Origin of the sequence: Burkholderia sp. MSMB1589WGS, from assembly GCF_001636105.1 — a bacterium.
In the GTDB taxonomy this organism is placed as follows: Bacteria; Pseudomonadota; Gammaproteobacteria; order Burkholderiales; family Burkholderiaceae; genus Burkholderia; species Burkholderia humptydooensis.
This window is the reverse complement of the sequence record NZ_LNJT01000007.1, coordinates 1414281-2162104: the sequence shown is the minus strand read 5'-3', so window position 1 is coordinate 2162104 and position 747824 is coordinate 1414281. Positions and strand designations below refer to the sequence as shown.

The 747824-nt window shown below is 65.8% G+C and carries 691 protein-coding genes, 13 tRNA genes, 6 rRNA genes, 16 pseudogenes and 4 riboswitches (1 of these 730 only partly in view); of the genes and pseudogenes, 451 read left to right on the top strand and 275 right to left on the bottom strand.

The features are described 5' to 3' along the window. Positions 1-939, bottom strand: a pseudogene (locus WT16_RS17945) (terminase family protein); the annotation flags it as partial. Between the two features lie 142 nt (positions 940-1081). On the opposite strand from WT16_RS17945, the gene WT16_RS17940 reads away from it, so the two are divergent. The 13 genes and pseudogenes from WT16_RS17940 to WT16_RS17880 all read left to right on the top strand — a co-directional run bounded on the left by WT16_RS17940 (position 1082) and on the right by WT16_RS17880 (position 7532). Continuing rightward, complete coding sequence (locus WT16_RS17940; RefSeq protein WP_063533027.1) at positions 1082-1891, top strand: GPO family capsid scaffolding protein; 810 nt, start codon at positions 1082-1084, stop codon at positions 1889-1891. 44 nt (positions 1892-1935) lie between these two features. Further along, on the top strand, positions 1936-2949 hold the full coding sequence (locus WT16_RS17935) for a phage major capsid protein, P2 family (protein WP_063533028.1): 1014 nt from the start codon (positions 1936-1938) through the stop codon (positions 2947-2949). Beyond that, a complete protein-coding gene (locus WT16_RS17930) occupies positions 2946-3635 on the top strand; it encodes a terminase endonuclease subunit (protein ID WP_063533029.1) in 690 nt (229 codons plus the stop codon). Before WT16_RS17935 ends, WT16_RS17930 begins: the two co-directional genes overlap by 4 nt. 99 nt (positions 3636-3734) lie before the next feature. Beyond that, positions 3735-4214 (top strand): head completion/stabilization protein, encoded by a 480-nt coding sequence (locus tag WT16_RS17925; RefSeq protein WP_063533030.1) that lies wholly within the window; start codon positions 3735-3737, stop codon positions 4212-4214. After that, on the top strand, positions 4214-4465 hold the full coding sequence (locus WT16_RS17920) for a hypothetical protein (RefSeq protein ID WP_063533031.1): 252 nt from the start codon (positions 4214-4216) through the stop codon (positions 4463-4465). Before WT16_RS17925 ends, WT16_RS17920 begins: the two co-directional genes overlap by 1 nt. Continuing rightward, positions 4462-4668, top strand: a complete 207-nt coding sequence (locus WT16_RS17915) for a tail protein X (RefSeq protein ID WP_063533032.1) — start codon at positions 4462-4464, stop codon at positions 4666-4668. The genes WT16_RS17920 and WT16_RS17915 overlap by 4 nt, the downstream gene beginning before the upstream one ends. 14 nt (positions 4669-4682) lie before the next feature. Beyond that, a complete protein-coding gene (locus WT16_RS17910; protein WP_004553021.1) occupies positions 4683-5027 on the top strand; it encodes a putative holin in 345 nt (114 codons plus the stop codon). 1 nt (position 5028) lies between these two features. Then, positions 5029-5301 (top strand): phage holin family protein, encoded by a 273-nt coding sequence (locus WT16_RS17905; protein WP_004524440.1) that lies wholly within the window; start codon positions 5029-5031, stop codon positions 5299-5301. Further along, complete coding sequence (locus WT16_RS17900) at positions 5298-6110, top strand: N-acetylmuramidase family protein (RefSeq protein WP_063533033.1); 813 nt, start codon at positions 5298-5300, stop codon at positions 6108-6110. The genes WT16_RS17905 and WT16_RS17900 overlap by 4 nt, the downstream gene beginning before the upstream one ends. Further along, positions 6107-6463 (top strand): annotated as a pseudogene (lysB, locus tag WT16_RS17895) (Rz-like lysis system protein LysB); the annotation flags it as partial. The gene WT16_RS17900 and the pseudogene lysB, both read left to right, overlap by 4 nt. After that, positions 6384-6659 (top strand): Rz1-like lysis system protein LysC, encoded by a 276-nt coding sequence (gene lysC / locus WT16_RS35020; RefSeq protein WP_231892034.1) that lies wholly within the window; start codon positions 6384-6386, stop codon positions 6657-6659. The pseudogene lysB and the gene lysC, both read left to right, overlap by 80 nt. Beyond that, positions 6652-7068: a phage tail protein gene (locus WT16_RS17885; protein ID WP_063533035.1), complete on the top strand. Its 417-nt coding sequence runs from the start codon at positions 6652-6654 to the stop codon at positions 7066-7068. Before lysC ends, WT16_RS17885 begins: the two co-directional genes overlap by 8 nt. Further along, a complete protein-coding gene (locus WT16_RS17880) occupies positions 7065-7532 on the top strand; it encodes a phage virion morphogenesis protein (protein WP_082874748.1) in 468 nt (155 codons plus the stop codon). The genes WT16_RS17885 and WT16_RS17880 overlap by 4 nt, the downstream gene beginning before the upstream one ends. Before the next feature lie 103 nt (positions 7533-7635). Here WT16_RS17880 and WT16_RS31760 read toward each other — a convergent pair whose 3' ends face one another. Together WT16_RS31760 and WT16_RS17870 are read right to left on the bottom strand one after the other, a co-directional pair. Next, the gene (locus WT16_RS31760) at positions 7636-8358 is read right to left on the bottom strand and encodes a hypothetical protein (RefSeq protein ID WP_231892035.1); all 723 of its coding nucleotides are present in this window, start codon (positions 8356-8358) and stop codon (positions 7636-7638) included. 261 nt (positions 8359-8619) lie between these two features. After that, positions 8620-9405, bottom strand: coding sequence for a site-specific DNA-methyltransferase (locus tag WT16_RS17870; RefSeq protein WP_063533884.1), 786 nt, complete (start codon positions 9403-9405; stop codon positions 8620-8622). Between the two features lie 18 nt (positions 9406-9423). On the opposite strand from WT16_RS17870, the gene WT16_RS31755 reads away from it, so the two are divergent. Genes WT16_RS31755 through WT16_RS17805 form a run of 14 tightly spaced genes read left to right on the top strand, consistent with a single transcriptional unit; the run spans position 9424 to position 21914 of the window. Then, positions 9424-9672 carry a hypothetical protein gene (locus WT16_RS31755; protein WP_082874847.1) on the top strand — a complete coding sequence of 83 codons (249 nt, stop codon included), beginning with the start codon at positions 9424-9426 and terminating at the stop codon, positions 9670-9672. Next, positions 9579-10259 carry a phage baseplate assembly protein V gene (locus tag WT16_RS17865; protein ID WP_063533807.1) on the top strand — a complete coding sequence of 227 codons (681 nt, stop codon included), beginning with the start codon at positions 9579-9581 and terminating at the stop codon, positions 10257-10259. The genes WT16_RS31755 and WT16_RS17865 overlap by 94 nt, the downstream gene beginning before the upstream one ends. Beyond that, the gene (locus WT16_RS17860) at positions 10256-10618 is read left to right on the top strand and encodes a GPW/gp25 family protein (RefSeq protein ID WP_059929861.1); all 363 of its coding nucleotides are present in this window, start codon (positions 10256-10258) and stop codon (positions 10616-10618) included. Before WT16_RS17865 ends, WT16_RS17860 begins: the two co-directional genes overlap by 4 nt. Next, positions 10615-11520: a baseplate J/gp47 family protein gene (locus tag WT16_RS17855; protein ID WP_063533806.1), complete on the top strand. Its 906-nt coding sequence runs from the start codon at positions 10615-10617 to the stop codon at positions 11518-11520. The genes WT16_RS17860 and WT16_RS17855 overlap by 4 nt, the downstream gene beginning before the upstream one ends. Continuing rightward, the gene (locus WT16_RS17850; RefSeq protein ID WP_063533805.1) at positions 11513-12067 is read left to right on the top strand and encodes a phage tail protein I; all 555 of its coding nucleotides are present in this window, start codon (positions 11513-11515) and stop codon (positions 12065-12067) included. The genes WT16_RS17855 and WT16_RS17850 overlap by 8 nt, the downstream gene beginning before the upstream one ends. 10 nt (positions 12068-12077) lie before the next feature. Then, on the top strand, positions 12078-14441 hold the full coding sequence (locus WT16_RS17845) for a phage tail protein (RefSeq protein ID WP_063533883.1): 2364 nt from the start codon (positions 12078-12080) through the stop codon (positions 14439-14441). A 16-nt stretch (positions 14442-14457) separates the two neighbouring features. Next, complete coding sequence (locus WT16_RS17840) at positions 14458-15129, top strand: tail fiber assembly protein (RefSeq protein WP_063533804.1); 672 nt, start codon at positions 14458-14460, stop codon at positions 15127-15129. Positions 15130-15185: 56 nt separating this feature from the next. Further along, entirely contained in the window at positions 15186-16358 is a 1173-nt protein-coding gene (locus WT16_RS17835) for a phage tail sheath protein (protein WP_063533803.1), read from the top strand. 15 nt (positions 16359-16373) lie between these two features. Next, the gene (locus WT16_RS17830) at positions 16374-16883 is read left to right on the top strand and encodes a phage major tail tube protein (RefSeq protein WP_004524455.1); all 510 of its coding nucleotides are present in this window, start codon (positions 16374-16376) and stop codon (positions 16881-16883) included. A gap of 58 nt (positions 16884-16941) precedes the next feature. Beyond that, complete coding sequence (locus WT16_RS17825; RefSeq protein ID WP_004531064.1) at positions 16942-17286, top strand: phage tail assembly protein; 345 nt, start codon at positions 16942-16944, stop codon at positions 17284-17286. Between the two features lie 8 nt (positions 17287-17294). Then, entirely contained in the window at positions 17295-17408 is a 114-nt protein-coding gene (locus tag WT16_RS17820) for a GpE family phage tail protein (protein WP_004552648.1), read from the top strand. Positions 17409-17410: 2 nt separating this feature from the next. Next, positions 17411-20371 (top strand): hypothetical protein, encoded by a 2961-nt coding sequence (locus tag WT16_RS17815; RefSeq protein ID WP_063533802.1) that lies wholly within the window; start codon positions 17411-17413, stop codon positions 20369-20371. 17 nt (positions 20372-20388) lie between these two features. Then, positions 20389-20814: a phage tail protein gene (locus WT16_RS17810; protein WP_059934552.1), complete on the top strand. Its 426-nt coding sequence runs from the start codon at positions 20389-20391 to the stop codon at positions 20812-20814. After that, positions 20814-21914 (top strand): phage late control D family protein, encoded by a 1101-nt coding sequence (locus WT16_RS17805; protein WP_063533801.1) that lies wholly within the window; start codon positions 20814-20816, stop codon positions 21912-21914. Before WT16_RS17810 ends, WT16_RS17805 begins: the two co-directional genes overlap by 1 nt. Positions 21915-21927: 13 nt before the next feature. Here WT16_RS17805 and WT16_RS35015 read toward each other — a convergent pair whose 3' ends face one another. From WT16_RS35015 to WT16_RS17790, 3 genes are all read right to left on the bottom strand, one after another. Next, entirely contained in the window at positions 21928-22725 is a 798-nt protein-coding gene (locus WT16_RS35015) for a hypothetical protein (RefSeq protein WP_229280561.1), read from the bottom strand. Positions 22726-22793: 68 nt separating this feature from the next. Further along, the gene (locus tag WT16_RS17795) at positions 22794-23516 is read right to left on the bottom strand and encodes a hypothetical protein (protein ID WP_004549902.1); all 723 of its coding nucleotides are present in this window, start codon (positions 23514-23516) and stop codon (positions 22794-22796) included. 52 nt (positions 23517-23568) lie between these two features. Further along, the gene (locus WT16_RS17790) at positions 23569-24027 is read right to left on the bottom strand and encodes a helix-turn-helix transcriptional regulator (protein ID WP_004549901.1); all 459 of its coding nucleotides are present in this window, start codon (positions 24025-24027) and stop codon (positions 23569-23571) included. Between the two features lie 83 nt (positions 24028-24110). Here WT16_RS17790 and WT16_RS17785 point away from each other — a divergent pair, with 83 nt between their 5' ends. The 14 genes from WT16_RS17785 (at position 24111) to WT16_RS31745 (ending at position 31269) form a co-directional block, all read left to right on the top strand. Then, positions 24111-24347 carry a hypothetical protein gene (locus WT16_RS17785; RefSeq protein WP_004524462.1) on the top strand — a complete coding sequence of 79 codons (237 nt, stop codon included), beginning with the start codon at positions 24111-24113 and terminating at the stop codon, positions 24345-24347. 3 nt (positions 24348-24350) lie between these two features. Beyond that, positions 24351-24647, top strand: coding sequence for a phage DNA-binding protein (locus tag WT16_RS17780; RefSeq protein ID WP_004549900.1), 297 nt, complete (start codon positions 24351-24353; stop codon positions 24645-24647). After that, positions 24635-24883: an ogr/Delta-like zinc finger family protein gene (locus tag WT16_RS17775; protein WP_004549899.1), complete on the top strand. Its 249-nt coding sequence runs from the start codon at positions 24635-24637 to the stop codon at positions 24881-24883. Before WT16_RS17780 ends, WT16_RS17775 begins: the two co-directional genes overlap by 13 nt. A gap of 85 nt (positions 24884-24968) precedes the next feature. Further along, positions 24969-25517 carry a Bro-N domain-containing protein gene (locus WT16_RS17770; protein WP_038724520.1) on the top strand — a complete coding sequence of 183 codons (549 nt, stop codon included), beginning with the start codon at positions 24969-24971 and terminating at the stop codon, positions 25515-25517. Positions 25518-25532: 15 nt separating this feature from the next. Further along, entirely contained in the window at positions 25533-25751 is a 219-nt protein-coding gene (locus tag WT16_RS17765) for a hypothetical protein (RefSeq protein WP_004549898.1), read from the top strand. A gap of 5 nt (positions 25752-25756) precedes the next feature. Beyond that, positions 25757-25954 (top strand): hypothetical protein, encoded by a 198-nt coding sequence (locus tag WT16_RS17760; RefSeq protein WP_038726639.1) that lies wholly within the window; start codon positions 25757-25759, stop codon positions 25952-25954. 43 nt (positions 25955-25997) lie between these two features. Continuing rightward, complete coding sequence (locus tag WT16_RS17755) at positions 25998-26192, top strand: hypothetical protein (RefSeq protein WP_004524467.1); 195 nt, start codon at positions 25998-26000, stop codon at positions 26190-26192. Positions 26193-26195: 3 nt separating this feature from the next. Then, positions 26196-26435, top strand: coding sequence for a hypothetical protein (locus WT16_RS17750; protein ID WP_004531069.1), 240 nt, complete (start codon positions 26196-26198; stop codon positions 26433-26435). Positions 26436-26603: 168 nt separating this feature from the next. After that, positions 26604-26810 (top strand): hypothetical protein, encoded by a 207-nt coding sequence (locus tag WT16_RS17745; protein ID WP_038724517.1) that lies wholly within the window; start codon positions 26604-26606, stop codon positions 26808-26810. A 2-nt stretch (positions 26811-26812) separates the two neighbouring features. After that, positions 26813-27172 (top strand): hypothetical protein, encoded by a 360-nt coding sequence (locus tag WT16_RS17740; RefSeq protein WP_004524470.1) that lies wholly within the window; start codon positions 26813-26815, stop codon positions 27170-27172. After that, positions 27169-27423, top strand: a complete 255-nt coding sequence (locus WT16_RS17735) for a hypothetical protein (RefSeq protein WP_038724513.1) — start codon at positions 27169-27171, stop codon at positions 27421-27423. The genes WT16_RS17740 and WT16_RS17735 overlap by 4 nt, the downstream gene beginning before the upstream one ends. An 11-nt stretch (positions 27424-27434) precedes the next feature. Continuing rightward, the gene (locus WT16_RS17730) at positions 27435-30227 is read left to right on the top strand and encodes a toprim domain-containing protein (protein ID WP_063533800.1); all 2793 of its coding nucleotides are present in this window, start codon (positions 27435-27437) and stop codon (positions 30225-30227) included. 296 nt (positions 30228-30523) lie between these two features. Continuing rightward, a complete protein-coding gene (locus WT16_RS35010; protein ID WP_223232936.1) occupies positions 30524-30931 on the top strand; it encodes a hypothetical protein in 408 nt (135 codons plus the stop codon). Next, positions 30928-31269: a helix-turn-helix domain-containing protein gene (locus WT16_RS31745; RefSeq protein WP_076836148.1), complete on the top strand. Its 342-nt coding sequence runs from the start codon at positions 30928-30930 to the stop codon at positions 31267-31269. The genes WT16_RS35010 and WT16_RS31745 overlap by 4 nt, the downstream gene beginning before the upstream one ends. A 341-nt stretch (positions 31270-31610) precedes the next feature. Here WT16_RS31745 and WT16_RS34465 read toward each other — a convergent pair whose 3' ends face one another. The 10 genes from WT16_RS34465 to def all read right to left on the bottom strand — a co-directional run bounded on the left by WT16_RS34465 (position 31611) and on the right by def (position 41013). Next, a complete protein-coding gene (locus WT16_RS34465) occupies positions 31611-31829 on the bottom strand; it encodes a hypothetical protein (protein ID WP_197486483.1) in 219 nt (72 codons plus the stop codon). Between the two features lie 331 nt (positions 31830-32160). Then, positions 32161-32236, bottom strand: a tRNA-Phe gene (locus WT16_RS17725). Between the two features lie 59 nt (positions 32237-32295). Further along, positions 32296-32982: a response regulator transcription factor EsaR gene (gene esaR / locus WT16_RS17720; RefSeq protein WP_063533799.1), complete on the bottom strand. Its 687-nt coding sequence runs from the start codon at positions 32980-32982 to the stop codon at positions 32296-32298. Continuing rightward, the gene (gene esaS / locus WT16_RS17715; protein WP_015600104.1) at positions 32983-35391 is read right to left on the bottom strand and encodes a sensor histidine kinase EsaS; all 2409 of its coding nucleotides are present in this window, start codon (positions 35389-35391) and stop codon (positions 32983-32985) included. 1 nt (position 35392) lies between these two features. Continuing rightward, positions 35393-35983 carry a DUF4390 domain-containing protein gene (locus WT16_RS17710; RefSeq protein WP_009910945.1) on the bottom strand — a complete coding sequence of 197 codons (591 nt, stop codon included), beginning with the start codon at positions 35981-35983 and terminating at the stop codon, positions 35393-35395. Continuing rightward, positions 35980-37392: a 16S rRNA (cytosine(967)-C(5))-methyltransferase RsmB gene (gene rsmB / locus WT16_RS17705; protein ID WP_063533798.1), complete on the bottom strand. Its 1413-nt coding sequence runs from the start codon at positions 37390-37392 to the stop codon at positions 35980-35982. Before rsmB ends, WT16_RS17710 begins: the two co-directional genes overlap by 4 nt. Before the next feature lie 379 nt (positions 37393-37771). Continuing rightward, a complete protein-coding gene (htpX, locus tag WT16_RS17700) occupies positions 37772-38629 on the bottom strand; it encodes a zinc metalloprotease HtpX (protein WP_006024099.1) in 858 nt (285 codons plus the stop codon). A 108-nt stretch (positions 38630-38737) separates the two neighbouring features. Continuing rightward, complete coding sequence (locus WT16_RS17695) at positions 38738-39373, bottom strand: LysE family translocator (protein WP_063533797.1); 636 nt, start codon at positions 39371-39373, stop codon at positions 38738-38740. Between the two features lie 121 nt (positions 39374-39494). Further along, positions 39495-40478 (bottom strand): methionyl-tRNA formyltransferase, encoded by a 984-nt coding sequence (gene fmt / locus WT16_RS17690; protein ID WP_006024097.1) that lies wholly within the window; start codon positions 40476-40478, stop codon positions 39495-39497. A 31-nt stretch (positions 40479-40509) separates the two neighbouring features. Continuing rightward, the gene (gene def, locus WT16_RS17685) at positions 40510-41013 is read right to left on the bottom strand and encodes a peptide deformylase (protein ID WP_015602344.1); all 504 of its coding nucleotides are present in this window, start codon (positions 41011-41013) and stop codon (positions 40510-40512) included. A 231-nt stretch (positions 41014-41244) separates the two neighbouring features. On the opposite strand from def, the gene WT16_RS17680 reads away from it, so the two are divergent. The 3 genes from WT16_RS17680 (at position 41245) to WT16_RS17670 (ending at position 45641) form a co-directional block, all read left to right on the top strand. Next, positions 41245-42375 carry a DNA-processing protein DprA gene (locus WT16_RS17680; protein WP_063533796.1) on the top strand — a complete coding sequence of 377 codons (1131 nt, stop codon included), beginning with the start codon at positions 41245-41247 and terminating at the stop codon, positions 42373-42375. A gap of 60 nt (positions 42376-42435) precedes the next feature. Continuing rightward, positions 42436-42807 carry a thioredoxin family protein gene (locus WT16_RS17675; RefSeq protein ID WP_006024094.1) on the top strand — a complete coding sequence of 124 codons (372 nt, stop codon included), beginning with the start codon at positions 42436-42438 and terminating at the stop codon, positions 42805-42807. Between the two features lie 209 nt (positions 42808-43016). Next, positions 43017-45641, top strand: coding sequence for a DNA topoisomerase III (locus WT16_RS17670; RefSeq protein WP_063533795.1), 2625 nt, complete (start codon positions 43017-43019; stop codon positions 45639-45641). Between the two features lie 185 nt (positions 45642-45826). Here WT16_RS17670 and WT16_RS17665 read toward each other — a convergent pair whose 3' ends face one another. Next, on the bottom strand, positions 45827-46882 hold the full coding sequence (locus WT16_RS17665; protein ID WP_009910941.1) for a LysR family transcriptional regulator: 1056 nt from the start codon (positions 46880-46882) through the stop codon (positions 45827-45829). A gap of 438 nt (positions 46883-47320) precedes the next feature. Here WT16_RS17665 and WT16_RS17660 point away from each other — a divergent pair, with 438 nt between their 5' ends. Next, a complete protein-coding gene (locus tag WT16_RS17660; protein WP_006024091.1) occupies positions 47321-48337 on the top strand; it encodes a D-2-hydroxyacid dehydrogenase family protein in 1017 nt (338 codons plus the stop codon). Positions 48338-48468: 131 nt separating this feature from the next. Here WT16_RS17660 and WT16_RS17655 read toward each other — a convergent pair whose 3' ends face one another. Both WT16_RS17655 and WT16_RS17650 read right to left on the bottom strand, forming a co-directional pair. After that, entirely contained in the window at positions 48469-49338 is an 870-nt protein-coding gene (locus tag WT16_RS17655; RefSeq protein ID WP_063533794.1) for a patatin-like phospholipase family protein, read from the bottom strand. A 37-nt stretch (positions 49339-49375) separates the two neighbouring features. Continuing rightward, entirely contained in the window at positions 49376-49780 is a 405-nt protein-coding gene (locus WT16_RS17650; RefSeq protein ID WP_009910940.1) for a PaaI family thioesterase, read from the bottom strand. A 191-nt stretch (positions 49781-49971) separates the two neighbouring features. Here WT16_RS17650 and WT16_RS17645 point away from each other — a divergent pair. The 4 genes from WT16_RS17645 (at position 49972) to WT16_RS17635 (ending at position 52290) form a co-directional block, all read left to right on the top strand. Further along, positions 49972-50047, top strand: a tRNA-Lys gene (locus WT16_RS17645). Between the two features lie 163 nt (positions 50048-50210). Further along, complete coding sequence (locus WT16_RS17640) at positions 50211-51290, top strand: site-specific integrase (protein WP_038723730.1); 1080 nt, start codon at positions 50211-50213, stop codon at positions 51288-51290. Positions 51291-51481: 191 nt separating this feature from the next. Further along, the gene (locus tag WT16_RS33780; RefSeq protein WP_128972480.1) at positions 51482-51721 is read left to right on the top strand and encodes a hypothetical protein; all 240 of its coding nucleotides are present in this window, start codon (positions 51482-51484) and stop codon (positions 51719-51721) included. Between the two features lie 26 nt (positions 51722-51747). Further along, positions 51748-52290, top strand: a complete 543-nt coding sequence (locus WT16_RS17635; RefSeq protein ID WP_038723731.1) for a hypothetical protein — start codon at positions 51748-51750, stop codon at positions 52288-52290. 83 nt (positions 52291-52373) lie between these two features. Here WT16_RS17635 and WT16_RS17630 read toward each other — a convergent pair whose 3' ends face one another. The 3 genes from WT16_RS17630 to WT16_RS33775 are packed head-to-tail and all read right to left on the bottom strand — an operon-like array spanning position 52374 to position 54467. After that, positions 52374-53036, bottom strand: coding sequence for a hypothetical protein (locus tag WT16_RS17630; protein WP_156521457.1), 663 nt, complete (start codon positions 53034-53036; stop codon positions 52374-52376). After that, on the bottom strand, positions 53023-54042 hold the full coding sequence (locus WT16_RS17625) for an ImmA/IrrE family metallo-endopeptidase (RefSeq protein WP_063533792.1): 1020 nt from the start codon (positions 54040-54042) through the stop codon (positions 53023-53025). Before WT16_RS17625 ends, WT16_RS17630 begins: the two co-directional genes overlap by 14 nt. After that, positions 54039-54467 (bottom strand): hypothetical protein, encoded by a 429-nt coding sequence (locus WT16_RS33775; protein ID WP_156521456.1) that lies wholly within the window; start codon positions 54465-54467, stop codon positions 54039-54041. The genes WT16_RS17625 and WT16_RS33775 overlap by 4 nt, the downstream gene beginning before the upstream one ends. A 9-nt stretch (positions 54468-54476) precedes the next feature. On the opposite strand from WT16_RS33775, the gene WT16_RS33770 reads away from it, so the two are divergent. Further along, a complete protein-coding gene (locus WT16_RS33770) occupies positions 54477-55091 on the top strand; it encodes a sce7726 family protein (protein WP_051430374.1) in 615 nt (204 codons plus the stop codon). Here the strand turns inward: WT16_RS33770 and WT16_RS31725 are convergent. Then, positions 55058-56116, bottom strand: coding sequence for a hypothetical protein (locus WT16_RS31725; protein WP_158333031.1), 1059 nt, complete (start codon positions 56114-56116; stop codon positions 55058-55060). The genes WT16_RS33770 and WT16_RS31725 overlap by 34 nt on opposite strands. Positions 56117-56968: 852 nt before the next feature. Here WT16_RS31725 and WT16_RS31720 point away from each other — a divergent pair. Both WT16_RS31720 and WT16_RS17610 read left to right on the top strand, forming a co-directional pair. Beyond that, positions 56969-57223 (top strand): hypothetical protein, encoded by a 255-nt coding sequence (locus WT16_RS31720; RefSeq protein ID WP_076848840.1) that lies wholly within the window; start codon positions 56969-56971, stop codon positions 57221-57223. 39 nt (positions 57224-57262) lie between these two features. Next, a complete protein-coding gene (locus WT16_RS17610; protein ID WP_197486482.1) occupies positions 57263-58015 on the top strand; it encodes a histidine phosphatase family protein in 753 nt (250 codons plus the stop codon). Positions 58016-58262: 247 nt separating this feature from the next. On the opposite strand, the gene WT16_RS31715 is transcribed toward WT16_RS17610, so the two are convergent. The 7 genes from WT16_RS31715 to WT16_RS33765 all read right to left on the bottom strand — a co-directional run bounded on the left by WT16_RS31715 (position 58263) and on the right by WT16_RS33765 (position 63016). Further along, complete coding sequence (locus WT16_RS31715; protein WP_156521455.1) at positions 58263-59105, bottom strand: relaxase/mobilization nuclease domain-containing protein; 843 nt, start codon at positions 59103-59105, stop codon at positions 58263-58265. A gap of 270 nt (positions 59106-59375) precedes the next feature. Further along, positions 59376-60419 (bottom strand): type IV secretion system protein, encoded by a 1044-nt coding sequence (locus WT16_RS17605; RefSeq protein WP_197486481.1) that lies wholly within the window; start codon positions 60417-60419, stop codon positions 59376-59378. Between the two features lie 11 nt (positions 60420-60430). Further along, positions 60431-60565, bottom strand: coding sequence for a hypothetical protein (locus WT16_RS35420; protein WP_269447543.1), 135 nt, complete (start codon positions 60563-60565; stop codon positions 60431-60433). Then, the gene (locus tag WT16_RS17600; protein ID WP_063533791.1) at positions 60562-60870 is read right to left on the bottom strand and encodes a hypothetical protein; all 309 of its coding nucleotides are present in this window, start codon (positions 60868-60870) and stop codon (positions 60562-60564) included. Before WT16_RS17600 ends, WT16_RS35420 begins: the two co-directional genes overlap by 4 nt. A 435-nt stretch (positions 60871-61305) precedes the next feature. After that, the gene (locus tag WT16_RS31710) at positions 61306-61908 is read right to left on the bottom strand and encodes a plasmid mobilization relaxosome protein MobC (protein ID WP_197486480.1); all 603 of its coding nucleotides are present in this window, start codon (positions 61906-61908) and stop codon (positions 61306-61308) included. Between the two features lie 146 nt (positions 61909-62054). Next, entirely contained in the window at positions 62055-62636 is a 582-nt protein-coding gene (locus tag WT16_RS17590; protein WP_197486479.1) for a helix-turn-helix domain-containing protein, read from the bottom strand. A 71-nt stretch (positions 62637-62707) separates the two neighbouring features. Then, a complete protein-coding gene (locus tag WT16_RS33765; RefSeq protein ID WP_156521454.1) occupies positions 62708-63016 on the bottom strand; it encodes a hypothetical protein in 309 nt (102 codons plus the stop codon). 93 nt (positions 63017-63109) lie between these two features. Between WT16_RS33765 and WT16_RS17585 the strand changes: the two genes are divergently transcribed. Beyond that, positions 63110-63967, top strand: coding sequence for a hypothetical protein (locus WT16_RS17585; RefSeq protein WP_154234883.1), 858 nt, complete (start codon positions 63110-63112; stop codon positions 63965-63967). 364 nt (positions 63968-64331) lie between these two features. Here WT16_RS17585 and WT16_RS17580 read toward each other — a convergent pair whose 3' ends face one another. From WT16_RS17580 to WT16_RS17550, 6 genes are all read right to left on the bottom strand, one after another. Continuing rightward, positions 64332-65477, bottom strand: coding sequence for a porin (locus tag WT16_RS17580; RefSeq protein ID WP_006024089.1), 1146 nt, complete (start codon positions 65475-65477; stop codon positions 64332-64334). Positions 65478-65664: 187 nt separating this feature from the next. Further along, a complete protein-coding gene (locus WT16_RS17575) occupies positions 65665-66612 on the bottom strand; it encodes an AraC family transcriptional regulator (protein ID WP_231892074.1) in 948 nt (315 codons plus the stop codon). Next, entirely contained in the window at positions 66612-68267 is a 1656-nt protein-coding gene (locus WT16_RS17570; protein ID WP_063533787.1) for a long-chain fatty acid--CoA ligase, read from the bottom strand. Before WT16_RS17570 ends, WT16_RS17575 begins: the two co-directional genes overlap by 1 nt. Positions 68268-68661: 394 nt before the next feature. Continuing rightward, positions 68662-70356 (bottom strand): acyl-CoA dehydrogenase family protein, encoded by a 1695-nt coding sequence (locus WT16_RS17560; RefSeq protein WP_063533785.1) that lies wholly within the window; start codon positions 70354-70356, stop codon positions 68662-68664. Positions 70357-70369: 13 nt separating this feature from the next. Next, positions 70370-71062: a TetR/AcrR family transcriptional regulator gene (locus tag WT16_RS17555; RefSeq protein ID WP_063533784.1), complete on the bottom strand. Its 693-nt coding sequence runs from the start codon at positions 71060-71062 to the stop codon at positions 70370-70372. A 109-nt stretch (positions 71063-71171) separates the two neighbouring features. After that, positions 71172-72455, bottom strand: coding sequence for an MFS transporter (locus WT16_RS17550; RefSeq protein WP_015602320.1), 1284 nt, complete (start codon positions 72453-72455; stop codon positions 71172-71174). 192 nt (positions 72456-72647) lie between these two features. On the opposite strand from WT16_RS17550, the gene WT16_RS17545 reads away from it, so the two are divergent. From WT16_RS17545 to WT16_RS33760, 6 genes are all read left to right on the top strand, one after another. After that, positions 72648-73082 (top strand): GNAT family N-acetyltransferase, encoded by a 435-nt coding sequence (locus WT16_RS17545; protein ID WP_006024081.1) that lies wholly within the window; start codon positions 72648-72650, stop codon positions 73080-73082. A gap of 6 nt (positions 73083-73088) precedes the next feature. Continuing rightward, positions 73089-74102 (top strand): AraC family transcriptional regulator, encoded by a 1014-nt coding sequence (locus WT16_RS17540; RefSeq protein ID WP_006024080.1) that lies wholly within the window; start codon positions 73089-73091, stop codon positions 74100-74102. 184 nt (positions 74103-74286) lie between these two features. After that, positions 74287-75141, top strand: a complete 855-nt coding sequence (locus WT16_RS17535) for an ABC transporter permease (protein ID WP_006024079.1) — start codon at positions 74287-74289, stop codon at positions 75139-75141. Then, positions 75138-76019 carry an ABC transporter permease gene (locus WT16_RS17530; protein ID WP_063533783.1) on the top strand — a complete coding sequence of 294 codons (882 nt, stop codon included), beginning with the start codon at positions 75138-75140 and terminating at the stop codon, positions 76017-76019. Before WT16_RS17535 ends, WT16_RS17530 begins: the two co-directional genes overlap by 4 nt. Next, positions 76016-77041: an extracellular solute-binding protein gene (locus WT16_RS17525; RefSeq protein WP_006024077.1), complete on the top strand. Its 1026-nt coding sequence runs from the start codon at positions 76016-76018 to the stop codon at positions 77039-77041. The genes WT16_RS17530 and WT16_RS17525 overlap by 4 nt, the downstream gene beginning before the upstream one ends. Before the next feature lie 110 nt (positions 77042-77151). Then, positions 77152-77586, top strand: a complete 435-nt coding sequence (locus WT16_RS33760; protein WP_156521453.1) for a hypothetical protein — start codon at positions 77152-77154, stop codon at positions 77584-77586. 140 nt (positions 77587-77726) lie between these two features. Here WT16_RS33760 and aguB read toward each other — a convergent pair whose 3' ends face one another. The 3 genes from aguB to WT16_RS17510 are packed head-to-tail and all read right to left on the bottom strand — an operon-like array spanning position 77727 to position 80839. Continuing rightward, the gene (aguB, locus tag WT16_RS17520; RefSeq protein WP_006024075.1) at positions 77727-78590 is read right to left on the bottom strand and encodes an N-carbamoylputrescine amidase; all 864 of its coding nucleotides are present in this window, start codon (positions 78588-78590) and stop codon (positions 77727-77729) included. Positions 78591-78603: 13 nt separating this feature from the next. Next, positions 78604-79716 carry a class II histone deacetylase gene (locus tag WT16_RS17515; protein WP_063533782.1) on the bottom strand — a complete coding sequence of 371 codons (1113 nt, stop codon included), beginning with the start codon at positions 79714-79716 and terminating at the stop codon, positions 78604-78606. Positions 79717-79744: 28 nt separating this feature from the next. Next, on the bottom strand, positions 79745-80839 hold the full coding sequence (locus WT16_RS17510) for a polyamine ABC transporter substrate-binding protein (RefSeq protein WP_006024073.1): 1095 nt from the start codon (positions 80837-80839) through the stop codon (positions 79745-79747). A 140-nt stretch (positions 80840-80979) separates the two neighbouring features. Here WT16_RS17510 and WT16_RS17505 point away from each other — a divergent pair, with 140 nt between their 5' ends. The 3 genes from WT16_RS17505 to WT16_RS17495 all read left to right on the top strand — a co-directional run bounded on the left by WT16_RS17505 (position 80980) and on the right by WT16_RS17495 (position 84638). After that, positions 80980-81948: a LysR family transcriptional regulator gene (locus WT16_RS17505; protein WP_063533781.1), complete on the top strand. Its 969-nt coding sequence runs from the start codon at positions 80980-80982 to the stop codon at positions 81946-81948. A gap of 447 nt (positions 81949-82395) precedes the next feature. Then, on the top strand, positions 82396-82944 hold the full coding sequence (locus WT16_RS17500) for a hypothetical protein (protein WP_063533780.1): 549 nt from the start codon (positions 82396-82398) through the stop codon (positions 82942-82944). Positions 82945-83192: 248 nt separating this feature from the next. Continuing rightward, on the top strand, positions 83193-84638 hold the full coding sequence (locus WT16_RS17495) for an RNA polymerase sigma factor RpoD/SigA (protein WP_015602071.1): 1446 nt from the start codon (positions 83193-83195) through the stop codon (positions 84636-84638). 36 nt (positions 84639-84674) lie between these two features. Here WT16_RS17495 and gshA read toward each other — a convergent pair whose 3' ends face one another. The 3 genes from gshA to ada form a co-directional block, all read right to left on the bottom strand. Further along, positions 84675-86288, bottom strand: a complete 1614-nt coding sequence (gene gshA / locus WT16_RS17490) for a glutamate--cysteine ligase (protein WP_063533779.1) — start codon at positions 86286-86288, stop codon at positions 84675-84677. A 157-nt stretch (positions 86289-86445) separates the two neighbouring features. Continuing rightward, positions 86446-87360 carry an AlkA N-terminal domain-containing protein gene (locus WT16_RS17485; RefSeq protein ID WP_015602367.1) on the bottom strand — a complete coding sequence of 305 codons (915 nt, stop codon included), beginning with the start codon at positions 87358-87360 and terminating at the stop codon, positions 86446-86448. Between the two features lie 23 nt (positions 87361-87383). Beyond that, positions 87384-88478 (bottom strand): bifunctional DNA-binding transcriptional regulator/O6-methylguanine-DNA methyltransferase Ada, encoded by a 1095-nt coding sequence (gene ada / locus WT16_RS17480; RefSeq protein WP_063533778.1) that lies wholly within the window; start codon positions 88476-88478, stop codon positions 87384-87386. Positions 88479-88877: 399 nt separating this feature from the next. Between ada and WT16_RS17475 the strand changes: the two genes are divergently transcribed. Next, positions 88878-89294, top strand: a complete 417-nt coding sequence (locus WT16_RS17475) for a VOC family protein (RefSeq protein ID WP_063533777.1) — start codon at positions 88878-88880, stop codon at positions 89292-89294. 126 nt (positions 89295-89420) lie between these two features. Here the strand turns inward: WT16_RS17475 and WT16_RS17470 are convergent, their stop codons facing one another. The 4 genes from WT16_RS17470 to speG all read right to left on the bottom strand — a co-directional run bounded on the left by WT16_RS17470 (position 89421) and on the right by speG (position 91566). After that, a complete protein-coding gene (locus WT16_RS17470; RefSeq protein WP_006024065.1) occupies positions 89421-89975 on the bottom strand; it encodes a YaeQ family protein in 555 nt (184 codons plus the stop codon). Between the two features lie 207 nt (positions 89976-90182). Then, positions 90183-90530, bottom strand: coding sequence for a hypothetical protein (locus WT16_RS17465; RefSeq protein ID WP_063533776.1), 348 nt, complete (start codon positions 90528-90530; stop codon positions 90183-90185). A gap of 260 nt (positions 90531-90790) precedes the next feature. Then, positions 90791-90994: a hypothetical protein gene (locus tag WT16_RS31685; protein WP_075644918.1), complete on the bottom strand. Its 204-nt coding sequence runs from the start codon at positions 90992-90994 to the stop codon at positions 90791-90793. Positions 90995-91005: 11 nt separating this feature from the next. Continuing rightward, a complete protein-coding gene (gene speG, locus WT16_RS17460) occupies positions 91006-91566 on the bottom strand; it encodes a spermidine N1-acetyltransferase (protein WP_006024063.1) in 561 nt (186 codons plus the stop codon). 157 nt (positions 91567-91723) lie between these two features. Here speG and WT16_RS34460 point away from each other — a divergent pair, with 157 nt between their 5' ends. After that, on the top strand, positions 91724-91894 hold the full coding sequence (locus WT16_RS34460) for a hypothetical protein (RefSeq protein ID WP_006024062.1): 171 nt from the start codon (positions 91724-91726) through the stop codon (positions 91892-91894). Between the two features lie 315 nt (positions 91895-92209). On the opposite strand, the gene WT16_RS17450 is transcribed toward WT16_RS34460, so the two are convergent. From WT16_RS17450 to mnmE, 4 genes and pseudogenes are all read right to left on the bottom strand, one after another. Then, positions 92210-92365, bottom strand: coding sequence for a lipoprotein (locus WT16_RS17450; protein ID WP_009902052.1), 156 nt, complete (start codon positions 92363-92365; stop codon positions 92210-92212). Positions 92366-92433: 68 nt separating this feature from the next. After that, positions 92434-92544 (bottom strand): annotated as a pseudogene (locus WT16_RS35005) (integrase); the annotation flags it as partial. Continuing rightward, positions 92545-93013, bottom strand: a pseudogene (locus WT16_RS35645) (integrase arm-type DNA-binding domain-containing protein); the annotation flags it as partial. It abuts the pseudogene before it with no gap. A gap of 175 nt (positions 93014-93188) precedes the next feature. After that, complete coding sequence (gene mnmE / locus WT16_RS17440) at positions 93189-94592, bottom strand: tRNA uridine-5-carboxymethylaminomethyl(34) synthesis GTPase MnmE (protein ID WP_063533880.1); 1404 nt, start codon at positions 94590-94592, stop codon at positions 93189-93191. Between the two features lie 337 nt (positions 94593-94929). Here mnmE and WT16_RS17435 point away from each other — a divergent pair, with 337 nt between their 5' ends. Then, positions 94930-95349 (top strand): helix-turn-helix transcriptional regulator, encoded by a 420-nt coding sequence (locus WT16_RS17435; protein ID WP_009910915.1) that lies wholly within the window; start codon positions 94930-94932, stop codon positions 95347-95349. Between the two features lie 140 nt (positions 95350-95489). Here the strand turns inward: WT16_RS17435 and yidC are convergent, their stop codons facing one another. From yidC to rpmH, 4 genes are all read right to left on the bottom strand, one after another. Next, positions 95490-97163: a membrane protein insertase YidC gene (gene yidC, locus WT16_RS17430; protein WP_059933044.1), complete on the bottom strand. Its 1674-nt coding sequence runs from the start codon at positions 97161-97163 to the stop codon at positions 95490-95492. 8 nt (positions 97164-97171) lie between these two features. Continuing rightward, positions 97172-97441, bottom strand: a complete 270-nt coding sequence (gene yidD, locus WT16_RS17425) for a membrane protein insertion efficiency factor YidD (protein WP_004198815.1) — start codon at positions 97439-97441, stop codon at positions 97172-97174. Positions 97442-97521: 80 nt separating this feature from the next. Then, positions 97522-97989: a ribonuclease P protein component gene (gene rnpA, locus WT16_RS17420; protein WP_041861793.1), complete on the bottom strand. Its 468-nt coding sequence runs from the start codon at positions 97987-97989 to the stop codon at positions 97522-97524. A gap of 16 nt (positions 97990-98005) precedes the next feature. Then, positions 98006-98140, bottom strand: coding sequence for a 50S ribosomal protein L34 (gene rpmH / locus WT16_RS17415; protein WP_004198824.1), 135 nt, complete (start codon positions 98138-98140; stop codon positions 98006-98008). A gap of 446 nt (positions 98141-98586) precedes the next feature. Here rpmH and dnaA point away from each other — a divergent pair, with 446 nt between their 5' ends. The 5 genes and pseudogenes from dnaA to WT16_RS34990 all read left to right on the top strand — a co-directional run bounded on the left by dnaA (position 98587) and on the right by WT16_RS34990 (position 105143). Beyond that, positions 98587-100179, top strand: coding sequence for a chromosomal replication initiator protein DnaA (dnaA, locus tag WT16_RS17410; protein ID WP_043281898.1), 1593 nt, complete (start codon positions 98587-98589; stop codon positions 100177-100179). Between the two features lie 162 nt (positions 100180-100341). After that, positions 100342-101445: a DNA polymerase III subunit beta gene (dnaN, locus tag WT16_RS17405; RefSeq protein WP_006024054.1), complete on the top strand. Its 1104-nt coding sequence runs from the start codon at positions 100342-100344 to the stop codon at positions 101443-101445. A gap of 188 nt (positions 101446-101633) precedes the next feature. Then, positions 101634-104102 carry a DNA topoisomerase (ATP-hydrolyzing) subunit B gene (gyrB, locus tag WT16_RS17400; RefSeq protein WP_063533775.1) on the top strand — a complete coding sequence of 823 codons (2469 nt, stop codon included), beginning with the start codon at positions 101634-101636 and terminating at the stop codon, positions 104100-104102. A 643-nt stretch (positions 104103-104745) separates the two neighbouring features. After that, positions 104746-104853 (top strand): annotated as a pseudogene (locus WT16_RS35640) (restriction endonuclease); the annotation flags it as partial. A gap of 23 nt (positions 104854-104876) precedes the next feature. Further along, on the top strand, positions 104877-105143 hold the full coding sequence (locus WT16_RS34990; protein ID WP_231892073.1) for a restriction endonuclease: 267 nt from the start codon (positions 104877-104879) through the stop codon (positions 105141-105143). A 185-nt stretch (positions 105144-105328) separates the two neighbouring features. Here WT16_RS34990 and WT16_RS17390 read toward each other — a convergent pair whose 3' ends face one another. Both WT16_RS17390 and WT16_RS17385 read right to left on the bottom strand, forming a co-directional pair. Continuing rightward, positions 105329-105856: a cytochrome b gene (locus WT16_RS17390; protein ID WP_063533774.1), complete on the bottom strand. Its 528-nt coding sequence runs from the start codon at positions 105854-105856 to the stop codon at positions 105329-105331. Further along, complete coding sequence (locus tag WT16_RS17385) at positions 105853-106935, bottom strand: catalase family peroxidase (RefSeq protein WP_063533773.1); 1083 nt, start codon at positions 106933-106935, stop codon at positions 105853-105855. Before WT16_RS17385 ends, WT16_RS17390 begins: the two co-directional genes overlap by 4 nt. A gap of 168 nt (positions 106936-107103) precedes the next feature. On the opposite strand from WT16_RS17385, the gene WT16_RS17380 reads away from it, so the two are divergent. Further along, positions 107104-107619 (top strand): sigma-70 family RNA polymerase sigma factor, encoded by a 516-nt coding sequence (locus WT16_RS17380; RefSeq protein ID WP_063533772.1) that lies wholly within the window; start codon positions 107104-107106, stop codon positions 107617-107619. Continuing rightward, positions 107616-108368, top strand: a complete 753-nt coding sequence (locus tag WT16_RS17375; protein WP_063533771.1) for a hypothetical protein — start codon at positions 107616-107618, stop codon at positions 108366-108368. Before WT16_RS17380 ends, WT16_RS17375 begins: the two co-directional genes overlap by 4 nt. A 124-nt stretch (positions 108369-108492) precedes the next feature. Here WT16_RS17375 and WT16_RS17370 read toward each other — a convergent pair whose 3' ends face one another. Continuing rightward, the gene (locus tag WT16_RS17370; protein WP_043281890.1) at positions 108493-108858 is read right to left on the bottom strand and encodes an STY0301 family protein; all 366 of its coding nucleotides are present in this window, start codon (positions 108856-108858) and stop codon (positions 108493-108495) included. Then, positions 108845-109285 carry a BPSL0067 family protein gene (locus WT16_RS17365; protein ID WP_009910885.1) on the bottom strand — a complete coding sequence of 147 codons (441 nt, stop codon included), beginning with the start codon at positions 109283-109285 and terminating at the stop codon, positions 108845-108847. The genes WT16_RS17370 and WT16_RS17365 overlap by 14 nt, the downstream gene beginning before the upstream one ends. 334 nt (positions 109286-109619) lie before the next feature. Here WT16_RS17365 and WT16_RS17360 point away from each other — a divergent pair, with 334 nt between their 5' ends. The 3 genes and pseudogenes from WT16_RS17360 to WT16_RS17350 all read left to right on the top strand — a co-directional run bounded on the left by WT16_RS17360 (position 109620) and on the right by WT16_RS17350 (position 111264). Continuing rightward, positions 109620-110081 carry a hypothetical protein gene (locus tag WT16_RS17360; RefSeq protein ID WP_043281889.1) on the top strand — a complete coding sequence of 154 codons (462 nt, stop codon included), beginning with the start codon at positions 109620-109622 and terminating at the stop codon, positions 110079-110081. Positions 110082-110326: 245 nt separating this feature from the next. Beyond that, a pseudogene (locus WT16_RS34985) lies at positions 110327-110601 on the top strand (sigma factor-like helix-turn-helix DNA-binding protein); the annotation flags it as partial. 105 nt (positions 110602-110706) lie between these two features. After that, positions 110707-111264, top strand: coding sequence for a hypothetical protein (locus WT16_RS17350; RefSeq protein ID WP_063533769.1), 558 nt, complete (start codon positions 110707-110709; stop codon positions 111262-111264). A gap of 82 nt (positions 111265-111346) precedes the next feature. Here the strand turns inward: WT16_RS17350 and WT16_RS17345 are convergent, their stop codons facing one another. The 4 genes from WT16_RS17345 to WT16_RS17330 all read right to left on the bottom strand — a co-directional run bounded on the left by WT16_RS17345 (position 111347) and on the right by WT16_RS17330 (position 117340). Then, the gene (locus WT16_RS17345; protein ID WP_063533768.1) at positions 111347-112480 is read right to left on the bottom strand and encodes a CaiB/BaiF CoA-transferase family protein; all 1134 of its coding nucleotides are present in this window, start codon (positions 112478-112480) and stop codon (positions 111347-111349) included. A gap of 98 nt (positions 112481-112578) precedes the next feature. Beyond that, positions 112579-114702, bottom strand: a complete 2124-nt coding sequence (locus tag WT16_RS17340; protein ID WP_063533767.1) for a 3-hydroxyacyl-CoA dehydrogenase NAD-binding domain-containing protein — start codon at positions 114700-114702, stop codon at positions 112579-112581. 12 nt (positions 114703-114714) lie between these two features. Beyond that, positions 114715-115920, bottom strand: a complete 1206-nt coding sequence (locus WT16_RS17335) for an acetyl-CoA C-acetyltransferase (RefSeq protein ID WP_006024036.1) — start codon at positions 115918-115920, stop codon at positions 114715-114717. Between the two features lie 283 nt (positions 115921-116203). Beyond that, positions 116204-117340 carry an acyl-CoA dehydrogenase family protein gene (locus WT16_RS17330; RefSeq protein ID WP_063533766.1) on the bottom strand — a complete coding sequence of 379 codons (1137 nt, stop codon included), beginning with the start codon at positions 117338-117340 and terminating at the stop codon, positions 116204-116206. A 112-nt stretch (positions 117341-117452) separates the two neighbouring features. On the opposite strand from WT16_RS17330, the gene WT16_RS17325 reads away from it, so the two are divergent. From WT16_RS17325 to WT16_RS17315, 3 genes are all read left to right on the top strand, one after another. After that, positions 117453-118490, top strand: a complete 1038-nt coding sequence (locus tag WT16_RS17325; protein ID WP_063533765.1) for a helix-turn-helix domain-containing protein — start codon at positions 117453-117455, stop codon at positions 118488-118490. A 157-nt stretch (positions 118491-118647) separates the two neighbouring features. Then, complete coding sequence (locus tag WT16_RS17320; RefSeq protein WP_006024032.1) at positions 118648-119484, top strand: PaaX family transcriptional regulator C-terminal domain-containing protein; 837 nt, start codon at positions 118648-118650, stop codon at positions 119482-119484. Between the two features lie 35 nt (positions 119485-119519). Then, entirely contained in the window at positions 119520-120509 is a 990-nt protein-coding gene (locus WT16_RS17315; RefSeq protein ID WP_015600409.1) for a fatty acid desaturase family protein, read from the top strand. A 285-nt stretch (positions 120510-120794) separates the two neighbouring features. Here the strand turns inward: WT16_RS17315 and WT16_RS17310 are convergent, their stop codons facing one another. Both WT16_RS17310 and WT16_RS17305 read right to left on the bottom strand, forming a co-directional pair. Further along, on the bottom strand, positions 120795-121685 hold the full coding sequence (locus tag WT16_RS17310) for a DUF1700 domain-containing protein (RefSeq protein WP_063533764.1): 891 nt from the start codon (positions 121683-121685) through the stop codon (positions 120795-120797). Beyond that, positions 121682-122023: a PadR family transcriptional regulator gene (locus tag WT16_RS17305; protein ID WP_006024029.1), complete on the bottom strand. Its 342-nt coding sequence runs from the start codon at positions 122021-122023 to the stop codon at positions 121682-121684. Before WT16_RS17305 ends, WT16_RS17310 begins: the two co-directional genes overlap by 4 nt. A 284-nt stretch (positions 122024-122307) precedes the next feature. Here WT16_RS17305 and WT16_RS17300 point away from each other — a divergent pair, with 284 nt between their 5' ends. The 10 genes from WT16_RS17300 to WT16_RS17255 all read left to right on the top strand — a co-directional run bounded on the left by WT16_RS17300 (position 122308) and on the right by WT16_RS17255 (position 132464). Beyond that, positions 122308-123981 carry a GMC family oxidoreductase N-terminal domain-containing protein gene (locus WT16_RS17300; protein ID WP_063533763.1) on the top strand — a complete coding sequence of 558 codons (1674 nt, stop codon included), beginning with the start codon at positions 122308-122310 and terminating at the stop codon, positions 123979-123981. A 73-nt stretch (positions 123982-124054) separates the two neighbouring features. Continuing rightward, positions 124055-124852: an SDR family oxidoreductase gene (locus WT16_RS17295; protein WP_006024026.1), complete on the top strand. Its 798-nt coding sequence runs from the start codon at positions 124055-124057 to the stop codon at positions 124850-124852. Positions 124853-124895: 43 nt separating this feature from the next. Continuing rightward, positions 124896-125687: a molybdenum cofactor biosynthesis F family protein gene (locus WT16_RS17290; RefSeq protein WP_063533762.1), complete on the top strand. Its 792-nt coding sequence runs from the start codon at positions 124896-124898 to the stop codon at positions 125685-125687. Between the two features lie 10 nt (positions 125688-125697). After that, positions 125698-126090 carry a nuclear transport factor 2 family protein gene (locus WT16_RS17285; protein WP_015601665.1) on the top strand — a complete coding sequence of 131 codons (393 nt, stop codon included), beginning with the start codon at positions 125698-125700 and terminating at the stop codon, positions 126088-126090. Positions 126091-126145: 55 nt separating this feature from the next. Continuing rightward, positions 126146-127651: an aldehyde dehydrogenase family protein gene (locus WT16_RS17280; protein WP_015600619.1), complete on the top strand. Its 1506-nt coding sequence runs from the start codon at positions 126146-126148 to the stop codon at positions 127649-127651. Between the two features lie 119 nt (positions 127652-127770). After that, the gene (locus WT16_RS17275; RefSeq protein WP_015600861.1) at positions 127771-129030 is read left to right on the top strand and encodes an ABC transporter substrate-binding protein; all 1260 of its coding nucleotides are present in this window, start codon (positions 127771-127773) and stop codon (positions 129028-129030) included. Between the two features lie 4 nt (positions 129031-129034). Beyond that, the gene (locus WT16_RS17270) at positions 129035-129913 is read left to right on the top strand and encodes a branched-chain amino acid ABC transporter permease (protein WP_006024021.1); all 879 of its coding nucleotides are present in this window, start codon (positions 129035-129037) and stop codon (positions 129911-129913) included. Beyond that, positions 129910-130959, top strand: coding sequence for a branched-chain amino acid ABC transporter permease (locus tag WT16_RS17265; RefSeq protein WP_063533761.1), 1050 nt, complete (start codon positions 129910-129912; stop codon positions 130957-130959). The genes WT16_RS17270 and WT16_RS17265 overlap by 4 nt, the downstream gene beginning before the upstream one ends. Then, positions 130956-131678, top strand: a complete 723-nt coding sequence (locus WT16_RS17260; protein ID WP_063533760.1) for an ATP-binding cassette domain-containing protein — start codon at positions 130956-130958, stop codon at positions 131676-131678. Before WT16_RS17265 ends, WT16_RS17260 begins: the two co-directional genes overlap by 4 nt. 54 nt (positions 131679-131732) lie before the next feature. Continuing rightward, a complete protein-coding gene (locus WT16_RS17255; protein WP_006024018.1) occupies positions 131733-132464 on the top strand; it encodes an ATP-binding cassette domain-containing protein in 732 nt (243 codons plus the stop codon). 94 nt (positions 132465-132558) lie between these two features. Here WT16_RS17255 and WT16_RS17250 read toward each other — a convergent pair whose 3' ends face one another. The 12 genes from WT16_RS17250 to WT16_RS17195 all read right to left on the bottom strand — a co-directional run bounded on the left by WT16_RS17250 (position 132559) and on the right by WT16_RS17195 (position 148384). Then, positions 132559-133518, bottom strand: coding sequence for a helix-turn-helix domain-containing protein (locus tag WT16_RS17250; RefSeq protein ID WP_009910864.1), 960 nt, complete (start codon positions 133516-133518; stop codon positions 132559-132561). Between the two features lie 216 nt (positions 133519-133734). Further along, complete coding sequence (locus WT16_RS17245) at positions 133735-134835, bottom strand: porin (RefSeq protein WP_063533759.1); 1101 nt, start codon at positions 134833-134835, stop codon at positions 133735-133737. Positions 134836-135074: 239 nt separating this feature from the next. Beyond that, complete coding sequence (locus WT16_RS17240) at positions 135075-138104, bottom strand: DEAD/DEAH box helicase family protein (protein WP_063533758.1); 3030 nt, start codon at positions 138102-138104, stop codon at positions 135075-135077. A gap of 40 nt (positions 138105-138144) precedes the next feature. After that, positions 138145-140160, bottom strand: coding sequence for a site-specific DNA-methyltransferase (locus tag WT16_RS17235; protein WP_063533879.1), 2016 nt, complete (start codon positions 140158-140160; stop codon positions 138145-138147). 361 nt (positions 140161-140521) lie between these two features. Beyond that, a complete protein-coding gene (locus WT16_RS17230) occupies positions 140522-141682 on the bottom strand; it encodes a porin (RefSeq protein WP_041861545.1) in 1161 nt (386 codons plus the stop codon). 192 nt (positions 141683-141874) lie between these two features. Next, on the bottom strand, positions 141875-142552 hold the full coding sequence (locus tag WT16_RS17225) for a response regulator (RefSeq protein ID WP_015601035.1): 678 nt from the start codon (positions 142550-142552) through the stop codon (positions 141875-141877). Between the two features lie 10 nt (positions 142553-142562). Further along, positions 142563-143942, bottom strand: coding sequence for a sensor histidine kinase (locus tag WT16_RS17220; RefSeq protein ID WP_015601219.1), 1380 nt, complete (start codon positions 143940-143942; stop codon positions 142563-142565). A gap of 75 nt (positions 143943-144017) precedes the next feature. After that, the gene (locus tag WT16_RS17215; RefSeq protein ID WP_006024009.1) at positions 144018-144866 is read right to left on the bottom strand and encodes an ABC transporter permease; all 849 of its coding nucleotides are present in this window, start codon (positions 144864-144866) and stop codon (positions 144018-144020) included. Between the two features lie 27 nt (positions 144867-144893). Next, positions 144894-145691 carry an ABC transporter ATP-binding protein gene (locus WT16_RS17210; RefSeq protein WP_009910853.1) on the bottom strand — a complete coding sequence of 266 codons (798 nt, stop codon included), beginning with the start codon at positions 145689-145691 and terminating at the stop codon, positions 144894-144896. Between the two features lie 106 nt (positions 145692-145797). After that, positions 145798-146811 (bottom strand): ABC transporter substrate-binding protein, encoded by a 1014-nt coding sequence (locus WT16_RS17205; RefSeq protein ID WP_006024007.1) that lies wholly within the window; start codon positions 146809-146811, stop codon positions 145798-145800. Positions 146812-146970: 159 nt separating this feature from the next. Next, positions 146971-147492 carry a DUF2938 domain-containing protein gene (locus WT16_RS17200; protein ID WP_015601251.1) on the bottom strand — a complete coding sequence of 174 codons (522 nt, stop codon included), beginning with the start codon at positions 147490-147492 and terminating at the stop codon, positions 146971-146973. Further along, positions 147485-148384, bottom strand: coding sequence for a class I SAM-dependent methyltransferase (locus WT16_RS17195; RefSeq protein ID WP_063533757.1), 900 nt, complete (start codon positions 148382-148384; stop codon positions 147485-147487). The genes WT16_RS17200 and WT16_RS17195 overlap by 8 nt, the downstream gene beginning before the upstream one ends. Positions 148385-148459: 75 nt before the next feature. Between WT16_RS17195 and WT16_RS17190 the strand changes: the two genes are divergently transcribed. Beyond that, positions 148460-148891, top strand: coding sequence for a helix-turn-helix domain-containing protein (locus tag WT16_RS17190; protein WP_063533756.1), 432 nt, complete (start codon positions 148460-148462; stop codon positions 148889-148891). 146 nt (positions 148892-149037) lie between these two features. Here the strand turns inward: WT16_RS17190 and fliR are convergent, their stop codons facing one another. The 9 genes from fliR to WT16_RS17145 all read right to left on the bottom strand — a co-directional run bounded on the left by fliR (position 149038) and on the right by WT16_RS17145 (position 155258). Further along, positions 149038-149820, bottom strand: a complete 783-nt coding sequence (fliR, locus tag WT16_RS17185; protein ID WP_059933094.1) for a flagellar biosynthetic protein FliR — start codon at positions 149818-149820, stop codon at positions 149038-149040. A 104-nt stretch (positions 149821-149924) separates the two neighbouring features. Then, on the bottom strand, positions 149925-150197 hold the full coding sequence (fliQ, locus tag WT16_RS17180) for a flagellar biosynthesis protein FliQ (RefSeq protein WP_004199882.1): 273 nt from the start codon (positions 150195-150197) through the stop codon (positions 149925-149927). A gap of 24 nt (positions 150198-150221) precedes the next feature. Then, positions 150222-150983, bottom strand: coding sequence for a flagellar type III secretion system pore protein FliP (fliP, locus tag WT16_RS17175; protein WP_009910845.1), 762 nt, complete (start codon positions 150981-150983; stop codon positions 150222-150224). Between the two features lie 73 nt (positions 150984-151056). Beyond that, complete coding sequence (fliO, locus tag WT16_RS17170) at positions 151057-151668, bottom strand: flagellar biosynthetic protein FliO (protein WP_063533755.1); 612 nt, start codon at positions 151666-151668, stop codon at positions 151057-151059. Beyond that, positions 151665-152171, bottom strand: a complete 507-nt coding sequence (fliN, locus tag WT16_RS17165) for a flagellar motor switch protein FliN (RefSeq protein WP_043281888.1) — start codon at positions 152169-152171, stop codon at positions 151665-151667. The genes fliO and fliN overlap by 4 nt, the downstream gene beginning before the upstream one ends. Further along, positions 152164-153162 carry a flagellar motor switch protein FliM gene (gene fliM / locus WT16_RS17160; RefSeq protein WP_006023998.1) on the bottom strand — a complete coding sequence of 333 codons (999 nt, stop codon included), beginning with the start codon at positions 153160-153162 and terminating at the stop codon, positions 152164-152166. Before fliM ends, fliN begins: the two co-directional genes overlap by 8 nt. 22 nt (positions 153163-153184) lie before the next feature. Then, positions 153185-153682, bottom strand: coding sequence for a flagellar basal body-associated protein FliL (fliL, locus tag WT16_RS17155; RefSeq protein WP_006023997.1), 498 nt, complete (start codon positions 153680-153682; stop codon positions 153185-153187). A 328-nt stretch (positions 153683-154010) separates the two neighbouring features. Continuing rightward, positions 154011-154733 carry an LrgB family protein gene (locus WT16_RS17150; protein WP_063533754.1) on the bottom strand — a complete coding sequence of 241 codons (723 nt, stop codon included), beginning with the start codon at positions 154731-154733 and terminating at the stop codon, positions 154011-154013. A 57-nt stretch (positions 154734-154790) separates the two neighbouring features. Further along, the gene (locus WT16_RS17145) at positions 154791-155258 is read right to left on the bottom strand and encodes a CidA/LrgA family protein (protein WP_059933097.1); all 468 of its coding nucleotides are present in this window, start codon (positions 155256-155258) and stop codon (positions 154791-154793) included. 139 nt (positions 155259-155397) lie between these two features. Here WT16_RS17145 and WT16_RS17140 point away from each other — a divergent pair, with 139 nt between their 5' ends. Further along, positions 155398-156321, top strand: a complete 924-nt coding sequence (locus tag WT16_RS17140; protein ID WP_009910831.1) for a LysR family transcriptional regulator — start codon at positions 155398-155400, stop codon at positions 156319-156321. Between the two features lie 54 nt (positions 156322-156375). Here the strand turns inward: WT16_RS17140 and WT16_RS17135 are convergent, their stop codons facing one another. Together WT16_RS17135 and WT16_RS17130 are read right to left on the bottom strand one after the other, a co-directional pair. Then, a complete protein-coding gene (locus WT16_RS17135; RefSeq protein WP_059933099.1) occupies positions 156376-157938 on the bottom strand; it encodes a DHA2 family efflux MFS transporter permease subunit in 1563 nt (520 codons plus the stop codon). Between the two features lie 150 nt (positions 157939-158088). Then, positions 158089-158598 (bottom strand): MarR family transcriptional regulator, encoded by a 510-nt coding sequence (locus WT16_RS17130; RefSeq protein WP_063533753.1) that lies wholly within the window; start codon positions 158596-158598, stop codon positions 158089-158091. 208 nt (positions 158599-158806) lie between these two features. Here WT16_RS17130 and WT16_RS17125 point away from each other — a divergent pair, with 208 nt between their 5' ends. Then, a complete protein-coding gene (locus WT16_RS17125; RefSeq protein WP_063533752.1) occupies positions 158807-159091 on the top strand; it encodes a hypothetical protein in 285 nt (94 codons plus the stop codon). A gap of 210 nt (positions 159092-159301) precedes the next feature. Further along, entirely contained in the window at positions 159302-160930 is a 1629-nt protein-coding gene (locus WT16_RS17120) for an efflux transporter outer membrane subunit (protein WP_063533751.1), read from the top strand. 63 nt (positions 160931-160993) lie between these two features. Here the strand turns inward: WT16_RS17120 and WT16_RS17115 are convergent, their stop codons facing one another. The 8 genes from WT16_RS17115 to gspG are packed head-to-tail and all read right to left on the bottom strand — an operon-like array spanning position 160994 to position 167229. Continuing rightward, complete coding sequence (locus tag WT16_RS17115) at positions 160994-161785, bottom strand: type II secretion system protein N (RefSeq protein ID WP_006023989.1); 792 nt, start codon at positions 161783-161785, stop codon at positions 160994-160996. A gap of 38 nt (positions 161786-161823) precedes the next feature. Then, a complete protein-coding gene (locus WT16_RS17110; protein ID WP_006023988.1) occupies positions 161824-162327 on the bottom strand; it encodes a type II secretion system protein M in 504 nt (167 codons plus the stop codon). Continuing rightward, a complete protein-coding gene (gspL, locus tag WT16_RS17105) occupies positions 162324-163757 on the bottom strand; it encodes a type II secretion system protein GspL (protein ID WP_063533750.1) in 1434 nt (477 codons plus the stop codon). Before gspL ends, WT16_RS17110 begins: the two co-directional genes overlap by 4 nt. A gap of 24 nt (positions 163758-163781) precedes the next feature. Then, positions 163782-165032, bottom strand: a complete 1251-nt coding sequence (gspK, locus tag WT16_RS17100) for a type II secretion system minor pseudopilin GspK (RefSeq protein WP_063533749.1) — start codon at positions 165030-165032, stop codon at positions 163782-163784. A gap of 1 nt (position 165033) precedes the next feature. After that, entirely contained in the window at positions 165034-165759 is a 726-nt protein-coding gene (locus WT16_RS17095; protein ID WP_015600488.1) for a prepilin-type N-terminal cleavage/methylation domain-containing protein, read from the bottom strand. Beyond that, entirely contained in the window at positions 165737-166141 is a 405-nt protein-coding gene (gene gspI, locus WT16_RS17090; protein ID WP_006023984.1) for a type II secretion system minor pseudopilin GspI, read from the bottom strand. The genes WT16_RS17095 and gspI overlap by 23 nt, the downstream gene beginning before the upstream one ends. Position 166142: 1 nt before the next feature. Further along, positions 166143-166733 carry a GspH/FimT family pseudopilin gene (locus WT16_RS17085; protein WP_006023983.1) on the bottom strand — a complete coding sequence of 197 codons (591 nt, stop codon included), beginning with the start codon at positions 166731-166733 and terminating at the stop codon, positions 166143-166145. A 43-nt stretch (positions 166734-166776) separates the two neighbouring features. Then, a complete protein-coding gene (gene gspG, locus WT16_RS17080) occupies positions 166777-167229 on the bottom strand; it encodes a type II secretion system major pseudopilin GspG (protein WP_004196811.1) in 453 nt (150 codons plus the stop codon). A 165-nt stretch (positions 167230-167394) separates the two neighbouring features. Between gspG and WT16_RS17075 the strand changes: the two genes are divergently transcribed. Next, complete coding sequence (locus WT16_RS17075; protein WP_009910818.1) at positions 167395-167805, top strand: general secretion pathway protein GspC; 411 nt, start codon at positions 167395-167397, stop codon at positions 167803-167805. 75 nt (positions 167806-167880) lie between these two features. Here WT16_RS17075 and gspF read toward each other — a convergent pair whose 3' ends face one another. The 3 genes from gspF to gspD are packed head-to-tail and all read right to left on the bottom strand — an operon-like array spanning position 167881 to position 172863. Then, positions 167881-169098, bottom strand: a complete 1218-nt coding sequence (gene gspF, locus WT16_RS17070; RefSeq protein WP_006023980.1) for a type II secretion system inner membrane protein GspF — start codon at positions 169096-169098, stop codon at positions 167881-167883. A gap of 4 nt (positions 169099-169102) precedes the next feature. Then, entirely contained in the window at positions 169103-170596 is a 1494-nt protein-coding gene (gene gspE / locus WT16_RS17065) for a type II secretion system ATPase GspE (protein WP_041861546.1), read from the bottom strand. Next, positions 170593-172863 carry a type II secretion system secretin GspD gene (gspD, locus tag WT16_RS17060; RefSeq protein WP_082874837.1) on the bottom strand — a complete coding sequence of 757 codons (2271 nt, stop codon included), beginning with the start codon at positions 172861-172863 and terminating at the stop codon, positions 170593-170595. The genes gspE and gspD overlap by 4 nt, the downstream gene beginning before the upstream one ends. 382 nt (positions 172864-173245) lie before the next feature. Between gspD and WT16_RS17055 the strand changes: the two genes are divergently transcribed. Further along, complete coding sequence (locus WT16_RS17055; protein WP_063533747.1) at positions 173246-173722, top strand: lytic transglycosylase domain-containing protein; 477 nt, start codon at positions 173246-173248, stop codon at positions 173720-173722. A gap of 121 nt (positions 173723-173843) precedes the next feature. Next, positions 173844-175184, top strand: coding sequence for a GTP-binding protein (locus tag WT16_RS17050; RefSeq protein WP_063533746.1), 1341 nt, complete (start codon positions 173844-173846; stop codon positions 175182-175184). Positions 175185-175286: 102 nt separating this feature from the next. Here WT16_RS17050 and WT16_RS17045 read toward each other — a convergent pair whose 3' ends face one another. Further along, entirely contained in the window at positions 175287-175565 is a 279-nt protein-coding gene (locus tag WT16_RS17045; protein WP_004195781.1) for an HU family DNA-binding protein, read from the bottom strand. A 390-nt stretch (positions 175566-175955) separates the two neighbouring features. Between WT16_RS17045 and mnmC the strand changes: the two genes are divergently transcribed. The 3 genes from mnmC to WT16_RS17030 all read left to right on the top strand — a co-directional run bounded on the left by mnmC (position 175956) and on the right by WT16_RS17030 (position 180965). Beyond that, the gene (gene mnmC, locus WT16_RS17040; protein ID WP_063533745.1) at positions 175956-177920 is read left to right on the top strand and encodes a bifunctional tRNA (5-methylaminomethyl-2-thiouridine)(34)-methyltransferase MnmD/FAD-dependent 5-carboxymethylaminomethyl-2-thiouridine(34) oxidoreductase MnmC; all 1965 of its coding nucleotides are present in this window, start codon (positions 175956-175958) and stop codon (positions 177918-177920) included. A 670-nt stretch (positions 177921-178590) separates the two neighbouring features. Then, positions 178591-179805 (top strand): cation:proton antiporter, encoded by a 1215-nt coding sequence (locus WT16_RS17035; RefSeq protein WP_059933116.1) that lies wholly within the window; start codon positions 178591-178593, stop codon positions 179803-179805. A gap of 44 nt (positions 179806-179849) precedes the next feature. Then, complete coding sequence (locus WT16_RS17030; RefSeq protein ID WP_006023971.1) at positions 179850-180965, top strand: YbdK family carboxylate-amine ligase; 1116 nt, start codon at positions 179850-179852, stop codon at positions 180963-180965. A gap of 297 nt (positions 180966-181262) precedes the next feature. Here the strand turns inward: WT16_RS17030 and WT16_RS31635 are convergent, their stop codons facing one another. Further along, positions 181263-181526 (bottom strand): hypothetical protein, encoded by a 264-nt coding sequence (locus WT16_RS31635; RefSeq protein ID WP_009914046.1) that lies wholly within the window; start codon positions 181524-181526, stop codon positions 181263-181265. Between WT16_RS31635 and WT16_RS17025 the strand changes: the two genes are divergently transcribed. From WT16_RS17025 to WT16_RS17010, 4 genes are all read left to right on the top strand, one after another. Further along, a complete protein-coding gene (locus tag WT16_RS17025; RefSeq protein ID WP_041861548.1) occupies positions 181479-182120 on the top strand; it encodes a MarR family winged helix-turn-helix transcriptional regulator in 642 nt (213 codons plus the stop codon). The two genes, WT16_RS31635 and WT16_RS17025, sit on opposite strands and share 48 nt — an antisense overlap. 40 nt (positions 182121-182160) lie before the next feature. Next, a complete protein-coding gene (locus tag WT16_RS17020) occupies positions 182161-182871 on the top strand; it encodes a glutamine amidotransferase (protein WP_063533744.1) in 711 nt (236 codons plus the stop codon). 184 nt (positions 182872-183055) lie between these two features. Beyond that, entirely contained in the window at positions 183056-184168 is a 1113-nt protein-coding gene (locus WT16_RS17015; protein WP_063533743.1) for an NADH:flavin oxidoreductase/NADH oxidase, read from the top strand. Between the two features lie 257 nt (positions 184169-184425). Then, positions 184426-184938, top strand: a complete 513-nt coding sequence (locus WT16_RS17010; protein ID WP_009914042.1) for an SET domain-containing protein-lysine N-methyltransferase — start codon at positions 184426-184428, stop codon at positions 184936-184938. Positions 184939-185125: 187 nt separating this feature from the next. Here the strand turns inward: WT16_RS17010 and WT16_RS17005 are convergent, their stop codons facing one another. Next, complete coding sequence (locus tag WT16_RS17005; protein WP_006023966.1) at positions 185126-186592, bottom strand: sensor histidine kinase; 1467 nt, start codon at positions 186590-186592, stop codon at positions 185126-185128. Between the two features lie 85 nt (positions 186593-186677). After that, complete coding sequence (locus WT16_RS17000) at positions 186678-187370, bottom strand: response regulator transcription factor (RefSeq protein ID WP_004195796.1); 693 nt, start codon at positions 187368-187370, stop codon at positions 186678-186680. 120 nt (positions 187371-187490) lie between these two features. Here WT16_RS17000 and WT16_RS16995 point away from each other — a divergent pair, with 120 nt between their 5' ends. Continuing rightward, positions 187491-187721 carry a DUF3717 domain-containing protein gene (locus tag WT16_RS16995; protein ID WP_059933124.1) on the top strand — a complete coding sequence of 77 codons (231 nt, stop codon included), beginning with the start codon at positions 187491-187493 and terminating at the stop codon, positions 187719-187721. A gap of 82 nt (positions 187722-187803) precedes the next feature. On the opposite strand, the gene WT16_RS16990 is transcribed toward WT16_RS16995, so the two are convergent. Then, positions 187804-188175, bottom strand: coding sequence for a 4a-hydroxytetrahydrobiopterin dehydratase (locus WT16_RS16990; protein WP_258006885.1), 372 nt, complete (start codon positions 188173-188175; stop codon positions 187804-187806). Positions 188176-188192: 17 nt separating this feature from the next. Next, positions 188193-189086 carry a phenylalanine 4-monooxygenase gene (phhA, locus tag WT16_RS16985; protein ID WP_063533878.1) on the bottom strand — a complete coding sequence of 298 codons (894 nt, stop codon included), beginning with the start codon at positions 189084-189086 and terminating at the stop codon, positions 188193-188195. Positions 189087-189230: 144 nt separating this feature from the next. Here phhA and WT16_RS16980 point away from each other — a divergent pair, with 144 nt between their 5' ends. Next, positions 189231-189722, top strand: coding sequence for an Lrp/AsnC family transcriptional regulator (locus tag WT16_RS16980; RefSeq protein ID WP_059933127.1), 492 nt, complete (start codon positions 189231-189233; stop codon positions 189720-189722). Positions 189723-189738: 16 nt separating this feature from the next. Here WT16_RS16980 and WT16_RS16975 read toward each other — a convergent pair whose 3' ends face one another. Both WT16_RS16975 and WT16_RS16970 read right to left on the bottom strand, forming a co-directional pair. After that, positions 189739-190269, bottom strand: a complete 531-nt coding sequence (locus WT16_RS16975; protein ID WP_015600267.1) for a class IV adenylate cyclase — start codon at positions 190267-190269, stop codon at positions 189739-189741. A 189-nt stretch (positions 190270-190458) separates the two neighbouring features. Then, entirely contained in the window at positions 190459-191358 is a 900-nt protein-coding gene (locus WT16_RS16970; protein WP_006023960.1) for a LysR family transcriptional regulator, read from the bottom strand. A 140-nt stretch (positions 191359-191498) separates the two neighbouring features. Between WT16_RS16970 and WT16_RS16965 the strand changes: the two genes are divergently transcribed. From WT16_RS16965 to WT16_RS31595, 28 genes are all read left to right on the top strand, one after another. After that, complete coding sequence (locus WT16_RS16965; RefSeq protein ID WP_063533742.1) at positions 191499-193025, top strand: CoA-acylating methylmalonate-semialdehyde dehydrogenase; 1527 nt, start codon at positions 191499-191501, stop codon at positions 193023-193025. Between the two features lie 168 nt (positions 193026-193193). After that, entirely contained in the window at positions 193194-194879 is a 1686-nt protein-coding gene (locus tag WT16_RS16960) for a GMC family oxidoreductase N-terminal domain-containing protein (RefSeq protein WP_063533741.1), read from the top strand. A 502-nt stretch (positions 194880-195381) separates the two neighbouring features. Further along, entirely contained in the window at positions 195382-196161 is a 780-nt protein-coding gene (locus WT16_RS16955; protein ID WP_006023955.1) for an ABC transporter ATP-binding protein, read from the top strand. Further along, positions 196158-196913: an ABC transporter ATP-binding protein gene (locus tag WT16_RS16950; protein ID WP_015601083.1), complete on the top strand. Its 756-nt coding sequence runs from the start codon at positions 196158-196160 to the stop codon at positions 196911-196913. The genes WT16_RS16955 and WT16_RS16950 overlap by 4 nt, the downstream gene beginning before the upstream one ends. 67 nt (positions 196914-196980) lie before the next feature. Beyond that, a complete protein-coding gene (locus WT16_RS16945; protein ID WP_006023953.1) occupies positions 196981-198177 on the top strand; it encodes an ABC transporter substrate-binding protein in 1197 nt (398 codons plus the stop codon). A gap of 137 nt (positions 198178-198314) precedes the next feature. Next, positions 198315-199199 carry a branched-chain amino acid ABC transporter permease gene (locus tag WT16_RS16940; protein ID WP_063533740.1) on the top strand — a complete coding sequence of 295 codons (885 nt, stop codon included), beginning with the start codon at positions 198315-198317 and terminating at the stop codon, positions 199197-199199. Beyond that, the gene (locus WT16_RS16935) at positions 199199-200173 is read left to right on the top strand and encodes a branched-chain amino acid ABC transporter permease (protein WP_063533877.1); all 975 of its coding nucleotides are present in this window, start codon (positions 199199-199201) and stop codon (positions 200171-200173) included. Before WT16_RS16940 ends, WT16_RS16935 begins: the two co-directional genes overlap by 1 nt. A gap of 509 nt (positions 200174-200682) precedes the next feature. Next, complete coding sequence (locus tag WT16_RS16930; protein ID WP_063533739.1) at positions 200683-201645, top strand: hypothetical protein; 963 nt, start codon at positions 200683-200685, stop codon at positions 201643-201645. Between the two features lie 309 nt (positions 201646-201954). Next, on the top strand, positions 201955-203112 hold the full coding sequence (locus WT16_RS16925; RefSeq protein ID WP_063533738.1) for an ABC transporter substrate-binding protein: 1158 nt from the start codon (positions 201955-201957) through the stop codon (positions 203110-203112). 128 nt (positions 203113-203240) lie between these two features. Further along, positions 203241-204296, top strand: coding sequence for a branched-chain amino acid ABC transporter permease (locus WT16_RS16920; RefSeq protein ID WP_063533737.1), 1056 nt, complete (start codon positions 203241-203243; stop codon positions 204294-204296). Positions 204297-204300: 4 nt separating this feature from the next. Further along, positions 204301-206085: a branched-chain amino acid ABC transporter ATP-binding protein/permease gene (locus WT16_RS16915; RefSeq protein ID WP_015600994.1), complete on the top strand. Its 1785-nt coding sequence runs from the start codon at positions 204301-204303 to the stop codon at positions 206083-206085. Then, entirely contained in the window at positions 206085-206843 is a 759-nt protein-coding gene (locus WT16_RS16910; RefSeq protein WP_063533736.1) for an ABC transporter ATP-binding protein, read from the top strand. Before WT16_RS16915 ends, WT16_RS16910 begins: the two co-directional genes overlap by 1 nt. A 163-nt stretch (positions 206844-207006) precedes the next feature. Next, positions 207007-208980: a tRNA uridine-5-carboxymethylaminomethyl(34) synthesis enzyme MnmG gene (gene mnmG, locus WT16_RS16905; RefSeq protein ID WP_063533735.1), complete on the top strand. Its 1974-nt coding sequence runs from the start codon at positions 207007-207009 to the stop codon at positions 208978-208980. Then, positions 208977-209672, top strand: a complete 696-nt coding sequence (gene rsmG / locus WT16_RS16900) for a 16S rRNA (guanine(527)-N(7))-methyltransferase RsmG (protein ID WP_051139155.1) — start codon at positions 208977-208979, stop codon at positions 209670-209672. Before mnmG ends, rsmG begins: the two co-directional genes overlap by 4 nt. Positions 209673-209724: 52 nt before the next feature. After that, positions 209725-210495: a ParA family protein gene (locus WT16_RS16895; protein WP_004195817.1), complete on the top strand. Its 771-nt coding sequence runs from the start codon at positions 209725-209727 to the stop codon at positions 210493-210495. A 35-nt stretch (positions 210496-210530) separates the two neighbouring features. Beyond that, positions 210531-211418, top strand: coding sequence for a ParB/RepB/Spo0J family partition protein (locus WT16_RS16890; RefSeq protein ID WP_006023942.1), 888 nt, complete (start codon positions 210531-210533; stop codon positions 211416-211418). A gap of 6 nt (positions 211419-211424) precedes the next feature. Continuing rightward, positions 211425-212558 carry an SLC13 family permease gene (locus WT16_RS16885; RefSeq protein ID WP_063533734.1) on the top strand — a complete coding sequence of 378 codons (1134 nt, stop codon included), beginning with the start codon at positions 211425-211427 and terminating at the stop codon, positions 212556-212558. A gap of 269 nt (positions 212559-212827) precedes the next feature. Next, positions 212828-213358 carry an ATP synthase subunit I gene (locus tag WT16_RS16880; RefSeq protein WP_006023940.1) on the top strand — a complete coding sequence of 177 codons (531 nt, stop codon included), beginning with the start codon at positions 212828-212830 and terminating at the stop codon, positions 213356-213358. 115 nt (positions 213359-213473) lie between these two features. Then, complete coding sequence (gene atpB / locus WT16_RS16875; protein ID WP_063533733.1) at positions 213474-214325, top strand: F0F1 ATP synthase subunit A; 852 nt, start codon at positions 213474-213476, stop codon at positions 214323-214325. A gap of 76 nt (positions 214326-214401) precedes the next feature. After that, positions 214402-214671, top strand: coding sequence for a F0F1 ATP synthase subunit C (gene atpE, locus WT16_RS16870; RefSeq protein WP_009914024.1), 270 nt, complete (start codon positions 214402-214404; stop codon positions 214669-214671). A 133-nt stretch (positions 214672-214804) separates the two neighbouring features. Continuing rightward, positions 214805-215275 carry a F0F1 ATP synthase subunit B gene (locus WT16_RS16865; protein ID WP_009914023.1) on the top strand — a complete coding sequence of 157 codons (471 nt, stop codon included), beginning with the start codon at positions 214805-214807 and terminating at the stop codon, positions 215273-215275. 2 nt (positions 215276-215277) lie between these two features. Next, on the top strand, positions 215278-215817 hold the full coding sequence (locus WT16_RS16860; RefSeq protein ID WP_006023936.1) for a F0F1 ATP synthase subunit delta: 540 nt from the start codon (positions 215278-215280) through the stop codon (positions 215815-215817). A gap of 48 nt (positions 215818-215865) precedes the next feature. After that, positions 215866-217407 (top strand): F0F1 ATP synthase subunit alpha, encoded by a 1542-nt coding sequence (atpA, locus tag WT16_RS16855; RefSeq protein ID WP_006023935.1) that lies wholly within the window; start codon positions 215866-215868, stop codon positions 217405-217407. Positions 217408-217478: 71 nt separating this feature from the next. Next, the gene (gene atpG, locus WT16_RS16850; protein WP_006023934.1) at positions 217479-218354 is read left to right on the top strand and encodes a F0F1 ATP synthase subunit gamma; all 876 of its coding nucleotides are present in this window, start codon (positions 217479-217481) and stop codon (positions 218352-218354) included. 79 nt (positions 218355-218433) lie between these two features. Continuing rightward, positions 218434-219828: a F0F1 ATP synthase subunit beta gene (atpD, locus tag WT16_RS16845; protein WP_041861550.1), complete on the top strand. Its 1395-nt coding sequence runs from the start codon at positions 218434-218436 to the stop codon at positions 219826-219828. Positions 219829-220085: 257 nt separating this feature from the next. Then, the gene (locus WT16_RS16840; protein ID WP_006023932.1) at positions 220086-220511 is read left to right on the top strand and encodes a F0F1 ATP synthase subunit epsilon; all 426 of its coding nucleotides are present in this window, start codon (positions 220086-220088) and stop codon (positions 220509-220511) included. A gap of 230 nt (positions 220512-220741) precedes the next feature. After that, positions 220742-222472, top strand: coding sequence for an AMP-binding protein (locus WT16_RS16835; protein ID WP_063533732.1), 1731 nt, complete (start codon positions 220742-220744; stop codon positions 222470-222472). Between the two features lie 458 nt (positions 222473-222930). Continuing rightward, entirely contained in the window at positions 222931-223197 is a 267-nt protein-coding gene (locus tag WT16_RS31595; RefSeq protein WP_082743816.1) for a CoA-binding protein, read from the top strand. On the opposite strand, the gene WT16_RS16830 is transcribed toward WT16_RS31595, so the two are convergent. Further along, complete coding sequence (locus WT16_RS16830) at positions 223167-223952, bottom strand: transporter substrate-binding domain-containing protein (protein WP_006023929.1); 786 nt, start codon at positions 223950-223952, stop codon at positions 223167-223169. The two genes, WT16_RS31595 and WT16_RS16830, sit on opposite strands and share 31 nt — an antisense overlap. 139 nt (positions 223953-224091) lie before the next feature. Here WT16_RS16830 and hemE point away from each other — a divergent pair, with 139 nt between their 5' ends. The 3 genes from hemE (at position 224092) to WT16_RS16820 (ending at position 227894) form a co-directional block, all read left to right on the top strand. After that, complete coding sequence (gene hemE / locus WT16_RS16825; RefSeq protein WP_015602190.1) at positions 224092-225186, top strand: uroporphyrinogen decarboxylase; 1095 nt, start codon at positions 224092-224094, stop codon at positions 225184-225186. A gap of 241 nt (positions 225187-225427) precedes the next feature. After that, positions 225428-225634: a hypothetical protein gene (locus WT16_RS35635; RefSeq protein WP_075644719.1), complete on the top strand. Its 207-nt coding sequence runs from the start codon at positions 225428-225430 to the stop codon at positions 225632-225634. Then, entirely contained in the window at positions 225627-227894 is a 2268-nt protein-coding gene (locus WT16_RS16820; RefSeq protein WP_015602035.1) for a primosomal protein N', read from the top strand. The genes WT16_RS35635 and WT16_RS16820 overlap by 8 nt, the downstream gene beginning before the upstream one ends. A 10-nt stretch (positions 227895-227904) precedes the next feature. On the opposite strand, the gene WT16_RS16815 is transcribed toward WT16_RS16820, so the two are convergent. After that, positions 227905-228075, bottom strand: coding sequence for a hypothetical protein (locus tag WT16_RS16815; protein ID WP_009914015.1), 171 nt, complete (start codon positions 228073-228075; stop codon positions 227905-227907). Between the two features lie 283 nt (positions 228076-228358). Between WT16_RS16815 and putA the strand changes: the two genes are divergently transcribed. Continuing rightward, positions 228359-232288: a trifunctional transcriptional regulator/proline dehydrogenase/L-glutamate gamma-semialdehyde dehydrogenase gene (gene putA, locus WT16_RS16810; protein WP_063533731.1), complete on the top strand. Its 3930-nt coding sequence runs from the start codon at positions 228359-228361 to the stop codon at positions 232286-232288. 84 nt (positions 232289-232372) lie between these two features. Continuing rightward, complete coding sequence (locus WT16_RS16805) at positions 232373-233512, top strand: branched-chain amino acid ABC transporter substrate-binding protein (RefSeq protein WP_009914010.1); 1140 nt, start codon at positions 232373-232375, stop codon at positions 233510-233512. Between the two features lie 179 nt (positions 233513-233691). Here the strand turns inward: WT16_RS16805 and WT16_RS16800 are convergent, their stop codons facing one another. Both WT16_RS16800 and WT16_RS16795 read right to left on the bottom strand, forming a co-directional pair. Further along, positions 233692-235233: an AMP-binding protein gene (locus WT16_RS16800; RefSeq protein WP_063533730.1), complete on the bottom strand. Its 1542-nt coding sequence runs from the start codon at positions 235231-235233 to the stop codon at positions 233692-233694. Between the two features lie 67 nt (positions 235234-235300). Next, positions 235301-236941 carry an acyl-CoA dehydrogenase family protein gene (locus WT16_RS16795; protein ID WP_063533729.1) on the bottom strand — a complete coding sequence of 547 codons (1641 nt, stop codon included), beginning with the start codon at positions 236939-236941 and terminating at the stop codon, positions 235301-235303. A gap of 46 nt (positions 236942-236987) precedes the next feature. Between WT16_RS16795 and WT16_RS16790 the strand changes: the two genes are divergently transcribed. The 4 genes from WT16_RS16790 to WT16_RS16775 all read left to right on the top strand — a co-directional run bounded on the left by WT16_RS16790 (position 236988) and on the right by WT16_RS16775 (position 241546). Further along, complete coding sequence (locus tag WT16_RS16790) at positions 236988-237662, top strand: TetR/AcrR family transcriptional regulator (RefSeq protein ID WP_059933159.1); 675 nt, start codon at positions 236988-236990, stop codon at positions 237660-237662. A 363-nt stretch (positions 237663-238025) separates the two neighbouring features. After that, a complete protein-coding gene (locus WT16_RS16785; RefSeq protein WP_059933161.1) occupies positions 238026-239180 on the top strand; it encodes a pyridoxal phosphate-dependent aminotransferase in 1155 nt (384 codons plus the stop codon). Between the two features lie 61 nt (positions 239181-239241). Continuing rightward, positions 239242-240036: an ABC transporter substrate-binding protein gene (locus WT16_RS16780; protein WP_015600471.1), complete on the top strand. Its 795-nt coding sequence runs from the start codon at positions 239242-239244 to the stop codon at positions 240034-240036. A 13-nt stretch (positions 240037-240049) separates the two neighbouring features. Further along, positions 240050-241546: an FAD-binding oxidoreductase gene (locus WT16_RS16775; RefSeq protein ID WP_156521451.1), complete on the top strand. Its 1497-nt coding sequence runs from the start codon at positions 240050-240052 to the stop codon at positions 241544-241546. Positions 241547-241655: 109 nt separating this feature from the next. On the opposite strand, the gene WT16_RS16770 is transcribed toward WT16_RS16775, so the two are convergent. After that, positions 241656-242288: a PadR family transcriptional regulator gene (locus WT16_RS16770; protein WP_063533728.1), complete on the bottom strand. Its 633-nt coding sequence runs from the start codon at positions 242286-242288 to the stop codon at positions 241656-241658. Positions 242289-242398: 110 nt separating this feature from the next. Next, positions 242399-242830: a Cd(II)/Pb(II)-responsive transcriptional regulator gene (gene cadR / locus WT16_RS16765; RefSeq protein WP_006023912.1), complete on the bottom strand. Its 432-nt coding sequence runs from the start codon at positions 242828-242830 to the stop codon at positions 242399-242401. Positions 242831-242911: 81 nt separating this feature from the next. Here cadR and WT16_RS16760 point away from each other — a divergent pair, with 81 nt between their 5' ends. The 3 genes from WT16_RS16760 (at position 242912) to WT16_RS16750 (ending at position 247833) form a co-directional block, all read left to right on the top strand. Further along, positions 242912-245395 carry a heavy metal translocating P-type ATPase gene (locus WT16_RS16760; protein ID WP_063533727.1) on the top strand — a complete coding sequence of 828 codons (2484 nt, stop codon included), beginning with the start codon at positions 242912-242914 and terminating at the stop codon, positions 245393-245395. A 12-nt stretch (positions 245396-245407) separates the two neighbouring features. Next, on the top strand, positions 245408-245830 hold the full coding sequence (locus WT16_RS16755; RefSeq protein ID WP_063533726.1) for a zinc ribbon domain-containing protein: 423 nt from the start codon (positions 245408-245410) through the stop codon (positions 245828-245830). Between the two features lie 539 nt (positions 245831-246369). Further along, positions 246370-247833 (top strand): mechanosensitive ion channel, encoded by a 1464-nt coding sequence (locus WT16_RS16750; protein ID WP_015602281.1) that lies wholly within the window; start codon positions 246370-246372, stop codon positions 247831-247833. A gap of 62 nt (positions 247834-247895) precedes the next feature. On the opposite strand, the gene WT16_RS16745 is transcribed toward WT16_RS16750, so the two are convergent. After that, positions 247896-249224: a PLP-dependent aminotransferase family protein gene (locus WT16_RS16745; protein WP_015602306.1), complete on the bottom strand. Its 1329-nt coding sequence runs from the start codon at positions 249222-249224 to the stop codon at positions 247896-247898. 83 nt (positions 249225-249307) lie between these two features. On the opposite strand from WT16_RS16745, the gene WT16_RS16740 reads away from it, so the two are divergent. Together WT16_RS16740 and WT16_RS16735 are read left to right on the top strand one after the other, a co-directional pair. After that, on the top strand, positions 249308-249922 hold the full coding sequence (locus tag WT16_RS16740) for a LysE family translocator (protein ID WP_063533874.1): 615 nt from the start codon (positions 249308-249310) through the stop codon (positions 249920-249922). Positions 249923-249976: 54 nt separating this feature from the next. Then, on the top strand, positions 249977-250315 hold the full coding sequence (locus WT16_RS16735) for a DUF4188 domain-containing protein (protein WP_015600358.1): 339 nt from the start codon (positions 249977-249979) through the stop codon (positions 250313-250315). A 24-nt stretch (positions 250316-250339) separates the two neighbouring features. Here the strand turns inward: WT16_RS16735 and WT16_RS16730 are convergent, their stop codons facing one another. Further along, on the bottom strand, positions 250340-251479 hold the full coding sequence (locus WT16_RS16730; RefSeq protein WP_063533725.1) for an acyltransferase: 1140 nt from the start codon (positions 251477-251479) through the stop codon (positions 250340-250342). Between the two features lie 369 nt (positions 251480-251848). Between WT16_RS16730 and eat the strand changes: the two genes are divergently transcribed. From eat to eutC, 3 genes are read left to right on the top strand one after another with little or no spacing between them, the layout of a single operon-like run. Next, on the top strand, positions 251849-253258 hold the full coding sequence (gene eat, locus WT16_RS16725; RefSeq protein WP_063533724.1) for an ethanolamine permease: 1410 nt from the start codon (positions 251849-251851) through the stop codon (positions 253256-253258). Between the two features lie 56 nt (positions 253259-253314). After that, positions 253315-254712: an ethanolamine ammonia-lyase subunit EutB gene (locus WT16_RS16720; protein ID WP_063533723.1), complete on the top strand. Its 1398-nt coding sequence runs from the start codon at positions 253315-253317 to the stop codon at positions 254710-254712. Beyond that, entirely contained in the window at positions 254709-255500 is a 792-nt protein-coding gene (eutC, locus tag WT16_RS16715; RefSeq protein ID WP_015600554.1) for an ethanolamine ammonia-lyase subunit EutC, read from the top strand. Before WT16_RS16720 ends, eutC begins: the two co-directional genes overlap by 4 nt. Before the next feature lie 54 nt (positions 255501-255554). On the opposite strand, the gene WT16_RS16710 is transcribed toward eutC, so the two are convergent. Next, positions 255555-256655 (bottom strand): methylated-DNA--[protein]-cysteine S-methyltransferase, encoded by a 1101-nt coding sequence (locus WT16_RS16710; RefSeq protein WP_063533722.1) that lies wholly within the window; start codon positions 256653-256655, stop codon positions 255555-255557. A gap of 140 nt (positions 256656-256795) precedes the next feature. Next, on the bottom strand, positions 256796-257686 hold the full coding sequence (locus WT16_RS16705) for a LysR family transcriptional regulator (RefSeq protein ID WP_006023898.1): 891 nt from the start codon (positions 257684-257686) through the stop codon (positions 256796-256798). A gap of 178 nt (positions 257687-257864) precedes the next feature. Here WT16_RS16705 and WT16_RS31570 point away from each other — a divergent pair, with 178 nt between their 5' ends. After that, positions 257865-259433: an MFS transporter gene (locus tag WT16_RS31570; RefSeq protein WP_082874906.1), complete on the top strand. Its 1569-nt coding sequence runs from the start codon at positions 257865-257867 to the stop codon at positions 259431-259433. Between the two features lie 260 nt (positions 259434-259693). Here the strand turns inward: WT16_RS31570 and adh are convergent, their stop codons facing one another. Continuing rightward, a complete protein-coding gene (gene adh / locus WT16_RS16695) occupies positions 259694-261214 on the bottom strand; it encodes an aldehyde dehydrogenase (protein WP_015601253.1) in 1521 nt (506 codons plus the stop codon). Positions 261215-261519: 305 nt separating this feature from the next. Here adh and WT16_RS16690 point away from each other — a divergent pair, with 305 nt between their 5' ends. Beyond that, positions 261520-262548 (top strand): helix-turn-helix domain-containing protein, encoded by a 1029-nt coding sequence (locus tag WT16_RS16690; protein WP_063533721.1) that lies wholly within the window; start codon positions 261520-261522, stop codon positions 262546-262548. Positions 262549-262597: 49 nt separating this feature from the next. On the opposite strand, the gene WT16_RS16685 is transcribed toward WT16_RS16690, so the two are convergent. The 11 genes from WT16_RS16685 to WT16_RS16635 form a co-directional block, all read right to left on the bottom strand. Further along, positions 262598-263665, bottom strand: coding sequence for a hypothetical protein (locus tag WT16_RS16685; RefSeq protein WP_063533720.1), 1068 nt, complete (start codon positions 263663-263665; stop codon positions 262598-262600). Positions 263666-263693: 28 nt separating this feature from the next. Beyond that, complete coding sequence (locus WT16_RS16680) at positions 263694-265397, bottom strand: thiamine pyrophosphate-binding protein (RefSeq protein WP_063533719.1); 1704 nt, start codon at positions 265395-265397, stop codon at positions 263694-263696. A 119-nt stretch (positions 265398-265516) separates the two neighbouring features. Continuing rightward, positions 265517-266905 carry an L-serine ammonia-lyase gene (locus WT16_RS16675; protein ID WP_006023892.1) on the bottom strand — a complete coding sequence of 463 codons (1389 nt, stop codon included), beginning with the start codon at positions 266903-266905 and terminating at the stop codon, positions 265517-265519. A 33-nt stretch (positions 266906-266938) separates the two neighbouring features. Then, positions 266939-268057 carry an alginate lyase family protein gene (locus tag WT16_RS16670; protein WP_006023891.1) on the bottom strand — a complete coding sequence of 373 codons (1119 nt, stop codon included), beginning with the start codon at positions 268055-268057 and terminating at the stop codon, positions 266939-266941. Positions 268058-268208: 151 nt separating this feature from the next. Further along, positions 268209-271136 carry an aminomethyl-transferring glycine dehydrogenase gene (gene gcvP, locus WT16_RS16665; RefSeq protein WP_063533718.1) on the bottom strand — a complete coding sequence of 976 codons (2928 nt, stop codon included), beginning with the start codon at positions 271134-271136 and terminating at the stop codon, positions 268209-268211. A gap of 159 nt (positions 271137-271295) precedes the next feature. Next, on the bottom strand, positions 271296-271676 hold the full coding sequence (gene gcvH / locus WT16_RS16660) for a glycine cleavage system protein GcvH (RefSeq protein WP_063533717.1): 381 nt from the start codon (positions 271674-271676) through the stop codon (positions 271296-271298). Between the two features lie 80 nt (positions 271677-271756). Next, positions 271757-272875, bottom strand: coding sequence for a glycine cleavage system aminomethyltransferase GcvT (gcvT, locus tag WT16_RS16655; RefSeq protein ID WP_063533716.1), 1119 nt, complete (start codon positions 272873-272875; stop codon positions 271757-271759). A 97-nt stretch (positions 272876-272972) separates the two neighbouring features. Further along, positions 272973-273109: riboswitch (glycine riboswitch) on the bottom strand. Between the two features lie 32 nt (positions 273110-273141). Continuing rightward, positions 273142-273251: riboswitch (glycine riboswitch) on the bottom strand. Between the two features lie 250 nt (positions 273252-273501). Further along, entirely contained in the window at positions 273502-273861 is a 360-nt protein-coding gene (locus WT16_RS16650; RefSeq protein WP_009913980.1) for a hypothetical protein, read from the bottom strand. 146 nt (positions 273862-274007) lie between these two features. Further along, positions 274008-275060, bottom strand: a complete 1053-nt coding sequence (locus tag WT16_RS16645; protein WP_063533715.1) for an oxidoreductase — start codon at positions 275058-275060, stop codon at positions 274008-274010. Positions 275061-275277: 217 nt separating this feature from the next. Then, positions 275278-276012 carry an SGNH/GDSL hydrolase family protein gene (locus WT16_RS16640; RefSeq protein WP_015602172.1) on the bottom strand — a complete coding sequence of 245 codons (735 nt, stop codon included), beginning with the start codon at positions 276010-276012 and terminating at the stop codon, positions 275278-275280. Positions 276013-276078: 66 nt separating this feature from the next. Further along, positions 276079-276873 (bottom strand): hypothetical protein, encoded by a 795-nt coding sequence (locus WT16_RS16635; RefSeq protein WP_063533714.1) that lies wholly within the window; start codon positions 276871-276873, stop codon positions 276079-276081. A 315-nt stretch (positions 276874-277188) separates the two neighbouring features. Here WT16_RS16635 and WT16_RS16630 point away from each other — a divergent pair, with 315 nt between their 5' ends. Next, positions 277189-279276 (top strand): UvrD-helicase domain-containing protein, encoded by a 2088-nt coding sequence (locus WT16_RS16630; RefSeq protein ID WP_063533713.1) that lies wholly within the window; start codon positions 277189-277191, stop codon positions 279274-279276. A gap of 207 nt (positions 279277-279483) precedes the next feature. On the opposite strand, the gene WT16_RS16625 is transcribed toward WT16_RS16630, so the two are convergent. Further along, complete coding sequence (locus tag WT16_RS16625) at positions 279484-280377, bottom strand: c-type cytochrome (protein ID WP_006023880.1); 894 nt, start codon at positions 280375-280377, stop codon at positions 279484-279486. 315 nt (positions 280378-280692) lie between these two features. Between WT16_RS16625 and WT16_RS34980 the strand changes: the two are divergent. After that, positions 280693-280971 (top strand): annotated as a pseudogene (locus tag WT16_RS34980) (ISAs1 family transposase); the annotation flags it as partial. Between the two features lie 148 nt (positions 280972-281119). After that, positions 281120-281506, top strand: coding sequence for an ISAs1 family transposase (locus tag WT16_RS34975; RefSeq protein WP_231892072.1), 387 nt, complete (start codon positions 281120-281122; stop codon positions 281504-281506). Positions 281507-281566: 60 nt separating this feature from the next. On the opposite strand, the gene WT16_RS16615 is transcribed toward WT16_RS34975, so the two are convergent. Further along, positions 281567-282682 (bottom strand): ISAs1 family transposase, encoded by a 1116-nt coding sequence (locus tag WT16_RS16615; RefSeq protein ID WP_063533711.1) that lies wholly within the window; start codon positions 282680-282682, stop codon positions 281567-281569. 203 nt (positions 282683-282885) lie between these two features. On the opposite strand from WT16_RS16615, the gene WT16_RS16610 reads away from it, so the two are divergent. Then, a tRNA-Arg gene (locus WT16_RS16610) sits at positions 282886-282961 on the top strand. Between the two features lie 476 nt (positions 282962-283437). On the opposite strand, the gene WT16_RS31555 is transcribed toward WT16_RS16610, so the two are convergent. From WT16_RS31555 to WT16_RS34970, 3 genes and pseudogenes are all read right to left on the bottom strand, one after another. Then, complete coding sequence (locus WT16_RS31555) at positions 283438-283662, bottom strand: hypothetical protein (protein ID WP_082874833.1); 225 nt, start codon at positions 283660-283662, stop codon at positions 283438-283440. 357 nt (positions 283663-284019) lie between these two features. After that, positions 284020-284274: pseudogene (locus WT16_RS16605) on the bottom strand (phage virion morphogenesis protein); the annotation flags it as partial. A gap of 8 nt (positions 284275-284282) precedes the next feature. After that, positions 284283-284375, bottom strand: a pseudogene (locus WT16_RS34970) (PAAR domain-containing protein); the annotation flags it as partial. Positions 284376-284409: 34 nt separating this feature from the next. Here WT16_RS34970 and WT16_RS16600 point away from each other — a divergent pair. The 4 genes from WT16_RS16600 (at position 284410) to WT16_RS16585 (ending at position 289698) form a co-directional block, all read left to right on the top strand. Beyond that, positions 284410-284727, top strand: a complete 318-nt coding sequence (locus tag WT16_RS16600) for a VF_A0006 family four-cysteine protein (protein ID WP_015601972.1) — start codon at positions 284410-284412, stop codon at positions 284725-284727. A 444-nt stretch (positions 284728-285171) separates the two neighbouring features. After that, positions 285172-285816 (top strand): lytic polysaccharide monooxygenase auxiliary activity family 9 protein, encoded by a 645-nt coding sequence (locus WT16_RS16595; RefSeq protein WP_015601293.1) that lies wholly within the window; start codon positions 285172-285174, stop codon positions 285814-285816. Positions 285817-286007: 191 nt separating this feature from the next. Beyond that, the gene (locus WT16_RS16590) at positions 286008-287672 is read left to right on the top strand and encodes a BBE domain-containing protein (RefSeq protein WP_059929771.1); all 1665 of its coding nucleotides are present in this window, start codon (positions 286008-286010) and stop codon (positions 287670-287672) included. A 220-nt stretch (positions 287673-287892) separates the two neighbouring features. Further along, the gene (locus WT16_RS16585; protein ID WP_015602085.1) at positions 287893-289698 is read left to right on the top strand and encodes a methyl-accepting chemotaxis protein; all 1806 of its coding nucleotides are present in this window, start codon (positions 287893-287895) and stop codon (positions 289696-289698) included. Between the two features lie 124 nt (positions 289699-289822). Here the strand turns inward: WT16_RS16585 and WT16_RS16580 are convergent, their stop codons facing one another. Continuing rightward, positions 289823-290638 carry an alpha/beta fold hydrolase gene (locus WT16_RS16580; RefSeq protein ID WP_063533710.1) on the bottom strand — a complete coding sequence of 272 codons (816 nt, stop codon included), beginning with the start codon at positions 290636-290638 and terminating at the stop codon, positions 289823-289825. 738 nt (positions 290639-291376) lie between these two features. On the opposite strand from WT16_RS16580, the gene WT16_RS16575 reads away from it, so the two are divergent. From WT16_RS16575 to WT16_RS16560, 5 genes are all read left to right on the top strand, one after another. Next, a complete protein-coding gene (locus WT16_RS16575; RefSeq protein WP_009913933.1) occupies positions 291377-292054 on the top strand; it encodes a CsgG/HfaB family protein in 678 nt (225 codons plus the stop codon). A gap of 59 nt (positions 292055-292113) precedes the next feature. Further along, positions 292114-292533 (top strand): DUF4810 domain-containing protein, encoded by a 420-nt coding sequence (locus WT16_RS16570; RefSeq protein WP_015602080.1) that lies wholly within the window; start codon positions 292114-292116, stop codon positions 292531-292533. Positions 292534-292541: 8 nt separating this feature from the next. Next, on the top strand, positions 292542-293216 hold the full coding sequence (locus WT16_RS16565) for a DUF799 domain-containing protein (RefSeq protein WP_063533709.1): 675 nt from the start codon (positions 292542-292544) through the stop codon (positions 293214-293216). 103 nt (positions 293217-293319) lie between these two features. Beyond that, positions 293320-293487: a hypothetical protein gene (locus WT16_RS31535; protein ID WP_167359282.1), complete on the top strand. Its 168-nt coding sequence runs from the start codon at positions 293320-293322 to the stop codon at positions 293485-293487. Further along, the gene (locus tag WT16_RS16560; RefSeq protein ID WP_063533708.1) at positions 293484-295136 is read left to right on the top strand and encodes an acid phosphatase; all 1653 of its coding nucleotides are present in this window, start codon (positions 293484-293486) and stop codon (positions 295134-295136) included. The genes WT16_RS31535 and WT16_RS16560 overlap by 4 nt, the downstream gene beginning before the upstream one ends. Positions 295137-295182: 46 nt before the next feature. Here the strand turns inward: WT16_RS16560 and WT16_RS16555 are convergent, their stop codons facing one another. Next, positions 295183-295806 carry a LysE family translocator gene (locus WT16_RS16555; protein WP_063533707.1) on the bottom strand — a complete coding sequence of 208 codons (624 nt, stop codon included), beginning with the start codon at positions 295804-295806 and terminating at the stop codon, positions 295183-295185. Positions 295807-296031: 225 nt separating this feature from the next. Here WT16_RS16555 and WT16_RS33745 point away from each other — a divergent pair, with 225 nt between their 5' ends. From WT16_RS33745 to WT16_RS33740, 3 genes are all read left to right on the top strand, one after another. After that, the gene (locus WT16_RS33745) at positions 296032-296211 is read left to right on the top strand and encodes a hypothetical protein (RefSeq protein WP_156521449.1); all 180 of its coding nucleotides are present in this window, start codon (positions 296032-296034) and stop codon (positions 296209-296211) included. Between the two features lie 99 nt (positions 296212-296310). After that, positions 296311-296712 (top strand): hypothetical protein, encoded by a 402-nt coding sequence (locus WT16_RS16550; protein WP_063533706.1) that lies wholly within the window; start codon positions 296311-296313, stop codon positions 296710-296712. Between the two features lie 44 nt (positions 296713-296756). Continuing rightward, the gene (locus tag WT16_RS33740; RefSeq protein WP_141668095.1) at positions 296757-297074 is read left to right on the top strand and encodes a hypothetical protein; all 318 of its coding nucleotides are present in this window, start codon (positions 296757-296759) and stop codon (positions 297072-297074) included. Between the two features lie 30 nt (positions 297075-297104). Here the strand turns inward: WT16_RS33740 and WT16_RS16545 are convergent, their stop codons facing one another. The 3 genes from WT16_RS16545 to WT16_RS16535 all read right to left on the bottom strand — a co-directional run bounded on the left by WT16_RS16545 (position 297105) and on the right by WT16_RS16535 (position 300272). After that, positions 297105-297419, bottom strand: a complete 315-nt coding sequence (locus tag WT16_RS16545; protein ID WP_041861554.1) for a flagellar protein FliT — start codon at positions 297417-297419, stop codon at positions 297105-297107. A gap of 13 nt (positions 297420-297432) precedes the next feature. Further along, on the bottom strand, positions 297433-298953 hold the full coding sequence (gene fliD, locus WT16_RS16540; protein ID WP_063533705.1) for a flagellar filament capping protein FliD: 1521 nt from the start codon (positions 298951-298953) through the stop codon (positions 297433-297435). Between the two features lie 149 nt (positions 298954-299102). After that, on the bottom strand, positions 299103-300272 hold the full coding sequence (locus tag WT16_RS16535) for a flagellin (protein ID WP_006023840.1): 1170 nt from the start codon (positions 300270-300272) through the stop codon (positions 299103-299105). 561 nt (positions 300273-300833) lie between these two features. On the opposite strand from WT16_RS16535, the gene rpsU reads away from it, so the two are divergent. After that, positions 300834-301046: a 30S ribosomal protein S21 gene (rpsU, locus tag WT16_RS16530; protein WP_004198205.1), complete on the top strand. Its 213-nt coding sequence runs from the start codon at positions 300834-300836 to the stop codon at positions 301044-301046. 394 nt (positions 301047-301440) lie between these two features. On the opposite strand, the gene WT16_RS16525 is transcribed toward rpsU, so the two are convergent. Beyond that, on the bottom strand, positions 301441-302049 hold the full coding sequence (locus WT16_RS16525) for a DNA-3-methyladenine glycosylase I (protein ID WP_015602144.1): 609 nt from the start codon (positions 302047-302049) through the stop codon (positions 301441-301443). A 106-nt stretch (positions 302050-302155) separates the two neighbouring features. Here WT16_RS16525 and WT16_RS16520 point away from each other — a divergent pair, with 106 nt between their 5' ends. Together WT16_RS16520 and WT16_RS16515 are read left to right on the top strand one after the other, a co-directional pair. Beyond that, positions 302156-303091 carry a BadF/BadG/BcrA/BcrD ATPase family protein gene (locus WT16_RS16520; RefSeq protein ID WP_041861555.1) on the top strand — a complete coding sequence of 312 codons (936 nt, stop codon included), beginning with the start codon at positions 302156-302158 and terminating at the stop codon, positions 303089-303091. A 111-nt stretch (positions 303092-303202) separates the two neighbouring features. Further along, entirely contained in the window at positions 303203-304024 is an 822-nt protein-coding gene (locus tag WT16_RS16515) for a Cof-type HAD-IIB family hydrolase (RefSeq protein WP_059934761.1), read from the top strand. A 123-nt stretch (positions 304025-304147) separates the two neighbouring features. On the opposite strand, the gene aqpZ is transcribed toward WT16_RS16515, so the two are convergent. Further along, complete coding sequence (aqpZ, locus tag WT16_RS16510; protein ID WP_059934762.1) at positions 304148-304852, bottom strand: aquaporin Z; 705 nt, start codon at positions 304850-304852, stop codon at positions 304148-304150. Positions 304853-305158: 306 nt separating this feature from the next. On the opposite strand from aqpZ, the gene WT16_RS16505 reads away from it, so the two are divergent. Next, positions 305159-305455 (top strand): H-NS histone family protein, encoded by a 297-nt coding sequence (locus tag WT16_RS16505; RefSeq protein WP_006023832.1) that lies wholly within the window; start codon positions 305159-305161, stop codon positions 305453-305455. Between the two features lie 103 nt (positions 305456-305558). Here WT16_RS16505 and WT16_RS16500 read toward each other — a convergent pair whose 3' ends face one another. Next, complete coding sequence (locus WT16_RS16500; RefSeq protein WP_006023831.1) at positions 305559-306623, bottom strand: glycosyltransferase family 4 protein; 1065 nt, start codon at positions 306621-306623, stop codon at positions 305559-305561. 594 nt (positions 306624-307217) lie between these two features. Here WT16_RS16500 and flhD point away from each other — a divergent pair. From flhD to metF, 23 genes are all read left to right on the top strand, one after another. Next, positions 307218-307538 carry a flagellar transcriptional regulator FlhD gene (flhD, locus tag WT16_RS35415; RefSeq protein WP_006023830.1) on the top strand — a complete coding sequence of 107 codons (321 nt, stop codon included), beginning with the start codon at positions 307218-307220 and terminating at the stop codon, positions 307536-307538. A gap of 93 nt (positions 307539-307631) precedes the next feature. Then, positions 307632-308183, top strand: a complete 552-nt coding sequence (flhC, locus tag WT16_RS16490) for a flagellar transcriptional regulator FlhC (RefSeq protein WP_063533704.1) — start codon at positions 307632-307634, stop codon at positions 308181-308183. Between the two features lie 173 nt (positions 308184-308356). Then, a complete protein-coding gene (motA, locus tag WT16_RS16485) occupies positions 308357-309217 on the top strand; it encodes a flagellar motor stator protein MotA (RefSeq protein ID WP_009913920.1) in 861 nt (286 codons plus the stop codon). 16 nt (positions 309218-309233) lie between these two features. Then, entirely contained in the window at positions 309234-310256 is a 1023-nt protein-coding gene (gene motB / locus WT16_RS16480) for a flagellar motor protein MotB (RefSeq protein ID WP_006023827.1), read from the top strand. A gap of 30 nt (positions 310257-310286) precedes the next feature. Beyond that, positions 310287-310667, top strand: a complete 381-nt coding sequence (locus WT16_RS16475) for a response regulator (RefSeq protein WP_006023826.1) — start codon at positions 310287-310289, stop codon at positions 310665-310667. A gap of 31 nt (positions 310668-310698) precedes the next feature. Next, positions 310699-312978: a chemotaxis protein CheA gene (gene cheA, locus WT16_RS16470; RefSeq protein WP_063533703.1), complete on the top strand. Its 2280-nt coding sequence runs from the start codon at positions 310699-310701 to the stop codon at positions 312976-312978. 30 nt (positions 312979-313008) lie between these two features. Further along, a complete protein-coding gene (cheW, locus tag WT16_RS16465; RefSeq protein ID WP_006023824.1) occupies positions 313009-313536 on the top strand; it encodes a chemotaxis protein CheW in 528 nt (175 codons plus the stop codon). A gap of 40 nt (positions 313537-313576) precedes the next feature. Further along, a complete protein-coding gene (locus tag WT16_RS16460; RefSeq protein ID WP_063533702.1) occupies positions 313577-315589 on the top strand; it encodes a methyl-accepting chemotaxis protein in 2013 nt (670 codons plus the stop codon). A 3-nt stretch (positions 315590-315592) separates the two neighbouring features. Next, entirely contained in the window at positions 315593-316534 is a 942-nt protein-coding gene (locus WT16_RS16455; RefSeq protein ID WP_006023822.1) for a CheR family methyltransferase, read from the top strand. Beyond that, positions 316531-317235 (top strand): chemoreceptor glutamine deamidase CheD, encoded by a 705-nt coding sequence (cheD, locus tag WT16_RS16450; protein WP_006023821.1) that lies wholly within the window; start codon positions 316531-316533, stop codon positions 317233-317235. The genes WT16_RS16455 and cheD overlap by 4 nt, the downstream gene beginning before the upstream one ends. A gap of 5 nt (positions 317236-317240) precedes the next feature. Beyond that, entirely contained in the window at positions 317241-318335 is a 1095-nt protein-coding gene (locus tag WT16_RS16445; protein WP_015602235.1) for a chemotaxis response regulator protein-glutamate methylesterase, read from the top strand. Positions 318336-318410: 75 nt separating this feature from the next. Then, positions 318411-318806 (top strand): chemotaxis response regulator CheY, encoded by a 396-nt coding sequence (gene cheY / locus WT16_RS16440; RefSeq protein WP_004185006.1) that lies wholly within the window; start codon positions 318411-318413, stop codon positions 318804-318806. Between the two features lies 1 nt (position 318807). After that, positions 318808-319536, top strand: coding sequence for a protein phosphatase CheZ (cheZ, locus tag WT16_RS16435; protein WP_015601094.1), 729 nt, complete (start codon positions 318808-318810; stop codon positions 319534-319536). A gap of 198 nt (positions 319537-319734) precedes the next feature. After that, complete coding sequence (locus tag WT16_RS16430; protein ID WP_059934769.1) at positions 319735-320238, top strand: DUF2844 domain-containing protein; 504 nt, start codon at positions 319735-319737, stop codon at positions 320236-320238. A 22-nt stretch (positions 320239-320260) separates the two neighbouring features. Beyond that, positions 320261-321544, top strand: a complete 1284-nt coding sequence (locus WT16_RS16425) for a DUF3443 domain-containing protein (RefSeq protein ID WP_006023815.1) — start codon at positions 320261-320263, stop codon at positions 321542-321544. 371 nt (positions 321545-321915) lie between these two features. Further along, positions 321916-323121, top strand: a complete 1206-nt coding sequence (gene flhB, locus WT16_RS16420) for a flagellar biosynthesis protein FlhB (RefSeq protein WP_006023813.1) — start codon at positions 321916-321918, stop codon at positions 323119-323121. Next, a complete protein-coding gene (gene flhA / locus WT16_RS16415) occupies positions 323118-325220 on the top strand; it encodes a flagellar biosynthesis protein FlhA (RefSeq protein ID WP_059934770.1) in 2103 nt (700 codons plus the stop codon). Before flhB ends, flhA begins: the two co-directional genes overlap by 4 nt. Continuing rightward, entirely contained in the window at positions 325217-326929 is a 1713-nt protein-coding gene (gene flhF, locus WT16_RS16410; RefSeq protein ID WP_063533701.1) for a flagellar biosynthesis protein FlhF, read from the top strand. Before flhA ends, flhF begins: the two co-directional genes overlap by 4 nt. Beyond that, positions 326922-327734: a flagellar biosynthesis protein FlhG gene (locus WT16_RS16405; RefSeq protein ID WP_006023810.1), complete on the top strand. Its 813-nt coding sequence runs from the start codon at positions 326922-326924 to the stop codon at positions 327732-327734. Before flhF ends, WT16_RS16405 begins: the two co-directional genes overlap by 8 nt. 21 nt (positions 327735-327755) lie before the next feature. Next, the gene (locus tag WT16_RS16400; RefSeq protein ID WP_006023809.1) at positions 327756-328490 is read left to right on the top strand and encodes an RNA polymerase sigma factor FliA; all 735 of its coding nucleotides are present in this window, start codon (positions 327756-327758) and stop codon (positions 328488-328490) included. Between the two features lie 134 nt (positions 328491-328624). Continuing rightward, a riboswitch (S-adenosyl-L-homocysteine riboswitch) is annotated at positions 328625-328764 on the top strand. A gap of 35 nt (positions 328765-328799) precedes the next feature. Next, a complete protein-coding gene (gene ahcY / locus WT16_RS16395; protein WP_015601770.1) occupies positions 328800-330221 on the top strand; it encodes an adenosylhomocysteinase in 1422 nt (473 codons plus the stop codon). 164 nt (positions 330222-330385) lie between these two features. After that, entirely contained in the window at positions 330386-330739 is a 354-nt protein-coding gene (locus tag WT16_RS16390; RefSeq protein ID WP_006023807.1) for a phage holin family protein, read from the top strand. Positions 330740-330757: 18 nt separating this feature from the next. Continuing rightward, positions 330758-331588, top strand: a complete 831-nt coding sequence (gene metF / locus WT16_RS16385) for a methylenetetrahydrofolate reductase [NAD(P)H] (protein WP_006023806.1) — start codon at positions 330758-330760, stop codon at positions 331586-331588. A gap of 58 nt (positions 331589-331646) precedes the next feature. Here metF and WT16_RS16380 read toward each other — a convergent pair whose 3' ends face one another. Then, entirely contained in the window at positions 331647-333137 is a 1491-nt protein-coding gene (locus WT16_RS16380) for an amidase family protein (RefSeq protein ID WP_041861557.1), read from the bottom strand. 94 nt (positions 333138-333231) lie between these two features. Continuing rightward, positions 333232-333924 (bottom strand): dienelactone hydrolase family protein, encoded by a 693-nt coding sequence (locus WT16_RS16375; RefSeq protein ID WP_063533700.1) that lies wholly within the window; start codon positions 333922-333924, stop codon positions 333232-333234. 309 nt (positions 333925-334233) lie between these two features. Between WT16_RS16375 and WT16_RS16370 the strand changes: the two genes are divergently transcribed. Beyond that, positions 334234-335334, top strand: coding sequence for a nitronate monooxygenase (locus WT16_RS16370; protein ID WP_063533699.1), 1101 nt, complete (start codon positions 334234-334236; stop codon positions 335332-335334). Positions 335335-335787: 453 nt separating this feature from the next. Beyond that, positions 335788-336930, top strand: coding sequence for a branched-chain amino acid ABC transporter substrate-binding protein (locus tag WT16_RS16365; protein WP_043281838.1), 1143 nt, complete (start codon positions 335788-335790; stop codon positions 336928-336930). Positions 336931-337098: 168 nt separating this feature from the next. Here the strand turns inward: WT16_RS16365 and WT16_RS16360 are convergent, their stop codons facing one another. Next, on the bottom strand, positions 337099-338307 hold the full coding sequence (locus WT16_RS16360; protein ID WP_063533698.1) for an MFS transporter: 1209 nt from the start codon (positions 338305-338307) through the stop codon (positions 337099-337101). A 221-nt stretch (positions 338308-338528) separates the two neighbouring features. Here WT16_RS16360 and WT16_RS16355 point away from each other — a divergent pair, with 221 nt between their 5' ends. Then, a complete protein-coding gene (locus tag WT16_RS16355; protein ID WP_063533697.1) occupies positions 338529-339209 on the top strand; it encodes a pyridoxamine 5'-phosphate oxidase family protein in 681 nt (226 codons plus the stop codon). Between the two features lie 73 nt (positions 339210-339282). Here the strand turns inward: WT16_RS16355 and WT16_RS31500 are convergent, their stop codons facing one another. Next, positions 339283-339531: a hypothetical protein gene (locus WT16_RS31500; protein WP_009913893.1), complete on the bottom strand. Its 249-nt coding sequence runs from the start codon at positions 339529-339531 to the stop codon at positions 339283-339285. A 62-nt stretch (positions 339532-339593) separates the two neighbouring features. Here WT16_RS31500 and WT16_RS16350 point away from each other — a divergent pair, with 62 nt between their 5' ends. Further along, on the top strand, positions 339594-339887 hold the full coding sequence (locus WT16_RS16350) for an H-NS histone family protein (protein ID WP_015600403.1): 294 nt from the start codon (positions 339594-339596) through the stop codon (positions 339885-339887). 240 nt (positions 339888-340127) lie between these two features. Then, a complete protein-coding gene (locus WT16_RS16345; protein ID WP_063533696.1) occupies positions 340128-341318 on the top strand; it encodes a cation diffusion facilitator family transporter in 1191 nt (396 codons plus the stop codon). Positions 341319-341390: 72 nt separating this feature from the next. On the opposite strand, the gene WT16_RS16340 is transcribed toward WT16_RS16345, so the two are convergent. The 3 genes from WT16_RS16340 to WT16_RS16330 all read right to left on the bottom strand — a co-directional run bounded on the left by WT16_RS16340 (position 341391) and on the right by WT16_RS16330 (position 343234). Beyond that, a complete protein-coding gene (locus WT16_RS16340; protein WP_004195771.1) occupies positions 341391-341849 on the bottom strand; it encodes an Lrp/AsnC family transcriptional regulator in 459 nt (152 codons plus the stop codon). A gap of 90 nt (positions 341850-341939) precedes the next feature. Next, entirely contained in the window at positions 341940-342593 is a 654-nt protein-coding gene (locus WT16_RS16335) for a hypothetical protein (protein WP_015601404.1), read from the bottom strand. Further along, positions 342590-343234, bottom strand: a complete 645-nt coding sequence (locus WT16_RS16330) for an MBL fold metallo-hydrolase (protein WP_063533695.1) — start codon at positions 343232-343234, stop codon at positions 342590-342592. The genes WT16_RS16335 and WT16_RS16330 overlap by 4 nt, the downstream gene beginning before the upstream one ends. Before the next feature lie 603 nt (positions 343235-343837). Here WT16_RS16330 and WT16_RS16325 point away from each other — a divergent pair. Next, on the top strand, positions 343838-344470 hold the full coding sequence (locus tag WT16_RS16325; protein WP_009913888.1) for a septal ring lytic transglycosylase RlpA family protein: 633 nt from the start codon (positions 343838-343840) through the stop codon (positions 344468-344470). A 96-nt stretch (positions 344471-344566) separates the two neighbouring features. Here WT16_RS16325 and rsmI read toward each other — a convergent pair whose 3' ends face one another. Next, entirely contained in the window at positions 344567-345454 is an 888-nt protein-coding gene (rsmI, locus tag WT16_RS16320; RefSeq protein ID WP_015601962.1) for a 16S rRNA (cytidine(1402)-2'-O)-methyltransferase, read from the bottom strand. A 46-nt stretch (positions 345455-345500) separates the two neighbouring features. Here rsmI and WT16_RS16315 point away from each other — a divergent pair, with 46 nt between their 5' ends. From WT16_RS16315 to ltrA, 6 genes are all read left to right on the top strand, one after another. Then, positions 345501-345935, top strand: coding sequence for a YraN family protein (locus tag WT16_RS16315; RefSeq protein WP_015601782.1), 435 nt, complete (start codon positions 345501-345503; stop codon positions 345933-345935). A 122-nt stretch (positions 345936-346057) separates the two neighbouring features. Continuing rightward, the gene (locus tag WT16_RS16310) at positions 346058-346636 is read left to right on the top strand and encodes an SIS domain-containing protein (RefSeq protein ID WP_063533694.1); all 579 of its coding nucleotides are present in this window, start codon (positions 346058-346060) and stop codon (positions 346634-346636) included. A gap of 18 nt (positions 346637-346654) precedes the next feature. Then, positions 346655-347455: a BON domain-containing protein gene (locus tag WT16_RS16305; RefSeq protein WP_043281834.1), complete on the top strand. Its 801-nt coding sequence runs from the start codon at positions 346655-346657 to the stop codon at positions 347453-347455. After that, the gene (locus tag WT16_RS16300; RefSeq protein WP_197486476.1) at positions 347452-347814 is read left to right on the top strand and encodes a c-type cytochrome; all 363 of its coding nucleotides are present in this window, start codon (positions 347452-347454) and stop codon (positions 347812-347814) included. Before WT16_RS16305 ends, WT16_RS16300 begins: the two co-directional genes overlap by 4 nt. Before the next feature lie 60 nt (positions 347815-347874). Further along, positions 347875-347950, top strand: a tRNA-Ala gene (locus tag WT16_RS16295). A gap of 476 nt (positions 347951-348426) precedes the next feature. Next, entirely contained in the window at positions 348427-349833 is a 1407-nt protein-coding gene (ltrA, locus tag WT16_RS16290; protein WP_082262312.1) for a group II intron reverse transcriptase/maturase, read from the top strand. A gap of 185 nt (positions 349834-350018) precedes the next feature. Here the strand turns inward: ltrA and WT16_RS16285 are convergent, their stop codons facing one another. Then, entirely contained in the window at positions 350019-351425 is a 1407-nt protein-coding gene (locus WT16_RS16285) for an amino acid permease (RefSeq protein ID WP_059934781.1), read from the bottom strand. Positions 351426-351934: 509 nt separating this feature from the next. Here WT16_RS16285 and WT16_RS16280 point away from each other — a divergent pair. Further along, entirely contained in the window at positions 351935-352252 is a 318-nt protein-coding gene (locus WT16_RS16280; RefSeq protein ID WP_006023783.1) for a hypothetical protein, read from the top strand. A gap of 750 nt (positions 352253-353002) precedes the next feature. Here the strand turns inward: WT16_RS16280 and WT16_RS16275 are convergent. Together WT16_RS16275 and WT16_RS31485 are read right to left on the bottom strand one after the other, a co-directional pair. After that, positions 353003-353806 (bottom strand): ABC transporter ATP-binding protein, encoded by an 804-nt coding sequence (locus WT16_RS16275; RefSeq protein WP_063533692.1) that lies wholly within the window; start codon positions 353804-353806, stop codon positions 353003-353005. Then, positions 353799-354050, bottom strand: a pseudogene (locus tag WT16_RS31485) (iron chelate uptake ABC transporter family permease subunit); the annotation flags it as partial. The pseudogene WT16_RS31485 and the gene WT16_RS16275, both read right to left, overlap by 8 nt. A 63-nt stretch (positions 354051-354113) precedes the next feature. Here WT16_RS31485 and WT16_RS35410 point away from each other — a divergent pair. From WT16_RS35410 to WT16_RS34965, 3 genes and pseudogenes are all read left to right on the top strand, one after another. Next, positions 354114-354581, top strand: a pseudogene (locus WT16_RS35410) (3-deoxy-7-phosphoheptulonate synthase); the annotation flags it as partial. Positions 354582-354666: 85 nt separating this feature from the next. After that, on the top strand, positions 354667-355056 hold the full coding sequence (locus tag WT16_RS35405) for a hypothetical protein (protein ID WP_269447542.1): 390 nt from the start codon (positions 354667-354669) through the stop codon (positions 355054-355056). Between the two features lie 51 nt (positions 355057-355107). Further along, positions 355108-355992 (top strand): hypothetical protein, encoded by an 885-nt coding sequence (locus tag WT16_RS34965; protein ID WP_231892071.1) that lies wholly within the window; start codon positions 355108-355110, stop codon positions 355990-355992. 46 nt (positions 355993-356038) lie between these two features. Here the strand turns inward: WT16_RS34965 and WT16_RS16260 are convergent, their stop codons facing one another. Beyond that, entirely contained in the window at positions 356039-356410 is a 372-nt protein-coding gene (locus WT16_RS16260; protein WP_006023779.1) for a hypothetical protein, read from the bottom strand. A 652-nt stretch (positions 356411-357062) separates the two neighbouring features. On the opposite strand from WT16_RS16260, the gene WT16_RS34445 reads away from it, so the two are divergent. Then, positions 357063-357293 carry a hypothetical protein gene (locus tag WT16_RS34445; protein ID WP_063533691.1) on the top strand — a complete coding sequence of 77 codons (231 nt, stop codon included), beginning with the start codon at positions 357063-357065 and terminating at the stop codon, positions 357291-357293. A gap of 113 nt (positions 357294-357406) precedes the next feature. Here WT16_RS34445 and WT16_RS16250 read toward each other — a convergent pair whose 3' ends face one another. After that, positions 357407-358162, bottom strand: coding sequence for a Mut7-C RNAse domain-containing protein (locus tag WT16_RS16250; RefSeq protein WP_006023776.1), 756 nt, complete (start codon positions 358160-358162; stop codon positions 357407-357409). Positions 358163-358290: 128 nt separating this feature from the next. Here WT16_RS16250 and WT16_RS16245 point away from each other — a divergent pair, with 128 nt between their 5' ends. Both WT16_RS16245 and WT16_RS16240 read left to right on the top strand, forming a co-directional pair. Next, positions 358291-359160, top strand: coding sequence for an NAD(P)-dependent oxidoreductase (locus WT16_RS16245; protein WP_063533690.1), 870 nt, complete (start codon positions 358291-358293; stop codon positions 359158-359160). A 107-nt stretch (positions 359161-359267) separates the two neighbouring features. Next, the gene (locus tag WT16_RS16240; protein WP_006023774.1) at positions 359268-359924 is read left to right on the top strand and encodes a LysE family translocator; all 657 of its coding nucleotides are present in this window, start codon (positions 359268-359270) and stop codon (positions 359922-359924) included. Between the two features lie 76 nt (positions 359925-360000). Here the strand turns inward: WT16_RS16240 and WT16_RS16235 are convergent, their stop codons facing one another. Then, entirely contained in the window at positions 360001-361275 is a 1275-nt protein-coding gene (locus WT16_RS16235; protein ID WP_063533689.1) for an MFS transporter, read from the bottom strand. 94 nt (positions 361276-361369) lie between these two features. Between WT16_RS16235 and WT16_RS16230 the strand changes: the two genes are divergently transcribed. Next, positions 361370-362308 carry a LysR family transcriptional regulator gene (locus tag WT16_RS16230; protein WP_009913870.1) on the top strand — a complete coding sequence of 313 codons (939 nt, stop codon included), beginning with the start codon at positions 361370-361372 and terminating at the stop codon, positions 362306-362308. Positions 362309-362492: 184 nt separating this feature from the next. On the opposite strand, the gene WT16_RS16225 is transcribed toward WT16_RS16230, so the two are convergent. The 7 genes from WT16_RS16225 to WT16_RS16190 form a co-directional block, all read right to left on the bottom strand. After that, on the bottom strand, positions 362493-363323 hold the full coding sequence (locus WT16_RS16225; RefSeq protein ID WP_006023771.1) for an OmpW family outer membrane protein: 831 nt from the start codon (positions 363321-363323) through the stop codon (positions 362493-362495). Between the two features lie 19 nt (positions 363324-363342). Further along, positions 363343-364593 (bottom strand): DUF2957 domain-containing protein, encoded by a 1251-nt coding sequence (locus WT16_RS16220; protein WP_006023770.1) that lies wholly within the window; start codon positions 364591-364593, stop codon positions 363343-363345. A 121-nt stretch (positions 364594-364714) separates the two neighbouring features. Then, on the bottom strand, positions 364715-366088 hold the full coding sequence (locus WT16_RS16215; protein ID WP_063533688.1) for a DUF2957 domain-containing protein: 1374 nt from the start codon (positions 366086-366088) through the stop codon (positions 364715-364717). A 477-nt stretch (positions 366089-366565) separates the two neighbouring features. Continuing rightward, positions 366566-367510: an N-acetyl-gamma-glutamyl-phosphate reductase gene (argC, locus tag WT16_RS16210; RefSeq protein ID WP_063533872.1), complete on the bottom strand. Its 945-nt coding sequence runs from the start codon at positions 367508-367510 to the stop codon at positions 366566-366568. 147 nt (positions 367511-367657) lie between these two features. Beyond that, complete coding sequence (locus WT16_RS16205; RefSeq protein ID WP_006023766.1) at positions 367658-368233, bottom strand: flavodoxin family protein; 576 nt, start codon at positions 368231-368233, stop codon at positions 367658-367660. A gap of 106 nt (positions 368234-368339) precedes the next feature. Continuing rightward, entirely contained in the window at positions 368340-368915 is a 576-nt protein-coding gene (locus WT16_RS16200; RefSeq protein ID WP_171845256.1) for a YbhB/YbcL family Raf kinase inhibitor-like protein, read from the bottom strand. Between the two features lie 337 nt (positions 368916-369252). Beyond that, positions 369253-369939, bottom strand: coding sequence for an orotate phosphoribosyltransferase (locus tag WT16_RS16190; RefSeq protein ID WP_006023763.1), 687 nt, complete (start codon positions 369937-369939; stop codon positions 369253-369255). Positions 369940-370354: 415 nt separating this feature from the next. Here WT16_RS16190 and WT16_RS16185 point away from each other — a divergent pair, with 415 nt between their 5' ends. After that, complete coding sequence (locus tag WT16_RS16185) at positions 370355-371470, top strand: ISAs1 family transposase (protein ID WP_063533687.1); 1116 nt, start codon at positions 370355-370357, stop codon at positions 371468-371470. Between the two features lie 257 nt (positions 371471-371727). Continuing rightward, positions 371728-373998, top strand: a complete 2271-nt coding sequence (locus WT16_RS16180) for an NADP-dependent malic enzyme (protein ID WP_063533686.1) — start codon at positions 371728-371730, stop codon at positions 373996-373998. Positions 373999-374170: 172 nt separating this feature from the next. Here WT16_RS16180 and WT16_RS16175 read toward each other — a convergent pair whose 3' ends face one another. Then, on the bottom strand, positions 374171-377755 hold the full coding sequence (locus WT16_RS16175; protein WP_063533685.1) for an indolepyruvate ferredoxin oxidoreductase family protein: 3585 nt from the start codon (positions 377753-377755) through the stop codon (positions 374171-374173). A gap of 324 nt (positions 377756-378079) precedes the next feature. Between WT16_RS16175 and WT16_RS16170 the strand changes: the two genes are divergently transcribed. Next, positions 378080-378277 carry a hypothetical protein gene (locus WT16_RS16170; RefSeq protein WP_063533684.1) on the top strand — a complete coding sequence of 66 codons (198 nt, stop codon included), beginning with the start codon at positions 378080-378082 and terminating at the stop codon, positions 378275-378277. A 148-nt stretch (positions 378278-378425) separates the two neighbouring features. Here the strand turns inward: WT16_RS16170 and hppD are convergent, their stop codons facing one another. After that, on the bottom strand, positions 378426-379523 hold the full coding sequence (hppD, locus tag WT16_RS16165; RefSeq protein WP_006023759.1) for a 4-hydroxyphenylpyruvate dioxygenase: 1098 nt from the start codon (positions 379521-379523) through the stop codon (positions 378426-378428). Positions 379524-379674: 151 nt separating this feature from the next. Between hppD and WT16_RS16160 the strand changes: the two genes are divergently transcribed. Further along, on the top strand, positions 379675-380190 hold the full coding sequence (locus WT16_RS16160; protein WP_006023758.1) for an Lrp/AsnC family transcriptional regulator: 516 nt from the start codon (positions 379675-379677) through the stop codon (positions 380188-380190). 107 nt (positions 380191-380297) lie between these two features. Here WT16_RS16160 and WT16_RS16155 read toward each other — a convergent pair whose 3' ends face one another. The 8 genes from WT16_RS16155 to paaA all read right to left on the bottom strand — a co-directional run bounded on the left by WT16_RS16155 (position 380298) and on the right by paaA (position 386695). Then, on the bottom strand, positions 380298-380945 hold the full coding sequence (locus tag WT16_RS16155) for a GNAT family N-acetyltransferase (protein ID WP_009913862.1): 648 nt from the start codon (positions 380943-380945) through the stop codon (positions 380298-380300). Positions 380946-381188: 243 nt separating this feature from the next. Next, the gene (locus WT16_RS16150) at positions 381189-381788 is read right to left on the bottom strand and encodes a TetR/AcrR family transcriptional regulator (protein WP_015601996.1); all 600 of its coding nucleotides are present in this window, start codon (positions 381786-381788) and stop codon (positions 381189-381191) included. Between the two features lie 39 nt (positions 381789-381827). After that, on the bottom strand, positions 381828-382658 hold the full coding sequence (locus tag WT16_RS16145) for a DUF1835 domain-containing protein (RefSeq protein WP_063533683.1): 831 nt from the start codon (positions 382656-382658) through the stop codon (positions 381828-381830). A gap of 116 nt (positions 382659-382774) precedes the next feature. Then, positions 382775-383863 (bottom strand): 1,2-phenylacetyl-CoA epoxidase subunit PaaE, encoded by a 1089-nt coding sequence (gene paaE, locus WT16_RS16140; RefSeq protein WP_006023754.1) that lies wholly within the window; start codon positions 383861-383863, stop codon positions 382775-382777. Between the two features lies 1 nt (position 383864). Further along, entirely contained in the window at positions 383865-384503 is a 639-nt protein-coding gene (gene paaD / locus WT16_RS16135; protein WP_063533682.1) for a 1,2-phenylacetyl-CoA epoxidase subunit PaaD, read from the bottom strand. Positions 384504-384534: 31 nt separating this feature from the next. Further along, the gene (paaC, locus tag WT16_RS16130) at positions 384535-385338 is read right to left on the bottom strand and encodes a 1,2-phenylacetyl-CoA epoxidase subunit PaaC (RefSeq protein ID WP_015601533.1); all 804 of its coding nucleotides are present in this window, start codon (positions 385336-385338) and stop codon (positions 384535-384537) included. Between the two features lie 10 nt (positions 385339-385348). Then, positions 385349-385633, bottom strand: a complete 285-nt coding sequence (gene paaB, locus WT16_RS16125; protein WP_006023751.1) for a 1,2-phenylacetyl-CoA epoxidase subunit PaaB — start codon at positions 385631-385633, stop codon at positions 385349-385351. Between the two features lie 63 nt (positions 385634-385696). Beyond that, on the bottom strand, positions 385697-386695 hold the full coding sequence (paaA, locus tag WT16_RS16120) for a 1,2-phenylacetyl-CoA epoxidase subunit PaaA (protein ID WP_015601658.1): 999 nt from the start codon (positions 386693-386695) through the stop codon (positions 385697-385699). Positions 386696-387074: 379 nt separating this feature from the next. Between paaA and WT16_RS16115 the strand changes: the two genes are divergently transcribed. The 55 genes from WT16_RS16115 (at position 387075) to dsbD (ending at position 433026) form a co-directional block, all read left to right on the top strand. Beyond that, positions 387075-388343, top strand: a complete 1269-nt coding sequence (locus tag WT16_RS16115; protein WP_063533681.1) for an SGNH/GDSL hydrolase family protein — start codon at positions 387075-387077, stop codon at positions 388341-388343. Positions 388344-388864: 521 nt separating this feature from the next. Further along, a 16S ribosomal RNA gene (locus WT16_RS16105) occupies positions 388865-390395 on the top strand. Between the two features lie 64 nt (positions 390396-390459). After that, positions 390460-390536: transfer RNA gene (locus WT16_RS16100), tRNA-Ile, on the top strand. A 37-nt stretch (positions 390537-390573) separates the two neighbouring features. Next, positions 390574-390649, top strand: a tRNA-Ala gene (locus tag WT16_RS16095). Between the two features lie 395 nt (positions 390650-391044). Next, positions 391045-393925 (top strand): 23S ribosomal RNA (locus tag WT16_RS16090). A 183-nt stretch (positions 393926-394108) separates the two neighbouring features. Then, positions 394109-394221, top strand: a 5S ribosomal RNA gene (gene rrf / locus WT16_RS16080). Together the 16S, 23S and 5S rRNA genes with 2 tRNA genes alongside form the textbook arrangement of a ribosomal RNA operon. Positions 394222-395222: 1001 nt before the next feature. Further along, positions 395223-395308 (top strand) — tRNA-Tyr (locus WT16_RS16075). A gap of 42 nt (positions 395309-395350) precedes the next feature. Continuing rightward, positions 395351-395424: transfer RNA gene (locus tag WT16_RS16070), tRNA-Gly, on the top strand. Positions 395425-395448: 24 nt separating this feature from the next. Continuing rightward, positions 395449-395523, top strand: a tRNA-Thr gene (locus tag WT16_RS16065). A 62-nt stretch (positions 395524-395585) separates the two neighbouring features. Further along, positions 395586-396776 carry an elongation factor Tu gene (tuf, locus tag WT16_RS16060; RefSeq protein ID WP_015601108.1) on the top strand — a complete coding sequence of 397 codons (1191 nt, stop codon included), beginning with the start codon at positions 395586-395588 and terminating at the stop codon, positions 396774-396776. 59 nt (positions 396777-396835) lie between these two features. Then, positions 396836-396911 (top strand) — tRNA-Trp (locus WT16_RS16055). Positions 396912-396953: 42 nt separating this feature from the next. After that, positions 396954-397334, top strand: a complete 381-nt coding sequence (gene secE / locus WT16_RS16050) for a preprotein translocase subunit SecE (RefSeq protein WP_043283414.1) — start codon at positions 396954-396956, stop codon at positions 397332-397334. Between the two features lies 1 nt (position 397335). Next, on the top strand, positions 397336-397893 hold the full coding sequence (gene nusG, locus WT16_RS16045; protein WP_004525645.1) for a transcription termination/antitermination protein NusG: 558 nt from the start codon (positions 397336-397338) through the stop codon (positions 397891-397893). A 145-nt stretch (positions 397894-398038) separates the two neighbouring features. Continuing rightward, the gene (gene rplK / locus WT16_RS16040) at positions 398039-398470 is read left to right on the top strand and encodes a 50S ribosomal protein L11 (protein WP_004198368.1); all 432 of its coding nucleotides are present in this window, start codon (positions 398039-398041) and stop codon (positions 398468-398470) included. Further along, entirely contained in the window at positions 398471-399169 is a 699-nt protein-coding gene (gene rplA / locus WT16_RS16035) for a 50S ribosomal protein L1 (RefSeq protein WP_006029837.1), read from the top strand. Between the two features lie 297 nt (positions 399170-399466). Beyond that, on the top strand, positions 399467-399964 hold the full coding sequence (gene rplJ / locus WT16_RS16030; protein WP_006400668.1) for a 50S ribosomal protein L10: 498 nt from the start codon (positions 399467-399469) through the stop codon (positions 399962-399964). A gap of 63 nt (positions 399965-400027) precedes the next feature. Beyond that, positions 400028-400402, top strand: a complete 375-nt coding sequence (gene rplL / locus WT16_RS16025) for a 50S ribosomal protein L7/L12 (RefSeq protein ID WP_006029839.1) — start codon at positions 400028-400030, stop codon at positions 400400-400402. A gap of 363 nt (positions 400403-400765) precedes the next feature. Then, entirely contained in the window at positions 400766-404872 is a 4107-nt protein-coding gene (gene rpoB / locus WT16_RS16020; RefSeq protein ID WP_006029840.1) for a DNA-directed RNA polymerase subunit beta, read from the top strand. A 21-nt stretch (positions 404873-404893) separates the two neighbouring features. Further along, positions 404894-409132, top strand: coding sequence for a DNA-directed RNA polymerase subunit beta' (gene rpoC / locus WT16_RS16015; protein ID WP_009913853.1), 4239 nt, complete (start codon positions 404894-404896; stop codon positions 409130-409132). A 196-nt stretch (positions 409133-409328) separates the two neighbouring features. Then, a complete protein-coding gene (gene recQ / locus WT16_RS16010) occupies positions 409329-411176 on the top strand; it encodes a DNA helicase RecQ (protein WP_006029842.1) in 1848 nt (615 codons plus the stop codon). Between the two features lie 215 nt (positions 411177-411391). After that, positions 411392-411772, top strand: a complete 381-nt coding sequence (rpsL, locus tag WT16_RS16005; protein ID WP_004521903.1) for a 30S ribosomal protein S12 — start codon at positions 411392-411394, stop codon at positions 411770-411772. 170 nt (positions 411773-411942) lie between these two features. Next, the gene (rpsG, locus tag WT16_RS16000; RefSeq protein ID WP_004198359.1) at positions 411943-412413 is read left to right on the top strand and encodes a 30S ribosomal protein S7; all 471 of its coding nucleotides are present in this window, start codon (positions 411943-411945) and stop codon (positions 412411-412413) included. A 121-nt stretch (positions 412414-412534) separates the two neighbouring features. After that, positions 412535-414637: an elongation factor G gene (gene fusA, locus WT16_RS15995; RefSeq protein WP_006029844.1), complete on the top strand. Its 2103-nt coding sequence runs from the start codon at positions 412535-412537 to the stop codon at positions 414635-414637. A 41-nt stretch (positions 414638-414678) separates the two neighbouring features. Further along, the gene (gene tuf, locus WT16_RS15990) at positions 414679-415869 is read left to right on the top strand and encodes an elongation factor Tu (RefSeq protein WP_015601108.1); all 1191 of its coding nucleotides are present in this window, start codon (positions 414679-414681) and stop codon (positions 415867-415869) included. A 152-nt stretch (positions 415870-416021) separates the two neighbouring features. After that, positions 416022-416333, top strand: a complete 312-nt coding sequence (gene rpsJ, locus WT16_RS15985; protein WP_004199280.1) for a 30S ribosomal protein S10 — start codon at positions 416022-416024, stop codon at positions 416331-416333. 186 nt (positions 416334-416519) lie between these two features. Then, positions 416520-417179 (top strand): 50S ribosomal protein L3, encoded by a 660-nt coding sequence (gene rplC / locus WT16_RS15980; RefSeq protein WP_009913851.1) that lies wholly within the window; start codon positions 416520-416522, stop codon positions 417177-417179. Next, positions 417179-417799: a 50S ribosomal protein L4 gene (gene rplD, locus WT16_RS15975; RefSeq protein ID WP_006029285.1), complete on the top strand. Its 621-nt coding sequence runs from the start codon at positions 417179-417181 to the stop codon at positions 417797-417799. The genes rplC and rplD overlap by 1 nt, the downstream gene beginning before the upstream one ends. Beyond that, a complete protein-coding gene (gene rplW, locus WT16_RS15970) occupies positions 417796-418110 on the top strand; it encodes a 50S ribosomal protein L23 (RefSeq protein ID WP_004199275.1) in 315 nt (104 codons plus the stop codon). The genes rplD and rplW overlap by 4 nt, the downstream gene beginning before the upstream one ends. A gap of 2 nt (positions 418111-418112) precedes the next feature. Continuing rightward, positions 418113-418940 carry a 50S ribosomal protein L2 gene (rplB, locus tag WT16_RS15965; protein WP_009687195.1) on the top strand — a complete coding sequence of 276 codons (828 nt, stop codon included), beginning with the start codon at positions 418113-418115 and terminating at the stop codon, positions 418938-418940. A gap of 10 nt (positions 418941-418950) precedes the next feature. Beyond that, the gene (gene rpsS, locus WT16_RS15960) at positions 418951-419226 is read left to right on the top strand and encodes a 30S ribosomal protein S19 (RefSeq protein WP_004199273.1); all 276 of its coding nucleotides are present in this window, start codon (positions 418951-418953) and stop codon (positions 419224-419226) included. 12 nt (positions 419227-419238) lie between these two features. Further along, the gene (rplV, locus tag WT16_RS15955; protein WP_004199272.1) at positions 419239-419568 is read left to right on the top strand and encodes a 50S ribosomal protein L22; all 330 of its coding nucleotides are present in this window, start codon (positions 419239-419241) and stop codon (positions 419566-419568) included. Between the two features lie 11 nt (positions 419569-419579). Then, positions 419580-420380, top strand: coding sequence for a 30S ribosomal protein S3 (gene rpsC, locus WT16_RS15950; RefSeq protein WP_009906433.1), 801 nt, complete (start codon positions 419580-419582; stop codon positions 420378-420380). A gap of 2 nt (positions 420381-420382) precedes the next feature. Further along, positions 420383-420799, top strand: a complete 417-nt coding sequence (gene rplP / locus WT16_RS15945) for a 50S ribosomal protein L16 (RefSeq protein ID WP_006029288.1) — start codon at positions 420383-420385, stop codon at positions 420797-420799. 9 nt (positions 420800-420808) lie between these two features. Beyond that, positions 420809-421003, top strand: coding sequence for a 50S ribosomal protein L29 (rpmC, locus tag WT16_RS15940; RefSeq protein WP_004199856.1), 195 nt, complete (start codon positions 420809-420811; stop codon positions 421001-421003). Further along, positions 421000-421272, top strand: a complete 273-nt coding sequence (gene rpsQ, locus WT16_RS15935) for a 30S ribosomal protein S17 (protein ID WP_004201274.1) — start codon at positions 421000-421002, stop codon at positions 421270-421272. The genes rpmC and rpsQ overlap by 4 nt, the downstream gene beginning before the upstream one ends. A 309-nt stretch (positions 421273-421581) precedes the next feature. Continuing rightward, the gene (rplN, locus tag WT16_RS15930; RefSeq protein ID WP_004197951.1) at positions 421582-421950 is read left to right on the top strand and encodes a 50S ribosomal protein L14; all 369 of its coding nucleotides are present in this window, start codon (positions 421582-421584) and stop codon (positions 421948-421950) included. A 9-nt stretch (positions 421951-421959) separates the two neighbouring features. Continuing rightward, complete coding sequence (gene rplX / locus WT16_RS15925) at positions 421960-422268, top strand: 50S ribosomal protein L24 (protein WP_004197950.1); 309 nt, start codon at positions 421960-421962, stop codon at positions 422266-422268. 17 nt (positions 422269-422285) lie between these two features. Further along, positions 422286-422825, top strand: a complete 540-nt coding sequence (gene rplE, locus WT16_RS15920; protein ID WP_006029291.1) for a 50S ribosomal protein L5 — start codon at positions 422286-422288, stop codon at positions 422823-422825. Between the two features lie 7 nt (positions 422826-422832). Continuing rightward, positions 422833-423138, top strand: a complete 306-nt coding sequence (rpsN, locus tag WT16_RS15915; protein ID WP_004197948.1) for a 30S ribosomal protein S14 — start codon at positions 422833-422835, stop codon at positions 423136-423138. Positions 423139-423152: 14 nt separating this feature from the next. Then, positions 423153-423548: a 30S ribosomal protein S8 gene (rpsH, locus tag WT16_RS15910; RefSeq protein WP_004185153.1), complete on the top strand. Its 396-nt coding sequence runs from the start codon at positions 423153-423155 to the stop codon at positions 423546-423548. 18 nt (positions 423549-423566) lie between these two features. Further along, a complete protein-coding gene (gene rplF, locus WT16_RS15905) occupies positions 423567-424097 on the top strand; it encodes a 50S ribosomal protein L6 (protein WP_063533679.1) in 531 nt (176 codons plus the stop codon). A gap of 12 nt (positions 424098-424109) precedes the next feature. Further along, complete coding sequence (gene rplR / locus WT16_RS15900) at positions 424110-424475, top strand: 50S ribosomal protein L18 (protein ID WP_004197946.1); 366 nt, start codon at positions 424110-424112, stop codon at positions 424473-424475. A 13-nt stretch (positions 424476-424488) separates the two neighbouring features. Further along, entirely contained in the window at positions 424489-425007 is a 519-nt protein-coding gene (gene rpsE, locus WT16_RS15895) for a 30S ribosomal protein S5 (RefSeq protein ID WP_004197945.1), read from the top strand. Between the two features lie 15 nt (positions 425008-425022). Next, positions 425023-425205: a 50S ribosomal protein L30 gene (gene rpmD / locus WT16_RS15890; protein ID WP_004202755.1), complete on the top strand. Its 183-nt coding sequence runs from the start codon at positions 425023-425025 to the stop codon at positions 425203-425205. A gap of 28 nt (positions 425206-425233) precedes the next feature. Beyond that, positions 425234-425668 carry a 50S ribosomal protein L15 gene (gene rplO, locus WT16_RS15885; protein ID WP_006029293.1) on the top strand — a complete coding sequence of 145 codons (435 nt, stop codon included), beginning with the start codon at positions 425234-425236 and terminating at the stop codon, positions 425666-425668. Positions 425669-425712: 44 nt separating this feature from the next. Next, positions 425713-427059, top strand: a complete 1347-nt coding sequence (gene secY / locus WT16_RS15880) for a preprotein translocase subunit SecY (RefSeq protein ID WP_006029294.1) — start codon at positions 425713-425715, stop codon at positions 427057-427059. Positions 427060-427068: 9 nt separating this feature from the next. Continuing rightward, positions 427069-427287, top strand: a complete 219-nt coding sequence (infA, locus tag WT16_RS15875) for a translation initiation factor IF-1 (protein WP_004521905.1) — start codon at positions 427069-427071, stop codon at positions 427285-427287. Positions 427288-427307: 20 nt separating this feature from the next. Further along, on the top strand, positions 427308-427424 hold the full coding sequence (gene rpmJ / locus WT16_RS15870; RefSeq protein WP_004199844.1) for a 50S ribosomal protein L36: 117 nt from the start codon (positions 427308-427310) through the stop codon (positions 427422-427424). Between the two features lie 38 nt (positions 427425-427462). Continuing rightward, on the top strand, positions 427463-427828 hold the full coding sequence (gene rpsM / locus WT16_RS15865; RefSeq protein WP_004197938.1) for a 30S ribosomal protein S13: 366 nt from the start codon (positions 427463-427465) through the stop codon (positions 427826-427828). Between the two features lie 23 nt (positions 427829-427851). After that, a complete protein-coding gene (gene rpsK, locus WT16_RS15860; RefSeq protein ID WP_004197937.1) occupies positions 427852-428253 on the top strand; it encodes a 30S ribosomal protein S11 in 402 nt (133 codons plus the stop codon). A gap of 150 nt (positions 428254-428403) precedes the next feature. Next, entirely contained in the window at positions 428404-429027 is a 624-nt protein-coding gene (rpsD, locus tag WT16_RS15855) for a 30S ribosomal protein S4 (RefSeq protein WP_009913846.1), read from the top strand. A 127-nt stretch (positions 429028-429154) separates the two neighbouring features. Then, the gene (rpoA, locus tag WT16_RS15850) at positions 429155-430132 is read left to right on the top strand and encodes a DNA-directed RNA polymerase subunit alpha (protein ID WP_009888441.1); all 978 of its coding nucleotides are present in this window, start codon (positions 429155-429157) and stop codon (positions 430130-430132) included. Between the two features lie 140 nt (positions 430133-430272). Then, a complete protein-coding gene (gene rplQ, locus WT16_RS15845; protein ID WP_004197924.1) occupies positions 430273-430668 on the top strand; it encodes a 50S ribosomal protein L17 in 396 nt (131 codons plus the stop codon). Between the two features lie 158 nt (positions 430669-430826). Continuing rightward, positions 430827-431153, top strand: a complete 327-nt coding sequence (cutA, locus tag WT16_RS15840; RefSeq protein WP_015600360.1) for a divalent-cation tolerance protein CutA — start codon at positions 430827-430829, stop codon at positions 431151-431153. Further along, on the top strand, positions 431146-433026 hold the full coding sequence (dsbD, locus tag WT16_RS15835) for a protein-disulfide reductase DsbD (protein WP_063533678.1): 1881 nt from the start codon (positions 431146-431148) through the stop codon (positions 433024-433026). Before cutA ends, dsbD begins: the two co-directional genes overlap by 8 nt. A 166-nt stretch (positions 433027-433192) precedes the next feature. On the opposite strand, the gene hemB is transcribed toward dsbD, so the two are convergent. Then, positions 433193-434191 (bottom strand): porphobilinogen synthase, encoded by a 999-nt coding sequence (gene hemB / locus WT16_RS15830; protein ID WP_009913842.1) that lies wholly within the window; start codon positions 434189-434191, stop codon positions 433193-433195. Positions 434192-434466: 275 nt separating this feature from the next. Continuing rightward, positions 434467-435126: a ribosome biogenesis GTP-binding protein YihA/YsxC gene (gene yihA / locus WT16_RS15825; RefSeq protein WP_063533677.1), complete on the bottom strand. Its 660-nt coding sequence runs from the start codon at positions 435124-435126 to the stop codon at positions 434467-434469. Between the two features lie 220 nt (positions 435127-435346). On the opposite strand from yihA, the gene WT16_RS15820 reads away from it, so the two are divergent. The 5 genes from WT16_RS15820 (at position 435347) to msrQ (ending at position 441390) form a co-directional block, all read left to right on the top strand. Continuing rightward, a complete protein-coding gene (locus WT16_RS15820) occupies positions 435347-435994 on the top strand; it encodes a c-type cytochrome (RefSeq protein WP_015602090.1) in 648 nt (215 codons plus the stop codon). A gap of 128 nt (positions 435995-436122) precedes the next feature. After that, on the top strand, positions 436123-438303 hold the full coding sequence (locus WT16_RS15815; RefSeq protein WP_063533676.1) for a cytochrome c biogenesis protein ResB: 2181 nt from the start codon (positions 436123-436125) through the stop codon (positions 438301-438303). A 4-nt stretch (positions 438304-438307) separates the two neighbouring features. Next, the gene (gene ccsB, locus WT16_RS15810) at positions 438308-439498 is read left to right on the top strand and encodes a c-type cytochrome biogenesis protein CcsB (RefSeq protein ID WP_006029305.1); all 1191 of its coding nucleotides are present in this window, start codon (positions 438308-438310) and stop codon (positions 439496-439498) included. Between the two features lie 164 nt (positions 439499-439662). Next, on the top strand, positions 439663-440658 hold the full coding sequence (msrP, locus tag WT16_RS15805; RefSeq protein WP_009913838.1) for a protein-methionine-sulfoxide reductase catalytic subunit MsrP: 996 nt from the start codon (positions 439663-439665) through the stop codon (positions 440656-440658). A gap of 9 nt (positions 440659-440667) precedes the next feature. Next, on the top strand, positions 440668-441390 hold the full coding sequence (gene msrQ / locus WT16_RS15800) for a protein-methionine-sulfoxide reductase heme-binding subunit MsrQ (RefSeq protein ID WP_006029307.1): 723 nt from the start codon (positions 440668-440670) through the stop codon (positions 441388-441390). Between the two features lie 195 nt (positions 441391-441585). On the opposite strand, the gene lysA is transcribed toward msrQ, so the two are convergent. Together lysA and WT16_RS15790 are read right to left on the bottom strand one after the other, a co-directional pair. Next, positions 441586-442857 (bottom strand): diaminopimelate decarboxylase, encoded by a 1272-nt coding sequence (gene lysA / locus WT16_RS15795; RefSeq protein ID WP_063533675.1) that lies wholly within the window; start codon positions 442855-442857, stop codon positions 441586-441588. Between the two features lie 10 nt (positions 442858-442867). Next, a complete protein-coding gene (locus WT16_RS15790; protein ID WP_063533674.1) occupies positions 442868-443152 on the bottom strand; it encodes a lipoprotein in 285 nt (94 codons plus the stop codon). 36 nt (positions 443153-443188) lie between these two features. Between WT16_RS15790 and cyaY the strand changes: the two genes are divergently transcribed. Continuing rightward, the gene (gene cyaY / locus WT16_RS15785) at positions 443189-443515 is read left to right on the top strand and encodes an iron donor protein CyaY (RefSeq protein ID WP_006029310.1); all 327 of its coding nucleotides are present in this window, start codon (positions 443189-443191) and stop codon (positions 443513-443515) included. Between the two features lie 112 nt (positions 443516-443627). On the opposite strand, the gene WT16_RS15780 is transcribed toward cyaY, so the two are convergent. Next, complete coding sequence (locus WT16_RS15780; protein WP_015600166.1) at positions 443628-446012, bottom strand: penicillin-binding protein 1A; 2385 nt, start codon at positions 446010-446012, stop codon at positions 443628-443630. Between the two features lie 239 nt (positions 446013-446251). Here WT16_RS15780 and WT16_RS15775 point away from each other — a divergent pair, with 239 nt between their 5' ends. The 12 genes and pseudogenes from WT16_RS15775 to ugpQ all read left to right on the top strand — a co-directional run bounded on the left by WT16_RS15775 (position 446252) and on the right by ugpQ (position 458620). Further along, the gene (locus tag WT16_RS15775) at positions 446252-447199 is read left to right on the top strand and encodes a pilus assembly protein PilM (RefSeq protein WP_006029312.1); all 948 of its coding nucleotides are present in this window, start codon (positions 446252-446254) and stop codon (positions 447197-447199) included. After that, positions 447196-447876, top strand: a complete 681-nt coding sequence (locus WT16_RS15770) for a hypothetical protein (protein ID WP_063533673.1) — start codon at positions 447196-447198, stop codon at positions 447874-447876. Before WT16_RS15775 ends, WT16_RS15770 begins: the two co-directional genes overlap by 4 nt. Positions 447877-447893: 17 nt before the next feature. Beyond that, positions 447894-448751, top strand: coding sequence for a hypothetical protein (locus tag WT16_RS15765; RefSeq protein ID WP_063533871.1), 858 nt, complete (start codon positions 447894-447896; stop codon positions 448749-448751). Then, positions 448748-450469, top strand: a complete 1722-nt coding sequence (pilQ, locus tag WT16_RS15760; RefSeq protein ID WP_197486475.1) for a type IV pilus secretin PilQ — start codon at positions 448748-448750, stop codon at positions 450467-450469. Before WT16_RS15765 ends, pilQ begins: the two co-directional genes overlap by 4 nt. An 80-nt stretch (positions 450470-450549) precedes the next feature. Beyond that, positions 450550-451104, top strand: a complete 555-nt coding sequence (locus tag WT16_RS15755) for a shikimate kinase (protein ID WP_009913817.1) — start codon at positions 450550-450552, stop codon at positions 451102-451104. Further along, positions 451101-452180 carry a 3-dehydroquinate synthase gene (aroB, locus tag WT16_RS15750; RefSeq protein ID WP_059929073.1) on the top strand — a complete coding sequence of 360 codons (1080 nt, stop codon included), beginning with the start codon at positions 451101-451103 and terminating at the stop codon, positions 452178-452180. Before WT16_RS15755 ends, aroB begins: the two co-directional genes overlap by 4 nt. A 141-nt stretch (positions 452181-452321) precedes the next feature. After that, positions 452322-453461 (top strand): annotated as a pseudogene (locus tag WT16_RS15745) (deoxyguanosinetriphosphate triphosphohydrolase); the annotation flags it as partial. Between the two features lie 62 nt (positions 453462-453523). Next, positions 453524-454849, top strand: a complete 1326-nt coding sequence (gene ugpB / locus WT16_RS15740; RefSeq protein WP_063533672.1) for a sn-glycerol-3-phosphate ABC transporter substrate-binding protein UgpB — start codon at positions 453524-453526, stop codon at positions 454847-454849. Positions 454850-454978: 129 nt separating this feature from the next. Beyond that, a complete protein-coding gene (gene ugpA, locus WT16_RS15735; protein ID WP_009913813.1) occupies positions 454979-455863 on the top strand; it encodes a sn-glycerol-3-phosphate ABC transporter permease UgpA in 885 nt (294 codons plus the stop codon). Next, positions 455860-456705, top strand: a complete 846-nt coding sequence (ugpE, locus tag WT16_RS15730; RefSeq protein ID WP_006029321.1) for a sn-glycerol-3-phosphate ABC transporter permease UgpE — start codon at positions 455860-455862, stop codon at positions 456703-456705. Before ugpA ends, ugpE begins: the two co-directional genes overlap by 4 nt. 25 nt (positions 456706-456730) lie before the next feature. Then, positions 456731-457813, top strand: coding sequence for a sn-glycerol-3-phosphate import ATP-binding protein UgpC (locus WT16_RS15725; RefSeq protein ID WP_015601095.1), 1083 nt, complete (start codon positions 456731-456733; stop codon positions 457811-457813). A gap of 45 nt (positions 457814-457858) precedes the next feature. Next, positions 457859-458620, top strand: coding sequence for a glycerophosphodiester phosphodiesterase (gene ugpQ, locus WT16_RS15720; RefSeq protein ID WP_015601435.1), 762 nt, complete (start codon positions 457859-457861; stop codon positions 458618-458620). Positions 458621-458765: 145 nt separating this feature from the next. Here the strand turns inward: ugpQ and WT16_RS15715 are convergent, their stop codons facing one another. Further along, entirely contained in the window at positions 458766-459497 is a 732-nt protein-coding gene (locus WT16_RS15715; protein ID WP_006029324.1) for an OmpW family outer membrane protein, read from the bottom strand. 191 nt (positions 459498-459688) lie between these two features. Here WT16_RS15715 and WT16_RS15710 point away from each other — a divergent pair, with 191 nt between their 5' ends. From WT16_RS15710 to thpR, 5 genes are all read left to right on the top strand, one after another. Next, positions 459689-460402: a transposase gene (locus WT16_RS15710; protein WP_004196743.1), complete on the top strand. Its 714-nt coding sequence runs from the start codon at positions 459689-459691 to the stop codon at positions 460400-460402. Positions 460403-460693: 291 nt separating this feature from the next. After that, a complete protein-coding gene (locus tag WT16_RS15705) occupies positions 460694-465394 on the top strand; it encodes a glutamate synthase-related protein (protein WP_063533671.1) in 4701 nt (1566 codons plus the stop codon). 94 nt (positions 465395-465488) lie between these two features. After that, positions 465489-466955, top strand: a complete 1467-nt coding sequence (locus WT16_RS15700; protein ID WP_063533670.1) for a glutamate synthase subunit beta — start codon at positions 465489-465491, stop codon at positions 466953-466955. Between the two features lie 258 nt (positions 466956-467213). Next, positions 467214-468725: an alanine/glycine:cation symporter family protein gene (locus tag WT16_RS15695; RefSeq protein ID WP_063533669.1), complete on the top strand. Its 1512-nt coding sequence runs from the start codon at positions 467214-467216 to the stop codon at positions 468723-468725. After that, the gene (gene thpR, locus WT16_RS15690; RefSeq protein WP_015601013.1) at positions 468722-469282 is read left to right on the top strand and encodes an RNA 2',3'-cyclic phosphodiesterase; all 561 of its coding nucleotides are present in this window, start codon (positions 468722-468724) and stop codon (positions 469280-469282) included. The genes WT16_RS15695 and thpR overlap by 4 nt, the downstream gene beginning before the upstream one ends. A 128-nt stretch (positions 469283-469410) precedes the next feature. On the opposite strand, the gene WT16_RS15685 is transcribed toward thpR, so the two are convergent. The 4 genes from WT16_RS15685 to WT16_RS15670 all read right to left on the bottom strand — a co-directional run bounded on the left by WT16_RS15685 (position 469411) and on the right by WT16_RS15670 (position 474793). Next, entirely contained in the window at positions 469411-470736 is a 1326-nt protein-coding gene (locus WT16_RS15685; RefSeq protein WP_063533668.1) for a D-amino acid dehydrogenase, read from the bottom strand. Between the two features lie 22 nt (positions 470737-470758). Further along, on the bottom strand, positions 470759-472021 hold the full coding sequence (locus tag WT16_RS15680; RefSeq protein WP_063533667.1) for an MFS transporter: 1263 nt from the start codon (positions 472019-472021) through the stop codon (positions 470759-470761). Positions 472022-472259: 238 nt separating this feature from the next. Then, positions 472260-473030 carry an SDR family oxidoreductase gene (locus WT16_RS15675; RefSeq protein WP_063533666.1) on the bottom strand — a complete coding sequence of 257 codons (771 nt, stop codon included), beginning with the start codon at positions 473028-473030 and terminating at the stop codon, positions 472260-472262. After that, entirely contained in the window at positions 473027-474793 is a 1767-nt protein-coding gene (locus WT16_RS15670; RefSeq protein WP_015601742.1) for an ABC transporter ATP-binding protein/permease, read from the bottom strand. Before WT16_RS15670 ends, WT16_RS15675 begins: the two co-directional genes overlap by 4 nt. Positions 474794-475065: 272 nt before the next feature. After that, positions 475066-475199, top strand: a riboswitch (TPP riboswitch). 225 nt (positions 475200-475424) lie between these two features. Here WT16_RS15670 and WT16_RS15665 point away from each other — a divergent pair. The 29 genes from WT16_RS15665 (at position 475425) to tatC (ending at position 496993) form a co-directional block, all read left to right on the top strand. Then, on the top strand, positions 475425-476558 hold the full coding sequence (locus tag WT16_RS15665) for an FAD-dependent oxidoreductase (protein WP_063533665.1): 1134 nt from the start codon (positions 475425-475427) through the stop codon (positions 476556-476558). 49 nt (positions 476559-476607) lie between these two features. Then, a complete protein-coding gene (gene thiS, locus WT16_RS15660; protein ID WP_015601118.1) occupies positions 476608-476805 on the top strand; it encodes a sulfur carrier protein ThiS in 198 nt (65 codons plus the stop codon). A gap of 51 nt (positions 476806-476856) precedes the next feature. Next, positions 476857-477672 carry a thiazole synthase gene (locus tag WT16_RS15655; protein ID WP_006029338.1) on the top strand — a complete coding sequence of 272 codons (816 nt, stop codon included), beginning with the start codon at positions 476857-476859 and terminating at the stop codon, positions 477670-477672. After that, a complete protein-coding gene (gene thiE / locus WT16_RS33735; RefSeq protein ID WP_156521448.1) occupies positions 477669-478769 on the top strand; it encodes a thiamine phosphate synthase in 1101 nt (366 codons plus the stop codon). The genes WT16_RS15655 and thiE overlap by 4 nt, the downstream gene beginning before the upstream one ends. 102 nt (positions 478770-478871) lie before the next feature. Next, a complete protein-coding gene (locus tag WT16_RS15645; RefSeq protein ID WP_006029340.1) occupies positions 478872-479690 on the top strand; it encodes an ABC transporter ATP-binding protein in 819 nt (272 codons plus the stop codon). Further along, entirely contained in the window at positions 479687-480454 is a 768-nt protein-coding gene (gene mlaE, locus WT16_RS15640; protein ID WP_063533664.1) for a lipid asymmetry maintenance ABC transporter permease subunit MlaE, read from the top strand. Before WT16_RS15645 ends, mlaE begins: the two co-directional genes overlap by 4 nt. A 12-nt stretch (positions 480455-480466) precedes the next feature. Continuing rightward, positions 480467-481012: an outer membrane lipid asymmetry maintenance protein MlaD gene (mlaD, locus tag WT16_RS15635; RefSeq protein WP_041861565.1), complete on the top strand. Its 546-nt coding sequence runs from the start codon at positions 480467-480469 to the stop codon at positions 481010-481012. A gap of 47 nt (positions 481013-481059) precedes the next feature. Further along, on the top strand, positions 481060-482007 hold the full coding sequence (locus WT16_RS15630) for a VacJ family lipoprotein (RefSeq protein WP_015601666.1): 948 nt from the start codon (positions 481060-481062) through the stop codon (positions 482005-482007). Between the two features lie 114 nt (positions 482008-482121). Beyond that, positions 482122-482754, top strand: coding sequence for an ABC transporter substrate-binding protein (locus tag WT16_RS15625; protein WP_015602206.1), 633 nt, complete (start codon positions 482122-482124; stop codon positions 482752-482754). After that, entirely contained in the window at positions 482751-483020 is a 270-nt protein-coding gene (locus WT16_RS15620) for an STAS domain-containing protein (protein WP_006029345.1), read from the top strand. The genes WT16_RS15625 and WT16_RS15620 overlap by 4 nt, the downstream gene beginning before the upstream one ends. A 301-nt stretch (positions 483021-483321) precedes the next feature. After that, complete coding sequence (locus WT16_RS15615) at positions 483322-484248, top strand: ABC transporter ATP-binding protein (RefSeq protein ID WP_015601785.1); 927 nt, start codon at positions 483322-483324, stop codon at positions 484246-484248. Then, entirely contained in the window at positions 484245-485000 is a 756-nt protein-coding gene (locus WT16_RS15610; RefSeq protein WP_006029347.1) for an ABC transporter permease, read from the top strand. Before WT16_RS15615 ends, WT16_RS15610 begins: the two co-directional genes overlap by 4 nt. Before the next feature lie 72 nt (positions 485001-485072). Beyond that, positions 485073-485312 (top strand): BolA family protein, encoded by a 240-nt coding sequence (locus WT16_RS15605; RefSeq protein ID WP_006029348.1) that lies wholly within the window; start codon positions 485073-485075, stop codon positions 485310-485312. 13 nt (positions 485313-485325) lie between these two features. Then, the gene (gene murA, locus WT16_RS15600) at positions 485326-486675 is read left to right on the top strand and encodes a UDP-N-acetylglucosamine 1-carboxyvinyltransferase (protein WP_015602075.1); all 1350 of its coding nucleotides are present in this window, start codon (positions 485326-485328) and stop codon (positions 486673-486675) included. Further along, positions 486672-487328 (top strand): ATP phosphoribosyltransferase, encoded by a 657-nt coding sequence (gene hisG, locus WT16_RS15595; protein ID WP_006029350.1) that lies wholly within the window; start codon positions 486672-486674, stop codon positions 487326-487328. The genes murA and hisG overlap by 4 nt, the downstream gene beginning before the upstream one ends. 40 nt (positions 487329-487368) lie before the next feature. Continuing rightward, entirely contained in the window at positions 487369-488706 is a 1338-nt protein-coding gene (gene hisD / locus WT16_RS15590) for a histidinol dehydrogenase (RefSeq protein WP_063533663.1), read from the top strand. Between the two features lie 152 nt (positions 488707-488858). Further along, positions 488859-489929 carry a histidinol-phosphate transaminase gene (hisC, locus tag WT16_RS15585; protein ID WP_063533662.1) on the top strand — a complete coding sequence of 357 codons (1071 nt, stop codon included), beginning with the start codon at positions 488859-488861 and terminating at the stop codon, positions 489927-489929. A gap of 64 nt (positions 489930-489993) precedes the next feature. Beyond that, positions 489994-490581 carry an imidazoleglycerol-phosphate dehydratase HisB gene (gene hisB, locus WT16_RS15580; protein WP_009913773.1) on the top strand — a complete coding sequence of 196 codons (588 nt, stop codon included), beginning with the start codon at positions 489994-489996 and terminating at the stop codon, positions 490579-490581. Positions 490582-490647: 66 nt separating this feature from the next. Next, entirely contained in the window at positions 490648-491268 is a 621-nt protein-coding gene (locus WT16_RS15575) for a YchE family NAAT transporter (RefSeq protein ID WP_063533661.1), read from the top strand. After that, entirely contained in the window at positions 491265-491906 is a 642-nt protein-coding gene (gene hisH, locus WT16_RS15570) for an imidazole glycerol phosphate synthase subunit HisH (protein WP_063533660.1), read from the top strand. The genes WT16_RS15575 and hisH overlap by 4 nt, the downstream gene beginning before the upstream one ends. 166 nt (positions 491907-492072) lie before the next feature. Then, a complete protein-coding gene (gene hisA / locus WT16_RS15565) occupies positions 492073-492828 on the top strand; it encodes a 1-(5-phosphoribosyl)-5-[(5-phosphoribosylamino)methylideneamino]imidazole-4-carboxamide isomerase (protein ID WP_009888536.1) in 756 nt (251 codons plus the stop codon). An 81-nt stretch (positions 492829-492909) separates the two neighbouring features. Beyond that, the gene (gene hisF, locus WT16_RS15560; protein WP_015600740.1) at positions 492910-493683 is read left to right on the top strand and encodes an imidazole glycerol phosphate synthase subunit HisF; all 774 of its coding nucleotides are present in this window, start codon (positions 492910-492912) and stop codon (positions 493681-493683) included. Then, complete coding sequence (hisI, locus tag WT16_RS15555; protein WP_009913768.1) at positions 493683-494096, top strand: phosphoribosyl-AMP cyclohydrolase; 414 nt, start codon at positions 493683-493685, stop codon at positions 494094-494096. Before hisF ends, hisI begins: the two co-directional genes overlap by 1 nt. Then, positions 494093-494461: a phosphoribosyl-ATP diphosphatase gene (locus WT16_RS15550; RefSeq protein ID WP_063533659.1), complete on the top strand. Its 369-nt coding sequence runs from the start codon at positions 494093-494095 to the stop codon at positions 494459-494461. Before hisI ends, WT16_RS15550 begins: the two co-directional genes overlap by 4 nt. A gap of 52 nt (positions 494462-494513) precedes the next feature. After that, positions 494514-494903, top strand: coding sequence for a DUF4870 domain-containing protein (locus WT16_RS15545; protein WP_006029360.1), 390 nt, complete (start codon positions 494514-494516; stop codon positions 494901-494903). Positions 494904-494931: 28 nt separating this feature from the next. Further along, positions 494932-495297: a histidine triad nucleotide-binding protein gene (locus tag WT16_RS15540; protein WP_015601620.1), complete on the top strand. Its 366-nt coding sequence runs from the start codon at positions 494932-494934 to the stop codon at positions 495295-495297. An 87-nt stretch (positions 495298-495384) separates the two neighbouring features. Then, entirely contained in the window at positions 495385-495618 is a 234-nt protein-coding gene (gene tatA / locus WT16_RS15535; protein ID WP_009913767.1) for a Sec-independent protein translocase subunit TatA, read from the top strand. A gap of 26 nt (positions 495619-495644) precedes the next feature. Further along, positions 495645-496172 (top strand): Sec-independent protein translocase protein TatB, encoded by a 528-nt coding sequence (tatB, locus tag WT16_RS15530; protein WP_063533658.1) that lies wholly within the window; start codon positions 495645-495647, stop codon positions 496170-496172. A 38-nt stretch (positions 496173-496210) separates the two neighbouring features. Continuing rightward, positions 496211-496993: a twin-arginine translocase subunit TatC gene (gene tatC / locus WT16_RS15525; protein WP_006029364.1), complete on the top strand. Its 783-nt coding sequence runs from the start codon at positions 496211-496213 to the stop codon at positions 496991-496993. A 62-nt stretch (positions 496994-497055) separates the two neighbouring features. Here tatC and WT16_RS15520 read toward each other — a convergent pair whose 3' ends face one another. After that, entirely contained in the window at positions 497056-498264 is a 1209-nt protein-coding gene (locus tag WT16_RS15520; protein WP_009913766.1) for a Do family serine endopeptidase, read from the bottom strand. A 21-nt stretch (positions 498265-498285) separates the two neighbouring features. Between WT16_RS15520 and WT16_RS15515 the strand changes: the two genes are divergently transcribed. From WT16_RS15515 to WT16_RS33730, 15 genes are all read left to right on the top strand, one after another. Further along, positions 498286-499032, top strand: coding sequence for a Nif3-like dinuclear metal center hexameric protein (locus WT16_RS15515; protein WP_009913764.1), 747 nt, complete (start codon positions 498286-498288; stop codon positions 499030-499032). A 220-nt stretch (positions 499033-499252) separates the two neighbouring features. Further along, a complete protein-coding gene (gene petA / locus WT16_RS15510; protein ID WP_009913762.1) occupies positions 499253-499873 on the top strand; it encodes a ubiquinol-cytochrome c reductase iron-sulfur subunit in 621 nt (206 codons plus the stop codon). After that, complete coding sequence (locus WT16_RS15505; RefSeq protein WP_009913761.1) at positions 499874-501256, top strand: cytochrome bc complex cytochrome b subunit; 1383 nt, start codon at positions 499874-499876, stop codon at positions 501254-501256. It begins immediately after the preceding gene. Positions 501257-501277: 21 nt separating this feature from the next. Continuing rightward, a complete protein-coding gene (locus tag WT16_RS15500; RefSeq protein WP_015601600.1) occupies positions 501278-502036 on the top strand; it encodes a cytochrome c1 in 759 nt (252 codons plus the stop codon). Positions 502037-502128: 92 nt separating this feature from the next. Continuing rightward, positions 502129-502740, top strand: a complete 612-nt coding sequence (locus tag WT16_RS15495) for a glutathione S-transferase N-terminal domain-containing protein (protein ID WP_004185176.1) — start codon at positions 502129-502131, stop codon at positions 502738-502740. A gap of 69 nt (positions 502741-502809) precedes the next feature. Next, on the top strand, positions 502810-503313 hold the full coding sequence (locus WT16_RS15490) for a ClpXP protease specificity-enhancing factor (protein WP_043283306.1): 504 nt from the start codon (positions 502810-502812) through the stop codon (positions 503311-503313). 480 nt (positions 503314-503793) lie between these two features. Beyond that, a complete protein-coding gene (locus tag WT16_RS15480) occupies positions 503794-504978 on the top strand; it encodes a tyrosine-type recombinase/integrase (protein WP_231892070.1) in 1185 nt (394 codons plus the stop codon). After that, entirely contained in the window at positions 504975-506471 is a 1497-nt protein-coding gene (locus WT16_RS15475; protein ID WP_063533655.1) for a tyrosine-type recombinase/integrase, read from the top strand. Before WT16_RS15480 ends, WT16_RS15475 begins: the two co-directional genes overlap by 4 nt. Next, positions 506464-508365 (top strand): hypothetical protein, encoded by a 1902-nt coding sequence (locus WT16_RS15470; protein ID WP_156521447.1) that lies wholly within the window; start codon positions 506464-506466, stop codon positions 508363-508365. The genes WT16_RS15475 and WT16_RS15470 overlap by 8 nt, the downstream gene beginning before the upstream one ends. Then, positions 508362-508823, top strand: coding sequence for a hypothetical protein (locus tag WT16_RS15465; protein ID WP_156521446.1), 462 nt, complete (start codon positions 508362-508364; stop codon positions 508821-508823). The genes WT16_RS15470 and WT16_RS15465 overlap by 4 nt, the downstream gene beginning before the upstream one ends. Before the next feature lie 2967 nt (positions 508824-511790). Beyond that, positions 511791-512360, top strand: coding sequence for a hypothetical protein (locus tag WT16_RS15455; RefSeq protein WP_156521445.1), 570 nt, complete (start codon positions 511791-511793; stop codon positions 512358-512360). A 34-nt stretch (positions 512361-512394) separates the two neighbouring features. Continuing rightward, the gene (locus WT16_RS15450) at positions 512395-512874 is read left to right on the top strand and encodes an HAD domain-containing protein (RefSeq protein WP_063533651.1); all 480 of its coding nucleotides are present in this window, start codon (positions 512395-512397) and stop codon (positions 512872-512874) included. Between the two features lie 44 nt (positions 512875-512918). Continuing rightward, positions 512919-513299, top strand: coding sequence for a hypothetical protein (locus WT16_RS15445; RefSeq protein ID WP_063533650.1), 381 nt, complete (start codon positions 512919-512921; stop codon positions 513297-513299). A 13-nt stretch (positions 513300-513312) separates the two neighbouring features. Beyond that, positions 513313-513828, top strand: coding sequence for a hypothetical protein (locus tag WT16_RS15440; RefSeq protein WP_231892069.1), 516 nt, complete (start codon positions 513313-513315; stop codon positions 513826-513828). A gap of 423 nt (positions 513829-514251) precedes the next feature. Continuing rightward, positions 514252-514470: a hypothetical protein gene (locus tag WT16_RS33730; protein ID WP_156521444.1), complete on the top strand. Its 219-nt coding sequence runs from the start codon at positions 514252-514254 to the stop codon at positions 514468-514470. Between the two features lie 108 nt (positions 514471-514578). On the opposite strand, the gene WT16_RS31445 is transcribed toward WT16_RS33730, so the two are convergent. The 3 genes from WT16_RS31445 to WT16_RS15430 all read right to left on the bottom strand — a co-directional run bounded on the left by WT16_RS31445 (position 514579) and on the right by WT16_RS15430 (position 516676). Then, a complete protein-coding gene (locus WT16_RS31445; RefSeq protein WP_082874823.1) occupies positions 514579-514998 on the bottom strand; it encodes a DUF6088 family protein in 420 nt (139 codons plus the stop codon). A 178-nt stretch (positions 514999-515176) separates the two neighbouring features. Next, positions 515177-516181 carry a tyrosine-type recombinase/integrase gene (locus WT16_RS31440; protein ID WP_082874822.1) on the bottom strand — a complete coding sequence of 335 codons (1005 nt, stop codon included), beginning with the start codon at positions 516179-516181 and terminating at the stop codon, positions 515177-515179. 12 nt (positions 516182-516193) lie between these two features. Continuing rightward, entirely contained in the window at positions 516194-516676 is a 483-nt protein-coding gene (locus WT16_RS15430; RefSeq protein ID WP_156521443.1) for a hypothetical protein, read from the bottom strand. Positions 516677-517101: 425 nt separating this feature from the next. Between WT16_RS15430 and WT16_RS15425 the strand changes: the two genes are divergently transcribed. From WT16_RS15425 to WT16_RS33725, 5 genes are all read left to right on the top strand, one after another. After that, the gene (locus WT16_RS15425; protein ID WP_063533647.1) at positions 517102-518940 is read left to right on the top strand and encodes a class I SAM-dependent DNA methyltransferase; all 1839 of its coding nucleotides are present in this window, start codon (positions 517102-517104) and stop codon (positions 518938-518940) included. Further along, entirely contained in the window at positions 518937-520283 is a 1347-nt protein-coding gene (locus tag WT16_RS31435; RefSeq protein WP_082874821.1) for a restriction endonuclease subunit S, read from the top strand. Before WT16_RS15425 ends, WT16_RS31435 begins: the two co-directional genes overlap by 4 nt. After that, positions 520280-521212, top strand: a complete 933-nt coding sequence (locus WT16_RS15405) for a DUF5655 domain-containing protein (RefSeq protein WP_063533643.1) — start codon at positions 520280-520282, stop codon at positions 521210-521212. Before WT16_RS31435 ends, WT16_RS15405 begins: the two co-directional genes overlap by 4 nt. Positions 521213-521267: 55 nt before the next feature. Continuing rightward, entirely contained in the window at positions 521268-524387 is a 3120-nt protein-coding gene (locus WT16_RS15400) for a DEAD/DEAH box helicase family protein (protein ID WP_063533642.1), read from the top strand. A 101-nt stretch (positions 524388-524488) separates the two neighbouring features. Beyond that, positions 524489-525067 carry a hypothetical protein gene (locus tag WT16_RS33725; protein ID WP_063533641.1) on the top strand — a complete coding sequence of 193 codons (579 nt, stop codon included), beginning with the start codon at positions 524489-524491 and terminating at the stop codon, positions 525065-525067. On the opposite strand, the gene WT16_RS31425 is transcribed toward WT16_RS33725, so the two are convergent. Further along, positions 525056-525867 (bottom strand): IS5 family transposase gene (locus WT16_RS31425; RefSeq protein WP_197486474.1). Its coding sequence is split into 2 segments (ribosomal slippage): positions 525056-525519 and positions 525519-525867, totalling 813 coding nucleotides; the frame shifts between segments, so codons are not numbered across the junction. The genes WT16_RS33725 and WT16_RS31425 overlap by 12 nt on opposite strands. A 108-nt stretch (positions 525868-525975) precedes the next feature. Between WT16_RS31425 and WT16_RS15390 the strand changes: the two genes are divergently transcribed. From WT16_RS15390 to WT16_RS35400, 7 genes and pseudogenes are all read left to right on the top strand, one after another. Continuing rightward, positions 525976-526302, top strand: coding sequence for a hypothetical protein (locus tag WT16_RS15390; RefSeq protein ID WP_156521441.1), 327 nt, complete (start codon positions 525976-525978; stop codon positions 526300-526302). A gap of 273 nt (positions 526303-526575) precedes the next feature. Then, on the top strand, positions 526576-530394 hold the full coding sequence (locus tag WT16_RS33720) for a hypothetical protein (RefSeq protein WP_156521440.1): 3819 nt from the start codon (positions 526576-526578) through the stop codon (positions 530392-530394). Positions 530395-530609: 215 nt separating this feature from the next. Further along, a complete protein-coding gene (locus WT16_RS15370; RefSeq protein WP_156521439.1) occupies positions 530610-531638 on the top strand; it encodes a hypothetical protein in 1029 nt (342 codons plus the stop codon). 211 nt (positions 531639-531849) lie between these two features. Further along, positions 531850-538281: a hypothetical protein gene (locus tag WT16_RS15365; protein ID WP_156521438.1), complete on the top strand. Its 6432-nt coding sequence runs from the start codon at positions 531850-531852 to the stop codon at positions 538279-538281. After that, positions 538214-538816, top strand: coding sequence for a hypothetical protein (locus WT16_RS15360; RefSeq protein WP_156521437.1), 603 nt, complete (start codon positions 538214-538216; stop codon positions 538814-538816). Before WT16_RS15365 ends, WT16_RS15360 begins: the two co-directional genes overlap by 68 nt. 34 nt (positions 538817-538850) lie before the next feature. Then, a pseudogene (locus WT16_RS34955) lies at positions 538851-538949 on the top strand (integrase core domain-containing protein); the annotation flags it as partial. A gap of 937 nt (positions 538950-539886) precedes the next feature. Beyond that, positions 539887-540039, top strand: coding sequence for a helix-turn-helix domain-containing protein (locus tag WT16_RS35400; protein ID WP_082252611.1), 153 nt, complete (start codon positions 539887-539889; stop codon positions 540037-540039). Between the two features lie 85 nt (positions 540040-540124). On the opposite strand, the gene WT16_RS15355 is transcribed toward WT16_RS35400, so the two are convergent. Together WT16_RS15355 and WT16_RS15350 are read right to left on the bottom strand one after the other, a co-directional pair. Beyond that, positions 540125-540610, bottom strand: coding sequence for a hypothetical protein (locus WT16_RS15355; protein WP_011883089.1), 486 nt, complete (start codon positions 540608-540610; stop codon positions 540125-540127). Positions 540611-540621: 11 nt separating this feature from the next. Beyond that, complete coding sequence (locus WT16_RS15350) at positions 540622-541755, bottom strand: HigA family addiction module antitoxin (RefSeq protein WP_063533633.1); 1134 nt, start codon at positions 541753-541755, stop codon at positions 540622-540624. Between the two features lie 117 nt (positions 541756-541872). Here WT16_RS15350 and WT16_RS15345 point away from each other — a divergent pair. Further along, positions 541873-542097, top strand: a pseudogene (locus WT16_RS15345) (nitrilase); the annotation flags it as partial. Between the two features lie 198 nt (positions 542098-542295). On the opposite strand, the gene icmH reads toward WT16_RS15345, so the two are convergent. From icmH to tssJ, 3 genes are all read right to left on the bottom strand, one after another. Next, a complete protein-coding gene (icmH, locus tag WT16_RS15340; RefSeq protein WP_063533632.1) occupies positions 542296-543081 on the bottom strand; it encodes a type IVB secretion system protein IcmH/DotU in 786 nt (261 codons plus the stop codon). Continuing rightward, positions 543078-544424 (bottom strand): type VI secretion system baseplate subunit TssK, encoded by a 1347-nt coding sequence (tssK, locus tag WT16_RS15335; RefSeq protein WP_063533631.1) that lies wholly within the window; start codon positions 544422-544424, stop codon positions 543078-543080. Before tssK ends, icmH begins: the two co-directional genes overlap by 4 nt. A gap of 108 nt (positions 544425-544532) precedes the next feature. Next, on the bottom strand, positions 544533-545147 hold the full coding sequence (gene tssJ, locus WT16_RS15330) for a type VI secretion system lipoprotein TssJ (RefSeq protein ID WP_015600452.1): 615 nt from the start codon (positions 545145-545147) through the stop codon (positions 544533-544535). On the opposite strand from tssJ, the gene WT16_RS33715 reads away from it, so the two are divergent. From WT16_RS33715 to tssA, 10 genes are all read left to right on the top strand, one after another. Then, positions 545136-545429, top strand: a complete 294-nt coding sequence (locus WT16_RS33715) for a hypothetical protein (RefSeq protein WP_156521436.1) — start codon at positions 545136-545138, stop codon at positions 545427-545429. The genes tssJ and WT16_RS33715 overlap by 12 nt on opposite strands. Before the next feature lie 91 nt (positions 545430-545520). Next, positions 545521-546186 (top strand): tetratricopeptide repeat protein, encoded by a 666-nt coding sequence (locus WT16_RS15325; protein WP_015601514.1) that lies wholly within the window; start codon positions 545521-545523, stop codon positions 546184-546186. Positions 546187-546222: 36 nt separating this feature from the next. Then, positions 546223-546741, top strand: a complete 519-nt coding sequence (tssB, locus tag WT16_RS15320; protein WP_006029385.1) for a type VI secretion system contractile sheath small subunit — start codon at positions 546223-546225, stop codon at positions 546739-546741. A gap of 16 nt (positions 546742-546757) precedes the next feature. Next, the gene (gene tssC / locus WT16_RS15315; protein ID WP_063533630.1) at positions 546758-548248 is read left to right on the top strand and encodes a type VI secretion system contractile sheath large subunit; all 1491 of its coding nucleotides are present in this window, start codon (positions 546758-546760) and stop codon (positions 548246-548248) included. A 72-nt stretch (positions 548249-548320) separates the two neighbouring features. Further along, on the top strand, positions 548321-548824 hold the full coding sequence (locus WT16_RS15310) for a type VI secretion system tube protein Hcp (protein WP_006029387.1): 504 nt from the start codon (positions 548321-548323) through the stop codon (positions 548822-548824). Between the two features lie 51 nt (positions 548825-548875). Next, positions 548876-549358, top strand: coding sequence for a type VI secretion system baseplate subunit TssE (gene tssE, locus WT16_RS15305; RefSeq protein ID WP_006029388.1), 483 nt, complete (start codon positions 548876-548878; stop codon positions 549356-549358). Positions 549359-549437: 79 nt separating this feature from the next. Further along, positions 549438-551276, top strand: coding sequence for a type VI secretion system baseplate subunit TssF (gene tssF / locus WT16_RS15300; RefSeq protein WP_063533629.1), 1839 nt, complete (start codon positions 549438-549440; stop codon positions 551274-551276). Then, a complete protein-coding gene (gene tssG / locus WT16_RS15295) occupies positions 551240-552340 on the top strand; it encodes a type VI secretion system baseplate subunit TssG (RefSeq protein ID WP_059932461.1) in 1101 nt (366 codons plus the stop codon). Before tssF ends, tssG begins: the two co-directional genes overlap by 37 nt. Positions 552341-552373: 33 nt before the next feature. Then, complete coding sequence (gene tssH, locus WT16_RS15290; RefSeq protein WP_063533628.1) at positions 552374-555043, top strand: type VI secretion system ATPase TssH; 2670 nt, start codon at positions 552374-552376, stop codon at positions 555041-555043. 85 nt (positions 555044-555128) lie between these two features. After that, positions 555129-556259, top strand: coding sequence for a type VI secretion system protein TssA (tssA, locus tag WT16_RS15285; protein WP_006029392.1), 1131 nt, complete (start codon positions 555129-555131; stop codon positions 556257-556259). A 177-nt stretch (positions 556260-556436) separates the two neighbouring features. On the opposite strand, the gene WT16_RS15280 is transcribed toward tssA, so the two are convergent. The 4 genes from WT16_RS15280 to WT16_RS15265 all read right to left on the bottom strand — a co-directional run bounded on the left by WT16_RS15280 (position 556437) and on the right by WT16_RS15265 (position 563415). Next, positions 556437-557378: an OmpA family protein gene (locus tag WT16_RS15280; protein ID WP_006029393.1), complete on the bottom strand. Its 942-nt coding sequence runs from the start codon at positions 557376-557378 to the stop codon at positions 556437-556439. 4 nt (positions 557379-557382) lie between these two features. Next, positions 557383-558372, bottom strand: a complete 990-nt coding sequence (tagF, locus tag WT16_RS15275) for a type VI secretion system-associated protein TagF (protein ID WP_006029394.1) — start codon at positions 558370-558372, stop codon at positions 557383-557385. Then, entirely contained in the window at positions 558369-562271 is a 3903-nt protein-coding gene (tssM, locus tag WT16_RS15270; protein ID WP_063533627.1) for a type VI secretion system membrane subunit TssM, read from the bottom strand. The genes tagF and tssM overlap by 4 nt, the downstream gene beginning before the upstream one ends. Before the next feature lie 292 nt (positions 562272-562563). After that, the gene (locus tag WT16_RS15265) at positions 562564-563415 is read right to left on the bottom strand and encodes a M15 family metallopeptidase (protein WP_063533626.1); all 852 of its coding nucleotides are present in this window, start codon (positions 563413-563415) and stop codon (positions 562564-562566) included. A 125-nt stretch (positions 563416-563540) separates the two neighbouring features. Between WT16_RS15265 and WT16_RS15260 the strand changes: the two genes are divergently transcribed. Then, positions 563541-564527: a hypothetical protein gene (locus WT16_RS15260; RefSeq protein WP_063533625.1), complete on the top strand. Its 987-nt coding sequence runs from the start codon at positions 563541-563543 to the stop codon at positions 564525-564527. Positions 564528-564697: 170 nt separating this feature from the next. On the opposite strand, the gene WT16_RS15255 is transcribed toward WT16_RS15260, so the two are convergent. The 7 genes from WT16_RS15255 to WT16_RS15225 form a co-directional block, all read right to left on the bottom strand. Then, a complete protein-coding gene (locus WT16_RS15255; RefSeq protein WP_063533624.1) occupies positions 564698-566146 on the bottom strand; it encodes a TolC family protein in 1449 nt (482 codons plus the stop codon). After that, the gene (locus WT16_RS15250; protein WP_063533623.1) at positions 566143-568350 is read right to left on the bottom strand and encodes a peptidase domain-containing ABC transporter; all 2208 of its coding nucleotides are present in this window, start codon (positions 568348-568350) and stop codon (positions 566143-566145) included. Before WT16_RS15250 ends, WT16_RS15255 begins: the two co-directional genes overlap by 4 nt. Positions 568351-568364: 14 nt before the next feature. Further along, positions 568365-569633 carry an HlyD family efflux transporter periplasmic adaptor subunit gene (locus WT16_RS15245; RefSeq protein ID WP_006029400.1) on the bottom strand — a complete coding sequence of 423 codons (1269 nt, stop codon included), beginning with the start codon at positions 569631-569633 and terminating at the stop codon, positions 568365-568367. A 633-nt stretch (positions 569634-570266) separates the two neighbouring features. Further along, complete coding sequence (locus WT16_RS15240; protein ID WP_006029401.1) at positions 570267-570497, bottom strand: hypothetical protein; 231 nt, start codon at positions 570495-570497, stop codon at positions 570267-570269. Between the two features lie 104 nt (positions 570498-570601). Beyond that, positions 570602-570838 (bottom strand): hypothetical protein, encoded by a 237-nt coding sequence (locus WT16_RS15235; protein WP_009913733.1) that lies wholly within the window; start codon positions 570836-570838, stop codon positions 570602-570604. 244 nt (positions 570839-571082) lie between these two features. After that, positions 571083-571313: a hypothetical protein gene (locus tag WT16_RS33710; protein ID WP_043283300.1), complete on the bottom strand. Its 231-nt coding sequence runs from the start codon at positions 571311-571313 to the stop codon at positions 571083-571085. 504 nt (positions 571314-571817) lie between these two features. After that, on the bottom strand, positions 571818-573968 hold the full coding sequence (locus tag WT16_RS15225; protein WP_063533622.1) for a M1 family metallopeptidase: 2151 nt from the start codon (positions 573966-573968) through the stop codon (positions 571818-571820). 603 nt (positions 573969-574571) lie between these two features. Here WT16_RS15225 and WT16_RS15220 point away from each other — a divergent pair. The 4 genes from WT16_RS15220 to WT16_RS15205 all read left to right on the top strand — a co-directional run bounded on the left by WT16_RS15220 (position 574572) and on the right by WT16_RS15205 (position 578931). Further along, positions 574572-575078, top strand: coding sequence for an LEA type 2 family protein (locus tag WT16_RS15220; protein ID WP_041861572.1), 507 nt, complete (start codon positions 574572-574574; stop codon positions 575076-575078). A 367-nt stretch (positions 575079-575445) separates the two neighbouring features. Continuing rightward, positions 575446-576564: an acyltransferase gene (locus tag WT16_RS15215; protein WP_063533621.1), complete on the top strand. Its 1119-nt coding sequence runs from the start codon at positions 575446-575448 to the stop codon at positions 576562-576564. A gap of 197 nt (positions 576565-576761) precedes the next feature. After that, positions 576762-577901: a class I SAM-dependent methyltransferase gene (locus WT16_RS15210; RefSeq protein ID WP_063533620.1), complete on the top strand. Its 1140-nt coding sequence runs from the start codon at positions 576762-576764 to the stop codon at positions 577899-577901. 133 nt (positions 577902-578034) lie between these two features. After that, positions 578035-578931 carry an SAM-dependent methyltransferase gene (locus tag WT16_RS15205; RefSeq protein WP_015602379.1) on the top strand — a complete coding sequence of 299 codons (897 nt, stop codon included), beginning with the start codon at positions 578035-578037 and terminating at the stop codon, positions 578929-578931. 72 nt (positions 578932-579003) lie between these two features. On the opposite strand, the gene WT16_RS15200 is transcribed toward WT16_RS15205, so the two are convergent. After that, positions 579004-579609, bottom strand: a complete 606-nt coding sequence (locus tag WT16_RS15200; RefSeq protein WP_063533619.1) for a DUF1415 domain-containing protein — start codon at positions 579607-579609, stop codon at positions 579004-579006. A gap of 53 nt (positions 579610-579662) precedes the next feature. Continuing rightward, positions 579663-580307 (bottom strand): TetR/AcrR family transcriptional regulator, encoded by a 645-nt coding sequence (locus WT16_RS15195; RefSeq protein ID WP_063533618.1) that lies wholly within the window; start codon positions 580305-580307, stop codon positions 579663-579665. A 159-nt stretch (positions 580308-580466) separates the two neighbouring features. Between WT16_RS15195 and WT16_RS15190 the strand changes: the two genes are divergently transcribed. The 3 genes from WT16_RS15190 to WT16_RS15180 all read left to right on the top strand — a co-directional run bounded on the left by WT16_RS15190 (position 580467) and on the right by WT16_RS15180 (position 584108). Further along, positions 580467-581750, top strand: a complete 1284-nt coding sequence (locus WT16_RS15190) for an MFS transporter (RefSeq protein WP_063533617.1) — start codon at positions 580467-580469, stop codon at positions 581748-581750. A 176-nt stretch (positions 581751-581926) separates the two neighbouring features. After that, on the top strand, positions 581927-582532 hold the full coding sequence (locus WT16_RS15185; protein WP_015601509.1) for a nitroreductase family protein: 606 nt from the start codon (positions 581927-581929) through the stop codon (positions 582530-582532). A 313-nt stretch (positions 582533-582845) separates the two neighbouring features. Beyond that, entirely contained in the window at positions 582846-584108 is a 1263-nt protein-coding gene (locus WT16_RS15180) for an Hsp70 family protein (protein WP_009913728.1), read from the top strand. A 75-nt stretch (positions 584109-584183) separates the two neighbouring features. Here the strand turns inward: WT16_RS15180 and WT16_RS15175 are convergent, their stop codons facing one another. Next, positions 584184-584387, bottom strand: coding sequence for a cold-shock protein (locus tag WT16_RS15175; protein ID WP_015602160.1), 204 nt, complete (start codon positions 584385-584387; stop codon positions 584184-584186). Positions 584388-584821: 434 nt separating this feature from the next. Between WT16_RS15175 and WT16_RS15170 the strand changes: the two genes are divergently transcribed. Beyond that, positions 584822-586423: an APC family permease gene (locus tag WT16_RS15170; protein WP_009913727.1), complete on the top strand. Its 1602-nt coding sequence runs from the start codon at positions 584822-584824 to the stop codon at positions 586421-586423. Positions 586424-586534: 111 nt separating this feature from the next. On the opposite strand, the gene WT16_RS15165 is transcribed toward WT16_RS15170, so the two are convergent. The 6 genes from WT16_RS15165 to hemA all read right to left on the bottom strand — a co-directional run bounded on the left by WT16_RS15165 (position 586535) and on the right by hemA (position 591865). Then, positions 586535-587323 carry a class III extradiol ring-cleavage dioxygenase gene (locus tag WT16_RS15165; protein WP_059932497.1) on the bottom strand — a complete coding sequence of 263 codons (789 nt, stop codon included), beginning with the start codon at positions 587321-587323 and terminating at the stop codon, positions 586535-586537. A gap of 262 nt (positions 587324-587585) precedes the next feature. Further along, the gene (locus tag WT16_RS15160; RefSeq protein WP_063533616.1) at positions 587586-588182 is read right to left on the bottom strand and encodes a UbiX family flavin prenyltransferase; all 597 of its coding nucleotides are present in this window, start codon (positions 588180-588182) and stop codon (positions 587586-587588) included. A 13-nt stretch (positions 588183-588195) separates the two neighbouring features. Then, entirely contained in the window at positions 588196-588504 is a 309-nt protein-coding gene (grxD, locus tag WT16_RS15155) for a Grx4 family monothiol glutaredoxin (RefSeq protein ID WP_004186955.1), read from the bottom strand. Between the two features lie 78 nt (positions 588505-588582). Continuing rightward, positions 588583-589428 (bottom strand): peptide chain release factor N(5)-glutamine methyltransferase, encoded by an 846-nt coding sequence (gene prmC, locus WT16_RS15150; protein WP_006029420.1) that lies wholly within the window; start codon positions 589426-589428, stop codon positions 588583-588585. Continuing rightward, entirely contained in the window at positions 589425-590507 is a 1083-nt protein-coding gene (gene prfA / locus WT16_RS15145; protein WP_006029421.1) for a peptide chain release factor 1, read from the bottom strand. The genes prmC and prfA overlap by 4 nt, the downstream gene beginning before the upstream one ends. Positions 590508-590575: 68 nt before the next feature. Beyond that, positions 590576-591865 carry a glutamyl-tRNA reductase gene (gene hemA, locus WT16_RS15140; protein ID WP_009913721.1) on the bottom strand — a complete coding sequence of 430 codons (1290 nt, stop codon included), beginning with the start codon at positions 591863-591865 and terminating at the stop codon, positions 590576-590578. Positions 591866-592419: 554 nt separating this feature from the next. Here hemA and WT16_RS15135 point away from each other — a divergent pair. The 4 genes from WT16_RS15135 to WT16_RS15120 all read left to right on the top strand — a co-directional run bounded on the left by WT16_RS15135 (position 592420) and on the right by WT16_RS15120 (position 595786). After that, positions 592420-592674 carry a hypothetical protein gene (locus tag WT16_RS15135; protein WP_006029424.1) on the top strand — a complete coding sequence of 85 codons (255 nt, stop codon included), beginning with the start codon at positions 592420-592422 and terminating at the stop codon, positions 592672-592674. 18 nt (positions 592675-592692) lie between these two features. Next, complete coding sequence (locus tag WT16_RS15130; protein ID WP_015600288.1) at positions 592693-594507, top strand: aminopeptidase P family protein; 1815 nt, start codon at positions 592693-592695, stop codon at positions 594505-594507. Between the two features lie 107 nt (positions 594508-594614). After that, positions 594615-595166, top strand: a complete 552-nt coding sequence (locus WT16_RS15125; RefSeq protein WP_006029426.1) for an isochorismatase family protein — start codon at positions 594615-594617, stop codon at positions 595164-595166. Continuing rightward, a complete protein-coding gene (locus WT16_RS15120) occupies positions 595163-595786 on the top strand; it encodes an HAD-IA family hydrolase (protein ID WP_059932504.1) in 624 nt (207 codons plus the stop codon). Before WT16_RS15125 ends, WT16_RS15120 begins: the two co-directional genes overlap by 4 nt. A 76-nt stretch (positions 595787-595862) precedes the next feature. On the opposite strand, the gene ettA is transcribed toward WT16_RS15120, so the two are convergent. After that, positions 595863-597530: an energy-dependent translational throttle protein EttA gene (gene ettA / locus WT16_RS15115; RefSeq protein ID WP_006029428.1), complete on the bottom strand. Its 1668-nt coding sequence runs from the start codon at positions 597528-597530 to the stop codon at positions 595863-595865. Positions 597531-597864: 334 nt separating this feature from the next. Next, positions 597865-598167, bottom strand: coding sequence for a DUF3761 domain-containing protein (locus WT16_RS15105; RefSeq protein ID WP_015601292.1), 303 nt, complete (start codon positions 598165-598167; stop codon positions 597865-597867). A 134-nt stretch (positions 598168-598301) separates the two neighbouring features. On the opposite strand from WT16_RS15105, the gene WT16_RS15100 reads away from it, so the two are divergent. Both WT16_RS15100 and WT16_RS15095 read left to right on the top strand, forming a co-directional pair. After that, the gene (locus WT16_RS15100) at positions 598302-599285 is read left to right on the top strand and encodes a glycerophosphodiester phosphodiesterase family protein (protein WP_006029431.1); all 984 of its coding nucleotides are present in this window, start codon (positions 598302-598304) and stop codon (positions 599283-599285) included. Positions 599286-599409: 124 nt separating this feature from the next. Next, positions 599410-600699 (top strand): MFS transporter, encoded by a 1290-nt coding sequence (locus WT16_RS15095; protein WP_063533614.1) that lies wholly within the window; start codon positions 599410-599412, stop codon positions 600697-600699. Positions 600700-600781: 82 nt separating this feature from the next. Here the strand turns inward: WT16_RS15095 and WT16_RS35630 are convergent. Further along, positions 600782-601105 (bottom strand): annotated as a pseudogene (locus tag WT16_RS35630) (hypothetical protein); the annotation flags it as partial. Here WT16_RS35630 and gabP point away from each other — a divergent pair. Then, the gene (gene gabP, locus WT16_RS15090) at positions 601058-602461 is read left to right on the top strand and encodes a GABA permease (RefSeq protein WP_009913713.1); all 1404 of its coding nucleotides are present in this window, start codon (positions 601058-601060) and stop codon (positions 602459-602461) included. The pseudogene WT16_RS35630 and the gene gabP sit on opposite strands and share 48 nt — an antisense overlap. Before the next feature lie 86 nt (positions 602462-602547). On the opposite strand, the gene WT16_RS15085 is transcribed toward gabP, so the two are convergent. After that, complete coding sequence (locus WT16_RS15085; protein WP_063533613.1) at positions 602548-603381, bottom strand: helix-turn-helix domain-containing protein; 834 nt, start codon at positions 603379-603381, stop codon at positions 602548-602550. A 13-nt stretch (positions 603382-603394) separates the two neighbouring features. Next, complete coding sequence (locus WT16_RS15080; protein ID WP_006029436.1) at positions 603395-603898, bottom strand: NADH-quinone oxidoreductase subunit B; 504 nt, start codon at positions 603896-603898, stop codon at positions 603395-603397. A gap of 512 nt (positions 603899-604410) precedes the next feature. Between WT16_RS15080 and WT16_RS15075 the strand changes: the two genes are divergently transcribed. Both WT16_RS15075 and WT16_RS15070 read left to right on the top strand, forming a co-directional pair. After that, positions 604411-605565 (top strand): STY4528 family pathogenicity island replication protein, encoded by a 1155-nt coding sequence (locus tag WT16_RS15075; protein WP_063533867.1) that lies wholly within the window; start codon positions 604411-604413, stop codon positions 605563-605565. An 804-nt stretch (positions 605566-606369) separates the two neighbouring features. Further along, entirely contained in the window at positions 606370-607233 is an 864-nt protein-coding gene (locus WT16_RS15070) for a phage integrase N-terminal domain-containing protein (RefSeq protein WP_063533612.1), read from the top strand. A gap of 20 nt (positions 607234-607253) precedes the next feature. Here the strand turns inward: WT16_RS15070 and WT16_RS15065 are convergent, their stop codons facing one another. From WT16_RS15065 to WT16_RS15025, 12 genes are all read right to left on the bottom strand, one after another. Next, positions 607254-607991 carry an HNH endonuclease gene (locus WT16_RS15065; RefSeq protein WP_063533611.1) on the bottom strand — a complete coding sequence of 246 codons (738 nt, stop codon included), beginning with the start codon at positions 607989-607991 and terminating at the stop codon, positions 607254-607256. A gap of 24 nt (positions 607992-608015) precedes the next feature. Beyond that, positions 608016-609947 carry a chromosome segregation protein SMC gene (locus tag WT16_RS15060; protein WP_231892068.1) on the bottom strand — a complete coding sequence of 644 codons (1932 nt, stop codon included), beginning with the start codon at positions 609945-609947 and terminating at the stop codon, positions 608016-608018. Position 609948: 1 nt separating this feature from the next. Next, on the bottom strand, positions 609949-614916 hold the full coding sequence (locus tag WT16_RS15055) for a DNA methyltransferase (protein ID WP_063533609.1): 4968 nt from the start codon (positions 614914-614916) through the stop codon (positions 609949-609951). Next, positions 614913-615434, bottom strand: a complete 522-nt coding sequence (locus WT16_RS34945; RefSeq protein ID WP_231892067.1) for a hypothetical protein — start codon at positions 615432-615434, stop codon at positions 614913-614915. Before WT16_RS34945 ends, WT16_RS15055 begins: the two co-directional genes overlap by 4 nt. Continuing rightward, a complete protein-coding gene (locus WT16_RS15050; protein ID WP_231892066.1) occupies positions 615431-617707 on the bottom strand; it encodes a helicase-related protein in 2277 nt (758 codons plus the stop codon). The genes WT16_RS34945 and WT16_RS15050 overlap by 4 nt, the downstream gene beginning before the upstream one ends. 11 nt (positions 617708-617718) lie before the next feature. Beyond that, positions 617719-619335 carry a DUF1998 domain-containing protein gene (locus WT16_RS34940; RefSeq protein ID WP_231892065.1) on the bottom strand — a complete coding sequence of 539 codons (1617 nt, stop codon included), beginning with the start codon at positions 619333-619335 and terminating at the stop codon, positions 617719-617721. After that, the gene (locus tag WT16_RS34935; protein WP_231892064.1) at positions 619332-621530 is read right to left on the bottom strand and encodes a helicase-related protein; all 2199 of its coding nucleotides are present in this window, start codon (positions 621528-621530) and stop codon (positions 619332-619334) included. The genes WT16_RS34940 and WT16_RS34935 overlap by 4 nt, the downstream gene beginning before the upstream one ends. Before the next feature lie 26 nt (positions 621531-621556). Next, positions 621557-622984 carry a DEAD/DEAH box helicase gene (locus WT16_RS34930; RefSeq protein ID WP_231892063.1) on the bottom strand — a complete coding sequence of 476 codons (1428 nt, stop codon included), beginning with the start codon at positions 622982-622984 and terminating at the stop codon, positions 621557-621559. An 11-nt stretch (positions 622985-622995) separates the two neighbouring features. After that, positions 622996-624078 (bottom strand): Fic family protein, encoded by a 1083-nt coding sequence (locus tag WT16_RS15040; protein WP_009916497.1) that lies wholly within the window; start codon positions 624076-624078, stop codon positions 622996-622998. A 497-nt stretch (positions 624079-624575) separates the two neighbouring features. Continuing rightward, positions 624576-625643, bottom strand: a complete 1068-nt coding sequence (locus WT16_RS15035) for an integrase arm-type DNA-binding domain-containing protein (RefSeq protein WP_231892062.1) — start codon at positions 625641-625643, stop codon at positions 624576-624578. A 195-nt stretch (positions 625644-625838) separates the two neighbouring features. Further along, the gene (ychF, locus tag WT16_RS15030; RefSeq protein ID WP_006029815.1) at positions 625839-626933 is read right to left on the bottom strand and encodes a redox-regulated ATPase YchF; all 1095 of its coding nucleotides are present in this window, start codon (positions 626931-626933) and stop codon (positions 625839-625841) included. A gap of 223 nt (positions 626934-627156) precedes the next feature. Next, positions 627157-627522 (bottom strand): hypothetical protein, encoded by a 366-nt coding sequence (locus WT16_RS15025; RefSeq protein ID WP_004186799.1) that lies wholly within the window; start codon positions 627520-627522, stop codon positions 627157-627159. 658 nt (positions 627523-628180) lie between these two features. On the opposite strand from WT16_RS15025, the gene WT16_RS15015 reads away from it, so the two are divergent. The 4 genes from WT16_RS15015 to WT16_RS15000 all read left to right on the top strand — a co-directional run bounded on the left by WT16_RS15015 (position 628181) and on the right by WT16_RS15000 (position 632864). Next, entirely contained in the window at positions 628181-629362 is a 1182-nt protein-coding gene (locus WT16_RS15015; protein ID WP_041861815.1) for a UbiH/UbiF family hydroxylase, read from the top strand. Between the two features lie 100 nt (positions 629363-629462). After that, entirely contained in the window at positions 629463-630191 is a 729-nt protein-coding gene (locus WT16_RS15010; RefSeq protein WP_063533607.1) for a DsbC family protein, read from the top strand. A gap of 110 nt (positions 630192-630301) precedes the next feature. Then, on the top strand, positions 630302-632131 hold the full coding sequence (locus tag WT16_RS15005; protein WP_006029812.1) for a PDZ domain-containing protein: 1830 nt from the start codon (positions 630302-630304) through the stop codon (positions 632129-632131). A 136-nt stretch (positions 632132-632267) separates the two neighbouring features. Further along, entirely contained in the window at positions 632268-632864 is a 597-nt protein-coding gene (locus WT16_RS15000) for an NAD(P)H-dependent oxidoreductase (protein WP_006029810.1), read from the top strand. 184 nt (positions 632865-633048) lie between these two features. Here WT16_RS15000 and WT16_RS14995 read toward each other — a convergent pair whose 3' ends face one another. The 9 genes from WT16_RS14995 to WT16_RS34925 form a co-directional block, all read right to left on the bottom strand. Then, on the bottom strand, positions 633049-633837 hold the full coding sequence (locus tag WT16_RS14995) for a uracil-DNA glycosylase (RefSeq protein ID WP_006029809.1): 789 nt from the start codon (positions 633835-633837) through the stop codon (positions 633049-633051). 42 nt (positions 633838-633879) lie between these two features. After that, the gene (locus WT16_RS14990) at positions 633880-634521 is read right to left on the bottom strand and encodes a CYTH domain-containing protein (RefSeq protein WP_006029808.1); all 642 of its coding nucleotides are present in this window, start codon (positions 634519-634521) and stop codon (positions 633880-633882) included. A gap of 10 nt (positions 634522-634531) precedes the next feature. After that, complete coding sequence (trpC, locus tag WT16_RS14985) at positions 634532-635317, bottom strand: indole-3-glycerol phosphate synthase TrpC (protein WP_063533606.1); 786 nt, start codon at positions 635315-635317, stop codon at positions 634532-634534. Between the two features lie 56 nt (positions 635318-635373). Further along, positions 635374-636405 carry an anthranilate phosphoribosyltransferase gene (gene trpD, locus WT16_RS14980; RefSeq protein WP_015601532.1) on the bottom strand — a complete coding sequence of 344 codons (1032 nt, stop codon included), beginning with the start codon at positions 636403-636405 and terminating at the stop codon, positions 635374-635376. A 17-nt stretch (positions 636406-636422) separates the two neighbouring features. After that, the gene (locus WT16_RS14975; RefSeq protein WP_006029805.1) at positions 636423-637013 is read right to left on the bottom strand and encodes an aminodeoxychorismate/anthranilate synthase component II; all 591 of its coding nucleotides are present in this window, start codon (positions 637011-637013) and stop codon (positions 636423-636425) included. 13 nt (positions 637014-637026) lie between these two features. Beyond that, positions 637027-638520, bottom strand: coding sequence for an anthranilate synthase component I (gene trpE, locus WT16_RS14970; RefSeq protein ID WP_059932526.1), 1494 nt, complete (start codon positions 638518-638520; stop codon positions 637027-637029). A gap of 361 nt (positions 638521-638881) precedes the next feature. Beyond that, complete coding sequence (locus tag WT16_RS14965; RefSeq protein WP_006029802.1) at positions 638882-639619, bottom strand: phosphoglycolate phosphatase; 738 nt, start codon at positions 639617-639619, stop codon at positions 638882-638884. Further along, entirely contained in the window at positions 639616-640302 is a 687-nt protein-coding gene (gene rpe, locus WT16_RS14960) for a ribulose-phosphate 3-epimerase (protein ID WP_015600957.1), read from the bottom strand. Before rpe ends, WT16_RS14965 begins: the two co-directional genes overlap by 4 nt. A gap of 46 nt (positions 640303-640348) precedes the next feature. Then, on the bottom strand, positions 640349-640558 hold the full coding sequence (locus tag WT16_RS34925) for a hypothetical protein (protein ID WP_009913700.1): 210 nt from the start codon (positions 640556-640558) through the stop codon (positions 640349-640351). Between WT16_RS34925 and apaG the strand changes: the two genes are divergently transcribed. Continuing rightward, positions 640484-640858, top strand: coding sequence for a Co2+/Mg2+ efflux protein ApaG (gene apaG, locus WT16_RS14955; RefSeq protein ID WP_006029800.1), 375 nt, complete (start codon positions 640484-640486; stop codon positions 640856-640858). The two genes, WT16_RS34925 and apaG, sit on opposite strands and share 75 nt — an antisense overlap. 42 nt (positions 640859-640900) lie before the next feature. On the opposite strand, the gene WT16_RS34920 is transcribed toward apaG, so the two are convergent. Further along, positions 640901-641044 carry a hypothetical protein gene (locus tag WT16_RS34920; protein ID WP_009913697.1) on the bottom strand — a complete coding sequence of 48 codons (144 nt, stop codon included), beginning with the start codon at positions 641042-641044 and terminating at the stop codon, positions 640901-640903. Between the two features lie 28 nt (positions 641045-641072). Between WT16_RS34920 and WT16_RS14950 the strand changes: the two genes are divergently transcribed. After that, complete coding sequence (locus WT16_RS14950; protein ID WP_009913696.1) at positions 641073-642191, top strand: MltA domain-containing protein; 1119 nt, start codon at positions 641073-641075, stop codon at positions 642189-642191. 192 nt (positions 642192-642383) lie between these two features. On the opposite strand, the gene paaK is transcribed toward WT16_RS14950, so the two are convergent. From paaK to paaN, 5 genes are all read right to left on the bottom strand, one after another. After that, complete coding sequence (paaK, locus tag WT16_RS14945) at positions 642384-643682, bottom strand: phenylacetate--CoA ligase PaaK (RefSeq protein ID WP_059932530.1); 1299 nt, start codon at positions 643680-643682, stop codon at positions 642384-642386. A 37-nt stretch (positions 643683-643719) separates the two neighbouring features. After that, a complete protein-coding gene (gene paaI, locus WT16_RS14940; RefSeq protein ID WP_006029797.1) occupies positions 643720-644112 on the bottom strand; it encodes a hydroxyphenylacetyl-CoA thioesterase PaaI in 393 nt (130 codons plus the stop codon). A gap of 73 nt (positions 644113-644185) precedes the next feature. Further along, a complete protein-coding gene (gene paaG, locus WT16_RS14935; RefSeq protein ID WP_059932532.1) occupies positions 644186-644977 on the bottom strand; it encodes a 2-(1,2-epoxy-1,2-dihydrophenyl)acetyl-CoA isomerase PaaG in 792 nt (263 codons plus the stop codon). Between the two features lie 59 nt (positions 644978-645036). Beyond that, positions 645037-646239, bottom strand: a complete 1203-nt coding sequence (gene pcaF, locus WT16_RS14930; RefSeq protein ID WP_063533605.1) for a 3-oxoadipyl-CoA thiolase — start codon at positions 646237-646239, stop codon at positions 645037-645039. An 88-nt stretch (positions 646240-646327) separates the two neighbouring features. Beyond that, entirely contained in the window at positions 646328-648034 is a 1707-nt protein-coding gene (paaN, locus tag WT16_RS14925; RefSeq protein ID WP_063533604.1) for a phenylacetic acid degradation protein PaaN, read from the bottom strand. Positions 648035-648164: 130 nt separating this feature from the next. Here paaN and WT16_RS14920 point away from each other — a divergent pair, with 130 nt between their 5' ends. The 8 genes from WT16_RS14920 to WT16_RS14875 all read left to right on the top strand — a co-directional run bounded on the left by WT16_RS14920 (position 648165) and on the right by WT16_RS14875 (position 658987). Further along, the gene (locus tag WT16_RS14920) at positions 648165-648941 is read left to right on the top strand and encodes an enoyl-CoA hydratase (RefSeq protein WP_063533866.1); all 777 of its coding nucleotides are present in this window, start codon (positions 648165-648167) and stop codon (positions 648939-648941) included. A 596-nt stretch (positions 648942-649537) separates the two neighbouring features. Then, positions 649538-651068: ribosomal RNA gene (locus tag WT16_RS14910) — 16S ribosomal RNA — on the top strand. Between the two features lie 64 nt (positions 651069-651132). Beyond that, positions 651133-651209, top strand: a tRNA-Ile gene (locus WT16_RS14905). A 37-nt stretch (positions 651210-651246) separates the two neighbouring features. Then, positions 651247-651322, top strand: a tRNA-Ala gene (locus WT16_RS14900). A gap of 395 nt (positions 651323-651717) precedes the next feature. Then, positions 651718-654598: ribosomal RNA gene (locus WT16_RS14895) — 23S ribosomal RNA — on the top strand. Positions 654599-654781: 183 nt separating this feature from the next. Beyond that, a 5S ribosomal RNA gene (gene rrf / locus WT16_RS14885) occupies positions 654782-654894 on the top strand. Between the two features lie 204 nt (positions 654895-655098). Further along, entirely contained in the window at positions 655099-657174 is a 2076-nt protein-coding gene (locus WT16_RS14880; RefSeq protein ID WP_063533602.1) for a molybdopterin oxidoreductase family protein, read from the top strand. A 139-nt stretch (positions 657175-657313) separates the two neighbouring features. Further along, on the top strand, positions 657314-658987 hold the full coding sequence (locus WT16_RS14875) for a long-chain fatty acid--CoA ligase (RefSeq protein ID WP_015601961.1): 1674 nt from the start codon (positions 657314-657316) through the stop codon (positions 658985-658987). Positions 658988-659209: 222 nt separating this feature from the next. On the opposite strand, the gene WT16_RS14870 is transcribed toward WT16_RS14875, so the two are convergent. Continuing rightward, positions 659210-660370, bottom strand: a complete 1161-nt coding sequence (locus tag WT16_RS14870; protein WP_006025139.1) for a porin — start codon at positions 660368-660370, stop codon at positions 659210-659212. Between the two features lie 280 nt (positions 660371-660650). Between WT16_RS14870 and coq7 the strand changes: the two genes are divergently transcribed. The 18 genes from coq7 to lpxC all read left to right on the top strand — a co-directional run bounded on the left by coq7 (position 660651) and on the right by lpxC (position 680769). Next, positions 660651-661277 (top strand): 2-polyprenyl-3-methyl-6-methoxy-1,4-benzoquinone monooxygenase, encoded by a 627-nt coding sequence (gene coq7 / locus WT16_RS14865; RefSeq protein WP_059931119.1) that lies wholly within the window; start codon positions 660651-660653, stop codon positions 661275-661277. A gap of 386 nt (positions 661278-661663) precedes the next feature. Continuing rightward, complete coding sequence (gene mraZ, locus WT16_RS14860) at positions 661664-662092, top strand: division/cell wall cluster transcriptional repressor MraZ (RefSeq protein WP_006025141.1); 429 nt, start codon at positions 661664-661666, stop codon at positions 662090-662092. 23 nt (positions 662093-662115) lie between these two features. Then, positions 662116-663057, top strand: coding sequence for a 16S rRNA (cytosine(1402)-N(4))-methyltransferase RsmH (rsmH, locus tag WT16_RS14855; RefSeq protein WP_009913686.1), 942 nt, complete (start codon positions 662116-662118; stop codon positions 663055-663057). After that, the gene (ftsL, locus tag WT16_RS14850; protein WP_006025143.1) at positions 663054-663383 is read left to right on the top strand and encodes a cell division protein FtsL; all 330 of its coding nucleotides are present in this window, start codon (positions 663054-663056) and stop codon (positions 663381-663383) included. The genes rsmH and ftsL overlap by 4 nt, the downstream gene beginning before the upstream one ends. Next, on the top strand, positions 663380-665224 hold the full coding sequence (locus WT16_RS14845) for a penicillin-binding protein 2 (RefSeq protein ID WP_006025144.1): 1845 nt from the start codon (positions 663380-663382) through the stop codon (positions 665222-665224). The genes ftsL and WT16_RS14845 overlap by 4 nt, the downstream gene beginning before the upstream one ends. Next, positions 665221-666765, top strand: a complete 1545-nt coding sequence (locus WT16_RS14840; RefSeq protein ID WP_015602111.1) for a UDP-N-acetylmuramoyl-L-alanyl-D-glutamate--2,6-diaminopimelate ligase — start codon at positions 665221-665223, stop codon at positions 666763-666765. The genes WT16_RS14845 and WT16_RS14840 overlap by 4 nt, the downstream gene beginning before the upstream one ends. Continuing rightward, positions 666762-668168 carry a UDP-N-acetylmuramoyl-tripeptide--D-alanyl-D-alanine ligase gene (gene murF, locus WT16_RS14835; RefSeq protein ID WP_063533601.1) on the top strand — a complete coding sequence of 469 codons (1407 nt, stop codon included), beginning with the start codon at positions 666762-666764 and terminating at the stop codon, positions 668166-668168. Before WT16_RS14840 ends, murF begins: the two co-directional genes overlap by 4 nt. A gap of 14 nt (positions 668169-668182) precedes the next feature. Further along, complete coding sequence (gene mraY / locus WT16_RS14830) at positions 668183-669352, top strand: phospho-N-acetylmuramoyl-pentapeptide-transferase (protein WP_006025147.1); 1170 nt, start codon at positions 668183-668185, stop codon at positions 669350-669352. Positions 669353-669377: 25 nt separating this feature from the next. Further along, entirely contained in the window at positions 669378-670892 is a 1515-nt protein-coding gene (gene murD / locus WT16_RS14825) for a UDP-N-acetylmuramoyl-L-alanine--D-glutamate ligase (RefSeq protein ID WP_063533865.1), read from the top strand. After that, a complete protein-coding gene (gene ftsW / locus WT16_RS14820; protein WP_015600547.1) occupies positions 670889-672181 on the top strand; it encodes a putative lipid II flippase FtsW in 1293 nt (430 codons plus the stop codon). Before murD ends, ftsW begins: the two co-directional genes overlap by 4 nt. After that, positions 672178-673281 (top strand): undecaprenyldiphospho-muramoylpentapeptide beta-N-acetylglucosaminyltransferase, encoded by a 1104-nt coding sequence (gene murG / locus WT16_RS14815; RefSeq protein ID WP_063533600.1) that lies wholly within the window; start codon positions 672178-672180, stop codon positions 673279-673281. Before ftsW ends, murG begins: the two co-directional genes overlap by 4 nt. Then, positions 673278-674675: a UDP-N-acetylmuramate--L-alanine ligase gene (murC, locus tag WT16_RS14810; RefSeq protein WP_063533599.1), complete on the top strand. Its 1398-nt coding sequence runs from the start codon at positions 673278-673280 to the stop codon at positions 674673-674675. Before murG ends, murC begins: the two co-directional genes overlap by 4 nt. A gap of 1 nt (position 674676) precedes the next feature. Further along, positions 674677-675615 carry a D-alanine--D-alanine ligase gene (locus WT16_RS14805; RefSeq protein ID WP_006025152.1) on the top strand — a complete coding sequence of 313 codons (939 nt, stop codon included), beginning with the start codon at positions 674677-674679 and terminating at the stop codon, positions 675613-675615. A 20-nt stretch (positions 675616-675635) separates the two neighbouring features. After that, positions 675636-676388 (top strand): cell division protein FtsQ/DivIB, encoded by a 753-nt coding sequence (locus tag WT16_RS14800; RefSeq protein WP_063533598.1) that lies wholly within the window; start codon positions 675636-675638, stop codon positions 676386-676388. Between the two features lie 26 nt (positions 676389-676414). Next, complete coding sequence (gene ftsA, locus WT16_RS14795) at positions 676415-677647, top strand: cell division protein FtsA (protein ID WP_006025154.1); 1233 nt, start codon at positions 676415-676417, stop codon at positions 677645-677647. 109 nt (positions 677648-677756) lie between these two features. Continuing rightward, positions 677757-678953 carry a cell division protein FtsZ gene (gene ftsZ, locus WT16_RS14790; protein ID WP_006025155.1) on the top strand — a complete coding sequence of 399 codons (1197 nt, stop codon included), beginning with the start codon at positions 677757-677759 and terminating at the stop codon, positions 678951-678953. Positions 678954-679103: 150 nt separating this feature from the next. Continuing rightward, complete coding sequence (locus tag WT16_RS14785; protein WP_059931110.1) at positions 679104-679610, top strand: peroxiredoxin; 507 nt, start codon at positions 679104-679106, stop codon at positions 679608-679610. 241 nt (positions 679611-679851) lie between these two features. Then, positions 679852-680769 (top strand): UDP-3-O-acyl-N-acetylglucosamine deacetylase, encoded by a 918-nt coding sequence (gene lpxC, locus WT16_RS14780; RefSeq protein ID WP_006025157.1) that lies wholly within the window; start codon positions 679852-679854, stop codon positions 680767-680769. Between the two features lie 727 nt (positions 680770-681496). On the opposite strand, the gene WT16_RS14775 is transcribed toward lpxC, so the two are convergent. Continuing rightward, positions 681497-681976 carry a DUF721 domain-containing protein gene (locus WT16_RS14775; RefSeq protein WP_006025158.1) on the bottom strand — a complete coding sequence of 160 codons (480 nt, stop codon included), beginning with the start codon at positions 681974-681976 and terminating at the stop codon, positions 681497-681499. A gap of 446 nt (positions 681977-682422) precedes the next feature. Between WT16_RS14775 and secA the strand changes: the two genes are divergently transcribed. The 4 genes from secA to WT16_RS14755 all read left to right on the top strand — a co-directional run bounded on the left by secA (position 682423) and on the right by WT16_RS14755 (position 687947). Further along, entirely contained in the window at positions 682423-685215 is a 2793-nt protein-coding gene (gene secA, locus WT16_RS14770; RefSeq protein ID WP_015600954.1) for a preprotein translocase subunit SecA, read from the top strand. 155 nt (positions 685216-685370) lie between these two features. Then, positions 685371-686612, top strand: coding sequence for a bifunctional glutamate N-acetyltransferase/amino-acid acetyltransferase ArgJ (gene argJ / locus WT16_RS14765; RefSeq protein ID WP_063533597.1), 1242 nt, complete (start codon positions 685371-685373; stop codon positions 686610-686612). 19 nt (positions 686613-686631) lie between these two features. After that, complete coding sequence (locus tag WT16_RS14760) at positions 686632-687501, top strand: ATP-binding protein (protein WP_015601211.1); 870 nt, start codon at positions 686632-686634, stop codon at positions 687499-687501. After that, positions 687498-687947: an NUDIX domain-containing protein gene (locus tag WT16_RS14755; RefSeq protein ID WP_015601053.1), complete on the top strand. Its 450-nt coding sequence runs from the start codon at positions 687498-687500 to the stop codon at positions 687945-687947. Before WT16_RS14760 ends, WT16_RS14755 begins: the two co-directional genes overlap by 4 nt. Positions 687948-688010: 63 nt before the next feature. Here the strand turns inward: WT16_RS14755 and WT16_RS14750 are convergent, their stop codons facing one another. The 7 genes from WT16_RS14750 to WT16_RS14720 form a co-directional block, all read right to left on the bottom strand. Then, the gene (locus WT16_RS14750; RefSeq protein ID WP_063533596.1) at positions 688011-688211 is read right to left on the bottom strand and encodes a DNA gyrase inhibitor YacG; all 201 of its coding nucleotides are present in this window, start codon (positions 688209-688211) and stop codon (positions 688011-688013) included. A 32-nt stretch (positions 688212-688243) separates the two neighbouring features. Further along, entirely contained in the window at positions 688244-688999 is a 756-nt protein-coding gene (gene zapD, locus WT16_RS14745; protein ID WP_006025164.1) for a cell division protein ZapD, read from the bottom strand. A 148-nt stretch (positions 689000-689147) separates the two neighbouring features. After that, complete coding sequence (gene coaE / locus WT16_RS14740) at positions 689148-689759, bottom strand: dephospho-CoA kinase (RefSeq protein ID WP_063533595.1); 612 nt, start codon at positions 689757-689759, stop codon at positions 689148-689150. A gap of 3 nt (positions 689760-689762) precedes the next feature. Further along, the gene (locus WT16_RS14735) at positions 689763-690677 is read right to left on the bottom strand and encodes an A24 family peptidase (RefSeq protein WP_006025166.1); all 915 of its coding nucleotides are present in this window, start codon (positions 690675-690677) and stop codon (positions 689763-689765) included. Positions 690678-690721: 44 nt separating this feature from the next. Further along, complete coding sequence (locus tag WT16_RS14730) at positions 690722-691939, bottom strand: type II secretion system F family protein (RefSeq protein WP_015601624.1); 1218 nt, start codon at positions 691937-691939, stop codon at positions 690722-690724. Continuing rightward, positions 691936-693174, bottom strand: coding sequence for an ATPase, T2SS/T4P/T4SS family (locus WT16_RS14725; protein ID WP_063533594.1), 1239 nt, complete (start codon positions 693172-693174; stop codon positions 691936-691938). Before WT16_RS14725 ends, WT16_RS14730 begins: the two co-directional genes overlap by 4 nt. 135 nt (positions 693175-693309) lie before the next feature. Continuing rightward, positions 693310-694563 (bottom strand): HlyC/CorC family transporter, encoded by a 1254-nt coding sequence (locus tag WT16_RS14720; protein ID WP_269447544.1) that lies wholly within the window; start codon positions 694561-694563, stop codon positions 693310-693312. Between the two features lie 577 nt (positions 694564-695140). Here WT16_RS14720 and WT16_RS31305 point away from each other — a divergent pair. The 4 genes from WT16_RS31305 to WT16_RS14715 all read left to right on the top strand — a co-directional run bounded on the left by WT16_RS31305 (position 695141) and on the right by WT16_RS14715 (position 697711). Beyond that, complete coding sequence (locus WT16_RS31305; RefSeq protein WP_059516085.1) at positions 695141-695389, top strand: hypothetical protein; 249 nt, start codon at positions 695141-695143, stop codon at positions 695387-695389. Continuing rightward, entirely contained in the window at positions 695382-695585 is a 204-nt protein-coding gene (locus WT16_RS33700; protein WP_125910425.1) for a hypothetical protein, read from the top strand. The genes WT16_RS31305 and WT16_RS33700 overlap by 8 nt, the downstream gene beginning before the upstream one ends. Positions 695586-696029: 444 nt before the next feature. After that, entirely contained in the window at positions 696030-696869 is an 840-nt protein-coding gene (locus WT16_RS33695) for a hypothetical protein (protein WP_143284113.1), read from the top strand. Between the two features lie 254 nt (positions 696870-697123). After that, the gene (locus WT16_RS14715; protein ID WP_038774583.1) at positions 697124-697711 is read left to right on the top strand and encodes a recombinase family protein; all 588 of its coding nucleotides are present in this window, start codon (positions 697124-697126) and stop codon (positions 697709-697711) included. Between the two features lie 10 nt (positions 697712-697721). On the opposite strand, the gene WT16_RS14710 is transcribed toward WT16_RS14715, so the two are convergent. The 4 genes from WT16_RS14710 to WT16_RS14690 form a co-directional block, all read right to left on the bottom strand. Continuing rightward, positions 697722-698111 carry a hypothetical protein gene (locus WT16_RS14710; RefSeq protein WP_038774581.1) on the bottom strand — a complete coding sequence of 130 codons (390 nt, stop codon included), beginning with the start codon at positions 698109-698111 and terminating at the stop codon, positions 697722-697724. Between the two features lie 865 nt (positions 698112-698976). After that, complete coding sequence (locus WT16_RS34440) at positions 698977-700503, bottom strand: site-specific integrase (protein WP_161788936.1); 1527 nt, start codon at positions 700501-700503, stop codon at positions 698977-698979. Positions 700504-700597: 94 nt separating this feature from the next. Further along, positions 700598-700674 (bottom strand) — tRNA-Pro (locus WT16_RS14695). Positions 700675-700715: 41 nt separating this feature from the next. Beyond that, positions 700716-701708 carry a polyprenyl synthetase family protein gene (locus tag WT16_RS14690; RefSeq protein ID WP_063533593.1) on the bottom strand — a complete coding sequence of 331 codons (993 nt, stop codon included), beginning with the start codon at positions 701706-701708 and terminating at the stop codon, positions 700716-700718. Between the two features lie 221 nt (positions 701709-701929). Between WT16_RS14690 and rplU the strand changes: the two genes are divergently transcribed. The 4 genes from rplU to proB all read left to right on the top strand — a co-directional run bounded on the left by rplU (position 701930) and on the right by proB (position 705036). After that, complete coding sequence (gene rplU / locus WT16_RS14680) at positions 701930-702241, top strand: 50S ribosomal protein L21 (RefSeq protein ID WP_006025184.1); 312 nt, start codon at positions 701930-701932, stop codon at positions 702239-702241. A 28-nt stretch (positions 702242-702269) separates the two neighbouring features. Further along, entirely contained in the window at positions 702270-702533 is a 264-nt protein-coding gene (rpmA, locus tag WT16_RS14675) for a 50S ribosomal protein L27 (RefSeq protein ID WP_006025185.1), read from the top strand. 181 nt (positions 702534-702714) lie between these two features. Then, on the top strand, positions 702715-703833 hold the full coding sequence (cgtA, locus tag WT16_RS14670) for an Obg family GTPase CgtA (RefSeq protein ID WP_006025186.1): 1119 nt from the start codon (positions 702715-702717) through the stop codon (positions 703831-703833). An 84-nt stretch (positions 703834-703917) separates the two neighbouring features. Further along, positions 703918-705036, top strand: a complete 1119-nt coding sequence (gene proB / locus WT16_RS14665; protein WP_006025187.1) for a glutamate 5-kinase — start codon at positions 703918-703920, stop codon at positions 705034-705036. Positions 705037-705164: 128 nt separating this feature from the next. Here the strand turns inward: proB and WT16_RS14660 are convergent, their stop codons facing one another. Next, entirely contained in the window at positions 705165-705722 is a 558-nt protein-coding gene (locus tag WT16_RS14660) for a CNP1-like family protein (protein WP_015601058.1), read from the bottom strand. 85 nt (positions 705723-705807) lie between these two features. Further along, a complete protein-coding gene (locus WT16_RS14655; protein ID WP_015600224.1) occupies positions 705808-706458 on the bottom strand; it encodes an RNA pyrophosphohydrolase in 651 nt (216 codons plus the stop codon). A 218-nt stretch (positions 706459-706676) separates the two neighbouring features. Here WT16_RS14655 and WT16_RS14650 point away from each other — a divergent pair, with 218 nt between their 5' ends. Both WT16_RS14650 and WT16_RS14645 read left to right on the top strand, forming a co-directional pair. Next, positions 706677-708413, top strand: coding sequence for a proline--tRNA ligase (locus tag WT16_RS14650; protein WP_015600904.1), 1737 nt, complete (start codon positions 706677-706679; stop codon positions 708411-708413). Positions 708414-708444: 31 nt separating this feature from the next. Beyond that, positions 708445-709047 carry a MarC family protein gene (locus WT16_RS14645; protein WP_006025191.1) on the top strand — a complete coding sequence of 201 codons (603 nt, stop codon included), beginning with the start codon at positions 708445-708447 and terminating at the stop codon, positions 709045-709047. Positions 709048-709201: 154 nt separating this feature from the next. On the opposite strand, the gene WT16_RS14640 is transcribed toward WT16_RS14645, so the two are convergent. Beyond that, complete coding sequence (locus tag WT16_RS14640) at positions 709202-709753, bottom strand: hypoxanthine-guanine phosphoribosyltransferase (RefSeq protein WP_006025192.1); 552 nt, start codon at positions 709751-709753, stop codon at positions 709202-709204. A 97-nt stretch (positions 709754-709850) separates the two neighbouring features. After that, positions 709851-711218 carry a signal recognition particle protein gene (ffh, locus tag WT16_RS14635; RefSeq protein ID WP_015601835.1) on the bottom strand — a complete coding sequence of 456 codons (1368 nt, stop codon included), beginning with the start codon at positions 711216-711218 and terminating at the stop codon, positions 709851-709853. A gap of 87 nt (positions 711219-711305) precedes the next feature. Between ffh and ccsA the strand changes: the two genes are divergently transcribed. From ccsA to ampD, 3 genes are read left to right on the top strand one after another with little or no spacing between them, the layout of a single operon-like run. After that, positions 711306-712205: a cytochrome c biogenesis protein CcsA gene (gene ccsA / locus WT16_RS14630; protein WP_006025194.1), complete on the top strand. Its 900-nt coding sequence runs from the start codon at positions 711306-711308 to the stop codon at positions 712203-712205. 13 nt (positions 712206-712218) lie between these two features. Further along, positions 712219-712539, top strand: coding sequence for a PP0621 family protein (locus WT16_RS14625; protein WP_006025195.1), 321 nt, complete (start codon positions 712219-712221; stop codon positions 712537-712539). Continuing rightward, positions 712536-713126, top strand: coding sequence for a 1,6-anhydro-N-acetylmuramyl-L-alanine amidase AmpD (gene ampD, locus WT16_RS14620; RefSeq protein WP_006025196.1), 591 nt, complete (start codon positions 712536-712538; stop codon positions 713124-713126). Before WT16_RS14625 ends, ampD begins: the two co-directional genes overlap by 4 nt. 152 nt (positions 713127-713278) lie before the next feature. On the opposite strand, the pseudogene WT16_RS34910 reads toward ampD, so the two are convergent. After that, a pseudogene (locus tag WT16_RS34910) lies at positions 713279-713591 on the bottom strand (hypothetical protein). Between WT16_RS34910 and WT16_RS14615 the strand changes: the two are divergent. From WT16_RS14615 to WT16_RS14605, 4 genes are all read left to right on the top strand, one after another. Next, positions 713586-716573, top strand: a complete 2988-nt coding sequence (locus WT16_RS14615; RefSeq protein WP_059931098.1) for a ribonucleoside-diphosphate reductase subunit alpha — start codon at positions 713586-713588, stop codon at positions 716571-716573. The pseudogene WT16_RS34910 and the gene WT16_RS14615 sit on opposite strands and share 6 nt — an antisense overlap. Positions 716574-716940: 367 nt before the next feature. Next, positions 716941-718155, top strand: coding sequence for a ribonucleotide-diphosphate reductase subunit beta (locus tag WT16_RS14610; protein WP_063533592.1), 1215 nt, complete (start codon positions 716941-716943; stop codon positions 718153-718155). Between the two features lie 76 nt (positions 718156-718231). Then, the gene (locus WT16_RS31275; RefSeq protein WP_075644742.1) at positions 718232-718558 is read left to right on the top strand and encodes a hypothetical protein; all 327 of its coding nucleotides are present in this window, start codon (positions 718232-718234) and stop codon (positions 718556-718558) included. A 28-nt stretch (positions 718559-718586) separates the two neighbouring features. Next, positions 718587-719165 carry a histone H1-like DNA-binding protein gene (locus WT16_RS14605; RefSeq protein ID WP_059931096.1) on the top strand — a complete coding sequence of 193 codons (579 nt, stop codon included), beginning with the start codon at positions 718587-718589 and terminating at the stop codon, positions 719163-719165. A gap of 240 nt (positions 719166-719405) precedes the next feature. On the opposite strand, the gene WT16_RS14600 is transcribed toward WT16_RS14605, so the two are convergent. The 10 genes from WT16_RS14600 to WT16_RS14555 form a co-directional block, all read right to left on the bottom strand. Continuing rightward, on the bottom strand, positions 719406-719879 hold the full coding sequence (locus WT16_RS14600; protein ID WP_006025201.1) for a glycine zipper 2TM domain-containing protein: 474 nt from the start codon (positions 719877-719879) through the stop codon (positions 719406-719408). A gap of 23 nt (positions 719880-719902) precedes the next feature. Further along, entirely contained in the window at positions 719903-720841 is a 939-nt protein-coding gene (locus WT16_RS14595) for a carbohydrate kinase family protein (RefSeq protein WP_063533591.1), read from the bottom strand. Positions 720842-720905: 64 nt separating this feature from the next. Next, entirely contained in the window at positions 720906-721409 is a 504-nt protein-coding gene (tpx, locus tag WT16_RS14590; protein ID WP_006025203.1) for a thiol peroxidase, read from the bottom strand. Positions 721410-721482: 73 nt separating this feature from the next. Beyond that, positions 721483-722700, bottom strand: coding sequence for a DUF3426 domain-containing protein (locus WT16_RS14585; protein ID WP_063533590.1), 1218 nt, complete (start codon positions 722698-722700; stop codon positions 721483-721485). Positions 722701-722747: 47 nt separating this feature from the next. Continuing rightward, positions 722748-723650 (bottom strand): 50S ribosomal protein L11 methyltransferase, encoded by a 903-nt coding sequence (prmA, locus tag WT16_RS14580; protein WP_015600862.1) that lies wholly within the window; start codon positions 723648-723650, stop codon positions 722748-722750. Positions 723651-723652: 2 nt separating this feature from the next. Further along, positions 723653-725020, bottom strand: a complete 1368-nt coding sequence (accC, locus tag WT16_RS14575; protein ID WP_006025206.1) for an acetyl-CoA carboxylase biotin carboxylase subunit — start codon at positions 725018-725020, stop codon at positions 723653-723655. Between the two features lie 85 nt (positions 725021-725105). After that, a complete protein-coding gene (gene accB, locus WT16_RS14570) occupies positions 725106-725579 on the bottom strand; it encodes an acetyl-CoA carboxylase biotin carboxyl carrier protein (RefSeq protein WP_006025207.1) in 474 nt (157 codons plus the stop codon). Between the two features lie 66 nt (positions 725580-725645). Beyond that, positions 725646-726098 (bottom strand): type II 3-dehydroquinate dehydratase, encoded by a 453-nt coding sequence (aroQ, locus tag WT16_RS14565; protein WP_063533589.1) that lies wholly within the window; start codon positions 726096-726098, stop codon positions 725646-725648. A 195-nt stretch (positions 726099-726293) separates the two neighbouring features. Further along, positions 726294-726854, bottom strand: coding sequence for a TlpA disulfide reductase family protein (locus tag WT16_RS14560; protein WP_015600653.1), 561 nt, complete (start codon positions 726852-726854; stop codon positions 726294-726296). Then, positions 726847-727503 carry a hypothetical protein gene (locus WT16_RS14555; protein WP_063533588.1) on the bottom strand — a complete coding sequence of 219 codons (657 nt, stop codon included), beginning with the start codon at positions 727501-727503 and terminating at the stop codon, positions 726847-726849. Before WT16_RS14555 ends, WT16_RS14560 begins: the two co-directional genes overlap by 8 nt. A 193-nt stretch (positions 727504-727696) precedes the next feature. Between WT16_RS14555 and mpl the strand changes: the two genes are divergently transcribed. From mpl to pyrF, 17 genes are all read left to right on the top strand, one after another. After that, complete coding sequence (gene mpl / locus WT16_RS14550) at positions 727697-729109, top strand: UDP-N-acetylmuramate:L-alanyl-gamma-D-glutamyl-meso-diaminopimelate ligase (RefSeq protein WP_063533587.1); 1413 nt, start codon at positions 727697-727699, stop codon at positions 729107-729109. Further along, positions 729106-729675 (top strand): YqiA/YcfP family alpha/beta fold hydrolase, encoded by a 570-nt coding sequence (locus tag WT16_RS14545; protein WP_063533586.1) that lies wholly within the window; start codon positions 729106-729108, stop codon positions 729673-729675. Before mpl ends, WT16_RS14545 begins: the two co-directional genes overlap by 4 nt. 115 nt (positions 729676-729790) lie before the next feature. Beyond that, positions 729791-731878 carry an RNB domain-containing ribonuclease gene (locus WT16_RS14540; protein ID WP_063533585.1) on the top strand — a complete coding sequence of 696 codons (2088 nt, stop codon included), beginning with the start codon at positions 729791-729793 and terminating at the stop codon, positions 731876-731878. After that, a complete protein-coding gene (aroE, locus tag WT16_RS14535; RefSeq protein ID WP_015602465.1) occupies positions 731875-732753 on the top strand; it encodes a shikimate dehydrogenase in 879 nt (292 codons plus the stop codon). Before WT16_RS14540 ends, aroE begins: the two co-directional genes overlap by 4 nt. 20 nt (positions 732754-732773) lie before the next feature. Further along, complete coding sequence (mtgA, locus tag WT16_RS14530) at positions 732774-733544, top strand: monofunctional biosynthetic peptidoglycan transglycosylase (RefSeq protein WP_006025215.1); 771 nt, start codon at positions 732774-732776, stop codon at positions 733542-733544. Positions 733545-733998: 454 nt separating this feature from the next. Further along, positions 733999-735633, top strand: coding sequence for a peptidase S10 (locus tag WT16_RS14525; protein WP_063533584.1), 1635 nt, complete (start codon positions 733999-734001; stop codon positions 735631-735633). A gap of 89 nt (positions 735634-735722) precedes the next feature. Beyond that, positions 735723-736124, top strand: a complete 402-nt coding sequence (locus tag WT16_RS14520) for an EF-hand domain-containing protein (protein WP_006025217.1) — start codon at positions 735723-735725, stop codon at positions 736122-736124. 264 nt (positions 736125-736388) lie between these two features. After that, a complete protein-coding gene (locus tag WT16_RS14515; RefSeq protein WP_015601728.1) occupies positions 736389-737306 on the top strand; it encodes an IclR family transcriptional regulator in 918 nt (305 codons plus the stop codon). After that, entirely contained in the window at positions 737303-738325 is a 1023-nt protein-coding gene (locus WT16_RS14510; RefSeq protein ID WP_063533583.1) for a 2-dehydro-3-deoxygalactonokinase, read from the top strand. Before WT16_RS14515 ends, WT16_RS14510 begins: the two co-directional genes overlap by 4 nt. Before the next feature lie 42 nt (positions 738326-738367). After that, positions 738368-739057 carry a 2-dehydro-3-deoxy-6-phosphogalactonate aldolase gene (locus WT16_RS14505; protein WP_063533582.1) on the top strand — a complete coding sequence of 230 codons (690 nt, stop codon included), beginning with the start codon at positions 738368-738370 and terminating at the stop codon, positions 739055-739057. Continuing rightward, positions 739054-739833, top strand: a complete 780-nt coding sequence (locus tag WT16_RS14500) for an SDR family oxidoreductase (protein ID WP_063533864.1) — start codon at positions 739054-739056, stop codon at positions 739831-739833. The genes WT16_RS14505 and WT16_RS14500 overlap by 4 nt, the downstream gene beginning before the upstream one ends. 129 nt (positions 739834-739962) lie before the next feature. Then, positions 739963-740958: an arabinose ABC transporter substrate-binding protein gene (locus WT16_RS14495; protein WP_015601106.1), complete on the top strand. Its 996-nt coding sequence runs from the start codon at positions 739963-739965 to the stop codon at positions 740956-740958. A gap of 129 nt (positions 740959-741087) precedes the next feature. Further along, positions 741088-742599, top strand: coding sequence for an L-arabinose ABC transporter ATP-binding protein AraG (araG, locus tag WT16_RS14490; protein ID WP_015601139.1), 1512 nt, complete (start codon positions 741088-741090; stop codon positions 742597-742599). Positions 742600-742697: 98 nt separating this feature from the next. Next, positions 742698-743702: an L-arabinose ABC transporter permease AraH gene (gene araH / locus WT16_RS14485; RefSeq protein ID WP_006025224.1), complete on the top strand. Its 1005-nt coding sequence runs from the start codon at positions 742698-742700 to the stop codon at positions 743700-743702. A 29-nt stretch (positions 743703-743731) separates the two neighbouring features. Then, positions 743732-744565, top strand: coding sequence for an SDR family oxidoreductase (locus WT16_RS14480; protein WP_063533581.1), 834 nt, complete (start codon positions 743732-743734; stop codon positions 744563-744565). A gap of 46 nt (positions 744566-744611) precedes the next feature. Next, positions 744612-745685 carry an aldose 1-epimerase gene (locus tag WT16_RS14475; protein ID WP_009913618.1) on the top strand — a complete coding sequence of 358 codons (1074 nt, stop codon included), beginning with the start codon at positions 744612-744614 and terminating at the stop codon, positions 745683-745685. Between the two features lie 95 nt (positions 745686-745780). Beyond that, the gene (gene pyrF / locus WT16_RS14470) at positions 745781-746608 is read left to right on the top strand and encodes an orotidine-5'-phosphate decarboxylase (protein ID WP_006025227.1); all 828 of its coding nucleotides are present in this window, start codon (positions 745781-745783) and stop codon (positions 746606-746608) included. Between the two features lie 16 nt (positions 746609-746624). Here the strand turns inward: pyrF and WT16_RS14465 are convergent, their stop codons facing one another. The 3 genes in view from WT16_RS14465 to thiL are tightly spaced (at most 43 nt apart) and all read right to left on the bottom strand, a layout consistent with a single transcriptional unit that may run on beyond the window. Further along, on the bottom strand, positions 746625-747125 hold the full coding sequence (locus tag WT16_RS14465) for a CinA family protein (protein ID WP_015601091.1): 501 nt from the start codon (positions 747123-747125) through the stop codon (positions 746625-746627). Positions 747126-747168: 43 nt separating this feature from the next. Continuing rightward, positions 747169-747753, bottom strand: coding sequence for a phosphatidylglycerophosphatase A (locus tag WT16_RS14460; RefSeq protein WP_063533580.1), 585 nt, complete (start codon positions 747751-747753; stop codon positions 747169-747171). Continuing rightward, positions 747743-747824: the 3' end of a thiamine-phosphate kinase gene (gene thiL, locus WT16_RS14455; protein ID WP_041861580.1), read on the bottom strand. 920 nt of this gene lie beyond the right edge of the window; the window shows 82 of its 1002 coding nt (coding positions 921-1002); its start codon lies off the right edge, out of view; its stop codon occupies positions 747743-747745. The genes WT16_RS14460 and thiL overlap by 11 nt, the downstream gene beginning before the upstream one ends.

The window sequence follows — 747824 nt, the reverse complement described above, 5'->3', positions numbered from 1 at the left end:
GTCGATCTGGATGCGCTCGCCCGCCGCGCGGCCGCGGTTCGCATGCGCGCCGCTCCAAAATGCGTACGCCTCGTGCGTGATGCTCGACGGCGTGCTGAAGTACGTCTTGCGCCAGCGCTTGTGCATCGCCATGCCGGAGGCGACCTTGTTCAGCTCGCGGAACTTCGGACCCAAAAGTATTCGTCGAAGTAGAAGTTGCCGTGGTACGACTGCGCGGTGCGCGCGTTCGTGCCCAGGAAGTACAACGTCGCGCCGCTCGGCAGGATGATCGGATCGCCCGTGAGCTCGATGTCGGCCGCCTCGCGCGCAAACTGCGTGATGTACTGCTTGAAGACGTGCGCCTGAGCCTTGCTCGCCGACAGGAAGATTTGATTGCGGTCGGTTTCGAGCGCGTCGACCAGCGCCTCGCGCGCGAAGTACCACGTCGCACCGATCTGCCGCGATTTCAGGATGTTGCGCGTGCGCTGATCGCCGTTCCGATACCAGACCTTCTGATAGTCGAACAGTGAATCGCGGAACGCTTCGATGATGCGCCTTGTGCTGTTCCTCGCTGATTTCGTTGCGCGGCGCGCGGCGCTTCGGGCCGGCATTGCGTGACGCAATCTTCGGGTTCAGGTCGGATTCCTTCCCCGTCTCGTCATACTTGCGCACGCGCGCGAGCCGCTCGACTGCCGGCCGAGCAGGTCGATTTCCTTGTAGTCCGCGCCGTCCTTCTTCTCCTTCGCAATCAGCACCATCAGGCGCACTTCGAGCGATGCTTCGATGCGCTCGACGGGCGTCGCGTTCTTCCATTTTCGCGGCGGCACCACGATGCGACGGTCGCGGGCTTGATGTCGAGATGGCGGCGATCGACGCGAGGCGCCAACCTTGCCAATAGAGCGTGCGCGCGACCTTGCGCACGTCGTTTTCGAGCTGATGAGGGTCCGTAGTTTCGAGCATGCGGCCAAGCGTAGGCCGCCGCGTGCGCGCGAGCACGCGCAGCGCGCTGTACCCGCGTGACCCACAAACGCCGCGGATTGAGCCGTGCGCATGAACGCCGAACATGAGAAGCACGCTCACTCAACCACGTTCGACCCTCTCTATGGCAAGCAAAACCAAATTCTTCCGCGTCGCAGTGGAAGGCGCGACCGTCGACGGTCGCGAGATCAAGCGTGAATGGCTCACGCAGATGGCGAAGCACTACGACCCGAAGCTGTACGGCGCGCGCGTCAACCTCGAACACCTGAAGGGCTGGGCGCCGCTCTCGGCGAACAACCCGTTCGGTGCATACGGCGACGTGATCGCGCTGAAGGCGGCCGAAATCGAGGACGGCCCGCTGAAAGGGAAGATGGCGCTGTTTGCGCAGATCGATCCGACCGACGAGCTCGTCGCGCTGTCGAAGAAGCGCCAGAAGATTTTTACGTCGATCGAAATCAACCCCGACTTCGCCGACATCGGCGAGGCGTATCTCGTCGGGCTCGCCGCGACCGACGACCCGGCGAGCCTCGGCACCGAAGCGCTGCAATTCGCCGCGAAGCGCTCGAACAACCTCTATTCGCCGGCGTGCGAGACGGCGATCGAATTCGAAGGCGCGACCGAAACGGCCGGCCTCAAGGAATGGGTGAAGGGCCTGTTCGCCCGCAATCGCGAGAACGACGACGAGCGCTTCGCCGACGTGCGCGAAGCGGTCGAACGGGTCGCCACCCATGCGCACCACACGGGCCGCGAAGTCGCGACGCTGAGCGCGGCTGTCACGAGCGCCACGAGCGCGGCCGCCGACGCGAAGAAGCGCGCTGACGAAGCGTTCGCCGCCGTCGAAGCGCTCACCGAGAAACTGTCGAACACCGGCAACGGCGCGCCGCAGCGCCCGCCGTCGACCGGCTCGACGGGCGAGCTCGTGACCGACTGCTGACCGACTGCTGACCCATCCCGCACACCACACAGGAGAATTTCCCGATGAGGAAGGAAACGCGCAAAGCGTATGAAAAGTTCGCCGCGCAAATCGCCAAGCTGAACGACACGGCCGACGTGTCGGCGAAGTTCGCGGTCGAGCCGACCGTGCAACAGCGGCTCGAAACGAAGATGCAGGAATCGAGCGAGTTTCTCAAGCGCATCAACGTGCTGCCCGTGACCGAGCTCGAAGGCGAAAAGCTCGGCCTGTCCGTGTCCGGCCCGATCGCGAGCCGCACCGACACCACGAAGGCCGCGCGTCAACCGATCGACCCGACGGCGCTCGACAGCAACCGCTACCGCTGCGAGAAGACCGACTACGACACGGCGATTCCGTATCGCAAGCTCGACATGTGGGCGAAGTTCGCCGACTTCCAACAGCGCATCCGCGACGTGATCCTCAACCAGGGGGCGGTCGATCGCATCATGATCGGCTGGAACGGCGTGAAGGCGGCCGCGACGACTGACCGCCAGGCGAACCCGCTGTTGCAGGACGTGAACATCGGCTGGCTGCAACAGTACCGCGAGCGCGCGGCGCAGCGCGTGCTGCACGAAGGCGCGAAGCAGGCCGGCAAGGTGCTCGTCGGCAAGGCGGGCGATTACGAGAACCTCGACGCGCTCGTGATGGACATCGTTTCGTCGATGATCGACCCGTGGTTCCAGGAAGACACGGGCCTCGTCGTGATCTGCGGCCGCGAGCTGCTGCACGACAAGTATTTCCCGATCGTCAACGCGACGCAGGCGCCGACCGAGCAGCTCGCGGCCGATCTGATCGTGAGCCAGAAGCGCATCGGCAATCTGCCGGCCGTGCGCGTGCCGTTCTTCCCAAAGCGCGCGCTGATGGTCACGAAGCTGTCGAATCTGTCGATCTACTACCAGGAAGGCGCGCGCCGGCGCACGCTGAAGGAAGTGCCGGAACGCGACCGCATCGAGAACTACGAATCGTCGAACGACGCCTACGTGGTCGAAGACTTCGGTTGCGGCTGCGTGGCCGAAAACATCGAACTGGCGGCGGCATGACGATCAACACGCCCGCCCGCGCACACTTCAATCGCGTCTCGGCCGCGCGCGCGGCGGCGGCCGCGTCGCCCGGCGCGACGATGAAGGGCGCGACCGCCTATGAGCTGATGCTCGCGAAGCTCGCGGCCGACCGCCGCGCGCTCAAGGGCATTCAGTCGATCGAGCGGAAGATCGAGCTGAAACGCAAGCTGCTGCCGGACTACGCCGACTACGTGGCGGGCGTGTTGAGCGGCGGCCGCGGCGCGCAGGACGACGTGCTCGTGACGGTCATGGTCTGGCGCATCGACGCCGGCGACTTCGACGGCGCGCTCGCGATCGCGGCCTACGCGCTCGCGCACGGCCTGACGCTGCCCGACCAGTTCGAGCGTTCGCTCGCGTCGCTCGTCGCCGAGCAGTTCGCCGACGCCGCGCTGTCGTCGTTCCTCGACGGCGAGACGTTCGACGCGGCGAGCCTCGAGCTCGTCGACGATCTGACGCGCGCGGCCGACATGCACGACCAGGTGCGCGCGAAGCTGTACAAGGCGCTCGGCTACGCGACGCAGGCCGCCGCGCCGGCGCGCGCGCTCGACTATCTGCGCCGCGCGGTCGCGCTGAACGATCGCGTCGGCGTGAAAAAGGACATCGACCGGCTGACGAAGCAGGTCGAAGCTGCGGGCCGTCGGGGCGACGGCGCCGACGGCACGTAAAGAGCCCACCTCGGCATGGCGGCACCGGCGCCCAGGCCCTACGCCTGACGGTCACGGACCTGGTGCGCCGGTCCACCGCCACCTCATTGTGAACCGACCATGAACAGCTTTGTTGCCACCGCCGCGCCCGCCGTCGCGGCGACGCCGATCGAAGGCACGTTGACGAACGACGGCTTCTTCCCGGACATCGATCTGTCCGCGCTGCGCGACGCGATGCGCCTGGACGGCACCGTGACGGCCGAGCGGCTGCGGCACGCCGCGCGCGACGCGCTGCTGACCGTGAACGACGAGCTCGCCGCGTGGCGCGCACGGCAGCGCGCGGCGGGTGCGGCGACGCTCGCCGACGTGCCGGCGCCGCGCATCGATGGCGAATCGGCACACGTGGCCCGCTACCGGCGCGCGGTGTACCACCTGACGCTCGCGGACGTGACCGAGAAGTACCGCGGCTACGACACGACGAAGAGCGGCGGCCAGGTCGCGGCCGATCTGGCTGCGACGGTCGACGACGCACGCCGCGCTGCGCGATGGGCGATCAGCGACATTCTTGGCCTGGCGCGCTCGACGGTGGAACTGATCTGATGGCCCGCCCCCTGTACCGCATTCGTCAGTTCGCGCAATCCCGCGTGCGCGGCGGAAAGCTGTTCTGCGCCGGCGCGTGCCAGGTGCAGCAGCGCGTCGCTGGCCTGTTCTGGCTGGAGATTGCCTATTGCTCGGATCACACCGGCGCGGAGGCCGCAATACGAGCCGCCGTGCTCGCGCGCCGGCGAGCCCGACTCAAGCCGCGCGTGCTCGGCCTGTTCGATCGCGACGGGCAGGCGCTCGGCGAATGAAGATTTCAGCGCTGCAAGGCGAGACGCTCGACGCGCTGTGCTGGCGGCACTACGGCAGCACGGCGGGCACGGTCGAAGCCGTGCTCGAAGCGAACCCCGGCCTCGCCGAACTCGGCGTGGTGCTGCCAATGGGAACCGTCGTGGAGATGCCCGAGCGCAGCGCGATCGAGACGACCACGCCGCTATTGCAACTGTTTGACTGACCGGAGCCGAATGAATGGCTGAACCGAACACCACCTCGGCTGCGGCGCTGTTCGCCGCGGTCGGCCTCGCCGGCATCGCGCCGGGCGTCGACGGCGACGCGCTGATTGGCGCGTTCGCGGGCGCGGCGCTCGTCGTCGTCACGTCGAAAGACCTCGGCCTCGCGAAGCGCGCCGCGTACATGCTCATCTCGCTCGTGATGGGCTACCTCGCCGCGCCCGAAATCATTCACGCCGTGCCGATCCGCTCGACGGGCGTCGCCGCGTTCTTCGCGGCCGCGCTCGTGATCGCGGTCACGCTGACGCTGATCGAGCGCGTGAAGGGCATGGACCTGTTCGCGCTGTTTCGCAAGGGAGACTGACGTGCATGTCTCGTCCGCACTCGTCGCGCTCGCCGCGCACCTGGCCGTCATCGTGCGCGTGCTGACCTACCGCAAGAACGGCGCGCGGCATCGCTTCCACGTCGCGTGGGCAGCCTGGGTGATCGTCGCGATTTCCGGCGGCTCGGCGATCGAGCTGCTGTTTCATCCGAAGCCGACCGGCTTCTTTCACGCGGCGCTCGCGGTTCTGCTCGCCGTGTTGGTGTACCTCGCGCGCGGCAACGTCGCGCGCCTTCTACGGAGTGACGAAGCGTGAACATCCTTCGATTCAACGATCACGGCGCGGAAGTCGGGCTGCTGCAGCAGCGCCTCGTGCGCGCCGGCTACCCGGTCGACGTGTCGCACCTTTACGACGAACAGACCGAGCGAGCCGTCCAGACGTTGCAGGCGGCCGCGGGCCTCGTCGTCGACGGCATCGCCGGCCCGAAGACGTACCGGGTGCTCGCCAGCGGGCAGCGCGACCCCAAGCACCTGACGGACGCCGACCTCGCGCGCGCGGCCGCGACGCTCGGCGTATCCGTCGCGTGCGTGCGGGCTGTCAACGAAGTTGAGTCCCGCGGCGTGGGCTTTCTGGACGACGGCCGGCCGAAGATCCTGTTCGAGCGGCATGTCATGTATCAGCGGCTCGTCGCGAATGTCGGCAGGGAAGCGGCGGACGCTGCCGCCGCACGATGGCCGGGCGTCGTCAACCCGAAGCGCGGCGGCTACCAGGGCGGCGCCGCCGAATACGTGCGGCTCGACACCGCGGCGCGGATCGACGCGACATCCGCTTACGAGTCCGCGAGCTGGGGCGCGTTCCAGATCATGGCGTATCACTGGAAACGCCTGGGTTACGCGAGCGTCGACGAATTCGTGTCCCGTATGGAGCTGGGCGAAGCCGAGCACCTCGACGCGTTCGTGCGGTACGTCGCGGCCGACAAGAAACTGTTGGTCGCGCTTCGTGCCCGGAAGTGGGCGGCGTTCGCGGAAGGCTACAACGGCCCGGAATTCGCGATCAACCTGTATGACGTGAAGCTCGACCGCGCGTATGCGAAGTACGCCGGCGCGGGCAAGGCGGCCGCATGAGCTTCGCCCGCCTGACGCCGTGGCTGGCGCTGATCGCGCTGATTGCGTTGGTCGCGAGTTGCCAGCACGGCCGCGCGCTGCGCGCGCAGCTCGACCGGGCGACCGACGACGCGCGCCGCGCGAAACACGAGGCGCAGGCGAGCGCTGCCGTCATCGAGCGTCTGTTGGCCGATGCCAAGGCGAAAGATGCGCAGCGCGCGCAGCTCGATCGCGCGCGCGCCGGCGTCGACGCGACGCTCGCGACCTATCGAAACGAACTGCGGAGACTGATCGATGAAAACACCGCCGTGCGCGCCTGGGCTGCTGGCGCTCTGCCTGACGACGTTGTGCGCCTGCACGCAAGCCCCGCCCTCAATGGCGCCGACGATTACGCTCAACGAATGCGCGGCGGTGACGCCGTGCACGATGCCGGCGATGGCGCCGCGCACCAACGGTGAGCTGAGCGACGCGTTGCACGTCGCGCGCGCGGCGTGGGCGCGCTGCGCGTCCGAAGTCGACATGATCGCGACGTGTCAGGCGCGCGTGCGGCGGGCGGACGGCCATGAATAAGCCGAACAGCCTGCGCGCGGCGCTCGTCGCCGCGTTGCCGCAGCTCAACGCCTCGCCGGACCAGTTGCTCGTGTTCGTCAACGAAGGCCGGATCGAGGCGACGGGCACGCGCACGGCGTCGTTCGACTATGAATACGAGTGCGAGATCATCATTCGCGACTTCATCGGCAACCCGGATGACGTGATGATCGCCGTTGTCGAATGGGCGCGCGCGAATCAGCCGGACCTCGTGACGAATCGGGACGAGCGCCGCAACTGCATGACGTTCGTCGCCGACATCCTGTCAAACAACGCCGTCGACCTCGGGCTCAAAATGAAGCTGTCGGAAAGCGTCGTGGTCGGAACCGATGAAGCCGGCAACCGGACGGTCGAGCACATCGACGACGCAGCCGACGAGTGGCTCTCGTGACGGACGATCTTCAGGCGCTCGAACGGTGGGCGGGTGGGCTGCTCGCGAAGCTGTCGCCGGCGGCCCGCCGTCAACTGCTGCGCGAGCTTGGCCGCGATCTGCGGCGCGCGCAGCAATCGCGCGTGGCCGCGCAGCGGAATCCGGACGGGTCCGCTTATGCGCCGCGGAAGGTGAAGGCAGGCGGCAAGCACTTGCGCGAGAAGGCCGGCCGTGTGAAGCGCGAGGCGATGTTCCGGAAGCTGCGCACCGCGCGCTATCTGCGCATCGATGTCGACAACATGGGCCTGGCGATCGGCTTTGACGAACGGCTCTCGCGCATCGCACGTGTCCACCAGGAGGGCCAGAAAGCGCCCGTCGAGCCGGGCGGCCCGCTCGCGCAGTATCCGGTTCGCGTCGTGCTCGGTTTCGCGGATGCGGATCGTGAGCTCGTGCGCGATCGGCTATTACGTCACCTGAACCGCTGAACCGTTCACCGCGGCCTTGAACCGCGTCGATGCGATCGCGCAAGAGGCCACATTCGATCGGCATCGTATGCGGCCCTCGGCTGTATGTTATGGAACTGGACAATCATTCCAAGGCTGCGCGAAAGTCGCCAACCTCGCCAAGCATGCTCCCCCTGTAGGCTTTCAAGGCCGACTCCCATTCATATTGCTTAGGATGCGCTGCAAACCAACTGTTGACAAAATTTTCTAGGCGATAAGTGCCACTCCAATCTTGGTTATCGCTTATCCAAAAGTCGTAAAGGTTGTTCGGGACGTTATCTGGCGAAAGCGTCTCCGCAAGCCATGACCAGAGATGATCACAGGGGATCATTGCGACGACGCCATAGATCGGCTCCATGAATTCGGCTACATAGTGTTCATGGGCAACATAAGCTTTTACTGCATCGTTCGGATTAATCGCCAGGATGTCTTTGATGTGCCACGACTTCATGATGGAGTCGGTGTAAGACAGATAACCTTCATAGCGAGCCTGTGCAAAAGCTGCCAGCATGTCTTCATGATGTTTTTTCGCGCGCGCCTCAACCAGACGATAATCTTGCTCTGCCCGAACGCAGTATGCTGCGTCCTGCACTGTGTATTGCCCGTAATTGCAGGGAGGCAAGGTACCGTTAGCAATGCCTTGAATGTAAGGCGAGTTAAGGGCATCTTGTGCCAAGCTATAGCATGCTTCCCAGAGTTGAGAAGTAATCGAGTTGGCTGGCGGTGGCGATGTGGAAACGTCTAACTTCGCCAGCGATGGATGGTCTAGTTGGATACGCCGCGGCGTCCTCGTCACGAGTGGCTTCATCATCATGCTCCGTCTATTTTATGGGGACACTTTATTTTTAGCGAAATAATTAATTAAATTTCGCATCGAGGCCGATTAAATCGAGCTCGATCCGTAGCTGAAATTTATATTTTTAATTACCCCGCCAGCAATGACCCCGTCCCGCGCATTAACGACCCTCAAGTACCGACGTTATTATAGGAGATAGGAATTAATATTTTTCCACCCCTATTTAAATTGAGGTTGAATCACATCATTCAATAATCCGCCGAATCGTTTCATTTAACTACTGCGCTGCCTGCCCCCTGAGTCATCCGTCGTAGCGTCGAGCCGGGCCGATGCGACCGCGTGATACGCCCCATTCGTCTCGCATCCGATCCAGTGCAACCCCGCCTCCCGCGCCGCGGCGAGAAACGTCCCCGATCCGGCAAACAGATCGCACACGACGCCGCCGGCCGGCACGAGCCGCACGACTTCGCGCGCTATATCGAGCGGCTTCTCGGTGACGTGTTGCTTCGGCACCGGCAAGCGGCACGGGAACACGCCCGGCAGATACACATCGCAGTCGCGCATTGCGCCGCGGCTCGCCCATACGACGAATTCGGCCTGTTGCGCGAAGCCGCCGCGCCGCGGCCGCGTGCGGCCGGGCGTCTTGTCCCATACCGCGACGCCGCGCAGGACCAAGCCGGCCGCCTGCACGACATCGGTCAGCGTCGGGAGCTGGCGCCAGTCGATGAAGCTCACGAGCAGCCCGCCCGGCTTCAACGCGCGGCGGCATTCGCTCAGCCAGGCGTGACACCAGAACGCCCACGCGCGCTGATCCATGTTGTCGCTCTCGAAGTCGGTATAGACGGTCTTCGTGTCGCTGTTGATGTACTTCGCGCTCGGCGGCCGCGAGCGCGCCGACGTGTGCAGCCCGCCCGACGAATACGGCGGATCGGTGAACACCATATCGATTGACGCGTCGGGCAGCATGCGCGCGAGCGTGAGTGCATCCATTGCGTGAAGTCGGTCGAGTAGCGGGGAAAGATCGGCCACGGGCGCGGCGTCGGTAGCGTGAATCGTCATCGTGTTGCGAGAGTGGAAATGCGCGCGCAGCACGTGCCGCACGCGCCGTTGCGTGTGTCGAGCGGCCATTGTCGACGCCCGATTCGCCGCGCGGATCACGAGCACGCTGTACCCGGCGGCACGACAAAGGCGAGTGCTCGCGCCCCGCGCGGGCGACCGGCACCATTGCCGGTATGGATGCGAACGAAATTCAACGGCAAGCACGCAACGCCGTGCGCAAAGGCTCGATTCTCGATGTCGACCACAAGGCGGCGCTTTGCCGCGTGACGATCGGCGAATCGGACGACGACGGCCTGCAAACGAACTGGATTCCGTGGCTCACGCCCGCGGCCGGCAACACGCGCGAATGGTTGCCGCCGACGAAGGGCGAGCAAGTCGTCGTGCTCGGCGCGATGGGCGACCTTGCGCAAGGCGTCGCGTTGCGCGGCGTGTTCTCCGACGCGTTCCCCGCACCGGACCACCTGCCGAACACCCACACCCGCGTCTACGCGGACGGCGCGCGTGTGAGCTACGACCACGACGCGCATGCGCTCACGGCCGAACTGCCCGCCGGCGCGACGGTACGCCTCGTCGCACCCGTGTCGGTCACGGTCGAGACGGAATCGGCGACCGTGAAAGCCGCGTCGGTCACGCTCGACTCTGAACAGACCACCTGCACGGGCGCCTTGCTCGTGAAAGGGCCGCTCGTGTTCAAGTCTGGCATGACGGGCTCGGGTAGCGCCGGCGGCGGCAACGTCATGCGCATCGACGGCGCGGCCGATTTCACGGGCGAAGTGCGCTCGATGGGCAAGAGCGTGCCGTTCCACACACACCAGGCGCGCGGCGAATCGGCCGAAGTGAGCCCGCCGCTATGAGGGGCATGAACGCAGAGACGGGCCGCTCGATGTCCGGGCTCGATCACCTCGCGCAATCCATCGGCCGCATCGTCTCGACGCCGCTTGGCTCGTGCATCCAGCGCCGCACGTTCGGCTCGGAACTGCCCGACCTCATCGACGCGCCCGCCAACGGCGCGACCCGGATTCGTCTTTACGCCGCGATCGCAACCGCGCTGATGCGGTGGGAGCCGCGCTTGACCGTCACGCGCGTTCAGATTTCGGCGGCCGCCGCCGATGCTTTCGCCGGCCGGCAGTTCGTCGACATCGAAGGCTGGACCGACGAGCGCGACGAGCTCGTGTCGCTACGCGTGCCGCTGTCGAACGGGGGCGCATCGTGAGAAGCACGCCCATCGACCTCTCGCAGCTCCCGGCGCCGGACATCGTCGAGCCGCTCGACTTCGAGACGCTGTTCGCCGAGCGCAAGGCGCGCCTCGTGTCGTTGTATCCGGTCGAGCACCAGGCGGAAATCGCCGCGACGCTCGCGCTCGAATCCGAGCCCGTGACGCGCGTCCTCCAAGAAAACGCCTATCGCGAAGTCCTGCTGCGGCAGCTCATCAACGATAAATCGCGCGGCGTGCTGCTCGCCTATGCGCGCGGCACGACGCTCGACCACCTCGCCGCGCTGTTCGATGTCGAGCGGCTCGTGATCACGGCGGCCGATCCAGAGCACGACGTCGAGCAGGTCGACGAAGACGATGACAGCCTGCGCGAGCGCGTGCAGCTCGCGCCGCGCGGCTTCTCCGTCGCCGGCCCCGAAGAGGCGTACGTGTTCCATGCACGCGCGGCGGACGGCCGCGTGCTGTCCGCGTCCGCGCGCAGCCCCGAGCCGTGCGTGATGGTCGTCACGGTTCTGTCGCGCGAAAGCGACGGCACGGCGAGCGACGAACTGATCGGCATCGTGCGCGCGGCGCTGGAAGGCGTGCGGCCGCAGACCGACCAGGTGATCGTGCAGAGCGCGAAAGTCGTGCCGTATGCGATCCGCGCGACGCTGCGCTTCTTCTCCGGCCCGGATCGCGGCGTGGCGCTCGCGGAAGCCCGCAAGCGCACCGACAGGTTCGCGGCGGACATGCGGCGCATCGGCATGGAAATCACGGTCGACGGCCTGCACGCGGCGATGCGCGTCGCCGGCGTGCAAAAGGTGTTGCTCGACGCGCCGGCGGGCGGCGTTCCCGTGACGCACGAGCAGGCGCCGTACTGCACGGGAATCGAGCTGATCGACGGCGGGGTCGCGGATGACTAGGTTGGCAACCTCGCTGCTGCCCCCGAACGCGACCGCGCTCGAACGCCGGATCGCGGAGACGAACGCGCGTATCAGCGAGATTCCAGTCGACATCGGGACGCTGATGAATCCCGGCACGATCCCGCTGCGGTTCCTGCCGTGGCTCGCGTGGCACCTCGGCGTCGAGACGTGGAAGGACTACTGGCCCGAACAGGTGAAGCGCGCGCGTGTGAAAGCAGCGATCCGGATCGCGCGCAAGAAAGGCACGGCCGCGGCCGTGCGCGAAGTGTGCGCGTCGTTCGGCGCGAACGTCGCGATGCGCGAGTGGTTCGAGAAGACGCCGAAGGGCCGGCCGGGCACGTTCGAAATTTTGATGACGGTCGGCGCGCGCGACGGCATCCCGGCGACCGCCGAATACGTCGCCGACATCATCGCCGAAGTTGACCGGGCCAAGCGCGGCACCGCGCACTACACGTTCACGCAGGGTTTCAGCGCGACGGGCACGCAGCGCATCGGCGCGGGCGCACGCGCGGCGGTGTATCGCCGCCTGTCCCTCACGGATATCTGACATGGCAGGAATGCTCATCAACATCACCGACGCCGGCCGCGCGGCACTCGTCGCCGGCGGCAACACCGGCACGGCCGCGCGCCGCGTCGTCGAAATCGGGCTCGGCGCCGAGCCGTTCGCGTTCGACCGCGGCATGAAAACGATGCCGAACGAGCGCAAGCGCGTGTCCACGTTCGGCGGCGAAAACGTCGCGCCGGACACGGTGCACGTCGTGATCCAGGACGACACGAGCGACCAGTATTCGCTTTACGCGTTCGGCCTGTATCTCGACAACGGCGTGCTGTTCGCCGTGTACGTGCAGGACACGCCGATTCTCGAAAAATCGCCCGCGGCAATGATGCTGCTCGCGACCGATGTCGTTTTCGCGACGATCGACGCGGCGAAGCTCGAGTTCGGGCCGGCGACGTTCCTGAATCCGCCGGCGACGACCGAGCGCAAGGGCGTGGTCGAGCTCGCCACGCAGGCGGAAGTGGACGCCGGCGACGACGACACGCGCGCGATCACGCCGAAGACGGCGAGGCGGCGCTACGCGGCGCTGTCGGGCGCGACGTTCGACGGGCGCGTGCGCGTCGCGGCCGATGTCGACGATCGCGCCGCGCAGCTCGACGTGTCGCCGAAGACGGCCGGCGTCGGCAAGACCGGTAAGGCACGCCTGTTCGGCACGTTCGGCGACGCGTCGCTGCCCGATCTGAGCCCGCGCCTGGTCGCGACGCTGCGCGCCGGATTCGACGCCGGCGCATGGGGCCGCGAGTATGTCGACGTGTGCGTCAACGACGGCACGAACAACGATGCGGCGAGCGACGCGAAGCAGAAGCGTGTCGCGCGCTTCACATCGGGCGGCCGCGTGCTGATCGGCGAGCGCGCGGACGACGGCAAGACCGCGCTGCAGGTGCGCGGCGGCGTCGACGCGTCGGAAGGCGTCACGGCGCGCGCGATCGACGCCGGCGGCGCCGGCGGCCAGTTCCGCGCGGTCTGCGAAGGCTACGGCGCGCTCATCCGCAACGACGGATGGAGCGTGTATCTGCTGTCGACACCGAAGGGCGCGCCGGACGGCACCTACAACGACTATCGGCCGTTCTCGTGGTCGCTGACGACGGGACAGGTGATCGTCGACGGCAGCGGTGCGGGCGCTGTCTTCGGCGGCAACGTCAAGATCGGTCGCGACCTGATTGTCGGGCAAGGCGCCGGGGAGGCGCATATCAGCCTCGGCCCCCTCGACGGCTACCACTACGCGAGCAAGAGCGCGGTCGGCTGGTGGTCGCCCACCCTCGGCTCGTTCCATTACGAGTTCGCGAATCGCACCTTTCGCGTCGACGGGCGGATCGTGTGGCACGAAGGCAACCTCGACCCGCTCGACAAGAGCAAGGGCGGCACGCTGGCCGGCGATGTGTCGTTCGCGCCCGGCAAGCGGCTCGTGCTCGCCGAAGGCAGCCCGGCCGCGCCGTCGCTCACGTTCGCCAACGACGGCGCGCCGGATACCGGCCTCTATCACGCGGCCGATGGCGAGTTCGGCGTGACGTGCAACGCGCGCGCCGTCGTGCGGTTCTCGCCGTCGCTCGTGGCCTTCGAAGAAGCTGTCACCGTGCCGACGCCGCCGGCGGCGGATCGATCGACGCGCGTCGCGACAACGGAATGGGTGCGCTCGGTCCTGTCGGCGACGACGATCGGCCAGATTGTCTTCGAGCCGCGGACAACCGTGCGGCCGGGCTTCCTCAAGGCGAATGGCGTGCTCGTGAACCGTGCCGACTATCCCGAGCTGTGGGCGTATGCGCAGGCGAGCGGCGCCCTCGTCTCCGATGCGGACTGGATGAAGGATCGGTGGGGCTGCTTCTCGACCGGCGACGGCGCGACGACGTTTCGCCTGCCCGAGCTGCGCGGCGAGTTCATTCGTTGCTGGTCCGATGCGCGCGGCGGCGTCGACGCAAGCCGGCAGATTGGCGCATTCCAGGGCGACCAGAACCACACGCACGCGCACGGGGCAGGGGCGAGCGAAGCGCCGGACCACGTGCATTCGGCCTGGACCGACGTACAGGGCTGGCACGACCACCACGGTTGGACGGCCGCAGCGCCAGACCACCAACACATTTCGCCGTGGGGCGAGAACCCGCAGATGTACAACCCGCCGTGGGGAACGTGGGGCTCGCCCAACAACCGTGGCGCGCAAGGCAGCGACAACGACAACGTGTACGGGATGACGAGCCCGGCCGGCAACCACGGGCACGAGTTCAACACCGAAGGCGCCGGAAATCACCAGCACGGCGTCGGCGTCGGCGGCGGTGGCCGCCACGCGCACGCGATCACGGTTCAACCCGACGGCGGCGACGAATCCCGCCCGCGCAACGTCGCGCTGCTCGCGCTGATTCGCGCCTACTAACCACGAGAGACACGACATGCTGATTCACCACTACGACCCGGCAACGGGCGAATACCTGAGCAGCGGCCAGCCGGACGCCGACCCGCGTAACGACGGCCGCTGGCTGATTCCGGCGTCCGCGACGCTCGATGCGCCGCCGGCGCGCACGCCGACCACGTGGCCGTTCTACCGCGACGGCGCGTGGTTCCTGTTGCCGGACTACCGCGGCCGCGTCTGCTATCGGACCGACACGGGCGAGCCGGTCGAGATCGCGATCGCGGGCAAGACGCCGGCCGACCTCGGCCTGACGACCGAGCCGCGCCCGTCCGAGCGGCACGCGTGGATTGACGGCGCATGGACCGTGCCGCCCGAGCTGATCGCGCGCGAGAAGCGCGACGCGGCGATGGCCGAGTTCGAGCGGCTGTTGGCGATCGCGCGCCGGGAGAACCTCGGCAAAGCCGACGCCTACGCGGCGGGCCAGCTCGACGACGAGCAGACGTACTACTTCAAAGCCTGGTCGGCCTACCAGATGGCGCTCGTTGCCGCGATCCAGAAAGACACGTTCCCGGATGCGATCGCGTGGCCCGACATGCCCGCGCCCTGCGTGCCGCCGCCGCCCGAGCCCGTCGCGCCCGAAGGCATGCCGCCCGCCGAGCCGGTCGCCGCCGGCGACGCCGCGCGGCCGGACGCCGAACACGCCCCGGCCTGACGCCGGCCCGATCACCGGGAATCCTCCCGATTTTTACGTAACAGGAGCTGCACACCATGCCGCAGGATTACCACCACGGCGTTCGCGTCATCGAAATCAACGAAGGCGGCCGGCCGATTCGCTCGGTGTCGACGGCCGTGCTCGGCGTCGTCTGCACGGCGGCCGACGCCGACGCGAGCGCGTTTCCGCTGAACACGCCCGTGCTGCTGACGAACGTCGTTGCCGCGCTCGGCAAGGCCGGCAAGAAAGGCACGCTGCGCCGCACGCTCGACGCGATCGGCCAGCAGACGAAGCCGCTCACCGTCGTCGTGCGCGTCGCCGAAGGCAAGGACGAAGCGGAGACGACCTCGAACGTCATCGGCACCGTGACGCCGGAAGGCAAATACACGGGCATCAAGGCGCTGCTCGCCGCACAGGCCTCGCTCGGCGTCAAGCCGCGCATTCTCGCCGCGCCCGGCCTCGATACGCAGCCGGTCGCGGCCGCGCTCGTGGCGACTGCGCAGTCGCTGCGCGCGATGGCCTATGTGTCGGCGTCCGGCTGCAAGACGAAGGAAGAAGCCGCCGCGTACCGCAAGCAGTTCGGCCAACGCGAAATCATGGTGATCTGGCCGGACTGGCTCGGCTGGGACGACACGACGAATTCGACGGCCGTCATTCCGGCGCCGGCGATCGCCGCCGGCTTGCGCGCGAAGATTGACAACGATATCGGCTGGCACAAGACGATTTCGAATGTCGTCGTGAACGGCGTGTCCGGCATCAGCGCCGACGTGTCGTGGGATTTGCAGGACCCGGCGACCGATGCGGGCTACCTGAACGAGCACGAAGTGACGACGCTCGTGAACCGCAACGGCTTCCGGTTCTGGGGCGAGCGCACGTGCTCGGACGATCCGAAGTTCGCGTTCGAGAACTACACGCGCACGGCGCAGGTTGCCGCCGATTCGATCGCCGAAGCGCAGATGCCCGTCGTCGACGGGCCGCTGAATCCGTCGCTCGCGCGCGACATCGTGGAAAGCATCAACGGCTGGTTCCGGCAGCAGGTCGCGAACGGCTACCTGATCGGCGGTAGCGCGTGGATCGATCCGGAGCCGAACACGGCCGACATCCTCGCATCCGGCAAGGCGTACATCGATTATGACTACACGCCGGTTCCGCCTCTCGAAAATCTGGTGCTGCGCCAGCGCATCACCGACCGCTTCCTCGCCGATTTCCCGGCGCGCGTGGCGGGCTAACAGGAGTCAAACGCAATGGGTATGCCTCGAAAACTGAAGGGCTTCAACGTCTTTCACAACGGCGCGAACTTCGTGGGCGAAGTCGAAGAGCTCAACCTGCCGAAGCTCAAGCGCAAGATGGAAGCGTGGCAGGGCAGCGGCATGACCGGCCCCGTGAAAATCGACTACGGCAGCGAAGAGCTCCAGCTCGAGTGGACGTGCGGCGGCTTCATGGTCGAAGTGCTCGAACAGTACGGCGCCGTACAGCACGACGGCGTGCTGCTGCGCTTCGCCGGCGGCTATCGTCGCGAGGACAGCAAGAAGCACGACCAGATCGAAGTGGTCGTGAAGGGCCGCCACGAAGAGATCGACATGGGCACCGCGAAGGCGAAGGAAGACACTAAATTCAAGATCACGACCAACGCCAGCTACTACAAGCTGACCGTGAACGGGCGCGACCTCATCGAGCTCGACTTCGTGAACGCGGTCGAGAAGATCAACGGCATGGACCTCGCGTCGGACCTTCGCCGCGCAATGGGCCTGTAATCGAGCGCCCGCGGCGAGCGCGGGCCATTCCAATTTCACATCCAACCCAGGAAACACCATGACGACCATCGACACCGCTCACATCGAAACGACGGGCCACGCCGCGCCCGACGAGAACACGCACACGCTCGACACACCGATCGAGCGCGAAGGGCAGACCATTACGCAGGTGACGTTGCGCAAGCCGGCCGCGGGCGCGCTGCGCGGCACGTCGCTCGCCGCACTCGTGAATCTCGATGTCGACGCGCTGCGCAAGGTGTTGCCGCGCATCAGCACGCCGACGCTGACCGAGTTCGACGTGGCCGGCATGGACCCGGCCGACCTCGTGGCATTGGGGGGCATCTTCGCGGGTTTTTTGATGCCGAAGGCGCTGAAAGCGAGCATGGAATCCCGGCCCGCGTAGAAGACGCGATGGCCGATATCGCGACGGTGTTTGGCTGGACGCCGCGCGATATGGCCGCCTTCTCCCTGGCCGAATTGATGGACTGGCGCGAGCGCGCCCGGATACGTAGCGGAAACGAGTGACGATGGACAACGCCCTGAAACTGCGCGTGATGTTCGACATGATCGACAACTTCACGAAGCCCCTGAAGAACGTGCTGAACAGCAACAAGGGGCTCGCGCAGGCGCTCAAGCAGACGCGCGGCGAACTCGCCGAGCTCGGCAAGCAGCAGAAGGCCGTCGCCTCGTTCCGCGAGATGCGCACCGGGCTCGCGGGCACAGCGGAGAAGCTCGGCGAAGCGCGAACGCGCGTGAATGGCCTCGCCACTGCGTTGCGTGCGGCCGACCAACCCTCGCGTCAGATGATTGCCGATTTTGAGAAGGCGAAGCAGTCCGCGGCGCGGCTGTCGATCGAGCACGAGAAGCAGTCCGCCCGCGTACGTGAGCTGCGCGCGCAGCTCGCGAGCACGGGCATCGACACGCTCCAGCTCGCCGAGCACGAACGCACGCTGCGCTCGAACATCGCGCAGACCACGGCGGCAATGCAGACACAGACGCGCCAGCTCGAAGCCATGGCCGAGCGCGAGAAGAAGCTCGGCGCGGCGCGCGGCAAGATGCAGGCGCTACAGGGCGTCGCCGGCGGCATGGCGATTGGCGGTTACGCGGCGAAGTCCGCCGGCACAGGCGTTCTCGGCGGTTTGGGCGGCACGTTGGACGAAGCTAAGAAGGCGCAGAACGAAATCGCGCGCATTCAGGCTCTCGGCCTGGGCGAGCAGTCGACGCGGGACGCGGAGAAGTTCGCCCGTAGCATGAAGGTGTACGGTTCGAGCTACACCGACAATCTGACCATGATGCGCGACTCGATGACGATCTTCGCCGACGAGCATCACGCGCAGATGGCCGCGCCGATCCTGTCGCAGATGAAATTCGCGAACGAGGCCATGTACGGCGCCGGGCATGGGGAGGAAAACGAACGCAAGTTCATGAACATGCTCAAGGTGATCGAGCTGCGCAACGGCACGAAAGACGAGGCGACGTTTCGTGACGAGGCGAACCGGGTGCAGAAAGTGATTTCGGCGACCGGCGGCCGCGTCGGGGGCGACCAGTGGATGGAGTTCATCCAACGCGGCGGCGTTGCCGCCAAGTCGCTGTCGAAGGACGCATTCTTCTATCAGATGGAGCCGATCGTTCAGGAGATGCAGGGCGGCACAGCAGGTAACGCGCTGATGTCGGGCTATCAGAATTTGATCGAAGGGCGAACGACGGTACGCGCCACGCGCAAGTTGATGAAGCTCGGCCTGCTGGATGCGAAGAAAGTCGAATACGACAAGAACGGCCACGTGAAGGCGTTCGCGGATGGCGCGCTGCTCAATGCAGAGCAGTACAAATCGTCTCCTTACGAATGGTTGCAGAAGACGCTGCTGCCGGCGCTGGAAAAGAAGGGCATCAAGGGAGACAAGGCAATTCTCAGCGCAATCGGCTCGATCTTCACAAACCGGTCCGCATCGAACCTGTTCGCGACGATGTACTTGCAGCGCGGCCAGATCGCGAAGAACGAGCGTCTGAACAAGGGTGCCGCGGGTATTACCGAACTGGACGCCATTGCGAAACAGCAAACCTCCGGAAAGGAAATCGCCGCGCTCGCGAAGGTAAAAGACCTGAAAGAAGAGATCGGCGAGCGCGTCACGCCGATCTACAACGCCGCGCTCGACAAAACCCGCGAACTGGCCGACAGACTGTTGAAGGCGATTAAGGCGCATCCCGAAGCGACCAAGGCGATTGTTGTTGTCGCCGCCGTGCTCGGCGGGCTACTCGCCGTAATGGGAACCTTCACGATCGTCCTCGCCGGCGTGCTCGGCCCGCTCGCCGTCGTGCGTTTCAGCATGGCGACGCTCGGCATCCAGGGCGGCATCCTGTCGCGCGCGCTCGGCATCGGCGCGGCCGCATGGCGGATGTTCGGCACGGCCGCGATGGGTGCCGGCCGCCTGTTGCTCACGACGCCGATTGGCCTATACGCCGCGGCGTTCGCCGCCGCCGCGCTGCTGATCTACCGCTATTGGGGGCCGATCAAGGCGTTCGTCGGGGGCGCGCTCACGGCGATCGGCGATGCACTGGCGCCGATCGGCGTCGCGCTTCGGGTCGCATTGCAGCCGGTCGGTCGCGCGCTAGCGGCGGCAAAACCGCTGTGGAACGGGCTGGGCGGTGCGCTCTCGACGGTGGCCGGCTGGCTCGGCAAGCTGTTCGCGCCGGCGCGCGCGAGCGCCGACGGCCTATCCGCGGCGGCGGCGGCCGGCCGCGGATTCGGTGCGGTGCTCGGCACGGTGTTGCGCGTCGCGCTCGTGCCGCTCACGTGGCTCGGCCGCGCGCTCGGCGGGCTCGCCGGCCTGTTCGTCGAAGCGATGGGCGACGCGCGTGCGGCATTGAACGGCGGGCTCGCCGCGCTCGGCACGCTGATTCTGAACTGGTCGCCGCTCGGCATGTTCTACCGGGCGCTCGCGGGCGTGCTGTCGCTGTTCGGCGTCGAGCTGCCCGCGAAGTTCTCCGAGTTCGGCGGGCACCTTATCGACGGGCTCGTCGGCGGCATCAGCAGCGGACTGGGCAAGGTGAAAGACGCGATTTCGAATATGGCGAACAGCACGGTGGGCTGGTTCAAAGAGAAGCTCGGCATTCATAGCCCGAGCCGCGTATTCGCGCAGCTCGGCGGCTTCGTCGGTGAAGGCGCCGCGCTCGGCATGCAGGGTGAGCAGCAGCGCGTCGCGAAAGCGGCGCTCGGCCTTGCAACCGTAGCCGTCGCGTCATTCGGCACGCCGGCGCTCGCGAAGCCGATGCCGCCGCTCGTGCAGGCGACCGTGCCGATCGATCGCCGCGCGCCGCTCGCCGCGCCATCCGCGGCTTCATCGCCGGCCGCACCGGCGTCGCCGATCGTCATCAACATCTACCCGCAGGCCGGGCAGGACCCGCACGCGATCGCGCGCGCCGTCGAAGCCGCGCTCGATCGCCGCGAGCGCGCGAAGCAGTCGCGCATCGGCTCGCGCCTGTCCGACTGACGCAACCGGAGCTACGCATGCTCATGTCCCTCGACCAGTTCGTTTTTAACCTGACGAGCGCGCCGTTTCGCGAATTGCAGCGCCGGCGCACGTGGAAGCATCCGACGAGCTCGCGCGTCGGCGCGCGCGACGGCCGCCAGTTCGCCGGCGTCGGCGATGACACGATCACGCTGAATGGCCTCGTCGCACCCGAGACGTTCGGCTCGATCGCGTCGATTCGCGAGCTCGCCGCGATGGCGGACACCGGAGAAGCGTATGTGCTCGTGGACGGCGCCGGCAACGTCTACGGCGCGTATGTCATCGCCGAGCTGAACGAGACGCAGAGCTACCACACGGCGGACGGCACGCCGCGGCGCATCGAGTTTCAGCTCACGATCGAGCGCGTCGACGACGACGTGCTGCGCACAGCGCGCGAGAAGAACTCGCGCAAGGACAAGCGCTGATGGCTACGTCTTCGAACGAACGCACCACGAGGCCGGAATCGCACGACGCGCCGCGCGTCGCGCGCCTGCATCCGCAGCCGGATTACCGCATTTCAGTCGGCGGCCGCGATCTGTCGCGCCTGTTCGCGCCGCGGCTTGTGTCGCTGTCGATATCGGAGTCGCGCTCCGATGAGGCGGACACCATCGATATCGTGCTCGACGACTCGAAAAACGATCTGGACATTCCGAAGCGCGGCGCGACGATCAAGGCGTCGATCGGATGGGCCGGCGAGCCGCTCGTCGACAAGGGCAGCTTCATTGTGAACGAAGTCGAGCACAGCGGCGCGCCGGACATCATCACGGTTCGCGCGCGCTCGGCCGCGATGACGAGCGGCATGCAGGAGCGCCGCGAAAAGAGCTGGCATCGGCAGACGATCGGCTCGATCGTGCATGCGATCGCCGGACGCTACTCGCTGGCGCCGACCGTCGGCGACGCGCTCGCGAAAATCCTGATCGCGCACATCGACCAGACGCACGAATCGGACATGTCGTTTCTGACGCGCCTGGCGAAGCGCTATGACGCGGTGATGAACGTGAAAGACCTACGCCTGCTGTTCATGCCGATCGGCACCGGCCAGACGGCGAGCGGAAAGCAGCTCGACGTGCTCGAACTGACGCGCGCGAGCGGCGACAGTCATCGTTACCACGTGTCCGAACGCGAGAACTACGCGGCCGTGCGCGCGCACTACCATTCGACCGGCCGCGCGAAGCGGAAGTCGGTCATCGTCGGCGGCGAGAACAACAAGAACGTGAAGGTGCTGCCGGAAGATTACGCAACGGAGGCGGAAGCGCGCGCTGCCGCGCAAGCGGAGTTCAAGCGGATGCAGCGCAGCCAGGCGACGATGAGCTACACGCTCGCGCGCGGCCGCGCCGAACTGTTCCCGGAAATGCCCGTGACCGTGTCAGGCTTCAAACCGGAAATCGACGAGACGCCGTGGCTCGTGAAGAAGGCAACGCACACGATCGGCGACGTTGGATTCACGACCGCGCTCGAGCTCGAAATGCGGGACGATCCGACGACGGAGCGGCACCGATCGCATTTCAGGAAAGCAGGAAAATGAAATTCCTTTCGGATCAGGCCGGTGTTGCCCCGAACCAATGTCCGATCCCTTCGCCTCTCAGGTAGTAGAGCTTTACGCCGTTAAGAACGCGTTCCTGATTGTCTCCACCCTCCTTATACTTCGTCACCATATCCATGATTTTGGGTGTCACGGATTTGACGGATATGTCTGGAATAGCAGCAGTTAGGGCAGCAGCGGCCACCAGCACGATGTTGGCGGCGGTATCAGGGGTTCCGTCACTACCGCCGATGAACATGACTTCGAGAAGTTTCCCGGATTCTTTGCTCACACGAGCAATCAAACCCATGTGCTCGTCAAAGTCTGCGCGAACCGTATCTACAACGCTTCCATGGTGTTTGTTGGAGAAACGAGCCCGGAACGGCAAATCCATCGTTTTCACGATCTCATCGAAACGAGCCGCATATTGCTTGGGGGTCATGCCCAAGTCCCGATCCTCATTCGCATTGCCTTCTTTTTCGCCTTTACTTTCTGAACTGGACGATGCTGCCTCGACTGAGGTGGCTACGGCCGGCCGCGACACTCGTTGTTCTGCGGATGAGCTGCTTGCGGAAACATCAGGAGCCGCCAAAGAAGCAACCGCTGAGGAACTGGACGCTGATGCAACGCTCGCTTGCTCCTCCTCTGGAGCAAGCGTCCCAAAGAAGATCATCGACACGGCAAAACCAACAATGCCGGCACCCAAATGAGATGCGAACCCACGGTGCCCCTTGCCCCTCCAGAATTTCGCAAGAGCTCTCCAAACGATGCCCCAAATTAGGATCGTCGCAACAAACAGAAGTAATACTTTCATGAGTTCCCCGGAATGAATAGCGCAATCGTGTGCGCCTGTTAGAAATTATTTTGCGAAAGCGCGACGAATTAGCGCCGGGCTGTGTCCGCTTTCTGCCATGCGGCACCATCACCCGTAGTCGCACACTGTCGGCGCACACCTGCTTGCATGACCACGCTACCGGGCGAATAGCGATTGCCGCCATATTCGCAATGTGGTGATATGGCAGCCACTTGATTCTGCGCGGACTTGTCTGGTCGGTGCATCACAACGTACATCGTCGCAACAACGGCTATCGTCACCGTTACGGCGATCGATACAGCAAGCCAAGGCGATTGCTTTTTCTGTTGCTGTGCCAGCGTGAATTCCGGTTCAATTGGCGCCGTGGCGTCGGCTTGTCGAACCGCGTGGTCGGCCTGTGACTCAGCGGGCGCGAGTGATTGCGGTGCGGCGTGTTTACGCTCGTTGAGCTCCGATTGAACAGAGGCACGCGGGGACTGATCCGCTGACCCGTTGCGTATCCACCCGTCGAGATACCGCATCACGCGTTCAAACAGATCACGCGGCATCTCGTCCATGCTCGAGAATTTGAACACCGTCCTCAAGCGGCGGTACACCATGAGTTTCTCGACACCGGTCTTTGCCTCAAGCTCAAAGACTTTTGCTCCGATTGCGCGCCGTTGGCGTTCGCTGATGTACTGCTTCGATTCTGCCCCGCTATGCAGGTGGATATTGACGTTGGCTTGCGCATTACTGGCCTTTACATCTCCGCCAGCAACCTGCCCGACCTCTCCGCTGAATTTCTGATTCATTACCTTCTTTTTCTCCTACGGCTGGCCTCGCCGTTTGTTTCTCCCAGGTGCGTTAGCTTTCCCGCTTCTTTTTTCGTCCTGGTCCCCCCATGTTGATTGTGAAGGGCGCCGTCACATCGCCAACCACGTGATTCCCGATCTTCGCCCCTTCGAAATTCTGATGAACCGCCTTGGTTTTCGCAGCCTTCGGCGCGACAGGAACCTGCTGCGTCATCCCCCCGATCATGCCGAGCACACCGGCACGCCCCTTCGCGTCAAGCGAGCGATATCCCGCAAGCAAGACTTCCTCGTCTGCCGACAGCTCCGATGCATTGCGCTGCCCTGTCAGCAAATACGCCACATCCACGCCCAGCGCGGCAATCGCTTCCAGATATGAGGAGTCGGGGCGCCGCAAACCGCTTTCATAGTTTTGCTGCGCATCTCGCTTAACCCCTCCAGACGCGGCGAAGTCCGTCTGATTCAATCCAAGGCGCAGACGTTCTTCTCGTAGGCGCTCCGCAAATGAATTCATTTGAATTTAAAATTCGTTGACATGAGGCCAAACGACCGCATATCATGTGTTTGTGCAAGGTTAACGAAGGGAAGTATACCGCCATGCTTCGCAAGAAAGCTCCCGTTACGCGCTCGCCGCGCGGCGTGTTGTCCAACAAGCCCGTGTACATGCGGCTCATGCCGGACGAACGCCGCACGCTCGAAGAGCTGTCCGCGTCCCAAAATCGCTCGACGTCCAGCGTCGCGCGACTAATCTACCTCGAAGGGGTTGAGCGGTATCAGGCCAAAGTTACCGACGCGAGCGCGCAAGCGCACGCAAATCCCGTTGTGGGGCATTGAATCATGCGAAACCCTGCCCTAATCGAGCCAGCGCTTCGCCATGCTCTGCACGGCCCCAAGCGTCAGGACGTGCAACAAGCTCTTGGATGGGATGACTCTCAGGTCAGCCGTTTCCTCAGCGGCGGGCAGGGAGTCGTGATCGACAAAATCGACACGCTCGTCGCCGCAGTCGGCTTCGTGCTCGTCACCCGCAAATACCTTGACGCCGTTGCCACACTTGGCGAAGTGGGTGTGCATTGCGAATGCGCCCGCCGCGGCTACGGCGAATGCCGCCCAGGGAGTTCGTCATGCGAATCCTGAATCGCTGCCCTCACTGCCGCACGCGAGCCACCGCACGCAGCAGCCGCGAAATGTCGCTGACCTTCCGCGAAGTCACGTATCAGTGCAACAACCCCGAATGCGGCCACACGTACGTCGTGAACATGGAGTTCGCACGCACGCTGTCGCCGTCCGGGACGCCGAATCTGTCGCTGAACCTGCCGCTTTCGCCGCACGTGCGCGAACGCCTCGCGCAGCAGCTCGAGCTGCCCGTCTAGCACCCTAACCCGCTTCCGCTGTTTCCCCTCGCATCGTGCCTAACCGGCGCGAGGGGATTTTTTTGCCCGAAGAAAGGAGAAATCCATGCAGCACAACGCCTCATCCGCCGTTCTCGTGTTCGAAACCGTCGAGTTCGACGTGGTCGATATTCACAACGTGCCGTGGCTAAGGGGTAAGCAAGTTGCTGACGCCTTGGCCTACCAAAACCCGCGTCAGGCAATTGACGACCTCTACTCGCGAAACGCCGACGAATTCACCGACGAGATGACGCAGCTCCTCGAGCTCGACACCGCCGGCGGCCGCCAGCAGGTCCGCATCTTCAGCCCGCGTGGCTGCTACCTGCTCGGCATGCTTGCTCGCACCGATCGTGCGAAGTCGTTCCGCGCATGGGTGCTCGACGTACTCGAGGGTCGCCTGGTGCCGCAACAGACGGGACGCCTCACCGTCTCGCAGCGCCTGTCAGCTTTGCGCTACCGCGGCATGCTCGCAAAGGACCTGTCTCGTACCACCGAGCGCGGCGTCGCACTCGAACTGTACGCCAACCTTCGCCACGTCTCCCGGCTCCTCGGCATGTCGACTACGGACCTCGACACGCTCGCGCCCGGCCTCAAGCAACAGTCCCTCGCCAACTGAAAGAAGGAGACGAATATGGCGACCTCCGCTGCCGCCCCGCTCATTTTTCCCTTCATCGTCTCTGACCTTCCACTCGAGAAACGCCGCGAATACCTACGGAAGCTCTGGAACGCCGACGTCGACGCCATCGTGTTTCTCGGCGCCGCCCGCAAGCTCGGCTACGCGCTCGGCGGCCGCTGGGATGCCGCGACCGACATGCCGGCGCTCGTTCCGACCATCCGGCTTCTGCACTGATCACGATGCGCGCGCCTCTCTCCGAGCTCGAGCTGCGCGCGGCCTGGTCGCGCCTGCGCATGGTCGGCGACTTCGACATGGCTCCGCCCGCGGTTCGCCTTGTCGTCGAATCCGCGGCGCGAGCGATGCAGAGCCGCGAATACGTCCGCTTGCGGTGCAGCTTCGACGCGAAACGCTGCGCGGCAAATGACACCAACGACTGACCCATCTGCGCCGGCCGCCGGCGCATACATGAGGAACCACACGATGAAGCCCTACGTTTTCGGTGTCGGCGTACTGCTGATGCTCTCTTTTTCACTCACGGGCATTCACTGCCTGACCGCCGACGTGCTGCGCCTGTTCGATGTACGCCACGCACGCACCATCGCGTTCGCGGTCGGCGTCGCCGCATTGGTCGCCCTGGTCGCGGCGTTGGCCTGGTCCGTTCCGCCGCGGAGGTAAGCCATGACGCTCACGGAATTCTTCGCCGAGATCGGCAACGACCACCTGCGCTTCCAGCTCCTCGAACAGTCCATGACGGACATCCGCGCCATGCGGCGGGGAACGCTCGTCTCGTTCGCAACCGACGCGATCACGACGGCCGAAGCAGCGCTCGGCGCGGGCCGTGTGGGCTTGATCGTATGGGCTGATCGCGCCGCATACGAACGCGCGGCGACCAAAGCCAATCAAGCCAAGCCCACATAGCGCCGCGCCGGCCGCCGTCGACGAGCTCGAGGCGATCCGATCACGCGCTGTCGCGCTGCATCGCCCGATAGCGCATCCACTTTCACGCCGCGCGCACTCCCCGATGCCTCGGGGCGCGGCGCTTTTCCGGGGCGGTCCGCACGACGCCCCGGCTTTTTCGAGGGTGACATGAACCTGTTTGCTGAACCCCTACCGTCGGACGACATGGATGCGGACATCCGCTATCGGCGCGCCTGCCGCTACGTGACGTTCGATCAAATCGCAGAACTACGAGCGCTGAAACGTCACGGGTACTTCCCGTGGTCGCACGCTGCTTTGTGTATCGATGTCTGCTCGCGCCTGAATGCGCTTGGCGGCCTCGCCGGGGAGTGGTGAGCATGACGGCCGCATCGATCCGCTACGAGCTCATGACGACCGCCGGCCTTCGCACCGTGATCGGCGATCACGTCGTGATTCCGAACGACGCCGGCGCAACCTTCGGCATTCACATGGAGCGTCACGCGCCGCACGGCCACCCCGAAAAGTGGGCTGTCACGCATCTTGCGTCCGGCATGGCGGCCGGCGTCGGCCCGACGCGCGACGCCGCGATCGCCCACGCGGCCGCAAACCTCGAGCGCAACAAACGCCGGCTGCGCGACATGCTCGATGAAGCCATGACGGCACGCGCCGATCTGCAAATCGCCGTGCATCGAATCCAACAGAACGAACACGCCATCCTCGGGAGGATTCCCGCATGAACCACGATCCGAACCGCGCGCCGCACGACATCGCGCTCGCCTCCGCAATCGCCGCGGCCGCCGGCACGCTGCGCTTCGACAACAAGCCGGGCAGCCTTCAACGGCAATGCATGCTCGGCCTGTTCGTCGCCGCGCTCAGCGACCGCCTCGCCCTCGCCTTCCCCGAATCCGCCGCGGCGTTGCACGCCGTCGTGTTCAGCCCGGCCACGACCGGCAACCCCACCGACCGCACACCGCAGCAACCCAAGTAGCAGACACAGAAATGGCCACGATCGACGAACTGAAACAACGAATCGACCTGCACGACCTCGCCGACCGCCTCGGCCTCAAGCGCGGCCGCGGCGGCGACAAGGCGCTCTATCACTCGCCGCAGCACGAGGACAAAAGCCCGTCCCTGTCGATCTACGTGAACCACCCAAAGCACGGCACCGGCTGGCGCGATCACAGCGCCGATGCCGGCGGCTCGTGCATCGACCTGGTGATCCACGCGCGCGGCGGCACGGTCGCCGACGCGGTGCGCTACCTGCACGACGCCTACGGCATCCCGCTCGATCGACCGGCGCCGGCGGAGCGCCGCGAGAAGTCGACCGTCGAATACATCGCCGACCGCTGCCTCGCCGAGCGCGACCGCGTGCGCGAATACCTCGGCGGCCGCGGCATTTCGGCCGCGGCAATCGACGCCGCGTTCGCCGCGCGCTCGCTCGGCTTCAACACGTGGACGAGCTCGAAAGTCGCCGCCGGCGAAGTCGGGCACGCCGGCCCGGCCGCCGCATTCATCGTGCGCGAGCCGGCGGACGGCCGTGTCGTCGCCGTCGACATGCGCTATGTCGACCCGGCGCTCAATGGCGGCGTCAAGACGCAGACACAGGGCGACAAGGCCGGCTACGGCTGGACCGCCGATGCCCGGCGTCTCGACAAGGCGAAGCGCGTATTCATCGTCGAAAGCGCAATCAATGCGCTGTCGATCGACACCTGCGCGATGCCCGGCGCAGCGGCGCTCGCGCTGCGCGGCCTCGCCAACGTTGACGCGATCGACTTCTCGTCGCTGCGCGGTAAGCAGGTCGTGATCTGCCTCGACAACGACGAGCCGTTCGCGGACGGCCATCCGCGCGCCGGCCACCGTCCCGGCCCGGAAGCCGCGTGGGCGCTCTACGAGCGTCTCGCGAGCCTCAACATCAGCGCCGTGCTCGTCGACCAAGCCGGCTGGCTTGCCGATCTGGCGGACGGCGAAACGAAGCAGCAGCCGATCAACGACGTGAACGACTACCTGCAACTGCGCGGCCCGGTCGAGCTGGCGCGCGCGCTCGAGCAGCTCGAGCCGTGGCTCATTGCCGGCCTGGCTGGCGACGCGTCGCGCCGCGGCCGACCCCGCATCTTTCTGCCGTCGCACGACTTCGCGCAGTACTGGCGCTTCCGCACACGCCCCGACTTCACGAGCTACATCACGAAGATGGACCGCAACGAGGAATCCGGCGTCGAGACGCCCGTCATGACGGACCTGTGCGGCTTTCGCATCGCCGGCATCAGCCGCGTATCGGTCGCGAGCGCGACGTCGACGATGACGGGCGACGCCGACCAGGCGCCGACCGTCTACTTCGCCGTGTCCGTGCAGACGCCGCGGCATGGCGCGCAGCTCGTCCGCCGCGTGATGCTCGACGACCAGCTCCACAACGTCGACCAGTGGGGCAAGTTCGGCCCGATCTGGGCACCGGCGCCGTTCAAGCGCATGGTCAACATCCTCGAGCGCGGCGCCGACCTCGGCGCGCGCCAGGCCGCGAACTTCGTCGGGCTTGCATGGCGCGACGGCCGCCTGATCGTCAACGAGGGGCCGGACTGCTACTTCACCGAAGCCGACAAGCAGTGCCCGTATCACAACCTGACGTTCCCGAGCGGCCCGGTCAGCGACGCACGCCGCGTCATCACGGCCTACCAGACGACGTTCAAGCAGAATGCGGCGACCATCCCGCTCGTGTGGGCGCTCGGTGGGCACCTGAAGGCGCTGCTCGGCTTCTGGCCGCACATCACGATCCAGGCGAACAAGGGCGCCGGCAAGTCGACACTCATCAAGCGCCTCGAGCGCTCGCTCGCGTTCACGATGTTCTCCGGGCAATCGCTGCAAACCGAATTCCGGCTGCTGACGAGTATCAGCCACACGAGCCACCCGGTCGGATGGGAGGAACTGTCCGCGCGTCGGCAGGACGTGATCGACAAGGCGGTCGGGCTGTTGCAGGAGAACTACCAGTACACCGTGACGCGCCGCGGCACCGACATGACCGAATACCTGTTGTGCGCGCCCGTGATGCTGGCCGGCGAGGACGTGCCCGTGCGCAGCCTGCTCGGCAAGCTCGTGCGCACGACGCTGACCGGCAAGCGCGGCCCGCTGCTGCCCGACGATCTGCCGCGCTTCCCGGTTCGGCAGTGGCTCGAGTATCTGGCGGGCCTCGATAAGCGCGCCGTGCTCGAGCATTACGCGACATTGCGCGACAAGGCACTTGCGAAATGCATTGCGAGCGGCGCTGATGATGGCGCGAACCGTATGGCCGCCAACTACGCCGCCGTCGCCCTCGCCTGGCGCTATCTGTGCGAATTCGCCGGCATGGACCCGAGCGAGGGCGGTTTTCCGCACGACCTGCTCGCGGAAATGAACAGCCACGTCGCCGAGACGAGCGCCGATCGCGAGCCGTGGGTCTGGATCATGGAAACCGTGCTGTCGGAGATCGACGGCGGCAACTACAAGCACCCATACACCTTCGATACGGTCGACGGCGAATTCTGCCTGCTGCTGCGCACAGGCCACGTGATGGACCACCTCGCGCACACGAGCGCGCTGCGCGACAAATGGAACGGCCTGCCCGTGAAGTCCGATCGCGTGTTCAAGACGCAGCTCAAGCACGCCGGCGTCGTGGTCGGAGAGAAGGAAGTCGAGCGGCGCATCTACACCCGCCGTGTGCCCTACCTCACGCCCGTCTCGCTCGAGCGCCTCGCCGCGTTCGGCCTCCACGTATCGGTGCGCGAAGACCTGGCGACCGACGCACTCGAGCGGAGCCACGCATGACGCCTTCTCAGCCGTCGCGGCCGCCGGGCGGCCGTCCCCCTTCTCCCGTTCTTTCCGGCCGCGTAGCGGCCCTGGAATCGGGTTTCCGCCGCGTGCGCCGATGCGCGCAGCAGTCGGCGCGCGTCGTCACGCGGCCGCCGTTCGGTTCGCTTCCCCCCGTCCCCCCAGCGAGTCGAAACGGCCGGGCAACAGCACGAGCCGAGAGGGAGCGGGGCCGCGCGGGCGGATTTTTCCACAGGGGCCGGGCAGGCAGCGCATGCGAATCGTGGATTTCGCGGGTATCCGCTCGTAAGTCCTTGATTGTTGAGAAGAGTGCCGCCACGTGTCACCCCGCATTTGCCACTAGTCGAGCCGCTTTTGCCATCAGTCCGGTTTTGGCGCGGGCCGCCGCCGTCCTTCTCTCTTCTCTCTCTATTTCATTGAAAAAGAAGGAGAAAGAAAGCGAGGAAGGGCAAGGCATAGGCCGGAACGGACTGCCACGAGTTACAGGCGTTTTGCCATCAGTTACGGACGCTGCCTATTTTTTAGGCCACGAGTTTTTGAGGGTCGCCATGCCTGAATGGTGGCAATTGATGGCAGACGAATATGTTTTGAATCAAACAGTTACCCATAAAAACGACCTCAAACCATCATTCCATGAGTTGCGCTGCGTGTATCCCTTCCACGCGGGCCTGAACGTGAGGCGCTCAAGATGCGAACGATGAATCTGGAAGAAGCGGCAGCGTGGTTGTTCACGACGCCCGAAACCGTGTCCGAATGCATCCGCCGCCACGGACTGCCGGCCGCAAAGATCGGTCGAGCGTGGGTTCTCGTGGATGTCGACGTGATAGATTGGCTCAGACAGCAATACGAAAAAACAGGTGGGAAATGCGGTTCTACAAGCGACAAAAAAATGGCCCTTGGTGGTTCGACCTCAGCATCGACGGCTCGCGAATTAGACAATCTTCTGGCACCTCGGACCGTAGGGCGGCGGAAGAACTTGCCGCCAAGGTTGCGAGCGATTACTGGCGGCAAAAAAAGCTCGGCGAGCGGCCGACCGTAACGTGGGACGCGGCGGTCGTGCATTGGCTCAAGCAGAACCAGCATCAGCGCTCGCTGGAGACCACCAAACAGCGCCTGCGCTGGCTAACGGATCAACTGAAGGGAGAGAACGTCCGCAACATCGATCGCGAACGCATCCAGGCGCTGATCGAGACGAAGGCGGCCGAGAAGTACCGCGGTAGTCCGGTAGCAGGCGCGACGGTGAACCGGCACATGGCCGCGCTCTCGGTCATCCTGCATCACTGCCACGCGGAGGGGTGGATCGACGCGGTTCCCCCGATTCGCAAGCTGCGGGAGAACAGCGCACGCCTGACCTGGCTTACCCGCGCGCAAGCGCAACGGCTACTGGAAGAACTGCCGACGCACCTGCGACAGATGGCGCGGTTTGCGTTGGCGACGGGGCTGCGCGAATCGAACGTGCGACTGCTGGAATGGGCGCAGGTCGATCGAGAGCGGGCGCTGGCGTGGATTCATGCCGACCAGGCCAAAGCCGGCAAGGTGATTTCCGTGCCGCTGAACGAGGACGCGTTGGGTGTGCTGCGCGAGCAGCAGGGGCAGCACAAGCGCTACGTGTTCGTGTACAAGGGAGCACCCATCGGCCGCATCTACAACCACGCATGGCAAAAGGCATGCGTGCGAGCGGGCCTGTCAGGGTTGCGCTTTCATGATCTGCGGCACACGTGGGCGAGCTGGCACGTTCAGGCCGGCACGCCTCTGCCAATCCTTCAGCAGCTCGGAGGATGGGCCAGCTATCAGATGGTGCTGCGCTACGCGCACCTCGGGCGGGACCACGTGGCGGCCTACGCGGACAACATCGGCACACTGCGGCACAAATCTGGCACACCGCCAGAAATAGAAAAGGGTTCCGATTGCTCGGAACCCTTGTCAAATCTGGTGGCCTGGGGCGGAATCGAACCACCGACACGCGGATTTTCAATCCGCTGCTCTACCAACTGAGCTACCGGGCCACGAAGAAAAAAATTATAGCAGTGCACAAAACACCGATCAAGCCCTTTGTGCAAAAAATTTATGCCGCGCCTTCGGCCGGCTTCTTGCCGAGTTCGACGCCGAGCTGCTTGAGCTTGCGGTACAGGTGCGTGCGCTCGAGGCCCGTCTTCTCCGCGACGCGCGTCATGCTGCCGTTCTCGCGCGCGAGGTGATATTCGAAGTACGCCCGCTCGAACGCGTCGCGCGCCTCGCGCAGCGGAATGTCGAACGGGATCGCGGCCGTCGTCTGGCCCCCAAGCGCCGCGGACGGATCGTCGCCGAACGTCGGCAGCACGGCCGCCGACGCGACCGACGACAGCCCCGCCGCCGGCTTCGCCGCCGTGCTCGCCGGCACCGGCGCCGCGCCGCGCGCGAGTCCGTGCTCGACCGACTTCAGCAGCTTCTGCAGCGTGATCGGCTTCTCGAGAAAATCGAGCGCGCCGATCTTCGTCGCCTCGACGGCCGTGTCGATCGTCGCGTGCCCCGACATCATGATGACGGGCATCGTCAGTTGTCCTTGGCTCGCCCATTCCTTCAGCAACGTGACGCCGTCGGTATCGGGCATCCAGATGTCGAGCAGCACGAGATCGGGCGCATGCCGCAGCCGGTAGTCGCGCGCGGCCTGCGCGTTCTCCGCGACGTCGACGACGTGCCCTTCGTCGCTGAGGATCTCCGAGAGCAATTCCCGGATGCCCATTTCATCATCTACCACCAGGATGGTTGCCATTTACGCTGCCTTTGTCTGCACAGTTGCTCTTGTCTTGGCGGGTGCCGTGCCGCCGTTCGTGCCGCCCCCGGCGCCCGCCGCATCGTCCGCGAGTTGCAGGAACAGGATCGAGACCTGCGCGCCTTCCACGACGTCGCCGTGCATGCGATTGCGCAGATCGATCCGCGCACCATGCTCGTCGACGATCTTCTTCACGGTCGCGAGGCCGAGCCCCGTCCCTTTCGCCTTCGTCGTCACGTAAGGCTCGAACGCGCGCGTCAGGATGCGCGCCGGAAAACCCGGACCGTTGTCCGAAACGGTCAGCCGAACCGCGACGCGCGTTTTGCCGTCCGCGTCGGGATCGCCATATTCTACTGTCTTGGTTTCGAGCAACACACGGGGATGCTCGACGTCGGCGACCGAATCCTGCGCGTTCTGCAGCAGATTGTGGATCACCTGACGCAGTTGCGTCGCGTCGCCGCGGATCACCGGAAGCGGCGCCTGCTCGACGACGATCGTGCTCTTGCCCTCGCCGACGCCGTAAAGCGTCAGCACTTCGCTCACCAGATCGTTCAGTTGCAGGTTGACGAGCACCGCGGGCGGCGTGCGCGCGTAATCGCGGAAATCGTCGACCATGCGCTTCATCGCGGCCACCTGATTGACGATCGTCGTCGCGCCGCGCTTGAGCACGTCGGCGTCGGTCGGCGCGAGCTTGTCGGAGAGCTTCATCTGCAGGCGCTCGGCCGACAACTGGATCGGCGTGAGCGGATTCTTGATCTCGTGCGCGAGCCGCCGCGCGACTTCGCCCCACGCGACCGAACGCTGCGCGGAGATCACGTCGGAAATGTCGTCGAACACGACGACGTAGCCGGACGTCTGCGGATCGTCGGGCTGGCCGGGCGCCGCCGCCGTCGACACGAGCCGCGTGCCGCGCACGAGCAGCGTCAGCGGATCGGCCTCGCCCGGCACCTCGACCGCGAACTGCTGCTGCCAGTGGCCGCGATCCTCGCCGCTGCCCTGGCCCGCCGCCTCGCGATCGGCGAACGCCTTTCTCACCATCGCGCCGAATTCCGCGACGACGCCGATCTGATCGAGCGTCGTGCCGATCAGCGAATTGAACGGCTGGCGGAAGATCCGCTCGGCGCCGCGATTCGCGGTCGTCAGGCGAAACTGGCGGTCGAGCACGAACACGCCTGCCGTCAGGTTCGCGAGAATGCTCTCGAGATACGTCTTCGAATGCTCGAGCGCGACGCGGTTCTTCTCGACCGCGAGGCGCGCCTCCGACAACTGCCGCGTCATCGCGTTGAACGACTGCGTGAGGAAGCCGAGCTCGTCGCGCGTCTTGATCTCGCGCTTCGGCGTATAGTCGCCCTCCGCGACTTCCTTCGTGCCCTGCGCGAGCAGGAAGAGCGGCCGCGCGAGCTGGTTGCCGAGCGCGAGCGCGATCATCATCGCGATGAACGTCGCGAGAAAGAGCGCGAGCGTGAGCGTGCCGATGTACATCTTGCGCAGCCCGCTGCGGCCGAGCGCCTTCTCCTGATATTCGCGATACGCGCGCTGCACGGCGTCCGCGTTGCGCGCGAGCGTCGGCGACACCGGCTGCGTGAGCTGCAGGAAACGCTCGGCGGGCTGCAACAGCAGCGTCGACGAATCGGGAATGCGCTGCACGACGCGCAGGCGCAGCGCGCCCTTCGATCCGCGCGCGCGCGGATCGCCGTCGACCTCGCCCTCGATCGCCGCGAATGCGCCGTGCTCGCGCGCCTGGCTCAGCATCAGCGGCGTCGGCATGTCGTCCGGAATCAGCGCGGCGAAGTTGCCCGATGCCTGCGCGATGATGTGCACGTCGGGCGACGCGCCCGTGCCGCGGCCCGGCTCGACGATTGTCGCGTCCTGCACGCCGAACTGGTCGCGCAGCCGCAGCAGCGTGAGCGTCGTGCCGTTCGTGTTGGTGTCGGCGCTCGCGAGCTGCTCGGACATCAGGCGCGCCTTCGTCTGCAAGTCGGCGAGCGACGTGTCGAGCATCCCGCGCCCGAGATTGAGGCCCGCGGTGAGCGCCGTCTCGACGTTCACGTCGAACCACGATTCGATGCTGCGCGATACGAACTGATACGACACGATATAGATGATCCCGCCCGGCACGACGCCGACGAGCGTGAAGAACACCGCGAGCTTCGCGAGCAGCCGCGTGCCGAACTTGCCCTTCCTCAGCCGCGCGACGATCATCCCGACGAGCCCGAGCACGACGAGCAGGAACACGAGCGCGACGATGATGTTCGCCGAGTAGAGCCACGAGTAGTAGCGATCGAAGAACTCGGTGTTCGCGCTCGCGGCCGCGAGCAGCACGAGCAGCAGAAGCGCCGTGATCGCGACAGTCGACACGATCACGCGTATCAGAAAACTCTTTCCGCTCGTTGCGCGGCGGACGCGCATTTTACTTAGCACGCTCGGCCACCGTGAAAATGAAACGCTTCCAGTCGGAAACGAGATTCCAGTCGCGGTTGTTCACCGCGTCCACCTGGAACGGCTTCGGCATCAGCGCGGTATCGAGCTGCATGCGCACCGACGCCGTATACGTCTCGCCCGAGCGCACCTGGCCCTTGTCAATCACGTGCCAGGACGTCACGTGCTTGACCACCGCGAGCGCCTCCTTCAGCGACGGAAAGCCGAGCTGCAGGCCGCCCGTCGATACCCGGTATTCGCGCGTGAGCGGCTGGAACGACAGGCGGATCGTCTGCGACACCGACACCGGCTGCTCGTCGAACCAATACCAGCGCGCGCGGCTCAGCTCGAAATCGGTCGTGAAGTAGAGCGGCACGCCTTTGTTCACCGCATCCTCGAGGCTGCTGTTGAGCTCGAAATCGAAACGCGCGTCGAGACTCCAGCCGCCGCCGTCCGACTGCAGCGACGCGCGCTGCACGGCGATCGTATCGGCGTGCGCGGAAGGAACGGCAGCGAGACACAGCGTCAGCGCGACCCATAGCACGGCCGCGAGCCGGAGTGGAAAGAAGCGTTTGATCGTCACCGTTTCTGAAAGCGCGCGTAGAAAAATCCGTCGTGATCGACATGCCGGCCGGGCTCGCCCGATCCCCCGACGGCCGGCGCCCCGCCTGTCGCGCCCTGCGGCAGCAACTGCCCGGGCGCGTCCAATCGTACCGCATCTTGACAGGCGTCTCCAAACCAGCGCGCCTGCAGTTCGCCCTCGTCCGGAAAGATCGAGCAGGTCGCGTACAGCAGCTCGCCGCCGGGTTTCACGAGCGGCCAGAGCGCGCTCAGAATGCGGCGCTGCTCGGCGACGAGCGCGGGAATGTCGGCCGCGCGGCGCAGCCAGCGGATGTCCGGATGACGGCGCACGATGCCCGACGCGGAGCACGGCACGTCGGCGAGGACCCGGTCGAACGGACGCCCGTCGTGCCATTGCGCGGGGTCTCCTGCGTCGCCGACGCGCACGTCGGCCGCGAGCGACAGCCGCGCGAGGTTCTCGCCGATGCGCGGCGCGCGCGCCGGATCGCTTTCGAGCGCGACGACTTCGGCGTGCGCGAGTTCGAGAATGTGGCCCGTCTTGCCGCCGGGCGCCGCGCACGCGTCGAGCACGCGCATGCCGTCGCGCACGCCGAGCCATTCGGCCGCGAGCTGCGCGCCCGCGTCCTGCACCGACACAAGGCCGTCCGCGAAACCCGGAATGCGCTCGACGGGCAGCGCCGATGCGAGCCGTATCGCGTGACGGCCAATCTTCTCGGCGTCGATCCGCTCGGCGCGCAACACGTTGAGATACGCTTGGGCCGTCATGCGGCGCGCGTTCACGCGCAGCGTGAGCGGGCCGGGGGTGTCGCCCGAGGCAAGAATGCGCTGCCATGCATCGGGCCACGCGCGCTCGACAGCGTCGATCCACCACGGCTCGTAGTTCCAGCGCGCGCGCCGATCGGACTGCAGCCGCTCGAGCCACGCGGCCCGCTCGCGCAGGAACCGGCGCAGCACCGCGTTGACAAGCCCCTTCGCAAACGAGCACTCGCGGCGCGCGCCGATCGCGGTCACCGCCTGATCGACGACGGTGAAGGGCGTGTAGGCGGCGTGCTCGCCGTCGTCGACGAGGAGCGCGAACGCGCAGACGAGGAGCGCATGCACGTGCGCCGGCGGCGCCTTCGCGACGAGTTGCGCGATCAGCCAGTCGGCCGTGCCGCGAAGGCGCATCGCGCGATACGCGATGTCCTGGATCGCGCCGCGCGCCGCCGCCTGTGCGTTCGAAGACATCGATGCGTGGACGGCCGCAAGCGCAGCGGGCAGCGCCGCGCCGCGATTGACTGCGTCGACCGCTTGCGCGGCGCCGTCGAGCGCGAAGCCGAGCGAATCGGGGACGAGATGCAGCGCCGACAGGCGCGGCGCGCGAGCGGGCGCGCCGGATGCGCGGGAACGGGAAGGGCGAGTCTGGGTCATCGGATCAGCAGTGCCTGCGGCACGCGGTCGCGCCGGGCGGTGGTAGGGGTGTGCCGTGGTGGCCGGCCCGCGGCCGGTCGGCTGTAAGCGGGGTATTGTAGCGCGGCGGGGATCGGGTTTCGGGTGGCTGGGTGCGCGATGTGCCATGCGCGCTCGGTACGTTCGGCGCTTCGGCGCTTCGGCGCAGTTTCGGCACGATCCGCCGCCGCCCAAGCCGCGTTTCGCCACCCCGATCAACCGAACGAGCGGCCGCCCAAAACGCCGAACCTCGCAGCGCGATGCATGCGGGGTTCGGGCGATCGCCGGATGCGCCGAAGCATGTCAAGACCGGCTACCGATATAGCGCCCTCTCACGAGCGCGTCGACGTTGCTACGCTCGTCAGTCGAAGCGGCCGGTGCGCGCCATTTCCATCAGCCGCGCGATCCGCTCCTCGGTGGCCGGATGCGTCGAGAACAGATTCTGCAGCCCGCCGCCCGACAGCGGATTCATGATCATCATCTGCGCGGTGGCCGGATGCTCCTCGGCCGTCTGGAACGGAATGCCCGACGCATAGCGGTGGATTTTGTCGAGCGCGGCAGCAAGCGCCTGCGGATCGCCCGAGATCTGCGCGCCGCCGCGGTCCGCCTCGAACTCGCGCGCGCGCGAGATCGCCATCTGGATCAGCGCGCCCGCGATCGGCGCAAGCAGCGCGACCGCGATGCCAGCGATCGGATTGGTGGGACGGCCGTTCTCGTCGCGCCCGCCGAAGAACATCGCGAAGTTCGCGAGCGCCGAGATCGCGCCCGCCATCGTCGCGGAAATCGTCGAGATCAGGATGTCGCGATGCTTCACGTGCGCGAGTTCGTGCGCCATCACGCCCCGCATCTCGCGCTCGGACAGCACGCGCAGGATGCCCGTCGTCGCGGCGACGGCCGCGTGCTCGGGATTGCGGCCGGTCGCGAACGCGTTCGGCTGATTCTCGTCGATCAGGTAGACGCGCGGCATCGGCAGATTCGCGCGCGTCGCGAGTTCGCGCACCATCCGATAGAACTGCGGCGCCGTGGCCTCGTCGACCTCCTGCGCGTTGTACATGCGCAGCACCATCTTGTCCGAGAACCAGTACGAGAAGAAATTCATACCGAGCGCGATCAGCAGCGCGATCGTCATTCCGCGCGATCCGCCGATCATGCCGCCTATCACGATGAACAGGGCCGTGATCGCGGCCATCAGCATCGCCGTTTTGACCCAATTGAACATGTTTCCCACTCCTTATCCGTCTGCGGGGATCGCACCGCACGCATATCGGCGGCAGCGCATAATTGTAAGCGATCTGTTAGATAAGAGCGTTTCGAGAAAATTCAATCCTCAGCGCGTCGATGTCGCGAGCTTGACGCCGAGACCGACGAACGCGCCGCCGACGCCGCGGTCGAGCCATTTCTTCACACGGGGCTTGCCGGAAAAGCGTTGCGTGACCGTGCCCGCGACCCACGCCACGATGCACGACCACACGGTGCTCATCGCGAGAAACACCGCGCCGAGCGTCAGGAACGCGAGCACCTTGTGATTGCTGTCCGCCGACACGAACTGCGGGAAGAACGACACGAAGAACAGCACCACCTTCGGGTTCAGCACGTTGGTCAGGAACCCTTGCGTGAACAACTGGCGCAGCGATTTGTCCGCGCCGCGCCGTGCGGGCTGCTCGGCCGCCTGCTCCTGCTTCGCGAAGATGAGACGCACGCCCAGGTAGACGAGATAGGCCGCGCCGACGATCTTGATGACCGTGAACGCAGTTGCCGACGCGGCGAGCACCGCCGTCAGGCCGAACGCGCACGCGAGCACGTGCACGCAGCAGCCGGCAGAGATGCCGAGCGCGGACATGAGGCCCGCGCCGCGCCCCTGCGCGACGCTGCGGCCGACGATGTACGCGGTGTCGGGCCCCGGCGTGATGTTCAACAGGAAAACCGCCGCGACGAACAAGCCAAGATGGGTGATGCCGAACATGCCGATCCCTCGATGCTGATGTCAGAGAATTCTACGCGCGCGCCCTGCGCGCCGCGACCCGGCCGTTCGGCCGATTGCGCAGCGCGCGCGATTCCGATGAACTGTTTGCAGGCGACGAAAATTACGCGGCGTCAGGCGGCGCGAAGCGCTGGCCGGCCGCAAGCGGCGCCCCCGCGAGAAACTCGCGCGCCGGCAGGCGCTTGCCGCCCGGCTTCTGCAATTGCGTGACGCGCAGCGCGCCTTCGCCGCAGGCGATCACGATGCCGTCCGGGCCGGCATCGACGATCGTGCCGGGCGCCGCGTCGCCGCGCGCCGGCACCGCGTCGGCCGCCCACAGCTTGAGCGTCGCGCCGTCGAGCGTGCCCGCGCCGCCCGGAAACGGGTCGAACGCGCGCACCTGCCGCGCGAGCACCTCGGCCGGCTTGCGCCAGTCGAGCGCCGCCTCGTGCTTGCCGATCTTCTCGGCATAGGTGACGCCGTCGGCGGGCTGCGGCGTCGCGGCGAGTGAACCCGCACGCTCAAGCTCGGCGAGCGCGTCGACGATGAGGCGCGCGCCCGCGGCCGCGAGCTTGTCGTGCAGCGTCGCCGTCGTATCGTCGGGCGCAATCGCGATGCGCGCATCGTGCAGCATCGCGCCCGTGTCGAGCCCGGCATCCATCTGCATCAGCGTGACGCCGGTCTCGGCGTCGCCCGCCTCGATCGCGCGATGGATCGGCGCGGCGCCGCGCCAGCGCGGCAGCAGCGACGCATGGATATTGATGCAGCCGTGCCGCGGCAGGCCGAGCACTTCCTGCGGCAGAAGCAGGCCATATGCGGCGACGACCATCACGTCGTGCGGCGTCGCGTGCAACAGATCGAGCGCGGCGGCAGCTTCGGCCGGATACTTGCCCGCGCGGCGCAGCGACGGCGGCTGCGCGAGCGCGATGCCGTGCTCGAGCGCATAGCGCTTCACGGCGCTCGCCTGCAGCTTCATCCCGCGCCCGGCGGGACGATCGGGCTGCGTCAGCACGAGCGGCACCGGGAAGCCGGCCTCATGAATCGCGGCGAGCGCCGCTGCGGCGAATTCCGGCGTGCCGGCGAAAATGACCCGCAGTGAATGTGTCATGTGCAAATGAATCCGGGAACAGCCGTGCGCATCACATTGCGCGTTCGAGTTTCTTCATCTTCGTCTTGATCCGGGTCTGCTTGAGCGGCGACAGATACTGGACGAACACGCGGCCTATCAGATGATCCATCTCGTGCTGGATGCATACCGCGAGAAGCCCTTCGCAGTCGATCTCGAACGTCTCGCCTTTCTCGTCGAGCGCGCGCACGCGCACGCGGTCCGGACGCTCCACTTCGTCATAGATGCCCGGCACCGACAGACAGCCTTCCTCATAGACCTGCTTGCCGTCGCTCGTCCAGACGAGCTCCGGATTGATGAAGACGCGCAACTCGTTCTTCTCCTCGGACACGTCGATCACGATCACGCGCTCGTGCACGTCGACCTGCGTCGCCGCGAGCCCAATGCCGGGCGCCGCGTACATCGTCTCGGCCATGTCGGCGACGAGCTTGCGAATGCGGTCGTCCACTTTGTCGACCGGCTTGGCCACCTTGTGCAGCCGTTTGTCGGGGTAATGAAGGATGTTCAGCAAAGCCATGATTTCAGTGTTGAGAGACGAACGACCCGCCCGCATCGGCCGTTCGGCCGACTGCCGCGACGCGCGCGCCGGCCTCAAGATGGATTCGACGACGCGCGGAATCCGCCGCGCGTCGCGACGACCGGCCAATCGCCGTGAGCTTGCGCGCGCGGCATTCGTTCTATTTCGGATGATGAAAATTTTATCACGGCACCACGCGGCCCGCAGGCCGCGCTTCTCGAGGATTTCGTCATGTCGCCGCGATCGTTGACGCGTGCCGAGCTCGCCGGCTGGCTGCGGCTTGCGGGCGCGTCCGGCGTGCCGGCCGCCGCGCGTGCCGCACTCCTCGGCGCGTTCGCATCGCCCGAAGCGCTCTTTGCGGCGTCGCATGCGGAGCTGGCGGCACTCGTCGGCGACGCTGCGGCCCGATCGGCGCTCGCGCCGCCCACAGACGATTTCGAGCAGCGCGTCGACACGACGCTCGCCTGGCTCGACGAGCCCGGCAACGCGCTCGTGACCCGGCACGATCCCGCGTATCCGGAGCCGCTCGCCGAGCTCTACGATCCGCCGCCGCTGCTATATATAAAAGGCCGCGTCGCGCTGCTCCATGCGCGGGCCGTCGCGATCGTCGGCAGCCGCGGAGCAACGCCGCAGGGGCTCGCCGACGCGACGCGCTTCGCGCGCGAGCTGTCGGACGCGGGCCTTGCGATCGTGTCGGGCCTCGCGCGCGGCATCGACGGCGCCGCGCATCGCGGCGGGCTCGACGGCGCAAGCGGCACCGTCGCCGTGATCGGCACAGGCGCGGACATCGTCTACCCGGCTTGCCACCACGCGCTCGCCCACGAGATCGCCGAGCGCGGCGCGCTCGTCTCCGAGTGGCCGCTCGGCACGCCCGCGCGGTCCGCCCATTTTCCGCAGCGCAACCGGCTGATCGCCGCGCGGCTCGCGAACGAAATGGGACGCGACGTGTTCGCGATTCCCGGCTCGATCCACGCGCCCCTGTCGCAGGGCTGCCACGCGCTGATTCGCGACGGCGCGAAGCTCGTCGAGACCGCGGCCGACGTGCTCGAGGAATTCGGCCTCGATCCCGCTCGCCCTGCGGGCGCAACGCGCGGCGCGCCCGCCGCCGCCGAGGCCGACGTCAATCCGGACGACGACGCGCGCCGGCTGCTCGCCGCGATCGGTTACGGCCCCGTGCCGCTCGAGCTGCTCGCGCAGCGCACGGCGCTTTCGAGCGGCACGCTGCACCGGCTGCTGCTGCAGCTAGAGCTCGCCGGCCGCATCGCAGCGCTGCCGGGCGGCCGCTACATGCGCATCGCCAGCGCGCAGGCTGAGCCCACTCAAGCGCGCGGGACGAGCACCGTGCTACATTCCGGCGCATAGGCGCCGCGCCCGGGCGTTCGCTCGAGCCGCCGCCACCTTACGATGCAAGGAAAACCGCCAATGCCCGCGCTGAATCTCGACACCGACGAAGATCGGATCGCCGAGCGCCTCCGGAATCCCGACACGCTGCTCGTCGCCTGCCTGTGCGCCGAGTGGTGCGGCACCTGCCGCGAATACCGCGCCGCGTTCGACCGGCTCGCCGACGCCCATCCCGGCGCCTGCTTCGCATGGATCGACGTCGAAACGCACGCCGACCGGCTCGACGATCTCGATGTCGAGAACTTCCCGACGCTCCTCGTCGAGGACGTGAACTCGGTCCGCTTCTTCGGCACGGTGCTGCCGCACGCCGCAATCGTCGAACGAATGCTGGCCGACCTGACGGCGCTGTCGGGCGCGCCGCATGCACCCAAACTGCGCAATTTGTTCGACTAGAATCGTCTGGCCTCGAAATATCGGCCGTGGAATGCAGCTTTACCGCTCGTTTACGCGGGAAGGCGTGCGACAGGCTTGCCGCCGCCCTTGCCCCCACTTATGATGACCCGCTTTTTGCTCACGCCGGCCGCCGTTTGGGCGCCGTGTGCTATAAAGCCGTCGTAAAAGGGCCCGCATCGGGCTCGCCCGGTCCATCAATACACACTGTCATGTCGAAAGCACTCATCATTGCGGAAAAGCCTTCTGTCGCGAACGACATCGCGCGTGCTTTGGGCGGCTTTACCAAGCATGACGAATACTACGAGAGCGACGAATACGTACTGTCGTCGGCGGTCGGCCACCTGCTCGAAATCGCCGCACCGGAGGAATACGAGGTCAAGCGCGGCAAGTGGAGCTTCGCGCATCTGCCTGTCATTCCTCCCCATTTCGATCTGAATCCGATCGCGAAAAGCGAGTCGCGCCTGAAGGTGCTGACCAGGCTGATCAAGCGCAAGGACGTCGAACGCCTGATCAACGCATGCGACGCGGGACGCGAGGGCGAACTGATCTTCCGCCTGATCGCGCAGCACGCGAAGGCGAAGCAGCCCGTCCAGCGCCTGTGGCTGCAGTCGATGACGCCCGCCGCGATCCGTGACGGCTTCGCGCACCTGCGCACCGACGTGGACATGCAGCCGCTCGCCGATGCCGCGCGTTGCCGCTCGGAGGCCGACTGGCTCGTCGGCATCAACGGCACGCGCGCGATGACCGCGTTCAACAGCAAGGGCGGCGGCTTCTTCCTGACGACCGTCGGCCGCGTGCAGACGCCGACGCTGTCGATCGTCGTCGAGCGCGAGGAGAAGATTCGCCGCTTCGTGCCGCGCGACTACTGGGAAGTACGCGCGGAATTCGTCTGCGCGGGCGGCTTCTACGAAGGCCGCTGGTTCGACCCGAAGTTCAAGAAGGACGAATTCGACCCCGAAAAACGCGACTCGCGCCTCTGGAGTCTGCCCGCCGCGGAGACGATCGTCGCCGCGTGCCGCGACCAGCTCGGCACGGTCACCGAGGAATCGAAGCCGTCGACGCAGCTCTCGCCGCTGCTGTACGACCTGACGAGCCTGCAGCGCGAGGCGAACAGCCGCTTCGGCTTCTCGGCGAAGAACACGCTCGGCCTCGCGCAGGCGCTGTACGAAAAGCACAAGGTGCTCACCTATCCGCGTACCGACGCGCGCGCGCTGCCGGAGGATTACCTCGGCACGGTGAAGTCGACGCTCGAAATGCTCAAGGGGAGCAACAACTACCTGCCGCACGCGAAGCAGGTGCTCGACAAGAACTGGGTGAAGCCGAACAAGCGGATCTTCGACAATTCGAAGATCAGCGACCACTTTGCGATCATCCCGACGCTGCAGGCGCCGAAATCGCTGTCCGAGCCGGAGCAGAAGCTCTATGACCTCGTCGTCAAGCGCTTCCTCGCGGTGTTCTTCCCGGCCGCCGAATTCAAGGTGACGACCCGGATCACCGAAGTCGCGGGTCATCACTTCAAGACGGAAGGCAAGGTGCTCGTCGAGCCGGGCTGGCTGCAGGTCTACGGCCGGGACGCCGAGGGCGCCGACGCGAATCTCGTGCCGGTTCAGAAGGACGAGAAGGTCAAGACCGACAAGGTCGCAGCGCACGGCCTCACGACGAAGCCGCCCGCGCGCTATTCGGAAGCCACGCTGCTGTCGGCAATGGAAGGCGCGGGCAAGCTCGTCGAAGACGACGAGCTGCGCGAAGCGATGGCCGCGAAGGGCCTCGGCACGCCGGCGACGCGCGCGGCGATCATCGAAGGCCTGCTCGGCGAGAAGTACCTCGTGCGCGAAGGCCGCGAGCTGATTCCGACCGCGAAGGCGTTCCAGCTAATGACGCTGCTGCGCGGCCTCGGCGTGAAGGAGCTGACCGCCCCCGAGCTGACGGGCGAGTGGGAATACAAGCTGTCGCAGATGGAGCGCGGCAACCTGCAGCGCGATGCGTTCATGCAGGAAATCGCGCGGATGACGCAGACGATCGTCAAGCGCGCGAAGGAATACGACTCCGACACGATCCCGGGCGACTACGCGACGCTCGAGACGCCGTGCCCGAACTGCGGCGGCCAGGTGAAGGAGAACTATCGGCGCTTCGCGTGCACGAAGTGCGACTTCTCGATCTCGAAGATCCCGGGTAGCCGGCAATTCGAGATCGCCGAAGTCGAGGAACTGTTGCGGAAAAAGGAAATCGGGCCGCTGTCGGGCTTCCGCAGCAAGATGGGCCGGCCGTTCTCCGCGATCCTCAAGCTCACGTTCGACGACGAGACGAAGAACTACAAGCTCGAATTCGACTTTGGCCAGGAGCAAGGCGGCGAAGAGGGCGAAGCGCCCGACTTCTCCGCGCAGGCGCCCGTAGGCGCGTGCCCGAAGTGCAAGGGCCGCGTGTTCGAGCACGGAATGAGCTATGTCTGCGAGCACGCGGTCGCGAGCCCGAAGACCTGCGACTTCCGCTCCGGCAAGGTGATCCTGCAGCAGGAGATCACCCGCGAGCAGATGACGAAGCTCCTCGAGAACGGCCGCACCGATCTGTTGCCGAACTTCAAGTCGTCGCGCACCGGTCGCAACTTCAAGGCGTATCTCGTCAAGCAGGCGGACGGCAAGATCGGCTTCGAGTTCGAGAAGAAGGAGCCGAAGCCCGCGGCCGCGAAGAAGACCGCGTCCAAAACGACGGCCGCGGCCCACGATGCAGCGGCCGACAGCGGCGACAAGACCGAAAAGAAGGCGGCGCCCGCTCGCAAGACGGCTGCGCGCAAGACGGCTGCGCGCAAGACGCCGGCGCGCAAGACGGGTTCGTAACCGGCGCAATGCCGGCGCCGCGAATGCGGCGCGCCGGCATTGGCGCCGGGCGGCGCGCGCGATGTCGAGCAACCGGGCGGCGCGCCCGCGCCGCGGTGCTTCGGTCCAAGCAAAAGCGCGAGCTCTCGACGAGCCCGCGCTTTTGCTTTTTGCGGAGGAGATTCGGCGCGCGACGCCGCGCGGCGTTACAGCGGAGACGGCACGACGGTGCGCGCCCGCGGCGCGCGCGGCAGACGCGGCGACAGCGCCGGATCGGCGCTCGATCGCTCGGCGAGCGCGTCGGCAGGCAGCGCGTCGATGGGCTGGCCGGCAACGCCCTGCGTGGCCCACTGCTCGCCGAGCATCGTGTCCGGCGATTGGCTGAAGTGCTCGACGAGATGGTCGATGAACGTGCGCACCTTCGCCGGCAGGTGCCGGCGGCTCGGATACGCGATGTTGATCTCGACCTGCGGCAGCCGGTAATCGCTCAGCAGCCGCACGAGCTTGCCGCGCGCGATGTCGCTGCCGATCAGATAGCTCGGCAGGATCGCGACGCCCATGCCGAGCATCGCGAACTGGCGCAGCATCTCGGTATTGTTCGCGACGACGACGTTCGACGGCCGCACGCGCACTTCGCCGTCCGGGCCGGTGAATACGCGCTCGTCGCCCCAGTATTCGGACGGCAGGCTCAGGCAGGGATGCTCGACGAGCTGCTCCGGATGCATCGGCATGCCGTGCTTCTCCAGATAGCTCGGCGTCGCGCAGACCACCATGCAGCCCGTCGTCAGCCGGCGCGTGACGATGCTCGCGCTGCGCATCTGCCGCGTGATCACGATGCCGACGTCGAATCCCTCTTCGACGAGATCGACCTGACGATCAACGAGGGTCAGGTCGGGAATGACCTTCGGGAAGCGCTGCGTGTACGTCTGCAGCACGGGCGCAAGGTTGTGCAGGCCGAACACGACGGGCGCGACGATCCGCAGCGTGCCGACGGGCTCGTGGTTGCGCGCGACGACCATCTGCTCGACGTCTTCGAGCTCGTCGAGGATCTGGCGCGCCCGCTCCAGGTAAACCTGGCCGGATTCGGTCAGCGAGAGGCTACGGGTGGTGCGATTCAGAAGGCGGGTGCCGAGCCGGCCTTCGAGGTCGGCGACGTGGCGCGTCGCGACCGCGTTCGAGATGTCCATCGCGCTTGCCGCCCGGGCGAAACTGCCGAGATCCGCGACCTTGACGAACACTCGCATCGACTGCAAATGATCCATACTCCACTCCTACCGCTGTTACCGCTTCAAAAATATGAAGCAAATGAGTAATTTTCCTACGACAGCGAAAAAGATGCAGAGTTGCTCAACTTCCGGCGAAATCTCGATAAAAACCTTCAAATTTGCTCAGCCCACCTAGCTAGATAGACCAGTTGTTCTGAAATAAGAAATAATTGAGCAATCTCCCTGCGCAAATTACCCAATCGAGAAACGCCGGAATCGCCGCCAGGCCAGCATCAAGCGGGGTCCGAACAGCGCGATCGGCACCCGGGCATCGGCGCTTGCCGCACCGCGTAACAAGCTGTTAAAAAGAGATACACCTGTTGCTGCGCCGTCATAGGATCATTACGGCCCTCAAACCGGGCCGGCCCGGCGCGCGACGACGCGCGACGGCCACCACCTCACATCGCTCATCCCGCGCGAATCCCGAAACTCGCCATGAAAATTGCCATCCTCGACGACTACCAGGACGCCGTCCGCAAGCTCAACTGCTTCGAGATGCTCGCCGACCATGAAGTGAAGATCTTCAACAACACGGTGCGCGGCCTCGGGCAGCTCGCGAGCCGCCTGGCCGAAGTCGAAGCGCTCGTGCTGATTCGCGAGCGCACCCACATCACGTCGCAGTTGCTCGGCAAGCTTCCGCATCTGCGCATGATCAGCCAGACAGGCCGCGTGTCGACCCACATCGATCTCGACGCGTGCACGGAGCGCGGCATCGTGGTGCTCGAAGGCACGGGCTCGCCGATCGCCCCCGCCGAACTGACCTGGGCGCTCATCATGGCCGCGCAGCGGCGCATCCCGCAGTACGTCGCGAATCTGAAGCAGGGCGCATGGCAGCAATCGGGCCTCAAGACGTCGGCGATGCCGCCGAATTTCGGGCTCGGCCAGGTGCTGCGCGGGCAGACGCTCGGCATCTGGGGCTACGGCAAGATCGGCCGGCTCGTCGCCGGCTACGGCAAGGCGTTCGGAATGAACGTGCTGATCTGGGGACGCGAGCACTCGCTCGAAGCGGCGCGCGCCGACGGCTTTGCGACCGCCGAGAGCCGCGAGGCGTTCTTCGAGCAGGCCGACGTGCTGTCGCTGCACCTGCGCCTGCACGACGACACGCGCGGCATCGTCAAGCTCGACGATCTGCTGCGAATGAAGCCGACGTCGCTCCTCGTCAACACGAGTCGCGCGGAACTGCTCGAAGAAAACGCGCTCATTTCCGCGCTTGCGCGCAACCGGCCGGGAATGGTCGCGATCGACGTCTACGAGAGCGAGCCGATCCTGCAAGGCTACAGCCTGCTGCGCATGGAAAACGTGATCTGCACGCCGCACATCGGCTACGTCGAACGCGAAAGCTACGAGCTCTACTTCAGCGCGGCGTTCAAGAACATCCTCGCGTTCGATGCGGGCGATCTGTCGAGCGTCGCGAATCCCGAAGCGCTCAACCAGGGGCGGATTCGCCGCTGAGCGGAGCGGCGGCAAGAAGCGCGGTGCGCGAGCGGCCCCGTGCCCGTGCAGCCTCCCGCCATCGTGCACCGAGCGCCCGGCCGCGGCGATCAGCCGCACCCGCTTCCCGCCAGGCCCCGGCGCTTCCGGCGTCAGCGCACCGCGCCGTTGTCTTCCAGGCACTGCGGCACGACGCTCAGAAAGCGCTCGCCGTCGCGCCGGCCGAGATCGTACGCATGCTGCATCTGATGCGGGCTCGTGTAGTCCCAGCTCGAAATCGGCACCTTGCTCGACGGCTGCACGTAGAACCGCCGCTGCCCGTCGCAGTCGACGACGAACGTCTGCGGGCGCGGGTAGCGCCGCGTCACCATCACGAGCACGAGCCCGGGCGACGCATCGAGCGCGCCGACCGGCACGTTGTCGACCATCCCGCCGTCGAGCACCGGTCGGCCGTCGCGGCGCAGGACGGGCGTAAACGGCGGCGTGCACGACGACTGGAGAACGAGATCCGCGAGTTCGTCGACGCGCGCGCAATTCTGCGCACGGATGAACTCGGGGCGAAAGCCGAGCGAGCGGCCGAGCGTCGGATGCAACGTCTTGCGGACGTACTTCTCGATGTTGTACGCGACGAACCCCGCCGCGACCGCGCTGCGCGCGCCGAGCCAGCGCGGCACATGCGACACGCCGATGCGGATCTCCGGCGCGCCGGCGAGTTTCGCGAACGGCTCGCCGTAGATATCGAGGAGCGCCTGCCGGTAGATCCGGTAATGCGGAAAGACCGGCTCGGCGCGCAGCAGATTGCCCCAGTAGACGTTCCGGCGGTTGTGCCTGAGCGCCTCTTCGTAATAGCGCATCACCCAGCGCGAGTCGCGCATGTAGAGCATGCAGGCGGTCGCCGCGCCCGCCGAGATGCCGGCGATCACGCGCGGCCGCAGGCCGAGTGCGGGCCGCGCGACGTCCCAGAATCCCGCCTGCCACCAACACCGATTGCCGCCGCCCGCGAATACCACCTGGTCGAACATCGGATGCGCTCCCGTTCCACCCTGCCGCTGTACGCGCTCAGGAGACGAGCGCGTACGTCGACGTTGCGTGAACGGCCATCTTGCCGTCCTCGTCGAACAGCTCGATTTCGCCGAACACGAGATTGCGGCCCATCCGCAGCACGCGGGCGGTGACGAGCACGTCGCCCTTGCGGACCGGGCGCATGAAGTGGGTATTGAGGGCGACGGTCGTCATCGGCCGGAATTCGCCGAGCGCGGCGGAGATCGCAACGACCATCGCGGTGTCGGCGGCCGCCATGAACACTTGCCCGCAGATCACGCCGCCCGAATGGCGAAGCTCGCCGGAAAACGGCAGCCGGAGGGTGACGCTCTCGTCCGAAACCGATACGGGGGTGAGGGAAAGGGAGCGGACCCACGGGGCAAGGAGCCGATCCAGCAAATCACGGACAGTGTTTTCGTCCATTGTCGTACGCCCAGAAAGAGCCGCGCGCCCGCCGCGCGACAGGGTTTGGGCGACATCATACCGGGAGCGCGCGCGATGCGACGGAACGTGCGAATCCGGAACAGCAATGCGCGGCCGACGGAAGCGTTTCGAGAAAAATACAAAAAAGACTAGACAAGTCTTGAAAGCTTCGGCATAATTTTTCCTCTGTTGGGGCGTTAGCTCAGTTGGTAGAGCAGCGGACTCTTAATCCGTAGGTCGAGTGTTCGAGTCACTCACGCCCCACCACCGAATTTAGCTGTAGAAAATCAAGCACTTGCGAGCGATCGCGGTGCTTTTTTTTCGTCTATAGCCCGCGTGTGCAGGCGTCAAAAACTGGCCTTTGCCGGAAAACTGCCGGAACGGAAGAATCCAGACCAAGCGATCTCAATCTTTCGCATGGAGTCTGGAAATGGCCTATATCAGCCAGCGAGGCGCCTACTGGCGCGCCGAAGTCCGCCGTCGCGGGTACAAGCCCGTCTATCGTTCGTTCGACACCAAACAGCAGGCTCAGCAATGGGCTCGAAAGGTGGAGACGGAGATTGACAGTGGCGCATACGTCGATCGCACAGAAGCCGAGCGAACTACGCTCCGTGAGGCGCTGGAACGGTATCGGCGCGAAATCGTCCCCGAGAAGCGCCACCCCTATCAGGAAAATCGACGCATCCAACGCTGGATCGACAACCACCTGTCGCATCGAACACTAGCCAACTTGCGCGGCGCAGATTTCGCGAAGTATCGAGACGAACGCCGGGCGGCCGGGCGCGCAGAGAACACCATCCGGCTCGAACTCCAGGTCATCAGCCACCTTTTCGAAATCGCCCGCAAGGAATGGGGCATGGAGGCGTTGATGAACCCTTTGAAGAATATTCGCAAACCGTCCGGCAGCGAGGCGAGGGATCGACGCCTGCGCCCCGGCGAATTCGAAAAATTGCACGCGCTTCTCTCGGCCAGCGGCAATCCCTGGGCAGCACTTGCCTTTGAGCTGGCGATCGAAACCAGTCTGCGACAAGGCGCACTATTCAGCGTGCGGTGGGAATGGCTCGATCTTGAAAGTCGCCTTCTTCGCTTCCCGTCGGACGCTCGCGGCGCCGAGAACAAAGGGGTGCCGGCGGTTCTGCCGCTGTCCCGCCGCGCCACCGCTGTATTTCGCCATCTTGCGGCCATTGCGGAAGGCCCAGAGGCACGCGCCAACCGCTCGCGATTCGGTCCTGCCAACGCTAACCCTGAGAAGCTGGCGGGACGGGTCTTCGGGACGAGCGTTAACGCAGTGACCTGCATCTGGAAGCGAACGCTCAAAAAGGCCAGCCTCGACGATCCAGAGGTAAGCACCCTTCGATGGCACGACCTCCGCCATGAAGCGGCAAGTCGCTTCTTCGAAAAGGGTCTGCATCCGATGGAAGTCGCAAGCCTTACTGGCCACAAGTCCATGCAGATGTTAAAGAGGTATACGCACCTACGCCCAGAAAGCCTTTTGCAAAAACTAGGTTAACGATGAGAGCGCGGGTGTGGTTTGTCCCGCCCGCAATCCGACGCTTTTGCAAGGGATATCTGCGCTTGAGGCGGAGCCAAAATTTCCGGCGCTGATTACCTGCCGCGGGCGCTCTCGCAGTTGAGATTGCGATTCCCGATGCTTGCCGTATAGTGTGCTCCACAACCAAACCATATCGGGGAGGGGCAGCCATGGCGACAGCAGCAGAACAACGAGCCGAAGAGCAGCAGGCTATCGAAGATGAACGTCGCTCATTCGAGCGCCGGCAGCGAGCGTTCTTGACTGTAACCAAGCAATTCGCACCATACGGCAACGGCACACCACTGGACGCCGACTTACAAGAACTCGATGCAGCCGACGCCGACTGGAAAGCCAAGAACGCAATAGTAGAGCGGATCGCCGAAGAAATCCGCGATGGCAAACGTCACTAACAGCTCTTGCTGACAGAACGACAATAATGAGCGACCTTGAACACTCACGCGAGCTGCAAGAGAAATTTGAGCTTTACCTGCTCGCATTGATCTTCACGATCTTAGGTCTCGCTATTCAGACAGCAAAGTTCGGCACCTACCGTGCGGCTGACGTTTCGGAAATCCTCGGCTGGGTTTCGCTCACGGTCTCAGGTGTATGCGGACTCTGGAGGATGGAGTGGATTCCCGTGGCGCTCAAGACTGGCGCGCAGCTACAAGGCTTGCGCAAAGAGCGTCAAGAACTAGCAGAACACGCCGATCGGGGAATACAGCAGGTACAGATTGACGACCAACCGGAGCCCGCAGACGTTCACGAACTTATCACCACACGCGATGGCATCATTCAAAAGGGGCAATCCCGATTAGACGATATTGAAAAGGCTATCCGCGTGAAATACGCAATTCACAAGTGGACGTTCGTACTCGGGCTAGTCCTACTCATCGTCGCCCGATCCTGGTTCCCAGTAGTTGGGCTTTTCAGTCGTCCAACGTTGCAGGCTTCGTGCGAACACACGATCCCAGCAAGGTAGCGTGATAGGTGTCGAGTCAAATGAACATGGTGGCAGTTTGTGAAAAAGCTGTTCGTCTGCCGCACCGGGGCAGTGCGCACCGACTATGGGAGATCCATGCTCAGAGCAAACAGCATCGTTGGGTCGTACAGTCGACCGATTTCCCCGATATAAGACTGAAAACCTTCCTTGAGGCTGTCCATGTTCGCATCACATCGGCTGCCCAAAATCGCACCAATTGCCCGATCGATATGCTTGTACGGACAAACGTTGGCGAGTAACCACGCATGCCCCTTCCGAGAGAGACATGCACCCAACACCTGCTCAATTAGGATGATTCGTCCTGCGAATTTCTGGCACGCGTCATTTTCCGCCAGTCCGCGCAGAGCCCTCTTGTCGCCGGTTAAAATCTTCGAGTCCGGCGAACTCAAAACCAAGCTAAGCAAGACAGCTTCGCCTTCGTCAATTTGCGGGATGGCCGCCAATTCCGCGAGCAAATCGGGATCGGGCATCCCGATCGGCGCCATTAACTCCAGATGGGCAGCGAGGGATGCGGCCGCATCAGTAGAGTGGAATTTCCTACCATCGGGCTTCTCAATACAGCGCTGGGTCCGATACCGCAGCGATGTGACCGTTGCCATTTCGCCCCAGGGATGCCCAATCAGCTCCGGCAAATAAGGCAGAACGTTCCAGTGAGCGAGCTTGCATAGAGCATCCACGTCAACGTAAAGCATTTGTCGGTCGCTCAACGTCTTAGCAAGCTTCAATGCCAGTGATCCGGCACACTAGGTCCTGCATGTCATCTGAAACACGGTCGAGGTCAAGATTTCGCTGCAACGCAGTTTTCATAATCGCCTCGGCGTCGCTGTCTTCACTGAGATATCTCAATGCCGCCATCGACTCTGGCCACCGACGGCTCAGGAAGGCGTACCGCAGAACAAGATGGCCGCTCTCGATACCGAGATCACGAGCGGCCTCGCGCGACTTAACGGCAATTTCGACCGCCGAAGCCCAACTCGGCCACGCCGACACGATACGCTCGACGTCATCACCACCAAAGATTGACAGCGCGAAGCGGTCAGCCTCCTGCTCTTGGATATCCTTGGTTGATTCCGCCTCGTATTCGGAATGTTCCTGCAGCGAGACGTCAACGATCGATCCGGTTCGCTTCAGATGCCCCGAGGCGATGTGCCCAATTTCGTGCGCCACGATGAACGCCAACCAAGCTCGCGACGATTTCTTTTTGGATACGATGATGACCGGCCGGCCGTCAATCACCATGACCGCGCCATCCATTTTCCGAACACCAACCGGCAGGTTCGGCAACGGTAAGACGGGAACCCCAAGGTTCCAGCATGCGTCGATCAGCGATGAAAGCCCAACAAGCCCGTTCCCGACCTCACGCGCCATAGCCGCAACGCCGGCGGCGTCTGTAAATTGGGCGTTGTATGGCACGGGGAACGCAGCAACAACAGCGCGAGCGAGCGAAGACGCGATAGCTGTCGCCGCCTGCAACGACTCCGACGATACATCCACTCGATGTTTGTAGGCGACGGACCCTGCGGACGCGCGCTGACGGACCTGCCCCTCCATCAGGGCGGCCAGATCCAAGCCAAGTCTACGACTTATCAGCACGCAGAGCTCTGCGATGCCGTCAGGACTCTTCTCGGCGTCGGTCGCCCACCAAACCGGCAACAGAGCACGCACCTGGGCCCGGGTAAGCCCAAACCCCTTCAGATTGTCGTAAATTGTCTTAGCGCTGACGTTGCTCATGCGTAACCTCCTCTTCCCTCGTTCGAGGTGCGCGTTACCGCCATGTCCAGAACCGGCTTCAGGGCTTGGATGAGAGGAGCAAGAATCTGCGCGCTGCGCAGTTCACCATCCCACAGTGACAGGATCGCTTGTTCAAGCAAAGCACGGCCAGTCTGGTCGATGCTTGCCGATGCCATTATAGCTTGACTATGCGCATTATGCTCGTTATGCCAACTATCGATATACCGCAAGACCCGCTCAGCCGTTACCGTAAGCGTCTTCCGTTCACCGTGCATAAACCGGCATAACGATGATTGCCCTACCTGAGCCTCGTTAGCAAGGGCAAGAACCGATATCTTTCGCGCACGACAAAAAGCCTCTATGCGCTCAACGGTAGGAGCGACATCGACGCTGGCGGGGGTTGCTTTTCTTGGCATAATCAGCATAATACCGTCATGCCCATTGCCATCGCAACACCCTCCACTTTGTTACCGGTCACGGAAGCCGAAATCCGTGCCGCACTGCTCGCGCGACTGATGCGCAGGCGTTCGGCTCGCCAGCACGTTCAGGAAGAGTTCCGCATCGAGCGCGGTGGCGCCCGCATTGATGTTGCGGTTTTTGGCAAGGATATGGTGGGTTACGAGATCAAAAGCGACCTTGATACCTTCAGTCGCTTCTCAAATCAAATTCATGCCTACAACCGGGTGTTTGACCAGATTCACCTCGTCGTCGGGCCGACACACGTTGCCGCTGCGTTAGAAGTCGTACCGAGTTGGTGGGGTGTACTAGTTGCAAGCCGCACCACGAAGGGCAAGGTGACGTTGGAGTCCGTGCGTGCGGCTCAAATCAATCCGCGGCAGGACCCATTCAGTCTCGCCTCCCTTCTTTGGAAAGACGAGGCGATCGCAGCTATCGCGCAAAGCGATTCAATTCAATTGCCGAAATCGGCCTCGTCGCACGATCTGTGGGCACTGATCGCTTCCGCGTTGCCCCTTGAGACCATCAGATCCCTGGTCTCGACGACTCTCTGGCAACGTCAGGTCAAAGCATCGGCGGTAAGCACCATATGATGGTTGGTGGCATCGCGCCGCCAAGTCCACGGTACGCCGTTCTTGTCGCTGCCGTTAGCATCCTTGAAATACTTGCCATCACCATAGCTAAAGGGCTCACCCGAATACACCGGGTCCATCGTCAACAGCTTGCAAAGACCCCGCAACTCTCCTCGCGGTGCGCCCTTGAAACCCTTTCCTTTGAACAAGCGCCAGAATCCATCGGCCGCGTAGCGTATCGCGATCGCCGGATTGACCGCTTTTGGGTCAAGGTCTTCCGGAAGAGGTTCCGGATTCGTCACGGTATAGTCGGCGTAGCGCAACGGCGCGAACGCAGGATCTTTTTTGACATTGCTCCATATATGCCACTCGACACGAGGAATGTCAGTAAACCCCGGCTTCTTTCCCGTCAGATTCACTGGAAACGATCCACCCGCAAGCGTTACGCTTGCGCAACCCACGCTCAATGCGGCGTGCAGGTATGGCGTTACGTCTGCTACGCACGCGGCTGCCTGACGATCTACCAGTGAATACTGGTCCATCATCAGGTGAATGCGGCGTTTCTTAACGATTTTCGCCAAGGTGTCGACGCCCGATTTTACCTGGGCTGCCGCAAATTGATCGGTCCGGAACCGCAGGATGACTGCATCATATGTGGCCAGCTCTTCTGCTAGTGACAGCGTCAGACCAGGTAGTGTTTCGAGCCAGCTCGATCGAATTACCGGCACCACCTGGTGCTCAAGCTGCTTATTCAGTACGCGGCAGATCACTAGGAGCAGGTTGACCTGCTTCGCATAGCTAGACGATACGAAACCCGTGTCGATACAGACCGGAACATCGACTGGAACAGATTTCGCGATTTGCTCCGCAACCTCCTGAAGGTATGTTGGCAGTGCTTTGCGCAGTGCCGCAACCTCAGGCGCTACGCTAATAGGCTGCAACTCGAGCAGCGGCGTCACTCCTTCCCACTGTTCATCCTTAAGATATCGCAGCGCGTCACGCTCACCCCGTTTCCACTTCAGTACCGGCATGTACTTCCAGTTCATCCCCATGATTTTCCCCGAATCACATGTTGTTGATTAGAAACAGCGAAAGACGACCCTGCCCCAATCGCACCTTTGTTTTCTGACTCATTGAAATCAGTGCGAATGGCGCACGCGTGCGCCACATACCGTATATTTTCTTGATCCACTACGCAAGATGCCAAAGCCACCGACCAAGATTGAGGAGGAGGCTGCCCACCAGCAAGACAGTCAATAGCATTAAAACGTATCTACCCAAGACTCTCAGTACCAGCCCGGAAACGACCGCGGAGCCTCCAAGGAAAATAAAGCGGATCGCTTTTGGCCATCCGAGCGCACCGGTCCTGTGAAGAAGATGATAAGCAAGTACGCCGCCAACGATCACCCCGACAACCGTGAATATGTTGGCCATACGGGCGGCAGCTTCCCTGTTTGCTGCCGCGACCAGTTCAGTTTTCGAATCGTAATATTCCGTGGTGCCATCCCTGGCACGCCTACCGTATCTCGTCCCCATGATTCACGGCGCCTTGTTTTCCCACAATCATCATAACATTGCGATGTATATGCTTAGCGACGCCTTGACTTGGACCCATGTGACGTTTCCCGGCGAAAGCCTATCCTGCCTTAGAACCCAACCGATCGCTTTTCTTGCGCTGTCGCAATTTTTCGCCTCACTGCCGCACTCGATGACTTGCCCTGCAAGCCATCGCCCTAGTTGCCATCAGAGAAGACCAGCAGCGCGCCCTGCGCGTGAGATCTGACCGATAGGGCGGACGGAATCATTTGTGAAATGGGGCACCTTTCGCGTTGGGTCCCTTGTGCGTTACGCAGTAACGGAATAGGATATCGTTACTGCGTAACAATCGAGATTTGAGCATGGCAACATCATCGGCACAGCGACAAGCGAAATACCGTCAGTCTCGTGCATATGCTGGCGACAACGGCGAGCGCCGAATCAATACCTGGGTCTCAAGTGGTACGGCGCTGGCCCTCGGTCGCTTGGCAAAACGTTACGGCGTAACGCAACGTGAAATGCTGGAGCGACTGGTCTTGGCTGCTGATCAGCAGATCCTCGCTACGCTTGATCCCGATAGCAGCGAGTGGAAAGAATATTTCACCGTTACTGCGTAACAAATCGATCGCCAACCGCATAATCCGAAAGCCCGTGGCATGCAGCACGCGCCGAGCGTTGCAACGCGGAAACTGCGGTACTCTCCTGCGCTGAAGAACTACCGCCCGACCGGCACCCGCGATGACATGCCAGTTCGAATGCTTACCCCTCCGCCTGTCCTCCGCGTAGCATGCTTTCGCCACGGCGAGAGTGCCGCGAACGCTGGAGACGCCACCGACGATCCTGCGTCCATCCCATTGACCGAACGGGGGGAGCAGCAAGCTATCGCAATCGCCCGGCGCTTTACCTCTCCTCCGGGCATCGTGATCTGCTCGCCCTTCTATCGCGCACAGCAAACAGCCGCTCCGACGCTCGGTCAATTTCCCTTGACGCCGTGCGAGACATGGCCGATTCAGGAATTTACATACATCACACCGGCGAAGTGTGCGGGCACGTCGACAGCACAGCGTCGTCCATGGGTTGAAGCGTACTGGGACACGTCCGATCCGACACTCGTGGACGGACCAGGGGCTGAATCATTCGCAGCGTTCATCGAACGTGTGCAGGCCGCGTTGAGTCGCCTCACGAAACTTCACCGCTCGTCAGATCTCACGATGGTGATGTTCGGCCACGGTCAGTTTTTCCAAGCGATGCGATGGTTGATCGAGACTGGCGCGCCAATCATCGATGCCGATGCCATGCGAGCGTACCGACTAATCGATCAGCGAAGCCCTATTCACAATGGAGACGGCTTTGTCGCGACGTTCGACGGGCGGCTATGGGCGCTTGAACAGGACTCGGTGATACGCTGAACAACTAACGTCCGGCCACCAGCTCGGTGCTGGCTCGACTTTCTCATGATCGCAAGGAATGTTCACAACACGCAGCTGCTCGAGCTCGGATTTTGTGAACAGCGTGCGTGCGCTGAACAACTACCGGGCACTGACACGATGCGCTGAAGAACTACCGCAGGCCGACCGCAAATCAGCGAGCACGGCCAGTCCAAAAATTGCGACAGCGCAAGAAATTTGCGCTGTCGCAATTTTTTGAGAGGATCGGCTATCTAGCCAGATCGTCAGGTCCACGCTTGCCGTTCGGTACTGTCGGCCGCTGGATTTCAACGGACCGCCCATCGGCCTTGTCGGGACGATCCCCGGCCGTTGGTTCATATGCAAGCTGAACGGCAGGCATCTGCTTTACCAGATTCACGATTTCAACGGCCAGCGCTCGATCACCTACGTCCTCTGACTCGGCCATGGCACGCGCTATCGCACCATATGCTCGCATCACTTTTTTGTCCGTCTCGATACGCATGCGGCGCGCTTCATCGCGCATCGGGCTGCGGGGCCGTTCAGGTACCACACCGCGCTTTTCCCGCATGTTCGTTACTGGTTGAGGTATGGCCCGCTTCGCTACGCCGCGTGTCTGCCGACGGGTGGCATTTGCTTCGACGCCGTGATCGCGCAAATGCGAGGCGAACGATTCACGCCAGTCCTGCAAATCTGCCTTTCGCGGATTGAGCCTCGTACCATCATTGGACCGAGCGACTATGCACAGATGAACATGCGGGTGTGCTTCATCGGTGTGGCATGCGAACACATAGCGGAAATTCTCCCCAAATTCCTCGGCAGCAAAGGCGCGCACTGAATCGTGAACAGCGGTTCTATCGGTGCCGGGCGGCATCGAAAACACGACATTGAAAGCCTCCCGGACGCGGCTTTCCTCCGGAATGCCGAACCCACCGTACTGAAGTTCCTTCTTGAGATAAGTGATGTCGTCGCGGCCGATTAGCTGGTCGCCGTCCTGGTTTTCAAGCGACACCTCGCCATTGCGCGATATGTAGTCGAGATGAGCTCGAATCGCCCTCATTCCGCGGCCTCCACCGCTGATCTTGACGACCACTTCAGGCGCCTTCCGCGTGGTTGCAACGAGCGTCTGCCGAATCCTAGCTACGCCTGTTGGCCGGGTCCGTTTGCTGGGCGATCTCCGCCGAGGCGCGAGTGTCACTCCAGTGGCTGCTTTACGTGGTCGGACGACATGGGTGCCGTCACCGAACAACTCGTCGCCCCACGTGCGTAGTATTCCGCTTACGTAAATCTTCGGTTGAGTCACGTTCTCCAGCTCCCCGCCCCAGCGTTATCGAGTTCGCCCGCCAGATTCGCGCGAATGCGGTCAGTCCCTGCGGCCCAGCAGACGTTCATAGGTAGCTCGCTGGTATGCAGGGATTGGCGAGCTGGTACCCGCGGAAGATCTCGACGAAGGCGTCCCTCCATCGGATACGGATCCGCCGTTTCGGGGCTGAATCTTCGGAGGCAATTTGGGCTGATTGCCACCATTCCCCCCAACCCCAAGGCGGCCCAGGACGGCTCCGAATGCCATGGCCGCAGCACCTGAAACCGGAGCGCCGCCGGAGATCCCCGCCGCGACTCCCGGAAGCTGGATAATCAGGATGTTGATTCCTCCTGTCAGGGCGAGTAGGTTCATCGCATCCCCTAGTGCATTGGCTGTTGTGGAACTCGCGATCATTTGATCGAAGAAGGTCTTGTAGATCGACAGGCAAATCGCCGCCGCTGCCGCCAGGAGGAAAATCAGAAGACTGTAGTTTGCGATCTTTGATGTCCATCCCTCGGCGAATCGTCTCGTTGGCGCAAAGGCGAAACACGCAACAAACAACGGACCAACGGCAAGCATGAGAGCCAACGCGACTTTCGCAAGCAGTAGAAAACCTGCGATGACGAGTTCGGCCACCGCCGCCGATACACCTACGATCAGCGCGGAAACGAGATCGGCATATCCACCCGCCGGAAAAAGATTGGTCCCTCTTTCCCAATACATCTGCATGAGCTGGAATCCCTTGGCATCAAGCTGATCGACCGCAGAGAATACGTTGTTCGTCGACCCCGGCATTACCGTTTGCACCAGCCCAGTTGTCAATCCATTGACGAATTCGACCACGTAGGCCTGATAGGCCCCCGATCCCAACGCGACCGCGAGTATCGCCGACACCTTGAACGCTCTCTCCGTAAATTGGGGAACCGGCTCGTGGACTTCGCCGCGCATCACCGTCCATCCATACATGAGAATCCAGATCGTCACCGCCGCCGTCACGCCGGGGACGATCGCGCTCGCAATCGATGACGAAATCCCGGTCACGTATTTTGAAATTGCGTTGTCGATTGATCCGGAAACAAACTGCCAAAGCTGACCTTGATCCATCGTCACTCTCCCTATTTGTTCCAACCGAATTGGCTGGCAGGTATGGGCGCGAGGTGGTCCTGCGCTCGTTCTTTGCTGGATTCGTTGCCCTCCTTCTGACATGCGGTGAGCGCAACAATCGTGATGCAGATGAAAAGCAGTTTCATTGAACATCCTCCTCACTGGCGCGGAGTCCTGCGTTCGCGCGCCTGTAGCCGACAACGAACGTGACGAAAAGCGCCGCAATCACGTACAACCCATCGTTGTGGGCGAAGCCGAAAAGCTGGCGAGTTCCCAGCACAAGCAGCGCGATGTACGCGAGCATCGACACAAGATCTCCAACGAAATAGATAGGCGTATGGACGAAGTAGCCGAGCAACTGGCGATTTCTGACGAGGAAGCTCCAGTCGAGACAATGGATATAAAACAGGAAGCTCGAAACCAGAAAAATGAGCACCCAAAGAGAAATCATGGCCGGTCTCCCTGTTGAGCGCCCAGGGGGCGCAAGGGCCGAAGGCCCACTTTTGCAAGACGGCTGCCTTGAGCCCTCGCAGGGCGAGGCTCATCGTGTCGCTGAGGTATCTCGTGGCAATCCCACACCCCGAGGTCCAAAAGAACGTGCTCAAAATCCAAGTCAACATCCAAGTCCAGCAACGCATCAGCGCAAGCGCTGATGGATTTGAACCAAACAGGCGAGCCATCGAGAAATACGGGTGTTGAGCCGGACGCGCTCATCACGTATAAGGCGAAGCCGCGATACCGATTCGCTCGAATCAACAGCGTTGGGATAGGCGGAGCGCGGCGTCGAGCTGTGCCCTTGTATGTCGTAGGACGAACCTTCCTTGGAACCAGCGTTTTCAGGTCGGACCAGTCGTAACGAGGCTTCAATTGCATGTAGACCTCCAGGTTAGCGGGACCAGCGCTGAACATTCGATTGAACGAGCGCCCCCACGGTGGTTGTATGAGATTTGATCTCGCTCGCAAGAGACTCGATTACCTCAGGTCGAAAACGTGCGAGATCAGTCGGCGCGGCGTTCAGCGCACGGGTGATCTGATTGAGATTGCGGCCAATAGCAAGAAGTCGGCTGTTCGAAGACGCCAGTTGCTCAAGCTCCCCCTGTCCGAACTGAGGTGAGCCGGTCAGTCGGGCTCGAATGAGAGCGACAATCCAAGAATTCACGGAAAAGCCCTCGGCGGCTGCTATCGCTGCAACTGCGCGATGCTCGTCCACCGTTACGCGAACCTCTACTCGCGCCTTCACGCGGGACGCACCCGACAAGTCAATTTGTGTCGAGGCTGCGGCATGAGGCTCACGCCCGATGAGTTTTCGAATGACTTGCCTTGTTGCGTCGCTCGGCGATATCCCGTGCGAACGACAATAGGCAATCCAGTCTTGCTTGAGCGGGCCGAGCTGAACGCTAAGCACGCCATTGCTTCGATCCGTCATGATGTAATAGCCATGTTGCTGACCAGTCCTCGATATGCCAACCGTGAGCAGGGCGTATAGCAACGTCCTTTCGGACAAGCGTCGGCCCATCGGAGCTGGCGTGCGGAACAATCTCTAAGTAAACGTCTCTTCTCTTTAGGGGCTCGCTCAGGAGCCCTATTAGCGGGACATTGGTATCAGCGGCGAGCTGTATTCGCCTATCAAACGGCTCATCGGTGATCCGTGTCATCCATGCGCTGTGTATAACTTCCTGCCTCCACGACACCGGCGCGCTGAAGCAAATCTGAGAGCTTCTCCCTCAGCCCCGGGGATATCTGCGCAAGCGCATCCTGCACATTGACAACCACGCTTCCGGCACCTACCTGATTGATGTTCACTTGCAGGCGCTCGATCTGAACTATTCGAGCACTCCGAATGTCCTGCGAATCGAGGACACTATTGAGGTCCGAGACGGTATCTCGCACAGCAGCGGGCACGTAGTCCCACGACGCAACTCCGGTCGGCTTCCCCAACTGGTCACGGATCTGGATGGTTTCGCGAACGCGGTATTCGTTTGCACGACCGCGCCGGGACTTGGCGATGTAACCCAGCGATTCCAGCTCGGCTACAGCGCGCTTGACCTGAGCGATCGACAGATCCGCCTTCGCAGAAATCGTCTCGATGCCGGGGCCACCAACGCCGGTGTGCAAATTGACGTGCGCTTTGATAATTAGGTAGACCTTGAGCGACGAACCCTTCATACGGGCGAGATCCCCGCTATCGACCATCGAGCGAAAGACGTGAAACCACATCGTGTCCGCCTTCACAAGCTCACCATGGACAGGGCGTTCGGCTATTTCGCGAGTCATAAACCAATCCCCATTCAAATTGCGCCGTTGGTCGGGAGTCGGGGCCGACCGGCTCGTGGCTTCTGCACGCTCTCGTGTGCCACAACGCCGTCTTTCGTCCGCCGCGACGCCGCGTCATCGAGCCACTCGCGAATATCACAGACAAACCAGCACGCACGCCGTTTCGCAGGAAATGCCGTCGGCGGAAGTTCACCTCGATATGCCATTTGAGTGACAGCACCAACAGTCGTAGCCAACAGCGCCGCAAGCTCATCCCGGTTGATGATGGCTTGCGGTGCCATCCCTGCGAAAATCTGCCGAAACTCGTTATTAATCTTGGCCATCGGAGACCTCCAGTCACTTGTCGTTAGTACGTTGACCAGAATATGATTCGTGGTACTAGCACGACAGGGCCATTTTTTGATCGGAGGACTGTGGTGGCAAACATCGGCCCCAACAGCGGCCAGAAATTGCGTTGGCCTCTCAAGAGCTTCACGGAAATGCTCATTCGGGAAGCCCGGTGGGTAAGCGGGATGACGTATGAGCAGCTCGACGACGCGCTGTCGCCGCCGGGGTCGATCTGGTGCGGCCAGACCTATAGATATGCAAAGAAGGATCGCGCACCTCTAGCATCGGCTATTCAAAGCCTGGAGCAGCGTGTCGCTGATCTCACGAAGCGAAAGGCACGGCGCATTGCAGTCTTCGAAGGAAGCGACCGAAAATTCATTGGATACCCCGAGGAATTTCACGAGCTCGGTCGCAAAAGACTTTCTGAGCAATTCCTACGTGCCCGTTTTTTGTTTCTCGCGTATGAGGATGGTTGGCCGACGTTCTTTGACCTCGTTGACGTGAACCGGACGCGACCTGATGGAGACATCGCGCTGGCGACCTGGTGCTGGCAGTGGGGTTTATTGTGGGAAAAGGGATGGCCGGGCTTGGAACGATCAGCGTTCGGCTTCTCACCCGGTGAACCGCTGCAGTCGGTTATCCCGGCGCTAGTGCATAAGGTTGAAGCCGAAATGCCTTCGCTCGATGTCTCTCGGCAGTCACGGCTCACGTCTGCGCTCGATTGGCAACTGCACCGGACTTCACCGTTGCAAACTATCTCCGCGCTGGCACAACCGATAGAGCGGGGCTGGGTAGATGGGGACCGAACCGCGGACGACTTTCTAGCTGGGCGCTCCGCGTCCAATGTGATCGACTTGCCGGCGAGCAGGGCGGCATCCCGGAGAATCGACCAGCCCGTCTTTATGGAGGTCAGGAAGGGGGTATATCGTTGGGGCCGCTTAATCTAGCAATCTGACGTCGCGGACTGGACCACAAGGTGCCGCAGTGCCGGAATTCTGCCGGAGCAAGCTAGTTACCACCCGTCATCGCCGGAGGCGTCCCGTGACAAAATCTCTTGCAAAATCAAGTGACTACCAGTAACCTGCAAGGCGCTTGGTTTGACTCTTAATCCGTAGGTCGAGTGTTCGAGTCACTCACGCCCCACCACCGAATTCAAAGGGTTACAAGCGATCAGCTTGTAACCCTTTTCTGTTTCCAGCCAGCGGCCCCTCCTGCCCGGAACACGTCACGCGCTCTGACAGCGCTGCGGCACGGCTCGATCGGAGCCGATCGCCCCAACACCGCAATCCCGTTACCGCCATCCGGCAGCACCTAGAATTTGTGGCGCAGCGCGACGTGGACAGCCAGTTGATTCGCTGACGAAGACGGCGACAGCAGGTTCAGATTCGCCACGGCGGCATTGCCGGTCGAGTCGGTGCCGATCGCGCGCTGCCACAGGAACGCGCCGTATACATCGGTTCTCTTCGACAGGAAATAGTCGAGACCGAGGCTGACCTGGTGATACTTCGCATCGGGAGCCTTCGTGAAAACGTAGGCCGCGCCGGCCTCCAGCAGCGACGTGATGAAATACTGGTAACTCACCTCGACGTTGCGAATGTAGAGGTTGCCCGAATAAGGGCCGGCGCTCGTCGGCACGACGTCGCCGAACCGCGTCTGCGAATACATCGCGCCGATCGTCGATTTGCCGCTCGCGTATCGCGCGGCGACACCCGCAATCTGCACCGTCGACGCGGACGTGAAGCCGCTGTAGATCGGATTCTTCACGTTCGACTCGAACGCGGCGCCAGCCGTCGCAGGCGCGGATGCCCCGTAGATGTTCGTGCTCGCGTTGTGAATGCTCAGAAACGCGCCGGCGAGCGTCAGGCCAGACGCCACATATTCCGCGCCGACGCTCCAGACGCGGTTGTTCGCGAAATCGCCCGGCGTGCCGCCGAAGCTGTATAACCCGCCGAAATCGAAACCGTTGAAATTCGGGCTCTTGTAGCGCACGGAATTGTTGACCCGAAACGTGTTGTTGAAGTTGTCGACGTCTCCCGCGTGTGCGCCCAGATAACCCGCGAATGTGTCGCCCGCTTCCATGTAGCCCAGGTATTCGACGATCGACTCGTATTGCCGCCCGACGGTGATCGTGCCGTACGGCGACGAAAGCCCGACATACGCCTGCCGTCCGAACCCGAGACCGCCCTGCCCGAGCCTGCCCGTGAAGCCGTCGAATCCGTTCTCGATCGTGAAGATCGCCTTCATCCCGCCGCCGAGATCCTCGACGCCGCGCAATCCGAAGCGGCTGCCCTGAAGCTCTCCGCTCGACGCCTGATAGCTCGCTTTTCCATTCTGATTGTTCGAATAGGTGAAGCCGCTATCGAGCAGGCCGTACAGCGTCACGGTGCTCTGCGCCCAGGCCGGCGAGCACAAAAGAAATGTCGTTGCGGTCGCGCCGCCTATCAGTCGTGCTCGCATTTTTCGTTGATCTCCTTACCCCGTTTCGCGTGCGTTATCGAAGGTCGGCCCATAGTGCGAACGTCAAAAACGGGCGGCTTGTACGATAGTGCTGAGATGCCGTACGCATGGACGCCGGCCCCGACGACACCCGCGCTCGCGCACGTCATCGCCTGAAGCGGCCGCGACGCATCGCGATTCGGCTCGATCAGTTGACGCTATCGCGATACAGGCTTCGGAACGTACCCGGCGTGACGCCGTACATCCGCTTGAAATTCCGCGTGAAGTGGCTTTGATCGAAAAAACCCGCGCTCAATGCGGCGTCGGCAACCGACGTGCCGGTCCGAAGCAGGTACTTCGCCTTGTGAAGCTTGCACTGGAGATGGAAGCGGTGAAGCGGAATGCCGAACGTCTTCTTGAACGAGCGCATCAGATGGAAACGGCTCAGGTTGGTGAGGCGCGCCAGTTCCTCGATACTGACATCGCCGTCGGCATATTCGATGAGGTAATCCTTCGCGCGATGGACGGCCTGCGCGTTGCCGCCGATCTGCTCGCCGGCCGCCACGGCCATCGAGCAGCGCGCGTGCAGCGCCGACATGGCTTCGAGCCAGAACGCCTCTTTCATCAGCGCGGGCGCATCGATCTCGGCGCAGCGATGCGCCCTGAGCAGCAGCGCGGCAAGCCCGGGCTCGTCATGCAGGCCGGAGCGGATATTCTCATAACGCACGCGCTCGTCGCCATCGAGCGGATCGAGATAGATCGCCCTGTATTTCCAGCAGGAATCGCGCGGCACTGTGCCCGAGTGGCACTCGCCCGCGTGAGTCACCCACAGCGTCAAAGGCTTCACGGTCTCCACGCCGCGCGACGATTTGCAATGCGCGGCGCCGCTTTCGGTGACGGCGATCACGAGCTCGTCATGCACGTGCGGCTCGAAAACGTGCGCGCCGTACGCCGCGCGAACCAGCCGCCCCGCCGGCAGCGACGCGTCACGCCACGTCGAAACCGGCATCGACGAACGTTTTTCGACGCACACGACGTCTCGGCTCTCTTCGCGACGCTCCCGTTCCATTCCAATCCCCCGATGTGCGTTCCCCAATGCCCGGCAGCCGCAGAGGCGGCGGGGCGCGACGGCAACTGCGCGCCGCAGCGCCGACATCACGTCTCGTCCCCGCTGCCCTGACGTGCGCCGGCCGTCAGATGGTCGCGGAAGCGGTCGCGCAGCTCGGTCTTTCTGATTTTTCCGGTCGGCGTCAACGGCATCTCGTCGAGGAACACGACATCGTCGGGCAGCCACCATTTCGCGACCCGGCTCGACAGGAACGTCAGCAGTTCGTCCTTCGTCACCGGCTCGTCCGCCTTGCGCACGATGCAAAGAACCGGCCGTTCTTCCCATTTCGGGTGGCTCGCGCCGACGACGGCCGCGAGCTTCACGGCCGGGTGCCCATAGCAGAGATTTTCGAGATCGACCGAGCTGATCCACTCTCCGCCCGACTTGATCACGTCCTTCGCGCGATCCGTGATGCGCAGGTAGCCGAGCGGATCGATCGTTCCGACGTCACCCGTCGGAAACCAGCCGTCCCCGTCCAGCACGCCACCGGATGCCTGCTTGAAATAGCCGGACGCCGCCCATGCGCTTCTGACCCAGATCGCGCCCACGGACCGGCCGTCATGAGCGAGCCTGCGCCCGTCCTCGCCGACGAGCTTGAGCTCCATCCCGAACTGCGCGCGGCCCTGGCACGCCATGATTCTCGTTTGCGCGTCGTCGTCCAGTTGGCTCGCCGCATGAGACAGCGTCGAGAACGTGCCGAGCGGACTGAGCTCGGTCATCCCCCATACCTGATGAACCTGGCAGCCGTAGACTTCCTTCAGTGTCCTGATCATCGTCGGCGGCACCGCCGAGCCGCCGACGACTGCGCGCTTCAGGCTGTCGATGCGGCTCCCCGTGCGGCGCAGATGCTCGAGCAGCATCGTGACGACCGTCGGCACCGCGACGGTGAACGTCACCTGCTCCCGCTCGACGAGGCGCTGGACGGATTCGCCGTCGAGCCTGCGCCCAGGCAGCACGAGCTTCGCGCCCGTCATCGCCGCGAGGTACGGCATCGCCCAGGCGTTCGCATGGAACATCGGCGCGATGGGCATCACGACGTCGGACGACACGATGCCGAACGCGCTCTGCTGCGCCGCGGCCAGCGCGTGCACGACCGTCGAGCGGTGCGAATACAGCACGCCCTTCGGCTCCCCCGTGGTTCCCGACGTGTAGCACAGCGACGAAGCCTTGCGTTCGTCGAACGACGGCCACGCGAACGTCGTCGCGAACGCGCCGATAAAGGTCTCGTAATCGGTCACGTCGACCGGAAGTCGCACCGCGCCGGCGCTGCCCGCATCGCCGAGCACGACGATCTTCTCGACGCACGGCAGTTGCCCGGCGATGCGCTCGACCGTCGGCAGGAATTCGGGATCGACGAACAGCAGGCGATCTTCGGCGTGATTGATGACGTAGACCAGATGGGCGTCGAACAGCCGCGGGTTGACGGTATGAAGCACCGCGCCGATGCCGGAAACGCCGTAATACATCTCGAAATGGCGATAGCCGTTCATCGCGATCGATGCGACGCGATCGCCGTCCGCCACGCCGTGCGCGTCGAGCGCGTGCGCGAGCTGCGCCGCCCGCGCGGCCGCGTCGGCATAGGTGTAGCGATGAATCGCGCCGGCGGCGTCCTGACTGACGATCTCGCGCGCGCCGTGATAGACCCGCGCGTATTCGAGGAGATCGCTGATCAGAAGCTGCTTATCCTGCATCAGGCCGAACATGCTTCCTCCGGAGGTGAACGTGCGGCGCGCGCATGCGAACCCGGCGGCGACGTCCGCCCCGCGCCGCCGCGTTCCGTGCCGCCGGTTCGACGGGCAGCATCGCGCCTTCGCTCGCCCCGGCACGAGGGCATCATCGCCGTTGCGCAGCGCGCACGGTGTCTATCGATCGAATCGGATGTTGAGCCGCCGTCGGCGCTTGCTGCGCGCGCAGCAAGCGGCGGGCGTCTTCGCGAACGCGCCGGCCTCTTTCGGCGCGACCGCGGATTCGGCGCGCGCATGCGCGAAGCCGAATCCGCCGGGAATGATGGCGGCGAGCCGGACTCGCTTCCGCACACCGCACGCCGCACGCCGCACGCCGCAAGCCGCACGCGATCGCATCGCGCGCGCGCCGTTCCTAATGCGGGACGACCGCCGCGCGACGCACGATGTGCCGAAGCGCCGGCGCCGGCTTGAGCGCGCCGAACACGTAGCCCATGCCGTCATGCAACCTCGAGGCGCAGAATGCATCCGCCACTTCCGCGGTCGAATGGCGCAGCAGTTCGGCGCCTTGCAAGGCGAGCGCCATCAGCGATGCGATGCGGCGCGCGTTTCCTTCGATTTCGGCGCCTTCGTCGAGCGTCGCCTTCAGTACGCCGAGATGCGCGTCGAAAAAGCGGTTGGCGCCGGCAAGACCGGCGAAGTCGTCGAGCAACGCATCGAGCGTCTGCGGCTCGCGCTTCATCGCCCGCATGACGTCCATGCACATCATGTTCGACGTGCCTTCCCAGATCGCGTTGAGCGGCGCCTCGCGATACAGGCGGGCCATCGGATTTTCCTCGATGAAGCCGTTCCCGCCATGCACTTCGAGCGCCTCGACGACGAAGCTCGCCGCGCGCCGGCAATTCCAGAACTTCGCGACCGGCGTCGCGATCCGGGCCAACGCCTTCTCCGCCGCGTTCCCGGCCTCCCACCCGTCCGTCGCGCGGCTCACGCGCAGCGCCATCAGCATCGACGCCTCGGCGTCGATCGCGAGATCGGCGAGCACCGCCTCCTGTATCGGCTGCTCCGCGAGCGGCTTGCCGAACGCGGTCCGCGTCTGCGCGTGATTCAGCGCGAGCGTGAGCGCATGACGCATCAGCCCGGCCGAGCCCACGGCGAAATCCAGACGCGTCAGATGCGCATGCGAGAGGATCTCCCGGATGCCGCGCCCCTCTTCGCCGACGAGGATCGCCCATGCGTTTCGATATTCGATCTCGCTCGACGCATTCGACTTGTTGCCCGCCTTGTCCTTCAGACGCTGGATGAAAATCCGGTTCGTCGTTCCATCCGGGAGAATCCGCGGCATGAAGAAGCACGACACCCCGGCCTGCGTGCGCGCGAGCGTATAGATCCCGTCGGCGACGGGCACCGAGCAGAACCACTTGTGCCCGGTGACGAGGTAGATCGCGCCATGCTCGCCGTTCTCGTGCGGGACAGCGAACGTCTGCGTTTCCCTCAGATCCGATCCGCCCTGCTTTTCGGTCATCGCGTATGCGATCACGGCGTGAGTCTTCTGCTCGATCGGCAGGCGGCGCGGATCGTATTGCGTCTGCAGCGTCTTCTCCTTCCACGCGGCCAGCTCGGGATAACGCCTGAACCCCGCGACCGACGCGTACGCCATGCCGGTGGGACAGCCGACGCCGTTCTCGATCTGATTCCACAGGTAGCTCTGAACCGCGCGCGCGAAATGCCCGTTCGGCTCCGTGGCGGTCCATGCGAGCGAATGCACCTGATTGCCGAATGCCCAGGACATCAACTGATGCCACGCCGGATGAAATTCCACCCAGTCGAGCCGGTTGCCGTAGCGGTCGAAATTCTTTAGGACGGGCGTGTACAGGTTCGCGAGGCGGGCCGCGTCCTGAGCCTGCGCGGTTCCCGCCAGCGCGCCGAGCCGGCTCGCGTGACCCGCCGCCCACGGCGCGAAGCGTTCGGTGATCGACGATAGCGCGACATCGTCGTCAAACGCGTTGTATCCGACCGGGTCGGCCGCCTGATTGAATACGGCGTGCGTGGCGCCGTCGCATCCGGACTGCGGGTTGTCTTCGCTCCACTCCGGCAACGGATTGTTCATGTCTGTCTCCCGGTCAGTCGGATTCAGGCTTCCCGACGATCCGCAGCGGCGCGCCGCTCCCGCGCGGCGGCATCCGCGCCCCGACCGCCCTCACGCAGCATTCGACGATATGGCCGAGGAATTCTGCCTGGTCCGTCTTGTGCTCCTCGTCCGGCGCGAGCGGGCCGACCAGCGCCTCCATGAACGCGCCGACCACGCAGGCGGCCGACGTGCGCGCATCCTGCTCGGGGAATTCGCCGCTCCGGATGCCTTCCTTGATGATCCGCTGAACGGCTTCGCTCAGCGCTTTCCGGTACGCGAGCCGCTGCACGTCGATCTCCGGCTCGCAAGGCTCGGCGATCAGCGCGAACGCGAGGCGCCGCCCGCGCAGCGCGCGCTTCGAGAACGCGTACACCGCGTCGGCCAGCCGGTCGCGAACGAGACCGCCCGCCGCAGCGATCTGGCGCACCACGTCCACCTCACGTTGCGACACGATGGCGAGCACTTGCGCGAACAGATCCGCCTTCGACGGGAAATACCGGTACACGGATCCCGTTGCAAGCCCGGCCGCGTGCGCAACCGACGACATCTGCGCAGCCTGCCATCCGCCTTCCGCGACCAGACGGCGTGCGGCATCGAGGATCTGCGCGCGGTTGTCGGCGAGGCGCGCTTCAAGACGGGGAGATCGCTTCTTCGGGTTCACGCGAGAAAATGAATGATGATTCATTTGCGAATTCTAGTTCACCATTAGTTCCTGTCAATGATTCAATCGCAGCCTTGAAGCCCGTGTCGCGGCCGCTCTGCGCCGGCTTCCCGGCGCGCCCCGCCGGGCGGCGTCATCGCAGCGCGCCCGGCGCGCCGACCGTCAACGAAACCCTTCCCGCCGCCATCGTCGCGACGCCCACCACCGCCATCCCGACGCAGAACATCGCGTAGAACGTCGGCGCCAGCGCGGAGCCGGTCGCATCGATCAGCCACGTCACGATCATCTGCGAGAACCCGCCGAACAACATGACGGCCAGGTTATAGGCGAGCGAAAGCCCGGTCGAGCGCACCTCGGCCGGAAACTGCTCGGAGACGAGCGCGCCGAAGGGCCCGTAGAATCCCGCGAGGCTCACGCTGAGCAGACACTGGACGAGCAGTATCTTCGCGACGCTCGGACTCGCGTTCAGCCACGCGAACAGCGGATACAGCAACGCGAGCGTCACGACGAGCGAAACGAGCGACAGCGATTTTCGGCCGATGCTGTCGGAGATTCGGCCGGCCACCGGACAAAGCAGCACGAGCAGCGTATTGCCGGCGACGAGCGCGTAGAAGCTCGCTTCGATCGGCAGCTTCAGTTGCTTGACCGCGTAGGTCGGCAGATAGCTGACCAGCACGTAGACGCTCGACGTCAGCGCGACCACCGCCGCGAGGCTCGAAAGCACGCCGCCGATGTGGTCGCGCACGACGCTCTGCAGGACTTGCGTCGGCCGTTCGTCCGCCGCCGGCGCGCTCTCCGGCTCGACGAGGTTTCGCCGGATATAGAAGCCGACCGGCCCGATGACGAGCCCGATGACGAACGGAATCCGCCATCCCCACGCCATGAGTTCGTCGTGGCTCAGGCCCTTCGTCACCAGCGCGCCCACGATCGCGCCGAGCAGCAGCGCGGCCGCCTGGCTGGCCATCTGAAAGCTGCCGAAGAATCCGCTCCGGCCGGGCGGCGCCGATTCGATCAGAAGCGCCGTCGCCGTGCCGAATTCCCCGCCGGCGGAAAAGCCCTGGATCAGGCGAGCGATGACGATCAGCACCGGAGCGGCCACCCCGATACTCGCATGCGTGGGCGCCAGCGAAATGATCAGGAGGCCCAAGGTCATCAAGGCGATGACGAGCGACAGCGCGCGCTTACGGCCGAACCGGTCCGCGTACGAGCCGAGCACCAGCCCGCCGATCGGCCGCATCAGAAAGGCGACGCCGAACGTGCCGGTCGTGAGCAGGATGGACGTATAGCTGTGCCCGGTCGGAAAGAACAGATCGGCAAGCACGACCGTCATGTAGCTGAAGACGACGAAGTCGTACCATTCCAGCGCATTGCCGATCACCGCCGCGACGATGCCTCTCATATGGGGGGCGTGCTTCATTTCGGTCCTCCGTCGATTCACCGAGCCATCGTAGGAAGGACAAAATGGACGCGCTTGCACAAAAATGCTGTCGCGGCCGGCCGGCGTCTCTCCGGCCCCGCCAGAATGAACCGTCTAAAAGGGATTCTCAATGATCAGACGATACGCGAAAATAGAGCGCCCCCGTCCGAATGCGCAAGGAGAATCGCCTCGATGGAGTTCCGCCCGATAAAGGAAAGTGATCTCGGCAGCACGTACGACATCCGCTTTTCCGTCACCGAGAATCGCATCCTCCCGCATCAGATCCATCTCCTCGATCGCGACCGCGTGCTCGAGCAATTGCGCAACGGCTTCAGCGTCATCGCGATCGAAGGCGGCACCGCGGTCGGTTACTGCATGGCCACGGGCGGCCCGCAAGCGTTCATCAGCGCGCTGTTCGTCCGTCCCGCGTGGCACGGAACGGGCGTCGGACGCGAGATGCTCGAGCGGGCGCTCGCCTGGCTGCGTCAGCAAGGCAGCGAAAGCGTCTCGCTCGTCACCGATCCCGGCTCGCGCGCGGACGGCTTCTACCAGCATCTCGGCTGGATTCGCGGCGAGCTCGACAGCTACGGCTGCCAGGTCACGTTCCGAAAATCACTCGCGACATGAGGCGATATGACGTCAAGCGACAAATCCCGCTCGCTCGCCGCACGGCGCCCCGCGTCGCTGCATGCCGTCGCGGTCGCGGTCGACATGTTGCAGCGGCGCGGCTTGAGCACGGAACTGATCCTCAGCGGCTCGGGCATCACGCCTGCCGAGTTGCGCCAGCCGAACAAGATCATCTCGCATGCGCAGGAGATGGTGATCTATCACAACGCATGGCGGATGACGGGCGATTCGGCGATCGGCCTCGCGATGGCCGACGCGGTGCCGCTGACCGCGTACATGCCGCTCGGGCTCGCGATGATGGTCAGCCCGACGCTCGGCGCCGCGATCGAGCTCGCGAACAGTTGCCCGCTGCTCGCGTTGTGCTACTTCGCCACGCGCCTCGAAACGAAAGGCTCGCGGGCGGTCATCACGTTCTCCGATTATTCGTATCGGCCCGATCTCTACGTGCTCAACACCGACATGTGTCTCGCGGGCCTGCGCAGGCAGATGTTCGACCTGCTCGGCGGCCCGCCGACATTCCGTCAGGTGACGCTCGCTTTCGACACGCCAAAACATGCATATGCATATGAATCGCTGTTCCAGTGTCCGGTCAGGTTCTCGGCGCCCGCGCATTCGTTCACGCTCGACGCGGACTGCATGAACACGCCGCTGCCGATGGCGCATCAGCTCGAGCACATGATCGCGAAGGACGCGTGCGTGCGGCGCGAGCAGGAGCTCGAGCAATGGGCTGCGTCGGACGTCGTCGGCAAGACGCTCCACTACCTGTACGACCATCCGTTCACGGGCACCGTCCCCGCGCTCGCCGGCGCGCTCGGCATGTCCACCCGCACGCTGCAGCGCAAGCTCAAGCAGTCCGGCACGTCGCTTCAGCGGCTGCTCGAACAGGTGAGGCGCGATCTGCTGATTCAGGATCTCGCGATGGGCCCGCGATCGAGAAAAGACATCGCACGGCACATCGGCTACAAGGACCCGACCTCCGTGAGCCGCGCGCGGCGCCGATGGGCGAAAGAAGATTCGTGAACGCGCGCGAACCTGCGCGATGGCGCGTTTTGGCACGCAATTGGCGCGTTCTGCCACGCCTTCGCGCACACGGACGACGCGCCGTTTGTTAACCTACATTCATCCGAATAATGGATCTTGGACACGGGAAATTCCAGTGGCAAAAGACAATCCGGAGGGCCGATTAACCGCGCGCGACTGGCAATTGCTGAGCCCGGTCGTCGCATTGCTCGCCGTCGGCACGTTGCTGCCGATCGCCGTCGTCACGTCGGTTTCGCTGATGCGCCCGCTCGGCTACGGCGGCGTCGACTGGGGCAGCTTCTCGCTCGACGCCTATCTGAATCTGATCGTCGATCGCGATTTCGACGGCAATCTGATTTTTCAGAGCGATCATGTCCGCATCTTCGCGCGCTCGCTCGCGCTGGCGGCCGCGACCACGGCCGGCTGCGTCGCGCTCGGCTTTCCCACTGCGCTTTTCATCGCGACGCAGCCGCCGCGTCGCAAGAGCGCGTTGCTGATTCTCGTGACGATACCGTTCTGGACGAGCCTCGTCATACGCTCGTATGCATGGATCATCCTGATCGCCGACCACGGTCTCGCGAATCGCGCGCTGAACGGTCTCGGCATGCTCGACGGCCCGCTCGGGCTGCTCTACACGACGCCCGCCACGCTGGTCGGCCTGCTGTACACGTTCTTTCCGTTCATGGTGCTGCCCGTGTATGCGAGTCTCGACGATTTCGACTGGCGCATCGTCGAAGCCGCATATGATCTCGGCGCAACGCGGTGGCGTGCGCTGCGCCAGGTGGTGATCCCGAACTGCATGCCGGGCATCGCCGCGGGCATCGGCCTCGTGTTCGTGCCCGCGCTCGGCTCGTATGTGATCCCGAATCTGCTCGGCGGCAGCCATTCGATGATGATCGGCAACCTGATCGAAATGAAGTTCACGCAAGGCCGCAACTGGCCGCTCGGCGCGTCGTTGTCGCTCGCGCTGCTCGGGCTCGTGCTCGCGGCGATGCTGGCCCGCCGCCTGACGTCCGCGAAGCGGGGAGCGCTCGCATGAACGGCGCGCAATCGGCCCGCCATCGCTTCCCGTTCGCGGCCTACGTCGCGATCGGCGCGTTCGCGTTCCTGTATGCGCCGATGGTCGCGCTCGTCGCGCTGAGCTTCAACCAGGGCGACTCGTCGCTCGTCTGGAGCGGCTGGGGGCTGCACGGCTATGCCGACGCGTGGCAGGACCCGACGCTGATGCGCGCCGCACGCAACTCGCTCGCGCTCGCCGGCTCGTCCACCGCCATCGCGACGGCGCTCGCGACGCTCGCCGCCGTCGTCATGTGGGCGCGCGAAGGGCGGGGCAAGTACGTGATCGAGAACCTGATCGGCGTGCCGCTGATCGTGCCGGAAATCGTCACGGCGATCGCGACGCTGCTGCTGTTCTCGGCGCTGTCGATCGACCTCAGCTTCTACACGGTGCTGCTCGCGCACGTCGCGTTCTGCCTGCCGTTCGCCTATCTGCCGATCCGCGCGCGTCTGCGGCGCGTCGATCCGCTGCTGCTCGACGCCGCCGCCGATCTGTCGGCAACGCCGTGGGCCGCGTTCCGGCAGGTCACGCTGCCGCTGGCGCTGCCCGGCATCGCGGCGGGCGCGATGCTCGCGTTCCTCACGTCGATGGACGACTTCGTGATCACGTACTTCGTCGCCGGGCCCGGCGTGACGACGCTGCCGATGTACATCTTCGGCGCGCTCAAGTTCGGGCTCACGCCGAAGATCAACGCGATATCGACGATCATGCTCGCGCTCTCCGCGATCGTGGCGATCGTCGGCAGCGCATCGGCGAGCGGCGACGCAACCGAGGACGCGCGCGACGAATCGCCGGCCGGCGATGCCGTCGTGCGCGCGCACCCGCTCTTTTCCCATACCAACAAAATCGAGGCGCTATGAAAGCATGGTTGACGTTACTGCTCACGATGACATTCGGATTCGCCCAGGCCGCCGAGCTGCATCTCGCGAACTGGCCGGACTGGATGCCGCCGGAGCTGATGAAGAAATTCGAGAAGGAAACCGGCATCAAGACGACGCTCGACATCTACGACAGCGACGCGACGCTGCTGTCGAAGCTGCAGGCGGGAGGCGGCGGCTACGACGTCGTCGTCGCGGGCGACTACTACGTTCAGGTCTTCGCGAAGAACGGCCTCGTGCGCAAGCTCGACAAGAGCCGGCTGCAGAACATGGCGAACGTCATGCCGGAATACCGGCATCCGCTCTTCGATCCGAACCGCGACTACACGGTGCCGTATCTGATCTTCATGACGGGCTTCGCGTACGACAGCGCGCGCGTGCCGGGCGGCAAGCTCGACGATAGCTGGAAATCGCTGTTCGATCCGCCGGCGTCGCTGCGCGGCGAAATCGCGGATCTGGATTCGGTCGAGGAGCTCTACATGGCTGCGAGCTGGTATCTGAAGCAGGACGAGTGCACCGAGAATCCCGAAGACGCGAAGCGCGTGCTCGCCGTGCTGCGCAAGCAGAAGCCGTACGTGAAGACGTACAGCAACGAAGGCACGATCGACCGGATGATCTCGCGGCAGGTCGTCGTGCAGCACGGCTGGAGCGGCGCGACGGTCCGCGTGCAGCGCAAGCTGTCGACCGCGGCCTTCGCGTTCCCGCGCGAAGGCGTGCGGATGGCGCAGGACAATTTTCTGATTCCCGCGAAGGCGAAGAACGTGAGCGAGGCGCACACGTTCCTCAACTGGATGATGAAGCCCGAGAACATGGCCGCTGCGTCCAACGCGTATCTGTATCCGAACGAGATTGCGGGTTCCGAGCGCTACATGAGCGCGGACCTGCTGAAGAATCCCGCGGTGATGCTCCCGGCCGCCTACAAGGAGCGGCTGCGCCCGTTCAAGCTGTGCTCGCCGGCGGCGCTCGCGCTGCGCGACAAGGTATGGACGATGTTCAAGCAATGACGCCGCCGCGATGATGGCGGCATCGGCGCGACGCATCGATTGAAATCGACTGGAATCGATTGACGCAACCGCCTTACGGCGAAGCGCGAGGAAGGTAATGGACTGACGAAGTGACGATGCTCGAAGCGGTCGATGCGGGTGCTGGTAACACCGGCATCGACCTGACCACGGTAGTTATTGCGAGTGCCCACACATGGCTGGCTTCATTGTACAGCATCGCTTTTGCAGCGAAGCTGCGTTCGGCGTTGCCGTTCCGTTGCGCCTGCGTCGGCGCCGAGCATTGCGGTTTCCGTTCGGTTCGGTGCGATCGCAACCGTCGTTTCGAGCCGGATCGCACGCTCATCGGGCCGCATTCCGTCGCCCATGTTCCACCTGCTCCACTTTCCTCACTGCCTCGGAAGCAGGTGGCTTCGCTGCGCCAGTTCGGGCCTGCGCCCGACGGAACGCGCAGCGCTTTTTATTCCCGACCAAGCGAACACGGCAAGCCGCCCGTTGCGAACCGCACCGCAGGCACGCCGACCGTTTTCACTAGTGCCCCACGCTAGTGGCCCGTCTGCCAGCAATCGGTGGCCCTCGAGTGCAGACGGATTCGCCGCGCAGACATGCGCGGTTTTTTTTGCGCGGTTGCAAGCGGCGAGGCGCTCGTGATCGCGCTCCCGCCGCACGCTCACTTCATCATCGCGCGCTACGCCGCGTCGCCGCTCAACGCCCGATAGCACTCCGGCCGCCGATCCCGAAACACGCCCCAGCAGCGCCGCCGATACGCGAGCGCATCGAGATCGAATTCGGCCGTCGCGATCGCCTCGCCGTGCCGGTCGCATTCGACGATCTTCTCGCCGTCCGCGCCCGCGATGAACGAGCTGCCGTAAAACGCGATTTCGCCCGATGCGCCGCGCTCGACGCCGATCCGGTTGCTCGCGACGACGGGCATCAGGTTCGCGGCCGCATGACCGCGCTGCGTGTTCTGCCAGTGCGCGCGCGAATCGATCGACGCATCGTGCGGCTCGCTGCCGATCGCGGTCGGGTACAGCAGCAGCTCCGCCCCCGCAAGCGCCATCGTCCGCGCGCATTCCGGAAACCACTGATCCCAGCAGATCCCGACGCCGATCCGCCCATATGCGGTGTCCCACACGCGAAAGCCCGTGTCGCCCGGCGTGAAATAGTATTTTTCCGTGTAGCCCGGGCCGTCCGGAATGTGCGTCTTTCGATAGACGCCGAGCGCGCGGCCGTCGGCGTCGAAGACCGCGACCGAGTTGAATTGCGTCTGGCCGGCGCGCTCGAAGAAGCTCACGGGCAGCACGACGCCGAGTTCGCGCGCGAGCGACGCGAAGCGCGCAAGCCACCGGTGGCCTTCGTACGGCTGCGCGAGCGCGAGATGCGCGGGATTCTGGTCGATGCAGAAATACGGCGTCTCGAACAATTCCTGCAGCAGCACGATCTGCGCGCCACGCGCGGCCGCGTCGCGCACAAGACGCTCCGCGCGCGCCAGGTTCGCATCGACGTTCCAGTCGCACGCCATCTGCGTGGCGGCCACGATCGTCTTTCTCATCTCGTGCTCCTCCTCAGGAACGACCCAACGTCGGCCAATACGGCGCCAGCGCGGCGCGGGCGGCCCGCACCGCGGCGCGCTCGCCGTCGCCGCACGGATGCTGGGCGAACTGGTGCGGATCGTCGAACGGCGCGTTCCAGCCGACGAGCCCCTCGAGCACGCCGAGCGTCGCGATCGGCAGATACGGCAGGCTGTAGCCGCCTTCCTGCAGCATGACGATGCGTCCGTCGCATGCGCTGCCCGCCGCCTGCCGCAACGCGCGCGCCATGTGCCGGAACCCGTCGCGCTGCACGCGCATGCGGCCGAGCGGATCGAACGCGTTCGCGTCCTGCCCCGCCGACACGAGAATGAGCTGCGGCGCGAACGCTTCGACGAGCGGCAGCACCAGTTCGTCGAATGCGTGCGCGTAGCCGGCGTCGCCCGTGCCGGACGGCAACGGCACGTTCGCGTTGTAGCCGGCGCCCGCGCCGCCGCCCGTCTCGCGCGCTTCGCCGCCATCGACCGGAAAATTCGCCGCCTCGTGCAACGACACGAACAGCACCGACGGATCGTCGTAGAACACCTGCTGCGTGCCGTTGCCGTGATGCACGTCCCAGTCGACGATCGCGACGCGCTCGACGCCGTGCACGGCCTGCGCGTGCCGCGCCGCGATCGCGACGTTGTTGTAGTAGCAGTAGCCCATCGCGAAATCGGCGCCCGCGTGGTGGCCCGACGGCCGGATCAGCGCATACGCCTGCCGAAGCGGCCCCGTCATCACCGCGTCGACGGCCGCGCACGCGGCGCCCGCCGCGAGCCGCGCGACGCGCTCGGTCGACGCGCTGCCCGCCGCGTCGTCGCCGAGCGGCACCACCTGCTCGCCCGCCACCGCGCAAGCCTCGGCGAGCTGCCGCAGATACTCGGGCCGGTGCACGCGCAGCAATTGCTCGTCGGTCGCGCGCTCGAACGCGACGCGCGTCAGACGCTCGGTCATGCCGACCGCGTCGAGCAATTGCTTCGTATACGCGAGCCGCAGCGGACTGTCGAAATGCTCGCCGAAGTTCAGCGTGCCGTGCGGGACGACGTACACGAGATCGCCTTGCCGATGCGTGAGGAATGCGGGATCGAACAGCAGTCCGGTAGGAATCACTTCGGTCTCCTCGTCAGAATGAAGCCGCTCAGTAACCGGTCTTGAACTGGGTCCAGTAGCGTGTCTGCATGCGCATCGCCTGCGGCGGCATCGGGCGCTTCACCCACAGCGTACGCATCGTCGCCGCATCCGGATAGATCGCCGGATTCGACGTGAGCCGCTTGTCGACGAGCGGCGTCGCCGCGCGGTTCGGATTCGGATACATCACCTTGTTGCTGATTTTCGCGACGACGTCGGGCCGCAGAATGTAGTCGATGAAGCGCAGCGCGTTGTCCGGATGCGCCGCGCCCTTCGGAATCGCCATGCTGTCGAACCAGAACGGCGCGCCGGCCGCGGGCAGGCTGTAGACGATCTGCTGCCCGTTCCTCGCATCCGCCGCGCGCAGCGCCGCGACGAGCACCGCGCCCGAGTAGCCGGTAACGACGCACACGTCTCCCGTCGCGAGATCGTTCATCACGGGTGTCGCGATGAACTGGCGGATCGTCGGCCGGATCTTCTTCATCATGTCGAGCGCCGCCTCGTAGTCGCGCGGATCGGTCGTGTTCGGATCGCGACCGATGTAGCGTAGCGCGAGCGGAAACACTTCGCTGCCCGCGTCGTTGAACGCGATGCCGCAGCCCTTGAGCTTCGCCGCATACGCGGGGTTGAAGATCAGCTCGAGCGTGTTCGCGGGCAGCGGGCCGCCGAGCGCCTGCCTCACCTTCGCGACGTTCAGCCCGAGCCCGAACGTGCCCTGCATGTACGGCACGCCGTACTGGTTGCCGGGATCGACCTCGGCCGCGCGCGCGACGATCGCCGGATCGAGGTTCTTCAGATTCGGCAGCCTCGATTTGTCGAGCTTCTGGTAGAGGCCCGCCTGAATCTGCCGCGCCAGAAAATCGTTCGACGGAAACACGAGATCGTAGCCGCTGTTGCCTGTCGTGAGCTTCGTTTGCAACGCTTCGTTGCTGTCGTAGACGTCGAGCCGCACCTTGATGCCGGTTTCCTTCTCGAAGCCGGCGATCGTGTCGGGCGCGAAATACTCGGCCCAGTTGTAGATGTTGAGCACGTTGCCGCCGGCCGCGCGCGCGGCGGCGCACGCGAGCGACGCAAGCACGACGGCGATCCATGCGATGCGCTTCATCGCTCCCTCCTTTGACGATGCCGAAGAAATGGCGGCCGCTCGAGCGCTGCGTTGCCGAACGTTCCGCTTGTGATCGTAAGTAGAGAAAAAAATCGATTCGTGATCTTATTACGCACATCGCCTGTGCCTTTGAGGAAAGAATGCGGCGAATCGATCTGCTGTCCGCGCTCGAAACGTTCGTCTGCGCGGTCGAGGAAGGCAGCCTCAGCCAGGCGGCGCGCAGGCTCGCGAAAACGCCGTCGGCGGTAACGAAGGCGATCGCCGGACTCGAAGCGACGCTCGGCGCGCAACTGCTCGAGCGCACGACGCGCCGGCTCGTGCTGACGGAAGGCGGGCGGCTCTATCTCGCGACCGCGACCGACGTGCTGCGCCGGCTCGCGGACGGCGCGCGGCAGTTGTCCGAGCGCGATGACGAACCGCGCGGCCTGCTGCGCGTCACGGCCGCGCATTCGTTCGGCCACGCGATCCTCGCGCCGCTCTGCGCGCCGTTTGCGCAGGCGTTCCCGCGCGTGCGGATCGAGCTGTCGCTATCCGATCATTACGTCGACATCGTCGGCGAAGGCTTCGATCTCGCGCTGAGGATGGGCAACTACGATCTGCCGAGCCAGATCGTCAAACCGATCGGCTCGAACCGCAGCCTGCTGTGCGCAAGCCCCGGCTATCTCGCGCGGCGCGGCCGGCCCGCCGCGCCGGCCGATCTCGCGCAGCACGACTGCGTGCTCTATCGCCATCCGACGCTCGCGAACGCCTGGACGTTCGATCGCGACGGCGTGCGCGCGCGCATCGAGCCGAAAGGGCCGCTCGCCACCGACGACTACGGCCTCGCGCTCGCCGCGACGCTCGATGGCGCGGGCGTGCTGCCGTGCCCGCAATGGAGCGTCGTCGACGTGCTCGAGGCGGGCCGGCTCGTGCCGCTGCTCGTCGACTGGCGCTTCGAGAGCGCGTCGTTCGGCGAGGACCGGATTTGCGCCGCCTATCCGTCGAGCCGGCGCGGCTCGACGAAGATCCGCCGTCTCGTCGAGCGCGTCGAGGCGAAGCTCGCCGATAGCGAAGCGCGCGTCGCGCGCGTGCTGGGCGAGGCGCCTCGCACCGATTTTGCCCTCCGTTGACGAGGGTCAGCCATCGACCGGCTCGGCCGCGGTGAATGTGTTCCCCTGATCGTTGTTGACGTCGGGTTGCCGGCCGGCAGCGAACCTGAACGGTCGATCGGGCAGCCGGCACGCCGGTTCGAGACGATCCGGCGAACGGTACCCGCGCCAACGGCGCACCGCCACGCCGATAAGCGCGCGACCGGCGCCGCCCCCCGCGCGCCGTCTCGCGCCCCCTCACGTTCGGCCCGCCGCGAGCGGATTCGCGCGCGCTCGTTGACGTGCGTCAATCCGCATCTGCAACCTGCGTGCAGATTGGCTACGCTTGTAGACATTGCGCGCCGCGAGCGACGCGACGAAACGAGCCGCATCGCACGGGCGGCGTCGGCGCTCGTACGGCCCGCCGCAGGACGCCCGCGCGCCGCCGCTCGACCGCGTGCGGCCGACCATCCGACCGGAGACATCGTCATGGAAGAAGCCTATGCACGGCGCGCGCTGCTGCTGCACCTCGGCAGCGTGCTGCAAATCCTGAGCCGCCTCGAGGAGAAGCCCGACAACCAGTCGATCGAGGCGCTGCTCGCGGCGAACGGCATGCTCGCCGACGTGCCGCTCGTCGAATACGTCGTGCAGGACGTGACGGTGCGCGAATTCGTGTCCCGCGCGCTGCGCGCGTTCTGCCTGTGGCCGCAACTGCTGCTCGAAGATCCGCTCGACTACGGCGCGCTCGCGCTGCCCGTTCGCAGGCATCTGTTCGCGGGCAACGATACCGGCTGGAAAGCGTATGCGTCGACGCTGCGCGACGCCGCGCCCGGCTTCGACATCAGGCGCTCGTACGCCGCCGAGCCGCGCGAGGCCGAGCCCGAACTCGCCGACGAGCGCGACGTCGAAGCGGGCGAAGGTCCCGTCGAACGCGACGACGAAGACGATGACGATAGCCGCTTGCGCGAGCGCGCGGCGGCGAGCGTCGAAAGCCCGGCTCCGGACGCCGCGCCGGTTCGCCGCAAATCATATGAATAGCGCGCGCGAGCAGGAACGCCTGCGCTCGCGGCCGGATCGTCAAGGCATCCGAACCTGTTTTGGCGCCGGCCGCGCACCGGCACGCGGCTTGCGCGCGTACCGTTGTCCGCCATTGAAATTTCGCGATTCGCCACCAGATGCACGCCTGTAAGGTCCATCGGCGCGGACGGGCGTCCGCGACGAGCCGACGGGCCTGGCTCGACGGACTCGCTCCGTCACGACGTACCGCGGCCCGATCCGCGTTTGCCATGACAGTCTCAGAGCGCGAAGTGCGCTACGAACAGGGCATCGACCGATTGCTCGAACTTGCCGGCGCCCGCGGCGACCCGGAATACGCCGACGTCGCCGACGAGTTCGCGAGCGCGCCGTCCGACGCGCACGCGCATACGCACGGCCTCGGCGAGCCCGATCCCCTCGATCATCACGCATCCGACGAAAACGGCGGCGCCGGTTCGTTCGGCGACAAGCTGACGCGGCCCGCGCACGCAGATGCCGATTGGCGCGACGACGACGATGCTCCGTCATCCGAACCAAACGACGCCGCGCCGGACGACACCGTAGTCTCGACCGATCCGCTCGCGCTCTTCGTGCGCCGGATGCACGCAGTGCCGCTGCTGACGCATGCGCAGGAAATCGCGCTCGCCGCCGAAATCGAGGCGGGCCGCGAGCAGGTGCTGTTGGCGCTTGCCGAGGCGCTCGATCTTCTCGAACTCGCGTCGCTGCCGGACGATCCAGCGCTCGGCCACGCGCGCGCCGCGCTGCAGCGCGCACGCGCCCGCGGCGGCGACGGCGCGCGCGCGTACGCCCGCGCGTGCAAGCGGGCGTTCGCGGCGCTCGCCGCACATGGCTGGCCGTCGGCGGAAATCGATGCGGTGCGGCGTGCGATGCGCCGCCTGCCGGCATCGCCGGCAAAAGGCGGCGCGGGCGCGCTGCATGCGTTCGCGGACGGCGAAGCGCGCATCTCGGCTGCAACCGCGAGAATGGCGGAAGCGAATCTGCGGCTCGTGCTGTCGATCGCGCGCAAGCACGCGTCGCGCGGCCTCGATCTCGCCGATCTGCTGCAGGAAGGCAATCTCGGCCTGCTGCGCGCGATCGAGAAATTCGAATATCGGCGCGGCTTCAAGTTCTCGACGTATGCGACGTGGTGGATTCGTCAGGCGATTTCGCGCGCGATCGCGGACCGCGCCCGCACGATCCGCGTGCCGGTTCACGTCGGCGACGAAGTGCGCCGCGTGCGCAAGGTCGCCGATCGGATCGAACGGCGCAGCGGCGCCCGCGCATCGCTCGCCGAGCTCTCGGCGGCGACCGGGCTGCCGGTCGAGCGGCTGCGCGCGATGCTGATGCTGCCTCGCGAGCCGCGCTCGCTGAACGCGCCGCTCGGCAACGACGACCAGGCCGAATTCGGCGACCTCGTCGAGGACGCATCGACGCCGAGCCTGTTCGATGCGCTCGCCCACGGGCAGATGTGCGACGTCGTCACGTCGCTGCTGAAAACGATGTCCGCGCAGGAAGCCGACATCCTGCGCCGGCGCTTCGGCATCGGCGGCGACGAGCCGTGGAGCTACGAGCAGATCGCCGCGCAGACGGGCGTGTCGCGCGAGCAGGTTCGCCGCATCGAGAAGCGCGCGCTGCAGACGCTGCGCGTCACCGCCGAAGCGTGCAACGCGCACGACTTCCTCGACGCGCAGCCGTAACGCCCGCGCCGCACGCGGCACGGCGCGCGCCGCTCGTCACACGCTGAAGCGGTTCAACGTATATGCGCGATACGCGGCGACGAACGCGTCGAACGAGCCGGCGTTCTTCGCTTCGAGCTCGGCTTGCTCGCCGAGCGAGCGCTCGGCGAGCAAGCGCGCGTCGCGCATCGCGGCCTCGTCGAGCGGGCGGCCGCGGAAATACGCCGCATGCGCTTCGCTTTGCGCGCGGGCGAACTCGATGAACGACTGCCCGTTCTCGCGCATCGCGCGCAGCACGCGCGCGGAAGGCGTGAGCTCCGGATCGTCGAGCTTCGCGCGCTGCGCGGCGATCGCGCGCGCATAGGCGTCGCCGCCGCGGATGTCGTCGAGCACGCGGCCCGCGGCTTCGATCTGCGCGAAGATCTCGCCCGCCCATGCGCGCATCGGCACGGCCGCGCCGTCGCGCGTCAGCTCGAGCCCCGGCTTGCGCCCCTCCATCGTCACGCGGCCGAAGTTCGCATTCGACTCGCGATACGCGTCGCACGTGAGCGGCGCGCTCTCGTCGAGCGCGCAGACGAGCAGGTACGCGTCGATGAAGCGCGCGGTGTCGAGCGCGATGCCCGTCGGCTCGAACGGATCGATGTCGAGACAGCGCACCTCGATGTACTGGACGCCGCGCGACGCAAGCGCGTGCAGCGGCCGCTCGCCCGAATACGTGACGCGCTTCGGCCGGATCGTCGAGTAGAACTCGTTCTCGATCTGCAGCACGTTCGTGTTGATCTGAATCCACTCGCCGTCGCGGTGCGTGCCGATCGCCTCGTACGGCGGATACGGCTCGCTGACCGCCTTCGACAGCGCGTCGAGATAGCCGGACAGCGTGTTGTAGTCGGCCTCCAGCGCCGCCTGCGCGGTCGTGTTCGAGTAGCCGAGGTCGCTCATCCGCAGGCTCGTCGCGTGCGGGCGATACAGCGTCGCGGCGTCGAACGCGTCGAGCTTGTGCGCCCGGCCCCGCAGGAAACCGAGATCGAGCGCGGGCGACGCGCCGAACAGGTACATCAGCAGCCAGCTCGTGCGGCGGAAATTGCGGATCTGCGCGAGATAGCGCTCCGACTGGTAATCGACGAGGTTCGCGGTCGAGCCTTCCTCCGCGTGCAGCCGCCGCCACACTTCCTCGCTTAGCGAATAGTTGTAGTGAATCCCCGCGATGCACTGCATCGTGCGGCCATAGCGATGCGCGAGGCCGCGCCGGTAGACGGTCTTCAGCCGCCCGATGTTCGACGTGCCGTAGTCCGCGATCGGGATTTCATCGTCGGCGGGCAACAGGCCCGGCATCGAGTCCGTCCACAGCATCTCGTCGCCGATCGACGCATAGACGTAGCGATGCAGTTCGTCGAGCCGCTCGAGCGTCGTCGCGGCGTCGCGCTCCGCTGGCGTGATCAGCTCGACGAGCGCCTCCGAATAATCGGTTGTCAGCGACGGATGCGTGAGCGCCGATCCGAGCGCACGCGGATGCGGCGTAAACGCGATCATCCCGTCGCGCGTCACGCGCAGGCTTTCCTTCTCGATGCCGCGCAGGCCGTCAGGCAGTTGCTCGCGCGTCGGGCTCGTGCTCAACACGGCAAGGCGTTGGTGCAACAAGGCTGTCTGGCGGGAAGTCATGTTGTTCGGCATCGATGCAAGTGCGGGCCCGGCGATCCGCGGCACGCGCGGACAACCTGGCGGGATTTGACAGTAGCGGGCACTTTAACATCTCGCCGAAAGGCTCGCTTGACCTGCCCTTCGGCCTTGCCTGACGATTCGCGCCGGCCGCGCGGGACGGCGCGCGCGCCTATCCGCCGCGCGCCGAGCCGGCGCGATCGGCAATCTCGTTCCACAAATGCATCGCCGCATACGCGCGCCACGGCCGCCACGCATCGGAGCGAAGGCGCTGGCTCGCCGGCCGGTCGAGCGCCGGGTCGCGCGCGACGATCGCCTGCATCAGCACGAGGTCGGTCGCGGGCCATGCGTCGGCATCGCGCCATGCGCGCATCGCGACGTATTCGACGGTCCACGGGCCGATCCCCGGCAGCGCGAGCAGCGCGGCGCGCACGCCGGCCGGGTCGGTCGCGTACGCATCGAGCGGCACGTCGCCCGCGGCGACCGCGCGCGCGACGCCCTGCAGCGCCGCCGCACGCTTGCCCGGCATCCCGATCCGCGACAAGTCGCACGCGGCAAGCGCCGCAGGCTCCGGAAACCGCCAGCCGGCCGGGCCCGACGCGTGCGCGCCGAGCCTCTCGCCCGCGCGCTCGACGAGCCGCCCGACGATCGTCGTCGCGGCCTTCACGCTCACCTGCTGGCCGACGATCGCCCGCACGATCAGCTCGAAGCCCGACCACGCGCCCGGCACACGCAGGCCGGGCGCGGCGTCGACGAGTGGCGCGAGCCACGCGTCGCGCGCGAGATGCGCGCCGATCGCGGCGGGATCGGCGTGCAGATCGAGCATCGTCGCGAGCCGCGCGGCGAATGCGGCGTCTGCGTGCCGCGCCGCGTCGCCCTCGACGAGCGCGACGAGACAGCGCTTGCGCGGATGCCTGCGCACCGTCAATGTGCCGCTCGCGCCGCGATAATCGACCGTGCGCCGGTACGCGCCGTTCTCGACCGCCTCGACGCCCGGAATCGCGCGCCCCGCGAAGAAGCGCAGCACGCGCGGCCAATCGTATGGGGATTTGAACGGCAGCTCGAGCGCGACGCTGCCGGGCCGCATGACGGCCGATTCGACGGCGGCGCTCAAGCTGCGTCGTCCACGACGAGCCCGACGGATTCGCCCGCCGCGCGCTGCGCTTCGGCATCGAGGAGCGCCGCCTTGCGCGGCAAGCCCCACCGGTAGCCGGCGAGCGAACCGCCCTTCTGCACGACGCGGTGGCACGGAATCGCGAGCGCAACCGGATTCGACGCGCACGCGCTCGCGACCGCCCGCACCGCGCGCGGCGCGCCGAGCGCCTCGGCGATCTGCGTGTAGCTGCGCGTCTCGCCGTAAGGAATCCGACGCAACGCATCCCACACACGCTGCTGGAATTCGGTCGCGGCGAGATCGAGCGGCAGTTCGAAGCGCCGGCGCGTGCCGTTCAGATACGCATCGACCTGCGCGATGAACGGCGCGATCCGCTCTACAGACTCGGCGATCTGCGCGTTCGCGAACGCCGTTCGGAGCTCGTCGACGAGCGGCGTCGCGGCGTCGCCGAACGCAATCTTGCAGATGCCCTTGCTCGTCGCCGCGACGAGCACGACGCCGAGCCGCGTATCGGCCGTCGCGTAATCGATCTTCAGGCCGGCGCCCTTGCGGCGAAACGCGGACGGCGACATGCCGAGCTCGCGCGGCACCGATTCGTAGAGCCGCGACGGTGAATTGAAGCCCGCGTCTACGGCCGCGCGCGTGACGGCGGCGCCGCTTTGCAACGCGTCGCGCAATGCGGCGCCGCGCTGCGCGGCCTGGTATTGGCGCGGCGACACGCCGACGACGCGCTTGAACAGCCGTTGAAGATGAAACGGGCTCACGTGAACGGCGTCGCTCAGTTGCGCGAGCGTGAAGCGGTCCTGACGATGCGCGTCGAGCACCGCGCACGCGCGATGGACGATTTCGAGCTCGCGCGGCAATCCCTCGGGCTGACAGCGCTTGCACGGACGATAGCCTGCCGCGCGCGCGGCGCCCGTGTCGGCGAAGAACGACACGTTCTCGCGCCTCGGCAGCCGCGACGCGCACGACGGCCGGCAGAACACGCCGGTCGTCCTGACCGCGTAACAGAACGCGCCGTCGGCATCGGCGTCGCGCGAGACGAGCGCGGCCCAGCGCGCATCGTCGGTCGAGTAGGCTGGCTGCTTCATGATGACCTCGCAAAGGCGGAACGGATGCCTGTCACTGTAGGCGTCGCCCGGCTCGCGTACGCGCTGTTTCTTGCGCTCTCATTCGAGCCGCCGTCACGCGAACGACACAATCGTCGGATTCGTTGCCGCAATCGAGGCACGAGCGCCGCCTCGGCCCCATTTTGTTGCAGTGCGAATGCGACAGATTGCCGTCCTGACGTTTTTTTACACAAAGAATATTGCGTCGCACCATCCGGATGTGTATAGTTGGAACTGTCTCCTCCATGTCTCCTCCTGATATGGATTAAGCCCGTTCGAATGTGAGCGGGCTTTTTTTCGTCCATCGATTTTGCGTCCGTCCATGTGCCGCACGGACCGTCTACACTCGGTGGGACTTTCCTCTCGAAGGAGACGTTCCCGATGAAATTCCACATCCACGAGATCGATCACGTGGTGCTGCGCGCCGCCGACCTGGCGGCGATGACCCGCTTCTATTGCGACGTGCTCGGCTGCCATGTCGAAAAGGAGCAGCGGGAATTGGGACTCGTTCAATTGCGCGCCGGGCGCTCGCTGATCGACCTGCTCGCGGTCGGCTCGTCAATCGACCGGGCGGACAGCGGGGCGCCCGGGAAGGGTCGGAACATGGATCATCTGTGCCTGCGCGTCGAGCCGTTCGATGCGGCCGCGCTGCACGCGCACCTCACCGCACATGGCGCGAGGCCGGGCGACGAGGCGCGGCGCTATGGCGCGGACGGCTACGGGCCGTCGATCTATCTGTTCGATCCGGAAGGCAACATGGTCGAACTGAAGGGCCCGCCGGAGGCCGTCGCGCCCTGAGGGCGAACGCGTGAGCCGGCGAAACGGGATTGCCCGGGCACCCGCGCCGCAAGCCGCAAAGATTAGACTCCCCGGCGAACGACCCGCGATCCGGCCGCCGAGCACGACCCATCGCTTCGCGCCCGCTCAGGCGTCCTCGCGCGCCTTCAACACCGTCCATTCGATCGCGACCGGATCGTGCGTCGCGCTCGACAGCCATGCGGCGCCGTCCTGGATCGTGCACTGCAGGCGCATCGTGCGCTCGGCGATGCCGCCCAGCGCCGCCGCAACGCCGTCGGCGAGCGACATCACCTGCACGTTGCGCAACCGCTCGACCTTGCCGCGCACGCCCTGCCACCAGATGTCGGACGTGCGTCCGCCGTACGCGATCACGTTCACGCGCTCGGCGCGGCCGCTCGCCTTCGCGATGCGGCGCTCGTCGGGCTGCCCGACGTCGATCCACGCTTCGATCGCCCCCGTCAGGTCCTTTTGCCAGAGATCGGGCTCGTCGGTATCCGACAGTCCCTTGCAGAACTCGAGCCGCTCGTGCGCAAACAGCGCGAACGCGGCAATGCGCACCATCATCCGCTCGTCCGTTTCGGACGGGTGACGGGCGACGGTGAGCGAGTGATCGGCATAATAGTGCCGGTCCATGTCGGCGATTTGCAGCTCCGCCTTGTAGATCGTCGATTTGATCGCCATTCGGCATCGGGGCCCGCGGGGGCCGTTGATTCGGTTCGGGGCGTGATGATACCGAATGCGCGATGCAAGCGCGACGTCGCTCGGAGTTGCCGTCGGCAACGGCGGCGAGCAACGGCCGTAAACGCAAGACGGCCCGACTGACGCCGGGCCGCTCGATTCCGTCGCGCCCGCGCGTCGGCTCGGACCGCGGACGCAAACGCGATCGCGTTACTGCTTGATGAAGCGCGCGTCGGCCCAGAGACCTTGCTGGTCGCTGTTCTCGGCGCTCACGAACTGCACGTCGCCCTTGTCGACGCTGACGACCCGGAAGCGCTGGCCCTCGGGCACCGACAGGCACCGGTAGTCGTCGAAGTATTGCTGCTTCGCTTGCGACTTGCCGTCACGCTCGTGGCTCAGTACGGAGTCCAGATTGTCTTTCGACAGACACCCCCACGCGTTTTTCGTCAGTTGGATCTCCTGCTGCGGCTTGAGCGATGCGCCGCTGTCCGCCTGCGCCACCGAAACCGCAACGATGCCGCTCGTCAGTGCCAGAAAAAGACCGGTACGCTTCATCATGTCGTGTCTCCCATTCGCTCGGGTCATGAGCTCGGGTTAGCTATGTATTTAAAGGCTTGCGTCGACTCACATTTTTTCATGTTAGAAGAAGCAAGGGTGATCGCAAGCACATTCGTTGTGCGACCGCAATAGCGACGAATTGCCGCACCCGTTGCGCAACCCCGCTCGCGGCGCCCGCCGCCGCGCCATACATGCGTCATCCCGATTTTCCGGATGCCCAAAGGTCTTGTCCTGCAAGCCTTTCGGTTGCGCGCGTTTTTTCACGATGAACGAGACGGATAATCCAAAAGCAGCCGGTTATCGATGTGATGCGCCGCACATAAAGTCATCGAAAAATCTCGCGCCGCCGCATCAAAATCCTTTGTTCTGCAAAATACAAAAAAAATGCCAGGCGCATTCGCACCCGGCATCCGTCCTGTCGCGATACGGGCCGCGCCCGGCTGGCGCGGCGCACCGGCATGCATGCCGGCCGGCCTTATTCGTGCCCGTGCAATTCCGCGCCTTGCTGGGCGGCGAAATAATCACGCTGGAAAATGCACATTCTCAATGCATTGTGATACTGGCCGTTGCCGAAAAACTCTTCGATCAGCTCGGCCTCGTGCTTGAAACCGCATTTCTCGTAAACCCGGATCGCGGCGGCGTTCGATTTGTCGACGATCAAATACAGCTTGCGCAGGTTCAACACCTTGAACGCATATTCGACCGCGAGCCGGGTTGCGCGCGTCGCGTGGCCGCGGCCTTGCCGGTTCGGCGCGATGATGATCTGGAACTCGCCGCGGCGGTGAATGTAGTCGAGCTCGATCAGCTCGACGAGACCGACGAGCTCGCCATCGGAATCGAACGCGACGAAACGGCGCTCGCGCTGGTCGTGCACGTGCTGGTCATACAGTTGCGACAGCTCGGTGAACGTTTCATACGGCTCTTCGAACCAGTAACGCATGATCTTCGCGTCGTTGTTCAGTTCGTGGACGAAACGCAGGTCCTGGCGCTCGAGCGGCCTCAGCGCGAGCGTGTGTTGTTCGTTCTGGATTTGCATGATGATGTCCTTGAGTCATTCGGGGGCGGCATGGGGCGGTATGGACACCCGTGCAAGCGCGGAGTGCGTCGAAGGATGCGTCGGCGGAAAATGACTGTGGGCTTTGATAGAGAGCCTAAAATGAATCGAGGGTTCCCGCCCCGCGATGGAGGCTATCGTGATCGAGCAAGTGATACTGGGCGTTTTTCTCGTGCTGCCGCTTCTCATCGTCGCGGTGCTGTACTCCGACGAACTCTGGCAGGAGCACCGCCTGCAGCATCCGCGCGACGAGCACACGCCGCATGTCGACTGGCGCCACCCGTGGCGGCTCCTGCGGCGAGGGCACTGACGACGTCGAGTCGTCCGCGCACCGGCCGCGCGGATTTGCCGCGTACGAGGAGGAGACGTCCGCCGCGCAAGCGCACGGCGGGCGGCGATGGCAAGCGCGCGCCGCGTAAGCCCATGCGCTTCGCCCGGATGAATCGTTCGCCGCGCCGAATTCGGCGACAAGCCGGGGCCGGCGTTTGCTTTTCCGGCATCGCACATCGCGCGGCGAGCCGGCGCGCGCCAATGCGACGCGCACCGTTGCCGACCATCGATGCCCCGCGTTTCCGGCACAAAAAAAGTGCTCGAAGGCGCCTTGGGTCCGCAAAAATCGCGGAAATCAGCAGTTTCCTTTCTTCGCCTGCCCCGGCGGGCAGAAGCCGTTGCCCGGGCCTCCCTGGGGCGCCATGATGACGCCAGGCTGATCCGGAACATAGACGGCGCAGCCGCTCAGGACACCTGCGGAAACCGCCAATGCGATGATGATTTTCTTCATGTTGTTTCCCCGTTAGTGATAGAGGCGGAAGGGGCGCGGCCCCTTCCGTTCGTATTGCCGAACGTTCGGAACCCGAAATTGAGGTTCGAGACCGAGCCCGCGATAATGTTCACCGGCTGCTGCCGCGTCGTTCCGTTGGCCGCGTCGGCTTCGATCGTGTACTGGCCCGCGGCGGCCGGCATCTTCGGCGCTCCACGCTTCTTGATCCGGTCGCAGATCGCCAGCACGTCGCCGGGCGTCACCTCGGAAACCGGCTTGCTACCGATCGCCGGATACACGTCCTTCCCAAGTGCGCGTTTCGTCGTCCGCTGATACTCGGCCGACTTGTCCGCCATTTGTTGTTCTAGCCAGTACGCAGCGAACTCGCGGACGGTATCGAGCGGCTACAGGGGAAACGCCACCGGCCACGGTCTCCTTATATCGGCGGGCGCGCTCGCGAGCAGTCGCCAAGCTGACTGCAGGATATTCGCCAATCGTGACGGGCGGCTGGCGCTTGCCATGGAGTGAGTAGCGGCAGCGCCAGAATTTTGACCCTGACGGCATCACCTCCAAAATCAGGCCGCCTCCGTCAGAGACAGGATAGCGGGTGGCCTTTGGTTGTAATGCCTTGACGCGGGTATCGGTCAGCGGTTGAACAACTTTTGGCATGGTCTTCCCCTATTGGCATACACAATTTCGCGACGACGCGCTTCGTATGCCATCTGTATGCCAAAAACATCTGGCTGTCGATTGGTAAACTTGTGGGAATATTGGGGATAAACCTTTATATAATGGGGCTTTCCGGCTTATTGCGTGTGAAACTTTGGCAACGATAGGCAACTGATTATTTACCAATACAAAACCGACTAAAAATCACCCCCAACAAATCATCAGACGTGAACTCCCCGGTGATCGAATTGAGCTGCTCCTGCGCGAGCCGCAGTTCCTCGGCGAAAAGATCCAGCGCCTGAGCATTCTGATCCGCATGCCCGGCCGCCCGCGCGAGATGCGCCTGCGCCGCGCGCAGCGCAATCAGATGCCGCTCGCGCGCGAGATACACGCTCTCCGCGCCCGCCTGCCACCCTGCGATCCGCAGCAGCTCGCCGCGCAGCAGATCGATCCCGTCGCCGCGCTTCGCCGACAGCCGCACTTCGCACACATCCGCGCACGCCGCGCCACCGCCCACTCGCGCAACCGATGCCGGCGCATCCGTCAGATCCGTCTTGTTCAGCACGCGCACGACCGGCACGCCGGCCGGAAAACGCGCGGCGATCACCTCGTCGTCCGGGCCGCGCCCGCTCCGCGCATCAAGCAAATGCAGCACGACGTCGGCCCGCTCGATCTCGCCCCACGTGCGCGCGATGCCGATCTTCTCGACCTCGTCCTCCGTCTCGCGCAAGCCGGCCGTATCGACGATGTGCAGCGGAATGCCTTCGACCTGGATCGTCTGGGCGACTTTGTCGCGCGTCGTGCCGGCGATCGGCGTGACGATCGCGAGCTCCGCGCCCGCAAGCGCGTTCAATAGCGACGACTTGCCGACGTTCGGCTGCCCGGCGAGCACGACCGACAGCCCCTCGCGCAACAGCGCCCCCTGCCGCGCGTCGCCGAGCACGTGCGCGAGCCGCTCGCGGATGTGCGCAAGCTTGCCGCGCGCATCGGCCGCCTCGAGAAAATCGATCTCCTCTTCCGGAAAGTCGAGCGTCGCCTCGACGAGCATCCGCAGCGCGATCACGTCGTCGACGAGCACATGGACGTCACGCGAAAACACGCCGTCGAGCGAGCGGCCCGCCGAGCGCGCGGCCGCCTCGGTGCTCGCCTCGATCAGATCGGCGACGGCCTCCGCCTGCGCAAGATCGAGCTTGTCGTTCAGGAACGCGCGGCGCGTGAATTCGCCCGGCTCTGCCAGCCGCAGGCCATACGCGCGCCCCGCGTCGAGGCAGCGCTGCAGCACGAGCTGCAGCACGATCGGCCCGCCGTGGCCTTGCAGTTCGAGCACGTGCTCGCCCGTATACGAATGCGGCGCGGGAAAATAGAGCGCGATGCCCCGGTCGAGCGGCTCGCCCGCGCCGTCGAGAAACGGTACGTAGCTCGCATGCCTCGGCGCGAGCCGTGCGCCGCACAGCGCCTCGCTCAGCGCAAGCGCCGCCGCTTCTCCGGCTCGCCCGAACGAGATGCGCACGACGCCGATTCCGCCTCGGCCGGACGCGGTGGCAATGGCGACGATCGAATCGGAATCAGTGGCGAGCATGGCAAAAATTCTGAAATAAATGAAATAGAAATCCAAAGAACCGCAGATATCCTTGAATGCCGAATTGTAGCCCGGCCGCGCAATAGTATTGCGCGGACAACGTTCCACCCTGCCATTTTCCGCAATTTTTTGTTTATCTTAGTTGCGCTAACCAATTGATGTGACGAATTCGAAGCGTCCTGACGGCGAAACGACCTCGACCACCGATCAGCAAGCATGAGCGCACCCGCAGCCGATCGCAACCTCTGGCATCCACCAGTTAAACAATCACTCAGTTGGGCTAAACATAACCTGATTGGTTGTCTTCCTGGCAGCGGTCGAACTGCACAATCTGGCCATGCCGACACTCGAAGAAAAAGTGGCGTTCACCGAACGTCTCAAATTCGCCTTGTTGCGCAGCCCAGAAAAAGTGACCGGCGCGACGGAACTCGCTTTGCATTTCAATTTGCGTCATCACGGCGAGCATCCGGTTTCTCCGCAAACCGCGCACAAATGGCTGACGGGCCGCACGATTCCGACGCCGGACAAGCTTCGCACGCTTGCCGAGTGGCTTCGGGTGGACCTGCATTGGCTGCACTATGGCCCGCCGCCGAGCGCGGCGCGCACCACGCCGCAGCCGTTGCCGCGCGACGAAAAGTATCCGCCCACGCCCGAGACGATCGAGCTCGCATCGAAGATCGAGGCGCTCTCGCCGCATCATCGCTATCTGGTGCAGGAACTCATCGAGCAGTTCTACGGCGATACGTCGAAGCGCTGACCACGCCGCCGCCTGAACGAAAAAGCCGCCTGACGAACCAGACGGCTTTTTCGTATCTTCGATCGAAACGATGTCCGGCTATCCGGAGCGGCTGGAAAAAGGGGCGAACTGCATCGCCCCTTTGTTCGTCCGGTCGGGCGTCAGCTCGCTTTTTTCTTCGCCGCGGCGCCGCCGAGCGTGCGCGTGATGTAGTACTGCTGCGCGATCGACAGCACGTTGTTCACCACGTAGTACAGCACGAGGCCGGCCGGGAAGAAGAAGAACATCACCGAGAACGCGATCGGCATGAACATCATCATCTTCGCCTGGACCGGGTCCGGCGGGGTCGGGTTCAGCTTCGTCTGCACGAACATCGACACGGCCATCAGCACCGGCAGGATGAAGTACGGGTCGCGCTGCGACAGGTCGTGAATCCACAGAATCCACGGCGCGCCACGCATTTCCACCGATGCGAGCAGCACCCAGTACAGCGAGATGAACACCGGGATCTGGATCACGACCGGCAGGCAGCCGCCGAACGGATTGACCTTCTCGGTCTTGTACAGCTCCATCAGCGCCGCGTTCATCTTCTGCGGATCGCTCTTGAAGCGCTCGCGCAGCGCCTGCATCCGCGGCGTGATTTCCTTCATCCGCGCCATCGACTTGTAGCTCGCCGCCGACAGCGGGAAGAACACCGCCTTGATCAGCAGCGTGAGCAGCACGATCGCCCAGCCCCAGTTGCCGACGAAGCCGTGGATCTTCTCGAGCAGCCAGAACAGCGGCTTCGCGATGATCGTCACCCAGCCGTAGTCCTTCACGAGCTCGAGCCCCGGCGCGATGCCTTCAAGCATCCGCTCTTCTTCCGGACCGGCGAACAGACGCGCGGACACGTCAGCCGACTGGCCCGGCGCGATCGCCGCGACCGGCTGCTTCACGCCGACGCGGTACAGCGTCGGGTCGATCTTCTCGACGTAGATGTCGCGCTTCGCGCCCGCCTGCGGTATCCACGCGGACGCGAAGTAGTGCTGAACCATCGCGATCCAGCCGTTGTCGGCGGACGGGACGTAATCGGCCTTGTTCTTGTCGATGTCGCTGAACGTGATCTTCTGGAAGTGCTTCTGATCCGTGTACACCGCCGGCCCGAGGAACGTGTGCGAGAACATCGGCGTCTCGACCGACGTGTTGTCGCGCACGAGCTCCATGTACACGCTCGGCGTGACGGGCGCGGTGCCGACGTTCTCGATCTTCGTGTCGACGCCGATCACGTAGCTGCCGCGCGTGAACGTGTACGTCTTCACCACCTTCACGCCGCCCTTCACCGGCGATTCGAACGACAGCTTCAGCGCGTTCTGGCCGGCCGAGAGCGACGTCGGGCCGGCCACCTGCGCGTAGATGTCGTTGTGGTTCGGGAAGTCGCCGCCGAGGAGGCCCGTGCGCGCGAGGTACGTGTGGTTCGCCGCGTTGTCGAACAGCGTCACCGACAGGTCGGGCTGCTTGCCGTCGCCCGCCTTCGTCAGCGTCAGCTTCGCGAGCGTGCCGCCGCGCGTGTCGATCTCGCCGTTGTAGACGTCGGTCGAGAAGCGCACGAGCTGCGCCTGCGCCGCGGGCGCCGTCGTCGCGGGAGCCGCGCCCGTCGCGGCCGCCGGCAGCGCGTTCACCGCCGCCGCGCTCGCGCCCGATGCGCCAGCACCGTTAGTTGCGTTCGACGCGGTGTTCGTCTGCGTGACGTTCGGGAAGAACATCGACGGGCGTCCGTGGGACCGTTGCCAGTTGTCGAACAGCATGACCGCTGACATGAAGAAGATCACCCATAGGACGGTGCGTTTGATATCCATGCGTTGTCTCAGAGTCGATGGGACGACGCCTCAGCTTCGTGAGGAGCGTTACGTGCGTCGGAGTTGGGCGGCGGGACGAGGTCGACGCCGCCCGCGGAGAACGGATGGCATCGGCACAGGCGCCTGGCGGCAAGGTAAGTGCCGCGCGCGGCGCCATGATACTGGATTGCCTCGCGCGCGTAATCCGAACAGGAGGGATAAAAACGGCATCGGCTGCCGAGCAGCGGGCTCACGGCAAGCTTGTAGAAGCGCAGCAACGCGATCAGAACCGTTTGCATAGCAGTGGCGGCGCCGTTGCGCCGCGTTCGAGCCAATCGGGCGGACGGATCGGAGGCCGTCCGCGACGGGCGTCGGCGCGTCACTCGGACGCGGGCTTCGCCCCGTTGCGCCGGGCAATCTCCCGGGCTGCCCGGTCGAGCAGCTCGCGGATCTCGCCCGCGCACAGCGCCGCGAGCGGCGCGGATGCGGCGCTCGGCATCGCCTTCTTGTCGAAGCGCGTATGCAGGCGCAGCAGAATGTCCCAGCCGGCGAACTCGGCGCGACGCGTGCGAAACGCTTCGCGGGCGAGCCGCTTGACCAGATTGCGCGTCACCGCACGCGCAGCGTACTTCTTGCCGATGACGAGCCCAAGACGCGCTTCGTGCCCCGTCGGCTTGCCGTAGATCACGAAGTGCGCGCTGCGCCGCCACGGGCGCAAACGAAAAACGGATGAAAATTCATCCGTTTTCAGAAGTCGCGCAGCTTTGGGGAAGGCGGCGGACGCTTGCAACGGAATCGAACCCGGGACAGCGGCTGCCTCGCCCGCATCGCTGCGGACGGCGGACACGGCGCGCAACCCGCCCTTAGATGGCGAGACGCTTGCGGCCCTTCGCGCGGCGGGCGTTGATGACCTTGCGGCCGCCGGCCGTCTTCATGCGCACGCGGAAGCCATGGGTGCGCTTGCGGCGCGTCACGGAAGGTTGGTAGGTACGTTTCATGTTGCTCTCACTTGTTCGAGAATATCGGGAATCAGGGACCGCGTGCCCTCTCTTTCGAGGCAACCGGGCGAACGCAATCGCCGAAAATAACAGGATTGGTTTTCGCGGAACCCGCTATTTAAACCGTTTTTCTCTTGGCGGTCAATACGTTAGAGGCATGCCTGGGCCGCATCGGCCGGGTCGATCCCCGGCTCCGCCGCGCTGCGGCGATCGCGCCCCACCGGCCATTCGCCCCTGTGGATAACTCCCGCGCGCACTCCGTTTGGCGGTAGAATCTCGCCTTATCTCCAAGAATCCCGCACGCCGCCTCGGCTCGCGCCTGCGCTCAAACCCTTGTCGCGCAAGCGTCCGAGGCACGTCCGCACGGCCGCACCGGGCCTTGTTGCGCATCCGCGACAAGGGCGGCCGCGCGCCGCGCGTGCAAACGAAACAACGACAGCTCTTCGATGAACGATTTCTGGCAACACTGTTCCGCGCTATTGGAGCGTGAATTGACGCCCCAACAGTACGTGACGTGGATCAAACCCTTGGCCCCGGTCGCCTTCGATGCCGCTGCGAACACGCTGTCGATCGCCGCACCGAACCGCTTCAAGCTCGATTGGGTCAAGAGCCAGTTCTCGGGCCGGATCTCCGATCTGGCCCGGGATTTCTGGAACGCGCCGATTGACGTGCAATTCGTGCTCGATCCGAAGGCGGGCCAGCGCAGCGCCGCCGGCACGGCGCCGCTCGCGCCCCGCGCCCCGCTGTCGGCGGCGAATCCCGCTCCGGTTACGGCCGGCCCCGTGCCGGCGGGCGCCGTCGACGCGAACGCACCCGCGCCCGCCGGCATGAACGCCGCCACCGCGGCCGCCGTCGCCGCCGCGCAAGCGGCCAAGGCGAACGCCGCCGCGCTGAACGCCGACGAAGCCGCCGACCTCGATCTGCCGAGCCTCACCGCGCACGAAGCGGCGGCCGGCCGCCGCACGTGGCGCCCCGGCGCGGCGAGCGCGAACAGCGAAGCCGCCGACTCGATGTACGAGCGCTCGAAGCTCAACCCCGTGCTCACGTTCGACAACTTCGTCACCGGCAAGGCGAACCAGCTCGCGCGCGCGGCGGCGATCCAGGTGGCCGACAATCCGGGCATCTCGTACAACCCGCTGTTCCTGTACGGCGGCGTCGGCCTCGGCAAGACCCACCTGATCCACGCGATCGGCAACCAGTTGCTGCTCGACAAGCCGGGCGCGCGCATCCGCTACATCCACGCGGAGCAGTACGTGTCCGATGTCGTGAAGGCGTACCAGCGCAAGGCGTTCGACGATTTCAAGCGCTACTATCATTCGCTCGACCTGCTCCTCATCGACGACATCCAGTTCTTCTCCGGCAAGTCGCGCACGCAGGAGGAATTCTTCTACGCGTTCGAAGCGCTCGTCGCGAACAAGGCGCAGGTAATCATCACGAGCGATACCTATCCGAAGGAGATCTCCGGCATCGACGATCGCCTGATCTCGCGCTTCGATTCGGGCCTGACCGTCGCGATCGAACCGCCCGAGCTCGAAATGCGCGTCGCGATCCTGATGCGCAAGGCGCAATCGGAAGGCGTGAGCCTGTCGGAAGATGTCGCGTTCTTCGTCGCGAAGCATCTGCGCTCGAACGTGCGCGAGCTCGAAGGCGCGCTGCGCAAGATCCTCGCGTACTCGAAATTCCACGGCCGCGAGATCACGATCGAGCTGACAAAGGAGGCGTTGAAGGATCTGCTCACCGTGCAGAACCGGCAGATCTCGGTCGAGAACATTCAGAAGACGGTCGCCGATTTCTACAACATCAAGGTCGCCGACATGTATTCGAAGAAGCGCCCCGCGAACATCGCGCGGCCGCGGCAGATCGCGATGTATCTCGCGAAGGAGCTCACGCAGAAGAGCCTGCCCGAAATCGGCGAGCTGTTCGGCGGGCGCGATCACACGACCGTGCTGCACGCGGTGCGCAAGATCGCCGACGAACGCGGCAAGGACGCGCAGCTCAACCACGAGCTGCACGTGCTCGAGCAGACGCTCAAGGGTTGATGCGTGCGAGCGCTTGAGAATCGCGGAGCCGCCCCAATTTAAAAGGGGCGGTTCGGTTTTGAGGCACAATACTGGTTTGACCGCCCGGCCGGCGGCGGGCCGACGGCCCGCCCGGCCAGGCGCTGCGAGGCTTGCAGGCCGTTAATTGAACGAAGGAACTCTATGCAACTGGTCAAGACCGAACGAGACACCCTCCTTAGGCCGCTGCAAACCGTGAGCGGTATCGTCGAACGCCGCCACACGTTGCCGATCCTCGCCAATCTGTTGATCACGAAGAACGGCCCGGACGTGTCGTTCCTGTCGACCGACCTCGAGCTCCAGATCACGACGCGCGCCGATTTCGGCGTCGGCGGCGACCAGGTCGCGACGACCGTCGCGGCCCGCAAGCTGCTCGACATCCTGCGCGCGATGCCGGACGGCCAGGTCACGCTGTCGCTCGCCGACAAGCGCCTGACGGTCCAGTCCGGCAAGAGCCGTTTCGCACTGCAGACGCTCGCGGCCGACGAGTTCCCGACCGTCGCGCAATCGAAGGATTTCGGCGCGAGCCTCGCCGTTCCGCAGAAGGCGTTCCGCCAGTTGCTCGGCATGGTGTACTTCGCGATGGCGCAGCAGGACATCCGCTACTACCTGAACGGGATGCTGCTCGTCGTGGACGGCGACCGCCTGATGGCGGTGGCGACCGACGGCCACCGCCTCGCGTTCTCGTCGATGAAGATCGAAGGCGCGTTCGGCCGCCAGGAAGTGATCGTGCCGCGCAAGACGATTCTCGAGCTGCAGCGCCTGCTCGAGGACATCGACGACACGGTCAAGATCGACATCGCGCAAACGCAGGCGAAGTTCACGTTCGGCCAGGTCGAGCTGGTGTCGAAGCTCGTCGAGGGCAAGTTCCCCGACTTCCAGCGCGTGATCCCGAAAGCGCACAAGAACACGTTCGAGATCGGCCGCGAAGAGCTGCAGCGCTCGCTGCAGCGCGCGGCGATCCTCACGTCCGACAAGTTCAAGGGCGTGCGCTGCATCATCGCGCCCGGCCAGTTGAAGATCATGTCGACGAACGCCGACCAGGAAGAGGCGCAGGAAGAACTGGAAATCGCCTACCAGGGCGACACCGTCGACATCGGCTTCAACGTCACGTATCTGCTCGACGTGCTCGCGAACCTGAAGGTCGACACCGTCCAGGTGAGCCTCGGCGACGCGAGTTCGAGCGCCCTCATCACCGTGCCCGAGAACGATGAATTCAAGTACGTGGTGATGCCGATGCGCATCTGACGCGCACGACTCGCCGGACACACCAAGGGGCGCGACGCCCCTTTGGCGTTTTTATGGCGATTCGCACGCTCGAGCGCCGGCGCGCGACGCCGGCCCCCGAAAGGGGCGAAAAACCCGAGGCGGCCCGGGTTTTTCGGCAGAAGCACCGCGCCGCCACTCGAGTAGCCCAGCAGAACCGGAAGACACCCATGACTGAACAGCACAATTCGCAGCCCGAAAATAGCTACGGCGCGTCGTCGATCCAGATCCTCGAAGGCCTGGAAGCGGTGCGCAAGCGACCCGGGATGTACATCGGCGACACGTCGGACGGCACCGGTCTGCATCACCTCGTGTTCGAGGTGCTCGACAACTCGATCGACGAGGCGCTCGCCGGTTACTGCAACGACATCCGCGTGACCATTCACGCGGACAATTCGATCTCCGTGACGGACAACGGCCGCGGCATCCCGACCGACGTCAAGCTCAACGACAAGCACGAGCCGAAGCGCTCGGCCGCCGAAATCGTGATGACCGAGCTGCACGCGGGCGGCAAGTTCGACCAGAACAGCTACAAGGTGTCGGGCGGCCTGCACGGCGTCGGCGTGTCGTGCGTGAACGCGCTGTCGAGCTGGCTGCGCCTCACCGTGCGCCGCGACGGCAAGAAGCACTTCATGGAATTCCATCGCGGCATCGCGCAGAACCGCATGCTCGAAGAGCTCGACGGCGAGCAGGTGTCGCCGATGCAGGTGATCGGCGACACCGAGAACCGCGGCACCGAAGTGCACTTCATGGCCGATCCGACGATCTTCGGCACCGTTGAATACCATTACGACATCCTCGCGAAGCGCATCCGCGAGCTGTCGTTCCTGAACAACGGCGTGCGCATTCGCCTGACCGACCTGCGCTCCGGCAAGGAAGACGATTTCGCGTTCGCGGGCGGCGTAAAGGGCTTCGTCGAGTACATCAACAAAACGAAGAGCGTGCTGCACCCGACGATCTTCCACGTCAACGGCGAGAAGGACGGCGTCGGCGTGGAAGTGGCGATGCAGTGGAACGACAGCTACAACGAGAGCGTGCTGTGCTTCACGAACAACATCCCGCAGCGCGACGGCGGCACGCACTTGACCGGCCTGCGCGCGGCGATGACGCGCGTCATCAACAAGTACATCGCCGACAACGAAATCGCGAAGAAGGCGAAGGTCGAGACGAGCGGCGACGACATGCGCGAGGGGCTGTCGTGCGTGCTGTCGGTGAAGGTGCCGGAGCCGAAGTTCAGTTCGCAGACGAAGGACAAGCTGGTTTCGTCCGAAGTGCGCGCGCCGGTGGAGGAAGTGGTCGCGAAGGCGCTCGAGGAGTTCCTGCTCGAGACGCCGAACGACGCGAAGATCATCTGCAGCAAGATCGTCGAAGCGGCGCGCGCGCGGGATGCCGCGCGCAAGGCGCGCGAGATGACGCGCCGCAAGGGCGTGCTCGACGGCGTGGGCCTGCCGGGCAAGCTCGCGGACTGCCAGGAGAAGGATCCGGCGAAGTCGGAAATCTACATCGTCGAGGGCGACTCGGCGGGCGGCTCGGCGAAGCAGGGGCGCGACCGCAAGTTCCAGGCGATCCTGCCGCTGCGCGGCAAGGTGCTGAACGTCGAGAAGGCGCGCTATGACAAGCTGCTGTCGTCCGAGCAGATCGTCACGCTTGTGACCGCGCTTGGCTGCGGGATCGGCAAGGACGACTACAACCTCGAGAAGCTGCGCTATCACCGCATCATCATCATGACCGACGCGGACGTCGACGGCGCGCACATCCGCACGCTGCTGCTGACGTTCTTCTACCGGCAGATGCCGGAGATGATCGAGCGCGGCTACGTGTACATCGCGCAGCCGCCGCTCTACAAGGTGAAGGCGGGCCGCGACGAGCGCTACCTGAAGGACGACGCCGAGCTGAACGCGCACATGCTGCGCCTCGCGCTGCAGGGCTCGGAGCTCGTGCCGACCGAGAACGGCACGCCGATCTCGGGCGACGCGCTCGGCGAGCTCGCGCGTTCGTATCTGCTGGCGCAGGGCGTGGTGGAGCGGCTGAGCCGCCTGTACGACCCGGCCGCGCTCGAGGCGGTCATGGACGGCGTGGCGATCGATCTGTCGAGCGAGGCGTCGACGGAGGCGTCGGCGAAGGCGCTCGCCGCCATGCTGTCCGACGACTCGAAGACCGAGGTGCGCGTCGTGCCGGCTTACGATGCGGTGCGCGAGCAGCGCTCGCTGCGCGTCGAGCGCACGCATCACGGCAACGTGCGCGTGTCGGTGATCGACGAGGAGTTCCAGCACACGGCCGATTATCAGCAGCTCGTGAACACCGCGAATACGTTCAAGGGCTTGATCGGCGCAGGGGCGGCGATCAAGCGCGGGGAGCGGGGCTCGAACGTGTCGGACTTCAAGGAAGCGATGAAGTGGCTGATGGCCGACGCCGAGCGGAACATGTCGAAGCAGCGGTATAAGGGGTTGGGCGAGATGAACCCCGAGCAGCTATGGGAAACGACGATGGACCCGGCGGTGCGGCGGTTGCTGCGCGTGCAGATCGAGGATGCGATTGCGGCAGACGGGATCTTTACCACGTTGATGGGGGATGAGGTCGAGCCGCGCAGGGCGTTTATCGAGAATAATGCGCTGAGGGCGGGGAATATTGATGTTTGAGGCTGTCTGTAGATAGACGCATAACCTGAGAAAAATGGACCCATAAATTGAGAAATTTATGGGTCTTTTTTAATAGCTCACTCCCAATGCATACCCACTGAAAATTTAATATCCTTTAAAATGCAGCGAGAAGGCACAGGCCCTCCAATTTCGGAATATATATGAAGATGGAAAAAGAAAAGAAGGATACTGCTGCAATGTTTCGCTATATGGGGCCCGCGTTAGATGCGCTCAGGATACTTGGTGGGTCTGGCACTCCTGACGAAGTTGTGGAACGTATTGCGCGAGATCTCAATATTTCAGATGATGTGCAAAATGAAATCCTGCCGTCAGGGGAAGGGCGTTTCCGCAACCGGATACGATGGGCACGACTCTACCTAGTGCGAGAGGGATTGGTCGACTCGTCAAAGCGCGGGGTCTGGGCGCTCACAGAGGCCGGTCGTCGCACGGCCCTTTCGATTGATCAGGCCCGTAGCATTGCTACAAAATGGAATCGCATTTTCGGAGAGGAGCGGCGAGCGAAAGCTGGTAGCTCGGAGCTATCTCAGTTGAGGCCTCAGAACCCGCGGCTGCGGCCACAAGCGACTATCGCTACGAGCTCATTCAGTTACTTAAAAATCTGCCGGCGTCGGGGTTCGAACGATTGTCCCAGAGGCTTCTTCGCGAAGCCGGCTTTGTACAAGTGGTTGTAACAGGGAGTAGCGGTGACGGAGGCATAGATGGATATGGCACACTCCAGGTTAATCCACTCGTCTCGTTTAAAGTTCTATTCCAATGCAAACGCTACGCAAAATCCGTGCCCCGTCACAAGTTCGTGATTTTCGCGGAGCAATGTCAGGCCGGACTGACAAAGGCATCATCATCACGACTGGAACATTTACGGCGGAAGCACGTCGCGAAGCAGCTCGCGACGGCGTCCCGCCAATCGAGCTTATCGATGGCGAAAAGCTTGTCGATATGCTGGAACAGTTGGAGCTAGGACTGAAACCCGTACAAACTTTTGCCGTCGACACGTCATTTTTTGACGAGTTCAAAAACTAACTTGTTATCCGGCATACGTAAGCACTAAAAATCGGGGCAAAGGGTACACCAAAAGGCCCCTTTGAAAGTCCGTTGGTTTTCTGGATTCGACTGAATCGCTTCCCAGCCAAAATGGCAGTATTTCCCTGCGCACGCCCCGTACTTCAGGCTCTGCTCAAAAACCGCCACGCCTGTAATCACCGCCGTCACCTCCCCACCATCGCCCTCAACACCCCATCCCGCCGAATCACCCCGTGATAAAGCGCGGCGGCAAAATGCGCGAGAAACGTCGCAAAGAACAAATAAGCCAGCCACCGATGCGCATGCCGCAGCCAAGCAAACCAAACCGGATCGGCAGGCACAATCGACGGCAATCGCACGCCGCCGCCCAACGTCACCGGATACCCGCCCGCCGACAGCATCGCCCACCCGACCAACGGCATCGCGATCATCAACGCATACAGCGCGAGATGCGACCCATGCGCCGCGAACTTCTGCCACCCCGGCAAATCCGCCGGCAACGCCGGCGGCCGCGAACTCAACCGCACCACCACCCGCACGCAAGCCAGCACCAGCACCGCCACACCAAGCGGCTTGTGAATCGCAATCAGCACCGCATGCCGCCCCGACACCGACGCCACCATCCCCGCGCCAATAAAGAACATCGAGACGATCATCGCCGCCATCACCCAATGCAGCAGCCGCGCGAGAGGGTTGAACGTAGTCTTCATCATCGTTTCTCCGAAAGCGGATGCGCAGCGCCGGGTATCCCGGCCTCTTCGCTCGTGCGGCGCAGATACGAATCCGCATACGCGGCCGAGCGCGCGGCGAGCAGCGGGTCGCCCGACGCTCGGATGCCGTCGGGCAGGATCGTCGGGTCGTAGTTGACGTCGCGGCACGCGCCGCTGTCCTGCGCCTCCACGCGATCGAGCACGAGCGTGCCCGCATCGATCGTCGTGCGATTCGCGGGCCATGTGCGCGTCGCGTCGTCGACGGGGTCGCCCGGCTCCGCCAGCGTGAGCAGCAAATGCCAGCGCTGCGGCCCGGAGCCGATGCGCCGCGTCAGGTCCTCCTGCAGCACGTTCGGATCGCCGGCCTTCGCGACATCGCCCGCCTCGGCCGTCTGTTCCGGCGCGACGCGCCACCGCACCGCCTGCCGCCTTCCCGCCGCATCGACAAGATAGAACGCGTTCAGGCTGTAATACGTCTCGGTGACGTAGCTCGCGCTCGGCTTCGCCGTCTTCGCCCACGCGCGGAACGCGGCCGTCTCCGGATGCGCGTCGAAGAACGCCTTCAGCTTCGCCGGGTCGGGCTTGCCCGTCTTCGGATCGGGCCGGCCCGCCACCGTCTGTTCGTAGAACGCACGCGGCGTCGCGACCGGAAACACCGGCATGCTGTTCATTCCCATGCGCCATTGCTCGCCGTCGGGCGCGGTCAGGCGCAGCGCGAGGCTGCGGATCGGCACGCTGTTGTCCGGCGCGTAGGGATTGCCGCCCGGCAGCGCGAAGCGCCCGACCACCGGCGTGCGCACCGCCGCGAAAAAGGGCGCGGTCGAATGCGCGCTCGCCGCGCCGTTGCCTTCGAAATAGCCCGTCACGCACACGCCTTTCGCGTGATTGCGCCGGTAGCCCGGATGCAGGCCGCTATTGCGCTGCAACGCGTCGACGAGTCGCTGCGGCGTCAGCCGGTGCGGCGCGAGCCAGCCGCCGACGTAGCCGAACGACGCCGCGACCGCCGCCACCACGCCGCCGATCAGCGCCCACCGCCAGAGGCCGCGCGCCGGCCCGGCCGGCGGTGTTGAAGGATGTTCCATCGTGTACGCTCCCGACCGTCAGGCCATGTGTCGAACGCGCGTATGACGGACCGCCGTCCGGTTTATTCCATCGAAAAATATTTTTTGCCGACGCGTGGAATAACCCTCGACGATCGAGCGTCTCACGCATTGAATCCACGCTCACGACGGCATTCGATCCGACCCGCCATGCCTCCCGCCGATCTCGACGACCAACTGCGCGAACTGTTGCCGCGACTGCGCCGCTTCGCGCTCTGGCTGACCCGCGACGTTCACAGCGCCGACGATCTCGTGCAATCGACGCTCGAGCGCGCGCTGTCGCGCTGGTCGACGCGGCGCGACGCTTCGGCGCTGCGCAGTTGGCTCTTCACGATCCTGTACCGGCAGTTCGTCGACGCGACGCGCCGCGCGAAGCGCCACGCGTGGCTGCTCGGCCGGATCAAGGGCGACAACGAGCCGCAATGGCCGTCCGCCGAGGATCACGCGATCGCCCGCTCGATGCTCGACGCGTTCGGCCGGCTGTCGACGGAGCAGCGCAGTTTGCTGCTGCTCGTGGCCGTCGAGGGGTTCAGCTATCAGGAAGTCGCCGAGCTGCTCGACATCCCGATCGGCACCGTGATGTCTCGGCTGTCGCGCGCGCGGCAGGCGCTGCGCACGCTCGGCGACGGCGAGATTTCCGCTCCTTCGCTGCGTTTGATGAGATGAACATTCCGCCCGACGAACACGATCTTCACGCCTATGTCGACGGCCGGCTCGACGCCGATGCGCGCGCGGCCGTCGAGCGCTGGCTCGTGCTGCATCCGGCGCGCGCGGCGCAGGTTCGGCGCTGGCGGCACGATGCGCAGCAGTTGCGCGCGGCGCTCGATTCGGTCGCGGTGCCCGCGCCGACGGCAACGCTCGATCCCGCCGCGCTGCGCGCGCGCCGCGCCGAACGTGCGCGTGCGCGGCTCGCCGTGGCTGCGTCGCTCGTGCTGTGCGTCGGGCTCGGCGCGGTGGGCGGCTGGCAGGCGCACGGCTGGAACGGCGCGCCCGCCGCGCCGATGAGCGACGCCGTCGCCGCGTACAGACTGATGGTTGTCGACCGCAGCGCGCGCGCCGACGTCGTGCAGAAGCAGCCGGGCGAATTGCAGGCGTGGGTTGCGCGCGAGGTCGGCGCATCGGTGCGGTTGCCGGATCTGAGCGGCGCGGGCTTCGCGCCCGTCGGCGGGCGGTTGTTCGCGACCGAGCGCGGTACGGCCGCGATGGTGCTGTACGAGGATGCGGCCGGGCGCACGCTGAGTTTCTACGTGCGGCCGCCCGAATCGGCAAATCGGCTGCTCGCGGCAGGAAGGCGCGTCGACGGCGCGCTGCTCGCGCGCTACGGATCGGTGCGCGGGTTCAACTATGCGGTCGTCGGACGGGCGGATAGCGTCGGCGAGGCGGCCGTCGCGCGAGCGCTAGACGCGCAGATCTGACGGGCGGGGCACGGCGAACGTGCAAGTTTCGTCCGATGCGCTCGCGGTGTCGAGCGAGGGCGCGAGCGCATTGTCGGGCGCGCGGACAATCTCGGCGAAGCGGCCGCCGTGCATCACGCGACGGTCATTTGCACATCACTTTCAGCGTCTTCTTGTCGTCGATCCGGTAATCGCAGCGATTCACCCGCCCGGCGAGCCTGACGTCCTTCGTCTGGCCGTCCGCGTACTTGCAGCGGACCGTCACGTAGCGTCCCGCGTCGTACACGTAACCCAGCGCCCAATGCCCTTTCCGCTCGCCGGCGTCATCGGGAATCAGCGTCGCGAGGTCGCTCGGCGCGCCGTCGAACACGTCGACGTATTGCAGCGGGCTCTGCGCCCGCACCGGGCACACTTCCGCGCTCGCGCCGGACACGCCCGTCGTGCCGAACGCGCCCGCGCACCCGAAAAACGACACCGCGAGCAATGCGCAGGCTGCCTTACTCCACGACATAAAAATTGTCTCCGTTGTTCGACCGGCCATGCGCGCCCCAGCGCAGGCGCCGTTGCTGAACCGGTTGCGGCGTGGGCGGCGTGACGAACTGGTCGTAGACGAGGATGCCGCCGTCCTTCGACTGGCTGACGTAGATGGCCGCGTGGCCGTCGTACTTGCCGGCCGCGTTGAACGTCGCGATCACGGTGCCCGCGACGATCGACGCGTTCCCCTTCACCGCCGTGCCCTTGCGCCACTGCGCGGTGAGCGGCAGCGTCGGGCAGACCCGTTTCACGTACGACACGCATTGCCCGCAGAGATCGCGGCCGGACGTAACGCTGCCGGACGGCGCCTTGTCGAACGGCGCGAGCTTCGACGTGGGCGCGCAGGTCCAGCGGCCGACCGGCGCGTCGGCATTGCTCGAATAATGGGTGGAGACGTAAGGCATGGTTTCCTCGGTTTTTTTAAGCGGAATTCGAATTGACACAACCAGCCAGGCGAACCGGATTGTCAGGCAGATGCGGGAAACGATCAACCGCCGCGACAATTCAACACAATTCTTGCGCCGGAGTGCAATTTGCGCTTCGCCTTCTTCTCGCGCCTCATCATGGAATAGCGCGGCACGTCCGTTCGTTTACAGGTCGAGCGTCAGGCGTTTCGCGGAAGCGATGTTTCGCCCATGCCGCAGGCGCTCGCACCTATCGACAAACAGCGACATGCAGGACGACGCCGGCCGATGCGCCGCGCGTCGATATTTCGGGGTGTCCATTCAGAGCCCTATCATGAACGAGCTGATTCGTTGCGCCGCTGCGCTGATTTGTGCAGGCGTGTCCGTCTCCGCGTGCGCGCAAACCTATGACGGAACGACCGCGTCGATCGACACGTCGCACTGCCGGGCGATCGCCGGACAGGCGGAAATCGACGGCACGATGCAGCAAGTCGTCGGCCGCGCCTGCCTGCAAAGTGACGGAACCTGGCGGCTCGTCGAGAACGACGACGGCAGCGTGATGTGGTATCCGATCGCCGAGTATCCGTACTCCGATCCGTGGTACTGGAGCACGCCTTTCTTCGTCGTCGGCGGCACGACTTTCGTCTTCGTCGATCGCTTTCACCACTTCCACCGGTTCCATCATTTTCATCCGATGACGCCGAGCCACATCGGCCCGCCGATGGGCGGGGGTTTCCATCACGGACCGCCGCACGGCGGCGGCATGCACGGATGGAGCGGAACGATGCGGCACTAGCGGGCGCAAGCCGGCGCGCATTGCGTGCGCCATTGCGCGACGCGCATCGTCCCGCCGGCCGTCGCGCCGCGTCGATCGATTTCCCCGCGCCGGAACGCGGCGGCGACACGCGACATCTATGTCGTCACGATGCGCGAAAACGCCTGCCGCATCGGGTCCCGTTTTCGCGCACCGCCTGTCCGTCATTTATCGATGCGCTGAGCGCGCACGATCCCGCCCCTTCGTATCAGGCCGCGGCGCGCGCCGAACTGCGCGGCCTGCTCGAGCGGCAACTCGAGCAGTTGCCGCATGCGTTTCGGATCGTGTTCGTGCTGCGTTCGGTCGAAGAGCTGAGCGTCGACGAAACCGCGCGTTGCCTCGGCATTCCCGAGGCAACGGTGCGCAGCCGCCATTTCTGCGCGAAGCGCTCGCACGCGAGATCAATCTCGTCGAGCACGACGTATTCGGGTTCGGCGGCGGCGATTGCGATCGCATCGTGGCGGCGGTCATGCAGCGTCTCGCCGCGCGGCATCCTCGATAAGCGGCAGGTTGCGCGTCACGATCGAAGCGATTCGGCTACAGTCCGGGTGTGCGGCCGCGCCGAAGACGGCCGCCGATGCTTCGACCCAACCACGAGGATCACCCCATGCGCATCATCCGGGCCTGGCTCGCCCTGGCGTTCGTCGCGTCCATGACGTGCATCGCTTTCGCCGCCCACGCCGCGCCTGCCGGCAAGACGCTGACGTTCGACGGCGTCGATTTCTTCCAGCGCGACGCCACCGGCAATCGGCTCGAATACACGCCGAAGGGCGAGGACGATCTGTCGACATGGCGCACGATGATCACGCTCGTGCGCTACCCGGACGCGACGACGGCCGACGGGCTCGCCTCGATCGCGGATTCCGTGCTCGGGCTCTACAAGCAGAACGGCGCGTTGATCCTGAAGGTCAACGCGGTGCCGGCCGCGCGCGGCAAGCCGGCCGAATACTTCATCTCGGTCGCGTTCCCGACGCGCGATTTCATCGAAGCGGTGTTCACGCGCATCGCGCTCGTCGACGGCGCGGGCGCGGGCGCGATCTACTCGCATCGCGAATACGGGCGCGCGGTCGGCAACGAAGTGAGCGCATGGATCGAGAAGAACGGGCCGGCGAAGGAGCGCGCACTCAGGCAATGGAATCCGCTGCCGACTGCCGGCGGAAAATGAGCGGGCGAGGGGCGAGCGCTGTAACGAAACGCGCCGCCCGAGGCAGACCGATCGCGCGAAGCGGCTTCACGCGCCCGGCGAGTCATCCTTTCGCGACGAACGCCGCGATCTCGTCTTTCGCGAACCCCGCTTCGCGCAGGATCGCGGCGCTGTCCGCGCCGCGCCGCGGCACCGCGCCGGGCCGCGCGTTCGGCGAGCCGGAAAACCGCGGCGCCGGCGCCGCCTGCAGCACGCCGTCGCGCTCCGCATAGACGCCGCGCGCCGCCAGATGCGGATGCGACTTCGCTTCGACCGGGCTCAGCACCGGCGCGAAACAGACGTCGGTGCCCTCCATCAGCTCGACCCAATGCGCGCGCGGCCGGCTCGCGAAAATTTCCGCGAGCCGGGCGCGCAGCCGGGGCCAGCGGCTCGCATCGTATGGATGCCGGAAATCCTCGTCGCCGGCGAGATCGAGCTTGTCCACGAGCAGCGCGTAGAACTGCGGCTCCAGCGCGCCGACGCTGACATGGCCGCCGCACGCGCAGCGATAGCTGCCGTACCAGTGCGGGCCGTCGAGCAAGCCCTGGCCGCGCGCCATCGGCATGAAGCCCGCCGCGTGAATCGACAGCAGCAGGTTCATCAGGTTCGCGCTGCCGTCGACGATCGCCGCATCGACGACTTGCCCCTGCCCGCGCAGGCGCGCGTCGACAATGCCCGCGAGCACGCCGATCGCGAGATACAGCGCGCCGCCGCCGAGATCGCCGACGAGCGTCGGCGGCGCGAGCGGCGCGTCGCCCGGCTGCCCCGCGTACCAGAGCGCGCCGGACAGGCCGATGTAGTTGATGTCGTGGCCCGCCGCGTGCGCGAGCGGCCCATCCTGCCCCCAGCCCGTCATCCGTCCGTAGACGAGCTTCGGATTGCGCGCGAAGCACGCGTCGGGGCCGAGCCCGAGCCGCTCCATCACGCCGGGGCGCATTCCTTCGATCAGTGCGTCGGCGCCCTCGGCGAGCCGCAGCACCGCATCGATCGCCTCCGGCTGCTTCAGGTCGAGCGCGAGCGAGCGCTTGCCGCGATTGAAGATCGCGTGGCGGCCGAGGTCGAGCGGATCGCCGTCGCGGCCGGCCGTGCGCTCGACGAGGATCACGTCCGCGCCCATGTCGGCAAGCAGCATCCCGCAGAACGGCGCCGGACCGATGCCGGCGATTTCGACGATTCGGATTCCGTGCAAAGGGCCCATGCCCGCTCCCGTGAGGTTCGATGTCTTTGGCGTGGCGCCGCGCCACGCGGCGCGCAGCCCAACGCGCCACGAACACCGCGCGCTTCGCGCGACCCCGCTCAGTAGAAACTCTGCCGCTGCGCCGCCATCTCGCGCAACAGCGCCGGCGCGGCGAAGCGCGCGCCGTACCGCGCTGCGAGACGATCGCACGTCGCGACGAACGCGTCCACCCCGACGCCGTGAATGTGCGACACCGGCCCGCCGCGGAACGCCGGGAAGCCCCAGCCGAGAATCGCGCCGACATCCGCGTCGCGCGCCGTCATCAGCACGCGCTCTTCGAGGCAGCGCGCGGTCTCGACCGCCTGCACCGTCACGAGCCGCTCGATCAGCGCCGTCACGTCGGGCTGCTCGGCCGCGACCGGAAACTCGCGCGCGAGCCCCGGCCACAGCGCCTTCCTGCCGCCCGTCGCCGGATAGTCGTAATAGCCGAGCCCCGCCTTGCGGCCGAGCCGGCCGAGCTCGACCATTCTCGCGGCCACGTCCTCGCCCGGCCGCGCGGCGTACGCGTCGCCGAGATCGGCGCGCGTCTGCTTCGTGATCTTGTGGATCAGCTCGCTCGACACCTCGTCGGTCAGCGCGAGCGGGCCGACGGGCATCCCGGCGAGCAGCCCGGCGTTCTCGATCAGCGCGGGCGCGACGCCCTCGGCGAGCATCGCGAGCCCTTCGAGCACGTAGGTCGAGAACACGCGGCTCGTGTAGAAGCCGCGCGAATCGTTGACGACGATCGGCGTCATCCCGATCGCTTTCACGTAATCGAGCGCGCGCGCGAGCGTCGCCTCGCTCGTCTCCCGGCCGACGATCACTTCGACAAGCGGCATCTTCTCCACCGGCGAGAAGAAATGCAGGCCGATGAAGTTCGCCGGCCGCGCGCTCGCCTGCGCGAGCCCCGTGATCGGCAGCGTCGACGTGTTCGACGCGAAGAGCGCATCGGGCGCGAGCACCGCTTCGCTCTTGCGCGTCACGTCGGCCTTGATCGCGCGATCCTCGAACACCGCCTCGATCACGAGCTCCGCGCCGTCGAGCCGCGCGAAATCTGTCGTCGGCGCGATCCTCGCAAGCAGCGCGTCGGCCTTTTCCTGCGCGAGCCGGCCGCGCTGCACCTGTTTGTCGACGAGCTTGCGCGAATAGTCCTTGCCGCGCGCGGCCGCCTCTTCGCTCGTGTCGATCAGCACGACGTCGAGCCCCGCCTTCGCGCTCACGTACGCGATGCCCGCGCCCATCATCCCCGCGCCGAGCACGCCGATCTTCCGGTAGCGCTGCGCCGGCACGCCGGCCGGCCGCGCGGCGAGCTTGTTCGCTTCGTTCATCCCGAAGAACAGCGTGCGGATCATCGCCTTCGCTTGCGGCGACAGCACCGCCTTCACGAAATAGCGCGCCTCGGTCTTCAGGCCCGTGTCGAGATCGGTCAGCAGCCCTTCGTACACGCACGACAGGATGCTCGCGACAGCCGGATAATTGCCGTAGGTCTTCTGCCGCGCGAGCGCGTTCGCCGCCATGAACACCTGCTGGACGGACGGATGCGTGAGCGCGCCGCCCGGAATCTTAAAGCCCTTCGCGTCCCACGGCTGCGTCGCGGTGCGGCGGCCCGCGTCGAGCAGCCACGCGCGCGCGGCCGCGATCTCCTCGCCCGCCGGCACGATCGCGTGCAGGATGCCCGCGGCCAGCGCGTCGGCCGCCTTCAGCCGCTTGCCTTCGAGCAGGAGCGGCAGCGACGCCTGGATGCCGACGAGGCGCGGCAGGCGCTGCGTGCCGCCGCCGCCCGGCAGCAGGCCGAGCGTCACTTCCGGCAGGCCGAAGCGCGCCCTCGGCGTGTCGGCCGCGACGCGGTAGTGGCCCGCGAGCGCGATCTCGAGCCCGCCGCCGAGCGCCGAGCCCGGCATCGCGATCGCCACCGGCTTGCCGCCCGTCTCGAGCGCGCGCAGCGCGCGGTGCAGCTCGCACGTGCGCGCGAAGAGCGTCTCGGCATCGTCGCTCGCCTGCAGCCATTCGAGGTCGCCGCCCGCGATGAAATCGGGCTTCGCCGACGTGACGAGTATCCCCTTCACCGCCGCGTCCTGAAGCGCGCGCGCCGCCGCCGCGAAGAACGCCTCGCAGCTCTCGCCGTTCAGCACGTTCTGGCTGCGCTGCGGCAGGTTCCAGCTCAAGGTCGCGATGCCGTCGTCATCGAGCGTGTAATCGATCATGGTCGTCCCCCGTCAAATCCGTTCGATGATGGTCGCCGTGCCCATGCCGGCGCCGACGCACAAGGTGGCGAGGCCCGTGGCCGCGCCGCGCCGCTCCAGCTCGTCGAGCAGCGTGCCGAGGATCATCGCGCCCGTCGCGCCGAGCGGATGGCCCATCGCGATCGCGCCGCCGTTCACGTTGATCCGGTCGTGCGCAATCGCCATCGCGTCCATGAAGCGCAGCACGACCGACGCGAACGCTTCGTTCAGCTCGTACAGGTCGATGTCGGCCGCGCGCATGCCGGCGCGCTTGAGCGCCTTCTCGGCCGCGTAGGCCGGCCCCGTCAGCATGATCGACGGCTCCGAGCCGATGCTCGCGAACGAGCGGACCCGCGCGCGCGGCGCGAGGCCCGCGCGCTTGCCCGCCTCGAGCGAGCCGATCAGCACGGCCGACGCGCCGTCGACGATCCCCGAGCTGTTGCCCGCGTGATGCACGTGCTCGATGCGTTCGAGCTCCGGATAGCGCTGGCGGATCACCGCGTCGAAGCCGTACATCTCGCCCAGCTCGGCGAACGAAGGCTTGAGCGTCGCGAGCGTCTCGGGCGTCGTCTGCGGGCGGATCGTCTCGTCGCGATCGAGGATCGTCAGGCCGTTGACGTCGCGCACCGGCACGATCGAGCGCGCGAACCAGCCGGCCTGCGTCGCCGCGTATGCGCGGCGGTGGCTCTCGGCGGCGTATGCGTCGACGTCGGCGCGGCTGTAGCCCCACTTCGTCGCGATCGTGTCGGCCGATACGCCCTGCGGCACGAAGTAGCTCGGAATCGCGATGGCCGGATCGACGGGCCATGCGCCGCCGCTCGCGCCCATCGGCACGCGCGACATGCTCTCGACGCCGCCGCCGATCGCCATGTCCGACTGGCCGGACATCACCTGCGCGGCCGCCATGTTGCACGCTTCGAGGCCCGACGCGCAGAAGCGGTTGACCTGCACGCCGGCCGTCGTCTGCGCGTAACCCGCCGCGAGCACCGCGATGCGGCCGATGCACGCGCCCTGCTCGCCGACGGGCTCGACGCAGCCGAGCACGACGTCGTCGACGGCGCTCGTGTCGAGACCGTTGCGATCGCGAATCGCGCGCAGCGCGGTTGCGGCGAGCGCGAGCGGCGTGACGCCGTGCAGGCTGCCGTCCTTCTTGCCTTTGCCGCGCGGCGTGCGCACGGCGTCGAAAATGTAGGCTTCCATGAATCGTTCCTTCAGTTGATGGAGACTGCCTGTCAGGACGGCCTGTCAGGACGGCCGGTTGCGGCCGCATTCGGCCGGCGGGCGGGGCGGCCGCTTCACGCTGCGGCCGGGGTGCGCTCGTCGGGCCTAGCCGATCTCGCTGGCCGGGTCTTGCTGGTCGATTCCTCACCGTCGGGCGCTCAGGCGAGCGGTCGATCGGCTCGCCGACAGGCGAATCGACCTCGGAGGATCGGCGCCTCGTTCGGCTTGCTGTTTGGCAAGCCGTTTCGCGCGCCATGCGCCGTCACAGCGTGCGCGCGATCAGCTCCTTCATGATTTCGTTGGTGCCGCCGTAGATCTGCTGCACGCGCGAATCGGCCCATGCGCGCGCGATCGGGTATTCCCACATGTAGCCGTAGCCGCCGTGCAGTTGCACGCAGCGATCGATCACCTTGAACTGCAGCTCGGTCGTCCAGTACTTCGCCATCGAAGCCGTCGCCGCGTCGAGCTTGCCCGCGAGCTGCAACTCGATGCATTTGTCGACGAACACGCGCCCGATCTGGATCTCACTCTTCATCTCGGCAAGCGCGTGGCGGCTCGTCTGGAAGTCGATCACCGCGCGGCCGAACGCGCGGCGATCGCGCGTGTAGTCGAGCGTCCACGCAAGCGCCGCCTCGGCCGACGCGATCGCGCTGATCGCGATCTGCAGCCGCTCCCACGACAGTTCCTGCATCAGATAGACGAAGCCGCGGTTCTCCTCGCCGAGCAGATTCCCGGCGGGCACGCGCACGCCGTCGAAAAAGAGCTCCGACGTATCCTGCGCCTTCATGCCCACCTTCTTCAGCCGCTTGCCCTTGCTGAAGCCCGCCATGTCCGTGTCGACGACGAACAGGCTCGTGCCCTTCGAGCCGCCCTCGGGCGTCGTGCGCGCGACGACGATCACGACGTCCGCATGCCAGCCGTTCGTGATGAAGATCTTCGAGCCGTTGAGCACGTAGTGACCGCCGTCGCGCACCGCGGTCGTGCGCACGCCTTGCAGGTCGGAGCCCGCGCCGGGCTCGGTCATCGCGATCGCGCCGATCATCTCGGCGCTCGCGAGCTTCGGCAGGTAGCGCGCCTTCAGCGCCTCGCTGCCGTAATGGAGGATGTACGGCGCGACGATCTCCGAATGCAGCCCGAAGCCGAGCCCCGACGCGCCCGCGCGCGCGATCTCCTCGAACAGCACGACGCTGTAGCGGATGTCCGCGCCCGCGCCGCCGTACGCTTGCGGCATGCTCGCGCAGTGGTAGCCCGCCGCGGCCGCCTTCGTCCACACCTCGCGGTCGACATAGCCCTGCTCCTCCCAGCGCTCGTGGTGCGGCATCACCTCGGATTCGATGAAGCGGCGGACGGACTCGCGGAACTGCTCGTGCTCTTCGGCGAAGAGGGTGCGGGAAATCATGGCGTCTCCAGTGAGGAAATCGCGCGGCGCGCTGGCGTCGGCGACAGGCTGTTTGCGGTATTTGAGCAAGTCCGGGACAATCTGCGTTGATCCGAAGCGCCATTTTCTTGACATGAAAAAACCGCCGCGTGACGCCGGCCGGCCCGGGGTCGCGATCCTTCTGCCGCCGCGCCTGTTGGGCGGCTATGTGTTCCTCACGCACGAAATGCTGCTGCTCGCCGGCACGATGAAGGCGCGCAGCCTGGACGTCGTGAACAGCCGGCTGTTCGACATCGCGATCCTGTCACACGACGGCCGGCCGGTGCCGACGATCGGCGGCATCGATGTGCCGGCGACGGCCGCGCTGCGCGACGCCGACGCGCACGAAGTCGTGATCGTCCCCGCGCAATTCATGCCGGACGAGCAGATCGACACGGTCGAGCGCATGTTCATCGATTGGCTGAAGCGCCGCTATGCGGCGGGCGCGCTCGTCGTCGGGCTCAACGCGGCGCCGCTCCTCGCGAAGGCCGGCTTGCTCGACGGCCGCGGCGCGACCGGGCTGCCAAGCGAGCGCACGCTGTTCGCGCGGCATTTTCCGGCGGTGCGCTATACGCCGTCGAAGCCGCTCGTGGTCGACGGGCGGCTCATCACCGTGAGCGGCATCAATCCGGCTGTCGATGCGTGCGCGTACGTGATCGACTACTGCTTCGGCGCGGGCGTGTCGCAGCGGCTGCTGCGGGTCGCGCTCACGCAGTCGCTGCCGTCGTACGAGCACATGGCTGTGTGGGCCGCGCAGTACAAGCGGCACGGCGATGCGCCGGTGCTCGCGGTGCAGGACGGCGTCGAGCGCGCGCTCGCGCATCCGCCGACGCTCGCCGAACTCGCCGCGCGCGCGGCGATGAGCGAGCGCACGCTGTCGCGGCGCTTCGCGGCCGCGACCGGGCTCACGCTGCGGCGCTACGTCGCCGCGCTGCGCGTCGAGCTCGCCGCATTCCTGCTGCGCACGAGCCGGATGACGCTCGATCACATCGCCGACGAATGCGGCTTCGCGAGCGCGAGCGCGCTGAGCCATGCGTTCCTCGCGGGGCAAGGATGCAGCCCGATTCAGTATCGGAACCGGCATCGGCCCGGCGCGCGGCGCGATGCGGCTGAGGGCGGCGGCGCGGGCTGATGGGCCGGAAAGTAATCGGGCGGCGATCGCGCGGGCTCGGTGCCGGCCACCGCGGCCGCCGTCATTTCCCCTGTCAATTCACTTGAAACATTACTAAAAATTCTATATAAATAAATCCTGAGTAATCACCTTTCGTTTGCCAGCCGCGAAAAGCCCCATGACGCAACCCACCGCGAAACATCTGATCCTCGATTTGCTGGTCGCCAAGGACGGCGAGCCGCTGCAGGTGCGCGAGGCGATCATCGCGTGCCGGCTGTTCGGTCTCACCGAGAACAGCGTGCGCGTCGCGCTCGCGCGGCTTGCGGCCGAGTCGCTCGTCGAAGGCGCCGAGCGCGGCAGCTACCGGCTCGGGCCGTCGGCCGTCGAGCTGTCCGAGGAGTTGACCGCGTGGCGCACCGTCGAATCGCGGCTGCGCCGCTGGAGCGGCGCGTATCTGATGGTGTCGTGCATCTCGCTCGGCCGCGTCGACCGCACCGCCCTCGCCCGCCGCGAGCGCGCGTTCGAGATGCTCGGCTTCCGCGAATGGGACAAGAGCCTGTACGTGCGCCCGGACAACATCGCGGGCAATGTCGACTCGGTGCGCCGGCGGCTGACGAAGCTCGGCGTCGAGCCGGCGGCGGCCGTGTTCGTCGCGATGGGCTTCGACGCCGCGCAGGAAGCGCGCATCCGCGCGCTGTGGGACGGCGAAGCGCTGTCAGACACGTATCGCGCGCTCGGCGCGCAGCTCGAAGACTGGCTCACGCGTGCGCCGGAGCTCGATCTCGACGTCGCCGCGCGCGAGGCGTTCCTGCTCGGCGGCAAGGCGATCCGGCAGGTCGTGTTCGATCCGCTGCTGCCGGAGCCGTTCGTCGACGTCGCCGCGCGCGCGGCGTTCATCGAATGCGCGCGGCGCTATGTCGGCGCGGGCCACCGGATCTGGCGCGCGCTCCTCGACAGCGAGCAGCCGTCCGCGCCGGGCGCGGCGCGCGGCGCGATCGCGGGCCACCTGCACTAGCACTGGCGCGACAAACGGCCGGAGGAGACCTCGACATGACCGACAGAATCCGCATCCGCGACCTCTTCACCCGCGACGAGATCCGCGCGCTGACCATGCGCTCGAACTGGCGCGGCGCGTGGGCGGTCGGCTCGACGTGGGCGGTGATCGCGCTCGCGTTCGCGGGCCTCGCGTATGCGCGCGCGCATTTTCCGGCCTGGGGCTTCGCGCTCGCGCTCGCGGCCGGCATGACGATCATCGCCGGACGCCAGCTCTGCCTCGGCATCCTCCAGCACGACGCCGCGCACGGCACGCTGTTCCGCGCGCGCTGGGCGAACGACGTGCTCGTCGACTGGCTGTGCGCGCGGCCGATCTGGAACGAGTTGCACAAGTACCGCCCATACCACCTGACGCATCATGCGACGACGTCGTCGAGCGTCGATCCCGATCTGTCGCTCGTCGCGGGCCTGCCGACGACGCGCGCATCGCTCGTGCGCAAGTGCTTGCGCGACCTTTCGGGCGTCACGGGCGTCAAGTTCCTGATCGGCCGCGTGCTGATGGACGCGGGCGTGCTCGAGTGGTCGCTGACGAACGACATCCGGCGCCTGCCGCAGACGGGCCGCCGCTGGCGGGACTATCCGGCCGCGTTCTTCCGCACCGCGGCCGGCATGCTGATCACGAACGCCATCCTGTTCGGCGCGCTATGGGCAAGCGGCCATCCGTGGCTGTACGGCGTGTGGGTGCTCGCGTACGTGACGCCGTTTCCGCTTTTCATCCGCATCCGCTCGATGGCCGAGCATGCATGCCTCGAGACGAGCGACGATCCGCTGCGCAACACGCGCACGACGCGCGCCGGCTGGCTCGCGCGCGCGACCGTCGCGCCGATCCACGTGAACTACCACGTCGAGCATCATCTGATGGCGTCGGTGCCGTACTTCCGGCTGCCGAAGATGCACCGGATGCTGCGCGAGCGCGGCTGCGTCGCGCGGCCGCCGTCGTACTGGCAGGTGCTGAAGACCGTCAGCGGAAAGACGGCGGCGGCTTGAGTGAGCAGAACGCCGGGTGACGGACATCCGGCGCTCTCATGTATGTCCCACGAAAACCCGCCCGCAATCAGTGGACAATTTGGGGATAAACCACCGTTCGAACTGTGTGCCGCAAAAGTTGTTCTTCACAGCCCGCGACAATTCATTGCCTGTACAGAAGGTTGCACGGCCGATAGGGCATTGATGCGAAAGAGACCGTGGTTCGCACATTCCGCGACACAGAAAAAGATGCTTCGCCTCCGGCGAGCTTATCCGAAGCGCTGATTGTCCTCGAACGCCCGAACCTCAACCCACCCGCCCACGCTCGAGCTTCGCCGACACCGCATCGATCCGCCGCCGCACATACCGCACGAGCGCGCGCCACGTGACGCGCGTCAACCAGATGCACACGAGCAGCCCGACGATCCCGATCGGCAGCATCGCCAGCCCGTAGCCGAACGCGATGCCCCCGAGCGCGAACCCGGTCGGCGCGGCGACGCTGACGTGCTGCTTGCCGTTGTCGACGGTGATCCGGCCGCCGACGATCGACACCGCATTCTCACCGTTCGTCACCGACAGGTTCATGCCGCCGCGACCGTCCGGCGTCATCTGCACATTGCCGCCCGCGACGCCGGGCACGTTCACGCCCGGCGCCGACGCGCCCGTGTTCGCGATCTCGCCGCCCCGCGCCTCCGTGCCGTCCGCCGCGCCCTTGCCGGCCGTCGCACCGGCCGCACCGGCCGCGCCGACCTGCGCCGCGCCGCCGCCGAACGGCAGGACGCCCGGCACGGGCGTGCCGAATACGTAATGGCTGCCGAACGCGACGAGCGTGACGAGCCCCGCCACCGTCAGCGCGCCGAAGAACACATAGCCCGTCGTCAGCACGAGCATGTACAGCAGGAACGGCACGAGCAGGATCAGGTGCAGCAGCCCGAGGCCCGCGATCGAGCCGACGACGCGCATCAGATTGCCGAACGAGCGACGCTCCTCCCATTGCCGGAAATTCGCCTGCGCCTTCAGCTCGCGCGCGAGCTTCTCCGGATCGCCGAGCGCGGCGATCACGTCTTCTTCCGCGCGCCCGGCCGCGAGCGCGTCGCCGATGTACTCGCGGTAATCGGCGACGATCTCGTCGATGTCCCGCTTCGGCAGGCTGCCGAGCGCCTGCCGCAACCGCTGGATGAATGCGTCCTGCTTCATTGCCGTTCCTCTCCGTCCGCTCGCGTGCCGTGCAGCGCCAGCACGCCGTTGACTTCGTCGACGAAACCGAGCCACTCGTCCTCCATCTGCCGCAGGCTCGCGCGCCCGGCGCCGGTGATCGAGTAGTACTTGCGCGGCGGCCCCGACGTCGATTCGACGAGGTAGGTCGTCACCCACGCCTCGGCCTGCAGACGCCGCATCAGCGGGTAGATCGTGCCTTCGCTGATCTCCATCGTTTCGGCGAGCGTCGACACGAGCTCGTACGCGTAGCTGTCCCGCCGCGCCAGCACGGCGAGCACGCACATGTCGAGCGTGCCTTTCTTCAACTGGGTCTTCATTCCATTCCGCCGGCGTAGTGTGCGTTGCAAGATACCGTGTCATGTTCAGCGGCGGCCCGTCGTGCAGGCCGCCGCTGAACATGGGCCGACTATAGCAACGGGTATCGTCTAATGCAAGGTACTGTTTTATGCACGATGAATGCCGCCGCGCAACGCGCGCGCCGTCGCCGTCCGCCGCTCAGAACGCAGTTTGAATTGATCGACAGCGCACACGGCGCGCACGCCGGCCGATTTCGCCGATAGTGGCAGCCTGTCCATCCATCCGACCCAGCGAGAAGCGACACATGTCCGCGGCAACCCCCAACGGCTCGACGGAATTCGACTACATCGTGATCGGCGGCGGCTCGGCCGGCTGCGTCGTCACGCACCGGCTCGTCCACGCCGGGCATCGCGTGCTGCTGCTCGAAGCCGGCCCGCCCGACAATTCGTTCTTCGTCCGCACGCCCGCGACGTTCGTGCGCGTGATCGGCACGAAGCGGACCTGGATCTACGAGACGGAGCCGCAAGCGCACGCGGCCGGCCGGCGGATGCACGTGCCGCAGGGCCGCACGCTCGGCGGCGGCAGCTCGGTGAACGCAATGGTGTACATCCGCGGCACGCCCGCCGATTACGACGGCTGGCGCAACGCCGGCTGCGACGGCTGGGGCTGGGACGACGTGCTGCCGTTCTTCCGGCGCGCCGAGCACAACCACCGGCTCGCGGGGCCGCTGCACGGCGCGGACGGGCCGCTGCACGTGAGCGACACGCGTTTTCGTCATCCTCTGAGCCAGGCGTTCGTTCAGGGCGCGCAGGAGTTCGGGCTGCCGTACAACGACGACTTCAACGGCGCATCGCAGGCGGGCGTCGGCTTCTATCAGACGACGACGTTCGACGGCCGGCGCGGCAGCACCGCCGCGACGTATCTCGCCGACGTCCGGCGCAACCCGCTGCTGACGGTCGAGACCGACGCGTTCGTCACGCGCATCGTGTTCGAAAACGGCGTCGCGGCCGGCGTCCGCTATCGGCTGCGCGGCGGCGAGGAGCGGCTCGTGCGCGCGCGCGCCGAGATCGTGCTGTCCGCGGGCGCGCTCGCGAGCCCGAAGCTGCTGATGCTGTCGGGCGTCGGCCCTGCCGAGCAGTTGCAGCGACACGGCATTCCGGTCGTCCACGACGCGCCCGAGGTCGGGCTCAACTTCCAGGACCATCTCGAAGTGTCGCTGTACGGCCGCGCGCGCGAGCCGGTGAGCCTCGCGGGCCAGGACCGCGGGCTCAACGCGCTGCGCCACGGCATCCAGTACGCGCTGTTCCGCACGGGGCTCCTCACGTCGAACGTCGTCGAGAGCGGCGGCTTCGTCGATACCGCGCAAGGCGGCCGCCCCGACGTGCAGTTCCACGTGCTGCCCGTGCTCGTCGGCGACGTCGGCCGCGAGCCGCTCGAAGGGCACGGGATCTCGATCAACCCGTGCTTCCTGCGGCCGAAGTCGCGCGGCACGGTGCGCCTGCGCAGCGCCGATCCGCTCGCGCCGATCCTGTTCGACGGCAATTTCCTCAGTCATCCGGACGATTTCGCGACGCTCGTGCGCGGCCTGTCGCTTGCGCGCGAGATCATGCGGACGCCGTCGATGTCGAAGGCGATCGCGGGCGAGATGCTGCCAGCCGAAGGCGGTCGCGTCGATCTCGCCGCGTACGTGCGCTCGCACGCGAAGACCGTCTATCACCCGTCGGGCACGTGCCGGATGGGCGGCGATCCGGCGTCGGTCGTCGATTCGCAACTGCGCGTGCGCGGCGTCGGCGGGCTGCGGATCTGCGACGCATCGGTGATGCCCTCGCTCGTATCCGGCAACACGAATGCGCCGACGATCATGATCGCCGAGCGCTGCGCCGAGTTCATGCTGCCGCCGGCGGGCGCGCCGAACGCGCGCATTGTCGCGGGCGCGTCGCATGCCGCCGCGCCGCTCGACGCCGGCGGCGTGCGCTGAGCGCCGCGCTCCCGCCGTCGCGGCGAATCGTCACGATCGCGCTTTTCACATCCACTCGAAGGAGACGTCAGTCATGCACACGTTCAACGACAAGGTCGCGTTGATCACGGGCGGCGGCACGGGCATCGGCGCGGCCGTCGCGCGCAGGTTCGTCGAAGCGGGCGGCAAGGTCGTTCTGCTCGGCCGCCGTCGCGAGCCGCTCGACGCGGCCGCGCAACCGCTCGGCGCCGCCGCGATCGCCGTCGCGGGCGACGCGGCCGACGCGCGCGACGTGCGGCGCGCGCTCGATGACGCGCGCGCGGCGTTCGGGCGCGTCGACGTGCTGGTCGCGAACGCGGGCGGCCACGGCGTCGGCGGCGCGCTCGACACCGACGACGCGTCGTGGGCGCAATCGACGCGGGTGAATCTCGACACCGCGTTCGTCTGCGCGCGCGAGCTGCTGCCCGAGCTGATCGAGCGGCGCGGCAACATCGTGATCCTCTCTTCGCTCGCCGGACATTTCGCGGGCCCGAACGTCGTCGGCTACGTGACGACGAAGCATGCGCTGATCGGCCTCACGCGCTCGCTCGCGCGCGACTACGGCAGCGCCGGCGTGCGCGTGAACGCGGTGTGTCCGGGCTGGGTGCGCACCGCGATGGCCGACGAGCAGATGGACGCGCTGCGCGACGCGCGCGGGCTCGCGACACGCGAGGACGCCTACCGGCTCGTCACGCGCGACGTGCCGCTCGGCCGCCCGGCGGAGCCCGACGAAATCGCCGACACGGTGCTGTATCTCGCGTCGCCGTATGCGTCGATGATCACGGGCACGTCACTGCTCGTCGACGGCGGCGCATCGGCCGTCGACCTGCCGACTATCGAATTCGCGCGCTGAGCGCCACGGCCACGCGAAAAAACATTTTTCCGAGGACCCACCGATGAACGACAAACCGCAGGACTGGAAGAACTATGAAGACTTCGCGGCCGGCATCGACACGAACCGGCTGCCCGCGACCGGCGCGCTCGCCGGCCGCGCATTGACGTTCGAGCTGCCGAGCGGCGCGTTCGCCGCGCGCTTCGTCGGCGACCACACGCTCGCGTGGCGTCGCGGCGACGCGAGCGACACCGACTGGTACGAGGCGATCGAAGTCGCGCCCGACACGTTCTTCGTCGACGTCACGTTCCGGAGCCGGCCGGCCGAGGCGCTGACGCTCGTGTTCAACACCGCGACGCGGCGCGCGCTCGGCATCCTGTCGCGGATTCGCAGCCGCGATGAAGCGGGCGCCGCGCCGCGCGTCGCGCAGGATTTTCTGGTCGGCACGCTCGCGGGCGGCGAAGCGGGCGCGGGCGCTTCGGGCGCCGCGCCCGAGGAGACGCGCGACCTGATCGGCACGCGCACGCTGAACGTCTACAGCCCGAACCACACGTACGAGCACACGTACCTGAGCTCGACGCGCTACTGCTGGCAATGCCTCGTCGGCGAGCAGCGCGGCCACGGCGACGTCGATCTCGCGACAACCTACAGGTTCGCCGACGACCTCTACGTGTTCACGTTCCGCGAATTCCTGATTCCGGTTGCCTCGGTGTTCGTCTTCAACTTCGCGGCCGGCCGCTCGACGGGCAAGTTCCTCGGCGAGACAGGCGACGGCGCGATCGCGAACCGGCCGGCCGGCTCCTTCATCCGCAAACTGTCGCAGACCGTCTATCCGGACGATGCGCAGCCCGTCTGAGGATCACACGATGCGTACCCCTTATCAAATCGTCGCCGATCACTATGCGGCGTCCGACAGACACGACCCCGCCGCGATGATGGCCGACATCGCGCCCGCGATCGAATGGACCGAGATGGCGGGCTTTCCGTGCGCCGGCACGTACCGCAGCGCGGACGAGATCGTCCGCAACGTGTTCCGGCGCCTCGGCGAAGAGTGGCACGGCTATGCGTTCAAGCTCGACGCGCTGCACGACGCGGGCGATACCGTGATCGGCATCGGCCGCTACTCGGGCACGTACAGGCGAACCGGCAAGTCGTTCGAATGCCGCGTCGCGCACGTGTGGCGCGTCGACGCGGGCAAGATCGTGCGCTTCGAGCAGTTCACCGACACGCTGCTCGTCGCGCAGGCGATGCAGCCGTAAGCGCCTTCGTCCGTTCGTTCAACCAACGCGTTTTTTTGTTTCGCACGAGATCTCCATGAACCTGGCCGCTCTCTCGACCCAGCATCAACGCCAATCCGGCTTTCTCGCCCGCCGCCAGTTCGGCAACTGGCTCGACGGCAGCGCCGCCGAGCCGCGCTCGGGCCGCTATCTGCCCGTCGTCGATCCCGCGACCGAGATGACCATCGCCGAAGTCGCCGCGAGCGACGCGCGCGATGTCGACGCGGCTGTGGCCGCCGCGCGACGCGCGTTCGATTCGGGCGACTGGCCGCGCATGCGGCCCGCGAGCCGCGAGAAGCTGCTGCATCGGCTCGCCGACCGGATCGAGCGCCACGCGGACGAGCTCGCCGCGCTCGAGACGCTCGAAACCGGCAAGCTCGTCGGCGTCGCGCGCGCGATCGACGTGCTGGGCGGCGCCGAGTACGTGCGCTATGTGGCCGGCTGGGCGACGAAGCTCGAAGGCTCGACGCTCGACACGTCGATCGCCGCGCCCGCCGGCACCGAGTATTTCGCGTACACGCGCCGCGAGGCAGTGGGCGTCGTCGGCGCGATCGTGCCGTGGAATTTTCCGCTCGCGATCGCGCTGTGGAAGATCGCGACCGCACTCGCATGCGGCTGCACGGTCGTGCTGAAGCCGTCGGAGGAAACGCCGCTCACCGCATTGCGCCTCGGCGAGCTCGCGCAGGAAGCGGGGCTGCCCGACGGCGTGCTGAACGTCGTGACGGGCACGGGCGCCGAGGCGGGCGCGGCGCTCGTCGCGCATCCGGGCGTCGACAAGATCACGTTCACTGGCTCGGTCGGCGTGGGCCGCGCGATCGGCCACGCGGCCGTCGACCGGATGGCGCGCTTCACGCTCGAGCTCGGCGGCAAATCGCCGCTGATCGTCTTCGACGATGCCGATCCCGACGTCGCCGCGCGCGGCGCGGCGCAGGGCATCTTCTTCAATCAGGGGCAGGTCTGCACGGCGGGCTCGCGCGTGTACGTGCAAAAACGCCTGTTCGAGCAAGTCGTCGCCGGCATCGCGGCGGCGGCCGAATCGATGAAGATCGGCTCGGGCTTCGATCCGAACACGCAGATCGGCCCGCTCGTGTCGAAACGGCACTTCGAGCGCGTGCTCGGCCACGTCGACGCCGCGAAGGAAGAGGGCGCGACGCTCGTCACGGGCGGTACGCGCGCGCTCGACGGCGGCTATTTCGTGAAGCCGACGGTGTTCGTCGACGCCGCGCCTTCGATGCGGATCGTGCGCGAAGAGGTGTTCGGGCCGGTCGTCACGGTCACGCCGTTCGACACGCTCGACGACGCGGTGCGGCTCGCGAACGACACCGATTTCGGGCTCGCGGCGAGCGTGTGGTCGCAGAACCTGTCGCGCGTGCATCGCGTCGTGCCGCGGCTGAAGGCGGGCATCGTCTGGGTCAACACGCACAACACGCTCGACAGCAACCTGCCGTTCGGCGGCTTCAAGCAATCGGGCTACGGCCGCGAGCTCGGCCGCGCGGCGCTCGAACAGTTCACCGAGCTCAAGTCCGTCTGCATCGCGCATTGAGCGACACGAGCGTCGGTGCGCCGAAGCGGCGCTGAAGCAACCCCGAAGCATCCACGCAGCCCCCGAGGGCGCGGCCCGCACGCGGAAAGCCGCGCCCCACGACAACATCAGGAGACACGATGAAGCCGCTTTTCCCTCACATGAAGCGCACGCTTGCCGGCGCGTGCATCGCCGCGGCGGGATTTCTCGCGCAGCATGCGGCGTTCGCGCAGAGCTGCGGGCTCGCGAACGGCAAGCCCGCAACCGGCGCGCCGATTCCGATCGGCACGATCGTCGGCAAGACCGGGCCCGACGATTTCAGCTCGTCGGCGCGCGCGGCCGCCGCGTATTTCAGGTGCGTGAACGCGAACGGCGGCATCAACGGCCGGCCGGTCCAGTATCTCGTCGAAGACGATCAATGGAATCCGGAAACCGCGTCGCAGGTCGCGTCGAAGCTCGTGCGCGACCGCAAGGTGCTCGCGCTCGCGGGCAACGCGAGCTTCGTCGAATGCGGCGCGAACGCGAAGTTCTACGAACAGGAAAACGTGATCGCGATCGCGGGCGTCGGCGTGCCGCGCGAATGCTATTTCGCGCGCAACTACGTGCCGCTCAACATGGGGCCGCGCCTGTCGATGACGGAGGCGGCGCTGTACGCGAAGCAGCAGTACAAGGCGACGCGGATGGTGTGCATCGCGCCGAACATCCCGAGCCTCGGCGCGTGGTCGTGCGAAGGGCCGGCGCTCTGGGGCAAGCGCAACGGCGTGAGCGTCGACACGATCGTGATGGACCCTGACTCCGCCGATCCGACGTCGGTCGTGCTGCAGGCGGCGTCGAAGCATCCGCAGGCGATTCTGCTCGGGCTGCCGAAAGGGCTGATGGTGCCGATCCTGTCGGCCGCCGAGCAGCAGAACCTCGGCGGGCGGATTCGCTTCGTCTCGGCGGCGTCCGGCTACGACCTCGGCGTGCCGAAGGCGATCGGCCCGTACTGGAAGGACAACTTCGACGTGAATCTCGAATTCCAGCCGCTCGACGCGCAAACGCCCGACAACCGGAACTGGCGCGCGGTGATGGACAAGTACGGCGACAGGAAGGACCCGCGCGACACGTTCTCGCAGGCGGGCTATCTCGCCGCGCGGCTCGTGACCGATACGCTGATGAAACTGCCCGCGAACCAGCTCGACCGCGCGCACGTGACGGCCGCGCTGCGCGAGGTGAAGGATTTCCGCAGCGACATCCTGTGCGGCCCGTTCTACGTCGGCGCGGGCGAGCGGCACAACGCGAACAACGCGGGCCGGATGGCGCAATCGACGGGCGCGGGCTGGAAGACGGCGTCGGCGTGCCAGGCGGTCGACGATCCGCAACTCGCCGACATCCGCGCGGCCGAAAGGAAGATGCACTGACGCCATGAACGCGATCGACTTCGCCCCTTATCTGATCTCCGGGCTCGGCGTCGGCGCGGTCTACGCGCTGTCGGGCGTCGGCCTCGTCGTGCTGTATCGCGCGTCCGGCGTGCTGAACTTCGCGTTCGGCGCGACGGGCGCGTTGGGCGCCTACGTCGCGGCCGCGTGCCTCGACGCCGACTATCCGCAGGCGCTCGCGTGGGGCGCGGCGATCGCCGCGTCGACCGCGGCGTCGCTCGTCTACGGCCTCGCGATCGCGCCGCGGCTCGCCGCGCGCGATCGCGTCGTGCGCAGCGTCGCGACGCTCGGCTTCGCGCTCGTGCTGCTCGGCTTCTGCGAATGGCATTGGGGCGACACGCCGCGCCGCCTCGTGCTGCCGACCGACAGCGAAGCGCTCGACTTCGGCGACGTCCGCTTCACGTACACGCGCATCGTCGGCCTCGCGCTCGCGTTCGCGATGATGGCGGCGATCGGCCTCGTGCTCGCGCGCACGCGGCTCGGGCTGCAGATGCGCGCGCTGTCGAACGACCGGCGCCTGAGCGGCCTGCTCGGCATTCGCGTGCTGAGCGTCGACGCGGCCGCCTGGGCGATTTCGGGCGTATTCGCGGGCATTACCGGCCTGCTGCTCGCGAACCTCGTGCGCCTGCAGGCGGCGGTGCTCACGTTCCTCGTGATCCCGGCGTTCGCCGCGGCGATCGTCGGCCGGCTCGCGTCGCTGCCCGCGACGGTGGCGGCCGGCGTCGCGATCGGCCTCGCCGAGGCGCTCGCGATCACCGTGCCCGGCTTCGCGCCGTACCGCAGCGCGACGCCGTTCCTGATCGCGCTCGTCGCGATGCTCTTCATCGGCTCCCAATCGAGCGGCCACGCCGCGAACGAATCATGAAAACGCCCCTCGCCTTCGCCGCGCCGCCGCGCGACGCGGCCGCGCGCGCCAGGCCGTCCGGCGCGCGCCTGCCGCTCGCCGCGACGCTCGGCACGCTCGCCGCGATCGCGCTCGTCGTGCCCGCCGTCGCCGACGCATACTGGATCAAGACGCTGACGTCCGCGCTGACGGTCAGCATCGCCGCCGCGGGCGTCGCGCTGCTGTACCGGCAGCTCGGGCTCGTGTGCCTGTCGCAGCATGCGCTGCTCGGCGTCGGCGGCTGGATCGCGCTCAGGCTCGCGCATCTAGGCGCGCCGTTCGAGCTGTGCGTGATCGCGGGCGCGGCGGGCGGCAGCGCGATCGGGATGATCGCCGGGCTGCCCGCGCTGCGCCTGCGCGGCCTCTATCTCGCGCTCGTCACGCTGATGATGGCGGGCGGGTTTCAGGTCGTCGCGTCCGCGATCGGCTTTCCGGACGGCGGCGGCGGCTTCACCGGCCATCTGTCGTTCGGCGCGCGGCAGATGATGGCGCGGCCGCTCGCCGGCCAGAGCGACGCCGCGTATTTCCGCTACGTCGCCGCGTGGGCCGCGCTCGCGTTCGCGCTGATCGAGCTGCATCGGCGCTCGAAAGCGGGGCGCTCGTGGGCGCTGATCCGGCGCGGCGAGATGCCGGCGCTCGCGGCGGGCGTCAACGTCGTCTTCTACCGGACCTGGGCGTTCGGGCTCGCGGGCCTGCTCGCCGGGCTGTCGGGCGGCCTGCTCGCGGGCTCCGTCGGCCAGCTCGACGGGCGCGCGTTCGCCGCATCGGAATCGGTGCTGCTGTTCGCGCTGTCGGTCGTCGGCGGCGTTTATCACTGGTTCGGCGCGCTGATCACGGGGCTGTTGCTGCGCGCGGTGCCCGCGCTCCTGACCGACTTCGGCGTGAACGGCTATCTCGCGATGATCTTCTTCGGCGCGGCGCTGCTGCATGCGCTGATCACGGCGCCCGCCGGCGTCGCCGGGCAGCTTGCCGGGCTTGCGTCGCGTGTCGGGCGCGCGTTTCGCGCCCGCGACGGAGGCGCGCGATGATCGAGATATCGAACCTCACCGTGCAGTTCGGCGGCACGCGCGTGCTCGATGCGCTCGACGCGAAGCTCGCCGCGCCCATCTGCGGGCTGATCGGCCCGAACGGCGCGGGCAAGACGACGCTGCTCAACGTGCTGAGCGGCTTTTTGCGGCCGCGCGCGGGCAGCGTCGCGCTCGACGGCCGCGCGCTGCTCGCGCTCTCCGTCGCCGAGCGCGTGCGTGCGGGCGTGCGACGGACGTTCCAGACCGAACAGATCGTCGAGGATCTGAGCGTTCACGACAACGTGCTCGCGCTCGCCGAGCACGTGATGCCGGCCTTCGCCGCGCGCGACGACACGCGGCGCGCGCTCGAGCTCGTCGGCCTCGCGGACGTCGCGCACGCGCCGGGCGCGGCGCTCAACCTGTATCAGCGGCGGATGCTGGAGCTCGGCAAGGCGCTCGTCGGCGAGCCGCGCCTGCTGCTGCTTGACGAGCCTGGCGCGGGCCTGAACGAGACGGAAGCCGCGCGGCTCGCCGACGTGATCGTTCGCATTCCGGAATGCATCGGCGCGCAGGTGCTGCTGATCGATCACGACGTCGATCTGATCGACGCCGTGTGCGAGGCGACGCTCGTGCTCGATTTCGGCAAGCGGCTCGCGCTCGGGCCGACGCGCGCGGTACTCGACGATCCGCTCGTGCGCAGCGCATATCTCGGCCAGGCGTTCGACGAGCATGAAGCCTGAAGCACTCGGCGCGGCGCGCGCGCCGCACCCCATTCGACAAGGAGTCCGGCGATCATGCGGCTCGAAGTGAAAGATCTCGTCGTCCATCGCGCGAACAAGCCCGTGCTGCACGGCGTATCGCTCGCGGTCGCGCCCGGCCGGGTGACGGCGCTCGTCGGCGCGAACGGCGCCGGCAAATCGACGCTCGTGATGAGCATTGCCGGCGCGCTGCCCGCGACGTCGGGCGACGTGCTGCTCGACGGCGCGCCGCTCGGCGCGCTGCGGCCCGAAGCGGTGCGTCGCCGCGGCGTCGCGGTCGTGCCGGAAGGGCACCGCGTGCTCGGCGATCTGTCGGTGCGCGACAACCTGCGCGCGGCGGGCGCGTTCCTGTCGGCGCGGCGGCTCGATGATGCGATCGACCGCGCGCTCGCGCTCTTCCCGGAGCTCAAGCCGAAGCTCGATGCGCGCGGCAATGATCTGTCGGGCGGGCAGAAGCAGATGGTATGCGTGTCGCAGGCGCTGATCGGCGAGCCGCACACACTCCTCATCGACGAGCTGTCGCTCGGCCTCGCGCCCGCAGTGACGAAGCGTCTCGCGCAGACCGTCGCGCAGATCGCGAACGACGGCGTCGCGGTGCTGCTGATCGAGCAGTTCACGACGATCGCGCTCGCGCTCGCGACGAACGCATACGTGCTCGAACGCGGGCGCGTCGCGTTCGCGGGCAGCGCGCAGACGCTGCGCGAGCGGCCGGAGATTCTGCACGGCAGCTATCTCGCGTCGAAGGGAAGCAGCGCGAACGCGGCGTGACGCAGGCGAGCGAAGCGGCGGCGGGCGCGATGCGAGCAGGCCGGCCGCCGCTCGCGCGGGAACGTCGTTCCGATCGGCGCTTGGGGCCCGAAACTCAGGACAAGGCGCGACGCCGCACGAACTCGCGCGGCGTCATGCCATAGCGCTGCTTGAAGCTGCGGCAGAAATGCGCGCTGCTGCTGAATCCCCAACTGAACGCGATCTCGGAAATCGCGGGTTTCGCCGCGCGCGCGTTGTCGAGCGCGTCCTTGCAGCGCTCGAGCCGGCTCGACCAGATGTAGCGGTCGATCGTCACGCCTTCCTCCTCGAAGATCCGGTGCAGATAGCGCTTCGAGCAGCGCAGCTCGCGCGCGATCCGGTCGATCGACAGGTCGGCGTCGGCGAGATGGCCGTGGATGTATTGCTTGACGCGCATCCGCAGCACGGCGGGCAGCGCGACGTGCGCGCCTTGCGCGTCGCGCTGCGCGGTCAGCGTCGACACGATCAGGCCGAGGATCGTCTCCGACAGCGCGGTGCCTGTCGTGCCGGGCAGCGACGGCAATTGTTCGGATAACGACACGAGGAACGACGACAACAGCGAGAACAGCCCCTTGAGCTCGAACTCACGGACGTCCGACGTGTGCAGGCCGGGCACCGCGAAGCCGCCGAGCTGCCTGCGCGGAATCTGGATCGCGAGCTGCTCGACGTGCGTCAGGTTCGCGATGCTGTACGGCACGCGCGGGTCGTACAGACTCCAGTCGCCCGTGCGCAACCGGAACACCTTGCCGCGCTGCTCGATCTCGCTCACGCCGCTCAGTTGCAGGATCAGCTTGAAGAAGTCGGAGCCGTGATCGTGCAGCGCCGCGACGGGCCTCACGATCCGGTGCGCGGGCGCGGCGATCGTGAACACGCGCATCGGGCCGATCTCGTACTGGCTGAGCTGCGCGTCGAACGCGTCATCGCCGTCGCAGCACGCGTCGAGTCCGCCGAAGTATTGCGTGACGACGCGGCCCCACGCGCGGCCGCGAAACGCGGGCGATTCGCCCGCCGTCGTGAAGAATCTGCCGTTCACCATGCGCTCCTTGCGAGTACACGTCCAGCCGGACCATGCAGGGGCATGCGGTCTGCCCGGATATAGTTAGCATATTAAATATTTGGCGCGGGCTGAATCCGGTTTACTCCGCACGCGAAAATCGGCTGCTTAGGCAGCGATTTTGACGCGTGAACGGCCGCGTTACGTGCGTTGGCCCACACAAGGGTCCGCGCGGCCGCCGCCGGGCGCGAAAGACGATCAGAAACGGGTCAGCATCCCGATGCGCGCGAGAAACTGCGAGCGCGAGCCCGACTGCGCATCGGGCCCCATCACGCCGTTGATCCACGCGTGCGCGCCAGCGCTGCCGCCCGCGTACTGATACACGGTTTCGACATACGCGGACGTGCGCTTCGACAGCGCATACTGCACGGCCGCCGTGACCTGATGCGCGTAGTTGCGGTCGAGCTGCGCGTTGCCCTTCATGTATTCGTAGTTCGCGCCGATCGTCCAAGGCGCGCCGACGTAGCGCGCGCCCGCCTGGATCACGTCGATCGCCGCGCCCGTCAGCGTGTTGCGCGTGTTCGTGTACAGCAGGTTCAGATCGAACGCGGACAATGCGTAACGCGCGCCGAGCCCCCAGTTGCGCAGCCCGTCGTGCCCGTTGTTCATCTGCGGATACTTGACTTCGACATATGCGGCGCCGAGCGCGAAACTGCCCGTCTCGTACTTGAGGCCGGCGCTGACCGTGCTGTTCGCCGACAGCCCGCCGCCCGCCTGATTGCCGAAGCCGTACATCAGGCCGAACACGAGCCCGCTCAGGTTCGCGCTCGTGTACTTGACCGAGTTCGGCACGCGGCTCGAGCCCGCCATCCGGTCGAAGTCGAACGAGCCGGTCGGATTGTTTGGAATCCCGAGCGTCGAGAACGGCCCCTGACGGAAGTTGTACAGGCCGCCGTAGCGGAACGCGCCGTCGAACGAGCCGAACGTCAGCGAATCGGTCATGAAGTCGTATTGCTGGCCGAGCGTCACGCTGCCGAGCCGCTCGCTCCATAAGCCGACGAGCGCGGTGCGCGAGAACATCGAGCCGGGCGCCGGCAGCGCGGCGCCGTTGCCGAGCGCGTATTGCGACGTCAGCTCGAAGATCGCCTTCGCGCCGCCGCCGAGATCCTCGGTGCCCCTGAGCCCCCATAGGTTCGGCACCGCGATGCCGTCGTCGAAACCCACACTGTGCCTGCCGCCTTCGTTCGACACGTACGACACGCCTGCATCGATCAGGCCGAACAGCGTGACGCTGCCGCCGGACGCGTGCGCGCCCGTCGCGACGGCGAGCCCCGCCGCCGCTACCGCAAACTTCTTCATCGTCGTCTCCGTTGGGGGTGTCGTTATGCGCGGCGGCGCTCGGGGCGCCGCCGTCGATCTCCGGCTCGGAGTGTGGAGCAGCGTGCGGCGCGCATCTTTCCCGACGGCGCACAAACACTAGCTCGACGATGCACTCGGCGATCGTCAGACGTTACGGATGTCGAAATGAAATGCGCGGCGTGGCGCGATGCGGCGCGCGCGCCGCACGCCGGAAACGAACGGCGTGGCGGCGACGGCGCTCAGGCCGCGTCGCGCGCGTTGGCGGCGGCCGTCGGCAGATCGTCGGCGGAGCGCGCGCGCACGTAGCGCGCCGGGTTGTCGGCGGCCGCCTCCAGCGCGCGGAAATGTGCGGCGCCGCACTGTATCCTGCGCCGCTCGTACGCTTGCAGATCGCCGTCGCCGATGCCGCTCTTCGATTCGACGACGAAATAGAGCCGCGGCCCGTCGCCCTCGGCGATCAGCACCGCCCAGTCGGGGCTGTAGCTGCCGAGCGGCGTCGGAATCCTGAACCAGCCGGGCAGCTTCGCATACAGCCTGACCGCGTCGTCCTGTTCGAGCGATTCGACGAAGGCGTGCTCGGCGGGCGTTTCGCACGGCACGTCCTCGTGGATCGATTTCGCCGCGCCGCGCCGCATGCTCGACAGATAGCCGGTAAGCGGTTCGTCCTCGAACAGCGACAGCGCATGCACGTGCTCCTTGCCGAGCAGCTTGTATTCGATCCCGTCGACGAGCGCGTCGCGCTTGCAGCGCTCGAGCGTCGCGGCGGCGAGCGCGATGAAACGTTGAGGATTGCGCGGGAATTCGTCGAGCCGGCCGCTTTCGATCAGCACGGTCGCGATCGTGCGCCGCGTGAGCTGCGTGCGGTCCTGCAGCTCGGTCAGCAGATCCGGCAGGTCGAGCTCGCCTTCGTCGATCGCGATCGTGTCCGCCGCCTCGGTTTCGGTTGCCTCGACGCCCGACGCGTCGATCGCGATGTCGGCCTTGCGCCATTGCAGCCGCGCGCGCGCGACGGCGGGCGCCGCCTTCAGCGCGGCGACGCAGCGCTCGATCAGACGCGCGTTGTCGAAGTTCACGCGGTACGTCGTCCGGTACTGGATGCGCTCCCACAGCGCACGGAATTCGTCGCTGAGGCACACCGCCTTGCCGTGCGCGTCGCGCCGCAGCGCGATGGGGCGGCGCTCGTCCGCGTTGCGCACGTCGAGCCGGCCCGCGAGCTTGCGCAGCATGTCGACGATCAGCGCGCGCTGCGCGTCGAATTCGTCGGGCAGCGGCAATGCGCGCAGCTTGAGCGCCGCGCGCAGCGTGTCCTGCACACGGCCGCGCGCATCGAGATAGCCGGCGTCGCGCAGATACGTCCATAGCGCGGCCGACCGCTCGATGCCGAGCGGCTGCACGCTGCCATCGCCGGCCGGCACGGGCAGCGCGGCGAACTGATGCGTTTCGACGATGCCGAAGCGGATTCCCGTATCGGCTTCGATTTCCTTCTGCAGGTTCTCGGCGAACTGCTCATAGCTTTCGCCCGCGATCACCGTCAGCGTGTTGACGTCGAAGCCGCGCACGCGCTCGCCGCGCTGGTCGACGGCGAGGCGCAGCCCGCGGCCGATCGTCTGGCGACGCTCGCGCTCGCTGTGGATGTCGCGCAGCGTGCAGATCTGGAACACGTTCGGATTGTCCCAGCCTTCCTTCAACGCCGAATGCGAGAAGATGAACTTGAGCGGCGTATCGAACGACAGCAGCCGCTCCTTGTCCTTCATGATGAGGCCGTACGCGCGCTCCGCATTCTCGCGGCTGCCCGCGCTCCTGTCGCTCGTGTCGGTCCAGCCGCCTTTCTTGTCGATCGAGAAATAGCCGTCGTGCACGGCCTGCGCCGCGAGATCGGCGTCGACGCCGCCGAACAGCGCGCGATATTCGGGCAGCTTCGCCGCGCGCCGGTATTCGTCCTCGAACAGCAGCGCGTAGTCGCCCTTGAACGGCTGGCCGTGGCGGTCGTACTTGCGATACTTGTCGACCGCGTCGACGAAGAAGAGCGACAGCACCTTCACGCCGAGCGGCGTGAGGCGCAGTTCCTTGTCGAGATGCTCGCGGATCGTGCGGCGGATCATCTCGCGCTGGATCGCGAGCGTGTCGAGGTCGCCGTATGTGTCGCCGATCGACAGGAACGCGTCGCCGCCCGGATAGCGCAGCACCAGATACTCGGCGCCGCGCGCCGCGTGAATCTCGCCGATCCGGAAATTCGCGTAGACGGCGCGGCGCGCGACGCGCTCGAGATCGTCGCCGTCGGAGACGGAAACCGTCTGCCGCTCGACGTCGCCCGCCGCCGTCGCGACGTCAAGCTCGACGCGCGCGGCGATCGCGCCGCGCCGGCTGCCGATCGACATCACGCGGATGAATGGCTTGTTGTGCGCATCCTCGACGGTCGCCGACGCGATCTCGATCTGCTTGACGAGCTTGCGCTCGTACGCGTCGATCGCATCGAGCCGGTAGAGCATCTGGTACTTGTCCGCGTGCGTCGCCGAGTAGCGCAGCGTGCAGAGCGGGCGCATCGCGTCGAGTGCTTCCTTGCCGCGCCCATCGAGCCCGCCGTCGACGCTCTGCGGCTCGTCGACGATCACGATCGGATGCGTCGCTCGAATCAGGTCGATCGGCTTTTCGCCGCCCGTCTGCTCGCTGTCCTTGTAGAGCGTGTTGACGTCCTTCTTGTTGATCGCCGCGACCGTGACGATCATGATCTGCACGGTCGATTTCGACGCGAAGCTGCGCACCTCGCCGAGCTTCGCCGAATCGTAGACGAAGTAGTCGAACGGCACGCCCGCGTACAGGCGCCGGAAATGCTGCCCGGTGATCTGCAGCGTCTTGTACACGCCTTCCTTGATCGCGACCGACGGCACGACGATCACGAACTTCGTGAAGTCGAAGCGGCGGTGCAGCTCGAAGATAGTGCGCAGGTACACATAGGTCTTGCCCGTGCCCGTTTCCATCTCGACGGTGAAATCGTTCGAGCTCGGCGCGCCGGACGGCGGCAGCCCGTTTCGCACCTGCACGCGCGCGAGATTCTCGGCGAACGTGTGCGCGTCGAGCGTCAGCCGATTGCCGACGCCGAGCCCCGATTCGGCCATCCCGAGCGAAATCTGCGGGCTCGCGCGCCGCCGCGCGGCCTGCGCGGTCACGCTGAATTCGGCGCGGCACGCCTCCTGGCCGCGAAACAGATCGCATACCGCCTCGATCGCTTCGAGCTGATAGTCGAGATCCGACTCGAAATGCAACTGCATGCTCAATCTTCCTTGTCTGCGTGTGGCTCGCGTGCGCGCATCAGAGGCTCCGGATGCGCTTCACGCCGTGCTGCTCGAGGATCGCCGACAGGTTCACCTTCGCGACGTCGTCCGCGAAGCCGCTGTCGCGGAACACGCAGGTCAGCTCGCGCGTATCGGCGGCGCCCGACGCGGCTATCAGCTTGACGATGCCCTCGCCGAGCGCGTCGGTCGACGCGCGGTCGATGTGCGTGTCGAAGCACGCGACGATCGCGCCGTCGATCACGTGGACCGCCTTGCCGGCGATCGTCCGCGCGTCGATCGGCGCGCACAGGTCGAGCCCGAGCTTCAGCATCAGTTCGTACAGCAGATCTTCCTCGGAGCGGTTCGGCTTGACGTGCTCGACGGCCGCGAACAGCGACTGCTGGATGTCGTCGCCGCGCGGGTCCCATTCGGAGACGTTCGTCGAATCGAGCCTGAACACGCGAAAGCCGAGGTCGGCGCGCACGCCCGGATGCTCGGCCGCGACCCGCGCCGCCGAGCGCCGCAGCCGCTCCTTCGTCAGCTCGGCGAGATTGAGCGGCACGCGCTGCGCCGCGCAGAAATCGGCGGCGGCCTTCTGGTCCTTGCTGCCGGCGTCGAGCGGCTCGGGCAACTGCACGAGCACGTAGCGGCGATTGCCGCCGTCGGCCGCGTTGAGCGCCATCACCGCGTGCGCGGTCGTGCCCGAGCCGCCGAAAAAGTCGACGATCAGATCGTCGCCGTCCGTGCACCAGCCGATGATCGACGCGGCTAATTCGACAGGCTTCGGCTGATCGAAAGGAATGCCGAGCGACTTCATCAGCGCGTCGTCCGAGCCGCCGAACGGCAACACCGACGGCACGTTCTCGTACATGTTCTCGTCGAGGAAGTAGATCCGCTGCGGCTGCGTGGTCTCGTCCGCGCCGAATTCGACGAGGCCCTTGTCGATGAGCGCCTGCATCGTCGCGGGCGGATTGCGCCAGCCGCGCTCGGGCACGGGGCACGGCTCGCCCGTCACCGGATGCACGAGCGGCACGAAGTAGTCGTCGGGCGCCTTCTTCTTGTTCGGCCACGCCATCGACACGAGGCGGTACACGCGGCCGTCGGCCGAGATCCGGTCGTACATCGCCTCGCCGCCCGACAGCGTCGTCTGCGACTTCACCCAGCTACGGTACGCGGCATTCGCGTCCGCGATCGTCGCGGCATCCGCGATCGCGCCGCGCGCCGCGTCCAGCATGCGTTGCGCGTTGCGCTTCGCCCGCTTGAGCGGCGCGCGCTCGAACAGCAGCTCCGCGTCGCGCGCGAACAGCACGATCGATTCGTGCTGGTACGCGATCCCGCGCGCGTCGCCCTTCGGATTGCGCTTGTCCCACACCGCGACGCCGAGCTCGTTGTCTTCGCCGAAGATCTCGCGCATCACGAGCACGAGCGCGTGCTGCTCGTGCTCGTCGATGTGCACGGCGATCACGCCGTCGTCGGCGAGCAGATCGCGCGCGAGCTTCAGGCGCGGATAGATCATGTTCAGCCAGTCCGTGTGGAAGCGGCCGCTCGCGTCGGTGTGGCTGCTGACCCGCTTGCCGCCCGTCGTCTGGCCGGTCAGCTCGAGATAGTGGCGCAGGCTGTCGGTGAAATTGTCCGGATAGACAAAATCCTTGCCGGTGTTGTACGGCGGATCGATGTAGACGAGCTTCACGCGTCCCGCGTAGCTCTTCTGCAGCAGCTTCAGCACCTCGAGGTTCTCGCCCTCGATCATCAGGTTGCGAGTCGACGCCCAGTCGACGCTCTCGCGCGGGCACGGGCGCAGCGTGCCCGTCGACGGCGTGAGCGCGAGCCGGCGCGCGCGGCGCTTGCCGTGCCAGTTCAGGCCGTACTTCTCGTCGGCGTCGGCGTCGACGACGGCGCCGACCATCGCCGCGAGCACGTCGAGATTCACCGACGCGCCGTCCGGCCCTTCGGTCACGACGTCCGGAAAGAGCGCCTTCAGGCGCTCGACGTTCGCGGACACGAGATCCGCGGATTGTGCTTCCGGGCTCGTCGCATCGAGTTTCTGCATCATCCTTTCCATCCATTGCATGTCATCGCGCCGGCATGCGGACCCGATTTTCGGGCCGCGCGGCGCGGCAAAGGCGAAACGCTAGCGATCCGTCACGCGCAGGTCAAGGACTTGCGGCGGGGCGCGGGCCGGCGTTCGGCGACGCAGATGTTTACCACAGGTTCGGAAGCCGGCCGCCGGCGCGGGCTTTCGCCGCGCGTGCGCGAGGCCGCGCGCGATGACAAAAGGCCCGGCGTGAGTGGCCGTCGAATGCCGCGGGGTCTCGCAGGAGATCGGGCGAGCGCGGCGGGAAAAGCGGCGGATGCGGGAGAAGCGGGAAGGGCGGCACGGCGCGGCGCGGTGGCCGGCCGTGCCGCGCGGCGGATCAGAACCGCGTGCGGATGCCGGTCGTCAGCTCGAGCTGGTTGGTCGCGCCGTGCGTCGACGCAACCGTGTAGCCGCCGTGCAGGCGCATGTAATCGCCGGCGAGATACAGCTCGGTGCGCTTCGACAGGTGGTAGAACACCGAGCCGTACAGCGTTTCCTTGAAGCCGTTGCCGACGCCCGACGTGAGGCTGAAGTTGCCGATGTTCGCGTTCGGCACATTGCCGTCGCTGTTGTAAGCGGCGTTGTGCACGCGCATCTGCTGATAGCCGAGTTCGTAGTCGAGCGGGCCCTTCGGCGCGACCTTGAACGATACGGTCCACGCGTTGTCCTGGCGCTGGCCGAGCGCGCCCTGATCGCCCAGGTAGCGGAAATAGCCGGCGTTCACGCGGAAGATGTCGAACGTGTAGTTGCCGCCGACCGAGAACGACTTGTTCGCGTAGCCCGCGTGGTTCACGTGGCTGAAGAAGCCCGACACGTTGAACGGGCCGCCGTTGTAGCCGAGCGCGGCCTGGTAGGTCGAGTTCTGCCCGAAGCTCGTCGAATTGCTGAACGCGTAGCCCGCGCTCGCGAAGATGCCGTTGCCGAACAGCTTTTTCCACGCGAGGCCGTTGTTGTAGCGCGTGCCCGTCGCACCCGCCGCGTAGAAGATCATCTGCTTGAAGTTGTTCGCGTTCGTCCAGCCGCCTTCCTCGGTCGTCAGCTTCGCCGAGCCGTACGGGTCGCCGTAGATCGCCGCCGCGTCGCGCGCGATCGTGTTCTGAAAGCCGGCGGTGAGCTTGCCGAACGTGCCGTTTTCGATGCCGACCCATGCGTCGCGGTCGAAGATCTGGCCCGGGTCTTCCATGTTGCCGTCGGCAACCGTGTATTCGCTTTCGAGCCGGAAGATCACCTTCGTGCCGCCGCCGATGTCCTCCGCCCCCTTCAGGCCCCAGCGGCTGCCGCTGAACCACGGCTCGCCGCCGAGCCCCATGCCGATCACGTGATCGCCCTTCGCGTTCGCGTGCGACTGATAGGTGGGAAAGCTCAGGTCGATGAGCCCGTAGAGCTGGACGCTCGACTGCGCGTGCGCTTGCGGCGCCGCGCAGGCGGCCGTCGCGATGGAAAGTGCCAGGTATTGTCGTTTCAAGATCGTCCCCTCCGGTATCGTGTTGACCGCCATTCTTTCGTAGTACGCAGCGTCGGCTGCGCAGACGCGGTGCGATGCGCGTCGAACGGCCACGTCATCGTAGTGGGCGCAATCCTTCGCGGCGCTTTCGCGCCGGCCGAGGAAATCTCCGGATAAGTACGGGGTGGTGCTCGTTTTTCGGCTGGGTCAGGCGAGGGCGCCGCGCTCGAGGCCCGGCGCGGCGGCTCATTCGGCCGCGTCCTTCGTCCGAAGAATGTAGCCGAGCCCGCGCAGCGTGATGATCTGCGCGAGCGAGCCCGACAGGTGCTTGCGCAGGCGGTGGATGTAGATGTCGATCGCATCGGCGCTCGGCTCGTCGTCGAGGCCGTACACGCTATCCATCAGGCGCGCTTTCGATACCGTCTTGCCCTGCTGGAGCATCAGCGTTTCGAGGATCGCATGCTCGCGGCGGCGCAGCGCGAGCGGCACGCCGCCGCACTGGAATTCGCGTGTCGCGAACAGATAGACGAGATCGCCGCATGCGAGCTGCGTCGCGCCGACGCCGCATTGCCGCCGGATCAATGCGCGAATCCGCGCGACGAGCTCGCGCGATTCGAACGGCTTCACGACGTAATCGTCGGCACCCGCGCTGAAGCAGTCGACCTTGTCGTCGACCGAGCCGTGCGCGGTCAGCATCAGCACGGGCACGTTGTCGCCGCGGCGGCGCAGCCGCGCGAGCAGCTCCTTGCCGCTCATGCCGGGCAGCCGCATGTCGAGCAGCAGCGCATCGTAGCGCTGCGCCTTCAGCACCGTGTCCGCGCTCTCGCCGTCAGGCGCCGAATCCACGCCGAAGCCTTCGCCGCGCAGCAGATCGATGATCCAGTGCGCGAGTTCCGCGTTGTCTTCCACGAGCAGCAATTTCATCAGGACACTCTCAATTGCGATAGGCGGGCAGCCGCACGGTCATCCTCACGCCCCGGTTGCCCGGGCCCGTCGCGAGCGAGACCGTGCCGCCGTGCGACTGCGCGATCTCCTCGACGATCGCGAGCCCGAGGCCCGTGCCTTCCTCGTCCTTCGCGACGCGATAGAAGCGCTTGAACACGTGCGGCCGCGCTTCGGCCGGAATGCCGGGGCCGTCGTCGACCACGTCGAGCACCACCGCGTCGCCGTCGCGCCGCGCGCTCACCGTCACGCGGCCGCCTTCGTGCGTATAGCGCACCGCGTTGTCGACGAGATTCATCAGGAGCGCCGACAGCAGGCTTTCGCTGCCCGCCACCAGCAGATCGTCGTCGAGCTCCGCGCCGAGATCGATGCGGCGCCGCTCGGCGAGCACGATCGCCTCCTCGAGCACGCCCGACACGACGGCCGCGACGTCGACGCGCGCGGCGAGCCGCGCGGGCGACGCGGCTTCCGCGTGCGCGAGCAGGAGCAGCTTGTCGGTGACATCCGCCATCCTGCGGCTGCTGCGCTGCATCGACGCGAGCAGCCCGGCGAGCGCCGCGTCGTCGCTCTCGCGCTGCCGCGCGCACTGGATCTGCGTGTCGATCACCGCGATCGGCGTGCGCAACTGGTGCGCGGCGTCGGCGATGAAGCGCCGTTGCGTCGCCGCGTGCAGGTTCAGCCGCGCGATGCACTGGTTGATCGCGTCGACGATCGGCCGCAGCTCGAAATGGAGCCGCTCGGTGCGGATCGGCTCGAGCTCCATCGGCCCGCGGTCCGCGACGTCGTCCTTCAGCTTCATCAACGGCCGCAGCTCGAACGTGAGCCCGAGATAGACGAGCGCCATCGCGAGCGCGAGCATCAGCGCGAGCCGCCAGAGCTGCGGATGCCAGATCGCCGCGATCATCATCTGCCGCGACGTCTGCGTCTTGCCGACGACGACCGTCACCGTTTCGGTGTCGCCCGCGTTGTAGAGCTCGCGCGTGTACGCGACCGCGCGGATCTCAAGCCCGTTGAGCGCCGTGTCGAACAGCACCGGCTGCGCGCCGGGCGCGGCCGGCACGGCCGGGCCGGCGAGATCGGGGTTGCCGGCGAGCAGCCGGCCGCCGCCCGTGCGAACCTTGTAGTACACCTGATCCCGCGCGGGCGACTCGAACAGCTCGAGCGCGGCGGGCGGCACGTTCGCGACGAGCGCGCCGCTTTCCCAGTCGACGTCCTCCGCGATCGCGCGCGCGGACGCGACGAGCGCGCCGTCCTGCACGAGGTCGGCGGTCTTGCGCGCGGTGTCGTACGACATCGCGCCCGCGATCGCGACGAACACGGCAAGCGGCAGCAGCAGCCACCAAAGCAGTCGGCCGCGCAGGCTGTGCGACATGCCGTTATCCCCCAACTCCAGCGCAGAAAACGAAACGGCGCACCGAAGATGCGCCGTTTCGTTGATGCATCGTCTTCAGAACGCGGCGGGCCGCCACTTCAGGAGCCGCTTCTCGAGCCGGGTCAGCAGGAAGTCGGCAGCGAGCGCCACGACGGCGAGCACGATCATCGCGGCGAACACGCCGCTCGCGTTGAACGCGCCCTGTGCGGTCGAGATTAGCAGACCGATGCCTTGCTTGGAACCCAGAAATTCCCCGACGACCGCGCCGACGAGCGCGAAGCCGAAGCTCACGTGCAGGCTCGCGAGAATCCAACTGAGCGCGGACGGAATCACGACGGAGGTCGTGATCTGCCGGCGCGACGCGCCGAGGATCTGCGCGTTCGCGATCAGGTAGCGGTCGGCCTCGCGCACGCCCTGGAACGCGTTACCGAACACGACGAAGAACACCATCACCACGGCGAGCGCGATCTTCGACGCCATCCCGAGGCCGAGCGCGATCACGAACACCGAGCCCAGCACGACGCGCGGAATCGAGTTCGCGATCTGGATGTAGAGGCCGAACACGTCGGCGAGCAGCTTGTTGCGCCCGAGCACGATCCCGCAGAAGACGCCCGCGACCGAGCCGATCAGAAAGCCCGCGATCGTCTCCTCGAGCGTCACCCACACCTGCAGCAGCAGCGGGCCCTGCGACGTGCCGTTGACGAACCAGTCCTGGATCTGCGCGGCGATCAGCGACGGCATCGAGAAGAAGAACGGGTCGATCCACTTGAGGCGCGCCGCGATCTCCCAGCCGCCCAGCGCGACGACGAGCACCGCGATGCGCAGCCCGACGATCAGTTGCCGGCGCCGCTGCAGCCGGCGCTGGGCGGCGCGCTCTTCGTCTTCGAGCGAGGTGGTGGTGCCAAGCGGCGTCGGAAGCGTCATGTCAGTCATGCTCCAGTCCTTTCCTGTTTATGCGATCTGCACTTCTTCGCGCAGGTCGTGCCAAATGTCCTTCGAGATTTCGATGAAGCGCTGCTCGTAGCGCACTTCCGACGTGATGCGCGGGCGCGGCAGATCGATCTCGTACACGCGCTTGAGCGTCGCCGGGCGCGACGTCAGCACGAACACGCGGTCCGCGAGCGCGATCGCCTCCTCGAGGTCGTGCGTGACGAACACGACGGAGCCCTTGTTCGCCGACCAGAGCTGCAGCAGCTCGTCCTGCATCAGCGTGCGCGTCTGCATGTCGAGCGCCGAGAACGGCTCGTCCATCAGCAGGATCTCGGGCTGGTTGATGAACGTCTGCGCAAGCGCGACGCGCTTTCGCATCCCGCCCGACAACTGGTGCGGGTAGTGCTTCGTGAATTTCGCGAGCCCGACGCGGCGAATCCATTCCTCCGCCTGCGCGTATGCGGATTCCTTCGAGCGGCCGCGAAAGAGCGGGCCCGCCGCGACGTTGTCGATCACCGTGCGCCACGGGAACACCGCGTCGGCCTGGAACACGAAGCCGATCCGCGGATCGATGCCGTCGACGGGCTTGCCCATCACGCGCACCTCGCCGGACACGGGCTTCAGGAGCCCCGTGATCAGATTGAGCGTCGTCGATTTGCCGCAGCCCGTCGGGCCGACGATCGCGACGAACTCGCCGCGCGCAACCGACATCGTGAAGTCGTGCAGCGCGACGGTCGCACGGCCGTCCGGCGAGATGAAGCGGCACGACACGTTGCGAAACTCGATCGCGGGTGCATGGGCCGAAACATGTTGATTCATCGCTAGAAGTCCTGCATCGGAACCGGCGCCGTCCGTGCGGCGCCGGCGGCCCTCGCGAGCCTGGTTCAAAACTGATCGCGCGTCGGGCGCGGCGCTCGTTTCACGCTCACTTCGCGCTCACGAACTCGTTCGTATAAGTCTTCGACAGATCGATGTGCTTGCCCTTCACCGAAGGGTTGAACGCGGACAGCACCTTGAGCACCGTCGCCGGGCCGTCGGCGGGCATCCTGCCGTCGGGCGTGTACATCGGCAGCGACGCCTTCAGCGCGCTCACGTAGAGCGCCTTGTCCTTCTGGTAATCGGCGGGCATCTTCGCGGCGATCTCTTCCGCGCTGTGCGTGTGGATGAACTGCATCGTGCGCGCGAACGCGTGCGCGAGCTTTGCCGCCTGCGCCTTGTGCGTGTCGGCCCACGCGGACTGCACATACAGGCTCGCCGCCGGATACGTGCCGCCGAGCGCGGCGCGCGTGCCGTCGAGCGTGCGCAGATCGACGAGCACCTTCGCGTCGCCGTTCTTCTCGAGCACCGACACGGTCGGCTCGGTCGTCATCCCCGCGTCGATGCGGCCTTGCTTGACGGCCGCGATGAAGCTCGCGTCGGCGCCGACGGGCAGCATCGTGTACTGGTTCGCGGCGATTCCGTGCTGCTGCGCGAGGTACTGCGTGAGGAAGCTCGTCGACGAGCCGAGGCCCGTCACGCCGAGCGTCTTGCCCTTCACGTCGGCCATCGACTTGATCGCGCCCGCGGCCTTCGTCGACACCATCTCGACCTCGCCCGGCACCTGGCCGAGCACGGCGATCGCCTTCACGTCCTTGCCCTTGCTCTGCAGGTCGATCGTATGATCATAGAAGCCGACGACGCCCTGCACCGCGCCCGCGAGCAGCTCGTTCTCGGCGTCGACGCCCGCCGGCTGCGACTGCAGATCCACGTCGAGCCCTTCCGCCTTGAAGTAGCCGAGCTCCTGCGTGAGACGCGCGGGCAGGTAGATGAGCTTCGTGATGCCGCCCACCATGATCGTGATCTTGCCGCCGTCGTCGGCGAAGGCGGGCTGCGAAGCGAAGCCGAAGGACAGGCCGGCCGCGACCGCGGCCAGGCTGAGCGCGCGAAGAGTGGTGCGCATCGGGAGTCTCCAATGTTGTCTGTATCGAGCGATGCTTGCTGCATCGTCGAAACGAGTATAGGGAGACGAAACCTTCCGCAACCTTTCGCGAGCGCGGCTTTCTTTTAGGGGTTTTCCAGCAACGCCGGCGGCGGCGGGGCGAAGCGCCCTTGAACGGCGCTAAGCCGCGCCCAGCATCGCCGGCACGCCGAGCCGGCTCGCCGTCCAGCCCGCGCCGTACAGGCCGAGGCCGAAGATCGCGTGCGCGACGACGCTGTGAAAGCGCGCGGCGGCCGGCCGCGGCGTGCGGCTCGCCGCGATGCCCGCGCCCATCGCCGGCTGCATCACGAAGAACGGCGCCGCGACGCTGCCGATGCCGACGGCGAGCGCGGGCCCGAGCGTAGGCGCCGCCGCCCAGCCGAGGCCCCAAAGCGCGAGCAACAGCGCCGCGAACGCGATGCCGATCAGATAGTGCGCGAGCCAGCCGATCGCGCGCTCGCCGGCCATGCGCGGCGACGCGGCGATCGGCGCGTGGCGCACGCGAGCGCGCGCGAGATGGCCGAGCCAGCGGCCGACGAGCCCGTAGTCGAGCGACGGAACGCCGAAGCAGCGCTTGCGCACGAGCGCCCAGACGTCCATCGCGACGGTCGCACCCGTGCCGATCACGAGCGCGCAGACGGCAAATGCGAGCGCGTCAGACACCGACGGCCTCCTTGCGCGTCGACCACTTCGCCGGCGCCCGCGCTTTGACGAGCCAGCACGCGGCCATGAAGCGCACGTCGGCGCCGTGCACGTAAGGGTCGAACGCGGCGCGCACCGTGTCGACGACCCGCGCGCGCATGGCGTCGTCGAGGTCCGCGAACATCTGGCCGACCGGGCCGAACCGGCTGAAATGGCCGATCAGCTCGCGCTCGGGAAGTGTGCATTCGACGTCGATCGGCCGCACGTCGACGCCGCGCCAGCCGCTTTGCGCGAGGACGGCTTCGATCCGCCGCACCTCGCCGAAGAAGAACTGGCCGGGCGCGTCCGGCTGCCGCGCAGGCAGGCTCGGCAAGAGCGGCGCGGCCGCGCGCTCCGCCGTCGTCATGAACGGGTTCTCCGCCGCGCCGCGCCACGCAATAAACGCGAGCGGCGCGTCGGACGACGCGGCGCGCAGCAGGTTCGCGAACGCGTCGACGGCGTTTTCGAAGAACATCACGCCGAAGCGCGAAATGATCGTATCGAAGCTCGCCGGCGCGAACGCGTGCGTTTGCGCGTCGGCGTGAACGAAGCACGCCGGCACGCGTTCGCGCTCGGCGCGGCCGCGCGCGGCGGCGATCAGCGGCTGCGACACGTCGACGCCGACGCAGCGGCCCTGCTCGCCGAGCATGCGCGCGACGGCGAGCGTCGTCGCGCCCGCGCCGCAGCCGACGTCGAGCACGTGCCGCCCGCCGCCCGCGCGGGCCGCCTCCACGAGCAGTTCCGCGAACGGCTCGAACATCCGGTCGAGCATCTGCTGCGCGTCGGCCCACGCGCGCCCCGCGCGGCCGTTCCAGTGCGCCGCCTGTCCACTGTATCCGCTGTCTCCGTTATCGCTCCGATCCGTGACGTTCATCGTCGTGCTCCAGTGCTTGCCTTCGAGAGGCCGGAGCTACACTATGCCAATTCAAGTCCACTTGAGGTCAAGCGCGTGGGAAACCTGGATATCGCCGAGGTCGCGCAGCGCTCCGGCGTGCCCGCGTCGGCGCTGCGGTACTACGAGGAAAAGGGGCTGATTGCATCGACGGGCAGGCGCGGGCTGCGCCGCACGTTCGATGCGCGTGTGCTCGAGCGGCTCGCGTTGATCGCGCTCGGGCGCGCGGCGGGCTTTTCGCTCGACGAGATCGCATCGATGTTCGACGCGCAAGGGCGGCCGAGCATCGACCGGGCGATGCTCGCCGCGAAGGCGGACGAGCTGGACGGGACGATCCGCAAGCTGATCTCGATGCGCGACGGCTTGCGGCACGCGGCCGCGTGCACCGCGCCGAGCCACATGGAATGTCCGAAGTTCCGGCGGATTTTGCGGGCCGCGTCGGACGCGCGCCGGGCGAAGAAGGAGGCGCCGCGGCTGCCGCGCGGCTAGGTCGCGGCGGGCGCGGCGGTTGGGGCGGGCGCGCATCGTCGCTCGATCGGCCGATGCCGGAGCCGGCACGCGAGCGACGCCGCCATCGCCGGCATGCCGGCATGCCGGCAACCGGCGCGCCGGCAGCGCCTGCGCGCCGCTCAATCTCAATGCATGCCGGCCGCGACACGTCCGACGAAATCGACGCCGGTATCGAACAGCCGCCCGACGAACGGAACCAGGTTTGGCGCCATCAGTTGAACGAGCAGCAGGCCGACGAGCATCGTCACCGGAAAGCCGACCTGGAAGACCCCGATCTGCGGCGCCGCGCGATTGAGGATGCCGAGCGCGAGGTTCGCGATCAACAGCGCCGCGACGACGGGCAGCGCAAGCAACAGCCCCATCTCGAAAATCGCCGCGCCGAACGCGACGAGCGTCTGCCAGCCGGCCGCGCGCAGCAGATCGGCCGAGATCGGCACGAGCCTGAACGAATCGACGAGCGCGGCGAACACCTGCAGATGCCCGTCGAACGCGAGAAACGCGAGGATCGCGACCGCGTTCAGGAAGCGCCCCATCACGGGCGTCGCGCCGCTTGCGTGCGGATCGAAGAAGGTCGCGAAGCCGAGCCCCATCGACAGGCCGATGATGTCGCCCGCCGCCTCGATCGCCGCGAACACGATCTGCATCGTGAAGCCGAGCGCCGCGCCGATCAGGAACTGGTTGACGATGATCCACACACCCTGCGCGGAGAACACGGTGACGACGGGCATCGGCGGCAGCGTCGGCGCGACGACGAGCGCCATGAAGCCCGCGAGCCCGATCTTCACGCGCACGGGCGTCGCGCGGTGGCCCGTCACCGGCGCGATCGCGACGAGCGCGAGCATCCGCACGAACGGCCACAGGAAGGCGGTGAGCCATCCGTTCAGTTGCGCGTAAGTGACGGAGAACATCGGTCGGTGTCGAAGGCTAGGACGGAGCGGAACAAGCCGATGAGCCGGAAGAACCGGACGAGCCAAACGAATCGGGCGGGCGCGCCGCGCGAAGCAACGGGGCGTCAGCCCGCGCCGAGCGTCGCGACGCGCAGCAGGGTCTCGCGCAGGTAGTCGATCATCGTCGACAGCATCCACGGCCCGGCGATCACCATCGTCGCCGCGACCGCGAGCAGCTTCGGGATGAACGACAGCGTCGCCTCGTTGATCTGCGTCGCCGCCTGGAACAGGCTGACGACGAGGCCGACCGCGAGCGCGACGAGCAGCAGCGGCGCGGCGAGCAGCAGGCCGATGTACATCGCCTGATGCGCAAGCGTCATCACGTTTTCGGGGGTCATCTCGACTCTCCTCGATCTACCGGTCTAGGTGAAGCTCTGCGCGAGCGAGCCGATCAACAATTGCCAGCCGTCGACGAGCACGAACAGCATCAGCTTGAAAGGCAGCGACACGGTGGCGGGCGAGACCATCATCATCCCCATCGACATCAGCACGCTCGCGACGACCATGTCGATGATGAGGAACGGGATGAAGATCGTGAAGCCGATCTGGAAGCCCGTCTTCAGCTCGCTCGTGACGAACGCGGGCACGAGGAGCGACAGCGGCACGTCCTCCGGCCCCTGCATCGGCGCGGCCTTCGAGATCTTCGCGAACAGCGCGAGATCGGTTTCGCGCGTCTGCTTCAGCATGAACGTCTTGAAGGGCGCGGCGCCGCGCTGCACCGCCTGGTCCATCTGCAGCGTGCCTTCGGAAAACGGCTTGTACGCGTCGGCGTAGGCGCGGTCGAGCACGGGCGACATCACGAACAGCGTGAGGAAGAGCGCGAGGCCGACGAGCACCTGGTTCGGCGGCGTCGACGCGGTGCCGAGCGCCTGCCGCAGCAGCGACAGCACGATGATGATCCGCGTGAAGCTCGTCATCATCAGCAGCATCGCCGGCAGGAACGACAGCATCGTGAGCAGCAGCATCGTCTGCACGCTCAGCGAGTAGGTCGTGCCGCCGTTCGGGCCCGGCGCCGAGTTGAACGCCGGCAGGCCGGCCGCCTGCGCGCACGCGAGCGCGGGCGCCAAGCCGATCAGGATGGCGGGCAGCCAGCGTAGCGCGCCGCGCGGGAAAGCGGTTTTCATCGAACGACTGCCGGAGTGGGCGTGCGCGCGTGCGGCGGCATCCGCGCGCGGCGCGACGAAACGAAGGCGCATGTCAGCGATCCTTGCCGCCGTCGCGCTTGAAGCGCTTCGCGGCCTCGCCGAGCATCGCGTCGCGAAAGCGCGCCCCGAAGGAAGCGCCCTCGGGGAACGGGCCGGGCGCGCCGGACATCGCCGTGCCGGCCGGCGCGCCGGGCGCACGGGGCAGGCCTGCGCCCGCGGACGCGCCGCCCGCCGCGCCGATCACGCCCGCCGCGCCGGCGGGCAGCGTGTGCAGCAGGCGCACGTTGCCGGGCGCGACGCCGAGCACGAGCCAGGTATCGCCGATCTCGACGACGGTCGCACTCTCCTTGCCGCCGACCGCGACGCTCGCGACGATCTTCAGTGCGCCGCCGCGGCGCTGCGGCTGAAAGCCGAAGCGCCGCGCGAGCCACGCGCAGCCGAACACGAGGCCGATCACGACCGCGAGCCCGACGAGCGTCTGCAACACCGCGCCGACGCCGAGCGACGGCGCGGCCGAGCCGACGACGACGCCCGACGCGAGCGACGCCGCGTGATTCACCGCGTTCATGTCGGCGGCCGAAGCGGGCAGCGCCGCCGCGCCGGCCGCGAGCGCGGCAAGCGAGGCGCGCGTCAACGCCGCGAGCGGCGCGCTGCGCGGTTTCATCGGTTCAGCTTCCGGATGCGTTCGGACGGCGTGATGATGTCGGTGAGCCGGATGCCGAACTTGTCGTTGACCACCACCACTTCGCCCTGCGCGATCAGGCAGCCGTTCACGAGCACGTCCATCGGCTCGCCGGCGAGCCCGTCGAGCTCGACGACCGAGCCCTGCGCGAGCTGCAGCAGGTTGCGGATCGCGATCTTCGTGCGGCCGAGCTCGACCGTCATCTTGACCGGGATGTCGAGGATCAGGTCGATGTCGTTGTGCGTCGAGCTCGCCACGGCCTTCGACAGCGGCCGGAACACGCCGGCGCCCGTCGCGCCCGTCTCGATCGGCTGCTGGTTCTGCTCGGCGAGCGCGGCCGCCCAGTCGTCCATCGCAGCGTCTTCCTGCGGCGCGGCGGGCGCGGCGGGCGCGGCGCCGTCGGCCGCGGCGGCGCTCGTCGCGGCGTCCGCAAACGCCTGTTCGTCGATGCCGTCGGCCTCGGGGGTCGAGTTCAACTCAGTCATATCCACCTTCCTTCATCGTGTCGCTTGCGCTGATCATCTTCTGCACGCGCAACGCGTACTGGCCATTGAAAATGCCGTATCCGCACTCCATCACCGGCACGCCGTCGACCTTCGCGCTGATCGATTCCGCGATGTCGAGCGGCAGCACGTCGCCCGCGCGCAGGTTGAGAATCTTCTCGAACGTCGTCGGGACCTCGGCGAGATCCGCGACGAGCTCCACTTCCGCCGATTGCACCTGCTGCGACAGCACGCGCACCCAGCGGCGGTCCACCTCGAGCGCCTCGCCCTGGATCGGCGAACTCAGCACGTCGCGGATCGGCTCGATCATCGAGTAGGGCATGCAGATGTGCAGCGTGCCGCCCGTCGGCCCGAACTCGATCGAGAACTGCGTGACGATCACGATCTCGTTCGGCGTCGCGACGTTCGCGAACTGCGTGTGCATCTCCGAGCGCACGAATTCGAACGCGAGCGGCCGCACGCTCTTCCACGCGCTCGCGTAATGCTCGAACACGAGATTGAGCAGCTTGCCGATGATCCGCTGCTCGGTCGCCGTGAAATCGCGGCCCTCGACGCGCGTGTGGAAACGCCCGTCGCCGCCGAACAGGTTGTCGACGACGAAGAACACGAGGTTCGGATCGAACACGAACAGCGACGTGCCGCGCAGCGGCTTCACGTGCACGAGGTTCAGATTGGTCGGGATCGGCAGGTTGCGGGTGAACTCGCTGTACTTCTGCACCTTCACCTGGCTCACGGAGATCTCCGCCGTGCGCCGCATGAAGTTGAAGATGCCGATCCGCAACAGGCGCGCGAAGCGATCGTTGATGATCTCGAGGCCGGGCATCCGGCCGCGGACGATCCGCTCCTGCGTCGCGATGTTGTAGGGGCGAATGCCGGACGCCTCGGCCGGTTCGTCGGCCGAGTCGTCTTCGCCCGTGACGCCCTTGAGGAGTGCATCCACCTCCTCCTGGGACATGAATTCTTCGTGGCCCATGCGCGCTCCTTTGCCGGCGGCGTTATTGGACGACGAACTCGGTGAACAGCACGTCGTCGACGCGCGCGCTCAGGTTGCCCGGCTGGGTCGGCTGCTCGATCAGCGTCTTCAGCTCGTCGGCGAGCGCGTGCTTGCCTTCGAGCGTCGCGAGCTGCTCGGGATGCTTGTTCGACAGCGCGAGCAGGATCCGGCTGCGCAGCTCCGGCATGTGCTGGGTCAGGTACTCCTGCGCCTTCGGATCGGTCAGCTTCAGCGAGAGGCCGACGCGCAGGTAGTGCTGAGCGCCGTCGTCCGACTGGAGATTCACGGTGAGCGGCTCGAGCGCGAAGAACACGGGCACCGCGAGCGGCGGGGGCGCGCTCGGCGCCGCGCCGCGCGCGCCTTCCTTCGACAGCACGAAATACGTGCCGCCCGCGGCGGCGGCGGCGGCGACGATCCCGATCAGCAGGAAAAGGACGACGCGCTTGAGCTTGCCGGACGAGGCCGGTTTGTCGACGGTCGGGTTTGCGGTGGTAGCCATGACGTGCCTGCGGGAAGACTCTAGGTAGCCTGCATTGTTCGGCATCCGGGCCGCGCACGATGGGCGGAATAGAGGGGGGGATTTGCGGCTATCTCAGCCGTTTGTCCGTCGGGCGGGCGAGGGCGGCGGAGGCGATCGGGCGCGGCGGGACACGGCCGGGCGCAAGCGATGCGGCGGGCGAGAGCGGCGGGCGGGCCTGGCTGTGCGGGCGAAAAGGCGGGGCGAAAAGGCGGGGTGAACGGGAGGGAAGAACGGGGGAAGAACAGGACGATGCGGACGGGAAATTCGGGCTGACCGGACGCGAACCGCCGGGCGCCGGCCCGGCGAATCAGATCGGCAGCAACGTCAGCAACGGCGCGATCAGCACCATCGCGACGCCCGCGATCATCATCGTGAGGCTCGACACGACGCCTTCCTCGCTGCCGATCTCGCGCGCCTTCGCGGTGCCCACCGCATGCGCGGCCGCGCCGAACAGCGCGCCGCGCGCGAGCCGCGAGCGCAACGGCACGAGCGCGAGCACGAATTCGCCGACGAGCATCCCGCAAATCCCGGTCGCGATCACGAAAAGCGCGGTGAGGTCTCGCGGCGCGTGGATCCGGTCGGACACGGCGAGCGCGAACGGCGTCGACACCGAGCGCGTGACGAGGCTGCGCTGCAGCTCGGGCGACAGGTGCAGCAGCTTCGACAGCAGCAGCGACCCGCAGATCGCGACCGCGATCCCGACGACGACGCCCACCGCGAGCGAGAACCAGTGGCGCTTCATCAGCTCGCGGTATTCGTAGATCGGCACGGCGAACGCGATCGTCGCCGGGCCGAGCAGCCACATCAGCCAGCGCGTGTCGCGGAAGTAGACCGCGTACGGAATGCCCGTCAGCGCGACGAACGAGACGAGCACGGCCGGCACGAGCACGAGCGGCGAGAAGAACAGCGTCTTGCGGTACGCGTAGAGCTGCTTCGACGCGAAATAGAGCGCGATCGTCAGCGCGAAGCAGCCGGCGGAAATCGCGGCGCTCGAAGGCGCGGCAAGCAACGAGAGATCGGGCGTCGTCATGATGCAGTCCTTGGAACCGGTGCCATAAACGAATGGAAGTGAAACTGGGCACCGGCCTCAGGCCCGCGCGCGGCGGCGGCCGGCGCGCACGCGCGTCACCGCGAGGCGCCGTTCGAAGCCCGCCGCGACGTCGACCGCGATCGCAACCGACAGCATCACGAACGTGGTCCCCGCGACGACGACGAGCGCGAGCCGCCAGCCGTCCGCCTTGAAGAGCCCGCCGTACTGGACCGCCGCGACGGTCGCCGGGATGAAGAAGAGCAGCATGTCGGACAGCAGCCAGTTCGCACCGTCCTTCACCCAGCCGGGCGCGACGCGGCCGGACAGCAGCAGCGCGAGCAGCACCGCGAGGCCGACCACGCCGGACGGCACCGGCACGCCGAGCGCGCGCACCGCCCAGTCGATCGCCGCCCACAGCGCGCCGAGCGCCGCCGTCTGCAGCGCGATGCGCGCCGCGCGGCCGGTGCGCGCGGGCGCCGCCGCCGGGCGGGCCGCCGCTGCTGCCGTAGCCGAGATCCTGCTCATCGAACGCTCCCGAAATGCCTTGCTTTACAGAATGGAGGCAGTATAGGATTCACGCGTTCATAAATAAAATGACTTGGTTCTATAAAAACCATTCCGTTTGGGAATCTTCACCGATTCGCTCACTGAACAGGAGTCGCCGATGGAGCTGCGCGCGTTGCGTTATTTCGTCGAGGTCGTCAGGCAGCAGAGCTTCACCGTGGCGGCCGAGCAGATGCACGTCACGCAGCCGACGATCAGCAAGATGGTGAAGGCGCTCGAGGACGAAATCGGCTCGCCGCTGCTGCTGCGCGACGGCCGCCAGATGGTGCTGACGGACGCCGGCCGGATCGTCTATCAGCGCGGCCAGGACGTGCTCGCCGCGCAGGCGCAGCTTCAGGCCGAGCTGAACGATCTCGGCACGCTCGGGCGCGGCGAGCTGACGATCGGAATCCCGCCGCTCGGCAGTTCGCTGTTCACGCCGGCGATCGCAGCGTTCAAGCAGCGCTATCCGGGAATCGAGCTGAAGCTGTTCGAGGAGGGCGCGCGCATGATCGAAGAGGCGCTCGTCGCGGGCGAGCTGGAGCTGGGCGGCGTGCTCGAGCCCGTCGATCCGGCCGTGTTCGACGTGCTGCCGATGGTGCGCGCGCCGCTGCATCTCGTCGCGCCGCACGGCTCGCGCTGGGACGCCGACGAATCCGTGCCGCTCGCCGACCTCGCCGACGAGCCGTTCGTGTTCTATGCGGAAAGCCTCGCGCTGCACGACGCGGTGCTCGACGCGTGCCGCAAGGTCGGCTTCACGCCGCAGATCGTGAGCCGCAGCGGCCACTGGGATTTCATGGCGGCGCTCGTGCACGCGGGCGTCGGCATCGCGTTGCTGCCCGAGCCGTATTGCCGGCGGCTCGACGCCGCGCAGTTCACGTGCCGGCCGATCGTCGAGCCGGAGATCGCATGGGCGGTCGCGATCGGCTGGCTCAAGAAGGGATATCTGTCGCACGCGGCGCGCGCGTGGCTCGACGTCGCGCGCGAGAAGGGCCCCGTCGATCCCGGCGACGATCTCGCGTTCGGCAGCCTGCGCGCGCGCTGAGCGCGGCGCGGCGCATGACTCGCATGACGCATGGCGCGCGCCGCCGCCCGCCGCTCAGTGCCCCATCGCGGGCCCGGCCCCCTTCCTGGGCTTCGTCACCCACACGAGCGCCGCAAGCGCGACGAATCCGACCGCCGAAATGTAGAAGAAGTCGTTGGTCGCCATCATGAAGCCCTGCTGCGTGACGATCTGGTTGATCTGGGCGGTCGACACGTCGCCCATGATGCCGAGCCGCGCGAGCGCGCCTTGATAGTCGAGCGTGCTCTGCGCGTAGACGTTCACCGATTCGGCGAGCCGCGCGTGGTGATAGATCGCGTCGTTTTCCCAGAACGTCGAGCTGACCGCGGTGCCGATCGCGCCCGACAGCGTGCGCAGGAAGTTCGACAGCCCCGATGCGCTCGCGAGCCGCTCGTCGGGAATGCTGGAGAGCGTGATCGTCGTCATCGGCACGAAAAAGCATGCGACGCCGATCCCCTGCACGAGCCGAGGCAGGATCACGTGGTTGAACGGCACGTCGAGCGTGAACGTCGAGTTCCAGATCGACACGCCGGCGAACACGACGAATGCGAAGCTCGCGACCATCCGCAGATCGAGCCGGTGCATGTTGCGGCCGATCAGCGGCGACAGCACGAGCGCGAGGAAGCCGACGGGCGCGGTCGCGAGGCCGGCCAGGCCCGCCGTGTAGCCCATCACGGTCTGCAGCCACAGCGGGAAGATCACGACCGAGCCGAAGAACGCCATGAAGCCGAACGAGATGATCATCGCGCCGAGCGCGAAGTTGCGATCCTTGAAGAGCGACAGATCGACGACCGGCTCCTTCTCGGTGGCCTCCCAGGCGAGCATGAACGCGAGCGACACGACGGCGATCAGCGCGAGCGACGCGATGAACGTCGAATTGAACCAGTCGCGGTCCTTGCCGAGGTCGAGCATCATCTGCAGGCACGACACGCCGATCACGAGCAGCGCGAGCCCGATCGTGTCGATCCGCTGCTTCGTCGTCTTCGTCTCGCGGCCGCGCAGCAGGAAGAACGCGCACGCGGCGGAAAACATGCCGATCGGCAGGTTGATGTAGAAGATCCACGGCCACGTGTAGTTGTCGGTGATCCAGCCGCCCATCACGGGGCCGAAGATCGGCGCGACGATCACCGTCATCGCCCATAGGCCGAGCGCGAGCCCGCGCTTCGCGGGCGGATAGCTGCGCATCAGGATCGTTTGCGACAGCGGCACCATCGGGCCGGACACGAGCCCCTGCAACAGCCGGAACGCGATCAGCGATTCGAAGTTCTCCGCGAGGCCGCAAAGCGCGGACGCGATCGTGAACGCGAGCACCGACAGCGTGAAGAGCCGCACCTCGCCGACCCGTCGCGCGAGCCAGCCGGTCAGCGGCACCGCGATCGCGGAGGCGACCGAATACGACGAGATCACCCAGGTGCCTTCGCTCGTCGCGACGCCGAGGCTGCCGGAGATCGTCGGCACCGCGACGTTCGCGATCGACGTGTCGAGCACCTCCATGAACGTGCCGAGCGCGAGCCCGACCGTCAGCAGCGCGAGCGTGCCGCCCGACAACGGCGCGGGCTCGGCGGGAAGGGAAGCGGAAGCGGGGGCCGTCGCAGCCATGCGTCAATTCTCCTGAGGGGCGACTGTTGCCCCGACATGCTTTCGTGCATCGATATCGGCCGGCAGTAAGTGTCTTGTCAGCTTCTGCCCAGACAGATAAATGTGCGGCAAACGGGCCGCGATCCGAAGGTCGTTCATGGCCTTTCCCGGTCAGCGATCGCCCGGCGGCGGCGCGGCGATCGGCGCGGCGCACGCGGAATCGGCCGCGCCCGGCGCGTTCGCGATGAAGCGCCGCAGCAGGTCCGTCAGGAGCGCGAGCTCGTCGGCCGAGAAGCCCTCGAGCTGCGCGTTCAGCTCGGTCGCGATCAGCGCGGGCAGCGCCTGCGCGGCCCGCGCGCCGCGCTCGGTCAGCGCGAGCTCGATCACGCGGCGGTCCGATTCACTGCGCGCGCGCGCGATGAAGCCCTTCTTCTCGAGCCGGTCGAGCATGCGCGTCATCGAGCCGCTGTCGTACGACAGCTTGCGCGACAGCTCGAACGGCGTGCGCGCATAGCCACGCGCGAGCAACAGGATCACGCTGATCTGCTGCGCGGTCAGCTCGAGCGGGCCGAGCGCGCGATCGAGCCGCTCGACGAGCGCCTGCCGCGCCTTCGTCAGGTAATAGCCGAGGCTCGATTCGAGCTCCATGTGCTCCGGGTCGTAAAGGCCGCTCATCGTCAAGCTGTCCGGTCGATTGCACGAACCGCAACAGTGCTTTCCAGGAAAAACGCCGCCAGTATCTTGAATATTTATTGCATAGTCAATATTATTTCGGTCAATGAGTTATGCGCTTAATGCGCCGCCAGAGACAATGTTCTGACTCGCTCGTTCTGACCTGCTTAGCACGCGCCGCCGCTTTTCGTTCGGCATGCGTCCCGAGGATTTCCCCATGCCGTTCCTGAAACATGCCGCCGGAGCGCTGCGCTGCAACCTGTCCGACACCGCTCGTCATACGCTGTCCGGTCCGCATCGCGGCTGGAAGATCGCACTGTACGCGGCGCTGCTGATCGTGCCGGGCGGCTCGCTCGCGGCGCTCGGGTTCGCCTGGTTCGATCAGCGGCGGCACCGCGGCGCGCGCAACGGCGGCGGCCGGGCCACGTCGGTTCAGGAACCGTCGACGCCGCAGCCATGCCTCGCCGCTGCGCATGGCGAGCCCGCCCGCTGCTGCTCGTGAAAGGCCGTCCGCGCACGGCTGCCGACGCGCGCGTAACGCGCGGTAAACCGATCCGCCGCGCCGGTAACACATCCGGCCCCATCCGCGCCTTAACCTAGCGTCTGCGCATTCCCGCACCCGTCAGTTACCATTTCGGCCACGCCGTCGGCGTTTCGGCCGCATCGCCCGCTCGCCCGGTTCACCGGCGGCGCCTCGACAGGAATCCAGAACATGCCGCATGTCCCACATCCGCGCGCGCGCCGCGCGCTGAGCGCCGCCGTCGCCGCAGCGGCCGCCGTGCTGCTCGCCGGCTGCGCGGTCGGGCCCGACTATCACCGCCCCGACGCGGCGATTCCCGCCGCGTACAAGGAAGCCCCGCCCGGCTGGAAGGTCGCGCAGCCGGCCGACCGCGCGGACCGCGGACCGTGGTGGTCGGTCTACGACGATCCGCAACTGAACGGGCTGATCGACAAGCTCAACGCGTCGAACCAGACCGTCGCGCAATATGCGGCCGCGTACCGGCAGGCGCGCGCGCTCGTCGCCGAGGCGCGCGCGTCGTATTTCCCGACGCTCGGGCTGACCGCGAGCGAATCGCGCGCGTCGAGCGCGCTGTCGTCGGGCACCGCGTCGCGCGGCACGACGCGCACGATCGGCAACACCTACAGCGTCGGGCTCGACGCGTCGTGGGAGCCGGACCTGTGGGGCAAGGTGAGCCGCACGGTCGGCGCGCAGAAGGCGGGCGAAGCGGCCGCCGCCGCCGATCTCGCGAACGCGCGGCTGTCCGCGCAGGCGACGCTCGCGCAGACCTATTTCCAGTTGCGCGCCGCGGACGCGACGCAAAAGCTCCTCGACGACACCGTCGCGTCGTACCAGAAATCGCTGCAGCTCACGCAGAACCAGTATGCGCAGGGCGTCGCCGCGCGCTCGGACGTGATCCAGGCGCAGACGCAACTGCAATCGGCGCAGGCCGCCGCGATCGACAACGGCATCGTGCGCGCGCAGTACGAGCACGCGATCGCGACGCTCGTCGGCGAGCCGGCATCGACGTTCGCGCTGCCGCCGATGCCGCTCACGGCCGAGCCGCCCGCGATGCCGATCGACGTGCCGTCGGCGATTCTCGAGCGGCGGCCCGACGTCGCCGCCGCCGAGCGGCGCGCGGCCGCCGCGAACGAGCAGATCGGCGTCGCGATCGCCGCGTTTTTCCCGACGCTCACGCTGTCCGCCTCGGGCGGCTTCCAGAGCTCGGTGTGGTCGCAGCTCTTCACGCTGCCCGCGCGCTTCTGGTCGGTCGGCCCGCAGCTCGCCGCGACGCTGTTCGACGCGGGCCTGCGCGCCGCGCAGACGGAAGCCGCGCGCGCGACCTACGATCAGGACGTGGCCGCGTACCGGGCCGCGGTGCTGTCCGCGTTCCAGGACGTCGAGGACAACCTCGCGTCGCAGCGCATCCTCGAACAGGAAATCGTCGTGCAGCGGCAGGCGGTCGAGTCCGCGCAGCATGCGCTCGACATCACGCTCAATCAGTACAAGGCGGGCACCGTCGGCTATCTGAACGTGCTGACCGCGCAGACGACCGCGTTCAGCGCGCGGCAGAAGCTCACGACGATCATCGGGCAGCGGATGGTGTCGTCGGTCGGGCTCGTGAAGGCGCTGGGCGGCGGATGGGACGTGTCGCAGATCGCGCGCGAGACAGGCGGCGTGCAGGCGCCCGCCGCGCTGCCGGCATCCGCGCCGGCTGGGGCGGCGGCACCGGCAGCCGTGCCGGCGGCGGCCGTTCGTCCGGCGGACCGGTCGGCGGCCGTGGTCGCGACGGCCGCGACCGATGCGCCGGCTGTTCGAACGAGCGCCACGCCCGCGCAGTGACGAAACCGGCCGGCGGCCCGCCGGTCGGCGCATCGGCGCATCGGCAACTTGCCGCCTTCGGCGTCAGCGCGCCGCGTCGCCGTAGATCAACGACACCGCGCCGCCGCCGATCGGATGGCCGAGCAGGTTCAGCAGGCCCGCGAGGTTGTCGCGCTGCTCGGGCGCGGCGCTCGCGGTGCCGCGAAACGACGCGCCCGTCGCGCCGAAATTTCCTTGCCCCGACATCATCAGCGGCCCTTTCGACGTCGACAGGTCGAGCGTCGAATTCGCGCCGCGCGCCTCGAGCACCGCGCGGTACGACCCGAGCGGCTTCACGCGCGACACGCGCGAGCTCATGTCGGTGATCGTCACGGTGAGCTGGCCGAACGCGTCCTTGCCGAAGAGCCGCCAGTCGGTCCAGTCGAGCCGCACGTCACCCTGCAGGTCGAGCGTGTTGAACGGCGTGCCGAGCCCCGCGAGCAGCGACGCCGGCACCGCCATCGCCCCCGCCGACAGCACCGCGCCACGCAGCGTCGCATCGAGCGTGACCCCGTCGGGCATCGCGTCGGTCTGGCGCAACCGCATCCGCACGCGCCCGGTGAAGAGCGGCCAGAACTGCGTGCGCCATTCGACGCGTCCGGGCAACAGCGTCGACGCGCTGCGGTCCGCGCCGGGCGCGAGCAGGAGGGTCGCCGAGCCGCGCCAAAGCGAGCCTTCCGGGTCGACGAGATTGACGTGGCCGCCCGTCGCGCGCGCGAACTGCGGCGTCACCCACGACGCAGGCAGCAGCGCGACGAGCGTGACGAGCATCGCCGCGCCGCCGACGACGACCCACGGCGCGACGCGCCGGATGCGCATCGGCCAGGTCATCGGCATCCGGGCGCTCCGCCGGCCGTATAGCGCATCGACATCGCTCACTTGACCGACGCCGGCTGCAGCACGGCCGTCAGATCGACCTGGCCGTCCTCCTTGAGCGCGCTCACGTGCGCTTCGACGACCTGCGCCTTGAACTGGCGGCGCACGTCGTCGAGCCACTGCGTCCACGCGGGGAACGACGCGTTTTTCAACTGGATCTGCACGCCGCCGCCAACGACTTGCGGTGCCGCCGCCGCGAGCCCGTGATCGGACAGCGACGCGGCGAGCGCATCCTTCAACGCGACGCCCGTCGGCGCGACGCCTTGCGCCGCGCCCGCGAGCGAGCGCGCTTCATTCGCCTGCGCGGTCATCTCGGCGAGCTCGTGACGCATCGTCGGCAGCTCGCGCTGGATTCGCGCGCGGCCTTCCTGCGCGGGCGACCACAGCACCGAATAGGCGATCGCCACCGCGAGCGCCGCGCCGCCCCAGCCGAGCAGCAGCTTCTCGCGCGCGGTGCGGCCCTCCCAGAACTGGGTCAGCGCTTCGTTGAACTCCGTTTTCATGACCGGCTCCGAATGGTCCACTTGCCCGTGCTGCTGTCGATCTCGCCCGTGAGGCCGTTGCGCGCGAGGCGCTGCGCGAAATCGGGGTCGACCTTGGTCTCGGGCTTGAAGCCGACGTCGAGCCGGCGATCGTGATAGTCGAGCGACGCGATGCCGTTCGGCGGCAACGGCCCGAGCGAGCGCGCGAGGCCGCTCGCGAGCGACAGGAAATCGTTCGGCGACAGCTCGCCCGCCGCGATCCGCAGCCGGTCGAGCTGGCGCGTCATCTGCGCGGCCGGATCGAGCACCGTCGTCGTCTTCGGGAACGCCGACAGCAGCGTCTCGGTGATCTGCGCGGCGAGCGCGTCGCGTTCGCGCGAGAGCTTCCACCAGTGCGCGTTCGCGCCGATCACCGCGACGACGAGCGTCACCGCTGCGAGCGCAAGCGGCGCGCGCAGGCGCATGAATGTCGCGCGGTCGAAGCGCCACGGCGCGAACTCGAATTCGAACTGGCACAGGTCGAAACGGGCGTCGAGCGCGCGGCGCACGAGCGCGTCGAACGGCCAGATCGCGGCGCCCGGCAGCAGGCGCTTGTCGTCGAGCGGCCGCACCGACGCGAGCTGCGGCTCGGCGCCCGGCTCGCCGAGCTCATAGAGCTCGAGCGGCGTGCCGTTCGCGAGCGCCTCGAGCGTCGTCACCGCGGTCGACACCGGCGCGGCGAAGCCTTCGCCGAGCGCGCCGCGCGCGAGCGCGAGCTCGACGCGCGGCGCGGCGGCCACCTCCGGCAGCAGCGCCGCCGATTCCTCGGCGAGCGACGGCGCGCTCGCCGTCGCGGCCAGGCCGAGCGCGACCGCGACGATCGATTCGGCCGGCGCAATGGCGTCCGCCGCCGCGCCGTCGGCGGCCGCGTGGCCGCTGCCCGGCGCGCCGGCCGCGGCTTCGCGTGCGGCCGGCTGCTCGAGCGCGACAACGGCCTCGGCCTCGGCCGCTCCAGCCGCATCGCGCCGTGACGCAGGCGGCAGGCAGCGCGTGACGGGCACCGCGCGCAGATGGCGATGCCCCGCCGCGGCGAACGCGTCGACGATGAACTTGAACCACGCGCGGTCGATCACCGCGAGCACGCGGCGCCCGCCGTCGAGCGCCGCCGGGTCGACTGCGATATGGCAGCCCTGCGGATCCTGGATCAGTTGATCCTCGATGATGTTCGGCAGCGCCTGCTTCAGTTTCGGCCCTTTCAGCGGCGGCACCGTCTGTTCGAGCATCAGCAGGTCGCGGGCGGCGACGACGAGCACCGTCGTCGCCGCCTGAGGCAGCAGCGCGAACGCCGCGCGGCCCGCGCGCTGCGTGTGGCCGCTCTTGTCGACGAGCGCGAACGGCAGCTCGGGCCATTGCCATTCCTGCAACGGCACGGCCGGCTCGCGCGGCGGCAATAGGACAATCAACGTGCTCAAGAGCTCCTCTCCCGGATGGCGTTGTTATAGCTGATCGCGAATGCGCACGATGCGCGTCGTGTGCGTGGTCGGATCACGATACACGAGCGACGTGCGATCCACGACCGCCCGGTCGTGCTCGATCCGGCCATGCACGATGAAATAGCTCGACGTGACGTCGATCTGGCCCGAATCGAGGTTCACGGTCGGCGCGCCGGCGCCGCGCAGCGCGAGCGTCACGTCGCCGACGTTGCGGAAGAACACGGTCTCGCGCCGCGACACGAGCGCCTGCGCGGACGACACGGACATCCCCGGCACGAGCGCCGCGATCACCTCGGCGGGCGCGGTGTTCAGATTGACGGGCGTCACCGTCGGCAGCACGGTGACGAACGGGCGCAGCCGCTCGACCATCTCCGGCGTGAAACCCTCGACGTCAAGCAGCGAATCGACGCTCGTCATCATCAGCGGCGCGGGCCCGCGGCCTTCGCCGCCCGCAATGCCCGGCTCGTCGGTGAAATTGCCGCCGCTCTCGGTGCCGCCGTCCGGCAGCGGAACGGGCACGCCGCTCGCGGCGCCCGGCAACTGGGCCGCCTGGAAGCGCGTCGCCGACTGCCTGAGTCCCGCGCGCACGCGGCGCGCGACGATCTTCGCGAGCTGCTGGTCGAGCCCGAGCGTCGACAGCAGCCGCTGGAACGTCTGCACCTGCGCCGCGTTCAGTTGCAGCGCACCCGGCGCGGGCGACGACACGAGATCGCGCAGGTTGAACTTCGCCTGCGCGTCCTCGATCGAGCCGGACAGAAAAGTGTCCGCGCCTCCGGCCGCGTCGGTCACGCCGACGCGGCCGAGAAAGTCGGACAGTTTCGTCTTCGCGATCGGCACCGCCCAGATCCCGCCGAGATAGGTGATGCCGGGCGCCGTGTCGCCTTCGGAGCGCAGCACCATCCGCGTCCAGTCGAGCGCGCCGCGCGCGACCCACTGCGCCTGCGCGAGCAGCCGCTGGTTCTCGATCCGGCGCACCTGCACCTGCTGGCGCCACAGCATCCCGGAGACGAGGATCGCCGACAGCGCGACGACGAGCAGCGCGTTGATGATCGCGACGCCGCGCTCGCGATGCGCGAGCGCTTGCGAACGGCGCGCGGGCGGGCAAACGCGGAAATCGCCGTCTGCGCCGCTGCTGCGCGGCGCGCACGGCAAACGCGTCGACGCCGGGCGCGCCGGGCCCGGAGCGTGCGGGCCAAGCGGCGCGCGCCTGCGGCGAAGCAAAGCGAAACGAACGAGGAGGGCGAAGGCGCGCATGTCACTCCCCGATGAGGAAAACGCGCGTGATCGGCACGCGCAGCGACGTCGCGCCGATGCTGACCTCGAGCCCCGTCACCGCGCGCGGCGGCGGCGCATTGCCGAGCATCGGCACCTTGAGCGCGTTGTTGTTCTGTTCGAGCGCGTTGTCTGCGTCCGGCATGCTGGTCGTCCAGCCGACCTTCGGCACGTACAGCCGCGCGTTGATCATGCCGACGCCGCGCATCAGCGGCACCTCGCTCCAGCCTTCGGTGCCGCCGCCGCGCAGCGCGTCGCGCAACGCGTTGACGTCGCCGATCGGCGGCGACGCGTAACGCACGACGCGGCCGCTCGAGATCCGGTAGCGCACGACCTGCAGCCGCGGCGCCGCGCCCGGCGCGTCGAACTCGCGCACGATCTGCAGCGTGTCGCCCGCGACGCGCACCGCGGGCTGGCCCGCTTCGTCGTCGGTCGCGGCGCGCCGCGCGTCGATGCGCATCTGGTCGAACATCTGCGCGAACACGCGCTCGTCCTCCATCGCGGCCGCCACCTTCTCGCGGCCGCGGATGATCTGGTCGAGCCCGCGCCACGACAGGATCGCGATCACCGCGAGAATCGTGATCGCGATCATCATCTCGATCAGCGTGAAGCCGCGCGCGCCGTCGCGCGCGCTTCGCAGGAAGGCGCGCGCCCGCCGGGGGCGCTTCTCGCCGGGCGCGCGGCGCTCAGAGCGGACGGCTGGTTTCATTCGCGACCACCGTAACCATCTGCGCGAGCACGCCGGCGCGGCCGTTCATCGACACCGCGATCTCGACGCGCCTGAACACGGGATTCGGCGTCGAACTCACGCGCTGCGTGCAGGTGAGCGCGACGTTGCCCTGCGAGCAGTCGAACGTCTGCGAGCCGATGTCGGGCCACGCGTGCGCGAGCCGCAGTTGCGCGAGCGCGTTGTCCGCGCTCCAGCCGGCGAGCAGGCGCGCGTGCAGATCGGATGCGCCCGTCGCCATCGAGCCGACCGCGCGGATCGACGCCGCGAGCGCAACCGCGATGATCGCGAGCGCGACGAGCACCTCGATCATCGTGAAGCCGCGCGAACGCGCGGGCGAGCGGAGCGGGGCGGGCGCGCGCACGTCACCGCACCTCGTAGCGGCCGTTGCCCGTGCCGACGATCGTCGCGCTGCCGACCGCCGAATACAGCGTGACGCGCACCGGCACGTCGATGCTTTCGGTGCCGAACACGACCGCGTCCGTATGGGTGTCCGAGCCGGGATAGTCGATCGCGGCGCCTGTCACGCCGCCGTCCCAGTCGCGCGCGCGCAGCACGTCGTCGCGCAGCGGACGCCAGCCGTCGCCCGTGCGGATGTCGAAGCGAAAACCGTGATCGGTGGCGCGCCACGCGATCGGCCGCGCGCGCACCTGCGCCTCGTCGCCCGCCGTCTCGAACAGCAGCGCGACGCGCTGCGCTTCCTCGCGCAGATCGGTGCGCGGGTTGCGCCTGAGCGTGAGCGACGCGACCGACACGAGGATGCCCGCGATCACGAGCACGACGAGCATTTCGAGCAGCGTGAAGCCGCGCGCGCGGCGCGCCGGGAGGATTCCCGCCGGGCAGCCGGGCGAAGCGTCCGCGGAAGTCCTGAAGCGCGCCTGCGCGGCCCGGCCGCGGGAAACCCCCGCGTGACGCCGCGTGCCGCAAACGAAAATCGTGCCGGGTCGTGCGTACATCGAGAAAAGTGCGTGCGTCGCGCGAGAGCGTGGGGTCAGCGGCTCATTGCCACGAGCCGATGTCGGAATCGTTGCTTTCGCCGCCTTCCTTGCCGTCGGCGCCGTAGCTGAACACGTCGATCTCGCCGTGCACGCCCGGGTTCAGATACTTGTACGAATTGCCCCACGGATCGTTCGGCAGGCGTTCAAGATAGCCGCCGTCCTTCCAGTTGTTCGGGATCGGATCGGTGGTCGGCTTCTGGATCAACGCGTTCAGGCCCTGATCCTGGGTCGGATAGCGGCCGTTGTCGAGACGGTACAGCTTGAGCGCCTGCATGATCGTGCCGATGTCCTGCTTCGCCGCGATCCGGCGCGCTTCATCGGGACGGCTCATGATCTTCGGCACGATGAGCGCCGCGAGAATGCCGAGAATCGCCACCACGACCATGATCTCGATCAGCGTGAAGCCGCGTTGACGGCGTGCTGCCTGAGAGCGGCGAGTGATCCACGTTTGCATGAGTACTACCTCTTCTTCAAAAAATGAGCGGTGAGTGAATGTGACGCCGTGACGCGCGCGGTGCGAGCCGCATGGCGTCCGCTGCGTGAAGCCGCATTGTAAGACGCGACTTGCTTCGGGCTTCCACTCAACGCAAATTTCATATTCATCCGTACAATAGTGCGCATGAACGCGCTATCGATCCGGCTCCTTTCCCTCGCCCTCTTCGCGGTGCTCTGCGCGACGGCCACCTATTGGGTCGTCACGCTCTCCGCGCATCGGGCTCCGCTACCCGCCGCCGCCGCCCGCACGCCGGTGCGCACGGAGGACGCCGCAGCGCTGTTCGGCGGCCAGCTCACCCGCAACCCGGTGCAGGACATCCACTTGTTCGGCATCCTCGCGCTGCAGCGCGGCGCGGCGGCCATCGTCGGCATCGGCGGCGACGCCCCGCACGCGGTATCGCTCGGCAGCGAGATCGCGCAGGGCGCGAAGCTCGCCGAAGTGCGCGACCGCTCGATCGTCGTCGAGCGCAACGGCGCGCGCTCCGAGATCTTCCTGCCCGCCAATACGCCCTCGCCCGCGATCTACGTCCGCTGAAGCCGAACGCGCCGCCCGGCGGGCCCGCTTCGTTTCAGCCGGCCCGCCAAAGCCGCGGGCCGCGCATGCCTTCCGTCACTGCACCATGTTGTTGAGCTCGATGATCGGCAGCATCACCGCGAGCACGATCACGAGCACGATGCCGCCCATCGCGAGAATCAACAGCGGCTCGAGCAGGCTCGTCAGGAACATCGTGCGACGCTCGAGCTCGCGCGCCTCGCCTTCGGCCGCGCGGTCGAGCATCGTCGTCACGTCGCCCGTGGCCTCGCCCGAACGAATCAGGTGCACGAGCACGGGCGGAAACGTCTTCACGTTGTTCAGCGCGCGCGACAGCGCCGAGCCCTCGCGCACGCGCACGATCGCATCCTCGATGTTGCCGCGCATCGCGCGGTTCGACAGCGTCTCGCCCGCCGCCTGCAGCGCGCGCAGGATCGGCACGCCCGCCGCGCTCAGGATGCCGAGCGTGCTCGCGAAGCGCACCGTGTTGTAGCCGCGCACGAGCTTGCCCGCGAGCGGGGCGGTCAAAAGCCAGCGGTCGAACGCGAGGCGCGGGCCGTCGCGCGACAGCGTCGCCTTCACCAGATAGACGACGGCCGCAACCCCGATCAGGATCGCCCACCACCAATGCCTGACGAAATCGGACAGCGCCATCATCACGATCGTGAGCAGCGGCAGTTGCTGTTTCGTGCTCGCGAACACGTTGACGACCTGCGGCACCACGTAGCTCAGCAGAAACGTGACGATGCCGAACGCGATCACCGTGACGATTGCCGGATAGGTGAACGCAAGCAGGATCTTCTGCTTGAGCGCGTTGCGCTCCTCGATGTAGTCGGCGAGCCGCGACAGCACGATGCCGAGCTTGCCGGTGTGCTCGCCCGCCGCGACGAGCGCGCGGTAGATCTCCGGAAAGTCTCGCGGATGCTGCGCGAGCGCGTTCGCGAGCGAATGGCCGCCGAGCACTTCGGCACGGATCGCGGCCATCAGCTCGCGAATGTAGTCGCGCTCCGCCTGCTCGGTCAGCACGGCGAGCGCCTCGTCGAGCGGCAGCCCGGCGACGAGCAGGCTCGCGAGCTGGCGCGTCAGGATCGCCTGCTCGCGCTGCGACAGCTTGCGCCCGAGCGCGAGGCGCTGGCTGCGCGCGCCGCGCTGCGCGCTCGCGGCCGGCTCGACGACGAGCGGCGTCAAGCCCTGCGTGCGCAACTGGCCGCGCGCGTTGCGCGCGCTGTCGGCTTCGACGACGCCTCTTTGCGCGCGCCCCGACGCGTCGATCGCTTCGAAACGGAAGGCCGGCATGACGCTATGCGCCTCCCGTCACGCGCAGCACTTCCTCGAGCGACGTCGCCCCCGCCGCGAGCCAGCGCTCGGCGTCGTCGCGCAGCGTGCGCATCCCGTTCGCGCGGCCGGTCGCGAGAATCTCGGCGTCGGCCGCGTTGCGGTGGATCAGCGAGCGGATCGAATCGTCAACGGTGAGCAGCTCATACACGCCGCGGCGTCCCGTGTAGCCCGAATGCCCGCACTTGTCGCAGCCGACCGGGTGCCAGACCGCGCGGCCGTCCTCGCGCCGCTCCTCCTTGCACACCGGGCAGAGCTGGCGCACGAGGCGCTGCGCGAGCACGCCGAGCAGCGACGACGCGAGCAGATACGGCTCGACGCCCATGTCCGTGAGACGCGTGACGGCCGACGCCGCATCGTTCGTGTGCAGCGTCGCGAGCACCAGGTGGCCCGTCAGCGACGCCTGCACCGCGATTTGCGCGGTCTCGAGATCGCGGATTTCGCCGATCATGATGATGTCCGGGTCCTGGCGCAGGATCGAGCGCAGCGCGCGCGCGAACGTCATCCCGATCCGCTCGTTCACCTGCGTCTGGCCGATGCCGGACAGATCGTATTCGATCGGGTCCTCGACGGTCATGATGTTGGTCGTCGCGGTCTCGAGCCGCGACATCGACGCGTACAGCGTCGTCGTCTTGCCCGAGCCGGTCGGCCCCGTGACGAGCACGATGCCGTGCGGGCGCGAGATCAGCTTGTCGAACTGCACGAGCGTGTCACGGCCCATGCCGAGCGCTTCGAGGTTCAGCCGCTGCGCATCCTTCTCCAGCAGACGCAGCACCGCGCGCTCGCCGTGCCCGGTCGGCAGCGTCGACACCCGCACATCGACGGGCCGCCCGCCCACGCGCAGCGTGATCCGGCCGTCCTGCGGCAGGCGCTTCTCGGCGATGTCGAGCTGCGCCATGATCTTGATCCGCGAGATCAGCGCGCCGTGCAGTGCTTTCTTCGGCCGCACGACGTCGCGCAGCGTGCCGTCGACGCGAAAGCGCACCACCGACGCATTCTCGAACGGCTCGATGTGGATGTCCGACGCCTGCTCGCGCGCCGCTTGCGTGAGCAGCGCGTTGATCATCCGGATGATCGGCGCGTCGTCCTCCGATTCGAGCAGATCCTCGACCTCGGGGATGTCCTGCATCAGCCGCGACAGATCGACCTCGCCCTCGACCTCGCCGACGATCTGCGCGGCGCTGCCGTCCTGGCGCGCGTACGCGTGGTTGATCGCCTGCGCGAGCTCGTCGGCCGGTACGCGCTGCAACGAGATCGCGCCGAAGTTGCGCGCGACCTCGGCGAGCGCGGCCGGGCTCGTGCGCTCGCTGATCCACACTTCGAGCGTGTCCGCGTGCTGGTGCGCGATCAGGATCTGGCCGGACTTCGCGAAGCCGTACGGCAACAGCCGCGCGGCGAGCGGCGACGGCGCGCCGGCGGCCGGCTGATCCTGAGTGCCTTGCGCGAGCGCCTGCGTCACGGACGGGCTCCCGGCGATGCGCTGCCGGCGTTGCTCGCCGCCGCGGGCGCGCTGGCGGGCGCGGGCGGCGCGAGCTGTTGACGGCGCATCTTGTCGAGATCGAACAGGTTCATCGCGGGCGAACCGCCCTGGCTCGGGCCGAGCGGCATCGGCGGGACGACCGGGTCGTCCTTGTCGCGGATGACGTTGTTGTCCGATTTGTACGAGCCCGTCACGCCCTGGATATAGTCGTAACGATTCGCCGTCACCGCCTGCGCGGTCTCGCGGTCATTGATGATCACCGGGCGCAGGAACACCATCAGGTTCGTCTTCTTCCGCTGCTTGCTTTCCGAACGGAACAACTGCCCGAGCCAGGGAATGTCGCCGAGAAGCGGCACCTTGCTGTTGGCAACCTGGTAACTGTCCTGCATCAACCCGCCCAGCACGATGATTTCGCCGTTGTCCGCGAGAATCGTCGACTGGATCGAACGCTTGGTGAAAGACGGCCCCGTCACGGCATTTTGCGTCGAAGTCTCCACCGCCGAATCCTCGGTGTAGAGCTGCAGCTTCAGGATGCCGCCGTCGGTGATTTGCGGCTTCACGTGCAGCGTGAGGCCGACGTCTCGCCGATCGTATGTGTTGAACGCATTGTTCGTGGTGCCGCTCGTCAGGTTCGAATACGAGCCCGTCGGGATCGGCACGTTCTCGCCGACGACGATTTTCGCCTCTTCGTTGTCGAGCGTGATCAGGTTCGGCGTCGACAGCACGTTCGCGTCGCTCACGCCTGCGAAGTACTGCAGCAGCGCGCCGAGCCCCTGCACGCCGAACATGTTGTGCAGCCAGCCGACGTTGAGCCCCTGGTTGAGGCTGGTGAGATTGGCGGCCACCCCGGCTCCGGTGGACGTGCCATTTCCAGCCGTCAGGTTGATGATGCTGTTGCCCGTAATGGTGCCGGCGGTGGCCGCGAGATTCGTGCCGGCGAGCAGCGCGCCGCTCGCCACCTGCCACTGGATACCGAGATTGCCGGCCGTATTCGAGTTCAGCTCGACGATGAGCGCCTCGATATACACCTGCGCACGCCGGAAATCGAGCTGGTCGATCACCGCGCGCAGGTTCCGGTATACCGGGTCCGACGCGGTGATGATGAGCGAGTTCGTCGCCGCGTCGGCCTGGATCATGCCGCCCGGCTGATTCTCGTCGCTCTTGTCCTTGTCGCCGCCCAGCAGGCCGGCGTTGCCGAGCCCGCCGCCGCCCATCGTGCCGCCCGTGCCGCCCGACGTGCTCGACGACGACAGCCCCGACGGCAGCGGCGGGGTGCCCGACGTGCCCGTCGAGAAGTTCGAGCCGCTCTGCGAGCCGCCCTGATTGAACGCATTCGCGTCGTTCGAGCTCGCCGACGAGCCGCTCTCGCCGCCCTTGCCGAGCATCCCGCGCAGCGTCTTCGCGAGCTTCACCGCTTCGGCGTTGCGCAGCGGCACGACGTGCATGTTGCCCGGCACGCCGCTCGGCGCGTCGAGCTGCTGCGCGATCTTCTTCGCCGCGGCGAGGCGCTGCGCGTTCGACGCGCGCAACAGCAGCGCGTTGGTCCGCGGATCGGCCTGCACGGTGACTTTCAGCGTCGCGTCGGTGTTGCCGATCGCGCCCGGATCGAGCAGCTTCGTGAGTTGCGCGGCGATGTCGATCGCATTCGCGTTCTTCAGCGGCACGACGGCGACCTGCGAGCCCGCCGCGCTGTCGACGCCCGCGATGATCTGCGCGATCCGGCGCACGTTGTCCGCGTAATCGGTGATGACGATCGTGTTGTTGGCCGGATACGCGGTGATCGTGTTGTTCGGCGAGATCAGCGGGCGCAGCACCGGAAGCAAGTTGTTGGCCGATTCGTTGCGCAGCTCGAACACTTGCGTGACGACCTGGTCGCCGCGCGCCTGCGGCGCGTTGCCGATGTAGGTCGGCACGCCCTGCAGCTTCGCGTCGGCTTCCGGCACGACCTTCAGGACGCCGTGATCCTGGACGAGCGCGAAACCTTGCATCCGGAGCGCGGACTGCAGCGTCTTCAACGCCTGGTCTTCCGGCACGGGGCGTTCGGCGACGAGGTTCAACTGTCCCTTGACGCGCGGGTCGACGATGATCGTCTTGCCCGTCGCGGCGCCGATCGCCTTCGCGACCTGGTCGATGTCCGCATTGACGAAATTGAGCGTGACCTGAGCGTGAGCGGCCTGCGCGGCGACAATTCCGGCGACGACGAGCGCCGTTGCGACGCGCCGCAAAGCAAAGCGAGTTCTTGTCATGGAGTGATGGATCGATGCCGGCGGCGACCGTTTCCGATGGTATTACGTAAGGTCAGGATCAAAAAAGCAGACATTAGCAGTTTTTCATGTCCGAAATATCACATTGAACCGGGAACTGTCTCACTTACGCCATAAAAAAATCGGGCGCGTATGCCGCACGTAAGTTTTCGCACGCGAAGTTTCGACCAGCGCCGGCACGATAATGCGGTATAAACGTGCTTGGCAAACGCCGTAGTCCGAACCAACCGAGTGGCCTCCCCGCGTGGCGAACCGTTCGGTTGCAGGTATGATACGGGCGGCCGGAGCGGCATCGCGCGAAAAGCGCGTGCGGGTTTTCCCGGCCTTCTGCGAAGCGTAAAACAATTCACCGGTTCATTTCCAGATGGGGAAGCGATTCGTCATTATCGCGATGTTCGCCGCCGGCGCATGGTTCGCCAGCGCGCCGGCTCGCGCCGACTGTTACGACGAAGCCGCAAAGTACCAGAAGGTGAACCCGCTGATCCTGCGCGCGATCGCGTGGCAGGAATCGCATAATCGTCCGGAGGCGCTCAACAAGAACGCGAACGGATCGACCGACTACGGCCTCATGCAGATCAACTCGATCCATCTGCCGACGCTGTCCCGCTACGGGATCACGAAGAACACGCTGATGGAGCCGTGCAAGAGCGTCTATATTGCCGCCTGGCATCTGCGCAGCAAGATGGACAAGTACGGCAACACGTGGCAGGCGGTCGGCGCGTACCATTCGGAAACGCCTTCGCTGCGCGACAAGTACGCGCGGCAGATCGCCGACATTCTCGTTCGATGGAAGCTGATGCCCGCGCCCGCCACGCAGGATACGCAAAGCGCGCAGCGCTAGCGCGCCGGGCCGCGCGCGGCCGTCTGTCCATATTTGATGCACAATGCGGCTTTCCCGCCGGCGCCCCCGTCCCCGGGGCGCGGCGGCTCGCTTCCCGCTTTTTTCGTTGGTGCGCACCGCAATGAACCAGCCGTTGCCCGTCACCGTGCTGTCCGGCTTCCTCGGCGCCGGCAAGACCACGCTGCTCAATCACATCCTCGCGAATCGCGACGGCCTGAAGGTCGCCGTGATCGTCAACGATCTCGGCGCCGTCAGCGTCGACGCGACGCTCGTGCGCGACGCGGCCGAGTTGTCGCACGTCGAGGAGCATCTCGTCGAGATGTCGAACGGATGCATCTGCTGCACGCTGCGCGACGATCTGCTCGTCGAGATCCGCCGCCTCGCGGCCGAAAACCGCTTCGACGCGATCCTGATCGAATCGACGGGCATCGCCGAGCCGATGCCGATCGCCGAGACCTTCACGTTCGTCGACGACGACGGCTCGTCGCTCGAGGACGTCGCACGCCTCGACACGATGGTCACCGTCGTCGACGCGTTCAACTTCCTGCGCGACTACGCGCGCGATGACGCGCTCGCGGAGCACGGCCTCGCCGCCACCGCCGAGGACGACCGCACGCTCGTCGAACTGCTGATCGAGCAGATCGAATTCTGCGACGTGCTCGTCATCAACAAGGCGGATCTCGTCGACGCCGACGCACTCGCGCGCCTGCAGCGGATCCTCGCGAACCTGAATCCGCGCGCGCGGCAGATCGTGAGCCGCTTCGGCGACGTGCCGCTCGCCGAAGTGGTCAACACCGGCCGCTTCGATTTCGACGCGGCCGCGAACGCGCCGGGCTGGCTCGCGTCGCTCGAGCATCGGCACGGCGACGATGAGGACGAATGCGATCAAGGCGATGGCCACATGCACAGCGAGGCCGACGAATACGGCATCGGCCACTTCGTCTATCGCGCGCGCCGGCCATTCCATCCGGAGCGGCTCTGGGCGCTCCTGCACGAAGAATGGAAAGGCGTGCTGCGCAGCAAGGGATTCTTCTGGCTCGCGACGCGCAACGACATCGCGGGCTCGCTGTCGCAGGCGGGCGGCGTGTGCCGGCACGGTCCGGCCGGGCACTGGTGGGCGGCGCAGGATCGCGCCGAATGGCCGGAGGAGGGCGACGCGCTGTACGACGAGATCGTCGCGGACTGGCACGGCGACCTCGCCGACACCTCGATCGGCGATCGCCGGCAGGAGTTCGTGCTGATCGGCGTCGGGCTCGACGCGGCGGCGTGGCGCGCGAAGTTCGACGCGTGCCTGCTCACCGACGCGGAGTACGCGCAAGGCAAGGACGCGTGGACGAGCTACGCGGATCCGTTCCCGGCGTGGGACGTCGACGATCATGACCACGACCACGACCACGACCATGACCACCACGATCATGATCACGACCGCGGCGACGACGCCGAAATCGTCCACCGCCACTGATCGTCAAAGATTGAAAAAGGCGATGCGGCGTGGCAAAAAAGCCGCGCCGAAAAGAAAAAACCCGCTGCTTCCAGCGGGTTTTTTGTTCGCGAACAGCTCGTTTCAGCGCTTGTTCACTGCGTCCTTGAACGCCTTGCCAGCCGTGAACTTGACCGTCTTGGCTGCCGGGATCTTGATGGTCTCGCCCGTCTTGGGGTTACGGCCGGTGCGCGCTGCGCGCTTGCCCGAACCGAAGCTGCCAAAGCCGATCAGTTGAACTGAGTCGCCTTTCGACACAGCCTTCTTGATCACTTCGAGGAGCGTGTCCAGCGTTTCGCCGGTTTGAGCCTTGCTGGCGCCCGTTTGGGCGGCGACGGCGTCGATCAGTTCCTGTTTGTTCATTAAGGTTCCTTTCCAGGTTAGGTTGACACGAACAGCGCGAACGCGCCGATTATACGTGCGCGAACCGTGCCGTCTATAGTGTGTGGCAACGGCACGGCGCAAAGTATTGCACCGCGCAACGCACCGTCGGGTTTGCCTCCTGGCAGCTCCGCGATACGGCGCTTGCTATGATAGCGCAGCGCAAACCCAATAACGACAAGGGTTTCAAAGATTTTCGAGCGAATTTTGTCGAGTTAGCCGCGTTCCGCGCGGCTTTCGCGCCGCGCGAGCCGGCTTTGCCGCGGCTCGGCCGAAGCCCGCACGCGGTTTCGTTGGATTTTGCCAACGCCAGGCGGGACGGGGCTTTCGCGGCGGTTCGCCGCATTTTCGCCGCCTTCTTTTTTGTTTCGCATGACCGATCGAATCGTTCCGGCGACGCTCGTCTTTCGCGAAGACGGCACCGTCGTCTCGCCCCTCTACGGCGACATCTACCACAGCGCGGCCGGCGCGCTCGCCCAGGCCGATCACGTGTTCATCCGCGGCAACGGCCTGCCCGAACGCTGGCGGAACAAGCGAACTTTCACGATCGTCGAGACGGGTTTCGGCACCGGCTGCAACTTTCTTGCGACATGGGCCGCATGGCGCGCTGATCCGTCGCACGGCGAGCGGCTTCACTTCGTGTCGGTCGAAAAGCATCCGTTCGCGCGCGGCGATCTGCGTCGCGCGGCCGCGCATATCGTTGCATATACAACCATCGAGCCGCTCGTCGACGCGCTCGCGAACGCATGGCCCCCGCTGACGCCGGGCGTGCATCGCCTCGAATTCGACGATGGGCGCGTCACGCTCACGCTCGTGTTCGGCGACGCGCTCGACGTGCTGCGCAATCTCGCGCTGCGCGCGGACGCGTTCTATCTCGACGGCTTCGCGCCGTCGAAGAACGCGGATTTGTGGTCGCCCGCGATCTTCAAGTCGCTCGCGAAGCTCGCCGACGACCACGCGACGTTCGCGACCTACACGAGCTCGGGCGCCGTCAAGCGCGCGCTCGACGAAGCGGGTTTCGCGCATCGGAAAGTCAAGGGCTTCGCCGGCAAGCGCGCGATGCTCGTCGGCGAGTTCGCGCCGCGCTGGCGCGTGCGGCGCCATGAGCCGCCGCGCGCGCTCGACGTCGGCACGCGCGATGCCATCGTGATCGGCGCGGGGCTCGCCGGATGCGCGCTCGTCGAACGGCTCGCCGCGCGCGGCTGGCACGTGACGCTGATCGAGCGCCGCGAACGGATCGCGAGCGAGGCGTCAGGCAACCCCGCCGGCGTGTTCCACCCGATGATCGCGCGCGACGACAACCTCGCGGCCCGTCTGTCGCGCGCCGGCTTCCTGCACGCGCTGAATCGCTGGCGCGCGCTCGAGCGCGCCGGCCACGCGTTCGCGCGCAGCGCGCATGGCCTCGTGCAGCTCGCGACATCGGACGACGAATTCGCGCGGATGCGCGAGAGCATCGACGCGCTCGGCGTGCCGGCCGAGCTCGCATCGACGCTGTCGCGCGATGACGCGCAAGCGCTGTTGCGAACCGACGTCGCGCACGGCGGCTGGCTGTTTCCGCAAGGCGGCTCGATCAGCCCCGCCGCGCTCGCGGCCGCGCAGTGCGCGGCGGCGGGCGACAGGCTTTCGCGTATCGTCGGCGTCGAAGTCGCGCGGCTCGAGCGCGGCGGCGACGGCCGCTGGCGCGCGCTCGACGCATCGGGCGCGACGATTGCGCAGGCGAGCGTCGTCATCGTCGCGAATGCGGCCGATGCCGCGCGCGTCGCCGGCCTGCGGCACGCGCCGACGCAGCGCGTGCGTGGCCAGTTGACGCTGCTGCCGCCGGGCAGCGCGCCCGCCGTGCCGCTGCCCGTGATCGGCGACGGCTACGTCTTGCCGCTCGCGAACGGCGTCACGCTGACGGGCGCGACCTACGAGCCGGACGACACGGATGCGGCGCTGCGCGAAGCCGGCCATCGCGAAAACCTCGAGCGGCTCGAACGGCTGCTGCCGGCATTTTCCGCGAACGCGCCCGATACGCTCGCGCTCACGGGCCGCGTCGGCTTTCGCTGCGTCGCGAGCGACCGATTGCCGCTCGTCGGCGAGCTCGGCGACGAAGCGGCGGCCGCTCGCGATGCGGCCGCGCTGGCGGGCGCGAGACTGCGCGACGTGCCGCGCGCGACAGGCCTCTACGGCGCATTCGGCTACGGCTCGCGCGGGCTCGTCTGGGCGACGCTCGGCGCCGAGCTGATCGCCGCGCAGATCGAAGGGGAGCCGTGGCCGCTCGAACGCGAACTCGCCGAAGCGATCGACCCGGCCCGCTTCCTCGTTCGCGCATTGCGGCACGGCCGCGTCGCCTGAGCCGCTCGCGGCGACGGCCATCACAGACGCGCCAGCCGGTTATCCACGCAGCCCTGTGGATAACCGCGCGAATTTCCCGCTCAACCGCTGTGCAACCGATGTGGACGTAAACGGGGTAACTTCGCACAGCCGCACAGACCCGAAAAAGTTGCTCATCGAAACTCTGTGCGGGCAAACAGGCTGTGCATCCGGTTATGCGGTCCGCAAGTACATGATCCGCCGACGTAAACGCGGGTTATCCACAGAAAATCGGCCGCCTTGTTAACTCTTACTACATATGTATACAGGTTTACCTCAAGATAAAGAGGTTAGCCTCCTGCAATCGGCCACCGTCTGCCCGATTTCCATCCGGACCGGAAGACCTGTGGCACAATCGGTTTCCTTCACGCATGTCGTGGCGCAGCGCCACGATGGCATCAACGGAACGGCCGGCTCGAATTCGAATCTGAGAATTTGAGATCGCGCTGTCCATTCGCACACGTCAGGCCGACCCGGATCGGCCGCAAGCCCGACTGACCGCACCCTTTTCAGCGACGCGGGCTTACCCCATGTCCTAACGGTCGTACAGAACAACGAACGACAGGGCAACCCCTCATCCAGCGCGCATCATTCGCTCGACTCGCTCGATCCGCGTCGCCGGAGGTTGCCTTCCAAAGGAGAAGTCACCACGATGAAGTCAGCGTTCTCGTTTCTACCCAACTGGCCGCTCGTCCCGGATGCGATTTTCTGGGCCGGCTTCGCGCTCTTCGCCGCCGGCCTCTGCGGCGAGCTCTGCTATCGCGCATGGCGCCTGCCGCGCATCACGGGCTATGCGGTGATCGGCCTCATCGCCGGCTCGTTCGGCTTCGGCGTGATCGACGCGAGCACCGACGACACGTCGCGGCTCCTCGTCAACGTCGCGCTCGGCCTGCTGCTGTTCGAGCTCGGCAGCCGGCTCGACCTGCGCTGGATCCGCCGCAACCCGTGGCTCATCGCGTCGAGTCTCGCGGAGGCGACGCTCACGTTCGTGCTCGTGCTCGCGGTGCTGCTGCTGCTCAAGGTGCCGGGGATGATCGCGCTCGTGCTCGCGGCGATCGCGATCTCGACGTCGCCCGCGATGGTGATCCAGTTGAAGACGGAATTGCGCGCGGAAGGGCAGGTGTCGCAGCGGCTCATCACGCTGTCCGCGCTGAACAGCGTCTACGCGGTCGTGCTGACGAAGCTCGTCACGAGCTGGCTGCATCAGGAAGCGTACGGCAACGTGTTCGCGACGATCCTGCAACCGATCTATCTGCTCGCCGGCTCGTTCATCGTCGCGTATCTGTTCGCTCGCGCATGCAATTATCTGTTCAGGCACGTCGCCGCGACGATGCGCGACGAGCATTCGTTCGTCGCGCTGTTCGGCCTCGTCGTGCTGGCGATTGCGGTCGCGCAGGTGCTCAAGCTGTCGACGATGCTCACGCTGCTGCTCGCCGGCATCATCGTGAAGAATCTCGAAGCGCGTCCGCAGTTGTGGCCCGAGCATTTCGGCACGGCCGGCTGGCTTCTCACTGTGATCCTGTTCGTGCTGACGCTCACGTCGTTCGAATGGCAGGACGTCGTCGCGGGCGGGCTCGTCGCGGGCGCGCTGATCGCGACACGCTTTGTCGCGAAGCTCGTCGGCGTGCTCGCGTTCGCGAAGCCGAGCGGCCTCGGCGTGAAGCAGGGCGTCGCGCTCGGCTTCTCGCTCGTGCCGATGTCGGCGCTCGCGTACCTGCTCGTCGACGACACCTACCAGCTCTACCCGAATTTCGATCCGCGCCTGCGCGCGGTCATCATGTGCTCGATCGTCGTGCTGCAATTGATCGGGCCGCCTGTCGTCTATCGCAGCCTGTCGGCCGTCGGCGAGCGGCGCGACGCGAGCTGATCCGCGCGCCCGACGCTTACCGCCCCGTTATCCGGAACCACGCCATGGCACTCGAAACCTTCGTCAATTCCGAACCGTTCACGTTCGGCATCGAGCTCGAAATCCAGATCGTCAATACGCACAACTACGATCTGACTAAAGCGTCGTCCGATCTGATGCGGCTCATCAAGGATGCGAAATTTCCCGGCAACATCACGCCGGAGATCACCGAAAGCATGATCGAGCTGTCGACGGGCATATGCAGAACGCACGATCAGGCATTGGGCGAACTGCACGCCATCCGCGACACGCTCGTCAACGCGGCCGACCAGCTCAACGTCGGCCTCTGCGGCGGCGGCACGCACGCGTTCCAGCAATGGAGCGAGCGGCAGATCTTCGACGCGCCGCGCTTCCAGTACATCTCCGAGCTGTACGGCTACCTCGCGAAGCAGTTCACGGTGTTCGGCCAGCACGTGCACATCGGCTGTCCGGACGCCGACAGCGCGTTGTTCCTGCTGCACTCGCTGTCGCGCTTCATTCCGCATTTCATTGCGCTTTCGGCGTCCTCGCCATACGTGCAGAACGTCGACACCGGATTTCATTCGGCACGCCTCAATTCCGTGTTCGCGTTTCCGTTGTCGGGCCGCGCGCCGTTCGTGCTCACCTGGCACGGCTTCGAGGAATACTTCACGAAGATGGTGAACACGGGCGTCGTCAACAGCATGAAGGACTTCTACTGGGACATCCGCCCGAAGCCCGGCTACGGAACGATCGAGGTGCGCGTGATGGACACGCCGCTGTCGGTCGACCGCGCGGCCGCGATCGCGTGCTACATCCAGACGCTCGCGCGCTATCTGCTGATCGACCGGCCGCTCAAGCTGTCGGAGGACGACTATCTCGTCTACACGTTCAACCGTTTCGAAGCGTGCCGCTTCGGGCTCGAGGGCACTTGCGTGAATCCGCAGACGGGAGAACGCCGGACGATCGCCGAGGACATCCTCGACACGCTCGATCGCATTGCGCCGCATGCGGCTGCGCTCGGCTCGCGCGCGGCGCTCGACGAGATCGGCGCGCTCGCGAAGGCGCGCGTGAACGACGCGTCGTGGCTGCGGACGATCTTCAAGCAGGAAAAATCACTGAACGAAACGGTTCGCCAGCAGTGCCTGCGGTGGCGCGAGTGAAAAATAGTTTTGCAAATCCTCGCACTCGACGAGCACCGGTTCAGGTTTACCTCGACGTATACGTATGTAAACGTAGTAGTAGTTAACAAGCCTCCGCCGATTCTGTGGATAACTTGATATTTCGCCACAAAGTCAAAGACCTGTGACATTGACAACGATGCGGATCGCGCCGGAATTCCGGCGGACGCGCCGGGACGGAATTTTTTTCGGCTCGCCTGTGCGGCAGGTTGTCAAGAAACGGCGCACAGTCCGTTCCTGTGGTTATTCGGTGGTTATCCACAGGTTTGGCGGGATAACTTAGCTGTGCGATTTTCCGCTCTCGCTTAGAATGTCGGCTTCGCGGTGGTCGGCGCCGACGGGGGTGCTGAAACCGCGTGCAGGTTCGCGGCGTGTGCCTCGCGGCGAACATGTCGGACGCGCTCGCCCGGGTGCGCCCTTTTGAGACAGAGATCGAGACCTGATCTCCCCACAAACGGCCGCCTTCGAAAGACGGCCGGCAACAGCGAAAAGACTATGAGCGAAGGTGTTTACGGGAACCAGGCTGCGGGGCGAGTGACCCACAGCCTGTTGCGGTTGAGCACGGCTATGCGGAGCCAGGCATGGGATTGGGCGGAAGGCGCGGGGTTGACGCCGACGCAGGGTGAAATCCTCGTGCTGCTGCTCCAGCGCAAAGGGCCGATGCGTTTGGGCGAGATTGCGCGCGAAACGCAGTTGACCGCCGCGACGACGAGCGACGCGGTGAGCACGCTCGAGCACAAGGGGCTTGTCGAGAAGCGTCGCGCACTCGACGACGGCCGCGCGCTCGCGGTGCGTCTGAGCGCGCGCGGCCGCACGGCGGCGAAGAAGGCGCTGCAGTGGCCGGACTTCCTGTCGAAGGCGGTCGGCACGCTCGGCGGCGACGAGCAGGGCGTGCTGTATCGCGCGCTGCTGAAGACGCTGCGCGAGCTGCAGGTCAACGGCGACATTCCGCCGCACCGCATGTGCGTGACGTGCAAGCATTTCCAGCCGGGCAAGGCGGCGCGCAAGCCGACGTACCGCTGCTCGCTGCTCGATCTGGCGATGGCGGACAGCGATCTGCGTCTCGATTGCGCGGTGCACGAGGAAGCGGATGCCCTGACGCAGAAGAAGACCTGGAAACTCTTCGCGCAGGCGTGATGCGCGTCGAGCGAACGCTCGGCCGTGCCCGGAGGCGCTGATGAACGCTGAAGTCGTCGCGATTCGCCACGTGCATTTCGAGGACCTCGGGAGTTTCGAGCAGGTGCTCGGCGAGCGCGGCCGGCGCGTGCGGTACGTCGATGTCGGCGCCTCCCGCGTCGAGGTGCTCGACGCGCTCGAACCGTCGCTGCTCGTCGTGCTCGGCGGACCGGTCAGTGCCTACGACGACGATCTGTATCCGACGACGGCGCCGCTCGCGGCGCTCGTCGGCAAGCGGATCGAAGCCGGCTTGCCGACGCTTGGCGTCTGCCTCGGCGCGCAGTTGATCGCGCGGGCGCTCGGCGCGCGCGTGTATCCGGCCGCGGCGAAGGAGCTCGGCTGGACCCCGCTCACGCTGACGGATGCCGGGCGCGCGTCGCCGCTGCGCCACGTCGACGGTGCGATCACGTCGATGCTGCATTGGCACGGCGACACGTTCGATCTGCCTGCGGGCGCGATTCATCTCGCGTCGACGCCGGCGTGCCGCAACCAGGCTTTCTCGTGGGGCACGCACGTGCTCGCGCTCCAATGCCATCCGGAGATCCGCGCGGACCGCTTCGAGCCCTGGCTGATCGGCCATGCGGGCGAGATCGCGGCGACGCCCGGCACCGACGCGAAACGATTGCGCGAACAGACCGCGCAACTCGGTCCGACGCTCGAATGCGCGGCGCGCGGGATGTTCGGCGAGTGGCTCGATTTCGTCGGGCTGTAGGGCGATAGCGCAACAGGGCGGCCGCGCTCGTCCGAAACGAAAACGGCATCGGGTTCGCTGTCGATCGCTGGCGCTGGCCGTTTCCACCGAATTCCATTTCCATGCCCGCGCCGTCGCGTCCGCGGCAAGCTTTTGCGCTGCATGCTAACCTCGGCCGCTCGACTCGTTCGTGAGGGCGGCTGCCATGAGTGCGTTGTTTTCTTCGTTCACGCTGCGCGGCGTGACGCTTCCCAATCGCATCGTGATTTCGCCGATGTGCCAGTATTCGGCCGAAAACGGCGAGGCGCGCGCATGGCACATGATTCATCTCGGTCACTTCGCGTTGTCCGGGGCGGGGCTGCTTTGCATCGAAGCGACGGCGGTCGAGCCCGACGGCCGCATTTCGCCTGCGGATCTCGGCTTGTGGAACGACGCGACGGAAGCCGCGTTCGAACCCGTGCTCGCGGCGGTCCGCAAGCATTCGCCGATTCGCGTCGCGATGCAGTTGTCGCACGCGGGCCGCAAGGCGTCGAGCGACGTGCCGTGGAACGGCGGACAACTGATTCCCGTCGACCGGGGCGGCTGGCAGCCGCTTGCGCCTTCCGCCGTTGCGCATCGGGAGCACGAGCCGTCGCCGCTCGCGCTCGACGCGGCGGGGCTCGAGCGCGTTCGTCGCGCGTTCGTCGAATCCGCGAAGCGCGCGGCGCGTCTCGGCATCGACGCGCTCGAAGTCCATGCGGCGCACGGCTATCTGCTGCATCAGTTCCTGTCGCCGCTCGCGAACCGTCGCGCCGATTCGTACGGCGGCTCGCTCGAAAACCGGATGCGCTTTCCGCTCGAAGTGTTCGACGCGGTGCGCGCGGCGTTTCCGGACGATCGTCCGGTTGGCGTGCGCGTGTCCGCGACCGATTGGGTGGCGGGCGGCTGGGAGCTCGACGATACGATCGCGTTCGCGCGCGAACTGAAGCGGCGCGGTTGCGACTGGGTCGACGTATCGTCGGGCGGCGTGTCGCCGCTTCAGAATATTCCGGTGTCGCCCGGCTATCAGGTGCCGTTCGCGCAGGCGGTCAAGCGCGCGGTGGAGCTGCCGACGATCGCCGTTGGCCTCATCTCCGATCCCGAGCACGCAAATCGCGTGATCGAAGCGGGCGACGCGGATTTCGTCGCGATGGCGCGCGCGATGCTCTACGATCCGCGCTGGCCGTGGCATGCGGCCGCGCAACTCGGTGCGACGGTCAGTGCGCCGCCGCAGTACTGGCGTTCGCAGCCGCGCGAGCACAAGGCGTTGTTCGGCGACGTGTCGTTCAGCCAGCGTTGAGCGCCGCGCATGCCGATTCGATTGTCGATGCGGCCGAAAGTTGGCGATTCGGGCGGATTTCGCGCGACTTCGCGCATCGAGCGGCCATTCGATGTTGAACGAAGCAATCCCTACCGTGTAGGATTCGGGTGATTCGCACCCGGCGCCGCGCGCGGCATCCCACGCCGCACGCGGCGCGACGGACGAAGCCGCGCGACCGGCGCGCAATGCGCGGCGCGATCGTTTCAGTTCCAAGTCGTCTTCAAAGGATTCGTTCGATGAGTTCACGCAGGATCGTGGTACGCCGCTCGGGCGTTCACGGCAAGGGCGTATTCGCCGCGGCACCGATCAAGGCGGGGGAGCGCGTAGTCGAATACAAGGGCGAGCGGATCTCGTGGAAAGAGGCGCTGCGCCGCCATCCGCACGACCCGAACGATCCGAATCACACGTTCTACTTCGCGCTCGAAGAGGGCGGCGTGATCGACGGCAAGATCGACGGCAACAGCGCGCGCTGGATCAACCATTCGTGCGCGCCGAACTGCGAAGCCGAGGAGGTGGGCGGGCGCGTGTACATCCATGCGCTGCGCGACATCGACGAGCAGGAAGAACTGTTCTACGACTACGGGCTCGTGATCGATGCGCGCCTGACGAAGAAGCTCAAGCGCGAATACGCGTGCCGTTGCGGCACGGCGACGTGCCGGGGCACGCTGCTTGCAACGTCGGAAGACGGCGAAGGCAAGAAAAAGAGGAAGGCGAAGAAGGGCGGCAAGGACAAGAAAAAGAAGAAGTGACGCCTGGCGGCGCGCGCCGTTCGGCGCGGCGCCGATTGCCGCGAGTGCGGCCTTCAAGCCTCGCGTCGACGTTCCGGATTGCGAAGAAAGACGGCGCGATAGCGCGGTGCGTTTGCGGCTCGACCGTGCGCGTCGAGTTGCGTCGCGCCGCAGCGTGCGGGCGCAAGCCGCGCACGCTGCGATTGCTTCAGACCGAAGCGGTCGGCGATTCGGACGGATGCGGCGCCGGCGCGGACGGCTTGTCCGCGAGCGGCACGCGCACGACGAAGCGCGAGCCGCCTTCGGGCGCGTCCGCATACGATACCGTGCCGCCGTGCATCGCGATGATGTCGTGGACGATCGCGAGGCCGAGGCCCGCGCCCGTCTCGACGCCGTTGCCGCTCTGCGCGTCGCCGCGGAAGAAGCGCTTGAACAGGTCCGCCTGCTGCGCGGCGCTCACGCCCGAGCCGTTGTCCTCGACGACGATCTCGGCCGCCGCCTTGCCGTCGTCGAGCGCGATCCGCGAGACGTCCACCGTGATCCGCGCGCCTTGCGGCCGCGCGAGCGGCACGTACTTCAACGCATTGTCGAGCAGGTTCGCGATCACTTCGCGCAGCAGCACCGGATTGCCGCGCACGACGAGCGGCTCGTCGTCGGCGCGGCCGTCGCCGCGTTGAAAGCCGAGGTCGACGTGCGCGGCGAGCGCGCGCGGCACCCATTCGGCGCCGGTTTCGAACGCGAGGCCGGCGAGATCGACGTCGACGAAGCGGGCGGCCTGCTCGCCCGGCTCCGCGCGCGCGAGCGACAGCAATTGATTCGACAGCCGCACCGCGCGGTCGGCCGCCGAGCGCAACTCGCGCACCGCGGTCAGCGCCTGCTGCGGATCGCGCGCGACGGCCGCCTGCTCCGCGTGCAGCTTGATGGCGGTGAGCGGCGTGCGGAGCTGGTGCGCGGCGTCGGCGATGAATTTGCGCTGCGCATCGAGCGCGGTCTTCAGGCGGCCGAGCAGCGCGTTCATCGCGCTCGTGAGCGGCCGGATCTCGAGCGGCACCTCGGTTTCGTCGACGGGCTCGAGCGACGTGTGAGTCTGCCGGTTCAGCGAATCGGCGAGATGCGTGAGCGGGCCGAGCTGCTGATTGACGACGCGCCACACGATCCCCCAGCCGGCGAGCAGCAGCAACAGCAGCGGCATCATGATCGCGATCAGGAATTCCGCCGCGATCCGGTAGCGGTAGCGCACCGGCTGCGCGACCTCGACGATCATCGGATTGCCGCTTTCCGTCTGCTCGACCCGCACCTGCGCGACGCGCACCGCCTGGTTGTCGTATTCGGCCTCGAACACGTACGCGACGTGCATCCGGCGCACGCTCGCGCCCTGCAGCGGCAGCTTCGGATCGCCGGCGAGTTCGTGCTCGCCGTCGCTGATCCGGTAGATCAACTGTTCGGTCGGATCGGAGAACATCGCCTGCGCGAGCGGCGGCACCGTGAACGGCGCGTCGGGGCCGGCGATCTGGATCTGCTTCGAGATTGCCGCTGCGAGATCGGCGAGCGAGCGGTCGACGACGTGCTGCGTGTATTGCCACGCGAGCCAGTACGCAATGAGGCCGCTCATCAGCGCGAGCATCGACAGCGGCGCGGCTAGGCGCCGCAGCAGCGTGCGGCGCAGGCTGGTCACAGCCGGATCAGGGGACATCGCGCGAAAGAAAAGAATAAGCGCCGCTTCGCGAAGCGGCGCGGGTCGAGCATGCGGCGTCAGACCGTCAGACGCTCGCGGTCTGGCGTATTTCCTGCAGCAGATAGCCGAAGCCGCGCACCGTGACGATCTCGACACGGCACTGCTCGAGCTTCTTGCGCACCCGGTGCACGTAGACTTCGATCGCGGTGTCGCCGAGATCGCCGCCGAAGTGCGTCAGGTGATCCTGCAGTTGCGCCTTGCTGACGACGCGGCCGTGGCGCAGCAGCAGCATTTCGAGCACCGCGAATTCGCGCGGCGAAAGCTCGAGCGGCTTGTCGTCGTTGAAGATGCGGCGATCGACGCCCGACAGGCGCACGCCGCCGAGCGACACTTCCGGGCGCGGCATGTCGCTGTGCGGGCCGCTGCGGCGCATCACCGCGCGAATCCGCGCTTCGAGCTCGGCGGGCTCGAACGGCTTGAGCATGTAGTCGTCGGCGCCCGAATTGAGGCCCTGCACGCGATCGTTCAGCTCGTCGCGCGCGGTCAGCACGATGACGGGCGTGTGGCGGTTGGTCTGGCGGAAGCGCGACAGGAGTGTCATGCCGTCGATGCCGGGCAGGCCGAGGTCGAGGATCACGAGTTCGTGGCGGTTTTGCGCGAGCGCCTGCTCGGCAAAGATGCCGTCGTGAACCATGTCGACCGTGAAGCCGGCTTGTTCGAGGCTGCTTTGAATGCCGCGTGCGATGGGGCGGTCGTCTTCGATCAGAAGGAGTCGCATGAGATTCGCTCAAGTACAATGGGTTGGCGGTTCAGGCACGCGGGACAGCACGACGCCGTTTCCACGAAAACGTCGGGGGCCCGGCAACGAGCGGGACGGCCAGCAACGAACCTTTCGATCATGTCCGACATCTCGATCCATGAACTCGAAGCCGCGATCAATTTCTGGCGGGCCCGCTCGCCGTCGAGCGGCGACGAACTCGAACTCTGCGAAGAGGCTAGCGCGCTTTCCAAACCGTATGCGTTGCTGATTGTACAGCGCCAAAGTGCGCTGCAACTGGAAGGATTGGACCCTGAAGCGCGCAACGCATGGGACGCTTACGTTCTACTTAACAACGGCTTGGAAAGCTGAAGGCTTTCGCTTTATTCAGCATAGAAAACGCTTACGGAAAGCGATACGTTGACGATTCGAAATCGAATCCTCATCAGGGTAATCACGCAGCCTTCGCGTGCTTGCCCACTTCGTCGATGAAATGCGCGAGCTTGATGTCGCGCTCGGTGAGACCATTGGCGTCGTGCGTCGACAGCGTGACGTCGACGCGGCTGTAGACGTTGAACCACTCGGGATGGTGATCCATTTCCTGCGCCTTGATCGCGACGCGCGTCATGAAGCCGAATGCTTCGTTGAAATCGGCGAAGCGAAGGCTGCGCTGGATCGCGTCGCGGCCGGGAACGGCGGTCCAGTGAGGCAGGCTTGCGAGTTGCGTCTTGCGTTCTTCCGATGTGAGCTTGTGAATCATTTTCATACCTCGTCCGATGGCGGCGCGGCCGTGCCCGTTCGCGCGGCGGGGCGCCGTATCGGCCATTCTTTCATAATTGTTCGTCAAGCGTCTGTGTCGGTTGCCCAGCCTTCGCCCGTGCCGCGCGTAAGCACATGATCGCCGTCAAGCACGGCGCCCGCCGCATGCTCGGGCGCGTCGGCGAGCCGCGCGGCGAGCGCGCGCGCGTCGACGTCGGCGAGCGCGAAGAGCTGCGCGAAATCGTCGATCACGAAGTAGGTCTTCTGGAACGTGTCGATCCGGTAGCGGGTCCGCATCACGCGCTCGAGATCGAAGCCGATCCGGTTCGGCGACGCGCTTTCGAGGCTGTAGAGCGTCTCGCCCTTGCTCGACACGATGCCCGCGCCGTAGATCCGCAACCCGTTTTCGCCGCGCGCGCCGCGGATCAGGCCGAATTCGACCGTATACCAATAGAGGCGCGCGAGAAGCGCGAGCGCGCGCGGATCGCGGGCAACGCCGAGCGCCGCGCGGCCGTATGCGTGCATGTAGTCGGCGAATACGGGATCGATCAGGAGCGGCACGTGGCCGAACAGATCGTGGAAGCAGTCCGGCTCCTGTAGATAATCGAGCTGATCCGGGCGACGCATCCACCAGGTGACCGGAAACCGCCGGTTCGCGAGATGCTCGAAGAAGATGGCGTCCGGCACGAGGCCCGGCACCGCGACGATGCGCCAGCCGGTCGCGGGCTCGAGCCGGCGGTTCACGTCGGCGAATGACGGCACGCGCCCGGGCGCGAGACCGATGCGCGCGAGGCCGTCGATGAACGCGTCGCACGCGCGGCCGCGCAGCAGCGCCGCCTGCCGCGTATACAACTGTTTCCACATCGCATGGTCGACGCCGCCGTAGCGGGCGAGCGGCTGATCGATGGTGAAATCGGCGCGGGTTTCGAGGCCCGCGTCGAACTGTTCCTTCAGTTTCGCGGTGACGACGGTGGACATGGTGTACGCCTTGCTTCGCATCAGTGGTGAGGATGCATGCAAGTGTAGAGCGGGGTTCGCGCGGATTGGACGCAAAGTAGGCGTATATTGGCCTATAAATGCGATAATCATGCATCAAAATGCACAACTACGCGGAGAATCCTCATGCTGGAACTCGATCACTTCGATTTGGCGCTGCTCGACGTGCTGCAGCGCTTCGGCCGCGCGACGCATCAGCAACTGGGCGAAGAGGTGCCGCTTTCGCCGTCGCAGATCGGCCGGCGGCTGCAGCGGCTCGAGGCGGCGGGCGTGATCGACGGCTACCGCGTCGTGCTGCGGCCCGAGCGGCTCGGGCTTGGCGTCACCGCGTTCACGAGCCTGAAGCTCAAGCATCACGGCGATTCGATCATCGAGCAGTTCCAGCAGCAGATCGACGTGCTGCCGGAAGTGCTCGAATGCCACGCGGTGGTCGGCGACGCCGATTATCTGCTCAGGATCGTCGCGCCGGATCTGAATGCGCTGTCGTCGTTCGTGATGAAGAAGCTGATGCGGGTGCCGGGCGTCGACAGCGTTCGCTCGAACATCGTGCTCACGACGTTCAAGCGCAACGGGCCGCTGCCGCTCGGCCATCTGGCGTCGAGCGCGCCCGCCGCGTGACGCGCGCAGGCGCGCATTACGCGGTGGGCTCGGCCTGCGCGTTGAGCAGATCGACGTACGCTACCGCGACGAGATCGTCGCTCGGCACGCCGAGCTTCGCGAACACCGCGTGCGCTTCCGCGTGGCCGCCGTCCTCGTCGTCTTCGGGCCCGAGCACGACTTCCAGCTCGACGAAGTCGCCCAGGCCGTCGACGCGGTCGAGGTGGATCCGCGTGCGGCCCGCCAGATAGACGTGCCGCTCCTTCGTCACGATGCCGCGGGTCGTGAGCGCCGTCGCGAGGAGCGCGTGCATCGCGTCCGGGTTCGTCACCGGGCTGCGCGTGTAGTACGACGCCTTCGGGCCGTCCTGATCGTCGCGCTGGTAGAAGATCAGCTCGGCGGGCGTGCCGTCCTCGAAGCGGCGCAGCTTCAGGCGGCCGCGCGGCACGTCGTAGAAGAAATCCTGCTGCCGGTAGAAGAGCGGCGCCTCGGTCGCCAGCTCGGCGGCCCGTTCGCGCAGTTGTTCGAATTCGCGCGCGCGGGCTTTGATCTCGATGTTGCGGGCCATGCGGGTCTCCTGTGAAGAGCGTTTGCGGGTCCGGACAAACCATCCAGAAACTCCGATTCTATCGGGGCGCGAGCGATTTTGACGCGATGCGAAAAGGCCGGCCGCGCGCCGGCCGTGCGGGCGCGCATCGTTGCTTTTTCCCGCTCCCCTATGCGTGCGAGCCGCCGCGCCGACCATCATCAGCGGCGCTCATATCGCCCATTGCTCGTCGATGAGGCGCAACGCGGCGGCGATCGCCGGTTCGTCGCGGCGCTCGGCGAGCGTGAGGAACGTGAGCTCGGCGGGCACCGCGATGTGCTCGACGATCGTGAGCGCGTGCGCGTGCGCCTCCCGCAGCGCGATCGAGTCGCGCGCGAGCGTCAGGCCGACGCCCGATTTGACGAGATCGAGCATCGACGTCTCCTGATCGACCTCCGCGACCTTGACGGGCTGCGCGCCCGCGTCGGCGAAGCGGCGCGACAGGAGCCGCTGGTGCGCGGACGCGGCGGGCGTCCAGATCCACGGCAGCGCCGCGAGCTCGCGCCACGTGCGCGCGCGCTGCACGCGCTCCTTCCAGCCGGCGGGCGCGAGCACCCGATAGCGGAACTGCGTGAGCGTCACCGTGTGGAAGCGCTCGGCGTCGCGCGGATCGTCCTCCTCCGGCCGGCCGATGTAGTAGCCGACGTCGAGCTCGCGCGCGCGGACCTGCTCGAGCACCCAGCCGGACATGCCGTGCCGCAGCGCCGTCTCGATCCGCGGGTGCGCCTCGACGAGCCGCTTCAGGAAGCCGCCGAGCCGCAGGAATTCGGGGTCGAGGATCGTGCCGATCCGCAGCCGGCCGCGCACCTCGTGCCTGAGCGCGGCGGCGGCGCGCTTCACGTCGGCCGCCGCGTCGAGCGCGCGTTCCGCGTGCGGCAGCAGCGCCTGACCGTCGCGCGTGAGCACGAGCCCGCGCGATGTGCGCGCGAACAGGGCGACGCCGAGCAGGTCCTGCAGATTCTTGATCTGCAGGCTGACGGCGGGCTGCGTCAGATGCAGTTGCGCCGCCGCGCGCGTGAGGTTGCCCTCGCGCGCGACCGCGACGAACGCGCGGAGCAGAGTCAGGTCCATCGAGCAATATTAGCGCGGCTTATAACGCAATTGAGCATAACTCATTGGATCGGGCGCCGGGCTCGCGGGTACGCTTCGTTTCCGAAGCACGCGATGCGCGTGCCCGACGGAAAGCGGCAACGGCAAACACGGAGGACGACATGACCGGCAGCACCCATTCGAACGATTCGCGCGTGCGCGCACTGACCCATTTCATCGGCGGCCGCGCGCTCGACGGCGCGAGCGACCGCTACGGCGACGTGTTCGACCCGGCGCTCGGCAAGGTGACGGCGCGTGTGCCGCTCGCGACCGTCGCGGAAGTCGAGGCGGCCGTCGCAGCCGCGGCCGCGGCGTTCCCCGCGTGGAGCGAGACGTCGCCGCTCAAGCGTGCGCGTGTGATGTTCAAGTTCAAGGAGCTGCTCGATCGCCATCACGACGAGCTCGCCGAGCTGATCACCCGCGAGCACGGCAAGGTGTTCTCGGACGCGAAGGGCGAAGTGATGCGCGGGATCGAGGTCGTCGAGTTCGCATGCGGGATTCCGAATCTGCTGAAGACCGACTTCACCGACCAGATCGGCGGCGGCATCGACAACTGGAACCTGCGGCAGCCGCTCGGCGTCGTCGCGGGGATCACGCCGTTCAACTTTCCGATGATGGTGCCGTGCTGGATGTTTCCGGTCGCGATCGCGTGCGGCAACACGTTCGTGCTGAAGCCGTCCGAGCGCGATCCGTCGGCGTCGATCCGGCTCGCCGAGCTGCTGAAGGAAGCGGGGCTGCCCGACGGCGTGTTCAACGTCGTGCACGGCGACAAGACAGCCGTCGACGCGCTGATCGCGCATCCCGACGTGGCCGCGCTGTCGTTCGTCGGCTCGACGCCGATCGCCGAATATATTCATACCGAAGCCGCGCGGCGCGGCAAGCGCGTGCAGGCGCTGGGCGGCGCGAAGAACCATCTCGTCGTGATGCCGGACGCGAACCTGGATCAGGCCGTCGACGCGCTCGTCGGCGCCGCGTACGGTTCGGCGGGCGAGCGCTGCATGGCGATCTCGGTCGCGGTTGCGGTGGGCGGCGTCGCCGATGCGCTCGTCGAGCGGCTCGCCGCGCGCGCGAGGACACTGAAGATCGGCAACGGGATGGAACCCGACGTCGAAATGGGGCCGCTCGTGACGGCCGCGCATCGCGCGAAGGTGTCCGCGTACATCGACGCGGGGGTCGCCGCGGGCGCGAAGCTCGTCGTCGACGGGCGCGACCACGTCGTCGAAGGATGCGAGCGCGGCTTCTTTCTCGGCGGCACGCTGTTCGACGACGTGACGACTGGCATGTCGATCTACCGCGAGGAAATCTTCGGGCCGGTGCTGGCCGTCGTGCGGGTGCCGGATTTCGCGAGCGCGGTCGCGCTCGTCAACGCGCACGAGTTCGCGAACGGCGTGTCGTGCTTCACGTCCGACGGCGGCATCGCGCGCGCGTTCGCGCGGAAGATCCAGGTCGGGATGGTCGGCATCAACGTGCCGATTCCGGTGCCGATGGCGTGGCATTCGTTCGGCGGCTGGAAGCGCTCGCTGTTCGGCGATCACCACGCGTACGGCGCGGAGGGCGTGCGCTTCTACACGCGCTACAAGAGCGTGATGCAGCGCTGGCCGGACAGCATCGCGAAGGGCGCGGAGTTCACGATGCCCGTCGCGAAGTGACGCGCACGCGTTCGACGTTCTGACGACGCCGCGCGGCCCCCGCAACGGGGCCGCGCGGTCTATGCTTTAACGGCGCGCATCGGCTCTCGATGCGCGGCCTGGCGCCGAGGCGCACGACGGCGGTCCGCGAGAGAGATCGCCGCACCCGAATTGAGGAGACGGCAGACCGTGGCTACCGAACGTACGCTCGAAGGCGAATTCGATTATGTGATCGTCGGCGCCGGCACGGCCGGCTGCGTGCTCGCGAACCGGCTCACCGAAGACCCGGACGTGACCGTGCTGCTGCTCGAAGCCGGCGGCAAGGACGACTATCACTGGATCCACATCCCGGTCGGCTATCTGTACTGCATCGGCAATCCGCGCACCGACTGGCTCTACAAGACCGAGCCCGAAGCGGGCCTGAACGGCCGCGCGCTGTCGTATCCGCGAGGGCGCGTGCTGGGCGGCTCGTCGTCGATCAACGGGATGATCTACATGCGCGGCCAGCGCGGCGATTACGACGACTGGGCGCGCGCGACGGGCGACGCGGGCTGGTCGTGGGACAGCGTGCTGCCGATCTTCAGGCGCAGCGAGGATCACCACGCGGGTGCGACCGACATGCACGGCGCGGGCGGCATGTGGCGCGTCGAGAAGCAGCGGCTGCGCTGGGAGATTCTCGAGGCGTTCTCGCAGGCCGCGCAGCAGACGGGCATTCCGGCCACCGACGATTTCAACCGCGGCGACAACACGGGCGTCGGCTATTTCGAGGTCAATCAGAAGCGCGGCATCCGCTGGAACGCGTCGAAGGCGTTCCTGCGCCCCGCGCTCGCGCGGCCGAATCTCACCGTGATCACCGGCGCGCAAGCCGAGCGGCTCTTGTTCGACGGCAAGCGCTGCGCGGGGGTCGAGTATCTCGTCGGCGGCGCGCCGTTCGTCGCGCGTGCGCGCGCGGAAGTGCTGGTTGCGTCGGGCGCGGTGAATTCGCCGCAGTTGCTCGAATTGTCCGGCATCGGCGACGGCGGCCGGCTGCAGGCGCTCGGCATCGGCGTCGTCGCGGACGTGCGCGGCGTCGGCGAAAACCTTCAGGATCACTTGCAGTTGCGGATAGCGTTTCGCGTGCGCGGCGTGCGCACGCTGAACACGCTGTCCGCGCACTGGTGGGGCAAGCTGTGGATCGGCGCGCAGTACGCGCTGATGCGGCGTGGGCCGATGTCGATGGCGCCGTCGCAACTGGGTGCGTTTGCGAAATCGGATCCGAACGATCCGGCGCTCACGCGGCCCGATCTCGAATATCACGTGCAGCCGCTGTCGCTCGAGCGCTTCGGCGAGCCGCTGCATCGCTTCAACGCATTCACCGCGTCGGTCTGCCATCTGCGGCCGACGTCGCGCGGCAGCATTCATGCGGTGTCGCCGGACCCGGCGCGCGCGCCGTCGATCGCGCCGAACTATCTGTCGACCGATCACGATCGGCACGTCGCGGCGAATGCGCTGCGCCTGACGCGCCGGATCGCCTCGGCGCCCGCGCTCGCACGCTATGCGCCCGAAGAAATCCTGCCGGGCGCCCAGTATCTGAGCGAGGCGGAGCTGATCGCCGCGGCGGGCGCGGTCGGCACGACGATCTTCCATCCGGTCGGCACGTGCCGGATGGGGCGCGCGGACGATCCGGACGCGGTCGTCGACAGCCGCCTGCGCGTGCGCGGCGTGACGGGGCTGCGGATCGTCGATGCATCGGTGATGCCGACGATCACGTCGGGCAACACGAACTCGCCGACGCTGATGATCGCCGAGCGGGCGAGCGACATGATTCGCGCGGATCGCCGCGGCGCGCCGGAGCACGGCGTGGCCGCGCGTGGCGAGGCAGCGCTGCCGACGTAAAAGTGACACGATCCGTTGAAAGAATCGGCAAAGAATCGGAATCAAAAACAGCCGAGGGTTAACCCAAAAGCGAAGCGAGCGATCTCGTGCGTACTCGATCGCGACGGCGGTTTTCCGATTTGTACCGGAACGCGTTTTTCGTCGCGGGCCTTTTCGCCGCCCGCGCAAAAAAATGCATGTGGCGCCAGGGTTTGCGCGCGGTCGGAAACGATTCCGCGCGAACCGGACCGCAGTGCGCGAATAAGCGAGCGCATTGATCTACAAAACAAAAAAACCGAGTAAAAAATGCTCGCGGCTGTCGCGCCCTATAAGTGCAAATCCCGATGAATGCACTGCACCAACGGCGCGACAATGACACGCAGTCTGAATCTGCGACTTGCGCGAGGAGACCGGCCTCGGCGCAAAGATACAAAGCTCGGGGGCAGCCTCTCATCCGCTGAATGCATCGTGGCCGCTTGCGCGAGATCTCTCAGCGCTTCGCCTCACTTCGTAGGAAGGGAACATGATTCTCGGCGACACGATTCTCGAAACACGCGGACTCACGAAGGAATTCAAGGGCTTCACCGCGGTCAGCGGCGTGAACCTGCGCGTGCGGCGCGGTTCGATTCATGCGCTGATCGGACCGAACGGCGCCGGCAAGACCACTTGTTTCAATCTCCTGACTAAATTCCTGAAGCCGACGTCGGGCCAGATCGTCTACAACGGCATCGACATCACCGACGAGCGCCCCGCGCAGATCGCGCGGCGCGGCGTGATCCGGTCGTTCCAGATCTCCGCGGTGTTTCCGCATCTGAGCGCGTTGCAGAACGTGCGCATCGGCCTGCAGCGCTCGCTCGGCACTGCGTTTCATTTCTGGCGCAGCGAGCGCTCGCTCAAGCGTCTCGACGATCGCGCAATGGATCTGCTCACGCAGGTCGGCCTTTCCGATTTCGCGCACGTGCCGACGGTCGAGCTCGCCTACGGCCGCAAGCGCGCGCTCGAGATCGCGACGACGCTCGCGATGGAGCCCGAGCTGATGCTGCTCGACGAGCCGACGCAGGGCATGGGCCACGAGGACGTCGACCGCGTGACGGCGCTCATCAAGAAGGTCGCGAACGGCCGCACGATCCTGATGGTCGAGCACAACATGAACGTGATCGCGGGCATCTCCGATACGATCACTGTCCTGCAGCGTGGCGAAGTGCTCGCGGAAGGCACGTATGCGGAGGTGTCGAAGAATCCGCTCGTCGTCGAGGCGTACATGGGCAGCGCGGACGCGGCCCTCGCGGGGGCGCACGCATGAACCACAGCGAACGGGAAGAGCGCGAGTTGAACAGCGTCGAAAGCGGCACGCCCGCGCTCGCGATCGCGGGGCTCGAAGCGTGGTACGGCGAATCGCACATCCTGCACGGCGTCGATCTGACCGTGCACCGCGGCGAGGTCGTCACGCTGCTCGGCCGCAACGGTGCGGGCCGCACGACGACGCTGCGCGCGATCATGGGTCTCACGGGCCGTCGCCAGGGCTCGATCAGGATCGCGGGCCACGAGACGATCGATCTGCCGACGCACAAGATCGCGCATTACGGCGTCGGCTATTGCCCGGAGGAGCGCGGGATCTTCTCGAGCCTGTCGTGCGAAGAGAACCTGCTGCTGCCGCCCGTGCTCGGCGATCGCAAGAGCGCGATGTCGCTCGAGGACATTTACGAGATGTTCCCGAATCTCGCGTCGCGGCGCAGCAGCCAGGGCACGCGGCTGTCGGGCGGCGAGCAGCAGATGCTCGCGGTTGCGCGGGTCCTGCGCACGGGCGCGAACCTGCTGTTGCTCGACGAAATCTCCGAGGGCCTCGCGCCCGTGATCGTGCAGGCGCTCGCGAAAATGATCGTCACGCTGAAGGCGCGCGGCTACACGATCGTGATGGTCGAGCAGAATTTCCGTTTCGCGGCGCCGCTCGCGGATCGCTTTTACGTGATGGAGCACGGCCGCATCGTCGAGCATTTCGGCGCGACCGAGCTCGAAGGGAAGATGCCTGTGCTGCACGATCTGCTCGGCGTATAGCGCCGCTTTGCCGGTCCCCCGATGTACATAACCTGACAACCACAACGCACTACACCAGGAGACGCCAATGAAAGTGAAGACCCTTGCGCACGCCTGTCTCGCCGCCGCCGCCGCGTGGTCGGTCGGCGCCGCGCAGGCTGCGGACACCGTGAAGATCGGCTTCATCACCGATATGTCCGGCCTCTACGCCGACATCGACGGGCAGGGCGGCCTCGAGGCGATCAAGATGGCGGTGGCCGACTTCGGCGGCAAGGTCAACGGCAAGCCGATCGAGGTCGTGTACGCCGATCACCAGAACAAGGCGGACATCGCCGCGTCGAAGGCGCGCGAATGGATGGACCGCGGCGGGCTCGATCTGCTCGTCGGCGGCACGAACTCGGCGACCGCGCTGTCGATGAACCAGGTCGCGGCCGAGAAGAAGAAGGTCTACATCAACATCGGCGCGGGCGCGGACACGCTGACGAACGAGCAGTGCACGCCGTACACGGTCCACTACGCGTACGACACGATGGCGCTCGCGAAGGGCACGGGCTCGGCGGTGGTGAAGCAGGGCGGCAAGACGTGGTTCTTCCTGACCGCCGATTACGCGTTCGGCAAGGCGCTCGAGAAGAACACCGCGGACGTCGTCAAGGCGAACGGCGGCAAGGTGCTCGGCGAAGTGCGGCACCCGCTGTCGGCGTCGGACTTCTCGTCGTTCCTGTTGCAGGCGCAATCGTCGAAGGCGCAGATCCTCGGCCTCGCGAACGCGGGCGGCGACACGGTGAACGCGATCAAGGCGGCGAAGGAATTCGGCATCACGAAGACGATGAAGCTCGCCGCGCTGCTGATGTTCATCAACGACGTCCACGCGCTCGGCCTCGAGACGACGCAGGGCCTCGTGCTGACGGACAGTTGGTACTGGAATCGCGATCCGGCGTCGCGGCAGTGGGCGCAGCGCTATTTCGCGAAGATGAAGAAGATGCCGTCGAGCCTGCAGGCGGCCGATTATTCGTCGGTGACGACCTACCTGAAGGCGGTGCAGGCGGCGGGCTCGACCGATTCCGACAAGGTGATGGCGCAGCTCAAGAAGATGAAGATCGACGACTTCTTCGCGAAGGGCTACATCCGCACGGACGGCAGCATGATTCACGACATGTATCTGATGGAAGTGAAGAAACCGTCCGAATCGAAGGAGCCGTGGGACTACTACAAGGTCGTCGCGACGATTCCGGGCGAGCAGGCGTTCACGACGAAGCAGGAGACGCGCTGCGCGCTCTGGAAGTGACGCCGCGTCATGCCGGCGCCGCGCACGCCGCGGCGCGCGGCGAATGCACGCGCGACGGCGCGCCCGAACGCGGCCGTCGCGCCCATTTGGTTGCATACGCAACGATTTTGACCTGATACTGACTGACGGCAGATTCGATGGACATCTTCGGCATTCCGATGTCGGCGATGCTGAGCCAGTTGTTGCTCGGACTCGTCAACGGCTCGTTCTACGCGATCCTGAGCCTCGGGCTCGCAGTGATATTCGGGCTGCTCAACGTGATCAACTTCGCGCACGGGGCGCTCTTCATGCTGGGCGCGATGCTCGCATGGATGGGGCTCACGTATCTCGGCCTGCCGTACTGGGCGATGCTCGTGCTCGCGCCCGTCGTCGTCGGTCTGTTCGGGGTCCTGATCGAGCGCTCGATGCTGCGCTGGCTCTACAAGCTCGATCACCTGTACGGGCTGCTGCTGACGTTCGGGCTCACGCTCGTCGTCGAAGGCGTGTTCCGCGCGATCTACGGCTCGTCCGGGCAACCGTACGACGTGCCCGAGCTGCTCGCGGGCGCGACCAACGTCGGCTTCATGTTCCTGCCGAACTATCGCGCGTGGGTGGTCGTCGCGTCGCTCGCGGTGTGTCTCGCGACGTGGTTCGTGATCGAGAAGACACGGCTTGGCGCGTACCTGCGCGCGGGCACCGAGAATCCGAAGCTCGTCGAGGCGTTCGGCGTCAACGTGCCGATGATGGTCACGCTGACCTACGGCTTCGGCGTCGCGCTTGCCGCGTTCGCCGGCGTGCTCGCGGCGCCCGTGATCCAGGTGTCGCCGCTGATGGGGCAGCCGATGATCATCACCGTGTTCGCGGTCGTCGTGATCGGCGGCATGGGCTCGATTCTCGGCTCGATCGTGACGGGCCTGATGCTCGGCGTGATCGAGGGCTTGACGCGCGTGTTCTATCCGGAAGCATCGGCGACGGTCGTCTTCGTGATCATGGCGGTCGTGCTGCTGATTCGCCCGGCAGGTTTATTCGGCAAGGAAAGATGATGCAGAGAAAAGCGCTCTACGGGCTGCTGCTGGCCGGCCTGCTCGTCGCGCCGTTCGTCGGTGCGTATCCGGTGTTCGTGATGAAGGTGCTGTGCTTCGCGCTCTTCGCGGCCGCGTTCAACCTGCTGATCGGCTTCACGGGTCTGTTGTCGTTCGGCCACGCGATGTTTCTCGCGACCGCGGGCTACGTGACGGGCTACGCGATGCAGTCGCTCGGCGCGACGCCCGAACTCGGCGTGCTGGCCGGCATCGCGGCGGCGACGCTGCTCGGCCTCGTCGTCGGCCTGTTCGCGATCCGGCGGCAGGGCATTTATTTCGCGATGATCACGCTCGCGTTCGCGCAGATGGTGTACTTCATCTATCTGCAAGCGCCGTTCACGCACGGCGAGGACGGCCTGCAGGGCGTGCCGCGCGGGCGGCTGTTCGGGCTCGTCGATCTGTCGTCGGATCTCGCGCTTTATTACGTCGTGCTCGGCGTCGTCGCGGGCGCGTGCTTCTTCATCGTGCGCATCGTGCATTCGCCGTTCGGGCAGGTGCTCGTCGCGATCAAGGAGAACGAGCCGCGCGCGACGTCGCTCGGCTACGATACCGATCGCTTCAAGCTGCTCGCGTTCATCCTGTCGGCTGCGCTCGCGGGGCTCGCCGGCGCGCTGAAGGTCGTCGTGCTCGGCTTCGAGACGCTGAGCGACGCGTACTGGACGATGTCGGGCCTCGTCGTGCTGATGACGCTCGTGGGCGGCATGGGCACGCTGTTCGGCCCGCTCGTCGGCGCGGCGTTGATCGTCGCGCTCGAAGATCGGCTGGGCGACATCGGCGGCTGGCTCGCATCGGTCACGCACATCGACTGGTTCCGCTCGCTCGGCGAATCCGCGACGATCGTCACGGGCCTCATCTTCATCGCATGCGTGCTCGCGTTCCGGCGTGGAATCGTCGGCGAGGCGATCGCGCGAGTGCGGCTGCTGCGGGCGTCGTGAGCGACCCGACCTGGGCGATCGTGCGGTGCGCAATGATCGTTGGGAATCCGATGCAATGCGCACGGCGAATGCCAGGCTAGGTCCGGCTCAGTCCGGCTCGACGTGGCCGATGATATGCCCCAATTTCGTGCGGCGATGCACCATAGGGGTAAATGCTAGGTTGTCGCGCCCGGCGAGCTTGCATTAACCTTCGTTTCAGTTCTGATGCACCGCGAAACGAATTTGCAGGTGGAGAACGAGGAGACATTCGAGGCACAGAGTGCCCGACCCAAAGCGCTGTTGGATTCATTCCAACAGCGCTTTTTATTTGCGCGTTCGCGGCCGCGCACCAGGCCGTCTTCGTTGAAGCCGTTCGTCACGCCGCCTTCGATGGCTGCTCGCTTGCATCGGCTGGCCCATGCTGCTGCGGGCTAACCCGGTTGTCGCACGCGCAACGCGTCCGCTACACTCGCCGTTCCCCGACCCGTTGGTCAGGGATTGGCCGAGCGCGAGACACGGAGACGAACTCGATGATAGGGGCGTGGCGGTTTTGGGGAATCGGTGCGGCGACCGCATGGGCGGCCGTTTCGGGCGTCGCGTTCGCGGCCGCCCGGATCGATCTCGCCGCCTGGTCCACAGCTTCCGCCGCTTGCTTCGCTGCGCCGCCAGGCCTCTGCGAAACGAATGCGATCGCGCTGCCGCCGAGCGAAACCGGCGGGCGGGCAGCGGGCTCGGTCGCTCTCGGCGATGCGGCCGATTCGACGCACGCAGCAAGCAACGCCCACAAGCTCGCGGGCGAAAATCAAGCCGATGTGCGGATCGGCTCGACCGTCTCCGTCTCCCTGTGTTCGTTCGCGCTGGCCGGCATTGCCGCGCGGTTGCCGGTTCGGGCGATTTCGTCGGCGGTAGCTGCTTTGGGCGCCGGGCCGTTCGATGCGAAGCGCGCCTGGGGCGTCGAAGCAGGGCAAAACGATATTCCGCTATCGAGCGCGATCGCCAGGCACGGCTTCGCGATGCGCGACATGAAGACGGTTGCGTTCGTTGGTTTCAACGAGGCGCGCAACTTGAACTCGCTGACGGAATTCCGCAGCGCGCTGCCACGCAAGACACTGGACACGCCGCGGGTGCGCGGCGACGCGGGCGAGGTTCAGCCGCGCGCGCAAGGCATCACGATCAACGGTTTCCTGCGTGTATGCGGGGAGGGCTGCAACGGCACGCGTCGGCTCGCTGGCCCGATCCTTATCGACGATCAGTTTCTTCCCGATTCAAATTTCAGCAAGCCGTTCGAGCCGGCATTCAAGCGCGCGCGTGAAGGTGCATATGACGCCGGCAAGATGCCGACGCTCGGCGAGCATGCGCGCGGTGCCGCGCCGCTTTTGGCGCGAGCGGTTCCGGTTGCGTCGACGCGTGGCGCGTCTGGCGTGCCCGCGGCTCGCAACGTGTCGCGCACGTCGTTCGGCGGGCGCGTTGGCCTCGACGAACCACTCGCATGATGGCCGGGATCGTCGGCGCGAAGCGCAGGCTTGCGCGGGGCCGAGGGTAAAGCGGGGCGAGGGCGCGTGCGGTCGGCCGCGCTTTTTTGTGAGCGCGACACGGGCGGCGTCGGCCGGAAGATCGCAGCAGGAGCAGCAGAAGGGCGCGTGCGATGCGCACGCGCAGGGGAGCGCAACAGCAAGAAGAACGCGCCCCGCGCCGGGTCACCGTTGCGCGTGAAACCGGCCGCGGCGGCGCGCAGGTTCGATCGGTGCGCCGTGTTGCAACGGCTGCTCGATCGCGTTTCGCGCAGCGTTTGGAGACACACAATGAAAATGAATCGATGGATCGAGGCCGCGTTCGCGGCCGGCTGCTTATGTACCGCCGGGCTCGCGTCGGCGCAGGTGAAGATCGGCGTCACGGTGTCAGCGACAGGCGCCGCCGCGTCGCTCGGCATCCCCGAGAAGAACACGGTCGCGCTGCTGCCGAAGGAGATCGGCGGCAAGCGCGTCGAGTACATCGTGCTCGACGACGCGTCGGACACGAGTCGCGCGGTGCAGAACGTGCGCAAGCTGATCGACGAGGATCATGTCGACGCGATCGTCGGCTCGTCGATCACGCCGAACGCGCTCGCGATGATCGACGTCGTTGCGCAGGGCAAGACGCCGACGATTTCGCTCGCCGCGGGCGCGCACATCATTGCGCCGATGGACGCAAAGCGCGCCTGGGTGTTCAAGACGCCGCAAAACGATCGCCTGATGGCTGATGCGCTCGCCGGCTACATGGCGAAGCACAGCGTGAAGACGGTCGGCTTCATCGGTTTCGCGGACGCGTACGGCGACGGCTGGTATGACGTGTTCAGCGCGGCCGCGGCGGCGAATGGGCTCAAGATCGTCGCGAACGAGCGCTACAACCGCACCGACGCGTCGGTGACGGGCCAGGTGCTGAAGACGCTGGGCGCGCGCCCCGACGCGGTGCTGATCGCGGGCGCGGGCACGCCTGCGGCGCTGCCCGCGAAGACGCTGAAGGAGCGCGGCTACACGGGCAAGGTCTATCAGACGCATGGCGTCGCGAACAACGATTTCCTGCGCGTGTGCGGCAAGGACTGCGACGGCGAGCTGCTGCCGGCGGGGCCCGTACTCGTCGCCGATCAATTGCCCGATTCGAGTCCGGCGAAGCGGCCGGCGCTCGCGTATAAGGCCGCGTATGAGAAGGCGTATGGCGCGGGCGCGGTGTCGACGTTCGGCGGTCATGTATGGGACGCGGGGCTGATGCTCCAGCGCGCGATTCCGGACGCGCTGAAGAAGGCGCAGCCCGGCACGCCGGCGTTCCACGAGGCGCTGCGCAGCGCGCTCGAGAACGTGAAGGACCTGCCGGTGTCGCACGGCGTGATCAACACGACGCCGGCGGATCACAACGGCTTCGATACGCGCGCGCGCGTGATCGTGCAGATCGTCGGCGACAAGTGGAAGCTGCAGGCCGATTGAGCGTCGGCTGATAGGGCGCGTGCGATGCATCGCGCGCGCGCCCCGCGCCGGGCCGTTTCACGACGGCCACGCTCCGCAGGCCATATTTCCGTTTTTTCCGTCGACGCATTCTCAACCGAAGAAACCACATGGATTTCTCCATCGCGGCAATTCTCGCGCAGGACGGCATCACGACGGGCGCGATCTACGCGCTGCTGTCGCTCGCGCTCGTGCTCGTTTTCTCCGTCACGCGCGTGATCTTCATCCCCCAGGGCGAATTCGTCACCTACGGCGCGCTGACGCTGGCCGCGCTACAGGCGCAGAAGTTTCCGGCAACCTGCTGGCTGCTGTTCGTTGCGGGCATCGCTTGCTTCGTGCTCGAAGTGGGCGGGCTGATCCGGTATCGCGCGCGTCGTCACCGGCTCGCCCGCACGCTGACGACGCTCGCGAGCCGCTATGTGCTGCTGCCGCTTGCGATCTACGCGGTGACGAGAAGCGTTGCCGCGCAGCCGTTGCCGATGATTGCGCAGATCGCGCTCACGCTCGCGATCGTCGTGCCGCTCGGGCCATTCATCTACCGGCTCGCGTATCAGCCGATCGCCGAAGGCACGACGCTGCTGTTGCTGATCGTATCGGTTGCCGTGCATTTCGTGTTGGTCGGGCTCGGCCTCGTCATGTTCGGCGCGGAGGGCTCGCGCACGGCCGCGTTCTCGGACGCGTCGCTCGCGCTCGGCAGCCTGTCGATTTCGATGCAGGGCGTCTGGGTGGTCGGCACCGCGTTCGTGCTGATCGCCGGGCTCTATCTGGTTTTCGAGCGCACGCTGCCCGGCAAGGCGCTGCGTGCGACGTCGGTGAACCGTCTCGGCGCGCAGCTCGTCGGCATCGGCACGACCGAGGCCGGGCGGCTCGCGTTCACGCTCGCGGCCGGGCTCGGTGCGTTGTCGGGCGTGCTGGTCGGGCCGCTGACGACGATCTACTACGATTCCGGCTTCCTGATCGGCCTGAAAGGCTTTGTCGGCGCGATCATCGGCGGGCTCGTCAGTTATCCGCTGGCCGCGGCCGGATCGCTTCTCGTCGGCGTGCTGGAGTCGTATTCGTCGTTCTGGGCGAGCGCGTACAAGGAGGTGATCGTTTTCACGCTGATCGTACCGGTGCTGCTGTGGCGCAGCCTTGCGGCGCCGCAAACGGAAGATGAGGAGGCGTGACGCGATGAAAGCGATCTTGCGCAACAAGGCGTTCTGGCTGTTCCTCGTCGTGCTGTTCGCGCTGCCGGCGTTGCCTGGCGCGGCGCGCGTGCCCGAGTACTGGATCACGCTGCTGAACTACATCGGGCTCTATGCGATCGTCGCGGTCGGGCTCGTGTTGTTGACTGGAATCGGCGGGATGACGAGCTTCGGGCAGGCGGCGTTCGTCGGTATCGGCGCGTACGCGACCGCCTATCTGACGACGGCGCACGGCGCGTCGCCGTGGCTCGGACTGATCGCGGGCGTCGTGCTGACGGCGCTTGTCGCGCTCGTGCTGGGCGCCGTCACGATGCGCCTCTCCGGACACTTCCTGCCGCTTGGAACGATCGCGTGGGGGCTCGCGCTGTTCTTCCTGTTCGGCAATCTCGACTGGCTCGGCAAGTACGACGGAATCAACGGCATTCCCGCGCTTGCCGTGTTCGGTCAAGCGTTGGATACAGGACGCAGTCTCTATTACCTGATCTGGATCGTCGTGCTCGCGGCGGTTGTGTCTGTTCAGAATCTGCTTAATAGCAGGCCCGGCCGCGCAATTCGCGCGCTGCGCGGCGGCAGCCTGATGGCCGAGGCGATGGGCGTGAACACCGGATGGATGCGAGTGGCGATCTTCGTCCATGCGGCGGTGCTCGCGTCGATTTCGGGCTTTCTGTACGCGCATCTGCAGCGTGCGGTGAATCCGACGCCGTTCGGGCTCAATCATGGGATCGAGTTCCTGTTCATGGCGGTGGTAGGCGGCGTCGCGCACGTATGGGGCGCGTTGCTCGGCGCTGCGATCGTCACAGTGCTGCAGGATTATCTGCAAACGCTGTTGCCGAAGCTGCTCGGCGCGGAAGGCAACTTCGAGATCATCGTGTTCGGTGTGCTGATGGTGTTGCTGTTGCAGTACGCGCGGCAGGGCGTCTGGCCTTTCGTCGCGAAGCTCTTTCCGCGCGAGCCCGCCGCCCGGGCGCCGGACCAGGCGGAGCCGCTGCCGCAGCGCGCCCGGCCGCAGGCAGGCGAGGCGCTGCTCGTCGTCGACAACGTGCGCAAGCAGTTCGGCGGGCTCGTCGCGGTGAACGATGTGAGCTTCGGCGTGCTGGCCGGGCAGATCGTCGGCCTGATCGGCCCGAACGGCGCGGGCAAGTCGACGACGTTCAATCTCGTGACCGGCGTGCTGCAGCCGACGAGCGGCGCAATCACGTTCCGCGGCGAGCGGATCGACGAACTTGTTTCACGTGAAATCGTGAAGCGGGGTATCGGCCGCACATTCCAGCACGTGAAGCTGCTGCCTGGAATGACCGTGCTGGAAAACGTCGCGATCGGCGCGCATCTGCGCGGCTCGGCTGGCATCTGGCGCAGTATCGTCCGGCTGAACGCGCATGAGGAAACGCGGCTGATGGCGGAAGCGGCGAAGCAGATTCGGCGCGTCGGCCTCGATGCGCACATGTATGACGAGGCAGGCAGTCTTGCGCTCGGCCAGCAGCGGATTCTCGAGATCGCCCGTGCGCTGTGCAGCGATCCGACATTGTTGCTGCTTGACGAACCTGCGGCCGGCCTGCGTTATCAGGAAAAGCAGCAGTTGGCCGAACTATTGCGCAAGCTAAAGGCGGAAGGCATGAGTGTGCTGCTCGTCGAGCACGACATGGACTTCGTAATGAATCTGACCGACCGGCTGGTAGTGATGGAATTTGGCACGCGAATCGCCGAAGGTCTGCCGCAGGATGTGCAGAAGGACCCGGCAGTGCTGGAAGCTTATCTCGGCGGGGTGGAGTGATGACGGATCGGGAGATGACGCCAATTCTGGCGGTGAGGGATCTGTCGGTGCGCTACGGCAAGGTCGAGGCGCTGCATCGCGCGGCGCTGACGGTCGAAGCGGGGAGGATCGTCACAGTGATCGGCCCGAACGGGGCGGGAAAGTCGACGCTGCTCAATGCGGTGATGGGGGCGTTGCCGACCAATGGCCACGCGGCCGGTACGGTCCGCTATCGCGGCGACGACGTGGGCTCGTTGCCGATCGAGCAGCGCGTCGCGCTCGGCATGTGCCTCGTGCCCGAAAAGCGTGAGCTGTTCGGCACGATGTCGGTCGAGGACAACCTTGTTTTGGGGGCGTACCGGCGGAAGATGGCCGGCGACTCGAACTTCCTGGACCAGCTCGAGCCGGTTTTCTCGCTGTTCCCGCGGCTGAAGGAGCGGCGCAAGCAGGCGGCGGGGACGCTATCGGGCGGTGAGCGGCAGATGCTGGCTGTCGGGCGCGCGCTGATGGGCAAACCCGATTTGCTGATGCTCGACGAACCGAGCCTCGGGCTTGCGCCGCTGATCGTGAAGGAGATTTTTCATATCATCAGCGCGCTGCGTGGAACCGGCGTCGCGACGCTGCTGATCGAGCAAAACGCTCGAGCGGCGTTGCAGATTTCGGACTATGGGTATGTGCTGGAGACCGGTGAGGTTGCGCTGGAAGGCCCGGCGGGCGAGCTTGCGCAGAATCCCCGGGTAATCGAAACCTACCTCGGGCTCGCGAAGAAAGCGGTTTAGCGGCGGCTTCGCCAGCTCTGACTGAACGGCGTGTTTCACGTGAAACACGCCGTTTTTTGTTGGTCGGCCATTCGAACGAGATTCGGGCCAAAACCGAACCCGCTATAATTCGGCCCATACATTTCTCTGATAGGTTCGTGCACCGTCCTGCACGAAGTCCGCAATGCTTTATCCCGTTGAATTTGACGTCATCGTCGTTGGCGGCGGCCATGCCGGTACGGAGGCTGCGTTGGCCTCCGCACGCATGGGCGCAAAGACGCTCCTGCTGACGCACAACATCGAAACCCTTGGGCAGATGAGCTGCAACCCGTCGATCGGCGGGATCGGCAAGGGCCATCTGGTCAAGGAGGTCGACGCGCTTGGCGGCGCGATGGCTGCCGCCACCGACGAAGGCGGCATACAGTTCCGCATCCTGAACTCGTCGAAGGGGCCAGCGGTCCGTGCGACGCGTGCCCAGGCGGACCGCGTGCTATATAAGCAGGCTATCCGCCATCGTCTGGAGAATCAGCCGAATCTCTGGCTGTTCCAGCAAGCCGTTGATGATCTGATGGTGGAGGGGGATCGAGTAGTCGGTGCGGTCACGCAAGTCGGCGTGCGATTCCGGGCGCGTGCGGTCGTGTTGACGGCCGGCACGTTCCTGGACGGCAAGATCCATGTCGGGCTCAATCATTATACGGGCGGCCGTGCCGGCGATCCGGCGGCCGTATCCCTGTCGTCGCGGCTGAAGGAGCTGAAGCTGCCGCAAGGGCGGCTGAAGACGGGAACGCCGCCGCGCATCGACGGCCGGACGATCGACTTCTCGAAGCTGGAGGAACAGCCGGGCGATCTCGATCCGATCCCGGTGTTCTCGTTCCTTGGCCGAGCCGAGCAGCATCCGCAACAACTGCCGTGTTGGGTCACGCATACCAACGAGCGTACGCACGACATCATCCGCAGCGGTCTTGATCGTTCGCCGATGTACAGGGGCGTTATCGAAGGCGTCGGGCCCCGCTATTGCCCGTCGATCGAAGACAAGATCCATCGCTTTGCGTCGAAAGACTCGCATCAGATTTTCCTCGAGCCAGAAGGGCTGACGACCAACGAGTTCTATCCGAACGGCATTTCGACCAGCCTGCCGTTCGACGTGCAGCTCGCGCTCGTGCATTCGATGCGCGGTCTGGAACAGGCGCACATCCTGCGTCCGGGCTATGCGATCGAATACGATTATTTCGACCCGCGCGCGCTGAAATCGTCGCTGGAAACCAAGGCGATCCACGGCCTGTTCTTTGCGGGCCAGATCAACGGCACAACCGGCTATGAAGAAGCCGCCGCGCAGGGGCTGCTCGCCGGCATCAATGCGGGCCGTTATGCGCAAGAAAAAGAGGCGTGGTGTCCGCGGCGAGACCAGGCGTATCTTGGCGTGCTCGTCGACGATCTGGTGACGCGCGGCGTATCTGAGCCTTATCGAATGTTCACGAGCCGTGCCGAGTACCGGCTGAGCCTTCGCGAAGACAACGCGGACATGCGGCTGACCGAAATCGGGCGCGAACTGGGCATCGTTGACGACGTCCGTTGGGATGCGTTCAATCGAAAGCGTGACGCTGTTTCACGTGAAACCGAACGGTTGCGCACGACTTGGGTGACGCCGAAGACGTTGCCGGCCGACGAAGCGACTGCACTGCTCGGCAAGCCGATCGATCACGAATACAGTCTCGCCGAACTGCTGCGCCGGCCGGGCGTCAGCTACGACGGCGTGTGCGGCTTGCGCGGCGGCGAGTATGGCCCGTCCGAACCGTTGGCCGAAGACGGACTCCTGCTCGCGCAGATCAAGGAGCAGATCGAGATCGGCATCAAGTACCAAGGCTATATCGAGCGCCAGGCCGGTGAAATCGAACGGAACGGCGCGAACGAAAACACGCGGTTGCCTGACGGGATCGACTATACGGAAGTGCGCGGCCTATCGTTCGAAGTCAGTCAGAAGCTGAACCAGTTCCGCCCGGAAACGATCGGGCAGGCGTCGCGGATCTCGGGCATGACACCCGCTGCAATCTCGCTGCTGATGGTGCATCTGAAGAAGCGCGGGTTGGGCCGGCGAAAGGGCGCGGATGGAGCGCCGAACGCCGACGCGGAAACCAACAACGCCGCGACGCAGCAATGACGGCACAACGTCGTCAAGCCCCGATTGCCAGCCGGGAAACGCTGCAAGCATTGCTGTCGGATGGCGCGGAAGCGCTGGGTGTCGCATTGAGCGATGCGCAGCGCGGCGCGCTACTCGATTACGTCGCGCTGCTCGCCAAGTGGAACGCGGTCTACAACCTCACCGCGATCCGCGATCCGCGGCAGATGCTGATTCAGCACATCCTCGATTCGCTGTCGATCATTCCGCATCTCGGCGCGTGCGGTACAGCGGTGTCCGCGCTGGACGTCGGTTCCGGCGGCGGTCTGCCAGGCATCGTGCTCGCGATCGCGCTGCCCGGATGGCAGGTGGCGCTGAACGACATCGTCCAGAAAAAATCCGCATTCCAGAATCAGGCAAAGGCCGAGCTGAAGCTCGGCAATCTGTCCGTCGTGACGGGGCGCGTCGAGACGCTGCGCCCTGGGGTCGAAGTCCCGGGGAAATTCGATGTGATCGTGTCGCGGGCATTCGCGGATCTGGCGGACTTCGTTACACTTGCCCGGCACCTCGTTGCGCCGGGCGGGTCGATCTGGGCGATGAAGGGCGTGCGTCCCGATGAAGAAATCGGTCGCCTGCCCGATGGCACGCGCGTCAAACAGATGATCCGTCTAACGGTCCCGTCGCTCGATGCGGAACGGCATTTGATCGAAGTCGAGCTCGACGAAGCAATTTAATCGGCGCGCCGCGGGGCGCCCGGACCATTTGAAGAGAAGGAATACACCAACGATGGCAAAGATCTTCTGCGTGGCGAACCAGAAGGGCGGCGTCGGCAAGACGACGACGACGGTCAATCTCGCCGCGAGCCTCGCGGCGCAGGGGCAACGCGTGCTGCTGATCGATCTGGACCCGCAGGGCAATGCCACGATGGGCAGCGGCATCGACAAGGCGGAGTGCGAGTCGACGGTCTATGAGGTGCTGGTCGACGGCGTGACCGTTGCGGATGCGCGCGTGCGCCCCGAAGCGGTGAAGTACGACGTGCTTCCGGCGAATCGCGAGCTCGCCGGTGCGGAAATCGAGCTGGTGAGTGTGGAGAATCGCGAGCGCCAGTTGAAGGCCGCGCTCGCGAAAGTCGCGGACGATTACGATTTCGTGCTGATCGATTGTCCGCCCGCACTGTCGCTGCTGACGCTGAACGGGCTGTGCGCGGCGCACGGCGTCGTGATCCCGATGCAATGCGAGTACTTCGCGCTCGAGGGGCTGTCCGACCTCGTCAACACGATCAAGCAGGTGCATGCGAACCTGAATCGCGACCTGAAGGTGATCGGCCTGCTGCGCGTGATGTTCGATCCGCGGATCACGCTGCAGCAACAGGTTTCCGACCAGTTGAAGGCGCACTTCGGCGACAAGGTGTTCGACGCGGTGATTCCGCGCAACGTGCGTCTCGCGGAAGCGCCCAGCTATGGACTTCCCGGCGTCGTGTTCGATCGCGGTTCGCGCGGCGCGCAAGCGTATATCCAGTTCGGCGCGGAAATGATCGAGCGGGTGCGCGCGCTTTGAGCCCGCCTTCCAGACAAGAATCGAGGGAACAGAACATGAATGCGGTAGCGAAGAAAAAGGGTTTGGGACGTGGCCTTGAAGCGCTGCTTGGCGGCAGCGCCGACATCACCGAAGCGGTGAAGATCGAGGGTGCGCCGAACGTGCTCGCGCTCGGCAAGCTGCAGGCCGGCAAGTACCAGCCGCGTACCCGAATGGACGAGGGCAGCCTGCAGGAGCTTGCCGCGAGCATTCGCGCGCAGGGCGTCATGCAGCCGATCCTCGTGCGCCCAATTTCATCAGACAAATACGAGATCATCGCGGGCGAGCGCCGTTTCCGTGCGGCACGTCTCGCTGGCCTCGAAGAAGTGCCGGTGCTCGTGAAGGACGTATCCGATCAGGCCGCGGCCGCAATGGCGCTGATCGAGAACATCCAGCGCGAGGACCTGAACCCGCTTGAAGAGGCGCACGGCATCCAGCGTCTGCTCGACGAGTTCGATTTCACGCACGAGCAGGCGGCAGAATCGGTCGGCCGCTCGCGCAGCGCGGTGTCGAACCTGCTGCGTCTGCTGAATCTCGCGATGCCCGTGCAGACGATGCTGCTTGCGGGCGATCTCGACATGGGCCACGCGCGCGCGCTGCTCGCGGTCGACGCGGCGACGCAGATCACGCTCGCGCATCAGGTCGTCAACAAGCGGATGTCGGTGCGCGAGACGGAAAAGCTTGTCACGCACACGACGAAGGCTGAGCCGGCGGTGAAGGCGCGGGCGAAGGACGATGGCGGCCGCGACACGCGGCGCCTCGAAGAAGAGCTGTCGGACCTGCTCGCGTCGAACGTGAAGATCAAGGTCGGTCGCCGAGGGCGAGGCCAGTTGACGATTGATTTCGGCGACCTCGACGCGCTCGAAGGCATCCTCGCGCGACTGCGCGGCGACGTCGCCGTGTAACGCGGCGTGTCGAATTCGGTCGGCGGCTGCGCGCCCGCGCGGATCATCGCGTTTGTCCGGCGCGAGCCGGTTCTGTCGATTCTCGTCGCGGCGCTGATTGCGCTGCAGTTCGTCCGTCCCCAATCGGCGGCCGCGCTCGTGCGGCTCGTCGACTGGCAGACCGTCGCGACGCTCGCCGGCCTGCTGATGCTGACGAAGGCGCTCGAGCTATCGGGCTTCCTGATGTGGCTTGCGCACCGCATCGTCCATCGCGTGCGGTCCGAGCGCGCGCTCGCCGCGCTGCTCGTCGTGTTCGCCGCAGCGCTGTCCGTGTGGCTCACGAACGACGTGGCGCTCTTCGTCGTGATTCCGCTCGTGTTGTCGCTGCGCGAGCTGACGCCGTTGCCGTTCAAGCGCCTCGTGATCTACATCGCGTTCGCCGTGAACGCGGGCGCGATCGCGACGCCGCTCGGCAATCCGCAAAATCTGTTTCTGTGGCAATTGAGCGGCGTCTCGTTCGGCCGCTTCGTGATCGCGCTCGGGCCGCTCGCGCTCGTGCTGATGGCGCTGCTGCTTGCGATGATCGCCTTCGCGTTCGACGGCCGTCCGCTCGATCTGTCGAAGGACCGCGCCGAGCGGCCGGTCGATCGCGCACACGCGTTCGCGACCGTCGTGATGTTCGCGGGCTTCGTGCTGCTCGCGGACGCGCATCATGCGCTTGGCGGCGTGCTCGCGGTCGCGGCGGTCTACCTGGCAGTGCGGCGCGACGCGGTGCTGAAGATCGACTGGCTCTTGCTGCTGATCTTTGTGCTGATGTTCATCGTGCTGCGCAGCGTGGCGTCGCTGCCGGCCGTCCATCGGACGATCGCCGGCGTCGGGCTCGACACGCCGCTGCGCGCGTATGCGGCGGGGGCGCTGTTGTCGCAGGCGATCAGCAACGTGCCGGCCGCGATCCTGCTGTCGGAGTTCACGCGCGACTGGCGTGCGCTCGCGTTCGGCGTGAGCGTCGGCGGCTTCGGCGTCGCGATCGGCTCGCTCGCCAACCTGATCGCGATCCGGCTATCCCGCGCGCGCGGGATGTGGTTGCCGTTCCATCTCGCGAGCATCCCGTTCGGCATCGCGAGCGCCGTGCTCGGCGCGCTGCTGCTGCATTATTTTTGAGCAGCGGCGCGCACCGGAACGGGGCGGGGCAGGGGGCGTTTCGCGTGGTTCGGGCGACCGAAAATACACACCTTACAACTATCATCGAACGCCAAAAATTCACGAACTTTTCGCATCATGAACCGGCGTTTCATACGGATTTTTGTCGCGTCTAAAGCCTTGAACCGCCTGCAACTATCGCTTACAATCGCCCGGATTTGTTAGTTAGGCACCCCTGAAAGCTTTCGGAAAGCTTTGGGGCCGTACAGGAATTGAGCGGACCAACTGCGATGGCGGATCGAGCGCCGGATAAAAGGCACGAAGATCGGCGAGCAGCGCAACGCACCGTTTCGGGGGCCGTCGGGCGGCGGAAATCCGCCTCGGACGATTGGGATGCCGAGCAGCAGGACGATGACATCGTTCCGCTCACACGGGCCGAGGCGCAAGCGCTGTTCGGCCCCGAAGTGAATCGGCCATCGCGCGTCACGCCTTACCGGGTGGTGATGGCGCAAATGGTCTTGTCCCTGGTTGCAACGCTGGCGTGGTGGCTGTTTTCGAAGTCGCCGGGTGCCGCTGCTCAATCGGCATTTCTGGGCGGAGCGATCGGCTGGGTGCCGAGTGCATTGTTCGCGGCGCGTCTGAAGCAAAAAGGCGCGGATACCGTGATGGGCTGGGTGATTGGCGAAGTACTCAAGATGGGCGCGACGATTGCGATGTTCGTTGCTGTCGCATGGGGGTATCCCGGCGCGCATTGGGTGCCGTTGCTCGTCACGTATCTGCTGGTGTTGAAGACGTACTGGATTGCGCTCGCCTGGCGATAAGGCATCAAGTGCCGCGCGTGAATTCGACAGTTCCCGCGTAGGCCCGTTCCCGCAATGAACTGTTGCGGCGAAGCGGATAAACCGATTTTCGACAATTTGGGTGACATCAACGATTATGGCAGCTAGCGAAGGAACGCGTGCTCTGGACCCGTCCGAGTATATTGCGCACCACCTGCAAAACCTTTCCACCGCGCATCAGACGTCGATTTTCGATATCCACGTCTGGAATCTCGACACGCTGTTCTGGTCGATCGTCTGCGGCCTCATCACCATCCTCATCCTGCGTCTGGCCGCGCGCAAGGCAACGCCGGGCGTGCCGGGACGCTTCCAGTGCCTGATCGAAATGATCGTCGAAATGGTCGAGGACCAGTCGAAGGCGGTCGTTCACGGCAATCGTACCTTTATCGCGCCGCTCGCGCTGACCGTGTTCATCTGGGTCGCGCTGATGAACTCGCTCGACTTCCTCCCCGTTGACCTGCCGGGCCGCGTGATCGGCTTGCTGGGCCTGTCGCAAGTCATTTCGCATCATCGCATCGTGCCGACAGCCGATCTGAACGGCACGCTCGGCATCGCGCTCGGCGTGTTCGTGCTGATGATCTACTACAGCCTCAAGATCAAGGGCCCGGGCGGTTTCGCGCACGAGCTCCTGTCGGCCCCGTTCGGTGCGCATCCGCTGCTGTGGATTCCGAACCTTGCGTTGAACATCGTCGAATATGTCGCGAAGACCGTGTCGCTCGGCATGCGGCTGTTCGGCAACATGTACGCGGGTGAGTTGCTGTTCCTGCTGATCGCCCTTCTCGGCAGCATGTGGGGCTTCGGCGCGGACGCAACGATACTCGGCTTCATCGGTCATGTCCTCGCAGGCAGTATCTGGGCGATCTTCCACATTCTGATTGTTCTGCTGCAAGCGTTCATTTTCATGATGCTGACCTTGGTGTATCTCGGTCAGGCGCACGAGTCGCACTAGGCGTGCCGGACAATCAAGCAGGTTTGTTTTCAGTTTTTTTAATTCCAGTTCCAAGTCTTTTCACAAAGGAGTGATCATGCAAGCTTTCATCGCCAACATCCAAGGTCTGACCGCCATCGGTATCGGTATCATCATCGGCCTGGGTGCAATCGGCGCCTGTATCGGTATCGGCCTGATGGGCGGCAAGTACATCGAAGCTTGCGCACGTCAGCCGGAACTGATCAATCCGCTGCAAACGAAGATGTTCCTGCTGGCGGGTCTGATCGATGCGGCGTTCCTGATTGGCGTGGGTGTGGCCATGCTGTTTGCATTCGCGAACCCGCTCCTGTCGAAGCTCGCGAGCTAAGGGTTCCTCGGAAATACCAATGCGCCAGGCTTGCCGGCGCAGGGCGGAACGGAAAGTGAGCGCGACTCGAAAGCTTTTTTCGGTGCGCTCCTCGTCGTTTCATTTTTCCGGAATAGCAGATTAAGGAAACACCGTGAATCTCAACGCAACCCTGTTTGCGCAAATGGTCGTGTTCCTGATCCTCGCGTGGTTCACGATGAAGTTCGTGTGGCCGCCGTTGATCAACGCCCTCGACGAGCGCTCGAAGAAAATTGCCGATGGCCTCTCGGCTGCGGAAAAGGGGCAGGCGGAACTCGCAGCGGCGCACAAGCGCGTCGACCAGGAACTCGCGCAGGCTCGTAGCGATGGCCAGCAGCGCATCGCCGAAGCCGAAAAGCGCGCGCAGGCGGTCGCCGAAGAAATCAAGGCGAACGCCCAGGCCGAAGCGGCCCGCATCATCGCCCAGGCGAAGGCGGATGCCGATCAGCAAATCGTGAAGGCCCGTGAAACGCTGCGCGGCGAAGTCGCCTCGCTGGCCGTGAAGGGCGCCGAGCAGATCCTGAAGCGCGAAGTCGATCATACGGCCCACGCCGAACTGCTGAATCAACTGAAAGCCGAGCTCTGATCATGGCCGAACTTGCAACCATCGCCCGCCCTTACGCAGAAGCGCTGTTCCGCGTGGCCGAGGGTGGTGACATCGCCGCCTGGTCCACGCTCGTGCAAGAGCTGGCTCAGGTTGCGCACCTGCCCGAAGTGCTGTCTGTCGCGTCGAGTCCGAAGGTGAGTCGCGCGCAAGTCAGCGAGCTGCTGCTCGCCGCGGTGAAGGCACCGCTCGCGACCAGCGCGGAAGCGAAGAACTTCGTGGGGATGCTGGTCGAAAATCATCGTATCGCGCTGCTGCCGGAAATCTCCGCGCAGTTCGACGAGCTGAAGAATGCGCGCGAAGGCGCGGCGGATGCGCTGATCGTCAGCGCGTTTCCGCTGGAAGGCGCGCAGCTCACCGAACTCGTCGAAAACCTCGAGCGCAGATTCAAGCGCAAGCTGAAGCCGACGGTCGAAGTCGACGCGTCGCTGATCGGCGGCGTGCGCGTGACGGTTGGCGACGAAGTGCTCGATACCTCGGTCCGCGCGCGGCTCGCCGGCATGCAGGTGGCTTTGACCGCCTGAGCGTCTACGCGGCCGGCACGCAACAGAATTGAATATCAGGAGCGAATAATGCAACTCAATCCCTCTGAGATCAGCGAGCTGATCAAGAGCCGGATCCAGGGCCTTGAAGCGAGCGCGGACGTTCGCAACCAGGGCACCGTGATCTCCGTGACCGACGGCATCGTGCGCATTCACGGTTTGTCCGACGTGATGCAGGGCGAAATGCTCGAATTCCCGGGCAACACGTTCGGTCTTGCGCTGAACCTCGAGCGCGACTCGGTCGGTGCGGTGATTCTCGGCGAATACGAACACATCTCCGAAGGCGACATCGTCAAGACGACGGGCCGCATTCTCGAAGTCCCGGTCGGTCCGGAACTCGTCGGCCGCGTGGTCGATGCGCTCGGCAACCCGATCGACGGCAAGGGCCCGGTCAACGCGAAGCTGACCGACGCGATCGAAAAGATCGCGCCGGGCGTGATCTGGCGTAAGTCGGTGTCGCAGCCGGTGCAGACGGGCCTGAAGTCGATCGACTCGATGGTGCCGATCGGCCGCGGCCAGCGCGAGCTGATCATCGGCGACCGTCAGTGCGGCAAGACCGCGGTGGCGATCGACACGATCATCAACCAGAAGGGCAAGGACCTCGTCTGCATCTACGTCGCGATCGGCCAGAAGGCTTCGTCGATCATGAACGTGGTGCGCAAGCTCGAGGAAACCGGCGCGCTCGAATATACGATCGTCGTCGCTGCGTCGGCGTCGGAATCGGCTGCGATGCAGTACCTCGCGCCGTACGCCGGCTGCACGATGGGCGAATACTTCCGCGATCGCGGCCAGGACGCCCTCATCATTTACGACGACTTGACCAAGCAGGCTTGGGCGTATCGCCAGATCTCGCTGCTGCTACGCCGCCCGCCGGGCCGTGAAGCGTACCCGGGCGACGTGTTCTATCTGCATTCGCGTCTGCTCGAGCGCGCGGCTCGCGTGTCGGAAGAGTACGTCGAGAAGTTCACGAACGGCGAAGTGAAGGGCAAGAGCGGCTCGCTGACGGCGCTGCCCGTCATCGAAACGCAAGCGGGCGACGTGACCGCGTTCGTTCCGACGAACGTGATCTCGATCACCGATGGCCAGATCTTCCTGGAAACCGACCTGTTCAACGCGGGCATCCGTCCGGCGATCAACGCGGGCGTGTCGGTGTCGCGAGTCGGCGGCGCCGCGCAGACGAAGGTCGTGAAGAAGCTGTCGGGCGGTATCCGTACCGACCTCGCGCAGTACCGCGAACTGGCCGCGTTCGCGCAGTTCGCGTCGGACCTCGACGAAGCGACCCGCAAGCAGCTCGAGCGCGGCCGCCGCGTGACGGAACTGCTGAAGCAGCCGCAATACCAGCCGCTGCAGGTGTGGGAGCTGGCCGTGTCGCTCTTCTCGGCGAACAACGGCTATCTCGACGATCTCGACGTCAAGGACGTCCTGCCGTTCGAGAAGGGCCTGCGCGAGTATCTGAAGACGAGCCACGCTGACCTCATCAAGCGCATCGAAGACACGAAGGACTTGTCGAAGGACGACGAGAGCGCGCTGCACGCCGCGATCAAGGACTTCAAGAAGTCGGGTGCCTATTGATCCGCGAGGGACACCTTGAAGTGGCGCGGGTCGCATAAAGCGCTCGCCCCGCTTCGGTCAAGGAGCAAGCAATGGCTGGAATGAAGGAAATTCGCGGCAAGATCAAGAGCGTGCAGAACACGCGCAAGATCACGAAGGCGATGGAGATGGTGGCGGCATCGAAGATGCGCCGCGCTCAGGAACGCATGCGCGCTGCTCGCCCGTATGCCGACAAGGTCCGCGCCATCGCCGCGCACATGAGCCGCTCGACCCCGGAGTACCGCCACCCGTTCATGGTGGCGAACGACGGCGCGAAGACCGCGGGCATCATCCTCGTCACGACCGACAAGGGTCTGTGCGGCGGTCTGAACACGAATGTGCTGCGTGCGTCGATGCAGAAGTTCAAGGAGCTCGACGACAAGGGCCAGAAGCTCGAAGCCACCGCGATCGGCAGCAAGGGCCTCGGCTTCCTGAACCGTTTCGGCGCGAAGGTGATCTCGCAGGTCGTGCATCTCGGCGACACGCCGCACCTCGACAAGCTGATCGGTGCGGTGAAGGTGCAGCTCGATCTGTATTCGGAAGGCAAGCTGTCAGCCGTTTATCTCGCGTACACGCGCTTCATCAACACGATGAAGCAGGAAGCGGTGATCGAGCAACTGCTGCCGCTGTCGACCGAACATTTCGACAGCAGCGACGGCATGCCGGCCACGTCGTGGGACTACATCTACGAGCCGGACGCGCAGGCGGTGGTCGACGAGCTGCTCGTGCGTTACGTCGAGGCGCTGGTGTACCAGGCGGTCGCGGAAAACATGGCGTCGGAGCAGTCGGCGCGGATGGTCGCGATGAAGGCTGCTTCGGACAACGCGAAGACGGTGATCAGCGAGCTTCAACTGTCGTACAACAAGAGCCGCCAGGCTGCGATCACGAAGGAACTGTCGGAGATCGTCGGCGGCGCCGCCGCGGTGTAACGCGGAACGCGCGACGCCTGCTGCGTCTCGAAACTGCGCCTTTGCGCGAGTAAAGAATCAGGTATTGAAAGGAAAAGCGATGAGTACTGCTGCTTTGGTAGAAGGCAAGATCGTACAGTGCATCGGCGCCGTTATCGACGTGGAATTCCCGCGCGAGAGCATGCCGAAGATCTACGACGCGCTCATTCTGGAAGGCTCGGAACTGACGCTCGAAGTCCAGCAGCAACTGGGCGACGGCGTGGTCCGCACCATCTGTCTGGGTGCCTCCGACGGCCTGCGCCGCGGCGTCGTGGTGAAGAATACGGGCAACCCGATCTCGGTGCCGGTCGGCAAGCCGACCCTCGGGCGCATCATGGACGTGCTCGGCCGTCCGATCGACGAGGCGGGCCCGATCGTCAGCGAACACAAGCGTTCGATCCACCAGAAGGCGCCGGCGTTCGACGAACTGTCGCCGTCGACCGAGCTGCTCGAAACGGGCATCAAGGTCATCGACCTGATCTGCCCGTTCGCAAAGGGCGGCAAGGTGGGGCTGTTCGGCGGTGCGGGCGTGGGCAAGACCGTCAACATGATGGAGCTCATCAACAACATCGCGAAGGAGCACGGCGGTTACTCCGTGTTCGCGGGCGTGGGCGAGCGTACCCGTGAAGGGAACGACTTCTACCACGAAATGAAGGACTCGAACGTTCTCGACAAGGTCGCGCTGGTGTACGGCCAGATGAACGAGCCGCCGGGCAACCGTCTGCGCGTCGCGCTGACGGGCCTCACGATGGCCGAGCACTTCCGCGACGAAGGCCTCGACGTGCTGTTCTTCGTCGACAACATCTACCGTTTCACGCTGGCCGGCACCGAAGTGTCGGCACTGCTCGGCCGTATGCCGTCGGCGGTGGGCTATCAGCCGACGCTGGCTGAAGAAATGGGCAAGCTGCAAGAGCGCATCACGTCGACCAAGAAGGGCTCGATTACGTCGGTCCAGGCCGTGTACGTCCCTGCGGATGACTTGACCGACCCGTCGCCGGCTACGACCTTCGGCCACCTGGACGCAACGGTCGTGCTGTCGCGTGACATCGCTTCGCTGGGTATCTACCCGGCGGTCGACCCGCTCGACTCGACGTCGCGCCAGATCGACCCGAACGTGATCGGCGAAGAGCACTACTCGATCACGCGTCGCGTTCAGCAGACGCTGCAGCGCTACAAGGAACTGCGCGACATCATCGCGATTCTGGGCATGGACGAACTGTCGCCGGAAGACAAGCTGTCGGTCGCGCGTGCACGGAAGATCCAGCGTTTCCTGTCTCAGCCGTTCCACGTCGCCGAAGTGTTCACGGGCTCGCCGGGCAAGTACGTGCCGCTGAAGGAAACGATCCGCGGCTTCAAGATGATCGTCGACGGCGAGTGCGACCACCTGCCGGAACAGGCGTTCTACATGGTCGGCACGATCGACGAAGCCTTCGAGAAGGCCAAGAAGATCCAGTAAGGGTTCGAGTGAGTAGCACGCTGGCGCGTGCCGGCCGAAGTAAAGCGAATGGGTCTGACCGATCCGCTTTACGGCGGGCTCGCGCCAACCGCAACACGCTCAACCCGCCGTGCGTGGGATCGGAGTCAGCGCTAAAGCGCTCGCTCCGATCGACCGCCGCTGGGCAAGAGTAAGCGGCTGAAGCGCCAACTCTTGCCAACCGCGGCATGGGACGGGGGGCAGCGCTAAAGCGCTGACTCCCGTCGACAGGAGTCGAGATGGCAACCATCAAAGTAGACGTCGTCAGCGCGGAAGAGCAGATCTTCTCGGGCCAGGCGAAGTTCGTCGCGCTGCCGGGCGAAGCCGGCGAGCTGGGCATCCTGCCGGGTCACACGCCGCTCATCACGCGGATTCGTCCCGGTGCGGTGCGCATCGAGGCGGAAAGCGGCGACGAAGAGTTCGTGTTCGTCGCGGGCGGCATTCTCGAAGTGCAACCGGGCGCCGTGACGGTGCTCGCGGACACGGCGATCCGCGGCAAGGATCTCGACGCGGCAAAGGCCGAGGAAGCGAGAAAGCGCGCTGAGGAAACGCTGCAGAACGCGAAATCGGACATCGATCTCGCAAAGGCGCAGTCGGAACTCGCAACCGCGATGGCGCAACTCGAAGCGATCCAGCGTCTCGCGAAGATCCGCGGCAAGCACTGAAGCGTTCGCGTGCCCGCCGCACGCGTCCGGTTCACGCCTTGCATCGCAATTGCGTAGCGATTGCATCGGAAGGGCAGCCCTCGGGCTGCCTTTTTTGTTTCCGCGGGCACGCCCGCACTGCGGGTAACACTTGATGTCAGAGTGTCGTAAGCGGATGGCAGAATAATTTACAGAAACGCATTCAAAACGACGAAACGTTCGTAGAACGTTCCAATGGCGGAGACACTCTCATGGCAGCAGATTCGGGCGTCGGCGCGCTGATCGCGCCGCAGCGGGGGCTTTCGTACGTACGCGGCACGGCGGACGTCCCATTGAGCGAAGCGACGATCGGGCAGTTTCTGCTCGATACGGTCGCGCGCTTTCCCGACCGTGCGGCGGTCGTGTTCCGCGAGCAGGGCGTTCGATGGACGTGGCGCGAGTTCGCGGGCGAAGTCGACGCGCTCGCGACCGCGCTGATCGAGCTCGGCGTCGCGCGCGGCGACCGGGTCGGCATCTGGTCTCCGAACCGCGCCGAATGGCTGCTCACGCAATTCGCGACCGCGCGCATCGGCGCGGTGCTCGTCAACGTCAATCCCGCCTATCGGCTTGCCGAGCTCGAATACGCGCTGAACAAGGTCGGCTGCAAGCTGCTGATCGCGGCCGAGCGCTTCAAGACGTCCGCGTACACCGAGATGATCGCAGAGATCGCGCCGGAACTCGCGACGACGCACGCGGGCGGCGCGCTGCACGCGGCGCGCGTGCCGAGCCTGCGCACGGTCGTGACGATGAGCGACGTGGCGCCCGCGGGCATGCTGAGCTTCGCCGACGTGCTCGCGCGCGGACGGGCGGCGCTCGATTCCGCGCGGCTCGATGCGATCGGCGCGACGCTCGACTGCCGCGATCCGATCAACATCCAGTTCACGAGCGGCACGACGGGCAGCCCGAAGGGCGCGACGCTCACGCACCGCAACGTCGTCAACAACGCGCGCTCGATCGCGCGCGTGATGCGGCTCACCGAGGCCGACGCGATGTGCATTCCGGTGCCGCTCTATCACTGCTTCGGGATGGTGCTGTCGGTGCTCGCGTGCGTGTCGGCGGGCGCGAAGATGGTGTTTCCCGGCGCGGCGTTCGAGCCGGGCGCGACGCTCGCGGCGGTGTCCGACGAGCGCTGCACCGCGCTGCAGGGCGTGCCGACAATGTTCATCGCCGAGCTCGATCATCCGGATTTCGACCGCTTCGACCTGGGCACGCTGCGCACGGGCATCATGGCGGGCTCGCCGTGCCCGATCGAGACGATGAAGCGGGTCGTCGCGAAGATGCACATGTCCGAGGTGACGATCGCTTACGGGATGACGGAGACGAGCCCCGTGTCGTTCCAGAGCTCGACGACGGATTCGCTCGAGAAGCGCACGACGACGGTCGGCCGTATCCAGCCGCATCTGGAGGCGAAGATCGTCGACGCGACGGGCGCGATCGTGCCTGTCGGCGAGACGGGCGAGCTGTGCACGCGCGGCTATTCGGTGATGCTCGGCTATTGGGACGACGAAGCGAGGACGCGCGAAGCCGTCGTCGACGGCTGGATGCGCACGGGCGACTTGGCGACGCTCGACGAAGAGGGCTTCTGCAACATCGTCGGGCGCCTGAAGGACATGCTGATCCGCGGCGGCGAGAACGTCTATCCGCGCGAGATCGAGGAGTTCCTGTTTCGGCATCCGAAGATTCAGAGCGTGCAGGTGTTCGGCGTTCCCGATTCGAAGTACGGCGAGGAAGTGTGCGCGTGGATCGTGCTGCGCGCGGGCGAGGTGATGACGGACGATGAGCTGCGCGAGTTTTGCCGCGGCCAGATCGCGCACTACAAGGTGCCGCGCTACGTGCGCTTCGTCGACGAGCTCCCGATGACCGTGACGGGGAAGGTGCAGAAGTTCGTGATGCGCGAGAGGATGATCGACGAACTTGGATTGAGCGTGCAGAAGACGGCTTGACGTGCCGCGCACGTTTTCGATGGACGAAAAAAAGCGGGCTGATGAGCCCGCTAAAAACCACACGCTACGGGGTTAGCGCGAGGAGACCAAAGATGGAACGCATCGGCGTGGGCCGACGACGACTCCAACAAGGATGCCCCTGAACAGGGATTCGGTACGAGACCGACGGGCTCGTCATTCGTGCTTGTGTCCGCTCACACGCTGCACACGAGACCGCATCCGTGTTGAAACCGTGAGAGGCATTTTGGGCGAATTACCCCACCCACGCGGTAACAAAGTGTTTCAGGTTGTAACCCACGCCGGATAAGGCTTCGCGGGACTTTTTACTGTTTTTAAAGAAACGCATAAAGTCATTTTTACCGTAATGAAAAAAGTATTTTCGAGCCCGCCCAGGCCCCTTTTGCGATGGGCCTGCCCCGGCTGACGAGGCTGTCGGGCGCCATCAAACATGCATTGAAATGACAGCGATATCGACTGACGAAGTTCTGAGAAAGATTTTGAAACGCGATCGGGTAATCGCGGTAGTCGGCCTTTCGGATAAACCTTATCGGTCCAGTTATGAAGTCGCTGCTTACCTGCGGCAAAACGATTATCGGATCGTACCCGTCAATCCGCTGCTCGCCGGCACGACGGTGCTCGGCGAGCCCGTGCATCCGTCGCTCGCTGGCGCGGCGATCGCGAAGGCGCCGCCACGCTATTTGAGCCACTTGTCCGAGATTGCCTGAAGCTCGCCTGTCTCGCGCGCGAGATGCAGCCACTGATCGACGTACTGCTGGAACACGACGTCGCCGCGCGGCACCATGTACGCTTTCTCGCCGAACTGGAACGGCTTGTCCGGATGCACCGAGCAGAGGCCGGGATTCAGCTTTTGCTGCAGCAGCGTCTCGGACGCGTCCGTGACCATCACGTCCGCGCTTCCCGCGAGGATCTGCTTGAAGATCGTCACGTTGTCCGGAAAGACGGCGATCTTCGCGTGCGTGAAATGCTGCTTCGCAAAACGCTCGTTCGTGCCGCCCGGGTTCACGATCACGCGTGTTTGCGGCTGGTCGATCTGCGCGATCGTCTGGTAGCGCTCGACGTCCGCGCAGCGCACGATCGGCGTCTTGCCATCGGTCACGTACGGCTGCGTGAAGAACGCGCGCTTCTGCCGCTCGAGCGTCGTCGAGATGCCGCCCACCGCGATGTCGCACTTCGCGACGAAGTCGCTGATGAGCGTCGGCCACGTGGTCTTCACGAACTCCGTCTTCACGCCGAGCGATTTCGCGAGCGAGGCCGCCATGTCGATGTCGATGCCTTCGAACGCGCCGTCCTCGCGCCGGTACGTGTACGGCTTGTAGTCGCCCGTCGTGCAGACGCGCAGCGCGCCGCGCGCGAGCACGTCGTCGAGCCGCGACGCGGGCGCGGCGGGCTGCGGCAGGGTTTGCGCGTGGGCGACGCCCGCGCAGCAGGCGAGCGCGAGCAACGTCTTCTTCATTTTCATCGTGTCTCCTCGATACGTGGGGCTGGTCCGAACGCCGGATCATAACGGACGGCCGGCGAGCGTCATATGGCCGCGAGCGCCGGGCGGCGCGCCGCGTCCGGTAGAATGCTCCTTTGCGTTTCGCTTCGTCGCATTCATCGTGGCCCAGACTCTCATCAACGACACCTTCCTGCGCGCGCTGCTGCGCGAGCCGACCGACTACACGCCGATCTGGCTGATGCGCCAGGCGGGCCGCTACCTGCCCGAATACAACGCGACGCGCGCGCGCGCGGGCAGCTTCCTCGGGCTCGCGAAGCATCCTGATTACGCGACCGAAGTGACGCTGCAGCCGCTCGAGCGCTTCCCGCTCGACGCCGCGATCCTGTTCTCCGACATCCTGACGATCCCCGACGCGATGGGACTCGGCCTCGATTTCGCCGCGGGCGAGGGGCCGAGGTTCGCGCATCCGGTGCGCACCGAGGCCGACGTCGCAAAGCTCGCGGTGCCGGACATCGGCGCGACGCTCGGTTATGTGACCGACGCGGTGCGCGAGATTCGCCGCGCGCTCACCGATGGCGAAGGCCGCCAGCGCGTGCCGCTGATCGGTTTCTCCGGCAGCCCGTGGACGCTCGCGTGCTACATGGTCGAAGGCGGCGGCTCGGACGATTTCCGCACCGTGAAGTCGATGGCGTATTCGCGGCCCGACCTGATGCAACGGATCCTCGACGTCAACGCGCAGGCGGTGGCCGCCTACCTGAACGCGCAGATCGAGGCCGGCGCGCAGGCCGTGATGATCTTCGATACCTGGGGCGGCGCGCTTGCCGACGGCGCGTATCAGCGCTTCTCGCTCGACTACATCCGGCGCGTCGTCGCGCAGTTGAAGCGCGAGCACGACGGCGCGCGCGTGCCGGCGATCGCGTTCACGAAGGGCGGCGGGCTCTGGCTCGAGGATCTGGCGGCAACGGGCGTCGACGCGGTCGGCCTCGACTGGACGGTCAGCCTCGGCCGCGCGCGCGAGCGCGTCGCGGGGCGCGTCGCGCTGCAGGGCAACCTCGACCCGACGATCCTGTTCGCGCCGCCCGAGGCGATCCGCGCCGAGGCGCGCGCGGTGCTCGACAGCTACGGCAACCATCCGGGCCACGTGTTCAACCTCGGCCACGGCATCTCGCAGTTCACGCCGCCCGAGCACGTCGCGGAACTCGTCGACGAAGTGCATCGCCATAGCCGAGCGATCCGTAGCGGCTCTGGATCGTAATCGCAAGCCGTTCGATGCTGCGACGCGACGGGGCAAGTTTGCGCAAACGCGACTAAACAGGGCGCAAGCGCCCGCCCAATGGCGCTCTCATGCTTGTCAAGACTTGACTTATGCACATTTTCCACGTTGCAGCGCGGTAGAGGGCGGTATCGGCGAGCGGGCCGCGCTATGACGGCGGAAATTGGATAGCAGCCTTGTGGGATAAGGCTTTCCGGCTGGCTCGCCGAATCGCGAAAAGGCAGTGGATGGCCGGACGCAGCGCCTTTTCGCGGTAGTCAAGAGCGAGTTCTCAACAAAGTTATCCACAGGATCGGCGGTCGCGCCGCGATTCTTAATGAGAATCCAAAACTTAGCGCCGAAAGTGATGTTTCACTTTAACTTCGCGGGCGTCGCGGATGTCTGGCCTGCCGGGTCTACCGGCATTCGGCGGTGTCGCGCCGATGGCTGACGCGTTCGTGCGCGTCGCGCTCGATCATCCGCTGCCGACGCTGTTCGATTATCGCTATCGCGGCAACGTCCCGGCCGCGCCGGGGATGCTCGTGCAGGTGCCGTTCGGCCGGCGCAGCGCAGTCGGACTCGTGTGCGAAGTGACCGCTCACACGGACGTGCCGGCGGGCAAGCTGAAGGCGGTCGACGCGGTCTGCGCGGAGCTGCCTCCGCTGTCGCGGCCGTGGCTCGACCTCGTCGCGTTCGCGGCCGACTACTACCAGCGCGGGCTCGGCGAAGTTGCATTGCCCGCGCTGCCGCAGGCGCTGCGCGACGTGCCGCGCTGGGGGCGCCTGCTCGCGCCCGAGCTGCGCTACCGGCTGCTCGACGCCGGGCGCGCCGCGCTGCCGGACGCGCTGCCCGCGCGCGGCGCGGCGCTGCGCCGGCTCGCGCAGGCGCTCGCCGACGCGCCCGCGCTGTCGCTTGCCGAGGTTCGCGCGCTGCACCCGAAGGCCGTCGCGGTGCTCGACGCGTGGCAGGCGAAAGGCTGGATCGCATGCGACGAGATTGCGATCACGCACGCCGACGCGCAGCTTGTGGACAACTCGACGCCGGCGGCCGGATGGCGCGCGCTTGCGTCACCGCCGCAACTGACCGATCAGCAGGCCGAGGCGCTCGACGCGATCGCGTCGGCGGACGGCTTCGCGCCGTTCCTGCTGCACGGCGTGACGGGCAGCGGCAAGACCGAGGTGTATCTGCGCGCGCTCGCCGTGCTGCTCGGGCGGCAGCCCGACGCGCAGGCGCTCGTTCTCGTGCCCGAGATCAACCTGACGCCGCAGTTCGAGGCGGCGTTCCGCGCGCGCTTCGCGGCGACGCTGCCCGCCGACGCGATCGTCACGCTGCATAGCGGCCTCGCCGAAGGCGAGCGCGCGCGCCACTGGCTCGCCGCGCATACCGGCCGCGCGCGGATCGTGCTCGGCACGCGGCTCGCGGTGCTCGCGTCGCTGCCGGCGCTCGCGATGATCGTCGTCGACGAGGAGCACGAGCCGGCCTACAAGCAGCAGGAAGGGTTGCGCTATTCGGCGCGCGATCTTGCGGTGTGGCGTGCGAAGCAGCTCGCGATTCCGGTCGTGCTCGGCTCGGCCACGCCGTCGCTCGAAACCTGGTGGCAGGCCGAGCAGGGCCGCTACCGGCGGCTCACGCTGACGAAGCGCGCGGTCGCCGACGCAGCGCTGCCGACGGTGCGGCTCGTCGATCTCGAGGAGGAGCGGCGGCGCGGCCGGGCGTCGATGGGCGGGCTGTCGGGGCCGCTCGTTGCCGCGTTGAAGGCGCGGCTCGAGCGCGGCGAGCAGAGCCTCGTGTTCCTGAACCGGCGCGGCTATGCGCCCGCGCTCGCGTGCGACGCGTGCGGCTGGGTCGCCGGTTGCCCGCGATGCAGCGCGTACGTCGTGATGCACAAGCCCGAGCATGCGGTGCGCTGCCACCACTGCGGCTGGGAGGCACGGATTCCGCGGTCGTGCCCGGAATGCGGGAACGTCGATATCGCGCCGCTCGGCCGCGGCACGCAGCGCGTCGAGGAGACGCTCGCGCACGCCGTGCCGGGCGCGCGGATCCTGCGCATCGACGCGGACAGCACGCGCCGCAAGGGCAGCGCGCAGGCGCTCTTCTCGGACGTGCACGCGGGCGAGGTCGACATCCTCGTCGGCACGCAGATGATCGCGAAGGGGCACGATTTCCAGCGGGTGTCGCTCGTCGGCGTGCTGAACGCGGATACCGCGCTCTTCTCGCACGATTTCCGCGCGAGCGAGCGGCTATTCGCGCAACTGATGCAGGTGAGCGGCCGCGCGGGGCGCGCGGGGCTGCCGGGCGAGGTGCTGATCCAGACGCGCTACCCGCGCCACGCGCTCTATCACGCGCTTGCGCGGCAGGATTACGTGGGGTTCGCCGGCGCGACGCTCGGCGAGCGCCGCGACGCGCATCTGCCGCCGTTCGTCTATCAGGCGCTCTTGCGCGCCGAGGGGCGCACGCTCGACGCGGCGCTCGCGTTCCTGCAGCAGGCGGCCGACGCGTTTTCGGCGCTCTCGGGCGCGGACCGCGTGACGGTCTACGACGCGGTGCCGATGACGATCGTCAAGGTGGCGAACGTCCACCGGGCGCAACTGTTGATCGAGAGCGCGTCGCGCGCGGCGCTTCAGCACACGCTGCGCGCGTGGCAGCCGCTGTTGCGCGAGCAGAAGGGCGTGCTGCGCTGGAGCGTCGAGGTCGATCCGCTCGACATCTGACGCTGATGCGTCATTCGTGCGCTTCACGCAGGCCGGAAAGCCGCGGGCGGCGCTTGCCCTTTTTCGCGCCGTGCGCGCACCCGAGCGCCTGGAAGAATACCCCCGACGCGCGGTGCACGAATACGATCGCGCCCGCGATCCACGCGGCGAGCACGATGCCGATCACTACCCATCCGTCCATCTGCGTTCTCCTTCGCGTCCGCGGGCAGCAGGCGCACGCGCATCCGATATCACGCCAGATTGCCACGGAAATCGAGCCGGTAAAACTGACAGGATCAGGGAAAATACCGATCGATCAAAGTGGTGCGTGTGATCTGTCTTTTTGCGTAACACATTGATATAAAAGGAAATTAATCGGGTGCAACCAGGTATGCGATTTGGTTGCACCTTTTTATTGGGTGCCTTACGATTTTGCGATCTTTTAAAGTCCTTGGCCGGCATCGGGCCGGCGCTAGAAGAAAATCATGGCAAGCACCACACTGGGCGTCAAAGTCGACGATCTGCTCCGCTCGCGTCTGAAGGACGCGGCGTCGCGGCTCGAGCGCACTCCTCACTGGCTGATCAAGCAGGCGATCTTCGCGTATCTCGAGCGGATCGAGCACGGTCAGCTTCCGCCGGAGCTGTCTGGCCACACGGGCGCCGCCGACCTGTCCGACAGCCACGCCGACGGCGACGAAGACGGCGCGCCGCACCCGTTCCTCGAATTCGCGCAGAACGTGCAGCCGCAATCGGTGCTGCGCGCGGCGATCACGGCCGCGTACCGCCGCCCGGAGCCCGAGTGCGTGCCGTTCCTGATCGGCGAGGCGCGGCTGCCCGCGAGCCTGGCGCCGGACGTCCAGTCGATGGCGGCGGGCCTCGTCGAGGCGCTGCGCGAGAAGAGCTCGGGCGGCGGCGTCGAGGGGCTGATCCACGAATTCTCGCTGTCGAGCCAGGAAGGCGTCGCGCTGATGTGCCTCGCCGAGGCGCTGCTGCGGATTCCCGACCGCGCGACCCGCGACGCGCTGATCCGCGACAAGATCAGCAAGGGCGACTGGCGCTCGCACGTCGGCCACGCGCCGTCGCTGTTCGTCAACGCGGCCACCTGGGGCCTGATGATCACGGGCAAGCTCGTCACGACGAACAGCGAAGCGGGCCTGTCGTCGGCGCTCACGCGGCTGATCGGCAAGGGCGGCGAGCCGCTCATCAGGAAGGGCGTCGACATGGCGATGCGCCTGATGGGCGAGCAGTTCGTCACGGGCGAGACGATCTCCGAAGCGCTCGCGAACAGCCGCAAGTACGAGGCGCGCGGCTTCCGCTACTCGTACGACATGCTCGGCGAGGCGGCGACGACCGAAGAGGACGCGCTGCGCTACTACGCGTCGTACGAGCAGGCGATCCACGCGATCGGCAAGGCGGCGGGCGGCCGCGGCATCTACGAAGGCCCGGGCATCTCGATCAAGCTGTCGGCGCTGCACGCGCGCTACTCGCGCTCGCAGCAGGAACGCACGATGGTCGAGCTGCTGCCGCGCGTGCGCTCGCTCGCGCTGCTCGCGCGCCGCTACGACATCGGCCTGAACATCGATGCCGAGGAGGCGGACCGGCTCGAGCCGTCGCTCGATCTGCTCGAGGCGCTGTGCTTCGATCCGGAGCTCGCCGGCTGGAACGGCATCGGCTTCGTCGTGCAGGCGTACCAGAAGCGCTGCCCGTTCGTGATCGACTACCTCGTCGACCTCGCGCGCCGCAGCCGCCATCGCCTGATGATCCGCCTCGTGAAGGGCGCGTACTGGGATACCGAGATCAAGCGCGCGCAAGTGGACGGCCTCGAAGGCTATCCGGTCTACACGCGCAAGATCTACACGGACGTGTCGTACCTCGCGTGCGCGAAGAAGCTGCTCGCCGCGCCCGACGCCGTCTATCCGCAGTTCGCGACGCACAATGCTTACACGCTCGCCGCGATCTATCACCTCGCGGGCCAGAACTACTACCCCGGCCAGTACGAATTCCAGTGCCTGCACGGGATGGGCGAGCCGCTGTACGAGGAAGTCACCGGCCGCGACAAGCTGAACCGCCCGTGCCGCGTGTATGCGCCCGTCGGCACGCACGAGACGCTGCTCGCGTACCTCGTGCGCCGCCTGCTGGAAAACGGCGCGAACACGTCGTTCGTGAACCGCATTGCCGACAAGACCGTGTCGGTGAAGGAGCTGGTCGCCGATCCGCTCGACGAAGCCGCGAAGGTCGTGCCGCTCGGCGCGCCGCACGAGAAGATTCCGCTGCCGCGCGAGCTGTACGGCGCGTCGCGCGTCAATTCGATGGGCCTCGATCTGTCGAACGAGCACCGGCTCGCGTCGCTGTCGTCGGCGCTGCTCGCGAGCGCGCATCATCCGTGGCGCGCCGCGCCGATGCTCGCCGACGACGCGCTCGAGCACGCCGCGCCGCGCGACGTGCGCAATCCGGCCGATCTGCGCGACATCGTCGGCACGGTCAGCGAGGCGACGCCCGAAGAGGTGGGCGCGGCGCTCGCGCACGCGGTCGCGGCCGCGCCGATCTGGCAGGCGACGCCCGTCGACGCGCGCGCCGATTGCCTCGCGCGCGCGGCGGATCTTCTCGAAGCGCAGATGCACACGCTGATGGGCCTGATCGTGCGCGAGGCGGGCAAGTCGCTGCCGAACGCGATCGCCGAGATCCGCGAGGCGGTCGATTTCCTGCGCTACTACTCGGCGCAGATCCGCGACGAGTTCTCGAACGACACGCATCGCCCGCTCGGCCCCGTCGTCTGCATCAGCCCGTGGAACTTCCCGCTCGCGATCTTCATGGGCCAGGTGGCGGCCGCGCTCGCGGCGGGCAACACGGTGCTCGCGAAGCCGGCCGAGCAGACGCCCCTCATCGCCGCGCAGGCGGTGCGCCTGCTGCGCGACGCCGGCGTGCCGGCGGGCGCGGTGCAACTGCTGCCGGGCAACGGCGAGACGGTCGGCGCGGCGCTCGTGGCGGACTCCCGCACGCGCGCGGTGATGTTCACCGGCTCGACCGAAGTCGCGCGCCTCATCAACAAGACGCTGTCGTCGCGCCTCGATCCGGACGGCAAGCCGATCCCGCTGATCGCCGAGACGGGCGGCCAGAACGCGATGATCGTCGATTCGTCGGCGCTCGCCGAGCAGGTCGTCGCCGACGTGCTGCAGTCGTCGTTCGACTCGGCCGGTCAACGCTGTTCGGCGCTGCGCGTTCTCTGTCTGCAGGACGACGTCGCGGACCGCACGCTGACGATGCTCAAGGGCGCGATGCGCGAGCTCGCGCTCGGCAATCCGGACCGGCTGTCGGCGGACGTCGGCCCGGTGATCGACGCCGACGCGAAGCGCACGATCGACGCGCACATCGCGGCGATGAAGGACAAGGGGCACGCGGTCACGCAGCTCGCGATGCCGGACGCGTGCGCGCAAGGCACGTTCGTGCCGCCGACGATCATCGAGATCGGCAACGTCGACGAGCTCAAGCGCGAAGTGTTCGGCCCGGTGCTGCACGTCGTGCGCTATCGCCGCAGCGGCCTCGACAAGCTGCTCGAGCAGATCCGCGCGACGGGCTACGGCTTGACGCTCGGCATCCACACGCGGATCGACGAGACGATCGCGCACGTGATCTCGCACGCGCACGTCGGCAACATCTACGTGAACCGCAACGTGATCGGCGCGGTGGTCGGCGTGCAGCCGTTCGGCGGCGAAGGGCTGTCGGGCACGGGGCCGAAGGCGGGCGGCGCGCTCTATCTGCCGCGCCTGCTCGCGACGCGCCCGGCCGGGCTGCCGCGCTCGCTCGAGGCGTCGCTCGTCGCCGACACGCCGCAGGAAGGCGAGACGCGCGATAATCCGTCCGCCGCGTTGACCGCGCTGCGCGACTGGCTGATCGAGCAGCGCGAGCCGGCGCTTGCCGCGCGCTGCGACGGCTACCTGTCGCACGTGCTCGCGGGCGCAACCGCCGTGCTCTCGGGGCCGACGGGCGAGCGCAATACGTATACGCTCGGCGCGCGCGGCACGGTGCTGTGCATCGCGGCGACGGCGAGCGGCGCGCGCGCGCAGTTCGCGGCGGTGCTCGCCACGGGCAACCGCGCGCTCTTCGCGGGCGCGGCGGGCGAGGCGCTCGCCGCGGCGCTGCCGGCATCGCTGAAGGCGCAGGCGGGCGTGAGGAAGCAGGCGGACGCGGCGTTCGACGCGGTGCTGTTCGAAGGCGACAGCGACGAGCTGCTCGCGCTCGTGAAGGAAGTCGCGCAGCGCCCAGGACCGATCGTGTCGGTGCAGGGCGTCGCGGCGGGCGCGTTCGAGAACGGCGGCGACGAGGACTACGCGCTTGAGCGGCTCCTCACCGAGCGCTCGGTGAGCGTGAACACCGCGGCGGCAGGCGGCAATGCGAATTTGATGACGATTGGCTGAGCAATCCTTGCCCTTCGCCTCAAGAAACGGAAGCGGCAAGGCGAACCCGAAGTCGCTCCATTTACCCTGGTACTAGGAGAAGATATGCAACACACGATGAAAAAGCTGGCAGGCGCGACGTTTGTCGCGGTCATGTCGCTCGCGGGGACGGCGCACGCGGATGATGTCAAGATCGGCTTCGCGGCGCCGATGACGGGCGCGCAGGCGCACTACGGCAAGGATATGCAGAACGGGATCGTGCTCGCGATCGAGGACATCAACGCGACGAAGCCGACGATCGGCGGCAAGCCGGTGAAGTTCGTGCTCGACACGCAGGACGACCAGGCCGACCCGCGCACCGGCACGACGGTCGCGCAGAAGCTCGTCGACGACGGCATCAAGGGCATGCTCGGTCACTTCAACTCGGGCACGACGATTCCCGCCTCGCGCATCTACGCGAACGCGGGCATCCCGCAGATCGCGATGGCGACGGCGCCCGAGTACACGACGCAGGGCTACAAGACCACCTTCCGGATGATGACGTCCGACACGCAGCAAGGCTCGGTCGCGGGCACGTTCGCGGTGAAGGATCTCGGCATGAAGAAGATCGCGATCGTTGACGACCGCACCGCGTACGGCCAGGGTCTCGCCGACCAGTTCGAGAAGGCGGCGAAGGCGTCGGGCGCGACGATCGTCGATCGTGAATTCACGAACGACAAAGCCGTCGACTTCAAGGCGATCCTGACGAAGCTGAAGGCGTCGAAGCCGGATCTCGTCTACTACGGCGGCGCGGATTCGCAGGCCGCGCCGATGGCCAAGCAGATGAAGTCGCTCGGCGTGACGGCGCCGCTGATGGGCGGCGAGATGGTGCACACGCCGACTTTCCTGAAGATCGCGGGCGACGCGGCCGAAGGCTCGATCGCTTCGCTCGCCGGCCTGCCGCTTGCCGAAATGCCCGGCGGCAAGACGTACGCGGACAAGTACAAGAAGCGCTTCGGCGAAGACGTGCAGACGTACTCGCCGTACGCGTATGACGGCGCGATGGCGATGTTCAACGCGATGAAGAAGGCGAACTCGACCGATCCGGCGAAGTACCTGCCGCTGCTCGCGAAGACCGACATGGCGGGCGTCACGTCGACGCACATCGCGTATGACGCGAAGGGCGACCTGAAGAACGGCGGCATCACGATGTACAAGGTCGAGAAGGGCGAGTGGAAGCCCCTGAAGAGCATCGGCGGCAAGTAAGCGCCGCGCGGCGTGACGCGGGCGTCGCGTAGCGGCGTTCGCGGCGCGCTTCGATGTCGATATCGACGAACCCCGGGGCCGCGCTGGCGGAGCCAGGGTTTTGTTTTTTGGGGCGATTTCGCGGTTTTCGCGGTTCGGCGGACGCGGGCCCAAGCAGGCAATGCGCGGCGGCCGCCGCGTCATGCGCCGCCGCCCGCGCGCAGCAGGTACTTCTGAAGCTTGCCCGTCGGCGTGCGCGGCAGGCGCTCGGCGAACACGTATTCGCGCGGGATCTTGTACGCGGCGAGGCGCGTCTCGCAGAACGCGCGCAGCGCGTCGGCATCGACCGCGGCTTCAGCGCCGCCTGCGCCGCTCGCGCCGCCGGGCGCGCGCAGCACGACGTGCGCGACCACGGTCTCGCCCCATTGCGGATGCGCGCGGCCGATCACGGCGGCCTCGGAGACGGCCGGATGCGCGGTCAGCACGTCCTCGACTTCCTTCGAATAGACGTTCTCGCCGCCCGTCACGATCATGTCCTTGATCCGGTCGACGACGAACAGATAACCGTCGGCGTCAACGCGCGCGACGTCGCCGCTGCGGTACCAGCCGTCGTCGTCGAACGCGGCGCGCGTCGCGCCGGGGTCGTCGAGATAGCCGAGCATCACGCTGTCGGCGCGCAACAGGATCTCGCCGATTTCGTTCGGCCGCGCGTCGTCCCCCGATGCGGTGACGACCCGCACGTCGACGCCGGGTGTGCCCTGACGGCCGATCGAGCCGGCCTTCATGGTCTGTTCGAACGGGTACAGCACGGTGCCGGCGGGCCCCGTCTCGGTCATGCCGTACACCTGATAGAACGCCTCGCTGCGGTACGCATGCATCAGCCGGCGCGCGAGCGCCGCGCCGATCGGCCCGCCGCCGTACAGCCACGCGCGCACGCTCGTCAGGTCGAACGACGCGAAATCGGCGATCGTCTCGAGCGGCAGCGTGTACGACACCGGCGCGCCGAAGTACAGCGTCGCCTGCTCGGCCTCGACCGTCTGCAAAAAGCGCAGCGGATGATATTCGCGCATCAGCACGACGGTGCCGCCCACGTACAGCGTGCCGCCGAACCAGTTGTTGAGCGGCGACGCGTGCCAGACCGGCATCGCCATCAGCGTGCGTTCGCGCTCCGTCATCGATAGCGCGAGCGCGCTCGTCGCGGCGGCGAGCGCGACCGTGTGGTGGCTGTGCATGCAGCCCTTCGGGCGTCCCGTCGTGCCCGACGTGTAGAGGATTTCGGCGAGCGCCGCGTCGGCGGGCGCGCCCGACGCGAGGCCGGCCGCGTCGGCGACGAGGCGGTCGAATGGCGCGGCGCCGTTTGCTTCGCCTTCGGTCACGAGGCGGCGCGCGCCGTGCTCGACTTTCGCGAGCACGGGCGCGAGCGCCGCGTCGAACAGCACCGCGCGGCTTGCGCTGTGCCGCAGGATGTGATCGACCTCCGGCGCCTGCAGCTTGTGATTGACCGGCACGACGACCGCGCCGATGCGCCATGCGCCGAGCAGCAGATCGAAGAACGCGGGCGTGTTCAGGCACATCGCGGCGACTCGCTCGCCCGGCGCGATGCCGAACGACGCGAGCACGTCGGCCGCGCGCCGCGAGCGCTGCTGCATCTGCCGATAGGTGATCGTCGCGCCGTCGTCGCGCAGGAACGGCTTGTCGGGCGTCGCGCGCGCGGCGCGCTCGAGTGCGGCAATCAGGTTCATGGCGTCGTGCTCCGTTCGTGCTGCGGGCGATCGTTCGGGTCGAGGCGGCTCGGCGGGCGGCGTGCGGTCACGCGGCGTACGCGCGGTGCAACAGCGCGGCGACGTCGACGCGCCGCGCATCGAGCGCACCCGTCACGCGGCCCCACGCCGGCTCGCCGAAGCGCGTCGCGATGAAGCCGCCGCTGACGGCGGCGGGCGCCGCGTCGATCAGCAGACACGCCTGCGCGACGAGTGCGATGCGCTGCGCGAGCACGCGGCCGAGCGCTTCGAGCGCGTCGGGCGGCGTGCCGAGCAGCGCGCGCAACGCGTCGAGCTCCGCGCGAATCCGCGCGTCGTGGCCGCCGAGCGCGTGCAGTTCGTCGACGAGCGCGTGCGCCGCGTCCGGCTCGCGCGAGATCGCGCGCATCACGTCGAGGCACATCACATTGCCCGAGCCTTCCCAGATCGAATTGACGGGCGCTTCGCGAAACAGCCGCGCGATCGGGCCGTCGTCGACATAGCCGTTGCCGCCGAACACTTCCATCACTTCGCCCGCTGCCTCGACCGCGCGCTTGCAGACCCAGAATTTCGCGGCCGGCGTGACGATGCGCATCCACGCCGGCTCGCCGCGCTCGAACGCCTGCGCGAGCCGCATCGCGAGCGCGAGCGCCGCTTCGCTTTCGAGCGCGAGATCGGCGAGCACCCCGCGCATCAGCGGCTGCTCGGCGAGCGCGCGGCCGAACGCGTGACGCTGCCGCGCGTACGCGATCGCCTGCACGAGCCCCTGGCGCAGGATCGCCGCGCTGCCGAGCACGCAGTTCAGGCGCGTGTAGGTCGCCATCTCGATGATCGTCGGAATGCCGCGGCCTTCTTCGCCGAGCATCACGCCCCACGCGTCGTCGAGTTCGACTTCGCTGCTCGAGTTGCTGCGGTTGCCGACCTTGTTCTTCAGCCGCTGGACCCGCACCGCGTTCTTCGTGCCGTCGGGCCGCCAGCGCGGCACGTAGAAGCACGACGGGCCGCCCGCTTCGGTGCGCGCGACGACGAGATGCGCGTCGCACATCGGCGCGGAGAAGAACCACTTGTGGCCGTGCAGCAGATGCTCGCCGCCGCGGCCGCCCGCGCCGACGGGCACGGCGAGCGTCGTGTTCGCGCGCACGTCCGAGCCGCCCTGCTTTTCGGTCATGCCCATGCCGATCATGATCGACTGCTTTGCGTCGATCGGCGCGTCGCGCGGATCGTGGATGTCGCTGTAGAGCTTGTCTTTCAACTGCGCCCACAGCGCGGGCTCCTTTTGCAGGACGGGAATGCTCGCCTGCGTCATCGTCGCCGGGCACAGCGTGCCCGCCTCGATCTGGCCGTGCAGGTAGAAGCCCGCTGCGTTCGCCGCCCAGCGGCCCGCGCGCGATTCGCGAAACGCAAGCGAGATCAGGCCCTGTTCGCGATAGAGGCCGAGGAGCGCGTGCCAGCTCGGATGGAAATCGACGCGGTCGATCCGGCGGCCGCGGCGGTCGAACGCGTTCAGCTCGGGCACGTGGCGGTTCGCGTCCTCGGCCTGCTGCGCGGTGTCGCGCGCGCCGAGCCGTGCGCCGAACGCGTCGAGCCGAGGCGCGGCCCACGCCGCGCCCGCGCGGTCGAGCGCTTCGCCCAGCGCCGGGTCGGTGGCGAAGAGGTTATAGTCGGTCAATTCGTCGAACTGGTTGCTCACCTCGTGCGTCGACCAGGCCATGATGGGCGTCTCCTTGTCGTTGTTCGGCTCGATCAGGTTAGCAAAGATGACTTCGCGACATGTTCAGGTTTCGGCGTCTCCCGACAAGTCGATCGCGCAGCCGCAGCCGGCCTTGCGCCGCCGCCCGCGGCAGCGTCGCGCGCGCGCGAGCTCGGAGGCGCTGCAGCAGGCCTTTGTTCGGGTTTTGCTCGAGCGCGGCTACGCGAAGGCGACGATCCGCGAGATCGCCGCGGTCGCGGGCGTGAGCGTCGGCACGTTCTACGAGTATTTCGGCGACAAGGAGAGTCTCGCCGCGCTCGCGATCCACCATTACGTGAAGGCGCTCGCGGCGCGCATGCGCGCGGTCGTCGATGCGCGGCGAGGCGCGGGCTGCCGGGCTGTCGCGGCCGCGCTCGTCGACGCGCAGGTCGACGCGGTCGAGCAGGACGCGCGCGTGTGGGCGGCGATGTTCACGATCGAGCGCAAGGTTTCGCCGATCGACGCGTATCGCCGGCATTACGACGATTACGTCGCACTATGGCGCGATGCGCTCGCCGGCGCGAGCGATGCGCCGGCCGATGCGCGGCTCGACGTGACGGCGCGCGTCGCGCATGCGCTGTGCTACGGGTGGGTGTCGCAATCGCTGCTGACGCAGGGCGCGAAGGTCGATGTCGCGCAGTTGCGCGGCGAGCTGCATCGGGCGGTGGATGCGTATCTCATGGCCTCGGCGAGGGGCGGGTGAATCGGGCGTTTTTGACGTTTTTGCTGTCGATGCCGGGATGCCGGGATGCCAATTGTGGCGCGAGGCGCGCCGGTGATCGCCGGCAGCCGTCTTGCCAACGCAGAGCCGCCAAGTCGCCGGGCCGCCGGGCGCGTCGTGCGGCGGCGCTGTAGACCATCCAGCGGCTGAACGCCCGATCGACTCCTGTATCCGCATCGTCCTCAATTCCCTCCAGGCGCGCCGCCGTCATGAGCCATGAATTTTTCTCATGCATGCCATGACGAACTTTCGATTGCCGCCGGATATTGGCTCGGGCCAAATCCGCATCGTTGCCCCGCGCGCCGGCGTTGACCGGCGCGCCCGTCCACGAGCCAAGGAGGATTCATGCAGAGCGCCGCCGCGCCCCGTTCGAAGCTGCCCGACGTTGGCACGACGATCTTCACGGTCATCGGCATGCACGCCGCCGAGCACCAGGCGTTGAATCTGTCGCAGGGCGCGCCGAACTTCGCGCCCGATCCGGCGCTCGTCGAGCGCGTCGCCCGCGCGATGCGCGACGGGCACAACCAGTACGCGCCGATGGCGGGCGTCGCCGCGCTGCGCGAGGCGCTCGCCGTCAAGACCGAGCGCCTGTACGGCGGGCGCTACGATCCGGACTCCGAAATCACCGTCGTCGCGAGCGCGAGCGAGGGGCTCTACGCAACGATCAGCGCGCTCGTCCACCCGGGCGACGAGGTGATCTACTTCGAGCCGTCGTTCGACAGCTACGCACCGATCGTCCGGCTGCAGGGCGCGACGCCTGTGGCGATCAAGCTGTCGTCCGACGGCTTTCGCGTGAACTGGGACGAGGTGGCCGCGAAGATCACGCCGCGCACGCGGATGCTGATCGTCAACACGCCGCACAACCCGACCGCGACGATCCTCGGCGACGCCGACATCGCGCGCCTCGCGCAGCTCACCGCGGGCACCGACATCGTGGTGCTGTCCGACGAGGTGTACGAGCACGTCGTATTCGACGGCGCGCGCCATCACAGCATGGCGCGCCATCGCGCGCTCGCCGAGCGCAGCGTGATCGTGTCGTCGTTCGGCAAGTCGTATCACGCGACGGGCTGGCGCGTTGGCTACTGCCTCGCGCCAGCCGGGCTCACGCGTGAGCTGCGCAAGGTCCATCAGTTCATGACGTTCGCGGCCGACACGCCGATGCAGCATGCGTTCGCCGAAGCGCTCGCCGAACCGTCGAGCTATCTCGAGCTCGGCGCGTTCTACGAGCGCAAGCGCGACTTGCTCGCGCGCGAGCTCGCCGACTCGCGTTTCGAGCTGCTGCCGAGCGAGGGCTCGTTTTTCATGCTCGCGCGCTTTCGGCACTTTTCCGACGAAGCGGATGCGGACTTCGTGCTGCGCGCGATTCGCGACGCGCGCGTCGCGACGATCCCGCTGTCCGCGTTCTACGCGGACGGCGCGAACACCGGCTGCATCCGTCTCAGCTTTTCGAAGGACGACGCGACGCTGATCGAAGGCGCGCGCCGTCTGCGCAGCCTCTGACGCTCCGACGCGCGCGCTGCGCCGGCGACCGGACAAGACCCGACCTCAAGGAGAATCATCGATGAAACGACTGCAATTCTGGTTCGCGCTCGCATGCGCATTGGGCGCCGCCGCGGGTTCCGGCGCGGCGCGCGCCGACGCTGCGCCGACGCTGCGCTTCGGTCTCGAGGCGCAATATCCGCCGTTCGAATCGAAGGCGGCGAACGGCGAGCTGCAAGGCTTCGACATCGACGTCGGCAACGCCGTCTGCAAGGAGGCGAAGCTCGCGTGCAAATGGGTCGAGACGTCGTTCGACGGGCTGATCCCGGCGCTGCAGGGCCGCAAGTTCGACGCGATCAATTCGGCGATGAACGCGACCGACCAGCGCCGCCAGGCGATCGACTTCACGACGGTGATCTATCGCGTGCCGACGCAACTGATCGCGCGCGCGGACAGCGGCCTCGCGCCGACGCCGGAATCGTTGAGGGGCCGGCGGATCGGCGTGCTGCAGGGCTCGATTCAGGAGACGTATGCGAATGCGCACTGGGCGGGCGCGGGTGTGCAGGTCGTCGCGTATCAGGACCAGAATCAGGTGTATGCGGACCTCATGGCGGGCCGCCTCGACGGCACGCTCGTGCTTGCGCCCGCGGGCCAGCGCGGTTTCCTGTCGCGGCCGGACGCGAAGGGCTTCGCGTTCGTCGGGCAACCGGTGCGCGACGACAAGATCCTCGGAAGCGGGATCGCATTCGGGCTGCGCAAGGGCGACGATGCATTGAAGGCGCGCCTGAATGCCGCGATCGACAAGCTGAAGGCGGACGGCACCGTGAAGGCGTTCGGCCGCAAGTATTTCGGCGATATCGACATCTCGACGAAATGACGGAGGCGGCGCGATGAGCGAGCGGACGACGCGCGATGCGGCGGGCGTGGCGGGAACCGTCGCGTGCGGCGATGCATTCGGAGTTGACGGTGTTGCGGATGCATCCGGCACCGCGGATACATCCGATGTGGCCGCGCACGCGATCGAATCGGCACTCGTCGCGGCGCTCGGCGACGCGCTCGTCACGCGCTCCGCCGCGATCGAGCCGCGCTACTTCACCGCATACAACGAAGCGCCCGGCGTGCGTCCGCTCGCGCTCGTGCGGCCGCGTTCCGTCGACGACGTATCGCGCGCGCTCGCGCTCTGCACGCGGCTGCGGCAGCCCGTCGTGCCGCAAGGCGGATTGACGGGGCTCGCACGCGGCGGCGTCGCGCTCGGCGGCGAGGTGGTGCTGTCGATGGAGCGCTTCGCGGGAATCGAGGACCTCGACGCGGCGGCCGGCACGATCACCGTGCGCGCGGGTACGACGCTGCAGGCGGTGCACGACGCGGCGGAAGCGGCCGGCTTCTCGTTCGGCGTCGATTTCGGCGCGCGCGGCTCGTGCCAGATCGGCGGGATGCTCGCGACCAACGCGGGCGGCACGCGCGCGATCCGCTTCGGGATGATGCGCGAGCAGACGCTCGGCATCGAGGCCGTGCTCGCCGACGGAACGATCGTCACGTCGCTGAACCGGATGCTGAAGAACAACGCCGGCTATGACGTGAAGCAGCTCTTCATCGGCAGCGAGGGGACGCTCGGCGTCGTCACGCGTGCGGTGCTGCGGCTGCATCCGCCGCTCGCGCAGTCCGCGACGGCGCTCTGCCGCGTGCCCGACTACGACGCGCTCGTGCGGCTCTGGCGCGACGTACGCGCAGCGCTGCCGGGCGTCGTCAGCTTCGAGGCGATGTGGCCCGCGTTCTATCGTTACGTCGCCGCGAACACGCCGGGCGTGACGGCGCCGTTCGATGCGGACGGCGATTTCGTGGTGCTGATCGAATGCATGGCGAACGGTCCGCAGGCGGACGCGCGCGATGCGCTCGAGCAATGCCTCGGCGCGTGCTCCGACGCCGGCCTCGTGACCGATGCGGCGCTTGCCGCGTCGGAGCGGCAGGCGCGCGACATGTGGACGCTGCGCGAAGGGCTCGCGATCGACACGTTGCCGCATCTGCTCAATTTCGACGTGAGCCTGCCCGTCGCCGAACTGGGCGCGTTCGCCATGCGCTGCGATGCCGCGCTTCGCGCGCACTGGCCGCATGCGGTGTGCCTGTGCTTCGGGCATGTCGGCGACGGCAACGTGCACGTCGGCGTGTCCCTTGCCGATTTGCCCGTGCATGGCGCGGATCGCGTCGAGCGTGCCGTCTACGAGATCGTGCGCGAGCGGGGCGGATCGATATCGGCCGAGCACGGGATCGGCGTGCTCAAGCGGCCGTTTCTCGGGTATTCGCGCAGCGCCGCCGAGATCGGCGTGATGCGGACGATGAAGGCGGCGCTCGATCCGCTCGGGATTTTGAATCCAGGGAAGGTGTTGTAGTTGTTGTCGTTGTTGTGGCGCGCTCGCGGCGCGATTCGGGGGCGGGCAGTACGCACCGGCATGTCGTTCGCACGGATGTTGCCGCAGATCGGAGGAGCCGCCGGCCCGTTCAGTCTGAATCCGACGAATCCGCCTGCGCGAACCGCGCGGCGACCTCGCGCAGCCAAGCCTCGCTCCACGTGAGCGCGCCCACCTTCAGATGTTCGACGATGCTGCGCACCCAGTCGAGCTCGGCTTCCAGCGTCACCCGCGTCAGCTCGCCGTCGAGCAGGAAGAGCCGCGGAATTTGCATCGCGAGCGCGGCGTCCTGTGCTTCGTCGAGGCGGGCCAGCTCGGCTTCGAGCGCGGCGGCGCGCGCTTCGAGCTGGCGGCGGGCATCGTCCGCGGACAGCAGCGGCAGCACCGACAGCGCGGCCGGAAACGACGGATATTCGCGCGCCGGCTGAGCGAGCTGCTCGCGCAGCCACATGCGCGCCGTGTCGCGGCCGGCATCGGTGATCTCGTAGACCGTGCGCTCCGGAAACGCGCCGTCGCGCTCGGTCTCGCGCACGGCGATCAGCGCATCGCGCTGCAGACGCTCGATCGTCTGGTAGAGGCTGTTGCGCTGCTTGACGTTGACCACCTCGTCCTTGCCGCGCAGCTTCACGAGCTGCTGGATTCGGTACGTGTGCATCGGCGCTTCGGTGAGCATCGCGAGCACGACGAGCGCGAGCGGAGAGTATCGAGAGGCGGGTGGAGCCATCGCGCGAGCCATTGCATGAATAGTTAATTAATTTCTAGTTATTATATAACTAGATATAAAAGGGCGAAAGTCGTGCAACGCCTGCCGGCAGGGCATCCCGCGGCGGCGCGTCAGCCGACGTGCGTGCGCTTGCCCGGCATGTCCGGCGTTTCCATCGACGCGAGGCCATGTACGATCCCGCAATCCTCGACCGCGTGCTCGCCCTGGCACCGCTCGCGCAATTCGATCAACTGTGTGCGCAAGTGCTGCAGTTCGGCTAGCCGCGTGTTGACGTGACCAATGTGCTCGTCGAGCAGCGCGTTGACCGAATCGCAGCGATCCGCCGGATCGTCGGTGAAGCGCAGCAGTGCGCGGATCTCGTCGTGCGTCATGTCGAGCGCGCGGCAGTTCCGGATGAAGCGCAGCCGCTCGACGTGCGCGTCGGTGTAGTTGCGGTAGTTGGAATCGGTCCGTTCCGCGTCGGGCATCAGCCCCTCTTTTTCGTAGAAACGAATCGTCTCGGGCGTGCACCGCGCCGCTTTCGCCAGTTCGCCGATTTTCATTCGAATCTCCTTACAAAAGAGTTGACCTTGTAGTGACTTCAAGGTGTTAACTGTACACCGTCAATCACTCAGGAGGTTGCCATGACCGAGGCCACCCGGGCCGAAAGCCGGCCGCGAACGCCCGAATCCGATCGCGACAGCGCGCATTTGAACGATGCGCGCGTTTCGGCGCGCGCCGACGGCTGCTGCTCGCACGATCATCCGCATGGCGACGCCGAAACGCAGGCACGTCACGCCGGTCAATTATGCGATGGCGATTCGCGCGGCCACGGACAGGTTCCCGGTTCGCACGCGAACGGCGACCATCCGCACGAACACGGTCACGACCACGACCACGCCGGCGCGGCGTGCTGCGCACCCGCGCCGGTCGCGTTCGCGCCGCTGCCCGGCGCGCGAAAGGCCGCCGACGGCCGCGCGCGCTCGGCGTTCCGGATCATGCAGATGGACTGCCCGACCGAGGAGACGCTGATCCGCAAGAAGCTCGGCGGAATGTCCGAAGTCACGGCGCTCGAATTCAATCTGATGCAGCGGATGCTGACGGTCGAGCACGCGCCGGGCGCGGAGGCGGGCATCGCCCGCGCGATTCGCTCGCTCGGCATGACGCCCGAGCAGGCGGATGCCGGCGCGTCGGGCCGGCCCGCTGCATCCGCGCCGGCCGATGCGCCGCGCCCGTGGTGGCCGCTCGCGGTCGCGGGCGTCGCGGCGGCCGCGTCGGAGGCGGCCACGTGGCTGCAACTGCCGGTGTGGCTCGCCGGCGCGCTCGCGCTCGCCGCGGTCGCGACCTGCGGCCTCGGCACGTACCGCAAGGGCTGGATCGCGCTCACCAACGGCAACCTGAACATCAATGCGCTGATGAGCATCGCGGTGACGGGCGCGATGGCGCTCGGCCAGTGGCCCGAGGCCGCGATGGTGATGGTGCTCTTCACCGTCGCCGAGCTGATCGAGGCGCGTTCGCTCGATCGCGCGCGCAACGCGATCCAGAGCCTGATGCGCCTTGCGCCCGACACCGCGACGGTCAAGCAGCCCGACGGCACGTGGCGGCCGGTCGACGCGGCGCAGGTCGCGCTCGGTGCGGTCGTGCGCGTGAAGCCCGGCGAGCGGATCGGTCTCGACGGCGAGATCGTCGCCGGCCGCTCGAGCGTCAACCAGGCGCCGATCACGGGCGAGAGCCTGCCCGTCGAGAAGGCCGTAGGCGACGCGGTGTACGCGGGCACGATCAACGAGGCCGGCTCGTTCGAATATCGGGTGACGGCGGTTGCGAGCAACACGACGCTCGCGCGGATCATCCACGCGGTCGAGGAGGCGCAGGGCGCGAAGGCGCCGACGCAGCGTTTCGTCGACACCTTCGCGCGCGTCTACACGCCGATCGTGTTCGCGATCGCGCTCATTGTCGCGATCGCGCCGCCGCTCGTGCTCGACGGCGCGTGGCGCGACTGGATCTACCGCGCGCTCGTGCTGCTCGTGATCGCGTGCCCGTGCGCGCTCGTGATCTCGACGCCCGTCACGATCGTGTCGGGGCTCGCGGCGGCCGCGCGGCGCGGGATTCTTGTGAAGGGCGGCGTGTACCTCGAGCAGGGGCGCCGGCTCGCGTGGCTCGCGCTCGACAAGACGGGCACGATCACGCGCGGCAAGCCGGTGCAGACCGATTTCGAGGGGCGCGCGGCCGATGTCGACGCCGCGCGCGTGCGACGGCTCGCCGCGAGCCTCGCCGCGCGCTCGGACCACCCGGTTTCGCAGGCGGTCGCGGTGGCGAACGCGGCCGAAGCCGGCCTGGGCGGCCTGGACGGCGCCGGCCGCGCGAAGAACGCGTCATTCCTCGACGTCGCCTACTTCGAGGCGATTCCCGGCCGCGGCGTGCGCGGCACGATCGGCGGCACGCCGTACTGGCTCGGCAATCATCGCCTCGTCGAGGAGCTCGAGTGCTGCACGCCGGCGCTCGAAGCGCGCCTCGACGAGCTGGAGCGGCAGGGCAAGACGGTCGTGATGCTGATCGACGGCACGCGCGTGCTCGGTCTCTTCGCGGTCGCCGACACGGTGAAGGACACGAGCCGCGCGGCGCTCGCGGAGCTGCACGCGCTCGGCATCAAGACCGCGATGCTGACGGGCGACAACCCGCACACCGCGCAAGCGATCGCGCAGCAGGTCGGCATCGACGACGCACGCGGCAACCAGTTGCCGCAGGACAAGCTCGCCGCCGTCGAAGAGCTTGCGGCGGGCGGCCGCGCGGTGGGCATGGTCGGCGACGGGATCAACGACGCGCCGGCGCTCGCGCGCGCCGACATCGGTTTTGCGATGGGCGCGATGGGTACCGACACCGCGATCGAGACGGCTGACGTCGCGCTGATGGACGACGATCTGCGGAAGATCCCGGCGTTCGTGCGGCTGTCGCGCGCGACGCATCGCGTGCTCGTGCAGAACATCACGTTCGCGCTCGCCGTGAAGGCGGTGTTCGTCGGCCTCACCGTCGCGGGGATGGGCACGATGTGGATGGCGGTGTTCGCCGACGCGGGCGCGAGCCTCATCGTCGTCGGCAATGGCTTGCGGCTGCTGCGCCGCGGTCAATGAACGGAGGCGGCGATGGATTGGCTCAGGTGGATCGTCGGCGGGCGGCATCACGGAGGCGGCGGCCGGCGCGGCCGTCATGACGGCGGGGCGGGCGGCGGGCACGGCCATGACCGCGGCTACGACGATCGCGGCGGTCATGGCGGTCATGGCCACGGCGGCTACGGTAGCCAGGGCTGGGGCCGTCAGGATGCGCCGCGCGGCGGCGGTTGGGATCGCGCGCGTGACGGCGCGCCGCTGCGCGGCGAAGCGAGCGCGCCCGCGCAGAGCGCCGCGTGCGCGAAGTGCGGCGCGATCAACGGCGCGGATGCGAAGTTCTGCGCGCAATGCGGCGCATCGCAGACGCCGCCTGCATGCGGCGCATGCCGCGCGCCGCTCGATGCGTCGGCGCGCTTCTGCCCGCAGTGCGGGGCGGCCGTCTCGTCGCAGCGCGGATGACCTGCGACGCCCGGCCGCGCGCCGGCCGGGCACTCGCGCAGGACCGCGGCCGCGCCGCAGCAGCACAGGGAGACGCGCGGCCATGCGCCGCGCATCGGCGCGGCGAATCGCCCAGCAAGTACCGGGCCGGCATTCGGATTCAGGGCCGCGTCGTTTGCGCTCGCACAACATATCGGCGCATCGCATGCGAGCGGCGAACGACATCGGTTCACATTCTTCCATTCCTCATCAATCGGCCGATTCGTTGCATGCTTGCGGTTCGCCGACGCGAACCGCGCCTCCGCGCGCGCGAACCCTTCATTACGCCAACGAATGGCATCGATCCGCGCGCATGCGCGGGCCGTCGCCGCACCATGCTGGCGCACGATTTTTGTTAGCAGGATCGATCCCTCAGATTAAAGTTCGAGTACAGTGAAGCACGATTGAAGCCGTCATCGTTCCCCGTGTAAGGTCGCCGGCTGCGGAGCCCGGTTTTCTTCGGAGTCCGCAGGTTGTTCGTCGAGGTCCAACGCAACATCACGCTTTTCGGGAGAGAACATATGGATTCATCCAGTTTCCTGACGTCGATGCAGAGCACGCTCGGCGTTTATCTGCCCAAGATCGCCGGCGCGCTCGGCATTCTGGTCATCGGCTGGCTGATCGCCGTGATCGTCCGGGCGGGCGTGCGCCGCCTGCTGGGCGCGCTGAAGGTCGATGCGCGCATCGCCGAAAGCACGGGCCAGGGCGCGCAGGTGGAGCGCATCATCGCGGGTGGCCTGTTCTGGCTCATCCTGCTCGTGACCGCGGTCGGCATCTTCAACGTGCTGAACCTCTACGCGATCTCGAATCCGTTCTCGCTGCTCGTCACGAAGATCATCAACTATCTGCCGAACCTCATCGGCGGCGCGGCGCTCACGCTCGTCGCATGGCTGATCGCGTCGCTGCTGCGCAGCCTCGCCGACAAGACGCTGAAGGCGAGCAAGATCGACAGCAAGCTGTCGGAGACGGCGGGGATGCGGCCGATGAGCTCGTATCTCGGCGACGTGCTGTTCTGGCTCGTGATCCTGATGTTCATTCCGGCGATTCTCGCCGCGTTCGATCTGAACGGCCTGCTGTCGCCCGTGCAGGGGATGATCGACAAGATCCTCGCGATCGTGCCGAACGTGTTCGCCGCGGCCGTGATCGGCTTCGTCGGCTGGCTCGTCGCGCGCATCCTGCGCGGGCTCGTCACGAACCTGCTCGTCGCGGCGGGCGCCGACCGGCTCACGCAAAGCGTTGAGAGCCCGACGCCCGTGAAGATTTCGAATCTCGTCGGCACGGTCGTCTTCATCTTCGTGTTCGTGCCGACGCTGATCTCCGCGCTCGACGCGCTGAAGATCGAGGCGATCTCGCGGCCCGCGACCGACCTGCTCGGTCAGTTCCTCAACGCGGTGCCCGACATCGTCGCGGCGGTCGTGATCGTGCTCGTCACGTTCTACGTCGCGCGCTTCGTCGGTGCGCTCGTGCAGAAGCTGCTCGTCGCCGCGGGCGTCGACGGCCTGCCCACGATGCTCGGCGTCGAACGCGTGTTCACCGGAATGCTGCAGCCTTCGGTGCTCGCCGGCCGGCTGATCGTGTTCTTCGCGATGCTGTTCGCGACCGTCGAAGCCGCGAACCGGCTCGGCTTCACGCAGGTGCGCGATGTCGTCACGCTGTTCATCGAGTTCGGCGGGCACGTGCTGATGGGCGGCGTGATCCTCGTGATCGGCTTCTGGCTCGCGGGCCTCGCGCGCCGCGTAATCGAGCAGGCCGACAACGAGCACAGCCGCCTGCTGTCGCGTATCGCGCAGTTCGCGATCCTCGGCCTCGTGTTCGCGATGGGCTTGCGCGCGATGGGCATCGCGAACGAGATCGTGCAGCTCGCGTTCGGCCTCGTGCTCGGCGCGATCGCGGTTGCGGTCGCGCTGTCGTTCGGCCTCGGCGGCCGCGAGGCGGCGGGCAAGCTGCTCGACCGCTGGTTCAATCAGCGCGGCAAGCAGGAGTGATGCCGCCGAGCCGCGTGTGACCGCATGTGACAGTGCGTCCGCGCGGTGCTCGGCGCGAGCCGTCAGCCAAGCACCGCGCGCCGCACCTTGCGCAACGCGTCTTCGAGAGACTCCAGCGCGATCGAGCCGAGCGCGATCCGCAGCGCATGCGGCGCACTCGCCGCGGTCGAGAACGGCTCGGCCGTCGTCACGAGCACGCCGTCGCGTTCGAGCTGCCCCGCGACGCGGTCCGCGCGCAATTCTTCGGGCATCGTGAGCCAAAGATAGTACGCGCACGGATGCGAGACGACGTCGCCGTCACGCAAGATCCGCCGCGCGAGCGTCTGCCGCCGCCGCGCGTCCTTGCGCTTGCGGTCCTCGAGCGTGTCGACGATTCCGCCGTCGATCCACTGGCAGGCAAGCGCGACCGTCAGCGACGGCGTATTCCACGTCGACACGCGAATCGCGCGCTCGAGCGCCGGCACGAGCCGTTCCGGCGCGGCGACGAAGCCTAGCCGCAAGCCCGATGCGACGCTCTTCGACAGCCCCGACACGTAGACCGTGCGCTCGGGCGCATGCGTGAACACGGGCTTCGGCGCGGGCTCGGCGAGAAACGCGTAGGCGCCGTCCTCGATGACGAGCAGATCGTGACGCTCGGCGAGCTCGGCAAGACGCGCGCGATTCGCCGCGGACATCACGGAGCCGAGCGGGTTGTGCAGCGTCGGCATCGTGTAGACCGCGCGCACCGGCCGCTTCCTGCAAAGCGCATCGAGCCGGTCGAGATCGAGATCCTGCGCGGCCGACAGCGGCAGCGGTGCGAGCGCGATCCGGTGCGCGTGCGCGAGCGCCTTCATGCCGGGATAGGTCAGCGCGTCGATCGCGAGCAGTTCGCCCGGCTTCATCGTCGCCATCAGCGTGACCGCGAGCCCCTGCTGCGCGCCGTTGACGATCAGTACCTGCTCGGCCGGCACGCGGATGCCGCGATTGCGCAGGTGCCGCGCGACGGTCTGCCGCTCGTGCCGGCGGCCGCCCTGCGGCGCCGAATGCAGGAGCGCGTCGAGATCGCCGGACGCCGCGAGGTTGCGCAGGCCGCCGCGCAGCAGCTCGACCTGGCCCGGCAGCGACGGATAGTTGAATGTCAGATCGATCGCACCCGCCTTCGCCGGCTGCTGCTCGAGGCCGAGCCCGCGCGGCAGCGACGTGTCGCGCACGAACGTGCCGCGTCCGGTCTCGCCGACGACGAGGCCCGCTTCCGCGAGCTCGGCGTACACGCGCGACGCCGTTGCGAGCGCGATGCCGTGCTGCTTCGTCAATGCGCGCACCGTCGGCAATTGCGCGCCGGGCGCGAGCGTGCCTGCGCGGATGCGCGCGGCGAAGTCGTCGACGATCGTCTGGTAGCGTGATTCGGCCATCGCGTTGTATCTAGAACAATTCTTTGTTTGTATCGGGCGACCAGATTACGCTGCACGTGTCGTTCACGCAAACCTTCGCCGACATGATCCAGATATCCACTTTGTCGCTTTTCGCCGCGGCCGTGTTGGTGCTGCTGATGTCGCCGGGGCCGAACATGGCCTTCGTGATCGCGCACGGCGCGGCGCACGGGCTGCGCGGCGGCGTTGCCGCGGCGCTCGGCATCGGCGCGGCCGATCTCGTGCTCACCGCGCTGACGGCGGCGGGTGTCGCGGCTGCCGTGGCCGCGTGGCCGCCTTCGTTCGATCTGATCCGCTATGCGGGCGCGGCCTACCTGTTGTGGATGGCGTACCGCGCGGTGCGCCGTCCGGGCTTGCTCGGCAAGGTCGCCTCGAAGGAGCGGTCGCTATGGTCGGTTGGCGTGCGCGCGATGCTGAACAGCCTGTCGAATCCGAAGGCGCTGCTGTTCTTCATCGTGTTTCTGCCGCAATTCGTCGATCGTCACGGCGCGTCGGTCACCGGCCAACTGGCGGCGCTTGGTTGCGCGCTCGCCGCGATCAGCGTCGCGTTTCATGCGCTGCTCGGCGCGGCGGGCCATGCGGTGCGGGGCTTCATCGGGCATCGCGCGGCGTCGGCCGGCCTGGCCGCGCTCTTAGTGCTGCTCGCGGTGCGCCTCGCGACGAGGTCGCGGCTCTCCTGAGCGACTCACACACCTCGACAACGCGCGTGCGCACAATCGACAGGATACCGAACGATGTATATCGCCGCATTCATTTACCGCCTCGGTCAAATCGACGACGAATTCCGGCAATTGACCGAGACGATCGACGCGGTCGCGGCGAGCCTGCCCGGTTTCGTCGGCATGGAATCGTGGCGCTCGGCCGACGGCCTGATGTTCAACGCGAGCTACTACTGGCGCGACGAGCAAACGCTGCGTGCGTTCGCTGCGCATCCGAAGCATCTCGATGCGAAGCGCCAGTTCCGCCGCTGGTACGACGGCTATCACGTCGTCGTGTCGAAGGTCGAGCGCGCATACGGCGACGGCTCGTTCCGGCATCTCGTCCCGGATTCTCGGCGCGAGCGGAACGGTTAGCGTTCCTGATGACTGCTCCGGCGCTCAAGCCGCATCCGCGCTGCCGATCCGGCCTTTGTCGGGCATCATCGCGCAGCCGGCCGGCAGCGGCGGGAAGCCGGCGAGCCGCGCGACTCCCGTGCGCAGCGCGAGCGCGTACAGCAGCATCGGGCCGACGATGCCCGCGAGCGTGCCGAGCGCGAGCTGCACGCCGACTTCGACGATGCCGAGCCTGACGAGCGCGATGCGCGTCGCGGCTGTCGCGAGAATGTGCGCGAGATAGATCGGCATCGACGCGAAGCCGACGTATTCGAGCCATGACGGGCGACGCGCTGGCGAACGCTGCGCCGTATCGCCGCGCCGTGTCGCGCGATACGCGACGAGCAGCACGAGCGCGCTGCCCGATAGCGCGGCGGGCAGCGCCCAGATGCTGTCCGGCTCGCCGAAGCGGTGCGCGAATGCCGACGATGCCGCGAACGTCACCGCGATGGCGACGAGCGCGAGCCCGTTCGACGCGCGTTCGACGAGTGCGGGCAACGGGTTGCCGATCAGCATTCCGAGCGCGAAGAACGGGAAGTACGCGAGCGTCATCGACACGATGCCCCACTGCGTCACGGAGCCGGCGACGAACGCGACGATGGCGAGCCCGCCGATCGCGAGCGCGGCGAGTGCGACGGGCATGGCGGGCATGGCGCGCAGCGCGCGCGTTCGCTCGCCGTTCGCACCGCCGCGCGCCCGCATGCGCGGCGCGACGATCGACGTCCCCCATGCAATCAGCATGCAGGTGAAAAGCGCGTACAGGAACCAGAACTGCCCGAACGGCCGCCAGCCGATCGCGAGCAGATCGCGCGGCGTGAACGCGTGATTCATGCCGTGTGACGACAGCGCGATCTGCACCGCGCCTTGCAGCAGCGACCAGACGAAGTACGGATAGACGATCGTGCGCAGCTTCGCGAGCAGGAAGACGTCGCCCGCGCGCTGCAGCGACTTCGGCACATGCAGCCCCGACAGCAGGAAGAAGAGCGGCATGTGGAACGTGTAGATCGTATAGTCGGCCGCGGCGAGCAGGGCGCTCGGCCAGCCGGCCGGCACGAGGCCGGCCGCGAACAGGCCGCGCAGCACGTGGCCGTATACGACGAGGATGATGCCCGCACCCCGAGCGGTATCGAGATAGGAGTCCCGCATGGTCTCTCGGTCATTGGAATGGTCTTTCGTGGGTAAGCCGCGCGCCGCTCGAAGGCGGCGCGCGGTACGCTTGCTGCGTACGGACAATGTAGGGGCGCGCGCGACGGCGATCTGTGTGCCGGGCGACATAAGTTCGCTGTCGCGCCACGCGCCCGAGGCAGTCGAAGCAGTCGAAGCGGATGAATGGCGAAAGGCGGACGGACCGCACGCGCGCGCGCCAGCCGCCGAAAATATTTCCGTATGCGAAATGAAAGCGCGGACGTTTGCCGATTTTCGATAACACGTCGATTAATGACTCACTAGCATCGATTCTCAGTGGCGGGGCGGGCCTATCTCGGCGCCGGGCTCCGCCCCTTCGAGGAGAGATTCATGCAGACAGAGTCGAATGGCCGCCCCGACGCGGGCGGCGGCGCAGCGCGGCCGGCGCTTCAGCAGACGCTCGGCACGTGGCAACTGTGGGGGATCGCGGTCGGTCTCGTGATTTCGGGCGAGTACTTCGGCTGGAGTTACGGCTGGGCGAGCGCGGGCACGCTCGGCTTCGTCGTCACCGCGCTGTTCGTCGCGGCGATGTACACGACCTTCATCTTCAGCTTCACCGAGCTCACGACGTCGATCCCGCACGCGGGCGGCCCGTTCGCGTACGCGCGCCGCGCGTTCGGTCCCGCGGGCGGCTATCTCGCGGGTGTCGCGACGCTTGTCGAATTCGTGTTCGCGCCGCCCGCGATCGCGCTCGCGATCGGCGCGTACCTGCACGTGCAGTTTCCCGGCCTCGAGCCGAAGCACGCGGCGATGGGCGCGTATCTCGTGTTCATGGCGCTGAACATCGTCGGCGTGCAGATCGCCGCGACGTTCGAGCTCGTCGTCACGCTGCTCGCGATCTTCGAGCTGCTCGTGTTCATGGGCGTCGTGTCGCCGGGCTTCGCGTGGAGCAACTTCATGAAGGGCGGCTGGGCGGGCGCGGATCACTTCAGCGCGGGCGCGTTCCACGGCATGTTCGCGGCGATCCCGTTCGCGATCTGGTTCTTCCTCGCGATCGAGGGCGTCGCGATGGCGGCCGAGGAAGCGAAGAACCCGAAGCGCTCGATCCCGATCGCATACGTCGCCGGCATCCTGACGCTCGTCGTTCTCGCGATCGGCGTGATGGTGTTCGCGGGCGGCGCGGGTGACTGGACCAAGCTCGCGAACATCAACGATCCGCTGCCGCAGGCGATGAAGTACATCGTCGGCGCGAACAGCGGCTGGATGCACATGCTCGTGTGGCTCGGCCTGTTCGGCCTCGTCGCGTCGTTCCACGGAATCATCCTCGGCTATTCGCGCCAGATCTTCGCGCTCGCCCGCGAAGGCTACCTGCCCGAATGGCTCGCGAAGGTGCATCCGCGCTTCAAGACGCCTTATCGCGCGATCCTCGCGGGCGGTGTGGTCGGCATCGTCGCGATCTACAGCGACGAGCTGATCCAGTTCGGCGGCCAGACGCTCACCGCGAACATCGTGACGATGTCCGTGTTCGGCGCTATCGTGATGTACATCGTGAGCATGGCGGCGCTCTTCAAGCTGCGCCGCGCGCAGCCGCGGATGGCGCGCCCGTTCCGCGCGCCGCTGTATCCGTTCTTCCCGGCGTTCGCGCTCGTCGCGGCGCTCGTGTGCCTCGGCACGATGGTGTACTTCAACGCGCTTGTCGCGTCGATCTTCGTCGCGTTCGTCGCGCTCGGGTACGGCTACTTCCTCGCGACGCGCGCGCAGCGCGCGGCCGCACCCGCCGACGCGCTGCTGGAGGAGTGAAAAGCGCGTGCCGCGCGCCGGAGGGCGGTGCGCGGCCGCGACGACAAGGAGTCCAGATGCGATATACGGAGACGATCGGTCCGCGCACCTACCGCTTCGCGGACCTGAAGACGCTGCTCGCGAAGGCGAGCCCTTTGCGTTCCGGCGACCAGCTCGCGGGCGTCGCGGCCGCGACCGAGGAGGAGCGCGTCGCCGCGAAGATGGCGCTCGCGAGCGTGCCGCTTGACGCGTTCCTGAACGAGGCGGTGATTCCCTACGAAGACGACGAGGTCACGCGCCTCGTCGTCGACACGCATTCGCGCGACGCATTCGCCGAGATCTCGCACCTGACGGTCGGCGATTTCCGCAACTGGCTGCTGTCGAGCGCAGCCGATGCGGCCGCGCTCGAGCGGATCGCGCCCGGCCTCACGCCGGAGATGGTCGCGGCGGTGTCGAAGCTGATGCGCAATCAGGACCTGATCGCGGCGGCGAGAAAGCGCCGCGTCGTCACGCGCTTCCGGAACACGGTCGGGCTGCCGGGGCGGATGTCGGTGCGGCTGCAGCCGAACCATCCGACCGACGACGTGAAGGGCATCGCCGCATCGATGCTCGACGGGCTGATGTACGGCTGCGGCGACGCGATGATCGGCATCAACCCGGCGACGGACAGCCTCGCCGCGATCACGAAGCTGCTCGCGATGATCGACGCGTTCCGCGAGCGCTACCGCGTGCCGACGCAATCGTGCGTGCTCACGCACGTGACGAACACGATCGCGGCGATCGAGAAGGGCGCGCCCGTCGATCTCGTGTTCCAGTCGATCGCGGGCACCGAGCAGGCGAACGCGAGCTTCGGCGTTTCGCTCGCGCTGCTCGCCGAGGCGCGCGATGCGGCGCTGACGCTCAAGCGCGGCACGGTCGGCGACAACCTGATGTACTTCGAGACGGGCCAGGGCAGCGCGCTGTCGGCGAACGCGCATCACGGCGTCGATCAGCAGACCTGCGAAGTGCGCGCGTATGCGGTCGCGCGCGCGTTCGAGCCGTTTCTCGTCAACACGGTGGTCGGCTTCATCGGCCCCGAATATCTGTACGACGGCAAGCAGATCATCCGCGCGGGGCTCGAGGATCACTTCTGCGGCAAGCTGCTCGGCGTGCCGATGGGCTGCGACATCTGCTACACGAACCACGCGCAGGCCGATCAGGACGACATGGACAACCTGCTGACGCTGCTCGGCGCGGCGGGCATCAACTTCATCATGGGCATTCCCGGCGCGGACGACGTGATGCTGAACTACCAGAGCACGTCGTTTCACGATCAGCTCTACGTGCGCGAGGTGCTCGGCCTGCGCCGCGCGCCCGAGTTCGAGGAGTGGCTGGAAACGATGGAGATCACGGATGCGCACGGCGCGCTGCGCGCCGCGTCGGCGCGCGTGCCGCTGCTCGCCGGCGCGAACGACTGGATGGGGTTTTCAGCATGAGCGACGCGGTCGAAAAGAACCCGTGGGGGCAACTGAAGTCGTTCACGAACGCGCGGATCGCGCTCGGCCGCGCGGGCAACAGCTTGCCGACCGCGCCGCTGCTCGCGTTCAACCTGTCGCATGCGCAGGCGCGCGATGCCGTCCATCAGCCGCTCGACGCCGATGCGCTGCGCCGCGACATCGAAGCGGCCGGGCTGCCGACGCTCGGCGTGCAGAGCGCCGCGCCGGACCGGCAGCATTACCTGCGGCGGCCGGACCTCGGCCGCAAACTGTCCGACGACAGCCGCGCGCTGCTCGCCGGGTGCGGCGCGGCGCTCGGCGAAGCGCCGGACGTCGTGTTCGTCGTCGCCGACGGGCTGTCGGCGTTCGCGGCCGCGAAGCAGGCGCTGCCGCTCCTGAACGCGGTGCGGCCGAAGCTCGAGGGCTGGCGGATCGGGCCCGTCGTCGTCGCGCGGCAGGCGCGCGTCGCGCTCGGCGACGAGATCGGCGAGCTGCTCGGCGCGCGCCTCGTCGCGATGCTGATCGGCGAGCGGCCGGGCTTGAGCTCGCCGGACAGCCTCGGCGTGTATCTGACGTATGCGCCGAAGGTCGGCTGCCACGACGCGCAGCGCAACTGCGTCTCGAACGTGCGGCCCGAAGGGCTGCCGTACGACGCGGCCGCGCACAAGCTGCACTATCTGCTGACGCATGCGCGGCGGCTCGGGCTCACGGGCGTCGGGCTCAAGGACGACAGCGATGCGCTGCTGCCCGCCGCGCGGACGGAAGCGGAGCGTCTGGCGGCGGAGTGAGCCGGTTTCGGCGCGTTGCGGCGCGGCCGGCGATGGCGCGACGCCGCGCGCCCGTCACGCGAATTGGCCCGACCGGCCCGATTCAGCCGCCTCGAGGGGCACGTCCGCATGCCGGCGCTCGTGTTCCAGCAGCCACCGCTTGCGCTCGAGGCCGCCGCCATAGCCGGTCAGCGCCCCGTCCTTGCCGATGATCCGGTGGCACGGCACGATGATCGAGATGCGGTTCGCGCCGTTCGCCGCGGCGACTGCACGCACCGCGAGCGGGCTGCCGAGCTTGCGCGCCTGCTCCTGATACGACGCGGTGCGCGCATAGGGCACGGTCAGCAACTGCCGCCATGCGGCGCGCTGGAACGCGGTGCCGGGCGCGTCGAGCGCGACGTCGAAGCGCTGCCGCGCGCCCGCGAAATATTCGGCGATCTCCTGTTGCGCCTGCCGCGTGTGCCGGTTCTCGCCGACGAGCACGCGCGCGCCGAGCAGGCGCTCGAGATCGGCGAATTCGGCGGCGAGCGTGCGCCGATCGACGAATTCGAGCAGGCAGACGCCGTTGTCCGTCGCGCCGACGAACATCGGGCCGAGCGGCGTCGTGAAGCGGGCGGTGACGATCGTGTTCGCATGGGCGCCTTGCATCGGCGTATCTCCGAAAATTTTCCTGAACGTGTGCGCGAAGCCGCTCAGCGAGCCGTAGCCGGCGTCGAATGCGGCGTCGGTCGCGCGCGCGCCGTCGCGCATCGTCTGCCGCGCGGCGTCGATCCTGAGCATCCGCTGGTACGCGTGGAACGTCATCCCGTAGTGCCGCGCGAACCAGCGGCGCAGGCTTTCGGGGCCGATGCCGTGCGCGCGCAGCGCGTCGTCGGAAATCCGCTCGTGCGGATGCGCGCCGACGAGCGCGAGCGCCCGTGCGACGGCGGCGGGCGGCTCGCTCGCCGGGCGCGTCGGCCGGCAGATCTTGCACGGGCGATAGCCGGCCGCGAGCGCGTCGTCGAACGTCGTGAAGAACTCGACGTTCTCGCGCTTCGGCTTGCGCGCGCGGCAGGTCGAGATGCAGAACACCGACGTCGTCTTCACGCCGACGAAGAACATGCCCGCATACTCGGGCGAGCGGTCGACGAGCGCGCGGTAACAGACGTCGGCGAGCCGCGGGTCGGCGATGCGCATGGCGGGCTCCAGCGGATGCAATGCGACGACGATAACGCGCGTCGCGCGCGGGCGGCAACCGAAAATCGGACGAGTATTTTCGAGCCGGCGGGCAGCCGATGTGTCACGCAATACGCGTTCGGGGGGCCGAGGTCCGGCGCTCACGCGTCGCGAAACAGCCGCTCGCAAACGAAATCGACGAACACCCTCACCTTCGGCGACAACTGCCGGTTCGACGGCCACAGGATCGAGAACTGCCCGGGGCCGATCCGGTATGCGTCGAGCACGGTCGCGAGCGCGCCGTCGGCGAGCGCGTCGCGCGCGAGGAAATCCGGCATGTAGCCGATGCCGAACCCCGACATCACCGCCGCGCGCAGCGCCTCCATGTTGTTGCATGTCATCGCGGTGTGCAGGTTCGGCGGTTCGCTGCCGTCGGGCAGCAGCCCCCACGGCTGCAGCTTGCCCGTCGTCGGGAAGCGGTAGCGCACGCATGCGTGCGCGTCGAGCTCGCGCAGCGTGCGCGGCGCGCCCGCCTGCGCGAGATACGCGGGCGACGCGCACAGCAGAAAGCTGAACGGTCCGAGACGGCGTGACATCAGGCTCGAATCGCTGAGCGCGCCGCTGCGGATCACCGCGTCGAAGCCGCCTTCGACGACGTCGACCAGCCGGTCGTTGAAATCGAGATCCAGCTCGACGTCCGGATAGCGGCGCTTGAATTCCGGCAGGACAGGCAGCAGGAACCGGTAGCCGATCACGGGCAGGCTCACGCGCAGCCGGCCGCGCGGCGTCTGCGCGCTCTGCGACACGCTCGCCTGCGCGTCGCGCAGCTCTTCGAGCGCGCGGTGGCAGCGTTCGTGGAAATGGCGTCCTTCGTCGGTCAGCGTGACCTTGCGCGTCGTCCGGTGGAAGAGCCGCACGCCGAGCGTGCGCTCGAGCTTCGCGATCGTCTTGCCGACCGCCGACGCCGACACGCCGAGCTTGCGTCCCGCCGCGACGAAGCTGAGCGTCTCCGCCGTGCGGACGAACGCGACGATGCCGTTCAGGTTGTCCATATCGCTCCGTTTCCCTTCGTTGGTCGATATTGCGGAATTCAGCTCCGCAATATACGGAATCTTGCGTTGTTTTTCGTCGATTGAATCCGGATTATCGTTCGTCGCTCGGCCGGAGGGTTCGCCGCCGCAGATGAAACCGCGGCGCGACGACCGGCGCTTTTTGAACGGAGCGACGATGATGGACCGATCTTTTTCCGCTGAGCGGCTCGCGATACTCGCGGCCGTCTGCCTCGCCGCGCTCGCGCTGCCGCTCAGCTTCTCGGGCGGCGCGGTCGCGACGCCCGCGATCGGCCGCGATCTCGGCGGCGGCCCGGTCGCGATGAACTGGATCACGAACGCGTTCATGCTGACGTTCGGCAGCCTGCTGATGGCGGCGGGCGCGCTCGCCGACCAGTTCGGCCGCAAGCGCGTGTTCGCGGCGGGCGTCGGCGGCTTCACCGCGTGCTCGCTCGCGCTCGGCTTCGCGCCGTCGATCGTCGCCGTCGATCTGCTGCGCGCCGCGCAAGGCGTTGCGGCCGCCGCGGCGCTGGCGGGCGGCACGGCCGCGCTCGCCCAGGAGTTCGACGGCGCCGCGCGCACCCGCGCGTTCAGCGTGCTCGGCACGACGTTCGGGCTCGGGCTCGCGTTCGGTCCGGTGCTCGCGGGCGTGCTGATCGAGCGCTTCGGCTGGCGCGCGATCTTCGCGACGGGCACCGTGGCCGGCGCGCTGTCGCTCGCGTTCGGCGTGCCGCGGATGCGCGAGTCGCGCGATCCGAATGCGCAGCGTCTCGACTGGGCGGGCACGCTCGCGTTCACCGCGATGCTGTCGTGCTTCACGTTCGGCGTGATCCAGGCGCAGGCAAGCGGCTGGGCGAGCCCGCTCGTCGCGGCGCTGCTCGCGGGCGCGGCGCTCTGCGCGATCGCGTTCGCGGCGATCGAGGCGCGCGTCGCGCGGCCGATGCTCGACCTGTCGCTGTTTCGCTACCCGCGCTTCGTCGGCGTGCAGGTGCTGCCGGTTGCGACCTGCTGCTGCTACGTCGTGCTGCTCGTCGTGCTGCCGCTGCGCTTCATCGGCATCGACGGCTTCAGCGAAATCGACGCCGGCTGGCTGATGCTCGCGCTGTCCGCGCCGATGCTCGTCGTGCCGATGCTCGCGGCGGCGCTCACGCGCTGGATGTCTGCGGGCGTGATCTCGGGCATCGGGCTCGTGATCGCGGCCGCGGGCCTCGGGTGGCTCGGCCGCGCGCTGCACGCCGGCGCGGGCGCGGCGGCGATCGCGCCGATGCTCGCGATCGGGCTCGGCGCGGGGATGCCGTGGGGTCTGATGGACGGTTTGTCGGTGAGCGTCGTGCCGAAGGAGCGCGCCGGAATGGCGACGGGCATTTTCAGCACGACGCGCGTCGCGGGCGAGGGGATCGCGCTCGCGATCGTCAATGCGATGCTCGCGACGTTCGCGCAATCGCACGTGCGCGACGCGGCGGCGCCGCTCGCCGCGCCCGCCGCCGTGCACGAGGCCGCCGCGCGGCTCGCGACGGGCGACCTCGCGCATGCGGCCGCGCTGCTGCCGGGCGTCGCGCGCGATGCGCTGCGGCAAAGCTATGCGGCCGCGTTCGGCAGCCTGCTCGAAGGGCTGACGGCCGTCACGCTGCTGTGCGCGCTCGCCGCGTTCGCGTTCCTGAGCCGGACCCGCGCGCACGGCGAGCCGGCGTCCGGGCCGGCGCGCTCGCGCGATCGTCGTGCGCTGACGCTCGATCGCGAGTGCGGTTGAAAGGGGGCGGCGGCCGCACGCCGGCTTGGCGCGGCGATCGCGTGGCCGACGAACGATGCGGTGACGGACGACGCAACGGCTGAAGAGCCGATGGCGGAAGAAGGGCCAATGACGGAAGGGCCGGCAGAAGCGTCAAGGCAGAATCGACGCAAGCGCAAAAAGGCCCGACGGAACCGCATCGACACGCGAGTCCGCCGGGCCAGGCCAAGCCGATCATGCGGCGCGCGAGCGACTGCCGCCCGCGCCGCTTCCGCGCGGGATCAGAAGAACCCGAGCGGCTTCTCGCCGTAGCTGACGAGCAGGTTTTTCGTCTGCTGGTAGTGGTCGAGCATCATCTTGTGCGTCTCGCGGCCGATGCCCGACTGCTTGTAGCCGCCGAACGCCGCGTGCGCCGGATACGCGTGATAGCAGTTCGTCCACACGCGGCCCGCCTGGATGCCGCGGCCGACGCGGTATGCGCGGTTGCCGTCGCGCGTCCAGACGCCCGCGCCGAGGCCGTACAGCGTGTCGTTCGCGATCTCGAGCGCTTCCTCCTCGGTCTGGAACGTCGTCACCGCGAGCACCGGCCCGAAGATCTCTTCCTGGAAGATGCGCATCTTGTTGTGGCCGCGGAACACGGTCGGCTTCACGTAATAGCCTTCGGCGAGCTCGCCGCCGAGCACGTTGCGCTCGCCGCCCGTCAGGCACTGCGCGCCTTCGCCGCGGCCGATGTCGATGTACGACAGGATCTTCTCGAGCTGCTCGGCCGACGCCTGCGCGCCGATCATCGTCTGCGCGTCGAGCGGATGGCCCTGCTTGATCGCCTCGACGCGCTTCAACGCACGCTCGATGAAGCGATCGTAGATGCTCTCCTCGACGAGCGCGCGCGACGGGCACGTGCAGACCTCGCCCTGGTTCAGAGCGAACATCGCGAAGCCTTCGAGCGCCTTGTCGAAGTAGCTGTCGTCGCGGTCCATCACGTCGGCGAAGAAGATGTTCGGGCTCTTGCCGCCGAGCTCGAGCGTGACGGGGATCAGGTTCTCGCTCGCGTACTGCATGATGAGGCGGCCCGTCGACGTCTCGCCCGTGAACGCGATCTTCGCGATCCGCTTGCTCGACGCGAGCGGCTTGCCCGCCTCGAGCCCGAAGCCGTTGACGATGTTGAGCACGCCGGGCGGCAGCAGATCCTGGATCAGCTCGGCGAACACGAGGATCGACGCGGGCGTCTGCTCGGCGGGCTTGAGCACGACGCAGTTGCCGGCCGCGAGCGCGGGCGCGAGCTTCCACGCGGCCATCAGCAATGGGAAGTTCCACGGGATGATCTGGCCGACGACGCCGAGCGGCTCGTGGAAGTGATAGGCGACCATGTCGTCGCCGATGTCGGCGATCGAGCCTTCCTGCGCGCGGATGCAGCCCGCGAAGTAGCGGAAGTGGTCGATCGCGAGCGGCACGTCGGCCGCGGTGGTCTCGCGCAGCGGCTTGCCGTTGTCGATCGTCTCGGCGACAGCGAGGCGCGTGAGGTTCGCCTCCATCCGGTCGGCGATCTTCAGCAGCACGTTCGCGCGCTCGGCCGCGCCCGTCGCGGCCCAGCCCGCCTTCGCCGCGTGCGCGGCGTCGAGCGCGAGCTCGACGTCGGCTGCGCGCGAGCGAGGGATCGCGGTGAACGGCCGGCCAGTGACGGGCGAGACGTTGTCGAAATACTCGCCGCCGACTGGGGCGACCCATTCGCCGCCGATGAAATTCCCGTACTGCTTGCGGTACGGGAATTCGATGTTCAGATGTTGCATGTCCGCGTGATTCATCGTTGCTCCTCGCATGTCGGTATCGGTGATGCGCCGCGCGACGTGCGCGACACCGATCGTTACGCCAAAACCGTGCCAGCGGGCCGCACCGCGGTGCATCGGCGCGCCGGCGCGGGGCTCGGCGCGCGCGCGGCGCGGCTGCGCGCGGCGGACTGCGCCGTCGTTGAACACCCGCCGCGCGCCGGTTGTTCAGGCGCGGCACAGCGTCGCACCGACGCGGGCGATTTTGGCGGGGGTACGCTTCGGCACGGGAATTGCGTATTCGGGCGGATCGTTTCAGCTTCAGCGACGCAAAAGGAGGCGCGATGGATTACGGGCACGCCGGCGCCGAGACGACGGCGGAGGACACGGGGCGCAGCGCGGACGGCGACGGCGGCGCGGCCGGGCGCGCGGTCGTCAGCGTCGCGCACGACGCCGACGAGCAGGCGCGCAACCTGATCGGCTGGCGCCAGACCTACGACCAGCTCGCGGCGGGCCGCTTCGTCGGCACGCTGACCGAGCTGCCGCTCGACACGATGAAGGTGTTCCGCGAGACGACGAGCCACACGCTGCGGCAGGCATGCGAGGTGCGCGGCGATGCGTACTGGTTCGGCATTCCGGTCGCGCGCGACGGCGCGGCGCGCATCGACGCGCGGCCGATCGCCGCCGACGCGCTCGCGTTCCGGCCTGGCAACGTCGAATTCGAGCTGCTGACGCCCGCGCAATTCTCGATCTACGGCGTCGTCGTGCGCGGCGCGGTGCTGCGCCGCTATGCGGAGGAGGTCGAGCGCTGCGGGCTCGACGAGCGATTGCCGCTCGTGCCCGTCGTGCGCGTCGGCGAGGCGCGGCTCACGCGGCTGTGCGCGCTGCTCGCGCAGCGTCTCGACGACGCGGACGCGATGAGCGCGGCGCTCGCGCCGCTGTCCGACTGCGCGCGCAACGATCTGCAGGCGGAGGTGCTCGCGGCGCTGTTCGATCTGTGCGCGTCGCCCGCCGCCGCCGCGACGGTCGAGCATTCGTCGCGGCGCCGCAAGATCGTCGTGGCCGCGCGCGACTACGTGCTCGCGCACCGCTCGCGGCCCGTCGGCGTGCCGGAGCTGTGCGAGCAACTGCACGTGAGCCGGCGCACGCTGCAATACTGTTTTCAGGACGTGCTCGGGATGGCGCCCGCGACCTATCTGCGCGCGCTGCGGCTGAACGGCGTGCGGCGCGACCTGCGCGGGCGCGCGGCGGATTCGGTGCAGGACGTGGCGGCCGCGTGGGGGTTCTGGCACCTGAGCCAGTTCGCGACCGACTATCGGCGGATGTTCGGCGCGCGGCCGTCGGAGACGCTGCGCGACGCGCTCGCCTGCTGAGGCGGCGAACGGCGCGCCGGCGAAATCGGCCGCTCAGCCGCGCCGACGCTCACCCCCGCGGCTGCGGCCACGCGATCGTGTCCCAGTCGATTCGCCGATACGCGGCGTCGACTTGCGCGATATCGTCCGCTGCCTCGCTTTTGTGGCGATTGCGCAGCATCTCGGGCACATCGAGCTCGATTGCCGTGCAAAACGGATAGTCGCGCACCCGCAGCTCGGGCGCGATGCTCGAAAAGCACGCGAGCGTCGGCACGTCGAACCCGGCCGCGATGTGCACGGCCGACGTGTCCGCGCAGAGCGCGACGCTCGCCTGCCCGACCCAACTGACGAAATGCGCGGTATCGGCGGAGTGGCCGCTCACGTCGACATAGTCCGGATGATCGATCGGCCCGAAGCCGAGCACGGGCAGCCGATAGGTCCGCGCGAGCCGCTCGACGAGCGCCGCGCGCCGCGCCGCCGGGATGCTGCGCAGCGGCGTGCTCGCCTGCGGGCAGAACAGCGCGTACGGCCGGCCGCGCCATTCGGGCGGCAGCGCGGGCAGCGTCAATCGCGCAAGCCAGCGGTTGCATTTCGCGTCGGCCGCGATCGACTCGGGCGGCACGCCGAGCGACGCGAGGAAGAAGTCGATCATCGGCAGCGCCGCGAATGCGGGCCAGTACAGGTGATTGCCGAGGTCAATGCGCGTGTCGCGCGCCGGCAGGCCGGCGGCGGGCCACGGCAGCGCGCGGATCGGCGCGATCGTGTCGGCCGCGAGCCGGTAAAGCGCGTCGACATACGCGGGCGCGCGCGCGGGCCGGTACAGCACGAAGCGCACGTGCGGATGGCGCGCCTCGATCGCCGCGAGCGCGGTCAGCCCGATCACCGAATCGCCGAGCGCGACGCCCATGCCGTTGATCACGTGAACCGTCGACAACGTCGCGTAATCGAGCGTGAACGGGCGGCTTGCCGCATGCAACAGCCCGGCGCGGGCCGCCGCGCCGACGTAGCCGCGCGCGTCGGCGCCCGCGCATTCGAGATCGTAGGGCGCGACGAGCCGTCCGTCCGGCGCGAGCAGCGTGCCGGGGTACGCGAGCGCGTCGGCGGGCGACAGCACGGTCTCGTCGAATGTCGTCGTCATCGCGAAGGAGCGCTCATCGGCCGTGCCGTCAGGCGCGCCGCGCGCGCAGCCCTTGCTCGCGCACCTGCTCGAGCGTCGCAGCGGGCGTGCACGCGTCCTGCGGCACGCGGATCTCGATCAGCGCGGGCAGGCCGCTCGCGAGCGCGCGGTCGAGCGCGGGCAAGAAATCGGCGGTGCGCTCGACGGTCTCGCCGTGCGCGCCGAACGCGCGCGCATACGCGGCGAAATCCGGGTTCGTGAGCCCGGTGCCGTGCACCCGCCCCGGATAGTTGCGCTCCTGATGCATGCGGATCGTGCCGAAATGGCCGTTGTTCACGACGAGCACGATGATCGCGAGCCCGTACTGGATCGCGGTCGCGAGCTCGTTGCCCGCCATCATGAAGCAGCCGTCGCCCGCGAGCGCGACGACCGTGCGCTGCGGATACAGCGATTTCGCGGCGAGCGCGGCCGGCACGCCGTAGCCCATCGCGCCGCTCGTCGGCGCGAGCTGCGAGCGGAAGTGCCGGTATGCGAAGTGGCGATGCAGCCATGCCGCGTAGTTGCCGGCGCCGTTCGTGACGATCGCGTCGTGCGGCAGCCGTTCGCGCAATTGCCGCATCAGGTCGCCGAGCTGCACGTCGCCCGGCATCGGCCGCGGCGCGCGCCAGTCGAGGTACGCGCGATGCGCGTCGGCGGCGCTGCCCGCCCACGCGGGCGACGCCGGCGGCTCGAGCGCGGCGAGCTGCGCGGCGATCTCGGGCATGCCGGAGGCGATCGGCAGATCGGCCGCATAGACGCGCCCCAGCTCGTCCGCGCCCTGATGCACATGAACGAGCACCTGCTTCGGCTTCGGAATGTCGATCAGCGTGTAGCCGCCCGTCGTCGCTTCGCCGAGGCGCGGGCCGAGCGCGAACAGCAGATCTGCTTCGCGGATGCGGCGCGCGAGCTCGGGGTTCACGCCGAGGCCGACGTCGCCCGCGTACTGCAGATGCTCGTTGTCGAACGTGTCCTGATAGCGGAACGCGCACGCGACCGGCAATTGCCAGCGCTCGACGAAGGTGCGCAGATCCGCGCACGCGTCGGGCGTCCAGCCGCTGCCGCCCGCGATCACGAGCGGCCGCCGAGCGCGCGCGAGCCGCTCGCGCAGCTCGCTCATCTGCGCGGCGGACGGCGCGGCGGCGATGCGCTTCGCCGCGGGCGCGACGGGTTGCGCCGCGCACGGCTCGGACAGCACGTCCTCGGGCAGCGCGAGCACGACGGGGCCGGGCCGGCCCGACATCGCGACGTGAAACGCATGGCTCAGGTATTCGGGGACGCGGCGCGGATCGTCGATCTGCGCGACCCACTTCGCGAGCTGGCCGAACATCCGCCGATAGTCGATTTCCTGGAACGCCTCGCGATCGAGATGCTCGCGCGCGCACTGGCCGATGAAGAGGATCATCGGCGTCGAATCCTGGAACGCGGTATGCACGCCGATCGACGCGTGCGTCGCGCCGGGGCCGCGCGTGACGAACGCGACGCCGGGCCGGCCGGTCAGCTTACCGAGCGCCTCCGCCATGTTCGCGGCGGCGGCTTCGTGCCGGCAGACGACGGTCTGGATGCGTTCGGTCTCGTCGGCGAGGGAATCGAGGACGGCGAGAAAGCTCTCGCCGGGAACACAGAACACGCGCTCGACGTGATTCGCGAGCAGGGCGTCGACGAGCAGGCGTGCGCCGGTGGCGGCGCGCTGCTCTCGGTCCGGGGAAATCGACATGTAAGACGGGCTCCCTTCGTGGCGGGACGTACAGCTTACGCCGGTTGAAGGGGCGGCGGAAGGCGCGGGCGCGTGCTGCACGGCAGCGATGTTCGCGCGCCGCGCCCGCGCGTCAGCACTCAGCACTCGACGATGTTCACCGCCAACCCGCCGCGCGAGGTCTCCTTGTATTTCGTTTTCATGTCCGCGCCGGTTTCGCGCATCGTCTTGATCACGGAGTCGAGCGACACGTAGTGGCTGCCGTCGCCGCGCAGCGCCATCCGCGCGGCGTTGACGGCCTTCACCGACGCCATCGCGTTGCGCTCGATGCACGGAATCTGCACCATCCCGCCGACCGGATCGCAGGTGAGGCCGAGGTTGTGCTCCATCCCGATCTCGGCGGCGTTCTCCACCTGCTGCGGCGTGCCGCCCAGCACCGCGGCGAGCGCGCCCGCCGCCATCGAGCACGCGACGCCGACTTCGCCCTGGCAGCCGACTTCGGCGCCCGAGATCGACGCGTTGAGCTTGTAGAGGATGCCGATCGCCGCCGCGGTCATCAGGAAGTCGGCCACGCCTTGCTCGTTCGCGCCCGGCGTGAAGCGCGTGTAGTAATGGAGGACGGCCGGGATGATGCCCGCCGCGCCGTTGGTCGGCGCGGTGACGACGCGCCCGCCCGCCGCGTTCTCCTCGTTGACCGCGATCGCGTACAGGTTGATCCAGTCGATCATCGACAGCGGGTCCTGCAGCGCGCGTTCCGGATTGCCCGTCAGCGCGCGGTAGAGCTGCGGCGCGCGGCGCTTGACCTGGAACGGGCCGGGCAGGTTGCCGTCGGCGTCCGGATTGCCGATTCCGCAGCCGCGCGCGACGCACGACTGCATCACGTCCCAGATCTTCATAAGCCCCGTGCGCGTTTCCTCGTCGGTGTGCCACGCGCGCTCGTTCTCCCACATCAACTGCGCGATCGACTTGCCGGTCGACGCGGTGAGCGCGAGCAGCTCGGCGCCCGTGCGGAACGAATGCGGCATCTGCTCGGCGGCGGCGAGCACCTTCGTGTTCGCCGCGCCCGCGGTGACGACGAAGCCGCCGCCCACCGACAGATACGTCGCCTCGCGCAGCACCGCGCCCGTCGCGTCGGTCGCGCGCAGCTTCATCGCATTGGGATGCTCGGGCAGCGCCTGCCGGTAGAACGCGATGTGCTCCTTCGGCACGAACGGCACCGGATGCGTGCCGAGCAGCGCAAGCGCCTTCGAGTCGCGCACCGCATCGAGCCGCGCGGCGATTGTCGACGGATCGACGGTGTCGGGCGCGTCGCCCATCAGGCCGAGCATCACGCCGCGGTCGGTGCCGTGGCCCTTGCCGGTCGCGCCGAGCGAGCCGTACAGCTCGACCTTCACGCTCGCGGTCGCGGCGAGCAGCGCGTCTCGCTCGAGCCCTTGCGCGAACATCAGCGCGGCGCGCATCGGCCCGACCGTGTGCGAACTCGACGGGCCGATACCGATTTTGAAAAGATCGAACACGCTGACTGCCATTTCGTTTCCTGAATGACCGGATGTATGAGGGGATCACCGCGCCGGCAACGGCAGGCACGCGGCCAGCCACGCCGGCGGCATCGGCGACAGTTGTTGGGCGATGCCCGTGTAGCGGCCGTCGAGGCGCGCGGCGAGATGGAACAGCTCGGTCGCGTTCTTCGGCTCCCACGCGCCCGAGTAGCCGGGCAGGCCCGCCTCGCGGCGCTTCGCGTCGAACGGCACCGGCGAGTGGACGAATTCCTCGTGCGTCTTCTCGCCGCGCGCGTACGGCGCGAGCCAGTCGAGCGCGGCGGCGAGCGTCGCGCCGTTCGGCGCGCGCTCGCGCAGCCAGTTGCGGTTGAAGCGCCGCGCGGCGAGCGCGGCCGTGACGAGCGGCTGCAGATCGTAGACCGCATAGTGCAGCGCGTCGCGCTCGAGAAAATCGTACGTCGTGCCGTCGGGCTCGATGTTGTCGGCGAGATGCTCGATGAAGAGCCGCTGCGCGGCGTTCATCATCTTGCGGTCGCCGAGCGTGAATGCGGCGAGCGCGATCAGCTTGATCCGGTGGCTTTGCCAGTTATTGCGCCACGTGCCCTTGAGCGGGCGCTTCTGCGCGTCGATCTCCTGCACGTAGCCGTTGCCGAGCGACGCGATGAACGCGGCCGTCGCGTTGCGCGTCTTCACGGGCAGCGCGCTCGCCGTCATGTCGTACGCGAGGATCAGGCTCTCGAAGCGCGTCTCGTCGATCGGATTGAAGCTCGGGCGGTACGTGTTCACCCACGTCGACAGAAAGCGGTCGACGAGCGCCAGATAGCGGCTCTGGTTCGTCACGCGCCACGCGAGCGCCGCGTTGCGCATCAGTTCCAGGTCGTTGAGCGCCTCGGCGCTCTGGTCGTAAATGCCCTCGTGCGGCAGCGTGCCCTCGGTGTGCACGCGCGGCAGCGCCTTCGGCTCGTCGTTCAGGTGCGCGTCGACGCTCTTGATGAGCGCCTGCACGCCCGGTTCGGCATGCGTCGCCTCGCTGCTTTGCAGCGCGGGGGCGGCGCAGAAATTCATCGCCGCCCGCGCGGGGCCGGCCGCCGCCAGCGCGGCGGCGGCGACGAGCGCCGGCGCGAGCGCGCTCAAGCGCCGCCGCATCGCCTGCGCGCGGCCCGGAAACGTCTGACGCACCATGCAGAACTCCTTTGTTGGCTGGATCGCGGTGTGAGATGTTAGCCGGACTTGCGGGCGAATGCGAACACGCGCGCCGTCCGCAACAAAGTATTGCGGACGGCGCGTCGTCGGTGAAGGAAGGGCGGCGCGGCGCGCGGGCCGCGCCGGCGCGTCAGGCGTAATCCGATACCGGCACGCAGGAGCAGAACAGGTTGCGGTCGCCATATGCGTTGTCCGCACGGCCGACGGGCGGCCAGTACTTGTTCGTCGTGAGCGACGCGACCGGGAACGCGGCTTGCTCGCGCGAGTACGCGTGCGGCCATTCGTTCGCGGTGACGACGGCCGCCGTGTGCGGCGCGTGACGCAGCGGATTGTCCTCGCGGTCGGCGCGGCCCTCCTCGACCGCGCGGATTTCGTCGCGGATCGCGATCATCGCCGCGACGAAGCGGTCCAGTTCCTCCTGCGATTCCGATTCGGTCGGCTCGACCATCAGCGTGCCGGGCACCGGGAAGCTCATCGTCGGCGCGTGGAAGCCGTAATCCATCAGGCGCTTCGCGACGTCATCGACGGTGATGCCGCTCGAATCCTTGATCGGGCGCAGATCCAGAATGCACTCGTGCGCGACCAGCCCGCCCGGGCCCGAGTACAGCACCGGGTAGTGCGGCGCGAGGCGCTTCGCGATGTAGTTCGCGTTGAGGATCGCGGTTTCGGTCGCGGCGGTCAGGTTCTTCGCGCCCATCATCGCGATGTACATCCACGAGATCGGCAGGATCGACGCCGAGCCGTACGGGGCGGCCGACACCGCGCCGATGCCTTCTTCGCCGCGCGCGTAGCCCGTCGAGCGCTGGTTCGGCAGGAACTTCGCGAGGTGCGGGCCGACCGCGACCGGGCCGACGCCGGGGCCGCCGCCGCCGTGCGGGATGCAGAAGGTCTTGTGCAGGTTCAGGTGCGACACGTCGCCGCCGAACTGGCCGGGCGCGGTCAGGCCGACCATCGCGTTCATGTTCGCGCCGTCGACGTACACTTGGCCGCCGTGCGCATGCACGATCTCGCAGATCTCGCGGACGTTCTGCTCGAACACGCCGTGCGTCGACGGATACGTGATCATGATCGCCGCGAGGTCGTTCGCATGCTGCTCGGCCTTCGCCTTCAGATCGGCGATGTCGACGTTGCCCTGCGCGTCGCACGCGACGACGACGACCTTCATGCCCGCCATGTGCGCGGACGCCGGGTTCGTGCCGTGCGCGGAAGCCGGGATCAGGCAGACGTTGCGATGGCTCTCGCCGCGCGACTCGTGATACGCGCGGATGACGAGGAGGCCCGCGTACTCGCCCTGCGAACCGGCGTTCGGCTGCAGCGACACGGCCGCGTAGCCCGTCGCCGCGACGAGCATCTGCTCGAGCTGGTCGATCATCTCGCGATAGCCGGCCGTCTGCTCGGCGGGCGCGAACGGGTGGATCTGGCCGAACTCGGGCCACGTGACGGGCAGCATTTCCGATGTCGCGTTCAGCTTCATCGTGCACGAGCCGAGCGGGATCATCGAGCGGTCGAGCGCGAGATCCTTGTCCGACAGGCTGCGCAGGTAGCGCAGCATTTCCGTTTCCGAATGGTGGCGGTTGAACACGTGGTGCGTGAGGTACGCGCTCGTGCGCTCGAGGCCGGCGGGCAGCACGGCCGCGCCCGGCAGGGCCGCGTCGAGCGCGGCGACGTCGGGCGCCGTCGCGCCTGCCGCCTGCGCGAAGATGGCGAGCAGGTCGGCGAGATCGGTGCGGGTCGTCGTTTCGTCGACCGAGATGCCGACGCGCGTGTCGCTCACGCGGCGCAGGTTGATGCGCTTCGCGTTCGCGAGCGCGTGGATCTGCGCGGTGCGCGCGCCGGCGTCGATCGTCAGCGTGTCGAAGAACGTGTCGTTGACGGTTGCGTAGCCGAGCTGCTTCACGCCCGCGGCGAGGAGCGCCGCGATGCGGTTCACGCGCAGCGCGATCGTCTTCAGGCCGCGCGGGCCGTGATAGACCGCGTACATGCTCGCCATGATCGCGAGGAGCGCCTGCGCGGTGCAGACGTTCGACGTCGCCTTCTCGCGGCGGATGTGCTGCTCGCGCGTTTGCAGCGCGAGGCGCAGCGCGGACTTGCCCTGCGCGTCGACGGTCACGCCGACGAGGCGGCCCGGCATCTGCCGCTTGAATTCGTCGCGCACCGCCAGGTATGCGGCGTGCGGGCCGCCGAAGCCCATCGGCACGCCGAAGCGCTGCGTGTTGCCGACCGCGACGTCCGCGCCCCATTCGCCGGGCGGCGTGAGCACGGTGAGCGCGAGGATGTCGGCCGCGACGACGACGTGGCCGCCCGCGGCGTGGATCGCTTCGGCGAGCGCGCGATAGTCGCGCACATCGCCGTTCGCGCCCGGATATTGCAGCAGCACGCCGAACGCGTTCGCGCCCGCGGCGTCGGCGGCCGGGCCCGTCTTCACTTCGATGCCGGCCGGCTTCGCGCGCGTTTTCACTACTTCGAGCGTTTGCGGCAGCACGTCGTCGGCGACGTAGAACACATTCGACTGCGGCTTGCCGACGCGTTGCAGCAGCGTCATCGCCTCGGCTGCGGCCGTCGCCTCGTCGAGCAGCGACGCATTCGCGATTGCGAGGCCTGTCAGGTCGGCGATCATCTGCTGGAAGTTCAGCAGCGCTTCGAGGCGGCCCTGCGAGATTTCAGGCTGGTACGGCGTGTACGCGGTGTACCACGCCGGGTTTTCGAGCACGTTGCGCAGGATGACGGCCGGGGTGTGCGTGTCGTAGTAGCCCTGGCCGATGTAGGAGCGGAACACCTGGTTCTTGTCCGCGAGCGCGCGCAGCGCGGCGAGCGCTTCCGCCTCGCTCTTCGGTTGCGCGAACGGGCCGAGCGGCAGCGTCTCCTCGCGGCGGATCGGCGCGGGGATCACGGCGTCGATCAGGTCGGCGCGCGACGCGAAGCCGAGCGTGTCGAGCATTGCCTGCTGGCTGGCGGCATCGGGGCCGATGTGGCGTTCGGCAAACGCGTCGTGCGTTTCGAGCGCGGCGAGCGAGAGGGGCGTGCGGTTCATCAGGCGGTCCGGGTGTTCGAGCTTCATGGTGGTCCTGTGTCGATCAGAGTTAGCGCTTTAGCGCTTACTCTGATCCCATGGCGCGGCTGGCTGGAGTGAGCGCTTCAGCGCTTGCTCCAGCCCCGTGGCGGTCCCATGCGGGGCGGGGCCAGCCGGCCCACGCGCCGCGCGGTTCGTGAATGGTTGTTAGTCGATCAGCTTGCTGTAGGCCGCTGCGTCGATCAGCTTGTCGGACGACGCGCCGTCGGCGAGCTTGATCTTGAAGAGCCAGCTCGCGTACGCGTCGCTGTTGACTTCGTCCGGCGTGTCGACGATCGCCGCGTTCACTTCGACGACTTCGCCCGATACCGGCGAGTAGATGTCGGACGCCGCCTTCACCGACTCGACGACGCCGACGGCGTCGCCCGCCGACACGGTCTTGCCGACTTCCGGCAGTTCGAGGAAGACGATGTCGCCGAGCGTGCTCTGCGCGTGATCGGTGATGCCGACCGTCAGCGTGCCGTCGGCTTCGGTGCGCACCCACTCGTGTTCATCGGTGTATTTCAGATCGGCCGGGACGTTGCTCATCGGATGCTCCTGAGATTGAATGCTTGCAAGCGTTTGAATGTGAGTCTCGATTCGCGCGCGGGCGCGCCGGTTGCTTCGCGTCAGACCGCGAGCACCTTGCCGTTGCGCACGAACGGCAGTTTTACCACGCGCGCGGGGAGTTGCTTGTCGCGGATCTGCACGTGCACCGTGTCGCCGATTGCGACGTCCTTCGGCACGCGCGCGAACGCGATCGATTCCTGCATCGTCGGCGAGAACGTGCCGCTCGTGATCTCGCCTTCGCCGTGCGGCGTCACGACCTTCTGGTGCGCGCGCAGCACGCCGCCCGCGCGGCCGTTCTCCTTTTGCAGGATGAGGCCGGCGAACGCGGCGCGCGAGCCGTTCGCTTCGAGCGCGTCGCGGCCGACGAACGCGCGTGGCGTGGCGAGATCGACCGTCCACGCGAGACCGGCGTCGAGGGGCGACACCGTCTCGTCCATGTCCTGGCCGTACAGATTCATGCCGGCTTCGAGGCGCAGCGTGTCGCGCGCGCCGAGCCCGCACGGGCGCACGCCGCGCTCGGCGAGCGCGTTCCACAGCGCTTCGACGTGCGTCGCCGGGACGATGATCTCGAAGCCGTCCTCGCCGGTGTAGCCGGTGCGCGCGACGGTGAGGTCGCCGAACGGCGTGCCTGCGACCTGCGCGGCGTTGAACGGCTTGAGCTCGCTCGTCGCGGCGCGCGCGGCGGGGATCGTGTCCCACACCTTCGCGCGCGCGTTCGGGCCCTGGGCGGCGACGATCGCGAAGTCGCGGCGCGGCGCGATCGTGAGGCCGAAGTCGCCTTGCTCGTTGAGCTGGTTGAACCACGCGACGTCCTTGTCGGCGGTGCCGGCATTCACGACGACGCGGAAGAAATCCTCGGTGAAGTAGTAGACGATCAGATCGTCGATGACGCCGCCTTGCGGGTTCAGCAGGCACGAATAGAGCGCCTTGCCGGGCGTTTGCAGCTTCGCGACGTTGTTCGCGAGCGCGTGCTCGAAGAACGCGCGCACGCGCGGGCCCGTGAAATCGACGACGCACATGTGCGACACGTCGAACATGCCGGCATCGGTGCGCACCGCCTGGTGCTCTTCGATCTGCGAGCCGTAGTTGACGGGCATGTCCCAGCCGCCGAAATCGACCATGCGGGCGTTGAGGGCGCGATGCGCGGCGTGAAGCGGGGTGATTTTGAGAACGGTCATCGGGGTCCCAGGCAAGACGGCCGGGCTTGAAGCCCGGGCGCGAAAACAAAACGGCAACTCGGCGAACCGCCGGCGCATGAAGCCGCCTGCGATGCGTGCATGCCCCTCTGTCCTCGATACCTGAGAGATTGCGCGACGGACTCGATCCGGCTCGCGCGCGCCCCTTCGGTGGGCAGCCTGCCCGTGCGTCGCGTTGCGCGCACGCGGCTACTGCCGCTCTCCAGAGTGCGAAAAACGTCGTCCGACGCATGTGGCCAGACGGGTTCTTCGACGCGGTCGGTCCTTTTGCCTGAGAGTTTGCGGGTGTGCCCCTTCGGCGGCGCGGCTTGCCTTTCGATCAACGGACGGCGGCCGCACGCTCTCCCGACGCGTGCGGGCGAATGTACGCGAGCGCGAATGGGTTGTCAATTTGGGCAAATCGCTGTCGCTTTAAGGCAAGCGGCGGCGCGTCCGGCGTTGGCGGCGCGGGCTGCGGATGGGATGGGGCGCTCGTTCGTCGTGAGCGGTGAGCGGGCCGGGGGCGGAATCGCGAAGCATTCCCTCGGCGCGCGCGGCCTGGGCGAAAAGGGCGCCGAAGCCGCGCGTCGAAGTATCGTCTGACAGGCGGCCCGGAGACCGCCGGACGCTTACTCGCCGATCGCGCGCGCGGCCACGTCGAGTTCCTGATTGAGTACGCGCTGCTCGTCGGCGGACAGGCCGCCGCCATGCTGGGCGGCCATGTCGGTTGATTCCTGGCGGATCACGTCGAGCCGGCGATGGAGCCCGGCGCCTTGCGGCGGCGGATAGTAGCCGGCGTTCACGCGCGCGTCGATGCGATGGCTCAGGTTGTCGATGCGGCCCTGGATTTGCTGCATCCGCTCGTAGCCGACCACTTGCGGACTGGGGCGGGGCGCAGGCGCAGGCGCCGGGCGCTGCGGCGCGACCACACATGCCGCGAGCGACGAGACGAGGACGCAGCATGCCGCCGCGCGGATCAACCGTTGCATTACATTCTCCTGATTGTCGATGCCGGACAGTAAAGGGACGAACGGCTCAGACCGGCACCGAGATGACGTTCGTTTCCGAATTGTTTGTAACCGTTTGTCGGCGATCAAGGCCCGGACGCGAAGGGCACGATCGCGCCGCCGCCTGCTCAGGCCACTTCGCGCACGAACGGCAGACGCCGGCCTTCGCGTTCGCTGCGCATCGCGAGCTCGATGATCGTCATCACGTCGACGGCGTCCTGCGGCGCGATGGGGAACGGCGCGCCGTCGTGAATCGACGCGGCGAGCGCGCGATAGAACTCCGCGTATTGGCCGTCGAGCGTCGGCACAGGCCGCTCGACTTCGAGTTCGCCGTTGAGGCCGCGCAGCACACCCGGCGGGTTGCCGCCGCCGAATTCGACATCGTCCGGCGTGAGGCCCGCCTTCAGTTGATCCTCCTGCGTGTCGAGCCCGTGCTTCTGATAGCCGGCCTGCGTGCCGAGCACGGTGAAGCGCGCGGGCTCGATCGCCGCGAGCGCGCTCGCGTGCAGCACGACGTCCTTGTCCGGATAGCCGAGCTGCAGGTGGACGAAGTCGGGCGCGTCGCCGCCGTCGCGGCGGGTCTTCACCGTCGCGCTCACCGTGTCCGGCGCGCCGAACAGCGCGAGCGCCTGATCGATCAGGTGCGGGCCGAGATCGAACAGCAGCCCGCCGCCGCGCGCCGCTTCCTCGCGCCAGCGCGTGCGCACGTGCGGGCGGAAGCGGTCGAAGTGCGATTCGAAATAGGCGATGCGGCCGAGCTCGCCGCTTTCGACGAGCCGGCGCACGGTCAGGAAATCGCCGTCCCAGCGGCGGTTGTGGAACGGAGCGAACACGCGGCCGCACGCGGCCGCGAGACGCGCGAGCACGAGCGCATCGGCGGCCGACAGCGTGACCGGCTTGTCGACGACCACGTGCTTGCCCGCTTCGAGCGCCCGCTTCGCCAGCTCGACATGCGTGTCGTTCGGCGTCGCGATCACGACGCACTCGACATCCTCGCGCGCGACGAGCGCGTCGAGATCCGCCACGACGACGGCGCCCGGATACGCGGCGGCCGCGCGGTCCGGCTGGCCGGTCGCGATCGCGGCAAGCTGCGTGCGGCCGCTGTGCGCGATGACGGGCGCGTGGAACGTCGCGCCTGCAAAACCGAAACCCATCAAACCAATCTTGAGCATTGACGACATGAACGATCCTGTCTGCTTGCGAAACGGGGGCGCCGCGGCTCGGACGCCGCACGGCGACGGATGCCTATTGTGGCATGCCGAATGGGGGGCGGAACGGTTTGACGGCGACGCTGGCCGAACGGACAAGGCGTGCGCCCGCATTCCGTCGATCGGCCGGCGATTGTCGACGGATTGCCGGTTCGTGAGCCGGAGGCTGAAACGCGTTCGCCGGAGTGCGTCAGCCGCCCGCCGCCTGCAACGGCGCCGCCCCCGCCAACCGCCGCCTGATTGCCGCGGCGGCCTGCTCGGCCCACGCCGCACAGGCCCGCGCGCCCGGATGAAAACCGTCCGACGCCATGGCGTCGCGCGTGAGCGGCATGTCGACCCGCAGGAACTCGCAAGCGGGCTGCCCGGCGGCCCAGCGCGACAGCACGGCGTTCAGGCGCCCCGCGCGCAGCCCGAGATACCACCTGAGCGGCTGCGGCAGCGCCGGAAGACGATGCATCGGCGGCACCGCGGTCAGGATCACGTGCGCGGCGCCGAAGCGCGTCGTCAGCCGCTCGACGAGCGCCGCCTGCGTGTCGCGCCAGCGCGGGGGCGGCACGCCGTCCGTCACATCGTTGACGCCGAGCGACGTGACGACCGCGTCGACGTGCGCGTCCGGCTCGGCATCGAGCCAGTCGAGCAGATCCCGCGTCGTCGCGCCGGTGCGCGCGAGCAGCCGCCACTCGACGCGATGGAACGGCGCGAGCGCGCGCACGAGCTGCCCGACGAGCGCGTCGGACTGGGTCGGGACACCGACGCCCGCAGCGGCCGAATCGCCGAGCACGAGCAGGCGCAGCGGCGGCCCGGCGCCGTCGACGCCGCTGCGCGGCCCGTCGGCTTCGGCGAGGCGCGGTGTCACCCGCCTGACGCGGCGGCCTTGTGCGAGCAGCAACGGGCCGAGTGCGGCGGTGGCGAAGTGGTATCCCATATGGCGTTCCGTGAGGATGGGCGTCGAGGTCGGGCGCGCGCGCTCATGATAGCGGCGCGCGATTGTTCAGTCGGGCGTCGCGGCCCGCGCGAGCGCGGGCGGCCGGGCGCGTTGCCCCGCGAACCGCCTCGTCATGCCCTGCACGACGATCGCCAGCGCGGCGGCTTCGGCAAACGCCGGAATGGCCGACTGATGCGGCAGCGCGAGCGCGGCGCACAGGCAGAACGCCGCGAACGAGAAGCGGCCGAGCACCATCCCGCGCAGCAGGTGGACGACGAAGTCCGGCCCGTGCGCGCGGTGCGACGATACCGACAGCACGCTGCCGAGGAGCGGAAACACGGCGAGGAGGCCGCTCCAGGCGGCGCCGAGCGCGCCGGACAGCGACGTGACGGCAAACGCGAGCATCGCGCCCGCAGCGAGCCGGCCGGCCAGATCGGCGCGCGACAACGGCGCGCGCGGCACGACCGCCGCGCCGCGCGGCAGGCAGGACTGACCGAAGCATGTCGCCGCGAGCGCGACGGCCATTGCGGCGAGCGGCGTCGCGGGCAGTCGCGCGAGCGCGCTGGCTGCGGCGCCCCAGGCGGCGAGGCCGGCCGCGAGCGCGAGCGGCCACCGATGCCGGCGGCAGGTCCACGCATACGCGAAGTTGAACGCCTCGGACGCGGCGATTGCGGACAGCGACAGCAGCGCCGCATGCGCGCCGAACGTTGGGCCGCGCTCGACGGCGACGAGAAAGAGGATCGGACCGGCGACGACCGGCAGCCCGGCGAGCCAGCCCGCGATCGATGGCCCCCACCATCTGCCCGACATCGACACGAGCAGCAGAAACAGCGGGACCAGCGTGAGCTTCAGCGCGAGCATCGCGAGGGCGTCCGGTAAAAGGAGCATGCTACCAGAGCGCCTCGCGATGCGAAGACGCGGAGCGGCCGTCCGTCCGGGCGAACGTCGCGTCGCCGGCAGGCGTCGCTGTCGCGCGAACGCCCGACGCGCACCGTCCGAATGGCCAACGTGACCGTTGTTTCACATTTGCGAGAGAATCGCCGGCCGCCGCCGTGTTAACATGCGCGTCCCGCGACGCCGTTCGCCGCGCCGGGCGCGGCCTTGCGCACGCCGGCCGCGCTTCGCTCGCGGCGCCTTCCGGCTTCGCCGCCGTCAACCGCAACACCATCCGCAATCATGTCCGCAGGCCTGAATCCCGCTCAAAGCGAAGCGGTGCGCTATCTCGACGGTCCCTGCCTCGTGCTCGCCGGCGCGGGCAGCGGCAAGACGCGCGTCATCACGCAGAAGATCGCGCACCTGATCGAGGCAAAAGGCTTCGAGCCGCGCCACATCGCCGCCGTCACGTTCACGAACAAGGCCGCCGCCGAAATGCGCGAGCGCGTCGGCAAGCTCCTCGAGGGCAAGACGCTCACGACGCCCGGCAAGGAAGGCCGCAAGGTGCCCGTCAACCAGTTGACGGTGTGCACGTTCCATTCGCTCGGCGTGCAGATCCTGCGGCAGGAGGCCGAGCACGTCGGCCTGAAGCCGCAGTTCTCGATCATGGATTCGGACGACTGTTTCGGGATGATCCAGGAGCAGATCGGCACGACCGACAAGGGCCTGATCCGCAAGATCCAGACGATCATCTCGCTGTGGAAGAACGGCCTCGTCACGCCCGAGGAGGCGATGACGATCGCGGCGAACGAGGACGAGCACCAGGCCGCGCTCGTCTACCGGAACTACGTCGCGACGCTGCACGCGTACCAGGCGGTCGATTTCGACGACCTGATCCGCCTGCCGACCGAGCTGTTCGCGAGAAACGAGCCGGTGCGCGACCGCTGGCAGAACAAGCTGCGCTATCTGCTGATCGACGAATACCAGGACACCAACGCGTGCCAGTACGAGCTGCTGAAGCTGCTCGCGGGGCCGCGCGCGGCGTTCACGGCCGTGGGCGACGACGACCAGGCGATCTACGGCTGGCGCGGCGCGACGCTCGAAAACCTCGCGCAGCTCGGCAAGGATTTCCCGAAGCTGCACCTGGTCAAGCTCGAGCAGAACTACCGGTCGACGGTGCGGATTCTGACGGCCGCGAACAACGTGATCGCGAACAATCCGAAGCTGTTCGAGAAGAAGCTGTGGTCCGAGCACGGGATGGGCGATTCGATCACCGTCACGCCGTGCAACGATGAGGAACACGAGGCCGAATCGGTCGTGTTTCGCCTGTCCGCGCACAAGTTCGAGCGGCGCACGCAGTTTCGCGATTACGCGATCCTGTATCGCGGCAACTTCCAGGCGCGCATCTTCGAGCAGGTGCTGCGGCGCGAGCGGATTCCGTACGTGCTGTCGGGCGGCCAGTCGTTCTTCGACAAGGCCGAGATCAAGGATCTGTGCGCGTACCTGCGCCTGATCGCGAACGCCGACGACGATCCCGCGTTCATTCGCGCGGTCACGACGCCGCGCCGCGGGATCGGCAACACGACGCTCGAGGCGCTCGGCGCGTTCGCGGGGCAGGCGAAGGTGTCGCTGTTCGAGGCGGTGTACATGGGCGGGATCGAGGCGCGGCTGTCCGCGCGGCAGATCGAGCCGCTGCGGATCTTCTGCGATTTCATCCAGCGGCTGACCGATCGCGCGGACAAGGAGCCCGCGACCGTCGTCCTCGACGACATGATGGACGCGATCCACTACGAAGCGTATCTGTACGACGCGTACGACGAACGGCAGGCGCAGACGAAGTGGCAGAACGTGCTCGAATTCCTCGAATGGCTGAAGCGCAAGGGGACGAAGCCGGAGCCGGGCGAGGCGGTCGACGGCGAGGCCGAAGGCTTCCACAACGCGGACGGCCTCGCCGATACAGGCAAGAACCTGCTCGGGCTGATCCAGACGGTCGCGCTGATGTCGATGCTCGAAGGCAAGGAAGAGGACCCGGACGCGGTGCGGCTGTCGACCGTGCACGCGTCGAAGGGGCTCGAGTATCCGCACGTGTTTCTCGTCGGCGTCGAGGAAGGGATCATGCCGCACAGCGGCGGCAGCGACGACGGCCCGATCGACGACGAGCGGATCGAGGAAGAGCGCCGGCTGATGTACGTCGCGATCACGCGCGCGCAGCGCAGCCTGCATCTGAACTGGTGCAAGAAGCGCAAGCGGGCGCGCGAGACGATTGTCTGCGAGCAGTCGCGCTTCATCGCCGAGATGGGGCTCGACGAAGCGCCGCCGCCGACGCCGGAAGAGGCGCCGATGACGCCGAAGGATCGGCTCGCGAGCCTGAAGGCGTTGCTGCAGAAGTGACACGGGCCGGCGCGCGGTGCGATGGCGGATGATGTCGTTCGGTGCGTTGCGTTCGGCCCATTGGCCAGCCAGCTCGACGGGCGAATTGGCCGATGCGCGGCTGCCTTCCGAGGCTGCTCTCCGATTGCCGGCCCCGACAAAGCAGAAACCCCCGCGATGCTTGCGCAACGCGGGGGTTTTTCGTTCGTTGTGGTGGCGCGCGTGTTGTTACTTGGCGGCGTTGACCATGTAATCGACCGCCGCCTTCACGTCGGCGTCCGACGCGCTCGAGCCGCCCTTCGGCGGCATCGCGCCCTTGCCGTGCAGCGCGTAGTTGTAGACGGTATCCATCGAATCCTTCAGGCGCGGCGCCCAGTCGGCCTTGTTGCCGAACTTCGGCGCGTTCAGCACGCCGGTGGCGTGACAGGCCTGGCACGTCGATTCGTACAGCGCCTTGCCGGCCGACGCCGAGTTTTCCGCGTTTGCACCGGCCGCGGGCGCTTCGCCGGATTTCGGCAACGCGGCGATCGCGGCCATTGCGGCGGCGGCCTGCGCGTTGGCGGCCGTCGCATCGGATGCGCCCGGCGCGGACGCGCCCGAGGCGGGGGCCGCGTTTGCGGCGGGCTGTGCCGGTTCGGCGAACTTCGCGCCGCCCTGATTTGCCATATAGACGACTGCGCGCGCGATTTCGTAGTCGCTATAGTCGTCGGGGTTCGTGCCGCCGCGCGGCGGCATTGCACCCTTGCCGGTCAGCGCGAGGTGCAGGACTTCGTCGTAGCCGGCGGCGATGCGCGGCGCCCAGGCGGCGGTGTCGCCGAACTTCGGCGCGCCGGCCGCGCCGGTGCCGTGGCAGGTTACACAGACGGCCTTGTAGACTTCCTCGCCTGATTTGTAGACGCGCGGCGCATTCGCGTCCTTGATGTCGACCTGCGCGATGGGGGCGATGCGTTTCGCGATGGCTTCGTCGGACAGGCCGTCGGTGCCGGCGCCCGTGCGGAACGCGTGATTGGCGTAGGTGGCGAACAGGACGATGATCGCGATCGGGATGACGAATGAAGCGATGATAACTGCGATGAGTTGCCCGGGGGTTTTGATGGGGGCTCCGTGGGATGCTTCGCTCATGCTTGCCTCGTCTCCGTGAATAGGAATTGTGAGCGGTACGGCAATGAATGGCTGGGGGTGAAGCTCGGTCGATTATAGACGACGGAACGTTTACATGGCGGCGAGCGATCGGCCGGCGCGTGTTTACCCGCACGTCGGGGCTTGGGGTGCTTGGCGGGGCGATGCCAGAAGGCGGCGGGGCGGATGCTGCAGGGCTTTCGTATGAAGGCCTCGATAAACAGGGGGGTGTAAACAAGAATCGGCTGAGGTTTACGCTCGACTTTTGCCCGAGAGATTGCCTCGATCAGCGGCTTATGCCCGAGCCTTGCCGGCCAGCACGTGGCGATCGACGGCAAGAGCGTGCGAGGCAGCCGCAGCCGCGAGGCATCGGCGCTGCATCTGGTCTCGGCGTGGTGCCCGAATAACGGATTGAGCTTGGCGCAAGTGAGCACGGCCGATAAGAGCAGCGAGCTGACGGCGATTCCGGAATTGCTGAAGGCGCTGGAGTTGACCGGCGCGACGGTGAGCATCGATGCAATGGGCACCCAGCACGAGATTGCGCGAACCCTCGTCGAGGCCAAGGCGGACTACGTGCTGGCGGTCAAGGAGAACCGCCGAAGCTGGCCGAAGGGATGCGTCGGTGGTTCGCCGCGGCCCGGCAGGACCAGTTGGAGCACTCCTACTGGGAGCAAGTCGAGCATGACAAGGCGCACGGCCGCGTCGAAACCCGAATCTGCCGCGTCGGCGAGGACGTGGACTGGCTGTGTCGGCACTGGGCCGGGAGTGGGCCGGCATCAAGCGGCTGGTGATGGTCGAGAGCACACCCCATATCGGCGAGAAGCTCACGACCGAGCAGCGCTACTACATCAGCTCGAAACCGGCCAAGGCGGCGGAAATGATGCAACTGATCCGGGCTCATTGGGGCATCGAGAACCAACTGCACTGGGTGCTCGATGTCTCGTGGGCCGAAGATGCCTGCCTGATCCGCGACAAGATCGCCGCCCGCAACATGGCGACCTTGCGCAAAATGACCCTCAATCTGGCCCGGCTGGCTCAACAACAGCAGCCCAAGAAGGTCAGCCTCAAAAACATCCGCAACCTCGCCGCCTGGGATCCCGATCTGCGAAGTTCCATTCTCGGCCTTCAATGACAAGGGCTTTCATGCGGAAGCCCTGGGCGGATGCTCAGGGCTTCCGCATGAAGAGGCATGTCAGGCAAGGCCGAGGATGGAGTCACGCATAGCGGTATCCCATGCGGCGAGGTTACGGATGTTCTTCAGGCTCACCTTCTTGGGCTGCCGACTCTGAGCCAGCCGGGCGAGATTGAGTGTGATCTTGCGCAGACTGGCCATGTTGCGGGCGGCCAGGGTGTCGCGGATCAGGCTGGCATCCTCGCCCCACGAGACATCGAGGACCCAGTGCAGTTGGTTTTCGATGCCCCAATGAGCACGGATGACCGGAGCCATCTCAGTTGCTTTCACCGCTTTCGAGCTGATGTAGTAACAGCGCTCGGTCGTCACTTTCTCGCCAATCTGGCGTGTGCGCTCGAGCATCACCAGCCGCTGGAGACCCGCCCAGTGCTGTCCTGTCCCGCTCAGCCACGCCACATCATCGCTGACCCGGCAAACCCGGGTCTCCAGCCGCCCGTGGCCTTTGTCATGTTCGGTGTGCTCCCAGTACGAGCTTTCGAGCTTGCCGTCCTGGGCAGCCGCAAACCACTGGCGCACGCCTTCGGCCAGTCGCGGCTGATTGTCCTTGACCGCCAGAACGTAGTCGGCCCCGGCCTCCACGATCGTGCGTGCGATCTCGTGCTGCGTGCCGATCGCGTCGATCGTTATCGTCGCGCCCTGCAAATCGAGCGCGGCCAGCAATTCCGGGATCGCCGTGATCTCATTGCTCTTATCGGCCGTGCTCACTTGCCCGAGGCTCAAGCCGTTGTTCGAGCACCATGCCGACACCAAATGCAGCGCCGCATGCGTGCCGCTACGGTTGCCGCGCACCGCCTTGCCGTCAATCGCCACATGCTGGCCAGCCAGCGCCGGACACAGTTGCCCGACCCAGTCGATGAAGCAGCGCTCAAACGCTTTCGCACTGAGCGCGCCGAATACCCGCCGGAACGTATCGGGCGACGGCACGCCGTTCTCATACGCCAGATGGCTACGCAGCCAAGCAAGCTGCGTGCGGCCCCACAGTGTCATCGTCTCCCAGTCCTCGACGCCGCATAAAACCGCGCACAGGGCGCCAAACAGGATTTCCTGCAACGGATAACGGCAGGCGCGGCAGCGCGGGTCCCGCAGTTCGGCAAACGCGTCCATGATCGATGCCATCTCTCGTCCGGCAAAAATCGAGAGTAAACCTGAGACGCCAAATGTTTACAACAACCTTTTCCGCTCTCAGCCTTGATTCATGGGGGCCTTCATGCGGAAGCCCTGGGCGGATGCTGGGCCGCAGTGGACGGCCCAGCGGAAACAAGGTATCCTCGCAATCTTGCTACGCGTTGCGAACATCTAGGGTCGCAACGCATCCGTAAGCGCCCGTAGCTCAATGGATAGAGTACTGCCCTCCGAAGGCAGGGGTTGCTGGTTCGATCCCAGCCGGGCGCGCCAAGTCTTTGTTTTCTTCGGCTTTTTCAGCCGCGTCAGCCGGTTTTGAAGTCAAGCTCACCACGGCGGTAGCGCCAAGCACCACAGTCGCCGCTACACCCGCCGCACGCAGATTCCCCAAAGCACGAATCCATACTGACGCCCGATCGGCTTCGAGCGTCGTTTCGATCGCCGCGAGCGTCTCGAATACCGGCAGCCCCGTCAGTTATGCAAGCTGGGCGATATGCGTCGCATCGGGCTTGTACTTGCCATTCCGACAACTTCGACGGCGCGACCCCGAGCTGCTCCGCGAATGCGGATAGGCTCCCTTGAGTCCGTTGGGCGGCGTCGAGCAGTTCTGCAGTCATCGTAACATTTCCCTTGGCCGACTTAGTATTTTCCTAGATACTTCTCTCGAACTTGGGAAATTGCTAATAAATTGGCTTATTCCTAAGACTGGAGTCTAGCAGGGTATCGGTATGGGTTAAATCGGTTCCTATTTATCGCTGGCGGGGGCGCCGGAACTGCTTGGGGTTGTAGATCACCCGCTTGATCGGATCGAGTTCTCTTTGCCTATGTAATTGCGCGCGTCGGCGACTCGATCGAAAGGCGACACCGATCGCAGCGAGTGCAATGGCGATGAGGAGTCGGGCCTCGATCGTCAGTGCTGCCCAAGTCAGCGTAATGCGGTTGAGCACGTTGTAGGCGAGTTGTTCGGAGTTCATTTTGGCCCGGTGTTGTTGTAATCGTATGCGGCCATTTTTTTACCACACCGATCGCCTATTGAGCGCGGGGATATATCAATCAACCACGAGTAGCGGGGTAGAAGATGAAAGGCTTGAAATTCGACCGATTGGTAACGCTGGCATAGTCGTTGTCATTTCCCGAGTAACGTCGCGTGTACATAAAATTTGCGACACACATGCCCCGTTATTTCCGATGATAGAATCTTGAAGTGAAAGAGAATTGCCAGGATAGTTGCTGTTGACAAGCCCCCAGTTGGAATTCGGGCATTAACGGGCCGTTTATGGCTTGCGCAACCCCGGTCACCGTACAACGTCGGTGCGGGTATAGGCGCGAACTCAGCGCTGCAGATAGCGTAGTAGTCGATCGCGTACGAGTTCGCGATCGGCGTCGGCGAAACCGAGCACGACGCGAACCGGATACTGCGCGAATGGCCCGCCCGGCTCGACGAACGCCTTCTGGCCCTCCTGGTGGACACGCGCGATGCGCGAGAGCCGTTCGTCGAAGCCAATCGCAAGGCCTGCGCTGTCTACGTCGATGCGTAAATACCGCGCCGTGCGCAGCTTCCGAAATGTCGCCTCGCGCTTCACGCGGCGCATACGCCGAACGTCATGTCGAGTCCGCTCTTGACGCTCACGATCGCGAAAATTCCGCCGCAGCGCGGACACGTCACCATGTCGCCAAGCAACCCGACGCCTACACCCAACGTAGTCCTCAAGGTGAAAACCATGCATCTGACCGCCAGGAGTCTGTTGCTCGTCGCCATCCTCAGCCCGCTTTCGGCGGCCGCGTTCAACGAAGAGCAGGGGTATAACCAGTGCATTCTCAACGCGTTGCGGGGAAGCCGGAACCCGACCGCGACGGGCTTCATGCGCAATGCGTGCGATCAGCTCTACCGGAATTGGGCGATGTTGCTGCCGCGCGACCGCGCGTATCACACGTGCATCCTGGATAGCCTCGGGGGCGTGAAGGACACTTACGCCGTGCAGGAACTCGTCGCCGCCTGTTCTCGGCAGAGCGAAGGCGCGGGACCCACGTTCAAGTAGCGCGACAACCGCGATCTCCATCTTCCGCCGAACACGAATCGCGTCCGTGCCGAATCGGCGACTTGACCGCCGACAACCCTGCTCGTGGGCGCAACGTGCAACGCGGCATCGGGCTCACGCCGCGCTCGCCTGATCGCGCGCCGCGCCGCACCCTCGGCTTCGGGCGCAATGTTTCTAAATTTGTAATTTTTCATGAATCTATGTAATCACCATACGCTCCGAGTGCCGGATCGGCGGCCGGGGGAATCCTTTATTGATCGCCCCATACACGGATCTTGATTCAATTTCTCTAATGAAAAATATAAAACGACAGAAAGGGGGTTCTCGATAAATTTATTGGCGTCATTCGAATGGAGAACCTAGCATCAATTTCATTGGTATCGCGAATAGCTTCCAAACGTCGGTCTTGCCGATGTCCGGCATGTTTGCAGCAAAGGAGGCGAAATGAGCACTACCGATTCGAGAAGCGCAACGAGGTCCTCGTCAATTTCTCCGCGGCACGGTCGCGTCATCACGCCCGAATCGCGCGCCGTGTATCTCTACGAAGCAGGCAAGCTCGACTTCGGGCAGGTCAACGAGCTGGAAGGCGGCAAATTCTTTCCCGCGACACAAGGTGGGCTGAGAGATCCGGACGCGCCGGACGATGTCGCCAACGGCGTGCCGCCTCGCGACGGCGAAATCGCGAGCGGCGGGCGCACGGCGGATGCCCGTGCGCAACTCAACGAACCCGATTCCGTCGCACATTGGCAGAAGCATGCGGTGCGCTCGGGGCAGTCGCTGCAAATCACGTGGTCGTATTCGATGCCGCACAAGACGCGGCGCTGGACGTACTGGATCACCAAGCCCGGATGGGACACCCACGCGCGGCTCGCGCGCGCGCATTTCGAGCCCGATCCGCTGAAGGTCTATCTGAACACGTATCAGCCGTACTGGGGGCCGGACGCAGACCGGGAGCTGATTCCCAGAGGCGACACGATTCACGAATTCAATCTGCCCGCTCGCACCGGCTATCACGTGCTGCTCGCGACGTGGGACGTCGCCGATACCGCCAACGCGTTCTATCAGGTGATCGACCTGAATTTCGCGTGAATCGGCTTGCTGTTTTCGCGATCCGCCGCGGTTGGCGGCACGAATGAAGCATCGCGGCCATCGGATTCGAGACCGTTCGGTGGCCGTCCCGCGCCTCGATTGTCGCGGCGATTCGCATCGTGCGTGTTCGCCCGGGTTGCGCGGCCGTCAGCTCGGCTTCGAAGCATGCGACACGTTCGCCGGAGGTTCCGATGTCCTATGTGTACGTCGATGGTGCCGATCCTCGTTATTCGACGCTTCAAAAGGGCTTCAACCTGCGTTGGCCGCCGACGGCCAAGGCCGGCGCGGCGGCGATCTATGTCTGCCGCACGGCGGACGACGTGATCGAGGCGTCGCGCGACGCGCTCGCAAAAGCCTGCCGGATCACGGTGCGCAGCGGCGGGCACTGCTACGAAGGCTTCGTCGCGAACCGGCTGCCGGACGACGTCGGGCGGCCGCTCGCGATCGTCGATCTCGGCCTGATGTCGGGTTTCGATTTCGATCCGCGCGGGCAGATCGCGTCGCCGTTCGATGCCGCCGGCTCGGCGCGCTATCGGGTTCGCGTCGCAGCGGGCAGCCAGAACTGGGACGGCTATGTCGGCCTGTACAAGACCACGGGCAAGACGCTGCCCGGCGGTTCGTGCTACTCGGTCGGCGCGGGCGGTCATATCGTCGGCGGCGGGTACGGGCTGCTGTCGCGCATGCACGGGCTGACTGTCGACTGGCTGACGGGCGTCGACATCCTGACGCCCGCCTCCGGCGGCGGCGCGCTCGACGCGAAGCACGTGCATCTCGGCAGCGCCGACCCGACGGACCGGGCGCTCTTCATCGCGTGCCGCGGCGGAGGCGGCGGCAATTTCGGCATCATCCTGAACTACTATTTCAACGCGCTGCCCGACGCGCCGCGCACCGCGTATTGGCTGCCGCTCGCCTACGACTGGTCGGACTTCACGCAGGCGAGCTTCGGCCAATTCATCCGGGCCTACTGGGACTGGTTCAGCCGCAACGACGCGAACTGGAACGCCGCGGATCCGGCGCTCGCGAACGGCGGGCTGTTCACGCTCCTGAAGCTGCAGCATCGCTCGACCGGGCCGATCGTGCTCGCGATCCAGTACACGGGCAAGGACGGCGTGGTCGGCGGTGCGGCGGATGCGCCGTTCATCGATTTCGTCGACACGATGAATGCGGCCGCGGGCCGGATGCCTGTCATCTGGGATCGGTTCGTCGCGCCGAATCTGCCGGCGCTCGGCCATCCGCTCGCCGGGGCGCGCCTGGCGCACGCGACACGGAGCGCGCTGAAGATGGATTGGCTGTATCTGACGCAGACGATCAACGGTTCGGGCGCGAACCGGCGCGGCAAGTACAAGTCGGCGTACCAGATCGGCAATTTCGGCGACACCGAGATCGACGCGCTGTGGCGATATCTGAATACCGCGGACGATCCGCGTCTGAATCAGACGCTCGTGCAGATCGATTCGTACGGGGGCTGCGTGAACGCGAACGACGAAGGCGCGAATCCGACGTCGGTCTGTCAGCGGCAATCGCTGTTGAAGTCGCAGTATCAGACTTACTGGACGAATCCCGACGAAGACGCATTCCACGTCGAATGGCTGCACGACCTGTTCTCCGCGGTGCACGCGGATCAGGGCGGCAAGCCATATCGCGACGCGAGCGGCCGCTACGAAGGCTGCTACATCAACTACCCGGACATCGACATGAAGTATCTCGAGCGCGATCCGGCGCAGATCGATCCGCGGTGGCTCGAACTGTACTACGGCGACAAGGCCGCGCGGCTGATCGCGACGAAGCAGGCGGTGGATCCGGGGAATCTGTTCCGGCATGAGATGTCGATTCCGCTGACGCCGCCGCGCGGTTGACCGCGCGATAACGGAGAGTTGGCCGGCGAACGCTTTCGGCCGCGCCCGCCGCCCGCCGGAGGCCGGTGCCGGCAAAGGCGTCGCATCACATCAGACAAAAACGCTCGCGCACTTCGCGTAAACCCTAGAGCAAAAACCCTGACGCCGCGCCTTCCTCGGGTCAAGTCGCCCGTTCCCGCAGCCGTAAACCAATAGGTCCGCTCCACACCCACCGCTCCTCATGCTCTCCTCGATCCGGTCCCGCATTCTCGTCGCGTGCCTTGCCATCGTCATCGGTTCGCTCGTCATCAACACGGCGCTCAACTATTTCGTCGCCAATCGCTACAACCGCGAGTCCATCAGCCAGAACCTCAGCGCGGTGCTGACCGGCCACGAAACCGGCATCGCCGACTGGGTTGCGTCGAAGACGCAGATGATCGTGTCGGTCGAAGACGCCGCGATCTCGCCCGACCCGATCCCTTCGCTCAAGCAGATCGCCGCCGCCGGCGGATTCACGAACGTCTATGTCGGCTACGCGGACAAGACCGCGAAATTCTCGGACCCGACCGGCATTCCGCCCGACTACGATCCGACCGGCCGCCCGTGGTACAAGCAGGCTGCGCAGGCGGGCAAGCCGGTCGTCACGCCGCCTTACGTCGACGTCGGCACGGGCAAGCTCGTCGTCGCGTTCGCCGCGCCGATCGTGCGCGACGGCGCGCTGAAGGGCGTCGTGTCCGGCGACGTCGCGATGGACAGCGTGATCGCGAACGTCAAGGCGATCCATCCGACGCCCGGCAGCTTCGGGATGCTCGTCGACCGCGGCGGCCACATCGTCGCGCATGCCGATCCGAAGCTCACCCTCAAGCCCGTCACCGATCTCGCGGACGACCTGAGCATCGACGCGCTCGCCGCGTCGTCGTCCGACGAGAACGCCGCGCCGATCGACGCGCACGTCGCGGGCGCGGCGAAGCTGATGCGCGCGCGCGCGGTGCCGGGCACCGACTGGCTGACTGTCGTCGCGCTCGACAAATCCGATGCGATGGCCGGCATGCATTCGCTGCTGCTCGTGTCGATCGGCACGCTCGTCGCGCTCGTCGCCGCCGCCGCGCTGATCGTCGGCGCGATCACGGGCGTCGCGTTCCGGGGGCTCGCGCGCATTCGCGACGCAATGGAATCGATCGGCTCGGGCACGGGAGATCTGACGCAGCGCCTGCCCGATGCCGGCCGCGACGAAGTGGCGCAGATCGCGCGCTCGTTCAACGCGTTCGTCGGCAAGCTGCAGGACGTGATGCGCGTGATCCGCGACGCGAGCGATTCGGTGCGGCATGCGGCGGGCGAGATCGCGTCGGGCAATCACGATCTGTCGCGGCGCACGGAATCGGCGGCGGCGAGCCTGGAGCAGACGGCCGCGTCGATCGAGGAGATCACGTCGACGGTCACGCAGTCGGCGGGCGCCGCGCGCCAGGCCAACGACATCGCGACGAACGCGGCGAGCGTCGCGTCGCGCGGCGGCACGGTCGTGTCCGACGTCGTGTCGACAATGCACGAGATCGAGGGCGCGTCCGGCAAGATCAGCGACATCATCGGCGTGATCGACGGCATCGCGTTTCAGACCAACATCCTCGCGCTGAACGCGGCCGTCGAGGCGGCGCGCGCGGGCGAGGAGGGGCGCGGCTTCGCGGTCGTCGCGGGCGAGGTGCGCTCGCTCGCGCAGCGCAGCGCGCAGGCGGCGAAGGAGATCAAGGCGCTGATCGACTCGAGCGTGTCGAGCGTCGCGACGGGCGCGACGCTCGTCCAGCAGGCGGGGCAGACGATGAACGACATCGTCGGCACGGTTTCGAACGTGACGACGATCATGCGCGAGATCTCGAACGCCGCCGACGAGCAGACGCGCGGCATCCAGGAAGTGAATCGCGCGGTGGCGCAGCTCGACGAGATGGTTCAGCAGAACGCGGCGCTCGTCGAGCAGTCGGCCGCGGCCGCTTCGGCGCTGCAGACTCAGGCGGTCGAACTCGCCGAGGCGGTCGGGAAGTTCAAGGTTGCGTGATCCGATTCCTCGGGGCGGCGCGCGACGCATTTTTTCAGCGGCGCCGACGCGTCGCCCGGCATCGTCGGGTTCGGCATGTCGCATGCGCCCGGAGACGAACGAGCCGCGGTGCAGCGCATCGGGTTCAGTCGCCGCCGCGCGCGAGCCAATCGATCAACGCCTGCGTGACGAATGCCGGATTCTCGAGATTCGAAATATGCCCGGCTTTCGGCACGAACACCTTTTCGCTGCCGATCAGCGCCGCGATTTCGTCGGCTTCCTCGGGCGGCCGCGCGACGTCGTTCGCGCCGCACATCACGAGCGTGCGCTCAGCCGGCAGCGCGCTGAGTTTCGCGCGCGCGTCTTCGCGGCCGAACGTGATCTTGCCGAGCGGAATCACCGAGTCGCGCAGCCTTTCGGCCGTGAACGCCTGCAGCGCGCGCCGGAAGCCCGCAGGCAGCTCGCTCGCGAGATCGATGCCGGGGCGGAAGAAGATCGGCACGATCGCGTCGAGCAGCGGCGCGGGAATCGCGCCTTGCGCGTCGATGGCCGCGAGCATCTGGAAATATTTGTTGCGCGTCGCGTCGGGCTCGACGCCGACGTAGGTGTCCATCAGCACGAGACGGTCGATCCGTTGCGGCGCGCGATGCGCGAGCGGCACCGCCCACATGCCGCCCACCGACAGCCCGACGATCGAGCAGGTGTCGATGCCGAGATGATCGAGGAGCGCGCACATCTGCATCGCAAGATCGTCGAGGTCGTTCGTGCCGTCGGGCAGCGGGCCGGATTGGCCATGTCCCCACAGGTCCGGCGCGATCACGCGATACGACTTCGAGAGCGCTTCGAGCTGCGGCTCCCACATCGACGAATCCCACAGGTAGCTGTGCCCGAACAGCACGGGCGCGCCGGAGCCCCTGATCTGATAGTGCAGGGGTTGGCCATCGATAGTGACGAAAGGCATGTCGATAAGGTCGCTTGGCAATGAATCGGTTAAGGGAATTCGGTGAACGCGCGCAATCGATGCGCGTGCCGAAGCAATCGGCGGCAATCGTGTGGATTGCCGCTTTCGAGTGCGGGATGGGGAAATTGTCGCACCACCCCATCTCGGCCGTTTGTCGAAATCGAGCGTACAGGCGGCCGTCGCCGTTGCCCAGGGGGCGGCGCCCGTCGAATGGCGAATTCGTGCGGTCTGCGCGTGCCAAGTGGGTCTGCACGGTCGACATCGCGAAATGTACGGATCGAATCGCATCGGCGAAATGCGCGACAGGCGCGTGCTGTTGCGGTCGCTCGACATTCGGCACTTTTTTGTTGTCGCGCGTGCATGGTTGCCGTTATCGTTGCGCACTACGACAATAATCGCGTGTTGTGAGAGCTTAGTGGCAGCACATAAGAAAAGTTTGCGCCTGGCTTCGTTCAGGCATCGGGGGGCGGCGAAAGGTTGCGGCCGCATCGAATCCTCGCGTCGCGCGTGCGGGCTCGGCGCCGTCAGGCCGCACGCGACGCCGCGTCGCGCGCCCGCACGGACGCGCCGGCGCGCGGCCGCAACCGCCGGCCGCCGCGCGCGAATCCGCTCCATTCGCGTCATTCGCGCCTCCCATTCGATTCCTCATCTGACGTACGGCGTCGCATCGCGTGTTGCTTGCGCGATGCGACGCCGTCGACACGGCATGTTTAGCGATCTCCAAGGAGGGACCATCGTTTGAAAACTTCGAAGACAGTTCTGGCGTGCCTCGCGGCATCGGCCATCGTCGCATTGAGCGGTTGCGCGACCGAGGCGTCGCGCACGCTGCCCGTGCCCGCGTCGGCGAGCGCGCAGAAGCCGTTCGCGGGCAAGCCGGTCGGCATCGCGGTCGGCAAGTTCGACAACCGTTCGAGCTACATGCGCGGCATCTTCACCGACGGCGTCGACCGCCTGGGCGGCCAGGCGAAGACGATCCTCGTCACGCAGCTCCAGCAGAGCCGCCGCTTCAACGTGCTCGATCGCGAGAACCTCGACGAGATCAAGCAGGAAGCCGCGTTCATGAAGAAGGCGCAGGCGGTGAAGGGCGCGAACTATGTCGTGACGGGCGACGTCACCGAGTTCGGCCGCAAGGAAGTCGGCGATCAGCAACTGTTCGGCATTCTCGGCCGCGGCAAGAGCCAGATCGCATACGCGAAGGTGAACCTGAACATCGTCGACACGACGACGTCGGAAGTCGTGCTGTCGAGCCAGGGCGCGGGCGAATACAGCCTGTCGAACCGCGAGATCATCGGCTTCGGCGGCACGGCCGGCTATGACTCGACGCTCAACGGCAAGGTGCTCGACCTCGCGATCCAGGACGCGGTCAATCACCTCGTCGAGCAGGTCGACGCGGGCGCGCTCGCGTCAGGCAAGTAAGCGCGCCGCACGGCGCGGACGAATTCGTTCATCCATCGTTTCCATCGACAACGACAACAATGAAGAAGACCTTCAAGACGGGAGTCTGGCTGCCGGCCGCGGCCGCGGGCGTGCTGCTCGCAGGCTGCGCGGCGAATCAGCCGAAGCCGCTCTATCAATGGGACGGCTATCAGCCGCAAGTCTACGAATACTTCAAGGGGCAAAAGAGCCCCGAAGACCAGATCGACGCGCTCGAGAAGGCGCTGCAGCAGATTCGCGCGAAGGGCAACCGTCCGCCGCCCGGCTTCGAGGCGCATCTCGGCATGCTGTACGCGAGCGTCGGCAAGGAGCAGCAGGCCGAGCAGGCGTTCCAGGCCGAGAAGGCGTCGTTTCCCGAATCGTCGCCGTTCATGGATTTCCTGTTGAAGAAGAAAGCCGCGGCGCCGCAATCGAAGCCGCAAGCGCCGGCGCAAACGCAAGTACAAGCACAACAACAATAAGGGCTGCCATGTTCAAGTTCATTTCCGCAAGACTCCTGTCGGCCGCGTCCGTGCTGGCGCTGCTCGCCGCGTGCGCGGCGCCCGCGAAGCACGTCGACTACACGGCGTTCAAGAAGAGCCAGCCGCGCGCGATCCTGCTGCTGCCGCCGCAGAACGACACGTCGGACGTGAAGGCGACGTACGGCTTGCTGTCGCAGATGACGCGGCCCGTCGCCGAAGCGGGCTACTACGTCGTGCCCGTCGCCGTGATGGAAGAGACGTTCAAGCAGAACGGCCTGACGAACGCCGCCGACATCCAGACCGTTTCGCCCGCGAAGCTGCGCGACATCTTCGGCGCGGACGCGGCGCTGTACACGACGGTCACGCAGTACGGCTCCGCCTACACGGTGCTCGACAGCACGACGGTCGTGTCGGCGTCCGCGAAGCTCGTCGATCTGCGCACGGGCGACCTGCTGTGGCAGGGCAGCGGGCGCGCGACCGGCAAGGAACTCGGCTCCAACGTGGATTTCAGCGGCTTCGGGTTGATCGCGACGCTCGCGCAGGCGGCCGTCAAGCAGATCGCGCACACGCTGAGCGACGACGCGGTCGACGTGGCGGGGCTCACGAGCGGCCGGATGCTGTCCGCCGGCCAGCCGAACGGCCTGCTGTACGGCCCGCATTCGCCGAAGTACGGAACCGATTGAGCGAAGGTTTCGAGCGATCGACTCAAAACGGCCCGGCCCGGGCCGTTTTTCTTTGGAGCGACGGCGCCGGCTCGGTCCGCGCTTGCCGCGACATCGCGCATCGATGTTTCGTTTTTCTGTTCATGCATCGATCAAGCAAGGTTTCGTGCGAGCGGCACGCTATAGTCGCGATTGTGGCGTTTTCGTGACAATGCGCGGCCAGGCCGATTCGGCCAATCGGCGGACATTGATGGACCGCACGACCAACCAGAAGATCGAGGAGCAGAAGTGACTGACAAGCATCCCCCGTCGACCGACCTTCCCGAGGACCCCGACCGCCGCCGCGTGCTCGGCGGCATCGCCGCGCTCGGCGCGAGCGTCGCGCTCGCCGGCTGCGAGACCGCCGCGCCGCGCTCGGCGGCCGATCTGCGGCTCGACGCCGCGCTGCGCCGCGAAGTGCGCAACATCGTGGTGATCTATGCGGAGAACCGCAGCTTCGCGAACCTGTTCGGCGACTTCCCCGGCGTGCAGCAGCCGCTTGGCGCGGTATCGCCCGAACGCTACGCGCAGTTCGACCGCGACGGCAGGACGCCGCTGCCGACGCTGCCGAGAATCTGGGGCGGCCTCGTGCCGCAGGCGCAGGTCGTCGACGGCAAGCGCTACATGATCGGCGAGCACGACATCACCGGGCTGCCGAACGCGCCGTTCGTGATTCCCGACGCGCAAGGCAAGCCGTTGCCGAACGGCGTGATCACGCGCGATTTGTGGCACCGCTTCTATCAGAACCAGATGCAGATCAACGGCGGCCGCAACGATCAATTCGCCGCGTGGGCCGATTCGGGCGGGCTCGTGATGGGGCATTACCGCAATTCGGCCGAAACGCTGCGGCTCTGGAATCTCGCGCGCCGGTACACGCTCTGCGACAACTTCTTCATGGCCGCGTTCGGCGGCTCGTGGCTGAACCACATCTTCCTGATCTCCGCGCAGGCGCCGCTCTATCCGGACGTGCACACGAGCCCGGCGAAGCATCTCGTATCCATTGTCGAAGGCGACGATCCGGCCGGCGCGCGGCTGAAGCTCGCGGCGGATTCGCCCGCGTCGGCGCTCGACGGCCCGCCGAAATTCGAGAACGACGGCCTCTTCACGCCGGACGGCTACGCGGTGAACACGATGGCGCCGCCGTATCAGCCGAGCAGCGCGCGGCCGCCCGCCGACGGCAACCCGGCGTATGCGGACCCGTCGAACCCGCGCGTGCTGCCGCCGCAGCATTACGCGACGATCGGCGATCGCCTGTCGGAGAAGGGCGTCGACTGGGCGTGGTACGGCGGCGCGTGGCAGTACGCGCTCGAGCATCGCGACACGGGCCCGGTGCCGGACTTTCAGTATCACCATCAGCCGTTCAACTACTTCGCGAACTACGCGCCGGGCACTGACGCGCGGCGGCGCCACCTGCGCGACGCGGGCCTCGGCGACGATCCGTCGACGAACCACCTGATCGCCGACATCGACGCGGGCCGCCTGCCGACCGTCACGTTCTACAAGCCGCAGGGCAACCTGAACATGCACGCGGGCTACGCGGACGTCGAGTCGGGCGATCGGCACATCGCGACGGTGATCGACCACATCATGCGCGGCCCGCAGTGGGCGCACACGGTCGTGATCCTGACGGTCGACGAGAACGGCGGCTGGTGGGACCCGGTGTCGCCGCCGAAGGGCGACCGCTGGGGGCCGGGCTCGCGGATTCCCGCGATGGTGATCTCGCCGTTCGCGAAGAAGGGCTACGTCGATCACACGCTGTACGACACGAACTCGATCCTGCGCTTCATCTCGCGCGTGCACGGGCTCGTGCCGCTCGACGGCGTGCTCGCGCGCGAGCGCGCGTTCGCGGCGCGCGACGCGCAGCCGCCGGGCGATCTGACCGCGGCGCTCGATCTCGGCTGACGTTCAGCGGAAATCCGGCTGCGAACGGCACGCCACATGCGAAGCGTCAGCTTCGCGACATCCCGAGCGTCAACGCGCCCGCGCCGATCAGCGCGGTGCCGCCGCCGTAGCCGAAGCGCCGCTGCGCGGCTGCGCCCGTCAGCCGTGCGGCGGCGAAACGCGCGATGCGCGCATAGCAGGCCGCGTTGATCGACGCGAGGCAGACGAAGGTCGGCAGCAGGACTGCGCATTGCCGCGCGAACGTCTCGTGCGGCGAGATGAACTGCGGAACGAACGCGACGAAGAACACGATGCTCTTCGGATTCAGCGCGGTGACGGCCCACGCGGACAGGAAGCGCCGCTTCGCCGAGTGGCGCTCGACGCTGACTTCCGTCGCGCCGACGCGGCGCGCGTGCAGGATCGAACGAATCCCGAGATAGATCAGATAGCCGCCGCCGACGAGCTTGAGCGCGGTGAACGCGGCCGCCGACATCGCGAGCAAGGCGCCCGCGCCGGCGAGCGAGATCGTCATCGCGGTGGTGTCGCCCGCCGCGACGCCGGCGACGGTGCTCCACGACGAGCGGTTGCGGTTCGCGAGCGAATCGCCGATCACGAGCAGGATCGTCGGGCCGGGAATCATCAGGAGGACGATGCTCGCGCCGGCGAAGGCGAGCCAGGTTGCGGCGGTCATGGGGGGGCCTTCGCGTTGCGAAAGGTGTCAGTGATCCACGCCGGCGGAAGGTTTGTCAAGCGGTTGCCTTTCGTCATTCGTTGTTCCGCGTCAACAGCGTTCGCCGGTCGTGAGAAGCACGCTCAATTTTTCAATATTGAGGTCGTTAAATCATCTGCGCGGGTTGGAGGTTCAGCGTATTTCTGATTCGACAACGAGCTATTGCGTGGGTATATGCGTAATCGAATGAAGCTGCTGATCGGCGCAATGACGGCCTCGGCTTCCTGTTCCGCAATGGCGAATTGGGAACTCTATAGAACAGTCACGCTCGATGGCTATGCCAATTCCATCCCGGGCGGAAGTTACTACCACGAACTCTCGATTCCATCTGGTGTAACGAAAATTTCTTCATCTGAATTGCCCTGACGCATGACGAAGGCCGATGCTGTGTTTGCTTTCTCATGTGTCGTGCATGGGCTGCGGTCCATTTTTATTAACTTGAATATTTCATGAGAGAACTCATTTATGCGCAAAAAAATTGTCGCAGGCGTGCTTGCGTCCATCATTCCTTTCGTCTGCGAAGCATCGGCCACCGTTGTGGTCGATGCGAAGCGCAATTGTCTTTCGAACACTAGCAATGTTTCTGGCGGCACGCCAGCACTGCTCACGCTTGCACCGGGAAGATATGTCATTTCGATTGGCTCAAACAATATGAGGTGCTCCGCTGGCGTACTGACCAACGGCTGCTTGATCAATTCCGTGATGCTGCAAGGCGGGTTTGGAAATAACCGATGGGGCACCACCATTACCCAGCCAACGGTCGTCGACGTCCCTGGGAATACCTCGACATATATTGCCTATGTCAGTGACGACGCTTGTGGCGACAACACGGGGCAGGCGACTCTGCTCATTCAAACGGCTAACTGAGCTGATGTGCCTGTCTCATCCGCGAGACGCTACGGCGTCGGGCGATGAAATTCACTCCGACGAAGTTTGAGCGGGTGACGCGCTGCCGGCCTGACGCGACCCGCGTGAGCGGGCCGCAAAACTGCGAACTGAACTGGCTAATGCTGATTTGCCATGCTGGCAGCGCGCCTGAACTTGTCATCGCCACGATGAGCGAGTTCGCTTTGTTGAGCGAGTGCGATCTGCTGGCTCAATCGGGCTGCGCGGCGCGATTCCAAGCCGGAAGCGATTGCCGACTGGCGAATCGCGTGCGTACGCACGCCTTAAAAAAAACCCGCCTTGCGGCGGGTGGGAGTAGAACGAGCACGCGTCGAAACGCGTGATTTATTGTTGTGTGGGGGGAATCCTGAGGCTCAGAATTGCGCGGCCGCCTGATAGGCGCCCGCCTTGCCCAACCGGTCCATCGCGGCGCGGTATTCAACCTGCAGCTCGGCCTGCGCCGCCTTCGCGTTCGCGAGGAGCGCCGTGTCGATCGCCTGGATTTGGCGCACGAGCGCGAGCGACGCGGGCGTCTGCTCGGCCGAGATCGACATCAGATACGGCGAGCGCTCTTCGGTCAGGCGCGCGGCTTCGGTCCAGTCGGCCATCTGCACCGCGTGATCGATTTCGCGGGTGATCGACAGCACGTGTTCGATCAACGACATCTGATCCATATCAGGCTTCTCCATCGCATTCGATTCGTTACTTGTTGTTCGCCATCGCGCCCGAGCTGTTGCTGCCGCCGAACAGTTGCGTCAGGTAGTTCGAGTTGCTGTTCATCTGCGCCATCAGCGTGTTGAGCGCGGTGAACTGCGCGTTGTATTGCGACGTCAACTGCGACGCGTACGATGCAAGTTGCGTCTGCTGCTGCGCGAGGCTCTTCAGGTCCTGGTTGAGCGCGTTCGAGCGCGTATCGAAGACGCCGCCCGTCTGCACGTAGTTCTGAATCGTGCTGTTGAGCGTCGCGCCGACGCCGTTCGTCGAGTTGAAGAGGGCGGCGACGGTCGACGGGCTGTTTTGCAGCGCCGCGTTGAGCTTCGCCGTATCGATGGTCAGCGTGCCGTCCGTTTGCGCGGACGACGAGCCGTCGGCGAACGTGATGCCGATCGACGCGAGCGACACGGTCGAGCCGCCCGTCGTGACGCCCGCGCCGACCACGCGCGCGAGCGAGTTGCGGATCATGTTGAGCGTGGAGTCGCCAAGGAGCGGCCCCGCGCTTTGCGAGCTGGTGCCCGCGCCCGACAGCGACGATAGCGACGACATCGTCGTGACGACCGTGTTGTACAGGTTGACGACGTTCGTGATCGCGGCGGCCTGCGCGGTCGTGTCGGTGGAGACGTTGAGCGTCTGCGTGGTGCCGACGGCGGCTTGCGTGAGGTTCAGCGTGACGCCGGCGATTGCGCCCGACACCGCGTTGCTCGCGCTCGACGCGGCGATACCGCCCACCGTGAATTCGGCGTCCTGAGCGGAGGTGCTTTGCGTCCATGCGACGCTACCGCCCGACTGGATCGTCGACTGGCCGCCCGTCGTGCTCGCCGTCGACGTGACGGCGAGGCTCGACAGCCCGTTGTCGCCGGACAGGTTGCTCACGCCGACGTTGATCACGTTGGCTGCGCCCGTGGTCGCCGAGCGCAGCACGAGGTGCGCGCCGTCGGTGCCCGTGACGATCGTCGCCGTCACGCCGGGGTTGTTCGACGCGGAGTTGATCGCGGCGGCGATGCCGGAAAGCGTGTTGTTCGTCGAATCGATCGAGATCGACGTCGATTTGCCGCCGACGCTCAGCGTCAGCGTGCCGGTGCCGAGCTGCTGCGTCGCATTGAATGCGCCGGAAGACAGCGTCTGCGACGTGGCGATCTGCGTGACGGCGACCGAATAGCTGCCGGCCACCGCGCCCGCGCCCGTCGTCGCGGAGAGGCCGGTGCCCGTCGCCGTGGCGGTGAATTTCTGGGTGAGCGTGCCGTCGCTGAGCGAGCCGATCCCCGCTTGCAGCGCGGTGAGCGCGGCCTTCAGCGTGCCGAGCGCGGAAAGCGTCGTCTGGTCGGTGGAGACCGCCGTCGACAGCGCCGCGGTTTGTCCCGCCGTCTTCGCGTTGACGAGCGCGGTGACGAGCGAGTTGACGTCCATCGACGAGTTGCCCGTCGAGCCGCTGATGATCGACTGCGCTGCTTGCTGCAACGCCGAATTGGTTTGCTGCTGCGTCGTGCTGGTGACGGGCGTGGACATCGGGTGGCTCCCTTCGCCGCCGGATATGGCGGGCGAAAATCGCGAAATTCGGAAGAGTCAGATAACAAAAACGTGCGGCGGCCACGAGGGTGTTGCGCCGCCGCACAAAGGCGGGCCGCCGGACAGCGCGGCCCGTCGTTCGGTACACGTTATTGCAGGAGCTTCAGCACTTGCTGCGGCAGCGAGTTCGCTTGCGCGAGCACCGAGATGCCGGCTTGCTGGAGCACTTGCGCGCGCGACAGGTTCGCGGTTTCCTGGGCGAAGTCCGCGTTCTGGATTTGCGATTGCGCCTGCGACAGGTTGTTCGAGCCAGCTTGCTGCGTCGTCGCGATCGCGGTGAAGCGGTTCTGGGCCGCACCGAGCGTCGCTTGCAGGTTGTTCACCGTCGAGAGCGCGTTGTCGATCGACACCATCGCTTGGTATGCGCCCGTCTGCGTGCTGATGTCCAGATTCGAAACCGTCTGCGGCTGGTTGACGGCGTTGATCTGCGCGACCATTGCCGTCGCGGCCGCCTGATCGGCCGCGCTCAGCGAACTGGTCCCGGCGGCGGCAAGCGTCAGCGTCTGGAACGCCGGGGCAGACGAAGTGCCCGTACCGGCGGTCGTTGATCCGAACAGCGAGGTGACGGCTCCGGCGCTCAGCGCCTGGTTGTTCTGATCGGTGAACGTAAAGCCGCCCTTGCCGTCCGACAGGACGTTGATCTGCGTCGTTTCCTGGCCGGTGCTGGTTCCCGGCGTCCAGGCCGCGCCGGACGAATCGACCGCGACCTTGATCGTGCCGAGCGTCTGGCCCGACTGAACCATGCCGCCGCCGATCTTCGCGGCCGACATGCTTTGCGTCAGGTCCACGCTGACCGTCTGGCCGACGTTCGCACCGACCTGGAAGCTCAGCGTGCCGGCCGAGCCGTCGAGAATGTTCTTGCCGTTGTAGTTCGTCTGCGAAGCGACGCGGTTCACTTCAGCGATCTGAACGGCAACTTCCTTTTGCAACGCTGCCGCGTCGCTCGAGCTCAGCGGGCCGTTCGAAGCTTGCACCGCGAGCTGGCGGATACGCTGAAGGCTGTTGGTCAGCGCAGACAGGCCGCTCGATGCCGTTTGCAGGATCGACACGCCGTCGTTCGCGTTCGACACGCCCTGGTTCAGGCCGTTGATCTGCGTTTGCATCCGGGTGGCGATCGCGAGGCCGGCTGCGTCGTCCGCTGCGCTGTTGATGCGCTTGCCCGACGACAGGCGGGTGATCGCCTGGGACAGGGCGCTTTGCGAGCCGTTGAGGTTCTGTTGCGCGACCAACGAGTTGATGTTGCTGTTGATTCCGAGCATGAAAATCTCCTAATTGAGCCGTATAGCCCATCAATGCCACTATTGGCGTGGGCGGAAGCACTCGTTCTTTGCCGGCCGCCTTGTGCTGGATTTCGGCGCATGCAAAAAAAACTTGAGGGACATAGTGAGATTCGGCCCGAATTTTTGTGCCGATCGTGCCGATTTGCGCTGATCGTTCGGTGAGCAAACGTTGGATGCTCCCGTTCGCGTACGCGGCTGGAGGCGCCGTCCGGCGGGCCGCGCAGCGGCGCGGACGCGGGTTTTCGATCAGAAAGCGGTAAACTAGTGGTCGAGCCGATGTTTACCTGTTATGATGGCGGGCTGAATTGAGATTTCTGTCACGCCTTTGCCGTTTACGCCCATGCGTAGGGCATGTCTGCTGGCAGTCAAACGCGGCGCCTGGTGTTGGTTGCCGAGCGTTTCGCGGTGCATTCCGCCTCTCTTTTCCGGCCTCCGAGGCCGCTACCCGCTCGTTTCGCCCGTTCGTGGAAACGCCCGGAAGGCCGGTGCGTGGCGCTTGGCCGCTACGTTTTTGACCGTATCAAGCAAATTAGGAACGACATGACGACGATTCTTTTGAAAGAAAACGAGCCGTTCGAAGTGGCGATTCGCCGCTTCCGCCGCGCCATCGAGAAGAACGGCCTGATCGCCGAGCTGCGCGAGCGCCAGGCATACGAAAAGCCGACCGCCGTGCGCAAGCGCAAGAAGGCGGCTGCGGTGAAGCGCCTGCACAAGCGCCTGCGCAGCCAGATGCTGCCGAAGAAGCTCCACTAAGCTTCGTTCGCTTCGCCTCGACGGCGGTGCCGCTTCGTAAGAAGCCGCGCCGCCGTTTTGTTTTGTGGCCGCCGGTGAGGCGCCCTGGGGTAGGGCGAGGCGCCACAAGCGAATGCGCGCCGTTGCTCGCACGCGTCGCGCCGCTGTCCTTTGACGCCTTGGCGCGGCCAGCATTCGATCCGCTGGAAATTGATCTTCGCGGTGATGCGCATCGTGCGCGGATCGCCGGGCTTCGCGTAATCCGCGTACTGGACTGGAATTCCCGATAGCGCCGGCTCCTCGGGTTGTCGATCGACGCGCACAGTGTCACGTCGCGCTGGCCGAGCGCGACGTCATTCGAATTCGGTCGCTCGCCGGGCGACGCCGATTGCCGCGGCGGAGCGGGGCTGTCGGATCAGGCGGCCGGCTTTCTCTTTCTGCTGGCCTTTTCGCCGAGCGCCGCGCAGCGCGTGTGGCACGGGCAGGTTCTTTCGTGATCGTTGACCATGCCCGTCGCCTGCATCAGCGCATAGCAGATCGTCGAGCCGACGAACTTGCAGCCGTAGCGCTTGAGCGCCTTGCTGAGCGCGTCCGAGCGCTCGGTCGACGCCGGCGCGTCGCGGTACGACGCCCACGCGTTCTGCAGCGGCGCATGATCGACGAACGACCACAGGAACGCGGCGAGCGAGCCGTGCTCCGCGCGAATCTGCTGGACCGCGCGCGCGTTGGCGACGGCCGCCTCGATCTTCGCGCGGTTGCGCACGATGCTCGCATCGAGCACCAGTTCGTCGATCCGCTTCGGCGTGAAGCGGGCGACCTTGTCGACGTCGAAGTCGGCAAACGCCGCGCGGTAGCCGGCGCGCTTGTTCAAGATCGTCGACCAAGACAGGCCTGCTTGCGCGCCTTCGAGCAAGAGCATTTCGAATAGATGCCGGTCGTCGTGCGACGGCACGCCCCATTCGGTATCGTGATAGTGAGCGTCCGCTTCGGTTTTTACCCAACTGCAGCGTTCCTGCTTCGGCATCTCGCATGTCCCGTCGATCTGGTCGCGTCAGCATAACGGATCGGCGGGGGCGCGCAAGCCTGGCCGTTCGGCCGATGGGCGCGGCGAGCCGTTGCGGTTAAGCTTCTTGCATCAACGGCATTTCGTCGAATCAACTGAACTGAAGCACGCGATGGGCAACGACATTTTTCTGATCGGCATCGACGGCGGCGGCACCGGCACGCGCGCGGTGCTCGCCGATGCGCGCGGGCGCGAGCGTGCGCAGGGCAGCGCCGGGCCTTCCGGGCTCGCGCTCGGCATCGAGGCCGCGTGGCGCTCGATCGAGGCTGCCAGCGCGGACGCTTGCGCGCGCGCTGGCGTCGCGTTCGACTGGCGGCATTGCGTGCTCGGCTGCGGGCTCGCCGGCGTGAATCATCGCGAGTGGCTGAACGCATTCCGCGCGAGCGCGCCGCTTGCCGCATTCGTGGTCGAAAGCGATGCGTATACGACCGTCGTCGGCGCGCACGGCGGCGGGCCGGGCGTGATCGTCGCGCTCGGCACGGGCAGCATCGCGGCCGCGCTCGATGCGTCGGGCGCATGCCGGATTGCGGGCGGATACGGCTTTCCTTCCGGCGACGAGGCGAGCGGCGCGTGGCTCGGCTTGCGCGCGCTGTCGTACGCGCAGCAGGCGCTCGACGGCCGTGCACCGCTCGACGCGCTCGCCCGGGCGCTCGTCGCGCACACGGGCGCGTCCGGCCGCGATGCGCTCGTCGTCTGGTCGTGCGAAGCGAATCAAACCGCATATGCGGGGCTCGCGCCGATCGTGCTCGCCCATCGCGACCACCCGGCGGCCGCGCGCTGGATCGAGCAGGCGGGCATCGAGATCGCGAGGATGATCGACGCGCTCGATCCGGCGGCGGCGCTACCCGTCGCGTTGTGCGGCGGGCTGGCGGAGGCGCTTGCGAGTGCGGTGCCCGAACCGCACCGCGCGCGGCTCGTCGCGCCGCAAGCCGATTCCGCGCACGGCGCGCTGCGGCTCGCCCAACGGGAAGCGGCGCGGCTCGGGCTCGCGGCGCCGCGCTGAACGCGATCGGGGCGGGCTGCGGGCGAGAACGGCCCGCCGCGAGCGGCATTCTTCGTCCGACGATAGAATGTCCGCTCCCTCCCGTGTCACCCGCATCCTCCAACGTCCGCCATGTATAAAGTCATCGCCACCGATCTCGACGGAACCCTGCTCAACAGCGACCACCAGCTCGATCCTTATACGATCGATACCGTGCGGCGGCTCGCGGAAGGCGGCGTGCCCTTCGTGATCGCAACCGGGCGCCACTACGCGGACGTCGCCGGCATTCGGGACGTACTAGGCATTCGCCCTTACCTGATCACATCGAACGGCGCGCGCGTGCACGCGCCGGACGACACGCGGATCCACGCGCAGGACGTGCCCGCCGACGCGGTGCGGCAACTGGTGCGGCCCGAGCTCGTCGGCACGCACGGCCGCGTGATCGTCAATCTGTTCACGAACGACGGCTGGCTGATCGACCGAGACGCGCCGCATCTGCTCGCATTCCATCAGGATTCCGGATTTCGCTACGACGTCATCGACATGCTGTCGCACGACGGCGCGGACATCGCGAAGGTGCTGTACATCGGCGAGCCCGAGGATCTGGCCATCGTGTCGGACAGCCTCGCGCGCCAGTTCGGCGGTGCGCTGTACGTCACGTATTCGCTGCCTGACTGCCTCGAGGTGATGACCGCGAACGTATCGAAGGGGCGTGCGCTGCGTGTCGTGCTCGAGCGGCTCGGCGTCGATCCCGCGCACTGCGTCGCGTTCGGCGACAACATGAACGATATCGATCTGCTCGAGACGGCCGGGCATCCGTTCATGATGAACAATGCGAATCCCGATCTCGTCGTGCGCCTGCCGAAGGTGCCGCGAATCGGCAACAACTTCGAAGCGGGCGTCGCGCGTCATCTGCGCGCGCTGTTCGCGCTCGAGGATTCCACCACGCACTGAGCGCCGCGCCGATCTCGCCGGCACGCGCGGCCAGCCGCATCCGCAACGAAAACGGGCGCCGCGGCGCCCGTTTTCGCTTTTGTCCCGTCGCCGGCGGCCGGCGCGAGTCCGGCCGCGCCGTCATCAGCTTTCGTCGCGCCCCGCGACGAGCGGATACACGACGCCCGCGATCGCCGCGCCGATGATGGGCGCCACCCAGAACAGCCACAGTTGGCCGATCGCCTCGCCGCCGACGAAGAGCGCCGGGCCCGTCGAGCGCGCCGGGTTCACCGACGTGTTCGTCACCGGGATCGAGATCAGGTGGATCAGCGTGAGGCACAGGCCGATCGCGATCGGCGCGAAGCCGGCCGGCGCGCGCTTGTCGGTCGAGCCGAGGATCACGAACAGGAAGAAGCCCGTCAGCACGACTTCGCAGATGAACGCGGCCCCGAGCGAGTAATGGCCGGGCGAGCGCGCGTCATAGCCGTTCGTCGCGAAGCCGCTGCCGACGACGTCGAAGCCCGGCTTGCCGGTCGCGATCAGATACAGCACGAATGCGCCGAGCGTGGCGCCGACGACCTGCGCGACGATGTACGGCACGAGATCGCGGGCCGGGAAACGTCCCGCCACCGTCAGGCCGACGCTCACGGCCGGATTCAGGTGACACCCGGAAACGTGGCCGATCGCGAACGCCATCGTCAGAACGGTCAGGCCGAATGCCAATGCGACTCCGGCAAAGCCGATGCCGAGGCCCGGAAAAGCGGCCGCCAGAACGGCGCTGCCACAGCCGCCGAGGACGAGCCAGAACGTGCCGAACACTTCCGCTGCGAGACGCTGAGGTAATTTCATTGGAGTAGTTCCTGGTCGTGAAAATCGAAAACGGATTGCGCCGTGAAAAGCAGGGACGCATCCACGAATGCCGACTGGATTATAGGAAATTCTATGGTCTCCGAAGGGTCAACGATTGTCAAATTGAGATTGATCGATCGGCGTTTTTATTAGAATAAGGCCGCATTGCAGGACGTATTGTAATTGAATTTTAAAATTTATCAGACGAAATGGTTTCCGCAGATTTCGTAGCAATTCTGATTGCGCAATAGAACCTTTGTGTCTAGGCTGGGAATTGCCAGGCGGATCATGATATAGGGAGTTGAAATGTCTCAGTACGCGAAAATCAAGGCGCAGATCGTGGAGCTGCAGGCCCAGGCCGAAGAAGTGCGTCGTCAGGAGATCGCGGCCGTGGTCGCCGAACTGCAAGGCAAGATCGCCGAGTACGGGCTCACGGCGCAGGACTTGGGATTTGCCGAGCGGGCACGGCGCGGCCGTCCGCCGAAGAAGGGGCCGCTGCCCCCCAAGTACCGCGATCCGAAGTCAGGCAGCACATGGAGCGGCCGCGGGAAGCCCCCGCATTGGATCGTCGGCAAAAACCGCGAGCGCTTTTTGATCGGCTGATTATCCGGCGCCTGGCAAAAAGAAAGCCGCATTTCCCGATGCGGCTTTCTGCTATGCAAAACGTAATGGACGCGTCATTTCTGCAATGACGCCGGCCAAAGGGTTAACCCGCCGCTACGCGTCGCCATTGCGGCTGCTTGGATGCGTCGCGCAGCGTTTCATAGATGTCGATATAGCGCCGCGCCATTGCATGCGAGCTGAAACGTTGCTCGAATTGCGCGCGGATTGCATCGCGTGACAATTCGTCGATCCGGTGCAGCGCGCCCACGGCACCCTGCACGTCCTCGACGATGAAGCCCGTGAGGCCGTCGTCGATGACTTCCGGCACGGAGCCGCGGTTGAACGCGACGACGGGCGTGCCGCACGCCATCGCCTCGATCATCACGAGGCCGAACGGCTCGGGCCAGTCGATCGGGAACAGCAGCGCCTTCGCGCCCGACAGGAACGCGGGCTTCTGCGCTTCGTTGATCTCGCCGATGAACTCGACGTGCGCGGAATCGAGGAGCGGTTCGATCTCGGCCTTGAAATAATCCTCGTCGACCTTGTCGACTTTCGCGGCAATCTTGAGCGGCAGGCCGCTTTGCGCGGCGATCCGGATCGCGGTGTCGACGCGCTTTTCCGGGCAGATGCGGCCGAGGAACGCGAGATACTCGGGCTGGCGGCCGGCCTGCGGCGTGAGCAGCGTGTCGGGCAGCCCGTGATAGACGGTGCCCGCCCAGCCGGCCTGCGGCAGTGGCGTGCGCTGCGAATCCGAGATCGACACGACGGGCGCGTTCGGGAACGCGTCGAATACGGGCTGCAGCTCCGGCAGGTCGAGGCGGCCGTGCAGCGTCGTGACGAACGGCGCGTCGAGGCGCGACAGCAGCGGGAACGGCAGATAGTCGAGGTGGAAATGCAGGATGTCGAACGTGTGCGCGGCGCGCGCGACCTGCTCGAGCAGGCGCATATGGGGCGCCATCGCATCGCGGATCGACGGATCGAGGCGCAGCGCGCGCGGCCATGCGGCTTCGAGGCGCGCCGACGTGACGGAATCCCCGCTCGCGAACAGCGTGACGTCGTGCCCCATTTCGACGAGCGCCTCGGTCAGGTAGGACACGACCCGCTCGGTGCCCCCATAGAGTTTGGGCGGAACGGCTTCGTAGAGCGGGGCGATTTGGGCAATGCGCATGAGCGTTTCTCCGTTGCGAAGAGGGCGGAACTCGCCGGGGGGGCGGTGCGAGCTTCGCTCCGGTAAGCGGTGAGCGCCTGCGTGCAGGCAGACGGGGCGGTGCGCGGCGAACGTCGCCGGACCGGGCGTTCCGATTCATTATCGGGATCGCCCGCGCGGTATCGAGCGATTTTTCAAACGCTTAACCCTTGTTACAGGATGAAATACGCAAAAACCCTAGAAAACGCCCGGCCGAATGACTAGGATGTGGCAGAAAAGGGATGCGAAAGCCGCGCGCCGCAATGGCGCGAATTCCGTCGGCCCGCTGCCGTCGCGCCTGAAGATGGTGTTTTCCCGGCCTTGATTGGCGGGACTTTCGGCCAGACGGGCGTTTGCGGGCCATTCCCACCCTTTGTCGGAAAAATTCCTACACGGTTTACAGACAATTCCGGCAAAGCGCATTCCCCTTCACTGATAGCGGCTCCCCCGACGATTGGCCAAAATGCCCGTAAGAATATAAACAAGCCGATTGCCCCCTTCTCGGTGGGTAGATCGAGCAAACGTTTTCACTGGCATTACCGATTGGCCAAGGATTTCTTACGGGGGAATCGAATCATGAGCGCAACCAGCGAAATGCTCGCCGAGATCAACGAAGTCAACCTGTCTTACCTGCTGCTCGCCCAGCGGCTGTTGCGCGAGGACAAGGTCATGGGCATGTTCCGCATGGGGATTTCGGGGGAACTCGCCGACGTGCTCGTGAACCTGACGCTCGCCCAGACGGTCAAGCTCGCCGCATCGAACCAGATGCTCTGCCGTTTCCGCTTCGACGACCACGCGCTCCTGTCGTCGCTCGCCGACAAGGGCCGCAATTCCGCCGTCGCTCACGCGCATTCGGCGATCCTGATGGCCGGCCAGCCGGTCGAAAGCTTCCGCTGAACGGAAAGCCGCGCGCCGCGCCCGGGCGCATTGCTGCATAAGTGGAAGCGGGAAATCTGATTGTTTTGTTTGGGTAAATGGCGGAGAGCGACGATGGCGTCCAAGAGCGTAGTGGTCGAAGTCAAGGAGATCACCCTGGCGATCGAGCTGATCGAGCTGGGCGCGCGGCTGCAACTGCTCGAAGCCGAGACGAACCTGTCGCGCGATCGCCTGATCAAGCTCTACAAGGAACTGAAGGGCGTGTCGCCGCCGAAGGGAATGCTGCCGTTCTCGACCGACTGGTTCATGACGTGGCAGCCGAACATCCATTCGTCGCTGTTCTACAACGTCTACCGCTTCATGCGCGAGCACGGCGGCTGCGATTCGATCCAGTCGATCGTCAAGGCATACCGGCTGTATCTCGAGCACGTCGGGCTGTCCGACGACGAGGCGGTGCTGAGCCTCACGCGCGCGTGGACGCTCGTGCGCTTCTTCGATTCCGGGATGCTGGAGACGACGCCGTGCACCCGTTGCGGCGGACACTTTGTCGCACACGCGCACGACCCACACCACGGCTACGTGTGCGGCCTTTGCCAGCCGCCGTCGCGCGCGGGCAGGACCCGCAAGGCCGCCGCGCGGGCCGACCACGCCGCAATCGCCGCGTAAGCTTCTTCGCCGGGCCGCGCCGGCCGTGCATCGGGCGGCCTGCCTCCGTCATTGTCCCGTCTGCTGGTTTACACCGTCGAGCCTCTCCGGGGCGGTTTCCCAAAGTTTTCGTTGCGACTGCCGTAAACCACTTAACGGCGGCCTCCCGGCTGCTCATTCGTGAGGGACAGGCAGTGCTGATTTTCGTGGGAACTCTCGTGACCTTGTTGTCCGTGTTCGGCGGCTATGCGCTGGCGGGCGGGCACCTGGGCGCGCTCGTGCAACCGGTCGAGATCCTGATGATCGTCGGCGCGGGCGTCGGCGCGTTCATCATCGGCAACGGCATCAAGACGATCAAGGCGACGCTGCGCGTGCTGCCCACGCTGCTCAAGGGCTCGAAGTACAACAAGGACATCTACATGGAGCTGATGGCGCTCCTGTACGTGTTGCTCGCGAAGGCGCGCAAGGAAGGCACGCTCACGCTCGAGGCGGACATCGACGAACCCGAGAAGAGCCCGATCTTCACCCAGTATCCGAAGATCCTCGCCGACCATCACATCGTCGAATTCCTGACCGACTACCTGCGCCTGATGGTGGGCGGCAACATGAACGCGTTCGAGATCGAAAGCCTGATGGACGAGGAGATCGAGACGCACCACGCCGAAGGCGAAGGTCCGGCGCACGCGCTGATGCGCGTCGGCGACGCGATGCCGGCGTTCGGGATCGTCGCCGCAGTGATGGGCGTCGTCCACACGATGGCGTCCGCCGACAAGCCGCCCGCGGTGCTGGGCGCGATGATCGCGCAGGCGCTCGTCGGCACGTTCCTCGGCATCCTGCTGTCGTACGGCCTGATCGGCCCGCTGTCGAGCCTCGCGGAGCAGCGCGTCGCCGAGTCGACCAAGATGTTCCAGTGCATCAAGGTGACGATTCTCGCGAGCCTGAACGGCTATGCGCCCGCGATCGCCGTCGAGTTCGGCCGCAAGGTGCTGTTCTCGACCGAGCGCCCGTCGTTCGCCGAACTCGAAGAGCACGTGCGCCGCGTGAAGGCGAAGTGAGCGCGAGGGCACCGACATGAGCAAGGGCAAGGATCAGGCGATCATCGTCAAGCGGGTGAGCCAGCAGAAGAAGGGGCACCACGGTGGTGCATGGAAGCTCGCGTACGCGGACTTCATGACCGCGATGATGGCGTTCTTTCTGTTGATGTGGCTGCTGTCCGCGGTGACGCCCGTGCAGTTGAAGGGGATCGCCGACTACTTCAACACGCCGCTGAAGGCCGCGATCTTCGGCAGCGGCGACCGTAGCGCCGACGATTCGAGCATCGTCAAGGGCGGCGGCCGCGACATCTCGAGCGTCGAAGCCGGCGCGACGCGCCTCACCGACGGCTCCACGCATCTCGCCGACCGCGTCGCGAAGAAGAGCGAAGACGACGCGCTTGCGCAGGCGCAGGGCTCGCTCGAGCGCCGCGAGCAGGTTCGGCTGCACGACCTGCAGGTAAAGCTGATGGCGGCCATCGAGGCGAATCCGACGCTGCGCCAGTTCAAGCAGCAGATCCGCATCGATTCGACGCTGATGGGGCTGCGCATCGAGATCGTCGACACGCAGAAGCGGCCGATGTTCGCGATGTCGAGCAACGCCGTCGAGCCGTACATGCGCGACATCCTGCGCGAGATCGGCAAGACGCTCAACGACGTGCCGAACCGCATCATCGTCCAGGGCCACACCGACGCCGTGCCGTATGCGGGCGGCGAGAAGGGCTACAGCAACTGGGAGCTGTCCGCCGACCGCGCGAACGCGTCGCGCCGCGAGCTGATCGCGGGCGGCATGGACGAAGCGAAGGTGCTGCGCGTGCTCGGCCTCGCGTCGACGCAGAACCTGAACAAGGCGGACCCGCTCGATCCGGAGAACCGCCGGATCAGCATCATCGTGCTGAACCGCAAGTCCGAGCTCGCGCTGATGCGCGACGACGCGACGACGACGACGCTGTCGTCCGACGCGGCCGGCTCGGCGCGGCTCGCGCAGCAGATCACGCCGCCCGGCGCGGCCGACGCGCCCGCGTTGCCGGGCGCGTCGGCCCCCGCCGCGAGGAAACCCTGACGCATTCGAGACACGCATTCGAGACACGACATGATCCGAACCATTCTCGCCATCGACGACTCCGCCACGATGCGCACGCTGCTCAGCGCGACGCTCGGCGAAGCGGGCTACGACGTGACCGTCGCCTCGGACGGCGAAGTCGGGCTCGATGTCGCGATGGCCACGCCTTTCGACCTGGTGCTGACCGATCACTACATGCCGAAGAAGAATGGCCTCGAGCTGATCGCGGCGCTGCGCTCGCAGTCGGCCTACGAAGCGACGCCGATTCTCGTCCTGACGACCGAGAACGGCGACGCGTTCAAGGATGCGGCGCGCGCGGCGGGCGCGACCGGCTGGATCGAAAAGCCGCTCGATCCGGACGCGCTGATCGAGCTCGTCGCGGCGCTTTCGGCGTCGTCGAGCCTTTCGTGACGAACACGACGTTTTTATGCGGTGAACCGGCATGACTCTCGATATCACACAGTTCTATCAGACGTTCTTCGACGAAGCCGACGAGTTGCTCGCGCAGATGGAGCAACTGCTGCTGAACCTGGACGTCGCGTCGCCCGATCCCGAGGATCTGGCGGCTATCTTCCGCGCCGCGCATTCGATCAAGGGCGGCGCCGCGACGTTCGGCTTCACCGCGCTCACGGAAACGACGCACATCCTCGAATCGCTGCTCGATCGCGCGCGCAATCATGAGCTCACGCTGACGAAGGAGATGGTCGACGCGTTCCTCGAGACGAAGGACGTGCTGTCCGACCAGCTCGCCGACTACCGCGCGAGCGCCGAGCCCGATGCGGCCGCCGCGGCCGCGATCTGCGCGAAGCTCGAGCGGCTGAAGGCGTCGGCGAGCGGCGCGCAGGCGGCGCCCGCCGCGGCGCCGGCCGCCGCTCAATCGGCCGCGCCCGTCGTCACGGCCGGGCCGGCCGCGTCGACGATGGACGTGTGCGGCGCGCCCGAGCACGTCGTCGAGCAGGCGGTCGAGGCCGCGCACCCGGTGCCCGGCGCGCCTGGCGCTACGGGCGGCGGCGACGGCCCGCATCTGAAGATCACGCTGACGGGCGTCGGCGACAAGGACCAGGAACTGCTGACCGAGGAGCTCGGCAATCTCGGGCGGATCGTCGGCCGCACGAAGACGGGCGACGCGCTCACGCTGTGGCTCGAGACCGACGTGTCGTCGGACGACATCGTCGCCGTGTGCTGCTTCGTGATCGACGAAAGCCAGATCGCGATCGGCCGCGGCGCTGCGCCGGGCGCGGACGCCGCGCAGGCGGCGGACGCCGCGACGCCGGTGGCGCAGCAGCGGGAGGAAGCCGCCCACGAAACCGCCCATGAAGCCGCGGCCATTGAAGCCGCGCCGGAACCGGCGGCGGCCCGGCCGGCAGCGGCGCTCGTCGCCGAAGCGCGGCCGGCCGCGCCAGTCGCCGCACCGAGCGCATCCGCCGCCACGCCCGCCACGCCGGCGCCGGCCGCGGCATCCGCCGCCGCGCAGCATCACGACGACCGCAAGCCGCGCCCGGCCGCCGCCGCGAGCGCGGAGGGCAGCTCGATTCGCGTCGGCGTGGAGAAGGTCGACCAGTTGATCAACCTCGTCGGCGAGCTCGTGATCACGCAGGCGATGCTCGCCGAGACGACGAGCGCGTTCGATCCGGCGCTGCACGACCGCCTGTACAACGGGATGGCGCAGCTCGAGCGCAACGCGCGCGATCTGCAGGAAGCGGTGATGTCGATCCGGATGATGCCGATGGATTACGTGTTCAGCCGCTTCCCGCGGCTCGTGCGCGATCTCGCGGGCAAGCTCGGCAAGCAGGTCGAGCTCGTCACGTTCGGCCAGGCGACCGAGCTCGACAAGAGTCTCATCGAACGGATCATCGATCCGCTGACGCACCTCGTGCGCAACAGCCTCGATCACGGGATCGAGACCGTCGAGGCGCGCCGCGCGGCAGGCAAGGACGCGGTCGGCCAGCTCGTGCTGTCGGCCGCGCACCACGGCGGCAACATCGTGATCGAGGTCAGCGACGACGGCGCGGGCCTGAGCCGCGACAAGATCCTCGCGAAGGCGGCCAAGCAGGGGATGCAGATCTCCGAGAACATCAGCGACGAAGAAGTGTGGAACCTGATCTTCGCGCCGGGCTTCTCGACCGCCGAAGTCGTGACCGACGTGTCGGGCCGCGGCGTCGGGATGGACGTCGTCAAGCGCAACATCCAGTCGATGGGCGGGCACGTCGAAATTTCGTCGCAGGCCGGTCGCGGCACGACGACGCGGATCGTGCTGCCGCTCACGCTCGCGATTCTCGACGGGATGTCGGTGAAGGTGGGCAGCGAGATCTTCATCCTGCCGCTGAACTTCGTGATGGAGTCGCTGCAGCCGGCGGCCGACGACATCTACACGATCGGCAACGGCGAGCGCGTCGTGCGCGTGCGCGGCGAATACCTGCCGCTCGTCGCGCTGCACGAGGTGTTCTCGGTCGACGACGCGCGCACCGATCCGACGCAGGGCATCGTCACGATCATGCAGACGGAAGGCCGCCGCTTCGCGATGCTGATCGACGAGCTGGTCGGCCAGCAGCAGGTGGTCGTCAAGAACCTCGAGACGAACTACCGCAAGGTGTACGGCATTTCGGCCGCGACGATTCTCGGCGACGGCAGCGTCGCGCTGATCGTCGACGTCGCGGCGCTCAATCGCGAGACCCGCACGACGCACGGCTCGCACGCGAGCGCCGCGCTCGCGGTGTCCTAATTTACGTGATCCATCGACCTGGGGGCTAACGTGTCCGAAGTCCAAACGAATCATCCGGCCGCGCCGAACGCGGCCAGCCGCCGCGACGCCGAGCAGGGCGACGCGGCGGGCCAGGAATTCCTCGTCTTCACGCTCGGCGACGAGGAATACGGCATCGATATCCTGAAAGTGCAGGAAATCCGCGGCTACGACAGCGTCACGCGGATCGCGAACGCGCCCGAGTTCATCAAGGGCGTGATCAACCTGCGCGGCATCATCGTGCCGATCGTCGACATGCGGATCAAGTTCCACCTCGGCCGTGTCGACTACGACCATCAGACCGTCGTGATCATCCTGAACGTCGCGCATCGCGTCGTCGGGATGGTGGTCGACGGCGTGTCCGACGTGCTCACGCTGTCGACCGAGCAGATCATGCCCGCGCCGGAATTCGGCGGCGTGCTGACGACCGAGTACCTGACGGGGCTCGGCACGGTCGATGGCCGGATGCTGATCCTGATGGACATCGAGAAGCTGATGACGAGCAAGGAGATGGCGCTGATCGAGACGCTCGGCGCATAAGCGGGCTCGACGCAGGCAACGGAATTACGGGGAGCTGACGATGCTGCACAACTGGTCGATCCGCACGACGCTCACGGCCGTCGGATGCATGCTGGTGCTCGTCGCCGCGCTGGTCGGCGGGCTCGGGCTGTATGCGCTCAATCACGCGAGCCGCTCGCTCGACGCGATCGCGCACGGCGATCTGCCGACGATCCACACGCTCGACGACGCGTCGTCGTACCTGCTGCGCGCGCGCGTCGCGCTCGACCGCTTCAAGACGCTGTCCGAGGCCGGCAACGCCGACGAGGCGAAGAAGGTGCTCGCGCGCGCGCAGGAGCTGTACGCGAAGTCGACGCAGAACTGGCAGGCGTATGCGGCCGCGTCGAAGGAGGGCGTCGACCCGGCGCTGACCGACGAGCTCGCCGCGCGCTACGCGACGCTCGCGAAGGAAGGCGTCGAGCCGGAATTCGCCGCCGCGGGCGCGGGCGACCTCGCCGCGTATCACGCGATCGCCGACACGAAGATCAGCCCGATGTTCGTCGCGTACGACAAGGCGGCGGCCGCGGTGGTCGCCGCGTATTCGACGCGCGCGGAATCGCGCTTCGACGCGACGCAGGCGCGCATCTCGCTGATGATCGCGCTGATCGCGGCGGGCATCGTCGCCGCGTTCATGATGGTGATCGGCATCCGCTTCGCGCTGCGCGGGCTCATCGTGCAGCCGCTGAACGTCGCGATCGCGCAGTTCGAGCGGATCGCGGCGGGCGACCTCACGCCGGCGGCGCAGGCCGCCGGCAACAACGAAATCGGCCGGCTGTTCCAGGGCATCGGCCGGATGCAGGCGGCCGTCGCCGACATGGTGAAGGCCGTGCATCGCGGTGCGCAGGCGGTCGACGTCGGCGCGCGCGAGATCTCGAGCGGCAACGCGGACCTGTCCGCGCGCACCGAATCGCAGGCGGCGTCACTGCAGGAAACCGCATCGAGCATGGAGCAACTGACGGGCACCGTGCGCCAGAACGCGGAGAACGCGCGGCAGGCGAGCCAGCTCGCGGTCAACGCGTCCGACATCGCGACGCAGGGCGGCGAGGTCGTCGGCCAGGTCGTCACGACGATGCAGGACATCGCGACGAGCTCGACGAAGGTGGCCGACATCATCGGCACGATCGAAGGGATCGCGTTCCAGACCAACATCCTCGCGCTGAACGCGGCCGTCGAGGCCGCGCGCGCGGGCGAGCAGGGCCGCGGCTTCGCGGTCGTCGCGGGCGAGGTGCGCTCGCTCGCGCAGAGGAGCGCGACGGCCGCGAAGGAAATCAAGCAGTTGATCGGCGATTCCGCGCACAAGGTGCAAAGCGGCTCCGCGCTCGTCGAGCGCGCAGGCACGACGATGGCCGAGATCGTCCAGGCGGTGCGCCGCGTGACCGACATCATGGGCGAGATCAGCGCGGCGTCCGAAGAGCAGTCGACGGGCATCGTCCAGGTGAACCGCGCGGTCGGCCAGATGGACGCCGTCACGCAGCAGAACGCAGCGCTCGTCGAGGAAGCCGCCGCTGCGGCCGCGTCGCTCGAGGATCAGACGCGGCAGATGAAGCAGATCGTGTCGGCGTGGCGCGTCGAAGGCGGGATCGCGTCAGCGGCGGCGCCGGATTCGTCGGCTGCTTCGTCGTCGGCTGCTTCGTCGTCGGCGGCTTCGGGCGTGCGTTCGAACGTGAATGCCCGCGCGAGCGCGTCGAGCGGGCAGCATGCCGCGAGCGCGACCGCAACTGCCGGCGTGTCCGGATCGTCGCGGGTGTCGGCGGCCGTCGCGCCGGCTGCCGCACACGGCGAGCGTGCGGCGCATGCCGCCGCGCCGCATTCCGCGAAGACTTCCGCCGCATCGCCGGCGTCGTCCGCCTATGCGCCGAAGCTCGCGAAGCCCGGCGGCGCCGCGCGCCCGGCAACGAACGCGGCCGGCGCCGCCGCGCCGCAAGCCGCCCCGGCCCCCGCGTCGTCCTTCGCGCTCAAGCGCCCGGTGCTGTCGGGCGAGCCGAAGCCCGCGGCCGTGTCTGCCGCTTCCGGCGACGACTGGGAAACCTTCTGAGCCATGACGCCCGCACGCGCCGCCACTCGTCTCGACGCACTCGAACCGCAAGAGCGGTCGGGCGACGCTGCGCGGGACTTCGAATTCACGTCTGCCGATTTCGCGAAGATCCGCGCGCTGATCCATCGGCGCGCGGGCATCTCGCTGTCCGAGCACAAGCGCGACATGGCGTACAGCCGCCTCGCGCGGCGGCTGCGCGCGCGTGGGCTCGACCGCTTTTGCGATTACCTCGAGCTGCTCGAACGTGAAAACGACCCGTCCGAATGGGAAGCGTTCACGAACTCGCTGACAACGAACCTGACCGCGTTCTTCCGCGAATCGCATCACTTTCCGATCCTCGCCGAATTCGTCAAGCGCCGCGAGCAGCCGGTGTCGGTGTGGTGCTCGGCGGCGTCGACGGGCGAAGAGCCGTATTCGATCGCGATGACGCTCGTCGAGGCGCTCGGCGAATCGGCCGCGCGCTCGGCGAGCGTGCTCGCGACCGATCTCGATACGCAGGTGCTCGCGAAGGCCGAAGCGGGGGTCTACGCGTTCGAGCAGGTCAAGCACCTGTCGCCCGAGCGGCTCAAGCGCTTCTTTCTGAAAGGCACGGGCGCGCAGGCGGGCCGCGTGAAGGTGCGCCCCGAGCTGCGCGCGATGATCCGCTTCGGGCAATTGAACCTGACCGACGCCGACTACGGCCTCACGAAGCCGTTCGACGCGATCTTCTGCCGCAACGTGATGATCTACTTCGACAAGCCGACGCAATCGCAGGTGCTCGCGCGCTTCGAGCCGCTGATGAAGCCGGGCGGCCTGCTGTTCGCCGGCCATTCGGAGAACTTCACGTATGTGACGCAGGCGTTTCGCCTGCGCGGGCAGACGGTCTACGAGCTGACGCGCGACGGGCAGCCGGCCGCGCCGCGCGTGCGCGCGCGCGTCGCGGCGGCGGAGGCGGAACTCCGATGAGCGGGCTGCCGATCGCGACCAATCTCTATTTCGACGCGCACTTTCACCGCCGCGGCGTGAAGCTGCTGCCGAACGAGTTCTACACGACGCACGAGGACATGGTCCTCGTCACCGTGCTCGGTTCGTGCGTCGCCGCGTGCCTGCACGATCCGATCGCGCGGATCGGCGGGATGAACCACTTCATGCTGCCGGACGACGGCGCGGACCCGTCCGCCGCCGCGTCCGAATCGATGCGCTACGGCGCGTATGCGATGGAAGTGCTGATCAACGAGTTGATCAAGGCGGGCGGCCGCCGCGAGCGCTTCGAAGCGAAGGTGTTCGGCGGCGCGGCCGTGCTCGCCGGGATGACGACGATCAACATCGGCGATCGCAACGCCGATTTCGCGCGCCGCTATCTGGCGCTCGAGCGCATCCGCATCACCGCGGAGGATCTGCAGGGCGTGCATCCGCGCAAGGTCGCGTTCATGCCGCACACGGGGCAGGCGATGGTCAAGAAGCTGCGCGTGCAGGCGCCCGACGTCGCCGAGCGGGAAGCCGCGCTCGCGCGCGAGGCGGCCGGCCCGCGCGGCGAGCGCGCCGCCCGCGCGCGGCCGCGCGTCGAGCTGTTCGGCACGCCCGCGCCGAAGGCTCAGGCGAAGCCTCGCATCGAATTGTTCGGTACGCGGGCCACGCAGCCCGCCACAAGAAAGCAGGAGGCTTGAACGCTGTGCAGAAGAAAATCAAAGTGCTGTGCGTCGACGATTCGGCGCTGATCCGCAGCCTGATGACCGAAATCATCAACAGCCAGCCCGACATGGAGGTGTGCGCGACGGCGCCCGATCCGCTCGTGGCGCGAGAGCTGATCAAGCAGCACAACCCGGACGTGCTGACGCTCGACGTCGAAATGCCGCGGATGGACGGCCTCGACTTTCTCGAAAAGCTGATGCGCCTGCGGCCGATGCCGGTCGTGATGGTGTCGTCGCTGACCGAGCGCGGCTCGGAGATCACGCTGCGCGCGCTCGAGCTGGGCGCGGTCGACTTCGTGACGAAGCCGCGCGTCGGGATTCGCGACGGGATGCTCGACTACGCGGAAAAGCTGGCCGACAAGGTGCGCGCGGCATCGCGCGCGCGCGTGCGGCAGAATCCGCAGCCGCATCCGGCTGCCGCCGCGGCCGCGCACGGCCACGCGGGCGCCGTCGCGCCGCTCATCAACAACCCGCTCGTCAGTACCGAGAAGCTGATCATCGTCGGCGCGTCGACGGGCGGCACCGAGGCGATCCGCGAAGTGCTGACGCCGCTGCCGCCCGACGCGCCCGCCGTGCTGATCGCGCAGCACATGCCGCCCGGTTTCACGCGCTCGTTCGCGCAGCGCCTGAACGGGCTGTGCCGGATCTCGGTGAAGGAGGCGGAGCACGGCGAGCGCGTGCTGCCGGGCCACGCGTACATCGCGCCCGGCCACGCGCACCTGCTGCTCGCGAGAAGCGGCGCGAACTACATCGCGCACCTGTCGGACGATCCGCCCGTCAACCGTCATCGCCCGTCGGTCGACGTGCTGTTCCGCTCGGCCGCGCAGCACGCGGGCAAGAACGCGCTCGGCGTGATCCTGACGGGGATGGGCCGCGACGGCGCGGCCGGACTGCTTGAAATGAAAAAGGCGGGCGCGTATACATTCGCGCAGGACGAGGCGAGCTGCGTCGTGTTCGGCATGCCGCGCGAGGCGATCGCGATGGGCGGCGTCGACGACGTCGCGCCCCTTTCCGACATGAGTCGCCGTATCATGGCGCGCCTCGCGTCGATGGGCGATCGCGTGCAGCGCGTGTAACGCCGGCCACGCCATCAGCGTGGACAGGCCCCAGGCGCCACCGTTACAGGACATGAATCAGGAAAGGAACAGACGATGGACAAGAGCATGAAGATTCTGGTGGTGGACGATTTTCCGACGATGCGCCGGATCGTCCGCAACTTGCTGAAAGAGCTGGGCTATTCGAACGTCGACGAGGCGGAGGACGGTCTGGCGGGCCTCGCGAGGCTGCGCGGCGGCGGCTACGACTTCGTGATCTCCGACTGGAACATGCCGAACCTCGACGGTCTCGCGATGTTGAAGGAGATCCGCGCGGACGCGTCGCTCACGCATCTGCCGGTGCTGATGGTGACGGCCGAATCGAAGAAGGAGAACATCATCGCGGCCGCGCAGGCGGGCGCGAGCGGCTACGTCGTGAAGCCGTTCACGGCGGCGACCCTCGACGAGAAGCTCAACAAGATTCTGGAAAAGATGGCGAAAGCGGGGAGCTGACGTGAACGAGCCGATTGATGTGGCGGTTGCCGGCGCGAGCGCCGACGAACGCCTTGCCGACGCCGCCGATCTGGCGAGCGACCGTATTCTCGCGCGCATCGGCCAGTTGACGCGCACGCTGCGCGACTCGATGCGCGAGCTGGGGCTCGACAAGCACGTCGAGAAGGCAGCGGAAGTCGTGCCGGATGCTCGCGATCGGCTGCGCTACGTCGTCGCGATGACCGAGCAGGCGGCCGAGCGCGTGCTGACCGCGATCGAGATCGCGAAGCCCGTGCAGGAGCGCCTGCAGCAGGACGCCGCGGCGCTCGACGCGCGCTGGGCGAAGTGGTATGAAACGCCGATCGAGCGCGCGGAAGTGCGCGGCCTGATGGACGACACGCGCGAGTTCCTGCGCGCGCTGCCGGACGCGACGGGCGCGACCAACGCGCAACTGCTCGAGATCATGCTCGCGCAGGACTTCCAGGATCTGACGGGCCAGGTGATCAAGAAGATCATGGACATGGTCTACCTGATCGAGCAGCAACTGTTGAACGTGCTGGTGGAGAACATCGCGCCCGAGCGCCGCGAGCAGTTCGCCGCGACGGCCGCCGCGCTCGCCGCCGAGCAGGCGGGCGGCGCGATGACGCCGGAATCGCTGCTCAATGGGCCGCAGATCAATCCGGAAGGAAAGACAGACGTTGTGCAGGATCAGGCGCAAGTCGACGATCTGTTGGCGAGTCTGGGATTTTGAGTCGAATTGTTTTGCAATAATTAAAAATTATCGAGATTAATGCCGATAGGTTTTTGACATAAGCTGCAGGCATACTACGCTCCTGATCTGCAGGCTCTCGAGGGCTTTCTTTTCACTTTCGATTGTCGATAATGAGCGGCGTGTGTCCGTCGGACCTACGCTGCCCGAATACAGAGCCTGAATTCGAGGAGGAATGGAGTGAGATCGAGTCGATTCTGCCGGATCGCCGCGACGGCGGCCGGCTTCATGTGCGCGTGGCTTGCCGCGCCCGCCCACGCAGGCCTCGGCGGCGCGCCGATGACCCCGCCCGCCGCGGACACCGCCGCGACGGTGCATTCGATGCAGCGCAGCATCCGCGCGGCGGGCGGCGCATCGACAGCCGCCGCCGGCTACACGGTGCGCGAAACGACGCTCGGCTCGGGCACGGTCGTGCGCGAATACGTGTCGACGGCGGGCACCGTGTTCGCGCTGTCGTGGCAGGGCCCGGTCGCGCCGAACCTGTCCGACCTGCTCGGCACCTATTTTTCGCAGTACGAGGCAGGCGTGAAGGCGTCGCGCGCCGCGCACGGGCCGCGCGCGCCCGCCGCGATCGACACGAGCGGGCTCGTCATCCACACGGGCGGCCACATGGGCTCGTATTCCGGTCAGGCATGGCTGCCGCAGGCGCTGCCTGCCGGCTTCTCCATCAACGACATCCAGTGATCGCGCCGGGAGGGGACAGATCTTGCGCTTCCAACACACTCTGACTCGCTGGCTCGGCGCGCTGAGCCTCGCCGCAGCCACGGTCGCGCTCGTCGCCGCGTGCGGCGGCGGCGACGGCGGCTCGAACGCGTCGGCGAACACCGGCTCCGGCGGCGGCAACACGTCCGCGGGCGGCGGCTCGAACGGCGGTTCCGGCGGCACGCCGCTCGCGTCGAACCAGGCGGCGATCACCGTCAGCACGGGCGTCGCGACCATCATCAATATGCCGACCGTCAGCGTGACGATCTGCGCGCCCGGCACGTCGACGTGCCAGACGATCGGCAACGTGCTCGTCGACACCGCGTCGTACGGGCTGCGGATCGTCAACACCGCCGCGTCGGGCGTGCTCGGCAGCCTGCCCGTGTCGAGCGTGAGCGGCGGCGCGCTCGTCGAGTGCGGCAAGTTCGTGACGAGCTACACGTGGGGCACCGTGCGCACCGCCGACGTGAAGATCGCAGGCGAGCAGGCGAGCTCGCTGCCGGTCCAGATCATCGGCGACCTCGGCTCGTCCGGCGTGCCGACGTCGTGCTCGAACGGCAACTCGCCGTCGAACACCGCGGCAGACCTCGGCGCGAACGGCATTCTCGGGATCGGACCCGCGCCGTACGACTGCGGCTCGAATTGCACGACGTCGACGCTCTACAGCAACTACTACGCGTGCCCGAACGGCAACACGAGCTGCCAGGTCACGACGGTGCCGCTCGCGAAGCAGGTCGCCAATCCGGTGCCGAGCTTTGCGGGCGACAACAACGGCGTGATCGTCGCGATGAACCCGCCGTCGGGCGGCAGCGCGACGGGCACGCTGACGTTCGGAATCAACACGCAGTCGAACAACGCGCTGCCGGCGGGCGTGACGAAGCTCACGTCGACGACCGCGGGCGATCTGACGGGCACGCTGCTCGGCCGCGCGATCACGCAGGCGTTCTTCGACACCGGCTCGAACGCGTACTTCTTCGATACGGGCGGCAGCACGGCGGTCTCGCTGCCCGTGTGCGGCAACAATTCGTCGTTCTACTGCCCGTCGAGCATGCAAACGACGACGGCCACCGTCGTCGGCCTGAACGGCGCGCAGGCTTCGCCGTCGATCTCGATCGGCAACGCGAGCTCGCTGTTTTCGTCGTACGGATCGGCGGTGCCGAACCTGGGCGGCCCGTTCGGCAACACGCGGATGCTCGACTTCGGCTTGCCGCACTTCTTCGGCAAGACGCTGTACTTCGGGATGGACATGACGGGCAGCGGCGGTCCGCCGCCGTATGTCGCGTTGTGACGCGGCGCGCGCGGGTGTCCCGTTCCTGGGGCCCGCGCGCGGCGACTGACGGCAAAAGGGGCGCGAGAAAAATCGCGCCCCTTTTTGCATCGAGACGACGAAAGCCGCGGGGCCGCGCGCGGCGCGTCAGGCGGCGGGAGCCTCGGCGAGCAGGCCGCTGTCCGCTTCGCGCTTCCGGCCTCCGCTCCCGCTCCCCGATCGCTGCCCGATCGCGCCCCCAAGACCCCCTTACACCCGCCGTTCTCCCCCGCAACCGATTCGAAGAAATACCCCGGTTTTCCCGCTTTCCTCGACCGATCGCCCGTTGACCGCCGCGGGAATAATCGGTGTCACTGGAAAGCGGCATCCCGCCGCGCCATCTGGAGGCCCGCGTGGCTGAGGACAGCGATCTCGACCGGACAGAAGCCGCCACGCCCAAGCGCCGCGAGAAGGCGCGCGAGGAGGGGCAGGTCGCGCGCTCGCGCGAGCTGGCTTCGTTCGCGCTGCTGTCGGCAGGCTTCTATGGCGCGTGGATGCTGTCGGGCCCGATCGGCGAGCACCTGCGCACGATGATGCGCGCCGCGTTCTCGTTCGATCGCGCAGCCGCGTTCGACACGAACCGGATGCTGTCGCACGCGGGCACGCTGAGCCTCGAAGGGCTCTACGCGCTCGCGCCCGTGCTCGCGCTCACCGGCGTCGCGGCGCTCGCCGCGCCGATGGCGCTCGGCGGCTGGCTCGTGTCGACGAAGACGTTCGAGCTGAAGTTCGATCGCCTGAACCCGGTCACGGGCCTCGGCCGCATTTTCTCGATTCAAGGTCCGATCCAGCTCGGGATGTCGATTGCGAAGACGCTCGTCGTCGGCGGGATCGGCGGCATCGCGATCTGGCGCAGCAAGGACGAATTGCTCGGCCTCGCGACCCAGCCGCTCGATGCGGCGCTCGCCGGCGCGCTGCATCTCGTCGCCGTGTGCTGCGGGATGACGGTGGCGGGGATGCTCGTCGTCGCGGGCCTCGACGTGCCGTACCAACTCTGGCAGTACAACAAGAAGCTGCGCATGACGAAGGAAGAAGTGAAGCGCGAACACCGCGAGAACGAAGGCGATCCGCACGTGAAGGGGCGGATTCGCCAGCAGCAGCGCGCGATGGCGCGCCGCCGGATGATGGCGAACGTGCCGACGGCCGACGTCGTCGTCACGAACCCGACGCGCTTCGCGGTCGCGCTCAAGTACACGGACGGCGAGATGCGCGCGCCGAAGGTCGTCGCGAAGGGCGTGAACCTCGTCGCCGCGCGGATCCGCGAGCTCGCGGCCGAGCACCGCGTGCCGCTCCTCGAAGCGCCGCCGCTCGCGCGTGCGCTCTATCACAACGTCGATCTCGAGCGCGAGATTCCTGGCACGCTGTATTCGGCCGTCGCCGAAGTGCTCGCGTGGGTGTATCAGTTGAAGCGCTTTCACGCCGAAGGCGGGATCGCGCCCGAGACGCCCGTCGATCTCGACGTGCCGGCGGAACTCGACAAGGGCGCGCACGTCGCGCCGCAAGACGAGCGCGAAGAGGCCGAGGACGCGCTCGGCGGCCGCGCCGCCGGAGGTGCCGCATGAACATGCCGGCCGGCCTCCTCGGCAAGCGCGCGCAGCTTTTCGCGGGCACGAACCTGCGCGCGCTCGCGGGCCCGATCCTCATCTGCATGATTCTCGGGATGATGATCCTGCCGCTGCCGCCGCTGCTGCTCGATCTGTTCTTCACGTTCAACATCGCGCTGTCGGTGATGGTGCTGCTCGTCAGCATGTACACGATGAAGCCGCTCGACTTCGCAGCGTTCCCGAGCGTGCTGCTGTTCTCGACGCTCCTGCGCCTGTCGCTGAACGTCGCGTCGACGCGCATCGTGCTGCTCGAAGGCCACACGGGCCCCGACGCGGCCGGCCAGGTGATCGAGGCGTTCGGCCACTTCCTCGTCGGCGGCAACTTCGCGGTCGGCATCGTCGTGTTCGTGATCCTGATGATCATCAACTTCATGGTGATCACGAAGGGCGCGGGCCGGATCGCCGAAGTGTCCGCGCGCTTCACGCTCGACGCGATGCCCGGCAAGCAGATGGCGATCGACGCCGACCTGAACGCCGGCCTCATCAACGAAGAGCAGGCGAAGAAGCGCCGCCGGGCGGTCGCGCAGGAGGCGGAGTTCTACGGGTCGATGGACGGCGCGTCGAAGTTCGTGCGCGGCGACGCGATCGCGGGCCTCATCATCATGGCGATCAACGTGATCGGCGGCCTCATCGTCGGGATTCTCCAGCACGACATGAGCTTCGCCGCGGCGGGCAAGAACTACACGCTGCTCACGATCGGCGACGGCCTCGTCGCGCAGATCCCGTCGCTCGTGATCTCGACCGCGGCCGGCGTGATCGTCTCGCGCGTCGCGACCGACGAGGACATCGGCACGCAGCTCACGACGCAGCTTTTCACGAACCCGCGCGTGCTGATGATCACGGGCTCGATCATCGTGCTGATGGGCCTCATCCCGAACATGCCGCATTTCGCGTTCCTGCTGCTCGGCGGCGGCGCGATCTGGCTGTCGCGCACGATGACCCGGCGCGAGGCCGCGAAGAAGGCGGCGGGCATGGTCGCCGAGATCGCGCCGCCCGCGGCGCTGCCGGCCGACAGCCACGAGGCGACATGGGAAGACGTGACGCTCATCGATCCGCTCGGCCTCGAAGTCGGCTACCGGCTGATTCCGCTCGTCGACAGGAACGCCGACGGCGAGCTGCTCAAGCGGATCAAGAGCATCCGCAAGAAATTCGCGCAGGAAATCGGCTTTTTGCCGCCCGTCATCCATATCCGCGACAACCTCGAGCTGCGCCCGAACGCGTACCGGATCGCGCTCAAGGGCGTCGCGGTCGGCACGGGCGAAGCGTATCCGGGCCAGTGGCTCGCGATCAACCCGGGCCAGGTTACGGCCGCGCTGCCGGGCGCGCCGACGCAGGACCCGGCGTTCGGGCTGCCCGCCGTGTGGATCGACACGGCGCTGCGCGAGCAGGCGCAGGTGTACGGCTACACGGTCGTCGACGCGAGCACCGTCGTCGCGACGCATCTGAATCATCTCGTCGTCCAGCACGCGGCCGAGCTGCTCGGCCGCCAGGAAGTGCAGGCGCTCATCGAGCGCACCGGCAAGGACGCGCCGTCGCTCGTCGAGGATCTGGTGCCGAAGACGATCTCGCTCACGACGCTGCAGAAGGTGCTGCAGAGCCTGCTCGACGAAGGCGTGCCGATCCGCGACATGCGCACGATCATCGAGGCCGTGTCCGAGCAGGCGGGCCGCATCACCGATCCGTACGACCTCACGGCCGCCGTGCGTCTTTCGCTCGGCCGCGCGATCACGCAGCAGTGGTATCCGGGCGCGGGCGAGATGCAGGTGATGGGGCTCGACGCGAATCTCGAGCGCGTGCTGTCGCAGGCGCTCGCCACGGGTGCGAATCCGGGCCTCGAGCCGGGGCTCGCGCACACGCTGCTCGTCGGCACGCAAGACGCGATGTTGCGCCAACAGAACATGGGGCTGCCGCCCGTGCTGCTCGTCCAGCACGCGCTGCGCGCGATGCTCGCGCGCTTCCTGCGCCGCAGCCTGCCGCAATTGAAAGTGCTGTCCTACGCCGAAGTGCCGGACACGCGCACGATCAAGGTCGTTAACGTCATTGGGGGTACCGCTTGAACATTCGCAAATTCATTGGTCCGACGAGCCGCGACGCGCTGCGCCTCGTGCGCGAAGCGATGGGTGCCGACGCGGCGGTACTGTCCAACCGGACGCTCGAAGACGGGCGCGTCGAGATCGTCGCGCTGCCCGCCGCCGAGCTCGCCGACATCTCGACGCGCCGCGCGGCCGAGGCTGCCGCGCACGGCGCGGCCCAGCCGCATGCGCCTTCGGGGCCGTCGTTCGCGTCGCCCGCCGCATCGGTCGTCGTGCCGAGCGCTGCCGCGTCCGGCGCGTCGGCCTCGGCGCCGACGTTGCGCGCGGCCGCGAATCCGTACGCGGCGGGCGGCATGCCCGACGTGTTCTCGTCGGTGTTCGGCGCGAGCGTCGACACATCGGCCGACGGCGACGCGCAGCCCGCCGTCTCCATGCCCGCCCAGCCCGCCGCGCCGTCCGAGCCCGCGCCGTGGCTCGTCGAGCACGCGAAGCGGCTGACGAAGCAGCACGACGAGCTCGTTGCGCGGCCGCGCGCCGCGGCGCGCGCAACGCACGCGCCGCGCGAGCGCGCGGTAGCCGACGAAGCGCCCGAATGGGCGCTCGACATCGTGCGCCATGCCGCGCGCCGGCTGCCGCCCGACGAACCTTCGGCGGCGAAGCCGGCGCTGCGCCTCCCGGAGGATGCGGCAACCGCCGTCGCAGACGCGGTGAAGGCGCGCATCGAGCGCATCGTCAACGATACGGTGATGCAGGAGCTCGGCTCGCTGCGCGAGCTGATGGAAGAGCAGTTCGCGGGCCTGATGTGGAACGAGCGCCAGCGCCGCAACCCGGTGCACGGCGCGCTGACGAAATACCTGTTCGCGGCGGGCTTCTCCGCGCAGCTCGTGCGGATGATCGTCGACAACCTGCCGGAAGGCGCGGGCTACGACACGCTCGACGCAGCGGCCGACTGGGCGCAGTCGGTGCTCGCGGCGAACCTGCCCGTGCTCGACAGCGAGGATGCGCTGATGGAGCGCGGCGGCGTGTTCGCGCTGATGGGCCCGACGGGCGTCGGCAAGACGACGACGACCGCGAAGCTCGCGGCGCGCTGCGTGATGCGCTTCGGCGCGAGCAAGGTCGCGCTGCTCACGACGGACAGCTACCGGATCGGCGGCCACGAGCAACTGCGCATCTTCGGCAAGATCCTCGGCGTGCCGGTGCATGCGGTGAAGGACGGCGGCGATCTGCAGCTCGCGCTTGCCGAGCTGCGCAACAAGCACATGGTGCTGATCGACACGATCGGCATGAGCCAGCGCGACCGCACGGTGTCCGACCAGATCGCGATGCTGCACGGCGCGGACACGCCGGTGCAGCGCCTGCTGCTGCTGAACGCGACGAGCCACGGCGACACGCTCAACGAAGTCGTGCAGGCGTATCGCAGCGCGGCCGGCCAGTCTGAAGCGGCCCTGCCCGATCTCGCGGGCTGCATCCTGACGAAGCTCGACGAGGCGAGCAACCTGGGCGGCGTGCTCGACACGGTGATCCGCTACAAGCTGCCGGTCCACTACGTGTCGACCGGCCAGAAGGTGCCCGAGAACCTGTACGTCGCGACGAAGAAATTCCTGCTCAAGAGCGCGTTCTGCGCGCCGCGCGAGGATTCGCCGTTCGTGCCGCACGACGACGACCTGCCGGCGATGCTGTCCGCGTTGAGCCCGCGCACCGGCAACGAACTGCACGAGGTCCGCTTTGGATAAGCGCATCGCCGACCAGGCAGAAGGATTGCGGCGCCTGCTCGCCGGACGCGCGTCGCGCGTCGTCGCGGTGACGGGCGGACCGTCGGGCGTCGGCTGCACGTCGACGGTCGCCAATCTCGCCGCGGCGCTCGCCGCGCTCGGCAAGGACGTGCTCGTCGTCGACGAGCGCGCGAACGTCCGCTCGATCACGGCGACGCTGTGCGGCTCGTGGCTGCGCGACGGCGAGCCGGTGCGGCACGAGCTCGGCTTCGCGGTGTGCGAGGCGTCGCGGCTCGCGCGCGTCGGCTACAGCGATGCGCAGCTCGAGACGCTCGGCGACGGCGCGGCGGACATCGTGCTGGTCGACGCGCAGCTCGACGCGAGCGGCGCGTTCTCCGCGCTCGCGCGCGACGCGCACGACGTGCTCATCGTCACGCGCGTGTCGGCGTCGGCGATCACCGAGGCGTACGCGTGCATGAAGCGGCTGCACTACGCGCACGCGCTCGCGCAGTTTCGCGTGCTGATCAATCACGTGCAGAGCGCGGCCGACGCGAGAGCCGCCTACGAGAACCTCGCGGGCGTCGCGAGCCGGTATCTGTGCGTGTCGCTGTCGAACGCCGGTTGCGTCGCCGCCGATGCGCTGATCGAGCGCGCGCGCGGGCTCGCGCACACGGTGGTGGACGCGTTCCCGTCGGCGGCGGCGGCGCGCGATTACCGGCAGATCGCCGCCGATCTGCTGTATTGGCCGATGCGCCCGAGTCCGGGCATCGGCCGGGTCCGGACGGGAAGTTCGGCGTTTGAACGAGGCGCGGCTCATGCCGCCTGAACGCCACGACGAAGAGAGGGCATGATGTATAACGCTCAAGGCAAGATTTCCCAGGACGAAGTGCTGACGCAATATGCGCCGCTCGTGCGTCGCCTCGGCCTGCAGCTCGTCGCGAAGATGCCGGCGAGCGTGGACCTCGACGACCTGATCCAGGCCGGCATGATCGGCCTGCTCGACGCGGCGAGCCGCTACAAGGAAGACCAGGGGGCGCAGTTCGAGACCTATGCGACGCAGCGCATCCGCGGCGCGATGCTCGACGAGCTGCGCAGCAACGACTGGCTGCCGCGCAGCCTGCGCAAGACCTCGCGCGAGGTCGAGCACGCGGTGCATCAGGTCGAGCAGCGGCTCGGCCGCTCGGCGAACGAGACGGAGATCGCCGCGCACCTGCAGATGCCGCTCGACGAGTACCAGTCGATGCTGCAGGACCTGCACGGCAGCCAGCTCGTCTACTACGAGGACTTCGACCGCTCGGCCGACGACGAGCCGTTTCTCGACCGCTACCGCGCCGATCACAGCGATCCGCTGTCGGCGCTGCTCGACGAGCATCTGCGCGACGCGCTCGTCGATGCGATCGAGCACCTGCCGGAGCGCGAGAAGCTGCTGATGTCGCTGTACTACGAGCGCGGGCTGAACCTGCGCGAGATCGGCGCGGTGCTCGAGGTGAGCGAGTCGCGCGTGTGCCAACTGCACAGCCAGGCGGTCGCGCGGCTGCGCGCGAAGCTGCGCGAGCAGGCGTGGGTCGGCACGGAGAGCTGAGCGGCCGCGCGGCGGCCTCGCGCGCGAGGCGCGGCTGAACCGCGCGCGCCGGCGAAGCGGGCAAAATGCCGCACGGGAGCGGCCGGCCCCGCCCGACAGGAAAATTTCGTCTCGATTTGCTACAATCCCACCTCGTTTCCGAGGAGCGTTGCGACGGGCCTCGCCCGCCAGGCTCGGAAATGGTCAACCGAGCGGTGTGTCGGCGCAGCATCGTCGCTTAGCGGCGATCGTTCCCGCCGATGTCGGCCGCTTACTTGAACGGCGCTCACGTCACAATTTTCTAGAACTTTTTTTAGAAAGGAGGGCGTGATGAACGCCGCTGTCATCGATTCCCAATCCGCACAAGATTACGTCGTCGCCGATATCGCGTTGGCCGGCTGGGGCCGCAAGGAACTGAACATCGCCGAGACCGAGATGCCCGGCCTCGTGCAGATCCGCGACGAATACAAGGCGCAGCAGCCGCTGAAAGGCGCGCGCATCGCCGGCTCGCTGCACATGACGATCCAGACGGGCGTGCTGATCGAGACGCTGAAGGCGCTCGGCGCGGACGTCCGCTGGGCGTCGTGCAACATCTTCTCGACGCAGGATCACGCGGCCGCCGCGATCGTCGAAGCCGGCACGCCCGTCTTCGCGTTCAAGGGCGAATCGCTCGACGAATACTGGGAGTTCTCGCACCGCATCTTCGAATGGCCGAACGGCGAGTTCGCGAACATGATCCTCGACGACGGCGGCGATGCGACGCTGCTCCTCATCCTCGGCTCGAAGGCCGAGAAGGACCGCTCGGTGATCGCGACGCCGACCAACGAGGAAGAAGTCGCGCTCTTCAAGTCGATCGAGCGCCACCTCGAGGCCGACGGCAACTGGTACTCGAAGCGCCTCGCGCACATCAAGGGCGTGACCGAGGAGACGACGACGGGCGTGCACCGCCTGTACCAGATGGAAAAGGACGGCCGCCTGCCGTTCCCGGCGTTCAACGTGAACGATTCGGTGACGAAGTCGAAGTTCGACAACCTGTACGGCTGCCGCGAGTCGCTCGTCGACGGCATCAAGCGCGCGACCGACGTGATGATCGCGGGCAAGATCGCGGTGGTCGCGGGCTACGGCGACGTGGGCAAGGGCTGCGCGCAGTCGCTGCGCGGCCTGGGCGCTACGGTGTGGGTGACGGAAATCGATCCGATCTGCGCGCTGCAGGCGGCGATGGAAGGCTACCGCGTCGTGACGATGGAATACGCGGCCGACAAGGCCGACATCTTCGTGACGGCGACCGGCAACTACCACGTGATCAACCACGATCACATGAAGGCGATGCGCCACAACGCGATCGTCTGCAACATCGGCCACTTCGATTCGGAAATCGACGTCGCGTCGACCCGCCAGTACCAGTGGGAGAACATCAAGCCGCAGGTCGACCACATCATCTTCCCGGACGGCAAGCGCGTGATCCTGCTGGCTGAAGGCCGCCTCGTGAACCTCGGCTGCGCGACGGGCCACCCGTCGTTCGTGATGTCGAACTCGTTCACGAACCAGACCCTCGCGCAGATCGAGCTGTTCACGCGCGGCGGCGAGTACGGCAACAAGGTGTACGTGCTGCCGAAGCACCTCGACGAAAAGGTCGCGCGCCTGCACCTCGCGCGCATCGGCGCGCAGCTCTCCGAGCTGTCGGACGATCAGGCGGCGTACATCGGCGTGTCGAAGGCGGGCCCGTTCAAGCCGGATCACTATCGTTACTGATATCTTGATCCGTACCCGGCGCGCGGGCGCCGGGCGGCCGCTCGCCTGACGTCCGCCGCGCGCGGCGCGTCGGCGGGCGAAGTGCGCCGCCCGACGCGTCGCGCGTTCTCATCTTCCGGGGCGGCCGCGCCCGGCCGGATCGTCAACCGCAGAAGGAGCAACCCATGACCGTCATCCTGACCTGGATCATCAACGCGCTCGCGCTCTTGATCATCACGTACCTCGTGCCGTCGATCCACATCAAGAGCTTCGGCACGGCGCTCGTCGTCGCGGTCGTGCTGGGTCTCATCAATGCGGTGATCCGGCCGGTCCTGATCCTGCTCACGCTGCCCGTGACGATCGTCACACTCGGCCTCTTCATCCTCGTCGTGAACGCGCTGTGCTTCTGGCTCGCGGCGTCGCTGCTGAAGGGCTTCGAAGTGTCGGGATTCTGGTCCGCGTTCTTCGGTTCGATCCTGTACAGCATCGTGTCGTGGCTGCTGTCCGCCCTGATCTTCGGTCAGCGCAATATCGGCTGACGGGGGGACACCTGAATCATGAACCCGATCGAACTTTCCTTTGAATTCTTTCCGCCGAAGACGGCGGAAGGCGTCGACAAGCTGCGCGCGACGCGCGCGCAGCTCGCGCCGCTCAAGCCGAAATTCGTGTCCGTCACGTTCGGCGCGGGCGGCTCGACGCAGCAAGGCACGCTCGACACCGTGCTCGACATGCAGAAAGCGGGGCTCGAGGCCGCGCCGCATCTGTCGTGCATCGGCTCGTCGAAGGACAGCCTGCGCGCGATTCTCGACCAGTACCGCTCGCACGGCATCCGCCACATCGTCGCGCTGCGCGGCGATCTGCCGTCCGGCATGGGCGAGGTGGGCGAGCTGCGCTATGCGTCCGAGCTCGTCAGCTTCATCCGCGCCGAGCACGGCGACTGGTTCCGGATCGAAGTGGCCGCGTATCCCGAGTATCACCCGCAGGCGCGCTCGCCGAAGGCCGATCTAGAGAACTTCGCGCGCAAGGTGAAGGCGGGCGCGAACGCCGCGATCACGCAGTACTTCTACAACGCGGACGCGTATTTCCGCTTCGTCGAAGACGCGGCGAAGCTCGGCGTCGACGTGCCGGTCGTGCCGGGCATCATGCCGATCACGAACTTCTCGCAGTTGATGCGCTTCTCCGAGATGTGCGGCGCGGAAGTGCCGCGCTGGATCGCGCGCCGGCTCGAAAGCTTCGGCGACGACAAGGACTCGATCCGCGCGTTCGGCGCGGACGTCGTCACGGGGCTTTGCCGGCGGCTCGTCGACGCGGGCGTGCCCGGTCTGCACTTCTACACGCTCAACGGCGCGGCGGCGACGAAGATCGTCTGCGAGCGGCTGGGGCTCTGACGCCGGCCGGCGCGGCCCGTGCGGCTGCGCGCCGCATTCGTCGCTCATCGCCCGCCGCTCACGCCTGCGCGTGCGCGAGCGGCGGTCGCTTGTCGAACCACGGCTGCGCGAGCTCGAGCTGACGCGCGAGCGTGAACAGGCGCGCATCGTCGCCGTGCCGCGCGACGAACTGAACGCCGACCGGCAGCCCGCGCGCGGTCCAGTGCAGCGGCACCGACATCGCCGGCTGCCCGGTCAGGTTGAAGAGCTCCGTGCAGCCCGCCCACGCGAACGCCTGCTGCGACGCTTCCGCGAGCATGCGCTTGAGGAGCGGCTTCATCGGCAGCACGCCGAGCAGCTCCATCTGCCGCGTCTCGAACGGCGTCGGCTGCATTGCGCCGATCTTGATCGGCGGCGCGGCGAGCGTCGCGCACAGGATCACGTCATAGCGCGACACGAGGCCCGCGACGCGCGCGGTGATCTGCCGCTGCAGCTCGAGCATGTGCGGCAGCCGCTCGCGCGCGAGCCGGCGGCCGACCTGCGCCATCGCCCACGTCGCCGGCTCGAATTCGGCGCGCGCCGGCTTGCGCCCAGTGATGCGCTCCGCGCCGAGCACGAGCTCGTCGGCGATCGCCGCCCAGATCGTCAGGAATACCTCGCCGATCTGCGCGAAGTCGAGGTTGAACGCTACCGGCTCGACGTTGTGCCCGAGCGACGCGGCAAGCGACGCGGTGTGATCGAGCGCGTCGCGCACGTCAGCCGACAGCGCCGGCGCGAGCATCGGGTCCGTCACGTAGCCGATCTTCAGCGCGGGCGGCGGCGCGTCGAGCGCGCCGAGATACGTGCCGGGCGCGCCCGCACCGTCGAGTGCGCCCGGCGCAATCCGCCCGGTGGTGATGTCGAGGAGGAGCGCGCTGTCGCGCACGCTGCGCGAGACCGCGTGCTCGACGACGATCTCACCCGGCACGGGCCACGGCGCAAGCGCCGGATCGCGCGACGGCTTGAAGCCGAACAGGCCGCAGCACGACGCGGGAATCCGGATCGAGCCGCCGCCGTCGGACGCATGCGCGAGCGGCACGATGCCCGCGGCGACGGCCGCCGCCGCGCCGCCGCTCGAGCCGCCCGGCGTGTGATCGAGATTCCACGGGTTGCGGCACACGCCGAACAGCGCCGATTCGGTGTACGGCATCTGCCCGAGCTCGGACGTGTTGGTCTTGCCGAAGATGTTGAGCCCGGCCGCCCTCGTTCGCGCGATGAGCGGCGAATCTTCGGCCGGCACGTAGTGACGATAGTGGCGGCTGCCGAGCGACAGCGGCAGCCCGCCCACCGCGGAGCCGAGATCCTTGACGAGATACGGCACGCCGGCGAGCGGGCCGTTGAGCGCGCCGCTCGTCGCGCGATCGCGCGCGGCCGCGTAGTCGTTCAGCACGATCGCGTTGAGCGCCGGATTGAGCGCTTGCGCGCGGCCGATCGCGGCGTCGAGCAGCTCGCGCGCGCTGACTTCGCGCTGCGCGACGAGCTGCGCGAGCCCGATCGCGTCGTGGCACAGATAGTCGGACTGCACAGTCATCCCCCGTGGTGACGAGCGGCGAACGATTCGAAATGCGAGAGCGGTGACACGGCGCGCGCCCGCGCGATGCGCGGGCGCGGCGATTGCCGGCAGCTTACAGGTGTTCGGCGAGGAAAGTCAGCGTGCGGCCGTGCGCGAGCGCCGCTGCGCGCTGGCCGTACGATGCGCGGTCCGGGCAGTTGAAGCCGTGCTGCGCGTCCGGATACAGGTGGAATTTGGCGTTCGCGCGGCCGGCGAACGCGGCCTTCACCGTGTCGACCGCGTCGGGCGGAATCGACTGGTCGTGGCCCGCGTAGTGGAACAGGATCGGCTGCGTGACCTTCGCCGCGACGTCGACGTGATTCTGAATGCCGCCGCCGTAATACGCGACCGCGACGTCGACGTGCCGCTGCGCCGCCGCGAGATACGCGAGACGCCCGCCGAAGCAATAACCGATCGCGGCCAGCTTGCCCTCGACCTCGGGGCGCGCGCGCAGCGCCGCCGCGGCCGCGCCGATGTCTGCGACCGCCTGCGCGACGTCCGTCTTCTGCAGCAGCTCGATGCCCTTGTCGCGGTCGGCGCCTTCGTAGCCGAGCTCGACGCGCGGCTGCGTGCGCCAGAACACGTCGGGCGCGAGGGCGACGTAGCCGTCGGCCGCGTACTGATCGGCAATCGAACGGATGTGGCCGTTCACGCCGAAGATCTCCTGGATGATGACGATGGCCGGGCCCTTGCCGCGCTTGGGCAGCGCGAGGTAGCCGCCGAACGTGTCGTTGCCGGCGGGGATGTCGATCCATTGCGAAGCCATGCTGATCTCCTGGCAAAGCAAGACCGGTGAAGGTCCTGACGGTGAATGGGGATGCGGCGCCCAGTGTGCCATCAAACCCGCGTCGTTGCAGCGCGGCGAAACGGCTCGCGCGGCGCGCGCGGCGGCCGAATCGGCGGGCCCCACGCCCCCCCCACGAGCCTTCTCGCCGCGCGAACGGACCGATCTGGATTATTCATTTTTCACGCATCGCGCGTGCGCGTAGAGTCGGTTCGTCGAGTATTCGATTCCGCCCGTCTTTTTGCATGACCGCCTCCGCATCCCGGCCTCCCATCCATTCGAGGATTCGCCATGACTTCCCGTATCGCTCCGACTCCGTTCGCCGCCCGTTTCGATTTGCGCCTGCCGCTCGTGCAGGCGCCGATGGTCGGCGCGACGACGCCCGCGCTCGTCGCGGCCGCTTCCAACGCCGGCGCGCTCGGCAGTCTGGGCGGCGCGTCGTTCGCGCCGGACAAGCTGGCCGCCGAGATCGCCGCGGTGCGCGCAGCGACGCGCCGCCCGTTCGCCGTGAATCTGTTCGTGCTGCCCGACGCGCATCCGGACGACGCGGTCGTGCGCCGTGCGCTCGGTGCGATCGATCCGCTGCGCGCGCAGTTCGGGCTGCCGCCCGGCGCGCCGCCGGCGCGCTACGCGCCCGACTTCCGCGCGCAGCTCGACGCGCTCGTCGATGCGCGCGTGCCGGCCGCGAGCTTCACGTTCGGCGTGCTCGATAAAGACGATGTCGCGCGGCTGCAGGCCGTGGGCACGTATGTGATCGGCACCGCGACGCATGTCGCCGAAGGGCTCGCGTGGCGGGCGGCGGGCGCCGACGCGATCTGCGCGCAAGGCGCGGAAGCGGGCGGCCATCGCGGCACGTTCGTCGGCTCGGCCGAAGACGCGCTCGTCGGCACGATGGCGCTCGTGCCGCAGCTCGTCGACGCGACGGAGCTGCCGGTGCTCGCGGCGGGCGGCATCATGGACGGGCGCGGGATCGCCGCCGCGCTTGCGCTCGGCGCGCAGGCGGCGCAGCTCGGCACCGCGTTCCTCACGTGCGCGGAAAGCGCGATTCCGGCGTGCTGGAAAGCGCGTCTGCTCGCGAGCGACGATACGTCGACATCCGTCACGCGCGCGATCACGGGCCGTCATGCGCGCGGCATCCGCAATGCGCTGATGGCGCAACTGACCGAGCGACTCGATTCGGTCGCGCCCTATCCGGTGCAAAACGCGTTGACGCAGGAGTTGCGGCAAGCCGCCGCGTGTGCGGGCGACGCCGAGTATTTGTCGTTGTGGTCCGGTCAGGGGGCGCCGCTCGGCAAGCACCGCGATGGAGCGCAAACGGCCGCTCAATTGATCGACGCGCTCGACGCCGAATGGCACGCGACCCTTTCCCGCCAGGGTATTTCGGTAGCCTGACGAATTGGCCGGCGCGACAAAAAAGCACGCCGGCCGCATTGTCGATACGTTCTGCTTGCCGAATTATTTCAGCCGGAAAGCATTGATTAAAAACATGATTAAAATCGCTTTCCCAATCATTAAGCATGCCTTTCATTTTCCGCATTCATTCTTCATCCGAATAGGCGCAAACCCTTATGTGGAGCGGGTTTGCGGCCGGCGATCCCGGCTTTGAAAAAAGGCGACATCGGTAGTCATCCCAGTTCTCTAAAAATATCCTACTGATAAATTTGATCACCTACACTTGCGCGCAAGCACGTGAAGGCCGCCCCGCATGCGGTGCATCGCGCGCTTAATTGGTGCAGGTGGATAAAGCAATGCAGCCGGCGAATGCCCAGTGATTTTTGTCGAGCACGGGGATCGGTGCGGGGCGTCGGTGAAAGTGTTTTCTTGGGATTGAAACTGGAGACTTACATGAATATCAAGATGCAAAAGCTGCTGCCGATCAGCGCGGCGGCTATGCTGTTGGCTGCAGCCGCCACGAACGCTGCCGCCGACCAGGTCGTCAAGATCGGCCATGTCGCACCGTTGACGGGCGGGATCGCCCACCTTGGTAAGGACAACGAAAATGGTGCGCGCCTCGCGGTCGAGGAGATCAACGCAAAGGGTCTCATGATCGGCGGCCAGAAGGTGACGCTCCAGCTCGACGCACAGGACGACGCGGCCGACCCGCGCACCGCAACGCAAGTCGCGCAGAAGCTCGTCGACGACAAGGTCGTCGCGGTCGTCGGCCACCTGAACTCGGGCACGTCGATCCCGGCCTCGAAGATCTACAGCGATGCGGGCATCGTGCAGATCTCGCCGTCGGCGACGAATCCGGCGTACACGCAGCAAGGCTTCAAGACGACCTACCGCGTCGTCGCGACCGATGCGCAGCAGGGCCCGGCGCTCGCGAACTACGCGCGCTCGAAGGGAATCAAGAGCGTCGCCGTCGTCGACGATTCGACGGCCTACGGGCAGGGTCTTGCGAACGAGTTCGAGAAGAAGGCGAAGGCGCTCGGCCTGAAGGTGGTGTCGCATGACGCGACGAACGACAAGGCGGTCGATTTCCGCGCGATCCTGACGAAGATCAAGGGTGAAAATCCGGATGCCGTGATGTACGGCGGCATGGACGCGACGGGCGGCCCGTTCGCGAAGCAGGCGAAGCAGCTCGGCCTGCGCGCGAAGATCTTCGCGGGCGACGGCGTCTGCACGGAAAAGCTCGCGGACCTCGCGGGCGATGCGACCGACAACGTCGTGTGCTCGGAAGCGGGCGCGTCGCTGGAAAAAATGCCGGGCGGCGCGGCGTTCAGGGCGAAGTACGAGAAGCGCTTCGGCCAGCCGATCCAGATCTACGCGCCGTTCACGTATGACGCGGTATACATCATCGCCGACGCGATGAAGCGCGCGAACTCGACGGACCCGGCGAAGATCGTCGCGGCGATGCCGAAGACGAACTACACCGGCGTGATCGGCACGACGACCTTCGATTCGAAGGGCGACCTGCAACACGGCGTGATTTCGCTGTACGACTACAAGAACGGCAAGAAGTCGTTCCTGGACGAAGTGAAGATGTAACCGCCTGAGCGGCCGACGGAGGGGGCGAGGCGCGCATGCCCGAAGGCATGCGCGCCTCGTTTTTTGTCGATGCGGAAAGCGCGCGATGCGCGCGGCGGCCGATGGCCGATTGAACGCCGTTCCGCCGCTGCGCCGGGGCGTCGCCTCGCGGGCTCGCCGATTGCCGGGTCAGATCTTCAGCCGGCTCAACGCCTTCGGCGCGACGATTGCGACGAGCGCCGCGCACAGCGCAACAATCGACAGCCCGACCGACAGGTTGGCCGCCTGCGCGACCGCGCCGATCGCAACCGGCCCGAACAGCATCCCGAAGTACGCGAGCCCCGCGACGTGCGCGAGCCCTTCGGCCGCATGGATGCCTTCGACCCGCGCGGCGGCGGCGAACAGCACGGGCATCATGTTGGCGAGGCCGAGGCCCATCAGCGTGAAGCCGATGAGCGCGACGACAGGATACGGCAGCGCGAGCGCGCCGATCATGCCGACGCATGCGAGCGTCGCGCTCGCGCAGACGAGCTGCGGCGCGCCGAAACGTGCGCGGACCGCATCGCCCGCGAAGCGCGCGGCGGCCATGCCGCCCGAGAACGCCGCATAGGCGGCGCTCGAGAACGCCGGCGACGCCAGGACGACGTCGCGCATGTAAACAGTCGCCCAGTCGTACATCGCGCCTTCGGCGATCAACGCGACGAGTGCGATCGCACCGAGCGCCCACAGCGCAGGCGAGCGCCAGCGGTTCGCGCGCGGGCCGCCGTGCGCGGCGGCCGCGTGCGGCGCGTGCGGCAGCACGGCCGGGCACGCGAGCCCGAGCACGAGCGCGCTCACGAGCGCGGCGAGCGCGAGATGCACGGCGCTCGCCATGCCGGCCGACAGCAGCGCGCCGCCCGCCGCCGCGCCCGCCATCCCCCCGACGCTGAACATCCCGTGCAGCATCGACATGATCGGCTTGCCGAATGCCGATTCGACGGCGCTTGCCTCGGCGTTCATCGCGACGTCGAGCGTCGCCATCGAGAAGCCGAACAGCGCGAGCACCGCGAGCAGCAGCGGGTAGGTCGGCACGACGAGGATCAGCGCGCCGCACGCGGACATCGCGAGGCCGCCCGCGAGGCACGCGGTGCGCGATCCGACGCGCGCGATCCAGCGCGCGTTGGTCGTCATCGCGACGATTGAGCCGATCGCGACCGCGAGGAGTGCGAACGACAGCAGCGCGGGCGACAGCGCGAACTTGTCGCGCACCGTCGGCACGTGCACGCCCCACGAGGCATACATCATGCCTGCGACGAAGAAGAGCGCCATCGTTGCCGCTCTCGCGCGCTGACGGGTGGAGGCGGGAAGCCGGCGATGGCCGGAGGCGGGCGAAGCGAGATCGGGTGACTGGTCGGGCACGGGGAAGCTGGGCGAAGGAAGGGAGAGCGGTTGCGAACAGCTTGCAAAGCTTACGCGACACTTAACGAAAACAGCGCCGATTCTAGCGGAGCGCGGAGCATCTCGCTTGCGCTGCCGGGTTGCGCACGAGATGCCGCCGGGCGCATGCTTGACGTGCGCCCGGCGCGGACGGTTGCGCCGGCGCGACCAACGTTTCGCTCTTGCAAGCAAGGATTGCGCACGTGAACATTTCCGCCGCCTTACCGCTTCATTTGCTTCACCGCAATGCGCTCGGCACGCTCGCGACGCACGCGCGCGCGCCCGAAGGCTATCCGTATCCGACCGTGGTGCCGTACGCGGTCGACGCGCGGCACCGGCCGATCGTGCTCGTGAGCGGGCTCGCCGAGCATACGCGCAATCTCGCGGCCGATCCGCGCGCCGGGTTTCTCGTCGTCGACGGCTTGGGCGACGCGGCGGGCGCGGCGGACAGCGTGCTCGAGGCGGAGCGCGCCACGCTCGTCGGCCGCTTCGAGCCGGCTGGCGCCGATCCGCACGTGACCGCGCGCTATCTGCGCTATCACCCGGACGGCGAGCGCTATCTCGCGCTCGGCGACTTCACGTTCTGGGCGCTCGCGTGCGAGCGGCTGCGCTATATCGGCGGATTCGGGCGGATGGGATGGCTCGACGCAACCGAGCTGGACGCGCTCGCGCCCGTCGGCTGTGACGACGAGCGCGCGCTATGGGACGAGTACGACGCGTCGCCGGAGCGGCGCGCGGGGCTCGAGCTGCTCGGCGTCGACCGTTACGGCGCGGACTGGCGCTTGAACGGGCGCAGGCGCCGCACGCCGTTCGACGCGCCGAAAATGGATGCCGAAGCGTTGTCCGCGGCGCTGCGCGAGGTCGCCGCCGTTTCGCTCACGTAAAGCGGTTGTGCCGATTATGAGCGATTCCGCACATTGTGAGCGTATTAAACGAGATAAGACGGCGTCCATGCTTTCAATCAACGGAACCTTTCGTTTCATGAAAACTTCCAATTTCGATTGTTCGGATCAATTGCGCAGTTTGCGAGCTTAAAATATGTCCTGAATTTTGCCAATCCACTTGTAAGACTGGCGATAATTGCAAATGAAGCGGATGCTGGTCAATTTGAACAATCAAATCACAAAGTACAACATTTATTTTCTGCGATGCGGTATTCACTGAATTCTTTTTTGTGCTAACCTTTGATCCAATTATCCGAGGCATCGTTAGTTAAGATGGCAAGCCGGCTCAAGATCGGCGCCATTTGGTCAGATAAAAGGGAATTTATGTCTTCTTACAAGGACCTTCTCGCTCAGCGAGAGAAGCTGGAGAAGCAGATCGAAGAAGCCAAGTCGCGCGAATACGCGGAGGTATTGGGCGACGTCAAGCAAAAGATCGCCGATTACGGTTTCACGCTCGCAGAACTCGGTCTCGGGCGTGGCAAAGCTGGAAAGGCGGGTCGTCCCCGCGCCGGTGTCGCGGCGAAATACCGCGACCCGGAATCCGGCGCGACCTGGTCAGGCCGCGGGAAGCCTCCTCGCTGGATCGCCGGCAAGAATCGCGAGCAATTCGCAATCTGAGCGCAACCTGCCCGCCAAACACAAAAGGCCACGCCCTTTCGAGGAGAACGTGGCCTTTTGTGTTTTGAATGCCGGGCGCCGCGCCCGGCATTTGTCATAAAAGTGTCATGTTGATGCTAAATGAAAATGCGTTGCGTTTCCATAAGCAGTTGATTTTGCTTGTTTTTTTTGAGCCCGCGTCGCGCGCTTTCAAGTCCGGCTTGATAGAATTGCGGTGTCCTTTGCCGCATTCGATATTTCATGTCTACGTTTTCAAATGACGACCTGGCGTCGGAAAAACAGGTCGTCGCCCGCAAGAGTACATTCGTCAGCATCGTCCTCAACGTGATTCTGGCGACGCTGCAGGTGGTCGTCGGTGTTATTGCGCATTCCCAGGCTTTGATTGCCGATGGCGTCCACTCTTTGTCGGATCTGGTTTCCGATTTTGTGGTACTGCTCGCCAACCGGCATAGCGGCGCAAAACCGGACGCCGACCACAATTACGGCCACAGCCGTTATGAAACGGTTGCTTCATTCTTTCTCGGCGCAATCCTGATCGCGGTCGGCGTCGGGATGTTGTGGCGCGCGGGCGACCGGCTCGTGCATCTCGAAAACATCCCGCCCGTCCACGCGAGCGCGCTCGCGGTCGCGGTGGTCGTGCTGCTGTCGAAGGAGGGGCTGTTCCGCTACATGCTGCGCGAGGCGCAGCGCGTGCGCTCGGCGATGCTCGTTGCGAATGCATGGCATGCGCGTTCGGACGCCGCGTCGTCGCTCGTCGTCGCGATCGGCATCGTCGGCAGTCTTGCCGGCGTGCGTCTTCTCGACCCGATTGCCGCGGCGATCGTCGGCTTCATGGTCGCGCGGATGGGCTGGACGTTCGGCTGGGACGCGCTGCAGGATCTGTCGGATCGCGCGCTCGACGAGAACGCGTCGGCCGAGATCCGCGCGCTCATCGTATCGACGCCCGGCGTGCGCGACGTGCACGAATTGCGCACGCGCAAGATGGGCGATTCGGCGCTCGTCGATGCGCATATCCTCGTCGATCCGATGATGTCCGTCTCCGAGGGGCACTACATCGCGGAGGCCGTGCGCGCGCGCGCGCTCACCGACCGGCGCGTGCTCGACGCGCTGATTCACGTCGACCCCGAGCACGACGTTGCGCGCCGCACGGTGCTCGACCTGCCGCCGCGCGATCGGATCGAAGGGCAGATCGAGACGGCGCTCGAGAAGGCGGGGCTGAAGGCGAGCACGATCAACCTGCACTACCTGAGCACGGGGCTCGAAATCGACATCACGCTTGCGCCGGGCGCAAGCGGGGATCGGGAGGGCGACCACGATCCGGCCGCTCGTTTGGACATCGAAGCATTGAAGCGGCTGTTCGGCGCGCGACGCCTCAGCATTTCGCGCGCGCTCGTGTCGAGCGACGCGGCGGCGGTCGGCCGGCCGTTCTGATCGGGTCGAGCGCGACGCGGCGCGGGCGGCGCCGAAGCCGCCTGAACCTGCTCGAACCCGACTGAGCCCGCGTCAGAGCGGCAACTGCGTATCGAACTTGATCTCGCGCAGCACGACGCTCGTGCGCACCTGCGAAACGGCAGGAATCTTGAAGATCCGCTCGTGCAGGAAGATGTCGTAGGCCTTGATGTCCGGGGCGACGATCTTGAGGATGTAATCGGCCTCGCCCGTCGTGCTGTAGCACTCGGTCACCTCGGGGCAGGTCGCGATCTCCCGCTCGAACTGCTCGACGCCGCCTTCGTTGTGGCGGGTCAGGTGAACGTGCGCGAGCGCGCAGATATGGAGCCCGAGCTTCTCGCGATCGAGGAGGGCGGTGTAGCGCTGGATCACGCCGGACTGCTCCATATCCTTGATGCGGCGCCAGCACGGCGTGCTGGAGAGGCCGACCTGATCGGAGATCTCCTGCACGGAGCGGCGCGCGTCGAGCTGCAACAGGCGAAGGATTTTTTGCGAAAAGGTATCGAGGGTCACCTGCGCCTCCAAAGCGGCTACATCATTTGGCAATGGTAGAGGCGGGTGAAAAGAAAGGCAATCTGAGGCCGTTGAAACGAGCGATATTCGCTAATTTCTCGGGCCGTCGGCGGCATTTTGTGCTGATTCGTCAGCTTCTTCGACGGGCGGCGCCGACGCCTTCGCCGTCTGCAGCGCGCGCAGGTCGGCGAGCATGTTGCAGAAGAGCGCGCCTTGCTCGATCGCGTCGTCGAGCGCGATGTGCGTGTGCGGATGGTCGTCGAACCAGTGCTTCGGGAAGCGCGGCTTGATCGCCTTCCGGTACGGCAGGCCCGTGATCGCGAACGCGAGCGTCTTGATGTCGAGTGCCGACCACGAGAACGGGCAGCGCCCGGTGAAGCGCATCATGTACCAGAACATGAACGTGAAATCGAAGCCCGCCGGCATCGCGACGAACACGGGCTTGCCGGGCAGCGCCTCGACCCATTCGACGTACGCGGCGAGCGCCGCCTCCGGCGCCTGCAAATCGCGACGGCATGCGGCCCACGCTTCGGGCTGCGTCTTCCACCAGGCATCCTGCACCGGGTGAGCCGCCGCGCCCGGCAGCAGCTCGAGATTCGCGGAGAAGGTCGCGATCAACTGCTTGTCCTCGGTGAACGCGGCGGACGCGAAGCTCAGCATCGAATGCGGGCCCGGGATCGGGCCGTCCGCCTCGACGTCGGTGCTCACGTAGATTTCGCGGATCGGCATCGGCGCGGCGCTCATCCCGCCACCCCGTCTGCGACGAACGGATTCGTGCGGCGCTCGTTGCCGAACGTCGACACGGGGCCGTGGCCGGGCACGAACGTGACGTCGTCGCCGAGCGGCCAGAGCTTTTCGCGGATCGAGCGGATCAGGTCCGCGTGGTTGCCGCGAGGGAAGTCGGTGCGGCCGATCGAGCCGGCGAACAGCACGTCGCCGACGATCGCGAGCCGATGCGCGCGGCTGAAGAACACGACGTGGCCCGGCGTGTGTCCTGGGCAATGATAGACCTCGAGCGTCTCTTCGCCGAACGTCACGGTATCGCCATCGTCGAGCCAGCGGTCCGGCTCGAACGCTTCGGCGGCCGGAAAGCCGAAGCGTTCGCTTTGCATCGGCAGCTTCTCGATCCAGAAGCGCTCGTCCTCGTGCGGCCCCTCGATCGGCACGCCGTAATGCGCGGCGAGCCGCTTCGCGCCCGCGCAATGGTCGACGTGACCGTGCGTGAGCAGCACCTTCTCGACCTGCACGCTCTGCCGGGCAACTTCCTGCTCGATCAGTTCGAGATCGCCGCCGGGATCGACGACGGCGGCGCGCCCTGTCTTCTCGCAAACGAGCAGCGAGCAGTTCTGCTGGAACGGCGTGACCGGAATGAGCGTGACTTTCATGGCGCGAGCGGCGGCTAAAAGCCCCGATTGTACTGGGCCGATGGATCGCCCGCCGCGCGCACCGGTTCAATGTCGATTGTTTCGATCATAGAGAGAATCAATCATCGGAAGCGGTCGTTTTTGAGGCGACTGTTTTCGTTTATGTATAATGCGGCCCAGTGTGCGTGGAAGACCACGCCGTCAGTGGGCGTTCGGAACCTGTTTTCTTCCGGTTTCCGTGACGCCGTCAATGCAAGAGCCGCCGGTTGTCCGGCGGTGCATCCAGTGCCGATTCGTCGGTGCTCACGTCTTGTCCGGCCGGGCGCAACGCGCCCGCTGCGGCCCTGCTGCCGCGACGCCGGATGAGGCCTATGCCGCCGTTCCTGCGCGTTTGAGTTCACGATGCGCACGAACGTGGAAGCCATGTTCGATTGGCGGCATGTGGGGTCTGGTCAGGCTGCCGGGGACAGGTTGCGCCAGACGTGAAAGCTAATCAGGACCGGTTGCGGCAGAACGTGAGCCGCGCCAGATGCAAGCCGCCCGCGCGCGAGCGCGACTGGGGCATGCATGTCCGTCCGGATCGCATTCGTGGCGACGCGATCCGTACAAGCAGGCGACACGTCGATGAGATTTCGATTACCGAGACACCTCGGGACTCTAGCTGTATTTTTCGCGCTGACGGGCTGCGCGGTGCCGCCGAACGCACCGACTTCCGAACAGGCGAAAGGCGCCGCGGCGAAGGACGCGCTGCGCACGGCCGCGTCAGGCGCGGCCAACAACAATAAGGAATCGGCGGGCGCGCCGCTGAACTTCGACACGGCGCTCGCTTCGATGCCCGCCGCCGGCTCGCAGGACGCATCGCGTCCGTCGCTTGCGGACGCGAAGCCGATCGACGCCGCGGACGTTTCGGATTTCCGCCAGACGGGGCGCGCATCGTGGTACGGCAAGGGCTTTCACGGCCGCCGCACCGCGAACGGCGAACGCTTCAACATGAACGAGCTCACGGCCGCGCACCGCACGCTACCGCTCGCGTCATACGTGCGCGTGACGAACCAGGCGAATGGCAAGTCTGTTGTCGTGAAGATCAACGATCGCGGACCGTTCTCGCGCGGCCGGATCCTCGATCTGTCATATGCAGCGGCGAAGGTGATCGGCCTCGTCCACGCGGGCACTGCGCGCGTGAAGATCCAGGGGCTGTCGCCCGAAGAGGCGCGCGTCGCGCGCGACGAGACGCTCGCGTCGAACCTCACGAAGTAATCGCGGCAAGGGCGGCGCATCGGCCGCCCGGACGACGATCGAACGCATGCGAAAGGGGCCGCTTCATGCGGCCCCTTTCGCTTGTGCGGCGAATCCTTACTCCTCTTCTTCTTTCTTCAGCGCGAGCGCGCGCGCATAGAGCGCGTTGCGCGACGCGCCCGTCAGCGCCGCCGCGAGCTTCGCCGCACTCTTGACCGGCACTTCGTCGAGCAGCAGCTTGAGCAGCGCGTCGTGCGCGCGTTCGTCATCGTCGCGCTCGTCCTGCGGCGCGCCCTCGACGACGAGCACGAACTCGCCGCGCTGCCGGTTCGCGTCCGCGCGCAGCCACGTTGGCCCTTCGGCCAGCGTGCCCTCGAACAGCTCCTCGTGTAGCTTGGTGAGCTCGCGCGCGATCAGCAGCCGGCGGTCGCCGCCGAGCGTCGCCGCGAGCGCCTCGACCGTCTCGACGATCCGGTGCGGCGCTTCGTAGAACACAAGTGCGTATGGATGCGTCTTCAGCGGCTGGAGCGCCGCGTCGCGCTGCTTCGGCTTCGGCGGCAGAAAGCCCGCGAACGTGAATGCGCCCGCCCAGGCGCCCGCCACGCTGAGCGCAGCGGCGGCCGCGTTCGCGCCCGGCAGCGGGATCACGCCGAAGCCGGCGGCGCGCACGGCGTCGACGAGTTTCGCGCCGGGGTCGGAAATGCCGGGCGTGCCGGCGTCCGACACATACGCGATCCGCTCGCCTGCGCGCAGGTGATCGATCAGCTTCGCGGCGGCCGCGCGCTCGTTGTGCTCGTGCACGGCGACGAGCGGCTTCGAGATTCCGTAGCGCGCGAGCAGTTGGCCCGTGTTGCGGGTGTCCTCGGCGGCGATGCGGTCGGCGAGCGCGAGCACGTGCAGCGCGCGCAGCGTGATGTCGGCGGCGTTGCCGATCGGCGTCGCGACGACGTAGAGGGCGCCCGTCGGATAGTGCTGCGCCTGCGCGAGATCGAGGAGGGAAGTCATGACACGAAAGGCGCCCGCACGCGGCGCAAACGGAAGAAGCCCCGCATTGTGCCACGCGCGCGCGTCGCGGCAGGAGGCGGGCGATGCCGAAGCCGCGCCGCGCAACAGCTTTTCGAAGGCGGCCGGGTCTGGGCGCGTCGTCGGCGCCGCGTTCGAGACGCGCGCGCAGCGCTTCCTCGAGCGCGCTGGGCTCGCGCTCGTCGCGCGCAACGTGACCGTGCGCGGCGGTGAAATCGACCTCGTGATGCGCGAGCGCGACGGCACGCTCGTATTCGTCGAAGTGCGCGCGCGCACGAGCGGCCGCTATGGCGGTGCGGCGGCGAGCATCGGCGCGCGCAAGCGCATGCGGCTCCTGCACGCGGCGCATGCGTTCTGGGCGCGCACGGGCGGCGCGAGCGCGTGCCGCTTCGACGTCGTCGCGTTCGAGGGCGGCCGGCTCGAGTGGCTGCGCGACGCGTTTCGCGCCGACGAACCCGCTTAGCTTGTGTCGAGATGTAAGGAGATGCGGCGACGCTCGGGCGGCGGGGGCGGAGTGCGGTAAACTCGCCGCACTCACGATGCCGCGCGACGCAGACCACGCGCGCAGTACCCGATTAGGAATCGATGTCAGTCGAACGTATTCAGCAACATATCCGCGACAGCGCCGCGCTCGTTCACGAAGCGCTTGACGCGCTGTCCCTGCCGATCGCGGCGGCCGTCGACGCGATGTTCATGGCGCTCGCGAACGGCAACAAGATCGTCGCATGCGGCGACGGCCCGTCGGCCGCCGCGAGCGAGCGGCTGGCCGCCGCGCTGATCGGCGGATTCGAGCGCGAGCGTCCCGGCCTGCCCGGGCTCGCGCTCCACACCGATGCGAGCCGCTCCGGCACCGGGGGCGACGGAGATCAGATCTTCGCGCAACAAGTGCGCACGCTCGGCCAGATGGGCGATGTGCTGCTCGTGCTCGATCCGCTCGGCGAATCGCCGCGCGTGCTGGCCGCCGTGGAGGAGGCGCGCGAGCGCGAGATGATCGTCATCGCGCTGACGGGCAACGGTGGAGGACGCCTGGGCGCGTCGCTTGCCGACACCGATATTCAGATCTGCGTGCCGTCCGAGCGGGCGGTGCGCATCCAGGAAGTCCATCTGCTGACCATCCATTGCCTGTGCGACGGCATCGACGCGATGCTGCTGGGCGAGGATTGATTCGAAGGAGAGCCGTCGATGAGTAACAGCCGCGTCAGACAGACGCTAGTCAGAACTACGCTCGTGATCGGCCTGTCGGCCGGCCTGGCCGCAACGCTGCAAGGCTGCGTGCTGGCAGTTGCCGGCGCGGCGGCGGGCGGCGGCGCGCTCGTCGCGACCGATCGCCGCACGCTCGGCGCGCAGACCGAGGATCGCGAGATCCAGGTGAAGGCGCTGACGCAGATGAACAACGGGCTGCCGGACGGCTCGCACGTGAACGTGACGGTGTTCAACCGCCGCGTGCTGCTGACGGGCGAAGTGCCGAGCGACGCCGCGAAGCAGCGCGCCGAAGAGATCGTCCGCGGGATCAACAACGTGAACGCGATCGTCAACGAGCTCGGGGTCGGGCCGGCGAGTTCGCTGTCGGACCGGGCGAACGACTCGTATCTCGAAGGCCGCGTGAAGACCGCGATGATCGCCGAGAAGGGCATCTCCGCGAACAACTACAAGGTGGTGTGCGAGCGCGGCAACGTTTATCTGATGGGTCTCGTGACGACCGACGAAGGCAGCCGCGGCGCGGACGTCGCGAGCCGTGTGCCGGGCGTCGAGAAGGTCGTCAAGGTGTTCCAGTACATCAAGCCGCAGGAAGCCCAGGCGCTGACGGCGGCGACGCCCGCGAGCGGCGCGTCGGCGGCCGCCGCGCCCGCGACGGCCGCCGAAGGCGCGACGGTCGGCGCGGTGCCGGATTCGAGCGTCACCGCGACGCCGCTGCAGACGCCCGCGCCGGTCTCCAATTCGACGAACGTGCATCCGGGCAATCCGAAGGCGGGGACGCCGTGATGGTGGCGAAGTACGTGAAAAGGATGATGGGCGGTGCCGTTGCTTCGATTGTGGTGCTTGGCGGCGCGATGGTGGCCGCGCCGGCGCGTGCGGATGTCGGCGATGGCCTGAGGGTCGCGCGCAGCAACGCGTGCATGGGCTGCCACGCGGTGGACCGGAAGCTCGTCGGGCCGTCGTTCCGGCAGATCGCCGAGCGATACAAGAGCGATCAGCAGGCGGTGCCGAAGCTTGCGAAGAAGGTGAAGGACGGCGGCTCGGGCGTGTGGGGCGCGATCCCGATGCCCGCGCACCCGCGGATGAGCGATGCCGACGTGCGCTCGGTCGTTCAGTGGGTGCTGGCCGGCGCGCCGTCGAAATAATCGGCGCAAATCTGTTGTCAAGTGCTGATGATGTGATGTATTATCATCGGCTGTTGGTGAGGGGCGGTAGCTCAGCTGGGAGAGCGTCGCGTTCGCAATGCGAAGGTCGGGAGTTCGATCCTCCTCCGCTCCACCAAAGAATTCAAAGGGCTTGGCCGAATGGCCAAGCCCTTTTTTTGTGTGCGCCCGGCAGGGCGCACTCACTGGGAGGTGAAAGTCCTCTACTCGCCCGGCAAGGGGAAGAGTTAGCCGAAGGCAAGGGTTTCCCGGGTGACTGGGAGTCTGAAGGAAGCTGGGAGGCAAAGCGCTGGCCTGACGAACAGGAAGCGGATATGAGGCGTAGCGACTGGGTAAGGTGTCCCAATTCACCGAAGCCCGAAACTTGCACCGACGTTGTTACGTAGATCCGACAGGCATAAGCGTGAAGGTGAGTGCGCAATACCCGGGGAGATCTGTTTCTGTGCTGGCGCGGTAAGGCCAGCTACCGAGGTCGAGAGGCGGCGGGACGCGGAAGCAGAAGTCAGCAGAAGGCATAGTAGGTCAAGGCGAAGGCGGAGAGCCGAAGAGGACCGGGACCGAAGGCCGGAACAGTGAATGCCGAGAGTAGGACGGATGATCTCGAAGCCTGTTATGGATGCAGAAGCGCTGGAGACAGTGGCCGAGCACGCGAGGGGTGGCCGGAAGCCACCGGGCTGCGTGCGGGGTGCGGAGACGGGCACGGCGACATCTGGGCAAACGAAATCGGAGGGCGACGCGCTGATGGAGCGCGTCGTGGAACGCGGCAACATGAGGCGAGCATACCGCCGGGTGCTGAGGAACCAGGGTTCAGCCGGGGTAGATGGGCTGAGCGTGGAAGGCCTTGGTGACTGGCTCAAGATGCACTGGCCGAGTGTGAAGCAGGCGCTGCTGGAAGGGCGGTACGTACCGCAGGCGGTACGCCGGGCGGACATACCGAAGCCGCAAGGCGGGGTGAGGACGCTGGGCGTGCCAAGCGTGGTGGACCGACTGATCCAGCAAGCGCTGCACCAAGTATTGCAACCGATCTTGGAGCCGACGTTCTCGGCGAGTAGTTACGGATTCCGACCGGGCAAGAGTGCGTTGGACGCGGTGCGTCAGGCGCAAGCCTATGTTCAGGGTGGTCGGCATTGGGTGGTCGATATCGATTTGGAGAAGTTCTTCGATCGAGTCAACCATGATGTGCTGATGGGCCGGGTTGCGAGGCATGTAAAAGACAAAGTGACGCTGAAGCTGATTCGCCGCTTCCTCGAAGCGGGGATGATGGCGCACGGCGTGACGCGTGCGAGGACGGAGGGCACGCCGCAAGGCGGCCCGCTGTCCCCGCTACTGTCGAATATATTGCTGAGTGATCTGGATCGGAGGCTGGAGAGCCGAGGGCTGGCGTTCTGCCGGTACGCTGACGACTGCAACATCTACGTTGGCAGCCAACAAGCAGGACAGCGCGTCATGGCGAGAATCAGGGCCTATCTCGAGAAGGTCTTGAAGCTGCGCGTGAACGAGGCCAAGAGTGCGGTGGCGCGGCCGAGCACGCGGAAGTTCCTGGGATACCGGGTGGCGGTGAGGTTGGGTCAAGCACAGATCCGGATTGCACCGGAAAGCATCAAGCGATTGATGACGCGGGTGCGGGATCTGACGTTGAAGGGAAGAAGCGGGTCCCTTGAGCAGACGATCCGGAAGCTCAACCCGGTCCTACGGGGGTGGGCAAATTACTTCCGGCTCAGCCAGCAGCACAAGCGGCTGGAGGGGCTGGACGGATGGTTGCGAAGGCGTTTGCGCTGCCTGATCTGGCGGCAGTGGAAGCGCCCCCGAACCCGAGAGCGCAACATGATCGCACTGGGCCTACGCCCGGAGCGGGCATGGAAATCGAGCGTGAACGGGCGAGGACCTTGGTGGAACGCCGGTTCTCACCATTTGAAGCAGGCGTTACCCAATGCCTACTTCGATGCACGGGGACTGGTCTCGATCCGTCGGACGGTGGATCGCCTCCAGAGCATTAACTGAACCGCCGTATGCGGAACCGCACGTACGGTGGTGTGAGAGGGCTGAGGGGGTAACCCCTCACCCTACTCGATTTGGCCGGCTAAGACCTCCTCAAAACACTCAACAGAGCAGCGCGCCGAACCGCACAGCAGCCCACGCAACCGGCCATCGCAAACCACTTCGCGCCGCTCTCCTTCGCGAATCAATCAACCGCGCCCATACCTGCGCTCCAACCCCGCCGCCTTCCCACCCTCCGGTTCGAGCTTCAACGCGTAATACAGCACCACGAGCAACACGAGCCAAGCCGGCCCGACATAAAGCGCGACCCGCGTGTCCGGAAAATAAGCCATCAACCCGACCACGAGCACGAGAAACGCGAGCGCCACCCAGGACCCATACGGCCAGAACGGCATCCGGAACCGCAGCGCGCGCTCCTCCGCCGGCGCGAGGCTCGCGCGAAACTTCATCTGCGTGACGAGAATGACGCCCCACGTCCAGATCGCCCCGAACGTCGAAATCGACGTCACCCAGACGAACACCTTCTCCGGCACCAGGTAGTTGAGCAGCACGCCCACCAGCAGCGCCACCATCGAAACAAGAATCGCCCGGCGCGGCACGCCGCTTGCCGTCGCCTCGCCGAACGTGCGCGGCGCGTGGCCCTGCTTCGCGAGGTTGTACAGCATGCGCCCCGTGCTGAAGATGCCGCCGTTGCACGACGAAAGCGCCGCCGTCAGCACGACGAAGTTGATGATGCCCGCGGCCGTCCTGATGCCGAGCCGCTCGAACGTCATCACGAACGGGCTGCCTTGCGTGCCGATCTCGTTCCACGGGTAGATCGACAGAATCACGAAGAGGGCGCCGCCGTAGAAGAGCAGGATGCGCCAGAACACCGAATTGATCGCGCCTGGAATCGTCTTCTGCGGATTCTCCGCTTCACCCGCCGTCAGCCCGATCATCTCGACGCCGAGGTACGCGAACATCACCATCTGCATCGACATCAGCACGCCCTGCGCACCGTTCGGGAAGAAGCCGCCGTGCGCCCAGAGGTTCAAGATGCCAATCGGCACGCCGTGATTGCCGATGCCGAAGGCGATCATCGCGATGCCGGCCGCGATCATCACGACGATCGTCACCACCTTGATCAGCGCAAACCAGAATTCGAACTCGCCGTATGCCTTCACGGTGAGCAGGTTCACCGAGCCCATCGCGGCCAGCGCGGCGAGCGCCCAGATCCAGCGCGGCACGTCCGGGAACCAGATGCCCATGTAGATGCCGACCGCCGTGATTTCGGCGATGCAGGTGACGAGCCAGAGGAACCAGTAGTTCCAGCCCGTCAGGTAGCCAGCGAGCGGCCCGAGGTAGTTGCGCGCGTAGCGGCTGAACGAGCCGGCGACCGGCTCGTGCACGGCCATCTCGCCGAGCGCGCGCATGATCACGAAGATCACGGCGCCGCCGATGATGTACGACAGGATGATCCCGGGCCCCGCCATCTTGATCGCATTGGCCGAGCCGAGGAAAAGGCCGACGCCGATCGCGGCGCCGAGCGCGATCAGGCGCATCTGTCGTTGTCCGAGCCCTCGGTGTAGGTCGGTTTCCGTACTTCCTTTCTGCATCGGGATGTCTCCTTTGAGTTTGTGAAATCGGCAACGCATGCGTCGGCGCCGTGCGTATGCCTCGCGTCGTCTCGAGGACGGCGAGCAGGATGTGAATCGGCTGCGCGAAGGCGCGCGGGCAGCGCTTCAGGCGCGCGCGGTGCGGACGTCCCGCTTGCGCGAGCCGGCGTGACTCAAGTGGAAGATAGGGCGAACAACACGCGGTGAAGCGGTGCATGACGTCGCGCGGCGCGGTCGGCGCTCGGCGGCGATGGCGGGCGTGGTGCGCGCGTATCGGTTCGCGCGGCGAATCGGTGGATGCATCGAGCGTTGTCTCCAGCATGCATGAACAGATGCCCCCCGGTCGGAGTCTGGTATTTGGCGCTATGCTAGTGGCTGTTCGCGAGTGGATGTTCCTGTATTTGTCTTAATTTTAGTAAAAGAAACTATGGGCGCGCGAGCACGCAGCGTCGTGCACGATACCCCGATCGCACGCGCCATCCGAACGACGACATTCACGGAGTCCGATCATGACGATCGACAGCGGTTGGGTTGCGTCTACCGGGTTGCCTGCGGCCGTCTACTGGTTCTGTTTCGGCTATGCGCTCTTTCGCGCATTCGGGCCGCGCCACGCGCGCTATCCGAAGCTGATGCGCGGTTATGCGATCGCGTGCGCCGGCGCGATGCTGTTCGGGTTGCTCGCGGCGTTCGGCGTCGAGATTCGCGCGCCCGATGCGTCGGCGCTCTCGTCGCTCGGGACTACGGTCACGTTCATCGGGATAGTCGGCGTGTTGATCGGCTGCATGTGCGAAGCGACGGTGTCGTTCGGCAAGCGCTGGGAGCGCTGATTCGGCTCCGCTTTTCGGGCTCGTTCGACTGAATGCCGGGTTCGTGCGCGTCGACTTGAAGCGGCTGTAAAAGCGAATGCAAACACAGGAAAACATTGGGCCTGCGTGCGAAGAACAAGAGTTATCCACGCCCAGCCCTGGAAATCCTTGGGATAACTCGTCGCCCAGCCTGTGGACCAAATCTTGATAAAACCGACCTTGCTTCCGGACGCATCGAAGTTGTCCTTTGCTCGCGGCGGATATTCACGCACAGCCGATACAGTTATGGAATTGATGCCGCTCTGATCCGTCAGGGAAAACCCGGGTTGTCCACAGGAAAGAGCCGCTTTTGTTAACTTCTACTACGTATAATTAAAAGAATTGGAGACAAAACGGCCGACGGCGCTTGTGTCGACGCCGAAAGCAGTCGACGAGTCGAATCGAACAAAGCCGCATTGGCAGGGTTGATGAGAACTGTGTTCGGTTCGAATCGACTGGATGGAGAAAGGCGTGCCGATGCGTCGTCGCGTCGATTCGGATTCGAGCGAGCTCGCAGCCATCGAACGTTCACGGAGGCGCACAGAAACGGGCTGGCGGAAAACGTGACGTTGCGCGGCTGAATGTAGATTGCTTCCGTCGCCAAGCAGCGCGATCCGCAGCGGAGATGCGAATCGATATGCACAAGGAAAAGACGCCGAAGAGAGCGAAGCGTGCATGCGCGCATCTCCGCCGCGCGCATGCCGATGAAAAGCCCGGACAACGCGGCCGCGCTTACCGGCCCGTCGTCTCGTAATCGACGCCAGGAACCGCCCGCTCGACGAGTACGAGGTGCTCCCCCTCCGAAGTGCGTTCGACCCGCGCATCGACCGCATACGCGCGCCGCAAGCGCGCCGGTTCGAGCACTTCGAACGGCAAGCCATCCGCCAGCACGCCGTCCGGCCCGAGCAGCACCATCCGGTCGCAGAAGCGCGATGCGAGATTCAGATCGTGCATCGCGACGACGACGATCGCCGCGCGGCGGCTTGCCGCGTCGCGCATCGCTTCCAGCGCGAGCAATTGCCAGCGCAGGTCGAGCGCGCTCGTCGGCCCGTCGAGCAGCAGGAGCGGCGTGTGCCGCACCAGTACCTGCGCGAGGCCGACCATCTGGCGCTGGCCGCCCGACAGGCTGTCGAGCGGCTTCATCGCGAGCCGGTGCAGGCGTAACTGCTCGAACACCGCCTGCAGCCGCGCGTCGTGCTCGGCGCTCGACAGCCCGCCGCACGTCGCGCGCAGCGCGCCGCTGACTGCCTCGTAGACGAGGAGCGTCGACGCCTGGGGCAGTGTTTGCGGGAGATAGCCGACGCGCCGCATGTGCTCGCGCCGCGAGCCGCGCAGCAGGTCGACGCGATCGAGCGAGACCGAGCCGCGTGCGCGCACGAGCCGCGCGATTGCGCGCAGCAGCGTCGATTTGCCGACGCCGTTCGGCCCCAGCACCGCCACCATACAGCCCGGCTCGATCGGGCGCAGCGTGAGTTCGTCTAGGATCGCGCGGCGGCCATACGCGACGCTCAGACGGTCGATTCGCAACTCAGCCATCGCGTCTGCGCCGACTGATCAGCGTCATGAAAAGCGGCACGCCGACGAGCGCGGTGATGATGCCGACCGGCAGCACGAGGCCGCTGATGAGCGTTTTGCTGAGGATCGACGCGCCCGACAGCATGATTGCGCCCGCGAGCATGCCGCCCGGCAGGTAGTAGCGGTGATCGTCGCCGACGAGAAGTCTCGCGATGTGCGGCCCGACGAGTCCGACGAAGCCGATCGTGCCGACGAACAAAACAGCACCCTGTACCCGAACGGCGGCGTGGCCGGGGCGCGCGCGAGCGTCGCGCGGCAGCGGGTCGGCATGCGGCTGCCGACGCCCGCCGCGCTGCGCCGCCGCTATCCGCTCTCGGCTGCCATCCAGACGACCGTCGACGCTGGCCGACGGCAAGTGCAGGCGATTCTCGAGCAGCGCGATCCGCGCTGGCTCGCGATCGTCGGACCGTGCTCGATCCACGATCCGCAGGCAGCGCTCGACTACGCGCTGCATCTCGCGCGCCTCGCGGATGCGGTGCGGGACGTGTTCTGCGTCGTGATGCGCGTGTATTTCGAAAAACCGCGCACGACGGTCGGCTGGAAGGGGCTCATCAACGATCCGCGCCTCGACGGCAGCCATCGGATCGACGAAAGGCTCGCGACCGCACGCCGGCTGCTGTGCGAAGTGAACGCGCTCGGGCTGCCGGCCGCGATCGAGGCGCTCGATCTCGTCACGCCGCACTACCTCGGCGATCTCGTGAGCTGGGCGGCGATCGGCGCGCGCACGTCCGAATCGCAGGTGCATCGCGAGATGGCGTCGGGGCTGCCGATGCCGGTCGGATTCAAGAACGGTCGGCTTGCACGGCGAAGGCTATCCGGTCGTGCTGCATACCGATGGCAATCCATACGCGCACCTCGTGCTGCGAGGCGGCCGCGACGGCCCGAACTACGATGCCGCGAGCGTCGCGGCGGCCGAGCACGCGCTGCGCGCGAACCGGCTGACGACGAACGTCGTCGTCGATTGCTCGCATGCGAACTGCGACAAGCAGCATGCGCGGCAGGTCGCGGTGCTCGACGACGTCGTCGACCAGATCTGCGCCGGCAATCGCTCGATTCGCGGCGTGATGCTCGAGAGTTTTCTCGAAGAAGGGCGGCAGTCGCTCGACGATGGGGCCGGCGTGCTGCGCTACGGCTGCTCGATTACCGATCCCTGTCTCGGCTGGGACGCGACCGAAGCGGCGCTCGTCGCCGCTCACGTTGCGCGGCGTTGACGCGTCCGCGCGCGCGTTGCGCCATCCATTCATCGAACGAACAGGAGCCTCATGTCCACGACTTCCGTTGAAACCCCGGCCGCCGCCGAGCGCGCCGGCTTGCCGCTGACGCCGCTCCTCATCGCGAACTTCACGATGATGGCGGGCAACTACGCGTTCGTCGCGCTCGCGGCGCCGCTCGCGCGGATGCTGCATCTGCAGGCGTCGCATATCGGCGCGGTCATCGCCGTCGTCGGAGTCGTCTGGATCGCGACTGCGCGTCGCTGGGGACGCGCCGCGGACATTCGCGGCCGCGTGCCGGCGATGCGAACCGCGATCGGCATGGTGATCGCGCCGCCGCTCGCCGGCTGGATAGGCCGTTACGATCTCGCCGCGACGCTCGCCGTGTTCGCGCTATTGCCGCTCGCGGGCCTGCCGGGGCTCGGCCGTCTCGACGACGCGCGGCCGCGCGAGGTGCGCGGTGCGCCGCAGCGGCTCAAGATGACCGACGCGCGGATCCGGCGGCCGTGGCTCAGCGCATTCGCGCTGTACAGCGTCATCGCGATCGCGAACAGCGCGCTCGGGTTTTACGTGATCGATTGGTTGCACGTCGACGCGCGGCACGCGGCGGTCGTCGTCGGCTATGCGCTTGGCTGCGCGGGGCTCGGCCTGATCGTGATGCAGTCGGCGGTTGCGCGGCTGCCGCGCATCGCGCCGCTGCAATGGCTGCGCTGGGGCGCGCTCGCGAGCGCGGCGGTCGATGCGCGCGAGCAGGGCGCGTGTGCGGGCACGATGTCGGCCGCGCAGGGGCTCAGCATGATCGTGGCACCGCTCGTCGGCACCGCACTGTACGACTGGCGCCCGCAGGCGCCGTTCGCGCTGATCGGCGTGCTGCTGCTGCTGCTCGTGACCTGCGCGACGTGGCGAAGTGCGCGGCGCGCAGCCGCGACGCAGTGAAGGCATCGATCGCGCGCCGCTCGCTTGCGGCGATGCGCGATGCGCATCAGACCGCGCAGCGCGCGATGTGGAAGCGCAGTTCCGACTCCTCCGGATCTCCGTCGCCGCTGCGCGGGCGATAGACGCCGATGTTCGTGCCGGACGATGCGGTGGGTGCAAGCGTGACGGTCCAGTCCGAATCGGCCGAGTACGGGCCAATCAGGACCGTCGTCGGGTTGCGTTGCGCGACGCGCGCCTGCGGCACGCGGCTCGTCAGGCAGCTTTCAACATCGCGCGGGCTGCGCGGCGATGCGACGTAGATGATCCGGCCGCTGGGCGATTCGGCCTGCGGGCCGTTCGCGGGCGAGCCTGCGCAGCCGGCGAGCGCAGCCACGGTGCCGGCGAGCGCGCAGCTAGCGAGAATCTGAGTCGATTTCATGGGCGATCCAAGGTGAGTCGTTCGGCAAAAACGCATCCGGATTCCATGCGTTTCGCGTCGGTCCGATGCGCGACGTCGCGCGAACGGCGGCGCGCCGAAACGATAGAGGAAAAATCCGATCGTGTCGCGAGCCTAACAAGGCATGCGCGTCGTTTGTGTTAAAAATTGTTTTCGATCGGGCTCGTCGTACCGCTTGCGAGCGTTCGCCGCGGCCCATTCGAGGTCGCGCGTATCGCGAGCGAATCGAATGCCGGGCGAATGTGATCGCGTCGTGCGTCACCGTATCATGCATGAAGGCACGCGGTCTCTGTCGACGTCGACCGTGCGAATTGCACGATTCACGCTCGCTCATCGAATCGCACGCAAAAAAACAATGCGCGGCATTTGACCGAGATCTGAAAGATCATTTGCCGATCATGCTATCTATTTGATCTTTCGAGCCGATATTCGAATCACCTCGAAAGACGCGCACGGCGTGTCAACGCGGCGCGCACGCGCTGCGTTATAGAGCCGGCGCACGAGCATTCATGCCGACAAAAGCCTTACGTCACGTAAGGCGCGAGCCGTGAATCTCGAACAACACCGGCGTCGGATGCGCTCCAACGCATCGTCATTAACCGGATATTTCCGTTTGGATATTCAAGGAAAAACAATGAAGAAGATCATCGCTTCGGTGGCAACCGCCGCTATCGCATTCGCTTCGGCTTCCGTGTTCGCGCAAGCGTCGGCACCGGCAGCGTCGGCACCGGCGGCAGCTTCGGCTGCGAAGCAAGGCAAGAGCAAGGCGAAGCACGAGCTGATGAAGCACGGCTCGGCGAAGGCCAAGGCGAAGGCGGAAGCCGCGTCGGCAGCCGGCACGAACGGCAAGGGCGCGCAGCAGTAAGCGCCTGTCGGCGGCGGCGCATGCGTCGCCGTCGGTTCGTGACGACAAACCCCGCGTTCTCGCGAACGCGGGGTTTGTTTTTTTGCGCGCGTGATCCGCGCCCGATGCACGCGTCACGCGTGCGGCGGCTTCGGCGGCGACACGTGGTCGATCAGCGCGCGCATGCGCCGCCAGTGCGAGCCCTCCCAGAACACGCGACGGCAGACGTCGCAGGTGACGAAGCGCGTGTGACGCTGCAGCACGCCTTGCGGCGCGCGGCCTTCGGCCTCGGCGGGATCGATGCGCCGCAGCGGCGCGTTGCACGACAGGCACAGCCGGAACGGTTGCGCGGCCCCGGCGAGATCGAGCCGGTCGAACAGTTCGCGCAGTTGCGCCTGCGGCTTCAGCGCGCGCACGTAGCAGCCGTGCGTGATCGTGCGGCGCTTGAGCAACTCGCGGTCGCGCGTGAGGACGATCCGCGCTTCGCGCGCGGCAATTGCCTCGATCAGGTCGTCCGGGTAGTGGTTGTCGTACAGCGTGTCGAAGCCCGCCAGCCGCAGCAATTGCGCGAGCCCGCCGAGATGCGCGTCGGCGATGAAGCGCGTGACGCGCAGCGGCGCGGCGCGCACGCGCAGCAGCGGGCGGATGTCGATCGCTTCGAAGGTCGGGTAGACGGCGACGCGGTCGCCATCTTCGAGCGCGCGGCTGAACGGCGCCGATTCGCCGTTGACGAGAATCAGCTCGACTTCGGTGTGCGGAACGCCGAGCGCCTCGATTGCGTGCTTGACGCTCGCGCCGCGCATGCACGCGCGCTCGAACTCGCGGCGGCGCAGCGGCCGCGCGAGGAAATCGTTCAGCTCCTCGTAGAAGCGGAAAGTCACGGTGACCATCGGCCCAGTATCGCACCGCCGCACGCTTGTCGCACGTCGCGCGCGATGGCTGCCGCGAAACGGCAAATGTCGCGCGCCTGTGCTCTACTCGTGCTTTCGACGAATAAGACGAATACAAGGAGCACGACATGGACATCGGATTTATCGGCGCGGGCGAGATGGGCAGCGCGATCGCGGCGAATCTGCTGAAGGCGGGGCATCGCGTTCGGGTGTGGAGCCGCTCGGCCGAACGTGTCGCGCCGCTCGTCGCGCTGGGCGCGCAGCACGTCGCGACGGTCGCCGAAGCGTTCGCGGGCGACGCGGTGTTCTCGATGCTCGCCGACGACGCGGCCGCGCGCGAGGTGTTCGACGCGGCGCTCCTCGAGCACGCGCCGCGCGGCCTCATTCACGTGAACATGGCGACAATTTCGGTCGCGCTCGCCGAGCAGCTCGCGCACGCGCACGCGCAGCGGGCGATCCACTACGTCGCGGCGCCCGTGATGGGGCGCCCGCACGTCGCGGCAGCCGCGCGCCTCACGATCATCGCGGCCGGGCCTGCGGAGGCGATCGACCGGATGCAGCCCGCGTTCGACGCGATTGGCCAGAAGACGTGGCGGCTCGGCTCGCTGCCGCAGCACGCGAACGCGGTGAAGATCGCGGCGAACTTCACGATCGCGTCGGCCATCGAGACGATGGGCGAGGCGGGGGCGCTCCTCGCCGCGCACGGCGTCGCGATGAACGACTATCTCGACGTGATCACCAACAGCGTGTTTCCCGGCCCCGTTTATCAAGGCTACGGCGCGATGATCGCCGAGTCGCGCTACGAGCCGGCGCTTTTCAAGGCGCGGCTCGGCCTGAAGGACGTGCGGCTCGCGCTCGAGGCGGGCGACGCGCTGTCGGTGCCGCTGCCCGTCGCGAGCGTCGTGCGCGACAGCCTGATCGAAGCGGTCGCGCACGGCCACGGCGACAAGGATTTCGCGGTGCTCGGCCAGGTCGCGGCGCGCCGTGCGGGGCGATGATGCGCGCGTGATGCGGCATGCGTCGCGCGGCTGCCCCGCGGCTGACAGCGGCCCGCGTTCCCCGGCATAATTGACATTTCTATTTCATTTTCGAAAGCGGGGCGGCAATGAATCTGCATACGTGGTGGCTGTTCGTCGCGACGGTGTTCGTCGTGTCGGCGATTCCCGGTCCGAACATGCTGCTCGTGATGACGCACGGTGCGCGTCACGGGCTGCGGCGTTCGACGGCGACGATGGCGGGCTGCATGACGGCGCTCGTCGCGATGCTGTCGGTATCCGCCGCGGGCCTCGGCGTATTTCTCGAGGCGTGGCCCGCGATGTTCGACGCGCTGCGCTTCGCGGGCGCCGCGTATCTGATCTACCTCGGCGTGAAGGCGTGGCGCGCGCGCGTCGACGGGCAATCCGCGGCGGGCGCGGCCGACGTCGCGCCGCACGCGGGCCGTGCGGACGCAGTCGCCTCGGTGTCGCGCTGGGCGCTCTTTCGCAACGGTTTTCTCGTCGCGGGCAGCAATCCGAAGGCGATCCTGTTCGCCGCCGCGCTGCTGCCGCAGTTCATCGACGCGTCCACGCCGACGCTGCCGCAGTTCGGCATCCTTGTCGCGACGTTCGCGGTGATCGAGGTGAGCTGGTATATCGTCTATGCCTCGTTCGGCACGCGGATCGGCGTGACGCTGCGCAGCGCGAATGTCGCGAAGGCGTTCAACCGGCTGACGGGCGGCCTGTTCGTCGGCTTCGGCGCGATGATGGCGCTTGTGCGGCACTGAGCGGGCGCGGGCCGGCGAAGCGCCGCATGAAAGAACGAAACGCCCCGCGTCGGCTACGGCGCGGGGCTTCTTCGTTTCAGCGCGTCGCCTGTTCGCGCGAGCCGATCCAGTCCAGCGCGAACGCGGCGCCCGCAAACGCGAGGCCCACCGCGCACACCGCGCCCCAGCCCGCCCATGCCCACGCCGCGCCGGCGAGCACGGCGCCGAGCGAGCCGCCGACGAAGAACAGCCCGACAAAGAGCCCGTTGAGCCGCCCGCACGCGGCGGGATTCAGCAGGTTGATCGCGCGGCGGCCGAGCGTCTGATCGGCGACGACGCCCGCATCGAGCGCCGCCGCGCCGGTGACGAGCAGCGCGAGCGCGAGCGCCGGATGCGCGGCCGCGTCGAACCCGGCCCAGCCCGCGCCCGCGACGCCGAGCGCAGCCAACGCGGCGAGCATCGCCACGTGCGCGCCGCGCAATGCGCCGCGCTCCCGGCCGCGGTCGCCGGCCAAGCCGGCGAACGGCGTGACGATCGCGCCCGTCGCGCCGGCGAACGCGAACATCGCGATTCCGTGCAAGCCGAGATCGAAGGGCGCAGCGGCGAGGCGCAGACCGATCGCGGTCCAGAACGCGCTGAACGCGCCCATCGACAGCGCCGCGGACAGCGCGCGCCGCTGCAGTACGCGCTCGGTCGCCGCGAGCGTCCAGAGCGACCGAAGCAGCGCCGCATAGCGGGTCGGCAGCGACGGTGCTCGCCGCGGCAGCCTCGCGGCGAGCACCGCGGCGATCGCGATGTCGGCGGCGGCGGCCGCGCCGTAGAACGCGCGCCAGCCCGCCGCGCCGGCGATCAGGCTCGCGAGCGGCCGCGACAGCAGGATGCCGAGCATCAGGCCGCTCATCACGTTGCCGACCGCGCGGCCGCGATTTTCGTCGGGCGCCATCGACGCCGCCAACGGCACGAGCATCTGGATCACGCTCGACGCCGCGCCGGCGACGAACACCGCGGCCAGATACACGGCGCCGGAGCGCGTGACGGCGGGTAGCGCGAGCGTCGCCGCGCAGACGGCGAGCGTCGTCACGATGAGCCGGCGGTTTTCGAGCAGGTCGATGAGCGGCACGAGCAGCACGAGGCCTGCCGCGTAGCCGAGCTGCGGCAGCATCGCAACGAGCCCGGTCAGGCCCGCGGGCAGCCGCAGCTCGGCCGCGATCGGCCCCGTCAGCGGCTGCGCGGCGAACAGATTGAGCACGATCACGCCGACCGTCGCCGAGAAGAACACGGTGAGTGCGGGCGTGAGCGTGGGCGCGGGGACAGGGGCGGCGCGCGGTCGCCCGGCGGCCGGGCCGGCGCGAAGATCGGCGGGGCGGTTCATCGGAAGGGTCTCGGAAATGAACGAGCCCTCATCGTAGAGACGCGCAGGTTATGCGACAATTGAAATATGTTTAATATGATTATGCGAGTTTGTTTTGAATACGCGTGATCTTCAAGCCTTCGTGGCGGTCGTCGACAGCGGCTCGATGGTGGCCGCCGCGACCAGGCTCCATCTGACGCAGCCCGGCCTCACGCGGCGCGTGCAGAACCTCGAGACGACGCTTGGCGTGCCGCTCCTCGATCGGCAGAGCAAGCCGCTCAAGCCTACCGCGGCGGGCCGCGAAGTCTATGCGCTCGCGCGCAACGTGCTGCGCTCGGTCGACGAGCTGCTCGCCGTCGCCTCGCCCGGCAGCGAGCCGGCGGGCGAACTGCGGATCGGCGTGCCGCCGTTTCTGTCGGAGCTCGCGCTCGAAGGGCCGATCGACCGGCTGCGCGACGCGTTTCCGCGCCTCACGCTGCGGATCACGGCCGGCTGGTCGCCGGCGCTGCTGCAAAACGTCGAGCGTGCGGCGCTCGACGCCGCCGCGGTGATGATGCCGGCGAGCTTTCCGATGCCGGAAACGCTCGTGTCGACGCTGCTCGGCGTGCAGCCGACGGTGCTCGTCGCTGCGCGCGACTTCGCGTTGCCGCCGGGGCCGCTGCCGCTCGACGCGCTCGCGCGCTACCCGTGGGTGCTGAGCCAGGATGGCTGCGGGATGCGCTCGGCGCTGAGCCGCGCGTTCAGCGCAGCCGGGCTGCCGTTCGACGTCGCGGTCGAAGCGTTCGGCTCGGATTTGCAGCTCTCGCTCGTCGCGCGCGGCGCGGGGCTCGGCATCGCGTCGGCGGCGGCGCTCGCGCGCAGTCCGCACCGCGGTGCGCTGCGGATCGTCGACACGGCGGATGTCGAGCCGGGGATCAACGTGTGGCTCGTGCACGGCGTGCTGCCGGGCCGGCTGATGCGGCCGGTCGAGCTGCTGCGCGAGCGGCTCGTTGCCGTGCTGGAGGCGGAAAGAAGCCGGCGATTAGGCGGCGAAGCAGAAATGCCGGCGAATTAGAACCAGCATTCGAGGGAAAATCCGTATTTTCTCGAAGGAAATGTTGCATTGCGTCAAACAAACCTGTATAGTCCGAACCGTCTCCTCCATGTCTCCTCTGATATGGATTCAGCCCGCCTCTTCAGGCGGGCTTTTTTTTGCCCGCGCGAACCCGGAGCCAAGCCGCGCGGGCGGCCCTTCGTCGTCAGAACTTGTACGACACCGCCACGTAGCTGATGATCGGATCGGCCTTCAGGTCCGATTTCGACTCGGCGAGCGTCGTGCCGTCGGCCGCCTTGATCGTCACTGTCGACGTCGTCTTCAGCGGGATGTACGTGACCGACGCGACGAGCCCCCAGTGATCGGTGATGTTGTACGTGAGGCCCGCATTGAATACCGGCTGCCACGACGACGACGCCTTCGCCGACACCTGCGTGACCCCCGGCTTGCCCGCGCCCGCGGCGAGGATCGCGCCGAGGTTGTCCTGCGTCTGCTTGATGAAGTTCGTGTTCAGTTGCAGATCGCTGAACCAGTTGTACGACACGCCGACGCCGACGAACGGCCGGAACTTCGCGCTCGCCTGCGCGAAGTAGTACTGGAACACGACGGCGGGGCTCCACTGCCGCACGCTCTTGACGATCGGATTGACCGGGCCGAGCCCGATGTTCTGCGTGCCGAGCGCGCCGGCCGGGCCGGGCGGCGTGATCGTGCCGTGGCCGGACACCTTGAAGACGGGCGGCACGCCCGCCACCGACGTGACCGCGATGTGATCGGTCAGGAAGTGGCTGACGGTCAGGCCGACCGTGTCCGCGCCGCTCGTCGACAGGCCGGTGCCCGCCGACGTGAACGTCGGCGGCAGCCGCAGCGGCGTGTTGATCGGCGTCGGCGCGACGTTCGTCGTGAGCGGCGTGCTGCTTTGCTGCGGCATCACGTGAAACCAGCCGAGCGTGACGACGTTGCTGCCCGCGCTTTGCGCGTGCGCGGCGAGCGGCGTCAGCGCCGCGACGCCGAGCGCCGCGCAGAGTGCTTTTTTCATGAGGCCTCCCGAGCGTCGGTTACTGCACGAACGCGCCGACCGTGAAGTACGGCGACGACGAGTTGGACATGTCGAGGAAGCCGAATACCCCGCCCGTGAAGATGAACTTGCCGGTCGGCGTCGTGCTGCTCGCGCCGACGTGCGTCGACGTGACCGTGCCCGGCACCGCTTGCGCGTAGTCGAGGTTCAGCGCCGTCGCGAGCGACGCCTGCGACGCCTGGAACGGATCGAGGAGCGTCGCCTGCGCGTTGACGAGTGCGGTCGTCCGGTAGTCGAACTGGCTGTCGACGCCGATGTACTCGCCGTTTTGCGAGCCGACCGCAATCGCCGTCTGCGGCGCGAGGATCGAGATGCCCGATTCGTCGTCGGCGGTGAGCCCCGGCACGCCGTTCGCGTCGGGCGTCGGGTTCGGGTTCGCGACGCCGGTGCGGATCATGACCGGCACGAGCTGGTTGCGCAGCTTGCCGACGATGACGAAGCCCTTCGCCTGCGGAATCGTCGCGAGCGTCGGCTTCACCTGGCCCTGGTAGTGATCGGTCTCGAACGCGCCCGTGCCGTCCGCCGACTGCGCGAGGTTCGTGCCCGGCTGCCGGCAGGCGCCCGCGTAGATGCCCGTCGTGTCGCAGCGGCTCCACGTGCCGTCGGGGTTGATCGTCACCTTCGCGTCGATCGTCGTCGGCGCGAAATTTTGCGACGGGACCTGGCCGTAGCCGAGCTGGCTATACGTGCCGGCGAGATTCGCGATGTTCGTCTCGAGCGACGAGAACGCGATGAACGGGTAGTACGGGAACTTCGTGTCGGGAATCGCGCCCTGGCCGAGCAGGCCGCCATACTGGATTTCCGCGCCCGGAATCGTGCCGCCGACGATGCCCATGCCGAGGAAGATGCGCGCCGGCCGATTCGGATCGAGGCTCGCGCCGTTCAGGCGAAATGCGCAGTTGTTGAGCTTTTGCGTCGGCAGCAGCGTTTCCTGCGTGAGCGTGCCGCTTTGCGTCGTGCCGGCGCGCGTCGGCGCGGCGGTGCCCGTCGTCTTCGGAACCGGCGATTCGACGAAGGTGATTTGCCAGGTCATCTTCGTCGTGTCGATCTGCAGCTTGACGAGCTCGCCGTCGCCGCCGCCGCCCGTGTAGACAGTGTTGTAGTCGACCGACGACGGGCAGAGCGCCGCCTCGACGAGCGGCTGCGATTCGCCGCCGCCACCGCCGCCGCTGCACGCCGAGATAAAGGGCGCGGCGCAGGCCATCGCCAGGATCAGGTTCTGCTGCTTCATGTTGCTCCTCCAAACTCCACAATTGTCTTTATCCGGCGGCCGGCTCCCTGTCGGCCGCTCTCGATCTCGCCCGCTGCGGCGCGGCCGGCGCAATGCGCGCCGGCCGCGCGTGCGGGTCTCGTTACTTGCTGACCTGCGCGCCGACGCCGAAATACGGCGCGGACGGCGTCTGGCCGGCGATCGCCGAGCTCTGCGTGATCCCGCCGTTGACGGTGCCCTGGATCAGCGCCGCATAGAGCCCGCCGCTCGCGATCACGAAGCCCGGCGCCGACGTGTCGGCCGTCGTGACGCCGAGCAGGCCCGGCGTCGATTGGCCGTAGTCGAGCGTGAAGCCCGTTTCCGCCTGCTGCGTGCCCGGGTTCACGAACGTGGCCGTCGTGCCCTTGATCACCGTCGCCGTGTACTTGAAGTTCGAGTCCGCGCCCGCGTAGCCGCCGTCGATGCCGCCCGACGCGATCGCTTTCGCGAGCCCGAGCACCGCGATGCCCGATTCGTCGTCGACTTGCGCGTCGAGATGCAGCGGCGGCGTGCCGAGGTTCACGTTGCCCGTGCGCACGACGACGGGCACGGTCGCGCCGTTCAACTGGCCGAGCACCATGTGCGCGACAGCCGACTTGCCGGTCGCGCCAATGAGCGGCAACTGCGTCTGCGGCAGGATCTGCGGCGCCTGCGTGCTGTTGAAGTAGCCGTTGCCGCTCGCCGTCCACGGATTGCCGGTCGTCATGCAGCCCGACGCGCTCGTCGACGTGCACGCGCCGTTCGCATCGAACGTCTCGTTCGAGTTGGTCGCCTTCGCCGCGTAGTTGCTCGACGGCACCGTGTGGTAGAGGAGCGCGTTGTACGTGCCCGGCAGCTTCGACAGATCGGTCGTCGTGCTCGCGAAGCCGAGGAACGGATAGAAGTCGAAATGGCGCTGCGGCACCTGGCCGATGTTCTGCAGCACGCCCGGGATGATCGTGAGGCCGCTGTACTGGATCGTCGCGCCCGGAATGCCGCCGCCCGCGACGCCGAAGCCGATCAGGATCATCGGCGGGTTCTCCTGGTTGAAGTCAGCCGCGGTCGAGTACGTCGAGTTCGTCGCGGGCGCCGTGCCGCTGCCCGGCATCAGCACGAACGCGCAGCGCGTCTGCTCGGCGGTCGGCAGCGTGCCCGCGGGCGGATGCGCGACGCTGCCCGTGATCGTCGTGCCGGCGCGGGTCGGCGTGACCGTGCCGGTGGCGAGCGGAATCGGAGACTCGAGCCACTTGAGCGTGTACGTCATCGTGGCCGCGTTGATGTTCACGCTCACGACCTCGCCGCCGCCGGCGCCGCCGAGATACGTGCTGCTGCCGATGTCCGCGTTCGCGGGACAGAGCGACGTGTTGCCCGCGCTCGAGCTGGGCGGACCCTGAACGCCGCAGCTCGAGCCCGAGCATTGCGGCGCGTCGATGGGAGCCGGGGTGCCGCCGCCCCCTCCACTACAAGCGGCAAGCAAAGGGGCGAGGGCTATGGCCATTGCCACCCCTTTCGAAAAGGCGTCCGACATGCCTCTGTCTCCAATGTGTTTAATTGTGTTGGGCTAATTTGGCCGCGTCGTTTTCCGCTGTCAATTGACGGAACCGTCTAACCCGGGCGATTTAAACAATTGACTGTATTCGGGCTCCCGAAATGAGTGGCCGGAGGCGGTGAATTAAAACGAGACGGGCGTTTGAAATTTGTCCGGGCGGACAGGGAGACTCTTGTTTTTACAGGGTTTTGTGCGCGGGATCGCGCACTGGATCATTCGTTTAAAGCGCGCGTATCGGGTAAATCCCTATTCGGGATAATCACGATGCTTTTGGAAATTCCGGGATTTATTTTTGGATGGAAATGAAAGTTTGTAAATATCTGTTAGCGCCGTGACAATATTTAAATAACTTTCGTTTTCCATTCTATGCAATGAAAAAGCCGGCCACCCGGGCCGGCTTCTCTCGCACTGCAAGCCCTGCGTCGTTCAGCGCGCGAGCCCCGTGTTTTCGGGCGCGCCGATGTTGAGGTTCATGCACTGGATCGCGGCGCCCGACGCGCCCTTGCCGAGGTTGTCGAGCCGTGCGACGGTGACGAAGCGCTCCGCGGTGCCGAACACGAACAGGTCGACGCGGTTCGTGCCGTTGTTCGCCTGCACGTCGAAGAAACCGTCGTCGAGATTCTCGGCCGCGTCGTACGGCGCGACGCGCACGAACGCCTCGCCCGCGTAATGCTCGGCGAGCACGCGCTGCACGTCGTGCGGCGTCACGCGCTTCGCGAGCTGGCTCGGCGTGAAGTACGTGGTGACGGCAAGGCCCTTGTAGAACGGCCCGACGATCGGCGTGAAGATCGGCGTGCTCGCGAGGCCCGTGTGCGCGGCCATCTCCGGCAGATGCTTGTGCGCGAGGCCGAGCGCGTAAGGACGCGGGCTCGCGAGCTTCGCGCCGCCCGCTTCGTAATCGGCGATCATCTTCTTGCCGCCGCCGCTATAGCCCGTGATCGAGTAGCTGTGCGCGGCGAAGTCCGGCGCGACGACGCCCGCGTCGACGAGCGGACGCATCGCGAGCACGAACGCCGACGCGTGGCAGCCCGGCACCGCGATGCGCTTCGCGGCGCGGATGCGCTCGCGCTGCGCGCGGTTCAGCTCGGGGAGGCCGTACGCCCAGTCGGCGCTCGTGCGGAACGCGGTGCTCGCGTCGATCAGCGTCGTGTTCGGGTTCTCGACGAGCGTCGCCGATTCGCGCGACGCGACGTCGGGCAGGCACAGGAACGTGACGTCCGATGCGTTGATGAGGCGGCGGCGCTCGTCGATGTCCTTGCGCTTCGCTTCGTCGATGCGCAGGATCTCGATGTCGCTGCGCGCGGACAGATATTCGAAGATCTTCAGACCGGTCGTGCCTTCCTGGCCGTCGACAAAAACTTTCGTGCTCATCTCGCTCTCGCTGGATCGGGGCGGCGCGGCGTGCGGCCGCGGAAAAGCGATCATTTTAAGACGTGATGCGCGACGCCGTAACCGGTTCGGCCGAAAAAAGCCCGTGTCGCCGCACGATCCGGCAAAGGGCTGGATCGTGCGGCGATTTCACTTGCCGTTGCCGGCGAGCCAGCGGGCAGTCGCCGCCGCGACGCGCGCGCCGAACGCCTTCGCGGTGTCGAGATCGCCATCCGAGGGCGCCTCGTCCGGCGACGCGTCGGATGGCGATTGCGCGAGCAGGCCCGTGAAGCCGCCCGCGTAGTTGATGTCGTTGCGAGTCGCCGCCTTCGTGTTCGCGGGCAGCAGGCCCGTGCCGACCCACACCATCCCATGCTGCATCGCGAGCGTGACGAAATATTGAATCGTCGAGAACTTGTCGCCGTTCATCGATGCGGAGTTCGTGAAGCCCGCCGCGATCTTGTCCTTCCATGCCTGGCCGAACCATGCCTTCGACGTCGCGTCGGCGAACTTCTTGAAGTCGGCCGACGGGCCGCCCATGTAGGTCGGCGCGCCGAAGACGATCGCGTCGGCCGCGTCGAGCGCGGCCCAGCCGGCGTCGTCGAGATCGCCGACGGCGACGAGTCGCGCGTTCGCGCCGGCTTCCCGCGCGCCTGCGAGCACCGATTCGGCGAGCTTTTTCGTGTGGCCGTAGCCGCTGTGATAAACGATGACGAGATTCGACATGTCTGTTTCTCCAAGATGAGACGACGACGAGACGACGAAGCCGCGCGCGCTGGGGCGGGCAGCGCGGCGGACGATGACTGTTCGCAGCGCAGCGCCTCGCCGCAGACTAGCGGCCGTATGTGACGACGAGCTGCGCGGAGCCGATCGACTCGGTGCCGATCTCGTGGTCGAACATCTGCGCAGGGCGGCCTGTCGCGACGCGCAGGTCGGTTGCCTTCAGCGCGTAGACGGTGATCACGTAGCGGTGCGGCTTGCCGGGCGGCGGGCACGGGCCGCCGTAGCCGTCGACGCCGAAGTCGTTGCGCGCCTCGGCCGCGCCGAGCTTGCGCAGGAAGCCGGATGCGCTCGCGTCGGCGGGCAGGCTCGAGACGCTCGCCGGAATCCCGGCGACCGCCCAGTGCCACCAGCCGCGGCCGGGCGCGTCGGGATCGAACATCGTGACGGCGAAGCCCTTCGTGCCGGGCGGCGGGTTGCGCCACGCGAGCTGCGGCGAGCGGTTGCCGCCCTTGCAGTCGCCTTGATTGAACACGTGCGGCGCGCCGACCCGGCCGCCGGGGCGCAGATCGTCGCTCGTCAGCGTGAATGCGTCTTCGGCGAGCGCGTGCGAGCCGCCGGTCGGCGCGAGAACGGAAACGCAGGCGAGGGCGAGCGAGAGCAGACGACGGGACGAACCTCGCGGCACGACTCGGCGACCCACACGCATATGGCCCTTCTCCCGTCAGTTGTGCCGGGGCGACCCGGCGCCGATCGTGGTCGAGATGTGATGCTCGAACCCGAATATGAGGGGGAAGTCTAGCATTAGGGGACGCATGGCGGACGCGGTCGCGTCAACTTCGCGCGACGGACCGGCGCATAGGACCGGCGACAGGGCCGCGGCAGCGCCCCGACGGCCGGCCGGCGCGCGCGGCCCCGCCACCGCCGCCTGCGCGTGCGAAAAAAAACCGCCCGCGGTCGACGACGGCGGGCGGTTCGTTGCGTCGGCCGGGCGGGCCGAGCGAGCGTGGGCGATGCGGGGCGCGTTACTCCTGCGCGCCCGTCGCGCCGCCGTGCGCGGCCGACCACTCGGCCGGCGAGTGCAGGAATTTCTCGACTTCGTCGAGCGTCTTCGTCTCGAAGTAGCCCGACGCCTTCGCGACGCGCAGCACGTCCCACCAGGTCGCGAGCGCGTGCAGGTCGACGTCGATGTCCTTCAGCACCGACACGCTTTCCTTGAAGATGTCGTAGTGGAACAGCACGAAGCAGTGGTTCACCTTCGCGCCCGCGGTGCGCAGCGCATTGACGAAGTTGATCTTGCTGCGGCTGTCGGTCGTCAGGTCCTCGACGAGCAGCACGCGCGAGCCTTCTTGCAGATAACCCTCGATCTGCGCGTTGCGGCCGAAGCCCTTCGGCTTTTTGCGCACGTACTGCATCGGCAGCATCATCCGGTCGGCGATCCACGCAGCGAACGGGATGCCGGCGGTTTCGCCGCCCGCGACCGCATCGATCTGCTCGAAGCCGACGTCGCGCAGGATCGTCGCCTCGGCCATTTCCATCAGGCCGCGGCGCACGCGCGGAAACGAGATCAGCTTGCGGCAGTCGATGTAGACGGGGCTCGCCCATCCGGACGTGAAGATGAAGGGCTTGTCGGCGTTGAAGTGCACCGCTTGCACTTCGAGCAGCATTTTGGCGGTCGTGTCGGAGATCGTCTGACGATCGAAGCCTGTCATGAGGGCGTTCCTTGGTGATGAGCGAGGGGCGGGCGCGGGCCCGGTGGCGCAGCTCGCGTGATTCCCGCCGCGAGGGCCGGGGGCGGGCCGACATGGGCGATGACCGCCGGCGTCGAGCCGCTTCGCTGCGCGCGTAGCCCGCTATTTTACCCGATTTGCGGGTTTTTCGAGACGCCCGGCGGCGCGGCGGCGGCAGATTTTCCGCGCCCGGACGGCCGCCTCGCGAGGCCCGGGCGAGCGTGGCGCGCGCGCGGATTTTCCGCCGGCTTGCGGCGATGAAAGGCAGTACGCCGAAACGACGGGCTGCCGCCAGGGCTTCCGCATGAAGGCCCCCATGAATCAAGGCTGAGAGCGGAAAAGGTTGTTGTAAACATTTGGCGTCTCAGGTTTACTCTCGATTTTTGCCGGACGAGAGATGCCAACGATCATGGACGCGTTTGCCGAACTGCGAGACCCGCGCTGCCGCGCCTGCCGTTATCCGCTGGAGGAAGTCCTGTTTGCGGCGCTGTGCGCGGTGCTGTGCGGCGTGGAGGACTGGGAAACGATGACACTGTGGGGCCGCACGCAGCTTGCTTGGCTGCGTAGCCATCTGGCGTATGAGAACGGCGTGCCGTCGCCCGATACGTTTCGCCGGGTATTCGGTGCGCTCAGTGCGAAAGCGTTTGAGCGCTGCTTCATCGACTGGGTCGGGCAACTGTGTCCGGCGCTGGCTGGCCAGCATGTGGCGATTGACGGCAAGGCGGTGCGCGGCAACCGTAGCGGCACGCATGCGGCGCTGCATTTGGTGTCGGCATGGTGCTCGAACAACGGCTTGAGCCTCGGGCAAGTGAGCACGGCCGATAAGAGCAATGAGATCACGGCGATCCCGGAATTGCTGGCCGCGCTCGATTTGCAGGGCGCGACGATAACGATCGACGCGATCGGCACGCAGCACGAGATCGCACGCACGATCGTGGAGGCCGGGGCCGACTACGTTCTGGCGGTCAAGGACAATCAGCCGCGACTGGCCGAAGGCGTGCGCCAGTGGTTTGCGGCTGCCCAGGACGGCAAGCTCGAAAGCTCGTACTGGGAGCACACCGAACATGACAAAGGCCACGGGCGGCTGGAGACCCGGGTTTGCCGGGTCAGCGATGATGTGGCGTGGCTGAGCGGGACAGGACAGCACTGGGCGGGTCTCCAGCGGCTGGTGATGCTTGAGCGCACACGCCAGATTGGCGAGAAAGTGACGACCGAGCGCTGTTACTACATCAGCTCGAAAGCGGTGAAAGCAACTGAGATGGCTCCGGTCATCCGTGCTCATTGGGGCATCGAAAACCAACTGCACTGGGTCCTCGATGTCTCGTGGGGCGAGGATGCCAGCCTGATCCGCGACACCCTGGCCGCCCGCAACATGGCCAGTCTGCGCAAGATCACACTCAATCTCGCCCGGCTGGCTCAGAGTCGGCAGCCCAAGAAGGTGAGCCTGAAGAACATCCGTAACCTCGCCGCATGGGATACCGCTATGCGTGACTCCATCCTCGGCCTTGCCTGACATGCCTCTTCATGCGGAAGCCCTGGGGCTGCCGCGCCGCAGCAACTGGCGCGCCTGCGCGGGGTGTACACTAAGCGACCCTCTAAGATTCGCTCGGTGCTTTGTACTCCCCGCTTGCCACCCGCCAAGGTTCGAAGCCGCGCCAATCCGGCGCGCGACGGACGCCGCAGTCGACCATCCCCTCGATTTCCGCATCCGCGGCTTCCGGTGCTCGGTACTGAGTCTTCAAAATTACGCATGTCTCTCGCAGGTCAATCATGGATGAACAACTGAAGCAAAGCGCTCTCGCTTATCACCAGAATCCGAAACCCGGCAAGATTTCGGTCACGCCCACGAAGCCGCTGTCGAACCAGTTCGATCTGTCGCTCGCGTATTCGCCCGGCGTCGCGGCCGCGTGCGATGCAATCTACGCCGATCCGCTCGACGCGCAGAAGTACACGTCGCGCGGCAACCTGGTCGGCGTCGTGACGAACGGCACCGCGGTGCTCGGCCTCGGCAACATCGGCCCGCTTGCCGCGAAGCCCGTGATGGAAGGCAAGGGGTGCCTGTTCAAGAAATTCGCGGGCATCGACGTGTTCGACATCGAGCTCGCCGAGTCCGATCCGGACAAGCTCGTCGAGGCGATCGCGATGCTCGAGCCGACGCTCGGCGGCATCAACCTCGAGGACATCAAGGCGCCCGAGTGCTTCTACATCGAGCAGAAGCTGCGCGAGCGGATGAAGATTCCCGTCTTCCACGACGACCAGCACGGCACCGCGATCATCGCGTCGGCGGCGATCCTGAACGGCCTGAAGGTGGTCGGCAAGGATCTGTCGGGCGTGAAGCTCGTCTGCTCGGGCGCGGGCGCGGCGGCGATCGCGTGTCTCGACCTGCTCGTGAAGCTCGGCCTGTCCAAATCGAACGTGCTCGTCGCCGATTCGAAGGGCGTGATCTATGAAGGGCGCGGCAATCTCGATCCGTCGAAGCAGCGCTACGCGGCGGCGACCGACGCGCGCACGCTCGCCGACGCGATTCGCGATGCGGACGTGTTCCTCGGCTGCTCGAGCGCGGGCGTGCTGAAGCCGGACATGGTGAAGACGATGGCGGACCGGCCGCTCATCCTCGCGCTCGCGAACCCGGAGCCGGAAATCCGCCCGGAAGACGCGAAGGCGGTGCGTCCGGACGCGATCGTCGCGACGGGCCGCTCCGATTATCCGAACCAGGTCAACAACGTCCTGTGCTTCCCGTTCATCTTCCGCGGCGCGCTCGACGTCGGCGCGACGACGATCACCGAGGAGATGAAGCTCGCGTGCGTGCGCGCGATCGCCGGGCTCGCGCAGGAAACCGACCAGAGCGAGGAAGTCGCGAAGGCGTATGAAGGCCATTCGCTCGAATTCGGCCCGGAATACCTGATTCCGAAGCCGTTCGATCCGCGCCTCATCATCAAGATCGCGCCCGCCGTCGCGCAGGCCGCGATGGATTCGGGCGTGGCCACCCGCCCGATCGCCGACATGGACGCGTACCGCGAGCAGCTCGGCACGACCGTCTATCGCACCGGCATGGTGATGCGCCCCGTGTTCGCGACCGCGAAGACGAAGACCGCGCGCATCGTGTTCGCCGAGGGCGAGGACGAGCGTGTGCTGCGCGCCGCGCAATTCGTGCTGCAGGAGAAGATCGCGAAGCCGATCATCGTCGGCCGGCCGTCGGTCGTCGAGATGCGGTTGAAGAAGATCGGTTCGAAGCTCGTCGGCGGCGTCGACTTCGAAGTCGTCAATCCGGAAGACGATCCGCGCTACCAGCAGTGCTGGCAGGCGTATCACGAGATCGGCGCGCGCGACGGCGTGACGCCGGAGGTCGCGAAGGCCGCGCTGCGCAAGTTCAACACGCTGATTGGCGCGATGCTCGTGCACCTCGGCGACGCGGACGGCATGATCTGCGGGATGATCGACACGTATCACAGCCACCTGAAGTTCATCGAGCAGGTGCTGGGCCGCGCGAAGGGCGCCGAGCACTTCGCCGCGATGAACCTGCTGATGCTGCCGGGCCGCAACCTGTTCATGTGCGACACCTACGTGAACGAAGAGCCGAGCGCCGAGCAGCTCGCCGACATGACGATCCAGGCCGCGGCCGAGATCGAGCGCTTCGGCATCACGCCGAAGGCGGCGCTGCTGTCGAACTCGAACTTCGGCAGCGCGCCGTCGGCGTCGTCGCGCCGGATGGCGGAAGCGCGCAAGCTGATCGTCGAGCGCGCGCCGGACCTTGAAGTCGACGGCGAAATGCACGGCGACGCGGCGCTGTCCGAAGTGGTCCGCAAGGCCGCGTTCCCGGGCACGACGCTCACGGGCGAGGCGAACCTCTTGATCATGCCGAACGTTGAGGCGGCGAACATCGCGTACAACCTGCTGAAGATGGTCGGCGGCGAAGGCGTGACCGTGGGCCCGTTCCTGCTGGGCGCGGCGAAGCCCGTGCACATCCTGACGCCGGCCGCGACCGTGCGCCGGATCATCAACATGACGGCCGTCGCCGCGGCGAACGTTCAGATGAAGTAACGCGCGAAAGCGCGCGCCGCGGGCCGTTCCAGCCGGCGGCGCGCGGTGGCGCGCGGCAAAAGGCGGCCGCTCGGCCGAACCGTATCCCAAAGTGGGGGCTCAACTTGCGGGCGGTTCAGTCGGGCGGCCGCCTTGTTTCTTTTTCTCGGCGAACGGCCCCGCGCGCGATCCGTCACGCGACGTTGCGCGTTTGCCCGCCCTCCGGCGAGCGCCACTGCGCGAGCAATTGCGCCCACTTCGCGCGCACCGCGCGCAGGTTGTGCTCCTTCACGTGCCCGTAGCCGCGAATGCCGTCCGGCAGGCTCGCGAGCTCGACCGCGAGCGGCAGCGTGTCGTGCGTGAGGCGGCTGCCGATCAGCTCCTGCACGAGCGTCTCGTATTCGCCGATCAGCGCGCGCTCGGTGCGCCGCTCCTCGGTGCGGCCGAACGCGTCGAACGCGGTGCCGCGCAGGAACTTCAGCTTCGCGAGCACGCGGAACGCCGGCATCATCCACGGCCCGTACGGCTTCTTCACGAGGCGGCCGTGCGCGTCCTTCTTCGCGAAAAGGGGCGGCGCGAGATGGAACCTGAGCTTCCAGTCGCCTTCGAACTGTTCGGCGAGCTTCGCGACGAACGCCGGATCGGCATGCAGCCGCGCGACCTCGTACTCGTCCTTGTAAGCCATCAGCTTGTACAGATTGCGCGCGACCGCGTCGGTGAGCGGTTCCTGCGCGGTGTCCGCGCCGAGCGCGCGCTCGGCCTCGCGCACCTTGCCCACGACGGCCGAGAAGCGCGCCGCGTAAGCGGCGTTCTGGTACGCGCTCAGATGCTCGACGCGCGTCGCGACCAGCGCGTCGATCGCGTGGTTCGTGCTGCGCAGCGAAATCACCGTTGCGCCGGCTTGCGCATCGCCTGCCGCGGCGGCGCGCACGCTCGCCGGATCGAACGCGGCGCGGCGGCCCCATTCGAATGCCGCGCGGTTCTGCTCGACCTGCACGCCGTTCAGCTCGATCGCGCGCACGAGCGACGCGTACGCGAGCGGCAGCCAGCCGCGCTGCCACGCGTAGCCGAGCACGAACGGGTTCGTGTAGATCGCGTCGCCGAGCAGCGCGACCGCGAAGTGGTTCGCGTCGACGAGATCGACCGCGTCGCCCGCCGCCGCGCGGATGTCGAGCTCGGCGCTCGCGCCGGGGAACGTCCACTTCGGATTCTTGATGAACTCGGCGGTCGGCGTCTTCGCGCTGTTGACGACGACGCGCGTCGCGCCGTGGCGCATCCGCGACGTGCATTCGTCGCCCGCCGTGACGATCGCGTCGCAGCCGATCACGAGATCGGCTTCGCCCATCGCGATGCGGGTCGCGTGGATGTCGGCGGGCGCGTGCGAGATCTGCACGTGGCTCATCACGGCGCCGCCCTTTTGCGCGAGGCCCGTCACGTCGAGCACCGTCACGCCCTTGCCTTCGAGGTGCGCGGCCATCCCGAGCAGCGCGCCGATCGTCACGACGCCCGTGCCGCCGACGCCCGTGACGAGCACGCCGTACGCGCGGCCGATCGCGGGCAGCGCAGGCTCGGGAACCGGCAGCAGCGCGCTCGCGTCGACCGACACCGCCTTCGGCTTGCGCAGCTTCCCGCCTTCGACGGTCACGAAGCTCGGGCAGAAGCCCTTCAGGCACGAAAAGTCCTTGTTGCAAGTCGACTGGTTGATCTGCCGCTTCGTGCCGAACCCGGTCTCGAGCGGCTCGACCGACAGGCAGTTCGACTGCACCGAGCAGTCGCCGCAGCCTTCGCACACTGCTTCGTTGATCACGACGCGCTTCGCCGGGTCCGGATACGCGCCGCGCTTGCGGCGGCGGCGCTTCTCGGTCGCGCAGGTCTGGTCGTAGATCAGGATCGTCGTGCCCTCGATCTCGCGCAGCGTGCGCTGGACGTCGTCGAGCTGGTCGCGATGGTGGATCGTCACGCCCGGCGCGAGCAGCGACGTGCGGCCATCGTATTTCTGCGGCTCGTCGGTGACGATCACGATCTTCCTCGCGCCTTCCGCCGCGAGCTGGTGCGTGATCTGCGGCACCGTCAGCACGCCGTCGACCGGCTGGCCGCCCGTCATCGCGACCGCATCGTTATAGAGGATCTTGTAGGTGATGTTCGCCTTCGACGCGATCGCCGCGCGAATCGCGAGGAGGCCCGAGTGGAAGTAGGTGCCGTCGCCGAGGTTCGCGAACACGTGCTTCTCGTCGGTGAACGGCGCCTGGCCGACCCACGCCACGCCTTCGCCGCCCATCTGGCTGAACGTGCTCGTGTTGCGGTCCATCCAGACCGTCATGTAGTGGCAGCCGATGCCCGCGATCGCGCGCGAGCCTTCGGGCACGGTCGTCGATGTGTTGTGCGGGCAGCCCGAGCAGAACCACGGCTTGCGTTCTGTGCTCACGTGCGGCTTCGCGAGCGCGGTCTCCTTCGCTTCGATCACCGCGATGCGCGCGGCGATCCGCGCGCGCACGTCGGACGGCAGCTCGAACTTGTCAAGGCGCGTCGCGATCGCCTTCGCGATGATCGCAGGCGACAGCTCGTAATGCGCGGGCAGCAGCCAGTTGCCCATCGGCACCGACCATTCGCCGCCCGCGCCGTCCTTTTCGTCGAACTTGCCGAACACGCGCGGGCGCTGGCCGTCCGGCCAGTTGTACAGCTCTTCCTTGATCGCGTATTCGAGAATCTGGCGCTTTTCCTCGACGACGAGGATCTCGTCGAGCCCGCGCGCGAACGCCTGCGCGCCTTGCGCTTCGAGCGGCCACACGCAGCCGACCTTGTAGAGGCGAATGCCGATCCGCGCGCAGGTTTCGTCGTCGAGGCCGAGGTCGACGAGCGCCTGGCGCACGTCGAGATACGCTTTGCCGCCCGTGACGATGCCGAAGCGCGCGTGCGGCGAATCGATCTCGATGCGGTCGAGCTTGTTCGCGCGCACGTAAGCGAGCGCCGCGTACCACTTGTAATCGAGGAGGCGCGCTTCCTGCACGAGCGGCGGATCGGGCCAGCGGATGTTCAGGCCGCCGTCGGGCATCACGAAATCGGTCGGCAGCATGATCTGCGTGCGATGCGGATCGATGTCGACGGAAGCCGACGATTCGACGACGTCCGTCACGCACTTGAGCGCGACCCAGAGGCCCGAATAGCGGCTCATCGCCCAGCCGTGCAGCCCGAAGTCGAGATATTCCTGCACGTTCGACGGAAACAGCACGGGCAGCCCGCACGCCTTGAAGACGTGCTCCGACTGGTGCGCGAGCGTCGACGATTTCGCCGCGTGGTCGTCGCCCGCGAGCACGAGCACGCCGCCGTGCGGCGCGGAGCCGGCCGAGTTCGCGTGCTTGAACACGTCGCCCGTGCGGTCGACGCCCGGGCCCTTGCCGTACCACATCGCGAACACGCCGTCATGCTTCGCGCCCGGATACAGATTGACTTGCTGGGTGCCCCAGACGGCCGTCGCCGCGAGGTCTTCGTTGAGGCCGGGCTGGAACACGATCCGGTGCGCGGCGAGATGCTGCTTCGCCTTCCACAGCGACAGGTCGAGCCCGCCGAGCGGCGAGCCGCGGTAGCCGGAAATGAAGCCGGCGGTATTGAGGCCCGCCGCGCGGTCGCGTTCCTGCTGGAGCATCGGCAGGCGCACGAGCGCCTGGATGCCGCTCATGTACGCGCGGCCGCGCTCGAGCGTGTATTTGTCGTCTAGCGTGACGGATTGCAGCGCGGCTTCGAGCGATGCGCGCTGGCCTGCGTCTAGCGGGGCGTTCATGCAGTGTCTCCTCACCCGGTTAGGGATCGCCAAAACTATCGGCGCGTCGGCGTCTTGTGGACGCGTCGGTCGGCCCGAATATTGGCGGGTTTCGTTCGATGGTAGCACTGGGAAAAACCCGCCGCCGCGTGTCAAAAAAAGCCGGTGTGCGACCCGAAAACGTGAGGAATCAATGCGTTACAGGCTGTAAAAGCATGTAAAACGGCGCGCCCCGCGACGCGTTTGCCGTTAGGCTCTAGGGCCCTGTCCGGTTGCGCGGGCGGCGCGGGTTCGTGCCCGCGCCGCGCATCGCGCGCCGGACGGTTGCAATGGAGGTGCAATGCAATGAAGACTCGAAATATCCAGAATTTCCTGATGGTGTCGGCCGCGTTTTTCGCGATGAGCGGCCCGGCGCGCTCGGAAGGTGCGGGCGTGCTGGCGACGGCGAGCACCCGGATGCTGCAGCTTGCGGCGACGGCCGGCGTGGATGCGCCGGCGTTCGCGAGCGTCGTGACGAACGGGCGCGGCGCGACGCAAAAGTAAGCCGCGGCGGGCGATCGCCGGTCCGTCGCGTGACGGTCGGCAACGCCATTGCGAAAGGGCGGGAATCCCGAAGATTCCCGCCCGTTTCTTTTGCGGGACCGCTCATCGCGCCGTCCATCGGGCCATGTGCGGCCCCCGCGCGCCGCGCTTACGCCTTGTCCTGCACGACGCCACGGCGGATCTGGTCGAGCTCGATCGATTCGAACAGCGCCTTGAAGTTGCCTTCGCCGAAGCCCTGATTGCCCTTGCGCTGGATGATCTCGAAGAAGATCGGCCCGATCTGGTTCTCGGTGAAGATCTGCAGCAGCAGATCGTCGTGCGCGCCGTCGATCAGGATCTTGCGCTTCCTGAGCTCGTCGAGCGGCTCGCCGTGGTTCGGCACGCGGCGGTCGACGAGCTCGTAGTACGTGTCGATCGTGTCGAGCAGCGTCACGCCCTTCGCGCACAGCCCGTCGACCGCCTTGTAGATGTCGGCTGCGCCGAGCGCGATGTGCTGGATGCCTTCGCCGCGATACGCGTCGAGGTATTCCTGGATCTGGCCGGCCGTGTCCGAGCCTTCCTCGTTGATCGGAATCCGGATCTTGCCGCACGGCGACGTCATCGCCTTCGATTTCACGCCCGTCACCTTGCCCTCGATGTCGAAGTAGCGGACTTCGCGGAAGTTGAACAGGCGCTCGTAGAACTCCGCCCATTCCTGCATGCGGCCGCGGTGGACGTTGTGCGTCAGGTGGTCGATGTACGTGAGGCCGTGGCCGACCGGATTCGGATCGGCGCCCGGAATCGGCTCGAAGTCGACGTCATAGATGCTGATGTCGCCGATCGCGCCCGGCTTCGCGCCGTTCTTGCCGCGCCAGCGGTCGACGAAATAGATCAGCGAGTCGCCGATGCCCTTGATCGCCGGGATGTTCAGCTCCATCGGCCCCGTCTTGTTGTCGAAGCCCCACGCGCCGAGCTCGAGCGCGTGCCGGTATGCCTTCGCGGCGTCCTGCACGCGGAACGCGATCGCGCAGATCGACGGCCCGTGCAGCCGCGCGAAGCGCTGCGCGAACGAATCCGGTTCCGCGTTGATGATGAAGTTGATGTCGCCCTGGCGGTATAGCGTCACGTCCTTGTGGCGGTGGCGCGCGACCGCGGTGAAGCCCATCCGCTCGAACAGTTGGCCGAGCGCTTTCGGATCGGGGGCGGTGTATTCGATGAATTCGAAGCCGTCGGTGCCGACGGGATTGTCCCAGGTGGGGATTTGCATGGCGTCTCCTAGCCCCCGGCGGGGCATGCGTCTTGATGAGTGTCTGCGGCAAAGTGTAGCGGGGCGGGCCGGGTGGAAACTTGCGAACTTGGTCGTGCAACGCTACGCTTGCGCAATTTCTCGTCCACACGAACAAGCAGGGAGACAGGAAATGGCGCGCGTGGAATTGGATGCGATTGACCGGCGCATTCTTTCGATTCTTCAGGAGAATGGGCGTTTGTCGAACCAGGACATCGCCGAGCGGGTGAATCTGTCGCCGAGCCCCTGTCTTCGGCGGATCCGCCGGCTCGAGGAGATGGGCGTGATCACCGGCTACGTCGCGCTTCTCGATCCGCAGAAGCTCGGGCTGGATCTGCTCGCGTACGTGAGCGTGCGGCTGGAGAAGCGCGGCGGCGTTGCGTCCGCGCGCGGCGACGAGACGTCCGCGCGCGCCGGCGCGACGCATGCCGAGCTGTTCCGCGCGGCGGTGCAGGCGTGGCCGGAAGTCGTCGCGTGCCACGCGATGACAGGCGACATGGATTATCTGCTGCGCGTGCAGGTCGAGGACATGGCGCATTTCTCGCGCTTCATGCAGGAGCAGTTGCTGCACCATCCGTCGGTGATCGACGTGAAGACGAGCTTCTCGCTCGAACGCTTCAAGGAGACGACCGCGCTGCCGATCCGCTGAATGCGGATGTGGCGCGTCGGCCGAGCGGCCGGCATCGGCCGAATGGCCAAAAAAGAACGGGCGTCCCGTCGTGGGCCGCCCGTTCTCGTTCGTGCGTGGCGAAGCGCTTACGCGGTGAGGCCTGCGGGCAGCAGCGATTCGAAGATCTGCGTCGCGCGGCGCGCCTGGCGCTTGAGCGCGTAGTCGAACACGGCCGCCTGCTCCTGCATCATCTCGGCGATGATCGTCGAGTGATCGGCGGGCGGCAGCGACAGATACGCATCGGCTTCGCCGTACGCGTACTCGATGCGCATTCCCGATTTCTTCGCGATGTGCATCATCGTCGCGTTGCGCGACAGGCAGTGCATGTAGAGCGTCGTCACGTGCGTGTTGCGGCTGCGGATCGCGGCGCGCTCGAACAGCTTCGAGCCGACGCCCTGGCCGCGCGCGCGTTCGAGCACCGACACGCCGAATTCGGCGGTGCGTTTGTCGCCTTCCGCGGGCAAGTATGCGAGATGGCCGACGCCGATCAATTCGAGCGCGTGATCGAACACGCCGAACACGGTGTCGCGGCCGAAGTCGATCGTGCGCACGTAGTTCTCGATTACGTGATCGGGCACCGCCTGGCCGAAGCGCAGCAGCCGATCGTCCTCGTCGAGCGCGAGAAAATGGGTGAGCAGTTGCTGGCGGTCGCCGGAAGCCAGTTCCCGAACGAGAACTGGCGCGGGACCGGCGATGCCGACCGACTCGGCAGGGCGAAGGTCTGGCTTGTTCATCGTAGGTTCCTCAAAAAGACCGCACATTGATTTGTGCATTGCAGCGCAATTTTAACCGAACGGCCGTGCGGAGATTGGGGAAAACCCGGATATTTGAGTCGAGGTCAAGCTCTAAACTTACCGATTGCTGAGTGTAAGTATTTGATTTTATTGATATTTAAATGATCCTTGACAAGGATGTGAGCAAAGCATCGCACTGTTACGCTGGCGCAACGCTTGCTGCTCTGCAATAAATCAGACGATTCAGCTACCGAGCCCGCGCTCGATCATGCCGATCACCTGCTCGGCGAAATCGCGATAGCCGAGGCGGCCGCCCGGCTTCAGCCACGTGAACGTCCAGTTGATCATCCCGAACACCATCATCGTCACGGGCGTCTGGTTGTCCTTCGAGATCCGTTCCGGATACGCGCGCGCGAGCTGGCGCGAGAACGCGGCGACGATGTCGCGCTGGCGGTCGAGGATGATCTGGCGCTGCGTGTCCTCGAGGTACTTCACGTCGTTCAGCAGCGCAACATGGCGGCTGTGCGACGTCTCGTATTCGGCAAGGAACGCGCGCACGAGCTCAGCGAACGCCTCGCGCTCGGTGAGCCCGCGCCGCTGGCTCGCGCCCTCGACCTCGGCGATGATCAGCATCAGCCGCTTCGTGTAGCGGTCGAGCAGGTCGAAGAGGATCGCTTCCTTGCCTTCGTAATAGTGATAGAGGCGCGCCTTCGACGTGCCGCTCGCGTTCGCGAGGTCGGTCATCGACGTGCTCGGGTAGCTCGTCTGCGCAAACTTGGCGGCGGCGAGATCGAGGATCTGCTCGCGCTGGGATTCGTGGTCGGGGGCGCGGGTGCGGGCCATGTGATTCGGTGCGTGTTCGGTGCGTGAAGCGGGGGCGGGTTAGCGGGGGAGGGCGATGGCGGGCGTCGTGCGCAGCGTCGCCGTTCTCAGGTCGTCGATCGATCGGGCGTCGCCTTGCAGCTCGATGCGGCCGGCCGCCGCGAGCTCGCGGCAGCGCCAGAACGCGATCACGTCGCCGACGAACAGGTGCCCGTGGTCGGCGAACGCCATCACGGCGCCGACCGTGCGCGCGGCGGGGCCCCATTCGTCGGGCGCGTGCTCGAGCACGAGCGCGTCGATGTCCGCGTAATGGCCGCTCTTGAACGTGTTGCAGATCCAGTAGCGCAGCTCGGCGTTCGTCTGCTTCGCTTCCTGCCATTCGAGCGCGAGCCGGCTGATCCGCAGCACCGAGATCGGCGCCGCCTCCGGCAGTTTCGCGAGCAACCGGGCGGGCGAAAAGATGCCGGTGGCCGTCGCCTGGTCGGCGCGCAACCGCACCCACGACTGCGGATCGTCGATGTCCGCGCTCGACAGCCGCACCTCGTTGAGGCGCTGCGGCGCATTGCGCAGGTGGTAGGCGACGCGCCGCAGCATCAACTGATCGGCGACGCTGTGCGCGTGCCAGACGACGACCTGGCCCGTGCCGGCCGCGAGCGTCTCGAGCTTCGCGAAGTCGTCGCCGAGCCCGGCGATCCAGTCCTGCTGCACATCGCCGATCGCGCGCTCCCAGAACGCGGCGCGCACGTCCGGCGTGTCGTCCGCGCCGCGCAGCGGGCCGACCGACAGATCGTCGAACAGCCCGACGACGCTTTCGTCGCGGCCCGCGTCGGCGAGCGCGATGCGAAGAGAAGCGGCGGCGGAGCCGCCCATGGTCACGTGGATGGTGCTCATTGGCCTGTCGTCAACATGAGAAAAGCCGCCGGGAAGCCGGCGCGCGTCCGGCCTGCAGGCGGCCCCTAGTGTAAGCGAGATGGCGGGCGGCGCGTAACCGCGCGGCAAGACGCCGCTTACCGTTCGTCGTAGCTGACAACGATCCTGTCGCTGACCGGATGGCACTGGCAGGTAAGCACGAATCCGTCGGCGATCTCCTGCGGCTCCAGCGTGTAGTTCTTCTCCATCCGCACTTCGCCTTCGAGCACCTTCGCGCGGCACGTGCAGCAGACGCCGCCCTTGCACGCGTATGGCAACGCGAGGCCCGCGTGCAGCCCGACGTCGAGGAGGCTCACGCCTTCGTAGGGCAGGCGCAGCTTGCGCTTCTTGCCGTCGAGCACGATTTCGAGGTCGGCGGCGGGCGTGTCGTCGGTGATCTCGACGGCGGGCGCGCCCGCCTGCGGCAGCGGCGTGCCGAAGCGCTCGACGTGCACCCGCTCGCGCGGCACGCCGGCCTCGGCGAGCGCGGCTTCGGCGGCGTCCATCATCGGCGCCGGGCCGCAGATGAACGCCTCGTCGATGGTCGCGGCGGGCACGAGCGAATCGAGGAATGCCACGCATTTCGCCTGATCGAGCACGCCGTTGAACAGCTCGACGTCCTGCACGTCGTCGGACAGCACGTGGTAGAGGACGAACCGCTGCATGAAGCGGTTCTTCAGGTCCTCGAGATCCTCGGCGAACATGATCGAATCGACGCTGCGGTTGCCGTAGATCAGCGTGAACGTGCTGCGCGGCTCGAGCTCAAGCGTCGTCTTGACGATCGCGAGCACGGGCGTGATCCCCGAGCCGCCCGCGAACGCGACGTACTGCTTGCCGTGCTCGGCGTTCAGGTGCGTGAAAAAGCGGCCGTCCGGCGTCATCACGTCGATCGTGTGGCCGGGCTTGAGCGTATCGAACGCGAAGTTCGAGAAGCGGCCGCCGCGCACGCGCTTGATGCCGATGCGCAACTCGCCGTTACGGTCGTAGTCGGTCGTGCCGACGCAGATCGAATACGAGCGGCGGGTTTCCTCGCCGTCGACATGCGCCTTCAGCGTGACGAACTGGCCTTGCGTGAAGCGGTACGCGTCGCGCAGCTCGGGCGGCACCTCGAACGACACCGTGACGGCGTCGGCGGTCTCGGGCCGCACGTCGCGAATGCGCAGCGGATGGAATTGCGGAGTCGCCATATCAATAAGGTTTGAAGTAGTCGAAGGGTTCGCGGCAGTCGATGCAGCGATAGAGCGCCTTGCATGCGGTCGACGCGAACTGCGCGAGCCGCTCGGTGTGCGCGGAGCCGCAGCGCGGGCAGACGGGCGCGGCGGGCACGGCGGGCACGGCGGCCGGCTTCGGCGCGAAGCGGACGACGCGCGGCGCCGCGGCGTCTGCGCCGCCCGCCCCGCCGCATGAGCCGGCGGGCGGCGCGATGCCGTACGCGCGGAGCTTCTCGCGGGCGTCGGCGGTGATCCAGTCGGTCGTCCATGCGGGCGCGAGCACGGTCACGATCCGGTGCGGCGCGATGCCCGCCTGCCGGAGCGCGGCGTCGATGTCTTCGGCGATCTGCTGCATCGCCGGGCAGCCGGAGTAAGTCGGCGTGATCACGACTTCGAGGGGGCCGTCGGCGGCGCGCCGCACGTCGCGCAGGATGCCGAGCTCGCGGATCGACACGACCGGGATCTCCGGATCGGGCACCGCTTCGAGCGCGTTCCACGCTCGTTCGACGAGCCGATCGTCGCCGGGCGCGGCGGCGCGGCCGTCGCCGGGGCGCTGGCCCGGACGGTTGCCGGCGGCGGCCGGCTGGCCGAGGGCGGGTGCGGGGAGGGCGGACATCGTCTGGCTCCGTCGTTCGTCGTGCCCGGGCTTACCAGCTCGCGCCGGGGTGCTGGCGCGCGACGCTCTGCAGCTCGGCGAGCAGATAGCCCATGTGCTCCGAGTGCTCGCCGCGCTTGCCGGTCGGCACGTACTGGCCGGCCGTGGGCAGCGCGAGCGTCGCCTCGGCGAGCGCCGCCTCGATATCGGCGCGCCACGCCGGCTCGATCGACGCGCTCGCCGGGCCGATGCCGGCCGCGGCTGCCGCGTCGTCGATCGCATCTGTCGCGAAGAATTCGCTCGTGTACGGCATCAGATAGTCGAGTGCGGCCTGCGCGCGGCGATGCGATTCGTCGGTGCCGTCGCCGAAGCGGATCAGCCATTCGCGCGCGTGGTGCTCGTGATAGCGCGTTTCCTTCACCGATTTCGCCGCGATCGCTGCGAGCTGTGCGTCGCCCGACGTCTCGAGCGCGGTCCACGCGTGCAGCATCAGCGTCGCATAGAGGAAATTGCGCACGACGGTCACCGCATAGTCGAGCTCGGCGTGCGCGGCGCCGCAGAGCGGGCCGTAGTGCGGCAGCTCGACGAACGTGTAGTTCGCGAATTCTCGCTCGGTGCGGAAGTACGCGTAGTCGTCCTCGGTCCGCGCGGCGCCGGTGAGCTGCCGCTCGAGCTCGGCCGCGTGCGAATACAGCAGGCGCGCCTGGCCGATCAGGTCGAGGCTCATGTTCGTAAGCGCGATGTCTTCCTCGAGCACCGGGCCGTGCCCGCACCATTCGGCGTTGCGCTGACCGAGGATCAGCGCGTTGTCGGCGAGGCGCAGCACGTACGCGAGATGTTGTGGGGTCGTCGTCATGGCGTGCCGCTCACATGTGGTTGACTTCGTCGGGCAGCGTGTAGAACGTCGGATGGCGATAGATCTTGTCGCCCGCCGGCTCGAACATCTCGGCCTTCTCGTTCGGATCGGACGCGGTGATCGCCGCCGACGGCACGACCCAGATGCTCACGCCTTCCTGGCGGCGCGTGTAGACATCGCGCGCCATGCGCAGCGCCATCGACGCGTCGGCCGCGTGCAGGCTTCCGCAGTGCTTGTGGTCGAGCCCCTGCTTGCTGCGCACGAAGACTTCCCAGATTGGCCATTCCTTGTTCATCGCTTTCTCCTGAATCTCCTGAATACGGACCGCGGCGGCCGCGCTTTTCGCGCGCCATGCCGGTCATGCCGCTTGTTGCTGCGCGCGGCGGCGGCGCTTTTCCTCGTGCGCGAGCGCGGCTTCGCGAACCCACGCGCCGTTCTCGTGCGCCTTCACGCGGGTGGCGAGGCGCTCCTTGTTGCATGGGCCGTCGCCGTTGACGACGCGCCGGAATTCGTCCCAATCGAGCGCGCCGTAGTCGAAATGGCCGCGCGCGTCGTTCCACTTGAGGTCCGGATCGGGCAGCGTGACGCCGAGCACCTTCGCCTGCTCGACTATCGCGTCGACGAACTTCTGTCGAAGATCGTCGTTCGAGATCCGCTTGATCCCCCATTTGGCCGACTGGTTGCTATGGACGGAATCGGCGTCGGGCGGGCCGAACATCATCAGCACGGGCCACCACCAGCGGTTCACTGCGTCCTGCACCATCGCGCGCTGCGCGCCGGTGCCCTTCATCATCGCGAGCAGCGCGTCGAAGCCTTGCCGCTGATGGAACGATTCCTCCTTGCAGACGCGGATCATCGCGCGCGCATACGGGCCATACGTGCAGCGGCAGAGGGGGATCTGGTTCATGATCGCGGCGCCGTCGACGAGCCAGCCGATCACGCCGACGTCCGCCCACGTGAGGGTCGGGTAATTGAAGATGCTCGAGTACTTGGCCTTGCCGGCGTGAAGCGCGTCGATCAGCGCGTCGCGCGACACGCCGAGCGTTTCCACGGCGCTATAGAGATAGAGGCCGTGACCGGCTTCGTCCTGGACCTTCGCGAGCAGGATCGCCTTGCGTTTGAGGCTGGGCGCGCGCGTGATCCAGTTGCCTTCCGGCAGCATGCCGACGACTTCCGAGTGCGCGTGCTGCGAAATCTGCCGCACGAGCGTCTTGCGGTACGCGTCGGGCATCCAGTCCTGCGGTTCGATCTTGCCGTCGGCGGCGATGACGGCATCGAATCCGGCCTGTTCGGGCGAATCGGCGGCGGCATCGAGCGGCGCGACGCTGCCGGGGATGTCGAGGGATTGCGTGTACATGGCGATGTTCTCGTCCAGGTGGAATGTTCACGCAGTATAAACCAACCGACCGGTCGGTTAATAGATCATTTTAGCGGATGGGCGAGATTCGCAGTTGGGGCGACGACGATTTGCCGCGGACGCGACGGTTGTGCCGCGCATGAGCGAGCCGTGCGTGCTTTGGGGCGGATGGCTGGCCCCCATCTCCGGAATCCGGATTCGCCAGACAGATAGATAGACTTACTGTCGACGACCGACGATTGGAAATTGAGAAGTAGGAGTGGCGAACCGAAAGCAGAGAGCCGCTCCGACAAGCGTCGACAACCGCGTTCCCGCGACCGAACGGAGCGTACAAACCGAGTTCAGGCAAAATCCGAAGCTTTGCCGTGAGGAGTATCGAATGACGTTCCGACGTTGGCTCTCTGCTCTTTCGTGCTGTTTCGCGCTGGCTGCATCGCCGACGGCGAGTGCCGCGCAGCCGACGCGCTGGGTCGCGTCCTGGGCGACGGCGCTGCAGCCGATCCCGGATCTCGCTGCGCCGCCGCCGTTGTACCGCGCGCCGGACGTCGCGGGCCGTACGATCCGCCAGATCGTCTATCCGACGCTCGCGGGCGGGGCGATCCGCGTCCGCGTAAGCAACGCGTACGGCAAGACGCCGCTCGTGATCGACGAGATGAGCATCGGCCGGACGACGGGCGGTGCGGCGGTCGCGGCGGGCAGCTCGACGGCGGTGACTTTCGGCGGCCGTCGCGAGATGGAAGTGCCGCCCGGGCAGGAGCGGGAAAGCGATCCCGTTGCATACGACGTAACGGCTGGCGAGCCGTACACGCTCAGCCTATATATGGGAGATCACCAGACGATGACCGTCTGGCACCGCGTGTCGAATCAGGTCAATTACGTGTCGACGCCGGGTAACCACACGAGTGACGCTGCACCCGACGCATTCCGGACGCGCTTCACGCAATCCGCATGGATCGCCGAGTTGGCGGTGGAGGCGCCGCGGTCGGGCGCGGCGGCGATCGCGGCCGTCGGCGATTCGATCACCGACGGCTTGCGCTCGAGTCTGAACCGCAATCGCCGCTGGCCGGACGCGCTGGCGGCCCGGCTCGAACGCGCGGGCGCGCGCGACATTGGCGTGGTGAATCTCGGCATCAGCGGGAACCGGCTGCTGAGCGATTCGCGCTGTTACGGCATCGCGCTCGAGCGCCGCTTCGAGCGCGACGTGCTGACGCGCGCCGGCGTGAAGGCCGCGGTGCTGCTGATCGGCATCAACGACATCAATTTCGCGGCGATGCCCGCACGTTCGGGGCTCGATTGTGACGCGCCGCATACGCAGGTCGACGCGCAATCGTTGATCGGAGGCTACCGCCGCGTGATTGCGGCTGCGCATGCGCGCGGCATCGCGGTATTCGGCGCGACGCTGACGCCGGCGTCGTTGCCTCCGGCGCGCGAAGCGATCCGCCGCGAGGTCAACGAGTGGATTCGAACCTCGGGCGCGTTCGACGGCGTCGTGGACTTCGACGCTGCGCTGCGCGATCCGGCGAAGCCGTCGGAATTGCTGCGCCGCTATAACAGCGGAGACGACATCCATCCGAGCGACGGAGGGTATGCGGCGATGGCCGACGCGGTGCCGCTGGACCGGTTGGTGGCTGCGGCCGGGCGCCGCTGAACGCGCGGCGTGGACGTGGCATGCGGCGGCCACGCAAGAAATTTAACGGGACCCTCAAAAAGAGCTTGCGCGAGGGAGGGGATGTGTCTAGAATCACGCCTCTTTCGCGCTACGGCGAACGCGGCGCGAAGGGGGGAGTGGGAAGTCTTGAGCTCGGGCAGTCCGGTCGACCGCGAGGACGAACGGGAGCGCGAGACGGCGATGACGCAGTTTCGGTGGCGTGGAGGTAAAAAAGTTGTTGACGCGCTGCGAATAAGTGATCATAATTTCATTTCTCTGCTGCTAACAACGCAGCGCTGCTGAGAAGACGGTGTCAAGTAGTGAAATCTTCTCGCAGATGTGCTCTTTAACAATGAACAGCCGATAAGTGTGGGCGCTTGATGTGGCGGACGATCTTCGGATCGCGAGCAAAAGTATCAAGAGTCTCACACTAAAGTAAGTCAGGTTTGTGAAGCAATTCACGACCTGTCAGCTTTGAGTGAGCGACCGGTTGGAAACAACCGAAAACAGTAACAGGCATTGAACTGAAGAGTTTGATCCTGGCTCAGATTGAACGCTGGCGGCATGCCTTACACATGCAAGTCGAACGGCAGCGCGGACTTCGGTCTGGCGGCGAGTGGCGAACGGGTGAGTAATACATCGGAACATGTCCTGTAGTGGGGGATAGCCCGGCGAAAGCCGGATTAATACCGCATACGATCTGAGGATGAAAGCGGGGGACCTTCGGGCCTCGCGCTATAGGGTTGGCCGATGGCTGATTAGCTAGTTGGTGGGGTAAAGGCCTACCAAGGCGACGATCAGTAGCTGGTCTGAGAGGACGACCAGCCACACTGGGACTGAGACACGGCCCAGACTCCTACGGGAGGCAGCAGTGGGGAATTTTGGACAATGGGCGCAAGCCTGATCCAGCAATGCCGCGTGTGTGAAGAAGGCCTTCGGGTTGTAAAGCACTTTTGTCCGGAAAGAAATCATTCTGGCGAATAACCGGGGTGGATGACGGTACCGGAAGAATAAGCACCGGCTAACTACGTGCCAGCAGCCGCGGTAATACGTAGGGTGCGAGCGTTAATCGGAATTACTGGGCGTAAAGCGTGCGCAGGCGGTTCGCTAAGACCGATGTGAAATCCCCGGGCTCAACCTGGGAACTGCATTGGTGACTGGCGGGCTAGAGTATGGCAGAGGGGGGTAGAATTCCACGTGTAGCAGTGAAATGCGTAGAGATGTGGAGGAATACCGATGGCGAAGGCAGCCCCCTGGGCCAATACTGACGCTCATGCACGAAAGCGTGGGGAGCAAACAGGATTAGATACCCTGGTAGTCCACGCCCTAAACGATGTCAACTAGTTGTTGGGGATTCATTTCCTTAGTAACGTAGCTAACGCGTGAAGTTGACCGCCTGGGGAGTACGGTCGCAAGATTAAAACTCAAAGGAATTGACGGGGACCCGCACAAGCGGTGGATGATGTGGATTAATTCGATGCAACGCGAAAAACCTTACCTACCCTTGACATGGTCGGAATCCTGCTGAGAGGCGGGAGTGCTCGAAAGAGAACCGGCGCACAGGTGCTGCATGGCTGTCGTCAGCTCGTGTCGTGAGATGTTGGGTTAAGTCCCGCAACGAGCGCAACCCTTGTCCTTAGTTGCTACGCAAGAGCACTCTAAGGAGACTGCCGGTGACAAACCGGAGGAAGGTGGGGATGACGTCAAGTCCTCATGGCCCTTATGGGTAGGGCTTCACACGTCATACAATGGTCGGAACAGAGGGTCGCCAACCCGCGAGGGGGAGCCAATCCCAGAAAACCGATCGTAGTCCGGATTGCACTCTGCAACTCGAGTGCATGAAGCTGGAATCGCTAGTAATCGCGGATCAGCATGCCGCGGTGAATACGTTCCCGGGTCTTGTACACACCGCCCGTCACACCATGGGAGTGGGTTTTACCAGAAGTGGCTAGTCTAACCGCAAGGAGGACGGTCACCACGGTAGGATTCATGACTGGGGTGAAGTCGTAACAAGGTAGCCGTATCGGAAGGTGCGGCTGGATCACCTCCTTTCTCGAGCTTAAATCCGCGAAGTTGAGCGCTCACGCTTATCGGCTGTGAATCAGGACAGACTCAGGGGTCTGTAGCTCAGTCGGTTAGAGCACCGTCTTGATAAGGCGGGGGTCGTTGGTTCGAATCCAACCAGACCCACCAATTGTCTGGCGAGAAGGGAACCTGAGTGTCTCTGTACGGGGGCATAGCTCAGCTGGGAGAGCACCTGCTTTGCAAGCAGGGGGTCGTCGGTTCGATCCCGTCTGCCTCCACCACAATCTTCAATGACAAGCGTTCGACTTGAGTCGAATCTTTGTCATTGGCGATTGAGCCAGTCAGAGTGATGCAGGCAACTGTATCGGCTGTCGTTCTTTAACAATCTGGAAGAAGCAAGTAATTTGGATAGCGGAAGCGTCTTTGAGATGGACGTGGAAGTTATCCGGGTTGTGATTGTATCGATGTATCTCAAGATGATTCGAACTTCATGTTCGGCTCCCTACGGGAGTGGGACCAGAGTAAGCGCTAAAGCGCTAACACTGGTCGACATCAAATTGGAATACGGCACAACGCGAGAACTCAACCTGTAGCGGCTGTCATCCCCATTCGGGGATGGGGCCATCGTAAGCGCTAAAGCGCTAACGATGGCCGACATGAGACAGACTCGTTATAGGGTCAAGCGAACAAGTGCATGTGGTGGATGCCTTGGCGATCACAGGCGATGAAGGACGCGGTAGCCTGCGAAAAGCTACGGGGAGCTGGCAAACGAGCTTTGATCCGTAGATGTCCGAATGGGGAAACCCACTCCTTTTGGAGTATCCATGACTGAATACATAGGTCATGTGAGGCGAACGCGGTGAACTGAAACATCTAAGTAACCGCAGGAAAAGAAATCAACCGAGATTCCCAAAGTAGTGGCGAGCGAAATGGGAAGAGCCTGTACTCTTTATTTGTATTGTTAGCCGAACGCTCTGGAAAGTGCGGCCATAGCAGGTGATAGCCCTGTAGGCGAAAACAGTATGAAAGAACTAGGTGTACGACAAGTAGGGCGGGACACGTGAAATCCTGTCTGAAGATGGGGGGACCATCCTCCAAGGCTAAATACTCGTGATCGACCGATAGTGAACCAGTACCGTGAGGGAAAGGCGAAAAGAACCCCGGGAGGGGAGTGAAATAGATCCTGAAACCGCATGCATACAAACAGTCGGAGCCTCTTCGGGGGTGACGGCGTACCTTTTGTATAATGGGTCAGCGACTTACGTTCAGTAGCAAGCTTAACCGAATAGGGCAGGCGTAGCGAAAGCGAGTCCGAATAGGGCGTTCAGTTGCTGGGCGTAGACCCGAAACCAGGTGATCTATCCATGGCCAGGATGAAGGTGCGGTAACACGTACTGGAGGTCCGAACCCACTAACGTTGAAAAGTTAGGGGATGAGCTGTGGATAGGGGTGAAAGGCTAAACAAACCTGGAAATAGCTGGTTCTCTCCGAAAACTATTTAGGTAGTGCCTCGTGTCTCACCTTCGGGGGTAGAGCACTGTCATGGTTGGGGGGTCTATTGCAGATTACCCCGCCATAGCAAACTCCGAATACCGAAGAGTGCAATCACGGGAGACAGACATCGGGTGCTAACGTCCGGTGTCAAGAGGGAAACAACCCAGACCGCCAGCTAAGGTCCCCAAATATGGCTAAGTGGGAAACGAAGTGGGAAGGCTAAAACAGTCAGGAGGTTGGCTTAGAAGCAGCCACCCTTTAAAGAAAGCGTAATAGCTCACTGATCGAGTCGTCCTGCGCGGAAGATGTAACGGGGCTAAGCCATATACCGAAGCTGCGGATGCGAGCTTTGCTCGCATGGTAGGAGAGCGTTCCGTAAGCCTGCGAAGGTGCACTGTAAGGTGTGCTGGAGGTATCGGAAGTGCGAATGCTGACATGAGTAGCGATAAAGGGGGTGAAAGGCCCCCTCGCCGTAAGCCCAAGGTTTCCTACGCAACGTTCATCGGCGTAGGGTGAGTCGGCCCCTAAGGCGAGGCAGAAATGCGTAGCTGATGGGAAGCAGGTCAATATTCCTGCACCGTCGTTAGATGCGATGGGGGGACGGATCGCGGAAGGTTGTCCGGGTGTTGGAAGTCCCGGTCGCTGCATTGGAGAAGGCGCTTAGGCAAATCCGGGCGCAGGATTCAAGGGTGTGGCGCGAGCTCCTTCGGGAGCGAAGCAATTGGAAGTGGTTCCAAGAAAAGCCTCTAAGCTTCAGTCTAACGATGACCGTACCGCAAACCGACACAGGTGGGCGAGATGAGTATTCTAAGGCGCTTGAGAGAACTCGGGAGAAGGAACTCGGCAAATTGGTACCGTAACTTCGGGATAAGGTACGCCCTGGTAGCTTGATGCGCCTGCGCGCAGAGGGTGAAGGGGTTGCAATAAACTGGTGGCTGCGACTGTTTAATAAAAACACAGCACTCTGCAAACACGAAAGTGGACGTATAGGGTGTGACGCCTGCCCGGTGCCGGAAGATTAAATGATGGGGTGCAAGCTCTTGATTGAAGTCCCGGTAAACGGCGGCCGTAACTATAACGGTCCTAAGGTAGCGAAATTCCTTGTCGGGTAAGTTCCGACCTGCACGAATGGCGTAACGATGGCCACACTGTCTCCTCCCGAGACTCAGCGAAGTTGAAGTGTTTGTGATGATGCAATCTACCCGCGGCTAGACGGAAAGACCCCATGAACCTTTACTGTAGCTTTGCATTGGACTTTGAACCGATCTGTGTAGGATAGGTGGGAGGCTATGAAACCGGAACGCTAGTTTCGGTGGAGCCGTCCTTGAAATACCACCCTGGTTTGTTTGAGGTTCTAACCTTGGCCCGTGATCCGGGTCGGGGACAGTGCATGGTAGGCAGTTTGACTGGGGCGGTCTCCTCCCAAAGCGTAACGGAGGAGTACGAAGGTACGCTAGGTACGGTCGGAAATCGTGCTGATAGTGCAATGGCATAAGCGTGCTTAACTGCGAGACCGACAAGTCGAGCAGGTGCGAAAGCAGGTCATAGTGATCCGGTGGTTCTGTATGGAAGGGCCATCGCTCAACGGATAAAAGGTACTCTGGGGATAACAGGCTGATACCGCCCAAGAGTTCATATCGACGGCGGTGTTTGGCACCTCGATGTCGGCTCATCTCATCCTGGGGCTGTAGCCGGTCCCAAGGGTATGGCTGTTCGCCATTTAAAGAGGTACGTGAGCTGGGTTTAAAACGTCGTGAGACAGTTTGGTCCCTATCTGCCGTGGGCGTTGGAAGTTTGAAGGGGGCTGCTCCTAGTACGAGAGGACCGGAGTGGACGAACCTCTGGTGTACCGGTTGTGACGCCAGTCGCATCGCCGGGTAGCTATGTTCGGAAGAGATAACCGCTGAAAGCATCTAAGCGGGAAACTCGCCTTAAGATGAGACTTCCCCGGGGACTTGATCCCCTTGAAGGGTCGTTCGAGACCAGGACGTTGATAGGTCGGGTGTGTAAGCGCAGTAATGCGTTCAGCTAACCGATACTAATTGCCCGTAAGGCTTGATCCTATAACAAGTCTGTCTCGATAGCCGTTAGCGCTTCAGCGCTTACGGATATCGAGCGTCGAGTGCAAGGCACTCGACGTACAGCGGTTGAAGTACCGCGTATGTGTGAGATACAACCTCACAACCCAAAATTACTGCTTCTTCCAAGATTGGTTGCGCTGCCAAGCAACGCAACAACCCTCTTTGCCTGATGACCATAGCGAGTCGGTCCCACCCCTTCCCATCCCGAACAGGACCGTGAAACGACTCCACGCCGATGATAGTGCGGATCCCCGTGTGAAAGTAGGTAATCGTCAGGCTCCTCCTCTTGAAACCCCCGTCCCTCACAGGCGGGGGTTTCGCCTTTTACTCGTCGGGATTCAGTTCACCAGTATGCTCTGGCATGACATGTCACTGGCGCGAGTCTCCGTAATCGAACGCTTCCATTCACAAGAACTGCGTTTTCGAGTTGAACGAGTTGTGAGCGGCCTCGCCCGCGGCTAAAGCTGCGGAAAATGAATGGCCCATCAAGGCTGAGTGCTCTTGGTAATCTGACAACCTATCTCCGCTCTCTTGTCTTTGGCGGAATGCCGGCGAACAATGCCGATCTGATCTTGAACTGAACGCGTACTCACGGCACACGATCGTTGCCGCGGAAAGAAAGAAAAGGGCGTCTCAAATTTCCGTCAAGCCAAGCATTCGGAATGCTTCCGTGATCGATTTGCCGAAGGCTGACGGGCACGATCGCACGAAGACAATCGAATCACCAGCTCGCGCGAGCGACAACAAATGAAGATGCCGCGCCGTCTCCGAATTGCCTCCGGCAACCTCGACGTGACCGAGGACGTCGCCTGGCAACCCGCTGCGCGACCCAGGCTCGAGCGTCGCAGAGCTATTGCGCGTTGAACGTCGCTCATCTGCGCCATGAAACCGTGTGCTGACATCCCTGATCAACCCTGCTAGCGACGATTCGCATTCGGGGCCGGATCTTTGATTCGACCTTCGCATCCCCGGTGACTTCTTTTTTCGCGCACGACCGCCGTTTGGCACTTGGCGGCGTTCCTCCAACACCGTATGATTCAGGACTTCCATTTTCCGGCGCGTTTTCACCGGGCAGACGGAAGCGACGAAAGGAAAGGTGGTACCAGACGTCCCGTTCGATTCAGTAGCGCACAAGCTTGGCCCTGTTGCCGAGGAGATGACAACTGAAAAGCGGCGGCGCAGATCGGACGACGTCAGCGCGGTCGAAGAAGACGCAAAATAATTTCAACGAAGCGCTTGACACGAATTCGATGTACCCCCATAATCGTCAGTTCTCTACGGAGGGGTGCCCGAGTGGCTAAAGGGGGCAGACTGTAAATCTGTTGGCTTACGCCTACGTTGGTTCGAATCCAACCTCCTCCACCAAGACATAGCACAGAGCGGTACAGGGAATTGTTGCTGGCCCTTGCGGGTGTAGCTCAATGGTAGAGCAGAAGCCTTCCAAGCTTACGACGAGGGTTCGATTCCCTTCACCCGCTCCAGTCCAGGCAGTTGAGGCATAAAGCGCCCATGTGGCTCAGTGGTAGAGCACTCCCTTGGTAAGGGAGAGGTCGGCAGTTCGATCCTGCCCATGGGCACCAGCAGGTAGTCAGTGTCTGTTTGCGCGCGGCGCAACATGTGAAATTCCTTTCGGGAGTTGAAAATGGCCAAGGAAAAGTTTGAGCGGACCAAGCCGCACGTGAACGTTGGTACGATTGGTCACGTTGACCACGGCAAGACGACGCTGACGGCAGCGATCGCGACGGTGCTGTCGGCGAAGTTCGGCGGCGAGGCGAAGAAGTACGACGAAATCGACGCGGCGCCGGAAGAAAAGGCGCGCGGCATCACGATCAACACGGCGCACATCGAGTACGAAACGGCGAACCGTCACTACGCGCACGTCGACTGCCCGGGCCACGCCGACTACGTGAAGAACATGATCACGGGCGCCGCGCAGATGGACGGCGCGATCCTGGTGTGCTCGGCCGCGGACGGCCCGATGCCGCAAACGCGTGAGCACATCCTGCTGGCGCGTCAGGTCGGCGTGCCGTACATCATCGTGTTCCTGAACAAGTGCGACATGGTGGACGACGCCGAGCTGCTCGAGCTGGTCGAAATGGAAGTGCGCGAACTGCTGTCGAAGTATGACTTCCCGGGCGACGACACGCCGATCATCAAGGGTTCGGCGAAGCTGGCGCTGGAAGGCGACAAGGGCGAGCTGGGCGAAGTGGCGATCATGAACCTGGCGGATGCGCTGGACACGTACATCCCGACGCCGGAGCGCGCGGTCGACGGTGCGTTCCTGATGCCGGTGGAAGACGTGTTCTCGATCTCGGGTCGCGGCACGGTGGTGACGGGGCGCGTCGAGCGTGGCGTGATCAAGGTCGGTGAGGAAATCGAAATCGTCGGCATCAAGCCGACGGCGAAGACGACCTGCACGGGCGTGGAAATGTTCCGCAAGCTGCTGGACCAGGGTCAGGCGGGCGACAACGTCGGTATCCTGCTGCGCGGCACGAAGCGCGAAGACGTGGAGCGCGGCCAGGTGCTGGCGAAGCCGGGTTCGATCACGCCGCACACGCACTTCACGGCTGAAGTGTACGTGCTGAGCAAGGACGAAGGCGGCCGTCACACGCCGTTCTTTAACAACTACCGTCCGCAGTTCTACTTCCGCACGACGGACGTGACGGGCTCGATCGAGCTGCCGAAGGACAAGGAAATGGTGATGCCGGGCGACAACGTGTCGATCACGGTGAAGCTGATTGCGCCGATCGCGATGGAAGAAGGTCTGCGCTTCGCCATCCGTGAAGGCGGCCGTACCGTCGGCGCAGGCGTCGTCGCCAAGATCATCGAGTAAGCCAGTTACTCGCTGATCGACAGTTTGGGGATCGGCGTTAGCCGATCCCAACATGGTCTAGGGGTATAGCTCAACTGGCAGAGCGTCGGTCTCCAAAACCGAAGGTTGGGGGTTCGATTCCCTCTGCCCCTGCCACATAAGCCACGTTCTTCTGCGTGGCGTTTGTTTTAGAGTGTTATGGCGAATCCTTCCGTCGAAACTGTTAATACCTCCGGCGATAAGCTGATGCTGGCCCTGGGTGTATTGTTGGTCTTGGCCGGATTTGCGGGCTTCTTCTTGCTCGGTGGCAAGGAGTGGTATATCCGCGGCGCTGCTTTGGCAGTGGGGGTGATCGCCGGTGTGGGCGTTGCGCTGGTGTCGCTTCCTGGCAAGGGCTTCATTGCTTTTGCGAAGGATTCGTATCGCGAGGTGCGCAAAGTCGTTTGGCCCACGCGCAAGGAAGCCACGCAAACCACGCTCGTCGTCTTCGGTTTTGTGCTGGTCATGGCGCTCTTTCTCTGGATAAGCGATAAATCCATCGAATGGGCGATTTTCTCGGTGATTCTGGGTTGGAAATGATATGAGCGATACTCCGGCATCCCCGAGCGGAAAGCGTTGGTACGTCGTGCACGCCTACTCCGGTATGGAGAAGAGCGTGCAACGTGCGCTTCAGGAGCGCATCGAGCGTGCCGGCATGCAGGACAAGTTCGGCCAGATCCTGGTTCCGACCGAGGAAGTGGTTGAAGTCAAGGGCGGTCACAAGGCAGTGACCGAGCGTCGTTTCTTTCCCGGCTATGTGCTGGTCGAAATGGAAATGACGGACGAAACGTGGCACCTCGTGAAAAACACCGCGAAGGTCACCGGTTTCGTCGGCGGGGCGCGCAATCGCCCGAGCCCGATTTCCCCGCGGGAAGTCGAAAAGATCATGTCGCAGATGCAGGAAGGCGTGGAGAAGCCGCGCCCGAAGACCCTGTTCGAAGTCGGCGAGATGGTGCGCGTGAAGGAAGGCCCGTTCACGGACTTCAACGGCACGGTCGAGGAAGTGAACTACGAAAAATCGAGAGTTCGCGTGTCGGTCACTATCTTTGGTCGCGCGACGCCGGTCGAATTGGAATTCGGCCAGGTCGAAAAGGTTTGAGCAAGTTCAGGTGGGCAGCTCCGGGAGCTGCCCACCTTCGCGCTTACGGCCCGCGTTAATTGGCCGTTGAGGAGCGCCAGTAGTCTCAGGACGAACCCGCGTTATCACTCACCGAACGCTTTCATGCGTTCCAACGAGGTTTCAAATGGCAAAGAAGATTGTCGGCTTTATCAAGCTGCAGATTCCTGCAGGTAAAGCCAACCCGTCGCCCCCCGTCGGTCCGGCGCTGGGCCAGCGCGGCCTGAACATCATGGAGTTCTGCAAGGCGTTCAACGCACAGACTCAAGGCATGGAGCCGGGCCTTCCGGTGCCGGTCGTCATCACGGCATACGCGGACAAGAGCTTCACGTTCGTGATGAAGACGCCGCCCGCGACGGTTCTGATCAAGAAGGCCGCGAAGGTCGACAAGGGCTCGAGCAAGCCCCACACCGACAAGGTCGGCAAGATCACCCGCGCACAAGCGGAAGAAATCGCGAAGACCAAGATGCCGGATCTTACGGCGGCTGATCTCGACGCGGCCGTTCGCACCATCGCTGGTAGCGCACGCTCGATGGGCATCACTGTGGAGGGCGTGTAAATGGCCAAGATCTCGAAGCGCCGTCAGGCATTTGCTGCTAAGGTCGATCGTCAGAAGCTGTATCCGATCGACGACGCACTCGCTCTCGTGAAGGAATGCGCGAGCGCGAAGTTCGACGAGTCGATCGACGTCGCAGTTCAACTCGGCATCGATGCGAAGAAGTCGGACCAGGTCGTTCGCGGTTCGGTCGTGCTGCCGGCCGGTACCGGCAAGTCGGTTCGTGTCGCCGTGTTCGCGCAAGGCGAGAAGGCCGAGCAAGCGCGCGCCGCAGGCGCCGAAGTGGTCGGCATGGAAGATCTCGCCGAGCAGATCAAGGCCGGTCAAATGGACTTCGACATCGTGATCGCTTCGCCGGACACGATGCGTATCGTCGGTACGCTCGGTCAGATCCTCGGCCCGCGCGGCCTGATGCCGAACCCGAAGGTCGGCACGGTCACGCCGGATGTCGCGACCGCGGTGAAGAACGCGAAGGCGGGTCAAGTGCAGTTCCGCGTCGACAAGGCCGGTATCATCCACGCGACGATCGGCCGTGCGTCGTTCGAGCCGACCGCGCTGCGCACGAACCTGTCCGCGCTGATCGAAGCGCTGCAGAAGGCGAAGCCGGCAACGAGCAAGGGTGTGTACCTGCGCAAGATCGCGCTGTCGAGCACGATGGGCGTCGGCGTTCGCGTCGACCACGGCTCGCTGGCTGCGCAGTAAGCGAAGTATCCGGGCCGCTTCGGTGAGAAGCGGCCCAAAAGGGCTTTGGGCGGTCGTTCGAAGAAGCATCGTCGAATGGCCGGTTATCAAAGACCGTTGGTGGGAAAGCAGCAGTCGGGCGATCCCTTAATGCAAGCCAACGCAGATGGCGAACCCGAAAAAGTTTTGCAGTGGTGAAGCGGGAGATCGGCGAGCAATCGACGGTTTTCAGCGGAAATACTCCTAACGAGTCGGACGCCGTTGTTGAACGAGGTGCGTGACGCGTCATGCGAAGCGCATCGTTTCTGGAGGCTAACCGTGCCGCTTAATAGAGAAGACAAGCAAGCCGTCGTTGCTGAGGTCGCCGCGCAAGTCGCGAAGGCCCAGACCGTTGTGCTCGCTGAGTATCGTGGAATTGCGGTTGGCGATCTGACCACGCTGCGCGCGAAAGCGCGTGAGCAGAAGGTTTACCTGCGCGTTCTGAAGAACACGCTGGCGCGCCGCGCCGTCGAAGGTACGCCGTTTGCTCCGCTGGCAGAGCAGATGACTGGCCCCCTGATCTACGGCATCTCGGAAGATGCCATTGCTGCTGCAAAGGTCGTCAACGACTTCAGCAAGAGCAATGACAAGTTGGTCATCAAGGCTGGTTCGTTCGATGGCAAGGTGATGGACAAGGCTGGCGTGCAAGCGCTCGCCAGCATCCCGAGCCGCGAAGAACTGCTCTCGAAGCTGCTGTTCGTCATGCAGGCGCCTGTTTCGGGCTTCGCGCGCGCACTGGCTGCGCTCGCCGAGAAGAAGCAAGCGGAAGCTGCTTAAGCGAACGCACATCAGCGTCACTGATCGCTGGCTGTATCCGAATTCAATTTAGGAGTATTTCAAATGGCAATCGCAAAAGAAGACATCCTGGCAGCAGTCGAAGGGATGACCGTTCTGGAACTGAACGAGCTGGTCAAGGCGTTCGAAGAGAAGTTTGGCGTGTCGGCTGCTGCTGTTGCAGTCGCGGGCCCGGCAGCCGGCGGCGCCGCTGCTGCTGCTGAAGAGAAGACCGAGTTCACGGTCGTTCTGGCTGAAGCGGGCAGCAACAAGGTTTCGGTCATCAAGGCCGTTCGCGAAATCACGGGCCTGGGCCTGAAGGAAGCGAAGGACCTCGTCGACGGCGCACCGAAGCCCGTCAAGGAAGGCGTCGACAAGGCTTCTGCAGAAGAAGCCAAGAAGAAGCTGGAAGACGCGGGCGCGAAGGTCGAACTCAAGTAAGTTCACGCGCGCTGTGCGAAGGCTGGCGGTTTTTCACCGCCGGCCTTTTTGTGCTTTGTGGAGGCAGTGTTTTGACACTCTTTGAAGAGGTCGGACGAGCGCCCACAGAAGCCAAAGAAAACCGCCCATCCACCGACGATCGGCGATTCTCTTTGTCTTCTGAAGCGACTGCAGAAGGCAAGTTTGGTCGGGCAGCGGGCAACACAGGCATCCGCTGCCGTCAGCCAGCGGTTGGTAGCGGCCAACCACCAAGCTTCTCGGCTCGTGCCGTCGGACGGCCATCGGGTCTCAGTCGGTGAACACTCGGGTTTGACACGTCCAGGTATCCCGCCTCGATAGCGCCCGTCGTGATTCGGAGATCGTATGCAATATTCCTTCACCGAGAAGAAGCGTATTCGCAAGAGTTTCGCGAAGCGCTCCATCGTTCACCAAGTGCCTTTCCTGCTGGCCACCCAGCTTGAATCATTCAGCACATTTCTGCAAGCCGATGTGCTGCCCGCGCAACGCAAGTCCGAGGGGTTGCAGGCCGCCTTCACATCGGTGTTTCCCATCGTCTCGCATAACGGCTTCGCTCGTCTCGAGTTCGTGAGCTATGCGTTGTCGTCGCCGGCATTCAACATCAAGGAATGCCAGCAGCGCGGCCTGACCTATTGCTCGGCATTGCGCGCGAAGGTGCGCCTCGTGCTCCTCGACAAGGAGTCGCCGAACAAGCCCGTCGTCAAGGAAGTGAAGGAACAGGAAGTGTACATGGGCGAAATTCCGCTCATGACGCCGACCGGTTCGTTCGTCATCAACGGCACCGAGCGCGTGATCGTGTCGCAGTTGCACCGTTCGCCCGGCGTGTTCTTCGAGCACGACAAGGGCAAGACGCACAGCTCGGGCAAGCTGCTGTTCTCCGCGCGGATCATTCCGTACCGCGGTTCGTGGCTCGACTTCGAATTCGATCCGAAGGACGTGCTGTACTTCCGCGTCGACCGTCGTCGCAAGATGCCGGTCACGATCCTGCTGAAGGCGATCGGCCTCACGCCGGAGCTGATCCTCGCGAACTTCTTCGTCTTCGACAACTTCACGCTGATGGACGAAGGCGCGCAGATGGAGTTCGTGCCCGAGCGCCTGCGCGGTGAAGTGGCCCGCTTCGACATCACCGATCGCGAAGGCAAGGTCATCGTCCAGAAGGACAAGCGGATCAACGCAAAGCACATTCGCGATCTCGAAACCGCGAAGACCAAGTACATCTCGGTGCCCGAAGACTATCTGCTCGGCCGCGTGCTGGCGAAGAACGTCGTCGACGGCGACACGGGCGAAGTGATCGCGAACGCGAACGACGAGATCACGGAAGGCGTGCTCGAGAAGCTGCGCGAGGCGAAGATCAAGGAAATCCAGACGCTCTATACGAACGATCTGGACCAGGGGCCGTACATCTCGTCGACGCTGCGTGTCGACGAAACCGTCGACAGGACGGCCGCGCGCATCGCGATCTACCGGATGATGCGCCCGGGCGAGCCGCCGACGGAAGAAGCCGTCGAGGCGCTCTTCAACCGCCTGTTCTACAGTGAAGATGCGTACGACCTGTCGAAGGTCGGCCGCATGAAGTTCAACCGCCGCGTCGGCCGTGACGAAATCACCGGCCCGATGACGCTGCAGGACGACGACATCCTCGCGACGATCAAGATCCTCGTCGAGCTGCGCAACGGCAAGGGCGAAGTGGACGACATCGACCACCTCGGCAACCGGCGCGTGCGCTGCGTCGGCGAACTGGCGGAAAACCAGTTCCGCGCGGGCCTCGTGCGCGTCGAGCGCGCGGTGAAGGAGCGCCTCGGCCAGGCCGAAAGCGAAAACCTGATGCCGCACGACCTGATCAACTCGAAGCCGATTTCGTCGGCGATTCGCGAGTTCTTCGGTTCGTCGCAGTTGTCGCAGTTCATGGACCAGACCAACCCGCTGTCGGAAATCACGCACAAGCGCCGTGTTTCCGCACTGGGCCCGGGTGGTCTCACGCGCGAGCGCGCGGGCTTCGAAGTCCGCGACGTGCACCCGACCCACTACGGCCGCGTGTGCCCGATCGAAACGCCGGAAGGCCCGAACATCGGTCTCATCAACTCGCTCGCACTGTATGCGCACCTGAACGAATACGGCTTCCTCGAGACGCCGTACCGCAAGGTCGCCGACAGCAAGGTGACCGACCAGATCGATTATCTGTCGGCGATCGAGGAAGGCCGCTACATGATCGCGCAGGCGAATGCCGCGATCGGCGAAGACGGCACGCTCGTCGACGAACTGGTGTCGTCGCGTGAAGCCGGCGAAACGATGATGGTCACGCCGGACCGCATCCAGTACATGGATGTCGCGCCGTCGCAGATCGTGTCGGTTGCGGCCTCGCTGATCCCGTTCCTCGAGCACGACGATGCGAACCGTGCGCTGATGGGCTCGAACATGCAGCGTCAGGCCGTGCCGTGTCTGCGTCCGGAGAAGCCCGTCGTCGGCACCGGCATCGAGCGCACCGTGGCGGTCGACTCGGGCACGACGGTGCAGGCGCTGCGCGGCGGCGTCGTCGACTATGTCGACGCGGGCCGTATCGTCATTCGCGTGAACGATGACGAAGCGGCCGCGGGCGAAGTCGGCGTCGACATCTACAACCTGATCAAGTACACGCGTTCGAACCAGAACACGAACATCAACCAGCGTCCGATCGTGAAGATGGGCGACAAGGTCTCGCGCGGCGACGTGCTGGCCGACGGCGCGTCGACGGACCTGGGCGAGCTCGCGCTCGGCCAGAACATGCTGATCGCGTTCATGCCGTGGAACGGCTACAACTTCGAGGATTCGATCCTGATCTCGGAGCGTGTCGTCGCGGACGATCGCTACACGTCGATCCACATCGAAGAGCTGAACGTGGTCGCTCGCGACACGAAGCTCGGGCCGGAAGAAATCACGCGCGACATCTCGAACCTCGCGGAAGTCCAGCTCGGCCGTCTCGACGAATCGGGCATCGTGTACATCGGCGCGGAAGTCGAAGCGGGCGACGTGCTGGTCGGCAAGGTCACGCCGAAGGGCGAAACCCAGCTCACGCCGGAAGAGAAGCTGCTGCGCGCGATCTTCGGCGAGAAGGCGTCGGACGTGAAGGACACGTCGCTGCGCGTGCCGTCGGGCATGAGCGGCACGGTGATCGACGTCCAGGTCTTCACGCGTGAAGGCATCCAGCGCGACAAGCGCGCGCAACAGATCATCGACGACGAACTGAAGCGCTACCGTCTCGACCTGAACGACCAGCTCCGCATCGTCGAAGGCGACGCGTTCCAGCGTCTCGCGCGCATGCTCGTGGGCAAGGTCGCGAACGGCGGTCCGAAGAAGCTCGCGAAGGGCACGAAGATCGACCAGGCCTACCTGGAAGACCTCGACCACTATCACTGGTTCGACATCCGCCTGGCGGACGACGAAGCGGCCGCCCAGCTCGAAGCGATCAAGAACTCGATCGAAGAGAAGCGCCACCAGTTCGACCTCGCGTTCGAAGAGAAGCGCAAGAAGCTCACGCAAGGCGACGAACTGCCGCCGGGCGTGCTGAAGATGGTCAAGGTGTACCTCGCGGTGAAGCGCCGTCTGCAGCCCGGCGACAAGATGGCCGGCCGTCACGGTAACAAGGGCGTCGTGTCGAAGATCGTTCCGGTCGAAGACATGCCGTACATGGCCGACGGCCGTCCGGCCGACGTCGTGCTGAACCCGCTCGGCGTGCCGTCGCGGATGAACGTGGGTCAGGTTCTGGAAGTGCATCTCGGCTGGGCCGCGAAGGGCCTCGGCTGGCGTATCGGCGAAATGCTGCAACGTCAGGCGAAGATCGAGGAGCTGCGCGTGTTCCTGACGAAGATCTACAACGAGTCGGGCCGCGCGGAAGATCTGGAAAGCTTCACCGACGACGAGATCCTCGAGCTCGCGAAGAACCTGCGCGAAGGCGTGCCGTTCGCGACGCCGGTGTTCGACGGTGCGACCGAGGAAGAAATGTCGAAGATGCTCGACCTCGCGTTCCCGGACGACATCGCCGAACAGCTCGACATGAACCCGTCGAAGAATCAGGTGCGCCTGTACGACGGCCGCACGGGCGAGCCGTTCGAGCGCCGCGTGACGCTCGGCTACATGCACTACCTGAAGCTGCACCACCTCGTCGACGACAAGATGCACGCGCGCTCGACGGGCCCGTACTCGCTCGTCACGCAGCAGCCGCTCGGCGGCAAGGCGCAGTTCGGCGGCCAGCGTTTCGGTGAAATGGAAGTGTGGGCGCTCGAAGCGTATGGCGCTTCGTACGTGCTGCAGGAAATGCTGACGGTGAAGTCGGACGACGTGACCGGCCGGACCAAGGTTTATGAAAACCTGGTCAAGGGCGACCATGTCATCGATGCCGGCATGCCCGAGTCGTTCAACGTGTTGGTGAAGGAAATCCGGTCGCTCGGTATCGACATCGACCTGGACCGGAACTAAAAGGACTACTGGAGAGAAGCGATGAAAGCTTTGCTCGATCTATTCAAGCAAGTCCAACAAGAAGAAATTTTTGACGCGATCAAGATCGGTCTGGCCTCGCCGGACAAGATCCGTTCGTGGTCGTTCGGCGAAGTGAAGAAGCCGGAGACGATCAACTACCGCACGTTCAAGCCCGAGCGCGACGGTCTGTTCTGCGCGAAGATCTTCGGCCCGACCAAGGACTACGAGTGCCTGTGCGGCAAGTACAAGCGCCTGAAGCATCGCGGCGTGATCTGCGAGAAGTGCGGCGTCGAAGTGACGCTCGCGAAGGTGCGTCGTGAGCGGATGGGCCACATCGAGCTCGCGTCGCCGGTCGCGCACATCTGGTTCCTGAAGTCGCTGCCGTCGCGTCTGGGCATGGTGCTGGACATGACGCTGCGCGACATCGAGCGCGTGCTGTACTTCGAAGCTTACGTGGTGATCGATCCGGGCATGACGCCGCTGAAGGCGCGTCAGATCATGACCGAAGAGGATTACTACAACAAGGTCGAGGAATACGGCGACGAATTCCGTGCCGAGATGGGCGCGGAAGGCGTGCGCGAGCTGCTGCGTTCGATCAACATCGACGAGCAGGTCGAGACGCTGCGCACCGAGCTGAAGAACACCGGCTCGGAAGCGAAGATCAAGAAGTACGCGAAGCGCCTGAAGGTGCTCGAGGCGTTCCAGCGCTCGGGCATCAAGCCCGACTGGATGATCCTCGAAGTGCTGCCGGTGCTGCCGCCGGAGCTGCGTCCGCTCGTGCCGCTCGACGGCGGCCGTTTCGCGACGTCGGATCTGAACGACCTGTACCGCCGCGTGATCAACCGGAACAATCGGCTGAAGCGTCTGCTCGAGCTGAAGGCGCCGGAAATCATCGTCCGCAACGAAAAGCGGATGCTGCAGGAAGCCGTCGACTCGCTGCTCGACAACGGCCGCCGCGGCAAGGCAATGACGGGCGCGAACAAGCGTCCGCTGAAGTCGCTCGCCGACATGATCAAGGGCAAGGGCGGCCGTTTCCGTCAGAACCTGCTCGGCAAGCGCGTCGACTATTCGGGCCGTTCGGTGATCGTGGTCGGCCCGACGCTGAAGCTGCACCAGTGCGGTCTGCCGAAGCTGATGGCGCTCGAACTGTTCAAGCCGTTCATCTTCAACAAGCTGGAAGTGATGGGGGTAGCTACGACCATCAAGGCGGCGAAGAAGGAGGTCGAGAACCAGACGCCGGTGGTGTGGGACATCCTCGAAGAGGTGATCCGCGAGCACCCGGTGATGCTGAACCGCGCGCCGACGCTGCACCGTCTCGGCATCCAGGCGTTCGAGCCCGTGCTGATCGAAGGCAAGGCGATCCAGTTGCACCCGCTCGTCTGCGCGGCGTTCAACGCCGACTTCGACGGTGACCAGATGGCCGTTCACGTGCCGCTGTCGCTCGAAGCGCAGATGGAAGCGCGCACGCTGATGCTCGCGTCGAACAACGTGCTGTTCCCGGCGAACGGCGATCCGTCGATCGTGCCGTCGCAGGATATCGTGCTGGGCCTGTACTACGCGACCCGCGAAGCGATCAACGGCAAGGGCGAAGGCCTCACGTTCACCGGCGTGTCGGAAGTGATCCGCGCGTACGAGAACAAGGAAGTCGAGCTTGCATCGCGCGTGAACGTGCGGATCACCGAAATGGTCCGCAACGAGGACACGTCCGAAGGCGCGCCGGAATTCGTGCCGAAGATCTCGCTGTACGCGACGACCGTCGGCCGCTCGATCCTGTCGGAAATCCTGCCGCCGGGCCTGCCGTTCTCGGTGCTGAACAAGCCGCTGAAGAAGAAGGAAATCTCGCGCCTGATCAACACCGCGTTCCGCAAGTGCGGCCTGCGCGCGACCGTCGTGTTCGCCGACCAGTTGATGCAGTCGGGCTTCCGTCTCGCGACGCGCGCCGGCATCTCGATCTGCGTCGACGACATGCTCGTGCCGACGCAGAAGGAACAGATCGTCGGCGACGCCGCGAAGAAGGTGAAGGAGTACGACCGCCAGTACATGTCGGGTCTCGTCACCGCGCAGGAACGCTACAACAACGTGGTCGACATCTGGTCGGCGACGTCGGAAGCGGTCGGCAAGGCGATGATGGAGCAACTGTCGACGGAGCCGGTGATCGATCGCGACGGCAACGAGACGCGCCAGGAATCGTTCAACTCGATCTACATGATGGCCGACTCGGGCGCCCGGGGCTCGGCGGTGCAGATTCGCCAGTTGGCCGGTATGCGCGGCCTGATGGCGAAGCCGGACGGCTCGATTATCGAGACGCCGATTACCGCGAACTTCCGCGAAGGCCTGAACGTGTTGCAGTACTTCATCTCGACCCACGGCGCGCGTAAGGGTCTGGCTGATACGGCACTGAAGACCGCGAACTCGGGTTATCTGACGCGTCGTCTCGTCGACGTCACGCAGGATCTGGTGGTGGTCGAGGACGATTGCGGCACGAGCAACGGCGTCGCGATGAAGGCGCTGGTCGAAGGCGGTGAAGTCGTCGAAGCGCTGCGCGACCGTATCCTCGGCCGCGTCGCGGTTGCGGACGTCGTGAATCCGGAAACGCAGGAAACGCTGTACGAATCGGGCACGCTGCTCGACGAAACGGCGGTCGAGGAAATCGAACGCCTCGGCATCGACGAAGTGCGCGTGCGCACGCCGCTGACCTGCGAAACGCGTTATGGCCTGTGCGCATCGTGCTACGGCCGCGACCTCGGCCGCGGCTCGCTCGTGAACGTCGGCGAAGCAGTCGGCGTGATCGCGGCGCAGTCGATCGGCGAACCGGGCACGCAGTTGACGATGCGTACGTTCCACATCGGTGGTGCGGCGTCGCGTGCGGCGGTGGCTTCGTCGGTCGAAGCGAAGAGCAACGGTATCGTGCGCTTCACGTCCACGATGCGCTACGTCACCAACGCGAAGGGCGAGCAGATCGTCATTTCCCGTTCGGGTGAAGCGATGATCACCGACGACATCGGCCGCGAGCGCGAGCGTCACAAGGTGCCGTACGGCGCGACGCTGCTGCAGCTCGACGGCGCAAGCATCAAGGCAGGCACGCAACTCGCCACGTGGGACCCGCTGACGCGCCCGATCATCACCGAGTACGGCGGTACGGTGAAGTTCGAGAACGTCGAGGAAGGCGTGACGGTCGCCAAGCAGATCGACGACGTGACCGGCCTGTCGACGCTCGTCGTGATCGACGTGAAGCGGCGCGGCTCGCAGGCGTCGAAGAGCGTTCGTCCGCAGGTGAAGCTGCTCGATGCGAACGGCGAGGAAGTGAAGATCCCCGGCACGGAGCACGCGGTGCAGATCGGCTTCCAGGTCGGCGCGCTGATCACCGTGAAGGACGGCCAGCAGGTGCAGGTGGGTGAAGTGCTCGCACGTATCCCGACCGAAGCGCAGAAGACGCGTGACATTACCGGCGGTCTGCCGCGGGTGGCGGAACTGTTCGAGGCGCGTTCGCCGAAGGATGCGGGCATTCTCGCGGAAGTCACCGGCACGACGTCGTTCGGCAAGGACACGAAGGGCAAGCAGCGTCTCGTCATCACGGATCTCGAGGGCAACCAGCACGAGTTCCTGATCGCGAAGGAAAAGCAGGTGCTGGTCCACGATGCCCAGGTCGTCAACAAGGGCGAAATGATCGTGGACGGCCCGGCCGATCCGCACGACATCCTGCGTCTGCAGGGGATCGAGGCGCTGTCGCGCTATATCGTCGACGAAGTGCAGGACGTGTACCGTCTGCAGGGCGTGAAGATCAACGACAAGCACATCGAAGTGATCGTGCGTCAGATGCTGCGCCGCGTGCAGATCGTCGACAACGGCGACACGCGCTTCATTCCGGGCGAGCAGGTCGAGCGTTCGGATATGCTGGACGAGAACGATCGCATGATCGCGGAAGACAAGCGCCCGGCGACGTACGAGAACATCCTGCTGGGTATCACGAAGGCGTCGCTGTCGACCGATTCGTTCATCTCCGCGGCATCGTTCCAGGAAACGACCCGCGTGCTGACCGAGGCGGCGATCATGGGCAAGCGCGACGACCTGCGCGGCCTGAAGGAAAACGTGATCGTCGGCCGTCTGATCCCGGCCGGTACGGGTCTCGCGTTCCACAAGGCGCGCAAGGCGAAGGAGCAATCCGATCGCGAGCGCTTCGACCAGATCGCAGCGGAAGAAGCGTTCGAGTTCGGCACGCCGGGCACGCCCGCCGAAGAGCCGCAGCACCCGGCGGAGTAAGCGAAGCGGCGCGAGCCGCTTTGCCTGCCAGTCGATGACGCCGCCCGGTTTCGACCGGGCGGTTTTTTTTGTGCGCACCGCGCGGCCGCGAGCCGGCCGAACGGACAACGTGCGACCTTCGTCCACCTTTCGCGGCGGCGACGTTGGTAAAATTCCGCTCACCGGCTCTTTTCGCAGTCCATCCATCTCCAGATCCATGTCCCGCGCGCTCGAAATTCTCAACGAAGTCTTCGGCTATCCCGCCTTCCGAGGTCAACAGGGCGAGATCGTCGAGCACGTTGCGGCGGGCGGCGATTGTCTCGTGCTGATGCCCACGGGCGGCGGCAAGTCGCTCTGCTACCAGATCCCGGCGCTCGTGCGCAGCGAGGCGGGCCGCGGCGCGGGCATCGTCGTGTCGCCGCTCATCGCGCTGATGCAGGATCAGGTCGCCGCGCTGTCCGAAGTCGGCGTGCGCGCCGCGTATTTGAACTCGACGCTGTCGGGCGCCGAGGCGGCCGCGACCGAACGCGCGTTGCGCGACGGCGACATCGATCTGCTCTACGTCGCGCCCGAGCGGCTGATGACGCCGCGCTTCCTCGATCTGCTCGAGCGCGCGCGCATCGGCCTCTTCGCGATCGACGAGGCGCACTGCGTGTCGCAGTGGGGGCACGATTTCCGGCCCGAGTACATCCAGTTGTCGGTGCTGCACGAGCGCTTCCCGGACGTGCCGCGAATCGCGCTGACCGCGACCGCCGACGCGATCACGCGCGACGAGATCGTCCATCGTCTGGCGCTCGACGACGCGCGAATTTTCGTGTCGAGCTTCGATCGGCCGAACATCCGCTACCGGATCGTCGAAAAGGATAACGCGCGCTCGCAATTGCTCGACTTCATTCGCGCGGAGCACACGAATGCGGACGGCACGACCGACGCGGGCGTCGTCTACTGCCTGTCGCGCCGCAAGGTCGAGGAGACGGCCGAATGGCTGAAGGCGCAAGGGGTTCGCGCGCTGCCGTATCACGCGGGAATGGAGTTCGAGATCCGGCAGAAGCACCAGGAGATGTTCCAGCGCGAAGAAGGGGTCGTGATGTGCGCGACGATCGCGTTCGGCATGGGCATCGACAAGCCGGACGTGCGCTTCGTCGCGCACCTGGATCTGCCGAAGAGCGTCGAAGGCTACTACCAGGAGACCGGGCGCGCGGGCCGCGACGGCCTGCCGGCGAACGCATGGATGGCGTACGGGCTCGGCGACGTCGTGCAGCAGCGCAAGATGATCGACGAATCGGAGGCCGACGACACGCACAAGCGCGTTCAGACGTCGAAGCTCGACGCGCTGCTCGGGCTGTGCGAGACGGCGTCGTGCCGCCGGGTGCGCCTCCTCGCGTATTTCGGCGAGACGAGCGGCCCGTGCGGCAATTGCGACACCTGCCTCGAGCCGCCGGCGACATGGGACGCGACGCGCGAGGCGCAGATGGCGCTGTCGTGCGTATTCCGCGCGCAGCGCGCGAGCGGCTTCAATTTCGGCGCGAGCCATCTGATCGAAGTGCTGCGCGGCGCGCGCACCGAGAAGGTCCAGCAGCGCGGCCACGATAGTCTCAGCACGTTCGGCATCGGCGCCGAATTGTCCGAAGCCGAATGGCGCGCGATCTTCCGGCAACTCGTCGCGTTCGGCTATCTGGCCGTCGACCACGGCGGCTTCGGCGCGCTCGTGCTGACGGAAGCGAGCAAGCCGGTGCTCAAGGGCGAGGAGAAGGTCACGCTGCGCCGCTACGTGAAGCCGGCGCGCACTCGACAGTCGTCTGGCCGTAGTGGCGCGCGCGTCGATCCGACGACCGGCATGAGCGCGCGCGAGCGCGCGTGCTGGGAGCGCCTGCGCGCGTGGCGCGCGGAAACGGCGAAGAGCGACGGCGTGCCCGCATACGTGATCTTCCACGACGCGACGCTCGCGGAGATCGCGCGCAACGCGCCGGAATCGATCGACGATCTGCGCCATATCCCCGGAATCGGCGCGCGCAAGCTCGATCGCTTCGGCGACGAGATTCTCGAGGTCGTCGAAGCGGCCTGACCGGGCCGCTCGCCTTCAGATTCTGGCACCAAAAATCACGCAAGCTGTTGACTCGCTTGGGATTTTCAGAATATCATGCCGGGTTCCGGTTCTTGGTGGGTTGGTTCCTGGGCGCAAGCCCGGGCGTCGCGCACGCGTTCCGGAGCGTCACGCACGTCGGATTTCGCTTTGCCCGAGTTCGGCGTGTCGATTTTGGTCAATTTCAGGAATAAACAATGCCAACCATCAATCAACTGGTTCGCAAAGGCCGTGCGTCGGAAACGACGAAGAGCAAGAGCCCGGCCTTGCAGGACTGCCCCCAGCGTCGCGGCGTGTGCACCCGTGTGTACACGACGACGCCGAAGAAGCCGAACTCGGCACTCCGTAAGGTTGCCAAGGTTCGTCTGACGAACGGCTTCGAAGTGATTTCGTACATCGGCGGTGAAGGCCACAACCTGCAGGAGCACTCGGTTGTGCTGATCCGCGGCGGCCGTGTGAAGGACTTGCCGGGTGTGCGTTACCACATGGTTCGCGGCTCGCTGGATACGCAGGGCGTCAAGGACCGTAAGCAGGCTCGCTCGAAGTACGGCGCGAAGCGTGCGAAGGCTGCGAAGTAAGCTGCCTCTGAATGGAGATCGCCTTCGGGCGGTTAAGGCGGTGGTGCCGGATTGCCGGTGCTGTCGAGTAAGTGGTCACCCGGCCAAGCTGGTTAGTCGAGCAGATGTGATCGGGTTAGTTGGTGGCCGCGGGGCTTTCGAGCTCCAACTGAACAGGTAAAGGAAGAATCATGCCGCGTCGTCGCGAAGTCCCCAAGCGGGAAGTGTTGCCGGATCCGAAGTACGGCAACGTGGATGTAGCCAAGTTCATGAACATGCTGATGCTGTCCGGCAAGAAGTCGGTGGCTGAGCGCATCGTTTATGGCGCATTCGAACAAATCCAGACCAAGGGTGGCAAGGACCCGCTGGAAGTGTTCACGGTCGCGCTCAACAACGTGAAGCCGGTGGTCGAAGTGAAGAGCCGTCGCGTTGGTGGTGCGAACTATCAGGTTCCGGTCGAAGTGCGCCCGTCGCGTCGTATGGCATTGGCGATGCGCTGGTTGCGCGAGGCTGCGAAGAAGCGTAGCGAGAAGTCGATGGCGCTTCGCCTTGCTGGTGAACTCTCCGAAGCGGCTGAAGGCCGCGGCGGCGCGATGAAGAAGCGCGACGAAGTTCACCGGATGGCGGAAGCCAACCGTGCGTTCTCGCACTTCCGTTTCTAAGCGCCAGGCTGGGCTTTAGCGGAAAAATTCCGGGCGGGTGCGCTTTTTCGAGCGCCTCGCCCGTTTGTGTTGAGGCGCGCTGCGACAAGGGTCGCATCGTGCCAACCAATAGAGGATCAAAGTGGCTCGTAAGACTCCTATCGAGCGCTACCGCAACATCGGTATTAGCGCTCACATCGACGCCGGCAAGACGACGACGACCGAGCGCATTCTGTTTTACACCGGCGTGAACCACAAGATCGGTGAAGTTCACGACGGCGCAGCGACGATGGACTGGATGGAGCAGGAACAGGAGCGTGGCATCACGATCACGTCCGCTGCTACCACGGCGTTCTGGAAGGGCATGGGCAACAACTACCCGGAACACCGCATCAACATCATCGACACCCCGGGCCACGTCGACTTCACGATCGAAGTCGAGCGCTCGATGCGCGTGCTCGACGGCGCGTGCATGGTGTACTGCGCGGTGGGCGGCGTGCAGCCGCAGTCGGAAACGGTGTGGCGTCAGGCGAACAAGTACAAGGTGCCGCGTCTCGCGTTCGTCAACAAGATGGACCGTACCGGCGCGAACTTCTTCAAGGTCTACGACCAGCTCAAGCTGCGTCTGAAGGCGAATCCTGTTCCGGTCGTGGTGCCGATCGGCGCGGAAGAGAACTTCAAGGGCGTCGTCGACCTGCTGAAGATGAAGGCGATCATTTGGGACGAAGCGTCGCAAGGCACGAAGTTCGACTACGTCGACATCCCGGCCGAGCTCGCCGACACCTGCCAGGAATGGCGTGAAAAGATGGTCGAAGCGGCGGCGGAAGCCAGCGAAGACCTGATGAACAAGTACCTGGAAGAAGGCGATCTGCCGGAAGCCGACATCGTCAAGGCGCTGCGCGACCGTACGATCGCGTGCGAAATCCAGCCGATGCTGTGCGGTACCGCGTTCAAGAACAAGGGCGTGCAGCGCATGCTCGACGCCGTGATCGACTTCCTGCCGTCGCCGGTCGATATCCCGCCCGTCAAGGGCGAGCTCGAAAGCGGCGAAGCGGCCGAGCGCCGTGCTTCCGACGAAGAAAAGTTCTCGTCGCTCGCGTTCAAGATCATGACCGACCCGTTCGTCGGCCAGTTGATCTTCTTCCGCGTGTATTCGGGCGTCGTGAATTCGGGCGACACGCTGCTGAACTCGACCAAGGGCAAGAAAGAGCGCCTCGGCCGTATTCTGCAGATGCATGCGAACCAGCGTGAGGAAATCAAGGAAGTTCGCGCGGGCGACATCGCTGCGGCGGTTGGCCTGAAGGAAGCGACCACGGGCGACACGCTGTGCGATCCGGCGCATCCGATCGTGCTTGAGCGCATGGTGTTCCCGGAGCCGGTGATCTCGCAGGCCGTCGAGCCGAAGACGAAGGCCGACCAGGAAAAGATGGGCCTCGCGCTGAACCGTCTCGCGCAGGAAGATCCGTCGTTCCGCGTGCAGACCGACGAAGAGTCGGGCCAGACGATCATTTCGGGCATGGGCGAGCTCCATCTCGAAATTCTGGTCGACCGGATGAAGCGTGAATTCGGCGTCGAAGCAACCGTCGGCAAGCCGCAGGTCGCGTACCGCGAAACGATCCGCTCGACGGCGAAGGACGTCGACGGCAAGTTCGTCAAGCAGTCGGGTGGTCGCGGCCAGTACGGCCATGCGGTCATCACGCTCGAGCCGAACGAGCAGGGCAAGGGCTACGAGTTCTTCGACGAGATCAAGGGCGGCGTGATTCCGCGCGAGTACATCCCGGCCGTCGACAAGGGCATCCAGGACACGCTGAAGGCGGGCGTGCTGGCGGGCTTCCCGGTCGTCGACGTGAAGGTGCACCTGACGTTCGGTTCGTACCACGACGTCGACTCGAACGAAAACGCGTTCCGCATGGCCGGTTCGATGGCGTTCAAGGAAGCGATGCGCCGTGCGAATCCGGTGGTGCTCGAGCCGATGATGGCGGTCGAAGTCGAAACGCCGGAAGACTACATGGGCAACGTGATGGGCGACCTGTCGGGCCGTCGCGGCATCGTTCAGGGCATGGAAGACATGGTCGGCGGCGGCAAGATCGTTCGCGCGGAAGTGCCGCTGTCGGAAATGTTCGGCTATTCGACGTCGCTGCGTTCGCTGACGCAAGGCCGTGCAACGTACACGATGGAGTTCAAGCACTACGCCGAAGCTCCGAAGAACGTTGCCGACGCGATCATCAGCGCGAAGTCGAAGTAAGCTGCATCTACCAACTGATTATTTTTTGAAAGAAGAGAATCATGGCAAAAGAGAAGTTTGAGCGGACCAAGCCGCACGTGAACGTTGGTACGATTGGTCACGTTGACCACGGCAAGACGACGCTGACGGCAGCGATCGCGACGGTGCTGTCGGCGAAGTTCGGCGGCGAGGCGAAGAAGTACGACGAAATCGACGCGGCGCCGGAAGAAAAGGCGCGCGGCATCACGATCAACACGGCGCACATCGAGTACGAAACGGCGAACCGCCACTACGCGCACGTCGACTGCCCGGGCCACGCCGACTACGTGAAGAACATGATCACGGGCGCCGCGCAGATGGACGGCGCGATCCTGGTGTGCTCGGCCGCGGACGGCCCGATGCCGCAAACGCGTGAGCACATCCTGCTGGCGCGTCAGGTCGGCGTGCCGTACATCATCGTGTTCCTGAACAAGTGCGACATGGTGGACGACGCCGAGCTGCTCGAGCTGGTCGAAATGGAAGTGCGCGAACTGCTGTCGAAGTATGACTTCCCGGGCGACGACACGCCGATCATCAAGGGTTCGGCGAAGCTGGCGCTGGAAGGCGACAAGGGCGAGCTGGGCGAAGTGGCGATCATGAACCTGGCGGACGCGCTGGACACGTACATCCCGACGCCGGAGCGCGCGGTCGACGGTGCGTTCCTGATGCCGGTGGAAGACGTGTTCTCGATCTCGGGTCGCGGCACGGTGGTGACGGGGCGCGTCGAGCGTGGCGTGATCAAGGTCGGTGAGGAAATCGAAATCGTCGGCATCAAGCCGACGGCGAAGACGACCTGCACGGGCGTGGAAATGTTCCGCAAGCTGCTGGACCAGGGTCAGGCGGGCGACAACGTCGGTATCCTGCTGCGCGGCACGAAGCGCGAAGACGTGGAGCGCGGCCAGGTGCTGGCGAAGCCGGGTTCGATCACGCCGCACACGCACTTCACGGCTGAAGTGTACGTGCTGAGCAAGGACGAAGGCGGCCGTCACACGCCGTTCTTCAACAACTACCGTCCGCAGTTCTACTTCCGCACGACGGACGTGACGGGCTCGATCGAGCTGCCGAAGGACAAGGAAATGGTGATGCCGGGCGACAACGTGTCGATCACGGTGAAGCTGATTGCGCCGATCGCGATGGAAGAAGGTCTGCGCTTCGCCATCCGTGAAGGCGGCCGTACCGTCGGCGCCGGCGTCGTCGCCAAGATCATCGAGTAATATCGACGGTCTCCGGATTCGTGTAGAATCCGTCATTTGGCAGTAGAAGTATCGATCGGGACCGGGTGCCTTGCTCTCCGCAGGCGCCCGGTCCCACGTTCTTTATCTGATCTGGCGGCGCAACACCGCCTCGCTCTTTTCAAGGAATTGTCATGCAGCAACAGAAAATCCGCATTCGCCTGAAGGCTTTCGACTATCGTCTGATCGATCAATCGGCTGCCGAAATCGTCGATACCGCGAAGCGGACTGGCGCAATCGTCCGTGGCCCGGTGCCGCTGCCGACGCGCATCCAGCGTTTTGACATCCTGCGTTCGCCGCACGTCAACAAGACGTCGCGCGACCAGCTCGAAATCCGCACCCACCAGCGCCTGATGGACATCGTCGATCCGACCGACAAGACGGTCGACGCGCTGATGAAGCTCGACCTGCCGGCCGGCGTCGACGTGGAAATCAAGCTGCAGTAAGGCTTCCAGCGCCGTCCGGCTTGCCGGGTGGCGCTAAGTCTTTGATTGCTTGCAGAAAACGAGGGGCCTCGCTATAATGTTGGGCTTTTCGCGTATTTGCGTAAAAAGCCGTCGGCCTGAGCCTCTTCAGGTTGCGGCGTTTTGTAAATTAGCCCCGACCAATCGCAGTCGGGAATGGAGAAAACGATGAGCCTTGGACTCGTAGGTCGCAAGGTTGGCATGACCCGTATCTTCACGGCGGAAGGGGATTCGATCCCCGTCACCGTGCTCGACGTGTCGGACAACCGCGTGACGCAGATCAAGACTGTTGAAACCGACGGCTACACGGCCGTGCAGGTTGCATTCGGCTCCCGCCGCGCATCGCGCGTGACGAAGCCGCTGGCAGGTCATCTCGCCAAAGCCGGTGTCCAGGCCGGTGAAATCCTCAAGGAATTCCGCATCGCAGCCGACAAGGCCGCCGAGTTGTCGAACGGCGCCGTGATCGGTCCGGATCTGTTCGAAGTGGGCCAGAAGGTCGACGTGCAAGGCGTGTCGATCGGTAAGGGCTACGCGGGCACGATCAAGCGCTACAACTTCGGCTCCGGCCGTGCGTCGCACGGTAACTCGCGCTCGCACAACGTGCCGGGCTCGATCGGTATGGCGCAGGATCCGGGGCGCGTGTTTCCGGGCAAGCGCATGACGGGTCACATGGGTGACGAGACGGTGACGGTTCAGAACCTCGAAATCGCTCGCATCGACGCCGACCGCAAGCTGCTGCTCGTCAAGGGCGCAGTTCCGGGTGCGAAGGGCGGCAAGGTTTTCGTGACGCCGGCCGTGAAGACGCGTGCCGTGAAGGGGGCGAAATAATGGAACTCAAGCTCCTGAATTCGAATGGTCAGGAAGGTGCGGTGGTCAATGCGTCGGACGTCGTGTTCGGCCGTGACTACAACGAAGCGCTGATCCACCAGGTCGTCGTTGCTTACCAGGCGAACGCTCGCCAGGGCAACCGCGCTCAGAAGGATCGCGAGCAAGTCAAGCACACGACGAAGAAGCCGTGGCGCCAGAAGGGTACGGGCCGCGCTCGTGCCGGTATGTCGTCGAGCCCGTTGTGGCGTGGCGGTGGTCGGATTTTTCCGAACTCGCCGGACGAAAACTTCTCGCACAAGGTCAACAAGAAGATGCATCGCGCAGGTCTCTGCTCGATCTTCTCGCAGTTGGCCCGCGAAGGCCGTCTGTCGGTCGTCGAGGACATCGTTCTCGAAGCGCCGAAGACCAAGCTGCTGGCCGACAAGTTCAAGGCCATGGGTCTCGAATCCGTGCTCGTCATCACCGACACGGTCGACGAAAACCTGTACCTCGCGTCGCGCAACCTGCCCCACGTGGCGGTTGTCGAGCCGCGCTACGCTGACCCGCTGTCGCTGATCTACTTCAAGAAAGTGCTGGTCACGAAGGCTGCGGTCGCCCAGATCGAGGAGTTGCTGTCATGAGCGAGATTCGCAAGAACGATCATCGTTTGATGCAGGTCCTGCTCGCACCGGTGATCTCCGAAAAGGCGACGCTGGTTGCCGACAAGAACGAGCAAGTCGTGTTCGAAGTCGCGCCGGATGCCACGAAGCAGGAAGTGAAGGCGGCTGTCGAGCTGCTGTTCAAGGTTGAAGTTGATTCCGTCAACGTGCTGGTCCAGAAGGGCAAGCAGAAGCGTTTCGGCCGTTCGATGGGCCGTCGCAAGGACGTGAAGAAGGCATATGTCTGCCTGAAGCCCGGCCAGGAAATCAACTTTGAAGCGGAGGCCAAGTAATCATGGCAATCGTCAAAGTCAAGCCGACGTCGCCGGGTCGCCGCGCGATGGTCAAGATCGTCAACAAGGACCTGCACAAGGGCAAGCCGCACGCCGCGCTGCTCGACACGCAGAGCTCCAAGGCCGGTCGCAACAACAACGGTCGCATCACGACGCGTCACCAGGGTGGCGGTCACAAGCAGCACTACCGCGTGATCGATTTCCGTCGCACGAAGGACGGCATTCCGGCGAAGGTCGAGCGTCTCGAGTACGACCCGAACCGCAGCGCGAACATCGCGCTGGTGCTGTACGCAGATGGCGAGCGCCGCTACATCATCGCGCCGAAGGGCGTGACGGTGGGCCAGCAGCTCATGTCGGGCTCGGAAGCGCCGATCCGCGCAGGCAACACGCTGCCGATCCGCAACATTCCGGTCGGCACGACGATCCACTGCATCGAAATGCTGCCGGGCAAGGGCGCGCAAATGGCGCGTTCGGCCGGTACGTCGGCAATGCTGCTGGCGCGCGAAGGCGTCTACGCGCAGGTTCGTCTGCGTTCGGGCGAAATCCGCCGCGTGCATATCGAGTGCCGCGCGACGATCGGCGAAGTCGGTAACGAAGAGCACAGCCTGCGCCAGATCGGCAAGGCCGGTGCGAACCGCTGGCGCGGTATCCGCCCGACGGTGCGTGGCGTCGCAATGAACCCGATCGACCACCCGCACGGTGGTGGTGAGGGCCGTACTGCTGCGGGCCGCGACCCGGTGAGCCCGTGGGGCACGCCGACGAAGGGCTTCCGTACGCGTCGCAACAAGCGCACGACGACGATGATCGTCCAGCGCCGTCACAAGCGTTAAGGAGTAGGCAATGGCACGTTCTGTTAAAAAAGGTCCGTTCTGCGACGCCCATTTGCTGAAGAAAGTTGAGGCGGCTGCAGCTTCGCGCGACAAGAAGCCGATCAAGACCTGGTCGCGTCGCTCGACGATTCTCCCGGATTTCATCGGTCTGACGATCGCTGTGCACAACGGCCGTCAACACGTTCCGGTGTACATCTCGGAAAACATGGTCGGCCACAAGCTTGGCGAGTTCGCACTGACCCGTACGTTCAAGGGTCACGCGGCCGACAAGAAGGCCAAGAAATAAGGGGCTATCAAGATGGAAGTGAAAGCAATTCATCGCGGTGCCCGCATCTCGGCGCAGAAGACGCGCCTTGTGGCTGACCAGATCCGCGGTTTGCCGGTCGACAAGGCGCTGAACGTTCTGACGTTCTCGCCGAAGAAGGCGGCTGGCATCGTGAAGAAGGTCGTGCTGTCGGCGATCGCGAATGCGGAGCACAACGAAGGCGCCGATATCGACGAGCTCAAGATCAAGAGCATCTACGTCGACAAGGCCGCGTCGCTCAAGCGTTTCACCGCGCGCGCGAAAGGCCGCGGCAACCGCATCGAGAAGCAATCCTGTCACATCACTGTGACGGTCGGGAATTAAGGAGCCATACGATGGGACAGAAAATTCATCCGACTGGCTTCCGCCTGGCTGTCAGCCGTAATTGGGCTTCGCGCTGGTACGCGAACAACAACAATTTCGCGGCGATGCTGCAGGAAGACATCGGTGTTCGTGAGTATCTGAAGAAGAAGCTGAAGAACGCTTCGGTCGGCCGCGTCGTCATCGAGCGTCCGGCGAAGAACGCGCGCATCACGATTTTCAGCTCGCGTCCGGGCGTCGTCATCGGCAAGAAGGGCGAGGATATCGAGCTGCTGAAGACGGAACTGCAACGCCGCATGGGCGTGCCGGTTCACGTCAACATCGAAGAGATCCGCAAGCCGGAAACCGATGCGCAACTGATCGCCGATTCGATCACGCAGCAGCTTGAGCGCCGGATCATGTTCCGCCGCGCGATGAAGCGCGCGATGCAGAACGCGATGCGTCTGGGTGCCCAGGGCATCAAGATCATGAGCGCAGGCCGTCTGAACGGCATCGAAATCGCGCGTACCGAGTGGTATCGCGAAGGCCGCGTGCCGCTGCACACGCTGCGCGCCGACATCGATTACGCGACTTCGGAAGCGAAGACGACGTACGGTGTCATCGGCGTCAAGGTGTGGGTGTACAAGGGCGACACGCTCGGCCGCAACGATGCGCCGGTGGTCGAGGAAGTGACCGAAGACAAGCGTCCGCGTCGCAATGCGCGTCCGGGCGACCGTCGTCCGCGCCGTGACGGCGAAGGCGGCGCTCCGGGCGCTCGCCGTGGCGGTCCGCGCCGTGGCGCCGGCAAGCCGGAAGACGGCAAGACTGGAGAATAACGATGCTGCAACCGAAACGCAGGAAGTATCGCAAAGAGCAGAAGGGGCGCAACACCGGTATCGCCACGCGCGGCAACGCCGTGTCGTTCGGTGAGTTCGGCCTGAAGGCTGTCGGTCGCGGCCGTCTGACCGCGCGTCAGATCGAGGCGGCGCGTCGTGCGATGACGCGTCACATCAAGCGCGGCGGCCGCATCTGGATTCGGATCTTCCCGGACAAGCCGATTTCGCAGAAGCCGGCCGAAGTGCGGATGGGTAACGGTAAGGGTAACCCTGAGTACTACGTCGCCGAGATTCAGCCGGGCAAGATGCTGTATGAAATGGATGGCGTAACCGAAGAACTGGCGCGTGAGGCGTTCCGTCTGGCCGCAGCGAAGCTGCCGCTGAAGACGACGTTCATCGTGCGTCAGCTCGGCGCCTAAGGAGAAAACATGAAGGCTTCCGAACTTCTCCAGAAAGATCAGGCCGCGCTCAACAAGGAGCTGTCGGACCTGTTGAAGGCGCAATTCGGCCTGCGCATGCAACTCGCGACCCAGCAGCTCACGAACACGAGCCAGTTGAAGAAGGTTCGTCGCGATATCGCGCGTGTGCGGACCGTCCTGACTCAGAAGGCGAACCAGAAATGAACGATAGCGTGAAAACCTCGCTGAAGCGGACGCTCGTCGGTAAGGTCGTCAGCAACAAGATGGACAAGACCGTCACCGTGCTGGTCGAGCACCGCGTCAAGCACCCGATCTACGGCAAGTATGTCGTGCGTTCGAAGAAGTACCACGCGCACGATGAAGCGAACACCTACAACGAAGGCGATCTCGTCGAAATTCAGGAAACCCGTCCTGTTTCGAAGACGAAGGCCTGGGCGGTGTCGCGTCTCGTCGAGGCAGCCCGCGTGATCTAAGCGGGACCGGCAGTAAAAAGTGCTTCAGCAGGTGAAGTACTTGAAATCGCAAAGTTTTTGCTTGCGTGACCGGGATTATTTGTTATAATCCCGGTCTTCCCTCTTTATGGGAGCCCCGTCGCGGGCGAAGTAACTGGTGGGGGAAGCGGACGGGCGTCAGGCCTGCTCCGAAGGATTCACCGATTTGCGATGGCGGGTTTCGTTAGCCGTCGCTGCTGTTCCAACCCAAGCAGCCGATTGGCTGACGGGACCAAGACTGACCGTATGCGCCATGGTGGCGTATCCGGATTAAGTTGGGAAAGACAAACCATGATCCAGACCGAATCTCGGCTTGAAGTGGCCGACAACACGGGTGCGCGTGAAGTCATGTGCATCAAGGTGCTCGGCGGCTCGAAGCGTCGTTATGCCAGCATTGGCGACATCATCAAGGTGAGCGTCAAAGAGGCAACGCCGCGCGGGCGCGTGAAGAAAGGCGAAATCTACAACGCCGTGGTGGTCCGCACCGCCAAGGGCGTTCGTCGTCAAGACGGCTCGCTGATCAAGTTCGACGGCAACGCCGCTGTGCTTTTGAATAACAAGCTCGAGCCGATCGGCACCCGTATCTTCGGGCCGGTCACGCGTGAGCTGCGTAGCGAACGATTCATGAAGATCGTGTCGCTGGCGCCGGAAGTGCTGTAAGGAGTCGCGATGAACAAGATTCGCAAGGGTGACGAAGTGATCGTCATCACCGGCAAGGACAAGGGCAAGCGCGGTGTCGTGCTGGCCGTGGGCGCCGAGCATGTGACGGTCGAGGGCATCAACCTCGTCAAGAAGCATGTGAAGCCGAACCCGATGAAGGGTACGACGGGCGGCGTGGAAGCGAAGACGATGCCGCTGCATATTTCGAACGTCGCACTGGTCGACGCGAACGGCAAGGCTTCGCGTGTTGGCATCAAGGTCGAGGATGGCAAGAAGGTTCGCTTCCTGAAGACGACCGGTGCCGTGCTGAGCGCCTGACGCTGCGGAGTAGAAAAATGGCACGTTTTCAAGAGTTTTACAAAGAGAAGGTTGTTCCCGGCCTGATCGAGAAGTTCGGCTACAAGTCGGTCATGGAAGTGCCGCGCATCACCAAGATCACCCTGAACATGGGTCTTGGCGAAGCGGTCGCCGACAAGAAGGTCATCGAGAACGCCGTCGGCGATCTGACGAAGATCGCAGGCCAGAAGCCCGTCGTGACGAAGGCTCGCAAGGCAATCGCGGGCTTCAAGATTCGCCAGGGCTATCCGATCGGCGCGATGGTCACGCTGCGCGGCCGTGCGATGTACGAATTCCTCGATCGTTTCGTGACGGTTGCCCTGCCCCGCGTGCGCGACTTCCGCGGCGTGTCGGGTCGTGCTTTCGACGGTCGCGGCAACTACAACATCGGTGTGAAAGAGCAGATCATTTTCCCCGAAATCGATTACGACAAGATCGACGCGCTGCGTGGGCTGAACATCAGCATCACGACGACTGCGAAGACCGACGACGAAGCGAAGGCTCTGCTCGCCAGCTTCAAGTTCCCGTTCAGAAACTGAGGTTACCGTGGCTAAACTGGCACTGATCGAACGTGAAAAGAAGCGCGCTCGCCTTGCGCAAAAGTACGCTCCGAAGCGTGCTGAACTGAAGGCGATCATCGACGACGCGAGCAAGTCCGACGAAGAGCGTTACGCCGCTCGCCTGGAACTGCAACAACTGCCCCGCAACGCGAACCCGACCCGCAAGCGTAACCGCTGCGCGATCACGGGCCGTCCGCGCGGCACGTTCCGCAAGTTCGGCCTCGCGCGCAACAAGATTCGTGAAATCGCATTCCGTGGCGAGATTCCTGGCCTGACCAAGGCGAGCTGGTAATAGGAGAAACATAAATGAGCATGAGTGATCCTATCGCCGATATGCTGACTCGCATCCGCAACGCGCAGATGGTCGAGAAGGTTTCGGTGTCGATGCCCTCGTCGAAGGTCAAGGTTGCGATCGCGCAGGTCCTGAAGGACGAAGGCTATATCGACGATTTCGCCGTGAAGGCGGATGGCGCGAAGGCCGAACTGAACATCGCGCTGAAGTACTACGCAGGCCGTCCGGTCATCGAGCGCCTCGAGCGCGTGTCGAAGCCGGGCCTGCGCGTGTACCGCGGCCGCAACGAGATTCCGCAGGTCATGAATGGCCTCGGTGTGGCTATCGTGTCGACGCCGAAGGGCGTGATGACCGACCGCAAGGCGCGCGCTACGGGCGTCGGCGGCGAAGTCATCTGCTACGTCGCTTAACCGAAAGGAGAGAGGAACATGTCTCGAGTAGGTAAGAGCCCGATCGCGCTGCAAGGCGCGGAAGTCAAGCTGGCCGACGGTGCGATCATCGTCAAGGGCCCGCTGGGCACCATCACGCAAGCGGTCAATTCGCTCGTGAACGTGGCGAACAACGACGGCACGCTGAATCTGTCGCCGGTCGACGACAGCCGCGAAGCAAATGCACTGTCGGGCACGATGCGCGCGATCATCGCGAATGCCGTGCACGGCGTGACCAAGGGTTTCGAGCGCAAGCTGACGCTGGTGGGCGTCGGTTATCGTGCGCAGGCGCAAGGCGACAAGCTGAACCTGTCGCTGGGTTTCTCGCACCCGGTGGTGCACCAGATGCCGGAAGGCATCAAGGCTGAAACCCCGACGCAAACCGAAATCGTGATCAAGGGGATCGACAAGCAGAAAGTCGGCCAAGTGGCTGCGGAAGTCCGCGGCTACCGTCCGCCCGAGCCGTACAAGGGCAAGGGCGTGCGCTATGCCGACGAGGTTGTGATCCTCAAAGAAACGAAGAAGAAGTAAGGGTGCGCAATCATGGATAAGACTCAATCTCGCCTGCGCCGCGCTCGCCAGACGCGTATCAAGATCGCCGAGTTGCAGGTCGCGCGTCTCGCCGTGCATCGCACGAACACGCACATCTACGCACAGGTGTTCTCGCCCTGCGGCACCAAGGTGCTGGCCAGCGCGTCGACGCTCGAAGCCGAAGTTCGTGCGCAGCTCGCCGACAAGTCGGGCAAGGGCGGCAACGTCGCCGCCGCCACGCTGATCGGCAAGCGTATCGCCGAGAAGGCCAAGGCCGCCGGCATCGAATCCGTCGCCTTCGACCGCTCGGGCTTCCGCTACCACGGCCGCGTGAAGGCGCTGGCCGAGGCAGCTCGCGAAGCTGGGCTCAAGTTCTAAGGAAGGAATCGTCATGGCAAAGATGCAAGCGAAAGTTCAGGCTGACGAGCGCGACGACGGCCTTCGCGAAAAAATGATTTCGGTCAATCGCGTGACCAAGGTCGTGAAGGGGGGCCGGATTCTCGGCTTCGCCGCGCTGACCGTGGTCGGCGATGGCGATGGCCGCGTCGGCATGGGCAAGGGCAAGGCGAAGGAAGTGCCCGTCGCCGTTCAGAAGGCGATGGAGCAGGCCCGCCGCAACATGTTCAAGGTGCCGCTGAAGAACGGTACGCTGCAGCACGAAGTGCACGGCAAGCACGGCGCATCGACGGTCCTCCTCGCTCCGGCGAAGGACGGTACCGGCGTGATCGCCGGCGGCCCGATGCGCGCGGTGTTCGACGTGATGGGCGTGCAGAACGTCGTCGCGAAGAGCCACGGCTCGACGAACCCGTACAACCTCGTTCGTGCGACGCTGGACGGCCTGCGCAAGCAGTCGACCCCGGCTGACATCGCGGCGAAGCGCGGCAAGTCCGTCGAAGAAATTTTGGGCTAAGCCCAGGTGGTCACCATGTCTGAAAAAACTGTCAAGGTTCAGCTCGTGAAGAGCCTGATTGGGACCCGCGAATCGCACCGCGCCACCGTGCGCGGTCTGGGTCTGCGCCGTCTCAACTCGGTCAGCGAGCTGCAGGATACGCCGGCGGTGCGCGGGATGATCAACAAGGTCTCGTACCTTGTCAAGGTCATCGGTTAAGCGGCCGACTACGGATCAAGGAGTTGATATGGAATTGAATAACCTGAAGCCGGCGGAAGGCGCGAAGCATGCGAAGCGTCGCGTTGGCCGCGGCATCGGTTCCGGCCTCGGTAAGACGGCCGGCCGTGGTCACAAGGGTCAGAAATCGCGTTCGGGCGGCTTCCACAAGGTCGGCTTCGAAGGCGGTCAGATGCCGCTGCAGCGTCGTCTGCCGAAGCGCGGCTTCACGTCGCTGACGAAGGAATTCGTCGGTGAAGTGCGCCTTGGCGACATCGAGAAGCTGCCGGTCGACGAAGTCGATCTGCTCGCTCTGAAGCAAGCCGGCCTCGTCGGCGAACTGACGAAGAGCGCGAAGATCATCGCGACGGGCGAGATCAAGCGCAAGATCGTCGTCAAGGGTCTCGGTGCGACGAAGGGTGCGCGCGCCGCGATCGAAGCGGCCGGCGGTTCGTTTGCCGAGTGACACGCAACGCGTGCCGTCACTAGCATTTGCATCGGAGAAGATACTTGGCTAACAGCCCGAGTCTCGCAAAACCCGGTCGAAGCACGGCGAAGTTCGGCGATCTGCGCCGGCGTGCAATGTTCTTGCTGCTGGCGCTGATCGTCTATCGCATCGGCGCGCACATCCCGGTGCCGGGCATCGACCCGGATCAACTGGCGAAGCTGTTCCAGAGCCAGGCGGGCGGCATCCTGGGCATGTTCAACATGTTCTCGGGTGGCGCGCTGTCGCGCTTCACGATCTTCGCGCTGGGGATCATGCCGTACATCTCGGCGTCGATCATCATGCAATTGATGGCGATCGTGTCGCCGCAGCTCGAGGCGCTGAAGAAGGAAGGGCAGGCTGGACAGCGGAAGATCACGCAGTACACGCGGTATTTCACCGTGGTGCTCGCGACGTTCCAGGCTTTCGGCATCGCGGCCGCGCTGGAGAACCAGCCGGGGCTCGTGACCGATCCGGGCGCGGTGTTCCGTCTGACGACGGTCGTCACGCTGGTGACGGGCACGATGTTCCTGATGTGGCTCGGCGAGCAGATCACCGAGCGCGGTCTCGGCAACGGCATTTCGATCATCATCTTCGGCGGGATCGCAGCAGGGTTCCCGAATGCCGTCGGTGGGCTGTTCGAACTGGTGCGCACGGGTTCGATGAGCATCATTTCGGCGATCATCATCGTCGTTCTGATTGCCGCGGTGACTTACCTGGTCGTGTTCATCGAACGCGGTCAGCGCAAGATCCTCGTGAACTACGCGAAGCGCCAGGTCGGCAACAAGATCTACGGCGGGCAGTCGTCCCACCTGCCGCTGAAGCTGAACATGTCGGGCGTGATTCCGCCGATCTTCGCATCGTCGATCATCCTGTTCCCGGCGACGATCTTGAGCTGGTTCAGCTCGGGCGAGCGCAAGGGATGGCTGTCCGACACGCTGCACAACGTCGCGGAAGCGCTGAAGCCGGGCCAGCCGGTCTATGTGCTGCTGTACACGCTGGCAATCGTGTTTTTCTGCTTCTTCTACACCGCGCTGGTGTTCAACAGCAGGGAAACCGCAGACAACCTGAAGAAGAGCGGCGCGTTCGTGCCGGGCATCCGTCCGGGCGACCAGACCGCGCGGTACATCGACCGGATCCTCACGCGTCTCACGCTGGCCGGTGCGGTCTACATCGTCTTCGTGTGTCTGCTGCCGGAGTTCCTGGTGCTGCGCTGGAACGTGCCGTTTTATTTTGGTGGAACGTCGCTGCTGATCATTGTCGTCGTCACGATGGACTTCATGGCGCAGGTGCAGTCGTACGTTATGTCGCAACAGTATGAGTCGCTGCTCAAGAAAGCCAATTTCAAGGGCGGCAACATCCCAATGCGTTAAAAAGGACTTATGGCCAAAGACGATGTAATCCAGATGCAGGGTGAGGTGATCGAAAACCTTCCGAATGCGACCTTCCGGGTGAAGCTGGAAAACGGCCATGTCGTATTGGGACATATCTCCGGAAAGATGCGGATGCACTACATCCGTATCCTTCCCGGCGACAAGGTGACGGTTGAATTGACGCCTTACGATCTGTCTCGTGCGCGGATCGTGTTCCGGGCGAAGTGATTTGGAAAAAGGGTAATATCATGAAAGTGATGGCATCGGTTAAGCGCATTTGCCGCAATTGCAAGATCATCAAGCGCAAAGGCGTGGTTCGCGTGATCTGCAGCTCGGATCCGCGTCACAAGCAGCGCCAAGGCTGACTGCGCGTTTGTTTGCGCTTTTTGTTTGAGGAAAAACAATGGCTCGTATCGCAGGGGTTAACATCCCGAATCACCAGCATACCGAAATCGGCCTGACGGCGATTTTCGGTATCGGCCGCACGCGCGCGCGCAGCATCTGCGTGGCATCCGGTGTGGCGTTTTCGAAGAAGGTCAAGGACCTGACCGACGCAGACCTCGAAAAGCTGCGTGAAGAAGTGGGCAAGTTTGTCGTCGAAGGCGATCTGCGCCGTGAAGTGACGATGAACATCAAGCGCCTGATGGATCTCGGCTGCTACCGCGGCGTCCGCCATCGCAAGGGTCTGCCCCTGCGCGGCCAGCGTACGCGTACGAACGCCCGTACCCGCAAGGGTCCGCGTCGTGCAGCGCAAGCGCTGAAGAAATAAGCTGACAGTTACAGGAAAACGTAATGGCTAAGGCTTCCAATACCGCGGCGCAACGCGTTCGCAAAAAGGTCAAGAAGAACGTCGCTGAAGGCGTGGTTCACGTTCATGCGTCGTTCAACAACACGATCATCACGATCACCGATCGCCAAGGCAATGCGCTGGCGTGGGCGACGTCGGGCGGCCAGGGCTTCAAGGGCTCGCGCAAATCGACGCCGTTCGCCGCACAGGTGGCTGCCGAGTCGGCCGGCCGCGTCGCGATGGAATATGGCGTGAAGAATCTGGAAGTGCGGATCAAGGGTCCCGGCCCGGGCCGCGAGTCGGCAGTGCGCGCGCTGCACGGCCTCGGCATCAAGATCACGGCGATCTCCGACGTGACGCCGATCCCGCACAACGGCTGCCGTCCGCCGAAGCGTCGCCGCATCTAACGATGCGTTGGCGCCTTGCCTGTCGCCGCTTTGCGTCGACGGGCCGCGCTTTTTGTTGCGCATTTGATTGACTAAGCCCACCGTTCGCCCCAAAGGGTGCGGACTAGCGCGGATCTCGATCCGCGTGATCGATAGATAGAGGAATGCAACGTGGCACGTTATATCGGCCCTAAGGCCAAGCTGTCCCGCCGTGAAGGCACCGATCTGTTCCTGAAGAGCGCGCGCCGCTCGCTCGCCGACAAGTGCAAGCTCGACAGCAAGCCCGGTCAGCATGGCCGCATCTCGGGTGCGCGCACGTCGGACTACGGCACGCAATTGCGCGAAAAGCAGAAGGTCAAGCGCATTTACGGCGTGCTCGAACGTCAGTTCCGCCGCTACTTCGCCGAAGCCGACCGCCGCAAGGGCAACACGGGTGAAAACCTGCTGCAACTGCTCGAGTCGCGTCTCGACAACGTCGTATACCGCATGGGCTTCGGCTCGACCCGCGCTGAAGCGCGCCAGCTCGTGAGCCACAAGGCGATCACCGTCAACGGCATCGTCGCGAACATTCCGTCGCAGCAAGTGAAGGCCGGCGACGTGGTCTCGATCCGTGAAAAGGCGAAGAAGCAAGCGCGTATCGTCGAAGCGCTGTCGCTGGCTGAGCAAGGCGGCATGCCGAGCTGGGTTGCGGTCGATGCGAAGAAGTTCGAAGGCACGTTCAAGCAAATGCCGGAGCGCGCCGACATCGCGGGCGACATCAACGAAAGCCTGATCGTCGAATTGTATTCGCGTTAATCCGATTGATGGCCGAGGTAACCTGCTTATTGCGTCCCGCAAGGCAGGACCTCGGCTGTTCATTTTCAGGTTGTTACCGGTCAGCCTTATCGGTGTAACGAGCCGAGGGTATTGAAAAGGAAAACCTATGCAAACCAGTTTGTTGAAACCCAAGATCATCGCCGTGGAATCGCTGGGCGAGAACCACGCGAAGGTGGTCATGGAGCCGTTCGAACGCGGTTACGGCCACACCTTGGGCAATGCGCTTCGCCGTGTGCTGCTGTCGTCGATGGTCGGCTACGCGCCGACCGAAGTGACGATCGCCGGCGTCGTGCACGAATATTCGACGCTTGATGGTGTGCAAGAGGACGTCGTCAACCTGCTGCTGAACCTGAAGGGCGTGGTGTTCAAACTGCATAACCGCGACGAAGTCACGGTGACGCTGCGCAAGGAAGGCGAAGGCGTCGTGACGGCCGGCGATATCGAGCTGGCCCACGATTGCGAAGTCATCAACCCGAATCACGTGATCGCGCATCTGTCGAAGGGCGGCAAGCTCGACGTGCAGATCAAGGTCGAGAAGGGCCGCGGCTATGTGCCGGGCAACGTGCGCCGCTATGGCGACGAAACGGCGAAGATCATCGGCCGCATCGTCCTCGACGCATCGTTTTCGCCGGTTCGCCGCGTGAGCTATGCGGTCGAGAGCGCGCGTGTCGAACAGCGCACCGACCTCGACAAGCTCGTGATGAACATCGAAACGAGCGGCGTCATCACGCCGGAAGAAGCGATCCGCCAGTCGGCACGCATCCTCGTCGACCAGTTGTCCGTGTTCGCGGCGCTGGAAGGCACGGAAACGGCCGCGGAAGCGCCGTCGCGCGCGCCGCAGATCGATCCGATCCTGTTGCGCCCGGTCGACGACCTCGAGCTGACCGTCCGTTCGGCGAACTGCCTGAAGGCCGAGAACATCTACTACATCGGCGACCTGATCCAGCGCACGGAAAACGAGTTGCTGAAGACGCCGAACCTCGGCCGCAAGTCGCTCAACGAGATCAAGGAAGTGCTCGCTTCGCGCGGTCTCACGCTGGGCATGAAGCTCGAGAACTGGCCGCCGGCTGGCCTCGACAAGTAATCCCGGTTATCGCAGTAACTGGTCAAGATGCGGATTTTCCTTTAAAATCCGCATCTTGCTTTTTTCCGTACCGGCCCGTGCGCCTGCTCGTCTCGCGCGATAGAAGAGCTGGATCAAAACTTTGAATCAAGGAAACTGAAATGCGTCACCGTCATGGTCTGCGGAAACTGAACCGCACGAGCAGCCACCGTCTGGCTATGCTCCGCAACATGTCCAACTCGCTGATCGAGCACGAAGTCATCAAGACGACGCTGCCGAAGGCGAAGGAACTCCGTAAGGTCGTCGAGCCCCTCATCACGCTCGGCAAGAAGCCGTCGCTCGCGAACCGCCGCCTGGCGTTCAACCGCCTGCGCGATCGCGATTCCGTCGCGAAGCTGTTCGACGTCCTCGGCCCGCGCTTCGCGAACCGTCCGGGCGGCTACCTGCGCATCCTGAAGTTCGGTTTCCGCGTCGGCGACAACGCACCGATGGCGCTCGTCGAACTGCTCGACCGTCCGGAAGTCGAAGAGACCGAAAACGTCCAGGAAGCCGAATAAGCGTCTTCCCGCGCGTAGCACGAAGGGCCAAGCGATGCTTGGCCCTTTTTGTTTTTCGTTGACCGATTTCGTGCGTCGGATTGACGCGGATGCGCGAACTGCGCGCTTGCCCGACGTGCGATACGATATGACGTTTGAACGACGAGGCGGAGGCGCGAATGGTGATCGTGATGATGTTGACGACCGTGCCCGACGCCGCCGTTGCCCGCGCGCTCGCGGACGGCGCGCTGTCGGCCCGGCTCGCCGCGTGCGTATCCGAGCTCGGCGCGATCCGTTCGAGCTACCATTGGCAGGGCAAGGTCGAGACGGCCGATGAGATCCAGTTGTTGTTCAAGACGAGCGCGGTGCGCGCGCTGGAGCTCGAGCGGTACATCCAGTCGCACCATCCGTACGACGTCCCGGAGATCGTCTCGTGGCAGGCGACGGCGACCGCCGCATACGGCCATTGGGTCGCCACCGAAACTCAGCGTCTATTTCATGTTTAACCGTATTCCGCCTCACACGCAGTTCCTTCGCTTCCTGATCGCCGTCGTCGCGATGCTCGGCGCGCTGTTCGGCACGTCGTTCGCGGCGCGCGCGGCGGACGATTTCCTCGATCCCGCGGTCGCGTTCAAATTCAGCGCGAGCGAGGTGCCGGGCCAGGTCGACATCCATTTCAAGATCGCCGACGGCTATTACATGTATCGCGAGCGCTTCGCGTTTGCGGTGAAAAGCGGCTCGGCCACGCTCGGCGAGCCGCAGTTGCCGGCCGGGCACGTGAAGTTCGATCCGACGTTCCAGAAGAACGTCGAAACCTACCGCGGCGATCTGACGATCCACCTGCCGATCAAGCAGGCGTCGGGGCCGTTCGAGCTCGCGGTGACGTCGCAGGGCTGCGCGGACGAAGGGATCTGCTATCCGCCCGCCGAGCATGTCGCGCGAATCGACGGCGCGGCGCTCGGCGCAGCGGGCGCGGCGCCCGTCGCGGCGGCCGCCGGCGCCGATTCGCCCGCGGCCGACGGCGGCAGTTGGTACGAACGCGTGACGAGCGCCGACTACGCGCGCTCGCTGCTCGAAGGCCACGGATTCCTGACGATCATCGCGCTCTATTTCGTGGCCGGCATGGTGCTGAGCCTGTTGCCGTGCTCGTATCCGATGATCCCGATCCTGTCGGCGATCATCGTCGGCGAAGGTGCGCATGCGACGCGCGCGCGCGCGTTCGCGCTGTCGCTCACCTATGTGATCGGCATGGCGCTCGTTTATACGGCGCTCGGCGTCGCGGCCGCGCTCGTCGGGCAGAGCCTCGGCGCGTGGCTGCAGAATCCGTGGGTGCTCGGCGCGTTCGCGCTGCTGCTCACCGTGTTCGCGCTGCTGCTGATCGGCGGCATCGACATCGCGCTGCCGCAGCGCTGGCAGAGCGGCGCCGCGCAGACGACCGGGCCCCGCAAGGGCGGACGCTTCGTGGCCGTCGCGACGATGGGCGCGCTGTCCGCGCTCGTCGTCGGCGCCTGCATGACCGCGCCGCTCTTTGCCGTCCTCGCGTTCATCGCACATACGGGCAACGCATTCCTCGGCGGCGCCGCGCTCTTCTCGATGGGAATCGGCCTCGGCGTGCCGCTTCTCGTCATCGGTATCGGTGCAGGCACGCTGCTGCCCCGCGCCGGCGCATGGATGGACGGCGTGAAGGTATTTTTCGGCGTCGTGTTGCTCGCCGCCGCGCTGTGGATCGTCTGGCCGGCGCTGAACGCCGCGTCGCAGCTCGGTCTGGGCGCGTTGTGGCTGCTGATCGCCGCCGCCGCGCTCGGGCTCTTCACGCCGCATTCGGGCTCGTCGTCGATCTGGCGCCGGCTCGGGCGCGGGCTCGGCGCCGCGCTCGCGATCTGGGCGGCGACGCTTCTCGTCGGTCTCGCGGCGGGCTCGACCGATCCGCTGCGCCCGCTTGCCGTGCTCGCGGCGCGTGCGGCGCCGAGCAACGGCGTCGCCAACGCCGGCGCGGCTGCGTATGAAGGGCCGGCGTTCGCGCCGGTGCGCTCGATAGCCGAGCTCGACGAGATCGTGAAGACGTCGACCCGGCCGGTGCTGCTCGACTTCTATGCGGACTGGTGCGTGAGCTGCAAGGAGATGGAGCATCTGACGTTCACCGACGCGCGCGTCGGCGCGCGGTTTTCGCAGATGCGCCTCGTGCGCGCGGACGTGACCGCGAACACGCCCGACGAGCAGGCGCTCCTGAAGCGTTTCGGCCTGTTTGGGCCGCCGGGCATCATCATGTTCGATTCGAACGGGCAGGAGCGCGGGCGCGTCGTCGGCTATCAGTCGGCCGATCGCTTCCTGCGCAGTCTCGATCGGATGTCGTTGCCGACCGCGTTGTCGGCGCCGTGACGGCGCGACGCGGACGCCGCCGATGCCGCGCGCGAACGTGCGGCGCGCGTTTGCGCGGCGGCGAATCGATTGAGCGCAAATAAAGACGGCGAGGCTTCGGGCCTCGCCGTTTTCGCTTTCACGTGCGGCGCGCCCCGCGATGCTCGCGGAACGTATGCCGGCGTGATTACTTCTGCGCGCGCAGCAATCGCGCCGCATCGAGCGCGAAGTACGTGAGAATGCCATCCGCGCCCGCGCGCTTGAACGCGAGCAGCGATTCGAGCACGACCTTGTCGTGATCGAGCCAGCCGTTCTGCGCGGCGGCCTTCAGCATCGCGTATTCGCCGCTGACCTGATAGACGTAGGTCGGGAAGCGGAATTCGTCCTTCACGCGGCGCACGATGTCGAGATACGGCATGCCGGGCTTCACCATCACCATGTCCGCGCCCTCGTCGATGTCGAGGCGCACTTCGCGCAACGCCTCATCGCTGTTCGAGGGATCCATCTGGTAGGTCATCTTGTTGCCCTTGCCGAGATTCGACGCGGAGCCGACCGCGTCGCGGAACGGGCCGTAGAACGCGGACGCATACTTCGCCGAGTACGCCATGATCCGCGTGTAGATGTGGCCTTCGCTCTCGAGCATCTCGCGCACCGCGCCGATGCGCCCGTCCATCATGTCTGACGGCGCGACGATGTCGACGCCCGCTTCCGCCTGCGCGCGCGCCTGCTCGACGAGGATCTCGACCGTCTCGTCGTTGAGCACGTAGCCGGCTTCGTCGAGCACGCCGTCCTGGCCGTGGCTCGTGTACGGATCGAGCGCGACGTCGGTCAGCACGCCGAGCTCGGGAAAGCGCTGCTTCAGCTCGCGCACCGCGCGCGGAATCAGCCCTTCGGGATTCGTCGCCTCGCGGCCGTCGGGCGTCTTCAGCGACGGCTCGATCGCCGGAAAGAGCGACAGGACCGGCACGCCGAGCTCGACACACTGCTCGGCGACGCCCATCAGCAGATCGACCGACACGCGCTCGACGCCCGGCATCGACGGCACCGGCTGGCGCACGTTCGTGCCTTCGACGACGAACACGGGATAGATCAGGTCGTTCGTGGTGAGGATATTTTCGCGCATCAGGCGGCGCGAGAAATCGTCGCGACGCATGCGGCGCGGGCGGTGCAGGGGATGGATACTCATGGCGGAATGGCTGGGATTGGTGTCCGACGAAACCTTACAGTTCCCTTCGGTAAACTTTTGAGACAATGGTATATGATAGCGATCGAGCAAAGCGCACTGCGTAATGCTCCCCGCTTCTCCTCCCTGAGCGGGTGCCTGTCGTTTTTCGATTAGGCTGTTTAACCCGCCGTTGAACGGCGGGTTTTTTTATGGGCAGCCCGAATCGCGACGTCCGCATCCGTCAGGTGGGACGTGCAGCGCGCAGTTACGTCGTCACGCAGCACGCCGCGCGATCGTCATTCTGCTACAGCCTCGCGATCTTCGTCGGCGGCCGCGGGCCGCACCCAGCTCTCGATCAGCGCGTGCGCGTCGTCGAGGCCCGTGCGCTTGAGCGCCGAGAAAAGCTGCACGGTCAGCTTGCCGGCAGAGCCGGCGTCCCGAAACGCGTCGAGGCTCTTTTGCGTCGCGCGCAGCGCGTTGATGCTCTCTTGGCGCGTCAATTTGTCGCACTTCGTCAGCAGCGAGTGAATCGGCTTGCCGGTCGGCGCGAACCATTCGATCATCCGCCGATCGAGCTCGGTGAGCGGCCGGCGGGCGTCCATCATCAGGATCATCCCGCAGAGCTGCGGGCGGGTCTGCAGGTACGTCGACAGCAGTTGCTCCCAGTGCGCCTTCGCGGCGCCGGGCACTTCCGCGTAGCCGTAGCCCGGCAGGTCGACGAGGTGCGCAACGGGCTCCGCCGCCGGGCCGACCGAGAAATAATTGATGTGCTGCGTGCGCCCCGGCGTCTTCGACGCGAAAGCGAGCCGTTTCTGATTGCAAAGCACGTTGATCGCCGTCGATTTGCCGGCATTCGAGCGGCCTGCGAACGCGATTTCGGGCTGCACGGTCGGCGGCAGGTCGCGCAGATGGTTGACGGTCGTGAAGAAGCGGGCTTGATGGAGCAGGAAGGCCATGGGCGGGACAGGACGGCGACGGGCGGCGCAAGCCGCGCGGTGGAAGGCGGGGAGCCCCGAGGTAGCCCTGATGGGCATCAAGGCTTTCATCGGCGTATTGTACAATACGACGCATTTGCCGCAGGCGGTGGAGGCTTCGGAGCGCGCTTCTACGGTAGACTGGGCGCCGTCGTTTTTTGCAGAACCTCACTACTCCCACAAGACGAAACAAGGTGTGCGAATGAATCGACTGAGCAAGTCTTTGGTGGTGCTTCAGTTCGCGGTGGCAGGGCTCGTTGGTTTCATGGCGGAGGCAAAGGCGGCGGATGCGGCGAAGCCGGATCTCGACCGGGGCAAGGCAATCGCGGCGCAGGTATGCGCGGCATGCCACGGCGTCGACGGCAACAGCGTGACGGGTTCGTTCCCGAAGCTCGCCGGCCAGCACCCCGATTATCTCGTCAAGCAGTTGCACGATTTCAAGGCGCAGCCGGGCGCGAAGGGGCCGGTGCGCGTCAATTCCGTGATGGTCGGATTCGCGAGCGCACTGAACGATCAGGACGCGCGCAACGTCGCCGCCTATTACGGGTCGCAGTCGGCGAAGCCGGGCGCCGCGCGCAACGCGGCCACCGTGCCGGTCGGGCAGAAGATCTATCGCGGCGGCGTCGCCGAGAAGGGCGTGCCCGCCTGCGCGAGCTGCCACGGGCCGACGGGGCAGGGGATTCCGGTTCAGTATCCGCGGCTGTCGGGGCAATGGGCCGACTACACGGTCGCGCAGTTGACCGCATTCCAGCAGGGCACGCGCAGCAACGACGCGATGCATCAGATCGCGTTGCGGCTGACGGACAGCGAGGTCAAGGCCGTTGCCGATTACATCGCCGGCCTGCACTGAGCCGCGTCCGGTTCACGAGCCGGATGAACGAGCCGGCCGCCCGTGCGGCGGCCGCTAGAACAAGAAAAGGGTGGGGCGCCGTCGAAGAACGGCCGCCTTGCCCTTTTTTGCTGTGAGTTGGAGTTTGAATGAGCGTTACCACGTCGGGGTTGCAGTCGAGAGCGGGACAGTCCGCGGTCAGGCGCGCGGTCGAGCTGTTGAGCTCGATGCGTTTTGCGATCGCGCTGCTCGTCGTCCTGTCGATTGCGAGCATCATTGGCACGGTCCTCACGCAGGACGATCCGTACCCTAACTACGTCAATCAGTTCGGCCCGTTCTGGGCCGACATCTTCCGCTCGCTGAGCCTCTATACGGTCTACAGCGCGTGGTGGTTCATGCTGATCCTGATCTTCCTCGTCGTGTCGATCTCGCTGTGCGTGATCCGCAACGCGCCGAAGATGCTCGCCGATGCGAAGAGCTGGAAGGACAAGGTCCGCGAAGGCAGCCTGCGCGCGTTCCACCACAAGGCCGAGTTCGCGGTCGCGGGCGACCGCGCGCGCGCGACGCGGACTGTCGCGGCGTTCGTCGCGAAGGCGGGGTACCGGCACGTCGTGCGCGAAGCGGACGGCGCGACGCTCGTCGCCGCGAAGCGCGGCGCGATGACGAAGTTCGGCTACATCGCCGCGCACGTCGCGATCGTCGTGATCTGCGTGGGTGGCCTGCTCGACAGCAACCTGCCGATCAAATTCCAGATGTGGGCGCTCGGCAAGAGCCCCGTCAACACGAGCGCGACGATCAGCGAGATCGGGCCTGAGCATCGGCTGTCCGCGTCGAACCCGACGTTCCGCGGCTACGCATGGGTGCCGGAGGGCCAGTACGTGTCGACCGCGATCCTCAATCAGCCGACGGGCTCGCTGATCCAGGATCTGCCGTTCTCGATCCAGCTCGAGAAATTCATCGTCGACTATTACTCGACCGGCATGCCGAAGCTCTTCGCGAGCGACATCGTCGTCGTCGATCGCGAGACCGGCAAGCGGATTCCCGCGCGCGTCGAGGTCAACAAGCCGTTTACGTACAAGGGCGTGTCGATCTATCAGTCGAGCTTCCAGGACGGCGGCTCGCTGATGGAAATGACCGCGTATCCGATGACGGGCGCGAGCGCGGCGACCTTCCCGTTCAAGGGCACGATCGGCAATTCGGTGCCGCTCGCGGCGGCGGGCGCCGACGGCGAGACTGTCGAGTTCGCCGATTTCCGCGCGATCAATGTCGAGAACATCACCGACGCGAACGGCAAGACCGACGCGCGCGGCGTCGCGGCGAACCGTTCGATCAAGGAGATCTTCGACGAGCGGCTCGGCTCCGGCGCGAAGACGTCGAAGCCCGTCGAGCTGCACAACATCGGGCCGTCGGTCCAGTACAAGGTGCGCGGCAAGGACGGCCAGGCGCGCGAATTCAACAACTACATGCTGCCCGTCGACATGGGCGGCGAGCGCGTGTTCCTCGCCGGCGTGCGCGCGAGCCCGAACGATCCGTTCCGCTATCTGCGGATTCCGGCCGACAGCCGCGACACCGTCGGCGAATGGATGCGGCTGCGCGCGGCGCTCGAAGATCCGGCCGTGCGCGACGAGGCGGCGCGCCGCTTCGCGCAGCATTCGCTCGGCACGGGCGACGCCGCGCTGCGCGACCGGCTCGAGGACAGCGCGCGGCGCGTCCTGACCCTGTTCGCCGGCGCGGACGGCAGCATCGGCCGCGGCCCGGACGGCAATCCGATCGGCGGCTTCCAGGCGGTCGCGACGTTCATCGACCGCTCGGTGCCGAAGGACGAGAAGGAAAAGGCCGCCGCGCTGCTGCTGCGGATGCTCGAGGGTTCGATGTGGGAGGTCTGGCAGGTTGCGCGCGAGCGCGCGGGCGAGCCGCCCGTCGAGCAGGCGCAGGACACGGTGCGCTTCGTGCAGAACGCGATCAACGCGCTGTCGGACAGTTTCCTGTACGGCGCGCCCGTTTATCTGCAGCTTGATTCGTTCAGGCAGGTGCAGGCGTCGGTGTTCCAGTTGACGCGCGCGCCGGGCAAGAATCTGGTGTATCTTGGCAGCCTGCTGCTCGTCGCCGGCATCTTCGCGATGTTCTACGTGCGCGAGCGACGCCTCTGGTTCTGGCTCAAGGATACGGGCGCGGGCGTCAGCGTGCTGATGGCGATGTCCACCGCGCGCAAGACGTTCGACTTCGAAAAGGAATTCGTGCAGACGCGCGATGCGGCCGGGACCGCCCTCGGCGCGCCGCCTGTCTCCCGCGCGTCCGATGGCGCCGGCACCAAGGACTCGACTCGGTAACATCATGGATCTGACCCAAGTTTCGTTATCCCGCGCGCCGCGCGCTTCCGACGCGGCCGAGCCGCCGCGTTTCGACGACCGGCCGTTCCTGCGCCGCCTGTCGCTCGTCGACTGGCTGTTCGCGCTGGCGCTCGTGACGGGCGCAGGCTTCGCGCTCGCGCAGTACCACGCGCACATGGACTACTACGACAAGGCCGTGCTGATCGGCACCGTGCCCGCGCTCGTCGTGCTCGGCTGGCGCTGGAAGCCCGCGCGGCTCTTGATGGCGGCGATCGCCGCGCTGTCGCTCTTGTCGCTGCAGCTCTATCACGGCGACCTCGCGCGCGCCGATTCGGCGTTCCTGCTCAAGTATTTCCTGTCGAGCCAGTCGGCGATCCTGTGGATGAGCGCGCTCTTCGTGCTCGCGACCCTTTTCTACTGGATCGGCATGCTGTCGCGCTCCGAGACGGGCGGCGCGATCGGCCAGCGGCTCACGTGGATCGCCGTGCTGATGGGCTTCACCGGGCTGATGGTGCGCTGGTACGAGTCGTATCTGATCGGCTCGGACGTCGGCCACATCCCGGTGTCGAACCTGTACGAAGTCTTCGTGCTGTTCAGCCTCATCACCGCGCTCCTCTATCTGTACTACGAAGGGCATTACGGCACGCGCGCGCTCGGCGCGTTCGTGCTGCTCGTGATCAGCGCGGCGGTCGGCTTCCTGATGTGGTATTCGATCGCGCGCGACGCGCAGCAGATCCAGCCGCTCGTGCCCGCGCTGCAGAGCTGGTGGATGAAGATCCACGTGCCCGCGAACTTCATCGGCTACGGGAGCTTCGCGCTGTCCGCGATGGTCGCGGTTGCGTATCTGGCGAAGGAGCGCGGCGTGCTCGCCGATCGCCTGCCGGCGCTCGAGGTACTCGACGATTTGATGTACAAGTCGATCGCGGTCGGCTTCGCGTTCTTCACGATCGCGACGATCCTCGGCGCGCTGTGGGCGGCCGAGGCGTGGGGCGGCTACTGGAGCTGGGACCCGAAGGAAACCTGGGCGCTCATCGTGTGGCTGAACTACGCGGCGTGGCTGCACATGCGTCTGATGAAAGGGCTGCGCGGCACGGTTGCCGCGTGGTGGGCGCTGACGGGCCTTCTCGTCACGACGTTCGCGTTCCTCGGCGTCAACATGTTCCTGTCCGGCTTGCACAGTTACGGCAAGCTGTAAGATCCGCGTCGTTCGAACGACTAATAACCGCCGACGCACTGCGTGCCCGGCGGTTTTTTCTTGCGCGGGCCATTCGGCGCTACGCGGCCGAAACGGCCGGCGCGGAACGGAGTCCAAGGTTTGTCGGGACGTGAGCGTCCAGACTGGCAGAACGGAGCATCGACATGTTGATCAGGAAAACGCTGCGCGCGTCGCTTGCCGGCGACGACATCCCGCGCAGCGAAATCACGCCGCAAGCGGTGTTCGAGAACCGCCGCCGCATCCTGCAGGCGGCGGGCGCCGCCGCGGCGGGCGGGCTCGTCGGCGCGCACCGGCTCGCGCTTGCCGCCTACGCGTCGCCGGACGCGAAGGCGCGCAAGCTCGCTGCGCCGACCAATCCGAAGTTCGTCGTCCCCGAGAAGGTGACGTCGTTCAAGGACATCACGACCTACAACAACTTCTACGAATTCGGCACCGGCAAGGGCGATCCGTCGCGCAACGCCGGCACGCTGCGGCCGCATCCGTGGCGCGTGTCGGTCGAGGGCGAGATCAGGAATCCGAAGGTCTACGACATCGACGAGCTGTTGAGGCTCGCGCCGCTCGAAGAGCGCGTGTACCGGCTGCGCTGCGTCGAGGGCTGGTCGATGGTGATTCCGTGGATCGGCTTTCCGCTTGCGGAGCTCATCCGGCGCGTCGAGCCGACCGGCAACGCGAAATATGTGCAGTTCGTCACGCTCGCGGACCCGTCGCAAATGCCGGGGCTGTCCGCGCCGATCCTCGACTGGCCGTATTCTGAGGGCCTGCGGATGGACGAGGCGATGAATCCGCTGACGCTGCTCACGATGGGCGTCTACGGGCAGGTGCTGCCGAACCAGAATGGCGCGCCCGTGCGGGTGATCGTGCCGTGGAAGTACGGCTTCAAGAGCGCGAAGTCGATCGTGAAGATCCGCTTCGTCGACCGGCAGCCGCCGACGAGCTGGAACACGTACGCACCGAACGAATACGGCTTCTATTCGAACGTCAATCCGAACGTCGATCACCCTCGCTGGAGCCAGGCGACCGAGCGGCGCATCGGCGAGGACGGCTTCTTCACGCCGAAGCGCAAGACGCTGATGTTCAACGGCTACGGCGATTGGGTCGCGTCGATGTATCGCGGCATGGATCTGAAGAAATACTTTTGAGTGCGGCGAATGGAGAACGACATGCAACCCTCGACATTTGCCGGGACGACCGCGGGTGCCGGCGCGCGCGGCCGCGCGCCGCAACGGAACGCTGGCCGCGCGGGCGGCGCGCCGCGCTGGCTCGCGCCCGTGAAGATCGCCGTGTTCGTCGCGGCGCTGTATCCGCTCGCGCGCATCGTGTTCTTCGGCATGACGGACCAGCTCGGCGCGAATCCGATCGAATTCGTCACGCGCTCGACGGGACTCTGGACGCTCGTGTTCCTGTGCATCACGCTCGCCGTCACGCCGCTGCGCAGGCTGACGGGCATCAACGCGCTGCTGCGGCTGCGGCGCATGCTCGGGCTCTACGCGTTCTTCTACGCGGTGCTGCACTTCACGACCTACATCTGGTTCGACAAATGGTTCGACGTGATGGAGATCGCGAAGGACGTCGTGAAGCGTCCGTTCATCACGGTCGGCTTCGCCGCGTTCGTGCTGCTGATTCCGCTCGCCGCGACGTCGCCGCGCGCGATCGCGAGGCGGCTCGGCCGGCACTGGCAGACGCTGCACAAGGCGATCTATGCGATTGCGACGTTCGCCATCCTGCATTTCTGGTGGATGAAGGCGGGCAAGCACGATCTCGTGCTGCCGAAGCTGTATGGCGCGATCGTGCTCGTGCTGCTCGGCTGGCGCGCGCTCGTGTGGGCGCGGCAGCGCTGGGGCGGTGCGGGGGCGGGCGGGCGCGCGTCGTAGCGCGAGTGTGTGGGGCGATCGCGCGGCGCGCGCGATCCGAACGACATGCCCGAGACTCGGGCCGTACCGGCCGCACGGGTCGTACTGCGCGACGGGCAAACAAAAAGGCGATGTCCGTTCGTTCGGACATCGCCTTTCTCGATCGGGGCTTGCCGACTTGCTGGTTCGCCGCGCAAGCGCGCCGTTTGCCTGCGATTACCGGCCGTCGGGCAGGACCGCTTCGCGTTCGAACAGGCTTTCGACCGTCTCGCGCGGTCGCACCAGATGCGCGTTCGCGCCGTCGACGATCACTTCCGCCGCGCGCGGCCGCGTATTGTAGTTCGAGCTCATCGTGAAGCCGTACGCGCCCGCCGAGCGGATCGCGAGCAGATCGCCCGGCGCGATCGCGAGCGAGCGCCCGCGCCCGAGCCAGTCGCCGCTCTCGCAGACGGGGCCGACGACGTCGTACACGGCGGCCGCGACGTCCGTGCGCGGCGTCACCGGCTCGATCGCGTGAAACGCCTGGTACATCGCGGGGCGCGCAAGGTCGTTCATCGCCGCGTCGACGATCGCGAAGTTCTTCTCTTCGCCCTGCTTCAGGAATTCGACGCGCGTGAGCAGAATGCCGGCGTTGCCCGTCAGCGAGCGGCCCGGCTCGAACCAGATTTCGCGATGGCCGTGGCCGCGCGCGTCGATGCGCTCGAGCATCGCGCGCACGTAAGCGCCGATGTCGGGCGGCGTTTCGTCGTCGTACGTGATGCCGAGCCCGCCGCCGACGTCGACGTGACCGATCTTCACGCCGTCCGCCTCGATCTGCTCGACGAGGTCGAGCAGCTTGTCGATTGCGTCGAGGTACGGGCTCAGCTCGGTGATCTGCGAGCCAATGTGGCAATCGATGCCGACGACTTCGAGGTTCGGCAGCGCGGCCGCCGCGCGGTACGTCGCGCGCGCGTCATCGAACGCGATGCCGAACTTGTTCGCCTTCAGCCCCGTCGAGATGTAAGGGTGCGTTTTCGGATCGACGTCCGGATTCACCCGCAGCGACACGGGCGCGCGCTTGCCGAGCGACGCCGCGACGGCGTTCAGCCGGTCGAGCTCCGGAATCGATTCGACGTTGAAGCATTTGACGCCCGCTTCGAGCGCGATGCGCATTTCGTCGGCGTTCTTGCCGACGCCCGAGAACACGACGTTCTGCGCACGGCCGCCTGCCGCGAGCACGCGTGCGAGCTCGCCGCCCGACACGATGTCGAAGCCCGCGCCGAGGCGCGCGAACACGTTCAGCACGCCGAGGTTGCTGTTCGCCTTCACGGCGACGTGAATCGACGCGCGGCGGCCGGCGCAGGCCTTCGCGTAGGCCTCGTAGGCCGCGGTGAGCGCGGCGCGCGAATAGACGAAAAGCGGGGTGCCGAAACGCTCGGCGAGGTCGGCGGCGGACACGCGCTCGGCGTGGAGCGTGCCGTCGACGTAGTCGAATGCAGCTTGAGTCATGCAGGATCGATCATTGGGCGGAGGAAGCGCCGGACGCAGCCGCCGCCTTCGGCGAGCGTTGCGTCGACAGGTCGGGCGACAGCGTGAGCGGCGCGCCGGCGGCGCCCGAGGCGCCGTCGTCGCGCGCCGAAGCCGTTTCCGCGTCGGGCGTCACGTCCGACGGCGGCGGCTGCGTCTGTTCAGTCGGCTTGGGCGGAAGCGGCGGCACGACCGGCATGTACAGCGGCCCGCGCTGGCCGCAGCCCGCGAGCGCCAAAGCCGCTACAATCGCGCTCATCTGCAAAACGATACGCATGACCGTCCCTAAACAATTGAATCGATAGAGTTTAGCATGTCCGATACCGATTACCTGACCCAGGCCGAAGCTGTGCTGGCGGCCGTCGAGCGCTCGGTCGACGCCGCCAACGACGGCGACGCCGACATCGATCTCGAGCGCAACGGCAGCGTGCTCACGCTCACGTTCGAGAACGGCTCGAAGATCATCGTGAACCTGCAGCCGCCGATGAAGGAAGTGTGGATCGCCGCGAAGGCGGGGGGGTTCCATTATCGGTTCGTCGACGGCGCATGGCGCGATACGCGCAGCGGCGAAGAGTTCTTCGCGGCGCTGACGGGCTACGCGACGCAGCAGGCGGGCATGCCGATCGCGTTCGGCGCGTGATGCGCGCTTCGGCGGCCGGCGAAGGCGCGCATCGCGCGCGAGCGCGGCCGAGTCGAGCAACCTATGACAAAAGCGGCCGGAAGGCCGCTTTTGTCTTTTACACGAACGACGCTCAGTTGCCGCCGCGGAACAGATTCATGATGTCCTGCTTTTCCTGCTCGTCGACGTGCCCGGGCACGGCGCTTGCGGAGGCGGGCGGCGCGGCCGGCAGGTTCACGCCGACTGCCGAGACGAAGCCGCGGCCCGGCGTGAACTGGTCGAAGTACAACTCGCCGCCGAGCGTGGTGACGCCGTCGGGCGCCGGCATCTTGTATTCCTGCACGTTCTTGAGCGCGGGCCCCATGTAGTCGATCCACACGGGCAGCGCGAGGCCGCCGCCGGTTTCTCGATCGCCGAGGCTGCGCGGGCTGTCGTAGCCGATCCACGCGATCGCCGCGAGCGTGTGCTGATAGCCGCCGAACCACGCGTCGCGCGAGTCGTTCGTCGTGCCGGTCTTGCCGGCGAGATCGGTGCGTTTCAGCACGTTCGAGCGCGCGCCCGTGCCGCGCTGCGCGACGCTCTGCAACAGGCTGTTCATCACATACGCGTTGCGCGCGTCGATCGCGCGCGGCGCGTTCTGCTCGGCGACGAGCGGCTGCGCGCGCGCGACGATGTTGCCGCTCGGATCGGTCACTTCGGCGATCAGATACGGATTGATCCGGTAGCCGCCGTTCGCGAACACCGAGAACGCGCCCGCCATCTGCAGCGGCGTGACGAGGCCCGCGCCGAGCGCCATCGGCAGATAGGCCGGATGGCGGTCCGCGTCGAAGCCGAAGCGCGTGATGTATTGCTGCGCGTATTTCGGGCCGATGTGGTTCAGGATGCGGATCGACACCAGGTTGCGCGAGCGCTGCAGCGCGACGCGCATCGACATCGGGCCCTCGAAGCCGCCGCCGTAGTTTTTCGGCTCCCACGGCTGGCCGCCCGTTTCGGCGGCGCTGAAGTAGAGCGGGCCGTCGTTGATGATCGTCGCGGGGCCGAGCCCCTTGTCGAGCGACGCCGAATAGATGAACGGCTTGAACGACGAGCCCGGCTGCCGCCACGCCTGTGTCACGTGGTTGAACTTGTTCTTGTTGAAATCGAAGCCGCCGATCAGCGAGCGGATCGCGCCGTCCTGCGGGACGATCGAAATGAACGCGCCTTCGATTTGCGGCAGTTGCCCGATCGCCCATGAGCCGTCATCGTTCCTGAACACGCGCACGATCGCGCCGGGGCGGATCCGCTTGTTCGGCTGCGCGTTCGCGGACAGCGAGCTCGCGGCGAACCGCAGATCGTCGCCGCTCACCGTCGCGTCGCTGCCGTTCGGGAACACGACGCGGATCTGGCGCGCGCTCGCTTCGGTGACGACGGCCGCGATCAGCTCGCCGTTGTCCGGATGATCGACGAGCGCGTCGTCGATCGCCTGCTCGCGGTCGTCTTCGTTCGCGGGCAGTTCGATGAAACCTTCGGGGCCGCGATAGCCGTGGCGTCGGTCGTACGTCATCAGGCCCTTGCGCAGCGCGCGGTACGCGAGCGTCTGGTCCGCGGAATCGATCGTCGTGACGACGTTCAGCCCGCGCGTGTAAGCCTCGTCCTTGTACTGCGCATACATCATTTGCCGCACCATTTCGGCGACGTATTCCGCGTGCACGCTGTATTCGCGGCTCGGGCTCTTGACGACGAGCGGCTCGGCGAGCGCCTCGTCGTACTGCTCGCGCGTGATGAAGTTCAGCTCGAGCATCCGCTGCAGGATATATTGCTGCCGGACCTTCGCGCGCTTCGGATTCGCGACCGGGTTGTACGCGGACGGCGCTTTCGGCAGCCCCGCGAGCATCGCGGCCTCGGCGAGCGTGATGTCCTTCAGATCCTTGTTGAAGTACGCATGCGCGGCGGCGGCGAAGCCGTAAGCGCGCTGACCCAGGTAGATCTGATTCATGTAGACCTCGAGAATCTGATCTTTCGTGAGCGCGCGCTCGATCCGGTACGCGAGCAGCATCTCGTAGATCTTGCGCGTGTACGTCTTCTCGCTCGACAGGAAGAAATTGCGCGCGACCTGCATCGTGATCGTGCTCGCGCCCTGAGTTGCGTGGCCGTTCGTCAGCGCGACGATGCCGGCGCGGATGATGCCCGTCAGGTCGACGCCGCCGTGTTCGTAGAAGCGCGCGTCCTCGATCGCGAGCACCGCTTTCTTCAGCGAATCGGGCACGTCCTGCAAGCGGACGATGTCCCGGCGTTCCTCGCCGAATTCGCCGATCAGCACGTGATCGGCCGTGTAGATGCGCAGCGGCACCTTCGGGCGGTAGTCGGTCAGCGCGTCGAGCGACGGCATGTTCGGCGACGCGACGACGAGCGCGTAGCCGAGCACGAGCCCGGCGCAGACTGCGAGCGCCACGCACACGCCTGCTACGCCGAGCACGAGCTTCTGCCACAGCGGGCGGCGGCGCGGCTCGGGCGGGGACGTAGGATTCGTAGATTGCATAGACACACCAGAAAAACAGTCCCGCGATTATAGCCGCCCGGTTTTGCCGGACTCCGGAAGGGTTCCGGGCGGGAACCGGCGCGTCCCGGCCGGGCGGCGCGCCGATGACTTACTGTAGCGCGCCGGCGGCCCGGCGGCGCACGCGTTGGCCGTTCGGCAGACTCCCGGCGCGCTGGCCGGCTTCGCAAAATGGGCTCCATATCGTGCCTCGACGGGAGGCGCGCTGATGGAGGACTGAGATGCAAGGACGTTCGTGGTGGTCGGTCGGCCGGCGCTTCGCGGCGGGGATCGACGTGAACCGGCGCGCGGTGCGGATCGCGGTGCTGAGCCGGCGCATCCGGGGCGGCACGGTCCGGCTCGAGGCGCTCGACGCGGAGCCTTTGCCGGCCGGCGCGTTCGACGAGCCGGCCGACGCCGACTGGGCAGCCGTGGCGGCCGCGATGACGGCGGCGCTTGGCCGCGCGCCGCAGGTGCGGCCGGCGGGGTTTGCGCGGTGGACGATGGCGGGCGTGATGGCGCTGCCGGAAGGCGCGTTCTCGACCGCGACGCTCGCGTGGCAGCGGGCGGACGCCGCGGCAGCCGTCGAGCCCGCGGTGCGAGCGGCGGCCGAGCGGCTGACCGGGCTCGCGCGGGATGCGCTCGCAGTCGACTGGTGCGTGAACGACGCGGGCGCTTCGCCGGAGGTTGCGTTTGCGACTGCGGCGCACGTGCATCTCGACGTGCGGATCGAGGCGGCTGCGGCGGCGGGCGTCGAACTCGTCGCGATCGACGGCGAGCCGCCCGCCGCCTTGCGGGCGATACGCCATGTCGCCGCGCGCGAGGTCGACGGCGGCGAGCCGTATCTCGGCGTCTGGATCGGCGAGAGCGGCGTGCACGGCTGGCTCGTGTCGGCCGATGCGGTTGCCGCGCAGATTCGCTATCCGGCGCCCGAGCACGCAGATCTTGCCGACGCGCTGCGCGAGCTTGCGCGGGCTGGCGCGCCGCGCTGCGCGTTCGTCGCGGGCGACCCGGAATGGTTGGGCGGCGCGCAGATTTCGCTTGCCGACGTCGGCGATCTTCTCGGCTGCATCGTATTGCCGTTCGAATGCGCGGCGTGCGGTCCGCTCGGCGCGGTCGACGACGGGTTCGCCCATTCGCCGGGTTTCGCGGTCGCGTTCGGGCTTGCGCTGCGCGGGGTGTTCGAATGACGCCCGGCGTCGCGAGCGGCGCGTCGCCGCGCGACGCGCGGCTCCTGCGCGCCTGGCTTGGCGGCTTCAATCTGTTGCCGTACCGCGCGCGCGACGCGCGCCGGGCGCGGCGGCGCGTCCTCGGCGAACTGGCGGCCGCCGCTTGCGCGGGGTTCGCGGGCGTCGCGCTTTGGCGTATCGGGCGCACGTTCGAGCGTGCACGCTTCGATGCCCAGCGTGCGCTGATGGAGCGCCGGCTCGCCGCGTGGGCGCCGCAACTGAAAGCCGCGGAGCAGGCCGCGCGGCTGCGCGACGCCGAGCGCGAACGCGCGGCGCTGGCCGCCGAGCGCGCCGGGCCGCGCCAGCGGACAGTCGATCTGTTCGACGCACTGCGGCAACTGCGCTACGACGGCGTGCGGCTGCGGTCGATCCGCTGCGACGGGCGCGATGCGTTGCTCGAAGCGAGCGCGCTCGATCCGGCATCGGCCGAGCGATGGCTGCGCGATCTCGATGCCGCGCAGCGCGGCTGGACGATGGAGGTCGCGGGTTTGCAGGCCGCGCGGACTTCGTGGGGGCGAGAGGCGGGTGGCGGCCGGTCGCTCTCGTTCACGGTGCGGATTCGTTGGCCCGCCGGCGACCGGGGCCGCGTCGCGAGCGTGGCGGCGCGCGCGCCGGCGGCTGTGCGGGAGGGCGCGTGAACATGTCGGTCGAACGAATGGCAGGTTGGCGCGTGTGGGCACGATGGGCCGATTCGTGCCGCGCATCGGGCGCCGGCTGGCGAGCCGCGGCACGCGCGGCGCTCGCGTGCGGCGTGTTCGTCTGCGGCGTGTATGCGGGCCGCGACGCCGACTGGGGCGGCGTCGAGCGAAGCCGGACGGCGCTCGAAGCGGTCGCATCGCGCGAGGCGCGCGCACGGCTGCTCCTTGCCGCGCCGTCCAGTCGGCCGGCGTCGCGGGCGGGCGCTGGACGCTCGCTGGCCGAGCGGCAGACGCCCTCCGATTTCGCGATGCGGCTTGCCGGCCACGCGGGCGCGAGCGGGCTGCGGGTGCGCAAGCTCGAACGGCTAGAAGGCGAACGCGCGGGCGAGCGGCGCGACGATGGCGCCGTCTACGCGTTCGCCTTCAGTGCGGAAGGCGACTTCGATGCGCTATGCCGCTTCCTGTCCGGGCTCGCTGCGTTGCCTGCGCTCGTGGTGCCGGCAACATCGAGCGTCAAGCGCGACGACGGCGCGACCATGCTGGACGCCCGGCTCGACGTCTGGCCGGCGTTACCCGGAGGCGAGCCCGATGGGCAGCGGCGCGCCGGCGGGCGCGAAGTGCCTGTCGCCGATCCTTTCTCCGCGATGCCGATGCTGGCAATCGACGATGCGGCCGACGCCGCGCGGCTCGTTGGCGTGATGCGCGACCGGCGCAGCGGGCTCGCGCTGTTCGAGCGCGGCAGCGATGCGTGGTCGGTTGCGCCGGGGCAGATGGTCGACGGCGCGCGCATCGCCCGAATCCGGGCGGGCGGCGTGACGCTCGCGACACATGGCGGCGGGCGTCGCCTGATGACCGTGGGCGGGGCGACAGGATGATGCGCGGATTCGTTCGATTCATGCTGGGCTGCGCGATCGCAGCATCGGGCGAGGCGGTCGCGTCGCTGCCGCCGTTGCCCGCGGGCGCGCCCGCCGGTTGGTCGACGTCCGCTTCGGTCGGTGCGGCGGGGCGCGCGCCGTTGCCCGAGGCGGTTGCGTCGCGGTGGCGAATCGATTTCGAGCGTGGCTCGGTTGCCGGAGCGTCGCCGCCGGATGCGGGCGGCGACGGTGCACTGGCGGATGGATTCGCCGGCGACGCCGCGCACGAACGCCTGCCGGCAGTCGGGGCGGCGGAGCCGTCCGATTCGGCGTCGGCCGACGCCGGAACGTCGAGCGGAGCGGCATCGGCGCCGCTGCAAGCGGAGGATGCGGCACTGGAGGGGCCGCCCGTCCCGCTCTCGCCGGGGCAACGCATGAGCGACGAGCATCGTGCGCCGCGGCCGGATACTGAAGTCACGGCGGCCAACGCCAACGCCGGTGCCAAAACCGAGGCCGCAGCCGAATCCGGCGACGACCGCGCGATCTCCCTCAATCTGCAACAGGCGAGCCTCGCAGCGGTCTTCGATGCATTCGCTCGCTTCACCGGCCTCAATATAGTGGTCAGCGAGCGGGTGCGCGGCACGGTGTCGTTGCGTCTGAACAATGTGCCCTGGCGCAGTGCGTTCGATGCGCTGCTGGACGCCCACGGCCTCGCGATGGCGCGGCGCGGCAGCGTGATATGGGTCGCGCCCGTCGCGGAACTCGCCGAACGCGAGCGCCAGCGTTTCGATGCGCACGCGCGCGCCGCTCAGCTCGAGCCGCTCGCGAGCCGCAGCTTCGTGCTCCGCTACGCGCGCGCAGCCGACGTGCAGCGCCTGCTCGCAGGCTCGGCCGGCCAGCGGATCCTGTCGAAGCGCGGCTCGGTGCTCGCCGATCCTCGGACGAATCTGCTGTTCGTCACCGATCTGTCCGGGCGTCTCGCGCAGATCGCCGATCTGATCGGCAAGCTCGACACGCCGTCGCGGCAGGTGTTGATCGAAGCGCGGATCGTCGAGGGCGATCGCGGATTCTCGCGCAATCTCGGCGCGCGTCTCGCGCTGCGCGCGCCCGACGCGGGCGACCGCGCGACGGGCATCGTCGCGGGCCGCAACGGCACGCTGGCCGACCTCACCGCAAGGCCGATCGGCGGCTTCGACGCGGCGACGGCCGGTCTCACGCTGTTTGCCGCGCGTGCGAGCCGCTTGCTCGATGTCGAACTGAGCGCGCTCGAGACTCAGGGCCGGGGCCAGATCGTATCGAGCCCGCGCGTCGTGACGGCCGACCGGACCAAGGCGATCGTCGAGCAGGGCGCCGAGCTGCCGTATCAGGCGAAGGTCGGCAACGGCGTATCGGGTGTCCAGTTCCGGCGCGCGACCTTGAAGCTCGAAGTCGAGCCGCAGATCACGCCCGACGGGCGCGTGATCCTCGATCTCGACATCGCGAAGGACAGCGTCGGCGAGGAAACCGCATCCGGCCCCGCGATCCATACGAAGCATGTGCAGACGCGCGTCGAGGTCGAAAACGGCGGAACGGTGTCGATCGGCGGGATTTTCGAGAGCGACGACCGCGACGATGTGACTCGGGTGCCGCTCTTGGGCAAAATACCGGTGTTGGGCGCGCTTTTCAGGCATCGTGCGCAGCGCGCGCAGCGCAGCGAGCTCGTCGTGTACATCACGCCGACCGTCGTGATCGGGCCCTGAACCCCGTGGGAGCCAGGCTCGACAAGGCGGGCGCTTTGCCAGTAAGCTGCGCGACACACTCATTGAAGCAGAGGAAGCCGTTGCAAGCGCGGGACCCACACGTGAACGTAATTTTCGTCGGGCTCATGGGGGCGGGTAAGACCACCGTGGGCCGGGCGGTCGCGCGCCGGCTCGACAGACCCTTCTTCGATTCGGATCACGAGATCGAGGCGCGCACCGGCGCGCGCATTCCAGTCATCTTCGAACTCGAGGGCGAGTCCGGCTTCCGCGACCGCGAGGCGCAGATGATCGCCGAGCTTACGCAACGCGAGAACGTCGTGCTCGCGACGGGCGGCGGCGCGATCCTGCGCCCCGAGAATCGCAAGCTGCTTCACGAACGCGGCCTTGTCGTCTATCTGCGCGCGAATCCGCACGATCTCTGGCTGCGCACCCGCAAGGACAAGAACCGCCCGTTGTTGCAAACCGACGATCCGAAAGCCAAGCTCGAGGCGCTGTACGACGCGCGCGATCCGCTCTACCGCGAATGCGCGCACTTCGTCATCGAAACCGGGCGGCCGTCCGTCAACGGGCTCGTCAACATGGTGCTGATGCAGCTCGAAATGGCGGGCATCGTCGCCAAGCCACTACAAGCATGATTACCGTCAATGTCGACCTGGGCGAGCGCGCCTATCCGATCCACATCGGCGCCGGTCTGATCGGGCGCACCGAGCTTTTCGCGCCGCACATCGCCGGCGCGTCCGTCACGATCGTCACGAACGCCACCGTCGATCCGCTCTACGGCGACACGCTGCGCGCGGCGCTCGCGCCGCTCGGCAAGCGCGTGTCGACCGTCGTCCTGCCCGACGGAGAAGCGTACAAGAACTGGGAAACCCTCAATCTGATCTTCGACGGCCTGCTCGAGCAGCACGCCGATCGCAAGACGACGCTCGTCGCGCTGGGCGGCGGCGTGATCGGCGACATGACGGGCTTCGCGGCCGCATGCTACATGCGCGGCGTGCCGTTCATCCAGGTGCCGACGACGCTCTTGTCGCAGGTCGATTCGTCGGTCGGCGGCAAGACGGGCATCAACCACCCGCTCGGCAAGAACATGATCGGCGCGTTCTATCAGCCGCAGGCGGTGATCGCCGACATCGCCGCGCTGTCGACGCTGCCCGATCGCGAGCTTGCCGCGGGCGTCGCCGAGATCATCAAGACGGGCGCGATCGCCGACGCCGCATTCTTCGACTGGATCGAAGCGAACGTCGGCGCGCTGAACCGCCGCGATCCCGATGCGCTCGCGCATGCGGTCAAGCGCTCGTGCGAGATCAAGGCGGGCGTCGTCGCGGCGGACGAGCGCGAGGGCGGCCTGCGCGCGATCCTCAATTTCGGCCATACGTTCGGGCACGCGATCGAGGCGGGGCTCGGCTACGGCGAGTGGCTGCACGGCGAGGCGGTCGGCTGCGGAATGGTGATGGCGGCCGATCTGTCGGTGCGCGTCGGCCATCTCGACGAAGCGTCGCGCGCGCGGCTGCGCCGCGTCGTCGAGGCCGCGCGCCTGCCGACGCGCGCGCCGGATCTCGGCGATGCGCGCTACGTCGAGCTGATGCGCGTCGACAAGAAGGCCGAGGCGGGCGCGATCAAGTTCATACTGCTCAAGCGCTTCGGCGAGACGATCATGACCCCGGCGCCGGACGACGCCGTCTTCGCAACACTGGCGGCAACCATCCGGTAAGCGCGATACGGGCCGATCCGGCGCAATTGACGTGGAGGACACGACACGGTGAGCGAAATACCCGGCGGCAGCATCCCGCGTGAAACCCGCGACGCGCGACCCGCGCGCGCGGGCGGCGAGCAGGCGATCCCCGCCCCCGCGCCGACCACCGCCGCGCTCGAAGCGCATCTCGCGCCGTACGCGGCGCACGCGTCGCAATCGCGCGGCCGGCGCCATCCCGAGCCGCCGCCCGCGGCGCGCACCGAATTCCAGCGCGATCGCGACCGCATCGTGCATTCCACCGCATTCAGGCGCCTCGAATACAAGACGCAGGTCTTCGTGAACCACGAGGGCGACCTGTTCCGCACGCGTCTCACGCACAGCCTCGAAGTCGCGCAGATCGCCCGGTCCGTCGCGCGCAACCTGCGCCTGAACGAAGACCTCGTCGAAGCGATCTCGCTCGCGCACGATCTCGGCCATACGCCGTTCGGCCATGCGGGGCAGGATGCGCTCAACGCGTGCATGCGCGACTACGGCGGCTTCGAGCACAACCTGCAGAGCCTTGCCGTCGTCGACGAGCTCGAGGAGCATTACGGCGCGTTCAACGGGCTGAACCTGTGCTTCGAGACGCGCGAAGGCATCCTCAAGCACTGCTCGCGCGAGAACGCGCGCAAGCTCGGCGAGCTCGGCGAGCGATTCCTGCAGGGCCGCCAGCCGTCGCTCGAGGCGCAACTCGCGAACATCGCGGACGAAATCGCATACAACAATCACGACGTCGACGACGGCCTGCGCTCGGGCCTCATCACGATCGAGCAGCTCGCCGAGGTCGAGCTGTGGCAGCGCCATTACGAGGCCGCGCTCGCCGAGTATCCGCATCTCGAAGGTCGCCGTCTCGTGCACGAGACGGTGCGCCGGATCATCAACACGCTGATCGTCGATCTGATCGACGCGACGACGCGCAATCTCGCGCGCCACGCGCCGGCGTCGCTCGACGACGTGCGCGCGGCGCCGCCCCTCGTTGCGCATGGCGAGCCGATCGCCGCGCAGGCGGCGGCGCTCAAGCGCTTCCTGTTCAAGAACCTGTACCGCCACTACCGCGTGATGCGGATGGCGAGCAAGGCGCAGCGGGTCGTCGCCGGCCTCTTCAACGCGTTCACGAGCGACCCGCGCCTGCTGCCGCCCGACTATCAGGCGGCGGACGTCGCGCACCAGCCGCGCCTCGTCGCGCACTACATCGCCGGCATGACCGATCGCTTCGCACTGAAAGAGTATCAACGCTTGTTTGTCATGGACGAAAACTAGACTGTCCGGCTTGCCGCGTTCGGCGCGTGTTGCCCGGACCGAGGAGAAAAGGAGAGGGGTCGATGAAATACAAGACGCTGGTTCGCTCGCTCGCGTTCGGGGGCGCGCTTTGGTTCGGCGCGCAGCAGGCGGCGTGCGCCGCCACCGAGATCCAGTTCTGGCATGCGATGGAGGCGGCGCTCGGCGAGCGCGTGAACGAGATCGCCGCGCAGTTCAACGCGTCGCAAAGCGACTACAAGATCGTGCCGGTCTTCAAGGGCACCTACGACCAGGCGCTCGCGGCGGGCATCGCCGCGTACCGCAGCGGCGACGCGCCGGCGATCCTGCAGGTGTACGAAGTGGGCACGGCCACGATGATGCAGGCGAAGAAGGCGGTGCTGCCCGTGTCCGACGTGTTCCGCCAGGCGGGCGTGCCGCTCGACGAGAAGGCGTTCGTGCCGACGATCGCGAGCTACTACAGCGACGCGAAGACGGGCCGCCTCGTGTCGATGCCGTTCAATAGCTCGACGCCCGTGCTGTATTACAACAAGGACGCGTTCAGGAAGGCGGGCCTCGATCCGGACCAGCCGCCGAAGACGTGGGCCGACGTGAAGGCCGACGCGGAAAAGCTGAAGAAGGCGGGTTACGCGTGCGGCTACACGACGGGCTGGCAGGGCTGGATTCAGCTCGAGAACTACAGTGCGTGGCATGGCCTGCCGTTCGCGACGCGCAACAACGGCTTCGACGGCGCCGACGCGACGCTCGACTTCAACAAGCCGCAGCAGATCGCGCACATCCGGTTCCTGCAGGACATGGCGAAGGACGGCACGTTCACATATGTCGGCCGCAAGGACGAGGCGACCGCGAAGTTCTACAGCGGCGACTGCGCGATCATGACGACGTCGTCGGGCGCGCTCGCGACGATCCACAAGTATGCGAAGTTCGACTTCGGCACCGGGATGATGCCCTACGACGCGAGCGTGAAGGGCGCGCCGCAGAACGCGATCATCGGCGGCGCGAGCCTGTGGGTGCTCGCGGGCAAGGACCCGGGCACGTACAAGGGCGTCGCGAAGTTCCTCGCGTATCTGAGCTCGCCCGCGGTCGCCGCGAAGTGGCACGAGGACACGGGCTATCTGCCGGTGACGACGGCCGCGTATGATCTCGCGCGCGAGCAGGGCTTCTACGCGAAGCATCCGGGCACGGACACGGCGATCAAGCAGATGATGAACAAGCCGCCGCTGCCGTACACGAAGGGGCTGCGGCTCGGCAACATGCCGCAGATCCGCACGATCGTCGACGAGGAGCTCGAGCAGGTGTGGGCGCAGAAGAAGACGCCGAAGGCGGCGCTCGATTCCGCCGCCGCGCGCGGCGACGAGTTGCTGCGCCGCTTCGAGAAGTCGGGCGGCTGAGCTTGCGCCACCGGCGCGCGTTCTCGCCGGCGCCGCCCGTTCGCTCGCGAAACCGCGCGCGAGAACGGGTCGCGCCGGCAGCCGCGCCCGGCACATTCGTCTGACGTCCATCCGTTCGGAATCCTGCCGATGACACCCCATCCCCGTTTCGGCGCGAGCGCGTTGCCGTACCTGCTCGTCGCGCCGCAGCTCGCGATCACCGCGATCTTCTTTCTCTGGCCGGCGGGCGTCGCGCTCTGGCAGTCGACGCAAATGCAGGACGCGTTCGGCACGTCGAGCGAGTTCGTCGGCTTCGCGAATTTCACGCGTCTGTTTGCCGATCCGCTCTACATCGATTCGTTCAGGACGACGCTCGTGTTCAGCGCGAGCGTGACCGTCTGCGGGCTCGCCGTGTCGCTGCTGCTCGCCGCGTGCGCCGACCGCGTGATCCGCGGCGCTCGCGCGTACCGCACGCTCCTCATCTGGCCGTACGCGGTCGCGCCGACGATCGCCGCGGTGCTGTGGGCGTTCCTGTTCAATCCGAGCATCGGCGTGATCACGTATGCGCTCGCGCGCTTCGGCATCGTCTGGAATCACGCGCTCAACGGCGGCGAGGCGCTGCTGCTCGTCGTGATCGCGTCGGTGTGGAAGCAGGTCAGCTACAACTTCCTGTTCTTTTACGCAGGACTGCAGGCGATTCCGCGTTCGCTGATCGAGGCGGCCGCGATCGACGGCGCGGGCCCCGTGCGACGCTTCTTTCACATCGCGCTGCCGCTTTTGTCACCGACGAGCTTCTTCCTGCTCGTCGTCAATCTCGTCTACGCGTTCTTCGACACGTTCCCGGTGATCGACGCCGCAACCGCGGGCGGCCCCGGCCAAAGCACGAAGACGCTGATCTACAAGATCTATGCGGAAGGCTTCCAGGGGCTCGACATCGGCAGTTCGGGCGCGCAATCGGTCGTGCTGATGGTGATCGTCGTCGCGCTGACGGTCGTCCAGTTCCGCTTCGTCGAGCGCAGGGTGCAATACGCATGATCGAGAATCGCAAGGGTTTCGACCTGTTCTGCCACGCGGTGCTGATCGCGGGCATCGCGGTCATCGTGTTTCCTGTGTACGTCGGGTTCTGCGCGGCGACGATGAACGCGCGCGAAGTGTTCACGGTGCCGCTGTCGCTCGTGCCGAGCACGCATCTCGTCGAGAACGTCGCCGCGATCTGGCGGCGCGGCAGCGGCGGGATGACGACGCCGTTCGGCACGCTGCTCGTCAACAGCATCGTGATGGCGCTCGTGATCGCGGCGGGCAAGATCGCGGTGTCGATCCTGTCCGCGTACGCGATCGTCTATTTCCGCTTTCCGTTGCGCAATACGGCGTTCTGGCTGATCTTCGTCACGCTGATGCTGCCCGTCGAGGTGCGGATCTTCCCGACCGTGCAGGTGGTGTCGACGCTGCATCTGACGAACAGCTACGCGGGCCTCACGCTGCCCCTCATCGCGTCGGCGACGGCGACCTTCCTGTTCCGGCAGTTCTTCATGACGCTGCCCGACGAGCTCGTCGACGCCGCGCGCATCGACGGCGCGGGGCCGCTGCGCTTCTTCTGGGACGTCGTGCTGCCGCTGTCGAAGACGAGCATCGCCGCGCTCTTCGTGATCACGTTCATCTACGGCTGGAACCAGTATCTTTGGCCGATCCTGATCACGACCGACGCGTCGCTGACGACGGCCGTGGTCGGCATCAAGTCGATGATCGCGAGCGGCGACGCCGCGACCGAGTGGCATCTCGTGATGGCGGCGACGCTCGTCGCGATGCTGCCGCCGCTCGTCGTCGTGCTCGCGATGCAGCGCTGGTTCGTGCGCGGTCTCGTCGATTCGGAAAAATGAAACGCAACCTGGAGGAAGTCCAAGCATGGCCGCGCTGAGCTTGAAGGGCGTCAGGAAAAGTTACGACGGCGCGCAGTACGTGCTGCACGGGATCGACGTCGACATCGCCGACGGCGAGTTCGTCGTGCTCGTCGGGCCGTCGGGCTGCGGGAAATCGACGCTGCTGCGGATGATCGCCGGCCTCGAGACGGTGACGGAAGGCGAGATCGCGATCGGCGGGCGGGTCGTCAACGCGCTCGAGCCGAAGGATCGCGACATTGCGATGGTGTTCCAGAACTACGCGCTGTATCCGCACATGACGGTCGCGCAGAACATGGGCTACGGGCTCAAGATCCGCGGCGTCGAACGCGCGCTGATCGACGCGCGCGTGCAGGCGGCCGCGCAGATCCTCGAGCTCGGGCCGCTCCTCGCGCGGCGCCCGCGCGAGCTGTCGGGCGGCCAGCGGCAGCGCGTCGCGATGGGGCGCGCGATCGTCCGCGAGCCGTCGGTGTTCCTGTTCGACGAGCCGCTGTCGAATCTCGACGCGAAGCTGCGCGTGCAGATGCGTCTCGAAATCCAGCGGCTGCACGCGCGCCTCGCGACGACGAGCGTCTACGTGACGCACGACCAGATCGAGGCGATGACGCTCGCGCAGCGCGTGATCGTGATGAATCGCGGCTATGCGGAGCAGATCGGCGCGCCCGTCGACGTGTACGAGAAACCGGCGACGACGTTCGTCGCGAGTTTCATCGGCTCGCCGGCGATGAACCTGCTGCACGGGCGGCTGTCGGAAGACGGCGCGACGTTTGACGTCGCCGACGGCCCCCGGCTGCCGGTCGCGGGCGCGGCGGGCGCGGGCCGCGAGATCGCGCCCGGGCGCGAATGGGTCCTCGGCGTGCGGCCCGAGCACATGACGCCGCAGCCCGGCGCGGCGCTCGCGACGCTCGCCGTCGATTCGTGCGAGCTGCTCGGTGCGGACAATCTCGCGCACGGCCGCTGGGGCGCGCGCGACGTCGCGGTGCGGTTGCCGCACGCGATGCGCCCGTCGCGCGGCGAGACGCTGCCCGTCGCGCTGCCCGCGCAGCATCTGCATTTCTTCGATCCGGCGACGGGCAAGCGCGCCGGCTGATTCGAATCCCCGAGCCCCCGGCTCACCGTTTCCGACGAGATTGCGATGACGATCCTGCGAACCTGGCCTTATCCGCGCGTGGTCGCGCACCGCGGCGGCGGCGCGCTGGCCCCCGAGAACACGCTCGCCGCGCTCGATGCGGGCGCGCGCTACGGGCACAAGATGGTCGAATTCGACGCGAAGCTGTCGGCGGACGGCGTCGCGTTCCTGCTGCACGACGACACGGTCGAGCGCACGTCGAACGGCGCGGGCGCCGCGTGCGACATGCGCTACGCGGCGCTCGCCGCGCTCGACGCCGGCGCGTGGTACGACGCGCGCTTCTCGGGCGAGCGGATGCCGACGCTCGCGCAGGCGGCGGCGCGCTGCCTCGCGCTCGGCCTCGCGGCGAACGTCGAGATCAAGCCGTGCCCTGAGCGCGACGAGGAAACGGGCCGCGTCGTCGCGGCTCAGGCGGCCGAGCTTTGGCGCGACGCCGCCGTGCCGCCGCTGTTGTCGTCGTTTTCGGCGGTGGCGCTCGGCGCGGCGCGCGAGGCCGCGCCGGCGCTGCCGCGCGGGGTGCTGTACGAGGAAATTCCGGCGGACTGGCTGGAGGAGACGCAGCGGCTCGGCTGTGTGTCGCTGCACGCGCATCACGCGCAATTCAACGAGGCGCTCGTGCGCGACGTGAAAGCGTCGGGGCTGCGCATTCTTGCGTACACGGTAAACGAACCCGCCCGGGCGCGCGAGCTCGCGGATTGGGGCGTGGACCTCATTTGCACGGACCGGATCGACCTGATCGGCGCGGACTTCGCCGATCGGGAAGGATGAAACCGGCGTTTTGCGCGCCGCGCGCGAACGAAATCGCTCCGGCGAGAGCCCGCCGGAGCAGGAGGCGACAGCCACCTCGTAACCTCAAGAAAATTCCGCTACAAATTGCAGCGGAATTAACCATTCCCCAAATATTCGACTACGCTTAGAAACGGTAGCCGATGTTCAGGTAGGTCACGATCGGATTCAGCGTGATCTTCGCTTGCGAAGTCTGCGTGAGCGTGCCGATCAGCGTTGGGCGCTGCGTCGTCAGCGTGGCCGTCAGGCTGACGGGGATGTACGACACCGACAGCCCGCCGAACCAGTGATCGGTGAAGTTGTAAGTGAAGCCCGCGTTGATGACGGGCGCCCACTGATTGCTGGTCGTCACGCTCGTCGGGCCGCCGAGCGCGCCGCGCTCGAATGCGGTGTTCGTGATCTTCGCGCCGGTGAACCAGATGTACGAGGCGCCGATGCCGACGTAGGGCCGGAATTTCGCCTTCGCGTCATTGAAGTAGTACTTGAGGAGGAGCGCCGGGCTCCATTGGTAAGCATGACCGAGCACGCCGAACTGTTCGAGCGAGCCTTTGCCGTTCAGATTGAACCTTGGCGGGATCCCGGCGACCAATTCAGTGGCGATGTGATCCGTCAGGAAGTAGCCGGCGGCGAAGCCGATGGTGTCCGCATTGTCGATGCCCGCGCCCGTGTTGGGCACCTCATGATTGACCGGCGTGCCGCCCACGTTCATGACCTTGAGCGGATCGCTGCTGTCCTGTGGGGCGAGATGGAACCAGCCGTTCGTCACGTAGAAGCTGCCTGCGGATTGCGCGTGCGCTGCCGTTGCGGCTGCCGCGAAAGCGAGCGCAGCGGCCCCCGTAATGGCCATTTTTTGTTTCATCCTTAGTCTCCTCCGATTAAAGGCGTGCTCATTATGACTACGGCGTTTCAAACAGGACAGAGTTGTAAGCTAGAACGTTTTCCCTAGAATTCGCACGACCGTGCGTATTCCCGCGCCGCGGCGGGCTTTGGCGCGGATGCACTTGTACGGGCCTTCGGGTATTTCCTAACGCGATCAAACGGACATTCAGCATGGCACGGCTAGCACGACTTTACGTTCCCGATCAGCCGCAGCACGTGATTTTACGCGGCCTCGATCAGCAACCGGCGTTCGTCGACGACCAGGATTACGAACTATTCATCGACTGCCTGAAGGCGGCGGCGCGCGATCATCATCTGGCGGTGCATGCATACGTGCTGCTGCCGCGCCAGGTCCAGCTCCTCGTGACGCCGAGCGACGAGGCGAGCCTGCCGAAGGCGATGCAGGCCGTCGGCCGGCGCTACGTCGCGCATTTCAACCGGCGCTACTCGCGGCGCGGCACGCTGTGGGAAGGGCGTTATCGCGCGACCGTCATCGAGGGCGAGCGCTATTTCCTGCTCGCGAGCCGCGTCGTCGAGATGAGCCCCGTGCGCGCGCAGCTCGTGACGAGCGCGGACGCGTACCGCTGGTCGAGCTATCGGCACCACGTCGGCCTCACCGTCGACAGCCTGATCACCGACCACCCGCTCTACTGGGCGCTCGGCAACACGCCGTTCGAGCGGCAGCGCGCGTACAAGGAGCTGTGCGAGCAGCCGCTCGACGAGCGTCAGGCCGACCAGCTCCAGCAGGCGACGCTGAAGGGCTGGGTGCTGGGCGGCGAGACCTACCGCGAATGGGCGGCGCGCACGGCGAACCGGCGCGTGTCGCCGCTGCCGCGCGGGCGGCCCCGCAAGGTGCGCGAGAACACGCCGCCCATCCAGCAGTGAGCGCGCCGGCGGCGGACGCGAGGCGGCATCCGGGGATGCCGCTTGTTTTTGCTCCATTTTGATGCGGCCCCAATAAAAAGAAGTGATCGTGCACCAAGTTTGTAATTGGGGTTCGACCATTGGGATTTATTTGCTATTCCCTTGATTCGTCGCGTATATTCCGAATTCCGGCAGTCGCAGGCCCACCCGCTCCTGCCCGGCCGGCCACGTCGCGATCCACACGAAGGGGGACGACGGGCAACAAGCAAATGGTTTCAACGGCCGCGAGGCCCCCTTTCCGACGGTGTCCCCATGATCGACCACCAGCAGCCGAAGAGCGCGCTTCCCGCCGCGCAAGGTCTGTACGACCCGCAAAACGAGCACGACGCCTGCGGCGTCGGCTTCGTCGCTCACATCAAGGGCAAGAAGAGCCACGAAATCATCGAGCAGGGTCTGAAGATCCTCGAGAACCTCGATCACCGCGGCGCGGTCGGCGCCGATCCGCTGATGGGCGACGGCGCGGGCATCCTGATCCAGATTCCGGACGCGTTCTACCGCGAGGAGATGGCGAAGCAGGACGTGACGCTGCCGCCCGCCGGCGAATATGGGGTCGGGATGATCTTCCTGCCGAAGGAAAGCGCATCTCGGATCGCGTGCGAGCAGGAGCTCGAGCGCACGGTGAAGGCGGAAGGCCAGGTCGTGCTCGGCTGGCGCGACGTGCCGGTCGACCACGCGATGCCGATCTCCCCCACGGTGAAGGGGAGCGAGCCCGTGATCCGCCAGATCTTCATCGGCCGCGGCAAGGACGTGATGGTGACGGACGCGCTCGAGCGCAAGCTCTACGTGATCCGCAAGACGGCGAGCCACCGGATCCAGGCGCTCAAGCTCAAGCACGGCAAGGAATACTTCGTGCCGTCGATGTCGGCGCGCACGGTCGTCTACAAGGGCCTGCTGCTCGCGGGCCAGGTCGGCGTGTACTACCGCGATCTGCAGGACGAGCGCGTCGTGTCGGCGCTCGCGCTCGTGCACCAGCGTTTCTCGACGAACACGTTCCCCGCGTGGGAGCTCGCGCACCCGTACCGGATGATCGCGCACAACGGCGAAATCAACACGGTCAAGGGCAACGTCAACTGGCTGAACGCGCGCACCGGCGCGATCGCGTCGCACGTGCTCGGCGACGACCTGCCGAAACTGTGGCCGCTGATCTATCCGGGCCAGTCCGATACCGCATCGTTCGACAACTGCCTCGAACTGCTCGTGATGGCGGGCTACCCGCTCGTGCACGCGGTGATGATGATGATTCCCGAAGCGTGGGAGCAGCACACGCTGATGGACGACAACCGCCGCGCGTTCTACGAATACCACGCCGCGATGATGGAGCCGTGGGACGGCCCTGCCGCGATCGCGTTCACCGACGGCCGCCAGATCGGCGCGACGCTCGACCGCAACGGTCTGCGCCCGGCGCGCTACGTCATCACCGACGACGATCTCGTGATCATGGCGTCGGAAGCCGGCGTGCTGCCGATTCCCGAATCGAAGATCGTCAAGAAGTGGCGTCTGCAGCCGGGCAAGATGTTCCTGATCGACATGGAGCACGGCCGGATCATCGACGACAAGGAGCTGAAGGACAACCTCGCGAACGCGAAGCCGTACAAGAGCTGGATCGACGCGGTGCGCATCAAGCTCGACGAGATCGAGCCGGAGGACGAGGACGTCGCCGCCGAGCGCCGCTCGTCGGCCGCGCTGCTCGACCGCCAGCAGGCGTTCGGCTATACGCAGGAAGACCTGAAGTTCCTGATGGCGCCGATGGCGCAGCAGGGCGAGGAGGCGGTCGGCTCGATGGGCAACGATTCGCCGCTCGCCGTCATGTCGAACAAGAACAAGACGCTCTATCACTACTTCAAGCAACTGTTCGCGCAGGTCACGAATCCGCCGATCGACCCGATCCGCGAGAACATGGTGATGTCGCTCGTGTCGTTCATCGGCCCGAAGCCGAACCTGCTCGACACGAACAACATCAACCCGCCGATGCGCCTCGAAGTGTCGCAGCCCGTGCTCGACTTCAAGGACATCGCGAAGATCCGCTCGATCGATCGCTACACGGGCGGCAAGTTCAGCGCCTACGAGCTGAACATCTGCTATCCGGTCGCCTGGAACAAGGAAGGCATCGAGGCGCGCCTCGCTTCGCTGTGCGCGGAAGCCGTCGACGCGGTGAAGTCGGGCTACAACATCCTGATCGTGTCCGACCGCAAGACGGACGCCGAGAACGTCGCGATCCCGGCGCTCCTCGCGACGTCGGCGATCCACACGCACCTCGTGCAGCAGGGCCTGCGCACGAGCACGGGCCTCGTCGTCGAGACGGGCTCCGCGCGCGAGACGCACCACTTCGCGCTGCTCGCCGGCTACGGCGCGGAGGCCGTGCATCCGTACCTGGCGATGGAAACGCTCGCGAAGATGGCGCAGGGGCTGCCGGGCGACCTGTCGCCGGAGAAGGCGATCTACAACTTCACGAAGGCGGTCGGCAAGGGGCTGCAGAAGGTGATGTCGAAGATGGGCATCTCCACGTACATGTCGTACACCGGCGCGCAGATCTTCGAGGCGCTCGGCCTCGCGACCGATCTCGTCGAGAAGTACTTCAAGGGCACGGCGTCGAAGGTGGGCGGCATCGGCCTGTTCGAAGTGGCCGAGGAAGCGATCCGCCTGCACCGCGACGCGTTCGGCGACAACCCGGTCCTCGCCGACATGCTCGACGCGGGCGGCGAGTATGCGTTCCGCGTGCGTGGCGAAGACCACATGTGGACGCCCGATTCGATCGCGAAGCTGCAGCACGCGACGCGCGGCAATTCGTACCAGACGTACAAGGAATATGCGCACCTGATCAACGATCAGACGAAGCGCCACATGACGCTGCGCGGCCTGTTCGAATTCAAGGTCGATCCGATGAAGGCGATTCCGATCGACGAAGTCGAGCCGGCGAAGGAGATCGTCAAGCGCTTCGCGACGGGCGCGATGTCGCTCGGCTCGATCAGCACCGAGGCGCACACGACGCTCGCGATCGCGATGAACCGGATCGGCGGCAAGTCGAACACGGGCGAAGGCGGCGAGGACGAGAACCGCTATCGCAACGAGCTGCGCGGCATTCCGATCAAGGTCGGCGACACGCTGAAGTCGGTGATCGGCGACGAGATCGTGCGCGACATCCCGCTGAAGGAGGGCGATTCGCTGCGCTCGAAGATCAAGCAGGTCGCGTCGGGCCGCTTCGGCGTGACGGCCGAGTATCTCGCGTCGGCCGACCAGATCCAGATCAAGATGGCGCAGGGCGCGAAGCCGGGCGAAGGCGGCCAGTTGCCGGGCCACAAGGTGTCCGAATACATCGGCAAGCTGCGCTACTCGGTGCCGGGCGTTGGCCTCATCTCGCCGCCGCCGCACCACGATATCTACTCGATCGAGGATCTCGCGCAACTGATCCACGACCTGAAGAACGTCAATCCGGCCGCGAGCATCTCGGTGAAGCTCGTGTCGGAAGTGGGCGTCGGCACGGTCGCGGCGGGCGTCGCGAAGGCGAAGGCCGATCACGTCGTGATCGCGGGCCACGACGGCGGCACGGGCGCATCGCCGCTGTCGTCGGTCAAGCACGCGGGCACGCCGTGGGAGCTCGGCCTCGCCGAGACGCAGCAGACGCTCGTGCTGAACCGCCTGCGCGGGCGCATCCGCGTGCAGGCCGACGGCCAGATGAAGACGGGCCGCGACATCGTGATCGGCGCGCTGCTCGGCGCGGACGAATTCGGCTTCGCGACGGCGCCGCTCGTCGTCGAAGGCTGCATCATGATGCGCAAGTGCCATCTGAACACGTGCCCGGTCGGCGTCGCGACGCAGGACCCGGTGCTGCGCGCGAAGTTCTCGGGCCAGCCCGAGCACGTCGTCAACTACTTCTTCTTCGTCGCCGAGGAGGCGCGCGAGATCATGGCGCAGCTTGGCATCGCGAAGTTCGACGATCTCGTCGGCCGCGCCGATCTGCTCGACATGCGCCGCGGCGTCGCGCACTGGAAGGCGAAGGGCCTCGACTTCTCGCGCGTGTTCTACCAGCCGGAAGGCTGCGAGGGCATCGCGCACCGTCACGTCGAATCGCAGGAGCACGGCCTCGAGCGTGCGCTCGACCACGTGCTGATCGAGAAGGCGAAGGCCGCGATCGAGAGCGGCGAGCACGTGTCGTTCATCCAGCCGGTGCGCAACGTGAACCGCACGGTCGGCGCGATGCTCTCCGGCGCGATCGCGAAGAAGCACGGCCACGACGGCCTTGCCGACGACGCGGTCCACATCCAGTTGAAGGGCACGGCGGGCCAGAGCTTCGGCGCGTTCCTCGCGAAGGGCGTGACGCTCGACCTCGTCGGCGACGGCAACGACTACGTCGGCAAGGGCCTGTCGGGCGGCCGGATCATCATCCGCCCGACCAACGATTTCCGCGGCAAGTCCGAGGAGAACATCATCTGCGGCAACACGGTGATGTACGGCGCGCTCGAAGGCGAGGCGTTCTTCCGCGGCGTCGCGGGCGAGCGCTTCTGCGTGCGCAACTCGGGGGCGACGGCGGTCGTCGAGGGCACGGGCGATCACGGCTGCGAATACATGACGGGCGGCACGGTCGTCGTGCTCGGCGAGACGGGCCGCAACTTCGCGGCCGGCATGTCGGGCGGGCTCGCGTACGTGTACGACCCGGAAGGCACGTTCTCCGCGAAGTGCAACAAGTCGATGGTCGCGCTCGATCCTGTGCTGCAGCAGGCCGAGCAGGAGCGCACGGTCGATCCCGCGCTCTGGCATGGCGGCGCGACGGACGAAGCGCTGCTCAAGGGGCTCGTCGAGCGCCACTTCCAGTTCACCGGCTCGCCGCGCGCGAAGTCGCTGCTCGAGAACTGGGATGCGGCGCGCCGCCAGTTCGTGAAGGTGTTCCCGCACGAATACAAGCGCGCGCTCGGCGAAATCGGCGCGAAGAAAGCGGGCGAGGTGCTCGCCGCCTGACGCAACGCGGCTCGACGACATAGCGAACGCGCCCGTCCGACGCGGCGGGCGCGGGTCCCCCTTACCCGATTCAACAGATTCAGAAGAGAACCTCATGGGCAAGATCACCGGTTTTCTGGAGTACGAGCGCCGTCACGAGGCGTACGAAGCGCCGCTCACGCGCGTGAAGCACTACAAGGAATTCGTCGCGGCGTTGACCGACGAGGACGCGAAGATCCAGGGCGCGCGCTGCATGGATTGCGGCATTCCGTTCTGCAACAACGGCTGTCCCGTCAACAACATCATTCCGGACTTCAACGATCTCGTGTATCGCCAGGACTGGCGGCAGGCGATCGACGTGCTGCACTCGACGAACAACTTCCCCGAGTTCACGGGCCGCATCTGCCCGGCGCCGTGCGAGGCGGCGTGCACGCTCGGGATCAACGACGATCCGGTCGGCATCAAGTCGATCGAGCACGCGATCATCGACAAGGCGTGGGCGCAAGGCTGGGTCGAGCCGCAGCCCGCCGCGCACAAGACGGGCAAGAAGGTCGCGGTGGTAGGCTCCGGCCCCGCGGGCCTCGCCGCCGCGCAGCAGCTCGCGCGCGCGGGCCACGACGTGACGGTGTTCGAGAAGAACGACCGGATCGGCGGCCTGCTGCGCTATGGGATTCCCGACTTCAAGCTCGAGAAGTGGCTGATCGACCGCCGGATGCGCCAGATGGAAGCGGAAGGCGTGACGTTCCGCACGAGCGTGTTCATCGGCCGCGATCCGCTGCCCGAGACGATCGGCAACATGGCGAAGGAGACGATTTCGCCCGAGACGCTGAAGGACGAATTCGACGCGGTCGTGATCGCGGGCGGCTCGGAGACGCCGCGCGATTTGCCGGTGCCGGGCCGCGAGCTCGCCGGCATCCATTTCGCGATGGAGTTCCTGCCGCAGCAGAACCGCGTGAACGCGGGCGACAAGGTGGCCGATCAACTGCTCGCGAAGGGCAAGCACGTCGTCGTGATCGGCGGCGGCGACACGGGCTCGGACTGCGTCGGCACGTCGAACCGTCACTGCGCGAAGCACGTCACGCAGTTCGAGCTGCTGCCGCAGCCGCCCGAGGCGGAGAACAAGCCGCTCGTGTGGCCATACTGGCCGATCAAGCTGCGCACGTCGTCGTCGCATGAGGAAGGCTGCGAGCGCGACTGGGCGGTCGCGACGAAGCGTTTCGAAGGCAGGAACGGCAAGGTCGAGAAGCTGATCGCGGTGCGCGTCGCGTGGGTCGACGGCAAGATGCAGGAAGTGCCGGATTCGGAGTTCGAGATCAAGGCCGATCTCGTGCTGCTCGCGATGGGCTTCACGCAGCCGGCCGCGCCCGTGCTCGACGCGTTCGGCGTCGCGAAGGACGCGCGCGGCAACGCGCGTGCGGGCACCGAGGGCGATCGCGCGTACTACACGTCGGTCGACAAGGTGTTCGCGGCGGGCGACATGCGCCGCGGCCAGTCGCTTGTCGTCTGGGCGATCCGCGAAGGCCGCCAGTGCGCGCGCTCGGTCGACGCGTACCTGATGGGCAGCTCGGAGTTGCCGCGCTGAGCGGGCGGCATTCGCCAGAACGTCGTTTCGACGAACCGGGCGTCCTGCGGGCGCCCGGTTTTTTTGTGCGCGGACGCTTTGCCGCGGCGCGCATCGCGAGCATCGTGCGGCACGCGTCGCCCTCGGCGGCATCCTTTCATTTTTCTCCCGAAAAATTTCATTTTGTAAGAGTCGGTGCAACCTGTCATATCATGTCGGCCCTTGGCCGGCCGTGACCGGAATCAATACATAATTCGACCCTAAATCAGGAGATGATGGATGGAAGGCTTTGCGCACGCGATGATCGACGGGATCAACGCCATTCTCTGGAATTACGTGCTGATCGCGCTGCTGCTCGGCGCCGGCGCGTGGTTCACGCTGCGCTTCAGGATGATCCAGTTGCGCGCGCTGTTTCTCAGCATGCGCCTCGTCGGCAGCAAGGGCGAACCTGGCAGCATCTCGTCGTTCCAGGCGTTCGCGACCGGGCTCGCGAGTCGCGTCGGCACGGGCAACATCGCGGGCGTCGCGGTCGCGATGACGGTGGGCGGCCCAGGCGCGATCTTCTGGATGTGGGCGACGGCGCTCGTCGGGATGTCGTCCGCGTTCGTCGAGGCGACGCTCGCGCAAATCTTCAAGGTGTCGCATCATGACGGCACGTATCGCGGCGGTCCCGCGTACTACATCCAGATCGGGTTGCGCTCGCGCGGCTTCGGCGTGCTGTTCTCGCTGTCGCTGATCCTCGTGTTCGGCTTCGTGTTCAACGCGGTGCAGGCGAACGCGATCGCCGAGGCATTCAACACGTCGTTCGGCGTGAGCCGCGCCGCGGTCGGGCTCGCGCTCGTCGCGCTGACGGCGCCGATCATCTTCGGCGGGATTCGCCGGATCGCGCACGTTGCGCAGGTGATCGTGCCCGTGATGGCGATCGGCTATCTCGCGCTCGCGGGCTACGCGGTCGCGACGCACATCGCGCTCGTGCCGGACATGATCGCGCTGATCGTGAAGAGCGCGTTCGGCCTCGAGCAGGCGGCGGGCGGCCTGACCGGCTACGCGGTGAGCCAGGCGGTGTCGATCGGCGTGAAGCGGGGCCTGTTCTCGAACGAGGCCGGGATGGGTAGCGCGCCGAACGCGGCCGCGACCGCGAGCACGCGGCATCCGGTCACGCAGGGGCTGATCCAGATGCTCGGCGTGTTCGTCGACACGATCGTGATCTGCAGCGCGACCGCGTTCGTGATCCTGTTGTCGGGGCAGTACGAGCCGGGCACGTCGATGGAAGGCGCGGCGCTCACGCAGCGCGCGATTTCGAGCCACGTCGGCGACTGGGGAGGCATCTACATGGCGGTGGCGATCTTTTTCCTCGCGTTTTCTTCGGTGATCGGCAACTACGCGTATGCGGAAGGCAACGTCGGATTCGTCACGAGCCGGCGCGGCGCGCTCTTCGTGTTCCGGCTCGCAGTGCTCGGGATGGTGATGTTCGGCAGCGTCGGGCAACTGCCGCTCGTGTGGGCGATGGCCGATACCAGCATGGGGCTGATGGCGCTCATCAACCTGATCGCGATTCTGATGCTCGGCAAGTACGCGCTCGCCGCGTGGTGCGATTACCAGCGTCAGCGCGCGGCGGGCGTGGCCGATCCGGTGTTCACCCGCAGGACGATTCCCGCGCTCGCGAAGGTGCTCCCGGACGACGTGTGGGGCGAGCACGGGCCGCTGCCGCAAGGCGACAGGCTCGCGGCGGGGCGCGCTTCGGGCGTCGACGCGGCTCGGGCCGCGGGGACGGCCGGCTCCGCGCGATGACGATGGCGAGCGACCGGTTGCGCTGCTTCGTCGCGCTGACGCTCGATCGGGCGTCGCGCGACGCGCTTGCCGCGCTGCCCGTCGCCGCCGGCGCGCGGCGCACGCCGCGCGACCAACTGCACGTGACGATCGCGTTCCTCGGCGCGATCGAGCGGACGAAGAGCGCGCAGCTCGGCGCGCGCATCGCCGAGCTTGCGGCGGCCGGCGCGGTGCCGCCCGCCGATGTCGAGCGCGTCGTCTGCTGGCCGAGCACCGCGCATGCGCGGCTCGTCGTCGCGGAGCTCGCGCCGCAGCCGCCATTGCTTGCGCTCGGCGAGCGGGTGGGCGGCGCGCTGCGCGCGCTCGGCCTGCCGCCCGACAGCCGCGCGTTCAGGCCGCATGTGACGATCGCGCGGTTGCCTCGCGACGCGCATCGCGTGACGATCGACGGCGCGAACGGCGCCGAGCGCCGCACGCCGCTTGCGTTGCGGTTCGAAACGCTCACGCTCTACGAGAGCGTCCTCACGCGCATGGGCGCCGAGCATCGGGTGCTCGCGGCAGCGGCGCTGCCGAAGTAAGCGCCGCCCGAGCCACGCGGGCGGATTGCTTACTGCGTACGACGCGGCTGCGGCATCGTCGAGCCCGCGCATCGCGGCTTCATCGGCGGCCCATTCGGCGACACGCGCCCATCGCGCACGCCGTGCGCCTACCGCCCGCTGCCGTACCGCGCGAGCGTCAGTCCGTCGAGATCGATCTCCGGCTCGCGCCCGGCGACGAGATCCGCCACCACCTTCCCCGATCCCATCGACATCGCCCAACCGGTCGAGCCGTGGCCGACGTTCAGCCACAAGCCGTCGATGCCGGACGGGCCGAGCAGCGGCGCGCCGTCCGGCGTCATCGGCCGGCGGCCGACCCAGAACTGCGCGTCGCCGGCGCGCGCCGCATGCGGGAACCAGTCGTCGAGCACCTTCATCAGCGTGCGCAGCGCCTGCGCACGCAGCGTCGCGCGGCGGTCGCCGAGCTCGGCCGTGCCCGCGACGCGCAGCGTCGGCCCGAAGCGCGTGATCGCGGTCTTCAGCGATTCGTCCATCAAGGCGGCGCGCGGCGCTTTTTCGGCGTCGGCGATCGGCAGCGTCGCCGAATAGCCTTTGACCGGATAGAGCGGCACGCGTATGTCCACACGCGCGAGCAGTGCCGCACTGTCGACGCCGAGCGCGACGACGATCGCGTCCGCCGCGAGCCGCTCTTCGTGCAGCTCTTCGTGCAGCTCTTCGTGCGCGCGCCGCCCCGGCTGCGGGGACGACGCGTCCGCGCGGGCGATCGTCACGCCGCACGCGCGAGCGCGCTCGATCTGCAGCGCGCGTACATCGGTGCCGAAGCGGAACCGCACGCCGTTCGCCTCGCAGATCGCGCGCAACTGGCGCGTGAAGCGCGCGCAGTCGCCCGCTTCGTCGTCGGGCAGATGGAGCCCGCCGACGGGCCGCACGTTCGCCCAGCGCAGGCCGGGCTCGATGCGCGCGCATTCGTCGGCGCTCACCTCGCGATGCGCGATTCCCGCGTCGCGCAGCACCGCGAGCGCGGGCTGCGCGAACTCGACGTCGAACGCGCTGCGAAAGAGCTGCAGATAGCCCTGGCTCGCGCCATAGTCGAACGGGTGGCGGCTGCGGAACGCGTGCAGGCAACTGCGGCTGTAGTACGCGACGCGCTGCATCCGCTGCTTGTTCACGCGGAACCGCGCGAGCTCGCATTCGCGCAGCCAGCGCGCGATCCAGCGCCATTGCGCGGGGTCGAGCGTCGGCCGGAACACGAGCGGCGACGCCGGCTCGAACAGGTACTTGAGGATCTTCGCGGGCATGCCGGGCGCGGCCCACGGCGTCACGTAGCCGGGCGCGATGATGCCGGCGTTGCCGCGGCTCGTCGCGAGCGCGACGTCGGCCTCGCGCTCGATCACGGTGACGTCGAAGCCCGCCTCGCGCAGGTGGAACGCGGTGGCGACGCCGATCACGCCGGCGCCGAGAACGATCGTATGCATGTCGGTTCGAAGCGATGCGCGCTCAATGCGCGGCGCCGGCGTGCTCGACGAGCGACTTGCCCCTCGTCTCGGGCAGCGCGAGCACCGCGACGATCACGAGCAGGTAGCCGCCGCCCGCGACGAGGCCGATCGCCTTCACGAGCGACATCGATTGCGACAGCGAGCCGACGAGAATCGGAAAGAACGAGCCGATCCCGCGGCCGAGGTTGTAGCAGAAGCCCTGGCCCGAGCCGCGGATCGCGCCCGGATACAGCTCCGACAAGTATGCGCCGATGCCCGCGAAGATGCCCTGCACGACGATGCCGAGCGGAAAGCCGAGCAGCAGCATCGCGGCATCGGTGATCGGCAGCATCGTGTACGCCATGCCGAGCGTGAACGAGCCGACCGCGAACAGCACGAACGATGCGCGCCGCCCGATCCGGTCGGACAGGAGCGCGCCGACCAGATAGCCGCAGAACGACCCGGCGATCAGCACGATCAGATAGCCGCTCGTGTTGAATACGGATAGATGCCGGACCGTCTTCAGATAGGTCGGCAGCCAGGTCGTGATCGCGTAGTAGCCGCCGAGCATGCCGGTGCAGAGCGCGCTGCCGAAGAGCGTCGTCTTCAGGTGCGCGCGATCGAAGATCTGCAGGAAGTGCGCGCGGTCGACGCCGCGCTCGCGCGCGCGGCGGGCGGCGACGTAGATGTCGGGGTCGCTCACGTTGCGGCGGATGTAGAGAATCCACAGCGCGGGGACGATGCCGATCCAGAAGCACGCGCGCCACGCGTGCGGCTCGGGCAGCAGCGCGAAGAACGCCCAGTACAGCACGGCGGCCGCCGCCCAGCCGAACGACCAACTGCTCTGCACGGTGCCGACCGCCTTCGCGCGATGCTCGGGCGAGCGGATCGTCTCGGCCATCATGATCGTGACGACCGACCATTCGCCGCCGAAGCCGAAGCCTTGCAGCGTGCGCGTGGCGAGCAGTTGCCAGAACGAATGCGTGAAGCCGGACAGAAACGTGAACAGCGCGAACGTCGCGATCGTCCATTGCAGCACGCGCACGCGGCCGTAGCGGTCGGCGAGGATGCCGGCGAGCCAGCCGCCCACCGCGGACGAGATCAGCGAGCTCGTCGCGATCATGCCCGCTTCGCTTTTCGACATCCCCCACGCGGCGATCAGCGACGGAATCAGGAACGAGTAGATCATGAAGTCGAACGCGTCGACGGCATAGCCGCCGAAGCCCGCGTAGAGCGTGCGCCGCTCGCGCGCCGACAGCTCGTGAAACCACTGGAATGCCTGCATGCGCGCCGCTCCTCTCGCTTTCGTCGTCGTCGCGCGTTCGTCGCGCGCGATGCGGGCTATTGTACGAGCGCGGCGACGGCGGAAAAAAATGTGATCGGAGCGGCCGCGGCATCGGACGCGCGCCGCGCATCGCGATGCGGTTGCGGCGCGCGGTTGGGGACGCGTCGCGTGTGGAATGCCGAAGCCGAAGCGGCCGTACGAACCATTTCGTCAATCGGCCGGCGCGTTCGGCCGGGCGTCAACCGAGCGTCAGCCCGCCGTCGACGCGAATCACCTGCCCGGTGACGTGGCGCGCTTCGTCGGAGAGCAGAAACGCGATCAGCGCGGCAACGTCGTCCGGCTCCGCGATGCGGCCGAGCGGCGTCGCCTCGTTCGCGCGCCGCCACGCGGCCGCGTTCGCCTTGCTCGGCCCGCGGTCCTTGCGCGTGTAGCCGGGGGCGACCGCGTTGACCGTCACGTGCCGCGGCGCGAGCTCGGCGGCCGCCGTCTTCACGAGCGATTCGAGCGCGGCCTTCGCGGCGGCTGTCGCCGCGAACGGCATGTCGGCGCGATAGCGGTGCGCGACGAACGAGCTGACCGCGACGATCCGCGCGCGAGACGATCGAACGAGCGCCGGCCGCGCGGCGTCCACGAGCGCCGCGAACGCGCCCGGCATCGCCGCGAACGACGCGGCGAGCGCATCGGGCGCAAGGCCCGCGAGCGGCTGACGCACCGCGTAGCCCGCATTCGCGGCAACGTGATCGAGCGCGCCGAATGCGTCGAGCGTCGCGCCGACGAGCCGCGTAGCCGCGCCGGCACAGGCGAGATCCGCGACGAACGTCGCGCATGCGGCGCCCGCTGCGCGGCATCGGTCGGCGACGGCGGCGAGCCGCTCGCGCGCGGCTTCGTCAGCGCCGCGCGCGTGCAGCATCAGCGCGGCGCCGGGTGCGGCGAGCCTCGCTGCGAGCGCCGCGCCGATCCCCGAGCCCGCGCCCGTGATCAGCGCGACCCGCGCGTGCGCGGCGCTCACGCGGCCACGCGCGCTTCGTCGCGGCGCACGTCGAGCGTCTGCTGATGGAACGACGCGACCGATTCGCGATGCGCGATGCTGACGATCGCCGCCTTCGGCAGCCGTTCGTCGAAGAGCCGGTAGAGGCGCGCCTCGTTGTCCGCGTCGAGCGCGCTCGTCGCCTCGTCGAGGAACAGGTAGTCGGGCTTGTGCAGCAGCACGCGCGCGCCCGCGAGGCGCTGCTGCTCGCCGGGCGACAGGGTGCGCGTCCAGTGGCCCGTCTCGCCGAGCCGCTCGGCGTAGTCGGCGAGACCGCACGCGCGCAACGCGTCGCGGCATGCGTCGTCGCTGAACGCGTCGACGGCCGACGGATACGCGAGCGCTGCCTTCAGCGTGCCGATCGGCAAATAGCTCTGCTGCGGAACGAACATCATCCGCGCGGCGACGGGCGCGTCGATCGCGCCGTCGCCGAACGGCCAGAGGCCCGCGAGCGCGCGCATCAGCGTGCTCTTGCCGGAGCCGGACGGCCCGCGCACGAGCCAGCGCGAGCCGGGCTCGATCGCGACGTCGCCGATCGACGCGAGCGCCGCGCCGTTCGGCAGCGCGAGCTTCAGGCCCGACGTCGTGATCTGCTGCGCGTCGACGTAGTGCAGGTTGATGCCGCCGCGCTCGGTCGCGGGCGACATCGATTCCTTCAGATGCGACGCGCCCATCACGCGCTTGAACTCGCGCAGACGGTTGACGGTCGCGCGCCACTCGGCGAGCGTGCCGTAACTGTTGATGAACCACGAGAACGAATCGCTGACGGTGCCGAACGCGCGGCTGATCTGGATCAGCACGCCGAACGTGAACGCGCCCGCGAAGTAGCGCGGCGCGGCGACCGCGATCGGAAAGAGGCTCGCGAGCTGCGCATAGAAGTTCAGCACGAACGTGAGCCGCTTCGTGTAGCGCATCACGCGCCACCAGTTTTCGCGGATACGCTGGAACAGGTTCTGCTCGTGCGAGGTCTCGACGGGCTCGCCGTTGTAGAACGCGATCTGCTCGGCGTTCTCGCGGATGCGGATCAGGCTGAAGCGGAAGTCCGCCTCGACGCGCTGCTGCTGGTAGTTGATCGACACGAGCGGATGGCCGAAGCGGTGCATCACGTACGAGCCCGCGATCGCGTAGATCATCGCGACCCACACCATGTAGCCGGGGATCGTGATCGCGTGGCCGCCGAGCGAGATCGTCGCCGCGCCGGCGATCGACCAGAGGATCGTCGCGAACGAGATCAGCGTGACGACCGTCGACAGCAGGTCGAGCGACAGCGACAGCGTCGTCGACGCGAGCGACTGCAAGTCGTCCGCGATCCGCTGGTCGGGGTTGTCGGCGAGCCGGTCGCGCTCGATCCGGTAGAAGTTGCGATCGCCGAGCCATTCGTTCAGGAAGCGCGTCGTGAGCCACTGCCGCCAGCGGAAGCCGAGCATCTGCCGCAGATACAGGCTGTACACCGCGAGGATGATGAACGCGAACGCGAGCACGGCGAACGTCATCAGCAGGCTCGGGAAGTCGCGCACGTCCTTCGATTGCAGCGCGTTGTAGAACGACGCGCTCCACGAGTTGATCCGCACGTTGATCCACACGAGCGTGAGGTTGATCGCGACGATCGTGACGAGCAGTCCCCACGCGACCTTCCATTCCTCGGAGACCCAGTAGGGCTTGATGAGGCTCCACGTGGAGACCGGGGATCGGGATTGCGTCGGGTCGTCCGGGACGAGGGCGAGGGCTTGCATCGATTGAGTCATGAGCTTCCTGATATGAGGCCGGCAACGCCGGGCCAACGCGCGCGCCGCGCCCGGCGCGTGCGTTCGGCGCCGCGCGCGGCATGCGTGCCGCGGATTCTGGCGAGCATGCCTTAAACGGCGCTTAACGCCGGGAACGGCACTGGCTCGGCGCGCGGCGACGATGTCGCCCATGCGCCGGTTCCAGCGGCATTGTGCCAGCGCCGCCGCGCGGCGGGCGAATTTGCCGCAGCGCGAGGTTTGCGGCCGTTTCCGCTTTTATGGTCTAATGACCGCCGACGAAACAGGGGTGCTTTGCTGCGCGCCCCGGCCTGCCGGATCGGCAGGGCCGGATGCGCGGCGAGGCTGAGAGAGACCCTTCGCACCCGATCCGGGTAATACCGGCGCGGGAAGTTTCCGATCCCGCCGGGCCATGCCCGCCGCCGCCGTTTCGGCGAGCCGCGCGCATCACGGTCCCGGCCGGCCTCAGTCGCCGGTTTCGTCCTTTTGAGTGCGCAACTTCGCGCGTGGCGGAAGGTATCGATGACCGTGCAATCTTCAGCTCTTTTGCGTCGCTGCGAGCCGTCGGCCGCGGCGGCTTCCCTGGCTCCCGCTGCGAGCCGCTCCCCGGTGACGAACACGGCGGACGGATGCGATGAACATGCGTGCGTCTGAACCCGATTTCGCGGTGCTGGGCGGCGGCCTCGTCGGCCGTCTGATCGCGTGGCGCCTCGCGGGCGCGGGGCACCGCGTGTCGCTCTACGAGCGCGGCGACGCGGCGGGCTCAGGCTCGGCCGCGTGGATCGCGGCCGCGATGCTCGCGCCGCTCGCCGAAGCCGCGAGCGCCGAGCGCTTCATCACCGATCTCGGCGTCGCGTCGCTCGATCGGTGGCCGGGCTGGCTCGCCGAGCTGCCGGAGCCCGTGTTCTTCCAGCGCAACGGCACGCTCGTCGTCTGGCACCACGCGGACCGGGCGGAAGCGCCGCTCTTCGAGCGCCGCGTGCGCGCGAATGCGAGCGCCGAGCTGCTCGACGGCGGCCTCGTCACGCTCGCGGGCGCACAGGTCGACGCGGCCGAGCCAGCGCTCGCCGGACGCTTCGCGCACGGCCTGCTGCTGCCGCGCGAAGGCCAGCTCGACAACCGCCAGGTGCTGCACGCGCTCGCCGCGGGCCTCGCCGAGCGCGGCGTCGACGCGCACTGGAACGTCGCCGTCGCGCCCGACGCCGCGCCTGCCGCGCGCATCACGATCGACTGCCGCGGGCTCGGCGCGAAAGCGCAGATGCCGGCGCTGCGCGGGATCCGCGGCGAAGTCGCGCGCGTGCATGCGCCTGGCATCGGCTTGACGCGCCCGGTGCGGCTGCTGCATCCGCGCTATCCGCTCTACGTCGCGCCGAAGGAGAACGATCTTTACGTGATCGGCGCGACCGAGATCGAAGGCGAGGACATGTCGCCCGTCAGCGTGCGCTCCGCGCTCGAGCTGCTGAGCGCCGCGTTCTCGGTGCATCCGGCGTTCGGCGAAGCGCGTATTCTCGAACTGAATGCGCAGTGCCGGCCGACGCTGCCCGACCATCGTCCGGCGCTCGTCTGGGACGGCGGCGCGACGCTCGCGGTCAACGGCCTGTACCGGCACGGTTTCATGATCGCGCCGGAAATCGCCGATGCCGCGGCCCGCTTCGCGCAGGCGCTCGTCGAGCGCACCGTGAAGGACGCCGACACGTTCGCCGCGTGGCGGCGCGACGCGCGCTGGCCGGCGCTGCTGCAGCACCGGGCGGCGCACGCGAGCGCGTGAGCCGCCCGGCGATCCGGTCAAATCCGATCCATCGACATCGACAGCCATCATGGACATCCAGGTCAACCAACAGACGCTCTCGCTGCCCGACGGCGCGACGCTCGCCGACGCGCTCGCCGCATACGGCGCGCGTCCGCCGTTCGCGGTCGCGGTCAACGGCGCGTTCGTCGCGCGCACGCAGCATGCGGCGCGCGCACTCGCCGCAGGCGACAAGCTCGACATCGTGCATCCGGTCGCGGGCGGCTGACGCGCCGACGCGCGAGCATCGCCCCCGCCCCCGTTTCCACAGGATCTTCCGATGAAGCCTCTTTCTTCCGCCGATACGCTCACGCTGCACGGCCAAACCTTCGCGAGCCGCGTGCTGCTCGGCACGTCGCGCTATCCGTCGCTGCAATCGCTGTCCGATTCGATCGCGGCCGCGCGGCCGGGCATGGTGACGGTCGCGCTGCGGCGCCAGATGAACGCCGGCGGGGCCGAGGCCGGCTTCTTCGACCTGCTCAAGCGCCACGACGTGCCGCTGTTGCCGAACACGGCCGGCTGCCAGACGGTGGCCGAGGCGGTGACGACGGCACAGATGGCGCGCGAGGTGTTCGGGACCGACTGGATCAAGCTCGAGCTGATCGGCGACGACTACACGTTGCAGCCGGACCCGATCGGCTTGATCGAGGCGGCGACGCTGCTCGTGAAGGACGGCTTCAAGGTGCTGCCGTACTGCACCGAGGATCTCGTGATGGGCCGGCGCCTGCTCGACGCCGGCTGCGAGGCGCTGATGCCGTGGGGCGCGCCGATCGGCACCGGCAAGGGCGTCGTGAACCCGTACGGGCTGCGCGTGCTGCGCGAGCGGCTGCCGGACGTGCCGCTCATCGTCGACGCGGGGCTCGGCGTGCCGTCGCATGCGTGCCAGGTGATGGAGTGGGGCTTCGACGGCGTGCTGCTGAACACGGCCGTGTCGCAGGCGACGCATCCGGAAATCATGGCGCGCGCGTTCGCGCGGGGCGTCGAGGCGGGGCGCGCGGCCTATCTCGCGGGGCCGATGGATGCGCGCGAGAGCGCGCACGCGAGCACGCCCGTCGTCGGCATGCCGTTCTGGCACCAGGACGGGAGCCATGCATGAGCGCCGCGCTGCCCGACGCGTTCTGGCCTCCCGCCGACGAGCTCACCGAAGCCGCCGAGCGGATTCGCGCGACGCTCGGCGTGTGGCCGCGGCCCGATGCGCGCACGCGAATCTGTCTCGCGCCGCCCGAGCATCCGCGTGCGGGCGACCTGTGGGTCGCGACCGCGGGCGAAGCCGGCGCGCACGGCGCGCACCTCGCGCGGCTGACCGCGGCGGGTGCGCAGGCGATCGTCATCGACGACGTGTCGGCGACGCTCCACACGGGCGCGGCGCGCCATGCGCTCGCCTCGCGCGCGCCGCTCGCCGACGACTGGATCGCGGCGCTCGCCGCCTTTCTCGATTGCGGCTTCGCCGCGCCCGACGCGCTCGTGCTCGCGCTCGCGTGGCGCGACGACGACGAGGCGCGCGGCGACGATCCGTGGCCCGTCGAGCCGGCGCGCTTTCCGCGCGTGCTCGGCGTGCCCGCCGCGCCCGAGCCTGCGTTTGCGCCGTGCCCGCAGCGGCTCGGCCTGTATCCGGTGCTGCCGAGCGCCGAATGGGTCGAGCGCGTGCTCGACTGCGGCGTGCGGACCGCGCAGTTGCGCGTGAAGGACGCGTCGCCCGACGCGCTGCGCGCGGAGGTCGCGCGGGCTGTCGCCGCGGGCCGCCGCCATCCGGACGCGCGCGTGTTCATCAACGATCACTGGCGGCTCGCGCTCGACGCGGGCGCGTACGGCATCCACCTCGGCCAGGAGGATCTGGAGACCGCCGACCTTTGCGCGATCGCGCAGGCGGGCGTGCGGCTCGGCCTGTCGAGCCACGGCTACTACGAAATGCTTGTCGCGCTGCAATTGCAGCCGAGCTACCTCGCGCTCGGCCCGGTGTTCGCGACCGCGACGAAAGCGGTTGCCGCACCGCCGCAGGGCCTCACGCGGCTCGCGCGCTACGCGCGCTTTGCGGGTCCGCAGGCGCCGCTCGTCGCGATCGGCGGAATCGCCGTGGACACGCTCGGCGCGGTGCTGGCGGCGGGCGTCGGCAGCGCGGCCGTCGTCAGTGCAATCACGGGCGCGGACGATTATCGGGCGGCGATTATTGCAATGCAGCAAAATTTCGCATGATAATTTGACAATCTCTGACTGGAGCGCGTGAGCGGCCTTGACGACATCATTCCGATGCAGGCCCTATAATTCGGCGTTCTGCGTATAAGGATTGTCAGCTCCGTGAGCTCCTCCTCCGAGTCCCTGCTAGAGCTTCGCGACGTCGATTTCGGCTACGGCGAGCGTCTCGTCCTGTCGAACCTGAACATGCGCTTCGCGCGCGGCCGGGTGGTCGCGGTGATGGGCGGTTCCGGCTGCGGCAAGACCACCGTGCTGCGCCTGATCGGCGGGCTCGTGCGCGCGCGCCGCGGCCAGGTGCTGTTCGACGGCGCCGACATCGGCGCGCAGACGCGCGACGGGCTGTACGCGCTGCGCCGCAAGATGGGCATGCTGTTCCAGTTCGGCGCGCTCTTCACCGACATGTCGGTGTTCGACAACGTCGCGTTCGCGCTGCGCGAGCATACCGACCTGCCCGAAGAGCTGATCCGCGATCTCGTGCTGATGAAGCTCAACGCGGTCGGCCTGCGCGGCGCGCGCGACCTGATGCCGTCCGAGGTGTCGGGCGGGATGGCGCGGCGCATCGCGCTCGCGCGCGCGATCGCGCTCGACCCGCAGCTCATCATGTACGACGAGCCGTTCGCGGGCCTCGACCCGATTTCGCTCGGCATCACCGCAAACCTGATCCGCACGCTGAACCACGCGCTCGGCGCGACGTCGATTCTCGTCACGCACGACGTGCCGGAATCGTTCGCGATCGCGGATTACGTGTACTTCCTGGCGAACGGCGGCGTGCTGGCCGAGGGCACGCCCGACGCGCTGCGCGCGTCGACCGATCCGAGCGTGCGCCAGTTCATCGACGGCGCGCCGGACGGCCCGTTCAAATTTCACTACATGAGCCAGCCGCTTGCGGCGGACTTCGGACTTGGCGGAGGGCGCAGATGATCAGCGCGATCGGGCGTTTCGTGATCGGCGGACTCGGGCGCACGGGCTATGCGACCCGGATGTTCTTGCGCGTCGTGCTCGAATTCTTTTCGCTGTTGCGGCGGCCGCGGCTCGTCACGAAGCAGATCCACTTCCTCGGCAATTATTCGTTCGTGATCATCGCCGTGTCGGGCCTGTTCGTCGGCTTCGTGCTCGGCCTGCAGGGCTACTACACGCTGAACCGCTACGGCTCCGAGCAGGCGTTGGGCCTGCTCGTCGCGCTGTCGCTCGTGCGCGAGCTCGGCCCCGTCGTGTCGGCGCTGCTGTTCGCGGGCCGCGCGGGCACGTCGCTCACGGCCGAGATCGGCCTGATGAAGGCGGGCGAGCAACTGACCGCGCTCGAGATGATGGCCGTCGATCCGCTGAAGAACGTGATCGCGCCGCGGATGTGGGCGGGCGTCATCGCGATGCCGCTGCTCGCGGCGATCTTCAGCGCGGTGGGCGTGCTCGGCGGCTACATCGTCGGCGTGCTGCTGATCGGCGTCGATCCCGGCGCGTTCTGGTCGCAGATGCAAGGCGGCGTCGAAGTGTGGGCCGACGTCGGCAACGGCGTGCTCAAGAGCGTCGTGTTCGGCTTCGCCGTCACGTTTATCGCGCTGTTTCAGGGTTACGAAGCGAAGCCGACGCCCGAGGGCGTGTCGCACGCGACGACCAAGACTGTCGTGTACGCGTCGCTTGCCATACTCGGCCTCGATTTCCTGCTGACCGCGTTGATGTTCAGCTAAGCCTTTTCTGGGATGACGATGAAAAAGATTGCACTCGACTTCTGGGTCGGCCTCTTCGTGGTGCTGGGCTTTCTCGCGTTGCTGTTTCTCGCGCTGAAGGTCGGCAACATGAGCTCGCTGTCGTTTCAGCCGACTTACGCGGTGAAGATGAAGTTCGACAACATCGGCGGCCTGAAGCCGCGCGCGGCCGTCAAGAGCGCGGGCGTCGTGGTCGGGCGGGTGAAGACGATCGGCTTCGACACGAACACCTACCAGGCGCTCGTCACGATCGATCTCGACAAGCAATACCCGTTTCCGAAGGATTCGTCTGCGAAGATCCTGACGTCGGGCCTGCTCGGCGAGCAGTACATCGGCCTCGATCCGGGCGGCGACACGGAAATGCTGAAGGCGGGCGATACGATCACGATGACGCAGTCGGCGATCGTGCTCGAGAACCTGATCGGCCAGTTCCTGTACAGCAAGGCCGCGGACGCGGGCGGCGCGAAGCCGGCCGCCGCCGCATCGGGCGCGCCGGCGCCTGCGCCCGCGCCGGCGGCGTCGGGCGCGGCGGCACAGTGAACGCCGCGCAAGCGGCATACGAGAGCAGAAGCGAGGGGAAGAACATCATGCAGACGATCCGCATCAGCCGCGCGGTGCTGGCGATCTCGGCCGCCGCGGCATTGAGCGGTTGCGCGACGGTCCAGACGCCGACGAAGGGCGATCCGTTCGAAGGCTTCAACCGGACGATGTACACGTTCAACGACAAGGTCGACCAGTACGCGCTCAAGCCGGTCGCGCGCGGCTACCAGTGGGCGGTGCCGCAGCCGATGCGCGACAGCGTGACGAACTTCTTCTCGAACATCGGCGACGTCTACATCGCCGCGAACAACCTCGTGCAGTTGAAGATCGCCGACGGCGTCGGCGACATCATGCGCGTCGTGATCAACACGGTGTTCGGCGTGGGCGGCCTGTTCGACGTCGCGACGCTCGCGAAGCTGCCGAAGCACGCGAACGACTTCGGCGTGACGCTCGGCCACTACGGCGTGCCGAGCGGCCCATACCTCGTGCTGCCGCTGCTCGGCCCGAGCACGGTGCGCGATACGGCGGGCCTCGCCGTCGACTACGCGGGCAACCCGCTCACCTACGTGCGGCCCGACAGCGTGAGCTGGGGCCTGTTCGGCCTGAACCTCGTGAACACGCGCGCGAACCTGCTGGGCGCGGGCGACGTGCTCGAGGCGGCCGCGATCGACAAGTATTCGTTCGTGCGCAATGCGTACCTGCAGCGCCGCCAGGCGCTGATCGGCGGCAGCACGGGCGCGCAGTCGAACCTGCCGGATTACGGCAACGAAGCGCCGCCGCCGAATTACGAGATGCCGGAAGAGGGCGCCGCGGCGCCCGCGAGCGGCGCGGCCGCGGCATCGGCGGCCTCCGGCGCGGCGCCTGCCGCGGCGGGGTCGGGCACGCCGGCAACGGCCTCGGCGCCGAATCCGGGCAGCGCGACCAACGTGCCCGCGCAGCAGGTCGTGCCGCCGTCGCCGGGCGGCATTCGTCTGCCGAGCATCCGGCTGCACTGATCCGGCACTTACATCGGTTACAGCCGGAAACGATTCTGACGGCGGCCGGCGCGAACTTGCGCGGCGGCCGAGGGTTCCAAGTCTGGCATCGACTCACACAAGCAGGTCATACCTATGAAGAAACTGTTCCTGATCCCCGTTTTTGCCGCGCTGTTCTCGTTCGGCGCGGCCGTCGCGCATGCGGAAGTCGACCAGTCGAACCCGCAGGCGCTCATCAAGTCCGCGACGCAGCAGGTGCTCGACGAGGTGCGCGCGCAGACGATCAAGCAGGGCGACACCGCCCGCATCATGACGATCGTCAACAGGGACATCCTGCCGTACACCGATTTCCGCCGCACGACGCAACTCGCGATGGGCCGCAACTGGCGCACCGCGACGCCCGCCCAGCAGCAGCAGGTGATCGAGCAGTTCAAGCAACTGCTGATCCGCACCTATTCGGGCGCGCTCGCGCAACTGAAGCCGGACCAGCAGATCCAGTACCCGCCGTTCCGCGCCGATGCGGACGCCACCGACGTCGTCGTGCGCACGGTCGCGATGAACAACGGCCAGCCGGTGCAGATCGACTACCGTCTGTACAAGACGACGCAGGGCTGGCGCGTCTATGACCTGAACGTGCTGGGCGCCTGGCTGATCCAGACCTACCAGCAGCAGTTCAGCGAGAAGATCCAGCAAAGCGGCGTCGACGGCCTGATCCAGTTCCTGACCGAGCGCAACCAGCAGCTTGCCTCGGGCAAGCAGGCATCGTGAGCCGCTTCGACTCCGGCGCGACGCTGACCCACGCGAGCGCGAAGGCCGCGCTCGCGCAAGGGCTCGCGCGCATCGACGCGGGCGCGACCGCCGTCGACTGCGGCGCGCTCGCGCAGTTCGATTCGTCGGCGCTCGCGGTGCTGCTCGCGTGGCAGCGCGCCGCGCGGGCGCGCGGGGTGACGCTCGACATCGTCAACCTGCCGCCGAAGCTCGCGAGCCTCGCGCAGGCGTACGGCGTCGATACACTTCTCTCCGGGCGACATTGACGCCCGCGTCCGGGCCCGCCTGCGGCCGCCGCGCCGTTTGCGAGCCCGCTCCGTTCCGTTGATCGACAGGGCGCGCGCCCGCCGCCAGCCGGGCCGGGCGTGACCGATGCGCGCAAAGCGCGGCTCGACGCATTCGCGGCGCGCGTCGCGCGTCCGGGCGTCGACTCCGGGTTCCCCACGCCGGCCGGCCTGGCCGGTTTGCCCTATAATCAACCGTTTTGCGGGACTGCCGAACGGTCCCCATTTCCCCTTTCGCATCGAGCATAAAGAAGGCGCTGCGGCCGTCGTGCCGCGCTCAGTCATGTCAGCCATAGAAATCCGTCACGTCAAGAAGCGCTACAAGTCGCTTCAGGCGCTCAAGGGCGTCAGCCTGTCGGTCGAGGAAGGCGAGTTTTTCGGTCTGCTCGGCCCGAACGGCGCAGGCAAGACCACACTCATCAGCATTCTCGCCGGCCTCGCGCGCGCCGACGAAGGCACCATCGCGGTGCGCGGCCACGACGTCGTCAAGGATTTCCGGGCGGCGCGGCGCGCGCTCGGCGTCGTCCCGCAGGAACTCGTGTTCGATCCGTTCTTCACGGTGCGCGAGACGCTGCGCATCCAGTCCGGCTACTTCGGGCTGCACCGCAACGACGACTGGATCGACGAAGTGATGGCGAACCTCGATCTCACCGACAAGGCCGACGCGAACATGCGCGCGCTGTCGGGCGGGATGAAGCGGCGCGTGCTCGTCGCGCAGGCGCTCGTGCACCGGCCGCCCGTGATCGTGCTCGACGAGCCGACGGCGGGCGTCGACGTCGAACTGCGCCAGACGCTGTGGAAGTTCATCTCGCGACTCAACCGCGAAGGCCACACGATCGTGCTGACCACCCACTATCTCGAGGAAGCCGAATCGCTCTGCGACCGCATCGCGATGCTCCGGCGCGGCGAAGTCGTCGCGCTCGACCGCACGCGCACGCTGCTGCAGCGTTTCTCGGGGCTGCAACTGTTCGTGCGGCTGTCGCGCGGCGCGCTGCCCGCCGAGCTGCGCGCGCTCGAGGCCGAGCCCGCGCCCGCCGCGGCGCCCGAGCATCTGCTGCGGATCACCGATTACGACGAGGTCGAGCGGATTCTGTCGCTATGCCGCGCGGCCGGCTGCGGCTTCGACGAGATCGAGATCCGCAAGGCCGATCTGGAGGATGTGTTCGTGCAGGTGATGAACGGCGCCGATGTGATCGAGGGGTTGGCATGAGCGGGTTTCGCACGCTGTTCTACAAGGAAATCCTGCGGTTCTGGAAGGTGTCGTTCCAGACGGTGCTCGCGCCCGTCGTCACCGCGCTCCTCTATCTGACGATCTTCGGGCATGCGCTGACGGGCCGCGTCGACGTGTATCCGGGCGTCGAGTACGTGAGCTTCCTCGTGCCCGGCCTCGTGATGATGAGCGTGCTGCAGAACGCGTTCGCGAACAGCTCGTCGTCGCTGATCCAGTCGAAGATCACGGGCAATCTCGTGTTCATGCTGCTGCCGCCGCTGTCGCACGCGGACATCTTCGGCGCTTACGTGCTCGCGTCCGTCGTGCGCGGGCTCGCGGTCGGCGCGGGCGTGTTCGTCGTTACGATCTGGTTCATTCCGATGAGCTTCGCCGCGCCCGTCTACATCGTCGCGTTCGCGCTGTTCGGCTCGGCGATCCTCGGCACGCTCGGCCTGATCGCCGGGATCTGGGCCGAGAAGTTCGATCAGCTCGCCGCGTTCCAGAACTTCCTCATCATGCCGCTCACGTTCCTGTCGGGCGTGTTCTATTCGACGCATTCGCTGCCGCCCGTGTGGCGCGAGGTGTCGCGGCTCAACCCGTTCTTCTACATGATCGACGGCTTCCGCTACGGGTTCTTCGGCATTGCCGACGTGAATCCGCTCGCGAGCCTTTCGGTCGTCGCCGGCTTCTTCGTGCTGCTCGCGCTGATCGCGATGCGGCTCCTCGCCACCGGCTACAAACTGCGTCATTGATATGAAACGACGGCCGCGCGCCGCGTCGCCGCGCGCGCCGGGCGGCCCCGCGCGTACTGACAGGAGCATTTCATGTTGCCGACTCCCGAACTAGTCAAGCAATACATCGAGGCGGGCCTTGCCTGCACGCATCTGGAAGTCGAAGGCGACGGCCAGCATTTCTTCGCGACGATCGTGTCGCCCGCGTTCGAGGGCAAGCGGCCGATCCAGCGGCATCAGCTCGTCTATGCGGCGCTCGGCGATCGCATGAAGCAGGAAATCCACGCGCTCAGCATGAAGACGCTGACGCCCGCCGAATGGCAGAACGCATAAACGGAAACAGTCAGTGCAAGTCACCGTCAACGAACGCGACGCCGTCGAGCGCGTCGCCACGGCAACCCCGGCCGGCAATCGGGAAGCGCACGCGCATGGCACGGACAAGCTCGCGATCGACGGCGGCCGGCGCCTCGCCGGCGAGATCGCCGTGTCGGGCGCGAAGAACGCCGCGCTGCCGATCCTCTGCGCGGGCCTGCTGAGCGCCGAGCCCGTGCGCCTCGATAACGTGCCGAACCTGAAGGACGTGCGCACGACGCTCGCGCTGCTCGGCCAGATGGGCATGCGCGAGGAGACGGACGGCGCGCGCGTCGTGCTCGACGCATCGCGCGTCGACAATCCGGTTGCGCCGTACGAGCTCGTGAAGACGATGCGCGCGTCGATCCTCGTGCTCGGCCCGCTGCTCGCGCGCTTCGGCTACGCGAGGGTGTCGCTGCCGGGCGGCTGCGCGATCGGCGCGCGGCCCGTCGACCAGCACATCAAGGGCCTGCAGGCGATGGGCGCCGAGATCCACATCGAGCACGGCTACATCGAGGCGCGCGCGAAGCGCCTTGCGGGCGCGCGCATCGTCACCGACATGATCACCGTGACGGGCACCGAGAACCTGCTGATGGCGGCGACGCTCGCCGACGGCGAGACGGTGATCGAGAACGCCGCGCGCGAGCCGGAAGTGACGGACCTCGCGCATCTGCTCGTCGCGATGGGCGCGAAGATCGACGGCATCGGCACCGACCGGCTCGTGATCCAGGGCGTCGAGCGCCTGCACGGCGCGACGCACGCGGTGATTCCCGACCGGATCGAGGCGGGCACGTTCCTGTGCGCGGTCGCGGCGGCGGGCGGCGACGTGACGCTGACGGGCATGCGCGCGCACATCCTCGACGCGGTGATCGACAAGCTGCGCGAAGCGGGCGCGACGATCGACGAAGGCATCGACACGCTGCGCGTGCGGATGGACCGCCGGCCGAGCGCGGTCGCGATCCGCACGTCCGAATACCCGGCGTTTCCGACCGACATGCAGGCGCAGTTCATGGCGCTGAACGCGGTCGCACAGGGCGCCGCGCACGTGACCGAGACGATCTTCGAGAACCGCTTCATGCACGTGCAGGAGCTGAACCGCCTCGGCGCGAACATCGCGGTCGACGGCAACACGGCGCTCGTCACAGGCGTGCCGACGCTCTCGGGCGCGAGCGTGATGGCGACCGACCTGCGCGCGTCGGCGAGCCTCGTGATCGCCGGCCTTTGCGCGGAAGGCGAGACGCTCGTCGACCGCATCTATCATTTGGACCGCGGCTACGACCGGATGGAGACGAAGCTGACGGCCGTCGGCGCGAACGTGCGCCGCATTTCAGGGAGCGAAGCATGACCGCACCGCTGACGCTGGCGTTGTCGAAAGGGCGTATCTTCGAGGAAACCGTGCCGCTCCTCGCGGCGGCGGGCGTGACGGTCGCCGAGGACCCGGAGACCTCGCGCAAGCTGATCCTGCCGACCACCGATCCGAACCTGCGCGTGATCGTCGTGCGCGCGACCGACGTGCCGACCTATGTCGAGTACGGCGCGGCCGATTTCGGCGTCGCCGGCAAGGACGTGCTGCTCGAGCACGGCGGCGGCGGGCTGTATCAGCCGATCGATCTGAACATTGCGCGCTGCCGGATGTCGGTCGCGGTGCCCGCGGGCTTCGATTACGCGAACGCGGTGCGCCAGGGCGCGCGGCTGCGCGTCGCGACGAAGTACGTCGAAACGGCGCGCGAGCACTTCGCCGCGAAGGGCGTGCACGTCGACCTGATCAAGCTGTACGGCTCGATGGAGCTTGCGCCGCTCGTCGGCCTGGCCGACGCGATCGTCGACCTCGTCAGCTCGGGCGGCACGCTGAAGGCGAACAATCTGGTCGAGGTCGAGGAGATCATGCCGATCTCGTCACGCCTCGTCGTGAACCAGGCCGCGCTGAAGCTGAAGCGCGCCGCGCTGAAGCCGTTCCTCGACGCGTTCGAACGCGCGTCGCAGCGTAGCGGCGCTTGACCCAGACGGTTTTCGGCGCATTACCGGAACGGATGACAGCATGGCTATCAAGATACGCAAACTCGATTCGGCAAGCGAAGGCTTCGCGGCCGAACTGCGCGCGGTGCTCGCGTTCGAGGCGAGCGAAGACGACGCGATCGAGCGCTCGGTCGGGCAGATTCTCGCGGACGTGAAGGCGCGCGGCGACGCCGCGGTGCTCGACTACACGAATCGCTTCGACCGGCTGAACGCGGCAAGCGTCGCGGCGCTCGAGCTGCCGCAGGGCGAGCTGGAAGCGGCGCTCGAGGGCCTCGAGCCGAAGCGTCGCGCGGCGCTCGAGGCGGCGGCCGCGCGCGTGCGCGGCTACCACGAGAAGCAGAAGATCGAGTGCGGCAGCCATAGCTGGCAGTACACCGAGGCCGACGGCACCGTGCTCGGCCAGAAGGTGACGCCGCTTGATCGCGTCGGCCTGTACGTGCCGGGCGGCAAGGCGGCGTATCCGTCGTCGGTGCTGATGAACGCGATTCCGGCGCGCGTCGCGGGCGTCGGCGAGATCGTGATGGTCGTGCCGACGCCGGACGGCGTGAAGAACGATCTCGTGCTCGCCGCGGCGCTGTTGGGCGGCGTCGATCGCGTGTTCACGATCGGCGGCGCGCAGGCGGTGGCCGCGCTCGCGTATGGCACGCAAACGGTGCCCGCCGTCGACAAGATCTGCGGGCCGGGCAACGCGTATGTCGCATCGGCGAAGCGCCGCGTGTTCGGCACGGTCGGCATCGACATGATCGCCGGGCCGTCCGAGATCCTCGTGCTGTGCGACGGCACGACCGATCCGTCGTGGGTCGCGATGGACCTGTTCTCGCAGGCCGAGCACGACGAGCTCGCGCAATCGATCCTGCTGTGCCCGGACGACGCGTTCATCGAGCGCGTCGAGAGGGCGATCGACGAGTTGCTGCCGACGATGCCGCGCGAGGACGTGATCCGCGCATCGCTCGAAGGGCGCGGCGCGCTCGTCAAGGTGCGCGACATGGCCGAGGCGTGCAAGATCGCGAACGACATCGCGCCCGAGCACCTCGAGATCTCCGCGCTCGAGCCGCACCAATGGGGCAAGCAGATCCGCCACGCGGGCGCGATCTTCCTCGGCCGCTACACGAGCGAGAGCCTGGGCGACTACTGCGCGGGCCCGAATCACGTGCTGCCGACGTCGCGCACCGCGCGCTTCTCGTCGCCGCTCGGCGTGTACGATTTCTTCAAGCGCTCGAGCGTGATCGAGGTGAGCGCCGAAGGCGCGCACACGCTCGGCGAGATCGCGTCCGAGCTCGCGTACGGCGAGGGATTGCAGGCGCACGCGAAGAGCGCCGAGTATCGGATGAAAGGGGCGGGCGACCGCCAGAAAGGCTAACGGTAAGCCAGCGCGCAGGTTGCGCGAGACGAGACCAGCCCAAAAAGACGACAACCCGAGACTGCCTGGCGAGGCGGCTCGCGCGGCGCGACCGATGCGCCGCGCGAGCGCCTCGGCCAGGGCCATGCCGGCGCCCGCGCGCCGTTGCCACCATGACTACGCCAGAAGACATCATCCGCCGCGACGTGCTCGCGATGACGAGCTACCCGGTGCCGGACGCGACGGGCTTCGTGAAGCTCGACGCGATGGAGAACCCGTATTCGCTGCCGGCGCCGCTCGCGGCCGAGCTCGGCGAGCGGCTCGCGCAAGTCGCGCTGAACCGCTATCCGGCGCCGCGTCCCGCCGCGCTGATCGACCGGCTGCGCGCCGTGATGGGCGTGCCCGCCGCATGCGACGTGCTGCTCGGCAACGGCTCGGACGAGATCATCAGCATGCTCGCGATGGCGTGCGCGAAGCCGGGCGCGAAGGTGCTCGCGCCGGTGCCGGGCTTCGTGATGTACGAGCTGTCGGCGAAGTTCGCGCAGCTCGAGTTCGTCGGCGTGCCGCTTCGCGCGGACCTGACGCTCGACATCGACGCGATGCTCGCGGCGATCGCCGAGCACCGGCCTGCGCTCGTCTATCTCGCGTACCCGAACAACCCGACGGGCACGCTGTATCCGGACGAGGACATCGAGCGGATCGTCGCGGCGGCCAACACGAGCCTCGTCGTGATCGACGAGGCGTACCAGCCGTTCGCGCAGCGTAGCTGGCTGCCGCGCGCGGCGGAGTTCGACAACGTCGTCGTGATGCGCACGATGTCGAAGCTCGGCCTCGCGGGCATCCGCCTGGGCTATCTGGCCGGGCTGCCCGCGTGGCTCGCGCAGTTCGACAAGGTGCGCCCGCCGTACAACGTGAACGTGCTGACGCAGGCGGCGGCCGGGTTTCTGCTCGAGCGGCTCGACGTGCTCGACGCGCAGGCCGCGCAGCTACGCGACGCGCGCACCACGCTCGCGCACGCGATCGGCGCGCTGCCGGGCGCGACCGTGTTCCCGAGCGCGGGCAATTTCCTGCTCGTGCGGGTGCCGGACGCGGCCGCCGTGTTCGACATCCTTTTGACCGAGCGGGTATTGATCAAAAACGTGAGTAAAATGCACCCATTGCTCGCCAATTGCGTGCGCGTAACGGTTGGGTCTCCCGAAGAAAACGCGCGCCTGCTGGCCGCACTGAAGCTGGCGCTGCCCTGACGGGCCACGCCGGGGCGCCGTCTTTCCCGTCCCCCATTTACCTCAGTCAATGCAAGGAATCACCATGCGCGTGGCGGAAGTCGTTCGCAACACCAGCGAAACGCAGATCCGTGTGAAGCTCGACCTCGACGGCACCGGCAAGCAGAAGCTTGCGACGGGCGTCCCGTTCCTCGACCATATGCTCGATCAGATCGCGCGCCATGGTCTCGTCGATCTCGACATCGAAGCGCATGGCGATACGCACATCGACGACCACCATACGGTCGAGGACGTCGGCATCACGCTCGGCCAGGCCGTTGCAAAGGCAGTCGGGGACAAGAAGGGCATCCGCCGCTACGGCCATTCGTACGTGCCGCTGGACGAGGCGCTGTCGCGCGTCGTGATCGACTTCTCCGGGCGTCCGGGCCTCGAATTCCACGTGCCGTTCACGCGCGCGCGGATCGGCACGTTCGACGTCGACCTGTCGATCGAGTTCTTCCGCGGCTTCGTCAATCATGCGGGCGTGACGTTGCATATCGACAACCTGCGCGGCGTCAATGCGCACCATCAGCTCGAGACCGTGTTCAAGGCGTTCGGCCGCGCGCTCAGGATGGCGGTGGAGCTTGACGAGCGCGCGGCGGGGCAGATTCCGTCGACGAAGGGCAGCCTCTGATTTCCGGCCGGAGCCGAAACGACCTTATTGCGACCCCACTGGCCGCGGCGGCTGCGCCGGCTTGCGATGGATCTGCTCAAATCGTTCATTTCCCTGCTCGCGCTGATCAATCCGCTCGGCGCTGTGCCGTTTTTTCTGAGCCTCACCGCCCAGCAGGCGGAAGCCGAGCGGCGGCGCACGATCCGCATCGCGGCGGTCTCGGTGTTCTGCGTGATCGCGGTGACGACGCTGCTCGGCCAGCAGATCATCGATTTCTTTGGAATCTCGGTGGGCTCGCTCGAAGTCGGCGGCGGGATCATCATGCTGCTGATGGCGATCTCGATGCTGAACGCGCAGATCGGCAATACCCGGTCGACGCCCGAGGAGCGCGACGAGGCGGAGTCGAAGAACAGCGTGGCCGTCGTGCCGCTCGCGATTCCGCTCCTGACGGGGCCGGGCTCGATCAGCACGGCGATCGTCTACGCGGCGAACGCCCGGCACTGGTACGACCGGCTCGGGCTCGTCGCGATCGGCGTGGCGCTCGCGCTCATCTGTTTCTTTGCGATGCGGCTCGCCGAGCCGATCGCGCACTGGATCGGCCGCACCGGCATCAACATCGTCACGCGTCTGATGGGATTGATGCTGTCGGCGCTGGCGGTGGAATTCATCGTCGACGGACTGAAGGCATTGTTGCCTGCACTGACATGAAAACTTCGATTGCGATTGTGGATTATGGAATGGGCAACCTGCGCTCGGTCGCGCAGGCGCTCATGAAGGCGGAGCCCTCGGCCGACGTGAAGATCGTCGACAGGCCCGAAGCGATCCGCGCGGCGGACCGCGTGGTGCTGCCGGGCCAGGGCGCGATGCCCGACTGCATGCGGTGCCTCGGCGAGTCCGGGCTGCAGGAGGCGGTGGTCGAGGCGTCGCGCACGAAGCCGCTCCTCGGCGTGTGCGTCGGCGAGCAGATGCTGTTCGACTGGAGCGCCGAAGGCGACACGAAGGGCCTCGGCCTGCTGCCCGGCAAGGTGCTGCGGTTCGACCTCGAAGGCCGGCTGCAGGACGACGGCTCGCGCTTCAAGGTGCCGCAGATGGGCTGGAACCGGGTGCATCAGACGCAGCCGCACCCGTTATGGGAAGGCGTGCCGGACGATGCGTATTTCTATTTCGTGCACAGCTATTACGTGGTGCCGGACAACCCGGCGCACACCGCGGGCGAAACCCGGTACGGCGACGTCTTCACGTCCGCGGTCGCGCGCGACAACCTCTTCGCGACCCAATTTCACCCGGAAAAGAGCGCCGAAGTGGGGCTGCGGCTGTACCGGAATTTTGTCCACTGGAACCCCTGAACGTGGCGCGAGAGCCACACCCGGCGCGCGCAAAACGCCCGCCGCACGGGCTTCGCGAGCGGATACGCAGAAAGAGTTGTACTAAACTAGCGAGACGGCATCGCGCCGGATGGGCCGGCGCACGCCTTTTGATCTCTTCATTTTTCCCTGACAACACCCGATTGCTATGCTGCTGATTCCGGCCATCGATCTTAAAGACGGTCAGTGTGTGCGCCTCAAACAAGGCGATATGGACCAGGCAACGATTTTTTCCGAGGATCCCGCGGCGATGGCCCGTAAATGGGTCGATCTCGGGGCGCGGCGCCTGCATCTCGTCGACCTGAACGGCGCGTTCGCCGGCAAGCCGAAGAATCTCGAGGCGATCGAGGCGATCCTCGGCGAAGTCGGCGACGAAATCCCCGTGCAGCTCGGCGGCGGCATCCGCAGCCTCGAGACGATCGAGAAGTATCTCGACGCGGGCCTGTCGTACGTGATCATCGGCACGGCGGCGGTGAAGGACCCGGGCTTCCTGCGCGACGCGTGCAGCGCGTTCGCGGGCAACATCATCGTCGGCCTCGACGCGAAGGACGGCAAGGTCGCCACCGACGGCTGGAGCAAGCTCACGGGCCACGAAGTGATCGATCTCGCGCAGAAGTTCGAGGACTACGGCGTCGAGTCGATCGTCTACACGGACATCGGCCGCGACGGGATGCTGCAGGGCATCAACATCGAGGCGACAGTGAAGCTCGCGCAGGCGGTCGGCATTCCGGTGATCGCGAGCGGCGGCCTGTCGAACATCGTCGACATCGAGAAGCTCTGCGAAGTGGAAGACGAGGGCATCGAAGGCGTGATCTGCGGCCGGGCGATCTACTCGGGCGACCTCGATTTCGCCGCCGCGCAAAAGCGTGCGGACGAACTGAACGGCGAGCTCGACGACGCCTGACGCGCCGTCTCGGCACGACGCCTTTTCGCCAAGCCGTCCGCTCGCGCGGGCGGCATTACCCGCGGCATGCCGCGCAACATCATGGCTCTAGCTAAACGCATCATCCCCTGTCTCGACGTGACCGCCGGGCGCGTCGTCAAGGGCGTCAATTTCGTCGAACTGCGCGACGCGGGAGACCCCGTCGAGATCGCTCGGCGCTACGACGAACAAGGCGCCGACGAACTCACGTTCCTCGACATCACCGCGACGTCGGACGGCCGCGACCTGATCCTGCCGATCATCGAGGCGGTCGCGTCGCAGGTGTTCATTCCGCTCACGGTGGGCGGCGGCGTGCGTGCGGTCGAAGACGTGCGGCGCCTGCTGAACGCCGGCGCGGACAAGGTCAGCATGAACTCGTCGGCGGTCGCCAATCCGCAGCTCGTGCGCGACGCCGCGGACAAGTACGGCTCGCAGTGCATCGTCGTCGCGATCGACGCGAAGCGCGTGTCGGCCGACGGTGAGCCGCCGCGCTGGGAAGTCTTCACGCACGGCGGCCGCAAGGACACGGGCCTCGACGCGGTCGAATGGGCGCGCAAGATGGCCGAGCTCGGCGCGGGCGAGATCCTGCTGACGAGCATGGACCGCGACGGCACGAAGGCGGGCTTCGATCTCGCGCTCACGCGCGCGGTGTCGGACGCGGTGCCCGTACCCGTGATCGCGTCGGGCGGCGTCGGCTCGCTCGAGCACCTCGCGGCCGGCATCACCGAAGGCCACGCGGACGCCGTGCTCGCCGCGAGCATCTTCCACTACGGCGAGCACACGGTCGGCGAGGCGAAGCGTTTCATGGCCGCGCGCGGCATTGCAGTGAGGTTGTGATGAACGAACGAGCGAAGCCGGGCGACTGGCTGGGCAAGGTCCGCTGGGACGCGAACGGCCTCGTGCCGGTGATCGCGCAGGACGCGGCGACGAACGACGTGCTGATGTTCGCGTGGATGAACCGCGATGCGCTGGCGAAGACGATCGAGCTGAAGCGCGCGGTGTACTACTCGCGCTCGCGGCAGCGCCTGTGGTTCAAGGGCGAGGAATCGGGCCACGTGCAGCACGTGCGCGAGGTGCGCCTCGACTGCGACGAGGACGTCGTGCTGCTGAAGGTCGAGCAGGTCGAAGGCATCGCGTGCCACACGGGCCGGCGCTCGTGCTTTTTCCAGAAATTCGAGGGCACCGTCGACGACGGCGAATGGGTCGCGGTCGATCCGGTGCTCAAAGATCCCGAACATATCTACAAATGACGCAATCGACGACCGAAGACACGCTGCTGCGCCTGGCCGCCGTGATCGACAGCCGCAAGGGCGGCGATCCCGAGCAATCGTACGTGTCGCGCCTCTTTGACAAGGGCGACGACGCGGTCCTGAAGAAGATCGGCGAGGAAGCGACGGAAGTCGTGCTCGCCGCGAAGGACGTGCGCCAGGGCGGCGCGCCGTCCGCGCTCGTCGGCGAGGTTGCGGACCTGTGGTTCCACTGCCTCGTCGCGCTGTCGCATTTCGACCTGAGCCCAGCCGACGTGATCGCCGAGCTCGAACGCCGTGAAGGGATGTCGGGCATCGAGGAAAAGGCGCTGCGCAAGCGCCGCGAGCGCGAGGAAAACGGCGGGTGAGCCGATGCGGCCGCACGCCGCGCCAGATTTGTCATCAAAGGGGAATAGCATCATGCCGGAGTCGCCGAACCAATTTCCGCCGTCGTACCAGGGCGCGACCGAGAGCGAACGCCAGCAATCGTTGCGCACGCTGACGCACATCCTCTATCTGCTGTACGCGATTCACTGGCTGACGGGCGGCATCACGGGCATCGTCGCGATCATCATCAACTACGTGAAGCGCGACGATGCGGTCGGCACCGCGTATCAGGCGCATTTCGAATGGCAGATCCGCACGTTCTGGCGCGCGCTGATCGCGTATCTGATCGGCTTTGCGCTGCTGTTCGTCGGGATCGGCTTCATCGTGCTGGGCGCGGTGTGGATCTGGACGCTGTACCGTATCATCAAAGGCTGGCTGTACCTGAACGACAACAAGACGCTCGATCCGCAGGCGTGGTTCTGACGCCGCGGGGAACGCGTCGGGGAGCGCGATGAGTCACGACCCGAACTGCCTGTTCTGCAAGATCGCGGCAGGCGAGATTCCGAGCACGAAAGTGCACGAGGACGACGAGTTCGTCGCCTTCCGTGACATCCGGCCCGCGGCCGACACGCACGTGCTCGTGATACCGCGCAAGCATATGGCGACGCTGTCCGCCGTCACCGCGGACGACGCGCCGCTGCTTGGTAGAATGATGGTTCTCGTCGCGCGGCTCGCCGAGCAGTTGGGCTGCGCGTATACGGGCGGCGAAACCGGGTTCCGGACGGTGATCAATACCGGGCCGGGCGGCGGGCAGGAGGTCTATCACCTGCACGCGCATATTCTGGCCGGGCCGCGTCCGTGGCGCCGGATGGGATGAGATGGCGGGTGGCCCGTCATCCGAACGAAGCCGGCACGGGCCGGCGATTTGCGCCGCGAGACCGGCGAGGTTTAGGAGAGTTTCATCATGGGCGGATTGAGTATTTGGCACTGGCTGATCGTGTTGCTGATCGTCGCGCTGGTGTTCGGCACGAAGAAGCTGCGCAACATCGGCAACGATCTCGGCAGTGCGGTCAAGGGTTTCAAGGACGGCATGAAGGAGAGCGAAACGCCCGCCGACCCGCAGCAACTGCCGCGCTCGGGCTCGGTGAACGTCGACGCGAAGGATGCGGCGCGTTCGTCGGATTCGAACAAGGCGTGACGCGCGGAAACTGACGGAGCGTCGCGATGCTCGATCTCGGTCTTTCGAAGATGGCGCTGATCGGCGTCGTCGCGCTCGTCGTGCTCGGCCCCGAGCGGCTGCCGCGCGTCGCGCGCACGGCGGGCGCGCTGTTCGGGCGCGCGCAGCGCTACATCAACGACGTGAAGGCGGAAGTCTCGCGCGAGATCGAACTCGATGCGCTGCGCACGATGAAGAGCGATTTCGAGCAGGCTGCGCACAACGTCGAGAACACGATCCACGACAACCTGCGCGAGCACGAGCGCGATCTGAACGCCGCGTGGAATTCGGTGGTGTCGTCGGGCGATCCGGCTGCCGCCGACGCGTCCGGCGGCCTGGCCGCGGTGTCCGACGGAGCGCCGTGGCGCACTGTCGCCGCTGCGCCGGCGAAGCGCCGCAACTGGCGCGTAAAGAAGACGGCGACGCCCGTCTGGTACAAGCGCGCAACGTTGCGTCGCACGCAGGTGCAGTCGGGCGCCGCGCGTGTTGCGCGGCATCAGCCGTCGAGCCTGCGCCGTCCCGCGCGTTTCTTCTGATCGATGATTCGCGCTAGTCATTTCAACCGAGGGCCGGTGTGAGCGACCCCCAGCACAATCCGGACGAAGGTCCGGAAGAAACCTTCATCTCCCATCTCGTCGAGCTGCGCGACCGCATCATCCGGGCGGGCGCGGCCGTGATCGTCGTGTTCCTCGGGCTCGTCTACTGGGCGCCCGACATCTTCCGGCTGCTCGCGCGGCCGCTGATGGAGAACCTGCCGAAGGGCGGCAAGATGATCGTGACCGACGTCACCGGCTCGTTCTTCGTGCCGATGAAGGTGACGATGCTCGTCGCGCTCGTGATCGCGCTGCCGGTCGTGCTGTACCAGATCTGGGCGTTCGTGGCTCCGGGGCTCTATCAGCACGAGAAGAAGCTCGTCCTGCCGCTCGTCGGCAGCAGCTACGTGCTGTTCCTCTGCGGGATGGCGTTCGCGTACTTCCTCGTGTTTCCGACGATCTTCCGCGTGATGGCGCACTACAACGCGCCGCTCGGCGCCGAGATGTCGACCGACATCGACAATTACCTGAGCTTCGTGCTCGGGATGTTCGTCGCGTTCGGCGTGACGTTCGAGGTGCCGATCGTCGTCGTGCTGCTTGTGCGGATGGGCGTGCTGACCGTGCGCAAGCTCAAGGAAATCCGGCCATACGTGATCGTCGGCGCGTTCGTCGTCGCGGCCGTCGTGACGCCGCCCGACGTGTTCTCGCAACTGATGCTCGCGCTGCCGCTCGTGCTGCTGTACGAGGCCGGGATCATCGCGGCACGGCTTTTCGTGAAGCCGCCCGCGAAGGATGAGGACGAGAGTAAGGCCGCGGCGAACTGACGGGCGTCATTGGCGGGCGTCGGCGGGCGACCGGGATTGGTGCCTGCCGGTCTCGCCGGCGCTCACTCCTCCTCGTCGCTGTTCTGCTCGTCGAGCGCCTGCTTCGGCGGCGGCGGCCGCTTGCCGATCACGACCGTCACGTCGAGCTCCTTGCCCTTGCGCACGACGTGCACCTTCGCCGGCGTGCCGGGCTTGATCTGCGCGACGACGTTCAGCAGCTTCGTCGTGTCGGTGATTTCCTCGCCGTCGATCGACACGAGAATGTCGCCCGGCTTGATTCCCGCCTTGTCGGCCGGGCCGCCCTGCAGCACGCCCGCAACGATCGCGCCCGATTTTTGCGCGAGGCTGAATGATTCGGCGATCTCGGGCGTCACGTCCTGCGGCTCGACGCCGATCCAGCCGCGCGTGACGGTGCCCGTCGTGATGATGCTCTCGAGCACGTTACGCGCGGTCGACACAGGAATCGCGAAGCCGATGCCGAGCGAGCCGCCCGAGCGCGAGTAGATCGCCGTGTTGATGCCGAGCAGGTTGCCGTTCACGTCGACGAGCGCGCCGCCCGAGTTGCCCGGGTTGATCGGCGCGTCGGTCTGGATGAAGTTCTCGAACGTGTTGATGCCGAGGTGGTTGCGCCCGAGCGCGCTGATGATCCCCATCGTGACCGTCTGGCCGACGCCGAACGGGTTGCCGATCGCGAGCACGACGTCGCCGATCCGCGCCTGGTCCGAGCGGCCGAGCGTGATCGTCGGCAGGTTCGTCATGTTGATCTTGAGCACCGCGAGATCGGTTTCCGGATCGCTGCCGATCACCTTCGCGGTGGCCGTGCGGCCGTCGGCGAGCGCGACTTCGATCTGGTCCGCGCCGTCGACGACGTGCTGGTTCGTTAGAATGTAACCCTCCGAGCTTACGATGACGCCCGACCCCAGGTTGGCCGCGGGCTCCTCCTGCTGCCGGCGCGCGTTGCGATCGCCGAAGAAATAGCGAAAGAGCGGATCCTTCGCGCGCGGATCGGGCGGCAGCGAACCGTCCTTGCTGGAGAACACATTGACGACGGCGGGCATCGCCTTTTGCGCGGCGTCCGCATACGAGGATTGAGCAGGCGCGCCGCCGACGCCGGGCGCGACTTCCCGCAGCGCGACGATCGGCGCCGCGAGCTGTTTGCCGAGTTGGCCCTGCCGTTGGAGCCATTGCGGCTTGAGCGTCGCCACGATGAACATCAGTGCGAGCAGCACCGTCACCGCTTGGGCGAAGAACAGCCAGAAGCGTCTAAGCATTTGAAGATACTAGAGGTTTATATGGATCGGATCGAACTTGAATTGTACTTGAACAATACCCTCGAAATCGGGCGGTTCAAGGACTACAGCCCGAACGGCCTCCAGGTGGAGGGCCGTCGAAAGATTGAAAAAATCGCCACCGGCGTGACGGCTTCGCTCGCATTTCTCGATCGCGCCCTCGAATGGGGTGCGGACGCGGTGCTCGTCCATCACGGCTACTTCTGGCGCAACGAGGCGCCGCAAATCACGGGCCGCAAGTACCAGCGCCTGAAGCGCCTGCTCGCGAACGACCTGAACCTGTTCGCGTTCCACTTGCCGCTCGACGCGCATCCCGAACTCGGCAACAACGCGCAGCTCGGCGAGCGCCTCGGCCTCATCGGTGACGCGCATTTCGGCGACCAGGACCTCGGCTGGCTCGCGACGCTGTCGATGCCCGTCACGCTCGAGCACTTCGCCGCGAAGGTCGAGAATACGCTCGGCCGCACGCCGCTCGTGCTCGGCGATTCGGACCAGCAACTGCGCCGCGTCGCGTGGTGCACGGGCGGCGCGCAGAGCTACTTCGACGCGGCGATCGACGCGGGCGCCGACGTGTTCCTGACGGGCGAGGTGTCCGAGCACGTGACGCATGCGGCGGCCGAGAGCGGCGTTGCATTCGTTGCGGCGGGGCACCATGCAACCGAGCGTTTCGGCATCCAGGCGCTCGGTCAGCATTTATCGGAGCGTTTTGACCTCGAGCATATCTTTATCGATATTCATAACCCGGTTTAATCGAGCAAATTGTCGCACTGCATCCTAAACAAAATGCGATGCGGCGTACATTTCGCAAATTATCGGAACGGGAATCTCGATAGCTCGGGGAAACCCTTGATTAATAATAGCTTCAGGAGGTATTTAACGTCCGGGTCTTGTAAATGCCGACTCCATTCGAGCAAACTAGCGGCGGTGTGAAATGTCGTGACGGATATCCAACTCGGAATTGGGGCGTGGGATGCGAGACAAAGAAGAGGAACACGTCGACAGCAGCCGCCGGACATGGCTGATTGCGACATCGGTTGCGGGCGGCGTCGGTGGCGTCGCAACCGTGATACCTTTCGCGGCGTCGTTGGCGCCGTCCACCAGGGCCAAGGCGGCCGGCGCGCCGGTCGAAGTCGACATCAGCGCGCTCAAGCCGGGCGAGATGCTCACGGTTCCCTGGCGCGGCAAGCCCGTGTGGGTGCTGAATCGCACCGATGCGATGCTCGCCGACGTCGTCAAGGCGGACAAGGAAGTCGCCGATCCGCTGTCGAAATCGACGTACTCGATGCCGTTGCCCGAGTATTGCGCGAACGAATACCGGTCGAGAGCCGACCACAAGAACATTCTCGTCGTGATGGCGGTGTGCACGCACCTCGGCTGCACGCCGAGCCAGCGCTTCACGCCGGGGCCGCAGCCGAACCTTCCCGACGATTGGCCGGGCGGCTTTCTGTGCCCGTGCCACGGCTCGACCTACGACCTCGCTGGACGGGTCTTCAAGAACAAGCCGGCCCCGCAGAATCTGGACGTTCCGCCTTACATGTTCACGTCGGCCACGACGATCGTGATCGGCAAGGACGAGAAAGGAGAAGCGTAAATGGCGACCGATAACAAAGAGATCTCCACAACAGGCTTGCTCGGCTGGGTCGACCGGCGCTTTCCCCTCACTTCCACCTGGAAGCAGCATCTTTCCGAATACTACGCGCCGAAGAACTTCAACGCCTGGTATTTCTTCGGGTCGCTCGCGCTGCTCGTGCTCGTCAACCAGATCGTCACCGGCATCTTCCTGACGATGAACTACAAGCCCGATTCGGCGCTCGCGTTCGCGTCGGTCGAGTACATCATGCGCGAGGTGCCGTGGGGCTGGCTCATCCGCTACATGCACTCGACGGGCGCGTCGATGTTCTTCGTCGTCGTCTACCTTCACATGTTCCGCGGCCTGCTGTACGGCTCGTACCGCAAGCCGCGCGAGCTCGTGTGGATCTTCGGCTGCGCGATCTTCCTGTGCCTGATGGCCGAGGCGTTCTTCGGCTACCTGCTGCCGTGGGGCCAGATGTCGTTCTGGGGCGCGCAGGTGATCGTGAACCTTTTTTCGGCGATCCCGTTCATCGGCCCGGATCTGTCACTGTGGATTCGCGGCGACTACGTCGTCTCCGACGTCACGCTGAACCGCTTCTTCGCGTTCCACGTGATCGCGATTCCGCTCGTGCTGCTGCTGCTCGTCGTCGCGCACCTGATCGCGCTGCACGAAGTGGGGTCGAACAACCCGGACGGCATCGAGATCAAGGAGAAGAAGGACGAGAAGGGCGTGCCGCTCGACGGCATTCCGTTCCACCCGTACTACTCGGTGCACGACTTCTTCGGCGTCTGCGTGTTCCTGATGGTGTTCGCGCTGATCGTGTTCTTCATGCCGGAGATGGGCGGCTACTTCCTCGAAGCGAACAACTTCATCCCGGCGAACCCGCTGCAGACGCCGCCCGAGATCGCGCCCGTCTGGTACTTCACCGCGTTCTACGCGATGCTGCGCGCGACGACCGACCCGTTCAAGATCGTGCTGATGATCGTGATCGCGGCGCTCGGCCTCCTCGCGCTCGCTCGCGCGCGCGGCAAGTGGAAGATCGCGTTGCCCGTGCTCGCCGCGGCGCTCGTCGTTTTCATGTACTTCACCGAATCGAAGTTCTGGGGCGTCGTCGTGATGGGCGGGGCCGTCGTCACGCTGTTCTTCCTGCCGTGGCTCGACCGCAGCCCGGTGAAATCGATCCGCTACCGGCCGTTCTTCCACAAGGTGTTCTTCGGAATCTTCGTCATCGTGTTTTTGACGCTCGCGTTCCTCGGCACGCGACCGCCTTCGCCCGCCGCGACGCTGATCGCGCAGGTGTGCGCGCTCGTGTACTTCGCGTTCTTCCTCGGCATGCCGTTCTGGACGACGCTCGGCACCTTCAAGCAGCCGCCCGAACGCGTGCGGTTCAAATCCCATTGACGTGAGCGAGAGGGAGTTCGTATGAAGAAATTGCTTTCGACGCTCGCAATGTTTATTGTGTCGGCATGTCTGCTGACGAGCGTATCCGTGCGGGCCGAAGAGGGGGAATTTCCGCTCGACCGGGCACCCGATAACACGGAGAATCTCGTCTCCTTGCAGCATGGCGCGCAATTGTTTGTAAACTATTGCCTGAATTGCCATAGTGCGAACCTGATGCGCTACAACCGGCTGACGGATCTCGGCATCCCGCAGAAGGAGATCGAGAAGAATCTCCTGTTCGCGACCGACAAGGTCGGCAACACGATGACCGTTGCGATGCGGCCGGAAGACGCGAAGACCTGGCTCGGCGTAGCGCCGCCGGATCTTTCCGTCGAAGCGCGCGCCCGCAGCCGTGATTGGCTCTACACGTATCTGCGCACTTTTTACCGCGACGATACGCGCCCGACGGGCTGGAACAACGCCGTGTTCCCGAACGTCGGCATGCCTCATGTGCTGTGGCAGCTTCAGGGGGAGCGCAATGCAAAATTCGAGGAAAAGACGGACGAGGAAACGGGCGAGAAAGTGCGCAAGCTCGTCGGGTTCCAGCAGGTGACGCCCGGGACGCTCGCGCCGGCGGATTACGATGCCGCCGTCGGCGATCTGGTCGCGTACCTGAACTGGATGTCCGAGCCGGCGCAGCAGACCCGCAAGCGCCTCGGCGTGTGGGTGCTGCTGTTCCTTGGTGTCCTGACGTTCCTCGCATGGCGGCTCAATGCCGCCTACTGGAAAGATATCAAGTAATCACGCCGAGACTGGCGTGGGGCCAGCGCAAGGAAGAGCCTGCAAGGGGTTTTTCCGCGCGCTGGCCCTCGGCTTTTTGAGGAAACGCAAACATGATGGTTCTGTATTCCGGCACGACTTGTCCGTTCTCCCAGCGTTGCCGGCTGGTGCTGTTCGAAAAGGGCATGGATTTCGAGATTCGCGACGTCGACCTGTTCAACAAACCGGAAGACATCGCGGTGATGAATCCGTACGGACAGGTGCCGATTCTCGTCGAACGCGATCTGATCCTGTACGAATCGAACATCATCAACGAGTATATCGACGAGCGCTTCCCGCACCCGCAACTGATGCCGGCCGACCCGGTGCAGCGCGCGCGCGCGCGCCTGTTCCTGCTCAACTTCGAGAAGGAGCTGTTCGTGCACGTGAGCACGCTCGAGAACGAGAAAGGCAAGGCCGCCGAGAAGAGCCACGAGAAGGCGCGCCTCGCGATCCGCGATCGCCTGACGCAGCTCGCGCCGATCTTCCTGAAGAACAAATACATGCTTGGCGAGGAGTTCTCGATGCTCGACGTCGCGATCGCGCCGCTCCTGTGGCGTCTCGACCACTACGGGATCGAGCTGTCGAAGAACGCCGCGCCGCTGATGAAGTACGCAGAGCGGATTTTCAGCCGTCCTGCCTATATCGAAGCGCTGACGCCGTCCGAAAAGGTCATGCGTCGTTAAGCTGTATGTGACTGGGGAGCGGATGCGGCGGCATTGCGCTGCCGCGTCCGTTTTCGTTCGAGGATGGCGATGCAAGAGATTTCCACGAAGCCGTATTTGCTGCGCGCGCTGTATGAGTGGTGCACGGATAACGGGTATACGCCCCACATCGCGGTGCGGGTCGACAAGTCGACGCGCGTGCCGCGCCAGTTCGTGCGCGACGGCGAGATCGTGTTGAACATCAGCTTCGAGGCGACGAGCCAACTGCAGATGGGCAACGAATGGATCGAGTTCACCGCGCGATTCTCGGGCAAGGCGCACAAGATCGAGGTGCCCGTCGCGAACGTGCTCGCGATCTATGCGCGCGAGAACGGGCAGGGGATGGCGTTTCAGGTCGATGTCGCCGCGGATTCCGGCGATGCCGAGGGCGGCGGCGCGCTTGCTGCGGAGGAAGCGGGTGACGATGCCGGTGCTCACGTCGTTCCGGCCGAGGCGGTGCCCGAGGCCGGCGAACCGGCGGACGAACTGCCGAAGTCCGATGGTGACGGCGATGGAGCGAAAGGCAGCCGGCCTCGCCTCAAGATCGTGAAATGAGGTAGAATTTCTGGCCCAACGCCGGCTTAGCTCATCTGGTAGAGCAGTTGATTTAAATGTGTACCAAGAGCTGCTGTTGCGTTTCCTGCCCCCCGACGGTAGCATCCCTCTGCGGTTTTGCTGTTTCAGCCTATCTTTGATAGGCGAGTAGCAAGGAGGGGGTCCGGGGGAGGAAATGCCTGTGGATAAGTCTCTACTCTTGCGTTGGCGAGAGCTTCCTGCGGTCGACGTGCTCACGGCACTCGCTGACCACGCAAAGCGCGATATGTCTTACATCGCGCTCAAATCCCCTCTCTCCAGTCGATGGCATGCCCGCTACGGCAGCCACGAGTTCGAACTTCTCCTGACCGGTCCAAAGTTTTGGGATACGCGCGAGCGCAAGGGTGGCGGCGGTGCCGTGGACCTCGCAATGCACCTCGCACGGGTCGACTTCTCTGAGGCCGTTCGCCTCCTTCAAAGCTGCGGTTTGTAGAGACGGACATGAGCGTCGTCCCGACTGGAGCTAACCCACCCTACGTCGTTACATCCCCTTCACGCTTTGGTCGGCCGCGCTTCTGGTCGACGGTCTGGTCGTTAGCTAATACCGGAAAGAATTGGGCTGAAAACACGCAACTGACCCGGTTGCGGCATCTAGACAGGCTTTATCTGTACTGCGACGACAGGTTCGGCACCGAGGCACTCGATATCGCTCTCGGTGACGCCAATGCTTCGCGTGTTCACGTAATGGTCACTGACTTCTATGTCGAATTGACCTCGAACAAGAAGTATACGTTTGCTGACGTTCAGTGCTGGGATGCCGTCCGGATGTTCATCCTCCACTTCTCCCGCTACTGGGCGGTGGGGCGCGAGGAATGGCGTTCGGTCGTCTCTGCAATGACCGGTACAGGTCGTATTCGTGACCCCAAACGCGGTCGGCTTAAGTTCACTCGAGCATTACCTGACGTGACCTTGAGCGAGCTTCTGGCCGTCGCTGAGCCAGGCGCAAGCCGGAATCCATTCGCGAGCTTCGCTATCCAAGTGCGCAACTGGTTAGTCGTGCTCCTGCTGCTTCTTTGTGGCCTACGGCGTGGAGAGGCACTCCTGCTAACAGTTGACTCGTTGAAGCACGACCTCGACCGACAATCTGGTGGGGTCAAATACTGGTTGGACGTAACAACAACCGATGACGAGGACCGACGTTCATCGAGACCGGGCATCAAGACCGCCGAGTCTCATCGACAAGTTCCCATATCTGTGGACCTTGCCAGTCTTATTGAGACGTATGTAGCCGAGCATCGCCGCGACGACGGTGAGACACGCTTCCTTCTCACGGCCGAAGACGGCGTTGAGCTGTCGGAAGAAAGCGTCAATAAATTGCTGGCTCAGCTCTCCGCTGCAATTCCGCCGGCGGCCCTGCAACGATTCACCGAGCGAACCGGTGGAAAAAAACGCATCTCACCGCATGACCTGCGCCATACGTGCGCAACCGTGCGATATGGGTTGTTCATCGCAGTGGAACCGGACCGAGAGCTGGCCTTCCAGCGTATGAGGGCGTTCTTCGGTTGGTCAATCACATCTGAGATGCCCGCCCGGTATGCGCGAGCCGCCATCGAGGATGACTTGATGAAGTCGTGGACCGATGTATTCGACAAACGCGTGGACGTTCTGAGAGGGATGACCGTATGAACGGGCGCAGGGGCAAAGAAGCTATTCGCGTACCAACGCGTGACGTCTCCGGTGTCTTGAGGTGGGTGTGGCCGGCTTCTCCCAGATTCTTTAGGGTCTATGACAAGTACGCAGATGAGGAGGTCTTCCTAGAAGCGGGCGCTGAAGTGTGGACCTTGTCGGTGCAGGGAAGAAAGCAGGAGTTCCAGTTCCCATCGGAAGCGATGCGAGGACTGCAGCAAAAGTTGGTGATGCTTACGCAGGTCGAGCGCTCTCCTTCCTCGGTGTATAAATTCACGCGCTCGCTCCTGATTAACTGGCCGCTTTACGTTCGATTGCTTGAGGAAGGGCCGCAGCGCGTGCAGGAGACCTGGGACGAATGCGTACACGATATTGACACGGCGAAAGCGGCCAAGACGATTCTGAGACTTGCTATCAAATCGTTGTTGGGGGCATGGGGAGCGCGCCACGAAGACTTGGTCAAAGGACTGGACACGAGAGCCAACGCGACCCTCGGAGAACAGCGCCGAAAAATTCGACGCAGGCAAGCGCTAGTCGACGTTGCCCGACAGGCGGAGTTGATCAGGGCCTTGGACAGTCGAGCCCACGAGCCAAATTTACTAGAGCAGCAAGCCGAAGGGCTGGCCGCATTGGCACTTGCGTTCCAACACGGAATGCGTCCGGTTCAACTGCTGTCAATCAAGCTGGAGCACGTTCACAGCTTGTTGGATGCATCAGGCGACCCGGTTTGCTTGGTGTCGCTTCATGCCGCGAAGCAGAAGGACGAGGAGACTGTCAATTGCGAAATGGTGCGCCAAGTGAAGCCTGAATGGGCGCGGCCAGTTGTCTTGCTGCTGGAATATGCAAAGCGCGCCGGACGAACTCGCCTCTTCTCATCGGGTAACGGCGACGAACTTTGGTCAAAGGTTCGGCGAGTCTGCGCGGAGGTCGGAGTGAAGGTCGACTTCAATGTCAACAAGCTAAGACATTCGTCAGCCCAGGCTTTGGCGGACGCCGGCCATAGTCGGACAAGCATCCGATGGTTCTTGGGGCACTCAGGCCTAGACGCCGCGACCTCCTACGTTCAGGCGAGCCGCCACCAGGGTAACCTGATTAACGCAGCGCTAGGGGCGTCGAAGCTCTACGACAACATGATTTCGATGGCATTCGGTGAGTTCATAACCGTGGAAGAACTCAGTTGTGTTGCCGAAGAACAACAAATCGGCGGCATAGTGGGCGACAGGCTCATCGCCGGCATTGGACGTTGTCGTACTAAGCAAAGTGCGTGTAATTACGACCCCGTCATCTCCTGCTATGGCTGTCACAAGTACATCCCAGCATTGAATCCAGCGGCGCACATGGAGGCGATAGCTGGGATGCGAGAGCAAGTCATCGTATTTGTGAAAGCCCGTGACGAGGCAAGTCCCTCCTACCTTCAAATGATGAAGGCCCTGGCCGGCGCGCAACGCGCGCTGGATGATTCTCGACGGATTCTCGGAGCCGCTCATGGCTAAGCGCTCACTTTTGAGTAAATCGTCGGGCGGCCCGCCCACCAGTTACGTTGACTTCATCGCGCGTATGCGCCGCTTCGTAGAGTCGAAGGGCATGACGTGGGCGATACCCGTTGCCAAAGACGGTAGCGTTCACAAAGCCGATGACTGGGACCTACGTTTGCTGACCGACAGCCACGCGCGATTCGCCGCGCGTACAAATGGTTTCGCAATTGACGCCGACCTGCGCGAGGCGGCCATCGAGGCTGGCTGGGCCCTTGCTCATTTACCTGAGGGAGAGGTGCTGAGCCACGACGTTCAAGAGTTCATTAAGGCGCTCATTGCCTACCGCTGCAAGCAACACATGGTGGCACGGAGTGTTCGACACGAAACGTCGGTCTGGCGCAAATTCTTCTCTGTGGTGCGCAAGGCTCCTTGGGATTTGAACACCGATGACTTCAATCGATTCATGGCGCTCAAGGAGTGGGATGACAAGGTGGTGGCGACGCTCAGCGTACTTGCAACTGCAATAAACGAGAACATGCTGTCCGAGAATATCCCGCTTGCAGCCGAAGTCCGCGCGAAGGCTGCGACGCGCCTTCAATCTTACTTGGATGAACGTCGCTACTCGGAAAAGCTGCCCGACCCGAAATCGCTGCATGAATTGGTTCGCATCGTCTTCCAGGAAGCTCCTGTTGGGCACCAGGACCGCATCCGCTTCTACGCTATTCGGTTGCTTTTGTTTACCGGCCTGAGGATTAACGAAGTGCTGATGCTGCCAGCAGATTGCCTACGCTGGGAGACTCACGTGGATGTTGTAACCGGCAAAGATGCCGGCGACATTGGCGGAGTTAGCCGTACACTTCGACTGCGCTACTTTGGTGAAAAGCGGAATGAGGGGCGGCCCGACTTGCTCGTGGAAGACCATCAGTTCGTGCCTGAGCAATTCCAACGTATCGTTGTTGAAGCTGTCGAGGGTGCATTAGCAGCAACGGCGGTTCTGCGCGCCCATCTGAAGCGCTATCCTGAAGGTTCACGGCAATTCAAGACTTCGAGCGGCGAAGAGCTGTCGGTGGCAGACCTCCTATTTCTCGTCCTCTTTCGAGGGACTGGCGAATTGCCGGCGGTCATCTCAACCGACGCAGACATCGAGGTCGCAGCAGAGTCCTCCTTCTATGCGTTCCTGTGCTATCGAGGTGACGGGACGAGCACTATCTTCACCCGATATGGGAAAGCGCCAGACCTCGAGAGCCTGAAAATAAACCCGCACTCGCTGCGACATTTGATGAACACGGAATTCTTCCGGCTCAACATCCCAGACACTGTCATCACGCATCACTTCGGCAGGACGACAGTGGTACAAAGTCACGAGTACGACCACCGGAGCCTGAGCGAGCAACTCTCCTTCGTTGAGTTGCCGAAAGGCGCCCAAACCATCATCGCGCCGGGCAGCGTCCAGGAGACGGTGGCAAAAATGGTTCTGTCAGGCTTTGCTGGGCTTAGTCACGTTGCCGAATCGTTCAAAAAAATCCAGCAGGAGCACGGTGACGAGGCGGCGTTCACGTATTTGGCAGCGACGTCAGACGGATTCCACGCGACCCCTTACGGCTTCTGTACCACCAGCTTTGCGGTGAATCCCTGTGTGCGGCATCTGAAGTGCTTCCACAAATGCAAACGCTATGTTCCTAGCGGTCTTCCAGAGCATCGCATTACGTTGGAGGAGCTGCGTGGCAAGCTCTCCGTGATGCGGAATAAGGCTGCGGCGAAGCCGGCGAACTCGATTGGTCGCAAGAACCAGATTGCGCACGCAGACGAACTCATTGCGGGAGTCGACGCCGCACTTAGCGCACAGCCCGGTGAAATCGTGTTTCCTGAAGGTCGAGATTACTCTGAACCGGAGGAGGACGTGTTCGCATGAAACCACGAGCCGACGACGATAACACCCAGCTTGCTGGGATTCTGGATAATCTGCTTGCTTCGGACGTCGATATCACGGTTCGCGAAGTCGCGAGGCGCCACCCTTCGCTGCGCAATGCATCGGCATTCACCCGCGACGCCGAACGTATGAAGCTAATTCAGCAGGCCCAGGCGCGGCAGACGCACTTACGTACGACGCTCAACCCACATGCCGTGCGCGCCCTGACTTTGGCTGAAAAGCTTGATGTGAAATCAGAACACGTCATGGAACTCGAAGGTCAGGTGCGCGCATTGGTCGCATCTCACGCGGCCTGCATCCAAGCGGTCATGGCGTCGGGCGGTATGGCAGCCCTCGAGCGCTTCTGGAAGGAATACAAGGCCATCGGCGACTCGTTGCGGACAGTCAGCGCGTTTCCTGATAGTGCGGAGGTCTTGACGCTGCGTCGCGACAAGCCTTGAGAGGGCTGTAGCAAATCGACCTTTGTTTGTAGGTCCAGGGCAGACGGCGCGCCATTTAAGTGTCGATTATGGTATCGCTGCTGCACGGGGAGCACCTTGATTGGGCTAAAACGGCTGTCCTACAGGCCGGATGACTCCATCCTTTCCTCATCAAACACCTCACTACCTTGGCCCCAACGAACTCGCTGACGTCCTTGGCGTTTCCATCCGGACAATCATCCTGCGAGCAAGACACCGCCCTTGGCTGCTTCCGCCGCGCGCCCAACTGTTGGACCGAGACTTACTGCGGTGGCGGCAGGATGTTTTGAAGCAAAGGATTGCTCCTGTAGCAGCAAGGGGGCCGGGAGCGTGACGACGTTTCGATGACTGTGCCAAATAAATGAAGTGCCTATTTCCGGCAACACGCTAGGGCCCTGTTGCGAGCTTGTTTGCACTATGGCGATTCAATCAGGCGACGAACGTCGCCGTCACCATCCTAAAGTCGCTTTCCACTAGACGGAAAAACATCCCTTAGATAGCTTGGTGTGCCCTACTTCGCTTCCTTGTTGTCTTCAGCCTGCAGCTCTTCCGCCCGATGAATCAGTTTGGACAGCGGGATGCCAAGCCCGGTCGATACGGACTCCAGCGTAACAAGATGCGCGGGTCTAGTGCCCCGTTCAATGTGGCTAACGGCTGTCCAATGCAAGCCTGCTCGTTCTGCCAACTGGGACTGGGTCAATTTCTGACGCTCGCGGGCCGCGCGCACGACTTGCCCGAAGGCCTCCACTAGCTGCATGAGTAACCGGAAGATATGAAAGACGACAGTCTTCCGGCGATGCGCGCTTGCGTACATAGCGCAAACGTATAAAATATAGCGCAAACGTCATATTTCGACCTAAAATGACGTTTTTCTTGCCTCGATGTGTTCCGCTCAGCCCGTGTTTGGCGCGGCGTCGATTCGGGCCACGCTGAAACCACAAAATGGGAAGAACGGCCGGCGAGCGTTTCTGAACATCTTTACTGCGTCACGGAGGCAGCTTTGAAGACACGACCGCTCTCGCATCTTTGTCCGTCAGCATCGGCTACGCAGTCGCGTCTAGGCGTCCATGCAGAGGAAGCGCCGGTCGTGTGCGCGTCTCCGCAACAGGCAATCGAGTAATGGTCGCGCACATGGTCCGCCCCGTGTCAATCCGGTGGAGAGTAGAACTTTTTGACTGGCGCATCGTAACGACGGCTACTGGGTCCTGTCATTTCGTCGGTCGCAGGACAACACATTTATGGGGACGAGTTCCGCAATCGAATCGTCTAACCCAGCAGGACAGTTTGGCCTTACGCGCTCGGACACTCTTTACGTTCTTGAGGGGCCCAGCGCGTTTTCGTCGGCGGCGCACGCTGTGTGGCTGCTGTGGTGCGCTAGGCATGGGCTGGAAAGCTGAGTCGACGTCACTGGCAAATGGATTTCGAAGACGGTAGCCGGAGACCACGCTTCGTTGCCGAACCCGGACGCAAACGCCGACGGAAGCCCTACATCAGGACGTCACCGGAATAAGCACGCTGGCGGTACTGAGGGAAGCTGTGGCCAATTGGTCGCGATGCAAGAGGAGCAGGAATGTCTGTTTATGCAGTAGACCACACAACGTTTCGGCAGGGCGAGGACATCGCTATTTGCGTGTGTGTCGGTCGGTTCGGCTCCAACTTACGGTGGGCGCAGGAGCTTTACACCCGTTGCATACAGCACGGTGGTGCTCCAGACATCTGGGCGGACGCATATCACGCTCTATACCGATATGAAAGCGCTCACCTCTTATCAGATGGCGGTCCGGAAGCAGAAATTAGGCGCGCACCATCGACAAAGCGAGACCGTGTAGCGCATGTTACTTGCTTCGTCGAGCGCGAGCGAGCAAGTGTGCAAAATGCGGCCGCACGCTTTACTGTGTCCGTTGACGCCGTAGGACGGGTACGCGGGGAAGCTGTTGCGACCGGCCAGCGGGCGGTAAAAATCGCGCGCATGCGGGTGGACCCATCGCATTCTGCTTCGGAAATAGGTCTCTCCGTGCTGCTCTATCTGGCTAGCAGAGAGTACCACCCGGCTTTCGCGGACTTCATGCAACGTATGCGGCGGGGAGACTCGCTTTAAAGCACACATGTTTTGGACTGCTTGCGTTTAGCGGGTCGGAAGTTCATGTGGCAGCGAGGAGATATCGCTGCCGATGGTTCCATCAATCAATGGGTCTGTCGACTGACGACAAGATGAAACTGGAAACTCGTGTCGTGCGCTCCATCCGCAGGCGTAAAAGCGTTGTCATTCTCCGCTCGGAGGTGTCGGGAGTGGGAAGCCAGTCGCAGTTGACTCGCGTGCTAGCCAAGCTGGACCACTGGCCGACGGCGTATAACCCGGCGGATTCAGGTGGGTAGCAGGAGAGTTGTGTACGAGCACGTTAGTAAGAACTCGCCATGAGGCGAATCGAGAGGCGAGAGGATTAGCGATGTGCGATGCCTTGGGTTTGTCGCAACGTAGCGCTTCGGTGCAGACGGACGTCGCGGTGTATCTGGGTGACTGCAGTGGCGATAGCTTAAGCATAGTGTGCGATGGGACTTCAATGGAATGCGAAGGGTCGACGTGGCAGCGTGCGCTACTGGCCCTTGCCTCTCCGACGCCACGTGGCCCATATCCGGTGTCGGACCGCTTCACGATTTTCGTGCACGAGTTGTCCAATCATGCAACGGGCGACGCTCGCGCAATAGCCACATTTCGAATTGACGTGCGATGCGAGGGGAGGCTTGCGTACGCGAGCGTGCGAACTGCGCAGTCGGTCGCGGAATTCCCAGCAATCTCGTACGTGATTGGCGACGACGTGGTTACTACTGCGCGTCGCGCGTTCGAGACTGCACTGCGTCATGAATTCAATGCGGTTAGCTTCCGACCTCCTGACTCTCGTGGAAAGGGCGTCATTTAACGACCGCATAACATTAAAAATTGGTGCCAACATGCATATGACGATTGCGGAATTGGCTCAGAGGCTTTTTGTAAGACGCAGCTACGTGCGTAGATTGCTCGATGAGGGCCAGCTGCCGACAACGCCGGGACCGGACGGGGAGCCAGTGGTTGAGTGGGACGTGGCGGAGCAGTACATTGCCGCCGCGAAAGTCCGCCAGGGCCAGGCCTTTGAGGAATACATGCATGTGTCCGGCGAGCAGCTCGAGCTAGAGCTGCTGAATTTGCACTTCAACGAGTACATGCACGTGGCCCGTCGAACAACCGCGGAAGCAGTGGTACGTGTTCGCTGCGCTTATGAGGCAATGTACGAAGTCATGCGGTTCAGTGTGAGCGCGGACGACATTGGAGCAATGGACCAGCCCGACGCGTTCGCGCGAGCAGTCGTTGAGCGTGCAGCGACGGCGTTACAGTTGACGCAGGACGAAGCCCGTCAAGCGCTGACGCTGAACGAATGGAGCCTGACAGGGGTGCCGGCGGAGCCGCCGATTGCGGCCGATGCAGCGGTACAGCTCGCGGAACGCGTGCTTGCGGCTTTGCTCGCCTGCCGGGGGTGCGAATGAGCGTACCCGCGCCGCGTCGGACGGGCGCCTGCTCATGCTTGATTTCGATGGCGTTCACCACCACGAGTCCGTGTATTTGCTCCACCGGCGTGGCCCCGTTCTGCTGGACGCACCAGGCCACCGTCTCTTTGAGCACTGCCAACTGCTCGAGCAAACGCTTGAGCCGTACCCGGACGCGCGCATAGTGCTGTCGACAAGCTGGGTGCGGCGCTACCGCAGGAGTATCCACCGTGTGGCACGCCGGCTGACGCACGGGCTGCAGGCAAGGGTGGTTGGCGCGACGTATCACTCGAGGATGGACCCGGCAGAGTTCGCGGCTGCGCCGCGCGGCATGCAAATCTGGAGCGATGTACTTCGCCGCAAACCGAAGGCGTGGCTGGCTCTTGACGATGATTGGCTGCATTGGCCGTCGTGGTGCAGGGAGAATTTGATTCGGACCGACCCCGTGCTCGGCATAAGCGCGCCGGGCGTGCTCGCGGAACTGAAAACGAAATTGGCCGCAATGCATGTGTGAGCCGTCGTGCTAAGCACGGAAGAATACAAACCGAGGATGAGCCGATGCTGACAATTTCCATTTACGACGGCGAGTACGACGGTGACGTCAATGCACTCACGCATTTGTGCGACATTGAGGGCAGCGCTGTGCCGGACGACCGACCACCCTTTTCCGTGCTGGGAGAAACGCTGCGGGTGCTCGAGCTGTGCGAGGAGCGATACAGCACACCTCCGCTTAGCGGCACCAGCTTTACGGCGTTTATCGGACGCAAGGACGGGCGCGACGTGACGCCGCTGGTGCGGCTCGATGGTTATGTCCGCGATGGATGCGCGAGCGCCACGGTAGTCGGCCCGGGTTCGCGATGGGACACCGAGCCCGTGTATTGCACCCCGGGCGATGACGCAGTAGCTATTGTGCGCAAACTGCTCGAACCAAGCAGATGATTGGAGGCAAATAATGCTGCGCGTGACCGTAGAACTGTGGCCGGACGGACGTGAGTCAGGTCGCCGCGTGATAGCAACGGCAGACATAGGTCGCGTTGCCGATGGAGTGCACGCGGACTATGAGGCCAGGCTGACCGAATCGCCCATTGGTAGCGTAGGCACGGGGCATGTGCGTGCGTACCCGCGCTGGTCAGCATCGATTTGGGACCTCGTCGCGCGCAGCATCGCCGCTGCGCTTGGCGGCAATGCCGACGAGATGCCGCCGCGTCCCGCACTGCCGGACGTTCCGGTGCACATTAGCGACGGACTGCGCTACGTGCGACTGCGCGAAATACCAGAGCCCGCGCGGACCTTTTTCCGGCGCCGCATTGAAGGCAGCACGCGCCCCGTAATAGCCGACGACCCGGAGCCGATGGACTGCGCATACGTGTGGGATTGGGAGGGCTTCCTAGGCGGTGGCGAGTCGCTGCTGGAGTCTCGTCTGAAGTCCGTAGGTCATGCAGTGAAGGTCAATTTCGACGACCTGTGATACGCACGTGCGTGGTGACACCTTTCTCACCACTTCTCATCAAATTTGAGAACATTCCGGGGTAATCCGGCCCCACAATTGCTGTATTTTTTGCAGAAAGTACAGTACCGCGAAAGCCTTGTCACGCAAGGCGCAGCGGGGAGTACATGTTCGTGCATACAGCCTGATTTTTTGTACAACTCACGCCTGTCCCCCTTTGTTGTGTTCAAGTTTTTTGTAAGCCTGGACGACAAACAGTTGCCGGCATGGGGCCGGCACGGGTGAGAGCCCGGTGCACTCCAGACGGAAAGGCACTTGTCATTGTCAAAAGCGGGCAGCGCCTCCGTTTCCGCGAACGCTGCCTTGAGCATTTCCTGCAGCTTCATTTCGCGCGCACGTCACCCTTGGCCTCACCAAACTCCTGCAAAGCGGTCAGGACCTTAGTTGCAGCTGCAAGGAAGCCGTAGCTGCGCATCGGCACTGCCCGCTCATCGCGTTGCCGTAAGCATCGCGACACATTGCCAGCGCAAAACCCACGGCGTTACCAGTTGCTCCATTCATGCCAAGATGGCCAGCGGCATGGCGGAATACCAGAAGCTGGGCTTGTTGCCGAAGGATGTGCTTACGTCCTTCAATGAGAACGACCTGCCGCAGGAAACGTAACCACATGGCGTGTGCGCGGCAGACGTTACGCGAGAGAGAAGGGGCTACACAGCGTGAACTGTGCAGCCCTTTTTGACTCCGCAGTTCGATGCACGCGGTGTCGTCGTGTCAGCCATCCGCTCGTCCGTTCTTTCTCTCATACACTACGGTTTTGCTGCCGACTTGAATTTTACGGCGTATCCGGCGCGCGCCCGTGCTGACCACGCCGTTCATTGGAATTTGAGTTGTTGTCCCAGTGTTGTACTCACGCGTGAGTCGTCCGGGCTGAACTTCGATGTTCAGCTTTTTGAAGACTTCTGCTGCGATGGTCTCAAATGGCGCCGCAGGCGACAGCTTGCCTGTAAATTTATTGACGCGCGTTTTGGCGTACACGCCTTTGCTAACACGCACGAGCGCACCATTGGCAACAAGTTTCGCAAGTACCCGGCCGACTTGTGCGGTGCTACCAAACGGGGCGACCTCGGAGCACAAAATGACGATGCTTTTGCGTTGCCGGATTGAGCGGACGATGCGGTCTTCGAGAGTCATTTACCCCCTCCTTTCTCCAGTGCGCCTCGTCTTGAGGTCACTACGACTCTACATGGATAAGAAAGCGAGACAGCTCGTCTGCAAGTCGCGCGGCTGTGCCCGGATTTGGCATTGTTCACTCGCCCCCACCTCAGCCCCCTGTTCGTCAACCGGCGACAAGGTACTCGAGAAATCATACTCAACGTTTTTCAGAAAGTGACTCAGTTTCTGCACGAATCACCCGCGACAAATCAAGTCCCTGGTAGCAGACTTTGTCGATTGCCTCAATGAGCGCTTGGTCAGGGAAGATGCGCCGGTTCCGCCCATCTTTCTTGCCATAACGGCGCGTCATCGCGACCTGTGCATGCCCCATGAGGGCTCGACGCACATCCTCAGGAACACCGGCAGCAGTCGCGGCGTCCTCGAAGCTGTTCCGGAAGGAGTGAAATACATATGCAGGGTCGTCTACGACATGCTTATCAATGTATTCATTGACCCAAGTCGAGAACATATGCGTTTGGTTCTCTTTGCTCCCGTAGCGCAGCCCCAGAAAGAGGGGTTCGGTTGCGCTTCGGCTAGTCCGTTGCTCCACGAAGTATTCAACGAACCCGAGCCATTCGAGCTCGCGGTGCAAGGGTATTTCGCGAAGTCCCGCATCCGTTTTGCTTCGCCCTATACGCAACCAGTATCGGTCCGAACGCGTGCTCAATGCTCCACATACCAGACTGCCGGCTTCCTCGAGGCGCATACCTTCAAACAGTGCCAGCAACGGCACCCAGAAAGCGGCGTCGCGGCCGCCCTTTGCGGGGCGCAGTCCGCGGGAATGCACAGGGCCGTCAAAAAATGCTTGAAGCTGGCTAACGGAAAAAGGTTGGAACGAGTGAACAGATTTTTCGGAAACTTCAATTTTCACCGACTCGAATGCCATGCTCACGTTGAGGGGGACGCGGTTTTCCGCAGCCGCCGTTTTGAGGATTGACCGCACGAGCGAGAGGCTCGACTTCGCCCGCCCGCGCGACAGGTATGAAAGAAGCGAGGTCCTGAAAAGCATCGCATCGGCTAGTGTCAAATCGCATGGGCTCTTGTCGTGAGTGCGCTCGCGCAGCCGTTTGACGGCAAGGGCGGCCTCGTATCTGCTGGCAGGTTTCGGAACCCGTGCCGCTGCCCACGTTGCCTGCATGACGGCCCATTCGTCCTCGTCCAAGGCGCCTGGCGGTCATTGAGGAGTTGGGATGTCGGCACCGTTGAGTCGGGCGATTCGAATTCGAATGAGGTCGAGCTCGTTGCGCAGATAGCGGTCGACGAACGACTGCATTGCCGCCATCGACGCGAGCGTCGAGTCGACTCCCTCGAGTTTCAGCAGTTCAGCTGCGCCTTTCCACGCATTGTTGACGTTGTCGAGTGCGATGTCGTCGATGAGCGCCTGCTCGCGCTGTACGAGGTCCGCCCTAGCCACGTGCAAGTCACTCGGCGCGAGCGTTTGGCGCCATGCATCGTCATCTGACAGCACACGTGCCCGGTAACGTCCCAACAGGCGAGCAGACATCGAGGGGTGGAACGCGTATCGAAACCGCTGGTTACATGAACGCGTATTACTCGCGTCGGCGAGCGGGAGCGGCGGCAGTTCCTCTCCGGCATCTGGATACGCAAGGGCGTTTCCGTCGCAGCACGTCATTTCTCGGTAACGGTCGAATATCATCCCCAACTCGACGGAGCCGTCTTGGGCCGCCCTTGACGCGCGTCGGGCATATCGGAGCAACTCCTCTGTCTTTGCGAGCAAGGCGCCGGCCCGCCTTTCTGCCTCCGCCGTTTCCGTTGTCCGCAGGGAGCAAATGAATTCCCGGCGGCCAAACTGGCTGCGGAGGGCTTCGGGGATTGACCTACGAAAGTACGGCACGCGCGAATCCCGCCGTATGAGGACGTGTGATGTTTGCGACATTTTTCTCTCCTCGGTCGAACTACTGCGACAGAACTCCCACGGCGGCCGCCTTGTGGTTCCCTCCGCGTGCGACCGTGAGGGGTAAAATCGGCCAGTTGTTAGCCGTTAAATCGTCAATCTCGCGTGGCGGTTGGCATCGGTTAGTTGGCTTACCTACTCTAAGCAGCGCGCATAAGGCACCAAGAATGAATCATCAGGCCCTATCCTCATTTATCTGGTCGGTCGCCGACCTGCTACGCGGCGACTACAAGCAGTCCGAGTATGGCCGGGTCATCCTGCCGTTTACAGTACTTCGCCGTCTCGATTGCGTCCTGGAAACCACCAAGGCTGCGGTTCTCGCGGAGTTTGACGCCAAAACGCAGGCTGGCTTGAATCCCGACCCGTTTCTCACTCGAAAGGCCGGCCAGTCGTTTTACAACACCTCTCCCCTTGACCTGGTCAAGCTGCTAGGCGACCAGGACAATATCCGCCAGAACCTTTACGCCTACGTTCAAGCCTTCTCGCCTGCTGCGCGGGACATCTTCGAACGCTTTGACTTCTACATGCAGGTCGAACGGCTTGCCAAGGCCAACCTGCTCTATCTCGTCACCGAAAAGTTCGCAAACATCGACCTGCATCCGAATGTGGTCGATAACAACCAGATGGGGCTGGTCTTTGAGGAGCTGATTCGAAAATTCGCGGAAATCTCGAACGAGACTGCAGGAGAGCACTTCACTCCGCGTGAAGTCATCCGTTTGATGGTGAACCTGATTTTTATCGAGGATGACGACGTCCTGACGCCCAGCAACGCCGTGGTGCGGACCATCTATGACCCCACAGCCGGTACCGGGGGCATGCTGTCAATCGCGGGCGAATATCTGCTCGAGCACAATCCGGCCGCGCGGCTGACCATGTTCGGTCAGGAGCTCAACGACGAGTCCTACGCCATCTGTAAGGCGGACATGCTCATCAAGGGGCAGGACGTCGTGAACATCATCGCTGGCAACACGCTGTCGGACGACGGCCACGGCGGGCGCAGGTTCGACTACATGCTCTCCAATCCGCCATTCGGCGTCGAGTGGAAGAAGGTCGAGAAGGCTGTGCGTACGGAGCACGAGCAGAAAGGCTTCGACGGCCGCTTCGGTCCAGGCCTGCCACGCGTTTCGGATGGCTCGATGCTGTTCCTGCTGCACCTCGTCAGCAAGATGCGTCCGGCGCAGGATGGCGGCAGCCGCTTCGGCATCGTGCTGAATGGTTCACCGCTGTTCACTGGCGGCGCCGGTTCAGGTGAATCGGAAATCCGCCGGTACGTGCTGGAGAACGACCTGGTGGAGGCCATCGTTGGCCTGCCGACGGACATGTTCTACAACACGGGTATTGCGACCTATGTATGGATTCTGTCGAACAGGAAGCCCGAAAGGCGCAAGGGTTATGTGCAGCTGATTGATGCGTCCAGCTTCTGGCAGAAGATGCGAAAGAGCCTGGGTAGTAAGCGCCGGGAAATGTCCGACGACCACATCGATTCGGTCACGCGCCTGTTCGGTGATTTCGTCGAAGCCGAACTCACGACGGTGTTTGATGCCGAAGGCGCGGAGGTTGGTCGCTGGGTCGTGCCAGCAGGCAGCAATACGCCAGATGTGCCAGCCGGGGGGAAGGTGAAGTCCGTGCCGATTTCGCGGGTTTTCCGGAACGAGGACTTCGGCTACACAACGATTACGGTGGAGCGGCCGCTGCGCGATGAGCAGGGCAATGTCGCGCTCGGCGTCAAGGGCAAGCAGAAAGGCAAGCCGCAGGCGGACAGCGCGTTGCGCGATACCGAGAACGTGCCGCTGTCCGAGGATATCGGCGCTTATTTCTCGCGGGAAGTATTGCCCCATGCGCCGGACGCCTGGATTGATGACGAGAAGAGCAAGGTGGGCTTCGAGATTCCGTTCAACCGCCACTTCTATGTGTTCGAGCCGCCGCGCGACCTGCACACGATTGACGAGGAACTGAAGGCGGTGTCGGCGAACATCATGAAAATGCTCGAGGAGCTGGCGGAATGAGCTTGCCGACTTATCGTCAGTACAAGGACACCGCTGTTGAGTGGCTGGGCGAAGTTCCGAGCCACTGGGAAGTGCTGTCCATAAAGCGGCTCTCCCCGGTACAGCGAGGTGCCTCACCACGACCTATCGACGACCCCAAATATTTCGACGACGAAGGAGAGTATGCTTGGGTCCGAATAGCCGATGTCTCGGCGTCCAACGGCGTATTAACCGAAACAACGCAGCGACTTTCGGAAATAGGTGCAAACCTGAGCGTAAAGTTGCACCCCGGCGACCTATTCGTAAGTATCGCAGGAACCGTGGGCAAGCCGTGCATTGCTGCAATCAAAGCGTGTATACACGACGGCTTTGTGTACTTTCCAAATCTTAATGTTCCGCCTCACTTTCTTTTTCGAATTTTCGAGGCAGGACTTTGCTACAGCGGGCTAGGCAAGTGGGGAACCCAACTCAACCTTAATACCGACACTATCGGCTCGATTAAGATTGCTCTTCCTCCAGGCGACGAACTCTCGTCAATTTTGGATTTTCTCGACCGCGAGACCAGCAAGATTGACGCGCTGATTGCCGAGCAGGAAAAGCTCCTTATTCTGCTGGCAGAAAAGCGCCAGGCCACCATCTCGCATGCCGTCACCCGTGGCCTCAACCCCGACGCGCCGATGAAAGATTCCGGCGTGGCGTGGCTGGGGGAGGTGCCGGCGCATTGGGAGGTCTCGAAGGTTGGATACGACTGCAATGTACTCTCTGGCTTTGCCTTTCCATCGGCCGGATTTTCGCTTGACGATGCCGACGTTAGTTTGCTGCGCGGGGTGAATGTAGGTGTCGGCACACTGAGGTGGAACGAGGTGGTGTATTGGAACCGCGTTGCCGACGATGAACTGGATGCGTATGAACTTCGGCCGGGAGATATCGTGCTTGGTATGGACCGCCCATGGATTTCTGAAGGGCTGCGCGTCGCCCGCGTTTCTGAAAATGACACTCCGTGCCTGCTTCTTCAACGCGTCGCAACTATTCGCCCCAATACCAAGCTCGATGCAGATTACCTTTATTATCTGTTCCGAGCAGGATATTTTTTTCATCATTGTGCGCCAGAAATGACTGGCGTCAGCGTGCCTCATATCAGCCCGGAACAGATAAGGTCATTTGTTGTCCCTGTTCCTCCGGTCAATGAGCAGTCGGATATTGTTGCGTTTGTTGAAGCTGAGTGCATGAAACTCGATGCTCTTGATGTCGAGGGGCGGCGTAGCATCGACCTCCTCAAAGAACGCCGCAGTGCCCTGATTGCTGCAGCCGTCACCGGCAAAATCGACGTGCGCAACGCGGTGCCCGAGGAGCTGGCCGCATGAGTGACATTCAGCTCTTTCGACTCTCGAACGACACCGCGAAAGAGCTTCCGAGCCAAGCCGCAAAACTCGAGAAGCATTTGCAAAGCCTTATAGAAGCGAACATGCCGACCTTCCTCGGCGTGCGCTTTCTCGCCAGCGAATACGCGACCGGCAAGACCCACCGAGGCCGCATTGATTCGCTGGGGCTGGACGAAAATGGCTGTCCAGTCATCATCGAGTACAAGCGTCACAGCAACGAGAACGTCATCAACCAGGGGCTGTTTTATCTGGACTGGCTGCTCGACCATCAGGCCGAGTTCCGGTGGCTCGTGATGGAAAAACTCGGCAAGGATGTCGCCGAACAAATCGAATGGACCGGTACGCGCCTGTTGTGCATCGCCGCCGATTTCACGCACTACGACGAACATGCCGTCCAGCAGATTCCGCGCAATATCGAGTTGCTTCGCTACAAGCTGTTCGGCGACGACCTGCTGCTGCTCGAACTGGTCAACGCCCAAAGCATCCCGGATGCCACAGCGGTCAAGCCTGCGTCGGCCGAGCTGCCCGCCGAGCCGGATAGGCCGAAGCCGAGCGGCAAGGACAAGTCGCTGGACGACCAGCTTGCCACCGCGTCCACCGAGATTCGCGACCTGTACGCGCAGACAACCAGCTATCTGACCGCCTTGGGCGACGACGTGCAGGAAAAACGCCTGAAGCTCTACACGGCCTTCCGGCGCCTGAAGAATTTCGCCTGCGTCATTGCCTATCCGAACCGCCTGCTGGTTACGCTGAAGCTCGACCCGGCGTCGGTTACGCTGGAGGACGGCTTCAGCCGCGACGTCAGTGAAATCGGTCACTGGGGCACCGGCGACGTGGAACTGACGCTCCGCACGCAGGCCGACCTGGAACGCGCGAAACCACTACTGGAACGCAGTTACACCGAAGGCTGAACGGACACACCATACTCCTTACCCAAGAAGAATATCGAACGCACCGGGGCCATCCATGAGCAACCTGCACCAGGAACATCATTTCGAAGCCGAAATCTGCCAGTCCCTCGCGACCAATGGATGGCTCTACGCTGAAGGCGACGCCGCGCACTACGACCGTACCAACGCGCTCTTCCTGCCTGACCTGCTGGCCTGGATTGAGACCACCCAGCCCGACACCTGGCAGCGCCTGAGCAAGACTTACGGTCCCGCGCTTCACGAGCGTCTGGCTGAACGGGTGCGCAAGAGCCTGAACGAGCGCGGTACGCTCGATGTGCTGCGCCGGGGCGTCGAGATGTTGGGCCTGAAAGAGCCGCTCTCGCTCGTGCAGTTCAAGCCCGTGCTGGCAATCAACCCGGTTATCCAGCAGCACTATGCCGCCAACCGCCTGCGCGTGGTGCGCCAGGTGCGGCATTCGCTGAACCAGCCGCAGGATGCGCTCGACCTTGTCCTGTTTGTCAACGGTATCGCGGTCGCGACCGCCGAACTGAAATCGGACTTCACGCAGGGCGTGCAGGACGCGGTGGACCAGTACCGCTTTGACCGAAATCCGCAGCCGAAGGGCGGACAGGTCGAGCCCCTTCTCAGCTTTCCCGGCGGGGCGCTTGTGCATTTCGCCGTCAGCCAGACCGAGGTCATGATGACCACCCGGCTGGCCGGCACGGCCACCTACTTCCTGCCATTCAACCGGGGCAATGCCGGCGCCGCAGGCAACGCACCGAATCTGGACGGGTTCGCCACTGCCTATCTGTGGGAAGAAGTGTGGGCGCGTGACAGCTGGCTCAACATCCTGCACCGCTACCTGATTGGCAAGCGCGATGACAAGAAGCAGCTCAAGAGCGTCATCTTCCCGCGATATCACCAGCTCGACGCGACACGCAGGCTGGTTGCCGATGTGCTGGCCCAGGGACCTGGCCAGCGTTTTCTGATTCAGCACTCCGCAGGCTCGGGCAAGACCAACTCAATCGCCTGGACTGCCCACTTTCTCGCCGACCTGCACAACGACCAACATGCAAAGCTGTTCGACAGTGTGCTGGTGGTCTCCGACCGTACTGTGCTGGATGCGCAGCTACAGGAAGCCATCTTTGACTTCGAGCGGACCACCGGCGTGGTCGCGACCGTCACGAATGAACATGGCAGCAAGAGCGCACAGTTGTCGCAGGCGCTGAAGGACGGCAAGAAAATCATCGTCTGCACCATCCAGACCTTCCCGTTTGCCTTGCAGGCAGTGCAAGAACTGGCGGCAACGGAAGGCAAGCGCTTTGCGGTAATTGCCGACGAGGCCCACAGCTCGCAGACCGGCGAGGCGGCGGCCAAGCTCAAACAGTTGCTGTCGGCCGAGGAATGGGCAGAACTGCAAGATGGAGGGGAAATTGATACCGAGGTGCTACTTGCCGCGCAGATGGGCGCACGCACCGGCCGCGAAGGGCTGACCTACGTAGCGTTTACCGCGACACCCAAGCAGAAGACGCTCGAGCTGTTCGGTCGTCCCGGCGCTGACGGGCTGCCGCAGCCGTTCCATGTCTACAGCATGCGTCAGGCCATCGAGGAGGGCTTCATCCTTGACGTGCTGAAGAACTACACGACCTACAAGCTTGCGTTCCGGCTCGCCAACAACGGCCAGGAATACGACGAGAAGGAGGTTGAACGCAGTGCTGCGATGAAAGGCATCATGCAATGGGTCCGCCTGCATCCGTACAACATTTCGCAGAAGGTGCGCATCGTCGTTGAGCACTATCGCGAGAACGTGCAGCCGCTGCTGGACGGCAGGGCAAAGGCAATGGTCGTCGTCGGTAGTCGGAAGGAGGCCGTGCGCTGGCAAAAGGCGATTCGCGCGTACATCGAAAAGCAGAACTACCCGCTCGGGGTACTGGTTGCGTTCTCCGGGGAAATCGACGACGCGGAGAGCTTTCCGACGCCCGTTACGGAAACCAGTAAGGAACTGAATCCTGGCCTGAAGGGGCGTGATATCCGCGATGCATTTGCCGAACCGGACTATCACCTGCTGCTGGTGGCCAACAAATTCCAGACGGGTTTCGACCAGCCCTTGCTGTGCGGCATGTATGTGGACAAGATGCTCGGCGGTATTCAGGCGGTGCAAACGCTCTCTCGTCTGAACCGCGCCCACCCCGGCAAGGATACGACCTACATCCTCGATTTTGTCAATGATGCCGCCGAGGTTCTGAAGGCGTTCAAGACCTACTACGAGACCGCCGAGCTCGAAGCTACCACCGACCCGCACCACGTCTTTGACCTGCGCGCCAAGCTTGACGCAAGCGGCCACTATGACGACTTCGAGGTCGACCGCGTGGCCAAGGTTGAAATGGACCCGAAGGGGACGCAGGCGCAATTGAGCGCAGCGATTGCGCCCGTCGCAGACAGACTCCTCAAACGGTACAAGGCTGCGCAGCAAGACAAGATAACGGCCGAAGCGCAGCATGACGACAAGGCGGCTCAGGCCGCCAGAGACACGCTGGAAGCGCTGGTGCTATTCAAGAATGACATGGGTGCGTTCACGCGTCTCTATGCGTTCCTGTCGCAAATCTTCGACTACGGCAACACGGATATTGAAAAGCGCTTTCTGTTCTACAAGCGCCTGCTCCCATTGCTGGAATTCGGCCGCGAACGCGATACTGTCGACCTGTCGAAGGTCGTGTTGACGCACCACAACCTGAGAAACATCGGCCGGCAAACATTGACCCTCGGTCAGGGTGAAACGCCGAAGTTGCCGCCTATGGATGCCGTAGGCAGCGGCGCCGTTCAGGAGAGGGAAAAGGCACTTCTGGAACAAATTATCCAGAAGGTCAACGGCCTCTTCGACGGCGAACTGTCGGATGACGACCAACTCGTATATGTGAACGGCGTCCTGAAGGGCAAGCTGCTGGAAAATGACACGCTCATACAGCAGGCGATGAGTAACAGCAAGGAACAGTTCGCGAACTCACCGGACCTGCGGAAAGCACTCGTGCATGCAATCATGGACGCGTTCGATGCACATAGCGCAATGAGTACGCAGGCACTTGGTTCGGAACGTGTGCAGGAAGGTCTGACAGAGATTTTGCTGGGACCGGCTCAGCTTTACGAGGCGCTGCGAGCGCGCTGGAGCGGAGGCGATTCAGCGAATGCGCCGCGATGAAATGCAACCATCGCCTTCTAAGCAAACGGTATCAACGTTAGTGCCGAACATCTTTTGTGCAGTTGCCACAATCGCGCTGCTCAGCGTGGGGAAAAGATAGTATGTCAGACAGTCAGATTCGGTCGGATGCGCTGAAGGAATATCGGAAGCTATATGAAGAAGGCGGACCATTCGCACAACTCGCGTCGCTATTCCAGGTCAATTTAATACTCGACGCCAACGTCATCATCAAGGAACTAATCTGGGCGACCACCAAGCGCAAGAATCCACTGGGACGCTCCGACCTCCTAGAGGTACTTGAAGTCGAAACCGTGGTTGCGTGGGCGCCGACCTTCCTTGAGCGTGAGGTCGAAAAGAACTTCGCCGTAGTGGTCGGCAAGGGTGCGAGACGCGAAGACGTAGTTGCACATTGGGCGCACCTGCGCAGGCTTATCAATTTCGTTGACGTCGGTGGCGTACCTGACGACGTGAAATATCGGGACCCGAAGGACGTCCCATATATGCTTTTGCAACGTAGGATTGAAGCAACCATTGCCACAGCTGACAAAGACATAGCCGGTATGGACGGAAAGGTTGTGCCCTTAGCTGTTTTTGCGACCCTCCGCGCATATTCACGTGCGGCGGCAGTCCAGGTAACCCTTCAGGTTAGCGGATACACCTTAGAGGTGTTAACAGAATGACTTTTGAAGGTGTCGCCAGCATATGATGCAGCAGGCGATTCTGAGGAAAGCTTCGTGGATGAAAGCGAGCTGTTCGAAGCGGATGCGCAGTCGGCGGAAGTTGTGAAGCCACGAGATGGTTCGCTCCACAACCCAGCGTGTTTTGCCTAGCCCACTACCATGAGGCTGACCACGTCGAGCGATTTCGGTTGCAATGCCGGCGGCATGCAGTGGACGTCGGTATTTATCGTGGTCGTAGCCTCTGTCGCCCTGAACGACCCGAGGCTTCGATAGTGGTCTGCCACGCTTGCCGCCGATTGGCGGAATTGCCTCGACCAGCGCTTGAAGTTGAGTGACGTCGTTGCGGTTGGCGCCGGTCAGAATCACCGCGAGCGGGATGCCCTGAGCTTCGGTGATGAGATGGTGCTTTGAACCGGGTCGCGCGCGGTCTGTGGGATTCGGTCCTGTTTTTGACCTGAGCCCACAGCGCGGATTGAAGAGGAATCGACGATGACGCGAGACCAGTCGATTTGGTCGGCTGCACGCAATCGCGCAAGCAGTACCTCGTGCAACTGCTCCCAGACGCCTGCGGCTTGCCAGTCACGTAGGCGACGCCAGCAACTCATGCCGCTGCCGCAACCCATCTCGCGAGGTAGCAGGTCCCAGCGCAGGCCTGTTTGTAAGACGAAGAGAATGCCGGTGAGCACCGCACGATTGTCGAGCGGCTTGCGCCCCGGATAACGGGCTCGCCGTAGTTTGGGAGGGGGCAGCAATGGTTCGATGAGTGCCCACAATTCGTCGTCGAGTATCGGTTTGGCCATGTCCTTTTCGTCGTCGAAACAATGAAAAGGTTAACAGCATTCATCGAGGGTTAACAGCCCCTTCGTTCATTTTGTTAAGGGTTCTTAGGCAGCCTCGGATTGAGGGCCTTGGTCCAAATCACACGGTTCGCGTCATCTGGCGTAAAAAAAGCAGCAACGAATGTGCCGCGTGAGTTGTGGCTGGCCGTGCTAGGAATGCTTTGCGTCGCGCTCGTTGTCCCCGCGTCGCGGAACTGGCTCCGATTGCAGATGCAGACACTGGCGGGACGACTCGGGACGGCCGCTGAAGGGCTCGTTCGGCTTTCGAATGCGGTCGCGACTGATTTCCACCAGAAAAAGCATGCGACCAAGGAAGCTTGGTCACAGGTCCAGGCCCTTCTTGGCGACCATCCTGAGGCTCCCCAAAAGTCGATTTTGCCGCAGCAGGAGATGTGACTGGATTCACGTCGCTATTTGGACCTGCGCGCATGTCGGTTTCGCTCCAAACACGTGCGATGGTGAGGGCCGTAGGCAACATGCACAATTACGTTGGCGAGAATGCGATAGTGCAGCAGAAATAGAGCTTCAATGTGTGAGTTTGACCTACGCGGGAGGTGCTCGTTCGAGCGACGCCCGCGCGGGCCACATTCGTGAATAACAATTCAGGTTACGCCAAGCCATGCAAGGTTGAATTGGCGTCGCCATGTCCAGCTTGTTTGCATTCGACATATGGCTACGGTAAAAGTAGAAAACCTGGAGCGGTTTGCACTTTCTGAACAGGGGCCGACCCTTCTAGGGGAGCTCATTCGGCGCCTCATCTACTGTTGGGTACCAGACCGGCTGGTGTCGATGAGCTTCCATTCTGGCACAGCTAACAACCTTCCCGGTTGGGATGGGTACGTGCAGCTCAAGGCGAATGCGGGGGAGCCGAACTTCAACTCCTTATGGGAGTTGAGCACGCAAGCAGCGAGTCGCCAGAAAATAATCTCTGATATAAAAAAGTCCTTTAAACGGAGCATGCCTTCGGGCTGGCTGAAAGCCAACACCGTGTATGTTGCAGTTACCTTGCGCAAGTTGTCTAATCCAGACAAGCTGGAGCAGGAAATTGCAAGTCTGCCGAACAATCCTTGGAGCTATGTCAAAGTCATTGACGCGCCGGCCTTGGCGCAGTGGATTGAAAAATGCCCTGCTGTTGAAGCATGGTGCGCGGAACATCTTCAAATCGGGGCCGGCGTATTCGGTGTATCACTCGACACATATTGGCGAGACTGGTCAAACGGCCACAGACCACCGATTACCAAACAGCTCGTGACGGCGGGAAGGTCCGGCAGCGAACTTGACACTTTCTTTAAGCCGCGAAGCGGCGAAACACTAACGCTTCTCACAGATTCGGCCGCTGAGACAGCCGCCTATCTGTATGCTTATCTCGCACAAAGCGAAGACCAAGACGGTGCGTCTAAGGTACTCGCCAACTGTCTGGTCGTGTCCTCGTCCCAAGCTGCGAGGGCATTAGCGCTTCAGCCCGTGCGCGCGAACCAACTGCCTATTACCGTGCTTCTGCCGCCGGCGAACGAGGCTGCACTGAGCTTGGCCAACGTAGGCCACTACGTTGTTAATGCCATCGGCTATGCCTCACCAAGCAACAAGCCGATTGTCATCAAGAGGGCTCTGAGACGTGATTTTGCAGACGCGCTTCAGAACTCCATGGGCATGCCGCCGGAGCGAGCGGAGCAAGACGCGCGTGCTTGTGGTGCGAGCATTTCGGTGTGGTCTGTCTGGAATAAGCACGAAAGCGACTCACTAAGCCAGTTGCCCGAGTGGTGCGCCATCGAGCAGATTTCGAAAACCATCCCGGCTGTTTTTGCGTCTCGCTGGGATGAGCACACTGAAGGAGACACCAAGATATTGGAGTCGCTGAGCGGCGTCGAATATCCGTCGTTTGCGCAAGGAGTGCTCCGCTACATGGATAGCGACCCTCCGTTTTTGGAGCGCGCGGGCAGCATCCTTTCGCTCGTCGCACCGACCGTCGCCTTCGCGCTGACCGCGAGAAGCATCTCCTCCGAAATGCTGCGCATGTTAGAGCAAGCTATCGAAGCGGTTTTTTCGCAGGTGAGCGTGAGCGAGGTCAGGGCATGGGATGGGCCGGTTTCGCTCCCGATGGAAGCTCTACGCGTTGACCATTCTTCTTGGCTCCGCGAAGGTCTTCTGGAGACAATCCTCAGAATCTCCGTGTTCAAAGATGTGCTTGACCGCAAGCAAATTGCGCACGCTTTCGGTGGATGCCAAGCGTTTGTCGACAGGCTTGTCGGAAAAATCGCCTTGTTCCGAGACGAGCCGAGGTTCTTCGCCGCACTGTCTGAAAACCTTCCGATTATGGCGGAGGCCGCGCCGGTCCCTTTCGTTGAAGCCCTGGAGGAAGCCCTCCAGGGCTCTGGACCGACGCTGGCGCCGCTCTTCGAGGACAAAGGATTTTTTGGTCCAGTGCTTCATTCCGGGCTGATGTCAGCTCTCGAATGTCTTGCCTGGGAGCCCTCGTACCTTTCGCGGGTGGTGCGGATACTTGCGCAACTGACCGCCTTCGAGTCCGACGGGAGGGTCGTAAACAGGCCATCAAACAGCCTGCGTTCGATTTTCTTGGCTTGGAGCCCGTGTACAAGCGCACCCCTCACGCAGCGGATGGATGCGTTGCACATGTTGGCAGAGGAATTCCCAGCGGTAGCATGGCGCCTTATCTGCGCCCTACTGCCGAAACATTCGGACACTTCGTTCCCGTCTTACGAACCAGTCTGGAAAGATTTTGGGCGCTCGACTCGTCAGCGTCTTACTGACGGAGCTATCCAGGAAGCCCATGGAGCGTATGCAGAGTTTGCTCTTCAGCTTAGCCGTGGCCACGTTGAGCGTCAGGTAGACCTGCTCGATAGTTATCCGCTGCTATCGCCGAATTATCGACAGGCGCTTCGCGAACAGTTTTCCGTTTCCGCTCGTGATGACCAGCTGTCTGCGCCTGTTAGAGACGCGGTATGGTCAACAATACGCCAGCTTGTCGCGAAGCATCGTCGCTTTTCAAACGCCGTATGGGCGATTGCCGGACAGGACGTTGACGAACTTGAAGCAGTCGGCCAGTTGTTCCGGCCGGCCTCGGAGGTCGCCGAGATTCAGTGGCTTTTCGATGAATACCTACCTGACTTGCCAAATGTCGACATTGATATCGAGGCAGCGCAGGTCAAGGCTGACAAACTGCGGAACGAGGCGATGCAAGGGCTGGTCAAGATGGGTGTTCCGGCTATAGACGAGCTATATGTAAACGCGCGGCAGCCTTATCTGGTGGCACAGCAGGCGGCGACCAGTGTCGATAACGCCGACGTATTGCTCGGGCTGCTTGACGTCTGGTTCGAGAGAGGTTCCCATCGAGATGCGCGCGGTGTAGCCATATTGTGTGCAACGCGATACGGACTTCGACGTGAGGATTGGCTACATGTATTGCAGAGTGCCAGCCACTCACGTAGATGGCCCGACTGGTCGCTCGGTCTCTGCATGGCGGACTTTCCGGACGAGCAGAATGTTCTAAAAGTAGTGGCCGAAATGCCGGCCACTGCGGCGGCACGTTACTGGGCCGCACGCAGCGTCTATCTTCGCTCTGGTGACCAGACGATGAATGACGAAATCGCGCGTAAGCTGGTCGAATGCCGTCGCGCTGTTGAACTCGTCAATCAGAGTTTAAAGAAGCTAAGCGTCGAAATGGCGATAGTTGTTCTAGAGGCCGCTGTTCGTGAACTCCAACAGCCCGGTCATATTGACAGCTTGCTGGGCTACAACGTCAAGGAAACCGTTAGGTGGCTCCGGGAGCAGCCTAATGTACCTCATGACAGGCTTAGGGCAGTGGAGCACAGTTTTCTTCCCGTGCTGCTTGTCGAACTGCGTGACGGAGAGCAACTCACCTTCCATAGAACGATGGCCGATAGGCCAGAAAGCTTCGTGGCAATGCTGTGTGACGCATTTCGGCCAGCAAAGTCGGTCGATGCGGAAGGAGATAGAGACCCGATAACTCCCGAGGTCGAACGACGAGCGACTGTTGCTTGGCGTGTACTTAGGTCGTGGAGAACGCCACCTGGTGTCGATGCTACGAATCGTATCCAATATGAAGCAATGATGGATTGGATATCACGTGCGCGCCAGTTAGCCGAGGAGGAAGACAGAGCGGCGATTGCGGACCAGTATGTCGGCGCCGTACTTTTCCACACACCGTGCTCAGCGGATGGACGCTGGCCGTCGGACGAAGTAGCGCGCGCGCTCGAGGAACTCCATTCAAAGGTAATCGAAGACGGGCTATCGATGGAGGTATTTAACAGTAGGGGCACGACCAGTCGTGGCATCTTGGACGGTGGTGCACAGGAAGTGGAGCTGGCAGAGCAGTGGACCGCCCGTGCAAAACAACTGCCGGACAGGTGGCGGCGAGCAAAGCGTCTATGTCAACGCATCGCTGACGCATGGCGGCAAATGGCACGTGAGTTTGACGTAGACGCGGCCAAGCGCCGTCTCAATTTCTAGGGTGAGGAAAATCGGGTTTTGGACAGGCCGACACGCAGTCGCGGATACGACTGTGCCGCAGCTAAGGGCTTGGGCGCATCGCAAGAATCGCAGCACTCCTCTTTTTGGGCGTAATCGGTTTCACCATGCATACTTTCCAAGAGCGACATCGTTTGATTGCTTTCTTAAAGGCTTGTTTGGAGTGCAGCATATTTGTTGCACCTACGGACCCGGGATTGACCTACGAAGAGCTTCTCGAAGCTGGCCGTACTGTAGGTTTGCAGCCGGGTGAAATCTCGGACGTGTTGTCACAGGTCGTCGACCCTAATCAAGGCATCGGTGCTTCACGGCTTATGCCGCATCCGAACGATACCGTTATGTGGCTGGCCTTCGGAATTTCTGAAGAACCAGACTATCGCAACGTCGCGGCGTTCGATTTCGTCTTTGACCAGATGCACGAAAGTGCGCGTACAAACGGCGCACAAAATGCGAGACTAGAGCGCAGTGTCATCGTCGAACGGGGAATTGCTCGACAGATTCCACGAAATGACATGCAAGTCGCCGTCACGATGATGGTATTGAACGGCATTTTGGTCGAGCAAGACGGCATCCTGCGGTATGCCCGAGCCCGGGAAGGCTTTGCAGCGCCGCGCGGGCAGCAACGCTGTCTTCACCAAAGCCGTCGCAATGAATCGCGCGAGCGCGCCTATCCCGCAGTAAAGGACGTTATCGCAAGACGCAACGATGGTCGTCCGCGGTCCGCCGAACCGTTCGAGGCATTTGCCGAGGCGCTCGAGACGCTCGGTTACGGACGGTTCAGACTCTGGTGGTCGCAGATGGTGGGCGAACTGCGTCAAGCGAGTACGCAAACGTCGCCTGTGACGGCTACAGTGCTCGCGGCGGCCCTCATCGAGGGCGCACTGACGTTTGTGGTCACGCATGCGCGGGCGCTGAATCTTGGTGTGATGTGTTCAAAGAGCTTTGAGGGTAGCCCTAACAAGTGGCGCTTGGAAGAGCTCGTTACGAGCGCAGGCTATGGAAACGAGGCGGCGATTTTGGACAAGCCGACGCAATTGCGCGCAAGCTCATTGATTGTTGCGAGGCAGCGTATTCACGCCGGACGTATGCTGGCAGATTTTCCAGGCGGCCCACCCGATTTGCTCCCTGAGCAGGCACGCGATGCTCAACTTACCGCCGAGCAGGTCGTACGCGGTGTCGTGGTTTGGCTGCAAAGATATCCAGGGGGCTCACGGGTGTTGCCGTGACTCGTCTTGACGCGACCGAGTCAGTCCACCTCTGAGGGTTTGCCACCCGTGTGGAGAAGATTGACCACAACGACATTTCACGAATGACGCAACCAGGCCAGGTGGCTGTCTGGGTGGCCGCTCTGTACCAAACGCGCAGTCTATTACGCGAAGCGCGCTGCAGCAGATGTCTCTCGCTCTAGCGCTGGATTCAGGAAGAAGAGAAGACCTCATGGTGAAAATTGCCGAGATGGACATTGCGGGTGCTCGTGCTTCTAATGCCGGAGACCGATTCCACGAACTTTGGGCGCTTCGCAAGGCTCTTTCCTTGCTTGAGCCCGGGACACGGTATCAAGCAATCACTGTTGAGGGCGTCCCAAACGAGGATGCTTCCATCTCGGATGGAACATGGACTGCAGTAGACGTGTGCCTCATGTCGGGCGGGCGCAGCCTTAGCGAAGCAAAATGGGCTGAGTTCGCGCAACTGAAATATTCATCCGCCAGTCCGAATTCGCAGTGGACTGTGTCGCGTCTAACGAGTAACAGCGCGAAGACAGGTAACAACTCTGTGATGCGGAAGCTTGCGGAGGCCTATCAAGCCGCTGAGTCTATTCGCCTTGATAAGAACCCTAGCCTCTCATACAGCATCAGGCTTGTCAGCAATCAGCGCGTCGACATCGACGTTCTTATGGCGCTTGGCATGTGCAAAGCGCAGGACTCGAGTGCAGCGCTTGGCGCAAAAGCGAATAGAAAGACATTGCGCACGGCGGCCGGTCTTACCGAAAAACAGTTTTCTTCGTTTGCGTCGTTGCTCGACTTCTCGGAATGTGGCGCGGGCTCATTGTTCGAGCAAGAGCGGAAAGCAATTGAAGTTCTCGACCGCCTTATTGAGGGTGAGACCCGCCCGTCACATCTGGAATTGCATCGCTTTATAAGCGACGCGATGCTTCCGGAGTCAAGCCGAGAACCCATCACAGAAGAGACAATTCTGTCCCGTCTCGACGTTGGCACGGACTACGCGCTATACCCGTGCCCAAACCGTGTAACGCCCGTCTCTAGTGCTGTTGAGCGTGCGGTGGCGCTGGAAATCGTATCGAAACTTGTCGGCGGAACGCAAAGAATTGCTTTACATGGTGGAGCGGGTTGCGGCAAGACGACAACTATCAGCCAAATCTCGAAGATGCTTCCGTCCGGCAGCGTATGCATTCAATACGACTGCTACGGCGGGGGTAGCTACCTCGACGAAAGCGCTCCGCGACATCGGCCTCTTGAAGCCTTCACCCAACTTTCGAACGAAATAGCGATTAGGCTTCGAGTTCCTCGCTTGCTTCGCATCTCGGAAAGGGGGAGCCCAGTAAGGGCCTTCAAAAACCGACTCGACCTTGGCGCCGATGTTCTTTTCGAAAGTAATCCGGAAGCTCTGCTGGTTGTTGCCATAGATGCCGCTGACAACGCGGTCGCAGTTGCGAAGCGCCGCGGGGAACATTGCTTTGTACGTGAGCTGGCCTCAATTGGCGACCTACCTAGCAACGTCCGGTTTCTCGTATCCGCACGAACTGCTCGGCTTACCGAGCTTGAACTTCCGCCAAATTTCTCTGAACTGCAAATTGCGCCCTTTAGCCTCGATGAGACTCTAGCCAACGTCCGTGCGCACATTGCAACGCCGGACGCGAATTGGGTAAAGGAGTTTCACGCCCTAACGCGTGGTGTTCCGCGCGTTCAGGCGTATGCATTCGAGCTCTCGACGGACCCTGGTGAGGCAATTCAGTTCCTGCTCCCCGGCGGAAAAGGGCTCAGCGAAATATTTGAGCAGGCTGTCGACACTGCTTGGAAGAAAGGAGGCGACTCGGGTTCTATCTCAGCACTCTGCGCAGCACTTATATCACTCCCTCGCCCCGTTCCGTTGGTTGAGTTAGCGCATACCATCGGCAGTGATTTGACGAGAACCACTGACTTGTGTGAGGACTTAGGCCGTACGATTGTCATAAAGGACGGGTGCGTCTCGTTCTCGGATGAAGACTTTGAGGACTTCGTGGCGGAGCGCGGAGAGGCGGAACAGCAGCGGGTGCGGGAGAGGATTGCCGAGCACTTCCTGACGAACGAAAGATGTAACGCCTACGCCTGCCGCCACGTTGTACAGGCACTAATTGCTGCCGATAGAGAAGCGGATGCCTTGCGTGTAGCGACTGAGGAGCCAGAGGCGACGTTGTTTGCGGACCCGGTAGAGCGACGGCTATGTCATCTGGAGAGGATGCGGGGCGCGCTTCGTGTGTGTGGCCGGAGCGGCAGTCCGGTTGAGAGTATGTATATCCTGCTGGTCGGTGCAGAGGCACTTAGAACTAGCGATGCGATAGCGAAAGCCTTGGCACTCAATCCGGACTTGTCGACCCGGCATGCTCGCGAGTCGCTGGACAGACTGGTGCTGTCAGACGAGAGGTATGCTGAGGCGAACGGACCCGTCCTCTGTCATTTGATGGCTGAAGATGCTAGAACTAATCTGTTTGTCCAAGTCGAGCGTTCGCGTCGACTATTTTTTGCGTGGCAGTCTAAGCACGCTGGGCATCGCGGCTACAGACAGCATTCGCAGCATATGACCACGCTTGACGTCGCCGCTTTCTATCGCGCGGAAGCTGCTAGGGGCGGACTTGAAGCAGTGCTGAAGCGACTCCGACGGCGACGTCAACATCGAGACGAGGTCTTCAGAGAGTTTGTGACAAGCCTGCTCGGGAACGGTGACTTTAACTCGGTTGAAATGCTGCTGGCCGAGCCTCGTATGCCGTCGGAAGCGAGAGTCTGCCTCGCCAGTTTGCTTGCACAAGCGGGACGCAAGGTGCACTTAGCCGCCGCCGCCGCACAGATGAATCGACTTCGAGTACGCGGAAGACTCAAAACGGACGGTGAAGCGCAGAGAGCGAGAGGTGTGTGTCTTCGGGAAGATTCGCTTAGGCTCTGTGAGGCGCTCGTCCGTGTCGGCAAGAGCATAGAGGTGGTCCGTCCAGTGCTTGCTGACATTGCGGCAAGTGGCCTCCCACGCTGGAGGCACATCGAGCTGTCGAATCACTCGAGAATCGACGAACTGCTGAGGGCCCAATGTCTTCTTGCGGAGCTCGACGGCAGGACATTGACCGCCAGTGAACTACTTGACGTTGAGACTGACCCAGCGACGGGCTGGAGTTCTGACAGCGACATCTCCTATCAGGACCATCAGAAGCGCTCCGACATCGTCGGGTTCTTCTCCGTTCACCTTCCCTTCTACCAGGCTCGCGCAAGATACGTGAAGACAGGGCGAGTGGAGGATTTCGCCGGAGCGGCAAAGGTCGAATGGATGAAGCGCGTCGAGTATGCGGGTTACTCTTCATCGCGGAACGGCGCGCGTGGCATGCACTACCAGTTAGCTCAGTCGGTCAGTGCGCTCCTCGCTGTCGGTGACGAGCACATTCGAGAGTTGTTCGAAGTTGCCACAGAGTTGATTGCAACAAGTCAGGCGACATTCGGGAGCCGAGAAGCACGAGTACTTCAGCCTTTCACGTGGCGCTCAGAGTCACACGGCGCGCTAACGAGGTTTGCCGACGACTGTTTGCCCAAGATAACCGACTTGAGGACGTCCTCTTCGGAGAAGGCTTCGTCGCTCTTGGAGCTATCGAGGCTTCTCTTAAATTGCAGTCCAGAAACGTCTGGGAGTCTATTCAGTAAGGCAGTACTCGTTCTTGAAGACGTCGACGTCAGTGAAATGCGATTGCTCGGAATTTTTGAAAAGCTCTCAAACGTGGCCTCCCGAGCGCTTGCACCTGCAGAATCCCGCAGTATGGCAATGGGCTTGGCCTCTTTCGGGACCGTGGTCGCATTTCGCCTTCGCGACTATGAGCACTTTCCGTGGGCGCAGCTCTCGCGAGGACTGAGCTATTTAAACGCGCCCGTCGCGTTGGCGGCGGCGGCACGCTGGGACGATGAAGGCTTGGCCAGCATCTCTGAAGCGTTGTGCGAAGTTTTGATTGCAGGCGTTAAGACCGGCTCGATTCCAGCCCAATATGCGGCCGCTTGTAGCTATCTCCCCAACAGCGCGCCCGAACGCCTTGTCTCGGAAGTCGTGCGCGCGGCGTCAGCGCTTGATGATGCCGCTCGTCTGACAGTTCTCGAAATACTAGCGGAGTGCGAGGCACTTGCTCGCAATCCCAATCCGAGACCGAATGTTGACGCCCTCATTGTTGGAGGGGTGCCGACCGAAAGACGTCGTCGGTGGGCGACGTACCTAGCTTGTCGCAGTGAGTTTGTGAGGCCTTTAACGGCGTTTTTGGATACAGGTGAGAGGGAATCTACTGGGGATGAAAAAAAGCAGGACCATAAGATACGTAGCTTCTTGGACAGCCTCGATTGGGCGAACCGGGACTTTAGGTCTGCTGCTGCGATTGCGGCGTTTGCCGAGGCGGCGTCTGAAAAGGCTAGAGATGAGCACTCTCTCTATTTTATTGGCCGCGAATTGTTCGCACGCGTTCGTGCGCTCGTACCGGAAAATCAGCGCTGCTTCCACCTTTCACATCTTCAGGAACTAGCTCTCGCGGAAGACGCAAGATACGAAGAGATTGAGGCGCTTACCGATGCCGTCGTCGAGTGGTTTGCAGCGTCAATGGCAGTTCGTGACTGGTGTGCTACCAGTTTGCCCGCGGTGATATCGGCGAAGCTGATGATGTTTATGGTCTCGATGCGTGCCAAGCCCTTACTGACAACACTGATTGATGAAGATTGCATCTCCGGGGAAAGTGTTTATCCAGCTATCCTGACCGGCCTGGCCGAGGACATTGAAGAGTTCGATGCGAGCAGGATTTATGACCTGATTGAAATCATCGCCGGCTTGATATCTGTCAATGATGTTGCCAGTGTCGTCTGTCGTTATGTCAAACGCCTCTCGGTGCGGGTGCGTAAGGAGGACCACCTCGACTCCGCTGATATTCCGGAGCTGGTCGACGAGGCCTTCGCAAGACTGCTCTATGCGTACCTCAGCGACGCCGACCTTGCTATCAGATGGCGCACCGCTCATGCTGTGCGCAGCCTCTTCTGGCTTCAACAATCGAGCGTGATAGATGCGCTCATGTCTCGCTACGATGTTGCTTCTGAACCCAGCTTTCGGGCCGAGGGCGCCCCTTTTTACTGGCTTGCTGCGCGCCTTTGGTTGACGATTGCTGTGTCCCGCGCCTGCAAGGACAGGCCGGGATACGCGGTTCGATATGCTAGCCGTATGCTTTCGATTCTAGACGACCACGAGTTTCCGCATTTGCTCGTCCGAGTTTTCGCGAAACAGGGCGTTACGGCATTGGCAGAAGCTGGAGTCCTCACACTGACGAAGGACCAAAAGAAAGCTCTTTCTGAGGTCGATAGCTCAAACTTAAGAAGGAAGCGGCGGCCGCGACATTTGGACCACGATGAACACAAGGCGGCGAAGGTCGACGAGCGCCGTTTTCAGTTCGACGCAATGGATACCCTCCGGTACTGGTACCCCTGCATGGCCCGCATATTCGCAGACATCTCGCTCACGGACTTTACCAGTGAGGCGGAACGGTGGATTGTTGACAGGTGGGGGGTAACTTCCAATCCGTGGAGGTGGGATGAAGAGACCCGAAGGGAAAAGTTCAAGCGCAATCCGTATGCAATGCACCATAGCCATGGGGAGTTGCCACGGGTCGAGCGCTTCCATACGCACCTGGAGTGGCACGCGATGTGGTGCGCAGCCGGAGAACTATTGAAGTCACATCCCCTCGCTACGAGCGATTACGACAACGATGGCTTAGCCGAGGAAATTGCTAGCACAATCACCTTTGCCCCGACACTGTGGCTGTCCGACCTGAGAAGCCCCAAACCGCTGGAAGAAAGGCTCTGGTTACCGGCGCAGAGTAGCGGAAAGTGGGTTCACGAGCCCTCGGTGTCCGAGCTCGTCGCGCTTCTTGGCCTAAGGGCTCCACACGGTTGGTGTGTTGTGCACGCGGATTACGACTGCTACTGGGCTAATTTGCACGAGTCGGTGCGTGTGACGTCATGCCTCGTGAGCCCGGCAACAGCGCCGGCGCTGCTGCGAGCGCTGCAGTCATCAGGAGATGTCCATGGACACTACCTGCCATGCGCCGATGACCGCGATGACGGAATCGATAGCCCGCCGTTCAAGCTTAAGGGATGGCTGGCGCAGACGGAAGGGCGGTCCGGCCTCGATTCCAAAGATAGTCTTGCCGACGGTATGTCCCCGCATTTCATGCAGCCGGGAGCAGACACTCAAAAGGCACTCAATCTGGTACCCAGCACAGAATATATTTTCGGCTGGAAGCAAAGGTCTACTTCGGAACTTATCTTCTACGCGGAGCAATGGGCTGACGTGGTTCCAGACCGAGCTCGACGAGACGAAGCTGAGTTCGTCCGCGCCAGTGGTAAGCGTCTGCATTGCAGACATCATGCTATTCAAGAAGTGTTGCTCCAAGAGCAATCCGACTTGCTTATCAAGGTCAAAACATATCGGAAGGAATATGAAGAGCACAGGTACAGCGAAAGCGACAAAGGCGAAAGCGCGTACTTCGTCCGGTACATCCTCGTCACGAGCCAAGGTGACATCCGCGATGCCACAGGATACGTTGGTGCTTGGAAAGCTTCTGGTCAAGGAGATGGAAGACCACGGCGGTCATGACACGCTTACGGTCTGGCTGTTGCATTACATCGCGGAATTGATTGTGAAGGCCGAGGGCGAGGGTGATTCTCCCCTCGGTGCAGCGGCGCAACGCGAGGCATGCGAGACGATTCTGAAGCTATGGGCGCACCGCGCGACCTTGTCGGGTCGAGCAAATCCGATGGAAGAATACGGGAGCGCTCTGCAACTTTTGCGCTCACTACGGAAAGATGGTTTTTTCGTTTTTGGAGGCTTGGGCGATGGTGGTGACCCCGTTGAAGCGTTTAGAGCTGGGTCTGCGGCTTTGCTAAGTTCGTTGATTGTCCTGCGACTGCCGGACGACAAGGGTGAACAGGACGTAGCGAAGAAGCACCTCAGCAAGGTCGAGTTTGACCTCATCCGTGAGTTCAATGTTATCAGAATAAGACGGGGCGCCCATGGCGCAGGAGGTAAAGATGACGAAGACCCGCGAGAGGTTCTGAAACGCGACATCCTTGACGATATCGCGCGTTTGCGGAAATCGCTCGATGCGCTTGAGGCGACCGTGGCGCCGTGACCTTCCCCCGTCCGAAGCGCACGAACATGAGGCCAAGCTGCAGTTTATCCATCCGGGCAAGCCGGTGGAAAACGCGCACATCGATAGCGTCAACGGCCGGCCGCGTGAAGAATGTTTGAACCAGCATGCGTTTGTCAGGCTCGGCGAGCCGCTTCCATTTACGTCGTCGCGGACGCTGCTATGTCGGTTCCTCGCGTGCTGACAATCTGTGCCCGGGATGGCAAGACCAGGGTTTGCGCCGGGTGCTACCGAACCTGCGACAAAATCAGGGGGAAAAAGATGACTGGCCGCAATGTCGTCAGTCTCCACCCGAGGGGACGCGGGACAGGCTAAGTTGCACGACGAACTTGCGCGAACCTGAGGCTTGCGAGGGCGAGAGGGCGGTTGATGTAGTTTCTATCTGGGCGCCCGACGTCTAAGAGTATTGCGCTATAATGTTTTATTGTGCCGTGTTAGCTCAGTTGGTAGAGCACCCGCCTTGAAGATTCGAGTGCCTCATCGGAAACGGTGGGAGTAGAACCCCTCAAACTCGGGGAAAGCTAAGGTCCGTTAGGACTATGCCAATCCCGAGCCAAGCTTGCCGTCGGCGAGAAGGTGTAGAGACTAGACGGGGGGAGCCTAAAGCGACAGCCATGGCTAAGGGATAGTCCAGACCACAAACATTGGGCGGCGAAAGCCGTAGTGGTAAGGTAAGCGGTAGGTCGTCTGTTCGAGTCAGACACGCGGCACCAAGTTTTACGCACCAAACGCAACACCTGTATGAAAGCAAGGCAACACCGGAGTGGGAGAGCCTTTAGCCGACAAGGGTTCGAAGCGCAACATCCTCTCGGTACACATTCCGCCTTGTAATCATCAGGTGGCGGGTTCGAGTCCTGCAGCCGGCACCAAACACTAGTTTCAAGTAGTACCCGGAAGTCCCAAAACCCGCGTCCAGCCTAGCGCTGACGCGGGTTTTTGTTTCGGGACGTCCCGTGAGAGGCCGGGGCATCCCCGAAAATTGGGGGTAAGATTTGGGGTATGACTTTGGCAATTTGGGGGTATGCCGTACCCCCGACGAACAATGAAAGCGGATGGGGCGGCCATCGGCTCTGTCTGAGGCGCAGAAATCAGATGCGTTGCGCCGTCTTGGGATGGGCGAGAGTATCGCGGCAATCGCTCGGCAGCTTGGAACGAGCCGCCAGACGATTATGCGTATTCGCCGCACCGCCGAGCAGGCGACTTGATGCCAGGACGCGGGTGCAGCGTGTAGAAACAAGCTGACCGCCGTAAGGCGGTCAGAGCTGAGAGCAGCGATTCGGAAAGTACGGCCTAAGCGGCTTTCTGATCTTCGTCGGGCGGCGCGTTACGGCGCAACATGACGTCAAATTCGAAGTCGAGCGGGATCTGGATGGGCTCGTCCGTTGCATGCACACGATTCCAGTGATCTGCATCGTCGACCAGAGAGACCGCATCACCGACCATCTGTTCACGCCGTTGCATCAGCCCCTTGTGCGCCACGTGACGCGGCGCGTCGTCCAGCGTATGCCACAACGTCAATTGGTCCTTCCCGCTACGTTGTGTAACCGCGAAATTGACGCGGTACGGCCTACCCGTTTCATCGTCGACGGCAGTTTCTTCGCGCGCAGCAGCGGAGAGTTTCTCCGCCAACAATGCCTCAGGCGTCTTAGGCGTTGGCGGTGTGACTCCCTTGCTAATAGCGAAACGAGCTACCTCATGCATATCGACTGATTGTTCGCCGGTCTCTTCTCGATACCAACGAATGATGGCTTGATACTGCTGTGCACGCGTCTGCATGTGAATTCCTTTCAAATGCCCACCGGCGCTACGTCTCCCCAACCGTCCACAGCAGCCCCCGGCGTGACCACGGAACGAACCTTCACCAAGTGGTCGCGAAATCTATCGTAACGACCAGTCCGGTGTTGCAACTGCCCGGCGACAAGGCCGGGGTGAATCTTTAAGGCAGCGGCCAAGCTGCGAATATCTCGTTCAGCGAAAAAAGGTGCTTTGCGAGCAATAAACGCTTCCATGGACTTCGCTGGTACGCAGAACTCGGAGGCCGCAAGATTGGCCTGCCTTTCTTGTTCGGGAATGTCTGGCCCAGCGCCTGCTTTGCTTCCCTCCAACTCCGCGTCGATCTCGATTCGATCTTTGCCATGCCCCCTCAGAACATGCTCAAGCTCATGCCGCAGGACAAACCAAAAATTGTCAATTCGGTCGTGCCGGAACGACATGCCGATAACCGGCGACTGATCGTCCAGCCAAAAGCAAACTCCATCGATCTTCGCGCTCGGCAGCGATTCCACTATGACGAACCGAATTCCTGCCTCGGCGAGAATGCGCGGAACCTTTCGGGTTTCTTCGACCGACAGCACAAGCTGTTTGAGTCGATCAATTGCACGGCGTACGCCAAAAACCGAAAACTGGCCGACGAGAAGCTCACTTGCGATTTGACGAACGCGGTACAGCCAAGCAAGTTGGGCCGGAGTCGTATCTCCGCCGACTGCGGTTTTCTTTGCTGCGTGCGGCAAAAATTCAATGTCGTTGACCGTAGGAACGCCAAAGAACTTTGCCAAGGAACTTTCGACCGCCGGGATGTCCTTGACGTCTGTTGCGTCCAGCCAGCGGCGTTTAATCATTTCGGCGACAGGCAAACCACGAAATACCTCCGCGCGTGTTGCTCTTCCGGGGTCCGGGCGTGAGACCAAGCGGGCGCGGGCGAGGTCGTAGTCTTTCTGAAGGGCAAGGAACTGTTCCGCCGGAACCTCAAACACCTCCTCCAATACGATCGCGATCTCAGCAGAGACGGCCTGTTTGCCGGAGATAAGCTTGTTCGTCGTCGACTCGCTAATGTCTAGTACGGCGGCGAGTAGCCGTTGCGTCCATCCGCGCTCGGCGAGCAGGGCTTCAATGAGTTGTCCGGGCGTCTTGTAGTCAATCATGGTGGGCCCATTCTAGCGAAATTTCTAAATTTCGCAAGTATGCCTGTATATTCATACAGTTTCATTTCAGAAATTATCGTGCGGTATGTGCACGATACGCACAATTTTGTGGGGCGGGATCGGCCGCTCATCAACGGCGGCAGCGTCATCGTCGGTCCACTCGGCGACGTGCTGGCCGGGCCGCTAAGAGGGCAAGCGGGGCTCGTCGTCGCCGAAATCGATACGGACGACCTGGTTCGCGCCCGATATGACTTCGACGTCGTTGGGCATTACGCTCGGCCGGACGTATTTTCGCTATCGGTCGACGAGCGGGCGAAGCGGTCGGTGGAATTCAAGGATTGAAAAATCAGGACAGGCTTTTTCGCATTGAATCGAACATCCGACCTGAGTGGTATGCGCCGTTCGCGATGTCATGTCGATGGCACAACGGCACAACGGCACAACGGCGCGACGAAACGCGTATGTCGATCGGCGATTCCGTCGTTCGCCGGTGATTCTCGATGAACCACAAAAGCCCGGCATCCACCGGGCTTCGCACACTCAAGGCAACGAAATCGTCAAATTGGCCGACTCCGGCCCAACCTTGATGACTTGCGAATAAGGCGCAAGCGCCCGCACGGTACTGTTTTTCAGATACGTATTGAGCCCGACGAACGCAAGCAATCCTACGAGCGCGAACACCGCCCCGATCGCCCACAGCGGCACTTCGCGCTTGAGCCGGTGCGCGATCTGATCCGGCAGCGGCCAATGCGGTGCGAATGGCGCGCGCTTGCCTTTCATGTTCGCGATCTCGTCGCCGAGCCGAGCGGTCAGATACGCAAGCTTCTCCTGCCCTTCGAGCAGATACTTGCCCTGGAAGCCGAGCAGCAGGCACATGTGGAACACCTCGAGCGACTGCAGTCGCGCCGCGCCCTGCGCACGGCATTCTTCGAGGTACTGATAGAACTTCTCGCCCGCGAGCTGTTCGCCGAACAGCACGAGCTGCAGCGGCCGGCGTTCCCAGTCCGCGCGAATCTTGAATTGCGACGACAGCACCGATTCGTCGATCGCCGCGCAAAACGCGAACTTCGCCGCATAGACATCCTCGGCGGCGATGTTGAGCTTCTTCGCGCCGCGCTCGAATTCGCTCAGGAATTCCTGAATGCGCGTGCCGAATTCCGACGCGTCGTTCGGCTCGCGGCCATTCTTCAGCAGGAACAGCATGAAGAAGCCGTCGTACAGCAGATCGACGAGCGAGCGCGCCTGGAAGCCGGCGTCGGTCGACGACACCGTTTGCGGCGCGGGAGGCGGCGTGTTGCCGCCGAAGAGGGAGGGCGCGTAACTCATGACGTGACGGCGATCAGTTCGAATTTCAGATCATTGATTCCGGACGGCGCATAGATCATCGCCGACTGGGCCTGCAGCATCCGTTCATAGAGCGGGCTGCGCGCATCGAGTGCGAAATAGCATGCGCCGGGGCGCACGGGAATCGCGGGCGGTACCTGCGGCGTATACGCAAGGCGCACGCCCGGCATCGCGGACAGCACGAGCTTGTCGACGTCGTCTGGCGCGCCCACCTTGAAGCGCGCGGGCACGGCATCGACGAGCTCGACCGACGGCATGTCGGCCGATACCGCGAGATAGAACGCGGTCTTGTCGTCGATCTTGCCGGAATCGAGCCGCCCGACATGGAACGACGGCCGCACTTCCTCGAGCGTGATCGCGAAGTAGCGCGTCGAGATCACGGTTTCGAGCAGATCGCGCAGGATCGAGTCGAGACGCGCGAAGCCGGGGCCCGGATCGTCGTGCCGATACGCGGGCAGATCGGCGAGCACATAGCCCTTCGAGAACGTCATCAATTGGCCGGCGAGGCGCAGCAGTTCCTGGAACAGCCGCTCCGGATGCAGCGCCGAATGCTGATGCAGGTGCGCGAGCGCGGCGAACGCGGCGCTCGCCGTGTGCAGCAGCCAGAACGATGCGATGTCGCCCGAGCGGAATTCGATGATGTTCTTCGTCGGCTCGCGATGGAAGCCGTATAGCGCGTTCACCTTCGCCTGCAGCGCGTCGATCAGTTGCCGCAGGCGCTGATGCAGGATCGGCGACGCCTCGATCGCGAGGCACGGCGGCACGAAGTTGTCGTCGATCTCGAAGCCGGACGTCGCGGTGCGGCGCACGCGCACGAGCGGGATCGACAGCAGTTGGTCGCGCGGCTCGCTGTGCGCAATCAGCTTCACGTTCGTCTTCAGGAACGTGATGTCGGCTTCGGCGGCGTCGGTGAAGTGATCGGCGACGCGCGCCTGCTCGCTGACGAAGCGCGACACGAAGCCGGCGTCGCGGTTATCCGCGTAGTTCGAGCCGGCCTCGCGCAGCGGGTGCAATGCGAGGTAGAACGTGAATTCGTTGCTGCCTTCGGGCAGCGTGTCGAGCGCGATGGGCGGCGGCAATTCGTCGGCCTGCGGCGCGGAGTAGAGCGCGCCGTCCGGGAACACGAGCGACAGTTCGCTCGCGCGCAGCACGTTGCTGCCGAGCGCGTCGCGGTCGAACCGCACCGAGCGCACGCCCCAGTTGTACGGCTGGATCGCCTGAATCGATTCGAAGAGGCGCGCTTCGTGGTACGCGTCCTGCCGCTGAAAGTGCTGCGGCCTCAGAAAGAGGCCTTCCCCCCAGAGCACCTTGGCCGAATAACTCATGTCAAATCCGCTTAAATGTGATTGGGCCGTTGGTCGGTCAATTCGCGTCGCGATCTGCAAGCGAATCGTTAATCCTTGTTAAATGACTTTTTAGCGTCATCTCGAATTTCACCCGCAATTCACCGATGACAGCAAATCGAGCCGCTGCGCCGGCATGCCTTGCTGCGAAGGCAGGACGGTGCCGCCCGTCACGGTCATCGCGCAGTTGTGCAGGCCGATAATTATGCCGGATTTCTCGGACTTCGCAGGATCGAAAGTCAGCTTCCAGCGCTGTAGCGCCGGGTCGCGAAAAAGCGCGACGATGCCGAATGCCTGCGCTTCGCGCGACACCTTTTCGGTTGCGTTGTAGCGCTGTCCCGGAATCAGCGTGATTTCGCGCACGCTCAGCAGATCGGCGCCGAGCGCGGTCTTCTCTTTCGCCGGATCGGTGAAGCTGTCGAACGGCGCCTGCTGGAACGACGTCGGGTCTTTCAGTGCGTAGAGGCGCACGACGAGCGCGAGCGGACGGTTGTCGTTCGCGGCGTTGAGGTTCTGCGCCGCATAGAGCGTGAGGCCGAGATTGCGCGGCGGCTTCTGCGAATCGGGTACGTCGGGCTTGCCGACGCCCACCATCTGCAGCGCGGCGCTGCCCGCCGAACCGAGGAGCGGCACGGCGGCGGCGCAGCCGCCGAGCAGGATGCAGGCGGCGAGCGGCAGCGCGTAACGAGTCACATGCGGATTCATCGATTTTTCCGGGCGTGGCGCCCATTGCTCCCTGTCAAAACTATCAGTTACTTTGCCGATTTGGCAGCGCAAAAATGTCGTGGCTTCAAATGCCGGATGGCTGCCGTCAATGCTGTCTTATTCGGAAAAATTTTCCGCCGATTGGGCGAAGTCGAATTCTTTTGCGGCAATAATTGCAATGGAAGCGGTACACGTGTGATCCCCGGAGTTTGCGCGACGCGTCAGGCGGCGCGCTGCACTGCTTTTAAAACGGCCGCTCTTCACGCGAAGATTGAATTATGAAAAATTGATCGGTACTATACCCGCGCGCTTGTGGCAAAGCAAAATCACGAATTCTCAACGATTTAAAACTCCCGCGCCGGGGATATAAATGATGAAAGACCGTCTCTTCGCAAAACTTTCTGGGGTAGTGCTGGCCTGCGGCATCATCGCCGGTTGCGCATCGCAGCCGACGCCGCCGACGGCCGAAGCGTTCAACAAGTCGTTGGCCGACGCCGACGCGGTGGCGAAGGCGGGCGATCAGGAGCGCGCAATCGGCCTTTACCAGCAACTCGCGAAGTCCGATCCGACGCGTGAGGAGCCCTGGGCCCGGATCGCGCAGATCCAGTTCCAGCAAGGTCACTACGGCCAGGCAATCGTCGCCGCGCAGGAAGCGTTGCAGCGCGACAAGACTGACCGTCAGGCGAAGAGCGTGCTCGCCGTCGCGGGCCTGCGCATCGCGACCGAATCGCTCGGCGAGCTGCGCCAGGATGCGTCGCTCGCCGGCGACGCGAAGTCCGACGCGCAAGCGCTCGCGAAGCAACTGCGCGACACGCTCGGCGAGGCCGCGCTGTTCCCGCCGGAGCAGCAGGCGACGAAGCCCGTCGTGAAGAAGCGCCGCATCGTCCGCCGCGCGAAGCCGGTGCACGAGGCCGCGCCCGCCGAGAATGCGACGGCGGCGGCCACGCCTGCCACGCCGCCCGCCACCCCCGCGACGCCCGCCACCACGTCGGCGCCCGCGAAGGCGGCAGGCGGCGATCCGTTCAGCGCACTGCGTTAAGCCGCGCTCGATCCACACACTAACCGGGAGCCGTCGATGGCGAAGAAAGAAAGCATTCAAAAGCGCTTGCAGAAAGTGCGGCCGCCCCGCGTCCAACTGACGTACGAGGTCGAACGGGGCGATGCGATCGAGATCAAGGAACTGCCGTTCGTCGTCGGAGTCGTCGGCGATCTGGCGGGGCAATCGGAAGTCGAGCAGCCGAAGCTGCGCGATCGCAAGTTCGTCAACATCGACCGCGACAACTTCGACGACGTGATGAAGGCGATCGAGCCGCGCGCCACGTTCCAGGTGGAGAACCGCCTGAGCGAGGCGGGCGGCAAGTTCGCGGTCGATCTGAAGTTCCGCTCGATCAACGATTTCAATCCGGACGAGGTCGTCGGGCAGGTCGAGCCGTTGCGGCGCCTGCTCGAGGCGCGCTCGAAGCTCGCCGACCTGCGCAACAAGCTGGCCGGCAACGACAAGCTCGAAGACCTGCTGAGCGAAGTGCTGTCGAACACGCAGCAGCTCGAAGCGCTGAAGAAGAGCGCGGACGGCGGCGACAAGCAGGGTGAATGAGTAACGGGGTGGTGAAATGAACCAGCAAACGGCTGCGGCCCAATCGACCGGCGCTCAAGTCGGCGCGCAATCCTCGCTGCTCGACGAGATCGTCGAGAAGAGCAAGGTCGCTAAATCCGAATCCGAGCATGCGCGCGCGAAGGACCTGATCGGCGAACTCGTCCATCAGGTGCTCGACGGCACGGTGGTCGTGTCGGACAACCTGTCGGCGACGATCGACGCGCGCGTCGCGGAGCTCGACCGCCTGATTTCGTCGCAGCTCTCGGCCGTGATGCACGCGGCGGAGTTCCAGCGTCTCGAAAGCACGTGGCGCGGGCTCGACTATCTGGTGAAGGAAAGCAACACCGGTTCGACGATCAAGATCAAGGCACTGCACGCGCCGAAGCGCGATCTCGTGCGCGACTTCAAGAACGCGACCGAGTTCGACCAGAGCGCGCTCTTCAAGAAGGTCTACGAAGAAGAGTTCGGCACGTTCGGCGGCTCGCCGTTCGGCGTGCTGGTGGGCGATTACGAGATCTCGCGCCAGCCGGAAGACCTGTACTTCGTCGAGCAGATGTCGCATGTCGCGGCGGCCGCGCACGCGCCGTTCGTCGCGTCGGCGGCGCCCGAGCTGCTCGGCCTCGAATCGTTCGCCGATCTGGGCAAGCCGCGCGATCTCGGCAAGGTGTTCGACACCGTCGAATACGCGAAGTGGAAGTCGTTCCGCGATTCCGAGGATTCGCGCTACGTCGGCCTCACGCTGCCGCGCTTCCTCGGCCGCCTGCCGTTCAATCCGAAGGACGGCGCGATCGCGGAGGGCTTCAACTTCGTCGAGGACGTCGACGGCACCGATCACAACAAGTACCTGTGGTGCAATGCGTCGTGGGCGTTCGCCGCGCGCCTGACGGCCGCGTTCGACGACTTCGGCTGGTGTGCGGCGATTCGCGGCGTCGAAGGCGGCGGCCTCGTCGAGGATCTGCCGACGCACACGTTCAAGACCGATGACGGCGAAATCGCGCTCAAGTGCCCGACCGAGATCGCGATCACCGACCGCCGCGAGAAGGAGCTGAGCGACCTCGGCTTCATCCCGCTCGTGCATTGCAAGAATTCCGATTACGCCGCGTTCTTCGCCGCGCAGTCGGTGCAGAAACCCAAGAAATACAGCACCGACAGCGCCAATGCGAACGCCGTCCTGTCTGCTCAACTGCAGTACATCTTCTCGGTATCGCGCATCGCGCATTACCTGAAGGCGATGATGCGCGACAAGATCGGCAGCTTCGCGTCCGCGCAGAACGTCGAAACGTTCCTCAATCGCTGGATCTCGCAGTACGTGCTGCTCGACGACGACGCGACCCAGGAACAGAAAGCGCAGTTCCCGCTGCGCGAGGCCTCCGTACAAGTGTCAGAGATTCCGGGCAAGCCGGGTGCGTATCGTTCGGTCGCGTTCTTGCGTCCGCACTTCCAGCTCGACGAGTTGTCGATTTCTCTGCGCCTTGTCGCTGATCTGCCCAAACCGGCAAATTCATGAGCGAGCTGAGATCGCCCGGGCGGGCCGCCCGGGTAGGACGTTAAAACCACCTCTTTGGGGAGTCGAAAGACCATGTTACACATGCATCTGAAGTTCGGTAATCCGGCCATCAAAGGCGAGTCCGCGGACAAGGACCACGCCGGCTGGATCGAACTGAAATCCTGGGATCACTCGATCGTTCAGCCGCGTTCGGCAACCGCGTCGACCGCAGGCGGCCATACGGCAACGCGTTGCGAACACGGCGACATGGTGTTCACGAAGGAAATCGATTCGTCGAGCCCGTTGCTGTATCAGCACGCGTCGGGCGGCACCACGTTCGACGAGGTGACGATCGATTTCCTGCGCGCCGACGGCGAAGGCGAGCGCGTCAAGTATCTCGAGATCAAGCTGAAGTACGTGATCATCTCGAGCATCGCGCCGAGCGTGCAGAACGAAGGCCTGCCGATCGAGACCTTCTCGCTGAAGTACGCGGCGGTCCAGTGGAAGCAGACTCAGCAGAAGATCGGCGGCAACCAGGGCGGCAACACGCAGGGCGCCTGGAGCCTCACGAAGAACGACAAGACCTACGCGGTCTAAGTTCGACGCGGGAACGGGGCACGGTGCGTGCCCCGTTTTGCTTGGAGCCCGATGAAACGCTTCGAACCGAGCTTCCTCGACAAGCTGTTCGACGACGAACCGCATGTGCCGGCGCCAGCCGCGATGCGGCAATTGTCGCTGGAAGAGCTGAAGACCACGGTCGCGCGCGACGTCGAGGCGATCCTCAACACGCGCATCGCGCTGACCGAAGAAGATCTCGCCGCGCTGCCGGAATGCCGGCGCTCGGTGCTGACCTACGGGCTGAACGATTTCGCCGGCCTGAGCCTAGCGAGCCACTACGACCGCACGTTCATCTGCAAGTCGATTCAGCAGGCGATCGCGCGGCACGAGCCGAGGCTGCAGCAGGTGTCGGTGACGTTCGAGCTGAACGAGCAGTCGACGAGCGCGCTCTATTTCGCGATCCAGGCGCTGCTCGTCGTGCATCCCGCCGAGGAGCCGGTGACCTTCGATGCGATGCTGCAGCCGTCGACGTTGCAATATTCGGTGACGCGTTCGCGCGCCGCCAAGGTGTGAGCCGTAGCGCGTGAGCCGCCGGGCGCCGCGCGGCAACGAGAAGCCCGGCACGAGAGCATCAAGGTTTCGGGGATCGTCGATGGAAGAGTTGTTGCCGTATTACGAACGCGAACTGTCGTTTCTGCGGCGCTATTCGCCCGAATTCGCAAACCGATACCCGAAGATCGCCGCGCGTCTGTCGCAGGCGGGCGAGCATTGCGAGGATCCGCATGTCGAGCGAATGATCGAATCGTTCGCGCTGCTCGGCGCGCGGATCAACAAGAAGCTCGACGACGAGTATCCCGAATTCACCGAAGCGCTCGTCGAAGTCCTCTATCCGCATTATCTGCGGCCGTTCCCCTCATGCTCGATCGCGCAGTTCGGCGCGTCGCATGCGTTCGCCGAACTGACCGGGCCGCAGGTCGTCGAGCGCGGCACCGAGTTGAAGAGCCGCGCGATCCGCGGCGTGCAGTGCCGGTTCCGCACGGCGTACGACGTGACGCTCGCGCCGATCCGGCTTGCCGAGGCGCGCCACGGATCGATCGCCGCGGCGCCCGCCGCCGCCATGCTGCCCGGCAACGCGACGGGCGTGATCTCGATCGCGTTCGAATCGACGTCGCCGCAGCTCGACCTCGCGGCGCTGAAGCTCGGCAAGCTGCGCGCGCATCTGCACGGCGAGCAGTCGTTCGTCGCCGCGCTGACCGATTGCCTGTTCGCGCACGCGCTTGCGTGCTATGTCGAACCCGATCGCAGCGGCCGCTGGATCGCGCTCGGCAAGACGCCGTTCGAACACGCGGGATTCGACGAGGCCGACGCGCTGATCGACTATCCGGCCCGCTCGCACCCGGCCTATCGGCTGCTGACCGAATACTTCGCATTCCCGGACAAATTCAACTTCGTCGACTTCGACCTGAGCGCGCTCACGCAGCGCGCCGGGCGTTGCCGGCAACTGACGCTGCATATCGCGCTGCGCGACGTGCGCAGCGATTCGCACGTCGCGCGGCTGCTCGACTTGCTGAGTGCGAGCCACTTCCGGCTTTTCTGCACGCCGGTCGTCAACCTGTTCCGCCAGCACGGCGAGCCGATCCGGATCGACCATCGGGCGGTATCGTATCCGGTGATCGGCGACGCGCGCCGCGCGTTCGCGTACGAGGTGTATTCGATCGATTCGGTGCACCTCGTGCGGCAGCGCGCGGATCGCGAAACGGTCGTGGAATTCCGGCCGTTCTATTCGTTGCATCACGGCGAGACGGGGCAGGCCGGCCACTACTGGTTCGCGCGCCGCAACGACGACGTCGCGCGCAAGAGCCCCGGTTACGAAACCGAGATTTCGGTCGTCGACGTCGATTTCGAGCCGGGCGCGCCGCAAACCGACACGCTGAGCCTCGACCTCACCTGCACGAACCGCGACTTGCCGGCCGCGCTCGCGACGGGGCTCGACGGCGGCGATCTGTTCATCGAAGGCGATGCTCAGCGCGGCCCGATCGCACTGCTGCGCCGGCCCACGCCGAGCGCGCGCTTCGAGCGCGGCCACGCCGCGCACTGGCGACTCGTGTCGCATCTCGCGCTCAATCACGTGTCGCTTGCCGAAGAAGGGCTCGCCGCGCTGAAGGAGGTGCTCGTGCTGTACGATCTGAGACGCTCCGCGGTGTCGACGCGCCACATCGACGGAATCGTCGGCATCGAGCAGAGGAGCGCCGTGCAGTGGCTGCCGGGCAAGCCGTTTGCGACGTTCGTGCGCGGCGTCGAGATCCGGCTCGCGATCGACGACGAGCATTTCGTCGGCTCGAGCCTCGCGACCTTCGTGCGGATGATCGACGCCTTCTTCGGGCTGTACGTGCACCTCAACAGCTTTGTTCAACTGATCGTCGTGTCCAGGCGCACCGGCGAGGAGATCATGCGATGCAAACCGCGCAGCGGCGAATCGATCCTGGCGTAGTCGAGCGGCTGCTCGACGAGCCGCATCGCTTCGAATTCTTCCAGGCGGTGCGGCTGCTCGAGACCTGGTTCGCGAAGCGCCATCCGCAGCGCCATGCGGCAAGACGGCCGGGCGAGATCGTCGCGCGGCGGATCGGCTTTCGCAATACGCTGTCGCTCGGCTTTCCGCCGAGCGAGATCGAGCGCGCGCAGTCGTACGACGAAGCGGGCGACGCGCTGAAGGACGATTCGCAGCGCAACGCGGCGGTGGAGGCGGGCGCGCTGTCGCGCGTGGAGCTCACGCCGGCGTTCTTCGGGCTGCTGGGCGGCCAGGGCGCGCTGCCGCTGCATTACACCGAGCAGATCATCGCGCGCGAGCAGTTGAAGCGCGATCACGCCGCGCGCGCGTTCTTCGACGTCTTCTCGAACCGCGCGACCGCGCTGTTCTACTCGGCGTGGAAGAAGTACCGGCTGCCGCTGCATTACGAGCTCGACCGCGACGAGCGCTATCTGCCGCTCTTGCTCGCGCTCGCGGGCGTGTCGAACGACGATGCGCGCTCGACCGTGCAGCAGGGCCGCGGCGTGCTGCTCGACGAAGCGATCGCCGGCTACGCGCTCGCCGCGCGGCATCGGCCGGTATCGGCCGCGTATCTGCAGCGCACGCTGTCCGAGTATTTCTGCGTGCCGATTCGCATCGAGCAGTTCGTCGGCAAGTGGTACGACGTGCCGTCCGATCAACTGAGCGTGCTCGGCGACGTGAACGTGACGCTCGGCGCGACGGCGCTCGTCGGCGAACGCGTGTGGCAGCGCGACATGCGCGCGCGGCTCGTCGTCGGCCCGCTGTCGAAGCGCGACTACGAAGCGTTCCTGCCCGGCGAGGAGCGCGCGATCGCGCTCGAGCGGATGCTGACGCTGCTCGCCGGCGTGACGCTCGAATACGAGGTGTCGCTCGTGCTGCGCCGCACGGAAGTCGGCGCGAGCGTCCTCGGCGCGGGCGCGCGGCTCGGCTGGGATGCGTTCCTCTGTACGCGCGAAGCCGAGCGCGATCGCGCCGACGCGCGCTACGAGCTGCACGTCATTCATTGATAACAACGATCGAACCTGAGTGGACCGTAACCGATGAGCACGCCCCTGAAGACCCTGATCGCGAAACTGAATCCGGTGTGCCGGAAGGCCGCCGAGCGCGCCGCCAGCCACTGCTTCGCACGCGGTCACTACGAAGTGGATCTCGAACACCTGTTTCTCGCGCTGCTCGACGAATCGACCGGCGACGTGCCCCTCGTGCTGCGCGCGAGCGGCGTCGATCCGCACGCGCTGCGCGCGGATCTCGAACGCGAGCTCGAAGGACTGAAGACGGGCAACACGCGCACGCCGGTGTTCTCGGTGCATCTGACCGAGCTGTTCGAGCAGGCGTGGCTCATCGCGTCGCTCGATTCGCAGATCGGCCGGATTCGCTCGGGCCATCTGCTGCTTGCGCTGCTGACGGGGCCGGATCTCGCGCAGTTCGCGCAGCGGATGTCGTCGCAGTTCGCGCGCGTGCGCGTCGACGATCTGAAGCACAAGTTCGACGAGATCGTCGCGGGCTCGGCCGAAGCCGAGCCGCGGCAGGCCGATGCCGACGGGGCGGCGCCGGACGGTGCGGCCGCGTCGGGCGGCGCGCCGCGCGGCCCGTCGAAGACGCCGGCGCTCGACACGTACACGACGAACCTCACGCAGCGCGCGCGCGAAGGCAGGATCGACCCGGTGATCGGCCGCGACGCGGAGATTCGCCAGGCAATCGACATCCTGATGCGCCGCCGGCAGAACAATCCGATCATGACGGGCGAGGCGGGCGTCGGCAAGACGGCCGTCGTCGAAGGGCTCGCGCTGCGGATCGCGGCCGACGACGTGCCGCCGCCGCTTCGCGGCGTCGCGCTGCACGTGCTCGACATGGGCCTCCTGCAGGCGGGCGCGAGCGTGAAGGGCGAGTTCGAGAATCGCCTGAAGAGCGTGATCGACGAAGTGAAGAAGAGCGCGCATCCGATCATTCTCTTCATCGACGAAGCGCACACGATCATCGGCGCGGGCGGGCAGGCGGGCCAGAACGACGCGGCGAACCTGCTGAAGCCGGCGCTCGCGCGCGGCGAGCTGCGCACGATCGCGGCGACGACGTGGAGCGAATACAAGAAGTACTTCGAAAAGGACGCGGCGCTCGCGCGGCGCTTCCAGGTCGTGAAGATCGAGGAGCCGAGCGAGCCGCTCGCCGCCGCGATGCTGCGCGGGATGGCGGGGCTGATGGAACAGCACTTCAGCGTGCGGATTCTCGACGACGCGATCACCGAGGCGGTGCGGCTGTCGCATCGCTACATCAGCGGCCGCCAACTGCCGGACAAGGCGATCAGCGTGCTCGACACCGCGTGCGCGAAGGTCGCGCTCGCGCACAGCGCGACGCCTGCCGCGATCGACGATGCGAAAAAGCGCATCGAGCGGATCGACGCGGAGATCGCGGCGCTCGAGCGTGAGGCCGCGAGCGGCGCCGTGCACGATGAGCGCCTCGCCGAGTTGCGCGACGCGCGCGAAGCCGATCTGAAGGCGCTTGCCGACGACGAGGCGCGCTATGAAGAGGAGCGCGCGCTCGTGACCGAAATCGGCGCGCTGCGCGCCGAGCTCGACGCCGCGCGCGAGCCGTCCGCCGACGGCCGGCCGGCCGACGTCGACGCGACGCGCGCGAAACTCGCCGAGCGTGTCGGCGCATTGCGCGCGCTGCAGGGCAACCGGCCGATGGTGCCGCTGCAGGTCGACGGCCATGTCGTCGCGGAAATCGTCGCGTCGTGGACGGGCATTCCGCTCGGCCGGATGGTGAAGGACGAGATCGAGACCGTGCTCAATCTGCGCGAGCTGCTCGGCGCGCGCGTGATCGGCCAGGACCACGCGCTCGATGCGATCGCGCAGCGCGTGCGCACCGCGACCGCGAACCTCGAGGACCCGAACAAGCCGCGCGGCGTGTTCATGTTCGTCGGGCCGTCGGGCGTCGGCAAGACCGAGACCGCGCTCGCGCTCGCCGACGTGCTGTACGGCGGCGAACGCAAGATGATCACGATCAACATGAGCGAGTATCAGGAGGCGCACAGCGTGTCGGGCCTGAAGGGCTCGCCGCCCGGCTACGTCGGCTACGGCGAGGGCGGCGTGCTGACGGAAGCGGTGCGCCGCAATCCGTATTCGGTCGTGCTGCTCGACGAAGTCGAGAAGGCGCATCCGGACGTGCTCGAGATGTTCTTCCAGGTGTTCGACAAGGGCGCGATGGACGACGCCGAAGGCCGCGAGATCGACTTCCGCAATACGCTGATCATCCTGACGTCGAACGTCGGCTCGTCGGCGGTGATGCAGGTGTGCCTGAACAAGGCGCCGGAAGAGCTGCCCGACGCCGAGACGCTCGCCGAGACGCTGCGCCCGCAGCTCTACAAGACCTTCAAGCCCGCGTTCCTCGGCCGGATGAAGGTGATTCCGTACTATCCGATCTCCGACGACGTGCTCGCCGAGATCATCGAGCTGAAGCTCGAACGGATTCGCCGCCGGATCGAAGCGAACCACAAGGCCGCGTTCGAATGGGACGAGTCGCTCGTCGACGCCGTGCTCGCGCGCTGCACCGAAGTCGATTCGGGCGCGCGCAACGTCGATCACATCCTGAACGGCACGCTGCTGCCGGAGATTGCCGAGCACGTGCTGTCGCGCATCGCCGACGGCGCGGCGATCGCGCGGATCGCCGCGCGCGCGGCCGAGACGGGCGAGTTCGAGTACACGGTCGAGTAAGGCCGGCGCGCGGCGCGCGCGTCACGCGCCGCGCGTATCTTCACGCAACGATGGACGCCGCAACGCACTGACATAGCATTCGACCATGCCGATCAACCTCTCCGAGCTGCTGACGCCGATCAGCGAAGCGTCGCCGTGCGGCGACGATCTCCTCTTCTCCGCCGAATTCGACGCGATTCAGCACGCGCGCAAGTTCGACGATCCGTCGCTCGACCAGGGCGAATGGATCACCGACATCAAGGAAGCGGACTGGAGCTTCGTCGTCGAGCAATCGAGCGCGCTGTTGCGCGAGCGCACCAAGGATCTGCGGCTCGCGGTGTGGCTGACCGAGGCGCTCGCGCTCGAGGATGGCATCGGCGGGCTCACGCAGGGCTACGCACTGCTCACGAGCCTTTGCCGGCAATTCTGGGATCACGTGCACCCGCTGCCCGACGGCGACGACGCCGAGTACCGGCTCGGCAACATCGCGTGGCTCGCCGGGCGCACGGTCGAGCTGCTGCGCGCGGTGCCGCTCACCGACGGCGCGTCGAACGCGTTCAGCGAGCTCGACTGGGACGTCGCGCAACACGTCGCGCAGGCGATCCGGCGCGATCCCGAGCAGGCGAGCGAGATCGCGCGCGGCAAGCCGTCGGTCGAGCAGATCGAGGCGTCGAAGCGGATGACGTCCGTCGCGTTCTATGCGCGGCTGCTCGGCGAGCTGAAAACGTTCCAGGCGGCGCTCGACGCGCTCGAGCAGGAACTCGGCCAGCGCGCGGGCGACGCGGCGCCGAGCTTTCGGCAGGCGCGCGACGCGTACGACACCGTCTACCGGCTCGCCGAGCGCTTCGCGAAGGAGCAGGGCTACTCGGCCGACGCGCAGCCGCAGGCCGTCGCGCCGAATGCGCCGGGCGCGTCGCAAGAGCGCGCGGAGCCGAGCTTCAAGACGCCGCTTCATTCGGAGGACCCCGTGCAGAGACACGCACACGCGCCGTCCGCGCCCGCGCCGCTCGTGATCGCCGGCATCCAGAATCGTGCGCAGGCGGTCGAGCAGTTGCGCGCGGTCGCGAAGTATTTCCGCGGGACCGAGCCGCACAGCCCGGTCGCGTACCTCGCCGACAAGGCGGCCGAGTGGGCGGACATGCCGCTGCATCAATGGCTCGCGTCGGTCGTCAAGGACGACGGCTCGCTCGCGCATATCCGCGAGCTGCTCGGCCTGAAGCCGGACGACAACGCGTGAGCGCAGGCCGGCCCGCGTCGGCCGGCCGCGAAAAAAAGCGACGGAGAGGTCCCGAGGGATCATCCGTCGCTTTCTTGTATTTTCTTTTTGCATTTCCGTATCGACGATGCGCCGATGACGGCGATGGCATCGATATCGCGGATGTCGTCGATGTGGGGCGTGCGGGCGGCGCGCCGCTTACTGCCCCGCGCGGAATTCGATCCGGCGGTTGCGCGCGCGCCCGTCGGCCGAGTCGTTCGACGCGATCGGCTGGTCGGGGCCGACGCCCGTCGTCGTCAGTTGCTGCGACGCGATGCCCTTCGCCACCAGATAGCCCTTCACCGCATCCGCGCGCGCCTGGCTGAGCGCGATGTTCGACGTGCGATTGCCCGAATTGTCGGTGTGGCCGATGATCTCGACCGTCCGGTTCGACATCTTCGCGAGCGCGGCCGCCATCTGGTCGAGAATCGCGCGGCCTTGCGGCGTGAGCGTCGCGCTGCCGGTCTCGAACTCGATCGTGCGGTTCGCGAGCGTCTGGTCGAGGAGACCCTGCTCGGACGCGCTCACGCGCAACCCGTTCTTGATCGTGTAGGTCGGGTTCAGCGCGTTCGCCATGTCGCTCGCGAGCTGCTGCCGCTGCGCTTCGTTGCGCACTTCGCCCTTCACGTCGATCTGCGTGCCGTCGATCTTCAACTGTCCCTTGCTGATCTGCTTCAGTTGCGGGCCGATCAGCTTCTGGACGTTCGCTGACCAGTTCGGCGGCGTCGCGACGTCGCCGACTTCGATCTGGTCGACGACGTTCGCGGCGCCGTACGTGTCGCGCAGGCGCTGCAGCACGGCGGCCTTCGTCGCTTCGTCGGCGACCTTGCCGCCGGCGACGACCTGGCCCGGCGTCGCATTCGCCGGCGGCGGCGACGCCACGGCCGCGCCCGCGTGCGCGGCCGCGCCGTTTGCCACCGCGGCGGGCGCGGCGAGCGGCGTTGCTTTCACGGGCACGCCGCCCGCGTCGATCGGCGTGACGGTTGCGGGGCCGACGTTGTCGGCGCGCGCGGCGCCGCCCAGCGTGCCGCCGAGCGCGAGCGCGGCGAGCACGAGTGCGAAACGGGAAGCGGGACGGGAGGAGAGGCGCGGCTTCGTCATCGCATCACGCTCCGGCGAATGCTTCGCGGAACGTGTCGATGCACACGCGCAGCGACAGTTGCGGTTGATCGAGATAACTGACGAGCTTGCTGATCCCATGGTCGTTTTGCGCATGTGCGTCGATCCATTCCGGATCGTCGATGTCGATGTTGTGTTCGGCGTAAGTCTGGGGATCGACCACGCTGTGCAGGGTCTTCGCGGACGCGCCGTTGAAGCCGATGATGAGCCGCTCGCGCTCGGCGATCGTGCCGATGAAGATCGCGAGCTCGAAGTCGGCGCGCGACACGAACGGCGCGACGAGCTCGAGCCAGAACGCGGCGACGAGGCTCCGGTAGAACGGATCGGTCGGCAGCGGCAGCGTGAGCCCGCGCTCGATGTGCGACGTGCCGCTTTGCATCACCGGGCGCAGCAGCGAGCCGAGCGCGAGCATCGCGCCGCGCAGCTTCACCGGATGGCCGCTCGCGAGCAGCATCTGCTCGAGGCCGAAGAGGGTCTGGTGCTCGATGAAATCGTTGAACGTGCCGTCGTGCGCGCTGCCCGGGCCGCCCGTGTCGATCGGCACCTGCGTGTCGCCGAGCGCCTGCAGCGCGCCGGGCGGCTCCTGCGGGCCGAGGAGCGACTGCATCTGCGCGGCGGCGCGCGACCAGAGCCGCGCGAACGCGAGCGGGCTGCGCGCAAGGAACGTGAGCGGCCGCTCGACTTCGAGCGCCGTCGCGGCGAGGAACGGGAAGCGCCGGTTCGATGCGTCGTGGCTCGCGATCATGTGGCCCGCGATCGCGAGCCGGCTCTTCGAGCCGAGAAACGCGAAGTGCATCGGCTTCGCGCTTTCGTAGACGATCTTCCAGCGCGGGTCGTCGGCGAGGAGCTCCATCGCGCGCGCGATCCAGTGGTCGAGCGTCTGCAGCAACTGCGGGTTGTGCGCGCTCTTCACGAAGTCGCCGCGCGACGGGATCTTGCCGAAGTAGGCGATCTGGGCCTGGACCGTTTGCGTCATTGCGCCCCCTGTGCGTTCGATGCGGAAGCCGTCGCGACGGCGGCCTGCGGGGCCGCGGCCGCGGCGCCCGAGCCGGGCTGCGCCGTTGCATTGGCCGCGCCGCCCGCGCTCGCGTCGGCGACCGACGACGGCAGGCGCAGGCCGCGCAGGCTCTGCTGCTGCGGCTGATCGCCGCCGCCGCCCGTCGGTTGCGACGTGCTGATGATGCGCATCGTCACCGACACGCTGACGTTGCCTTGCGTCCACGTCAGATCGAACGTGCCGTCCGGACGGCGCTTGCGCTGCGCCGAGTTGATCAGTTTCTCGAGGCCGTAGCGGCCCGGCTCGTTGACGAGCTGCACCGTGCGGCCGTCGAATGTCGTCGCGGACAGCGTCGCGCCGGGCGAGCCCTGCGGGTTCGGCCACACGAAGTTCATCCATTGCGGCGGCGTGTTGCGGTAGCGCAGTTGCTGGCCGTCGATCGCGATCGTGTACTCGGTCGTGCCGCTGCTCGGCTGCGGCAACACCTGGAACACGGTCTGCGGCTCGGACGACGCGCCTGCGCTCGTCGCCGCGCCGCCCGCGAGCGGCGCGACCCAGCGCGCGAAGCCGCTCGTGAAGTCCGGCGTGAGCACGAGGCCCATGTCGCCCCAGGTGCGCGCGGACAGCGTGTCGCCGCGGCGCACCGCGAGCGGCCCGAGCGTCGTGCCGACGAACTTCGCGATCGAGCCGTCGGGGCCGAACACCTGCGCGATCTCGCCCGCGCCCGCTTCCACCTTCGCGCCCGCCGCAAACGGATACTTGTTCGCGAGCGAGTTCTGGAACGGCTGGTACACCTGCGCGTTCCACACCTTGTTCACCTCGACGCTCGCCGGCTGGATCACGACCGCGAACGCCTGCATCAGCGGCCGCACGAGGAGCGGACGCAGCGCCTTGCGTTGCGAATCGGTCAGGCCCGTCAGCATCTGCTCGTCGACGAACTTCAGCGAATCGGCGAGCTCCGAGCCGTTGCCGTCGAGCGTCTGCTGCATCAACTGACGCGCGCCGGGGCCGGGGTCGCCCTGGTTCTTGATCACGTTGAAGCGCGTGCGGGCCTTCGACAGCGTGTCCATGTAGCCCTTGAGCATCGACGTGCCGTCGCGCGTCGCGACGATCCGGCCGAGCCCGACGAACTCCTGGCCGATCGGGCCCATCGGCACGTCGGCGGGATTGCCGTTGATGTCGACGTTCGCCGCGATCTGGCCGCCCGGCTGGCGCGTGAACCACCGCTTGACCCAGTTCACGACGCCCGTCTGCGCCTTCTTGATCGTCGCGTTCGCGAGCGACGGGTTGTCCCACGACGTCTGGTCGTACGCGGTCTCGAGCACCTTGCGGATCGGCGAATCCTGCGGGTCGCCGAGCTTGTTCATCGCGTCGACCGCCTGCGTGAAGTTGCCGAAGCCCTGCACCGCGATGCCCTGCATGAACTTCTGCCAGTGCTGCGCGTATTCGGTCTTGTACATCGCGACGAGCGTCTTCTGGATCTGCTCGGGGCTGCCCTCGAGCGTCAGGTCGTCGGCCGATGCGGTGTTCAGCACCCAGTCCTTCGCCTGCAGCTCCTTCGTCGCGGCGTCGCGGATCGCCGGCTGCACGTACTGGAACCACGCCTCGCGCGTGAACGTGCCGGGGATCGCGTAGCTGCCCGCGACGAGGCCCGTGTTGCCTTCGCCGACGATGCGCGCGATCGTCATCGGCGCGAAGCGGGTCGACGCGCGCGCCTTGATCTCTTCATACACGCGCTGGCGGGCCGGCATTCCGCGCACGACGTGGCGCAGGTTCTCGCGGGTCTGGTCGACGAGCGCGAGATTCGCCTCGATCATCGGCCAGTCGTTGTCGGACACGCGCGACAGGTAGAACGTGATCATCCGCTCCGCGCTCTTGATCATCTCGTCGCGCGGCATGTTGCCGCGATTCGTCTCGAGCCAGCCGCGCCAGAAGCGCGCGACCTGGTCGGTCAGGTGCGCCTGTTCGACGTGCCGCTTGTCGGACAGCATCAGGTAGGTCTTCAGCGCGTTGTACGCGTCCTCGACGTTGGTCGGCGACGCGTCGTTATAGAGGCCGCCCTGCTGCTGGCCCTGCGCGGCGGAGGAGGAGGGGGCCGCGCCCGGCGCCGCGGGATTCGTCGACACCGGCATCGGGCCCGCCGGCGTCGCGCCCGATTCGGGCGCGCGCGTCATCGGCGCGAGCTGGTCCGGATGCGCGTTCACGTCCTTCAGGAACGACGCGAGATTATCCGACACGGGGGCGAGCAGGATTTGCCGCACGCCGTTGTAGTATTCGGTCAACAGATGCTGCTCGAGCCGATTGCCCTGATACAGGCCGAGCGACACGGACAGCGGCTTGTCGCGGCGGAACTGCTCGAGCTGCTCGATCCGGTCCTCGAGGATGTCCATCGCCTGCAGGCGCGACTGCAGGTCGTTGCGGTTCTGCTGCAGACGGGTCACGTTGTCGAGGTCGGCCTGCACGTTCGAGACGAGCTGCTGGTTGCCGATCGTCGACCAGGTCCAGCCGCCGAGCGCGAGCGCGAGCGCCGCGACGAAGCCGAAGAACGTCGCGTAGCGCATGCGCGTCTTCGTCGGGCTCGCGAACTGGCGCACCGTCTGGCGGTCCGCGAAGATCACCTTCGAGAACAGGTCGCGCAGGAAGAAGCCGTTCTTCGAGAACGCGCTGTGCGGTTTCGGCAGGCTTTGCGAATCGAGGCCGAAGCGATTCGCGATCCGCTGCGCGGCCGCGCTGTTCGTTTCGCCTTCCTGCAGCGCGCTCGTGAAGTAGAAACCTCGGAAGATCGGCTTGTACTGGAACGGGTTGTCCTCGAACAGCGTCGCGAGGAACGAGCGCAGCGCGGGCTTGATCGTCGAGAATTCGAGCGGGAAGCTCAGTTGGCCGGGCGAAAGCTTGTTGCCGCGGCTGATCGACAGTTGCGCGACGCTGATTTCCTTCAGCCCGTCGTACAGTTCTTCGAAGCGCTGATCGAACAGCGCGACGACGTCGCGCTTCTCGTCCGGCTCGTACGGCAGCGTCGCGCCCCACACGCGGTCGTATTCCTGGCGATCGTTGCTGCTGAAGAATTCGGTGAAGCCCGTGATCAGATCGGCTTTCGTGAACATCACGTAGACGGGCGCGAACACTTCGAGCTTCTCGGTGAGCTCCTGCACGCGCTGGCGCAGGTTCTTCGCGAGATTGATCGCGAATTCGGGGCGGTTGCCCGTCAGCTCGGCGATGCTCGCCGTCACGATGATCCCGTTGATCGGCGCCTTCGGGCGATGGCGCTTGAGCAGATCGAGGAAGCCGAGCCATTCGCTGCGATCTTCCTCGTGCACCGAATAGCGGCCCGCGGTGTCGAGCAGGATGCCTTCCGTCGTGAAGAACCAGTCGCAGTTGCGCGTGCCGCCGATGCCGTGGATCACCGCGCTGTTCTTGTCTGCGAACGGAAACTGCAGCCCCGAGTTGATGACGGCGCTGCTCTTGCCCGCGGCCGGGTTGCCGATCACGATGTACCACGGCAGTTCGTACAACGCGGAGCCGCCCGACACCTGGCCGATCTTCGAAGTCTTGATCGTCTTCACCGTGTCGGCGAGGCGGGTGCGCAGCACGTCGAGGTCCGCCCGCTTCGCGGGCTCGGCCACGGCGGCGGATACCTTGCCGGTTTCGGCCTGCTGCTCGAGGATGTCGCCGAGCTGGCGGTTCGCGCGGCGCACGCGCCAGCGGCGCCAGAGCTTCGTCGCGAGCCAGAGCGCGAGCGCGGCGGCGAGCGCGACGGCCGCCCATACGAGGCCGATCTGTAGCGCATCGGCCGCGATGAACAGAACCGCCGCGAGCGCGGCGAAGCCGACGATCGTGAGCGTGCGAGGGTGAGTCAACACGTTGAGGAAGCGTTGCATAGGACGTTCAGGTTCCGGTGCGATTCAGATTCGATTCAGCGATGGGGTGACGGCGCGAAACGTGTGCGCCGCGCGATGGGCGCGCATCGACAAGCGTGACGGCGTCGGGTGACGTCACGTTGTCGCGACTGCGTCTGGAGAGAAGAAGGGCCGCCGTAGCGGGACGTGCGACGGCATGCTCGCGCGCGGTGCGCCCATCGAGCGTCGCGCGTCGATCGAATGAATGCCGGATTGTGATCCCGTCGCGATGTCTGGTAGCCCCATGCCGCCCTCATTATTCACTGCTCGTCCTTCATCGAGCGGACGAGCGCCCGAGCTTGAAGCCGGGCTTATGGTATTCGACGTGTCCGAGGTCCATCATTTTCCATCGGCCACCCCAGGTCAAGCCGACCTCTTCGGCGACTTGTCCGTACAACTGATAGCCTCGCATGGCCCACGGATCTTTTTCCGAGATGACGAGCTTGCCGTCGCGCAGGAACGCGTTGTCAGCCGCCAGTCCGTATTGGTGATAACTCTGAAACGCCGCCGCATTGGTGACGTTGCCGCCCATTTGCGCCAATCGGTTTTGCCGCTCGGGGCTGCGGTAGCCTTCGAGCAGCGCCATTTCATAGCCGTGCTGCTCGCGCATGATCTTGTAGACGAGCAGCAGGCGCGTTCTGAAATCGGTGTCGAGCAAGTTCCAATCGCGGCTTGCGTCCTTCAGCGCGGGCCTGACCTGCTCGACCTCGCGGGTGGCGAAGACTTCGGGCGGCAGCGGCAGCGGCGGAACGAGCTGCTCGCCTTTTAAAAGCGCGGCGATTTTCTCGTCCGGGACGCGCAATGTATCGTCGTATTGGAATAGTTGCCGACCGCGCAACGCGATAGCAATCAATGGAGGCGTCGCAAGAATACCTGTCGTGGTCGCAATCAGCAAGCGCCGCCGCACTAGTAAATTTTGCATGTCGCTTAAAGTCGAGCGCGACATTTTTGCCGATTGCGCAAGACGTTCGCGCGCACGGGCCGCGCGATCGGATGCGCGCCGGCTGATTCGGCCATGAAATTGGGCGACCGAATCGAATACCGTCGCGCGCACTGCCGGCAATAACAGCAGCGCCGCAGCGAGGACGGCGACGGCGAAATAGGCGACTAGAACGACGGCGATCAAAGAAAACCCCGGAATATGGAATCGATTGTAATTTGCAATGCTTGATCTTAGAATCAGGCCTGCTTCCGCGTAGGCCGGGACAATATTATTGCGGCGAATTAAACCAGGATTCAACGAGACACTGAATGAGCGCGCCGGACGATTCGAATTCGAAAGCCCCGCCTAGCCTGCTTTCTTCCGATGCCGGCAAAGAGAGCGGCGCGAACAACTCGCGTATTCTCGCGAATCTTGAAGGCCGCGTCTCCCCCCAGACCGAAAACGCGCCGCGTTCGCGCAAAGGGCCGATCGCGCTTGTCGCGCTCGCCGTCGTCGCGGTAGCCGGGTGGGGCGCATGGCGATTGCAGCAGCCTTCCGCTGAATCGGCCGAAGTCGCGTCGGCGTCGGCGCCCGCCGTCGCGGCGGCGGGCGCGAGCCACGCCGTGCCGGCGAGCGCGGCGCAGGTTGCGCAGGCATCGGCGCCGCAGCCTGCGACGATCGTCAATGACGACAGTGTCGCGAGCGATGCGAAGCCGGCCGCTGCCGCTTCGGCGGGCGGCGAGAGCCGCCTGTCGCGCGCGCTCGCGAACGGCGCGTCCGACGTGTCGACGACCGGGGCCATCGCGGGCGCGACGGCGGCCGCGGCTGCGGTTGCAGCAGCGAAGCCGGCGAAACGCGGGGAGAAGAGCGAGGCGAAGAGCGCCGCCGCGAAACAGGACAAGCAGGACGCGGCGCACGCGAAGGCGGAGGCCGCGGCGCGCAAGCGCCACGAAAAGACCCAGACCGCGGAAGCCGCGCAAGCGAGAAAGCCGCGCCGCGAGGCCGCTGCGAAGAAGAACGGGAAGGACGATCCCGACGCCGATCTGCTCGCCGCGCTCGTCGCGCGCACGAAGCCGGCCGACGCGGCGAAGTCCGCCGATGCGGCGAAGTCGAGCGCAAACGCGACGCCGAAGAAGGCCGCGGCGGCGGCGGCAACCGCAACCGCATCGGCCGATGCATCGCTTGCTGCGCGCGTGAAGGAGTGCAGCGAGCGTGGTTTCTTCGAGGATCAACTGTGCCGCTGGCGCGTGTGTGAAAACCACTGGGGCAAAGATCCGGCGTGTCCGACTTCCGCGACGCAGAACCGCCAGCCGTGACGTGATGCGCGTGACGCGAACGCGTCGCGCTTTCGGTCAGCATCTCTCGCCGGCCTTTCAATCTTGCGTTTTTCCGCGCCGATGTCGAATCGCGGCGCGCGTCTCGGCATCCGGCAGTCGCTTCGTCATTCCGGGCGTGAACGCGACGCCGCCGCCGCATTCACGTTCTTTCAATGCGCGGACCACAGGCCGATGCTGCCGAGGCTCGCCGCGAGCTTGAGCCGCGCAGTCCGCCATTTCGATATCGCCTGCACGCGTTGCTTCTGCGCGTCGGCGAGCGCCGTCTGCGCATTGAGCAGCTCCGTGAACGTGCCGACGCCCGCCTTGTAGCGGCCACGGGCGATGTCGAGCGAGCGCTGCGCGTCGCCGAGCAGGTCCTTCGAGTTGTCGAGATTTGCGGTGTCGGTCTGCAGGCTCTGGTAGCTCTTCCATACGTCGAGCGATACGTTCAACTCGGTGTTCCGCACATCGGCTTCCTGCGCGTCGGCCTGCGCCTGCGCGGCCGCGACGCGGTAGCCCGACGCGAAGCCCTCGAAGAGCGGAATCGTCACCTGCACGCCGATCATGCTGCCGTGGCTTGCCGTGGTCTGGAGGTCGGGCTGCTGCTGATAGGAGGGACTGTTGCGGCTGAGGCTGCCGGTCAACGAGATGGTCGGGCGGCCCTGCGCGCGCACCGCGTCGATGTTCGCGCGCGCCGCGTCGAGCTTCGCGCGCGCGGCGACGAGCTTCGGATGCTGCCGCTTCGCTTCGTCGATCAATTGCGCGATGCCTTCCGCGAATTCGTTGCGGTCGACGGGCGGCTCGGCGGTCGCGATCTGCAGCGGCGTGTTCGCGTCGAGCCCCATTGCGGCCGCGAGCGCGCCCGTCGCGTTTCGCACGTCGCCCTCGGCGCTCACGCGGTCGAGCACCGCGCGGCGGTAGCTCGTCTGCGCCTGTAGCCGATCGCTCAGTGTGCCGGCGCCGGCGTCGTGCTTCGCCTTCGCCGCGGTGAGGCTGTCCTGCGCGACGCGTTCGGTCGTGCGTGCCGCGTCGACGGCCGCCTGCGCGTCGCGCAAGTTGTAATACGCTTGCGCGGCGTTGAAGAGGATCGTCTGCAACGTGTCGTCCTGCGTCGCGTTGGCGGCGGCGAGGAGTTCGCGCGCCTGCCTGAGCGCCGCGCTGCGCTTGCCGAAATCGAACAGCACCCAGCTCAGGTTCAGCGCGCCATAGCGGCTCGTCTGAATCTGCGATTGATCCACCGATGCCGATTCGATGCCGTTACTGACTTCGTAGGTAGTCGTTTGCCAATTGCGCTGGATGCCGCCTGTGGCATTCAGCGTCGGCAGATAGGCGGCTTCTTTCACGCCGACCTGCGCCGCCTGCGCGCGTGCGTCCGCCCACGCGCGCCGCGCCTGCGGGTTCGCGCAGATCGCCTGCAGGATCGCGTCTTCGAGCTCGATCGGACGGCTCGCCGCTTCGGGCTGGCATGTCGCGTTCTTCAGCAGAGGTGCGGCGGGCGAAGCGGACACATTCTTTCGGGTTCCGTAAATATCGAGCCATTGCGCGTGCGCCGCATGCGACGCGAAGAGCGCGAGCGCGCCGACCATGACGAGAGTGCGTGCTGGCTTCATCGCGATCATCGCCCCGTGATCGGTTGCGTCGCAGCCGGCGTGGGAGCGGCGGCCGGAGCGGGCGTCGCGGCCGGCCTCGGCGCTGCGGCGAGCGCGGCCGTCGGCTTGTCGAGCGCGACCTTGCCCGCGTCGAGCATGATCACCCGAGACGCGGACGCGATCGTCTCCGGCCGGTGCGCGACGATCACGCGCGTCATCTTCAGCGCGCCGACCGCGGCGTTCACCTGCCGCTCGCGCTGCAGATCGAGGTGGCTCGTCGCTTCGTCGAGCACGAGGATCTTCGGCCGCTTGTAGAGCGCACGCGCGAGCAGCACGCGCTGCTTCTGCCCGCCCGACAGCACCGTGCCCATGTCGCCGACGAGCGTGTTGTAGCCCATCGGCATCGCGACGATGTCCGCGTGCACGGCCGCGAGCTGCGCGCATTCGGCGACCCACTTCGGATCGGCGTCCGGATCGAAGAAGCTGATGTTGTCGGCGATCGAGCCCGCGAACAGCACGTCGTCCTGCAGCACGGTGCCGACGAGCGAGCGCAGCCGTTCGAGCCCGAGGCGCTCGACGTCGACGCCGCCGATCCTGATCTTGCCGCCCGTCGGCTCGAGGATGCCGAGCAGCACGTTGACGAGCGTCGTCTTGCCGCAGCCCGACGCGCCGATCAGCGCGACCGACTCGCCAGGCTCGATCTTCAGCGATACGCCGTCGAGCACGGCCGGCTCGCCTTCGGCGTAGCGGAACATGAGGTTGTCGGCTTCGATGCTCGCGGAAAGATTCTCCGCTTCGCCCGGCACGTGGCGCACGCCCGCGTCGGATTCGCCCTTTGCGAACACGATGTCGGAGAGCCGCTCGCCCTGAAGCTGCAGCACCTTCACTTCGAAAAACTTGTCGATCAGGCTGCCGACGCGGCTGTCGAACTGCCCCTTGTACGCGTTGAACGCCATCAGCACGCCGACCGTGAATTCGCCGTCCATCACGAGCCGCGCGCCAAGCCAGATGATGACGAGCCCTTCGAGGCCGAACAGCAGGCCGTTCAATTGCTGATACAGCAGTTGCAGCTTCTGCGCGTGAAGGCCCGCGTTGATCTGCTCGACGAGCAGCGTGAGCCAGCTCGAACGGCGCTCGGTCTGGCGATTGAACAGCTTGATCGTCTTCACGCCGCGCACCGTTTCGAGGAAGTGGCTCTGCTGCTTCGCGGTGTGAATGATCTGGTCTTCCGTCGCGCGGCGCAGCGGCCGGTACCAGAGCCAGCGCAGCAGCGCGTACAGCGCCATCGTGCCGAGCGCGACGAACGCGAGCGTGCGGCTGTAGACGAACATCATCGCGAGCGTGACGATCGTCATCAGGCCGTCGATCACCGCGGACAGGAACGATGTCGTCATCGTCTGCTGGATCGTGTCGATCGAGCCGAAGCGCGACACGACGTCGCCGAGATGGCGGCGCTCGAAATATTGAACCGGCAGATTCAGCAGGTGCGTGAACACGTTCGCGCGCCACTGCACGTTGAGCGTCGTGCCGAGATACATCAGCGCCCACGCCCGGATCGCGCTCGTCGCCTGTTGCATCAGCAGCAACAGGCCGAAGCCGAGCGCGAGCACGGTCAGCAGGTCGCGATCGGCGCTGACGATCACTTCGTCGATCACCCATTGCAGGAAGAACGGCGAGACGAGCGTGAACACTTCGAGCGCGATCGCGAGCACGAGGATCTGGCCGAGCGAGCGCGACAGCCCGGACACGGGGCCGAGCAACTGGCGCAGCTTCACGGCGGGCGCAGCCTCGCGCGGCTTGAAGCTGCCCGTCGGCCACAGCTCGAGCGCGACGCCCGTGAACGAGCGCGACGCTTCGTCGAACGACAGCTTGCGCACGCCCTGCGCCGGATCGTGAATGATCACGTGCTTGCCGCTGATCTCCTTCAGCACGACGAAATGGTTGAAGTTCCAGTGCAGCATGCAGGGCACGCGCAACTGGCCGAGCTGGTCGAGATCGAGCTTCAGCGCGCGCGTGCCGAGGTCGAGACGCTGCGCGATGTCGATCACGCGGCCGAGGCCCGCGCCCTTCAGCGACACGGGGAAGCGCGCGCGCATCGTTGCGAGGTCGACGTGATGGCCGTGAAAGCCGGCAACCATCGCGAGACAGGCGAGGCCGCATTCGGCCGCTTCGGTCTGCAGGATCATCGGCAGCTTGCTGCCGATGCCGAACGAGAGACGATCGAGGAGTGACATAGGCTTGGAGCGCGTCAGAGTTTGCCCGTCAGGCTGTAAAGAGGTTCGAGCACCCATTCGTACAGGCGGCGGCGTTCCTGCAGGACGTCGGCCTGCAGCGCCATGCCGGCCTGCAGCGGCTGCGCCCGGCCATATGCCATCACGCTTTGCGACTTCAGCGCGACCGTGATCCGGTAGTACGTGCCGCTCGCCGTCTGCGCGGCGGGCCCGCCGCTCGTCGCGAGCTCGGCCGCCGACAGCGCGGTGCGCGCGATCGACACGACGCTCGCTTCGTACTGGCCGAACTTCTGATACGGATACGCCTGATAGCGCACGAGCACGCGATCGCCGACGTGCACGAAGCCGACCGCCGCACTGGGCACGAACAGATACGCCTGCCAGTGCGCGCCCGTCGGCACGATGCTCGCGAGCGGATGCGACGTGTCGGCCGTCTGGCCCGGCTCGGCGATCACCGCGGTCGCGGTGCCCGTTTCCGGTGCGGTGACGACGAACTCGCGCTTCGCTTCGCTTTCGATCAGCGTGCGATCGACGTCGATCACGCTGCGGTCGATCTGCGACAACTGGTTCTGCTGCTTGAGCGACAGCCCCGACAGATCGTTGAGTGCCTCCTTCAGCGCCTGCGACGCGCTCGCGCGGTCGCGCATCAGGCTGTTCAGCTTCGAGCGCTGATCGAGCAGATCGGCCTGGCGCTGTTGCGCCTGATCCTTCGAGATGTAGTCCTGAGCGAGCAGGCCGGCGTAGCGCGACGCGGCGTCGGCCGCGATCGACGTGCGCGTGCGTTGCGCGGCGATCTGATCGTCGATGCCTGCGAGTTCCGCGCGCAGGCTCGCGATCTTCGATTGCAGCGTGTCGCGCTCGTCCTGTTGCAGGCGACGGGTCTTGTCGAGTTCCTGTTGCAGCGATGTCTTGCGTTGCTGCGCCTGCTCGATGAGCGCGGCCTGCGTCTGTCCCGCGGCCGCGCTCTGCAGGTCGGTCGATACGGTATAGAGCACCTGTCCTCGCGTCACGTGCTGCCCTTCGACGACGTTCTTCTTCAGCACGACGCCCGTCTGCTGCGCATAGACCTTGACGAGGCCCGTGTCCGGCGTGAGCACGCCGTCGACCGTCGTGCGCCGCGTATAGGTGCCGAACGTGAAGAGCAGGATCACGCCAAGCGCCATGCTCGCGGCCGCGCTCGCAAGCACAGCGAACGTCACGGGGCGGATCAGCACGATCTCGCCGAGCGTCTGCGTGCGCTGCGCTTCCTGGGCGGCCGTGCGAAAGAGTGGAGTGTTGGGCGTCATGGAGGACTGCCGAAAGTAACGTGTAGATCGTCGCGAAGCGGGGGCGCGCCGTGCTCAGGCGGTTCGCGCGCCGCGGCCGGCGGGTGCGCGCGCCGCGTCGATGGGGCGCGCGCTGCGCGCTGTGACTTCGATTCGTGCTCGAGTCGATTCGTGCATGTCTGGCTCGTCATGGATGTCGTGACGATGTCCCGGCGAACGGAGCCGCGATGCGCAGGCGGCGTTCGGCGTTTCATCGACGAATCGTCCGCGGCGGCCACTCGCTGAAAAGCGCGGCGGCCCTGGCCTCGGATGCGGACGATTCGAATTCGTTGGCGTCGCATCAGAAGGTATCGGAGCCTGGTCGAACAGGAAAGCGCGTTGGTCTACGTTTTGACGATATTTGAAATCTTTCCCCCAGCGCGCCGGACGATTCGAGCGGAAAGCGATCGGCTTGGGGATGTCGGGCGCGGTGTCCGCGGGCTGCGGATCGCGCATGCGCCGGATATGGCGTGTGGCGGCGCAGGCAAGGTGAAATCGTTCGGCATGCGTGCCCGGCGACGGGGCCGGACACGCACTCAGCATGACTAACTAAGCCGTCGACGCCGGAGGATCGTTCGGCGCGTCGGCTGCGATAGTCGTCGCGTGGCGACGCGATCAGTTGCCCGTCAGCACGCCCTGGATGATGCCGACCGTGCTGGTCAGCGCGCCGGCGATGCCGTCGACCGTGTGCGTCAGGATCGCGCCTGCGCTGTCGGTCAGGTTCGCGCCGAAATTGTAGGCCGATTGGCCGAGCAGCAGCACTTCGTTGCCGATCGCGCCAACCAGGTTGGTCAGGAGCGAAGCGCCGCCGACCATGGCGATTTCTTGTTGATTGAGTTCTTGCATAGTGAATCTCCGAATGATGTGCAGGTGGCTGGAAAATCCATCGAGCGGCCGAGACAAGAAGAGAGGGATCTGCCGGCGCTCAATCGATCATCGATGTGGTGGTGTTACGCCTTCGGGCCCGTGATGATGCTCGCGAGGTTGCCGAGCGTGCCGCCGACCAGCGTTTCGCCGATCTGGACCACGCCCGTCGCGAAGCCGACGAGGTCGCCCGTCAGGTTCGCGCCGAGGTCGTACAGCGCGCCGCCGTAAGCGCCGATCAGGCCCGTGAGGCCGCCGATCAGGCCGCCGCCCACCGTTGCGCCGCCGACGAGATCGATCTCTTGCTGGTTGAGCTCTTGCATTGCCTTTCTCCAAGTAATTGCCAGATGGCCCATCTGGCGGGGCAGATCTGCGACGCCGTTCACGCAGCGCTGCAAATCAATCCGGTCTTCGGTCATCGCTCGTCGCGGTGAGCGGATCGATGCGCGGCGCGCCGATCCGTCCGCGACGCCCGATGACCGAGTCGTCCTTGCGCTCGGCGCATCGTCGATTCGGATCGCGATGCGCCGGATGCGTGATCCACGCTGTGTTCCTCTGCCTTCGTCGTCAATCGGCCCCCCGAACTTGCTCTTGGATGAATAGCAACGTTCGTTCGTCGTCGGGCATCGCGATTCGATCGTCGACGAACGGCGCCGAGCCGCAGGCAACGCGCGTCGACCGGTTGCGGCGCGCCTGCCGTGCGGCGCGTCGCGCGATCGAGCGAATGCGATTGCGCGGGTTCAGCGAATTCACTAAGACGCGGCGGCATGTTTCGATGCTCGCGTTGTCGTGACGCAATTATCGAAGGTCGGTTTGAACTGTTAAGTTCGGTAGCGTACTCATCAACGAGGTGCAGTTCGTCCGTTTAATCGGCGTTTAAAGCGCGCCTGAAAAACACGATGAAATGCTTATAAAGATCGAATGATTCGAGATCAGGTGGGGCGGGCTGCGGACGAGATCGAGAAGCCGTTTGCGCCACGCCGGAAGTGTGGTTGGCGAGCAGGCGGTGGACCGATTGGATTTGCTTTTCGTCCAGGAAATTGTCAAATGCTTTAAAGATTCGGCGCGCCGAATGAGGGTATTGTGTACGCCCGATTACCGATTATTTGAAATGACCGAGTACGGACATCGTTTCGAGGCGTCGTTCGAACGTCGATTTCGACGGGACAGCGAAGATAAAAACGGGCCTCCGATCGGAGGCCCGCATGATTTGCTTCGCATCGCGAATCATAGCCTTGCCGCTTCTCCGCCGCCGTATGCACGCCGCGGCGGCGGAGTCGAGCGGCGACGTTCGCGAACCGCTTATTCCGTCCGCTGTTGCCGCGGCGTGAACTCGCCCTGGTAACGCAGTTGCGGGCGTTCCTTCGGCGTCTCGAGGATCGACGGCACCTGACGCAGCTTCATCGCGGCCGGCGAATTGATCGACGAGATGCTCGTCTCGCGGGAAGGCGGCGCGAGATTCGACGCGACGAGCAGCGCGGCCTCGCTCTTCAGGTTCAGCAGCAGCACTGGGTCCGTCGACGCATTGATCTGCGTGAGGAGCGCGCTCCACGCGGCATCGCTGTAGTTCGTCACGTAGTAGTCGAACCCGCTCGGATTCGCGACGACGGCCGAGCAGCCGTCGAGGCGGATCTGTGTCTGCGTATCCTTCAGCGCGAGCGTCTTGCGATTGACGAGGCCGTCGCCGAACGCGAGCGTGACGGGGATCGTCCACTGCGCGCCCGGATACTTGTTCTTGTTCGGGAACGGCGACTGCTTGAGCGTCACGACATTCTGGTTCTTCGTCAGATCGCATTGCGTGTCGAGCGTCAGCAGCGGCACGCCCGTCTGGCGCACGAAGCTGTCGCCGATCGGGCCGACCTGCTGGCCGCTCGCGGCGGAGAGCGCATCCCACAGCCGCTTCGGCGTGCCGTTTCCGAACGCATAGTCGTTCAGATACTGCTGGAGGCCCTTGCGCAGCGTCTGTTCGCCGAGATAGCCCTCGAGCATCTTCAGCACCATGCCGCCCTTGTTATAGACGAAGGAACTCGCGCTCACGACGAAGTCGTTCGACGCCCAGCCGTTGAAGTTCGGCTGAATCGGGAACGCGTCCGTGCTGATGTCCTTGTTGATCACGCGATACTTGGACCTGACGTGATCGAGCCAGTTGAACTCGTCCGGGAAGAACTGGATCGTCGTCTTCGTTTCGAAGAAGCGCGCGAACGATTCGTTCAGCCAAACGTCGTCCCACCAGTCGGTCGTCACGAGATCGCCGAACCATTGGTGCGCGACTTCGTGCGTGAGCACCTGGTTGCCGTAGCGCGACATCGGCTTGCCCGGTTCGGGCAGGATGTCGTCGGCGAACTCGAGAATCGAGCCCCAGTTCTCCATGCCGCCGAAGTTCAGGCCCTTCTGGTCCTTGAACGCGTCGTTCGCGGCGACCGTGTCGAACTTCTTGAGCGGCAGCGTAATGCCGGTGTAGCGATAGTAGTAATCGAGCGCCTGCTTGGTGCGCTGCATCGCGGGGCGTGCCCATTCGCGCATGCCGGGCGGCGTGAAGATGCGCAGATGCAGGCCGCGGCCGTCCGGCAGCGGGCTCGAGAAGTCGTCTTCGAGCACGTCGAACAGGCCGCCGCCGAAGAACAGCAGATACGACGGCATCGGCGGCGTCTTCTCGAATGACACCAGCTTGTAGCCGCCGCCGACGTTCGCCGACGGCAATTCGGCCGCATTCGACACGACGCGCCATGCCTGCGGCACTTCGGCCGTCACTTCATAGGTCGGCCGGAACGCGGGCTCGTCCCAGCCCGGGAACCATTGACGCGACAGGTTCGTTTCGCCCTGCGTGAGGATCGCGCCGCTCGTCGTGCCGTCGGTGCTCTTCAGGTCGACGCGGAAGATTCCTTCGGCCGCCGAGCAGCCCGGATACGGATCGTTGCCGCAACTGCCGCCCGTGTGATTGACGGGGTCGTCGTATGACTTGAAGTTGATGATCCCTTGCCACTCCATATGCAGCGAATAGTTGCCCGGGGCGATCTGGCCGCTCGCGGGACGCAACTGATAGAAGTCGCCCTTGTCCTGCGGCGTCGCGACCAACTGCACGTTGCCGGGCTGCAGCGTGGTCTTGCCGTTCGTGAACTGGATCCGGTGGCCCGCGACGACGATCGCGTTGACGGGCTTGAGCACCTTGATCTCGACATCCGCGCGGCCGCTGAATTGATTCAGGTCCGCGTTCGGGCGGAACCAGAGCTTGTAGTTGACGGGCACGACGGTGTCGGGCATTTCGACGGGCTTCGTGCTCTTGTCGACCGCGTTGGCGGGCGCGGCTGCGTTGCCGTTCGCGCCGTTCGACGGGCTGTGCGCGGCGCCGAGCGACACGGCCGAGCCGGTGCCGCCGTCGTCGCCGCCGCAGGCGGCGAGCGCGAGCGCGCCGAGCAGGGACAGATATCGCAATCTACGATTGTTTATCCACATACTGAACCTCGAATTGAAAAGAAATCGTCCGGTCCTGCATGAATTCGACGGGCAATAGTTCGCCTCCGCCGTCAATCGACAGCGAAATGAATTACCCCGGTTATATTTGAAAAGACTGCAGGATTCTTACGTGAAGTTAATCATGATTGGGTGCCCCCTTTTGATTCTGGTTTGTGAATGATGGCCGGTGCGGCGGAACGCGCGCCCGGCGGCCTTCGTCGCCTGTACATTCCCATGTGGCGTGGCGAAGGCCATCCGCCCCTCTCCAGGCGGAACGTCAGCTTCGTCAAGCTGCTTTAAGGAATGTCAGGCAATTCGAAAGATGGCTCAATATACTTGATGGATTAACGTAAAGGAATCAAAAAAAATTTGATGAGAGGCGGCTTTTCGATTTCTTCCTCCAATTTCATTTTCGGAATGTTTAATCCGCGAATGGTGCTAATTGAATGTTCGTAGTGCGCGCACGGGGCATGCGGGAAGTCGCTCGGCGAACTACGAAAGGTGGGAGTTGCGTGCCGGGCGGCACGCGGGCGGTTCCGCGGGCGTCGTGCGGGCGCTGGTTAAAATGGCGGCTCCCGCGCCCTGTTTCGAGGATCGTCGTCGATGCATGTCTGGTACCGCTCCCGCTCGTTCGCTGGACTATTGTTTGCCACGCTCACCGTGCTGCTCGCGCTCGGCGGATGCGCGGCGCTGACCGCGCATGATCCCGTGCGCGTGAGCGTCGTCGGTATCGAGCCGCTCGTCGGGCAGGGGCTCGAAATGCGCTTCGACGTGAAGCTGCGGCTGCAGAATCCGAACGACGCGCAGATCGACTACGACGGCGTCGCGCTCGATCTCGAACTGAACGGCCGGCCGTTCGCGAGCGGCGTGAGCGACGCGCGGGGCTCGGTGCCGCGCTTCGGCGAACAGGTGCTGAGCGTACCGGTCACGGTGTCCGCGTTCTCGGCCGCGCGGCAGGCGTTCGGGCTCGCGGACGTGACGGCATCCGGCAAGCTGCCCTACGTGCTGCGCGGCAAGCTCGCGGGCGGAATGTTCGGCAGCGTGCGCTTCACCGATTCGGGCACGCTCAGTCTGCCGGCGTCGTCGGGCGGGTATGGCGGTGGCGATTGAGCGAGCGTGACGCGAGATTCGCGGACGACCGCGCCTTTCGGCAGTCGTGATTCGCTGACGAGCGGAGGAGCGTGCGCCGAGGCGCGCGCATGGCGATGCGTATCTCGCGCGCGACGCGGTTCGTCATGCGGGCATGCGTCCGCGCCTTCTGCGCCGAGCGGAGCGTTTACCGGGCCGCACACGACGTCGCCCGGCTGATCGATCCCGCTGGTCGCGCGCCGCTGCGTGCGGTGCCGCACGGAAAGCGCGCGCGCCGCGCGGTACGGTGTGGTGACGAGGCGGCGATGCCGCTCGGCGCGCACGCATGCGTCGAGTCTGCGCGCGTCGCCGTTTCGCGCGCAGCGCCAGCCGTACGATCGATCCAGCCATGTCCGATTCCACCAGCCCGAGCCGTTTCGCGCACGTCGATGCAATGCGCGCCGTCGCCGTGCTGTTCGTCATGTGGACGCACTACGCGGAGCTGTTCGACAGGCTCGCAGCCTCGCAGCACGTGCTGGACGCGGTGCAGCGCTCGGTGAATTTCGGGCGCATCGGCGTCGTCATCTTCTTTTGCATCAGCGGGATGCTGATTCCGACCAGCCTGCGCGGCGCGCCTTCGCAGGGCACGCGCCGCTTCGTCGTGCGCCGTTTCTTTCGGCTCTATCCGGCATTCTGGCTGTCGCTGCCGCTCGGCTATCTCGTGTACTGGCTATTGTTCGGGCTGCGAATGGACGCGTCCGGCCTGCTCGCGAACGTGACGATGATCCCGACTGCGTTTGGCCGCGATCCGGTGATGGGGCACTACTGGACGCTCGAAACGGAGCTGTACTTCTACGTGCTGTGCGTGCTGCTGTTTCGCGCCGGCGCGCTGCATCGCATGCGCGACCTGTGCGCCGTTTGCGGGGGGCTGTGCGTGCTCTTCGTCGTCACGTCGGCGCTCAAGATCGTTCCGGCGAGCGCGCTCGGCCAGTACAAGGGGATGCTCTATCACCTCGCGATCATGTTCTGGGGCGCGTGCTTCAGGCAAGCGTATGAGACGCCGTCGCAGACGTTCGAATGGATGCGCGGCCGCCGGCCGCTCACGTATCGCGCGGCGACCGTCGCGCTCGCGCTCTTCATCGTCGCGATCTCGCTGTTGATGGCGGCGGCGAACTGGCGGCACGGCGACTTCGTGCACATGTCGGCGTCGTTCGGCTACGTGTTCGGCATCGCGATTTTCGTTGCGCTAGCAACTGTATTGAAGATTCGGCTGAGGCTCTTCGCGTGGCTCGGCGAGATCAGCTACTCGATCTATCTGCTGCACGGCATTCCGCTGTATCTGTTGCTGTGGGCGTGCGAACGATACGGGATCACGGACCTGCCGCTTAGCTTCTACATGGCGTTGCCGGTCCTGCCGGCGATCGCGCTGTCGTGGGCGAGCCATCGGCTCTGCGAAGCGCCGTTCGTGCGCTTCGCGCATGCGTTGACGCCGAAGCGCCGCACCGGCGCCGCGCCGGCGAAGGTCTGACGAAAGCGGACGCTGCGGGCGGCATGTGCGGCGCGGCGCTCGACGAGCGGCGATCGATGTGGCGACCTTGGCCGCGCAAAAAACCCGCACGTCGCCAGCGCGCGCCCGGCGCTTTTTTGCCGGCCGGCGCAAAGCGCGGTACTGTGTCGTCCGCGGCGCGTCGCGCCGCCCGTCGACTCAACGATTCCCGATTCCTCGTGACTGCCTTTCCCGAATTTCATTGGACCGACGCCGACGGCGTCGAGCACGTAGTCCGCTGGCGCTCGGAAGCCGGCTCGCCGCCACCGCGCCGCGCGGTCGTGGCCAACGACCGCACGACGGCCGACGTCGCGTATCGCCTCGCGTGCGAAGGCACGGCGCTCGTCTGGCAAGGCGATTTCCAGAACGCGCGCCAACTGCTGCAGGCGCTCGCGCGCCGCGTCGAGCGCAAGCCCAAGAAGGTCAACAAGCCCGCCGCGACGCCCGTCGACGCGTTCAACCTCCACCGGATGGCGCAGGCGCAGCGCGCCCGCACGCTCGGCATGCTGCTGATTCCGCTCGAAGCCGATTATTCGATCGCGCTGCGCCGCGCGCCGGATCTGCGCGCCGCGTGCGAGGAGGCGTACGGCGCGGGCGGCGAGCGCTCGATCGCGTCGCTGCGCGAGCTGCTCGGCATCGTCGGCGCGCACGAATGGCGCAAGAAGGGGGTGCCGATCGCCGCGCTCGGCGGCGAGCGGATTCATCCGCACTACGGCGTGTTCTCGCCCGTGCGCGGCGAGTACGTCGAGCTCGTCGCGCGCGCGCCGCTGCCGTCGACATCGCTTGCGTTCGATATCGGCGCCGGCACCGGCGTGCTGGCGGCGGTGCTCGCGTCGCGCGGCGTCGAGCGCGTCGTCGCGACCGATCAGGACAAGCGCGCGCTCGCGTGCGCGGCTCGGAACGTCGCGCGGCTCGGCTACGCATCGCGGGTCGAGGTCGTCGAAGCCGATCTGTTTCCCGACGGGCGCGCGCCGCTCGTCGTCTGCAATCCGCCGTGGGTGCCCGCGCGGCCCAGCTCGCCGCTCGAATATGCGGTCTATGATCCGGACAGCCGGATGCTGAAGGGCTTTCTCGCCGGGCTCGTCGCGCATCTCGCGCCGGGCGGCGAAGGCTGGCTGATCCTGTCGGACTTCGCCGAGCATCTCGGCCTGCGCACGCGCGAGGAATTGCTCGGCTGGATCGAGGCGGCGGGCCTCGTCGTCGTCGGTCGCGACGACGTGAAGCCCGCGCATCCGAAGGCGTCGGACCCCGCGGACCCGCTGCATCGTGCGCGCGCGGCGGAGACGACGTCGCTCTGGCGGCTCGCCGCCCGCAACTAGCGGGCCGCGCGCCGCACGCTCGCCGGGGCGGCCCGGATGGTTTTCGGTAAACTGTGACGCTTCCATGCACGCCTTGACGCCGCCCACCGCCGCCCGACCCCCGGTCCGGGTGGCCGCGCCGGCCCGCTTCCCGATGTCGACCAAGACCTACGAAATCCGCCCGAACCAGTCGATCGAACTGCTGAAGGAACTGCACATCCTGACGCGCGACGGCAAGATGAACCAGGACAGCCGCCGCAAGCTGAAGCAGGTGTATCACCTGTTCCAGTTCATCGAGCCGCTGCTCGCGGACGTCGCGCGGGAAAAGGGCGGCGTGACGCTCGTCGATCACGGCGCGGGCAAGTCGTATCTCGGCTTCATCCTGTACGACCTGTTCTTCAAGGAGCGTCCGCACGCCGGCTCGCACATCTACGGTATCGAAACGCGCGAGGAGCTCGTCGCGCGCTCGACCGAGCTGGCCGCGCGGCTCGGCTTCGGCGGGATGTCGTTCCTGAATCTGTCGGTGGCCGATTCGATCGCGTCGCCGAAATTGCCGGAAACGGTCGATGTCGTCACTGCGCTGCATGCGTGCGACACCGCGACCGACGACGCGATCCGCTTCGCGCTCGCGAAGCGCGCGCGGCACATCGTGCTCGTGCCGTGCTGCCAGGCGGAAGTCGCGGGCGTGCTGCGCAGGAACAAGGGGAAGTCGCTCGCGAGCGCGCTGGCCGAAGTGTGGCGGCATCCGTTGCACACGCGCGAGTTCGGCAGCCAGATCACGAACGTGCTGCGCTGCCTGCAGCTCGAGGCGCACGGCTATCAGGTGAGCGTGACCGAGCTCGTCGGCTGGGAGCATTCGATGAAGAACGAACTCATCATCGCGCAATACAAGAACCTGCCGCGACGCAAGCCGAACGAGCGGCTCGGCGAGATCCTCGACATGTTCGGGCTCGCGGAGCTGCGCGAGCGCTTCTTCGCGCCCGATGCGCGGACGGCGGGCGATGCGCACGCCGAGCCGGCCGCGGCGGATTCCGGGCAGCCGCGCGCGTGATCTCCGGCGCGTGACGCGCCATTCGCTGCGCGCGAAGCGAAAGCGTTCGGCGGCGTGCCTTCGCGCTTCGCGCTACCGCGTTTCTTCCTTGCCTTCGTTCTTGTCTTCGCTTTCGCCTTCGCAGGGCTGCGCCATCCAGTCGCGCCAGCCCGCGTGGCCGAGGCGGCGCATCGTCGCCTGATTGCGTTCGTAGATGTCGGCCGCGTCCGGGAACGCGTCGGCGGCGCGCTCGATGCTCGCCTCGCGCAGCAAGTGCAGGATCGGATACGGCGCGCGGTTCGTGTAGTTCTCGATGTCGTCGGGCTCGGTGCCGTCGAACCGATAGTGCGGATGGAAGCTCGCGATCTGCAGCGTGCCGTCGAGGCGCAACTGTTGCAGAAGGCGATCGGCGAACCACAGCGCGTCGTTGTAGTCGAGGAAATCGTCGAACGTGTTCGGAAAGATCAGGAGCGTCGTGTCGATTTCGTCGGGATCGGCGGCGTCGAGGCGGCGCAGCTCGCTTTCGAGATCCGTCAGCGCCGCTTCGAGCGACGTCGCGCGGCTGATCGCGTAGCGGATCTGCCGCTTCACGTGGACGCTTTTCGCAAACGGGCACAGATTGAGCCCGATCACCGCGCGCGTCAGCCAGTGGCGGGTGGCGGCGAGGATGTCGGCGTCGGGCGGAGAGACTTCGGTCATGGCGGAAACGGCGTGGCGATCAAGCCGCGATTTTAGCGGGCCGGGGCGGCGCGTCACGCGCACGCCGCGTCGATCAACTGCCGCGCGACACCCGGCGCGCCGCCTATCGGGGACGCGCCCGGCCGGTACGTCTGGCTCGCCGCGTAAATGCCCTCGATCAGCAGCGCGAGCGCGCCGGCGAGCGCCCGCGGCTCGCGCGCGCGCGCCGCTTCCGACAGCGCGACGAGCCGCGCCATCAGCCGATCCTTGTTGTCGGCGACCGCGCGCCGCGCCGGATGATCGAGATCCGGAAATTCGGTCGCGACGTTGACGAACGGACAGCCTCGGTAGCCCGGCTGCGACGCGCGCTGCGCGAGGTCGTCGAAATACTGGACGAGCTGCGCCTTCGGATCGCCCGGATGCTTGGCGACGCTCGTGTCGAGGCGCTCGAAGAAGCATGCGTCCATTCGATCGAGGTATGCGAGCACGAGTTCGTCCTTCGACGCGAACTGTCGGTAAAGGCTCATCTTGTTGACGCCCGCGCGCTCGACGACCGCATCGACGCCTACCGCGCGAATGCCTTCCTGATAGAACAGCTCCTCGGCGGCGCGGAGCAGGTGCTGCTGCGCCTGCGCGCCCGCGACCTGGGTGCCGCGCGTGCGGCGGCCGGCCGGTTGGGCGGCGCTCTTGGCGGCAGTTTTGGCGACGGTGGTGGCCATGTTCGATCCCGACTGCGAAATTGAATGCTTGACATGTTACCGAGCAGTCACTAGGATCGCAACCACTTGTGACTGATCGGTAACAATGATCGGCGCATCTTCCCCTCAACCACCGGCGCGCCGACGGGCTCGGCGCGGCCGGCGTCAGGAGTGAAACGAATGAACTGGGCGGCAAAGCGGATAGGCGGGCGTTTCCATTACGGCTGGCTCGCGGCGGCAGTGGTGTTCCTGATTCTTCTCGCGGCGGCGGGCACGCGCGCGACGCCGAGCGTGCTGATGGTGCCGCTCGAGCACGAGTTCGGCTGGAGCCGCGCGTCGATCTCGCTCGCGATCTCGGTGAACATCGCGCTCTACGGGCTGACCGGACCGTTCGCGGCCGCGGCGATGCAGCGCTTCGGCGTGCGGCCGACGATTCTCGCCGCGCTCGTGGTGATGGGCGCGGGCGTCGCGTTGTCGTCGATGATGACGGCGACGTGGCAGATGGTGCTCGTCTGGGGCGTGATGGTGGGCGGCGCGACGGGCGTGGCGGCGCTCACGCTGTCGGCGACGTTCGTCGCGCGCTGGTTCGTCGCGCGGCGCGGCCTCGTGATGGGGCTGCTGACCGCGAGCTCCGCGACGGGCCAGCTCGTGTTCCTGCCGATGCTCGCGGCGATCGCGCAACACCACGGATGGCGGCCCGTCGTGCTGACGGTGGCGGCGGCGGTGGCGATCGCGGTGCCGCTCGTCGCGCTGCTGCTGCCGGAGCGGCCGTCCGACGTGGGGCTGCGCCCGTACGGCGAGCCCGCGAACGCGCCGCGCGCGGACGACGGCGCGAAGCGCAACCCGATCGCGGTCGCGTTCGGCACGCTCGCGACCGCGTCGAAGACGCGGGACTTCTGGCTGCTGTTCTTCAGCTTCTTCATTTGCGGCGCGAGCACGAACGGCTACGTCGGCACGCACCTGATCGCGATGTGCGGCGACTACGGGATGACGGAAGTGCAGGGCGCGTCGCTGCTCGCGGCGATGGGCGTGTTCGACCTGGTCGGCACGACGATGTCCGGCTGGCTGTCCGACCGCTACGACAGCCGCGTGCTGCTGTTCTGGTATTACGGGCTGCGCGGGCTGTCGCTGATCTATCTGCCGCACGCGTTCGGCATCGATTTCTTCGGGCTGCCGCTCTTCGCGGTGTTCTACGGGCTCGACTGGATCGCGACCGTGCCGCCCACCGTGCGCCTCGCGACCGACGTGTACGGCAAGGACGCGGCGCCCGTCGTGTTCGGCTGGATCGTCGCGGGCCACCAGCTCGGCGCGGCGTTCGCGGCGCTCGGCGCCGGCATGCTGCGCGCGAGCCTCGGCACGTATACGGTCGCGTCGATGATCTCGGGTGGGCTGTGCGTCGTCGGCGCGCTGATCGTGTTGCGGATCAATCGCGGGGCGGCGCGGGTATCGGCGAGCGTCGCGTGATCGGCGCGGCCGCGCCGCGCCCGGAGCGCGGGCCGGCGAGCCGCGCCCGGCCTCCCTTTGCGCAAACGCCGATTTGCATTTGCGCGTCCGGTCCGGCAAGTTTGCCGACAAGCGGTTATGCTGGCGTATCTGTTCCGGGCGACCGAGCCCTTTTTTAAAAATTGGTGAGGAAACGCATGTCCGTCAAACCCGCTCCCACTTCTGTTTCGATTCATGAACTGATCGCCGGCCGCTGGAGTCCGCGCGCGTATTCGAGCGAGCCCGTCAGCGCCGAGCATCTGCATGCGGTGCTCGAAGCGGCGCGCTGGGCGCCGTCCGCATACAACGCGCAGCCGTGGCGCTTCATCGTGTTCGACCGCAGCAAGGACGAGGTCGCGTTCAAGCGCGCGTTCTCGACGCTCGTGCCGTTCAACCAGGGCTGGAACGCGCCCGCGCCCGTGCTGATCGCCGTGACCGCGCACACGCTCACGTCGAAGGGCGAGCCGAGTCCGACGGCGCTCTACGACGCCGGCGCGGCTGCGATGTCGCTCGTGCTGCAGGCGCACGCGCTCGGTCTTGCCGCGCACCAGATGAGCGGCTTCGACGTGAAGGCGTTCCGCGACGCATTCGCGATTCCCGCCGACGTCGAGCCGCTCGCGATCATCTCGGTTGGCCACTACGGCGACGCCGACAAGCTCGAGCCGGTGCTGCGCGAGCGCGAACGCGCGCCGCGCACCCGCCATCCGATCGGCGAGGTCGTCTACGCGGATGCGTGGCAAAAGCCGTTCTCGTCGGTGGCTTGACGTAACGAAACGCATGTCCGGCGCGCGCGGCGCGTTGCCGATGGGGGGCGATTGCGTCGATCGCGGCCCTCGGTGACGAGCGCGCCGGGCCGCCGCGCGGCTTCCAAAGCCGATACGCGGCGGAGCCTTCCCGCCCCTTCGATCCTTCCCCGCCGCGCCCGTCCGCACCGCCCTGCGCCGTCCCGCCTGCGTCGGCCGTTCACCCACGCCCCGAGCCTCGCCCGCATCCGTTCGCGCCCCGGTTGTGACGCGCGGCGGTTTCGTGATAAAAAGCCGGTCCTTCCGTTTCCCACCGCTGTCCGGCGGCCCGCCCATGACTTATTGCGCGATCGACTTCGGCACGTCCAATTCCGCGGTCGCGCTGCCGCGCGGCGGCGGCGCGACCGGGATGCGGCTCGCTCCCGTCGAGGGCGAGCATCTGACGCTGCCCACCGCCATCTTCTTCAATACCGACGAAGGGGCCCGCGAGTACGGCCGCGCGGCGCTCGCGTCGTACATCGACGGTTTCGACGGCCGCCTGATGCGCTCGATGAAGAGCATCCTCGGCTCGCCGCTCGCGGAAACGACGACCGATCTCGGCGACGGCTCCGCGATCGCGTACACCGACGTGATCGCGCTGTTCCTGATGCATCTGAAGCAGAAGGCCGAGGCGTGCGCGGGCGGCGCGATCGGCCGCGCGGTGCTCGGCCGCCCGGTGTTTTTCGTCGACGACGATCCGCGCGCCGACCGCCTCGCGCAGCAGCAGCTCGAGGCGGCCGCGCACGCGGTCGGGCTGGCCGACGTGCAGTTCCAGTACGAGCCGATCGCGGCCGCATTCGATTACGAATCGCGGCAGGACGCCGAGCGGCTCGTGCTCGTCGCGGACATCGGCGGCGGCACGTCGGACTTCTCGCTCGTGCGGGTCGGCCCCGAGCGGATGCGCCGGCTCGAGCGCAAGGGCGACGTGCTCGCGCATCACGGCGTGCACATCGCGGGCACCGATTATGACCGGCGCGTCGAGCTGTCGGCGGTGCTGTCCGCGTTCGGCTACCGCGCGCTCGATCCGGAGGGCCGCGAGCTGCCGAACCGGGTCTATTTCGATCTCGCGACCTGGCACCTGATCAATACCGTCTACACGCCGAAGCGCATCGGCGAGCTCAAGCTGATGAAGCACCTGTACGCGGACGCACGCCATTTCGATCGCCTGCTGCGCGTCGTCGTGCAGCGGCTCGGCCACGCGCTCGCCGCGCGCGCGGAGGAGGCGAAGATCGGCGTGTCGGCGGGCGGCGAGACGATGATCGATCTGAACGATGTCGAGGAGGATCTGCTGATCGCGTTCGACGCGGATCAACTGATCGACGCGAGCCGCGACGAGACGGCGCGGATCGTCGATGCCGCCCGCGAGACGGTGCGGCTCGCGGGGATCGCGCCGCCCGACGTCGGCGCGCTGTATTTCACGGGTGGCTCGACGGGGCTCGCGTTCCTGTCGGGCGCGCTCGCGGCGGCGTTCCCGGATGCGCAGCCGGTGTACGGCGATCGCCTTGCGAGCGTCGCGACGGGCCTCGGCATTCATGCGCAGCGCGTGTACGGCGGCTGACGCGTCGCGCGCCGGACAAAACAAAGCCCCGCCGAAGCGGGGCTTTTCACTGTGCTGCGAAATCTCGCGCTGCGCTTACAGCGGCTTGATGTTCGCTGCCTGCTTACCCTTCGGGCCGATCTTCTCTTCGAACTCGACCTTCTGGTTCTCTTGCAGCGTCTTGAAGCCGTCGACGCGGATTTCAGAGAAGTGCGCGAAGAGATCTTCGCCACCGCCTTCCGGCGTGATGAAACCAAAACCCTTGGCGTCGTTGAACCACTTGACGGTACCGATTGCCATAACTTGTTCCTAAAAATGTAAAACAGGGCCAAAGCCCGGGGAGCGCATGAAAATCAAGGAAGGGGGTAATGGGACCAACCGGAGTACCGTTGATGGGCGAACTACGAAAGAACCTATTCACTCGCCGCTTGAAATCCTGCCAGACCGTTTATACGACTATTCGATTCGACGGTCAATCGTCTTCGATCATGTCTCAGGGTTTTTCTTAGATAACCCAACATTAGAGCTTACAAAGCTTGCTAATGTCACGGATTTTTTGTAGGGGATGATCGAATTTTGCGTTCATTGCCCGGTGCAACCGTTAAACTACGCGCCGCGCGCGGATGGGTTGCTCCCGATCGGGCAACCTGTCCCCCCAAGAATGCATGCGCGGTGCCGTCCGGCTCGATCCCGGGCGGCGTGCCGACCTTGCTTGTTGAGACATAGGAGAGGTTGTGAAGAGTTCTATTCAACGGAACATCGGTCCGTTCGCCTTGATGCTGACAGGGCTGGGTTCGATCATCGGATCGGGCTGGCTGTTCGGCGCATGGAAGGCCGCCAAGATCGCCGGGCCCGCCGCCATCTGCGCGTGGATCATCGGCGCGGTCGTGATTCTCGCCATTGCGCTCACGTACGCCGAACTCGGCGCGATGTTCCCCGAATCGGGCGGCATGGTGCGCTATGCGCGCTACTCGCACGGCTCGCTCGTCGGCTTCATCAGCGCGTGGGCGAACTGGATCGCGATCGTCTCGGTGATTCCGATCGAGGCCGAGGCGTCGATCCAGTACATGAGCACGTGGCCCTATGCGTGGGCGCACGCGCTCTTCGTCAACGGTGAGCTCACGACACCGGGGCTGCTGCTGTCCGCCGTCCTCGTCGTCATCTACTTCCTGCTCAATTACTGGGGCGTGAAGCTCTTCGCGCGTGCGAACACCGCGATCACGATCTTCAAGTTCCTGATTCCCGGCCTCACGATCGCGGGCCTGCTGCTGTCGAGCTTCCACGGCGAGAACCTCGGCACGGCGGGCGGTTCGGCGAGCTTCGCGCCGTACGGCTGGTCGGCCGTGCTGACGGCGGTCGCGACGAGCGGCATCGTGTTCGCGTTCAACGGCTTCCAGAGCCCCGTGAACCTCGCCGGCGAAGCGCGCAACCCGTCGCGCAGCGTGCCGTTCGCGGTGATCTCGTCGATCCTGATCGCGCTCGTGATCTACGTGCTGCTGCAAGTGGCGTACATCGGCGCGGTGAACCCGGTCGACGTCGCGAAGGGCTGGACGCATTTCAACTTCGCGTCGCCGTTCGCGGAGCTCGCGATCGCGCTGAACCTGAACTGGCTCGCGATCCTGCTGTACGTCGACGCGTTCGTGAGCCCGAGCGGCACCGGCACGACCTACATGGCGACGACGACCCGCATGATCTATGCGATGGAACGCAACAACACGATGCCGAAGATCTTCGGCAGCGTGCATCCGCTGTACGGCGTGCCGCGTCCCGCGATGTGGTTCAACCTGATCGTGTCGTTCGTCTTCCTGTTCTTCTTCCGCGGCTGGAGCTCGCTCGCGGCGGTGATCTCGGTCGCGACCGTGATTTCGTACCTGACGGGCCCGATCAGCCTGATGGCGCTGCGCCGCGCGGCGACGGACCTCGAGCGTCCGCTGTCGATTCCGTGCATGAAGCTGATCGCGCCGTTCGCGTTCGTCTGCGCGTCGCTGATCCTGTACTGGGCGAAGTGGCCGCTGACGGGGGAGATCATCCTGCTGATGATCGTCGCGCTGCCCGTCTACTTCTATTACCAGGGCAAGGCCGGCTGGCAGGGCTGGGGCCGCGACCTGAAGGCCGCGTGGTGGCTCGTCGCGTACCTGCCGACGATGGCCGTGCTGTCGCTCATCGGCAGCAAGGAGTTCGGCGGCCACGGCATGCTGCCTTACGGCTGGGACATGCTGGTCGTCGCGGCGATCGCGCTCGTGTTCTATTACTGGGGCGTGAGCACCGGCTATCGCACCGAGTATCTCGACGAGCGCGAGTCGCGCGACGAGATCCTCGAAGGAGTCGGCGCGTAATCGCGCGATCCGTCGCCCGCGATCGCCGGCGGCGGAGGCCGAATCTTCCGAACGAAGCCCGCCCGGGATGTCCCGGGCGGGCTTCGTTGTTTTGGGACGCTCTCGCGCCTGTCAGGCCGCCGAGTCGAACACGTAGTTCGTCATCGCGAGCACGCGCTGATACGTGCCGAGCGACTGGACCCTCAGCCGATAGTCGTCGTCCGCCGCGCCGAGCGCCGCGAACACAGGCAACAGGTGCTCGTCGGTCGGATGCATCAGCGCCGCGTGCGGCGCCTGGCGGCGGTAGTCGAGGAGCGCGTCGACGTCGCGTGCGGCGAGCTTTTCCTCGAACCAGCCGGTGAATTCGGCGACGCGCGGGTCCGCGTCCCCGGGCGCGGCCGAGAAATCCGCCGCGCGCAGGTTGTGCGTGATCTGGCCCGAGCCGATCACCATCACGCCGTCGTCGCGCAGCGGCCGCAGCGCGCGGCCGACGCGAAAGTGGTGCGCGGCATCGGCGCGTGGCTGGATCGACAACTGCGCGACGGGCACGTCGGCGTGCGGGAACATCAGCAGCATCGGCACCCATGCGCCGTGGTCGAGGCCGTGCGGCGTGGCGGCGGTCTCGATGCCCGCGTCGCCCAGCAGCGCAGCCGCGCGGGCCGCGACGTCGGGCGCGCCGGGCGCCGGATAGCGGATTTCATAGAGCGCGCGCGGAAAGCCGTAGAAATCGTGGATCGTCTCGGGCCGCTCGGCGGTGCTGACGGCGGGCTGCTGCGTGAGCCAGTGCGCGGACAACATCAGCACCGCGCGCGGGCGCGGCAGTTCGCCGCCGAGCGCGGTGAACGCGCCCGACGGCAGCGCCGGGTCGATCGGCAGCGTCGGCGCGCCGTGCGACAGATAAAGGGACGGAAGGCGGTTCATGATGATCGGGACTGCTGCGAAATGATATTGCCTACGACTATAGGCTCGCACCGATCATTGATAAATGCGAAAAATGGATTTGATTGTATCTATTTTGTTGTTAATCGTGCGACCGCAGCGGTGCGGTTCCCGATTCCTTGCCGCGGCGCGACGTAGCGAGGCGCGACTGCGCAGGAACGGAGACCACGGACAGAACGATGGAGTCGGCGAGCAAGCCGACGCGGAACGGAAACGCCGCCGTCCCGGCCGGGACGCGACGGCGTCAGCCGTGCTCGCGCAGCCCCTGCCAGGGCGCGGTGAGCGGCGCGCCGAGCGCGAACATGTCGAGCACGCGCGCGACCGTATGGTCGACCATCTCATCGATCGTCTTCGGCATCGCGTAGAACGCGGGCAGCGGCGGGAAGATCACGCCGCCCATCTCGGTGACGGCCGTCATGTTGCGCAGATGCGCGAGGTTGAACGGCGTTTCGCGCACGAGCAGCACGAGCCGGCGGCGCTCCTTCAGCGCGACGTCGGCGGCGCGGGTGATGAGATTGTCGGACAGCCCGTGCGCGATGCTCGCGAGCGTCCTCATCGAGCACGGCGCGACGATCATGCCGTCGGTCGCGAACGAGCCGGACGCGATGCTCGCGCCGACGTTGCGCACCGAATGGACGACGTCGGCGCGCGCCAGCACGTCGTCCTTCGGCAACTGCAGTTCGTGCTGGATGTTGAGCCAGCCGGCGCTCGAGATCAGCAGGTGCGTTTCGACGCCGCCCGAGGCGCGCAGCATGTCGAGCATGCGCACGCCGTAGATCGCGCCGGTGGCGCCCGTGATCGCGACGATCAGGCGCCGCGGCGGCGCCGGGCGGGGCTCCATCGGAGGGGCGCGATCAGGCGGTGAAGAGCTGCTGCAGCTCGCCCGACTGGTACATCTCCATCATGATGTCCGAGCCGCCGACGAATTCGCCCTTCACGTAAAGCTGCGGGATCGTCGGCCAGTTCGAGAATTCCTTGATGCCCTGGCGGATCTCCTCGTCTTCGAGGACGTTGACCGTCTTGAACTGGTCGACGCCGCACGCCTTCAGCACCTGGACGGCGCGGCCCGAGAAGCCGCACATCGGGAATTGCGCGGTGCCTTTCATGAAGAGCACGACCGGGTTTTCGTCGACGATTTGCTTGATGCGTTGTTGGGTGTCCATGACTGACCTTGCTGTAGCTGGGCGTGAATGAGAAATGATACTGGATTTCCCCTGGGCTGGCGGGCGCCGGGCGCCGCGTCAGCCGGGCAGGCGGCCGCCCGTCGCGCGCTCGATCGACGCGAGATCCGCGAGCGATTCGACGTCGGCGAAGCCCGCCGCGCCGAGGAGCGCGCGCACCGCGGCGGCCTGATCGTAACCGTGTTCGATCCACAGCGCGCCGCCCGGCGCGACGAACGCATGCGCGCCCGCAACGATCGCGCGGATCGCGGCGAGCCCGTCGCGCTCGTCGGTGAGCGCGCCGCGCGGCTCGAAGCGCAGGTCGCCCTCGGCGAGGTGCGGATCGTGCCGCGCGATGTACGGCGGGTTGCTGACGACGACGTGAAAGCGCAGGCCGGGATCGAGCGCCGCGTACCAGTCGCTTTCGAGAAACCGCAGCGGGCCGCCCGGGCGCGCCGGATCGAGCAGCTTGCGCGCGTTGCGGCGCGCGACGTCGAGCGCGGTGGCCGACCGGTCGAGCGCCCACACGCGCGCGTCGGGCCGCCCGGACGCGATCGACACCGCGATCGCGCCGCTGCCCGTGCCGAGATCGAGCACGCACGGCGACGCGATGCCGTCGATCGCGTCGAGCGCCGTCTCGACGAGCAGCTCCGTTTCCGGGCGCGGGATCAGCACGTCCGGCGTGACGTCGAATTCGAGGCCGAAGAACTCGCGCGCGCCGGTGAGCTGCGCGATGGGCTCGCCCGCCGCGCGGCGCGCTTCGAGCGCAAGATAGCGCTCGATCGCCGCCGCGTCGAGCGGCTCGTCGGCGCGCGTGATGAGCTGCGTGCGGGTCCAGCCGAGCGCGTGCGCGAGCAGGACCCGCGCGTCGAGCGCATCGAGCGGCGACGCGCGCAGCAGCTCGGCGGCGGTGGCGGGCGTCGTCATTCGGCGTCGCCGAGCGACGCGAGCAGCTCGGCCTGATGCTCGCTGACGAGCGCGGCGATCAGCTCGTCGAGGTCGCCGTCCATGATCTGCTCGAGCTTGTACAGCGTCAGGTTGATCCGATGATCGGTCATCCGGCCCTGCGGGAAGTTGTACGTGCGAATCCGCTCGGAGCGGTCGCCCGAGCCGATCAGGCTCTTGCGCGTGGCCGCTTCCTTCGCGTGCTGCTCGTGATACTGCTTGTCCTTGATCCGCGCGGCGAGCACCTTCAGCGCGCGATCCTTGTTCTTGTGCTGCGAGCGGTCGTCCTGGCACTCGACGACGATCCCCGTCGGAATGTGCGTGACGCGCACCGCCGAATCGGTCTTGTTGATGTGCTGGCCGCCCGCGCCCGACGCGCGGAACGTGTCGATCCGCAGATCGGCCGGATTGATCTCGACTTCGCCGATCTCGTCGGCCTCGGGCATCACCGCGACCGTGCACGCGGACGTGTGGATGCGGCCCTGCGTTTCGGTCGCGGGCACGCGCTGCACGCGGTGGCCGCCCGATTCGAACTTCAGGCGCGAGTACGCGCCATAGCCCGCGATCCGCACGATCACTTCCTTGTAGCCGCCGAGGTCCGACGGGCTCTCCGACATCATCTCGACCTGCCAGCGCTGCCGCTCCGCGTAGCGCAGGTACATCCGCAGCAGGTCGCCCGCGAAGAGGGCCGATTCGTCGCCGCCCGTGCCCGCGCGGATTTCGACGAAGATGTTGCGCTCGTCGTTCGGGTCCTTCGGCAGCAGCATCGTCTGCAGCTCGGCCGCGAGGCGGCTCATCCGGTCGCGCGCGCCGCGCAGCTCGTCCTCGGCGAAGTCGCGCATCGAGGCGTCGGCGAGCAGTTCCTGCGCGGCGAGCTCATCGGCGCGCGCCTGGCGCCACTGCGCGTAATGCTCGACGACAGGGCCGATCTCCGCGTGCTCGCGCGTCAGCTTGCGATACTGGTCGAGGTCCGCGGTGACGTTCTCGCGGCTCAACAGGTCGTTCAGTTCGGCCAGCCGGGTTGTGAGCTGGTCGAGCTTGCTTTGCATGCTCGTCTTCATGGTGCGGAGCGATGCTCCCAGGGAGGAATTCGAAAAGGGGAAGGAGGGGACGGGCAGGCCGGGCGCCGCTAACGGTCCGACGAGCGCGGCGCGTGCTGGTAGAAGCCGCGCATCAGCTCGATCAGCGAATCGCGGTCGGCGCCGTTCGCGCGGTTGAGCGCGCTCGTCGGGCCGTGAATCAGCTTGTTGGTGAGCGCCTGCGACAGCGCGTCGAGCACGGCGGCCGGATCGTCGCCGCGCGCGAGCATCTTGTGCGCGCGCTCGACTTCCGCGCGGCGCAGCGCGTCGGCTTGCGTGTGCATGTGGCGGATCACGGGCACGATGCTGCGCGCGTCGAGCCACTGCATGAAGTTCTGCACGCGCGTCTCGATGATCGCCTCGGCCTGCGCGACCGCGGCCTGCCGCGACGCGTTGCCTTCGCGCACGATCGCGCCGAGATCGTCGACGGTATAGAGGAACACGTCCTTCAGCTTGCCGACTTCGGGCTCGATGTCGCGCGGCACCGCGAGGTCGACCATGAAGATCGGCCGGTGGCGGCGCGCCTTCACCGCGCGCTCGACGGCGCCGAGGCCGATGATCGGCAGCGTCGACGCCGTGCACGACACGATGATGTCGAACTCGTGCATCCGCGCGGGCAGATCGGCGAGCGGCATCGCGCGGCCGCCGAAGCGCTCGGCGAGCTTCGCGCCGCGCTCGGCGGTGCGGTTCGCGACGACGAGCTCGCGCGGGCCTTGCGCGGCGAAGTGCGTCGCACAGAGCTCGATCATCTCGCCCGCGCCGATGAACAGCACGCGCTGCTGCGCGACCTGCTCGAAGATCCGCTGCGCGAGCCGCACGGCCGCAGCCGCCATCGACACCGACTGCGCGCCGATCTCGGTCGTGCCGCGCACTTCCTTCGCGACCGCGAACGTGCGCTGGAACAACTGGTTCAGGTAGGTGCCGAGCGAGCCTGCCTCGGACGCGGTGCGCACCGCGTTCTTCATCTGGCCGAGGATCTGCGTTTCGCCGAGCACCATCGAATCGAGCCCGGACGCGACGCGAAACGCGTGTCGCACCGCCTCGGATTGCGGCAGCGCGTACACGTGCGGCGCGAGCTCGTCGGCGGGAATCCGGTGATAGTCGGACATCCAGCGGATCGCCGCGTCGCGCGCCGCGCGATCGTTGGTCGCGCAGTACAGCTCGGTGCGGTTGCAGGTCGAGAGGATCGCCGCTTCGGGCGCGTTCGGCGCCGGATGGCCGAGGAAGACGCTCTTGAACGTCGAGAGTGCGGGCTTGATCTGTTCGAGCGGAAACGCCACGCGTTCGCGCAAGGCGACAGGCGCAGTGTGGTGGTTGATTCCGATCGTGAGGAGCTGCATGTCCAAGAGGCTATCGTTTAGTCCCATATTATAGCGTTTCGACGACAAATCGATGGTCGGCGCATATCGCGGCCCGTTCGCGGCCCGTCCACGCGATCCGTGCGGCCGCGCGCCGCCTCCGCACCCGCACGCGGGCCCGGCGGGCCGCGTCGGCCGCGCTCGGCAAGGGCGCCGCGCGGGGGCGGAGCCGCCCGCCGTCGCGGCGGGCCGTTCGCCAGGCGCGACGCCATGCCGCGCCTTTTTGAAAATCGACCCCCAAACGGTGCGAAAATGATGGCCCGCGCGATGGCTCGCGATACGTGGGCGATACGCGGGCGCGGCGTCGAACAGGCGGCTCGGCGCGCCGGCGTGTCGATGCGGCCGCAACGAGCAGTGCCGCGGCCGTGCCGGATCGCACCGGACGTTGCGCCGCCGGTGCATCATGCGTCGATCGGCGGTTTGCGTGGCCGGAACCCGTCCTGCGAGCCGACGCGCCCGCGCGGCGTCGATGATATGGAGGACGTCGCACGCCGTTCGCGCCGACGGGGCGAGTCCGACAGCGAAAGAGGCGTGGAATGAACTGGTTTGGAATCGTCGTGCTGGGCTTTGCCGTCGGCCTGCTCGGCTCGGCGCTCAATCCGCTGCGGCGGCTGAGCCGCGCGTCGCTGTGGCTCGCGGTCGCGGCGGGCGTGCTCGGCGCCGCGGCCGCGAAGATGGCAGGCAATGTCGCAGGACTCTTTTACGATGGCGAGACGCTCGAATGGCCGGTCTGCACTGCCGCCGCGCTTTTCGCCGTTGCCGTGACGGTGGGCCTGTCGGCCCGCCGCTGAACGTTTGCAGGTGAAATCATGAATGCCCGACTTCCCGATCCGTCGCCCGTGCCGGCGCGTCTTGCCCTGTTGCGCGGCGCGATGGCGCGCGAGGATCTGACCGCCTACGTGGTGCCGTCCGCCGATCCCCATTTGTCCGAATATTTGCCCGAGCGCTGGCAGGCGCGTCAATGGCTGTCGGGCTTCACCGGCTCGGTCGGCACGCTCGTCGTGACCGCCGATTTCGCGGGCCTCTGGGTCGACAGCCGCTACTGGGTGCAGGCCGAGGCGCAGCTCGCGGGCACGGGCGTCGCACTGATGAAGATGGCGGGCGGCCAGCAGACGCAGCCGCACGTCGAATGGCTCGCCGAGCACGTGCCCGAGGGCACGACGGTCGGCGTCGACGGCGCGGTGCTCGGCGTCGCGGCGGCGCGCGCGCTGACGTCGGCGCTCACGCCGCGCGGCATCGTGCTGCGCACCGATCTCGACCTGCTCGACGCGATCTGGCCGCAGCGCCCGTCGCTGCCCGACGACGCGGTGTTCGAGCACGCGGCGCCGCAGGCCGACACGGCCCGCGCGGGCAAGCTCGCGCAGGTGCGCCGCGCGATGCAGGAGCAGGGCGCGCAGTGGCACTTCGTGTCGACGCTCGACGATCTCGCGTGGCTCTTCAACCTGCGCGGCGCCGACGTCAACTACAACCCGGTGTTCGTCGCGCATGCGCTCGTCGGCCTCGAGCGCGCGACGCTGTTCGTCGCCGACGGCAAGGTGTCGGCCGAGCTTGCGACGTCGCTCGCGCGGGACGGCGTCGACGTGAAGCCGTATGACGCCGCGGCCGCGGCGCTCGCCGCGCTGCCCGAGGGCGCGGGGCTGCTGATCGATCCGCGCCGCGTGACGTACGGGCTGCTGCAGGCGGTGCCGCAGCAGGTGCGCGTGATCGAGGCGGTGAATCCGTCGACGTTCGCGAAGTCGCGCAAGACGCCCGCCGAGATCGAGCACGTGCGCGCGACGATGGAGCACGACGGCGCGGCGCTCGCCGAATTCTTCGCATGGTTCGAGCGCGCGCTCGGCCGCGAGACGATCACCGAGCTGACGATCGACGAGCAGCTCACGGCCGCGCGCGCGCGCCGGCCGGGCTACGTGTCGCCGAGCTTCGCGACGATCGCGGGCTTCAACGCGAACGGCGCGATGCCGCACTATCGCGCGACGCGCGCCGCGCACGCGACGATCGAAGGCGACGGCCTGCTGCTCGTCGATTCGGGCGGCCAGTATCTGAGCGGGACGACCGACATCACGCGCGTCGTGCCGGTCGGCGCGATCGGCGACGCGCATCGGCGTGATTTCACGATCGTGCTGAAGGCGATGATGGCGCTGTCGCGCGCGCGCTTTCCGCGCGGCATCCGCTCGCCGATGCTCGATGCGATCGCGCGCGCGCCGATGTGGGCGGCCGGGCTCGACTACGGGCACGGCACGGGGCACGGCGTCGGCTATTTCCTGAACGTCCACGAGGGGCCGCAGGTGATCTCGCACTATGCGTCCGCCGAGCCGTACACGGCGATGGAAGAGGGGATGATCACGTCGATCGAGCCGGGCGTGTACCGGCCAGGCAAGTGGGGCGTGCGGATCGAGAATCTCGTCGTGAACCGCGCGGCGGGCCGGACCGAGTTCGGCGACTTCCTCGAATTCGAGACGCTGACGCTCTGCCCGATCGACACGCGCTGCGTGCTGCCCGCGCTCCTCGACGACGGCGAGCGCGCGTGGCTGAACGCGTATCATGCGACGGTGCGCGAGCGGGTCGGCAAGCACGTGTCGGGCGACGCGAAGGCGTGGCTCGACGCGCGCACGCAGCCGATCTGACGGGCGCGCGGCCGCCGACGCCGCCCGATGCCGGTCCGCCGGCGACGGCGCGGCAGCGGCGCGACAGGCGGGACGAATGATCGAGCGATAAAAACGGAGGGCGACGCATGGCGAAGGCGGCGGTGATCGTGGTGGACATGCAGCGCGGGCTGTTGCAGCGGGCGAAGCCCGCGTATCGGCTGGACGAGGTCGTCGCGGGCATCAACCGGCTGACGGCGGCGGCGCGCGCGGCGGGCGCGCCCGTGTGCTTCGTGCAGCACGACGGCGGCGCGGACGACGACGTCGTGCCCGGCACGCCCGGCTGGCAACTGCACGCGGATCTCGTGTGCGCGGGTGCCGACTGGCGAATCCGCAAGCGCGAGAGCGACGCTTTCCACGACACGCCGCTCGCCGCGCAGCTCGGCGCGCACGGCGTCGACGCGGTCGTGATCTGCGGCTACGCGTCGGAGTTCTGCGTCGATTCGGCGGCGCGCCGCGCGGCGCTCCTCGGCTACCGGACGACGGTCGTCTCCGACCTGCATACGACGAATGACCGCGCGCACCTGAGCGCGGCACAAGTCGTCGCGCATCACAATTTCATCTGGAACAACTGTTCGTTTTCGGGCAACGGCGTCGCGCCGCGGCCGCTCGACGACGTGCTCGCCACGGAGTTCGCATGACCATCAAGGCAGTCGTGTTCGATTTCGGCGGCGTGCTGATCGACTGGAGTCCCGAGTATCTGTACAGGCAACTGATTCCCGATGAAGCCGAGCGGCGCTGGTTCCTCACGCACGTGTGCGGGACGGACTGGGTGGTCAGGCAGGACGGCGGCCAGACGATCGAGGCGGGAACCGACGAGCGCGTCGCGCAGTTCCCCGAGCACGAGGCGCTGATCCGTGCGTTCTACGCGCGCTGGCACGAGATGATCGGCGGCGAGCTCGCGGGCGGCGCCGCGCTCGTCGACAGGCTCGACGCGCACGGCGTGCCGCTCTTCGGGCTCACGAACTGGTCCGCGCAGACGTTTCCGTATGCGTGGGAGAACTTTCCGGTGCTGCGGCGCTTCAAGGACATCGTCGTGTCCGGCCGCGTGAAGCTCGTGAAGCCCGATCCGGCGATCTACCGCGAGATGCACGCGCGGATCGTGCCGCACGTGCCGGGCGTCGCGCCGCACGAGCTCGTCTTCATCGACGACAACGCGACGAACGCCGCGGCCGCGACCGCGCTCGGCTGGCACGGGATTCACCACACGAGCGCCGAAGCGACTCAGGCGCGGCTGCGCGAGCTGGGCGTGCCCGGCTGACGACGCGGCGAAGCGTCGGCGCGTCGGAGCGGGACGGCTGCGCGGCGGACTTGGCGCGCGCGCCGCGCGCCGGCCGTTACCGGCTGATCGGCTTGTAGCGCAGACGCTTCGGCTTCGCCGCTTCCTCGCCGAGGCGCGCGCGCTTGTCGGCTTCGTACTCCTGGTAGTTGCCGTCGAAGAACACGACCTGCGAATCGCCTTCGAACGCGAGGATGTGCGTCGCGATCCGGTCGAGGAACCAGCGGTCATGCGAGATCACCATCACCGAGCCCGCGAATTCGAGCAGCGCGTCTTCGAGCGCGCGCAGCGTCTCGACGTCGAGATCGTTCGACGGCTCGTCGAGCAGCAGCATGTTGCCGCCCGCGATCAGCGTCTTCGCGAGATGCAGCCGGCCGCGCTCGCCGCCCGACAGGTTGCCGACGTTCTTCTGCTGATCGCCGCCCTTGAAGTTGAAGCGGCCGATGTACGCGCGCGACGGCGTTTCGTACTTGCCGACCGTCAGCACGTCCGCGCCGCCGGAGATTTCCTCGAACACGGTCTTGCTGCCGTCGAGCGCGTCGCGGCTCTGGTCGACGTACGCGAGCTTCACCGTCGGGCCCTGCACGATCTCGCCCGAATCCGGCTGCTCCTTGCCCGTGAGCATCCGGAACAGCGTCGACTTGCCCGCGCCGTTCGGCCCGATGATGCCGACGATTGCACCCGCCGGAATCTTGAAGCTCAGGTTGTCGATCAAGAGGCGATCGCCGTACGCCTTGCTGACGTTCTTGAACTCGACCACTTCATTGCCGAGACGGTCGCCGACCGGGATGAAGATTTCCTGCGTCTCGTTGCGCTTCTGATATTCCTGGCTGCTCAGCTCCTCGAAGCGCGCGATACGCGCCTTCGACTTCGCCTGGCGGCCCTTCGGGTTCTGGCGCACCCACTCCAGTTCCTTCTTGATCGCCTTCTGGCGCGCCGATTCCGCCGCTTCTTCCTGCTTCAGGCGATCTTCCTTCTGGTCGAGCCAACTGCTGTAGTTGCCCTTCCACGGAATGCCGTGGCCGCGGTCGAGCTCGAGAATCCATTCGGCCGCGTTGTCGAGGAAGTAGCGATCGTGCGTGACCGCGACGACGGTGCCCGGGAAGCGCGTCAGGAACTGCTCGAGCCATTCGACCGATTCGGCGTCGAGGTGGTTGGTCGGCTCGTCGAGCAGCAGCATGTCGGGCTTTTCGAGCAGCAGCTTGCACAGCGCGACACGGCGCTTCTCGCCGCCCGACAGGTGCTCGATCTTCGCGTCCCACGGCGGCAGGCGCAGCGCGTCGGCGGCCACTTCGAGCTGCTGCTCGGGGCTGCCGCCGTCGCTCGCGGCGAGGATCGCCTCGTATTTCGCCTGCTCGGCGGCGAGCGCGTCGAAATCGGCGTCCGGCTCCGCGTATGCCGCGTAGATTTCGTCGAGCTTCCTGTGCGCCTGGAACAGGTCGCCGAGCCCTTCCTCGACGGCTTCGCGCACCGTCTTCTGCGGATCGAGCTGCGGCTCCTGCGGCAGGTAGCCGATGTTCAGGTTCGGCATCGGCGTGGCTTCGCCTTCGATGTCCTTGTCGACGCCCGCCATGATCTTGATCAGCGTCGACTTGCCCGAGCCGTTCAGACCGAGCACGCCGATCTTCGCGCCGGGGAAGAACGACAGCGAGATGTCCTTCAGGATCTGGCGCTTGGGCGGCACGATCTTGCCGACCCGGTTCATCGTGAAAACGTATTGGGCCATCTGCGTGATTGAAAGAGTGGAAATTCACGCGGCCGCGCGCCGGCTGGGCCGGCGGCGGCGACGTGCGGATTCGGTTCGTGGAAGCGGCCGCGGCGCATCGTCCCGACGCCGGCGGCGGTGCCGCGGTTGCGCGGCGCAAGCCGACATTGTACTCGGCGCGCCGCGGGCTGGCTGCGCCGGCGTCGGGACGACGCGCCGCGGCCGCGTCGATATCGATACGATGTCGGCCGTCGTCGGATTCGGCGTTGCATCGAACGCGCACCGGCGGGAGCGATGCCGATCGGGCGGAGCTTGCTCCGCTTCGCGGCGGCGTCGGCCGGGTCGCCGCCGCCGGCTAGCGCCACGCGGCGACGCCGCCGTGCCCCGAGCACGTGCCGCGCCGATGCCGGCTGAAGCTGTACGCGCCGTCGCGGCAGCGGGCCGTCGCGCCTTCGGGGACGCGGCCCGATTTCGAATGCGCCGGCGCGTGCACGGTCTCTCCGTCGCGGTTGTGGTACGTATCGTGGCGGTCGAGGTCGGCTTCGCCGCCGCCGGCGGGCGCGCCCGGCGAGTAGGCGAATGCGGGGGCGAGCGGCAGCGCCGCGATCGCGAGCGCGACGGCAATGCGCCGCGCCGCTCGAGGCAGCGAAATGTGCATGGTCTCTCTCGTTTGTCGTGGTCGATGGGCCAGGCGGCCCGACGGCATCTTAACTGCGGCGAAGCGCTGAAGAAAATCCGCCGCGCATCGTCAAACCAGGAGATGGAGTGTATTTCGACGGAGGAACGAAACAGATGAATCGACTGATCGACATCATCGGACGGCGGGCGGCGCTCGCGGGCGTCGCGCTCGGGCTTGCCGCCTGTGCGGGCGGCGGCCCGGTTGGCGAAGCGCCGGCGACGCTGCCGCGCATCGTCGCGCATCGCGGCGGCGCGGCCGACGCGCCGGAGAACACGCTCGACGCGATTCGCGCGGCGATCGCCAATCGCGCGGACGCGATCTGGCTGACCGTTCAATTGAGCCGCGACGGCGTCCCGGTGCTGTACCGGCCCGCCGATCTGTCGGCGCTCACGCAGTCGAGCGGCCCGGTTGCCGGCTACACGGCCGCGCAGCTCGCGCGGATGAACGCCGGCTGGCATTTCCGCGACGCGAGCGGGCAGTATCCGTATCGCACGCGCGCCGCCGGCATCCCGACGCTGCGCGACGCGCTGCGCGCGATTCCGCCCGCGATGCCGATCGTGCTCGACATGAAGGCGGTGCCCGCCGCGCCGCAGGCGAAGGCCGTCGCGGACGTGCTGACGAGCGAGGCCGCATGGCCGCGCGTGACGATCTATTCGACCGACGCCGCTTATCAGGCCGCGTTCGCGTCGTATCCGCACGCGCGGCTCTTCGAATCGCGCGATGCGACCCGCGGGCGGCTCGTGAACGTGCTGCTCGGCGGCGCGTGCGAACGCGCGCCCGATGCGCCTAATGCGTCCTATGCGCCCGTATGGGCCGGCTTCGAAATGCATCGGAACTTGACGGTGAGCGAGCGCTTCACGCTAGGCGAAGGCGTATCGAGCGTGACGGCGACGCTGTGGACGCCCGCGACCGTCGCGTGCTTCAGGCGGCGTGCGAACGTGCGAATCCTCGCGATCGCGGTGAACGACGCCGACGATTACCGCGCGGCCGCGTGCCTCGGGCTCGACGCGGTGCTCGCGGATTCTCCGCGCAAGATGGCGGAAGTCGAGGCGGCGCTGCGCGCGCGGCCGTTGCGGTGCGACGCGGCGGCGCGATAGGCGGGCTGGTTGCCGAGCGATCGCGCGGTTCGTCATCATTTCACACGCGTAGTTCAACTATATCCGGGAGACGAGCCGCAGGGCTCGACGCAGTGCCGGAACGGACCTGAGAGGACCCATCGTGATGAACCGCCCGCGCGCTTCGCGCGTCTTCTACGGCTGGTATGTGGTCGCCGCCGCCTTCGCCGTGACGTTCGTCGGCTTCGGCAGCGCATACACGTTCAGCGCGTTCGTCGAGCCTTTGCAGCGCGAATTCGCTGCTTCGCGCGGTGCGATCGCGCTCGTATTCTCGCTCGCCGGTTTTCTGTATTTCGGCTTCGGCGTCGTGAGCGGTCCGCTCGCGGATCGCTTCGGCTCGCGGCGGCTCGCGGTCGCCGGCATGCTGCTGACCGCGGCGGGGCTCGCCGCCGCAGGCGCCGCGCGCACGCTGCTTCAGGTCTACGTCGCGTATGGGCTCGGCGTCGGCTTCGGCGTCGGCTGCGCGTACGTGCCCGCCGTCGGCGCCGTGCAGCGCTGGTTCGTGCGCCGGCGCGGCTTCGCTTCGGGGCTCGCGGTGGCGGGAATCGGCGTCGGCACGCTCGCGATGCCGCCGCTCGCGTCCGCGCTGATCGCGCACGTCGGCTGGCGCGGCGCGTATTTCGCGCTCGCGGCGCTCGCGGCCGCATTCGGCGCGGGAATGTCGCTGCTGATCGAGAGCGATCCGCGCGGGCGCGGACTGCGGCCCGACGGCGATCCCGTTTCCGATGCGACCGCGCCGGCGGCCGGGGTGACGGCTGCGCGCGCGGTGCGGGTGTCGATGCCGGCCGGTGCGACGGCCGGCGCGACGGTCGGAGAAGCGATCCGGTCGCGCGCGTTCGCGAGCCTTTATGCGGCGTGCCTCGTCTGCTCGTTCGGCGTGTTCGTGCCGTTCGTGCATCTCGTTCCGTACGCGGTCGATCACGGCGTGAAGCCCGCGGCGGCCGTGCTGTTGCTCGGCGCGATCGGCGTCGGCAGCACGGCGGGCCGGTTCTTCCTCGGCGGCCTGGCCGACCGGCTCGGCCGCCGCGCGTCGCTGCTCGCGATGTTCGCCGGCATGGCGATCGCGCTCGTCGGGTGGGCGGGCGCGCGGGATTTCGCGGCGCTCGCCGCGTTCGCGCTCGTGTTCGGCGTGTTCTACGGCGGCTGGGTCGCGGTGCTGCCCGCCGTCGTGATGGACAGCTTCGGCGGGCGCAACGTGAGCGGGATCATCGGCGTGCTCTACACGAGCGTCGCGTTCGGCACGCTGATTGGTCCCGCCGCCGCGGGTTTCGTCTACGACGCGGGCGGCGGCTACCTGGTGCCGATTCTCGCGAGCGCCGCGGCGAATGCGATCGCGTTCGCGATCGTCGCGGTCACGGGGCGCACGCCGGCGCTCGTTCGCGCGCCGGGCGAATAGGCGGGCCGCGCGATCGCGCCGAACAGGCCGCGCGCCGCGCCGCACGTTCGCCGATCCGGCAAGTGGTTCCATTGAAAATCGCGAATTGGTTCTTAGTCGCGAACCGTTTGATGCTTACACTGCTTCGCTTCGAAGGCGGCCGGTCACGATGCCGACGACAGGCGCGCCGCCATGCGCGGCGCATGGCGAACGCAGTCTCGCAGATCTCGCGTGGCGCGCTTGTCCGGATGGCCGCAGGCATGACGTCCGGCTGACGCGCGCCGCCCGTCGCGCCGTGCACGGTTCGATAACAACAAAGCCCCCGCGCCGCCTTCACGCGATGCCCGGTCACACCGGAACCGTTTTTTTGGAGGGAGACATGAAAGAAAGTCAGACAGGCCTCGGAACCGGCCTGAAGCAGCGTCACGTCACGATGCTGTCGATCGCGGGCGTGATCGGCGCCGGGTTGTTCGTCGGTTCGGGGCATGCGATCGCGGAGGCCGGGCCGGCCGCGCTGATCGCGTACGCGATCGCGGGGCTGCTCGTCGTGCTCGTGATGCGGATGCTCGGCGAGATGGCGGTGGCGCAGCCGGACAGCGGTTCGTTCTCGACCTATGCCGATCGCGCGATCGGCCATTGGGCGGGCTTCACGATCGGCTGGCTCTACTGGTGGTTCTGGGTGCTCGTGATCCCGATCGAGGCGACGGCCGCCGCGACGATCCTCAATGCGTGGTTTCCCGGCGTCGCGACGTGGATCTTCGCGCTCGGCATCACGTCGGTGCTCACTGTCACGAATCTTTTCTCGGTCAAGAATTACGGCGAATTCGAATTCTGGTTCGCGCTCATCAAGGTGGTCGCGATCGTCGTGTTCCTCGCGATCGGCGGCGCGGCGATCGCCGGCCTGCTGCCGGGCTCGAACGTGTCGGGCGCGGCGCGCCTCGTGAATGCGGGCGGCTTCATGCCGAACGGTGTCGGCGCGGTGCTCGCCGCGATGCTGACGACGATGTTCTCGTTCCTCGGCACCGAGATCGTCACGATCGCCGCGGCCGAATCCGAGCACCCGGAGCGCCAGATCGTCCGCGCGACGAACTCGGTGATCTGGCGGATCTCGCTGTTCTATCTCGGCTCGATCTTCGTCGTCGCGGCGATCGTGCCGTGGAACGACGCGCTCCTGCCCACGCACGGCTCGTATCAGCGCGCGATGGAGCTGATCGGCGTGCCGCACGCGAAGGCGATCATCGACGTGATCGTGCTGGTGTCGGTCGCGAGCTGCCTGAATTCGGCGCTCTATACGGCGTCGCGGATGATCTTCTCGCTGTCGACGCGCGGCGACGCGCCCGCGCGCTTGCGCCGTACCGACGCAAGCGGCACGCCGCGCGCGGCCGTGCTCGCGTCGACCGCGTTCGGCTTCATCACGGTGATCGCGAACTACGTGATGCCCGAACAGGTATTCGGCTTCCTGCTCGCGACATCGGGCGCAATCGCGCTGCTCGTCTATCTCGTGATCGCGATCTCGCAACTGCGGATGCGCTCGACGCTCGATGCGACGGGCGAGCGCCTGCCGCTGCGGATGTGGTGCTTCCCGTGGCTCACGTGGGCGGTGATCCTGTTCATCTGCGGCGTGCTCGTCGTGATGCTGCTGCGCGAGGATCACCGGATGGAGGTCGGCGCGACCGCGGTGCTCGCGCTCGCCGTCGTCGCCGCGTCGCGGATGAACCGGCGCGCGCGCGGCGGCGACGAGCCGACGCCCGCCGCCTCGCAGGTGTCCGCGAATCTGCGGTGACGCAACGCCGGCACGCGGGCGCTTCGGCCCGAAGGGCGGCATCGAGCGGTGTGCGGCGATACCGGCTGCGGTCCGCCGAATGCGCGTCACGCGTCGAGCAGAATCCGCTTGTCCGCGTGCTCGTAGCGATACATCGCCATCGACGCTTGTGGCGCGTCGCGCACCGCGGCGGCGAGCTGTACGGGCGCCATGCCCGCGTAGCGCCGGAAGTCGCGCGTCATTTGCGCGTGGTCGTAATAGCCGCAGTCGATCGCCATGCCGCTCAGCGCGGGCAGCGAGAAATCGGCGGCGATCAGGCGCGACAGCGTGCGCGCGTAGCGCAGCAGCGAGCGCATGTCGCGTTGCGATGCGCCGAACGTGTCGACGAACAGGCGTTCGAGCTGGCGCGGGCCGCGGCCGAGCTGCGCGGCGAGCGCGTCGCGCGGCGCGTCCACGCATGCCGGCGGCAGCCGGATGCCGCCGCTGTCGCGTTCTTCGGCAACATGCGCCTGCATCGTCAGCCAGTCTTCCAGCGCCGCGACCGCACGGTCGAGCGTCGGCGCGCGGCGCACGCCGTCGACGAGCGCGCGCACCGCCGCGCGGGCAAACACGGCTTCGAGCGGCGATCCGTCGTCGTATGCGGCGGTCGCGCCGCGCGGCATCACGCGCCGGATCTGTCCCGGCCGGAACACGACGCTCACGTAAGTCGTTCCCGGCAGCAGCGTTGCCCAGACCGCGCTGCGCTGCGGGCGGCACATCAGCGTCTCCGTATGCGCGACGCCGCCCGGATGCACGCTCGCGCCGCTCGCGAACACCGTGATCGACGCGCTCGGCGTGGCCGGATACAGCATCGGGCCCGCGCGCGCGACTTCCACGAAATAGCAGTTCACGATGTCGCGCAGGCGTGGGTGAGGTGCGTGGAGTCGTCGATAGGCGGGCATGGATCGTCGTCGGTCAGGATCGCGCGAACAGTTTAGGCCGGCTGTGCGTGCTGCGCTCGGCGACTTTGCGCTGCAGTTGCATCAGGCCGTAGACGAGCGCCTCGGCGGTCGGCGGACAGCCGGGCACGTAGATGTCGACGGGCACGATGCGGTCGCAGCCGCGCACGACCGAATAGCTGTAGTGGTAATAGCCGCCGCCGTTCGCGCACGAGCCCATCGACACGACGTAGCGCGGCTCGGCCATCTGGTCGTAGACGCGGCGCATCGCGGGCGCCATCTTGTTGGTCAGCGTGCCGGCGACGATCATCAGGTCGCACTGGCGCGGCGACGCGCGCGGGATCATCCCGAAGCGGTCCATGTCGTAGCGCGCGCCCGCCGCGTGCATCATCTCGACCGCGCAGCATGCGAGGCCGAATGTCATGTACCAGAGACTGTTCTTCTGCGCGGCGGCCATCGCGGCGTCGAGCGTCGTGACGATGAAGCCGTCTTTTTCGAGAGTGAAGGGATGGTTCGCCATGCCGAGTGGAGTCGAAGAGCCGGTGTCGAACGCAGACTCTATACGCGCTTGCGTCGGGTGGCTTGTACGAATGCGACGCGCGGCGGCGGCGGGCCAGCGGGCATGATATGCCCGGGCGGCGGTTGAAATGCGGCGAAGAGGACGAACGGCTCGGGAGGAACGGCCCGGCGGGCGCGGGCGGCGGGCGATTGCATCCGCTGCCCGCGCCGCCGGGCGCTGCGGCTCAGACGTTGATCACACGTTTAAACGTTGATCCGTCGGCAAAGGCCCATAAACGCTAGGTTTCACGGGGAAAGCGCGTCACGGCCTTCGCGGGAATCGCTGGAAGTACCCCCAGTTGTACCCCCAAGGGGGTATCGGGATCATAGACCAGTCCTGATGACGATGCCAACACTGTTCCAGCCAAATCAAAACGGTTATGGCGCAGACCGCATTGTTGGCTGACGTCCGGGATGGCACGCGATGAGATGCAGGGGAACGGGCCGCTGTGGCCCATACCTTGGAGATATCTCATGGCAGACCGTCACACCCACCACAACCCGCAGGGGCAAGATGCCTTGTTCGCCACGCCGGCCTCGCTCATGCTCGATGCCCGCCTCACGCCGCTGGAGCGCAATGGCTGGCAGGTTTTGCGTATGCTGCGCTCTGCAGAGGGTATTAGCCCGCTGGCGAACTTAGGGCAGTTGCGTCGCTACCTCACCTCTACCCCGCTGGGGCAGCGGGCCGGGTACGAGACGGCCCGGCGTGTCCTCATCGTGCTTCGGCTTACGGGATGGATCAGCCTCGTAGGCCAGCACCGCGATCCTCTGACCGGCCATGTTCTCAGCGAGTTGTATCAGGTTCACGAAAGCGCCCTGGACTTCCAGCAGGCATGCACGCTTGACGGCAGTCTCGCGCAGCTTCTGCAAGCCTCCATCGGCCACGAAAACAATCAGGTGGATCGTGTCGCCCTGCACATCCAGGCAACGCTTGCGCAGGCACCCAAGGCGGCTCCTGCTGCTATCCACGAACAGCGCCGTGATGACGATGACCCACCGCCTACGCCGCCATCGCCAGTGAGCCAGAAGGCAGACCAAGTATTGGCATCCGGCGATTCCGCTAGCAACATGGCAGTTCCACAGCAGACCGAACATGCACGCCAGATGACGCCCGAGCAAGGCAGTACGTATAAGACGTATTTGTATAAAAAGGAACGTACGTACCGCACACGCGCGCATGAGGATGGCGATTCCGCATCACGGCCGGTGGCCTTGCCGCCCTGCCTGACCAACGTCCAAGCAGACCAGCAAAAAGACGTGCTGTCTGCTCTACGGAGGTTGCCGCCACAGCAGCGCCAAGACGTACTGGACGAATTGCAGGCCCGTAGCCAGAGCGGCACTGTGCGCAACGTCGTCGCCTACTTCTTCGCCCTGGTGAAGCGCGTGTTTGCAGGCGAGTTTCGCTTGTGGGCAGGCCGCAGGGAAGAGGTTCCCGCCCCCCAACCTGTCGCGAGCCAACCTGCGCTGCGTACCGAGGCCCGCCCGGAACCGCCCACGCAACCGGCATCGCGTGAAACTGCGCTGGCGCACATCGCCAACATCCGCCAGAGGCTGAACGCTCCGCTGAAAGCCGGAGACCTTGCTGCACGGGTGATGCAGGCCAAGGGATGGCGACCCCAGCCTGCCTAGGCACGCTCCACCTTCACCGTTAGTGGCCTGCGGACCTCACCAAAGTGTGCTGGATCGGCTTTGCAGACAAGCTGCCTGTGCAGGAGTGGCATGGCGCACCCATGCCGCTCCTGCACAGGCAGCCGACAAGGCGAAGGCCGCGTCAGCGCCGCAAGCAGAGGATATGCGCGCCTGCCGCACCCGTTGCACAACTAACGCTGCGAGACGGGCCGTCACTGCACACCGCAGTGACGGCCCCCCGGCCCCTGCGCGAAATATGGGCTTGGGCACGTTCCTATTGTTTGCGGCATGCGTGACGATGCCCATCTACACTGGGCCTGAACGACACCAAGACCGATGGGCTTAGTACATCGGCAACCCCAAAGACGCTGGTTCCTGCAAGCGTCACCCTATCCAGGGCGGAACCCTCCCCAGGCATGCCCAGGCTCTCCCGCATGCCGCTCCTACCCACGGAGCAGAGCTTTTTTGTTCCCGCGCTTCGGCGCTCGTCTGCTGTTCCTGCGCGCCCATGGCGCATGTTTCCTCGCGGTCTTTTTCTGAGCGCAATGCCCAGGGCCGTCCGCGCTCCATCCCACTCACTTTTACGCAGGAGGTTTTTGTCACTGCCATTGGCTTTGTTTTGTCCCGCAGTACCTCCCGCCCGGCCTTCCTCCAGGAAGCACGGCGGGCGCCTCAGCTGAGGCAATGGGTGAACTGAGCACCCGGCCCTTGTCCTTCGGGAGTCTCGCCCTGGCGAGTCGGCAACAACACTTACCGATGTACCACTCAGCCTTGCCATCTCGTCACCTGAACAGGAGAAATGCGATGGATGATTTGACCTATACGCTGCGCCAGCTTTGCCAGCGCAACCGCGACGGCAGCCACGCCACCCAGGCCGACCGGCTTCGTGCCCTGACGCTGGTTAGCCGCCAACTGCGCGAGGCCGGTTTTAGGCAAATGCGCGCCGGCTCGCTCAAGGGCAAGCACGTCGATACCCTGGTGGAGCGCTGGCAGGCCGAGGGCCTGTCCACCGGTACCCTGAAAAACCGCATGGCTCATCTGCGCTGGTGGGCCGAGAAGGTAGGCAAGGCCGGCATCATTCCCGCCGACAATGCCCGCCTCGGCATCCCTGAGCGGCAGCATGTGACCAACGCCGACAAGTCAAAGACGCTGGGGGATGCATTCGACGGCGTGCGCGATGCGCATGTGCGGATGAGCCTGCAATTGCAGCAGGCTTTCGGGCTGCGGCGGGAAGAGTCCATCAAGTTCCAGCCCGTCTATGCCGACCGGGGCGACCATATCGCGCTCAAGGGGAGTTGGACCAAGGGCGGGTGCGAGCGTACCGTGCCGATCACGACGGCCGAGCAGCGGCGCGTGCTCGATCTGGCGCACCAACTGGCCGGCGCGGGCTCGCTGATCCCGGCGCACAAGAACTACATTCAGCAGCGCCACACCTACGACGGGCAATGCAAGGCGGCGGGCCTGAGCAACATGCACGGTCTGCGGCATCGGTACGCGCAGGATCGCTATGAAGCGCTGACGGGCTGGAAGGCTCCGGCCGCAGGCGGGCCTGCAGCTCGGTCCCCGACGCCGGCGCAGCGCACGCTAGACACGCAGGCGCGGCAGGCCATCAGCCGCGAGTTGGGACACGAGAGGACGCAGATTACCAGCGTGTACTGTGGAAGGTAGGCTGCGGCGTTAAATGCCAGTTACAGCTTGGCAACATTCCTGCGGTGAAAACTTAGATACTCGATATGTCCGGGCAGAATGAAACGCAAACGCGTAAAGCTGTCCAGGTGCAGAATCTGCTGCGCGTCCCGTGACAGCGACGATGAGATCAGCAGCCCCCCGTCGTCGCCAAATGTGATCAGGCCTTGGTCGAACAACGCATCGTAGTGAACGGTCAATAGCAAGCCGTTGAACGGATCGAGCTTTTCGCTATTGTCAGCCAACGACCAGGGTTTGGCATGGCTGGCCCGCAGCAGAGAGAGTGGCAAGTCACAGCCCGACAGTGCGCAACGTCCATCCCATAGTTCCAGCAAGGCTTCACGAAAGACGTCCTGCCCTATGCGTTGGCGTACTTCGTCGGTACGCTCCGTAGTCGGGATCGCAGCCAGTCGCGTTTCCATCTTGGCAGACAAGACCGAGGCCGGGTGCGTTTGCAAGGAATGGAGAACGCGTAGCACGTCATAAAGTTGAGGGGCATCTGCAGCCAGACCTGCACTGGCCATACCGCGTGGTAGCTGCTGTGTTACGGGCATCAGGCCGATACGAGCTATAGCGTTGGGTTCCGGCGCCGCGAACAAGACCCCCTGTTCAGATACACGCACTGCCACACGAATGGGAGTTCCACTGATTCCAGCCAGAAACCAGCCGTCTTCGGCTGTGGAGAGTAAATCGTAGCCGCTGTCGGTCAAGGCTTTCACGACAAGGGTAGGCAGCTTCATTTCGCATGGAATCATGCTTGCCCCTCAAAGATCTCGTTTCAAGAGACGGGCAGAAGCAGGAGAGCCCCGCAGTTGTATGGCGACCCAAGGCGCCTGTGCGTATGCTTGTGGCGGTGGCGTTGTTGTCGTTACGATGTACTGAAACAGGGGAGCTGACCCGAGCCCCTCCAGTTCATGCACAAGATGAAACAGGCCGTGGTACAGCGCGAGCCCCAAATCGGCTTCTCGCGGGCTGTCATGAAGCAGAAAAGCCGGGAGTCTGGTGTCACCTTCGATGCTCATGCATAGGGTCGCGAGATCGAAGGCCACGACCTTCAGCGAGTCGATGGCCGATGTCGAACGATCTCCGCCCATCTGGACAATCAGGCTCAGCCCGTTTCCGGTCAATCGGATTTCGCCACTGGCTTCAGGTCCGACCAGACGCCTGATGATCGGGTCGAACTTCTGGGCAAGCTTCGAGAAAGCCGTTGCATTCTGGTTTTGCAGTGCTCCGATTCGCTCCCGTGCTTGCTCAATGTCGGTCTGGTGCCTGTCCAGGCGGGCTTCGGCAGATTGTTGCTGTTCGAGTAGCGCGGCCAAGCGCTCGACGTCGTCCACTGCCTTGCGCGCGGCATACCACGCCCCATCGCGTTGCTCGCGAAGTTTCAGCAGATTCTGGTAGCGCTGCTCCTTGCGCGCCGCATCCTGTTTTGCTAATGCCAATCCAGGCCGCAACTGTTTCAGTAGGGATTGGGCAGATTCGAGGCGCCCTTGTTCATCCTTGAGCGTTTTCCTACCGCTCTCCAACCGGGCCTTGCAGGCCTCCAGATCTGGAACCTTATGTGACAACCCGCATTGGCTCGCCAGCACGCGGTCAATCGGCACCTCGCAGATGGGACAGGGATAATTCTCTGCTTCCTTGAGTGAGTAGACCAAGGTTGGATGTTCGCCCTTGATCGCGGATATCGCGCGCTCGATGGCAGGTATCACAGCCTCTTGTTTTCCGATATCAGCCTGGATTCTTGCCACCTCCGCCTGGGCGCTTTCGTGCGCCTGCCGCACGGAATCAATATCCGGAGTTGCGCCCGAACTGTTGGACGGAGTTTCCGCTGCCAACCGTTCCTGCGCCGCCCGACGCAGAATTTCGACGCCCAGAGCGCCTTGCGCAAGTTCATCGTCTGTGACGCCAAGCACTTCCAGAAGCTGCTTTCTGAGCTTGCGGATTTCCCAGGCGCGATGGCCTATTTCCTGCTCCTGGCTTCGACTTGACTCGCTCATGGCAGCAATGTCGACACGTAGCGTCTGCTCGGATGGATCGATGGCGTTCAACAGGGCGCGCAGTGCTTCCAGTCTCTCGGTTCGGTTCAGTCCACGCGCCGGCGATTCCGAGTCGGATAGCGAGGATCGCCATTCAAGGACATGGTCGAATCTGCATTCCTGGTCCCTGCTCAACAGCGCCAAGGCAATCTGCCAAGCCTGATGCCCTTCTTTTTTGCCAGAGATCAGATCCCTGACGCCTGGTGTCAGGAGATTCTCTTCGATGGCGTTGAGCAGTGGAGACAGGCTCGTGGCCTGCATTTCGCTGAGGACAAGCTCGTCGAGATTGCCGCCCGATACGGCGAAGTGCCGCCTCCGGATGCCCAATGGCCGAAGAACGGCCCAACAGGTGCCATCCAGCACGACCTCCATTCCAACCCATCCGTTGGGAAATGCAGAACCGATTCCGTCCCGTTGATCTTCGGGAGTAAACTTGTCCTCGCCCAGGCAATAGCGCAGCAGCCTGCAGAACAAGGTCTTGCCTCCACCATGGCCGATGCCATTGTCGTCCGGCGTCCAGACGATATTCAGGCCTGGGCGTAATGAGACATCCCGCAAAGGCTGCTCTCCAGGCTTTTCCCATATCACCAGCCGCTTCACCCATAGACGTGGCTCATGCATCTGTGCCGGCGGAGTGATGCATAGCTGTTGCTGGAACATGTCAGGCTGCGGTTTCAATCCATCCCCCTATCTCGTCAGGCAACTCACGAATGACACGATCGAAGTCCTGTCCTCGCGCTTGCAGGAAAGCAAGAACCATCCGGGCGCGCCCTTCGGCCCATTCGGCAGCAGGAACATCCAGTTCGGCACCTTTGGCCCAAGTTCCCGCCGCCAGATCTTCAACCAGGTAGCCATTGCTTCGCAGGAAACGCACAGCTCTGCCCCAAGCCTGATTTGCACGCGGTGTGAAGCTCAACACCGCTCCGGAGAGCGGCCTGGCTTCTTCGCCTATCAGACGTTGCCAATCCAGAGCATCCTGCGCGTCCAGCAAAGGCGTCATCAGCCTGGGCTCAAGCGCCAAGACGGCAGCAAGGCGTACATGGCACACTGGCCATGGGGCTTCCGCAGCCTTGAGCAAGGCGGCCAGGGCCACCCCCGTCTCAGCGACTTCATCCTGTTGTGGTCGTGTCAAGAATCCATCAGGCAGGGATGCGCGGTCTACGACGTGCCGAACCATGACTTCACCCTGAACAGGCAATGCGTCTTCTACCTGGATACCCCGCTTGAAGGCTTCCAACACCAGATGCTGGGTTCGGTACTGCACGTAGTCGCGACGGGTTTCGCCATCGACACTGGCCAATCGAAGGGGCGTAGCTGACGACTCCTCCCTGTACTCCCCGAGATCCCGCAGCTCATTATTTCGGAGTACGCGGAAGGTTTCGCTAGGGTAGTCTTCGCCGGCCACGTCGGCGGGATCGAGGATGTAGCGCAGTTCTTCCCCGGTGAGACCGTAGAGCCTGGCGTAGTAAGCATCGAGTTCGGCACGCAGATGGGCACGGCGTTCGGGGCGCCAAGGGAAGGGTGAGCCGGTATAGCCAAGGTCGGCAGCCCAGTCAGCCAAGTCGTGGGCGGTGTAGGTCAGTTCCAGTACGCGCGGGACGATAAAGGCCAGATCGGCTTCGGTGTAGCTATCGGGAGGCAACACAGGAAGCTGCTTGGTGTAGCCATAGGTGAGATGTGTTCCCCCGACTTTTTGCCGCGCAACGTAATCGAGGACGAGCGAATTCAAGCATCCAAGCAACGCCGCTTGTTTCTTGGGCGATTCTGGTGATAGCCACAATGGCATGGTGTGCCCTACGCCAGCCCGCGGAATCACCAAAGCGATTACGGTGCGCTCGTCCGTGGCACGGCAAATATCCCGCCAGCCCACCAACCAGCGAGGACTGCGGCGATCCATCCAGGTGTCGAGTTCGGTATGCAGGGCGTTGTCGCGGGTATCTGCGGCGGTTAGCGCGGCGATACCTTGCAGAATCGCGAGTTCGCGGTCGGTGAGCGGCAGGCTGTTGTCCTGCTGTGCCCATTTCACAAATTCAGTGATGGCCTTTTTGCCGGTGATTCCGTTGTCGCGCAGAGCCGCAGCGCAGGCAAGGTAATTGCTGACCAAGGTATGTTCCACACGCGGGGTGGTATGCAGTTTCCAGGCATCGTTGTAGCTACCGTCAGGATTGACAGAGCCAGCGTCACGTCGGAAGAGTTCGCCGGTGATCCACTGGGCCAGCGCCAGCCACAGGGCATCCAGTGCACTGCGCCGCTCGCTTGGAGAGCCAGCCTGGTGCCCGGCCAACCAAGCTTTGCTGACGGCGCGAGGGACGCGAGCGATGCGAGCCAGCACTTCACACTGCTCGACCCAATAGCGCGGGCGCAGGGTGAAGCCCGCATCGGCTTTTTGCGCCTTGCTCAAGCCCACCGTGGCCAAATCATCCTTACGGGAGGGATCGCCCACGTAGCTGACCCAGCGATGGTCGAACTGGTGGATCATCTTGGCTTCGTACAGGGGCAAGCGATCCGGTGAATCATCGTCTCGGAACAAACGGCTGTCATTGGACATATGGAACATGGTTTGGAAGCGCATACCCCAGGGGTTGGCTTCCGGTTCCACAATATCGCCGTTTTCGTCCACGTGCGCTTCGCGAATCAACACCGGCGCCATGCGATAGAGTTTTTTCGTCAGTTCCGCGTCGCGTTGGCTGCGAAACACCGGGCAGGTACTGGTGTTGGGATTGATCTGGGCGAACTCCTGCGGGCTCAGGGTGAAGTGGCGGTGGGAATCGGCTAAGTGGCTAACCTGAGTGGCAAAGCAGACAAATCGCGCAGCGTCCGCTTTGCCCAGAGTCATTAGGCAGAATTTGTAACTGCGATGCACGCCGGGGAACACCCCTTCAACGTTCTCAAAGTCGAACAGGCTGACCAGTCGCCCAGATTGGCTGATAGTGGAGAAGAACGCCTTGGTGGAATCGTCGGTAGCGATGCCAGTGGGCACGATCAGCCCCGTGCGCCCCTGCTGCCCCACCAGTTGCGCGAAGGTCTCGGCAAACAGCGCATATGTGTTGACGTCGCCGACACCGGTCATAGGATAGCGTCCTCCCTCGCTGCGCTTGACGTGAACGAAGGCGCTGGTGGCCTCAGCGGTGCGGCGGGTAGTGATGAACTCTTGGTACATGCGACGTTCGCTTTCGCACGCCAGTTCAGAGCGATGCCCATTCGGATCCAAATTGCTGGCCAACGTTCCTTCACTCAGCCACTGGATGCGTTGACTGCGTTCGGCCTTGTTCCTAGCGTTGGCGATATCGCCGTGGCGGTTGGCGAAGAACTCCTCTTCTTGCAACTTGATGCGTTCCCACGGCGGGTTGCCCAGCATCACGCTGAACCCACCATGTTCGGCGATGTGAGGGAAGGCTATCCACCAGTGCAGCACCCGAGCCTGAGCACAAGCGGCCCGAGCAACCGTTTCCGCGTCGGCCAAAGTTGGCTCCACTTCGTTGTTGGCCACCGCCCATAGGTGGCGCGAAGTGGGCAGCAGGCAGTCGCCAGTCTTGGACAGTAGGAAGGCGCCCATATACAGGTCGGCCAGACGGGCAAGGCGGCTCCGCCGGGCGGCTGCGCGGGCCTGCTGCCAGCGAGCCTGCTTGGCGGCTACCTGGCCCAGGTCGTCGTCGGTCAGTTGCTCCAGTGCACCGGTGCGGGCAGCCAGTTGTTCCTCACGAAACAGATCGCCGCTTTGCAGAGCACGCTGCCAGCTTTCCCGTTCCCGCTTGTTCTGTTTTTTCAGGACACTGGTCAGGGTCTTGTCGTCGCCGCTCAAGGGAGTGAAGGCGGCATCCGGGAGGCCCAGGTCGAGCGTGGCTGGGTCGAGGATGCCGAGCAGGGCATCGCCGCATTGCAGGTGGTGATCGAGAAAGCCCAAGGGCTTGTCGGGCGTCATGGCTTCCAGCCACAGGGACATGCGCGCCAGTTCCAGCGCAAGCGGGTTCAAATCCACGCCGTAGATGCAGTGGCCAATGACGTCGCGCAGCGCCTGACGGTAGTCGTCGCCGCTGGGCGTGCCCTGAGCGCGCAATTGCGCCAGGTGGTTGGCCAATCGCCTTGCAGCGGCGAGCAGGAAGTGGCCGCTACCGCAGGCCGGATCACAAACGGTAATGGACAGGAGTACGGCCTGCTGATCGCTGGCACCCGCTATGCGCTGGCGGATGACCGGCTCCAGCGCGGAGTTCAGCAATTCCTGTACCAGAGGGTCGGGCGTGTAGTAACTGCCGCTGGTCTTGCGGGCATTGCCCTGGCTTTGCTCGGCATTGGCAAAGCGGAACACACGGCCATCCTGGGCGACCTGGGGCACCAGTTCCAGCAGGCTTTCATAGACGCTCCCCAGTTCTTCCGGCCCCATGTCACGCCAGTTGATGCGGGTGAGACTACTGCCATCAGGTATCCAGGCCAGCCGGTGAGTCGCGGCCAGCAGGGCACTGTTGTTCAGGTCTGCGTGATCCAAATCAGGGCATTGATCGATCGCGAACAAACCGCCCAGTGCCGGCAGCGCCAGCAGCGGCTGCCCACTGGCCAGCCCTGCAAAAACTGGTTTGAGTCCCTGCCAGAGGTCGGTATGGCGATCCCAGCTACGGCGGCGGCGGGTGCGTTCGCGCAGGCGACGCAGGCTGTAGCCGTCCTGATACAGACGAATAGCTTCGGGGGCGGCTTGATCCGGGTGCAGCAGACCACGCTCCTCAATGGTCAGCAGGAAGATGAGCCGGTAGACCAGGCGCAGTAGTTGCTGGAAGTAGTCGTCGGGCGTGAGTTCGCCGCTCGCCAGGCGCTGACGCAAGGCGCCATTGGCGGCTTCGGACAGGAAGCCTTGACCCAGGGTCTGGAGCGCGTCCTCCACACCGACACGCAGTTTTTCGCGGGCACGGGTGCCCTGCTCCCGGCTGGCGGCGTACCAGGCTTCCAATGCGCATTGCTGCGGCAGTTGTTGGCCTTGGCCGAAGCGACTGGCGTGGATCAGCAGCCACAACAGTGAGAAGTCAGCGAAACGCTGCTCGGTAAAGATGCGATCCAGATCGGCTTCGATCCAGGCCGGGCGGGTCAGGCTGGCATTGTCGCGCGCCAACCGCAGCGACAATCCATTGCTCGCGATGCCCCACAACGCGGTGTTGGCCGCATTGAGGTAGTCCTGCAACAAGCCGAAGGCGCTGCGCTGGCGCCCGCCATCTCCAAAGCTGCGATCGCGCTCTTCCAGGCGCTGGTGGTAGGGAGCGACCACCAGCGGCAACCGTCCATCGCAAGCGGTGGCCGTGAGTGGATAGCTGCGCTCATCCAGAATTTGCGGCTCGATGCCTGCAACGATATCGGTGACGCCGAGCACTTCGCGCAGCAGTTGAGTGACGAAGCGTTGTGTCAATGCATGGGCGTTGCTCGCACCCGCGCGGGCGGCGGCGAAATCGTTCCAGTGCGCCTCTGCGATACGCCAGTAGCGCCCCAGTTCATCGCGCAGATTCAGGCCCTTTGGAACGCCATAGTCCGTGGGGGCCTGGTGTGCGACCTGCAGGGCGGCCACCTTGGCCAGCCACTCCGCCGGCAGCAGTCCGCCTTCGATGGCGATCGCATCGAACTGCAGCACAGCATCCTTGCGACGGCTCATACAGCACCTCCAGGCATCAGGACATAGGCGGCAATGACGTCCACCGGCTTGAGTGCGCGGACTTCATAGCGGCCCCGTGCATCGGCGGCTTCGCGCACGCGCCGGTGATCTGCCAGCAGTCTTTCGGCCTGGGTATCGGCGAGGCGTTGCAGTTGCTCCTGGCGCTGCTGCAGCGTCTCCAGCAGGTTGTGCATTTCGCGCCGACGCACCACGTCCGGCAGATTGCCTTGGGCTGGCGCCTCCAGCCAGGCAAGCAATTGATCACCATGAATTTCAACTGGATCGGTACGGCCTTGCCAGGCCACGGGCAGGGCCTCTTCGACCAGCAAGGTATGGTTACGGCCATCGCGGACGGTGCTGATCTGGTGCTGCAGGCGTAGCAACAGCACCGAGGTGACGCTCTGCACCGCCTGGCTGCGCCAGACGCCGATCCGGCCCAGCGTGGCCAGTTGCTGGCCGTCATGGGTTTTCCCCGCCAAGGAACGCTCCAGCAGTTCGTCGGCCAGGGTAGCGATCAACGGGTGGCTGCGGTGGATGAAACGGCAGCGCGGCGCAGGGGGCTGGTTGAAGTCGATGCGCAAATCGCCATCCACGCCTTCGGCTGCCAGCCGCTCCCGCAGCGTTGCGGGCAAGCGCTGATGGGCGCGGCGGTTCCACGGGCGCGCGGCGACAATCCCGCCCCCAGACGCGCCATGGCTTGGGTGGTAAAACGCTTGACGTCTTCGCCGCTGCCAAGCACGGCACGCATGCGCTCCCATTCCGGCAGTATGTCAGCAGGCCGCAAGCGGCGCTGGGCGAATACGGTGCGGTTCTTCTTAGCTTTTTCGGCCAGGCCGGTCCAGCGGACATCGAGTGCCCGGCTTTCCTCGTAGTCATCGAAATCAAAGGAGCGTTGCGGGCCGCCTGCACGTTCGCTGCGCAGCATCACGGCCTTCATCAGCGCCTGGGTGAGGGTGTGGTCGTCGTCGGGCAGTGGCACTGGCACGCCCAGTTCCTGACGGATCTTTTCCGCCTTGCGCAAGATAACCTGCAGTACGGCACCATCCACCGGGTTATTGGCGCCATAGATCAGGGTGGCGCGCACCCTGGGGCTGGTCTGGCCGAAACGATCAACCCGGCCTTCACGCTGCTCGTGGCGCGTGGGGTTCCAGGACAGGTCGTAATGGACGACGGCATCGAGGTTTTCCTGCAGGTTGATGCCTTCGGACAGGCAGTCAGTGGCAATCAGCAGGCGACGCTCGGCTTCGCCCAGGGCATCGACACGACGCTCCCGCTCTTCGGCCGGGAATTCACCCGTCACCACTTCCACGGTGACACCGCGGAATCTGCCTGTCAGATGGTTATGCAGGTAGCGGGCGGTGGCGATGTAGCGGCAGAACACCACGGGATTGAAGCCATCGTCGATAAGCTGCTTAAGATGGCTGCCGAGCAGACGCAGTTTGGGATCGCTCTCTTCACCGGCCAGTGTTTCGGCCTTGTTCAACAGGTCGAGCAGGGCAGGATCGCCGGTGTCAGCGGCTGGCACCACATCGTCTTCGCTGAGCGCATCTTCCGCGTCATCGAACAGCGGGCCGAGGATATCTTCAGGCGCCTGTTCCACCTGTTCGGCCAGCAAGCGGGTGCGCAGCGCCTGTACGGCCGCGGCCGGGCTGCTGGCGACGCAGCGCATCAAGGCCAGGGTGCCCCAGAAGCTGAGTCGCTGACTCCGCTCGTCCCCACCCGCGCGTTGTACCACTTCACGACAGTAGTCGAGCACGTCCTGAAAGAAGTTTTCCCACGGGCCTCCAAGGCGATAGGTCAGCTCGGCAGTTTCGCGCCGGGGGAAGATGCTGCCGTCCTGCCATTCGTCGATGTCGGGGCGCCGCCGCTGCACGAAGTGCAACGCCAACTGATCGCGCAGCCTTTCCTTGGTATCGCCGCTGGCGGTCGCCAGCGCAGCGAACTCCGGTTTCAGCAGCCCCAGCAAGCTGTAGAACGTATCCTGGTCGCCGCTGTGAGGGGTGGCGGTGAGCAGAACCAGGTGGCGCGCGTTGTTGGCTGCCAGCGCACGCAACAACTCGAAGCGCAGTTGCCGAGCTTGGCCCGCGCTGACGCAGGTGTGTGCTTCGTCGACGATAACGAACTCCGGGCAGGCACGGATGAAGTCGTGACGATGGCGCTCGGACTTGATGTAGTCGAGACTGACGACGGTGACTGGGTGCACCTGGAACAACGATTCACCGACCGGGATGCCGCGCTCCAATCGGGCTGCACTGGTCGCGGTGACAGCTACCGCGTGCAGGTGAAAGCGGTCGTTGAGTTCGCGCAGCCACTGTTCGACAAGGTGCGGCGGACACAAGATGGCCATACGCTGGATCTCGCCGCGATCCTGCAGCTCGCGCGCGATCAGGGCGGCCTCGATGGTCTTGCCGATCCCCACGTCGTCGGCGATCAGCAGGCGCACCGGATCAAGACGCAACGCCATCAACAGCGGCACCAGTTGATAGGTACGCGGCTCTACCGCGATGTTGCCGAAGCTGCGGAAAGGACCGGCTCCGCGACGCAATGCCAAGCGCAGCGAATCGGAGAGCAGGATGGCTTCGCCCTGACTGCCCTCCAGCGAGGGATCGGGTGGCGGGAAGTGAGCGGATTCGATGCTGGGTTCCAGGTCAATGTGGATCAGTGCGCCGTCCTCTTCAGTGCCGGACAAGGGCCGCAAACGCAACAATGGGGGAACGCTGCCGGGCTGCACGATCCATTCGCGCCCGCGCGCATGTATCAGGGAGCCCGGGGTGTATTGAGGAATAGACATCTCGATGGTTCTCATAGTCTCAGCAGACGGCCCAAACGCTGGAACAGCATCGGCCAGGCATCGGCGTCGGCAGGGAAGCGGATAAAGGTGTAGCCGCGGTCTTCCCAGGCGGCCTGCAAATCGCGCGGGGTATCGGGCAGGGCGATGGCGGCGTAATGGTCGGGCCAGTGCAGCAAGGCGAGGCCTTCGATTTCCACGCTCGCCGGATGCGGGCCACTGGGCAGATGCATAGCCACCGCCTGATGCCATTGGCCTGCCCAGCCAGACAAGGCTTCCGGCTCGGCGGGTAGAAACGGCTCGGCCTCTTGCTGCTGGGCAATGGCTTCGACCTGGGCCAGGCGCCAGAGAATGCGAACCGCCTCGGCGTTGCGCCGATCAATCAGTTCGTGGTCGGGCTGGTTGTAATAGGACAGCAGGCGACGGTAGCAACCCGCGACACAGCGGATATCAGGCTGTTCCTGGCGGCTCTCAAGGGCCGGCCATTCACCACCGTCAACCGGTACGTCGTAGTGCATGATGCGCAACGCATGGCGTGCAGCCTGTTGCAGCGCCAATGGATCATTGACCAGCCGGGTAAGCACGCCAGCGCCGCCTTCGGTCGCTTCATAGAACAGCACACCGTTGCGATGGCGAAGATCGGGTAACGCCTCGGCCAGCAATTCGGCCTCTTCGAGCTGGAAAGCCGCTTCAATACCGCGCTTGAGCGCATGCTGCAGAGTGACGAAGGTCTGTTCGTCCCAGGAGCCACAAGGTTGCAGCAGCAGGGCGTTCTTGTGATCCTGGACGTAAGGAACCACGCGTTGCGGCGGCAGACGATCCCCTTCGTTGGCGGTGTTGGCCGAACGGCGCTCCTCTCCCTCCCACCACCCTGTCCGAGAGTTGATGAAGAAGCCGAAGTCATTCGGTTCTCGGCGCCGGCGCAATCCCTTGTTGATGCGAGTAATGGTGGCACCGGCACCGTAGCGTAGAGTGCATATTCCTCCGTCACCGTCTTTGGCCAGCACGGTGCGCACGTCGACGTTGCGATTGCGGATCGCCCAGCGGAAGGTGGTCTGCAGTTCGAAGGCTTGGCGCTGTCGTTCCTCGTCATTGGCAGTGATGCGTTCGGTGGGCTCGGTATCAACGTTGTCGATGCGATACAGGCTGTTGATCTTCAGCGCATCCAACAGCGATTGGCCACAGGCATGGCAGTCGTTCCAATAGGATTCGAAATGCGCGCCGCCGCAGTTCGAGCAGATGCGTACCGACTGGGTACTGAGCGTGCCGCCGGCGCCGCCGGGATCATCGGACGACAATGCAATGCGAGCGCGTACTACCCTGTAGGCGCGGCCTTCGTGATACACCAAGCTGCGAGGCCCGAACTCGGAAAGTGCCAGAAAGCGTGGACGCTGGAGGAAGGTATTGCCGCCCCGCACATCGGCCCGGCCGGGGACGTAGGCCATCAACGGCAGCCGCGGAAAGTTGTAGCCCGGCAGAAAGCCCTCGGTGGCCAGATAACGGTAGGTGTAGAAATCGCTGGAGAAGGAGTCGCGGCCGTGCAGGAGCAACTCGATCTGATCGGACGCCTGCCGCCAACGGCGCTTGGCGTCATCGCGCTCGCGCTTATCGGTAATGGCGTAGTTGTTCAAGGTTTCATTGGCCAGGCGCTTCTGCCGTTCCGCCGAAGTGAATAGATCTCGCCAGCGATTGAAGGCACGATGGAAGGCTTCCGGTGCCGATGCAATGGCCGCCTCGGCATAGGCCTGGCAGTCGGTGAACCACGGAGCCGCTCTGGCGTCAGGTGTTCCTCCACCATGCGCAGCACGTTGATGGCTTGCCGGGTCGCCTCGGTTGTCACCCCTTCCTGACCCAAGGCTCCGACGATGTGCGCCCGCACGGGCAGTTGCGGCACGCCAGGATCGACGATGTTGGAAATCGAGCTGTCGAGCTCCTTGCGGCTAGCGGCCAGCCAGACAGCCTGAAGATGGCTCTGAATCAGATCCTGGTTGGCCAGATCCAGCAACGGCGCTTTGACCACGCCATGCACCATGGCGGTGGGCTCACGGAAGAAATACTGATCGTGCGGGCTGCGCGCGGCGTAGTAGGTCATTACCAGCGCCGCCTGGCCACTGCGACCGGCGCGACCGGCGCGCTGCACATAGTTGGCTGGTGTGGGGGGCACATTGCGCAGGTATACGGCATTGAGCGCCGAGATGTCCACGCCCAACTCCATGGTCGGTGAGCAGAACATCAAGGGCAAGAAGCGTGTAGGTTCGCCCTGCTTGTGCGCGATATCGTGCAGTTCGCCGTCTTTCAATGCGTCTCGCTCGCTGCTGCCGAAGCGAAAGCGGCTTTCGCGCAGTGCACGCAGTTCACCATCGACCTGGGCAGTATGTTCGCGCGCTTCCAGCCCGAACAGGAAGCGATCGCGTTGTCCGAGTATCGAGGCGATGGCTTGGTATTGCTGTTTGAAGAAAGCGTTCGGCCGCGTGCCGGACGTGTCGCCCAGATGAAATTGCACCCGGCCAGCATTGAGCCGGAAGCCTGGCACGTTGAACAGAGTGTGTTCATCCCTGCGAATGAAACCATCCTCTTGTGCGGCGCGGATCATGGCATTTAGCAAGGTCTGATAGTCGGCACGCCGCAAGTTGGCCGCCGCCGACTGCTCCCATGCTGCCGAGTTGCGCAGACTCTTGCCCAGGACCGTCTGCAGCCCGCCGCGCAGCACCAGTTCTTCATCTTTGCCGCGCAATGCATTCGCATTGGGAGGCTGAAGAAATAGCCAGCGCCAGCCGAGCAGGCGCTCTTCCCGACCAATGCCCCATGGATTGCACAGCAAGCGCAAGGCTTCGTCCTTACGCTGCTGCAACAGGCTGGGATCGAGGGCGGCGGCATCCACCGCCAGTCCTTTGCGCATGTAATCGAAGAGGCAGCGAAAGGCCTTTTCACGGGCCAGCGGCGTCGCGTTTCGCAGCAGGTCAGGCCCTTTGTCGAAACGCACCGCCTCACTGCAGAATGCCCGCAGGCCGGAGTAGTCCACTTCCAACAATCCCAGTTCTTCCAGGTTGGGATTGGTGTAGCGCCAACCGCGACGCTGGTCGAACCAGGCTCGGTACGCGAGCACGAAGCGCAAAGCTTCCTCCGCATCAGCCAGGTTCCGGCCGACCGATTGCGGCTCCTGCATCCACTCACCACGGTGGCTTGCTTCCGGGGTTTCCGTCGCACTCAGTGGCTGATCGAAGCCTAGGGCAGCACGTACGGCCGCCCCCAGCTCACTGTCGCTCAAACCCGTTGTGCCCGCCTGTACCAGCGCTCGATAGATGGCGCCGCGCAACAAGCTGACGAAGGTGAAGTCATTGAAATGGCCCGCCTGAAGCGCTGCGTCCTGGCGGTTGTCGGTGAAGCCCAGCAGTTTTCGTTTGTCGGAACCAATGGATGGCTGGCCGTGCATCCAGCGCAGCGCACTGGTAGTCAGCAACGTAGTCGCCGAGCTTCGCCCTTCCGCAGACAGTGCCGAAAGACGGTTGCCGTCCTTGCCCTGAGCGCCATGCACCGTACGGCAACGCAGGCAGTAACGGAACTTGCCGGGCAAGAACCAGGCCTCCTGGCCTCGCCCGACTTTGCCATTGCCTTGAATCGACAGTTGCTCGGCCTCCAAGCGCTGATGAGTGCGCTTGAATCTCACCTCACCATGCCGTGTGGTCTCAATCCACGACTCTGGATAGTCCTCCACCTTGCCCGTGAATTCGATGGGATCGTTGGCGTTCAGGGGCAGCAGGAAGCCCAGCCGTTCGCCGATGGCATCCTCTTCGACTTCGGAGGCGTCCGTGTCGTCATCCCGCATTTTCGGCATATCGTCGATGTCACGGGCTAGCACCTCCCAACCTGTATCGTCCCGGCGCATCCTGACCGGATGGTACTCCTGCCCACAATCTCGGCAGAAGTGCGTGGAGTACAGCCTTTTTTGCTCGTCTCCAGGCAGAAATTGTTGTCCCTCCAACTCGACCGGACGTGTTCCAGGAGCGTCAAGGGTAGTGAACACGACGCCAGCACCGCTATGAACTGGTGGAGACGAAAAGCGAAGAACGCTTTTTCGCTGCCCTGTCCGTCGGCACTGCGCTGCTTTTCGGGCTGGGCTGCCAGCAGCAGCATGGCGCGCAGCATGGCACCCACAGCCACCTCGTCCCGGCCCGACTCTTTGGCCAGGAGCTCGGTGGCCTTGGCAAAGGTCAGCGGATTGGCGCGAACCCATTTCCCCCCTTGTTCGCGCGTGATGCCAAGGCGTGTTTCCACCCAGATCGCTAAGGGATGCTGCTGCAGCGTGGCATCATCGGCATGTGAGGGAACGCCCGCGTCAATGGCGGTGCCCAATTGCGGTTTGACCGAATCAGCAGTTTCGGATGGCTCGGTAGCCCGTTCCAGATCTTCGGTGACGACATTGAAGGGGGAGATCTGGGTTGCGAACAAAGTGGAGGCAACGGAAGCGACTTTTTGATTGCGACCTTCCTGGCTGCCGCCCGAGGCCATCGTGGCTGACGTACCGATGCACTGCAGATGCTCCGGCGCCAGCCGTTCTCGAACACGCCTCACCAACATGGCCACGTCAGCGCCTTGTCGTCCACGATAGGTATGCAGTTCATCCAGCACCAGAAACTGCAGGCCGGCACAGTTGGTGATCACCCGACTGTCGGTCTCATTCTGCCGGGTCATGAGCATTTCCAGCATCATGAAGTTGGTCAGCAGAATATCGGGGGGATTGTCCCTGATCCGATCGCGTTCTTCCTTGCTTTCCTGGCCGGTATAGCGCGCAAAGGTTACCGGACCATCGTTGCCGACGAACTTGATCAACTCTTCACGCTGACTGTTGGCCAGCGCGTTCATCGGGTAGATCACAATGGCGCGTGTTCTAGGCGCGCTATCGTGGGCCTTGGCGCGTAACACCGCATCCACGATCGGGATGAAGAAGCACAACGACTTGCCCGAGCCGGTTCCCGTGGTCACCACGTAACTCTCGCCCCGAGCGGAGAAAGCGATCGCCTGTTCCTGGTGGGTGTAGAGGTCGATGGGAAACAATGCAGCCGTTGTCGGCAAAAGCTCGTTCGTCGCGGCAAGCTGCTGCGCCGAGCGCCCCTGCCGATAGCGTGGATTGATCTGTATCAGTGGCTCCGGCCAGTAACGGCCGTCAGCATATGCCGCATGAACGCCGGTCTGAATGTCTTCCGCTCGTATGGACGTGAAGGAACGCGCAAACTTGCTGTAGTCCGCGATTAACTGGCTTCTGAGTGAGAAAACGTCCATCGTCTCGTCCTCTATTGATCTTCGTTGAGCGTGCTACCGCTACCGCCTGCGCCGATGCGCTTCCATTTCGCACCACGCCCCTTGCCCGTTGATTTGATCAACTGCTCCGATTTCATCGCCCGCAGCACCAGCCGCACCATGTCCCGGCTTACGCCCGGGCAAGCTTCTTCAATCTCGGAAATCGAAAACGGCAGGGTGCGTCCCAAGACTTCTGCGCGCACCCGGTCGCCTTTGCTACCGCGACCGCGCTCGATGGTACCGACGCGCTCCTCAAACTCGCGGTAGGCCCGTAGCAAGGCTCCCCAGAAGTAATCGAGCCAGGGCTTGACGTCGTGCTGCCCCTGATGCCAGCCCTGCGAGCTGGCTTCCAGCGTCTCGTAATACCCTTCCTTGGTTTCCTCGAAGATGCGTTCCAGGCTGATGTAGCGGCCCACGGCATAGTCGAAGTGGTAGAGCAGCAGCAAGGTCAGCAAGCGGGACATGCGGCCGTTACCATCCGGGAAGGGGTGGATGCACAGAAAGTCGAGCATCGCCAGTGGCACCAGCACCAGGGGATCGACCAGGTGCTGATCCAGTGCGGTCGCGTAGTACCGGGCCAGATCGGCCATGGCCATGGGCGTCAGGTGCGCAGCGACCGGCTGGAAGCGCAGCCGCGACGTGCCGTCCGGATGGCGCTCGATGATGTCGTTGTTGGTGGCTTTCCAGCGCCCGCCCGCCTGCGGCATATAGCGGTACAGCAGGGTGTGCAATTGCAGCACTACGCCCTCGTTGAAGGACATGTGCGTGGCGGACTCGTGGATCAGCGCTAGGGCGTCGCGATAGCCAGCGATCTCCTGTTCCGAGCGACTCTTTGGTGTTGCGTTGCGGATAACCAGAGACTTCAACCGCGAGGGCGCGACGACAACACCTTCCAGCCGGTTGGATGACTCGGTGGACTCGACCACCGCGATCTGCCGTAGGCCCTTGAGGACTTCTGGCGACTGCGCGGCGTATAGCTGCTGCTTGCCCTGGTACTCGCCCAGTGTGCGCAACGTGGCCGCCTGGGTGCCATCGAACCGAAGCGCGGCGAGGTACTCGGGTGTGAGCGAGTGCATGAAAGTGTAAACTCAGGCTGTGTAAATGGGGTAATCATAGTCATTAAATGGGGCATTGTGTCGAAAAATACCTCATTATCATCGTTTGACTACCCCGTTTCCTGAACGCAGAAGAGGCAATAAGAGCCTTGCGGGGCCGGCATGGCTGGCCAGAAAGAAGGGGCGGAGCCTGAGTGCCAAAGAAATAGGCAATTAAGTTTCGGATTACCCCTTTTTCCTCTTAATTACCCCTGTTTCCAGCGTCCAGCCCTCGGCAAAGGCAAACGGCAAGGGAACGGCCCCCAAGGGACAACGGCGCTACCCAGCAAAGGGAAAGGGCTGCTCCTGCCCACTAACTACGGCAACATCCCGCCAATGCCATACCGCTGTCCTCCGCCGCACTCAGATAGTTCGCCCAGGCCTGCAACAGCGTCCGCCGCTGATCCAGCAACAGCGCCTTGTTATAGGTTGCCCGAACCTTGTTGCTTTCCACATGGGCAAGCTGCCGCTCAATCGCATCAGGCCGGTATCCGTTCTCGTTGGCCCAGGTCGAAAAGGTCGTCCGCCAGCAATGCGGCGTCGTGCCCCGGCCCAGATTCATGTCGCGCATCGCGTAGGTGAGTCGGTTGGGCGTGGTGAAGCCCTTGCCGCTCCGGTGTGGAAACAGATAGCGCTGACCTCCAGTGATGCGCTGCAAGTCTTTCAGTGCTTGCAACGGCCTGCGTAGATAGCGGGCTGACATGATCTCGGCGCGCCTTCATCTTGGCCGCAGGCCTACGCCACAGTGCATCCTCAAAGTCGAACTCGTCCCATTCGGCATCAGCCGCTTCCCCAGGACGGCAAGCGGTCAGCGCAATGAGCCGCAGGCACAGCGCGGTTTCGGGGTAGCCCCTGTAGCCGCGCAAGGCCAGATAGAACGACTGAATCTGCTCGCGCACCATCGCCGCCTTACTTTCGCTGACCGGCACGCGTAGCAACCCGCGTAGGCTGGGAATTGGATTGGCCTCGACCAAACCACGCACCACCGCGAACTCAAAGATCGCCGACAGATCGCCTTTGACGTGAATGGCCGCCCAGGCACCGTGGGACTTGCATTCCTCAAGCAACGGGCGAATCTGCTTGACACCAATGTCGCTCATCGGCATCCCGTCGAACTTGGGCGAAAGGTACTTCCTGATGCGGGACTCTTTCGTGCGGTAGGAGCTAGGCGCGAAGACTGGCTTGATCTCGGCCAAGTATGCCTGGGCCACCTTGGCGAACGAGCTTGCACGGGCGCGCTTGCGTTCTTCCAGCGCGTCCAGGTTGCTTTGTTTGACCCGTTGTCGCTCATGGGCCGGGTGGATGCCTTGCTTGACGAGTGCGCGCGCCTGTTCTCGGGCAGCGCGCGCCTCTGCAAGACCTACTTGGGGAAAGCTGCCGATGGCAAAGAGGTTTTCCTTGCCTTGCAGGCGGTATTTCCGCCGCCAGAGCTTGCCGCCGGTTGGCTTGATCAGCAGGAACAAGCCCCCGCCGTCTGAAAGTTTCCAGTCTCGATCAATAGGTTTGACCGCCTTGATCTTGGCGTCGGTGAGTAGATTCTCGGGCATCGTTGGACTCCACTGCGGGGAAAAGTACCCCCACGGTTGAACACGAGTACCCCCCAACGCTACCCCCGAATTTTTCAGAACTCGATGAACAATAGGAACGCTCAGCAGACCGTATTTTTTGGCAAGCCCTTGATTTAAAAGGACTCACTCAGTCCACCGAGCGCTACTGAGCGCTCTTGAGATCAGAAAAAAACGTCAGACGTTGAACAGGAAGTTCATCACGTCGCCGTCGTGCACGACGTATTCCTTGCCTTCCGCGCGCATCTTGCCCGCTTCCTTCGCGCCTTGCTCGCCCTTGTACGAGATGAAGTCTTCGTACGCGATCGTCTGCGCGCGAATGAAGCCGCGCTCGAAATCCGTGTGGATCACGCCCGCCGCTTGCGGCGCGGTGTCGCCGATGTGGATCGTCCATGCGCGCACTTCCTTCACGCCCGCGGTGAAGTACGTCTGCAGCCCGAGCAGCTTGAAGCCCGCGCGGATCACGCGGTCGAGGCCCGGTTCGTCCATGCCCATGTCGGCGAGGAACGCTTCCTTGTCGGCATCGTCGAGGTCGGCGATTTCCGCCTCGATCGCCGCGCACACCGCGACCACCGGCGACTTCTCGCTTTCCGCGTACTTGCGCACCGCGTCGAGGTGCGGATTGTTCTCGAAGCCGTCTTCCTTCACGTTCGCGACGTACATTGCCGGCTTTGCGGTGATCAGGCAGAACGGCTTGAGGAGCGCCTGTTCGTCGTCGGACAGATCGAGGCCGCGCACGGCCTTGCCCTGATCGAGGCGCGCGCGCGCCTTCTCGAGCACCGCGACGAGCTTCGCCGCTTCCTTGTCGTTGCCCGATTTCGCCGCCTTCGAATAGCGGGCGAGCGCCTTCTCGACGGTGCCGAGGTCGGCGAGCGCGAGTTCGGTGTTGATGACTTCGATGTCGTCGAGCGGGCTCACCTTGCCGGCGACGTGGATGACGTTCTCGTCCTCGAAGCAGCGCACGACGTGGGTGATCGCGTCGGTTTCGCGGATGTTCGCGAGGAACTGGTTGCCGAGGCCTTCGCCCTTGCTCGCGCCGGCGACGAGGCCCGCGATGTCGACGAACTCGACGACGGCCGGCACGACGCGCTCGGGCTTGATGATTTCGGAGAGCGCCTTCAGACGCGCGTCAGGCACTTCGACGACGCCGACGTTCGGCTCGATCGTGCAGAACGGATAATTCTCGGCGGCGATGCCGGCCTTCGTCAGCGCGTTGAACAGGGTGGACTTGCCGACGTTGGGCAAGCCGACGATGCCGCATTTGAGGCTCATGGGTTCCTTCGGGATTCAATGGGTTACGGCTGGTCCGCGAGCCGTGTCGAGTGCGCCGGTGAAGCCGCGCGCGGCCGTCGCTGGACAAAATCCGGGGGCGGGACAAAGGCCGGATCGGGCGTCGCCCGACGATTTTGCACGAGCTTCGTCCACGAAAGCATGAATTGTAGCGCGTTCGGGGGCGCGATTCGGACGGACGCGGGACTGCCCGCCGCCGGCCGAGCTAGTCGGCGATCCGCCGATCGGCGAGCGCCGCGCGGCAGTCGTCGAGCACGAGTTGCGCGAGGCGGGCTTCGTAGTTCAGATCGTCGGTGTCGATGATTTCCTCTACCGCATCGCGCGCCCACGGCGCGTTGACGAAGTCCGCGTGCTTTTTCGCGATGTCGAGCGCGATGAGCGACAGCTTCGCGAGCGTCAGCCAATCGGCCTCGCGCGCATGCCGATCGAGCCATTTGTGCGCGGACTGGACCTGAAAGGCTGCACCGGGCCAGCTCTCGTTCAGGTAAAAGGCGCCGAGATTTCCGACGACGAGCCAGCAGAGCAGCTCCACTCGGTCCTGTTGATTGAGATGGTGGCGCAGGTCGCTCATGGCCGTGCTCACGAAGGTGGTTGAGACCTGTTTCTTCGACGCTCGCGGAAGGGGCGTGTCGTCATTGAAACGATAGCACGCGATGAGCGGAATCAGCCAAGCGTTCAGTGGGATGGAACGCACTTGGGGCCGGGCGCCGCCGATCGCGCGGGGCGGGACCGGCGACGCGAGCCGCGAGCCGCGAGCGACGAGCCGCCGATTCGCGGCCGGCGCCGATCGGCGCACCGCATCAATACCGGATCAATACCGGTAGTAGTCGCGATGATGATAGTAGCCGCCTTCCGGCACCACGATGCATCCTGTGAGCACGCTGCCCAGCACGACCGCGAGGGCGGCGAGAGCCGCGATCCGTTTCATCGACATCTCCTGTGGTTGCGTCGGCTCACTGTAGCGGCCGTGCGCATGACAAGCGGTGTGCGTTTGTAAGGAAACGTGTGGTGCGTAATGCGCGGTGCCGAACGCGTGCCGCGGCGCTCGCGCACCGGTTACATCGCCGCGGACGGGCGGCGCGACCGGCGCGCCGCGCGGCATTCGTCCTTGCGTGAAAACCCGCATCGGACGGCCGCCGCGAAACCGGCCCGGCGCATGCGTCGCCGCGTCGCGCACCCTGATTTACCGCAAATTCCCCGAGCGAAGCGGCATGCCCCTCCCGGCTATAATTCCCGCCATGACTGCCTATCACCAGACCTTCGACGTCGCCGTCGTCGGCGGCGGCCTCGTCGGCAAGACGGCCGCGCTCGCGCTGACTCAGGCCGGCCACAAGACCGCGCTGCTCGCGCAGCCGGCCGTCCCGCGTCCTGCCGATCTTGCATTCGACTCCCGCATCTACGCGCTGTCCGCGAGCTCGCAGGCGCTGCTCGAGCGGCTGCGCGTGTGGCAGGCGCTCGACCACGGCCGGCTCGCGCCCGTCTACGACATGCGCGTCTATGGCGACGCGCACGCCGAGCTGCACTTCTCCGCGTTCCAGGCGGCGGTGTCGCAGCTCGCGTGGATCGGCGAATCGTCGCTGATCGAATGCGCGCTCGACGCCGCGCTGCGCTTCCAGCCGAACCTCACGTGGTTCGACGCGCGCGCGCAGGGCCTCGACGTGAAGCCGGACGCCGCGACGCTCGCGCTCGCGAACGGCGACGTGATCGAATGCGATCTCGTCGTCGGCGCGGACGGCGCGCATTCGTGGGTGCGCTCGCAGATCGGCTCGAAGGTCGAGCGGCGCGATTACCGGCAGACGGGTGTCGTCGCGAACTTCAAGGCGGCGCAGCCGCATCGCGAGACCGCGTATCAATGGTTCCGCGACGGCGAGATCATCGCGCTGCTGCCGCTGCCGGACGGCCACGTGTCGCTCGTCTGGTCCGCGCACACCGCGCACGCCGACGAACTGCTCGCGCTCGATCCGGCGCAACTCGCGGCCGAGGTCGAGCGCGTGACGATGAACCGCCTCGGCGCGCTCGAGTGCGTGACGCCCGCGCAGGGCTTCCCGCTCGCGCTGCAGACGGTCGACCGGCTGATCGCGCCGCGCGTCGCGCTCGTCGGCGACGCCGCGCATCTGATTCACCCGCTCGCGGGCCAGGGGATGAACCTCGGGCTGCGCGACGTCGCCGCGCTCGCCGATACCCTCGCGAACCGCGAAGCGTTCCGCGATCTCGGCGACACCGTGCTGCTGCGCCGCTACGAGCGCGCGCGGCGCGAGGACATCCGCGCGCTGATGATCGCGACCGACGGCCTGCAGCGGCTCTTCTCGCTGCCGGGCGCGCTCGCGCGCGTCGTGCGCAACGCGGGGATGGCGCTCGTCGGCGCGCAGCCGCTCGTCAAGCGCTGGCTGGTTGCGTCGGCGCTCGGCTGATGGCGCCGCGAACCTTTGCGCGGCGCGGCGGTCGGACACTGCCCGGCCACAGTCAGTCGTACACTGTGACGATGCACGCACGCTTTGAAGGATGATTTGCATGAAAAAAACGATTCGTATCGCCACGCTGGCGCTCGCCGCCGCGACGGCGACGCTCGGCTGCACCGCGCAGGCCGACCAGGCCACCGACAAGCTGAAGGCCACGCTGCAATCGCGCCTCGGCGCCGACGCCCCGATCAAGAGCGTGACGAAGTCGCCGATTGAGGGTTGGTACGAGGTCAATCTCGGCTCGCAGATCGTCTATAGCGACGCGTCGGGCAATTACGTGCTGCTCGGCGAGCTCGTCAACACGAAGACGCACAAGAACCTGACGGCCGAGCGTCTCGCCGAGATCAACAAGATCGATTTCGCGAGCCTGCCGCTTTCGAACGCGATCAAGGTCGTGAAGGGCAACGGCGCGCGCAGGATCGCGGTGTTCTCCGATCCGAACTGCCCGTACTGCAAGAAGCTCGAGACGACGCTGCAATCGGTCGACAACGTGACCGTCTACACGTTCCTGTATCCGGTGCTGTCGTCCGATTCGACGGCGAAGTCGAAGTCGATCTGGTGCGCGAGCGACCGCGTGAAGAGCTGGCAGGCATGGATGCTCGAGCATCGCGCGCCCGCGGCTGCGGCGAACTGCGACACGACCGCGCTCGACAAGAATCTCGCGCTCGGCCGCGGCATGAACGTGACGGGCACGCCGACCGTGTTCCTCGCCGACGGTACGCGCCTGCCGGGCGCCGTGTCCGCCGACGAACTGAATCAGGCGCTCGCCAGCGTCAAGTGACGCGGCGTTTCCTGCATCGCGAAAGAGGCGCCGGCGTGTAGCCGGCGCCTCTTTTCGTATCCGTTTTCGTTCCTGTTCCCGTTTCTCCCTCGCCCCGACCGATTCCGACGATGAAGCCGATTCGCTACACGATCGTTCCGAAAGATCCCGCCGCGCACCTGTTCGAAGTGACGCTCACGCTCGCCGATCCGGACCCGGCGGGCCAGCGCTTTTCGCTGCCCGTATGGATTCCGGGCAGCTACATGGTGCGCGAGTTCGCGCGCAACATCGTGACGCTGCGCGCGTTCAACGACGCGGGCCGCAAGCTGCGGATCGGCAAGCTCGACAAGCAGACCTGGCAGGCCGCGCCGGCGCCCGGGCCGATCACGCTGCGCTACGACGTCTACGCGTGGGACCTGTCGGTGCGCGCCGCGCATCTGGACGACACGGGCGGCTTCTTCAACGGCACGAGCGTGTTTCTCGCGCCGCTCGGGCACGAGGGCGTGCCATGCGAGGTGACGATCGAGCGCCCGGCGGGCGACGCGTACCGGCGCTGGCGGGTCGCGACCGCGCTGCCGGAGGCGCGCGGCACGAAGCGTTACGGCTTCGGCGCTTACCGCGCGCAGAACTACGACGAGCTGATCGACCATCCGGTCACGCTCGGCGAATTCGCGCTCGCGTCGTTCGACGCGCACGGCGTGCCGCACGACGTCGCGATCGCGGGCCGCGTGACCGGGCTCGATCTCGAACGGCTTGCGGCCGACCTGAAGCGCGTGTGCGAAGCGCAGATCGCGCTGTTCGAGCCGAAGACGAAGCGCGCGCCGATGCCGCGCTACGTGTTCATGACGCAGGCGGTCAGCGACGGCTACGGCGGGCTCGAACACCGCGCGTCGACGGCGCTCGTCTGCAATCGCGCGGATCTGCCGGTGAAGGGGGGCGCGGCGCAGACGGAAGGCTATCGGACGTATCTCGGCCTGTGCAGCCACGAGTACTTCCACACGTGGAACGTGAAGCGGATCAAGCCGGCCGCGTTCGCGCCGTACGACCTGTCGCGGGAGAACTACACGTCGCTGCTGTGGCTCTTCGAGGGCTTCACGTCGTACTACGATGACCTGATGCTCGTGCGCAGCGGCCTCATCTCGCAGGACGACTATTTCGCGCTCGTCGGCCGCACGATCGCCGGCGTGCAGCGCGGCGCCGGCCGGCTCAAGCAGAGCGTCGCCGAAAGCTCGTTCGACGCATGGATCAAGTATTACCGGCAGGACGAGAACGCGACGAACGCGGTCGTCAGCTATTACACGAAGGGCTCGCTCGTCGCGCTCGCGTTCGATCTGGCGATCCGCGCGCAGACCCGCCACCGCAAGTCGCTCGACGACGTGATGCGGCTTCTGTGGCAGCGCTTCGGGCGCGACTTCTATCACGGCAAGCCGCACGGCGTCGGCGAGGACGACGTGAAGGCGCTGATCGCCGAGGCGACGGGCGTCGATCTCGGCCGCCTCTTCGACGATGCGGTGGCCGGCACGCGCGAGCTGCCGCTCGCCGAGCTCTTCGAGCCGTTCGGCGTGACGCTCGCGCCGGACACGGGTGCGAACGGCCCGGCCGATGCGCCCCCGAAGCCGACGCTCGGCGCGCGCACCCGGGGCGGCGCGGAATGCACGCTCGCGGCCGTCTACGAAGGCGGCGCCGCGCACCGGGCGGGGCTGTCCGCGGGCGACGCGCTCGTCGCGATCGACGGGTTGCGCGTGACGGGCTCGAACCTCGACGCGCTGCTCGCGCGCTACCGGGCCGGCGACAAGGTCGAAATCCACGCGTTCCGGCGCGACGAGCTGCGCGTCGCGCAACTCAAGCTCGACGGCCCGGACGTCGCGCGCTACAAGCTGACCGCACAGCCGAAACCCGCGGCGGCGCGCGCCCACCGCGGCGCGTGGCTCGGGCTGCCGGCGGCGCGCGGCGGTCGTTAATCGCGCCGAACCGGGTGCGGATTGTTTCGCTATTGCAACAATCCGTCACCCGGCCGCCGCTTTTTCGCGGCGGCGACGATCCGCACAATGGCGTCACTCGCGCTGCACTTGGCGCAAACCAAACCCGGAGCCCGACATGACGACCATTCTCCAGATCAATTCCGCCGCCCGCTCGCAAGGCGCCCAGTCGACGATGCTCGCCGACGAACTGACGGCCAGGCTGCAACAAGCCAACCCCGGCGCGACCGTCAAGGTTCGCAGCCTGCTCGCCGACGCGCTGCCGCACCTCGACGACGCGGTGCTGGGCGCGTTCTTCACGCCGGCCGACCAGCGCAGCGCCGAGCAGAACGCGATCGTTGCGAAGAGCGACACGCTGATCGACGAACTGCGCTCGGCCGACGTGATCGTGATCGGCGCGCCGATGTACAACTTCGGCGTGTCGTCGCAACTGAAGACGTACTTCGACTGGATCGCCCGCGCGGGCGTCACGTTCCGCTACACGGCGCAAGGACCGGAAGGGCTGATCAAGGGCAAGAAGGTGTACGTGGTGTCGGCGCGCGGCGGCAAGCACGTGGGCATGCCGACCGACAGCCAGACGCCGTTCCTGAAGACGTTCCTCGGCTTCATCGGCATGACCGACGTGACGTTCGTCTACGCGGAAGGCCTTGCGCTCGGGCCGGATGCGGCGAACGAAGCGCTCGCGAACGCTCGCGAGGCGATCGCGGCGGTTTGAGCGTCATTGCGCGATAGCCTGAAAAAAACTGAAAAAAGCGCCGCGGACCGGAAGGTTCGCGGCGCTTTTGTTTGTGCCTGCGATGCGCCGGATATCGGCCGGGGCGCGTGAGCTCGACGGACGTTCGTCGCGCGGCGTGAACGGGATCGCGCACGGCGCCGCGCGCGCCCGCCGTGCACGGGCGTCAAGCGAGCGTCTCGGCCTCGTCGGGCAGCCGCCAGTCGATCGGCGCGCGCCCGTGCTGCACGAGGTAGTCGTTCGCGAGCGCGAAATGACGGCAGCCGAGGAAGCCGCGATGCGCGGACAGCGGCGACGGATGCGGCGCTTCGAGCACGCAATGCTCGCGCGGATCGAACAGCGCGCGCTTCGCCTGCGCGTGCGCGCCCCACAGCATGAACACGAGGTGACGGTGGCGCGTCGCGAGTTCGTGGATCAGCGTATCGGTGCATTTCTCCCAGCCGCGCTTCGCGTGACTCGCGGCCGACGAGCGCTCGACCGTCAGCACCGTGTTGAGGAGCAGCACGCCCTGGCGCGCCCACGTGTCCAGACAGCCGTGGCGGGGCGGCTCGTAGCCGAAGTCGGCCGAGATTTCCTTGAAGATGTTGCGCAGCGACGGCGGCGGCCGCACGCCGGGCGGCACCGAGAACGCGAGCCCGTGCGCCTGCGGGATGCCGCGATCCTCGCCGTGATACGGGTCCTGGCCGAGAATCACGACCTTCACGTCGTCCGGGTGCGTGAGCCGCAGCGCGCGGAACACGTCGGCCGGATAAATCGCCTTGCCGGCCGCGCGCTCGCCGTCGACGAAACGGCAGAGCGGCGCATACGCGTCGCTCGCGACGAACGGCTCGACGATCGCGCGCCAGTCGGGCGGCAGCGCATCGAATTGCGATTCGAGGGTGGTCGTGGATGCGCCGCCTTTGGTGGCGGGCGGCGCGGGTGGAGCGTGATCGTCGAACAGCGAGGGTTGTTGCATCGGGCGAGACGAAGAGGGCTTGGTCATGCGGAAAAAGATCGGTCAGTCGGCGCGCAGGTCGCCGCCGCGCAGCCGATAGCCGCGCTGCGCCTTGCTCAGGTTGTCCGGCGCGATGCCCGGCAGCGCCGCGGCGACTTCGCCGGCGAGCGTCGCGAGTGCGCCCGCGTCTCCGTTGACGAGTTCGAGCTCGATCTCGCAGATCGGCTCGCGGCGCACGTCGCCGTCCACTTGCGCGACGACTTCGCCGCGATCGAGCGCCGCCTCGATCGTCGCGCCCGCGTGCTCGATGCGCCACAGCGTGCGCGAGAAGTCGGTGCGAAAGAGCGCGATGAGCTCCGGCGCGGCGGCGCGCAGCGCGTCGGCGGCGCTCGGCACGTCGCATGCGGCGCAGAGCGCGTCGATCTCGAGCGCCTCGCCCGCGACAGGCATCTCCCACTCATGGCGGCGATGCAGCCCGCGTTCGGCTACGCCGGCCGTCTTGAATGTCTGCAGCCAGCCCTGCGGCGCATACCGCAGCCGCAGCGCGCTCTTCGCGCGCGCGAGCGCGAGCGTCGGCGTGTCGAAGTAGACGTTCACGAGCGTGATCTCGCGGCCGTTGGCGCCGGCGCGGGCATCGAGAAAGCGCCGCGCCGCGTCGACTTGCGCGGCGGGCAGCGCGAGCTTGATTTCCTGTTCGATCGCCATCGCGCGCTGCTCAGAAAAACATCCGCGCGAGTTCCGCGCCCGGATTCTCGGCGCGCATGAACGCTTCACCGACGAGGAAGGTATGCACGCCCGCCGCATCCATCCGCTCGACGTCCGCGCGCGACAGGATGCCCGACTCGGTGACGACGATCCGGTCGTCCGGAATCGCGTCGAGCATGCCGAGCGTCGTGTCGATCGTCGTCTCGAACGTGCGCAGGTTGCGGTTGTTGATGCCGACGAGCGGCGTGTTCAGCTCGAGCGCCGCGTTCAGCTCGTCGCGGTTGTGCACCTCGACGAGCACCGCGAGCCCGAGCGAATGCGCGTACGCCTCGAGATCCTGCATCAGCGGCGTGTCGAGCGCGGCGGCGATCAGCAGGATCGCGTCCGCGCCCATCGCGCGCGCTTCGAGCACCTGATACGCGTCGACGATGAAGTCCTTGCGCAGCACGGGCAGGCTGCACGCGGCGCGCGCCTCTTCGAGATAGCGCGCGCTGCCCTGGAAGAACTGCTCGTCGGTCAGCACCGACAGGCATGCGGCGCCGTGCTCCGCGTACGAGCGGGCGATGTCGGCCGGTACGAAGTGCTCGCGCAGCACGCCCTTCGACGGGCTCGCCTTCTTCACCTCGGCGATGACGGCGGCGCGTCCTGCCGCGTGCTTGCTGCGCAGCGCGCCGACGAAGTCGCGCGAATCGCGCGCCGACGCCTGCAGTTTCAGTTCTTCGAGCGGCGCGCTCTTGAGCGCGGCGGCGATCTCTTCGCGCTTGACGGCGATGATTTTGTCGAGGATGTCGCTCATGGGTGTCCTGCGTGCTGGATTCGGTTTCGGATTCGGTCAAGGCGCGAGGCGCCGGATCAGCGCTTGAACTGCTGCGTGAAGCGCACGAGCTCGTCGACCTTCTCGCGGGCGCGGCCGCTCGCGATCGCTTCGCGCGCGAGCTGGATGCCGTCGGCGATCGAGCCCGCGACGTTCGCCGAATAGAGCGCGGTGCCCGCGTTCAGCGTGACGATCTCGCGCGCGACGCCCGGCTTGTTGCCGAGCGCTTCGAGCAGCATCACGCGGGATTCGTCGGCGTTCTCGACCTTCAGCGTGCGGTTCGACACCATCTGCATCCCGAAGTCCTCCGGATGGATTTCGTACTCGCGCACTTCGCCGTCGCGCAGCTCGCCGACGAGCGTCGCCGCGCCGAGCGACACCTCGTCCATCCCGTCCTTGCCGTAGACGACCAGCACGTGCCGCGCGCCGAGCCGCTGCATCACGCGCACCTGGATGCCGACGAGATCCGGGTGGAACACGCCCATCAACTGGTTCGGCGCGTCGGCCGGGTTGGTGAGCGGCCCGAGGATGTTGAAGATCGTCCGCACGCCGAGCTCGCGGCGCACGGGCGCGATGTTGCGCATCGCCGGATGATGGTTCGGTGCGAACATGAAGCCCATCCCCGTTGCGGCGATCGACGCGGCCACCTGATCGGGCTGCAGGTCGATGTTCACGCCGAGCGCCTCGAGCACGTCGGCGCTGCCGGACTTGCTCGACACGCCGCGGTTGCCGTGCTTCGCGACCTTCGCGCCCGCCGCCGCCGCGACGAACATCGTCGCGGTCGAGATGTTGAACGTGTGCGAGCCGTCGCCGCCCGTGCCGACGATGTCGACGAAATTCGCGTTGTCCTCCACCTCGACGTGGCGCGCGAACTCGCGCATCACCGTCGCGGCGGCGGCGATCTCGCCGATCGTCTCCTTCTTCACGCGCAGGCCGGTGATGATCGCGGCCGCCATCACGGGCGACATGTCGCCGCGCATGATGAGCCGCATCAGGTGCAGCATTTCGTCGTGGAAGATCTCGCGGTGCTCGATCGTGCGCTGCAGCGCTTCCTGGGGAGTGATCGTCATGATTCGGTCCGCCGTCGTCAGGCTGAATGAGCGGCCGCTTGCCGCGCTTCCTTGAGGAAATTCTCGAGGAGCGCGTGGCCGTGCTCCGACAGGATCGATTCCGGGTGGAACTGGACGCCTTCGATGGGCAGCGTCTTGTGGCGCACGCCCATGATCTCGCCGTCGTCGGTCCACGCCGAGATCTCCAGGCAATCGGGCAGCGATTCGCGCTCGACCGCAAGCGAATGATAGCGTGTCACGTCGAAATGCTTCGGCAGATCGGCGAACACGCCGCGGCAGTCGGTCTCGATCCGGCTTACCTTGCCGTGCATGATGGTCTTCGCGCGCACGACGCGGCCGCCGAACGCCTCGCCGATCGCCTGATGGCCGAGGCACACGCCGAGGATCGGCTTCTTGCCGGCGAACTTGCGCAGTACGTCGAGCGTGATCCCCGCGTGCTGCGGATTGCTCGGGCCGGGCGACAGGCAGATCGTGTCGGGATTCAGGCGCGCGATTTCGTCGAGCGTGATCTCGTCGTTGCGATAGGTGCGCACGTCCTCGCCGAGCTCGCCGAAGTACTGGACCAGGTTGTAGGTGAACGAATCGTAGTTGTCGATCATGAGCAGCATGGTCAGTCTCCGGTCAGAAATCGGAATCGAGGCCGTCTTGCACCTGTTCGGCCGCGCGCAGCACCGCGCGCGCCTTGTTCTCGGTTTCCTGCCATTCGGATTCGGGCACCGAGTCGGCAACGACGCCCGCCGCCGCCTGCACGTACAGATTGCCGTTGTGGATGAGGCCCGTGCGGATCGCGATCGCGAGATCCATCTCGCCCGAGAACGACAGATAGCCGACCGCGCCGCCGTAGAGCCCGCGCTTCACCGGCTCGAGCTCGTCGATCAGCTCCATCGCGCGCACCTTCGGCGCGCCGGACAGCGTGCCGGCCGGGAACGTCGCGCGCAGCACGTCGTAGTTCGTCATGCCGGGCTTCAGCTTGCCTTCGACCGAGCTCACGATGTGCTGCACGTGCGAGTATTTCTCGATCACCATCTTGTCGGTCACTTGAACCGAGCCGATTTCCGCGATGCGGCCGACGTCGTTGCGCGCGAGGTCGATCAGCATCACGTGCTCGGCGATTTCCTTCGGATCGCTGAGCAGCTCGGTCGCGAGCTCGGCGTCGCGCTCGGGCGTGTTGCCGCGCGGCCGCGTGCCGGCGAGCGGGCGGATCGTCACGATCTGGTCGCCGCCGCGCTTCTCCTGGCGCACGAGGATCTCCGGCGACGCGCCGACGACGTGGAAGTCGCCGAGGTTGTAGTAATACATGTACGGCGACGGATTCAGCGAGCGCAGCGCGCGGTACAGCGACAGCGGGTTGTCGCGATACGGCTTCGTGAGGCGCTGGCCGACCTGGATCTGCATCAGCTCGCCCGCCGCGATGTATTCCTTCGCCTGGCGCACGGCGGCCAGATAATCTTCCTTCTTGAACTCCCGATAGATCTCGGTGCGCACGCTCGCCGACGTGACGGGCGGCACGACGCTCGCGCGCAGCCGGTGCTTGAGCTCGCGCAGCCGCTGCCTGGCCTTCGTGTATGCCTCGGGCTTCGTCGGATCGGCGTAGACGATCAGGTAGAGCTTGCCGGCGAGATTGTCGATGACGGCGACTTCCTCGGTCAGCAGCAACTGGATGTCGGGCAGGCCGAGATCGTCGCGCGGCGCAGTGTGCGCGAGCTTTTTCTCGATGTAGCGCACCGCGTCGTAGCCGAAGTAGCCGGCGAGGCCGCCGCAGAAGCGCGGCAGGCCGGGGCGCTGCGCGACCTTGAAGCGGCTCTGGAACTTCGCGATGAATGCGAACGGGTCGCCGTCGTGGGTCTCGACGACCTGGCCGTCCGTCACGATCTCCGACGCGCCGTTCTTCGTGCGCACGAGCGTGTGCGCGGGCAGGCCGATGAACGAGTAGCGCCCGAAGCGCTCGCCGCCCACGACCGATTCGAGCAGGAACGAGTTGGCGCCGCCGCGTTCGGGCTGCGCGAGCTTCAGATACAGCGAAAGCGGCGTTTCGAGGTCGGCCAGCGCTTCGGCGATGAGCGGAATGCGGTTGTAGCCCTCGTTGGCGAGCGATTGGAATTCGAGTTCGGTCATGTTCCGGTCCTGTCGTCGGGACGATCGGCGCGGCGCGCCGGGGATAGCGTGGCGCTGCGCTCGCGCCCGGAGCACGGCCCCTCGCGGGGCGGATCGGACGAACCGGCGGATGCTGTGCCTGGCGATCGTGCGTCGCGTGCCGGCAAGCAGCCCGAACGCGAAGCGTTCGACAGCGGCAGGGCCGACGGGTTGGACGACGATCGGGGGCGCGGACGCGCAGCGAAACAAAAAACGGGGCTGAAGACGAGCTTCAGCGTACCTCATCGAGGTTGGCGCGACCAGCGACGCCAGGGCCAGGCTCCCCGGTCGATGCTGCTCAGACTCCGTTTTTTGTTTAGAAACATGCGGATGGAAGAAAAAGTCAGGTGGCTGATCTTGCCGCTGAGTTCGCCGAATTGTGCGCGGCGATGAGCTGCGCGGCGGCGAGAAGCGAATCGACTATACCATCCGATTCGATCGTTTGTATAGCGTTGCCGTGGTTATAGCCGTACGGCACCGTCAGCGTCGCCATCCCGGCCGCGCGGCCCGCGAGCGCGTCGTTCTCCGAATCGCCGATCGCGACCGTCGCGCGCGGCGCGACGCCGAGCGCGTCGCACGCGGCGAGCATCGGCGCCGGATCGGGCTTCTTGCGCGGCACGCTATCGCCACCGAACACCGCGCGGAAGTAGCCGGCGAGTTCGTACTGCGCGAGCAGCTCGACCGCGAACCGGTGCGGCTTGTTCGTCACGCATGCGAGCTTGACGCCCGCATCGCGCATCGCCCGCAAGCCTGCGTCGACGTCCGGGTAGAGCCGCGTGTGGCGGCCGTTGATCTTCGCGTATTCGGCTTGATAGAGCGCGAGCGCCTCGTCGAAGCGCGCGTTCGCGTCGTCTGCGGAAAAGCGCGGCGTCAGCACGCACCGGATCAGGTTCTCCGAGCCCTTGCCGACGTAGCGCATCACCTCCTCGCGCGTCGTTTCCTGCGCGTCGAGCTGCGCGAGCATCGCGTTCAGGCCGGCCGCGAAATCGTCTGCGGTATCGACCATCGTGCCGTCGAGGTCGATGAGCGCCGCTTCGATGCGCGGCGCGTCGATGAGGGGCGACGTCGGCACCGTGCTCACGCGCGCTCGACGGCTGCGAGCGCGTCGCGCATCTCGCCGATCACCTGGCGATAGTCGGGCTTGCCGAAGATCGCCGAGCCCGCGACGAACGTGTCCGCGCCCGCTGCCGCGATCTCCGCGATGTTGTCGGCCTTCACGCCGCCGTCGATCTCCAGATGGATCTCGCGGCCGGTGCGCGCGGCATGCGCGTCGATGCGCGCGCGGGCGTCGCGCAGCTTGTTGAGTGCCTCGGGAATGAACGACTGGCCGCCGAAGCCCGGATTCACCGACATGATCAGCACGAGGTCGACGCGGTCCATCACGTGGTCGAGGTAGTTGAGCGGCGTCGCCGGATTGAACACGAGGCCCGCCTTGCAGCCGTGATCGCGGATCAGGCCGAGCGTGCGGTCGATGTGGTCCGACGCTTCCGGATGGAAGCTGATCAGGTTCGCGCCCGCCTTCGCGAAATCCGGCACGATCCGGTCGACCGGGCGCACCATCAGATGCACGTCGATCGGCACTTGCACGTGCGGACGGATCGCCTCGCAGACGAGCGGGCCGATCGTCAGGTTCGGCACGTAGTGGTTGTCCATCACGTCGAAGTGGATCCAGTCGGCGCCGGCGGCGACGACGTTGCGGACTTCTTCGCCGAGCCGCGCGAAGTCGGCCGACAGAATGCTGGGGGCGATGCGGAATTGCGTCATGAGCGGAAAGTGCGTGGGGAGCGGTGCGATACGGAAAAACGTCATTCTACCGCCGCGGCGCGCGGCGCCCGGTTGCGGGCCGGGGCCTCATCAAGCAGAATGCCGAACCAAAGCGGCGCGTCGGCCGCGCGGGGCGGGCGCCTCGGCAGCGGCTGCGGCGGGCGACCTCGACGGGACCACCATGAGCCAGTATCGATTCAGCGTGTCGGTGAAGACCAGCTATCTGCCGGAACAATCCGACCCCGAACGCCGTCAATACGCATTCGCGTACACGCTGACGATCCGCAATACGGGCCAGGTCGCGGCGCAATTGATCGCCCGGCACTGGATCATCACGGACAGCGAGAGCCAGGTTCAGGAGGTGAAGGGGCTCGGCGTCGTCGGCCACCAGCCGCTGCTGCAGCCGGGCGAGCAGTTCGAGTACACGAGTTGGGCCGTGATCGCGACGCCTGTCGGCACGATGCGCGGCGCGTATTTTTGCGTCGCGGAGGACGGCGAGCGCTTCGAGGCGCCCGTCGACGAATTCGCGCTGCACATGCCGCGCACGCTGCATTGAGCGCGCGGCGCGGCCGGGTCGCGGAAGATTGGGGCGCTGCTGTCAGCGCTGGGGCTTGTCGTGCCGGCTGGACGGCTTCTTCTTGCCTGAAGCCGTCCAGACGACGATGAAGATGAGTAGGGCGAGCGCCAGCAACGCTTCCAGCGCAAAGATGAGCATCGGGTATTGGTCGAGCAGATCGGACATGGCGGTTTCCATCAACAACGGACATTGTATGGGTTTTGGCCGGCGGCTTGCCGGGTGGGCGGCCGCCGCCGCGGTGGCGGCGCTTCTTGCCGCATGCGGCGGCACGCCGGTGCGGCAGGCGTCGCGGCCCACGGGTGCCGCGATCGTACCAGGGCAGATCGCGGCTGCGCGGCTCACGCCCGTCGCGTGGCAGCAGGTGCCCGGCTGGCAGGACGATAGCCTGATCGGCGCGACGATCGCGCTGCGCCAGAATTGTGCGCGCCTCGCGCGGCAGGCGAACTGGCAGCGCGCGTGCGCGGCCGCCTTGCGGCTCGACGATCTCGACGTCGGCAGCGCCCGCACTTTCTTCGAGACGTACTTCACGCCATTCCAGTTCGCGAACAACGACGGCACGCTCGACGGCCTCGTGACCGGCTATTACGAGCCGCTGCTGCACGGCTCGCGGGTGCGGCGCGGCCCGTATCAGTACGCGCTCTACCGCTGGCCCGCCGGCTACCGCGCGGGCGCGTCGATGCCGGCGCGCGGGCAGCTCATGCGCTCGGGCGCGCTGAACGGCAACGAGCTCGTCTGGGTCGACGATCCGATCGAGGCGTTCTTCCTGCAGGTGCAGGGCTCGGGCCGCGTCGTCCTCGACGACGGCGCAGTGATGCGGGTCGGCTACGGCGGCACGAACAACCAGCCGTACCGCTCGATCGGCAAGTGGCTGCTCGATCATGGCGAACTCGGCGCCGGGCAGGCGACGATGCAAGGAATCAAGGCGTGGGCGCGCGCAAATCCGTCGCGGGTCGATGCGCTGCTCGACACGAATCCGCGATTCGTGTTTTTCCGCGAGATGCCGTCCCAGGAGGACGTGCCGCACGGCGGAGCGGACGGCCCGGTCGGCGCGCTCGGCGTGCCGCTCACGCCGGAGCGCTCGATCGCGGTCGATCCGTCGTCGATCCCGCTCGGCACGCCGGTGTTCCTGCAGACGACGCGTCCGATGACGAATGCGCCGCTCAATCGCCTCGTGTTCGCGCAGGACGTCGGGACGGCGATCAAGGGCGGCGTGCGGGCAGACTACTTCTGGGGGCTCGGCGACGATGCGGGCGACCAGGCCGGCCGGATGAAGCAGACCGGACGGATGTGGCTGCTCTTCCCGAATTCATGATCGGCTCGTGAGTGTGTGCGTGCGCGCGCCGGGCGCGTGAGCGTGACCGCGTGACCGCCTTGAGCATTGCAGCGTTGGGTCGGCGGCAGATTGCGCGCCGCGTTCGTCCGCATGCCGGGCGGTGCGCTTTGTTTGCGGGTGATCGGCGGTGGGGCGGGGCGCGTACCGCCGTCCGCCGCTATGCGCGAAGTGTCACGGGCGTCGCTTGTCGACGATTCGCCTCGCCTTGCCAACCGAGCGCTCAATGCCGTTGACGGGCAACACGTTGATGATCGCCGTCACGCCGATCAGCGACTTGATGTCGTGAGCGAGCCCGCGGCGTGCGGCGTCGATCGCGGCCGCATCCGGCGCTGTCTCCGGGCAGGGCTCGACGTTGAGCGTCAGCACGTCGAGCGGCCCGTCCTTCGTCAGGACGACCTGATAGTGCGGCGCGAGCGCACGCTGCTTGAGCAATTGCTCTTCGAGCTGGGTCGGAAACACGTTCACGCCGCGCACGATCATCATGTCGTCCGAACGGCCGGTGATCTTTTCCATCCGGCGCATCGTGCGCGCGGTGCCGGGCAGCAGGCGCGTGAGGTCGCGGGTCCGATAACGGACGATCGGCATTGCCTCCTTCGTGAGCGACGTGAACACGAGCTCGCCGAACTCGCCGTCCGGCAGCACTTTGCCGGTGTCGGGATCGATGATTTCGGGGTAGAAGTGATCTTCCCAGATCGTCGGGCCGTCCTTCGTTTCGACACACTCCGACGCGACGCCCGGGCCGATCACTTCGGAGAGCCCGTAGATATCGACGGCGTCGATGCCCATGCGCTTCTCGATCGCGACGCGCATGTCGTTGGTCCACGGTTCCGCGCCGAAGATGCCGATCCGCAGCGAGCACTGGGCGGGATCAAGGTGTTGGCGCTCCATCTCGTCGGCGATCGACAACATGTAGCTGGGTGTCACCATGATGATGTCGGGCTGGAAGTCCTGGATCAGTTGCACCTGCTTTTCGGTCTGGCCGCCACCGAACGGAATCACCGTCAGCCCGGCCCGCTCCGCGCCGTAATGCGCGCCGAGACCGCCCGTGAAGAGGCCGTAGCCGTAGCTCACGTGGACCTTGTCGCCTGGCCGCGCGCCCGCCGCGCGGATCGAGCGGGCGACGAGACTGGCCCACGTGTCGATGTCTTGCGCCGTGTAGCCGACCACGGTCGGCTTGCCCGTCGTGCCCGACGAAGCATGGATGCGCGAGATGCGCTCCTGCGGCACGGCGAACATGCCGAACGGATAGTTGTCGCGCAGGTCGTTCTTCGTCGTGAACGGAAAGCGGCTCAGATCCGCGAGCGTTTTCAGATCGGTCGGATGCACGCCCGCCTCGTCGAACTTGCGCCGATAGACGGGCGAATTCTCGTATGCGTGCGCGAGTGACCATTTCAGGCGGTCGAGCTGAAGCGCGAGCAGTTCGTCGCGGCTCGCCCGTTCGATCGGTTCGAGCGGAAGCGAGGTTGCCATGATGTCTCCAATATATTTATGTGAGCGTACGTGGACGCTAACGGTCTACAGGGATCACCGTCCCTTTGATTTGGGTCGATTTGCCGCGGAACATCGCGACGGTTTCTCCTGCCCGGTTCGTTACGCGGATATCGTAGATGCCGTGCCGGCCGTTCAGCGTCTGCTCCGTCGCTTCCGCGGTGAGCACGTCGCCGCCTGCCACCGGCTGCAGGAATTCGATCGAGCAGCCGGCTGCGACCGTGTTGACGTTGTACGAGTTGCACGCGAACGCGAACGTCGAATCCGCGAGCGTGAAGATGAGTCCGCCGTGGCAGATCTGGTGGCCGTTCAGGAAATCGGTGCGCACCGGCATGCGCGTGCGCGCGTAGCCCGGCCGCACTTCGAGCAGCTCGATGCCGAGGCCGCGGCTGCAGGCGTCCGCGGCGTACATTGCATTGGCGGTTGCGCGGGCGAGCGCTTCGGCGGAGCGTTCGGCGGCTGCCGTTGGGGAGCGTTCGGCCATCTCAGCGTCCTTCGAAGCGCGGGGCGCGCTTTTCGATGAACGCGCGCACGCCTTCCGCGTAGTCGTACGATTGCCCGAGCTCGCGCTGAAAATCGCGTTCAAGATCGAGCTGCTGGTCGAGCGTATTGGTGACGCCCGCCCGCATCGCTTGCTTGATTGCCGCGATCGCGCGCGTCGGCTGCTGCGCGAGTTGTCGGGCGAGCTGCAAGGCGGTATCCGTGAGTTCGGCATCGTCGACGACGCGCCACACGAGCCCCCAACGCTCGGCCTGTTCGGCGCCGAGTTTGTCGCCCGTGAGCGCGAGGCCGAGCGCGCGGGCGAAGCCTACGCGCTGCGGCAGGAACCACGTGCCACCGGAATCCGGGACGAGGCCGATCTTCACGAACGACTGAATGAAACTGCTCGATTTCGCCGCGATGACGAGATCGCAGGCGAACGCGAGATTGGCGCCCGCACCCGCCGCGGTGCCGTTTACGGCAGCGATGACGGGCAGCGGCAGCGCTTGCAGGCGGCGAATGAGCGGATTGAAATGCGCGTCGATCATGTCGCCGAGATCGGTCATCTCCCCCGGCGTGAAATCGAGGTCGGCAAGATCCTGGCCCGCGCAGAAGCCGCGTCCCGCGCCGGCGAGAATCAATGCGCGCGCGTTGGCGGCCTGCACGTCGTCGAGCGCCGATTGCAACTCGCGATGCATGTCGCGCGTGAAGCTGTTGAGCTTGTCGGGGCGGTCGAGCGTGATCGTCGCTATCCGCGCCGCGGGATCGATTTCGATGCGAATCGCTTGGTAGGACATCGGCTGTCTCCTTATATCTTCGAAATCAACGGGATGCGTCCTTCGCCTGCTGGCCAGCCTTATACGCGTTCGATCGCGATCGCGATGCCTTGCCCGACGCCGATGCACATCGTGCAGAGCGCGAAGCGGCCGCCCGTGCGATGCAGTTGATACGTCGCGGTCGTCACGAGCCGCGCGCCCGACGCGCCGAGCGGATGCCCGAGCGCGATCGCGCCGCCGTTCGGATTCACGCGCGGATCGTCGTCCGCGACGCCCAGCAGCCGCAGCACCGCCAGCCCTTGCGACGCGAACGCCTCGTTCAGCTCGATCACGTCGAACTGCGCGAGCGTCATCCCGAGCCGCGCGAGCAGCTTCTGCGTCGCCGGCGCCGGGCCGATCCCCATCACCCGCGGCTCGACGCCCGCCGTCGCGATCCCCAGCACGCGCGCGCGCGGCGCGAGGCCGTGACGCCGCGCGGCCGCCTCGCTCGCGACGAGCAGCGCGCATGCGCCGTCGTTCACGCCCGACGCGTTGCCCGCCGTCACCGTGCCGTCCGCCCGCACGACGCCCTTGAGCTTCGCGAGCGCGTCGAGCGTCGTCTCGCGCGGATGCTCGTCGCGCGCCACGACGAGCGGCTCGCCCTTCTTCTGCGCGATCGTCACCGGCACGATCTCCTGCGCGAGCGTGCCGTCGGCCTCCGCGCGCGCCGCCTTCTGCTGGCTGCGCAGCGCGAACGCGTCCTGGTCGGCGCGGCTCACGCGGTAGTCGGCCGCGACGTGCTCGGCCGTCTCCGGCATCGAATCGATGCCGTACTGCTGTTTCATCAGCGGATTGACGAAGCGCCAGCCGATCGTCGTATCGAAGATCTCGGCCTGCCGCGAGAACGCGCTCGTCGCCTTGCCCATGACGAACGGCGCGCGGCTCATGCTCTCGACGCCGCCCGCGATCATCAGGTCCGCCTCGCCCGCCTTGATCGCGCGCGCGGCGATGCCGATCGCGTCCATCCCGGAGCCGCAGAGGCGGTTGACCGTCGCGCCGGGCACGGCGTGGGGCAGGCCGGCGAGCAGCAGCGACATGCGCGCGACGTTGCGGTTGTCCTCGCCGGCCTGGTTCGCGCAGCCGTAGACGACATCGTCGACGGCGGCCCAGTCGACGTCGCGGTTGCGCTCGACGAGCGCCTTGAGCGGCACCGCGCCGAGATCGTCGGCCCGCACCGGGGCCAGCGCGCCGCCGTAGCGGCCGATGGGCGTGCGGATTGCGTCACACAGGAATGCTTCGGTCATGTCGAATTCCGGCAAAGGTGAACCCGCGAGCGGGCGGGTTCATTCATGGTAGTGAACGATCGCGTGATCGGCAGCTCGGCCGAACGGGCTATGCTGTTTGGCCTGCTACCGCAGGAACGGCCCTCGGCGCAACATGGTGCCTGCTCTGCACGACGCGGAAGCGGTTCGCGACGAACGCGGCGTCGGCGAGCGACGCGTTCGCGGCCGGATTGGCGCCCGTGCCGTGGAAGTCGGAGAACGCCGCCGATTGATTGACGAACACGCCGCCCGTCAGATTGATCGACAGCGCGACGCCGCCGCGTACCGCCGCTTCGTGCGCCGCTTCGACGACGGCGTCGTCCGTGCTATAGACGGACAGCGTGAGCGCGCCGTGCTCGGCCGCGATCGAGCCGGCGAGATCGAGCGATTGCGCGGTCGAATCGGTCGCGATGACGAACGAGATCGGACCGAACCATTCCTGCGTGTACTTTGCGCGATCCGCGACGTCGAGCTGCAGCACGAGCGGCGTGCGCACGCGTGTATCCTTGAATGCCGGATGCTCGAGGGCCTGGCTGTCGGCGAGAATGCGGCCGAGCTTGCGCGCGTCGTCGATGCGGGCCGCGACGCCTTCGTTCTGAAGTGCGCCGATGAGATCGACCGACCGTGCCGGGTCGCCCGTCAGCTTCTGCACGGCGCCGGCGATGGCCTGCGCGACGTCGTCGAAGCCGACGTGCCCTTCCGCGGTGCGGATGCCGTTGCGTGGGACATAGATGTTTTGCGGTGCGGTGCACATCTGGCCGGAGTAGAGCGCGAGCGAGAACGCGATGTTCTTGACGGCGGCTTTCAGATCGTCGACGGAATCGATCACGATCTGGTTGACGCCCGCCTTCTCCGTATACACCTGCGCCTGATGCGCGTTGCGTTCGAGCCAGGTGCCGTTTTGCGAACTGCCGGTGAAATCGATCAGCTTGATTTCCGGACGGCGCGCGAGCTCCTGGACGAGCGCACCGTCGTTTCCTTCGGTCGCGAGCAGCGTGACGACGTTCGGATCGAAGCCGGCTTCGCGCAGCACGTCGCGCGCGATGCGCACGGTGATCGCGAGCGGCAGGATCGCGCCCGGATGCGGCTTGACGATGACCGTGTTGCCGGTCGCGAGATCGGCGAACAGGCCCGGATAGCCGTTCCAGGTCGGAAACGTGCAGCAACCGAGCACGAGCCCCGCGCCGCGCGGCACGATCATGTAGCGCTTGTGCATCGCGAGCGGCGGGTTCTTGCCCTGCGGCTTTTCCCAGTGCGCGTTGGCGGGGATGCGCTGCAGTTCCTGCCATGCGTAGGCGACGGCTTCGAGCGCGCGGTCCTGCGCATGCGGCCCGCCCGCCTGGAACGCCATCATGAACGCCTGTCCGGTGGTGTGCATCACGCTGTACGCGATTTCGAAGCTCGCACGATTCAGCCGGGCGAGGATTTCGAGGCACACGCCAGCCCAGGCGGACGGCCCGGCCTTGCGCCACGCGCTCTGTGCCTGCGCGGCGGCGGCGATCAGTTCGTCGGGCGACGATTTCGGGTAGCGGATGCCGAGCGCAAAACCGTATGGCGAGCGCTCGGCGCCGACCGTTCCGCCCGAGGCGGGCTGATCGAGTTCGAAAGGTTTGTCGAGTCGGGCTTTGAATGCTGCTTCGCCGTCTGCGTTGGCGCTTTCCCCGTACACTTTGGGGCTCGGCATCTCGGCGAACGGGCTCCAGTAGCCGCGCGTTTCGATCGTGGAGAGCGCGTGCTTCAGCGTGTCTTCATGCTTCGTGAACAGAGGATGGGTCATGGCGGCAGGCTTGGTGAACGTTGAGGAAGGCGGAGGTTATTAATTAACCGACCGGTTGGTCGAAAAATGTTAGCATCAAATCGTCCGTGCGTGTGCGGCATTTCATGTTTCATTGATCGAGGAGAAGCAGATGGCTTACGAAAACATCCTGGTGGAGACGCGAGGCCGGGTGGGGCTGATTACGCTGAACCGTCCGAAGGCGCTGAACGCGCTGAACGACGCGCTGATGGATGAACTTGGCTTGGCGCTCAAGGCATTCGAGGCGGACGAGGACATCGGTGCGATCGTGCTGACGGGCAGCGAGAAGGCGTTCGCAGCCGGCGCCGACATTGGGATGATGGCGACCTATTCGTATATGGATGTTTTCAAGGGCGACTACATCACGCGCAACTGGGAGACGGTGCGTCAGATCCGCAAGCCGATCATTGCTGCGGTGGCGGGTTTCGCGTTGGGCGGCGGCTGCGAGCTCGCGATGATGTGCGACATCATTTTTGCGGCCGATACGGCGAAGTTCGGCCAGCCCGAAATCAAGCTCGGCGTGTTGCCGGGGGCGGGCGGCACGCAGCGTTTGCCGCGCGCGGTGTCGAAGGCGAAGGCGATGGACATGTGCTTGACCGCTCGCTTCATGGATGCGGAGGAGGCTGAGCGTGCGGGTTTGGTGTCGCGGATATTGCCGGCGGACAAACTGCTGGACGAGGCGATCGCCGCGGCGGCGACGATCGCCGGGTTCTCGCTGCCTGCCGTGATGATGGTGAAGGAGGCGGTGAACCGCGCGTACGAGACGACCTTGTCCGAGGGCGTGCACTTCGAGCGCCGCTTGTTCCATTCGGCGTTTGCAACCGAAGATCAGAAGGAAGGGATGGCGGCGTTTGTCGAGAAGCGCAAGCCCGTCTTCAAGCACCGCTGAACACGGAAGAGCAAAGTGCCGCGCGCTTTCTATGTTTCTTGGCGTGCGGCGCGTGTCTGATAAAGGTGATTGCGTCTCTCGAGTTTTGGGCCTGTTGCGTGCCCGAACTCGAGTCACAAAAATTTTCTCTCAAAAAGAGCTTGCGCGAGGGAGGGGATGTGTCTAGAATCACGCCTCTTTCGCGCTGCGGCGAACGCGGCGCGAAGGGGGGAGTGGGAAGTCTTGAGCTCGGGCAGTCCGGTCGACCGCGAGGACGAACGGGAGCGCGAGACGGCGATGACGCAGTTTCGGTGGCGTGGAGGTAAAAAAGTTGTTGACGCGCTGCGAATAAGTGATCATAATTTCATTTCTCTGCTGCTAACAACGCAGCGCTGCTGAGAAGACGGTGTCAAGTAGTGAAATCTTCTCGCAGATGTGCTCTTTAACAATGAACAGCCGATAAGTGTGGGCGCTTGATGTGGCGGACGATCTTCGGATCGCGAGCAAAAGTATCAAGAGTCTCACACTAAAGTAAGTCAGGTTTGTGAAGCAATTCACGACCTGTCAGCTTTGAGTGAGCGACCGGTTGGAAACAACCGAAAACAGTAACAGGCATTGAACTGAAGAGTTTGATCCTGGCTCAGATTGAACGCTGGCGGCATGCCTTACACATGCAAGTCGAACGGCAGCGCGGACTTCGGTCTGGCGGCGAGTGGCGAACGGGTGAGTAATACATCGGAACATGTCCTGTAGTGGGGGATAGCCCGGCGAAAGCCGGATTAATACCGCATACGATCTGAGGATGAAAGCGGGGGACCTTCGGGCCTCGCGCTATAGGGTTGGCCGATGGCTGATTAGCTAGTTGGTGGGGTAAAGGCCTACCAAGGCGACGATCAGTAGCTGGTCTGAGAGGACGACCAGCCACACTGGGACTGAGACACGGCCCAGACTCCTACGGGAGGCAGCAGTGGGGAATTTTGGACAATGGGCGCAAGCCTGATCCAGCAATGCCGCGTGTGTGAAGAAGGCCTTCGGGTTGTAAAGCACTTTTGTCCGGAAAGAAATCATTCTGGCGAATAACCGGGGTGGATGACGGTACCGGAAGAATAAGCACCGGCTAACTACGTGCCAGCAGCCGCGGTAATACGTAGGGTGCGAGCGTTAATCGGAATTACTGGGCGTAAAGCGTGCGCAGGCGGTTCGCTAAGACCGATGTGAAATCCCCGGGCTCAACCTGGGAACTGCATTGGTGACTGGCGGGCTAGAGTATGGCAGAGGGGGGTAGAATTCCACGTGTAGCAGTGAAATGCGTAGAGATGTGGAGGAATACCGATGGCGAAGGCAGCCCCCTGGGCCAATACTGACGCTCATGCACGAAAGCGTGGGGAGCAAACAGGATTAGATACCCTGGTAGTCCACGCCCTAAACGATGTCAACTAGTTGTTGGGGATTCATTTCCTTAGTAACGTAGCTAACGCGTGAAGTTGACCGCCTGGGGAGTACGGTCGCAAGATTAAAACTCAAAGGAATTGACGGGGACCCGCACAAGCGGTGGATGATGTGGATTAATTCGATGCAACGCGAAAAACCTTACCTACCCTTGACATGGTCGGAATCCTGCTGAGAGGCGGGAGTGCTCGAAAGAGAACCGGCGCACAGGTGCTGCATGGCTGTCGTCAGCTCGTGTCGTGAGATGTTGGGTTAAGTCCCGCAACGAGCGCAACCCTTGTCCTTAGTTGCTACGCAAGAGCACTCTAAGGAGACTGCCGGTGACAAACCGGAGGAAGGTGGGGATGACGTCAAGTCCTCATGGCCCTTATGGGTAGGGCTTCACACGTCATACAATGGTCGGAACAGAGGGTCGCCAACCCGCGAGGGGGAGCCAATCCCAGAAAACCGATCGTAGTCCGGATTGCACTCTGCAACTCGAGTGCATGAAGCTGGAATCGCTAGTAATCGCGGATCAGCATGCCGCGGTGAATACGTTCCCGGGTCTTGTACACACCGCCCGTCACACCATGGGAGTGGGTTTTACCAGAAGTGGCTAGTCTAACCGCAAGGAGGACGGTCACCACGGTAGGATTCATGACTGGGGTGAAGTCGTAACAAGGTAGCCGTATCGGAAGGTGCGGCTGGATCACCTCCTTTCTCGAGCTTAAATCCGCGAAGTTGAGCGCTCACGCTTATCGGCTGTGAATCAGGACAGACTCAGGGGTCTGTAGCTCAGTCGGTTAGAGCACCGTCTTGATAAGGCGGGGGTCGTTGGTTCGAATCCAACCAGACCCACCAATTGTCTGGCGAGAAGGGAACCTGAGTGTCTCTGTACGGGGGCATAGCTCAGCTGGGAGAGCACCTGCTTTGCAAGCAGGGGGTCGTCGGTTCGATCCCGTCTGCCTCCACCACAATCTTCAATGACAAGCGTTCGACTTGAGTCGAATCTTTGTCATTGGCGATTGAGCCAGTCAGAGTGATGCAGGCAACTGTATCGGCTGTCGTTCTTTAACAATCTGGAAGAAGCAAGTAATTTGGATAGCGGAAGCGTCTTTGAGATGGACGTGGAAGTTATCCGGGTTGTGATTGTATCGATGTATCTCAAGATGATTCGAACTTCATGTTCGGCTCCCTACGGGAGTGGGACCAGAGTAAGCGCTAAAGCGCTAACACTGGTCGACATCAAATTGGAATACGGCACAACGCGAGAACTCAACCTGTAGCGGCTGTCATCCCCATTCGGGGATGGGGCCATCGTAAGCGCTAAAGCGCTAACGATGGCCGACATGAGACAGACTCGTTATAGGGTCAAGCGAACAAGTGCATGTGGTGGATGCCTTGGCGATCACAGGCGATGAAGGACGCGGTAGCCTGCGAAAAGCTACGGGGAGCTGGCAAACGAGCTTTGATCCGTAGATGTCCGAATGGGGAAACCCACTCCTTTTGGAGTATCCATGACTGAATACATAGGTCATGTGAGGCGAACGCGGTGAACTGAAACATCTAAGTAACCGCAGGAAAAGAAATCAACCGAGATTCCCAAAGTAGTGGCGAGCGAAATGGGAAGAGCCTGTACTCTTTATTTGTATTGTTAGCCGAACGCTCTGGAAAGTGCGGCCATAGCAGGTGATAGCCCTGTAGGCGAAAACAGTATGAAAGAACTAGGTGTACGACAAGTAGGGCGGGACACGTGAAATCCTGTCTGAAGATGGGGGGACCATCCTCCAAGGCTAAATACTCGTGATCGACCGATAGTGAACCAGTACCGTGAGGGAAAGGCGAAAAGAACCCCGGGAGGGGAGTGAAATAGATCCTGAAACCGCATGCATACAAACAGTCGGAGCCTCTTCGGGGGTGACGGCGTACCTTTTGTATAATGGGTCAGCGACTTACGTTCAGTAGCAAGCTTAACCGAATAGGGCAGGCGTAGCGAAAGCGAGTCCGAATAGGGCGTTCAGTTGCTGGGCGTAGACCCGAAACCAGGTGATCTATCCATGGCCAGGATGAAGGTGCGGTAACACGTACTGGAGGTCCGAACCCACTAACGTTGAAAAGTTAGGGGATGAGCTGTGGATAGGGGTGAAAGGCTAAACAAACCTGGAAATAGCTGGTTCTCTCCGAAAACTATTTAGGTAGTGCCTCGTGTCTCACCTTCGGGGGTAGAGCACTGTCATGGTTGGGGGGTCTATTGCAGATTACCCCGCCATAGCAAACTCCGAATACCGAAGAGTGCAATCACGGGAGACAGACATCGGGTGCTAACGTCCGGTGTCAAGAGGGAAACAACCCAGACCGCCAGCTAAGGTCCCCAAATATGGCTAAGTGGGAAACGAAGTGGGAAGGCTAAAACAGTCAGGAGGTTGGCTTAGAAGCAGCCACCCTTTAAAGAAAGCGTAATAGCTCACTGATCGAGTCGTCCTGCGCGGAAGATGTAACGGGGCTAAGCCATATACCGAAGCTGCGGATGCGAGCTTTGCTCGCATGGTAGGAGAGCGTTCCGTAAGCCTGCGAAGGTGCACTGTAAGGTGTGCTGGAGGTATCGGAAGTGCGAATGCTGACATGAGTAGCGATAAAGGGGGTGAAAGGCCCCCTCGCCGTAAGCCCAAGGTTTCCTACGCAACGTTCATCGGCGTAGGGTGAGTCGGCCCCTAAGGCGAGGCAGAAATGCGTAGCTGATGGGAAGCAGGTCAATATTCCTGCACCGTCGTTAGATGCGATGGGGGGACGGATCGCGGAAGGTTGTCCGGGTGTTGGAAGTCCCGGTCGCTGCATTGGAGAAGGCGCTTAGGCAAATCCGGGCGCAGGATTCAAGGGTGTGGCGCGAGCTCCTTCGGGAGCGAAGCAATTGGAAGTGGTTCCAAGAAAAGCCTCTAAGCTTCAGTCTAACGATGACCGTACCGCAAACCGACACAGGTGGGCGAGATGAGTATTCTAAGGCGCTTGAGAGAACTCGGGAGAAGGAACTCGGCAAATTGGTACCGTAACTTCGGGATAAGGTACGCCCTGGTAGCTTGATGCGCCTGCGCGCAGAGGGTGAAGGGGTTGCAATAAACTGGTGGCTGCGACTGTTTAATAAAAACACAGCACTCTGCAAACACGAAAGTGGACGTATAGGGTGTGACGCCTGCCCGGTGCCGGAAGATTAAATGATGGGGTGCAAGCTCTTGATTGAAGTCCCGGTAAACGGCGGCCGTAACTATAACGGTCCTAAGGTAGCGAAATTCCTTGTCGGGTAAGTTCCGACCTGCACGAATGGCGTAACGATGGCCACACTGTCTCCTCCCGAGACTCAGCGAAGTTGAAGTGTTTGTGATGATGCAATCTACCCGCGGCTAGACGGAAAGACCCCATGAACCTTTACTGTAGCTTTGCATTGGACTTTGAACCGATCTGTGTAGGATAGGTGGGAGGCTATGAAACCGGAACGCTAGTTTCGGTGGAGCCGTCCTTGAAATACCACCCTGGTTTGTTTGAGGTTCTAACCTTGGCCCGTGATCCGGGTCGGGGACAGTGCATGGTAGGCAGTTTGACTGGGGCGGTCTCCTCCCAAAGCGTAACGGAGGAGTACGAAGGTACGCTAGGTACGGTCGGAAATCGTGCTGATAGTGCAATGGCATAAGCGTGCTTAACTGCGAGACCGACAAGTCGAGCAGGTGCGAAAGCAGGTCATAGTGATCCGGTGGTTCTGTATGGAAGGGCCATCGCTCAACGGATAAAAGGTACTCTGGGGATAACAGGCTGATACCGCCCAAGAGTTCATATCGACGGCGGTGTTTGGCACCTCGATGTCGGCTCATCTCATCCTGGGGCTGTAGCCGGTCCCAAGGGTATGGCTGTTCGCCATTTAAAGAGGTACGTGAGCTGGGTTTAAAACGTCGTGAGACAGTTTGGTCCCTATCTGCCGTGGGCGTTGGAAGTTTGAAGGGGGCTGCTCCTAGTACGAGAGGACCGGAGTGGACGAACCTCTGGTGTACCGGTTGTGACGCCAGTCGCATCGCCGGGTAGCTATGTTCGGAAGAGATAACCGCTGAAAGCATCTAAGCGGGAAACTCGCCTTAAGATGAGACTTCCCCGGGGACTTGATCCCCTTGAAGGGTCGTTCGAGACCAGGACGTTGATAGGTCGGGTGTGTAAGCGCAGTAATGCGTTCAGCTAACCGATACTAATTGCCCGTAAGGCTTGATCCTATAACAAGTCTGTCTCGATAGCCGTTAGCGCTTCAGCGCTTACGGATATCGAGCGTCGAGTGCAAGGCACTCGACGTACAGCGGTTGAAGTACCGCGTATGTGTGAGATACAACCTCACAACCCAAAATTACTGCTTCTTCCAAGATTGGTTGCGCTGCCAAGCAACGCAACAACCCTCTTTGCCTGATGACCATAGCGAGTCGGTCCCACCCCTTCCCATCCCGAACAGGACCGTGAAACGACTCCACGCCGATGATAGTGCGGATCCCCGTGTGAAAGTAGGTAATCGTCAGGCTCCTCCTCTTGAAACCCCCGTCCCTCACAGGCGGGGGTTTCGCCTTTTACCCCCCGCCTCAACAAAAAACAACGCGCGCATTGCGCTCTCTCATGGATGGCGCGCAGCAAGCGCGACCGCTTCGCCGCCTTCGTTCCGACTCGAAACTTTCCATATCTGCCAAGCGGTAAAATCGCCGAATCGATAAAAAAACGGCGTACAAACATGACTCCCCCTGCACAATTCGCCCGCGCAGTTTGTCCGCACGATTGTCCCGATACGTGCGCAATTCGCGTCACGGTCGAAAACGGCAGAGCCATCAAGGTCGCTGGCGACCCCGATCATCCGCCGACTCAAGGCGTGCTTTGTACCAAGGTGAGCAGATACGCGGATCGCGTGCATCACCCGGAGCGGCTCACGGTGCCGCTCAAGCGAGTCGGCAGGAAAGGGGAAGGCCGATTCGAGCCGATCAGTTGGGACGAGGCGAACAGAGTGGTGGCGGAGCGCCTATTGGAAGTTGCTCGTCGGGCGCCGGAAGCCATCATTCCCTACAGCTATGCCGGAACGATGGGGCTCATTCAGGGCGAGAGCATCGCCCAACGCTTCTTCAACAAGCTCGGCGCATCGCGCCTTGAAAGAACGATCTGCTCGGCGGCCGGCGCGGCAGGGCTGCGCTACACGTACGGCGCCAACGTCGGGATGCACTTCGAATTCTTCGAGGAAAGCGAACTGATCCTGATCTGGGGCGCGAATCCGATTGCCTCCAATCTGCATTTCTGGACGCGCGCTCAAGAAGCGAAGCGTCGCGGCGCGCGCCTGATCGCGATCGATCCGTATCGATCGCTGACAGCGGAAAAATGCCATCAGCACATCGCGCTGAAGCCGGGCACGGACGGCGCGTTTGCGCTCGGCATCATGCACGTATTAATCGACGAAGACCTCGTCGATCAGGACTACATCCGCGCCTACACGCTCGGCTTCGACGCGCTGAAAGCGCGCGCACTGAGTTATCCGCCTGAGCGGGTGGCCGAAATCTGCGGCGTGACGGTTGCGGAAATCGTAGAACTGGCGCGCCTCTACGGACGCACGCGAAAGGCTTCGATCCGCCTCAATTACGGCATGCAGCGCGTGCGCGGCGGCGGCAACGCCGTCCGCGCGATTGCCTGTCTGCCGGCGCTCACGGGCGCATGGCGCGACCGCGCCGGCGGCTTGCTCTTGTCGTCGTCCGAGTGGGCGCCCGTCGACGCCGCCGCCATTGGCCGTCCTGATCTGCTGCCGGGCTGGCCGAGCAAGCTGCCGCGTTCGATCAACATGAATGCAATTGGCGACGCGTTGCTGCATCCTGGCGATCGGGAATTCGGGCCGAAGATCGAAGCGATCGTCGTATACAACTCGAATCCGGTTGCGGTCGCACCCGATTCAGCGAAGGTCGCGGCCGGCTTCGAGCGAGAGGACCTGTTCACGGTCGTTCTCGAGCATTTCAAGACAGATACCGCCGATTACGCAGATATTCTGCTGCCCGCGACGACGCAGCTCGAGCATCTCGACGTCCATAAATCGTACGGACATACCTACGTGATGGCGAATCTGCCGTCGATTGCGCCGGTCGGCGAGGCTCGGCCGAACACCGAAATTTTCCGCGGCATTGCGCGCGACATGGGGCTCGACGAGCCGGCGCTGTACGACGATGACGAAACGCTCGCTCGCGCGTCGTTGCGCTGGCACGATGTGTCGCTGCAAAGCGACTGGGACACGCTCAAACAGGCGGGCTGGCTCAAGTTGAAACTTGCCGACGCGCCGTTCGCGAACGGCGGCTTTCGGACGCCGTCTGGAAAGTGCGAGTTCTACAGCGAACGCCTCGTCGACATGGGGCTCGATCCATTGCCGGACTACCTGCCGCCGCACGAGTCGACGGACGGCTCGCCGGAACTGGCCGCCCGCTATCCGCTCGCGATGATCTCGCCGCCCGCCCGCCATTTCCTGAACAGTACGTTCGTCAACGTCGCGAGCCTGCGCACGGCGGAGGGAGAGCCGCACCTCGACATTCATCCGGCCGATGCCGCGCGACGCGACATCGCCGACGGCGACGCAGTGCGCATCTTCAACGATCGCGGTTCGCTGCGGGCAAAGGCCCGCGTGACTGATCGCGCGCGCGAAGGGCTCGTCGTCGGCTTGTCGATCTGGTGGAAAAAGCTTGCGCCGGACGGGCGCAACGCGAACGAGGTGACGAGCCAGGCCCTGACCGATCTTGGGCGCGGTGCAACCTTCTACGACTGCCTGGTCGAGGTCGAACGGGGATGACGCAATTCGACGACGTCCCTCACGGCATCGTTACGCAAAGTGGAAAGGAGTGTCTAACACGGTTGTCTGGACCGGGCCGACCCGTTACGATGCCAATTTTTAGCACGACCATTCGAAAATCAGTGAGGAGACGCGCCGCATGGATAAAATTTGGCTGAAATCGTACCCGCCCGGTGTCCCGGCTGAAATCGACGCGTCCCAGTATTCGTCCGTTCCCGATCTGCTCGAAGAGAGCTTCGGCCTTTATCGGGATCGGCAGGCGTTCATCTGCATGGGCAAGGCGATCACGTACGGCGAGCTGGATACGCTCTCGCGCAAGCTCGGCGCGTGGCTGCAGTCCCGCGGCCTGCCGCGCGGCGCGCGGGTTGCGATCATGATGCCGAACGTGCTTCAGTATCCGGTGACGATCGCCGCCGTGCTGCGCGCGGGCTACACGGTCGTCAACGTCAATCCGCTCTACACGCCGCGCGAGCTCGAGCATCAACTGAAGGACAGCGGCGCCGAGGCGATCGTGATCCTCGAGAATTTCGCGACGACGCTGCAGTCGGTGATCGCGAAGACGTCGGTCAAGCATGTCGTCGTCGCCGCGATGGGCGATCTGCTCGGCCTGAAGGGCATCCTCGTCAACTACATCGTGCGTCGCGTGAAGAAGATGGTGCCGGCGTGGAGCCTGCCTTCGTACACGCGCTTCAACGCGGCGCTCGCCGCGGGCGGCCGGCAGACGCTCAAGCCGGCAAAGCCCGCGCCCGACGATGTCGCCTTCCTCCAGTACACGGGCGGCACGACGGGCGTCGCGAAGGGCGCGACGCTGCTTCATCGCAACATCGTGTCGAACGTGCTTCAGGCGCAGGCCTGGCACGAGCCGGCGTACTCGAAGCGCCCGGAAGTGAAGCAGTTCATCACCGTGATCGCGTTGCCGCTCTACCACGTGTTCGCGTTGACCGTCTGCGGGCTGCTGACGCTGCGCACGGGCGGCACGGGGATCCTGATTCCGAATCCGCGCGACATCGCCGGCATGATCAAGGAGCTGAAGGGCTACCCGATCATCACGATTCCGGCCGTCAACACGCTCTACAACGCGCTGCTCAACCATCCGGACTTCGATCAGCTCGACTTCTCGAAGCTCGCGGTCGCGAACGGCGGCGGGATGGCGATCCAGGAAAGCGTCGCGAAGCGCTGGTACGACAAGACGAAGACGCCGATCGTCGAGGGCTACGGCTTGTCGGAGACGTCGCCCGTCGCCACTTGCAATCCGGTCACGGCGACCGACTATAGCGGCACGATCGGCCTGCCGCTGCCGTCGACCGAGATCGCGATCCGCGACGACGCGGGCGACGACGTGCCGCTCGGCCAGCCGGGCGAGATCTGCATTCGCGGCCCGCAGGTGATGGCGGGCTACTGGAACCGCCCGGACGAAACCGAGAAGGTCATGATGCCGGACGGCTTCTTCAAGACGGGTGACGTCGGTGTGATGGACGCGCGCGGCTACGTGAAAATCGTCGACCGGAAGAAGGACATGATTCTCGTGTCAGGCTTCAACGTCTACCCGAACGAGGTCGAGGATGTCGTCGCGTCGCACCCGGGCGTGTTCGAAGTCGCGGCGGTCGGCGTGCCCGACGAGCATTCGGGAGAGGCGGTGAAGCTCTTCGTCGTCAGGAAGGACCCGGCGCTCACCGACAAGGACCTGATCGCGTACTGCAAGGACCGGCTCACCGGCTACAAGCGGCCGAAGTACGTCGAATTCCGCGCCGATCTGCCGAAGACCAACGTCGGCAAGATCTTGCGGCGCGAGTTGCGCGACGGCAAGGCGTAACGAGCGCGGCCGTCGCCGTTGCCGTTGTTTCGGGCGGGCTTCGTCGTCTGGCTCGAAGCGGCGGGCGCTCGATGCGGGCGCGACCGCTCGCTGGCCGCGATCCGGATCGTTCTTGTCCGAAAGGGCCGCCGGCTCCTGCCGAGCCGCTCTTTCCAGCAGTCGAGGCGATAAAAAAGGCGCCCGAGGGCGCCTTTCAAGTGACTGCCGAGTGTTACCTGCTTATTAGAACTTGTGGCGGATGCCGATGCGCGCCGCGAACTGGTTGCGGTTCGACGACGGCGTCAGGCCGTTGATCGCGGCGGTCGCCGGGCCGACCGTGTTGCCGTCGGCTTCGATTACGTTGCCCGAAGCGTGCTGGTACACGCCGATCGCGTAGACATCGGTGCGCTTCGACAGGAAGTAGTCGACGCCGACCGAGCCCTGGTGATACTTGGCCGCGGACGAGCCGGCGATCTTGCTGCCTTGCGTGTAGTCATACGCCACGCCGGCGAGCAGCGTCGGGGTCAACTGATACTTGAAGTTGATTTCCGCGTTGTTGAACGTCGCGGTCTGGTTCGGGAACACCGTGCTCGCGAAGTTCATGAACTTGATGTTCGAGTACGTGGCGCCGATCGTCGCCGCGCCGAACGAATAGGCGCCGCCCGCACCGATCACCTGGTACGTGTGGGCCGACGCGTAGCCTGCATAGACCGGGGTCGTCACGGCAGCCGGCGTGCTCGACGTCGTGTTGTTGCCGAACAGGCCACCCGCGGTCGACGGCGTGCGCGCATTCAGGTAGCCGACGCCCAGCACGAGCGGGCCGTTCGTGTAGCCTGCGCCGAGCGACCAGGTCTGGTTGCGGCTGAAGTCGCCGGCAACGCCGCCGAAGCTGTACAGGCCGCCGAACGTGAAGCCGCCGTAGTTCGCGCTCGTGAACTTGACTGCGTTGTTTACGCGATACGCGTTGTTGAAGTTGTCGAGATCGCCCGGGTGAGCGGCGATGTAGCCGCCCCACTGGTCGCCCACTTCCAGCGGGCCGACGAAGTCGACGACGGAGTCGTACTGACGGCCGAGCGTGACGGTGCCGAAGCCGCTCGACAGGCCGACGTACGCCTGACGGCCGAATTCGAGGCCGCCCTGGTTCAGTTTGCCCGAGTTCACGTCGAAGCCGTTTTCGAGGACGAACAGAGCCTTCAGGCCGCCGCCCAGGTCTTCCGTGCCGCGCAGGCCCCAGCGGCTACCCTGCATGACGCCGCTCGACAGGTTGTACAGGTGCTTGCCGCCTGCGTTGGTGTTGATGTTGAAGCCTTCGTCGATAATGCCGTACAGCGTCACGCTGCTTTGCGCGTGAGCCGCGCCAGCAAACGCGCTCAGCGCGACGAGCGCGAGAAGCGACTTTTTCATTAAAAGATCTCCAAGGATGACAAATTTATTGTGGCGGGCCGATGATTGTTTTTGATGGCGATACCCGCGTGAACTTCGAATGAAGCCGCTCGTAATGTAGCAAAAGGACTTTTTGGGACAAAGAGAAAGAGCGATACGCGCGTCTCCCATGTTTCCTTTATGCAACAATGGTTAAAATCACGGGTTAACCGCTATTTTCGAGCGCTACCGTCGTAGGTAGCCGCAATAAAATTGTTACGAATTCCTTACTGCGTGCAAGGTGCCCGCACGGAGAAACGCGATGGTGTTTGACGAGTTGATCACTGAATTTGACCGGGGGCTGCGCTCGATCACGGGCGTGAGCCGGATGAGCCGCCCGGTGCCCGTGCCCGCCGCCGCGGCGCCTGCCGAGCTTTCCGCCGCCGAGCGTAAGCATGCGGCCGGGCTGATGCGGGTGAATCACGTCGGCGAAGTCTGCGCGCAGGCGCTCTATCAGGCGCAGAAGCTCACGACGTCTTCGGCCGGGCTGAAGGAGATGTTCGAGCATGCGGCGCGCGAGGAGGAGGACCATCTCGCGTGGACCGCGCATCGTCTGAAGGATCTCGATTCGCGGCCGAGCCTGCTCAATCCGCTGTGGTATGCGGGCGCGCTCGCGATCGGCGTCGTTGCCGGACGTCTCGGCGACAAGGTGAGCCTGGGCTTCATGGCCGAGACGGAGCGGCAGGTCGAAAGTCACCTCGACAGCCATCTGTCGGAGTTGCCGGCCGCCGACGTCGAGTCGCGCGCGATCGTCGAGCAGATGCGTGCCGACGAGGTCAAGCACGGCAAGACGGCGACCGACGCGGGCGGCATCGAACTGCCGATGCCGGCGCGCATGCTGATGCGCGCCGCGTCCAAAGTCATGACAAGCACTGCATACTATCTGTGAGACACGCGCCGGGACGGCCGCATTCGCGGCGTCCAGGCTGACGACGGAAACCCGCTTCTCTCCCCGCGCTTTCCCCCCTCCGAAATGCCTGCCGCCGCGCCTACCTGGGGCGCGCTTTTCATGTACCACTTTCACAAGATGCACTAGCTCATTCATTTATAACGTTTTTTGCTATGAGGGTCAGCTTGAGGAGGCGAGCGTAAGTCCTTGTTCTAACTAACAAAATTCGTCAAAAAAACGGCCGGCTCCCTTGACCGCCCATAGGCGTTCCTCTAAAGTGGGAGACAGTGTGAGAAAGTGTATTTTTGTGTGATTTGCCGGGCTTTTCCGGCTAGATTCTCAGCATTGTGCGGGTACTTCGGTGCCCTGATCGGGAGAGCGGAAAAGTGTTCCAAGGGGCGTCGGCGCTGACGCTCGATGCGAAAGGACGGATGTCGGTGCCGTCCCGCTATCGCGAAGCGCTGCAAGGACAGGCAGAAGGACGGGTGACTGTGACCAAGCACCCGGACGGCTGCCTGTTGCTGTTTCCGCGCCCCGAGTGGGAGGTGTTCCGCACGAAGATCGCCGCGTTGCCGATGGATGCGCATTGGTGGCGCCGCATTTTTCTCGGCAACGCGATGGACGTCGATCTCGACGGCGCGGGCCGGATTCTGGTGTCTCCCGAGCTGCGGATGGCAGCCGGGCTGGAAAAGGAAGTCATGTTGCTGGGAATGGGAAGTCACTTCGAGCTGTGGGACGCGCAGACCTACACCGCGAAGGAGCAGGCGGCGATGGCGCAGGGCATGCCCGAGGCGCTGAAGAATTTCACGTTCTGATTGCGGTGAGGAAGACGCCCGCGATGGGAAACGAATTGCAGCATCGCACGGTGCTGTTGGATGAAGCGGTCGATGCGCTCGTGACGCGGCCCGACGGCGTGTACGTCGACGGCACGTTCGGGCGTGGCGGTCATAGCCGCGCAGTGCTCGCGCGCTTGAGCGAGGCTGGGCGCCTGATCGCGTTCGACAAGGATCCGCGCGCGATCGAGACGGCGAAGGGCATCGCGGATGCGCGGTTCGAGATCGTCCACGACAGCTTCGCGGCGATGAAAGGCGCACTCGACGCGCGCGGGGTGGCACGGGTGTCGGGCGTGCTGCTGGATCTGGGCGTGTCGTCGCCGCAGGTGGACGATCCGGCGCGCGGCTTCAGCTTTCGCGCGAACGGGCCGCTCGACATGCGGATGGACCCGACGCGCGGCGAATCGGCGGCCGAGTGGCTCGCCCGGGCGTCGGTGCAGGAATTGACGGAGGTGATACGAGATTATGGGGAAGAACGGTTTGCTTTTCAGATTGCAAAGGCGATTGTTGCTCGCCGGGCGGAGTCCGACCGTCTCGGGCCTCTCGACAGCACGGGCGAGCTTGCCCAAATCGTGGGTCACGTCGTCAAGACCCGTGAGAAGGGCAAGGATCCGGCAACCCGCACCTTTCAAGCTATACGGATTCACGTCAATCAAGAGCTTGCGGACCTGCAAGTCGTTCTAGAGGCAGCACTGTCGTCGTTGGAGCAAGGGGGCCGGCTGGTGGTCATCAGCTTTCATTCGCTCGAGGACCGGATCGTCAAGCGATTCCTGCAGACGCACGCAAGCGCGCCTGCGGTCGACCGCCGCCTGCCGATCCGCGCGGTCGACCTGCCCAGCCCGCCGCTCAAGCTGCTCGGCCGCATGTTCCCGAGCGACGCGGAAGTCGCGGCCAATCCGCGTGCCCGTTCGGCGGTGATGCGCATCGCGGAGCGCATCGCGCCATGAGCCGCCTCAATATCTTCCTGCTGATCATCGTGATGGGATGCGCGCTGTCGGTCGTCAATTCGACGAACCAGCAGCGGCAGATCTTCATTCAATTGCAGCGCGCGCAATCGCAGGAGCATCAGCTCCAGCAGGACTATGCGCAGCTTCAGTATCAGCAGAGCGCGCTGTCGAAGACGTCGCGCATCGAGCAGCTCGCGACGAGCTCGATGAAGATGCAGTCGATCACGACGGGGCGCACGCAATACCTGACGCTTTCGCCCGGCGCGGCGAAGGCGGTCGACGCGCCGCTGCCGGCGTCCGCCGCGCCGAAGGGAGGCGTGCGATGAAGCCCGCTTCGAAGCGCACGCAAGGCGTGAAGTTCGCATCGAGCCCGGTGCTGTCGGTCCATCTGCCGATGTGGCGCTCGAAGCTCGTCGTGTTCATGCTGTTCATCGCGTTCGTCGCGCTCGCGATGCGCGCGTTCTGGATTCAGGGCCCCGGCAACGCGTTCTATCAGAAGCAGGGTGAAAGCCGCTATCAGCGCACGCTCGAGTTGCCGGCGACGCGCGGCAAGATTCTCGACCGCAACGGTCTCGTGCTCGCGACGAGCCTGCCCGTGCGCGCGATCTGGGCGATTCCGGCCGACGTGCCCGACGACCTCGGCGCGGACAAGCTCGACGCGCTCGGCAAGCTGCTCGGGATGACGACGAAGGAGCTGAAGGCGAAGCTGTCGGAGGACAAGACGTTCGTCTACGTGAAGCGCCAGGTGCCGCTCGACGTCGCCGAACAGGTCGCGAAGCTCGACATTCCCGGCGTCTATCAGCGCGGCGAATACAAGCGCTTCTACCCGGAAGGCGAGATCACCGCGCACCTGATCGGCTTCACGAACGTCGAGGACGAGGGGCAGGAGGGCGTCGAGCTCGCCGACCAGAAGCTGCTCGTCGGCACGCCGGGCAGCCGCCACGTGATCAAGGATCGCGTCGGGCACATCGTCGAGGACGTCGACGCGCAGTTGCCGCCGCACAACGGCACCGACGTCGACCTGTCGATCGACAGCAAGATCCAGTACATCACGTATACGAATCTGAAGGCGGCCGTCGAGAAATTCCACGCGAAGGCGGGCGCGGCGATGGTGATCGACGTGCAGACGGGCGAGGTGCTGTCGCTCGTCAATTATCCGACGTACAACCCGAACGACCGCTCGCACCTGACGGGCGAGCAGTTGCGCAACCGCGTGCTGACCGACGTGTTCGAGCCGGGCTCGATCATGAAGCCGTTTACGGTGTCGCTCGCACTCGATCTGCATCGCGTGACGCCGAACACGCTCGTCGAGACGGGCAACGGCCATTTCGTGCTCGACGGCGCGCCGATCACCGACGATTCGGGCTTCGGCACGCTGACCGTCGGCGGCGTGATCCAGAAATCGAGCAACATCGGCGCGACGAAGATCGCGATGACGATGAAGCCCGAGGAAATGTGGAATATGTATACAGGCATCGGGCTCGGGCAGGCGCCGAAGGTCGGGTTTCCCGGCGCGGCGGCGGGCCGGCTGCGCCCGTGGAAGAACTGGCGGCGCATCGAGCAGGCGACGATGTCGTACGGCTACGGCCTGTCGGTGTCGCTGTTCCAGCTCGCGCGCGCGTACACCGCGATCGCGCACGACGGCGAGCTGATGCCCGTCACGATCTTCAAGACGAACGACGCGCAGCCCGCGACCGGCCCGCGCGTCTTCGCGCCGACAACGGCCCGCGAAGTGCGCGCGATGCTCGAATCCGTCGTGTCGCCGCAGGGCACGTCGCCGAACGCGGCGGTGCCCGGCTATCGCGTCGGCGGCAAGAGCGGCACCGCTTACAAGCAGGTCGGCCGCGGCTATGATCACAAGAAGTATCGCGCGTCGTTCGTCGGGATGGCGCCGATGCCGAATCCGCGCATCGTCGTCGCCGTGTCGGTCGACGAGCCCACGACGGGCGGCCACTTCGGCGGCCAGGTGTCAGGCCCCGTGTTCTCCGCGATTGTCGGCGATACGCTGCGCGCGCTGAACGTGCCGCCCAACATGCCGGTCAAGCAGCTCGTCGTGTCGGACGATACGGCGAACGCCGCCGCCCCGCAGAAGCTGGCCGCGAATGCGCCGGCGAAACACATGATCGTGTCGAGCACGACACACAACCGTCCTGGAGTAGTTCGATGAGCGCCGCGCGCAGTTCTCATCCGGCGCACCAACAGATCGCAGCCGCGCTCGCGTGGCTGCGCGCGCATGCCGCATCCGGCGCGCAATTGCACGCCGACACGCGCAGCCTGCGAGCGGGCGACGTGTTCGTCGCCTATGCGGTGGACGGCGCGGACAATCGTCCGTTCATTGCCGACGCGCTCGCGCGCGGCGCGGCAGCCGTGCTGTACCAGCCCGAGGGCTTCCCGGCCGGCGGCCTCGACCCCGCGACGTCGCTTGCCGTGCCCGCGCTCGACGCGCTCGCGGGCGACATCGCGAGCGGCTGGTACGGCGATCCGAGCGACGCGATGTTCGCGGTCGGCGTGACCGGCACGAATGGCAAGACGTCATGCACGCAATGGATCGCGGCCGCGCTCACCGCACTGCGCGAGCCGTGCGCGGTGATCGGTACGCTCGGTAGCGGGTTGCCCGGTCAACTGGTTCACACGGGCTTCACGACGCCCGACGCGCCGCAACTGCAGCGCAGCCTCGCGCAGTTGCGCGGCGCGGGCGCGCAGGCGGTCGCGATGGAGGTGTCGTCGCACGCGCTGCATCAGGGGCGCGTGAACGGCACAGCGTTCGACGTCGCGGTGTTCACGAACCTCACGCAGGATCACCTCGATTACCACCGCACGTTCGATGCCTACGAGGCGGCGAAGGCGAAGCTCTTCGCCTGGCGCGGGCTGCGCTGCGCGATCGTCAATCGCGACGATCCGGTCGGCCGCCGTCTGCTCGCGAATCTCGCCGGCCGCGTGCGGACGATCGCGTACGGCATCGACGCGCGGCGGCAAGCAGCGGACGCCGATCGCGAACTCGTCGCGACGAACGTCCGCGCGACCGCGACGGGCACCGCGTTTCGTCTGACTTCGCCGTGGGGCGAAGCGGACGTCGAAGTCGGCACGCTCGGCACGTTCAACGTGAGCAATCTGCTCGCGGTGCTCGGCACGCTGCTCGCGGCCGACGTGCCGTTCGACGCGGCGCTCGCCGAAATCGAGAAGCTCGAATCGGTCAACGGCCGGATGCAGCGGCTGGGCGGCCGGCTGCAGAACGACGAGCCGCTCGTCGTCGTCGATTACGCGCACACGCCGGACGCGCTCGAGAAGACGCTCGACGCGCTGCGCCCGATCGCGCAGGCGCGCGGCGGCGAGCTCGTCTGCATGTTCGGCTGCGGCGGCGACCGCGATGCGACCAAGCGCCCGCTGATGGGCGCGATCGCCGAGCGGCTCGCGGACAAGGTCGTCGTGACGAGCGACAACCCGCGCAGCGAGGACCCGCAGAAGATCATCGACCAGATCGTCGCCGGCATGCGGGACGCCGCGAACGCGCGCCGCGTCGAGGACCGCGCGAGCGCGATCCTGCAGGCGGTGCGCGGCGCCGCGCGCGAGGACGTCGTGCTGCTCGCCGGCAAGGGGCACGAGTCGACGCAGGAAATCATGGGCAAGAAGCGCGCGTTCTCTGATCAGGACCACGCGCGCCTCGCGCTCGCCGCGCGCACGACACAGACACGCGGAGGCGGCGAATGACGATGCTGACCTTGTGCGAAGCCGCCGCGATGATCCCTGGCGCGACCGTGCTCGGCGATGAGCGCGCGTCGTTCGAGCGGGTGTCGACGGATAGCCGTTCGGCGGGCCCGGGCGATCTGTTCGTCGCGCTGAAGGGCGAGCGCTTCGACGCGCACGACTTCGTCGGCGACGTCGCCGAGCGCGGCGCAAGCGCCGCGCTCGTGTCGCGCAGCCCGGCCGAGTGGAATCTGCCCGCGCTGAAGGTCGCGGATACGCGCGCCGCGCTTGGCGCGCTCGCGCATGGCTGGCGGATGCGCTTTTCGATGCCGATGGTCGCGGTGACGGGCAGCAACGGCAAGACGACCGTGAAGGAAATGATCGCGTCGATCTTCGCGGCGGCGGTCGGCGAGCCCGCGCGCCTTGCGACCGCGGGCAACTTCAACAACGACGTCGGCCTGCCGCTCACGCTGCTGCGCCTCACCGCCGCGCACCGGCTCGCGGTCGTCGAGCTTGGGATGAATCATCCAGGCGAGACCGACACGCTCGCGAAAATCGCCGCGCCGACGGTTGCGCTCGTCAACAACGCGCAGCGCGAGCATCAGGAATTCATGGCGACGGTCGAGGCGGTCGCGCTCGAGCACGCGGCCGTCATCCACGCGCTCGGGCCGGACGGCGTCGCGGTGTTTCCGGCCGACGACGAGTACGCGGGCATCTGGCGCGTCGCGGCGACCGGCAACCGGATCGTCGATTTCGCGCTGCACGGCGCCGGCAGCGACGCGCCCGCCGCGGTGACGGGCGCGCTCGACGGCAGCAGGCTCGCGATCGAGACGCCCGCCGGCCGCATCGACGTGCGGCTCAACGCGCTCGGCGAGCACAACGCGCGCAACGCGCTCGCCGCGACGGCGGCCGCGCTCGCGGCCGGCGTGCCGCTCGCGGCGGTCAAGGCGGGGCTCGAGGCGTTCGCGCCGGTGAAGGGGCGGCTGCAGGTGGCGCGCGCAGCGCTCGGCTCGCTCGCGGGCGCGACGATGATCGACGACACCTACAACGCGAACCCCGATTCGATGCGCGCCGCGATCGACGTGCTCGCCGCGCAATCGGCGCCGCGCGTGCTCGTGATTGGCGAGATGGGCGAGGTCGGCGACGAAGGTCCGGCGTTCCATCGCGAGATCGGCGCGTACGCGCGCGAGCGCGGGATCGACGCGTTGTTCGCGCTCGGCGCGGCGACGCTGCCCGCGTGCGAAGCGTACGGCGCGGCCGCGCGGCATTTCGACGACGCGGCGGCGCTCGTCGCCGCGCTCGTCGCCGCGAACTTCGGCGCGCACGCGACGCTGCTCGTGAAGGGCTCGCGGTTCATGAAGATGGAGCGCGTGGTCGACGCGCTCGCGAACGAAACCGCGTCGGGCGCAGCGCCCGGCGCACACTGAGGAAGGAAGTAAGCATGCTGCTGGCGCTGGCGCAATGGCTGCAAGGTGACGCAAGCTTTTTGCGCTTGTTCACGTACCTGACGTTCCGGGCGGTGATGGCCACCATCACGGCGCTCGTGATCGGTCTCGTCTGCGGTCCGTGGGTGATTCGCAAGCTCACGCAGATGAAGGTCGGTCAGGCGGTGCGCAAGGACGGCCCGCAGACGCATCTCGTGAAATCGGGCACGCCGACGATGGGCGGCGTGCTGATCCTGATCGGCATCGCGGTCGCGACGCTGCTCTGGGGCGATCTGACGAACCGCTTCATCTGGATCGTGATGCTCGTCACGTTCGGCTTCGGCGTGATCGGCTGGGTCGACGATTATCGCAAGGTCGTCTACAAGGACCCGCGCGGCATGTCGTCGCGCGAAAAGTATTTCTGGCAATCGGTGATCGGCCTGTTCGCGGCCGTCTATCTCGCGTTCAGCGTGTCCGAGGCGAGCAACGTCCGCGTGTTCGACCTGTTCATGGCCTGGGTGCGAAGCGGCCTGTCGATGGGGTTGCCCGCGCGCGCGGACCTGATGCTGCCGTTCCTGAAGTCGATCAGCTATCCGCTCGGCGTCTGGGGCTTCATCGCGCTCACGTATTTCGTGATCGTCGGCGCGAGCAACGCGGTGAACCTGACCGACGGCCTCGACGGCCTCGTGATCATGCCGGTCGTGCTCGTCGGCGCGTCGCTCGGCGTGTTCGCGTACGTGATGGGCAGCGCGGTCTATTCGAAATATCTGCTGTTTCCGCATATTCCGGGCGCGGGCGAGCTGCTGATCTTCTGCTCGGCGATGGGCGGCGCGGGGCTCGCGTTCCTCTGGTACAACACGCACCCGGCGCAGGTGTTCATGGGCGACGTCGGCGCGCTCGCGCTGGGCGGCGCGCTCGGCACCGTCGCGGTGATCGTGCGGCAGGAAATCGTGCTGTTCATCATGGGCGGCATCTTCGTCGCGGAAACGTTGTCGGTGATGCTGCAAGTCACGTGGTTCAAGTACACGAAAAAGCGTTACGGCGAAGGGCGGCGCATCTTCAAGATGGCGCCGCTGCATCACCATTTCGAATTGTCGGGCTGGAAGGAAACGCAGGTGGTGGTGCGTTTCTGGATCATCACGTTGATGCTGTGCCTGTTCGGTTTGTCCACCCTCAAGCTGCGGTAAAGGGAAGGTAAGGATGTTTGGCGAGATGTTCGGAGATCGGCAGCGGCCGATGGTGCTCGTGCTGGGGCTCGGCGAATCGGGCCTCGCGATCGCGCGGTGGTGCGCGAGGCACGGGTGCCGGCTGCGCGTCGCCGATACGCGCGAGACGCCGCCCAACCTTGCCGCGTTGACGGCGGCGGGCATTGACGCCGAATTCGTCGGCGGCGCGTTTTCGCCGGCGCTCATCGACGGCGGGATCGAGCTTGTCGCGCTGAGCCCCGGTCTGTCGCCGCTCGCGGAAGATCTCGCGCCGCTCGTCGCCGCCGCGCGCGCGCGGGGCATTCCCGTGTGGGGCGAGCTCGAGTTCTTCGCGCAGGCGCTCGCGACGCTCGGCGCGAACGGCTACGCGCCGAAGGTGATCGCGATCACCGGCACGAACGGCAAGACGACGACGACGAGCCTCGCGGGGCTCTTGTGCGAGCGCGCGGGCAGGAAGGTCGCGGTCGCGGGCAACATCAGCCCGTCGATGCTCGACAGGCTGACCGAGGCGATCGACGCGGCCGCGCTGCCGGACGTGTGGGTGCTCGAGCTGTCGAGCTTCCAGCTCGACACCGCGCACACGTTCGCGCCCGACGCGGCGACGATCCTCAACATCTCGCAGGACCATCTCGACTGGCACGGCGGCTTCGCCGCGTATGCGGCCGCGAAGGGCCGGATCTTCGGGCCGCGCACCGTGCGCGTGCTCAACCGCGACGATGCCGAGGTGATGAAGTTCGCGCCGCCCGCCGCGGCCGCCGACGCGCCGCGCGCGATCACGTTCGGCCTGAACGAGCCGAGCGCCGATGGCGATTACGGCCTGCTGCGCGAAAACGGCATTGCATGGCTCGTCGAGGCGGTCGATCGCGACGCGGCCGATGCGCCCGCCACGCCGTCGCGCCGCCGCAAGCAGGAAGCGGCGCATTCGCCCGACATCGCGCTCAAGCGCCTGATGCCCGCCGACGCGTTGCGCATCCGCGGGCTGCACAACGCGGCGAACGCGCTCGCGGCTTACGCGCTTGCGCGCGCAATTGACCTGCCGGCCGCGCCGCTGTTGCACGGCCTGCGCGAATACCGCGGCGAGCCGCACCGCGTCGAGGTGATCGCGACGCTCGACGGCGTCGATTATGTGGACGACAGCAAGGGCACGAACGTCGGCGCGACGGTGGCGGCGCTCGACGGGCTCGCGCAGCGCACGGTGCTGATCGCAGGCGGCGACGGCAAGGGCCAGGATTTCGAGCCGCTCGCGGCGCCCGTCGCGCGCTGGTGCCGCGCGGTGATGCTGATCGGCCGCGACGCGCCCGCGCTTCGCGAAGCGCTCGCCGACACGGGCGTGCCGCTTGCCGATCACGCGACGCTCGAAGCCGCGGTGCGCGCGGCGAGCGCGCTCGCGCAGCCGGGCGACGCGGTGCTGCTGTCGCCCGCATGCGCGAGCCTCGACATGTTCCGCAATTACGCACATCGGGCCGACGTGTTCCACAGCGCGGTCGAAGACATCGCTTTGGAAAAAGGAACGACGCTATGAGCTGGTCCGATCGCCTCGTTTCCCGCTTCAACGGCGCCCGTGACGCGGGCGGCGGCGCCGCGCCGCGCACCGCCGCGCGGGCGGCCTCGGGCGCGCGCGCCACGGCGGGCGGCCTCGCGAGCGTCGTCAACGGCGCGCGTCCGACCCGCTCGCGGATGCTCGACTTCGACTACTCGCTGCTGTGGGTGTCGATCGCGCTCCTCGGGCTCGGCGTCGTGATGGTGTACTCGGCGTCGATCGCGATGCCGGATTCGCCGAAATACGCGTCGTATCACGATTACGCGTTCCTGCTGCGCCACTGCGTGTCGCTCGTCGTCGCGTTCGTCGCGGCGGTGATCACGTTCCGCGTGCCGGTGTCGACGTGGGACAAGTACGCGCCGCATCTCTTCCTGATCGCGCTCGTCGGCCTCGTGATCGTGCTGATCCCGCACGTCGGCAAGGGCGTGAACGGCGCGCGCCGCTGGATTCCGCTCGGCATCACGAACATGCAGCCGTCGGAAATCATGAAGCTCGCGGTGACGATCTACGCGGCGAACTACACGGTCCGCAAGCAGGAGTACATGCAGAGCTTCGCGAAGGGCTTTTTGCCGATGGCGTGCGCGGTCGGCTTGGTCGGCGCGCTGCTGCTGCTCGAGCCGGACATGGGCGCGTTCATGGTGATCGCCGCGATCGCGATGGGCGTGCTGTTCCTCGGCGGCGTGAACGGCAAGCTGTTCGGCGGTCTTGTCGCGACGGCGGTCGGCACCTTCACGATGCTCGTGTGGCTGTCGCCGTGGCGGCGCGAGCGGATCTTCGCGTATCTCGATCCGTGGGACGAGCGCTACGCGCAGGGCAAGGCGTACCAGCTCACGCACTCGCTGATCGCGTTCGGGCGCGGCGAGTGGTTCGGCGTCGGCCTGGGCGGCAGCGTCGAAAAGCTCAACTACCTGCCGGAAGCGCATACCGACTTCATTCTCGCCGTGATCGGCGAGGAGCTCGGCTTCATCGGCGTGCTCGTCGTGATCCTGCTGTTCTACTGGATCGTGCGCCGCGCGTTCGAGATCGGCCGCCAGGCGCTCGCGCTCGACCGCACGTTCGCGGGGCTGATGGCGAAGGGCGTCGGCATCTGGTTCGGCGCGCAGGCGTTCATCAACATGGGCGTGAACCTCGGCCTTCTGCCGACCAAGGGCCTCACGCTGCCGCTCGTGAGCTACGGCGGCTCGGGCATTCTGCTGAACTGCGTGGCGCTCGCGGTGCTCTTGCGCGTCGATTACGAGAACCGGGTGCTGATGCGGGGAGGGAAGGTATGACCTCGACGCAGCGCACGCTGATGGTGACGGCGGGCGGCACCGGGGGGCACGTGTTCCCCGGGCTCGCGGTCGCGCACCGGATGGAGGCGCAGGGCTGGCGCGTCGTGTGGCTTGGCAATCCGGCCGGCATGGAAGCGACGCTCGTGCCGAAGCACGGGATTCCGATGGAATACGTGCGCTTCGGCGGGCTGCGCGGCAAGGGCCTGAAGACGAAGCTCGCGCTGCCGTTCAATCTGCTGCGCGCGTGCGCGCAGAGCCTGCGCGCGCTGCGCCGCGTGAAGCCCGACGTCGTGCTCGGCATGGGCGGCTACATCACGTTTCCGGCCGGCCTCGTGACCGTGCTGACGGGCCGCCCGCTCGTGCTGCACGAGCAGAACTCGATCGCCGGCCTGACGAACAAGGTGCTCGCGAAGCTCGCGAAACGCGTGCTCGTCGCGTTCCCGGGCGCGTTGCCGAACGCCGAATGGACGGGCAATCCGATTCGCGCGGAACTTGCGCGCACGGAACCGCCCCAGGCACGCTATGCGGCGCGCAGCGGGAAGCTGAAGCTGCTCGTCGTCGGCGGCAGTCTCGGCGCGGCCGCGCTGAACGAAGTCGTGCCGCGCGCGCTTGCGCGCCTCGCGCCTGACGAGCGGCCGCAGGTCGTGCATCAGGCGGGCGCGAAGCACATCGATACGCTCAAGGAGAACTACGAAGCCGCGGGCCTTTCCTGCGGCAGCGACGTCGCGCTCGTGCCGTTCATCGACGACATGGCGTCCGCGTATGCGAACGCGGACCTCGTGATCTGCCGCTCGGGCGCGATGACGGTCGCGGAGATCGCGGCGGTCGGGGTTGCGGCGCTGTTCGTGCCGTTCCCGCACGCGGTCGACGATCATCAGACGACCAACGCCGAGTTCCTTGCCGGGCAAGGCGCGGCGGTGCTCGTGCAACAACGCGACCTGTCGGCCGAGCTGCTCGCCGACTGGCTGCGCGGCCAGTCGCGGGAATCGCTCGCGGCGATGGCCGAACGTTCGCGCTCGCTCGCGAAGCCGGACGCCACCGACGAAGTCGCGCGCGTGTGCGCAGCGGTGGCGAGCGCGAACCTGGAAGGAAAGCAATGAAACACATCGTCAAACACATTCATTTCGTCGGGATCGGCGGCGCGGGCATGAGCGGCATCGCCGAAGTGCTCGTGAACCTGGGCTACAAGGTGAGCGGCTCCGATCTCGCGCGCAACGCGGTGACCGAGCGCCTCGAGGCGCTCGGCGCGCGCGTGTCGATCGGCCACGATGCGGCGAACATCGAAGGCGCGAACGCTGTGGTCGTGTCGACCGCGGTGCGCTCGGACAACCCGGAAGTGCTCGCCGCGCGCCGCCTGCGCGTGCCGATCGTGCCGCGCGCGGTGATGCTTGCGGAGCTGATGCGCCTGAAGCAGGGGATCGCGATCGCCGGCACGCACGGCAAGACGACGACGACGAGCCTCGTCGCGAGCGTGCTCGCCGCGGGCGGGCTCGATCCGACGTTCGTGATCGGCGGGCGCCTCACGAGCGCCGGCGCGAACGCGCGGCTCGGCACGGGCGACTTCATCGTCGCGGAAGCCGACGAGTCGGACGCGTCGTTCCTGAACCTGTATCCGGTGATCGAGGTCATCACGAACATCGACGCCGATCACATGGACACCTACGGCCACGACTTCGCGCGGCTCAAGCAGGCGTTCATCGAATTCACGCAGCGGCTGCCGTTCTACGGCAGCGCAGTGGTGTGCATCGACGACGCGAACGTGCGGCAGATCGTGCCGCTGATCTCGAAGCCCGTCGTGCGCTACGGCTTCTCCGCGGACGCGCAGGTGCGCGCGGAGAACGTCGAGGCACGCGACGGCCGGATGCATTTCACGGTGCTGCGCGACGGGCGCGAGCCGCTGCCCGTCGTCCTGAACCTGCCCGGCCTGCACAACGTGCAGAACGCGCTCGCCGCGATCGCGATCGCGACCGATCTCGACGTCGCCGACGCGGCGATCCAGCAGGCGCTCGCGGAATTCAACGGCGTCGGCCGGCGCTTCCAGCGCTACGGCGAGATCGCGGCGGCGGGCGGCGGCGCGTACACGCTGATCGACGACTACGGCCATCACCCGGTCGAGATGGCGGCGACGATCGCGGCGGCGCGCGGCGCGTTCCCGGGCCGCCGGCTCGTGCTGGCGTTCCAGCCGCACCGCTACACGCGCACGCGCGACTGCTTCGACGATTTCGTCAACGTGCTGTCGACGGTCGACGCGCTCGTCCTGACCGAGGTGTACGCGGCGGGCGAGGCGCCGATTTCGACCGCGAACGGCGATGCGCTGTCGCGCGCGCTGCGCGCGGCGGGCAAGGTCGAGCCGATGTTCGTCGCGGCGGTCGACGAGGTGCCGGACGCGCTCGCGAAGCTCGCGCGCGCCGGCGACGTGGTGATCACGATGGGCGCGGGCTCGATCGGCGGGGTGCCGGGCAAGCTTGCGCAGAACACGCAACAGAAGGGATGAGATGAGCGGGATCGATCCGAAACGTTTCGGCAAGGTGGCGGTGCTGCTCGGCGGGGAATCCTCCGAGCGCGAGGTGTCGCTGAACTCCGGCCGGCTGGTGCTGCAGGGCCTGCGCGACGCGGGCATCGACGCGCATCCGTTCGATCCGGCGCAGCGGCCGCTCGCGGCGCTCAAGGACGAAGGCTTCGTGCGCGCGTTCAACGCGCTGCACGGCGGCTACGGCGAGAACGGCCAGATCCAGGGCGCGCTCGATTTCTACGGCATCCGCTACACGGGCAGCGGCGTGCTCGGCTCGGCGCTCGGGCTCGACAAGTTCCGCACGAAGCTCGTCTGGCAGCAGACGGGCGTGCCGACGCCGCCGTTCGAGACGGTCATGCGCGGCGACGACTACGCGGCGCGCGCGCAGGACATCGTCGCGAAGCTCGGCGTGCCGCTCTTCGTGAAGCCGGCGAGCGAGGGCTCGAGCGTCGCGGTCGAGAAGGTGAAAAGCGCCGATGCGTTGCCCGCCGCACTGGAAGAGGCGGCGAAGCACGACAAGATCGTGATCGTCGAGAAGAGCATCGAGGGCGGCGGCGAGTACACCGCGTGCATCGCCGGGGATCTCGATCTGCCGCTCATCAAGATCGTGCCCGCGGGCGAGTTCTACGACTATCACGCGAAATACGTCGCGAACGACACGCAGTACCTGATTCCGTGCGGCCTCGACGCGGCAAGGGAAGCCGAATTCAAGCGCGTCGCGCGCCGCGCGTTCGACGTGCTCGGCTGCGCGGACTGGGGCCGCGCGGATTTCATGCTCGACGCCGCCGGCAACCCGTATTTCCTCGAAGTGAACACCGCGCCGGGGATGACCGATCACTCGCTGCCGCCGAAGGCGGCGCGCGCGGTCGGCATCAGTTATTCGGAGCTGGTGGTGAAAGTGCTGTCGCTCACGCTCGATTGATGCAGGACCGGACCTGAACCATGTGGAATAACGTTCGCCAGCTCAACCTTGCCGCCAGCGCGTTGTACGCGCTGCTGCTGCTCGTGTTGGCGGCGGCCGGCTGCTACTGGCTGATCCAGCGCCCGGCGTTCGCGCTGCGCGAAATCCGGATCGACGGCGACACCGAGCACATCAACGCGCCGACCGTGCGCGCGGGCGTCGTCGGGCGGCTGAAGGGCAACTTCTTCACGGTCGATCTCGATCTCGCGCGCGTCGCGTTCGAGCAGATGCCGTGGGTGCGCCACGCGAGCGTGCGCCGGGTGTGGCCGAACGCGCTCGCCGTGACGCTCGAGGAGTACAGGCCGCTCGGGACGTGGGGCAACGATCAGCTCGTGAGCGTCGACGGCGAGCTCTTCACGGCGAACCAGGGCGAGCTCGACGCGGAGCTGCCGTCGTTCGACGGCCCCGAGGGCAGCGCGAAGGAAGTCGTCGCGCGCTATCGCGACTTCGCGAAATGGTTTGCGCCGATCCACGCGAGCCCGGAGGAAGTGACGCTGTCGCCGCGCTACGCATGGACGGTGAAGCTGTCGAACGGCATGCAGGTCGAGCTCGGCCGCGAGCGCAACAGCGACACGCTGCCCGACCGGATCCAGCGCCTCGTCGCCGCGTGGCCCTCGGTCACGCAGCGCTGGGGCGGCGACATCGAATACGCGGATCTTCGCTATCCGAACGGATTCGCGATCCGCGCGGTGGGCATGCGGTTCCTGGCCGACACCGACAAGGGCAAGAAGTAACACGACATCACACGCAAGAGCACTCTATGAGCAAAGACTACAAGGATCTGCTGGTTGCCCTCGACATCGGCACGTCGAAGGTGGTGGCCGTCGTCGCCGAGCTGAAGGGCGAGGGCCACTATGAGGTCATCGGCCTCGGCCAGAGCGAGTCGAAGGGGCTGAAGAAGGGCGTGGTGGTGAACATCGAGGCCACCGTCCAATCGATCCAGCGCGCGCTCGAGGAAGCCGAGCTGATGGCCGACTGCAAGATCACCAACGTCTTCACCGGCATCGCCGGCAGTCACATCCGCAGCTTCAACTCGAGCGGGATGGTTGCGATCAAGGAGAAGGAGGTCACGCAGACCGACGTCGCGCGCGTGATCGAAACCGCGAAGGCGATCAACATCCCGACCGACCAGCAGGTGCTGCACATCCTCACGCAGGAATTCATCATCGACGGCCAGGAGGACGTGCGTGAGCCGATCGGCATGAGCGGCATCCGCCTCGAGGTGAAGGTGCACATCGTGACGGGCGCGGTGAGCGCCGCGCAGAACATCGTCAAGTGCGTGCGCCGCTGCGGGCTCGAAGTGAACGACCTGATCCTGCAGCCGCTCGCGTCGTCGCTCGCGGTGCTGACGGAGGACGAGAAGGACTTGGGCGTCGTGCTCGTCGACATCGGCGGCGGCACGACCGACATCGCGATCTTCGCCGAAGGCGCGATTCGCCACACGGCGGTGATTCCGATCGCGGGCGACCAGATCACGAGCGACATCGCGATGGCGCTGCGCACGCCGACGCCCGACGCCGAAGACATCAAGGTCGGCTACGGGATCGCGAAGCAGGCGCTCGCCGATCCGGACGAGATGGTCGAGGTGCCGGGCCTGGGCGAACGCGGCCCGCGCACGCTGTCGCGGCAGGCGCTCGCGGCCGTCGTCGAGCCGCGCGTCGAGGAACTGTTCTCGCTCGTGCAGCAAGTCGTGCGCGAGTCCGGTTACGAAGAGTTACTCAGTTCCGGTGTCGTGCTCACGGGCGGGGCTGCGATGATGCCCGGCATGGTCGAGCTGGGCGAAGACATTTTCCTGAAGCCGGTGCGCATCGGCGCGCCGGAATACGCGGGCGGGCTCTCGGACGTCGTGCGCAATCCGCGCTATTCGACGGCGATGGGGCTGCTCGTCGAGGGCAGCGCTCAACGGATGCGCGGCCGCAAGGTCGCCGTGCAATCCGGTTCCGCGGGGCAGATCTTCTCGCGGATGAAGGAGTGGTTCCTGAGCAATTTCTGACTGTTTTCGACATTCGCGCCGGTGCCGGCGGCCGGCGCGCGACGGAGGGTTGCCCGATCTTCCGCCGAATAACGGCCGAGTAGCGGTTCTTTTCTTGACGGAGGCAACAATGGAATTCGAAATGCTGGAAACCGAAACCAACGGCACGATCATCAAGGTGATCGGCGTTGGCGGCGCAGGTGGCAACGCGGTGCAGCACATGATCAACAAGGGCGTGCAGGGCGTCGATTTCATCGTGATGAACACCGACGCGCAGGCGCTGTCGCGCGCGCGCGCGCCGTCCGTGATCCAGCTCGGCAACACCGGCCTCGGCGCCGGCGCGAAGCCGGAGATGGGCCGTGCGGCGGCCGAGGAGGCGCGCGAGCGGATCGCCGACGCGCTGCGCGGCGCGCACATGGTGTTCATCACGGCCGGCATGGGCGGCGGCACCGGCACCGGAGCCGCGCCCGTCGTCGCGCAGATCGCGAAGGAGATGGGCATTCTGACCGTCGGTGTCGTGAGCAAGCCGTTCGAGTTCGAAGGCGGCAAGCGGATGCGCGTCGCGGAAGCCGGTTCGCAGCAACTGGAGGATCACGTCGATTCGCTGATCGTCGTCCTGAACGACAAGCTGTTCGAGGTGATGGGCGACGACGCCGAGATGGACAAGTGCTTCCAGTGCGCTGACGACGTGCTCAACAACGCGGTGGCGGGCATCGCCGAGATCATCAACGTCGACGGCCTCGTGAACGTCGACTTCGAAGACGTGAAGACGGTGATGGGCGAGCAGGGCAAGGCGATGATGGGCACGGCGACGGTTGCCGGCGTCGATCGCGCGCGCCTGGCGGCCGAGCAGGCGGTCGCGAGCCCGCTGCTCGAAGGCGTCGATCTGTCGGGCGCGCGCGGCGTGCTCGTCAACATCACGTCGAGCCGCTCGCTGCGTCTGTCGGAAACGCGCGAAGTGATGAATACGATCAAGAGCTACGCGGCCGACGACGCGACCGTGATCTTCGGCGCCGTGTACGACGACGCGATGGGCGACGCGCTGCGCGTGACCGTCGTCGCGACAGGCCTCGGCCGCGCGGCGAAGAAGCAGCAGTCCGCGCCGATGACGCTGCTGCGCACCGGCACGGACAATCAGCCGATCAGCGCGGCGCCGCAGGGCTACGCGGCTTCGCATCACGTGAGCACGGGCGACTACGGCGCGTTCGATACGCCGGCCGTGTGGCGCAACTCGCGCGAGACGGCGGCGTCGCACGTGCAGGCGCTGCAGGAGAAGGGTGTCGACACGTACGACATTCCGGCATTCCTGCGCAAGCAGGCCGACTGACGCGCGCGAGGCTTCGCGCCGCGCGGTTTCGCGCGCGGCACGAGCCGACGTGACGGATGAAACGGCTGACGACAGGCCGCGTCGCTTCGCGACGCCGGGCCGGGCCGCGTCGTCTGTCGCGAACGACCGTATCGCTATGAAGGACCAGGCATGATTCAAGTGGGCGACACGCTGCCCGACGCGCAGCTCTTCGAGTATCTCGACGACGCGCGCGCGGGCTGCACGCTGGGGCCGAACGCCTTTGGCGTGCGCGAGCAGGCGGCGGGAAAGCGCGTGGTGATCTTCGGATTGCCGGGCGCGTTCACGCCGACCTGTTCGGCGCAGCATGTGCCGGGCTACGTCGCGCATGCCGAGCCGTTGCGCTCGGCGGGCATCGACGAGATCTGGTGCGTTGCCGTCAACGACGCATTCGTGATGGGCGCTTGGGGACGCGATCTGCACACCGCGGGCAAGGTGCGCATGATGGCGGACGGCAGCGCGGCTTTCACTCATGCGCTGGGACTGACGCAGGACCTGTCCGCGCGCGGCATGGGGATTCGTTCCCGACGCTACGCGATGGTGGTCGACGACGGCGTGGTCAAGACGCTGTTCGTCGAAGCGCCGGGCAAGTTCGAAGTGAGCGATGCGGCCAGCGTGCTGGCCAGTTTGACGCGCTGAACGACGCGTGCGGCGTTGCCTTTGGGCAACGCCGCGGCGTGCCCGACACGCGGTTGTAACACGGGTCGACGACCGGGAACGCCTCCGTTCCGGGCGTCGGCCCGTCTCGCATTTCCGCAGGGTAATGCGCCGAAACAGTTTGAAACGTCGATCATCACGACGCGAAATAGGGATTTACGCTATAATCCCACCTATCGAATAAAACTCCTGATTGATATTCTCAATCAAGAAGACAGTGACCATGTTGAAGCAGCGCACCATCAAATCGATCGTCAAGACCGTCGGCATCGGCGTGCACTCGGGCCGCAAGGTCGAACTGACGCTTCGCCCTGCGGCGCCCGACACGGGCATCGTGTTCTCGCGCGTCGATCTGCCGACGCCCGTCGACATTCCCGCTTCGGCGCTGTCGATCGGCGACACGCGGCTCGCGTCCGTGCTGCAGAAGGATGGCGTGCGCGTGTCGACGGTCGAGCATTTGATGTCGGCGTGCGCGGGCCTCGGCATCGACAACCTGTACGTCGACGTGACGGCAGAGGAAATCCCGATCATGGACGGCAGCGCGGCGACGTTCGTGTTCCTGATCCAGTCGGCCGGCATCGAAGAGCAGAATGCGGCGAAGAAGTTCATCAAGGTGACGAAGCCTGTCGAGATTCGCGACGGCGACAAGTTCGCGCGTCTTGATCCGTACTTCGGCTTCAAGCTGAAGTTCACGATCGATTTCCGTCATCCGGCCGTCGACAAGACGGGCCAGGAGCTCGAGGTCGATTTCGCGAACACCTCGTACGTGCGCGAGATCGCGCGCGCGCGCACGTTCGGCTTCGCGCACGAAGTCGAGATGATGCGCGAGCTCGGGCTGGCGCGCGGCGGCAGCATGGACAACGCGATCGTGCTCGACGAGTACCGGATCCTCAACAACGACGGGCTGCGCTACGACGACGAGTTCGTCAAGCACAAGATGCTCGACGCGATCGGCGATCTGTACGTGATTGGCCATCCGCTCCTCGCGTCGTACACCGCGTACAAGTCGGGCCACGGATTGAACAACGCGTTGCTGCGCGAGCTGCTCGCGCACGAGGAAGCCTATGAGATCGTCACGTTCGACGATCCGAAGGCGGCGCCGACGGGCTTCGGCTTCGACGCGCAGACAGCGTTCGCGTGATGCGCTGACGCATTGCGCACGCGAGACGGCGACAAGAAGGTGGCCTGCGGGCCTAATGCCGTTCAGTTAACCGACTGAACGGCATTTTTGTTTGCGCCAACCGGTTGTAAACATGACGTGGCGATGTTAACTTTCATCGCCATGCCGACCGACGACCTCCGCCCGCTGGTTGAATCGCACCCGCCTTTCAGGTGGTGTGGCTGGTGATCGCGCTGGCGTTGCACCGGCATCAGTCGATCAGCGAGATCGTTGACGGGTTCTACGTCAACGGGCTGTCGCGGCTCGCGATGGACGGCACACGCTGCGCACGGCCGACAGCGCCGCCAACCGCGAGCATTTCGGGGCATCTGCGGCCACGCATGACCGGGTGGACAGCTATCCCCAACCGCGCGCGGTCACGCTGACGGCCATTCCTACCCACCTGGCGCGCGATACGGAATTTGGCCCTTGCGACGTCAACGAGAAGATCTCGGCACGCCAACTCATCCCGCGCGTGCCGGACCACACCATTACCGTGTTCGACAGAGGATTCCTGGCGACCCGGTTGCCGTGCAACCTGGTCTCGGGCAGTGAGAGCCGGCATTTCGGGCTGGCATCGCCGGTGCCGCGCGTGCGTCACAATGAATCGCGCATCGGCACTCGCACTCGCGCACGGGGACGGTCCGGCGGTCGGCTGCGGATGCGCCGTGCGGTACGTGCGGGCACGGCTTCCGCGTGGCGAGAAGGATCAGCGAGGCGTTTTCGTGTGGCGCGCGGCCATGCGCGCCAGCGCGCTTTGCAGCGGCGACGGCTCGAGCGCATCGGCGAGCTGGCGCAGCGCGTCGGTGCCGGCTGCCGACATCCGCGCCTGCTTCACGCGCGGCGGCTCGGGCGCGGGCTGCGGGCGCACGCGCACTTTCAGCGTGGCGATCGCCCATCCGCGCGCCTGAAGATCGGACAGCAGCCGCGGCTCGACTTGCCGCAACCGGGCGGCAAGCGCATTGTGCGCGGCGAACAGCGTGAGCGTGCCGTCCTTGATGAAGCCAGGCTCGACGTGGTTCGCCAGGTAGTCGGGGAGCAGCGCGACCAGATCCCGCTTCAGCGCCGCGACCTGCTCGACGCCCGCGCGCAGCGCGGCGAACGCGTCGGTGCGCTGGAGGACGTCGGCAGCCGCTCGCGGCCGCGACCAGTCGTTGGGGCGAAATAGCTGCTTCGGCGGTCGGTTCATGAGGAAAGTCGGCAGCGCGGCGTGATTGGGCGCATGACGGGCGACCGGATGGTGGAGCGATGCGACGATTGTACCGCGATGTCGTTTGGCGGCCGCGGGTATCGTTTGTCGGCTACGGCTACGGCTGCGGCCCGTCTTCCGACCCCGAACACCGACGCCAGGCGCGGGATCACCGGCGTGAGCCGATCGCCCGCGCCGCCTTTCGATGCGCCGCGCTTTCGAGCGCCCGAGATTCGCGCTCCGCCGCCCGTTCGCCGGTGAACTTCGGCTGCATGCCCGGCCCAGCCGCGCCCCACGGCGGCTGCCGCCGCCGACACCGGCGCGCCTTGGTGCGCGTGCTAAAATTCAACGTTTGAATTCACTTCTACGCTAAGCCGCCGAGGCTCGGCGCGCCGGGGAGGGCGTTCACCGCTCCGGGGCCGTTGCACCGACGCACACCCGATCCGATGACAACCGGTTTTCTTCAGAAAATTTTTGGCAGCCGCAATCAGCGGCTCGTCAAGCAATACCAAAAGGCCGTCGCGACGATCAACGCGCTCGAAACGCAGATCGAAAAGCTGACGGACGACCAGTTGCGCGGCAAGACAGGGGAGTTCCGTCAGCGCATCGCGGCGGGCGAGTCGCTCGACAAGCTCCTGCCCGAAGCGTTCGCCGTGTGCCGCGAGGCGAGCCGCCGCGTGCTGAAGATGCGCCACTTCGACGTGCAGATGATCGGCGGGATGGTGCTGCATTACGGCAAGATCGCCGAAATGCGCACGGGCGAGGGCAAGACGCTCGTCGCGACGCTCGCCGCGTATCTGAACGCGCTCGCCGGCCGCGGCGTGCACGTCGTGACGGTCAACGATTACCTCGCGCAGCGCGACGCCGAGTGGATGGGCCGCCTCTACAACTTCCTCGGGCTTTCCGTCGGCATCAACCTGTCGGGGATGGAGCACGACCAGAAGCAGGCGGCGTACGCGGCCGACATCACGTACGGCACGAACAACGAATTCGGTTTCGACTACCTGCGCGACAACATGGTCTACGAGACCGATTCGCGCGTGCAGCGGCCGCTCAACTTCGCGGTCGTCGACGAAGTCGACTCGATCCTGATCGACGAGGCGCGCACGCCGCTCATCATCTCGGGCCAGGCGGAGGACCACACCGAGCTGTACGTGCGGATGAACGCGCTGCCGCCGCTCCTCGAGCGCCAGATCGGCGAGGAGAAGGCGGACGGCACGGGCGTCGAGAAGCCGGGCGACTACACGCTCGACGAGAAGGGCCGCCAGGTGTTCCTGACCGAGTCGGGCCACGAGAAGGCCGAGCGGTTGCTCTCCGAATGGGGCTTGATCGGCGACGGCGAGAGCCTCTACGCGCCGCAGAACATCACGCTGATGCACCACGTGTACGCGGCGTTGCGCGCTCACACGCTGTTCCATCGCGATCAGCACTACGTCGTGCAGAACGGCGAAGTGATCATCGTCGACGAATTCACGGGCCGCCTGATGCCGGGCCGCCGCTGGTCCGACGGCCTGCACCAGGCGGTCGAGGCGAAGGAGCACGTGAAGATCCAGAGCGAGAACCAGACGCTCGCGTCGATCACGTTCCAGAACTACTTCCGGATGTACGCGAAGCTCGCGGGCATGACGGGCACGGCGGATACCGAGGCATACGAATTCAACGAGATCTACGGCCTCGAGACGGTCGTGATCCCGACCAACCGGCCGCCGAAGCGGATCGACAAGCAGGATCAGATCTACAAGACCGCGAAGGAGCGCTACGACGCGGTGATCCGCGACATCCGCGAGTGCCACGAGCGCGGCCAGCCCGTGCTCGTCGGCACGACGTCGATCGAGAACTCGGAGCTGCTGTCGCATCTGCTCAAGCAGGCGGGCCTGCCGCACGAGGTGCTGAACGCGAAGCAGCACGCGCGCGAAGCGGCGATCGTCGCCGAGGCCGGCCGGCCGAAGCGCGTCACGATCGCGACGAACATGGCGGGCCGCGGCACCGACATCGTGCTCGGCGGCAACGTCGAGAAGCAGGCGGCGTTCATCGAGGCCGACGAGTCGATTCCGGCCGACGAGCAGGCGCGCCGCATCCAGACGCTGCACGACGAATGGGAAACGCTGCACGAGCAGGTGAAGGCCGCGGGCGGCCTTCACATCATCGGCACCGAGCGTCACGAGTCGCGCCGGATCGACAATCAGTTGCGCGGCCGCGCGGGCCGTCAGGGCGATCCGGGCTCGTCGCGCTTCTACCTGTCGCTCGAGGACCCGCTGCTGCGCATCTTCGCGGGCGACCGCGTGCGCGCGATCATGGATCGCCTGAAGATGCCGGAGGGCGAGGCGATCGAAGCGGGCATCGTCACGCGTTCGATCGAATCGGCGCAGCGCAAGGTCGAGGCGCGCAACTTCGACATCCGCAAGCAACTGCTCGAATACGACGACGTGTCGAACGATCAGCGCAAGGTGATCTACCAGCAGCGCAACGAACTGCTCGAAGCGCACGACATCGCTGAAACGATCGGCGCGATGCGTCACGGCGTGATCTCGGAAGTGGTCCGCCAGTTCGTGCCGGCGGGCAGCATCGAGGAGCAGTGGGATTTGCCCGAGCTCGAAGAGACGCTGCGCAACGACTGGCAGCTCGACCTCGCGATCCAGGAAATGGTGAACGAGTCGTCGTCGATCAACGCGGACGAGATTCTCGACGCCGTCACGACGGCCGCCGACGAGCACTACGAGGCGAAGGTCGCGCTGGTCGGCCGCGAATCGTTCAGCGCGTTCGAGCGCTCGATCATGCTGCAGACGCTCGACCGCCTGTGGCGCGAGCACCTCGCGGCGCTCGATCATCTGCGTCAGGGCATCCACCTGCGCGGCTATGCGCAGAAGAACCCGAAGCAGGAATACAAGCGCGAGGCGTTCGAACTGTTCGCGGCGATGCTCGACGCGGTGAAGCAGGAAGTCACGCGGATCGTGATGAACGTGCAGATCCAGTCGCCCGAGCAGCTCGAGGAGGCGGCCGAGCAGATCGAGGAGCAGGGCGGCCAGCTCGGCAACGTCGAGTTCCAGCACGCCGATTTCGCGGCCGCCGCCGCGGCGACGGCGGGTGGCGCGGTGGTCGCGGACGCGACGGCCGAGATGGTCGGCCACGCGATGAGCCACAGCGGCCCAGGGGGCGAAGTGCCGCGGGTCGGCCGCAACGATCCGTGCCCGTGCGGCAGTGGCAAGAAGTACAAGCACTGTCACGGCAAGCTGAGCTGACGTGATCGAAGGCGGCGCGCGATGAGCGCGCCGCGTCGTCTGTGCGCAAGATTTTTTGAGGTGTGATGCGCGGCGGCGCGCGAGCGGCCGCCGGTTCTTCAATCCAATCGATGCCGGCTCGAACGCCGGCATTTTCCTTCGGGCAGGTGCTTCAGATGGCTGTCAATTTTCCCTCGATCGATCCCGCGCAATTGCATCCCGTCGCCGGCGTGACGCTCGGCTGGGCGGAGGCGAACATTCGCAAGCCGAACCGAAAGGACGTGCTCGTCGTCTCCGTCGACGAAGGCGCGACCGTGTCGGGCGTGTTCACCGAGAACCGCTTCTGCGCGGCGCCCGTGACGGTCTGCCGCGAGCATCTGGCGAAGGTGCGCGCGGGCGGCGCCGGCATTCGCGCGCTCGTCGTCAACACGGGCAACGCGAACGCGGGCACGGGCGAGCCGGGCCTCGCGCATGCGCGCGAGACGTGCGCGGCGCTCGCGCGCCTCGCGGGCATCGCCCCCGAGCAGGTGCTGCCGTTCTCGACGGGCGTGATCCTTGAGCCGCTGCCGATCGACCGCCTGAAGGCCGGCCTGCCCGCCGCGCTCGCGAACCGCGCGGCCGCGAACTGGCACGACGCCGCGCAGGCGATCATGACGACCGACACGCTGGCGAAGGCGGCGTCGCGCCAGGTGACGATCGACGGCCACACGATCACGCTGACGGGCATCAGTAAGGGCGCCGGGATGATCAAGCCGAACATGGCGACGATGCTCGGCTTCCTCGCGTTCGACGCGAAGGTCGCGCAGCCCGTGCTCGACGCGCTCGTGAGGGAAGTGGCCGACCGTTCGTTCAACTGCATCACGATCGACGGCGATACGTCGACGAACGACTCGTTCATCCTGATCGCGTCCGGCCGCGCGAGCCTGCCCGAGATCGCGTCGGCCGATTCGCCCGCGTATGCGGCGTTGCGCGACGCGGTGACGGCCGTCGCGCAGACGCTTGCACAACTGATCGTGCGCGACGGCGAAGGCGCGACGAAATTCATCACGGTGACGGTCGAAGGCGGCGCGAGCACTGCGGAGTGCCGCCAGATCGCGTATGCGATCGGCCATTCGCCGCTCGTGAAGACGGCGTTCTACGCGTCGGACCCGAATCTCGGCCGGATTCTCGCGGCGATCGGCTACGCGGGCGTCGCGGACCTCGACGTCGGCAAGATCGACCTGTATCTCGACGACGTGCTCGTCGCGAAGGCGGGCGGCCGCAATCCCGCGTATCTCGAGGAGGACGGCCAGCGCGTGATGAAGCAAAGCGAGATCGCGGTTCGCGTGCTGCTCGGCCGCGGCGATGCGCAAGCGACGATCTGGACTTGCGATTTGTCGCACGATTACGTCAGCATCAACGCCGACTATCGTTCGTAAGCGGCCGGGGCGCGACATCATGGATCCACTCGAGCAGTTCCTCACCCGCGCCGAAGCGTTGCTTGGGCGCCTCGAAGCGATTCTCCCGCCGGCTGCGGCGGCGGTCGACTGGGCTGCCGCGTCCGCGTTCCGCTGGCGCAAGCGCCAGGGGCGCGGCTATCTGCAGCCCGTCGCCGCGCGTTCGACGATCCAGCTCGACGATTTGCAGAACATCGATCGCCAGAAAGCGCTGATCGAGCAGAACACGCGCCAGTTCGTGAACGGCAAGCCCGCGAACAACGTGCTGCTGACGGGCGCGCGCGGCACCGGCAAGTCGTCGCTGATCAAGGCGTGCCTGAACGCGTACGCGGCCGACGGCCTGCGGCTCATCGAAGTCGACAAGGACGATCTGCACGACCTGGGCGACATCGTCGAGCTGATCTCGGCGCGCCCCGAGCGTTTCATCGTGTTCTGCGACGATCTGTCGTTCGAAGAAGGCGAATCGGGTTACAAGGCGCTGAAGGTCGCGCTCGACGGGTCGGTCGCCGCGCAGTCCGACAACGTGCTGATCTACGCGACGTCGAACCGCCGCCATCTGCTGCCCGAGTACATGAGCGACAACGAGACGTACAAGCATCTGCCGGACGGCGAGATCCACCCGGGCGAGGTCGTCGAGGAGAAGATCTCGCTGTCGGAGCGCTTCGGCCTCTGGGTCAGCTTCTATCCGTTCAAGCAGGACGACTATCTGGCGATCGTCGGCCACTGGCTCAGGCATTTCGGCTGCGACGACGCCGAAGTCGACGCGGCGCGCGGCGACGCGCTCGTCTGGGCGCTCGAGCGCGGCTCGCGCTCCGGCCGGGTCGCATGGCAGTTCGCGCGCGATCGCGCGGGCCGCAAGGAGAACGTATGAGTATCGAAGTCACGAACGCGGCGGCGCCCGCCGGCGCGGGCCGCAAGGTGACCGAGGTGGCGGTCGGCGTGCTGGTGCAGCCGGACGGCCGCTACCTGCTCGCGCAGCGGCTGCCCGGCAAGCCTTACGAGGGATACTGGGAATTCCCGGGCGGCAAGCTCGAGGCGGGCGAGAGCGTCGAGGAGGCGCTTGCCCGGGAACTGCACGAGGAACTGGGCATCTTCGTGACCGAATGCCATCGCTGGCATACGCTCGAGCACGATTATCCGCACGCGTACGTTCGTCTGTACTTCTGCAAGGTGACGGGCTGGACGGGCGAGCCGCACAGCCGCGAAGGGCAGGCGTTCGTCTGGCGGCATCTGCCCGTCGACGTCGCGCCGCTGCTGCCCGCCGCGCTGCCGGTGCTCGATTTGCTCGCGCGCGAGCAAGGCGCCGCGCCGCAATAAACGTGCGCGGAGCCTTCGCTCCCCGGCCGCATTCGGCCGGGGAGCCCACCGCGACGGGCGGGGTCAGCCGCGGTCGCCGCCTTCCCGATTGCCGGCGTCGTCGGACGGTGCTTCGTCGTCGGTTCCGCCGATCCGGTATTTCTCGGCCGCCCAAGCACCGAGATCGAGCTGTTTGCAGCGGGCGGAGCAGAATGGGCGAAAACGGTTTTCGGGCGTCCAGCGCACTTCCTTGCCGCAGGACGGGCATTTCACGACAGTAGCCATACGGAGATCATCGATGCGGCGCAAGGCCGCCGTTACAGATTGCAGAGCGTGAGCTGGAACGGCACGTCGATGTCGACCGCGCGCGGCCGCACGTCGCCGTCCTGCGCGGTGAAGCGCACCCACAGCATATATTTGTTCGCACTCGCTTCGGGAATCACGCGCAGCTCGTGCGGCACGCGCACCTGCATCAACTGGTACGTGCGCCCGGACAGCATCTGCTGATAGCTGCCCTGCATCGCCATCACCTTCGATGCTTGCCCGGATTCGCGCGCGAGGCGCAGCACGATCATCGCCGCGTCGCGCAGCGGCAGGAGCGGCATCGCCCACTTCGCGATGTCCTGGCGGCGCTGCCCGGCAGGCCACTGCTGCCACGCGTAGTACGACGGGAGATCGAATTTGCAGGTGCCGCCGGGAATGACCGCGCGGCTACGGATGCTCGCGAGCCACTCGTTGTCGATCAGATGCTGGCCGGTCTTGCCCTGCATTTGCGCGAGGTTCGCGAGCGTCTGCTCGATTTCGCCGAGCACTGCTTCGAGCGCGTTCTGCTCGATGCCGGGATTGCCGCGAAACGGCGCGAGCGTCTGGCGCTGGCGTTCGAGTTCCTTCATCAGATCCGATTTCAGATCTGCGCGGCCCGCGACTTCGGCGATTTCGAACAGCGTCGTCAGCGCGACATGATGCTCTCTCGCGTCCTCTTGAGCCACGAAGAACGTAAAGCGTTCGAACAAATCTTCGAGACGCAACAGCGTGCGGATTCGCTCGTTGAACGGATACTCGTAAAGAATCAAGCGCGCTCGCCTCTTGCGTTGGGGGTGACCAAAATTGCAGGGACATTCTAATGCCCACCGTCTACCCTAGCAATCGCGCCATTTTTCAGGGGGCGCGACACGCTGCGCGGTTTCGTGCGCCGGACGCAACATGCGTGCCGCAAGCGCGTCAATTTTGCGCGGCGGCCGCATATCCGAGATAGCGTTGGTGCAGTGCGGCGACTTCGGCCGCGAGCTTGCCGACGGACGCATGGTCGTTGACGATCACGTCGTCCGCGGCGGCGAGACGCGCGTCGCGCGACGCCTGTCGCGCGACGATCGCTTCCACCTGCTCGCGGGCGAAGCCGTTGCGGGACATCACGCGCGCGATTTGCGTCTCGACGTCGCAATCGACGACGAGCACTCGGTCGACTCGCGTCTTCCACGTTCCCGACTCGACCAGCAACGGCACGACAAAGACGACGTACGCGCCTTGCGCCGCGCCCGCCTCGCGCTCGGTTTCTTCGCGGATCAGCGGATGCGTGATCGCTTCGAGCCGCTTGCGCGCGGATTCGTCGCTGAAGATCAGCGCGCGCATCTTCTCGCGATCGAGCGAACCGTCGGCCGCGACGAATTCCGCGCCGAATTCGCGCGTGATGAACGGCATCGCGAGGCCCTGCGGCGCGGTGATGCGGTGCGCGATCAGATCGGCATCGACGATCGTCACGCCGAGCTCGCCGAACAGATTGGCAACGGTCGTCTTGCCGCTGCCGATTCCACCCGTCAATCCCACCGAGAACATGGTTCAGCCTCCGAGCAGCAGGTAGAACGGCGTGCCGAAAAAGAGGGTCGCGGCGCCTCCCGCCGCAAGGAACGGGCCGAACGGCAGCGGCTCCTCGAAGCGCATGCGGCCACGCCAGGTTGCGACGAGACCGACTGCGGCGCCGGCGACCGCGGCGATCAGCACGACTTGCGGCAAGGCTTCCCAGCCGAGCCATGCGCCGAGCGCGGCGAGGAGCTTCAGGTCGCCATAGCCGATACCTTCGATGCCGCGCAGCAATTTGAAGAGCCACAGAATGCACCAGAGAAACAGATAGCCAGCGATTGCGCCGACCACCGCGGCGCGAAGGCTCGCAAACGTGTCCCACAGATTGACGCACAGTCCCGCCCACAGGAGCGGCAGCGTCAGCGAATCGGGGAGGAAGCCGGTTTGCATGTCGATCGCGCTCATCGCAAGGAGTGCCGCGCACAGGCCGAACGCGGCGAGCGCGGCGCCGCTCGGCCCGAAGAGCGCGAGCGCGCCGGCGGCGAGCGCGCCGCTCGCGAGCTCGATGAGCGGATAGCGCGCGCCGATCGGCGCATGGCAGCGCCGGCAGCGGCCGCGCAACGCGATATAGCTGAGGACCGGCACGTTCTCCCACGCGCTCAGCACATGGCCGCAATGCGGGCACGCGCTGCGCGGCACGCAGAGGTCGTAGCGCGCCGGCAAGCCGTCGTCGACGGACGGCTCGCCCGTCGCTTCGGCGATTTCGGCGAGCCACGCGCGCTTCATCATGATCGGCAGCCGATGGACGACGACGTTGATGAAGCTGCCGACGACGAGACCGAGCACGATTGCGAACGCAAGCTGCATGCCCGTGGGGAGCGCCGCGAACGCGGCGAGCGGCCCGGCTGCTGCCGCGTGTTCGGGAGGGCCGGTAAAGAACGGATTGGGCGTCATCGAGGCGGTTGGCATCGCGAATGGAGTCGGATTCGGCTGCGATGCTACACCACGTTGCCGAGCTGGACGATCGGCAAGTACATCGCGACGACGAGTGCGCCGATCAGCGCGCCCAGCACGACGATCACGACGGGTTCGCACAGGTTCGCAAGCACGCCGATTTGTTCGTCGATGCGGCGGTCGCAGAGCGTCGCGACGTCGATGAGCATCGTGTCCAGCGTGCCTGATTCCTCGGCGACGGCGATTGGCTGGACGAGGTCGTCGGGAAAGCAGCCTTCGGCGCGCATCGCGCGGGCGAGCCGTTCGCCGTGCTGCAGACGTGCGGCGATGCCGGCCGTCGCGAGATCGAAACGTGGGTTGCCGGTCGCGTTCGACAGTGCGGCGAACGCGTCGGTGAGCGGCGTGCCGGCGGCGAGCAGCGTGCCGAGCGCGCGGCTCCATCGGGCGGCGGCGAGCGTCTGCGCAAGCGGTCCGACGAGCGGCGCGCGCAGCAGCGCCTGCGCAAGCGCAACGCGTGCAGTTGCGGAACGGCGCGCCGCGTGGCGAACGGCAACGCCGGCGAGCAGCGTGGCCGCGGCGGCAGGCGCGCTCCAGCGCGTCACGCTGGCCGACAGCGCCAGAATGAAACGGGTCGGCGCAGGCAGCGTGGCGCCGAAACCCGCGAAGATCTGTTCGAACGTCGGCACGACCCAGATCAGCAACGCCGCGGTGATCGCGAGCGCGAACAGCAGCACGGCGACCGGGTAAGCGAGCGCTCCTCTGACGCGTGCATATTGCGCGGCTGCGCGCTCGCGATCGTCTGCGAGCCGTGCGAGCACGGCGGCGAGCGCTCCCGCAGTCTCGCCGACCGCGACCAGTTGGCAGAAAAACGAGTCGAACTGGCGCGGATAGCGGCGCAGTGCGGCGGAGAACTGCTGTCCTGCGACGATCTCGCGCGCGAGGCCCGCCGCAATGCGAGGCATTTCGCTTCGCCGCGTCGCTTGCGCGAGCAACTCGAGCGACGGCGCGAGCGCGAGCCCCGCGTGCAAGAGCCCCGCGAGCTGCCGTGCGAAACGCGTGACCTCGCTCGCCCGCGCGGTGGGCTGCGGCGCTGTGCCGCGCGCTTCGAGGTGCAGCACAGTGATGCCCGTGCGCTTGAGCGCCGCGCGCGCGGCGGACGGATTGACGGCGACCAGCATGCCGCGGCGTCGCGCGCCGTCGATCGTCACGCCCGCCCAACGGTACCGGGCTTCGGTCGGCATGGCCGGGCTACGCGTGTTCATGTCGCCTCCGTTGCGCCGAGCGCTTCGCTCCAGCTCGTCGTGCCGTCGCGAACGCGGGCGAGCGCCGCATCGCGCAGGCTCGTCATGCCTTCGGCGCGCGCTTGTTGCGCGAGTTCGGCACTGCTTGCGCGCGCGACGATCAGATTGCGCAACTCGACGGACAGCGGCATCACCTGATGGATGCCGATGCGCCCCCGATAACCGATTCCATGACACGCGGCGCATCCTTTCGCGGTATACGGGCGCCAGCCGGCGTCGATCGGCGCGGCGTCGAATCCCGCGGCGCGCAGTACAGCGGGCGATGCGTCCGACGGCGCGCGGCAAGCGGGACACAGGCGCCGCACGAGACGCTGCGCCGTCACGAGCCGCAGTGCGGCGGCGAGGTTGTACGGTGCGACGCCGATGTCGAGCAGGCGAGCCACCGCAGCGGGCGCGTCGTTCGTGTGCAGCGTCGACAGCACGAGGTGCCCCGTCTGCGCGGCCTTCAGCGCGACGTCGGCGGTCTGCGCATCGCGTATCTCGCCGACCATGATGACGTCGGGGTCCTGGCGCAGGAACGCGCGCAGCGCGACCGCGAAGGTCAGGCCCGCCTTCTCGCGCACGCCGACCTGATTGATCCCGTCGAGCTCGATCTCGGCCGGATCCTCGACCGTGCAGACGTTGCGCGACACGTCGTTCAGCATCTGCAGGAAGCAATACAGCGACAGCGTTTTGCCGCTGCCCGTCGGTCCCGTGACAAGGACGAGGCCGTGCGGCGCGCCGATCGCCGCTTCGACGCCGCGCGCCTGAGCCGCGTCGAAGCCGAGCGCGGCGAGCGACAGATCGGCGGGCAGCGTCTCCAGACGCCGCAGCACGAGCTTCTCGCCATGCAGCGTCGGCAGCGAGCTGACGCGGTAATCGCCCGCGCGCCCCGGCGCGAGCGCGAGCCGCAGCCGGCCGTCCTGCGGCACGCGGCGTTCGGCGATGTCCATCCGCGCGAGCACCTTGATTCGCGTCACGCATGCGTCGCGCAAATGAGCCGGCGGCCGCGCGAATTCGTGCAGCACGCCGTCGATCCGCAGGCGCACGCGCCAGCCGGATTCGCGGGGCTCGACATGGATGTCGGACGCGTCGCGCTCGTGCGCCGCGCGCAGCATGTCGGCGACGATGCCGACCGCGGGCGCGTCGTCGGCGAGCTCGGGATTGCGTGGCCGGGGTGGCGCGATCGCCGCGGCGCCGGAGGCCGCCTGCCGCATGGAAGGAAAAGAAGGGTTGGAGGGCGTTGCGGACATCGGAACCGGCCTCGCGGCCGCCTGCTCGACACGATGAAACGATCATCGCGCGTCGAGCGGGCGGCCGACAGTCGGCCGATCGGCCAACCGCGCCGCGCGTCACGCGCCGGGCGCACGCCCTCCGCGCGGCGTGCGCGGCTTGAACAGCTTGACCGTGCGCACACCCTGATCTTCGGTGCGCATCACTTCGATCATCACGTCGCCGATCTTCAGGCAGACATCGTCCTCGGGAATTTCCTCGAGCTCTTCGAGGATCAGGCCATTGAGCGTCTTGGGCCCGTTGGTCGGCAGGCCGAGGTGCAGCCAGCGGTTCAATTCGCGCAGCGGCATGCTGGCCGCGACGATGCATTCGCCGTTCGCGTCCCAGCCGCTTTTCGAGTTTTCGCTGCGCGGCATGGTCGTCGTGAATTCGCCGATCAGCTCCTCGATGATGTCTTCCGGCGTGACGAGCCCCTGCAGCTCGCCGTATTCGTTGACGACGAGCGCCGTGCGGTGTCGGCTTTCCTGGAAGTATTGCAACTGCTGGAACACCGGCGTGCCGGACGGCACGTAGTACGGCTCCGCGAGCAGCGCGCGCAGCGTCTCGCGATCGAAATCCTGGTTGTGGAGCGCGGCGAGCGTCTTGCGCACGTGCAGCACGCCGAGCACGCGGTCGATGTCGCCCTCGTAGACGACGAGCCGATTGTGATAGCAGGTCTCGAGCTGGTGCAGCACGTCGTCGAGCGGTGCAAGGATGTTGAGCGCCTCGATCTGGCGGCGCGGAATCATCACGTCGTCGACGGTGATGTTCTCGAGATCGAACAGGTTGAGCAGGATGCTGCGGTGCTTGGTCGGCATGAAGCTGCCCGATTCGAGCACGAGCGAGCGCAGCTCCTCGGTCGACAGCCGCTGGTCGCGGCCGGCCTTCGTGTTGATCCGCAACGCGGCGAGGATCGATCCCGCGAGCGTGTTGACGAACCACACGACGGGCATCATCACGCGCATCAGCGGCGCGATCACGACGCTCGCCGGCAACGCGATCCGCTCCGGGAACGTCGCGCCGACGATCTTCGGTGTGATCTCCGCGAACACGATGATGAGGAAGGCGACGATGCCGGTCGCGATCGACAGCACGAAGTTGTCGTGGCCGAACGTGCGCAGCGCGATCGACGTCGTCAGCACCGGGATGATCGTGTTGAACAGGTTGTTGCCGATCAGGATCACGCTCAGCAATTGATCGGTCCGCGCGAGGAGGCGCTGGGTCGTTTTTGCGCCGAGCGCGCCGCGGCCCGCGAGATGTTTGAGCCGATGGCGGTTGAGCGCCATCATCGCGGTTTCAGAAATGGAGAAGAAGCTGGAGCAGAGGAGAAGCAGAAAGACGGCGCTGATTTGCGCCCATAAGGGAATTTGGTCCACGCGTCGCAGAGTCGGTGAATGACAGGAATGAAAAAGACTATAGCAGAGGGGCGCGGCCGGTTCGTGTACGGCGCCGCATTGCCCGTGCGGCGGGGCGGCACCGTCGCCGCGCAAAAAAAACCGCGCATTGCGTGCGCGGTTTTTTACAAATCTGGTCGGGGTGAGAGGATTCGAACCTAGTTCACCCAATCAAATCAATAGGTTACAATTGAGCACGTAGCCGCTGGAACGTTAGAGTGTAGCAGATTTCCGCTCAATTTGACCATACCCCAAAATTTGGCTACTGTTGAGGCCGTCACGGAGACACCGTGGCCGGGTTTGGCGACCCGATTATTAGGAGGCGGACGAGCCGCCGCATGTGCGGCTTTTTCGTCTGCATGCCTTTGCGCGCCTATGCGATCAATGGGTGGGCCTTGGCAGGGAGACCTTCGGGTCTGCCGGTTGCCTCCTATGCCGGTTCGCCAACCCTGCCTTGTGCCCGCCCGCCCATTTGGCGATGGGAGAGCGGGTCTTACGTTTTCATAGGAGGCCCGACATGCATCAAACCCCCGCTTGTTCAGAACTCTCGGAACCTACCCTGGTCGATATCGCGCTCGTCGGTGTCGATAACCTGTCTGCTTTATCGAGGTTGCTTTCAGCCAAGGACGGCGTAGCGTTATTTTCCGGTTTGGATTTGGACGAGCAAAAAGCGATCTTCGACCTTTACGGCGTTACGCTCACCGCAGTTCGCAGCGCGCTTCATGAACACAGAGCGGAGAATTGCCCGGAGGCGCTGCATGGCTGAAAAATTTAGGCGAACGTGGCAACCCGCGCCGCAGTCTCGCATTACTCGTATCTTGAATCAGGTGGCGGTATTGACTGATTTTATGCATGGCGACGGGAGCGAAGCATTTGCAATGTTGAGCGACAAGACGAAAGACGAATTGCGCACATTGTTTAGCGTGCTCAATACGGATTTGCGGCATGCCATAAATCCATGACAGCACTTCGCCGCCATCGGCCAGACCGGTTGTCGGTGGCGGGATAATCTGATTTGCCAGTATATGGGCTACGCGCATACTCGCGTGCGCGCGCACAACGGCCCGGGTTTTCGCGAATCGGCGGGTTTTTTGCAGATAGGGATATTTCGCCGTTGAACTGTCGGTGTCACGGGGCAAAGGCCGCGCAATTTAAACATCCCCCCAGCAAAATAGGGGCCTTTCGGGGATACCTCTGTTGCGCGCGCAGAGCCCTTCGAAAAGGCTGCTGGGGGGCAAGTGCCGATTAATGGATGCGTACTCGTGGGCGATGATCGGCATATACGGGTCGAAATTGCTTGTGCACGCAACGAGGTTGATGAATGGATGAATGCAAGATAGTTGGCGATAGAAAAAGCGCGGGTCATATCGAGCATCGCGGGTTGATGGGCCGGGGCGAGTAAGTAGATGCGATCGGTAGGCAAAAGGTTGCGGGCTGAAAAGTGGCTGCAATGGCATCGGGAGGACTGGGGCGGCGCGGCGATACCGACCGAGCCGCCAGCAACGGTTGTAATGGGCGCTGCGAATCGGCTGGCAAAGAGCGCGGTACAGCAGTGGTTACGGAACCCGCACGATGGGCTATGGGGCTGCATGATCGCGATAGACAGCCTACAGCAGCAATGGTCCGTACAGAAGCGCATGGCAGATAAGGCGTCGTGGCGGAAACACTTTGCCGGGAAGATGCCGCCCGAGAAAGCCGAATGGCCGAAGGGTGCGAACGCACGGAATCACACATATTGGAAATGGATGGAATGGCGGGCGAATGAGCATAAATGGTTGGCTGAAATGGCCGTACAGGACGCCATGCGCCAGCAAGCCGACCGAACCAAAAGAGCCGCCGAAGCCGCTGACACCCACCCGTGGGCGCGCCGCGAGGATATTCGGGCTGCATGGCGCGTGCAGGAATACCGCTGGAGAGAGGCGACGGTATGGCGGAGCATCGTGTATGCGTGTTGGCGGGACACGCGACCCGGCATAGCGGCATGGCCGGTTTGGATGCAGCCACAGACGGGCGGGAAGAAAGGCAAGCCGCGCGCATTGCCAAGGGTCGACGAGCCGCGCGACAACAGTCATCCACAAGGGCGTAACCAGAGGTTGCGGCAGGTCTTCGAGGGATTGCCGACACGCCCCGATCAAATGACGGCGATACAGGTTATGACGCTGGCAACAGGGAGCGCACCGGATTGGATGGTACCCCGGCAAGTGGACCCGCCGAAGCGCCCCGGACGGCCGCGAAAACCGACGTAAAAAGTCTGCGGAAAGTTGGGCGAATACGAACCGCCGTAATCTACGGAAAGCGCCGCCCCACGTCGAAAATAATTCGCCGTGAGTCGTATTGCGTGCTCATTCGGAACGCCGGGCGGAAACAGTGTCCGAATCGGATCAATAGGGTATACCTGACTGAGCCAAACGTGAGTCATTGAAAATATGGCTCAATAGGATTGACCGTGTGTGAGCCAGTAGCTACCATTGAGCTATCAATTTAATTGAGCTAGCGAGCCATGCGGAAACTCTACTACGGGCGCATTTCCACCACGGACGGACAATCAGCAGTCAGCCAGTACGCCGACGCGAAAGCGCACGGGGTCAAGGAAAAAGACGTGTTCGTTGACGAAGGCGTGAGCGGGTATCACGTCGCGCCGGATCAACGCCAGCAATGGCAACGCGTAGAACACGACTTGCGGCACGGCGGCGTGCTGATTGTCCGCTGGCTCGACCGGATCAGCCGCCGATACGACGAATTGCACCGCACGATGCGCCGCTTGATGGATATGGGCGTTCGCGTCGAATGCACGTTGAACGGCATGGTATTCGATGGCGGCGCGACGGACCCGATTGAGAAAGCCACGCGAGACGCTGTACTGGCATTCATGGCCGCGCAGGGCGAAGCAGACTACAAGAACCGGGTGGAGATGCAGCGGCGAGGCGTAGCGATTGCCAAGGCCGAAGGGAAGTACACCGGACGCCAGCGCGCCGCCGACTACGCCGAGATTAAGGGCTGGCGGGCCGAGAACGGCGCAACCATCTCGGCAACGGCGGAGCGCTTCGGCGTGAGTACGGCTACGGTCAAGCGGGCCTGTGCGGCGTGAGGGCACGCATTTATAGCGGCGTCTCTTGCAGGGTGTCGCACAACACGACAGCCTCGGCACCGGCGGATTGCTCCATCACGAACAGCAGACACTTTCCTGATGCAATGTCAGCGTGAACCGCCTGAATTTTCTCGGCACTAGCTTGCGCCCGGTAGTCGTGCTGGCTGCTCGCCCAATTTACGTAGGTTGCAACCTCATCCAACGTGAATTGGTATTTCGGGGAAACCAGAAGCCGCGCCACAACGTTTTGACGGGTGAAGTCGTTAATGCGCACCGCCCGGACGCCGGATAGCAGCAATTTCGACATTTTTCCGTCTGCACACTCGAAGCTCAACGAAAGGGCGGAAGCGGAACGCGAATACTCGCAACCGATGAATTCGGCGTCGTGGTAATTTTTCATAGCGGCAGTCGGTTGTTAGTTAGCTCTCAGGGCAGCGGAGAGAAGCTCACGCCGGGACCACGAACCGGGAATCCCCCGCCCACGTCATCCCAATTGTGCGCATGAGGTATCCCCTGCCCGTGGTCGTGATCGAAATCAAAGTCTACGGCGGGTAGGCCGTTATTTCCGAATAAACGCATTTGCCCCGAGCCGGGATTCGTATACCACGACCCCGCCGGCCCCGTGTTAGGCGTGCCCGCCAAAATAAAACTCCCGTCGTCTGGCACATCGGCAGCAAGTTCGAACGGAGCGGCCTCACCAAGAAGCGACGACGCACCTCCGATATCATTACTGGCCAAGCTACTACCAGCACCAGCGACAACGCTTTCCAGATAGCTTATCAGTTCGTCCGCCGTCACATTGCTGGGCGTCGCCCAACTCGGGAGCGGCTTGTCTACTGGCAACGCGGTCACCCCCGGCACGCTGGCGAGCCTGTTAGCCCGTGGAAATGGCGGGGTTGAGGGCGAACCTCCGGCAGAACCACCACGGGCCACGGGTTGATCGATGGACACCGATACCCGCCCGTCCTCTATGGCGGACCTAAGCGCAGCGACTGGATCGCTATGGAATGCACCAATCCCCAGTTCCCGAAGGTATCCCGCTGCACCTGTCGTCAGCCCCGAATACTTCGGCCAGTGCAGCATCAATGCCGAGACGGCGCTACGTTGACCGACCGATGGGCGCATTCCGGTTGAGTTTCCCGCACTGGTTAGCGTAGCGCGCTTCCCAGAACCCATGTCGATAGTCACTGAAGCCATTCGGCGCGCTCCGCAGAAAGCGGACGGCAGTGTGCCTGCCGCCCATCAATTACCGTCTGACGAATTTATCAGAGTGTTTGCGGGTCGGCTACCGGAAGGCTTGGCGGCGGCGCGGGGAGGGTTAGGCCGGGGACACGGATACGGCCCATAGCCTCTACGAGCGGGCGGAGCGGGTAAAATTCAGCGCCATACCCACCCGACGCATCGCCATCGTTGTGTCCTTGCAATGCGTCCGCAACCTCTTTCGGCACGCCGGAGTCGCGGCACATGTCCTTGAAGCCGTGACGGAACGAATGGTAGACCATACGCGAATCGGTGATCTTGCAGACCCCGCGCAGGTATTTACCGAACCACTTTGACCATTGCGCGGACTCCTCCCCGTGCTTGTTGGCGACGAGTGCTGAGAAAATGCGAGGCTTTCCGCGCTGGGCGTGCACATACTCTACGAACCCGCGCGCAAGTAGTTCCGGGTGGATGGGAATGCGTCGCACGCTGCCCGCGTTTTTGACGGTCTGGCCATCCCCGGCATCCGTGATGCGCAGCACGGCGGAAGATTTCACGCTGCTGTTTGAGGTGTGGTAACTCTCGGTGTAAATGTCGTCGGGGCGCAATTGGGCCAGTTCCTCTAGCCGTGCGCCTGTGAACAAGCCAAGTAGCGGCAACCAATACGCTGCCTCTCCCGCGCCGCCAACCGGGCGCAAATTCCGTGTGTAGACGGGACTGGAAAAGATCGCGGTGAGGGCGGGTACATCGAACGAGATGCGGGTTTTGCCTCTCACAGTGCCTTTGACCTGAACACGGACGCGATGGGCGGCGTTCTCCGAGACCAGCAGATTATCTTTTGCGTAGTTCAGCAGCGTCCCGAGCAGTTCTAGTTGCTTGTTTGTGTTGACAGGTGTTTGACCGGTTTCGAGAAGCTTGTCCTTAAAGGCGATGACATGTGCGCGTGTGATCCCCGCGACCGGGACGCGCCCCACATGTGAGTAGAACCGCTCTACGATCAATTCCGCCTTGCGTACCGTTCGAGACTCGGGCTTGCGCTCCCCGGCCCATTTCTCAACGAGCGCGGCAAGATGACCCGATGACGCGCCGCCGCGTGTTTCTGAGGATGCTATCTGCGGAGGTACGGAGGCTGTCAGCGCGGAAGGTGTACCGGACGCGCGGGCGATCAAGACCCCGTGTGCGAATGTGCGGGCGTGCTTGAGGCGCTGCTTGTGGTAGGCGTCGTCGGCATCTTTGGGCCACAGCACGGCCACTTGCTCGCCGTCGCAGTCGCAGATGACGTAAGAGCCGGGGCGGCGCGGGTCAACTTTTGCGGTGCGGCCAGTCGGTACACTCTCGGACGTAACGGGATCAAGAATGAGTTCCCGCAGTTCGACGGTTTGCGGCACATCTCCGGTCGGCTGTCGAAGCGCGGCAAATTCTTGATCGAGCCGGTAACTTTCCTCCCGGACGCGCTCGCGCGCTTTGGCGGGTTCGGACGTGCCAAGAGCTTTGACTATCTCTTTGCGGCCGCGATAGTGCGAGATTAGATCAAGTGGAATTTTGCGGCGGATGTAATACCGGGTGCCGCGCTTGAGGAGATGATTTGTCATAGCTTACGGAACAGTAGGTGTATGTTACACCGGCTGCTACCGCTCCGTAAGCCATTGATCTTGCTGATTTTTCCAACCAATCAACAAGTTAGATTGGTCGGGGTGAGAGGATTCGAACCTCCGGCCTCTACGTCCCGAACGTAGCGCTCTACCAGGCTAAGCTACACCCCGATTTGTACTCGATTCGTACTGATTCGTCGCTTCGGTCTAGATCAAGACTGACGCGACGTCGAGTAAAAACATAATTCTAGCAGGCTCTCTTTGAAAACGGAAGCGGGAAATGAAGAAATTGCCGCGGCCGCCGCCTGAGCCTCCTGGCGAGCGCATTCGAGCGTATGGTCGAGGGCGCCCGAACGCGTGATCGCGTCGAAGATCGTGTCGAAGCGGTCGGTGCCGCCGTGCTCGATCGCTTCGCGCGCGAGCGTCGACTGCTCGGGCGTGCCGCGTTCGATCAGATAGATGAGCGGCAGCGTCGGCTTGCCTTCGCGCAGATCGTCGCCGGCGTTCTTGCCCATCGATTCGGCGGTGCCCGCATAGTCGAGCCAGTCGTCCATGATCTGGAACGCGGTGCCGATCCGGCGGCCGTACTCGGCGGCGGCGGCTTCCGTCGGCGCGTCGGCGCCCGCGAGCACCGCGCCGAGCCGCGCGGCGGCCTCGAACAGCTTCGCGGTCTTGTAGCGGATCACCTGCATGTAGCGGGCTTCGTCGACATCGGCGTCGTGCATGTTCAGCAACTGCAGCACTTCGCCTTCGGAGATGATCGTCGTCGCCTCGGACAGAATCTCCATCACGCGCATCTTGCCGACGCCCACCATCATCTCGAACGAGCGCGAATAGAGGTAGTCGCCGACGAGCACGCTCGCCGCGTTGCCGAACAGCGCGTTCGCGGTCTTGCGGCCGCGCCGCAGCTCGGATTCGTCGACGACGTCGTCGTGCAGCAGCGTCGCCGTGTGGATGAATTCGACGACGGCCGCGAGCACGTGCTTCTGGTTCGTGTTTTCGCCGAGCGCGCCCGCGACGAGCAGAAGAAGCGCCGGCCGCAGCCGTTTGCCGCCCGCGCCGATGATGTACTCGGCGATCTGGTTGATCAGCAGCACGTCGGACGCGAGGCTTTGCCGAATGACGCGATTCACCTGCTCCATGTCGCTTGCGATCGGGGCGAGCAAGTGGGCGGCGCTGAGGGAGGGGGTGGCAGTCGACGACATGATGATGGAAATGGGTAGTGCCGCGGATTATAAGGCGAATCGCCGTCGAGCCGGGCCGTCGTGCGACCTCATCGCGCGTTTTTCGGCCGTTCGGCCGATGTCCGCGCCACGGTCGGACATAACAGGCGCGGATGAGCTTTGACTGAGGCGCTAACTCTATGTATAATCACGCGTTTTCCGCGCACGGTGCACGGAAAAATGGATCCAGAGTGAGGTTTTCAATGTACGCGGTCATAAAAACCGGCGGCAAGCAGTACAAGGTTGCTGTTGGCGAAAAACTGAAAGTAGAACAGATACCGGCAGACATTGACGCAGAAATCACGCTCGACCAGGTTCTCGCAGTGGGCGAAGGCGAATCGATCAAGTTCGGTACGCCGCTGGTCAGTGGGGCTTCCGTCAAGGCTACCGTCGTATCTCACGGTCGTCATGCCAAGGTCACCATCTTCAAGATGCGTCGCCGGAAGCACTACCAAAAGCACGGCGGCCACCGCCAGAACTACACCGAGCTGCGCATCGACGCGATCAACGCGTAAGCGCCTCCCTCGGTAAAGGAGCAATCAGATGGCACACAAAAAAGCAGGCGGCTCGTCCCGGAACGGCCGCGACTCCGAGTCGAAGCGCCTCGGCGTCAAGGTGTATGGCGGTCAGGCGATCAACGCGGGCGGCATCATCGTGCGTCAACGCGGCACGCGCATGCACGCGGGCGAAAACGTCGGCATGGGCAAGGACCACACGCTCTTCGCGCTGGTCGACGGCCATGTGAAGTTCACGACGAAGGGCGCCGACAAGAAGCACACGGTCGTCGTCGTTCCGGCCGCTGCCTGAGCTCAGGCGCGACGGGCTTCGTAGCCAAAAAAGGCCCCGCGGTAGCAGCGGGGCCTTTTTTATTTTGCGCGCGTCCTGCGCGCAAGCATTCGGCGCGCATCGGCCGTTCGGCCGATTGGTCAAGCGCGGCGTCGCGCGGCACAATAGCAGGAATGGCAGCACATACTGGACGGAGTGACGGATGAAGTTCATTGACGAAGCGCGAATCGAGGTCATCGCCGGGGACGGGGGCGATGGCAGCGCGTCGATGCGCCGCGAGAAATTCGTTCCGTTCGGCGGACCGGACGGCGGAGACGGCGGCCGCGGCGGCAGCGTGTACGTGATCGCGGATCGCAACATCAATACGCTGATCGACTACCGGTACGCGAAGAAGCACATGGCGCGCAACGGCGAGAACGGCCGCGGCTCGGATTGCTACGGCAAGGGCGGCGACGACATCACGCTGCGCATGCCGGTCGGCACCGTCATCAACGACATGGATACGGGCGAGCTGATCGCCGATCTGACCGAGCACGACCAGAAGGTGCTCGTCGCGAAGGGCGGCGCGGGCGGCCTCGGCAACCTGCATTTCAAGTCGAGCACGAACCGCGCGCCGCGCCAGAAGACGGACGGCAAGCCGGGCGAGCGGCGCATGCTGAAGCTCGAACTGAAGGTGCTTGCGGACGTCGGCCTTCTCGGGATGCCGAACGCGGGCAAGTCGACGTTCATTTCGTCGGTGTCGAACGCGAAGCCGAAGATCGCCGATTATCCGTTCACGACGCTCGCGCCGAATCTCGGCGTGGTGCGCGTCGGGCCGGGCAAGAGCTTCGTGATCGCCGACATTCCGGGCCTGATCGAAGGCGCGGCGGAAGGCGCGGGTCTCGGCCACCAGTTCCTGCGGCATCTGCAGCGCACGGGGCTGCTGCTGCATCTCGTCGATCTCGCGCCGTTCGATGAGAGCGTCGATCCCGTTGCGGAGGCGAAGGCGATCGTCGGCGAGTTGCGCAAGTACGACGAATCGTTGTACGAGAAGCCGCGCTGGCTCGTGCTGAACAAGCTCGACATGGTGCCGGAGGACGGGCGCGGCGCGCGCGTCGCCGATTTCATCGAGCGCTTCGGCTGGACGGGCCCCGTGTTCGAGATTTCGGCGCTGACGGGGCAGGGCTGCGAAGGCCTTGTCTACGCGATCTACGACTATCTCGTCGCGCATTCGGAAGCGCATCGCGCCGAGCTCGCGGAGGATCTGGCGTCGGACGTGCGCTTTCGCGACGCGCCGCCCGCAGTTGGCGAGCCGCACGAGCGCGAAGCCGACGCGCCCTGAGCGCCTCGTCCGTCGCAAACGGCGCCGAGCGATTTGCCCGGCGCACGGGATTCAATCGCGCATCACTCAAGGAGACAGCGCACGATGCGTTCGATCATCGCCGATTCGAAGCGCTTGGTAGTGAAAGTCGGCTCGAGCCTCGTGACCAACGACGGCCGCGGGCTCGATCATGACGCTATCGGCCGATGGGCCGCCCAGATCGCCGCGCTGCGCAGCGCGAGCAAGGAAGTGGTGCTCGTCAGCTCGGGCGCGATCGCGGAAGGGATGCAGCGCCTCGGCTGGAGCAAACGGCCGCGCGAGATCGACGAACTGCAAGCTGCCGCGGCCGTCGGGCAAATGGGTCTCGCGCAGGTGTACGAAAGCCGTTTCGCCGAGCACGGGATTCGCACCGCGCAGATTCTCCTCACGCACGCGGATCTTGCCGACCGCGAACGCTACCTGAATGCGCGCTCGACGCTCCTCACGCTGCTGCGGCTCGGCGTCGTGCCGATCATCAACGAGAACGACACCGTCGTCACCGACGAAATCAAGTTCGGCGACAACGATACGCTCGGCGCGCTCGTCGCGAACCTGATCGAGGGCGACGCGCTCATCATCCTGACCGACCAGCAGGGGTTGTTCACGGCCGACCCGCGCAAGGACCCAGGCGCGACGCTCGTCGCCGAGGCGAGCGCCGGCGCGCCGGAGCTCGAAGCGATGGCGGGCGGCGCGGGCTCGAGCATCGGCCGCGGCGGCATGCTGACGAAGATTCTCGCGGCGAAGCGCGCCGCGCACAGCGGCGCGAACACGGTGATCGCGAGCGGCCGCGAGCGCGACGTGCTCGTGCGGCTCGCGTCGGGCGAGGCGATTGGCACGCAACTGATCGCGCGCACTGCGCGCATGGCGGCGCGCAAGCAGTGGATGGCAGACCACCTGCAGGTGCGTGGCCACGTCGTCATCGATGCGGGTGCGGTCGACAAGCTGACGGCGGGCGGCAAGAGCCTGTTGCCGATCGGCGTCGTCGCCGTGCAGGGCGTGTTCGCGCGCGGCGAAGTGATTGCGTGCGTCGACGATACCGGCCGCGAAGTCGCGCGCGGGATCACCAATTACAGCAGTGCCGAAGCGAAGCTGATCCAGCGCAAGCCGAGCGGCGAGATCGAAGCGGTGCTCGGCTACCTTCTCGAGCCCGAGTTGATCCATCGAGACAATCTCGTGCTCGTCTGACGGCGGCGTGTCGCGTTGCGTGTCGCTCGAAGCGGAAGCAAATGGCAAAAGCCCGCGCGTTGTGACGTATTCGCCTCCGGTCGCCGGCAGGCTGCGTCTGAGCGACGGGCGCAGCCTGCCGCACCCGATCAGCGGATCTGATTGAGCTGCGTGCGGTTGTAGCGGATGTTCTCGATGATCGTCGGACGCTTGGCCGCCGGCATCTTGTTCGCGCAGAAGAAGTCCTGATAGAGCGCGGCGTGGTACGCATTCAGCTCGCCGTTCTCGATCCGCTGCCAGTCGGTCTCGATCGTGCGGTCCCAGCCGTCGTGGTCGGCGTTCAGGCCCGCGTACTGGCGCCATTCGTAGGTGTCGCAGCGAATGCCTTCGTAATTGACGTTGCGCGCGCCCGCCGGACTCGTCACGACGACGACGTAGCGAACGACGCCATCGGTGCCGACGTCGAGCGACTTCGAATCGACGAAGAACTTGAGCGGCGTGTTCTGCGACACGTTGAACGGCAGCAGATCGCTCGTTTGCGGCAGTGGCGGCAGCTTCTCGACCTTGTTTTCAGTCCATTGCGGCTGACGGTCGAGCAAGTAGACGAACTCGCTATCGTCCTTGTTGGACGGGGTGTTCGAATGGGCGCAGCCGGCCAGCGCGGCGGCCGCGGCAATCGACGCGGCGGCAAGAGCAATCGCTTTCAATATGGGTGCCTCGTAAAAAAGGCGCGGCATCCTTCAATGCCGCGCCTGGTCATGCGTTTTCATTCCCGTCGAACGAGCCTGCGCGTCAGTCGCGCAGAATCAGGCGGGGAGGGATTTCGTCGAGCGCGCTCGCGCCCGGCTCGACTTCCGAACAGACTGCCGACGTGTCGATCGCTGCCGGTGTCTCCGTGGCCGCGTGCCCGTTCGCGACGCGCGGATAGCGCGGCGCGCGCGGACCGCGCGACTTGTCGGAACGCTGCGCCGGGCGGCGCAGGAAACGCGACAGTTCGGTCAACGCCAACTGATACACATCCCGCTTGAACTCGATCACGGCGTCGAGCGGTACCCAGTATTCGTTCCAGCGCCACGCGTCGAACTCCGGATGATCCGTCGCCCGCAGGCAGATATCGCAATCGCGGCCGACCATTCGCAGCAGGAACCAGATCTGCTTCTGGCCGCGATAATGGCCGCGCACTTCGCGCTTGATGAACTTGTCTGGCACCTCATAACGCAACCAGTCGCGAGTGCGGCCGATGATCTTGACGTGTTCCGGCAGCAGCCCGGTTTCCTCGTGCAGTTCCCTGTACATCGCCTGCATCGGGGTCTCGCCATACTTGATGCCCCCTTGCGGAAACTGCCAGGAATGCTCGCGGAGCCGCTTGCCCCAAAACACCTCGTTGTGCGCGTTCAAGAGGATGATGCCGACGTTCGGGCGAAAGCCTTCACGATCCAGCATACAACCACCTTCGAATCCTTTAAAATTGCTTTGATTATAAACAGATAACGGGCGTTGCGCACCGGAACGGAGCGAATCCGGGCGGGGCGCGTCAACTACACTGTCCCCGATTTGTCTGGTATGTCATCTGCGCCGCATACCGCGGGGCGCAGCCGTTAATTCACCTTTAGACTTTTTTCGGGCGGCCCGCGTTGGCCGCCGCTAATGGAACCGTTCGCATGAGAGCCTCCCGTTTCTTTATCGGCACCCTGAAGGAAGCCCCCGCCGACGCCGAGATCGTCAGCCACAAGCTGATGGTGCGAGCCGGCATGATCCGCCGCGTCGCCGGCGGCATCTATAACTATTTGCCGGTCGGCTTGCGCTCGATCCGCAAGGTCGAGGCGATCGTGCGCGAGGAGATGAACCGGGCCGGCGCGATCGAGCTGCTGATGCCCGCCGTGCAGCCCGCCGAGCTGTGGCAGGAGTCGGGGCGCTGGGAGCAGTACGGTCCCGAACTGCTGCGCTTCAAGGATCGCAAGCAGAACGAATTCGTGATCGGGCCGACGCACGAGGAAGTCGTCACCGACATCGCGCGCAACCAGATCAAGAGCTACCGGCAGATGCCGGTGAACTTCTATCAGATCCAGACGAAATTCCGCGACGAGATCCGTCCGCGCTTCGGCGTGATGCGCGGCCGCGAATTCATCATGAAGGACGCATACTCGTTCGACAAGGATCACGAAAGCCTCAAGGAGTCGTACAAGAAGATGTACGACGCGTACGTGCGGATCTTCTCGCGGATCGGCCTCGAGTTCCGTCCGGTCGCGGCCGACAACGGCTCGATCGGCGGCAGCGGCTCGCACGAGTTTCACGTGATCGCCGATACCGGCGAGGACGCGATCGCCTATTGTCCGACGTCCGACTTCGCGGCGAACGTCGAGGCGGCCGAGGCGCTGCCGCTGCTCGCGAGCCGGGCGGCGCCCGCCGAGGCGATGCAGAAGGTCGCGACGCCCGGCAAGGCGAAGTGCGAGGCGGTGGCCGAGCTGATGGGCATCCCGCTCGAGCGCACGATCAAGTCGATCGTGCTCGCCACCGACAACGAAGGCGCCGAGCCGACGGTCTGGTTGCTGATGCTGCGCGGCGACCACGATCTGAACGAGATCAAGACGGCGAAGCTGCCGGGCCTGGCCGGCTATCGCTTCGCGACCGAGGCGGAGATCGTCGAGTGGTTCGGCACGCCGCCCGGCTATCTCGGCCCGATCGGCACGAAGAAGCCGGTGCGCGTGGTCGCCGATCGCACGGTCGCGAACATGAGCGATTTCGTCGTCGGCGCGAACGAGGTCGACTACCACATCGCCGGCGTGAACTGGGGCCGCGATCTGCCGGAGCCCGTGATCGCCGACGTCCGCAACGTGAAGGCGGGCGACCCGTCGCCGGACGGCAAGGGCGTGCTCGACATCTGCCGCGGCATCGAAGTCGGCCACGTGTTCCAGCTCGGCACCAAGTACTCGGACGCGATGGGCGCGACGTTCATCGACGAATCGGGCAAGACGCAGCCGATGGTGATGGGCTGCTACGGGATCGGCATCACGCGGATTCTCGGCGCGGCCATCGAGCAGAACTTCGACGACAAGGGCATTGTCTGGCCCGAAGCGATCGCGCCGTTCGAAGTCGTGCTGTGCCCGATGGGCTACGACCGCAGCGATGCGGTGCGCGAAGCGGCCGACACGCTCTACGCGGATCTCGTCGCGGCGGGCGTCGACGTGATCCTCGACGATCGCGGCGAGCGTCCGGGCGTGATGTTCGCGGATTGGGAACTGATCGGCGTGCCGCACCGCCTCGTGATCGGCGAGCGCGGCCTGAAGGACGGCAAGATCGAGTATCAGGGCCGCCGCGACGCCGAAGCGACGCTGCTGCCCGCCGATTCGGCCGCGACGGCGGTTGCCGAAAAGGTCCGCGCGGCGCTCGCTCGCTGATCGCCGGCCGTCGACGAAGCGGAGGAGCGCGGTGGAGTCGAATTTCCTGTCGGCGACGGTGCTCCTCGTTCTCATCACCGATCCGCTCGGCAACATCCCGCTCGTCATCGCGGCGCTGCGGGACGTGCCGCGCGAGCGTCGCGTGAAGGTGATCCTGCGCGAAGTCGCGATCGCGTTCGTGATCCTGCTGTTCTTCATGGTCGTCGGCGACCGCTTTCTGCGGATGATGAGCCTGACCGACCTGTCGATGCGGATCGGCGGCGGGATCGTGCTGTTTCTGATCGCGCTCAGGATGATCTTTCCGCATCCGGACGGCGCGCTCGGCAACGATCCGCGCGCGGGCGGCGAGCCGTTCATCGTGCCGCTCGCGATTCCGGCGCTTGCCGGACCGTCGGCGCTCGCGACGGTGATGCTGCTCACGTCGCAGGCACCCGGCAAGATGCTCGAATGGGCCGGCGCGCTGACCGTGACGATGCTCGTCTGTGCGTTTACGCTCGTGCTTGCCGAACGGATTCAGCAATGGCTCGGCGAGCGCACCGTGATCGCGTTCGAGCGGCTGATGGGGCTCGTGCTCGTCGCGATTGCCGTCGAGATGATGATGGCGGGCATCCGCGCGTTCGTTCGCCAGTTATGACGAACCGGCGGGGCAACCGGTCGAGGCCGCGCGCCGCGGCCAGGCGCCCAATCAAATCAGGTGCCGCCCAATAAGGAAAAGCGGCTCGCGCACGATGCGCGAGCCGCTTTTTTTGTCTCCGGCGCGAGGCAGCCGGGGCCGCCGCATGGGTCCGTCAGACGTCCGCCGTCAGCGCACGGATCGTCGGCAGGTTGCGCCAGTAGCCCTTCGCATCCATCCCGCAGCCGAACACGTAGCGGTCGGGCACCGCGAACCCGCAGAAGTCAGGGTGCAGCGGCTTCGCCTTCGCGAGCGTCTTCTCGCACAGCACGGCGGACAGGAAGCGCTTCGCCCCCATCTCGAGGATGCGGTCGCGAATCGCAGCCATCGTTTCGCCTTCGTCGAGGATGTCGTCGAGCACGAGCACGATGCGGTCCTTCACCGATTCGCGCGGCGCGACGCGCCAGTGCATCTCGGGGCTGCCCTTCGTCGTGTTGCGGTAGCGCGTCAGGTGGATGTAGTCGAATTCGAGCGGGAAATCGAGGTGCGGCAGCAGCATGCCGGTGAACACCGCCGCACCGCCCATCACCGACAGCACGAGCGGAAACTCCTCGCCGATCTGGCCGCGGATCTCCTCGGCCATCCGGCCGATCGACGCGTTGACTTCGCCAGCGGAGACGATCTCTTCGGAGTGTTGGAAAATGTGGAGGGCTTCTTCTCGATTCATGAGGTCTGGCGAGCGGTCTCGTCTGGGATACCAATAAGAATGAAACAATGCGACGCCACGCGCTACAGCATATACCCGCGCGCGGCGCCGCGGCGAATCAGCGCAGGCCGGGCATCATGCCCTTTATGCCGCGCATCATCTTCTGCAGGTTGCCGCCCTTGAGCTTCTTCATCATCGTGCGCATCTGGTCGTACTGATTGAGCATCCGGTTGACCTCCTGCACCGGCACGCCCGCGCCCGCCGCGATCCGGCGCTTGCGCGTCGCCTTGATGATCTCGGGCTTCGCGCGCTCGGCGGGCGTCATCGAATTGATGATGCCTTCCATCCGGCGGATCTGCTTTTCGGCCTGGCCCATGTCGGCGCCCGCGGCGGCCTGCTGGAACTGCGCGGGCAGCTTGTCCATCAGCGACGACAGCCCGCCCATGTTCTTCATCTGCGAGATCTGCGCGCGGAAATCGTTCAGGTCGAAGTCACCGCCTTTCTTCACCTTGTTGGCGAGCTTCTCCGCGGCCTTGATGTCGACGCCGCGCTGCGCTTCCTCGACGAGCGCGAGGATGTCGCCCATCCCGAGGATCCGGTTTGCCATTCGGTCCGGGTGGAAGACTTCGAGGCCGTCGAGCTTCTCGGCGACGCCGACGAACTTGATCGGCTTGCCCGTCACGTGGCGCACCGACAGCGCAGCGCCGCCGCGCGAGTCGCCGTCGAGCTTCGTGAGCACGACGCCCGTGAGCGGCAGCGCGTCGTTGAACGCCTTCGCGGTGTTGACGGCATCCTGGCCGAGCATCGCGTCGACGACGAACAGCGTCTCGACCGGCTCGAGCGCCGCGTGCAGCGCGGCGATCTCCTGCATCATCGCTTCGTCGATGCCGAGGCGGCCCGCGGTGTCGACGAGCAGCACGTCGTGATAATGGCGCCTGGCCCAGTCGACGGCCGCGTTCGCGATGTCGACGGGCTTCTGGTCGGGCGTCGACGGGAAGAAGTCGGCGCCGACCTGCTCGCTCACCGTCTTCAACTGCGCGATCGCGGCGGGGCGATAGACGTCGCACGACACCGTGAGCACCTTCTTCTTGTACTTCTCGCGCAGGAGCTTCGCGAGCTTGCCGACGGTGGTCGTCTTGCCGGCGCCCTGGAGGCCAGCCATCAGGATGATCGCGGGCGGCGTCACGGCGAGGTTCAGCTCGGCCGCCTTGCCTTCGTAGTCGCCGCCGATCACAGCGGTCAGTTCCTTCTGAACCACGCCGACGAGCGCCTGGCCGGGCGACAGGCTGCCGACCACGTCCTCGCCGAGCGCCTTTTCCCTGACCTTCGCGATGAAGTCGCGGACGACGGGCAGCGCGACGTCGGCCTCGAGGAGCGCGAGCCGCACTTCGCGGAGCATCTCCTGGGTGTTTGCCTCGGTGAGCCGGGCCTCGCCGCGCAGCGTCTTGACGACGCGCGCCATCCGTTGGGTGAGATTGTCGAGCATGGGGAGCGATGGACAGTGAGGCCCGCGGGCGCGAGTGGGACAAAAAGCCGGCCGTCGCGGGTAGGGGGCCTAGTGTAAACTTCGAACATGGATATTGTACTGTATGCCCTCACCGCGCTCCTGTACGGCGGCCTCGCCGCCGCCGGCTGGCGCGCGCGCCGCGCCGGCGCGGCGCGTCCGCTCGTCGCGAGCGTGCCGGCCGTCCCGCCCGCGCGCGAACCTGCTTCGGGCGGGATGGGCGGGCTCGGGCGCGCGCTTCTCGGTGTCGCGCTGCTCGCGCATGGGGTGCTGCTGCACATGACGATCTTCCCGCACGACGCGATGGTGTTCGGCTTCGCATTCGCGCTGTCGGCGATGTTCTGGCTCGGCGCCGGCATCTACTGGATCGAGAGCTTCTTCTTCCCGCTCGACGGGATGCGGCTTCTCGTGCTGCCGCTCGCGGGCGTCGCGTCGCTCCTGCCGCTCGCGTTCGGCGGCGTGCGCGTGCTGCCGTATGCGGCGGCGCCGCTCTTCAAGGTGCACTTCCTGATCGCGAACATCGCGTACGGGCTCTTCGCGATCGCGGCGCTCCACGCGGTGCTGATGCTGATGGTCGAGCGGCGCCTGCACGCGCTGCGGCACGACGGGTTGCGCGAGTCGTCGGGCTGGGTCGCCGGCTGGCTCGACACGCTGCCGCCGCTTCTCACGCTCGAGAAGCTGCTGTTCCGCCTGATCGGCGCGGGCTTCGTGCTGCTCACGCTGACGCTCGCGACGGGCATCCTGTTCAGCGAGCAGATCGACGCGCGCGCGCTCAAGCTCGATCACAAGACCGTGTTCGCGATCCTGTCCTGGCTGATGTTCGGCGGGCTCCTCGTCGCGCGCAAGACGTCCGGCTGGCGCGGCCGCGGCGCGGCGCGCTGGGTGCTCGCGTCGTTCGTCGCGTTGCTGCTCGCGTACGTCGGCAGCCGCTTCGTTCTCGAGGTACTGCTGCACCGTTCCGTGGTCTGAACACCTGAATCCGATGCGACAAATCCTTCTTCTTATCGTGCTGTTCTTCGCGAGCTCGTGGGTCGCGAGAAAGATTCGCCAAGCGCAGGCGCGCGGCGACGGCCCGTTCGCGGGCGGCACGGGCCGCACGGCCGATTCCGCGCCCGGCACGGGCGGCGCGGCACATGCGGGCCGCGCGCGCGACGCCGCGCTGCCGGAGCCGATGGTTCGCTGCGCGGAATGCGGCGTGCATGCGCCGAAGAGCGACGCCATCGCCGCGGGCGGCGAGTATTTCTGCAGTCCGGAGCACGCGGCGCGTCACGCCGCGCATTCGGGCAGCCGCAGCGAGCAATGAGCGAAGCGGGGCGCTTCGCCGTCGGCGCCGACGGCTGGGTAGACGGCGCGCGGCGCGAGCCGTCGCCGAATTTCGAAGCGCGGCCCGACGGCGAGGTCGTCTCGCTCGTCGTGATCCACAACATCAGCCTGCCGCCCGGCGAGTTCGGCGGCGACGCGATCGTCGAACTGTTCCAGAATCGTCTCGACTGCGACGCGCATCCGTACTACGCCGCGCATCTGCGCGGCGTGCGGGTTTCCGCGCATTTCCTGATCAGGCGAGACGGCACGCTGATCCAGTTCGTGTCGTGCGACGCGCGCGCGTGGCACGCAGGCGCGTCGAGCTTCTTCGGCCGCGAGCGCTGTAACGATTTTTCAGTCGGCATCGAACTCGAAGGCGCGGATGACGTCGCGTTCGGCGCGCCGCAGTATGCAACGCTCGCCGCGCTCGCGCGCGCGCTCGCCGCGCATTACCCGATCGATGCGTTCGCGGGCCACGAGCATGTTGCGCCCGGACGCAAGACCGATCCCGGTCCGCACTTCGATTGGCAACGTCTCGCTGACGATGCCGGTTTCCCGCCGCGATACTTTCCCTATCGGAAGCACTGAGCGCGTGGTCTTTTTGATGCGCGTCGCATTGTTTCGCCGGCCGTGCCTTGCCGCGTCGGCGTATCGCGCTTGTCAATAGATCGCGAGCAAATTTTTCCTTTGGCGCTTCGGCGAGGCTCCACTATACTTGGGGCCAATCGAGCAGTTCGGCACTACATATAGTGTGTCGATCGGGGCGTTTTCCGCTCCCGACCGCGGTCCCGGCGTCGCCGCCGGCCCGCGACATTCTCAGTGCGGCGCATCCGGCCGGCGGTCCGGCGCGCTGCGACCCGCGTGGAAAAGTGCAGCCAGAGGCGCGATACGCATGATGAAGGCCAGTGTGGAATCGAGCGTATCGCGCGGGCCCGACCGGCGCCGCCGCCGCTTCTTCCGCGTCTTACCGCCCGCGCACCTTGTGGCGCACCGTTCGTTTTAATCCGCGGTTCCTTGCCGCATCACCCAACACCAGGAGTTTTGCCCATGCAAACCACCGACAACGCGACGTCCCAATTCGAGAGCGCGGCGAACCGCCCTCTCGCCGGGGGCGCACAAGGCGCGCCGGCACTTGCGTTGCAGACGACGTACGCCGACTACAAGGTGATCCGCCGCAACGGCAGCGTGGTGTCGTTCGAACCGTCGAAGATCGCGATCGCGGTGACGAAGGCGTTCCTCGCCGTCAACGGCGGCCAGGGCGCGGCGTCGGCGCGCGTGCGCGAGCTCGTCGAGCAACTGACGCAAACCGTCGTGCGCGCGCTCGTGCGCAGCCGCCCGAACGGCGGCACGTTTCATATTGAAGACATTCAGGATCAGGTCGAGCTCGCGCTGATGCGCGGCGGCGAGCACAACGTCGCGCGCGCGTACGTGCTGTATCGCGAGAAGCGCCACCTCGAGCGCGTCCACGCGGGCGAGGCGGCGGCCGTCGAATCGTCGGCCGCCGGCGGCATCAACGTGACGGACAACGGCGTCACGCGAGCGCTCGATCTGAACGCGCTGCGGGCGCTGATCGTATCGGCGTGCGAAGGCCTGGGCGACGCAGTGAACCCCGAGCCGATCGTCGCGGAAACGGTCAAGAACCTGTACGACGGCGTGCCGATGACGCAGGTCTACGATTCGTCGATCCTCGCCGCGCGCACGATGATCGAAAAGGACCCGGCGTACAGCCAGGTCACGGCCCGCGTCCTGCTGCACACGATCCGCCGCGAAATCCTCGGCGAGGAGGTGACGCAGGCGGAAATGGCGACGCGCTACGCCGAGTACTTCCCGCAGTTCCTGAAGCGCGGCGTCGAAGCCGAGCTGCTCGACGACAAGCTGCTGCAGTTCGACCTGAAGCGCCTGGGCGACGCGCTCGACGCGAGCCGCGACCTGCAGTTCGGCTACCTCGGCCTGCAGACGCTGTACGACCGCTACTTCCTGCACGTCGACGGCACCCGCATCGAAATGCCGCAGGCGTTCTTCATGCGCGTCGCAATGGGCCTCGCGCTGAACGAGATCGACCGCGAAGCGCGCGCGATCGAGTTTTACAACGTGCTGTCGAGCTTCGATTTCATGAGTTCGACACCGACGCTCTTCAACTCGGGCACGCGCCGCTCGCAACTGTCGTCGTGTTACCTGACGACGGTCGCGGACGACCTCGACGGCATCTACGAGGCGCTGAAGGACAACGCGCTGCTGTCGAAATTCGCGGGCGGCCTCGGCAACGACTGGACCCGCGTGCGCGCGCTCGGCTCGCATATCAAGGGTACGAACGGCAAGTCGCAAGGCGTGGTCCCGTTCCTGAAGGTCGTCAACGACACGGCGGTCGCTGTGAACCAGGGCGGCAAGCGCAAGGGCGCGGTGTGCGCGTACCTGGAGTCGTGGCACCTCGACATCGAGGAATTCCTCGAGCTGCGCAAGAACACGGGCGACGACCGTCGCCGCACGCATGACATGAACACGGCGAACTGGATTCCCGACCTGTTCATGAAGCGCGTAATGGAAGGCGGCGACTGGACGCTGTTCTCGCCGTCGACTTGCCCGGACCTGCACGACAAGTTTGGCGCCGAGTTCGAGGCGGCCTACGTCGGCTACGAAGAAAAGGTCGCGCGCGGCGAGATCAAGCTCTTCAAGAAGATCCCGGCGCAGCAGCTCTGGCGCAAGATGCTCGGGATGCTGTTCGAGACGGGCCACCCGTGGATCACGTTCAAGGACCCGTGCAACGTGCGCTCGCCGCAGCAGCACGTCGGCGTCGTCCACTCGTCGAACCTGTGCACGGAAATCACGCTGAACACGAGCGACGCCGAGATCGCCGTCTGCAACCTCGGCTCGGTGAACCTCGTCGCGCACCTCGCGAAGCAGGCCGACGGCACCTACGCACTCGACGAGGAGAAGCTCAAGCGCACGGTCAGCGTCGCGATGCGCATGCTCGACAACGTCATCGACATCAACTACTACGCGGTCGCCAAGGCGCGCAACTCGAACCTGAAGCACCGCCCGGTCGGCCTCGGCATCATGGGCTTCCAGGACTGCCTGCACCTGCTGCGCACGCCGTATGCTTCCGGCGAGGCGGTCGAGTTCGCCGACCGCTCGATGGAGGCGGTCTGCTACTACGCGTACTGGGCGTCGACCGAGCTGGCCGAGGAGCGCGGCCGCTATTCGAGCTACCGCGGCTCGCTGTGGGATCGCGGCATCCTCCCGCAGGACACGCTGAAGCTGCTGACGGAAGCACGCGGCGGCTACGTCGAAGTCGACACGAGCGCGACGCTCGACTGGCCGGCGCTGCGCGCGCGGATCGACTCGTTCGGGATGCGCAACTCGAACTGCGTCGCGATCGCGCCGACGGCGACGATCTCGAACATCATCGGCGTGTCGGCGTGCATCGAGCCGACCTTCCAGAACCTGTACGTGAAGTCGAACCTGTCGGGCGAGTTCACGGTCGTCAACGAGTACCTCGTGCGCGACCTGAAGGAGCGCGGCCTGTGGGACGAAGTGATGGTCGCCGACCTGAAGTACTTCGACGGCATGCTGTCGCGCATCGACCGCATCCCGGCCGACCTGCGCGCGATCTACGCGACCGCGTTCGAAGTCGATCCGAAGTGGCTCGTCGAGGCGGCGTCGCGCCGTCAGAAGTGGATCGACCAGGCGCAGTCGCTGAACATCTACATGGGCGGCGCGTCGGGCAAGAAGCTCGACGAGGTCTACAAGCTCGCGTGGCTGCGCGGCCTGAAGACGACGTACTACCTGCGCACGATGGCGGCGACGCACGTCGAGAAGTCGACGGTCGCGCACGGCGCGCTGAACGCGGTGCCGACTTCGGGCGGCACGAGCGGCGGGGCGGCGGGCGGCGCGCAAGGCGCGGCGGGCGGCTTCGGCGCGGCGGGCGGCGATGCGCCGTCGGGCGCGATGAGCGCGGCGCCGATCGAGGCGGACGGCCCGGTGTGCACGATGCGTCCGGGCGATCCGGGCTTCGAAGAGTGCGAAGCGTGCCAGTGATGCGGCGCGCGTAGCGCGAAACGAGCGCGAGCGGCGCGTGACGAAGACCGATAAAGGTTGAAGTGCGCGCCGCTCTCTACTAAAAAAATGATAAGGAATCTGTAACGCGGCGAGCGCGTTGCAGCGAGCGGGAAGAGTGATCGAAACATCCCCCGACGACGTCGCGTTTCGATCCGCGTTCGATGCGTCGAGCGCTCCTCGCGAATCACGCGCGGCACACATCGCGCTCCGCATGAACGACGATGCGTTGCTCAAAGTGTTGTATCGAGGTTGCAACGCGAATCGAAAAAAGGATTTTTCATGAGCGAACCCTTTTATCGCTCAGGAAAAGATGGTAAAAACCGATCTAAATTGATGGTGAGAATTTATGCTCAACTGGGATGACGAGAAGACTGCCGTAACTCCCGCGAGCGGAGCGCAGCACAACGCGATGCGCGACCCCGCAGGAATGGCTGTCGGATTGCAGGCCGCGGTGCCTGCCGCTCATCAAGCTTCGTCGGCCCGCGACATCTTCGCGGGCGATTTCGCCGTGGCGCCGAATGCATCGGCCGCCGTCGCTTCGGAAGCGCGGGTCAACGTCGCCGACAAGCGCATCATCAACGGCAAGACCGACGTCAACCAGCTCGTCCCGTTCAAGTACAAGTGGGCGTGGGAGAAGTACCTGGCCGGCTGCGCGAATCACTGGATGCCGCAGGAAATCAACATGTCCCGCGACATCGCGCTCTGGAAGGACCCGAACGGCCTGACGGAAGACGAGCGCCGGATCGTCAAGCGCAACCTCGGCTTCTTCGTGACGGCCGATTCGCTCGCGGCGAACAACATCGTGCTCGGCACGTACCGCCACATCACGGCGCCCGAGTGCCGGCAGTTCCTGCTGCGCCAGGCGTTCGAAGAGGCGATCCACACGCACGCGTACCAATATATTGTCGAATCGCTCGGCCTCGACGAAGGCGAGATCTTCAACGCGTACCACGAGGTCGCGGCGATCCGTGCGAAGGACGAGTTCCTGATTCCGTTCATCCATACGCTGACCGATCCGGCCTTCACGACGGGCACGCTGGAGGCCGATCAGAAGCTGCTGAAGTCGCTGATCGTGTTCGCGTGCGTCATGGAAGGCCTGTTCTTCTATGTCGGCTTCACCCAAATTCTCGCGCTTGGCCGTCAGAACAAGATGACGGGCGCGGCGGAGCAATACCAGTACATCCTGCGCGACGAGTCGATGCACTGCAACTTCGGGATCGACCTGATCAACCAGATCAAGCTCGAGAACCCGCACCTGTGGACGGCCGAATTCCGCGCCGAGATCCGCGAGCTGTTCAAGCACGCGGTCGATCTCGAGTACCGCTACGCGGAGGACACGATGCCGCGCGGCGTGCTGGGCCTGAACGCGTCGATGTTCAAGAGCTACCTGCGCTTCATCAGCAACCGCCGTTGCCAGCAGATCGGCCTCGATCCGCTGTTCCCGAACGAGGAAAACCCGTTCCCGTGGATGAGCGAGATGATCGACTTGAAGAAGGAGCGCAACTTCTTCGAGACGCGGGTGATCGAGTATCAGACGGGCGGTGCGCTGTCGTGGGAATGACCCGACGCGCAGCCGACGAGTAACGATGTGGATGCCGGGCGCAGCCCGGCGCAAGGTTTAGGAGCAAGAACGCCTGATGCAAAGCATGTCCGGCGCCTCAAGGGCCCAAGTACACGACAGGCACTTTGCGAACCCTTCAGTGGGATGGGCAAACTTCCCTCCGGAAAGGGCGGGCGGCCGAGCGGCCGCCGGCTCGATCAAGCGATTAGGGGCGGCGGCGCAGGGCGCGCCGGCTGCCGACTTGATTTGGCGCGCGGTGCCAAGGGGCACGGCGCGCCATACCGTATTCATTAGCGTAAGCAAGTGTCATCCGCGTACGCCGATGAATAGCCCGCTTCGCAGCGCACGTGCTGACAAACGTCCGCGGGAAGCGGGTTTTGACGAAGGGTGTAGTTTGAACTGACTCTCATCTGAACCTGAAGGAGAAAATGATGGCACTTGCCAAGAAGAAGCCGGCCGCCAAGAAGGTTGCCGCGAAGAAGGTCGCTGCCAAGAAGGCCGCACCGGCGAAGAAGGCAGCGGTGAAGAAGGTTGCGGCGAAGAAGGTCGCCGTGAAGAAGGTTGCTGCGAAGAAGGTCGCGGCGAAGAAGGCTGCACCGGCGAAGAAGGTCGCAGCGAAGAAGGTTGCGGCGAAGAAGGTCGCTGCCAAGAAGGCGCCGGCGAAGAAGGCTGCTGCGAAGAAAGTCGCCGTGAAGAAGGTTGCGGCGAAGAAGGTTGCCGCGAAGAAGGCGCCGGCGAAGAAAGCCGCTGCGAAGAAAGTCGCCGTGAAGAAGGTCGCGGCGAAGAAGGCCGCACCGGCGAAGAAGGCTGCCGCCAAGAAGGCTGTTGCGAAGAAGGCCGCGCCGGCGAAGAAGGCTGCTGCGAAGAAAGCTGCGCCGAAGAAGGCAGTCGTGAAGAAGGCTGCGCCGGCGACGACGGCGTCGACGGCATCGGTTGCTCCGGCATCGGGCGTGAAGACCGCGCTCAACCCGGCAGCGGCATGGCCGTTCCCGACCGGCAGCCGTCCGTAAAGACTCGCTGCGCCAAAGCGGACACCGTCGTGTCCTGAATCGAGTAGTCCTACTCGATCGAGATCCCGTCATCGGCTCGCCGGTGGCGGGATTTTTTCATGGCGGCCGCCGTGCGCCGCCCGTGTCCGGACGGCGCGCATAAAAAAAACGCATGCGCAAAGATGCGCATGCGTTTTCGTTCGTGCGGCGCGCGCCGCATCGTGCTCCGGCATGCCGGACGTGGCCGCCGGCGCCGATCGATCAGTGCGTGACGCGGGTCACGCCGCCGCTCGACAGCAGTCGCACGCGTTCGCCCGCGCGGAACACTTCGGGCGTGGCCGCTTGCGTGATCGAGCGCAGGTCGCCGTTGTCGAGGCGCACGGTGATTTCGACGCCGTTCGCCGAACTGAGGCCCTGGCCGACCGCATTGCCGGCCACCGCGCCGGCGAGGCCGCCCGCGATCGCGGTCAGCACCGAGCCGCGGCCGCCGCCGATCGCGCTGCCGGCGACCGCGCCGAGCGCGCCGCCGCCGAGCGTGCCGAGCGCGCTGCCGCCGCCGTCGCCCTGAATCCGCACCGCGCGGACGCTTTCGACCGTGCCCATCCGCACGGTCTGTTCGCGCTGCGCCTGGCCGGCGCTATAGACGTCGGCGGAACCCGGCGGCGTGAAGCAGCCGGCGAGCGTCACCGTCGCGGTCAGCATCGCGGCGAGCGTGAGGGTTTTCCTGGTCAACATGTTTCATCTTCTCCAAACAAGATTCACTTCGGACTGTAGCCGAACGCGGTCTCGAAGCGTGAATCGATTTCCGCGCGGGTCGGCGCGTACGTCTGCGGCCCCTGGTGCGCGATCTTCAGCGAGCCCATCAGGCTCGCGAGGCGCCCCGTCGTCGCCCAGTCGAAGCCGTGCTCGATCCCGTACAGCAAGCCGCCGCGGAACGCGTCGCCGCAGCCGGTCGGATCGATGACCCGTTCCGCGCGCACGGCCGGAATCTGCTCTTCGCCGTCGCGGTGACGGATCGTCGCGCCGTGCTCGCCGCGCGTGATGATGAGCGCCTGAACCCGGCTGGCGATTTCGTCTTCGGACCAACCCGTCTTGTCGCACACCAGCTTGGCTTCGTAATCGTTGACAGCAATGTAAGTCGCAAGTTCAATGCTGCGGCGCAAGGTGGCGCCGTCGAAGAGGGGCAAGCCCTGGCCCGGATCGAAGATGAACGGCACGCCAGCCTGCGCAAGCTCGTCGGTATGCTGGACCATCCCCTGGAAGCCGTCCGGGCCGACGATCGCGAGCTTGATGCCCTTCGCCTCGCCCGCATGATTCACGTGCGACTGCATCATCGCGCCCGGGTGGAATGCGGTGATCTGGTTGTTGTCGAGATCGGTCGTGATCATCGCCTGCGCCGAATACGTGTCGGGCAGCACGCGCACGTGTTCGCGCGACAGGCCGAGCGCATCCATGCGATCGAGGTACGGCTGCGCGTCGACCGCGCCGAGCGTGCCCATCATCCGTGCGTCGCCGCCGAGCAGATTCAGCGCGTACGCGATGTTGCCAGCGCAGCCGCCGAATTCGCGACGCATCGTCGGCACGAGGAAGCTCAGATTGATGAGGTGCACCTGGTCGGGCAGGATGTGCTCGCGAAAGCGCCCTTCGAAGGTCATGATGCTGTCGTAGGCGATCGAACCGCAAATCAGCGTAGCCAAGGTGTGCGTTCCTGTAGAGAAGGTGAGAGGGCGGCCGCGGCGCGCCGCGGCCGTTCGGTGCGGCTTATTTCAGTGCGGCGAGCGCGGCGTCGTAGTCCGGCTCGTCCTTGATCTCGCCGACAAGCTCGGTGTGCGTCACCTTGTCGTTCTCGTCGATCACGACGACTGCGCGCGCGGTCAGGCCGTCGAGCGGGCCGCTCGTCACGTTCACGCCGTATGCGTCGGCGAACGCGCGGCCGCCTCGGAACGTCGACGCGGTGACGACGTTCGCGAGGCCCTCCGCCGTGCAGAAGCGGGTCGCGGCGAACGGCAGGTCCGCCGACACGACGACGACGACCGTGTTGTCGAGCTTGCTCGCCGCTTCGTTGAACTTGCGAGTCGACGTCGCGCAGGTCGGCGTGTCGAGGCTCGGGACGATGTTCAGCACCTTGCGCTTGCCCGCGAAGGTCGCGAGCGACACGTCGGCGAGGTCCTTGCCGACCAGCTTGAAATCGGGCGCCTGCGAGCCGGCTGCGGGGAACGTGCCGGCGATGTCGATCGGGTTGCCGCCCAGCGTGACTTTGCTCATGTTCGTGCTCCAAGTGTGTGCGCCGATGCGGCGCAAGGGTTGAGGCCGAGGCCGCGCGCCGCGTTGCGGCGCGTTACGGATAAAAGATCTGCACGCGGAAGTTCGATGCGGCGATGTCGTCCGTGTCGATCCGGACGATCATCGTCTGGGTCGCGCCGGCGGGCATGCCTGCCTCGACGCGCGTGCCGGGGCGCGCGTAGTCGCGCGGCGCGAGCACGCGGCGCGCGGTGATGTTGTTCGCTTCGTCGAGCAGCGTGAGCTCGATCGACGGATAGGCAAGCGCGACGCGGTAGCGGTTCGTGAGCGGCACCTTCAGCTCGAGAAGGCGCGGGCCGTCGAGCTGGCGCAGGTCGGATGCATCGAGCCGCAGGCCGTCGATCGCGCGCGGCGGCGTGACCGTGCAGCCGAGCGTCGCGCACGCCTCTTTGAAGAGCGGCTCGGTCGACGGCCAGTAGATCGTGATCGTTTCGCGCTGCCACCACGCGAGTTGTGCGGCGAGCAGCGCCGCGAGCGCCAGGGCGACGATCGCGCCGAGCGCGCGCGCGAAGCCGCCGCGCGCGGCGTTCGTCCGCGTTTCGCGGGTCATCGCGAAATGCTCGCGGTTGTCGGTCTCGGGCGCCGCGGCGAACGGCTCGGCATCCGCTCGGGACGGCGCGGCTGAGCCGAAGTGCGGCTCGCGATCGTGAGGGATTCCGGCGAGCGCGGCGGCCGCGGGCGATGCGAGTATGGGTTCGATCGCGTCGCCGGGCAGCGGGGCGAATGTGCGCGCGGGATCGGGCTCGTGTTGCGCGGTCGCGCTTCGATCGAGGTCGCGATCGAGCGTCGGGCGCGGCGGAAGAGGAAATTCGCGAGCGCGGGCGGTGGGCAGATCGGCTTCGGGCATTGCGGCGGCCTGCGTTTCGGGCGTTTCGTCCGCGCCCGCATGCGCCGCGATCGCGACGCCGGCTGCGGCGCTCGCGCTCGTCATCTGCAGCTTCGGATCGACCGCGCCGTCGAGCCAGGGGCCCCACATGTCCCAGGCGCCTGGTGTGAAATCGCGATGGCCTGCTTCGAGCGGGCGGCGATCGGGAGACGTCGCGTCGAACAGGCGCTGCAGCGCCGGCTGCTGCTCCGGCGCGCGCGGCGCCGCTTGCGCAGCAGCCGCTTCCGGCTCGGCGGGCACGAGCGCGCGCGCCGCGTCGAACACTTGCTGGCAATGGCCGCAGCGCACGAGACCGTCGTGCAGCGCAAGCTGTTCCCGCTGCAATCGGAAGACGGTTTCACAATGAGGGCAGCGCGTCGCGAGGAGCATGGTCAGCCGGGCAGCCAGCGGGGCCTGAGTGAAGGACAGCGCTTATTCTAATGGCTTTCGCGCCGAGTTCCGGCGAGGCATACCCAACCTTCGTGTTCGCGCCAGACGGCGATATCGATATAGCGGGCGTAGACGCTCGCGACTTCGTCCGCCTGCCGCGCAAGCACGCCCGACAGCGCGATGCGCCCGCCCGGCCTCACCTTCGACGCAAGCATCGACGCCATCAGCTTCAGCGGATTCGACAGGATGTTCGCGACGACGATGTCGAATTCGCCGTCGGGGCAGTCGCCGGGCAGACCGTACGCGACGTCGGTGCGATTGCGCTCGCTGTTCTGGCGCGCCGCTTCGACCGCTTGCGGATCGATGTCGATGCCGGTCACGCTGCCCGCGCCGCACTTCTTCGCGAGGATCGCGAGAATGCCCGAGCCGCAGCCGTAATCGAGCACCGTCTGGCCGGGTTGCACGGTCTGCTCGAGCCATTCCATGCAAAGGCGCGTCGTCGGATGGCTGCCCGTGCCGAACGCGAGGCCCGGATCGAGCTCGAGCACGAGCGCGTCGGGCTCCGGCGCGTCGTGCCACGACGGCACGACCCAGATCTTCTCGCCGATGTGGATCGGGTCGAATTGCGATTGCGTGAGCCGCACCCAGTCCTGCTCTTCGACTTCGCGCAGCTCGAAGCGCGGCGTTTCGTCGAGGCCGGCTTCGTTCGCGGCGGCGGCGAGCAGCACCGCGGGATCCTGAGTCGCCTCGACGAGCGCGATCACGCGCGAATGCTGCCACGCGGTGCGCTCGGGCACGAGGCCCGGTTCGCCGAAGAGCGGCTGCTCGTCCGGCGTGTCGGCGTCGGCGTCTTCCACGGACACCGACAGCGCGCCCAACTCGACGAGCGCGTCGGACAGTGCCTCCGCGCGCTCGCGGGGCAGCTCGGCGACGAGTTCCCGATAGCTCATGATCACGCTTCTTCCGGCGCGGCCTGCAGCTTCTGCGCGAGCCGGTTTTCGAGATAGTGGATGCTGGGGCCGCCTTCGACGAATTTCGAGTCGAGCATCAGTTCGCGATGCAGCGGGATGTTGGTCAGGATGCCTTCGACCACCATTTCCGACAGCGCGATGCGCATCCGGTTGATCGCTTGCTCGCGCGTCGCGCCGTAGGCGATCAGCTTGCCGATCATCGAATCGTAGTTGGGCGGAACGAAATAACCATTGTACGCGTGCGAATCGACGCGGATGCCGGGGCCGCCCGGCGTGTGCCACGACGTGATCCGGCCCGGCGACGGCGTGAACTTGAACGGATCTTCGGCGTTGATCCGGCATTCGATCGCGTGGCCGCGGAACTGGATGTCGCGCTGGCGGACCGACAGCTTCTCGCCCGCCGCGATCCTGATCTGTTCCTGGACGATGTCGACGCCTGTGATCAGCTCCGTCACCGGATGCTCGACCTGCACGCGCGTGTTCATCTCGATGAAGTAGAACTCGTTGTTCTCGTAGAGGAACTCGAACGTGCCCGCGCCGAGGTAGCCCATCTTCTTGCACGCGTCCGCGCAGCGGTCGCCGATCCGGTCGATTAGGCGGCGCGCGATGCCGGGCGCGGGCGCTTCCTCGATCACCTTCTGGTGACGGCGCTGCATCGAGCAGTCGCGCTCGCCGAGCCAGACCGCGTTCTTGTGCGAATCGGAGAGCACCTGAATCTCGATGTGGCGCGGATTTTCGAGGAACTTCTCCATGTAGACCTGCGGATTGCCGAACGCGCGGCCCGCTTCCTCGCGCGTCATGTTGACCGCGTTCACGAGCGCCGCCTCGGTGTGGACGACGCGCATCCCGCGTCCGCCGCCGCCGCCCGCCGCCTTGATGATCACCGGATAGCCGATCGAGCGTGCAATTTTCACGATCTCCTTCGGGTCGTCCGGCAACGCGCCGTCCGAGCCCGGCACGCAAGGCACGCCGGTGCGGATCATCGTCTGTTTCGCGGTGACTTTGTCGCCCATCATGCGGATCGTGTCCGGGCGCGGACCGATGAACGTGAAGCCCGACTGCTCGACGCGCTCGGCGAAATCGGCGTTCTCCGACAGGAAGCCGTAGCCCGGGTGGATCGCCTCGGCGTCGGTGACTTCGGCCGCGCTGATCAGGGCCGGCATGTTCAGGTAGCTCAGATTCGACGGAGCGGGGCCGATACAGACCGCTTCGTCGGCTAACTTCACGTACTTGGCTTCCTTGTCGGCCTCGGAATAGACGACTACCGTTTTGACGCCGAGCTCGCGGCACGCGCGCTGAATGCGCAGCGCGATTTCCCCGCGGTTGGCAATGAGGATTTTTTCAAACATAGCGAGTATTCGTCTCTTCGATGGACGCGCGAGCGCGCGCCTTGAGAGGAGCGGCGTCGCTGACGGGCGCGCCGCGCGGCGGGTCTTAGCCGATCACGAAAAGCGGCTGGCCGTATTCGACGGCCTGGCCGTTCTCGACGAGAATTTCCTTGATGACGCCGGCCTTGTCCGACTCGATTTCGTTCAGCAGCTTCATCGCTTCGATGATGCAGAGCGTCTGGCCTTCCTTCACCGTGTCGCCGACCTGGACGAACGGATCGGCGCCCGGCGACGGCGCGCGGTAGAACGTGCCGACCATCGGCGACGTCACGACGTGGCCTTGCGGTGCGGCGGCCGCGGGTGCTGCGGCGGGTGCCGCGGCAAGCGCGCCTTCGGTCGGCACCGTCAGGACGGGGGCGGGGGCGCTCACTTGCGGCGCGAAGCCGGCCGACGGCTGTACATAGACCGGCGGTGCGTTCTTGACGATGCGCACCTTGCCTTCGCCTTCGGTGACTTCCAGCTCGGAGATGCCGGATTCGGAGACGAGGTCGATCAGAGTTTTCAGCTTGCGAAGGTCCATCGGGAGTTCCCCTTTCAATACGTGAAACGCCGGTTCGGGACCGGCGCTGAATCGAGTTCTTGAAAATCAGCCGCGCGACGCGCCTTGCAGCTTGTCGAGCGCGTATTCGAGCGCGTACAGATAGCCTTTCCAGCCGAGGCCGCAAATCACGCCGTCGGCCTGATCGGAGAAATAGGAGTGATGCCTGAACGGCTCGCGCCGGTGCACATTCGACAGATGAATCTCGACGAACGGAATCCCGACGCCCGCGAGCGCGTCCCGGATCGCGACGCTCGTATGCGTATACGCGGCTGGATTGATCAGGATGAACTCGGTGCCGTCGCTTCTCGCCGCCTGGACGCGATCGACGAGCGCGCCCTCGTGGTTGCTCTGGAACGACTCGAGTTCGACGCCTGCCTCCTGCGCCCGCGCGGCCAGCGCCTGATCGATCTGCTCGAGCGTCACGCGGCCGTACACCTCCGGTTCCCGGGTGCCGAGAAGGTTCAGGTTGGGGCCGTGCAGCACCAGCAATCGTGTCATAGGTCGCTTCTTTTTCTGCGGAATTGCGCGAACTTTATCGCCAATTAGAGAAATTTGTCTAGTTTTGCCGAATGGACGAGTGTGCCGGCGAGCGCGCATCGGCGTGTTCGCGCGGCCAGAATCTGCCAACGTCATGCAATTTGCCGCTAACCAGATTTCAAATTCTGTCAACGTCCGGCAGCCGGTCGGCCCCGATCAGAGCGTGTCGAGCGTGCGTTTCAGTTCATCCGGATGGATTTGCCCCAATTTTGTCTCGCGAACCTTACCGGTTTCATCGATGACGACGGTGAAAGGTAGCGCCCCGGCGGTATTGCCGAAATTTCGGGCCAGATCTGCACCCGCGTAACCGCTGACGACGATCGGATAATCGACGGGTACCTTTTTCAGGAAATTCTTCACGTTCTGCTCGGAATCGACACCAATTCCGACGAAATGCACGCCTTTCTTCTCGTATTCCCGCGACAGCTTCACGAGCTCGGGCATTTCCTCGACGCAGGGGCCGCACCACGACGCCCAGAAATTGACGACGAGTTTCTGGCCCTTGAATGCCGCGAGCCGCTGCGGCTTGCCGTCGACGTTCGGATACGACGCGGCCCAGAGCGTGTCGACCGCGTTGCCCGCGGCGGGTGCGCCGGCCGGCGTCCCCGCTGGCGCGCCGCCCGCCGCGTTGCCGCGCGCCCAGTGGCCGGCGGCGAGGCCGCCCGCGATCGCGACGGCCGCGATCACGACGCCTGCGAAAATTCCTTTGCTATTCATCGGTTCGGGATTCGGTTGGTGAGGACGGCGGCGCGCCGACGAGCGCGCGCAGCGCTTGCGCATCGGCCCGTGACAGACGGCCGCGGGCGTCCGCCTTCACGGCGCCGCGCAGGTCGTCGCTCGTATACAGTGTGACGTGAATGCCGACGGGTTCCGCGCCGCGCGCTTCGCGCCACAGGAAGCTGAGCGTCTCGACGTCGCTGCGCCCCGCGAAGTGGCGGGTTTCGGATACGTCGTACTGGATGTTCTGGTTCAGCAGGTAGATCGCGAGATCCTTGTGGTTGTCGCAGAAGGTCTGCAGATGGATGTCGGAATGCGCGTTCGCCGTGCCGTTCAGCACGGCGCCCGCGACGTACGGATTGAACGCCGCGAGCCGCTCCATCCACGCGAGCGCGATGACACGCAGCCGCCGCAGTTCGGCCGGCTGCGTGTCACTCTGGAACAGCGCGAGGTATTCGTGCAGTTCTTCTTCGATCTGGTCGTTATCCGGCAGCCATTCGCCGGCAATTCGGCTGTCGCCGAGCACCTGGCGCGCGGCCTTGCGCTTTGCGCCGGCGTAGTCGAGCCCGTCTTCGGCGATCAGGCGTGCCGCGGCGAGCGCGATTTCGTCACGTACGCGTCGCGGATCGAGTAGGGTTTTGCGAGACATGATCCGGCAATCATACTAGATCGGTGCCGAGCGACCCGGCGGTTGCGTCAACCGTCGTTCGCGTCGGGGGTGTCAGTTACAATAGCCCCCTTTGCGCGGCGGCGCGCGCGCCGCGCCGCGGATGTTTTTCCGGCAACCGGCGCGACGTGCGGCCGGCCTCCGATTCGACTACGCCCACGCGGCGCGAAGCTCTATGCATATCCACATTCTCGGCATCTGCGGCACCTTCATGGGCGGTCTCGCCGTGCTCGCCCGCGCGGCGGGCCATACCGTGACCGGCTGCGACGCGGGCGTCTATCCGCCGATGAGCACGCAGCTCGAGGCGCAGGGCATCCAGTTGATCGAGGGCTACGGCGCCGAACAGATCGACTTGAAGCCCGATCTGTTCGTGATCGGCAACGTGGTGTCGCGCGGCAACCCGCTGATGGAGGCAATCCTCGATCGGGGGCTGCCGTATGTGTCCGGTCCGCAATGGCTCGGCGAGCACGTGCTCGCGGGTAAGTGGGTGCTCGCTGTCGCCGGCACGCACGGCAAGACGACAACGAGTTCGATGCTCGCATGGATGCTCGAAGACGCCGGCCTGAATCCGGGCTTCCTGATCGGCGGCGTGCCGCTGAACTTCGGCGTGTCCGCAAGGCTGACCGATTCGAGCTTCTTCGTGATCGAGGCGGACGAATACGACACAGCGTTCTTCGACAAGCGTTCGAAGTTTGTCCATTACCGGCCGCGGACCGCGATCCTGAACAATCTCGAATTCGATCATGCTGATATCTTTCCGGATCTCGCGGCGATCGAGACGCAATTTCACCATTTGGTGCGCACGGTGCCGGGCGTCGGCCGGCTCGTGACGAACGGCCGCGAAGACGCGCTCGAGCGCGTGCTGTCGCGCGGCTGCTGGAGCGATGTCGAGCGTTTCGGCGTCGACGGCGGTTGGCAGGCGCTGCCTGCGGAGGACGGCGTGCCGGTCGACGAGCGTTTCGCCGTGTATTGGCGCAGCGAGCGCGTCGGCGTCGTCGGCTGGCACGTGCAGGGCGAGCACAACCGGCTGAATGCGCTCGCAGCGATCGCCGCCGCGCGTCACGTCGGCGTGCCGCCCGCGCAGGCGGCCGCCGCGCTCGCGACGTTCCGTAACGTCAAGCGCCGGATGGAGGTGCGCGGCAGCGTCGACGGAGTGACCGTCTATGACGACTTCGCCCACCACCCGACCGCGATCGAAACGACGATCGCCGGGCTTCGCGCGCGCATCGGCCGCGAAAACACCCGCATCCTCGCGGTGCTGGAGCCGCGATCGAACACGATGAAGCTCGGCGTGATGAAGGCGCAACTGCCGGCGAGCCTCGCCGACGCCGATCTCGTGTTCGGCTACGGCGCGCCGACCGGCCGCGACGCGCTCGGCTGGAACCTGCGCGACGCGCTCGCGCCGCTCGGCGACAAGGCGCGCGCGTTCGACGACCTGCACACGCTCGTGAAGGCCGTGGCGGCGTCGGCGCGGCCGGGCGACCACGTGCTCGTGATGAGCAACGGCGGCTTCGGCGGCGTCCACCAGAAGCTGCTCGATGCGCTGTCCGTGCGCGGCGGCGCGGCGCCGGCCCGGAGCGGCGCGTGATCCTGTATCTGCACGGCTTTCGTTCGTCGCCGCAGTCGTTCAAGGCGCGCGCGCTGGCCGCGCGGCTCGCCGAGCTCGGCCGCGCGGACGAATGGCGCTGCCCGACGTTGTCGGTCGCGCCGCTCGACGCCGTCGCTGCCGCCGAGGCGGAAGTCGCCGGCGCGCCGGCGCACGGCGTCACCGTGATCGGCAGCTCGCTCGGCGGCTATTACGCGACGTGGCTAGCGGAAAAGCACGGCTGGCGCGCGGTGCTGCTGAATCCCGCGACGCAGCCGCAGCGCGACCTGCGCCGCCATCTCGGCGAGCAGCCGCTGTGGCACGGCGGCGGCACGATCGTCGTCGAGCCGCGTCATCTGGATGAACTGAACGCGCTGCATGTCGCGGCGATCTCGCGGCCCGAGCGCTACTATCTGTTCGCGGCGACGGGCGACGAAGTGCTCGACTACCACGACATGCTCGCGCGCTATCCAGGCGCGCGAACCCGCGTCATTGAAGGCAGCGATCACGGGATCAGCGAATTTGCCGACTATATCGACGACGTTCTTGCATTTTGCGACGCCGGATAGCCCGGCGCCGGATGCGAGATCCGGCGCGCGGCACCCTATACACCACACGCGGCGTCGACGGCTTCCGAAGCGAAGCGCGGCGCGCGGAAGTCTGAACGAAAGACGAGAGTACTGAGTGAACGTTTTCTTCGAGGAATCGGGCAGTTTCAAGGCAGGCAGCGTGCTGTCGCGCCAGGGCGACGCGTTTCAGGTCGAATTGCCGGGCGGCCGGCGCGCGAAGGTGCGCGCGAAGGACGTGCTGATCGAATTCGAGAAACCCGCGGCGGGCGAACTGATGCAGCAGGCGGACGAAGCCGCCCAGCAGATCGACCTGGACTTTCTGTGGGAGTGTGCGCCCGCCGAGGAATTCGCGTACGCGACGCTCGCCGACGAATATTTCGGCGCGAGCTATGGCCCCGTCGAACGCGCGGCGCTCGTGCTGCGCCTGCACGGCGCGCCCGTCTATTTTCGCCGCAAGGGACGCGGCCAGTATCAGCGCGCGCCCGAAGAGCAACTGAAGATGGCGCTCGCCGCGCTCGAGCGCAAGCGCCAGCAGGCGCTCGTGCAGGCCGCCTACGAAGAGGAGCTGAAGGCGGGCAGGCTGCCCGATGCGTTCGCGGGCAAGGCGCTCGGCCTGCTGACGAAGCCGGACAAGAATTCGATCGAATACAAGGCGCTCGACGCGGCGGCGCTCGCGCGCGGCGTGTCGAGCGCGCGGCTGATGCTCGACTGCGGCGGCATTCCGTCGGCGCGCGCGCTGCACGAGGCGCGCTTCCTCGCCGAATACTTCCCGCACGGCACGAGCTTTCCGTCCGTCACGGTCGGCAAGCTGCCCGACGACCTGCCGCGCGCGGACGTCAACGCATTCTCGATCGACGACATCACGACGACCGAGATCGACGACGCGTTCTCCGTCGAGCATCTGTCCGACGGACGCGTACGGATCGGCGTGCACATCGCGGCGCCCGCGCTCGGCGTCGCGCGCGGCGACGCGGTCGATGCGATCGCGCGCGCGCGGCTGTCGACCGTCTACATGCCGGGCGACAAGATCACGATGCTGCCGGACGACGTCGTCGACGTGTTCACGCTGAAGGAGGGCGACTACCGTCCGGCGCTGTCGCTGTACATCATCGTGAAGCGCGACACGCAGGAGATCGTCGCGAACGAGACGCGCGCCGAATTCGTCTACGTGAAGAGCAACCTGCGGCACAACACGCTCGACGAGCTCGTCACCGAGGACGCGCTCGCCGCGGGCGCGGGCGACTATCCGCACAAGGACGACATCGCGGTGCTCTGGCCGCTCGCGCAGGCGCTCTTCGAGCGGCGCCAGGTCGCGCGCGCGGGCTACGGGCTCAGGCGCGAAGCGCAGCGCAACACCGATTACAACTTCTACGTCGAAGGCGAGCACGTGTCGATCACGCCGCGCCGGCGCGGCTCGCCGCTCGATCTGATCGTGTCCGAGCTCGCGATTCTCGCGAACTCGACGTGGGGCGCGTTCCTGCACGATCACAGCGTGCCCGGCATCTACCGGACGCAGCGCGCGTTCGGCATGCCGAGCGGGCCGAAGCGCACGCGGATGCAGACGAGCGCCGCGCCGCACGAGGGGCTCGGCGTGCCGCAGTACGCATGGAGCACGTCGCCGCTGCGCCGCTACGTCGACCTCGTCAACCAGTGGCAGTTGCTCGCGTGCGTGCAGCACGGCGTGACCGCGAAGCTCGCCGCGCCGTTCAAGCAGAAGGACGCGGATCTGTACGCGGTCGTGCAGGGCTTCGACGACACGTACGCCGCTTACGCCGATCACCAGCGCCGGATGGAGTATTTCTGGTGCCTGCGCTGGATCAAGCAGGAAGGCCGCAAGCAGGTGAGCGCGGCCGTCGTGAAGGGCGATCTCGTGCGCCTCGACGAAGTGCCGCTGCTGCTGCACGTGCCCGCGCTCGGCGTGCATGCGCGCGGCACGCGGGTGCTGCTCGACGTGATGTCGGTCGACGAATTGACGATCGAGGCGTCGGTGCGGCTCGTGAGCGTGCTCGACGCGCCGACGGTGTCGAGCGGCGAGCCGGCCGACGACGATGACGCCGACGCGGCCGACGACGTGCTGCTCGACGCCGCCGACGTATCGGCGGAAAGCGAAGCGGAGGCGCTCGCCGAGGCGGGCGGCGCGGCGAGCGGCGACGGCAATGGCAATGGCGAATCGCCGGCGAACGGCGAGGAACAATCGAAATGAGCACGACCGTCGAATCGGCAGCGCGCGCGCGCGATCGCTACGCGGTGATCGGCAATCCGATCGCGCACAGCAAATCGCCGTTCATCCATTCGCGTTTCGCCGAACAGACGGGCGAGGCAATCGAATACACGCATCTGCTCGCGCCGCTCGACGGCTTCTCGGCCGCGGTGCGCGAATTCATCGCGCAGGGCGGGCGCGGCGTGAACGTCACCGTGCCGTTCAAGCTCGAGGCCTATGCGCTTGCCGATACGCTGTCGCCGCGCGCGGCGGCGGCGGGCGCGGTCAACACGCTGCGCTTCGACGCAGACGGCATCTTCGGCGACAACACCGACGGCGTCGGCCTCGTGCGCGACATCGAGACGAATCTCGGCGTGAGCCTGACGAGCGCGCGAATCCTGCTGCTCGGCGCGGGCGGCGCGGCGCGCGGCGTCGTGCTGCCGATGCTCGAGCGCGGGCCCGCGTCGCTCACGATCGTCAACCGGACCGCGAGCAAGGCGGAAGAACTCGTCGGGCAGTTCACGCAAGCGGCGCACGACGCGGGCTGCGTGCTCGCGGGCGGCGGGCCCGAGCGGGTCGCGCGCGAGCCGTATGACGTGATCGTCAACGCGACGGCGGGCAGCCTCGACGCGGCGCTGCCCGAGTGCGACGCCGCGGCGTTCGGTCCGGCGACGCTCGCGTACGACATGATGTACGGCACGCGTCCGACCGTCTTCATGGAGCATGCGGCGACGCTCGGCGCGCGCGCGTCGGACGGGCTCGGAATGCTCGTCGAGCAGGCGGCGGAATCGTTCCACCTCTGGCGCGGCGTGCGGCCCGACGGCGCGCCTGTGCTCGCCGCGCTGCGCGCCGCCCTCGCGGCGTCCGCGGCGCACTGAGCGCGAGAGGCGAAGGCGGGATGCGCAACAGTCCCGTTTCGCCCGGTCCGGGCTACGCGCCGGCGCGCGGCGCGACTCGCGCGCGCAAGCGCGGCGTCGCGCGCTGGCTCGCGTATGCGGGCGGCGTGTTTGCGGGCGCGTGGCTCGCGACGCAGCTCTATTACGTCGCGCAGATCGCGATGTGGTCGGTGCTCGATCCGGGTTCGAGCGCGTTCATGCGCGCGGACGCGTGGCGCTTGTCGAGCGCGCAGCCCGCGGCGGCGATCCGGCATCGGTGGGTGCCATACGACAGGATCTCGCGGAACCTGAAGCGCGCGGTGATCGCGTCCGAAGACGCCGATTTCGCGAACAATTCGGGCTACGAAGTGGACGCGATCCTGCAGGCGTGGGAGAAGAACCGCGCGCGCGGCCGCATCGTGTCGGGCGGCTCGACGATCACGCAGCAGCTCGCGCGCAATCTGTTCCTGTCCGGCGAGCGCAGCTACATCCGCAAGGGGCAGGAGCTCATCATCACGTGGATGCTCGAAACGCTGCTCGACAAGGAGCGCATCTTCGAGATCTACCTGAACTCGGTCGAGTTCGGCCGCGGCGTGTACGGTGCGGAGGCCGCCGCGCAGTACTACTACCGGATTCCCGCGAGCCGGCTTTCCGCCTGGCAATCGGCGCGGCTCGCGGTGATGCTGCCGAATCCGAAGTATTTCGATATGCACCGCGGCTCGCCTTACCTCGCGCAGCGTGCGGGCGTGATCGCGCGGCGGATGGGCGCGGCGGAATTGCCCGCGTCGCAGTGAGCGCGGCCGCGGCGCGCTCGCTCGCCGCATGCGCGCTTGCCGACCGGGCGCGTGCTTTCTTGCGGCGCATCATCCCGATATTCGCGCTTTCCATAAATCTTTCAAAATCGATACGTCCGGAATTCGGGTAATTCCCTGATTTATTTCGATTGCCAGATCAATTCTGCGTCGCAGTGCGAATCGAGCAATAAAAAATCCGTCTGACTGCGGGTTTGGGTGCAATGGAATTCACAAAACGCCGTTCCAAAGTCCGATTCCACGCTGATTCCATTCAAATGGGAAATCGCGCCTGAAAGAATAAAGTAAGCCGCGTTTCTTTCAAATGTTTCGCCATTTTTCAAATCGGAACTTGTCGCGTATATTGGCCGACGCCGTGGCTTATCGGGCCGATCGAGCAAGGTGGGGGCGCCTATCCGGCTGCTCAGGAAAACAACATGAGAGAAGGAAAACGACTATGCCAGCACGTAAAACGAAGCTGTTATTAGCCGCAGTATTCTCTTCGCTGCTCGTCGCAGCGTGCAATGGAGATGACGCCGGTTCGAGCGCGAGCGCCGCCGCGAACGCGGACAGTTCGACCAGCATCGACACCTCGTCCGGCGCAGACAAACCCTATCGGGATCCCAACCGTTATTCGTCGAGTGCGAGCGCTTCGCTGTCGCCCTCCGCCGTGACCGAGAACGCGGCGATCACGCATCATCAGATCACGGTGAACGGCAAGGCGATCAACTACACCGCGACCGCGGGCCACCTGACCGCGCGCAACCCGCAAAGCGGCGCCGCAGAAGCGTCGTTCTTCTACGTCGCGTACACGGCAGACAGCCAGCCGCCCGGCAAGCGGCCCGTCACGTTCTTCTACAACGGCGGCCCCGGCTCGTCGACAGTCTGGCTGCATCTCGGCTCGTTCGGGCCGAAGCGCCTCGTGACGGGCGATCCGAACGCGAACAGCCCGACGCCGTTCCCGTTCGTCGACAACCAGCAAACGCTTCTCGACACGACCGATCTCGTGTTCGTCGACGCGATCGGCACAGGCTTCTCCGAGGCGATCGCGCCGAACACGAACCAGACGTTCTGGGGCGTCGATCAGGATGCTGGAGCATTTCGCGATTTCGTAATCCGCTATCTGCAGGCGAATCAGCGCAGCGATTCGCCGAAGTACCTGTTCGGCGAATCGTACGGCACGCCGCGCACCGACGTGCTCGCGAACCTGCTCGAGACGGCGGGCGTGAAGCTCGACGGCATCGTGCTGCAGTCGTCGATCCTCAACTACAACAGCAACTGCGACATGGCGAGCAATTCCGTCGGCAGCTCGAACAACGGATCGAGCACGGTGAGCTGCGCGGGCTTCGTGCCGAGCTATGGCGCGATCGGCGCGTACTATCAGCTCGACAATCCGAACCCGGCGAACCTGCCGCAGTACGCGGACGAGATGCGTCTGCTGACGGCAGGCACCTATTCGCCGGCCGTGGACGCCTATCTCGCGAACCACACGCAGCCGTCGTCGGGCCTCGTCACGACGATGTCGAACGCAACGGGCGCGACTGTGCCGCTCTGGCGCGCGAACTTCAACCTGCTGCCGACTTCGTATGACAACAGCTATCAGCTCGCGCTGATTCCGGGCACGTTGATCGGCCGCTACGACGCGCGCGTGAACGTGCCGACGAACAGTCCGCTCGCGTCGGGCGGCGATCCGTCGAGCAGCTTCATCACGAAGCCGTTCACCGACACGATCGGCACCTATTTGCCGAACGTGCTCAAGTACACGGCGAAATCGGCCTATGCTGTGGAGAGCAATGCGATCTCCTCGTGGGACTGGAGCCACGACGGCCTCGATCTGCCCGACACGATCCCGGATCTGGCCGCGGCGCTCACGCTCAATCCCGCGCTGAAGGTGCTGTCGCTGAACGGCTATCACGACATCGCGACGCCGTTCTACCAGACGGAGCTCGATCTCGCCCGGCTCGGCGCGCAGCCCAATCTGACGATCAGGGACTACCAGGGCGGGCACATGGTCTACCTGGACGATACGTCGCGGCCGCAGGAAAAAGCCGATCTGGCGACGTTCTATGCGGCGACGCCCGCCGCGCGATGACGCCGAACGATGCTGCAGCGTCCGCCGCGCCGTGCGCCCCACGCGCCGCGCGGCGGGCCGTGACGATCCCATTTCTCTTCGGAGCTGACATGAAAATCCAATCGGCATTCGCGTGGTCCGCGCTCGTTGTCGCAGGCCTCGCGCTCTTCACGCAGACCGCGTTCGCGCAGGAAGCTGCGAGCGATGCGCAATCCGATCGCCATACGCAGGCGCAACTCGGCGATCCGTACGTGCCACCCGCCGCGCGCAAGCCGACGGCCGGCACGCAGACGTCCGGCGCCGCGCTGCACGCGCAGGTGGTGCGCAAGCTGCAACGCCAGTTCGCGGCGGCCGACGTCGACAATACGGGCCTGACCGAAGCGCAGGCGAAGGCCGCAGGCCTCGGCTACGTCGCGAAGAACTTCAGGCAGATCGACGCGAACCATACCGGTCGCGTGTCGTTCTCCGACGTGCAGCGCTACATCCAATCGCAGAGCGCGACGCAGAAGTAAGCAGACCGCACATCGCCAACCCCACGGCGAGCACGGGGTGCGCATCGAACGGGCTCAGCCGGGCAATCGGCTCAGCCCGTTTTTTCATGCGTGCGGCCGGCTTGTGAGTATGATCTGGATTCCCAATATATGAGAGCTTCATTCAAATATTGGAGCTTGCAGCGCACCCTCCTACAATCCGAAGCACATCGAAACGCTTCGGCAGATGCGCGGCCGCCGGAAATCGTCGGCGCGCGCGTCTGGTTCGCCGGAGTTCATCGCACCATGAACAAAACGCCCATGACGCTTGCCTTGAACGGCGCGACAGCCGTCCATCCCGACGCGTCGGACACGTCCGACGCGTCGCTCGCCGACAGCATCGGCGCGACGAGCACGCCGCTCGATCTCGCCGCGCAGCAGGCGGGCACGCAAACGCTGCTGCGCGGGCTCGCGATTCTCGAGGCGGTCGCGGGCGGCGCGCGCGACATGCGCGCGATCGGCGCCGCGCTCGGCACGACGCGCAGCACGACGCACCGCCTCGTCAGCAGCCTCGTGCAGGCGCGCTATTTGCGCCAGGTGCAAGGCGGCTATCTGCTCGGCCCGAAGCTGATCGAGCTCGGCACGATCGCGCTCGAGCAGATGCCGCTCACGGCGGTCGCGCGCCCGCATCTCGAGGCGCTCGCGCAAGCGACGCTCGACACGATCCATCTCGGCGTGCGCGACGGCGACGACGTGCTCTACATCGACAAGATTCCCGGCACGCGCGGCCTGGAGATGCGCTCGCGGATCGGCCACCGGATGCCGCTCGCATCGACGGGAATCGGCAAGGCGATGATGCTCGACCTCGATCCCGACACGTGGCGCTCGCTGTTCGACGCATCGAAGCGCGCGCTCGCGGGCGTGAACTTCAAGCCGGACCGCCGCCCGGACGTCGGCACGTTCCTGCAGCGCATGGCGCACTATGCGGCGGGCGGCTACACGTTCGATCTCGAGGAAAACGAAACGTCGATTCGCTGCGTCGCCGCGCCGGTGCGCGATGCGTCGGGCGCGATCGTCGCCGCGCTGTCGGTCGCGAGCACGATTCCGTATATGTCGCTCGACCGGATGAACGAGCTCGTGCCGCTCGTGCAGCGCGGCGCGCGCGCGATTTCGGCCGATCTCGGCTGGAGCGCGCCGCAGGCGACGCGCCGGATCAAGCGATGACCGCGCACGCGAGCACGCCCGCGCTGATCGGGCTCGACTGGGGCACGACATCGCTGCGCGCGTACCTGTTCGCCGCCGACGGCTCGGTGCTCGACACGCGCGCGCTCGCCGCGGGCGTGATGAGCCTGCCCGATGCGCCGGGCGCGTCGCCGTCGCAGGCGTTCGATGCCGCGTTCGAGCAAGCATGCGGCGCATGGCTCGACCGCGCGCCGCACGTGCCCGCGCTCGCGGCCGGCATGGTCGGCAGCGCGCAGGGCTGGCGCGAGGCGCCTTACGTGACGATGCCGGCCGCCGCCGACACGTTCGCATCGAGTCTCGTGCGGTTTCATACCGCGCGCGGCTTTGCGTTCGCGATCGTGCCGGGCGCGCTCGAACCGGGCGAGCTGCCGGACGTGATGCGTGGCGAGGAAACGCAGATCGTCGGCGCGCTCGCGGCCGAGCCGTCGCTTGCGGCCGAACGCGCGGGCGCGCTGATCGGGCTGCCCGGCACGCACGCGAAATGGGCGTGGGTGCGCGGCGGCCGCATCGAATGGTTCCGAACCTACATGACGGGCGAGCTGTTCGCCGCGCTGCGCGGGCACACGATCCTCGGCCGCACGATGCGGGCGAGCGACGCGCCCGACTGGTCCGCATTCGCGCGCGGCGTGCGGATCGCGCGGCGCAAGCGCCGCGAAGGATTGCTCGCGACGCTGTTCAGCACGCGCACGCTCGGCCTCACCGGGCAGCTCGCGCCACAAGCGCAGGGCGACTATCTGTCCGGACTGCTGATCGGTCACGAGCTGAATGCGCTCGATGCGCTGCTCGACGGCCAGCGCGCGTCGCTCGCGGCGCTCGCGCCGCGCCTCGTCGGCGACGGCGCGTTGTGCGACCGCTACCGCCGCGCGCTCGCCGAATTCGATTGCGGCGGGGCGCGCATCGTCGAGCGCGCGTCCGAGCGCGGCCTGTGGCGCATCGCGGTGCAGGCGGGGCTCGTCGGCGCGGCGGGCGACGCGCCGCCCGCGCCCCTCGCGCCGCACTAGGCGCGAAGCGCGTTTCGACACGAAGTGGCTGGAGGAAATGAGATGTCGATGGATGCCGAAGCACTGCGTTTTCCCGCGCCGTATGCGCCGCATCGCGCGCTGATGCGCGCGTTCGACGCGTGCCCGATGATCGCGATCCTGCGCGGCGTCACGCCCGCCGACGCGGCGGCGCACGGCGCCGCGCTGTACGACGCGGGTTTTCGCATCGTCGAGGTGCCGCTCAATTCGCCCGATCCGTTCGACAGCATCGCCGCGTTGCGCGCCGCGCTGCCCGCCGACGCGATCGTCGGCGCGGGCACCGTGCTGCGCGCCGAATACGTCGACGAAGTCGTGCGCGCCGGCGGCGAGCTGATCGTGATGCCGCATGCGGACGGCGACGTCGTGCGCCGCGCGAAGACGCTCGGCATCGGATGCGCGCCCGGCGTCGCGACGCCGACCGAGGCGTTCGCCGCGCTCGCGGACGGCGCGGACGTGCTGAAGATGTTTCCCGCCGAGCAGCTCGGCACGCCGGCCGTGAAGGCGTGGCGCGCGGTGATCGACGCGCGCGTGCCGCTCGTGCCGGTGGGCGGGATCACGCCCGAGAACATGGGCCCGTATCTCGCGGCGGGCGCGAACGGCTTCGGCCTCGGCTCGGCGCTGTATGCGCCCGGGCAGGCGCCCGCCGTCACTGCCGCGCGCGCGCGGGCGTTCGCCAACGGATGGCGGATCGCCCGCAAGGGAGTGGCGCGGTGAACCGGCTCGCGGGCAAGGTCGCCCTCGTGACGGGCGCGGGGCGCGGCATCGGCGCGGCGATCGCGCGCGCGTTCGTGCGCGAAGGCGCGGCCGTCGCGATTGCGGAGCTCGACGCGGCGCTCGCGGACGAGACCGCCGACGCGATCGCGCGCGACGCCGCCGACGCGCGCGTGCTCGCGGTGCCGACGGACGTCGCGCGGGCCGAATCGGTCGCGGCGGCGCTCGCGCGCACGGAGCGCGCATTCGGCCCGCTCGACGTGCTCGTCAACAACGCCGGCGTCAACGTGTTCGGCGATCCGCTCGCGCTCACCGACGAAGACTGGCGGCGCTGCTTCGCGATCGATCTCGACGGCGTCTGGAACGGCTGCCGCGCGGCGCTGCCGGGCATGGTCGAGCGCGGGCGCGGCAGCATCGTGAACATCGCGTCGACGCACGCGTTCAAGATCATCCCGGGCTGCTTTCCGTACCCGGTCGCGAAGCACGGCGTGCTGGGTCTCACGCGCGCGCTCGGCATCGAATACGCGCCGCGCAACGTGCGCGTGAACGCGATCGCTCCGGGCTACATCGAGACGCAGTTGACGCATGACTGGTGGGGCGCGCAGCCCGATCCCGAGGCCGCGCGCCGCGAGACGCTCGCGTTGCAGCCGATGAAGCGGATCGGGCGTCCGGACGAAGTCGCGATGACCGCGGTGTTTCTCGCGTCGGATGAGGCGCCGTTCATCAACGCGAGCTGCATCACGATCGACGGCGGCCGATCGGTGCTGTACCACGACTGATTCACTTGCGCGGTGCGCCCGCGAGGGACGCATACGCGCGAAGGCGGCGCGCGACGGTCGCACGCGCCGCGTCGAGACGACGAAGCGGCCGACGGCTCCGGTGACGGAGACAACAAGGAGACAAGCAACATGAAACGCAGAACGTTCATCACGCTGGCGGCAGCGGCGACGGTCGCGGCGGCGGGCCTGCCCGCGCATGCGGCCGAGCCCGTGAAGATCGGCTTCCTCGTCAAGCAGCCCGAGGAGCCGTGGTTCCAGGACGAATGGAAATTCGCCGAGCTCGCCGCGAAGGACAAGGGCTTCACGCTCGTGAAGATCGGCGCGCCGTCCGGCGAGAAGGTGATGAGCGCGATCGACAATCTCGCCGCGCAGAAGGCGCAGGGCTTCATCATCTGCACGCCGGACGTGAAGCTCGGGCCGGGCATCGTCGCGAAAGCGAAATCGCACGGCCTGAAGATGATGACGGTCGACGACCGGCTCGTCGACGGCGCGGGCAAGCCGATCGAATCGGTCCCGCACATGGGCATCTCCGCATACGACATCGGCAAGCAGGTCGGCAGCGGGATCGCGGCCGAGATCAGGAAGCGCGGCTGGAACATGAACGAAGTCGGCGCGATCGACATCACGTACGAGCAGTTGCCGACCGCGCATGACCGCACGACGGGCGCGACCGACGCGCTCGTCGCCGCCGGCTTTCCGAAGGCGAACGTGATCGCCGCGGCGCAGGCGAAGACCGACACCGAAAACGCATTCAACGCGGCGAACATCGCGCTCACGAAGAATCCGAAGTTCAAGCACTGGGTCGCCTACGGTCTCAATGACGAAGCGGTGCTCGGCGCGGTGCGCGCGGCCGAGGGGCGCGGCTTCAAGGCGGCCGACATGATCGGCATCGGCATCGGCGGGTCGGACTCGGCGCTCAACGAGTTCAAGAAGCCGCAGCCGACGGGCTTCTTCGGCACCGTGATCATCAGCCCGAAACGCCACGGCGAAGAGACGTCGGAGCTGATGTACGCGTGGATCACGCAAGGCAAGGCGCCACCGCCGCTCACGCTGACGACGGGCATGCTCGCGACGCGCGAGAACGTCGCGCAGGTGCGCGAGACGATGGGGCTCGCGGCGAAGTAGGCGAAGCGCGCCAGCGTTTTCGCGGTGCGGGCGTCGCGCGATGCGCGGCGCTCGCGGCGGCGATGCGCGCGGCGGTGCGGCAGGTGACGGGGCAACAGGGCGACAAGCATGGCAGGAGACGGAGGCGACGTGGCTGCGGCACTGCGTTTTGACAATATCGGCAAGGTCTTTCCCGGCGTGCGCGCGCTCGACGGCATCTCGTTCGACGTGCATGCGGGACAGGTGCACGGCCTGATGGGCGAGAACGGCGCGGGCAAGTCGACGCTGCTCAAGATTCTCGGCGGCGAATATCAGCCCGACTCGGGCGGCGTGCTCGTCGACGGGCAGGCGATGCGCTTTCCGAGCGCGGCTGCGTCGATCGCGGCGGGCATCGCGGTGATCCATCAGGAGCTGCAATACGTGCCCGATCTGACGGTGGCCGAGAACCTGCTGCTCGGCCGGCTGCCGAGCGCGCTCGGCTGGGTCAGGAAGCGCGACGCGCAGCGCTTCGTGCGCGAGCGGCTCGGCGCGATGGGCGTCGATCTCGATGCGCAGGCGAAGCTGCGGCGGCTGTCGATCGCGCAGCGGCAGATGGTCGAGATCTGCAAGGCGCTGCTGCGCAACGCGCGCGTGATCGCGCTCGACGAGCCGACGAGCTCGCTGTCGCACCGCGAGACCGAGGTGCTGTTCAAGCTCGTCGACGATCTGCGTCGCGACGGCCGCGCGCTCATCTACATCTCGCACCGGATGGACGAGATCTACCGGCTCTGCGACGCATGCACGATCTTTCGCGACGGCCGGCAGGTCGCATCGCACGCCTCGCTCGCGGACGTGCCGCGCGAGACGCTCGTGCGGCAGATGGTCGGCCGCGAGATCAGCGACATCTATCACTACGCGCCGCGCGAACTCGGCGACGTGCGTCTGTCGGCGCGCGCGCTCGAGGGAGACACGCTGCGCGCCGGCGCGAGCTTCGACGTGCGGGCGGGCGAGATCGTCGGCTTCTTCGGGCTCGTCGGCGCGGGGCGCAGCGAGCTGATGCGCGTGATCTACGGCGCGGACCGCAGGACGGGCGGCGCGCTCACGCTCGACGGCGAGCCGCTCGACATCCGCTCGACGCGCGACGCGATCCGCCACGGGATCGTGCTGTGCCCCGAGGATCGCAAGGAAGAGGGGATCGTCGCGCACGCGTCGGTCGCCGAGAACATCAACATCAGTTGTCGCCGCCACGCGCTGCGCGCGGGACTCTTTCTCGACCGCAAGCGCGAGGCCGAGACGGCCGATCGCTTCATCAAGCTGCTGAAGATCAAGACGCCCAGCCGTCGGCAGAAGATCCGCTTCCTGTCGGGCGGCAATCAGCAGAAGGCGATTCTCGCGCGCTGGCTCGCCGAGCCGGATCTGAAGGTCGTGATCCTCGACGAGCCGACGCGCGGCATCGACGTCGGTGCGAAGCACGAGATCTACGGCGTGATCTACGAGCTCGCGAAGCGCGGCTGCGCGATCGTGATGGTGTCGTCCGAGCTGCCGGAGGTGCTCGGCGTATCGGATCGCATCGTCGTGATGCGCGAAGGACGGATCGCGGGCGAGCTCGCGCGCGGCGAAGCGAACGAGGAGGCGGTGCTCAATCTCGCGCTGCCGCAGGGCGCGACCGCGCACGCCGCATGACGAACGCGCGGCGCGATGACGTTGCGCGACGCGCGGGACAGCGAATTCGAGGATTGGAGAGAAGGGCGGCCGCGCCGCCCGGCAGAGGAGCAAACGACATGCAAGCGAGAGAGAACCTTCCACAAGCCGCGGCGCACGCGGCGGCCGTGCCGGCCGAGGACCGGCAGCGCTGGCGGCAGCACGCCGCCGATTACAGTCTCGTCGCGATCTTCGCGGCGATGTTCGTCGCGATGTCGCTGACGGTCGATCATTTCTTCTCGATCGACAACATGCTCGGGCTCGCGCTGTCGATCTCGCAGATCGGGATGGTCGCGTGCACGATGATGTTCTGCCTCGCGTCGCGCGATTTCGACCTGTCGATCGGCTCGACGGTCGCGTTCGCCGGCGTGCTGTGCGCGATGGTGCTCAACGCGACCGACAATACGTTCGTCGCTGTCGCCGCGGCGGTCGCGGCGGGCGCGGCCATCGGCTTCGTCAACGGCGCGGTGATCGCGTATCTGCGAATCAACGCGCTGATCACGACGCTCGCGACGATGGAGATCGTGCGCGGGCTCGGCTTCATCGTGTCGAAGGGGCAGGCGGTGGGCGTGTCGTCGGAGACGTTCATCGCGTTGGGCGGGCTCACGTTCTTCGGCGTGTCGCTGCCGATCTGGGTGACGCTCGTGTGCTTCGTCGTGTTCGGCGTGCTGCTCAACCAGACCGTGTACGGCCGCAACACGCTCGCGATCGGCGGCAATCCGGAGGCGTCGCGGCTCGCCGGGATCAACGTCGAGCGCACGCGCGTCTACATCTTCCTGATCCAGGGCGCGGTGACTGCGCTCGCGGGCGTGATCCTCGCGTCGCGGATCACGTCGGGCCAGCCGAACGCCGCGCAGGGCTTCGAGCTGAACGTGATCTCCGCGTGCGTGCTGGGCGGCGTGTCGCTCGCGGGCGGGCGCGCGTCGATCTCGGGCGTCGTGATCGGCGTGTTGATCATGGGCACTGTCGAGAACGTGATGAACCTGCTCAATATCGATGCGTTCTATCAATACCTGGTGCGCGGCGCGATCCTGCTCGCCGCCGTGCTGCTCGACCAGTTGAAGAACCGCGGCGCGCGCGATTGAGCGCATCGCCCTTTTCCGGGAATGAACAGATGACCGACATTGCTTCGCATCGCGAATCGAACGGCGCGCAGGATGCGCAGGATGCGCAAGACGCGCAACACGAACGTTACGCGCGCTACCCGAGCCTCGCCGGACGCGTGGTGCTGATCACGGGCGGCGCGACGGGCATCGGCGCGTCGTTCGTCGAGCACTTCGCGCGGCAGGGCGCGCGCGTCGCGTTCGTCGATCTCGACGAACAGGCTGGCCGCGCGCTCGCCGCGCGGCTCGCCGACGCCGCGCACGCGCCCGTGTTCGCCGCGTGCGACCTCACCGACATCGCCGCGCTGCGCGGCGCGATCGACGCGATCCGCGCGCGCGTCGGCCCGATCGCGGCGCTCGTGAACAACGCGGCGAACGACGTGCGCCACGCGATCGCCGACGTGACGCCCGAATCGTTCGACGCGAGCATCGCGGTGAACCTGCGCCATCAGTTCTTCGCCGCGCAGGCGGTGATCGACGACATGAAGCGGCTGGGCGGCGGCTCGATCGTCAATCTCGGCTCGATTGGCTGGATGCTGAAGAATGCGGGCTATCCGGTCTACGCAACCGCGAAGGCGGCGGTGCAGGGGCTCACGCGCGCGCTCGCGCGCGAGCTCGGGCCGTTCGGCATTCGCGTGAACACGCTCGTGCCGGGCTGGGTGATGACCGACAAGCAGCGCCGCCTGTGGCTCGACGACGCGGGCCGCGCGGCGATCAAGGCGGGGCAGTGCATCGACGCCGAGCTGCTGCCGGGCGACCTCGCGCGGATGGCGCTCTTTCTCGCGGCGGACGACAGCCGGATGATCACCGCGCAGGACGTTGTCGTCGACGGCGGCTGGGCATAGCATTCGCGCGGATGACGAAGCGCGACGAAAGCAGGAGGACGCAATCATGACCGCGACGCATTCTCGATCCACGGCCACCGACGCGGTGCAAACCTTGCAGACGCGCACCGCGCGGCGCGCGGCCGCCGCGCATCTGGTGAGCCCGGGGCCGCAGACGTCGCAGATCGCGCGCGGCGCGGGCGTCACCGAAACGGCGATCGCGACGCTCTCGACCGATCTGCTGCGGCTCGACGTCGCGCCGCACCTGGGCGGCGGCGTCACGCGCTTCGACTGGCGCGGCGACGGCGCGCTCACGCCGATCTTTCGCCGCTGCGATGCGCCCGGCGCGCGCACCGATCCGAACGAGCTCGCGTGCTATCCGCTGCTGCCGTACTCGAACCGGATCGGCGGCGGGCGCTTCGAGTGTGACGGCCGGCTCGTGCGCGTGCCGCGCAACCGCTCGACCGAGCAGGTGCCGATTCACGGCGACGGCTGGCTCGCGCACTGGCGGCTCGACGATGCGACCGATACGCAGTTGTGTCTGTCGCTCGATCGCAGCAATGGCGCGCCGTATGCGTATCGCGCGACGCAGGTCTATGCGCTCGACGGCGCGACGCTCACGATCGCGCTCGGCATCGAGAACACGGGCGCGATGCGGCTGCCGTTCGGGCTCGGCGTGCATCCGTTCATCGTGCGCGACGCGTCGACCGAGCTCGCGGCCGCCGCGAGCGGGCTGTGGCTGGCGACGCCCGACTGGCTGCCGTCGCGCCATGTCGGCGCGCCCGCCGCGTGGCGCTTCGGCATCGCGTATCCGTTGCCGGACACGCTCGTCAATCACGCTTTCACCGGCTGGGGCGGCGGCGCGACGATCGCGTGGCCGCAGCGCCGGCTCGGGCTGACGGTCACGGCCGACGCCGACTGCTATGTGCTGTATACGCCGCCCGGCGAGCCGTATTTCTGCTTCGAGCCGGTCGATCATCCGATCGATGCGGTGAACCTGCCGGGCGGCGCCGCCGCGCACGGGATGACGCTGCTCGCGCCGGGCGAGCGCCTGATGCGGCGCTTTCGCTTCACCGTCGCGCGCACCGATGCGCGCGCGACGCCCGCCGCCCGCGAATCGAAGCGGCGCCCGATCGCGTAGCGCGGGCGGGCTGGGCGCGCGCCCGCAGTCCGATTGCCCGTCGCGACGCAGGTAAAATACGCGTCTTCCCAACCGCCGAGCCGCGAGTGAGCGCCATGTCTTCCACGCCTACCTTCATCGAATCGCTGCGCGCCGCCTGGCAGCGCACGAATTCGCTGCTGTGCGTCGGTCTCGATCCCGAGCCGACCAAGTTTCCCGCGCGCCTCGAGAACCAGCCCGATGCGATCTTCGATTTCTGCCGCGAGATCGTCGACGCGACCGCGCCGTTCGCGAGCGCGTTCAAGCCGCAGATCGCATACTTCGCCGCGCATCGCGCGGAAGATCAGCTCGAGCGGCTGATCGCGCACATCCATCTGCAGCATCCCGGCCTGCCCGTGATCCTCGACGCGAAGCGCGGCGACATCGGCAGCACCGCCGAGCAATACGCGCGCGAGGCATTCGAGCGCTATCGCGCGGACGCGGTCACGGTCAATCCGTACATGGGCTTCGATTCGATCGAGCCGTATCTCGCTTACGAGGACAAGGGCGTGATCGTGCTGTGCCGCACGTCGAATCCGGGCGGCTCGGACCTGCAGTTTCTCGAAACGGGCGGGCGGCCGCTCTATCAGGTCGTCGCCGATCTCGCGGCGAACAAGTGGAATGCGAAGACGGGCCAGCTCGCGCTCGTCGTCGGCGCGACGTTTCCGAAGGAGATCGAGGCCGTGCGCGGGATCGTCGGCGACATGCCGCTGCTGATTCCCGGCATCGGCGCGCAGGGCGGCGACGTCGCCGCGACCGTCGCCGCGGGCCGCACGGCCGACGGCGCGGGCATGATGATCAACTCGTCGCGCGCGATCCTGTACGCGAGCCGCGACGACGACTTCGCCGACGCGGCCGCGCGCGTCGCCGGGCAGACCCGCGACGCGATCAACGCGCATCGCTGAGCGCCGGCGCTTCGCTTCAGCGCTCCTGCTCGTCGAGCAGTTGGATGAGGCCGCGCAGCGCGTGCGTGGCCGCCTGCACGCGGATCTGCTCGCGGTCGCCCTTGAACACGAGCGTCTCGACCGACGTGTGCAGCCGGTTGCTCCAGCCGAACGACACGGTGCCGACGGGCTTGTGCTCGGAGCCGCCGCCCGGCCCGGCGACGCCGGTGACGGCGAGCGCGACCTGCGCGCGGCTGTTGCGTAGCGCGCCCTCGACCATCGCGCGCGCGACGGGCTCGCTGACCGCGCCGTGCTTGTCGATCAGATCGGCGGGCACGCCGATCATCTCGATCTTCGCGGCGTTCGAATAGGTGACGAAGCCGCGCTCGAACCAGCCGCTGCTGCCGGAGATGTCGGTGATCGCGGTCGCGATCATGCCGCCCGTGCAGGACTCGGCTGTGGCGAGCGTCAGGTGCTCGTCGCGCAGCATGTTGCCGACGCGGATGGCGAGCTGGTGAACGACGGAATCGGTTGGCATGCGGGAAGTTCCGGTGCGAGCGGGGACGGACGGGCGCGCGGCGTCACTGCGCGGCGAACGAGCGCCACAGCGCGATCACGAAGAGCGTCATCAGCGCGGCGATCAGATCGTCGAACATGATGCCGAAGCCGCCTTTCAAATTCCGGTCGAAATAGCGGATGGGCGGCGGCTTCACCATGTCGAAGAAGCGGAACACGACGAACGCCCATAGTTGCTCGACGAACGTCGCCGGCGTGACGAGCAGCATCACGAGCCAGATCGCGACGATCTCGTCCCAGACCGCGGGGCCCGGATCGGCGATGCCCATCTTCTTCGCGGTGAAGCCCGTCATCCAGATGCCGGCGACGAAGCCGACGACGATGAGCGCCCACCATTCGGGCACGGTCAGGTAGCGGTTCAGCGCGACGAACGTGAGCCAGCCGAATATCGTGCCGAAGGTGCCGGGCATGAACGGCGCGAGGCCGCTGCCGAAGCCGAGCGACACGATGTGCACCGGATGCGAGAACATGAACCGCACGGTCGCGCGGCGGCGCGCGATCTTCTGCGGCTCCTGCTGCGGCGCGGGCGAGGGCGCCTGGCCGGGCTGGTCGGCGGAGTTGGCCGGACGGGGCGTCGGGTCAGTTGGCATGGAAATGATCGAAACCGTGCAGCGTGAGCGAAAGCGGCGCGCCCGACGCGTCGCGCCACGTGACGGCGCGC

Bases quoted from the DNA above. Each gene is read 5' to 3' on its own strand.
- WT16_RS17390 (WP_063533774.1), bottom strand. From the start codon at position 105,856: ATGATGAAGACTACGTTCAACCCTCTCGCGCGGCTGCTGCATTGGGTG.
- WT16_RS16955 (WP_006023955.1), top strand. From the start codon at position 195,382: ATGATTCTCGGCGACACGATTCTCGAAACACGCGGACTCACGAAGGAA.
- WT16_RS15470 (WP_156521447.1), top strand. From the start codon at position 506,464: ATGGCTAAGCGCTCACTTTTGAGTAAATCGTCGGGCGGCCCGCCCACC.
- WT16_RS16335 (WP_015601404.1), bottom strand. From the start codon at position 342,593: ATGAGCGCCGCGCCGATGCCGATCCGCGAAATCTACGTGAGCACCGAC.
- WT16_RS15400 (WP_063533642.1), top strand. From the start codon at position 521,268: ATGAGCAACCTGCACCAGGAACATCATTTCGAAGCCGAAATCTGCCAG.
- WT16_RS15770 (WP_063533673.1), top strand. From the start codon at position 447,196: ATGACGCCCGGCGTCGCGAGCGGCGCGTCGCCGCGCGACGCGCGGCTC.
- WT16_RS17750 (WP_004531069.1), top strand. From the start codon at position 26,196: ATGACGCTCACGGAATTCTTCGCCGAGATCGGCAACGACCACCTGCGC.
- WT16_RS14805 (WP_006025152.1), top strand. From the start codon at position 674,677: ATGAGCGGGATCGATCCGAAACGTTTCGGCAAGGTGGCGGTGCTGCTC.
- WT16_RS33700 (WP_125910425.1), top strand. From the start codon at position 695,382: ATGGCTGAAAAATTTAGGCGAACGTGGCAACCCGCGCCGCAGTCTCGC.
- WT16_RS14975 (WP_006029805.1), bottom strand. From the start codon at position 637,013: ATGCTGCTCATGATCGACAACTACGATTCGTTCACCTACAACCTGGTC.
- WT16_RS17485 (WP_015602367.1), bottom strand. From the start codon at position 87,360: ATGCGGCCCGGCAGCGTCGCGCTCGAGCTGCCGTTCAAATCCCCATAC.
- WT16_RS16525 (WP_015602144.1), bottom strand. From the start codon at position 302,049: ATGCCGAAGCAGGAACGCTGCAGTTGGGTAAAAACCGAAGCGGACGCT.
- WT16_RS15500 (WP_015601600.1), top strand. From the start codon at position 501,278: ATGAAGAAATTGCTTTCGACGCTCGCAATGTTTATTGTGTCGGCATGT.
- rpsL (WP_004521903.1), top strand. From the start codon at position 411,392: ATGCCAACCATCAATCAACTGGTTCGCAAAGGCCGTGCGTCGGAAACG.
- WT16_RS15220 (WP_041861572.1), top strand. From the start codon at position 574,572: ATGCATGTCTGGTACCGCTCCCGCTCGTTCGCTGGACTATTGTTTGCC.
- dsbD (WP_063533678.1), top strand. From the start codon at position 431,146: ATGTTTAACCGTATTCCGCCTCACACGCAGTTCCTTCGCTTCCTGATC.
- WT16_RS16770 (WP_063533728.1), bottom strand. From the start codon at position 242,288: ATGGCTCCACCCGCCTCTCGATACTCTCCGCTCGCGCTCGTCGTGCTC.
- flhA (WP_059934770.1), top strand. From the start codon at position 323,118: ATGAACATGCCGGCCGGCCTCCTCGGCAAGCGCGCGCAGCTTTTCGCG.
- WT16_RS14460 (WP_063533580.1), bottom strand. From the start codon at position 747,753: ATGCCAACTGACCCGACGCCCCGTCCGGCCAACTCCGCCGACCAGCCC.
- tssJ (WP_015600452.1), bottom strand. From the start codon at position 545,147: ATGAATCCGCATGTGACTCGTTACGCGCTGCCGCTCGCCGCCTGCATC.
- WT16_RS15425 (WP_063533647.1), top strand. From the start codon at position 517,102: ATGAATCATCAGGCCCTATCCTCATTTATCTGGTCGGTCGCCGACCTG.
- rpsM (WP_004197938.1), top strand. From the start codon at position 427,463: ATGGCTCGTATCGCAGGGGTTAACATCCCGAATCACCAGCATACCGAA.
- WT16_RS17675 (WP_006024094.1), top strand. From the start codon at position 42,436: ATGCCCGCGCTGAATCTCGACACCGACGAAGATCGGATCGCCGAGCGC.
- WT16_RS16280 (WP_006023783.1), top strand. From the start codon at position 351,935: ATGACGATCGACAGCGGTTGGGTTGCGTCTACCGGGTTGCCTGCGGCC.
- msrQ (WP_006029307.1), top strand. From the start codon at position 440,668: ATGGAGAACGACATGCAACCCTCGACATTTGCCGGGACGACCGCGGGT.
- htpX (WP_006024099.1), bottom strand. From the start codon at position 38,629: ATGTTCAATTGGGTCAAAACGGCGATGCTGATGGCCGCGATCACGGCC.
- WT16_RS15475 (WP_063533655.1), top strand. From the start codon at position 504,975: ATGAACGGGCGCAGGGGCAAAGAAGCTATTCGCGTACCAACGCGTGAC.
- WT16_RS16345 (WP_063533696.1), top strand. From the start codon at position 340,128: ATGTCTACGTTTTCAAATGACGACCTGGCGTCGGAAAAACAGGTCGTC.
- WT16_RS17275 (WP_015600861.1), top strand. From the start codon at position 127,771: ATGAAGCCGCTTTTCCCTCACATGAAGCGCACGCTTGCCGGCGCGTGC.
- coaE (WP_063533595.1), bottom strand. From the start codon at position 689,759: ATGTTCTCGGTGGGATTGACGGGTGGAATCGGCAGCGGCAAGACGACC.
- WT16_RS31555 (WP_082874833.1), bottom strand. From the start codon at position 283,662: ATGAACTCCGAACAACTCGCCTACAACGTGCTCAACCGCATTACGCTG.
- rplX (WP_004197950.1), top strand. From the start codon at position 421,960: ATGAACAAGATTCGCAAGGGTGACGAAGTGATCGTCATCACCGGCAAG.
- WT16_RS14610 (WP_063533592.1), top strand. From the start codon at position 716,941: ATGCTCAACTGGGATGACGAGAAGACTGCCGTAACTCCCGCGAGCGGA.
- thiS (WP_015601118.1), top strand. From the start codon at position 476,608: ATGGACATCCAGGTCAACCAACAGACGCTCTCGCTGCCCGACGGCGCG.
- WT16_RS16820 (WP_015602035.1), top strand. From the start codon at position 225,627: ATGGCTGACGCGTTCGTGCGCGTCGCGCTCGATCATCCGCTGCCGACG.
- WT16_RS17245 (WP_063533759.1), bottom strand. From the start codon at position 134,835: ATGAAGAAGTTTGCGGTAGCGGCGGCGGGGCTCGCCGTCGCGACGGGC.
- thiE (WP_156521448.1), top strand. From the start codon at position 477,669: ATGAGCGCCGCGCTGCCCGACGCGTTCTGGCCTCCCGCCGACGAGCTC.
- paaD (WP_063533682.1), bottom strand. From the start codon at position 384,503: ATGTCCGCCCTCCCCGCACCCGCCCTCGGCCAGCCGGCCGCCGCCGGC.
- WT16_RS15035 (WP_231892062.1), bottom strand. From the start codon at position 625,643: ATGCCCGAGAATCTACTCACCGACGCCAAGATCAAGGCGGTCAAACCT.
- WT16_RS15665 (WP_063533665.1), top strand. From the start codon at position 475,425: ATGAACATGCGTGCGTCTGAACCCGATTTCGCGGTGCTGGGCGGCGGC.
- WT16_RS17380 (WP_063533772.1), top strand. From the start codon at position 107,104: ATGCCTCCCGCCGATCTCGACGACCAACTGCGCGAACTGTTGCCGCGA.
- WT16_RS17830 (WP_004524455.1), top strand. From the start codon at position 16,374: ATGGGTATGCCTCGAAAACTGAAGGGCTTCAACGTCTTTCACAACGGC.
- WT16_RS15445 (WP_063533650.1), top strand. From the start codon at position 512,919: ATGCTGACAATTTCCATTTACGACGGCGAGTACGACGGTGACGTCAAT.
- aroB (WP_059929073.1), top strand. From the start codon at position 451,101: ATGATTACCGTCAATGTCGACCTGGGCGAGCGCGCCTATCCGATCCAC.
- WT16_RS16590 (WP_059929771.1), top strand. From the start codon at position 286,008: ATGTCCTATGTGTACGTCGATGGTGCCGATCCTCGTTATTCGACGCTT.
- WT16_RS17790 (WP_004549901.1), bottom strand. From the start codon at position 24,027: ATGAATTCATTTGCGGAGCGCCTACGAGAAGAACGTCTGCGCCTTGGA.
- WT16_RS16910 (WP_063533736.1), top strand. From the start codon at position 206,085: ATGACGGATCGGGAGATGACGCCAATTCTGGCGGTGAGGGATCTGTCG.
- WT16_RS17270 (WP_006024021.1), top strand. From the start codon at position 129,035: ATGAACGCGATCGACTTCGCCCCTTATCTGATCTCCGGGCTCGGCGTC.
- WT16_RS15080 (WP_006029436.1), bottom strand. From the start codon at position 603,898: ATGGCGAACCATCCCTTCACTCTCGAAAAAGACGGCTTCATCGTCACG.
- murC (WP_063533599.1), top strand. From the start codon at position 673,278: ATGAAACACATCGTCAAACACATTCATTTCGTCGGGATCGGCGGCGCG.
- WT16_RS33720 (WP_156521440.1), top strand. From the start codon at position 526,576: ATGGCTACGGTAAAAGTAGAAAACCTGGAGCGGTTTGCACTTTCTGAA.
- WT16_RS17360 (WP_043281889.1), top strand. From the start codon at position 109,620: ATGAACGAGCTGATTCGTTGCGCCGCTGCGCTGATTTGTGCAGGCGTG.
- hisC (WP_063533662.1), top strand. From the start codon at position 488,859: ATGACTACGCCAGAAGACATCATCCGCCGCGACGTGCTCGCGATGACG.
- WT16_RS17305 (WP_006024029.1), bottom strand. From the start codon at position 122,023: ATGAAGACCCAGTTGAAGAAAGGCACGCTCGACATGTGCGTGCTCGCC.
- WT16_RS17330 (WP_063533766.1), bottom strand. From the start codon at position 117,340: ATGATTTCCCGCACCCTCTTCGCCGAAGAGCACGAGCAGTTCCGCGAG.
- WT16_RS16940 (WP_063533740.1), top strand. From the start codon at position 198,315: ATGGACATCTTCGGCATTCCGATGTCGGCGATGCTGAGCCAGTTGTTG.
- WT16_RS17940 (WP_063533027.1), top strand. From the start codon at position 1,082: ATGGCAAGCAAAACCAAATTCTTCCGCGTCGCAGTGGAAGGCGCGACC.
- ada (WP_063533778.1), bottom strand. From the start codon at position 88,478: ATGAAGCAGCCAGCCTACTCGACCGACGATGCGCGCTGGGCCGCGCTC.
- WT16_RS16750 (WP_015602281.1), top strand. From the start codon at position 246,370: ATGGATTCATCCAGTTTCCTGACGTCGATGCAGAGCACGCTCGGCGTT.
- WT16_RS15715 (WP_006029324.1), bottom strand. From the start codon at position 459,497: ATGAAACAAAAAATGGCCATTACGGGGGCCGCTGCGCTCGCTTTCGCG.
- WT16_RS16585 (WP_015602085.1), top strand. From the start codon at position 287,893: ATGCTCTCCTCGATCCGGTCCCGCATTCTCGTCGCGTGCCTTGCCATC.
- thpR (WP_015601013.1), top strand. From the start codon at position 468,722: ATGACGATGGCGAGCGACCGGTTGCGCTGCTTCGTCGCGCTGACGCTC.
- WT16_RS17465 (WP_063533776.1), bottom strand. From the start codon at position 90,530: ATGATGAAGCGTACCGGTCTTTTTCTGGCACTGACGAGCGGCATCGTT.
- WT16_RS16600 (WP_015601972.1), top strand. From the start codon at position 284,410: ATGCATCTGACCGCCAGGAGTCTGTTGCTCGTCGCCATCCTCAGCCCG.
- WT16_RS15095 (WP_063533614.1), top strand. From the start codon at position 599,410: ATGAACCGCCCGCGCGCTTCGCGCGTCTTCTACGGCTGGTATGTGGTC.
- WT16_RS17205 (WP_006024007.1), bottom strand. From the start codon at position 146,811: ATGCGCACCACTCTTCGCGCGCTCAGCCTGGCCGCGGTCGCGGCCGGC.
- rsmH (WP_009913686.1), top strand. From the start codon at position 662,116: ATGGGAAACGAATTGCAGCATCGCACGGTGCTGTTGGATGAAGCGGTC.
- WT16_RS14615 (WP_059931098.1), top strand. From the start codon at position 713,586: ATGCAAACCACCGACAACGCGACGTCCCAATTCGAGAGCGCGGCGAAC.
- WT16_RS17925 (WP_063533030.1), top strand. From the start codon at position 3,735: ATGAACAGCTTTGTTGCCACCGCCGCGCCCGCCGTCGCGGCGACGCCG.
- WT16_RS17760 (WP_038726639.1), top strand. From the start codon at position 25,757: ATGCGCGCGCCTCTCTCCGAGCTCGAGCTGCGCGCGGCCTGGTCGCGC.
- rpsQ (WP_004201274.1), top strand. From the start codon at position 421,000: ATGAACGATAGCGTGAAAACCTCGCTGAAGCGGACGCTCGTCGGTAAG.
- WT16_RS16915 (WP_015600994.1), top strand. From the start codon at position 204,301: ATGAAAGCGATCTTGCGCAACAAGGCGTTCTGGCTGTTCCTCGTCGTG.
- proB (WP_006025187.1), top strand. From the start codon at position 703,918: ATGCGTTCGATCATCGCCGATTCGAAGCGCTTGGTAGTGAAAGTCGGC.
- tssG (WP_059932461.1), top strand. From the start codon at position 551,240: ATGCAAACCGCGCAGCGGCGAATCGATCCTGGCGTAGTCGAGCGGCTG.
- WT16_RS16670 (WP_006023891.1), bottom strand. From the start codon at position 268,057: ATGGTGCGTCAGACGTTTCCGGGCCGCGCGCAGGCGATGCGGCGGCGC.
- WT16_RS15455 (WP_156521445.1), top strand. From the start codon at position 511,791: ATGCATATGACGATTGCGGAATTGGCTCAGAGGCTTTTTGTAAGACGC.
- WT16_RS16160 (WP_006023758.1), top strand. From the start codon at position 379,675: ATGGCGCGCGTGGAATTGGATGCGATTGACCGGCGCATTCTTTCGATT.
- ffh (WP_015601835.1), bottom strand. From the start codon at position 711,218: ATGCTCGACAATCTCACCCAACGGATGGCGCGCGTCGTCAAGACGCTG.
- WT16_RS16730 (WP_063533725.1), bottom strand. From the start codon at position 251,479: ATGCGGGACTCCTATCTCGATACCGCTCGGGGTGCGGGCATCATCCTC.
- rplP (WP_006029288.1), top strand. From the start codon at position 420,383: ATGCTGCAACCGAAACGCAGGAAGTATCGCAAAGAGCAGAAGGGGCGC.
- WT16_RS31570 (WP_082874906.1), top strand. From the start codon at position 257,865: ATGGACCGATCTTTTTCCGCTGAGCGGCTCGCGATACTCGCGGCCGTC.
- WT16_RS17240 (WP_063533758.1), bottom strand. From the start codon at position 138,104: ATGCAGTTGCATTTCGAGTCGGATCTCGACTATCAGCTCGAAGCGATC.
- ccsA (WP_006025194.1), top strand. From the start codon at position 711,306: ATGGATATTGTACTGTATGCCCTCACCGCGCTCCTGTACGGCGGCCTC.
- WT16_RS14480 (WP_063533581.1), top strand. From the start codon at position 743,732: ATGACCGACATTGCTTCGCATCGCGAATCGAACGGCGCGCAGGATGCG.
- WT16_RS14800 (WP_063533598.1), top strand. From the start codon at position 675,636: ATGTGGAATAACGTTCGCCAGCTCAACCTTGCCGCCAGCGCGTTGTAC.
- WT16_RS16785 (WP_059933161.1), top strand. From the start codon at position 238,026: ATGCAGAGCGCCGCCGCGCCCCGTTCGAAGCTGCCCGACGTTGGCACG.
- WT16_RS17695 (WP_063533797.1), bottom strand. From the start codon at position 39,373: ATGTTCGGCATCACCCATCTTGGCTTGTTCGTCGCGGCGGTTTTCCTG.
- rpsK (WP_004197937.1), top strand. From the start codon at position 427,852: ATGGCTAAGGCTTCCAATACCGCGGCGCAACGCGTTCGCAAAAAGGTC.
- WT16_RS34990 (WP_231892073.1), top strand. From the start codon at position 104,877: ATGCAAACGCTACGCAAAATCCGTGCCCCGTCACAAGTTCGTGATTTT.
- prfA (WP_006029421.1), bottom strand. From the start codon at position 590,507: ATGAAGACGAGCATGCAAAGCAAGCTCGACCAGCTCACAACCCGGCTG.
- aroQ (WP_063533589.1), bottom strand. From the start codon at position 726,098: ATGACACGATTGCTGGTGCTGCACGGCCCCAACCTGAACCTTCTCGGC.
- WT16_RS17605 (WP_197486481.1), bottom strand. From the start codon at position 60,419: ATGGATCAAGGTCAGCTTTGGCAGTTTGTTTCCGGATCAATCGACAAC.
- WT16_RS17220 (WP_015601219.1), bottom strand. From the start codon at position 143,942: ATGTCGCACAGCCTGCGCGGCCGACTGCTTTGGTGGCTGCTGCTGCCG.
- ltrA (WP_082262312.1), top strand. From the start codon at position 348,427: ATGATCTCGAAGCCTGTTATGGATGCAGAAGCGCTGGAGACAGTGGCC.
- rplN (WP_004197951.1), top strand. From the start codon at position 421,582: ATGATCCAGACCGAATCTCGGCTTGAAGTGGCCGACAACACGGGTGCG.
- WT16_RS16580 (WP_063533710.1), bottom strand. From the start codon at position 290,638: ATGCCTTTCGTCACTATCGATGGCCAACCCCTGCACTATCAGATCAGG.
- WT16_RS16880 (WP_006023940.1), top strand. From the start codon at position 212,828: ATGGCGGATCGAGCGCCGGATAAAAGGCACGAAGATCGGCGAGCAGCG.
- prmC (WP_006029420.1), bottom strand. From the start codon at position 589,428: ATGACGACGCCCGCCACCGCCGCCGAGCTGCTGCGCGCGTCGCCGCTC.
- WT16_RS15130 (WP_015600288.1), top strand. From the start codon at position 592,693: ATGAATGCCCGACTTCCCGATCCGTCGCCCGTGCCGGCGCGTCTTGCC.
- WT16_RS14775 (WP_006025158.1), bottom strand. From the start codon at position 681,976: ATGAACCGACCGCCGAAGCAGCTATTTCGCCCCAACGACTGGTCGCGG.
- murG (WP_063533600.1), top strand. From the start codon at position 672,178: ATGACCTCGACGCAGCGCACGCTGATGGTGACGGCGGGCGGCACCGGG.
- fmt (WP_006024097.1), bottom strand. From the start codon at position 40,478: ATGACACATTCACTGCGGGTCATTTTCGCCGGCACGCCGGAATTCGCC.
- WT16_RS17835 (WP_063533803.1), top strand. From the start codon at position 15,186: ATGCCGCAGGATTACCACCACGGCGTTCGCGTCATCGAAATCAACGAA.
- WT16_RS17280 (WP_015600619.1), top strand. From the start codon at position 126,146: ATGAACCTGGCCGCTCTCTCGACCCAGCATCAACGCCAATCCGGCTTT.
- WT16_RS16535 (WP_006023840.1), bottom strand. From the start codon at position 300,272: ATGCTCGGAATCAACAGCAACATCAACTCGTTGGTCGCGCAACAGAAC.
- WT16_RS17435 (WP_009910915.1), top strand. From the start codon at position 94,930: ATGCCGACACTCGAAGAAAAAGTGGCGTTCACCGAACGTCTCAAATTC.
- WT16_RS17320 (WP_006024032.1), top strand. From the start codon at position 118,648: ATGACGCAACCCACCGCGAAACATCTGATCCTCGATTTGCTGGTCGCC.
- WT16_RS16365 (WP_043281838.1), top strand. From the start codon at position 335,788: ATGAATATCAAGATGCAAAAGCTGCTGCCGATCAGCGCGGCGGCTATG.
- WT16_RS17530 (WP_063533783.1), top strand. From the start codon at position 75,138: ATGAACGGCGCGCAATCGGCCCGCCATCGCTTCCCGTTCGCGGCCTAC.
- ftsL (WP_006025143.1), top strand. From the start codon at position 663,054: ATGAGCCGCCTCAATATCTTCCTGCTGATCATCGTGATGGGATGCGCG.
- fliD (WP_063533705.1), bottom strand. From the start codon at position 298,953: ATGTCCACGCCCGTCACCAGCACGACGCAGCAGCAAACCAATTCGGCG.
- WT16_RS17315 (WP_015600409.1), top strand. From the start codon at position 119,520: ATGACCGACAGAATCCGCATCCGCGACCTCTTCACCCGCGACGAGATC.
- WT16_RS16325 (WP_009913888.1), top strand. From the start codon at position 343,838: ATGAGATTTCGATTACCGAGACACCTCGGGACTCTAGCTGTATTTTTC.
- WT16_RS16245 (WP_063533690.1), top strand. From the start codon at position 358,291: ATGGACATCGGATTTATCGGCGCGGGCGAGATGGGCAGCGCGATCGCG.
- flhC (WP_063533704.1), top strand. From the start codon at position 307,632: ATGGCGTCCAAGAGCGTAGTGGTCGAAGTCAAGGAGATCACCCTGGCG.
- WT16_RS15225 (WP_063533622.1), bottom strand. From the start codon at position 573,968: ATGTGGATAAACAATCGTAGATTGCGATATCTGTCCCTGCTCGGCGCG.
- WT16_RS15190 (WP_063533617.1), top strand. From the start codon at position 580,467: ATGAACTGGGCGGCAAAGCGGATAGGCGGGCGTTTCCATTACGGCTGG.
- motB (WP_006023827.1), top strand. From the start codon at position 309,234: ATGAGCAAGGGCAAGGATCAGGCGATCATCGTCAAGCGGGTGAGCCAG.
- recQ (WP_006029842.1), top strand. From the start codon at position 409,329: ATGTCCCGCGCGCTCGAAATTCTCAACGAAGTCTTCGGCTATCCCGCC.
- WT16_RS17085 (WP_006023983.1), bottom strand. From the start codon at position 166,733: ATGTACGCACGACCCGGCACGATTTTCGTTTGCGGCACGCGGCGTCAC.
- tssE (WP_006029388.1), top strand. From the start codon at position 548,876: ATGAAACGCTTCGAACCGAGCTTCCTCGACAAGCTGTTCGACGACGAA.
- tatB (WP_063533658.1), top strand. From the start codon at position 495,645: ATGCTCGATCTCGGTCTTTCGAAGATGGCGCTGATCGGCGTCGTCGCG.
- paaG (WP_059932532.1), bottom strand. From the start codon at position 644,977: ATGTCCTACCAAGCGATTCGCATCGAAATCGATCCCGCGGCGCGGATA.
- WT16_RS17670 (WP_063533795.1), top strand. From the start codon at position 43,017: ATGTCGAAAGCACTCATCATTGCGGAAAAGCCTTCTGTCGCGAACGAC.
- WT16_RS15165 (WP_059932497.1), bottom strand. From the start codon at position 587,323: ATGAACCGCCTTCCGTCCCTTTATCTGTCGCACGGCGCGCCGACGCTG.
- WT16_RS15160 (WP_063533616.1), bottom strand. From the start codon at position 588,182: ATGGAGCCCCGCCCGGCGCCGCCGCGGCGCCTGATCGTCGCGATCACG.
- metF (WP_006023806.1), top strand. From the start codon at position 330,758: ATGAACCCGATCGAACTTTCCTTTGAATTCTTTCCGCCGAAGACGGCG.
- WT16_RS17335 (WP_006024036.1), bottom strand. From the start codon at position 115,920: ATGGAAGCCTACATTTTCGACGCCGTGCGCACGCCGCGCGGCAAAGGC.
- WT16_RS17025 (WP_041861548.1), top strand. From the start codon at position 181,479: ATGAGCGAAGGTGTTTACGGGAACCAGGCTGCGGGGCGAGTGACCCAC.
- WT16_RS16455 (WP_006023822.1), top strand. From the start codon at position 315,593: ATGACGCCCGCACGCGCCGCCACTCGTCTCGACGCACTCGAACCGCAA.
- WT16_RS17495 (WP_015602071.1), top strand. From the start codon at position 83,193: ATGACAGTCTCAGAGCGCGAAGTGCGCTACGAACAGGGCATCGACCGA.
- WT16_RS14870 (WP_006025139.1), bottom strand. From the start codon at position 660,370: ATGAAAAAGTCGCTTCTCGCGCTCGTCGCGCTGAGCGCGTTTGCTGGC.
- rplQ (WP_004197924.1), top strand. From the start codon at position 430,273: ATGCGTCACCGTCATGGTCTGCGGAAACTGAACCGCACGAGCAGCCAC.
- WT16_RS16980 (WP_059933127.1), top strand. From the start codon at position 189,231: ATGCTGGAACTCGATCACTTCGATTTGGCGCTGCTCGACGTGCTGCAG.
- rplK (WP_004198368.1), top strand. From the start codon at position 398,039: ATGGCAAAGAAGATTGTCGGCTTTATCAAGCTGCAGATTCCTGCAGGT.
- WT16_RS17150 (WP_063533754.1), bottom strand. From the start codon at position 154,733: ATGACGACGCCCGATCTCTCGTTGCTTGCCGCGCCTTCGAGCGCCGCG.
- WT16_RS16945 (WP_006023953.1), top strand. From the start codon at position 196,981: ATGAAAGTGAAGACCCTTGCGCACGCCTGTCTCGCCGCCGCCGCCGCG.
- rpsS (WP_004199273.1), top strand. From the start codon at position 418,951: ATGGCACGTTCTGTTAAAAAAGGTCCGTTCTGCGACGCCCATTTGCTG.
- rplD (WP_006029285.1), top strand. From the start codon at position 417,179: ATGGAACTCAAGCTCCTGAATTCGAATGGTCAGGAAGGTGCGGTGGTC.
- WT16_RS15765 (WP_063533871.1), top strand. From the start codon at position 447,894: ATGGCAGGTTGGCGCGTGTGGGCACGATGGGCCGATTCGTGCCGCGCA.
- WT16_RS17730 (WP_063533800.1), top strand. From the start codon at position 27,435: ATGGCCACGATCGACGAACTGAAACAACGAATCGACCTGCACGACCTC.
- esaR (WP_063533799.1), bottom strand. From the start codon at position 32,982: ATGGCAACCATCCTGGTGGTAGATGATGAAATGGGCATCCGGGAATTG.
- trpD (WP_015601532.1), bottom strand. From the start codon at position 636,405: ATGACGATCACTCCCCAGGAAGCGCTGCAGCGCACGATCGAGCACCGC.
- WT16_RS17885 (WP_063533035.1), top strand. From the start codon at position 6,652: ATGAATAAGCCGAACAGCCTGCGCGCGGCGCTCGTCGCCGCGTTGCCG.
- WT16_RS14755 (WP_015601053.1), top strand. From the start codon at position 687,498: ATGAGTATCGAAGTCACGAACGCGGCGGCGCCCGCCGGCGCGGGCCGC.
- WT16_RS14880 (WP_063533602.1), top strand. From the start codon at position 655,099: ATGACTCCCCCTGCACAATTCGCCCGCGCAGTTTGTCCGCACGATTGT.
- rpoC (WP_009913853.1), top strand. From the start codon at position 404,894: ATGAAAGCTTTGCTCGATCTATTCAAGCAAGTCCAACAAGAAGAAATT.
- mraY (WP_006025147.1), top strand. From the start codon at position 668,183: ATGCTGCTGGCGCTGGCGCAATGGCTGCAAGGTGACGCAAGCTTTTTG.
- pcaF (WP_063533605.1), bottom strand. From the start codon at position 646,239: ATGACCGAAGCATTCCTGTGTGACGCAATCCGCACGCCCATCGGCCGC.
- WT16_RS16690 (WP_063533721.1), top strand. From the start codon at position 261,520: ATGGATTACGGGCACGCCGGCGCCGAGACGACGGCGGAGGACACGGGG.
- yidC (WP_059933044.1), bottom strand. From the start codon at position 97,163: ATGGATATCAAACGCACCGTCCTATGGGTGATCTTCTTCATGTCAGCG.
- WT16_RS16995 (WP_059933124.1), top strand. From the start codon at position 187,491: ATGTCCGACATCTCGATCCATGAACTCGAAGCCGCGATCAATTTCTGG.
- apaG (WP_006029800.1), top strand. From the start codon at position 640,484: ATGAGCCAGTATCGATTCAGCGTGTCGGTGAAGACCAGCTATCTGCCG.
- hisI (WP_009913768.1), top strand. From the start codon at position 493,683: ATGAACGAACGAGCGAAGCCGGGCGACTGGCTGGGCAAGGTCCGCTGG.
- WT16_RS15000 (WP_006029810.1), top strand. From the start codon at position 632,268: ATGACGACCATTCTCCAGATCAATTCCGCCGCCCGCTCGCAAGGCGCC.
- tssF (WP_063533629.1), top strand. From the start codon at position 549,438: ATGGAAGAGTTGTTGCCGTATTACGAACGCGAACTGTCGTTTCTGCGG.
- WT16_RS14725 (WP_063533594.1), bottom strand. From the start codon at position 693,174: ATGCGGCAGGCGGCCTCCGGCGCCGCGGCGATCGCGCCACCCCGGCCA.
- WT16_RS15490 (WP_043283306.1), top strand. From the start codon at position 502,810: ATGCAAGAGATTTCCACGAAGCCGTATTTGCTGCGCGCGCTGTATGAG.
- rpoB (WP_006029840.1), top strand. From the start codon at position 400,766: ATGCAATATTCCTTCACCGAGAAGAAGCGTATTCGCAAGAGTTTCGCG.
- rpsC (WP_009906433.1), top strand. From the start codon at position 419,580: ATGGGACAGAAAATTCATCCGACTGGCTTCCGCCTGGCTGTCAGCCGT.
- ampD (WP_006025196.1), top strand. From the start codon at position 712,536: ATGAGCGAAGCGGGGCGCTTCGCCGTCGGCGCCGACGGCTGGGTAGAC.
- rpsJ (WP_004199280.1), top strand. From the start codon at position 416,022: ATGCAGCAACAGAAAATCCGCATTCGCCTGAAGGCTTTCGACTATCGT.
- mnmG (WP_063533735.1), top strand. From the start codon at position 207,007: ATGCTTTATCCCGTTGAATTTGACGTCATCGTCGTTGGCGGCGGCCAT.
- nusG (WP_004525645.1), top strand. From the start codon at position 397,336: ATGAGCGATACTCCGGCATCCCCGAGCGGAAAGCGTTGGTACGTCGTG.
- WT16_RS14990 (WP_006029808.1), bottom strand. From the start codon at position 634,521: ATGGCGATCGAACAGGAAATCAAGCTCGCGCTGCCCGCCGCGCAAGTC.
- ccsB (WP_006029305.1), top strand. From the start codon at position 438,308: ATGGATCTGACCCAAGTTTCGTTATCCCGCGCGCCGCGCGCTTCCGAC.
- WT16_RS17665 (WP_009910941.1), bottom strand. From the start codon at position 46,882: ATGGATCATTTGCAGTCGATGCGAGTGTTCGTCAAGGTCGCGGATCTC.
- WT16_RS16330 (WP_063533695.1), bottom strand. From the start codon at position 343,234: ATGAAAGTCACGCTCATTCCGGTCACGCCGTTCCAGCAGAACTGCTCG.
- WT16_RS17470 (WP_006024065.1), bottom strand. From the start codon at position 89,975: ATGGCGATCAAATCGACGATCTACAAGGCGGAGCTGCAAATCGCCGAC.
- WT16_RS17815 (WP_063533802.1), top strand. From the start codon at position 17,411: ATGGACAACGCCCTGAAACTGCGCGTGATGTTCGACATGATCGACAAC.
- aqpZ (WP_059934762.1), bottom strand. From the start codon at position 304,852: ATGAAATTACCTCAGCGTCTCGCAGCGGAAGTGTTCGGCACGTTCTGG.
- dnaN (WP_006024054.1), top strand. From the start codon at position 100,342: ATGCAACTGGTCAAGACCGAACGAGACACCCTCCTTAGGCCGCTGCAA.
- tssK (WP_063533631.1), bottom strand. From the start codon at position 544,424: ATGAGTTATTCGGCCAAGGTGCTCTGGGGGGAAGGCCTCTTTCTGAGG.
- accC (WP_006025206.1), bottom strand. From the start codon at position 725,020: ATGTTTGAAAAAATCCTCATTGCCAACCGCGGGGAAATCGCGCTGCGC.
- WT16_RS16250 (WP_006023776.1), bottom strand. From the start codon at position 358,162: ATGGTCACCGTGACTTTCCGCTTCTACGAGGAGCTGAACGATTTCCTC.
- rplB (WP_009687195.1), top strand. From the start codon at position 418,113: ATGGCAATCGTCAAAGTCAAGCCGACGTCGCCGGGTCGCCGCGCGATG.
- gyrB (WP_063533775.1), top strand. From the start codon at position 101,634: ATGACTGAACAGCACAATTCGCAGCCCGAAAATAGCTACGGCGCGTCG.
- WT16_RS16305 (WP_043281834.1), top strand. From the start codon at position 346,655: ATGAGTAACAGCCGCGTCAGACAGACGCTAGTCAGAACTACGCTCGTG.
- yidD (WP_004198815.1), bottom strand. From the start codon at position 97,441: ATGCAAACGGTTCTGATCGCGTTGCTGCGCTTCTACAAGCTTGCCGTG.
- mnmE (WP_063533880.1), bottom strand. From the start codon at position 94,592: ATGCTCGCCACTGATTCCGATTCGATCGTCGCCATTGCCACCGCGTCC.
- WT16_RS16475 (WP_006023826.1), top strand. From the start codon at position 310,287: ATGATCCGAACCATTCTCGCCATCGACGACTCCGCCACGATGCGCACG.
- WT16_RS33740 (WP_141668095.1), top strand. From the start codon at position 296,757: ATGAAATTCACTCCGACGAAGTTTGAGCGGGTGACGCGCTGCCGGCCT.
- rsmI (WP_015601962.1), bottom strand. From the start codon at position 345,454: ATGACTTCCCTCCTCGATCTCGCGCAGGCGCAGCACTATCCGACGGGC.
- WT16_RS16795 (WP_063533729.1), bottom strand. From the start codon at position 236,941: ATGGCCTGGTCGACGCACGAGGTGAGCAACCAGTTCGACGAATTGACC.
- tssA (WP_006029392.1), top strand. From the start codon at position 555,129: ATGCCGATCAACCTCTCCGAGCTGCTGACGCCGATCAGCGAAGCGTCG.
- gcvT (WP_063533716.1), bottom strand. From the start codon at position 272,875: ATGACCGTTCTCAAAATCACCCCGCTTCACGCCGCGCATCGCGCCCTC.
- WT16_RS16790 (WP_059933159.1), top strand. From the start codon at position 236,988: ATGACTTCGCGACATGTTCAGGTTTCGGCGTCTCCCGACAAGTCGATC.
- WT16_RS15505 (WP_009913761.1), top strand. From the start codon at position 499,874: ATGGCGACCGATAACAAAGAGATCTCCACAACAGGCTTGCTCGGCTGG.
- WT16_RS14475 (WP_009913618.1), top strand. From the start codon at position 744,612: ATGACCGCGACGCATTCTCGATCCACGGCCACCGACGCGGTGCAAACC.
- rplO (WP_006029293.1), top strand. From the start codon at position 425,234: ATGGAATTGAATAACCTGAAGCCGGCGGAAGGCGCGAAGCATGCGAAG.
- WT16_RS15175 (WP_015602160.1), bottom strand. From the start codon at position 584,387: ATGGCAATCGGTACCGTCAAGTGGTTCAACGACGCCAAGGGTTTTGGT.
- WT16_RS17805 (WP_063533801.1), top strand. From the start codon at position 20,814: ATGGCTACGTCTTCGAACGAACGCACCACGAGGCCGGAATCGCACGAC.
- WT16_RS16775 (WP_156521451.1), top strand. From the start codon at position 240,050: ATGAGCGAGCGGACGACGCGCGATGCGGCGGGCGTGGCGGGAACCGTC.
- WT16_RS17255 (WP_006024018.1), top strand. From the start codon at position 131,733: ATGCGGCTCGAAGTGAAAGATCTCGTCGTCCATCGCGCGAACAAGCCC.
- WT16_RS17045 (WP_004195781.1), bottom strand. From the start codon at position 175,565: ATGAACAAACAGGAACTGATCGACGCCGTCGCCGCCCAAACGGGCGCC.
- prmA (WP_015600862.1), bottom strand. From the start codon at position 723,650: ATGAGCTATCGGGAACTCGTCGCCGAGCTGCCCCGCGAGCGCGCGGAG.
- WT16_RS14625 (WP_006025195.1), top strand. From the start codon at position 712,219: ATGCGACAAATCCTTCTTCTTATCGTGCTGTTCTTCGCGAGCTCGTGG.
- WT16_RS16555 (WP_063533707.1), bottom strand. From the start codon at position 295,806: ATGACCGCCGCAACCTGGCTCGCCTTCGCCGGCGCGAGCATCGTCCTC.
- rpsH (WP_004185153.1), top strand. From the start codon at position 423,153: ATGAGCATGAGTGATCCTATCGCCGATATGCTGACTCGCATCCGCAAC.
- WT16_RS17210 (WP_009910853.1), bottom strand. From the start codon at position 145,691: ATGAATCAACATGTTTCGGCCCATGCACCCGCGATCGAGTTTCGCAAC.
- WT16_RS16350 (WP_015600403.1), top strand. From the start codon at position 339,594: ATGTCTTCTTACAAGGACCTTCTCGCTCAGCGAGAGAAGCTGGAGAAG.
- WT16_RS15070 (WP_063533612.1), top strand. From the start codon at position 606,370: ATGGATGATTTGACCTATACGCTGCGCCAGCTTTGCCAGCGCAACCGC.
- WT16_RS16950 (WP_015601083.1), top strand. From the start codon at position 196,158: ATGAACCACAGCGAACGGGAAGAGCGCGAGTTGAACAGCGTCGAAAGC.
- WT16_RS15005 (WP_006029812.1), top strand. From the start codon at position 630,302: ATGAAGCCGATTCGCTACACGATCGTTCCGAAAGATCCCGCCGCGCAC.
- ettA (WP_006029428.1), bottom strand. From the start codon at position 597,530: ATGGCCCAATACGTTTTCACGATGAACCGGGTCGGCAAGATCGTGCCG.
- WT16_RS15310 (WP_006029387.1), top strand. From the start codon at position 548,321: ATGTTACACATGCATCTGAAGTTCGGTAATCCGGCCATCAAAGGCGAG.
- WT16_RS15615 (WP_015601785.1), top strand. From the start codon at position 483,322: ATGTCAGCCATAGAAATCCGTCACGTCAAGAAGCGCTACAAGTCGCTT.
- WT16_RS15710 (WP_004196743.1), top strand. From the start codon at position 459,689: ATGGCACGGCTAGCACGACTTTACGTTCCCGATCAGCCGCAGCACGTG.
- pyrF (WP_006025227.1), top strand. From the start codon at position 745,781: ATGTCTTCCACGCCTACCTTCATCGAATCGCTGCGCGCCGCCTGGCAG.
- flhD (WP_006023830.1), top strand. From the start codon at position 307,218: ATGAGCGCAACCAGCGAAATGCTCGCCGAGATCAACGAAGTCAACCTG.
- WT16_RS14750 (WP_063533596.1), bottom strand. From the start codon at position 688,211: ATGGCTACTGTCGTGAAATGCCCGTCCTGCGGCAAGGAAGTGCGCTGG.
- WT16_RS16170 (WP_063533684.1), top strand. From the start codon at position 378,080: ATGAAGACTCGAAATATCCAGAATTTCCTGATGGTGTCGGCCGCGTTT.
- WT16_RS17540 (WP_006024080.1), top strand. From the start codon at position 73,089: ATGACGTCAAGCGACAAATCCCGCTCGCTCGCCGCACGGCGCCCCGCG.
- rpmD (WP_004202755.1), top strand. From the start codon at position 425,023: ATGTCTGAAAAAACTGTCAAGGTTCAGCTCGTGAAGAGCCTGATTGGG.
- WT16_RS15060 (WP_231892068.1), bottom strand. From the start codon at position 609,947: ATGTTCCAGCAACAGCTATGCATCACTCCGCCGGCACAGATGCATGAG.
- ftsZ (WP_006025155.1), top strand. From the start codon at position 677,757: ATGGAATTCGAAATGCTGGAAACCGAAACCAACGGCACGATCATCAAG.
- hemB (WP_009913842.1), bottom strand. From the start codon at position 434,191: ATGAGTATCCATCCCCTGCACCGCCCGCGCCGCATGCGTCGCGACGAT.
- WT16_RS17735 (WP_038724513.1), top strand. From the start codon at position 27,169: ATGAACCACGATCCGAACCGCGCGCCGCACGACATCGCGCTCGCCTCC.
- WT16_RS16935 (WP_063533877.1), top strand. From the start codon at position 199,199: ATGCAGAGAAAAGCGCTCTACGGGCTGCTGCTGGCCGGCCTGCTCGTC.
- WT16_RS17510 (WP_006024073.1), bottom strand. From the start codon at position 80,839: ATGAAGCGCATCGCATGGATCGCCGTCGTGCTTGCGTCGCTCGCGTGC.
- fliR (WP_059933094.1), bottom strand. From the start codon at position 149,820: ATGTTCTCCGTCACTTACGCGCAACTGAACGGATGGCTCACCGCCTTC.
- hisA (WP_009888536.1), top strand. From the start codon at position 492,073: ATGCTGCTGATTCCGGCCATCGATCTTAAAGACGGTCAGTGTGTGCGC.
- ugpB (WP_063533672.1), top strand. From the start codon at position 453,524: ATGAAATACAAGACGCTGGTTCGCTCGCTCGCGTTCGGGGGCGCGCTT.
- WT16_RS16840 (WP_006023932.1), top strand. From the start codon at position 220,086: ATGGCAACCATCAAAGTAGACGTCGTCAGCGCGGAAGAGCAGATCTTC.
- WT16_RS31535 (WP_167359282.1), top strand. From the start codon at position 293,320: ATGTTTCGTTTTTCTGTTCATGCATCGATCAAGCAAGGTTTCGTGCGA.
- rpmC (WP_004199856.1), top strand. From the start codon at position 420,809: ATGAAGGCTTCCGAACTTCTCCAGAAAGATCAGGCCGCGCTCAACAAG.
- WT16_RS17640 (WP_038723730.1), top strand. From the start codon at position 50,211: ATGGCCTATATCAGCCAGCGAGGCGCCTACTGGCGCGCCGAAGTCCGC.
- rpsU (WP_004198205.1), top strand. From the start codon at position 300,834: ATGACGACGATTCTTTTGAAAGAAAACGAGCCGTTCGAAGTGGCGATT.
- WT16_RS16680 (WP_063533719.1), bottom strand. From the start codon at position 265,397: ATGTCGATTTCCCCGGACCGAGAGCAGCGCGCCGCCACCGGCGCACGC.
- WT16_RS15195 (WP_063533618.1), bottom strand. From the start codon at position 580,307: ATGGCCACCACCGTCGCCAAAACTGCCGCCAAGAGCGCCGCCCAACCG.
- atpB (WP_063533733.1), top strand. From the start codon at position 213,474: ATGGCAGCTAGCGAAGGAACGCGTGCTCTGGACCCGTCCGAGTATATT.
- WT16_RS16735 (WP_015600358.1), top strand. From the start codon at position 249,977: ATGTATATCGCCGCATTCATTTACCGCCTCGGTCAAATCGACGACGAA.
- WT16_RS16375 (WP_063533700.1), bottom strand. From the start codon at position 333,924: ATGGCTTCGCAATGGATCGACATCCCCGCCGGCAACGACACGTTCGGC.
- WT16_RS17295 (WP_006024026.1), top strand. From the start codon at position 124,055: ATGCACACGTTCAACGACAAGGTCGCGTTGATCACGGGCGGCGGCACG.
- WT16_RS15085 (WP_063533613.1), bottom strand. From the start codon at position 603,381: ATGCCCGCCTATCGACGACTCCACGCACCTCACCCACGCCTGCGCGAC.
- WT16_RS17780 (WP_004549900.1), top strand. From the start codon at position 24,351: ATGCGAAACCCTGCCCTAATCGAGCCAGCGCTTCGCCATGCTCTGCAC.
- rplV (WP_004199272.1), top strand. From the start codon at position 419,239: ATGGAAGTGAAAGCAATTCATCGCGGTGCCCGCATCTCGGCGCAGAAG.
- WT16_RS16990 (WP_258006885.1), bottom strand. From the start codon at position 188,175: ATGGCCGATACGGCGCCCCGCCGCGCGAACGGGCACGGCCGCGCCGCC.
- WT16_RS14555 (WP_063533588.1), bottom strand. From the start codon at position 727,503: ATGTCTCGCAAAACCCTACTCGATCCGCGACGCGTACGTGACGAAATC.
- WT16_RS15355 (WP_011883089.1), bottom strand. From the start codon at position 540,610: ATGCAGACGCGTGCACAGCAGTATCAAGCCATCATTCGTTGGTATCGA.
- WT16_RS17125 (WP_063533752.1), top strand. From the start codon at position 158,807: ATGCCGTTCCTGAAACATGCCGCCGGAGCGCTGCGCTGCAACCTGTCC.
- ugpQ (WP_015601435.1), top strand. From the start codon at position 457,859: ATGACGATCCTGCGAACCTGGCCTTATCCGCGCGTGGTCGCGCACCGC.
- WT16_RS16235 (WP_063533689.1), bottom strand. From the start codon at position 361,275: ATGAACCGCCCCGCCGATCTTCGCGCCGGCCCGGCCGCCGGGCGACCG.
- WT16_RS17775 (WP_004549899.1), top strand. From the start codon at position 24,635: ATGCGAATCCTGAATCGCTGCCCTCACTGCCGCACGCGAGCCACCGCA.
- trpE (WP_059932526.1), bottom strand. From the start codon at position 638,520: ATGACCGAACTCGAATTCCAATCGCTCGCCAACGAGGGCTACAACCGC.
- WT16_RS16815 (WP_009914015.1), bottom strand. From the start codon at position 228,075: ATGGACGGATGGGTAGTGATCGGCATCGTGCTCGCCGCGTGGATCGCG.
- rplL (WP_006029839.1), top strand. From the start codon at position 400,028: ATGGCAATCGCAAAAGAAGACATCCTGGCAGCAGTCGAAGGGATGACC.
- tssC (WP_063533630.1), top strand. From the start codon at position 546,758: ATGAACCAGCAAACGGCTGCGGCCCAATCGACCGGCGCTCAAGTCGGC.
- WT16_RS17015 (WP_063533743.1), top strand. From the start codon at position 183,056: ATGAGTGCGTTGTTTTCTTCGTTCACGCTGCGCGGCGTGACGCTTCCC.
- mpl (WP_063533587.1), top strand. From the start codon at position 727,697: ATGCATATCCACATTCTCGGCATCTGCGGCACCTTCATGGGCGGTCTC.
- WT16_RS31435 (WP_082874821.1), top strand. From the start codon at position 518,937: ATGAGCTTGCCGACTTATCGTCAGTACAAGGACACCGCTGTTGAGTGG.
- WT16_RS16145 (WP_063533683.1), bottom strand. From the start codon at position 382,658: ATGAGCACCATCCACGTGACCATGGGCGGCTCCGCCGCCGCTTCTCTT.
- WT16_RS16215 (WP_063533688.1), bottom strand. From the start codon at position 366,088: ATGGCCATAGCCCTCGCCCCTTTGCTTGCCGCTTGTAGTGGAGGGGGC.
- WT16_RS33725 (WP_063533641.1), top strand. From the start codon at position 524,489: ATGTCAGACAGTCAGATTCGGTCGGATGCGCTGAAGGAATATCGGAAG.
- fliN (WP_043281888.1), bottom strand. From the start codon at position 152,171: ATGACTGAGTTGAACTCGACCCCCGAGGCCGACGGCATCGACGAACAG.
- tssB (WP_006029385.1), top strand. From the start codon at position 546,223: ATGGCGAAGAAAGAAAGCATTCAAAAGCGCTTGCAGAAAGTGCGGCCG.
- WT16_RS15200 (WP_063533619.1), bottom strand. From the start codon at position 579,609: ATGACCGAAGTCTCTCCGCCCGACGCCGACATCCTCGCCGCCACCCGC.
- WT16_RS16755 (WP_063533726.1), top strand. From the start codon at position 245,408: ATGGATTGGCTCAGGTGGATCGTCGGCGGGCGGCATCACGGAGGCGGC.
- gshA (WP_063533779.1), bottom strand. From the start codon at position 86,288: ATGCCGAACAACATGACTTCCCGCCAGACAGCCTTGTTGCACCAACGC.
- WT16_RS31500 (WP_009913893.1), bottom strand. From the start codon at position 339,531: ATGCCTCGGATAATTGGATCAAAGGTTAGCACAAAAAAGAATTCAGTG.
- petA (WP_009913762.1), top strand. From the start codon at position 499,253: ATGCGAGACAAAGAAGAGGAACACGTCGACAGCAGCCGCCGGACATGG.
- WT16_RS16635 (WP_063533714.1), bottom strand. From the start codon at position 276,873: ATGCTCGCGCTGAAGCTCACGCTGGTCCCGCTGTTTCTGCTGCTCGTG.
- eutC (WP_015600554.1), top strand. From the start codon at position 254,709: ATGAGCGACGCGGTCGAAAAGAACCCGTGGGGGCAACTGAAGTCGTTC.
- WT16_RS16835 (WP_063533732.1), top strand. From the start codon at position 220,742: ATGGCAGCAGATTCGGGCGTCGGCGCGCTGATCGCGCCGCAGCGGGGG.
- WT16_RS15075 (WP_063533867.1), top strand. From the start codon at position 604,411: ATGGCAGACCGTCACACCCACCACAACCCGCAGGGGCAAGATGCCTTG.
- WT16_RS17525 (WP_006024077.1), top strand. From the start codon at position 76,016: ATGAAAGCATGGTTGACGTTACTGCTCACGATGACATTCGGATTCGCC.
- WT16_RS16225 (WP_006023771.1), bottom strand. From the start codon at position 363,323: ATGAAAAAAGCACTCTGCGCGGCGCTCGGCGTCGCGGCGCTGACGCCG.
- WT16_RS15250 (WP_063533623.1), bottom strand. From the start codon at position 568,350: ATGTCACTCCTCGATCGTCTCTCGTTCGGCATCGGCAGCAAGCTGCCG.
- WT16_RS15605 (WP_006029348.1), top strand. From the start codon at position 485,073: ATGTTGCCGACTCCCGAACTAGTCAAGCAATACATCGAGGCGGGCCTT.
- WT16_RS15775 (WP_006029312.1), top strand. From the start codon at position 446,252: ATGCAAGGACGTTCGTGGTGGTCGGTCGGCCGGCGCTTCGCGGCGGGG.
- cadR (WP_006023912.1), bottom strand. From the start codon at position 242,830: ATGAAAATCGGCGAACTGGCGAAAGCGGCGCGGTGCACGCCCGAGACG.
- tuf (WP_015601108.1), top strand. From the start codon at position 395,586: ATGGCCAAGGAAAAGTTTGAGCGGACCAAGCCGCACGTGAACGTTGGT.
- WT16_RS15820 (WP_015602090.1), top strand. From the start codon at position 435,347: ATGAATCGACTGAGCAAGTCTTTGGTGGTGCTTCAGTTCGCGGTGGCA.
- ftsW (WP_015600547.1), top strand. From the start codon at position 670,889: ATGAGCTGGTCCGATCGCCTCGTTTCCCGCTTCAACGGCGCCCGTGAC.
- WT16_RS15625 (WP_015602206.1), top strand. From the start codon at position 482,122: ATGAAGAAACTGTTCCTGATCCCCGTTTTTGCCGCGCTGTTCTCGTTC.
- dnaA (WP_043281898.1), top strand. From the start codon at position 98,587: ATGAACGATTTCTGGCAACACTGTTCCGCGCTATTGGAGCGTGAATTG.
- WT16_RS31745 (WP_076836148.1), top strand. From the start codon at position 30,928: ATGAATCTGGAAGAAGCGGCAGCGTGGTTGTTCACGACGCCCGAAACC.
- WT16_RS33695 (WP_143284113.1), top strand. From the start codon at position 696,030: ATGCGATCGGTAGGCAAAAGGTTGCGGGCTGAAAAGTGGCTGCAATGG.
- WT16_RS14690 (WP_063533593.1), bottom strand. From the start codon at position 701,708: ATGTCGTCGACTGCCACCCCCTCCCTCAGCGCCGCCCACTTGCTCGCC.
- WT16_RS14735 (WP_006025166.1), bottom strand. From the start codon at position 690,677: ATGACGCCCAATCCGTTCTTTACCGGCCCTCCCGAACACGCGGCAGCA.
- rpmA (WP_006025185.1), top strand. From the start codon at position 702,270: ATGGCACACAAAAAAGCAGGCGGCTCGTCCCGGAACGGCCGCGACTCC.
- WT16_RS15695 (WP_063533669.1), top strand. From the start codon at position 467,214: ATGGAAGGCTTTGCGCACGCGATGATCGACGGGATCAACGCCATTCTC.
- WT16_RS17930 (WP_063533029.1), top strand. From the start codon at position 2,946: ATGACGATCAACACGCCCGCCCGCGCACACTTCAATCGCGTCTCGGCC.
- WT16_RS14760 (WP_015601211.1), top strand. From the start codon at position 686,632: ATGGATCCACTCGAGCAGTTCCTCACCCGCGCCGAAGCGTTGCTTGGG.
- WT16_RS16190 (WP_006023763.1), bottom strand. From the start codon at position 369,939: ATGACAGGCTTCGATCGTCAGACGATCTCCGACACGACCGCCAAAATG.
- def (WP_015602344.1), bottom strand. From the start codon at position 41,013: ATGGCTTTGCTGAACATCCTTCATTACCCCGACAAACGGCTGCACAAG.
- gspF (WP_006023980.1), bottom strand. From the start codon at position 169,098: ATGCCGGCCTTCCGTTTCGAAGCGATCGACGCGTCGGGGCGCGCGCAA.
- WT16_RS15135 (WP_006029424.1), top strand. From the start codon at position 592,420: ATGAACTGGTTTGGAATCGTCGTGCTGGGCTTTGCCGTCGGCCTGCTC.
- rpmJ (WP_004199844.1), top strand. From the start codon at position 427,308: ATGAAAGTGATGGCATCGGTTAAGCGCATTTGCCGCAATTGCAAGATC.
- WT16_RS14730 (WP_015601624.1), bottom strand. From the start codon at position 691,939: ATGAACACGCGTAGCCCGGCCATGCCGACCGAAGCCCGGTACCGTTGG.
- WT16_RS34935 (WP_231892064.1), bottom strand. From the start codon at position 621,530: ATGCGGGATGACGACACGGACGCCTCCGAAGTCGAAGAGGATGCCATC.
- fliP (WP_009910845.1), bottom strand. From the start codon at position 150,983: ATGAAAACCGCTTTCCCGCGCGGCGCGCTACGCTGGCTGCCCGCCATC.
- WT16_RS17450 (WP_009902052.1), bottom strand. From the start codon at position 92,365: ATGAAGAAAATCATCATCGCATTGGCGGTTTCCGCAGGTGTCCTGAGC.
- aguB (WP_006024075.1), bottom strand. From the start codon at position 78,590: ATGAGAAAGACGATCGTGGCCGCCACGCAGATGGCGTGCGACTGGAAC.
- WT16_RS16970 (WP_006023960.1), bottom strand. From the start codon at position 191,358: ATGGACCTGACTCTGCTCCGCGCGTTCGTCGCGGTCGCGCGCGAGGGC.
- WT16_RS17680 (WP_063533796.1), top strand. From the start codon at position 41,245: ATGTCGCCGCGATCGTTGACGCGTGCCGAGCTCGCCGGCTGGCTGCGG.
- WT16_RS16260 (WP_006023779.1), bottom strand. From the start codon at position 356,410: ATGAAATCGACTCAGATTCTCGCTAGCTGCGCGCTCGCCGGCACCGTG.
- atpD (WP_041861550.1), top strand. From the start codon at position 218,434: ATGAGTACTGCTGCTTTGGTAGAAGGCAAGATCGTACAGTGCATCGGC.
- WT16_RS14650 (WP_015600904.1), top strand. From the start codon at position 706,677: ATGAGAGCCTCCCGTTTCTTTATCGGCACCCTGAAGGAAGCCCCCGCC.
- WT16_RS17035 (WP_059933116.1), top strand. From the start codon at position 178,591: ATGAAGTCAGCGTTCTCGTTTCTACCCAACTGGCCGCTCGTCCCGGAT.
- WT16_RS15575 (WP_063533661.1), top strand. From the start codon at position 490,648: ATGGATCTGCTCAAATCGTTCATTTCCCTGCTCGCGCTGATCAATCCG.
- WT16_RS15680 (WP_063533667.1), bottom strand. From the start codon at position 472,021: ATGCAGGCATTCCAGTGGTTTCACGAGCTGTCGGCGCGCGAGCGGCGC.
- rpmH (WP_004198824.1), bottom strand. From the start codon at position 98,140: ATGAAACGTACCTACCAACCTTCCGTGACGCGCCGCAAGCGCACCCAT.
- WT16_RS16275 (WP_063533692.1), bottom strand. From the start codon at position 353,806: ATGGCTGAGTTGCGAATCGACCGTCTGAGCGTCGCGTATGGCCGCCGC.
- WT16_RS17075 (WP_009910818.1), top strand. From the start codon at position 167,395: ATGAACGCGCTATCGATCCGGCTCCTTTCCCTCGCCCTCTTCGCGGTG.
- WT16_RS16505 (WP_006023832.1), top strand. From the start codon at position 305,159: ATGTCTCAGTACGCGAAAATCAAGGCGCAGATCGTGGAGCTGCAGGCC.
- coq7 (WP_059931119.1), top strand. From the start codon at position 660,651: ATGGTGTTTGACGAGTTGATCACTGAATTTGACCGGGGGCTGCGCTCG.
- WT16_RS16460 (WP_063533702.1), top strand. From the start codon at position 313,577: ATGCTGCACAACTGGTCGATCCGCACGACGCTCACGGCCGTCGGATGC.
- hisD (WP_063533663.1), top strand. From the start codon at position 487,369: ATGGCTATCAAGATACGCAAACTCGATTCGGCAAGCGAAGGCTTCGCG.
- WT16_RS17845 (WP_063533883.1), top strand. From the start codon at position 12,078: ATGCTCATCAACATCACCGACGCCGGCCGCGCGGCACTCGTCGCCGGC.
- WT16_RS14465 (WP_015601091.1), bottom strand. From the start codon at position 747,125: ATGCCAACCGATTCCGTCGTTCACCAGCTCGCCATCCGCGTCGGCAAC.
- WT16_RS16860 (WP_006023936.1), top strand. From the start codon at position 215,278: ATGGCCGAACTTGCAACCATCGCCCGCCCTTACGCAGAAGCGCTGTTC.
- yihA (WP_063533677.1), bottom strand. From the start codon at position 435,126: ATGGCCTTCCTGCTCCATCAAGCCCGCTTCTTCACGACCGTCAACCAT.
- rplU (WP_006025184.1), top strand. From the start codon at position 701,930: ATGTACGCGGTCATAAAAACCGGCGGCAAGCAGTACAAGGTTGCTGTT.
- WT16_RS15450 (WP_063533651.1), top strand. From the start codon at position 512,395: ATGCTTGATTTCGATGGCGTTCACCACCACGAGTCCGTGTATTTGCTC.
- ychF (WP_006029815.1), bottom strand. From the start codon at position 626,933: ATGAGCCTCAAATGCGGCATCGTCGGCTTGCCCAACGTCGGCAAGTCC.
- WT16_RS15550 (WP_063533659.1), top strand. From the start codon at position 494,093: ATGACGCAATCGACGACCGAAGACACGCTGCTGCGCCTGGCCGCCGTG.
- WT16_RS15365 (WP_156521438.1), top strand. From the start codon at position 531,850: ATGGTGAAAATTGCCGAGATGGACATTGCGGGTGCTCGTGCTTCTAAT.
- WT16_RS14525 (WP_063533584.1), top strand. From the start codon at position 733,999: ATGCCAGCACGTAAAACGAAGCTGTTATTAGCCGCAGTATTCTCTTCG.
- WT16_RS15630 (WP_015601666.1), top strand. From the start codon at position 481,060: ATGCAGACGATCCGCATCAGCCGCGCGGTGCTGGCGATCTCGGCCGCC.
- WT16_RS17915 (WP_063533032.1), top strand. From the start codon at position 4,462: ATGAAGATTTCAGCGCTGCAAGGCGAGACGCTCGACGCGCTGTGCTGG.
- mlaD (WP_041861565.1), top strand. From the start codon at position 480,467: ATGACGATGAAAAAGATTGCACTCGACTTCTGGGTCGGCCTCTTCGTG.
- WT16_RS17865 (WP_063533807.1), top strand. From the start codon at position 9,579: ATGGATGCGAACGAAATTCAACGGCAAGCACGCAACGCCGTGCGCAAA.
- tssH (WP_063533628.1), top strand. From the start codon at position 552,374: ATGAGCACGCCCCTGAAGACCCTGATCGCGAAACTGAATCCGGTGTGC.
- WT16_RS16570 (WP_015602080.1), top strand. From the start codon at position 292,114: ATGAAGAAGACCTTCAAGACGGGAGTCTGGCTGCCGGCCGCGGCCGCG.
- WT16_RS17625 (WP_063533792.1), bottom strand. From the start codon at position 54,042: ATGAGCAACGTCAGCGCTAAGACAATTTACGACAATCTGAAGGGGTTT.
- WT16_RS17810 (WP_059934552.1), top strand. From the start codon at position 20,389: ATGCTCATGTCCCTCGACCAGTTCGTTTTTAACCTGACGAGCGCGCCG.
- WT16_RS16830 (WP_006023929.1), bottom strand. From the start codon at position 223,952: ATGAAAATGAAGAAGACGTTGCTCGCGCTCGCCTGCTGCGCGGGCGTC.
- WT16_RS33765 (WP_156521454.1), bottom strand. From the start codon at position 63,016: ATGGCCAAGATTAATAACGAGTTTCGGCAGATTTTCGCAGGGATGGCA.
- fliO (WP_063533755.1), bottom strand. From the start codon at position 151,668: ATGAAACCGCGCAGCGCGCCGCTCGCGGCGTTGACGCGCGCCTCGCTT.
- WT16_RS15025 (WP_004186799.1), bottom strand. From the start codon at position 627,522: ATGAGCGACCTGCGCCACCATCTCAATCAACAGGACCGAGTGGAGCTG.
- gspG (WP_004196811.1), bottom strand. From the start codon at position 167,229: ATGCAAACGTGGATCACTCGCCGCTCTCAGGCAGCACGCCGTCAACGC.
- WT16_RS17820 (WP_004552648.1), top strand. From the start codon at position 17,295: ATGGCCGATATCGCGACGGTGTTTGGCTGGACGCCGCGCGATATGGCC.
- WT16_RS15430 (WP_156521443.1), bottom strand. From the start codon at position 516,676: ATGATATTCGACCGTTACCGAGAAATGACGTGCTGCGACGGAAACGCC.
- WT16_RS35015 (WP_229280561.1), bottom strand. From the start codon at position 22,725: ATGAAAGTATTACTTCTGTTTGTTGCGACGATCCTAATTTGGGGCATC.
- WT16_RS16760 (WP_063533727.1), top strand. From the start codon at position 242,912: ATGACCGAGGCCACCCGGGCCGAAAGCCGGCCGCGAACGCCCGAATCC.
- WT16_RS17500 (WP_063533780.1), top strand. From the start codon at position 82,396: ATGGAAGAAGCCTATGCACGGCGCGCGCTGCTGCTGCACCTCGGCAGC.
- WT16_RS15050 (WP_231892066.1), bottom strand. From the start codon at position 617,707: ATGTCTATTCCTCAATACACCCCGGGCTCCCTGATACATGCGCGCGGG.
- WT16_RS17600 (WP_063533791.1), bottom strand. From the start codon at position 60,870: ATGATTTCTCTTTGGGTGCTCATTTTTCTGGTTTCGAGCTTCCTGTTT.
- WT16_RS15105 (WP_015601292.1), bottom strand. From the start codon at position 598,167: ATGCACATTTCGCTGCCTCGAGCGGCGCGGCGCATTGCCGTCGCGCTC.
- WT16_RS16380 (WP_041861557.1), bottom strand. From the start codon at position 333,137: ATGACTGTGCAGTCCGACTATCTGTGCCACGACGCGATCGGGCTCGCG.
- WT16_RS17350 (WP_063533769.1), top strand. From the start codon at position 110,707: ATGCGCATCATCCGGGCCTGGCTCGCCCTGGCGTTCGTCGCGTCCATG.
- WT16_RS15055 (WP_063533609.1), bottom strand. From the start codon at position 614,916: ATGAGCCGTCGCAAGGATGCTGTGCTGCAGTTCGATGCGATCGCCATC.
- WT16_RS15465 (WP_156521446.1), top strand. From the start codon at position 508,362: ATGAAACCACGAGCCGACGACGATAACACCCAGCTTGCTGGGATTCTG.
- WT16_RS17860 (WP_059929861.1), top strand. From the start codon at position 10,256: ATGAGGGGCATGAACGCAGAGACGGGCCGCTCGATGTCCGGGCTCGAT.
- WT16_RS15815 (WP_063533676.1), top strand. From the start codon at position 436,123: ATGAGCGTTACCACGTCGGGGTTGCAGTCGAGAGCGGGACAGTCCGCG.
- WT16_RS16175 (WP_063533685.1), bottom strand. From the start codon at position 377,755: ATGAACGCCCCGCTAGACGCAGGCCAGCGCGCATCGCTCGAAGCCGCG.
- WT16_RS15705 (WP_063533671.1), top strand. From the start codon at position 460,694: ATGATCGACCACCAGCAGCCGAAGAGCGCGCTTCCCGCCGCGCAAGGT.
- WT16_RS17260 (WP_063533760.1), top strand. From the start codon at position 130,956: ATGATCGAGATATCGAACCTCACCGTGCAGTTCGGCGGCACGCGCGTG.
- WT16_RS14600 (WP_006025201.1), bottom strand. From the start codon at position 719,879: ATGTTGACCAGGAAAACCCTCACGCTCGCCGCGATGCTGACCGCGACG.
- WT16_RS16805 (WP_009914010.1), top strand. From the start codon at position 232,373: ATGCAACACACGATGAAAAAGCTGGCAGGCGCGACGTTTGTCGCGGTC.
- gcvP (WP_063533718.1), bottom strand. From the start codon at position 271,136: ATGAAGCTCGAACACCCGGACCGCCTGATGAACCGCACGCCCCTCTCG.
- WT16_RS33745 (WP_156521449.1), top strand. From the start codon at position 296,032: ATGAAGCTGCTGATCGGCGCAATGACGGCCTCGGCTTCCTGTTCCGCA.
- WT16_RS17120 (WP_063533751.1), top strand. From the start codon at position 159,302: ATGCCGCATGTCCCACATCCGCGCGCGCGCCGCGCGCTGAGCGCCGCC.
- putA (WP_063533731.1), top strand. From the start codon at position 228,359: ATGGCAAGCACCACACTGGGCGTCAAAGTCGACGATCTGCTCCGCTCG.
- WT16_RS34965 (WP_231892071.1), top strand. From the start codon at position 355,108: ATGTCCACGACTTCCGTTGAAACCCCGGCCGCCGCCGAGCGCGCCGGC.
- hppD (WP_006023759.1), bottom strand. From the start codon at position 379,523: ATGCAAATCCCCACCTGGGACAATCCCGTCGGCACCGACGGCTTCGAA.
- WT16_RS33775 (WP_156521456.1), bottom strand. From the start codon at position 54,467: ATGCTGATTATGCCAAGAAAAGCAACCCCCGCCAGCGTCGATGTCGCT.
- mnmC (WP_063533745.1), top strand. From the start codon at position 175,956: ATGACCGATCGAATCGTTCCGGCGACGCTCGTCTTTCGCGAAGACGGC.
- WT16_RS15245 (WP_006029400.1), bottom strand. From the start codon at position 569,633: ATGACGCCCAACACTCCACTCTTTCGCACGGCCGCCCAGGAAGCGCAG.
- WT16_RS17795 (WP_004549902.1), bottom strand. From the start codon at position 23,516: ATGAATCAGAAATTCAGCGGAGAGGTCGGGCAGGTTGCTGGCGGAGAT.
- WT16_RS17770 (WP_038724520.1), top strand. From the start codon at position 24,969: ATGCAGCACAACGCCTCATCCGCCGTTCTCGTGTTCGAAACCGTCGAG.
- grxD (WP_004186955.1), bottom strand. From the start codon at position 588,504: ATGGACACCCAACAACGCATCAAGCAAATCGTCGACGAAAACCCGGTC.
- WT16_RS31760 (WP_231892035.1), bottom strand. From the start codon at position 8,358: ATGAAGCCACTCGTGACGAGGACGCCGCGGCGTATCCAACTAGACCAT.
- adh (WP_015601253.1), bottom strand. From the start codon at position 261,214: ATGAATCACGCGGACATGCAACATCTGAACATCGAATTCCCGTACCGC.
- WT16_RS16155 (WP_009913862.1), bottom strand. From the start codon at position 380,945: ATGAACAAGCCAGACCTTCGCCCTGCCGAGTCGGTCGGCATCGCCGGT.
- WT16_RS17825 (WP_004531064.1), top strand. From the start codon at position 16,942: ATGACGACCATCGACACCGCTCACATCGAAACGACGGGCCACGCCGCG.
- paaC (WP_015601533.1), bottom strand. From the start codon at position 385,338: ATGACGACGACCCCACAACATCTCGCGTACGTGCTGCGCCTCGCCGAC.
- WT16_RS15685 (WP_063533668.1), bottom strand. From the start codon at position 470,736: ATGCATACGATCGTTCTCGGCGCCGGCGTGATCGGCGTCGCCACCGCG.
- WT16_RS17325 (WP_063533765.1), top strand. From the start codon at position 117,453: ATGAAAAAACCGCCGCGTGACGCCGGCCGGCCCGGGGTCGCGATCCTT.
- WT16_RS17140 (WP_009910831.1), top strand. From the start codon at position 155,398: ATGGAGCTGCGCGCGTTGCGTTATTTCGTCGAGGTCGTCAGGCAGCAG.
- WT16_RS16150 (WP_015601996.1), bottom strand. From the start codon at position 381,788: ATGGCCCGCACCCGCGCCCCCGACCACGAATCCCAGCGCGAGCAGATC.
- WT16_RS15350 (WP_063533633.1), bottom strand. From the start codon at position 541,755: ATGATTGACTACAAGACGCCCGGACAACTCATTGAAGCCCTGCTCGCC.
- cheD (WP_006023821.1), top strand. From the start codon at position 316,531: ATGAGCGGGCTGCCGATCGCGACCAATCTCTATTTCGACGCGCACTTT.
- WT16_RS15235 (WP_009913733.1), bottom strand. From the start codon at position 570,838: ATGCAAGAGCTCAACCAGCAAGAGATCGATCTCGTCGGCGGCGCAACG.
- rplE (WP_006029291.1), top strand. From the start codon at position 422,286: ATGGCACGTTTTCAAGAGTTTTACAAAGAGAAGGTTGTTCCCGGCCTG.
- WT16_RS15040 (WP_009916497.1), bottom strand. From the start codon at position 624,078: ATGCACTCGCTCACACCCGAGTACCTCGCCGCGCTTCGGTTCGATGGC.
- WT16_RS15100 (WP_006029431.1), top strand. From the start codon at position 598,302: ATGAATCGACTGATCGACATCATCGGACGGCGGGCGGCGCTCGCGGGC.
- WT16_RS31725 (WP_158333031.1), bottom strand. From the start codon at position 56,116: ATGAACTGGAAGTACATGCCGGTACTGAAGTGGAAACGGGGTGAGCGT.
- WT16_RS15495 (WP_004185176.1), top strand. From the start codon at position 502,129: ATGATGGTTCTGTATTCCGGCACGACTTGTCCGTTCTCCCAGCGTTGC.
- WT16_RS16895 (WP_004195817.1), top strand. From the start codon at position 209,725: ATGGCAAAGATCTTCTGCGTGGCGAACCAGAAGGGCGGCGTCGGCAAG.
- fliQ (WP_004199882.1), bottom strand. From the start codon at position 150,197: ATGACCCCCGAAAACGTGATGACGCTTGCGCATCAGGCGATGTACATC.
- WT16_RS16615 (WP_063533711.1), bottom strand. From the start codon at position 282,682: ATGGCATCGATCATGGACGCGTTTGCCGAACTGCGGGACCCGCGCTGC.
- WT16_RS16710 (WP_063533722.1), bottom strand. From the start codon at position 256,655: ATGCGCATCGCCGACCCGCGGCTCGCCGACGTCTGTTACCGCGCGCTC.
- WT16_RS17740 (WP_004524470.1), top strand. From the start codon at position 26,813: ATGACGGCCGCATCGATCCGCTACGAGCTCATGACGACCGCCGGCCTT.
- WT16_RS15125 (WP_006029426.1), top strand. From the start codon at position 594,615: ATGGCGAAGGCGGCGGTGATCGTGGTGGACATGCAGCGCGGGCTGTTG.
- rsmB (WP_063533798.1), bottom strand. From the start codon at position 37,392: ATGACCCAGACTCGCCCTTCCCGTTCCCGCGCATCCGGCGCGCCCGCT.
- lpxC (WP_006025157.1), top strand. From the start codon at position 679,852: ATGTTGAAGCAGCGCACCATCAAATCGATCGTCAAGACCGTCGGCATC.
- gspK (WP_063533749.1), bottom strand. From the start codon at position 165,032: ATGCGCGCCTTCGCCCTCCTCGTTCGTTTCGCTTTGCTTCGCCGCAGG.
- WT16_RS15440 (WP_231892069.1), top strand. From the start codon at position 513,313: ATGCTGCGCGTGACCGTAGAACTGTGGCCGGACGGACGTGAGTCAGGT.
- WT16_RS31720 (WP_076848840.1), top strand. From the start codon at position 56,969: ATGGCAACATCATCGGCACAGCGACAAGCGAAATACCGTCAGTCTCGT.
- WT16_RS17385 (WP_063533773.1), bottom strand. From the start codon at position 106,935: ATGGAACATCCTTCAACACCGCCGGCCGGGCCGGCGCGCGGCCTCTGG.
- WT16_RS16930 (WP_063533739.1), top strand. From the start codon at position 200,683: ATGATAGGGGCGTGGCGGTTTTGGGGAATCGGTGCGGCGACCGCATGG.
- WT16_RS15255 (WP_063533624.1), bottom strand. From the start codon at position 566,146: ATGATCGCGATGAAGCCAGCACGCACTCTCGTCATGGTCGGCGCGCTC.
- esaS (WP_015600104.1), bottom strand. From the start codon at position 35,391: ATGCGCGTCCGCCGCGCAACGAGCGGAAAGAGTTTTCTGATACGCGTG.
- icmH (WP_063533632.1), bottom strand. From the start codon at position 543,081: ATGAGTTACGCGCCCTCCCTCTTCGGCGGCAACACGCCGCCTCCCGCG.
- WT16_RS16650 (WP_009913980.1), bottom strand. From the start codon at position 273,861: ATGCAACGGTTGATCCGCGCGGCGGCATGCTGCGTCCTCGTCTCGTCG.
- WT16_RS16625 (WP_006023880.1), bottom strand. From the start codon at position 280,377: ATGAGCGAAGCATCCCACGGAGCCCCCATCAAAACCCCCGGGCAACTC.
- WT16_RS17550 (WP_015602320.1), bottom strand. From the start codon at position 72,455: ATGAAGCACGCCCCCCATATGAGAGGCATCGTCGCGGCGGTGATCGGC.
- WT16_RS15360 (WP_156521437.1), top strand. From the start codon at position 538,214: ATGCCACAGGATACGTTGGTGCTTGGAAAGCTTCTGGTCAAGGAGATG.
- WT16_RS17310 (WP_063533764.1), bottom strand. From the start codon at position 121,685: ATGAAGCAGGACGCATTCATCCAGCGGTTGCGGCAGGCGCTCGGCAGC.
- WT16_RS15180 (WP_009913728.1), top strand. From the start codon at position 582,846: ATGACTTATTGCGCGATCGACTTCGGCACGTCCAATTCCGCGGTCGCG.
- WT16_RS14560 (WP_015600653.1), bottom strand. From the start codon at position 726,854: ATGAATAGCAAAGGAATTTTCGCAGGCGTCGTGATCGCGGCCGTCGCG.
- hisB (WP_009913773.1), top strand. From the start codon at position 489,994: ATGCGCGTGGCGGAAGTCGTTCGCAACACCAGCGAAACGCAGATCCGT.
- cgtA (WP_006025186.1), top strand. From the start codon at position 702,715: ATGAAGTTCATTGACGAAGCGCGAATCGAGGTCATCGCCGGGGACGGG.
- ftsA (WP_006025154.1), top strand. From the start codon at position 676,415: ATGAGCAAAGACTACAAGGATCTGCTGGTTGCCCTCGACATCGGCACG.
- WT16_RS16500 (WP_006023831.1), bottom strand. From the start codon at position 306,623: ATGCGCATTGCCCAAATCGCCCCGCTCTACGAAGCCGTTCCGCCCAAA.
- WT16_RS17250 (WP_009910864.1), bottom strand. From the start codon at position 133,518: ATGGTGAACGGCAGATTCTTCACGACGGCGGGCGAATCGCCCGCGTTT.
- secE (WP_043283414.1), top strand. From the start codon at position 396,954: ATGGCGAATCCTTCCGTCGAAACTGTTAATACCTCCGGCGATAAGCTG.
- WT16_RS16630 (WP_063533713.1), top strand. From the start codon at position 277,189: ATGTCCGCAGGCCTGAATCCCGCTCAAAGCGAAGCGGTGCGCTATCTC.
- WT16_RS17135 (WP_059933099.1), bottom strand. From the start codon at position 157,938: ATGGCTGCGACGGCCCCCGCTTCCGCTTCCCTTCCCGCCGAGCCCGCG.
- argJ (WP_063533597.1), top strand. From the start codon at position 685,371: ATGGCTGTCAATTTTCCCTCGATCGATCCCGCGCAATTGCATCCCGTC.
- WT16_RS17370 (WP_043281890.1), bottom strand. From the start codon at position 108,858: ATGTCGTGGAGTAAGGCAGCCTGCGCATTGCTCGCGGTGTCGTTTTTC.
- accB (WP_006025207.1), bottom strand. From the start codon at position 725,579: ATGGACCTTCGCAAGCTGAAAACTCTGATCGACCTCGTCTCCGAATCC.
- mtgA (WP_006025215.1), top strand. From the start codon at position 732,774: ATGCGCAACAGTCCCGTTTCGCCCGGTCCGGGCTACGCGCCGGCGCGC.
- WT16_RS17840 (WP_063533804.1), top strand. From the start codon at position 14,458: ATGCTGATTCACCACTACGACCCGGCAACGGGCGAATACCTGAGCAGC.
- WT16_RS16745 (WP_015602306.1), bottom strand. From the start codon at position 249,224: ATGGCCGAATCACGCTACCAGACGATCGTCGACGACTTCGCCGCGCGC.
- WT16_RS17265 (WP_063533761.1), top strand. From the start codon at position 129,910: ATGAAAACGCCCCTCGCCTTCGCCGCGCCGCCGCGCGACGCGGCCGCG.
- WT16_RS15540 (WP_015601620.1), top strand. From the start codon at position 494,932: ATGAGTCACGACCCGAACTGCCTGTTCTGCAAGATCGCGGCAGGCGAG.
- WT16_RS16920 (WP_063533737.1), top strand. From the start codon at position 203,241: ATGGATTTCTCCATCGCGGCAATTCTCGCGCAGGACGGCATCACGACG.
- WT16_RS17195 (WP_063533757.1), bottom strand. From the start codon at position 148,384: ATGAACGTCACGGATCGGAGCGATAACGGAGACAGCGGATACAGTGGA.
- WT16_RS16685 (WP_063533720.1), bottom strand. From the start codon at position 263,665: ATGACGACGACATTCGACGAGACCGTGCTGTCGCCCGCCGACGCGCTC.
- WT16_RS15610 (WP_006029347.1), top strand. From the start codon at position 484,245: ATGAGCGGGTTTCGCACGCTGTTCTACAAGGAAATCCTGCGGTTCTGG.
- WT16_RS15545 (WP_006029360.1), top strand. From the start codon at position 494,514: ATGCCGGAGTCGCCGAACCAATTTCCGCCGTCGTACCAGGGCGCGACC.
- WT16_RS16180 (WP_063533686.1), top strand. From the start codon at position 371,728: ATGGATGAACAACTGAAGCAAAGCGCTCTCGCTTATCACCAGAATCCG.
- WT16_RS16220 (WP_006023770.1), bottom strand. From the start codon at position 364,593: ATGAAGCAGCAGAACCTGATCCTGGCGATGGCCTGCGCCGCGCCCTTT.
- WT16_RS17610 (WP_197486482.1), top strand. From the start codon at position 57,263: ATGCAGCACGCGCCGAGCGTTGCAACGCGGAAACTGCGGTACTCTCCT.
- WT16_RS14495 (WP_015601106.1), top strand. From the start codon at position 739,963: ATGAAACGCAGAACGTTCATCACGCTGGCGGCAGCGGCGACGGTCGCG.
- WT16_RS17230 (WP_041861545.1), bottom strand. From the start codon at position 141,682: ATGGCGGTCAACACGATACCGGAGGGGACGATCTTGAAACGACAATAC.
- WT16_RS33770 (WP_051430374.1), top strand. From the start codon at position 54,477: ATGCCCATTGCCATCGCAACACCCTCCACTTTGTTACCGGTCACGGAA.
- WT16_RS17580 (WP_006024089.1), bottom strand. From the start codon at position 65,477: ATGCGAGCACGACTGATAGGCGGCGCGACCGCAACGACATTTCTTTTG.
- WT16_RS17745 (WP_038724517.1), top strand. From the start codon at position 26,604: ATGAACCTGTTTGCTGAACCCCTACCGTCGGACGACATGGATGCGGAC.
- WT16_RS16565 (WP_063533709.1), top strand. From the start codon at position 292,542: ATGTTCAAGTTCATTTCCGCAAGACTCCTGTCGGCCGCGTCCGTGCTG.
- WT16_RS16115 (WP_063533681.1), top strand. From the start codon at position 387,075: ATGACGTTCCGACGTTGGCTCTCTGCTCTTTCGTGCTGTTTCGCGCTG.
- WT16_RS33715 (WP_156521436.1), top strand. From the start codon at position 545,136: ATGCGGATTCATCGATTTTTCCGGGCGTGGCGCCCATTGCTCCCTGTC.
- WT16_RS17575 (WP_231892074.1), bottom strand. From the start codon at position 66,612: ATGTCGGCGCTGCGGCGCGCAGTTGCCGTCGCGCCCCGCCGCCTCTGC.
- paaA (WP_015601658.1), bottom strand. From the start codon at position 386,695: ATGTACACGCAATCCCTCGACATCCCCGGCAGCGTCGCGCCGCTCGAT.
- rpsE (WP_004197945.1), top strand. From the start codon at position 424,489: ATGGCAAAGATGCAAGCGAAAGTTCAGGCTGACGAGCGCGACGACGGC.
- WT16_RS14995 (WP_006029809.1), bottom strand. From the start codon at position 633,837: ATGCAACAACCCTCGCTGTTCGACGATCACGCTCCACCCGCGCCGCCC.
- gcvH (WP_063533717.1), bottom strand. From the start codon at position 271,676: ATGAGCAACGTCCCGGCCGATCTGAAATACACCGATGAACACGAGTGG.
- WT16_RS14785 (WP_059931110.1), top strand. From the start codon at position 679,104: ATGATTCAAGTGGGCGACACGCTGCCCGACGCGCAGCTCTTCGAGTAT.
- WT16_RS15065 (WP_063533611.1), bottom strand. From the start codon at position 607,991: ATGAAGCTGCCTACCCTTGTCGTGAAAGCCTTGACCGACAGCGGCTAC.
- WT16_RS17235 (WP_063533879.1), bottom strand. From the start codon at position 140,160: ATGATGCAGAAACTCGATGCGACGAGCCCGGAAGCACAATCCGCGGAT.
- WT16_RS17870 (WP_063533884.1), bottom strand. From the start codon at position 9,405: ATGACGATTCACGCTACCGACGCCGCGCCCGTGGCCGATCTTTCCCCG.
- hisG (WP_006029350.1), top strand. From the start codon at position 486,672: ATGACCGCACCGCTGACGCTGGCGTTGTCGAAAGGGCGTATCTTCGAG.
- cutA (WP_015600360.1), top strand. From the start codon at position 430,827: ATGGTGATCGTGATGATGTTGACGACCGTGCCCGACGCCGCCGTTGCC.
- WT16_RS16310 (WP_063533694.1), top strand. From the start codon at position 346,058: ATGTCAGTCGAACGTATTCAGCAACATATCCGCGACAGCGCCGCGCTC.
- WT16_RS17300 (WP_063533763.1), top strand. From the start codon at position 122,308: ATGTCCGCGGCAACCCCCAACGGCTCGACGGAATTCGACTACATCGTG.
- WT16_RS17850 (WP_063533805.1), top strand. From the start codon at position 11,513: ATGACTAGGTTGGCAACCTCGCTGCTGCCCCCGAACGCGACCGCGCTC.
- fliL (WP_006023997.1), bottom strand. From the start codon at position 153,682: ATGGCTACCACCGCAAACCCGACCGTCGACAAACCGGCCTCGTCCGGC.
- rplW (WP_004199275.1), top strand. From the start codon at position 417,796: ATGAGCGAGATTCGCAAGAACGATCATCGTTTGATGCAGGTCCTGCTC.
- hemA (WP_009913721.1), bottom strand. From the start codon at position 591,865: ATGCAGCTCCTCACGATCGGAATCAACCACCACACTGCGCCTGTCGCC.
- hisH (WP_063533660.1), top strand. From the start codon at position 491,265: ATGAAAACTTCGATTGCGATTGTGGATTATGGAATGGGCAACCTGCGC.
- murF (WP_063533601.1), top strand. From the start codon at position 666,762: ATGACGATGCTGACCTTGTGCGAAGCCGCCGCGATGATCCCTGGCGCG.
- WT16_RS31755 (WP_082874847.1), top strand. From the start codon at position 9,424: ATGCGCGCGCAGCACGTGCCGCACGCGCCGTTGCGTGTGTCGAGCGGC.
- WT16_RS16515 (WP_059934761.1), top strand. From the start codon at position 303,203: ATGTATAAAGTCATCGCCACCGATCTCGACGGAACCCTGCTCAACAGC.
- WT16_RS17215 (WP_006024009.1), bottom strand. From the start codon at position 144,866: ATGACGCTTCCGACGCCGCTTGGCACCACCACCTCGCTCGAAGACGAA.
- WT16_RS15405 (WP_063533643.1), top strand. From the start codon at position 520,280: ATGAGTGACATTCAGCTCTTTCGACTCTCGAACGACACCGCGAAAGAG.
- WT16_RS14710 (WP_038774581.1), bottom strand. From the start codon at position 698,111: ATGAAAAATTACCACGACGCCGAATTCATCGGTTGCGAGTATTCGCGT.
- WT16_RS14515 (WP_015601728.1), top strand. From the start codon at position 736,389: ATGAACAAAACGCCCATGACGCTTGCCTTGAACGGCGCGACAGCCGTC.
- WT16_RS31445 (WP_082874823.1), bottom strand. From the start codon at position 514,998: ATGACTCTCGAAGACCGCATCGTCCGCTCAATCCGGCAACGCAAAAGC.
- WT16_RS17285 (WP_015601665.1), top strand. From the start codon at position 125,698: ATGCGTACCCCTTATCAAATCGTCGCCGATCACTATGCGGCGTCCGAC.
- WT16_RS14840 (WP_015602111.1), top strand. From the start codon at position 665,221: ATGAGCGCCGCGCGCAGTTCTCATCCGGCGCACCAACAGATCGCAGCC.
- WT16_RS17555 (WP_063533784.1), bottom strand. From the start codon at position 71,062: ATGAATCATCATTCATTTTCTCGCGTGAACCCGAAGAAGCGATCTCCC.
- WT16_RS15325 (WP_015601514.1), top strand. From the start codon at position 545,521: ATGAAAGACCGTCTCTTCGCAAAACTTTCTGGGGTAGTGCTGGCCTGC.
- rpoA (WP_009888441.1), top strand. From the start codon at position 429,155: ATGCAAACCAGTTTGTTGAAACCCAAGATCATCGCCGTGGAATCGCTG.
- WT16_RS15780 (WP_015600166.1), bottom strand. From the start codon at position 446,012: ATGCAATCTACGAATCCTACGTCCCCGCCCGAGCCGCGCCGCCGCCCG.
- WT16_RS15480 (WP_231892070.1), top strand. From the start codon at position 503,794: ATGAGCGTCGTCCCGACTGGAGCTAACCCACCCTACGTCGTTACATCC.
- WT16_RS16800 (WP_063533730.1), bottom strand. From the start codon at position 235,233: ATGAACCTGATTGCCGCACTCGAGCGCGCCGCGCGCGCGACGCCCGAC.
- WT16_RS17095 (WP_015600488.1), bottom strand. From the start codon at position 165,759: ATGAAACCAGCCGTCCGCTCTGAGCGCCGCGCGCCCGGCGAGAAGCGC.
- infA (WP_004521905.1), top strand. From the start codon at position 427,069: ATGGCCAAAGACGATGTAATCCAGATGCAGGGTGAGGTGATCGAAAAC.
- WT16_RS17655 (WP_063533794.1), bottom strand. From the start codon at position 49,338: ATGTTCGACCAGGTGGTATTCGCGGGCGGCGGCAATCGGTGTTGGTGG.
- WT16_RS16595 (WP_015601293.1), top strand. From the start codon at position 285,172: ATGAGCACTACCGATTCGAGAAGCGCAACGAGGTCCTCGTCAATTTCT.
- tagF (WP_006029394.1), bottom strand. From the start codon at position 558,372: ATGACGCAAACGGTCCAGGCCCAGATCGCCTACTTCGGCAAGATCCCG.
- WT16_RS17545 (WP_006024081.1), top strand. From the start codon at position 72,648: ATGGAGTTCCGCCCGATAAAGGAAAGTGATCTCGGCAGCACGTACGAC.
- WT16_RS31595 (WP_082743816.1), top strand. From the start codon at position 222,931: ATGACAGCGATATCGACTGACGAAGTTCTGAGAAAGATTTTGAAACGC.
- WT16_RS17650 (WP_009910940.1), bottom strand. From the start codon at position 49,780: ATGGACGAAAACACTGTCCGTGATTTGCTGGATCGGCTCCTTGCCCCG.
- WT16_RS14920 (WP_063533866.1), top strand. From the start codon at position 648,165: ATGGCTTACGAAAACATCCTGGTGGAGACGCGAGGCCGGGTGGGGCTG.
- WT16_RS16965 (WP_063533742.1), top strand. From the start codon at position 191,499: ATGACCGGCAGCACCCATTCGAACGATTCGCGCGTGCGCGCACTGACC.
- araH (WP_006025224.1), top strand. From the start codon at position 742,698: ATGCAAGCGAGAGAGAACCTTCCACAAGCCGCGGCGCACGCGGCGGCC.
- WT16_RS15185 (WP_015601509.1), top strand. From the start codon at position 581,927: ATGTCCGTCAAACCCGCTCCCACTTCTGTTTCGATTCATGAACTGATC.
- WT16_RS14640 (WP_006025192.1), bottom strand. From the start codon at position 709,753: ATGAATCGAGAAGAAGCCCTCCACATTTTCCAACACTCCGAAGAGATC.
- paaB (WP_006023751.1), bottom strand. From the start codon at position 385,633: ATGAACAAGGAATGGCCAATCTGGGAAGTCTTCGTGCGCAGCAAGCAG.
- WT16_RS15260 (WP_063533625.1), top strand. From the start codon at position 563,541: ATGAGCGCGCCGGACGATTCGAATTCGAAAGCCCCGCCTAGCCTGCTT.
- WT16_RS17475 (WP_063533777.1), top strand. From the start codon at position 88,878: ATGAAATTCCACATCCACGAGATCGATCACGTGGTGCTGCGCGCCGCC.
- msrP (WP_009913838.1), top strand. From the start codon at position 439,663: ATGTTGATCAGGAAAACGCTGCGCGCGTCGCTTGCCGGCGACGACATC.
- WT16_RS17030 (WP_006023971.1), top strand. From the start codon at position 179,850: ATGGCACTCGAAACCTTCGTCAATTCCGAACCGTTCACGTTCGGCATC.
- WT16_RS34930 (WP_231892063.1), bottom strand. From the start codon at position 622,984: ATGGACGTTTTCTCACTCAGAAGCCAGTTAATCGCGGACTACAGCAAG.
- cyaY (WP_006029310.1), top strand. From the start codon at position 443,189: ATGTCCGATACCGATTACCTGACCCAGGCCGAAGCTGTGCTGGCGGCC.
- hisF (WP_015600740.1), top strand. From the start codon at position 492,910: ATGGCTCTAGCTAAACGCATCATCCCCTGTCTCGACGTGACCGCCGGG.
- WT16_RS16240 (WP_006023774.1), top strand. From the start codon at position 359,268: ATGAATCTGCATACGTGGTGGCTGTTCGTCGCGACGGTGTTCGTCGTG.
- cheY (WP_004185006.1), top strand. From the start codon at position 318,411: ATGGACAAGAGCATGAAGATTCTGGTGGTGGACGATTTTCCGACGATG.
- WT16_RS17145 (WP_059933097.1), bottom strand. From the start codon at position 155,258: ATGAGCAGGATCTCGGCTACGGCAGCAGCGGCGGCCCGCCCGGCGGCG.
- WT16_RS14875 (WP_015601961.1), top strand. From the start codon at position 657,314: ATGGATAAAATTTGGCTGAAATCGTACCCGCCCGGTGTCCCGGCTGAA.
- WT16_RS15120 (WP_059932504.1), top strand. From the start codon at position 595,163: ATGACCATCAAGGCAGTCGTGTTCGATTTCGGCGGCGTGCTGATCGAC.
- WT16_RS17375 (WP_063533771.1), top strand. From the start codon at position 107,616: ATGAACATTCCGCCCGACGAACACGATCTTCACGCCTATGTCGACGGC.
- cheA (WP_063533703.1), top strand. From the start codon at position 310,699: ATGACTCTCGATATCACACAGTTCTATCAGACGTTCTTCGACGAAGCC.
- tatA (WP_009913767.1), top strand. From the start codon at position 495,385: ATGGGCGGATTGAGTATTTGGCACTGGCTGATCGTGTTGCTGATCGTC.
- WT16_RS17570 (WP_063533787.1), bottom strand. From the start codon at position 68,267: ATGTTCGGCCTGATGCAGGATAAGCAGCTTCTGATCAGCGATCTCCTC.
- ugpE (WP_006029321.1), top strand. From the start codon at position 455,860: ATGATCGAGAATCGCAAGGGTTTCGACCTGTTCTGCCACGCGGTGCTG.
- WT16_RS16285 (WP_059934781.1), bottom strand. From the start codon at position 351,425: ATGCAGAAAGGAAGTACGGAAACCGACCTACACCGAGGGCTCGGACAA.
- WT16_RS15520 (WP_009913766.1), bottom strand. From the start codon at position 498,264: ATGCTTAGACGCTTCTGGCTGTTCTTCGCCCAAGCGGTGACGGTGCTG.
- WT16_RS17055 (WP_063533747.1), top strand. From the start codon at position 173,246: ATGGGGAAGCGATTCGTCATTATCGCGATGTTCGCCGCCGGCGCATGG.
- WT16_RS17635 (WP_038723731.1), top strand. From the start codon at position 51,748: ATGAGCGACCTTGAACACTCACGCGAGCTGCAAGAGAAATTTGAGCTT.
- rpsG (WP_004198359.1), top strand. From the start codon at position 411,943: ATGCCGCGTCGTCGCGAAGTCCCCAAGCGGGAAGTGTTGCCGGATCCG.
- mlaE (WP_063533664.1), top strand. From the start codon at position 479,687: ATGATCAGCGCGATCGGGCGTTTCGTGATCGGCGGACTCGGGCGCACG.
- WT16_RS34440 (WP_161788936.1), bottom strand. From the start codon at position 700,503: ATGACAAATCATCTCCTCAAGCGCGGCACCCGGTATTACATCCGCCGC.
- WT16_RS17590 (WP_197486479.1), bottom strand. From the start codon at position 62,636: ATGTGGTTTCACGTCTTTCGCTCGATGGTCGATAGCGGGGATCTCGCC.
- WT16_RS14655 (WP_015600224.1), bottom strand. From the start codon at position 706,458: ATGCTGGATCGTGAAGGCTTTCGCCCGAACGTCGGCATCATCCTCTTG.
- rplC (WP_009913851.1), top strand. From the start codon at position 416,520: ATGAGCCTTGGACTCGTAGGTCGCAAGGTTGGCATGACCCGTATCTTC.
- WT16_RS17920 (WP_063533031.1), top strand. From the start codon at position 4,214: ATGGCCCGCCCCCTGTACCGCATTCGTCAGTTCGCGCAATCCCGCGTG.
- WT16_RS17110 (WP_006023988.1), bottom strand. From the start codon at position 162,327: ATGAAAACGGAGTTCAACGAAGCGCTGACCCAGTTCTGGGAGGGCCGC.
- WT16_RS14505 (WP_063533582.1), top strand. From the start codon at position 738,368: ATGTCGATGGATGCCGAAGCACTGCGTTTTCCCGCGCCGTATGCGCCG.
- WT16_RS15655 (WP_006029338.1), top strand. From the start codon at position 476,857: ATGAAGCCTCTTTCTTCCGCCGATACGCTCACGCTGCACGGCCAAACC.
- WT16_RS17000 (WP_004195796.1), bottom strand. From the start codon at position 187,370: ATGCGACTCCTTCTGATCGAAGACGACCGCCCCATCGCACGCGGCATT.
- gabP (WP_009913713.1), top strand. From the start codon at position 601,058: ATGAAAGAAAGTCAGACAGGCCTCGGAACCGGCCTGAAGCAGCGTCAC.
- rplA (WP_006029837.1), top strand. From the start codon at position 398,471: ATGGCCAAGATCTCGAAGCGCCGTCAGGCATTTGCTGCTAAGGTCGAT.
- WT16_RS17660 (WP_006024091.1), top strand. From the start codon at position 47,321: ATGAAAATTGCCATCCTCGACGACTACCAGGACGCCGTCCGCAAGCTC.
- WT16_RS16925 (WP_063533738.1), top strand. From the start codon at position 201,955: ATGAAAATGAATCGATGGATCGAGGCCGCGTTCGCGGCCGGCTGCTTA.
- WT16_RS16705 (WP_006023898.1), bottom strand. From the start codon at position 257,686: ATGGACAACCTGAACGGCATCGTCGCGTTCGTCCGCACGGCGGAGACG.
- WT16_RS17505 (WP_063533781.1), top strand. From the start codon at position 80,980: ATGCGGCGAATCGATCTGCTGTCCGCGCTCGAAACGTTCGTCTGCGCG.
- WT16_RS17910 (WP_004553021.1), top strand. From the start codon at position 4,683: ATGGCTGAACCGAACACCACCTCGGCTGCGGCGCTGTTCGCCGCGGTC.
- WT16_RS15240 (WP_006029401.1), bottom strand. From the start codon at position 570,497: ATGCAAGAACTCAATCAACAAGAAATCGCCATGGTCGGCGGCGCTTCG.
- WT16_RS17365 (WP_009910885.1), bottom strand. From the start codon at position 109,285: ATGCCTTACGTCTCCACCCATTATTCGAGCAATGCCGACGCGCCGGTC.
- WT16_RS17290 (WP_063533762.1), top strand. From the start codon at position 124,896: ATGAACGACAAACCGCAGGACTGGAAGAACTATGAAGACTTCGCGGCC.
- WT16_RS16545 (WP_041861554.1), bottom strand. From the start codon at position 297,419: ATGGAGAAGCCTGATATGGATCAGATGTCGTTGATCGAACACGTGCTG.
- WT16_RS17020 (WP_063533744.1), top strand. From the start codon at position 182,161: ATGAACGCTGAAGTCGTCGCGATTCGCCACGTGCATTTCGAGGACCTC.
- WT16_RS16390 (WP_006023807.1), top strand. From the start codon at position 330,386: ATGACCGTCATCCTGACCTGGATCATCAACGCGCTCGCGCTCTTGATC.
- rpe (WP_015600957.1), bottom strand. From the start codon at position 640,302: ATGACGCAATTCCGCATCGCCCCCAGCATTCTGTCGGCCGACTTCGCG.
- paaK (WP_059932530.1), bottom strand. From the start codon at position 643,682: ATGGCAACCTCGCTTCCGCTCGAACCGATCGAACGGGCGAGCCGCGAC.
- tuf (WP_015601108.1), top strand. From the start codon at position 414,679: ATGGCAAAAGAGAAGTTTGAGCGGACCAAGCCGCACGTGAACGTTGGT.
- WT16_RS17935 (WP_063533028.1), top strand. From the start codon at position 1,936: ATGAGGAAGGAAACGCGCAAAGCGTATGAAAAGTTCGCCGCGCAAATC.
- WT16_RS17340 (WP_063533767.1), bottom strand. From the start codon at position 114,702: ATGATCGATTACACGCTCGATGACGACGGCATCGCGACCTTGAGCTGG.
- WT16_RS16370 (WP_063533699.1), top strand. From the start codon at position 334,234: ATGACTTCCCGTATCGCTCCGACTCCGTTCGCCGCCCGTTTCGATTTG.
- WT16_RS15280 (WP_006029393.1), bottom strand. From the start codon at position 557,378: ATGACGAAGCCGCGCCTCTCCTCCCGTCCCGCTTCCCGTTTCGCACTC.
- WT16_RS17785 (WP_004524462.1), top strand. From the start codon at position 24,111: ATGCTTCGCAAGAAAGCTCCCGTTACGCGCTCGCCGCGCGGCGTGTTG.
- WT16_RS14605 (WP_059931096.1), top strand. From the start codon at position 718,587: ATGGCACTTGCCAAGAAGAAGCCGGCCGCCAAGAAGGTTGCCGCGAAG.
- WT16_RS31685 (WP_075644918.1), bottom strand. From the start codon at position 90,994: ATGCATGCCGGTGCGCCGCGCCAGCCGGGCGCGGCCCGTATCGCGACA.
- WT16_RS16740 (WP_063533874.1), top strand. From the start codon at position 249,308: ATGATCCAGATATCCACTTTGTCGCTTTTCGCCGCGGCCGTGTTGGTG.
- WT16_RS35400 (WP_082252611.1), top strand. From the start codon at position 539,887: ATGGGGCGGCCATCGGCTCTGTCTGAGGCGCAGAAATCAGATGCGTTG.
- paaN (WP_063533604.1), bottom strand. From the start codon at position 648,034: ATGACCCATCCTCTGTTCACGAAGCATGAAGACACGCTGAAGCACGCG.
- WT16_RS34920 (WP_009913697.1), bottom strand. From the start codon at position 641,044: ATGTCCGATCTGCTCGACCAATACCCGATGCTCATCTTTGCGCTGGAA.
- WT16_RS14845 (WP_006025144.1), top strand. From the start codon at position 663,380: ATGAAGCCCGCTTCGAAGCGCACGCAAGGCGTGAAGTTCGCATCGAGC.
- tpx (WP_006025203.1), bottom strand. From the start codon at position 721,409: ATGAGCAAAGTCACGCTGGGCGGCAACCCGATCGACATCGCCGGCACG.
- lysA (WP_063533675.1), bottom strand. From the start codon at position 442,857: ATGACTCAAGCTGCATTCGACTACGTCGACGGCACGCTCCACGCCGAG.
- atpA (WP_006023935.1), top strand. From the start codon at position 215,866: ATGCAACTCAATCCCTCTGAGATCAGCGAGCTGATCAAGAGCCGGATC.
- WT16_RS15205 (WP_015602379.1), top strand. From the start codon at position 578,035: ATGTCGACCAAGACCTACGAAATCCGCCCGAACCAGTCGATCGAACTG.
- rsmG (WP_051139155.1), top strand. From the start codon at position 208,977: ATGACGGCACAACGTCGTCAAGCCCCGATTGCCAGCCGGGAAACGCTG.
- WT16_RS14715 (WP_038774583.1), top strand. From the start codon at position 697,124: ATGCGGAAACTCTACTACGGGCGCATTTCCACCACGGACGGACAATCA.
- rplR (WP_004197946.1), top strand. From the start codon at position 424,110: ATGGATAAGACTCAATCTCGCCTGCGCCGCGCTCGCCAGACGCGTATC.
- gspD (WP_082874837.1), bottom strand. From the start codon at position 172,863: ATGACAAGAACTCGCTTTGCTTTGCGGCGCGTCGCAACGGCGCTCGTC.
- WT16_RS17755 (WP_004524467.1), top strand. From the start codon at position 25,998: ATGAAGCCCTACGTTTTCGGTGTCGGCGTACTGCTGATGCTCTCTTTT.
- atpE (WP_009914024.1), top strand. From the start codon at position 214,402: ATGCAAGCTTTCATCGCCAACATCCAAGGTCTGACCGCCATCGGTATC.
- ahcY (WP_015601770.1), top strand. From the start codon at position 328,800: ATGAACGCCGCTGTCATCGATTCCCAATCCGCACAAGATTACGTCGTC.
- WT16_RS31275 (WP_075644742.1), top strand. From the start codon at position 718,232: ATGCAAAGCATGTCCGGCGCCTCAAGGGCCCAAGTACACGACAGGCAC.
- WT16_RS14950 (WP_009913696.1), top strand. From the start codon at position 641,073: ATGGGTTTTGGCCGGCGGCTTGCCGGGTGGGCGGCCGCCGCCGCGGTG.
- WT16_RS17010 (WP_009914042.1), top strand. From the start codon at position 184,426: ATGAGTTCACGCAGGATCGTGGTACGCCGCTCGGGCGTTCACGGCAAG.
- WT16_RS16550 (WP_063533706.1), top strand. From the start codon at position 296,311: ATGCGCAAAAAAATTGTCGCAGGCGTGCTTGCGTCCATCATTCCTTTC.
- WT16_RS16975 (WP_015600267.1), bottom strand. From the start codon at position 190,269: ATGGCCCGCAACATCGAGATCAAAGCCCGCGCGCGCGAATTCGAACAA.
- speG (WP_006024063.1), bottom strand. From the start codon at position 91,566: ATGCAAATCCAGAACGAACAACACACGCTCGCGCTGAGGCCGCTCGAG.
- WT16_RS16645 (WP_063533715.1), bottom strand. From the start codon at position 275,060: ATGTCGTCAATGCTCAAGATTGGTTTGATGGGTTTCGGTTTTGCAGGC.
- tssM (WP_063533627.1), bottom strand. From the start codon at position 562,271: ATGCAACGCTTCCTCAACGTGTTGACTCACCCTCGCACGCTCACGATC.
- WT16_RS34445 (WP_063533691.1), top strand. From the start codon at position 357,063: ATGAAGAAGATCATCGCTTCGGTGGCAACCGCCGCTATCGCATTCGCT.
- WT16_RS35420 (WP_269447543.1), bottom strand. From the start codon at position 60,565: ATGAAACTGCTTTTCATCTGCATCACGATTGTTGCGCTCACCGCATGT.
- WT16_RS15515 (WP_009913764.1), top strand. From the start codon at position 498,286: ATGGATCGGATCGAACTTGAATTGTACTTGAACAATACCCTCGAAATC.
- phhA (WP_063533878.1), bottom strand. From the start codon at position 189,086: ATGTCCACCGTCGTCACCGCGAAACTGAAGGAACAGTTCGACGCGGGC.
- eat (WP_063533724.1), top strand. From the start codon at position 251,849: ATGCAGACAGAGTCGAATGGCCGCCCCGACGCGGGCGGCGGCGCAGCG.
- WT16_RS17560 (WP_063533785.1), bottom strand. From the start codon at position 70,356: ATGAACAATCCGTTGCCGGAGTGGAGCGAAGACAACCCGCAGTCCGGA.
- WT16_RS16780 (WP_015600471.1), top strand. From the start codon at position 239,242: ATGAAACGACTGCAATTCTGGTTCGCGCTCGCATGCGCATTGGGCGCC.
- WT16_RS17115 (WP_006023989.1), bottom strand. From the start codon at position 161,785: ATGCCGATGACCTGGCCGATGCGCATCCGGCGCGTCGCGCCGTGGGTC.
- WT16_RS16890 (WP_006023942.1), top strand. From the start codon at position 210,531: ATGAATGCGGTAGCGAAGAAAAAGGGTTTGGGACGTGGCCTTGAAGCG.
- WT16_RS16185 (WP_063533687.1), top strand. From the start codon at position 370,355: ATGCCAACGATCATGGACGCGTTTGCCGAACTGCGAGACCCGCGCTGC.
- WT16_RS14510 (WP_063533583.1), top strand. From the start codon at position 737,303: ATGACCGCGCACGCGAGCACGCCCGCGCTGATCGGGCTCGACTGGGGC.
- paaI (WP_006029797.1), bottom strand. From the start codon at position 644,112: ATGTACGCCGCGGACGCCTGCAGCCGCGGCCTCGGCATCGAGCTGCTC.
- paaE (WP_006023754.1), bottom strand. From the start codon at position 383,863: ATGGCGACTCCGCAATTCCATCCGCTGCGCATTCGCGACGTGCGGCCC.
- WT16_RS15725 (WP_015601095.1), top strand. From the start codon at position 456,731: ATGGCCGCGCTGAGCTTGAAGGGCGTCAGGAAAAGTTACGACGGCGCG.
- ugpA (WP_009913813.1), top strand. From the start codon at position 454,979: ATGACACCCCATCCCCGTTTCGGCGCGAGCGCGTTGCCGTACCTGCTC.
- WT16_RS31305 (WP_059516085.1), top strand. From the start codon at position 695,141: ATGCATCAAACCCCCGCTTGTTCAGAACTCTCGGAACCTACCCTGGTC.
- WT16_RS15700 (WP_063533670.1), top strand. From the start codon at position 465,489: ATGGGCAAGATCACCGGTTTTCTGGAGTACGAGCGCCGTCACGAGGCG.
- WT16_RS16640 (WP_015602172.1), bottom strand. From the start codon at position 276,012: ATGGGATACCACTTCGCCACCGCCGCACTCGGCCCGTTGCTGCTCGCA.
- WT16_RS17345 (WP_063533768.1), bottom strand. From the start codon at position 112,480: ATGGGCCCTTTGCACGGAATCCGAATCGTCGAAATCGCCGGCATCGGT.
- aroE (WP_015602465.1), top strand. From the start codon at position 731,875: ATGAGCACGACCGTCGAATCGGCAGCGCGCGCGCGCGATCGCTACGCG.
- WT16_RS17765 (WP_004549898.1), top strand. From the start codon at position 25,533: ATGGCGACCTCCGCTGCCGCCCCGCTCATTTTTCCCTTCATCGTCTCT.
- WT16_RS15670 (WP_015601742.1), bottom strand. From the start codon at position 474,793: ATGACTCAATCGATGCAAGCCCTCGCCCTCGTCCCGGACGACCCGACG.
- WT16_RS16205 (WP_006023766.1), bottom strand. From the start codon at position 368,233: ATGTCGAATCTCGTCATCGTTTATCACAGCGGCTACGGCCACACGAAA.
- fliM (WP_006023998.1), bottom strand. From the start codon at position 153,162: ATGGGCCACGAAGAATTCATGTCCCAGGAGGAGGTGGATGCACTCCTC.
- WT16_RS14520 (WP_006025217.1), top strand. From the start codon at position 735,723: ATGAAAATCCAATCGGCATTCGCGTGGTCCGCGCTCGTTGTCGCAGGC.
- pilQ (WP_197486475.1), top strand. From the start codon at position 448,748: ATGATGCGCGGATTCGTTCGATTCATGCTGGGCTGCGCGATCGCAGCA.
- WT16_RS15215 (WP_063533621.1), top strand. From the start codon at position 575,446: ATGTCCGATTCCACCAGCCCGAGCCGTTTCGCGCACGTCGATGCAATG.
- WT16_RS15790 (WP_063533674.1), bottom strand. From the start codon at position 443,152: ATGCGTATCGTTTTGCAGATGAGCGCGATTGTAGCGGCTTTGGCGCTC.
- atpG (WP_006023934.1), top strand. From the start codon at position 217,479: ATGGCTGGAATGAAGGAAATTCGCGGCAAGATCAAGAGCGTGCAGAAC.
- WT16_RS16675 (WP_006023892.1), bottom strand. From the start codon at position 266,905: ATGGCAGTCAGCGTGTTCGATCTTTTCAAAATCGGTATCGGCCCGTCG.
- WT16_RS15010 (WP_063533607.1), top strand. From the start codon at position 629,463: ATGAAAAAAACGATTCGTATCGCCACGCTGGCGCTCGCCGCCGCGACG.
- rplF (WP_063533679.1), top strand. From the start codon at position 423,567: ATGTCTCGAGTAGGTAAGAGCCCGATCGCGCTGCAAGGCGCGGAAGTC.
- WT16_RS17225 (WP_015601035.1), bottom strand. From the start codon at position 142,552: ATGAAATTGCTGCTCGTGGAAGACAACGCGGAACTCGCGCACTGGATC.
- trpC (WP_063533606.1), bottom strand. From the start codon at position 635,317: ATGAGCGACATCCTCGACAAAATCATCGCCGTCAAGCGCGAAGAGATC.
- WT16_RS17050 (WP_063533746.1), top strand. From the start codon at position 173,844: ATGAACCAGCCGTTGCCCGTCACCGTGCTGTCCGGCTTCCTCGGCGCC.
- WT16_RS16720 (WP_063533723.1), top strand. From the start codon at position 253,315: ATGCGATATACGGAGACGATCGGTCCGCGCACCTACCGCTTCGCGGAC.
- argC (WP_063533872.1), bottom strand. From the start codon at position 367,510: ATGAGCACGAAAGTTTTTGTCGACGGCCAGGAAGGCACGACCGGTCTG.
- lysC (WP_231892034.1), top strand. From the start codon at position 6,384: ATGAAAACACCGCCGTGCGCGCCTGGGCTGCTGGCGCTCTGCCTGACG.
- WT16_RS14585 (WP_063533590.1), bottom strand. From the start codon at position 722,700: ATGCTCCTCGCGACGCGCTGCCCTCATTGTGAAACCGTCTTCCGATTG.
- murD (WP_063533865.1), top strand. From the start codon at position 669,378: ATGTTCGGAGATCGGCAGCGGCCGATGGTGCTCGTGCTGGGGCTCGGC.
- WT16_RS33780 (WP_128972480.1), top strand. From the start codon at position 51,482: ATGGCGACAGCAGCAGAACAACGAGCCGAAGAGCAGCAGGCTATCGAA.
- WT16_RS16400 (WP_006023809.1), top strand. From the start codon at position 327,756: ATGATGTATAACGCTCAAGGCAAGATTTCCCAGGACGAAGTGCTGACG.
- secA (WP_015600954.1), top strand. From the start codon at position 682,423: ATGACAACCGGTTTTCTTCAGAAAATTTTTGGCAGCCGCAATCAGCGG.